The following is a 922,746-nucleotide window of genomic DNA, read 5'->3' on the forward strand; positions in this document are numbered from 1 at the left end:
AGGGCGGCACCCTGTGCGTTATTGGAAACAAGCTGCGCCTTGGCCAGGCCTTCCTGGTTGATTTCGGCGTTGACGAGGATGACCGGGATGCCGGCAGCAACGGCCTTCTTGACCGCACCGACGGAACCGTCGGCGTTTGCCGGGTCGAGGATGATCGCCACCGATTTGTTGGTGATCGCCGTATCGATCAGGTTGCTTTCGGTATTGGTGTCGCCCTTGTGGGCGTTGACCGAGGCCGTGTAGCCCAGCTTTTCGGCAGTTGCCTTGGCGACATTGCCTTCCGTCAGCCAATAGGGATTCGACGGATCATTGACGATGATCGTCATCATGCCCGCTGCCCAAGCCGAGCTTGCAAGAAGCGGTGCTACGGCCGCAGCGGCCAGAAGTATGCGCATGCCTTTCTTAAACATAGTCTCTCTCCCATTCGTGAGCTCAGTTATTGCCGGTGATCCGGCGTTGCTTTCCCCAATCGGCTTTCTGGACTCCAGGCTGCCGTCGTGGATAAGTTTCGGTCTCAGCCGTCAGGACGATTTAACCCGGCGGCCGTATTGGATGCTGTTCATAAGGACGGCGAGAACGATCACAGCGCCGGTGAATACGGTCTGCCAGTAGGCCGAGACGCCGATGATCACGAGGCCGTCCGAAAGGAAGCCGATAACGAAGGCGCCGAGCATGGTGCCGCGGACCGTACCGCGGCCGCCGGTCAGCGCCGCGCCGCCGATGACCACGGCTGCGATCGCCGTCAGTTCGTAGGTTGTGCCTGCCGTCGGACCGGCTGAGGTCAGCTGCGAGGAGAGGACCAGGCCGGCAATCGCAGCACAGACACCCGAAAGCACATAGACGATGATCTTCACGCGCTTGACCGGGACGCCGGAGAGGTCGGCGGCCCGCTCGTTACCGCCTGAGGCGTAGAGCCAGCGGCCGAAGGCGGTACGGCTCAGCACGATGCCGCAAATGATCGCGAGAACCGCAAGCACGATGACGCCGATCGGAATGCCTGCGAGCCGGTTGAAGCCGAGCCAGTCGAAGCCGGTATTGCCGAGTTCCGGACGGCCACCGAGATTGTTGTAGGTCAGGCCGTTGGTCATCAAGAGCGCGATACCGCGGGCCACGTAGAGCACGCCGAGCGAGGCGACGAAGGCCGGCACCTTGAGATAGGCGATCAGCACGCCGTTGACCGCACCGACCAGCGCACCGAGCGCACACGTGATGACGACGACGGCCCAGACCGGCGGATAGAGGATGACGCCGAAATAGGTGAGCGTGACGCCCTGCATCAGAAAACCGGCGATGCAGCCTGCAAGCCCAAGCGTCGAGCCGACCGAAAGGTCGATGCCGCCGTTCAGGATGACGAGCAGCATGCCGATCGCCAGAATGCCGAAGATCGCGACGTGCGACGCCATGATCAGGAAGTTGTTCAGCGTGAAGTAATAGGGCGACAGGAACGAGAAGACCGCGATGATGACGATCAGCGCAAAGAAGGCCCGGCCCTCCAGAATGAGACGCACGATATTGGTATTGCGCTTCTGCCCGCTGGAAACTGATTTCTTTTCGGTGATGTTCGTGACTGACATAATCAGTGCTCCATAATCCAGGCTAGTGCGCGACCACGGCTTCGCCGGAGGCGGCCATGATCTTTTCCTTGGTGACATCCGAGCCGAACTCGGCTGATATCCTGCCGCGATGCATGACGATGATGCGGTGCGCGATGCTCAGGCATTCGTTGACTTCGGACGTCGAATAGATGACCGCCAATCCCTGCTTGGCGCGCTCCGCGAGCAATTTGAAAACTTCCGCCTTGGCGCCGATGTCGATGCCGCGGCTTGGCTCATCGAGCAGGATGACCTTCGGCTGGGTTGCCAGCATCTTGCCGATGACGACCTTCTGCTGGTTGCCGCCGGAGAGCGAGCCGATCGAAGCTGCACCGCCATCGGTTTTCACATGCACCCGCCGGATCGCATCATTGACGAGATCGCGCTCCCGATGGCCGGAGGTGAAAAGCCCTTTGGTGAAAGCGCGGATACTCGCAAGCGACAGATTGGAGCCGACCGTCATCGTCTGGACGAGACCGTCGCGCTGGCGATCTTCGGGCACGAGCACGAGACCGCTGGCAATGCGCCCGGCGATGCTGAGCCCACTGACGTCCTGTCCTTCGAGCAGAACCTGTCCGCCACTTGCGCGCAGACGTCCGGCAACACACTCGAGTAGTTCCGTGCGTCCGGCGCCCATCAGCCCGTAGATGCAGACGATCTCCCCGGCACGCACCTTGAGAGACAGACGATCGACTGCATTATAGGCAGCGCCGGAGGGGCCGGGGACACTGAGATTTTCGATGGAAAGCGACACGTTTCCGAACGGGTGACCTTCCGGCGGGCTGCCGAGGTCGAAATTCTCGCCGACCATGTTGCGGACGATCCACTCGAGATCGATATCCTTACGCTCGGCATAGGCCGTCATGTTTCCGTCGCGCAGAACGACGGCGTGATTGGTGATCTGCAGCGCCTCTTCCAGATGATGCGAGATGTAGACGATCGACACGCCTCGGCTCGTCAGGTCGTGGATGACCTTGAAGAGCACTTCCACCTCGGTCGCGCTCAGCGCCGAGGTCGGCTCGTCCATGATCAGGATGCGCGAATTGACGGAGAGCGCCCGTGCAATCTCGACGATCTGCTGCTGGCCGAGGCGAAGATCCTCGACGCGCGTCAGCGGATCGATGTCTTCCTCGAGTTCCTCCATCAGCGCGCGGGTCTGACGCGCCTCTTCAGCGAAGTCGACGACACCGCCCTTGATGATCTCCCGACCCATGAAAATATTGTCGCGCACACTGAGATTGGGTGCGAGGCTGAGCTCCTGGTGAATAATGGAGATCCCGCACTCGCGGGCATGGGTCGACGAGGTAAAGCTGATCGGCGAGCCGTCGAGAATGATCTCGCCGGAGCTTGGCTGGGCGACACCCGAAAGGATCTTCATCAAGGTCGACTTGCCCGCGCCATTCTCCCCGAACAGCGTTGTGACCTGACCGCGATGGATGTCGAAGTTCACTCCCTTGAGGGCGTGAACGCTACCGTAGGATTTTGCGATGTTGCGGGCCGCGAGGACGACCTCGCCTATCGCCCCGTTGCTGCGTTGCGGCTGGTTCATTTGAGCTCGACCTTCACCGGCGTGACGAGCCAGTTCTTCGGGTTGATGAGCTTGAAGACGCCGACGACGGTCGCCTGCTTTCCGTCCAGGGCATCAGCATCCAGGCCAGCGAAAACCGCCTTCTTCATCTCGTTATTGATGGCCGAGCCGGCATCCTGATACTGGATCTGGTTGGTAAACTGGCCGAATTCGATGGTGCCGGTTGCATCGCGGAGGTCCGTGCCGTTGACCGCAGGGCCGGTCTGGACACGGACCACCGTCTCGGGAGGCAACCCATCGATCTTCATTTCGTTGGTGTTCGACTTGCGGGCGCCGAAAACGCCGGTCAGCGTGACGGGAATAACCGGGCCGGTGCTCGTTGCGGTGCCGTATTTCTCGGCCGCCGCCTTCTTGTCGGCAGCAATGGCGGCCGCGAGATCGGCCGCCGCAACGGCCCGCTCCTCGACATTCGCCTTGATCTTCGGGAACTGCTCGGCGCCGAAGGTTTCCGGAGAGAATGCCTGCTGCCGGACATCGTTTTCGGAACCGATCCTGACGACCGTCGTATCGAACACGATCGCCGCAACGACGATGGCCGCCAACGCCGCGCTGACAAGGAGCGTGCGATTGCCGCTGCTCGGCTTTGATGCTGGATAATCGGGCGAGGTACTCATGTCCGGACGGCCTTTGGCTTGGAATGGCGAGGTGGAGAAGGCTAGCGCGATGATGATCGCAGGCGCGCTGAAGCATTGCGTCGCACCGGAACAGAAGCCGGCGGACCGCTCGCAAGAGCGCAACTCTGGACGAAAATTCGCATTGGAAGCCTCCTCAACAAGACCGGCGGCTGTCTCCTCCAGCCGCCTGGGCCTGCAAATCCTCCATCAGGAAGCGCACTTCCGTGATAGAAGTATGTTATTTATGTCGTAAATGATGTTATATATTTTATAAGCTGTCAACGGCACTTTCGCGGTAACTCGACTAAAATGCACGACCTCACATCTTGTTTATCACGCTGCACTGCAGCAAAAAGGGGTAGAAAATGCAGACGCTTTCACACTTGTCATTCTGCCGAGCGTTGGCGCCATCTGTCTGTTTTGAATGCAATATCTCACAGATTGAACATTGCGCATACTGCGGCTTTTGATGCCGCCCGCTGATGGCGCGGCGGGGCGGAAGCAATCTCCTCACTCTTCTATTTTAAATGAAAAAAATTACATCGCTAGAAAAATCTTACTGGCATTATGGTATCTTTATGTTATCTTTTCGAGTGAAGCTAGGGAGGTTTCGGCTGCGCGCCAGATCTGGATTTGCCAAAGGCGGCGCGCTTGCCGTCATCCTTGAAAGGACCGACGTTGGCAGCCGGATGCATCATCCCAGAGAGTTTAGGGATCGGGAGGACTTCGGATGAATTTGATGCGCGTATTGCCCGCCGCGGCGCTTGCGATGGTGGCGAGATAGGCCTGCGATGACATCGACCCAGAAGATCATCATTGGCATAGATGCCGGCACCTCGGTCATCAAGGCCGTCGCCTTCGATCTGTCCGGACGCCAGATCGCCACGGCTTCCGTTCGCAACCGATACGCCACCGGAGACGATGGCTCGGCAACGCAGTCGCTGGATCAGACCTGGCTCGATTGCGCCAGCGCGTTGCGTGGCCTTGGCGAAAAAGTCCCTGATCTTGCGTCCCGCACCGCAGCCATCGCCGTCACCGGACAGGGCGACGGCACCTGGCTCGTTGGCCGCGGCAATAGGCCGGTTGCCGATGCCTGGCTGTGGCTCGACGCGCGCGCCGCGCCGACAGTCAACTCGCTCGCCGGCGGAACGCAGAACCGTGCCCGCTTCGAGGCAACAGGCACCGGCCTCAACACTTGCCAGCAGGGCGCGCAACTCGCCCATATGGACCGCTTCACGCCGGATCTTCTCGATCGGGCGGAGGCGGCGCTGCACTGCAAGGACTGGCTCTATCTCAACCTCACAGGCGTGCGGGCAACCGATCCATCGGAGGCAAGTTTCACCTTCGGCAATTTCAGAACACGCCAGTATGATGCCGTCGTGATCGACGCGCTCGGCCTTGACCACAGACGCGGGCTCCTGCCCGAAATCATCGACGGCAGCGAGATCAGCCACCCGCTGACATCGGAGGCGGCGAAGGCCTGCGGGCTTCTTGTCGGAACGCCGGTTTGTCTCGGCTATGTCGACATGGTGATGACGGCGCTTGGTGCAGGCGTGCGCAGCGGCGCTCGCAACGCCGCCTGCTCGACGATCGGCTCGACCGGCGTGCACTTGCGCGCCAAGTCCGTTGCCGACGTTCAGCTCAATCGTGAGGGCACCGGCTATGTGATCGCCCTGCCTATTCCCGGCATCGTCACTCAGGTCCAGACGAATATGGGCGCAACGATCAACATCGACTGGATCCTCGGTGTCGCCGCCTATCTGATGGCCGAGGCGGGCAAGCCTGCTTCGCATGCAGACCTCATTGCGCGCATCGACGGCTGGTTTGCAGAAAGCCGGCCGGGGTCGGCGCTCTACCATCCCTATATTTCCGAAGCGGGCGAACGCGGGCCTTTCGTCAACGCCAATGCGCGCGCGGGCTTCACCGGGCTTTCGATGCGTCACGGCTTCCCCGACCTGCTGCGCAGCGTGGTCGAAGGGTTGGGGTTTGCCACCCGCGACTGCTACGCGGCGATGGGCGCGATGCCCGAAGAGTTGCGGGTTACCGGCGGGGCAACACGCTCCGTCGCCCTTCGCCGTTCACTTTCGGCCGCCGTCAACGCACCGATCCGCCAGTCGCGCCGCGATGAGACAGGGGCGGCCGGCGTGGCGATGATGGCCGCGGTGGCTATCGGCGTCTATTCCAGCATGGACGATTGCATTGCCGACTGGGTGACGCCGCTGCTCGGCGATCCGGAGATACCGGATGCCAACGAGGCCCACCGGTTCGACCGGCTCTTTTCTGTCTACACCGATGTACGCCAGGCAATGGCGCCCGCCTGGGACAAGCTTGCCGAAGCCGCAACGACGTCGCCGGTGGGCGCGTAATTCTGATGCAGCAGGCATCGAAGGAGCATGACATGACCGAACCCGAACTCCTGGATCTCTTCGTCATCGGCGGAGGCATCAATGGCGCCGGGATAGCACGCGATGCTGCGGGCCGCGGCCTGAAGGTCGTGCTGTGCGAAAAGGACGATCTGGCGGAGGGAACCTCGTCGCGCTCGGGCAAGCTGGTGCATGGCGGTCTGCGTTACCTCGAATACTACGAATTCCGCCTGGTGCGCGAAGCGCTGATCGAGCGTGAAGTGCTGCTCAATGCCGCGCCGCATATCATCTGGCCGATGCGCTTCGTCCTGCCGCACAGCCCCGAGGATCGCCCCGCATGGCTCGTGCGGCTCGGCCTCTTCCTCTACGATCATCTCGGCGGCCGCAAGAAGCTGCCCGGGACCCGAACGCTCAATCTGCTCCGCGACCCGGAAGGCACGCCGATCCTCGATCAATACACGCGCGGCTTTGAATATTCCGATTGCTGGGTCGACGACGCCCGCCTCGTGACTTTGAATGCGGTGAGCGCAGCGGAAAACGGCGCTCTGGTGCTGACCCGCTCGCCGGCCGTGTCGGCCCGTCGCGAGAATGGCGGTTGGACCGTGGTCACGAAAAGCCACGCCACGGGAGAGACGCGAACCTTCCGTGCCAAATGCCTGGTGAACTGCGCCGGCCCCTGGGTGATGGACATCATCAATCGCGTTGCCGGTTCGAACTCCAGCCGCAACGTCCGCCTCGTCAAGGGCAGCCACATCATCGTGCCGAAGTTCTGGGCGGGCGCCAATGCCTATCTGGTGCAGAACCACGACAAGCGCGTCATTTTCATCAATCCCTATGAGGGCGACAAGGCGTTGATCGGAACGACCGATATCGCTTACGAAGGCCGGGCCGAGGATGTTGCCGCCGACGAGACGGAAATCGAGTATCTGCTGAAGGCGGTCAATCGCTATTTCAAGGAAAGGCTGCGTCGCCACGACGTGCTGCACAGCTTCTCCGGCGTGCGCCCGCTGTTTGACGATGGCAAGGGCAACCCGTCCGCCGTTACCCGCGACTATGTCTTCGATCTCGACGAGACAGGCGGCGCTCCGCTGCTCAATGTCTTCGGCGGCAAGATCACCACATTCCGCGAGCTCGCCGAACGCGGCATGCAGCGCCTGAAGCACGTCTTCCCGAATATGGGAGGCGACTGGACTGAGAAAGCGCCGCTGCCCGGCGGCGAAATTCCGAACGCCGACTATGAAACTTTCGCCAACAGCCTGCGCGATATCTATCCCTGGATGCCGCGCGAGCTCGTGCATCACTACGGCCGTCTCTATGGCGCCCGCACCAGGAATGTGGTTGCCGGCGCGACGGGCTTAGAAGGGCTTGGGCGGCATTTCGGCGGACAGCTCTATGAGGCCGAGGCCCGCTATCTCGTCGCCACGGAATGGGCCGAAACGGCGGACGACATCCTCTATCGCCGCACCAAACATTATCTCCATCTGAATGAAGCGGAGCGCGTGGCCTTTGGCGAGTGGTTTGCTTCAACCCGCCTTGCCGCCGCCTGAAGGATGCCGTCATGCCGCTGACCCTTTCGCTGAATACCAATCCGCTGGTGAACCGCTTCGCCGACCCAGACGACCTCATCGACACGGTTGCGCATGATTTGCGGATCCGCGACCTCCAACTGACCCACGAGTTCATCAATCCGAGCTGGCCGGCGCCCGTCATCCGCCGCCTGACGCGCACGATGAGCGCTGCGCTGAAGCGCACCGGTGTGCGGGTCACCTCGGGCATGACTGGCCCCTATGGGCGCCTCAACCATTTCGGACATCCGGATGCCGATGTGCGCCGCCACTACATCGACTGGTTCAAGACCTTTGCCGACATCACCGCCGATCTCGGCGGCCACTCGGTTGGCACGCAATTTGCGATCTTCACCTACAAGGACTTCGACGATCCGGTCAGACGCCAGGAACTGATCAAGATCGCTATCGATTGTTGGGCCGATGTCGCCGAGCACGCGCGCGCCGCAGGACTCGCCTACATGTTCTGGGAGCCGATGAGCATCGGCCGCGAGTTCGGCGAGACGATCGGCGCCTGTCTGTCGCTGCAGGAGCGGTTGACATCGGCCGGAATGGCCATCCCGATGTGGATGATGGCCGACATCGATCATGGCGACATCACCTCCGCCGATCCCGACGACTACGACCCCTATGCCTGGGCACGCGCCGTCCCGTCGGTATCGCCGATCATCCACATCAAACAGAGCCTGATGGACAAGGGCGGGCACCGGCCCTTTACCGCCGAATTCAACGCCAAGGGCCGCATCCAGCCGGCACCTCTGCTGCAAGCGCTGGCCGAAGGTGGGGCGAAGGACAATGAAATCTGCCTGGAACTCTCCTTCAAGGAACGCGAGCCGAACGATCGCCAGGTCATTCCGCAGATCGCCGAAAGCGTCGCCTTCTGGGCGCCGCATATCGACACCGGCGCCGACGACTTGAACATCTGAGGTGGAGATCTTTAAAAGGCAGCACTGCATACGGCGGAATCGCCGAATGACCTTCGAAAAGGAGCCGTGATGACGGACGCAGATGATACGCTTGCCGTGCGTGCTGCCTGGCTTCACTATGCCGGTGGCCTGACGCAGTCCGACGTTGCGCGCCGCCTCGGCGTGCCGTCGGTAAAGGCCCATCGCCTGATCGCAAGAGCGGTCGCCGATGGCGTCGTCAAAGTTACCATCGACGGGGATATCGTCGAATGCGTCGAGCTGGAGATGCGGCTTTCGGAACGGTTCGGGCTTCAATATTGCGAGGTCGCACCCGATCTCGGCGAAGAAGGCTTGCCGCTCCGTGCACTCGGCCATGCCGGCGCCGGCTATCTCAAGCGCGAGATCGAGCGCGGCGACAATACGGTGATCGGCCTTGGTCATGGCCGCACGCTTTCCGCCGCCGTCCAATATATGCCGAGGGTAAGCGCGAAGAACCTGCGCTTCGTCTCCTTGCTTGGCGGCCTGACACGAAACTACGGCGCCAATCCCTATGACGTGATGCATCGCATCGCCGAAAAGACCGGCACCCATGCCTATGTGATGCCGGTTCCTTTTTTCGCCAATACCGGCGAGGACCGCGAAGTGCTGAAGGCGCAGCGTGCCGTCAAGGAGGTCTTCGATCTTGCCAATAATGCCGATCTGAAGCTCGTCGGCCTGGGCACTGTCGATGCCGAGGCGCAGCTGGTTTTGTCCGGCATGGTCGAACCCGGTGAAATCGACGACATCGCTGCCGCCGGCGGCGTTGGCGAAATCCTCGGACATTTTTTCGACGCCGACGGCCATATCCTCGACACCGCGCTGACGGCGCGCACGCTGTCTGCGTCCTTTCCCAAAACCAAGAAGGAGCGGCTCGTGGCGCTGGCGGGCGGACAGTCGAAAGTGGCGGCCATCCGGGCAATTCTGAATAGCCGCCGCCTTTTCGGGCTGATTACCGACGAACGAACCGCGCAGGCACTGCTGAAGTAGCTACCGCAAGACAACAACATTTGATCGCAAAATAACATAATAAGTGTTGATTATCACGTTTACTCCGTTATCTTAACATCAACGATGGGTGGAGATCGGGATGAGGCGAGAAGAGCGGCAGCAGTTGATCGTCAACCTGCTCGTCGAAAACAAGACCGTCGATCTCGACGACCTTGCCGATCGCTTCACCGTGTCAAAGATGACGATCCATCGCGATCTCGACGATCTCGAGCAGGCCGGCGTCCTGCGCAAGGTTCGCGGCGGCGCGACCATTGACGCCGGAACGCAATTCGAAAGCGACTTCCGCATTCGCGAACGCCAGGGCAACGAGGCCAAGCTGGCAATGGCTGAGACCGCACTGGAACTGGTCGAGCCGGGGATGACGGTGATGGTAAACGACGGCTCGATGGCGGCCGTGCTCGGCGAAATGCTGCTGCAGAAGCGGCCGCTGACCTTGATCACCAACAACGCGGCGATCATGGAGCGGCTGAAAGGCGAAGCCGGCATCACGCTGATCGCGCTCGGCGGCATCTACTCGGCCAAATTCAACGCCTATCTCGGTGTTGTTACCGAGGAGGCACTGTCGCGGCTGAGAGCCGACATCGCCTTTATTTCGACGCCTGCCGTCAGCGGCGGGCGCGCCTATCACATGGACGATAACGTCGTGCGTGCCAAACGGGCGATGATCGCGTCGTCGACCAGAACCTGCCTTCTGGTCAACCATCAGCGCATCGGCCACACCGCGCTGCATGTTATGGCGGATCTGGCCGACTTCGACGCGATTATCACCGACAGCGCACCGGATGCCGCTGTCCTGGAGGAATTCGAGCAGGCGGGCATTACGCTCACCATCGCATCAACGCAGGATCCGACATGACCGAAAAGCCGCACTTCTGGATTGGCACCAGCTGGAAGATGAACAAGACGCTTGCTGAAGCCGAGCATTTCGCCCGCGGTCTCGAAGCTGCCGATGCCGCGCGCGACCCGCGTATCCAGCGCTTCGTGATTCCACCCTTCACGGCGGTGCGCGAGGTCAAGGCGATGCTTGCCAAGACCTCGGTGAAGGTCGGCGCCCAGAACATGCATTGGGCCGACCAGGGTGCCTGGACCGGCGAAGTCTCGCCGGTGATGCTGAAGGACTGCAATCTCGATCTCGTCGAGCTCGGTCATTCTGAGCGGCGCGAACATTTTGGAGAGACCGACGAGACTGTGGGTCTGAAGACCGAAGCGGCCGTTCGCCACGGCCTCATTCCGCTGATCTGCATTGGCGAGACGCTTTCCGACCGCGAAAGCGGAAAGGCTGCCGACATCCTCGCAACCCAGGTGCGCGGCGCGCTTTCGAAACTTTCGGGCGCCCAGAAAAGCGCCGAAATCCTGCTCGCCTACGAACCGGTCTGGGCGATCGGCGAGAAGGGCATCCCGGCGACTGCGGATTATGCGGATGCCCGCCAGTCCGAAATCATCGCCGTTGCCGAAGCTGTGCTGGGCCGGAAGATCCCCTGCCTCTACGGCGGGTCGGTCAACCCGCAGAACTGCGAAGAACTGATTTCGAGCCCGCATATCGACGGGCTCTTCATCGGCCGTTCGGCCTGGAATGTCGAAGGTTACCTCGACATCCTGGCCAGATGCGCCGCCAAACTCTGAGGAGAAAGACAATGAAGCTTGCCATTGCAGGAGACAGCGCCGGCGAAGGCCTCGCCAAGATCCTGGCCGACCATCTGAAAGAGCGCTTCGACGTTTACGAAGTCTCGCGCACCAGCGCCGGTGCCGATCCTTTCTACGCCAACCTCTCGGACCGCGTCGCCTCAGGCGTCATCGACGGCACCTACGACAAGGCGATCCTCGTTTGCGGCACCGGCATCGGTGTGTGCATCTCGGCCAACAAGGTTCCGGGCATCCGCGCCGCCCTGACGCACGACACCTATTCGGCCGAGCGTGCCGCGCTTTCCAACAATGCGCAGATCATCACCATGGGAGCCCGCGTCATCGGAACGGAGCTTGCAAAGTCGATCGCTGACGCGTTTCTGGCCCAGACCTTCGACGAGAACGGCCGCTCTGCCGGTAACGTCAAGGCCATGGACGATCTTGACGCGAAGTACAGCGCCCGCTGAAGAATGCTGATGGTGATGCCGGGCCGGGGTGTGTTCAAGCCACTGAGGCCGCACCGGGAGGACCAGCGCGACGACTGCTCGGCCCGATCCACGGGAGGCATCTCCGCGTTAAGTCCTTGAATTGAGATTCGTTTCGACTCGGAACAATCGGCCGATTGATTCGGTTGAGTCGCGTTGTTGCCATCGAAGCGAAGAAGAACCAGATGAAAAAGCTGAGCAGGCCAAAGTCCAAGGCTGGGGAAAAGCAAGAGCCGGCATCGAGCAATATCATCAGAATCATGAGTGCTCGGCGCAAGTCGGTCGACGCCGAAAACCACCCGGGGAGGCGTCAGACCTACTCATGAAGCGCTCGCGCCGCCCCATTCTGCCCTTGCTCGACGAGTCCCGCTCAACGCTGCAGTCTCGTCCGATCCGCAAGCGCGACCCCGACCAACCCAGCCTGCCCTTCGATCCAATGCCGTCGCGCGTCGAGCCCTGCCTTGCACTGCTGAAGCCGACCGTGCCCGTGGGGCCGGATTGGCTCTATGAGGTGAAGTTGGATGGCTATCGATTGGCAATCCACATTGAGCCGAAGGGTGTGCGGGTCATCACCCGCGGCGGCCATGACTGGACCCATCGCTTTCCCACCATCGCCGCCGCAGCGAAAGAACTTGGCGTAACGACCGCCATTCTCGATGGCGAGGCCGTTGTACTCGATGATCATGGCCGATCGGATTTCGGCGCCCTGCAGCGCTCGCTCGGCGGGCGGGGCGGCAAGCGAGTATCGACCGAGTCGATCCTGGTCGCCTTCGACCTTCTCTATCTCGATGGACACGATTTGACCGGCACCGAGCTTGATGTACGCCGGCACCTGCTTGAAGACCTGATACCGGAAGGCGACGATCAGACGATCCGCATCTCCGAGGAGATAGAGCTGCCGGCGGAAGATCTCCTCGAGCACGCCTGCCATCGTCATCTGGAAGGCATCATCGCCAAGCATCGCGACCGGCCCTACGGCAGTGGCCGCACGGGCGACTGGCTGAAGATCAAATGCGTCCAGAGCGAGAGCTTCATGATCGTCGGTTATGAGCCCTCGGCATCCGCCCGCGGCGGCATCGGCAGGCTGCTGCTGGCCGGTAGACAAGGGTTCGACTGGATTTACGTTGGCTCCGTCGGAACTGGTTTCGGTGCCAGCGATGCTGAATACCTGAAAAAGACGCTGGACCGGTTGAAGACGAGCCGGCCGGTTGTTCCCCTGAAGGGCAAGCGCCTCGTCCTCGTGCAGCCGACGCTGATCGCCGAGATCGAGTTTCGCGGCTGGACGGATGACGGCAATCTCCGCCATGCGTCTTACAAGGGGCTGCGCGAGGTTCAGGACAACGCCGCTGTCTTCGATATGACCTACATTTGATCGCTTTCAGCAGGTCAAGACGCCGATCAGAGGCTCTCCTGAAGAAGCCCAAAACTCGGCCGCCATTCGAATATATCGACGCTCGCGTAAACGCAGGAGCGGACGAAGGGGTCTTCCGCGCTGAACGCATCGAACTCGGCGAGCGTTTCGACCTCCGCGATCACGATTGCGGTGGAACCCTTGCCCTCCGCCGGCGGTGCGGAAGGTCCGGATAGCAGGATGCGGATCGTCGCGCCATGCAGATAGGCCTTGTGTTCTTCGAGCAATCGGGAACGTTCTGCAGCCTTGCCGGGGTCGGATACCGCATAGCGGGCAACGATCATTGTCTATTCTCCATCGGCGTCAGCACAAAATCGAAATCGGAACGCCAGACCGTCGCACGATCGACACGCTCGAAAGGCGCGACCAGGCTGTTTTTGACACCAAACACCGTATCGGATTCCAGATAGGGATCGTCGCCGACAAAAGTGTGGGTTACGAGCTTTTGATAACCTGAAGCCATGATCAGGTAATGGGTATGGGCAGGACGGTAGGGATGGCGGCCGAGGGACGTCAACATCTGGCCGACCGGGCCGTCATCCGGGATCGGATAGGAAACCGGCTTTATGCCGACGAAACTATAGGTGCCATCTGCGCCGGTGACGAAGATGCCCCGGTTGTTCCACTTCGGCTGGATATCCGGCTGCTGGACGTCGTAGAAGCCGTCGGAATTATCCGACCATACATCGATCCGGGCTCCCCCGATCGGATTGCCGTTAATATCCAGCACTCGCCCGATGAAGAGACAGCTCTCGCCCTTGCCGTCGAGCGAGATGTTTTCGCCCATCTGCCGTAAGGGCGCTCCTTCGACATGGAAAGGTCCGAACACCGTATTTTCCGTGGCGCCTGGCGGGCGCCGGTTGTTGATCGCATCCACCAGCATCGACAGCCCCAGCGTATCGCTGAGCAGGATGAACTCCTGTCGCTCGTCATGACAGAGATGGCCGGTACGGGTCAGGAAGCCTATGGCGAGCTCCCATTCCGCCTGGGTCAGGCTGATATCCTTGGCAAAGGCATGCAGGTGCTTCACGAGCGACGCCATGACTTCGGCAAGGCGCGGATTAATGCCCTGCCCCATCCGCGAGTTGACGGCTTCCACGGATCTCTCTTCGGTGAAATATTCAGGCACGTGGCCATCCTCCTCAGCATTAACGCGGCCGCGCGCCCTCCCAGGCGCTCTGCAACAAAGCCCGGATTGCTTCCCGTTCGATCGGGCGCGGGTTCCAGTAGGGGTTTTGGGCGGCGAGTTCCGCCGCACGGTCCAGGTCGGCAGCCTTCATGCCTAGATCGCGCAACGCCAAGGGGGCGCCGATCGAAGCTGCAAAATCATAAAGACCGCTGCCCAGCGAGCCGCCGAAAAGATCGGCAGCGGGTTTTAGCGCATCCGCTGCGGCTGAGGCGTTGAAGGCAGCAGAATGGGGAAGAATGACCGCATGGGTTTCCGCATGCGGCAGATCGAAACTGCCGCCCAGCGTATGGCAAAGCTTGTGGTGCAGGGCCATGCCAACCGCTCCGAGCACCGTGCCGCACAGCCAGGAACCGTAAAGCGCTTCGCTTCGCGGCTCGATGTCCCCAGGGGCATTGACGATTTGAGGCAAAGCCTGCTTCAGCGCGCGCAAGCCCTCGACCGCCATCATTGACGAAATTGGATTGCGATCCTGTGCATAGAGACCTTCGACTGCATGCGCCATCGCATTGAGTCCGCTGCTGACGCTGATGTTGACCGGCAATCCCAATGTCAATTCCGGGTCGTAGAGCACCACTTCGGGCAGGATGCTGGGCCCGCGGACCGTCGTCTTCTGCCCGTTCTCTGTCTGGCCGAGGATCGGTGTAACCTCCGACCCCGCATAGGTCGTCGCCACCACGATTTGTGGTGCGTCGTTGCGATAGGCGATTGCCTTGCCGAGACCGATCGTCGATCCGCCGCCGATCGCGACCACGCAATCGGCGCCGGCTGCGTTATATGCCGCCATCGCGCGCTCGGTCACATCGACCGGCGTATGCATCGTCGCATCGTGGAACAATCCCGCCGCAAGCGGGCCGAGGGATGCGGCGATCCGTTCAGCTTCCGCCTTCTGGTGCGGGGTCGAAAGGATCAGGGCGCGCTTGCCGCCCTGCCCTGCAATCGCCTCGGCGAGACGGTTCAACGAGCCGCTCCCGAAGAAGACCTGGGCCGCGCTGGCCGTGTATCTGAAAGGTGCAACCATGCTATCGATCGAGTTTAAAGAGTGAAACCGCGTTGGTGCGACCGATCTTCAGACGGTCGGCTTCGGAGATGGTCGTGCTGTCGAACCAGTTTGCAGCATGGTCGATGTTCTCGAATGGCCAGTCCGTCGAGAACAGAATTCGGTCTGCGCCGATTTCCAGCATAGCATCGATCAGCGATTGCGTGCGGAAGTTCCCCGACGTCGTGATGTAGAAATTCTCGTTGAAATAATCGGCAATCGGGCGTTTGGCCGGATAGTTCTTTTCCACCTTGACCCACGCATTCCGGTTGTCAATGCGCCACATCATGTATGGCAGTCCCTCGCCCATGTGACCAACGATGATTCGCAAAGCCGGATGTTCGTCAAACAGGCCGGATCCCATCAAGCGCAGGGCATGAACTGCGGTCTCCTGCGCGAACGCCCATGTCGGCCCCATCAGCCAGGAATGGCCAGCATAGATCCGGCTATCCTGCGGCAGCGGGTTGCGTGGATGCAGATAGAAGGGAACGTTGAGTTTTTCGACTTCGGCCCAGAACGGACGGTATTGCGGCAGGTCGTAGTAGAGCGGCGTCGTTCCGTCGCCTTCCTGCGAGAAGCCATTGACCAGTGCGCCGACAAAACCCATCGTTGTCACGCAGCGCTGCAATTCCTGCGCAGCCACATCCGGATCCTGCAGGGGCAAAGCGGCAAATCCCAGGAAACGGTTCGGGTTTTTGAGGCATTGCTCCGCCAGAAAGTCGTTGGCGCGTCGGGAAATCTCCAGGGCCTTTGCCTTGTCAGGGATCGCCTGCACAGCCGGAGCGTTCAGCGACAGGATCATTTTCTCGATGCCGTGGGCATCCATCAGCCGCAAACGCTTGTCCTGGATATCCAGAAGACGGGCGGACAGTTCCGTCCAGTAGTCGCCCGGCACGAATCCAGCCGAATCCTGCAGCGTCTCGGGAATGGCGAAATGTTCTTCAAGCGCGATCTTGCCTTGCACGATATGCTCACTTTCCTGTCTTAATCGAAATACTAAGGATGGCGGGTCAGAATTGCCCCTTGGGCGGAAGACCGAGCAGCTGCTGGCCGACCATGGTGCCGACGGCATCCCAGTTCATAGAAATGTGGCGCCCGACGGCATTTGCATCTCGCCATGCCCGCTGGACGGGGTTGGACATCTGGAGGCCGAGGCCGCCTGTCGATGCATTGAGTGCTTCCACAGCCCGAAGAGCCAGGCTGACCGCAAAGGACTGGCTCCGCCGGGCAAGAATCCGATCTTCCTCGGTGATCTCGCCGGTGCCATCCTCGCGGGCCTGGGCCAGTTGCTGCGCCCGGGCGATATCGCGCAGCATGATTTCGCGGGCCGCATCCACGGATGCCGAGGCTTCCGCCACGCGAAGCTGAATCGTCGGAAACTCGGCGATCTTGTTGTTGCCGCCGGCAACTGCACCACGTGTCACACGGGCCCCCATGTGGTCGATATAGCTCTCCAGAGCGCCCTTCGCCGCCCCGACGGCTGCGGTGCCGAGGCAGAACGGAACCCCCATGAGGAGCGGAATGTTGAAAAGGCCGATACCCTTGTAGCCACGTCCGCCCGGCGTTCTGCCCGAAGTCGCATCCGGAAAGCTCAGTATGCGGTATTCCGGAACGAAGACATCCTTGAGGATCAGGCTTTTTGAGCCGGTGCCCGCGAGGCCGACCACGTCCCAGGTCTCGGCGATGGTATAGTCGCTGGCGGGAACCAGAAGAAACGCCGGTACAGGACGCTCCCCCTCGCCGTTTGGCGGAATGATCGCCGCACAGAGCGCCCATTGGGCATTTTCGCATCCGCTCGCAAAGGCCCAATCGCCGGATAGCCGGAAACCACCCTCGACACGTTCAGCCATACGGACCGGCGCATAGGAACCGCAGAGCAGCGCATCCGGATTGCTGCCCCACACCTCCTGCTGAACCCTTTCATCGAACATGGCAAGGAGCCATTGATGCGCGGAAAGGAGGCCGGCAACCCAGCCGGTGGAGGCGCAGGCCGACGACAGCTCGATATTTGCATCGACAAGCTCGGCAAACGATCCTTCGTCGCCACCGAAACGGGCGGGCTTGACGATATCGAAATAGCCGGCGGAGCGCAGCAGATCGATATTGCGCGCCGGCACACGGCCGGATTTCTCGGTATCGCGCGCGCCGGCACGGATTTCGTCCAGCACCGGGGCGATGCGATCTTTAAGGCATGCGTTCTCAACCCGCGCCGCGGCGGGAAACAGGGCAGCTGTATTGTTCATGGAACTACTTTCAGTTCTGGGATGCAGGGAGCGCGTGTTGTGGTGCGCAATATTTGGAGTTCTCGTACATCAGCGCGACGGTGTCGTCGGAATGGCGTGTATCGACCACCTGCCCGATGAAGATCGTGTGCGTTCCATAGGGAACTGCGCCCATGCGTCGGCAGACAACCGAGGCATGAGCGGAGCCCAGCACCATCATGCCGCGCTCATGGCGAACCCAATCGGCAGCGTCGAATCGTCGCTCAGGCGCAATCTTGCCGCTGAAACCTTCCGATACGGCTGCCTGCCTGTCGGTCAGAACGCTGACGGCGAATTCCGGCACCTCGAGCAGCATGTCGTGCAGGTAGGTGCGATTGTTCAGGCAGATGATGAGAGATGGCGGATCCATCGAAAGTGATGTGACGGCGGTGGCCGTCATTCCATGATCCGCACCATTGCGACAGGCGGAAATGACCGTCACCGTCGCCGGGAAACGGCGCATGGTCGATCGAAACGCATCGCTGATCGGCGCGGGGGCCGGCGCTATGCCGAGGGCAGCAGTGGCAGACATGATTTCCTCCCGTGTCTCCTTGGCGTCAAAATTATTGCATTTGCAACTATTGTCAATGCAAATTTAGAAATTGGGCGGGAAAATGCTTGATCTACCCACCCCTTCTCGGCGGTCGAAAGCCAATCATGTTGTCATCCCGGTCATTTAGGTGCATGTCGGAGAGAGCCCTCAGCAAGCCGAATCCGCAGCAGACAGAGACATGTACAAACTTACCGATTCCGTTCCCTATCTTCTCAATCGCGCCGGCGTGCGGATAGCCGAGGTATTCGCGCAGAGAATCGCCGAAGACAATCTCAGCGTGGCGATGTACCGGGTTCTGGCCATGCTCAAGGAGCGCCGGGAGAGCACCCTGGGGGATCTCGCCGACGTCGTCTCTGTCGAGATTTCGACGCTTTCGCGCCTCGTTGGCACACTGGCCAAGCGCAAGCTGGTGTCGCGAACACGTCCGGAAGATAATGGCCGTATCGTCATCGTGAGACTGACCCCGCAGGGTGAGGCGCTGACGGAAAGGCTCATGCCGCTTGCCGTCGAGCTTGAGCGTACCGCGGTTCAGGACATGTCGGACGAGGAGGTCGCAGCACTGAAGAAGGCGCTGCGCCGCATGCACAGCAACCTGCCGGCAATGTCCGGAAAGGGAAAAGTTGCGGGCTGAAAAGTTTGCAGTTGCAAATATTTTGTTCGCAAGTATTTAATAGCATGTCATCGTTGTCTTGACATAGCCCGTTTGCGGGTGAGTCTGGCGCTGGGAGGAACCACGCCGGCAACGATCCAGGAGGATTTGTACACGGATCGACGCGGACCTGCCGCTGGCAGGAGCGTACTTCCTGTACGCAAATGTATGGGGAGGGAAAATTGGCCATACAAGATCTCGCTATTATCAACGAACGTGTTCGCAGCCCGAATATCATCATCGCCCTTTGCGGTCTGCTGATCCTGTTCGACGGCTATGACCTGATCGTTTACGGCGCAGTCGCGCCGGCGTTGCTCGGTGAAGCCAGCTGGGGCTTGACGCCGGGCATGGTCGGACGCGCAGCCTCCATCACCCTGTTCGGTATGCTGCTGGGTGCTCTCGTTGCCGGAACACTTGCTGACAGGATAGGTCGTCGCAAGGTCATCATCGGCAGTCTGCTGAGTTTTTCCGTGATGATGATCGGCAGCGGTCTTGCGCCGGACTTTCTCGTTTTCGAAGGAACACGCTTTCTCGCCGGCCTGGGCCTTGGCGCTCTTTTTCCAACGGTAACCGCTTTGATCATCGAGTTTTCTCCGCCGAAGCGGAAGGCAATGGCCTACTCGATTGCTCTTCTGGGGTATCTGGCCGGCGGCATCATCTCGGGTATCCTCGGAATGCTGCTGGTACAGACATACGGATGGCGTCCACTGATGATCATCGGCGGCGCACCGATCCTGCTTCTGCCTTTCTTCATCCGCCTCATCCCCGAATCCCCCGAATGGCTGGCAACGAAGAACCGCCAGACCGAAGCCAACCAGATTGCAAACCAGTACGGGCTGCCCGATCCCGTAGCCAGGCCTGTTGCGTCCCGCCAGGTGGGCATCCGGGCGCTGTTTTCCGAAGGTCGCCTGCTGCCGACATTGAACGCATGGGGCATCCACTTCTGTTCGCTTCTGCTCACATTCGGTATGGTCAACTGGCTTCCGACCATCATGAACAAGATGGGCTATGACCTCGGTTCCGCCCTCCTCTTCTCCGTAACGCTCAATCTCGGAGCCGCAGTCGGCCTCCTGATCGGCGCAAGGATTGCCGACCGCGGAAACGTCAAAGTAGTCGTCGCGGGTATGTTTCTTCTCGGAGCCTGCTCGATCTGGTTGCTGACGCAGGTGGATCAGGGCCTCCAGGTTTATGGTCTCGTCGCACTTGCCGGTACGGGAACGATCGGCACGCAGATCCTCGCCAACGTTCTCGTTGGAAACCTCTATCCGGTCGAGATTCGTGGAACTGGCCTTGGCTTCTCGCTCGGCATCGGCCGTATCGGCGGCATGATAGGGCCAGCCATCGGCGGTGCGGTTCTGGGTGCAGGCCTGGCTCCGCAGTGGAACTTCTACATCTTCGCATCGGTCGGAGTCTTGGGATGCGTCCTCGCGCTCATGACGTTGCTGTATCGCAAAAAGGCTGATTGACGGCCAGATTGCCGGCAGGTTTGGCATCCAGAACCTGCCGGCAATGCAACTTTGTGAAGTCAATGCCTGATCATCGCCGACGGCTCTTGCGCGTTCACCGAGGCGAAAGACCGGAAGCGCAAGGACAAGTGGTTGCTGCCGGCGGCACGCTGGCGATCGAGCAGGTCGGCTAAATCCCCGTGTCGTAAAACAAGATAAATAGTCGACGAAGCGGCCGACATCCCGTATGCCGCTCATATGTCGCTCCGACAGGCAACAGAAAGTGACAACTATGGCAAACCCGCCCCGCAGATCTGTCAATCCAATGGATGCTGCCGAAGCGTTGTTCAAACCCGCGAAGAAGAAGCCGGAACAAGCTGTTGAGCGGCCGGCGCTGCCGAATACCAAGGAGCTTGTTTCGCTCAAGATCGACAGTGATGTGCTTGCCTTTTTCCAGGGAGATGGCCCCGGCTGGCAGGATCGGATCAACGATATATTGCGCGCCGCGATGAAGAACAGGCTCTGACCCTGTTGCGCCGTCTTGTACGCCACGGATGGTCGCTGTGATGCCGAATGCACTGCATCGGCTTCTCCGCAGCGGCGTCATCCATGTTCTCGTCGCCTTGTTGGCGATGGGCAGTTGGGCGGTTTTCGCCAATCGCGCGCACGCCATGCCATTGCCGCTCTATGCCGGCCTTGTGCAGGGTGCGATATCCGCCTGCCTGACGCTTTTTCTGAAATCTGTGATCGACTGGCTTTCAAAGCGCTTCGTCGGATCTGCACGCTTTTGGGCGCCGCCTCCCATTGCTTGTCTCGGCTCAGCCAGCATTCTCGTGGCAATCCATGCAGCAACCGGCACACCGGAAATACTCAAGACCATCGCATTTCCGCTGCTCGTATCGACGAGCTATGCGGCAGTTTACAATTATTCGATCTCGGCAAAACGAGGTTTCGATACATGATGGGCAGGCACTTGATCCCATTTTGCGGACACTCCTCCTGCGCATGATAACAAGCAGTCGCATGCTGGAGGAAGCAAGGGCGTGTCCGCGGTAGACGGTCACTCCTTCACCGCCCCCGTCATCGATGAGACGTAGTAGTCCACGAAGAACGAGTAGAGGATGACCACCGGGAGCGAGCCGAACAATGCGCCCGCCATCAGTGCCCCCCATTCGAAGACGTCGCCGCGCACCAGTTCGGTCAGCACGCCGACCGGGATGGTTTTGTTTTCCGAGGACTGGATGAAAGTCAGCGCATAGATGAATTCGTTCCAGGATAGCGTGAAGGCGAAGATGCCAGCCGAAATCAACCCGGGTACTGCGAGCGGCAGAATGATCTTGGTGAGAATCTGCCATCTGTTGGCGCCGTCCACCAGCGCGCTTTCCTCCAGCTCGAATGGGATCGACCGGAAATAGCCCATCAGCAGCCAGGTGCAGAAGGGAATGAGGAAGGTCGGATAGGTGAAGATCAGCGCCAGCCGCGAGTCATAGATCCCGAGCTTGAAGACGATGAAGGCAAGCGGGATGAAAAGGATCGACGGCGGCACGAGATAGGCGAGGAAGATGACGAGGCCGACCGAACGGGAGCCGGTGAAGCGCACGCGCTCTATAGCATAGGCGCCGAAGACCGAGGCTACCAGCGAGAGAAAGGTGGAGCAGACCGCGATCAGCATCGTGTTCCACAGCCAGCCCGGATAGGAGGTCTCAAGGAACAGGTATTTGATGTGCGCAAGCGTCGGGCCCACCACCCAGAAGGGGCTGTAGTTGCTGTAGTCGGTCAGCTGCTCGTTCGGCTTCACCGCGGTGATTGCCATCCAGTAGAACGGGAAGAGCAGCACGAAGACGAAGACGGCCATCGGCAGATAGAGCATCACGATCCGTCGCGGCAAGCGGTTCAGATAGCTCATGCCTTCGGCATTGTCGGTCACGACCTGATCGGCGGCGTTTGAATTTATCGACATCATCACTCTCCCTAACCCCAATTTGGCTCTAACCCTGGCCTTAATCCTGGCCGCCCTGTTGCCATTTGCGCCGCTGCAGACCGAAGAAGCTGAACATGATGGCGCCGAGCAGGAAGGGCACCATGGCGACCGCGATGGCCGCACCCTCGCCGAGCTGCCCCCCTGGAATGCCGCGCTGGAAGGATAGCGTCGCCATCAGATGCGTCGCGTTGACCGGCCCGCCCTTGGTCAGCACGTAGATGAGCTGGAAATCGGTGAAGGTGAAGAGCACCGAGAAGGTCATTACCACGGCGATGATCGGCGTCAGCATCGGCAGCGTCACATAGCGGAAACGCTGCCAGCTCGTGGCGCCGTCGAGCGAGGCGGCCTCCTGCAGCGACGCTGGAATCGTCTGCAGGCCCGCAAGCAGCGAGATCGCCACGAAGGGAATGCCGCGCCAGACATTGGCGATGATGACGGATATGCGCGCATTTATGGGATCGCCGAGAAAGTTGATCGGCCCGCTGATCAGCCCGAGCTGCATCAGCGACCAGGAGATGATCGAGAACTGGGAATCGTAGATCCACCAGAAGGCCAGCGCCGAAAGCACCGTCGGCACGACCCAGGGAAGCAGTACGATTGCCCGGAAGAAGGACTTGAACGGCAGATGCTGGTTGAGCAGCATGGCCAGCCAGAGGCCGAGCGCGAATTTCAGCACCGAGGCAACGGAGGTATAGAGAATGGTGTTGAAGACCGACAGCCAGAAGACGCTGTCGTCCATCAGGAACTGGTAGTTCTCCAGCCCGATGAAGATGCCGTCGCGGCCGATCCTCGTATCGGTGAAGCCGAGCCAGACGCCGAGCCCCAGCGGATAGGTGAGAAAGCAGACGAGGAACACCGCCGCCGGCAGCATGAACAGGAAGCCGAGCACGTTGTTGTTCTGCAGGAGCGAAGAGATCGGCCCGCGTCTATCCTCCGGATTCACCATCGACATTGCTTATCTCCAGATTGCGTTTTGAACTCGCAGAGTGCTTGCGGCATGCCGAAGCCGACATGCCGCTTGCTTTGAAGCGCGGCTCAGACGCGATAGTAGCGGTTTGCCCGGCGTTCCGCTTCCTTCATCGCATCCTCGGGCGACATCTGGCCGGTGACGGCGGCCGCATACATGTCGACCAGAACGTAGTCGGCCATGGTCGCTGCCGAGGCATAACCGAGCGGGCCGGCATAGCCGTTCGGGCGCAGTTTTTCCGAGGCGCGCGCATAAGGCGCGTGGATCGGGTCGGAGGTCCAGATCGGGTTCTGGGCGAAAGCCTTGAGCGGCTGGCAGCAATAGGCGCTTGAGCCCTGGATCCAGGCATTCATCTGGTCGGCTTCCATCATGAACTTGAGGTAGGCCTTCGCCGCCTCCGGATACTTCGTATGCTTGAAGAGAAGCAGTGAGCTCGTCTGGAAAAGCTCGACGCTCTGGCCAACCGGGCCGACGGGGAAATTCGTCGTACGGATGTCCTTAGCGATCTCGGCGAGCTTCGGGTCGTTCTTGGCCGTGTAATAGACCGAGACGCCGTTGGCGATCAGCGACACCTGGCCGGCGAGGAAGGCGCGGTTGTTGTTGACGTCCTGCCAGCTTTCCGTGCCCGGAATGAAGGTCGCATAGAGCTCCTTGGCATAGTTGATCGAGGCCAGCGTTTCCGGGCTGTTGATCGTTACCTTGCCGCCTTCGTCGACCATCTTGCCGCCGTGGCTCCACAGCAGCCAATGGGCGTAGTTGTTGCCGTCGCCGACGGCCTTGCCGTGTGGGAAGCCGGCCGGCGTGCCCTTGGCTTTCATCGCCTTGCAAAGCTCGAGGAAGCCTGCCGTGTCTTTCGGGAACTCGCTGAAGCCGGCTGCCTTCACGTGAGTGTCGCGATAGACCACCGCATTTCCGATTGCCGCCAGCGGCATGGCGATGAAGGTATCGCCGCGCGCGGCATAGCCCCTCACACCGTCATACCAGCCGCCATACTTGTTGCCGAGATAGTTGGCGAGCTCGGTCAGGTCGACCAGCTTGTCGGGATACTGATGAGCGTCGTCGAACCAGCACATGATGAGGTCCGGGCCGGAACCGACATTCGCCGCGACGGCAGCCTTCGGGCGGATATCTTCCCAGCTTTCCTTGTCGATGCGCACCTCGACGCCGGTCGCTTCGGTGAACTTCTTGGTGTTGGCAAGCCATGCCTCCTCGTCGCCCTTGACGAAAGGTGTCCAGCGCAGCAGCCGCAGGCTGGCGCCGCTTTCCGGTGTGTAGGTCGGTTCGGCCTGCGCGAAGGTCGGCCGGATGCCGAGGCCGGCGGCGCCGGCAACGGCAGCCGAGGCGGCAAGAAAGTCACGTCTCTTAAACCTCATGATATTCCTCCTCTTCAAAAAAGCGGGTGCGAACTCCCCCGCCATTCACCTCCCGCTTGGTGAACGACGGTCCTTGCATCCCTGAAACGGGGTGCTGCCGGCCTGCGGGCCACGGGGGCTCCTCCGCCCCGCGCAGCCGCCGGACGGCGTCAGTCGGTCAATCTCCGGCCGCTCTCGGCATCGAAGAGGTGAACATGCGCAGCGTCGATCGAAACGCGCAGGGTCTCGCCCGGCCGCGCGCTGACGCGTTCGCGGAAGACGCAGCTGAGATCGCTGCCGCCGAGCCGGAGGATAAGATGCGTCTCGTAGCCGGTGGGCTCGATCACCACGATTTCACCGGGCAGGCCATTGGCATCGAGCAGGATGTATTCCGGGCGAAGCCCGTAGACGAGGTCGCGCCCCAGGGCGTCGGCAGGCGGATTGGAAACCGGGAGCGCCGTGCCGTCCGGCGCCTTGAAACTTTTAGGGTTTTCGGGGTCGAGCCTGCCCCTGATCATGTTCATCGCCGGCGAGCCGATGAACCCGCCAACGAAGAGATTGGCCGGTTTGTCATAAAGCTCGAGCGGCGTGCCGATCTGCTCGACGACGCCGTCATGCATAACGACGATCTTGTCGGCCATGGTCATGGCCTCGATCTGGTCATGGGTGACGTAGACCGTCGTCGTTTTCAGCCGCTGGTGCAGTTCCTTGATTTCGGCGCGCATGGCGACGCGCAGCTTCGCATCGAGGTTGGACAGCGGTTCGTCGAATAGGAAGACTTCCGGATCGCGGACGATGGCGCGGCCCATGGCGACGCGTTGACGCTGGCCGCCGGAAAGCTGGCGCGGATAACGGTCGAGCAATTTGTCGAGACCGAGGATGCCGGCGGCATATTTCACTCGCTTCTCGGCTTCCGCCTTCGGCGCCTTGTTCAGCATCAGCGAGAAACCCATGTTCTCCTGTACCGTCATATGCGGATAGAGCGCATAGTTCTGAAACACCATGGCGATGTCGCGGTCCTTGGGCGGCAGCGTGTTGACCACGCGTCCGCCGATCTTGATCTCACCGCCGGAAATATTCTCAAGTCCCGCCAGCATCCGCAGCAGCGTGGACTTTCCACAACCCGACGGGCCGACCAGGATCACGAACTCCCCGTCGGCAATGTCGATATCCACGCCTTTGATGACCGGAAATGACCCGAATGATTTCCGCACATCCGCGAATTGAACGCCTGCCATACCCACTCCTCCCAGAAATCGAGCGCTACATGCTATGTATTCGTATTTTCGTATATCTTGCCGGCGGCCTTATCTTCTCAAGTCCTTCTGCCGCCGCAATCCCGCATATGCGGGTGTGCCCTGGCGGTACTCTCCTCCTATGGGGCGGTTTTAGCCCAGCGCAATCTCATCCGGACGCACCCGGAGCGTCTTCCGCGAGGTAGACCTCGATCAGCTCGTCCACCGTTGTCTCGGCGACGAAACCTAGTTGCGTGGCGCGTTCGGGCGTAAAGGACTTCGGCCATCCGGCAACGATCCCTTCAATGACCTCGTCGCGGCGACGATCGATCAAGTCCGCCGCCTCGGGACCGGCAGCACGGCGCAAGGCGGCAATCTGGTCGGCAACGGTGGCGGCGACGCCCGGCATGGTGAGCGTGCGTCGGACACCCAGCGCCGCCGTGTCGAGCGTCGCAGCATGGATCAGGAACTTGATGGCGGAACGCGGGCTCGCCAGCCAGTGCTTGACCGTTTCCTCGACCGGAAGAACAGCCCGCTGGCCTGCGAGCGGTTCACGCAGGATTCCGGAAAAGAAGCCCGATGCGGCGGCATTCGGCGCACCCGGCCGGATCACGATGGTCGGCAACCGAATTCCGACGCCGTCGATAAAGCCGCGCCGCGAATAGTCGGCGAGCAGAAGCTCGGATATCGCCTTTTGAACTCCGTAGCTTGTGAGAGGTGCGAGCACGTAGTCGTCGGGAATCGGATCCGGAAACGGCGAGCCATAGACCGCGATCGATGAGGAGAATACGAACCGGGGAACATAGGCTTGCCGGCTTCCCTCCCGGCGGATCGCTTCCAACAGCGATCGCGTGCCATCGAGATTGACCCGATAGCCGAGTTCGAAATTGCGCTCGGCTTCGCCGGAAACGATCGCGGCGAGATGGAAGATCACGTCGGCCCGGCGAGCCGCCAGGGCTTCCGCCGCACCACTTTCGGAAATATCGGCAGCCAGGGCTTCCACCGGCCAGGAGACACCTGCGGGCACCGGCGGAGCCGCGACATCTGCGAGCGTCATGCGGGTGATTGCTTGATCGCCGAGGGAACCGCTGCGCCCCAGTGTGGCGGCGAGCTTCCGGCCGATCATTCCTCCCGCCCCGATGATGAGAATATGCATCGTGTTTCGCCTCCCTGCGAACTACGAGAAGAGTAACTTGGTCGTCGTATAAATACGGGTTTCGTGGATTGCGAAGGCCGCGGCCGCGGCGTCCGGGTCCCGCGTCTCCAAACCGGCGAGGATCATCCGGTGATCGGCGATGCTCGTGGCGATCGTTCCGGGCTGCGATACGACGCGCCTTCGGTGGCTCAGAAGATAGGAATAGAGGTCGGCGGCCATATCAGCCAGCACCGCGTTGCCGCTGGAACGGTAGATAACGGTGTGAAATTCCCGGTCACATATCAAAAAACGAACAGGATCGTCACAGGCAGCTTCTTGTGCTGCGATCGACTTGCGGAGATAATCAAGAGTTGAAGGCTCCATCTTGAGCGCGGCAGCCCTGACGACCTGTGCTTCGATCAGCAGCCGCGCCTCATGAACATGGTCGAGACTGTAGGCCGCAATGTCGCGATACCGCGCGGCCTGGACCGCCAATTCGCCGACATCCTCTGATGCCACCACCGTGCGCGTTCCCTGCACGACTGAGAGAATCCCATGGGTGGAAAGGATAAGGATCGCCCCACGGACGGTCTCGCGGCTGACCGAGAGTGCGGAGGAGAGTTCACGTTCGCTTGGCAGCGGATCGCCCACCTTGAGAATACCGGTGGCAATGAAGGTCGCAATCTTCTGGACGACGAAGTCTTTCATTGACTTCTTCGGCGCTCCACCGAGCGCCGCAACGTCGTCTTCGAGCATCGCTCGAACGTCCATTGCTTTTCCCTCCCGCGCTAAGGTCTACTGGTCCGGTAAGTGGACCAGTAGACCTTAGCAAAAGAGGATTGTCAACGCATGATGGCGCGCTCTCCACCCGACCGTTATTTGGAGCAGTTTTGTGAATGGCAATATCAGCACGCCGCGAAAACCAGCTGATCACAGCGCCGGACGGACTGTACTCGCCGGAACATTCAGTTTGCGCTTCGATTACTCCTCCTCCACAAAGGAGGAAACGATCATGGATCACACCAACCACGTACGCTTGACGACTTCAGAACTTACCCCTGCCGTCCTCGAAGGCGCCACCATCTATGGAGCCGACGATCACAAAGTCGGCAAGGTCGATCATATCCATGGCGCGGGTGCCGGCGGCTCCGCGGTCATCGACGTCGGAGGCTTTCTGGGTATCGGCGCGAAGCCTGTTGTAGTTCCGGTGTCGGATCTTGAGTTCATGCGCGATGAAGACGGTGACGTTCATGCCGTTACGAGCTGGACCAAGGACGAGCTCAAGCAGATGCCCGAGCACCGCGACTGAGCGTAATCACATGATGCCTTCCGTCCTAACGTAGTCGTTGACGCTGCAGAGCGGAAGGCCCATCTACTCGTACATGGCAAAACCCAAGACCACCGACGATGCGGAACTGATCAAGGAGTGGCCCCTATCGACCGCAGCCACGCTCGGATCATCCGTTCGCGCGAAGGGGATTCTGCTGGAAATTCGCGCACGTCTGCCTTTGGCGGTGAGAAAGTCGCTCGAAATCGAGGCGGGTGCTCTGACATTGGCGATGGCTGAAACGGCTAAGAGTGCGTTCCGTGCTGCTTCGTCAGTCGTTTCCAACGCGCTCGAAGACATCGAAAGCCTGCCTGTGATCCCCCGTGAAATCCAGGATATCCTGACGATCTCTACTACCGAGAGACATCGCTGGCTCAGCGACGGGCGCTTGCCCAGTGCAGGAACCCGCACGGTGAAGCTGCGTGGGCGGGCGAGGAAAATTACCTTCCACGTATTCGACCCGCGCGTGGTGGAGGACATCCTCGACCGAGACCTGGTGACAGTCTGGCGCGAAGAGGATGCTGAAGCTACAGCCGAGAAACGACGACGGGCAGCCTTGAAAGCGAAGTTGACGCGTTCGCTGAAGACCAAGGCTAAGACCCCTTCGAAACCTGATGCCGATCACGACGATGCGTCACGTTCGAAACCTCTCGGCTGGGAAGAGTTCAGTCGCGATGGGTTGCTCCGCTAAGGCGCGGAACCTCTGCAACGCAGTCTTCGATCCCTCCCGATAGTCGCCGAAGGCATTTCGGGACCTTGAAGATCGGGTCGGCATCACAAACGTGGAGGCCCCCACCCCTCCGCCGGCATGCTGCAATACAGCTCTCCGGAATTTCTCCTTCGCGAGGAGGACGAGACAGTTAAGACTGTCACCGAGGGACTTCCGTCTCATCGGCGACGTGCGGACGCCGATGAAGGATCTACATTCCCTGGATGAAAATCTTCGAATCCGGCGACAGCTCTCAGCGGAATTCGCTTCGTCAGGGTCCTAAGGCTGGAGAAACTTTTTGGCGGCGTCAATCCGCAACTCTGTCTAACGGTGTCGATCCACTGATCACTTCTCGCAAAGCTTGGCCAAGTTCTTCTCCAAACTTCGCCTGAGGGCGCCAGAGATTTCAGTCTCAAGTCCTTTGACGATGTCGCCGAACCGGCCACCGGTCTTCACGATCTCGATGGAGGTCTCGGTCATCTCGCAGGTCGTAAGGTCGACCTTCAGCCGAACCTCAGCGGTCGCTGAAAAACCCCCTTCGACCAGCGCTTCGTCCGAGGTCTTGCAAGCAAGCGTGCCGCGGGCGCTCGCCTCCGCGGTGTCGCCATTAACCGACAATTGCAGGTTTTCGATCTTCACGGAATCGAGCTTGTCGACGCCTACCTCCACACTGATTCCGAAGCTCGATACCTTGGTCTTCAACGACCTGCATGGCTGCGCATCTCCGATGGCCCTCTCCAGGGCATTCGGTGCCTGTGCGTTGGCGAAGGAGCATGGCTGGAGGAGAAAGACTCCTGCCGCCAGCAGGCCTAAACAATTCTGCATCGCTTTCCCATCTCCCTGGCTTTCATGCAGGCGCCTCTGAATGATAGGGCGGGATCGGTCTGCGGGAAAGGCAATGGCGGTTGACCGCAGCTCCGCGGATCGCTTTTAGTACACTGATCTGTTCGAAAGAAAGTGATGATTTTTCAGGTTGATATTGGCTTCATGAGCGGCGACTGTGTTCAGGAACCGGTCGAGCATCGAATTGAAGCTCTCCGGCTTTTCCCAGAAAGGCGCGTGACCAGCACCTTCCATTACATGCGCTTTGCCTTCGAAGAGCAAATGGATGTTCAGGCCCGAAAAATAGCTGAGTTTGACAAAGGGGTCATAAAACCCATTCACAAAAGCAATGGGTATATCAGCCTGTTCGACGGTGCGGCGCTGATCCACCCCCTGCCCCCGCAACATTGCGCGAGAAAAAACGCTCCTTAGTCTTCCGTCTGCACGCGCTATAGCATCGCGAAAGGAGGGGTTGCTCGTGTCTCCAAAGCAAAGAGACTGAAACCGCTCCACGTCACGCGATGTAAAGTTCTCTTTTGATGCCAGAAGAATATCAAATGATGGATGGAATCCCCGCAGCATTCCGAGGAGACCGCTGGGGACCGGTGGCGTGCCGCATAACATCAGGCCCGAAATGCCGTTGCCGCTGCCCGCCATCTCAATCGCGACGTGACCGCCAAGCGACCATCCCAGCACGGGAAAGCGATGAAGCCCCAGGCGGGCTGCCACCTCTCCTATGCAGTCGGCGAGACCGGTGGCGGTGTAAGTTGACTGCGGATCTCGAGCGTCGCTCGATTCGCCATGTCCCGGAAGATCGATCGCAATCAGACGCCAATTCCGGGACAAATGGCTGTGTAGTTGCCGTGAAAAGACCGTCCGTGAGCTGCCGGAACCGTGTATCATAACCAGTGGTGCAGCGCCATCAATAGTGTCACTGATGCGCACAGCGCCGTGGCTGGTGTCGATTGTACAGTGAAATACGTCCATAAGCTGCGACCCCTAAAGCGCAGCCCAAATCTTGCACGAAAATATCTACGGCAGGTGCATGATCATCGTAAACCAGATCTAAACCAGATCGTGCAATCATGACTCGTTTCAGTGCGGTTGCGTATCATACATCAATCATTTGCCTTGGCGTTTTATACGGGTTAGGTCTGTCGCAGCAGCAATTGTAACCAACCTTTCAAGCTGGGTATCGAGATGCAATTTCTTCTGGACTTTATTATTTCGATCACCAGCCTGACTATCGTCGGGTCCTACGCGTGGTCGTTGCGAGGCCACTTCAACTCACCGAAGATGGAAGCCGGAGCAAAGCTGATCACCGTCGGCGTCATCGCGACGACGGCGTTTTTCCTGTACCTGGTTTGGTCCGGGACGCAGATGCTATGGGTACAGGTAGTAGGACTCGGATTTGAAATCGGGTCGGCGGGCTTGTTCTGGTGGGCTGTGTCGGCGTCGCGACAGGCCAGGTTGCGCTTTGTGTTCACCCTCGATCATCCAGATAGTCTTGTCACCGACGGTCCCTATCGCTACCTGCGGCACCCTTTTTACACGTCCTACCTGCTCTTCTGGTCGGGGTGGGCGCTGGCATCATGGTCGATATGGTCGATCCTGCCGGTCTTATTTTTTACGGTTGTCTACGTGATTGCAGCCCGCAATGAGGAGAGGAAGTTCTCCCTATCACCGCTGGCATCCGAATATGAAGCCTATCGGCGCAAGACGGGCTTGCTGACACCGTGGTTCGATTGGCGGTAAACCCGCCTCCGAGGGAAGGCACGCATGGCGGAACCGCGTCAGACGCGATGAAACTTACCACGAGGCGGCGGCCCGATAGACGACTGACCTCTCGACGATGCGATAAAGCAGTCAGCGTCGAAAGCCTCCGACCGATGGACTTTTCGGACTGCTCCACGGAAACTGTCGATCGTGGCCAGGCGAGTGTCGTTACCTGCAACAAATCCAACTTGAACACCGCGGCATTAATCCGACGCCTGGCCCGGCTGTCGCCACGGTGGACCGCCGGGCGCGAACTCCCAAAGCAATTCCGGTTCGGGCTAACTATCACCTCGAACCCGGTCCGCGGATAAGCCCTCAATCAAGCCGCCACCCGCGCCTTGGCGAGCCGCTTGATCGCCTGTTCCAGCGGACGCTTGCCATCACCGTAATCTTCCCAGGCAGAGGATTTCGACAACAGGGCCGGAACGGTGCGGATGGTGAAGCGCTTGGGGTCCAGATCTGATTTGACCTGCGTCCAGCTCAGCGGCATTGAGACGGTGGCACCCGGCCGGGCGCGCGGTGATAAAGGTGCAACCGCCGTCGCCATCCGGTCGTTCCGCAGATAGTCGAGGAAGATCCGGCCGTTCCTCAGGCTCTTTGTCATCTTGATCAGATAGAGATCGGGATTGTCGCGCGCCATCTGCTGGCACACATCGTGTGCGAAGCTCTTCGCTTCGGCCCACGAAAGCGCCTTGCGCTTGTTGACCGCAAGCGGAGTGACGACGTGCAGACCCTTGCCGCCGGTCGTCTTGCAAAAGCCGATCAGGCCCAGCGCGTCGAGACGGTCCCGCATTTCGCGCGCTGCCGAAACGATCGCGGAGAACGGCACGTCCGGACCTGGATCAAGGTCGAAGACGAGCCGGCCGGGCACCTCAGGCTGATGCGGTTCGCAATTCCAGGGATGCAGCTCGACGGCGCCGATCTGCGCGACGGCAGCCAAGCCTTCGACCCGGTCGATTTGCAGATAGGGCTTTTTATCGCCGAAGACCTTGACCAGTTCGAGAAGGTTCGAGGTGCCGGGCATCGCATGGCGCTGGAAAAACTGCTCGCCGCCGATCCCGTCGGGCGCGCGGATGATCGAACATGGCCGTCCCCTGATGTGATCGATCAGCCAGGAACCGACGGCTTCGTAGTAGCGGGCCAGCTCTTCCTTGATGACGGGTCTGCCGTCATTGGCATCCGGCCACAGCGGCTTGTCCGGGTTGGAGATCAGCACCCCCATGACCTCGGCCTTGGCGCCCTTTTTGCGGGTAGGTCTGGCCTTCGCCTCCACGGCCGGCTGCGGCACGTCAGTTTGCGCGGGCTTTGCCGGCCGTTCGGCCTTGACCTCTTCGGCCGGCTTGTCGTCCCGCAGTCCCTTGAAGGCCGCCTGCCGGACAATACCGTCGGCGGTCCAGCCTGCGAATTCGATTTCCGCCACGAGCTTGGGCTTCAGCCAGGTGACCTCGGCCTCCTTCTTTGGCGCGCCGATGCCGGTGAAAGGTGATTTTGCCGTCTCGAGCGCCTTCAACTTCGGAAGCAGCGTTTCAACCTTCTTCGCGCCATATCCTGTGCCGACGCGGCCGACATAGACGAAGTGGTCGCCGCGGTAGACGCCGACCAGCAGGGATCGGAATTTTCCGTTGGTCTTGGCATAGGCGCCGATCACCACCTCGTGGCCGGCGCGGCATTTCGACTTCGCCCAGCTTTCGGTACGGCCGGATTGATAGGGGGCATCCGCCTCTTTCGAGATGATGCCTTCCAGCGAGAGCTTGCAGGCAGACCGGAGAACTGCATCGCCGCCGGTGTCGAAATGCTCGACGAAACGGAGGCGCGGATCATTGCCGGCGTCGGACAGAAGGCTTTGAAGCCGCGTCTTGCGCTCGACAAGCGGCAGAGATCGCACGTCCTCGCCACCCTCATAGAGAAGATCGAAGGCGAAATAGACGAGCTCGCCGGTCTTGCCTTCGGAAAGGGCCGCCTGCAGGGCCGCGAAATCAGGAACGCCATTATCGTCGAGGGCGCAGATCTCGCCGTCGATGATCGCATCGGGCAGTGTCGATGCCGCCTCGGCGATCTCGGGATATTTTGCCGTCCAGTCGAGCCCTTTCCTGGTCTTCAGCGTTGCCTCGCCATCCAGCACCCGCATCTGGATCCGGTAGCCGTCGAACTTGATCTCGTGAATCCAGCCGGTCCCGGCCGGCGGGCGTTCCAGGGTCCGGCAGAGCTGCGGCGCAATGAAATCCGGCAGATCGATCTTTGTGGCCGGTCTCGATTTTCGACCGCCTCCGGCGTCCTCTTTTCGCTCTTCGGCAGCCAGTCCGTGATTGCTATCCCAGACGGCATCAGCCTGAACGTCGCCACCCTCGACCATGAAAGGCTTGGGCTTTCGTCCCTTGCCGGCGGCAATCATCTCCATGGTTCGGCCGGAGGCGACAGAGGTGTCGTTCTCCTCGAGGATCGCTTCGCCATTGTTTTCGACAGAGAAGTCATCATGGTGTTTGATGAGCAGCCAATTTGTCCGGTTGCCGCCGTTGCGATCATTGCGCATGCGCACCAGCACGAAGCTGCCGTGCAGGCGTTTGCCTTGCAGCGTAAACTTGAAATCGCCTTTTGCCAGCGCCTGCTCCGGGCTCTTCTTTCCTTCCGGTTCCCAATAGCCCCGATCCCAGAGCATAACCGTGCCGCCGCCATACTGGCCTTTCGGAATAGTGCCTTCGAAATCACCGTAGTCCAGCGGGTGGTCCTCCACCTCGACGGCCAACCGCTTGTCGTGCGGATCAAGAGACGGGCCTTTGGTGACCGCCCAGGATTTGAAGACGCCATCCAACTCAAGCCGCAGGTCGTAGTGCAGCCGGGTGGCATCATGTTTCTGAATCACGAAGCGACGGCGATTGCTGCGGGCGAGCTGCGTATCGCCGCTCGGCTCCCCCGTCTTTTGAAAGTCGCGCTTCGACCGATAGGTCGATAGTTTGTCACTGGCCATGGTCGTTCCCGAAAGCAACCCCGACAGCGAAATGCCGCCTGGCGGCTGGAAGTTCCATCAGGGTGCTCCTCCAGCCCTCAGCGGACAAAATGGCTGGGGATAGACGAGAAAAATTTTCTCCGCCTCGCCGCATCGTTCTCTTGCTTGAAACGTTAATTGCCACCACCGGGATGCAAACATGCGCGCTGATCAATGGCTATCTCTTCTTATCATCGCGCTGATGATGGCCGCCTTCCTATGGGGTCGCTATCGATACGATATAGTCGCCGTGAGCTCCCTTCTCGCTGCAATCATTGTCGGCATCGTCCCTGCCAAAAATGCCTTTTCCGGCTTTGCCGATGACATTGTTATTATCGTCGGCAGTGCGCTCATCGTCAGTGCGGCGATATCCAGATCGGGGATCATGGATGTCGCCTTGCGCCGATTTTCTCCCGAACGACGCGGGCCACGGATGCAGTTGATCATTCTGGTTGCCATTGTCGCAGCCCTGTCGGCTTTCATCAAAAACATTGGTGCGCTGGCGATCATGATCCCGGTCGCTGTGCAAATGGCCCGGAAATCGCGCGTATCACCGTCGATGTTCCTGATGCCGATGTCTTTCGCCTCTCTGCTCGGAGGGCTTATGACGCAGATCGGCACGTCGCCAAACATCATCGTTTCCCGGGTGCGCGAGGAGATCACCGGGCAGCCGTTCATGATGTTTGACTACACGCCTGTCGGCCTGGCGCTCTCGGTCGCCGGCGTTATCTTTCTGGCGCTGTTCTACAAGCTGCTGCCTGAAAGATCACGGGTCGAAACGTCGATGGATGAGGCGGTGGCGATCAAAAACTACACGACCGAGGCCAAGGTCACCACGCCATCAGGGGCGATCGGGCGGTCCGTCAGCTGGCTGCAGAAGCCGGCGGGCGGCGATGCGATGGTGACTGCGATTATCGGTGGCAACGGCCAAAGACGAACGCCCCTTCCCGACACGGTGCTCAAGGATGGCGACCTTCTTATTATCGAGGGGGAGCAGGGCGCTCTCGATAAGATCGTCAGTGAAGCCAAGCTTCAACTGTCCGACCGTAAACACCAGCCTGAGACACGCCAAGACATCAGTTCTGTTGAAGCTATCGTTGGCGAACATTCCCGATTGATCGGCGTCAGCGCAAAAGACGTTTCTCTCTTCCACAATACCGGGCTCAACCTTCTTGCCGTCAGCCGCCGCGACAGGCGCTTCACCGAGCGTCTGGGCGAGATCAAGATCCGCAATGGCGACGTCGTGGTCTTGCAGGGCGACTTGCAGAAACTACCGGATCTTCTACGCGAATGGGGATGTTTGCCGCTGGTCGAACGAGATATGAAGCTCGGCAACGCCCGCAATGGCATGATCCCCGTCATCATCCTGATGGCAACGATGGGGGCGACAGCCTTCGGGGGCATTCCCGTTGCGACAGCGTTTTTCGCCGCCGCTTTTCTGATGGTGGTCACCGGATCCGTTCCTTTGCGGGAAGTCTATCAGCATCTCGATGCGCCCATTCTGATCATGCTGGCCGCTCTCATTCCGATCAGCGACTCGCTCAGGACCACAGGAACCACCGACATCATCGCGGACCTCCTCTCGCGAACTGCCGAAATGCTCCCGCCCTTCGGCGCTTTGGCTCTGATCCTGGTTGCGGCCATGGCGGTAACCCCGTTTTTGAACAACGCAGCGACGGTTCTGGTCATGGCCCCGATCGCCGCGACCTTTGCCGAGAAGCTGGGCTTCAGGCCCGATGCCTTTCTGATGGCGGTGGCAATTGGAGCCGGCTGTGACTTCCTCACGCCCATCGGACACCAATGCAACACGCTCGTGATGGGACCGGGCGGATATCGATTTGGTGACTACGCCCGACTGGGTCTGCCGCTCTCGCTCATTGTGGTAGTCGTCAGCGTGCCGATCCTGTTGTTGGTTTGGCCGATTTGATTAGAACCGACACCGGGCATTGCGGCGACCGATAAGAAGTTTCGAAGCAGAGATCTGTCCCTCACGCAGCGACGTCAGGAATAGGCAAGCCCAGGATCTCGGCATGTTTACAAAGCTTCTGCCAAGCTGCATCGCCGACCGGCACGCCCTCTTCTAACGCCAAGCGGCGCTTTCGCGCTGCGCTTTCGCCCGGCATGCGAACGGGGCCATCGTTCCAGGGCGCCGGTGGATTGCTGCGGCAGGCAGAGGCGAGAAAGTCAGACTGCGCCGTAAAGGCATCCAGCCCGGCAAAAAAGGCGGGATCGATGACCTGAAGGAAAGCGCTTTGCGAAAAGACACCGGACGGCGTGTTGGCCCGTCCCTTGCCGGAAAGCCCCTGCCCCAGCAATTCGACGATCAGCCCGAGCCCAAAACCCTTGTGCCCCTTCAACTGACCGCCAAGAGGCATCATTGTCCCGCCCCGTTCGGTCACCTCGCGCGGATCATCGGTCGGCTCGCCTGCGGCGGTGAAAGCCCAGGCCTCAGGAAATTTCTTGCCGGCCTTCGCCAGGTTTTGCGTCATGGTCGTGGTGGTGATCGAGGCAGAGACGTCGATCAGGATCGGATCCTTAGACGTCGGGAAGCCGGCCGCCATCGGATTGGGCGTCAGGAGCGGCTTCGTGCCGCCATAGGGCGCAACGCGGCTTGCAGCGGGATGCGAGACCGACAGCTGAACGATCAGGCCCCGGTCGGTTACCTGCCGCATGAAAGCCGAAAGAGCGCAGGTATGATGGCAGTTGCGGATTGCGGCGGTGACGACGCCATGATCGCCTACCCGTTCGCAGGCCTGCTCGATCGCCTTGGTCAGCAGCCATGCACCGGGCAAGGATTTGCCTTCCCAAACAAAGGCTGCGCCGCGGTCATTGACGACCTCATAGCTGCCGGACTTCGCCAACGAGCCATCTTCCAACGCCTCGACATACCAGTTCAAAAGGCTGACGCCATGAGTCTCGTGGCCGATCATGTCGCCCTCCACCAGGACGGCGGCGGTCGTATCGGCCTTGTCGGTCTCCATGCCGGCGCGGGTCAATATCTGCTTTGCGAATTGGGTCAGGGCGATGCGGTCAATCAGGGGCATAGGCATTCCTCCCTCACGTCATCGAAAACACGGGCCGCTATTTGCGGCGGCCCGTGCTCAAGTGCGGCATACCGGCTTACTTGAAGCGGATCTGCGACAGCTGCAGTTCGGAATTCGTCGCGATCGTCGGCTTGAAGTCGAGACGCGGCGAGACGCGGGTGAAACCGACCATATGAAACATCGGGATGTCGGCGATGATTTCGGTGTTCACCTTGGCGAATAGTTCCTTCCAGAGTTTTGTGCGCTCGTCGCCGGTGGCAGACGTCGCCTTGGCGATCAGTGCGTCGACGGCAGGATCGCGAACCATGGAGTGGGAGCCTTCGGTCGCGTATTTCACGAATGCGGTGAAGACGGGGTCGCCGGTCGCATTGTCGTGCTGCGACTGGGTCAGCGTCGGACCGGAGTCGGCGACAAAGGGTGCAACGAAGTAGCCGTTCCACACGGAAACGTCATACATGTCGAGCTTTACGTTCAAGCCGACTTCCTGAAGCATTGCCATCATCGCTTCCATTGCTTCGGTGGCATTGGGATATTGCCCATTGCGACCGATAATGCGGATCTCGCGATCGACCGGGACGCCGTCCGCTTTCGCTGCTGCGACCAGTTCCTTTGCTTTTTCGGGATCATAGGGCCAGGCGGGGATATCGGCATTGTAGCCGATCGTGGTCGGCACGACGAGCTGCGTCGCGATCTTTGCCTGTTCGGGGAACAGCGTTCCGAGCATCGCCTGACGATCGATGGCGAGGTTCATCGCTTCGCGGATGCGCCGGTCGTTAAGGGGTGCGGCGCGCGTATCGATGCGCAGCGATGTCGTCTCCGAATTCGGATAGGCGAAATCGGTTTCCTTGTTGGTGGCATCCTGTACGGATACGGCCGGAACGATATCGGCTTCGCCGGCATCGACCATGGCGGCAGCAACGGCGCTGTCGGAGCGGAACAGATAGGTCGCCTGTTCCACCTGCGGTTTCTCCCCCCAATATTCCGGATTGCGCTTCAGCACGATTGACTGGCCGATTTCCCATTTGTCGAACGTATAAGGGCCGGTGCCAATCGGCTTGCGGGTGAATTCGTCGGCTGGTGTCGCCTCGGCCGATTCCACCGCCATCACCGTCATCAGAAGCGGGAGAATCGGTTGTGCTGGTTTTGTCGTAATGCGGATAGTGTTGGCATCCGGCGTTTCGAAGCTGAACTCCGTGCCGCCGAAATATTTGCCGCCGGTCTCACAGCTGAGCTTCTTGTTCTTGTTGCGCTCGATGGTGAATTGGACATCTTTGGCGGTGAACGGCTTGCCATCGTGCCATTTGACATTCTGGCGCAGCTTGAACTCCCAGGTGTCGTCGTCGATCTTCGACCATTCCGTCGCCAGGCGGGGTTTGAGGCCGCCATTGACGTAGTCGAATTCCACGAGCATCTCGTTGACGTTTTCAGAAATGACCCGGCCGACGTCCTGGCGCGCCGCCATGCAGGGTTCGACGACATCGACGGTTTCGGCAAGCACGACAGTGACGTTGCTCTTGGCATCCTGCGCCTGAGCCGTGCCGCCGCTCAGCGCCAGCACCGTTGTTGAAAAGCAGGCAGCTAACAAATGCAGTTTCATTTCGTTCTCCTCCCATGCGCCTTTGGCGCTCCTCACAGTCAATCTGCGTCCCGTTTCCGGTGCTCCGGCATTCATCTCCTCATAGTTCTGCAAAGCACAAGTGCACTAATATACTAGTTGACGACACCCTTCAACCGTGGCGCTCCGAAGCGCGGAGCTCTCAACCGTGTCTGGAACGCCTTATTTTAGCTGGCCGAAGCAATCAGTTCGCGCATCATCTCGACTTCCTCATCGGTAAGATCCGTTAGCGGCGCCCGCACCGGACCGGCATCAAAGCCACGCAAACGCACGCCTGCCTTAACGGCGGATACCGCATAACCGGCCTTGCGATCACGAATACGGGCGAAGGGATAATAGAAGTCGCGCAGCATCTGTTCACAGGCCGTGTCGTCACCGCTAAGGAATGCCTTGTGGAACTTCAATGCCGTTTCAGGCACGAAATTGAAGACCGCCGAGGAATAGGTCGGCATGCCGGCTCCGCGATAGGCCTGAGCAAACAGTTCATGTGTCGGCATGCCGCCGATATAGGAAAGGCGGTCCCCAAGCGCGATCGTCACACGGCGCACCGTATCGATGTCACCGGTACCGTCCTTGAAGCCGATCAGATTTGGGCATTCGTCGGCAAGCTGGGCCAGCTGCTCGGCCGAAACCCGCGCCTGGCCGCGATTATAAACGATGACGCCCATATTGGTGGCCTTGCAAACGGCCCGTACACGCGCGGCAATGCCATCTGCCGGCGCCTCGGTGAGGTAATGCGGCAGCAGAAGAATGCCGTCGCCACCGGCCGCCTCGATCTCGCGCGCCATGTCGCAGGCAATCCGCGTGCCGTAGCCGCATCCGGAAATGACCGGCGCGTCGCCGGACACGGCGCGGGCGGCCTTTACCACCTCGACCACCTCACCCGGTGTCAGCGAAAACAGCTCACCGGTGCCGCCGGCAACGATCAGGCCGGCAACGGGATAGGATGACAGCCATTCCAGATGCGCTGAAAAAGGCCTGGCGGCAAACCGGTCCTCCGCATCGAAAGGAGTGACGGGAAAAGACAGCAGGCCGTTGCGAATGATCTCGCGAAGTTCCGTCGGGGCAATCAATTTGGTACTCCTCGGTTTCAGTTGCGCAGGTCTTGCGGCAACAGGTCGGCGGGGAAATTCTGATAAGCGACGGGGCGCAGAAACCTGCGGATCGACATGGTCCCGACGCTGGTCGCGCCGAAATTGGTCGAGGCCGGGTAGGGTCCGCCATGCACCATGGAATCGACAACCTCGACGCCGGTTGGGAAGCCATTGACCAGCAATCTGCCCGCCTTCCTTTCGAGGATCGGCAGCAGGTCGCGGGCAAGGCCCAGATCGGTGTCGTCCATATGGATCGTCGCGGTCAGTTGCCCCTGGAAGCTTTCGGCAAGGGCGAGCATCTTTTCAGGCGAGTCGACGCGTACGACGAGGCCGAGAGGACCGAACACCTCTTCGCTGAGCGAGTGATCGGCAAGCCAGGCCGAGCCGTTGGTCTCGAACAGGCTCGGCTCTGCGTCGCGGCCGGCACTCTCTGCAGCGAGAACCGGCGCGACGGCATTGCTTGCCCGCATGCGGTCGACACCTTCGTGATAGGCAGTGGCGATGCCTTTGGTCAGCATCGTCTGCGGCGCCACCTTTTCAAGAGCCGATTTGGCGGCACTGGTGAATTTGTCCGCCTCCGGCCCGTCGACGACGACGGCGATACCGGGTTTGGTGCAGAACTGGCCGGCACCAAGCGTCAGTGAACCGGCCCAGCCTGAACCGATTGCCTCCGCCCGGGCAGCGGTAGCGGCCGGAAGGAGGAACATCGGATTAACGCTGCCCAGTTCCCCGAAAAAGGGGATCGGCTCAGGGCGCTGGGCGCAAAGGTCAAAGAGCGCCCGTCCGCCGGCAAGCGAACCGGTAAAGCCGACGGCTTTGATTGCCGGATGCGTCACTAGAGCCGTTCCGACATCACGGCGGCCGCCCTGGATCAGGCTGAAGACGCCGGCCGGCATTCCAGTGCGCTCGATAGCGGCTGCAACCGCCTCGGCGATGATCTCACCGGTGCCGGGATGGGCTGAATGTCCCTTCACAACGACCGGGCAGCCCGCGGCAAGCGCCGCTGCCGTATCGCCGCCGGCCGTCGAAAATGCCAGCGGAAAATTCGAAGCGCCGAAGACGGCGACGGGGCCGATCGGCCGTTGCACCAGACGGATCTCGGGCCGCGGCGCCGGTTGCCGATCGGGTTGGGCCGCATCGATGCGGGCGTCAAGATGCGCGCCCTTGCGGATATGGTCGGCAAACAGTCTGAGTTGGCCGGTGGTGCGAGCACGTTCGCCGTTGAGCCGGCCCTCTGGAAGTCCGGTTTCCTGCGTTCCGATGAGGGTGACGGCCTCGCCGCGCTTGTCGATCTCCTCGGCGATTGCCTCGAGGAAAATGGCGCGTTCCTCGCGTGTCGTTGCCGAAAATGCTGCAAAGGCAGCTTCAGCAGCGCGGCAGGCGCGGTCGACCAATTCCGTTGTGCCGACAGCGAAGTCATGCGCCTGCCCATGCGCCGGCTCTGACCGAAATGTCGTCGTTCCGGCAATCCATTCGCCGGCGATGAAATGCTTGCCTGAAGGGGTCCAGCTCATTGTCATTCTCCTCGGCGGAGCTTTGCTCCGTCCTGATTCCGTTGTTCAAGATGCGCCGCCTTAGCGGCCATTCACCTTCCGCCATTCGGCAAAGAGCGTCAGATTGCTTTCGTCGGTGGCCGGGTAGAGGCCAATGATCGTATGACCTTGCTTGACGCGTTCCGTGACGAAATCCTCGTAAGCGGTCATCTCCACCGCTTCATCAGCGATCTCGTCGGCAATCTCTGCCGGGATGACGATCACGCTATCGTCGTCGCCAACCATGATGTCGCCCGGGAAAACCGCCACATCACCACAGCCTATCGGCACATTGATGTCGATTGCCTCGTGCAGCGTCAGGTTCGTCGGGCTGGAGGGGCGATGGTGATAGGCGGGGATATCGAGGCCGCCGATCGTCATGGCGTCCCGGAAGCCGCCATCGGTGACGACGCCGGCGCCGCCGCGCATCATCAGGCGGGTAATCAGGATGTCGCCGGCAGAGGCCGCGCGCGGATCCTTGCGGCTGTCCATCACCATAACAGAGCCTTCCGGGCACGTCTCGATGGCAAGCCGTTGCGGATGTTTCGGGTTCCGAAAGACGTTCATCGCGTTGCGGTCCTCGCGCGCCGGCATGTAGCGCAGCGTGAAGGCCGGTCCGACCATATTGCGGCCCTTCGGCTGGACCGGCCGAACATCCTGGATCGTCTGGTTTCTCAGGCCGCGCTTGAACAGGGCCGAGCAGAGCGTCGCGACGGAGACACCCATCAGTTTTTCACGGGTTGCGGGGTTCATTTTTCCTCCTCCTCGTTCTCGTTCACGCGCCGAAGCTGCGGGTTTCCGCAGTCCAGTCACGGGCTTTGCCTGTCAGGCTGCAGCCGAGCCCAGGACGAGCCGGCACGATCATCCGGCCGTCCTTGATGTCGAGTTGTTCGTTAAACAGGGGCGCCAGCCAATCGAAATGCTCGACCCATGGCTCATGCGCATAAGCGGCCGCCAGGTGCAGATGGATTTCCATGGCGAAGTGCGGGGCCAGGCGCATACGTTTCGCCTCGGCGTGCGTGCAGATGCGCAGAAAAGGGGTGATGCCGCCGACACGCGGCGCATCCGGCTGAATGAAGTCGACCGCATCGGCTCGGATCAGCGCCATGTGCTCGTCGGCGCTTGCCAGCATTTCGCCGGTGGCGATCGGCGTGGCGAGTTCGCGTGCCAGTGCCGCATGGCCTTCGGCGTCATAGGCATCGAGCGGCTCTTCGATCCATTCGAGATTGAGCGGCTCGACCAGCCGGCCGAAGCGCAAGGCCGTCGTGCGGTCCCATTGCTGGTTTGCATCGACCATCAGCGGAACACGGCCATCGATATGGCTGGTCACCGCGTCAAGCCTGCGAAGGTCGATCATCGGATCCGGCTGCCCGACCTTGATCTTGATGCCGCCGATCCCGGACGCGATCGAGTGGTCGATGGCATCGCGGATTTCCTCGACGCTCGATGACAGGAAGCCGCCGGAGGTGTTGTAGCAGGCGACACTGTCGCGATGGGCGCCAAGCAGTTTTGCGAGCGGCAGGCCGGCGCGTTTCGCCTTCAGATCCCAGAGGCAGATGTCGATGGCGGCGATCGCCTGGGTCGCGATGCCGGAGCGGCCGACCGAGGCCCCGGCCCAGCAGAGCTTGTCCCAGATGCGCGCGGTATCGTTGGGATCTTCGCCGATCAGGTTGTCGGCAAGCTCGCAGGCATGTGCATAAAGCGCAGGTCCACCTGCCCGCTTCGAGTAACTGAAGCCGAGACCGCTGTGGCCAGCCTCGGAGACGATCTCGCAAAATAGAAAGGCCACCTGCGTCAGCGGCTTTTGCCGGCCTGTCAACACCTTGGCATCGCTGATCGGCCGCGCCAAAGGCAGGTAGACGAGCGACAGGGTGACCGATCGGATGGCGTCCAGCTTGGACGGACCGGCAGCGAAGCCAGCCTTGGGAGGCTGTGCGGGAATCGTACGTCGATCGGGATCAAACATCGTAGTGCCTCAGTTGATGGCCGGTTCCGGCGTCTTGCCACCGAATTGCGTCGTCAGGAAATCAAAGTCGCAGCCTTTGTCGGCCTGCTCGATATGGCCGGAGAACATAAAACCGTAACCGCGCTCGTAATGCCGCGTCGGCGCCACCCAGGCGGCCCGCCGTGCTGTGATCTCTTCTTCGGAAACCAGCATATTGAGGCTGCGTGCCGGAATGTCGAGCTCGACCATGTCCCCCGTTTTCAGCAGCGCCAGAGGCCCGCCAACATAAGATTCCGGTGCGACATGCAGCACGCAGGCGCCAAAACTGGTTCCGGACATGCGGGCGTCCGAGATCCGCACCATGTCGCGCAGGCCGAGCTTCAACAGCGCCTTCGGCATCGGGATCATGCCCCATTCCGGCATGCCCGGTCCACCCTGTGGGCCAGCATTGCGGAGCACGAGAACCGTGTCCGGCGTCAGCGGATAGTCTGGATCATCGATGATCTTCTTCATCTCCGCATAGCTGTCGGCGACCAGCGCCGGGCCGCAATGGCGATGAAATTTCGGGTCGCAGGCCGCCGGTTTGATGACCGCGCCGTCCGGACACAGGTTCCCCTTGAGCACGGCCAGCGAACCTTCGTGATAGACCGGGTTCGACAATGGCCGGATAACGTCGTCATTGTAGATCTTCACCTGGTCGAGACCGTCCACCAAGGGTTTTCCCGTCACGGTGATCGCGGTGGGATCCAGCTTGTCGCCGAGCTGCTTCATCAGGGCGCGCAAGCCGCCCGCATAAAAGAAATCCTCCATCAAATAGGTCGAACCGGAAGGCCGGATGTTGGCGAGAACCGGCGTCGTGCGACCGATGCGATCGAGATCATCGAGCTCCAGCGGGACGCCGGCACGCCGCGCCATGGCGATCAGGTGAATGATCGCATTGGTGGAGCAGCCGGTCGCCATGGCGACCGTGACTGCGTTGTCGACGGCCGCGGACGTGATGATCTGGTCCGGCGTCAGATCCTCCCACACCATATCGACGATGCGGCGGCCGCAGGCCGCCGACATGCGCTGGTGATTGGCGTCGGCTGCCGGGATCGAGGATGCGCCCGGCAGCGTCAACCCCATAGCCTCGGCGATCGCCGTCATCGTCGACGCCGTGCCCATGGTCATGCAATGGCCGTAACTGCGGGCAATCCCGCCTTCGATGCCCTGCCATTCCTCCTGGGTGATCGTGCCGGCGCGCCGCTCGTCCCAATATTTGAAGCCGTCGGTACCAGAGCCCAGCGTCTTGCCGGCATAGTTGCCGCGAAGCATCGGGCCGGCAGGGAGATAAATGAAGGGAATGCCCATGCTAACCGCGCCCATGACAAGACCTGGTGTCGTCTTGTCGCAGCCACCCATCAGGACGGCGCCATCGACAGGATGGCTCCGCAACAGTTCCTCGGTCTCCATCGCCAGCATGTTGCGATAAAGCATGGTGGTCGGCTTGACGAAGTTTTCGGAAAGGGAAAGAGCGGGCAGTTCCATGGGAAACCCACCCGACTGAAGAATTCCGCGCTTTACCCATTCGGCGCGTTCGCGGAAATGCATGTGGCACGGCTGCGCATCGGACCAGGTGTTGATCACGGCAATGATCGGCTTTCCCTGCCAATCCTCCGGCGCGTAGCCCATCTGCATGGTCCTAGACCGGTGGCCGAATGAGCGCTGATCATCCGGCAACATCCATCGGGCGGACCGCAATTGCTCGTAGGTTTTCCTCGCGGTCACGGCTTCCTCCCACATTTTCGCTTGCTTATCTCAGCGTTTGCACCAACTGATATTTTAGTTTTACATATATATCAATGGAAAGTTTGCGTTCTTGTGCATTAGGTCGTGCAAAGCTATGAATGGAGTCGAAAAGGACGCCTCACATGAATTCCCAGTTCGCCTCTACATTTGGCCTGACCGCGCCCGGCTTTCCGGTCGTTGCCGGCAGTACGGTCCAGCGGGTCTATGATGATCTGCGAAAGCGCATCATCACTATTCAGCTGCCGCCGGACACCACGCTGTCGCGCACCGAACTCACCGAGACTTATCAAGTCAGCCAGACTCCTATCCGTGACGCATTGCAGCTTCTCAAACAGGAGGGTCTGGTCCGCATTTACCCGCAGTCCCGCACTGTGGTGACCAGGATCGACGTCCTGCAGATTTACGAGGCGCATTTCCTTCGCGTTGCACTGGAAACGGAAGTTTGCCGCCGCCTCGCAACCGATCCGGATCCGGATCCGAGCGTCATCACCCGCGCCCGGTCGATCATCAAGATGCAGTCGGCCGTCGCCGACGACGCCGATCAGATCGCGATCTTCCAGGAGCTCGACGAGCTCTTTCACCAGACATTGTTCGCAGGCGCCAAGCGCAGCAGTCTCCACCAATTGATACGCGAGCGGTCCGGCCATCTCGAGCGCATTCGTCGCCTGCATCTGCCCGAGAAGGGCAAGATCATCAGCATCCTCGATGGGCACCACGCCATCATCGATGCGATTGCCGCCCGCGACGAACAGGGTGCCGTCGACGCGATCCGTGAGCATCTCAGCCAGACCGTCGCAAAAGTCGAAGAGCTCAGGAAGGAGTTCCCGGATTACTTTGTCTGAACCGGCCGCATCGCGGGTTTCAGTCGGCGTCAATTGACCGGCGTCAGCAGCGGCCTGCCTGCGAAGAAGGCGGCAAGGTTGTCGACCGTCAATTGCGCCATCCTGTCGCGCGTTTCCTCGGTACCGCTGGCATGATGGGGATAGAGCACAACATTGTCGAGCGCCGCGAAGCGCGGATCGGGATTGGGTTCGTTGAGGTAGACATCGATACCGGCCGAGGCGATCCGCCTTTCCTGCAAGGCCTTGATCAAGGCCGGCTCGTCGACGACGGTGCCGCGAGCAATATTGATGAAGCTGCCCGTCGGTCCGAGCGCATTCAGCACGTCCGCCGAAATCAATCCTTCGGTCGAGGGGCCGCCTGGGGTCGCGACGATCAGGATATCGGCCCAGTCCGCCAGTTTTACCGGCGTGTCGAAATAGGCAAAATCGTTGCCGGCTTTCGTCGTCCTCCCATAATAACCGACCGTCAGCCCGACAGCTTCGCATCGCTTGGCGATTGCCATCCCTATGCGGCCGAGGCCGACGATCCCGGCCTTCTTGCCCGACGTCGATGTCGTCAGCGGCATCATGCCCTTCCGCCCCCAATCGCCGGAGCGCACATAGCGATCGCCTTCCGGCAGGCGCCGGCGTGCCGCCAACATCAGAAGCAGTGCCATGTCGGCAACGTCGTCGCACAGCACCTCGGATGTGTTGGTGAGCTTGATGCCGCGCCGTGTCATCGCCTCGACATCCATCTGGTCGTAGCCAGCCGAGGAACAGGCGGCGAGCTTTAATGCCGGCAATTTTGAAAGCAGGGCTTCGTCGATCGTCACATGGCCGTTGCAGACCAGCGCGGAAGAGATCGGGCCAGCCTCCTGCAACAGAGCATCCCGCTCTTCGCCTTTGACAAGATCGAGCCGGTGCAGCGTGTAGGTCTCCTCCAGCATCGCCATCTGATGGGGCCGGAGCGGATAGGCGACGATGACATCGGGCTTCATGCGGAAACGAGTCCTTCCTGTAGTTGGCGGGCGGCGCGTCGGGTGGCCTGGATTTCCGGATCGGGATCGAGGCTCGCGGCAAGAAGCGCCTGCGTGTAAGGGTGGGAGGGCGCGTTGAAGATCTGTTCCACCGGCCCCTCCTCGACAATCTCGCCGGCCTTCATGACGATGACGCGATCGGCGAAATCGCGAACCACCGGCAGGTCGTGTGCGATGAAGAGGTAGGACAGGCCGAATTCGCGACGCAGGCCCTCAAGCAAGGCGATCACCTGTGCCTGGATCGACACGTCGAGTGCGGAAACCGCCTCGTCGCAGATGATCAGTTTAGGCTCCATCGCCAGCGCACGGGCAATCGCGATGCGCTGGCGCTGGCCGCCGGAAAACTGATGTGGATATCGGTCGGCCATATCCGGTTTCAGGCCGACTTTGACCAGCAGCTCGGCCACTCTTTCCTTCCATCTCGCTTTCGGCAGGATATCCGGGTGAATGACCCAGGCTTCGGAAATCAACCGGAACACGCTCATCCGCGGGTTCAGTGATTGGGTGGGGTCCTGAAAGACCATCTGCAAATCGCGACGCAGCCCGAATATTTCCCTCGGAGCCATCGCAAGCAGATCGTTGCCGCGGTAGAGAACCTGGCCCTCCTGCGGATCATCGAGGCGAACGATCGCCCGGGCAAGGGTTGACTTGCCGGAACCGCTCTCGCCGACAACGGCGACCGTCTCGCCGGGCATGATGACGAAATCCACGCCCTTCAGCGCCTGGAATGCACCAAAACTCTTTTTCAAGCCGATGGCGCGCAGCAGCGGTTCGCCCTGCCGGTCACGCTCCTGCGCCATCGCACCCTTCCCCGGTGCGGCGGCAATCAGCTTCTTCGTATAGGCGTTCTGCGGGTTGCGATAGACTTCGGCCGCATTGCCGGTTTCGACGACACAGCCGGAATTCATCACCACGACCCGGTCGGCGATCTCGGCAACAACGCCCAAATCGTGGGTGATCAGCAACAGGCCCATGCCGGTTTCCAGCTGCAACTCCTGCAGAAGTTCGAGCACCTGCGCCTGCACGGTAACATCAAGCGCGGTGGTGGGTTCATCCGCGATCAGGATATCGGGCTTGCAGGCTATTGCCATGGCGATCATCAGGCGCTGCCGCTGGCCGCCGGAGAACTGGAACGGATATTTTCGCATCGCCGCCGGCGGATCGCTTATGCCGACGCGCCCGATCAATTCGAGCGCTCTCGCGCCAGCACGTGCCGCCGACTGACCATGCGTCGTCATCATCTCGGTGATTTGCCAGCCGACCGGATAGACCGGATTGAGGTGGGCGAGAGGGTCCTGAAAGATCATGGCGATCTTGGCGCCGTTGATCGAGCGCCGCTCCTCGGGCGTCATTTTTAGCATGTCGCGGCCGTTGAGGAGAATGGTGCCGCTGGTGATCTTGCCGGGTGGCATGTCGATCAAGTTCATGATCGCCGAGGCCGACACGGACTTGCCCGAACCGCTTTCCCCAAGGATCGCCAGCGTCTCGCCGCGATCGAGATGCCAGCTGACATCCTGCACCGCCTTGACGGTCCCGCTGGCGGTGTGAAACTCGACCGAGAGGTCACGCACTTCCAAAAGATGTTCAGCCATTTTTCCTGCCCCTCATTTCAAGGCGCCAGCGTTGTGTCGGATCGAGCGCGATGCGCAGCCAATTCGACAGAAGGTTCAGCGACAGCGTCGTCAGGATGATTACAAGGCCCGGCCAGAAGGATAGCCACCAGGCATTGGTGAGATAGGGCCGTCCTTGAGCAACCATGAGACCCCAGGTGATCTCCGGCGCCTGAATGCCGATGCCCAGGAATGACAGGGAGGACTCCGCCAGCATGACGAAAGCGAAATCCAGCGTCGCGATGGTCACCAGCGTCGGGAAGATCACCGGCAGGATGTGATGGAAGACAATGCGCCAATACGATGCTCCCATGACCTTCGCCGCCTGCACGAACATCCGCTCGCGCACTTCCAGCACTTCGGCGCGCGTGGTGCGCAGATAGATGGGAATGCGGGTGATCGCCAGGACGAGGACGATATTGGTGACCGAGGGCTCGAGCATGTAGAGCACGATCACCGCCAGAAGCAGCGACGGAAAGGACATGATGACGTCGCCGAGGCGCATGATCCATTGAGCAGCAGAAGAGCGGCTGTAACCTGCCACCAGACCGAGCGCCGTACCGACGACAGATGATGCGAGCACGGCTGCCGTGGCAACCAGGATGGTGTTTTGCGCCGCCACGATGACGCGGGCGAGAAGCGGCCTGCCGAGCGCATCGGCGCCGAGGACATAAAGCAATCCGCGGGTGATATCGAACGGCGGTGCGTTGCGGCCCCGCAGGTTCTGCTTGGTGGCGATGGCCTCCAGCAGCAGCGGGCCAAACAGCGCACAGAGCAGAACGATCAAGAGGAACAGAGCCGCGAAAAAAGCGAGCTTGTCCGCCCACAGCATCGTCAGCCAGCGCCCGATCGGGCCGCTTGGTTTTTTCTCGGCGAGGATTTGTGTGTCGGCCATCGTCATCGCTCAATACCGGATGCGCGGATCGAGCAGCGCATAGGCGATGTCGATCAACAGGTTCATGATGAAGATCGCCATTGCCGAGACCATGATGACGGCCAGAACGACGGCGAAATCGCGAAGCAAAATGGAATCGATCATCAGCTTGCCGATGCCCGGAAAGCCAAACACCGTCTCGACGACGACGGCACCGTTCAAGATGGCGGCCGCCTGGTCGCCGATGACTGTGATCACCGGCAGCATGGCGTTGCGCAGTCCGTGAATGAAGATGATTGAGTTCGAGCGGACCCCCTTGGCGCGGGCCGTCTTCACATAGGCGGAAGACAGAACGCTGATCATCGAGCCGCGGACCACCTGCAGGATCAGGCCGAAAGGCCGGATGAACAGCACGCTGACCGGCAGGACCCAGTGCCAGAAAGTTCCCGTTCCCGATGTCGGCAGGACATGCAGTTTGACGGCGAAAATAACGATCGCCACGATGGCCAGCCAGAAATCCGGCGCCGCAGCGCCGATCAGCGAGAAGAAAGTGGCAAGACGGTCGAAGACGCCGCCGACGCGAAACGCCGCGAGCGAACCGATGACGATCGCGGCGACCGTGACCAGCGCCATGGTGATGACGGCCAGCCAGAAGGTCCACACGAAAGCCTCCAGCACGACATCCATGGCCGGACGGGCCTGTCGCAGTGACTGACCGAAATTGCCTTGGGCAAGATCCGAGACATAACGGCCGAACTGGATGATCAACGGATCGTTGAAACCGTTCATCTCTCGGAATTGCTGGCGCATTTCCGTGGTCGCATCGATCGGCAGATAGAGGTCGGTCGGATCGCCCGTCAGCCGGGACAGGAAGAACACGATGACGATAAGCACCACGAGCGATACGCCACTGGCGATCGCGCGTTTGCCGATGAAACTCTTCATGCACTCCTCCCGAGTGAACCCCATTGGGCCGTGATGTCCGTTCGTCCGGGTGCCTGTCATACCCGGCCGGCAACAGGCACGGCTCGACGATCGGCGTTATAACTGAAATATTAGTTCATCTAAAATTTTTGTGAACCCCAAAAATGAACGGGGCTTATCGCGGTGGTTTGCGTCGCCATGTCATGTCGCGGGTTCCAATAATGGCCGCGCCGATGATCACGACCGCGCCGATCCAAGTCTGTGCGGCCGGAACTTCCGAGAAAAATGAGAAGGCCATAAGGGCCACGATGGGCAGTCGGAGAAAGTCAAGCGGTGCCAGGACGCTTGCGGCCGCCATGCCGAAAGCGCGCGTGATCAGCGTCATGTTGAGAGCGCCGAGTGCCCCCTGCATGGCAAGCAGTGCGAGTTGGTTCCAGGTCGGCATTGACCAGACCGGCAGCATGACGATTAGGCCAAGCGGCACCGTCGCTATCAGATTCCATCCAACCAGCCGGTCGGCACTATCCTTCAATGCCATCCGCCGCAGCATCAATTGGCTGGCTGCCGTCAAGACCGCTCCTGCCAGCGCAAAAAGCAGCCATTGGTCGAAACCGGACGCTCCAGGGCGAATGATGATCATGACACCGATAAAACCTGCGACAATGCCGGCCACGCTGGAGATGCCGACATGTTCCTTGAGCACCAGCCAAGCACCCAGAACGAGAAACATCGGCATGGTGAAATTGATCGCCGTCGCATCGGCGAGTGGCGCGTGCGCAAAGGCGACGAACAAAGCAACCAGTGAGGCAAGCTTCAGACCCGCACGCACGACATGCAGAACACGATAGGGAGAGGATTTCAGGTCGACCCGTGACACGATCCAGGGCGTGACGACAAGAAGTCCGAAAAACGACCGGAAAAAGCCGATCATCAATGGATGCACGTCACCGGCCAGCAAACGCACAATGACTGCGTCGAGACTATTTAAAAAAGCGGCGGCCACCATCAAGCAGACGGCAAGGCCTGTGCGACCAGGCTGCATCACGCTGCTCCTGACCGAACAAAGGTGAACCCTGCTATATCGGCTATTCGATACGGCAGCGCGTTGAACCGGCAATCCATTGGAAATAAAGCCTTCCTGGCGTGTCTGCTGATCTCCCGCTCCCGCGGTTTGCCGCGGCGGAGACCACTCGTTCTCACCAGGGGCCGGTGGCATCCGCTATCCCCAGCGCGGATTAACGGCTTTATCTCAATCCATCGGCCGCCGTCCACCGTGACAGAGCGTATTGCTGACGGGGGCCGCCCTCGCTCACGGCTAGAGCATGATGCCGAAAAGTGTGAGCGGTTTTCGGACGACATCATGCTCTAACTATATAAAGTAGAACAGGATTCAGATTTTAGGCCGAGCCTAAAACCATCCTGTTCTAGTGGATCACTCCGTTCGTCTTCGCCCGGTTCGAGAACTGGTGGACGAGCATAATGCCTTGCTCAAGGAGCAACTCGGCGGCCTGCAGATCGCGTGGCGTCAGGTCCCCGGATAGTCCGCGAATCGTATTGGCGACGCAAATGGAGTTGGCGACGAAGCGGGCGTCGCCCTCACCTTCCGCCTCCTCGGCCGTTGCTTCCAAGGCATCAGCGACGGTGTCGAGCAGGCTCGAGCGTTCGACGAGCGTCATGTCGTTCAGGGTTTTGGAAATGCCGTTCATGATTGTCTCCTCGCGCGTGCTCAAGGCGGATCGCAGCTCCGTTTTCTCGATTTCAGTTACGTGGCGGTGACTGTCAGATAGGATGGCTGTTTTCAGAAGCAACTCATGGCTGCCGCGCACCTGACGCATGAGTGAAGCGAGATCGGACGGCTCAATCGATAATTTCGGGCCGATCATTCCAGATGCGTCAGGAGGTCGGCAAGCATCGGTCGCTGCCCTTTCAACAGCTTTATGGCTGCGTCGGGCGGGGAAAACCACCCCGCGCGATCGACCTCCGGAAAGCTCTTTACCCGGCCTGACCCTGGTGGCCATTCCATTTTAAATTCGCAACTCTGTATCGCATTCACGTCCAGTATCGGATCGGCTTCGATCGACCACGCAACAACCGTCTTTCCGCCAGGTTGTCGGTATTCGCCTAACGGTGTGAACCTGCCATCGACTTCGACACCCAGCTCTTCGGCAGTTTCCCTTATTGCTGCGGCGAGCTCATCTTCTCCAGGCTCGATCAGCCCCTTCGGGATCGACCACGCAGCCTCGTCTTTCCTAGCCCAGAAAGGACCGCCCGGATGGACGAGAAGCACTTCGATGTCCCTGGAAACACGCCGGTAAAGCAGAAGTCCGGCGCTACGGATTGCCATCGCGTGTGCCCTTCTTGTGTCGATCACGAGGCCAGGCATTCCTCACAGATGCCGCAGCCGTCATCGTCCATCCACTGACGCCGGCGCCTACAGCAAAGGCAAGCACGACTGTCGGGATGTTCTTTCGTGTCTTCCGGTGGAATAATCTCGATCGTCGTGTCGATTAGAGTGTCGGCCACAAGTTCCGCCATCTCGTTGCTCCATCAGTCTGTTCTAAATAAGATAGGGGCGGCGACCGATACCGGCAAGCTCTCGACGCCGGTCGGAGCGGCAAATGGCATGCCGAACCACATTCGGCGCTCTCAACATCGAGCGCTGGGCCTTCTTGCGACAAGTGATATAGTTGAATTTCGGTCGTCCAACTGGACGATACGACAAAGGAATTATTCCATGGGAGACCAGAATCGCCCGCTGCAACCAGGAGAAACCGCCCCCGCCTTCGCGCTAGCCACGGCCAACTTCGATGGAACGGTCTCATTCGCCGATTTGAGCGGTCGCCCGTTCTTGATCGGGTTCTTTCGCGGGCTACACTGCCCGTTCTGTCGGCGCCAGGTCGAACAGCTCGCTGGCATACAGCCCACCCTGCGCGCCTCCGGGGTGGAGACCGTGGCCGTTATCAACACACCAGTAGAACGCGCCCGCCTGTATTTCCGCCACCGGCCGACGCCAGTAACGCTGCTATGCGATCCCGACTGCCACACACATCGGGCCTATGGTGTGCCCCATGCTGAGTTCCTACCCGATGGGAGCAGCAAGCAGCCCGAATGGCCTTATCGCGCGACGATGGCGCAGTTCCAGGCGGCGCGCATCAACCCCACGGGCGAATTGTCGGAAGTGCTCCAGCCGATGGAAGCCAATACGATACTCAACGCCAAGGACCGCTTCGAGCTTGATGAAGCCGATATGGCGATCTTCTCGAACCACGCCACCCAGCTCGTCGGGCACTTCCTGGTCAATGCGAATGGCACCATCGCCTGGTCGCAAATTGAGGCGCTGGACGGACCGAACAGCCTTTGCATCTTCCCGACTGCTGCGGAGATAATCGCCGCCGCCGGCAGCCTTGGACGCTGACCTGCAGCGAACTGACCGCCAGCGTTGCTGCACGATGTCGGATGAGGGCGACGACACGCATTAGATCGGGCGCAGGCCGGTGACGGCGCAATCCCGAATACGGCGTCTGATCCTGGACAATGCTGAAATCGACAATTCGCCAACCCATGTCTCTCAGACATCGTTGGCCGGCCATGCGGTGCGCCACGTCGAGCTGCTGATCGACCTCATCAATTCCCGCTACGCAGATCCGGTAGGCGTAGCCGATCTCGCAAGACTCGCGGGCATGCATCCAAGCATCGCCAACAGCGCTTTCCGAAAGATTTTGGGAATATCAGTCAACGAATACCTGACCCGACATCGGATTGCCCGAGCGATGCAGCTTCTGACAGACACGGAGGATCCTGTCCTCCAGATCGGTTTTGACTGCGGGTTTGGTTCCAGCAGTCGCTTCTACGAGATCTTCAAGGAGCGAACGGGGACGACCCCCCGTCATTTCCGAGAAGCGGTGAACTCCAAGAACACTCCAGCGCCTTGACGGGATATGACCAACGACCTGTTATTCCATGTCTGTCCTCCCTCACAGTTTCAATTGCCAGACGCAGGCCTCGGCGACGGCGCCGGTGAGCGTTGCCGATCGTGCGGCGGCAAAGCCCGGAATGCGTTTGGACCCCGTCCAGCGGCCGTTGTCAGCGAAGACCTCGATGGAGCCGGCATCGAGGAAGACGCGCAGGCTCGACGGTTTCGCGCCGGTGGCGACGTAACGTGGCGGCGTCACACCGGTGCGAGCGTCGAAGACAATCGCCAGACCATCGGCATCGAGTTTCACGCCTAGATCGACATCCGGATGATCGAAGGTGAGATCAAAGGCGGCACCCGGCTCGGTGAGATCAAGGACGATCTCGACGGCGCCGGTGCCGAGCGGCACGGTCTTGCCGGCGGCAAGCGCGGTGTCATCCAGCAACTGATGGCGCAGGCTTTCGACGGCTACGACCGGCGGGGTCAGCACGGTGTCGCCGTCGAGAAGCACGCGGCGCGGCAGGGTCATGGTCGTCGGGAAATCGTCCTTCTTGGAAAAGTCCGTCCAGTTGGCGAGCCAGGCAATGCCGACCGGCTCGTCGCCATCAACGAAGGCCTGGAAGGCATAGGCATCCGAACCGAAATCCAACTCCTGCACGAACTCCGCAGTGAAGGTGCGGCCATCGAAACCGCCGACGGTGACGGAGGTGAGATTGCGGCGGCCGGTGGCCGGGTCGCGGCTGGTGAGCAGACCGAAGATCAGCGCCCAGCGGGTTTCTGCGTTTTTTCCGGAAAGCGGCACCATGCAGGGGCATTCCGCCGCCGTCATGCCGAAACCGTCCTCGCGATGGATGATGCCGAGGAAGGTCCATCCATCGGCGCCTTGCGCGTCTGCGGTTTCATAGAGCAGTACGACGCCGCCCTGCCTGTCGCGGCTGCCGAGCAGCATCTTCCAGCGGCCGTCCGGGCCTTTGAAGACATAGGGGTCACGGAAATCGGTGGTGAGGTTCAAGCCTTCCGGGCGCAGCGGCATCACGGTTTCCGACGGGCCGGCGACGATGCCGTCGCGGCTGACGGCGGAAAGCTGGATTTGCTCTTCCGGTTGCCGATCACGCACATGCTCGGTGTAGAAGACGCGGATTTCCTCGCCTTCCGGGCCGGTGCCGGGGATCGCCGAGCCGGAGAAGGCGCCGCCGCGCCCATCGTCCTTTTCCGACAGATGCGCCGCCGGGAAGAGGAACATGGGCAGATGTGTCCAGTGGACGAAATCCTTCGAGACGGCATGGCCCCAGTGCATAGTGTTCCAGCGCGGCTCATGAGGATAATGCTGGTAGAAGAGGTGAGCGTTTCCGCCAAACCGTCCAAAACCGTTCGGATCGTTCATCCAGCCGAAGGGCGGGCGGAAGTGGTAGCTGTCGGGCACGTCGGGGGCGGCGGTGCGGGCATCGCTGTGCAGGACGCGGATGCCCTCCTTCATCACGGTGTCCGGCCGGAAGGCGTAAGCGACGGAGAGCGCTGTGGTTGTCGCATCATAGGACAGCGTGGCACGACCGCCCTTCGCCAGCGTCACAGCGAAGAACTCAAATTCTCCGGTGCGGCGGGTCGAGGGCTCGCCGATGTCGTTGCCATCAACCGCGACGAAGAGCTTCGCCTCGCCGCCGGCATGGCGCGCCTTCAGCCAGAGATGCAGCACCGTGCCTTCGGGCAGTTCCGCTTCAATGGTTTCAGGTGCTGACGTTTCGGACTTTGCCTGCAGAGACATGATCAACCTTTCACGGCGGAGCCGACGAATGAACTGACGAACCAGCGCTGGAAAGCCAGATAGAGAATGAGGACGGGGATCATCATCAGCACCGAGGCGGCCATGGCGCGGTCCCAGTAGATGCTGTCCTGTCCGAAGAAGGTGGCGATGGCGACGGCAATCGGCCGAGCATAGTCGGTCTGGGTGACCAGCGTCGGCCAGAGATACTGGTTCCAGCTTTCAATGCCCATGAGGATCGAGACCGTGGCGAGCGCCGGCAGGCTGAGCGGCATGTAGATCGACCGGTAGATGCGGAAGACCGATGCGCCATCCATTTCCGCCGCTTCATAGAGTTCCTTCGGCAGCTGCGCGAAGAACTGGTAGAAGAGGAAGACATAGAGCGGGCTTGCCACCCAGGGCAGGATCTGCACCGCGAAGGTATCCGTCAGCCCCGCCCGCGACATCATGACGACGAGCGGCATGATGATGCTTTCCTGCGGGATGACATAGAGCGCGACGACCAGCGCCAAGAGCGCCGCCTTGCCGCGCAGCGAGCCCCAGGCCAGAACGAAGCCCGCCATGGAATTGACGACCAGACCCGAGACGACCGTGGCGACAAGGATCACCAGCGAATTGAAGAGATATCGGCCATAGGCCAGCTCGCCGGAAAAATGGGCGATCTCCTGGTAGTTCGACATCGTCGGGTCGCTGACCCAGAAGGCGCGGAAGCTGCCCATGTCGGCGAGGATGCGGAAGCGGTCGTCCTTCAGGCTGGCGATCAACAGCATGAACAGCGGCGAGATCATCACCAGCGCGATGACCAGGATGCAGAGGCTCTGCACGATGCGCAGGCTTCTCTTGCCGTTCCCCCTTGCGATTGCCAGCGGGGCGGGCCGACTCAAAGCGATATCAGACATCGAAGCGCCTCAGGAGTTTGCGTTGCAGGAGCGCGATCAGAAGAACGATGACGAAGAGGATGACGGAAACGGCCGATGCGTAGCCGAGTTTCTGCTCCTCGAAGCCGGCGCGCACCATGTAGTGGACAACGGTTTCGGTGCTTTCCTTCGGGCCGCCCTGGGTGAGGATCGCCACCTGCGTATAGAGCTTGAAGGCCTGGATGGTCGTGATAACCAGCACGAAGACATGGGTCGGGCGAAGGCCGGGCATGGTGACGTGCCAGAAGCGGCGCAGTGCGCTTGCCCCGTCGATGCGGGCGGCATCGTACAGTTCTTCGGGAATGCCCTGCAGGCCGGCGAGATAGATGATCATCTGAAAGCCATAGGCCTGCCAGGCCGAAAGCAACACGATGGAGAACATCGCCCAGTTGGGGTCGCCGAGCCAGTCGATCGGCTGGATTGTGCCGCCGGAAAGGAAACCGACGATCTGGTTGAGCGGGCCGCTTGGATACTGGAACAGCGTGCCCCAGATGACGCAGACCACCACCATGGAGGTGATCGCCGGCAGGAAGAACAGGCCGCGCAACAGGTTTTGCATCGGCAGCTTCTGGTGCAAGAGCAGCGCGGTCAGGAAGGCGAGGCCGCACTGCACCGGCAGCACCAAGATGGTGAAGCGCGTAACGTTCCACAGCGAGGTCCAGAACAGCGGATCGGTGAAGACGCGCTCGAAATTCAGGAGGCCGACGAAGCGCACCGGCGTCGGGCGCGGCACGAGCGGCTGGTTGGTCATCGCCGTCCAGAAGGACAAGAGGAATGGCGTGATCAGGAAGATCGCCAGAAGCAGAAAGGCAGGCGCGATCATCGCTATTTCCTGCCAGAGCCGCTTGTTGTCGCGGCGTTTCGCCGGACGCCGCAAAGCGGGCGTGGAGGTCTGTTGCAAAGTCATTGTTTCCTCCTCATCGGTCATCCTCCAGAGATAGTCCGGGGCCGGCCGGAGAACCGGCCCCGTCAAAACCCTTACTGCTGCTCGTCGAAGGGCGGGTAGCCGGCGTTGTCCTCGATATCCTCGTCGATCTTCTTGGCAGCGGCCGTCAGCGCTTCCTGCGCGTCACCACCGTTGAAGATCTTGTCGACGGCCTGCATGAAGGCCGAGGTGATCGTCGGATAGGCCGGATGCGGCGGACGAGCGACCGCGGTCTTGGACGCCTGCTCAAAGGCGATGGCGAGCGGACCGCCTTGCGCATAGAGCGGGGATTCGGCGGCGAAGCTCTTCAGGCCCGGATAGGCGGACTGGGTCTTGGCGTACTCCCGGTACTCCTTGTCCTTCAGCAGGAAGCTCAGGAACTTGCCGGCGATCTCAGGGTTTTCCGAGGTCGCGGAAATGCCCCAGATCCAGGTGCCGTTCGGGCTCACGCCCTTGTCGCCGATCTTCGGCAGCGGCATGACGACGATATTATCCTTCATCGCTGCCGACGCCTCCGCGTAGAACCAGTGGCCGCCCATGGCGAGCGCGGCCGGCTGTCCCTCGGCGTAGAACTGGTTGGTGCCCGACGACGTCGGTACGATCCAGCCCTTCTTTACCCAGTCCTGCATCATCGTCAGCGCCTTGACGCAGGCCTCGCCATCGAGGGTGCCGCTGGCCTTCCAAGTCTTCCGGTCGATCAGATCGCAGCCGGCGCTTTCGAGCAGGGGGCCGTAGGCATAGGTGATCCACTCGGTCTTGATGCCGTAGCCTCGGAAGATGTCGATCGGCCACTTCACGCCTTCGAGCTTGGACAGCTTTTCGAGATAGCCTTCGAATTCCTCGCGGGTCCAGGCATCGTCGACCGATTTCGGAATGCGGGCGCCAATGGCTTCAAGATATTTCTTGTTGCCGTAGAGCACGACCGAGGAGTCGGTGAGGCCGATCGCATAGAGATCCTTGTCGATCGGATAGGTGCCCTGGGCAATATTCGAATCCGTCATGTCATCGAGCAGGTCCTTGTCAATGAGCGGCTTGACGGGCTTGAGATAGCCGGACCAAACATAATTGGCGAGGAAGGGAGCATCGAGTTCCATGATATCGGGCAGCTGCTTGGCCATGACGGCGGCGCTGAACTTCTCGTTATAGGCATCGTGCGGCGCGTAGATCATCTCGATGTCGATATCGGGATTGGCGGCCTCGAAGCGGGTGGCAACGTCGCCATAGGCCTTCACCCAGCCGGGATCGCCCTGGTGCATAACGTGGATGACGGTCTTCGCCTCGGCAAGACCGGCGGTCGCAGCCAGCGCGGCGGACGCTAGGAGTGCGGAAAGTAAACGATTACCCATTAAAATCTTCATTAGTATTCTCCTCCTGTTGGACACTATCGATGTTCAGACGGATGCCCGTTCGACCAGATGGAACGGCAGTTTCCGCATGTGCGGCGGTTCGGGCTGCTCAGCCAGGAGGATCTCCATGGCAAGGCGGCCCATGGCGCGGTGCGGCAGGGCCATCGTCGTCAATGGCGGGTCCAGCCGCGAGGCAAGCTCGACCTGGTTGTCGAAGCTTGCCACCGCGATATCATCCGGAATGCGAAGGCCGGCGCGGGCAAGCGCCGCATAGACTTCCATCGCCACGCGATCGTTGCCGCACAGGATGGCGTCCGGCCGTTGACCGGATTTCAGAAGTGCCTCCACATGAGAGGCAACAAGGCTTGGCGCGCGGTCGCTGTAGACGCTGCGGCGCACCGCCGGCAACACGCCGACGGGCTCGATGCCCCCCTCCTCGAGCGCCGCACGAAACCCGATCTCGCGCAACGTGCCGGCGAGAATGCCCGGCAGGTTGATGAAGGCGATGCGCCGGCGGCCGGCGACGAGGAGATAACGCACGATCTCCCGCGCACCGCCCTCTTCGTCCGGCACCAGCGCGGTGACGCGGCCGGCAGCCTCGCGGCAGTTGATCATGACGCCGACGGCGCCCGCCAACTTGTCCGGCAGGGCGACATCCTTGTGGTACATGGCGGCATAAGCAACGGCGCGCGGCCGGAACTGCTGTACCTCGTCGAGCACCGAGCCGATAGACTGGCCGCTGCTATGGTTGACCGCAAAGACCGCCATGCCGGCGGCGCGGGCCGCCCCGTCGAGGCCACGCACGATCTCGGTGGCGAAGGGCGAAGTGATGAGGCCGTCGGAGACGACGCCGACCAGCGGCAGCCAGCCCTGACGCACGCCGCGCGCCGCAAAGTTGGTCACGTAGCCGAGTTCTTCCGCAATGGCTTTGACCTTCTGGCGCGTATCGTCCGACATGCGGGCGGAGCCGCCGTGCAGTGCGCCGGAAACCGTCTTTACCGAGACGCCCGCACGTTCCGCGATGTCAGAAAGAGATGCTGCCACGATCTTCGCCATCCCCTTGGGTGATCGATTACCCAATAGTGGCAGCGGACGCGTTTTGTCAAGCGGCTTTACGGGCACGGCTCGGCGTTTCCGAACACCTATCTGTCAATAGGCGCACAAAACTGCCCCCTGTCGGCGCGCAATCTTTACCCGCTGTAGACGATCAGCGCTTGGCCTGCCCGGCGCTGGCCGGGGGTTGCCTCTGCTGCCGAAATGACCGCCGATCCGGAGCGGACTTGCAATTGACGTTGGCCGGTACGACGCGCCGTCCGGTAAATGATGGCTCTAGTGGAGCGTGCCGCTGATCACCATTTTTGACACGAATGCGGAAAGAAGCTGGCTGTCGAAATGGCCGGGCGAATTCATCATCATGTTGATCGCCTCCGCTTGCGAGAAGGCGCGCTTATAGGGCCTGATTGTGGTCAGCGCTTCATAAACGTCACAAATCGCCGCAAGCCGAGCGACGTAAGGAATCTTCTTTCCGGCGAGCCGACCAGGATAGCCGGAGCCATCGAACTTTTCGTGGTGGTAGCGACAAATGTCGAGCACCGGCTTCGGGACATGCGCGACATGAGAAACCAGCTCATATCCCCGCTCAGGATGCCCGCGGACAAGATCCATTTCCTCGGCAGTCAGCTTACCGGGTTTCGTCAAGATTTCGTCCGGGAGCGCCATTTTTCCCAGATCGTGAACCAGTCCACCCAGCCCCAAGACCCGCACATCCTCTTCTCCATGACCGAGGCTGCGCCCTAGGGTGATCATCAACGCGCTAACCGCCAGCGAGTGGAGGAACGTCAGCTCATCTTTTTCCTTCAGCTTTGCGACTGCGATCAGCGCTCCGGCGTTGTCGAAGGCTGCCGACATGATCCGCTCCACAGCTGCGCTTGCCGCATCACTGGCAAAAGAGGCTTTGATCCTGGCGTGGGCAAGCATTTGACGGATCTGCGGTCTCGTATCCTCGACGCATTCCCTCGCCTGCTTGATATCATTTGCCGAAAACACGGCACGAAGCTGGGCGTCAAACGCAGCCCGGTCGATGTCCTGTGCCCCGCCCGGATCGACATCCGCGCCTTTTCCGACGTCGATAACGACTGTCATCAGGCGGTTTGCCATCAAACTCTCGACCTGACCGGCGGCCGAGATCAGGAACGGCTTGAACCGGCGTGTCCTGTCTTCCCCCTCGATTTCGACGTCCTCGACATACATTCCGACCCGCAATTGGCTGACATGTATCCGTTTTCGCATCTCTGATCCGTTCAAAATAATCTTGGTACTCAAGCGTTGTCTGAGGTATCCGGGGCTGGCCCGAGCGCGAAAACCTCGCTCAGGCTATAGGGCTCCGGCACGGGTCTTGTCTTGGCTGAGCCGTTGTCCATGCTGCTCTAAAATGGCCGCGGCAACCGTTCGATCGACTGCTTTCGAGAACAGATAGCCCTGTCCGAGCTTGCAGCCGAGCTGGCTCAATTGAGCAGCTTGGGGTTCTGTTTCAATCCCTTCTGCGACGACCCGAATTCCCAGCTTGTGAGCTATTCCGATCAGGCCCTCAACGATGAAGGTCCCAGCGTCGCCCGGCACCATGCGGTCGATGAAGGACTTGTCGATCTTGATGATGTCGACCGGCACCGTCAGCAGGTGGGTCAAAGACGCGTAACCCGTGCCGAAATCGTCGAGGGCAACCCGCAAGCCCTTGGACCGAAGAGCCTTTATCTCGTCCGCCACGACATAGTCCCGTTGTCCGAGATAAACCGATTCCGTCACTTCGAGGATGATGTGCTTGAGAGGAACCTCCGCTTCCCCGAAAATTCGGCACAGCCTGTCTTGCAGGTTACCGCCACGAAAATCTGCGGCGGACAGGTTGATGCCGACATGCTGGAGAGGAAGGCCCCGGGCGAGCCAACTGCGGATGTCTCTCGCAACCCTCAGCAACATCCGTTGGGTCAGCTCAGCAGCAATATGCGCGTCTTTCGTCGCCTCATGGAAATGCGCTGCAGCTATGATTTCGCCGGAAGGCGTGGTCATTCGACACAAGGCTTCGAAACCTACGATTTCCCGCGTATCCAGGCGCAAGATCGGTTGGTAATGCGCATCGATCCGATTGTCTTCCAGGGCTACGCCCACGTCCCGAACCGCCCTGAAGCGTCTGGTGAGGGCGGTGCCCAGGCCGGGATAGTGTTGCACGTACCGGCCGCGGTTGTGTTCCTTCGCATGATAGAGCGCCACATCGGCGTTCTGGCGGGTCTGGTCGGGGTTTGTTTCCGTCTCCGCCAACGCGCCGCCAATCGTCGCGGCGGGAAAGACGACATGACCGTCGCACGTTGCAGGAGGGGACAGTGCTTCGAGGATGTCGGTTGCCCTCGCACTCAGATCAAGCTCTTTGTCGTCCGATACAATGACAGCAAACTCATCTCCACCAAGCCTGAACGTGTCTTTGGCGCCTGCTGTCGCGGAAATCCGGTCTGCAACCACTTGAATCAATGCGTCGCCGGCTGCGTGCCCGAACGTGTCATTCACCAGTTTCAAGTTGTCGATGTCCACCAGCAAGATGCCCCAGGCGCGCCGGGATCGAGCCAGCTCTTCGGCGAGAAGCTGGTTGAAACGAGCGCGATTCGACAGTCCCGTCATAGCGTCGCTGTATGTCAGCCGCTGACGTTCCATCACCCGTTCTTCGCGATCGATGGCGATTGTGCAGAGATGGACACAAGCCTCGACGAGGTCCCGTTCGACGGCCTTCGGACCGCTCCGGTCTCGATAGTAGAAGGCGAAGGTGCCGATCACCCGCTCGCCGCTCTTGATCGGGCTCGACCAGCAAGCCCGTAACCCCAGCGGAAGGACCAGGGACTTGAAATCCTGCCAACGAGGATCGGTCTCGATATCGGTGACAACGACCGCTTCTCCGAAATAGGCAGCAGCGCCACAGGAGCCCGCAAGAGGACCGGCTTCAAGACTGTCGACAGCCGCTGAATAGTCAGGCGGAAGGGAGGGGCCAGCAAGCGTGTGAAGACGGGTCCCGTCGAACGTCAGCACCGAAGCGATGATCCCGGGAACGGCGGCCTCAACCTTGAGGCAAAGTTGCTCGATCGTTGCTGCCAGCGGTTCCCCTTTGGCAATCATTTCCAGAATGGCATTCTGCAACTCAAGGATCATAACGTCACTTCCCGGAAGGAGACCCTCCGTATCAAACCGACTTTCAAATCAGGTTACGCCGTTGATTAGATTTTGATCGAATGAACGCACTCGCGAGCCATCAACGACCGTGCCCCCAAGCGGGTTGGAAGGTCCAGACCCGAGGCCGGGTCGATCGGCTCACGCAGACCTTGAATAATCGATTGTGGGACTCATCTCCTTTTGCTCGTGGAGCAGACGTTCCAGGCTGTGAACGGGTAATGCCCGGATTGGGTGCATGCCCTGCGCATAATCGCTTCTGATCGGCGCGGCTTGGTGCCCTGTTCCACGATGCCCATGCCGTTTGAGGCAGACGTCCTCGGCCGTCGGCTTGCTTCATTCAAATGTCACGGAGAGCAGAACATGACGAAAGTTCCAACTATCGCCCGTATCTGGCGCGGTCGCACGAAGCCGGAATTTGCTGATGAATACGAAGTTTACAATCGCGCTGAGGGAGTTCCGCCACTGCTAAAGACGGCACTCGGCGTCCAATTGCTGCGCGAAGATCGAAAGGATGAAACCTGGTTCACGACGATCTCCTACTGGGCCGACATGCAATCGATGACAGCGTTTACGAAAGGTGATCCGGAGCAGGTTCATCATCTGGCGCGAGATGCAGAACTGCTGTGCGAACTTCCGGAGCGTATCCAGATACACAAGATAGTGGTCCCGCCAAACCTGCGTTGAGTGTCCCGAGCTGTCTCCTACAGCTCCCGCGCTTTTACCCCGGCCAGAGATAATCGTTCCAAAACGTTTTGGCTTGACTCCCAAAACGTTTTGGAGAATCTTTTCTCACTTCGGGAGGAAGGTCTTGGCCAATCTCAAACAACTCGCGCAATCGCTGGGACTGTCGATCACCACGGTGTCGCGTGCGCTCGACGGTTATGCCGATGTGTCGGCCACCACGCGCGAGCGGGTTCGCGAGGCTGCCGACAAGGTCGGCTATCGGCCGAATGCTTCGGCCCGCCGCCTCCGCAAGCAGCGCGCCGAACTGGTTGCCGTCACGCTGCCGAGCGATCCTTGTCATATCGGCCCTCCGCATTTCCTCGATATGTTGTCGGGTTGCGCCGAACATCTCGCTGCTGCCGGCCTCAATCTGGTGATTGCGCCGGTGCCGCGCGGCGAGAGCGAACTCGACATCTGCCGCCGCTTCGTCGATGGCCGCCGCGTCGATGCCATGCTTCTCGTTCGCACCAAGCGGAAGGACGAGCGCGTCGAATTCCTGCAGTCGCGGGGCATCCCCTTCGTGACCAACGGCCGCACAGAAAGCCTGCTGCCTCACGCCTTTATCGATGGCGACGGCTTTGCCGGGTTCCGTGCCGCGACGCTGCGCTTCCATGCCGCCGGCCACCGCCGCATCGGCCATATCGCCGGCCCGCAGGAATATTACTTCGCACATGACCGCTGCCGTGGCTGGCGGGCGGCAATGGAGGAATGCGGCCTGGCCACCGATCTCTGCGCCGAAGGTGCGCCGTTGGAACAGGGCGGTTATCTCGCAGCGCTCGAACTTCTGCGCCAGCCGTCACGTCCGACGGCACTCGTCTGCGCCACCGACGAAATGGCGATCGGAGCGCTCCGGGCACTGCGCGAGGTCGATGGCGGCAACCAGATCAGCATTGTCGGCCATGACGACCTGCCGATGGGCGCCTTCACCAGCCCGCCGCTCTCGACCATGCGCATGACCGGCGAACACCTCGGCGCGAGCTTCGCCTCGCTGCTGCTGCGCGCCATTGCCGGCGAACCCGCCGAAGAACTCCAGGAGCTTCACGCGATCGAATTCGTCGATCGCGACAGCCACCGCCGTCCGCTTCGAGCGGCATAGACAGCAGTGCATCTCAAACAAAGAACAATGAAGGAGGAGAAGATGAAACATATCATGTCATTTGGGATTCTGGCTTCCACCGTGCTGGCCTTCGCCTCGCCGGTGCTTGCCCAGACGGTTTTCGTGTCCACCCAGCTTCGTCCGATCGAGGAGGCGACGGTCGTGCGCGAGGAACTCCTGAAGGACGTCGGCTCGGTCGATTACGTGGTCGAGGAGCCGCCGCAGTTTGCCGTCCGCATGGAAGCCGAACGCCAAGCCGGCAAGCATACCGTCAGCCTCGTCGGAGCGCTGCATGGCGAGCTTTCGCCGCTTGCCGACAAGGACACGCTCGAACCGCTCGACGATCTCGCCAAGAAGCTGGCAGCGAGCGGCATGCCGCAGTCGCTGCTCGATCTCGGTAAGCTCGGCAAGTCGACCCAGCAATATATCCCGTGGATGCAGGCGACCTATGTGATGGCTGCCAAGAAGGAAGCCCTGCAATACCTGCCTGACGGCGCCGACGTGAACGCGCTGAACTACGATCAACTGATCGAGTGGGGCAAGAACATGCAGGAGGCGACGGGCCAGCCGCAGATCGGTTTCCCGGCCGGCCCGAAGGGGCTGATGGCGCGTTACTTCCAGGGCTATTTCTATCCGTCGTTTACGGGAGGTGTCGTGCGCACCTTCCAGAGTGCGGATGCGGCCGCCGGCTGGGAGAAGCTGAAGGCGCTATGGGCCTATGTGACACCGAACTCGACCAGCTACGACTTCATGCAGGAGCCGCTGGCCGCCGGCGAAGTCATGGTCGCCTGGGATCATATCGCCCGGCTGAAGAATGCCATTTCCGCTGCACCGGATGATTTTGTGGTCTTCCCCGCTCCCGCCGGTCCCAAGGGCCGCGGCTACATGCCTGTTGTCGCGGGTCTCGCCATTCCGAAGGGCGCGCCTGACAAGGCCGGCGCCGAAAAGATCATCGAGCACCTTTCCATGCCGGAGACGCAGCTCCTGACCGCCTCCAAGGTCGGCTTCTTCCCGACGCTGAACGTCAAGCTGCCGCCGGATCTCGACGCCGGCGTCGCTCTGCTCGCCGGTGCAGTCACCGCCACCCAGGCTTCCAAGGACGCCGTCATCTCGCTGCTCCCGGTCGGCCTCGGCGACAAAGGCGGCGAGTTCAACAAGGTCTACATGGACAGTTTCCAGCGCATCGTGCTGCAGAACGAGCCCGTCGCGGACGTGCTGAAGGCCCAGGGCGCCACGATGGCCAAGCTGATGACCGACACGAAGGCTGCCTGCTGGGCGCCCGATGCCAAGAGCGACGGCCCCTGCCCGGTTCAATAAACCCACTTAAGCGTCCGGGCGAAATGCCCGGGCGCTCTTTCACCATTCTGCTCGTCGAGGCGGGAGCCGATGACCAATAGCCGACCCTGGATCCCCTATCTGCTGATCCTGCCATCCGTCGCCTTCCTGGCGCTGTTGTTCGTCGTGCCGCTGTTGCAGACGATCTGGCTGGCGGTTTCGGACAATGGCGCGCCATCGCTCGCAAATGCTGAGCGCATGATAACCGACATCAATTTCACCCGCTCGGTGAAGAACACCTTCCTGCTGACGATCGCGGTCGTGCCGGTGCAGATCGCCATTGCGCTTGCCATGGGCACGATGGTCGCCAAGGTCGGCCGTGGGCGCGAGACGATCCTGTGGATCTGGACGATCCCGCTCGGCATTTCCGACCTCGCCGCCGGTCTCGTCTGGCTGTCGATCCTGCAGAATACCGGCTATCTGAATTCGCTGCTCTTCGGACTCGGCATCATCGGCAGGCAGGCAAGCTGGCTCTCCTACCAGACGCCGGTCGCGCTCTTCATCGCGATTGCGGTTGCGGAAGTCTGGCGCGGCACGGCGATCGTCATGGTCATCATCGTCGCCGGTCTCAACCAGGTGCCGAAGGAATTCAAGGAAGCCGCCGAAATCTTCGGTGCTGGTCCGTGGACGCGCTTCTGGCGCATCACCCTGCCGCTGATCCGCCCGGCCCTGCAATCGGCGCTCATCCTGCGCACCGTGCTCGCCTTCGAGGTCTTCGCGGTGGTCTATGCGCTCGGCGGGCGCAATTTTCCGGTCCTCGTCGGCGAGGCCTACAACTGGCAGAACCAGAACCAGAACTACAGCGTCGCTGCTGCCTACGCGGTGCTGATCATGATCATCTCGCTTGCCGCCACGCTCATCTATCTGAAGGCCCTGAAAGTCGATCCGGAGCGCCTGCCATGACCACGGACACCATCAGCACGGCCGCAGACACACCCAAAGCCGCCGGCTTCGTCTCTTCACGCCGATGGCTGCTCTGGAGCGGCATTGCCGCACTCTGTGCCTGGGTGCTGGTGCCGATCTATCTGGTGGCACTCGGCGCACTCGGTGGTCGCCAGGGCGTCTACGTCTGGCCGAAAACCGGCCTTCCCACCGGCATTTCACTGCAGCCTTTCATTCTCTTCCTGAAGACCGAAGGCGTCCTCCAGTCATTTCTCAATTCGCTGGGTGCGGCAGGCATCACGGTGGCGCTTTCGATCCTGCTCGGCGCGCCGGCCGGTTATGCGCTCGCCCGCTATGATTTCCGCGGCAAGGACAGCTACCGCCTCCTGGTACTGCTGACCCGCGCCTTCCCGCTGGCGATCCTGGCGCTGCCGCTGACGGTCTCCTTCATCCGGCTCGGCCTCTACGACACGATCCTCGGCGTCGGCCTCATCCATACGGTGCTGGCGCTGCCGTTTGCCGCACTGGTCACACAAGGGATTTTCCTCGGCGTTCCGAAGGAATTGGAGGAAGCCGCCTGGGTGTTCGGCTGCACCCGCATCCAGGCCTTCTTCAAGGTGGTGGCGCCCTTGGCGCTTCCCGGCATCGTCGCAACCGCGGTCTTTGCCTTCGTCATCTCGTGGAACGAGGTTTTTGCCGCCTCGGTGCTGACGGTTCGCAACCGCACACTGACCGCCTACCTGCTGACCGTGCTTTCGGAAAGCCCGATGCACTACCGCTTTGCCGGGGGCCTGATGCTCATCCTTCCCTCGGTTGTCTTCATCTTCGCGGTCAGGCGCTACCTCTTCGCGATCTGGGGCATTTCCTCCAAATAACGGGACCAGAGATATGGCCAATATTGTCATCGACCGCATCCGCAAGAGCTTCGGAGCCTTCCAGGCGCTGAAAGAGGTCTCGCTGACGATCAACGACGGCGAATTCGTCTCGCTGCTCGGTCCATCCGGCTGCGGCAAGACCACGCTGCTGCGCATCATCGCCGGCCTCGAGACCGCAACATCGGGAGATATTCGCATCGGCGACAGGTCGGTAATCGGCCTGCCGCCTAAGGATCGCGGCCTTGCAATGGTGTTCCAGAACTACGCCGTCTTTCCGCATATGACTGTTTACGAGAACGTCGCCTTTGGGCTGCGGATGCAGAAGGCCGACGACGCACGCGTGAAGGCGCAGGTCGAAAAGGCCGCCGGCCTGTTGCATATCGAACAATATCTCGACCGCTACCCGAACAAGCTTTCCGGCGGCCAGCGCCAGCGCGTGGCGGTCGCTCGCGCCCTTGCCGTCGAACCGAAGGTTCTCCTCATGGACGAGCCGCTTTCGAACCTCGACGCATTGCTTCGCTTGGAAATGCGCACCGAACTCAAGACCGTGCTGCAATCGGCGGGCACCACGACGATCTATGTCACCCACGACCAGACGGAAGCGATGGGCCTTTCCGACCGCATCGCCGTCATGCATGGCGGCGTGGTCGAGCAGGTCGGCCACCCGGTCGAGATCTACAATCACCCGGCGACACGTTTCGTCGGCGGCTTCATCGGCAATCCGCCGATGAACTTCATCCAGGTGCCGGTTACGAATGGCCAGGTGGCGGCCGGTATAGAACAGCTTGTGGCGCCGCGGGAATCCGGCGATCAAATCATCCTCGGCCTGCGCGGCGAGGCCGTCGAACTCGCGCCATTGCCGCAGGGTCTCGAAATGCGGGTGCGGGTTGCCGAGCCGATGGGCTCGCACCTGCTTTTGACCGGTTCGATTCATGACCAGCCCGTCCGCGTCATCCTGCCGGCCTCGGAAACCGTGAAGAGCGGCGAGACGATCGGTCTGAAGCTCGACCAGAAGCGCATTACCTGGCTTTCGCCCGAAAGCGGCAAGTCCTTTCCGGCCGTCCTGGCCTAAGAATACCGGAGTACCCAGAATGAATATGCATATCGACCAGGCGAAGCGCATCCTCGCCGCCAACGATCGCGGCGGCTATACGGTGCCGACCGACCGGCTCTATCCCTTTCAGTGGAACTGGGATTCCGCCTTCGTCGCCATGGGCTTCGTGCTCTACGATATCGATCGCGCCTATCGCGAGCTGGAACGGCTGGTCGAGGGCCAGTGGGCGGACGGGATGATCCCGCATATCGTCTTCCACGCGCCAAGCGAAACCTATTTTCCGGGGCCGAACGTCTGGCGCACTGAGCATACGATTCCGACCTCCGGCATAACCCAGCCGCCGGTCTTCGCAATCGCACTGCGCAAGCTGCATGAAGCCGCTGGCAACGATGCCGAGACGCGCACCCTGCCCCTCTACGAGGCGGCGCTGAAATGGCACCGCTGGTGGTATTCCGCCCGCGATCCCGATGGCACCGGACTCGTAGCACTCCTGCATCCCTGGGAAAGCGGCAGCGACAATTCTCCCGCCTGGGACATCGCGCTCGCTCGTGTACCTATCACCACTGATACCCCCGTCGTGCGCAAGGATACCGGCCATGTCGATGCCGACATGCGTCCGCGCGACGAGGATTACCGCCGCTTCATCCATCTCGTCGATACCTATGCCGCCTGCGGCTGGGATCCGGCGAGGCAATGGGAAAAGGCGTCCTTTAAGGTCGCCGAGATCCAGACGACCGCAATCCTGCTCAAGGCGGGCGAAGATCTGGAACATCTTGCCCGCCTGTTCGGCCGGACGGAGGACGCGATCGAGATCGCGGCCTTCAACAACCGCACTCGCAAGGCGATGATGGCCCAATGGCGGCCGGAGCTTTCGCGCTTCGTCTCGCGAGACCTGATCTCCGGCGAAGATGTCGAAGCCGCAACGCAGGCGGGCTTCATCCCCCTCCTTTCGCTGGACCTCGACAAGCAGGTTGCCAATGCTCTGGTCTCGGAAATGAAGGCTTGGTCCAAGGATCTCAAGGTTGCCTTCCCGACGACCAAACCCGGCATCGCCAGCTGGGAGCCGAAGCGCTATTGGCGCGGCCCCGCCTGGGCGATCATCAACTGGCTGCTGATCGACGGACTGAAGCGCAATGGCCATGCGGATGCGGCCGAAGAGCTGCGGAAATCCACCATCGCGGCCATCGAAACGGAAGGTTTCGCCGAATATTTCGACCCGGTCACCGGCGAAGGCTGCGGCGGCCTCGGCTTTTCCTGGACGGCTGCAGCCTATCTGTGGCTTGAGCGTGGCAGAGTGCTCGCCTGAGCATCGATCCTCATCAATCCGGCTGCCATGGCTGCATGGTGAGCACGTTGCCGCCCAGCTTGGCGAAGGCGCGCTGGCGGCAGGAGAAGACCAGGATCTGCTGGTCGCGCGATTGGCGGTGCAGCGCATCGAACATCCGCTCGATCCGGTCGTCGTCGGAATAAACAAGCGCATCGTCGAGGATGACCGGCGCCGGCCGGCCGTCGCGGGCAAGCAGCCTTGCGAATGCGAGGCGGGTCAGCACCGAGAGCTGCTCCCGCATACCGCCGCTCAGCCGGTCGACATCCTCGTCCAGGCCGTTGCGGCGCACGATCTGCGGTAGCAGCGTGTCGCCGTCGAAGGTAATCGAGATGTCGTCGAACAGCAGGCCGACCAGCGGGGCGAGTTCGTTCATGACCGGCTTGAGATAGAGGTCGCGCGCGGCTGCCCGCGTCGCCGTCAGCGCCTTGCGCAGGCGATCGAGGACGGCGACCTCGGTTTCGAAACGCTTCACCTGCTCCCGCGCCGCGTCAAGCAAACCGCGAGTTTCCAACCAGTTTTCTTCCACCGCACTGTCTGAGCGGGTGCGAATTTGACCGCCGAGGTCGGCAAGCTCCTCGCGTAACCTGGCAATTTCACGCGCTGCGGCGTCGGCGACCGAACGTGCCCTGGCAAGGGCGGCTTCCGCGCCGGCGAGGTCCCGCCCGGCTCTGCGCAAAGGCCCGGCCCGGAGTTCAACCGCGTCGAGTTGTTCTTTGGCGCTGGAAAGCCTGGCCGCAAGGTCCCGTTGCAATTCCGGTCGGCCGGCTTCAGGACCGATGATCGCCGCGATGGCCTCGAGGTCATGGCCAAGTTTGGCGTGCTCCGTCTGCGCCCGAAATATTGCCTCGCCGGCCTCCGTGCCCATCACCGATGCTTCCCGCGCCCGGTTTCGCGCCAGTTCGATACGCTGCGTCGCATCCGCGAGACGGGCGCGCACCTCTTCCGGGTCGGCGTCGAGTTCGACTGGACCCTGGCTGAGTTCCGCAAAGCGTGCGGCATCGAGGTGAAGCTGGTCGATGCCATTCGGCGCCACGTCTGCGAATCGCTGGCGTGCCCGCACCAGTTCCTCCTGCTTGTTCCGGGCGGCAATATCGCGCTGTCGCGCCGCCCGCAGACTGTCGACTCCGAGCCTGGCAAGCAATGTTTGGCGCGTGGCTTCCGCGCTTTCGAGCGCCCCGTCCTGTTCTGCCTGTCGGCTGGAATGGATCGTCAGGGTGCCGACGCCTGCGATGTCGAGCCTCGCCACCCCGGCAAAACTCTTGTCCTCGCCCCCCGGCAAAGGCTGGCGGTCCATGCTCACCGATCCGGAGGCCTCCTTGAGGTAGTCGATCCTGAGCCTGGGAAGACCGACCTCGGCTGCTGCACGCAAGCCAACGATCTTGAGGTCCAACGCTTCGAGCCGTTCGATCGCATCGGCGGGAATGGCGAGCAATGCATGCGCAGCCTCCCCGTCCTCGATCTGCCGCCGCGCCGCTTCGGCCTGTTCGAGATGCAGACGAACCTCCGCCAGCCGCTCTGCGGCGTGGCGCGAACGAAGCGCCGCCTCCAGCCGGGCCAGCAATTCGCGGTTTACCCGCTCTTCCTCTTCGGCCGCCTGAACCTCCGCCGTTGCGGCCTCGCTTTCAACAAGCGATGCCGCGCGTCGCTCGGCTGCATTTGCAAGCTCTTTTTCCGTCACGGCGAAACGCCGCGCGAGTTCGTCACTGCGGTTCAATGCCGCGTGGAAGCGGTCGAATGCCTGCTGCGCCTCATCGCGGCGGCTGGCGGCCAAGGCAGCTTCGGCATCGAGTGCCTTGAGCTCCCTGTCGTGCAGTTTAGCGGCTACGAGCACCGACTCGGCATTGGCAATCGCCGTCTTTCGGCCGGCTTCCTCATCAGGGTTTTCCAGTTCGCTGAGTCTCGCTTGCACTGAGCGGCGTCGGTCGAGCGCGCCGTGCAGCATCTCCACCTCCTTGGCCAGCCGCGCCTCTTCCGCCTGCAGCCGGTCACGATCGTCGAGCGCGGCGGCAAAGCGGCCTCCCGCCTTTGGCCGGAGCGTGGCGGTGACAAGGCGGTTGAGTTCCTCCTCGCAGGCTTCGAGCACCGCCGACATGCGCCGTCCGCCGGTCAGCGCCTCCACCTCGCCCTGCACCGAAGACAGCAGGCTTTCACGCACTCGCTTGTCGTTTTCTTCCTCGCTCTTGCTGCGATTTTCGATGCCGGTGACGCCCTGGCGCACCCAGAGCAGGCCTGCCGGGCCGGCAGTTCCGCCGGAAATGAGATCGCCGATGAAAGCCTCGGCCTCGTCGGCCTGGGCGACGAGCCGGCCGCTGCCGAGATCGGTGACGCTGGCGCGCCGGCCGCCATAGAACTGCTTGGTCAGGCGGTAGCGTCCGGCTTCGATCGTGATATCGGCCTCGACGATCGGATTGCCGCCGCTATAGGGGCGCAGCATCTGCACGCTCTTTGGCGTGCCGCCGTGCGGCTGGAAGAACAGGGCATGCAGCGCCTCGAAACAGGTTGATTTGCCGTGTTCGTTGGCGGCGCTCAGCACATTGACGCCGTCGGCGATTCCTTCGACGGATATGCCGCGGCCGGCGAAGCGTTTGACATTGTGAAGGCGAAGAGCGTTGAGTTTCATCGATCAATCGCCTCGCAATAGGAAAACAGGCGGATCAACGCTTCACGCGCCACGCCCCTGTCATCGCCCGAGCGGGATTGGTCGAGGCTTTCGGCAAGCAGCAACTCCGCGGTATCGCGCAGCGCACCGGCTCGGTCGATGATCTCGAGATCATCGCTTTCGCAATCGGTCCCCAGCAGTTCCGTATCGATCTCCAGATGCGCAAATTCCGGCGCGACCTGCTCCAGCAGGCTGGTCATTGCTGTGCGCCCGTTCAGCCGGGTACGACCGGACAGCGCGACGCGCAACAGGGTTTGTCGCCGCGCGAACGGTTCCGGCAGCGCAGCCTTCAGCGCTTCAACACCGTCCTCCGACGCCAGCAGGGGAAGCTGCAACGTCTGCCAGGAAAAGCTGGCGGTCGCGACTGCAGTCGTCGTCGGCATCGCCCCCTGCCCGGCAATCGAAACGACCATCGCCTGTCCCGGCCGGTCATGCTTGAAACGGTCCGGCTCGGGCGCGCCACTATAATATGTTCTGGCGTCGACCGCGATCGATCCGTGCCAATCGCCGAGCGCCATATAGTCGAGGCCGGCCAGCGCCGCGCGGTTCGGCGCAATCACGTTCGTGGCCGTGGCATCCTCCGAAAATTCCTGGATCGGGCCATGGGCGAGGCCGATGCGGATCGAGCCGTCCGGTGTCCCGGCACCGGTCATCCATTCGGTCAGGTCGCGGCCCGGCCGCCTGGTCGTGCAAGGCGCCGGCAGCAGGTTGATATCAGGTCCAAGCGAAAGAGGCGCCGCTTCCGTCGCCAGGATGACATTGTCGGGCAGCACGCCACGCGCAGCACTCCAGAGCTGGTCTGCCAGCAGCGAATCGTGGTTGCCCGGAAGCAGAACCCAGCGCAGCGGCGTATTCCGGGCCATTTCGCCAAGCGCCTGGCGAAGCACGGCAGGCGTTGGCGTCTCGGTATCGAACGTGTCGCCCGCAAGCAGGATGACACCAGCCCCATGCTCTCGTGCCGCACCGGCAAGCCTGGCGATCACGCCATGCCGCGCCTCGCGCAGGCGCCCTCTCAAATCCTCCGGAAGATTGCCAAAACGCTTGCCAATATGAAGGTCCGAACTGTGCAGGAAGGAAAACATTAACCAGCCATGTTTGCGATGCGCCACGAGCTTTCGAGCATGGTCTACAGCGCCGCGCGTCATTCAGATGCGCGGCAGTAGGCCTCGTCCGCAGCCTCGTGATTCCGCTGTTCCGGGACAGACCATGCCTCCCGGCAACAGGCGACGCAAGCCTATCCTGGCCGAACAAGCCGTTATCCAATACTTGTCTAATTTTGAGTGATGTTTGACACCGTATCCACACCCGTTCACGGATGAGGACCGCTGCTGATACCGCCCCAGAACCTCCGGGCGGAATGCCGCCTGATCCTAGATAACTCCGTTGATTACCATCATCGTGTCGTCGCCCATCGCTTCCATCGTGCCGCGTCTCGCAGTCGAACACCTATGGACCTTCATGGCAGGCGGCATCCTCAGGCCTCCAATATCGCGGGGAGCCGTTCGCGAAGCTCCTTTACCAGCACGCGTTCATTTTCCGAGTAGTCGACCGGGACGTTCACCAGATGGACGCCACCTCCTGAGAATGCCTCTTCGAGAACCTGTTTGAACTGGCCGATATCGTCGACCCTGGTTCCCCTGGCGCCGTAGGATTCGGCATATTTCACGAAGTCGGGATTGCCGAAGGTCATCCCGAAATCCGGGAACTCGTCCACCGCCTGCTTCCAGCGGATCATGCCGTAAGCATTGTCCTCAATGACAAGAACGACGAGGTTGAGCTTCAACCGGACGGCGGTTTCGAGTTCCTGGGAGTTCATCATGAAGCCGCCGTCGCCGCAGATCGCCATAACCCGCCGCGCCGGATAGAGCATCGAGGCAACCATCGCCGAAGGCAGCCCTGCTCCCATCGTTGCAAGAGCATTGTCGAGCAGCAGCGTGTTCGCCATCCGCGTCCGGTAGTTGCGGGCAAACCAGATCTTGTACATGCCGTTGTCGAGCGCCAGGATGCCGTCATGCGGCATCACCTCTCTTATGTCGTGGACCAGCCGCTGTGGCGTAAAGCGATCTTCTGTTGCCCGCGCGGCAATGCGCTCGAGAATGCGCTCCCGGAGATGGAGAAGCGCCTGCGCGTTTGGCAGCTTGCCCTCAAGGCGATCCGCCAGCGCCTTCAGCGAAGGGCCGATGTCGCCGATGACCTCCGACTGCGGGAAGTAGACCTGCTCGACGGTCGCCGGCTGATATCCGACATGAACGACCTTCGGGCCGCCCTTGCCCATGATGAACGGTGGCTTCTCGATCGTGTCGTGCCCGATCGTGATGATAAGGTCTGCCTGTTCGATGGCCTCGTGGACATAATCTCGCTCCGACAGCGCCGCGGTGCCCATATAAAGTTCGGTTCCACCGGGAACCGTTCCCTTCCCCATCTGAGTGGTAAAGAACGGAATGCGCGTACGGATCACAAACTGCGCGATGTCGGAGGTCGAGCGGGGGCGCGAGGCCGCTGCCCCGAACATCAGAAGCGGACGTTTGGCTGCGGCGATGATGGCGGCAGCGCGATCGAGGGCCGCATCGCTTGCCGTCGGCAGTTCGAGCTGATGCGGCGCAATCAGCGCCACCTCCTGGCATTCTTCGGCCGCAATATCTTCCGGAAGCTCCAGGTGCACCGGCCCCGGCCTTTCCTCCTGGGCGATGCGGAACGCCTCCCTGACCGTCGTCGGGATCATCTGCGGCGACACGATTTGCCTTGCGAGTTTGGTCAGCGGCTTCATCGACGCGACGACGTCGACCACCTGGAAACGCGCCTGGCGGGACGAGAGAATCCCCTTCTGACCTGTGATCATCACCATCGGCATCGCGCCGAGCAAGGCATAGGCGGCACCCGTCGAGAGGTTAAGAGCACCAGGCCCGAGCGTCGTCAGGCAGACGCCGGGCTTTCCGGTCAGGCGGCCATAGGTCGCGGCCATGAAGGCCGCCGCCTGTTCGTGTCGGGTGAGGACGAGCTCAATCGACGACTTTCGGATGGATTCGACGACGTCGAGGTTCTCTTCGCCTGGGATGCCGAAAATGCGGTCGACACCTTCGTTCTCAAGCGCTGCCACTAGAAGATCGGAGCCTTTGGTCATGGATCGTTGCCCGTGTGTTTGGTTCGAGGCTTCCAGAAAGGAAGGCCCCTCGAAGATATGTTCTTTTCCGGGCCTGTCCATGAGTTCGGCGGCATTAGCGGTTGTCCTCAATCCCGCCGAGAGCTTGTAGAGGTTTTGCCGCGGGAATAAAAAAGCTCTCCACAGTTCTGCTGGCAAACAGCTTTGACTGATGATGTGAGATGTCGCGGTTCAAGCCGGCACCTCCCGCCCGCAGAGCCCTGTTTTGGTGTATCGAGGATATCAATGGCTTGGCTGCTAACCGGCTACAAGAGCCCCTTGGCCTTGAAGTCGGCGGCGAAGGTGGCAAGCGGCATAACGAGGGTGAGCGGTTTCCCTTGCAGCGGTTCGGCGCCATAGCTGGCATACCAATGGGCGGCGCGTTCGCTCTTGGCATCGATGATGAGCAGGATTCCTCCGCCCTCGCTGGCGAGCCGTAGGCAACGGAGCGCTGCAGCAGCGATGAACTGGCCGCCTAAACCTTTTCCCGCCACCTTTATGTCGGTTGCCAAGCGCGCGAGCTTGAAGCCTGCGACTTCATGGCGTGCGAGCCCTCTCGTCAGCTTCGGAGGCACGGCCTCATGCGTAACGGCCGAAGGCGCGACTGTGTAGAATCCGAGGATGCGATCAGGTTGGGCCTTGTCGATAGCGCAGAAGGTCTTCGCCGCATTCTGCTCATGGCTCTGCCGAGCGAAGCGGCGAATAAACTCGTTCATTGCCGCATCACCGCAATCGAATGAGGCCCGATCGTGCGACTTAGCGATCGGCTCTTCATGCCAGATGGGGAGGGTCACAAGGCATCCGGTAGAGCAGAGATCGCGGCGCGTAGTTTCGCGTTCGGCTTGGGCGGGCGTTCAAGCAGGTCAAGGATGCGGATGAAATCGCGGCTCGACACGGTCTCAACTTCAGCAGCCTGAATGACGGCTTCGGCCTCGGGTATTATCTTATCGAGAATGAAATCGGCCATATCCTTGTTCGAGAGGGCAGCCGCCCGCGCGATCATTGCCTTCTGCGTTGGCGGGATACGCAGCTGGTAGCGTTCGGTTTTATTGTCCGCGGTTCTCGGCATAATTTTCTCCTTGATCTCAATGTAGCGTACACATAGTATGTGTACAAGAAGTTTCCTGGGATGATCGCAGCATTCATGGAATGGTTCAGCGAACACTACCTCGAGAGCCTTCGACGGGCTTGCGACCTCCTGACCCATCGCCCGTCCATTATCCTTCAAGCGTCCAGTTCGGCTGCTCGGCGTGACGCTTTCATCGCTCAATACGATGAAATCGTCGATGTTCAGCCACAGTTGCTTGAACTTGAATTGTGACGGGTACTTGCGACGTCATTGAGCGCAATTGGCTGATATGGACGTCCCCAAGCGCTCCCTGAGGATGAAGCTCGCGGGAGCACTGCGGGCATTCGTAGCCAGCGCTCAGTCGAAAAATACGTCTTGGTCTTCACCTGCGAACTTGAAGTCGCCTTAAGGCCAAGAACAAAATTAAAGATATTTGCGCTGCCTGCTTCGCGCGTGAAGCTGAGATAGGAGCCGAATCGTTCGTATTCAACGTTTTGAAGATTTTGGATCGAGGCAAGAGTATCCTCGAAATCACGCCAGCACGCCTGCTTCACAATGATCTCGAAAATGCGCAGGACGGCCGGGGCGAGACGTCCCTGGGCGTCGGTCGTCGGTCCAATGATCTTGGCGCGGATTTCAAGAATATCGCCCATTTCATCTCCACGAACCTTAACGAAGGTTGAGCTGAGGGGACGTATCTCGTCCCGTTCGTAGATGCGCTGAAAATAACATTCATAGCTGCGATTGCGCATCGATGCGGCTTTCCATTCGCTTATCTCGATGCCGGCCTCTCGAAGAGCGCCGCACATATTCCGCCCCGAGACGCGCCAGATCCGCAGAAACTGACTTGCCAATTCCAGCTTCGGCACCTCGATCAGCTGCAGCGATATCGACGTTGCCGGGAAGGGAGAAGGAGCCGCCGGATCAGGGCGGGCGGCTGCGCGAGATGATCGGGCAGCCTTATTGAGAGTTCGATATTCAAAGGGCTCGACCGGCTCTTCGAGGTGGTGGACTTCACGATAAAAAACGACGGTGCCTGCAAGAAGTAAAACGGATATTAAAAGCCCCGGCCAAAGCAGAGACCGGCGGTTGCTCGGCAATGAGAAAATCCGCTGCCAAAGCGGGCTGTCGCGAGGAGGATCGACTGCTAATAGCACCTTATCCACGGCGCGACCTCACAAGCAAAATAGGAGCGGCTGCGAGTTCGAACTCAATCAATCTCGATCCTATTTGCGATCAACCGGTGTCGGTCGGCGCGTGGACCGGCCCCTGCTGGCGACTCCTTCTGAGGTGAGCAACGGATGTGAAAAACAGTACAGCCTGTCCGACTCACCTTCGACAATGCAAGTGTGAAGTTGCGTGTGTCGAGCGTCAAGCAGCAACCCCAGTGGATAGCGCTCGTCCCCTAATATCCCCGCGGGGGCTTTGCAATGTCGGCAGCACCGGCGAGCGTTTCAAAAGAACGAACGCACGGGTTAATCTGCGAGCAGACGACAGCCTTAGACAATACTTGAAGCAATGGTGTCATGCCGTCATATGACGCGCTTGGCGCCAGGCCTCGTAACGCTCGAGGGTCTCCTGGTTTGGCGGGTATACGCCCAAGGTCGATTTGCCTGCCTCGATTTCCAGCTTGAGAAACTCTTCCTGCTCCTCCATCGCGACAGCTTCTTCGGCAATGTCATCGACATATTCCCGCGGAATAACGATTACCGCTTCGCTGTCACCAAAGATGATGTCATCGGGATAAACGGCGACGCCGCCGCAGGCGATTGGCTGGTTCATGTCTGAGGCATGGTGGGCAACCAGGTTCGCCGGCGCTGCTGGTCCCATGCAGTAGGTCGGGAGCCCCAGCTGCGCGATATCGGCCGTATCGCGGACGCCGCCGTCGAGCACGAGACCGGCGGCGCCACGATAGACGAGACGACGGGCAAGCATGGCACCAATGCCGGCGACTTCCGCCAAGGAGCGGCAATCGAAGACGAGAACATGGCCGTCGGGGATTGTGTCGATGGCCCTGCGCTGTTGATTGGATGGATCCGAACTGTAAGTCGAACCGTCGATATCTTCCCGTGCGGGGATGTAGCGTACGGTGACGGCCGGGCCGATCATCGGCCCGCCGGCGCTGGCCAGCGGCCGCACGCCGCGAACCGCGGTGTTCTTCAGGCCACGCTTCAGCAACAGAGTGCTGAGACTTGCAGAATTCGTCCGCAAAAGCTTTGCGTAAACTGATGGGTCCAAAGCCGTCATGAGATCCTCCATTGTCCGGCGGAAGCTCTACCACAACGAGAAGATAGTTCAATAAAGAATTTTATGTTTCTTATTTGGGTAATGGTTGCTTGCCGTTGATCGCCTTTGTCAAGATGGCGGCACTCTCCACAACCTCGCGCTTGATTGCCCGTGCCCTGTCCGGCGTCGCTTCACCAATAAACGGGACGCTGATCGTCGCGACGAGTCGACCTTCGGAATCGAAGACGGGCGCGGCAAAGGCCCGCAGGCCGAGGTTGGATTCCTGATTGTCCTCGGCGCATCCATTGCGCCGAATTTCAACGAGGGCTTCCTTCAGCGCCTCCGGATCGGTAATCGTATATGGCGTCTTCGACTCCAGTCCGCCGCTGCAATAGGCCTCTATGTCACCGTAGTCCGAATAGGCAAGGGCGAGCTTGCCGGCGGCGCCGACATGTTTACGCGAGCGGCTGCCGACCTTGATGAAAAGCGAATAATCGCCGGGACTGGAGGCTGCAAATATCGTCATCATTTCGTTGCCTTCGGGGGCGGCCAGCCTGAAGGATTCGAAAATGCGGTCAGCCGCAGCCGTCAGGATCGGCCTTGCCGCCTCGATCACCGTTGCCCTGTCGGCGCCGGGCGAGACGCGCCGCGCAAGCTCGACGAATTTTGGCCCCAGCTCGTAGGACGCTCCACCATTCACCCGCGCCACAAGCCCATGCGCGGCCAATGAATTGAGGATCCGATAGACGGTCGAACGCGGAACTCCCAGCTGATCAACCAGCGCGGCCAAGGAAATTCCCGTCTTCGCATCGGCAACGGCCTCAAGCAGGTGGGCGGTCTTTTCGACGACGGGCGATCCATGTTTTGGTTCAATCATGAACTTTGAATTCCATATAAGAATTATAATATTGACTTCTCAGGACAGAGCGAGCATGGTCAGTGGCATGAGTGTCACATTTGACACTACGCACTTGGCGGAGGAAGTAAAGCCATTTGGATACCCGCCGAGGCGGTGCGCAACCGGATGGTTTTCACACAGACGGCACCGCGATGGACGGGATGCCGCTCGTTTGGATCTGGAGGAGGGATTTCATGAAGAAGATGAAGGGAATTGGTGCGCTGAGCATCGGACTGGCATTTCTGCTGGCTCCGGGCAGCGCAATTCGCGCCGACGCTGCGTCGGATACGCTGACGGTGGTGGTGACCGACGAACCGAAGTCGCTCGATCCCTGTGATACAGACCTTTCGGGCAACTCTCGCATTCTACACAACAACATCACGGAAGCGCTGGTCAATCTGAGCCCGGCCGACGGATCGCTCGTCCCGAGCCTTGCCACCGGCTGGCGGCAAGTGGACGAGTTGACCTGGGAATTCAAGCTCCGCGACGACGTCACCTTCCACGACGGCAAGGCGTTCGATGCCAGTGCAGTCGTTGCCGCTCTCAAGCGGGCGCAGGATCCGGCACTGGCCTGCGAAGTCGGACTTGCGACGTTGAAGGGCGTCAAGTTCAATGCAGAAGTGGTGAACCCGACGACCCTCCTCATCAAAACCGATATCGTCGAGCCGATCCTGCCGAACAAAATGTCGGCCGTGGACATCAGTTCGCCGGCGACCCCGAACGACGGCAAGTCGCGCTCCCCGGCCGGAACCGGACCCTACAAGCTTGCAGCGTGGACGCCAGGGCAATCGGTCGACCTCGTGGCCTATGACGGCTATTGGGGCGACAGGCCGGCGATCAAGAACGCAACCATCATCTGGCGCGCCGAATCCGCTGTTCGCGCGGCGATGGTCGCCACTGGGGAAGCGCAGATCGCATATGAAATAGCGCCCCAGGACGGCACCACAGAACAGGATCATGCCTTCCCAAACGCCGAAACCTCGCTGCTGAGGATCGATGCAGAAATTCCGCCGCTCAACGACAAACGGGTGCGTGAAGCCCTAAATCTTGCGATCGACCGGGACGGCCTTGTCGGCACCATCTTCCACCAGGATGCCCAAAAGGCGATGCAGGCGGTGCCGCCGTCCGTCTTCGGCTTCAATCCCGACATCCCCGGCTGGACGTATGATCCCGAAAAGGCAAAATCCCTGCTCGCCGCGGCCAAAGCCGATGGCGTGCCGGTCGACAAGGAAATCGTCATCTACGGCCGCATCGGCATCTATCCCAATTCGTCCGAAAGCCTGGAAGCCATTCAGGCGATGCTCGCGGATGCCGGCTTCAATGCCCGGCTCGAAATGCTTGAAACAAGCCCGTGGCTGAAGAAGCTGCTGAAACCTTGGGACAAGGAACGTCAGCCGTCGATCCTGCAGACGCAGATCGACAACACCGAAGGCGACGCCGTATTCACGCTGCCGAACCGTTTTACCACCGACGGCAACCAGTCGACCATCGCCGATGCCAAGCTCGACACATTGATTGCCGACGCGTCGAAGGCAACCGGCGACGAACGCAAGAAACTGTTCGAGGAGGCGTTCAGCTACATCGCCATCGATGCGGTCAATATCGTTCCGCTATTCCACATGGTCACGATTGCGCGCGTCGCCGAGAACGTCACCTATACGCCCGATGTGCAGGCCGGCAACGAGATCAAGCTTAAATCGATAAGCTACCGCTGACGGCACAGACTGGTCGCCGAACGTCCCTTGAGGAGAGCGGATGTCCTTCACTTTTTTCCTGAAACGTGCGGCCTTTGCGGCACTCGCGCTTGCAGCATTGATGACATCCGCCTTCTTCCTGGTGCGGTTGACGGGCGATCCCGTCAATCTCTACCTGCCCGTCGATGCCTCGGATGCGGCCCGTGAAGCCATGCGCGTCCGGCTCGGCCTCGATCGTTCCCTCCCGTGGCAATTCCTCGATTGGGCCGGGGACATGCTGAGCCTCGATTTCGGCACGTCGCTTTGGCACAACCGCCCGGCCATGGACGTTGTCCTGGAGGCGTTGCCGAACACGCTGGCGCTCGGTGCCATTGCCTTGACCCTGGCCTTCGTCGCTGCCGTCATCATTGGATCGATTGCCGCTGTGAATGCCGGCGGTTGGATCGACCGGGCTGTCAACGTGCTGTCGCAGGCAGCGGCCAGCGTGCCGGATTTCTGGCTCGGGCTGATGGGCGTCCTGCTGTTTGCCGTCACCTTGCGCATTCTGCCGACATCGGGTTTCGGCGGTCCGATCTATTGGGTCCTGCCGGTTGCCTGTCTTTTTGCCAGACCGTTCGGGACGCTGGTGCAGATCGTCCGAGGCTCGATGATCGAAGCACTGAACGCGACATTTGTCCGGACTGCGCGGGCCAAGGGCGCGCGTAGCGGCCGGGTTACCTTCGTGCATGCGTTGCGCAATGCCCTGCTGCCCGCGGTGACCGTGACCGGTGACCTCGCCGCCCAGTTCGCCGGTGGCGGTGGCGTCGTCGAGGTTGTTTTCGGGTTTCCCGGCATCGGCAAGCTGCTGATCGACGGCATCCTGAAGCGCGATTTCGCGATCGTCCAGGCATCGATCTTCGCGGTCGCCGTCGTTATCTTCTTCATCAATATTCTGGTCGATATGCTCTATGCATCGATCGATCCGCGCGTGAGGGTTGAATGACCAGCACGTCCGCCGACGTCCTCCCCGCCCGCGAGCGCCGAAGCCGCCGCATCTTGTGGTTCGTGCGCGCGCTCACAGGCGACCCCATGGCGGTCGCTGCGACAATCTGGCTGCTGATCGTCGCCCTTGCCATTCTTGCGGATGCATCGTCGCTGCTGGGCGAAAACCGCATTTCGCTGAAGGCGCGCAACCTGCCGCCCTTCGACTTCGGCCAGTCTTGGACGTTGTGGCTGGGCGCCGACGCCCTCGGGCGCCCGCTTCTCGTTCGCCTCATTCAGGCGGCATCGACGACGATCGGCATAGCGCTGGTGACCGTGCTGACGAGCCTGATCGGCGGAACGCTGCTCGGCGTGATTGCCGGTTACTTCGGTGGCATCATCGGCAACCTTGTCATGCGGATCTGCGACATCATCCTGGGTTTCCCGACGCTGCTGGTGGCGCTGTTTGGCCTTTACCTGTTCGGCCCGAGCGTCGGCAACCTCATCATCGTGCTCGCCGTTACCCGCATGCCGGCCTATATCCGCGTCGCAAGAGCCGAAACCCTCGAAGTCCGGGAGAGGCTTTTCGTTGATGCAGCGCGCGTCTTCGGCGGCGGGCCTGTCTGGATATTGCGCAATCACATTCTCCCAAGCGTCGCTCCGACGATGCTGACGCTCGCTTCGGTCAATCTCGCCATGGTCATGCTGTTCGAATCCGGGCTGAGCTATCTCGGTCTCGGCATCCAGCCGCCTTCCGTGAGCTGGGGTCTGATGGTGGCGCAGGGCCAGGGATATCTGTCATCCGCCTGGTGGCTGGGCTTTTTCCCTGGCCTGGCTGTGATGCTCACCACCATGTCCTTCAATCTCCTCGCCAACTGGTTCCGGATCGTCAATGACCCGTCGCAGCACTGGCGTCTTGTCAGCCGGAGGCGCTGATGGCTCTTCTTGAAGTCGAGGACTTGCAGGTCAGTTTCGTTACTGCAGCCGGCCGCATCCTCGCGCTCAACGGCGTTTCCTTCTCGCTCGAGCGTGGAGAGGTCCTGGCGCTTCTCGGCGAAAGCGGCTCCGGGAAGTCGGTAACCGCATCGGCCATCATGGATCTCGTTCCCAACCCGCCGGGCGAAATCAATCAAGGATCGATCCGTTTCGACGGCGTCGAGCTTTTGCAGCTCTCGCGGAACGAACGGCGCGATCTTTGCGGCGACCGGATCGCCCTGATCTTTCAGGATGCGCTCGCAGCGCTCAACCCGGTCTATTCCGTGGGTTGGCAGATCGCCGAAATGTTCCGTATCCACCGCCGCACTCCGGAAGGCGGTGTCGAAAAGGCCGTGATCGACCTCCTGACCGCTATCGGCATTCCTGATCCTGAAAGCCGTGCCAGGCAATATCCGCATGAGTTTTCGGGCGGCATGCGCCAACGCATCATGATCGCCATGGCCGTCGCGCTGGAACCGGATGTCATCATCGCAGACGAGCCGACAACTGCGCTCGACGTCACGATCCAGGCGCAGGTGGTCGATCTTCTGGAGACGATCCGCAAACGCAGCGATGCCGGCATGATCTTCATCACCCACGATCTCGGCGTCGTCGCCGAACTCGCCGACCGCGTCGCCGTCATGTATGCCGGCCGCGTCGTCGAAACCGCAAGCGTCTTCGAACTGTTCGAGGATGCCCGCCATCCCTACAGCATCGGATTGCTTGCCTCGCAGCTGCGCATGGACACGGATGAAGACGAATTGGTGCCGATCCCCGGCTCAGCCCCCAATCCTGTCGCCCTGCCTTCCGGCTGCGCATTCAGAACCCGCTGTCCACGCGCCGAAGGGCTCTGTGCCGAGGTCGTCCCCTCTCTTGAAACCGTAGGGCCGGGCCGCCAGGCCGCCTGCCACTTCCCGGTATCACCAGTATGATCGAACCTCTGCTCAAGGTCCAAAACCTCTCCCGGCACTTCGGCAGCGCCTCGGCGCCGGTGCGTGCCGTCGACGATGTCAGCTTCGAGATTGCCAATGGAGAGACCCTCGGCCTCGTCGGCGAAAGCGGTTGCGGCAAAACCTCGCTGGTTCGGACGCTGTTGAAGCTTGGGCCGGCGACAAGCGGCAGCGCTTTGCTTGACGGTGTGGACATTACGACAGCCAGCGGCCGGCGGCTGCATGAATTGCGCCGCAAGATGCAGGTCGTTTTCCAGGATCCTTACCAGTCGCTCAATCCCCGCATGCGGGTCGATCGGCTGATTTCCGAACCCTGGGCATTGCACCCGGGGGTCGTGCCCAAGGGCAGCTGGCGTGAAGAGACGGTCAAGCTGCTCGAATCCGTCGGGCTGCGCGCCGAACATGCGGACCGTTATCCCTCTGAATTTTCAGGCGGCCAGCGGCAGCGCCTTGGCATTGCCCGCGCTCTCGCGCTTAATCCGACACTTCTTGTCTGCGACGAGCCTGTCTCGGCCCTCGACGTCTCGGTCCAGGCGCAGGTGATCAACCTGCTCGCCGGACTGAGGCGCGAGCGCAATCTGGCGATGCTGTTCGTCGCGCATGATCTAGCCGTCGTGCGGCATGTCTCGGACCGTGTCATGGTCATGTATCTCGGCAAGATCATCGAAACGGGACCGAAGCAATCGATCTTCAATGCGGCGGCCCATCCCTACACGCAGGCCCTGATGTCGGCGGTCCCGACACCGGATCCGAGGCGTCGCGCGCAGCGCAAGCGCATCGTTCTGCAGGGCGATCTGCCGAGCCCCGCAAATCCGCCCAGTGGATGCCGTTTTCGAACGCGTTGCTGGAAAGCGACGTCGATCTGCGCAGAACAGGAGCCTGCGCTGACCGCGCGAACGGCGGCCCGTGGTCTTCTGACCGCCTGTCATCACGCCGATTCAGAAATCGCCAACGAAATCCCTCGTCTTGAAAGGACCTGAACCCAGGCCCACTATGCCCAGGTGATCGCAATGTGCACACCGTTGCACCGGTCAGCGACGATTATTTCCCGTCCGTTTTTCCCGTTTGTTTCGTGGCTGCTTTCAGCACGCCTTGCTGCAAATCCGCCTCGTCGGCAAGAATGGCGGCGGCCTCGTCGAGCAGGACGTCTTTTGCGTTCTTGCGGGCATTCTCGATGGCAATATCAGCGCTCAGGCTGCGCTCGCCTGCCTCCAGGCCATCATCACCAAGATTCTCGCCATCCCCTGCTTCCGCTCGATCCTTGAACCGTTTCTCGCGAGCAGCTGCTTCTTTGCGACGTTCGGCTTCATTGAGGGAGATAACCCCTTTTTCGCGCTGCACCTTGAAGTCGGCAATGTCTTGTAACAAGCGTTGGAAGTCCGGATCGCTTTCAACACGCGCATCATGGCGGCTTTGCAATGTCGGCAGCAACGTCGTGACCGTGTCGACAGCCGTGTACTTCGCAGGTTTGATCTGCGCCCACGGCAGGGCATTGTCATAACTGGTCTCGCCGAAGCTCGCCGGATCGAAAAGTCCTGGCAAGCTGATATCGGGCGTCACGCCGTGCAGCTGCGTCGTACCGCCGTTGACCCGGAAAAACTGGGCAATCGTCACCTTTAGCTCCCCGAACTCGGGTTTGCTGTTGCGGACGATCCGGTCAAGATCGACGACGGTCTGAACGGTGCCCTTCCCGAAACTGGGTTCGCCGACGATCACGCCTCGGCCGTAATCCTGGATTGCCGCGGCAAAAATCTCCGAAGCCGACGCCGACCCGCGATTGATCAGGACACCCACCGGGCCTGTCCAGACAGGCGCTGCAAGATCCGAGCTCCTCACCTCGACCTTGCCATCGCTGCCGCGTTGCTGAACGACCGGGCCATTGCCGATGAACAGGCCAGTCAAATCAATTGCCTCGTCCAATGAACCGCCGCCATTATTGCGCAGGTCGATGAGAACGCTGTCGACTTTTTCTTCCTTCAGTTCGTCGAGAAGCTTGGCGACATCGCGGCTTGCGCTTTTGTAATCCTCATCCCCTTTGCGCTTGGCTTCAAAATCCTCATAGAATACCGGCAGGGTAATGATCCCGACTTTACGCGTGGCGTCGCCCGCTTTTACGGACAACACAGTCTTCCGGGCGGCCTGCTTGTCGAGACTGATCTTATCGCGCACCAGGCTGATGACGCGATGCGTGGCATCAGCTCCGGCATCTGCCGGCAGGATGTCCAGCCGCACGACGGAACCCTTTTTGCCTCGTATCATCTGCACGACTTCATCAAGGCGCGTGCCCACCACGTCCTTGATCGCGCCGTCCTTGCCTTGACCAACGCCGGTAATTCGGTCTCCGACCGAGAGCTTGCCGGACAGCTGTGCCGGTCCGCCCGGCACGAGCTCGCGGATCGTCGTGTAGTCATCGCGCTCCTGCAGGACCGCACCGATACCAAACAGTGAAAGCTTCATCGAGACATTGAAGTCGGCTGAAGCGGCCGTACCGAAATAGTCCGTGTGCGGATCGATCGACGTTGCGTAGGCATCCATGAACGATTGGAAAACGTCGTCGCTTTTGAACTTGTAGACGCGCTCGAGCGTGTTTTCATAGCGTTTGTCGAGCGTTTCGCGAATGGCCGCGTCGTTTTGGTTGCCCAGTTTCAACCGCAACCAGTCGCTCTTGACGCGCTTACGCCAAAGCTCATTGCTCTCGGCCTCCGACTGCGGCCACGGCGCTTTATCGCGCAGCAGAGAATATTCTTCCTGCACGCTGAAATCGAAGCCCTGCTTAAGCAGGTTGCGCGCATAGTTCATGCGGTCGACAACGCGCTGCTGATACGCTTTGAAGATCGCAAACGGGATCTTCAAGTCTTTCCTCTCGATGGCATCATCGATCTCGCTGCGGTCGGACATGAATCCGTCGATGTCGGCTTGCAGGAAGAGCATGCGGTCCGGATCAAGTGACTTGATGAACCCATCCATGATCCTGGCCGACAAGGCGTCGTCGAGTGGAACGGGCTTGTAGCTATATCGCGAAAGAAATTGTGCGCTCAACTCAGCGGCTTGCGCCTGTCGCTTTAGCGGCGCCAAAACAGGCGGTGATGCGACTTCAGCATATGCGGACTGTGCAATTGCAAGAAATGCACCAAGAAAAACGTAGGCTATGCGCATTCAGCGTCGATCCAATTCTTAATGCCGAGTGTCGATGTGCGATCTATGTGACGCAATCATGGTTTTTTGGCAACCAAGTGGCAAACGACAAGATTTGCAAAGCCGCGGAAACATATCCGGCGCGTGATCGGCGTCGCCGCAGCCGGCGCTCAATCCGCCTGCATGTCTTGCCAGGAATCGAATGTCGCAGCTTGACCGCGACGGCATCCGCTGCGGTCGACAAGATCCCAGACGATGGCTTTCTCGATATAGAAACGCCGCCCTGATTTGGCGATGCGAAGTCCGCGGTAGTCGGCGATAAAGCCGTTGGCCGCCACGGCACTCAACAACCTGTCACGTTCCGCGCGATCGGGCGCCTCCGCCGAAAGACGCGATGGCAAAGTGATGAACTCGTCCCACGAATATTCAAAGCAGGCCTGGGCAGCGCGGTTTGCGTAGATGAAGCGCGGATCAGCGTCGGTATTGTGGGCAAGGACAACTGCCGGCGACTGGTCGTAAAGCCATTCAGCACCCTGGCCTTCCGGCGTCAGGCTGCGCCCCACGCTTCGTTCGAAGCTTTCCGCCATCAGTGCGTAAAATTCGAGATCGTAAGCCAAGTCGAGGCCGGCGTCGTTATAGTTGGCAATCATGCTGCGCATCCTGGATTGCGGCGAGAGATGTTGACGTGATGGTCTCGTTACAAAATCCTTTGCGCTACAGAAAGTGCAAGCTCCAAATGCGACGCTTCAAGCTGGGCGATCGGGACTTCAGGCGTCATCCTGGAGGTAGCGTTCCGCGAGCCTTGCCCACATGGCTGCGCCAACCGTCAGGCTGGCATCGGCGAAATCATATTTGGCGCTATGCAGGATGGCGGAATTCATGCCGTTGCCGAGACGCAGAAAGCTGCCCGGCTTGTGCTCGAGAAAGTGCGAAAAATCCTCGCTACCGGGAATGAGCGGGCAGGTCGCGACCTTGTCTTCGCCGACGAGTTCTGCGGCGACGATCCGGGCAAAATCCGTCTCGGCAGGCGAGTTGACGACGACAGGATTGCCGCGATCGTAGTCGATCTCGATAGAAGCATTGTGCCCTTCTGCCACCGAGCGGGCGAGCTTGGTGATGCGTTCCTGCAGGAGGTCGCGAATGCCAGGCTCGAAGGAGCGCACGCTCAATGCGAGCTTGGCATATTCCGGAATGACGTTGACGGCATCGCCGGCATGGATCGTGCCGACGGTGATGACCGCCGTCTGGGTCGGATCGAGGTTGCGCGAGATGATGGTCTGCAGCGAGACGACGAGGTTGCACGCCACGACCACGGGATCGACGGTCAGGTGCGGCCGCGACGCATGGCCGCCTTTGCCCTTGATCGTAAGCTCGACGGTGTCCGACGCCGCCATCATCGGGCCGGATCGCAGCAGGATGGTGCCTTCGGGAGCGCCGGGGTGGTTATGGAGGCCAAAGATCGCGTCGAACGGAAAGCGTTCGAACAGACCGTCGGCGATCATCGCCTGGGCGCCGCTATTCTTGCTTGCCTCTTCCGCCGGCTGGAAGATCAGCGTCACTGTGCCGTTGAAGCGGCGGGTGCGGGCGAGATATTCGGCCGCGCCGAGCAGCACGGTCGTGTGGCCGTCATGGCCGCAGGCATGCATCTTGCCAGTGGTGCCGCTGGCATAGGCAAGCCCGGTTTCCTCGACGATCGGCAGCGCATCCATATCGGCGCGGATGGCGATGCCCTTGCTGCCCTTACCGGCGCTGAGGCGGGCGACAACGCCGTGACCGCCGACATTGCGGGTCACGTCATACCCCCAGCCTTCCAGCTTTTCCGCGACGTAGCGCGCCGTTTCTGCTTCCTCGAAAGAGAGTTCCGGATGGGCATGCAGATACTGGCGGGTCGCCTTCAACTCCGCCTCCATGGCTTCGAAATCGGAAAGGCGGGCATAGGCATTGTCGAGCGTGGGCATGAAAACATCCAGTCTTGATCGAAAAGGGCATTGCTGCGGCCCAAGGGTCGAAGCAGAAGCTGACATCAGTTAGAGAAAACGGGCGAGAAAAGCCTGAGTCCGGGGATGTTGCGGATTGCCGATGACATCCTCGGGTTTGCCCACCTCGACGACATTGCCGCCGTCCATGAACACCACCCGATCGGCCGCTTCACGGGCGAAACCGATCTCATGGGTCACGACGATCATCGTCAGGCCCTGTTTGGCGAGATCGCGCATGGTGGAGAGAACTTCACCCACCAGTTCCGGGTCGAGCGCAGAGGTGGGCTCATCGAACAGCATCAGCTTGGGTTTGATCGCAAGGGCACGGGCGATGGCGACGCGCTGCTGCTGCCCGCCGGAAAGCTGACGGGGATAGCTACTTGCCTTTTCCGACAAGCCCACTCGCTCCAAAAGCCGCAGGGCGTTCTCGGTCGCGGCCTTGCGGCTTTCGCCGTGCACGCCGATCGGGGCCTCGACGATGTTTTGCAGCACCGTCATATGCGGATAGAGATTGAACTGCTGGAACACCATGCCGATCTTGCGCCGCTGGCTGGCGATCCCGTTGCTGGACAGCTTTTCCAGCCGGTCTTTGCGAAGGCGATAGCCGATCTGCTCGCCATCGACTTCGATGAACCCCCTGTTGATCGCTTCGAGATGGTTGATGCAGCGCAGGAAGGTCGATTTTCCCGAGCCGGACGGGCCGAGCACGACGACGACTTCACCCGGCATGACGTCGAGGTCGATCCCCTTCAGCACCTCGAGCTGGTCGAAGGACTTGTGGACGTTGCGGGCTCTGACGAGAGGTTTTGCAATTTCGGCAGCGGTCAATGGCTTGCCTCCTCGACAAGGGTCTCGGATTTGGCGACAGCGACATTGTTGCGCCGCTCGCTGCGGCCGTAATAGGCCTCGATATAGCTCTGGCCGAGATTGAGGATCGAGGTAATAAAGAGGTACCACAGGACCGCGACCAGCAGCATCGGCACGATCTCGAAGGTGCGATTGTAGATCGACTGGACGGAATAGAGCAGATCGGCCATGGCGATAACGCTGACGAGCGAGGTTGCCTTGATCATGCTGATCAGCTGGTTGCCCGTTGGCGGCACGATCGAGCGCATCGCCTGCGGAATGATGATCCGCCACAGCGCCCTCGCCTTGGTCATGCCGAAGGCTTCCGCCGTCTCGAACTGGCCGCGATCGACCGAGAGCAGGCCGCCACGAATGATCTCGGCCATGTAGGCCGCTTCGTTCAAGGCAAGGCCGACGATTGCCGCCGTCATCGGCGTGATCACCGAATTGGTCTCCCAGCTGGCGAGCGTCGGGCCGAACGGAATGGTGATAGAAAGTTCGGGAAAGAGGGTCGAGAGATTGTACCAGAAGATCAGCTGCACCAGCAGCGGCGTGCCGCGAAAGAACCAAATGAACAGCGATGCCAGCGAACGTGCGAGCCGGTCATTCGACAACCGGGCGATCGCCAGTCCGAGGCCGAGAACGATGCCGATGGCCATCGCCACCACTGTCAGGCCCAGGCTGACATAAAGGCCACTGATGACAGTCGGATCGAAGAAATAGGCCGCGACGACCGGCCAGCCGAAATTCTCGTTATGGGCGACGATCCACAGGAAGTTCGCGGCAATCAGGAGCACCACTACCCACAGGACGAGCCGGCCCGTTTGAAAGGGCTTGTGGGCGTGGGCAACATCCCGGAAGTCCGCACCGCCCGAAGGCGGTGCGGCAGTCGTGCGGTCATTGCTCATTTCGGCAGGACTCCACCAAGATTGAGACCGGGCTGCTTGATCATGTTGTTCTCAAGACCCCACTTCTTCATGATGGCGGCATAGGCGCCGTTATCCATCAACGCCTTGATCGAGTCGAGCAGAACGGGGCCGAGCGACGAGCCCTTGGGCACGACGGCGCCCTGATAGAGATCCTCGAACCCGTTTTTCTGGCCGACGCCGCTCAATTCCAGCTGGCCGTTTGCCTGAGACACGAAATAGGTCAGCGGTGCCTGCGAGGAGAAGAAGGCATCGGCGCGTTTGGAGCGGACTGCCAGGATCGAGCTCGGCTGATCGGTATAGGACTGCACTTCGGGCGCAGGCTTGCCGTCCGTCTTGCACTTTTCAACCTGGGCCTGGATTACCTTTTCGGCGGAGCCGCCGGCCATGACTGCAATGCGATTGCCGCAAGCGCTGTCGAGCGAGGTGATGGCCTTCGGATTGCCCTTCTGGACGGAGAAGACCACGTATTCCTGAACCCAGTCGACGAAATCATTGGCCTCTTCACGGCTCTTGAAGTCACCGATCGGGCCGAAGGCGAACTGGTATCGGCCGGAATTGATGCCGGCGAGCAACGCGCTCAACCCGCTGACGGTTTCGTGCTCGATCTCGACGCCGAGCATCTGGCCGATTGCATCGGTCAGATCGGCGCTGGCGCCGGTCAATTTCGTACCGGTGACGATCTCATAGGGAGGAAAGGAACCGTTGTTGACGGAGATCATCTTGCCGTCCGTGCGGATCTTCTCCGGCAGGCGGGCGCGAAGAGCGTCGTTGACGGTCTGCTTTGGCACGGCCGCCTCCTGGGCGAAGACTGACGTCGTCATCATCAGACCCAGCAGAGCGGCGGAAGCGATCAGTTTCGAATGCATGTCATTCCCCTTTTTGGTTTTGCGAAAATGGTAATTCCACGATGATGCTTGCGAAGGGTTTCCCTAGGCCTTGTTCATCGCGCTTTGGCGTGCCACGGAAACAGATCGGCGGGCGTCAAAAGGCGCGGCATGATCTTCTGTTCGTAGAGTTCCTCGGCAAAGTCGGCGATCATTGCCTCGTTCTCAGCAAGCCCGCTGGCTCTCCAGGTCGGCGGCAGATCAGCCGCGCAGCGGCGCAGTTCGTCGATCATCCAGGGCGTGGTGTCGGCGTATTTCTCACGCTTTTCCAGCCAGATACGCTGGGACTCGTCGATCAGTTCGCTGAGTTCATCCATGATCCAGGGATGCTCCTGGACGATGTCAGCCTTGAAGCCGATCAGATGCATGCCCGGGATGTAGCCGACCTCATGGAAGTAGGCGACTTCAGCGGCGCGGAAATCATCCAGCACCTGTCGCAGGGGCGATTCCTGATCGAAGAAACCCTTCGGCATGAAAGGCGTGAACACGGCATCGAGCCCGCCATCCAGCAAAAGATCGACCATCGGACGCTCGCCGGGAGCAGCCTCGATGCGGCCCGGCCGTCCAAAACCATCGAGCCGGTCGACGATCGGATGAGCCTCCGTCAGGCGCCCGGCATACCACATGGCATCCTCGACGCCGACGCCTTCCCGGCGCAGAGCGGCACGGGTCCAGGTATTTCCGGAATCACGCCAGCCGGTCACGCCGATGTTCTTACCGGCCAAATCGGAGAGCTTGCGGATCGGACTGGCCTTGGCGGTGATAATGCAGCGATGGCGGAAGCCGCGCATGATGAAGTTCGGCATGCCAATGACCCGATCATCGCCGTCATGACGCATCTGCGAATAGCGGCTGAAGGACATTTCCGCGGCGTCATGCGCTATGTCATCGGCAAGGCTGGAGACCAGCGTGCCCACACGATCCACTTTAATATCAAGACGGGAAGAGCTGACATCACCGAGCACAAGCGGTGTCATGTAATCCCAGTCTCTAAGGGCGATGCGAAGCGTCACAGGCATGCAAAAACTCACTGAAATGGCTCGACGAGGGGTAAATTAAATGTTCAAAATGGTGAGTACAAATGTTATTACGTTATTGAACATTTAAAGTGAGAAAAAAATGGGCGACGCCGTCGAAGCCTCCTGGTTTGCCGAAAAAATAGCCGACCGGAGCATCAGGGGGATCGCTCTCGAAACGAGCGCGCTGATCCGTGCTGGTGTCCTGCCCATTGGGACGCGCCTGCCGGCGATCCGCGATATCGCTTACGAATTGCAGGTCAGTCCGGCAACGATCTCCGAAGCCTGGAGCGAATTGCGGCGGCAGAAGATCATCAGCGGCCGGGGGCGCAACGGCACCTGGGTCAGCGGCGACCGCTTTGTCGCCAAGCCGGAGCGTCTCGCCAGCTCGGGAAATTATGCGGCAGGCGTGCTCGACCTTACCTTAGCGGGACCGGATGCAGCACTTCTTCCTCGTCTCGCCGAAGCAATGGCCTATGGCGCGTCCGTTGATGACCTCAACAGCTATGAGCGCAGCCGGATCGTCCCCGAGTTGAAGGACGCCGTTTCAGCGCGATGGCCTTATGAGGCGGAAGCCTTTCTGGCTACCAATGGCGGTTACAACGCCGTCTATACGATATTGCATGCACTGGTTTCCTCGGGTTCGTCGGTCGCGATCGAACATCCGACCGCGATGCGGCTGCTCGATATTCTGGAAGACCTCGGCGTAAAAATCATCCCTGTCGCCTGCGACGGCGAAGGCCCCTTGCCGGATTCGCTACACGAAGCGTTGCAGCAACGTCCAGCGGCTTTTCTATTCCAGCCGCGGCTGCATTCCGTGACCGGCGTTGCGGTCAGTTCCTCCCGCCTCGGTCAGCTCGGAGATGTGCTGGAAGACAGCGATACGCTTATTATCGAGGATGACGGCGTCGGCGACGTGTCGGCGGCACCTCCGCAGTCGCTGGGCGGCCGATTTGCGAAGCGGACGATCCATATCCTCTCACTCTCGAAAAGCCTCGGCCCGGATCTGCGTCTCGCGGTTTTGTCGAGTTCCGCGCCGATCGTCGATCAGATCCAGTCTTACCGTTCCTTCAGCGCCGGCTGGACCAGCCGTATCCTCCAAGGTGCCGCCGCCTGGCTATTGCGCGATCCGGCAACCTGGCAGCTTATCGGCGAGGCGCGCGAGATCTATCAGCAGAGACGCGACGCTCTTGCCGATGCGCTCTGCGAACGGGGAATACCGATACCGGCAGGCCAGGGCCTGTGCCTCTGGGTGCCCGTCGTCTCCGAACCATTTGCGATGGTGACGCTCGCCGCACGCAATATCGCTGTCAACCCGGGCAACAAATTCTCCGTCTTGCCCAGCAGTCATATTCGAGTGGCGACCAGCACGCTTAGCGATCGCTGCGAGGAAGCCGCCGATGCGATCGCTCTGGCTCATGCGCCGTGAAGGTAGCGGCCTGCACCTCGCGTACTTACTTTCCCTCGAGCCATTCCTGCAGCTCTGCCTCCGCCCGCTCCAGAGCGCTGTAGTTCAAAAGTTTGCGCAGGAAAGCGACCGTAACGGCACGGGCGCGCAGATTGAAACGGCCGTCCTCGTGATCGTCGCCGGCGCTCTGGTAGACGTCGAGCTTGTCGTAGAGCTGCTGCAGGCGGTTCTGCACGCTGCGCAGCGAGAGACCGCGGCGTTTGGCGATGGCCCGGTCGGTGAGGCCGAGCGCGATATCGACGAGGATCTCGTATTCGGAATCGGTGAAGCCATTCGTCTGGCCGAGGCTCTTCTGCTGCAGGCCCCGCACTTCGCGGTCGATGACGCACTGGCTCTCGATGAAGATCGAGCGCAGTGCAAGCTTCAGCCGCTCGTCGGAGGCGGATTTCAGCACATAGCCATAAGCGGCGCCATCCGGCACGATGCGCGAGACGCCGCGCACATAGGCCTCGTCCGAGTAATTCGACCAGAACAGGATGCGGGTTTCCGGCCGCTCCTTCCAGATGGTGCGCGCCGCCTCGATGCCGTTGCGGTTCGCCATCTGCAGGTCCATGACGATATGCGCCGACTTGTGGTCGCGGGCGAGCTTCTCGCCGACCGTTCCGTTCTCCGCCTCGATCACCGTGTCGCATTCCGGCAGGGCCGCGTTGACCGCCTCGTGCAGATAGGACCGGTGCAGCGGGTCGTCCTCGACGATCAGAACCTTCATGGTGCCCTTCTCCTCAGTTTGTCCCGCTCGGCGGGTCGTGCGGTGCGAGCGGCAGCACGACGCGCACCACAGTCCCGCGATTGTTGTGGCCGGGCCCGGTCGTAAAGCGCGCCGAAATCAGCCGCGCACGGGTCTTCATATTGTCGATGCCGCCGCCGATCCGGCCCCGCGCCTTGGCGAGCCCGGTCCCGTCGTCGGAGATTTCGATCGACAGCCGATCGTCGTCGGCCTCGAGGCGCACCATGACGGTGAGCGGAGCGGCATGGCGCACCGCATTGTTGATCGCCTCCTGCGCGATCCGGAATAGCGCGACGCTGACGGTCGGTTCCAGTCGCTCCAGCGCGCCGTGCGTCTCGTCGACAAGGCCCCATTCGATGCCCGATCCCGTGTCGCGGGTCGATCGGTCCAGATGATGCTCGATCGCCTGGGCGAGGCCGAAGAGTTGGAGCACGGAGGGTTTTGCCTGCTCGATGATCTGCCGCAGATCCTGCATGCAATGCTGCAGGGAACGGGAGATCGGCTCCAGCGTCTCGGGCGTCACCTCGCCGTTGCGCGACAGCCGATCGATCCGGCGGGCGAGACGCGTCAGGTCGGCGAGCGTCTGGTCGTGCAGGTCCATGCCGATGCGCTGGCGTTCCTGCTCCAGCGCTTCGGTAAGTTTCAGCGCACCTTGCCGCAAGCCCTCCTCGCGGGCGCGGGCCTCCGCCTCGACGATCGCCGAGCGTTGCGCCTGCTCGGCCGCCTGCAGCGCGAAGAAATAGGGCGTCAGCAGGTCGGCAATGATGCGGGCGCGTTCGATATCCTCCATCGTATAGACGCCCGCCCTGTGCGACGAACAGGAGAGTGCGGCGATGATCGTGCCCTGCACCTTCATCGGCACATGCAAGCGACTTCTCAGCGACTGTTCGACGATCGGCCGCTTGAATGCGCCCTCGAAGTGGAAACGCGGGTCGGTCATGGCGTCGTCCGCCAGCAGAAAATCCACCTCGCCCCGGAGCAGCGAGCGGATAGGGCTGTTGACAACAGGCGCGCCGGCAAGGCCGCCCCAGGCGGTCTCGATGCCCGTCTCATAGGCGGTGTGGTAGTTGCCGCCCTCAAGGAGCACACAGACGTCGAGATGGTCGTGCGGGATGATATGGGCGACCTCGGCCGCGACGGAACGGATAGCCGAGCGGAAGTCGAGCTGGCCCGCGAGCAGCCGGGAAATGCCGAGATAGTGGTCAAACATGGCTGCGGGTACGAGATGCAGCATTGTCAGTTCCTCCCCGAGGCGGCAGCAGGCTCCTCAACCCGCCGCGACTCCTTCCCAGTAAGCGCCCGCGGGAGCGCCGCCGTCTTGCGTAAACCCGCAGCTTGTTGCGCAAAACCCGCAAACGGATTGCCGCCTTGCCCCTGTACAGGCCGATCGATCTCCCGCATCCTGCCCTTACTGAGAGGAGGAAGCTCAGTGCAAGAACAATTTTCACTCGGACCCAGGTGGGCCGGCAGGAGTGAAGCGATCCGCCGACAGGCGCGATCATCAGGGAGGAAGACATGACAATCCGCAAGATGCTTCTGGCATCGGCCGCTATCGCATGCGCCGCGATGCCCGTTTCCGCCTTTGCCGACACGTCGGCCAAGAAAATCGCCCTTTCCAACAATTATGCCGGCAACTCGTGGCGCCAGGCCATGCTGACGAGCTGGGGCAAGGTGACAGGTGAAGCCGTGAAGGCCGGCACCGTTGCCGCAGCCGACCCTTTCACCACCGCCGAGAACCAGGCGACGGAACAGGCCGCGCAGATTCAGAACATGATCCTGCAGGGCTATGACGCGATCGTGCTCAACGCCGCCTCGCCGACGGCGCTGAACGGCGCGGTCAAGGAGGCCTGCGACGCCGGCATCACCGTCGTTTCCTTCGACGGCATCGTGACCGAACCCTGCGCCTGGCGCATCGCCGTCAACTTCAAGGAAATGGGCCGCAGTGAGGTCGAGTACTTGTCGAAGAAGATTCCGGACGGCGGCAACCTGCTCGAGATCCGCGGCCTTGCCGGCGTCTTTGTCGACGACGAGATCTCGGCCGGCATCCACGAGGGTGTCAAGCAGTTCCCGCAGTTCAAGATTGTCGGCTCCGTTCACGGAGACTGGGCGCAGGACGTGGCGCAGAAGGCTGTTGCCGGTATCCTGCCGAGCCTGCCCGACATCGTTGGCGTGGTGACGCAGGGCGGCGACGGTTACGGCGCCGCACAGGCGATTGCCGCGACCGACCGGAAGATGCCGATCATTATCATGGGCAACCGCGAAGACGAACTGAAGTGGTGGAAGGAGCAGAAGGACGCGAAGGGTTACGAGACCATGTCCGTCTCCATCGCGCCGGGTGTCTCCACGCTCGCTTTCTGGGTGGCGCAGCAGATCCTCGACGGCAAGGAAGTCAAGAAGGACCTCGTCGTGCCCTTCCTGCGCATCGATCAGGACAATCTCGAAACCAACCTCGCCAATACCCAGGCCGGCGGCGTCGCCAACGTGGAATACACGCAGGCAGATGCAATCAAGGTCATCGAGCAGGCAAAGTAATTCTCCCGGCGACTGCCGCGCGACCGCAGAAGGTCGCGCGGCATTTTTTGCAAGCAGGCATGGCGGGCAGCATGGATGACGTTTTGAATGCGGTGATCGCCGTCGATGGCGCCAAGGTGAGTTTCGGCGCAGTCAGGGCACTCGATGGCGTGACCCTTCGCGTCATGCCGGGAGAATGCGTCGGGCTTGTCGGGCACAATGGAGCCGGCAAATCCACTATCGTCAGCGTGATCAACGGCGGTCTCACACCGCACGAAGGAAGTGTGGCGAGCGACGGCGAACGGCTGGATCGCTATGGCATCAATGCCGCGCGTGCCCGCGGCGTGCGCTGCGTGTTTCAGGAGCTTTCGCTCTGCCCCAACCTTTCGATCGTCGAGAACACGCGCATCATGCATCGCCATCTCGGTGGCTTCGGCTGGCGCAGGCGCGCCGCGAAAATCATCGAGACGTGCCTCGACGCCGTCTTTCCCGGCCACGGGATCGACAGCAGCCGGACCGTGGGAGATCTTTCGATCGCCGAACGGCAGATGGTCGAAATCGCCATGGCCTTTTCCGACGCCGGCATTGCGCCGAGGCTGGTGATCCTCGATGAACCGACCTCGTCGCTCGATGCAAGCCTTGCCCGGCAGATGCTCGATCATGTTCGCCGCTTCATCGCGACGGGTGGTTCCGTCATCTTCATCTCGCATATCTTGCACGAGATCCTCGAAACCGCCGACCGCATCATCGTCATGAAGGACGGCCGAGTCGTCGCCGAGCGCCTAGCGCAGGGCTTCGACCATCACGGCCTCGTGGAAGCGATGGGCACCGTTGCGAAGGAGGAGCCCAAGCAGCGCTCGGCCCGCGAACAATCCACCGCTCCGCTCATTCTGTCCCATCAGGCGAAGGGCCTTTCCTTTGCGGCACGCAAGGGCGAGATCATCGGACTGGCGGGTCTGGCGGGCCATGGGCAGACCGAGCTCCTGCTCGCGCTGCATGCCGCCCAGTCCGGCAACTGGCTGCCGGAGCGCGATCCGCGCGTCACCTTCGTCGCCGGCGACCGCCGTCTCAATGGTGTCTTCGAGCTGTGGAGCATCCTACGCAACTTCTCCATCGCCTCGCTCGGTGACCTGTCGCGGCGCGGCCTCATCCTCGCGGACGAAGAGCAGACGAAAGGCGCCGACTGGAAGCGGCGGATCGAGATTCGCACCCCCGATATGGACAATCGCGTTCTGTCGCTTTCCGGCGGCAACCAACAGAAGGTGCTCTTTGCCCGCGCGCTTGCGACGCGCGCACCTGTCGTGCTGATGGACGATCCGATGCGCGGCGTCGACGTCGGCACCAAGCAGGAGGTCTATGCGATCATCCGCGAGGAAGCGGCGCGCGGCCGCACCTTCATCTGGTACTCGACGGAGATGGACGAGGTCCGCCTCTGCGACCGCGTCTACGTCTTCCGCGAAGGCCGCATCACGACCGAACTCGCCGGTGATGCCGTCAACGAGACGAACATCATCGCCGCCTCCTTCGAAGGGATCGCCGCATGACGTTCCGGCTGTCGTCCGACGCCATGCGTCTTGCCATTCCCGCCCTGTCGCTGACGTTGCTGCTCGCCGCCGTCTTTTGGCTGCAGCCGCGCGCCATGAGCTATGTCGGGCTCAACCTGCTGTTCAACCTGGCCGTGCCGATCGCGCTTGCGACGATTGCTCAGATGATCGTGATGGCGGTGAACGATCTCGATCTCTCGATGGGCGCCTTCGTCAGCTTCGTCGCCTGCGTCACCGCGACCTTTCTGCGAGATGCTCCCGTGATCGGCGTGCTGATCCTTGCCGGCGCGATCGCAACCTATGCGGCGCTCGGCGTCGTCATCTATCTCCGCAACCTGCCCTCTATCGTCGTGACCCTCGGCATGAGCTTCGTCTGGGGCGGCCTTGCCGTATTGCTGCTGCCGGCACCGGGCGGACAGGCGCCGGACTGGGTGCGCTGGCTGATGACCGTCAAGCCGCCGCTGGCGCCGATGGCGATCGTCGCCAGCATCGTCATCGCCTTGGTCGCCCATCTTCTCGTCATGCGGTCGTCGCTCGGCGTGTTGATGCGCGGCATCGGCGGCAACCAGCGCTCGGTCGAGCGCGCCGGCTGGTCGATTGTCGGCGCGCGCGCTGCAGCCTATGGTCTCGCCGGCCTCTTTGCCGTGCTCGCCGGCATCGCCCTGGTGGGCCTGACCACCTCGGCCGATGCCAATATCGCGCTGCGCTACACACTGCTGTCGATCGCCGGCGTGATCCTCGGCGGCGGCGAGTTCATCGGTGGCCGCGTCTCGCCGGTCGGCGCCGTCATCGGCGCGCTGACGCTGACGCTCGCCGGTTCGTTCCTGTCCTTCCTGCGCATCTCGCCGGACTGGCAGATCGGGGCTCAGGGCGCAATCCTGATCATCGTGCTGGCACTTCGCCTGATGCTGAATCGCCTGGAGAAGCGGGAGAAACGCCGATGACCCCGCTTCTGCGCCTGTTCGGCAAACCCTGGATCTGGTCGTGGCTTGCCGCCTTCATCGTCTGGTTCCTGACGATCATGGTGACGCTCGGCGCCAGCACGCTTGGCCTATCACAGGCAGCACTGACCTTCGCGGCCTTCTCGGTCATCGTCGGCATCGGCCAGATGTTCGTCATCACGCTCGGCCCCGGCAACATCGATCTCTCGGTGCCCGCCACCATGACGCTTGCCGGCACGGTGGCGTTGAAGCTGATGAATGTCGAAAACGGCATGATCTTGCCCGGGCTCCTAGTCTCCATCGTCATCGGCTTCGTCGTCGGCCTGGGCAACTATGCACTGATCAAGGCGCTGCGCATTCCGCCGATCATCGCCACGCTGTCCATGAGCTTCATCGTGCAGTCCGCGGCGATCTGGACGAACCGGGGACTGCGCATCAAGCCTCCGAGCGTGCTGGCGGAATTCACCACGTCGCACACGCTCGGCGTGCCGAACGTGGCGATCGTCGCACTCCTCATCTCGCTGCTGGCCTGGTTCCTGCTCGAGAAGACGATCTATGGGCGATGGATCTCGGCGATCGGCCAGAGCATGCCGGCCGCGCGCATGGCCGGCATTCCGGTCGACGGCACGCGTTTTGTCACCTACCTTTTCTGCGCCGTGCTCGCCTCGGTCGCCGGCTATCTGCTCGCCTGCTTCTCGGGCGGCGCCGCACTCAACATGGGCTCGGAATATCTCTTGATGTCGATCGCCGTCGTCGTGATCGGCGGCACGGCGGTTGCCGGCGGCGATTCCAACGTGCCGGGCATCTGGGGCGCATCGCTCTTCATGTTCCTGGTCGTCTCCATGCTCAACACGTACGGGCTCGGCGCGGGTATCCGCCTGATCATGACCGGCCTCATCATCATCAGCGTCATCATGCTCGCCGGCGGTCGCCGAGCCGGCATGCGATAATTAGGAAGACCGCTATGGCCGAGGCCAGCATTTATGAAATCCACGACCCGCGCTTCCGGCAGATGATCGTAACCAGCGCCGGCCTCGACGAACTCTATTCCGGCTGCCGCTGGGCGGAGGGTCCCGTCTGGTTCAACGACGCCAACCAGCTGCTCTGGAGCGATATTCCCAACCAGCGCATGCTGCGTTGGGCGCCCGAGAGCGGCGTTTCCGTCTATCGCCAACCGTCGAACTTCACCAACGGCCATACGCGCGACCGGCAGGGACGGCTGATCTCCTGCGAACATGGAACGCGCCGCGTCACCCGCACCGAGGTCGACGGCTCGATCACCGTGCTCGCCGACCGCTTCGAGGGCGCCAGGCTTAATTCGCCGAACGATGTGGTGGTGAAATCAGACGGCACGATCTGGTTCACCGATCCGACCTACGGCATCATGTCGGACTATGAAGGCTATCGCGCCGAGCCGGAGCAGGCGACCCGCAACGTCTACCGGCTCGATCCGATGACCGGCGCGCTTGCGGCGGTCGTCACGGATTTCACCCAACCGAACGGTCTCGCCTTCTCGCCCGACGAGGCAATCCTCTATGTGGCGGATTCGGCCGCCAGCCATGACGAAAGCCTGCCGCGTCACATCCGCGCTTTCGACGTGGTCGATGGCAACAGGCTGACGAACGGCCGCGTCTTCTGCCTCATCGACAATGGCATCCCGGACGGCATCCGCACCGACGTCAACGGGAACCTATGGTCGAGTGCCGCCGATGGCGTGCATTGCTTCGACCCGGCAGGCAAACTGATCGGCAAGATCCGCGTACCCCAGACCGTCGCCAACCTCACCTTCGGCGGGCCTCAACGCAACCGGCTGTTTATCGCGGCGACGCGGTCGGTTTATTCGGTTTACGTTGCTGTGAGCGGGGCTCAGGTGCCGTGAGGTTGGTCGCCTTGAACAGGTTCGAACGAGCGGCCCCTTGGGGACAATAGAGCTGTTGAAAAGCGGGGGCCGTCGGGTGCAGCAATATCCGTTTCGAAAACCTTTAAAAACAAACCCGGTTCATTCGATTGCCGAAAAAAACGCCGGGATCTGTTGCTCGAAGAACTTTGAGAACGAGGCGATACGCGGCGGTAGTGCCTGATACGGGGGGTAATAGAGTGTCAGCCACAAGTCCGGCGGCGACCAGTCCGGCAGGACGTGGACAAGCCGTCCGGTCCGAAGATGCTCGGCCACATGGAACTTGGGTAGCATGGCGACCCCGGCGCCGTCGGCGGCCATGCTCGCCAGCACCTCTCCGCTATTGGCGCTGAATGCCCGGCCCGCAGAAAACGTGGCGCTACCACTGCCGTCCGACAGCGTCCAGGTTTCCCGCTTGCTGTCACCGCTGTAGGCCAGGCAATCGTCGGGAATGAGCTCGTTCGGATGCTTCATGTCGGCAAACCGGCTGCCCGGCGCTGCGACGAGGATACGGCGCACGACACTGATCTTGCGCCAGATCGTGAACTTGTCCGAGGGTGCCGCGGAAATGCGGATTGCCAGATCATAGTCGTCATCGATGATGTCAACGAGTCCATCCGCAAGCGAGATCTCGAAGCTGATCTTCGGGTAGCGTTCCTTGAATGCCGAAAGGATGGGCGGCAGGACCTGCCGGCCGAACCAGGTCGGCGCGCTGATTCGCAGGCGGCCATGATCCGCCTTGTGGGTATTCATCACGTCCTTGCGTGCGTTGTCCAACGCCTGCACCGCCGGCTGTATCTGGGCGGCGAAGATCGCGCCGTCGGTCGTCAGCGATACCTGGCGCGTGGTCCGCACGAAGAGTTGCACGCCCAGGTCTTCTTCCAGGGCCGCGATCGCCCGCGTGACGGCTGCGGGGGTCATGTCGAGTTCGCGCGCGACCTGCGCGAAGTTCCGTTTCTCGGCGGCCAGCAGAAAGGTTCGCAGCAGCTTGTAGTCGTTCATTGATTATTTCATCCATGGCAATTCACTAACGATTATTATTGCAATTCCGACCGATGATCAACGGGCGTAGGTTTTCAATCACACCAGACAAACCAACGCCGCCGCGGAAGGGCAAGCATCATGATCAAGGATATCAAGGGACTGCATCATATCACGTCGATGGCATCGGATGCCCGCCAGAACAACGCATTCTTCACAGACACGCTCGGCCTGCGCCGCGTCAAGAAGACCGTGAATTTCGACGACCCCAACGTCTACCACCTCTATTACGGTGACGAGGCCGGCACCCCCGGCTCCGTCATGACCTACTTCCCTTTTCCCGACGTGATGCGCGGCCGCCCGGGCGTCGGCGAAGTCAGCGAAACACAGTTCGCGGTGCCTAAGGGCTCACTCTCCTTCTGGCAGGATCGCCTGTCGGCAAAGGGAGCCGGTAACCTGCATACCGACACTGCCTTCGGCGCTGCTCGCCTCCTGTTCAAAGGGCCGGACGGCGAAGGGTTTGCCCTTGTCGAAACGGAAAACGATGGCCGCAAGGCCTGGAATGGCGCCGGCATCGACGAAAGCGTCGGCATCCGCGGCTTCACCGGTGCCAAGTTCCGCCTGCATGACGCCGCTGCCACGTCCGAACTGCTCGGTTTCATGGGCTACCAGCGCGCTGAGACGGATGGCGATGTGACCCGCTTCATCATGCCCGGCGGCAATGGTGCCGATACGATCGACCTCGAGGTTCTTGCGAAAACGCCTTTCGCAAGGCAGGGCGCGGGTTCGGTGCATCACATCGCCTTCGCCGTCGAGAACCGCGCAAAGCAGCTCGAAGTTCGCAAGGCCCTGATGGATACAGGATACCAGGTGACACCTGTCATCGACCGCGATTACTTCTGGGCTATCTACTTCCGCACACCCGGCGGCGTCCTGTTCGAAATCGCCACGAACGAACCCGGTTTCGACCGCGACGAAGACACGGCACACCTCGGCGAGGCTTTGAAACTGCCGGCTCGTTACGAGCCCTATCGTGACCAGATCGAAGCCGGGCTAACACCGCTCGCCGCCTGAGGTCGCTTTCCAACAATAAGGCGGCATAACTTTCAAGACGTGCCGCCTTCCCTGCCCCATTACCTACCTTCAACCCAGTCAAAGGAAGACACGAGATGTCCAGCAAGCTTCAGGTCCTCACCCCGCAGAACAGTCAGATCATCTTTATCGATCAGCAGCCGCAGATGGCCTTCGGCGTCCAATCGATCGACCGCCAGGTCTTGAAGAACAACGTGGTCGCTCTTGCCAAGGCAGCCAGGATCTTCAACATCCCGACCACCATCACCACCGTCGAGACCGACAGCTTCTCGGGCAACACTTTCCCGGAACTGCTCGCTGTCGTCCCGGACAATGATATCCTTGAGCGCACGTCGATGAATTCCTGGGACGACCAGAACGTCCGCGACGCGCTTGCCAAGCAGGCTGCCGATGGCCGCAAGAAGATTGTCGTCGCCGGCCTCTGGACGGAGGTTTGCAACACGACCTTCGCACTCTCCTGCATGAACGACACCGACTATGAGATCTACATGGTTGCGGATGCTTCCGGCGGCACGTCCGTCGATGCGCACAAATATGCGATGGACCGCATGGTGCAGGCCGGCGTCGTTCCGGTCACCTGGCAGCAGGTCCTGCTCGAATGGCAGCGCGATTGGGCTCGCAAGAAAACCTACGATGCGGTCACGTCGCTGGTGAAGGAGCATTCCGGCGCCTACGGCATGGGCATCGATTATGCTGTTACGCATGTCCACGGTGGTGCCGAACGCGTCAAGCACGGCAAGCGGATCGGCCCGAACCCTGCCAAGTAAGCCGTCAATCACTCCGGCCGGCTGTGTCCTGCCGGAGTGATTTTCTTTCACCACGCGAGGTTCCCCCATGAAACTCTATCTTCTTTCACTTGGTGCCGGCCTGCTGGTGGGCGTGATCTACAGCCTGCTCAATGTCCGCTCGCCTGCCCCGCCTGTCGTCGCGCTCATCGGGCTGCTCGGCATCCTTGTCGGCGAGCAGCTCGTACCGCTGGCAAAGAGCATCTGGGCTCGGGAGGCTGTCGCCGTCTCCTGGTTTCACCAGGTCAAGCCGCACATGTTCGGTCACCTGCCGAAAGGTGGGGAAACCGTGGTGGCGGTGAACCCACCCCATGAAGATTTAACATCGGGGAAAAGCTGATGACGACGCGCCGCACATTCCTGGGCGCAGCATCGAGCCTCGCCTTTTCAAACTTGTTTTCACAGGCCGATGCCGCCGATCCCATCAAGACCGGAGACGCTTCCATGTATGCAGATATCGTTCTTCACAATGGATTGATCACGACGCTTGATCGCGCAAATCCGAACGCCACCGCAGTCGCCGTCAAGGACGGCCTATTCATGGACGTGGGTACCGACCGCGATGTCATGGTGCTCGCCGGACCGGATACGAAGATCGTCGATCTCAAGGGCAAGCGTGTACTGCCTGGTCTGATCGACAATCACACCCACGTTGTGCGGGGCGGTCTCAACTTCAACATGGAGCTCCGCTGGGACGGCGTCCGCTCGCTCGCCGATGCGATGGACATGCTCAGACGACAAGTCGCCATCACGCCTGCCCCACAATGGGTGCGTGTCGTCGGCGGCTTCACCGAACACCAGTTCGCCGAAAAACGCCTGCCGACGATCGACGAGATCAATGCTATTGCACCCGATACGCCTGTCTTCCTGTTGCATCTCTATGACCGCGCACTACTCAACGGTGCCGCCCTTCGCGCCGTCGGCTATACCAAGGACACGCCGAACCCTCCGGGCGGCGAGATCACGCGCGACGCCAATGGCAATCCGACGGGACTTTTGCTTGCCAAGCCGAATGCGGGCATCCTCTATTCGACTTTGTCAAAAGGCCCCAAGCTTCCGTTCGAATATCAAGTCAATTCCACCCGCCATTTCATGCGCGAACTCAACCGGCTGGGCATCACCGGCGTCATTGATGCCGGCGGCGGATTTCAGAATTACCCGGACGACTATGCGGTGATCCAGAAGCTTTCGGACGAGGACCAGCTTACGGTACGTCTGGCCTACAATCTCTTCACGCAGAAGCCGAAGGAAGAGAAGCAGGATTTCCTCAACTGGACGCAGTCGGTCAAATACAAGCAGGGTAACGACTATTTCCGCCACAACGGTGCGGGGGAGATGTTGGTCTTTTCCGCCGCCGACTTCGAAGACTTCCGTCAGCCCCGCCCGGACATGCCGCCGGAAATGGAAGGCGAACTGGAGGACGTCGTTCGGGTGTTGGCCGAAAACCGCTGGCCTTGGCGGCTTCACGCCACCTATGACGAAACGATCAGCCGCTCGCTCGATGTGTTCGAGAAGGTCAACAAGGATATCCCGCTCGAGGGCCTCAACTGGTTCTTCGACCATGCCGAGACGATTTCCGATCGCTCGATCGACCGGATCGCAGCGCTCGGTGGCGGCATCGCCACGCAGCACCGCATGGCCTATCAGGGCGAATATTTCGTCGAGCGATACGGCCACGGCGTTGCAGAAGCGACACCGCCGATCAGGCGCATGCTTGATAAGGGCATCAACGTCTCCGCCGGCACCGATGCGACGCGCGTCGCCTCCTATAACCCCTGGGTCTCGCTTTCATGGATGGTGACCGGCAAGACCGTTGGCGGCATGCAGCTCTATCCACGTGCCAACTGCCTCGACCGCGAGACGGCGCTGCGCATGTGGACCGAGAAGGTCACCTGGTTTTCCAACGAAGAAGGCAAGAAGGGCCGGATCGAAAAGGGCCAGTTCGCCGATCTCGTCGTGCCGGACAGGGACTTCTTCACCTGCGCAGAGGACGAGATCTCGTTTCTCACCTCGCAGTTGACCATGGTCGGCGGCAAGATCGTCTTCGGTGCGGGCGACTTCAAGTCTCTCGACGAGAACGACGTGCCTCCCGCCATGCCGGACTGGTCTCCCGTGCGCACGTTCGGCGGCTACGCGGCATGGGGCGAACCGCAGGGCGCAGGCATGAACTCGTTGCGCCGTACCGCGATCTCGACGTGCGGTTGCGCCAGTTCCTGCAACGTTCATGGTCACGACCACGCCGGTGCCTGGACATCGAAGCTGCCGATTGCCGATCTCAAGGGCTTCTTCGGTGCGCTTGGTTGTGCCTGCTGGGCCGTCTGACCCCGCGCGGTTAGCGATCACATTGAGTGGGCAGCGGCCTCCGCTGCCCAATTTGCTCTACCAGATCGTCTATTGCGATAATCGCAACTAAATCGAAATAATTAATGTAATTGTTGGCGGTAATCTTTCTGGCCAATATCGCTCCACTAACGGCAAACAGAGCCGCTTGTTTCGATCGACTACACGACAGGAGCAGACATGATTGATCATTTTTCGTCCACCCGCCACCGGGACTCGCTTCTTGCGCGGATCATCGCTGCACCAGCGACACGGTTCATCGCGCTCCTTGCTCTCTGCGCGGCCTATATCCAGGGGCCGCTCACCAAGCTCTTCGATTTCCAGGGCGCAATCGCTGAAATGAACCATTTCGGCCTGCGTCCCGCGGCACTCTTCGCAGTCACCGTTATCGCCTTCGAATTGGCGGCCTCGGCCATGGTGGTGTCGGGGATCCTTCGCTGGGCAGGAGCGCTGGCGCTCGCCGGGTTCACGCTCTTTGCCACCCTTATCGCCCTTCGTTTCTGGGAGCTGCCCCCAGGCATGGACCGCATGATGGCAACCAACGCTTTCTTCGAACATCTCGGGCTCGCTGGCGCTTTCATCATTGTCGCCGCAAATGATCTGACCAAGGGAGCTGGCAAATGAGCGCTACCAAATCCTCCGGGGGCAGCTTTGCTCCCCTTGCCCAGCCAGTCTTCGCAGTACTTTGGGCTGCAACCGTCCTCGGAAATACCGGCAGCTTCATGCGCGATGTCGCCAGTTCCTGGCTGATGACCGATCTATCGGCCTCCCCGGCCGCCGTCGCGCTGGTGCAGGCGGCCGGAACCCTGCCGATCTTCCTCCTGGCAATACCTGCGGGCGTGCTCACCGATATTCTTGATCGTCGCAAGTTTCTGATTGTCGTGCAGATTTTGCTCGCGTCAGTCAGTGTAAGCCTGATGATCCTGGCAAATACCGGCATGCTTTCGGTCAGCGCGCTGATCGGCCTGACCTTCCTTGGCGGGATCGGCGCCGCGCTAATGGGGCCGACCTGGCAGGCGATCGTGCCGGAGCTGGTGAAGAGAGAGGACGTCAAGAGCGCCGTCGCGCTCAACTCGCTCGGCATCAATATCGCGCGGTCGATCGGACCGGCCGCCGGGGGACTTCTCCTTGCAGCCTTCGGTGCAGGCGTCACCTATGGCGCGGATGTTGCGAGCTATCTCGTCGTCATTGCGGCGCTCGTCTGGTGGCCGCGGGCAAAGAATGCAAATGGTACGTTGGCTGAAGGCTTCTTCGGCGCGTTCCGTGCAGGCCTGCGCTACACCCGCGCCAGCAAGCCCTTGCATGTCGTACTTTTGCGCGCTGCGATCTTCTTTGCCTTCGCCAGTGCCATCTGGGCACTCCTGCCGCTCGTCGCCCGACAATTGCTCGGTGGTGACGCAGGCTTCTACGGTATCCTGCTTGGCGCCGTCGGCGCTGGCGCAATCGGCGGCGCATTGCTCATGCCTAAACTGCGCGAACGTTTTAATGCCGATGGCCTGCTGCTCGGTGCCGCTGTTATCACAGCACTCGTCATGGGCGCTTTGTCGCTCGCGCCGCCGAAATGGGTCGCCATCATTGTTCTGCTCTTTCTCGGAGCTGCGTGGATCACGGCCCTGACCACGCTGAATGGGGCAGCGCAGGCCGTGCTACCGAACTGGGTCCGCGGTCGCGGTCTGGCGGTCTATCTCACCGTCTTCAATGGCGCGATGACGGCAGGTAGTCTTGGCTGGGGTGCCGTTGGTGAAGCTGCTGGAGTGCCGGGAGCGCTGCTGATCGGCGCGGCGGGACTGCTCATCGCGGGCTTCATCATGCATCGCTTAAAGCTGCCGGCCGGCGACGCGGATATGGTGCCATCCAATCACTGGCCAGAACCCTTGGTCGCCGAGCCGGTAGCCCATGACCGTGGCCCTGTCCTGATCCTCATCGAATACCATGTCGAAAAACATCATCGCACAGCCTTCCTGCATGCGCTGGATGAGATGTCCCACGAGCGGCGGCGGGACGGGGCCTATGGATGGGGGGTGACCGAAGACTCCGCCGATCCGCAAAAGATCGTCGAATGGTTCATGGTCGAATCCTGGGCCGAGCATCTTCGCCAGCACAAACGGGTTTCAAATGCCGATGCTGATCTGCAAGGCCAGGTCCTCGCCTATCACTCGGGAACGGACAAACCGGTCGTGCGGCATTTCCTGACAATCAACCGGCCGGGAGCCGCCTAACAACGCGGGATAGTAGCATCCCCCCCTACCCTCGAATCATAGCCACTAAAGGATCACGGTACCCGAAAATGACCGAGAACATCCCCTCCATCACCCGCCGCAGCGCATTGCTTTCCGGAGCTGCCGCCGCAGCCACCATGGTACTTCCCACATCGTTTGGCCTAGCGGCCAACGCTGCTTCCACCACCACCACCACCTCAATCAAAGGAGACAATAGAATGGGCTATATCACCACCAAGGACGGCGTCGAAATCTTCTACAAGGATTGGGGTCCGAAGGATGCCCAGCCGATCGTCTTCCACCATGGCTGGCCGCTGTCCTCGGACGATTGGGATGCGCAGATGCTGTTCTTCCTGGCAAAGGGCTTCCGCGTCGTGGCACATGACCGCCGTGGCCACGGCCGTTCTGCTCAAGTTTCTGACGGTCACGACATGGACCACTATGCCGCCGATGCCTTCGCGGTCGTAGAGGCGCTCGATCTGAAGAACGCCGTTCATATCGGCCATTCGACTGGCGGCGGCGAAGTTGCTCGTTATGTTGCAAAATTTGGCCAGCCGGCCGGCCGCGTCGCCAAGGCCGTTCTGGTCTCCGCCGTTCCGCCGCTGATGCTGAAGACCCCAACAAATCCGGGCGGCCTGCCGATGGAAGTGTTCGATGGCATCCGCAAGGGCGTCGCCGAGAACCGCGCACAGCTCTTCGTCGATTTCCCCACGGGTCCGTTCTATGGTTTCAACCGTCCTGACGCCAAGGTCTATCCGGGCGTTATCCAGAATTGGTGGCGGCAGGGCATGATGGGCAGTGCGAAGGCCCATTACGATGGGATCAAGGCCTTTTCAGAGACGGACCAGACGGAAGACCTGAAGGCAATCGCCGTTCCGACCCTCGTCATGCACGGCGACGACGATCAGGTCGTGCCGATCGACAACGCGGGCAGGCTGTCCGTGAAGCTGGTCCAGAACGGCACTCTGAAAGTCTACAAGGGTTATCCGCACGGCATGCTGACAACCCACGCTGACGTCCTGAACGCCGACCTCTTGGCATTTATCCAAGCTTGATTGGACTGTCCGGGTGTGGCTGTCTTCGCCGCACCCGGGTCCGGCCGGACAAACCCAACGAAGCTGGCTATCACCAGGACAGTCCTGAGCGATCTGTTCCGAAGTTGAGCTCAAAGCCGAGCGGCGCTGCTTGACGGTTTTCTGTTAGTGTCGGTTACGCAAGCGCCAGTCTGCAGGAGGCACTCCGACGGCCTTCGTGAAGGTTGCGACGAATTCATTTTCCTCCGGAAACCCACACTCTGCAGCGATCCGGGCAATAGTTTCACCGGTTCTGCTCAGTTGCGATTGGGCTTTGCTCATTCGATATGATGCAATCCATTCCGAAACAGACTGCCCGGTCGTGCTCAAAAATCCGGAACAGAGCTCATCGACTGAAAACCCGCATGCTTCGGCGATCTTATCGACCGGAGTGCCGCCTGACAGGTTTGCAGCTATGTACGCCTTGATGCGCTTTTCCTGCAGCGGAGACAACTGACCGGTGCCCGAAAGGTGCTGGATGGGGGACCGCCCGTAACGATGCGCAAGATGGGCGCTTAACGCTAATCCGATATGAGGAAGCAGTGTGTCCCTGACCTCTTCCGGCATGTCGAACATCGGTATCAGCGCACCGCCGATATTGCGGACCACCTGATCGTTTATCCCGCGGCAGGTTGTCAGGTCATCAATACGCGGCTCGCCTGCTTCCTCAAAGAGCTCGATAAAAAGCGCGCTTGGGATATGAAACACGAGTGCTTCGAAGCAGCCACGAATCGAAATTGCGGCGCCATTCCTCAGACTGATGAGACACATAGAGCCTCTGGAATAGGTCTTCAGAGGTGTCCGTGTTCCGTCGGGCAGAATGTCGCGATGATCAACGTCGACGAGATAGAGCATGAGCAGAAAAGCGTCATCAGCCGGCAGGACGATTGTATGTTCGCCATTGCCATAGGAATGCTCGAGATGGACGACAGCCAGCTTGGCTTCGCAAAGGGGCCTGATTACCAGCGCCCTTGCGGCCGTAATCTCAAAACATGCCGCAATTCTCTCACTGACCGTCAACGCTTCACTCACATGTGTCTCGATCATCCTGGCTGGGGACTATATAGCCGTACCGACGAGATGCCGCGCTTCCAAATTTCCTACACAGGTTTCAAACCGCAATCTTGAACAAAAGGATCCTTGCGCAGCCGATTGAACAAATTGTCGTGAGGCAAGCATAGCGTGGGAAAGCTACCAAAACCGGTAGGTCCCGTGTTCGAGTGTCTAAAAATGAAAGAACTGCGTCGTGGTCCAAGTTCTCCCCCTCCGCCACCAATCTTCCACTCGAAACTCGATCGACGGGTTCGGGTGCTCGTTGAAGCAGTTGTCGATCAACCAAAGCCTGCCTGGTTCAGACATTGATATCTTTCGGAAGGCGACAGCCAAAACTGAACTTGATCAGGTCACGACGCCGGCAAGCGATCGAGGTTTTGTCGTCGGGGTTTCCTCGCTCGGTGGCCACACGCGGCGCATCTTCCACGAACATCACGCGACAACCCACGACTTTGCCGAAAACTCGATTTATATCCGTGATCTCTCGGAACCGTACAAGGCAGACCTGGGCGGGCCCTTCGATTTCATTTTATTTGAAATCTCGCCAGCGTCTCTCATCAAAATTGCCGATGATGCAGAGACACCACGCGTGACCTCCCTGTCAGCCGAAACCGCATCGAAAGATGTCGTGCTTGCCAATCTTGCTCGGGCGCTCATTCCGGCACTCGAAAAACCGGAAGAAGCCAACGCGCTGTTCGTCGACCAGATGACGACAGCCATCGGCACCTATCTGCTCCAGCGCTACGGCGGCCAGCCCGTTAAAGTTTCCGATAGGTCGCAAAAGCTTTCCCGCTCACATGAGGATTTGGCGAAAAGTCTGCTTCTCGAAAACCTAGATGGCAACGTGTCAATTTCCGAGGTTGCGCAGCTCTGTGACCTTTCACGCGGATATTTCATTCGCGCATTTCGCGACACAACCGGCATGACGCCTTACCAGTGGCTTCTTCGTGAGCGAATAGACCGTGCCCGCGACCTCTTGCGGACCTCAAATGCTCCGCTCGCCGAAGTGGCCATCGCCTGCGGTTTTGCGGACCAAAGCCATTTCACGCGCGTCTTTGCAGGTATAGTCGGCACTACGCCTGGCAATTGGCGGCGTAACGCCTGATCCAGACAAGCCCTTGGTAGGGTTCTGCCCAATAGAGGGTCTTGACCCAATACGAACCGTCGTCCTGGCACTGTGCAAAAAAAGCTCGGCGGCCCGCGTATGCTGGCCGCTGAGCTCCACGTAAATCTCTTCATCAAGTGGGCTGAGTGAGTCCTCCGCTCAGGTCTGGCAGGCTATGCATCTTTCGGATCAGATCAGCCGCCCGCTCTCCAATGACAACGCAGGGCGCCATTGTATTACCGGTGGTGATCCTCGGCATGATCGAGGAGTCTGCGATGCGCAGGCCATCGACGCCGTACACCTTGAGTTCGTTGTCGACCACCGACATGCTGTCGCGTCCCATTTTGGCTGTGCAGGATTGATGCCAGTAGGTGACCGCCGAACGCCGGATAAAGTCGATCATCCCTGACCTGTAGCGCGCGCCCGGAGCCGCCTCGCCTGTCACCAGTGGCGTGAAGGCATCGCTGTTTCCGAGTTCGCGACACAACTCGACCGCAGCCAAGGCGGCCGCCATGTCTTCCGGCGCGCTGAGAGAATTCGGTTCGATCAGGATAGGGTCATTCGTATTGGGGCCGGAGAGCCGCAATCGACCACGGCTTTTTGGCTGGGCGAGACCGTTAAACATCGTCCACCCATGTTGCGGGGTTTCGAGGCCCGTCTCGATCGGTGACGGCACAGCGAACTCCAACTGGCACTGAAGAATGTCCGGCTGCGCAAGACGCGAGTCGCTTTTCCAGTAGAGTTTTGCCTCGCAGCCGCTACCACCGACGGCTTCTGGTTTTCGATATGCCCAGGTGCACCCGAATGCGAGATGATCCTGATGATTGCGCCCAACGCCAGGTAAGTGTTGAACCACGGGAATGCCGTGGGCTTGCAGCTCATCTTCTGGACCTATGCCCGACTGCATCAACACTTTCGGAGTATTGATCGCGCCTAGCGACAGTACCGTTTCGCAACGCGCAGTGAATTGACGCAACTGATCATCGACGAGAACCTCGATCCCCGTCACGCGCTTGCCATCGAAGATGAGGCGCGTGACCAGTGCGTCGGTCAGCACAGTCAAGTTTGGGCGCGACATGAGCGGGCTGACATAGGATCCAAAGACAGACTCCCGCTTGCCATCCCGGATCCGCAGTTCAGCGATAGATGCGCCGCCCGGGCCCTCCATCATTTCACCGTTCGGGCTATCGTAGACGGGAATGCCGATAGTGGATGCCGCACTCAACAAGGCCTCTGCGATCGGTTGGGGCGCCTGCGGCTGCGCTACGTAGGCCGGTCCTCCCATGCCGCGACGCGTTGGGTCCGGAGCGCCCTGCCAATCTTCGATCCGGCGATAGTAGCCGAGGATAGACTGATAGCCCCACGCGTCATCGCCGGCTTCAGCGGCAAAGTGGTCCCAATCCCCCTTGTGTCCTCTGGCCCACACCATGACATTGATGCTCGAACCGCCGCCGAGCCCCTTGCCCATGCTGAGAGGAAGACGTCGGCCGTCCAGGCCAGGTGCCGGTTGTCCGATAAAACCCCAGTCCCGGCTCGAGCCGAGATTGAGCGGCCACTGCGCAGGGTTTGTAACGGTCTCGGCCGCATCGTCACCGCCTGCCTCGAACAGTAGGACGCTTGCATTTCCATCCTCTGCCAGTCGTGCGGCAACGACGGAGCCGCTGGACCCGGCGCCGCAGACGATGAAGTCGAAAACACCACCGACCTCGCTCTGAGGAACGGGCGGTTTTTCGGGTGCATTCTGGTCATGACTATTCAGCTTCACGTGGTTACCTCCGTGAATGTATTGAGAAAAAAGTGCTGGGATCCCGGTGCCAAGCCACGCGATGGAGGTCATTTAGAAATCGAGCGATCTTTTACGTGTTCGCTTCGGCCCTACCGCGCTTGGTTCGACGGACTCTGTTTGTTGTCATGGGACAGTGCGGGCTGTCCCGATGACCTTGCATCAGTCATTGTTTCTTCGCCGAGACAGCCTTGGCAGCCTGATCAATGGTATCTGCGACCACCTTCGGTTGTGTCATGAACACGGCGTGGCTTGCCGAAACCTTGGTGATCTTCGCCTTGATGCGCTCTGCCATGTGGATCAGCATCGCCTGATCGAATGCCTTGTCTTCGGTAGCGATGACGGCCCAGCTCGGCTTGGTGCGCCATGCAGCATTTTCCAACTTCGTGCCGAACGCCGACATGTTGATCGGGACCTGCGCATCCCTCATGAATGCAACATCCGCATCGCTGACGTCATGAGCAAAGCCAGCCTTAAACTTTTCCGGGCTGACATATCCAAAGCCATCTTTCGTGGTCTCAATGACGAATTCCGATGCAGGAGCAAATCCTTGGTATTGCTGTGCCGTTGTCTCGCCGGCATCGGGGGACAGAGCAGAAACATAGACGAGGCCAGCAACCTTTGCGTCGACGCCCGCTTCCGTGATGACCGTGCCGCCCCAGGAATGTCCAACGAGAATGACCGGACCATCCTGCCGTTCCAGCGCACGTTTGGTGGCGGCAACGTCGTCTTCGAGGGAGGTCAGCGGGTTCTGGACGATCGTAACGCGATAGCCGCGCTTGGTGAGATTGTCGTAAACACCCTTCCAGCCAGAACCGTCTGCAAAGGCGCCGTGGACAAGCACAACGTTTCTGACGGACTGGTCTTGAGAGATGGTGTCCGCTGCGTTCGCCGGCAATGCGGCAGCGGACAGTGAGGCTGCAGCAACAATTGCGGCTACGGTGGTCGTGGTCTTGCGTGTCATGGCTATCTCCTCGTTAACTGCGATAACTGTTATCGCGATAAATATAAGCTCGCAGACTTTAGATTACTCGTCAAGATAATTCTTATCGCGATATTTAATTTTGCTATTGCATAGGCTATATGGAGGTCTACAGGAGCTCAGAATGACCGACCGCCACAACGACCCGCCCGCTCTGCACGACCAATTGTGCTACGCAATTTATACAGCTGGTATTGCCATCCAGCGTGCTTACAAGCCCCTTCTCGATGAGCTGGGCCTGACATACCCGCAGTATCTCGTGCTCAACGTGTTATGGAGCGAAGATGGACAAACGGTGGGTGCCATTGCCAACGCCCTTGCCCTGGAATCCAGCACGCTGACGCCGCTTCTAAAGCGCCTCGAGGTATCCGGCCTCCTGCGTAGGACCAGAAACCTGAGCAACGAGCGCCAGGTGTTGATTGCATTGACCGACGAAGGCCGGGCATTGCAGCACAAGGCAGGCTGTCTCAGCGATACCTTGCTTGCTGCCTCGACCCAGAAACCGCAGGACTTGGCCGCTCTGAACCGCGACGTGCGTTATCTCCGCAACGCGATCTATTCCCACATCGGCGGATGGGACGCGCCGACCTGATTTGCCGTGCATGCCGGCGCCTAGGCTGTTGGCACTGTCCCTCCATCGATCGTATATTCGGTACCAGTGATCGAAGCAGCCCGGTCGGAGGCGAGGAAGGCAATCAGGTTTGCGACCTCTTCCGGTTTTACCGGACGACCGAGCGGAATGCCGCCCAGCCCGTCCATGATGATCTTTTTGCCGCCCTCGAGGTCAGTACCGGCCTGCTTCGCCAAGCGCTCTGCAAGGTGGACCGAAGCTTCCGTTTCGATCCAGCCTGGCGACACCCGAACGACCCGGACACCTTTGGGCGAAACTTCCTTCGAAATTGCCTTGCTGTAAGTGGAAAGCGCTGCCTTCGCCGCAGCATAGGCCGTCGTCGATTCCGGAAGCGGCAGGACTCTCTGGATGGATGTCACATGCACCACCACACCGTTTCCTTGAGCGACCATGTCCGGAACCAGTTGCCGATCCAGGCGAACGGCTGGAAAAAGGTTGAGCGACAGCTCCTTATGCCAGTCGTCTTCCGACAGTGCAGAAAATCCACCGCCGGCCGCTGACGAACCGCCTAGCATGTGCACGATGATATCAACGCCGCCGAGACGTTGGCGCGCGGCATCCGCGACGATTGCACAGCCTTCCTCGGTGGTCAGGTCCGCTTCAACGAACAATTCATCCGGCAAGGCTTCCGGACGCGCCCGCGCTGTCGTCAGCACCTTCGCGCCGAGTTCCCGAAACAAACTGACGGTCGCAGCGCCGGCGCCCTTGGTCCCAGCCGTAATGAGGACGCGTTTGCCTTCCAAATTGAGAAAGTCAGTCATTATTGGATCTCCAGCCTGACGATCTTGCCGTCTTTGATGGCAAACTCGTAAGCGAGGGTCACCGGACTACCGGGAAACTGGCCGCTCACTTTGGCTCGGATGAGCGCTTTGTCACCGTCGACCGTGCATTCCAAAGGTTCAGCAACGTACTGAGCCGACTTCTTCGCAGCCACCCACCATTCTCGGATTGCGGCGACGCCTTGATGGCGCGCTCGTTCGTCTTCGACGACGGCTTCGACCGCAAAGGTGTCCAGCAGCGCATTCGCGTCATTGCGACGGTCTGCTTCAAAGTACGTGTCAATGATACCGGGCATATCCATTGTGTTCTCCTCATAACCTAACCGATACTTATCCCTCGACCATTGCATAAATAAGTGGGATAAACCGGCATGCGATGATGAACAGATCGGGACAATGGAACTAGCCAGCCTGAAGGAACTTGAAGCGGCCATTGCAATTGCCAGGCGCGGGACTTTTCGAGCAGCGGCCATTGATCTCGGCATGTCCACGACCGCGTTGAGCCACACGATTAGCAGGCTCGAGGCGGGACTTGGCGTGCGGTTGTTCAACCGCACCACCCGCAGCGTGTCGCTGACGGACGCCGGCCGGTTGTTTGTGCAGCAGGTCAGGCCCTCGCTGCAGGATCTCCATGCTGCTCTGGATCTGGTACGCTCCCACCGCGAGACTCCTTCCGGAACCATACGGATCAACGCAGCGCCGTTTGCGGCGCGCGCCATCATCTCACCGCTCGTGCTGGAGTTCCTGCGCCGCTATCCGGACATGAATGTCGATATCGTTACCGAGGGTAAGATGGTCGATATCGTCAAGGACGGGTTCGATCTAGGCGTCAGGGTTGAAGGCCTCGTTCCCAGCGATATGATTGCCGTTTCGCTCGGCCGGCCTCAGCGACACGCAGTGGTTGGGTCTCCCGAGTATTTCGGGAAACATGGTAAGCCCATGGTCCCTCCGGATCTTCTCAATCACAGGTGCATTCGTGTGCGCCTGCCAGACGGCTCCTTGTTTCGATGGCGGTTCGAAAAAGACGGCGAGCCGGTGCAGATAGACGTGCGGGGGCCAATCGCACTCGATGAGGCCAGCCTTACGCGGACAGCCGTGCTCGAAAGCGCCGGCGTGGGCTATCTCTTCGAACAGGACATTCTCTCGGACATAGAGGCGGGGCGCGTTGTTCGTGTTCTCGAAGATTGGACGCCGCCGTATCCAGGGTTGTGCCTATACTATCCTGGACGCCGAAATCTGTCGGCCGGCGTCAGAGCATTCCTCGACTTAGCTCGTGAGTTCTCCCGAAATGCGACTTGACCCACTGCCTTCACCTTGAACGGTTTCGAACCGTTCAAGGTGAATCCTCCTGCATCGCTCCTGTCTACCGCCCGCCCTGTTACTGCGCTGGCTCCAGCATGGCGCAATCTTCACCGCCGGTGCACTCGCCCGACAGGGTGCGCTGACCAAGGGCAATGATAAGGACGGTCGCGGCCCCGGCCGCCGCAGAAACCCAGAATCCGCTCTGGGGACCATAGCTGTCGACGACCCAGCCCGAGACGAAGGCGCCAAGCGCCATGCCGATGCCGATGCCGGTCATCACCCAGGTGACACCTTCCGTCAGCACCGATTCCGGCACGCGACGCTCAATCAGTCCGAAGGCCGTTATAAAGGTCGGCGAGATCGCGATGCCGCTGACGAAGACGGCGATAGCAAGCAGGGTTACCGAGCTGCCGGCGACGAGCAGCGGCAGCGAGGTCAGTGCGAGAATAGCAACAGCGATCAGCAATTGACGATGCAAGGGGATGCGCAGATTGAGCGCGCCGAGAGTCAAACCCAATAGGAAGGAACCGAGGGCATAGACACCGATGACCAGGCTTGCCGCATTCGGCTGACCAAGCTCCTTGGTAATGGCGACAACACTCACTTCAGCGGTTGCGAAGATCGAGCCGACGAAGATCAGCGCGAGTGTGATGATCTGCACCGGACGCTGCCGGATCGCCGAGCCAACCGAAGCCGCGCCGGCGACATAACGCACCTTCGGCTCGGTGCCGCGCTGCACGATGAAGGCGGCCGTCCCGAGCGCTAGAAAAGCTGTGCTCACCATCATGCCGGCTTCCGGGAAAAGTGACACGGCGAGCCCCACCGACAGCGAAGCGCCGGCGATATAGACCAGTTCGTCCGCGGCACTTTCGAACGCGAAGGCCGTGTTGAGCTCAGGCTGGTTGCGAAACAGTTCCGTCCAGCGCGCCCGCATCAGCGCCGGGATGCTTGGCATGGCTGCCGCGAGGAAGGCTGAGGCAAACAGCGTCCACACCGGCCAGTTCTGGTTGGCCGCCGCGATCAGCGCGATGAACGCCAATACCGATACGATGGTTGTGGGAACGACCACTGCCGTCTGGCCCAGCCGGTCGACCGCTCGCGAAATCTGCGGCGAGATCACCGCATTGGTGAGCGCATAGGTCGCCGACACGGCGCCTGCCAGCCAATATTCACCATGTGCCTGGGAGAGCATGGCGACGATGCCGATCGGTGCCATGGCGATGGGAAGGCGTGCGAAAAAGCCGGCTGCGGAGAAGCCCTTGGCCCCAGGTGCCGCGAATATTTGTTTATACGGATTTGACATGCGACGATCCTTCCAGCTATCGGATAGAACACTTATATACGGAGCGTATGTGTTTAGATAATGCATACGTCCCGTATGTCAATGAAAAAGATACGCGGCGTATGCCAATGGAGAAGCCATGCGCAAACCGCGCCAGGAGATGATCGCAGAGACCCGCGGCAAACTTATCGCGGCCGGGCGGCGTGCCTTTGGCACGATCGGCTATGCGGAAGCCTCGATGGACGATTTCACCGGCGAAGCGGGATTGACGCGAGGGGCACTCTATCACCACTTCGGTGACAAGAGGGGCCTGCTCCAAGCCGTCATCATGGAAATCGACGCGGAGATGACTGAACGGCTGAACGAGGTCTCGGCCGCCGCTCCCACGCGCTGGCAGGGCTTTGTCGACGAGTGCTCAGCCTATATCGAAATGGCGCTTGAGCCCGAAATCCAGCGTATCATGTTTCGCGATGGTCCGGCGGTACTTGGCGATATCTCGCAATGGCAGAACGCCCCCGGCTGCATCGCCGCCCTCTCCCGCAGCCTCGACCGTCTCAAGGCCGATGGCGAGATCATCGACATCGACACCGAAACCGCCGCTCGCCTCATCAATGGCGCCAGCAGCCATATGGCGCTTTGGATCGCCAATGCCGAGGATCCGGAGGCGGTTTCGAAGCGAGCGGTCGCGGGATTCAAGGCTATGCTGGGCAGCCTCCGCAGGCAGCATTGAAGTGTTTGATTTCCTATTCAGGCTTCGATAGCGGCGCGACACCGGGGCTGCGCGCTGTCTTCCGCGCGTCAGTTCATTGCGCCGCCGGCGGCCAATACCTCGTCCGGCGTGTCGACGTCGAGCAAGGCCGCGTCGCCAACATCCACATCGAGCACAAGCAAGCCTGACGTCGCAATGATATCGCGCGCGCCGACATCGCCTTCAAGTCTCAGGACTGCCGGATTGAGAGAACGTGGCAGGATAACGGGATTGCCGGGCTTGCCCTGCGAAACGGCGCGCACGATGGCCTCGCCGCCCGCGTTGCGGAAGGCGGAAATCAGGGCATCGAGATGCGTCTTGGAAATGCCGGGCATATCGGCGAGCATGACGAGAATGCCTTCGGCGCTGTCAGCGTCCCTCGATGAGAATCCGGCTATGAGTGAGCTCGCCATGCCGCTGGCGTAATCGGGATTATCGATGAAAGTCAGAGCGAGCCCATCGAGCGCGGCCTCGATCTCGCTCCTGCGATGACCCGTGACGACAATAACGGACGCTGCATCCGCAGCGAGCGCGGTCAATGCCGACCGGCGCACGAGCGGCACGCCGTCGAACTCGGCCAGCAGCTTGTGCTTCCCGCCCTCACCCATCCGGCTTGCCTTGCCGGCAGCGAGAATGACGATCGCGACTGACGCCTTACGCATAAGCCACCAGTCTTGCCGCAGCGATATCGGCCAGAACCGACAGGGCGAGCGAGGTTGCATCCCGCGTCGGGCCGAACATCCCGATGGGCGCCTTGATACGACCGATGTCGTTCTTTCTGAAAGCCATGGCTGTCAACCGCTCGACACGCCGATGATGCGTCCGGGTGCTGCCGAGTGCGCCGATGTAAAAGGCAGGCGAGTGAAGCGCGGTCTCGAGAATGGCGGCTTCGGCGTCGAGGTCATGATGCAGGAGGACGACGGCCGTGAAGGGGTCGATGATGTCGGCTGCAACCCTGCTCCCCTCGCTTTGTCCCCTGACGATCACGTCGTAGCCGGAAGCTTCGGCCAGTCGTGCGACGGCCTGCGCTTCGATCGTCTGCCCGGAAAGGACGACGCGGGTGCGGGGACGGTAGACGGTCAGGAAATCTCGCTCGAGCCAGCACGCCCGTGGCAGTGGATCTACCGGTTCGATCGTCTGCCGCTCTGGCGAATAGGCAAGGCCGGCTGCCTGCCGCCGTCGGAGACGATCCAGAACATGCTGCAAAGCTCCGACATCTTTCAGGACATGGATTGCGACCGAGATCCCGCCGCCGCAGGGAAGGACAATGTCGAAGAAGGGAGAGCCGTCGCCGAACTTGACCGTGCGGTCCTGTCCTTGCGCCATTGCCAGAAGCGCTTCGGAAGCGACGGCGGCTTCGACGCATCCGCCGGAGACATAGCCGCAGAACCGCCCATCTGCGGCAACCGCCATATGAGCGCCGAGCGCCCGCGCGGCCCCGCCGCGGATGTCGACGAGGGTTGCGAGCGCCGCCGCGCCAAGACGATGGGCGTCGATCGCGAAGCGAAGCAGATCCGCAGGATCGTCGGTGGAAGAGGCCCTGACGGGAATTGGCGCCGTGATGGGCGCAAGTGTCTGATCCATCGGAAATCCTACAGGAAGTGACGGCGGTCCGCTTTCGAGACCGCCGCTAAAATAATCACGCCACGTCCGGCAAGCCGCCGATCAGCTTGTCAAGCGTCAGCGGATAGTGCCGAACCCTGACGCCGGTCGCGTTGTAGACGGCGTTAGCGATTGCTGCCGCGACGCCGCAAAGGCCAAGCTCGCCGACGCCTTTGGCCTTCATCGGTGAGGACATCGGATCGGTCTCGTCCATGAAGATCACCTCCTGGTGCGGAATGTCGGCATGCACCGCCACTTCGTAGCTGGCGAGATCGTGGTTGACGAAGAAGCCGCGGCGGGTGTCGACCGCCAATTCCTCGGATAGCGCGCCGCCGGCCCCCATCGTCATCGCGCCGATGACCTGGCTGCGGGCCGTAATCGGGTTGAGGATCCGACCTGCCGCGCAGACTGCGAGCATCCTGCGAATACGGCTTTCTCCCGTGGCAATGTCGACGCCAACCTCCACGAAGTGCGCGCCGAATGTCGATTGCTGATGCGTCTCGGTAAGCTCACCCCACTTGATGGTGTCCTCGCCGACGAGACCATCCGGACCGGCAGCCTCGGCAAGAGGCACCGAACGATTGCCCGAGCGGACCTCGCCATTCTCGAAGACGATGTCTTCGGAGTTGAAGCCGAGCTTCTTGGCGATGGCCTCACGCAGCTTGACACAGGCTGCATAGACACCGGACGTGGAAGAGTTCGCACCGAACTGTCCGCCGGAACCCGCAGAAACCGGAAAACGCGAGTCGCCGAGTTGGACGGCGACCTTGTCGATCGTCACTCCCATCATCTCGGCGGCCGTCTGGGCGATGATCGTGTAGCTGCCCGTCCCGATGTCGGTCATGTCGGTTTCGACAGTCACGACGCCTTCCCGGTCGAGCTTTACCCGTGCGCCGGAGGGAAGGACGAGGTTGTTGCGGAAGGCAACGGCGACGCCCATGCCGACCAGCCAGCTGCCATCCCGTCTGGAACCCGGCTTTCCTCTTTCACGCCAGCCAAACCGCTCCGCACCGAGCGTCAGGCACCCGACGAGATTGCGCTGGGAAAAAGGCCGCTGCGGCTTCTCCGGATCGACCTGCGTGTCGTTGACGATCCGAAACTGCACAGGATCGATCCCAACTTTTTCGGCAATCTCGTCGATGGCGATTTCGAGCGCCATCAGTCCGGGGGCTTCGCCCGGAGCGCGCATGGCATTGCCCTCCGGGAGATGAAGCGTCGCCAGCCGCATCGCGGTCATCCGGTTTGCACCGGCATAGAGAAGCCGCGTCTGGTTGACGGCGGTCTCCAGTCCGCCGCCCGGAAGGTCGCCGGACCAGCTTTCGTGCGCAATGGCGGTGATCTTGCCGTCACGCTCGGCTCCAATACGAATCCGCTGGATCGTCGCCGGCCGGTGGGTGGTGTTGTTCATCATGAACGGTCGCGGCAAGGCGACCTTGACGGGCCGTTTGACCGCACGCGCGCCGAGAACGGCCAGCACGGCATCCGCCCGCAGGAACAACTTGCCGCCGAAGCCGCCGCCGATGAAGGGCGACATGAGATGGATCTTCTCCTTGTCGATGTCGAGCGTCGTCGCAAGGTCGGACCGCCACCAGTCGATCATCTGGCTTGAGGTCCAGACGGTCACCTCGTCGCCGTTCCAGGCAGCGATCGATGCGTGCGGTTCCATCATCGCATGCGACTGGTCGGGCGTCGTGTAAGATGCGTCAACAGTGACGGGAGCTGACCTGAAGGCAGAATCGAAGTCGCCGACCGCGGTATCGGGCTGCTGCGATTCATCCGGCTTGACGGCCGAATCCTTTGCCTGGCCGAGGTCGAATGCACCCTTTTCTTCGGCATAGTCGACCTTGACCAGGGAGGCTGCGGCGCGTGCCTGCTCGAAGGTCTCGGCGACGACGACCGCGATTGCCTGGTGATAGTGCTGAACCTCGTCGCCACCGAAAAGCTTGGCGGTGTTGAACCTGCCCTTCTTCCGCTCGCCGATGTCGAGCGTCGTCACAACGGCAAGCACACCTGCAGCCTTTTTGGCGGCGGAAACGTCCATGGACGTGATGCGGCCCTTGGCGATGGCCGCGCCGACGGGATAACCATAGGCGTAGGACATGTTCGGATCGTGCCATTCATAGGCGTACATCGCGCGGCCGGTCGTCTTGAGCTGGCCGTCGATGCGGTGGATCGGCTGGCCGACGACCTTCAGATTGTCTATCGGGTTGGTTGTCGCTGGCGTATCGAACTGCATGGCTCAACCCCTTGCTTCGGCAATGACCGCGCCGAGCGTGCGCTCGACCAGTTCCACCTTGAAACGGTTCTGTTCGGTCGGACGGGCGCCGGCAAGAAGGACGCCCGCCGCCGCGCGCGCACCTTTCGGCAGTTCGGCTTCGGCTGCCTCGACGCGCCACGGCTTGTGGGCGACGCCGCCGACGGCGACCCGTCCTGTGCCGTCCGGCTGGATCACAGCTCCGACCGAGACGAGTGCGAAGGCGTAGGAGGCGCGGTCTCGGACCTTGCGATAGATGTGCTTGCCGCCAATCGGCGGCGGCAGCAGGACCGCCGTGATGAACTCGCCGCGCTCAAGAACGGTTTCGATGTGGGGCGTGTCGCCGGGCAACCGATGAAAGTCGGCGATCGCAATCGCGCGGCGACTGCCGTCGGCTTTGACCGTTTCCACAACAGCATCGAGCGCCCGCATGGCGATGGCCATGTCACTCGGATGCGTGGCGATGCAGCTCTCGCTTACCCCGACCACTGCATGCTGGCGGCTGAAGCCGCCGATGGCGGAACAGCCGCTGCCCGGCTGCCGCTTGTTGCACGGTTGGTTCGGGTCATAGAAATAAGGACAGCGCGTGCGCTGCAGGAGGTTGCCGGCCGTCGTCGCCTTGTTGCGCAGTTGCCCGGAGGCGCCCGCGACAAGCGCCCTGGAGATCAGGCCGTAGTCACGGCGAACGGTTTCATGAGCTGCAAGATCGGTATTGCGGACCAAGGCGCCGATGCGCAGCCCGCCCTCCGGCGTGGGTTCGATCTTGTCGAGGCCGAGACCGTTGACATCGATCAGATGCGCTGGCGTTTCGATCTCGAGCTTCATCAGGTCGAGGAGATTGGTGCCGCCGGCGATGAACTTGGTTTCAGGATTGGAGGCTGCCGCCTTGGCCGCGGCCTCGACGGATGAGGCGCGTTCGTAAGTGAAGGCTCTCATGCTTTTATCCCCGCGACTTCCGAAATGGCATCGACAATGTTGGAATAAGCGCCGCATCGACAGATATTGCCGCTCATGCGTTCGCGGATCTCGGCCGCAGTGACTGCCGCCTCAGCCGTAAGATCGCCGGTGACGTGGCTCGGTATGTTCGCCTTGATCTCTTCGAGCACCGCCACGGAGGAACAGATCTGTCCCGGCGTGCAGTAGCCGCATTGGAACCCGTCATGCTTGACGAAGGCCGTCTGCATCGGATGAAGGTTTCCTGGCTGGCCGAGGCCTTCGATCGTGGTGATTTGATCGCCTTCGTGCATGACCGCCAGCGTCAGGCAGGAATTGATGCGGTGGCCGTCGACAATGACGGTGCATGCACCGCATTGGCCGTGGTCGCATCCCTTTTTCGTGCCGGTCAGATGCAGGTGTTCGCGCAGTGCGTCGAGCAGCGACGTTCTATTGTCGACCTCGAGATCGCGTTTCTCACCGTTCACCGCGAAGGAAACTTTGGATGTATAGGCCATGTCATTTCCTGGGGACTGCGCCGCCGCGGGCGCGACGGCTCCGGTGACCGCAATCGTTGCGGCCGACGAGATAAGTAGATCTCGACGGGAAAGTTCCAGTTGTATCTGACTTGGCATGAACTGTTCCACCTTGCTCGTTGGACATAGGCGCGCGTCAACGCCGTCTGCTGAGGTAGTGCAACTCCACCTTCTGATTAGACCCTATCCGTTGCATACGGTTATCGATCTGGCTCATGAATTCCCCGAGCCGCGGTCGCGAGATGCCGCGAGCCACAACTTCGATGAAGTTGCCTCGGACTCGGAAAGCCAGCGGAGTAACGCCCGCCGATGCGCGCGAAAAAAAGCAGCGCCATGCGCAAAAAATGATGCTTTTCGGGCCCATCATTATTCCCTACTCCCTGTCGAAGCAGGTGACGAAAGGGGAAGACAGCATGCCCACGCCGTTTTACTGGAACGAGCTCAATACATATGATTTTGCCGGCCTCTCCCCCGAGACAACGATTGTTATTCTGCCCATCGCCTCGACGGAACAGCACGGCCCGCATCTGCCGATCGCAACGGATGTCGCCATCGCGACCGGCATGCTGGCGGAGCTGAAGAGGCAGCGGCCGGAGGATCTGGACATCCTGGTGCTGCCGACACAGGAGATCGGCAAGGCCAACGAACATATCTATGGGCCCGGCACGCTATCGCTCAGCGCCGAGCTGCTCATCCCCGTCTGGACGGCAATCGGCGCAAAGGTTGCCGAAGCTGGCTTGCGAAAAATGGTGATCGTCAATTCCCACGGCGGCAATGTCGACATCATGAGCATCGTCGCGCGTGAACTGCGCGTGCACCATCAAATGGCGGTGGTCTCCACGCAATGGGGCCGTTTCGGCCATCCGGAAGGCATGGTCAGCGATCACGAGAGCAAATACGGCATCCACGGCGGCGATGTCGAGACGTCGTTGATGCTGCACTTCCGCCCCGAGCTGGTGCGGATGGACAAGGCCCAAAACTTTGCCTCGAAGGCCGAAGGGATGCGGGAGCAATCCAAATTTCTTCAGCCTCTGCCGCCGCATTCGCTGGCCTGGATCGCGCATGACCTCAATCCCTTCGGCGTGGTCGGCGATGCCTCGATTGCCACTGCCGAAAAGGGCGAGGCGATCTGCCGCTATCAGGTCAGGGGGTTCGTCGAGCTGCTCCGGGACCTCAAGGCCTATCCGCTTTCGAATCTCTATGTGAAATAGGCTCAGCCGCGGGTTTCACATCCGCTGGGATATGACCCTTAGCCTGCAATTCCTGCACCAGGCCGAGCAGTTCGGCGAGCAGATATTCAACGAAAAGGCTGGTGGCTGCGTCGAGGGGCGCGCGGGCGCGGGCAAACAGTTTCATCTGCTGGTAACGCGCGTGCGGCTCGGCGATCGGCCGGAAGACGAGTTCACCACGCCGGCATTCGGTGATGACGTCGAGCGGATTGAGCAGCGTCAGCCCGGTGCCGCATTTGACGAGCTGTTTCAGCATCTCCGATGCATTGGTTTCCAGCACCGGCTCGACCGAGATGGGCAGGCGCGCAAAAGCAAGGTTGATCACTTCGCGCAGGCTGGTGCCCGGCTGCGCCAGAACCAGTTTTTCCTGAGTGACATCGGCGAGGTTGATCGGCCCGGGACCGATCAGGTGATGCCCCGGTGGCAGCACGACTCCGATCGGGATATCGAAGTTTCCGAGCGTGCGGATGCCGGGCATGGCTGGGATGTTGAAGCCGAGACCAATATCCACCTCGCCTGATACAACGGGGCTGGCCGTCGTGCCGCCGGTATCGTTGCGCAGTTGGACGAAGACGCGCGGATGCTCTGAAAGAAAGCGCGCGATGATTTCGGGCAGCGGCCCGGCGGCAAGCCCGACCGTCGTCACCATGCGCACCTTGCCCGCCTGCTGCATCTTGAGGCTGCGGATGCGCCCCTCCAGCCGCTCGTAGTTCTTCAGCACGTCCCGAATATGCTCGATGCAGAGTTCGCCGGCAGCCGTCAGCCGCAAGCCACGCGGCAGCCGCTCGAAAAGCGGCGCTCCGATTTCCTCCTCCAGCGCCAAAATCTGCCTGTTGACCGCCGACGACGCCACGTTGAGGCGCGCGGCCGCCTTGCGGATCGAACCGCAACGGGCGATCTCGTTGATGTAAAGAAGGCGTCTGGAGTGCAACATGATCTCTCCGATGCATAAATCTTGCGCAGGGCGCACAAATTATCTTCAGCTTTCCCAGAGATGCCGAAAAGGCATCAATGTGCACGAATTTTGATGCTTTTCAAAGCGCATGGCAATGGCTCAAATTCCCTCAAAAGGGAGCCGAGCAAGGCCTCCCTCGGCCACAAAAGGGGAACTGCCGACCATGTTGAAAGCACAGACGAAGACCCAATTCCTGAGCTGCTTCGGCCTCGCCTCGATGCTTGCCGCCGCCTCGCCGGCGCTTGCCCTCGACAAGGTGAGCTACGGGACGAACTGGCTTGCCCAGGCGGAACATGGCGGCTTCTACCAAGCCGTCGCCGACGGCACCTATGCGAAATACGGACTCGATGTCACCATCGTCCAAGGCGGCCCGAATGCTGCAAACAGCGCGCTCTTGATCTCCGGCAAGCTGGATTTCTACATGGGTGGTCCTCAGGGAGAGATATCCGCCGTCGAGCAGGGCATTCCGCTGGTCGATGTCGCCGCGATCTTCCAAAAGGATCCACAGGTACTGATCGCCCATCCGGACAATGGCGTCGACAAGTTCGAGGACCTCGCCAAGCTGAAAACGCTGTTCCTAAGCAAGGACGGCTACCTCACCTATTTCGAATGGATGAAGGCCAACTTCAAGGGCTTCAAGGACGAACAGTACAAGCCCTATAACTTCAGTCCCGCCCCCTTCCTCGCAGATAAGGACTCTGCCCAGCAGGGGTACCTGACCTCCGAACCCTATGAGATCCAGAAGCAGGCAGGCTTCGAGCCGAAGGTCTTCCTGCTCGCCGACAACGGCTATTCGCCCTATTCGACGATGATCACGACGACGCAGGCGATGATCGACGGCAAGTCCGACGTCGTGCAGCGCTTCGTCGATGCCTCGATCGAGGGCTGGTACAACTACCTTTACGGCGACAACGCCAAGGCGAACGCGCTGATCAAGAAGGACAATCCTGAAATAACGGACGGCCAGATCGCCTATTCGATCGCCAAGATGAAGGAATACGGCATCATCGAATCCGGCGACAGCCTCGACAAGGGCATCGGCTGCATCACTGACGCTCATTACAAGAAGTTCTTCGACGAGATGACGGCCATCAAGGTGTTCAAGGCCGATACCGACTACACCAAGGCCTTCACGACGAAGTTCGTCTGCAAGGGCACCGGAATGTCGCTGAAGAAATAAGCCTGCCAGGCGCGGTCCGCCGCCCGGTGGCGGACCGCATCCCTTTCGATAAATGAGCGAGAAAATGTCCCTAGCCGAAACCAAGGCGGCGCCTTCGAAAGAAACGAAAAAGCGGCCACTGGTCGTCATGCAGGCGGTTTCCAAGGTCTTTTCCAGCGGCACTGTCGCCCTTTCGAAGATGTCGCTCACCGTCGAAAGCGGCGAGTTCGTCAGCCTGCTCGGCCCTTCCGGCTGCGGCAAGTCGACGGCGCTGCGCATCATCGCCGGTCTCGGCGATGTCACCTCGGGAACGATCGACTGGCCGAGTTCGCGCATCAATTCCAGAGGTCTGCCGGAGGGCGATATCGGCTTTGTCTTCCAGGAGCCGACGTTGATGCCCTGGAAGAACGTGTTCGACAATGTCCATCTGCCACTGAGGTTGAGGCGCGTTTCGAAGGCAGCTGCGCATGATCAGATCATGGAAGTGCTGACCACCGTCGGCCTTCAGGATTTTGCCAAGGCCTATCCGCGCGAACTTTCCGGCGGCATGAAGATGCGCGTCTCGATCGCCCGTGCGCTGGTGACGAAGCCGAAGCTGCTGCTGATGGACGAGCCTTTCGCCGCGCTCGATGAGATCACCCGCCAGAAGCTCAACGACGACGTGCTGCGGCTGTGGAAGGCGACCGGCATTACGGTGATTTTCGTGACGCATTCGGTCTTCGAGTCCGCCTATCTCTCGAACCGCATCGTCGTGATGAAGGCGAGGCCCGGGCGCGTGCATGCCGACGTCCCGCTGATCACCAGCCTCGAACGCGACGCGCACTACCGCACCTCGGAAGAATACCGCAAGGCCTGCGAAACGGTATCGTATTCGCTGATCGGGGCGATCAATTCGGCAGGGGATCATTGATGAGTGACGAAACAGACACATCGCCGCTGCTCGTTAAGGGTACCGCAAGCGCAAGGCGCCGCAATCTTGCGCTGCGCATCGCCATCCCCTTTCTCGTCATCGCCCTGTTGATCCTTGTCTGGTACGCCTATGTGAAACTGTCCGGCGTGCCACCCTATATCCTGCCAGGACCGGCCGCTGTGGCAAACGCCTTCGTGACGGATTGGGGTACGCTCGCCCCTGCCCTCTGGGTCACGACCAAGATCACCTTCATGTCGCTGATGCTGGCGCTTGTCGGCGGCGTCGGCTTTGCGATCTTTCTCGTGCAGTCGCGCTGGGTCGAGCTTGCCTTCTATCCGCTCGCCGTCATCCTGCAGGTGACGCCGATCGTGGCGATCTCGCCGCTGATCCTGATCTACGCTCCCTCCACGCAGGTCGCGCTGCTGATCTGCGCCTTCCTCGTCGCATTCTTCCCGATCCTGTCGAACATGGTGCAGGGCCTGAAGAGCGTCGACCATAACCTCATCAATCTCTTCGAGCTCTATGGCGCCTCGCGCTGGCAGACGCTGATCCATCTGAAGATCCCGGCAGCCCAGCCATACTTCATGACCGGTCTTCGCATCGGCGGCGGGCTTGCGCTGATCGCTGCCGTCGTCGCCGAATTTGCCGCGGGCTCGGCCGGCGCCGGCTCCGGCCTCGCCTTCCGCCTGCTCGAAGCGCAGTACCGGATGAACATCCCGCGGCTCTTCGCGGCGCTGTTGATGCTCTCCATGCTCGGCGTAGCGATCTTCGGCCTCACCACCCTCATTGCCTGGCTGAGCCTTCATCGCTGGCATGAAAGCAGCATCAAACGGGAAAACTGATGACCTATTCCTTCATATCCCCGCCAAATGCGGCCCGCTTCGTGCTGAGCAACGCGACAGTGCCCGCCATCACCGTCGAGCCTATCGACGTGCCGGTCACGGAAGGGTTGGCCACGGTCGATATTGTCATCAGCGACGGCATGATTGCCGCCATCCGGCCGGCCGGCGCCGCACCCGCCGATTATGCCAGGATCGATCTCAAGGACGGCATGGTCTGGCCGTGTTTTGCCGATATCCATACCCATCTCGACAAAGGCCATATCTGGCCGCGCCAGGCCAATCCCGACGGTAGCTTCATGGGCGCACTCGATGCCGTCAGGGCAGACCGGGAAGCCAACTGGTCGGCCGCAGACGTCAAACGGCGCATGGAATTCTCGCTGCGTTCCGCCTATGCCCATGGCACCAGCCTGATCCGCACGCACCTGGATTCGCTTGCACCCCAGCATCGCATCTCCTTCGAGGTCTTTGCCGAAATCCGGGATGCCTGGAAGGACAGGATCGCGCTGCAGGCGGTCGCCCTCTTCCCGCTGGATGCCATGGCAGACAGCATCTTCTTTGCCGATCTCGTCACGGTCATCCGGCAGAACGGCGGCCTGCTTGGCGGTGTCACCCGGATGGGGCCGGAGCTTGTCTGGCAGCTCGACACGCTCTTCAGGACTGCCGCGGAGCATGGCCTGGATGTCGACCTGCATGTCGACGAGACGGATGATCGAGGCGCCGAGACGCTGAAGGCAATTGCCGAGGCTGTGCTGCGCAACGGGTTCGAAGGCAAGGTGACGGCCGGCCATTGCTGCTCGCTCGCCCGCCAGGACGAAGACACAGCCGCGCGCACCGTCGAATTGGTCGCCAAGGCAGGCATCGCGGTCATCGCGCTGCCGATGTGCAACATGTATCTGCAGGATCGCTATCCCGGCCGCACCCCGCGCTGGCGCGGCGTCACCCTGTTCAAGGAACTGGCCGGCGCCGGCGTCGCGACCGCGGTCGCATCCGACAATACCCGTGACCCCTTCTATGCCTATGGTGATCTCGATCCGGTGGAGGTCTTCCGTGAGGCCGTGCGGATTCTGCATCTCGACCATCCGCTCGATACCGCCGCCCGCGTCGTCACCACCTCGCCCGCTGCCATCGTCGGACGGCCGGACAAGGGTCGTATCGCCGCCGGCGATCCGGCCGATCTCGTGCTCTTCAGCGCGCGGCGCTGGAGTGAATTCCTGTCCCGTCCTCAGGCTGACCGCGTGGTGCTTCGCCGCGGCAAGGTGATCGACCGCAGCCTGCCGGATTACCGTGAACTCGATAGCGTCGTTGGAGCCTGACATGGCCGATTATCAGAAGATCAAAAAGGAACTCGAAGGCATCGCCGTTGAGGACAATCCGGCGCTGGTGCGCCAGAAGAGCCGGGATTTCTATTGGTACTCGCCGATTCTCAAGGCGCAGCTCGACAATGTGACGGCCGATCTCGTCGTCACGCCGAAGACCGAGGACGAGGTCATTCGGACGCTGAAGGTCGCCTATGCCCATGGCGTGCCGATCACGCCGCGCGGCGCCGGCACCGGCAATTACGGCCAGGCCATGCCGCTTTCCGGCGGCATCGTGCTGAATCTTGCCGCCATGGACAAGATCAAGGAGATCCACCCTGGCCGCGTCATCTGCGAACCGGGTATCGTGCTTGCCCAGCTCGACAAGCAGACCAAGGCCCATTCCGGCCAGGAACTGCGCTTCCACCCCTCCACCGCCCAGATGGCGACGGTCGGCGGTTTCATCGCCGGGGGTTCGGGCGGCGTCGGCTCGATCACCTGGGGCGGTTTGCGCGACCTCGGCAATATATTGCGACTGCGCGTCGTCACCATGGAAGCCGAACCGCGCGTGCTCGAACTCACCGGCTGGGATCTGCAGAAGGTGAGCCACGCCTATGGCACCAACGGCATCATCACCGAGATCGAGATGCCGCTTGCACCTGCCTATGACTGGGTCGACGTGCTCGTCGGCTATGATGACTTCATGGAAGCGGTGCGCTTCTCCGACGCGCTGGCGAAATGCAACGGCATCCTCGTCAAAGAGATCGCGCCGATCGCCGCTCCCATTCCTTACGACTATTTCACCCGCCACAAGCCCTACATCCGCCAGGGCCAGTCGATCGTCGTGCTGATGATCGCGCCTCACTCCCTGGATGCCTTTCTCGCCTTCGCGGCGGCGCAGAAGGGCGAGATCATGTTCCGCTCCGACAAGGTGGAAAGCATGCGCGGCATCCCGCATGCCTATGAGCTTGCCTGGAACCACACGACATTGCGTGCGCTGAAGGTCGACCCGAGCTTCACCTATCTGCAGGTGCAATATCCCGGACCCGATCATGTCGCCAAAGTCCGCAAGATGGTGGAAATCTTCGGTGACGAAGTGCCTGGTCATCTCGAATTCATCAAATTCGACGGCCAGATCCAGTGCTCCGGCCTGCCGCTGGTGCGCTATACCACCGAAGAGCGGCTGGAGGAGATCATCAAGATCCACCAGGACAATGGATGCCCGATCTTCAACCCGCACCGCTATACGCTTGAAGAAGGCGGCATGAAGCGCACCGACACGGTTCAGCTCGCCTTCAAGCAGGAAACCGATCCGAAGGGCCTGCTCAATCCCGGCAAGATGATCGCGTGGGAAAATCCCGATTTCGATTTCAACGCCGGCAAGAACTATCTCTTCCCTGGTCTCGCGGCCCTGATGGAGGCTTCATGAGGGTTCTCGTCCTCCACTCTCACCCGGTCGAGGAAAGTTACGGCAAGGCGCTTTACCGGCAAACCGTCGAGAGCCTGCAGAAGGCCGGGCATATGGTGGACGCCTGCGACCTCTATGCAGAGCAGTTCGATCCGGTGCTCTCGCGCCACGACCGCCTCGTCTATCACGACTATCCGGAAAACCTGAAGCTGGTGGGATCGTATGTCGAAAGGTTGAAGGCGGCCGAGGGGCTGGTGATCTGCTCCCCGATCTGGAACTTCGGCTTTCCGGCGATCCTGAAGGGATATTTCGACCGCGTATGGCTGCCGGGCGTTTCCTTCGAACTGGTCAACGGCAAGGTGGAATCGCGGCTGCGCCACATCCGCAAGCTCGCAGCCGTCCTGACTTATGGCGCAACGCCCTTCCGGGCGTTTGCCGCCGGCAACCCGCCGAAGAAAATCGTCAAGCGCGTGCTGAGGGCGCAGATCAATCCGGTGAGGCCGGTGACGTTCCTCGCCCATTACGACATGAACAATTGCACGCCGGAGACGCGGGCAAAATTCCTCGCCCGTGTCGGAGGAGCAATGGAGCGCTTTTAAAAGATCTTCGCAGCCGTCACCTCGACCTCGACGAGGAATTCCGGGCGCGTAAAGCCGCCGACGATGATCAAGGTGGAAACCGGCTTCGGATCGAGCGTATAGCGATCCCGCACGGCCATATAGGCCGGGAAATCCTCACGGCGGGTGACGAACCCCGAAATGCGGATCACATCGGCAAAACTCATCTCCGCCTCTTCGAGGATCGCCTTGATCGCCTCGAAGCACAGTTCCGCCTGAGCAGTGATATCGCTCGGAACAATATCGTCCAGACCGATACCAAGCTGGCCCGACGTGACCAGCAGCGATGCCCCGGGCGGCGCCAGCAGGCCGTGATTGTAATTTCCAAAAGGCCGGCGCACCGAGGGCGGATTGAAGGTCTTCTTCATCGATTTGAAATTTCCCATAGATCTGCAATGCCGACCCTACAAGATGCAGCGGAATATGAGAATATCGCGTTGCCCATGCTGTCTTGCGACAAAAGGCAGGATGACCGCCTTGAAAGGAAATGAACCGGCGACCCTCCCGGTCCCTGCGCGACCGCCGTCCTAAGCCACTGGGAAAGCAAACTTTTGAGGCGTAAGCCTATTTATGGAGCTTAGTCGTTAGGCTCGCGCGGCATGTCGACGGATCGCTTCAAGTCGATACCGACCAGCCGGAGAAACCAAGCGAGCAACCGAGACTACATTCCGGTTTGAAGTGAGGCGCAGGTGGATGGACAAACACGGCTTGGTCGGAAGGATCGCAAGGAGCGTCTGTTCCCATCCCTCTGGCGAAACCGCTCTTATGGAATATTCGTTTCTGGCACCCCGCGCGGCCTCTAGGAGATAAGAAGTAGGCGTGCGCTCCGTGAAATCCTGCGCGAGGTAAGCAGGAACGGCGCTCGGAAGTACGAAGCGATCTTCCAACTGCACCGGAACGTTGTCTTTGTGATGCAGGATCACGGAATGAAAAACTGTGGAGCCGACCTCAACCCCGAGTTCATTGCCAATCTCGAAACTGGCTGGATTTTCAGACAATGTGATAACATTGGCCGTATGAATTTTCCCACGCTGGCGAATATCTTCAGCAATATCGAGCATATCGAAGACCGCCGGGAAGCATTTTGGTTTGGCTACGAACGAACCGATTCCGGGTATCCGCCGCAGTACGCCTTCGCTGGCAAGTTCGTACAGCGCGCGCTCAGCGGTGGTCTTGCTGACTCCATACGATACCACGAGTTGATTTTCGGACGGCACACGGTGGTGTGGCGGCCATTTTCCGGTACGGATGCAGGCAAGAATAAATTGTTTAACGTCCTTGTAGGTTCGTAACCTTCCTGCCGGAGTTGGACCGCTTATGTGGTTATCCTGCCCGCGCGGCGTCTCCACGGCTTACCGTCCCTTGAACTGCGGCCGTTCCTTTGCGGCAAAGGCACGCATCCCCTCCGCCCGGTCGTCGCTTGCCGCAATCAATGCGGACAGCGAACGCTCGTAACGAATGCCCGCGGACAGCGGAGTCTCGAAACTTTCGAGAACAGCGGCCTTGGCCATGGTGACTGCGATGGGGGCAGCTTGAGCGATACGCTCGGCGATCGCGCAGGCTAGATCGTCCACCGTCTCGCCATCGACGGCGATGCTGCTGATCAGACCGCAGGCCCTTGCCTCTTCCGCGTCGAGCTTTCGCCCCGCCAGGACCATCTCCATCGCCATAGACTTGCCGACGGCGCGCACGAGGCGCTGGGTTCCGCCGGCGCCGGGTATGGTGCCGATCGCGGTTTCCGGAAGGCCGAGCACCGCCGTGCAATCGGCGACGACGATGTCGCAGATCAGCGCCAGCTCAAGACCGCCGCCAAGGGCATAGCTCGAGATCGCAGCGATGAGCGGCTTGGTGATGGCCGCCACTTCGTCCCATTTCTCGCTGAAGCCGCTGGTATAAAGCTCGATGGGACTGGCGGCGGAAAGCGATCCGATATCGGCGCCGGCGGCAAAGCCGCGCTCGCTGCCGCTGATGACGATCGCCCGTATCGCCGGATCCGCCTGACAGTCGCGAAGCGCATCGACAAGCCCGGTCAGCATCTCGCTATTGAGCGCGTTTCGCTTGGCCGGACGGTCGAGGATGACGCGCGCGAAGCCGCTTTGCTTCTCGGTTTTGACGAGAGATGATGTCATGGCTTGCGCCTTTCCGTCAGCAGGCGGACGGTATCGTCGCGGCGCGCGATTGCAGCCGCGATCTCTTCAGCCGTCCAGTCGTAAAAGCCGCGACCACTCTTCGTTCCGAAAGCACCCTCCTCGCATAGGCGGCTCACCAGGGAGGGTATGGCTTCGTTGCGGTCCAGTGCCGGCATCAGAATACTCGACACTTTCTCGACTGTGTCGAGACCGGCCAGATCCATCAGCCGCAGCGGCCCCGCCGCAGACCAGCGCGGCGCAAGCGTCGTTTCGACCGCCCGGTCGACATCCTCAATCGAGGCGGCACCCACTTCGACGAGATGAAGTGCTTCTCGCAGGATCGCATATTGCAGCCGGTTGACGACGAAGCCCGCTATATCGGTCTTCACCTCGATCACTTCCTTGCCGATATCGGCGCAGAGTTCGCGGGCGCGTTGGACGACCTCATCCGAGGTTTTCTCGCCGCGCACGATTTCGACAAGCGGCATGACGGCCGGCGGATTGAACCAGTGAATGCCGACAACCCGCTCCGGTCGGGCAAGCCCCGCCGCGATCAGGGTGATCGGAACGCTGGAAGTATTCGTCGTCAAAAGGCAATCGACCGGCGCCATGGCTTCGATCTCGCCGAAGACGCGCTGCTTCAGCGTAACGTCTTCCGCGAGATTCTCACTGACGATGCCGGCGCCGGCAACGCAATCCTCCATCGAGGTCGTGTACGTGACCGCCGCTTCGCCAGCGATGGCGACGATCCGGCTCCGCGCCTTGTCAAGCGTCTCCGTGCTGCGGGAATAAATGGCGACGGGATAGCCTTTTGCTGCAAATACGCCGGCGATGCCGGCACCCATCGTGCCCGCACCGAGGACGGCGACCTTTGGCCGGGTGCGGTTCTTGTGATTGATGTCCTGCGCCATGGTCAGATGACTCCCCGCAACCTGAGATTTTCGATATCGGGGCCAGCCAGCCCCAACTCATCGCTCAAGACTGCATCAGTATGTTGACCCAAGGTCGGCGCGGCATAATCTCTGCCCGAGGCAATGCCGCTGAAACGGACCGGCTGGGGCATAACCTGAAATTCACCGGCATTGCGATGCTGCACGGTATGCAATAGCTGGCGGTGCTGCGCATGCGGCGTAGCGAGCGCCTGGGCGAGATCATAGATCGGTGCGGCCGGGACGCCCGCCTCATCGAGCAGCTGCGTCACCTCCTCCGTCGAGCGGCTGCGCGTCCAAGCCTCGATGAGGGCTCGCAGCTCCTCCTGATGGCCCTGCCGATCCGGATCCGTCTTGAAGCGGGGATCCGCGGTCAGGCCCGGATTGCCGAGCGCGCGCGCCAGTCGGGCAAAGAGCGCATCGTTGGCAACGGCGATGACCACATAGCCATCGGTCGCCTGATAGGAATCCATCGGCGCACTGATCGGATGTGCGTTGCCGACGCGGCCGGGAGCGCCCTTGCCGCCTGTGATCTGTGACAGCGAGACCATTTGCAGGGACATGATGGAATCGAGCATGGCGACATCGACATGCTGACCCTTGCCGGTCCGATCGCGCTGAAACAGCGCCGCAAGCGCGCCCCAGGAGCCGTAGATGCCGGCAACAACATCGCCGATCGCATCGCCCACGCGGGTCGGCGGCCCATCCGGCCAGCCGGTGACGGTCATGATGCCGCCCATCGCCTGGACGACATGATCGTAGGCGGCACGGTGGGCAAGCGGCCCGTCCTGGCCGAAGCCGGAAATACTGACATAGATGAGGCGCGGATTGAGCGCTTTTACGGCCTCGTAGTCGATGCCCAAACGCGCTGTGACGCCCGGCCGGAAATTTTCGACGAGAATATCGGCCTGCTTGATCAGTCCGAGCAGCAGTTCGCGGCCCTCATCCGATTTCAGATCGAGCGTAACGCTCTTCTTGCCGCGATTGACCTGCATGAAATAGCTGCTCTCGCCGGCGATATGCGGAGAGAAGGCGCGGGAATCGTCGCCATGATCGGGGATTTCGATTTTAGTCACCGTCGCGCCGAGATCGCCGAGCATGGCGGAGCACAGAGGCCCCGCAAGCACGCGCGCCAGATCCAGCACCTTTATTCCATCGAGCGGCCGCACGGCCCGCATTGCTTCGGTCACGGAAGTCTCCAAGCTATTAAACGTTGACTGCGAGGGCACGGTCGACGGCCCCAGCGATAGTGCCGTTGTCGATAAGGTCGCGGACGGCCTGCAATTCCGGATACATGGCGCGGTCGCTGTCGCGCGGCGGAACGACCTGCCGGATCGCGTCATAGGCAGCACCCGTGCCCCTGCCAGGCCGCAAAGGCCGGTGAAATTCCAGCCCCTGGGCGGCACAGATGAGCTCGATCGTCAGGATATCTGCGAGATTGTCGGCCGCTGTGCGCGCCTGCATTGCGGCGGAGACGCCCATGCTCACATGGTCCTCCTGGTTGGCGCAGGTGGTCACCGTATGGACCGAAGCCGGCGCCGCAAGGCTGCGATTGTCGCCGGCAATGGCAGCGGCCGCATAAGGCGGGATCATGAAGCCGGAATTGGCGCCGCTCGCGCCCATGAGGAAAGGCGGCAGCTCGCTGATATGGCCATTGGTCAGGCGGTCCGATCTTGCCTGCGACATGGTGCTCACATGCGCGATTGCGATCGCCAGCACATCCAGCGCGAGCGCCGTCGGCGCGCCATGGCCGTTGCCGCCGGGCAAAGGCACGAGCTCCTCGTCTTCGATGACGAAAACGGGGTTGTCGGTCACGGAGTTGATCTCAATGGTCAGGACATCACGGCAATAGGCGAGCGCGTCGCGCACACCGCCATGAACCTGCGGAATGCAGCGCAGGCTGAGCGCATCCTGAAGGCGATGATCGCGGTGCTTCGCCAGTACCTGGCTATCCGACAACAGGCTTCGCAGCCGGCTCGCCGTCTCGGCCTGTCCGGGATGCGGCCGCATCCGCTGAAGGCGCTCGTCATAGCCCCGGCTGTTGCCTTTCATCGCTTCCAGGCTCATGGCGCCAGCGACATCGGCAATCGCCACCAACTGCTCAGCCTGATGGACGGCGAGTGCGCCGATGCCGGTAATTTCATAGGTGCCGCTGATCAGCGCATGTCCTTCGCGCGGACCGGGCGCTTTGATGGCAATGCCGGCGCGGGTCATCGCCTCGCGTCCCGAAAGCAGCTCGCCTTCGTACCAGGCGCGTCCCTCGCCGAAAATGACGAGACCGATATGCGAGGTGGCGATCAGATAGCCGACCGAACCTTTTGCAGGCGACCAGGGGATGACGCCGCGATTGAGCATCTCGCTCATGGTCTGCACCAGCCCGGCGCTGACGCCGCTGCAACCCTGCAAGAGCGCCTTGATCATCGTCGCCATGATGGCGCGCACGGCTGGCGGATCAAGCGGCGTGCCCATGCCGCTCGCGTGGCTGAGCAGCATATTGAGCTGCGTACGGGAAATATCCTCGGGCTGAAGCTTCACGGTGTAGAGGTCGCCGACTCCCGTCGTCAGGCCATATATCGGCCTGTTTGCCTCAATGGCTTGGAGCAGAAGAGTCTGAACTTTGCGCATGCCGTCTACTGCATCGGGGCAAAGGGTTACTCTTGCTCCGGCGGCGATGTCCGCGATATCCTGGATCGTGGTCGGCGACGCGCCGAGCCGAACGGTCGCGGAGCTCTGTGAACGTTTGTTGCTGTGCGGCATTTCCGGTTTCCTTGGGCGGACGCCGGCTTTCCCCGTCTGGAGACAAGCGGCATCTCTACTTCCCTCTGTCCAGGTGCCGGCGGCCGAACACGGGCTCGGCCGCCGTGATATCGATTAGTTCAGCTTGTTCTTCGCCAACCAGTCGCCGGCAACGGTGTCGAAGCTTTCCTGATTGGCGAGGCGGCCGTTCATCTCGATCAGATCCTCGGTCGTCAGCGCGGCGGAGACGGCGTTGAGCGTCGCGGTGACCTTGTCGCTGACCTTGCTGGTGGCGATGATCGGCAGGATGTTCTGCGCCGGGAACAGGTTCTTCGTATCCTTCAGCGCGACGAGCTTGCTCGCCTTCATCGCCGGATCGGTCGAGGTCATGTCAGCGGCATGAACCTGACCGTTGATCAGAGCCGAAAGGGTCAGCGGACCGGCCACGTCAAGGGTTTTGAAATCCTTGAATACCAGGCCATAGACGTCCTTCAGACCGACGACGCCTTCCTTGCGGGTCTTCCATTCCGGCGGACCGCCGAGGATGAATTCGCCGGCGACCGGCTTCAGATCCTCGATCGATGTCAGGGAGTATTTCTTGGCGGTCTCCTCGGTGACGGCAAGCACGTCCGAATCCTGGGCATCGGATGCGGTCAGCATCGACACGCCCTTCGGCAGCACCTTGCCGAGCGCCTCGACGACATCCTTCGGGGCATGCGCGGTCGCGCTCTTGTCGAGGTAGCTCAGCGTCGCGCCGGCATATTCGGGAAGAAGATCGATCGAGCCGTCGAGCAGCGCCGGCATGTAGACTTCACGGCTGCCGATATTGAGCTTCGTGTCCACCTTCATGCCCTTGGCAGCGAGCGCCAGGGCATAGATCTTGGCAAGAAGCTGGCTTTCCGGGAAGTCCGCGGATCCGATGATGATCGTATCCACATCCGAGCGTGGCGTGCTCGAGGACAAGGGGTCTTCAGCCCGCGCGAGCGGAGCGACCGCAAGAAGGGCAGAAATGGCAATAGCGCCGATTGCAAGCATGTTTCGCTTTATCATCATCGTTCTTCCTAGCTGTTCCGTTGTTTTTCGTTTGCAAGCTGGCGCCGGATGGCGACGCCTTTCACAGTCCGGCGCGTCAAGCCGGGCGAGACTGCGATCCTGGATGCGAGGCCGAAGAACAGGTCGACGATCAGGGCGAGAACACCCACGAGAACGGCGCCAGCGGCCATCTGCATGTAGTCGTTTTGGGCGCGGCCATCGATGATGAGCCGGCCGAGGCCACCAAGCGAGACATAGGCAGCGATTGTCGCTGTCGAAATCACCTGCAAGGCCGCACTGCGGAAGCCCGAAAAGATCAGCGGCAATGCACAGGGAAACTCGACGGTGAGCAGCAAGGCGAGTGGTCTGTATCCCATGCCTCGGGCCGCATCGACGGCCGCCGGATCCACCGAGGTGATCCCGGAATAGGCGCCCATCATGATCGGCGGCACCGCAATCAGCACCAGGACAGCGATGCTTGGCACCAGATAGGCCAGGTCCGTTTTGAAATAGGGTCCGACGAGGATGACGAGCAGGACGATCAGGCCGAGGCTCGGCAAGGCGCGCGTGGCGTTCGCAAGCCCGGCGATCAGGAATGTCCCCTTGCCGGTATGCCCGACATAGAGGCCGGCAGGCAGGCCGATGAGCGCCGCGATGAAAAGAGAGATGAAACTGTATTCCAGATGCTGGGCGAGAAGGTTCGGGATGCCCTCCGAACCGTGCCACTGCGCTGGGTTGAGAAACCATTCGATCATCAGCTCACACCTTTCTCGGCCGCCAGGGCGTCAGCCAACGATTGAGCAGGATCACCAGACCGTCGAGGACGACGGCAAGCAACAGGCAAAGCACGATGCCGGCGATCAGCGGCGTGACGAACCGAAGCTGAAGACCTTGCGTGAACAGCAGCCCGAGCTGCGGCGTCCCGATCAATGCCGCGACGGAGACGATGCTGACATTGGACACGAGCGCGACGCGCAGGCCCGCCGCGATGACAGGCACGGCAATGGGTAACTCGACCATGAAAAACCGCTGGAAAGACCGGTATCCCATGGCGGTGGCTGCTTGCAGCGTATCCGGGGGCACGGCGCCAAGGCCGTCGCTGACGGTGCGGACAAGCAGGGCCAGGGAATAGACCGTCAGCGCCACGACGACGTTGAGCGGATCGAGGATTTTCGTGTGCAGCACCAGAGGCAGAAGAACGAAGAGCGCCAGCGACGGGATGGTGTAGAGCAGGCCCGCGACCCCTAGGATCGCTGACTTGAACAGCCCGCTCTTATGCGCCAGCCATCCGAGCGGCAGCGAAAGAATGAGGGCGGCGATGACGGGAATGACAGAAAGGCCGACATGCCACCAGAACAGGTTGGCAATGTTCCCGGACTCACGCAGCAGCCAGTCAAACCGCATGGTCCACTCCCTTCACCGGAGCCGCCGGGTCTTCCGATCCGTCGAGCAGCGCAACCAGATCCGCAACCCCGATGGAGCCCATCAGCTGGCCCTTGTCGTCGACGACGACACCGCGGCGGCTGGGCGAGCTCAAAGCCGCGTCGAGAAGCTGTCGCAGCGACCCATCAGCCGAGGCGAGCGTGCCGCTGAGATTGAGGTCGCCCATCCGGATTGGCCCCTGCAGGCTGGCCGGTTCCGTCCAGCCAAGCGGCTCTCCGCGCTCGTTGGTCACCAGCAGCCACCGATCCTTGGTGGCGCCTCGCGCCACTTCCGGCGCGTCGCCGAGGCGCCCGGTCGGCTCGGTCTTGACAGCCAGCCGTCCATTGGCGCCGACGAAACCCAGGAAACGATAGCCTCGGTCGCGGCCGACGAAATTGGCGACGAAGGCATCGGCCGGTTTCGTCAGCAGCTCCTGCGGCGTCGCGATCTGCGCGAGCTCGCCGCCGACTCGCAGGACGGCGACCTGGTCGCCAAGCTTCAGCGCCTCGTCGATATCATGGGTGACCATGATGATGGTCTTGCCCATCTCTCGCTGAAGACGCAGGAATTCGTCCTGTAGCTGCGTCCGGACGATGGGATCGACCGCGCTGAAGGGCTCATCCATCAGCATGAATTTGGGATTGGAGGCGAGCGCGCGCGCCACGCCGACGCGCTGCTGCTGGCCGCCCGAAAGCTGCCAGGGATAACGATCCGCAAAGCTTTCCGAGAGACCGACACGCTCGAGCAGCTCCAGCGCGATCGCGCGGGCCTGCTTCTTCGGCGTGCCGTTCAGGCGGGCGGTTGTCGCGACATTGTCGATGATCGTCCGGTGCGGGAAGAGACCGGCATGCTGAATGACATAGCCGATCCGCCGCCGAAGCAGCGCCTCATCCATCCGCGATGTCGGCTCGTCGCCCAGCCGGATCGTGCCGGAGCTCGGAGCCACGAGACGATTGATCATGCGCAGCGATGTCGTCTTGCCGCATCCGGACGGCCCGACAAGCACCGTCAATTTACCGGTCGGCGCCGTGAACGACAGTTCGTTCACCGCCACAACATCGCCGTGATAGCGCTTCGTCACATTTTCGAAAGTGATCAACCTAGCTCACCATACATATATGTACCTGTATATATAGGTTACACAAAAGCGAGGGGCGCGCAACCGGGCAAGGCCAGTTTTTAGCCTTTATGCCGCACTGCACATAAAATGTGCGATTGGAGGAGGGGCCGTTTAAAGACGCGCCAGACGCTGCATCAAATGCGCCACCACGAACGCTAGGTCTCTCCCGGTCGATGCGCCAATGCTCGGATTTGGATGGCCAACAGCGCTCGTTTCAAGATCAAAGCTGCCGTCTTCGCGCCGGTCATCAGCGGCTATCTTGAGTGATGAAAGTATGGCGGGTCCCCGGATGGATGAAACGTGTGAATGTTGTGACATCATCACCGACCCAAGTCTTTCTCGTGACAACAAGGCAAGGATCACTCTCGTTGAGTTCGAGAAGCTGTGCTTCTCTGGCGGTTGGAAGGACGGCCTGAATTTCGTTCTCCGTGCGCGTTGGAAGCGCGATCGACTGGAGATAATCTGTCGTGGAATAACTGGTGAAGTTCTGGTTGAGATAGCCGGGAGCGAAGCCAGGAGATACAAATCGGTCTTCTAGCTGCACCGGGCTGCCGTTTGCACAGTAGACGATAAGCGAGTGGAAGACGGGAACGCGAGCTCTTGTTCCCATTCGCTGCGCAATGTCGGGCGGGACACTTGTCTGCTCGACGGCGTGCACGCGAATCGATAGAACTTCTCCGCGGTTTCGTATGTCGTCCGCAATGTTGTGCAACAACACGAAAGTAGACGAAGCCCTGGGCGGAGCAACAAACGTTCCAACGCCGGCAATCCTCTGCAGCACACCGCTGACGGTCAGCTCACGCAGCGCGCGATTGGCGGTCAATCGAGATGATCCCAACTCGGCGGCAAGCTGGTTTTCGCTTGGTATTTTCGCGCCGGGGCGGAATGTGCCATCCGCGATTCTTTCTAGCACATGGAGTTTGATTTGTTCGTATAAAGGCTGCGGCTGCGAGAGCATGCAATCTCCATGTAAAAATTCAAGGCGAGCGCTTACGCCAGCGAGTTCTTTTCTTTTTCGCTGACATTGCGAACTTATAGCACGTGAACTTGTATAGGCGATGGCTCTTGGAGAATGACCCAATGACGACCGCCCCTCGATTGTTGAAGGCTAGCCTTGGGTGGAACGTGTGGATTCATGGCCCAGCCATAGCGAAGTCACGGTGCTGTCTACGCAGGAAACCGACATGCTCGTGTCGGTTCGGCGCTTAAATTGCCAAGCAGGCAGCCTTTTGTGAATACCGCTTCTCTGAATGCCTCTATCCGCTCATCGAAATAAGCTTCCAGTTTGACGGGGCGCGACATCTTGATCGCACAGAAGTCACGCAACTTGCCCTCGTTGCGATCGAAATAGGCCTCCATCACTTCCGCCCCAAAAGCCTCCTTGCTTGCGAAGTGATTGTAGAAAGAAGCTTTCGGCACGGCTGCGCCATCCAGATTCCCTGGATGCCTGTAGCGGCATAACCATCGACATGGATCATTCGCACCTCACGCCTTGAACGATGGTACGTCGCGGCGAGATGATGCTGCCGCTCTGATAAATTACGACGAATGATGGATGACGGTCGTCCAGGCGCTAGTTCAACATCTTCAGTACCTGATCTGACGTCAGCCGCGTTTCATCTTTGCGTCACGCGCCGCGAAGCGACCAAGTGGATTGGCCTGTTGCCTTCAAAGGCCGGTCCGCTGCGCTGCCTGTCCGCAGCACTTTTGTCGCCGTCCAATTGAAACTGGTTGACCAGATCCCGCAGGCGGCCTGCCTCGGAGGACAGTGAGGCAACGGCAGCCGTCGACTGCTCGACCATCGCCGCATTTTGCTGGGTCGCTTGGTCCATTTGATTGACGGCCGTATTGATCTCGGCAAGTCCAGTCGACTGCTCGCGCGCCGATGTGGCAATCGCATCCATGAGTTGGTTGATCTGGACGACGTACTCACCGATCGACTTCAGCGACGTTCCGGTTTCGAGAACCAGTTTCACGCCATTTTCGACGTCAGTTGACGATTTTTGAATAAAGCCCTTGATCTCCTTGGCCGCTTGAGCGGCGCGCTGGGCAAGCTCACGGACTTCCTGGGCGACGACGGCAAAACCTTTGCCAGCCTCACCCGCACGGGCAGCCTCAACGCCGGCATTCAGTGCCAAGAGGTTTGTCTGGAAGGCGATTTCATCAATTGCACTAATGATGTTCGAAATCTGCTGTGAACTGTCCTCGATGCGGCGCATCGCCCCTTCCGCCTCCGAGACGACCTTTGCCGATCGCTGGGCGCTGATATCGGCTTCTTTGGCGACATTGCGCGCCTCGTCGGTGCGTTTGGTCGCCATCGTCACATTCGACGTGATCTCGTCCAGGGCTGCGGCCGTCTCCTCGAGGGAGGCGGCTTGTTGTTCGGTACGTTTGGAAAGATCCTGCGCGGCAGATGCAATTTCACCCGTACCATTGTCGATGCTGTGCACCGTCTCGAGCACGGCGCCGATCGTCGCGCCCAATTGCCGGAGCGAAGCGTTGAAGTCTTCGCGCAAGACTTCGTATTCGGCCGCAAATTGCTCCGAAAGCTGGAAGGATATGTCGCCTGATGCAAGCCGCCGGAGACCTTCGCCCAATGTCGTGGTCGCGAAGCGCAACTGTTCCGCCTCGCGTTCGGCGCGCTGCTGGGCTGCGGCACGCGCTGCCTCGGTCTCGCTGCGGGATTCGGCGGCTTCCTTTTCGAGCCTGACGACGTTGAGGGCATTCTGACGAAAGATTTCAACCGCACCGGCCATTTCGCCGACTTCGTCGGCGCGACCGGCATAAGGAATATCACTGTCAAGATCGCCATCCGACAAACGCCTCATGGCGGAGGCGATGCTTCGGATTGGATTGGCGATACCCGATATCGCAAATAAGATGCCGGCTACGGCAAGAAGCACGGCCAGTGCTGCGATCATGGCCGTCAGCGTGAAAGCGGATTGCGCGGAAGCACCGCTTGCGGCCACAAAGCCTTCGGCCTGGCCGAGAATGAAAGCGACAAGGTCCGCCACCGCCTTGTTGACCAGTTCTGCTTGTGGCTCCATCTTTTCCTTGAAGAGGCGGATTGCTTCAGGCGTCTTCCCATCATTTTCAAGCGCGATCATTTGTTCTGCCAGCGCGCGATATTTGGCGAGTTCCGGCTTCATCTGATTGATCAGTTGGCGTCCACGCTCCGTACGAACGCTTTTTTCGTATTCGCCAACAACCGTGTCCAGCGCAACGCCTGCGGCGTCGATCTGTTGCTGTCCGACATTCCGCTCCTGCGCTGTATCCTCCAGGAGGTACTGGGCATAGACCAATTTCAGGTCGAGGAAGTCATCCTTGATCTCGCGAGCCGTCACAAGCCGCTGCATCCAGAAGGTCCCGATCTGCTCGGTATTGGCGCGAAGTGTCGAAATCGTGCTCAACGAGACATAGGACAGGCTAACCATGAACAGAGTGATGATCGACAGCTTAAAGATCAGGGCTTGCTTGATGCTCGGGCGCTTCATGCGGGTCTCCTCGAAGGTACCTGGGACGACCGGCGTGCCGGCTGATATAAGATCTCGCACCGGATTCCATAATTTAGTATTAACTAAACAATGTTCCCGCCGCATTTGCGATGATCTTCTGAGTTGACCAATACTTCCGCGATCAATTAAACGCGCTGCGACCCAGAGTTCTTGAAAATTCAGGGAAATAGCAGCCACGGCGAGCGAAAATGCACCAACCTGAAGATCAAGCTGCCGGCATTGAAATCGCGCTCTGGCTGTATTCCGAGAATGAGGGTGACTGGAGCCGCTGGATGCAGTCGCTTTCACCGGATGAACGGGAGCGCGCCGCGACCTACCGGTTTGACCAGGATCGGGCCTCGTTCATTGCCGGTCGCTATCTCTTGCGGCGGCTGTTGAGCGAGCATATCGGCACACCGCCGAACAAGGTCCCGTTGTCCCCGGACAACCGCGGCAAGCTGAGGCTTGAGGGGCGTGAGAGGCCGCAATTCAGCCTCGCCAATGCCGACGGGCTTGTGGCGGTCGCTGTCGCTTCAGGATGTGATCACGTGGGAATAGACTGCGAACGCGTCGATACCGAAATCGAAGCGGCGGCAGTGGATAGCTATTGCAGTGCAGACGAACGGCGCTGGCTCGCGGAATTGCCTGCGCCCGAACGCGCGCGCGCGGCCGTTGCACTCTGGACGCTGAAGGAGAGCCATCTGAAGGCACTCGGCGTCGGGCTGCGCGAGGATCCCCGCAACGTCGCCTTTTCCTGGAAGGATGGCATCCCCGACATGGTCGATGGCGGCGATCGCGATCGGCGCTGGCATCACCGTCTGGTCGAAAGCGGCAGCCAGCACGTCGTCGCGCTGGCTGCCTGCTCTCGATCCGGGTTCCCCGGTATTTCGACACGCCTATTTCAGGACGATAACATGCCGTCCGAATAGCCGGCTCGGAGCTGATGAGGCATTGCGGAAGAGGTCTCCGTCGCCCAGGCGAGTTGCCCGTTGTCGGGTTCCGCATCGAAGTGCGGCCGGCCGAGAAGCGTATTGACGATGGTTGCGCTGCGCCAGGCCATGAGGCTGAGCTGAGAGTCGGCGATACCGTGCGAATAGCGCCCTGCATTCTGCGCAAACAGCCGGTTGGTCCGCGGACCCGTCCACTGCATCGTGTAGTCGTCATTGAGCAGAGGATAGCCGTTTCTGTCGAGCGTTATCCTGTCGCCCAGCGAGCCGAGAGCGTCCGGCAATCGGAACCGGTAGCCGGTTGCCAGAACCACCGCATCCGCATGAAGCACCTCGATCCCGCCGTCGAACTGGTTCCTGACGATGAGCCGATAGGCATTGCCGTTCCGCTCCATCTGGATCACATCGCGATTTGGCGCCAGGGAGGCGTTGAGCGTGCTCGGTTCGAGATAGCGCAACGCATAGAGGCGGCGATAGATCGCGTGAATCGTCGAAATCGACAAGCCGTCGCTGGTCAGGATCGAGTTCTTCAAAGCGGCCTGCTTCTGCTCGCCGCCGAGCTTCAAATAGGCCTGCACGTATTCGGGTGAGAAGACCTGGTTCGAAAACGGCGTATCGTTGATCGGCTCGAAATTATGACGCCGGCTGATCCATGTCAGCTCCGTCATGGAACCAGGATCGGCAAGCAGGGCTTCGACGACCTCGCCGCCGCTTTGACCGCCGCCGACCACGACGATGCGGGCGGCGCCGAGATCGCTGAGACGTGATTTGGCCTCGCTGTTATGAAAGCAATCGGCGCCTAGAAACGGTTTTGCCCAGTCGGGCACAAAGGGTGAAGACCCTGTGCCGATCACCAGGTTTCGCGCCTCCTCCTGCCCGTTGTCGAACCGCAGGAAGAAGCGGTCGTCGCGATGCTCGACGTCACGAATCTCCGTTGCGAAGCGCAAGCCGTCCACACCATTGGCGACCCAGGCCAGATAGCGCGCAAACTCCTGCCGGGGAACGGCGTCATAATTGGCGTTCAGGAAGGCGTAGAGCCTCTTATGGGCAACCAGGTAGGAGACGAATGACCAGCGGCTGGTCGGCAGGACCGGGGTGACGAGGTCCTTCAAAAAGGACGATTGCAGCTCGACGCCAGGCATCATCATGCCGGGGTGCCAGTCGAACGATGGGCGCCGCTCGAAGAAACGGCTCCTGATCTCGGGCACCGACTCGAACAGGCAGGCGAGGCTCAGATTGGAAGGGCCGATGCCGATGCCGGCAATATCCAGCGGTTCGGCATCCCTGCGGGCAAAAGCGACGGTCATGCGATATCCTTCTCTGTTTCCTTGAGACGCAGGGCGAGCCTTGAGTGGAAGGCGGGAGACCCGATCATGTGCAGATGGTTGGTGCCGGTGATGATTTCTGCGGCACGCGCCCGCGGCGACAGCCGGCGCCAGTCGATCAGGTTGAGGCCGCGGTTGAGGCTGTCGTCGGCAGCCCAGGGATAGATCGGCACATCGTGGGGAACGAGCCGGTGTTTGCGGAAGATCAGGGCATTGTCGATGAGCACCCAAAACGTATGCTCGCGACTGCTGATATCGGGCCCGTCGTCTGGAAGCGGGTCCTTTTCGTCGCCGACAAAGCGCAGGAACTGATCGTAAGTATCCGCGTCCATCGTCGACAGCAGCCGGTCCCATTCAGGACGCATAGCCGTTCTTCCAAGCCATGCCTTTACGTCTCGATGAAGCTCATCGCGCTCGCCCGGCCGGAACCTCGGCTTTGCGCCGATCGCGAATTCCGATCCGAGATCGCAAACGTCGACCATCGCCATCATCCTGACGTCGACCTGGTCACCGAGGGCGCGGGCAGCCTCATAGGCCAGAAGCCCGCCCCACGACCAGCCGAGGAAATAGCAGGGCGCTTCCTGGCTATGCGTCCTGATATAGTCGACATAGCTCTCGATGATCTCTTCGACCGGAGCGCCGACTGCCTTTTTCTCGGAAAGCGAGTGGCAAATGAAGCCGGTCGCCGGCTGATCGGCTCCGAGATAATCGACGAGCTTGACGTATTCGCGGGTGCTGACGAGAAGGCCCGGGAAGCAATAGAGCCGCGGCTTGGCGCCGGAAGCGCGCAGCACGATCACCTCAGACAGATCCCGCTGGTCACCCTGCTCGATCACGCCGGCAAACGAACGCACGGTCGGATTGTTGAAGATATCGGCGACGGTGAGCGGGGTTTTCGGCCGGCGCTGCCGCAGCTGCGAAAGGATGCGGATCGCGCCCAGCGAATTGCCGCCAATCGCGAAGAAATTGTCTTCGACGCTGATTGCTTCCAGCTTGAGAACCTGCCGCCAGACATCCAGCACCTCTTCTTCGAGAGCGGTCGCCGGCTCGACGATTGTGCGTTTGACCGGTTGTGGCGCCGGCAGCGCGAAGCGATCGAGCTTGCTGTTCGGGTTGGTCGGCATTTTTTCCAGTTCGACCACGGCAGACGGCACCATGTAGGATGGCAGGCTGCGTTCGAGGCCGGCGCGGATCGTCTCGACGTCAAGCGTCTCGTCTTTCTTCGGAACGACATAGGCAACGAGCGCCTTGTCGCCGCCGGCATCGTCATCGCGCAGGACCACCAGGGCTTCGCCGACGCCGGGCTGCTGGAGCAGTGCCGCTTCGATCTCGCCGAGTTCGATCCGGTAGCCGCGAAGCTTCACCTGATGGTCGACACGACCGACGAATTCGACGGTTCCGTCATCACGCCAACGCGTCAGATCGCCGGAGCGATAAAGCCGGCCGCCGTCATTTGAGAACGGATCGGGGATGAAGCGGTCCGCCGTCGTGTCCGGCTTGCCGAGATAGCCGCGTGCGATACCCTCGCCGCCGATATAGAGCTCGCCCGTCACGCCGATCGGACACGGATTGAGATCGGGGTCGAGCACATAGACGCGCCTTAACCCGACGGCGCGACCGAGCGGAGCATAGACCCCCTGGAATTTCGTGCCGGCCCTCACCTTCCAGACCATCGGCGTCATGATGGTTTCGGTCGGACCGTAGCCGTTGATCAGCCATTCCGATTTCAGCGCCCGCGACAGAAGATCGAAGGTCGGCTGCGCCAGCCCCTCGCCGCCGAAGGAATAAAGGCGCATCGGCGGCGCGCCGTCGGTAATGTCAGCCCATTCCGCCAGTTGCTGCAGATAGGTTGTGGGAATGCTGGCATTGTTGGCGCCGTGCTTGCGCATGGCCGTCAATGTCTCTTCCGGCGTCCACAGCGGCTGATCGGGAAGAATGATGCTGCCACCCTCCATCAGCGGGTTCATCCATCGCTCGTGCCCGCCGTCCGAACTGAAAGGCAGGAACGGCAGCTCGCGGGAGTCAGAGCTCATGCCATAGACACGCGAGGTGTTTTGTAGATGGTGCGTCAGCGGCCCGTGCTCGACAGCCACGCCCTTCGGCAATCCTGTCGATCCGGAGGTATACATGACGTAGGCAAGCTGGTCCTTGTGCGTGGGAATATACAGCGGCGTATCCGGCTCGCTTTCGAGATCGATCTTGTCGAGATCGAGAACGATCGCGTCGAGTTTTTCCGGCAGGCGATGGCGCAGCCAACTGTGCGTGAGGACGATCTTGACGCCGCCATCGCGCAGAATGTGGTGGTTGCGCACCGGCGGATGGTCGGGTTCGACCGGAATATAGGCGCCGCCAGCCTTCAGGGTCGCGAGGATGCCGACGATGGCCTCCGGCGAGCGCTTGATGAAGATTGCGACCGTCACTTCGGCGCGAACGCCGAGCTGCCGCAGCCGATGGCCGAGGCGGTTGGTGCTCGTCTCCAGCCAGCCATGGGTCCACTCTTCGTCACCATAGACGATCGCTGTTTTCTCGGGCGTCCGGCGCGAATGGGCCGAGATCAGCTCGTGCACCGGCCTGTCGTCGTTGACCACCTCGTCTTCGTAAGGCGCCGACAACCAGTCGAGCTCGTCACTCCCCACCAGTTCGATGTCCTTGATCCGCACATTGTCTCGCGCGACGATCTGCTCGAGCACGAGGCTGAAATGCCTGGCGACACGGGCAATCAGGGCGCCGTCATAAAGATCCTGCGCATAATCGATCAGCCCGGCTGCGGCACCATTCAGATCTGCCTCGATCACCAGGGAAAGCTCGCTGTCGGCGCGCGCGCCCAGAGGTTCCAGATTGGTTGCGTGCCTGGGGACCGGATACGGCTCGCGGAATTCGAACAGCGCCTTGACCACAGCTTCCTGGGCAGCCGCTTCATCGACGACCAGTTCCTGGGTGATGCGCTCCAGCGGCACGAGCCGGGCAAGCCCCTCCTCCGTTGCCGATGAGATCGCTGCGATGACATCGTCGAGAGAGTTTCTTGATGTCAACGACAAGATGAGGGGAAGGACCTGTTCGGCACGGCCGCGGTTCGCAAGGTGCTCCTTCTGCGGTCGCGCGATCAGCAGCCCGGTCAGCAAAGCATAGTTGCCGCTGTAGCGCGCCAGCAGCGCGCAAAAGGCGGCGTGAAGCACGCGCTCGACCTGATACCCCTTATGCTGCGCATGTCGACCGAGCTTTTCCCAGAGCTCGGGCTCGATCGAAAATCGATGCTGCGCGCGCGCCACACCTGCCAGCCCGCCGCTGTTAAAGCGGGTGGGAAAGGTCGAGGCCGAATAATCGAGACCGATCGTGTTCCGCCAATAGGAGAGGGATTCCTGGGCCAGCTCCGTCTGCAGCCACTCAGCCTCCCGCGTTCCGGCCAAGATTTCGGCCGGCTGCGTGTCGCCGGCAGGTGCGCCATCGAGAATTCGCGTCAGGGAGCCGGCGAGAACAGACTTCTCGCGATCGTCCGAGATCACAGGATGAAGCAGGATCGTCAGAAGCGACTGCCCATCGGCAAGCAAGATAATCTGAACACGCGTCGGCGGACCAGCAAGGAGGTCGAAGCGCCGGTCGCGGAAGGCTTTCTGGGCGGCCAACGCATCCGGCTCCGCAAGAGCGATACCTTCGCCGACAATCTCGATCGGTACTGCGTTCAAAGCGCCGCAGTATTGCTCGACGCGGCCGCCTGCCAGCCGGCGGAACCGGGTGGCAAGGGAGGGATGTTGCGCCACGAGCGTCCGGCAGGCGCCGGCAATCGTCTTGATGTCGACCGCCGGGCTCAATCGCAGCGAAATGACCTGGTCGGGAAACACCGTGTCGTTGCCGATCTGCTCCAGCGACCAGATACGCTTCTGCGCGATCGTCAGCGGGAAGCTCTCGAAGACCGTGTCCGTTGCGACATCGGTCGGGGTGGCATCTGCGAAGTTTGTGATCTGTTTGTTCATCCGTGCCATCCAGCCGTTTTCAGAGACGCGCATCGCCGGCGATTGCCGAGCGCAAAGAGAGGGGGCGCGGATCCGCCCAGACGTCAGCGATATGCGCCAGGCATTGCTGGCGCGAACCGGCAAAACCCGCCGGCTCCCAGCCCAGGGGAATCCGCTTGTCCTGCGGCCAGACCGAGTAGCGACGCTCGGTGTCGATGACGGCGATCCAGAGATCGTCGTGAGGTTCAAGATTATCCATTCGCAGCTCCTGCGGTGATGATGGTCATGCGCAAGTGACGGATCCGGCAGGCTGCAGTTTAGAAAATTGATGAGAATTTTTTTCTTCGCTTACCCCTAAACCCAGCGAGAGATGGATCGTCATTCTACTAAATCGGCGCAAGGGCACGCTTCATGCTCGCAGCGCCAAAAGCCCGACCTGCCCCCGACCGGCCAAGGAGAACGTCATGGATTTCGACGCCGTCAAACAAAGGCGCGCTCTGCAGTCGCGCAGCTACGTCAGCCTCGCCCCCAATCTCATCCACCTCAAGACCGCTTACGGCCACCACGAAGCCACATTCGAGGTTGAGGCCGGCATCGCGTCGGTGACCTTCTACCATGGCGATCCGGTGCAATCGGCGGAGCTTCTCATGGCGGTCGCCGAAGCCGTAACGGCAGAAGATCGCTCGATCACCTCAGTCGTCTTCGAAGGGCATCAGACAAGTCTTCCCAGACACATTGCGGATGCAGGCGGAGGGCTCGATTCGGCGATCCTGTGGCAATGGCCATCGCTCTGGCTGCCGCAGCTGTCCTATCCGCTGCCGCCCGTGCAGGAGATGACCGCGGGCCGGTATCATCCGCGTCGACCCGCAAAGCCGAAGGGCGCGATCTACAGGCGTTTCATCCCCTGGCTGGAACGGGAAATCACCTTTACGGTGGCCGATCCGGAGACCGATCTTGCAGCATTTCATCGCTGGATGAACGACGAACAGGTCAACACGATCTGGGAGGATGCGGGTTCGATCGACAAACATCGGGAGATCCTGGAAGAAAGGATCGCAGATCCGCACGTCCTGCCGCTGATAGGCAGTTTCGCGGACATTCCCTTCGGCTATTTCGAAGTCTATTGGGCGAAAGAGAACCGGCTCGGCCCCTTTTACGACGCCGACGACTATGATCGCGGATGGCATGTCGCGATCGGCGAGCCCGATTATCGCGGCAAGAAATGGATCAGCGCATGGCTTCCTTCGCTGATGCATTTCATCTTCCTCGACGATCCGCGCACGAAACGCATCGTCGGCGAGCCGCGCGCCAGTCACGAACAGCAGATCCGCAACCTCGATCGTTCCGGTTTTGCCAAGGTCAAACATTTCGATTTTCCGCACAAGCGAGCGCTCCTGGTGATGCTCGGCCGCGAGCGTTTCTTCGGCGATCGTCTTTGGGTGCCTGCATCATGAACGATATGAGCGACGCGAGCGGCAGCTTCCGGAGACGGCAGCGTCTCGCACCGGAAGACCTTGCCAGTCCTGAGCTTCTCAGGCTGCTGCTTCGGCTCGGGCTGCCGGCCATGTTCGGCCTGTCGATCAATGCCGCCCATCATACGATCAACATGATCTTCGTCGGAATGATCGGTGAAGACCAGATCGCGGCGATCATGATCGTCCTGCCGATCCTCATGCTCATCGCCGCCTTCGGCGAGGGGATCGGCGTTGGTGTCGCGACTGAGGTCGGACGCACGCTCGGAGCCGGCAACCGATCCCGGGCCGGCGCCATTGCTTCGATCAGTCTTGCTGCCGGCGTCGTCTTCGGCGCGGCAAGCGCCATCGCAATCGTGGCATTTCCGGATTTGCTTCTGTTCGGCGCCACGCCTGCCCTTCAGCCGCTCGCGCAACATTATCTGATGATTATTGCAATCTCGGTGCCGCTGACTATGGCGCAGATCATTCTCGATTTCCTGGCGATCGCAGAGGGCAATGCCCGCTTCAGCATGTGGACGCTGGTCGCCTGCTTTGCGCTGAACATGATCCTCGACCCGATCATGATCTTCGGCTTCGGTCTCGGCCTGCAGGGCGTTGCAATCGCAACCATCCTGTCCCAGCTCGTCGCGCTTTGCATCTATGCTGCCTACCACGCAAGGCGACTTGGGACGGTCCGGCTGACGTTTGGCTGGCGGTGGATGGATATCGGTCATCTCAGGCCTGTCCTTGCTGTGGGCGCACCGACGACGCTGACAAGTCTTGCAACCGCAGGCGCGATTGCGGCCGTGGTATCGCTCGCCGGCACCTATCACGGAGAAGCCGGCATCGCCGGCGTCGGGATTGCCTTGCGGCTGCTGGCGGTCGGAACCCTCCCCGTCATCGGCATCTCACTCGGAGCCCAGTCGATCCTGAGCTTTGCCTGGGGTCGGGGCGATACAGCCCGGATGCTATCGGCAGCCCGCATCCTCACAATGGTCACGACTGCCGTGAGTGGCGCCTATGGATTGGCCGCGCTGGTTTTCTCCGAAGAGCTTGCCTCATTCTTCACCGACGATTCGTTGGTGATCGGGATCGCAGGGCAAGCGATCATCGCGACCCATCTTCCCCTTCTGCTTTTCGGCCTACGGCAAACGGTGCTGATCCTCTTTCAGGCTCAGGGCAGAGCGAAAGCGGCGGTTGCCATCGGTCTGGCGCAGAATGGCTATCTTCTCTTTCCGCTGCTTGCTCTTCTGCCGCCGTTCTTCGGCTTTTCAGGCTTACTGGCAGCAATATTCCTGGCCTCGGCCTTAACCGGCCTGCTGTCGGCCGTCTGCCTGGCGAGGACGCTCAGCGCGCTCCGGCAGCGCTCTGCCGACCATCTGACCTCCATCCGTTCATATCCCAGCTTTTGTCCATGAGAGGATGACCATGAACCAGTCGATCAACCCGCACGACCTTGGCGCCCATGCGGTCGCTGACGATCTCTTTACGCCTGTCGATCCGGCGGCATTCAACGCTGTGTCTCCGCCGATCTTCCAAACGTCGCTCTTCACTTACGACAGTTACGAGGCGATGGAGGATGTTTTCGCCGGCCGCACCCGCAACTACATTTATTCGCGCGGCGACAATCCGACGGTCCGCGAATTCGAACTCCTGGTTGCCCGCCTCGAGGGCGCAGAGGACGGACGTGCTTTCTCCAGCGGAACGGCCGCCATTACATCGACAATTCTGAGCCTCGTTGAGGCGGGAGACCGGGTCGTTGCGGTCCGCCATCTCTACAACGATGTCTACCGTCTTCTGGTGAAACTGCTTGCCAGGCTCGGCGTCGCGGTGGATTTCGTCGATCCCGCCGACCACGACGAGGTCCGCAAGGCGCTGTCGGGCGCCAAGCTGCTCTACCTTGAAAACCCCACATCCTTCGTCTTCGAGCTTCAGGACATTGCGGCGCTGTCGGCCATGGCAAAGGAGGCCGGCGTTACCACCATCATCGACAATTCCTGGGCAACGCCGCTCTTTCAAAAACCGATCCAGCATGGCGTCGATATCGTCATTCACGCCGCCTCGAAATATCTCGGCGGTCACAGCGATACGGTTGCCGGCGTCGTCGTCGGCTCGAAAGAGGCCATCGCCAGGATCAATTCAACGTCTTACCCCTATGTCGGTGCCAAACTCTCGCCGTTCGAGGCCTGGCTGCTGCTGCGTGGCATGCGCACGCTGCGTGTCCGTCTCAAAGAGCATGAGCGCAGCGGGCTTTTGCTGGCCGGGCGGCTGAAGGAGCATTCTGCGATCGCACGCGTTCGTCACCCGGCATTCCAGGCCCATCCCGGACGGGCAACGCTGACGGGTTATGCCGGGCTGTTTGCCTTCGACCTCAATCCCGATATCGATGTCGCACGCTTCGTAAACAGCCTTCGCGACATCCGCCTCGGTGTCAGCTGGGGGGGACCAGAAACGCTGGTGGTTCCCGCCAAGGTCGCGCTGCAGATCCCCGACCGGATGACCTCCTTCATCCGGTTCGGCGTGAGCGAGCAGACGGTTCGTTTCGCTGTTGGCCTGGAAGAGCCGGAACTGCTGTGGAGCGATTTGCAGCAGGCGCTGCACGCGGCGAAACGCTAGCCTCCTGTCGGTGTGCATGACCGGGGCGGAAGGCAGGTTCGGCGATCGCCAGATGGCAATGTTCCTCTGCCGCCTTGATCATGAAGTTGACGAGGGTCCTTGAGACGCCGAGTTCGGCTGCAATATCCTTCTGCGGCACGCCGTTGAGGCGATGGCGAATGAAGGCATCGTTGGTTCGCTTCGGCAGCGCCTCGAGCGAGGCAAGCACATTGCGCAGGGTCTCGGCAGCGACGAGCTGGTCGAGCACCGTGGGGACAGGCGCCGTGATCTCCTGAATCTGGTCTATCGACCTATGGTTGTTCATCTTCTGGCGTCGCCGGCGGCTCTCATCGAGTGCGAGATTGTAGACCATCCGGAAGGCGTAGCCGATCGGGCAGCGAATGTCGTCGGTTTTGACCCCATAGGCTTTAATGACTCCATCTTGAAAGATATCCTCGGAATATGACTTTGATTTGACAACGCTTTCAATCGTTTTAAGGAGCTTGTCCTTGTTTTCGATCATGGCGTTGACGACGGCATTTCCGTTCACATCACGATGCAATGCTTGCATTGTCCTGTACCCTTTTACAAATGGAAAATCAGGCTCTGTCGTTGCTGGCCGGTTCGGTCTCGGGCTCCTTTTTGAGCTGAAGTACACGATTTGATTGCAGTGTCTATTTTAAGATGATAACAGGAGTCAAGTTTAAATCGACCGAGCGGAGGCGAGAAAAAATGGGAAAAACAATTGAGATCCTGACCGGCAAGGCAGAGCTCTGCCGATCGATCATGGGGGCTTTGCCGGACTGGTTTTCAGAACCTGAGGTTATCGAAGCGAGTGCCCAGGCGATCGAAGACCTGCCGGTGTTCGGCTATGTCGAAGCGGATGTCGTAACCGCGTTGATGGCCTTGAAGCCGCACCCGCCCGGCGCCGTCGAGATCGCGCTGATCGCGACACGACCCGAACATCACGGTCGCGGCGCCGGACGCCATCTCATCGATGCGGCCGAACGTTTCGGCCATGAATCGGGTGCGCGGCTGCTGACGGTCAAGACGCTCGCCCCGCGCGGCCTCGACGAACCCCAGTTCGAGGCGACGCGGCGCTTCTATGACCGGGCCGGATTTGTGCGGGCGGAGGTCTTTGCAAAGCTCTGGCACGAGGACCACCCATGCCTGTTTATGGTCAAGCCACTCGCCGGCGTCCAGGCAGATGAGACTACGCTTTGAGACGAGGGCCCTTTCTGCTTGGCGCGCATTGGCAATAACTGGTGCGCAGGGTACCCGTCTCTGCGCGCGGCGGACGATAGGAGCTAGTGGCGCCCCTCCGGCAGCGGGCAGGCTTCGCCGCAGCCACCGACGCCCGGCAGGTTATAGCGCAGGCAGCAGACTTTCCGGCGCACGAATTCGAGCCCGCATTGCTGGCGCGCAATGCGGATCATGCCGAACATCGGGTTGCGCCCGCCGCCCGGCCATTGAGCTTCTTCCAGCAGCGCCAGGCCGCCTTCGACGAGGACAGGCTCATGGCGATGAGCGATCTCTTTCAGAATCCAGGAGAGATAGGCCGCAACATTGTTCCAGAGAAGCTTCGGTGCGACGCCGGCGTTGGCGGCGATCGCCGCGATGACGGGCTCGGCGTGACCGAGCATCAGCCGGTGAAGCTCGCCGGCCGGGTCAGTCGTCACCCCCGGCCTGCCGGACAACACGAATGCTTCCGGCTCGCCCGTATGCTCATTGCAGACGAGCGAAAGCCGGTCGATCTCCAACGACAGCCCGATCCGGTGCACGAACATATGGACGCTGGGGGCAATCGTCAGCATGCTAAAATAGTAGAGCGTCCACATCGAGACGATCGCGCGACGGTCGCTCCCCGGAAATTTTTGCGCATATCGGCCAATGATCTCGTCGAAGATCGCTCGGTCGCAAAGATCCCTGCAGGAAACGACGATGCCCGTCTGCGGGAGAGCGCTGAGCAGCTTGCCGCGGCAATAGGAGAACGGGCTGTCGCCCACCAAGCCGTCGAGGTCGACGGCCTGGTGGGCGACAGGATGGTCAGCGATCAAGGTCGAGCGCTGGAACGCCCCATTTGTCTCCATTGCCGAGCTTACCACCGGTATTTCAGGGTGCCGGTCATGTTGCGGCCCTGGCCGAGATAGCAAAAGCCCTCTTCGCAAACTGTTTCGCGCTCATCGGCGATGTTGCGGATGGCAAAGGCTGCCGTCAGGCCCTCGTATTTCTTGTCGACCGCGCCGAAATCATAGGAGGCGGATGCATCGACATAGAAAGTCGCAGGATTCTTCGAGGTGTTGGCCACATCCGTCCAGGTCTCACCGATGTAGCGCACGCCCGCGCCGACCGACAGACCGTTGAAGGGATTGCTTTCCTGGAAAGTGTAGTTCGCCCATAGGCTCGCAATATGGGTCGGGGTGATGGCCGGAGTATTTCCGACGTTGTTGCCGCCGGTCACTTCGGAGTCGTTGTAGGTATAGGCCGCAATAATATCGAGACCGTCGGCGATCGCCGCGCGGGCTTCAAGCTCGATACCCTTTCCGGTCACCTCTCCCTGAGAATCGTAGGCAAATGTCAACGGGTCGGCGAGCCTCGGTTTATTCTGCTCGACGATGTGATAGGCGACGGCCGACAGCAGGATATCCGAGCCGGGAGGCTGGTACTTCACGCCGACTTCGTATTGCTCGCCCTTCGTCGGCGGAAGAATTGTGTTGGTAGCCGATCGGTTGGTGACCGGATCGAAGGAGGTCGCGTAGGAAACGAATGGCGCGATGCCGTTGTCGAAGAGGTAAAGCGCGCCTGCCTGTACGGAGAAGGCATTCTTGTCGACCTCCTCCGAGCTGACCAAGGGCAAGGTCGCATCTCGCGTCTGGTTCACCCAGGTCTGCCGGCCGCCGAGGTTGAAGCGCCAATTTCCGACCTCGATTTGGTCCATGGCGTAGATGCCGACCTGCCGCATGTCGGCATCGGAAGCCAAGACATTATAATCCGGCGTAGCGCCTGAGACTCCATAGGTCGGATTGGTGATATCGAAGTCGAATGCCGGATCGGCAGCTCCGGCGCCATAGCCAAAGCTCGACTGGAGATTCGTGTAGTCGAGCCCGAACAGCATCGTATGCGCAAGCGGGCCTGTGTCGAATTTCGCCTCCAGTTGATTATCGACCTGGAAAACGTTCATGTCGTCCCGGATCGCATTCGTGCCACGATGCGCGACTGTCCCGGTCCAGCTGGTAACGCCGAGGTAGCGAGCCTCCAGATCGAGGTGCGAATAGCGCAGGTTCTGCCGGAAGGTCAGGCCGTTGTCGAATTCATGCTCGAACTGATAGCCGACCTGCTGCTGCTTGACCTTCTGGTAATCATAGTCGGGATCGCTCGCCCTGATATCGAGGATCCTGCCATCCAAGGTCGTGATGGCGCCGACATTGGAGTCGGTCTCATCTGCCTGCGCCAAGCCGTAAACCGTGAAGGATGTGCCCTCGTCAGGCTTCCAGGTAAACGACGGCGCTAGCAAATAGCGGTCGTCGGCAATATCGAAGTTGGTGTCGCCGCGGCGGGCGACGCCGACGATGCGATAGAGAAAATCCTCGTTGTCTTCGCTGATCGGTCCGCCGAAATCGAACATCCCCTGCACCCGATCCTCGGTGCCGTAGCTAATGCCGACTTCGCGGATCGGCTCCTCGGTCGGAAGCTTCGATATCTTGTTAACGAGGCCGCCCGGCGAACCAGAACCGTAAAGAACGGAAACCGGTCCCTTTATCACTTCGACCCGCTGCAACTGATAGGGTTCGGTGCGGAACATGCCGTAATTGATATAGGGCTGGCGCAATCCGTCGCGATAGTCACCGACCGTCGTGGCGTTGTAGCCGCGAATGTAGACCTGGTCGAAACGCGGATCGAAGCCGCTCGTTCCTGTCGTCACGCCGGCCGAATAGCGCACAGCCTCGATGACCGTCTGCGCGCCGCGCTGCTCGATTTCCTTCTCCGTCGTCACCGAGATCGAACGCGGCGTCTCGACGAGCGGCGTGTTGATCTTGGTTGCAGCCGAACTGTTCTTGGCAGCAACGGACGTCCGGTCAGTCTTGCTATCAGAGGATGCGCCTTGAATGACGATCGGTTCCAGCGCCGTCGCGCCGGCATCTGTGGACGCGCTCTGGGCTGAGGCCGGCGATGCTGCAATGCCGATCAGGACGATCGCTGTCGTGAGAAACAGGCTATCTCTATAAATTCGCGATACATTATTAGAAACATTCAAAAAAACACGCGCCATTGCTTGGTCCCTACGTCACGGATGCGGGCGGAACCTATGGAGCGAAATTGGCCTTGTCAACATAAGATGATTATTTTAGTCACCTTTTAATCGATAAAATCCGCATCTGCGATACTCCCGAACAGGTTGCACGTAGGATCGAGGCCTCGTAACGTTCTCAGCGGGTTGCCAGCGGAGGCGGTTCTATGTGCGAGAGAGCAACTGCGGACCGAGAGGAGGTCTGTATGGGGATCGAACTGACGATCTGTATATTTTGAACCACGGCCCGCGGTCAGCAGTATCAACTGACTGAGTAGGATGGGTATTTCGACCGCAGATGCCGCTGAAGTGCCTCGCCGGATAGGTCGGCCGGCGGACTTGCGCAAAAACCATTGCCCTCACATTAGAGCCGCCGGCCAATTACGGGATGAGACCCGTGGTCCGATAGGCCCGAATCGTCCGGTCATAGATGCCGATGTCCCGGCAACCGCGCGCGACCAGCTGCGCGCCTTCGATAGCAGCAAAGATCGCCATCGCGCACTCCTGCAGATCTTGCTCACCCGTCGAGGGCCTTGCGCGTGAGAGGATCTGGGTGAGCCATCCGACGTTCATCTCCGCGAATCTATCGACCTCGGTTCTGACCTCCGCAGGCAGGTCGTCGAGTTCCGCGCTCATGATGCCGCACAGGCACATGCGATTATCGTTGGCCAGGGCGGCGCGAAAGATCGCCGCGTATCTGTCCATACACCAACTCGCATCGTTGGAAGTGGCCAGCAGTTCCGCCAGGTAGGCTGCGCCCTCCTCGGTATAGCGACGCGCCAACGCGGCGCCGAGATCGCCCTTGGTTGGGAAATGATAATGCACGCTGGCGCTTTTGATCCCGACCTCTTTCGCGAGTTCACGAAAGCTCAGCGCGTTGTAGCCACGCGACTGCACCGTCGCTTTTGCGGCGGTCATGACCGCCTCGCGCATATCCGTTTTGGTTTTTGCCATCATCGATCCATACCTATCACTCGATAGATAGTTGTTGACGGTCGAAAAGGGAAGAGGTATCTCTGAACTGTAATCTATCTATCGATAGACAGATAAGGAAGTCTCTCATGAAAATCTTCGATCGCCCCGGCTTTCCCAATCCGGCCCGCATCCGCATCGTGCTTGCCGAAAAAGGGCTCGAACCGCAGGTCGAGTTCGTCTCCGTCGACCTCATCGGCGCCGAACATAAGCAACCCGCCTTCCTCGAAAAGAACCCTTCGGGCGTGCTGCCGGTGCTCCAGCTTGAGGACGGAACCTACATCAGTGAGGCGACCGCCATCACCGAATATCTCGACAATCTCGACGGCGATCCGCGGCTCACCGGCAAGACGCCGAAGGAAAAGGCTGTCATCCACATGATGCACAAGCGGGCCGAGACCGAGCTGCTCGATGCGATCGGCAACTACTTCCATCACGCGACGCCCGGCCTCGGCGCCGAGCTGCAAGTGTTCAAGAGCCCGGAATGGGCTGGCCGTCAGGACTGGGGCAACCGCCAGCGCGATAAGGCGCTAGCCGGCATGAAGTATTTCGACACGGTGCTGCAGGATCGTTCGTTCGTCGCCGGCGATGCATTCTCGATGGCCGACATCACGGTGTTTGCCGGGCTGATGTTCGCGGACGCCGCCGGCATTTCCATCCCTGACGATCATTCCGCGCTGAAGTCCTGGCGCGCGAAGGTCTCTGAGCTCCCGAGCGTCAAGAATCGCAGCGGCCAGATGTTCGTCACCGAGGATCTGCGCAGGCTCGGCTTCTAATCCTCCACACGAAAGCGGTTAGAACACCGCACCGATGCACCCAACCACATTCGCCAATCACGCCGCTCTCCATGTGGCATCATTCTCACGGAGTTTCCTCATGTCTACAATCTCAACACCCGATAGCGCTTCCCGCCGAAACCTGCTGAAAGGCGCCGCCATCGCCGGGGTCGGACTTGCAGCGGCTGGTGCCGGCGCAACCCCCGCCGATGCAAACACCCCCGCGCCTGTCCGCGCCGGCAAGGCCACAGGCGACCGCCTCGTCACGAAAGACGGCACCAGCCTCTATTTCAAGGACTGGGGCACCGGGCCGGCCGTGGTGTTCAGCCATGGCTATCCGCTCTCGTCCGACGCCTGGGAAGACCAGATGTTCTTCCTGCTGCAGAACGGCTACCGCGTCATCGCCCACGACCGTCGGGGTTTTGGGCGGTCGAGCCAGCCGTCCGGCGGCTACGACTACGAGACCTTCGCCGATGATCTGGCACAACTGGTCGAGGCGCTCGATCTGCGCGAGGCGACCCTCGTCGGTCATTCGATGGGCGGTGGCGAGGTCGCACGCTATATCGCCCGCCATGGCCAGAGCCGCGTCGCCAGGGTCGCTTTCGTTTCCTCGGTGACACCCTTCCTGCTCAAGACCGCGACCAATCCAAACGGCGCTCCCAAGGAGCTGTTCGATACATTTCGCGCCGCCGTGCAGGCAAACCGGTCGCAGTGGAATCTCGACGTGACCACGCCGTACTACAGCTTCAATCGTCCGGGCGCGCATGTGTCGGAAGGCCTGCGGGAGAGTTACTGGCGTCAGGGACAGGCAACCGGGTTTCTTGCCGCCTATCATGCGCTTGGCGCCTTCTCGGAAACCGATTTCCGCGACGACCTCAAGAAGATCACGGTTCCCGCCCTGGTGGTCCACGGCAGCGACGATCAGATCGTGCCGCTGGAGATATCTGCGAAGTTGACCGCCGGGCTCGTTCCGCATGCCAAGCTTATCGTCTACGACGGCGGCTCCCATGGATTGCTGCACGTCGATAAGGACCGCTTAAACGCCGACCTGCTGGCGTTCCTTCGCGGCTGACGCTACCATGTTCAAAAGGCCGGGGGGCGGGGTGTAGCCCTGCCCCCCGGTCTTTGAGAGCCCTCAGCGTGCGAGGATCGGTTCAGAGGTTCGGGACGTTGCGGGTCTGTGACCCTGTCAATCGAGCGGAGAGGTTCGCGCTTGACGCTGTGCAATTACACAGTTAAGTGTACGCCATGCCGACGCCAACTGGTCCCCATCTCTGTTACGCCCTCGCTGCCCGCCAAAACGCGCGGCATCTGAGCCGTCTTTACGACAATCATCTGGCGCCCGCCGGTCTGTCCGTCTCGCAGTTCTCGATCCTGTCGCTGCTGGAAGCCTACGAGACTCTCAAGATCACCAAATTGGCGCAGATGCTGAGCATGGAACGCACGACGCTGGTCCGCGCGCTGAAGCCGCTTCAGGCGGCCGGGTGGGTTGTGGCCGGTAGAGCGGATAGCAGCCGCTCCTTCGATGTCGGGCTCTCCCGCTCCGGCCTGGACAAGGTGGCGGAGGCCGTGCCCCTTTGGAAAGAGGCCCAAGCCGCATTTGAACGGGAGGTCGGACAGGACCGCGCCGTGCGCATGCGCGATGAAATCCTGGAGTTCAACCTCGGCGGGTAGTTCCCTTTTTTTACCCAAAAGTGTGTAATTACACACATGATGACGCAGCCACACACAAGGAGATAGAAATGACTGACACGTTCCTCGTTACCGGCGCGACCGGTGAGACCGGCCGCTACACCGTCCAACGTCTGCTCGAAAATGGTCATGCCGTCAGGGCTATGGTCCACAAGGAGGACCAGCGGGCCGAGGCGCTTCGCGGTGACGGCGCGGAGGTCGTGGTCGGCGACCTCTTCGAGCATGACGACGTTATCCGCGCCGCAGCCGGCACCGCCGCCGCCTATTTCTGCTACCCCGTCCGTCCCGGCATCATTCAGACGACGGCATATTTCGCCGATGCGGCCAGGCGCGCCGGCCTCAAGGCCGTGATCAACATGTCGCAGATCTCCGCGCGCGAAGACTCAAAGAGCCATGCGGCGCGCGATCACTGGATCGCCGAGCGGATCTTTGACTGGTCGGGCGTTCCGACCGTGCATCTGCGCCCGACCTTCTTCTCGCAATGGCTGCTCTACCCGTTTGCACGCAAGACCATCGTCGAACAGAGCATCATCGATCTGCCCTATGGCGCCGGCCGTCATGCTCCGATCGCTGCTGAGGATCAGGCCCGGCTGATCGCCGCGCTCCTGGTAGAGCCGGCCGCCCATATCGGCAGAACCTACACGCTCCATGGGCCGACCGAGCTCGACCAGCCGGGCATCGCCGCGGCGATCGGCGAGGTGCTCGGCCGCAAGATCAGCTACCGGCCGCTGACCATCCCCGCCTATCGCGTGCGCCTCGAAAAGTTCGGCTTGCCCGAGTTTCTGATCCAGCATTTCTGCGCGATCGCCCTCGATTACCAGAACGGCATCTTCTCGGGCGCCGACAAGATCATCGCCGAAGTGACGGGCGTGCCGCCGATGACCGTTCAGGACTTCGTCGCGTCGCACCGGGCCGCCTTCAATACTCTGGACGCGGCGGCGTAAGCCGCTCCGGTGCGTTGCCCAACGGAAATCAACGGAAGTACCGGCTCCGTCCAAGACGCTGGTGGCGGCGCGATGAACGCGCCGCCCGGCCAATCTTTCCAGGAGAAGCAAGTTGAACATCGACCTTTCAGGTAAAGTCGCCCTCGTCACAGGGTCCACCGAAGGCATCGGATTTGCCATTGCCCGTGGGCTCCATGAGGCGGGCGCAGCAGTCATTATCAACGGCCGCACCCAGCCGAAGGTCGATGCAGCGGTGGCGCGCCTCGGTAGCCGTGCGCGCGGTCATGCGCTCGACCTCGCCAGCGCTGAGGGCTGTGACGCCATGATTCGGGCCGAACCTGCGCTGGACATCGTCGTCAGCAACCTCGGCATTTTTCAGCCGCTGGATTTCTTCGAGACCGACGATGTGATCTGGGACCGCCACTGGCAGGTCAACGTCATGGTAGGCGTGCGGCTGGCTCGCGCCTACCTTCCGAAAATGGCTGCCAAGTCGTGGGGGCGCTTCATCTTCCTCGGTTCGGAATCCGCCTTCAATATTCCCACTGAGATGATCCACTACGGCGTCAGCAAGACCGCCGACGTTGCGGTTGCGCGCGGTCTTGCCAAGCGCATGGCTGGCACGGGAGTGACGGTGAACTCGGTGCTACCGGGCCCGACCATGTCCGAAGGCGCCGCCGAGATGCTCAAGGGGCATGTCACCGCCGAGCGGTCCTTCGAGCAAGCCGGCATCGACTTCGTCAAGACGCATCGTCCGACCTCCATCATCGAGCGGCCGGCAACCGTCGAGGAGGTTGCGAACATGGTGGTCTACGTCGCGTCCCCGCAGGCGTCCGCGACAACCGGTGCGGCGCTGAGAGTCGATGGCGGCGTCGTGGACTCGCTCGTCTAGCGCCCGATCGAAACGCGCGCCCCGCCGGTCCTCCGATCAACCGAGCGTCTGGCGCGGGCCGGAAGTCTCGCCGCGAGTGGTCTGTCGGATCGGCTGCAGCGATACGCGTTCGGAAAGCATTCCAGCCGGTGGGTGCTAACGCGTGACTCTCTCGATGACGGTGACGAGACCGGCTGGAAGGGTGTACGGACCGTGGGCATGGCTTCGACCTGGCTGCGATCATGTGGTCCCGAAACGCGGGGCTGGTTCCCTGGTCGCATGCCCGTCCTGATATAGACTTTGTGAGGTGCCGATGCGGGTGGCGGTCTTGATGAGGATCGAACCGAGGGCAGCGCATGGTGCTTCTTATTCCACCGTCGGCGGAGATGAAGGTGGCCGTAAAACGCCCAAATTCCAAACTATTTTCTACGAAATCAGTAGAAAGAGAACGACCTGTCTTTCTTCAATCCATTTGCGTGCCTATGCTTCCAACGTGGGTTTGTCGACCTCCACACGTCAGCCCGCATTGGTCATAAATCAGATTTGAGAAGAGAGATGACACGATACGTTATCGTGGGGGCAGGCGCGGTTGGTGCGAGCCTCGCTGCGCAGTTCGAACTTTCCGGCATCCCATATGCGCTCGTCGGACGCGGCGCACAGATCGGCCATATAAAGAGATATGGCCTGAGCTACCAGCGTCCCTCCGGCAAGCGACAGATCGGGCTTAACGCTTTCGACCTCAGCGACCCGCCCGAACTGACCCTCGATGATATCCTGTTGTTGACGGTCAAAACTCAGGACGCGGCGAGCTCCCTGGCCTCCTGGTCATGGCGTCCTGTATCGGATTCAGGGGGCGCAACGGCTGCCAGTCTCCCCGTCGTCACCTTTCAAAATGGCTTGGCGACAGAAGCGATTGCGCTCAGAACTTTCGCCAGGGTTTACGGTGCGAGTATTCTGACGCCGGCACGGTTTACCGAAACGGGCTCCGTTGCAGTGGCGGGTGATCCGCAGGTCGGCGTCGTCACCATAGGGCGTTTCCCGTCGGGTTCTGATGAAACAGCCGAGCAGATTGCGGCGGACCTCAACCGCGCCAATTATCTGGCGGAAACCAGCAATGATATCCGCCGTTGGAAATCAGCCAAACTTCTTCACAACGTCCGAAACGTCTTGGAATTGTTCGTTGGCGCCGAGGATGTCCGCGTCTCGATCGCCGACGCGCTGGTCAATGAAGCTCGCCAAGCTCTTGAGGCTGCCGGTTACAACCTCGCCTCCCCGTCTGAGCGGACCATAGATCTGTCAGGGTGGCGCATCGCTCAGGACAGCGGCATCCATCCCGGTCAACAATCGACTTGGCAGAGTTTCACCAGAGGCGCTTCGAGTGAAGTCGATTTTCTCAACGGCGAAATCGTCCTGCTTGGTCGTTTGCACAATATTCCGACACCCTACAATGAGGTTGTCCAGAATCTTGCTGGCAGATTGGAGCATCAAGGCGGCTTCACGAAAGCACTGGCGCTTGACACGATTCAATCACTTGTCGGCAGGCCCTATCAGGCGAGCAACACCGGTCTCGCCGCAACGACCTGATGTGTCGCCTTCCAATTGTTCAACGATGCAACCACCAACCTGAAGCGATCCAATGAGAGAACCCATATCAGATCAGATCCTCGCCGCAGCCGGCGGGCTATTTTACAGCGAAGGTATTCGGGCTGTTGGGATAGATCGCATTATCGAAGAAGCGAAAGTTGCAAAGGCAACGCTATATCGACACTTCCCGTCCAAGGATCATCTTGTTGCAGCCTATCTCCAGGATCGCCACGAACGTGTTGTTCGTTCCTTGCGGGAGGCCTTGGACGCGACGGGTGCTCCGAGAGACCAAGTCAGAGTTATTTTCGAGCGCCTGTATGAAAAGGCCGACAGCCCGGAGTTCCGGGGCTGCGCATTTGCTCTTGCGGTGGCCGAGCATGGCGACTCAGAACGTGTCGTGTCCGTCGCCCGAACGCACAAGAAGGCCGTGAGCGACATCTTCCGCGCCATTATCTCCAAAGCCGAATTGGGGCCTGACCAGACTGCTGCTCATCTATCGCTTCTTTATGAAGGCGCGCTTGCGACGGTGGCAGTCGGACGTGATCCAACAGCGGTTCTCGTCGCAAGAGACTGCGCACTTTCTGTATTCGACGCCGCGATCCCACACGACCGGACATCTTGAGAGCACCAGAATATGACAAAGATCATCGACTATTTCTTCGGCATTGGCTCGCCATGGGCCTTCATCGGTCTGGACCCATTCGCGGCGCTCGCTTCCGAACAAAACGCGACGATCCGCCCCTATGTCATCCCCCTGATTGAGGATAACGGCGCCATCTATTCTCGTAACCGGCCGGAGGCCCGTCGAGCGTACTGGACGAAGGATCTCAAACGTTGGGCAGCCGTCCGGGGCAAAACGCTGAACTTCGAAAACCGTGCAGCCTTGTCGGATCCAACGCCCGCCGGCTTCATGATCCTTGCCGCCATCGATGCGGGCGAAGACTGGCTCAAGCTGACGAAAGCGCTGCAGGAGGCCTTCTGGTTGCGCGGAGAAAATATCGGTGACGCAGAGGTCCGTCGCGCGATCGCGGATGCCGCGGGCTTCGATGGTACAGCGTTGGATGAGCGTGCCCAGAGCGATGCCGTGTTGTCGATATGGAAGGCCAATTACGAGATCGCCAAGGACGCCGGTGTGTTTGGGCTGCCGACATTCCGTTATGAGGACGAGCTTTACTGGGGCCAAGACAGCCTGCCATTCCTCGAACGTCATCTCAAGGGCACAAAACTGGTCGCCTGATCCTGTCGTAAAGTCGGGGTGCGCGCCCGCGCGAACGCAGCCGGGCCGCAAACCTCAGATCGCAATTCCGGGGTTTCTCATGTCTCATTGCTCGTCGGGTTCCCTGGTCTTCACCGAATGGTTGGGGGTGGATCTCGATCATCCTGGCCGCGTGATTCTTGACGGCTCTTTCACGATACCGATGTCGCGCGGAGCCGACAAATGAGTGCGTTCTCCTCTGCTCTTATCGAAGTGCTACACGACCGTTTCGGTGATCGCTTCTCCACATCGCAGCCGTTGCGGGAGCAGCATGGCCGCGGTGAATCTCACCACATCGCCGCGATTCCGGATGCGGTCGTCTTTGCAGAAAACACGGAGGACGTAGCGGAAACTGTGCGGCTCTGCGCGGCCGAAGGCGTGCCGGTCATCGCATTCGGCGCCGGTACCTCCCTCGAGGGCCATCTGACCGCGGTACGGGGTGGTGTTTCCATCGATCTCTCCCGCATGTCGCAGATCGTCCGCATCAGCGCCGAGGATTTGGATTGCACGGTTGAGGCCGGTGTGACACGCGAGCAGTTGAACACTCACCTGCGTGACATGGGCCTGTTCTTCCCTATCGATCCGGGCGCCAATGCCTCGATCGGCGGCATGGCATCGACCCGCGCGTCGGGCACGAATGCCGTGCGCTACGGAACCATGCGCGAAAACGTCTTGTCTCTAACCGTCGTTCTTCCGAGCGGTCAGATCATCCGAACCGGTGGGCGGGCACGAAAATCGTCGGCCGGATACGATCTGACGCGGCTCTTCGTGGGCTCCGAAGGGACCCTCGGCATCATCACCGAGGTGACGCTGCGGCTTTATGGCATTCCGGAAACGACCTCCGCCGCACTCTGCTCGTTCGAGAACGTCGAACAGGCGGTTGCTGCGGCCATCGCGGTCGTGCAGCTCGGCATTCCGGTCGCGCGGATGGAGTTGATGGACCGCGGTCTGATTGCAGCCGTCAATGCTTATTCGAACCTGTCCTTGAAGATCGAGGACACATTGGCCTTCGAGTTTCACGGCTCTACGGCCAGCGTGCAGGAACAGATAGAGATGGTCGCCGGCATCGTCGGGGACAACGGTGGCAAGGACTTCAAGTGGGCTACTACGCCGGAAGAACGCAACCGCCTCTGGAAGGCGCGTCACAATGCGTTTTATGCCGTCGTGTCCCAGCGTTCAAATGCCAAAGGCTGGTCTTCCGACGTCTGCGTGCCAGTATCGCAGCTCAGCGCCTGCATTCTCGATACACGCGAACTGCTGCGGAGCTGCAGCGTGCCGGCCGCCATTCTCGGCCATGTCGGCGACGGCAACTATCATGTTGTCTTCGCTGTCGATCCGACGAACCAGGCAGAACTCGATGAGGTCGCCGCCATCAACAAGAAGATGGTGGAATATGCGATTTCGGTCGATGGCACATCGACGGGCGAACATGGGGTGGGCACGGGCAAGATCAAATATTTGCGTCAGGAACACGGAGATGCCGTGGATCTGATGGCGGTCATCAAAAACGCCATCGATCCGAAAGGCATCATGAATCCCGGCAAAGTCCTTCCAGACGATGTTTCGCCGGCTACTGCATAATTTCATCCTTAAATCGGAATCGATTTAAGGATGAAATTATGCAGGATTTCAAAGTGTTACAGCGTCCTTGGGGCGTCTTAAAAGACGCGCGGCGCTGTACTCTGAAAACGGCTTGATTGCCGAGGATACCGTCAGATGAATAGCTTCAAGACCCACAGTTGCCATTGGGGCGCGTTTTCAGGCCGATACGAAAACGGAAGTCTTGAGGTCCGGCCTCATCCGGGCGATCCGCATCCGTCGCCATTGCTGGGCAACATTCCGGCGATCGCCCATAGTCCTATGCGTATCAGGCGGCCGGCGATCAGACGCGGCTGGCTCGAAGGCACGCCGGGTCACGCGCAGAATCGCGGAGCGGACGACTATGTCGAGGTCAGCTGGCCGCGCGCAGCGGACCTTGTCGCAAAAGAGCTGCAGCGCGTTTACGGAAACTTTGGCCCGGAAGCCGTGTTCGGGGGATCCTACGGTTGGTCGAGTGCCGGACGCTTCCACCATGCCCAAAGCCAGATCCACCGGTTTCTCAATGTGCTGGGTGGTTACGTCAGTTCCGTCAACACCTATAGCTCCGGTGCGGCAATGGTCATCCTCCCGCATGTATTGGGGCCATACGATCATTTCGACCGCAAGAGTGTCACCTGGGATGCCATCGAGCGGAGCAGCGAACTGGTGGTCGCCTTCGGTGGAATGGCGACCAAGAATGCGGATGTCCATGGTGGAGGCATCAGCGCGCATATCGTGCGCCAAAAGCTGAACGGCGCAAGCGCCCGCGGCGCCCGCTTCATCCTCGTCAGCCCGCTGAAAGACGATTTCCCCGCTGAGTTGAATGCGGAATGGCTGTCGATCATACCGGGCACGGATGTCGCGCTGATGCTCGGCCTTGCGCATGCGCTCGTCAGTGCAGGACTGCACGACCGCGGATTTCTCGATAACTATACGATTGGCTACGAGCGTTTCGAGGACTACCTACTCGGTCGGACCGACGGTGTCGAAAAAAGCCCGGAGTGGGCTTCCGACATTTGCGGAATCGGCGCCGACCTGATCATTGATCTAGCGCGGACCATGGCAAGCGCCAGAACGTTGATTACCGTCAGCCATTCCCTCCAGCGAGCTGACCATGGCGAGCAGCCCGTCTGGATGGGCGTCGTGCTGGCCGCAATGCTCGGGCAGATCGGACGGGATGGCGGCGGCTATGCGTATTCCCTCGGCGCCTTGGGAAATATCGGCAAGGGCCAGCTTGGCGTTCCATTGCCGACGCTTAGCCAGTTCAAAAATCCTGTGGCGGATTTCATTCCCGTCGCGCGTATCGCCGATATGCTCCTCAATCCGGGCGACGCATTCCACTATAACGGCCAGGCGATGCGTTATCCCGACATCCGTCTCGTCTATTGGGCGGGAGGCAACCCGTTCCATCACCACCAGGATCTGAACAGACTGCGGGCGGCGTTCAAGAGACCGGAGACCATCATCGTCCATGAGACGGCCTGGACGTCCTCCGCGCGTCACGCGGACATCGTGCTGCCGGCGACGACCACACTCGAGCGTGACGACATCGGTGCGGCGGACCGCGATCCGCTGATGGTCGCCATGAAGAAGCTGATCGAGCCGGTCGGCGAAGCAAGGGACGATTATGAGATCTTTTCCGAGATCGCGCGCCGTTTCGGGAAGTTCGAGGAGTTCACGGAAAACCGGACCAGCAGGGAATGGCTGTCCGCCTTGTTCGAGACTACGCGCGCAGCACTCATAGCCGGTGGACATGATGCTCCGGACTTCGAGACGTTCTGGGATCGGGGCGAGCTGAGCCTTCCGCTCAAGACCGACGACGGCGGTCCGGCGCGCGCCTTCAGGCAGGATCCGGCGGCATTTCCCCTCAAGACGCCATCCGGAAAGATCGAGATCTTTTCGCAGACGATCGAAAGCTTCGGTTACGACGATTGCCGCGGCCATCCGCGATGGTATCCTCCCGGCGCGAAGGCTGGGGCCGACGAGAGCCGATACCCGCTCCATCTGGTCTGCAACCAGCCGCATCAGCGGCTGCACAGTCAATTGGACTATGGCGATTTCAGCCGTTCCACCAAGATCAAGGGCCGGGAACCGGTTCGCATCAACCCAGCCGACGCGGCCGAGCGCGGTATTTCGGATGGCGACATCGTCAGGCTGTTCAACGCGCGCGGCAGCTGTCTTGCGGCAGCGGTGATCAGCGAGGAGGCGCGAAGGGGCGTGATGCAGCTTGCGACGGGTGCATGGTTCGAGCCGGACGACCCGGCCGCCGAGAAGTCGATGTGCGTCCACGGCAACCCGAATATCCTCACTCGCGACGTCGGAACCTCACAATTGGCCCAAGGCTCGACCGGACAGCTCACCAGGGTGGAGGCGGAGCGGTTCGCCGGCGAACCGCCTCCGGTGCGGATATTCGAGGGGATGACATTCTTGGACGAGGCTGAGAGGTCCGGCACGAAGGCTGCAACCGGTAGATCGGCTTCACCAACCATGGCGAGGGATGCGCCGAGCCCGGAAAAGCTGATCCTCACACACCCGGAAACCGAACAAAATAATCCATAAATTTAGTAGAAAAAGAACAACTGGTCTTTCTCCCTCCTGTTGCCCTGCTTAGGCTAAGCGTCGTGATCTCCTCGGCAAACAATACAGGACCGCATTATGATCGAACGCTTTTCCCCGTTCTCCCTTCCCCGGCGTCGTCTGCTGATCGCCACCTCTGCGCTGGCAATCGCCGCCCTGGTGGGAACGGCGGAATTCAATCCGGCTCTGAGTGCCGATAGCCCACATAATGGCGGTGACATCACCTTCCTTATCGACTCGCTGGGCGATACCTGGATCCCGAACAACAGCGCCATTTCCAGCTTCCAGGGCCACATCTGGGGCCATGTGACTGACAAGCTCCTTTACGTCGATGCAGACGGCAAGGTCAGCCCCTGGATCGCCGAACGTTGGGAGCAGAACGACACGGCCACCGAGTTTACCCTGCACCTGAAGAGCGGCGTGACTTTCTCCGACGGCACCCCGCTCGATGCATCGGCCGTCGTCGCCAATCTCGACATCTGGTACGCCGGCCGCAAGAGCGAGGGCATCAATCCGATTGGTCTCTTCCCAAAGACCTACGACCATGCCGAGGCAATTGACGCGACCACGGTGAAGGTCTTCTTCAAGGCGCCGACGCTCGGCTTCATCCCGACCCTCGGCTATCACGGCTCGATCCTCGTCTCCCCGAAGACCCTCGCACAGCCCGCCGCCCAGCAGGCTGACCTCAGCAAGACTTCCGGCAGCGGCCCCTACGTGGTCGATTCCTGGAAGGAGGGCGACTTCGTCAAGCTGGTCAAGCGCAAGGATTACAACTGGGGTCCTCCTGCCGTCGGCCATACTGGCCCGGCTTTTCTTGACTCGATAACCTACAAGCTGGTGTCCGAGCCCTCGCTACGCGTTGCCGCTGTTCAGTCGGAGCAAGCCGATGTCGCCTATAACGCTTCGCCGCAGGAGTTGGAGTCTCTCAAGGCAGAGGGCTTCACCATCGCGACACCACGCTATCTCGGCTTCGTGAACGGCTGGGCAATCAACACCAAGCTTGCGCCATATGATGACGTAAAAGTCCGCCAAGCCCTGCAGGCAGGTATCAATCGCCAGGAGATCATCGACACCGTCTATACGCCAGACTGGAAGCTCGCGACCTCGTTCATTCAGAGCAACGTGCCGGGTGCGACCGACCAAAGCGATCTGCTGGCGTATAATCCCGAAAAGGCCGAGAAGCTGTTAGACGAGGCGGGCTGGACTAAAGGCGCGGACGGCATCCGCACCAAGAACGGCCAGCCGCTGGTGCTGACGCTGCATTCCAACCCCTACCTCGCAACCTCGAAATCGGTCGACGAGCTCATCGCCCAGCAACTCGGAAAGATCGGCTGGAAAGTCGCAATCCGCGCCTACGATGTCGTCACCTTCGGCCAAAAGGTCAAATATGGCGGTCCGGCTGTGCCGGCCTACGAGGTGACGCGCAGCTTTATCGACGCGGGCACCGTCGCCAGCATCCTGACGAACGCCAACAATGGTGAGAACTGGTTCGCCCTCGACGAGAGCGACAAGACGCTCAACGAACTCCGCGACAAGATCGCCGGCGCCGGTTCCATCGAAAGCCGCAAACCGCTGCTCGACGAGTTGCAGAAATACATCCTCGAGCAGGGTTACTTCATCCCACGCACGCAGATCGTCCAACGCATCTACGTGCAGTCTCCGAAGCTCAAGGGCGAAGTCTACAACGGCGTCGCCTACGCCAGCTACTACACGGCCACGAAAAGCGAATAACCCGCAATTCAACCGAGCAAGGTAAGAAGGTGACGGTATGAGCAAAGCCTACCTAAACTACGCCGCAAAACGCCTCGTGCAGGCGATCGTCGTGATCCTGCTGGCTTATGTCTTCACCTTCGTCGTTGTCAGCACCCTGCCCGGCGACCCGATCACCAATGTCCTGAACAATCCGCAGAATGGGTTCACGCAGGAGGAGATCAAGGAGATCATCGCCGCCCAGGGCCTGGATAAGCCGATCCCGGTCCAGCTATGGACATCCTTTTCCGGCTTCGTGACCGGCGATCTGGGCCTGTCGATGCGGACCAACCGGCCCGTGTCGACCCTGATCGCCGAGGTGCTGCCGTCGACATTGGTCCTTGCTTCCGCAGGCCTCGCAGTAGCACTGCTGCTCGCGGCGGTGATCGCCTATGGCACGCAGTTTCTTCCAAAACACTTTGGCCAAGGCTTGCTGCGGGGCTTCCCGTCATTGTTCCTGTCGGTGCCAAACTTCGTGATCGGCCTGGTGCTGATCCACCTCTTCGGTTTCCAGCTCGGCGTCTTTCGGGTGATCGAGCCCGACAGCTTCTGGGCGACTCTTTTCGCTGCCATCGCGCTCGGCATCCCCATCTCTGCGCAAATCGCCGAAGTGCTCATCGCCAACCTCGATCATGAGTCCGGCCAGGAATACGCCGCCGTCGCGCGGGGTCGTGGCCTCGGGCAAATGCGCCTGTTCGCCAAACACCTGCTCAAGCCATCGTCGCTGCCGGTCATCACCGTCATCGCGCTTACCATCGGCGAACTGCTTGGCGGCTCGCTGATCACCGAGACGGTATTCGGACGCACCGGTCTCGGCAGCCTGGTGCAGCGGTCGGTGAGCACTCAGGACCTGCCCGTGCTTCAAGCGGTCGTCTCGCTGGCAGCGGTGGTCTTCGTGGTCGTCAACCTGATCGCCGATCTTGCCTACCCGCTGCTCGACCCGCGCGTCAAACTCCTCGGCACTCCCGAGCGTCGTCCAACCACAGCTGACGAAAGTTCCGTCGGCATTTCCAAGGCGGTGACCTCATGACCCTCGCCTCCACCTACTCTACCTCGCGCGTCACCGCGATCGGGCGGCTGACAGCCTTCCGCGTGCCGCCGGTCGTCGCGCTCTCTTTCGCAATCGTCGCGCTGGCGATCGCCTGGTCGCTCGCCCCGAGCCTGTTCACGAGCTATGACCCGGTCAACGGCGTTCCCGCTCAGAAGCTGCTAGGCCCCAGTGCGGCGCACTGGTTCGGCACCGATCACCTCGGCCGCGACCTTTATACCCGCGTTGTCTATGGCACAGCCTCTTCGGTCGCCAGTGCACTGATCGCCGTGGTCATCGGCGTTTTCGCCGGTGGCCTCATCGGCCTTTTGGCCGGCTTCTTCGGCGGCTGGGTGGACACCCTGTTTGCGCGCCTGGTCGACGTGCTGCTTGCGATTCCAAAATTCTTGCTCGCCGTCATCGTCGTCACCGCGATCGGCTTCGACACCACGAACGCCGCCATCGCAACCGGCGTTTCGGCGGTGGCCCTCTTCGCCCGGGTGATGCGCTCGGAGGTCATCAAGACCCGGCAGGCGACATTCGTCGAATCGTCCTTTCTGCTCGGCGGATCGCGCTGGCACATCCTGTGGCGCCACGTGCTGCCGAACGCGTCGCGCTCGGTGCTGCCGCTTGCTGTGCTGCAGTTCGGCGACTCGATCCTGGTGATCGCCAGCCTTGCTTTCCTCGGCTACGGCGACCCGCCGCCCGCCTCCGACTGGGGCCTGCTGATCTCAATCGGCAAGGATTACCTCAAATGGCCGTGGCTCGTTTACGCGCCCGCATTCGTTACGATCGCAACCGTCCTCTCCGTGAACAGGATCAGCCGATGGCTTCGCAAGACAGACTGACTGAGCTTTTCGCCCGTATTGACGCCACCGGATCGGCGCTCCCGCAATCGGCCCCCCTGCTTCGGATCGACGGGCTATCGGTTTCCTACGGACAGCAGGAAGTCGTCAGCGACGTCGGGTTTGAACTCGGCCGCGGCAAGAGCCTTGCCCTCATCGGAGAGTCGGGGTCGGGCAAATCAACGATCGCTCGCGCGGTGTTGCGACTGCTCCCCACGGGTGGACGCGCGACCGGCTGCGTCGAGTTCGACGGCCAGGAGGTGCTGGGGCTCTCGGAACGTCGTTTCCGGCCGCTGCGAGGACGCGCTATCGGGTTCGTGCCGCAAGACCCCGGCAATTCGCTCAACCCCGTCCGGACGATCGGCGCCCAGGCGATGGAGGCGGCCGCGCTCATCGACGAGCCCAACAAAGCAATCCGCAAAACGCTCATCCTGGAAACCTTCGCCCAGGTCGGGCTCGACAACCCCCAACGCGTTTACGACTCCTACCCGCACCAACTGTCCGGCGGCATGCTGCAGCGCGTGTTGATCGGCCTTGCGGTTCTTCCACGCCCGTTGCTGCTGGTCGCGGACGAGCCGACCTCCGCGCTCGACGTCACGATCCAGAAACGCATCCTCGACCTGCTTTCCAAGTTACAGCACGAGCTGGATATCAGCTTGCTTCTCATCACCCACGATCTGGCGATCGCCGCCGAGCGGGCCGATGCACTGGTGGTCCTCAAGGACGGCGTCGTCCAGGAAGCCGGCAGCACCGCTTCCGTCTTCTCCGCGCCCGCCTCGGCATATGCCAGGAAGCTGCACGCCGATGTCCCCGCCCTCAACCCCGATCGCTACCGTGCACTGCGCGACCCCGCCTTCCGTTTTCTGGGGACCAAAGCCGACAAGGCACCGAAGATCGAGGTTAGCGGCGTCACCAAGACTTTCACGGTGGACGGCAAAGTTCTGACGGCCGTCAACGACGTGTCGTTTGCCGTCCAGGCTGGCACCACGCACGCGCTGGTCGGCGAATCCGGTTCGGGCAAGACGACGGCAATCCGGCTGCTGCTTGGGCTCGAACAACCCGACATCGGCACGATCGCGGTCGCCGGCGAGCAGCTCCACGGTCGTTCGCACGAGTCGCTGCGCGCGGTATGGCGCCACCTTCAGCTCGTCTATCAGAATCCGTTCACCTCACTGGACCCAACCTGGAAAGTCGAGCAGCTGGTGCGCGAACCGCTCGACCGGTTCAAGATCGGAACCCGCGAAGAGCGGACCGCACGAGTCCGCGAAGCGCTTGATAATGTCGGACTCGGCGAGCACCTGCTTTTGCGCAAGCCGGAAGCCTTGTCCGGTGGCCAGCGCCAGCGCGTCGCAATCGCCCGAGCGCTGGTCCTCAAGCCTGATGTGATCGTGCTGGATGAGCCCACTTCCGCGCTCGACGTCAGCGTCCAGGCCGATATCGTCGAGGTGCTGCTTTCGCTGCAGGCCAAGCTTGGCTTGACCTATGTATTCGTCTCCCACGATCTGGCCCTGGTTCGCCAGCTCGCCCACACCGTCTCGGTGATGCAGCGCGGACGCATCGTCGAACATGGGACCGTCACCGACATCTTCGGAAACCCCCAGCAGCCCTATACTCGGTCGCTGCTGGAATCGATCCCATCGGGCGCCGCTGGTATCGCCCGCGCGCCACACCCGCAACCTCGGCGGATTTTCAACGAGGAAAGGATCGCATGACCATCGCTGCGCCTGTAAATCCTCAGCCCGCGTCGTTCCGCCCAAAGCAGCGGCTCGGTTTCAACACCAGGGTATCGTTCAACGACGAGACCGGACCGGCGCAAGGTCTGCGCGACGGGATCGAGTTGTTCAAGGAAGCAGAGCGGCTGGGTTACCAGTCGGGATGGGCCTATCAGCGACACTTCGACCATTACCTCTCCTCACCGCTTCCGTTCTTCGCCGCGGCCGGTCAGCACACCAAGCGTATCAATCTGGGGTCGGCGGTCATCCCAATGCGCTATCAGGATCCGATCCTGCTCGCCGAAGCGGCCGGTACGACGGACTTGCTAATCGATGGCCGGCTGGAGCTTGCCATCTCGACCGGTGCCAACGCGGCGTTCGACGCTGTGTTCGGTACGGTCGACACCGACGCCCGGACGGAAGCCAAACGCCGCCAGGCACGCTTCCTCTCAGCGATCGCAGGCGAAGTCCTCCATACTGTCGTTTCGCCGGGCCAGGGCGCTCCGCAAGGTGCGGAATTGCGTGTGACGCCGCATAGCCCGACCCTGCGCTCCCGCATTCGACAAGGTTCGGCCAGCCTGAGCTCGGCGGTGCAGGCAGCCGAACTCGGGATCGGGCTAATCTCGGGAACCGTGCAGCACGACCAGGCCGAGGGCGAGACTTTCGGGCAGTACCAGGCTCGCATTATCAAGGCGTTCCGCGCCACCTGGCGCAGGACGTGGGCAACGGAACCGCCACCGGTCGCCGTCGCCGCATCCATCCTGGTTGGGACCACCGCCGAACTTCGAGAGAAATACGCTGCCTATGACCTCGAACGTCGCACTCAGGGAATTGCCGCGTCGCGTCCCAAAGGTGCCCTCGCACCTGCCAGCCAGCCAGCCGGCGTTCAGATTTCGCCTGTCTTCCAAGGCACGCCCGATCAAGTGATCGAGGCCGTATTCAATGATCCGGGCATCGCCGCCGCGGACGAGGTCGTGCTCTTTCTGCCACCCGGCTTCGGCCTCGCCGAGAACATAAGGTTGCTGACCGATCTGGCCGAGACAGTCGCTCCAGGACTTGGCTGGTCGCCGGCCTCGTAACCCATGCACAGGCGGCTCGATACCAGCACCGTTGGAGACGGCCTGCGTCAACGCCATGACGGGGAGCGGGTCCTACTCCATCCGTCGCGATAGCGAATATTTTCTATAAAATCGATAGAAAGAGAATGACCTGTCTTCCTCGCGGCGCTGCCGCGCCTTAACGTCAATGCAATGGTCTGCAACCTGAAGGAGCTCACATGTCCGCGGAATTCATTAGCGTCAGCTTTCCCAACGAGTCGAACGACCTCAATCCCATTCCCGACGCGCCAGTGGATCCTCGTTTCCTGGAGCGCTATGCACGCGCCCTCGATGACTATGGTTTCAACTACACGCTGATCCCCTATTCCTCCTCCTCCTTCGATCCCTTCACGCTCGGCGCCACGGTCCTGGCACACACGAAGCATATCAAGATCATCGTGGCTTTGCGCCCGAACACCGTCTACCCGACGGTCGCAGCCAAATCGCTTGCAACACTCGATCAGTTGAGCGGCGGGCGGGTCGTCGTTCACTTCATTGCAGGCGGCAGCGACGAAGAGCAGGCCCGCGAAGGCGACTTCCTCGACAAAGAGGAGCGCTACGAGCGGCAGGAAGAATACATCCGGATCCTGCGTCTGGCCTGGACGTCCAAAGAACCTTTCGATTTCGACGGCAAATACTACCAGTTCAAGCAATTTCGCAGCGCAGTGCGTCCCACCAACGGCCTGATCCCGATTTCGGTCGGCGGTTCTTCGGATGCCGCGTATCGCATCGGGGGGGCACTGGGCGACATTTTCGGGCTCTGGGGCGAGCCGCTTGCAGAAACAAAGCAGCAGATCGAACGGATCTACGCGGAAGCGGCAAAGGCAGGTCGGGCGGATCGCCCGCGCATATGGGTTACCTTCCGGCCGATCGTGGCGGAAACCGACGAGTTGGCATGGCAGAAGGCGCATAGAGTGCTCGACCAGCTGAACGAAAACCGCCAGAAAGGCTTGGCACGTGCGCCGCTCAATGCGGCACGTCCGGCCAATGTCGGCTCGCAGCGGCTGCTGGACATCGCGGCACGCGGTGACGTGCATGACCGCGCTCTATGGTATCCGACGGTGACCGCGACCAATGCCGGCGGCGCCACCACCGCGCTGGTGGGTTCGCCGCGCACCATTGCAGATTCCATCCTCGACTACATCGATCTTGGCTGCGATCTGATCTCGATCCGCGGCTATGACAATTACAATGATGCGGTCGACTACGGCCGCTACATCCTTCCGCTCGTGCGTGAAGGCATTCGCGAACGGGAAGAGGCGAATAAGAAGAAGAGTGCTGCGTGATGCATGCAGTCCGGCCCGAGCGCCGGACTGCACGTCCCCTTTTTCTCAACGCAGCCGGATCTGCTCGTCCTTTGCCTAGGGATAGGACTGCCTTAACAGCCAGAAAGCGTCGACCCGCATGTCCCATGATACAATCGTTCCAGATGAAACCGTGCGCGTTATCGCGGACGCCGCACCGGATGCGGATCGAACCGGTCAATTTCCCTGGACCGGTATCCGGGCCGTTCATCAGAGCGGCCTCCTAGAGAGCACCGTTGCAACCCGCTATGGCGGTCAAGGCGCGACGCTGGCTGATGCGGCCCACATTCTGGCGGCGCTGGGACGGGGTGATCCCTCGGTAGCGCTGATCAGCGCCATGACGATCTTCAATCATCTCGGCCAAGCCGCAAAGAACCATTGGCCTGATGATCTGTACCGGCACCTGCTGGCAGAGGCAAAGCAGAAACCGCTGTTGCTCAACGCCGCACGCGTCGAGCCGGAACTGGGGTCCCCTGCGCGCGGCGGCCTCCCCGCGACGATCGCCCGCCGCACCGCAAGCGGCTGGTCGATCACCGGGCGCAAGCGCTTCGTCACCGGCGCATACGGTCTTACGCATTTCCTTGTCTGGGCGCATACCGATGAAACGCCTGCTCGCGTCGGAACATTCGTCGTGCCGAATGGATTGCCCGGCATCCACGTGATCGAGAACTGGAACAGCCTGGGCATGCGCGCCACAGGTTCGCACGACGTCGAATATACCGACGTCGAGATCCCAGCCGAAAACGTGCTGGAACTCGTCGATCCGTCGGTTGCCCAGCAGGACAATCGCGCCCACGCGGCGATGACCTTGGCACTGACCGCGATCTATCTCGGCGCGGCCGAGGCCGCGCAAGCGGCCTTCATCCGCTTCGCGCATGAGCGCGTGCCTGCCAATTTGGGCCATCCCATTGCTCGCACGGAGCGGTTCGTGACGCTCTCGGGTGAAATCGACCTACTCGTTTCCGGCGCCCGGCAGATCATTTTCGGCGCGCTCGAGGCCAACCATGGCGATGCGGAAAAGATGATAAGGGCTCGGCTGATCGCAGGCCGGCAACTGCGCGAAGCCGTGCAGATCGCGGTGCGTTGCATCGGCAATCCGGGTCTTAGCGCCGACCTGGGGCTTGAACGGCATTTCAGGGATATCCAATCCGTGCTTGTCCACGCGCCGCAGGAAGATACATCCATTTCGATCTTGGGCCGTGCCGCCTTTGATCGATGGAACCGAGAGGAAACTGCCCGCTCGAGCTATCCGGCAGGGCTGACGGTCCTCAAAACTGCATAGCAAAACAGAGCGCCTCGCCCGATGACCTCCCTCCTCCCTCGCATGATCGAGGCGAACTCGCGAAAGGAATTTAGATGAGCAACGATCTGATCGTCGGCTTTTCGGGCAATCTCTCCCGCCCGTCCAGCACCAGGCGCTTCGTGGAGAGTGTTACGGAATCGCTGGCGAAACAGGCCGGCCTGCAGCATGCGGTGTTCGACGTCGAAGACCTCGGCACCTCGCTGGCGGCCGCAAGATCGGTCGCGGACCTCGATTCTGCCGCGAGAAAGGTGATCCAAACAATCATCGAGGCAGAAGCGCTCGTCATCGGCTCGCCAACCTACAAAGGGAGCTATACGGGCCTGTTCAAGCATGTCTTCGATCTACTCGATCCGGCAGACTTGCGCGGCAAACCCGTCATCCTGACGGCAACCGGCGGGGGCGATCGACACTCTCTCGTTGTCGAGCATCAACTTCGCCCGCTGTTTGCTTTTTTCGAGGCCTTTGTTCTGCCGACGGCAATCTACGCCTCGAGCCGCGATTTCACCGATGGCATTCCGTCAACGGCTATTCTCGGTCGCGTAAACCAGGCGCTGGCAGAAGCCTCCGTTCTTGTGAAGGCGCGCTCGACTGCAGACGCGATTGCCGCGGAATAAGCAGTCGGTCGGCAAAAAATGACTGCACCAAAAAAATACGTCGTCGGCATCACCGATCACATGTTCGGCGCCCCCGATCTCGAGGCCGAAGTGCTCGGCGACGATGTCGAGATCGAGTTCTTCGCCAGCACCGACGAAGCATCTTTCGATCCAGATCGATTAGCGAGGCTCGATGCCCTGATAGTCTGGGGCGCGCGCCTCGGGTCGCGCAGCATCGCCCATCTTTCACGCTGCAGGGGCGTCGTGCGCTATGGTGTCGGCTATGAGAAGATCGACCTTTCGGCACTGGCTGATGCAGGCATCCCGTTCGCCAACAATCCCGATTACGGCACCGAGGAAGTCGCCGACCACGCCGTGGCGATGATCCTGTCGCTGCACCGGCGACTCTGGGAGCATGATGCCCGCGCCCGTGGCTATACATCCGGATGGCAGGTCCATAGCCTCAAGCCGCTCAGCCGCTCGAACCGGACCGCGGTGGGTGTTGTCGGCGTCGGGCGGATCGGCACAGCGGTGGTGAACCGCCTGAAGCCGTTTGGATTCCGCATCCTGGGTTATGATCCGGGCCAGCCGCCCGGCCATGAGAAGGCGATCGGCTATGAACGCGCCAACCGGCTTGATGACCTCTTCGCCCAGGCGGATATCGTCACCTTGCATTGCCCGGCAAACGACCAGACGCGCGGCATTCTAAACGCGGATGGACTTTCCCGGCTCAAGCGCGGAGCCATCCTGGTCAACACCGCGCGCGGAGAGCTGCTCGACGATCTCGATGCGCTCGAAGCCACACTGCGAAATGGCCATCTCGCAGCGGCGGCAATCGACACACTGGCGCAGGAGCCGCCGCGCGAGCATCCGCTGCTGACGGCATGGCGCGATAGGAGTGACTGGCTTGAGGGGCGGCTGGTGATAACGCCGCACAATGCCTTCTACTCCGATCATGCGGCCATCGAGATGCGCCACAACGCGGCGCAGACGGTCAAGATCCTGCTCGACGAGGGCCGGCTGCGAAATCAGGTCACGGCGTGAGCGGCGGTCACTCGGAAACGAGACGTCACGTCGAGCGCTTGCTATCCGGCTCTGACCGGAGGGCAAATCACGCGTCGGTCTACCGACCGAAAGGTGATCGCCATGAAAAATCGAGCCGAGAATTCGGCCTGGCGCGAGCGAGACTTTGGCCCGATATGACACGTTAACGACATACTGTCGTCCCCTGGTACAAAATCATTAGGGCAAGCATATCGTCTTTGGGGGCGGAATTCGCGGCTCGCCTTGTCTCCGGTCGTCTGCTCCCTAGATCCGACACATGGATACCGAGCGAACCACAGCTCCTATCAAACCGGTAAGGGCGTCTTCGCGGAAACCTCTCCAGAGGTTGAGCCCGGCCATCGTCGAGCAAGTCGAGCGCCTGCTCGGTGGACGTACGCGTGATATCCGCCTCAATGGGGAACTGGCCCGGCTTTTTGGCGAACGCTCCTGGCCGCGGACTGCCAAGATCATCCGCGCCTGGATGGTTTGGGTTATCGTGCTCGACGTCCTGACGTTGGGCCTCAACGCGATCTTGCTTCCGACCGAAACCGTCATGTCGATGCTTTGGCCAGCATCTATCCTTCCCCCCGCAGCTCTTATCGCCGCGATAGCCTTCCTGCGCCCGCATGCTTTGTGGGTGCAGGGAGTTTTCCTCCTCTCAGCCGTTTTTCTCATCCTCCTGTCGGTCGCCTTGGTGGGTGTTAACACCGGTGGCGAGTTTTATGAGCGGCATTTGACCATCATGCTTTTTGTGGCCGTCACTGCCATTATCATATTTCCCGTTCCACTCGGTTGGGCGATGGCGATCGGTGCTGCTGCCCTCGGTATCTACCTTGTGTTTCAACTGCGCAATCCGGGCATCGAAGTGGGGAGTGCTCTGGCCGGGACGCTGTTTTTCGCCAGCGGCGTGGCTGCAACCGTCGTTGCCCGACGCACCGCAACCATCTTCGCTCAGAAGACTTTCTTGCTCGAGCTGCGAGATCGAAGTCGCCTCGCGGAGCTTACCGATGCCAACTCACAGCTGGAATTGCTGGCACGGACCGACCCGTTGACCGGTGTCGCCAACCGGCGTTCGATGATGGAAACGCTAAATCATTTCTGGAACGAGGACCTTAAACGAACGAGCGGCGCGGCGATGCTGATGTGCGATGTCGACGACTTCAAACATCTCAACGATAATCTCGGACATGCCGAAGGCGACCGCTGCCTGGTGAAAGTTGCCGGCATCATTCAGAGCTGCATGAGAGACGAGCGGGACCAGGTCGCCCGGTACGGAGGCGAAGAGTTTCTCGTCTTTCTCCCTGGCTCTGATGAACAAGAGGCCGGGGTGGTCGCTGAGAGAATTCGCAGCCGAGTAGAAGCTGCGTCTCTTCCCAATCCTACCTCCCGCGTCGGCCCCTGGGTCACTGTCAGCATCGGAATAGCGATATTGATGCAAAACAGTGAACTCGTGTCGGCAGAGCATATGCAGCGCCAAGCGGATGCGGCGCTCTACCTTGCCAAAAAGACCGGCCGCAACTGCGTTATGTTCCATAGTCCATAGTCCAGAGGCCGATGAAGCCTCCGACTAGCTGTTGCCCGTTTTACTGACCCCAAAAACGAGCGCCTCAACCGGCTGCAAGCCGGCTCGACGTCAGTTATCCCAACCTGACCATTTGACAGATATCCTACAAGTCGATATGTAAGGAGTATCTTATCGGCGATGCGGGAAAGTGACCGGGCATGACATTGAAATCGATGAAGCCGCTGACGCGCGCTCCGCTCTTGCATGTCTCCGTACAGGAAAGTCTGCGCGCCTATATCGACGACAATGGTCTTGCGCCGGGAACCTTGCTTCCGGCGGAAGGAGAGCTTGCCACCCAGCTCGGCGTCAGCCGCAATTCGCTGAGGGAAGGCATCAAGGCTTTGGAATCGCTCGGCGTGCTGGAGACGCGACGCGGCGTCGGCATCTTCGTGAAGGCCTTTTCCTTCGAGCCGCTTCTCGACAACCTCGCTTACGGCCTCGGCGGCGCCCTGCGACAGATCGAGGAGGTGCTTGAAATCCGGCGCACGCTGGAAGTGGGATTGATCGGCAAAACGATCGACGTGATCGGCGAGGAGGACATTGCCGAATTGCACTCCACCGTCAATCGAATGCGCGCCCATGCCGAGCGGGGCGAAACCTTCGCGGAAGACGACCAGCTGTTCCATCGACTGCTGTTTCGCTGCCAGGACAATGAAACGCTCGTGCGGCTGATCGATGTCTTCTGGCTCGCCTTCTACAAGGCATCCGACTTCGTCAATCTTGAAAATGCCGATCCGATGGCGACGTGGCGCGACCATGCCGCGATCGTCGATGCGATCGAGGCAAAAGATCCGGAGGAGGCGCGCAGACGCCTGGATCGTCACTACGAGGGCATTGCCCGAGTGATTGCCAACAACAAGACAAGTTCAAACGTGGGAGGAACACATGAAAAGACTGTCTAGATTATCCGTTATTGCGCTTGGCGCCCTGCTGTCGACGGCTGCCGTTCCGGCTCTTGTCGTTTCCGGCGTTGCAAACCAGGCGCAGGCAGCCACGCTGTCGGGCGGCTTCGATGTCGGCCCCGGAGGCTTCCAGGGGAACTTCAATCCGCTCGCCGCGACCGCCGGCTTCACCTGGCTCAGCGTCTACTACGAACCGCTGATCACCTATGACGAGAAGCTGCAGAAGGTCGTCGGCGCGCTGGCAAGCTCCTACGAGGTCAGCTCCGACCAGATGATCTACACGTTCAAGCTGGCGGACGCCAAATGGCATGACGGCAAACCGTTCACCGCCAAGGACGCGAAGTTCACCATGGGCCTTGCTATGGATGCGAAAACCGGCTCGGTGCTCGCTGCCCGGCTGAAAGGCATATCGTCCGTCGAGACGCCGGATGAGCACACGGTTGTCATCAAGCTCAGCGCCCCGAGCAGCAGTTTTCCCGACACGATGACCAAGGTGATGATGCTGCCCGAGCATGCGCTCTCCTCGATTCCGGCCGACCAGCTGGCGAAGAACACCTGGTGGTCGACCGCTCCTATCGGCACCGGTCCGTTCAAATTCACCAAATACGTCTCGGATCAATATGTCGAACTTGCCGCAAACACCGATTATCGCGGCGGCAAACCCGCACTGGAACGCGTGATCAATCGCTATTTCGCCAACCCGGCCGCAGCGATCGCGGCGCTGAGATCCGGCGAAATCCAGTTCACCTATGTCGATTCCAATGACGTGCCGACCTTCAAGGACAACAAGGACTTCCAGGTCATCGAAGGCAACTCTTTCGTCGTCAACTATCTCGGCTTCAACCACGATTCGCCGCTCTGGAAGGATGTGCGCGTCCGCCAGGCGGTGATGTACGCGATCAATCGCGATGCCATCATCCAGAGCCTCTATGGCGGTGCGGCCAAGCCCGCCAACTGCGCCTATGTCGCCGAACAGCTGATACCCCAGGGCATCGACAGCTATGCCTATGATCCCGAGAAGGCAAAGCAGCTGCTGACGGAAGCCGGCTGGGACCAGATCAACGGCGGCAAGCCGATCACGCTTCTGACCTATTACACCACGCCGCTGGCGACCAACGTACTTGCCGCAGTCCAGGCGATGCTTGCCCAGGTCGGCATCAACATCGTCCCGCGCGCGGTCGATGCCCCGACCTATAACAGCATCGTGCTCAATGCGACGCCGGACATCGCCCAGTTCCAGTTGGTTTATGCCGGGCTGCAGAACGGGCCGGATGCCGGAAGCATCAATGTCGGCCTCAACGAGAAGCAGATCCCTCCGGCCGGACCGAACGTCGCCAGGGTTCGCATGCCTGACCTCACCAAGGCGCTCGATAGTGCCTTGGCCGAGCCTGATAGCACCAAGCGGGATGCGGCCTATCAGGATGTCTGCAAGGTGATGAACACCAACCTACCCTGGGCGACGCTCTGGGTGGCAAACCGCTACGGCATCGTCTCGACCAAGGTGAAGGACTTTGTCTGGACGCCGGCGCCGGGCGGCGGCCCCTACCAGGCCAATCCGCAGAAATGGTCGATCGCCGAATAGGCGTTTTCCGCGAAGCCTTGAGGGTGGCCTCGGCCACCCTGACAAGACGGCCTGACAAGACGGCCCGATAAGACGGATTGCCGATGCTCCAATACAGTCTCAGACGTCTGATCATAGGAATAGGCATGCTCGTCGCCCTGAGCATGCTGATCTTCCTCCTGCTGCGCTTGACACCCGGCGATCCGATCGATGCCTATATCGATCCGAACCTGCCGATGTCGCCTTCAGACCTTGCCGATCTGCGCAGAAGCCTCGGGCTCGATCAGCCCTTGCCGGTGCAGTATCTGGGCTGGTTGCAGCAGGCGCTGGCCGGCAATCTCGGCTATTCGATCAAGCGTCTCGATCAGCCGGTTCTCAGTCTGGTGCTGTCACGGATTGGCCCGACAGTGCTCTTGATGGGCACCGCACTTGCCTTCGCCATCGTCGCCGGCATCACCTTCGGGGTGATCGGCGCCGTCCGACGCAATTCGCTGGCCGATCTCTCCTTGTCGGTGGCGGCACTTGCCGGCATTTCGAGCCCGGCCTTCCTCAGCGCGCTGATCGGCCTTTATATTTTCTCCGTTCGCCTGCACTGGATGCCATCAGGCGGCATGCTGACGCCGGGCGAGGAATTCTCGGTTGGCGATCTCCTCCACCATCTGATCTTGCCGGCGGCACTTCTGTCTGTCGCGCAAGCCGCATTGATCATGCGTTACATGCGCGCTTCGCTGCTCGAAGTCCTGAACCAGGATTACGTGCGCACGGCCCGCGCCAAGGGCGTGCGCGAATTCTGGGTCATCACCAAGCATGCCTTGCGCAATGCACTTCTGCCGATCGTCACGCTGATCGGCTCCACAATCGGGCTTGCAATCGGCGGTGCCATCTTCATCGAGAGCGTCTTCAACTGGCCGGGCATGGGGCATTTGCTCGTCGATGCCGTGCAGACCCGCGACTACCCCGTCATCATGGGGGCGACGCTCGTCATCGGGGCGTGCGTTATCGTCGTCAATCTCCTGACCGATATCACCTATGCGGTCGTCGACCCGCGCATCAAGGTGGGCTGACCATGCTGGCACGCTCTTCCGAACGCCGGAGCCCCGGTCCAGTTGCCCGCGCCTTCAGTCGTTTTCTGCTCAACCGCGCAGCCGTTGCCGGCGTTTGCATAGCCACTCCGATGCTGCTGCTGATCCTCTCCTATCCGCTATGGTGGGCTTTCCGGCCGAACGACATCGATCTCCTGGTGATGAATAGCGGCCCGACGGCAACGCACTGGTTCGGAGCCGACGGCGTCGGTCGCGACGTCTTCGCGCGCGTGCTCGAAGGCGGCCGAATTTCGCTGCTGGTCGCCGTCGCCTCGACCGCGCTTTCGGCAGTCATCGGTTTTCTCTTCGGGGCAATCTCGGCGCTTGCAGGACGCTGGACGGACGCCGTCTCGATGCGCTTCGTCGATCTGGTGATGACCCTGCCGCCCGTCATCTTCCTGCTTGTGCTCGCCTCGATTGCCGGCACCGGCATCTGGCCGACGGTGCTCGTCATCTCGCTGCTCTCCTGGCCGCTGCTTGCGCGCATGATCCGCTCGCGGCTGCTGGAATTGCGCGAACGCGACTTCGTCATGGCCGCCCGCGGCATGGGCGCCGGCATCGGACATCTGCTCTTTCGCCACGGCCTGCCGAACTCGATCGATATCCTCGTGGTCTATGCAACGCTGCAGATCGCCAATGCCATCCTGCTCGAGGCGGGGCTATCCTTTCTTGGTCTCGGCATCGCCCCGCCGGCGGCAAGCTGGGGCAACATGCTGAATGCGGCCCGCTCAACCGCCGTGCTCGAACAATATCCGTGGCAATGGCTCTTTCCCGGCGCCGCGCTGATCCTTGCCGTGCTGGCAATCAACTTCATTGGCGATGGCCTCAGAGATGCCTTCGACCCGCGTGCCGAACTGAACTGACAATCGAAAGAAGCGAAAATGACCAAATTCAAGGGTGTCGTCCCCCCCGTCGTAACACCGCTCAATCCGGATCTCACCATCGACTACCCATCCTATACACGCGTGCTCGAGCATCTGATCGATGCCGGCTGCCATGGTGTATTCGTGCTCGGTTCGACGAGCGAGGTGATCTTCCATGACGAAAAGACCCGGCGCGAAATCATCGAACATTCGGCCAAGGTGGTGAATGGCCGGGTGCCGCTGATCGTCGGCGTCATCGATCCGACCACGGATCGTGTCATCTCCCATGCGAAGGTCGCAAAGGCCGCCGGCGCCGACGCGGTCGTGGTGACGGCGCCATTCTATACGGTCACCAGCCAGTCCGAGATCCTCGATCACTTCCGCTATATCCGCGACGCGGTGGACATTCCGCTGATCGCCTACGACATTCCCGTCTGCGTTCACGTCAAGCTGCAGCGCCAGACCGTAGTCACGCTCGCCAGGGAAGGGGCGATTATCGGCCTCAAGGATTCCAGCGGCGACGACGGCAACTTCCGCTATGCGCTACTCGATCTCGCCGAGCACAGGGACGTCTTCCTGATGACCGGCTCCGAGATCGTCGTCGACACCGCCCTGCTGATGGGCGCCCATGGCGTCGTTCCCGGTATCGCCAATGTCGATCCGCACGGCTATGTCCGCCTTTGGGATGCTGCCCAGCGCGGCGACTGGGTCGCCGCCAGGAAGGAGCAGGAGCGCCTCTGCCGCCTGTTCGAAATCGTCTGGGTCGCGCAGGGCCGCGTCAGCGGCGGCGCCGCCGGCATCGGCGCCTTCAAGATCGCCATGCGCAGCCTCGGCATCATCGATTCCGCCGTCATGCCGCGGCCGCGTGCCTCTCTCAACGATCCCGAAACGGCGCGGATCGACGAGATCCTGCGTGCAACCGGCCTGCTGAACTGAGCCGGCTGATGGACCAGACCGCCGAACCCGTACTCGACATCAGAGGATTGCGAACGATCTTCCGCATCCGCGGCGGCGAGATCACGGCGGTCAACAATATCGACCTCAGCGTTGCCGCCGGCGAGACGCTTGCGCTCGTCGGCGAATCCGGCTCCGGCAAGTCGGTCACCAGCCTGTCTGTCATGCGGCTGCTCACCCGCAACATCGGCGTGATCGCCGCAGGCAGCATCCGTCTTGCGACGGGCAACGGCGTGGTCAGAGATCTCGTCTCCCTCGATGAAGAGAGCATGCGCAGGATCAGGGGCGACGACATCGGCATGATATTCCAGGAGCCGATGTCGAGCCTCAATCCCGTCTTCACCATCGGCGACCAGATCGCCGAGCCGATCCGCATCCATCGCGGTGCCGATCGCAAGGCGGCGATGAACGCAGCCGTCGCGTTGCTTGAAAGCGTCGGCATACCGGACGCTCGACGCCGTGCCGGGCAATATCCGCACGAACTGTCGGGCGGCATGCGGCAGCGCGCGACGATTGCCATGGCGCTCGCCTGCGATCCGACGCTGCTGATCGCCGACGAGCCGACCACGGCGCTCGACGTGACGATCCAGGCGCAGATTCTTGACCTACTCCTCAAGCTGCAGCGCGATCGCGGCATGGCCATGCTCTTCGTCACCCACAATCTCGGCGTCGTCGCCGAAATCGCCCATCGCGTCGCGGTGATGTATGCCGGCCGGATCGTCGAAGAAGGGCCGGTCGGCGAGGTTTTCCGCAATCCCAAGCATCCCTATACCATGGGCCTTCTTGCCTCCATGCCGCGCCTTGGCGATGCGGCGCGGATGAAGCTGGCCGGCGAAAAGCTTGCCGCCATTCCCGGCATGGTCCCGAGCCTCATGAACATGCCGAGCGGCTGCGCCTTTTCTCCGCGCTGCAAATTCGCCCTCGATGCCTGTCGCGCTGCCGTTCCCGCGCTCGAACAGGTCAATCCGCAGCATCGCAGCCGCTGCATCAGATGGCAGGAGATCTAGATGAGCGCACCGCTGCTTTCCGTCCGCGACCTTTCGAAACATTATACCTCCCGCGGTACGCGGCTGAACATTCTTCAGGGCATCTCCTTCGATATCGGCAAGGGTGAAGTCGTCGGGCTTGTCGGCGAATCCGGCAGCGGAAAGACCACGATCGGGCGTTCCGTTCTTCGCCTCGTCGAGCCGTCGTCCGGCAGCGTCCGTTTCGACGGGACGGAACTCACAGCGCTTTCCGCCTCGGCGCTCAGACGGCAACGGCCGCGCATGCAGTATATTTTCCAAGACCCCTTCGCCAGCCTCTCGCCGCGCATGACCATCGGCGAGATCCTGACGGAAGGCCTGAAGATCCAGGGGATCGGTACCGCCCGCGACAGGCTCGAACGGGCGCGGTCTGCCTTGGCAAAGGTCGACCTGCCCGCCGACGCAATCAATCGATACGCGCATGAATTTTCCGGTGGCCAGCGCCAGCGCATCGGGATTGCCCGGGCGTTGACCTTGTCTCCCGAATTCATCGTCGCCGACGAGCCGGTCTCGGCGCTCGACGTATCGATCCAGGCGCAAGTGATCAACCTGCTGCGCGACCTGCAGCAGCAGCTTGGCCTGACCATGCTGTTCATCTCACATGACCTTGCCGTCGTCGAATATATCTGCGACCGGGTGATCGTGCTTTATCTCGGCCGCATCATGGAAATCGCGCCGAGTGCCGATCTCTATGCGAGACCGCAGCATCCCTATACCCGCGCGCTGCTCTCGGCGATTCCGTCGCCCGATCCGGATGCCCGCCGTAACAGGCAGATCCTGAAGGGCGATATTCCAAGTCCGGCCAATCCGCCGAGCGGATGTGTTTTTCGCTCGCGCTGTCCGAGCGCGCTCGATGCCTGCGCCGGCGCCGTTCCGCAATTGCGGGAAATCGCGCCCGGCCACTTCAAGGCCTGCATTCGCGACGACCTCAACTGATCCGTCATCCATCGGAGAAACAAGAGATGAATGCGAAGACGTCGCGTCCCGCCATCGGCGGAAATTGGGCGAGCCTGCTTCTGCCGATCGCAGCCGATGACAGCATCGAATTCGACAAGCTCGGTGAAGAGATCGACATCCTCATCGATGCCGGCGTCGACGGCATCTATTCGAACGGCACTGCCGGCGAATTCCACAATCAGACGGAGAAGGAGTTCGACAGCATCCAGGCAATGCTGGCCGAACGCTGCAAGGCTTCCTCTATGCCGTTCGTCATCGGCGCCTGCCAGCCCGACCCGCTGATCATGCTCAATCGCGTCCGCCGTGCGGCCGCGCTCGATCCGCGCGCCATTCAGGTCATACTGCCCGACTGGTGGCCGCTCAACGATGCCGAAGCGGTCGACTTCCTGAAACGAGTGGCCGAGGTTGCCGACGGAATTCCGCTCATCCTCTACAACCCGCCGCATGCAAAACGGGTGCTGGCACCAAAGGAGCTCGGCATGGTCTGCGCGGCAGTGCCTGAGGTAATCGGCATCAAGCTCGCCGATGGCGATACCTCCTGGTATGCCGGGGCACGCCGGTATCTGTCCGGGCTTTCGCTCTTCGTCCCCGGCCACCACCTCGCAACCGGCATCAAGGAAGGTGTGGCAGCAGGCTCTTTTTCCAACGTGGCCTGCCTTAGTCCCCGCGGTGCTCAGGCCTGGACGGTCTCGATGCGCAACGATATCGACGCCGCACTCGATCTGGAACGACGCATCTGCACGTTTATGGACGCGCATATCGTCCCGTTTCGCCAGGAATTTGGCTATTCGAACGCCGCTCTCGACAAACTCTTAAGTGCGATCGGCAATTGGGGGCCCGTGGGCACCCGTTTGCGCTTTCCCTATCGCTCGATAGACATGGCAGAAGCGGTCAGATTGCGACGCATCGCACGCGCCGAACTCCCCGATCTTTTCCCCTAGCTCAAAGAGCGGGCTTGGCACGAAACAACCTGCGTTGGCTCGCCTTGATGGGCGTCGAACCGAAGAGACAAGGTCCGATATGGCGCAGAACGAAAAGCTCTACCATCCCAGCCGGGCCGATATCTTGCTGGAGGCCTCCTTCAGCAGAACGATGAAGCGGTCGACATCGCTTTTTTGCGTGCGGAAGGCCGGGGCGCCGACATTCACCGCGGCGATCACGGATCCGTCGAATGCCAGAACCGGCACTGAGACGGAGACGAGTTGCTCGCTGACTTCACCATAACTCACACAAAATCCCTGGCGGCGGATTTTATCCAATTCAGCAACCAACTTGCCACGATCCGTGATCGTGCGCTTGGTCAGCCGCGGCAAAGTCTCGGGGATCATTTGCAGCTGCACCTGGGGGTGGAGATAGGCGAGGAGCACCTTGTACGAGCCGGCCGTGAGCGGCCGCCTTCGACCGATCATCGCCTGAACCCGCAAGTCGCGCATCGGCTCGAACTTTGCAATGCACAGGGATTCCCCATTGTCGATGATCCTGAGCTGGGTCGTTTCGTTCGCCTTCTGACCGACCTCTTCAAGAATAGGATTGGCTATTCGCACCAGATCAACCTGTGTCGAGGCAGCAGTCCCGAGAATGATCGCAGTCGTTCCCAGCCGATAAGTGCCTGTATCGCTCTTCCGCACCAGGCCGCGCCGTTCCAGTGTGCGTAACATGCGCAAAATTCTCGGCTTGGTTTCCCCAAGGTTCTGCGCCACCTCAGTCAGTCTGATATCCGGGTTTTTGGCGACATTCAGCAATACGTCGATGCAGACATCAACAGATTGCACGATATCGCTTTTTGATGGTTGTCTTTTGTCCATGGGACCAGAATCTTCTCCGCGACCAAGGCTGAAGGATTGGCATAGTTTCAAGTTACGCCTATCGTAACGCGCTTGTTTTCCGTTTGACAGCCCCCTTGAGGCCCCCTTACCAATTTATGTCAAGAGTGGACGGGAACCCGCTCGTACCGACCAAGCAAGGTCGGCCCAAAAACGCTAAACCGGGATGGAAGAAATGGCCGCAAAAATATTGACGCGGGCAGCGATCGGGCTGCTCGGAACGATCGCTATTCCTGCAATGGTCGCCGCACAGGAAACCCCGCTGACGATCGGGATGTCGACGACGCCAACGACGCTGGATCCCCATGAAGACAGTTCGGCGCCAAACAATGCGACCTCGCGCCATATCTGGGACAGCCTCATAAACCTCACGGGAACGTCGGCAAATGCCCCGGAACTCGCCACCGAATGGAAGGTCGTCGACCCGACCCACTGGGAATTCAAGCTGCGGAAGGGCGTGAAATTCCATGACGGCAGCGAGTTCAACGCCGATGACGTCATCGCTTCGCTTCTGCGTGCCCGCGACAAGCCCAGCCAGAGCTTTGCTTCTTACACCCGCAATATTGTCAATGTCACGGCCACGGATCCCTATACCATCGTCGTCGAGAGCAAGGTTCCGGATCCGATCCTGCTGAATTCCGTCAGCCGAATTCGCATTATCAGCGCCGATTGCAAGGAGGCGCCGGTCCAGGATTTCGACAACGGCAAGTGTGCAATCGGAACCGGGGCCTATTCCTTCGTCTCCTATTCGCCAGGCAGCAATCTGACCTTGAAGCGCAATGACAGCTATTTCGCTGGCCCCTCGCACTGGTCGAATGTCACGCTCCGCTTCCTGCCCGATGACGGCGCCCGTCTGGCATCGCTTCTATCCAACGAGATCGACATTGTCGAAACCCTTCCTGCCGATGGAATGGCACGCGTGGAAGCGAGCGATAATCTGCAAGTCATCAACGGCCTGTCTTCCCGCTTCGTTTATCTTGGCCTCGATGTCAGCCGCGATGTTTCGCCTTTCGTGAAGGCTGCGGATGGCTCCGATCTCGACAAGAACCCGCTCAAGGATGAACGGGTGCGTCGCGCAATGCTGATGTCGATCAACCGGCCGGCAATCGTCGACCGCGTCATGCAGAAGAACGGCACGGTGGCCGACCAATTCGTCACCCAAGGCTATGCGGGCTATTCCGACAAAGTCGAGAAGGTGGGCTATGATCCCGCCGCCGCCAAGGCGCTTCTGGCCGAGGCCGGTTATCCCGATGGCTTCAGCCTGACCCTGCATGGCCCCTCTGGCCGTTACGTCAAGGATGCCGAAGTTCTGCAGGCGGTCGGCCAGATGTTCACGCGCATCGGCATCAAATCGAAAGTCGAGGTCCTGCCCTGGTCGATGTATTCTGAAGCCTATTCAAAAGGCACCTACAGCACCTATTTCGGCTCCTGGGGTGTGAACACCGGCGAAACCACCAATCCGACTGTTGCGCTGGTCGCCACGCGCGACGAGAAAAAGGGGACCGGCAGATATAATGGCGGCGGCGTATCCGATCCGAAGATCGACGAGGTGCTGGCCACGGCAAGTTCGACGCTCGATGAAGCTGCACGTGCGCCCCTTCTCGAGGAACTGTCGACCGAGACCTTCAACAACCTCTGGCTTCTCCCGATGCATTACGAAAACGTCGTGCTGGGTGCAAAGAAGACCGTGTCCTACACCCCGCGCGGTGACAAATATACGCTCGCTTACGACGTGAAGCCGGCGGACTAATGCACGTCGCAGCGGTTTTGGGACAAATAAAGATTTGAAGTGCGTCGCATCGATCCAATCGATGCGGCGCGGTTTAAAACAGCAGCATGGGGCCGCACCAGGGCCGTCCCTTTCTTCATCTCCCAGGAGACATTCATGCAGGAACTTGGAACGGGCGAAGCCGTCGCCCGGGCGAAGGCCATCTATGACTATGGCCAGACGGCCATCTTCGCCTCTCAGGCCGATCCCCGCCTCCATATGGTGCTTTATGTGCCGCCGACGGCGGCAGACGGCCGCAAGCTTGACCTCCTGGTCGCGGTCCACGGCACCGGGCGCACGTCGGCCATCGACTTCCGCGACGGTTTTGCCGAATTCGGGCTCTACAATGACTGTGCCATCCTTTGCCCGATCTTCCCGGTTGGCGTTCTCGGCGATGGGGCGCGTTCCGGCTACAAGTTTCTTGAGGAAGGCGACATCCGCTACGATCAGGTCGTCCTTGCGATGGTCGCGGAGATGGCCGACAAATACCGCCAGGACTGGTCCAAATTCGCCATGTTCGGCTTCTCCGGCGGCGGGCATTTCGTGCACCGTTTCACCATCCTGCATCCGGAAAAGCTCTGGGCGGCATCGATCGGCGCACCTGGTTCCGTCACCCTTCTGGATCCGACGCGTGACTGGTGGGTCGGCATTCGGGATCTGGAGGCGCGCTTCGGCAAGTCCTTCCGGCCCGAAGATCTCGCCAAGGTGCCGGTGCACATGATCGTCGGCGATGCCGATCTGGAGACCTGGGAAATCACCCATAAACCGGGCGGCAAATATTATATGGATGGCGCCAACGACGCCGGCAAAACGCGGCCCGAGCGCCTTGCCGCTTTGGCGAGCTCATTCCGCAAAGCGGGTGTCGATGTGACGTTCGATCGTGTTCCGGGCGTCTCTCACGACCGGATGAAAGTTCTGGGCTACGTCAAGGCCTTCCTGGCAAAGGTGCTCGAGGAGCGGCGCGCGAAATGAGAAATGCAACGATCGTGGCGCCCCAGCCGGAGGCAGTTGAAGCCGGCGCGGAAGTTCTCGAACGCGGCGGCAATGCCATCGACGCAGCACTCGCCTGTGCTTTCGTCCAGGGCGTGGTCGACCCGCAGATGGCCGGCATCGGCGGCTTCGGCTCCATGCATGTCTACATGCCGAAAAAGGGCGTGCACGAGATCCTCGAATTTTATGCGCGCGCGCCGTTGAAGGCTGCGCCGGACATGTGGCTCGACAAGATCAAGCACCAGAGCCGCGACGGCTTCGGCTACGTGCTTGAAGGCAATATTTCCGATATCGGCTACCTTGCCGTCTGCACCCCCGGCTCGCTCAAGGGCTATGAGACCGCGCTGCGCGACTACGGCACCTTCGACTGGGCCGATCTCATCAAGCCGGCCATCCGTCTTGCCCGTAACGGTTTCATGATCCGAAACCATATGCACTGGTATTGGGCCAAGGACCAGTCGAATGACGGTTTTGCCAACACGCTCGACAAGCTGCGCTTTTCTGAAACGGGCCGGAAAGTCTATTTCCACGATGACGGCACGCTCAAGAATGTCGGCGACCTGCTCGTCAACAAGGACATGGCAGAGACCCTCGAACGTATCGCGCGAAGCGGCGGCTCGGACATTTTCTATCACGGCGAACTGGCCGAACAGATCGCCGGCGATTTCAAGGCAAATGGCGGCTTGATCGATCGGGAGGATCTGGCGCGGTACGAATTGTCGAAGGTAGAGCCGGTTTGGGGCGGCTACCGCGACAACCGCATCGCCACCTCACCTCCGCCAGGCTCGGGCTTCCCGATGCTAGAACTCCTGCATATCATGGAGCAGTTCGACGTCGGCTCGCTGCAGCATGGCAGCGCCGATCATGTCCGCATCCTGTTTGAGGCCATGAAGCGGATGACGATCGACAAGGACGCGCATATGGGCGATCCCGCCTATGTCGACGTGCCCTATGAAAAGCTGCTGTCGAAAGAGCATGCAAAGGCGCATGCCGGCGCGATCAAGGCGGGCGAGATCGCCAGTGTTTCGCGTCTTGATAGCTCGCAGCGCGACACCACCCACATCTCGGTGATCGACAAGGACGGCAATGCCGTCGCGATGACCCACACTCTCGGCAGTCCCTCGGGTGCGATCACCGACGGACTTGGCTTCATGTATAATGGCACGATGAGCCGCTTTAATCCGCTTCCGGGCAAGCCCGGCTCCATCGCGCCCGGCAAGCGGCGTCCCAGCTCGGCGGCACCGACGATCGTCTTCAAGGGCGACGAGCCCAGCGTCGTCATCGGAGCGCCAGGCGGCAGCTATATCGCGCCGGCCGTTGCGCAATGCTTGATGAACATGATCGATTTCGACATGTCCGTGCTCGAAGCCGTCTCGGCGCCGAGGATCGTAGGGGTGTCAAACACGATCGACATCTGCAATCGCATTCGACACTCTGTCGAAGACGAGTTGCGGACGCAGGGCTACCAGGTGGCGCGGTCGCCACAGACATATGCGTTCGCCGCAGTCCACGCGATTAAGATTGACGGCGGCATCTCGAAAGGCGCGGCCGATCCGCAGCGCGACGGGATGGCGATCTCCGTCGCCTAGATTCAAAATTACAGCGTCCTTTGCGGCTCTCGAAAAGACGCGCGGCGCTGTAGGGAGAGGTTCAATGGTCACATCCATTATCAGGCGGTTGATACAGGCGCTGTTCGTCGTTGTCGCGATGACGATCATTGTCTTCATCGGCGTCAATGTGATTGGTAATCCGGTCGACATCCTCATCAACCCGGACGCCAATCAGGCGGAGCGGGCACTCGTTATCGCCCATTACGGCCTGGATCAGCCGCTGTGGAAACAATATCTGCTGTTTCTCCAGGGACTTCTGCGCGGGGACTTCGGCAACAGCTTCGTTTATGGGCGGCCGGCGCTGGGTCTGATCCTTGAACGTCTCCCGGCGACACTCGAACTGGCGATCACGGCTCTCGGCATCGCGCTGCTGTTCGGCTTGCCGCTTGGGCTGTATGCAGGGCTCTACCCCAATCGGATTTCCTCCAAGCTGATCATGAGCGGCTCGATTCTGGGCTTCTCGCTTCCGACCTTCTGGGTCGGCCTTATGCTGATCATGGTATTTTCCGTCGAGCTCGGCTGGTTGCCGACGAATGGCCGCGGCCCGACGCAGGAACTGCTCGGCGCACAATGGTCGTTTCTGACCGCAGACGGCATCAGGCACCTTTTATTGCCGGCCTTCAACCTGGCTCTGTTCAAGACGTCGCTCATTCTTCGGCTGACCCGCGCCGGCGTGCAGGAGGTCCTTCCTCAGGACTATGTGAAGTTTGCCCGCGCCAAGGGATTGCGAGAGCGGCGGATCATTTCCGTGCACGTTCTCAAGAACCTGATGATCCCGGTGGTGACCATCATCGGTCTCGAGTTCGGCTCACTGATCGCCTTTTCGGTCGTCACCGAAAGCATCTTTGCGTGGCCCGGCATGGGCAAGCTCATCATCGACTCGATCAACCTTCTCGATCGCCCGGTCATCGTCGCCTACCTGATGATGATGGTGCTGCTCTTCGTCGTCCTCAATTTCATCATCGATATCTGTTATACCCTTCTGGATCCGCGGGTCCGGCTGGAAGGAAAGGCTTGACCCTCATGGCCGAACCACGAACGCAAGACACAAGTGCTTCAACGCCCGAACCCAGTCGTCTGTCGAAAGGGATCGCGGATTTCTTCAGCTCTCCAGCAGCCGCGATCGCCTTCCTCACGCTGGTGATCATCTGTTGCCTGGCGCTCTTCGCGCCATGGATCTCTCCGCAAAATCCCTATGATTTGATGCAGCTCGACATCATGGACGGACGACTGCCGCCGGGGTCCGAATCCATTACCGGGCTCGTCTATCACCTCGGTACCGACAGCCAGGGCCGCGATATCCTGTCCGGCATCCTTTATGGCCTGCGTACCTCGTTGCTGGTGGGCGTTCTGTCGGCTTTCGCTGCTGCCATCATCGGAACCTCAGCCGGATTGTTTGCCGCTTACGTGGGAGGGCGCACGGAAACCGCGATGATGCGGCTCGTCGACCTGCAGCTGTCGTTTCCCACCATATTGATGGCGCTCATGATGCTCGCCGTGCTCGGCAAGGGAGTGCCCAACGTCGTGATCGCACTGATCATCGCCGAGTGGGCGACCTATGCCCGAACGGTCCGCGGCACCGCTCTGGTCGAGCGCGAGAAGGAATATATCGAGGCAGCCCGGATGCTGCGCCTGCCCGGATGGCGCATCCTCTTCAGGCACCTGCTGCCGAACTGTCTTGCGCCGGTCATCGTCATCGCCACGATGCAGATCGCCCGGGCAATCGGCCTCGAAGCAACCTTGTCCTTCCTCGGTCTCGGTGCATCCGTGACCGAACCCTCGCTCGGCATGCTGATCTCGACGGGCTACCAGTATCTTCTGACGGGCCTTTACTGGATCAGCTTCTTTCCCGGCATTGCCCTTCTGGTCACGATCGCGGCGATCAATCTCGTCGGCGACCGGCTGCGCGATGTCCTCAACCCGAGGAACATGTCATGACCCCATTGCTGCAAGTGAGCAATCTCGTCACCGAATTCGGCGGCGGCAGGGGACGCCCCAGCCTTTGCGCCGTTAATGATGTGTCGTTCACGGTGGAACGCGGCAAGGTCCTTGGTCTTGTCGGAGAATCCGGATCCGGAAAGTCGGTAACCGGCTTCTCGATCATGCGGCTCCTCGATAAGCCCGGCCGGGTTGTAGGGGGCAGGGTCATCTTCGACGGCGCCGACATCGCGAGATATTCGGATGAAGAGATGCGGCAGCTGCGCGGCAAGCGGATCGCCATGGTATTCCAAGATCCGATGATGACGCTCAACCCGGTCCTGACGGTCGGGACGCAGATGGTGGAAGCCGTCCAGGCACACGACAGGGTCTCGAAGGATGTCGCCCGGCAGCGGGCGCGGGATGCTTTGGCGCTGGTCGGAATACCAAGCCCTGAAGAAAGGCTTGCCGCCTACCCGCATCAGTTTTCCGGCGGAATGCGCCAGCGCGTGGCGATTGCCATCGCGCTTCTTCACAAGCCGGACCTTATTATCGCCGATGAACCGACAACGGCGCTGGATGTGACGATCCAGAGCCAGATTATTTCCGAATTCCAGAAGCTCACCGAAGAGGGAAATACGGCGGTGATCTGGATCACCCACGATCTGGCGATCGTCTCAAGATTGGCCGACGAGATCGCCGTCATGTATGCCGGCCGCCTTGTCGAGACCGGACCGGTGGGCAAGGTTCTGACCGATCCTCACCATCCCTACACCGCCGGTCTGATCGCGTCCGTTCCTTCGCAAAACAGACGCGGAGAGCCTCTTCACCAGATCCGCGGCATGACGCCGGCCATCAACCGCCTCCCACAGGGATGCAGTTTTCGTACGCGCTGTGATCGGGCAACCGACGGCTGTCTGGTCATGCCGGCGCTCATGCCGGAAGGCAATCGCTCCTTCCGCTGCATTCATCCCGTAACGAAAGAGGTAGCATGATGACGGCGACCGCCGCGCCCCTGATCGAAGCGAGGAACGTGTCGCAGCGCTTCGGAGCCAAGCCCGACCTAGCCGCTAAGATCGCGCTCAAGCTCAAACTGGCCAAACCGGCGCCTGTCGTTCACGCGCTTGACAATGTCAGCCTCAGCATTCGGCCCGGAGAGGTTGTCGGCCTTGTCGGCGAAAGCGGCTGCGGGAAGTCGACGCTTGGCCGCGCCATTGCAGGGATCACCTCGCCAAGCCAGGGCCAGATTCTCTGGAAGGGGACGGACCGAAGCGCCATGTCGACAGGCGAGCAGCATCAGTTCGGTCTCGCCTGCCAGATGATTTTCCAGAATCCGATGGCGGCTCTCAATCCGCGCATGACCGTCGAGCAGCTTATCTGGGAGGCGCCCCAAACGCATGGGCTTGCCCGCTCGGCGGAACGCGACGCCTATGTCGACAGATATTTGATGCTGGCCGGTTTCGACCCGGCCATGAAAAAGCGATACCCGCACCAGTTTTCCGGTGGCCAGCGGCAGCGCGTCAATATTGCCCGCGCGCTCGCCGTGCAGCCGAAATTCCTCGTCTGTGACGAAAGCGTCGCGGCGCTCGACGTTTCCATCCAGGCCCAGGTCATCAACCTGTTCATGGAACTTCGTGACAAGCTCGACCTGACCTATTTGTTCGTCAGCCATGATCTCGGCGTTGTGGAACATATTTCCGATCGCGTTGCGATCATGTATCTCGGCCGCATCGTCGAAGAGGCGCCCGTCGAGGAGGTTTTCAGGCGGCCCAATCATCCTTACACGAAAGCGCTTTTGGCCGAGGTGCCGCGCATCGAAACCGGCAAGCGGCAGTTCAAGCCCGTCGATGGCGAACTCCCCAGCCCGATAAACCCGCCGAAAGGCTGTCACTTTCATCCGAGATGCCCGTTTGCGATGGACCGCTGTCATATAGAACCGCCGGTGAAAAAGGAAATTGCACCGGGGCACCTGTCGGCTTGCCACCTCAATGATGAATGATCTCAAACGATAGGATCGCTGATTGCTTCAGGCCTAAATCATCCCTATTCTAATGTGCATGAGCGCCGCCCGGGCGGGACACTTTTGTCAACCCGGCTCCCGCTGCAGCGGTGTCCGCCAGAGACGCATCGCCGAGCGAGATGACGCCGGTAAGGCGTTTGTCACGATTGACGACGGGAAGGCGGCGGACCTGGACCTGCCCCATATTGCGGGTCACGTCGTCGACATCTTCGTCTTCGAAACAATATTTGACATCGCGCGACATGACATCTCGCACTTTTGCATCGCCCCCTAGTCCGTCGGCAAGCCCGCGCACGACGAGATCGCGGTCCGTGATAGTTCCGACGAGTCGGTCGTTGTCGCCGACCGGCAGGAAGCCGATCTGCCTGTCGGCCATGCACCTCGCGATTTCGGCTATCGTCTGATTAGGGTTGGCGATTTCTACATCGCGCGACATGATCTCTGACACTTTCATGGTCTTTCCTCCTGCTTGTGCGGTTAGCGGAACGTCAAACGTTGCGGTGAGAGTCGTTCCGAAAGGAGGCGGCTCCATTTATGTCCGCTCCTCCTGGTCACTCCTCGACCCATCTTCAACGGGGCTTATCAGGATCCGACCAGAGGGTCTGGACTTCTGCCGGCAGTCCGTGGCGCACTTTCCGCACCTTGCTCGGATCACTATAGTAACATGGGCCCCGAAAACCGACCTTGCGGTTGGCGTCGATTGGACATGATGATGGCTCGAATCTATCAAACCAGCCAGGGAGACGAAAGTTCCGGAAGCCCTCGCTAATTGCTCCGGCCGCATCGTCAGGAATCCGCCGTGCCCTCCTCCTCCACGAATATCCCCCAAGCGGCGATGAAGAGAGCGGCTATCAGCGGCCCGATCACGAAACCATTGATGCCTAGTAGAGAAATGCCGCCAATGGTGGAAATGAGGACAACATAGTCGGGAAGCTTGGTTTCCCTGCCGACCAGGCGCGGCCGCAGAAGATTATCGACAAGACCGATGACGAGGGCGCCGACCGCAACCAGCACAATCGCCTTCACCCAAAAGCCGGCCAGGGCCAGGTAAATGGCCGTGGGCACCCAGATCAATGCGGCGCCGACCGCAGGCAGCAGCGACAGGAAGCTCATCAGTACGCCCCACAGAAGGGCTGGCTCGACGCCGAGGCCCCAAAAGGCGATCCCGCCGATCGAACCCTGGATGATGGCGATGATAATATTGCCTCGCACGGTCGCGTGAACGACCGAAGTGAATTTGGAGGTGAAGCGAAGGGTATGGGCATCGCTGAGAGGCAGCGCTCTTCTGATGGCGCGGGCAACGGCGCGCCCATCCCGGAACATGAAGAACAGGAGATAGAGCATCACGCCGAAGGTGACGAAGAACCGCAGGGTGTTCTGACCGAGGCTCAAGGCGCGTCCGGCAAAAAAACCGCCGCCCTGCATCAATGCCGAGGAAACGCGGTCCTGAAACGTATCGACGCCATTCAGCTCGATGCTCCGGAGCCAGTCGCGGAGGAACAAGGGCAATGCTTCCTGCAGATTATGAATAAAGCTCCGGACGTCGATCTCGCCGCTGTCCATACGTTGATAGAGATGGTTGCCCTGCTGAACGAGTGAACTGAGGACGATCAGCCCGGGAATGATCACGACGCAGAGACAGATCAACACAGAGAGCGCTGCAGCAAGGTTTCCCCGCCCACCCAGCCGAGCCTCCATACGGGCGTGAAGCGGGAAGAAGATGATAGCGAGGACGACTGCCCAGAAGATCGCCGAATAGAACGGTAGCACGACGGCGACGAACGCAATGGTCACGAGGACCAGAAGCACATAGAAACTGACACGCTGAAGTAGCATTCGATCTTTCCGCTTCGAAACCGCGATGATGGTAGCACAGATGCGGCGGCAGCGCTGGGCCTCCCCTTCCATCCTATTCTAACGGCTCGATAACGCAGGCGCCGTCTCGCAACCGGCCGGAACTTCTGCTTGCGATTTTCGTTATGCGGCTCATGTTAATGAAGCAATCAGACCAGCCGACGCTCGGAACAACAATTCACGTTGAAGATCAGGATGTTCACATCATTGACGGTGGCAACCCACATGGCATTCCAGTCCTCCTCCTGCATGGCTGCGGCAGCCTAGCGCAGGAAATTTTGTTTCCCTTCGACAACAGCGACTTCCGGATCATTGCACCCGACCGCCCCGGCTATGGACTGAGCACGCCGCTTGCACCGGCTGAGCGTGGACCTGAGGGACAGTCCTTCTGGCTTGAACGCCTTCTCGCCTCTCTTGACCTGCCGGAGGTCACGATCGTCGCGCACTCGATCGGCAGCGCAGCCGCGCTACACCTTGTGGCAAGAAGACCAGACCTCGTCAGGGGACTTTTTCTCATCTCTCCATGTTGCGGGCCGGTGCCGCCGAAGCCGTTGATTGTGCTTAGATCGGCGGTCGCTCCGGTGGTCGGACCGTTGATCCGCCAGCACGTCATCGGCCGGTGGCCCGCATTCTTTCTCGATCGAGGCCTGAGGTCGTCCTCTTTTCCCAATCCCCTGCCTTCTCATCTCTCGAACCTGCCGGCCTCTCACGTGGTCAATCCCATTACCATCTGCACGATGGCCGACGAGTTACGCGCCTTCAACCGAGACATGGAGCGACTTCCAGATCTGCCTGGCGATCTTCCCCTGCACGTTCTCTTCGGGATGGCGGACTGCGTGATTTCACCAAACTGGCATATCGATTGGCTTTGCAGGAAGCATCCGGGGCCGATCGTCAGATTGCTGGAAGGTGTCGGGCATTTGCCCCATCATGTGGTCCCCGGCGTGGCGCGACGGATGCTTGAAGATCTTGTGGAGGCATCCGCACAAGAAACGGAACTCCCGCGTGTGAGGAGCATCGGCTCGCAGACGGTTGCGGAAGCGCCATCTCGCAAAGAGTACATGCCGGTTTCAGAGGAGATGAATCCCCGGCCTTTAATTCGAAGCGCTGCGGCATTCCAGGGTAACGATGGGGCAATACCAGACACAGGAGGCCCGCGACCCGATCTCCGCCTTTAGGGTGGAGATGATTTTTCTATTGTGGCAAATGAAAAATCTGATTTACTGACGCTTCGCTGCTTGGCTCTAAGGGGATATTGCCGATGCCGTGGACTCGCAGAAATATTGTGCTTGGTGGATTGGCGTTACTTGGCGCCGGTGCAATCCGGAAACCGGTCTTTGCCGCGGCGTCCTCCTTTTTCGACGGCACCACCGTCGACAACGGCGTGACCTTTCGAAGAACCAACTTCGCCAAGATCGACAGGAAGTGGCACCGCCAGGTCGTCAAATATTTCAGCAGCGAGCCGATCGGCACCGTCGTCGTCGATACCAGGCACCATTTCCTCTACGTGATCATGGAAAACAAGACGGCCATCCGCTACGGCGTCGGCGTCGGTCGCGAGGGCTTCAAATGGTTTGGCCGCGCCACGATCGACGCCAAATCGCTTTGGCCGCGCTGGACGCCGCCACCGGAGATGCGCAAGCGCCATCCCGAACTGCCCGAATTCGTGGCGGGAGGCTCACCGAAGAACCCACTCGGTCCCCGCGCCATGTACCTGCATCGCGACGGCGTCGACACCGGCTATCGCTTCCACGGCACGTTGGAGCCGTGGAGCATCGGCAAGGATGCCTCCAGCGGCTGTATCCGCATGTTCAACGAAGACGCCATCGATCTTTACCAGCGTTGCCCGATCGGGACGGCCGTGCAGGTTTTGCCGCATATTGCCGACCAGGCTGAAAGCGCCACTCAGGTCAGCCAAACAACCCCGGTCGAATAAGGAATATTCCCTGATGTCTGCTACAACAGGATACGCGAGGCGCCTTCTCGCCGTGGCCATGCTCTTGGCGCTCACCGCCTGCTCCACCACTGAAATCGCCTCTTTGGAAGAACCCGCGGCTGCGCCGATGACCGGGCAAACCAACGATCCCGCCCCCGGTTTCGAGAATGTAGGGGCTGGCAGTGAAGAGGATTTCATCCTTAATGTCGGCCGACGGATCTACTTCAAGCAGGACTCCGCCACGCTCGATTCTGTCGCCATGGCAACATTGGATAACCAGGCCATCTGGCTGAACAAGAACCCGACTTGGCTGCTCAAGCTGCAGGGATTTGCCGACGATTCCGGTTCCGCATCCCAAATGGCGGCGTTGTCGCAGAAGCGCGCCGATGCCGCCATGGCCTATCTTGCCTCCAAGGGCGTGGACGCGAAGCGGATGTGGGCGAGGGGCTACGGGAACGAGCGCGAAGTCCGAGACTGCACAGATCGCTCCTGCAGGGTGCAGAACCGGCGCGTCGTCACCAATCTCCGCACCGAGCCCGACGCCGTCTGATCTCTTCGCGAATGCCCTCCGTGCAAAAAGGGATGAAGCCACGTAATTCGCGGCAAGACGACGTCGCGTAGGAGCATTTGCAGGGGATGCGGCGAAGCCGGCATGGTGGTCCGCCGGACAAAGGGCCGGCCACCAAGCCGGCCCTCCTGCATCCAACTCAATTCAGGATCGCGCTACCGGAACCGCGGCTCCGGAGCGGAGCTTGTCAAGAAGCTTCGAGAGCACACGCTTTCCAGCATCCTTTGCGTTTGCCCCACGGCGTCTCCTGATTTCGACCGTGAACGGCTTTTTCCGGGACTTCATCGAGAAGCCCTCCTTAAGCCACCTGGCGCTCGGCTTCGATCTGAAGAGGCGCCTGCTGAAAGGAGCCATCTCCAATGGCGATTTTGCGCGGCTTCATGGCTTCCGGCACCTCACGCTTCAGCGCGATCGAGAGAATACCGTTCGTCAGCGACGCATTCTCGACCCTGACGTGGTCGGCGAGTTCGAAGCGACGTTCAAACGCGCGCCCGGCAATGCCGCGATGCAGATATTCGCCATCCTTCCCCTCGGTCTTCTGGCCTTTCACCACGAGCACGTTCCGCTCCTGGGTGATATCAAGGTCGGCCTCGGCGAAACCGGCGACTGCCATCTGGATGCGATAATCGTCTTCGCTCGTCTTGACGATGTCATAGGGTGGCCAGGTCTCGATCGCCTGCAGCCGCTGCGCATTGTTCAAGAGGCTGAAGACCCGATCGAAGCCGATGCTGGACCGGTAAAGGGGTGCGAAGTCAAGTTCGTTTCTCATAGCCATATCCTCCGTAAAGCAACATGGAATGGAGACGCGTCGAAAACACGTCCCCGGTCTGGTCGACCCGCCTTTGCGCTGCCGACGAAAATGATCTGGTTTCGAGCGTTTTTCGATTCAAGAGGACATCTAAAAAAATTTTTGGTCGAGGCTTCAGGCAGACCGCAAACCTCTTGAACGCTGTTTTCCTTCACCTAAATCGAATGGTGCCTGAAGATGTTCTTCGCTTGTGTGGAAATTTTTGGGAGAAGTTCATGACCAGCAAAAGCATCAGCAAGACCACTCCGGATGGCGTCACCGAGGCGATCTCCGCCTCGTACATTCTTCATCCCCATCGCCATTTCAGCTCTCCAAACGAAGTCCTCGCCGCCGACATCTCCGCGCAGGAGAAGAGAGCGATACTGGCATCCTGGGCTTCGGACCTCTACGCGGTGGAGTCCGTTCCGGAGCTGCGGCAGCCGCCAGGCGTGCAGTGTCCGGTTCGCTATGCCGACATCCTCGCCGCGCTCAAAGCCCTGGATGGCGGGGGCGGCAGGCAAGCCTCGTCGGGAAAGGGCTACGACGCTCGCGTCCTTGGATGACTTCGCGGATCCGGGCTCGGTGAACATGAGTGGAGCGATTGTTCCCGCTGGGATTGCGAGCGCGAACCTTGTGAATCGGATGGGGCCGGAACGGCGAACGTGGCGGTTTATCCGATGAGGCTGGTCGCTTGGTGCGAAGGCGGCAGCAGGGTGTCGAGTGGTGACGGCAGATCGACCACGAACCTGATATCCGCGGCATTGGCCGCCACGACCAGCTGGTAGTCGCCGGGCTCAGTGCGGAAGGCGCCGGCCTCGACGTCGAAATAAGCGAGATCACGCGGCAGGATCTTCATCACGGCTGTCCCTGTTTCACCGGGCAGCAGCGAAAGCTTTGCGAAGGCGCGCAGTTCCTTGTCCGGCCGCTCCACCCTGGACTTTGGCGAGCGCACATAGAGCTGGACCAGTTCCGATCCGGCGCGGTCGCCGATATTGGTCAGATCGAGGCTGACGGTCACGCCTTCGGGACCCATTTCACTCGCCGACAGCCGCGGCTCGCTCCAGCTGAAGCGGGTATAGCCAAGGCCGAAACCAAAGGGGAAGAGCGGCTCGACAGCGCGTGTATCGTGGTGACGGTAGCCGACGAATACGCCTTCGGCATAGCGCACATGCCCATCCTTACCCGGATAGACGGCTCGATCGCCCGTCATGGCGGAATTGTCGGCAAGCGCTTTCGGGAATGTCTGCGGCAGGCGCCCGCCGGGCTCGACGTCGCCGAAGAGGACATCGGCGACGGCATTGCCCAGTTCCTGCCCGGGATACCAGATCTGCAGCACGGCGCGAACCTTGTCGAGCCAGGGCATTTCCACCGGTCCGCCGGTCTGCAGCACGACCACGGTGTTGGCGTTGACGGCCGCAACCCGCTCGATCAGTTCCTCCTGCTTACCCGGAAGCCGCATATCGGGCAGGTCCAAGCCTTCGGTATCCCATTCGCCGTCGCGGCCGACGAAGAGAAGCGCCACATCGGCATTCAGCGCCGTCTCGACGGCGTCCTCGATATCGGCCTCGCCCAAAGGCTTTTCGACGCCGAAGCGAATGGCCGTGAGGTTGATCCCCTCCCCGGTCGCCACCGGCGTGTCATACTCGACGGTGACGACATGGGCCTTGCCCGCATCGAGCGCTACCGTGCCGCGCTGTTCATCATTGGCCGTGCCGAAATAGTTCTCGCCGCGCGTCCAGCCGTCATGGCCATCGACCATAAGCCTGCCATCGACGAAGAGCCGCGCCAGTCCAGCATTGGTCATGCCGAAGACATGATCGCCGCTCTCCTCCGGTACGAATTGCATCGTCATCCGCGCCGAAAAATCGGCGGGGTCGAGTTCGCCTGACGGCAGCTCGAACCAGAAGAACTCGCCCTTGTCGACGGTCTCGACATGAAGCGGAGTGCCCCGGCAGCCGCGCCCCTTGAAATATTCGACGGTGATCTTTCCCTTGGCCACTTCGATCAGACGGTTATGGCGGCAGCCGACGGCGTGGCTGACGCTGTTGGCATTGGAAAGGGCGGCTCGAATCCCTTCGAGCGGACTGACAGTGTAATGCGCCGCGATCTGGGCGCTGCCACCGCCCATGACGCGTGCGGTGGCGGCGTTGGGTCCGATGACGGCGATCCGGTCGAGCGAGGTCTTTGCAAGTGGCAGGATGCCGTCGTTCTTCAGCAGAACTGCGCCTTCCGCGCCGATGCGCCGGATCAGCGTCCGGTGTTCCGGCAGGTCGATCGCCTGCTCCGTGAGATCAGGCTTCTTCTCGAACGCGCCGACCCGCTCGAGCAGAAGCAGGATCCGCCGTGCCGCCGCCCGCACGGTGGCGGCTTCGACCTTCCCTTCACGAACGGCCGCAACCAGTTTCTCGCCGCGATCGCGCGCCGGGCCGGGCATTTCGAGATCGAGACCGGCATTGATCGTCTCGGCCGTCGAATGCGAACCGAACCAGTCGGACATGACGATACCGTCGAATCCCCATTCCTGGCGCAGCACCTTGGTCAGCAGCCACGCATGCTCGCTCGTATAGGTGCCGTTGAGGCGATTATAGGAGGACATGACAGCCATCACGCCGGCACGCCGGACAGCCTGTTCGAAGGGCGGAAAGTAGATTTCGCGCAGCGTCCGTTCGTCGATATCGGAAGACATGGTCTGCCGCTCGATCTCGGATTCGTTGCCGGCGAAGTGCTTGATCGTCGCCGCGATCCCCTGACTCTGCACGCCCTTGATATAGGCGACGGCGAGGTCCGCGGTCAGCATCGGATCCTCGGAATAACATTCGAAATTTCGCCCGTTGAGGCCGGAACGATGAATGTTCACCGTGGGCGCGAGCAGCACGGCGGCACCCTTGCTCTTTGCCTGGTGGGCAAGCGCCACGCCCATGCGCTCGACCAGATCGGGATTCCAGGTGGCGCCGAGCGCGATGGCGACAGGAAAGCAGGTCGCTTTGACGCCGCCGACCAGCGAACCGGCGCCGCGCGCGCCGTTCGGTCCGTCCGTCACCTTGATCTTCGGCACATCAAGACGCTCGACGGGAACCGTCGTCCAGAAGTCGGCGCCGGACAGCAGGGAGACCTGCTCCTCGAGCGTCATCTTGTCGAGAATGGAATCGATCATGCAAACCTCCCTTTCAATGGAATTGGGGCATTGCGAAGTGCTGCCTTCCGCACGGGCGCAAATCCATCCACCCTTCGCAGGCAGCTCTTAAACCTACCGATTACTCGGTATTTTTAAGATGTCAACTGACGAAGCCTGATATAGGAATAGAGAGCGTCGGAGAAATCGGTGGGGGATTGATTGGTGGCTTACCGCTAGAAGAAGCCGACGGGAGAGACGATGGCAGAGTTATTCGAATCGAAGACCGGACAGGACGAAAAGCGACGGCGCAGATCCCGCAAGGGTGAAGCGCGCCGCGCGGAGATCCTGACAGCCGCGATGCGGCGCTTCGCCGAAGACGGCTACCGGAATGCTGCCATCGCGGATGTTGCCCGCGACGTCGGCCTGTCGCTGCCCGGCTTGCTGCACCATTTCCCGACCAAAGTCGATCTGCTGCTCGCCATTCTGGACAAGCGCGATCTCGAAAGCGAAAGCTTCATCGGGCCCTATCGTTCCGATCTCCGCGGCCTGCTCAATGGCATGGTCGAGGTCTTCCGCCGCAACACCGATATGATCGAAGTCATCAGGGCCTTCGCCATCCTGAATGCCGAGAGCCTGATGAAGGATCACCCGGCCAAGGCATGGTTTCTCGATCGTGCCAAGCAGCTGCAGAACGACATCGCCGCCACCTTCGACCAAGCCGTCACCGATGGCTCGATCGACGGCAAGATCGATGGCAGGGCGATGGCAGCCGAGCTCATCGCCGTGATGGACGGCCTTCAGATGCTCTGGCTGCGCGATCCCACCCGCTTCGACATGGTCGGCGGGTTGGAAGCCTATGTTGGCCGGCTGCTGGCGAGCCTCGGTTTGGAGGATTGAGCGTCAGCTTGGAGCTCGGCGCTCGGAGGCCGGTAGAGGATGCGCCCTATCTTCCATCAAAACGTGCCAACCAGACCATGATGCGGCTTACGGCTTTGTCATATCTTTGCCCGACAAGCAGACCTGTGTGTGTCGCGCCTGGGAGACCTAGATACTCACCACCGATGTGGCGTGCCGTCGCCCTGCCTCGATGCTCGTCGGATTCGTCGTTGACGGCGCAAATGACGAGGCTGGGGCACGTGATCTTCTCGCCTTCGATGGAGATTCCCTCCGCCCCGAAATGAAAGGAAAATGCGCTGAATGCCTTTGCAGATTCCATGGACAGGTACTTCCGCTGGAATTCGATATCCTCGCGTGTTTCATCCGCACTGATTTGCTCGTCGCGCGCGGGAGCAGGCACGACGAGGCCGGGCATTCGCAACGCAAGATCGCGATAGGGCACTTCGGCATGCACTTCCTTGCAAATGCTGGAATCGATCAGCACCAGCCCGGCAATCTCCACGTTTTCCGCCAGCTTCTGGCTCAGGATTCCGCCCATGCTGAATCCGATCACGATGGGAGGGGCTCCACATTCTTCGACGATTTCGGAGATCACCAGCCGGATGTCTTCCAGGTAATCTTCAAACAGGATTTTTGTGAAATCCACAGACCTGCTTTTGTAATGCCCTCGCAGGTTGATGCAATAAGAGCTCCATCCCGCCGATATGAAATGCGGAATGTACTTGCTCCACATCCAACTGCCGGTAAAGGCACCATGAACGAAGAGCAAAGGCGCCCGACCGGATTGCCCTGGACCGCCCTGCCCGTGAAATATTTCCAGAAATAAGTCATTCTCTCCAATGTATTTTCCCGTGTGCTCGGGTCGATTTTTTGCATAGTCCCGCATGCCGCTCACTCCTTTGATTGGCCGGCCGTTCATCCGGAACAGAAGATATTTCCTACGCAATATTGATCAATCGAGGATCCTGGACATACATAAAGGATAAAATGTCTCCAATTGGGTGCTGATATGGAAGGGCCTGCAAGCCTTGTCGCCTTCGTTTACGCCGCCGAACAGCAGAGCTATGTCGCTGCCGCCAGGGTTGCCGGAGTTTCGCCATCCGCGATCGGAAAAGCCGTGGCGCGCCTCGAAATCCGACTGGGCGTGCGGCTCTTCAACCGGACGACGCGCAGTATCAGCCTGACCGAGGAAGGAGCGGTCCTCTACGAACGCTACAAACGCATCCTCGATGACATGGATGACGCAGAGGCCACAGTCTCACGAAGCCGGGAACGCCCGAGGGGACGCCTCCGCGTCAGCGTGCCGCATATCGTTGGGCATCACCTTCTCATGCCGATCCTGCCCATTTTTACCGAGCGATTTTCGGAGATCGAACTGGACATCGATTTCGAAGACAAGGTCATAGACCTGGTTGCAGAGGGCCTCGATGTCGTCGTGCGGAGTGGTGAGCTTGCCGATGCACGATTGATTGCCCGCCATATCGGCGATCAGCATTTCGTCGTTTGCGGAAGTCCCGATTATTTCAAGCGCCATGGGCGACCGGAGACCCCGGATGACCTCTCCCGGGATGCCTGCATTCACTTCAAATACCCATCCAGCGGCCGGCTCGCGCCATGGGCATTCCGCCCGCCATACGAGCGGCAACTTTTGCCGAGAAGCCTGACATTCAACAATACGGATGCAGGGCTGTGGGCAGCACGGGACGGTTTGGGCCTCGCACATCTGCCCGTCTACGTCGCAGAGCCCCATATGCGAGCCGGAAGTCTGGCTCCCGTGTTGACCTCCTTCATGGTGCCCTACGGCTCGCTCTCGCTCGTCTGGCCGTCCAATCGTCAGCTTTCACCCAAAGTCCGCGCTTTCGTGGATTTTGTGGTTGCGAACTTTGCCGCCCGACCTGACGCTTTTCGACCGCTGGATGCGGCTGGCGGCTCATCCAATTCTGGGGGATAGCGGCCGCTTTCAGGAGCGCCCGCCAGTTCTTCAAATCATGGTGCGACATGCTTGCCATAGGCCATTTGATTCCCGGCACGTATGGGGCGATTAGGCGTCAGGCTTTCTGCAGCTTCCAGGTCCGGATTTCGAACGGCATGATGTCGGCAGGTCCCTTTCGCTCCATCGGCTCTTCGAGAATGTTCAGCGGCTGCGATGCTGCCCATCCGGAAGGCAAGTTGAGGGCGAGCCTGCCGCGCCGGCCGGCTGGTTCGTAAAGGCGCAGGATGAGGCCGTCGCCCTCTTCCGCCGGCTTCAGGCCTGAGAACGCGACAGGGATGCCGGTGACCGCAAGCGGCGCGAAAGTGCCGGCGGAGAGGCCGCTGGCCTCAGCCGCGACGAGCGGTTGATTAAGATCGATCGCCTCGTCGAGAACGCCGCCTTCATGCCAGGCGCCTTCATGCGGCATCAGCGCATAGGTGAAGCTCTGCTCTCCTTCGTCGGCCAGCGGATCCGGATAGATCGGCCCGCGCACGAGGCTTATGCCGATCACATTGCCGCGGGCGCTATGGCCATATTTGGCATTGTTGAGCAGCGCGACCCCGAAGTCCGGCTCGCTGATATCGACGAAGCGGTGCGCGACGGCCTCGAACATCGCCTGCTCCCAGGACGTATTCGTGTGCGTTGCCCGCTCGACGATGCCGAAGGCGCATTCGAACGTTGCGTTGCGGGCCTGCGCGGCGACCGGGTTCAAGGTTCGCAGCAGCGTGCGGCGTTCATGCCAGTCGATCGTGGTTTCGATGTCGAGCCGCCTGGCGTTGGCCGTCAGCACATAGGTCTGCGTGACGCTCGAATTCCGGTAGCGGTAAACGACGCGGATCGCCGCGCGGTGCGGGCCTTCTTCAACGAGGGTGATGCTATCAGGCGTATCGAGGCGGACGGCCTTTTCGGCATAATCCGCATCGATGTCCCAGGCGTCCCAGTTGCGCGGCTTGTCGGCCGGATAGACCCAGAGCTGGTTTGCCGAGCCGTCGATCGCTTCCCGGCCCGTGGCCTTGTGAATGAGGCTTACAACCGCTCCGTCCTTGCCGATAGCGACCGAGAGGTGGTCGTTTTCGAGACGGTCGGGGCCAGCCTTCAGCCCGCCCGCCGGCTTGAGCGAGCCCTTGTCGAAGACCGCAACGGACAAGGGGGCGACGAGATCGGCGGCCGCGACGACCGTACCGTCGGAGAGTGTCGCGCTGAGCGGTCTGGCCGCAAGAGACGGATTGACGACGACGAGGGCATCGCCAACCCCGCCCTTCGGCAGCTTGGTCGACAGCGCCTGCAACGACTTTGCCTGCTCGGCCTTGGCATGGTCGATGACGCCGCCCAGTTCCTGCTCTGCATCCTGATAGACTTCGCGGATGCTCGACCCCGGCAGAATGTCGTGAAACTCGTTCTTCAGCACAATGCGCCAATCCGCTTCGAGGCTTCGGGGCCTGTCTGCTCCGAGCATATGCGCCAGCGAAGCGATGATTTCGGCGGTGATCAGCGCCCGTTCGGCCTGGCGATGCTTGCGCTTGACGCCGCTTTGCGACGTCAGCGTGGCGCGGTGCAGTTCGAGATAGATTTCACCGTCCCACACGGGAAGGTTTTTTTCCCCCGCGGTGCGGTGCGCCTGCTCATAATAGCTTTTGACGGTGCCCCAGCGGGCCTGCGGGATAGCCGGGAAATCGCGCAGCTGCACCTCGCGCTCGACCATCTCGGGCGTGACGCCGCCGCCGCCGTCGCCATAGCCGACGGCCAGAAGCGAGGTATCGTGCTGCGTCTTGCCACGGAAATTCTTCCATGTCGGCACGTAGCAATCGGGTTGCACGAAGCCGTTATAACCCTGCATCGGATTGTCGAACGTATGGGTCAGAACCTGGCTGCCGTCGAGACCCTTCCACCAGAAGAGGTCGGAGGGAATATGGTTGGTCTCGCTCCAATTGACCTTGATCGTGAAAAAGCTGTCGATGCCGCCCTGTCTCAGAATTTGCGGCAGCGCGCCTGAGAAACCGAAGCAATCCGGCAGCCAGCAGACCGTATGACGGGTGCCGAAGGTCTTTTCGAAATAGCGCTGGCCATAGAGAACCTGGCGGGCGAGACTTTCGCCGGTCGGCATGTTCGTGTCGGGCTCCACCCACATGCCGCCGACGGTTTCCCACTTTCCGTCCGCGACCTTCTGCTTGATGCGCTCGAGAAGCTCCGGGTCTTCCTCTTCTATCTGCGCGTAATAATGGGCGGTCGATTGATTGAAGCGGAAATCCTCGGAGCGCTCCATCAGCGACAGCGCCGTATTGAAGGTGCGCCGCATTTTCCGCCGTGTCTCGCGATAAGGCCAAAGCCAGGCAAGATCGATATGCGCATGGCCCGTCAGCAGCAGTTCTCCATTCGGGGGAAAGCGCTTCTGCAGTTTCTTCAGCTTTGCCATCAGGGCATCGAAGGCTGCTGCTGCCGAAGCGCTTTCCTCGTCCGTGAGACCCGCCGGATTTTCCTGGAGCTCCGGCAGTTCCCAGATCTTCTGCTGCATGACCGCGCCAGACGTGCGGGAGATATAAGCCGCCGTATCCGATGGCCAATCGAGACTGCGCAATGCATGCTCGGCGGCATCCATCAGATGCGGCACGACTTCATGTTCACCCAGCGCATCGATCGCCTCGGCCACCTGCTTCAACAGAAGATGCAGGCGGTGAGCCGGGCCATCGAGCCAGATAAAGCGGGCCTTGTTGAGCCTCGGAGCGCGATTGGGCTCGCCGAACGGAAACCGGGCGACGGTTTCCGTTGCGATCGAAAAGCTGCGGCCCTTCACCGGGAATTCCTGATGATAGGGATCGAGACCGAATGTTTCCGTTTCTCCATCGGGATAGCTCAGCGTAATCAGGCTCTCGCCGCCGAGATCGAGCTGCAGGCGAATGTCCGCGAGCGGCCACGTCTGCGGCGCTTCAGCGGTCGCGGCAAAATGCACTACCCCCTGGCGGTGCGGCCAATTCTGGTGATGTGCGATCGGCTCGCCGTCAAAAGTCCAGCCGTCGATCACGGCACTTTGTCGATCTCGCCAATGCGCCAACTCGGCAATGCGAACTTTCAGACGATCGAGGCGCTGGGCAATGGTCAGAGGCATGGCTTATCCTGTTGAAAATCGACGGCTGACAATCTTGTCGTCATGCTTTTGGGGTCGTGGACATGGTTTTGGGGGAGATGAAGATGGCGCGATCGACATCGCGATTGCCCGGCCCCTCCTCCAAGCGGGCTTGCAGAGTCTTAGATTAAGTAACTTTGATTTGGCGTCAAGCCCGGAAGAAGTAAACCGCTCCGGGTTTACCGGATGTCGCCGTTACGTTCTTGCGAAAGCCGCTTGCTCGCCCAGACGCTCTCGTGCATGAGGTTAGACTACAAGGAGGACACCGAAAGTCGCTCCACCAAATTACAAGACATAACCCGACTGCTCGGGTAAACTTCGCTTCCCGCCACCACGTTATTCAACAATTCCGCCCCTTGCAGACCGAGATCGTAATATGGCAAAGCGGCAGTGGTCAGCTCCGGCTTCAGCGCCAGGGAAACCGTCCGGAAATCGTCAAAGCCGACAATACTGATATCCTCAGGAATCCGGAAACCCAATGCCATGGCCGCGATGTAGATTTGGATCGCCATTTCGTCGTTGCCGCTGATGATTGCGGTCGGTCGATCTCTTTGCTGAAGCATCTCGGTGGCGGCGGCAAAAACGTAATTCTTCTCTGCTCCAACGGGTCCTTCCATTCCAAGGCGGATCGTGAGGTCACTGTCCGCAAGGCCAAAGTCGCTGGTGGTTTTGCGGAAAGCGTCGAGGCGCAGTTCCGCTCCCAACAAAATGGGATTGAGCCGGATGTAGCCGATCTTTCGATGCCCTTTTTCGAGCAGGTAGCGGGTGAGATCTCGCGAGCCCTGGTAATCATCTGGCTCGATTGACGGCAACAATTCGCTCGTTTTTGGTCGGCAGTTGATCATCACTGTGGGGATACCGACGTCGCCGGTTTCGGGATCAATGATGCGATGGTACATCGTTACGTAGAGAACGCCGTCAATGCGGTGCGATTGGAACATTTTCCAAATTTTAACTTCCTGTTCGGACGCACCGCCGGTGTTTGCCATCAGAATGGTCTTGCCGTTAGCATTGGCCCAATCCTGGATCCCGCGAACGATGTCCACTGAGTAAGGCGTCGTCGACACGTAGTCAGCGATGATGCCAAATGTGTTGGAGCGACTTGAGCGTATTTGGCGCGCGGCCATGTTCGGCACATATCCGAGGTCTCGAATTGCCCTTTCGACCCTCTCCCTCGTTTCCTCGGTCACATATGGTTCGCCGTTAATGACCCGAGACACAGTTTTGTTGGAAACTCCGGCCACTTTCGCGACGCTGACTATGCTGACCATGTACGCCAATCTCCTTGCCCGGATTCGTTTTAAACCAGCCGCATGACAACGTCGACATATTTTTCTGACAACGTCGTCATTCCATATTGACAACGTCGTCATACGAGGACTACCTTCGGAACAAGAAGGAGGGCTCAGTGCAAGTGCAGCGAGCCAAATGGGAGGAATCAATGAAGAAATTGCTTGGTGCCAGCGCACTCGCGCTTGTTTTCATAGCCGCCACTGCCAATGCCGAAGCCATCAATATCTTGGTCGAAGGCGGCGGGGAAATGTTGCAGAAGGCGGTCGCCGAGAAGTTTACTGCCGAAACCGGCATCAAGGTGAACTTCACGACCGTTCCCTATCAGGGTGTCTTTGACAAATTCTCAGCTGAAATCGCGTCTGGCTCTTCCGCGTTCGATGTCGTGACGATCGACGTCGTATGGAATGCGAAGTTTGCCGGCCACGTCGAGGATCTTTCGGCTCTTTTCACCGATGCGGTTCGCGCGGATCTGCCGCCTGTCTTGCTTGCCGATGCGAAGGTCGGCGACAAGCTGATCGGTATGCCCGCCTGGGCCAATGCCGAGATCGTGTTCTATCGCAAGGATCTATTTGATAATGCGGAGGAAAAGGAGGCTTTTCAAGCCAAGTATGGCTATCCTCTCGCGCCGCCCAAAACCTGGCAGCAGTGGCGCGACATCGCGAAATTCTTCACGCGTGACACTGACGGCGATGGAAAGACTGACTTGTGGGGCACCGACACCATCGGCACGTTTTCAGAGGAATGGATGGCGCATGTGCTGCAGGAGGGTTCGCCAGGGGTGATCCTCGATAAGGACGGACAGGTCATTATCGACAATGAGGCGCACAAAAAGGCGCTTGAATTCTACATCGCGCCACACTGCGTTGATCATTCCGTTCCTGAAAATGTGAACGAAATCGGCTGGGGCGAGGCGCAGAACCTATTCTACCAGGGCAAAACAGCCATGATGAAGTTCTGGGCGCATGCCTACAAGATGACGCCTGCGGATTCAAAGGTCAGCGGCAAGGTCGGCGTGGTGCCGATGCTGGCCGGCGACGCCGGGATCGCAGCTGTTCCCGGTCCTTGGTACAACGTCGTTCCCTCGACATCCCAGCACAAGGACGCAGCGAGAAAATTCATCTCGTTTGCCATCGCCAATAATGCCCTGGGTATCGAAGCTCCGCTCGGCCTTGCAGCGACGAATTCCGCCTATCGCAGCTATTCAGGCAAGACCGGCTATGAGCACTTCCCGCCACTTCTTGAGACGCTCAGCGCGCCTGCCACCCAGGGCCGGCCGATCAATGAAAAATATCAGGAAATAGTCGATGAAGCTGTGCTGCCGGCTATCCAGCAGGCACTCACCTGCAAGGCAGATATCGGGGAGGTCCTGACGGAAGCCAAGGAAACGATCGAGGACATTCTCAACTAGCCTCGTACATTCCTCAACATCGTGGGGCAAAATATGCCCCACCCTTAGCTTTCGGAGACGGACATGTCGGGTGAAGACCGATTTGTGCTTTGCATGCTCGCGCCTGCAGTCGCCATCCTCGGCGTGCTGGTCGCTTACCCGGTGGGGCTCTTAGTATTCGATTCCTTTTTCAAGGTTGATACGATCACGCCCCATATTCGCGAATGGGTCGGTCTGCAGAACTATGTCGATGCCTTGACGTCGAAACGTGTCATGGAAAGCGCTCTGCGGACCGTTCAGTATTCGCTGTTCGCGCTGTTTTTCGAGTTCACGTTCGGCTTCTGTGCGGCGCTGCTTTTTTCGGCGCTTGCCGGTCAATCGCGGTGGCATCGCACGATCTTCGCTCTGCCGCTGATGGTTCCACCCATCGTCGCGGGTCTACTCTGGCGGTTTCTGCTCGTCGGCAATATCGGCATTCTGAACTACGGGCTCGTCCGTTTGGGTCTGATAAGCGATCCAGAAGCGATCGCATGGTTGTCCAGCGAAGATATCGTCATCTATTCTGTTTCTTTTGCCGACATCTGGCTGACGACTTCCTTTGTCGCCCTTGTGTCCTATGCCGGGCTGACGAACATCCCGAAAGACCTGCTGGAGGCAGCGCGGATCGACGGGGCGAATGCGCTCAAGCGCTTTTGGCATGTCACCCTTCCCCTCATGCGGCCGGTGATCGCGGTCGTGGTGATCGTGCGGGGCGTGGATGCTGCAAAGACATTCGACCTGATCTGGATACAGACGCAGGGTGGTCCCAGTCATGCTTCTGAAGTGTTCTCGATGAACATCTACCAGCGCATGGTTCGGTTCGGCGATCTTGGCGAGGCTTCCGCGTCCGGAACGTTGTTTCTCATCGTCATGATGCTTTTGGCGGCGGTCGCCTATTGGAAGATATGGAGGCCGGTACATGCGTAGAGCTCCCAGCCTCAATCTCAGCGGAATCCTGATCAACGCGGCAGCTCTCGTGTTGGTGCTATCCTACGCGCTGCCTTACATCTATCTCCTCATGACCTCCATCAAGCCGGCGGCGGATGTCCAGCAGATCCCGCCAAGCTTCTTTCCGGCCGTTGTATCGTTCCAGAACTTCCGCGAAGTGCTGCGATCCTCCACTTTGCCGAGAGCCTTCGTCAATTCCCTCACCGTCGCGGTGCTGACGACTGCTCTCTCGCTTTCGGTGGCCGTGCCTGCCGCTTACGTTGCCACGCAGTACCGGCGCCGGATCACCACCATTTTCCTGCTCTTCGCCCTGGTGACGCGCATGGTGCCGTCGGTGGCGCTCGGAGTGCCGCTGTTCCAGCTTTTGAAGTCGCTGGGTCTGCTCGATACCATTCCAGGCCTGGTCCTCGCTCACACGTCGGCCGCGGTACCACTGGCACTGCTGCTCATGTCCGCCTTCTTCGAGGGCATACCGAAGGAGCTCGAAGAAGCAGCGCGCATGGATGGCTGCACACGATTCCAGGCGTTTCGAAAGATTGTCCTTCCGGTCATGACAGGGGGGATAGCGGTCACCGCGCTCTTTACGTTCATTACCAGCTGGAACGAGTTCCTCTACGCGCTGCTGTTGACGTCCGAGGCGACCAAAACGGCGCCGATCGTCATCGCCGAATACAATTCGGTCTACGGGCTCGCCTGGGGGGCGATGACCGCCGCAGCCGTCCTCTACTCACTGCCGGTCATCATCGTAACGCTCGCACTGCAAAAACAGATCGTCGGCGGCCTGACTTTCGGCGCTGTGAAGGGATGAGGGAGGCAAAGGCATGGCCGGCATAGAACTGCGCAATATCAACAAGGTCTACGGAAACAGCTTTCACGCTCTGCACGATCTGAGCTTCGACATCAGGGATGGCGAGTTCATGGTGTTTGTCGGTCCGTCAGGATGCGGAAAGTCGACGGCCCTCAGGATGATCGCTGGCCTGGAGAGCATTACGAGCGGTGAACTCAGGATCGGTGACAGGCTGGTCAACGACGTCGATCCCAAGGATCGCGACATCGCCATGGTCTTTCAGTCCTATGCGCTCTACCCGCACAAGACAGTGCGGGAGAACATCGCCTTCCCCTTGCTGATGGCAGGCCTGCCGAAGACCGAGATTGCCAGCCGCGTAGACGAAGCCGCACGCATCCTCGAACTGACGACTTTGCTCGACCGCAGGCCGGCACTCCTTTCAGGAGGCCAGCGTCAGCGTGTCGCCATGGGACGGGCGATCGTCCGCAAACCAGCGGCCTTCCTGATGGATGAACCGTTGTCGAACCTCGATGCCAAGCTGCGCGTGCAGATGCGCGCCGAGATCGCCAGCCTCCAGAGAAAACTAAATGTCACGACGATTTACGTGACCCACGACCAGGTCGAGGCGATGACAATGGGTGACCGCGTCGCTGTCATGAAAGGCGGTGTGCTGCAGCAAGTCGACACACCGCAAAACCTGTACAATCGTCCTGACAATGTCTTTGTCGCCGCCTTTATCGGATCGCCCTCGATGAATTTGTACGAGGCCGTCCTGAATGGGAGGACGCTGACCCTGGGCAGCAACAGCTTGCAAATCCCCGACCAGGTTTTCGAACACCGCCCCTCGCTCAACGGTGCGTCTAACCGTCAGGTCATTGTCGGTATCCGGCCCGAGCATATGAACGATGCCGCAATCCGGCCCTCTTCGGCCGAGATCTCGGCCCCGGTCACTCTTGTCGAGGCGCTAGGTTCTGAATCCATGGTGCATTTGAATATCGACGCCACCCGTGTAGATGCCGGCGACCCGGACGCCGTCGCCGAGATTGGCAACGAAAAGGCTGCTGTAGCCCGCTTTTCTCCAAAGAGCACCGTACGCGCAGGCGACATCGCGCGCATCGCTGTCGATGCCGACGAACTCCATTTCTTTGAACCGGACGTCCGCACCAGCATCTGGTGACGGTGCGCAGGATCGAACGCATTTCCCCAGGCGGCTTGCGAGCAACAAGCCAATCAAGACATCGGTCTACTCTCGCTGTGGAGTAGAAAATGACCGAGGAGACATGAACAATGGTAAGTGAAAACTTTTACGACGTAACACAATATCCCTTAGGCAACCCCTATGAGGATATCGGCTCGGTCATCAACAGCATCATTGCGGATATTAAGAGCAGGCAAGCGGTTCGCGACCAGAATGACGGCGGAAAGCCTGGAGCCGTGATCTATATTCCGCCAGGCGATTATCGTCTTGTCACCCAGGTCTTGATAGACGTGAGCTATCTGAAGATTGCAGGCTCGGGACATGGCTTTACGTCTTCGAGCATCCGTTTCAACACACCTGCAGACGAACTTGCACAGTGGCGTGAAGTGTGGCCGGGCGGGAGTCGCATACGTGTGGACATGTCTCCGGACGCCGCCGACGGTGAGGCTGGCGGAGCCGCGTTCTACGTCAAGCGCACCGGCAATCCTCGCATAAGCTCTGTGGAGTTTGCCGATTTTTGCATCGATGGCCTGCACTTCATGGACGACGGTTCGGGGCAGGATGATGCGGAAAATACCTACAGGAATGGCAAAACCGGAATCTATGTGGGTAGCGCCAATGACTCATTCCGAATAACGGGGATGGGCCTTATCTATCTGGAACATGGCGTGACTGTTCATGACGCGGATGCGCTGGCGATAGACAATAATTTCATTGCAGAGTGCGGCAACTGTATCGAATTGAAAGGTATGGGGCAGGCCTCGAGGATAGCGAATAATTTTGTCGGAGCCGGATATAGGGGACATTCCGTCTACGCTGAAAATTACGGCGGCATTCTGGTCTCTTCAAACAACGTCTTCCCTCGGGGCGCGAGCAGCGTCTATTTTTCCGGCGTGGCGCGTTCCTCGATCACAGGAAACAGATTCCATTCCTTCTATCCCGGAATGCTGGTTCTTGCTGCGAATTGTTGCGAAAACCTGGTGTCCTCAAATCACTTCCTGCGAGATCGCGAGCCGTGGGCGCCTATGCAAAAGTACGATAACGGCCTGGATGACCTGTTCGGACTTTTGCACATTGATGGCAGCAACAATTCGGTCATCGCCAACCACATTTCAGAAACGATCGATACTCAATATATCAAGCCTCTCGCCGCAAAGCCTGTGATCATCAATGTCGTTTCCGGTAGCGGCAACTACATCGCCAACAATCACATCGTGGCCACAACCGAAATGTCGCAGATCAACGATGCACCAAACAGTGCCTGTTTTTCAACGCAAGTGGGCGCATTGCTTTCAACGGACAATTTGAAGGCGCTCGAGGTAACGGCAGTCCTGGTGCAAAGGGGTTCGGTGCGGAATACAGTTCTGGATTCAGGCAGTGCCGAACAGGTCGAGATGGACAGAACAGTGAATGCTTTCAGGGGCACGCCAGTTCCCGGGCAATGGTCGGCAGAGTTTCACTAGACCGAGCATGGCTAGGCCGTCGGTCGAAAAACCAGTGACTATTCGCAGTTGTGTTCATGGCGAACCAAATGGAAAACCGGAAAAGTGACCCGTTGATGCAGCAAAACCTGTTCCTACCCCCGGGGTACCGCTTGGAATTTTGGGCCGCGGGCGACGGCTTTTTTCGTATCGACATTGGCGGGAAAACGGTTTGGCAGGTTCTGTCATTTGCCATCCATCCGGAGTTTTTCAAATATCACCACAGGGAAACTTGCGAGGTCACCATTGTCACCAATGCGCCGGACGCTGTTCTGTGGGCCTATGGGTATCAGCCTCAAACCGTGAACGAGACCGGTATAACAGTGTTTGAATTCTCGGAAAAAGGGATCCTTCAACGCACCGGCGCAGAAATTGAAGATTGGCTTCGGTCTGATCCGGATCGTCCTGCGCTTCATTTCTCGCCAATCCGGCAATGGATGAACGACCCCGTAGGTCTCTGCAAGATCGACGAGCTATGGCACCTTTTTTATCAATTTCATCCCGGCGGCAGTGATTGGGGACCGATGCACTGGGGACATGCGACCAGCCACGACCTGGTCAATTGGCTTCACATGCCGGTATTTCTGCATCCAGAACAAAACCTGTGGCGTCTCGGCGCCACGGGAGGCGCATTCTCCGGCAATGCTTTTCGGGATCGAGATGGAAGTTTGATGTTCTTTTACACCGAGCGCCTGCCTGCCTATGACCTTTTCAAGGGCTATCGGGAAATTCAGAAAATAGCGCGTCCAGATCGGCTGATGATCAAGGCGGAAGGCATTGTGACGGTGCTGGAGCAGCGTCCCGATGGGGTCGAGCACGATTTCCGCGATCCAAAGGTTTGGTGGGATGACGCAGCCAACGCCTATCGCATGATACTCGGCGCATCGATCGAAGGCGATCCCGCGGTGTTGTTGTTCGGCTCCGCCAATGGCCTCGATTGGCAATATCTCAGGCCGCTCTACCGTGCACCGGTTAATTTCCGCCAAGAAGGCGCGCGTGCGGTGGAATGCCCGGATTTCTTTCGGCTGGAGGAAAAGTGGGTTTTGGTGATGGGTTTTGTTGGCCATGTCGAGCCACGAACACGGCGCCACAATCTCCTTTATGCCCTGATCGGCGAGTTTATCGACGACTGCTTCGTACCCGACATGCCGGAACTGCAATTGCTGGATTTCGGCACCGATTATTATGCGATGCAGAGTTTCGAAGCGGGAGGGCGCCAGATCGCCTTTGCCTGGCTTTTCAATTGGGAATATCGCAAGCCCGAGGGCTCAGCCTATTCCGGGGAGATGTCCCTACCACGTGTTCTAAGTTTGAGTGAAGACAAGAAGAGGCTGCGGATGCTGCCGACGATCGAAGTCGACGATCACTTTGCCGTTGCCCCAATCGTCGAGGACCAAAGCGGCAAATTCTCGCTACCGATGGCTCCCATTGAAATCCGCCTTTCCGGAGCTCTGGAGGGCAGCAAGGTCGTTGCGACGCAGGGCGGCGAACTTGCCTTCGAGGTGGGCGTCGCTGGCGGTATCCTCTCGATCCGGCTCGCCCAGGATGACGGCTCGATCCACTACGTGGCGGAGCTTGGCGACGGAAAGGAAATTCGTCTGTTTCATGATTGCGGAATCATCGAGATTTTCGCCAATGGCGGAACTGTTTGTGGAACCCGTCGCGGCTACGCGAATATCAACCCCGACTACCTGGAAATCTCATCGTCCGCTTCAACGCGGGTGCTGGAAAGGGATGCGAAACGCTGCTGTGCTGCCGCAAGATGAGCTGTTGAATGAAACGCTTGGGCCTTCGCGGAATAACGAGATCTTGATCGACAACAACAGTTATCGAAACCCCCGTCGGCCCTATTTGACCGAGAATTGCACTGATATCGCAGATTTCAGGCAGCGCTGGGGAGGGTGGGATGCTTCAAGTCCGCAAATTATTGACAGCCGCGACAGCCGTCATCGTGGTTGCCGTATCGTCGTCATCCTGCACGACAACCTCGAATGACTCGATGCAAACCGGCTCGGTTGGATATAGCAGCGTCGACTATGGGCTCAGACCTGCCTGCCGCGACGGCTTCGGCAACGATCGTCCCTGCAGCTATTAGCGACCGATAGAGCGAAGCTCCGATTGCCGTGTAGTTTAGACGATCTGTTGACGCATTTTGCGGCATTCGGCCGCCGCGCTTCGTCACCCCCGTGATGGCCCTGATCCCGATTGATAGGACGTTGTGCCCAAAAAGCGGCTGCTAAGCTCGGCTTTCCCATAGCCCGTGGATGAAGTACACAACCGGAAAGGCTTTAGGATAGACAGTCATGCGGTATCTTCGGTCAGGGCCGCGTCGGCTTCACACTCAGGAGATGGGCGCCCCACGCGCTAAAACAGTCGGTCTGCGGTCGGGCGAAATCGCCGACCGGAATATTCGCGTCATTCTGGAGGCGATCCGCCGCCATGGCCCGCTGACGCGGATGGAGCTTGGCCGGCATTGCGGCCTGACCGGGCCCGGCATCACCAATATTCTGCGGCGGCTGGCCGAGGAAAAACTTGTCACCTCCAACCGTCGCAATGGCCTCGGCGGAGGGGCCACCGCTACCGAGTTTGCCTTGCGCCCGGAAGGTGCTTTCTCGATCGGCGTCAAGCTTCGCCCAAGGCGTGGTGAGGCCGTGCTCATCGATCTGAGTGGCCAGGTCCATGACCGGGTCTATATCGAGCTGGACCCCGCAGACAAAGTCGGCCTGGTGCATGCGGCCGTCAGGGATATGGTCGATCGCCACGCGACATTGCCGATCATGGGGCTCGGCATCGCCGCCAACGACTGGACAGAGGATCAAAGCGATCAGATCGCCGTGATGTCGACGATCGCGCGTCCCTATGTCGAGAACGAGTGCACGGCGAGCCTTCTCGCCGAGCGCACGATCGGCAGCTCCGGCAGGGAAGGCGGACTTGCGATGATCATCATCGACGACGACGTTCAGGCCGGCTTTCTCATTCGCGGTATTCCCTATTCCGGCGTGCATGGCCGGGCAGGCAGCATCGGCGAAATGCTGACCGGTCCCGACAATGTCCAGCTCAATACCGTCGTCGGTTTCGAGTCCTTGCGATCACGGATCGGCGACCAGGCATTCACCCGCCTGCTGAAGGGCGAGGAAATCTCCTCGCCGTCACTGTCGCAATGGATACGGGAGGCCGCTGGCCATCTGCTCGACCCGATCATCGCCATGGCCGGTTTTCTCGCGCCGAGCGTCGTCATGATCGGCAGCGATCTGCCGCAGGGCGTGATCGAAGCGCTGATCCATCAGCTTTCCATCGAGCGGCGCGACACCTCGACGAGGCCGTTGCTGACGCCCTGGATTTCGCCGATGAAACCCGCAAGCTTCAGCGGCGGCGGCGTTGCGCTCGGGGCAGCACTCCTGCCCTTCCTCAACACTTTGCTGCTGCCGCCGGCTTCGGCCTGATGGCCGGGTCAGGCGAGCGCTTCATCGGTGTGGCTGAGATCGGAGGCCAGCGCCTTGTCCAGGACTTTCTGGATATTGGCCGCCCGCCGGAACGAGGGTTCCTGGGTCCTGCCCGCCCGTACGGCCTGGACGAAACGCTGGTAGTTGGTCTCGACCGGATCGAAGGGGACGTCGCGCCAGGTCGCCGTGTGCACGTCTTCTCCAAGACAGGCGCGTAGCGTCGATTTTCCGGTGTCGTAGATCATCTCGATCGAGCCGGTTTCGCCATAGACCCTGAGGCGCAGCTGATCCATCTGTCCGGCCGCCGTGCGCGTCGCCTGGATCGTCCCGATCGCGCCATTGGTGAAATCGACATTCATCGTGAAGCTGTCATTCGCATCAAGATCATACTCGCCGATCTTGTGGCCTGGCGCCTTGTCGAAGGTCTTCAGCCGCGCGAAGACATGAGCGACGTCAAGCCCTGAACCGTATGATGCAAAATCGACGATGTGAATTCCGATATCGCCGAGCGCCCCGTTGGATCCATGCTTCTTGCTCAGCCGCCACAGCCATTTGCTTTCGCTCTTCCAGTCGCCCCAGTGACGACCGACCAGCCAGCTTTGCAGATGGGATGCCTCGATGTGCCTGACCTCCCCGATTTCGCCGGCGAGTACCATCTGCCGGCCTTTCTGAAGGGCGGGCGAATTGCGATAGGTGAAATTGACCATGCCGACCTTGCCCGATCGCTCGATGGCCTCGGTCATCTCCATGGCCTTGACGGCATCGGTGGCGAGCGGCTTTTCGCAGAAGACGTGCTTGCCGGCGGCAATGGCCTGAAGCGTCGTCGGGTGGTGAATGCGGTCCGGCGTGACGTTTGCCACTGCGTCGAACTCGCCCCAGGCGAGAGCATCCTCGAGGGTCGTGAAGTGATTGGCGATGCCATGTTCGGTGCAAAAGGCCGCGAGCCTTTCCGGGACGACATCGACGCCGCCGACGACACTGACGCCTTCGATTGCCCTGAAGTTGGCGGCATGCTGGTTGGCCATTCCGCCGGTACCGAGAATGAGTAGACGCATCTTATCCTCCATGGAATTAACTTCCCCGCCGCAGTTCAGTCGGGGCAAAACCACACTCACGCCATCGCAGCCATCCGCGATTGCCTCGTGCTCTTCTTCAGGAAAATTGCTTTGGACGCGCCGCGCGCCCACAGGACGCTTCATCACTTCACGGCGCGGATCCTTTCCGAAAATCGATCTCGATTTTCCGGAACTGTGCACTAGCTGCTGTTGATTGTCGCCAGCATCTCAACCTCCCAGGTTCTGTCCTCCCAAGCTGTGGCTTGACATCAAATCAAAGTAACTTAATCTAATTAATGCAGCACGGAAATGAGGAGAGGTCAACTGACCGCCAAGGCTGTATCCGTTCAAAATGGGGAGGAGACCCATCATGAAGAGCGCCACCGTCAGCGCATTTGCGCTGAGCACACTGTTATTTTCAGCATCTGTTTCATTTGCCCAGGAACTTGCCACTAAGGACAGGATCGGCCTCGCCGATGCGCCAAAATCCCTCGTCGTCCGTTTGACGAACGATAGTCCGAACAATTCGGATCCGGCGATCGCCGAGGGCTACCAGAAGCTCTTCGTCGATTTCATCAAAAAGCATCCGGACTGGAAATTGCAGCTGCAATTCATGTCCTCGGACATTGGAACCGAACAGGCCAAGATGCTGGAGCAGGCCAAAGCCGGCAACGCGCCTGACTGCGCTGCGGTCGACTCGTTCGTTCTTTCGCAGTTCATGGTCAATAATGTTCTTGCGGACTTCACACCGTATTTTTCGAAGGAGGAAGTGGATGACCTGTTCCCCTTCATCCGCAGCGGCATCACGGATAAGGACCAGAAGGTCCGCGCCTGGTGGTGGGATACCGACCTTCGTGTGCTCTACCGCAACAAGTCGATCGTGGCGGATGCGCCGCAGACATGGGACGATCTGAAAAAGGCCGCGCTCGCCTCCACCAAAGAAGGCATGGAAGGCGTTCTCTTCAACGGCGGGCGCTGGGAAGGGACGACGTTCGACTGGCTCGCGAATTATTGGGCGCTCGGCGGCAAGCTCGTCGACGACTCGGGCAAGCCAGTGTTCGGCGAAGGCGAGAACAAGGAGAAATTCCTGAAGGCGCTGAATTATTTCAAGGATCTCGTCGATTCGGGTGCCGCGCCCAAGCGCGTCAGCACGATCGCGAATTACGACGATATGAATGCTGCGGCCGCAGCGGCGACGACGGCTCTCTTCATCGGCGGCAACTGGCAATATGCGCAGTTGAAGGCCACGCTCGACGAGGACGAGTTCAACAACTGGACCTTCTCGCCGATCCCCGGTCCCAGCGCCGATCAGCGTTCGACCGGCACCGGCGGCTGGACGATCGCCTCCTTCAGCAAGGACAAGGACAAGATCGAGATGTGCGCCAACCTCGCACGCGAGGTCTATATGGGGCCGGCAAACGCGCTACAGCAGCAGTTGCCGACCAGGAAGTCGCTGTTCGACAAATATGAGGTCTTCTCCACCGAAGCCAACAAGACCTTTGCCAAGGCTCTGGTCGACGGACAGGCACGCCCTGGCGTGCCGATCTATCCTGAAATCTCCAACCAGATCCAGATCATGATGGGCGACGTGCTCTCAGGGACCAAAAAGCCGGAAGACGCTTTGAATGCCGCCTTCAACGCAGCATTGGAGGCTTACAAGCGTCTGTGATGTCACGGCTAAATCGCGACCTGCCCCTCATCCGGCTGCCGCCACCTTCTCCCCGCTTGCGGGGAGAAGGTTAGGGTGAGGGGCAGCCACCGGCACGAACAGGTCAGTCGTGCTCAAATGCCAACCCCGGACAGAGAAGCCAATGAGCCCCATTGCCATCGAGGCCGACAGCCCGCCTCAAAGCAGAACGTTCATGCGCCGTTTCGCCGGTGCGCCCCTGCCCTGGATCATGCCTGTGATCGTCGTCATCGGCATCTTCTACCTTTACCCCGTCATCGACGTTTTCAGGCTTTCATTCACCAATGCCACGCTGATCGGCGACAATCAGGATTATACGCTGGGGTCGATCACCAATGCGTTGAGCTCGCCGCAGCTGCCCGACATTTTATGGGCGACCCTGATCTTCGTCGGCGGCAGCGTCATCGGCCAGCAAATTTTAGGTCTTGCGGTCGCCGTCGTGGTCATCCGCGGCGAAAAGCGCGGCCTGTTCGGCACCACCATACTCAGAACGACGGCGCTGGTTGCCTGGGTCGTTCCCGGAATTGCCGGCGGCATCATCTGGCAAATGCTCTTTTCCGAAGCGCCTTATGGTGCTCTGAACAGCATTCTGCGGTTGATGCACATGCCGACGGTCGCCTGGCTCTCGGATCCCTCAATCGCACCGTGGTCTACCCTCATCTCCAACATATGGCGCGGCACGGCATTTTCGATGGTCGTCATGTATGCGGCGCTGAAGTCGATCGATCCCTCGCTCTATGAAGCGGCCGAGGTCGACGGTGCGACGGCATCGCAGCAGTTTTTCTTCGTCACGCTTCCGCAGCTGCGCGCGGCAATCCTCGTCAACATGATCCTCATTACGATCCAGACGGTGAATACCTTCGATGCGATCATTACGCTGACGGGCGGCGGTCCGGGGCGTGCGACCGAGGTCATCTCGCTTTACGTCTTCAATATCGTCTTTAGAAACTACGACCTGTCCGGCGGCAGTGTGCTCTCGGTGCTCATGCTGATCATCAGCCTCGGGCTCGCCTTTATCTATGCGTCGTTCCTGCCGAAGGAGGAAGAGCAATGAGCGGACGGACCGGAACGCGGCTCGGCGATGCCATGAGCTATCTGTTCATGCTGGTAATGTTCGTATTCTTCGCCGGCCCCCTCACCTATCTCCTGTCGATGGCGATGCGTGACAAGCGCGAGATCTATCGCGGCGCGGCGCGATATATTCCCAACAATCCCACCATCGACAATTTCATCACCGTTTTGAACAACAGCTATTTTCCGATCTATCTCTGGAACGGCCTCAAGCTTGCCGCCCTCAGCGGACTGGGCGTCCTGATCGTCGCACTGCCCGCGGCATATGCTTTTTCCCGCTTTCAGTTCCGGGGCAAGGGCCTGTCGATGATGGGGCTGCTGCTTTTCCAGATGATCTCGCCGCTTGTCATCATGGTGCCGCTCTACCGCTACATGAACCGCCTCGGCCTACTGGACACGCATTTTGCCGTCGTCATGGTCTATATCGCGCTTGGGGTTCCGCTGGCGACCTGGCTCTTGAAGAGTTCGGTCGACGGCATCCCGCGCAGCCTCGACGAAGCGGCGATGATCGATGGCTGCAATCGATTTTCGGTCTTCTGGCGCATCATTCTGCCACTATCGGCGCCGGGGATAGCCTCCGTCTTTATCATCACGGTGATTGCCGGCTGGTCGCAATTTCTGGTGCCTTTTCTGTTGCTCACGAAAAATGATCTGATGCCGATCGGCGTCGGCATCTTTAACTTCCGCGGCATGCAAACCGACTCGTCCATCCAGCTGCTTGCCGCCGCCTGCCTGATTGCGGTTGTTCCGGCGATCGTCGCCTTTCTGTCGCTCCAGCGGCTGATCCTCGGTGCGATGACCAGCGGCGCGGTCAAGGGATGACGAGCGGTTCAGGCTATGCGCAAGGAAGGAATTCGAGCATGAACCAGACACTCGGCGCCAGGCTGTCCCCGGATCTGACCGGCGCCAATGTCGAAGATGCAGGTGAGCACAACAGGGCCGTCGTCCTGCGCTGCATTCATCGTCAGGCGCCGATTTCGCGGGCCGAAATCGCCAGGCGGACGGGTTTTACCAAACCGGCAATCGCCCGGATCGTCGATCGCCTGCTGGACGAGGGCCTGATCATGGAAGCCCGCCGGCGGCATGGGCTGAGAGGCCAGCCGGCGATCGAACTCGAAATCAATCCGGATGCCTGTTTTGCCATCGGCATCAACATCGATCGCGACCATTTGACGATCCTGGCCGTCGATGCCGTCGGCAACGTCCGCGCCCGCGTACACCACGAGAAACGCTTCATTCTGCCGGCGGAGTTCTTGCAGCTCACGGCAGATGCGATTTCGCATTTCCAGCGCAGCCGGCTCATCGACGACGCGCGTCTGGCCGGCATCGGTCTGGCGATGCCGGATTGGCTTGGCGAGATTTCGCTCCTCGGCAAGCCCGAGGCTTATCAGGAATGGACGGCATTCGATGTGCGCGCCGCACTGGAGAACCTGACGCAGCATCCCGTCTTCATCGAAAACGAAGCCAATGCCGCAGCCCTTGCCGAACTCGATTACGGACTAGGCGCTGAAAGCAGCAGCTTCTTCTATATCGCCATCAATCCATGCCCGGGCGGCGGCCTCGTGCTCGACGGCAACGGCCATCGTGGCGCCATGGGCCTCAGCGGCGAAATCGGCTGGCTGCCGATCGCCGACGGCCGGGACGGGAAGGCCCATAAGGTTCAGCTTCTCGGCGAGATATTCTCGCTGTTCTTCCTCTATGATTTCCTCGCGCAGCACGGCGTCGAGGTGAGTGTTCCCCACGACCTGCTGACGCTGGATGCGCATGGCAGGCGCCTCGTGTCACAGTGGCTGAAGGAAATGAGCGCGCATCTGGCAGTCGCCGTCAAGCATATCGGCATGGTCGTCGACCCCGACGCCGTCCTCGTCGGCGGCAGATTGCCGATCCGCATCGTCGACGAATTGCTGCGCTACGTGCATGAGCATCTCGATGCCGATGACACCAACCTTCCCTCGCTTCATCGCGCCTCGCTCGGAGAGGATGCCTCTGCCATGGGAGCGGCGGCCATGCCGATGGCAGCAGCCCTGATGCTCGCGTCGGCCGACGCTGCACAACGCACACGTTCGCCACTCAAGAACATGGATCGCCTGAACAGTTGAAACAGCCGCATGGCCCCAGGGATTTTGGCGAAGATAGGAGGATTTTGGTGAAGATCGGCTTTTACACCTCGACATTCAACGATCGCCCCTTGGAGGAAGTGGTGGATTTCGCCGCATCGGCCGGTTTCGACGCCATCGAGATCGACGTCGGCGGCCATATCAAAACGCCGGATAGGGTGGAAGCTGCCGTCGCGCTCGCGCGTAGTCGCGACCTCTTTGTGTCGTCGATCACCTATTTCGGCAATCAGCTCGATGCCGACCGGGCAAAACGAAAGGCACTTCGGGAAACGACCGCCGAATTCGCCGGCGCAATCGGGCAAGCGGGCGTCCCGATCTTTGTGATCTTCCCGGGCCGGGACGACACCGCAAGCGACGAAGCCAACTATGATGATTTCGCCGATTTCGCCAACGGGCTGATCGCGCAGACGGAGCCCTACGGCCTGACGTTTGCAATCGAGAACTGGCCAGGTCCGAAGGACGATTTCATCGGAACGACACCAAGAGGGTGGCAGGAGCTTTTTCAGAGGATCGGGGATCCCCGTTTCGGCCTGGAGTTCGATCCCTCGCACCTCATTCGAATCGGCGTCGATCCCTATCAGGCGATGGAGGCGGTGAAGGATCGCATCGCCATCCTTCATGCCAAGGACACGGCAATCGATCCGGAGAGCCTGCAGGCTGTCGGTTATCACGGCAAGGGCTGGTGGCAATACAAGCTGCCAGGGCTCGGCCTCATCGATTGGCCGAGGTTTCTGCGCCAGGCTCGCGGGGCTGGTTTCGACGGCACGCTGTCGATCGAACACGAGGATGCCGCCTATGGCTGGCCGGGCAAGAACCTGGCCGCGCGTAAAGTCGGCGAGCGCCTCGGCCTCGATTATTTGAGAAATGTTCTGAGCGGACTTTGACAGCGATTTCGGGAGGACGGCAATGGCCCATGTTTCGGTCAACAATGCGCGCAAGGACTACGGCGCGTTCAAAGCCATCAAAGGCGTATCGGTCGACATCGGCGACGGCGAGTTCGTCGTTCTGGTCGGCCCCTCGGGCTGCGGCAAATCCACGCTTCTAAGGATGATCGCGGGCCTCGAGGGTATCACCTCGGGGCAGATCCAGATCGGCAAACATATCGTCAACGAGCTTGCCCCCAAGGATCGGGACATCGCCATGGTGTTTCAGAACTACGCGCTCTACCCGCATATGACCGTTGCCAAGAACATGGGCTTTTCGCTGCGGCTGAAACGGATGCCGAGGACGGAGATCAACCAGCGGGTCGGCAACGCCGCGAAGATTCTCGGTCTCGAAAGTCTCCTGGAGAGATATCCCAAGCAACTGTCGGGCGGCCAGAGACAGCGTGTGGCGATGGGGCGGGCGATCGTGCGCGACCCGGCCGTCTTCCTCTTCGACGAGCCGCTGTCGAACCTTGACGCCAAGCTCAGAGTGCAGATGCGCTCTGAGATCAAGGAACTGCATCAACGGCTGCAGACGACGACCATTTACGTCACCCATGACCAGATCGAAGCCATGACCATGGCCGACAAGATCGTCGTCATGAAGGACGGCCTGATCGAGCAGTCGGGTTCTCCGCTGGAATTGTACGATCGTCCGAACAATCTTTTCGTCGCTGGCTTCATCGGCTCCCCGGCGATGAATTTCATCAGCGGCAACATGACGGAAGATGGGTTTCGAACCGCCGACGGCCTGCTCCTGCCGAGTGACCGGCACCCGCCCGAAGCCGTGACCTACGGCATTCGCCCCGAGCATATCCGTTTGGACCCGGGCGGCATTGAGGTCACGACGGTTGTCGTCGAGCCGACGGGTTCGGAAACCCTGGTCATTGTCCGGCTGGGGGCACAGACGCTGACCTGCGTCTTCAGGGAACGGATCAGGGCAGCTCCCGGCGAGGTGCTGAGGATCGCGCCGATCCACGATACCGTCCACCTGTTTGGAAAGAACGAGCAGCGGATCACATCAGGTGAAGCGCCGTTGAACTGAGCCGGCCGATTGCCCCTCCCCTTCGGCCGACGCCGGCCGGGGGCGCGTTTTCCGCGCCCCCGATGCGGCCGAGCTCATCGAGCGACTACGTCGCCCCTGTGAATGACGGTTGCACTACGCAAGAACGCACAATGACTGCAAGGCGGATATGAGACGCTGATGTCATCCTGCTCTAAAGCGCGTCGCGATCTTTCAGATTCGCGCCATGCGCTTTAGGTCTTTGTTTTTACGCATGTCGTTGTCGCAAAACCACTGCACACATTTGCGCGACATGCTTAGCTGGCGCCGTTCCTTTTGCCGAGGAGGGCTGCGCGGATCTGCTCGCTTTTGCTCAACAGCGGAGCGGGGACCGGTGCTGTCTGCTCGGGCGCGTCGGCTTTGCCGGTGTTCTGCTTGAGGCTCAGGAAGCGCTTTTGCGCGACCAGCCGGTCTTCGGGCGACAGTGGTTCGACGGGTTCACCGTCAAGACTATGGCGCATGGAATCGGGCTGGGCGCTGGCGAAATAATAGCGCCGGCAGTGGACATAGGCAGCGGTCGCCCGCCTGAGCGTCGTGACGCCTGCATCGGGCTTCAAGAGCGGGCGGAGTTCGTTGAAAAGGCCGACGGCAAAAGGAAGGATCGGATCGCCCTCCTTGGCCGGAAGGACGCCGACCGGCCGGATCAACAGCACATTGATCGCGTTTGCCTTCTCCACGTCGAGCTCGGTTGCCGCAATCGGTCCGCGGCTGATCTTCCAGGGCTTGTCCATGCGTCCTCCATGTAACGTCCATAGCGATCGACTGTGATGGTATCTTGACGGACAGGGCGAGTAACGGAAGTCGCACATCGTCGGTTCCACTGCAAGCAGCCAAGTGGCGAAGAGCCGCTCCCGGGACCGATATGGCCCAGCGTCTTCGGCTGCCGTTGCATCTAATCGTTTTTATCGAGGAATATGCATTGACCTGCCGCATCGATTACACTTCTTATCCGCGCCAAGATGGAGTGACCGGCAGGGGAGGATATATGCGGGTTTTCTCGAGCATTGACGAGTTGCGCCACACGCTCGACGCGCTGAGGCGGCAGGGGCGGACCGTCGGCCTTGTTCCGACGATGGGCTATCTCCATGCCGGTCATATGGAACTGGTCGCGCGCGCTCGCGCCGAGAACGACATCGTCGTCGTCTCGATTTTCGTCAATCCGCTGCAATTCGGCCCGGCGGAAGATCTCAACAAATATCCGCGCGATCTGGAACGCGACGCCGCCATGCTGAGGCAAGCGGGCGTCAATTTCCTTTTTTCACCTGGCGTCGAGGACATGTATCCCCGCCCGATGCTAACCGTCGTCGACGTTCCCGATCTCGGGCGCGAACTCGAAGGGGCGGTCCGGCCCGGGCATTTTGCCGGTGTCGCCACTGTCGTCTGCAAGCTTTTCAACATCGTGCAGCCGCAGACCGCCTATTTCGGAGAGAAGGATTACCAGCAGGTCGTCATCATCAAGCGCATGGTGGACGACCTGGCCATGCCGGTGCGCGTGATATCGGTGCCGACGGTCAGGGACAGCGACGGTCTCGCATTGTCGTCGCGCAACGTCTATCTCAGCGAGGCGGAGCGGCGTGCCGCGGTGATCGTCCCCCAGACCCTTGACGAGGCGGAGCGTTTGGTCGCCGGCGGCCTTACCGATCCGGTGGAACTCGAGGCAAGGCTCACGGCGTTTCTCAATCGCGAGCCTCTGGCAAAGCCCGAGGTCGTCGCCGTGAGGGATGCCGCGACGCTGCTGCCGGTCACGTCGATCGCCGCCCCTGTCATCGTGGCGCTCTTCGTTCGGGTCGGTTCGACACGGCTGCTCGACAACAGGGTCGTCGGAGACAACCGGGTTGTCGGAGACAACCGGGTTGTAGGGAACAAGAGGGTGAACGGCGGGCAGAGCTTGCCGGGAAAGGGAGTGACCAGATGAGCGCGGCCGGAATTCAGAAGCGCCTCACGCCAGCGCGCATCTCCGCCATGAAGGGCGGCAAGCCGATCGTCTGCCTGACCGCCTATACGACGCCCATGGCGCGGCTGCTCGATGAGCATTGCGACCTGCTGCTAGTCGGGGATTCGCTCGGCATGGTGCTCTACGGCATGGAGACCACCATCGGCGTCACGCTGGACATGATGATCGCACACGGCAAGGCGGTGATGCGCGGCGTCGGCAAGGCCTGCGTCGTCGTCGACATGCCGTTCGGCACCTACCAGGAATCGAAGGAGATTGCCTTCCGCAACGCTGTCCGCATCCTGCAGGAAACCGGCTGCGACGCCGTCAAGCTGGAGGGCGGCGAGGAGATGGCCGAGACCATCGCCTTTCTGACGAAGCGGGGGATACCGGTTATGGGCCATATCGGCCTGATGCCGCAGCAGGTCCAAACCGCAGGCGGCTATCGTTCCGTCGGCCATTCCGAACACGAGACATCGAAGATCCGCCGCGACGCCCACGCCATCGGCGGCTCGGGCGCCTTTGCCGTCGTCATCGAGGGCACGGTGGAGCCGCTCGCCCGGGAGGTGACGGCCGCCATGCACGTCCCGACCATCGGTATCGGCGCTTCTTCCGCCTGCGACGGCCAGGTTCTGGTTTCCGACGACATTCTGGGGCTCTTCAACGATTTCATCCCGCGCTTCGTCAAGCGCTACGACGAACTCGCCAAAAGGATTTCGGCCGCTGCTGCCGCTTATGCCGAAGAGGTCCGATCGCGACAGTTTCCGGCACCGGAGCATACATTCAAACGGCGATCTTGAGGCGAGGCCATATCAGGTCCATCACCGGGCGGCATACTGTTCGCGCATGCTCTCGGCCGACCGGCGAACCGCCTCGGAAACCTGTTGGAGCTGATTGGCCATGGGCGTCGAATTGCGCCAGATCATGCCTATCGTTCGCGACGGCTGCGGAGACTGAAAACGGGAGATCGAGACATGCGCCGAGCGCGTTTCGAGGGGAACGGCCATCTCGGGAATCAAGGTGATGCCGATACCGGCGCTGACCATCTGGACCAGGGTGGAGAGAGAGCTGCCTTCCATGACTTCCCGGGGACGGGCCTGCCCTATCTTGCAGAACGACAAGGCCTGATCGCGGAAGCAATGGCCTTCCTCGAGCAGCAGTAACCGCATTTCGCGCAGCGCCTCGCGTTCAGGCACCGGCTTACCCTCGTCTTCGGGCCGCCGAACCAGCACGAACTCTTCCTTGAAGAGCTCGAGTTCTGCCAGGGAGGGTTCCGACACGGGCAAGGCAACGATTGCCGTGTCCAGCTGACCTTGCGCCAGCTCCTGAACCAGCTTCGAGGTTTGCGTTTCGCGCACTTCGATCTGAATGCCTGCAAAGCTCCTGTTCAGATCGTTGATGATCGCCGGCAACAGATAGGGCGCGATCGTCGGGATGATGCCGATGCGCAACCGTGTCAGGAAAGGATCGCGTGCGGCGCGCGCCAGATCCGCCAGTTCGTCCACGCCACGCAGGATATCGCGGATCCTGAGCGCGACGCTTTGGCCGAAGGCCGTCAGCTTCACCTCACGCGCGTTGCGCTCGAAAAGCTCGCCGCCCAACTCCTGCTCAAGTTCTTTGATCTGCATCGACAATGCCGGCTGGGAGATCGCACAGGCGTCGGCAGCGCGCCGGAAGCGGCCATCTCTTGCCAGTGCTTCAAAATAACGTAGCTGTTTCAGGGTAAGGTTCTTCATAACCTCAGCTTATCGCAACGATCAGTAAATCCAACTTAAATTTATGAAGCGCTTCCGATATGAAGACTGCAAGGGGAGAGTGGGGCGCCAGCTCGGCTCATCTTTTTGACGCGCAGACAGATCAAGCAATGAAGGAGACGATCATGGACAACCCCACTGACAGCGCAGGCAAATGTCCTGTCGCACACGGCAATACGCCTCGCAGCAGATCCAATCGCGACTGGTGGCCGGACCAGTTGAACGTGCAGATTCTTCATCACAATTCCGGCCGCGCCGACCCCCTCGGCCAGGCCTTCGATTATGCCGAGGAGTTCAAGAAGCTCGATCTCGACGGCCTGAAGAAGGATCTTCACGCGTTGATGACGGACTCGCAGGATTGGTGGCCGGCCGATTTCGGTCACTATGGCGGCCTGTTCATCCGCATGGCCTGGCACAGCGCCGGCACCTACCGCATCACTGATGGCCGCGGCGGCGCCGGCCAGGGCCAGCAGCGTTTTGCGCCGCTCAACAGCTGGCCTGACAACGCCAACCTCGACAAGGCCCGCCGCCTGCTGTGGCCGATCAAGCAGAAATACGGCAACCGCATCTCGTGGGCCGACCTGCTGATCCTGACGGGCAATGTCGCGCTCGAATCCATGGGCTTCAAGACCTTCGGCTTTGCGGGTGGTCGCGCCGACGTGTGGGAGCCTGAGGAATTGTTCTGGGGTCCTGAAGGAACCTGGCTGGGCGACGAGCGCTACAGCGGCGAACGCGAGCTGGCAGAGCCGCTCGGCGCCGTGCAGATGGGCCTCATCTATGTCAATCCGGAAGGCCCGGGCGGCAATCCCGATCCGATCGCCTCGGCGCGCGACATCCGCGAAACCTTCGGCCGGATGGCGATGAACGACGAAGAGACCGTGGCGCTGATCGCCGGCGGCCACACCTTCGGCAAGACGCATGGCGCCGGCGACCCGTCCTTGATCGGCGCCGAGCCGGAAGGCGGCGCGATCGAGGACCAGGGCCTCGGCTGGAAGAGCTCGTTCGGCACCGGCGTCGGCAAGGATGCGATCACCGCCGGCCTCGAAGTGACCTGGTCGCAGACGCCGACCAAGTGGAGCAACTACTTCTTCGAAAACCTCTTCGCCTTCGAATGGGAGCTGACGAAGAGCCCGGCCGGCGCGCATCAGTGGCAGGCCAAAAATGCCGAAGCCTCCATTCCTGATGCCTACGACGCCTCGAAGAGGCACCTGCCGACCATGCTGACCAGCGATCTGGCGCTGCGTTTCGATCCGACCTACGAGAAGATCTCGCGCCGCTTCCTCGAAAATCCCGGTGAGTTTGCCGACGCTTTCGCCCGCGCTTGGTTCAAGCTGACCCACCGCGACATGGGACCGAAGGTGCGCTACCTCGGCCCGGAAGTTCCGGCCGAAGACCTGATCTGGCAGGATGTGATCCCGGCCGTCGACCACCCGCTCGTCGACGACAAGGACATTGCCGAACTGAAGGAAAAGGTTCTCGCCACCGGGCTCACCGTGCAGGAACTGGTCTCGACCGCCTGGGCGTCGGCCTCGACCTTCCGCGGCTCCGACAAGCGCGGCGGCGCCAACGGCGCGCGCATCCGCCTTGCCCCGCAGAAGGACTGGGACGCCAACCAGCCGGCACAGCTCGCCAAGGTGCTCGGCGTTCTCGAAGGCATCCAGAAGGACTTCAACGCCGCCCAGACCGGGGCTAAGAAGATCTCGCTCGCCGACTTGATCGTTCTCGCTGGTGCTGCCGGCGTCGAGAAGGCGGCAGCGGCCGCCGGCAACGCCGTCAGCGTGCCCTTCACGCCGGGCCGCATGGATGCTTCCGAAGCCCAGACCGACGCGCATTCCTTCGCAGCACTCGAGCCGCGCATCGACGGCTTCCGCAACTATGTGAACGACAAGCGCCATCAGTTCATGAAGCCGGAAGAAGCTCTCGTCGACCGCGCTCAGCTCTTGACGCTGACCGGTCCTGAGATGACCGTCCTCGTCGGCGGCCTACGCGTGCTGAAGGCAGGCAGCCCCGAACACGGCGTCTTCACTTCGCGTCCCGAGACGTTGACGAACGACTTCTTCGTCAATCTGCTCGACATGGGCACGCAGTGGGTTCCCACCGCCGGCAAGGAAGGCGTCTATGAGGGCCGCGACCGCAAAACGGGCGCTTCCAAGTGGACCGGCACCCGCGTCGACCTGATCTTCGGCTCACACTCGCAGCTGCGCGCCTTCGCCGAAGTCTACGGCCAGGCCGACGCCAAGGGGAAGTTCGTCAAGGACTTCGTCGCCGCCTGGACCAAGGTCATGAACGCCGACCGCTTCGACCTCGTCTGATCGGCTGCATTTCGCCCGGGCGCAGTTTCGGCTGCGCCCGGGCATTTTTTATCGGAGATCGGACCTACCGCCCGACCGTCCAGTCCTCGACACGCAGACCATCGACGCGGCGAAATTCCCCGACATTGTTGGTGACGAGAACCAGATCCCGGGTCCTGGCCTGGGCGGCGATCAGGACATCATAGGGACCGATCGGCGTTCCCTTTGTCGCCAATGCGGCGCGGATCTCGCCTGCGGCCAGCGCATCCTCGCGTTCGAAACCGACAGGCGGAAAATCCGCCGTGAACAGGCGCAGGGTTTCGAGATTGTAGGAGATTTTCGCGCTTTTATAGGCGCCATAATAGAGTTCATGCATCACCACGGTCGACAGCCCGATCGATCCCTCGTCGTTGTCGATCACGCGCTTCAGCAGTGTTTCGGATTTCCTGCCGATCAGAGCGATCACAGCATTGGTGTCGATAAGATGCGTGATCACTTGAACAGGTCCTGAAGATCAGGCCTCTCCTGCCCCTCCGGCTGCTCTCGCCCTTCCGCCATGAAATCGTCGCTGAGGCCGCGCTCCAAGGCGCTATGCAACGATGCCCACCGCACGCCGCGATCGGCCCGTGGCCGAAGGATCACAGCATCGCCCTCCCGCGTCACCTCCACCTGGTCGACGTCGAAGCGGAATTCCTTCGGCAGCCGGACCGCCTGCGAATTACCGGATTGAAATACACGCGCATATTGCGGCATAGGGGTCCTCCGCAGCTTGTATATATGTTGTTGTATATACGCGATTGGCGGTGTTCATGCAAGAAGCGTCTCTGCGCTTTCTACTGGCGAGGCAGAATGCCGAAAGGCGAAAGTGACAGCAGATCGGGATCAGTCGTCGCCGTTACTGTCGCTACCTGGGCATGGTTTATGCTGTAGCCGTAGGTGAGGACGCGGTCACCGTCGATCATGAAGAATTGCGCCTGATCCAGGCCGGGCCGCAGGGTACCCGTCACGGTGACGGTCTCGTACATTCTTGCCAGGTGCAAAGGCTCTTCCGGAACGACACGAACCAGTTGGTTGGGCGGAGGGGAAGGCATGTGGCTGCAGGCTCCGGCCCAAGGCACCAGCAAGAATTCGTAGACAAGATCGCCGTCCTGGTCGATCGGCAGAACAAAGCCCGTCAATTCGATCGGATGCCCCTCCCCATGCCAGGCGAGTGTTTCGCCCTGTGGGCCGCTTACCGCCTTGCCCGACAACGGCACTGTCGCTTTGGCCTGATCGGCCGGCCGTAAAGCGCTCCAGAAGATAGGCTGCGCTGCCGCGAAGGCGTCAGAAATTGGCCATGCGCAACAAAATGCCAGAGCCGCGAACTTCAGGAGGAAAGGTTTGTGCTTGATCATTGCGTCTCCCCGGGGGCGGCGGCTTTGATGGACTGCCACTGCCGCGCGGATGCTACTCCCGATCCCGCTCGGCCGTCAAAGCTCCTGGCCTTGTTGGTGTCCTTTGGGGTGAGAGCAATGGCCGTGTGGCACCCCCTCTGCCTGCCGGGCATCTCCCCCACAAGTGGGGAGATTGGCTGGGCGCACCGGTTTCCCCAACCAACTGCCACCCAACTACTTCGAGACGGTAGAGAGGGAGCGGTAGTCCAACCTCTTGCCGATCTCCCCACCTGTGGGGGACGGCAGGCCAGAGGGGGCTCAGGAGATTCCGCGTGGGGTGAACACGGGATTTCCCTGCCGGACCGGTAGGCCGGTGAAGCCTTACTTCTCCGGCATCATCGAAGAGTGATGCGACGTGATCAGCCAGTTCCCGTCCTTGAACTCATAGGTATAGGTGTAGCGGGCGGGAACCTTCGAGCCGTCCTTCAGGCTGAAGGTGTAGGTGCCGGTGTCGACGGCCCAGTTGCAGCCGATCTTGATGTCGCGGCTATCGATGTGGCCCTTGGGCTCATTTGCCAGGAAGTGCTCGAAATAGTCGATCCGTTCCGCCTGGGTCAGGCGAGGCTTGTCCGACAGGGTCGCGAGAAGCACGGAGTCATCACTGTAGTTCTTGACGACCTCCTGGGGGCTCAGCGTCGCGAGTGAGGTATTCCAGCGGTCGAAGAGCTTGGCGATTTCCGCCTCGCTTGTCGGCGCACAGGTTGCGGTTTCGGTAGCCGCCGCGGTCGACTGGACCTGAACGAAACCGAGAACGAGGGCGGCAGCAATGATGGTACGCATTTTGACTTTCCTATGTGGCGGTTCCGGCGGACATCGCATCGGTCGACCGCATGACCAGCAATCTAAGTTGCTGGCGCCCCTGCCTCATCTGCCGGCTGGCTCCGATACGATCTGCCGAACGGCATAGATGACATTCCCGCCGGAATGACTATCGTGCCCGCGTCATTCATCTCGGAGCAGTCCCGTCAGGCATGAACCACGATACAGGCGCGGCGCATTCGCTGAACGTAGCGGAATTGAAGGCTCTATACCGGGCAGCGGAAGCGCGCGCGGCTCGTCTGCGCTTCATCATCGAGGCGCGAAATCTCCTTGACGCACGAACTTTCGAAGCGGCTTCCCTGGAGGTTCTGTCACGTCTCGCCGATTTCTCGGGAGCATCCTTTGCCGACCTCGTTTTCCCGTCCTCGCGGGAAGAGCTGCCTGTGCAGCTGACGGTCGGCAAGTCGACGAGCCCCGGAAGCGACAGCATCTTGTTCACCTCGCAAGACGGCTCCGGTCTCTGCCTGACGCTGATGGGTCCGTCGAGAGGGCGCGCCATCGATGCCGACGACCGGCAGACATTGGAGGTGGTGGCGGGGCAGCTCGCCGACGCCTACAATCTCAATCGGCAGGCGGCGGAAAATCAGGCGCTTCTCGGCGATCTCCAGCGGCAGCGCAGCGAACTCGCGGCCCTCGTCGCGCAACTGATCCAGGCGCAGGAGCAGGAGCGGCAGCGGGTGGCGCTCGATCTGCACGACGGCTCGGCGCAGCTTGCCGCCGGCCTCAGCTACCGCCTGCAGGATCTTTCGGCCCGGATTGGCGAAATGCATGCGCTGAAGCCTGAGATCGACCAACTTGCAGCGCTGGCGCGCCGTTCCGTCGCCGATCTTCGTGCTGCCATCGCCGATCTTCGTCCGCCCGAGCTCGACGATCTCGGTGTCGCCGCGGCGCTGCGCACCCGCCTCGATGCGATTGACGGCATGGAAGTGATCGCCGATCTCGATGCCAGTGCCGACCGCTGGCCGGCATCGACCGGGATCATCTTCTATCGCGTCGCCCAGGAAGCGATCACCAATGTGATCAAGCACGCCGAGGCCGGCCGGCTCATCGTGCGTCTCTTCGAAGACGGCGCGGGGCAAGCCCATCTCGAAGTAATCGACGATGGAAAGGGCATCGGCGAGGAGCGCCCTCCCCCGGTTCAGGTGCGGGGAGCCCGGCTCGGCATCGCAGGCATGCGCGAGCGGCTGGCGCTGCTCGGTGGACGCTTCGAAATCGGGGCCGAGTCTTCGGGCGGGACCCATGTCCGTGCCGTCGCCCCCCTTCAGCAGGAGATGACATCAGGATGAGCGCCTCCATTCTCGTTGCCGACGATCATGACATCGCCCGCGCCGGCCTCATCGCCATGATCGGCGGCCAGGACGATTTCCATGTCGCCTTAGATGTGCGCGACGGCGAGGAAGCGGTGGAAGCCGCAGCTCACCACAAGCCGGATCTGGCGCTGCTCGATATCCGCATGCCGCGTATGGATGGCCTCACTGCGACGCGGGAGATCCGGCGCGTCTCGCCCAGCACACGCGTCATGATCATCACGATGCATGACAGCCTCGATTACCTGGAAGCGGCGATCGAGGCCGGCGCCACTGGCTATCTGCTGAAGGATGCGAGCCGCGACGACATTCTGCGCACGATCCGCCGCGTCCTTCTGGGTGACGCCTTCTTCGATGGCCCTCTCGTCGCCAGGCTGTTGCGCCGCGCCGCCACCAAGCCGCAGACCAACAGCAGCGGCTTGGAGACGCTGACGATCCGGGAGCGCGAGGTGCTGACCAAGGTGGCCGAGGGCCTGACCAACAAGGAGATCGGCCGGGCCTTGAAGATCTCGCCCGGTACCGTAAAGATCCATGTCGAGCGCATCATCGGCAAGCTCGGCGCCGGCGACCGGACGCAGGCCGCGGTCATGGCCGTTCGCGGCGGGCTCGTTGCAACATCCAGCGAAGAAGAGCTATGACCCTGCGTTTCGCCGATCTGCCGCTGAGGGCGAAGGGCATCGTCATCATCATGGTGCCGCTGGCGCTGCTGCTTGCCGCTCTGGCCTCGGTCTTCGTTGCCGACCGGCAAAGTCGGATCGCAGAGGATCAGGTGCGGGTGACGCTGGAGATCCAGTCGGGCATTCAGGAAATCCATGCCCTGATCGCGGAAGCGGCGACGGCGATGCGCGGTTATCTCCTGACCGGCAGGGCCGATTTTCTCGATCCGTTCAACCGGGCGGAGGACCGGTTGCCCGTCGTGCTCGACGAGGTCGGCCGGCGATTGCGGGATGAAGAGCAGAAGAGCCGCCTCGAACGCATTCGCAGCCTGGTCGCAGCGAAAGTCGACCGTCTCCAGCTCCTGAAACAGGCCGATATCCTGCGCGCCGGCGGACGCCAGGACCTTGCGGCCAAGCTCATCGAGGGCAAGCAGGTCCTCGACGTGCTGAGACAGGAGATCGACGCGATGAGCCGGCGGGAGGCGGATCTCCTTCATGCGAGGACCGAGGCCGCGGACCGGGTTCGCACTCTGTCCCGAAGCCTGATGATCGCCGCTGGTTTTCTTGGTTTTGCCGGCGCGCTTGTCGCCGTCTTCCTGTTTTCAGCAAGCATTGTCCGCCGTGTGCATGCGCTCAAAGCTGAGGCGCATCGGCTGGCGCAAGGCGAAGTCGTGACGGTGGCGGACCCTTTCCGCGATGAGCTCGGCGGTCTCGGACAGGCGCTCGAAGATGCGAGCGTCCTTCTGAAAAGGCGCGAGGCCGATCTGACCGAGAGCGAGGAGCGCTTCCGGCAACTGGTCGAAGGCGTCAGCGACTACGGCATCTTCGGGCTCGATGTTGCAGGGCGGGTGATAAGCTGGAATGCCGGCGCCCAGCGGATCACTGGTTATGACGCCGAGGAGATCGTCGGGCAGCATTTTTCCCGCTTCTATCCCATGGAAACCAGGGACACATTTCCGGCACAAGAGCTTGCCAAAGCAGCTCTTCACGGACGCACCGAAGCGGAAGGCTGGCGCGTTCGCAAGGACGGGTCGCAATTCTGGTCGCACGTCGTCGTGACCGCACTCCATGACGAGACGGGCCGGTTGCGCGGCTTTTCCAAGATCACGCGCGATATTACCGAGCGCAAGCAAATCGAAGTGGCCCTGCTTGCCGCCCGTGAGGATGCGATCCGCGCGAGCAACGCCAAGAGCGAGTTCCTGTCGCGCATGAGCCACGAGCTGCGCACGCCGCTGAATGCCGTGCTCGGTTTCGCGCAGCTTCTGGAAATGGACGTCACCGATACCGAGTCCCGGGAGAGCGTCGCGCAGATCTTGAGGGCCGGCCGGCATTTGCTCAGCCTGATCGACGAGGTTCTCGACATGGCGAGGATCGAGGCCGGGCGCATGGATCTTGCCATCGAACCGCAACGCGTCGCTGATGTAATCGATGAAGCGGCGTCGCTTGCGAGGCCGCTCTGCGGCAAGCAGCAAATCCGGATAGAAGTCGTCGAGCCCGAGCGGGATCTCGTGGTTCTGGCTGACCGGCGGCGTCTCCTCCAGGTGTTCCTAAATCTTCTCTCCAATGCGGTGAAATACAATCATCACTTGGGAAGCGTGACCGTCAGCCACCGCGAGATTGGCGACGACATTATTCGGATCGAAGTCAGCGATACCGGCCCCGGCATCCCGGCGGAACGCGTTTCCCGGCTCTTCACCCCATTCGATCGGCTGGGAGCCGAACGCATCGGTCAAGAAGGGACTGGTCTCGGGCTCGCGCTGTCACGGCATCTGATCGACGCCATGGGCGGCGCGCTCGGCTTCAGCAACCGTCCGGAAGGTGGCGCCATCTTCTACGTCGATTTGCCGCGCCCGCCCGCGGCGGCACAGGAAACCCGAAGACGAGGCCTCGCCGTCGAAAGTTCGCCATAGAAGACGTCGCCTATGATTTGATTGCGCGCTTGATATCCTCAACGCCTTTGACGATATGTTTGACCCATGACAGACCCCACCGATATCGTGCGACGATCGACGATCCTGATCGTCGACGACGAGCCCGCAAATGTTTCGCTGCTGGAGCGCATTCTCAAACGCGAAGGCTTCAAGGAACTCGTCAGCACCACCGAGCCACGCGAGGCGTTGCGGCTCTTTCGCGAACATCCGGTGGATCTCGTTCTCCTCGACCTGATGATGCCCGATCTCGATGGCTTCGCTCTTCTGGAGACCTTCGCAAGGCTTATTCCTGAAAACAGCTATCTGCCGATCCTGGTTCTGACCGCCGATGCCACCTTGCCGACGCGCCGGCGCGCACTTTCGCTTGGCGCGAAGGATTTTCTGACGAAGCCATTCGATGCGATCGAGGCCATCCTGCGCATCTTCAACCTTCTCGAAACCCGCATCCTGACCCTGGAGCTTACCAAACACGGGCTGGCAACGCCGAAATCGGAGCGTCCTCGGATCGATTGATGCGGATCGATTATGGCGCCAGCCATTTTGGCGTATAGGCGTTAGGCCATCGGCAAATGTTGAGCGAGCAGTGCGGCGGAAATCGGCAGCAACGAGAGAGACGGCTGAACCAAGCGCGCAGCGCCGATAATGGGGCCAGCTAGGAAGCCGGCCCCACCCAACTCAGAACATGGTATTCTTGTTTGCCGCCTCTTTCGGAACGGCCTGGATCACGTCCCAGTGCTCGACGATCTTGCCGTCCTTGACGCGAAAAATATCGACGATCGCCTGGCCGCGGTCGTCGGCGCCGTTCGTCGCGTGCACATGCAGCCAGACGAGATCGCCATCGGCGGCGCTACGGACGATCTCGGCCTTCGATTGGGCATTGTCCTTGAAGAACCCGGTGAAGAAGGAAATCAAAGGCTTCTTCCCATCGGGAACCTGGGGATTGTGCTGCCGGTAGTCGTCGGCGACGACGGAGGCGGCCTCGATATCGTGCTTGTTGAAGAAGCGGTCGTAGAACTCCACCACCAGTTTCCGGTTGGCTTCCTCAGCCTTCAAATCCTGCGCAGCCGTTGCAGCAAAAGCGCCTGAAGGCACGGCGATGCCCGCCAGAATGGCGAGTGCGAAAAGCGATTGAAATCCCATGCATCAAGCTCCTTGGTATGGATCGGCGATCTAGTCTAAGAAACAGACTATGAGATTTGGTCTATGAAACCTGGACATGCCGAGCAAGAAGGCAGGTTTTGGTGGCAAGGTCAGCGGGCGATGACCCAAAAGGAGGAAGCCATAACCGAGGAAGCAGGTAAGCACGGGGCGGGATGCCCGGTCAGAGGCGTGCTCGATCGCATCGGCGATCAATGGAGCCTGCTCACCCTCGAGGCGTTGGAAGACGAGAAGAAGCGCTTCAACCAGTTGCTGCGTGAGATCGGTGACATCTCGAAACAGATGCTCTCCAAGACGCTGCGGCATCTGGAGCAGGACGGCTTCATCAGGCGCACCGTCTATCCCGAGGTTCCGCCGCGCGTGGAATATGAACTGACGGAGCTGGGGCAATCCTTCCTCATCCCGATGAAAGCCCTGGTCGGATGGGCCGAGCAAAACCATGCGGCCATCAACAGCGCGCGTCGGCGATACGAAACCACTTAGCGCGGAGTTTGAGAGAGCAAGGAGCAGCGCCGGAGCACGTCCTTCGAGGCTCCGGCCTTTGGCCTGCGCACCTCACGATGAGGGGTCCTGGGAGGATACCGCGCCCAAATGAGAGGCGCTGGAGAGGCCGCGCGCCACTCAAGAGAGCGTCATCCTTGTACGTCCCGCAAGGGGCCTCGAAGGAGGAGGCGGATGCTGCACCATCAGGCGATCAGCACCTTGCCGCCCGTCCGGAACGGAAGGGCGGCTTGCAGCGCCTGGCCGATCCTTTCCAGAGGAAACACCTCCCGCACCTCGGTCGCGATGACCTTCGAAGCGATCTGCGCAGCGATCTCCGAATAGGCGCGCTGGACCTCGCTCATCGCTTCGGCATGGACCCATTCCCGGAGATGACAATAGGAAAAGGCGATATCGGGATGGGAGGCCCAGAAGGAGGCCGGAATGCTCTGGCCCGAAAGCAGTCCGTAATGCACGAAATGCCCGCCGGGTTTCAGCGCGTCGGCGAGGACGGAGGCGCACGCGCCGCCGACGCAATCGAGCACTGCGTCGAGCCCGTGTCGGCCGGCAAGCCCTGCGGCCAGATCACCGTCCGCCCTATCGATAATAACCGCCTCGATCCGGCCGCGCACGCGCTCAAGCGATTGCTCGCTGCGGATGATCGCCACCGGCTCCACCCCTCCGGCATTGGCGAGACCGATCAATATCGCTCCGATCGAAGAGGCGGCGGCATTGATGGCGATGCGCATGCCCGGCCTCAGCCCGATCTTGGCATGCAGCATCAACCAGGCCGTCATCGGATTGACGTAGCTCGTCGCAGCCTCGAAGTCGGTGAGCTCGTCCGGAACACGAAGGCACCAGCCGGGATCGGTATCTTTGAATTCCTGCCACCCGCCGGCGCTGCGCACCGGCAGCACGCGTGTCCCGGGGGAAAGTCCATTAACCTCTTCACCGCACTGTTCGACCACTCCGAATGCTTCGAAGCCGGGAATGAAGGGTAATGTCGTGCGTCCGCTATAGGCTCCTGATATGGTTATGATGTCGGAGGGATTGATCGACCGCGCCAGCAGGCGCACCCGGACCTGGTCGTGCTGCAGCGGCGCCAGCGCGGCCTGCTCGAGCTCAACGACGTCCTGGGCCGGGCCGAATTTTCGCACTACCGCCTGATATTGCATTGCATCCCCCACACACTGCGGTTAGATCACCCCGTCGAATTGGTGATCGAATGAGCGTTGACGACAGGCCTTTAGCATCGTTCCGGGTCTCGATGCGAGACATCGACATCTATGGTCACGTCCACAATTCCCGTTATCTCGACTATTGCGAGGATGCGGTCGTCGAGTTCCTGCGGCAACGGCAAATTCTCAGCCATTTCCGTCACACCTCCTCCGGCGTTGCCTATCACGTGAAGAAGGCGGAGATCACCTTTCACAGCCCGATCGACCTTGACGATGTTGTCGAGGCAAAGGTGGACGTGGAGAAAATCGGGCGCACGAGTCTGTCCTTTGCCATAGAACTCTTTCGCCAGCGCGATGGCGCCCATTGCGCATCGGCACATTTCGTCTGGGTCTGCGTCGGCCTCTCCGACAGCCGCCCGACGCCCATCCCCGAAGTGACCAGGGCCGCTCTGTCTCCCGGCTGACGGCCGATCATTCAAACCAGCGGGTGTCCATGCCGATCCATGCGCAGCTTCTTCGACATGCAACGGAGGCACCGGACAAACCGGCGCTGGTGATCGACGGGCGCTCGCTCAGCTATGGCGAGCTCTATGTGCGCGCCAAGGCAATTTATCGGTTTCTTCAGGAGCTCCCCCACTCGAACCGCCGCACGCTCGATCTGCCCGGTGTGGAGAAGCTTGTCGCTCTCAGCCTTGGCAATCATATCGGCTTTGCCGAGTATTTTGCGGCGGCGACCGCTTTCCCGAATGCCTGCGCGGTCATCGACCCGATGATGCCGCCGGAAAGGATCAAACGCATCATCGAGCGCCTGGCGCCTGACGTTCTGATCGTCGACGACGATGCCGGGCCGAGTGCCGAAATTGCCCGAAGACTCGGCATTCCTGTGGTCGCTGCCGGAGCGGAGGCTTTCGACCTCGCCGCGGTGGAAAAGGAAGCCGAGCTGCCGCTCGATGCCGACAAGATCTTTCTGATCGGCTTCACCTCAGGGACCACCGCCGAGCCGAAGGCCTATTATCGCTCGCGGGAGCAATGGCGCCGGAGCCTCGATCGCGGACGCGTCGTTTTCGAGCTCGAAGACGCGCCCTCGACAATGTGCCCCGGAGCCCTCGCGCATGGCCTGGCGCTCTATGCATTGGTCGAAGCTTTGGATGCCGGCGGGACCTTTCATTCGGTCCGGAAATGGGATCCGGGCGTGGTCGCACGCTCGCTCTCCTCCTGGCAAGTCGAACGGCTGGTTGCCGTACCCACCCATATAGCCGGCATTGCAAGGGCCTGGGCAGGCGAACCCGCTCTGACCTCCCTGCGCGACGTTCTCACCGCCGGCGCAAAGCTTGACAGGAACGGTGTCGAATCCATGCGCTGCCTGTTTCCGAATGCCCGTATCCGCGAATATTACGGTGCATCCGAGCTTGGTTTCATGACGGTCTCGACCCTTGTCGGCGGCGAGATCGATTTTCCGATCGACCGGGTCGGACAAGCCTATCCCGGCGTGGAAATTTCCATCCGCGACCCCGACGAAAACGACGTCGGTACCGATGTGGCGGGAACTATATTCGTCGACAGCGACCTGATCGCGGACGGATATCTCTGGGGCGACGATGGTCGGGCCTTCAGGGTCACTGAAGCGGGAGCGACGGTCGGGGATCTCGGCGAACTCGATGCCAATGGCATGCTGCGGGTGATCGGCAGGGCGGGCGGCATGATGATATCAGGCGGCAACAACGTTTATCCTGCCGAAGTCGAAAGCGCGCTCAAAGCCTGCCCCGGCGTTGAGGATGCCGTTGTCTTCGGGCTGCCGGACGCCTACTTCGGTCAGCGGATCGTCGCCGTCGTCTCGGGAGAGACGATGGACCTAAAAATTCTGGCCGATCATTGCGCGAGCTCGCTCGCCAGGTACAAGATCCCCAAACAATTCTACCATATAAGATCCTGGCCGATGACGAGCAGCGGGAAGATCTCGAGGGGGCAAGTGGAGACATCAGTGGTTTCTGGAGACGATCTTGTCCTACGCCTATCAGCCTGACGAGGATTGGCAGCCGGTCGTGGTTGCCGCGTACCGGTCGCCGATCGGCCGGGCGTTCGGATCGCTGTCGACTGCTGCGGCAGAAGACCTGCTTGCACCGATCATCCATCGGATCGTGTCCGAGACGGGAATTGCGCCCGAAAGCATCGACGACGTGCTGGTCGGCAATGCCGCCGGCGGCGGCGGAAATATCGCGCGGCTGGCGGCGCTGACCGCAGGTCTGCCGATGGCGGTTCCGGGTGTTTCGATCGATCGGCAATGCGGCTCAGGCCTGGAAGCGATCATCATGGCAGCCCGGCTGATCCAGGCGAAAGCCGGCTCGTGCTTCCTGGCCGGCGGCGTCGAAAGCGTCAGCACCGCACCATGGCGCGTCGAAAGACCAAAGGCGAATGGGATGCCACCGCGATTTTACGGGCGCGCCCGGTTTTCGCCTGACACGATCGGCGACCCGGAAATGGGGATTGCCGCCGAAAACGTCGCCCGTCAGTTCAGCATATCGCGGCAGAGACAGGATGAATTCTCCCTGCGCAGCCATAGGCTCGCCGTAGCGGCGGCGGAGGCAGGCATCTTTCGGTCCGAGATCGTCGACATTTCCACCGGCCACGGTCTGATCGAACGGGACGAGTGCCCGCGCCCGTCCACATCTCTTGAGGCGCTCGCAAACCTCCGGCCGGTCTTCCTGGCCGATGGGTCGGTGACAGCCGGTAATGCTTGCCCGCTGAACGACGGCGCCTGCCTGGTGCTGGTCATGAGCCGCGCAATGGCGAGAAGTATCGGTATCGAAAAGGGCCTTGCCTTCATCGACAGCGCCGCTGCCGGTGTGGATCCCAACCTGCTCGGCATCGGCCCGGTCGCCTCGACCAGAAAGCTGCTGCAGCGTCAACCCGGGCTCTCGCTCTCCGGCATCAATGCCATCGAATTCAACGAGGCCTTCGCGGCCCAGGTTCTGGCATCGCTGGACCAGCTCGCTATCCCTGCCGACGCGATCAACAGGGACGGCGGAGCAATTGCCTTGGGCCATCCGTTCGGGGCCTCCGGTGCAATCCTCGTGACCCGGCTGTATAGCCAGCTGATCCGCGACGTCAGCGGATGGGCGCCGGGCGCGACCGGCTTGGCGATGGTCGGCATCGGCGGAGGCATCGGGCTGACGGCGCTGTTCGAGGCTGTCAGGCTTTCCTGACGAGACGACGGTATTGCGAGGAGCGGAGACGGCGCGGCATATCCTTCCTCACTGTCTCCGTTCCTCGCGATGCCGGATGACGCGAATCGTCTCCGTTTCCGCAATACGGCTCGACCGCAGGGCGAGCGGCCCTACACCTTGGCATAGGGCGACAGCGACTGAGGGAGAATGGTTCAAAGCCGTGATCGAGCGCATTCTCATGTCCATCGGTTCTGGCTGACGAAGCCGCTTGGCTCCGTCACGGTTTCGGCACTCCGAGCAATTCCTGCTCGCCGTCATATCAGTAAGGCAAGTCAACAGAGGAAACTCCTCGTAGAGGACAAGGAGACTATCCATGAAAATCGTCGTTATCGGCGGCACCGGCCTCATCGGCTCGAAGACCGTGGAAAGATTGCGCAACAAGGGGCATGACGTATTGGCGGCTTCGCCGAATTCCGGCGTCGACACGATCACCGGCAAGGGCCTGGCGGAAGCGCTCGCTGGCGCTGAGGTGGTGCTCGATCTCGCAAACTCGCCCTCGTTCGAGGACAAGGCCGTCCTGGAATTCTTCCAGACGTCGGGCCGCAATCTGCTCAAGGCAGGGGCCGTCGCCGGCGTCAAGCATCACATTGCGCTGTCGATCGTCGGCATGGAGCGGCTGCAGGGCAGCGGTTACATGCGCGCCAAAATGGCCCAGGAAGAGCTGATCAAGACCTCCGGCATTCCCTATACCATCGTGCATTCCACCCAGTTTCATGAATTCATGGCCGGCATCGCTCAGTCGAACACGGTGGGCCAGACGGCGCATCTGTCGCCGGCCTATCTGCAGCCGATCGCCTCGGACGACGTCGCCGACGTCATGGCCGAGGTGGCGCTCGCCTTGCCTGTCAACGGCACGATCGAGATCGGCGGGCCGGAGAAAATCCGCCTCACAGACATCGTGACGCGTCTCTTCAAGGCGACGAACGATCCGCGCCAGGTGGTCGCCGATCCGCACGCCCGCTATTTCGGCGTCGAACTCGAGGACAATTCGCTCGTGACCGGCCCCAAGGCGCGGCTCGGCCAGATCCGTTTCGATGATTGGCTCAGCCGTCAGCCGCCGCAGAAAAAGAGCGCCTGACAGCGAAGCTGCGCCTGTCGACCCATTCTATCAACTGAGGAGACCAGACATGCTCAGGAAAATGATCTCGGCAGCGGCCTTCGCCCTTGTCCTTGCCGCCGGTACTCAGGCTCACGCCGGAGGTGGGAAAGCGAAGGTAAGCGTCGTTTTCGACCAGAAGCTTCCCAATGTTCCCGGCAAGAGCATGAAGGCTGTGATGGTGGAATATGAGCCCGGCGGCCTGTCGCCCGGCCATACCCATCCGGATTCGGCCTTCATCTACGCCACCGTTCTCGAAGGGGCGATCCGCAGCGCGGTGAACGACGGCCCGGTGAAAACGTATAAGGCCGGAGAAAGCTTCGCCGAATTTCCCGGCGATCACCACAGCGTCAGCGCAAACGCCAGCGACACCAAGCCGGCGCGCCTGCTTGCAGTCTTTGTGCTGGACACCGACGAGACGGAACTGACGATCGACGACAAGTGACGCCAATCTCGATGCCCAGCGGCGCCGGGCATCGATTTCCCCGCCGTGTCTCAGGCGGCCTGCAGCGCCAGTTCCAGGTCGGCGATCAGGTCGTCCGGATGCTCGATGCCGATCGAAAGACGGATCGTCGATTCCAGAACGCCGATGCGCTGGCGGACATCGGCGGGCACGCCGGAATGCGTCATGGTGGCAGGATGGCTCGCAAGCGATTCCGTGCCGCCGAGGCTGACCGCGAGCTTGAAGATCTGTAGCGCGTTCAGGAATTTGAACGAGGCTGGCTGACCGCCGCGGATGTCGAAAGAGAAGGTGGAGCCGGCGCCGGTGCATTGCGCGATGAAGGTCCGGCCGGCCGGCGATTCCGGGTCGTGGTAGGGCAGATAGTGGACCTTCTCGACCTTCGGGTGATCGCGCAGATAGTCGGCGACGGCCCGCGCGTTGCTGTTTGCCCGTTCCATGCGCAGCTGCAGCGTTTCCAGCGAACGGCCGAGCATCCAGCAGGAATGTGGATCGAGCTGGGTGCCGATCGCGCCGCGCAGGGCCTTGATCTGCTTGATCACCGCCTTGCGACCGAGAACGGCGCCGGCGATCAGATCCGAATGACCACCGACATATTTGGTCAGCGAATAGAGCGAGATATCGGCGCCGTGCTCGATCGGCCGCTGGAAGACCGGTCCGAGCAGGGTGTTGTCGCAGACGATGATCGGCATATGGCCCTGTCTTGCTCCAATCATGTCGGCCACGCGTCGGATCATTGCGACATCGACCAGGCTGTTGGTCGGATTGGCAGGCGTCTCGATCAGGATGACAGAGACGCGGCCCTTGGCCATCGCCTCTTCTGCCGCCTTTTGCACCGATCCTTCGCTGACGCCGTCGGCAAATCCAATGGCGGCGACGCCGAAGTTCAGAAAAGTCTTTGCCAGCAATGTTTCGGTTCCCCCGTAGAGCGGCTGCGAATGCAGGATCGCGTCCCCCGGCCGGACGAAGGCGAACAGAGTGGTGGCGATCGCCGCCATGCCGGATGAAAACAGCACGCCGCTTTCCGTCCGTTCGTAGACGGCGAGCCTGTCCTCGACGATCTCGCTGTTCGGATGGTTGAAGCGCGAATAGACGAGGCCCGCCCCCTTCCCTTCGGGCGGCTCGCGGCGGCCAGACACATAATCGAAGAAGTCGCGGCCATCTTCGGCCGTGTTGAACACGAAGGTCGAGGTGAGGAACACCGGTGGCTTGACCGCCCCTTCCGAGAGTTCGGGATCGTAGCCGTAATTCAGCATCTGTGTTTCGGGATGCAGGGCATGATTGCCGATATGAGTTTTGGAAGGATGCGGGGCGGTCATCATCGTCTCCTGTGTCGGGACTGCAGAAATGGCAGAATACATCAAAACCATATGAGAGGAGCAATCATCGCAGTCAGTTCATAGTCTTGCCCAGAGTGTCCGCGACATAGGCCCCGCGCGATCCCATCGGCAACGGCGTTCCCGTCGTCGTGTCCTTCGCGGTCTGATGCTCCAGTTCGGCGTTCAGCTCCCCTCCGACGATGAGAATGACGACGGAAAGCCAGATCCAGATGAGGAAGCCGATCAGCGCGCCAAGCGTGCCGTATGTCGCGTTGTAATTGGCGAAGTGATCCAGATAGTAGGAGAAGCCGAGGGACATGGCGGTCCAGGCGACCGTGGTCAGAACCGCGCCCCATGTCATCCACCGGAGCTTGGCAGGCTCCCGGCTGGGGCCGAAGCGGTAGACCGATGTAACGGCCACTGCGACGACCAGTAGAAGCAGTGGCCATCGCATGAGAAGCGCCATGTGCTCCTTGAACTGGTCGAGCCAGAGATAGGAGAGAACAACCGGCATGACCCCGACGAGCGCCACCATGACGACCGTCAAAAGCATCGCGCACAAGGTGAAGCAGAGGCCGATCAGGTTCAACCGGACAAGCCCCCGCTTCTCCTCTTCTTCATAGGCGACGTTCATCGCGTCGAAGATCGCCAGAGTGCCGCTATGCGTGCTCCAGAGGGCGATGCCGAGGCCGACGAAGAAGGTGATGCCGAGCGTAGCGTCGCGCCGATCGACGAGTTCTTTGATCTGATCGGCAAGAAGATCGAACGCTCCTGACGGCATGAGGCCGGCCAATTCGCGAAGATGTTCGGATATGGTGGTCGGATCTGCAACCAGCCCGTAGAGTGATACCAAGGCCGCCATGGCTGGAAACAGCGCCAGCAGCAGATAGAAGGTCACGCCCGCGGCAATCAGCGTGACCCTGTCGGCGAGGATCTCGTGGAAGACGCGCCAGAACACGTCGCGAAGGCCACTGAAGGGAATAGCCTCGGGCGTGCCGGCGCTGCGGCCATGATCGTCACCTGTGCGGCCGGTAGCCGCAGACAGGGCGATCGACCTGCGCTCAGTCGCCTGCATCAACACAAGTGCACCAATCGCTGCGGCCATCATTGTCGCCGCAATGGAGAATCTCTTGAGGTGAAGCGCATCAGGCATGAGCTGGTCTCCGGTCTCGTGCGGAGATAACGCAGGGTGCCGCTAAAGGATGCAAGCCGTTGCTTTCCTGCGGACATTTGATGCAGGCCGCGATGGCCCACTTCTCTAATCGCGTCAGGAAGCAGGGATAGGAACGAGGAAGTGGCGCCGCCGTTGCGTTCATAAGTCATTGATATCGCTGCAGTAAAATCCTACTACGGAAGCAATTCCAGACTTTAGTTTCGTTACCGCTGTGGTGTGGGTCTTTTCAACAGGTCTACCGGGTGGGGCGGCTTGGCGGCCGCGAAGCGGTAGATTGGCGTGCGGCTCATATCGAAAGCGCGACTTGGACCTGAATTCCACCTGCCGCCATTCGATACCGGCGCCTGTCGGCGACCCGCACCAGCCGATGCGCTGTGCAGCAAGCCCGCCAAAACAATAGCGCCGGTGACAATGGCCTGCAATAGCCGTTTGCGTTATCAACGGGCAAATACCGGATTTGCCCCTGCGATCCGATTGCTTTCGCTCAGCGCGCCTCATGCAAAGCGTCGTCGATACCGAGCCACTGCCCTGCCCGCGGACGCGATCTCGGTGGCCTCAGTGGTTGTTTGATAGCGGGGCGGTAATCGGCGGAACGCGCCGCGATCGATCAAGTGGCCACGCGTAGCCAGCCGCGCGGCGAGGAGGCGGGCAAACAACGCGCGCCGCTCCGAACGTCGGCCAGTTCGTAGCCCGGTGTTATTTTGCCGTGGGCGGCCCTCCCCCGGCCGTCACCGCAAGCGCTGCCCGACATCCCGTTCACAAGGCGCTGGAACATCTTCCGACATATCGGCCGGGATGAACGCAGGGTCCTCCACACTGGCTGACAGCGAGGGCTGCCCGTCATCAAATAGCGTGCATCGACGATGGGCGCGGCCCGTCTGACATGATGGCGCGGTCCTGGTGCTACGGCCGGCAATCTCAGGACAAAGCGGGCTCGACGCTGCCGTTCCCCATGCGCGGCTCGCTGCTGCAAGCAGATCGGCGGTAGTCGTCGCTGCGTCAGGTGCGCTGACGGCCCGTCGGTCGATGTCAGCGACCGCCCTTTCGTAACGGGTGGATGCGCCAAAAGAATTTGGTCGTGACCGCCGATCCTCCAAGATCAAAGGACGGCCCCTCCCCTTCCGCGAGGTTCTTCCGCTCGGTCGTATAAAGAACCGGCTGACAGCGAGGCAGCCGTACTGTCGGCCGACCACCACACAAACGCCGGCTTCATGGCGGATGTGCAGCCGACCCTGCGATCTCTCCCAGGCGAACGCAAACCCTGGCTGCAAGGCCGAACGTTGCCTGCTGATGCCGTTGTCCGCGGACAACCGGATGATCCACGTGGTAGCCGCCAGGTCGTTTGCGCATGAACCGGGTTCCGCAGCAATTGGGTTCGCGCAGCTATCGCTGCCGCAGCTACGGCTCTGCCTGACATCTTAGAAGAGCGGTTTCATACGCCCTGCCGAACAGGCGTGGCGTATTCGGCTTCAAGCGTTCCGACAGGTCCGCAATGCCGAAGCCTGCTCCTTGTCTGGCGAGGAGCGGAGCGCCGTCCAGTCGGAAAATTGCCGCGCTGTTGGCGCCGCAGTTACGCATCGAAAGAGAATGCGGCTAGGATACGGGCAGCCGCAACGCCATCGTCTTGCGGCTCTTGCGTCCCCTCAACGGGTCGGCAATCGAGGTTCCTGTCGCTCGACGAAAAGCTGCCTGACTAACGGCAACACGGCCCTCCGGCAGATCGGGTGGCCCTGTTGATTCCACCAACTGAGTTAATCGGAAGGGCCGGCGGCCAGCCCGGTCCTTCGAGGCCCTGCGGGCGCCCCGGCTAAGGGTAGAGAGGGCGGCACGTGGCGGCGGCGAACGCATCAGCCTGTCAGTTTACGATGCATCGATCGGTTGGCTGGTCCAAGCTGTGTCGATTGGTCGGTCTTCCAGAGGCTTGTAGGCCAAGGCCGAAGCCTCGAATGATGCAGCGGATGGCTGACCGCTGTTGTCGCCGTCGTTGGTGACTGGCGCCAGCATGGCGATCACCTTGTTCGATTTCTCGCCCAATTCGGCCGTCAGTCAGGTGGAGGCAATCGAGGCCGCGGTCGATCGGCTGAAGGGTTGGACAAGGCAGGTCCAAGGCGGGTCGCCGTCGATCATTGCGGAAATCGCCGTTCACGTCCAGCTCTTGGCGCGCCCGCAGTACGATCCCTGGTTCGCGCATCAATCATTTCGTGATGGGGTAGATCGGTTCGCTGAAGGTCGGAGAATTACCTCCGCCGGGATCGCTGCTCGGCAAGTTGTCCGCGGACAACCCTTCGCCCAGTGCCGATCGTGTGCGAGAGGAGATTGTATTTGCCTGGGCGTTCGTCTGCAACATCCGAGCAGCCACTAGGCTTGAATTCGCCGCATTGCAACATTACCTCGTGACAGACCGAAGCGCTTAACCCCTCCGAGCCGCTTCGGTCCGACGGACAGCACTCCTCCTCCCAGGCTGTCGGTCACTATCGAAGCCCGGCGCACCTCTCCCGCGCCGGGCTTTTGTCATTCCGGCAGTCGCCGTCGGACGGGCAACGAATCCTCATTTTCCATTCGTGTCGATCCGGTCCTGGCGAGCATGGGCCAAGGCGCTGCCGATCAGCTATGGTGTGGCCGCGGCCGCTTGCTGATTTTTGCCATCGGTCTGAGCGGCTCCTTCCAGGAGGATGTGTCAAATGCCCTGGTCGGATCGCGTCAGCGTTGCGGAAGGAGCAGGTCTGCTGTCGGTGCACCGTAACCCGCGCATGCGGACCACAGATTTAACAAGCCGTCGGCGCTCAATCCCGCCTCGACCCCGCCAGCGTGGCCGTTGCTCGGATCCTTAGCGCCCTTGGTCCGATCATCAAAGATGAAGACCGGCAAATTTCAGCAGCAGGTTTCCCAGCGTTGGATAGGGCAGGGCGCCGGTGGCGAGCTTGCACAGGCTTCGAGATGGCCCAGTTCCGAACGGGCTTTTAGATGTGTTGCCGCCCATGTTTCCTGCGTCAGATGTTTGAGCGTGGTGCCGCATCGTCGGTCAGAAGTGCGTCAGCGGATCAGGTCGATCGAAAGGCAGGATGGCGTCGAGCTCTTTGGCGAGCTGCGCCACATCGCTTTCGTTCCTCGCTCAGATTAGGCAGCCGACTTTCGCGGCGTGGATGGTTCAGGCGTCATCATAACAGAGCGCCCATTGATCGCCGATATACCAGCAGCGCCCTATCCGCGGCGCCGTTTTCCAGAGCAGGCTTTTGACGAACTCGATGCCGCCGCGCCTGAATGCGGCTGTCAGCGCCTCGATCTCGTTGTCATCGATCGACAATCCACCATTGGCGCAGACGAAATAGGCTGTGCTGATCCAACGCGCCGCAAATCCACTCTCGCCGCGCTCAATCCGAAGTGCAGCACCATGGGATGCGTGACGACCGCCCTTCGGCGGTCGGTCCTGGCGCGGTACGCCGAGTGGCAGCACCAGGCGCCCTCCAGGCCGAAGCCTTTCGATCCAGGGTTCCGCGGGCCGCGCGACTGCAAAATTCACATAGATCGCATCCACCTCTTGCTGCGGCCATTGACTGCCGTCGGCGTTGATGACGCTGACATTGGCCCGATCGGCAAGCGCTGTTTGAGCGTGGGCAGCCAGATCGGGATCCATCTCGACGGCATAGACATGACCGGAGGCGCCGACAAGCTCCGAAAGAATGGCGCTGTAATAGCCGGTGCCGGCACCCATATGGGTTATGCGATCGCCGATTTGTATGTCCAGCTCCGCCAGGAGTCGGGCATGCAGCGAGGGACTGCCGTTGTTGACACCTTTTTCGGACTGCAGCGCGAATAGCACGTCCTGATAGGCCAGGACCAAATCGGAGGAGGGGAGGGGACGATACCCGCCGCCCAGATTGGCGATCTGCCATGGCGGAGCACCGAGAAATTTTTCGCGCGGGACGGTGGCAAAGGCAGCTTCGATCCGCGGGTTCGTCGTTGCTGCGGTTGCCGCCACCTGATGGGCGTAAGCGCGGCGGATCACCGCCAGTTCGTCGGCCGTGAACATCGCAGTCGGCATGGGCAAATCTCCCGGCATGGCTTTGATCCGTTTCTTTTTTACGTCCTTGCGGCTCCAAATCGGTCTCTGCCCCGAACGGCTAGGCATGAGGGGATGAACTTGTGACGGAAGCTAAAGGTAAGTTCTCTTCCGTTATGGAAAACTACGTTGTTACTTCATAAGGTTAATATTCCGCAGGCCGGCAAAATTCAACTTCGTTGCCGCACATCAGAGTGTAGCTGCAAAGAGGCCGCATCGGCTTGTCGGTCCTTTTCAAACAGGCGACGCTGGGCAAGGCTGAACCGGTCCGGTCCTTGGATGCCAAGCACTCCCGCAGCGCCATCGAACAGGTTTCAGGCGTCGGGCATCGTGTGGTGCCTGGCGTCCACTCTGAAACGCTTCTTGATCCTGTCGACGGGCGTTCCATCTTGAAGCGGAACCTGGACCAGCCGGTCATAGGTCTCGAAGCCCATCTTTGTGTAATAGCCAAGGCCGCTGACATTGTCGGCCCGAATGGTCGCATTGATGAATTCGAGCCCGAGCTCTTCCGCTGCGGCTCGGGTCGCGGGGAAGAGAGCGCTGCCGACGCCTGGGGTTCTTGGGTTCAAGCGGGCAAAGGTGGCGATGTCGGCAACGCCTTTCGGCGGGTCGCCGTATAAGCTGAGCGATTGGAAGCCGACGAGCGACTGATCATGCTCTGCAACATGGCAGGCAAGAGGAAACTCGCCGTCGATGAACCAGTCCGCGAACTCGGCAGCCAAAAGCGGCGTCTCGAGTGCGGTGGTTCCGCCGGCAATGATGATTTCGTTCAAAAGACTGCTCAGCTCCTCCGCGTCGGCGGAGACGGCTCTTCGAATGTGCATGTCTTGGCTACCTCGTCTTGAACGAACAGCCTATCGGCGAGATCAGAGATTACAAGTCACCAATTCGCTCCGAAGACGAGGAATCATCAAGAACTGCCGATGCCGTCAAATTCCCGTTCCGCGTTCGACAGACCTGCTGACGGCCCTATTCAGGCATTCAGGCGCTGCTGCGTCTGCCGGTCGAAGAAGTGAACCTTGGCCGTTTCGAAAGAAAGCTTCACCGGCTGTTCCGGCAGCAGTTCGACCCGTTCGCGAACGACCCATGTCAGCTCCCTGCCGTCGAGTTCCACGGCGACATGGGTTTCCGATCCCGTGGGTTCGACCACTTTGACCACGGCATCCACACCGTTTTCGCCACCGAAGGTGATGTCTTCGGGACGAATACCCAGTGTCAGCGGTCTGTTGGCGGAATTGGCTGGAGCCCGCGAAAGCGCTACGCGTGACCCACCCGGCAGCGACAAAGCCGGGTTGCCTGCGCCCTCAAGAGTTCCCTCAAGAAAGTTCATCGCGGGGGAGCCGAGGAAGCCGGCGACAAAGATATTGCGCGGTCGGTCATAGAGCTCGAGCGGACTGCCGATCTGTTCGACGCGGCCGCCGTGGAGCACGACGATCTTGTCGGCCATGGTCATGGCTTCGATCTGGTCGTGGGTGACGTAAACGATCGTGGTCTTCAGGCGCTGGTGCAGAGCCTTGATCTCCGCCCTCATCTTCACGCGCAGTTTCGCATCCAGATTGGAGAGCGGCTCGTCGAAGAGAAAGACTTTCGGATCGCGAACGATGGCCCGGCCCATGGCGACGCGCTGCCGCTGTCCGCCGGACAGCTGAGCCGGCTTTCGATCGAGAAGCGGCTGCAATCCGAGAATCGCTGCAGCCTCCCCGACCTTCTGTTCGATTTCCGGCCGCTTGACTCCGGCGAGCTCGAGCGCAAATCCCATGTTCTGGGAAACCGTCATCTGCGGGTACAAAGCATAGTTCTGGAAGACCATCGCGATATCGCGATCCTTCGGCTGCAGATTGTTCACGACCCGGCCGTCAATGCTGATTTGACCGGCGGTGATATCCTCGAGCCCGGCAATCATGCGCAGCAATGTCGACTTGCCGCAGCCGGAGGGGCCGACGAGAATAGTAAATTCACCGTCGGCGATCTCGACGTCGACACCATGAATGATATCGACAGTGCCGAAGGATTTCTTGACGTTTCTGATGCTCAAGCCAGACATTTCGTACCCCTTGTCATCTTTTAGCGCTTCCTGCGCACGCGCAACGCTTGGTACGGCTTGCGCGGAATTTTCACGCCGAAGGCAGCGTCCGGCTTGCCGCCGCGCACGACCGAGCCATGGCGCGTCGGATGCGGAACGGGAGCCGCCACCTTCTCCACCGGCGTGATCGTCATCTCCCATGTGTCGATGAGATCGACATCATAATCGTCACCGTCGACGGGCAGGCCCGTGGACCAGATCACCGGCTGATGCTCGCCGAAATAAATCAGGCGGAAATCGCCGTCACCGTCGCGCGCGCCCGACACGCGAGACCAGGGCCATTCGCCGATGATGCCCAGCGGCTCGAGGCCGTGCTTGACATCGGCTTCCAGAAGGTCGCGGAGGAAGGCGATGCGCTTCCACGCTTCGCCGCGCAGTTCCCCGCCTTTTGCCCACCAGATCAGATCCTCCGGATGGGAATAGGTTTCGCCATGGCCGGCATAGCCGCCGCGCGCCATCGTGATCCAGAAGCGATGCACGAGCTCCTGCGCATTGAGATTGCCCCATGACTGCAGGATGTCGCCCTCATATTCGGGCTCGTCGTTGACGACAGGCTTGCCGTAGGCATCGCGCCATTCCTGCGTCCGCTTGACGTCAGGGTTTTGAATGCAGGTGTGCGTCACCCAGGGCTTGCGATGATCGAAATTCGCCGTCACGTCGCCATTATGGATGGAGCGCAGGTGCTGGTAGGGGTCGTTCTCTTCGAGGATGTGGAAGTAGCGATCCCACTGCTCCATCGGCTTCGTATCGATGAGAAAATCATATTCATTGGCAAGCGACCACCAGACGTTCCGGTAGGCGGCGAGACGAGCGGCCAGATATTCGACATAGCGAAAATCCTGTTCGGCCGACATGTCGGCATAGCCCCACCGGTCATAAGGGTGGAAGATGATGATATCGGCTTCGATCCCCAGCTGGCAGAGCGCTGCGACCTGCTTCTCGAAGTGCTGGAACGAGGCGGGGTTCGGGCGGTTGAAGTCTTCCCTTCCGTCCGCCCCGCGTTCGAAGCAGGCGTGCAGCGGCTCGTTGACATTGTAGGGATAATCCTTCGGAAACACGCCCATCCGCATCTTGTTGAAGCGGGCCTTCTTGAGGGTTTCGAGGGTCTGCTTCTGCATGTCGAGCGGCTGGTGCGTCCAGGCGTAGCAGGTCGTTCCGAAGGACAGGAACGGGGTGCCGTCCGCATAGGCGAAGTGGAATTTGTTGCGCACGCGCACCGGGCCGTGATTGCCGGCCGAAGGCCCGGTCGCGGTCAATGCGCCGGCCTTGCCGTCGAGTGCAGCAGTCTTGGAACGGGTTAGAAAGGACCATTCGCCTTCGCTATCCGGCATGAAGCGGATACGGTAGGTTCCGTTGCCGTCATAGAAACCCGGCACGCGGACTTCGCGGCTCTTATGGGTGAACACGGCATCGAATGCCACGTCGAGATAGGGATTGCCGCCGGAGGGTCCATCAAAGGAGGCCTCGAACACGCCCCATTTTTCGACTGTTGCATCAGACATAGAATATTCTCCTCGTGAAATGCTTTTCGTGGCCCTAGCCTTTGACGGCACCGGAGGTCAGGCCAGAGACGAAGTAACGCTGGAAGATGAGATAGACGATCGTTGCCGGCAGGACGGTCATCACGATGGCCGCATTGAGCTGGCCGTAATTGCTCGAGAACTGCCCCTGAAACGACATCAGGCCGAGCGGTAGGGTCCACATGTGCTGATCCTGGAGCAGCACCAGCGCCATGGCGAATTCGTTCCAGGTGGAGACGAAGTCGAGGATGAGCAGTGCCGCGAGCACGGGCAGGCACACCGGCAGAAAGATCCGTCTGAAGATGATGAAGTGGTTTGCGCCGTCGATCAGCGCTGCTTCCGACAGCTCCTTGGGAATGCTCTTGAAGAAGCCGTGCAGGATAAAAACCTGATAGGGAACGCCGAAGGCGATGTAGGGCAGGATGACGCCGGGGTAGGTGTCGATCAGGCCGAACGAATTGACCAGGGTGAAGAGCGGCGCAAGCATCACCTGGAAGGGGATCATCGTCCCGAACACGACGAGCAGCAGCAGGGCCTTGGTGATCTTCAGCTTGATCTTGGCAAGGGCATAGGCGGCCATCGCCGAAAGGAACAGCCCGAGCGGCACCTTGATGACGGTTATGATGACGCTGTTGAAGAAGGAGTTTGCGAAGTTGCCGCGGCTCCATGCGGCGCTGTAGTTTTCGAAAGCAAGCTCGGTTGGCGGCACGAAGGCGCCCGTGCCCGTCACCGCCGCTGGCGTCTTCAAGGAGGTGAAGACGATGAAGACGAATGGCGCGACCCAGACGAGCGCCACGATAACAAGCGTGATCCAGAGGCCGATCAGAATCGGATCCCGCTTCATCGACGATGGTTCGACCTGCAGATGCACTGCGGTCTGGTCGGTCGGTACTGCTGTCACGATTCAACCTCCTCGTGCTTCTGGGTCCATTTGAGATAGGGAATGACGACAGCCATGGTGATCAGCAGCAGCACGACCGAAATCGCTGCACCTCGTCCGAAATCGAAGATCTGCATCGCTTGCGTGAATGCCCAGAGCGCCAGCATCTGGGTGGACTGGGCCGGCCCGCCGCCGGTCAGGCCATAGACGATGTCGAAGGCCTTCAGGGAGGAGATGACGGAAAGGACGAGAACGATCGTGATCGTCGGCCGCAAGGCCGGCAATGTCACATGCTTGAACACCGCCCAGCGGCCGGCGCCATCGATGCGCGCTGCCTCGACGAGCGTCTGAGAGACATTCTGCAGGCCCGCCAGGAACAGGACCATCGAGAAGCCGACCGTCTGCCAGAGATAGGCGACGAAAACGGAATAGAGGGCGATATCCCTGTTGCCCAGCCAGTCATTGATCCAGCCCTGCATGCCCCACGAGGTGAGCAGCTGGCTGAAAAGGCCGAAGAACGGGTCGTACATCCACTTCCACATTGTGGCCACAGCGATCGGCGCGATGATGACCGGCAGATAGAAGATGGCCCTGAGGCCGTTGCGGCCGAATATCTTCTGATTGAGACTGAGCGCCAGCAGCAGTCCGATCATCGGCGGAAAGATCAGGCTCATCAAGGTCCAGATGACGGTATTGCGGAAGGCAACCCAGAAGACAGGATCTCTCGTGAAAATCGCCGAGTAGTTTGCAAGCCCTACAAATTGCCGCTGCGGATCCAGCCCGTTCCATTTCTGGAAGCTCAGAATGACGACATTGAGCATCGGATAGAGGGCGAAGACGGCATAGATTGCCAGGGCTGGCACGAGCAGGATGAGCGCTTGTACGCGCGGATCATGTGTCGATTGTCGAAGTGACATGCTTTCCTCCTGGCAGTGAAGCGGCTGCCAGCTGATGAAAGAATGTGCCGGTCGATCGACAGCTGGGTCGATCGACTGGCACCTCGGGAGGAATCAGGTTCTGCTTGCGATAAAGCTCTGCAGCTGCTTGGCCGCATCGGCCGGCTCGGTGTTGCCGGAAGCAACATCGTTGATGACCCGGAAATACTCCGTCGTGACGTCGAGCGGGAAAGCCTGATCGCCGTTCATGTACACTTTGCCGTATTTCTGGAAGATCCCCAGCCATTCCGCCTCGAGCGGCTTCTGGTTGGCATATTGTACGTTCTTGTTGACGGAGGTCGAACTCAACTGGCCGAGCAGATCCTGCTGGACCTTCGTCGAGAGGAAGTAGTCGAGGAACTTCGCCGCTACGTCAGGGCTCTTGCTCTTGGTGCTGATGTAATTGTACTCGGCGAAACCGTAGAGACGGTCGGTGTTGGTCGGGAAGGGGAAAATGCCGTAGTCGTCGAGATTGGCGCCGGAGCCGTTAAGCTGGCTGACCAGCCAGTCGCCTTCGAGCATCATCGCCGCGCGGCCTGCGGTGAAGAGGCTGTAGGACTGTTTGTTGTCGATGCCCATGAATGGCTGCAGCGTATAGTCCTTCGTCCACTTGGCAAACTCCGCGAAGGATTCCGTCGCGCAGGGTTCCTTGGTCCAGTCCAACGTCATCGCCTTCAGCGCATCGTGCTTTTCAGCACCGCACTTCGTTTCAAGGATGACGTCCATGAGGCGCATGACGTGCCAGTTGACCGTGCCGCCGAAGGTGAAGGCAGGGATGCCTGCAGCCTTCAGCTTCTCGGCCGCGGCAAGGAATTCGTCGTAGGTTTTCGGCTCTTCCTTGATGCCGGCCTGTTCGAAAAGCTTCTTGTTGTAATAGACGGCCTCACCCTTGAAGGTGAATGGGACGCCGTGCTTGCCGCCGGGGTAGAGGTCGGCAAAAGCCGCTGCCGAGGGCAACAATTCGTCGCTCCACTTATACTCGGCATAGTATTTGTCGAGGGGCAGGGACAGACCGGCCTTCACATATTCGCCACCGAGGCCGAGGCCGGCCCAGCTGAAATAAATGTCAGGCCCCTTGTCGGAGCCGGCAGCGACGCGCAATGCGGTCTTGTGCTCGTCGACGGCGCGCTGGACGATCTCGACATGCGTTCCCGGGTTTGCGGCTTCAAAATCTGTCGCCACCTTCTTCAGAGCTGTATTGGCAGCATTGTTGTCGAAGTTGAGGGTCCAGAGCGTGATGTCTTCAGCAAGAACCGGCGTGGCCGATAGTGACGCCACGGCAATCGCAACGATGCTCGCAGTTTTCAATTTCGCAGAAAGGGTCAGCATTACCGTCCTCCTCTTGTAAAGCCGGGCCCCTTGTTGCAGATAGTCATTGACATGTCAACTGGTATGATGAGCTAACCATCGTGATGTTGGGCAAATTTGGCCATCGCGGCGATGATGATGAGGGCCGAGGCGGCGCCGGGATCGATGTGCCCGATCACACGGTCCCCCAATCGCGAAGCCCGTCCCTTGGCTGCCATCATGCTGCTGGTCGCTTCGCAGCCTGCGCGCGCTGCCCGCTCGGCCGCCTCGAAGCATTGGGGGAGGGGCTTTCCCGACTGCCAGGCATCGAGTGCCGCGTCAGCCGCCGGCTTCCAGGCGTCAACCATCGTCTTTTCACCGGGTTCGGCCTTTCCGCGTTCCTGGATTCCCTGCGCCATTGCCGCAAAGACGCGCAGGAAATCATCATCGCTTAATACTTGCTTGTCCTTGGCGGCCGCTCCGGCGCGCATGAAGGCCGTGGCATATAACGGGCCCGACGAAGCACCGACCGCATTCAGGAAAGCCTTTGCCGCGACGTTGAATGCGGCTGTCGGGGCGATCTCGGCGTCAAGCTCGCCGACCGCTTTCGCAGCCGCCTGGCAGCCCGCATCCATGGCAAGGCCGTGATCCCCATCGCCAATGGCACCGTCCAGTTCGCAAAGTTGATCTCGTGCGGCCGCGATATCCTCGGCAATTGCGGCAACCAAGCGCTGCAGATCTTCGGTCGTAAACGTCATTGATCACCTCGCAAACATCGCGCAATCACAGGGGTGGTCGATCAATCGCTGAAGCTCGTCGTCAAGATGCATGACCGTGATCGACGCGCCGGCCATTTCGAGCGACGTGCAGTAGTTTCCGACGAGCGACGTATGGAGGATGAGCCCGGCATCGTCGAGCCGGGACTTCACGCGCCGCATCATGATGTAGAGTTCCATCATCGGGGTCGAACCCAGCGAATTGACGAGTACCGCGACACGATCGCCCCGGTCTGCTTTCATCTCCCGAAGAATGCTGTCCATGAGTTCGTCGGTCACCGCGTCGGCCGGCTTCAGCGGCTCGCGCGCCACGCCAGGCTCCCCATGGATGCCCATTCCGATCTCCATCTCGCCTTGGCCGATCAGGAAGTTTGGCCGGAGGGTCTGGGGCAGCGAACAGGGCGAGAGCGCCACACCCATCGTGTAGGTTCGCGCATTGGCATGGCGGGCCGCGCGCTCGACATCGTCAAACGAATAGAGAAGATCGCAGGCCGCGCCGGCGGCCTTGAAGATGAAGACGTTGCCCGCCACGCCCCGTCGCTTGTCCCGCTGATCGGCAGGGGCGGACGCCACATCATCCGTGGTCAGCACGGTGCGCACCTCGATCTCATCGAGCGCCAGCATCTCGGCAGCCATGTCGAAGTTCATCACGTCGCCGGCATAGTTGCCATACATGAACAGGACACCGACGCCACCGTCGACCGCCATGGCGCAGGCGATAATCGGATCGGGCGGCGGCGAGGCGAAGACATTGCCGATCGCGGCCGCATCCGCCAGGCCCTTGCCGACAAACCCCAGAAACGTCGGCTCGTGCCCGGATCCACCGCCGATGACCAGCCCGACCTTGCCCCTGCGTGGCCCGTCTCTGGCAATGATCGCGCGGGGCATGTCCTCTACCGCATAGAGATGGCGCGGATGCGCCGCCAGGATCCCTTGCAGCATCTCATCGACGGCATCTGCGCCGGAATTGATAAGCTTCTTCGTCTTCACGTCGATCCTCCCGAGAGCGAGTTCCGATCTCATAGATGCAGCTGCACTGCTGGAGGTCAATCCGCCAGCGCGTGGTGCTCCAGCGGCAGGACGGCGACGGCCAATGGGGCAAGCAGCAGATTCCCGCTTGAGTCCTTCCCGGTCGGCCCGCATGCGCCGCAATCGACCTTTCGTTCTTCGCTCGTCAGATTGACGACGTAAAGCCTGGCGCCTGTAGTATCCCTTGCAACGAAAGACAGGACCTCGGAGGGCGAGGAGGAGACGCATTCCCGCCAGGTTGCACCAGCCAGTTGACACAGAGTCCGCACCGTATCGAACAGCGGACGACGCCCGCCTTGTTCGGTCGGTTCCCCCGGACCGGCGATCAGGCCGAACGGACCTGATAAGGCTGATAGCGTCAGGCATTCCAGACCGGCATCCAGCACTCGTATCGCGTAGCCAAGCGCGAAGGCCTCCGCGAAACGTCCATTGTGACGTGGGTCGCGATTGGCCATGGGGATGCGTGCGCCCACCGGATTGTCCATCGTGCGGCTACCATAGGGATTCTGTCGCATCGGGATCGTCGATGGGCCGATCCGGTAGGGCTTGTCGCCATATATCGCACGCACCGACCGCGTGATGAAGGGCAGTGCTTCCAATGTCTGCATGACGCTAAGATCGTCGGCGGCGTGCACGATCGGGTTGGTGCAGTGGCTGACGAAGTCGAGTTGTCCGTCTGGGACACGCTTCCGGTTGAGTTCGGTGAAGTAGCTCAGCATGCCGCCGCCGATGCGAATGCCGGGAAAGGCGGCGCGGGCAGCTGTATAGACCTCATCCAAGGGCGGGCAATCCGGCCATGTGCTGCCGGGCGGCGTCGATTGCCGGTCGACGGATGGCGAGATCATGATCGCATCCGGCCTGAATTCCGCCAGTTGCATCTGGCGGGCGATCTCGGCCGCCTCGCTAGACGGTGACGATTGGCAGGGAAGGGCGATCTCCAGCGTCGAGCGGCCGCGATGGACTGTTGCGATCGCAGCAAACCGCCTGAGCGCGTCGACGCCGTGCCCGGCACTGGGGTCGAAGTGGAAAAGGAGTTCCTGGGGAGCGATCTCCGACAGAACGGACTTTGCCGACAGCGTCGCATCGGCCTCCTCGGGTGTAACGATCACGCCGATATCAGGCATGGTGCCGGTTCGCGCCCCGAGTTCAAGTTTTATGGCGCCGCCTGACGCCGCAGCTGGAGGATGCCGTGTGGCGTCGCGTGCATCTTTGATGATCAGCGACGTCCTTTGCCCAACGGGCTGATTGGCGGCAATCTGGTAGGGCCAGGGAAGGGCGAGCGGTCTGACATAGGTCTTGTAGGATGCGTCCGACCAGTTCCTCTGATCTTCCATTTCAAAAGTGTCGCCCTCCATCCGGCATTCCGCCTGAACATCAGGCATGACCGCGTGGGTGATGGCGCGCATGTCCTTGAACGGCTGCCAAGGCTCGATGACATCGGGAAACCGAGTTGCCATTATCCGGCCGTCGACATGCTCGACCGTTGCCGGCGAGCCCGCCACGCCGACGATCGGATGCAGGATGCAAAAGCCGCAGCGATTGGTCTCGAAGCCGGTCTCTGTGTTGGCTTCGGCCTCGAAGTCGAGCCGGTCCGCATTTCCGGTGATGCGAACATCGATGATGAGTTTGGTATCATCCGGTCCCTCGCAGCAGGCGCGATAGGCGACCGCGAAACGATCGTCACTCTGCTCGATCCGGAGATTGACAATTTCGGGGCTGTAGGTGCCCCAGTCCCGGTCGCGAACGAGGTATGAAATCGCTCGCAGCACTTCGGTGCCATCGTAGCGGATGGTGCGGAGGTTGCCATTGGTGAGATCGGCTTCCAGTTTTCCGGCTCTCAGGCGAACCGGCGGCGTTTCGACGAGGCGAGTGCCGTAGAGCTGGAACGCATCGACCGTCATCGCAGCATCGCTCCGACGTCGATCGTCTGTCCCCTGGCCGCGCTGTCATAAGCGGCCTCGACGAGCGCGAAAGTTTTCAGATTGTCGGCCCCTGATGTCGAGTGTTCGGCGCCGCGCTCCAACTGATCAACCCAATGCTGCTGGATCGCGTAGACGCTCTCCTGGATGTTGTGCCAGGGCCGCGAGGCCCATGACAACAGCTTCGGCGATACGTCAGTGGTGGTGGTGCCCTTGGCGTTGGTGATTTCCAGGCCGTAACCCTGGGTCAGGCGGATCGTGCCTTCCGAACCGTCGAGCTCGATCAAGGTCTCGGGGAATGGCTCCCTGGAAAGCCTGGTGGCGTAGCTGACGTCGACGACCGATGTGGCGCCGTTTTCGTGATCGAGCAGAATGGTCGCGACATCCTCACCCTTGATGGCTGGATTGACCCGCTTGGTGCGGGCCGTGAGCGAGCGAACGTCGCCAAGGATATAGCGGGCGATGTCGAGCGTATGGATGCCGAGGTCTTCGATGATGAACCGCTCCCCTTCGGCGAGATAGGGCTGGCCGGAAAAGACGTCGTAGGCCGAACGGAAGGAGAAGCGCCCCCAGAAGGGCGTGCCGATCGCATCCGCGTCCAGCGCCTTGCGGACCGCCTGGATGGGCGTCTGCCAGCGAAAATTCTCGTGCACCATCAGCGGTATGCTGGCATTGCGACACGCCTCGACCATGGCCTTCGCGTCGGACAAGGTCTTGGCGAACGGCTTCTGGCAGATGGCCGGCACCTTGTTCGCAGCCGCCAATTCGACGAGAAAGCGGTGGCTTTGGACCGTCGTGGCAATGTCGACGAAATCAAAACCGCCATCGGCGAACAATGCCTCGGCATCGCCATAGCGACGATCGATGCCGAATTGGTCGCCGACGATCTTCAGCCGCTCCGGGTCGCGGTCGCAGATCGCCACGATGCCGGCACCTCGAACGTCGTTCCAGGCATGCATCTGGTTGATCGCAAAGAAACCGCAACCGATCAAAGCCCCTTTCAATTCCGTCATCTTAACCTGCCTTTGCCATCTGCATGAGGGTAACGCGCTGCTGCAGGCGGCGCTGCGCCTGGTCGACGACGACGGCGATGATGATGACGAGGCCCTTGATGACCATCTGCCAGAAGGAGGAGACGCCCATCATCACCAATCCGTCGGAGAGAATGCCGATGACGAAGGCGCCGATGATCGTGCCGCCGATCGTGCCGCGGCCGCCCGACATCGAGGTGCCGCCGAGCACGGCTGCCGCAATCGCATTGAGTTCGAAGCTTTCGCCGGTCGCCGGATGGGCCGCCATCAGTTCCGAGGAGATGACGACGCCGACGATGGCCGCGCACAGTCCGGAAAACATGTAGACGAAGATCTTCACGACATCGACCCGGATGCCGGACATGCGCGCGGCCCGCTCATTGCCGCCGACGGCGAAGATGTGACGGCCGATCGGCGTCGAACGCGCGACATAGGCGGCTAGCAGGGCAAGCACGATCAGAATCCAGATCGATACCGGCAGACCGAAAATGCGTCCCGCGCCGAAGAAATCGAATCCGGTCGTCGCATATTCAGGCCGGCCGACAAGGTTCGGAAAGGTCTGGCCGTCCGACGACAGCAAAGCGAGACCGCGGGCGATATAGAGTGTGCCGAGTGTGGCGATGAACGGCGCAACGTTGAGCTTGGTGATCAGCAGGCCGTTGATCAGCCCGATGAGCAGGCCGATCGACAAGGTGATCAGCACGATCTCGAAGAGGTTGAAAAAGATGGTGTAGCCGATCGGCAATTCGATGCCGTAAAGGATCAGACCGCCGGCGACCATGCCGCAAAGCCCGACGATCGATCCGACCGAGAGATCGATGCCGCCGGTGATGATGACGAAGGTCATGCCCATCGCCAGGAAGGCGTTCAGCGCCACGTGCTTCGACATCAGGATCATGTTCGCCGTCGAGGTGAAGTTCGGGGCGAAGATCGCGAAGAAGATGATGACGGCAAATAACGCGATGAACGTCCTGAGCTTCATCAGCGTCAGAAGCGCCGAGCCGTTGCCGCCCTTCGGCGCAAGAGTGGTGGAGGTAGCCGTCATCATGACGCGAGTTTCCCTTGATGTCCGTGTCCCTTGGCCGAAGCCGCGATAATGGCTTCTTCCGTGGCCTCGTTGCGGTCGAAGACGGCGACCAGCTGGCCGTTGCTCAAGACCGCGATGCGATCGGAAAGCGCCATGACCTCCTCGAGGTCGGAAGTCGAAAACAGAATGGCGAGCCCGTTTGCCGCCAGCCGCCGCATGGTGCGGAAGACATCGGCCTTGGCGCCGACATCGATGCCGCGGCTCGGCTCGTCCATCAAAAGCACTTTCGGATTGGTCATCAACGCCTTACCGATGACGACCTTTTGCTGATTGCCGCCGGACATCGAGGTCACCTCGAAATCCGGGTTCGGCGCCTTGATCGACAGATCGCGGATTGCATCGCGAATGGCATTCTTTTCCGCACCTCTGTCGATATGGAAGAGCCGGGTGAAGCGGCCAAGGCTCGCCAGTGTCAGGTTGGAGGCAATCGAGAGCACCTGGACCAGACCTTCCCGCTGCCGGTCTTCCGGAATGAGCGCAAGGCCGCGGCGGATACGCCGGGTGGTGTCGCGGGCACGAACCTGCTTGCCGTCGATGAAGATCTTGCCGGTCGAGTGTGTGTGACGGCCGATCACGCATTCGAAGAATTCGCTGCGCCCGGCACCCATCAGGCCGTAGATGCCGAGGATTTCGCCCGCCTTGACCGACAGCGAGACATTGTTGACCGAAAGGCCGCCTGTCGGCCGCGGCAGGCTGATATTTTCGGCGCGAAAGACCTCGGCTCCGATGGCGTGGTCCACGGATTTTGCAAAATCCTTGGCATCCGAGCCGATCATCGAGCGCACGATCCAGCGCGTGTCGATGTCGCGGACCATCGCTTCACCGGTGACCTGGCCGTCACGCAGCACCGTGATGTAATCGCCGATCCGCATCAGCTCTTCGAGCCGGTGCGAGATATAGACGATCGCCACACCCTGGGCCTTAAGCTCCGCGATCACCTTGAACAGGATCTCGACTTCGGCCGCCGAAAGCGCCGACGTCGGCTCGTCCATGATCAGGATCCGGGCATCCAGCGACATCGCCTTGGCGATCTCGACGAGCTGCTGCTGGCCGATCGGCAAATCCTCGACCATCGTATCGGCCTCGATCCCGGCATCCAGACGCTTCAGAAACGCATTGGCCTTTTGCACCTGTGCCTTGTGATCGATGCCGAGGATGCCGCGGGTGATTTCACGCCTGGCGAAGATATTCTCGGCGACCGACATGTTGGCAAAGAGATTGAGTTCCTGGAAGATCATGCCGATGCCGTGCGCTTGCGCGTCCGCCGGGCTGTCGAAGGAGACAGGCTTGCCATCCAGAATGATGCGGCCGAGCGTCGGACGCTCGACACCGGCGATGATCTTCATCAGCGTCGACTTGCCTGCACCGTTTTCGCCGACAAGGACGTTCACTGCGCCGCGGCGCAGTTCGAGATTGGCGCGCTTGACGGCGACGATGCCCGAATAGACCTTCGACACGTCGTCGAGGCGCAGGATGATGTCGTCCTTTTGTGCCCCTCCTGTGGTCATGGGCCGACCTTCAGTTCCGAAGGCGTGATGAACGGCAGCTCGCCGCTCTTCGGCAGCGGAAAGGCGCCGATCGCGGTCACCGTCTTGCCGGCGAGGCCTTCACGCGGGATGGCGGAGAGAAAGGTGGTATTGGCCTTCTCGTTGAAGGCTTTGCCGAACTGCGCCCACTCGATCTGGTTCTTGAATTCGTTGAAATTGACGAACTCCAGCGTGTCGCGCAGCGCCGTGCCGCGCAGCGCCGGCCCGATCTGCACCTTCGCATCGGCCTTGCCGTCGCCATCTGCGTCGACATCGAGCGTTGCCGCGCGAGAGGCCGTATCGGCCGCAACAATCTTGCCGGTGATCTTCACCGCATAGGTCCATGGCGAGCTGCTCTGCTTGCGGGGATTGCCGTATTTCTCGCCTGCGGCGTCGGGGCTGGAGGCGGCCAATTGTATGACGTCCTTGAGATCGCCGGCGCGCTTCTCGAAATAGGGCACTGCCTCAGACTGCCAGATCGCCTCGACCTTTGCATTCGGGTCGAAGGCGGTCTTGGCCGCTGCCGCCGCCTTTTCCTCTGCCGTCGGCGTCTTGATGATCTTGCAGCCGGGCAAGGCGGCCGCCACGACGGCAGCGATGAGAGCGCCCTTCATTCTCAACATGCTTTAAACCTCGACGTCTTGCGAAATGCATTGCGGAGGGCGCAGCGCTGCGCCCTCCGCAATTCGCGGCTGATCAGTTCGTCAGGGCGAAGGTTTCGAGCTTGCCGGCATTGTCGGCATTGATGAGAACGCAATCCATCAACTGCTTCTCTTCCTTTGGCGTCGTCTTGTTCTTGATGTAGGCGTCTGCCTGTTCCACTGCCAACTGAGCCTGCGCATAGGCGGGCTGCAGGACCGTCGCCTTGATGCCGCCCGACTTGATGGAGTCGCGCACGTCGTTGGAGCCATCGAAGCCGACGACGATCACGTCCTTGCGGCCGGCCGCCTGCAGCGCTGCGATGGCGCCCATGGCCATGGTGTCATTGCCTGAAATGACGCCCTTGATGTCGGGATTTGCCTGGAGGATGGTTTCCATCTTCGAATAGGCTTCCGTCTGGCTCCAATTGGCCGACTGCTTGGCAACGGACTTCAGATCCGGATAGTCGTCGATGACGTCATGATAGCCTTGCGAGCGGATGCCGGCATTGGTGTCGGACTCCTTGCCCACCAGTTCGACGTAATTGCCCTTCTCGCCCATCAGCTTGACGAATTCCTGCGCCCCGAGCTGGGCGCCCTGATAGTTGTTCGAGACGATCTGGGCGACGGCAACGCCCGTCGCGTTGATTTCGCGGTCGATCAGGAAGGAGGGGATGCCTGCATCCTTCGCCTTTTTGACGGCCGCGACGGAGGCGTCGGCTCCGGCATTGTCGAGGATGATCGCCTTGGCGCCGCGCCCGATCGCCGTGTCGATCATTTCGGACTGCTTGTTGGCGTCGTCGTCATGCGTCATGAGCAGCGTCTCGTAGCCGAGTTCCTTCGCCTTGGCTTCGGCGCCGACGGCTTCGGCCTTGAAGAAGGGATTGTCATGCGCCGGCGTGATGATGGCGATGAGATCGGCCGAAAAGGCCGGAAGAGCCGTTCCGAGCGCCAATGCGCCGGCAAAAGCTGCAAGTGTCAGTCTGCGCGTCAGTTTCATTTTTTCCTCCCTGTTGTGAATGAAGCCCCTTCTCCCCGGGGCGGTTGAGGGGAGGGTTTGCCTCCCCAAGCCGGTTCAGGTGATGCGCCGGATGCTTTCGGCGATCTCCTGCGGTTCGAATACCTTTTTCCAGTCGTCGCGCATCAGCGCCGGGATGCCGAACTCGATCGCCTTGTTGCAGGCATCCGAGAACACGCCGTCGACTTCCTTGAAGATGACCGCGCCGAGCACGTTCATATGGCCGAGCAGGAAATCGCGGGCGGCCTGTTCCGGCACGCCGCGTGCCACGCATTCGTCCATGGCCTGTCGCATGACGACGAGCAGCGATGCGCAGACGGTTTCCGACAAGCCCGGTTCGAGCATGGCAAGCTGGTCGACCGTGACCCGGTGCGAGCGCATGACCGGGGCCCAGATCAGCTTGGCGATTTCCTCGCCGAGCGCGTAGGCGCTTTCGGGGCCTTGCATCAGTGCCGAGACGATATGCTGCTTGGCGAAGAGGCCGCCGAAGTGGTCCTTTTTCGCCTGCATGTCCGTCTCGTCATTGAAAATCGGCGGATGGCAGGGATGGGTGACGAAGTAGGTAAGATCATCACGCTTCGGCAGGTGGCCGGCAAAAGGAGCCGCAGCGTCCAGCGCGATCACCATGGTACCCGATGCGAGCTTGTCGACGATGCCTGCCGCGACCTTGCCGATCGCCGTGTCCGGCACGGCAAGGATCACCACCTCGGCGCCGTCGAGCCCGATATCGACGGGCACGCAATCGACACCGAGGTCATTTTTCAAACGCGCCTTGCCTGCGTCGCTCACCTCGATATGGCGGACGTCGAAACGCGAGCCTTTGAGATTTTTGGCAAGCCGGTATCCCATTTTCCCGCCTGCGCCGAAGAGGGCAATCTTAGTCATGTTTCCTCACCTTTTCCGTTTCTGGATAGGATCATATACTGGTATAATGAGTCAATCACCATATCACTTAATTCGTATGATCCGCACGTTTTTCTCCGCCAAGCCGGATCGGGGGAAACCATCAGCGTTTCCTCCCATCGCGGATCTGCGTGAAATAACCGTCGGTGCCGACCTGGCCGCCTTTGAGGGCGATCTGCAGGCCGTTGGTCGGCTGATAGTCGCCATGCGCGAGGCAAAGCGGAGAACCCGGCGTCTGGGGCAGCGGCAGAAGCGTCGTCAGCGCGTCGATCTTCAACTGCCTGAGGGCATGACTTGACGTGTCGCCGCCGGCGACGACCGCACGCGAAAGCCCTTCGTTCTCGATCAGGCGGCGCAAGATCGTGCCGAGCGCTCTCCCGAGCCGGTGACGAGCGCCTGGAAGCTTGTCGATGTCGGCGCCGCGGTCGGCGGACGGGCCAAGCGCGGTGTAGAGGATGACGCTCTTGCCTTGCTTGAGCTTCTCGGTTCCCGCCTCTACCGCAGCATCCACCGCGCCTTCGCCGTGCTCCGAAACCAGTGCCAGCGGATCGAGCGCGATGCTTTCGAAGCCGTTCTCGACGGCCGTCCGGATCTGGCGCTCGGTCGTCGGCGATACGCTGCCCGACACGACGGCGAGGCGATCGACCGGACCGATATCGGGAAACTCGGCGCCGCTCGCGCCGATGAAGCCGCTCCGTCGCCATGCGCTGAGCAGGGCATATTCGACCCCCGAGGAGCCGGCGACGAAGCTTCCCGAGCGGCCGGTGACACGAAGCAACTGCCGACCGGCGGCCTCCTGCGTCGCTTCGGAATCGACATCGATGAGCAGAATCCCTTCTGAAGCCGACGCCAGTTCGTCGACACGCGCATCTGCGTCCGTCGCGGTGATGGCGATAAGATCGGCGACCAGGACGGGAAGGCGGGTCTGTTTCGACAGGTGAACCGCAAGGTCCGCCTCATCCATCGGGGTCACCGGATGGCGGCTCATGACGGGATGGCGGTCGATACGAAAGATCCGGCCCTGGTAAGCGGCAAAGAGATTGCCGAATGCCGTGTAGCGCCTTAGTTGCGGCGCGCCGACGATGACGGGCGCCACGGATTGCCCGAAGACCGATCGGCCGATTTCGATAGCTTTGCCGATATTGCCGATTTCGGGGCTGGAATCGAAGGTCGAGCAGACTTTGTAGTGGCAGATGTCAGCGCCCAGCGAATTCAGCCACTCGAAAGCGCGCGCAAGGTGCTCTTGCATCCATGCGGGGGGCTCGCTGCGGCTTGTCCCGGCAATGCCGATCGCGCGGCAATCCCGAAAGCGCGCAAGCAGTTCCGGCGTGGGAATGTCGAGGAAGAGCACGGTCGACACGCCGTTCGAGGCGAGCGCCTCCATGACATCGGTGGAGCCGGTGAAGTCGTCCCCGTAATAGCTGACGAGAGGTCCATCCATGGTGGTCACGCGCCCTTGCCGCCGCTAAATTTTGCTATCGACGCTGCAAGCTCCGGATGATCTTTCGCATAAGTCTCCAACGCGATGTCCGCGACCGCGGCCTGCCAGGCCTGCTGCACGGCCCGAACCCCGGCCGCCGGGCCGCCGGGATGGCTGACGATACCTCCGCCGCAGAGATAGAGAAGATCGATGGTGCGGCCGGTCCGCTGATAGGTCTCCGGCGCCTGTCCTCCCCACTGGCCCGAACCGGCAACCGGAAGCGGGCAATCGGAGGCATTAAATAACGGCGTGCTGACGGCCTTGAAGGACGAGACGAAGCTGTCGTCCGGCTCCCAATACTTGACCCTGATGCCGTTGATCTGAAACTGGTCGACCCCGAGCAACCGCCAGAACTGCTGATAGACCTTGAAATCCATGCCGGCGCCCGGATCGCGCGTCAGCACGTCCCAACCGTTTCGATGCGCATGCAGCACCAGATCGGAGCGCTTGCGCAGAAAGCTCATGCCGCCGAAGCCGATCGAGTTGATGTTGACGACGGCGCAGTTGCCGCCGGCCTTGGCGACGATGTCGTGGTTGCGCATCATCTCGTCGGGGTCGGCATGCGAGATGCCAAAGGCATACATGACCTTCTTGCCGGTCTTCTGCTCGTGATCGAGAATGCATGGCATGATCGCCGCAACGCGGTCCTTGAGCGGCGAATAGGCCGGGCTCATCAGTTTTTCATCATCCTTGATGAAGTCGACGCCGGATGAGATCAGCTCGCCGACCAGTTCCGCCGTCTCGTGTGGTCTGAGGCCAAGCGCCGGCTTGACGATCGTTCCGATGATGGGGCGATCTTCGACGCCGGTGAGGCGGCGGCTCCCAGGGATGCCGAACTGCGGTCCGGGATGCGCGCTTTTGAAGGCGTCAGGCAGCGTCATGTCGACGATGCGGATGCCGGTCATGCCCTTGATGGAGTAGACGCCGCCGATCGCAATGGTCATCAATGCCGAAAGGTCTGTCCCGATCGCGTCCAGCGGAAAGGCGATGTCGATATCGGCGCGATGAAGCAGCGTGCCGGGGGCGACCTCGGGCCAAGTCGGATGACTGGCGCCTTCGAGCGGACGGATCGCCAGCACGCGGGCGGCGACACGCGATTTCAGCTCTTCGGTCTCGCCGGGGACGGGAACGAAGGTTCCGGTCGACTGGTCGCTCGCGATCTTTTCCGCCATCGCCTCGACGCTGCCGGGCGTTTCGATACGGTAGGTCAGGGTAATCATCATGAAACTGACGGTTGCTCCTCTCGCCACGCAGATTACCATGGCGTCAACTTGTGATCTGGTATAATGAGTATTCCAACTTATGAAAAGTAGAATCTTCGGATCCGCAAATTTTCGCCGACAGCTTTGTTCTCGACACGGAAACTGTTAGGAGAAAACATTTTGAGCCAGCGAGATGTGATGACCCAGCCCCTCGAACAAATCGTCCGCCGAAAACTCTCTGACGAAGTGTTTGATCGACTTGAGCGAATGATCACCTCGGGCGAGCTTCAGCCCGGCGACGAAATGCCATCCGAGCGCGTGCTGATGGAACGCTTCGGCGTCGGCCGGCCGGCAATCAGGGAGGCCATGCAGTCCCTTGCCAATAAAGGTCTTGTCAGCATTTCGCACGGTGAGCGGGCGAAGGTCCTCAGGCTGACGGCAAAGTCGATATTCCGCCAGGTTGATCTCACCGCCAAGATCATGCTGTCGCAATCAGCGGACTCGCTGGAGCATCTCAAGAGCGCCCGCATCTTCTTCGAGCGGGGCATGGCACGCGAGGCCGCGCAGCGGGCCTCGGTAAATGATATCGCCGACCTCAGGAATATCATCGAACGCCAGCGAATGTCGCTTGGGCGGGCCGAAGAGTTCATCGACGCGGACATGGAGTTTCACACCCGCATCGCGCAGATATCGGGCAATCCGATCTACGTCGCCGTCAGCGAAGCAATGCTTGCCTGGTTGAAGGAATATCATACCGAGATGCTGATCTGGACCGGCAAGGAAAAATTCACGCTCGCCGAACACGACGAAATCGTCGACCGCCTTGAAGCAAACGACGTGGATGGCTCGGAAACGGCGCTCCTCAAGCATCTCGAGCGGTCGCGAGCGCTTTACGCGAAGTAATCTTCACGAACTCGGTCGCCGCTGGCCATCGCTCACTTCCTGACTCTGCCTCACCTTTGATCCTTGGGCGCGCCCGGGGCTCCAGAGCATATGGGATGTTCGTAGGCAGAAACTGCGGAACAATGACGTGCCGGCGAGGTTCTGCCTGATCACCCAAAGATCCCAAGGAGGACACCAGGATGCGTATGAAACTCGTAGCAGCTTCGCTTTTCGCTGTTGGCATGGCCACGTCAGCTTTCGCCCAGTCCAATCCGGCACCAGCCGGCGCCACGATCGATAAAAACCAGGCCGATCAGGGCGGCGGTGCAAGCGGCGATATGAAGGCCAAAAAGCCGATGGCGACCGATACCACCACGACCGGCTCTACGACCACCGGCACAATGAAAACCGACAAGCCCAAATGCCCCAATCCGGTCAACAACTCCGACAATCTTCAGACGCAGGGCGGCACGAGCAATGCCACGCCGATGGATGAGGCCTGCGCGGCCCATAACAACTAGTCGGCCACCGTCGCAAAGAACCCCGCCTCGGCGGGGTTTTTGCGTGCTCGGCTCGGTCTATGTTACTCTCCTTTCAAGTTTATGCGGCGGATTGACGCACAACCCAAGGGGTGATACCTGTATGTTAATTGGTCAGGCCAGTTGACCAGTCTGCGCGCTTGAGGAGAAGCTCGCCGGGGAGGCCATGATGTTTTCGCCTGTTGAATCACGCCGTCTTTACCGGCAGGTCGCGGATCAGATTCGCTTGATGATCGCCAGCGGCGAGCTTGCCGTCGGCCAGCGGCTGCCGGCCGAGCGCGATCTGGCGGAGCAACTGTCGGTGTCACGCCCGACCGTCCGCGAGGCGCTGATCGTTCTGGAGGTCGAAGGCCTCGTCAACATCCGCATGGGATCCGGCATCTATGTGGTGCGCCGGCATGCCGCGACTGCCGCCGGGGCCGAGCGAGAGCCGGTGGAGGGGCCGTTCGAGCTGCTGCAGGCGCGTGCCATTATCGAATGCGCCATCGCCGAAGAGGCTGCCGGTCGCGCCAAACCGGACGATGTCGCTCTGCTCGATGAGGCTCTGACGCGCATGAGTGGCGTGGTCAACGATGCAATCGCGGTGCTCGATGCCGATCGCGCCTTCCACACCGGCATTGCCGCCATCGTCGGGAATGCGACATTGATCCGCGTGACGGGCGAGATGTTCGACATGCGCATGACCCCTTATTTCGCAAGGCTCGCCAGCCACTTCGAGGGGCCGACGACATGGCGTAGCGCCCTGGACGAACATCGCGCCATTCGCGACGCGATCGCCGCCGGCGATGCCGCCGGCGCCAAGGCTGCCATGCGCGCCCATCTCACAATGTCGCAGAAGAGATTTTCCGAGAGCTTCGGGGAGGAGTTTTCGGGGGAAGAGGAGCGCGGACGCAACAGGCGGCCGTCGAAAGCAACTGCCAAGACTTAACCCAAGCTCGGGAGGAGAGAGCAATGAAAAGCAGACTGGCAACGATACTTTGCACTGCAGCCGTCATCATGGCGAGCAGCGCGATCGCGCAGGCCCAGACAGTGCTGAAATGGGCGCATGTCTATGAAACGTCCGAGCCCTTCCACACGGATTCCGTCTGGGCCGCGGAAGAGATCAACAAACGCACCGACGGGCGCTACAAGATCGAGGTCTATCCGGCGTCGCAGCTCGGCAAGGAAGCCGACATCAACCAGGGCCTCAAGCTCGGGACGGTCGACATCATCATCTCGGGATCGAGCTTTGCGGCGCGCGACTACAAGCCGATCGGCGTGACCTACTTTCCCTATATCTTCCGCGGTCCCGATCACCTGATCGCCTATACCAAGAGCGATGTCTTCAAGCGCCTTGCCAAAGGCTATGAAGACAAGACCGGCAACCACATCACCGCCGTCAGCTATTACGGCACGCGCCATACGACATCAAACAAGCCGATCGCCAAATGCGCCGATATGCAGGGCCTGAAGATCCGCGTGCCCGACGTTCCCGCCTATCTCGCCATGCCGCGCGCCTGCGGCGCCAACACGACGCCGATCGCCTTTGCAGAAGTCTATCTCGCCTTGCAGAACGGCACGGTCGAGGCGCAGGAAAACCCGCTGACGACAATCGAGGCGAAGAAGTTCTACGAAGTCCAGAAGAACATCATCCTCACCGGCCACATCGTCGATCACCTCAACACCGTGGTCTCGAAGACGCGGTGGGCGAGCCTTTCCGACGAGGACAAGAAAATCTTCGGCGAGGTCATGCAGGAGGCCGCCGAGCGCACGAGCAAGACGATCGCCGGCAAGGAAAACGGTCTTATTGCGACCTTCAAGGAAAAGGGCCTGAACGTCGCCGAGGTCGACAAGGCCGATTTCGAAAAGACCGTGATGGAAAAGGTCAAGTTCGAGGATTTCGGCTACGAGAAGGCCGATTGGGAAGCAATCCGCGCGATACAATAAAGCCCGCAAGCCACCCGTTCGTCATGCCCCTCACCCTAACCTCTCCCCGTTTAGACGGGGAGAGGGGACGTGCCAATGCAGCGTCGAGGGTTGAAGAAGCCGCTGCGGCATGTCCCTTCGCCCCGTTTGCGGGGGTCCGAAGGACGGGTCGAGACACGTGGCTCGCCCCAGGCAAGGGTGGCGGCAGCCGGATGAGGGGCAGGCGCCGCCGAGCGCAAGACGATGTCGACACGAAGGGCACGCCCCCCACGCCGCGCCCTTCTTCCTCAACTGAAACAGGGCCGATCATGTCGCAAGAAATTCACACGCCAATCACCGCCGAGGAAATCGGTCACGAGTTCGAAGGGCACGCGCCGACGGCAAACGTCTCGGACTATGCCATCGAAGACTGGATCACGCTGATCGTCTTCTGGCTGATGGCGGGTTGCGTCTTCCTGCAGTTCTTCACGCGCTATGTGCTGAACGACAGCTACGCATGGACCGAGGAGATTGCGATCAACTGCCTGATCGGGGTCGTCTTTCTGGGTTCCGTCATGTGCGTGCGCACCTCGCGGCATATCCAGGTCGATGTGTTCTATCACTATATGCCTGCAGGCCTGGCGCGCGTGCTCGCCACCTTCGTCGATATCGTCCGCATCGGCTTCTTCGCCTATGGCTGCCACCTGATGTGGCGCTATGTCGACATCGTGGCGGATGAGCAGATGGTCACCATCGACCTGCCGCGCAACATCGTCTTCTACGCCGTTCTCATCGCTTTCGTGCTGATGCTGATCCGCGCGGTCATCGTCTTCATCACCAACATGCGCCGCGGCTACTCCGTTCTGGAGCGCCCCGAAGAATTCCAGACCGTCGAGGGTTGATCCGATGCTGCTGCTTCTTGGTTCGTTTCTGGTGCTGATGCTGATCGGGGTGCCCGTCGCCATCTCGATGGCTGTCGCATCCGTGCTTTACATCGTCCTTTACGGCGTCGCCCCCGACATCATCGTCGCCCAGCGCATGATCGCCGGCGTCGAAAGCTTCCCGCTGCTCGCCGTGCCGTTCTTTATCCTCGCGGGCAACCTGATGAACTCAGCTGGTGTCACCGGCCGCATCTATTCCTTTGCCGTCGCTCTCGTCGGCTGGATGAAGGGCGGTCTTGCGCAGGTCAATATCATCGGTTCGGTGATCTTCTCCGGAATGTCGGGCACTGCGCTCGCCGATGCAGCGGGTATTGGCACGATCGAGATCAAGGCAATGAAGGATCACGGCTATCCGGTCGAGGCCGCGGTCGGAGTGACGGCAGCGTCTGCCACGCTCGGCCCGATCTTCCCGCCATCGCTGCCTTTCGTGATCTACGGCATGATGGCGAACGTCTCGATCGGCGCTCTTTTCATGGCAGGCATCCTGCCAGGCATTGTGATGACGCTGCTGATGATGATCACTGTCGCCGCCTTCGCCTATAAGAAGCGCTGGGGCTCGGACGCACCGTTCGATGTCAGGCAGTTGCTGTCGGCCGGGATGGAAATCGTCGTCGTCCTGGCGGTGCCGCTGGCCATCTATCTGATGATGCGTGCCGGGGTATCGATGAATGCCGCAGCCGGCATCGCCCTTGCCCTGCTTCTTGCCCTCGACTGGTGTTTCCGCTTCTCCGCCGTCATGGCGCTGATGACGCCAGTGATCCTGATCGGCGGCATGACGATGGGCTGGTTCACGCCGACGGAGGCTGCCGTCGCCGCCGTCCTCTGGTCTCTGTTCCTCGGCCTGGTGCGCTACCGCACGATGACGCCCTCGACGCTCGCCAAGGCAAGTTTCGATACGATCGAGACGACGGCATCGGTTCTCTTCATCGTCACCGCGGCATCGGTCTTTGCCTGGCTGTTGACGGTGAGCCAGGCGGCACAGCTGCTGTCCGATGCTATCCTGTCGATCACCGACAATAAATGGGTTTTCCTTATCCTGGTGAACCTCTTGATGCTCTTCGTCGGCTGCTTCCTGGATACGATCGCGGCCATTACCATCCTCGTGCCGATCCTTCTGCCGATAGTCCTGAAGTTCGGGATCGATCCGGTCCAGTTCGGTCTCATCATGACGCTGAACCTGATGATCGGCCTGTTGCACCCGCCGCTCGGCATGGTGCTTTTCGTGTTGTCGCGGGTCGCGAAACTCTCCGTCGAACGGACGACCATGGCGATCCTGCCCTGGCTGGTACCGCTCTTTCTGGCGCTGATCCTGATCACCTTCGTCCCGGCCATATCGCTCTGGCTGCCGCAGCAGCTTGGACTGTTGAGATAGGATGGACACGATGCGGACAAGTGTGGCACGGCTTTACCAAAAGGGCGATCTCAGGATCGAGACCGCTGCGGTTGCGGCCCCTGGTCCCGGCGAGGTGCTGCTCAAAATGGCGGCCGCAGGAATTTGCGGCTCCGACCTGCATTATTATCAGGATGGCGGCTTCGGCCCGGTCCGGGTTCGCGAGCCGATCATACCCGGCCACGAGGCCTCAGGGACCGTGAGCCAAGCGGGCGAGGGAGTCGACCTGAAGGCCGGGACGCTGGTGGCGGTCAATCCCAGCCAGCCCTGCGGGCATTGCGAATATTGTGAGAAAAACATGCCGATCCACTGCCTGGAAATGCGCTTCATGGGCAGTGCAATGCGCCTGCCGCATGAGCAGGGCATGTTCCGGGAATGGCTGGTGGTGCCGGCCAAGCAGTGCTTTGCGGTCGGAGTTGCGACACCTGCGGCGGAAGCCGCCTGCAGCGAGCCGCTCTCCGTCTGCCTGCACGCGGCATCGCGCGCGGGAGAGATCACAGGCAAACGCGTGCTGGTCACCGGAGCCGGCCCGATCGGCGCGCTGATGGTTGCCGTCGCCTCCTATCATGGCGCCGGCGAGATCGTGGTGACCGATCTTGCGGATGCGGCGCTGGATCGGGCCAAAGCGATGGGCGCCAGCCGCACGATCAATGTTTCCAAAAATGCCCAGGCGCTTGCGGAATTCGAGGCGGGAAAGGGTTATTTCGATCTCGTCTTCGAATGCTCGGCCGCCGCCCCGGCCATCCGCGGCGCGATTGCCGCCATCAGGCCGCGCGGAACGATCGTGCAGGTCGGCGTCACAGGAGACGTCCCGATCCCTCTCAACGCCATCGTCGGCAAGGAGCTTCAACTCCACGGAACCCAGCGTTTCCACGAGGAATTTGCGACCGCCGTCGATCTGATCTCCAGCCGCAAGATCGATGTCCGGCCGATTATCAGCCACAGCCTGCCGCTCGAACAAGCCGCCGCAGCTTTCATCCTCGCCGGCGACCGCTCGGCTGCCTGTAAGGTGCAACTGACTTTTTAGAGCGCGGCGCGGCTCCCGGTCCGTCGGCGGAGGGGAGGAATAGGGACTCTCATTGGCAGGCGATTAGGCTGCCTCGTAACGCGTTTAGCGCCTGCCTCGCGTGCGCGTCGCCAGAACATTGCGGATCGAGAAGCTGGAATGAATCCTGAGGACGCCGGGCAAGGTCGACAAGATCTCTTTATGGATTCGCTCGAACTCGCCGGCATTGGCAACCTCGACGCGCAACAGATAGTCCGAACCGCCGGTCATCAGAAAACATTCCCGGATCTCGGGATGCCGGCGAACCGCCGCTTCGAGGCGGTCGAGATAATCCTCCGTTTGTCGTTCCAGGGTGATGTTGATGATCACGGCAATCATCTCATCCGCATTTCCAGTGTCGACCAGCGCCGTATAACCGCGGATCACGCCTGATTTTTCCATGATTTTGATGCGCCTGAGACAGGCCGATGGAGAGAGACCGATCTCGGCGGCGAGCTTGGCATTGCTCATGCGGGCATCGAGGCGCAGCAGTCTCAGGATATTGCGATCGATCGCGTCGAGAGCGGGCATGAGAGATTATTCCAAATTTTCGTTGATTATGCGAATAATGGGCAAATTGTGCAATAATCGATTGCTGAATGATAGGCAATTTCGCTCGTTATTTCATACATTCCACGAGATCGAAAAAGGGGTGGACATGGATAGCGATATTTTGGTTTCCCGCACACGCACCGCCACGACCGCGCAGGGAGCCACGGGCTATCTGACGATCGATCTTGCCGCCCTCGGCCGCAACTATCGCAAGCTGCTATCGATGCTGGCGCCGGTCCGCGCGGGCGCCGTCGTCAAGGCCGATGCCTATGGTCTCGGCGCCGAGCGGGTGGCGAGAGCGCTTTACAGTGAAGGTTGCAGGCATTTCTTCGTCGCCCAATTTGTCGAGGCCGTGAGGCTCAGGCCGGCCCTTGCACAGGACGCTCAGATTTTGGTGCTGAACGGCTTGCAGCCCGGTAACGAAATTGCCTGCGCCGAGATGGGCATCGTCCCGGTTCTCAATTCACTGGCGCAGTGGCGGCAATGGTCGGCGGCCGCGCGCATTCTGAAGCGCTGCCTGCCCGCCGTCCTGCAGTTCGACACCGGCATGTCGCGGCTCGGCTTTCCCAGGGAAGAGCGAGCAGAGCTGGCGGCGGCTCTTCGCGATGGCACCAATGTCGAAATCCTGTTCATCATGAGCCATCTGGCGTCGGCCGATGACATGGACAGCGAGCAGAACGGCGAGCAGTTTGCCGAGATGTTTCGCATCGCCGACGAATTTCCGGGCTTCGACATATCCTTTGCCAATTCCGGCGGCGTTTTCCTGGGCGACGCCTATCACGGCGTGCTTGCCCGCCCCGGCATCGCGCTTTATGGCGGCGCTCCGAACGCCGGCGAGAAGAACCCGATGGAACCGGTCGTCAGCCTCGATGTCGCCATCGTGCAGACGCGCACCGTGCCGGCGGGGGCGAAGGTCGGCTATGGCGGCGCGCATGTGACGCAACGGGAAACGCGTCTCGCCACCATTGCCGCCGGCTATGCCGATGGCCTGCCCCGGTCGCTGGGCGACCGTGGCGCCGTCTATTTCAACGGCATCCGCCTGCCGATCGTCGGCCGCGTGTCGATGGACAGCGCGACCGTCGATATCACAGCACTGCCCGAAGGCGCGCTGACCTTCGGCAGTCTCGTCGAAGTGCTTGGCCGTCATCAGACGCTCGAGGACATCGCCCGTGACGCCGGCACCATTTCTTACGAAATCCTAACCGGCCTGGGCGATCGTTACGACAGGCAATATCGCTAAGAGCCGGCGGCTCCATCATTGGGAACATCATGAAGGTCATCGTTCTAGGAGCCGGCATCGTCGGCGTCACATCCGCTTATCACCTGGCCAAATCAGGCCATGAGGTCACGGTCGTCGACCGGCAGCCTGGTCCGGCGCTGGAGACGAGCTTTGCCAATGCCGGCGAAGTCTCCTTCGGCTATTGCTCGCCATGGGCAGCGCCCGGCATCCCCATGAAGGCCATGAAATGGCTGTTCATGAAACACGCGCCGCTGATCCTGCGCCCGAAACTCGACATGGCCATGCTTGCCTGGATGACCAGGATGCTGTCCAACTGTACCTCCGAGCGCTACGCGATCAACAAGAGCCGCATGCTGCGCCTTGCCGATTACAGCCGCATCGCGCTTGCCGAACTTCGCGCCGAGACCGGCATCGCCTATGATGAACGCATGCAGGGAACCCTGCAGCTGTTCCGCACTGAGCAGCAGCTCGAGGCTTCGGCAAAGGATGTCAAGGCGCTGGCTGCCGACGGCATTCCCTATGAGCTGCTGGACCGGGACGGCTGTATCCGCTTCGAACCGGCGCTGAAGCATGTGCGCGACAAGATTGTCGGCGGCCTGCTGACGCCGAAGGACGAGACCGGTGACTGCTTCAAGTTCACCAATGCTCTGGCTGCCAAAGCCGAGGCGCTCGGCGTCCGCTTCGCTTACGGGACGACGATCAGGGCGCTGGATGTCGAGGCCGGCCGGGTGCGCGGGATCATCACCGAACGCGATCCCGATCGCGATCGTGAGCGGATGAGTGCCGAGGCGGTGGTGGTCGCGCTTGGCAGCTATTCGCCGCTGCTGCTGAAGCCACTCGGCATCCGGCTGCCGGTCTATCCCGTCAAGGGCTATTCGCTCACTATCCCGATCACCGATGCGTCACGGGCACCGGAATCGACCGTCATGGACGAAACCTACAAGATCGCCATCACCCGGCTCGGCGACCGCATCCGCGTCGGCGGCATGGCCGAAATATCGGGCTATACCAACGATCTCGGCCTGGCCCGTCGCAGCACGCTGGAACATTCGGTCACCGATCTCTTCCCCGGCGGCGATATTTCCAAGGCCTCCTTCTGGTCCGGCCTGCGCCCGATGACGCCCGATGGCACGCCGGTCATCGGCCCGACAAAGATCGCCGGCCTCTTTCTCAATACCGGCCACGGCACGCTCGGCTGGACGATGAGCACAGGTTCGGCCCGGCTCATCGGCGATCTCGTCGGCGGCCGCCAGCCGGAAATCGACGTGACGGATCTCGCCATCAGCCGCTACGGCTGAATCTGTCCTGGGGGCAACACAAATAGGAGGGATGAACATGATTGCGCAAATCCATTATCACTTGTGTACATCGTCTTTCGAGGTCACGAATGTCCGTTAATTCTCATATACATAACGATGGCAGCCTCGCCCAACAGCTGGCGGTGCAGAGCATGTTGTTTCGGGAAACGGCGCACAGCGGAACGGACCCGGATGAACTCTCGGAAATATTGTCGACACCAACCTCCCCGATCAAGGTTGCGGCCGAAGGCAATATGCCGATTGCATACCACTGCAATTTCGTCTCCGTGGGAGAAGAGGTAACGGTTGCCGATTGTACCTACGAAGGCACAATCCTGATCAGGCGGGAGGCGCCCAGCGATAGGATGATCGTTTTTCTTCCGATGGCAGGGAACGCATCCTTCGAAGGCATGCGGGAGCAAATCTATTCCGTTCCCGCGCGTGGCACGATCCTTGAGGCAGGTCGTGCCGCGGGTGCTCGCCTGTTTGGCCCCCGCCGTCATTTTGGCCTCTTCGTCGATCAGGCGAAGATCATCAGCCACCTGACGCATATGTTCGAGAGAACGATCAGCGGCGACGTCGATTTTCATCCTCACATCGATCTGACGACCGGTCCTGGGCTTGTACTCCAGCAACTTGTCTCGAGCCTCCATCGCGGCCTGAGCGGCAACGGACCGCTGCAACGGTCGCCGCTGGCCGCCGGCTCGCTCTGCGACGCGGCGATCTATCTGCTTCTGGAGACCTGCCCCAATCGTTATTCGAACGAGCTAGCCCTCCCTGCTCCGGCGCCGGCCCCACGCCATGTGAAATGGGCCATCGACTTCATGCAGGAACACATCGCCGAGCCGATTTCGCTCAACGATATCGCGATGGCAGCCAAGGTAAGCGTTCGGACTTTGCAACAGGGCTTCCGGCAGTTCAGGGATACGACCCCGATGGCCTACCTGCATGAACTTCGGATGGCCGCCGCCCATCGCGATTTGCTCGAATCCGACGCGAAGCAGGGCATCGCCGACGTGGCGCTGAGATGGGGCTTTACGCATCTGGGGCGATTTGCAGCCGAATACAGGAAGCGCTTCGGCGAGCTGCCGTCACAGACCTTGAAGCGCTGAGCTTTATCTCGGTGTGCCGGATGGTTCCGTCGACGATGGACCGGACGTCCGATCGCCGACGGGAGCGGCACGCGGGATGCAGAATTATGCCGCGCGCTTCAGCGCATCCCCGAGTGTCGAGACGATCGTGTCGATCTGGCTTTTCTCGATGATGAGCGGCGGCGAGAGGGCGATGATGTCGCCGGTTACGCGGATCAGCAGACCCTTGTTGAAGCAGTCGACGAAGACGTCGTAAGCGCGGGTTCCCGGCGCTGCGGCTCTCGGCACCAGCTCCACCGCGCCGACCAGGCCGAGATTGCGGATGTCCACCACGTTGGGCGAGCCTCGCAGCGAATGGAGAGCCTCCTGCCAGTATTCGGCGAGCACGGATGCGCGGGTCAGCAGGCCTTCCTCCTCGTAGATCTCGAGCGTCGCGAGCCCGGCCGCGCAGGCGACCGGATGGCCTGAATAGGTATAGCCATGAAAGAGTTCGATCGCATTTTCCGGTCCGACCATCAGTCCGTCATAGATCTTGCGGCTGGCAAAGACCGCGCCCATGGGAATGGCGCCGTTGGTGAGGCCCTTCGCCGTGGTGACCAGGTCAGGCACGAGGCCGAAATAATCGACCGCAAAAGGCGTGCCGAGGCGACCGAAGCCGGTAATCACCTCGTCGAAGATCAGCAGGATACCATGCTTGTCGGCTATCGCGCGTAGCGTCTCCAGATAACCTTTCGCAGGCAGGACAACGCCCGCCGATCCCGACATCGGCTCCACGATGACGGCTGCGATGGTTTCGGCGCCGTGCAACTGCACCAGGCGCTCGAGGTCCTCAGCCAGTTCGATGCCGTGCGCGGGAAGCCCCTTCGAAAACGCATTGCGCTCGACGTCGAGCGTGTGGCGCATATGGTCGGCCGGTATTTGCGGGAAGACCCGGCGATTGTTGACAAGGCCGCCGACGGAAATGCCGCCGAAACCGACGCCATGATAGCCCTTCTCGCGTCCGATGATCCGCGTGCGGGTGCCCTGGCCGATGGCGCGCTGATAGGCGATGGCGATCTTCAGCGCCGTATCGACCGATTCCGAACCGGAGCCGGTAAAAAACACCCTGTCGAGCTTGGCTTCCGGGCCGCCCGGCGCGTTCGCGGCTAATTTCGCGGCGAAGTCGAAGGCGATCGGATGCCCCATCTGAAAGGTCGGCGCATAGTCCAACGTTGCAAGCTGTCGCTCGACGGCCTGGGCAATCTTCTTGCGGCCGTGGCCGGCGTTGCAGCACCATAGCCCGGCCGTGCCGTCAAGCACCTGATGTCCATCGATGTCGGTGTAGTACATGCCCTCTGCGGCTGCCAGAAGGCGCGGCGTGGCCTTGAATTGCCGGTTCGCGGTGAACGGCATCCAGAAATTTTCGAGTACGGGCGCGTTCGTCTTGTTGAGCTGGTCCATCCTGGCCTCCTTTGGGGATGGCGCCGAGAATGGCAATTTCTTACTTTCAAACAAGTCCTTTTCTTCGTCGGTGCAAGTTGTTGAAATTCAAAGGATGGAAAGATATGATTTTGTATATTCTGGACAACACAAACGAACCGCACCATGTCCGTCGATATCGGCAGCCGTCTTCGCCATCTCCGCATCGCCCATAAGCTTTCCCAGCGTGAGCTCGCCAAGCGCACCGGAGTGCCCAATTCGACGATCTCGCTGATCGAATCGAACGCCTCCAATCCCTCGGTCGGGGCCTTGAAGCGAATTCTGGACGGCATCCCCATCGGCCTGGCGGAATTCTTCGCCTTCGAGCCCGAGCGTCCAAGGAAGGCCTTCTATGCGGCCGAGGAGCTGGTGGAGATCGGCAAGGGCGCCATCTCCTACAGGCAGGTTGGAGAAAACCTGTTCGGGCGAAGCCTGCAAATACTCAAGGAATGTTACCAGCCGGGCGCCGACACCGGAAAGGTTCCGCTTGTTCACGAGGGCGAAGAAGGCGGGATCGTGCTGTCGGGAAGGCTCGAGGTGACGGTCGATGACGAGCGGCGGATCCTTGGGCCGGGTGACGCCTACTATTTCGAAAGCAGGCGCCCTCATCGCTTCCGCTGCGTCGGACCGGTGCCCTGCGAAGTCATCAGCGCCTGCACGCCGCCGACGTTCTAGGTCCTGCCCTCGATCCGGGCAAGTACGCCGTCGAGTGCAGCGGTCAATGCGGCAAGGCCGCCCTTCTTCTCGAAGTCTGAGAAAACCTGCTCGTTCAGTCCGCCCTTGGTCGCGAATTCGCGGCTCAGCGCGCTGAAAGGTTCGTTGCCGGGGCTGTTCGCTTTCTGCGCAAGGCTTGCAAAGAGCGGGGCAATGTAGGCCTGTCCCTTCGCCTTTTCGAGGCCGCTTTTCTCCAGCCAGACGGCAATCTGCTCCATGATGCCGAAATAGGTCGACATCATTGCGCTCGCTGCCGCGAGAAGATCATATTCCTTCCTCGACTGGCATTGGACAGCCGTTCCGAGCGCATCAAAAAGCGCTGCGACGGCGGTATCGGGCGGATAGATGGCGGTGACGCCTTGCCGGCCTGCGACGAAGGGCAGGGGGATCGCCTGCACCAGATGCACGTCGGCGCCGATCCATTCGGACAGGGCCTGGCGCTCCGTCGCCGCAACGAGGCTGACGACCATTTGGCTATCCCTGAACGATAGCGCGCGCACGACCTCCTCGGCAACCTGCGGCCGTATTGCCAGGAACACCATGTCGCTGCGCTCGACGACGTCCTGGTTGTCCTTGGCAATTCTGACGGCGGCGAATTCGTCGGCCAGCGTCGCGGCGATGTGAGCGCTTCGTGGAGACACGTGAATCTCGGAGGCATAGGCCGGCTCAGTGAGAAGGCCGCGAACCATTGCCTCGGTAATAGCGCCGGTTCCGACGAAGCCGATACTGTCGATTTTCATTTGATTACTCCGCAGCCCGCAGCGGGCCTAACGCGACATCCGTCGTATAGTTCTCGCGCATGAAGTTGATGAAATTGTCCTGGAACTGGCGCGTATGGGCGTGGGCGAGTTCGTCGGCGAGTTCCACGTTCTTATCCCTGACCGCATTGAGCATGAGCGTGTGTTCGTCGGTCAGCAGATAGCCCTCGTGGGTTCGCTCCAGATATTCGAAATGCAGGTGGAGCATGCGCTGCCCCTGCGACAGCAGCTTCTCGTAGAACGAGGCGAGATACTGGTTTTTTCCGGCATGGGCGATTGCCATGTGGAATTCCTTGTTGGCTTCCGACATGGCGAGGTGATTGCCTGTTTTGACCGCCGCCTCGAACGACTTCAGCCGCTTGGCGATGATCTTCAGGTCAGCCTCGGTTCTGAGCGCGGCAGCAAGCCGCGTATTCATCCGCTGCGCGATGTCGAGCGCCTCCACATATTTGGGAAACGTCGCCACTTCGATCGGCGCTACGATCGTGCTCCGGTTCGAGAGCGTGACGACCAGCTCGTCGGCGCCGAGCCGGATCAGGGCTTCGCGCACCGGCGAGCGCGACATGTCGAAGCGTTCGGCGAGCGTCATCTCATCGAGAAGCTGACCGGGCGGTAGAGCGAGCGACAGGATCTCGTTACGGAGCGTCTCGTAGACGCTTTTCCAGCCGGTCCCGCGGATTCGTTTCACTTCCGATTCATCAGACACTTAAGTCCCTTTCTCTCGACGCGGGTCCCATTGGGCCAGAAAAGCCGCGTGGCGGCAATGTAATTTTTCCGCTTGACTTTGTCGACACGCTGTTGACATATCTTTCTCAGTCGACACGCAGCCGACACGAAAATAACAGAAACGGCTACAGCCGACGAGTGGAACCGCGCGCTTCGCGCACAGCAAAAGAGGAATGCCGATGCTTTCGAAGTTGATAACGTCCGCCTTGCGGGCGCTGCCCACGCTCGCTCTCATGGGAGGTCTTTCCGCCACCGCCGCACAGGCTGAGACCGCTGAGGGATATTGGCAGGGTGTGCAGAAGGCGGGCGTGTTGCGCTGCGGCGCCGCGGTTGCCCCGCCCTATGTCATGCGCGATCCGGCGACCGGAGAATATTCCGGCTTCTTCGCTGATCTCTGCAAGGAATTTGCCGATGTCCTGAAGGTGAAGCCCGAATTCGTCGATACGACCTGGGACAACATCGTCGCCGGTCTGCAGGCCGGCAAATGGGATCTTTCGCTGGCGCTGAACCGGACGCCGGCCCGCGCCATGGCCGTGCAGTTCTCGATCCCGGCGATGGAGTACCAAATCTCGCTCGCCTATAACAAAAACAATCCGAAAATTGCAGCCGGCGCCGCTTCGGTCGCCGATATCGACAAGGCGGGCGTGACGCTCGCCGTCATGTCCGGCACGGCGCAGGACAAGGCAATTTCGGCGGCGGTGAAGAACGCCACGGTCATGCGCCTTCCCGGCAACGACGAGACCCGACTGGCGGTCACCTCGAAGCGCGCTGACATTCTGGTCGACGCCTCCGACACCAACCAGCTCTTCACCCAGTCGAACCCGGACTGGGCGGTAGCGCTCAACCCGTCGCCGGCCCTCGCCAAACAGGGCGTCGCTTTCGGTCTGCCGCACAATCTTTCGGCTGCCGACGTCGAGGTGGTCGATATCTTCCTCGAAGAAAAGGTCGCGACCGGTCACGTCGACGAACTGATCAAGAAGGCGGTCGACGAAGTCCTCAAGGGCGCAAAGTAACCTCGCCGGGCCGGTGCGAGGATCGCGCCGGCCCTTCCAGCTTCGATTATCGGAGATTGGCATGACCACGTCCTTCAGCCTTCCCCTCGTGAAAATGCAGGCGCTTCACAAAAGCTACGGCAACGGCGCCATTCAGGTGCTGAAAGGCATCGACATCGAAATGAAGTCCGGCGAACGTGTCGTCGTCATCGGTCCGAGCGGCGGCGGCAAGAGCACGCTGCTCAGGGTGATGATGGGGCTGGAGCAGATCGACAGCGGGTCGGTCAGTTTCGATGGGAAGGCGTATATTTCTTCCGAAGGTGCGAGGGGGAGGACCCAGATCGACACCAATGTCCGCCGTTCGATCGGCATGGTCTTTCAGCACTACACGCTGTTTCCGCATCTGAACGTCATACAGAATCTGGTTCTCGCTCCCTGCAAGGTGCGTGGAGAAACCAAGGCAAAGGCTACGGCCCGAGCCCAGGCGCTGCTCGAGCGGTTCGGGCTTGGCGCCAAATCCAATGCCTATCCGGCCCAGCTTTCCGGCGGACAGAAGCAGCGTGTCGCCATCGCCCGCGCGCTGATGCTCGACCCGAAGTTGATGCTGTTTGACGAGGTCACTTCGGCGCTGGACCCGGAGCTCGTCAGCGAAGTGGAGCAGGTCATCCTGCAGCTCGCCGCCCAGGACATGCCGATGATGATCGTGACGCATGACATGTGGTTCGCCAAGAACATCGCCTCGCGCGTCATCTTCTGCGCTGGCGGCGTGGTCGTCGAGGACGGCCCTCCCGAGCAGGTGCTCGGCGCTCCGCGCGAGGAGCGGACGAAGGAATTCATCGACCGCGTCTTTCATATCAAGCAGTAGGCCATATCAAGCGGCAAGGAGGGCATCGTGAACTACACGTTCGACTTCAATGCAGTATCCATCGCTCCGCTTCTGCAGGGGCTGTGGGTTTCGCTGGAGCTGACGGCTGCGGCAAACGTCATCGGCATCGTCTTTGGCTTCGCGCTCGCGCTTCTGATCATGAGCCCCTACCGGGTGGTGCGGCTGCCGTTCATGCTGTTCGTCGAATTCTTCCGTTGCACGCCGGCCATCGTCCAGATCGTCTGGATATTCTACTGCGTGCCGATGCTGTTCGACGTCTTCCTCGACCCGGTGACGATGGGCATCCTGGCGCTTGGGCTCAATCTGATGGCGTTCAACGCCGAGGCCTACCGGGCGTCCATCCAGGCGGTGCCGCGCGAACAGCTCGACGCGGGCATCGCGCTCGGCCTCAATCCGCTGCAGCGGGTGCTTTACATCGTCTTCCCGACGGCGTTCCGTGCCTCGATCCCGGTGCTTCTGACCAACGGTATCGTCATCTTCCAGCAGAGCGCGCTGGTCGCGATCGTGGCAATCCAGGACCTGATGTACCAGGGCAAGACGCTGGCCACCGAGACCTATCGGCCGATCGAGACCTTCACGGTCGTCGCTCTCATCTATTTCGCCGTGTCCTTCCCGATTACCCAGATCGTCGGCCTGCTCGAGCGCCGCCGCCAAATCCTTGTCAGCTAGGAGGCCAGAATGACACTCGACTTCTCCATCCTGCTGCGCTTCGAGCACGCACTCCTGCTCGGTCTGTGGATGACGATCAAGCTGACGGTCATCTGCATCGTGCTCGGATGCTCTCTCGGCTTTCTCGTCGGTCTGCTCAGAACGTCGCGCAACCTCGCACTTCGCGCGATCTCCAGCATATATGTCGAGTTCTTCCGCGGCACGCCGGTGCTTATCCAGCTCTTCTGGATCTTCTTCTGCCTGCCGCTCATCCTCGGCGTCGAGCTCTCGAACCTGGCGTCGGGTGTCATCGCGCTGACGCTCTATATGGGAGCGATCACCAGCGAGACCTTCCGGGCGAGCCTCAAGTCCATCGGCCGGGAACAGCTGGACGCTTGTGTCGCTCTCGGCCTGCCGCGCAGGAGCCAGGTGATGAACGTCGTGCTGCCGCAGGCCGTGCTGCGCGCAATCCCGACGCTGCTGTCCAACTGCGTCAGCCTCTTCAAGGAGAGCGCCCTGGTCTCCGCCGTCGGCATGGCGGACCTGATGTTCGTCGGCCAGAACATCTCCAACAACACGGCCCGTCCCGTCGAAGTGCTGACGGTCGTCGCCCTCATTTACTTCGTGATCGCCTTTCCTCTGACGCGAGCCGTCTCGCTCGTCGAAGGCCGGATCCTGAAGAAGCTCGCAATCTGAAGATAGTCGTTCCCAGACAGGAGAATTCCCCATGAAACTTTCCGGCGTCATGCCCGCGCTCATCACTCCCTTCGACACGAACAACAAGATCGACTTCAAGGCGTTCGAAAAGCACCTGACGGCGCTGCGTGCGGCCGGCGTCACGGGCTGGGTGCCGATGGGCTCGACCGGCGAATACTTCTCCCTCTCGAACGAGGAGCGCGACGAAGTGCTCAAGTTCGTCAAGGACTTCGCCAATGACGACGAGATACTGATCGCCGGCACCAACGCGCCTGCCACCCGCGAGGTGATCGAGAACACGGCGCGCGCCAGGGAGATCGGCTATGACACGGTTCTGCTCGCCACACCCTTCTACACGCGTCCGACGCAGGACGAACTGCTCGCGCATTACCGCGCCGTGCTCGACGCCACTGATGTCAATCTCATCCTCTACAACTATCCCCCGAAGGACGGCATCGAGATCTCCTTCGACTTGATGGATGCGCTCGCCGACGATCGCCGGGTGATCGGCATCAAGGAGAGCTCGGGCGTTCTGCAGCGCGCCGTCGATATCCATTCGCGCTACAAGGGCCGCATCGATCTCGTCTCGGGTTCCGACGATATCGCGCTGGACTTCATGTTCTGGGGCGCGGATTCCTGGATCTGCGGTCCGGCCAACTGCATGGCGAAAGCGTGCTGCGACCTCGACCGGACGTTCCGTTCCGGCGACCTCGAAAAGGCCCGCGAGATGATGACGGTTCTCTACAGAGCGCTGAACATCCTCGAGAGCGGCAAGTTCGTCCAGAAGATCAAGTATGGCTGCGAGCTCCAGGGCACGCCGGTCGGCACCTGCCGCGCGCCGCTCGGCGAACTGACGGCGGAGGAGAAGGCCGAATTCAAGGCGGCGATGCAGCCCATCCTCAACTGGTAACGGGCCTGGACTGGTAACAGTTACGGGGCGGACAAGCCGCCCCGAACCACTGAAATTGCGAGGTTCGCCGTGTCATCCATCGTCGTCGTCGGCGCCGGCATTATCGGCACCACAATCGCCTATGAACTGCAGCGCCGGGGAAAGACCGTCACCTTGATCGACAAGGCGGCGCCGGGCCGCGGCGCTTCCTATGGCAACATGGCGAGCATCGCCGTCACCGAATTCATGCCGGCATCGCGTCCAGGCATCTGGGCGCTGATGCCGAAATGGCTGCTCGACCCGGAGGGCCCGGTCCGCATCCGCCCCGGCTATCTGCCAAAATTGGTGCCCTGGTTCCTGCGGTTCCTGGCGGCAAGCCGCCCCTCGAAGCTGAGGGAACTGGAGGCAGCCGGCGCCGTGTTATGCCGGCGCGTCTATGAAGACCTGGACGCGCTCCTGAAGGAGACCGGCCTCGGACACATGCTGACCGCAGAGGGATGTCTGAGCCTCTATGCCGATGACGCCGAGTTCAAGGCCGATCGGGAGCATATGGAAATCCTGGAGCGCTTTGGCTTCAGGCACGAAATCCTTGGCGGCAACGCCTCCCGGGACCTCGAGCCTGTTTTGACGACGAAGATCGGCAAGGCGGTCCTCTTTCCCGACAACCGGTCAATCACCGACCCGTACAGGCTTGTCTTCGCCCTTTCGGAAAGGTTCGGGCGGCTCGGCGGCAGGATCGTTCAGGGTGATGTCGTTGATTTCGAGCAGGGCTACGCCGGCGTTTCCGCGCTTCGATTGGCAGATGGGCGCACCATTGCGGCCCACAAGGTGGTGCTTGCGGCCGGGGCTTTCACCGCCCGGCTTTCTGCACTGCTGCGCGAACATATCCCGCTTGAAACCGAACGCGGCTACCACACGCAGATCATGGAGCCCGGCATCTCGATGCGCCATTCGATCATCTGGCCGGCGCGCGCCTTCATGGTCACGCCGACGGCAGGCGGCATCCGCGTCGGCGGCACGGTCGAGATGGCCGGTCTCGACGCGCCACCCGATTATCGGCGCGCGAAGATCCTGGTGAAGCGGGCTCAGGAGGCATTGCCGGATCTGAAGGTCCGGCAGGCGACGGAGTGGATGGGGCATCGCCCGGCACTGCCCGACACCGTGCCGGTCATGGGGCCTTCCGCCAAGCGCCGCAACGTCTGGTACGCGACCGGCCACGGACATCTCGGCCTCACCTATGCGGCGACGACCGGCCGCCTGATGGCCGATCTCATCACGGGCGTCCAACCGCCCGTGGACATGAAACCCTATCGCGTCGACCGCTTCTGAGAGCGGCGTCGGCGCAAGGCGAAGGGAGTGACTATGCGAAGCGAACTCTACATCGATGGGCAATGGGTGAAACCGGCCAAGGGCGGAACCTGCGAGGTGATCAATCCGGCGACAGAGGAGGTGATCCACAGGATCGCCGCCGCAACGGCCGAAGACGTCGACCTCGCCGTGAAGGCCGCACGTCGCGCTTTCGACAGGGATGGGTGGCCGAAGCTGACGGGATCCCGGCGCGCCGGATATCTCCGCGCCATCGCGGACGGCATCCGCGCCCGTCAGGCCGAAATCGCCCGCCTCGAAGTCCTCGATAACGGCAAGCCGTTTCCGGAGGCCGATTGGGACGTCGCCGATGCGGCGGGCTGCTTCGACTTCTATGCGGGGCTGGCCGAACAGCTCGACAACAATCCCGAGGAGGCGATCGCGCTTTCCGATGCGCGCTTCACCTCCAAGGCGGTGCGTGAGCCGATCGGGGTGGCCGGCGCGATCATTCCCTGGAACTATCCGCTTTTGATGGCAGCATGGAAGGTCGCCCCGGCGCTCGCCGCCGGCTGCACCGTGGTGCTCAAGCCTGCCGAATTGACATCGCTGACGGCGCTTGAGCTCGCGGCTGTCGGCGACGAAGCCGGGCTGCCTGCAGGTGTCCTCAACATCGTGACGGGGGCCGGCTCGATCGCCGGACAGGCGATCATCGATCACAGGCAAGTCGACAAGCTCGCCTTTACCGGCTCCGGACCGGTCGGCTCGAAGATCATGGCTGCGGCTGCTCGCGACATCAAGCGCGTCAGCCTGGAGCTTGGCGGCAAATCGCCCTTCGTCGTCTTCGAGGACGCCGATATCGACAAGGCCGTCGAGTGGATCATGTTCGGCATCTTCTGGAACCAAGGCCAGGTCTGCTCTGCCACATCCCGCGTTCTCGTGCACGAAGCGATCTATGGCCGTCTGCTCGAACGGCTGGTCGAAGAGACGAACAGGATCAAGATCGGCAATGGTCTCGACGAGGGAACCCTTCTCGGCCCGCTCGTCTCGAAACGCCAATATGACCAGGTCGTCGCGGCGATCGAAGGCGCCCGGAAGGCCGGCGCCACCGTCGCCTGCGGCGGCACGCGCCCGGAAGGATTCGACAAGGGGTTCTATCTCAGGCCGACGGTGCTAACCGACGTGCCCCTCGAAAGCGACGCGTGGAAGGAGGAGATATTCGGGCCGGTGGTCTGCATCCGCTCCTTCAAGACCGAAGAGGAAGCCGTGGAGCTCGCAAACGACTCCCGGTTCGGCCTGGCCGCGGCTGTCATGTCGAAGGACGATACCCGTGCCGAGCGCGTTGCCGCCGCCTTCCGCGCCGGCATCGTCTGGATCAATTGTTCGCAGCCGACATTCACCGAAGCGCCCTGGGGCGGCTACAAGGAATCCGGCATCGGCCGCGAACTCGGACGCTGGGGCCTCGACAACTACCTCGAGACCAAGCAGATCACCCGCTTCGCCAGCGAAGATCCCTGGGGCTGGTACATCAAGCCGGAGGCGGCCGAATGAACTGGAACCGGACCCTCGAGCTCTTACAGGTCCACTGCCAGGGAGAGGTCGGCAAGGTCATCGTGGCAGGGGCGCCTGAGATACCCGGTGCGACGATGCTCGACAAAATGAACCACATCAACACGGTCGACGACAGTCTGCGCCGCTTCGTGACCTTCGAGCCGCGCGCCAACGTCGCCATGTCCGTGAACCTGCTGGTCGCGCCGACCAGCAGCGATGCGGATGCCGGCTTCATCGTCCTCCAGGCCGACCGTGCCCACCCGATGTCCGGAAGCAACTGCATCTGCGTGGTCACAGCAGTTCTCGAGAGCGGGCGGGTGCCGATGTCGGAGCCGGAGACGGTCGTCCGCCTGGACACGCCCGCCGGTCTCGTCGTCGCACGCGCCGTCTGCCGCGACGGCCAGTGCCTGTCCGTCAGCCTCGACAACGTGCCGAGCTTTGCCGAAGCGCTGGACAAGGAGGTGGAAACGCCGAAATGGGGCCGCATTAAGATCGACGTCGCCTTCGGCGGCGTCTATTATGCGCTCGTGGATGTCGACCAACTCGGCCTCGATATTGCGCCTGCCAATGCCCGGCTGCTCGCAGAAGCCGGTATTGAGCTGAAGTCGCTTCTTGCTGGCCAAGTCTCGGGCTCCCATCCCGTCCTGACAGGCGTCGATGAGATTGCCTACGTGATGTTCCGTGGACAGGAAGCAGATGGGGCAGTGCGGACCTGTACGACGCTGCAGCCCGGCCGTGTCGACCGCTCACCCTGCGGAACCGGTAGCTCGGCGAACCTTGCTGTGCTCCACGCCCGCGGAGAAGTCTCCGTCGGAGACCGCAGGACGTCGCGGTCGATCATCGGCGGCGAATTCCTGGCGGAGGCGATCGGAGAGACCGAGGTGGGCGGCCGCCGCGCCGTGCTGCCGCGAATAACTGGCCGGGCCTATGTCTACGGTCGCGAACAGCTCCGCTTGTCCGACGACGATCCCTTCACGGCGGGATTTGCGCTGTCCGACACCTGGGGACCCCAGGTCGGTTTGCTGGGTTAGGAGCCGCCATGTCTCACCTTCAACCGCTGGCCGGCCAGACGGTCCTCATCACCGGGGCGTCGGGCGGTATCGGCGCAGCCATCGCGGAGCGCCTGTCTGCCGAAGGAGCCCGACCCATCGTCCATTACGGGCGCGACAGGCAGCGCGCAGAAGCTTTGCTTCGCAAGCTCGGCAGAAACGGCCTGATCGTCCAGGCCGATCTCTCCCGTCCGGACGGCGCCTTCACACTATGGCGCGAAGCACTCGCGGCGGCGGGACGCATCCATGCCGTCGTCAACAATGCCGGCATCCGCACCGAGATTTCGATCGACGCCGATCCGTCCGACTGGCAGGCCGCCTGGCAGAAGGAGTTTCAGGTGAACTTTTTTGCGGCAGCGGATCTCTGCAAGGAAGCCCTGGTGCATTTCCGGCAGAATGGCGGAGGACGGATCGTCAACATGGCAAGCCGTGCCGGCCAGCGCGGCTACGCAGCCGACGCCATGCCCTACGGCGCGACGAAGGCAGCGCTGATCAATCTCACCAAGTCGATCGCGCGCAGTTTCGGGCGCGACGGGGTCGTCGCCGTCTCCATCGCGCCGGGCTGGGTGCGGACCGATATGGCCGAGGACTTCGTGGCGAGGCACGGAAAGGATGCGGCGGTTGGCGACATCCCGATCGGCGCGATGGCCGAAACGGGCGAGATCGCCGAGCTGGTGGCGTTCCTGCTTCGCCCGTCGCAAGCCTCGGTCAACGGGGCAACGTTCGACATCAACGGCGGCAGCTACATCAGATAGGGAGATTCGATATGAAAAGATTTCTGGGCAAAGTCGCAATCGTGACGGGCGGCGGAGGCGGCATAGGATCAGCCATCTGCAAGCGACTGGCCGAGGAGGGCGCTTTCGTGGTGGTGACGGATACGAACGCGCAGGCGGCGAGCGAGGTCGCCTCCGGCATAGAGGTAGTCGGCGGATCGGCAACCGCCATCGGAGCCGATATCTCCCGGAAGCTGGAATGCGTCGACCTCATCGAGAAAGCCTTTGCGATCAAGGGCCGGCTGGACGTGCTGGTCAACAATGCCGGCATCAACCGGCGCGGAAACCTGCTGTCCCTGTCGGATGAAGACTGGCAGGTGAGCTTCGCGGTCAATCTGGATTCGATGTTCCATCTCTGCCGTGCGGCCCTGCCGCACATGATCAATGCCGGCGGCGGCGCGATCGTCAACACGGCCTCGCAATGGGGGCTCTACCCCGCGCCGAACCACATCGCCTACAACACGACGAAGGCGGCAGTCGCCGCCTTCACCCAGAACCTCGCCCGCGACTATGCGCCCGACAAGGTCCGGGTCAATGCCGTCTGCCCCGGTGAAATCCATACGCCGATGCTCGAAGCCGGTGTTGCGCGCACTGGGCGGACGATCGCCGATCTCGATAGGCTCGTCCCCTACGGCCGTATCGGCAGGCCGGATGAGGTGGCAGCCCTCGTTGCTTTCCTTGCATCGGATGAGGCGGCTTTCATGTGCGGCTCGCTCGTGGAAATCACCGGCGCGCAAGCCGTGGCTTGAAAGGCTCGGCATGCCGACTGTCGGATGCTTGATCCTGCTTTCGTTTTTGATTTCATCCGTTTACAAGGCGAGGAGGCTGCGAACATTCGACTGAACGGAAGGCATCGATCTTGAATCTCCTGCGGCGCGCGCTCTTGGCTTCTATCGGGTCGATGATCGCCTGGAAACCGTTATCGGCCACGGAATCCAGCCCGGATTCCGGCGAGGAAACGGCGACCCGAACCGAGGCGGAGGAAACGTCGGTGACGCCCCGGCATGTCTTATGTTTTCTCGGCAAGCAAGGTGATCTCAGCCCGTTGTCCGACGCGGCGTCGCAGGCGATCCGTGATTTCGCGACCGGATTCAGTATCGACGAGGACTATTCTCAGGCGGAACCTGATGACCGTATGAGCCAGTCATTCGCCGTGTGCTGGGATCGGGTCGAAGCCGATGCGTGGAGCCCGGCAGACGAGGAAGCCGTCGCCGGTCATCAATCGGTCCTCTATATCCTCGGGCCGAGCATGGCGCAGGCGGAGACGGTGAAGGTTTCGATGCTGGCGCTACGCCTCATCGAGCGATTGATCGGCGCAGGCGCGGTTGCCGTCAAGGGCGAATCCGCCGGCATAGCCCACGGGCTGGATCGATGGCGACAGCTGATCCTGCAAGGCGCCGAGGCTCTGAAGTCGGACGATATGCTGGCCCAGCAGCGGATCGGCCGGCTGGCCTTCGCGAAGCGGCCGCTGGCGGCGCGCGGATATCTGGAAAGCGTCGGCTTCCATCTCGTCGGATTGCCCGAGGTCTATGTGCCTGAGACGGCCGGCAGCGAAAGGGTCGTTGCCATCATCGATGCGGTTGCCGAGGAGATCGCCGAGCGGGGGCTCGACCTGACGCTGAAGGAACGCCACGCAAGCCTCTCCTTCGATTCCCCCTACGAAGTGGACGAGTTCAAGTTCAATCCATACGGCATCGTCAGGCTCCCGGAGTGAGCCGGGGTTCGATCTCGGGTTTGGTCGCTCAATAGAGGCTGTAGTGATAATCGTAGCTGCGGAACCAGAGCCGCGGTTTTTTCGGCCCGTCGAAACTGAGCTGCAGCAGATTGCGCGGATGGGCGGTGTCGATGACCAACTCGTCTTCGGTCTCGGGATAAGCGGCCTGGGACAGCGCGAAGCGCTGGAACACGTTGGTGAGCGCGGCTTCCGCGCTCTTCGGTTGATACTCTTCGTCGAGCAGCAGCTCGGGCTCGTCTATGTGCTCCTGATGCAGCCAGTACCACACGCCCTCATTGGGTGTGGCAGGCCGGGCGCCAGGGTTGCCCTTGTCGCCCCAGCTATTGGCCGGCTCGTGCAGGCTGACGCCTGCCGGATCCCAGGCGAGGGCGCCAAGGCCGTCGCCTACCTCGATGAACACAGCCACGCTGCGGTCGTAGCGAGCCAGTACGGTCTCCGGCAGCAACGTGTCCAATGCGGTCGGGCCGCCGCTGCGCGTATAACCCCAACCCTTGAGCAGCAATTCGCTCACCGTCCCGAGATCTTGTGGCGCCAGGAAATAGGAGTCGTCGATCTTTATGTCCGCTTCGCCCAGCAGTTGGCGCAGTGGCGCGGGCAATTGAACATACAGGCGTCGTTCCAACTGCTGGAAAGCCGCTTCCGCCGCCGCGCCGGCGGGCAGCCGGGGAGCGGCCACTTCCGCCAGTTCGGTTTTCTCGGCAAAAGCCCGCACCCGTTCGATCATTGGCCGTGAACCGTCATAGAGCGGCGCCGAAATCGGGGCCATGTCGCGCACGGTCCATGTCTTCGAGAACGATCCCGCCCGGCCCTCGGCATCCCTCAGCGAGCCGCGCAGTTGCAGCCGCTTCAGCCCCGGCGGCAAGTCGAACACCAGTGCAGGCAGTTTTTTCAAGCCGGGAAGCGTCGCCGTGTCGTTCAGCTGGGCCACCACCTTGCCATCCAACACGACGTCAGCGGTTACCTGCTCTCCGTCACCGAGCCAAGGGTGGATGCCAGCCCTGCCTTCACGGCCTTCGGCCTTCTGCGGAGGTTGGTTCGCCGCCGCCGCAGTCATGTTGGCCCCAAACATTGCCGACAGTGCTGCCCATAGCCCTGCCAGAAAGGATCGCCGTTGCAGCCTCTCGCTCATGCTCAATCCGTCTGCAGTTCCAGTGTCTTGGCAAGCTCTTCGTAAAGGTGGGCGGATCCCGCATTGTTCTCGCCAGCATATTTGACGCTGATCGACCGCGCGGCCTCGGCCGCAATACGAAAGGCATCGATTCGATTCTGCGGGTCAGGCTCGGCTCCACCGCCGATGTCGCCGTCGCTGAAACTGCCGGCTCTGTATCCCTCGTCCAGATCGATGACACCGATCTCAGGAATCCCATCCTTCATCCGGCCGAAGAAGGCGGGCCCGGCCCGGTCGCCATCCCGGCGACGTAGCATCCCTTCTCCGGATGCTTTGCCGTCGATACAGGCCCCGATCCAGAAGGTGGGGCCGCTGGTCAGGGACGCCGGCGCGATGAATTCGCAATGACTGCCCGGGTCCTCGGACCAATGAAGATCGGCCGGTGCTGCCCCGCCGGTGCCATTCAAATACAAAATCATCACCAGGGCGATCGGCAGGATAACAGGCGACCGCCGTATGCCGCCGAAAACTCGTTTTGCCATGATTCGTGCTCCCGTGGTGAAGGGCCCTTCCATATCGTCCGCAATCACCATTGTCATGGCTTATTGGTTGACAATTCGGCGGACCTCCAGCCGATTGCGACAGACCCAGCAGCTCAATTGTAAGTGATCTTGTCGCCGACTCTCGGGCGATTGAAATAATGGCGATCGAAGCTGTAGCCATTCTGCCCGGTGAAGTTTGAAAAGAACGCCGAGACCGGCGTCGTCAATGTGTACTGCACCCGGGTCAGCACCACCTGCACGCCGTCATCCTGGATCTCCGAAGGGATCTCGATTGTGCTCGCCGAGCCGGAGGTAAGTGCGGAGGTGTTGAGCGCTGCAGACCAGTTGACCGTCGCGCTGCCGCTCTTGGCGATATCGTCCACCGCGAGAGTGATCGTCAGCCCCGTCGTGTCATAGGGCTGCAGGATGAAGCTGGCGCCGGAGAGAAGCTTGGCGACATCGGATTTCGTCCAGGAGCCCTGCTGTGAAATCATGTCGCCTGCGGAAGAGGCGATCTCATCTATCTTCCGGCTGACTGTGAGCGCATGGCCGAGATCGACGGTGCCGAACAGGAGCATCACCAGGATCGGCAACACCAGCGCGAATTCCACGCCCGAAGCCGCCGACCGGTCGCGCATGAGATAACGTGCACGGGATCGGGTAAAGCGGAAGAAGGACAGGCTCCGTTTTATGATCATGTCAGAAAGGCTCGTTGCGGAACAGAACGGAAGATCCGAGCAGGTAGCGGCCGTCGGAAAGCTTGGCGCTCGACAGGCTGAAGAAATTGACGACGGCTGTCCATGGCAGGAATGTCTGAACCAGGATGTAGTCGCTGCCCTTGCCGATATCATAGGTCTCGGTCACAGTGAGATTGCCGCTGTCGTCGATGGGGTCGGTGCTGGTGGCCGAGGAGAGGTCGGAAAGCACGATCACCTTGACCAGCAGACCGCTGGAGCAGCTGAACGAGAGAAGCATGTCGTTGCAGATCCTGGCCTTGAAATCGGCCAGCGTGATGTTGGAGGACGCAACCTCGCCGGTGCGGATCATCCGGGAGATCTTGTGCACCGAAGCGTCCAGCGCCGAGTTGACGAAGAACATCAGCGACACTTCGATAATGCCGAATATCATGATGAAGAGCGGCAGCGCCAGGATCGCAAATTCGATCGCAGCGACCCCTTTGCGATCGCCGAGCAGGCGGCGCAACGATGCGAAGTGTTTCCCTCGCCTCATTGGGTCAGCCGGACGGATGCGAGATATTGGGTGAAAAGCGCCGACAGGCCTGCGGTAATCTCGGTCGACGAGGATGCGGATATGAACAGGCTCTTGGAAGATGCGCAGTCGGAAAGCGCATAGGGGATGTAGTCGCGTCTCGTGATGCTGTTCGACACGTCGCTATCAATGGTGCCGCCGTAGGTGCTCTTCCAGCTGGCGCTTGCCATGGTCGAGCCGACAGTGGCGTTGTAACCCCAGTCCGAGGTGATCGGCAGGTATTCGGTGTAAAGAACCGCCATGGTGGCGGACTGGTTTTTGACGTAGGCGCACCAATCCGGATTAAGCGGCGCCACCTTGTTCCAGTAGGCGCCATACGTGGCCTTTCCGTTTTTCCATGTCACCTTGTCGGTCACCCATTCGCGCTGCGACTGGACGCCGTCCGTCAGCAGGAGAACCAGCTTGAGCGGCGAGCCCGAGGAGGTTCCATCCCCGCCGGTGCCGACTTTCTGCTTGAGCGTCGCAAGCGACACGTCAAAATAGGTGGCTGCCTTCGAGGTCGCGCTGGTGAGGCCGTAACTTGCGTCCGCGAGGCGATTGCGCGCCGTGTCCGTGCTGAGCGTCGGGGTCAGAACTTCTGTGAGGGTATCGCCGAGGCTATACAATCCGACCTTGATGCGTTGATGATTGCTGTCGGACGTGTCGATCATGTCGAGCACGTCTCTGACGGCGTCACCTGTTACATCGGCGCGCAGCTTTATTTTTTTCTCGGTGCTGTATTCGTAATTGTTGGTGTATGTCTTGTTGCCGATTTTGTGTGCATCGCCCGTGTGGCAGGCGAACTGGCATCCGACGCCGGAATACATCGTCGCCTGTCCGGCCGTTGTCGCCGCCAGAAGCATCGACGGGGATGTGTCGATGACAATATAGACATTGAGATAGGATGTGGCCGGCCCCTTGACGGCGCTTGCAACGCTGACGTCAACGGTGTCGATGTTGGCGATCTTCATCAGCGTCGTCGGAACCGCGCCGCTGGCCGTCGCCGTGATCTTATGGTTTGACGTATCGATGTCGATATCGCCAAGCGTATAGCTGTTTTCCACCTGTGCGTGGAACCAGTCTGCAACCTTTTGCTTGAGAGCGACGGCGTCGTCGGTATCGATCTCTTTGACCGCCGCGATCAGGGCCGTGTCCAGGTCGCTCTGCATCCTCTGGCGGACATTGTAGGTACGGATATAGTCAAAGCTTGCGCCGACTGCGACGATCATCGGCACCAGGGTGAGGGCAACGACAATCGCGACATTGCCGCTCCTGTCCCTTCCGAGACCGCGAAAGGCGTTGAAGACCCTGCCAATTGAAAATGAAAGACCCGAGCGCAATAATATCACCGTCAATAAGTCATACTAATGTGCAAGAAGTATCCGAAGTGCTTAAGCCTTTGTTAATTCCTGCGTTTTCCGATGGAATGCCGACTGCCGACGCAATGTTTCGTGCGCAAATTGTATATGTCTGCGAATTATGGATAGCCGCGCGATGTGTAGTCTCACGCTGCTGGACTCGCAAAAGTAGAGTGTCCACGCCGTCGGCGTTCGGCGGACGGGGCTGACCAACCGCGGCGATCAGCACACCGAGCTAATGGTGGAATTGGATTTCCCTCATATCCCTGTCGTACTTGCCGCCGGCTGCGGCGAGCTTCCAGCATATACTGACCCAAGCATCCTCCGGTTGCCGAAGCCATTCACCCGGTTGCCACCTCCTCTCGACAATGAGCAACTCCGCCTTTAGGAAGAGGTCGGTTTCTGCACTAATCAATTCTGAACGGCGGGTCGGCTCCCTGTGGCGCGCTGGCTCGATCAGGCGTTTGGTCGCTATCAGTCCTGCGGATGATCGATGGAAGGCTTCTTCAAAAAAAGAGGCAAGAAAATTTCCAGCCGGCGACCTCCAAAATCTCCGCTCTTCGACCGGAACTTGAGTCACGTCTGCAAGGTAGCAACCTTCAAACGGGTTGCGGGACAAGCCGACTGACATCGAAATTCTCGTCGTAGAGGACAGATGCCGCCCTTGCTGAGAACGAGGTTGGACTTGCCGAAGATGTCCCTTCGCGGGCGATTCCTCTGTACGACACGTTGCCGGCATGTCTGACCCTCCACTGATCGGGCGACGTGCAGCCCACGTTGCCCGTTGAAGGATTTCAGCACACTCCTAGATCTCACCGTTGAGAGGAGTTCGACATGGGTGGACGGCAGGTCGAGCCGGTGGTCGCGGTGGTTTCCGAGGCTGTCCGGCGGTGGTTCGAGTTCTACGAGGTCCCAGTCGACGAAAGAGCGTCCGACACGCTCTCCAGCGCGGCAAGACGGTTGCCAGACAGTCGATGATATCGCCACCATGCTAATTGGGACATATGTCGGTCTCTGGGCTACTCGGATCAACGCCCCTACGTCGGACGCTGTCCATTAGCTAAGCAATGCAGCTGGGCACTACTACACCACTATAAGCGCCTGCCGAACGGCATCTGCAACCTGATGATGACTATTCGTCGTAGCGCTCTCTGCGCTGCTGGCAATGATGGCATGGAGGTCCCGCGGCATGATGTCTGCAGCCCGAACCATGCAATCGCACGTAATGTTCCCACCTTGTCGCACTGCTAAGCACCGCGCTCGAGCCAGAGCGGTCTGGGCATCTCATTGTTGTGGGGCGATGGTTGCGACTTTTCCCGCGGAGAGCAAATGCTCTCCTGTCGCTGCGGTTACCGCCGTCGTGTCCAGCGGGTTAGAAGGCGCGCATACACATTTCTCTTGGAAGCCCAGCGCGTCACGGGGATGCTTCTTTGAAGAGTTTCCTCCGCGTAGGCGGACGCGACAGGGATGGTGAACATAGCGATATTGCGGTTTCTTGTTGTCGCCGGCGAATGAGCATCAAGCGCCAATGTGCCCAAACGATCACCTTCACCCTGCATATCATGACCCTGGCCCTGCGATGTCGACCAGTTCTCGCGGCTGCAGGGGTTGCGGTGATTTCTGAGCAACTGACAAGCAACCAAAATCATCACTTAAAACCGCTGTCATCCGGCAGCAAAAGAACTCAGTTTCTCCAGAAGCGCTTCTGAAATCTCGAACTGACGGGCCGTTCCACGTCCCATCGAATTCTTGACGATCGTCTCGTCCAGCATCCCCCGCTTGACCAGAAGATCGACCGTCTCCTTGACGCCACTGCGAGTTAGTGCGGTAATTTCCATGATGCTGGAAAGGGTTAACTTCTGATGCGCCTGGTTCATGCTGTAGAGGATCGTCATCATGCCGACCTGCTTCAGTCTCGCCTGAGGCGTCTCGTCTTCGAGGGGATGGTCGAGGATCTCATGCAGGATGAGACCTGAGAAGGCCAGGTTACGCCATTGGGTTGTGAGTGCTCTTGTCATGCTCTTTTACTGTGTTATATAAATCAGTATAGAAGCGGTTACAGGCAAGCCACCTCTACCGCGATCAGATGTCCTCTGGAGGGTCGTACTCATGAAAAACCTTCTGCTCAACTCGGTCGTCGCGACCTGCTGCATATTGCCACCCTACCTTACTTCACCTGGCCAGGCGCAAGCAAATGAATGGGGCTGCGAGGTTATCCTGTGCCTTTCCAACCCTGGAGGTGCGACGCAGTTCGCGGCTTGCCGGCCGCCGATCCAGAAGCTGTGGCGAGAGCTTGCCGAGGGGCATCCGTTCCCGACATGCAGCGGCGTCGGCTTTAGCAGTTCCCGCCCGGGCTATGAGCCGTATTACTGCGAAACGGGTTACCGGCTGGAAAGCGACTATGGTCCGCGTGGGCAGGAAACTACCTGCGTGTCGACGTCCCTCCAGCCGGTGAGCGACGCATATTGCCCCAATGTTGGAGAAGACTACAATTTCAACAAGGATTCGGTGCGGTCACCACGCTGGCAGCGGGAGGATGGGCGCCGCCAGTGCATGGGCTATTCGACGGCTCGCCCGAACGTGCGCCCGCAGCCCCACTATGTCGACGTCACTATCGACGGCGCGGCAACGCAGCGGGTCTGGTACTGAACGATGGCCGTCACCTTCGTGGATCTCGCGCAGAACTGCGCACCCGTGGTGGAGGTCAGAATGCTTGCCGCCGTCATCAGTCTCGAGAGCCGTTTCAAGCCCTTCGACATTCGTATCAACAGTGGCCCGCCGCTTGAGCGTCAACCCGCGTCGAAAGCGGAAGCCATTGAGCTCGCGACTTCGCTTGCCGCTGATCATCAGGACATCCAGATCGGCCTAGGCGGTATCGGCATGGAAGAATTGCGCAAGCTGAAGCTTTCGATTTCGGATGCGTTCGATCCCTGCCTGAACCTCAAGGCCACGGCCACTCTGCTCAACAGCTATTATCGCCTCGCACTGTATGCCGGCGCCGGTCCGAAGCAGGCCGAGAAGGTCATGCTCCAATCCTATTATGGCCGGAACGATCCGTCGGTCGGCAAGATGGTCAAATATGACGAGCAGGTCCGCGATGAAATGGTCCGCTTGTCTTCCAAACTAGCCTCTGTCGCCATCCAGCGCGAAGAAATTCCTCTTGCTGAACCGGCAGGCAACCGGGAGGCGCCAGCAATCACAAAATCCATTCCGCAGCCCGATGAAGCCGCATCGTGGGACGTCTTCAACGCCCGGCGGCAGAGCCAGGTTCTCGTATTTCAGAATGAACGATCGGAGCAAAGCCAATGATCTCAACAGCAAGCCTTCGCCCTTTCGCGGCTCCCGCGTTGATGGCAGTCGCCATTGTCGCCTGCCTGGTAGAACCGGCTTTTGCCCAGGCAGCCGGTGTCGAAACCGTCTTGCAGAACATCGTCGACATGCTGACCGGCAACATCGCCCGGCTGCTTGCCGTCATCGCCGTCATCATCATCTGCATCGCCTGGATGTTCGGCTACATGGATCTGCGTCGCGCCGGCTTCTGGATCATCGGCATCGGCGGGATTTTCGGGGCGACGGAACTCGTCAATACGATCGTCGGAAGCTGATGAACATGCCGACAGCTGCCGCCATCGAGGAAGACACCCTGTTCCTTGCCTGCACCCGCCCGGCGATGATTGCCGGCGTGACGATGGAGGCGATGGGCGTCAACGTCATGCTGACGACGATACTTTACATCACTGCGGGATCGATCGCCTACGCACTGGTCGGCGTCGTCTTTCATTTCATATTCCGGACACTCGTCAAGCACGACCACAACATGTTCCGGATCCTGATCTCGTGGATCGACACTCGCGGCCGGTCACGCAACACCGCCTATTGGGGCGGCGCCACGCTCTCGCCGCTGACGCTCATCCGGCACTATGATGAAAGGGATCTGAGCCTTGCCTAGCATCGCAACGCTTCGCTCACGCGAACTCGGCCCCGAAACCTTCATTCCGCACGTCCGCCATGTCGACGAGACAACGATCGCGCTGAAGTCCAGGGCGCTGATGGTGATGCTCGCACTCGATGGCGTATCCTTCGAAACCGCCGATGTCCTGGACCTGAACAGCCTGCACCGCGACCTCAATACGCTCTATCGCAACATCGCCGACGAGCGGTTGGCGCTGTGGACACATGTCATTCGCCGTCGCGACAACGCCTATCCGGACGGAGAGTTCGCCAATCCATTCTCACGGGCGCTGAACGCAAAGTACCGCGAACGCATGATCGATGAGGATCTGTTTCGAAACGATCTTTACCTCTCGCTGGTCTGGCATCCGGGCCGGGATCCCGCCGAAAAAGCCGCCAATCTTGTTTCGCGCCTGCGCAGGGCAGGCCGCGCCGGCGTCGAAGTCGACGAGGATGGCTTGAAGCACCTGAAGGACAAGGTATCCGACGTCACCGCGGGCCTGAAGCGCTTCGAGCCTCGAGTGCTCTCCCTTTACGAGCAGGACGACATCCTCTTTTCCGAGCCAAGCGAGGTGCTGCATCAGATCGTTGGCGGCCGACGGGAGCGCGTCCCGTTGACGGAGGGCAGTATATCTTCGGCGATCTATTCGGATCGGGTGATCGTCGGGCGGGAAACCATCGAGATCCGCCATGAGGCCGACAGCCGCTATGCCGGCATCTTCGGGTTCAAGGAGTATCCGGCGACGACCCGCGGCGGCATGCTCGACGGCATCCTGACGGCCCCCTTCGAGCTCATCCTGACGCAGTCTTTCGCCTTTGTCTCGAAAGCCGACGCGCGCACGATCATGGGGCGCAAACAGAACCAGATGGTGAGCGCCGGCGACAAGGCGGCCTCGCAGATCGAAGAGCTCGGCGAAGCCATGGACGATCTGGAGTCGAACCGCTTCGTACTTGGCGAGCACCATCTGGCGCTGTCGGTGCTTGCGCCTTCGGTGAAGGAGCTTAGCGACCACATGGCGAAAGCACGGGCATACCTCACCAATGGCGGTGCGGTGGTCGCCCGCGAGGATCTCGGGCTCGAGGCGGCCTGGTGGGGGCAGTTGCCGGGCAACTTCCGCTATCGGGCACGATCGGGCGCCATCACCTCGCGAAATTTTGCAGCTCTCTCTCCCTATCATTCCTACCCGACAGGCAGGAAGGACGGGAACGAATGGGGACCGGCCGTTGCGATGCTGAAGACTGCCTCCGGCTCGCCCTTCTATTTCAACTTCCATCATAGCGACCTTGGCAACACCTTCGTCTGCGGACCATCGGGCACCGGCAAGACGGTGCTCTTGAACTTCATGCTCTCCCAGCTCGAAAGACATGATCCCCACATGGTCTTCTTCGACAAGGATCGCGGCGCCGACCTGTTCGTCCGGGCCGCGGGCGGCACTTACCTGCCGCTTCGAAACGGTGTTACCACCGGCTGCGCGCCGCTAAAGGCACTCGAGCTCACGGCGGAAAACAAAGTGTTCCTCACAGGCTGGGTTGGCAGGCTGGTGGGAGCGGCGACGCGGGAACTGACCGTCACCGAGCTGCGCGACATCGCCTCGGCCGTCGACGGTCTGGCGGACCTTCCTGTCGAGCGCCGCTCCGTTGGCGCCTTGCGCACCTTCCTCAACAACACCGATCCCGAGGGCATCGCCGCCCGGCTGAGGCGGTGGGAAAGGGGAGGTCCGCTCGGCTGGGTGTTCGACAACGACACCGACGACATCGGCATCGGTGCGAAGTTCATCGGCTACGACATGACCGACTTCCTCGACAACGAGGAAATTCGCGCTCCGCTGATGGCCTACCTGTTCTTCCGCATCGAGCAGCTGATCGACGGGCGGCGCATCATCATCGTCATCGACGAGTTCTGGAAGGCCCTGCTGGACGAAGGCTTCCGCGATCTCGCCCAGAACAAGCTGAAGACGATCCGCAAACAGAACGGGCTGATGTTGTTTGCGACCCAAAGCCCGCGCGATGCGATCGTCTCGCCGATCGCCCATACGATCATCGAGCAGTGCCCGACGCAGATCTTCCTACCCAATCCGCGCGGCGACCACGCCGATTATGTCGACGGGTTCAAATTGACGGAGCGTGAGTTCGAGCTTCTCTCCCGCGAGCTTTCGATCGAGAGCCGACGCTTTATCGTCAAGCAGGGTCACAACAGTGTTGTCGCCGAACTGAACCTCAGGGGTTTCGATGACGAGCTCGACATCCTGTCTGGCCGCACCGCCAGCGTTGAACTCGCCGAGGCGATCCGGGCGGAGATCGGCGACAGGCTCGAAGACTGGTTACCGGTGTTTCAGCAAAGAAGGAGAACGGATTGATGCAAAGGGTCAGAAAAGGATTTTCTCTGGCGATGATGGCTGCACTGTTGCCGGTTGGAACGGCATTCGCACAGGGCATTCCGGTCATCGATGGGACGGCGATCGCCAAGCAGATCGAGAGCATCACGCAGCTGAAATCCCAGCTCGACACGCTCAATCAACAGCTTCAGCAGGCACAACAGCTTTACGCATCGCTGAACAAGGTCACCAACATGGCCGATGTCGCCGGTCTGCTGAACGACCCTTCGATCCGCAAGGCGTTGCCGCAGGACTTCAACGCCATCGAAGGTCTGTTCCAGGGATCGGGCACCGGGGCCATCGGCACCTCCGCCTCGAAATTCCTTGAGAATAATTCCACCTATCGCACCGATGCCAATGATTTCTATGCGCAGGAATTGGCGCGCGCCCAAAACCAGAATGCCGGCCAGATGAGCCTCGGCCAGCAGATCTACGATGCCGCAACCAAGCGCATCGACGGCATCGATCAGCTGCGCCAGCAGATCTCCAGTGCCGCGGATGCCAAGGATATCGCCGATCTTCAGGCACGCCTGCAGGCCGAAACCGCCTTCCTGCAAACCGACGTGCTGCGCATGCAGGCCTTGCAGATGGTCCAGCAGGCACAGGTTCAGGTCGACGACCAGCGCAAGGCCGAGGATTGGCGCAAGCGCCTGGATGCCATGGCAGAGGCGCTCAAATGATACATCTCCTTCTTGCCATCGTCACGCTGACCCTTTCCGGCTGCTTCGGTCAAGGAGACAAGATCCATACCGTCGACGAACTCATGGCTGATCAGGCCCTGCTCGCGAAGATCATAAGCGAATGCCGCAACAATCCCGGCGCCTTGCGTCAGACGCCGAATTGCCAAAACGCGGAGGCGGCGGACTGGAAGCTCCGGCTTGAACGCATGAAGACATCGCTTGGAGGCTGAGCCATGTACCAGGTCTTCAGCTTCGTCGACGGGCAGTTCAAGTCGCCGCTGGAAAATTTCATCTCGTCGGGCACCTCGAACATCGCCAGCTGGATCAGCGGGCCGCTGACTGCGGCGCTGACGCTCTATGTCGTGCTTTTTGGCTACCTTGTCCTGCGGGGCTCCGTCCAGGAGCCCATTCTTGAATTCGCGTTTCGGGCGATGAAGCTTGCCATCATCGTCATGCTGGTGCGCAACGCCAGCAACTATCAGACCTACGTCACCAACATTTTCTTCGAGACGCTGCCGCGCGAGATCTCGCAGGCGCTGAACTCGGGGACGGCACCCAGCGCTTCCACCTTCGACAGCCTCCTCGACAAGGGCCAGGAATGCGCGCGCGAAATCTGGGCGCGGGCGACCTGGCCCGCCGACATCGTCACCGGCATCGGCGGAATGATGGTCATCGGCGCGAGCTTCACCGTGGCGGCGATCGGCTATATCGTCTCGCTCTATGCCCGGCTGGCGCTCGCCATCGTGCTGGCGATCGGCCCGATCTTCGTCGCGCTGGCGATGTTCCAGTCCACCCGTCGTTTTACCGAATCCTGGATCGGTCAGCTCGCCAATTTCGTCATTCTGCAGGTCCTGGTCGTCGCGATCGGTTCATTGCTGATCAGCTGTATCGACACGACCTTCACGGCGGTCGAAAGCTATACCGACGTCATGATGCGTCCGGTCGCCCTTTGCGCCATCTGCCTTGCTGCCCTTTACGTCTTCTATCAACTGCCCGGCATTGCCTCCGCGCTGGCGGCGGGCGGGGCGTCTTTGACCTACGGCTATGGTGCGGCCCGAGATGCGCACGAAGGCACGCTCGCCTGGGCTGCCTCGCATGGTGCCAGAGCGATTGGCCGCGGCGCCCGTTCCGCCGGCCGTCGTCTCAGATCTTGAAGAACCGGATGACGACTTCTCCACGACAAACGTTTCAGAGGTTTGCGTTCAAATGATCCGCATCATCGTCACGCTTTTCATTGCCATGGAGCTCACTGGCTGCGCATCGAAGTCCCATCCTTTGCCCAGATGCGATGGTTATTCGCGCCGGCCGCTCAACCGCTCCATGTGGCAATGGGAGGACACCAAGCCCACGAAGCAGGACGAGTCCGACGCTCTTCCCACGCCGGCGACTGGCCACGCGTCTTCCTATGAAAAAGAGCCGCTGACGGAGGAGCCAGCCGCCTTCGCGCATTTCGATGCCGTCGGCTCCTATCGGCCATGCGAGGGGGGGTGAGATGGTGAGCACGGACAATCTGAAAAGCTATTTCGACAAGGCGCGCCGCTTCGATCAGGATCGGCTTATCCAGGTGGAGCGGTCGGCGCGCATCGCCTGGTCCGTCGCGATCGCCGCAAGCGTGCTCGCCGCCGCCTCGATCGTCGCCGTTGCCGGCCTCACGCCCTTGAAGACGGTCGAGCCTTTCGTGGTTCGGGTCGACAATTCGACCGGCATCGTCGACGTCGTCTCGGCGCTGACGTCGACTGCCGGCAGCTACGACGAGGCGGTGACCAAGTATTTCGCCGCCAAGTATGTGCGTGCACGGGAAGCCTATGTCTGGAGCGAGGCCGCGGAGAATTTTCACACCGTCGCCCTGCTCTCGACCCAGCCGGAGCAGACGCGCTTTGCGGCGATCTACCGAGGCGGCAATCCGGACTCTCCGCAGAATATCTATGGCCGCGGCGCGACGGCACGCGTCAACATCGTCTCGATCTCGCTGATCAACGCCAATGTCGCTTCAGTGCGCTATACCAGGACGGTCACGCGTGGCGACGACGTCCGGACCACCCACTGGGTGGCGACGCTCACCTTCTCCTATGTCAACGCGCCGATGTCTTCGACCGACCGGCTGACCAATCCGCTTGGTTTTGCCGTCAGCGACTATCGCGCAGATCCGGAGGCCATCAATTGAAGCAGAGTTTCCTCCTCACCCTGACGGTGACCGCAGGCCTCACCACGACCGCCTTGGCTCTCGATATCCCGCGTGGCGCATCACAGGATAGCCGCGTCCGTTTCATCGACTACCAGCCCTACAACATCACCAAGGTCGTCGGCACATTGCGATCCTCAGTGCAGATAGAGTTTGCCGCCGACGAGGAGATCGCCCATGTAGCGCTCGGCAACAGCGTTGCGTGGGAAGTGGCGCCGGCGGGCAATATCCTGTTTTTAAAACCCCGCGAAAACCAGCCGGTGACCAATATCTCGGTGGTGACGACCCGGCGGGATGGCTCGACACGCAGCTATCAGATGGAACTGACGGTGCGCGATGGCAGCGTCGAGGCCGGGCAGAACACTTATTTTTATGTGAAGTATCGCTATCCCGCCGACGAGGCGGAACGCCGGAGACTGGAAACCGCTGCCCGGGCGCAAGCAACTCAAGCCGACGAGGCTGACAAGGTTCTTGCTCTCCACGAGGCCTATGGGCCACGCAACTGGCGCTATTCGGCTCAAGGTTCCGCGGCACTTGAACCGCAGGCTGTCTACGACAACGGCAAGGTCACGACCTTTTCCTTTGCCGGCAACCAGGAAATGCCGGCGATCTACATGGAAAATTCCGACGGCAGCGAGAGCCTCGTGCCGAAGTCCGTCGACAACAACCTGGTGCTGGTTCACGCGATCAGCCGCAAGTTCATCCTGCGCAGGGGAGGCGACGTCCTTTGCGTCTTCAACGAGGCCTATGATCGTATCGGCATCAATCCCGACACGAACACGACCTCACCCTCTGTCGAGCGCGTCGTCAAGACGCGGGATGGCGCAGAAGAATAGGAGGACGTCATGGCCGAGGAAGACAGCATCCACATTCCTGGTGAGCGCGCCGAAACGACCACTGGTCGGGGCCTCGAGAACAACCCGACCCTGAAACGTGGTGCGGTGGCGCTGGCAATAGTCACCTTCGTCGGTTTTGCGCTCTGGTCGATGCGCGGCCAGGAGAAGACCGCCGACGGAACCCAGCCCGAGCGCGTCGTCATCCGGCAGACATCGGATTTCGAGCCGGCGAAGGAGCCGATCCAACCAGTCGCCGCGCCACCGGAAACGCTCCTGCCGACGCCAGGAATGCCCGAGCAGGCGGGCGAGGATGAGAAGCTTCTCGACGCTGCCCGCCGCGCACCGGTCATCGCCTATGGTGGAGAAAAGTCCCCCCAGCCTCATCCTCGAGACCAGGGTGCCAGCACCGATGCCGCTTCGAACTACGTTCCGCTTGGGAACGATCAGGGTGGTCTCGGTGGCCAGGCGGAAAACGAGGACCAGCGCTTCAATCGCATGCTGACACCGACGCAGCTGCAGGGCTCGCGCGCCGGCACGCTCGGCAATCGGGATTTCATTGTTGCCATGGGCACCTCGATTCCATGCGTCCTCGAGACAGCACTTTCATCCGACCAACCCGGATTCACGAGCTGTGTGATCAACCGCGACGTCCTGTCGGACAACGGCCGGGTCGTGTTGATGGAGAAGGGCACGCAGGTCGTCGGCGAATATCGTGGCGGCCTTCGCCGTGGCCAGAAACGCCTGTTTGTGCTCTGGAACCGGGCAAAGACGCCGAAAGGGGTAATCATTACGCTGGCGTCGCCGGCAACTGATGCGCTTGGGCGTGCCGGTGTCGACGGCTACGTCGATACCCATTGGTGGGAGCGTTTCGGCAGCGCGATCCTGTTATCGATCGTCGGCGACGCGACCTCCTACGCTAACAGCCAGCTGCAGGATAGCGATGTCGAGGCAGACAACACGACGAGCGCCGGCAAGCAGGCCGCGACCATCGCGGTCGAGCAGTCGATCAACCTTCCGCCGACCCTGTTGAAGCATCAGGGAGAGCTGGTCTCGATCTTCGTGGCGCGTGATCTCGATTTCTCGAGCGTCTATCGACTTCGCGTGAGCGAACCGCGCAATCGTATTTATGATCGGGCGGTACTTGGCGATTTCGGTCCAGCCTCGAACCTGGTCACGAAATAGCCCGCCATGACAGAGGGAGCCGATTCAGGTGTCGTGCGCGAGTTGCTGGCACCGCTGTCGCCCTTCCTGCGCGACAAGTCGCTTTACGAGGTCATCATCAACTGGCCGACCCAGGTGGTCACCGAGGGTACGGCTGGGTGGCAAATCCATGATCTGCCAGAGCTGTCATTCGACAAGCTGATGCGTCTCGCGCGGGCTGTCGCCAGCTATTCCAACCAGTCGATCGACGAAACCCGGCCCATCCTCTCGGCGACGCTGCCGGGCGACGAGCGCATTCAGATCGTCATCCCGCCGGCGACGACAAAGGGAACGGTCAGCATCACCATCAGGAAGCCGTCGTCGGTGTCGCTGAGTTTAAACGATCTTGATCAAGGTGGCTTGTTCGCCGACGTGGCAAGGGAAGAAGCGGACGTCTCTCCGATCGACCGTAGGCTTCTGGACCTCCATCGAACCGGGTCATACCAGGCATTTCTTCGAGAAGCGGTTTATGCGCGTAAGAACATCATTATCTCCGGGGCAACAGGTTCCGGCAAGACGACGCTTTCGAAAGCTTTGATCCGCCACATTCCCTCCAGCGAGCGTATCATCTCTATCGAAGACACGCCCGAACTCGTCATCCCGCAACCGAACCATGTCCGCCTCTTCTATTCCAAGGGGGGCCAAGGGCTGGCAAAGGTCGGGGCGAAGGATCTGCTCGAATCCTGCCTGCGCATGCGACCGGATCGCATTCTTCTGCAGGAGCTGCGCGACGGCACCGCGTTCTACTACATTCGCAACGTGAACTCAGGCCATCCTGGCTCGATCACGACCGTGCACGCCGACTCGGCCAGGCTCGCATTCGAACAGCTGACACTGCTGGTGAAGGAGTCCGAAGGCGGGCGGGACCTGGAGCGACACGACATAGGTGAGATGTTGAAGATCGCGATCGACGTCATCGTCCAATGCAAACGCATCGATGGTCGGTTTCGGGTGACTGAAATCTACTATCGAGCCGCTGCGGGAACCAAGACCGTCGATGCTGCTCGCAGCGATCGTCAAAGCTGCTGACGCCGTGGTTCCCACACGCCAGGACTGACGAGGTGCCTACTTTAGGGCGTGGCCTAGTCCGAATGAACGCCGGTGCCTTGCCGACCCACCGGCGCCGCGGATGCTGCCTTCTGCTCGATGAGACTCAAGACCGCGCTGAACGGCATAGGTCGCCCGTAGAGGTAGCCTTGACCACATGGGCAACCCAAGGCCACCAGAGCCTCCTCCTGTTCGCGGGTTTCAATGCCTTCCGCGACCGTCTCCAGTCCCATGTCCCGGCTCAGGCCAATCAGTGCCCGTGTGATCGCAGCATCGTTCGGTCTGCTGCGGATCTGCTGGATGAATCCGCGATCGATCTTCAGCGTCGTCAGCGGATAGCGCTGCAACGAACTGAGGGAAGCATATCCCGTTCCAAAGTCGTCGAAGGCGATGCCAACGCCAAGTTCCCGCAGGGCCGTCATCGCCTCCAGCGAACGGTCGTCGTCCGCAAGTGCAATCGTTTCGGTGACTTCGAGCTCCAGTCCCTCTGGTGCAAGGGAATGCCTTTGAAGTGCACTGGCCACTTTTTGGATGAGATTGGGTGCGCGCAGCTGCCCCGGGAAGAGATTGACGCCGATCCTGATTTTGTAGCCTGACGCCTGCAGTTCGCTGGCGCGCTTTGCGGCTTCGTCAAGCGTCCACCAGCCAATATCCAAAGCCAGCGCGCTCTGATCGAGAGCAGGAAGAAAGGCTGCGGGCGTCAGCAGGCCCCGAATGGGATGATGCCAGCGGATCAAGGCTTCGAGCCCGATGATCTTTCCGTCGGAGAGCTTTACCTGGGGCTGATAGAAGAGCTCCAGTTCACCTTGACGCATCGCGGCAAGCAGTTCGTCCCGCAGTTCGCGACGCGCCGACGTCTCGCTCCGCATGGTGGCGTCATACATCCGGATCGATTGTCCGCCTGCGGCTTTCGCTCGATACAGCGCGTAGTCGGCACTGGCAATCAGCTCTTCGGCTTCCACCCCGTGGGTCGGTGAAAGAGCAAAGCCAATGCTAGTGCCGAGTTCCAGAACATGTCCGCCCAGTTCAAACGGCTTTGCAAATGCCTGGAGGATTGCATCGGCTTGTGCATAAACGGCGCGGGGGTCGCTTATACCCTGCAACAGCACCGCAAATTCGTCGCCGCCGATGCGGGCTATATTGGCATCGGGGCGCAGCATGTTTGGGAGCCTGACACCGATGGCCTGCAAAAGACAATCGCCGACGAGATGTCCGTGCGTGTCGTTGACTTCCTTGAAGCCATCCAGGTCCAAGAGAATGATGGCGGCAGCGTGTCCTGCAGCGAGCGTATCGGCAAGCAGCGCGGAAAAGCGATGACGATTGAGCAGTCCAGTCAGGGTATCCTGGCTCGCCAGTCGCAACAGGCGCCCCTCCCGCTCCCGTCGCTCCGAAATATCGGTGATGACGGCACCCGCACAGAACCCGCGTTTGCCGCGCCAGGTTGATAGGGTGATCTCGATCGGAAACTCCGTGCCATCCTTCTTGACCGCCGACACCTCGACTGGCCTGCCGCCGAGATTTGGCTTTTGCCCCGCAGACACCTTTTGCAGCCCTGCCATATGCGCGCCCCGCATCCGCTCGGGGATGATGATGGTGATAGGCTTTCCGATCATCTCTCCCTTGCTGTAACCGAACAGCGCGCACGCGGACGGATTGACGAACTCGATATCCCCGTGGCTGTCGATCGAGATCAGCGACAATTTCGTCGCCTCGGCAAATTTCGCCACCGTGAACGGTATGCGCCGCTTCGACCTGCTCAATGAAGATGACCTAGTTGCCATGAGTGCCTCGTGCATCGTACCGGGCCTGGTTTCCAAATCGTCACCGTTGGAACTCCGCTCAGCCAAGCACAATCAAGATGGATTGTATGCGTGAACATTGATTTAAGTTGCGCGCATGCCGCTCGCAGAAAGTGTAGAAAGCGCGACCCGAGAGTGGCACGTAGTACCTCGCTCGAGATTGTTCCGCTCGATGAATATTGGCCGATGTAAAACGCCATCAGCGCGTTGTCCTCAGAGTCAGCCAGGGCCGCGACGACCATGTTACCTGCAAAACCGAGACATCGCCGCGATTTACATCGAGGCGATGTCGATGACGTTCACCCGTCCACTTTGGCTTCGTCCCTCGCAATGGTTTCGTGAAACCTATCTCAGGCCCCTCTCATTGCTACCCAACCTTGTGGTCCGTCGGGGGATCTGGGTAGCTCTAGCCGATAGAAAGCACCCTCTGCGGAAAGGTCTGTTTTGAAACAGGCGCGATGTCGAGCTGGCTGTGGCACGAACTCAAGCGGATCGATCTCCCTGTCGCCAGCGATGACCTTTCCTCACCACCGCTGAACGTCGTCTGCGTCGATGCCCGGCATGCTAAAGCCGCATTGTCGGTGCGGATGAACAAGAGCGATGAAAATGATGCTCGCGGTCTCCCGTGTCCTGCCTGGAGCGATCCCAGTCAAGCTGATCGCTGGGGGTATCAGGTGATGTCTCGCCTGCTGACTTCCCCTTGCACGGCTTCAAATGAGCAATCGTTGCGGAGGGGCGTTCACGCGTGGAACGGATAGCGTTTTCATGACTTTCGTTTCAGCCAAACGAAGGAGATGATGATGGGAAGCACTGCACACAAGATCAAGGGAACCACGAACGAAGTCGCGGGCAAGGCGCGGCAGGCCGTGGGCAAAGCCGCTGATAATCACGAGGAACAGGCAAAGGGTGCCCTTCAGGAAGCCAAGGGCAAGGCCCAGGTTGCCAAGGGCGATGTCAAGGATGCGGTGAAAAAGGTTGTCAATAAGGCATAGCCACTTCGCGCACTCAGTTAAGCGCGCGCTGGTCGCGGGCTTTTTCACGAAAGAAGACAATCATGAAATGTGTAGCACTCGCCGTTTCGGCCGTCCTGGTCGGTCTTCTTACAGAAAACGCATCTGCCCAGGCAGTTGAGGATCCGGCAGTCAACGCCTGCAAGAACACAGGCCTTCTCGCCCTTCGGGAGCGTTCGCCGGAGATCACCGATCTTGTCATGGACATGGAAAGCCTCGCCATCAGCAAGTCCGATACTAAAGTCGAGGATGTGGCCGTGAAGACCGTCATTCTTGGAGAGGCCTACATCGCCCGGAAGGAAAAGACCGGAAAGCCGGACAGGTTCGTATGCTTGCTCGGCGACAAGGGCAAGGTCCTGCTGACGTTCTTCACCGCCCAGTAGCGCGTCAGCGAGCCACCAATATGGCGGGAAGCTAGGACGATCGGAAAGGGTGCGTGTCCTCGTTTTGCGGCATATGGTGCGGGCGGTGTGGCGACGTGCTTGACCGGGAGAACCAATTCACGTCGAAAAGCCACAATCGCCGTCTCTAGTACTTCTTCGCGGAAAACGCGACGTTCTCGTCGTTCGCGAAATTCCTCGTGAAGCGGCTCGAGCCAACTTCATGGGAAATCCAATGATACTTCCGCAAGGTACAGTCGTCGCCGTGACCGACGGTGAGAAACTAGACCTCTATCGCAACACCGGGACTGGCTCCGAACTCAGTCTAACCGCGCTGCCTGACATTTCCATAGACGACGAAGCCAAAGGCTCGGGCGGTCGCCACGGAAGCACTTCGGCGAACCCGGATGAAAGCCAGATGGCGGAAGACGGATTTTCCGCTGGTGTCGCCCAATACCTCAACAAGCAGGTGTTGGAGGGCGGGATTGTCAATCTCGTGGTCATTTCGGCGCCGCGTTCACTGGGCGAACTGCGAAAGCATTATCACAAGTTCCTTTCCGCCAAACTGCTTCTGGAAATCCCCAAGGATCTGACGGGCCACTCTGCCCAGGATGTCGAAAAAGCTGTGCAGTCAGCTTGAAACCGTTTGTCCTCGGCACATTCGCGATACGATCCCGGGACCTCAGCAAGAATTGAATCATCGGCAAGGGCAGAGTGAATGGATTTGTATATCGTCACTCTGACCATCCTCGGTGTTGTCGTCCTTCTTACGGCCTGGTTGCCCCTGATAATGAGAAGGCTCCCATTGTCGCTTCCAATCGCATGCCTGGCCATTGGTGCACTGCTTGCATGGTCGCCGTTCCCACTTCTCCCGCGCTTCAATCCACTGGAAAACCGTGAATTTACTGAGCGGATGAACGAGATTGTCGTCATCGTCGCTTTGATGGGTGCGGGGTTGAAACTCGACCGTCCGATCGGATGGAAACGGTGGATGACGACGTGGCGGCTTCTCGGCGTAGCCATGCCGCTGACGATCGGCACTCTGGCATTCCTCGGGTCATGGATACTGGGTCTCGGAGTGGCGTCTGCTCTTTTGCTCGGGGCTTGCCTTGCCCCGACCGATCCGGTGCTCGCCAGTGACGTGCAGGTCGGGCCACCGCAAACGGGTGAGGAGGACGAGGTTCGCTTTGCTTTGACATCCGAAGCCGGCCTGAACGACGGCCTGAGTTTCCCGTTCGTCCACCTTGCCATCGCCCTGGCGCTTGCCGCGAAAGAGGGGACGGTTCTTTTGCAGCATTGGGCATTTCTGGATGTGTTCTGGAGACTGGCTGCGGGCGGCGTCGTGGGATGGGCGCTGGGAAAGGCCTTCGGTTTTTTATCGTTCAGGATGAGAGGAAGCAGCCTCGCGAAGACGCAGGATGGCTTCGTTGCACTGGGGATGACCTTCACCACGTACGGGCTGACGCAACTGGTTGGTGGCTACGGCTTTGTCGCCGTCTTCCTTGCGGCCGTCGCATTCAGGGCGAGTGAACGGGACCATGATTTTCATGAGCAACTGCATGATTTCGCCGAGCAAATAGAACGATTGCTAATGATGGTTCTACTGGTCTGCCTCGGTTCGATCGCGGCAAGCGGTCAGCTACTCGGGGGAATTGATTGGCGGGTCGCGGTCGTCGCCTTCCTGGCGATCGTATGTGTCCGTCCGATCATCGGCTGGCTGAGTCTGATCGGCTCCGGACATCCGCCAGGCGAAAGCCTGATCATCGCTGTGTTTGGCATCAGGGGCCTGGGATCGATCTACTACCTGGCATACGCAACGGGCCAAGCCGAGTTCGAGCGTGTCGAGACCGTCTGGGCAACGGTCCTCCTTATCGTTCTCACGTCAATCGTTGTCCACGGTGTCGCAGTCACCCCGGCGATGAGATGGATCGACGGCCGAAGGTCCCGCGCCCGCCGAAAGCACACGGCGCACGCTGTCGATTAAACGGTCAGCGAAGAGCGGAAACCGCAGAGCGGTGAACGCTCCACAACCGGCACGCGCCACGGTCAGTTCCGACGCAGGTCAATTCGGCTTGTGACCACCGATCTGCCTGTTGTGGGATCGGTATCGATGGTCGTCAGCCGCATTCCCGACGCTCCGACTTTTTCGATCGTCATCTGGGCGCGTCGATCGCCGTTTACGTTTCTTGCCCAGTTTATACCGAGGTTGATAGCGTCACCCTCGCGCTTGCCCCCAAGGCGGGCAGTGCCAGTGCCGGCGCCGACATAGGATCCAGTATAGGAATCACCTGTCGCCTTGAGATCGGCGCTAATGACTCGGGAAAAAACGACGAGGCTAGTGCAACGCCCATCAAGTGCAAGCGAACTTGCAGTCGTGTTCGACCTGAAGCTGCAGGTGACATTGATCGTGGGTGCATTGATGCGCACCTTTACTGTACCTTTACCGCTCCAACTGCCGGCAAGGGGCTGCAGGAAGGCGGACTCATCAGCATGAACGATGCCCACACTGACGCATACCATCGAGGCGATCGCGATGGATCTTGTAATGGCCTTGTTCATATTCATAACTTTCAGATCACTGAACCCAAAGTAGCGGTATTCGGCAGATCGAGGAGGAGGGGCGGTGATACAACCTTCCGGCGATAATTTGGTTCCGATTCCGATAAAATAAGGAACACTTAGTAAGGGATCGTGTTTAACGTTCGCCTCCTTGGCGAGCCGCCGGCCTGATGGTCCTCGCTTGGATCGACGGCAGGCAACATCATCTGATGGCCACCTTGTTGAGCTGTTTTTCTCCCATGGAAATGAACCGATGATCCTCGCGTTGCAGCGCCGAGATGATCGCCACCGGCGAACTGCTGGCGGCCTCTATCGATCGGCTTTACCTCGAGGTCGAGCCCGCCGTTCCGATGGTGATGGAAGACAATCTCGTTGAGGTCGTGCACCGGAATGGCTAGACGACTCAAATCCTACTGGGGCCTTTGCGAAGCTCACGCGGATACCTCGACCTCCACGTCCATCGATATGAATGCATCGGACGCACCGACGAAGCTGCCGGCGACGGGAACGGATTGCGCGATATCGCGGGTGACGGCGACAGGGATGAGATTGGCCCCGCCCATGCTGCGGTTGGTCGGATCGAACGTGATCCATCCGGCGCCAGGAACGAATACCTCGACCCAGGCATGGGTCGAGCCCTGATCCTGCGAACCGAGCAATATTTGATCGGGATTGAACAGGTATCCCGACACGATACGCGCTCCAAAACCCACTGATCGAACGGCTTCGGCAAACAGCACTGCAAAGTCGCGGCACGATCCCCGACCACGATCCAACGTCTGGGTTGGCGTCTGTGTGCCTTCCGCCTCACGGCTTTGATAGGAGATCGATGAAGACACCCCAGCGCTTACGTCCTTCAGAAGCGAGAGCGTGTCTGTCGAATTGCTTGCGACAAATCCTTGTGCCCACCGCTGAAGTTGCTGGGACGGGTCGGCATACTGCCGAGCCGTCAGCGCGCCGAGATCCGTCCATTCCTCGTCCGAATAGCGGAATGGAAAGGTGAGCGCGGAGGCAGCAATAGCAAAGACCGGCCATGCTGCGGCGGTAAGGTCGACCAGCGCGACGCTGTCGACGGTCAGGACATTGGTCATGTCGCTGAAAACCGCGGTGGCAACCGCGTTGCCGAATACATCGATCGCCCAACTGACCTCGGCCTGTGGTGTTATCGAGACCTCATGCGACAGCAGCCGGAGATCGGGGCTCTCGCGGGGCCTCAACATCAGCCGGTGAGGCCTGAGATTGACCGCATATCGGTAGTGATAAATCGTGCGATGGTGGATACGGATTTTCGACATGAGTGCTCTCGAGTCAGGGCATCGGCATTAGCCGAGCCACCACATCTATCACACAGGCTCGCGAGCTCTCCCACCACCTGCGCGTTGTCACTCCCGTCCCAAAGTGCCGGGAACCTGTGGAACTGTCATTCTATATCTTTGGACTTTGCTATTTCAGCGCTCTGCTGTTCGGCGAAAAGCGACCATGCCGCGATAAACAAGGCGGCAATCAGGGGGCCAATGACGAAACCATTGATGCCGAACAAGGAGATACCGCCCACCGTCGAGATCAACACCACATAGTCGGGCAGCCGCGTCCCCTGACCCACCAGTGGCGGACGCAGCAGGTTATCGATTAGCCCTATAACAAATACGCCGATGAGGACCAGGATCGATGCTTTCAACCAGGCGCCCGTGAGGACTAGCCAGATGGCGGCTGGAACCCATACAAGTGCTGCTCCAATTGCGGGCAGCATTGACGTGAACGCCATGGTCACGCCCCACAACAGGGCGGCCTCGACTCCCAGAGCCCAGAATGCCACGCCGCCGATCGTTCCTTGGATCATAGCAATGATGATATTCCCCTTGACCGTTGCCCGAACGACAGCGGAAAACTTGTCGCGAAACTGTCGGGTATAGTCGTCGTTGAGAGGGATTGCATCTCGGATCGTCCGGCCGAGGTCAGCGCCATCCCGGAAGAGGAAGAAAAGCAGATAAAGCATGATCCCGAAGCTAATGAAGAATTGCAGCGTGTTTTGGCCAAAACTCAGCAGGCTGCCGGCGACCGACCGGCTTGCCTGTACTGCGCCTGAGGAGATGTTAGCGCGAAGTTCCGCAAAGCCGCCAAGTTTCAATGAGTTCAGCCAGTTGTCGACGAAGCCGGGCAAGGCATTCTGAATCCGGACCAGATAGTCATTGAGGTCGATTTCGTTGCTGCTTATCCGTTGGTAAAGACTGGTGCCTTCCTGGATAAGAGAAATGAGGATAATCAATGCCGGCACGATGACGAGACCGATGCACATCAACACCGTCAGCAGGGCAGCGATGCCTCGGCGGCCTCCCAGCAAATGCGCCAGTCGCATGTTCACTGGAAAGAAGATGATAGCAAGGATCACTGCCCAGAAAACCGCTGCGTAATAGGGGATAAGCAGCCAGATGAACGCGATCGTCACCAGCGCTAGCAGGACATAAAAACTCGTACGTTGGATAGACATGTCTGCCTTGTTCGCTGGCCAGTCTCCACCGCCACCGGCGTAGGAATAATAGTTCGCAAAAATCTCTCATGCTAACCATAGCCGCGTCGCGGCATAAGGCCAACGCGAATCCGGCGTGGAACGCGGACAACTTGACTACTGCAGGTATGCACCGACGCGATCTCGCTCATCACGTACGCCCCGAGCCGGGGGCACCGTCTTCCGGCGAAGGTCTCATTCGCGAAATCGCTTTCGAGAACTGCGGATCGGCGGCCTTCAAATCGCTGCTGACTATCGTCGACGCCGGCAGTTACCGCGCCACCAGCGCTCCCCTCCAATCGTGCTGAAGAAGAAGGCAATGGCGCAGTGGCTTGATGAAAACATCGTCTCTGTGACGACCAAGTTCCTTTGTTCTAGCGACGCTGGCGGGAAAGCCAAGGTCTAGGGAACAACGATGGTCCTGCGTGGTTCCCCTACCAGTGGCTTGAACCGGCAGCCGCAGCCGCCGATGGGGCATTCCAAAAGGACACCTCGAGATCCGCGAACCGAGCAGGACGCGGGCGCGACGCCCCGCAGCCAAGTCTGCGAATGCTCCTATCGCAGGTTGAGGACCTTGACGTATGAAGTTCAGTTTCGGCAGATCGCTGGTGAAGGCCCTCAGAGTCCAAAAGAAAATCGGCAAGCTGATCGGGAAAGCTGTCGAAGCGACTCGAACCAAACCGAAACGCACAACCTCCACATCCCGTCCGGCGAAACCGATTTTGATCGAGACAACCGCGTTTGGAAGCAATCCGGGCCGCTTGGTGATGAAATCCTTCGTCCCGACGACACGGCTGCCGAAGAACCCTGCACTTGTCGTCTTGCTTCATGGCTGCGGTCAGACTCCCGAACGCCTGGATGTCGCGGCGGGCTTCTCCAAGCTCGCGAGAGACCGCGGTTTCGTTCTTCTTTATCCGCAGCAGACGAGAAGAAACAATTCGCAAAACTGCTTCAACTGGTTTCGACCAAGCGCCGTCGCCCGAGACCGCGGAGAGGTGCGTTCAATCAAGCAGATGGTCGAACACATATGCGAGCGACATCGCATCGACCGTTCGAGGATCTTCGTCGCGGGACTGTCCGCCGGCGGGGCGATGACGGGCGCACTTGTTGCGAACTATCCCTCATTGTTTGCAGGCGCCGCGATCATCGCCGGCATGCCATTCGGATCTGCCCGCGACGCGATGTCCGCCATGCGCGTAATGAAGTCAGGTGCGAAGCCGCCGCCAGGCGGATGGGGAAGAGCCATCGCTGAGATTTCGCCAGAAGCCAAGTCATGGCCCGCGATAACCATCTGGCAGGGCACGGAAGACCGGGTGGTCAGGCCCGTCAATGCACTCGCGTGTGTTGCCCAGTGGCTCGAAGTCCAAGGCATTGCAGAAAATAGCGGCCGTTTGGAGAATAAACCCTGGGGCATGTTGCAGTCGTGGAAGGTCACAGGCGAGCTGAAGGTGGCCCTCTATTCGGTCAGCAACATGGGCCACGGGCTTCCGATCAAGAAGCGCAAGAGCGTCACGGCGCTACGATCTGGAGACCCCTACGTGATCCCGGTAGAAATCTCAGCTCCAGTAGAGATGATGCGAGTGTGGGGTTTGTCGCGGTTTCGAATATAACCAGCTCGCAGCAAGTTCGGCCGTATCTGACAAATTCCCACCAGCGATGGGTCCTACGGATGCGCCGTCCCGCGTGCAACAGAACGCCAGGCTCCATTCGAGCAGCTGACACTGCTGGTGAGGGAGTCCGAAGGCGGCCGGGACCTGGAACGAAACGACGTCCGGAGATGCCGAAGATCGCGATCGACGGTCGGATTTTGGGTGACGGAGATGTACTACCAGGCCGCCGCCGGAACCGTCGATGTTGCTCGCAGCGATCACCACGCTGGCTAACGGCGTAAGTCCTTTGCACACCAATACTCACGCTGAGGTGGTTCGCTGAGTTGCGGGTCTGACATGGACCCGTCATTTCGCCGTCGCGATCAATATCCTGCGGGGCGCAATGTTCTGCCTTCGGCTTCCGGCCTCGACCAGCTGGTTATCATCAGGCCGCTCATTCCAAATCGAGCGACTGCTTTAGTTCGTCGATCCTCTTGGACGCTTCCGCCTTGGTTAGATCCTCGGCATAGGCGTCGGGCTGGTGCGCCTGTTCGGACAAGGTCTTCAGGTAGGACCGCGCTGCGCGCCGGTCATCGGCTCGTCGCCGCTGACCCAATCGTCGGGATCCTTCTGTGTGTTGGACGATGTCGTGGTTTTCCGATTGTCACTCATAGCGGCCTCCTGAATGCGTTCTCTAAACGTTCCAGGTGGTGCCCCGGTTCCAGCCGCATGTCGATATCGCATTGGGCTCGATCGTAGCCCTTCAGTCGGGCGTAAAGGCCACACGCCACTAAGAGGAGGAGGAGTCCGCTCATCGTAGTGGTCGCTTGGCCAGTGCCGAAAACGGTGGCCGATCGGTTTGTCCGAGAAAGCAGCGCGCGGACCCCGATATCTGTCGGCCGAGAAGCGCCAAGACCAGACACTAGGAATGAGGATCTTCCCGCCGTTCGGATGTCGCGCCGAATTCTGAAATGGCGAACGAGATGACGCTGCGCAGGCGCGGCGTCATGCGGCGGTCGCGGTGATAGACAAGTGACATCGGCCGTTCACGTAACTGCCAGTCTGGCAAGAGTTGAACGAGCAGGCCTGCCTCGACATCCGAACTCAGCAGAATGGACGGCTGCATGATCACTCCGAGGCCAGCGCGCGCAGCCATGCGGACGGCCTGGCCGCTATTGACTGTGATCGACATTTGCGGAGCGACTTCGACCCTATCGTCACCTTTGGTCAGCTTCCATGGCGACCGTGCTGCCGGAGCAAAGCCGATGGCATCATGGTTGGCCAAATCACTTGGATGGTCTGGATTGCCTCTTCGTGCGAGGTAATCCGGCGCAGCGCAGATCATCATTCGGTAAGGGGCAAGACGGCGCGCGATCAGGCGACTATCGGGCAACTCGCCGATACGGAAAGCAATATCGAACCCTTCGTCGACAATATCGACATTGCGATCCGTCAAGGTGATATCGAGCGTGACGTTCGGGGCAAGCTCGCGGTAGCGCTGCAATCTCGGCATCAAGACCTCGGCGCCGAACGTCGTCGGCGCCGTAATCTTCAATTTGCCGCGAGGCTCTGCTTGCAATGCCTCGGCATCCTGATCCGCGATCGCCACGCGCTCGAGAATATCCCGGCACTGTTCGACATAGCTGGCGCCGAAATCCGTCAAGCTCTGACGGCGCGTGGTCCTGTTCAGAAGACGCGTTCCGAGCCGCTCCTCAAGTGCTGCCACATGCTGCCCGACCATTGCCGGTGACATCCCGAGCTTGCCCGACGCTGCGCTCATCGAGCCCTCCTGCACCGTTGTCACGAACACCTGCATGGAACGAAATAGGCTCATTTGATAGCTGCGCTTTTAAATGATGATAGATTTTTTGGCAATTATCTAAGCTAATCAGCGAAATTACAACTCCCGTGACGCTGCAACCAAGGAGCACGACATGGCGCAGAACAGATTCACGGGTAAAACCATCCTCATTACGGGAGCGGGAACTGGCATGGGGCGGGCCGCCGCACTTCGGCTGGTCGAAGAGGGTGGCCAGGTCGCTCTCGTCGGACGCCGGCCCGAGCCTATCAGCCAATTGCAGTCGGAGATCGAGACCGCCGGCGGAACCGCCATCGCGATTGCCTGCGATATCGCCGACAACGAGGCGGTTGCCGCAGCTGTCCAGACCACGATAACCCGCTTCGGGAAACTGGATGCCCTGTTTGCCAATGCCGGTGTGCTTGGCGATTTCAAGCCTTTGGCTGTCACGGAAGCGGACGAATTCGACGCACTGATCGCCACCAACCTGCGCGGCACCTTCTTCTCCATCAAGCAATGCCTGCCGTTTCTGGCCGATGGCGCCATTCTGATCAACGCCTCCTGGACGGCCGGTGGAGTGATGCCCGGCGCCGGAGCCTATGCCGGCACGAAGGGCGCCCTGCAGGCGATGATGCGCACGCTTGCGGTAGAGCAAGGCCCACGGAACATCCGCGTCAACGCGATAAATCCGGGCATCATCCTGACGTCGATGGCCGATGACGTCATAGACCCTGTCTTCGCCGCGCGGCTCGCCAGCCACACGCCCCTTCGTCGCAACGGCAGATCAGAAGACGTTGCGGGCACCGTGGCGTGGTTGCTTTCGGACGACGCCAGTTTCGTAACCGGGCAGGAGATTACCGTCGATGGTGGTTTCACAATAGGCGGGATACGGCTCTAGGCCGATCCAATCCTGTCCATCGGGGAACTGACCGCAACCCTCGCAAAGCCGGCTCGTGGGCTGAGCTTTGCGAGGAGCTCTGCGTAGGTCCACCTCGGGCCGAAGGAAGCCATTGTTAAAGCTTGCTGATCAAACCGTCTTTCTTCCACATGCCACGATCCGGGGCCATCCTGGGGGCTAACGACTGCAGCGATTAAGTAGCATGAGCCGTGCCGTCCGGTCCTAGTGGCTGTCATGTTTGAGCTTTTCGAGATGCTCGGAGCAAACGGCTCTGATCAATTCAAGCAGCACGGTCGTCCGCTCGCCGAGCCATATAAGCGCCTCCTCGCTGATCTCGTAATGTTTTGAATAGCGCGCCTTCACATATGCCTCGTTCAATGTGTTGAACCAGGCGCGTTCCCGGTGCTGATCACGCGGGAAGGCTTCGGCCAGCCGACGGTCCTGCTCCTCGGCGAGCGAGCGCAGGAACTTAATGTTGTGCGATGGTGGGCCGTAATTGGTCAGAGTGAGCAGAACGCAGGAGTAGGCTTGCTCGAGGGATTGATGAGTTAAGAAGGCAGATTCGTTGAAATCGCTTTCTCGCAAATAAAACATCGCGCCTTTGTAGAATTTCGATGCTGCCTTAAACCGGTGTTCAAAATGCTCGTTCGCGACGCGGAGGCGATCCTCCATCGAAAGCGGTTCGGGCTCCGCCAGCGGTTCCTCATCCAGTTCGTAGAGAACGATGCCCTCCTTGCGAATGTCGGAGAAGAAATACTGCCCCTCCTTGAGGTAGGTATTCACCTCGCGTCTGGAATGGACGATGAAGCTCACTGGCGTTTCGATCGCGGCTTCGTGGATCAGCCGGTCTGCTGCCTTGTGCCAGTACTCGGCGAACTCGCAGAGCTTGCGATTGTTGACGATGATCAGCAGATCGAAATCGGAGCGATACCCCTTCATGGTGAAGGGCTCATCGACCCATCCACCCTTGGCGTAGGAGCCGAAGAGGATGATCTTTAGAATGCGGCCACGCTTCTTGAAATCGGCTGTGCCCTCTTTCAACGCGTCCTCGAATTCCTCGTACAGGATTTCGAGAACCCGGCCGAGTTCTCGCTGCTTGCGAAGCGGCATATGATCAAGCGACGATTTCATAAGCAATCGATAGGCGAAAGATTTTAAATCGTCTACTCGCAGTTTTGAGAGGGAACCTGTCCGAACTAACCGGCTCCGAGATCACGTTCTTTCGAGGAGCGCGTTAATCGAAGACGACCATGAATGCCGCTCTCCGGCAGGTATTCGCATTCAGTAGGAACGGGAAGGAATGAACCGGCACCGGTGTCTGGTTAGGTAATGCTGGAAAGTGGGATGGCCTCGCGATTCCAACGGATTTGGATCAAAAGGTGATCGTCTACCATCGATAACCAGTACTTATCGATGGTTAGGCACTGCCTAGTGCATCATATCATGTGGCGAACCCTAATTTACCTATAGAGTTCCTGTAACAAATCATTTACCATGATTTCAATGGCTTACGATGTCTCGAAAATCAGCATGACAGCCCTGATGCGGCCGGCTTTCGACGCCGGTATCGCTCTGACGCGTGTCGATGAGCGTATTTCTCGTTCGCCGGTCGGTCATGGCTGGATCGAACGCCAAAACTTCGCCGACGCTTGCGCCTCGCTGTGGATCGACGGCGAACTCGTCCATCTCGAAGACCTCGTCCTCCACGACGCCACGAAAGATATTCGCACCCCCACCCACGAACTCACCATCGCCCGCGATGTGTTGCGCACCCGCCGGCGTATCGCCGCGCAACCGCCCGGCTGGGCATTGTCGGCCGACGGCCTCCGCTCCCTGCGCGGGCAGGCGTGGCCTGGAGCATCGGACGGCGAGGACGGCGACGTAGAGGCCATTCCCGCAAAGCGCGCGGAGGTGGTCGAGCGGGAAGGGGAGTGGGATGATGATGAAGCCGAAAATCTTACGGGCGTCGACTACGCCGCTATTGACGCGGTGCTGGCACGGTCAGAGGCGGCAATCGAGAACGCTACACGGCCCGGTCGCGCGGGCGCGGCGGAAAAAGATCCGATGATCTACGATCTCGACTGGGACGAGGATGCACGGCTGGAAGAGTGGCGGGGCGTGTTGCGACAGGCAAACGATTTTCCGGCGGTGCTGCAGGGGATCGTCGCCCTCGACGCTTGGAATGAGCTTGCCGTCCTGCAGCACGCGCCATGGCTCGGCCGGCTGTTCGCCGCGTCCGTCCTTCGCCAGGCCGGCATCACAACCGGCGCTCATCTGGCGGCCATCAATCTCGGCCTGAAAACCATTCCCGTCGATCGCCGCCGGCATCACGATTGCGAAACCCGGCTGCTGGCGATTACGCATGGACTGTTAGCGGCCGCCGAGGCCGGGCTGAAAGAGCATGACCGGCTGGCGCTTGCGCGCAAAATGATGGAGCGAAAGCTGGAGGGGCGCCGAACCTCCTCGAAATTACCGGACCTCGTTGAGATGGTGATGGCGAAGCCATTGGTGTCGGCCGGGATGGTGGCGAAGACGCTGGACGTCACGCCGCAGGCGGCGCGGCGGATTGTTTTGGAATTGGGGTTGAGGGAGATGACGGGGAGGGGGAGGTTTCGGGCGTGGGGAGTCGTGTGATTCAATGTTCGGTGACGTGGGAAAGGGTCAGCGCCACTCTCGGCCGCTGATAACCACCGGTGAAGCCATCACCTTCTTTCGCTCATCATCCGCATCGCCGGCGACAAACAGGGGAGAACCTTCGCTGTTGCCAGCGGCACGCCATACTGCTTCGAGAAGAGGCCGCACACCGTCGATTGTGATCGCCGAAATTTCCGACAAGATAACCGATCCAAGAGGGACAAAAGGGGCGCGCAGCGGCCGGCTTGCCTTTTGGTGAGCCATAATTTGCACATCCTCGACATTCTGAAGGGCCGCGTTGATAACAAGAGGGCCGTCGAGACCAATGCCAGCTGCGATCTCTCCAAGCCGAATCACAGTCTCGACAATTCGGGCCTCAATTGATCCAGCATCGACTACGATGGTCGGATCGTTGTCAACTCTCATCCCCACGGATATTGAAGTGTCGAGGACGCCGGACAGCAGAAACCGCGTATACCACCGTGCCTCAGGATTTGGCTTCCCCTCGACAGGCCGCGGCAGATCCATTTCCGCCCATTGAGTGACATCAATACGATCGATCTTGTCTTTATAACCGGCCGGTACGAACAGCGGCCTTACCGTATTGACCAAAGCAGGGAGAAGATTGGCTCCGCTGGCTGCTGGCGCGGTCGCCAGTTGCACAACCAGCTTAGCACCCGCCACGATGACGGGCACGTCGCCGCGCCCGTTCAATTGGAGAACGTCGGCAATCAGACCGCGGGCCGACGCAATCTCATCCTCTTTCGGTTTGGCAGTTGCCCTGCCTTTGCAGCACCCTATCGGCAATCGCCTTCAGCGGGAGCGCAAGGCGGTTTGCAAATGCTGCGCGCTCGTTGCGCCTGGTACTTTTAGGCGCAGCCTCTGGCAAGGCATACGAGGTCGGATGTCGCAAATATGCGAGATCAAATGGAAGATCGTGAGGTTGACCAAACGCTGTATTCATGACCGACAGGATTTGTGCGTCGCTCAGCACCCCACGCGCGTAGCCGAATTCGATTAAGACATTTGGGTTGGGGATTTGTTTGCCAGCCTCGGTTTTCCCGACGAACGTGACGTCACCAACGAAGATTTCGCACTCGCGGATCTTGTTTAAGATGGTTTCGCTGACGTTTGGCGTCCCCGGCACTCCCGCCGTGTCGGAATCTAGGTGGATTTCAATACCATGGGCGACCTTAAGCGCAGCGATCCCTCTTCCAGAGCGATTCGGACGAAGCTACGGCAGACATCCGAATCACGATCACTTTGCCAGGAATAGAACAGTCGAATTGGGCCCATAACTTTACGCTACCACCAACAACCGTTTGCACGGCAACCATCAACGCGGTGATCCCCAACATATCTTTCAGATATTGCTCGATCGCGGGGTGAAAAGAGCCGAACGGTCTCGGCGGTGGGAGCTGTCGCAGCGATGCCTCCCGTTTCCAAAAGGGTGGTGTGGGTCGCCTTCCCCAATTAGTCATAGAGATCGAAGGTCTCGGGCTCTCCGCTCCAGGGATAGTAGAGATTGGAGCCATCCCAATAGGATACTCTTCCGTCATCTGATTTTCGTTTTGCCCGCCACACAAGGTCGCCTTTGAGCCGGGATATTGTGGATGGTTGGAACAACGGAATCTCAGCTCCTCGCTGTCCATACCCGTCGTCGGAGACCGTGTGATTGCCGAGGCCCATCAGCAGAGCTGCGTGTTTGGTTTCTTTGATCACTAGCGCGAAATTATTCATGATGACGTTGTGGCCGAAGCTAGCATGCAGTACTCGGGGATCGCGCCGGTTGGCTACCTCCGATATTATCCGACCGACAGCTTCGGTCGAAACTAGGGTGGATTTGTCTGCAACTATGCCTTCCGTAGCCCTTGCACACCAATCTACGACGTCCTTCCTTTCGGCGAGTTCAATCGAGTTCGGAAAGCGAGCCGCGAACCGCCGAGCGACGGGAAGATAGCTGGACGTAGTGACGAACATGGATTTGGCTGCGCCCTCGGCGATACCGATGCCGTAAAGAGCCGCAACGTTTGTCAGATCAATCTTGTTTCCAACGGCATACCGTTTGGCCTGAACGATCGTGAGAATGTCGCCGATGGGATCTCTCTGCCATAACCGCAAGTCAACGCCGTTATCGGCGGTGCCAGGTCCAAGCTCGGCAGTGAAGCCTTGATTTTGAAAGATGCGATATAGCAGCGTTTCAAAATCTCTCCAGTGGAGGCGGTTGAGATCATTTGGGCGGCGGGCAAAATGATCGTAAAGTTCCTGATAGACGTCGGCCGTATCTTCGGTGATGAGACTACAGACCCACCGCCAATGAAAATACCGTGCAAACGCTGATGCGAGTGCTTCGCCCTCGGGATAGATGGCCATCGAGTAGCCATTTATGTTTTCGTAGAAATAGCCGCGCTGTTCCAGCAGTTCTCTGAAGCTAGGTTCGTTTCCTTCCGGGTCCTCTCCGTCGAGCACCGTGGAGAGGTCACCTCCGCAAATCAGCAAAGTTACGACGGGAGGGTCATGCGGTTCGCCTTCGACATGATCAAGATAGGCCTTGAAACCGCAATCAAACCAAAGGTCTTTCGTTTCTGCCCAGCTTTGAATCGCCGCTTGCAGGGCTACGATCTCCGCTTCTAGCTCCAGGTCAGACCATTGACGCCCGTCCACCAGGCCTTCTTCAACGGTGGGGGTCATGGGCCGGCATCCCTCAGCGAGTTGAGATATCCGTCGGAGCCGGAGAAGTAGCCTTCTAGGGCCTCCATGACGTCGGCGAGCGCCGACAAGTCCAACTCGCTATGAGCGATCGGAATGGGTTTGCCTTTGGTGTCTACGGGGTATCTGTAGGAAAATGACTTCGGATCGACTTTTGCAAACTCGGCAACGATCTCTGCAACGATTGGATCGGTTTGATCCGGATCATCGTGGCCGTAACCGTCAAGCACTTCGGTTAGGGTCTTCCAGAGCTCACCAAGGTCGTGCGTTTTCCAGACCGCGTCGACCCCGACCGTAGGGCCGTAGGTCGCGATCAAATACTTGAGCGATAACTCTATAAACTGGCGATAGTTGAAAATGATCGGGTAGACCAAGGAAGCGCGGTCGACTTCATCAGTGACGGCCCGTTCCACCAGCAGATCGGCCGCCTTCTTGTAGCCCGTCATCATCATCACGAGGCGGCCGTGACCGTGTGGGTCGATATATGCGTTGTCTTCCCAGTTTTCCGACTGCGTGAAAGGGCGATCGCCGGCTTTCGGCCAGCGGAATTCGCCATCCAAAATTGACTCGAAGGTCTTCTTCTTCCCCATCAGAGGTCCTACTCAAAGATCTGGGCGCCCGGGATAGCCACCGCCCCATCGTGAACGAAGGCGAGGCTGTAGCGCGCTCGCGTGGCACCGACGTACATCTTGGATGCAGACTTCGCGACGTGGCTGACTTGACCTGTGCTGAGCCACTTTTTTCCGAGACCGTGCGGAAAGATCATGACGCGGTCGAAAGTCAGACCCTTCGATTCTCCAAAATTCATCGCGGGAAGGTCGCGGCAGGCGGTCTTCTTGTCGAACCGGAGGACTTGGGGGGCGAAGGTTGCCACGTAGGCGTCGACTTGCGCAGTTGCAACGATGAACACGCCATCATGTCCTGTTACGGCATCGTTCAGGGACTTCGTAGCGGGCTCATTCGGAAAAAAGTGATCACCGAGATCGGCAATGTGCTGGTGGCAACGGTGCGTATGTTGTTCGTAGCTCAGCCCTGCCAGTCCGGCTTTTTCCCAGGCTTTGAATTTGTTGATTATGTTGATGCCGCCAAACGCCGAATTCTTTTTCCCTTGATTGGTCTTCAATGTGGCCTGCCGGTGGTCGCCCACCAGAGTCAGCTTTATTCCTGCCTTGAGGATGAGTTCCAGGACGTCGATATCGTACCCAGCCATGTCCTGGATTTCGTCCACGAAGATATGGTCGAAGCGCTGGGCAAGTCGGCGCATCACGGCGCCACCGGTTCGACGATCACATTCGCAGATGAATTTCGAGATTTTGTCGGAATAGATGAGCCGGCCGCCGGCAAAGTAGTGGGCGGATGTGTTTGTCTCGGGGATATAGGGGACCGATCGGCCTTCTTCCCATTGGAGGCCTTCGATGCGACGGTCGTGCATCACTCTCCTGTAGGGCCGGGCAAGGTCGCGAAGGAGAAAGCTGAACCAGGTCGTCACCTCGATGTTGTGTGGGATGGCAGGCCCCAAGCCGTAGAGCTTCCGTTCGATCTCCTTTTCATTGTTGCGCGTATAGGTGACGAGGAGCGCCCGCTCGGTCCCGCCGGCCGCCTCGCCAACGATGCGCGTGGTCTTGCCGCCTCCCGCGGCGCAGATAATGATCCGGTTAGCTGACGGCACTGGCGATATACCCCGGGACGTTCCAGGCTTCGGTCGTCGTGAAGAACTTCAGCGCCGTGTCTGCCTTATTATCCTTCATGTGCTCCAAAAGCGCGGCGTCGGAGACGAATGACTTGCCGAGCACTTTTTCGATCACCGCTCGGCTGTTCGCCTTGAGGAGCTGGGGTTCAAGCGTTGGGAACTGTTCGTCGCCGTCATAGAGAATGCTGATCTTTGGCTTGCCCATGTAGTCAACGTACTTCGCCGTCAGGGCCGCGACTTTGCCGTCATTGTCCGTCACCACGGCCACGGTGCGATCAAGAAGCACGGCAATTTCGAGGAAACGCTTGAAGGCAAGCGAGTTGACCGAGATGACATCGACGCCGGCCTCGAGCGGCATTTTGCCATGCTGCTTCACGTAGGCGGCTTGAACGATCAGCTCGTCGGAGGGCCCTTCGACCAAAATGGCCCGCTTCGCCAAGATGAGGCGGAGCGTGTCATGGCCCGGCAGACGCATGAAGTAGTCCTGCGTACCAGTGGTCAAGGCGTTGAGCCGTATCGATTTGCCATGGTGAAACAGCACAACGGACTCCACGCCGAGCTTGTTGAGGACGAAGCTGCTGTGTGTCGTGATGATGAGCTGACGGCTGCCGCGTCGTTCGGCAATGTGGCTTATAAGTTCATTGAGGTTCGAGAAGGATAGATGGTTCTCGGCCTCCTCGATCAAGATCAAGTGGGAGTCAGCAGACGATGCCATCGCGAGCTTTATCTTGATCGCATTTTGCTCGCCTTTGCCCACGAGTGGCAGAGGCACGTCATCGAGGTGAGGCATGACGCCACCTTCCCAGGTCGCGCGGGAAGACGTGTCGAGCGAAACTGAAAGCGCCTTGTCTGAAATTTCGCCTTTCTTTTTCGCGAGGGCCTCGTTGACACCCTTAACCTTGGCGTTGTCGAGAAATGCGTCCTTCATCATGCGATAGGAGAGCGCAAGGTCGACTTTCTGTTCCTTGCTGAGGCTGTCGCGCATAATATCCACGACATAGCGGCTCGCCGCGGCATTGTTCCGAATGGTGCTGGCGTCGATAAAGGCTGGCTTGATGGGAACCGAGCGCGAGGTCACCAGGTCATTGTCTGCGAACCCACGCCATTTCACGACGTAATATTCGATCGGGAGGGTTCGAATAAGCGTCGGATCGGCGACGTATGACTTGAACTCCTCGGCATATTCCTGATTGAATTCGATCGAAAGCGCTACGCCAGGCGCGTCGATGCCGAGAGCATTGTTGATGCCCTTGAGTTTCGAGAGAGCCGCATCGTCGTGGAAATAAAGCTCGATAAGGATCGCCGGCGGGACAGCGGGTGCCTTTGCGATCAGTGCTGCAATGTACTCCGTCACCGTCGCCGTGTTGAAAAGATGCGGATGAAGCTCAGCCTGTATTGGCCTGCCATTGAGCTGGCCTGTGAGGGCCAAATGAATTGCCTCCAGCAGCGTTGATTTTCCGCTCTCGTTGTCTCCGACGATAATATTGAGGTCAGAATTTAAGGTGACATCTGCGGTTTTTAAGCACCGGTAGTTAGTAACAAGCACTCGCGATATGTACAACGCTTCCTCCCAGTGAATCGCCCCCAAAACCACACCGGCGAGGTTGCAAAAGATTAGTCGAAGATCGTGTTTCGGTCTACTTTGTGTGGAGTGGATCAGAGTTCGCAGAGCATTAAAGTTGTTGAGATCGGAGAAGGCATGCGGGAGCTGCCGCAGTGGGAGTTTGACATCTATGCGCTGTCGCTGCCGCGGGGCCATGGCTTCGGCGACCGGGAGCCTACAGCTGCATGGATCACTGACGACGGGCGTACGTGTGGAATCATCACGATCGATGGGGAAGATGGGCCGTTCAATTTCCTGGTCATGCGCCGTCGCGTTGACTCCGTCTGGGTCACCACAGCCGAGGCGGCCGGGTTTCGATCGTTTCGAGAGGCGAGGCTTGCGATCGAGCCGATGATGGTTGAAGGGCAAGCGCCTGAGCCGATAAAGCCGGGCGTCGTCATGCGGCCCGGACTCTTTGATCTGCAGGGTCGCGAGCCAAGCGATGTCTTCAAGGTGCTGGCTCGTCCGTCGCATCATCCGGCTGCCTGGGCGTTAAACCAACTCTATCTTGCTCTTCCCAGGCCGGATCGAAATTGGGTCAGTGATTGCCAGACGGTCAACTTCCACACCCGGATGTGGGAGGCTCAGCTCTTGGCGTCGTTCCGTGAGCAGGGATTGCTGGTCACCCAGCCACATGAATCTCCCGATTTCCATATCGAGAACCGGCTCGGCGGTGAGGCTTGGGTGGAGGCCGTAACTGCCAATCCCGCGGTAGCCTACAATCACGTCAATGCGCCTCACAGTGCGATGCCGGCCGGGAAAGAGGAGATCTTCTTCGGCCCCGCGGCTCTGCGGTTTGCAAAGACGCTGGGGAACAAGCTGGATCGAGCTTACGACAAGCTGCCACATGTCACCGGCAAGCCGTTCATGATCGCTATCGCCGATTTTCAAGCGGCGTCATCCATGATTTGGAGCCGGGAGGGGTTGATCGGCTATTTGTATGGCGAAGGGGCGCGGGTCGCCGTCATCGATGGGCGACCACAGGCTGTTGCGATGCCGGCAACGCACCTGCTTGGTCCTTCGGCGTTTCCCGCTGGCTTGTTCGCCGATGACCGGCACGCGGAACTATCGGCAGTAATCTTCTCCAACGCGTGCTCCATATCCAAGCTATATCGCGTACCGATTTCTGGTGGTGGAGCACCCAAGGGCCTGCGCTACACGCGGATCGGACATTTCTTCGATCACACGCCGGGGGCTCTCGCTGGAATTCCATTTTGCATGGACATCACTAGCGAGGAGTACCGCGCGCTATGGCCTCTCGGATACGAGCCATGGACTGCGGAAATGGAGGTATTCCACAATCCCTTTGCCAGACACCCAGTCCCGGTCGAACTTTTGCCAGAAGCGACCCACTGGTTTGAGCAGGATGGTGAGAGACTTTGCAGCACGATCTACGAAACGTCGATTCTGTGGTCGCGAACCATGATTCAAGATGAGGATCAACGACCACCCGCCCTAGAAGACTTTCTGAGTGGTGTCGACGGTGAAAAGCAACCATCCGAAACACAGGGTACGTCTGTTAGTGGCGAAGATGGCGCTCACTCGAAAAAGGGAAAGTGATGGCCTACCGGTTCTCAAATTACAAAACTCTGGCGGCCGTCTATCGCCTGGGTACGGACTACCTAATCCGACATCAGACGGGCGATTGTCAGGACGTGCTCGTCATGACCCCGCACGGAGGCAAGATCGAAAATCCGGCCTCGGCCATAGTTGAGGAAATCGCAGGGCACGACTATTCCCTCTATGCTTTCGAGGGCAATCTGAGTGCGGACAACCTTTTCGAGCTCCATATCCCGTCCGAGCAGTTCGATGAACCGCTCGCATTGGGATTGGCTGCAAAAGCCAGGCTTGTTGTCGCCATTCACGGGCGTCAGGACTATGGTGACGGTGAGACGATTTGGATGGGAGGCCGCGACACGACGTCTCGTCAAACTATCGGCGCTGCCCTAGTGGAGGCAGGTTTCAAGGTCGACGACGAGCCACCCAAGTTTAGGGGTCGCGATGCGTCCAACATTTGCAATAGAGGAAAACAGGGACAGGGCGTGCAGCTCGAAATTCCCTCGGCCCTGCGGAAAACATTCTTCGCGCAACCTGATGTGCAGGCGAGGTTCGTCACCGCGATACGCTGGGCTATCGACGTCCTCACCTCACCTAAAGCCCAGGACGAAATGGAGGGAGAACCTCCAAGGTAGACTTCGCTGACCACCAAAAGTCCGCTGGGCACCGATTTTACAATGATCGCCTGCATTGGTGCTTTCGTCCCGATAGAAACCTTCAAGCGCCTCACTCGCATGGTTTCGAGGGGACGGACTACGCCAAGCAAGTCACCGAACAGAAGAAGCCAGGAAGCGAAGCAAGTTCGTAGGTCCTTGAAGCAGGAGACCCGCCAAGCGTGCGAATTACCTCTCGGCCATGGTCGCCAGACCGAAATCGCAACTCACGAGCGATATTGGCCAGACCAATCAAGAGAGGTCGAAACCCGAAGCCGTGTCCGCGCTCAGTGAAATATCGCGAAACTCCTTCGGAGAGAATGAGTTCAATCGCTCGTCCGTGATCAGTCAGATGGGCATAAACTGGGTTAGATTTTAAACTAGCAAGAACGCCAACTCCATGGTCGGCAACCACAAACTCAAATCTTCCCGGTTCAAGATTGAAGGCGACATATCCAGTGTCGCTTCTTTGGCTGTGCTCGACGACGTTGCCCCAGAGTTCTCCAATCGCTGCGACGAACTTGCCGCTGTGGTCGCTGGAAAAGCCTGCGTTGACACTCCAGCGTTTGAGCCTGTTGACCATGTCTGTCCAAACAAGAGGATTGGAAACCATCGCCGCGACGGGCACAAACCCGGAGGGATGTGGTTCTTCGCAAAACCAAGCAGCTTCCTGATTGGTGAGAAAGCGGCGAAAATGGCGGGGGTCGAGCCATCCCGTCCCGTGCGGTGTTTGCATGAGCCCTGGAAATATATGCGCGAGCTCTAGGAACGCACCTAATGACTGGGCAATACACGACGGAAGGCCTGTCGGGTCGACGGTGCCGTTCTGTAACGCTAGGGAGATATCCTCAACAAGGTCGAATGAGAGCGTTTCGATGAATCACCTTTGGACTGGCGCCGTATCCTGGTCATAATAGCGAGCCCGAAGTGAGAGGCTCTGTTCGCTTAGGTTATGTGCGAGCATTTCGTCGACTTCACTGGATACCTTTGTTCTGGTCGTAACCCAGTCGAGCTTCGAGTTACCGGAGCGTCTCGCTCGCTGGCGCTTGATCGTCTTCATGTAAGCCGTCGTGTCGATATAGATGACGTTATGGAAATGGCATCGAAGGTGCGCAATGACATCCGGGTCGCCTCGGACAATAATATCCAGTGGGCGGCCAGCGTTTTGAGCGATCTTAAACAGCCCTTCAATGTGGAATTGCCGGCGCGCCTTCTTACCCGCACCCGTAATGAACTCGTAGGAGATGACGCCGATTTCGCTTCGCTGCCTGACGAAATCGGACCAACGTTCGAAGTCCTTTAATGTTCGGGAATTGACGTGGAGCGCGCAGGCGATCCCATTCTGCTCGAACTCACTCCATACAATCGCAATGCGTTTCATCGCGTGCAGATCGTCGGTTCGCGGTTTGTCGAGCAGGAGGCTGAAGTTTGGAGCCGTAACCAGTTGAATGCCTAAATCGCGAAGCTGTCGAAGAACGTGCGAGCGGCGATCTTGCAAGTCCCACCAGGGCTCGATGCGTTCATCGTGGTCGACGCCGCTGAGGATAAGATCGGCCGATAGGTCGATCTTGAAGGCTTCGCAAAGGCGCTTCCGGGTGCCGAAGCGTACTTCACCACGGGCAAAGTCCACTACATCGTGGAGCCTCAAGGCAAAGGCTGATCCGGGGACGGGGAGTTCGCGACCGGTTCGGTGGTAGATTAGCGGCACGATGTAATGCGCGAGGGACTGGTAGTTTCCGGTAACACGCGGAACATTCGCGAGATCGAAACCGAGGATCTCGCGCTTTTGGTCCACGTACTGGAGTGGATTTTTCACGCAAACGTTTGTGCAGTTACTGGGCTCTCCACAACAGAAATCCAAGCAGTCCCAGACGGAATCTCGGACTGATAGTCCGCCGCACCACTCGAATGCAGCACAGTTTCCGCATCCTAGAGCGAGCGAATACGCAAAAGGATCATCCGAGAGGGCTCGCACCAGCACTTCGTTGCTGCCGGGATCTAGCAAAGCGAAACCTCCGCCTTGCCCGAGAGCTTCATGACCCGCCGAACGACACCGCCGGCCGTGCCGCCGCTGTTGGAAAGATTGGCCAATACTTCGGAGTTTGGATTGTCGTAGATGCCGACGACATTATTGTCGCGACGGGCGGTGATAGAGGTTTTGCTCAACTCAATGATCAACCTGTCGCCTTCCTTGACGATCGCGCCCTTCTGGAGCGAGATCATGGCGCAGCGAGGCTGATCGGTGGGCTGCTGCGTAAACAGGTCTGGCGTCGCGAGTTCGACGCGTTTTCGGTCTATATGCTTTCGTATTGTTGTTCGAGTTCGCGTCAGAAACTCAATTCCCATGCACGCGCTCCATTACCAAAGGGCGGTAGTATTTCGATCTACCTTTTGTGTATTCTCGAATGATTCCACGTGAGGCCAAGCTGGCTAAGCGGTTATTCCACGCTGTTGTACTCTTCGTTTTTTCGGCTTCGCCAAACTTTTCCATCAAAGAGTTGGCATCGACTTCGTCGAACTTCAAGACGAGCTCAAAGGTCATCTGTTGCTTTGGGTCGAGATTGCCGACAAGCTCTACATTCGTAGTTGTTTCGTTGTCTGTAAGCTGGCAGGTTATGATCACATCGTTCTTAGCGCCTGCGATTACAGATAGTTCATCCCAGATATCTGCATTCGCATTGGCAACAACAGGATAATAAGACGAGCTCTTTGTTCGGAGATAAGATTTCAGTGCGAACACAGACTCACGGAGATAACTGGCAGTAGCCACGTCAATACTGCCAAAGTCGAGAAAAAGAGGCTGCGGGGCTGCGACAGTTTCCGGGATATTCTTAATCATATCCACGAACGCGAGCTTTCCGTTTACAGCCCCCGCGAGGATGGCGCTATCGGAAATTTGCATTAAAGAGATTCTCACCAATGTCATCCTTCTCACGTGTGGTAGGTGAGATATAGTGTTAGCAAACCGCGCTGTCAAGAAAAGGTATCCTTGAAATAGGTGAGCGAGAAGAAATGACGAGGATCTCAGCTGAGGTTGTCCAGCGACCGTCATCTGGGGTGTAAATGAGGACAGCCTATGGCGCTATGTGATGCATATGTGTTCGGCCCAGGAAGCAGCCTGTCGGGTCGCATAAACGATCGCGGTTCTGAATGTACCGGAGGAGTTTCTCAACCCGCGTTACGCCTGGGTAAAGTTTTCACCAGAATGCCAACTCCCACGCTCTGCAGTTAGCGCCTGGTGAGCTGGGATAACTGAATAAAACGATGATCTGATGCTGAAACCGGATGAGCTGCAACGATTAGCTCCAGACACCTCGCGAGTTCATTGCGCGACCATAGCCGACTCCTGTTGACGGTTCGATCCAGGAAATCGAGCGTCGCCAAAGGGTACTTTGATGGCAGGTCGGAACCGTGCAGCCGATGGATCGCGAGGTCTGTATCGTCTACTCGTTGCAACCAGCCTCTAAGAATACCCATTGCCTCGGGGAACTTTTCGCCGGCCGTCACGATCAACGTGGCGATGTGACCGGATATGCGCGGAGTAACCAGCTCTTGGGATTTGGGCCATACGTAGCGAAAATAAGGCTTAACCCGATTGTCCCAGTACTCTGGCGCTTTGGAGCCCGCGCCCTCCAAGCCGTCGATGATCGTCTGCAAGACTTGGATCAACCCGTCCTCTGGAAGCTGCGCGGTCGCGCGCGAAAGGTCGGACCGAGTATAGATATCGACTGATTCCAGTGCTGTAAAAGTCAGCAGGCCCGCATATTGGTCACCAAGCTCACCCAGCGCCTGGTAGTGTTCTCCAGTCTTCAGGAACTCGTTCTTCACGCTCTTTATAAGGGGCACGTACAGACGCGGCGACCAAAGGAAGCCTGACCACGCAATTGTTGCTTCCTGCGCCGAGAATTCCCAATCAAAAAGCGTCAATAGATTTTCGCGGGTCCAATCCTCGTCCACACGAAATAACGATATCGCGTTGGAGCACAAGAATAGCCGCCCCAGTGCAAATCCCGCGATCTCGGTGTCGCAAAGGTGTCCAAAAGTCCATTGGAACTGAGGGTCTAACCCTTGACCATCTTCGAGGCCCTGGGCATACCAGAGTTTAATGAGACCATCGGTGATCTGACCAACCGGGCTGTTGAAGGCATCCGAAAGTACTGAGCCTCCGGGCTCGTATTGATCATCGACATGCTGTTCGAGACTCCTGTTGGCCAAGCTGAAAAACGCATCTTGGTTGGATTTTGCAAATGCTCCACATGCTTGCAGCCAGCCACTTAGAGTGTGGTCGAGCGCGGCTATCACATCATCGGGGGCCGCTGCCAATTGCGCGCCGACCCAGCGCCAGGACAATTTAGCATGTTTGTCTGTTGCCCAGGCCCGAAGCGCCTCTTTCCAACGGCCGACGATCCAGTCCCCATCTTGGGCAAGCTCGATGAGGGCCAATGCCGTCCGGGAAAAATCGCGGCGCGATCGCTCGACGAAATCATCGGTCTCGTCGAAGTCATTAGGCTCGCGATGTTCCGTCAGCCAGATCTTCAAATCCGCCCGTGACACTGGCGTCCTCGCGAATGTCCTCTCGATATCACCGGAGAACATGTAAAACGCAAATTGATCCCGTTCTTCGACCGCCCCCCAAGCCGGATAATTGGTTTCGAAATACGAAAGCTTTTTTCTGGCGGCGACAGACAGATGTCCCCCGTTGTCACGAAACACGCCGAGGCGGCGCCAGATTTCGCGATCACTCCGGCGGGCCCGCCGCTCGGGCTGAAGGTCTTCGTCTTCTTCGACCGGACCCTGCAAGATCGTTGCCGTCAAGGTTGAGGCGTCGCGTCGATTGAGCCGACCGGCAAGCCCCGCGATCAACAGCAATACTTCCCGCTGAGTCTCCGGGCTCCACAGCCATTCACCTTGGGCCCCGAGGACGCGATCGAGCGCGGCGTTCGTCTCGAAAAGCTCGGGGCGGGTAGTAAGCGCAAAGAACTGGAGGCGCCGAAATATCGGATAGCCGAACTCGTCCCACCGCTCGAACTCCCGCTTTGAACGATCTGGCCATGTATCGGCGGCCGCTAGCCATGCGTCGCGCACGAAATCGATCAGCACCGTCCAATCACGAAATGGTCGATTCTGTGGATGCGGCGCGATGGACGGATGCTGATAGAACGTCGCGACGCTTTCGCCGTCGTCGCTCAAGGATGTGGCAAGTTCCATTGCATCCCTTAACAAATCTGTCGCGTCCGACAAGAGGGCGGGGAGCGATGCCTTCCAGACATCACTCTCGAACACATCTCGTAGCGCCGAGCCTGAATGCGCCCCTCCGACAGTCAGTTCCCACTCAATCGACGGCCCGTCGCTCTCGCCCTCCTCGTAGCCTTCCCGGAGGATGATGCAGGGCGACAGGAGTTCGCGTAGCTTCATCCTCAGAATTGGCGTCAAGCGCCCCGCGGCCTTAAGTTCCTTTACCCAGTTATATACATCGAAAATGACGGACGAGTCTGCGATCCGCTCCGACAGCAGAAGCTGCCAATAAGCCCGCATGATCGGCGATATCTTTGTCGAACTATCCAGCGCGTCCTGCACCAGATAGGCGAAGTTTTCCTGGAGGATGCCGCCGTTGCGCGACGTCCACAGCAAGGTTCGGGGATCGTCCAGATGTTTGATCAACCAGCGGGCAATTTGCAACATGATAGTGTCTGCGACACCGCTAACATTGGCGCGCCGAAACACCAGTCGCATCCAAGGAGCGCTGGCATAGGGCCAAGGACGCTCGACCATACTGAACTTGAGGCTCTCGTCTTCATCGAGATTTGGAGTAACCTGGAAGCGGATGAGATCCTGATACTTGAAAGCCGCCTTTTCGAACTCAAACAGCCACTCTATCGGCGCAGGAGGGTCAATATCTGCAAAGGCTTTCGCCGGAAGACCGGACTTGTCGCTTAAAGCCCAAAGTATCCGGCCCACAAAGTCATCCTGCTTGGTACTTCCCTGCGGCTTGGCGCGCCCATGCCTGATCACGATACTTTCTTTGCCGCGGACGCCGTCACGATAACTGTCTGCCCACGCCCTCAGTGTCCGGTGCAGGGGACCATGTCCCTTACCAGCATTATAAAGGATCGGCCGAACATTCTTCGATGACCACACCTTAGCGGCGTGGTCCTCCTGCCCTTTTTCACATCCGCCAAAGGCATAGGCAGCGGGTGACTTCTCCCCGATCAGGCGATCAGCCGCGAGCGCGTCCATCATATAGCGCAGGACCGGATCATCGATACTGTAACCGACGAAGCAGACCGTGTAGGTGCGAAATAGTTCACTTACGAAACGAGCCGCCCATCGCTCGGTCAAGTAAGCAAGGCCAAAATCGCCGCTTGATGCGACAAGCCGCTCCAAATCACTCGAGGAAGGCTTTTCCGGCAGGAAACCGTGAAGATAGACGAGACCATCCCATTTCGCCCTCTTGGGGATGGGTAACAATGGTGCGCAATAACTTGGATAATCGACGCCTTGCCGCTTCATTGCTTCCACGAATAGGCGATCGAAGTTGGTTGTAATCAGCCGGAGGCGTTGATCGCTTGACCTGCTTAGGGTTAGCAGCGCCTCATGCGTCGAGGTGGCGTCGCGCTTCTTCAGGTTGGGAGTCAGGATTGCGGCGATTGCTTCTCTAACTCTAATCCGATGGTCGACAACTCGATTTTCCAGAAGAGCGATCGTCGTGTCGTAGGACTTGCTGGCCAGAGCCAATTCTTCGATCGGGTTAGGGGTCTCACCGATTTCGGCATAGATTCTCGTGACGAGATCGCGGAAGCCGGGAAGTTCTGCCGGATAGGAAATGCCGGCGCCACAGAAGAAAACGACCTTACCATCTTCGTGCGCCTGTAGAAGCTCTTCGGGAACATCTGGACCGTTGGCGACGAACTGCATCAATATCTCACTTTAAAGCCGCGTCAGTGCGAATTGCTCGCAGACTTGATATTTCCGAATCCGATTACTTTAGGTTGTCACGACGTGGGGTCAATCGGGGCTCGGGGATATCGGCCGGACAACGATCCCTCGGGCAAACCGGAGCCAAGAGAAAGTTGCTTCCGGCGGCCTCACTAACTACCAGATTTTAGGATTGCCCAAGACTTGTTTAATCAACGTCTGGCGAGTTTCGCGTGGATGGTTTTAATGGTCAATGCCGCTCTGATCGCGCTCAAGACAACAGCCGAGGCCAAGGTCCACATGACACGTTGATATGTCCGCCCCGCCGTGAGCGCCGCCAGATCGATATCCGCTATCCGCGCTTCTACAGGCATGCTCGGTGCCTCCTATGAAAACAGCTCGTTGCTCCATCCGGCATGCAGATCTTGGGTCGGACATCGTCGACTCTTGGGTTGCGAACGTGCTTGTTCGGCCCCTTCCTTCATGGCTGAGCTGAGCGCATCGCTGCGATCGTGCGTTGCGGTGCATCGAGGATCGCGGAAAGACGCGCTCCTCGCCCAGACTTCGGCGACGTTTCGAGATCCGACATTGCCTGCCCCCAAAGGATTGACGTTGCACTGCAGCATACCCGATCCGAAAATTCAGGCAACTCTAAATTGCGCAGCAATGGTGAATCACGAATGCTTCTGTCAATCGTGCGCAAATATACTCCCACTGCCGGGGCGTGCCTGGCTAGATAACGCCTTTGCTGAAAATAAAGCATCCGTACGGACCCGGATCCGAGGTTCTGACGATTGCGAACGAATTTTTAGCCGCCTCGTAAAATGCGAAGCGTTCCAATGACTCCATCTTGACCGGTCGCTCCTCAGCGCGATCTATCACAGTCTGTATCGCGGAAAATATCGGCATTTGGCTTTCCGGATCGCCGACAACCTGCATCCGTTTCACGGGTGCATCGACGAATGTGTCGAGTGGAAAAAGCTTGAGGATTGCTTCCGCCGCACGCTCAAGACCACAACCCGACACGTCTATGAGGCGGCCGTAGGTTGTCTGCCGTGCGATGGTCTGCGCGGGATGATTGACATCGCACAAGACCAATTGGTCCCCGTGTCCCATCAGCATCAACGCATGTATCAGTTCAGCGTTGATGACCTGATCGATTCCTTTTAGCACCTTGGTACCTCCCCTAGATGCAGGCGTTGTCTTCACAGAGTATATGTGTGGCGTGATGTTTGCAAACCCTGCTTTAAGCGATACGCAGTGCTTTCCTTTGATGGTGTAGGGCGGTGGCGCCGATAATCTGGGCCTTATGTGGGGAAGGGCACGGAAGGTGGGGGTAGGATAAAATAATTCCGAACCTGCAGATAAACTACTTTACAAGAATATGTTATTATGTGAAGTATCTGCCCGGATGGCGACCCTCCCAGGGTAGACCGGACGGCGGCGGTTGTTGCTGGATGCGACTGCCGCCGCCTCCTTCTGGAGGGACGATCAAACGTCGTGAGGAGCGCGACGCACCGGGAGGAATTGCATTGGCATCCATGGATATCGTGAACGTCGGCAAAGCCTACGGAAGCCTGACCGTTATCCACGGGGTTTCGGTGGAAATTCCCGATGGCGAGTTCGTGGTCCTGGTCGGCCCTTCGGGCTGCGGCAAATCCACGCTTCTGCGCATGGTCGCGGGCCTGGAGCCGATCACATTCGGCGAAATCCACATCGACGGACAGGAGGTGAGCGATCTGCCGCCCAAAGATCGCGACATCGCCATGGTGTTCCAGAGCTACGCGCTCTATCCCCACAAGACCGTCGCCGAGAACATGGGCTTCGCACTGAAAATGCGCGGAGAGCCGAAAGCGGATATCGATGACCGTGTGAAGAAAGCAGCCGAGATTCTCGATCTGGTTCCTTATCTCGCACGCTATCCACGTCAACTCTCCGGGGGCCAGCGACAACGTGTCGCCATGGGACGGGCGATCGTGCGCGATCCCAAGGTTTTTCTGTTCGACGAACCGCTTTCCAATCTGGATGCGAAGCTGCGAGTGCAGATGCGCGCGGAGATCAAGGAATTGCAGCGGCGGCTTGCGACCACGATGATCTATGTCACCCATGACCAGGTCGAGGCGATGACGATGGCGGATCGCATCGTTGTCCTGCGGGACGGACGCGTCGAACAGATTGGTTCACCGCTCGAACTCTATGACAAGCCGGCCAACACTTTCGTTGCCGGTTTCATAGGCTCGCCGTCGATGAACCTGCTCAAAGGCCACATCCGGACGTCCGGGGCACCTTTTTTCGAGACCGACGACGGTATCCCGCTGCCGCTTATTCGCGCACCGGAAGGCTCCGACGGCCGACCCGCCTTTTACGGCATCCGGCCGGAGCATTTCGCACTTGGCGGCGAAGTGACAGCCAACGTGACTGTTGTGGAAACGACGGGATCGGAGACGCAGGTCTTTGCCCGGATCGGCAACCAGAAGGTCATCGGCGTCTTTCGCGACCGGGTGGAGGATCAATCCTGCCAGCCGATGGCGATGACGCCAAACCCGGCATCCGTGCATCTTTTTGATCTGAAAACGGGATTGCGGCTCGATTGAGAGCCGCTTCGCCGATGCTCCGCGACGCAGGGGCTCGGTCGATACCCATCACGTGTGGTGATTTGTTCAACGGGAGGAGTGAATTATGAAGGTCAGTGACTTCGAAAGAATGATGGCGATCGGCCTGAGCCGTCGCGCCATTTTGAGGACCGGCGCCAGTCTGGGGGCTCTTGCCGCCGCCGGCACCATTCTCGGTGCTGTCGGCAGCGCCAGCGCGCAGGACGCGTCCTTGCGTAGCCAGATCCTGCAGATTCCCGGCGTCGGCAAGGGGTCGCCGACCGATGCGGATTGGCAGAAGGTCGGGGAACTGTGCCTCGGCGCCACCAAGAGCAGCGTGAAGCAGGGCGAATTTGCCGGCGTCGAACTGTCTTTCATGGGTCTCAACAACCAGAATCTTCACAATGTGATCTTCCGTGGCTTCCTGAAGTCCTGGGAAGACTACACCGGCGCCAAGATTTCCTGGATCGATCTGGCGCAGGCAGACTATAATCCGCGCCTGCAGCAGGCCATCGCCACCGGGACGGTGGATTTCGACATACTCGAAATGGGCGCGCCTTTCGAAGGCGACGTCTGCGGCAAGGGCCTGGCGTCGGAGATGCCGGACTGGGTCAAGACCCAGATCGACATGGACGACTATGTCGACTACCTCAAGGCGCCGGTCGGAACCTGGGACGGCAAGACGTATCGCATCTCGGTCGATGGCGATTGCCACAACTTCAACTACCGCGCCGACTACTTTACCGATGCCGATCTGGCAAAGGCCTGGAAGGACGAGGGGCACGAGGGCGAGTGGGGTGTGCCCAGGACCTGGCAGAAGGTTCAGGAAGTTACCAAGTTTCTCAAGGGCAAGACGATCGGCGGCATGGAAGCGATCGGCTATCTCGATGCGCCGAAAGCCTGGGGTGGCTTCGGCTTCTATTTTCTCGGCAGCCGCGCCACCGCCTATGCCAAGCATCCGGACGACAAGGCCTGGCTCTTCGACGTTGATACGATGAAGCCGCGGATCAACAACCCGGCCTGGGTTCGGGCCATTCAGGACGTGATCGACGCGTTGCCGTCGGAGTCTGGAGATCAGCTCAATGCCGACCCTGGCACCACCGCGTTCCAGCAGTTCCTGGCTGGTACCGGCTCCATGGTTTCCTGGTGGGGCGATGTTGGTTCGGGCGCGCGCACCAGCGACAGTTCCGTGGTAGGTGATACTGTCGCGTTTGACATCCTGCCTGGTTCTGACGACGTCTACAATTCGAAGACCGGTCAGTGGGACAAGCTGCCGAGTGGTCCGAACCATGCCCCGAACATGGCCTACCTCGGATGGGGTGTCTACGTCATGGCCCGGGTCGACAGCGACGAAAAAAAGAAGAAGGCAGCCTGGAGCGCCGCCGCCCATCTCGGCGGCAAGGACCTGGCTCTGTGGATGGCGGCATATCCGTCCGGCTTCCAGTGCTATCGCAAGAGCCAGTTCGAAACCAGGGAATGGGTCGAGGCTGGCTACGACGAAGCCTTCATCTCGAACTACCTCGCCTCGCAGTCGAACTCGTACAATCACCCCAATGCTGCCATCGAGCCGCGCATCCCCGGCATCTTCCAGTATTACAGCGTCGCGGAAGACGAGTTGGCCAAGGTGTTTGCCGGCAAGATGACAGCCCAGGAGGGGGCGGATGCAATCGCCGTTGCCTGGGAAAAGATCACCGATCAGCTGGGCCGCGACAAGCAGATCGCGCTCTACAAGGCGTCGCTCGGCGTCTGAGCCTGAGGCCAATCGCCTCAAAAGGCTCACTTGCGGGGTTCCGGCGGCATAATTCTCCCATGTCGCCGGAGCCGCAGAGACAATTCCAAACTTCGGCCGTGAGGGTCTGCTGCCATGTCTCAGTCAATGACGCTGGTCACGAACGAACCGTTTGCAGCGCGCCGTGCTGCTCCTGCCGGAAAGCATGTCCTGCTCGGCAGGGCTCTACTGGCATTTGCGACCGTCGCCTTCCTCGCAGTCCTGGCGCTTCAGTCGCTCGACGTCATGGGTGTCGCCACGCTCGGCTTTCAAAGCTGGCGCCCTTTGCTCTATGTCTATCTCATCTGGGCGGTGGTCTTCGGCATTTCCCAGGTGATGATACGCGGTGAGGCGGGCGAGCGCGCGGCCTTCGTCCTTCCAGCGGTTCTTTTTACCGTCGCCATGGTGATCTTTCCGACCATCTTCGGCCTCTACATCGCGTTTACCGATTGGAACCTCAGTGCGGTCGCGGGACGACACTTCAACGGTCTCGACAATCTGCGCACGCTTTTGGCGGATACCTATTTCTGGAATGCGCTCTTGAACATGGTCTACTATGTTCTGGCGGTTCTCGTTCAATATGCCATCGCCTTCGGCCTGGCTCTTCTGCTCAACGCCGAGATCAAGGCACGCAAGTTCTTCCGCGTTGCGTTCCTATTGCCGTTGATGCTAAGCCCGGTCGCCGTCAGCTGGATGATCGGCAAGTCGCTGATGGAGTACCGTTTCGGTCCCGCGGCGACGCTGGCGCGCTATCTGGGCTGGGACAATCCCGCCTTCTTTTCCACCCCCTGGCTGGCGCGATTGTCTATCATGGCCATGGATGCGTGGGTCTCCATTCCCTTCATCATGATTCTACTGCTGGCGGGCCTGCAGGCATTGCCTGCGGAAATCAAGGAGGCGGCACGGGTCGATGGCGCCACCGGCTGGCAATCCTTCAAGGAGATTACCTTTCCGCTGATGCTGCCGGTGAGCATGACCGCCTTGATCCTGCGCATCATATTCGAGCTGAAACTCGCCGACATCGTCATTAACATCACGGCGGGCGGTCCGGGTGGGGCCACGGACACGGTATCGAGTTTCATCTTCCGGGAATACCGGGACCGTTCCAATGTTGGCTACGGCACCATGCTCGCCGAAGTCTATCTCGTCATCATCGTCGTTTTCGTCGCGCTCATCCTGAAATCGGCGAGCCGGTGGATGCAAAAAACAAACTGAGGGCTGACAGGATGTCGACAGCACATGGGGCAATACGTCCAGAAACGCCCGCGCTTCGCAGCTTTGCGCTGCCCCGCTTCATGACGCGCAGCATGTTGATCTATGCCGCCCTGGTCTTTTGGGCCTTTGTTTCCCTGTTTCCGATTTACTGGACGGTGACGACGTCGTTCAAGACCGCCGTGAACGTGACCCAGGGCCACCTCATTCCCTTCGTGGATTTCACGCCGGACTGGAAAGGCTGGCGTTCGCTTGGCCTGTCGCCGGACACGATCTTTGCGCAATCGACCGTGCGCGACGAGTTCATCCGCCGGTTCTTCAACAGCATCGTCGCGTCGGCGGGCGCCTCGCTTCTCGCCGTCGTCATCGGGGCGCTCGCGGCCTACGGCCTCAGCCGGTTCTCCTACAAATTCCTCTGGATGCGCAACAAGGACATCTCCTTCTTCTTCCTGTCGCAGCTCATCCTGCCACCGGTCGTGCTCGCGATGCCTTTCCTGGTTCTCTACAAGCAACTGATGCTGCTGGACTCGCTTGTCGGCCTCATCCTGGTCTACACACTGATGGTGCTGCCGATCGTCATCTGGATCATGCGCGACCAGTTCGACACGATCCCTCTGGAGCTGGAGCAGGCGGCGCTTGTCGATGGCTGCTCGATCTGGGGCGCGTTCCTGCGGATCGTGCTGCCCATTGCGTTGCCCGGCATGGTCGCAGCCTTCATCCTGTCCGTTATTCTCTGCTGGAACGAGTACTTTTTCGCGGCGCTTCTGACCAGCACCGATGCCAAGACATTGCCGGTGATGGTCGCAAGCCAGACCGGATCGCAGGGCATCAACTGGTGGTCGATGGCAGCGATCGCGAGTGCCGCCATCCTGCCGCTCGTGCTCATCGGCATATTCCTCGAGCGCTACATCGTTAAGGGCCTGACGGCGGGCGCGGTGAAATAGCGAGACCTCTCCCGCGCCGGCTGAAGACGGGCAAGTTTGCTCGAATTGGTGCAGCGCACAACATTTCATAACTTTACAAAATTACATTATTATGTGAAGTCAACGAAACACTAAACGATGTGAGCCCAGTCCAGTGACCCCATTGAAATTCGCCACTCGCCTCAACTCTTTTGCCTCCCGGCCGCAAGCCGAATGGCCTGATCTTTCCGGGAAGCCGAGTGTCGCGCAAATGGTCGCTCGTGCTGCAAAGGTCGACGGATTGACGGATCTCGATCTCAATTATCCCGATCACGTCTCCGCGGATCCGCGCGAATTGGCACGGCAGATCGGGGATAGAGGCCTTGCGATCAACGGTTTTGCGATGCGTTACTACACCAATCCCGCTTTCAAGATTGGTGCCTTCACCAACCCTGATGCAGCGGTTCGCCGTGAAGCCATCGACCTCACGAAGAAGGGCATCGACGCGACCCGTGAGGCCGGCAGCAATCTGATGACCATCTGGCTCGGGCAGGATGGCTTCGATTACGCTTTCCAGGCTGACTATGCAGCCTTGTGGCAACACGAGATTTCAGGAATTCGTGAAGTTTGCGAGCATGATCCCGATTGCCAGATCAGCATCGAATACAAACCGAACGAGCCGCGTTCCTACAGCCTGATGCCTGACTGCGCCACGACGCTGCTGGCCATCAAGGAAGTCGGCCTGCCCAATCTCGGCGTGACGTTGGACTTCGCCCATGTTCTCTATGCCGATGAGCAGCCGGCCTTCGCGGCGGCGCTGATAGCGCGCTACAGCCGGGTGCTCGGCGTTCATCTCAACGACGGCTACGCCAAGCGTGACGATGGGCTGATGGTCGGCGCCGTTCATACACAACAGACGATCGAACTGCTGCGCCAGATCCGCAAGGACGGTTATGACGGCGCGATCTATTTCGACACATTCCCGGATATGACCGGTCTCGATCCGGTCCACGAATGCGAGGTGAACATCCAGACCGTCAAGCGAATGCTTGATGTCGTGGACCGCCTTGAGCAGGACAATCGCCTGTCTGGTGCGATTGACCGTCAGGATGCCGTCTCCGCCCAGTCCATCATTCAAGAAGTGATGCTTGGCGCGAGGGCTTGAACTCCAACACCGCAGCACGCCAGACGGCGTGTGAATTTCACACTCGGGAGGAACCGATGAAGACATTTTTGAAGACGACCGTTGCGGCAGGCCTAGCTGCCAGTTTCCTGTTTAGCGCGGCCGTCGCGCAGGAACTTGCACCGCTCAACTCCGACAGCGAAAAAGACCGCATGGACTGGTCTGAATTGGAAGCCAAGCTTGGTGCCTTCCCGAAGCTGCCGGAAGGCACGAAGGCTGGCGCCGTTTCTAAGACACTGACCAACGAATACTGGCGCTCGCTGGGTGAGGGCTACAAGAAGTTCGGCGACAAGGTCGGCGTGCCCGTGGTCTATCAGGCAGCACAAAGCGAAGGCGACCAACTCGGTCAGCTGACGATCGCGGAAGGCCTGATCACCCAGGGGTACAATGTTCTTCTTGTCTCGCCGCAGACCGACGCCAACCTTCAGCCGGTGATCGAGCAGGCGAAGAAGGCGGGCGTTCCGGTCGTCAACGTCAACGATGCCGTCATTCCGCAGGCCGAGCACTATGTCGGCAACGTCCAGCGCGACAATGGCGTGCGCGTGGCGAAATGGTTCATCAAGAATCGGCCGGAAGGCGGCAAGGTGGCGATCATCGAAGGCCAGGCCGGTGTCTACGCCGCCGTCCAGCGCACGGATGGGTTCAAGTCGACGATCAGCGAAAGCGGAAAGTTCGAAGTCGTCGCCAGCGTTCCTGGCAATTGGGATCGCCAGACGTCCTATGACGCCGCCACCAACATCCTGCAGCAGCATCCCGACCTGATCGGCTTCTATGCCAACAATGACGGCATGGCGCTCGGTATCGTCGAGGCGGTCAAGGCGGCCGGCCTTCAGGACAAGGTTGCAGTTTTCGGCACGGACGGCATCTCCGATGCCTATGCTTCGATCAAGGCCGGCGAGTTGACGGGCACCGTCGACAGCTTCCCGGTGCTGACCGGCGAGGTTGCACTTGAAGCCGCCTTGCGTCTTGTTGCCGGCCAGAAACTGCCCCGTGTCGTCGCTACGCCGCAGGCGCTTATCACCAAGGACAATGTCGCTCGCTACCAGGGCGAGGGCGTCGATGTCCGTGCAGTGCTGATGGAAGACGCGGCTGCGGCGAAGTGATCGCCAACTGACAAGGATGCCGGTCATCCTGGCCGGCATCTCTTGCGAATTGGGAAGGCTTACGCAATGACACCGAGACTGAGATTCGAAGCGATATCCAAGAGCTTCCCGGGCGTGAACGCATTGTCGGACGTGTCCTTTGACGTCGCTCCCGGCGAAATCCATGGGCTTCTCGGTGAAAACGGCGCGGGGAAGTCGACGCTGTTGCGGATTCTGTCCGGCGTCTTTCGTCCAACTTCCGGGTCCATGTTTGTCGATGGCGAAAATGTCTCCTTTCGCAAACCGATGGATGCGCGTGGTGCCGGCATCGCCATGATCCACCAGGAACTGCAGCAGGTACCGCATCTGAGCGTCGCGCAAAACATGTTCCTCGGCCATCCGCTGACGACTGTGGGAGGGCTGTTCGTCTCGAGACGAGAGCAGGAGCGGCGGGCTGCCGAAGCATTATCGATGATCGAACCCGGCATAGATCCTGCGGCGCCGATCTCTTCGCTCAAGGTGGCGCAGCGCCAGATCGTCGAGATTGCCCGGGCATTGCTCGACCGCGCCAGGATCATCGCCATGGATGAACCGACATCCAGTCTGACACCCAGTGAGTTCGAACGGCTGGCCGAGGTCATAACGAAGCTATCGGCCAGTGGCGTGTCGATCATCTATGTCTCGCACAAGATGGATGAAGTGTTCCGCATCTGCCAGCGCGCCAGTGTCATGCGCGACGGCAAGCTTGTCGGTGCGGTGGACGTGCAGGCGGCTTCCCATCAGGATGTCATCACAATGATGGTCGGCCGTGAGCTGATGCAGGAGCAGCATGTCTCACACGCGACCGCGACGGTGAAACTCGAGGCACGGGGACTCTCGTCGCTGACGAAAATCAGGGACGCATCGTTCAAGCTTCACCGCGGCGAGGTTCTTGGCATTGCCGGGCTTGTCGGATCCGGCCGGACGGAGCTCCTGCGCCTCCTGGCGGGAGCTGACAGACTGACGGCAGGCACGATCGACATAGACGGCAAGACGGTGAACCTGCGTAATCCCCGCGACGCCATCTCTGCCGGCATTGGTCTCGTTCCTGAAGAGCGCAAGCGGGAGGGGATCATCCCCGTCCGCTCGGTCACCATCAACATGGCACTTGCCTCGCTCGAAAGCTTCTCCAAAGGAGGCATCATTCAGGGCGGCAAGCTGCGCAACACGGCTCAGGACCTGCTGCGCCGGGTCAACCTCAGGCCCTTCCAGTTGGACAGACCGATCCGGCTCTTCAGCGGCGGCAATCAACAGAAAGCGATCATCGCCCGCTGGCTGGCAAGCAAATCGCAGATTCTCCTATTCGATGAGCCGACCCGCGGCATCGATGTCGGTGCCAAGGCGGAAATCTATCACCTCATCGAGGCGCTGGCCGCCGATGGACATTCCATCGTGGTGGTCTCGTCCGAACTGCCGGAAGTCATCCGGCTTTCCGATAGGGTCCTTGTCATGCGGGACGGGCAGATTGCCGCGGAAATCGCACGCGCTGACCTCACCGAAAGTGCCATCGTGGCGCATGCCATTCCCGGTGCCAATACCGGACGCGCGCCAGCTCCGGCCGCGTAGGCGCGGCAGAAATGAAGGAACACGTTATGAGCAACTCACCGGCCGCCGCCGACACGAAACTTTCGCCGGTTTTTGGCCGTTTCTCGTTTTCGTTGAGAGATGCCGGCACACTGATCGGCCTCGTCGTCATCATGGCGGTGTTTGCGACATTGGTGCCCGGTTTCCTGTCCGAGCGCAACCTTGTCAATATCCTGCAGCAATCCAGCATCAACGCATGCCTGGCGCTCGGCATGACATTGGTGATCATATCAGGCGGTATCGATCTGTCCGTCGGACCGACGGCGGCAATTTCGGCCGTCATCACGGCGACCCTGCTTCTCTCCGGAACTCCGATTCCGCTTGCGATCCTGGCAGGCCTCGGGATCGGCATGGCATGCGGTTTCATAAACGGAGTCCTGGTCGCCTATGTCGGTCTGCAGCCTTTCATCGTCACGCTCGGAACGCTGAGCACGTATCGCGCGCTGGCGCTGATCTATACGGGCGGCAATCCTGTTCTTGGCATTCCGACGGGTTTCCGATCGCTCTTCAATGGAAACCTGTTGGGCATTCCGACGCCAGTGATCATCGTCGCTGTCGTGGCGTTGGCCGCCTGGGTCCTGCTCAAGAAAACCCCAATCGGCGAGTATCTCCTGGCCGTCGGCGGTAACGAGGAAGCGGCCTACGTCGCCGGCGTCCCGATCGCCCGGACTAAGATTACGGCTTACGTGATCTCCGGTGGACTCGCAGCGCTTGCCTCCCTGATCCTGATCGGACGACTGGGCGCCGCCGAACCAATCCTCGGCAACCTGTGGGAACTTGACGCGATTGCCGCTGCGGCCATCGGTGGGGCCTCGCTTATGGGCGGCAAGGGCAGCATTCTCGGGACGATCCTGGGCGCTATCATCCTCGGCACGATGCGCAATGGTCTTACGTTGATGAACGTCCAGGCCTTCTATCAACTGCTGGCGACCGGTCTTATAATCCTCGTCGCGATGATGATCGATCGCGCGACAAGGGGACGAGAATGAATTCCGAAAACTTCGACACGAAGGCCGTCGGCCCTCGTATCCGCATGATGATGCCTTTGCTGACGCCACTTGAAGCAAAGGTTGTCGATACGGTTTTTGCGCTGCGCGGTTTCAGCGACGACACGTCTCTGAAACAGATCGCGGACGATGCCGGCGTTTCGGAAGCGATGGTGGTGAAGATCACCAAGAAACTCGGCTTTGCTGGATATCGGGATTTTCGTGCGGCGGTCAGCCAGTATAACCGCCAGCCCACGGCCGAAATGCATCAGGAACTCTCGGTCGACGATACCTCGCAGGAGATCGTGCAAAAGGTCTTTCGTACCTCGATCAATGCCCTGGAAGAAACGTTGTCGATACTCGACATGGAGGCGTTCGACAGGGCGGCGGACCTGATTCACCGCGCCAAACAGCGCGATTTCTATGGTGTCGGCGGCTCCGCGCAGATTGCACGGGATGTGTCGCACAAATTTCTGAGGATCGGCGTTCGGGCGAGCGTCTTCGATGACTCACACATGATGCTGATGTCGGCGTCGCTGTTGGCCGACGGAGACATTGCGATCGGCTTTTCCCATTCAGGCAATACCACTGCGGTGATCGAGGCGATCCAGCTTGCCCGGCGAAACGGCGCTCGCACGATCGCCATCACCAACTACAACTCGTCCGCGTTGGCGCAGGCGGCCGACGTGGTGCTTTGTTCTACCGCGCAAGGTTCTCCTTTGATGGGGGAAAATGCCGCCGCGCGCATTGCGCAGCTCAACATCCTTGACGCGGTGTTCGTTGCCGTTGCCCAGCGTGACTACAAAGCTGCCGAACGCAATCTCGAGCGGACCATGTCCGCCGTCACGTCCAAACGAAAAGATCGGCTCCCATGACAACTGCCCCCCTCGTTACCGTCTTTGGCAGCCTCCACTACGACATCGCCGTGATGGGACCGGCCCGGCCGCGCAAGGGTGAAACAGTGACGGGGACATCATGGCATCCGAAAAGCGGCGGCAAGGGCGGCAACCAGGCCGTTTCGTCGGCACGCACGGGTATTGCCACATCGATGATAGGGGCGGTCGCCGACGACGATTTCGGACGTTTTCTTATCTCGAACCTTGACCGAAAAAACGTTGATCACACGTTCGTTCGCCGCGATGCCTCGACATCTACGGGGATGAGCGTCGCGATCTTCGATGCCGAGGGCGATTATGGCGCAGTCATCGTATCCGGGAGCAATCTCACACTTGGCGACACCGATGTCGCGGCGGCTCAGGACCTCTTAACAAAGACGACGCTGCTCGTTCTGCAGAGCGAAATCCCGGATGCCGCCAATGTCGCAGCGGCGAGAGCCGTGAAACAGGCCGGAGGGCGTGTCCTGATCAATGCAGCGCCGGCGCGACCGCTATCGGCCGATCTTCAGCCACTCATCGATATCATCGTTGTCAACGCAATCGAAGCTGAATTGCTGGCAGGGGTTCCCGTCGTTGAGACACTCGATGGCGCGCTTGATGCCGCACGAAAACTTGTGCGGATCTTCCCCGGGGTGGTCGTCACAGCAGGTGGTGCCGGCGTCGCCTACGCAAATCGTGATGGAGAGGAGACCGTCATTGCGGCTGTGAAGGTGAAAGTTGAAAGTACGCATGGGGCCGGAGACGAGTTTATCGGGGTGCTTGCGGCAGAAATTGCCTCCGGAAGAGCGATGACAGATGCACTTCAGAAGGCTAACAAGGCCGCTGCCAGATTGGTGGGGACACCCGAAAAAGATCGTGTTTAACGCGGATGGTCGGTGCTGCGACTATGTTGTTTCATCCGACGCGGACAGGCGAAAGACAATGCATTTGCGGTACGCCGCGCTCAACCCTTCTTCTGCCAATGTTGCGAAAGTGGTTCCGACCTCACCGGCCTAGCTTGTGCAGGATAACAAAGGCGTTAATCGCTCCTTTCCTTCGACGGTGGCACATCACACTAAATGTACTCGGAGGGCGGGCCCTCTCACATCCGGATACTTATGAAGCCTTTAGTGCTTCTAGCACAGCTTCCACCGCAACTGGGTCCAATGGTTCCCGCGGCGGATGGGGTCACCAACGCCATACCCCTGTGCGTTTAGCGCTACCTTTACCCATTTAACTAAACGATACCGTGCGAAAGCCCTCGTTGAAAGGCCAGAGATGCTGCCTTTGCATTTTCATTGCATCGTTCCAATCGCCGCGCATGCAAGCGGCGGTACAACTCAACAGACCCAGCGCATGCGCTCTTTGCGTCCTCGCAAAGTAGCGGAAACTAACTCGTGAGCTTTCCGCCACCGTGACATAGACGGCCGGCGCGTCGATAATCGCAGCAATTTCATTATTGCTTGCGTCGGCCGTGCCAGCGCAAAGGGTTGGACCGAAAGAACCTGTCATTACGCCGCCGTATCCACAGTGAAGCGTTTTAGGGAGAACCCGTCGAGGGTCGCTTCTGAGGGTGTCGGGCGACGACCGGCGGAAGCCAGCAGACGGCGCGCGGCCATGTGGTCAGCTGGCCTGTTAATTGATTCCACGGCCAGGAGCATGTCCTGGCGGAAGCACAGCACGGAGAGCCCCTTGCCATCTTTCACCTGGACGAACTCGTCGCATCCGGCGCTAAGGCCGCGTACGATTTCGAACTGCTCTTGTTCTGACCCCTGTCTGAGGAAATCGAAGCTTGGAAAGGAGTGACTGTCTCCACAGACGGTTGACGCAAATATTCGCTATTGACGGCCTGCCTACTAGAAGGTAGATAAGCCGCATGAGCAATCTCTCGACCACCTCGGACGACATTCTGGCGTCCACTCGAAACCTTCTGATAAGCGGCGGCTACAATGGCTTCAGCTACGCCGATATCTCGGAGATTGTTGGTATCCGCAAGGCAAGCATTCATCATCATTTTCCTAGCAAGGTCGATCTGGTGCGTGAGCTGGTCAAGCGTTATCGGGAGGATGGCCAGGCAAGCGTGACAGTCCTTGAGCAGAAGGTTCCGAATGCTCTGGACATCCTCAAGGCTTATGCAAACCACTGGGCTGCATGCATTGAGGATTCCAGCAGACCCTACTGTGTCTGTGCTATGCTTGCCAGTGAACTGCCTTCCCTCCCCACGGAAGTCGCAACCGAGGTGACGAACTTTTTCCGCTTCATCTCCTCGTGGCTGGCTTCGGTCATGGAGCGCGGTTCCAAGCAGGGCGAACTGAGTCTTACCAGTGCGCCGCATGTTGAAGCCGAAACATTTCTGGCAACCGTATACGGGGCAATGCTTTCGGCGAGAGCCTATGGGAAGCCGGAAGTGTTCTCAATGATACTCGAACCTGCCCTCAATCGTCTCACGCCGACAGTCTCTCACTAATCCTGCGTGGCAAGGCTACTCGGGTCAAATGCGTCCATAGAAACTACCAACTAGTAGGAAGATAAAAATGAGAAATGTTTTCCCAGCCTTGGCCCTCGGGCTGACCAGCATCCTTTCCGTAACTCTCCTTTCGGCACCCGCATCTGCCGAGGATAAGAAAGCCGCGCCGATCCATGTCCGCGGCAGCATCGTCGACTACCAGGGGTCAACGCTCAAAGTGAAGACCCGCGAAGGCGAGACAATCGATGTCGCGCTTTCCGACAACTGGAAAGTCGCCGGCGTTGCCAACGCAAAGGTCACCGACATCAAGCCGGGCGATTTTGTGGGTATCGCATCATTGCCAAAGGCCGACGGCGGCGATGGCGCGCTTGAGGTCCTCATTTTCCCGCCCGCAATGAAAGGCACAGGCGAGGGGAGCTACGGTTGGGATCTGAAGCCCGACAGCAGCATGACCAATGCGACGGTCGCGGATGCTGTCAAAGGCGTCGATGGTCGGACTGTCACCGTGACCTATCACGGCAAGGAAAAGAAAATCGCCATTCCGGATGAGACACCTGTCGTGACCATTGCTGCGGCCACCAAGGATGATCTCGTACCGGGTGCCGTTGTCTTCATCACTGCCGAAAAGGCTGCAACCGGCCCCATCGCCCATCAGGTCGTCGTCGGCAAGAATGGCGTGGTTCCCCCCATGTAAGCCACGTCGCCACTGGCCGGAGCAGCCGCCCCACTGCTTCGGCCAGCAAATCAAGATCGATGCTGCTTGATCTGCAGCCGTGAGATGTCACAGACGAGAGACGCTGAGATGAGCGAAAACGCCTCCAATCACAATGTTCAATATCCTCGGACGGTCTTCATCCGCCGACACTCCGTCGTGACCCGGCTCACGCACTGGCTGAACGTGCTCTGCCTGAGCTTCCTTCTCTTGAGCGGACTGCAGATCTTCAATGCCCACCCCGAGCTCTACTGGGGCCATTATGGCGCGGACGGCGATCCTGCGGTGCTGACGATCGGCTCTAAGGACGAAGGCGGCAAGCCAAGTGGCTTCGTGCATGTCGCGGGGCTACAGATACCAACGACCGGGGTCCTTGGCGTTTCCAATGTTGATGGGGAACCAACCGCGCGAGCTTTCCCGTCCTGGGCAACCATCCCGTCGTTCCAGGATCTCGCATCTGGCCGTCGCTGGCACTTCTTTTTTGCCTGGCTTTTTGTAATCAATGGCATTCTTTACCTCAGCTTCAGCCTGCTGAGCGGGCATTTCAAGCGGGACCTGGCACCGAAGGCCCATGAGCTCTCGCCGAGCCATCTCGGCCGCGAAGTCCTCGACCACGCTCGGCTCCGCTTTCCTGAAGGAGAGGAGGCCAAACATTACAATGCGCTTCAAAAGCTCACCTATCTTGCGGTAATTGTAATTCTGCTGCCTTTGATGGTCCTGACAGGTCTGACCATGTCACCCGGGGTCGACGCCGCTCTTCCTGCCTTGGTCGATATCTTTGGCGGACGTCAGTCCGCGCGCACCATCCACTTCATCACAGCGTCGGCGCTTGTCGTCTTCGTCATCGTCCATGTGGCGATGGTCGTCCTATCCGGGACCTGGAACAACATTCGCTCGATGATCACCGGACGGTATGCGATCCAGGAAAAAGGCCCGAAATCATGAGCAAGCTCCTTACTCGACGCCGCTTTCTGATTGGCGGCACACTTGGCGCTAGCGCCTTGACTCTCTCCGGATGTGACCTGCTGGACCAAAACGCGAACGTCGCTAATGTCCTCCGTACAGCCGAGCACCTGACCATGAAGGCGCAGAGACTGCTTCAGGGGCGCAATGCGCTGGCGCGCGAGTTTGACGAAAAGGACATTTCGCCGTCCTTCCGGGTAAATGGAACGAATGCCCCCGACAGCGATGAATATGCGGAACTGCTGGAAGGCAAGTTCGCGAACTGGCGATTGAAAATCGACGGCCTTGTTGAGCGTCCGCGAGAGTTTTCGCTTGCCGATTTGAAGGCACTCCCGGCCCGCACGCAGGTCACCCGCCATGACTGTGTCGAGGGCTGGAGCGCCATCGGCAAATGGACGGGCGTTCCGCTCGCCAGCCTGCTGCGTCTGACAGGGCTCAAGCCGACAGCGCGTTATGTTGTGCTGCATTGTGCTGATGAACTTGAAAAGACACTCGATGGGAGTGGCCGTTATTACGAGAGCATCGATCTCATCGATGCGATTCATCCCCAAACCATCCTCGCCTATCAGATGAACGGCCAGGACCTCAGCGTCGGTCATGGCGCCCCGTTGCGGCTGAGGGTCGAGCGGCAACTGGGGTATAAACAGGCCAAGTACATCATGCGCATTGAACTGGTGGATAGTTTCGCCGGCCTGTGGGGCGGGAACGGTGGCTATTGGGAAGACCGTGGATACGAATGGTACGCCGGCATCTGAGGGAATCAAACAGTAAGCCACAGGATTACAGCTCATGAGCAGACGCCAAGTTCAAAAAGTAATGCTTATCTCAGCGAACGTTTCTTCTCCACCGATTGAGATCGGCCAGACCAACTCGATCCTCTCCGATCCTGACGGCCGATGGGCGGCCAGGCGGCAGGAGGCGATCAGCGATGCCTTCGAGAAAAGCATGCGCATCAAGGGTGCCCAAGGCGGCGGGGCAAAGGTTTCCTCTCACGGTGGCCCGCATGACCTCGATAGTTCCGAAATGCCAGCCGGGACACTCTCCGGCGAAAGCGATCGGATCGGCCGTACTGAATGGGACGAGAACACCCTCTTCGGCAAGCATGTCGGCTTCATCTGACCCCGCTAGCGCGAACCATCCATCAACCAATGCAGAAATGGAAGAAAACAATGTCGAACAACCAGACCTCCCGTGCCCCGCGCGGCAACGACCAGTGGCTCAAGCAGTATTACTTTACCAGAGCGGCCTTCTCAGTGCTGTGGGTCGCGGCTGCATTGACTGCCGGACGGCATTCCTTTGCGGTGGCTGCCGCACTGCTGATCATCTATCCCGCTTGGGATGCAATCGCGAACGTTATCGATGCCGCGAGGAGCGGTGGTCTTGCCGCCAACCGGAGCCAAGCGATCAACGTCGCAGCGAGCTCGGTTATGACGATAGCCGTGATCCTGGCGTTGACAATGAACATGAACTGGGTTCTCGGCGCTTTCGGTCTATGGGCGATCTTTTCGGGGCTGTTGCAGCTTGGAACTGCCGTGCGGCGTTGGAGAACGAGTGGAGGTCAGTGGGCGATGATTTTGAGCGGTGGCCAATCCTCTGTGGCCGGTGCTCTCTTCATCTTTCAAGCGCAAATGCCGCAGGAGCCTTCCATCTCCACGGTTGCGGGCTACGCTGGCGTCGGGGCATTCTACTTCCTGGTTTCGGCAATTTGGCTGACGGTCGCCCTGTCGCGTCGCAGTATGCATCCCATCTCATAAGCGCTACCTCGCGCCAATGAAACCGCTTGGAAGATATTCAAATGATGACAGATGATGCGGCAGGGCAACTTGCTTCCTATCGGAGGACCATCGACAACCTGGATTCAGCTCTCCTCTATATCCTGGCCGAACGCTTTCGCTGTACCGAGCAAGTCGGCCACTTGAAAGCTAAGCAGGCGTTGCCGGCGATCGATAATGAGCGAGAGCGACGCCAATTGGATCGACTGATGAGCATCGCCAATGATGTTGGCCTCAGTGGGCACTTTGTCGAAGGGCTGATGACAATGATCGTGGGTGCTGTGGTGGAGCGGCATAGGGAGATTGCGGCCAAGAAGTAAGTTGTCTGTCGCGCGTGTGCTGCCGCAGCCGTGGATCGGCGGGGAAAATCGATCTTCTTCGGGCGGCTTACCATGCAGCGGTATTTGTGAGGTGGTCCGAGACGGTCGCGATAAACGCCCGAAGACGCTGAAGACGTCGCAGGTCCCGGTGATATCCCATCCAGATGTCTCGCGCCGGCGGGGGCTTAGGTAGTTCCAGTCTGCGGATACCCGGGATCTGATTGCCCACGACGCGGGGCAGGACGGCGATCCCAACGCCCTGCTTGCACATTCGTGCCTGGACGTTTCGGTTGTTTGATCGCAGCACGGGTCTCGCGTTCGGGAAACTCTCGGCGAGCCAGGCTATGTCGGGGAATTGCCCTGTCGAAGTATCGTGGGTGATCAGCCGGAAACCTGTCCCGTCGCCAAATTCGGGGTCAGGCGACTCGTCGGCGATGTAGACGCCGTATTCGAGCCTGAAGAGCCGCCGTTGAATGACATCTGCAGTGTCGAACGGAACGATGCGAAAGGCGACGTCGGCCTCCCTTTGGGCGAGGTTGAACAGGCGAGTGCCGGTCAGGATTTCGACGTCTACATTGGGGTAGGCTTTCGAGAAATCTGCCAGGATGGGAGGCAGGACATAGGCCCCGAACCAGTCTGCTGATGAGATGCGCAGATTGCCTTTGAGGTTTTGCTCCTGCCCGGCGAGCCGGCGCTCCATGGCCAGCGCGCCTTCTTCCATCTGCTCTGCCAGAGTGATGATCCCATGGCCCTCCTCGGTAAGCACGAGACCGTCCGCGGTCCGCTGGAAGAGCGTGTGGCCGATCGCCTCCTCAAGGGCACGCAGCCGTCTGCCGACGGTCGGATGGCTTGTATGAAGAGCACGCGCAGCGCCGCCGAGCGTGCCGGATCGCGCAATCGCAAGGAAGATTTTTACGTCACTCCATTCCACGGCCAAGCCCTTACAAAAATGAACATTGAAAATACAAAACTGTCACTTCAAGTACAAATCTAAACATCTAGATTCAAGTCATATTTCGAAAACATGCGGAGAAACGTCATGAGAACTTGGTTCATCACAGGCTGCTCGAGCGGCTTCGGACAACGGCTCGCGATCGCTGCAGCACAGCGGGGCGATCAGGTTGTCGCTACTGCCCGCAACGTCAACTCGATCGAAGAAATGGCTCAGCCATTCGAGGGGCGCCTGATCACCTTGCCGCTCGACGTGACAGATGCGGCGGCGGCCAATACCGCGGTCGCAAAGGCCGTCGAGACATTTGGGGGTTTTGACGTGCTGGTGAACAATGCCGGCTACGGACTGTTTGGGGCGCTCGAGGAGGGCACGCCCGAAGAATATCGACCGATGTTCGAGGTGAACGTTTTCGGTCTTATCGAAACCACCAGGGCAGCCTTGCCTGCACTGCGACGTTCGGGCGGAGTGATCGTCAACATGTCTTCTGGCGCAGGGATCGCGGGCAGCGGCGGCGCAGCATATTACAATGCAGCCAAGTTTGCGGTTGAAGGGGTTTCCGAAGCACTCTCCGGCGAGCTGAAGCCGTTCGGCATCCGCGTGCTGATCGTCGAGCCTGGGCCATTTCGGACCGACTTCCTTGGACGTTCGATCACGATGGCGGCCAAGGAGATGCGCGAATACGCCGCGAGTTCGCGCAGGCACTATCGCGAAACCAACGACGGCAATCAGGCGGGCGATCCCGATAAGGCGATCGCGGTGATCCTGCAGGCAGTCGATACGGATGACGCTCCGCTTCATCTGCCGCTCGGTCCCGCTGCGCATTCGATCGCTGAGCGGAAGTTGGCTTCGTTTCGCCGTGATATCGACACCTGGCGCGACATCTCGATCGCGACCGATTTCGATCAGCCCTGAGCTGGTCGTTAGCTCTGTTTAACATCAACATCGATGGGAAAGAGTTATGATCCCAACATTGGAAGGGTTTGCCCAGCAGCTGGTGCCGGTCAATGGCATCAAGATCAATGCCGTCACGGGGGGCTCCGGCCCGCCGATCCTTCTGCTTCACGGTTGGCCCGAAACCTGGTGGGAATGGCACCACGTCATGCCGCTGCTGGCCGAACATTTTAGCGTGGTGGCGATTGATCTGCGCGGTGCGGGTTTTTCTGACTGCCCGCTTGACGGCTATGGCAAGGCGACGATGGCGCGCGACGCGCACGAAGTAATGCTCGCCCTTGGGCATAATCGCTATGCCGTGTGTGGCCATGACATTGGCGGAATGGTCGCATTGCCGCAGGCGGCTATCTATCGAGATTCGGTTACTCACCTCGCTGTCCTCGATGTTCCGCTTCCTGGCTGGAGCCAGTGGGAGGCGACGACGGCAAAGATCTGGCACTTCGCGTTCCATGCTGATCGGGATCTGCCGGAACGCCTGATTTATGGCCGCGAATTTGACTATGTTTCGGCCTTCATGGCGGAGCGGTTTTACGATCACAGCACCTTTAATCCTGAAGACATCGAGATCTATGCGAAAGCCATGGCCCTCCCTGGCCGCACGCGCGGTGGCATGGAATGGTACCGCACACTGACCGCCGACCATGCGGCCGCGCTCGAGTACAAGAAACGACCGCTTGAGATACCCGTTTTAGGTCTCGGCGGGGAGCAGCGTTTCGGTGCTCAAATGGTCCCGATGCTCAAGGAGTTCGCCACAGATGTTACGGGCGGCTCGATTGCCCGCTGCAGTCACTATGTGGCGGACGAGCGCCCGGATGAGGTGGCCGCTGCTCTCATCGATTTCCTCAAGGCCAAGTGAACTCTGCGATCCGGGCAAATTGAGCCCGATCGCGTTCATCGATTCAACAAGAAAGGAAAACTACAATGACCGCACCCCAAATTCGCGGCGTCAACCATATCGGCATCACGGTGCCCGACATCGAAGCGGCAAAATCGTTCCTTGTGGAAGCTTTTGGTGGCCAGGTGATCTATCAGTCCTTCGGACCTCAGGATCCTCCGCGGCAGGGACCCGAATTCGAACGGGCCACGGGCGCATTCCCTGCAACGGTTATCCGTGCACAGGCGATGGTTAAGATCGGAACCGGCCCAGATATTGAGCTCTTCGAAATGCACGGCCCCAAACAAGCGCAGCCGGTTACACCGAGCGACTTCGGCATTACGCATTTCGGTGTCTATACCCACGACATCGACGCGTCGGTTGAGCGCTTTGAGAAGGCCGGCGGAACAGCCCTTACGGCGCCACGCGCTATTCCCTACGCAACCGAACAAGGTCCTGGAAACAAGGTCTGCTATTGCCGCACGCCGTGGGGCACGATGATTGAGTTTATCACCACGCCTGATCGCATGGCCTATCATGACCAGACGGATCTGCGCAGGTGGCAGGACGAGGATTGAGCGTGAGCTTTGATACCTCGTTATCCCCGCCGCAGCCTCCTGTCGCTTTCGGCGATCGCTGCGGCCTCGGCCCTGGCGGGGTGCGCCTCCACCGCTGGCACGGGCCGGATGGTGGGGCGACAGTCGACGCCTCTCCAGGATCCGATCGGCCCTGTCCACATCGCACCTGCACCGACAGATTCCGAATTGGCCGTCATGTACGGTCCTATCGAGGATGGCGGCTTTCTGATCCCGGCGGTTCCCTACAAGCAGATCGATCCGCGCTACTATCGCCAGCAGGTCCTCGACCCGACTGGCGAGGCGCCCGGCACGATCGTTGTCGATACCCCCTCGCGCTTCCTCTATCTGATTCAGCCGGGAGGAACCGCAATGCGCTATGGGGTCGGCATTGGGCGCGACGGCTTTGCCTGGCAGGGCAACGGCGTCATTCAGTGGCGTCAGAAATGGCCGCGTTGGAAACCGCCGAACGAAATGGTCGCGCGTCAGCCGGAGCTCGCCAAATATTCGATCGCGAACGGAGGCATGGAGCCGGGCCTGAAAAATCCGCTCGGTGCGCGAGCGCTCTACATCTTCTCCGGCGGCCGGGACACGCTCTATCGTCTGCACGGCAATCCGCAATGGCGCTCGATTGGCAAGGCCGTTTCGTCCGGCTGTGTGCGCCTGCCCAACCAGGACATTATCGACCTCTATGAACGGGTGCCGATCGAGGCGCCAATTGTCGTCAAGCAGTAAGCGCAAGCGATCACGACCGTCTCTCCTTGGATAGAGGAGAGACATGTCCTTCAGGCGATTTCAGAGCCTCAGTTAATCCACTCACAAAACTCAAGGAACTACCGACCATGTCGAACTTCAGTAAATCGGCCGTTGGCCTTGTTGCCGCGCTTTTGTCTTCTGCTGCCCTAACAGCCCCAGCCTCAGCGGGCGCGCGCAACATCGTGCTTGTCCATGGCGCGCTCGTGGATGGTTCGGGCTGGCGCGGCGTTTATGACATCCTGACCCGCGACGGCTACAATGTCAGCATTGTCCAGCAGCCACTGACAAGCCTGGACCAGGACATTGCAGCCACGATGAGCGTGGTCGATCAGCAGGACGGAGATGTTGTTCTCGTCGGTCACAGCTACGGGGGCACGATAATCACGGCAGCTGGTAACGATCCCAAGGTCAAGGCACTTGTTTATGTCGCTGCGCTCCAGCCTGAAAAGGGTGAAAGCACAGCACAATTGCTCCAGTCTATGCCGTCACCCACCAAGGATATTAAGCCGTCGAAGGATGGGTTTCTTCTTATCGACCGGGCAAAGTTCGCTGCGGATTTCGGGGCAGATCTGCCGAAGGATCAAGCCGAGTTCATGGCCCGGTCTCAAATGCCTGTTGCCGTCGTCGCCACCAATGCGCAGGTTTCGGTCGCAGCGTGGCACGTGAAGCCTAGCTACGCAATTGTAGCGAAGGACGATATGACGATAAACCCCGACTTGGAGCGCTGGATGTACAACCGTGCCGGTTCAACGGTGACAGAGGTAGAGGGCAGCCACGCTATCTACATCTCGCAGGCTGCTGCAGTCGCAAAGGTTATCGAGGAAGCAGCCAAAGCTTCCAAGTAGCGGCGGCATGCATTCTGCATAATGCGCCTGTCTCGAGGAACTTGCTAGCTGCGTCACGTCTGGGACGCAGCCGTCTCTGGCTCAACGATGAAGAGCGTCATCGGCTGAGTTGGCCCGACGCCTTGTACAGATGCCACTCCGGCGGGCGAAGTGAAGGACTGTCCGACATCGCTGGCCGTTCCAGCTTTTTCATTCAGCGGCCCTTAAAAATTCGCGACGCTTGTATCAGTGCCGCTAGCAACCAGCAAAGACTGCGAGGACCACTATGGATCGAGAGATCATTATACCCGACGAGATGCAGGAGATCGTCAGCCGAGCAGGCTATGCTCCCGCGGTTAAAGTTGGAGACACAATTTACGTCGTCGGCCAAGTCGGGCGGCCCAAGGATCTCAAGATTATTCACGATCCTTTAGAGCAATTCAGAGCTATGTGGGACAATTTACGGATTGTCCTCGAAGCCGCTCATTGCACGTTCGATGACATCGTGGAAATGACAAGCTATCACGTCGAAATGTCCAAGCACATGGACGTGTTCCGGACTGTCAAAAACGAGGTGTTTCCGAATGGAACCTATGCGTGGACCCGGATAGGTGTCTCTGAGCTCGCGCACCAGGGACTCCTCGCTGAGGTGAAATGTGTTGCCGTAAAGCGATGATGGAACCTATGTGTCGCGAACGAACCTTTCCACGCTGAGCATAAAAGATACAGCAGCTTAGTGTATCGGAGGCGGTGGACTTTGGTTCGATTCCCTTCAAGAGCGTGAGGTCCGCCGTCAAATGTCTCCATGTCGACGAGAAAATTCCCTCACCGAAATCAGGATCGGCAAGAGGCCATGACCAGCATCGGTAAGTCTGTACTCGACGTGTGGCGGCTGTCTCTGAAAATCGATCTTCAGCACGAGTCCGTCGTTCTCCAGCTCTCTTAGATGCTGCGTCAGCATTTTCTGCGAGATGCCTGGTATGTCCCGCAACAACTGTGACGTTCGCATCGACGGATCAGCAAAAAGACGGAACAGGATCGGCAGCTTCCATCGTCCGCTGATCATGCGAAGCGCTCTGGTGACATGTGCGACCGAACCGTCAGGGCCGAGGCAAACATCTTTTTCCTCGGGTTTGACAGGCACCTTTAAGTGCGTAATTGCCTCATTCATCGTCGTGTCCTCTTATCTCACCCAGACTTTAACATGGGAATTGTACGATGGATCTGAAACTCGACGGCAAGGTTGCTCTGGTGACCGGCAGCAGCAAGGGCATCGGCGAAGGTGTGGCCAGAGGACTGGCACGCGAGGGTACCATCGTCATCATCCATGGCCGCAACAGGATCAAGGCCGAGGAGGTCGCTCACGATATCTCCGTTGAGGGCGGTCGAGCCTATGTCGTCATCGGCGACCTGACCAACGAAGACGAGGTCCAGCGCCTTGTTGACGAAGCGCAGGCTTTCGTCACCCCCGTCGAGATCGTTATCAACAATGCGGGCGGTTCCGGAGAAACCGAGGATTGGACCACGACGCGTTCCGAGACATGGGCGGCGGGATATGATCGCAACGTCCTTGCGGCCGTTCGGGTCACCTCGCGTCTTCTTCCAAGCATGCGGGCTGCAAAATGGGGAAGGGTCGTCAATATCTCCAGCCTTGCGGCACTGCGGACTATATCCAGTGGTTTGCCGAAGAAGCCCGGCGCATCGACGGCGAGATCGTGCCGTCCCCATGGAAGGATCGCCAGATCCTGGTGACCCGCGAGCCGGTCGGTGTCGTCGGCGCGATCTCGCCGTGGAATTTCCCCTTCTCGATGCTCTCTCGCAAGGTGGCACCGGCGCTGGCTGCCGGTTGCACCATCGTCATCAAGCCTTCCGAGTTCACCCCGTTTTGCGGCTTGCTCTATGGGATCCTGGCAGAAAAGGCCGGCGTGCCGGCCGGTGTGGTCAATGTCGTGACCGGCGATGGCGCAGCGGTCGGCGGTGAACTCACCAGCAACGCGAATGTTCGCAAGATCACCTTCACCGGTTCCACACGCGTCGGAAAGTTGCTTTATAGGCAATCGGCAGACACCATGAAGAAGCTGTCCATGGAACTGGGCGGCAATGCGCCGACCATCGTCTTCGACGATGCGGATCTCGATCTCGCCGTCGAACAGGCTATCGCCGGCAAGTTCCGCAACAGTGGCCAAACCTGCGTCTGCACCAACCGTTTCTATGTGCAGGACGGCATCTATGACGAGTTTGCCCGGAGATTCACCGAGCGCGTCAAGAAGATGAAGGTCGGCAACGGTTTCGAGGTAGGTGTTGAGCAAGGGCCGCTCATCAACCAAGCGGCGGTCAAAAAAGTCGAAGCGCATGTTGAGGATGCCAGGGCCAAGGGCGGGCGCGTGCTAACGGGCGGCCAGAGGCATGCGCTCGGTGCGACGTTCTTCGAGCCGACGGTGATCGCCGACGCCACCTCAGACATGCTTATTGCCCACGAAGAGACATTCGGTCCCGTCGCGGCGCTGTTCCGGTTCAAGGACGAGCAGGAAGGCATAGATGCTGCCAATGCCACCGAGTTCGGCCTAGCCGCCTACTTCTTCACCCGTGATCTGGCACGTACCTTCCGCGTTGCCCGCGCGATCGAGAGCGGCATGATTGGTATCAATGCCGGGGTGATCACGACGCCGAGCACCGTTTGGTGGGGTCAAGGACAGTGGGATCGGCCGAGAAGGCTCCTCCCACGGCATCGAGGACTATCTCAACATCAAGTATCTGAGCCTGGGCGGGCTTTGATGCATTCGGTTCGTTTTGGGGCGCAATCTGATCTCAAAACGGACCACCCCATCACGCGTTGCGTAGCGAAATGCTTCTAAGCTTTGGCTGAATTATTGCATGCAATGCCCTCTACCATAGAACAGCATCAATCTCCAATGAACGCGCCGGTGGTTCGAACCCTTTCAAGGCGAGCAATACGAAACTATAGTCTCAGCGCGCATTCCCTGGCAGGTGGAATGCCTGCTGGAAATAGGATCGGAAGGCGAGCATCGGCGGTGAAAGTTCGATGTTCTTACGCCATGCAAGACCAACATCCATGGCCGGCACCGGGTCGCGAACATTGATGGTTTCAATCCGCCGACCCTCCAGTGACCAAGGCCGGTGCACCATGTCGGAGAGGATAGCCACGCCTTGGCCGTTGGCGACGAGGGATCGCACCGCCTCGACAGACGATGTGCGCAGGATCACCTGGGGCTGGTAGGGCGAGGCACTCCAGTATTTCAGCGACGAATGGGCGGCCTCGTCGACGGTCAGCATGATGTAAGGTTCCTCGGCGATTTCCTCCAAACCCACCGAATCTGCCTGTAGCAGGTGATGCTGTGCCGGCACCCACAGGCGGCGGGTCGAACTCAACACCTTCTCCGTCACAAGCGATGGGTTGAGGATGTTGGAGGTGAGTAGCACCGACATATCATAGCGGTTGGTCAGAAGACCTTCCTCGATCGATTCCCGTGTCAATTCGAAGAGCTGGATATCGAGCTTGGGGAAGAGGCGCCGCAGCCGTTCGATGTGCAGGGGCAGAAAATAACCGATGACGGTATAGGTTGCCGCCACCGTCAGGGTACCCTCGACGTCGTTGTTGACGACGTTCAGGTGCGTTGCCTCATCCACCTTTTTCAGGATGTCATAGGCATGCGACAGGAACTGGCGTCCGGCCGCCGTCAGGTCCATGCCGTGTGGGGCACGGATGAACAGGCTGGCGCCGACGGTCTGCTCCAGTTCCTTGATCGCCGTCGTCACGGCGGACTGCGAAATGGAAAGATCTACCGCAGCCTGCGATATCTGGCCGAGTTCCGCGGTCGCGACAAAATAACGAAGCTGCCGGAGACTGAGCGCCATGACGATGCCTTCCTATTCAATAAACCAAAACATGCCATCGGAAAATCAGAAGAGCCGACCCAAAAAGCAGCATATATCAGCACGCAAAGGTGCACACTCGTCTCAACTGATTGAAATTACGTGTTTCTTGGGTGCGCCAAATTTGAGCACTGCATTCTGATTTTCAGATACTAAGCATATAAAAATTGAATTTTTCAAATGAATTAATTCGTCCTAGCCTGATTTCGTCAAAAAAGCGGCGGACGGAAACGTGGCCCCATTGCAGGCAGGCGAGGAACAGTACGTTGATCGATGCAGTAGACATCAATTGCGACATGGGAGAAGCCTTCGGCCGGTGGCGCGTCGGCGATACCGACGACACAACGCTGATGGGTTTGATCAGTTCGGCCAATATCGCCGCCGGTTTTCACGCCGGCGATCCCAACCTCATGGACCAGACGGTTCGTCTCGCGACGGAGCATGGCGTCGGCATCGGCGCGCATCCAGGTTATAACGATCTTCAGGGTTTCGGCCGCCGCAAGATTGCCGGAACGGCCAAGGAACTGGTCAACGACATGGTCTATCAGGTCGGCGCGCTGCGGGAGTTCGCCCGTCGCCACGGCGCCCGCCTGCAGCATGTGAAGCCGCACGGCGCTCTCTATATGGAAATGGCTGTCGACGCCGAACTCTCGCAGATCTTCATGCAATACATGCGCACCGTCGAGCCCAATGCCTACATCTTCTGCATGGGCGGTTCGGAAACCTACCGGGTCGCAAAGGAAGCCGGGCAGCCGGTCGTGCGCGAGTTCTACGCGGACCGCGATTATGACGACACCGGCTCAATCGTCTTTACCCGCGATGCCGGGCGTCCGGATCCCGCCGCGATTGCCCGAAAGGTCGTGCGCGCCTGCAGGGAAGGCAAGGTCAGGACGGTCACCGGCAGTGATGTCGACATCGCCTTTGAATCCATCTGCTTCCATTCCGATACGCTTGGCGCGCTCGATATCGTGCGCCAGATGCGCGAGGCGCTGAATGCCGAAGGCATCCGCATCGCGCCGGTTTCGGAAATCGCAGGCCACTGAGACTTTAAGCGGAGAGAGACATGAGCAAGCTGGAAATCAGATCGCCCTTGCCGGGCACGTTTTACCGGACGCCGGCGCCGGACGCGACCCCGTTCAAGGCGGACGGCGACGCGGTCGCAAGTGCCGACACCATCGGCATGATCGAGGTGATGAAGACATTCCAGGAAATCCCGGCGGGCATCGACGGCACGGCCATCCGCTTCCTTGTCGACAATGAAGAGCCGGTGATGGCCGGCCAGGTGATCGCAGAGGTAGAAGCATGACCATCCGCTCGCTCCTCGTTGCTAACCGCGGCGAGATCGCGGTGCGTATCATCAAGGCGGCAAAGGCGCTCGGCATCCGCACCGTACAGGTCCACAGTGCAGCGGATGCCGACATGCTGGCGGTGAAGCTGGCCGACGAGGCCGTGAATATCGGCCCGCCATCTGCCGCCAAATCCTACCTCAATATCAATGCCGTTGTTTCCGCCGCCAAGGCGACCGGCGTCGATGCGGTGCACCCGGGCTATGGCTTCCTCTCCGAAAACGCCGATTTCGCCGAGGCGGTCGAAGCTACCGGCTTGATCTTCATCGGTCCGAAGGGTGACGCGATCCGCCTGCTCGGCGACAAGGTCGCCGCCCGCGCGGTGGCCGCCCGCGCCGGCGTGCCGACCGTTCCCGGCAGTGCCGGACGGATCGCCAGCCTCGACGAGGCCCGCGTCATCGCGAACAACACCGGCTTTCCGATCATGATCAAGGCCGCTGCCGGCGGCGGCGGGCGCGGCATTCGCATCGCCGACAACATGGCGGACCTGGAACGGCATTTCCCGCAGGCTTCGGCGGAGGCCGCTGCCGCCTTCGGCGATGGCGGGCTCTATCTCGAGAAGGTTGTCACCACGGCCCGTCATGTTGAGGTTCAGATTCTTGGCGACGGCGAGAATTTCGTTCATTGCTTTGAGCGCGAATGCTCACTGCAGCGCCGTCGCCAGAAGGTCTGGGAAGAAGCGCCTTCTTTCCTGCTGCCAGCGGCCGTGCGTGAAAAGCTGTGCGCTAGCGCCGTCGCGCTTGCCAGGGAGGTTGGCTATCGCGGCGCCGGCACTGTCGAATATCTCTACGACGAGATCGCCCGCGAATTCTACTTCATCGAGGTCAACACCCGCATCCAGGTCGAGCATCCGGTGACCGAGATGATCACCGGCATCGACCTCGTGCAGGAGATGATCAAGGTCTGCGGCGGCGCCCAGCTGTCGATCGCCCAGAAGGATATCGTCGCGCGCGGCCACGCCATCGAATGCCGCATCAATGCCGAGGATCCGTCCCGCAACTTCATGCCGGCACCTGGGCGGATCGAGACGCTGAAAGTTCCCGAGGGCAAAGGCATCCGCTTCGACACTATGCTCTACGAAGGTTATTCCATCCCGCCGTTCTACGATTCGCTCGTCGGCAAGTTGATCGTCTGGGCCGAAAGCCGCGACGCATGCCTTGAGCGGCTGAAGAGCGCGCTCGAGGGCCTGACGATTACCGGCATTCCAACGACGGTGCCGCTGCATCTGGCGCTTGCCAGCGACGAGAGCGTCCGCCGCGGCGCGTTCCACACTCGCTTCCTCGAAACATGGCTTGAAACCGAATTCGCCGGTCTTTCCGGCAAGACCGCGGAGGTTGCCTGATGAGCATACGATATTCGTTCGGGGGCGATGAGCATCTGTTCATCGAATGCAGTGAGGAGATGTCGCTCGAAGCCTTCTTCACCAGTCTGTCAATGGCAACCGGGGTGCGCGAAAGCGGCATCAAGGGCGTGTCCGAAATCTGCCCGGCCAACGCATCATTCCAGATCAAGTTCAATCCCGACATCATCCACCCCAACGATATTCTACGGGAGGTAAAGTCGATCGAAGGAGCCGCCAGCAAGGCCGAACCGGTGATCAAGACCCGGATCGTCGAAATTCCGGTGTTCTACAATGATCCCTGGACGCACGAAACGCTGATGCGCTTCCGCGAGCGCCACCAGGATCCCGCGGGTACCGATCTCGACTACGCCGCCCGCATCAACAATTTCGGTTCGGTCGATGATTTCGTCGCCGCCCATTCCGGTTCGCCCTGGTTCGTCTCCATGGTCGGTTTCGTGGCCGGACTGCCGTTCATGTACCAGATGGTCGAGCGCCAAAGGCAGATCCAGGTTCCGAAATATCTTCGCCCGCGCACCGATACCCCGAGACTGACCGTCGGCCATGGCGGTTGCTTCGGCTGCATCTACTCCGTGCGCGGTGCGGGCGGTTACCAGATGTTCGGCATCACCCCCATGCCGATCTTCGATCCGACCCAGACCACCAGCTATCTCCGAGACTTCATGGTGTTCTTCCGCCCCGGCGACATCGTCAAGTTCAAGCCGATCGGCCGCGATGCCTACGACCAGGCGGTCGAGGATGTCGACAAGGGCCGGTTTGCTCCGCCGATCCGCGAGGTCAGCTTCGATCTCAGGGAGTTCCAGAAGGACATCGACGGCTACAACGCCACGCTGGAGGGCATGCTCAATGGCCATTAAGGTTCTTCATCATGGTCTCGCCACCACCGTCCAGGATCTCGGCCGGCCCGGCTATTTCCACCTCGGCATACCCGTCGGCGGTGCGATGGACCGTTACGCGCTGCGGGCGGCAAACCTGCTCGTCGGCAATGACGAGGGTGCTGCCGGGCTTGAAGCCGTCTTCATCGGGCCGAAGCTCGAATTCACCAAGGATGTACTGGTTGCCGTCACCGGCGCCGAGATGCCGGCCAACGTCGACGGCGTCGCGCAACCCGGCTGGACCGCCTTCAAGGTCAAGGCCGGGCAGACCCTGACCTTCGACTACCTCAAATCCGGCGCACGTATCTGCATCGCTGTCTCGGGCGGTATCGATGTGCCGGAAGCACTTGGCAGCCGCTCGACCTATCCGATCGGCGCACTCGGCGGCTACAAGGGCCGGGCGATCGCAGCCGGCGACGAGCTTCCGGTCGGCACTGCTAGCCTTGCGACCGAGGGTCGGACGGTCCCCGATGATTTGCGCCGTAAGCCGGGCATGCTGGCGGAGCTTCGCGTTTTGCCGGGCCTCTACTGGCACCGCGTCACGGAAGAATCGCAGCAAAACTTCTTCGCCGACGAATGGAAAGTCGCCAACGAGGCCGACCGCATGGGTTATCGCTTCAAGGGCGGACGCAAGCTCGATTTCGTTGAGCGCGAGCAACCTTTTGGCGCCGGTTCCGATCCGTCGAACATCGTCGACAGCTGCTATCCCTATGGCTCCATTCAGGTCCCGGGCGGCAACGAACCGATCATCCTGCACCGGGACGCCGTCTCGGGTGGCGGCTACTTCATGGTTGGAACGGTCATCTCCGCCGACATGGATCTTATCGGCCAGCTCCAGCCTCATACGCCCACCCGCTTCGTCAAGGTGACGATGGACGAGGCGCTTAAGGCGCGGGCGGACCGGCAAGCCCTGTTGACCAGCCTTCGCAGGGCAGTGGCCTAAGGAAGGGGTGATCCGATGCGGGCTTTGCGACATGGCGACTGTGGCAGCGGGAAAGACAAGTCGGTGCTGCCGCTATTCCATCACCCGCGTCAGATAATCGGCCGTGACGCTCGGGCCTGGAATGATCGCAACGATCTTCATCTGGGCGATCGTGCGGTTGACGGAGGCATCGAGGTGGCTCTCCATCATAGCGGCAGCGGCCGTCGCCGCGCCACGCATCAGCAGCTCGGCGATCAGCCGAAGCTCGGTGATGATCGCCGGATCGCCGGGAAGGCCAAGGCGGCGAAGCAGCCGCTCGGTCGCCGTCACCGGCAGAAGATTGTTGCGGATCAGATCCTTCAGCCGTTCGTTCGGTGTCGCCAGAACGCAGGTTTCGATGAAGTTGGACTGGATGGCCTCGACCGCACCGAGATAATCTTTCGGCTGTTGCTGCTCGAGCGTGGAGAGGCGGGTAAACAGATCGGTCAGGACGGCGTGGTCGATATGCCCTGCTCCGACAACGATAGCCTGTGGCTCCAGCATGCGCCGCAGAACGAAGTGATCCTTGACGATCTGGGCCGTCAGCGGACCGGCGATCCAATGCGAACTCTGGTTCTTGCGCACGAGCCCGCGCTCGCGCAGCCGGGTCAGCACGTCGCGCACGACGGTGCGGCTGACGTTGAAATGGTTTGCAAGCTCGATCTCGACGATGCGGTACTGGCCGAACACGACGCATCCGGCCACATCCGCCTCGACGGTATTGTAGATGCGCTCCCAGGACGACCGGCTCTGGAGTGCCTCGTCGGCATGGCTTGTAATGTGCAGTCCAAGCGTCTTGATATCGGTGCGGTTGGGCTCGATGCCTCGATTCGGCGCTCCGACGAGATAGCCCCGGCCGCTGAAGCGATGCAGAAGCCCCTCGATTTCAAGGGTTTGCAGCGCACGTTGAACGGGCGCGCGGGAAATTTGCAGGATGTCCGCAATGGGACCTTCGAGCAGCACCAGACCCTCCGGCAGAACGCCGTCGATAATGTTACTGCGCAGAATATCCTCGGCGATTTCGTATCGCTTCTGCGCGGTCGACCTGGTTCGATCTTCGGTCATGAAATCCGGCGCTTTCCCTCTGGCCCATGTCCTAAATTCAGTTTTACGCATTTGCAGGGAGCAAGGACAGGCAAAAATAAAATGATTATTGAATACAATGTCACGATAAAATTCATTTTGTCGAGAGAGTGAATGAATGGGTAGCGACCTCGGGCTGAGATCGACATGATAAAGGCACCCGCATTCTGCCGCTTGATGAGCTGCTCCGGTTTATTGCCAGTTTTCTTGGGAATAGTTCTCTTATGAGACTGCAAAGTGTGTTTTGACTTGCGTAGAACGTTTGCGGCACGAAAAGGTGCGCTGGCTTTTAAGGGGTGACCACTGTGTCTTCGGGGTGCGCCGAGCCGACATGTCTTGATTTTGTAAAAGCCTATTGAATACAAAAACCATTCGTGTCATAGTTTTTGTAATGCAGGCGCTCGCAAGAAGCGTAACAGGTGGAACTTCTTAAAACGCCAAGGAACATCTCTTGACGCGCGTGATGTTTTGCGCGAACGGCTTTTGCTTGCCTGCCGGGACCTATCAGCGGTTCGGGTATGGGCGAAGCTTTGCCGGTAGAATGTTCCTTGCCTTTGGAACTGGCAGAATAGCGATGTCGGCAGCTCTTCAACTCATGAACGTCTCGAAATCCTACGGCGACCTCAAGGCGCTGGACAGGGTCGAACTGGCCTTGCCCGATGATGCCTATATCTCGCTTCTCGGCCCGAGCGGGTCCGGCAAGACCACGCTTCTGCGGGTGATTGCCGGTTTCGAGGAGCCGGAACAGGGCGCGATCCTGTTCGGCGGCAAGCGGATCGACGGCATCGCGCCGCACAATCGCGGTATCGGTTTCGTCTTCCAGAATTTCGCCCTGTTTCCGCATCTTTCGGTCTCGGAAAACATCGCCTTCGGCCTTGTCAACCGCGAGCTCAACCCGGTCACCGATGCCGCCAGCGTCAAGGCCAGGGTGCGTGACATCATTTCGCTGGTCGGACTGACCGGCCTTGAAGACCGGGCCGTGACGCAGATTTCCGGTGGCCAGCGCCAGCGCGTCGCTCTGGCCCGCACGCTGGTGACCGAGCCGAAGATGGTTCTGCTCGACGAGCCGCTCGGTGCGCTCGACGCCAATCTGCGCTCCCGGATGCGCACCGAACTGCGTGCTATCCGCGAGCGCTGCGGCGTCACCTTCCTGCATGTGACCGGCAGCGAAAGCGAGGCGCTCGCCATGGGCGATACGGTGCTGGTGCTTGACCGTGGGCACATCGCCCAGTCCGCTCACTCCGATCTCCTGTACAACCGCCCGGCATCGCCTGCCGTCGCGCGCTTTCTCAATTGCTACAATCTGTTTTCCGGCAGTGTTGCCGGTGATGTTTTCGTCAGTCCGACCGGACGATTTGCGCTGGGGGGCTTTCGCCAGCCGGCATCGCAGCCTGCCTATGCGATCCGCTACGACCGGGTCGATATCCGCGAGCAGAATGCGCCGGTCCTTCAGGGGGAGGTGCGTCTAGAGGGCAATTTCGTCGCCAGCGAATATTCCGGGGCGGCAATCAATTCCTTCTTTGCGCTCGATGACGGCCGAGTGTTCGAGGTGGAAACGCACCTCAGCCGCTCCGCACCGCAAACCTATGTCGAGAAAGGCCGCTACGCGCTGGTCTGGAAGCGGGAGGACGCTCTTGTCTTTGCCTGAAAACGCCCTGCCTGAAAAAGTCCGGTCGCAAACGCCCTTGCCTGTTCTGGAGAATGAGAGATGACGATGGTCGCGATTGGCGATGAAGCGCAGGTCGAAACGACCAGCAAACGGAAGCTCTCCGGTCCCGCGCTCTGGCTGCTGGCGCCCGGCGTGATCTGGATGGTGCTGTTTCTGGTGCTGCCGATCCTGATGATGGTCTATGTCTCGTTCTGGACGCAGACGACCTTCAAGATCGAACCGATCCTGACGCTGAAGAGCTGGATCACCTTCTTCAGCAGCGAGACCTATCTGGGTGCGCTCTGGACGACGGTGCGCATCTGGCTGATCGTGCTGGTCTCGACGGTGCTGGTCGGCTATCCGGCCGCCCTTTTTGTCGGTCTGTTCGTCAGGAACAAGACGATCCAGACCGTTCTTCTGGTCCTCTGCGTCATTCCCTTCTGGACCTCGTTCCTTATCCGCGTCTTGGCTTGGCGGCCGATGCTCGGCAAGGAAGGTGCGATCAACCTGATCCTGATGAAGATCGGTGTCGTCCAGCAGCCGATCGAGATCCTGCTGTTTTCGGAACTGTCGGTCATTATCGGCATGACGCAGATCTACTGCGTCTTCATGGTCGGTCCGATCGCTTTCATGCTCGGCCGTATCGATCCATCGGTGATCGAGGCTGCACAGGATCTGGGTGCCAGCTTCGGCCGCATCTTCCGCACCATCATCCTGCCGCTGTCCATGCCGGGCGTGGTCGTCGGCGGCATCTTCGTCTCGGTTATGGTTCTTGGCGAATTCGCCACCTCGGCCGCACTTTCGGGCCGCAAGGTCAACCTGCTCGGCAACATCATCGTTACCCAGGTCGGGTCGCTTAAATGGGCCTTCGCGGCGGTGGCCGGCGTGGTGCTGACGATCCTCATGGGCGCCGTGGTCGCTGCCCTGCTCAGGATCGTCGATCTCAGGAAGGAGCTCTGATCATGAACGCAACCGGCATCAAATTCGGTCTCGGCACCTATACCGCGCTCTTCCTTGTCTTCCTGTACGGGCCGCTCGTGGTTCTGGCGATCCTGTCGTTCCAGACAGGGCCGGAAGGCGGACCGCAGTTTCCAATCATCGAATGGTCGACCTACTGGTACAAGCATCTCTTCGGTCTGACGCCGCCCTCGCGCATCGCACCGTTGCCGATCGAGCAGGCACTCGTCCGGTCGATGGGGCTGGCGGTGATGACGATGATCGTCTCGACGGTTCTCGGTGTTTCGGCAGCGCAGGCGTTCCGCCGCAAGTTCAAGGGCTCGGGCTTTGTGTTCTATCTGATCGTGCTTGGCATGATGGTGCCCGGCGTGCTCGTCGGCCTCGGCATGGCGCTGGTTGCCAACTCGCTCGGGATCGACCGCCATTGGTGGGGCACGGCCTTCGTGCTGCACGTCGTCTACACTTTCCCCTTCGCCTTTCTGGTTATGCTGGCCATTTTCAACCGCTTCGATCCCAGCGTCGAGGAGGCGGCCTGGTCGCTCGGGGTCTCTCCGGCGCGCACCTTCCGCAAGATCACCTTTCCGCTGATCTTTCCGGGCGTGCTGTCGGCCATGCTGTTCGCCTTCACGCTGTCTTACGACGAGTTCTCGCGCACGCTGTTTGCCTCCGGCCGTGACCTGACGCTGCCGCTGGCCATCTACGGCACTTTCTCGGTGGAAGTGCATCCGAATGTCTTCGCCTTCGGGGTGCTGACCACACTGTTCTCCTTTGCGCTGCTGGGCACCTACGCCGTGCTGATGACGCTGTCGGTGCGCCGCGCCAAGCAGATGGCAATCCAGGAGGAGGCGTGATGGTGACGCAAAAGCGCTCGGCGATCGTCACGGGTGCCGGCTCCGGTATCGGCCGGGCCATCGCCCACAAGCTGGCGGCCGTGGGCTACGCGGTGATGGTCAACGATCTGTCGCTGGTCCGGGCCGATGCGGTCGCCGGTGAAATTCAGGCGGCAGGCGGAACGGCTGCCGCCATTGCCGGGGACGTGTCATCCGAAGACGACGTGGCTGCCGTCCACGCCGCTGCGGTGACGGCGCATGGCAAGACGCACCTCCTCGTCAACAATGCCGGCATCGCCCATCAGGCGCTGTTCGAACATCTCGAGGTCAAGGATTTCGACCGGATGTTCGCCGTGCATGTGCGCGGCACCTTCCTGATGACCAAGGCGGTGCTGCCGGCGATGCTGGACCGCGGCGAGGGGGTCGTCGTCAATGTCGCCTCGCAACTCGGCCAGATCGGCGGCGTCGAGCTTGTGCATTATTCCAGCGCCAAGGCGGCCATCATCGGGATGACCAAGGCGCTGGCCCGCGAGGTTTCCAAGCGCGGCGTGCGGGTGAACGCCGTGGCGCCGGGGCCGATCAACACACCGCTGGTGATGGCGCTGTCCGACGACTGGCGCACCGCCAAGAAGGCCGAACTACCACTTGGGCGTTTCGGCGAGCCTGAGGAAGTGGCCGAAACGGTCGCCTTCCTCGCATCGCCGGCAGCGAGTCTGTTCGTCGGCCAGACGCTCGGGCCGAATTCCGGCGATGTGATGCTGTGAGGGACAAAACCATGACTGGACCATCGAAACGTATTGCCATCGTCACCGGCGCCGGGATCGGCATCGGGCAGGCGACGGCCAAGGCGCTTGCCGCGCGGGGCGACCACGTCATCGTCACCGACATTCTGGAAAAGCAGGGAATGGAGACAGCGCAGGCCATTCTGTCGGCTGGCGGATCGGCGGAATTCGCGCTTTACGACGTGCGATCGACCGAGGCCGCCGAGGCGCTGGTGGCAGACGTAGAAACCCGCCACGGCGGTATCGATGTGGTCGTCGCCAATGCGGGGATCGCACACCGCACGCCGCTGGCAGATCTCACCGACGAAAAGTGGGACCTGACCTTCGATATCGATCTCAAGGGCATTTTCCGGCTGGCGCGGGCGGCGGCTCCCGGCATGCGTTCGCGCAAATCCGGCAGCATCGTCGCGCTCTCCTCGATCATGGGAATTGCCTATGGCTGGGACGAGCATGTGCATTATTCGGCGGCCAAGTCCGGCGTCATCGGCCTCGTGCGCGGTCTGGCCGTGGAATTGGCGCGAGACGGCGTGCGGGTCAACGGCATCGCGCCCGGATACATCCGCACGGCGCAGCTTCTGTCGGAAGAAAATTCTCTGGGTCCGGCGGGCGCTGAAAAAGCCGCCGAATTCATCCCGATGGGGCGGCTCGGCACGCCCGAGGATATAGCGGATGTCATCGCATTTCTGGCGTCGAACGACGCGAGATACATGACCGGCCAGGTGCTGGTCGTGGATGGGGGCCTCTTGGTGGGGCGCTACTGAACCGTCAAGGCTGCATGGCGAGCGTTATCGCCGCCTGCGGCCTGCGGAGACTGAAGAATGGGCCGCGATCAAACGGGGTTCGGGGAACAACAATCAACTGGAGAAGAGACATGTCCAACATGGAAATCAATCGCCGCTCCCTTCTGAAGCGGTCCGCAGGCATGATGGCGCTCGCCATGGGCGGCGGCACGCATCTTCTGTCGTCTCGCGCAGCCTATGCCCAGGCTGCCGATCTTGCCGGCCAAAGCCTGCGCACCATCGGTCTTTCGGTGACGGTTCAGGAGCGTATTCTGGAAGAGTTCAAGAAGGCGTCCGGCGTCGGCAGCACGTCCGGCACGGCGGCGACCTTCCCGGATGCACAGACCAAGATCCTGTCCGGTTCGAAGGATTACGATTGCTGGGAAATCATCGCCGAGCGCCTGCCGTCGATCGTCATGACCGACAATGTCGAGGTCATCCCGGCCGCATCGTTGAAGAACTGGGCGAACATTCGCGAGGTGTTCACCAAGCCGAGCGACAAGTGGGATGTGAAATCGCAGATCACCGGCCAGATCTGGGCCGACGAGGCGCAGACCACGCTCAACATGGTGCCTGCCGTCTATAACTACGATTCGATCGGCTACAATCCCGATGTCGTCAGCGCCGAGGAAGCCAACACCTGGGCGGCGATCTTCGATCCGAAGTGGAAGGGCAAGTCCGGCCTCAACACCGACCCGCTGATCGCTTTCGGCCAGGCCATCATGGCGATGAACACGCTGGGCCTTTCCGATGTCAAGAACCCCGGCAATGCGACGGCGGCGGAAATCGACGAGGCGGCCGCATTCCTGATTTCGAAGAAGAAGGAAGGTCAGTTCCGCGCGCTGTGGGGTGATTTCGGCGAGCTCGTCAACTTGATGGCATCGGGCGAAATGGTCGTCTGCGACGCCTGGCAGCCGGCGGTCATGGCCGTCAAAGCGCAGGGCAAGCCCTGCAAGTACGCGGTGCCGAAGGAAGGTTATCGCGGCTGGGCGATCGGCCCAACGATGATTGCCGGTACGACCAACAAGGAAGCCGTTATCGCCTATGCCGACTACTGGCTTTCCGGCGAGCCGGGCATCGCGGTTTCCGAGCAGGGCTACTATTCGCCTTCGACGAACATCAAGGATGTCATGGCGCCGGAGAAATATGCCTTCTGGTATGAGGGCAAGCCCTGGGTCGGCGCGGAAGAGCGCGGCATCAAGGAAGGCGATCTTCGGGACGGTGGTTCGCTTGAGGAGCGCGCGGCTAATGTCGCCTATTGGCACCAGTGGCCGGATGAATACGACCACCTCATCCAGAAGTGGGATGAGTTCCTCAGCGCATAAGCTTCTTTCTACCCTCCCCCTCTCAAGGGGAGGGTACACAATCAGACGTATCCCACACCGTCCGGAGCAACCCCATGATCTACGACCTCGAACTCAGAAATGTTGGCAAGGTCTACGACAACGGCACACCGGCCGTCATCGATTTCAACCTTTCGGTCACCAAGGGCGAGTTTATCGCGTTTCTCGGACCGTCCGGCTGCGGCAAGACGACGACGCTACGGATGATCGCCGGCTTCGAGGGGATTTCCTCCGGCGACATGATGATCAAGGGCATGCGGATGAACGACGTGTCACCGCAGGGGCGGCCGACCTCGATGATCTTCCAGAGTTATGCGTTGTTTCCGCACATGACCGTGCGCCGCAATGTCGGCTACGGTCTGGAGGTCAAGGGCATGGCAAGGGCGGAGCGTGATGCCAAGGTCGATCGCATCCTTGCGACACTCGGCCTGGAGGATATCGCCGATCGCAAGCCGGACAAGTTGTCGGGTGGCCAGCGCCAGCGCATCGCGCTGGCGCGTGGTCTCGTCGTGGAGCCGGATATACTGTTGCTCGATGAGCCGCTCGGCGCGCTCGACGCCAATCTGCGCAAGGCGATCCAGAACGAATTGAAATTGCTACAGAAGACACTAGGCATCACCTTCATCTTCGTCACCCACGCGCAGTCGGAAGCACTGGCGTTGTCCGACCGCATCGTCGTCATGAATCAGGGCCGCATCGAGCAGATCAGCCCGCCGCATCAGCTCTATACAAGGCCGAACACGCCGTTCGTGGCGCAGTTCATCGGCCGCAACACGATCTTTCAGGGCGAGGTGCAGGGCGGCGACGGGGAAAACACCGTCGTGTCCACCCCTGTCGGCATGCTGTCGGGGCGCGCCAATGGTGCCGTGCCCGGCAAGGCCAAAGTCAATCTGGTCATTCCCGCTGAAGCGATCGAGGTGCATGCGGCAGACACCCAGTTGCGCGAGCGTCTTGTCGGCAAGATCGGCGGCAATGTCGTCGATGCGCGGATCGAGCATTTCGCCGTGGTCGGCCACGTCTCGCACCTGACGGCCAGCCTGCCGGACGGGCGTTCCGTCGCGCTCGAGGCCCATATCGATAAATACCAGCCGGAGACCTTTCCGGTCGGCGCCGGCGTTCTTCTGTCGTGGAGTCCGGCGGAAGCAACCGTCATTCCCCACTGAAACGACACTCTCTGACAAGAAACTAAAAGGAGACATAACCCATGGCGAAGGAAATCTTTTGCAGCTTCGGCGTCGACGTCGATGCCGTTGCAGGCTGGCTCGGATCGTATGGCGGCGAGGATTCGCCGGACGACATTTCGCGCGGGCTTTTTGCCGGCGAGGTGGGCAGCCCACGCCTGCTGAAGCTGTTCGAGCGTTTCGGTATCAAGACGACCTGGTTCATCCCCGGTCACTCGATCGAGACCTTTCCGGAGCAGATGCAGGCGGTGGCTGATGCCGGCCACGAGATCGGCATTCATGGCTATACCCATGAAAACCCGATCGCGATGACCCGCGAGCAGGAAACCGAAATTCTCGACAAGTGCATCGATCTCGTCACCAAGCTTTCCGGCAAGCGGCCGACCGGCTATGTCGCGCCGTGGTGGGAGTTTTCCAACGTCACCAATGAATTGCTTCTTGAGCGCGGCATCAAGTACGACCACTCGCTGATGCACAACGACTTCACGCCCTATTACGTGCGTGTCGGCGACAGCTGGACCAAGATCGACTATTCGAAGAAGCCGTCCGACTGGATGGTGCCGCTGAAGCGCGGCCAGGAAACCGACCTGATCGAAATTCCGGCTTCCTGGTATCTCGACGACTTGCCGCCGATGATGTTCATCAAGAAGGCGCCGAACAGCCACGGTTTCGTCAATCCGCACGATATCGAGCAGATGTGGCGCGACCAGTTCGACTGGGTCTATCGCGAAATGGATTATGCCGTCTTCCCGATCACCATCCATCCGGATGTCGCCGGCCGTCCGCAGGTGCTGATGATGCTGGAGCGGCTTTTTGCGCATATGAGCAAGCATCCGGGCGTCAAGTTCGTGACCATGAATGAAATCGCCGACGACTTTGCCAAGCGCTTTCCGCGCAAAAAGTAAACGGCAAGACGAGGAGCGGGCGGTGTCCGCTCCTTTCACATATTTCAAGGAAATACTATGTGCTCGCTGTGCGGGGTTCTCGGAGGAAATGAACACTGGGCCGATGCGGTGGCGCGGCCCGGCGTTTTTACGCGCAATGTCGAGCGGATCGATCGGCGTCGCGAGCGTGCCAACCGGGTGCGGGTGGCAAACCAGGTGCTGGCGGGCTTCGGCATGACGTTGTCGGACTGGCAGGGGGCGTCCTTCGTGCTGGCGACGCGTACCGGCAAAAGCGAAATCATCGAGGATCTCGGGCACCTCTGGCCGGCTGCCGAGCGGCTTTCAGGCCGGATCTGCGATCCGCTGAACATCGACATCATCGAGCGGATGGAGGCCGGGCGTCATGATTGATAGCCCTGCCTTTACCCCCGTCAACCTCCTCACCGGCTTCCTCGGCTCCGGCAAGACGACCTTGCTGAAACGCCTGCTGACCGACCCGGCGCTGGCTGATACGGCCGTGCTCATCAACGAATTCGGTGAAATCGGTCTCGATCATTATCTTCTCGAGCGGATCGATGAGACGATGGTGTTGCTGCAATCGGGATGCCTCTGCTGCACGGTTCGCGGTGAACTGGCTGATGCGCTGCGCGACCTGCATTCCAGGCGCGAGCGTGGGCTCATTCCGAATTTCAAGCGCGTGGTGATCGAAAGCACCGGCCTTGCCGATCCCTTTCCCGTGCTGTCGACGCTGAAGGCCGACCCGGTGCTGCGGCATCACCTCCGGCCGGGCAACGTCATCGCGACGGTCGATGCCGTGAACGGCATGCGCCAGCTCGATACCTATATCGAATCCAACCGGCAAGCGGCGATCGCCGACCGGCTGATGTTGACGAAGACGGACATTGCCGATGAAGACGGTCTGGACCTTCTTCGGGAGCGGCTGCGGCGGATCAACCCCGATGCCGCTCTGCTATCGACGGCCGATAAGGAGCTGGATGTCGCGGGGCTGTTTGACGAGGCTGTTGCCACACGTGGCAGCATCGCTCAATCGCCGAGCGGCTTTTATTGCGAAACGCCGGCCATGCTGAAGACGGCCGACGGCGGCACCCATCGGGCGGCTGTCACCTCCTTCGTCATGAGCGTCGAGGGCGCCATAGACTGGACTGCGTTCGGCGTCTGGCTGACCATGTTACTCCACCGGCACGGCGAACGGGTGCTGCGGGTGAAGGGCATCCTCAATCTTGAGGGCGAGGCCCGGCCCGTGGCCATCCATGGCGTGCAGCATCTTGTTCACCCGCCCACGCATATGGCTGCCTGGCCCTCGGACGATCGCCGCTCGCATCTCGTGTTTATTGTTGACGGACTCGATGCCAGTCTGCTGAAACGGTCCTTCGAGGCCTTCACCCTCGCAGGACCGGTGCCCTCCCTGGCCGGGGGAGCACCGTCAGCACGACAGGACGTCCAGACCTCTTGATGAACAAGCATCAGCCAAAGCCGCAACCACCTGCCACGCCTGCACTCCATCTTCAGGGCAGGCCGAAGCTGCGCGTACTCGGCACGGCGATTTCCCTGCTGGAGGAACTACGTCTGCAGGCCGAGCAGGATCTCGGCATCGACGTCACCTTCGACAATAACGACTTCCTGACGACGCAGCATAAGGCGGCGCAGGAGCCGGGTAGCTACGATATTTACGACCAGTGTTTCCACAATCTGGATATCGTCTGGTACTGGCGCGCGGTGCAACCGATTGATACCAGCCGGATCAAGCTCTGGTCTGAGATCAACGATCTCACCAAGACCGGGCACATCGGCCCGAATGCGCGGCTGGGACAGGGCGATGTACCGGCCAAGAAGCTGTTCGTACAGCCGAACCTCGCGCTTGGCGATACGCCATCGCCGCGCATTTCGATGTTGCCGACGACGCACAATTTCGACAGTTTCGCCTACCGTACTGACGTGGTGAAGCATACCATCGAGATGAATTCCTGGGCGTCGCTGCTGAACGAGAAATGGGCGGGCCGCGTCTCCTTGGTCGATGAGCCGGCCATCGGCATTTTCGATGCGGCGCTGGCCGCGCAGGCGGCAGGACTGATGTCGTTCAACAATATCGGCAATATGACGGTGGCCGAAATCGACCGGCTGATCGATCTACTGAAAGCACGCAAGAAGGACGGTTTCTTCCGGGAGTTCTGGCGAACGGCAGAGGATGCCGCTCGCTTGATGGTCGACGGTGAAACCGATGTACAGAGCATGTGGTCGACGGGGATTAACATTCTGAATGGGCAGGGCATTCCCGTCGAGCAGGCGGTCCCCGTCGAGGGCTACCGAGCCTGGCATGGCGGTCTGTGCCTGTCAAAGGATCTGAGTGGCCGGATGCTTGATGTCGCCTACGAATATCTGAACTGGTGGATATCAGGCTGGCCCGGTGCCGTCGTCGCGCGTCAGGGTTATTACATCTCGACGCCGCAACGTTCCCGGCAGTTCATGATGCCGGCAGAGTGGGATTACTGGTACGAGGGGCTCCCTGCCGCCACCGATCTTCCCGGCCCGGATGGATCGGTGCGAATTCGCAAGGGCAGTATAAGGGCCGGCGGGTCATACTGGCAAAGGGCAAACTGCATCGCCGTTTGGAACACGACGATGGATGAACACAATTATCTCGTCCGCCGGTGGATGCAGCTTGTCGGACGGTAGAAGAGGAAATGGATGATGCCGTCTCACGGTGGAAAAACAGTCGCCCAGCTTTCCGTGCTGATCCAGAACGGCGCGCTTGATCCGGTGGCGCTCGCTGAGGAAACGTTTATCGCCATTGACAGCTGCAAGGACCAGTCGATCTTCGTCAACCTGCTGGAACAGCGGGCGAGGGCTGAAGCCGCCGCTTCGTCCAAGCGCATCAGGGATGGTCGTTCGCTTGGCCTGCTCGACGGCATTCCGGTCGCCTGGAAGGATCTTTTCGATATCGAGGGGCTTGCAACAACGGCCGGCTCCACCGTGCTCAAAACATCGGTACCCGCAACTCGGGACGCCGATGTCGTTGCGGCGCTTGCCGGGGCCGGCATGGTCAGCATCGGCCGGGTCAATATGAGCGAGTTTGCCTTTTCAGGGCTCGGCATAAATCCTCACTACGGAACGCCGCAGAACCCGGCCTCGACCGATGGTGCACGGTTGCCCGGCGGTTCTTCGTCCGGCTCCGGCGTTGCGGTGGCATCCGGACTGGTGCCGGTTTCGATCGGGACGGACACGGGCGGATCGGTTCGCATTCCGGCAGCCTTCAACGGCATCGTCGGCTACAAGGCAACCCGCGGCCGCTATTCCATGCGGGGTGTTTTCCCGCTGTCGAAAAGCCTCGATTCGCTCGGGCCGCTCTGCCATACCGTGCAGGATGCGGTGTGGATCGATGCGGCGATGCGCGGCCTCGGCACACCCGATGTTCGCCGTAGCTCGGTCGAGGGTCTTTCGCTCGTCGTTCCCGAAACCATCGTTTTCGATGATGCGGAAGCGGGCGTGGTGTCGGCCTTCGAGGTGGCCTTGAAGCTGCTGGAAAAGTCCGGGGCAAAAATTCGGCGGCAGGCGTTTCCGGCCTATGCCGCAATCTTTGAGCTGATGGCGAAATACGGCCCGCTGGTGACGGCCGAAGCCTTCGTGCTGCACCGGGAACGTTTGGCGGGACCGGAGGCCGAGGGAATGGACCCTCGCGTGGTTGCTCGCACGCGGCTGGGCGAGAAGATCACCATGACAGGCTATATCGAGACGTTGGCCGCCCGTGAGCATCTGATGGCGGAATTTGCGTCAAGCATCGGACCGGGCGAACTGGTCGTGTCGCCGACCTTGCCGCATGTCGCGCCCCTGACCGCACCGCTTTTGACCAACGACGAGCTTTTCGTGAAAACCAATGCCAAGACGTTGCGCAACACGCTGATCGGCAACTTCCTCGACGGCTGCGGTGTCTCGATCCCCTGTGGCGCCGGCGACGCCGGCATGCCTGTCGGTCTGCTCCTTTCCGGCTTGCCGAATGGCGACGAGCATTTGCTTTCGGTCGCGCTGGCCACAGAAGAAGCCATACGATAGCTCCAATCTGACTGTGCTATGCTTGCTGATTGCTGAAGCACTCGGTCTGTACTGACTTCGCGAGGATTACCTTCTAGCGTGATGCTCCGCGCTCGGCATGACAATGCAGGCGTGATCACGATCGAGATAAAGAGGATGTCATTCCTCCTCATCGATGAGAGGCAAGGATTGCGACCGCGCCTCATATCGCGGTTGTTCAAAGACATATCCCTCACAAGCGGGAGCGGCCGCTTGCAGGGTCTTCTTCTTGACCGCAATCCCAATCATTGAGCGCTCACGCCATCCCCCAGCCCAGCCGATTCAGGTGGCGGATTGTGGCTGACGCCGATGAGCACCGTCGCAGACATTCAACACTTTCAATATTTCTTCTTGCGAACGATCTTGTTGCTGCGGGGTCCGCTCACGACCGGTGTTCGGTCGCTGATTTCGGCAAGCAGGCTCCGCCAGCGTTCGAGGCGATCGACGCCCAGGGCACCGCTTGCGACAGCTGCCTGGACCGCGCACCCAGGTTCATGGGCATGGGTGGCCTTGATCCGGATCAGCCGGTGCGATGCGACCGAGCTTGATCGGTAACTTCCCGAAGGCGCCGCCGTCTGTTTGAGGATTCATCCTCAAAAAGGAAGTCAAACGGAATTCCGGCTGCTGAAACAATCGCCCAAAGGACTCGATACTCGGATTTACCTTGCCGGCTTCAGCCGTGACGCGATCGGATTGGCCAGATTGGCTTTAACTGCAAGCGCGCAGGGGGCTCGTTGAAGCTCCATTCAGGCGAAGAGCGTCACCTCTGAAAATCCTTCACAACTTGCGCAAAACTATCACCTCTTCTTCATTTTGTGAACATTAATCACCAGGCCCAAGAGCAAGTCGGTGGTCGATGAGCCAAGACTTTCAACCGGAGACCTTCTACGGCCGCTTCGTCGGGGATCTTGAGCGAGGTCGATCTTAGTGCCGAGATCACACGGGCGGTGGCCGGCAAGACCATCCGGCAGATCAGGATCGGCACCGTCTATCGGGCCACAACCGGCGTGCTGCCGGCGTTCCTTTCAAAGATCGCCCGCAAGCCGCGTATCAATCTTGACGATTGATATCATTGTGCATATGTTGATGTCAGCGACATCGTTTTTGTTAGGTTGACATCAATGCCGGCGGTCACCATTCGCAATCTGTCTGATGAAACACATCGCGCCCTACGGGTGCGAGCAGCTCATCATGGCAGAAGCACAGAGGCCGAAATCCGTGACATTATCGAGGCCGCCGTTCGCCCGTCTGAACGCGTGAAGCTCGGCTCTTTACTTGCGGCCATCGGTCGTGACGCTGAGCTCTCCAATAGCGACGTTGAAGCCTTGCAGCAAAATCGCGATAAGGCGCCTGCTGAACCCATGACTTTCGAATGATCCTGTTGGACACCAACGTGATATCGGAGCCGTGGAAACCGGTTCCTGATGGAGCAGTGGTCGCTTGGTTGGACGCCCAAGCCATCGAAACTCTCTTCGTTTCCGCAATAACAATTGCTGAACTTCGTTTTGGGATCGCTGCTATGCCCTCAGGCAAACGGCAAACTATCCTTCGCGATCGCCTGGAGGACGAAGTGCTTCCGCATTTTGCCGAACGCATCCTGCCTTTCGGTCTTGCCGCCAGCCAATTCTACTCGGAACTGATGGCGCGCGCTCGAGTATCCGGGAAGGCGATCAGCAAGGCGGATGGATATATTGCAGCCACCGCCATAGCGAACGGCCTTGCCGTCGCAACTCGCGACACAATCCCTTTTGAGGCCGTTGGGTTGAAAGTGATTAACCCCTGGCTCCCATGAACATCATGTGGTTTTAGGTACCGTTGGGCGAAGAAGCCGGGGCAGATCATCGACATCGCAGGCGAGCACGGCGTCTTCCACATCAAGGCCGACGGCTACCGGCGGCTGATCCGCCGGACAAGCACCAGCGCTGACATCGACGAATTATTGCGAGTGAGTCGGACTTTGGTCCGATGGTAGACAGATAATGGTGGGGGCTTGAGGATGGGCCTGTCAAACAGGTATTCAAAGGGCCGAAGCTCGTCATACGAGACGGATGCACTTGGCGTTAGTCGAGAGCCTTCAGTTCATAATCGGATCCTGAGGAGCTCTCGCCGTGGCCATGTTTGAAAAGCGGATGACTGCGGCAGGTGGATCCGGTTCTGGCGACGTCGACTCTGGGTATGCCTGGTGGCGGCTGGTACTCACGTTGATCCTCGGCACCGTTGCCTGCGTCGGCAATTGGTCCGTCGTGGTGCTTCTTCCAACCCTGCAAGTCGAGTTCGACACGGTGCGTGGCGGTGCCTCGCTTCCCTATACCTGCACGATGCTTGGCTTTGCCTTTGGCGGGGTTGTAATGGGGCGTCTGGCCGATCGGGTCGGCATCGTCGTGCCAGTGCTGATCGGCGCGTTCCTGCTTTGCGTTGGCTACATCCTGGCTGCCCTTACCACCAATATCTGGCAGTTCGCAGCCTTCTCGCTGGTAATCGGCCTTGGATCTGCTGCCGGCTTCGCGCCGCTGATATCCGACCTCTCTCTTTGGTTTAGCAGGCACCGGGCGCTCGCAGTCGCCTTTGCGGCCTCGGGCAGCTATCTTTCCGGGGCGGTTTGGCCGATGGCTATCGAGCATTTCCAGACGACCCAGGGCTGGCGTGCAACCCATGTCGGAATCGGCATTTTCATCCCACTGGTGATGGTGCCCATCGGTCTGTTGTTGAAGCGGCGTCTACAGACCCTAACCTATGTCCAGGCCGAGGCGGTAACCGAAGCAGCACGCAACGAACTGGGCCTAAGCCCGAACGCGTTGCAGGTCGTCCTCGTCGTCGCGGGCTTTGCGTGCTGCATGGCAATGTCAATGCCGCAGGTCCATATCGTCGCCTATTGCGGGGATCTCGGCTACGGTGTGGCGGTGGGCACGCAGATCATCGCCTTGATGCTTGGATTGGGTGTGGTCAGCCGATTGGCATCCGGGGCAGTCGCCGACCGGATCGGTGCCGGGCCGATGTTGATCCTCGGTTCCTCAATGCAGGCGGCAGCGCTGCTGCTATATCTGTCTTTCAACAGCAAGTCGTCGCTTTACGTGATCTCCGGCCTGTTCGGGCTATTCCAAGGCGGCATAGTTCCGATGTATGCCGTGATTATTCGAAAATATTTGCCGCCACGTGAGGCAGGTATCCGGATTAGCCTGGTGTTGATGGCGACCGTACTTGGCATGGCTTGTGGGGGCTTAGCCGCTGGTTACATTTTCGACGCCACCGGCTCTTACCGCCTGGCCTTCCTGCATGGCTTCCTTTGGAACTGCGTCAACCTTGCTTTGGTGAGCTGGTTGATCCTATGGCCCAGGCTGCGTCGGAGGCAGCAAGCGATGGCGACGTGAACAGGGGCATTTCTCGCCCCGCAACAATGCTCTCGATTTACTGCGCAACGCGCTAACCAAAGCTTCTCGATTCCACACTTTATAACCCCACCCCCTGATTTGTGGACACCGGACCCGCCCCCGTTGTCAAAGGGTTGGGCAGATCACTAAGAGACACCTGCTACCAAGGCCAGCATCATCCCGCTCCGAAGAGCGGCGCGAGATCGAATTGGGCATTGGCACTCACTGCAGTCTTCATCATTCGGTGGGCGCTTGGCATCTATGACGGGATGATGGCGCCAATGCTTAAATGGGTTGGTTGACGGTACGACGAAATGTGTCCGACCGAAGACAATACTCGCGGCAATCCGATGACGGTCTCTTAGAGCAAGGGACTGGCAGCCCCGCGACGCTCGCAACCGTTCAACTCCTCGGCGATTTCATCTGCGTCCCGCTTTCGAAGTCGCACCAGATCCTACCACGACGATGCCGGCCATGAGGTCGATACCACGACACGCCATCATGGCAGGGCGCCAATCTCGTCACCGCTCTCCAACCTCATCGTCCGCGATTTTGCGAAGAAGATACAGCAGCGCAATTCTCTCCGCCGGATTGAGGGGAGAGACGGTTTTCTCGCTGATGAGATATGCACGAGGATACATGTCCTGAAGCAGCGCCTCACCCTTCGGCAGGAGAGAAATCACGACCTTGCGGGCGTCGGCTTTGTCTTTGGACAGATCGATCAATCCACGTGCTTTCAGACGCTCGACGATCCCGCGGATGGTCGCCTGATCGACCGAGGTGGCCTTCACCAATTCGACCTGCGAGCTCGGGCCGAGATCGTGTAGCGCGCAGAGCGTGACGAACTGGACCGATGTCAGGTCTGGGTCACTGGCGTTGGCCTGGAAGATCGAGAGATGCCGCTGATAGGCTTTGCGCAGCAAGTGACCCACCTGCTCGGTAACATCATAGACGGTTTCTGACACCGCGGCTTCACGTGGGCGTTCGGTGTCTTTGACAATCATGTTAGCGGGTCCATCGGTTGCGGCGTCTAGTGCGTCCAATGCAGGAAACACCACAGCGTGTTTCACCGGTCAAGGTATACGAGGCTCGACCAGCTTGGCGTGTTTTCACGCCAAGCTGGCCGGTTGCGATCACGATTTGACGGTGTGCTGCATTTCCTTGACGGCGATATCACCGTTCAGGACCATCGGCTCATCGTCGAGAAAGAGCGAGCAATTGCGCATCGGGATATCGAGATGGCAGGCCGTGTCGTTCGGGCCGCCCAGTTCATTGTTCGGGCCGGTCGAGAACATGACATTGCCGTAGAACGAGCGGGCCTCCATGCCCATGCCGCCCGGAAATTCGCCGGGCACCATGCGATGCCACTTGGCGTTCTGATTAAGACCCCAGCCGACATGGCTCATGCCCATGCCACGCGGATCGTTGAAACCGTCCATGTAGGATTTGACCAGCTCGGCGTCGAGACCGCCGCGAATGTCGGTGATCCAACCGTTTTCAATGGTGTAGTAGATCGGATCGCGCACGTAGATGTTCTGCGGCAGCAGAATATCGCCCGGAGCAACGACGATCGTACCGTCGACGCCGTCATCGTCACCACCGGTGAAGACAAAGCCGGATGGCCAATGATCCCAGCGGCCCGGCTCATCGGTGCACGCATATTCCGTGACGGCCGGATAGGTGTTGAGTTTGTAGGTGACATCCGTGCCATGGTCCGAGGTGATCCGCATCACCTTCGCCTTGGAGAGCAGGTCTCCGGCAAATTCCACGCGCTCGCGCAGTTCCTTTGTCGGCAACATGCGGGCAAGAATTTCCGGCGGTTCGACGGCGGTCAGGATGCGCGTTCCGGCCGCCTGGATCGCCATCTGTTCCGGGCTGAAGAGCAGGAAGATGCAATCGATCAGCATGTCGGCGGCCTTCAGGGCCTCGACCGCGTCAGGCATTGCCGCGAGCCCTGTCTGGCCCACTGCCCATGCACCCGCCGATGGCACCGGCGGCAAACGCATGTGATACATCTTGGCCCCAAGACGCATGCCCGCCGCCATGAAGGCGTCGGCATAATCGAGGCGCTCGTTGCCCTGGGTCAGGACGATGAGTTTTTCGCCCTCGTGGACGCCCGACATCTTCAACTGATGCAGGCAGATTTCGGTGAAGCTGAATTGATCCATGCTCGTTCCCCTATCTTACGTGAAGGCTTGGCTGTTTTTGCAAAGTTACGGACAGTCGGACGTGATCTTGGCGACTTCGGCGATGGCATCCTCCCTCGAAACGACATCGCCATACTTGCTGTCGATATCGAAGAGGTTGGCATTGTGCGGATCGGGGTGCCGGTCGCCGACGCAATCGCGCACGACGATGGTCCGGAACCCGTGCTGGACGGCATCCACCGCACTTGCGCGAATGCAGCCGCTTGTCGAGCATCCGGCAAGAATGACGGTATCGATACCCTGCGTGTGAAGCAGAGAGGCAAGGCTGGTGCCGAAAAAGGCGCTGGCATATTGCTTGACGATGACCAGCTCGCCCTTTTCCGGCTCGACGCCATCGCAGAATTCGGCCAGCACGTTGCCCTCGACCATGGCCTTCATGACCGGAGCCTTCTTCACCCACATGCCGCCATCGGCGCAGTTCTCGGCGAGATAGAGAATGCGGGTGTGGATGACGGGAATGCCTGCGGCGCGCGCCACAGCCAGAAGTGCTGGTGTTTGTGCGGCGGCATCGACGACACCCGGCGCATAGAGCGGCGCACCTTCCACCGTGTAGGCCTTCAGGAAGTCGATCACCAGAAGGGCCGGCCGCCGGCCGAAACCGATGCGGTTGCCCCAAACGCCCTGATAGTTGGTTTCAGCACTCTGCATGGGGCACTCCTTGTTTTCCTCCGCCGCAATGCGGCCGGAAACGACAAATTCAGGTTCAATAAGCGCCGGACAGGAGCGCGCCGGCACCCGGCACGACGGCTTCCAGTCCCAGTGATTTCAGCATGCAATAGGTGGTCGCCACGGCGGCGGTGAGCACCGGTTTGCCGGTCATGGCCTCGACCTTGGCGATGGCGGACAGCGACGGCATCTGCACGCAGGCCGAAAGCACGATGACATCGACATCGGAAAGATCGAGCGTCTGGACGATGGCTGGCAGGTTTTCCGGATCGTGGCGGGCAACATCCAGATTGTCGGGAATTTCAAGCGCCCGCCAATCCATCACTTCGAAGCCTTCCTCGCGAATATAGTTCACGACGAGTTCGGTCAGCGGCTTCATATAGGGCGCGACGACGGCGATCTTCTTCGCCTTCATCACCTTCAGGCCCTCGATCAGCGCGCCGGCGCTGGTAACGACCGGGATGTTCGTGTCGTTTTCCTGCGTGCGGCCGGTCAGTCGCTTTTCCGACTGGCGATGGTAGCCGAGGCCCATCGCCATGATGGCGACGAGGCAGGCATATCCCAGCACGTCGACGCGGGCATCGGACAGTTCGATGGCGCACCGATCGGATTCGGCGTCCATGGCGGCCAGTTCTTCCTTGACCACCTTCTTCATGCGCATGCGGCTGGAATGGAAGGTGAAGCGCTCCGGGCGGATCAGCTGGCGAGCCATCAGCATCGCCGGAATTTCCGTCTCCATCGTTGTGTTGGAACTCGGCACGATCTGGCCGATACGATAGGGTTTCTGCACGGACGGCTCCTTTGATGAGTGAGCGGGCGCACATTGGGCGCTCTCGCTGCGGCAATAAAAATGGCGGGCCAAAGACTCGCCATTGGCGTTTATCGGGAGAGGAAATCTCCAAGCGCCTCGAAGAAGCCGTCGAGATCGTCCCAAGGGATCATGTGGCCGGCATTCGGGACGCGGCTGATCTCGATAGCGGGATTGAGCCCATGGATTTCCGCTACATCTTCCGGCGCAATCACGCCACCACGTCCCGCGACCATCAGCATCGACGGCTGCTTCAGCGTGGCGAAATCCGGGAAGATGTCGTCCTGGTGGAAGTCCTTGAAGGCGGTGACGATGGCAGGCTCGAAGCAGGTGTGCAGCCATTCGGCACGCAACTGAAGCTGGCTTTCCGTCCATGTCGGGCAAAACGCCTTCATGCCCTCGGCATCGATGCCTGCCAGCGCGAGGCTAATGCTATCGACATACCAGGGCAGCTTGCTCGGATAAGGCCGGCGGCCCGGCCCGGAGACTGGGGGATCGATAAGGGCGAGGCGGGAGAACTCGCCGCCGGTATTTGCCGCCCGCATGGCGATGCGCGCACCCATCGAATGGCCAAGCAGTGCAGGAGCGCCAACACCGAGCGCCTGGGCAAGGCCGATGACGTCGGCGGCCATGGCATCGAGACCGTAGTCGAGATCCGGACCGGTCGAGGACAGGCCGCGGCCCCTGACATCGAGAACGTAGACGTCATGGCGTTCGGCAAGGCGCTCGGCAACGAAGCCCCAGGTGATCGCCGGGCTGGTGATGCCGGGAATGAGGATGACCGGCCGACCCTTGCCGCCATAGCGGAGGTAATGCTGGCGAATGCCGTTGGCAGAGACATTCGCGCCGTACAGAAGGGCCGCGCTCATGCGACGCTCTTGTCGAGGATAGGCTCGGCATAGACGTCGTAGCCGTAGACCCATGAAGGATCTTCCTGCGTCTGCAGGAACGTATTGGCGTTGGACACGGTCTGAACCTGCGTCGCGCGATCGCGTCGGCTGGCCTCATAGAGGCGGAAGGCGGTCGCGTAATCCTGCGATCCGGTTTCCTCCAGGCATCGCGCCAGCATGGCCGCATCCTCGATCGCCATGGCGGCACCCTGAGCCATATGCGGTTTCATCGGGTGGCAGGCATCGCCGAGCAGGACCATGCGGCCCTGGCTCCAGAGCGGTAGCGGGTTACGGTTGAACAGCGGCCACTTGGTGACGTCGTCGGTCGCTTCGATCAGCGCCTGGATGACCGGATGGTATCCGGCAAAGGCTTCCGACATTTCTTCGCGGCTGCTCTGCACGAAAGCGCCGTCGAATTCCCAGGCGGGGTGCGGGACGCCGGTCACGTAGTAATATTCGTCGCGGCGGCTGGTGGTGTAATAGACCATCATGTGGCGATCCGGCCCCCACCACTTGACGCAATCCTCGAAGGTCAGGTCGAACTTCTTCAGCTTTTGCGCCGAGATCATCGCGCGATGACCGACCCAGCCGCTATAGTGCGGCTTTTCGGCGCCCAGCAATGTCTCCCGGACGCGCGAATTGATGCCGTCGGCACCGATCACGATCGTGGCGCGCGCCGAGGTGCCGTCCTGGAATTCGAGGTAGACATCCGAGCCATTGTCTTCGAGGCGGGTCAATCGCTTGTTGAACTGGACGGTGCCGGGAGTCATGGTGTCCATCTGCAAGGCAGAGAGATCGCCGCGATGGACGGTACAATAGGTCGCGCCATAACCTTCGAGCGGAATGCGGGAGAGATAGTCTCCCGTCAGGCCATCCCGGCTGAACCAATAGGCCGGCGTGCTGCTGATATCGATCAGCTTCTGGTCCATGCCGATGCGCTGGAAGATCTTCAGGACATTCGGTCCCATGTGGATGCCGGCGCCGAGGCGGGAAAAGCTCGGGGCCTGTTCAAAGATCTGGACGTTGAAGCCGGCATGCTGGAGCAGCGCCCCCGCCGCCGCGCCGCCGAGGCCGGCACCGATGATCGCGATCTTTTCATTTCCCGTGGACATGGCGACCCCTTTTTCCGTTTTTCAACGTATCGCTCTGGCGATAGGCGAATTGGCTTACTTATAGCGTATACGCTTTAAAATGCAACAGAGAGCAAGCATTTCGTGGCGGCTGGTTTCATTGGATACCCAAGCGTAACGCGTTTTTCGACGTTTGCAACAACGAAATTCGACTTGCCAGTGCTCCATATGAAGCGTATACGCTATTTATATAAAAATGAGGGCAGTAGATGCGTAATGTCGGTGACAGTCGCATCGTTATGATGCGCACGCGCCGCCAAGGCGCCCGCCGTATAACGATCCGTCCAGTAGCAAAAGGCCTGGCTATTTGCGCGATGCTGGAGGAGTTCCCGTGAAGCCTCCCGTTTCCGTTTCACTGAATGTCAACGACGCTCTTTGGCGCGTTAGCGCGAAACCGGAAACACCGCTTCTTTACATCTTGCGTAACGACCTGTGCCTGAATGGACCGAAATATGGCTGTGGCCTGGGCGAATGCGGCGCCTGCGCGGTTCTGGTTGACGGCCGTCCGGTGCGGTCTTGTACTGTGCCGCTTGGCGCGATCGGCAAACGACGCGTGATCACGCTCGAGGGGCTGGCCGTGGATGGCCTTCTGCACCCGGTACAGCAGGCTTTCATCGACGAGGCGGCGGCGCAATGCGGGTATTGCCTAAACGGCATGATCATCGCCACGGTTGGACTGCTTCAGCGAAATACGGATCCCGACGAGGGTGATATTCGCGATGCTCTGCGGCACCATCTCTGCCGGTGCGGAACGCATGTTGAGATACTGGCCGCTGTGCGGCGCGCCGTAACCCTTACCAAAGCCGGCCGGCCAGTCGACTCGATGACCGACGACATGACGGAGGTTTTGCGATGAACCACCGCGAAGTACCCAAGTCCGCCTACATGGCAGCCGCGAGCACGCTTCTCATTGTCAATGACGCGTCGATGGGCGACGCCGCCGAGCTTTATATCGCTGTAGGGGCCGATAGCCGGGTGACAGCGTTCAACGGCCACGTCGATCTCGGGACAGGCATCCGCACGTCGCTGGCGCAAATCGTCGCCGAAGAGCTCAGCGTGCCGTTCGAACAGGTGGACATGGTGCTCGGCACGACGACCGCCGCGCCCAATCAGGGAGCGACCATTGCCAGCGAAACCATCCAGATCACCGCGATACCGCTGCGCCAGGCCGCCGCCACCGCCCGCCACCATCTGCTCGTCAAGGCCGCCGAGAAGGTCGGCCTGCCGATTGAGCGGCTGCGGCTGGAGGAAGGCGTCATCCGTGCCGACGGCGGCGAGAACTGGCAGCTGAACTTCGGCGATGTTGTCGTCGGCACCCATGTCAGGCTGTCGATCGACAGCAATGCGGCGCTGAAGCCGGCTTCGGACTATAAACTGGTTGGCTCGTCGCGCCCGCGCGTCGATATTCCCGAGAAGGCAACCGGGCGCTGGACCTATGTCCACGATGTGCGCGTGCCTGGCATGCTGCATGGCCGCGTTATTCGCCCGCCATATGCCGGATTCGATCACGGTGAGCATGTCGGAAACAGCTTGATCTCGATCGACGAGACCACGGTCGCGCATATCGACGGGCTGGTCGGCGTCGTCGCCATCGGTGATTTCGTCGGTGTTGTCGCGACCCGTGAGGAAATCGCTATTGAGGCGGCGAAAAGCCTGCAGGTCGTGTGGCGCGCGCCGCCCGAGTGGCCGGATTTGAACATGCCGGAGAAGGCGCTGCGCGCCAATCCGTCGACGCCACGCAAGCTTGCCGATCGCGGCAATGTCGACATGGCATTGGCCGACAGCGCCCAGCCGATGAACCGCACCTATGTCTGGCCTTACCAGATGCACGGTTCGATCGGTCCGTCATGCGCGGTGGCCGATTACAATGACACCGGGCTGACCGTCTGGTCGGGAACCCAGAACCCTTATCCCATGCGCCGCGATCTGGCGCTGCTGCTCGACATGCCGGAAGAGCAGATTAGGGTCGAGCGGCTGGAGGCGGCCGGCTGTTACGGCCGCACCTGCGCCGATGACGTAACAGCCGACGCGGCGCTGCTGTCGCGGGCCGTCAAGGCACCCGTCCGGGTCCAGCTGACGCGCGAACAGGAACATGCCTGGGAGCCGAAGGGCGCCGCCCAGATCATGGATGTGCGCGGCGGTCTCGACCTGGAGGGAGGTCCGTCCGCCTATGATTTCGAAACGCGCTATCCCTCCAATCTGGCGCCAACCCTTCCCCTGATCCTCACCGGCAAGCTGCCGCCCGTTTCCGACGTCGTGCAGATGGGCGATCGTACCGCCATCCCACCCTATGCCTACGGCAACCTGCGCGTAACCGTGCACGACATGCCGCCGATCGCACGCGCCTCCTGGTTCCGTGGCGTGTCGGCGATGCCGAATACATTCGCCCACGAATGCTACGTCGACGAGCTGGCCGCCGCCGCCGGCGTCGATCCGGTCGAGTACCGGCTCCGTTATCTCCACGACCCACGCGCCGTCGACCTGGTGCACGCGCTTGCCGAACGGGCGAAGTGGGTGCCGCATACGACATGGGGCACGCTTGGCGGCGAAGGCGATCTGCTCTACGGCCGTGGATTTGCCTATGCCGTCTACGTCCACGGGCCGTTTCCGGGCAAGGCCGCCGCCTGGGCGGCATGGGTTGCCGATGTCGCCGTCAACAAGAAGACCGGCGAGATCGCGGTTACCAAGGTGACCTGCGCACAGGACTCGGGAATGATGATCAATCCCGACGGCGTGCGCCACCAGATCCACGGCAACATCATTCAGTCCACCAGCCGGGTTCTGAAGGAAAAGGTCGAATTCTCCTCGACCGCCGTGCAGTCGAAGGAATGGGGCGGCTACCCGCTGATCACCTTCCCCGAGGTGCCTGATATCGACGTGCTGATGCTTCCGCGCCAGGACGAGCCGCCGCTCGGCGTCGGAGAGTCCGCCTCCGTTCCCAGCGCCTCGGCCATCGCCAATGCCGTCTACGATGCCACCGGCATTCGTTTCCGCGAACTGCCGCTGACGCCGGAACTGGTCCTTGTCGCGCTGAACGGCAAGACGAACGAAACGCCGGCCACCCCGCTTGCGGAAAAGCGGAGGTGGTGGAACGTCGGCCTCTCGGCGATCGGTGCCGTCGCCGCTCTGTCCGGTATCGTGACCATGGCATCGCCATGGCGCCCGGCGATCGGCACCATCCAGCAGCCGGACGCCAATGTCTACAGCGCCGCCACCATCGAGCGCGGCCGGCTGGCGGCCGCGGCCGGCGCCTGCAATGTCTGCCATGTCGGAAACGACGGGACACCCTTTGCCGGTGGCCGGCGCTTCGACACGCCATTCGGCGCAGTTTATGCCACCAACATCACGCCAGATGTCCAAAGCGGCATCGGCGCCTGGTCCTACCCGGCCTTCGAACGTGCCATGCGCGAGGGCATCAGCCGCGACGGCCATCACCTCTATCCCGCGCACCCCTACACCTCGTTCGCCGGCGCCGAGGATGCCGATCTTCAGGCGCTCTACGCCTACATGATGACGCAGGCGCCGGTCGCCGAAAAAGCGCCGGAGACGAAGCTCAAATTCCCCTACAGCATCCGCGCAATGATGGCGGGCTGGAACGCGCTGTTCCTGAAGGCGCAGCCGTTCAAATATGTCGAGACCCGCGACGCGCAGTGGAACAGGGGGGCCTATCTCGTCGAGACCCTGGGCCACTGTTCGGCCTGCCACACCGAGCGCAATGTGCTCGGCGCGGAAAAGAGCGGCAGCGCCCGGCTTGCCGGCGGCTTTGCCGATGGCTGGGAGGCGCCCGCCCTGAATGCGTTCGCCAACGGCCCGGTCGGCTGGACTGCAGACGCCTTCTATGACTATCTGCGCACCGGACATTCGCGCGATCACGGCAGTGCGGCCGGCCCGATGGCGCATGTCGTCGAGGTCATGCAGCCGCTGCCGGACAGTGATATCCGCGCAATGGCCACATATCTCGCAAGCCTCAACGAGGCCCCCGCCGATAGCAAGGCGCAGAGCCAGGCGGCCCTTGCCGCGAGCGAAGCGGCCAAGGCTTCCGCCGCGCGCATATCGCCGAAGGGCGAGCGGCTGTTTAGTGGCGCCTGCGCCACATGCCACACTGGAAACACGATCCTGTCGTCGCTGGCGCTCAACAGCAATCTTCATGCGGCGACCCCGGACAATCTCATCCAGGCAATCCTGAAGGGTGTCGAGGCGCCGGCAATCCTGGCGCAGACGACCGGTCGCCAAGCCCCTGAAGTGATGTCGATGCCGGCTTTCCGCCAGACGCTGAACGACGGCCAGATCAAGGATCTCGCCGATTATCTGAGAGCGCGCTTCGCCCCCGACAAGCCGGCCTGGACGGAAACGACCAAAGCCATGCAACGCGTAACGGCAGCAAGCCACTAGGGAGAGACGAGTTGGAGCAGATCCGAACCGGACAGGATATCGGCGGCCGCGACTTGTTCGAGAACCCGACAGCAGCGTTTCGCCCGTCGGCCTACTGGTTCTGGCATTCGATCCCGGCAGAGGACGTTTGCCACGCGCAGCTCGCCGATTTCAAGTTGAAGGGGATCGGCACGATCCTGATCCAGGCCCGTCTCGCAATGTCGCGCGATGACTACCTGTCGCCGGCCTATCTGGACGCCTATCGTGTTGCGGCTGGGATTGCCGGCAAGCTGGGCCTGAAGCTCGGAATCTACGACGATTACAACTGGATCAGCGGTCACGCCGGCGGCCGGACGGTCGTGGACCGCGACGACCTGCGCGAGCGCCACCTGTTCTGGTCGTCCTCGGGAGAGGCGCAGGGCGAGATCAGCGGCGTCCATCCGCCGTTCACCCGCAAGATGGGCGCCGATATCGTCGCGTGGCATTATGAGGGGGGCATCGTCGAGTGGTGCGAATGGACCGTCGAGGCAGCGCTGCTGCATCCGTCGGTCGGCATCGACAGCCTCGATCAGGTGGTCGATGTCACGGCGCGGACATCCATCATCGAAAGCGACGGAATATCCTGCACCCATGTGTTCGACGGTGTACCCGCCGAGGGGCAAATACTCACGGTGTTCGTCAGCGCCCGGTCGACGACCTCGCGGTTGATCAATTATCTCCTGCCGGAGGCTGCGGAGCGGTTCATCGAAGTCGGACTCGATCCGCTGATCGAGGCGCTAGGCGATCTCGTGCCAGACCCCGTCGGCTTCGTATTCTACGACCAGCCGGCGGCGGGTTTCTACAAGTGGAGCCAGATCTCCGGTGACCTCGGCAACAGCCTGCTCTATGCGCCGACGCTGCCGGACGTCGTGTCGCGCGGCACAAGCGAAACCTTCGCCAGGGCCCTGCTGGCGCTGGTGCGTGGCGTCGGGCCTGAAACCCTGCGGCTGCGCGCCCAATTCTACGCCGCCTATTCGGCCCTGATGAACGAGGCCTTCTCCGGCACGTTGCGCCGATGGGCCGAGGGCAGGGGGATCGTCCTCACCGGGCACGAGATCCTGCCGCACGTCAGTTCCTGGTCGCTGAACGGCGGTTTTACCAGCATCGACCCCAGGGTGGCGCTTGCCGTGGATTTCTTCGGCATCGATGCCTACCGGCATGAGACGGCCGTTGATTCCAACAATTTCGTGGCGCAGCTGGCGCCGAAGCTCGGCGACTCCGTTGCCCGTTCGAATGGTCGCAGCCGATGCGTCGTCGAAACCTACGCCAGCGCCGAGCGAACGCCCGTTCGCGCTGCCGGGCAATGGGAACTGACCCTGGAAACGATGCGGGCGCAGGCCATCCGGCTTCACTGCCTCGGGACCCGACAGTTCCTCTGGCACGGCGTCTACCAGACGGACGGGCGCGACAACGATCCGACGCCGTTTTCCAATCCACGTTTCGATTTCGGGCCGGGCATCAATTTCGAGCCGTGGTGGAGCTACCACGATCTGTTTGCCGAGGAGACGGCACGGATTTCCGCCTTCATCGAGGGGGCCACGCCCCGCACGCCGGTTGCGATCCTTTATCCTCTTCATACAGGCTTCGCAGAAGGGCCTCGCCACAGCCATGCAACCCATATCGGCGCCTGGTGCGAAGGGCTCTTGGCAGACGGCTGCGACTTCATGTTCGTCAGCGAGGCCGATTTGGCGACCGCTACGATCGAGAACGGCCGCCTGCGCACGTCCGGCCTTGTTTTCGATGCTGTCGTTCTGCCGTCCGTCACCGTGCTCGAGGCGACGAAGACCTTGCACACGCTCGCCGTCTTCAAGGCGGCGGGTGGCGCTGTCTGGTCTTCAGGCGAGCGGCTCTCCACCGTCTGCGATGGCGCAGCGGGGCGTGCCGTCGGCACGTCGATCCATCTCGAAGGAATGCCCGGCAAAGGCGACATCACCGCTCTGTTGCAGTCGCTTCGGTCATCGGGTCCAGATCTTGCCTGTCATTCCGCGGGCAGACCCTGGCAATGGGTGGGGTATGAGGCCGCTGGTTGGTGGCGGGTTGTGCTGTTCAACGATGGCGCATCGCACCTCATCAGTGAGATTTCCTGCGGCGACGGTTTCGCGTGCGAGGTCTGGTCCGCGACGACGGGAGACGTGGGAAAGGCAACCGCCTTCAGCCACTTGACAGTCGCGCTCGCGCCCCAGGAGGTGCAATGCATTCGACTGGGCGAGACGACGCAGAAGACCACTGTGCAAGGCCATCTCGAGCACCAGCCGCTGCTTGCCGCGGCTCGTGCCATATCGCTTGTCGACGGCTGGAGCTTCGCGCCCGGCCCTGACGCGGGATTCGTGCCGATCTCGGTGGTTGCAGGGTGGGAAACGCAGGGTTTTGCCGGTTTCTCCGGTACCGGCATTTATCGGCTGGCGCTCGAAATCGGCGATGAGGCCGAATGGGTCCTCGAATTGCCCGAGGTCCACACGGTGGTCGCGGCGCTGCTCGATGGCCGGCAGATCGATCGAAGAGGCTGGCGCCCCTACCGCTTTGCTCTGGGGCGGCTGCTTCCAAGCGTCCATTCGCTGGAACTTCGCGTCGCCAACACGGCCGCAAATCGCTACTACATCAACACGCCTTATCTCGGTGACACCGCCGACAAGAGCGGCTTGTCCGTCGCACCGAAGCTCATCCAGCTGGCAAACTGACCGGAAGTTACAGACCCATGCTACAACATTCGACGATACCCCTGATGCGTGCCTGGAATAGCTGGTCCAACCGGCCGGCCGAAATGGTCTTCCTGCCGCTCGGCGTGCGGATCACACCGGTTCTCTATTCGACCCGCAGCAAGACGACCTCCGCGATCGAGCCGCGGCGCGATATGGTTCGCCTTGGCCGTCACGCCATCGACGGCTCGCTGATCGAGCTGGAGACCGACCACAGCGGTACGACGGTCGCCTTTTCGACGACGAAGACAGACCCCTTCGCCATACGCGGCAGCTGGAACGGCAAGGTATCGGCCGAGTGGGGGCTGCGCTTCTGGTTGACGCTGGCGATCTCGTCCGAGGGCGGCGAAGTGGCGATCCATGATACGGGCCGCAACATCACGCTGTTGAAGGTTGGCACGCGATTCGTGGCGGTCGCGACAGCCGAGGCGCCGGTGCACGTGACCGGTCACGACACGATTGACGCGCTGCGGGCGGACTTCGAGGAAAACGGCTACTTCTACACCGCCACCCGCCAGAACGAGGCACCGGTGATCGCCTTGCGCTTCAATCTCGAGATGATGCGCAAGGGGGCCTATGCTGCAGCCGTCGCCGACAGCGCGGAGCTAGCGATTGCCAAGGCGCAGGCCTGCCTTGCCGCCGGCGCGCCGGCAGAGATCGCCAATGCGCAGACCGGTGTGTTCGAGGGCGCGCTCGACGCGATGCGTGACGTCGTTGCCTGGAACACCATCTGGGACGAAACCAACGCGCGTTCCTACACCGCGGTCACCCGCATCTGGAACCTCGGGAAATTCGCCGTATGGTTCAACGACCAGATTTTCGCCGCCCTTCTTGCGGGCGTGTTCGACGCCGATCTGGCGCGCGAAAACATGGCAACGGCAATGGCGGGTGCGACGCCGCAGGGCAATATCGCCTGCATCGTCACCTCCAACGATGCATGGGTCGATCGCAGCCAACTGCCGTTCGGCGCGCTGGTCGTCTGGCAGCTCTACCAGCGGACGGGCGAGCGGTCGATGATCCAGGCAAGTTACGAGGCGCTGGTGCGCAATCGGCGCTGGTGGCAGGACAACCGTGATCCGGACGGTTTGGGCCTGCTGTCCTGCGGCACCTCCGATGTGGGCGAGGGCCTCTACAAGGGGACGGCCTTTGCCGCGCGCAACGAGACCGGCATGGACAATTCCGCGACCCATGACGAGGCGATCTACGATCCCGTCACCCGGACGCTGTCGACCTTCGATCTCGGCCTCAACTGCGCGGCCGCTCTCGATGCCGAGATGCTCGCGAAAATGGCCGCCGTGCTCGGCAAGGATGACGATGCCCGCGAATTCGCCGCCTTGGCCGAACGTCAGCGGACGCTGATCTCGCAGACGCTCTGGGATGAGAGCCGCGGCATCTTCGCCAATCGCCAGCGGCGCGGCGGTTTCGTGCGCTCGCTGTCGCCGACCAGCTTCTACCCGCTGCTGTGCGGCGCCGCGACGCCGGCGCAGGCGGCGCGTCTGCTCGAGCATCTGAGCGATGAGACGACCTTCGGCGGCGATTTCGTGCTGCCGAACGCAACGCGAGACGATCCGGCCTTCGCCGACAACGTCTATTGGCGCGGCCGCATCTGGCCGAACGTCAACTATATGGTCTGGCTTGGCCTGCGGCGCTACGGTTTCGTGGCGAAGGCGAGCAAGCTGGCAAGCCAGAGCTACGACCTGTTCATGAAGAACTGGCGTTACGATCGCATCGCCGCCGAAAATTACAACGCGGTGACCGGCGAAGCAATGGATCAGGGCGATACCGATCCGTTCTACATCTGGGCCGCCATGCTGCCGCTGATGGCTGCCAGTGAGATCGTTGACTTCGATCCGTGGACCGGATGGACGGTGCGCCATGCCGGCCGGGATGTGGTGCTCGGACCTATGGTCTCGCCGTCGGGAACGCTCGAGCTGGTCGTCAAGTCCGGGACCCTGGTGATGACATTGAACGGTCACGCAGCGCTGAAGACAGATCTGCACACTACGCTGTCGCGCATCGTCTTCGCCGCCGGGCGGGTGGCCTGCACGATTGCTCCGGTCTCCGAGGCTGGTTTCATCGAGTTGCCAGGCTTGGCATTGGGCGATGTTCTTGCCGCCCGTATCAACGGGCAGGACATCAACTATGTGTCGGGCGGCGACGGAATACGTGTCATGATTGCTGGACACGCTGAGGATCGCCGGCTGGACGTCTATTTTTCATCGTCAAGCGCTCACTAAAGCAAGGCAGTGCTTGACAGGTCTCGATTCCTAACCGATAGTTTGTATACAAATAAAATAAAAGACTGATGCTAAAGTCAGAGGGTTGAACGAACAGCTTGCAGGAGATCCTTGGATTCATGCCGGCCGCTCAATGAAGTGATGTGCTCTTCTTCGAGAAGTGGTGTGCCGCTGCGTCGTGGCGCGCGCTTCATTTCGCCGAGACGTCAGTGCTTCACGTACAATGCTCATCTGCTTTTAGTATGCATGCAAACGATTAAGCGTGCTTTGGCACGTTGTTTGTTTTCAAGCTAGCCGATCCGTTGAGGTCGATGACCGCGGGTCATGATGGTCCATAACTGTGTATCTTCAAGAGGGGTGCCACAATGACTGAACTCACCAGACGCAACACAATGAAGTTGATGTCCGCAGCACTGATTGCTGGCGTCAGCATCTCCACCTTGCCGCGCAAAGCCTTTTCGGCCGGATCCATCACGGTCCTCAACTGGCAGGGCTACGGCACCGACGAAGCCTGGTCGCTGAAGGCTTTCACCGAAAAGACGGGCATCAAAGTCGTCCATGACTACTACAGCTCGGAATCGGAAATGCTGACCAAGATGCGCACGAATCCGGGCGCCTACGATCTTGTTATCCTCAACGCCGCGCGCTGCGCCCAGGCGGTTGCCGAAGACCTGCTGCAGCCGATCGATTTCAGCAAGGTTCCAAACGCGTCAACAGTCGACGAGACCCTGCGCGCCAACCCGAACTTCAGCAAGGATGGCAAGGGTTACGCCGTTCCGTGGGTCTGGGGCATGACCTCGCTTGCCATCCGTGAAGGCATGACCGTTCCCGACAGTTACGCGGTGCTCGCCGACCCGGCCTATAAGGGCCGCGTTGCCATGGACGACGACGCCATCATCAATGTCGGCGTTGGCGCGCTGATGAGCGGGCAGGACATCAACGATCCCAAGGATCTGGCTGCTGTTACGGCCGCGCTGAAATCGATCAAGCCGAACGTCAAGTTGCTGTGGTCGACGGAAGATCAGTGGAACAAGTCGTTCGCCGCCAAGGAATTCGACCTGTCGCTGTTCTGGTCGGGCGGCTCGGTGCGATCCAAGCGCGTTTCCAAACTCCCGGTTCAGTTCGTAGTGCCTAAGGAAGGCGGCGTCGGTTGGGTCGATGGTCTCGGTGTTCCGACATCGGCTCCGAATCCAGAAGGTGCTCTTGCCTTCGTCAACTGGATGATCGATCCGACATTCTATGTCGAATGGGCAACCAAGATTGGGGCCCCTGCTTCTTCAAATTCGGCAGCCCTTTCAGCACTTCCTGCCGACGATCTCACCCGCCTGGTACACAAGACCGAATATTTGAAGACGACGTCCTTTGTCTCGGGCATTCCCGACGACCGGCGCGAAGCCTTCAACAATATCTGGCAGGAAGTGAAAGCCTTCTATGCAGAATGATCGTCTGACATCAGCGTCAGAGCGCGGACCTTCGGGTCCGCGCAGCCGGCGCCCGCTCCCGCCATGGGTTTCGACGACGGCGCTGCTGCTGCCGACCTATGGGTGGCTGACACTTGCCGTCTTTCTGCCGCTGCTGACCATGTTCGTGTTCAGCTTCATGTCGGCGACACCGATGGGCAAGACCCCGATCGTCTTTACGCTGAAGCAGTACCGCGCGTTTATCGATCAACCCTATCTGGTCGGGATCGGCATTACGTCGCTGCTGATCGGCTTCTGGACGACGCTGTCCTGCGCCGTGCTTGGTTTCCTGGCGGCCGTGGCGCTGGTCCGCTCGACCTTCGGCAAGACGCGCGAGATGTTGTTGATCCTCATTCTCCTGCCATTCTGGACCAACGGTCTTGTGCGCGTCTTTTCGTGGACCATGGTCCTGCGCGAAAACGGCTTTCTCGACAGTCTGCTGCATATGATTGCTCCGGACGCGGGTTCCATCGGCTTTCTCTACACGCGCTATGCCGTAGTGGTTGGTCTTGTTCACGGCTACCTGCCGTACATGATCCTGACCTGCTACATAGCGCTGGTGGCCATCGACGACGCGATCATTGAGGCTGCTTCAAGCCTCGGCGCGCGCTGGTGGACCATCCTGTTCAAGATCTTGATGCCGCTTGCGGCTCCCGGACTGATCTCCGGCGCCGTTTTGATCTTCATTCCGGTCATCGGTTCATTCATGGAACCGCGCATTCTGGGCGGTCGTGTCGGCGTGACCATGGGAACGGTGATCGAGGATCAGTTCACCCAGGCCTTCAACTGGCCCTTGGGTGCATCGTTGTCCTTTACGCTGCTGGCTGTCGTGCTCGCAATTTTCGCAACCTTCTCCGGTGTCCTGCGCCGCGGAACGGCCGCTTGAGGAAGGGATCATGAAAACGCTCGGTCCAATCTATCTCATCGCCATCCTCATCTTCCTCTACACACCCATTCTCGTGATGATGGCGATGGGATTCAACGCTTCGCCACTTTACGAACTGCCATTCCATTTCTCGCTGCAATGGTACGACGCGCTCTGGGACAACAGCATCCTTCTGACGGCGGGTCTGAACAGTCTGGTGATCGCGAGTATCACCGCGGTTCTGGCGACGGCTTTGGGTACCATGGCGTCCGTTGCGCTGTCGCGCCGGACCTTTCGCGGCAGAAGTCTCCTGCAACTGATGCTGCTGCCGCCGATTGCCATTCCCTGGCTGATCACCGGCACGGCCATGCTGATCTTCTTCTATTGGACCGGTATCGGGCGCGGCATGCATGCCCTTTTGATCGGTCACGTCGCGCTTGCCATCCCCTACGTTGTTCTGGTCGTCGGCACGGGCTTCAAGACAATCCGTGCCGACCTTGAAGAAGCCGCGATGAGCCTTGGTTCGACACCGGTTCACGCCTTCTTCTCGGTGACGCTACCGCTGCTTTATCCGAGCATCCTTGGCGCTGCGCTCTTCGCCTTCGCCGTGTCGCTCGACCAGTTCGTGATTTCCTACTTCCTCGCAACGCCCGGATACACCACCCTGCCGGTGCAGATCTACTCCTCGATCCGCAAGGGCTTCACCCCTGAAATCAACGCGATCTCCACCGTGCTTCTGCTCGGCTCGATGACGATCATCCTGATTTTTGCGCGCTTCGCCAAGCCCGGAGACACAAGTGACAAACGTTAAAGTCAATTCCGTCGCCAAGACCTACGGCACCACACCGGTCCTGTCCGATATCACCACCGAGTTCCCTGAAGGCTCTTTCACCAGCCTTCTCGGCCCATCCGGCTCCGGCAAGACCACACTGCTGCGCATCATCGCGGGCTTTATCAAGCCCGACCAGGGCGTCGTCACGATCGGCAACAATGATGTCACCGACATTCCGGTCTGGGGCCGTAACATCGGCATGATGTTCCAGTCCTACGCGCTGTTCCCGCATATGACGATTGCCCAGAACGTCGCCTTCGGTCTCGAACGCCGGGGCATCAAGGGTGCTGCCGCCCGCAAGGAAGTCGACCGCGCGCTGGAAATGGTGCATCTGCCTGGATTTGCCGATCGCATGCCCAAGCAGCTGTCCGGGGGCCAGCAGCAGCGCGTTGCGCTGGCCCGCGCCATGGTCATCAAGCCGAGCGTGCTGCTCCTCGACGAGCCGCTGTCGGCGCTCGATCGGCGCCTGCGCCAGGAAATGCAGGTCGAACTGCTGCGCATCCAGCGCGAAAGCGGCCTGACGACGATCTTCGTCACCCACGACCAGGAAGAGGCGCTGACGCTGTCCGATAACGTAGCGATCCTCGACAAGGGCCGCATCGTCCAGATCGGCGAGCCGGAAACCGTCTATGAGCGACCGCTGACGCGCTTTGCCGCCGAATTCCTCGGCGACTCCAACTTCCTCACCGGCACCGTGGAGAACGGCGCTGTGCGTCTCGCCGATGGGACGGTAATTCAGAGCACCGGGACGTTGCCATCAAGCGGCTCGAACGTCACGCTCGCCGTACGTCCCGAGAAGATGTCGATCGCATCGGGTCCGACGGATGGCAACAGCCTGACGGCGCGCATCACCACCGTCATCTATGCAGGTCCCGTGCTGTCCTATCTGCTGGAAACCGCAGATGGTCTGCCGCTGAAGCTGCTTGCACAGAATCGTGATGGCAAAGTCCTGAGCGATGGCGACACCATCACCCTGACCTGGGCCGCGGAACACACCGTCCCGGTGGCCGACTGATGATGGCACCCGCGCCACTCTCCAGGAATGCGCTGCATGTCGTCATCGACATGCAACGCCTCTTCGCTGAGCAAACGGCGTGGTATACGCCAGCGATCGAAGGCATCCTGCCCAATGTGGTGGCGCTCAGCAAAGCGCGGCCCGCTGAGACTGTCTTTGCTCGCTTCATGGTGCCCCAAAATGCCGAAGGTGCAATGGGCCGCTGGAAGACCTACTATCGTCGCTGGTCATCGGTGACGCTGGATGAGCTCGATATCGCCATGCTGGATCTGGTCGCGCCGCTTACAGCGATAGCCGCTCCAGGCTCCATCGTCGACAAAAAGACCTACTCGGTCTTTGGCTCGCCCGGGTTTACTGCGCGCTTGCAAGGATCGGCAACCGACACGCTGATTTTCTCGGGCGTCGAGACCGACGTCTGCGTCTACGCCAGCGTTCTTGATGCGGTCGACGCCGGCTACCGGGTCATCCTCGCCGAGGACGCACTGGCAAGCGGCGACTTGAAGGCGCACGCCATGGTCATCGAGATCCTGGCGCCAAGGCTTTCGGAGCAGATTGAAATTCTAACGACAGAAGCCATTCTGAAATTATGGCGAGAGTAAATTCGGCAGCGCCATTGCCGGTCACCACGACGAACAGGCAGATTTGAGAGATCCTATGGACGTTCCGTTCAAAGAAAAAGGCGGCCGACAAAAGACCGCAGCGACCGAGGCGCCCGGCCAGCAGGCACAGTATGCGCTTGGCGAGCAGATCGGCTTCTATCTGCGCCAGGCCAACCAGCGGCACGTGGCGATCTTTGCGAGCCTGATGGCGGAGAAGCTGACCACCACCCAATGGGCGGCGCTCGTCAGGCTGAAGGACCTGCAGCCCTGTTCACAGGGCAATCTCGGCCGCGAGACCGCCATGGATATGGCGACCATCAAGGGCGTCGTCGACCGTCTGGTAAAACGTGGGCTGGTGCACACCGCACCCGACGCCACCGACGCGCGCCGGCTGGTGCTGACGTTGACGCCGGAAGGCGAGGCGACAGTGGACCGCAACCTGTCGGTCGCACTGCAGATCTCGCAGGAAACGCTGAGCACGCTGACGCTTGCCGAGCGGATGATGCTGATGGAACTCCTTCAGAAGATCTGTTGACACACGCCTGATCCGCAGTACCGGAGACCAATCATGTTCCAGCCGAGCGACGCCGACATTCGAACGCTTGTCGATCAGATGACGGTGACCGAAAAGGTCGAACTCCTGAGCGGGCGTGGCCTGTGGAAGACGGCATCGATCAGCAGGCTCGATGTTCCTTCGATCGTCATGACCGATGGGGCCTATGGGGTGCGCTATTCGACCACCCAGATCGACGCCGGCGACAACGACGAAGACAGTCTGCGGGCGTTCCTCGATCTCGTCGGGCAACAGGGCGACGGATCGGGCGGCATGTTCGGTGCCACCCGTCCAGCCACGTGCTTTCCCAACGGCAATCTGCTGGGCTGTTCCTGGGATATTGATCTTGCCTATCGCATGGGCGCTGCGCTGGCGGCGGAGTGCCAGGATTTCGGGGTTCATCTGCTTTTAGGCCCCGGCATCAACATAAGGCGCACGCCGCTGGCCGGGCGGGCCTACGAGTATTACTCCGAGGATCCTGTTATTAGCGGCGACATGGCATCAGCCGTCATCTGCGGATTGCAGGATAACGGCGTCGGGGCGTCGCTCAAGCATTTCGCCTGCAACAATTCCGAAATCGAGCGAACCACCACCAGTTCCGATGTCGATGAGCGCGCCCTGCGCGAAGTATACTTGGCAGGCTTCGAGCGGGCCATCGAAAAGAGCGCGCCGTGGACCGTGATGAGCGCTTATAATCCGCTGAACGGCATCCAGGCCGCCGAACATCATTGGCTGCTGCGCACGGTGCTGCGCGAGGAATGGGGCTTTGACGGGCTTGTCGTGTCCGATTGGCATGCGATCAAGGATCGTGGCGCAGCACTCGATGCCGGCACCGAACTGGACATGCCGGAAAGCAAGCCCCGCAAGGCGCGTCTCCATGCATCGATCAACGCCGGCGACGTGGCGCCCGAGGTGATCGATGCCGCCTGCGCGAGAGTTCTGGCGTTCGTGCGCAAGTGCAAGTTGGGCGAGCGGCGCGGCACGCCGGCGGGTCTCGAGGCGCATCATGCGCTGGCGCGCGACATAGCGGCGGAATCGATCGTGCTGCTGCGCAACCAAGACCAGGCGCTGCCGCTCGATCCCGACCGGGCGGGTGAGCTTCTCATTGTCGGCGACGGCGCCGTCACCCCTGTAATCCAGGGCTCCGGTTCGGCGACTACCAATCCCTATCGCGTCGACAGTCCATTCGTTCGGATCGCTGCGCGGGCAGGAGACAGCCTGAAGGTCCGGCATCTGCCCTTCTCGCCGGTCGCGCAGCCCGACGTGACGGCGTCGATCGAGGTGATCGTCGAAGCCGCGGAGCGTGCCGATGTAGTTGTCGTGTTTGCGGAAAACGAGAAGAGCCGTCACGGCGAGGGCAACGACCGCGACACACTGAAACTCGCCGCCAGCCACGATGCACTCATCACGGCGTTGGCGGCGACAGGTCGCAAGCTCGTCGTCGTGCTCTCGATGCCAGACACGGTCGAGATGCCATGGATCGGAAATGTCGACGCCGTCCTGGCCAGTTTCTATGCCGGGCAGGGAGGTGGCGAAGCACTGGCCCGCATCCTGTTTGGCGAGCAGAACCCGTGCGGCAAGCTCTCCGCCAGCATGCCGGTTCGCATGCAGGATATTCCGGGCTGGCACACCTATCCGGGCGAGCATGGCCGGCATGTCTATAGCGAGGGCATTTTCGTTGGTTACCGGTTCTACGATCTGAAGGCGATGACGCCAGCCTTTCCGTTCGGACATGGGCTCAGCTACACCACGTTCGCCTATGAGGATCTCAGGCTCGATACGCAGGAGATCACGCCCGGCGCCGGCTGCACCGCCGCCCTTACCATCCGCAACACAGGTACGGTTGCCGGTAAGGAAATCGTGCAACTCTATGTCCGGCCGATTAAGCCGGGTCTCAAACGACCCGTCCGTGAGCTTAAGTGCTTCACCAAGCTTCATCTGGCGCCAGGAGAAGCGAAGACGGTAACGCTTGGGCTGGCGCAGCGCGATTTCCAGTATTTCGACACGTCGCGTTCGGCTTGGGTTCTTGACGCTGAGGCTTTTGTAATCGAAGCGGCTGCATCCTCCAGAGATATCCGCTTGTCGATCACCTTGCCATGCAGGTCGGAGGCTGCGGCCCTGCCGACGATTTCGGCCAATTCTCCGACAGCGCTTGTCTTTGCCCACCCGAACGCCGAGGCCGCTCTCGTTCGTTTCTTCGTCAGCAGGCTTTCGATCTCCGCTGCCGAAGCCATGGCCCTTCTTGCCAAGACAAAGGGCTCCTTTCTCGGCTTCTACGACACTTTGAGCTGGTATGTCGGAGACTGTGTCAAAGAGGCGGATATTGCCGAAGTCTTTTCAGAACTAAACCAACACTAGATTGAGGCCCGCAGGAATGACCATCCAGACGAACCTGACCGACCCGCTGCTGACGGCCGAGCACTGGATGGAAGCGGGCCGAGCCGTTGCGATTGCGACGGTGATCGAGACGTGGGGTTCGGCGCCGCGTCCGGTTGGCAGTCAGCTGGTGGTCGATGGTGATGGCAACTTCGAGGGTTCGGTTTCCGGTGGCTGCGTCGAGGGTGCGGTGGTTGCCGCCGCTGCCGAGGTGATTGCCGCCGGCAAGGCGCAGATGCTGGAATTCGGCGTTGCGGACGAGACCGCCTGGCGCGTCGGGCTGTCGTGCGGCGGGCGCATCCGTGTCTTTGTCGAGAGGCTCGGCTGATGCTCCGCGACAGCCTGCAGCGTTTGAATGCCGCGCGCCGGAAACGTCTCGCCGTCGTGCTGCTGACAGATTTTCGGGGAGAAGAGCATATCTTCCTGGAAGGGGATCCGGTCGAGCCGCCATTTGCCGCGCTCGTCGAAGGCGCCTTTCGGTCTGGCCGCTCGATGGCTTTCGACACGATAGATGCCAGCGGCTTCCTCAATGTCTACATACCTGCCCCGCGCATCGCCGTCATCGGCGCCGTCCATATCAGCCAGTATCTGACGCCGATGGCAAGGTTGGCCGGCTTCGATGTGCGCATCATCGATCCGCGCACAGCCTTTGCGACGCGTGATCGCTTTCCCGATGTGCAGATGTGCACCGATTGGCCCGTTGATGCATTGATGGCGGATCCACTCGACCGCTATACCGCCTTAGTCGCACTCACCCACGATCCCAAGATCGATGATTTTCCCCTGGCCGAGGCATTGCGCACCGGCTGCTTCTATATCGGCGCGCTCGGCAGCCGAAAGACCCACGCAGCGCGGACAAGCCGCCTTGCTGCACACGGCTTCGGTGCCGATGCGCTTTCAACGATCCACGCGCCGATCGGGCTCGACATCGGCGCATCCAATCCAGCTGAGATCTCCGTAGCGATCCTTGCTCAGGTCATCAAAGCGCTTCGCACGAGCAGCCGCCAGACGATGCCTGCGTAGCGCCTACGGAGGGGCTCACCCTCTGACGATGACGCAGATGGAAAATAGCTTGCCTGGACGCTAAGCTGCTGCAAGGCGTTGTTTCGAAGACGCATTGCTGCCGATGTAAAAGCCGCTGCACATTCGCGACCTCGCAACTTGGAGCTTGTCGACGGAGGACGCTGCGGCGCTGGTGGGATCGGGAAATAGATGGGAGCAGAGCCGAAGGTATCAATCGTCGTGCTGGCGGCTGGCTTGGCAACGCGCATCGGCTCGAATGGCGGGCACAAGCTTTTGGCTATGTTTGACAGGATGCCGCTCGTGCGTCGCTCGGCTTTGGTCGCCAAGGCCAGTACCGCCCTTTCCATCGTCGTCGTCGTCGGCCATCGGCAAGACGATATCCGCGACGTTCTCACCGGCCTGCCCCTGCATATTATCGTCAATCCAGACTACGGAGCGGGCATGTCGAGTTCACTGGCGGCCGGATTTGCTGCTGCTGTAGCCGACGGCGCCGATGGTGTTCTGATCTTCCTTGCCGATATGCCAGGCATTTCTACAGACAATCTGAATCAGCTGATTGACGCGTTCCAAGTCGCGGACGGCGCCGCAATCGTTTGCGCCGCTTCTGAGGGTATGCGAGGCAACCCGGTAATCTTGCCACGGTCCCTTAACGACAGCGTTCTCCGCTTGAGGGGCGATATCGGTGCCCGTGACCTGATCAGAACATCGGGGCTGCAGGTGATTGAGGTCGAGATAGGAACTGCGGCGCTAACCGATGTCGATACCGGGGAGGCGATTGTCGCAGCCGGTGGCATTCCTGTTGAGGACTGCTAAGCGATGCCGCCGCTCCACCCAGCGGATTCTCACGGCTTCTGAGCGCCTACGATGAAGAGTTCCACGTCACCGTGGTCATCTGTCATGCGGTCTTAGCCCGTCGAAGCCGTTAGGCTGCCAACTGCGTACCCCGGCGACCAGTCCGTCGCGCCGCAGGAAGGCAGGTCGTTATCAAAACAGGCAGAAGATAATTGAGGAAGACCCTTTCGCGTTGCCTTCAGCCGGTTTGAAGACTGGGGCCGCCGCCGAAAGTACATTGGCATCATAGTTCCATAAATTGGCGTTACGCCTCAAAAGCTGAGATTTGTCAGCACCTTAGGCGGTTCGTGAGCTAATCGAATATGTGTGTCGCCGTTTCCGATCCCATCAAGAGCAACTCTTCTTCGCGTTTCAGTTTCGAGCAACGTGCAAACATATTGTTACCCCTCGTTCCCGAAAGCCACCCGGTTTATTGCCATCGTCGATCGCTTGAGCTTTCGATGGTGCGGACACAGGCAAAGCCAGTTAAAACTCTGCCCACGGTTCATAAACAGCTCGCCCACCGTTCGCCTGACGACTGCCCAGGCTACTCGAGGTTATAGTTGCCTGGAGTACACCCGGGGCTGAACGTCTTCGGCGAGAACAAGGCTTGCGGGCGGAGCGATATCTTCTTCACCCACCAGGATTGCCGAGATATAAGCGAGCGCGTTCTTCATGCCGTTCGTTGTGTAGGGCTTTTCAATGGCGCCGAGGGCGCCTGCGAAGTCCGGTGGGATTTTCTTGATGTTACCGCTGACGAATACGTATGGAATGTCTTTCGCTGCCAGATCGCGGCCGACGTCGATGCCTGTTGGACCGTCCTGCAGATGAATATCGACGAAAGCAAAATCCGGGCGGTGCCCTTTTACGAGGCCACTCGCTTGTTCGCGGTTCATCGCGGTCCCAACCACCTCGTGACCGGCCATCTCGACCTCGCTTTCGAGCTCCATGGCGAGCAGCATCTCGTCCTCGACAATCATCACCTTCAATGCGCGCTCTCCTGTGCGTCGACCATCAGTGTGACATCGACGGTCGTGCGATGCCCTTCGATCCGCTTCTCGATTTTAGCGTCAACCTGCTTGGCGGAGGTTTCAAGAAGAATACGGCCGATCTCGGCCACGTCTTCATCGACTTCGACCGGTATGGAGGTGTCCTCCACTCTGATGAGGAAATGGCCGTTCAATCGCTTCACCACCACGTGGATATCGCCCCCGCCGTCGCTCAAGCCGCGCCGGACGGCGTCGCCGACAAGCTCGTTGACGATCAGCGCCAGCGGGGTCGCCTTCACGGCCGGTACGTAGAGCGGATATAGATCGAGCGTCAGTCGGATATCCTCGCGCCCAACGGCTTCGACCAGATCGGTGACGAGTTCTTTCGTGAAGTCCGCGACATCGAACCGCGAGACGTCCTCTAGCGTGAACAACTTCCTTTGAACCGTGCTTAACGCCTCCACGCGGTTGAGCACGGACCTCAAAGCGCGTTTCTGGCCTTCATCCCTGGTGATGCGGGTCTGGAGTTTTACGATCGAGGCCATGGTCAACAGGTTGTTCTTGACGCGGTGATCGACCTCGTGGACGAGCAGCGATCGTGCTTTCAGCGCCGTCTCGAGTTTCTCAGTGTTGGCGGCGACTTCCTCTTCGGCACGATGCCGTGCCGCCGCAAGATCGGCCTCTCGGGATCTTACATTGGTGAAGTCGAGCTGGGACGCGAAGAAGTAAACGATCTTATCGGTTTGGTCGCGCACCGGAGATAGGAACAAAGCATTCCAGAACGGCTCGCCATCCTTCTTGTAGTTCAAGATGTCGATGGCGATATCCGAACCGGCGCTGACCGCCGCCCGAATCCTGCCACCGTTGCTGGGTTGGTTTCGGGACCTTGCAGGAAGCGGCAGTTGCGACCGACTGCCTCGCTACTTGAGTAGCCGGTCAGTTTCTCAAAGGCGGCATTGCAGAATATGATGGGATTGTCTGCCTGGTTCGGATCCGTGACGATCATCGGCATCCGGGTGGCTTTGAAGGCCGCGGCAAAGGGGTCTTCGCGAACATGTCGGGCAACCAGGCGTTCCCCGGCATCTTGCGCTTCTGCTCGTTTTTGGTCTTTTTCCTGCATGGTGACCTGGTGATTTCTAGTCATCGACGTAATGCACGGCGGTTCTTCGAGTTCCCGCTCGTCCCTGGGAGACAGCGGTCATTTTCCGACTGCTAATCCGGCCATGGAAACGCACGAAAAAGTAGGACGGGAAGTCGCTCCTTCAAGGATTTGCACAGCAAGCGCCGATGCATAAAACTGGAGCTTTTGAAGCAAGGTGGGCGACGTCGTGAATGAGTCGAGCGCGAACATTGCTCGGCTATCGCCGGTCCGGCCCTAGCCTTACCAGTTCCCCGCCCGGATCCAGGACCGCCTCGATCTCGCACTTGACGCCGGTGGGATCATAGCTGATCGTCGAGCGGCCGTTTAGCTCGGCTGCCAGAAGCCTCTCAACCAACGCGAGCCGAATCCCTTCCGCGTCGGCGGTTGTACCGTCGGGCCGTCCCGTTCGATCCATTTGAACCGCAGCCTCCCGACCGGCTCCTCGAAGCTCCACGATATCGCGACTTTCCCTTGAACGACGGACAACGCACCATATTTCGCGGCGTTTGTCGCAAGTTCGTGGATGGCGAGAGAGAACGAAACGACAGCCTTCTGAGGCAATAGCACAGCGCAGCCCTCGATCTCGAAGCGTTCAGGCGGATAGGGCTCCAGCACTTGAATGACCAATTCTCTCAGATCAGCACGCTGCCAGTCCCGATGCGTAAACAAATCGTGCGCCTTCGCCATCGAAATAAGGCGATCCTGGAAGGCATTCACCTGGTCTCGACCTGTTCCCTCCTGATCCAGGGTCTGTCTAGCAATAGCAATGACAGTGGAGAACGCATTCTTGACGCGGTGACTGAGCTCGCTGGTCAGCACTGCCTGCAGACGTTCGGCCTCCTTTCGGGCCGTGATGTCCTGGGACATCTTGGAAGCGCCGACCGTTTTTCCAGTACTATCGTAAATCGGGGAAACGCTGAGATGTACGTCGCCAGGCGGCCATCCTTCCTTCGACGCTGCGTCTCGTAAGGCTCCACGACTTTTCCCGCGCTAACCTTCCGAATAATTTCCGGCTCCTCGTCGCGACGTTCCTCCGGGACGAGCATCAGAACCGACTTTCCCACGGCCTCGTCGCACGAGTATCCGTAAAGCCTTTCGGCGGCTGCATTCCAGCTGGTGATCGTCATGTTCAGATCGATCCCGAGGATGGCATCATTCGAAGAAGCGATGATGGATGCAAGCAGACGTTCCGCTTCCTGGGCGCTCTTCCTTGCCGAGATATCAATGGCGATAAAACCAACCTGCAGTATTGATCCATTGTCATCTTTAAGGGCCGAGACCGAGACCGACGTCCATACGATACTTCCGTCCTTCCGCAAGCATCGCTTTTCCATGTCGAAGGGTTCGCCCGTTTCGACAAGGTTTCGGAAAAGCCGCTCGGCCTCCGGGCGGTCGTCCGGAAACGTCAAATCCTGGAACAGGATGCCCGCAAGCTCCTCTCTGTGGTAACCGAGCATCTCGCAGAAGCGCTGGTTGACGAGGGTCATCCGGCCATCGAGGTTGGTCTGCCCGATACCCGCAGCGGATTGCGAAAATAACGCGCGCAGACGTTCCTCGCTTTCCCTGAGCGCTTGCTGCGAACGAACCCTTTCTGTGGTTTCGCTGACGATACAAAAGACGCCGCGGACGCGACCGGTTTCGTCGTTGATCGGCGAATAGGAAATATCGAAGTAAACGGTCTCCGGATGTCCATGGCGCTCGATGTAGAATGGTCGATCCTTGGCGGAAACGGTTTCGCCAGCATGAAGGACGCGATCTAACAAAGGCTGGAGGTCATCCCAAAGCTCGCTCCAGTTTTCCCTTGCCGGTCGTCCGAATGCACGCGGATGCCTAAGGCCGATCGTCGGCGCGTAAGCGTCGTTATAAAGAGCCACATACTGGTCCCCCCAGAACATGACGATCTGGGCATGCGAAGGAAGCATGATGTCCACGGCGGACTTCAGACAAGCGGGCCACTCGGACGGCGGTCCCAGGATGGAGTCGTCCCAAAGCCCGCGCTCGATCATATGCGCTATTCCCGCACACATGGTTTCGTTCAATCCGACTGCAGACACATCACGCCCTAAAAGAAACAAAAGGTTGGAGATGCGAACTTCAGCCCCTTGAACGCGATAACAAGGGGAGACGCCCACCACCCTGGGCGCTCTTTCAGCGGTAACTCTCTGATGGAGGCGACGCGAAGGACGGCAGCGACAGAAAGCTCCTCCAGCCCGTCCGAGCGCCGATGCCTGCATCCTCCTCGGTCGTCGCCCGAGCTGCAACTTTCCATCACGATCCCGCAACGCGTGCTTTGACTGTCTTCTCTGAACTGGGAGTCTTCACAGTAAGCTGGATCTGGGTGCCTGCTGCTGCTAGGCCGATAAAGTTGCGAAGATCCGCCGCTCCTTGCACAGGCCGACCGTTAACGGCTGCGACGACGTCGCCCGGTTTTAGGCCAGCCGCGGCGGCCGGTGATCCAGCCTCGACTGCTGCAATTAGTGCGCCTCGAACATCACCCAGGCCAAGTGAAGCCGCGATGTCTGGATCAAGATCTTGGATTGCGACGCCGAGCCTCCCCCGTTTCACTTCGCCATGCTCGACAAGCTGCGCCATGACAGCTCGGGCGATCTTGCTCGGTACGGCAAAGCCGATACCGATGTTGCCGCCAGCCGGGCTGAGGATCGCTGAGTTGATCCCCGCAAGCCTTCCGTCAAATGTTACCAATGCGCCACCCGAGTTGCCTGGATTGATTGAAGCGTCCGTCTGGATAAAATCCTCATAACCTTCGCGGTTGAGACCGCTTCGGCCAAGCGCGCTGACGATGCCCGATGTAACAGTCTGCCCGAGGCCGAACGGATTGCCGATCGCCACTACATAATCGCCGACGCGCAATGCGTCTGAATCCCCAAAAGGCAACGCTGTCAGATTGCGAGCCGGTATCTGGAGCACTGCGATATCGGTACCCTTGTCGGAGCCGACAAGCTTTGCATCCAGCCGCCTTCCATCCTTGAGCGTCACGAGGATCTTACGGGCAGTGGCGACGACATGGTGGTTCGTCAACACGTAGCCCCGCGTCGCATCGACAATAACCCCCGATCCGGCGCTCAGACGAGGTTCCGCCTGAGGCTTATCCGGAAGGTTGAAGTAGCGTCGAAAATAGGGGTCACTGTACAGCGGGTTATCCTCTTCGGGCGCCTGTGAGACAACCGAGATGTTGACGACTGCCGGCGTTACCTTCTCCAGCATCGGAGCAAGCGTCGGCACGCTGCCGCCGATCCCGGGAACGAACTGCGCCTGCGCGGGAAAGCCGCCAATGAGCAGGGAGACGGTAAAGACGATGATCAATGGCCTGATGAGCCTTACGAACGCAGACATGGTTCTTCCTTCGTTTCTAACAGACTGACGCAGAAAAAAAGCCGGAGGGCTTCCTCCGACTTTTTTCTCAATGTCTGATCGCGATGCGCTTGACCTGTGATTGCGCCTTCTCGTCCTTGGGCAAGGTTACGGTCAGTACACCGTTTCGGAAGCGTGCATCGACCTCGTCTTCCTTGACTTCGACGCCGAGCGGAATGCGGCGCTCGAAACGACCGTAGTAGCGCTCAGTGAACTGGCGATCCTTGTCTTCTGCCTCCGAGCGCTTCTCACCCTTCAAGGTTAGCACGCCGTCATTCAGCAGGACCTCGATGTCCTTCTCTTCGAGGCCGGGTACTTCCGCCGTAATCCTGATCTCCTTGTCAGTGTCGGAGATCTCGACGCTCGGCCAGCCGGAACTGAGGCCAGAGGGGCCCGCAAACGACGGCAACCCGGAGCCGAAGCCGCGGAAGACATCGTCGAACAGGCGGTTTACCTCGCGATGCAGCGACAGGAAGGGATCACGGTCGTCATCGCGCGGAAGACCCGGAACCTGATTGCCATTGCTCCGGCCCCAGGGAATCAAATCACGAACACTCATGTTTCTTCTCCTTATCTTGTGGTTCAGGCGGCAAAGCCTCGCTGCTGGCGCCGAGCATCCCCGGCGCCCTTGGCGGGCATTCGCACTGACGGTGAAGGCTTAAGCCGCTTCCTTGCTGGCTTCGATCTGCTTGGTCTCAGTCGTGGGCAGCGCCTCGCCGGTGCTGATCGCGATCTGTCGCGGTTTCATCTCTTCGGGGATTTCGCGCTTGAGATCGATGGTCAGCAGACCGTTGACGAGGCCAGCACCGACGACCTTGACGTGGTCGGCAATTTCGAACCGGCGCTGGAACGAGCGGCCAGCGATGCCGCGATGCAGATACTGAACATCGTCAGCATTTGCCTTCTGGCCCGACACGAAGAGGATGTTCTGCTCCTGCGTGATCGTCAGTTCGTCCTGCGTGAAGCCCGCCACAGCCATGGCAATGCGATACGCGTCCTCACCGGACTTGACGATGTCGTAGGGCGGCCAGTTGTCGACCGTGTCGGCGCGGCTTGCAGCCTCGAGCACGTTCAGCATTCGGTCGAAGCCGATGCTCGACCGGAACAGGGTAGAGAAATCGAGGTTTGTCCTCATAGCCATATCCTCCTTGTAAGCAACATGGATACAAGGAGGCGCCAAGAGCACATGGCGCCTCCTGGACTTGTTCGATCCCGATTGGGCGATCGGACAATCGTGATATAATTCAGTCGCTTGCAGTTTCAAGAACTTTGGATTTGACCGGTGGAAAAATTGATTTTTTTGTTTGGGCCACCAGATTCCTGCGATGAAACAAAAGGAGCAATGGGTATGACAATGACCTCCGAAGACGTCATCGACATCCTCGGACCTGTCGACGAAACTTTGATAGCTGAAGTGGTGGCGACTGGTGCCAGTCAGGCTGACCTGGCGGAAGCTTTCGCATGGGTCAACAATGACGAAGCGTTGATGAATGAACGACGGCCGCCACCCACGGGCAGAATCGCCTTGTTGGTTGATCTTCTGGTCTCAGACGACGAGGAACTGGACTAGGCAAGACGCCTGTCTGGAAGCGGCTTGCCTAAGCGGTGGTCAATACGCGAACCTCGCCCCGTCGACCGAGGGTGTCTACCACGACGCTGCGTCCCGAGCGGCGTAAGGCAACGTCGGCCCAGCCGTTTCCGACCTGCAGGTGTCGCAGGATCACCTCATCCAGGAACGAGGGCAATTGCGGCTCGTTGAAGCTGATGACCCGGACATTCGGCTCGAAGTCGAGGCCGAGACAGGATTGCAGCAGAAAGAGGGGGGCTGCAGCCGCCCACGCCTGCGGAGAGCAGGATACAGGATAGAAGGTCGGTCCCTGAGCCCGCTGGCGTGGCAGGCCGCAGAATAGTTCGGGAAGACGACGCAAGTCGATATATGTCGAAGAGGCAAAGAGCCCTTCAAAAATGCGCGCCGCCTCAGCCCGGTAGCCATAGCGGGCGAGACCGCTGGCGATCATTGCATTGTCATGTGGCCAAACAGATCCATTGTGATAGCTCATCGGATTGTAGCGTGCCTCGGTGGAGGCGATGGTGCGGATGCCCCAACCGCAGAAGGACGAGGCGCTCATCAGTGTCCTGGCAACCTGGGCGGCTCGCTCTGGATAGGCGATACCGGTGCACAGGGCATGACCGGCATTGGAAGAGCGGACCCTGCAAGGCCGCTTGTTCCCATCGAGCGCAAGCACAAAGGTACCGAGTTCCTCATCGAAGAAACTCGTATCGAAGGCCCGACGAAGGCCTTCCGCCCTTGCCAGAAATTTCGCTGCACGCTCTGGCCTACCCAGCCAGCGGAATATCTCGGCTGCGGACTGCCAGGCGCCGTAGACGTAGGCCTGAACCTCGGCGATAGCGATCGGGCCTTTGGCGAGCGAACCATCGACGTGGAATACCGAGTCGTGACTGTCCTTCCAGGCCTGATTGATTAAGCCTTCTTGCGTCAGCCGCCCGTATTCGACGAAACCATCACCGTCGCGATCGCCGTGCTCGTCGATCCAGGTGAGGGCTGCCTCGATATTCGGTAGAAGGCGATTGATTGTGGCAAGGTCGCCTGTACGCTTCAGGTACTCGCCTGCAAGCAGTATAAACAATGGCGTGGAGTCGATGCTGCCGTAATAACGGCGGAAGGGAACCTCGCCCAATTTGGCCATTTCGCCATAGCGCACTTCGTGCAGGATCTTGCCAGGCTCGGCATCTGCAGCCGGATCGACTTCCGTCGCCTGGTTTGCCGCCAGATGGCCAAGGACACCGCGTGCGATCTGTGGGTCGAGCCACAAGGTTTCGAGCGCGGTGATCAGCGCGTCGCGGCCAAAAACGGTGCTAAACCAGGGGATGCCAGCGTACGGGTACGGGCCTTCGGGCTTGTCGGTCATCAGCATGTAGAGGTCAGAGACGCTGCGCCGCGCCGCTTCGTTGAATATTTCGTTGGAGGTGACGATCGATGCTGCGCGCGAGGAAGAGGAGCGCAATGCACGGCGCGCATCCCGCAGGCCCAGAAAAAAAGACTGGTAGCCGAGAGGCCGGTCGTTGGCCTGGTCGCAGCAGATCTGGATGAACAGCGACCGCGTTTCATGTGGAGCCAGATCAAGATCATAAATGACATGACCACTCCCAAGTTCGTCTGGGCGGGGATCGAAGGACAACTGCGTGACGCGCTTCTGATCGTCGAGGCCGATATAGGAGAGAAGAACGCGATCCTGTTCCATCACGGACGGAAGATGGCGGCCCCTCCTCGCCCTGACGGTTCCGCGAACCTCGAACAGATCGGCGAAGTCCGCCCCGAACGAAATTTCGATACGCACTTGTTGTCGTCGCTCGTCGTAGTTCCTTACGGCCAAGCGCTCGTAACAACCGGCATTCCACAGAAAGCGTGTCCTGCGCATATGAATGAGATCATGCTCAAGTGTGAGCTTCCCCGTCTCATCAAAGAGGTCGGGATTGGTGAGATCGCAGGTCAGCGTCGCATTGTCGTCGCGCAGCGTCGACGAGAGAAGCATCGGGCGCTTACCATTGATCGTCAGATGGAGATGGGAGAGGTACCGCGTGTCCCGATGGAAAATGCCTTCCGGGCTGCCGGGCCCGGAAAGCGCGTCACCATTGTGGTCGAAGACGGCGAATGTGTCGCCGTGCTTCAGGGTGCGCGGCCGTCGCTCCTGCAGCGATGCTGTGGCCGGAATAAAAAACTGCGCGATCGGCGCCTGGCCGCCTGCAGGCGCGGAAGCGTCGTGTACAGAAGCGATCGACATGCTGATGGCCTCCGGATTATGCCACGACCTGCAGATCAAGGTCCTGCCCGTTGGCACGGCGCAGCGGGGCAGCCTTGGTACGAACGCCAGGAAGATTGCGGTAGATGTCCAGATAGTCCCGTGCCATCCGCGCGGCGCTGAAACGCGCCTCGAATGTCGCGCGAACTTTCTTTCGATCCATCTTGAGCGCCCATTCGACGTTCTCGGCCGCGTCGGCCACGCTATCGACGAGGACTCCAGAGACACCGTTGTCGATGACCTCCGGCACAGAGCCGCATCCGAACGCGATGACGGGCGTGCCACAGGCCATCGCTTCGATCATCACCAGTCCGAACGGCTCGGGCCAGTCGATCGGGAAGAGCAAGGCGCCGGCGTTGCCGAGGAAATCGGCCTTCTGATGCTCGTTGATCTCACCGATGAATTCGACATTCGGATGGCGCCTCACCATCGGCTCGATCACCGTCTCCCAGTAGGCCCTGTCGGCATTGTCGACCTTGGCGGCCATCTTCAGCGGCATCCCGACCTTGGTTGCGATTTCGATCGCACGATCCGGCCGCTTTTCCGGTGATATCCGTCCAAGGAAAGCAAGATAGTTGCCCTTGGGCTTTTCCGTGAATGGCAGCAGGTCGAGAGGGAGGCCATGATAGACCGTCCCCGACCAGTTGACCGGCGGCATTGGGCGGCGCTGATCATTGGAGATCGACACCAGCGGGATATCGGGAAAAGCGGAGTAGAAGGGCTTGAGGTCCGGCAGGTCAAGACGGCCGTGCAGCGTCGTGACCGTCCGGTCGGCAAACTCCCGGATCAGCGGGAAATGCAATAGATCGATGTGGAAGTGCAGCACATCGAATTTGTGCGCCCGCCGGCGAATTTCATCCAGCATCACAACCTGATGCGGCAGGTGATCTTTGACGGCAGGATTAAGACGGAGCGCCACATCTGAGCACGACACGAGCTTCGCCGCGGTGATCGAATCTCCGCTGGCAAAAAGTGTGACGTCGTGACCTTGGGCGACGAGTGCGTCGGTGAGATAGGAAACAATGCGCTCGGTTCCACCATAAAGCTTGGGCGGAACGCTTTCGGCGAGCGGTGCGATCTGAGCGATCTTCATCGGCAAAACCTCCTCAGTTGAGCAAAGAGTCGACGGTAAAAATCATGTTCGCGTCCTCCAGAGGCACGCGGCAGGTGCGAAGTCGTCTATATCTCGAATGGTTGTTGGCGACGGGCTCCTTCCGATAGCTGCACAGACCAAGGCCGCCAAACCGATGCGATTGAACTCGGCGACGACGGCACCTGTGATTGTCTTGGTTACTGGATGTGTCCTGCTTTCCGGGTAGCCTATCAGACCGGTCCAACGTCTTCAGCGCTTCGATGATCTCGTCATAGGAGACGGCCTTGTCCGTACCGGGATAAAGGCGAAGGGCCGGAATAGATTCGATGGCGAAGATGTCGGATGCCCACGACGCAAGAATGGCGCGTTTCTCGTCCCTGCCGATTTCGTCGGCCGCAAGAACGTCGCGCGGATGACCAAAATGTTTGCCCGGATGCAGCAGATGAGCGGCGCTGATTGCTGCTACGGCCCCGTTCTGGCTGTTACTGCTGTTGATGTCCTCTCTCATTTTCTGGCTCCATGGATAAATCGATGGCACCTGGGTTGATGTTCCGCAGCTCACCGGAAAGCACGTCCCGCTCTCCACGGGATGCCGGTATGTCGGCGATCGTCATTGCCTCTGACAGAAGGACGTCGCGGTCTCGCAGTCCCCTGTTGAACAATCTGGCGACTGTTGTCGTCAGCGCTCCGACGGAGGCCGGGTCACCCGTTATCCTTTTGGCTCGGGCAATCTCTTTGACGACGCCGGCGCAAAGGCGTGCGTCTTCTTTCGATGGCAAGCTCATACACACTCCACAATTGGCTCGCCCCATGGCGGTTGGGGCGAGCCTTGCCGATTGCTTTTTTAGAAATCCATGCCGGCACCAGCCGGCAGGGCGGGAGCGGCATCCTTCTTGGGCTTTTCGGCGATCATCGCCTCGGTCGTCACCAGCAGACCGGCGACCGAGGCCGCATCCTGGAGTGCGGTCCGCACGACCTTGGCCGGATCGATGACGCCCTGAGCATAGAGATCACCATAGTCGCCGGTCTGGGCGTTCCAGCCATAGGAGAAATCGGCTTTCTCACGCAGCTTGCCGACGATGACGGAGCCTTCGGCACCGGCGTTTTCGGCGATCTGGCGCACGGGGGCTTCGATAGCGCGCCGGACGATCTCGATGCCGACCTTCTGGTCCTGGTTGGCGGTTGCAAGATTGTCGAGTGCCTTGACGGCGCGCAGAAGGGCAACGCCACCGCCCGGCAGGATACCCTCTTCGACGGCCGCGCGGGTTGCATGAAGGGCGTCATCAACGCGATCTTTCTTTTCCTTGACCTCGACTTCCGTCGAGCCGCCGACGCGGATAACGGCGACACCGCCGGCGAGCTTGGCAAGCCGCTCCTGCAGCTTTTCGCGGTCGTAGTCGGAGGTGGTCTCCTCGATCTGCGCCCGGATCTGGGCAACACGGCCGTCGATCTCGGCCTTGGAACCAACGCCATCGATGATCGTCGTGTTTTCCTTCTCGATCGCCACCTTCTTGGCGCGGCCAAGCATGTTGAGCGTGACATTCTCCAGTTTGATGCCGACGTCCTCGGAGATGACAGTGCCGCCGGTCAGGATGGCAATGTCTTCGAGCATCGCCTTGCGGCGGTCGCCGAAACCCGGCGCCTTGACGGCAGCGATCTTCAGACCACCGCGCAGCTTGTTGACGACCAGCGTCGCCAGCGCCTCGCCTTCGACATCTTCAGCGATAATGAGGAGCGGCTTGCTCGACTGAACAACCGCTTCGAGGACCGGCAGCAGGGACTGCAGGTTCGACAGCTTCTTTTCGTGAATGAGGATATAGGGGTCCTCGAACTCGACTCGCATCTTGTCCTGGTTGGTGACGAAGTAGGGGCTGAGATATCCGCGGTCGAATTGCATGCCTTCGACGACTTCGAGCTCGGTCTCGGCGGTCTTGGCTTCCTCGACGGTGATGACGCCTTCGTTGCCGACCTTTTCCATCGCTTCAGCGAGATACTTGCCGATCTCCTCGTCGCCGTTGGCCGAGACAGTGCCGACCTGGGCGATTTCGGAATTGCTGGTGATCTTGCGCGCGTTGGTCTTCAATTCTTTGACGACAGCGTCGACGGCAATATCGATGCCGCGCTTGAGGTCCATCGGGTTCATGCCCGATGCAACGGCCTTGGCGCCCTCCTTTACGATTGCCTGGGCGAGAACAGTTGCGGTGGTGGTACCGTCGCCGGCAAGATCGTTGGTCTTCGATGCCACTTCGCGCAGCATCTGTGCGCCCATGTTTTCGAACTTGTCTTCCAGTTCGATTTCCTTGGCGACCGAAACACCGTCCTTGGTAATGCGCGGCGCGCCGTAGGACTTGTCGATGACAACGTTGCGGCCCTTTGGGCCGAGCGTGACCTTCACGGCGTTGGCAAGGACATCGACCCCACGCAGCATGCGTTCACGGGCATCGGTGTTGAATTTGACTTCTTTCGCAGCCATTTGTTCACTCCTTCAATAGGCAGCTTTTTGACTGATGCGCGGTAATGCGTGATTACGCGGCCCGCTTCTGCTCGGCCTGAGCTTCGATAATGCCCAAGATGTCGCTTTCCTTCATGATCAGCAGGTCTTCGCCGTTGATCTTGATTTCGGTGCCGGACCATTTGCCGAACAGAATGCGGTCGCCAGCCTTGACGTCGAGCGCCTGGATCTGGCCGGCCTCGTTGCGGGCGCCAGGGCCGACGGCGACGACTTCGCCTTCCTGCGGCTTTTCCTTGGCAGTGTCAGGGATGATGATCCCGCCCTTGGTCTTTTCTTCGGATTCGACCCGGCGGACAAGAATACGATCATGAAGCGGTCGGAACGACATGTTTTCCTCCATTGGACAAAAAAGATGACGCAAAATCCCCTACCGGACCGGGCGACCAATCCGGACGGTGCGAAACCTCACTCGAGCGTTCGCGGGGAAAATTTATTTTCGGGATTTTTTGATTTCAAGAGAGGCGGGAGAAAAAATTAGCACTCGATGCCGTTGGCTGCTAACATGCTGGAAAGGAACAATAAACGGCATCGAATGGTTTAGAAAATCGTTGCTGCCTGCATGATTTTGCGCCACCTTTGGCAGTGTCATGAAACGGAGATGAAGCATGCAATTCTCATCGAATCTGGAGTGTCAGCTCAACGGCTACGGTCTCACCACAGCGCATATCCTCTACCGGATTCCCGATTTCGAATCCGTCCTGCAAACATACGTTTGGCAGGACTACGATCTCGCTCCTGATTTTCCCGAAATGCGCAAGTTCCTGGACTTCTGGCGCGACAGCCTCGACGGACCGCTGCACTCCGTCCGCTATACACACCAGCGTCTGATCGGACCGAACGAATTGCGACGTGTTGAGGGCGAGTTCAAGCTTCACTGAACTCTTGAATTTGATTTTTCCGCTTCCTAGCTCATCGACCGCCCGAGACGTTAAACTCGGTGTGTGCGCCGTTTGTGTATGGAGTGACACCTGCATGGAAGAGAATATCGACATCATCAAGAGCGTTGGCATCGATGAACGCGAAGAGATCATCGTCGACTTTGCCCGGTGGCTCGAGACCGCCTCAAAAGAAGCGCTGGTCTACGGAGAAGGAAAGTTCGCAATGATGTCCGCCCGCATGGCAGAAGCAATGCAGGTCAATGCCGACGAGCTTGCTCGCGATAATCCTGAAAAGACCGAACGTGTGCTGCAGCAGGCCAGCGCGATGATGGCGCAGTTCAAGGCTGCATATCCTCACCGGGTTATCAGTCGATCTGTCCACTGACGGGGCGATGAGGCAGACTTGTCGGCGCGTAGATAGGCTGGGGCGTTTCACCTGCAAAAATGCGAGCGGATGAAGTCGAAAATCGTCCGATCTTACTGGGGACGAAATTTTTCGCGCCACGGATCTTGAATCCAAAATTTTCAAAAACCAAATCGTTTTTCGCCAGTTGCTGAAGATAGAGCTGGCCTTGCTGGAAGCGCCGTATTTCGGCGCTTCGGTATCCATGTTGCTTCACGGAGGATATGGCTATGGCAACATCTTACGACTATGCACCGCTGTTCCGCTCGAGCGTCGGCTTCGATCGGGTCTTTAATCTTCTCGAAAACGCGCAGCGCGCCCGCTCGATCAGCGACTGGCCGCCCTATGACATCGTCAAGATAGGCGATGACAGCTATAGAATTTCCATTGCTGTGGCGGGCTTCACCCAGGACGACCTCGACATCACCTTCCAGTCCAACCTGCTGACTGTCACCGGCAAGAAGCAGGAGGCCTCTGTCGATGCCTACCTGCATCGCGGCATCGCCGGGCGCCCGTTCGAGCACCGGTTCGAGCTTGCCGACCATGTGCGGGTGAACGGCGCGGATCTGAGCAATGGTCTTCTGTCGATCGATCTACTCCGGGAGATCCCGGAGGCCCTGAAACCGAGGAAGATTTCGATCCAGAGCACTCCTGCCTTAACATCGGTCGCTCCGGCTCAGATCGAAGCGCAGAAGGCGGCTTGATCGTTAAGTTCATCCAGTGAGTCAGGGGCGCCATTGCAGTGGCGCCCGTCAGCATTCCGGGTTGGGAAGGAGAGAGCGATGAAACCCGACATGTTTAGAGAACCGGTCACCATCCTCGTCGGTATGGGCTTCCCTGCGGAGGTCTGCGGCGTACTAGATGCATACCGACACCTGGTCGAATGGCCGGTATCGTTCAGAGACGCGGCGCATTCGGTTGCCCTGAAAGCATGCCAGGCGGCACTTCGTGGCGAGATCGAAGCAGAAACGGCGCGCGGCCTCTTCGCAGCATTTGCGGCGAAGCATGATTTGATGGCTCCCGAAACGTCAGCGATTGCTGCCTCTCGCATGCGACGCGACCGCGATCCCCGCGTGCAATGAGGTGATGTCATGGAAAACGCCATTTTGCAGCAGGCGGTCGACCCTGCAGTTACCATGGTGTCGTTTGGCAGTTAACCGTGAGATTGCGGTCGTTGTTTTCCCATTTGGCACTTAATTTGAGATTCTATCGGCCGAGAATCTCAAATTAAGTGCAACTGTGACGACCCAAGCGGCTGACGAGAACAAGCAGATCCCTCCAAGCGACATCGGATCAGAGGTATCGGCGATGGCCACATACCCACATATGTGTTAATGTGGGTTTCCCAGTTCAGGAGCACGTTAGATGAGCCGATTGACGATCGACATAACGGACCAACAACATCAAAGCCTAAAGGCGCTGGCCGCTTTGCAGGGCAAGACAATCAAGCAGTATGCACTTGAGCGCCTCTTTCCCGGTGACACAGATGGAGAACGAGCCTGGGAGGAGTTGAAGACGTTGATGAACACGCGCGTCAATGAGGGGCTCGCCGGAAGACTGTCGACCAAAACCGTAGGTGAGATCCTCGACGAGGAGATTGCCGAGGGTCGTGCTTGACGGCCTACATTCTTACCGCGGAGGCGGAATCGGATCTACGTTCGGTAATCCGCTATACACGTGCGCAATGGGGTGCTGCCCAGGTACGCCGCTACGTCTCGGGTTTGGAGCGAGGTATCGCAAACCTTGCCGAGGGCAAAGGTCCTTTCAAGGATATGAGCGCGCTTTATCCGGCGTTACGAATGGCGCGATGCCAACACCACTACGTCTTTTGTCTGCCTCGAGAGGATGCGCCCGCCCTCATCGTGGCGATTCTTCATGAACGAATGGATCTCATGAAGCGTTTGGTTGATCGTCTGAACGAATGATGTTTGGACGGAGGCGAGATTACCTGAGCGCAAGACCGACAAATCGTTGTTATCGCGTGGTCAAAAAGGGGGGTCGCCAGTTCTGATCCCTTCAAGAGCATGCAACCCGCTCGTCGCGAAAACGGTTATCAGCGGCCTAGACCTCATTGACAAACATCGACGATAGGCGACCCCTTCGCTGGCCCGAAGCCGTGATTAAGCGTGAGCGACGACAAGGCTATTTCAAAATCACAGACAAACCCGGTATGGGCATAGTCCGCTACAACACATCCTCCCAGTTCTGACGTCGTTACCGCCTTTATAAGGCGAGATCCGAAGCCCTGGCGCGATGGAACCGTAACCGCAGGGCCGCCGCGCTCCTCCCATAGCAGTTTGAGCACGGGCTTGGCAGTTTCACTGCTGTTGGCGACAAACCATCGAAGAAATACCTGACCGCCATCCACGGACAGGGCTCCGTATTTGGCCGCGTTGGTCCCAAGCTCGTGGAGGATCAGACTCAACGGAAGGACCGCGCGGGCACTGACGCAGACCGGGTCGCCTTCAATCTGGACGCTGTCTTCGCGATAGGGAGACATCGCTTTGCGGACGATGTCATGCAAGCTCGCGTTTTCCCAGTTGGAGATCGTCAGGAGATCGTACGCCCTGGCCAATGCTTCTAATCTGGCCTGAAGCACCGCCTCCTGACTGTCCGGGACCACCGGACCTAGCGTCTGGCGAACCACCGCGTTGACCGTTGCAAGCACATTCTTCACGCGATGTGTCAGCTCACCGACCAAAAGGTTCTGCAGCCGCTCTGCCTCCTTTCGTTCGCTGATGTCTCGTGCAATCTTGGAGGCGCCGACGACATATCCATTCTCGTCGTAAACCGGCGATACCCTCAGCGAGACATGTACCTCCGTGCCGTTTTTGTGTCGTCGCCTCGTCTCGTGCGGCTGTACGTGCCCGCCGGCTTTGATGCTGTCGATGATGATATTTTCTTCATCAACGATGTCAGTCGGGAGGATAATTGTGGCCGGGCTTCCGATAGCCTCCTCGGCAGAGTATCCATAGAGCTTTTCGGCGCCCCGGTTCCAGCTGCGTATGTTCATGCCAAGGTCTATGCTGATGATCGCATCATCGGAGGAAGCAATGATCGCTGCAAGCTGACGCACCTCCTCCTGGGCTCGCTTCCGTTCCGTCACATCGATAGTGACCGTCACGGCCTGTGTTATCTTGCCGCTGTCGCTCCGTATAACGGAGACCGAGTTGGACACCCATACAAGAGTGCCATCCCGTCGGATGTATCGTTTCTCGATGTCGAAGCTACTGCCGGTCTCCACCATCCGATGGAACTGCGCGAGGTTCCCGGGTAGGTCTTCCGGATGCGTGATATCCTGCATGCGCATCTTGAGGAGTTCTGGCTCCGAGTACCCGACGATCTCGCAATATCTTTGATTGACGGTGACGAAACTGCCATCGAGATCGGTCAGGGCGATGCCGCCCGTCGTCTGGGCAAAAATCGCTTTCAACCATGCGTTACTCTGTGTCAATCCAGCCCCCGCATTGGCACCCATCACGCTGTCGGAAGCATGAATGCCTACACAGCCTGATCTAACTCCGATATCCGAGACACCGGGTCAAGCCCGCGACACGCTGGATGCGGCTCGGACCTTCCAGAATTACGAGCGCTGATATCGACGTCTTCCGCTTGTGGGCCTGCATAGAGAACCGAAGCACGTGCCGATGGTCCGGTTCTGCATTGCGCGAGGGTGTCAATGTTTGCTCCCACCATGAGCTGTCCTCTGCTCGAAGGAACACTTGAGTCACTGCACCTTTTTCCACGCGACGCCCAAAGACCCCGAGATGGCCAGCGTCGTGTGAGTACCGACAGCTTGAGGCGGAAGATGGCGAACGCCGTCAAGCGGTTTCCTGCCTCGGTGAATTAGTTCAACCCTCGCACTTACGAAGGCGCGGCAAGCAGCCGAATGGTGCCGAGGAGCAGGCCGAGCAGACGCAGTTCGACAGCGACAAGGCTACAAGTCTGCCGTGCCGTCGACGTTAAAGCGCACCCGCGAACCACTCTCAGAGGGCCTTCCCTGATTGCCCCAGCAATGAAACCAAACGGCCGGCCTCTTGACCAGGCGCCCGGCCATTCTCCATAGGAGCGCCCCAAGATCTTCCACATTCTTAACCGCAGGTCGCCGCCACCACGCGGCCGGAGGTCGGATTGGTCTCGAGAGTCACCCTGGTATCTCGGAGATCATGGGTGACGGCCTGACCGGGTGCAATTTGGCGGACGATGGTCGCTCCGGTGCGTTGCTTAGCTTCCTCGTCGCTCGGCTTTGGTTGCCCGACCAGCGCCCGTGTGGCTACTGGATCGCACCGACCTTGGGGAACCTCAGAGCCTGCGGAGCAACCCACCAAGGCCAAAACGGTGCTGAGGGAGACAAGAATAGGCGTAGCACGGAGAGCAGATTTCATTGACTTGTGCTTCTTTCGTCGACGACACATACGACCTGCGAATTGCCGTAGGCTAGTTTGCGAGGCGGAGCATTGGAAAATTCAATGCAGGTATAAGCCACCTGAACGGGCGGTTCGAGTCCTTTCAAGGCGGATACGACTGACATCCAGGCAGATGAGTACACGGTTTGCGCATCTGCCTGGAAGATGTGGATGAGCTATTCCGTCCGACCGGCTAGGCAACTCCCAAACCTGATTGAGGATCTTTGCCGCAACCGCTACCCCGTCCTGCGGTAGAAGACGATAGCAGGTTTCAGGAGAGGTCCGACAACTGCGGCCTTTTCATCAACTGCGGTCGACCAGCGCACAGATAGCGGTTTTGAAGGTGGTCTCGCCCTTGAGGGATGCGGCCTCGCCTGCCTCAAACTCGATCCAGCCTTCGTTGAAACCATCGAGCATACGCATCCGAGGTCTAGGGTTCTGCATGCCCTGGCTGCGGAACATGCCCTCCCACGCATCCCGTTCGATCTTCTCTGCACGCACAGGACGGCTAAGCACCGTGGAAAAGGCTTCGGCCATCTGCAGCGGCGTGATGCGGTAGGGACCTTCGAGTTCAACGATGCGCTTGCCAGTCCATTTCTCCTGCAACATTTCGGCAGCGACCGTGCCCACATCACGAACAGCCACCATTGGAACGGGCTTGTCGAGCGGCTGCAGGAAGCTTGGCATCACACCATCTCGCGCTGCGGCGACGTCCCACGCCGAGTTCTCCATGAACCAGGCGCGAAGAAAGGTAACAGGCATTGATAGCTCGGACAGAGCCTGCTCGACGAGCCCTAGTTGTGTCAGTAGATTTTCTTCCTTTGCCTGAGCGCCGATCGTCGAAAGGCAGACTACCTTCCTCGGCGCCGCTTTCACCAGGGCCCTCTTCAAGGCTTCGATGACAAGCTTCACCTGCGGAAAACCAGGAGCGGGATCGAAGGTCGGAGGGATCAGCAGGAAAACAGCTTCCACGTCTGCAAAACCGGCAGCAAGCGCCGCTGCATCCGTCATCTCGGCAATGGCGATCTCTGCGCCGCGTTCACGCCAGCTTCCTGCTTTTTCCTCATTTCGCATGACGGCTCGAAAGGGCAATCCGCGCTCCAGCAATTTCGCGCCGACCACTGCGCCGACCTGGCCTGTTATTCCGGTTACAGCAAACATGTTCGACTCGACCGGACAACGCGATCACTGCGGCTGACCGATGGCGGTGCGCGTTTCTACGAGCAGGTGGTGCCGCTGCTTGGCGGGATCGAGGAAGCGGCCGCCTATGTCGCCGGAACGACGCAGGCGGTGCGCGGGCGGCTGCGAGTCAATGTCGATCCTTATTTTTCCCGGCTGATCCTGGGGCCGAAGCTCGGCATCTTTCTCGACCGCTATCCGAACTTGAAAATCGAGATAGTGACACGCAACGACATCGGTGATCTCGTTGCGGACGGCATGGATGTGGCGGTGCGCTTCGGGGAGATCCCGGCGAAGAGCTCGCTGATTGCCCGGCAACTTTTTCGCACGCGGGTCATCACGGTCGCAGCGCCCTCCTATCTCGAGAAACATGGCACGCCGAAGCTGCCCGCGGACCTCGCTGACCACACCTGCATCCAGTATCAGGATCCGCTGACTGGAAAGCCCTTCGAATGGGAGCTGCGGCGCGGTAAGAAGGTGGTGCCGATCGAGACTCGGGGCCCGCGTCCTTGTCAATGATGCCGGCACGACGCTCGCCACCTGCCTTGCCGGGATCGGCATAGCCCAAGTCTTCTCGCTCGGCATGACGCCCTATCTCGACAGCGGGCAGCTGGTCGACCTTTATCCGGACTGGCCGGACGAGACCTTCCCGCTGCACTGCTTTTATCCCTCCCGCCATCATGTGCCGGCCAAGGTCCGCGCCTTCATCGATTTCTGCGTCGAAATCATCGGCTGAGGCATGGATACGCGATACGCTGCTGCCCCACAGGCGATCAATCAGTTACTGCGCTGCAAGCCGACCTTTACTATAATCAGGCGGTGACCCGCGTGTTATTCCAGGCGAGGGATCGGCCGTCTGCCGATCGGATTTCGAGCCTGGCGACTGGCGCACCGTTCTCTCGATCCACCAAGGAAGAACGCTTTTCACCGCCACCGAATAGGTGGTCTTCCCCCCATTGCCTGAGGGCGGCGATGACAGGGAATAAGTCTCGCCCTTTCTCCGTCAGAAGATATTCTCGATAAGCCGTTCCATCGGAGGCTGGCGCGGTGTCGAATATGCCTCGTGACACAAGGTGACGCAGTCGTGTCGACAACACGCCCTTGCTAATGCCGCTTAAGTGGGATGGCGCTCGCCTTATGGATTGGTAGCCTCTTCCTAGCGAGCCTCAACCGATAAGGCGGCGCATTGGAGTGCTCAGGACTGAGAGCATCCTCCACTCGACTTGACGCTGCGGCCAGCGCGGAGCTCCGCCCCGCCCGATCTCCCCTTCCTGGATTGCACGGAGCTCCACCTTCTCGAGGCGAAGATCGCTGAGCTTCGGCCGACCTTGTGGCCGCGCGGCCAGAACGTCGCGCTGGCAGATCGACTCAGTCATGGATGCTCCTCACCTGAAAGTCACGCGGCCCGAGAGTGCGGCCGTCCTGTGCGGTAAGCTGTAAGCGGGCCAGAGTGTGGCCATTTTCTCTGTCCACCATGTCGAACTTCAACTCGCCGGCTTCGAAGCAGTTTTCCTCCCCCCACTGCCACAGAGCTACAACAATCGTCGCCAGCCGTTCGCCTTTTGGCGTCAAGACATAGCGGTGGCTGAGGGTCGAGGCGGGGTCCGGCTCGATGGTGAATATACCGTCTTCCGTGAGCTTCTTGAGACGGGTCGAGAGGATATTCTTCGCCAGGCCCAGGTTCTTCTGAAACTCGCCGAACCGTTCGAGGCCGTGAAAGGCGTCGCGCACGATCAGAAGCGACCACCAGTCGCCGATTACGCCCAGCGACCGCGCAATTCCGCAATTCGCATTTCTCAGGTCTGTCCGCTTGCCTCTCACTTAAAATCTCCGAAGGCTTCAATATCAGTTGCAAAGTTAAACCAAAACGGTTTATGAGTCGATAGGTTGCAAAGTTAAACCGTTCGGCAGGCCTTGCCGGCTAGGTTGGGAGACATTGAATGAGTGATTTATTGGACCAGGCAATCGCGGCGCACGGCGGCTGGGAGCGTTGGGAGCAGATCAGCGAGTTGAACGCGCATATCCGGGTGGGTGGTGCTATCTGGCATGTGAAGGGGTGGCCGGACGTCTACGCCGACATTCATGCCTCCGCGTCGACGCGTCGACCGCATACGGAATTCAGCCCCTTCTTAAAGGCTGGTCAACGATGCGTATGGGAGCCGAACCGCACTGTGATCGTCGTTGACAGCGGAGAGGTGGTCGAAGAGCGCGTCTCGCCCAGGTCGTTCTTCGGGGGGCATACGATACCGACGCCATGGGATCAGCAGCATCTGATCTACTTCACTGGCTATGCGATGTGGACCTATTTGACGACGCCTTTTCTCTTTAAACTCCCTGGTTTCAAGACGGAAGAAGTCGAGCCTTGGGACGAGGATGGCGAGACCTGGCGCCGGTTAAAGGTGACGTTCCCAGCGAACGTACCCAGCCATTCCACCGAGCAAACTTTCTATTTTGACAACAGTGGGCTGCTGCGTCGTCAGGACTACAGTGTCGAGATCATGGGGGGGACGACCAGCGCCAACTACGCAAGTGATTACCAGGCGTTCGATGGCCTCGTCTTTCCGACAAAACGGCGCGTCTACACCGCTGGGGCGGACAATCGACCGATCCTGGGCCGCGTCGCTGTCGCGATCGACATCCTCGCTATCGACGCAGCCTAAGCCGGCTGGCGACCTTCCAGCCATGTAACTCTATCGATGGAGGCTTAGGTGATTGACCTGCAGAAGAGTGCATTAGTGGTCGGTGTCGGAGCGGTTGCCGGGCTCGGAGCCGCCTATGGGAGACGCTTTGCCATGGCTGGATATCGTGTCCTTCTCGCCGGCCGATCTCCTGACAAGGTCGAAACGGCAGCGGAAGACATTCGCAGCCGCGGTGGACAGGCTCGTTCGATCATCGGCGATGCCAGCATCGAGGCAGACGCGATTAAATTCGCATCTGCAGCCGAGGATTGGGCGCCCTTGGAAGTGGCTGTGCACAACGCTGGGACAAACCGGCGTGATTCGTTCCTTGAGCTTGAGGTTGCAAATCTTGAGCAGCTTTGGCGTGAACATACACTCGGCGCTTTCTTGACCGGGCGCGAAGCTGCGCGACGGATGGTCCCCCGTGGCCAAGGAACCATCTTGTTCACGGGCGCAACCGGCTCGTTGCGTGGCAAAGCACTGTTCGCCGCGTTCGCCGCCGCTAAGGCAGGGGTGCGAGCGCTCTCCCAGAGCCTGGCACGCGAGGTCGGCCCCAAAGGCATCCATGTGGCGCATCTGATCATCGATGGCGGGATCAATGGCGATCGGCTGCTGCGGTCAATGCCGAATTTGCGCGGGGAGCGGGGTGAGGACGGCCTACTCCTGCCAGACCATATCGCCGACACCGCCTTCCTTGTGCACCAGCAGAAGCGCTCCGCCTGGACACAGGAGACCGACCTTCGTCCCTGGTCGGAGATCTATTGAGTGAGTGTGAACGGACCGCACTTGAGGCCTTGCGCAAAGTTGCACGCTTACCCGGAGGCAGAACAAGATAAGTGCGAAATCGTACGCCAATCAAATTCGTCTATATTTTCCGTAGTTTGTCGCCTGTACTGAATATGAAATTTTAAGGTGAAATGCTTTTATGATCCAGTTTTGGGAACGAATATCGATCTCGAACGTCACTTCCTCGGCTAAACCTACGATTTCACACTTATCTTGTTCTGACCCCGTCATGATCTTGTCCCTGAAGCGGGTGGCCAGAGGCGATCGCTGTCCACCCCTGCCCGGGCGACGCGATCATGCTTTCGGAATGAATGGCCGGAGAGCGTCCACCAATTCCGTAGATCCGTGGCGAACCTCCCCGGCGTTTGGCTCAATGTCAACTAGCCCGCCCTTGTTCTTGGCGTCGTTCGATTTGATGAGAAGGTCCGCCAAACTCGCAGGCATACCCTTCGCGAAGATTCCTTCCCACTGCGACCGAGGAACAGGCCGCGCGCGGACTGTCTTGCCCGACAGCTCGCTCAGCGCCGTTGCCACGTCAGCAGCGCTATATCGGCGTGGCCCCTCCGCATGGATAATCACCAGCGGTTTCTCCCATTCCGGTAACAGCAACAGATTTGCGGCGATCACGCCGAGGTCCCGCGCGGAGATCGTCGGCTGTTCCATGCCAACCGGGTCCTGGAACGACGGCAGCACGCCCGATTGGATGGCATCGGGGATGCTGCGTGCCCAGTTGTGCATATGCTCGGCTGATCGCAGGATCAGTATATGGCTTTGAAGCCCGCGTAGCCCCGCCTCGAACTCATGAAAGACACTCGGCATGCCGATGTCGTCGGCGACGTGAGCGCCATAGTCAGAAATCGCCAGAACTTGCTTAGTGCGCGTCTGAGAAAGAGCCGCGACAAGGCTTTCGGCCGATCGGCACATATCTTCGGCAGGGTCTGCCACTTGGGGCCGTAAGGGCAGGATGACCTGCACGGCGTCTGCGTCGCCGATCGCGCTGGCGAGCGCTGCGGAGTCCTGAAGGTCCGCCGCAGCGACCTCACATCCGATCTCACTGAGCCGTGCAGCCTTTGCCGCATCGTGAAGGATCGCCCTGACAGGGACGCCCGCGTCACGCAGCGCTTTTGAAGTTGAATAGCCGACGTTGCCCGCGGCTCCGATAATTGCGAACATGCTGGTCTCCTTAATGTGAGACACCAGCCTTAAGAAACCGGCGGTCATGCTTCGCACATAATCAGCCGGGGGTTTGCAAATTCAGTCAGATTTTGTGCGTGTTCAGTTAATTTTATCAGGCGTCAGCCGAGAACCCGGCGCAGCCTCGTCGCCATATGACTTTGGTAAGAGAATCCGAGACTGTTCGGATGTTGAATAGAGAGAACGGCAAACAGCCGTTCTCCAGCGCCAAATTGGTCAGTGGTTGATGATGGCGAAGGTCGACGCGTAACGGTCTTCGCGCTCGGCCTGAACGAAGAACAGGGCTCGCTCGACGAGAACCCTGTCGGAACCGGGCTCAGCTTCCAGCAATCTCATGGTTTCCGAGATGTAGTCCGCAAGCGGCATTGCGTTGGGATCAACGGCCTGCGCCGCGCCCATTAGCTCCGTTTGCACGTAAGGCGGAACCAGCTCGGTAAGCTGGACGCTGCTGCCCTTCAGTTGGGCGCGCAGGGTCTGGGAATAGGAGTGAATAGCCGCCTTGGTCGCGCAATAGGTGGGCGTGAGGGCCAGGGGCACATAGGCGAGGCCAGAGGAAACCATGAAGATCGCAGCGGACGGTTTTGCCGTCAGGTGGGGCAGAAGAGCAGCGTTCAGCCAGATCGGGCCTAGAAAGTTGGTGGTAATGGTCGCTTTTGCCGTGTCGGTCTCGCCGGACTTCAGGTCTTCCGCGCGCATAATGCCAGCGTTGTTGATGACCACATTGAGGTCCGGGAACTCCGCGACGATCTCCTGCGCGAAAGCCTTGATCCTGGCGGGATCGTCAACGTCAAGCTCACGGCTGACAATGCCCGGATTTGCTTTTTCGACAGCGCTCAGCTTGCTGGCGTTTCGGCCAGTGATGATGACTTTATTGCCCTTGGCATGGAACGCCTCGGCAAGGGCGCGGCCGATCCCACTGCCGCCGCCCGTGATCAAGATGGTATTGCGTGTGATAGAAAACATTCTCTGTTCCTCAGTTGCGTCGGCCACGAACTAAGGAAACAGAGAACCGGGATCGCACAGATTCAGACCGACCTTTGCAGTTTCGGTCAAATTTTACGATCCCGACGCCCTGCGGATCAAGAAGCGGGGGGATCAAGCGGTTGGGCGCGCGATTTCACCAGGAGTCTGACCGAGAAGGCGACGCATTGTCGTCGCCATGTGGCTCTGATGAGCAAAACCAGCAGCAAGTGCAATCTGACTGGCAGGCATCGTCGTGGTGGCGATCAGCGCCCGTGCATATTCGACCCTGCGGCGGATAACGTACTGGTGCACGGGCGTTCCGGTGCTGTTGCGGAACAGAGACTTGAGCCGCGTGGAACTGACCCCGGCCACGGAAGCCAGATCGGCAAGATGGAGCTTCTGATCGAGATTGGTTTCGATGAACTCAATGAGTATCCTCAACTGCCGCGTAGACATTTTGGGTCCGATTTCGGCGTGGGTCCGTGCTTCCCCTAATGTGGCGATCTCGATCAAACGAACAGCCAATGCGTTCGCCAGAAGATCGATGTAAAGCGGATCAGAGGGCGTATCTGCTTCAAGATCGGCTTTTATCGCCCAGCCGATCGCTTCGATACGGGTGTCACGCAGTTGAAGCCGGGGGACGAGATCGATTTCATCCGCATTTCGCCCAAGCCCCTGCGCCACTTGATCGATCAGTGTTGGCCGCAACGTCAGTCGCAGGACCTGGCAGGTTGCATCATCCTCCCAAACGCCGTCCACCCCGGCGGGGATGAAATCAATGTCGCCGGGTTTCTGCACCCCCCGTCTCCGCGAGCCGCCCACCAGACAGTCTGCATTAACGGGCGGTCCGAAGTGCATACCGAGAACGTGCAGTTCCCCACTCTGCGCCTGCGCTTGGCCGGCGGGGATCTGGACGAGGTCCGCTTCAAGCGAATTCCAGTTTCTCCCGGCACTGGAAAAAAGAACATGACGTTTTGGCTCGGACAGAAAATTATTCATGCGCCAAAACCCTCGCGCGCTACGGTCTGACGAAAATCAGATCCTTCAAACGGTATTGCAGCCGCCCTCACAATGCGTCGCGGCGCTGCGTTCCGAAGGGATTGTCGATGATGTAGCGCCAAATCCCATCGTCGCCGCGCCGTATAACATCTGATGCCGTTCCCTTCATGTTAACTGTCGTGCCATCGCGAGCAATGCCATCGTACGACCAATCGCAAATCAGAAGCGCGGTATCGCCAGTAGTAAACAGATGGCGCTTCGCCATGTCCATCTGGAGCCCGAGAGAGAAGTACTTTTCCAGTTCGCCTCCGATCGCTTCCAAACCCCGGTGAATGGCGCCGGCAGCGTCAATCATGATGCAGGCTGAATCAAACACGCCAAGCGCTGTTTCGACATCAAGCGAGTTCAGTCGGACCTTCATCACCGGGTAAAATTCTTCTGCGGTGCGGGCCAATGGATAATTGCTGGGCATGGTTTCCTATCGGCGGCCAAAGCCGCCCCCTGACTTCCTGGAGAGCAATCGATCTAGAGGGGTAAAGAGCGAGCCGCGCGCAGATTCAGCCAGGGTTTTGCAGATTCGGACTGGATTTCCTGTTTATGTTCGAGGCGATGGTGCTGATCGCGGTGAAACATTTCCAACCGGTCGCGCGGGCATGATGTTTGCCGGCTTCCGTGTTTGTCGGTACCCGCATGAGGGCGCTCAATCAGAACACCGGCGACACTCCAGGTCGACCTCGGCGGTCACGAAGGGCTCGCCCCGTGTGGTCTTCGCCAAATCATTGCCTTCCGGGGCGGCGTAACTTCCCTGAATGAACTTGGGCAACGGCGCATTCGGCTTCCCCTGGTTCGGCCTCTTCCCTAGCCTTTAGGATGTCGGCGCGAAAAGTCCCTCATTGCGGTGAGAACCGGCATCAGGTCACGGCCGGAAGCTGCAAGTTCATACTCAACATGCGGAGGCTGCTCTTCGTAATCGTGTCTCCTCACGAGGCCATCGTCTTCGAGCTCTCGAAGATGTTGCGTTAGCATTTTCTGCGAAACACCCGGAATATCCCGCAATAGCTGCGACGTTCGCATCGACGCTCTTTCAAAAAGACGGAACAAGATTGGAAGCTTCCATCGGCCCTCGACCATATTGAGCGTTCTCGTCACGTGAGCGACGGAACCGTCAGGCCCGAGGCAGACGTTTCGATCGTCTTCCAATTCTATAGGCACTTTTAAGTACGTAATTGCCTCATTCACGGTGCTGTCCTTTAGTTGCGTCCTCGTGAGAAGGGAGGTCGTGATGGATCTAAAACTCGACGGTAAGGTGGCCTTGGTGACCGGCAGCAGCAAGGGCATCGGCGAAGGAATTGCTGAAGCGCTTGCTCGCGAAGGGGCAATCGTGATCATTCATGGCCGCAACAAAGATAAAGCCGAAGAGGTTGCTCACAACATCCGTACCCAAGGTGGGCGCGCCGTTGCGGTTGTCGGTGATCTGACGAAAGACGACGAGGTTGAGCACCTTGTCAATGAAGCGCAGGCTCTCGTTGGACCTGTAGAAATCCTCATCAACAATGCCGGTGGCTCCGGTCAATTGGAGGACTGGTCGACGACGCGAACCGAGACATGGGCGAGCGCATATGACCGGAATGTGCTTGCTGCCGTGAGGGTGACATCTTATTTGCTGCCCAACATGCGGGCTGCGAAGTGGGGAAGGATTATAAACATCTCAAGCCTCGCGGGTATGATGCCCCCGTCCAAAAAACCGGACTACGCAGCAGCAAAGGCGGCGATGATTGCGATGACCGCTTCGTTGGCAAAGGCCGTCGCACGTGAAGGCATTACGGCGAATACTGTTTCGCCCGGAACGATTCACAGCGCCAGTCTTGATGAAGCGTTCCGCAAGGCGGCCCTTACGCAAGGGCTTGCGCCAGATGCACCATGGCCCGAAGTCGAAAGGGTCGCACTGCCAATGTTCGCGCAAGTGCCAATTGGGCGGGTTGGCACAGTGGAAGAAATTGCCGATGCTGTCGCCTTCCTCGCGAGCCCGCGTGCGAGCTATATCACCGGGGCGAATCTGCGGCCTGACGGAGGAATGTGGCCCGGCCTCTAGACGGATACGACAGGAGCGCCACGCCCACGGATCGGCAATCGGTGCGGCTGCGAGTCCGACGAACCGATTGCGGCCTCTAGGACGCGAAACCGCACCAACCTTGAACTGTTGTTATAGCATCGGCGAATTCATGTGGCGCCTCCCAGGGCAGATTATGTCCGCACCCGACCGCTCGATGCTCGTGTCGTGCTTTGAACATCGGGGCATGATCAGCCGTTCCGCCGGGCTTTAACGGATCTTGGGTCCCGTCGATAGTGATCGCGGGGACGGTTATGGGTGGCTTTTCGGCCAACCGCGTTTCCAGATCAGCCAGAGCGGGATCTCCCGCTGCGTTCCCGAAGTCGAAGCGATAGGAGTGGATGACGACATCGACGAAGTCCGGATTGTCGAAAGAGGCCGCTGTCCGGTCAAACGTCGCGTCGTCAAACGCCCAGGTCGGCGACCACTGCTTCCAGAGGATCCTGCACAAATCGCGGCGGTGGAGAGCCAAGCACTCGCGGCCGCGCTCGTGCTGAAACAAATGTTGGTACCAGACAGCCTGTTCCAGGCTGGGCTGGTAGGCGCGGCCGAGCCGGTTCACGTCGATAACGTCGTAGCCCGCATAGGAGACCAGGCCGGCCACTCGATCGGGCCACAGTGCCGATGCAACGCATGAAGCAAGGCCGCCCCAGTCATAGCCGGCGAGAATGGCCTTCTCGATACCAAGAGCGTCGAGCAAGTCGATGACATCCTTGCCGAGAGCGGCCTGCTGACCGCTGCGCATGGTGGAGCTGGACCGGAAGCGCGTTGGACCAAAGCCGCGCAGGTACGGGACGATCACCCGGGCTCCCACTTCCGCCAGGCGAGGGGCAACCTCATCATAGGCGTGGATGTCGTACGGGAATCCATGGCTCAGCACCACGGGCCAACCGTCGGGCGAGCCGTGTTCAAAATAAGCAATTTCGAGTGTTTTAGTTTTGACTGTTCGCATGAAGATCCTCGCATCTGGAACTGCTCAGCGACGCACTTCTCTCCGAGCGCCTGTCATGGCGGCGGCTTGGGGCAGCTTTCAGGACGCTTAGGAGAGGGCGCGAACGCGGGTTATCGTTGCAGTTGCTGTTCAACGACTGCGGCGAAATAGGATGCCCCAAATGGCAGGGCCTCGTCATTGAAGTCAAACCACGCGCTGTGAAGGATGCGGCCATTGTCATCGGGCCCATTACCAATCCATCCATAGCACCCGGGGCGGTCTTCAAGCATGAATGCGAAGTCCTCGACAATCATCGTCTGCGGCGGGTTTGTCTCGACTTTAGTGAATACCGACAAGCCTGCAGCTTCGGCCGCTTGCGCCGCCGGCTCGGAGTTAACGAGGGTCGGATATTGCTGAGCGTACGACACCTTGAAGTGGGCACCTGTCGACAACGCTATACCTTCGACGACGCGGCGAAGCGCCGGTTCCGCTGCCGCGCGTGCTCGGGGAGAGAAAGCTCTCACCGTGCCTCGAATGGTGACTGAGTTCGGCAAGACGTTGTAAGCGTCCCCACCATGGATCTGCGTCGCGCTAACGACAAGGGCGTCGAGTGGATCAGTGTTTCGCGCGGCAATTTGCTGAAGCGCGACGAGGATATGGCCGGCCGTCAGAACAACATCAGCGCCCTTGTGTGGTTGCGCTGCGTGCATGCCCTTGGACGACACCTCTATCTCAAAGCTATCGCCCGACGCCATCATCGGGCCGGCCTTAACCGCGAAGGTTCCGACGTCCATTCCCGGCCAATTATGCAAGCCGTATATCTCGTCGCATCGAAAGGTTTCGAACAATCCTTCGCGGATCATTCGAGCCGCCCCGCCATCCGCGCCGCCCATTTCCTCTGCGGGCTGGAAGATGAAAACAACGCGGCCCGAAAAATTGCGGGTTTCGGCAAGATAGCGCGCGGCACCCAGCAGCATGGCTGTATGCCCATCGTGCCCGCAAGCGTGCATGACCCCGCCGTTCCTCGAACGGTGTCCAAAATCGTTGCGCTCCCCGATAGCGAGCGCGTCCATGTCGGCGCGAAGACCGATGGAGCGTTCGCCTCTTCGACCCCCGTACAGGACGCCAACGACGCCGGTTCCGCCAATGCCTTCGCTGACCTCGATCCCGAAGGACCGAAGTTTGTCAGCGACGAACTTTGCTGTTTGATGCTCTTGGTAGGAAAGTTCTGGATTGGCATGAAGATGACGCCGCCACTTGCTCATCTCGTCATGGAATTCTGCGATCCTGTTGATGACCGGCACAGTCAGTACTCCGTGTTCTGAATGTCGCGATAGGCTAGCTGGAGATGCTCCGTCAGGCGGTCAATTGCGCCGTCCGCATCCGCGTTGCGGCAGGCCTGCAGCAGTTCGCGATGCTCGGCAGCCGATTTCTCCAATCTGACAACGATGGACTTCGCAATCGTTTCCGCAAAAGCAGATGCCCTGTTGAGATGCTCGATGGTCCGCATGAGCGTTCGCCGGCCTGAGGGATGGTAGAGCGCATGATGGAATTCCCAATTCAACTGGGAGAGCTTGTAGAGGTCGCGTTCTGCGTCAGCTGCATCGAGCGCCATCTCTGCCCTGGCGAAATCAAGCTTTGTGTGGTGCTCAAGCGCAGACTTGAGTGCAAGCGGTTCCAGCAGAAGGCGCATATCAAACAGATCGCGCACCATTTCCGGATCAGGTTGTGCAACACGTGCTCCCTTGAAGCCGACCGCCTCGACTAACCCTTCCTCGGCGAGTGACTGAAGCGCGTGCCGCAGAGGGGTGCGACTGATACTCAGTTGTCCCGACAAGGCTTCCTGCCTAAGTGGCTGACCGGGACGATATGTCCCACTCAGGATAAGCGTCCTAATCTTGTCGGTCGCCGCTTCCGACTGGGTCTTGTCCGTATCCGAAATCATAATTGTATCCAATAATAAAAATGCTGGGCTGTCAAGCAGCGGTACATGCGGGAGAATGAAGTAATGGCCCGGTTGCCACTCACTCCGATACTATGTCGCTGGAGCGCGGTATGGGCCCGGCGAACCAACCGCATGCCAGTCTGATTAGCTGTTTCCCAAGCGCCTTCGTGAGCCACGATGAAGCTGGGCAAACGCGTCGTGGAGTGTCGGAGGCTGCGGATAGCCTCACGGGACTCCGCAGTTAGCTATATTTTTTCCCAGCTAAGCTGGTCGGCAGGACTGAGCATGCGGTCCGCTTAATCACGCGTCGAAAGTTCGAATTGGTTCAAGGCGGGATTTTCGAAACTGTGGTCGTCGGTGAGATCTGGACCAGTATCGTGGCAGGTGCTACCCCAAGCTATTCGCGAGGAAACGCCCGAGGAACTTCGCTTCGTTGGACAGGCTTGCCCGACCTTTCACCAGTGCCAATTCCGACAGCGGTTGTTCCTCGAATCCATCGTCGGGCCCAAGTTGCCGATGTTCGGGAAGCACCGCGTCGGATGGCAACAGGCTGATTCCGAGGCCGGAGGCGACTGCCGCCTGCACACCCATCAGACCCTGGCTCGTATAGGCGATCCGCCATCGGCGACCGCTTTGCTCGATCGCGCGGATCGCACGATCCCGGTAGATGCATCCGACCGGAAACACCGCAAGCGGCACGGGGTCGGCCTCTAGGGAACCGGCGGCGCCTTTCACCCAAACCAGCTTTTCCTTCCAGCTGGCGAGACTTGCTCCAGTGCCGGGCTCACGTTTGATCAGAGCGAGATCGATTTCGCCAGCGTCCAGTTGACGTCGGAGCTCTGTGCTCCAGCCGCTGACAGTGTCGAGCCTGATGTGGGGCGATGCGGCAGAAAATCCCGAGAGGAGGTCGATCAGGCGCCGGCCGGCAAAATCCTCCGGCACCCCGAGGCGCACGGTTCGGGGTGCCGAGGGTCTCCGCATTGCTTCGCTGGCTTCCTCTGCGGTCGCAAGGATTCTGCGGGCGTAGCTCAACAGTCTTTCCCCGGCCTCAGTCGTCTCTACGGTTCCGGACGATTTGTCCCGCAGCAACAGCACGGAGTCGATGTTTTGCTCAAGCTTCTTGACCTGCTGGCTCACCGTCGATTGCGTCAGATGCACCCTTTCGGCAGCCTTAGTGAAGCCGCCGCAATCGACGACGGCAGCAAAGGTTTTCAGAAGATCCAGATCGAAACCGAAGCTCATTTGATTTCTCGATTGATGGCATTTTGAGATTTAATTTTGCAATGAGCGGTGTGTTTGTCAATCTGCAGAAAATGCAGGAGACGAGACATGACATTGCCAGGCCCCAAATCAACATGGTTGACCTTTGATTGCTACGGCACCCTTATCCAATGGGACGAAGGGCTGCTGGCTGCGATGGATCGGATCCTGTCCGCAAAAGGCGGAAACATTGATCAGAAGAGCTTCATTCGGGTTTACGACCGACACGAACATGCACTGGAAGTGGAGCGTCCTCACCGAACATTTGCCGAGGTTAGCGCTTTTGCTCTGGAACAGGCCATGGTTGAATTCGGCCTTCCGTTCGAGGCGGCGGATGCCGAAATCCTGACCTCCTCCATCGGCAAGATGCCGCCGTTTCCGGAGGTTGTTGCAACGCTAAAGATGTTGAAGGATGCCGGTTTTCGCCTGGCGATCATCTCGAACACAGACGATGCCATCATCGCCGGAAATGTGGCTCAGTTGGGTGGTTCAATCGACCGCGTTATCACTGCTGAGCAGGCCGGTTCCTACAAGCCTTCCAGCCAGACGTTCCATCACGCCTGGAGAACCCTTGGCATTGGAATGGAAGATTTGCTGCACATCTGCGCCAGTCCGCATCTCGATCTTGTCGCAGCGCGTGAGCTTGGATTTCGCACCATCTGGGTTGACCGTGGTACGGGCCGCGAACCACTCTCTAATTACCAGCCAAACGCCGTCGTTCCGACGCTCGACGAGGTGCCGGCCATCCTGGCTGCGGCTGGCTGGATGTAATCCAAGGAGACAGACATGGCGCATGAATTGAAGATTTCGCAGACGAACAATCATCCCCATCACAATCTCCCATGGGATAGCGAAGAGATCTGGCAGGCGCGAGTCGATCTGGCCGCCTGCCTTCGCATGGCGGCCCGTCTTGGCCTTGAAGAGGGGATTTGCAATCATTTCTCCGCCATCGTACCTGGCCATCCCGACCTCTTTATCGTCAACCGGCTTGGCTGGGCCTTCCAGGAGGCGACTGCCTCATCATTACTGATATGCGATTTCGAGGGCAATGTGGTTGCCGGCGACGGTGTGCCGGAAGCGACCGCCTTCTTCATCCATGCGCGTCTGCACAAGATGGCGCCTCGAGTAGGAGCTGCCTTTCATACCCATATGCCGAACGCGACGGCGCTCAGCATGGTAGAAGGCGAGCCGCTGGTCTGGGCAGGACAGACGGCACTCAAGTTCTACGGCCGTGTCGCGGTGGATGAGGCCTATAACGGCCTCGCCCTTGACGAAAGCGAAGGCGACAGGATCGCCTCCGTCCTTGGCGAGAAGGATATCCTGTTCATGAAAAACCATGGCGTCATGGTCTGTGCACCCAACATCGCCGAAGCCTGGGACGATCTCTACTACCTCGAGCGGGCCGCCGAAGTTCAGTTGAAGGCGATGGGCTCGGGCCGCAAACTCCTACCGGTCTTGCCTGCTGTCGCGGCTGGTGCGGCGCGGCAGATGCGGGAGGGGGACCCGGAAAGTGCCAGGATGCATCTGGAAAGTATCCGTCGGGTGCTCGACCGGCAGGCGCCGGACTATCGAGACTGATCGGATAGGAAAGGTGAGGCGTTTCGAAACCACCTTTGCCCATAATCCTCAGGTCAGGTCGTCCCATTCAGCAACGGCTGATCAGCCAATGTGACAACCATATGCTCGATGAAGGCGCGGACACGATGGGGCAGGGGACCGCCGCCGACATAGACGGCATGAACAAGTTCGAGGTCGGCGGGATTGTAGTCTTCGAGCAGAGGCATCAACCGCCCCGCCTCAATCTCGTCCGCCACATGGAACAGACCCACGCGGGCAATGCCAGCACCCGCCAGCGCCATCTGCTTCATTGTCTCGCCGTTGTTAACGACGATACTGCCTTTGACTGGTTGCGCGATGTCACGGTCATGGTCACGAAACGGCCATGACGGCCGTGCGCGCCGGAAATTGAACGTCAGGCAGTCGTGATACGCAAGATCCGCCGGCGTTTCAGGCGAACCCCTGCGCGCCAGATAATCGGGTGAAGCGCAGACCACGCGCCGGCTCTGCCCCAGCTTGCGGGCGATCAGCCCGCTGTCTGGCAGATTGCCCATGCGAATGGCGACGTCGGTGTTCTCCGCAACCAGATCGACGATCCCATCCGTGAACGAGAGATCCACGATCAGATCGGGATTGCGTGCAACGAACCCCGGCATGGCCGGCGCGACGAACATCGTGCCGAACGGTATCGTTGTATTGATCCGCAGTCGCCCGCGCACCGCGCCACCCGCGGCCTCCTGATCCGCCTCGTTCAGTTCCTGCAAAATCCGAAGCGCCGCATGATGATAGGCCTCGCCTTCTTGCGTGAGTGTCAGGGCACGGGTGGTTCGCACCAGCAGGCGAGTCCCGAGCCTTGTTTCGAGGCGTGCGATCAGCTTGCTGACCGCCGATGGCGTGATGTCGAGGTTGCGAGCTGCTGCGGAGAATCCTCCGTCCTGAACGACGCGGGCAAACACTTCCATTTCTCCCGAACGTTCCATCAGAATGCGCGGCATTAATGATCCTCATTCACAGGTGCATGTCTTCTGTGGGCAATAGTACCTCCGGCTTTCAAATCATAAATTGTCTTCAGCATCAATCTGGAGACACGACATGGATTTGCAACTCAACGGAAAGACCGCGCTTGTGACCGGCGCCACCGCCGGCATAGGTCTCGAAATCGCCCGCTCTCTCGCCACGGAAGGCGCGCGGGTTGTCGTCACGGGCCGCGACCGCGCCAAGCTCGACAGCGCAATCGCTTCCGTCAAGGCATCCGGTGGATCGGGTATCACTGGCGTTCTGGCAGACGCTGCCAGCGCCCAAGGCGCCGCGATCATCACAAAGGCCGAACCTTCGGTCGATATCCTCGTCAACAATCTCGGCATCTACGAGAGCAAGGCTTTTGGCGACATCACCGACGCCGACTGGAGCCATCTGTTCGACGTCAATGTCATGAGCGGCGTGCGCCTGTCCCGAACCTATCTTCCCGGTATGCTGGATCGCAACTGGGGCCGTATCGTCTTTATCTCCAGTGAGTCAGGCCTCGCCATTCCGCAGGATATGATCCACTACGCAACGACCAAGACGGCACAGCTTTCGGTCTCACGCGGCTTGGCGCAACTAACCCGCGGCACCAATGTCACCGTCAATTCCGTGCTGCCGGGGCCGACCCGCTCGGAGGGCATCGAGGCCTTCCTGCGCAGCCAGGCAAGCGACCCTTCCGCGCCGATCAAAGAAATCGAGGCCGAATTCTTCGCCACCGCTCGCTCGGCGTCGATCCTCCAGCGCATGGTGGAAGCGGAAGAGGTGGCAAACCTTGTTGCCTATCTCGCCAGCCCCCGCTCATCCGCCACGAACGGCGCAGCCCTTCGTGCCGAAGGCGGTCTCGTCAACACCATCGCCTGAAGGATATCGGCCATGCCAAACACACCGCTGACCATCATCGCCATCACCACGGCAAGGCCCGGTAAGGAAGCGGCGCTTGGCGCCGCTCAGGAAAAGCTCGTTGCCGAGACCTTGGCGATGGCTGCCTTCGTTACGAGTTGCATCAGTCGCTCGATGATGGGCGGGTCCGCATCTTCGTCGAAACCTGGCAAAGTGAAGCCCAATGGCGCGCTCATATGCAGGATGCCGCCATGCAGCGTTTTCAGGCGAGCGGCGTGGGTGACTATTTCGCCGACTTCGCCCTGTACCGGCTGACCAAGCTCGCTGGCTGAGAAGCAACTGCCTTTCCCTTCCCAAACTTTTGGAGCTAAACCCATGAATCTTCTGCGAGGCCTCGCCATCGCTCTTGCACTCGGCACCAGCACTCTGAGCGCCCATGCCGGAAACGTCCTGATCGTGCTTTCCGATTCCGACCGCCTCGACCTCAAGGACGGCAAGGTGTTCAAGACCGGTTTCTACCTCAATGAACTGATGCAGCCGGTGCAGGCGCTGCTCGATGCCGGCCATGAGAAACTGGGCCTGATGTCGAGCGACAGGTCGCCTGTCATCAGCCTCGCGCGGGTCGAGCAGATCGGTTACGAGCATTTCGACGCGGTCTATGTGCCGGGCGGTCACGCACCCATGCAAGATCTTCTGGTCAGTTCAGAACTCGGCAAGCTGCTCACCTGGTTTCATGAGAATGGCAGAACGACCGCGTTGGCCTGCCATGGCCCGATCGCGCTGCTTTCTACACTGCCGGACGCACAGGGTTTCGTGACCCAGTTCGAAACGGCGGGAACGGCAAAGGCGCAAGCGGGCTGGGTCTATGGCGGCTACAGGTTCACCGTCTTCAGTAACCAGGAAGAGGAAATGGCCAAGGGACTGCTGGGTGGCGGCGAGATGAAGTTCTATCCGCAGGATGCACTCACTCAGGCAGGCGCCCAATTCAGTCAGGCACACGTGTCTTTCTCGGCACATATAGTGACCGATCGGGAACTGATTACTGGCCAGAACCCGGCCTCCGCCCCGGCCGTCGCCAGAGAGCTACTGGCCCGATTGAAATAGCATCTGCCGATGTCGCGTACTGGGCGACATCGGCTACAGCTAAGCGGGAATGTGGATCGGGGCCATGTTTGCTGCGCGCTACCATTCATCATGTTTTCGTGTGTGTGAAATTAGAGAGAAGTGCGCTGTAACATCTTTTCAACCTGAAGCTCAGGTTCACGTCCTATCTAGGCCTTTGGCTTAGAAATAAGGTGGTCGTCGGTTCCAATCCCTTCAAGAGCACGATTGTGGAATAGCGAAGTCGGCCGTTCGTGTCCCTTCAAGCCCGCCCGAATAGAGTCGGACCTGTGCTCTACGTCAGCCACAACGTCGCCATGCGTGCCATCGCGTCATGAAAAGCGATTAAACTTCTGCAAAGTGTGCGACGGCCATACCGATCAACGCGGTCGCGGTGTAATCGGATCGCAGAACGGCAAGGTGCTGGCGCGGCGGATCGCCTGCGCGAGCCGGTCGTTGGTCTCCGCAACAGTGGGGATCTGTCCGTATTTTACTGCTGCCCTGCTGATGGACTCGTCGATGATCCGCATGGCTGCGACAACGGTGGCGGCGCACAATCGCACCTCGAAATCCGTCGGCGAAAGATCAAGCCGCGAAGCAATCACGCCCGCCATCGTGATTTCCGTCATTCTTGTCGCCATAAAAAACGGTTCAAGCAGCGCGGGCTCTTCCTCCAACCGAGCGATGAGGTGCACGGCAAGTCTGCTGTCCTCGATTTCCTGGGCGTCGATCTTGCTGAAGTCATAGGCGAGCTCCAGGAACCGCTCGACGGAAATATCGAGGGGCCAGTTTTTCAGCTTTTCGGCAAGGCGCTGCGACGTCAGAGCGAACAACGGCTCGATGCAGCTCTTCTTGGTGCGGAAGTAGCGCCAGAGAGTCCGCTTTGAGATGCCTGCCGCCTCGGCGATTTCGTCGCCGCTGGTGCCTGTAACACCTTTTTCGAGAAAAAGACGCGCGGCGCTTCGCGCCACGTCGATATGTGCGCCTTCCCGAACGGTCCTGCTCATCGCGATCTCCAGCTTACCAAACCCTTGTATATGTCAATGAGTGCCATTTTGTGAAGATAATTAGGCATAATTCGTTGAGATGATGGAGTTTTTCCCAGTCACTATAATGACACTAAGTGCCATTATTGCTCTTTTCGTGCCGAGGATGCGGGTTCTGGCATCATCATTTGCGAGGAGACATTGATGAAGAGATCCACCGCCATCGCCATTTCGCTTGTTGTCCAGGTCAACAGCGTGTCGGCCCAACCCTTGGAGGATGGAATGTCAAAGATCACCTATCCGAATACCGAGCGCTTCGACGTGCCCGAGCAGCACTTCGGCCAGACCGTCGTGGATTCCTACCGCTGGCTGGAAAACGAGGCACCCAGCGATCAGGCCGTGGCCGCTTGGATCGAGGCGCAGAACAAGGTGACGCGAGGCCATCTCGACACGCTTCCCGGCCGCGACATCTTCGAAAAGCGCATGAAGGCCCTGTTCGAGTACGAACGCTATACGGTCCCTCGGAAGCGTGGTGATCGATATTTCTTCACCCTCAACAAGGGCCTTGAAAACCAGCCGTCTTTATATGTCCGCCATGGCCCCTTCGGCGAAGTCCGTCTGTTGATCGATCCCAATTCCTGGTCGGACGACAATGCCGACGCGGTCGGCGAATGGAGCGTCTCGGACGACGGTCGCCACCTGGCGTTCAGCGTGCAGAAGGGCGGTACCGACTGGCGGACCATCCGTGTGCTCGATGTCGAGAGCGGGAAGGAGCTTCAGGATGTCGTTGACTGGGCCAGGTTCACGCGTATCAACTGGGCTCCGGATAACTCGGGCTTCTTCTATTCGCGCATGCCGGAACCCGTTCAAGGCGCGGCCGGCGGGGCCATCGCCAATCACGCCGTCTATTTCCATGAGCTCGGCACGTGCAGGCTTTGTTCTCGCATCAGGTCAAGGCCGTTGCCAGCCCCGAAGCCCAATCCAACGCTGGGATGAAGGCGCGTGGCGAGACCACGGTCGAAGCAAAGTTCTTTTTCTCCAGTGACTTTGCGCTCCGGCCCCTCGCCATCGACGACCAGGACCGGTTCATGGGTCCCGACAAACGTCTCGCCGCCCTTGACCGCGACCACCGCGCCTGCTCGTCCGCGCGAGATTGTCTTTGCAATTTCGCCCGGTCCTTCAGTTCCATTGTTTCGGCTGACCGCCGAACAGCATCCGCTCATCTTTATCTTCCCGAATTCTTCTTTCCCACGGGCCACACTTTCAGGGACCTACCTGCCGCTATCGAAAACCACTTCGAGCTGGAACATGTGTAGCCGCCGCGTAGCGTTGGCGAAAGCGCCCCGGTCTCGCGCAACTCCTTTCGCGGCAGGCGGACGTGGGTTGTCAATTTTTATATGAGATTGATCCGGATTTCCATTTCGCAGTTATCCGCTCCAGCTGATTTCAAGTTGTTTGCGGACAATTCTTCATCCCGAGTCTGGTGGACTAACACTAAACGAAAAAACGGATCAAATCCTGCTGAAACTCAACATCGTGGGGTAAGGACGAACTGAATATGGTGGCGATCAGCTGTTATATCGCCGGCATCGATGCACCAATCTTTTAACCCCCGCGCATTGCTTCTAATCATGAGATCATGACGCGACTGCCAGGATAATAGCAATGAACAGCAGCAATGGCCCCATCCATCTGAAGTGACGAACCACTGGCGACTTGTGCGCCGGGTTTCGTGACAAGGACAGGTAGCCGAAGCCCACGAATGTCATCCACAAACCGGCGCAGAGCATGATGAATTCATCGATATAGGTTGCGATCATCACGGTGCTCCTGGCTTTGAATGTGCCATGCATTAGTCCTGCTGCTGCGGCGGTTTAGAAGATCGGAGTCGACCGCATTGGCCTTTTTGGCCCCAGCCGCCGTCTCATGTTTCATCCTGGTCATCAACCGCCACGACTATGTAATTGGCCCAGACGCTCCGGGAGATCGCCTCGCTCTCAGCGTAGTCGGCGTCGAAGTCTTCCAGGAGAGTGAGAAATCCGCCCTTCGTCTCGATCTGCGCCGGAGTGAGGTATCCCCATTCGCATTCTTCGCAGTGCGCGTAAATGTCATCTGTTGTGAGATTGCGAAACAGAAACAGTCGCCCCTGGCGACAGGCTGGACAGTTGCTGGCGTGGTCGCGGCGATTCATGCATTTATCTTAGCCAAAGCCGTTCCGATATCCAGTAGCGCGGACACGAGCCGCGACCAGGCAAACCGCTTGGCCACGTTCAAAATCCCTCGATCTTGTTTCTTCCATGTGATCTGAACCCCTGCATTTTGTCACGATTTGGTAAGCTCAGCATCTTTTGCTCAGAGCCAAAAGCGTGGAGGGCTCAATTCCGAGTCGGAATTTACGCTTTACTTCACACCGTTCGATAGAAATGCCTGAAGCTCTGGCGTCTGTGGATCTGAGAAGAGATCGGCTGACGGACCTGCCTCCCAAATCGTGCCCTGATGCATGAAGACCGTGATATTCGCGACGCTGCGGGCGAAATTCATTTCGTGCGTCACCAGCAGCATGGTCATGCCTTCACGGGCCAGTTCTTCGATAACGAGAAGAACTTCGCCGGTCAGTTCAGGGTCGAGGGCCGATGTGACCTCGTCGAACAGCATCACTTTGGGTCGCATGGCCAGCGACCGCGCAATGGCCACCCGCTGCTGCTGGCCGCCAGACAGCATTTCCGGATAGACCGAGAATTTATCAGCTAGGCCAACGCGTTCCAGCGCCTTTCGGGCCAGAATTTCGGCATCCGCCTTCGTCACCCCTTGAGTGATACGTGGCGACAGCATGATGTTTTCGCCAACAGTCAGATGTGGAAACAGGTTGTAGCTCTGAAAGACGATACCGACGTCCTAGCGCAATGCCCGTAGCTTGGCCTGATCCTGCTCCACATTGTGACCAGCAGCATGGATGCTTCCAGACTGAAACGCCTCCAGCCCATTGATACAGCGCAAAAGGGTACTTTTCCCGGAGCCGCTGCGGCCTATGAGGGCGACGACCTGCCCGGTTTCCACGCGCATCGAGACGCCCTTGAGAACTTCCAGCGCCCCATAACGCCCGCGACAGTTCTATGAAACCGACCACTGAGACGATGGACGTGTTCTTGATCAGCTGAACGAGAAACCCGACCGTTGGCGGCAAGGATATCCGCAGCGCCTGCGGCAGGATGATATAGCGATATTGCTGGGTGCGCGTCAGCGCCAGCGAAGCCGAGGCTTCCCATTGTGCGTCCAGCCAGACTGCGCAGCCCGACAAGCAGAATAGCCAGCGCCATTCCCAGAATGATCGCACCTGCGGAAAGCAGGATGGTCAGCTTGATCCCGTTGAGGATCAGGTCGGTTTCAGCAAACACGGGTTCGAACTGAAGTGTGAAACTCATGATCTGTGTCCTTGATCTGGCCGCTTGCCGTAGAGGACTCTGGTGCCGCCAAAGCAGCACCAGATTCACCTTAGTAAGTCGGCAGCTTCGCCTCAGGCCGAAGATCGCCTGATCTATTCCACACCCGATCGACCGGACGTTTAGCGCTACTCCTATTGCCCGCTGAGTTTCCAACTATCCCCAGACGGGCAGTCTGTCAGCGACTTCTTCCTCGAAGCGGAAACGGTGACGGTTGCCCGATTTGCGGAATTCGTCGCCGCGACCGGCTATGTCAGCGAAGCGGAGAAATTCGGCTGCGCGGCCGCAGTGCTGTCGGTGCAACTGCGCTTGCTTGGGCCAACCCATCGACGGGCAGCGCGGGTGTTATCGAACAGATCGATCCCAGTAACGATGGGCCTGACGGATGTCGCGGTTTTATACGCGGTTGAAGCGCGTGATGCCGTCGAGGGATTGCCGACTGGTTGGAGAAAGCGCTCATTAATGCGGCGCAGGCCAGAGAAAACCTGCGAATGCTCCGGGAGATCAGAAGGAGGCGCGGGGACTATTGACGCTCCCCGCTCAGCTCTAGTGTGCCTCAGCCCAATGCGGATACGTGACGTAAGCCGTCGTCTACACCGACTCCAGCAAAGAACAACCTGAAATAGCCGAAGCGACAGAACGACCGGTGTGATTGTGTATACTTCCCTTTCTCAGTTGCCACACAATTGATCCGCAGGATGGATGGTCGCTTGACGTCGATAATACTCTTACTGCGCAGTATCGTATCGGAACTATTGTCACGCAAAAGTGTTACTTGGGCCGGAGCGGATCGCGCAGTGGAGTCTCCTGTCTCCAGCAGCAACCCCTTGCTATCTTCGCGATCCGCTCTCCTGTCCGTTAGGAGCGATTAGTGGTCCGGAACCCAGGAACTTTTTTGGCAATCTCACGTTAGGCGGCGAGGATCGCACAGGCGCCCCACGCTGGGGTGTCCGCTTCCCTTCCTTTCCTGTGCGGTCCGTTCTTTCCAGAAACTGCCCCGTTTCGGCGGGGCTCTTTTTATCCCAAGCGCAAAATCGCGAGCAATCAATGTATCTTCAGCAAATGCCGAAGTGCCGCTACCGCGCCCTCGCTTGCATAGGCAATGATGCCGCCGATCGTCAGGCCGGCGAAGGCAATGAGCCCTGAGATGCCATAGCCGACAGTCTTGAGCCGCTTCCACTCCTCAAGGGTTGGCTGGACCGCTTCATGGTTACTCTCCACGGTTCCCTTTAGCCCCTTGATCTCTTCCCGGATCTGGCCGGGAGGCCGGAGCAATCGAAGGGTCCATTAGAGTTTTCCTTGTTGAGGCGGACGCGCAGTCAGCTCCAGGTATCTTGCAACCGACGGCGACTTTTCTAGTTCACTGCGGGGATAGCCAACTTGGGAGGATGAGATGAGGCTGGTGCCATTCCACTACGCAGGCCACAACGATCCAATCGTCTTCAGCAATCCGGAGCATGTGGCGCCGTTAGGGCGTTTACCAGCAGCACCCACATCTATGTCTGCGTGTTGGGGAAAGATGCCTCGCCGAGTTATTATCCAGTCAGAGAAACGATCGATGATGTCGTTAAGCAGCTAACCGGCTAGTTTGCCGAACGGCGGGAACTTCACTACTTCATTGATGTTGGGGTGGCATGAGCAACACAGAGAAAAAAGCCACGAAAGGCATGATCAAATTCGTGCTGACAATCTTCGTTGTCGCGATGATATTAGCGTTGGCGTATTTGGCATTCTTCACGCCCGGACAAGCGTAAGCTGAACTGCCCCAAGTACACCGTGCGCTGAGCGGCCACCAACCGCAGCAGATCGCCCTGGCACCGCAGCCGGATGGCTTTGACTCCATAAGGAGTAGGCGAGATGAGCCAGAACTTCAGCTTTTATCCCTGTTATATCCGAATCTAAGCAAGCGTGAGGAGTGGTTCTCATTAGAAACAATGGCTTAGATGTCAGGGCAGTAGGCGGTTTATATCATCTTGAAATTGCGCCGCTTCATCAGCTCCTTAAATTTGACGGCTAAGCGGCCGCTTCCCAAACCTGATTCAAGATCTTGGCCGCGAGTGCGGCTTTGTCTTGCGGCAAGAAGCGAACGTAGTGCTGCTGCACCACATCCGGCGTGTCCTGGATCGCATAGCTCGCCTGCTCATAGGACCCAGTCTGCTTGAGGATATGGGTCGCAAGGATATCCCGCAGGTTATGTGGTCCATGCGGCAACAAGCCCTTGATGGCGCCGTTACCGGTGTAGGGGTTGTAGATTCCGTATCGCTGGATGACCGTTTGCCAAGCCTCGTAGAACGTGACCGAGTTGTATGCCGCGTCGAGGCTCGTCGTCTTCACCGTCTTGACGAACAGCATGCCTGGATCCTTGGCACTGCCAAGTAGCACGCCGCGATGCCTGTCGATATAGGCGTCAAGATATTTGTAGAGATCGAGCAGGTCTGGCAGGATCAAGCGGAATGGCTTCTGGCCGAAGAACGATGACCCGGAATTCTTGAACGCGACCGAAGGGATGAGAACTTCCCAGCCGCCATCACGATCGCTCCAGCGCAATTCACCGCATTTCATATCTTCGAGTCGGCGCTCCGACGTCGGGAAATGCCCGCGTGGGCAGACACGCAGCTGCCGCAAGTTCTTTTGGCGAAGGCCGAGATGAAGACCGAGCCGCAACAGCAGAAACGATCGCACGGCTTCGGCCGCCGGTCGTGGATAGCGATCCTCGTCGGGCATGCGTTTCAGGATCTCGTCGGTGATCTTGCGGTACTCGGCCAGCGGGCTGTCGGCCTCAAGGATGCACATGATCGGCTCGAATGGATCGCGGTGGACGCGCATGACCCGCTGGATTTCTTTCGACCGGTTGGCAGCATGCCGGTGAAATGTATCGCAAGCACTTCGATCGGCCTGACATTCTTCAGCAATTCCGGGTGCTGTCGGGTCCAACTTACCTCTGCCCGGGTAAGAGCCTGCGCGACCATCAGCATGTCTTCTTCCCACTTTGTGTAGAAGCCACGCCGCTGCTCGCGCCATTGCAGATACCAGTCCCAGACGCCGGGGAAGACCAGCAGGCCGAAGCTCAACTGACTGAGCGGCACACCCCGACCTTTGACGATGCCCGATGGGGAGGCGGCCAGTGCGCCGCACATCAGGCCGAGATGTTCGATCTTTTGAGAGGCGGTCTCTTCACTCCATACCCCGTTGCGCTGCAGCCCGATTGCCGTCAGCGTTGAGGTTTTGAACCGGATCAGATCTGCCATCTCCATAGCGAGACGCGGCGGTGCGGCGACGACACCGGAAAGCAGATCCGGATCATCTAGCTCCTCGGCGATATTCTGGTTGGCATTGGCTGCAGATGCCAGCGTGCGGGGCGAAAGTGAACCGCCGCCATAGGTAACGCCAGGAAAGCGGATCGCATAACGCTGCTTGCTGGCCGCCGCCTGATAGCGGCGATACTCTGTCGAGCCGGAGATGATCATCCGGCGCACCCAGTCGAGGATCTCCTCTCGCTTGGTGAAGGGCAGGCTGATGAAATCATCCGGCAGATGCAAGGAAATCCGCCGTCGCTCGGCCGGGCTGATGTCGCCGAGATCATGACCGTAGAGCGAACGCGCCTGACGCGGTAGCTTTGCCTTAAAGTAGCCCTCTGACAACCGATACCGCTGCTCGATCCGGCGCAGGATGTCGAAACTGGCAACCGACCGCGGGACACGCTCGCCCTGGATCCAGGAGAGAAGCGTCTTGCTGTCGAAGGTCTCTGTCAAACGAACCACAGCGCGATAAAGCTGCCAGTAGCTGTCGCCAAACCGGCGCATATGGTAGATGAGCGCATCCTGGAAGCTCGCCGGATCGTCGGTCGCCTCGAATAACGGATCCGGAAATGGGCTGATTGGCTTTGGCGCCGGACCGCGTTGCGCAGATGTGTTCCGGGCAAAAACTCCGTCAGTCCCGGCGCGCTGCGGTTTTCTTGTCGAGGAAACTGGCGCTGTCTTTTTAACCCTTGATTCCACGGACAGACTGCTTTGCCGGCGTAACGTCTTCAGCGACGGGTGGCGCCTTCAGCCAGCGGATGATCGCATCCAGTGGGCCGCAGGTGCTTCCTGAGTTCAGCTGTCATTTCGCTTTCGATCCCGCAGGCCTCTCCGATCGCGGTCCAGTCGAGACGGCCGTTCAGGATCGGCGGCCGTTTGCGGCAAATGATCAGGCTGATCAGATATGGGCGGACATTCTCCAGCACTCGCTTTGAGAATATCGGTGCAATGCGTACCTCGCAGAACTCTGAAATTTTTCGCTGAAAATGACGTGAAGAAAGATCGTGTGTGGGCATGCTCATTCCGTTTCTCTCGGCCTCAGCGCCGAGCGCGAGCGGAAATAGGACCGGAGCTTTAAAAATCAGTTTATCGCTTCGAGTGCGGCTTATTTGGAGGTCTCGGCGCATTTGCCAAGGAGAATCAAAGCGTATGGGGCAAGGCCTTGATGATGCGGGGCAATGCCGGAATTTTCATCCCGCAATGCGGATAAAACTGCGGCCGTTATCAAAGCTCTCAACGTCGCCGAGACGGTTCAGAGATATTAGGACATCCTGAATTTGTGGGCCGACAAGCTTCGGCTCGCTGAACTCTCCAGCGATCTCGATCGCGGTGAGAGGCATTTGCTGCGCCGCCGGCGCAGCCGCCACGGTCCTAGCGGCCGAAGGTGGAGAGGTGGCCGATGCGACCGGGAAGGGAGCGCGGAAGGGTAAGCGGGCCATGAGCATCGCAGGCGCCGCGATGAGCGAAGCCGCGCACGCCGCGATGGACGTCGTCAGAAGCACCGCGAACGACGCCCTTCCTAAAAAATTGCGGAAAGACGCCGATGACCACCCGCGGAGGGGCGCGGTTCACTAGGCGCCGCGCCCTCTACTGAAGAGGCAAAAACCGGAAGCTACTTCGAGCGCTACGCGGTCGAGCGGCTGGCGCGGACGGGCGTGGAAAAGGCCGCGATTGCGGGGTTGGCGAGGATGACGGCTCGTTTGATAAGAAGGCACCCGCTTATTGCCGCTGAGCTGTTCCTTTCCGGTGCTGGCCGCGCGGGTGAAGTTGGATGGCAGGAGATCGCCAAAAGATTCAAACAACCGCGGTCGCCAAAAGAAAAAAATCTTGCACCCAGTCCCCATAATTCCTCTGCAAAAAGTGCCTTGAGCGACGTCGCTAGGATCTCGCTCCGCCGAATTTTCATTCGCCAGCACAGAGGCCGCTGCCGCCGAGTTGGTGGTGTCGACGCTCAAATCGTTCGTAGCGCGAGGAACCAGTTCAAGTCTTTCGAGGTTTGTCGAGGCTGCGAACGGTGGTCTTCCTCAGGCGGAACGACATCGACACGCTGTTTCACCACGACCTTGAAACGGGAGTTTCCTTTATCTCGAAAACCCGCATCGCGGTTGGAGCTGTTGAGGCTTATCGCCTGAGAAACGCGACTCGATAATCCGCCGGCGGGGGCAGAGCAGCCCTCGTCTGAAAGGCGTTCCAGTCGGGCTCTGTACGGTGTAAGACCAACAGGAAACCTTATCGGGTATTTGAGGTTCGCTTGCCAGGGAATGACCCCTGAGTAAGGAGAAATAGAATGGCAAATCAAAGTGGAAGCCGCTCCGGCGGCGATACGTCCAAGCGCGGCTTCGCGTCGATGGATGATGAAAAGCAGAAGGAGATTGCCAGCAAAGGCGGCCAGTCATCAGGCGGCAACTTCAAGAACGATCCGGAGCGCGCTTCCGAAGCCGGCAAAAAGGGTGGCGAAAACTCCAGTGGTGGCAATCGCTAATTAGCCTGTTCCTGGCGTATACGATCCAGGGGCCGGGCTTTGCTCGGCCCCTTTTACCACCAGTGGCCTTAGCCGGTCAGAGGCCCGCAAAAGGAGAAATGAGAAATGTCGAGCGAAGGTCATGGATTGAAACCGTCTTTTCCGAATCCCGCTGTCGTGCAGGACAAATCAAGCGAGGAGTCCCTTGATCTCAAGAACATTGATGTGACTCGACAGGGCACCCAGAATGACGCCGTAGTCTCCAAAGGCCCAGCGAGCACTTTCGTGTCAAAGCTTCCATCGCGCAGAAACCGATGATTGGCCCGGCCATCGAATTATGAAAATCGCGCTCGGTTGGAACAAGTAGCTCTCGATCGGGTTTGAGCACCTCGCATTACTGAAGGAGAATGCCATGGACATAGAACAGATCAGGCGCCGGGCGCAGGAAATATGGGAAGCCGAAGGCAAGCCGGAAGGCGAGCACGAGCGGCATTGGCAGCAGGCGGAGCGCGAACAAGCGGGAGATAGCGAGCTTCCGCAGACGTCGTCTCCGTCTCATCACAGCGCCACGACCGTCCCGGGCGAAACGAGTTCGGAGTCAACTGCCGAAGGCGGCGGCTCGGGTGAAAGCTCCAAACCGGCCGAACTTGCTTCCGAAAACAAGTAATTGCGGATTCCGAAGTCAGTCGGCGCGCCTTTCATACTATTGAGCGAAGCGGGGGTACCCCGAATGACACAAGCGCATCGCTGCCGCGCGCGCCGACGCCTCAATCAACGCGGCATCTGGATGGCCCAAGGCGGACTGGGGTGCATAACCGTCCTGGGCAAATGCGAGAAAGTCAGAGTTCGTGCTCGGCCGATTGAGTTCTACCGTTCAGACGTTCCGCGGCAGCCGACCGCTGCCCGGTTCATTGATGCGCCGTCAGTCTCCCTTTCGCTCAAATAACGCAGGCGTTTTGCTCAGGCCGTTCCCGGTCAAATCAGGATCATATCATCCACGGCGGAGCTAACCCGTTTTAGTGATGGAACTAAATCGCTCAGCCGTGGTTGTGCGAGCTCCCACGGTTTCAAGCAAAAGGGAAATCCTTTGAGCGAGCTGCATCGTGAATTCCCGCTGCGACGAGACTTTTTGCCGAGAACCCGGGAGTGGTACGCGCCCGGGCCAGCGAGAATGTCGGAAGCCGGTTCATCAAAACCGCTGGAGCCGCTGTCAGCTTGCCCGCTAGTGGTCGATCTTGATGGCACCCTCGTGCGATCGGATCTTCTGATCGAAACGGCCTTCTCGGAGCTCAGCCGCCGGCCTTATTCCATCGTTGATCTCACCAGGGCGCTATACGGCGGAAAAGCGTGTCTGAAGCACCGCCTTTCCCAGCCTGCGGATTTCGATCCGTCTATCCTTCCTTATGATGCCGAAGTGCTGAACGTAATTAAGGCCGCGCGGGAAAAAGGACACTCGGTTTATCTCGCGTCTGCAACCCACGAGCGCCTCGTTCGCGCGGTTGCCGAACACCTCGGCCTTTTTACCGGGTGGTTTGCGACCAGTGAGACGACGAACTGCGCGGCCGAGGTGAAGGCGAAAAAACTTGTGGCCGCCTTCGGCGAGGGTGGCTTCGACTACATCGGCAATGACGAGGCCGACCTGCCGGTCTGGCGCCACGCCGCGAAGTCTTACGCGGTCAGGACATCGGCCGCAGTTGCACGAGAGCTTTCGCGCCAATGCGACGACGTCGAGCATCTCACTCACGAAAAGCCGACTTGGCGGATTTGGGCGCGCTCGCTGCGGGTGCATCAATACGTCAAGAACGGGCTGGTCTTTATACCACTCCTGACGAATAAGATGTTTGACATCACTAGCCTTGTAAGCACCGGCTTGGCTTTGGTTGCCTTTTCGCTTTGTGCCTCGGGTGTCTATTTACTCAATGACTTGGTCGATCTTCAGGACGACCGCCGCCATCGAACCAAATGTCGCAGACCTCTTGCCTGCGGCGACATCCCGCTGTCGCACGCCGTCTTGGCAATCCCGATCCTGCTTTTGCTTTCGCTTGCCGTCGCCTTCATGGTGTCGCCCGCCTTCGCGGCGGTACTTGCTGGATATTTTGCCCTGACCACTGCCTACTCGTTTTTTCTCAAACGGAAGATGATACTGGATGTGGTGGCTTTGGCTTCTCTCTATACCGCGCGAGTGATCGGAGGGGCAGCTGCCATCGCGGTGTGGCCGTCCCCCTGGCTGCTTGCCTTCATGATGAGCTGGTTCCTTTCGCTCGCCTTGGTCAAGCGTTACACCGAATTGATTTCACGCCGCGCCGCGCACCTGCCGGACTTGAAGAGCAGAGACTACCGGAAGGTGGATATCGGCATGGTGGGCGCGTTGGCAGCGGGCGCTGGGATGAACGCACTTACGTTATTTGCCCTTTATGCGGCAAGCGACAGCGCCCAAGTTCTTTACAGCCGGCCAGGAATGCTGTGGCTGGTGGGGCCAATCCTCGCCTGCTGGATCGCCCGCATCCTCATGCTCGCGAACCGGGGACAGATGCACGACGATCCTGTGATCTTCGCCATTAAGGACAAAGTCAGCCTCGCCACCCTTGGCGCCGCCGGCGCATTTGTCGTTGCCGCGATGTGAGGTGCCGAAATGGGCTTCAAGTCTTCGCAGCAGGGCACCGGCGCTGGCGTCGCAACTCGCTACTGCGCCTTTGCGATGCTCTCCACTGCCGCCAATTTTGCGGCCCAGGCTACCGTCATTCAGATGGCGCCTTCAACGAGCCTCATGCCTTCAATCCTCACGGGCACCGCTGCCGGCTTCGGCCTGAAATATTTCCTCGACAAAAGATGGATCTTCTTCGACCGCTACGCGTCGCACGGCGACGAGATGCTCAAGGTGGCGCTTTACGGCCTGTTCAGCGTGCTGACGACGCTCATCTTCTGGGGTTTCGAAATTGCCTTCTGGACGATATGGAAGACCGAATTTGCCAAATACACCGGCGGAGCGATCGGCTTGGCCCTCGGCTATATCGCCAAATACGCTCTCGACCGGAAGTTCGTATTCAAACCAGAGGGGGCATGACGAGCCAATGGAGGGCTGGGGACGCTATCCGCGCCATGACAGCGAGGTGATGGACTGCCGGCTGCCGGAAAAGCTGTCGGAGAGCGTCGCATCCCGCGCAGGGCTGATCGCGCGGGGCAATGGCCGATCTTACGGCGATGCGGCGATCGGCGAGCGTTCCACCTTGATGTGCAGTGGATTGAACCGGATGACGAGCTTTCACTCCATCGATCGCTCCCTTACCGTAGAGGCCGGCGTTTTGCTCTCTGACGTTCTGCGCGCTTTCGTCCCCAGAGGCTATTTTCCGCCCGTGGTTCCTGGAACGAAGTTTGTCACGATCGGCGGGATGGTCGCATCAGACGTTCACGGCAAGAACCATCATCGCGACGGCGGGTTCGGGGATCACGTCAGCGAGTTGAAATTGGTGGTCGCCGGCGGGGAAATACTCACCTGTAGCCGCACGAGCAATCCCGAGCTTTTCTTCGCGACGGTCGGTGGCATGGGCATGACGGGCATCATTGCCGAAGCGACCTTCGCCTTGAGATCGATCGAATCCGGCTGGATCGCCCAAAGGACGATTGCCACGGAAAACCTTGGCGACGCCTTGAAGGCGCTGCAGCAGACCGAGGGTGCCACCTATTCGGTCGCCTGGATCGATTGCCTTTCGCAAGGCGCTTCGCTTGGACGCTCGCTGATCTTCGCAGGCGAACATGCGACGCTGGACCAGGTCGGTGGAATGCCCGAAGCCGATCGCTTTTCTGTAAGGAACGCGGCAAAGATTTCACTGCCATTCGATCTGCCACAGTGGGCGCTCAACAGGACGAGCATAGCAGCCTTCAACGAGCTTTATTTCAGGGCGGGAACGCGAAAGTCGGCTCAGACGTCGCTCGTCCACTGGGATAAATACTTCTTTCCTCTCGACGGCATTCTTGAATGGAACCGGCTTTATGGAAGGCGAGGTTTTCTGCAGCATCAGTGCGTGGTTCCAGCCCGGGACGCGCTGCCAGTCTTGAGCGGCATCCTGGAACGCTTCGCGCGCTCGGGCAAAGGTTCCTTTCTTGCCGTTTTGAAGAAGCTCGGAGCAAGCAGTGGAATGCTGTCTTTTCCGATGCCGGGTTATACGCTCGCACTCGACCTCCCGGTCACGCAGGGTGTGTTTCGGCTGCTCGACGAAATCGACGAACTGGTTGTCAAGGCAGGAGGGCGGCTCTATCTCGCCAAGGATGCGCGACAGTCACGCCACACATTCGAAGCCGGTTACCCACGATTGAATGCTTTCAAAGAGCTGCGCAAGGTAACTGGCGCCGATCGTCACTTTGAATCCCGCTTGGCAATGAGGCTCGGCATATGAAGGGGATCGGCAAGACACTGCTCCTGATCGGCGCGACCTCGGATATCGGTCGTGCGACCGCGCTGATTTATGCCGAGGCGGGGTGGAACGTGCTTCTCGTCGGACGAAGGCGCGCCGCCGTGCAACGCGAAGCCGACGACATCAGCGTTCGGACCGGCGCTAGTGTCTTGGTTCATGAGCTTGATATCCTCGCTACAAACCGTTTCGAAGAGTTCATCGGTATCGTTTCGCCACTGCCTGACACGGCGGTCTGCGTCGTCGGCGAACTGGGGCAGCAGTCTCGGGCCGAACAGGAACTCGAGCACGCCGCCACGGTCATGCGGACAAATTTTGAAGGACCAGCTTTGCTTCTCGGTCTTCTGGCCGAACGTTTCGCGGAGAGAGGATCAGGTACCATCGTCGGCATAAGCTCCGTCGCCGGCGATCGCGGACGCGCGTCGAACTATGTCTATGGTGCCGCCAAAGCCGGCCTGACCGCCTTCTTGTCCGGTCTGAGGAACAGGCTGTCCGGATCCGGGGTGCGCGTGCTGACCGTGAAGCCGGGTTTCGTCCGAACACGCATGACGGATGGCATGAAGCTTCCGCCGCTTCTCACCGCCGAACCCCAGGAGGTCGCACAGAAAATCTTTGCTGCCGCCGAGGGCGGCAAGGGCGGAGACGTCGTCTACGTCAGGGGAATATGGCGACCGCTCATGACGGTAATCCGGTCGATTCCCGAGCCGATCTTCAAGAGGTTGCGGCTGTGATGGAACCAGGCAACCAAGCCGCCGGCGCGGCCATCGGAACGAGCGCTGGTGAGCACAAGCGACCGGCGGTCGGGATATGGCGCCGGCTGTCAGCAGAAGGCGCACTCATGCTGGTCGCGTTGGTCTGCGCGGCCATGCTTGCGCTGCCCGGGAGGACCATCAACGCTGCTTTCATCAATGACGTGCTAATCTTCATCGACGGCGTGCACCGTATCACGTTCGGTCAGGTACCAAATCGCGATTTTCACACGGCGCTCGGGCCGCTTGTCTTTTATATTCCGGCTGGGGGATACCTGCTGACAGGGAATTTCGGCGCAGCAATACCCGTGGGAATGGCGATTGTCATCGTCGCCTTCCTCCCTGCGATGATCCGAATTCTTCTGTCGCGCTTCAGCCCTTTATTGGCTGTTGCGCTCGGCATATTCCTCATTCTCATTCTCGCAGCTCCGATCAATCTCGGCAGTTCCATCCGATATCCCTCTTTCGCGATGTTTTACAACCGCATCGGTTGGGTCGCTCTCGGCCTGTTGGTGGCGACATATCTGGCGCCGCAGTCCCCGAACAGGCGCAATGACATCGCCGATGCTCTCGCAGCCGTCTTTCTTCTGCTTGTCTCGTTTTACACGAAGGCGACCTACGGTTTGGCCGGGGCCGGCTTTCTCATTTTCATGCTTTCAGACCGTCAGCAGCGCCGCTGGATCATGGCGGCCCTCCTCCTGACGGGAGCGGCAATGATCGCGATAGAGTTCTTCTGGCGCGGCACGGTGGAGCACGTAGAGGATCTGCGGGCGGCGGCACGCGTCAGTGGGGGTCATGATCTTCCAAGTGTTCTGAAAAATGTACGGGAAAATCTATCAGACCTCACCGTGTTTGCGGCCTTCGCTTCGCTTGCTATCTGGCAAAGCCGCAGCCTGCGAGACCTTGTCTTCTGTGGGTTCTGCATGGGCGCCGGCCTGGCGATCATCAATCAGAACGCCCACAGCTGGGGCATCATCACGCTCTATTGCGGGGCAGCCGTCCTGGCGCAGAAATCCGCCTGGCTTCAGCCAGTCAATGGAGGAAGGGCAGGACGCCAGGCTCTTCCCGCCGGCGTCTTGTCGCTGCTCACGACGTTATTCCTGTCGCCGCCGATCGTGCACCACACCGCAGCTCTCATTCTGCATGCATCGCTTGCAGTGGACAAAGCCGGGCAATCTCTGGGGCTGCCGCATTTTGACGATGTTCGGGAGGTCGATCCGCCCGGCGGCGAGCCTGACTTCATAAGGCGCTATCTCGACGACATTGTAACCGGCGGAGCACTGCTGCAGGCATTGCCGGTGCCGCCGGAACGCGTTTTCGTGCTTGATTTCGTCAACCCTTTTTCTGCCGGCCTCGGCATTCGCCCTCCTACCGGCGACGCCGCCTGGTTTCATTGGAACCGCAATATCAACGAGAAAGTCTACATCCAACCGGAGGTGCTTTTTGCCGATGTCAAGATCGTCATGGTGCCGAAAACAGGCATCAACAGCCTGCCGTTGCAGGAGCTCTACGGCCCATTTCTTTCGGCACGCTTCGAGGTCGTTCAGAAGACACCAGAGTGGACGATCTACCAATGGCGTCAGGGGAAGGCGCAAAGCGAGGTGCCGTGACGGAAACAGGTAGGTCGGTGTTAGCGGAAAGCGCGTCGGCCCCGGTACTACAGCTGATTTGGTCGCGGGCTCTCATCGTCGGCATGGGTTGCGTTCTCGCCGGCCTTCTCGCTCTGCCCGGCCGAACGGCCACGACAAAGTACGTCAACGACCTCTTCGTTTTCCTGGATGGTGCTCATCGTATCGCGCACGGCCAGGTACCGAACGTGGATTTCCATTCGTCGCTCGGACCGCTGACATTCTATCTTCCCGCGGCCGGCTATGGCTTGTCGGGCAATATGGGCGGCGCTATGCCGGTGGGGATGGCGATATTGGTCCTCCTGCTTGCGGTTGTTGCCGCGGAGATCGTCGGTCGCCGGATGCATTGGCTAGTCGGCCTGCCGCTCGCAATGTTCCTGCTCCTGATTGCCGCGGCTCCTGCAAATCCAGGTGAGAGGGTGGGGGAACTAACCTTTGCCATGTTCTACAACCGGGTGGGATGGGCAGCGCTCGGCCTTCTGCAGGTGATGTATCTGCCTCGCCTTCCGGGCGCTGGGGGTAGCAGAGGGGTGGACGCGGCATGCGCCAGCTTCCTCGTGGTGCTGACGCTCTATACGAAGATCACGTATGGCGTCGTGGCACTCGCATTCCTGTTTTTCATGCTTTTCGACCGTCGTCAGGTGGCGTGGGCGGCGCCCGCTTTTGGCATTATCGCCGCCGGCATCTCAGTGATCGAAATCGCCTGGCGCGGTGGGGCCAACTACCTTGCTGACCTCAGCCTTGCCAGCATAAACAGCGGCGGCCTTCCGACATTGACCGCCCTCAGTCACGTCACACGCAACAACCTCGCTGACCTTCTCGCCTACCTGACGATCGCGGTCGTTCTTCTTATCCTGACGCCAAGCTTTCGGCATCTGCTCTTCACGGGTTTTTGCGGCGCAACCGGAATCCTGCTGATCGAGCAGAACTTCCAGATTGTGGGTATTCTGACACTGGGTGCGGGCGCGGCCGTCATGACGGAAAGCGTTTTTCGTGCGGAGCTTCACTCTCAATACGGAAAAGCGCGCCTCGCCTTGCCGCTGCTCCTGGCCTTTTTGCTTCTCCCAGGCGCGGTCGGCAACGCTGGATCGCTTCTGATCCACTCCTATTACGCGGTCGGTAGCCGAGGCAAGCCTATCCCGCTGCCGGCCTTTTCCGAAATCCGGCTCGTCCAGATGTGGAGCGCCGGCCAGTACGAATATTTCGAGGACTACAACAGGACGCTGGTCGACGCTGCTGCGGCGCTCTCGCAAATTCGAACCGGAGACGAGCGCGTCGCGGTACTGGACTTCGTCAATCCCTTCTCCGCCGGCCTCGGGCTCACGCCGCCCGTTGGTGACAGTGTCTGGTATCACTGGGGACGGACCCTTGGGCCGGACTATCATCCGGCTGCGGAAGAGATGTTCGCCGAGGTCGACTTCATCCTGGATCCGAAGTGGCCCATCGAGATCTGGACGGGCAACGGACTGCGCGATCTTTATGCCCACTATATAGCCCGCCACTATGAGATGGTGCGAGAGACCGCCGATTGGCGCATTTATCGCAGAAGGGCTTCCTGAGCCCGCGAAGCCTGTATTTCCGCTATACGGCGATCAGCCGATGGCATCAGCACCAGCGCTATGCTTAGACCGATCATGCCGTCAGCTGGGTCGGAAGGGGGACCCAAAGTATGACAGGGACGGGGTCGCCAGGCTGCTACCAGGGCACTCGATTTCGCTAATCAGTTTCGACACGGACGGTATATCCGTCTCCGCGCGCTGCGGCTCGCCCCGACTGGTCTTGCAAGCTCTCAGCCCGCACGCCGCCTCCTACGATCCACGCGGCGAGTTTTCATTCGCCAGCACTGAGGCCGCCGCCGAGTCCGGTTGCTGTCGACCCTCAAAATGTTTCGCAGAGCGAGGAACCCGTTCAAGTCTTTCGAGGTTTGGTGCGAGCGCCGTTGGTGAGACCGCAGAAACCGGCATGTGCTTTTGCAAATCATGTCTCGCTGGAAGCACTGTGATGAGAGGACTAGGGACGATGACCGACAACGCTACCGAATGGATCGCAACGCGGGCTTATGCCTTGTGGGAACTGGCGGGCCGCCCATTCGGGGCGGATGAAATGCACTGGCAGCAGGCCGTGCTGGAGCGGCGCCTCCTGGAGGAGACCAAGGCCTCTACCGACGGCCAGGAAGTGATTGAGCGCACGCGGGCCGACCCGTTGAGGGCCCAAAGCAGTTCAAACATTCTGGTCGTTGAGGACGAACCTATACTTCGCTACGATACGGTCGATTTTCTCGAACGGGCTGGGCACCGGGTTCTCGAGGCTGCAAACGCGGACGAGGCTATGGTCTTCCTCAGGCGGAACGACATCGACACGCTGTTCACGGACATCGATATGCCAGGTTCGATGGATGGCCTAGGCCTTGTCAAAAGGGTCAGAGCTGATTGGCCGTCTACCAAGGTCATTGTCACTTCCGGCCTTATCGCGCTGTCTCACGACGACCTTGAAACGGGAGTTTCCTTTATCTCAAAACCCGCATCGCGGCTGGAGCTGTTGAAGCTTATCGCCTGAGAAACGCGACTCGATAATCCGCCGGCGGGGGCAGAGCAGCCCTCGTCTGAAAGGCGTTCCAGTCGGCTCTGTACGGTGTAAGACCAACAGGAAACCTTATCGGGTATTTGAGGTTCGAAAGCCGATATCGTTAGGCCCGTCTGCATCCGTCAGCGAGACTTCTTGTAGAGCTTCTCTGCGATCTCGAACATTTCCTCCGGCGCATAGTCCGGCGTGAATGCCGAGGGGACGCCGACGAGCTGTTGGATCTTACCGCCGTCCGGCATGCCGTCGACGACTTCGAGCTCACCCGGAGGATCCCCTGGAAGGGCGACCTCGTCGTTGCTCCATATGCCTGCGATTTCCTTGTAGTCGTTCGGGCTCCAGGTGTAGAGCCGGCGATGCGAACCTTCATCGAGGTATTGCTGGCATTCCGGAATGTTTACGAGCGGAATGTTCGGGCAAGGCAGGAACCTTTCGATCTCGACGCCCGTGATCTTTTTCAGCGCAAGGGCGTAGGCATGGGCATGGACGGAGCCGCGAACCAACAGATAGCCGCACACCGCACGTCCGGTTGGATCGGTCACCGTCTCGTAGACGCGCAACTTGTGGAGCCGGGCGCCACATTCGAGGTGAAAGTTGTGCAGCAGGTCTAGCACGACGTTGCCCGTCGTTGTGATGAAGTCGTTGTTCCAGGATACGCCATTGCTGTTAACCGGCATGGCGCCGCCGCCGCCCGACAGGAAGCTGGCCGCCAGCCGGATATCCTTCATGTCTTCGAACGGTGCAACGGAAATGTCGCCGCCGTCTCTTGCATCGCCGTCTGGGAGGTCGGGCCCGTTGTTCAGCATCGCGACGCCGTTGCTAACGAGCTCAACGTGTCCAAGTTCCTCCGCCGTGATGCTTGCGACCAGGCTGTAAAAGGGCCGCAGTTTGGACTTCGAGCGAAAATTGAAGCTCTGAAACATATAGTTTCCAAGCGTGGACATCTCGCCGTATTTTCCGCCCAGCAGTTCCTGCAATGCTGCGGCGGCGTTAGGATCTGCGGCCATCGGTGGCGGCAGTTCCGCCTGCAATTGGTCGACACGCATAAACATCGGAAGTCTCCTTTTTGATGGTAACAGCCGCCAACCTCGGCGTACTGAAGTTGTTCCCCAAAAAAATTGGCAATCCCAAAGTTTAGAATGCGTGGCCAACACCTCGTCTGCGGGCGCGCCGTGAGTCGAGGAGAGATGATTGTCTTGTCCAGCTCGACGCTTGCAATGGCGGGTCCGACTTCAACAGCCGATCCAAGCCAGAGGGGCCGGTCGCGGTTAAGATCTGGGGTGACCCGTCAGTGTGCAGTCGAGCGGATGGCGAACTGGACGCGCTGGTTTCAGAGGCTCGTTCAACGATCCAAGATGCGCTCTTTCTCGTCCATTGCCATCTCTCCGATGGCGGCAGGCTTATCGAAACAGCGGCGCCCGGCTGCGCATTCTTGCGGCCAGCGTTGTCTGACGATCGACTAAAATGCCTGTCCGTTCGATAGCGTACAGCAACGAATAGAATGGCATGAGCTTTCCTTACATCTCAGGAAAGAAAAAATGACAACTTTATATGCACAACGCGCTGCGGCGGAAACTCGAAAAACGTCTGCCGACCACGCTGCCACGGAAGCCGAGATGGTCGAACTTACACCCAGGTTGCGCGCTTTCGCCCGAAGGTTCCTGCGCAGCGATGACGACATTGACGATCTGGTGCAGGAAACCTTGCTGAAGGCGCTGAATTCGCTTCACCTCTATCAACCAGGCACCTCCCTGAAATCCTGGCTGTTCACCATCCTCAGAAACACGTTCTGCACAAATTATCGCAGGCGGATACGGGAGCCGGTTGGAATGGAGGCTGCTATCGAACAGCTTTCGATCGCGCCGGCCCAGGAATGGGCGCTCCGGGAGCGCGAAGTGCAACAGGCGTTGACGCTTCTTTCCGATGACATGCGCCGAGCCCTGACGCTGGTGGCGGCCGGAACGAGTTACGAAGACGCGGCCAGAATTTGCGGTTGCCAGCTGGGCACGTTGAAAAGCCGTGTCAGCCGCGCCCGTCAGTCGTTGGCCCTATTGTTAGGAAACGGCTTCATCGACTGATCGTATCCTGCCAGGCTCTATAGGGCCCAAGGACGTCATAGCCATGACGTGCGAAAGTCACACCTTTCCGCGGGCAAACCCATCCCATTTATCGAGATCTTCGATGGATCGCCGCGGTCGCTCACTGGCTCTGACCTTCGACCTTGCGCCAGGTTACAGTAGGAGGTTCCGGTTGTCGCGGATCTACAGCCTCGATTTCCTCAGAGGTCCGATCAGCCGCTCATATTCTTCCTCGGCCTTGCCGTAGGCATCGGCGGCAAACTCCTCCAGGCCAGCGCGATCTCTGATAATCAACAGGCCGCGGACCGAGCGGATGAAAAGTTTGCCCTCAAGCACATGCAAGGCGGTGGTGACGCTCGGCCGCCTTACTGCCAGCATCACGGAGATGAACTCGTGCGTGAGGGCGAGCTTGTCACCGTCGATCCTGTCGTGGCACATCAAAATCCAGCGCGCCAGCCGCTCATCGACCTCGTGGACCGCGTTGGAAAGTGCGGTGAACCCTGCTTGGATCGCCAGCACATGCGCACTCTTGTGGAGCAGGCTGGCGAAAACAGGCTGGGTTTTCATCAGATCCAGCAATTTCCCTTGCGGAAGCCGGTAGGCGAAACCCGGTACCTGAACGACGACCTGGGTGATGCTGATGCCCGCACCGATCGCCGCCGCCGTCGGTGCAAATCCGTCGCGTCCGAACAATCCGCCTTCGACACGATTGCCGTCAGGCGAAATGTTGATGATCGAACCCACTCCAGAGCAGGGAAAATACGCATGGTCGATCGGCGCACAAGCCTGGACGATAACGAAGCCACGAGGAGTCTCGCAGGGTTCAAGATGGCAAGCGACAGCCGCATACTCGTTCTGCGGCAAGAGGGCCAGAAGATGGTTCTCGCTAGGCTGTATGGTTGTTTGTGCCATCCTGCACTCCGACCCGGGCGGCGCGCCACAGCCCGGCTCGCCATCGCAACTCGCAAATCCGCGTTTGGTTCCCGCGTCCGGCCTGGTTAGCAAAAGATGTCGTTGCAGCACTCACCGGGATTTGCCGATGACGGCTAAAGCCCATTTTCCCCTTACCGCGATGATGAGAAATCTGGTGCAGCGACCGGTTTTTCGCCTCCTTCCAATTTGCTGCGAAACAGCGTAGCGGTCCGTGGATCTCAGGCGTCTGCGCCATCCTTGGGCAACTTCTGACGCGTCGAGATGATTGGCAGCGCGGGCTCAGCGTGCGCTCACCTTCAGGCCGTTGCGACATCTGTTCTGGCGTATGCAGCCATTCGCCTACGCATGCGGGGCAGTTGGTCAGCTGGCAGCACCGGCCGCCGGATGTGTTTCGGACCGAAACCTTCCTGGCAATCCCTTTGTCGTTTGGTCGCTTTCAGGTTTCGTCGAGAGAGCTCTTACCGATGGCAAAAATCCCAGCCCCGGCCTGGTGAGAGCCTATCCCGGTACAATCTTTGTTCTCCCAACTCTTCGAAAGCGGACAGTTCAGTGAAAATAGGGCAGGGTCGGACCGAACAATGTTGCGACAATGGCGGTCATATCGGAAGAACGTCCGCTGAGGACAAAGCCCCCAGGCAGCGCTGCCGACCGCCGGTCACGGGCAAAGATGAAAGGGACTTGCCGTGTCTCCAGCCATTCGTTCATCCAGAGCATCGCCTCGTCGGGGATGGTAATGTCGATGATTACGGCGTCGAACAACTGCTCCCCCGTCAAGCACTCCATCGCGCTGGAGACAACGACTGGCCCGATCACCGCTGCACTAAGCGCAGCAAGCGCATCTCTCGCGTCGTCGGGAAAGAAGTCAGCCTCACCGATAATTAGGATCTTTTTGCCGGCGACCTGGCGGAGCAAATTCATGACAGACGCCTAGATTCCCGGTTTGATGGTGATCATGCTCTTCTAGCCATTCGATCAGGTTTGCCCACGGCTAGCCAGTGCGTACCATGTCCAAGTACCGCGCGCGAGTGTGTTTCCTGCCGAAGCGGAGCGCGCAAGGTTGGTTTCCTTGTCAACCGGATGCCATCTTTTCCCGAGGGTACGCTTCCGCACCAGGCATTGAAATTGGAAATCCGAGTTTTAGGATCAGGCGGCTTAGGGGAGGAATGTGGATGATCCAGCATTCGGGAATCACGAAACCCGCGCTCCGGCCTGATGATCTGGCTATGTTGACGGCTGTCCTGGAGGGATGGTGCCGTGAAAAGTCATGCGAAATCGTCCGTCCGGCAGCCAGCTATGGGGCCACCTGCCGCGGGCCACGGCGATATCGTTTTCCTGAGATGTCCATGTCTACGATCCCAGTCGTCAACGAACCGGTCGAAGACCTTGCCTCCCGACTTGAGGCGATGACTGACGATGAGTTGTTCGTGATTATGAGCGCTTTGGAAAAAGCCAGCGACACTGCCGAGGAGGACACATTAGAGGAGATTCTTCCCCGGATTGCTTTGACCGAAAGTGAGATCGAGCGGCGCTATCCCGGCGACCTGCTCGCACCTTATCGTGACTGGAAGCAAAGACAACTACTGCTGTGACCGCTTTGGCCACGGAGCGATAGCAAAGCGAAGGCGTAAGCCGAGATGGAGGCTTCAATGAGCAGGTCTGAGACAACGACGGACCACCAGGCGATCCGGAAATGGGCAGAGGCAAGGGACGGCAGGCCGGCGGTTATTCGGACTGGCGGCAAAGGCGGCGTGCTGCGCATCGATTTCGGAGAAAAGGAAGAGGAATTCGAGGAGATCGGCTGGGACGAATTCTTCAAGATTTTCGACAAGAGCAAGCTTGCCTTTCTTTTCCAGGACGAGACCAAGAGGGAAAGAAGAGCCGCTTCAACAAATTCGTCGAGCGCAGTTAGACCGCTCGACGCGAGGGTGGCGATCCGATCGCCGCGTGGCCCCTGGAAGGCGACCTCTATTTGGTGCCCGAACCCGGCTCGGCCATCTTTGAATGCTGGTGGGCGAGCACACTTGCCGGAGTGACATTGGCAACGGCTGCCTGCAATTTGTTCTTCCAGCCGCTGACGACGTCGCCTTTGCCGTCCATCAACGCGTCATAGCCGATCCGCGCGACGTCGGCGGCATCGTCCTTCTTCGCCTGGCCGATCGCGGTGTCCATGAGATCGGCCCGCTTGAAGAACTCGGTCTCCGTCGCCCCCGGCATGAGGCAGCTGACGGTCACACCTGATTCCTTCAACTCCTCACGTAACGCAAAGGAGAAGCTGTTGATGAAAGCCTTAGTGCCGTTATACACGGCCTGGTAGGAGCCTGGAATGAAACCTGCGATCGAGCCTGTGAGCAGAATGCGGCCTTCGCCGCGGCTGCGCATCTGGTTACCGATCTCATGGATCAGATAGATCGTCCCTGTGACATTGGTATCGATGACCTTGCGCGCCTCGCCGAAACTCTGGTCGAGGAAGCCCTTGGCGAGGCCGCGGCCGGCATTGGCCATGAGCAGATCGACCGAGCGGCCGCTGGCGGTTATGCGCTCGACGAGCCGATCCACGCCTTCGAGCGTTGATAGGTCGGCTTCGACAGCGTCCACTGTCGTGCCGAACTCCTTGAGATTCGTGGCTACCAGGTTGATGCGCTCCTCGTCCGCGGCAATGATGAGGTCATAGCCGTCCTGCGCTGCGCATTTCGCCAGTTCGAGGCCGATGCCGGTGGATGCGCCGGTGACGACGGCGAGGCCTTTACCTGTTTGATGGGTGGCCATGATGCTTCTCCTTTAAGGTTTCAGAACGACCTTGATGCATCCGTCCTGCTTGTCGCGGAACGTCTTGTAGAGAGCCGGGCCATCTTCCAGCGTACCGCGATGGGTGATGACGAAGGACGGGTCGATTTCCCCGTTCTGGATACGCTCCATCAATATCGGCAGATAGTGCTGGACCGGTGTCTGGGCCATCTTGAAGGTCAGGCCGCGATTGATCGCCGAACCCATGGGGACTTTGTCGAGGAAACCGCCATAGACGCCGACGATCGAGACCGTGCCGAAGTTGCGGCAGCAGTGGATGGCCTGGCGCAGCACGTGTGGTCGGTCGGTTCCCATGAACAGCGCAACCTTGATCCGGTCGAGGCGCGAATCCCAGCTGGCAGCTGCTTCGGCTTCGGTTCCCACGGCGTCGATGCAGGCATCGGCCCCACGACCATCCGTCAATTCCATGATCTGATCGTAGATATCCTTGTCCATGAAATCGAGCGCAATGGCTCCGGCCGCTTGCGCAAGTGCCATCCGCTCAGGCACCGCGTCGATGGCGATGACTCGCTCCGCCCCGAGCAAGAAGGCCGAACGTATCGCCATTTGCCCGACCGGTCCGCAGCCCCAGATCGCTATCGTGTCGCGGGGCTGGATATTGCAGAAGTCGGCCGCCATGTAGCCGGTCGGGAAAATATCCGAAAGGAAAAGCACCTGCTCGTCGGAAAGCCCGTCCGGCACCTTGATCGGCCCGACATCGGCATAGGGCACGCGCAAATATTCGGCCTGTCCGCCGGCATAGCCGCCGAGAAGATGCGAATACCCGAAAAGTCCCGCCGGTGAATTGCCCCAGAGTTTCGTGACCTTCGAGCGATCGGGGTTGGAGCGCTCGCAGCCGGAATAGAAGCCACGCTTGCAGAAAAAACATTCGCCGCAGGAAATGGTGAAGGGTACGACGACTCGATCACCTACCTTGAGCTTGGTGTTGTCCTTGCCGACCTCCATCACTTCGCCCATGGTCTCATGGCCCATGATGTCGCCACTGTGCATCTCCGGCATGACGCCATCGTAGAGATGCAGATCCGATCCACAGATCGCGCAGGCGGTTACCTTGATGATGGCGTCACGCCCGTCCTCGATCCTCGGATCGGGGACGCTATCACAGCGGATATCATGCTTGCCGTGCCACGTCAGAGCTCTCACTAATCTTCCTCCTCACGGTTCGTCGATGGCGCTTCAACATCGGCTTTGAAGAAATGTTCCCGTCTATGCCGGTCTTTCCCACCGCCCGAGCGAGCGGCATTGTCGTGCGGACGGTAACGTCGCCGACGATTGGGCGCTCGACGTGATGGATACGGGTATTCGTATGCCCACTGCAGGCGCATCCCGTTGCCCACGCTGAGTATATGGCAGCTGATTTCAACCAGTGGCGAGCGCGGCCACCGCCGAGTATTCGCGCGATGGCGCCGATCGTCAGGACGGTGAATTCAAGCATCCTCAACACAATTCAGGCGCGGGAAGACTCCGCGCCTGTTCACCTGCTCAACAAGGACGAGAGCCCCATAAGGCAGAACTCGTCTACTTCGTATTTTTGTGGCTCTGCTCGCCAGCTTTTACGTGCTGCTCGTGGCTACCGCCCTGCTTGCCGGAGGAGCTCGAAGCCTTTTCCGACGCGCTCTTGCTGCTGCCGCCCGACTTCGAGCCTCCCTTTGACTGTGATCCACTGGTAGATGGCATGTTACACTCCTCGGTAAGAGATCGGCTTGATCTCGGGCAGTCAACTTCCATCCCGTAAAAGTGTTCCCGGTGCGTCCCCCATCGAAGGCGGCGCTTTTCTGACCGTCTCCTTGCTCGCCTAGCGAAAGGATGATCGGCCGGTCGCACGGCCGCGAGAGACCGGAAATCCGAGTTCCAAAAAGAGATAGGTTCCAGGGGACGGAGGCTCGAATCCCCCGAAGCGGAAAGGCTTCAACCCTCCCGCAACGTGCGAGGAGGGTTGAACTCAAGGCTGGATAGATGGCTGTCGGCCGATACCGATCGCGCTGTTGCGCGATCTGCTCAGGGGCATTTGGATCGAGCGTGTGGTCGAACCGGGTCCATCCCTGCTCGTTATAGGCACGCCGACGTTCGACCGGGTCGACCCAGCAGAACCCTGGAGGATAGCCTGCGCCTCGAGGCGCGCGCATCGTCGACCTTGGCTGTTACCAAGCTGCCACCGCGGCGAACACCTTCCGCATAGAGGTGAACATCATCTTCCGAGACGCCGGAGTCGGTGAGGGCACCGATCAGCCCACTAGCCACGGCGCCGCAGCTTGCGGCACCACGGGTCCGACACCAAGGATGGCCTCAGTGCAAGACGGAGGTCTTCGCCTCGCGGTCAACAAGTCGTTCCACCGTGCCGATGAGGCGCGCTGCGCGCCTCAAGACTTCGATCCCGTCATCGCTCAAAGCAATATCGTCGCTCATTCGCTCCATGAAACGCGCGACTTCGATAAGTTTGGCTGCGAGGTCCGAATGGCGGACCTGTTCAGCACTTCGCGCAAGCCGTCGAAGACACTCGGAGTATCTCGACGCAAGAACGAGCCTGTCCCTCACAATGTCGGCTTCGGAAGGGGAGGGCGATTGCAGAGTCTTCTGCTGCATAATCCTGTCCTCCCTATCCGACCATAGTGCGGATTGCGCTGCGCGGCCTCTCCGGCCTGCTCATGACGAAATCCCAGCGAGATTACCCAGGAACGCAATGTGCTGATTGTCAAGGGACAGAAAAACGAGAACAAGGAGGGCGAGTATTTGCATCGCGGCATCGCTGGCCGTTCCTTCGAACGCCGGTTCGAACTTGCCGACCACGTACGGGTTGAAAACGCCTCGCTGACGAACGGTCTTCTCACAGTTGATCTGAAGCGCGCGATCTCGGAAGCGATGAAGCCGCGCAAGATCGCCATCGGCAATTCGACAAGCGGCCAGTCGCCGCTGCAAATCGAGGGCGACAAGCAGGTGGCATAAGGTTACTGCATGGGAAGGCCGGCGCCGTCGAGCGGCGCCGGCTCTTGGACGCAATAAAACGATCAACATTCGGAAACGCCAGCATTCGACGGGCGCGATCTTGCCGCGTGCCAGCCGGTCTTCGACACTCTGCTACGCGAAGCCGGGGTGACAAGAGATTCGGAAGAGCCGCCCGGATCGCTGCCATCGTCGTCGAACTTTATCGGCAAGGCGTCCGCGACCCTGACCATCTTCGTTCGATGGTGGAAGGGGCCCGAGGGCTCTTCAGGCGAGCGGAGATAAGCGGCTTCGCAGCGTAGTCTGCGCTGGTTGTCCCCGATACCCATACGCAGCGCGCGGTCGGCGGCGCCGCGCTTTGGGCGGGGGGCGGGTTCTCGACTGGCTCCAGTCATTCCTCAGCGTCGGAATAGGTTTTGTATTGCAGCTTCTCGAGCGACGCATCCAGCTTCAGGATGAGCCCTGTCGGTGCGTAGTCGACAACGATTTCTCCGAACGAACTGAGGCTGGAGTTGATTAGCCGGCACCCGAACCCCTTCTTTCTTGGAGCTTCCACCGCGGGGCCTCCCGCCTCCCGCCAACTGAAGCTCAGGCGCTTGTCGCCCGACTCCTCGCGCACGGACCATTCGATTTTGATAGTCCCGGTATCTTGCGACAGTGCACCATACTTGTTGGCGTTGGTGACGAGTTCGTGCAGCACGAGCGAGAACGCGAGCGCCGCTTGAGGACCCAGCTCAACCGCGGGACCACTTGCTTTGAAACGTCCGGACGTCTCAAGTCCGAGATTAATCGCTGTCGCCTCGATAATCGTCGCCATGGTCGTCCCCAGCCAATTCTGCTGCAGCAAAATGTCATGTGCTTTCGAATAGGCATTGATGCGGGCCGAAATCGCCTGTTCTGCGTCCTCCATGGAACTGGCGTTTCGGAAGGATTGAGTGGTGATGGCCTGTACGACGGCGAGCGTATTCTTGATGCGGTGAGAGAGTTCATGCATCAGAACACGCTGTCGCTCCTCGTTCTCTCTCTGGTCGGTCTGGTCTCTGAGTATCTTTACGAAGCCCTCGACTTCGCCCTCGTCCGAGGTCAATGCCATCATCTGGCCCGAGGCCCAGAACAACGAGCCATCCTTGCGAACATGCCAGCGCTCATCGTTGCCGTGACCTTCGGCCAACGCGGCGGCCATCTCCCCCTCAAGAATTCCCGCCTGCAGGTCTTCCTGCGTGAAGATTACTGCTGCGGGCTTGCCGACAATCTCAGTTTCATCCCATCCGAGGATCCGTCGCGCACCTTCATTCCACGTGGTCACCAGGCCACTCAGATCCATCGAGATGATCGCATACTCGATCGCGCTCTGGAGGATGGCTTCGAGAAAACGCTCTCGGGAGCGGCTGGAATTGGAAAAGAGTTTCATGATCATGTGATTGCGCCTGATCCTTTCAGGGCCTGGTGGCGGAAAGGGCCTCGTCCTATTTCTATACCGGGCGCCATTCGTTGGCAAAGGTCGCAGCCGTGACACGTTGCCCGGCACATCCCGATGGAGGCGCGGCTTATCTGATACGCACGGCCATTCCGGAAACAAAGGAACGCGAGCCGCGTTAGCGGGCGACGTCACACGAAGTGTGGATGCATGACAATCCGATTAACGAAAAAGCTCCATGGGGACTTACCCTCCGTCCTGGGGCGGACGGTCGACCTGGAGAAGGATGGCTACAAGCTCATTCCGCAAGCGCTGCCAGTCGAGTTGTTCGTGTGTTAAGTTTCAGCGGGATTTGAGCCAGTTTTCCATTTGGCGTGCCCACGAAATCTGATGTAGTGAACTGTCCACAAGGAACTTTTTTCGGTCTGAGTGGATCACGGCGAATTGGAAAACCGGCTCAAATTGATCCGAAAATCAACAGACGAACTCAAGTTCCGTTACGCGCTAAGGGCTAGTCGGTTGCGCGGAACCACTGTCGATGACCGGAGCGCCCTGAGCGACGATAAATCGCTTTTACGACATCCGGGGTCAAATCGTTCACAGCTCCGAGCCAAAGTTGAAGCCGGGCTAAACAGTCGCTGCGATTTGCGATTAAATTGAGGGTTTGATCGACGAGCTTGTTTTGCACTACCTGGAAATCCGAGCCTTTCCAAACTGGGAGAAGATTGAGTTGGAGTAGGGTGAAGGTTTCAAGCTTGGCTGCATACCCTTCGACGCCAGCGAATAAGAAGGCCAAAGATCGCCCGCAAGTATCCGGATATCCGCATCCATATCTCAAGCGGCAATACCGGTGACATCATCCGCGCCCTGGAAAACGGCCAGATCAATCTCGGCTTCATCAGACCGGTTGAACATCGGCTCCTTGCGCTTCTCCTCGATCGCCCGTGAGCGCTATCTGCTGGCGGTGGCGAGGACAAACCCACTGGCGGAGCAGGCGGAGATTGTCATCGACGACCTGCGCTCTGAGAAGATCATCGCCTTCAATCGCAGAACCTCTCCTACACAGAGGTACTTCAACGAGAAGTTCGAGGAGTACGATCTGACCCGCAATATCGCCTATAGTTGCGACGATACCTATTCGCTGGTGTCGCTGGTCTCGGCCGGCCTTGGCATCGGCTTTGCGCCGGAATGGACCGAGGGCCTGCCGAACCGGGCTTTCGAACTGAAGGCGGTGAGGGGCATCGACGTCGGTCCCGGGGTTCCGCTCGTTGCGAGCGGCGCTCCGCTAAGCCCTCTGCGGCTACCCTTTTAACCGGTCAAGCCGTGCGCGAACTGGCGCCGGCGCGGACGCGCCTTCGCCTGGTATGCGATGGCAGGCGGAGCTGGGAGGAGACACGAATTACGGTGGTTTTTTCGCGATGAAAAGAGTGCAAGCCTGATGGGCGGAGCCTCGCCGATGGCCCCGACGAGCGTAGATCAACCCTGCGATCATAAAACCGATAATGGTGTCACCACGAACAAACGCGATATCATCCAATGAACCAACAACGGCCTAGAGCGACGCTACGCACGCTCGCGTACATCTCGGTGTTTCCGTCACTACGCTCAGCCGGGCATTGCAGAGCAGCCATGATGGGCTGGGGCGGTCGATCCGCGTATAACAAGCTCGCCGGACAGGCGCTTGACGATAGGTGGCTTGCCGGGCGCACAGGAGCCCTCTTCGACCATCTGGACAACGACCCGGACCATTTCATCGACCGGCTGGCGGAAGGTGGTGAGGTCATAGTGAGGCCAGCCGGCAATGGCGATATCGTCAAAGCCTGCAATGGCAATATCTTCGGGAACACGACGCCCGGCCTGTTCTTTCAGCGCGTCGATGCCGCCGATGGCAAGAATGTCGTTCGCGAAGAAGATCGCATCGGTCTTCGGCGCGTTCTCGACCACCTTCATCGCCGCTCGGCGACCAGCATCATAACTATATTCGCTGCCTTCGATCTGTGTCGAAAGAACCATGCCGAGTTCGGCAACGCGGGTGATGAAGGCGTTCCGGCGCTCGCTGTTGGTGCTGGTATGGCTGAGACCGGCGACATAGGCGACGTGACCGCGTCCGAGCGCATGGAAATGGTCGGCAACAGCCCGTGCGCCCTGGGCATTGTCGCAGGCCACGCAGCTCAGATCGACATCTTCGATGATCCTGTTGATCAGGATCGCCGCCCGGCCTTCCGTCGCCCAGAGGAGTGTCTGGGCGGAGAGGATCGTCGCCGAGATGACGATGACAGCGTCTACGTTGTAGCGGCGCAACGCCGAAAGCTGATCCTCGAGATTGGAGCCTCTGGCGATGTTGAAGAGTAGGCTCTGTTGCCCGATCTCCTGCAGTGCGCGTGAAAGCTTTTCGATGAGCGCCGGATAAAAGGGGTTCTGCATATCGGAGACGACGATGCCGATGATATTCGTCCTGCTCTTTGAAAGCATGCTGGCGATGGCATTCGGGTGGTAATCCATTTCGGCCGCGTGCTGCAGAATTTTTTCCCGCAGATCCGCGGCGATGCTGGCGCCTGGCGTGAAGGCGCGCGAAACGGCGGACTGACTGACGCCGATCATGCGAGCAAGCTCGCGCGCCGTGATAGGCTTGCGTTTCATACCGTCATCCGGCGATCCAGCCTTGCGCAGTGTCATCTCTCCTGACCGCTTTCCTTCCGAGACCGTAAGTTGTCCGTTCTGGTATTTCAACGGACCACGTCTCACCCATGATGTTGCATGCGCATTCATTTTTTTCAATGATTCAATCGAATGGTGAGGATGTGTAAAAAGCGGGGAAATGACGGACAAAAAGTGCAGGAAAGTCTGTGAGATAGCGTGAATTTGAAGCCACCTTCCGCGCAGCCGTCAGTTTGAGGTCAGAGATTCGCTCCACAAAGAGATATTTAAATTTCCTGTTGCATACGGATGCAAAATGCGTAATCTCCTCTCGAACGGCCCCGAGGAACGTCTGTCCGCGGCTGTTGGGAGGATATCGCGAGGATAGATGTTGCGCGGAGGCGTGGCTCCGATCCCTTTCGCATGTCCTTCGCAAGACGCGGCGTTAAAGCCGCCGGTAGTTGGCGCTCAGCCCGCTGCTGCATGCAAGAAGACAAGGAGTGAATGTGTCCAAGCCGACCGTCATAAAATCCGTGGAAGCTTTTCAAGTCAGCTGGGAAGCAAACGATGCGCCGGGACGGCGCACGGCGTTCATTCGTGTGGTGACCGAAGACGGCATCGTCGGCCACGGCGAGGCTTCACCAATGATGGGCGGCGAGCACTCCCTGGGTGTGATCAGAGATTTCGCCCCTTCGCTAATCGGCTCCGATGCGCTCGATCATTCAATCCTCTACGACCGGCTTCTGCACAAATACGTCAAGCTCGGTCCGGAAGGTGCTGTAACCGGCGCACTCGCCGCGCTCGACATTGCCCTTTGGGACATCAAGGGTAAGTATTTCAACCTGCCGATCTACAAGCTGCTTGGCGGCGCGTGGCGAACCGAAATTCCTTTTTACGCCTCGATCGGAAACAATTTTGGCCGAACCGTCGAGGAGACCGTGCGGGTTGTCGAGGCGCGGCTAAAGGCCGAGACGCCGGCAGCCATCAAAATCCGCTGGGATGGGGATCGCACCTGTCAAGACTATGATATCCCCGGCGATATCGCCAAAGCACGGGCCGTGCGCGAGCTCGTCGGCGACGATTTCCCGCTCGCGTTCGACGCCAACAACCAATATTCGGTTGGCGGCGCGATCCGTGTCGGACGAGCGCTGGAAGACTTGGGCTATATCTGGTTCGAAGAGCCGGTACAGCATTACAATGTCCGGGCCATGGGTGAGGTGGCGCAACGACTGGATATCACCGTTTCGGCCGCCGAACAGTCCTACACAACCCAGGCTGTTGTCGACATGATCAATGCCGGCGTGCGCATGGTGCAGCCTGATATCATCAAGATGGGCGGCATCACCGGCCTCATGCAATGCGCCGCGATCTGCTCCGCGCACGGTGTCGAGCTGGTGCCGCACCAGACGCAGCCGACCATCGGCCATGCCGCCAACCTGCATGTGCTTGCGACCATCATGCATATGACGAAGCCGGCTGAATTTGCCGATCCGTCAACGCGTATGCATGTCGCCTTCGCCAATCCGCCGAAACCGTCAAACGGCAAGTTCACGGTGCCGTCCGGCCCCGGTCTCGGCCTTTCCGTCATCGATGCTGAACTTGACAGACGGCGCGTGTAACGCCGACCCCCGGGAGGAAAAGGAAATGAACCTGAAGAGACGCCAGTTTCTTGAAGTTGCGGTGGCTTCCACCGCGCTAACGATGACGGGCATTAAGGGCGCGCGCGCGGCCAGCGATTCCAGTGTAATCCGCATCGGCATCGCCGCCGGCGGACCGCGCACCAGCGACCCGAACCTGACGACCCAGGGCGGCGACAACTGGGCGACGGAGCAGATTTACGAGCAGCTCGTTCGTCCCGCTGACGGCACTTTCGCGACGGCTCCCGACCAGTACCTGCCGACGCTCGCCACCGAATGGAAGATGTCTCCGGACGCCAAGAGCTGGACTTTCAAGCTGCGCGAAGGCGTGCAGTTTCACAAGGGTTACGGCGAGATGACCGCCGATGATGTGGTCTTCTCGTACAAGCGGGCGATCGGCGGCGGCACCAACATGGCGATCCTCAGCAATATCGCCGACGTCGTCGCTGACGGCCCCTATAGTGTGACGGTCTCGCTGAAGACGGCCGATGTGAACTTGCTCGGCACGACCATCTTCTCCAACAACACCTCGATCGTTTCCAAGAAGGCCGTCGATGCGATTGGCGCTGAAAAATTCCAGACCGATGCCGTCGGCACCGGACCCTACGAGCTGACACGTTTCGATCCCCAATGGGGGACCGCGATGAAGCGCCACGAAGCCTATTGGGGAGACAAGGCAAAGACGCCAAATGTCGAATGCGTCTATATGGCGGACACGACGTCGCGCACGCTTGCGCTTCTGTCCGGTGACGTCGACATGATCGAGGCTGTACGCGCGCCGGGGTGGGTGGATTCCATGTTGCAGCGTGATCCGACCCTGATCATCGACATGACATCGCCGGGCTCCTTCAACACGCTGCATGTCAACCTGAACCGCAAGCCTTTCGATAATCTGAAGGTGCGCCAGGCGCTGATGTATGCGATCGACCGGCATGCGATCGCCGATGCGCTGAAGCCGATGGGCGGTTTTACAGCCGGACTGCAGCCCGATTTCTTCCCGGCCGGGTTCAAGACCGAAGACCTGCCACCGGAACTGCAATACAAGCCGGATCCGGAGAAGGCGAAGGCGCTTTTGGCGGAGGCGGGATTCCCGGATGGTTTCGACTTCGACAGCAATTGCAGCCAGCGCGAGGATTATTCCTCGATCATGCTGATCGTGCAGGAGCAACTGCGCGCCGTGGGCATGCGGATGAACCTGAAGATCGGCGACCATACGGCCTATCACGCAGACAACAAGATGGACAAGAATACGCTTGCCCTGCATTCGTCGAGCTATCCCCCGATCCCGACGCAGCTCTATTTCCAGCAGCTTTCGGTGAAGTCCGAAGTGAAATCTGATAGTTCCGGTGGCCTGAACTACAGCCATTACGGTGTAGCGATACCCGGCATTGACGACATCCTGGACAAGGCGCTGCAGTCGACCGACTTCAACACCTATGTGGACAATTGCAAGAAGATCGAGCTTCAGGTCCTGCGCGACCTGCCGCTGATCGGCTTGGCGAGCCTGTCCTTCACGGTGGCGCGCAACGCTCGTCTCGACCTCGGCTACAAGGTGCAGAGCGGCTATGCACGCTGGCGGTTCCATCGTGCCGCGAAGACGGCGTAAAGGCGATGAAATCGTTGTGGCAGCACGGAAAACGGCTGGCGGTTGGCCTTATCCGCCCTTTGAGTTTGCGGGCTGCCGCATCAATTTTTGCACAAGTGAAGTTCCAGTTTCACACGAATAACTGCCTTGCCAAAACTTGACCAAGGGTAGGTGGTAGCGCTACCATCTTTGGGCAATGTCCAGCCGTTCCGGATCTTGGGAGCACGCTGGAATAGGCAAAGCGGCTCGATAAGGGAGGATCGAAGCATGGCGATTAGCAGACGCAGATTCATTGGAAATTCCGCCGCCGCGATGGTCGGCGCAGGCCTAATGACGACGCTGGGCACAAAGGCCTTCGCGCAAAGCCAGGATACGCTAAGGCTCGCTTTTGCCGCCCGCGGCGTGAGGACGATCGACCCGGCGAAATCGATCCAGGGCGCCGACGAATGGGCAATCATCCATATTCACGACCTGCTGGTGGAGCTGCCGCTCGGCCATTTCCCTGAAAACATCAGCGAGGTTCAGCCGAGCCTTGCCGAAAGCTGGACCATGTCCCCCGATGCAAAGGTCTGGACCTTCCAGCTTCGCAAGGGCGTCCAGTTCCACAAGGGCTATGGCGAGATGACCGCCGACGACGTGAAGTTCACGTTTGACCGGCTGCGCGATACCAAGGAGATCAGCGCCAACCGCGTCCTTTTCGACAACATCGCCGACGTGAAGACAGACGGGCCGTATAAGGTAACCTTCACGCTATCGCAGCCGGATCCGCTATTCCCGATCGGGCCGCTCAGCCACTATTCGGCCAGCGTCATTTCGGCCAAGGCTTACAAGGAAAAGGGCAAGGAAGCGATCGAGAAGGATCCGATCGGCACGGGGCCTTACCAGCTCGAAAGCGTCGAGAGCGACCCGTCTCAGGGCGTCAAGCTCAAGGCCAATGCGGATTATTTTGGCGGCGCGCCGAACATCCCGAACATGCAGGTCATGTATATCGCCGATACGACGGCGCGCACACTGGCCTTGCTTTCGGGTGACGTCCACATGATCGAGGGCGTGCGCTCTCCGGGCTGGGTTCCCTCCATGCAGCAGCGCAATTCCGCGCTTCTCTTCGACGTCGCATCGCCTGGAAGCTTCTTCACCATCCAGATGAACCTGCAGGTAAAGCCCTTCGACGATATCCGTGTCCGCCATGCCGTCGCCTATCTCATCAACCGCGACGAAATCGCCGCTGCGATGTCGCCGGTCAGCCAGCGGACCTACGGCATCAATCCGCCCTCCTATCTGGGCGGCTTTACCAAGGACAGCATCCCCGAAGAAGTTCGCTACGACTACAATCCGGAGAAGGCCAAGCAGCTTCTCGGCGAAGCGGGCTTCCCGAACGGCTTCAGCTTCACGGCCGACACCTCTCAGCGCGAGGACTATTCCTCGGTGATGCTGATCATTCAGCAGCAGCTTCGCGCCGGCGGCATCGACATGAAGCTGAACATCAAGGACCACACGGCCTTTCATGCCGACCAGGGCAAGGGCACCAATACCATGTACCAGCGCTCGGCGGCCTATCCGCCGGTTCCGACTCAGGCGATCATCGAACAGCTGTCGGCCAATGCCGAGGTCAAGTCGGATGGATCAGGGGGCCCGAACTTCAGTCATTACGGCGTCGCGATCCTTGGCATTGACGATCTTCTCGGCAAAGCCATGGACGAGCCCGATCTCGGTAAGCGCATCAAGCTGGTGCAGGAGATCGAGGTGAAGTTCCTCAGCGACATGCCGCTGCTGCCGATCTCGGACAACGGCTATCTGGTCGTTCGTTCGCCTTCGGTCGATCTCGGCTACGAGCTGAAGTCGGGTTATGCGCATTGGCGCCTTACCAAGGCAAAGTTCGTCTGAGACGCGACTAGCGGTCATCCGCGCCTTTCATCCGCCGCTCTGAAAGATCCCCGGGGCTGTTTGTTCCGGGGGAGGGTGGTCGTGTCACTCCCGCTCGCGGCGGGGGCGAGGCTTTGCCCGAGGGTCAAGCCGGCTCGAATTGAACGGAGGCGCCAGGCCTCCATCAGGTCTAATCGCAAAGGATTTGCAGGCAATGACTTATGCATCGGTCACCATCGCCCTCCCGACAGGAGCATCAGATTCTGTCCGCTGGGCCGCCTCGGAATTGAGGGCGGTCCTGAAACGCCGCGGCGTTTCTTCGACCGAAGGCAGCGCGACCAATGGGGGCACGCTGGTCGAGGTGGTTAGCGGAAATGGCAGGCCGTCGCTGAAGTCGCCGGTCGAATTGCCGGAGAAGGAAGAGTCCTTTTCGCTCTATCGCGAGGGCGCGCATGTTGTCGCCTGGGGCCGCGATGACCGTGGTCTCGTCTTCGCTCTGACGGAGCTCGCCGACCGGGCCCGCTATGCGCAAGGCGAGGACGTTTTCGAGGGAACCTTTCCACTGGTTGAAAGGCCCTCGGCGCGCATCCGCAGCATGGCACGTCTCTTTTGCAGCGAGGAGGAGGACAAGGCCTGGTTCTACGACAAGCAGCAATGGCGCGACTATCTCACCATGCTCGCTTCGAACCGCTTCAACCGCTTCTCGCTGACGCTCGGCATGGGATACAACTACCCCTATCACAATCCGTGGATCACAGACGTCTACTTCTACTTCCCCTATCCCTTCCTCATGAAGGTGCCGGGCTTCGAGGTCGAGATCGTCGAGCTTTCCGAAGAGGAGCGCGACACCAATCTGGAGATGCTGAAGTTCATCGCCCGCGAGGCGGCGAAGCGCGGACTGGAATTCCAGCTCGCGCTATGGACCCAGCGGTATGACTTCGACGATGTGCCACGCGCCAACTACACCGTGGCGGGCGTGACCGACGCCAATCTGGCACCGTATTGCCGGGCGGCGCTGACGCAGCTGCTGACTGAGGTTCCGGAGATCACCGGTCTGACTTTTCGCGTCCATGTGGAAGGCGGCATTGCAGAAGGCGACTATGGCTTCTGGAAGGAAGCCTTTGCGGGTGTTGCCGCCGCCGGGCGGCCGATCGAGATCGACATGCACGGCAAGGGCCTCGACCACACGATGCTGCAGATTGCCCGCGAAACCGGCATGCCTTTCGCCGCTTCGCCCAAATATCTGGCCGAGCATATGGGGCTGCCCTATCACCAGTCCGCTATCCGCGACCGCGAATATCCGCCGGAAGTGGCGCGTAGCGAGCGCGAGAAGCTGAGCGAAGGTTCCCGCAAGTTCCTGCGCTACAGCTACGGCGACCTCCTGACCAAGGACAAGGACTACAAGGTCATCTACCGCATCTGGGCCGGCACGCAGCGCGTGCTCCTCTGGGGCGATCCCGATCTTGCCGCGGGTTACGGCCGCAGCTCGATGTTCGCCGGCTCCGATGGCGTGGAGTGGTGCGAGCCGCAAAGTTTCAAAGGCCGTATGGGCACCGGCATCCCCGGCGGCCGTTTCAATTACCAGAAACAAGGCATGGCGACGCGCTATGACTGGCAGAAATACGACTACCAGTACCGCGTCTGGGGCCGCCTGCTTTATTATCCGGAAGCCCCGCGCGATAGCTGGATGCGCTACCTCGCGCATGAATGCGGCGATGCGGCCGAATATTGCGAAAAGGGCCTGTCTTTTGCCGGCAAGGTGCTGCCGCTCGTCAGCCTCACCCACGGCCCCTCGGTCTCGAACAACCACTACTGGCCGGAGGTCTATACCAACCTGCCGCTGATCGAGGGTACGGGGCAGCGCGCTTATGGTTTCGACATGGACGGGCCGGTTCGTTTCGGCAATGCGCCGACCTTCGATTCCGCCCTCTTCGTGACGGCGCGCGAATATGCGGAATTGCTCCTGGCCGGCAAGGCGTCGCACCGCTATACGCCGCTCGACATCGCCGACTGGCTGGAAGAGCTTGCAGAAGGCTGCGACCAGGCCGTGCTCGACGCCAAGAAGACGGCCAGCTTCGCGACCCCGGCCGTGCAGCGCATCGTTGTCGATGTCGAAATCTGCGGCGGGCTCGCTCGCTTCTTTGCCGAGAAGTTCCGGGCTGCCTGCTGGGCGGAACTCTTCGTCGCCACCAAGGTCTCATCGCTGGTGGAGCCGCTTCTCGATCACGCGCGCCGCTCCGTCATGGCCTGGGAACGGGTCGCCGACATCTCGCGCGATTTGTACCAGGACGATTTGACCTATGGGCCACAATCCTGGCTGCGCGGCTCCTGGCACATGCGTCTGCCGCAGATCCAGGCCGAGCTTCTCGATCTTGAATCGCTGCGCGGCGGCGGAAAGTATGAATCCGTCAAAGCCGACGAGACGGTTCAAGCGGCTATCGATGCCATCAAGGCACGCCGGGCCGTCGTCGCGGGCAGTCTGGAAGTCGAGGCGGCCTTGTCCTTCAATGCCGGCGCCGGGTTCGATGTCCGCGTCAGCGGCGAAATGGACGGCGAACCGATCCTGCACTACCGCCACGTCAATCAGGCCGAACGGTGGAAATCGACGACGATGTCGCGAACCGGCGAAGGTTACGCGGCCTCAATTTCCGGCGACTACACCCAGTCCGAGTTCCACCTGCAATATTTTGTCAGCTCGAAAAAGAACGGACAGGCCGTGCTGACGCCTGGCCTCGATGGCAAGCTGGCCAACGAGCCATACTACACGGTCCTGCAAAGCTGAGGTTCGCGGCCAGGTGGCCGCGCCTTCACCTCTCCACGTCTACAGCCTGAAGCAGCAGACGTGGAGAAAACGAAATGACGCCGCCGATCGCGGCGGAAACGGAGGAGAGCTCTACATGGCCCGATACCTGTTGCTCAGGCTGGCTGATGCCATCCCGACGATACTGCTGGTGCTGACGCTGGTCTTCATTGCCATGCGCATCCTGCCGGGCGACCCGGCGATTGCGGCGCTCGGCGACATGGCGACGGCCGACCAGCTGGCTCTGTTCCGCGAAAAGATGGGCCTCAACGTGCCCCTCTGGCACCAATATATCAACTTCGTCATCGGGGTCTTCACGCTCGATCTTGGCAAGTCGCTGATGACGGGCCAGAGCGTCCTCGGCCTGATCGCCTACAATCTGCCCTATACGATCGAGCTTACAATCGTCGCCATGGTGATGGGTCTTGCCGTCGGCGTTCCCTTCGGCGTCTATGCCGCGACGAACCGCAACAAGACGCCGGACTCGGCCATGCGTGCCTTCTCGCTGGTCGGCTATGCCATACCGGACTTCTATCTCGGCGCGCTGCTTTTGATCGTCTTCTCGCTCAATCTCGGCTGGTTCCCGATCAATGGCGGCGGCACGGGTTTCGTCGATCGGATGCACCATGTCTTCCTGCCGGCACTGACGCTCGCCTTTGTCAAAGCCGCCTTCATGGGCCGCCTGACACGAACATCGCTGCTCGAGGTGCTCGGTCGCGACTACGTGCGTACCGCCCGTGCCAAGGGTGCACGCGAGACGCGCGTGATCTATCGCCACGGTTTGCGCAATGCCTTGCTGCCGCTGACGACAGGCATGGGACTGAGCATGCTGGCGACGCTCTCCGGCTCGGTTGCCATCGAATTGGTCTTCAACCGCCCAGGCATCGGCAAGCTTCTCATCAGCGCCATCGCCGAGCGCGACTATGCCGTGATTCAAGGCGGCGTGGTGGTCTTCGCAATGCTCGTGGTGCTGGTCAACCTGCTGATGGACCTCCTCTACATCGTTGTCGATCCGCGAATTCGGGTGAAGTGATGACTACGACATTTGAACCAACTCCCCCTGTCATTGCAGATGATCATCGTCTGGCGGATGCCATAAAATGGATTCTCTACGGCCGAATCTCCACAAGCTTTGCTCTTGTCATCGTTGTCTGCTTTATCTTCGTGGCGGTCTTTGCGCCGTGGCTGGCGCCCTACGACCCGCTGGCCCAAAGCATCCTCGCGATCAACAAGACGCCGTCCATGCAGCATTGGCTCGGCACCGACCAGTTCGGCCGCGACGTACTCTCTCGCATGATCTACGGTTCGCGAAATTCGCTGATCTTCGGCATCACCTCGCCGATCCTGGCGGCGATTTTTGGCACGATTCTCGGCGTCGTCGCGGGCTATTTCGGCGGTATTACAGACCGCATCATCTCGCGCGTCATCGACCTGCTTCTTGCCTTTCCGGAATTGCTGCTCGCAATCATCATCGCGGCCGTGCTCGGCGGCGGCTTCTGGAACATCATCACCGTTATCACCGTCGCCTTCATTCCGGGTTTTGCGCGCGTGGCACGCGCATCGACGCTCGCTGTCAAGCAGGAGCCCTATGTCGAGGCCGCGATCGCCGTCGGCGTGCGTACGCCGGTCATCATCTTCCGTCACATCATCCCAAATATTGCCGCGCCGATCGTCGTGCTGATGACGCTCTGGGTTGCCTCTGCCATCCGCCTCGAAGCCTCGCTGAGCTTTCTCGGCATAGGCACACAGCCCCCGAACCCGAGCTGGGGCAATATCATCCGTGATGGCCTCAACAACCTGTTCGGCTCCTCCTGGCCGGTCATCGGTGCGGGCATCGCCATCACCTGCGTCGTGCTAGCCTTCAACCTGCTGGGCGATGCCGTGCGGGACGTACTGGACCCGGAGACCGCCCAATGACCGCACCCTTGCTGAAAATCCAAAACTTGACGGTCGATTTCGGTCCCCCGGCCAATCCCATTCGCGTTGTCAACGGCGTCAGCCTGGAAGTCGAGGCTGGTGGCGCGGTCGGCATCGTCGGCGAATCCGGGTCGGGCAAGTCGGTCACCTCGCTTGCCATCATGCGCCTGCTGCCGGAGATCTGCCGGATTTCCGCCGGCAGCGTGGAGTTCAACGGCACCAATCTCCTGACGCTGCCTGCGCGCAGCATGCCGCAGATCCGCGGCCGCGACATCGCCATGATCTTCCAGGAGCCGATGAGCTCGCTCAATCCGGTCATGACGATCGGCGACCAGATTGGCGAAGCGATCAAGCTGCACGAAAACATCAGCCGGGAGCAGCGCCGCGCTCGCGTGATTGAGCTCCTGAAACTCGTCGGCATACCCGACGCGGAAGGTCGCCTCGGTGCCTATCCGCACCAGTTTTCAGGCGGCATGCGCCAACGGGTGATGATCGCCATGGCAGTCGCTTGCAATCCAAAGCTGCTGATCGCCGATGAGCCGACCACCGCTCTCGACGTCACGATCCAGGCGCAGGTGCTCGACCTGATGCAGAAGATCCGCCGCACACTGAACACGGCCGTGCTGCTGATCTCGCACGACCTCGGCGTCATCGCCGAGGTCTGCGACCGGGTAATCGTCATGTATGCCGGTCATGTCGTTGAAGACGGCGACGTCCGTTCGATCTTCGCCTATCCCAGCCATCCCTATACCCGGGGATTGCTGCGATCGATACCGCGCCTGAGCGACGAGGACGGCGGCCAACTCTACCAGATTCCTGGCTCGGTCCCGGCCGCCGGCTCGGTGAAAGTGGGGTGTCCTTTCTATACGCGCTGCCCACTTCGCGTCGAGAAATGCTCGCGCGAGATGCCGCCGATGTTTTCCTTCGGCGCCTCGCACAAGGCCGCCTGCTGGGTCACCGGAGAAGCAGCGGCGCCGTTGCAAGCGATCGGGGAGAAAATGTGATGACGGCTATCCTACGCGCCGAAAATATCCAGAAGGTCTTCTCGAGTGGCGGAGGCCTTTCATTCGGACAGCCGAAGCAAGAGGTGAGGGCCGTTGACGACGTCAGCCTGGAAGTGATGAAGGGCGAGACGTTGGCGCTCGTCGGCGAATCCGGCTGCGGAAAATCCACGTTCGGCCGCCTGCTGTTGCGGCTGATCGAGCCGAGCGCCGGACGTGTCGTTTTCGACGGAACCGACCTCACCACGCTCTCGCATGAGAAGATGCGGGCGATGCGCCAGAAGCTGCAGATGATCTTTCAGGACCCCTATGGCTCGCTCAGCCCCCGCCGCAGCGTCGCCGATATCATCGGCGAGCCTCTCGATGCTTTCGGTCTTACCCGATCCAAGCGGGAGAAGCGGGAGCGCGTCGCCGACCTCCTGAACCAGGTCGGTCTGTCACCGAGCGCCATGGACCGCTATCCACGCCAGTTTTCCGGCGGCCAGCGCCAACGGATCGGCATTGCCCGGGCAATCTCGCTTGAACCAAGCTTCATCGTCGCCGATGAGCCGGTCTCCGCGCTCGACGTTTCCGTGCAGGCGCAGATCATCAACCTGATGCAGGATCTGCAGAAGAAGAAGGGCTTTTCCTTTCTCTTCATCGCCCATGATCTTGCCGTGGTGCGTCATATCGCCGATCGTGTCGCCGTCATGTATCTCGGTCGCATTGTCGAGATCGGCCCGAAGCGCTCCGTCTACAACGCTCCCCAACATCCCTATACGCAGGCCTTGCTTTCGGCAGCCCCCGAGCCCGACCCGGATCGCAAGGCCAGCCGCATTGTGCTCCAAGGGGATGTGCCGAGCCCAACGCGCATCCCAACCGGCTGCAGTTTCCACACTCGCTGTCCGATTGCTCAGGATATCTGCAAGGTCGAGCGCCCACCGCTTCGCGAGGTCGCTGCCGCCCAGTTCGCCTCTTGCCATTTCGCCAGGCACAAACCGATTCCGGTGCCGGCGTGAGACGGCGGATGCGCCGCTTGCCGTCGTTATTAGTAACGACATCAAATCCTTGAGCTCGGTCTGACACAGGAGAATGAAGCCCGTGGAAGAGAAGGATTTTCATGGCCGCGTCCAGTCCGTCGATCGCGCGATGATGTTGCTCGAAGTGTTGGGCGAAGATGAGGAGGGCAACCGCCTCAGCGACCTTGCCAGCCGCACCGGACTGGCACCTTCGACGGTTCACCGCCTGCTGACGACGCTCGAGCAACGCCAGTTCATCCGGTTCGATCCGGCCGGCCGTCTCTGGCATATCGGCCGACAGGCCTTCGCTGTCGGTTCCGTCTTCGCGCGCCAGCGCAATCTTGCCGCCACGGCTTTGCCGTTTCTGCGCCGCCTGCGAGATCAGAGCCGCGAGACCGTCAATCTCGGCATTGCCGATCGAGGCGAGATGCTGGTGGTGAGCCAGATCGAAAGCCGTGAGATCGCCCGTGCCGCCGCCCATATCGGGGGCAGGGTGCCGATGGCGGCTTCTGCCATGGGCAAAGCCATTCTCGCGACCTATGCGGACGAAGACGTCACGGCGATCCTCGCGTGCCACGGCTTGCGGCGCCTGACGGCAAATACGCTCACACGCCGTGCCGGCCTCGTTGCAGAGCTTGAGGCGGTCCGCCGGAACGGTCACGCCGTGGACGATGAAGAGTGCCAATTAGGATTGCGTTGCGTCGGCGCCACCGTCTACGATCACCAGGGAGAGGCACTATGCGCCATTTCGGTCTCGGGTCTTGCCACGCGGATCACCGGGGATCGCATTGCAGTGCTCGGGTCGCTGGTCGCCGAGGCCGTCGGCCGCTTGACGCTCGGTCTCGGTGGAATTCTGCCTGGTCACATTGCGGCCGAGTGAGTGACACCGTCTTCGGTGCCGTTACCCTTTCGGATGATGGACGGCCCGCATCGCCCGCCCCGGTGGCGAAACGGGCCGATCCTTTCGCGTCGGCGATCAGCCTACGACGATGACCTCATGATCGAGCACCTGGCTGATCTCGATCACCAATTCCTCGCCTTCGACCTTGACCTTCGGCTGAAGACCACTGACCCTCAGGGCGACCTCGGGCGCCGCGCGCGAAGCCGTCTTTCGCCGTAGCCGCAGCGTTACCGGGCCGATAGGCAGGAGTTCCGCCTGCCGGCCGGGGATACGCGAGGTGAGGATGCGGTTGTTGAGATGGACAATCTGCCGTTCACCCTGCCGATAGGCCGCGGCTGTGATGAACCCATGGCCACCCTCCAGCGCGAGAAACGCGCGATCGGCCAGGATCCACTTGACTGCAGTGGCAATCAACCGGCCATGCTCGAACTGCTCGTCGCGTGCGAAGCACCGATCGAGATCGGCGACGAACCAGACGAAACTGCTTCCATTCGCACCCTCTCGGACGGTGATCGCCGGCAGGTCAGTATGCGGCTTGCGCATCCAGGATGTTTCCGGCGGATAGATCGGGAAATCCGGGATAAAGGTTGCAAGTACCGTAACATCGCTTTCGGCAGCGACGACCGGCAGGAAGCCTCCGAAGGGCAGGGTATCGGTCTCCTCGAAACCGGCGAGAACCGGATGCCGCTCCCCTGAGGCCTTCGGCGCCGTTTCGTCTTTCGGTCCGTGCACGCCGGCGCGAAGCTCAGGTGAAAGCCGCAGATAGGTATGACGGGCGCTGGTCTCGATATCGGCATTGGCCAGTTCCTGTCCGCCAAGGCTGGCGCCCTTGCTATGCAGGCCGAACAGATCGCCAAGCGCAAAATCGGGGCGCTTGTCGCCATACTGGTTGTAGAGACTGGTTTCCGATGAAGCGATCACCGACCCGCCCTGCGCGGCAAAGGCCCTGATGGCATCGGCCTGTTCGTCTGAGATGGCGGCGAGATTGGGCAGGATCAAGACGCGGAAGCGACTGGCCGCCTTGGCAATGTCGTCGGCATGCACCGGAAGATGAGGGATGCCGGCTCGGTCGAGTGCCCTCAACGCGCCGCGATAGGGGTTCATCGTCCGGTCGTTGGCATGGTCGCGTCCGTGGAAGTCGTGGTTCGTCTGTGACCAGACGACGCCGACATCAGCTTCCGGCCGGCGGTTGAAGAGAACGTCTTCGTTCGCTTCGTGCCAGGTGAAGATCGGTTCGGCGGTCGTGTATTGCCGGCGATCTTCATGCGAAGAGCCGATATGGTGCCACCATGGCTGGATACCACCTGCAAAAGCTGCCGATGACCAGAGCCTGACTTCGGCAACCGGCATGCTGGCAAGCCGGAAAGCAGGCGAACCAAGTTGATATTGCGGCGTGCTTTCCGGGATGAGTTTGTCCCAACCACCGACCTCGTGGAGCCGTTTGCCAGCTTCTGTGTTGCCTTCGAAGCCGTCGACGCCGTTCCGGCGCTGATGGTCGAGCATCACGATCGGACTGCGGCTGAGGATAGCCGGCAGGTCGATGAAGCGATTGCAATTGTTGAGCACGTCGCCGCTGATCATGCCCATCCAATGGCAGTCCCTGCCGCCGGCCTTGGTCGTGACCCGGTTGTTCAGCTCCCAGAGATCTGTGCGTCGCTGGAAGTTCCAGCGGATCCAAAGCCGGTAATTCTCGTCGACCCAGTCGTGGCGGCGCGGCAGATCAACGCCCGATGAGGTGAAGAACTTCTCCTCGCAATACCGGCAATAGCAGATGTTCTTGCGCGGAATCCCCGCCCAGCTGTTGTCGGCGAAACCATCTGGCCGGCTTCGCTCGATGATCTCTTCCATGATCAACGGAAGATATTCGCTGTAGTATGGCGAGTTTATGCAGGTGACGTATTTGTCGGCCTGTCGATATGGCTTACCCTCGATGTCGAGGCAGATCCAGTCCGGATGGGCGCGGTAGAAATCCTCGGCCACGCGATTGGAATCCATGCGGGCGATGACATTCAGGCCCTCCTCGCGGGCCGCTGCGACGATCTCGCCATAGAGGTCGCGTTCGCCGAGCGCCTCGGCACGGTGATGCAGCGGGAATTTCGTCGGATAATAGCTGACAATACCGCCGGCATTGACGATCACGCCGTTGATACGCGTGCGGCGCCAGTGTTCCCGCCACCAGTCGCCATCGTAGCGTGCCGGGTCGATCTCCACCAAGTTGGTCTGGCCCCAACGTCTGGCCGTGCGGTACCAAGGTTCCGATCCCATACGATAAATGCTTTCTCTTCGATTGATCTGCCGACAGGTTAGAGAATTTCCGGCTCGCGTCTCGGTTCTTCGGCGAGAATTCCACGATGCGGAAAAGTGTATGGGCTGCTCCTACCCTTCCGGTTGACTCCGCCAGGCTTTCTTGGGAAGGAGCGATCAGGCCGTCGACTGCACGTCACGGGGGGAGATATCTTGCGCAGCCGCCGGACAGATGGACGTCCCACGATCGCCGATGTCGCACGCCTGGCCGGCGTCGGCGCGATCACTGTCTCGCGTGCGCTGCGCGATCCGTCGCTGGTGTCGGCATCCTTGCGGGAAAGCATCGACAATGCGGTCCGCCAGTTGAACTATATTCCCAATCTCAGCGCCCGCGCGCTTGCCTCGATCCGAACGGACGTGATCGGCGTGCTCGTTCCCTCGCTTACACAGAACATTTTTTCCGACGTGTTGCGCGGTATCTATGACGGCGTCGAAAGCACCGAGCTCCAGGTCCAGATCGGCAATACCCGCTACTACCAGGAGGAGGAGGAGCGGCTGATCGCTCAGATGCTGCGTCAGAAGCCGGCCGGCATGATCATCTCCGGTGTCGACCAGAACGAGGCCTCGCGACTTATGCTGAAAGAGGCCGGCTGTCCGGTCATCCAGATCATGGATCTGAGCGACGATCCGATCGACACGATCATCGGCTTCTCCCACTATCAGGCCGGCCGTGCGATCACCGAGCATCTTCTCGAATCCGGCTATCGCAATATCGGCTTCGTCGCCGGCTGGATGAATGGCCGATCGCTGTCGCGCCTTTCCGGCCTTCGCGACGTGCTGACCGAAGCCGGCCTTTTTAATCCTCGTCTCATCACACCGATCGACACGACCCATCAGCCACGTGGCGGTGCAAGTTCCGAAGCGCGCCGCTTTGTCACGCCGCTCGCCGCACGCCGACTGCTAGCGGACATGATCGAGGCTGAGCCCGAAATTGATGCCGTCTTCTGCAACAACGACGTAATGGCGCTCGGTTCGCTCTTTGAATGCATGCAGCGCGGTCGGCGCGTACCTCAGGACATGGGGATCGCCGGGTTCAACGATTTCGAGGTCATGGAGGCCGCCTATCCGGCGATCACCAGCGTGTATACGCCGCGCTGGGAATGCGGCTACGAAGCTGTCATGAGGCTCCGTCGCCGGCTGGATGGCGACAATAGCGGCGAAAAGATCGTCGATCTCGGTATTAAAGTCAAAACGCGCGAAAGCACCGATCGGAACGGCAAGCTGCCGTCTTCACCGCGATAGCTGTGAGCGGATCAAGCACCGGCACATAGCGCGAGAAGGTCTCGATCACCGTCAGCACCCGCAACTTCTTTCCGGTCGCCAGTTGGTCGTGACCGAAGTCCATGGCCCAGACATCGGTCCCACCGCCATTCGCCGATCCTCCCGCAGTTTGGCTTTGACTCGGCGCTTTGGCGTTTTGTTCCGCAGTTGAAGGCCCAAGTCTCTGTTATAGGTTCTCTTGATGTTGGTGCCCCACCCCTCACGCTCTAAGAGCACATGCACCCGACGATAGCCGTAGATCACTTAGGTTTCGCAGATCTCGCGAATACGACGTTCCAGGCCGGCCCGATCGGCACGGCGAGAGGTGTAGTGGTCGCTTGAACGCGAAATTCAGCGCCCCACAAGCACGCCGGATCGAGATCGCCCAATCGCGGCACATGCCCTTCACCACCTCCCGCTTGCGAGGCCTTAGAGCTTTCGGCGAATGACGTCCTGCACATCTCGCGGTCGAGTGTCAGGTCCGCGACGATCTTCTTCAGCCGTGCGTTCTCGTCCTCGAGTTGCTTCAGCTTCTTCATCTCCGGCGGCAACATGCCGGCATATTTCTTCTTCCAATTGAAGTAGGTCGCCTGGCTGATTCCCGCCCTCCGGCAGATCTCCGCCACCGGGGCACCTTCATCACCCTGCTTCAGAACAAACGCTCAGCAAGTTCTCTACCATCCGCAGGCTGAGAGGGAACCGGAAATAGAGCCACACAGCGGGGGCGATGATTTCGACGGGAAAACGGTGGCGGCGATAAAGCGGATCACGGTTCGTCATGACCCGTTATCTTATGTCGATGTCCGTGTTTCGTTTAAGTTGATGCCGTATTCGGAGTTCCTCGCAAGTTCCCTCAATCAGACGGCAAGACGAGATCGCGGTACGCTTACGACGTTTTCACTGGGCCGTTCACCCGCTGGTTTCTAAGCAATTGCTTCATGTTTTCAAAGCGCTTGCCGTGTTCGGCATCTCGACGCAACCCGACAGCCGAACAGAGGATATCGACGACGACGAGGGCCGCGATGCGTGAGATCGTCGGCGTATAGATATCGGTATTGTCGAGCGTCTCGACCAGGATCGCCACGTCGCAATGGTCGAGCAGTGGCGAGCGTGATCCGGAAACCGCGATCACTTTGGCGCCGCCATCCTTGGCCACCTTGGCCACCTCAATCATTGCGATCGTGTGCCCGGTATTGGAGAAGATCACCGCAACGTCGCCGGCCTGCATCATGGATGCCGTCATCAATTGCTGGTGGGTGTCGGCCTGTGCGCCGCAAGGGACGCCGAACAGCGGAAACTTTTGCTGCGCATCGAGCGCCACGATGCCGGAGGCACCGAGACCGAAGAACTCGATACTCCGAGCCCCGCTAAGCAGGGCGATGGCTTCACCCAGCGCCTGCGTATCGAGATGGCTGCGCGCCCAATCGAGGCTGGTCATCGTATAGCCGAAGATCTTCTCGACCAGTTCCGCAGTGCTGTCATTCTTCGAAAGCACGGAATGGGTCGCGGTCGTACCGAGCGCCAAGCTATGGGCAAGCCGGAGCTTGAATTCCTGGTAGCCGCTGCAGCCGATCGCCACGCAAAAGCGGATCACCGTCGGCTCGCTGACATCGGACAGTGCCGCAGCCTCCGCCAGCGCGGCGTTGAGAATGCGGTTGGGATCCTCCAGCACGCGGTTGGCCACCTTGCGCTCGGATTTGCGAAGACCAGGCAGTGCCTGCCGCACGATTTCGAGTATGTTTTGCCCGGGATTGCGGCTGGATATCTCTTCATATGCCATCTGAGATTTCCTGCCACCGTGCACTACGCACCGTCAAGACGAAACTCGATGCCGTAGCGGGCGCGACGAAGCGTGATGGGTGCTTGCTCAGCCGCATTGTCGATCTCATCGGGCGCGATTGTGTTGAATGCGAACATGCCGTAGTGATGGGCGATTAGCGCGGCGATGGCGCAGCGACCGGAAAGCGTAATCGCTTCGGTAAGCGTCAGGTTGCCTGCAAAGCCGGACGTTCTCAGCGCCTCCGAGCGGCCATTGACCGGCAGAAGTGCCAGATCGGGCGCAAAGGCCTTGATCTCCTCACTCTGCCCATCGAATGGTATCGTATCGCCCGAGTGGAAGATTCTCACATTGCCGAAGCCCATGCCGTAGCCGAGAAACCGGTGTTTTCCTGCCTCGTCGCGCTCCAGGGTTTCGTGCGCGGCACGCATGACATGGAGCTCCAGGCTTCCAATCGTCTTACGATCACCGGCATCGACCTCGATCAATCGGCTGGCATCGAGACCGATCCGCTGCATGGCGAACTCGCGCGAAGCAGAGGGCACCACGAAGTTCAGCTCAGGCAGGCGTTTTGCCAGCAAGCTCAGCGTCTCGCCGTCCATGTGGTCGGTGTGATGATGCGTGCACAGCACAAGATCGACCGGCCCGAGCTGATCCTGCGTCAGTGGTGCAGGGGCCATCCTCTCATGCGAAAAAACAGCACCACGATATTTGACCGCAAGCGAATCCGAGAGATAGGGATCGATGACGATGCGCCAGCCATCCGCATCGATCACGAAACCGGCCTGTCCGAGCCAGTAGAGCGAGACGCCGTCGCCCGGCCCCATCTCGAGCCTAGCCGCGAGCGGTTCGTCGAAGGGGATCGTGCGAAGCGTGATCATGGGTCAGGCCGTCAGGGCATGCTGTTTCAGGCCGAGCGATTCCATCAGGTTGAAGACCGCCATCTCGGTCGCGCGGTTGACACTTTCCTCGGTATAGCCCCCGATATGCGAACTGGCGATGACGTCCGCCCGCGAGGCAAGGCCGGGAAAAGCGGGCGGCTCGGGATCGAACACGTCGACGCAATAGCTCCGCAACTGCTTGGCGTCGAGCGCCTCGATCAACGCGGCCTCATCGACCAGCGAGGAGCGGGCCGTGTTGACCAGGATCAGGCCCGGCTTCACCGCCGCCAGCATATCGCGATTGACCAGCGCGCGGTCCTTGCTCGGTGGGCAATGCAGCGTCAGGATATCGGCTTCCCGGAAAATCTCGTCATGCTTTGCCCAGCGAAAACGTGCGGGATCGATGCCAACGTCGGGACGGGCGGGATCGAAAGCCATCACGTGTGCGCCCATTGCGGCCGCCAGCCGGGCAACCGTGCCGCCGACCGCGCCGCAACCTATGATGCCGATCGTGCGGCCGAAGAATTCGATGCCGCGTCGGCGCGGCCAACTGCCGGCCTTCAGTCCCTGGTCCGTATTGGGCAGATGGCGCATGGCCGAGAAGATCATCGCGATGGCGAGCTCCGCCACCCCCCGCGCATTGGCGCCGTCTGCCGTGCGGACTGCGATGCCGCGCGATTTCAACTCGCCGAGCGGCAGGTTGTCGAGACCAGTGCCATTGCGGCTCACGACACAAAGCCTCGACGCAGCGGCGATCACCTTCGGAGACACCGGCTCCACACCTGCAAGCCAGCCTGTGACATCAGGCACCAGCCGCAGCAATTCCGCTTCATCTGGCAGCTTGCCGGATGTCGCATAGACGATCTCGACGCCCTGGCGGGCCATGCCCTCGATTGCGGGATGCGGCGCTTCGGTCAGCGAGCGCGGCGTGACGAGCACTTTGTGGCCCACGGTTTAGCCTTTCGTAACATCGATCGCGATCTTCGAGATCGCGTCGAATTCCGGTCCTCTTTGCGGTATGTCGATATGGAAGACTTCCGCGATCACCTCCGTCCAGCCGTGGATGAAATAGACCCAGCCATCTTCTATCTGGAGGTTGCGCGCCTTCTCCTGCGCCCGAGCCTGGTCGAGAAAGATCAGCTCGCCGCGATAGTTAAGGTCCCAGGCGACGCCGTTTTCGGGAAAAACCACGGCATTCGTCAGCGGCGAACCGGGCGCATCCTTGCCGAGACCGGTGGCATTGATCACCACGGAGCCCGGCTTCAATCCGGCCACGATAGCGTCATTGTCCGAGGGCTGCGGCGCCAGGACATATTCGACCGGCACGGTCCTGCCCATCGCATTGTGAATGCGCCTGATCTCCTCGATACGGTGCTGGCTGCGATTGGAAACGATGATGCGCGATGGTCTGTCGCCCGCGCGCCGCTTATGCATCATGTGCCATGTCAGCGCGATCGTCGAGCCACCCGCACCGATCGAGAAAAGATCGGCGCCGGTGCGCTCGAAATAGGCGTCCGGCAGAAAGGCATCCATCGCCAGGCCCGATGAGATCGGGTCCTTGGCGTGGCAGATAAGCTTGCCGTCGCGCTTGGAGATGCAGCTCGTCTCGTCCATCAGCCGCGCATTCGGGTCGATCTCGTCGAACATATCCTTGCAGGCATTGAAGAGATCGATCTTGTGGGTGGTCACCAACGCGCCCAGCGACATCGGATCGTCGCGGATGAATGCGACGGCCTTGCGATAGGCTTCGGGTTCGGCATGCAAGGGGAAATCGATGCCCCTGATACCAGCGTCTTTCAGCCCGAGATGATCGGCCCAGGCTGGAAACACCTTCATGATCGAACTCTTGCCGGTGGTCACGCCGATGAAATAGAGCGTCGGCCGGGTTGCCGTAGCATAGAAGTTCATCGTGATCCCCCTCGATCAGTCAAGCCTAGCCATGATGCTGTCGATCAGCGCCTGCGGCCGGGCCAAATAGGCGGTGTTGTCGATGGCCTTCCATCCGCCCTTGCCGTCATCGACGATGCGGCTCTTCATGCCGCCTGCCTTCGCGATGACGTCGTAATCCTGGCCGGAATCGGCGGGATAGGCGAAGGTCATGACCAGCGGCTCGCTGCCAACATTGACAGAACGATGAATCCAGAATGGCGGCACATAGCACATCGCCTTGGGGCCGATCTCGATGGTGCGGATATCACCTGCCGGGCTTTCGAGCAGCATGACGCCGAGCCCGCTTTCACCGTAATACATTTCCGGCCGGTTCGGCCGTGCATGGATATGGCCGCGCGTCATGTAATATTCTCGGCCCACCTTGCCAGGTTCCATGCGGGTGACGCCGATGATGATGTCGCCGGCATTTGCCGAAGGTTTGTAGTCGGTAACTTCATAGGCAACCTCATCGCCGCGCGCGGCGACGATCGCCGCAAACGCTTCGGCGTCCTCGTAGAGTCCTTCCAGATCGCGGAACGTCTTCATATAGCGGTTGGTGGCGCCTTTCAGCTGTCCGGCTGCGATGTCGACATATCCGATGCCCGGCTCAAACAAAGCCATTGCTATCCTCCAATTCGTTTTCGGTAGTTATACTACATAACGGCGATTGAAGCGCAAGTGATAGAGCCCGCCAAACCGCCTCATTTTTGATGGTTGCGCCGCAAAATGTCGGTTTGCACCGCAATAAGGTCACCATTATGCGCGTAGTTCACTAAAGTGGGGGAGGCGGCGGCTTGACGCTGCGAGAAAAATGTATTTTAACTACAAAAAGGAGGCCGCATTGCTTCCATGTCATGGAATCGGAGGAGAAACCCATGAAGATTACCCTATCAGGATGCGTGCTGGCTGCTGTCATGAGTGTTGGCTCGTTCGGCGTTGCACAGGCTGCCGATTGCAAGGTCGGCATCGCGATGTACACGCTCGGCGCTCCCTATTTCGCCGCACAGGTTGCCGCCGCCGAGGACCAGGCCAAAAAGGCCGGTTGCGAAGTGACCAGCGCCGACGGTCAGAACGACATGGCCAAGCAGATCGCCGACGTCGAAGACATGGTTGCCAAGGGCGTCAATCTGCTGATCCTCAACCCGCGTGATCCGGAAGGTCTCGTTGCCGCCGCTGATGCTGCCACCACTGCCGGCGTCAAGGTTGTGGTCATGGATTCCTCGATCAGCACGAAGGCCAATGTCATCACCCAGGTTCGTTCGTCGAATGACCAAAACGGCTACCTCGTCGGCCAGTGGCTTGCCAAGACCATGCAGGGCAAGCCGATGAAGATCATCCTTCTCTCGGGCGACAAGGGCAATGAAGTCGGTCGAGATCGCCGTCTCGGCGTCTTCAAGGGGCTCGTCGAAGGCCAGTTGGTCAACGACGGCAAGGTCAGCTTCGAAGTCGTCGGCCAGGGCTGGGGCGGCTGGGCCCATGAAGGCGGTCTCGCTGCCATGGAAGACTTGCTGACCGCGCATCCCGACGCCAATGTCGTGCTCGGTGAGAACGACTCCATGGTGCTTGGAGCGATGAAGGCGCTCGAAGCCCAGGGCAAGACCGACGTGCTGGCGCTCGCCGCTGCCGACGGCCAAAAGGAAGCGCTCGCCCTGATCAAGGATGGGAAATACGGCGCGACCGGCCTCAACGATCCCGATCTCGTGGCCCGCACAGCGGTCGATATCGGCCTTAAGGCAGTGAAGGGCGAACTGCCGGACAACTTCCCGAAGCTCAACCTGACGACTCCCGACGTTATCACCAAGGACAATGTCGACAAGTACTATCGCGCTGACGCTGTCTTTTGATGCCTTTCCTCCCGCAAGTCGCGAAGATGAGACGGCGGGGCCAACCTCCGTCGTCTCATTGCCTTCTGTCCGGAGAGCCGCAGTGACTGAACTCGTCAAACTCAAGTCCATCTCGAAGTCGTTTGGCGGCATCCATGCCCTGAAATCGGTGGATTTCGATGTCCGGCCCGGCGAAGTCCACGCCTTGCTCGGCGAAAATGGCGCCGGAAAATCCACCCTGATGCGGGTTCTCGGCGGCGAGATGCTCCCCAGCCATGGCGAAGTCGTCATCGACGGCAAGCCTGTCGTCTTCCGCGATCCCCGCGACGCGCGCGCGTTGGGCATCGTGGTCATCCATCAGGAGCTGGCGCTGGCGCCCGACCTGACGGTGGCGGAAAATATCTTCCTGGGCGAACTGCCCGGTGTCATTTCCCATGCCAGCCTGCGCAAGCGTGCCAAGGAACTTATCGATCGCCTCGGCTTCAAGATCGATCCCGGCCGCATAGCCGGCACGCTCGCGGTTGCCCACCAGCAGGTAGTCGAGATCGCCAAGGCGCTGTCGCAGGATATCAAGATCATCGTCTTCGACGAGCCGACAGCCGTGCTCGCCGCGCAGGATGCGATGAAATTGCATGAGATCATCCGCGGCCTTCGCGATCGGGGCGTCGGCATCGTCTATATCTCGCACCGCCTCGACGAGGTCTTCGACATTGCCGACCGCATGACCGTGATGAAAGACGGCCAGACTGTCGGCACGGTTGCCACCAGCGATGTCAAGATCGACGACATCATCCGCATGATGGTCGGCCGGCCGATATCAGCCATGTTCCCCGAGCGCGGCAAGCGCGTCATCGGCCAGGAAATGCTCAAGGTCGAACATCTCAATGCTGGGCGCATGGTGCGTGATGTGAGCTTTTCAGTCCGCGCGGGCGAGATCGTCGGCCTCGGCGGCCTGATCGGTTCAGGCCGCACGGAGGTTGCCCGCGTCATCTTCGGAGCCGATCCGCTCGAAAGCGGCACGATCACACTCAAGGGCAAGGTGCTCAAGCCGAGGTCGCCGAAAGATGCCGTCGAGGCCGGTATCGGCCTGGTGCCTGAGGACCGCAAGCAGCAGGGCGTCATTCTCGACAAGCCGATCCGAGTCAATTCCACTATGGCCAAAATGTCGTCGGTCGTGAATGCCTTCGGTTTTCTCAAACGCAGCAAGGAACGTGCCGATGTCACCGCACTCGGCAAGAGCCTCAGGTTGAAGGCCTCGAGCGTCGATGCGCCGGTCTCCAGCCTCTCCGGCGGCAACCAGCAGAAGGTCGTGCTGGCCAAGTGGTTCCATGCCGACGGCGATGTCATCATCCTTGATGAACCCACGCGCGGCGTCGACGTCGGCGCCAAGAGCGAGATCTATGCGCTGGTCAACAAGCTCGCCGAGGATGGCAAGGCCGTGCTGGTGATCTCGTCGGAGCACCAGGAACTGTTCGGTCTCTGCGACCGCGTGCTCGCCATGGGGCAGGGTCAAATCCGAGGCGAACTGACGCCTGAGACCTACAGCGAAGAAAACCTGCTGGGCCTGTCGATGACAGGCGGCGCACTAACAGCAAATCAGGGTAGCCAGGCATGACAAGCACGACAGACACCGCCAACCAGCCGGAAGAAAAGATCAAGGTTGATTATCGCTCGATCATCCAGCGCTTCGGCACGCTCGCTATCTTCCTGGTCCTAGTCGTGGTCGCGACCATGTGGTCGGAAAACTTCCTCAGCCGTGGCAATATCCTCAACGTGCTGCGCCAGGTGGCTTCCAGCGCCGGCATCATGGCGGTCGGCATGCTGTTCGTCATCCTGACGCGCGGCATCGATTTGTCCGTCGGTTCCGTCATGGCGCTCGGCTCGGTCCTCACGGGATATTTTTGCGCCATATCAGGCTATGGAACCGCGCCAGCCATTCTCATGGTCCTCGCCTGTGGCGCGCTCTGCGGCCTGGTGACCGGCGGCTTCATCGCCTATCTGCGGCTCCCGTCCTTCGTCATGTCGCTGGCGATGATGGCGATCGCGCGTGGCCTGTCGCTGATCATCTCCGAGGGCAGGCCGATACCGCTCGATGAAGCGGGTGCCGCCTTCAGCCGGTTCGGCTCCGGCTTCCTGTTCGGCATCCCGCAGCCGGTGCTCCTGATGTTCGCCGTCTTCATCGTCGCCGGCGTGGTGCTCAATTTCACCCGCTTTGGCCGCATCATCACGGCAATCGGTTCCAACGAGGAGGCCGTCCGTCTCTCCGGTATCGCCGTGCCGCGCTATATTCTCGCTGTCTACATGATCTCCGGCGTGCTGGCCGCTGTTGCCGGCATCATCTCGTCGAGCCGCACCGGTGTCGGTTCGGCGCAGGTCGGCGTCGGCGCCGAGCTCAATGTCATCGCCGCCGTCGTCATCGGTGGGGCCAGCCTCATGGGTGGCAAGGGTGGGGTGATCAACACACTGCTCGGCGCGCTGGTCATGGGCATCATCGCCAATATCATGAACCTCGCCGGCGTGCCGGGCTACCACCAGCAGGTTTACATGGGCGCCATCATCGTCGTTGCCATGCTGCTGCAATACAGCACCGGTTCACTGAAGCGCTGAAGCCGGAGAGGCAACCCACATGATTTCCGCCCTCACGCTCGCCATCGATGTCGGCACGGGAAGTGTCCGCGCCGCCCTGGTCGATGGGAAGGGCAGGATCGTGACGATCGCTGCCCGCGAGCACGACCAGATCGTGCCGCGTTTCGGCTGGGCCGAACAGCGACCGGCGGATTGGTGGGCGGGCGTCGTGGCGACGATCCGCAGCGTGCTCGCCGAAGTGCCCGACGCGAAGAGCCGCATTTCCGTCGTCGTCGCCTGCGGCCAGATGCACGGCACGGTGCTGGTCGATGCCGATGGCCGCCCGACGCGCGATACCGTGCCGCTGTGGAATGACAAGCGCACGATCGACCTCGTCCGTAATTTCGAACGGGACAACGCGCCTATCACTTATCTCGCCGAAAGCGGCAATCCGCCGACGCCCGCCTGGCCCGGCTTCAAGCTCGCCTGGCTGCGCGACCATGATCCTGAAGCCTATGCCAGGGCTGCCCATGTCATCATGCCCAAGGACTACATCAATCTCCGGCTGACCGGCGAAATCGCCATGGACGAGGGCGATGCCTCCTGTTCGTTTCTGATGAATCCCGGCACGCGGGCCTGGTCCCCTGAAATGGTGAAGCGCCTCGGCCTCGACGCATCGAAATTGCCGCCGATCCGCAACCCACTGGAAATCCTTGGAACTATCACCGAGACCGCTGCCGCCGAGACCGGCCTCGCCAGCGGCACGCCGGTGCTGGTCGGCGGCGCGGATTATCCCGTGGCACTTCTCGGTTCCGGCACGTCGCGACCCGGCCTCGTCTCAGATGTGACCGGCACATCCTGCATCCTGACCCTGATCGCCCGCGCACCGCTGCTCGACCCCGATATATCCAATGTTGCGACGGTCGAAGGCAATTGGGGTCCCTTCGTGCTGCTCGAAACCGGCGGTGATGCCATGCGCTGGGCACGCCGTGCACTGCACGAGGGCAAAGAGAGCTACGACCAACTCGTCGCCCGCGCTGATGCTGCGCCCGTAGGCTCCGACGGCCTGCTCTTCCTGCCCTTCCTGACCGGCGAACGGCTCGGCGCGCATCGCAATGCCCGCGGCCAGTTCTTCGGCCTCGGTGCGGCGCATGGCCTGAGCCATCTCAATCGTTCCATTCTCGAAGGCGTAGCCTTTGCCGGCGCCCGCCACCTGAAGATCATGGAAAACGCATCCGACCAAAAGATCGAACGCGTCATCGCATCCGGCGGCGGTGCCAAAACCGAACTCTGGCTCCGCATCAAGGCCAGCATCTACGGCGTGCCGATCGTGTTGCCAGAGGAACAGGAGTGCGGCATCCTCGGCTGCGCCGCGATGGGCGCGGTCGCCATGGGCGCAAGGTCTTCGCTCGATGAAGCGATCTCCGTCTATGTCCGCTATACCGACGAAATCCGGCCCGATCCAGCCTGGCAGGAGCGTTACAGCCGGATGCAGCCGATTTTCGACAAGCTCTATTTCAACAGCCAGTCGCTCTATGATGATCTCGATGCGCTGGCCGATCCATCGTTTCAGGACGGGTGAGGAAAGCATGTATCTCGAATTGTTCAGCCTCAAGGCCAAGACGGCGGTTATCACGGGTGCCGCGCGCGGCATTGGTTTTGCCACGGCCGATGCCCTCAGCGAGGCCGGCGCCACGGTCATCATCACAGACATGAACGGAGAGGCGGCCACGAAGGCGGCCGAGGAACTCCGCGCCAAGGGCCGGTCGATCGACAGCGAAACGCTCGACGTCACCGATCCCCGCGCGGTCGAACGCGTGCACGCGGCGATCGTCGCAAAACACGGTCGCGTCGATATCCTCGTCAACAATGCCGGCATCGCGATTTCCAACCGTCCGGCCGAGACCATGGACGACCCGACCTGGCTCAAGGTCATCGACGTCAATCTCAACGGCCTGTTCTGGTGTTGCCGAACATTCGGCAAGGCGATGCTGGAACAGGGTGGCGGCAACATCGTCAATGTCGGCTCAATGTCCGCCGAGATCGTCAACCGGCCGCAGGAGCAGGCACAGTACAATGCCTCCAAGGCCGGCGTGCACCACCTGACGCGCTCGCTCGCCGCCGAATGGGCGACGCGCAACGTACGCGTCAACGCCGTGGCCCCGACATACATCGAGACCGAACTGACCCGCTATGTCTATGACGACTCCGAAATGATGAAACATTGGGTCGGCAACACGCCGATGAACCGGATGGGCCAGCCGCCGGAAGTCGCCGCTGTCATCCTGTTCCTCGCGTCCGACGCGTCGAGCCTGATGACCGGCTCGATCGTGACGGCCGATGGCGGCTACACTGCCTGGTAATTCAAGGAGGATTTCATGAAAGAGATATTGGATACGTTCCGCAAGGATCTCTATGCCGGCAAGAAGGTGCTGGTCTCGGGCGCCACCAGCGGCATCGGCCTGGCGATCGCACAGGGCTTTGCCGGCATGGGTGCAGACGTCATTGCCACCGGCACGTCGCAGGCGAAGCTGGACAAGATCAAGAACGATCCCGCGCTCTCCGGCATTCGCTTCGAACTTCTCGATGTGCGTGACCGCGCCGCGATCGACAAATTCGTCCCGGCGCTCGGCTCGCTCGAAGTCCTCGTCAATGCCGCCGGCATCGTCAAGCCGGACGAGGAGTTCAACGAAGACGCCTATCTCGAAGTGATCGACATCAACATGAACAGCGCCATGCGACTGGCCATGGCAGCGCACCCGCTGCTCAAGCAATCCAAGGGCGCGATCATCAATACGGCCTCGATGCTCTCCTATCTCGCCGATGACCGGGTGCCGGCCTATTGCGCGAGCAAGACGGGCATCGTCGGCCTGACACGGGCACTTGCGCACAAGTTCGGACCCGACGGCATCCGCGTCAACGCCATCGCGCCCGGCTACCACAAGACCGCGATGACCCAGGATCTCTGGTCAGTGCCGGAATATGCCGGCAAGATCGAACATCGCACCGCGCTCAAGCGCTGGGGCACCGTCGATGACCTCGTCGGCACATGCCTCTTCCTTGCATCGCCTGCCGCGCTCTACATCACCGGCACCACGCTTCCCGTCGATGGCGGCTATGTGAACGGCGGCTGGTAAGCGCCAAAACTGTGGGCGTGGGCGAACCGCGTCCACCTGCCTACAAATGTAAAATTCATGCACGATTGTGCATAAAGGAGTGATCTCCATGGCTAGTGAAAACGCTGGTGGCCGATCGTTCGGCGGACCGAACACATACATCCAGCGCGCTGGCGAACTGACCCGGCTTGGCGAGCATGTATCAGGACTTGGCGACAAGGCATTCCTGCTCGCTGATCCGTTCGTGCTCGATCAGTATGGCCCGACTCTCAAGGAAAGCATGGAGAAGGCAGGCCTCGCCTACCAGCTCGAACGCTTCAATGGCGAATGCTCGCAGGGCGAGATCGATCGTGTTACCGCACTGGTGAAATCCTCCGGTGCGGGTGTCGTCGTCGGCATCGGCGGCGGCAAGACGGCAGACACCGCCAAGATGGCCGCAATCGCCACTGGTGGCCGCATCTCGATCGTCCCAACCATCGCCTCCACCGATGCGCCCTGCAGCGCCATCGCCGTCCGTTACAGCGATGAGGGCGTCTATCAAGAAGCGCATTTTCTCGGCCGCAATCCCGATATCGTCGTGGTCGACAGCGCCGTGGTCGTTCGCGCGCCGGTGCGTTTTCTGGTGGCCGGCATCGGCGACGCCCTCTCGACCTGGTTCGAGGCCCGGTCCAATCTCGACTCGAACTCGAACAATCTGGTCCGGCCCAATATGCTGCCGCCCGCCGCCGGCATCGCCATCGCGCGCGCTTGTCATGACGTGCTGATGCGTGATGCGCTGGCCGCCAAGCTCGCGGCCGAGAAGGGCGCGCTGACATCAGCCGTCGAAAACATCATCGAGGCCAACACGCTGCTCTCCGGTCTCGGTTTCGAGAATTGCGGCGTCTCGGCGGCCCACGGCATCCACGACGGCCTGACGGTGCTCGATGAGACCCACGGCTTCTTCCATGGCGAAAAGGTCGCCTTCGGCGTGCTTTGCCTTTTGATGCTCGAAGGCCGGCCGCTCGCCGAGCTCAGCGAGATGACAGCATTCTGCCGGGCGCTCGGACTTCCCACCCGCCTCGCCGATCTCAACCTCGCTAATGTCAGCCGGGCCGACATCGAGCGGGTGGCGGAAGCGGCCCTCGCCGAGGGTTCGCCGACTTGGAAAGTAGCGGTGCCGCTCTCCGTAGCCATCGTCCGCGATGCGATCATCGCCACGGACGCCTTCGCCAGCAGCTTCAACGGCTGACCGATATTCTTGGATAAGACAGGATCATTCCCATGCGCGCAGCCGTCATGTATTCACCCGGCGACATCCGCCTCGAAGATATCGCGAAGCCCGAACTCAAGCCCGGCCATGTCATGCTCCGGGTTGCCGCCGTCGGCGTCTGCGGGTCCGATATCCCCCGCATGCTGATCAAGGGCGCCCACAAGGTGCCGATCGTCTGCGGCCATGAATTTTCGGGCCACATCACCGAAGTCGGCGAGGGCGTCGAGGGCTACGAGGTCGGGGAACTGATGGGTGTGCCGCCCATGCTGCCCTGCTACAAATGCGACCAGTGCATGACCGGCAATTTCTCCCGCTGCCGGGACTACGACTATTTCGGCTCGCGCCGCGATGGCGCCTACACCGAGTTCGTCGCGGTCCCCGTCGGCAATCTGCTGCGCGCGCCTGAAGGCATGGACCCGCGCGCTACGGCGATGATCGACCCGGCCTCGATCGCGCTGCACGCCATCTGGAAAGCCCCGCCGACCGCAGGCCAGCGCGGTGCGGTCATCGGCTGCGGCCCGATCGGCCTCTTCGCCATCCAGTGGATGAAGCTGATGGGCTGCACGGAGGTCATCGCGATCGATATCTCTGAGGAGAAGCTCGCCCAGGCACGGGAAGCCGGCGCCGACCGGACCTTCCTCGTGACGGATCAAATTCCGGCCAATCTCAAATGCGATATCATCGTCGAGGCGGCCGGGCATAATTCCTCGATCAACGTCGCGGCCAAGCTTGCCGCACCCGGCGGCCATGTCGTCTTCATCGGCATTCCGGTTGGCGACATCACGCTAGAGAATAAGACCTTCCAGCATTTCCTGCGTCAGGAAGTTTCGCTACGCGGTGCATGGAATTCCTTCGGCGCGCCCTATCCCGGCAAGCAATGGACGGTGACGCTTGACAGTCTCGCGAGCGGCAGGCTCAAGTGGGAGTTCATGATCACCCACGAGCTTGGCTTGGAGGCGCTGCCGGGAATGTTCGAGAAAATCAAAAACAAAAGCGAATTCTTCTCGAAGATCATGTTCCGGCCGTAAGCCAAGGGAGTCCCGCGCATATGGCCAAACTCCTCGGTCTGGATTTCGGCACCGGCGGCATCCGGGTCGGCGTGTTCGATCTCGAAACGCGCCGCATGCTGGGCGAACGCGAGGAGCAGTACCGGACCGTCTATCCGCGGCCCGGCTGGGCCGAGCAATCGCCGCTCGACTGGTGGGAGGCACTGGGCCGGGCCTGTCGCGCCCTGATGCGCGACCTCGGTTCGCCCGGGATATCAGGCATCTGCGCCGCCACCACCGCATCGACCGTGGTGGCTTGCAAGCGCGATGGCGCGCCGCTTCGCCCCGCAGTGCTCTGGATGGATTGCCGCGCCGCGGACGAAGCCGAGCGTAGCAGCCGGTCGAAGAACCCGGTCATGGATTATGTCGGCGGTGCCAATGCCTCGGAATGGCTGATCTCCAAGGCCATGTGGCTGGCCGGTCACGAGCCGGCGGTCTATGCCGGTGCCGACATTATCTGTGAATGCCTCGACTATATCAATTTCATGCTGACGGGCCGCTGGGTCGGCTCGCGCATGAACGCCACCTGCAAATGGAACTACGATTCCGTCCAGAGGCGGTTTCCCGCCGAACTCTATGCCGAATTCGGCGTCGTGGGGCTGGAGGCGAAATTGCCGCCCGATATCTTCGCTGTCGGCGCGCCGGTCGAGATCGTCAGCGCCGCCGCCGCCGAACATCTCGGCCTTGCGAACCGCCCGATCCTGTCGCAGGGCGGCGTCGATGCGCATATCGGCATGGTCGCCGCCGGCACCATGAAGCCCGGCGAGATGCTGATGATCGGCGGTACCTCCATCGTCCAGCTCTTCCAGCTCGACAGCCAGCGGCCGATGGATGGTTTCTGGGGTCCATATCCGCATGCGCTGGTCGATGATCACTGGCTGGTTGAAGCCGGCCAGGTCTCCGCCGGATCGGTGCTGACCTGGTTTGAGAAGAACCTGTTCGAACTCGATGCGGCTGGTAGTGCAGCACTCCGCGAGAAAGCTGCCGCAATACCCGTCGGCGGCACGGGTCTCGTGACGCTCGATTATTTCATGGGCAACCGCACGCCCTATCGCGAGCCGCTGCTGCGCGGCGCCGTCATTGGCCTGTCGCTCGGCCATGACAGGGCGAGCCTTTATCGCTCGGCGATCGAAAGCGTGGCGCTCGCCTCGGCCAATGTTCTCAAGCGCGTGGCTGAACTGGAGGTCCCTGTCGAACGCATCGTCTCCTCCGGTGGCTATGCCAAGAATCGGCTCTGGCTGCAGGCAACGGTCGATGCGATCGGTATGCCGGTCGAGCTGCCCCGCGAGGCCAATCTCACCATCATCGGCGCGGCTGCAGCGGCTGCCACCGGCGTCGGCCTCGTACCTGATCTCTTCGCGGCGGCCGAAGCAGTTCAACAGGAAGCGACGGTCATCGCGCCCGATCTCGCGGCGCATGAAATCTACAAGCAATTGCTCGGCGAATATCTTGAGGCTACAGAACTGCTGATGCCGCAATCGCGGCGGCTGGCGGCCAGCCAGCTCAGGGGGTAGGCCGAATGAAACCCGACTGCATCGAACGCGACTTCGAGCCCCGCTCGCTCGCTACCGGGTAGCTCGTTTTTCTTCGTCACATGAACGGGCAGCCATCTCTCAAGCGTCATGGCGCGCCGATTGCCTTTATGTGGGGCTCGGGCTTGCAACCAGTACTTATCTCCTAAAGTCTATGCCGGCTTCTCAACTAGGCAGCGGCGCTGCCGGGTCGATGAGGTTCTCTTCCCTCAGCTCGGACCATAGCGCTGTCGGGATAGGCCATCGCATAAATTCGAGATTTTGCTCCAATTCGGCGACGGAACGCGCGCCCGGAATGACGCTGACGACTTGCTTGTGCCCCAGAGGGAACTGAAGTGCGGCAGCGGGGAGGGGAACATTGTGCTTCTCGCAAACAGCATGGAGGCGGGCGACGCGATCCAGGACCGCCGGGGGGGCGATTTTGGTGTTGAATGTCGCATCCTTGACAGGCCCGGTGACAAGAATTCCGGAATTGTAGGGTCCGCCGATGACGATTTTCGTTCCTTTCCTTTCGCAGGCCGGAAAGAGGGTCGCCAGCGGCTCCTGTTCAAGCAGGGTGTAACGCCCGGCCACAAGAAAGTAGTCGAAACGGCCTGCTTCGACGAAGTCGGACAGCATCTGCCATTGGTTGATGCCGACGCCTATCGCCTTGATGACGCCTTGGGATCGCAGGTCATCAAGCGTCGGATATGCTCCTTCCATCGCTTCCTTGAAGCGGCTGCGGGCAAAGGGGTCTTCGCCCGGCTGAAAATGGATTGCTTCATCGGGATCATGGATGGCGAGCATATCAATGTAATCGGTCTGCAGGCGCTTCAACGACCCCTCGATGGAGCGCAGCACCGCATCACGGGAATAATCGAAATCGGCGCGAAATGGTGGTGCCCCATCCCACAGGACCGGCTTTACTTCACTATCGGGAATAGGGACCAGATCATAGCCGACCTTTGAGGATATGACGATCTCCGAGCGCGGAAGGCTCTGAATGGCGTCGCCAAGACGGGCTTCGGCCAAGCCGAAGCCGTAGACGGGAGAGGTGTCGAAGTAACGCAGACCATTGTTGAAGGCGGCATGGACCGTATCATGCGCAGCCTTTGGGTCGGTGGCGCGATACATGTTGCCGAGGCCAGTTCCTCCCAACCCCATTGTGGTGATCTGCAATCCCTGGGCGGTCACCGCTCTCGTCTGCATCTTCGACATTGATCTCCTGCCCCTTCTTTTTTGTACGGCTTGGGTTTCTGTTTAAAGACCCGCCACGGCCCATAGCGATCATCATAGATGTAAACTACTTGTCGTACAACACTGTAACCATACACATTGCGCCGAGCCGTTCTTGTAAATCGCGGTGGGTGTTACGGAAATAGGAGGTCGGCTGGTTGAGCGTACCGATGAAGAGTAGATGTTGCATGGCCGCTATCGACTAAAGGATCAGGGTCGCCCTGAAGTCGTTGACATTGGTCCCGGTGGGCCCTGTTTCGAACAGGTCGCCGATCGCCTTGAAGCCGGAATAGCTGTCATTAGCATCGAGAATGTGACGCGGATCGAGACCGGCGGCGCGCAGCCGCTTGACGGTCGAACCGTCGGCAAAGGCTCCGGCATTGTTTTCCGAGCCATCGATACCATCCGTGTCGGCTGCGAGCAGATGGATATCGTAACCGTCGAAGGCAAGTGCTGCTGCCAGCGCGAACTCCCCGTTGCGTCCCCCCTTGCCGCCCTTTGAGCGCAATGTCACCGTGGTCTCGCCGCCGGAAAGGATGACGACGGGCTTGGCGAACGGCCGGTTGCGGCCGGACACTTCCTTGGCGATGGCCGCATGGACGAGTGCCACGTCGCGGGATTCACCCTCGATCGCGTCCGACAGGATCGCGGCCTCGATGCCGCCCGCGCGGGCAAGCGCGGCTGCGGCCTCGAGCGATACACCGGCCGAGGCAATGATGTGGTGACTGTTGCGGGCAAAGGTCGGATCGCCGGGAAGCGGTGCGTCGGCTGCGGCCGAATTGAGGTGATCGATTGCTGCCTGCGGCAACTCGAGGCCGTACTGGGCGATGATCTCAAGTGCTTCGTGCCGGGTCGAGCGATCCGGCACCGTCGGCCCCGATGCCACATGGGCGGGGTTGTCGCCCGGGATGTCGGAGACGATCAGGCTGACGACGCGGGCCTTGGTCGCCGCCGCCAGCCGCCCGCCCTTGATGGTCGAGAGATGCTTGCGCACGAGATTCATCGCAGAGATCGGAGCGCCCGAGGCAAGCAGCATCTCGTTCAGCGCTATCTCGTCTTCGAGCGTCAGTCCTTGCGGCGGAGATGGCAGCAGCGCCGAGCCGCCGCCGCAGACGAGTGCGATGACGAGATCATCGGCGGAAAGATCCTTCACCGTCTCGACCAGCCGCTTCGATGCGGCAAGGCCTGCTGCATCGGGCACAGGATGCGAGGCTTCGATGATCTCGACGTGTTCTGTCTCGCAGCCATAGCCGTAGCGGGTGACGACGACGCCTTCGAGCGGGCCGTCCCAAATGCTCTCCAAGGCCCGGGCCATCTGCGCTGCCCCCTTGCCGGCGCCGATGACGATGGTTTTGCCTTTCGGCCTTTCCGGTAGATGCGCCGCGATCCCGGTCAGTGGATCGGCTGCCTTGACGGCAGCATTGAAAAGCGAGGTCAGGAATTCGCGGGGCGACGGGATGGAATGGGTCATGGAATGATTTGCCCTGGGAAGGATCGTCATGCGTAATCGTGCCGCGGTTGCCGTTGCAGGACGCCTTTGAGAATATCGGCTGCCTTTTCGGCGATCATGACAGTTGCGGCATTGGTGTTGGAGGAAATCAGCCGTGGCATAACGGAGCTGTCGCAGACCCTGAGATGATCTATGCCGCGCACCTTGAGTTCCGGGTCGACGACGGCGTCCTCGCCGCCACCCATGCGGCAGGTCCCGACGGGATGATAGGCGGAGCGGCCGTACTGGCGCGCGAACTGGCGGTATTCTTCCTGCGTGCGGATATTGCCGTCAGGAAGATGCAGCCGTTTGACGAAGTGCCGGAATGCCGGTTGTGAGAGGATTTCCTGACTGATCTTGATGCCGTCGACAGCGCGTTCGAGGTCGTAGGGCTCAGCAAAGGCATTGGGATCGATCGCAGGAGGAACGGCCGGATCTTTTGACCGCAGCGACACATGCCCGCGTGAGCGTGGGCGCACGTGATAGGAATTGAGCGTGCAGCCGTTACCACCTGGCACGCTGCCGATACCTTCCTCGACACCCGCGCCCGGTAAGAAGTGGAACTGCAGGTCGGGCGTCTTCTCCTTCCGGTCACCCCACCAGAAGCCGCCGCCCTCGACGATGTTGGATGCAATAGGGCCTTTGCCGAACAGGGCATATTCGATACCGGCGGCAATCTGCCAGTGGCGTTTTTTGTAACGATCAATGCCGTGGGAACCGCTAAGCTCGGCGAGAACATCGACATCCATATGGTCTTGCAAGTTCTTTCCCACTTGCGGTAGGTCTCTGACGACATCGATATCGAGTGCTCGCAACTCATCGGCGGGACCGAGGCCTGAGAGCATCAGCATCTTCGGCGAACCGATGGCGCCTGATGTCAGGATCACTTCACGCTCGGCGCGCAACAGCACCGGCCGGCCGTTCTCGATGATCTCGATGCCGACCGCACAACCGTTTTCGATGACGATGCGATTGACGGCGGTATCGGTGCGCACCGTAAGGTTCTTGCGGTGCGCGGCGGGCTTCAAATAGCCGACGGCCGTGCTGCTGCGCTTACCGTTTTTCGTCGTCGTCTGATAGAAGCCAGCACCGGCCTGCGAGCCCGCATTGAAGTCTGGATTGAAGGGAAGGCCTGCTTCCTGCGCAGCACGCACGAAAACGCGCGTCAGGGGATGCGGCGTCTGCGAGCTGACACCGAGCGGGCCTTCGGTGCCGTGATGGGCGCCGCCGAAGGTGTCGTTGCCTTCGGATTTGTGGAAATAGAGGCGAACGTCCTCATAGCCCCACCCGCTGCACCCTTCGAGATCGCGCCATCCGTCATAATCTTCGGGGCAGCCCCGAGTGAAGACCTGGGCATTGATCGAGCTGCCGCCGCCAAGCACCCGGGCCTGCGGATAGACCATCTTGCGCCCCGCAATTTCGCGCCCTGCGACCGTCTCATAACCCCAGATCAAAGGGCCTGCGGTCATCTTGAAGAAGCCGACAGGCAGATGAATATACATATTGCTGTCGCGCGGACCTGCCTCCAGCAAGGTCACGGACACATCCGGATCCTCGCTCAGGCGCGCAGCTAGCACGCATCCCGCCGAGCCGCCCCCGACGATGACATAATCGGCCATTCTCTCCTCCGTAAGATTCTAAAATGACGCCGTGCTCTCCTTGTTGTCTCGGCATCAATTCACCACCACAATCTCAAGTCTCTTGCTCCCCGTCAAGAGAAAGGGTACGGTTATAGTCTTGAAGGGTTGTCGTACAAATGGTATTGGCAATATCACTTCAGATGGAGATGTCGGGGAAACAAGGACGGCATCGCTATTTCGTCATTCAACGGGAGGTTTTCGAATGATCGATAAGATAAATCCGCATTTCGGCAGCATGAACCGCAGATCGTTTCTTGCCACGGTGGCAGCGGGTGCGACGGTCGCCGCCTTGCCCAAACAGCTTTTCGCTGCCGACAAACCGACGCTGGTCACGTCCATCCGCTCTCTTTCCAATCCTTATCATGCCGTCTGGAAGACTGGGGCCGAGGCCTTCGCCTCCGCCATCGGTCTCGACCACGTTACGCTTGTTTCCGAAGGCAATAGTGAGAAGGGTATCGCCGACATCAAGGCAATGCTGGCCAAGACCGGCGGCAACATGGTGCTAAATTCCGACCCCAACGACACGCCGGATGCCCGCCCGATCGTCGAGGCCTGCGCTAAGGCAGGCGCCTATGTCGTCACCCAGTGGAACAAGCCGAAAGATCTGCACCCGAAGGACTTTAACCCCAACTACGTATCGCATATTGAATTCGACGGCATCTCGAGCGGCAAGCAGATCGCCGAGATTCTCTTCAAGAGCATCGGCGGGTCCGGCGGCATCATCGCGCTGGGCGGCCAGATCTCGAACACCGCGGCAATCGAGCGCAAGAAGGGTCTTGAAGACGCACTTGCGGCCAATACCGACATCAAGCTCCTGGATTTCCAGGTTGCCAACTGGAAGTCGTCGGAGGCTTACGATCTGACGAGTAACCTTCTGACGCGCTTCGGCGACGACGTGAAGGGCATCTGGGCTGCTAACGATGACATGGGTACTGGGGCTCTCGAGGCGCTGCGTGCCGAAAATCTTGCCGGTCAAGTGCCCGTCGTCGGTGTGGACGGCATCAAGGCCGCAGTCGATGCGGTGCGCAAAGGTGAATTCGCCTGCACCGTCACCTCCGATCCATTCTGGCAGGGCGGCATGGGCCTTGCCATCGGTCTCGCCGCTCTTCAGAAAAAGTTCGACCCTGCAAAGGAGCCGGCCGATCATCGCGAGTTCTACGGCAAGGCTGTGCTGATCGCGAAGGAGAATGTCGAGGAATACTACAAGACCAATATCGAAACACATCCGACGCTCGATTGGAACGATCTTTGGGGTCGTGTGACGGGCGCCATCCGCGCATAGCAAGTACCATGTCTCCCCCGCAGCGGCGGCTCCTCCCGCGGCTGCCTCCTCGCTGGCAGGCGTACGGCGCCTGCCAGCTTTTCCGGATGACGCAACGAGGTGCCGCCTGTTGACCATCAATGCCGAAAACATCAAGACTGTGACAAAAAGCGAGCGGGCAGGTGCCATGCCGACTGTTGGAAGCCGCCTGTTCAGCGGGCCGAACCTCAAGCGCTTGCGCGCCTACGCTCCGGCGCTGGTGCTGGTCGCCCTCTGCATTCTCATCACTATCGCCAATCCCAACTTCATCGAGCCCCGCAATTTGGTGCGCATTGCCAATTCTGCTTCGGTGCCGCTGACGTTGGCGATGGGCCTAACCTTTATCATCCTTCTCGGCAGCATCGATCTCTCGGTCGAAGGCTCGCTTTCGGTAGCGGCGATGGTGACTGTCCTGCTCGCCACCAATGATGCCAATGCCAACGCCTATGGCTGGCTTGCGGTCATCGCGGCGATCGCCGCCAGCACTGTAATGGGTCTCACGACCGGCATCATCCAGACATATCTTAGAATACCGTCGTTCATGGCGACGCTCGGCGTCTGGTTTATCGGGCTCGGCATTTCCGTCTATATGCTTGGCGGTTCCGCCGTACGCCTCATGGATCCCTCGATCCGCGATCTGGCGCTTGCACGCTTTCTCGGATTGCCCTTCGCCGTCTGGGTGGCGCTTGCGGCGTTCCTGATCGCCTGCACCGTCCAATATTACACCCGCCTCGGCCGGCACATCATCGCGATCGGCGGCGGTGAGGACGTCGCTGAACTGTCCGGAATCAATCTTCGCCGTGTACGCATCATGGCCTTCGGCCTGGCCGGTTTCTTCTTCGGCATTGCCGGCGTCCTTGCGGCCGCGCAACTCGGCCGCTCAGACGCCGTTATTGCCGATGGCCGTCTGTTCGCCGCGGTCACCGCGGTCGTGGTCGGCGGCACGGCCCTGACAGGCGGTGAAGGTGGTGTCGTGAATACCCTCGTCGGAGTGCTGATCGTCACCGTTCTCAGCAACGGCATGATCCTGCTCGGCGTCTCGCCCTACGTGCAGCAGACCGTGCAGGGACTGATGATCATCGCTGCGGTAGCGCTGTCGTTAGACCGCCTGCGCCTCCAGATCGTGAAGTGACCCGCATGTTTTCAGTCAACGAGATCAGCAAATCCTTCGCCGGCGTTCACGCATTGAAGAACGTCTCGCTTGAAATCAGGCCGAACGAGGTCGTCGGCCTCATCGGTGAAAACGGTGCCGGCAAATCGACATTGATGCGCATTCTTGCGGGAACGCATCAGCCCGACAGCGGAACGCTTAAGCTCGACGGCCAGCCGTTGAAGCTGCGCAATGCCCGCGATGGTGCGGCCCAAGGCATCGGCATGGTGTTTCAGGAGCAGTCGCTGCTGCTCAACATCTCCGTTGCCGAAAACATCTATCTAGGCCAGGAAATCCAGTTCGTCCGCTTCGGCATTGTCGACTGGAAAGCGATGAGAGCAGCGGCAAAGCGCCAGCTCGACAAGATCGGCGTCGATATCGACGTGACCGCACGGACGTCGGAACTCACCTTTGCCGCGCGCCAGATGGTCGAGCTCGCCAAGGCTCTGACGCTGGAGGAGGCCGTCTCGCGACCGCTGGTGATCCTGCTCGACGAGCCGACCTCGGTCTTGAGCGGCAGCGATATCGACGTGTTGTTCAAGCGCGTCCGCTCGTTGAAGTCGCGGGCAAGCTTCGTTTTCGTCTCGCACCGGCTGGATGAAGTGCTGCGTATCTCCGACCGCGTCTACACGATGAAGGACGGACAGGTGGTGGCCGAGCATCTGGCAACCGATGTCACTGCTCCCGAGTTGCACGAGATCATGGTCGGTCGCGGCCTGCAATCGACCTATTACAAGGAAGACAAGCAGTTGCCGCCGAAGAGCGAGATCGTCGTCGATGCCAGCAGGCTGGCGATCGCTGGCGCCTTTAACGATGTCGATCTGCAGATCCATGCGGGCGAGATCGTCGGCATCGCAGGTGTAGTCGGCTCGGGCCGCGAAGAGGTGACGCGAACGATCGGCGGTTTCATGACCCATACCGGCGGAACCTTGAAGATCAACGGCGAGGCGGTTCATTTCCGCACCCCGGAACAGGCGGTTCGCAAGAGCATTGGCTACGTCCCGCGCGAGCGACGCGTCGAGGGGCTGGTGATGTTCCTGTCGATCGCCGAAAACATCACGCTTGCCGATCTATCCTCGGTGATGCGCGGCGGCGCGATCAACTACCGCCGTGAGCGGCAGCTGGCTGCCGACTGGATCAAGCGCCTACGCATCAAGGCGCCGGGACCCGATATCGCCTGCCGGAAACTCTCCGGCGGCAATCAGCAGAAGGTGGTTCTGGCGCGCTGGATGACGGCGGGATCGCGGATCCTGATCCTCGATCACCCGACGCGCGGACTCGATGTCGGGGCCAAGGAAGAAGTCTACGAGCTGGTCCGTGACCTCTCATCCCAGGGTGTCGCGATCCTTCTGATTTCCGATACGCTTGAGGAAACGATCGGCCTGTCGCATCGCGTGCTGGTGATGCGCGACGGCGTCGTTACCGCTCATTTCGATGCGGCGCCGGGAAACAAACCGGATCAGGTCGATCTCGTTCGGGCAATGGTGTGAGGAGAGCGTCATGACAAGCGTCAACAACATGAAAACTCTCCTCGCCGCGGGCTGGATGCAAGGGGCGATACCGCCTGCCTTGCTGGTGGTGCTGGTGCTGATCATCGAGCTTGCGGCACCGGGCTTCCTGACCGGTGACACGCTGCTACTTCTGCTCTCCAATACCGCCGTGCTTTTCATCCTGGCGGCTGGTGTCACCTTCGTCATCCTGATCGGCGGCATCGATCTGTCGATCCAATCGGTGGCGTCGCTGTCGAGCGTCATCCTGGCACAGCTTCTGCCGCAGATCGGCATGCTGGCCTTTCCCGTGGCAATCCTGTCGGGTCTCGTTTTCGGCGCGCTGAGTGGCTATGTCCATGTCCGCCTCAAGGTGCCATCCTTCGTGGCGACGCTGGCGACCGGCGGCGTCGTGGCCGGTATCGCATTGTGGGCCGCTGCCGGCCGGGCGATCACCATCGAGGAGGGCGGACGCGAAAACACCGCCTGGATCAACGGGACGTTTGCCGGGCTGCCGACCGTCATCTGGATTGCCGCGATCATTGGGATCCTCGCCTTTTTCGGCCTCAGATACACGCGCTTTGGCCGTCATAGCCTGGCAATCGGCGCCGGTGAACCGGCCGCGATTGCCGCCGGCATCAACGTCGAACGCACGAAGATCGTCGCCTTTGCGATCTCCGGCATGCTGGCCGCAATTGCCGGGGTCATCCTTGCTGCTCGTCTATCGAGCGGTTCGCCCAATCTTGCCAATCAGCTGCTGCTGCCGGCAATCGCCGCCGTCATCGTCGGCGGTACCGCCATCACCGGCGGTCTCGGCGGTGTCGCCCGCACGGCCGTCGGCGCGCTGATCATCTCGATCGTGCGTATCGGCATGACCTTCATCGGTATCAACATCTTCGCCGAAAACGTCGTCTTCGGTTCGGTGCTGATCCTCGCCGTCGCCATCACCATCGACCGCAGCAAGATTGCGATCATCAAATGATGGGCCGCGCGCAGACGGCACCAGCAAACAAAAAAGGCCGCGCATTGCAGCGCGGCCTTCGGAAGACGAAGCGACCGTCACATTGTGTCCAGACCGATCAGCTCGATCTTGTAGCCATCCGGATCTTCGACGAACGCGATATGCGTGGTGCCGTGCTGCATCGGGCCTGGCGGGCGCGGGATCTTGGCACCCTGCTTCTCGAGCGCGGCGCAGACGGCGTAGATGTCGTTGACGCCGAGTGCCAGATGGCCGAATCCGGTGCCGAGTTCGTAAGGTTCCTCGCGGCCCCAGTTGTAGGTCAGTTCGATGACGGTGTCCGTCTCCTCGGGACCGTAACCGACGAAGGCATTGGTGAACTTTCCGCCCGGATAATCATCCCTGCGGAGAAGCGTCATGCCGAGCATTTCGGTGTAGAACTTGATCGACCTGTCGAGGTCGAACACGCGGATCATGGTGTGCATATTTCGAAATTGGCCGGACGCGGCGGTCATAATACGGATCCTCCTGCAAGTTATCGATTTTACACTGGTTTTTAGCGAAGGGCGAGCATGGAAAAGATCGCCGCACTTGATGTTCGGGACCAGTGTTGTATGATAACCATGTAACTGACCCAGTTGTCCAGATGTTTTCCCGCCTAACCGGAGCAACAGAATGAATGCCTTCCCGCCCCTTCAGGAAAGAGCGCTTGCAGCCCTTTGCGCCGCAATGCCGGCGGACCTGATCCTGACGGAAGGCGAGGCGCTGGAGCGCTATAGCCGCGACTGGTCAGGAGAGCATTACGGCCGGCCGCTGGCCGTGGCGCGGCCGCGCTCGGCCGATGAACTCAGCCGCCTGATGGCGTTTTGCCATGAAGAGAAGATCCATGTCGTCCCGCAGGGCGGGTTGACCGGGCTGGTTGGCGCAGCCGTGCCGAGCTATCCGGGCGGCGAGGTTGTCGTTTCACTGGAGCGGATGAACAAGGTACGCTCCGTCAATCCGATCGATTTCGCCATGGTTGTCGAGGCCGGCTGCATTCTCGAAGATGCCAAGCGCCACGCTGAAGCAGCCGACTGCATTCTGCCGATCACCTTCGGGGCGCAGGGCACCTGCCGGATCGGCGGCAACGTTTCGACCAATGCCGGCGGTTTCAACGTGCTGCGCTACGGCATGACCCGCGACCTGGTGCTCGGCCTCGAGGTCGTGCTTGCCGACGGACGGATCTGGAACGGTCTGCGCACGCTGCGCAAGGACAACCGCGGCTATGACCTGAAACAGCTTTTCATCGGCAGCGAAGGCACGCTCGGCATCGTCACCGCCGTGGCGCTCAAGGTGTTTCCGAAGCCGGAGCAGGTGGAAACCGCGCTGGTCGGGCTGGCCTCCGTGGATGATGCCATGCAGCTTTATGCGCGGGCGCGCCGCCAGTGCAGCGACCTGCTGACGGCATTCGAGCTTATCCTGCGCGGCGGCATAGAGATTGCCATCAATGCCCGCGACGATATCCCCGATCCCTTGGCCGAGGCCTATCCCGTCTATGTGCTGATCGAGGCTTCGGCGGCCGGACGCGTCGATCTTCGCGCCCTGCTCGAAGGATTTCTCGGCGATGCCTCCGATCTGGTCCTCGACGGCGTCATTGCCAGCAGCAAGGCGCAGGGCGACCGGCTCTGGCTGCTGCGCGAGATGATGGTCGAGGCGCAGGGCCGCGGCGGACGATATCTGAGGACCGATGTCTCGGTCTCGATCTCGAGCCTGGCCGCCTTCGTCGGCGACACGCTCGAGGCGCTATCGCAGAAACATCCGGAGGCGATCGCGGTCACCTATGGTCATGTCGGCGACGGCAATATTCATCTGAATATCGTCCCACCGGCCGGCATGGCGGCCGACCAGTTCGACAGCCTGTTTCATGCCACCGAAGAGGTGATCTTCGACATCGTCGACAAGCATGGCGGCTCGATCAGTGCCGAACATGGGATCGGCCGCGTCAAGCAGGAGGCGTTTCTGAAACGCGCCGACCCCTTGACGCTTGAGCTTTCGCGCCGGATCAAGGATGCACTCGACCCGAGGCATCTTTTGAGCGAGGGTCGGATACTGGCAAGCGCAGATGGCATGGCAGAGGGGTAGGGAATGACGCTGAAACTCGACAAGGTCAATCGGGGCCCGCATCTGTCGACGCTGGTCGCAAGCTCGATCTCGCGCGAAATCGCGCAGGGACGCCTGCTGCCGGGTGATCAGCTGCCGACCGAACAGCAGCTCGCGCAGACCTTCGGTGTCAGCCGCAACGTCGTGCGCGAGGCGATCGCACGGCTGCGGTCCGAGGGCCGCATCTGGTCGCAGCAGGGCCGCGGCGCCTTCGTCGCCGACCAGCCGAACGCCACGACATTGACGATCGATTACGAAGCCCTGCAGCAGGCGGCGGCCTTCCAGTCGCTATTCGAGCTCCGCGGCATTCTTGAAGTCGAGGCGGCCGCCCTTGCCGCTAAGCGCCGGACCGGCGACGACCTGACGGCGATGAAGGATGCGCTGGTGACCATGCGTGATGCGCCCTACGGCAGCGTCATGTGGCTGAAGACCGATCTCGAATTCCACAAGACCGTCGCTGCGGCGACGGGCAATCTCTACATGGTTCAGTTCCTGATGTTCGTTTCCGAGCGGGTGCGCGAAAGCATTCTGGCCTCCGGCAACCAGCAGCGCTCCGAGGATCTGGCGGCCGTGACGCTCGGCGAGCATCAACGCATTCTCGATGCCATCGAAGCGGGCGACGGCGACGAAGCCCGCGATGCCATGCGGGCGCACCTCCACGGTGCCGCAAACCGCGTCGGGCTGGCCGGAGAACAACCCGAATAATCTGTTGAGGATAAGACATGACTGGAAGACTTGAGGGAAAAACCGCTGTCGTGACGGCAGCCGGGCAGGGGATGGGGCGCGCCACGGTGCTCGCCTTCCTGCGTGAAGGCGCGCGCGTCTGCGCCACCGATATCGATGCCGCAAAGCTCGATACGTTGCGCGATCAGGCGGGCGTTACCGCGCGCAAGCTCGATGTGCTGAACCCGGCGGAGATCATCGCCTTCGCAAGGGAAATCGATGCGCCGGACATTCTCTTTAACTGCGCCGGTTTCGTGCATCACGGCTCGATCCTCGAATGCGACGAGGATGCCTTCGACTTTTCGGTCAACCTTAACATTCGCGCCATGTACCGGATGATCCGCGCCTTCCTGCCGGGCATGATCGCCCGCGGCGGCGGCTCGATCGTCAACATGGCATCGGTCGCCTCGACCGTGATCGCGGCGCCGAACCGCTTCATCTACGGCACCACCAAGGCTGCGGTGATCGGGCTGACGAAATCGGTGGCGCTCGATTATGTCGGCCAGGGCATCCGCGCCAACGCCATCTGCCCCGGCACCGTCGAAAGCCCGTCGCTGCAGGACCGCATGCGGGCGCTCGGCGATTACGATCAGGCGCGCGCCGGCTTCATCGCCCGCCAGCCTATGGGACGCCTCGGTACGCCCGAGGAAGTCGCCGACCTCGTCGTCTACCTCGCCAGCAAGGAATCGGCCTTCATGACCGGCAATGCCATCGTCATCGATGGTGGCTGGGCGAACGCCTGAAGACACATCTTAAAAACGGACAATCGATATGAAGCTTCTGAGATACGGTGAGCGCGGCGCCGAAAAGCCCGGCATTCTCGACAGAAACGGCAAGGTCCGCGACCTCAGCGGTCATGTCGACGACATATCAGGCGATAGTCTGACGGCTGCAGGTTTGGCAAAAATCGCCGCGATCGATATCGAGAGCCTGCCCGTCGTTGCCGAGCCCCGCCGGTATGGCCCCTGCGTCTCGTGCACCGGCAAGTTCATCTGCGTCGGCCTGAACTATGCAGACCACGCTGCCGAGACCGGTGCGGCCATTCCCGAAGAGCCGATCCTGTTCATGAAGGCGACCAGCGCCATCACCGGCCCCAACGACAACGTCATTATCCCGCGCAAGTCGAAGAAGACCGACTGGGAAGTCGAGCTCGGCATCGTCATCGGCGACGAAGCCCGTTACGTCACAGAAGCCGACTCAATGAAACATGTTGCCGGCTATTGCCTGATCAACGACGTTTCGGAGCGCGAATTCCAGGCCGAGCGCGGCGGACAGTGGACCAAGGGCAAGTCGGCCGACAGCTTCGGCCCGATCGGCCCCTGGATGGTGACGCGCGACGAGGTCGCCGATCCCCAGGACCTGAAGATGTGGCTCTCCGTCGACGGGACGATGCGGCAGAACGGCTCGACGAAGACGATGATTTTCGGCGTCTCCTTCCTCGTTCACTATATCTCGCAGTTCATGAGCCTGCAGCCAGGCGATATCATCTCGACGGGCACGCCGCCGGGCGTAGGCCTCGGCATGAAGCCGCCGCTGTTCCTGAAGGCCGGGCAGACGATCAAGCTTGGTATCGAGGGTCTGGGCGAGCAGACGCAGCTGACTGTCGACGCTGCCTGAGAAAAGGTCGGGGAGCAGCCCCTGCTGCTCCCCGATCAGCGAAGGTTCATGACACCAAGCATGCGCAGGGCCGCACAGGCCGCGCCATAGCCGTTGTCGATATTGGTGACGAGCAGGCCCGGCGCGCAGCTTGCCAGCATCGCGTTAAGTGCTGTGCGGCCTTGCTCGGCCGCCCCATAGCCGACCGAGGTCGGCACGCAAATCAGGCTGCCGCTGTATAGACCGCCCAGAACGCTGGCCAGGGCTGCGTCCATGCCGGCGACGGCAACGACAACAGGAAAGCGGCGGATCTCCTCAATCCTGTCCATCAGTCTCCAGAGCCCGGCGACCCCGACATCGATGAAAACGGATGCTTCGACGCCTGCGTGGCGAAGCGTACGCTCCGCTTCGCGGGCGGCGGGTGCGTCCGACGTGCCTGCGGCCACGATCGCGACGTTTCCGGCCAAGGATACCGGCGGAACCGGGCCGAAGAATGCGGTTTGCGACAGCGGACACCACTCTGTAGCGGCCTTCAATTCACCCGAAAGTGCCGCGAACTTCTCGGCGTCGAGACGCGTCAGGAGCAGACCGGCCCGCTGGCTGGCGCTCTGAAGGATCGCCGCAATCTGCTGTGGTGTCTTGCCGGCACAGAAGACAGCCTCGCTGAGGCCGATGCGCTCGGCCCGGGCGAAATCAAAGACGACATCGCCGCTCATGGCCTGACCCCGAGGAAAGCGCTGCCATTGCGGTAGGGTTCGAAGGTCAACGGGCCGTTCCTGTAACCGCGGGGCAGCATGCCGCGCAGGTCGTTGCCGACGTCATTCATGGCTGTTGCCAGTGCCAGCGCATCGCGATCAAGCTCGATGGCGATGCCGCTGCGCCGCACGCGGCAGCGGACGGTTTGCGGCCTGAGCGTCTCGGTCAGGAACGTCTCGATCCGGTGCACGGCCTCCAGCATTTCCGGCTCGATGGCGATCGAGGTTTCGATGCGGCTCGAGAGGCAGGGAGAGGCGGGCAGTTCCGAGAGCGCGGCGAGGCCTGCATCGCGCGCCAGCTGGCGCACACCCTGCTTGCCGATACCGGCCTCAACGAAAGGATGGCGGACGGAGAAATTCTTTGCCACTTCGAGCCCCGGACGATACTCGCCGAGATCGTCAAGATTGGTCCCGGACAGCAGCTGGCGGCTCGACCGGGCGGCAATGGCGCCGTAGAGATTGCCCTTGCAGAAGAAGCAGCGGTTGACAGGGTTCCTGAGATAATCCGGATCGGAGAACTCGCCGGCATCGATGATATCGAGGTCGAAGCCTTCGCTCCCCGCCAGCATCTTGACGCGCTCGGTGGCCTCTCCGGGGACCGCAGCCGAGACCGCGTGCATGATGTTCACGCGGGCCGGTCCGAGGAGCCGCGTCGCAATGACCGCCAGCGTCAGCGAGTCGATACCCCCACTGACTGCGATCGAGACGTCGCCGAGCGAGGCGAGACATTCCTCCAGAGCCTTTCTCACAACAGGTCTCCTCTCTTCTGTTTCAACAGGCCTTCGAGAAGTCTCCTCAGGCTGCGGCGTGCCGCGGCACCCGGGGTCGATGTCAGGTTGTCGGCTTCGAGCTTGGCGGTGCGGCCCGAGGGGCGGTCGACGAGCTTAAAGGCGTAGATCTTTCCCGCGTGTTCGACTGTTTCCTGCTCGCGGCTCAGCGTCATCCGCTCCGCGGTCATGGCACGGACTCCGATCGTTGTCGTTTCGTCGAGTATGGCGGCGGCGACATCCCTGCTTTTCGATGGGTCGGCAAGCACCTGGAGATGCGTCATCATCCGGCCCTTCTTGCCGAAGACGGGCATCTGGACGACGTCGCGCACATCCGGGCGATTGCGCAACCGGGCCACCGCCTGGGCAATGTCTTCCCCGGTCTGGTCATCAATCTCGCATTCGAGGACCGCGACCGTGTCGTTGAACGCAGATACCTCTTCCCGGCGTTCGAAGGCCAGCAGCCGCAGGCAGTTGCTGACGCCGGGGAGCCGCTTTGTGCCGAAGCCATGGCTTGATCCCTTCAGAGCCCGGCGGCCGGGCGCGATCTTGCTCCTGCAGAGATAGGCAAGGATGGCGGCACCCGTCGGCGTGACGCGCTCGCCGCCGATCCCGTCATCGATGACATCGAAATCTTTTAGCAGGTGCACGGTCGCCGGAGCCGGAACCGGGAGCAGGCCATGCGCGGTCTTCACCCGGCCGCCTCCAAGCGGGATCGGGCCAACGCTCCAATGCGCCGCGCCGACCTGCGTTATCAGCCAGGCCGCAGAGACGATGTCGGCGATCGAATCCCACGCGCCAACCTCGTGAAAGGCGACGTTTTCCGGCGTTGTGCCGTGGACTTTGGCTTCCGCTTCCGCCAGCTTTTCGAAGACACCGGTCGCGTGACGGATGGTTTCTCCGTCGAGCGCCGAACGGTTCAGGGCATCGCGGATGTCGCGCCAGGCGACATGATCGTGATGCCCTGCATGAGTGCGATCGTGCTCCGCATGACCATGATCATCTCCTGCGTGACTGTGCTCATGCTGCTGGTGGTCGTGATGGTCATGATGATGATTGTCGTCATGCGGGTGATCCGCCCCGTGTTCGGCATGATGCACCTTGAAGCGACTGCCGGTCAGCACGCCGTCGTGATGCGCCACGAGTTTGCACTCGACGTTTTCGATCAACGGGCAGCGCTTCAGCGCCGCCTGCAGGCCGGTATTCAGGTCCGGCCTGAGGTCGAGCAGGGCTGCCACGAACATGTCGCCTGCAATGCCGCCGACGGGGTCGAGGTGAATTTCAAGCACGGTCATCCGTCCTATTTTCCGTCCGCCGCTTCAGTCAGCGAAACACCGTTCGCAGCCGCAATGACATCCGAAAGGGCTGGCACGAAGGATTGACCGCGCCCTGCGGCAACCGCCGTCGCGAAGCTGTTGCGCACGGCAGCGCCAACCGGATTGACCGCCTGCAGCGCCTGGGCCAGCGATGCCAGATAGGACATGTCCTTTAACGCGTTGGCCATGGCGAAGCGCTGAGCGTTTTCGTTGCGGTTCAACACGAACTCGAAGAAGGCTTGATAGAAACCGCAATCCATGCGGCTGCCGCGCAGCACGCTGTCGAACACATGAGGGGTAAGCCCCGCTTTTGCGGCGATCATCAATGCTTCCGAATAGATCGCCGAATACCCCATCGACACAAAGTTGTTGAGCAGCTTCATCGTATGGCCGGTTCCGGCCGGGCCGGTCTCGATGATGCGGGCGGCAAAGGCTTCGAGGATTGGCCGGGCGCGGGCGATGCCATCGGCGGAACCGCCCGCCATCACATCCAGCTTGCCTTCGGCCGCTTCCTTCGGCGTGCGTGCGAGCGGCGCATCGACGAGCGTGATGCCCTGTTGGGAAAGCTCGGCGGCAAGCTTGATCGTCACGGCAGGGTTGGATGTCGAGCAGTCGATCAGCAACATGCGCTTGCCGGAGGCAAGCAGTCCATCCGGACCGGACAGGAGCTGCTGGACCTCTTCCGATCCGGTGACGCAGAGGATCACCACGTCGGATGCCAACGCCAATTCCTTGGGCGTCCCCGCCTCGGCTGCGCCGAGCTCCTTCAGCCGTTCGACGGCTTCGCGCTTGCGGTGCGCCATCACCGCCAGCGGCCAACCCTTGTTGACGAGATTGGCTGCCATGCCGGAGCCCATCGCGCCGAGACCGATGAATCCGATTTTCTCTTTCATGCTTTCCTCCCGGTTGTTTCCGTGGCCCGATATGCGGGCTTTTGCTTTTTCTAGTGGTATGGTTTAGCAACGGCAGTATTGGCAGCCCGGCGCCGGACGGCGAGATTGGACTTCGGAACGGAATGAAGGACAGGGATAGCGCGGTTTTCAACTCGATCCCGCAGGCGTCCAGCCTGCGCAACGGACTTGCCGAGAGCCTGATCGCGCATATCGAATCCGGCGATCTGAAGCCGGGGCAACGGTTGCCTACCGAGCAAGCGATCATGGAAGCGACCGGCGTCAGCCGCACGATCGTTCGCGAGGCGCTGGCAACGCTGCGGGCCAAGGGTCTGATCACCACTCGCCAGGGACTCGGCGCATTTGTTTCGAGCAATCCAACGCCGCGCTCCTTTTCCATCATTCCGAACGACCTGGAATCGATCGACGAAGTGCTGCGGGTTCTCGAATTGCGCCTCGGCGTAGAATACGAGGCCGCCGGTCTTGCAGCGCGGCGCCGTACGTCGGAGGACATCGTCCGCATGCAAGATCGACTCGACGCACTCGACAGAGCGGTCGCTGAAGGTGGTTATGGGGCCGAGGAAGACTTTGCCTTCCATCGCTCGATTCTCGTCGCCACGCAGAATTCTTATTACGGACGGCTGTTCGACACGTTCGGCACAGCAATGGTGCCGCGTCAGTGGGCGCATCTCGATCAGATGACGGCGACCGAACGTCAAAAGCATGGCGAGCGGATGCGCAAGGAACATTACGCGATTTTTGTCGCGATCCGCGACGGCAACGAAGCCGCTGCCCGCAAGGCGCTGCGCAATCACCTGTCGAAGAGCACCGCGCGCTTCGAAGAGTTGCGCGACGCCAACCTTCATCGCTAGCCGCTCACGCCGCATATCGAGGCACGACATAAGGCCCCTCCGGGATGATGGCGACATCGGCATCGCCGCTGGCGCTGATGCTGCGGGCGATCGCCGCCTGGATATCGTCGATCATGCCGACGCCTGTCAGCGTCCGGTCGTCGCAAACAAGTCCCGTCGTGTAGAGTTCGACGCTGCCGAGCCGCATCGGCTTCAGCTGCATCTCCGTCTGCCACTCGTCGATTTCGGCCAGGCTCTTTGCCGTCAGCGTCGCCAGGAAGCGTTCCGGGCCGAGCTCGACCAGCCGCGCCTGTGCCTCGCGGAATTCAGGTGAGCCGAAACCTTCCGAACATTCCGAGGCGATGATCAGCGTGCCGCCGGGCTTGAGGATGTCGAGCGGTGTTACCATGCCCTTGATCGTCTGGTAGTAGGTCTTGTCGAGCGGATAGCCGGCCGAGGAGGTGATGACGGTGGAGAATTTCCGGCCAAGCGGGATCTGCGTTGCGGCACTGACGAAGTCGACGGCCGCTTGATGGCTGGCGATGATTTCACCGAAGGTAACGCAGACCAGGTCACGATCCTCGTCGAGCACGGTGTTCAGTGCATAGACCTCACCGAGCATCCGAACGATTTCCAGCTGCTCCTCGTGCAGCGGATTGCCGATGAGGTTGCATTGCACCGCCAGCGGATCTTCCATGAAGCGCGCGGAGTGGAACGTCCGGATCGTTTCGTGATGGGCAACGCCGGGGGCAATGACCTTTCGCCCGCCCGACCAGCCGGCCATGAAATGCGGCTCGACAAGGCCGGTGGCGATCCTGAGATCGGCTTCGGCAAACAGCCGGTCGAGCTTGACCGGCGTGTTCCGCGTCTTGGTGAAGCCGAAATCGATATGCGCGTCCTCGTCTCTGGCATAGTGGTTCTCGACCCGGACATTTTCGAGCACCCAGGGATCGCCGACGAGTTCGGCCAGTTCCTCGCCGAGATTGGGCCGGTGCAGGCCGGTGGCGACCAGCACCGAAATCTTCTCCTGCGGAATGCCGGACGCAATCATCGTCTCTATCATCGGGCGCAGAAACAGCCGGTTTGGCACCGGCCGGGTGATGTCGCAGATCAGGATGCAGACGCTTTGGCGGTTCTTTGCAAGATCAGCCAAGGGTTTGGAGGCAACCGGGTTGTGCAGCGCCTCGATAATCGCTGCCTTGCTGTCGGTAAGCTTCGGCAGCTGCTGCTTGCGGATCACGGTCGGCCGCGCGCCGGGCGGAAGCGTGATGTCGAGATGGGCGCGGCCGTAGGAAAGAGCGATCGTGTTCATCGTCACACCTGTTCCGCTACGCCGCCAAGATAAAGTTCGCGCATCAGCGACATATCCTTGAGATCCGAGATCGGCCCTGATGTGGCGATACGGCCATTCTGCATCAGATAACCGCGCGTGGCGACCGAGAGTGCAAGCCCGGCATTCTGCTCGACGAGCAGGACCGACGCGTTGAAGGTCTTGCCGATATCGAGAATGATCGCCTGGATTTCCTTGACGAGCAGCGGCGAAAGGCCGAGCGATGGTTCATCGAGGAGCAGCACACGCGGCCTCGCCATCAGACCGCGGGCGATTGCCAGCATCTGCTGCTGTCCGCCGCTTAGCGATCCGCCCTTCTGCTGACGCTTCGTCGCAAGAATCGGAAAGAAGCTCTCCATCGTCTTGACGTCGGCTTCGACGGCCTCGGTGTCGCGCCGCGCATAGGCGCCGAGGCGCAGGTTTTCCTCGACGGTCATATCGCCGAAGATCCGCCGCCCCTCGGGCACCAGAACGACGCCGCGCTTGGCCATGATATCCGGCGTGCGACCGGTCAGGTTTTCGCCAGCGAAAGTGATCGTCCCCGTGCGCGGTTTGACCAGCCCGACGATGGTGCGCAGCAATGTCGATTTGCCGGCACCGTTCGGCCCGAGGATGGTGATCACCTCGTTTTCGCCAAGAGTCACGGAGACATCGCGATTGACGAACGTTGCGCCATACCCGGTCGTCACATTGCAAACATCGAGCAGGTTCACAGCGCACCTCCGAGATAGACTTCGAGCACCTTCGGATTGGAAAGAACGTCCTGCGTCGGGCCATCGGCGATCTTCGATCCGAAATCGAGGACGACCAGCCGCTTGCAAAGCATCTGCATCAGCTTCATGTCGTGATCAATGACGCAGACGCTGATGCCGTGGGCCGGGAACTGCTTGACCAGACCGACCAGCGTTGCGGTCTCCTTGTCGTTGAGGCCTGCCGCCGGTTCATCGAGCAGGATCAGCGCGGGCCGCGTGGCCAGCGCCAGCGCGATACCGAGGAGACGCAGATTGCCGAAGGGCAACACGCCGGCGCGCTCATTTGCGAGCGCCGTCAGCCCAACGAAATCGAGCAGGGCGGCCGGCGTCGTCCACGGGTAGGGGCGGCTGGTGTTGCGCGCGTGCTCGCAGGCGATCTGGACGTTTTCCCAGACCGTGAGGCCGGGAAAGGCCATGGCCTGCTGGAAGGTGTAGCCGATACCGGCACCCGAGACTTCGTGGGCCGCAAGGCTGGTAATATCGTGACCGCGCCAGCGGACATGCCCCTCGGTCGGCCGGTAGACGCCGGTGATCACGTTGAAGAGCGTCGTCTTGCCGGAGCCGTTCGGGCCGACAATGCCAAGGATCTCGCCCTCTTCGATCGACAGATCGACACCTGATAATGCGGTGACACCGCCGAACTGCTTCTTCAGTCCGCTGATCTCAAGAATGGCGTTCATCGGCCTGCCTCCGAAGCATGCGTGGCAGTGGTTGCATGGCGGGACGCCTGCTTTGGCCCCGGGCCGCGAACGAGCCTGTTCCAGCCGTCGATGAGCCCGGCAATCAGGCCGTTCGGCAGCAGCAGGATCACCGCGATCAGGCAGACGCCGTAGAGAATGCGCGACTGGACCGGATCAAGGTTCAGAACCTCCGGCAGGAACGACACGAGGATGCCCCCCGCAATCGGCCCGAGAAGCAACCGGGCGCCACCAATCATCACCATCAGTGCCAGATAGATGCTCGGGAAGGAGGCGAACTGGCTTGGCGAGATGTGACGCAGGAAATAGGCGAGCAAGACGCCGGAGACACCGGCAAAGACGCCGCTGACGACGAAGGCGCCGATCTTGTGACGCCCGACATTGATGCCGAGCGAGGCGGCCAGTTTCTCGTTCTCGCGGATCGCGCGAAGCGTCCGGCCATAGGGCGATTTGATGATCGCCCAGCTGGCAATGGCGCTGAGTGCCACGAAGGCAAGAACGACGAAGTAATAGGGGATGAGATCATCGATACGCATGCCGAAGAAGCTGGTCGGCAGCTGCAGGTCGAGGCCGGTCGCTGCACCGGTGAAATCGCCGCCATTGGTCAGTATGATGGTCAAAAGCTGGCCGAAGGCGAAGGTCATGATGACGAAGTGGTGGCCGCTGACGCGCAGCGACGGCACGCCGATGATAACCGCGAAGGTGGCAGCGGCGATCCCGCCGAGCGGCAACGCCACCCAGAAGCCGATCCCGGTATCACGGGCAAGCAGAGCCGCCGCATAGGCGCCGACGCCGACAAGGGCGGCATGGCCCATGGAGAGAATGCCGGTCTGGCCGAAAAGCACCGAAAGGCCATAGAGCGCCACGATGTTGATGCCGGCGGAGATCGCCAGCGACAGCATGCGGTTGCTGGCGCCAAGCGCCGGGACGAAGGCAAGGATCGCCAGCACGACAAGGGCCGGGATCAGCGAGCGGAGCGACGAAAGTGAGGTGTTCATAGCATGCGCCTTTCGCGCGTCAGGCCATTTTCGGGCCGCTCGTGCCACCGAACAGTCCATTCGGGCGGAAGAGCAACACCAGGATCATCAGGGCGAAGGAATAGGCGTCGGTCCAGGCGGAGAAGCCGTAGCCGGCGCTGAAGCCTTCGACGATGCCAAGAATGAGGCCGGCAACGACAGCACCTGTCAGGTTTCCGAGGCCGCCGATCAGCGCCACGGCAAAACCCTTCATGACCATGGTGCCGCCGGTGAACGGCGTGATCGGGAAGAGTGCGATCAGCAACGCACCACCGAGACCGGCAAGGGCGCTGCCGAGCACGAAGACGCCGGTGATGTAGCGGCGGACGGGGATGCCCATCAATGCTGCGGTATCACGATCATCGACCGCTGCGCGAAGTGCGCGCCCGTAGCGGCTGCGGGTGACCATGGCGAAGGTCAGCGCGACGACTGCAATGGTGACCAGAATGACCATGACGCGAACCGAGGCAATACGCACGCCGCCGATCTCCCAGATGCCGGTGAGCGGGCGTGGAATGCTCTTCTGGTTCGGATCGTAGAAGAAGATAACGATGTGCTGCAGCACGACGATCAGGCCGAGAGAGACGATGAAGCCATTGGTTGGGCGCGTCAGCGTGAAGCGAAACAGTCCGCGCTCGAGCACGAAGCCCATGACGCCGACGGCAAGGACGGCGAGCACGAGAGCGATGAAGAATCCGAGGCCGGCTTGGACGGCTAGCCAGGTGACGATGCTGCCGACCATCAGGAATTCGCCATGCGCGAAATTGATGATGCCGGTCAGGCCGAAGATCAAGGTGACCCCGACGGCGATCAGCGTGATGACGCTCGCGATCGACAGGCCGTTGAGGATTTGCTGAATGAGAATGTCCACTGCTCTATTCCGCTGTTGCGGGGACCACACGACGCGGAGTGTCCCATTTTCAATGACGTAATTCCCGCCGGCGCATCGGCCGGCGGGAGCCGCATCGGCAGTTTATTCCGCAGGGGCTTCTGCGGGTGGCTGCTGCATCGCGCAGGAGATGTCGCCGCCGGGTGCCGCCGCGCAGACTTCGGTCGCGTGTGTCACTTGGTGACTCTTGTTGAAGGAGAGATCGTCGGAGACCACGCCCTTATGGTGCAGCGATTCGAGAGCTGCGACGGTCTTGTCCGGATCAAGCGAACCGGCCTTCGTCCAGGCTTCGGCGAGCATGTGGACATAGTCGTAGTAGAGCAGCGAGACCGAGGAGGTCACACCCTTCGGCGCGCCGGCAGCGAAGTAGGCCTTGAAATAGGTTTTCGCATTGGCGTTGGAGGATTCACCCCAGCAGATCGGGACGCAGCTCATGGCGACCGGCACGTCGGCGGTCAGGCCGCGTTCCTTCCAGATGCCCGGGTCGACGCCGAACAGGAAGTAGCTCGGGGCAACGCCGAGTTCGAGCGCCTGCGGCAGCGCGGTCAGGGTCGAGTCGCCATTGTACCAGAAGTGCACGACGTCAGGGTTCAGGCTCTTGGCGCGCGTCAGGAACGGCGAGAAGTCGGTGGTATCGGGCGGATAGGAAATGACTTCGGGGACTTCCTGTCCCTCGGCCTTCAGCGCCTTAACATAATAGGAGGTCAGGAACTGGCCGGTAGCGTCGTTGCCGACGATGACGACGGACTTTTTCAGCGGGTGGCCGACGAGCGGCGTCAGCAAGCTCAGAACCCCGCGGGCCGTCGAGCCGGAGCGCTGGAATTCCTGCGGCTCGGACTGGAAGAGGTAATGGTCTTCGGCGCCGGGGGCGACGGACTGCGGGTTCAGAATTTTTGCCAGCGTGCTGTTGCCGGCAAACTGGATCACCTTGGCGGGCTGGGTGATCTTCGTCATCGCCAGGGTAAAGTCGTGGGTTTCCGAACCGAAGATCGCCGAAACCTTTTCATCGCGAACCAGCTCCTGGGTCGCGGCAATGGCGGTGGCGATATCGGTGCGGTCGTCGCGCTTCACCATCTCGACCTTGTAAGTCTTGTCACCAACCTTGACGCCTCCCGCGTCGTTGATTTCCTTGACGGCGAGGCCGACGCCGGCCGGAAGCGTGTGACCGGCGGACACGAAGGCACCCGATTCAGCCGCGACGACGCCGATCTTGATCGTGTCCTCGGCGGCTGCCAATTGCAGTGACGCGCCGAGGCCGAGCGCAACAGAAATGCCTCCCAATACAAATGATCGCACGGTCTCATCCTCCCAGTGCAGATTTTGCGTACTTACCGGGTTGTCGTACAACCCTGTTTTCTGATAATTGGGTTGACGGAGAATGTCAAGCAAGTCTAACCAGACGGTGCCGGCCCGCCGGCCACCGCGAACGAGGGAGTGAGTTATGCGAACCAAGGGATTCGGCCGCACCGGCCGGAAGGTCAGCGAAATCGGCTTTGGCGCCTGGGCGATCGGCGCCGCCTGGGGTGAGGTCAACGATGAGGAGGCGCTTGCCGCGCTGCATGCAGCACTCGATACCGGCGTCACGTTCATCGATACGGCCGACGTTTATGGCGATGGTCATTCGGAGAAACTGATCGCAAAGGTGATGAAGGAGCGGGGCGGCGAGCGTCCCTATATCGCCACCAAGGCCGGTCGCCGCCTGCCGCAACAGTCGGTCGAAGGCTACAGCGCCGAAAACCTCGAGGGCTGGATCGACCGCAGCCTGAAGAACCTCGAGACCGATAGCCTCGATCTCGTCCAGCTGCATTGCCCGCCGACGGATCTCTACTATCACCCGGAGGTCTTCGGTCGCCTCGACAAGCTGGTCGAGAAGGGCAAGATCCGCAACTACGGCGTCAGCGTCGAGCGCGTCGAGGAGGCGCTGAAGGCGATCGAATATCCTGGCGTCATGAGCGTCCAGATCATCTTCAACGCCTTCCGTCAGCGCCCGATCGAGCACTTCTTCAAGCAGGCAGCGGAAAAGAAGGTGGCGATCATCGCCCGCGTGCCGCTGGCAAGCGGGCTGCTGTCCGGCAAGTTCAAGAAGGACACCAAGTTCGAGAGCAATGACCACCGGCTCTTCAACCGCAACGGCGAAGCCTTCGATGTCGGCGAGACTTTCTCCGGCGTGCCGTATGAGGTCGGTCTGGAGGCAGTCGAAAAAGTTCGCCCACTGGTTTCTGGCGATACCACCATGGCGAAATTCGCGCTCCGCTGGATCCTGATGTTCGACGCCGTCACGGTTGCCATTCCCGGTGCCCGCAATCCGGCGCAGGCGAGCTCCAATGCCGAGGCCGCCAGCTTGCCCGCGATTTCCGACAGCGCGATGCGGGAGATCAAGGCGATCTACGACACCTACATCAAAAACTATGTTCATCAGCGCTGGTAGGGAGATTTATACATGACAAGCCCGATCATCGATTCCCATCATCACTTCTGGGATCCGTCCAGCGGCGGCGACTATGGCTGGCTGAGCGGCCCGTTCGAGCCGATCAACCGCGTCTTCGAGCCGGCTGATCTTCGCCCGGCGCTGCAGAAAAACGGCGTCACCGGCACCGTCCTTGTCCAGACCTGGAACGATCTTGGCGAGACCTGGGACTTCATCCGCACGGCGGAAGCCACGGATTTCGTCGCCGGTGTCGTCGGCTGGGTGGACCTGACAGACCCGAAACTTGGCCAGACGCTTTCCGAGCTCAAGTCTTCGCGCGAGGGTAAATGGCTGGTCGGCGTGCGTCACCTGATCCAGACGGAGAGCGATCCGAACTGGCTGCTGCGCGCCGATGTGAAAGCGGGGCTGCTTGTCGTTCAGGCTTCAGGTCTTGTCTATGATCTGGTGCCCAACCTGCCGCAGTTGCCGTCCTGCATCACCACAACGCAGACCTTCGCTGAGATGCGCTTCGTGCTCGACCACATCTCGAAGCCCGAAATCCGCAATCGCGGCTTCGACGAATGGGCGGTGCTGATCCGGCAGTTCAGAGGGCAGCGCAATCATGTCTGGTGCAAGCTGTCGGGTATGGTCACCGAAGCGAACTGGCAGAGCTGGACGCCGCAGGATCTCAAGCCCTACGTCCATGAAGTGCTCGACGTCTTTGGCACGGATCGCTGCATGTTCGGCACCGACTGGCCGGTCTGCCTCGTCGCGGCGAGCTACGACCGCGTCGTCGAGGCGCTGCAGGAATGCCTCAAGGATCTTTCCAGTGCTGAGCGTGAACGGATCTTCGGGCTGAACGCCGTCGAGGCCTATCGTCTCCCCGGCTTTCAGGAGCGCAAGGCATGACAAGCAGGATCGGCTTTGCCTCGCGCCTCGGCTTCGGCGCCAGCGGCATCGGCACGCTCTATCGCGATGTCACCGAGGCGCAGGCCGCCGAGGTGCTGGCTGCGGCCTATGACGGCGGATTGCGCTATTTCGATACCGCGCCGCTCTACGGTCATGGGCTGAGCGAGTTGCGTCTCGGCACCTTCCTGCGGACCATCGACCGGCAGACGGTCACCGTCTCGACCAAGGCCGGCCGCTATATGGCGCCGCCCTATGGCGAGACGGTCGATTACGGCCTCTGGGCCTCGCCGCTGCGCCTCAAGCCGGTCTTCGACTACAGCTATGCCGGAACGATGCGCTCGCTAGAACAATCGGCAAACCGTCTCGGCATCGCGGATTTCGATCTGGTCTATATCCACGATATCGATCGCTTCACCCATGGGAATGCCTATGAGCGGCGCTTCAACGAGGCCGTCGAAGGTTGTTACCGGGCGCTCGACGACCTCAGAACGGCCGGTCACATCAAGGCGATCGGTGTCGGCGTCAACGAGAGTGATGTCGCGACGCGGTTCATCAAGGCCTGCGCGCTCGATGCCGTTATGATGGCCGGGCGCTATACGCTCCTCGACCGCACTGCTGAAGCAGACCTGTTGCCGGAGGCGGCGCGCCAGGGTGTGGAGATCGTTGTCGCCGGGGTGTTCAATTCGGGCATTCTCGCCACGGGTCCGGGCAATTCAGGCACGACCTTCGATTACGGCGCTCCGCCCGAGCATGTGGTCGTGAGGGCAAAGCAGATCGAGGAAATCTGCACGCATCACGGCGTTCCGCTGCAGGCGGCGGCGATCCAGTTTCCCTTTCGCAACCCGCAGGTCTCCGCTGCGGTCCTTGGCATGAGCCGGCCGGAACGCATTGCGCAGAACCTTGACTGGGCGAAGTTCTCCATCCCGAAAGCACTTTGGGGTGAGATCGAAGCGCTTTTCGAGTCCATCCGCCAATAGGCGAAGCCTAATGATGCTGGCGCGGCAGCCGCGCTGGCATCCTCAGCTACCGTTTGGGTATCCTAAGCATGCGACTGCAGACCGAAGCATCAAATCAGTTTAGGCCCCGATACAACGATCACATCGTATCGTCACATGCTTGCGCCACGACGACTCCAAAGGACAATTCGCAAAGATGACAGCAGTCCGACTGACAAAAGTGGTGGCAGAGGCGCTGTCCTGCCGGGTCCACTTGTGGCGCACGCTCGCCCGCCGATGGATCCCACCCTACATCGAGTAATTCCAAAACCTCCGCGGCAAGGCTGGCTTTGATGGCTTCTGCGGCGTTCTCAACGTGATCGTCTCTTTTGGCGTAGTGCAAAAGTTTCGCGATCCTAACATTACGGGCATTGTATAGAGGCGGTATTGAATCGTGGTCTTAACTAGGTCGCCTGCCTGAAGAAGGAAGAGCCAGCTGCAATCGGCTGTCTAAAGATCCTCAGTCCAATCGGAAAGCGGTTTGAGGAATAACTGCTGCAATACTCGCGATTAACACAGCGGCCTCTATGCCAGATTGCGAGGTTTTGATGGATCATTGGCAACGCTCCGTTCTTGATTGCACCTGCAGCTCCGATTAGTAACCGATGATCAGTTGCAGCAAGATGGTAGCGATATCTCCGAATGAATCAACAAAAGCCCAGAGCGACGCTACGAACCCTTGCCCAGTACCTCGGCATTTCCGTCACCACGGTTAGCCGAGCACTGAAAGATGGGGCCGAGGTAAACGCGGAGACTATCGATCGAGTTAAGCGCGCGGCTGACAAGCTTGGGTATAGGCCCAACACAGGCGGCGTTAATCTTCGCTCGGGCCGATCGCAGTCGATTGCAATGGTGCTTTCATTCGAACGACAAGAGCAGCTTAACATCGTGACTGCTTCACTCCTGGTTGGCGTCTCCACGGCCATGAGAGCGAGAGGGTTTCGCACCGGTATCGTTCCTCATCTGCAGCATGACGATCCGCTCGAGATTGTCCGCAATCTCGCCCGCGAAGGGTCTGTCGATGGCATCATCATAACCCATACACGTCCTCAGGACGAGCGCGTGAAATACTTGCTCGAAGTCGGGATGCCGTTCGTCACCTTTGGCCGAACGGAGCTTTTGAGCGCTCACCCTTATGTTGACATCGACCACGAACAGATCGGCGCGGACGCTGCAAAGTTACTGCTCGACAACGGACATCCGGCTCCCCTGCTTTTCGCGCCATCGAGCCAGTTCTCTTACAGTCTGCAATTCGTGAAAGGCTGGACTAAAACCTTCAACGCTCGCAACCTGACCGTGCCCGACGAATTGATCCACTTCTCCGCCACGACGCCGCAAAGCGGCGTTGATATGGCGCGCGAGGTGCTGCTCCGCCATCCAGAGTCGACAGGTGCCTTCGTTGCCTCGGACGAGGCGGGGTTGGGGTTCATCACTGCGATGCATCAGGCGGGTCGGCAGATCGGTAAGGATTTCGGCCTTATCACCTATGGCGGCGCGAGACTACACGACTTTCTGAGCCCACCGACAAGCGCGTTCCACTACCCGCACGCCGGAATCGCCGACCTGCTTTCCGAAATGCTCGCCGGCGCAATCGATGGCAACGACTACGCGCAACTCCGCCGCGTGGTCCCCGGTGAATTTATCGATCATGGCAGTCATATCCTTAAGCCATAAATATCCGTAACGTTATGGATCGGACTTCTGCGCTTTCGCGTGCGGAGGCCTAAAGCCAACGGTTTTGCGGTTGACAAACGCTCATTGATCGCTATTCGTAACGTTACGGATTGCGTCGAGCTACTCGACGTCGGCCGACAGGAAGTTAAAAAAGCCTGCCGCAATGGTCTTGAGGAGGACCACGCCCGCCGGCCACCGGTATCTGAGCCTTGGGAACTGATGTCGCGGTGTCGCCGGAAGCAGCGGAGAACTGAAACAAACTTCATGAGATTGGGATCCCGCGGCGGCCGATACCGCGCCGTTTCGGGAAGGAGAATTCGTGTGCTGCGCGGGATCCCCCGCCGGCTTGAGAGGAGGACCTTATGAACTACACAGTGACTAAATTGACCCGCAGCGCATCGTCGCTACTGCTTGTTACGGCAATAAGTCTTGCAACGACCGCCATCGCCCGCGCGGACGTAACCTTGACGGCGATGTTCCCCTTCACCAAGGTGGACCCCGACTATGCGCGGCTTCAGGAAACCTATGAGCGGTTTCATGCCGCAAATCCCGACATCACGATCAATTTCGACTACCTCGATCATGATGCCTATCATAACAAGATGCAGGCTTTGGCGATCTCGGGCAACTTGCCTGACATTCTCACACTTTGGCCCGGAAAACGCACCGGTTACCTCACGGGTCGCGGCTACGCCAAGGATCTTCGCGACCTCATCAAGCGCGACGGCGTCGATAAGCTCCTGCGCCCTGTGTCTACCCAGGCGCAGGCTGCCACCGGCGAGGTTTACGAGATCGGAGTGCCCTTCGTAAACTTTACCAATGTGGTCTACGTGAACCGCAAGCTGTTAAACGAGGTTAAGCTCGACTATCCAAAGACGCTCGGCGAAATGATCGGACAAGCGAAGACCATCCGCGCCGCAGGATATCGTCCGGCCGTCTTCGGCGATCAATCGAGCTGGGTGCTGCAGTCTTGCCTGCTGTCGGTGATGGTCGGTCGCATGGGCACACCTGAATGGTTTGCCAATGTCCTTAAAGGCGCCGATGGCGCAGCCTTCACGGATGCGCCTTTCGTCGGCGCGCTCAAGAAAATTCGCGAAATGGTCGATGCCGGCTTCATCGATCCCAGTGAGCCTTCTACGACACGCGAACAGGCGCTCTCCGCGTTCGTGAGCGGCCGTAGCGTCTACTTTATCGGAGGCATTTGGGAAGTGGTAAATCTTACTTCGGCCTTGCCGCCGGAACTGAAGGCGGACGTCGAAATTCATTCGCTTCCAGAAATCGAGGGCGCCGCACTCGCCGGTTCTGACTCCTCCTCCGGCCAGCCTTCCACGGGATTCGGCATGTCCGCCAAACTCGACGACACAAAGAGTGAAGCGGCGTGGAAGTGGATCAAGTTCAATCTCGATCCATCCAACAAGGACATCGATATCAAATACGGAATGCTGCCGATCTACGCTCAAGACGTGGGTATCGGCGACATGTTGAGCGATCCGCTGGCGAAGAAAAGCTACGCGTTTTCGTCGTCCATCACCCATGTGCTGCCGGTTCTTGATGATCGCCTGGACGCCGAAGGGGTTATGCAGGTCGTCAATGCCGGGTTGCAAGAACTGGTTCTAGGGTCGGTCACGCCGGAGGAACTCGCTGCAAAATACGAAGCCTGGGTCGGGGCGAACGACAGCAACCGTAAGGCCAAATAGACGCCCAGCTGAACTCCGAAGCAGCCTCGAAGGATGCTCTCGCCAGCGTTTGGCGGGAGTATCCCAGAAAATCTCACCCATCGCATCGATAAAGAGAGAGCCTGACGTGGCTTCCGTAGCAAAATCCGATCGCCTGAGCTATGCGATACTGACCACACCGGCTCTACTCATCTACGGGCTCGTGATCGTCATCCCGGTCGTCTACAGTCTCGTGCTGAGCTTCACCGACTGGGCGGGCGTGGGCATTCCGAACTTCATCGGCTTTACCAACTACGTGGTGATGTTTTCCGATCCCATCTTCTGGTGGGGCCTGCGAAACAACGGCCTTGTCATCCTGGTGTCACTGATCGGACAGATCCCGCTGGGCTTCTTCCTTGCCTATGTCATCTATCGACGCCTTGTGCGCGGCGTGGGCTTCTTTGAGGCCGTGATATTTTTTCCGGCGCTGCTGAGCCCCGTCGTCGTGGCGTTGCTGTTTGGGGTCGTCTTCGCCCCCACCGGCCTGGTTTCACAGATCATCGGCCGGGCTGTAGGCGATCCGATGTTTTCGCTCTCCGTATTCAATTCGAAGAACACGGCAATACTGCCCTATCTGATTGTGCTCCTGTGGATGTATACCGGCATCTACTTCATCATCTTTCTCGCCAACCTGCAGAAGACGAGTCCGGAGATGCTGGAGGCGGCCGTGCTTGACGGCGCAAATGAGTGGCACATCCTGAAGTCGCTTATCCTGCCGCAGCAGGTCCCCGTATTCCTGACTTCGGCGATCTATGCGGTCGCGGGAAGCCTCAAAAGCTTCGAAATTCTTTGGATCATGACAAATGGCGGCCCAAGCTACTACAGCAACGTGCTCGGCCTCTACATGATCCAGAATACCTTCTCATTCTACAAATACGGCTTCGGCAGCGCGATTTCGGTGGTCCTCATTCTGCTCAGCGTATTTCTGATTTTGATACTCTCTGCCATCGCCGCGCGGTTCACGCGCGCCTACGAAGAAGGGACCCGCTAGAATGTCGAGGTTCATCTCTGGTCAGGCCACGGTTCCAGTGCCGTTTCGGATTGCTGCCTACGCCGCGCTTGGATTCTTCACGGTATTTACGACGTTTCCGCTCATCTGGCTTACCTATACGTCGTTCAAACCGGAGACGGAGATCGTCTCCAACATGGTTGCCCTTCCGGTTAACTGGACGCTGACGAACTACATCCAGGCCTGGAAGCTCGGGGAGTTCTCTCACCTGTTCGTCAATAGCCTGATCTTCTGTGTGACGACGACTGTCATCGTGGTGTTATTTTCTATTTCGGCGGCATTTGCCTTCACCAAGATCCCGTCGAGGCTAACCCCGTTTCTCTTTTCGTTTATCGTCATGGGACTGCTGGTAACGATTTCGTCATCAATCGTGCCGCTGTTCATCGCGGCTAATTTCCTCGGCCTGACCAATACCCATCTCGGAATTATCATCCCATATGTCGCGTTCAACATCTCCTTCGCAGTCTATTTGGCGGCGGCCTTTGTTCGTTCCATTCCCAACGAGCTGATCGAGGCTGCCAAGATGGACGGCGCCGGCTATCTGAGGATTTACGTTTCGATTGTGCTGCCCATGGCGCGACCGATCATTACGACGATCGCCATTTTCACGTTTCATGCCTGCTGGGTGGAATATGTGCTGGTGTATATGATGTCTTCGGACACAACGATACGCACGGTCCAAGTCGGTCTTAGTCTTCTCAAAGGGCAGCTCTCATTCAACTTCGGCTTTCTGTTTGCAGCAGTGGTAATTTCCAGCCTGCCGCTGCTGGTTCTCTACCTTGTGTTTAGAAAGCATCTCCAGGCCGGGTTCTCCATGGGCGCGGTGAAGGGCTGAGGCCCGCTCGTGCAAGATCTGTCATTCTTCAAGAACGGGAGTAACGAACATTCTTTGCGTAGAGATTCTCGGACCGCGCCAGGCGCAGGTCATCCATCGGCCGGAACCGCAAGCATCCGGTGATATAGTCAAGATCAGGGTTCTGGTTGCTCCCATGTGTACGGAGTGGCAATCCTGGCGCGCCGGCAAGTTATCGTGCGAGCTTGGCCACGAGGCTGTGGGTGAGGTTGTTGACGCTGCGCAATCGACACGCCTGAAGGTCGGAGACCGCGTCATCGTCATGCCGCATGCCGGCTGCGGCATTTGTCCCGCTTGCCGCGCTGGCGAGCACATCCACTGCACGTCGCAACGCGATCTGCTGAACGAGACTGGTTCATCGTCCGGCATAGGTTGTTATGCCGAGTATCTATTGAAGCCGGACTACCTGCTGCAGCCAGTTCCCGACGACATCGAGACGCATCATGCCGCGATGGCGATCTGTGCTCTCGGCCCGAGTTTCACGTCGATGCATCGCATGCGGGTAAGCGCGCAAGACACCGTCCTGATTTCGGGCTGCGGCGCGGTCGGCCTTGGGGCGATCATCAACGCCCGTACCATCGGCGCGCGTGTCATCGCGCTTGAATTGAACCCGTACCGCGCGGCGCTCGCGCAGGATCTGGGTGCGGAGTTGGTCATCGACCCCCGCGCGCCGGACCTTCTCGATCAAGTGCGAGCCGCAAGCGGCGGCTACGGCGTCGACGCGGCCCTCGATACCAGTAACAATGAGGGCGCTCCCGCCGTAGTCCTCGAATTGGTGCGAGCGCGAGGCAGGCTTGCCTTCGTTACCTGGAGCGGATCGCTGCCGGTCAACCGCATCACGGGAAAGGGAGTCGACATCTTCGGCACCTGGCACTGGAACCACGATGTCTTCGCCGATGAATTGTTGCAACGCGTGCGCGACGTTCGACCGCTGCTCGACAAACTGACCACGCATCGCTTCGCTATGCCGGAGATCGGGTCTGCCTTTGCTCTTCAGGAAACTGGCAATTGCGGAAAGGTACTGCTTTATCCGGGCAAAGTCGCGCAGGCTTGACGGCCGAGAAAAATATTCGGCCGTCGAAGCGGCGACGGCTCGCTAACGGAGTTAACTTGGGAGATAGATCATGACCTTTAGAGTCGGTGGCTATGGGATCGATTACGACGGTGACCCCGAAGCATATGCGCGCGCGCATGTCGAATTCGGGTACAATGCGGCCTACATGCCGAACATCAAGCTTGAGAACCGCGAAGAAATCGCCGCGCTCGTGAAGAGTTTCGCGGCGGCCGATCTCGTCATTGCCGAGGGCGGAGCATGGAAGAACCTGATTGCCCACGATGATGCGACGCGCAAGGCCAATCTCGAATATGCGGTGCATCAATTGGCTCTCGCGGATGAGCTGGGAGCAGGGGCCATCGTCGCCTATCATGGAACTGTCGGCCATCCGGGAGACCCGTGGCAGCTGAGCGACAATTACGACTATGGACCGCATCCAGACAATCAGAGCGAGGCTGGCTTCCAACGCGCCGTCGATACCGCCCGCTATGTGATCGATACAGTGAAGCCAAAGCGTGCGAAGTTCTCTTTGGAGATGGTGCCGTGGCTGGTGACCGATAGCCCGGAGAACTACCTCAAACTGCTGAAGGCGATCGATCGGCGGCAGTTCGGAGCTCATATCGACGCTGCAAATATGGTCATCACGCCGCGACTCTATTTCAATACAGGAAAGATGATTCAAGATTGTTTCGCCCTTCTTGGACCCTGGATCGTTTCGTGCCACGCGAAGGATCTGGTGATGAAAGGCGGACCTGGAACGATCTCTTTCCATTTGGATGAGGTCGTGCCTGGCGAAGGTAATCTCGACTACGCGGCTTATGTCACCGAGATTGCCAAACTCGGGCGCGAAGTTCCGCTCATGCTCGAGCATTTCGATGTGCCCGGCTACCGGCGTGGACTTGCGCACATCAAGACGGTCGCCCGTGCCGCAGGGCTATTGGAGGCTGAGTGATAACCGGTAACCCATAGCGGCGACTGAGGAAATTAACGTCATTTGCACCGGACTAGGAGACCCAGCAGACTCGCTCGAGACCCTATAACCGCAGGAAATAGGCGCGGATGAAGCTGCGTCTTTGGTGGCCCTCCGGGGTCGGTCGCAGCAAGTAACTATGATTCCAACCGGTAAGGGCTCCGGGCTTCGGCCGGAGCTCTTATACGACGTGGAAGCGCGATTGCGTGGTGCTTGTTGGTATAGGATGAAAGTTCGGTACAGATCAAGTTGACCGAGGTACCGCAGGCCGGCCGGTCACACAAAATCGACGTGACTGTCGACATGATCGAGTACCTCGGCGGAACCCGCTATCTGTACGGCCGTCTCCCGATGACACGGCCATTGTCGTCGAGGCGCGTGCCCGCATCGACATCACCGCCGGCGAGCAGATCGGCGTCACCTTCAACGAAAACGACGTGATGCTCTTCGACGCGGCCGGCAAGCGGGTCCGCTAGAGCGCACACACACTTTTATGACGAAAAGGCAAGAAATGTCGAACATACTTGGTACGGGCGCGAAGCCTGGTCGATTGGACAAGAGCCCTTCCTGTCGGTAACGGCCGGCTTCCCTTCCTCGAAAGAGTGCGCACGGCACGCGCGCGCCTTCTGCCGGACCGGATCGGTATGCAGGCCAACTTCAGGAATGGCTCGAGGATTGGGACATGGATGTGTCGGAAATCGATCATCGACACGTCTCCCATCTCTACGCTGCATATCTCGGTCTTGCCATCGATACGATCGATACGCCGGAGCTCGCAACAGCAGCCAAGCGGACGCTCAACATCCGCGGAGACAATGCGACCGGCTGGGGCATCGCCTGGCGTATCTGCCTCTGGGCCCGTCTGGGCGATGGCGGACGCGCCTGATCCGTTTTGAAGAAACAGCTGTCGCCGTCTCGCACCTACGCCAATCTCTTCGATGCCCATCCGCCGTTCCAGGTTGATGGCAACTTCGGCACCGCGGCCGGCATCTGCGAGATGCTTGCCCATACCCGCAGCGGTGAAATCAGGCTTCTTCCTGCTCTCCCGCAAGCCCTGTCCACAGGCCGGGTATCCGGTCTGCGGCTGCGCCGCGGGATCGAATTGGATATGGAATGGTCGGAAGGGACCTTGCAGACCGCAAGACTGAAATCCACCCGCGAACAAACGGTACTTCTCCGCAGCAAGGCAGGCGAACAGACGGTCGCGTTGAGAGCGGGTGACTGGACGACCGCATCTGCGTATCATTCTTCATCTGGAGCAGCCTGCCCGGAGATCGAGGTCGCTGATGTCGACAAAATGTGTCTTCAGCACGACGGACTTACCCACTCGGTCCGGCCTGACCTGGGCGGTTGTGGGGTCGCGTGTCAAGGCCGGTGATCTGCTCCCAGGGATCGGTCTGTGAGCGACGACAAGGCTATTTCAAAATCACAGACAAACCCGGTATGGGCATAGTCCGCTACTACACATCCTCCCAGTTCTGACGTCGTTACCGCCTTTATAAGGCGAGATCCGAAGCCCTGGCGCGATGGAACCGTAACCGCAGGGCCGCCGCGCTCCTCCCATAGCAGTTTGAGCACGGGCTTGGCCGTTTCATTGCTGTTGGCGACAGACCATCGAAGAAACACCTGACCGCCATCCACGGACAGGGCTCCGTATTTGGCCGCGTTGGTCCCAAGCTCGTGGAGGATCAGACTCAACGGAAGGACCGCGCGGGCACTGACGAAGACCGGGTCGCCTTCAATCTGGACGCTATCTTCGCGATAGGGAGACATCGCTTTGCGGACGATGCCATGCAAGCTCGCGTTTTCCCAGTTGGAGATCGTCAGGAGATCGTACGCCCTGGCCAATGCTTCTAATCTGGCCTGAAGCACCGCCTCCTGACTGTCCGGGACCACCGGACCTAGCGTCTGGCGAACCACCGCGTTGACCGTTGCAAGCACATTCTTCACGCGATGTGTCAGTTCACCGACCAAAAGGTTCTGCAGCCGCTCTGCTTCCCGTCGTTCGCCGATGTCTCGTGCAATCTTGGAGGCGCCGATGAAATCAATGTCGCCGGGTTTCTGCACCCCCCCCGCCTCCGCGAACCGCCCACCAGACAGTCCGCATTAACGGTCGGTCCGAAGTGCATACCGAGAGAGCGACGTCGTCTACAACGGCATTCACCTCTATCTCGGGGGAAACCACGACCGAGAGCCGGCTCGAATGGATTTCGGCACTGGACAAGCTCGAAGCCCTTGCCCCTAAAGCGGTGATCGCCATGAAAATTATGATTTGCCGATGCCGTCTTAACCGTCACCCACTGAAGATGAAGAGCGAGCATTCCGCTCGAGCCAAGACGTCAGGCACTCCGCAGACGAAAAAACATCTCTACGGTGTAGGACTAACGGGAGACCTTATCGGGTTTTTTGCTGCCCTTCGTGCCGAAGGCGGCCTCGTCAACACGATAGCCTGAGAGAGTTCCCCATGCCAAACACACCTTTGACCATCATCGCCATCACCACGGCAAAGCCTGGCAAGGAGGCGGCGCTGGGCGGCCCAGGAAAAACTGGTTGCGGAAACCTTGGCGGAGGACGGCTGCCTTCGTTACGAACTGCACGAGTCGCCCGATGATGGACGCGTCCGCATCTTCGTCGAAACCTGGGCAAGCGAGGTGCAATGGCGCGCCCATATGCAGGGTGCTGCCATGCAGCGGTTTCAGGCGAGCGGCGTCGGTGAATTTTTCGCCGAGGAAGCTTCGGCTGCAAAACGCACAACTGAGGAGGATGCTGGATCGGTTCGAACGCTGAACGCCGCATTATCCACTCTCCGGGTTTGGGCCTGAAGAACATATAGTTTAAGGCGCCGTCGAAACGCGGCTTCGGGCTGATTAGCGACCGAAACAGTAACCTGCGCTCGCGCTCGAATGTCCGCTGATCAAAAGAAGTGGCGCCGGTTCCTATCTCGCGATGACCTTTGAATCCACGCTGGGGCCGGCATTATAGTCGGGCTCAATACTGTTGTAGCAAGTCGTGATGGGATGTGTCACACAGCCATCCATCCACCATCGACCAGCATATGTGCGTTGCTTCATCGCTGGCGAGGAACAAAGCGGCATTTGCGACATCCGGCTGACCATGCGGTGACGCTTAGTCGTCGATGTTTGTGTTTAGTTGCCTGCCCAAGTCCGCCACTGCTGCGGACCGGCAAAAGCATGGCAACCGGGATGTTTGGAGTTCGCCCCATGACGGATCACACCTATACGCTTAAGCAATTGGCACAGGGGCATCGACCGATCCGGATTGGCTTTTTCCTGGTGCCGGACTTCCCTCTGATGACCTTTGCGGCAGCGCTCGACTCGCTGCGGCAGGGCAATCGTCTGGCCAAGCGAAAGGCCTTTGAGTGGCTCATCCTGTCGGCGGATGGCGGCCATGTGAAGTCCAGCAGCGGACTGGGCTTCGATGCAGATGCGGCAATCAGCAGGGCGCCGCGCTGCGATATCGTCATCCTCTGCGCAGGCATCAATTATGCCGATGCCTATGATGCCAATGTCTTTGCATGGTTGAGGCGCATCCATTCGGAGGGGTGCGTGCTTGGAGCAGTCAGCACTGCCGTCTTCTTCCTGGCAAAGGCGCGATTGTTGGAAGGGCGACGATGTGCCGTTCATTGGGAGTCGCTTGCAAGCTTTCGCAGCGAGTTTCCGAACTGTCTCGCCACGGACGACATTTTCGCGATCGACGGACGTTTTCTGACCTCGTCGGGCGGAACGGTCACATTGGACATGATGCTTTACCTCATCTCGGCCGTGGAGGGTCGGGAGTTGGCAGCACTCATTTCGGACCAGTTCAACCACGCGCGGATACGGCGCCAGGACGACGTTCAGAGGATGTCGCCCGAAGATCGCTTCGGCATCCGGAATGCCAAGCTCGCCTTTGTGGTTCGTCGGATGGAAGCCAGCCTCGGCGATCCGGTCGAAATTTCCGATCTCGCCAATAGCGTGGCGCTTTCGCTTCGCCAGCTCGAGCGGCTGTTTCACGCCAATCTCGGCAAGAGTCCTACCCATTTCTACATAGAGCTTCGCATGACACGCGCGAGAGAACTGCTGGTCTACACGGAATTGGCGATCGGTGAGATCGCCGAAATCTGCGGTTATCAGTCAGCTTCGCATTTCGGCCGCTCATACCGCACGCGATTTCGCGAGAACCCTGCCGCGACTCGAAAGGCAGAGAAACTGCGAGAGGAGCCAATGTCATGAACAATGTCGATCCACGCAGAGAAGATGTCGGATCACCGCATATCACGGAGGTCCATCCCGTTTTAACGTAAATCAAGACGGATGGGTGACGGACAAAAAGTCCGCTGCGACCGAGCCTGGGACGAGTATCTTGCCGGCCGGTCCGACCAACAAAAATTCGGAACAGTTAAAGCGCTAACTAGGAGATGACTACCGTGGACAAGTCTCAGCATTCCTATATCCCGACTCTGGTCGAACAGATGTCGAGCGGCTCGATCGGCCGCCGAGAATTTCTGCGTAAAGCGACGCTTCTTGGTGTTTCGGCCGCAGCCGCATATTCTCTGGCCGGCGTTCCAATGCCGGGCGACGGCGCCCGGGCCGACGATATGCCGAAGGGCGGAAACCTGCGCATCGGCATGCGTTGCATGGAAATCAAGGATCCGCATCTGGCCGACTTTGCCGAAAAGTCGAACGTCATCCGCCAAACCTGCGAATATCTGACCCTCACGGATCGCAACAACATTACCCATCCTTATCTGCTGGAAAAATGGGAAGTCAGCAACGATCTGAAGACGTGGACGCTTCATGTGCGCAAGGACGTCAAATGGCGCAAGGGAAAGCCGCTGACGGCCGACGATGTGATCTGGAACCTGAAGCGCGTTTGCGATCCAGCAATCGGTTCGTCGATGCTCGGGCTTTTCACCGGTTATCTCGTGCAGGAATACGAAACCGGTGAAAAGGACGACAAGGGCAATCCCAAGAAGTCGAGCAAGCTCTGGGCTGACAATGCCATCGAGAAGGTCGACGATCACACCGTTCGTCTCAACTGCTCCTCGCCGCAGATTGCCGTGCCCGAGCACCTCTACCACTACCCGATGTTCATCCTTGATCCGGAAGAAAACGGTGCTTTCGGCGCTGACGCGAACGGCACGGGTCCCTTCGTTATCACCGAATACGTCGTCGGCAAGGGTGCCAAGTACAAAGCCCGCACCGACTATTGGGGCACCGGGCCATATCTCGATACGTTCGAATATGTCGACCTCGGCGACAATCCGGGGGCCGGCATCGCGGCCATGGCTTCCAAGCAGGTCGATGGCCTGTCGGAAGCTGACGCAGTCCAGATCAATGCAATGAAAAATTTCCCGCATGTGGCAGTCTATCAGGTCGATACGACCCAGACGGTCGTTGCTCGCATGCATCCAAATATCGACCAGTTCAAGGACAAGCGCGTGCGCCAGGCGATGCGCTATGCGATTGACCGCGACAAGGTTATCCAGACCGCGCTTCTCGGTGCCGGTGTTCCTGCCGAAGATCATCACGTCGCGCCGTCACATCCCGAATATGCGGCCTTGCCGAAATATCCCCGAGATATCGAGAAGGCCAAGAAGCTCCTGGCCGACGCAGGCTATCCTGACGGTTTTGAATTCGACATGACGACGCGCCCCGACCCGATCTGGGAGCTCAACACGGCGCAGGTCCTGGCCGAACAATTCAAGGACATCGGTGTGAAGGTCAACATAAAGTCGCTGCCGAGTGCGCAATATTGGGAAGTCTGGACGACGTCGCCGTTCAGCCTGACGGCCTGGGGCCATCGGCCGCTGGCAATCATGACGCTGTCGCTCGCCTACCGTTCGAATGCCGCCTGGAACGAGTCCAAATATTCCAATGCGGAATTTGACAGGCTGCTGACGGAAGCCGAAGGCATCCTCGATCCGAAGGAGCGCAGCAAGGTCATGGCGAAGATCGAGGCGATCATGCAGGACGACGGACCAATCGTTCAGCCCTTCTGGCGTGTTTTCTCGACCGTCATGGACAAGAAGGTCAAGGGCTTCGATCTCCATCCTTCGCAATACATCTTCGCGCATCAATACGCGATCTCGGTATAACCTCCCGGCTGGTGCCTGGCCGCGTTCGCGCGGTCGGGTGCCGGGCGCAGATATTCGGGCTTGTCCGGCTATGGCGAATTTCCTCCTCAAGCGCTTGGCGATGATGGTCGTGACGATGCTCTGTGCCTCGTTTCTCGTCTTCGCCGTCTGCGAGTTCACTCCCGGCAGCGTGGCGCGCAAGTCGCTCGGTCCTTTCGCTACCCAGCAGCAGGTGGACCTGCTGTCGCAGAAACTGAAGGCCAATGATCCACTGCTGGTGCGCTACGGTCGCTGGCTGGGTGTGCTCGTCGGCGCAATCCCCGATCCGCTTCAGGATCCGGCCACCGGGCTGAACTTCAAGGACCCGCGTGGCGCCCAGTATTTCGGCAACTTCGGATATTCCACCCTGAACAAGCTACCCGTCAACGACGTCATCTGGGATCGTCTCGGCAATACCTCCATCCTCGCCGGGCTGGCGTTCCTGCTGATCGTGCCGCTGTCGATCACTTTCGGCATCCTGTCGGGGCTGAAAGAGGGCGGGGTGCTGGACCGGACGCTTTCGATCATCTGTATCACTTTTACCTCCATTCCGGAGTTCGCGTCAGGCGTCTTCCTGGTGACGCTCTTCGTGATCCTCTGGCCGATCCTGCCAGGCACGAGCCCGCTCAACAGCGATGGCGGCTGGGCAGTGCCCTATCAGTTCGTCCTGCCCGTCGCGGTGCTGGTCATCTATGACTTCGGCTATGTCGCCCGCATGATCCGCGTCTCGATGATCGGAGTCATGGAGCGGCCCTATATCCGCACCGCAATCCTCAAGGGCATGAGCACGCGCCGCATGGTCCTAGGGCACGCGTTGCGGAATGCGATGATCGCACCGTTCACCGTGCTCCTGCTGCAAATCAACTTCCTGATCAGCGGCGTCGTCGTCACCGAGCTCGTCTTTGCCTATCCGGGCTTCGGCCGCCTGATCCTTGACGCAAGCCTGTTCGGCGATATCGCAACGCTCGAGGCCGCAACATTGATCACGGTTGCCATCGCCGTTGTCACGCAGCTGCTTGGCGACCTCGGCTACATGCTGCTCGATCCACGCATCCGGCTGAGGTAAATCATGGCTGTTCAAGACAATATCACCGGAGTGGTCACCGCACCGCCAAAGCGTGCTGCAAGGCCCAACTGGATGCGCATCTTTCATTCGCGCACGGCCGTCGTCGGGTTTTGCCTTGTTCTCTTCTGGGTACTTGCAGCCCTTCTTGCGCCCGTCCTGCCGCTACCGTCGCCGACGGATTCCGATGTCATGGCGATGAGCAACCCCTATCCTTCCGCTGCCCACTGGCTGGGGACCGATATTCTCGGTCGTGATATGCTGTCACGGTTGATCTTCGGCGCCCGCACAGTGCTCTCCGTTGCGCCGCTGTCGGTGGCGGTCGCAATGATCGTCGGCATCACGATGGGGATGATTGCAGGCTACTATGGGGGCTGGATCGACGTGCTGATCAGCCGCGTCTCGGACATCATACTGGCATTTCCGGTTCTCGTTATCTACGTCATCCTGATCGCCAATATCGGACCGTCGGTCCTCAACATCGTCATTGCGACGATGATCGCCTCGGCGCCGGGTATCGGTCGCATAACGCGCGGCCTGGTGCTGGGTCTGAAGCAGCAGGAGTATGTCGCGGCAGCAAAGCTGCGTGCTGAAAGCACGCTCTACATCATGATCGTAGAACTGCTGCCGAACTGCCGCAGCCTGCTGATCGTCGATGCCTGCCTGCGCATCGGCTACACGATCATCACCATCGGCATCCTCGGTTTCCTCGGCCTCGGTCTGCCGCCACCGAACCCGGACTGGGGTGGCATGGTCAAGGAAAGTGTCACTGTACTGAATGTCTGGCCACACATGTCGCTGATCCCGTCTGCCGCGCTCGTCAGCCTGGTCCTCGGCTTCAACCTGCTCGCCGACGGCATTCGGGAGGCATGGAAATCATGAACATCATCGCGTCCAGTCTTCAAGGAGCGGCCATGTCCATCACGCCGTCGATCGATTGTGAACCCGTTATCGACATCGCCAGCCTTCGCGTCGAGTTTTGTGGCAAAAGCGAAACGGTCGTCGCGATCCCCGACCTCTCGTTTAAGGTCATGCCGGGCGAAAGCTACGGCCTTGTAGGGGAATCGGGCTGTGGCAAGAGCACGACGGCCATGGCGATCATGGGCTATCTCGGAAATACCGGGGTGATTGCCGGCGGCAGCATCCGCTTCAACGGCAAGCAACTGGTCGGTGCTTCGGCCAAGGATCTGCGCTCCATCCGCGGGCGGCAGATCGCGATGGTCTACCAGGATCCGATGAGTGCGCTCAATCCGGTGAAGACGATCGGTGCGCAGCTTGCCGAAGTCCCCCTGCTTCACATGGGCGCAAGCAAAAAAGATGCCATTGCCATGGCGGAAGCGATGCTTGCCGACGTCCGCCTGCCGGACCCCGGCGACATGATGAAGCGGTATCCGCATCAGCTTTCCGGTGGCCAGCAGCAGCGCGTGGTCATCGCCATGGCACTGCTTGCCAAACCGTCGCTGTTGCTGCTCGATGAACCGACAACCGGCCTCGATGTGACGGTCGAAGCTGCCGTCATCGATCTGATCGCCGAATTGCGCCAACGCTATTCGACCAGCCTGCTGTTCATCTCGCATAATCTCGGCCTGATCGCAGAGAGCTGCGATCGTCTCGGCATCATGTATTCCGGCGAGATGGTAGAAGAGGGAGCGACATCAGAAGTATTCCGCCGGCCGAAACATCCGTATACGCGCGGCCTTATCGATTGCATTCCCGACTTTACCGGCGATAAGCGCAGCCGCACGCTCGCTGCCATTCCGGGCTCGATCCCGCTGCCGCAGGAAAGGCCGCAGGGCTGTCTTTTCGGGCCGCGCTGTTCGAGTTTTGTCTCCGGCCTCTGCGACCGTCCGGACCTTGCGCTGGAGCCGGCGGCGGAAGAGCATCTGGTGCGCTGCGTCCGCTGGCCCGAAATTTCGGCAGTAGAAGCGACGGTTGCTCCGGTCGAGACAAAGATGACTGCAAGATCGACGGCGATAACGCTGTCCGATGTGAACCGTCTCTATCCCGTCGGCCGCCAGAAGACCGTCAAGGCAAACGAAGCGATCAGTTTCGAAGCGGCAACAGCCGAGATCGTGGCGCTGGTCGGCGAGTCCGGCTGCGGAAAATCCACGCTGGCGCGCATCGTGACGGGTCTCGACAAGGCGACCTCGGGCGAAATACGCATGGCTGGTGAAAATATTGCCGAATTGCAGGCGAGCGAGCGTCCGCGGGAACTGTTGCAGCAGGTTCAGATGATCTTTCAGAACCCTGACAGCACGCTCAACCCTTCGCATTCCGCCGCTTTCTCCATCCGCCGTTCGATCAAGAAGTTCGGCATCCGCAAGGGAAAGGCGGAGATCGAACAGCGTGTTCGCGAGCTTCTGGAAATGGTGCGATTGTCTCCGGCCGTTGCAGACCGAAAACCAAACCAGCTCTCCGGGGGCCAGAAACAACGCATTGCCATCGCACGCGCCTTTGCGGCGGAACCGTCGCTCATCGTCGCCGACGAACCGGTCTCGGCCCTCGACGTCTCGGTGCAGGCCGCGGTCGTGACGCTGCTTCTCGATATTCAACGGGAAAAGCATGCCACGATGCTGTTCATCAGCCATGACCTGGCGTTGGTTCGCCACGTGGCAGACAAGGTTGTGGTCATGTATCTCGGTAAGGTCATGGAGCAGGGGACCGTCGAGGAAGTCTTCGGCGAGGGCGCACATCCCTATACCGAAGCACTTCTCTCAGCGATCCGCAGCCCGCATCCGGATGAAGCGCCGCGCGAGCGTATTCGCCTGTCCGGCGAAACACCGAGCGCGGTCAACGTACCCGCCGGCTGCCGTTTTGCGACGCGGTGCCACCGCAAGCTCGGCAGCATCTGCGACACCGCTCCGCCCCCACTGCGCAAGATGTCCGATACGCACGAGATTCTCTGCCACATTGATCAGGCAGATCTGGCCGCCCGGCCTTCCGTCCTTGCTTTTGCCGAAAAGGCATAATGATGCGCGATCCCGATCGGATTGGTGACTTCTGGCGGAAAGCCGCAGGCCTTCGTGCAATCCTGCATGTCATGGCGAGCATCTGCATCGTCGCGACTGGCAATTCTCTTCTGACGACCACAGTTTCTCTGCACCTCAGTGACCCTGCAATCGATCCCCACATTGTCCAGTTATTGCTGACGGCGTTTCCCATAGGCTTCCTTGCCGGATGCCTGTCAGCCCGCTTCATGGTCGTCCGCTTGGGACATGAGCGCTCTTTCCTGGCCGTCGCATTGTTCGCCGGTGTTGGCGCCTGCGGCTACATGCTGACGCAAGCCGCGCCGGTCTGGTTCTGCCTGCGCCTGATAAACGGCTTTTCCATCGCGACGCTGTTCGTCCTGTCCGAAAGCTGGATCAATCTTTACGCTGGCCAGAAGAACCGCGGAGCTTATTTCTCGCTCTATATGCTGATGACGTCGCTGGCGACCCTGTTTGCGCAATTGCTTGTCGAAGCGGCCGGAGCGGACTCTCCCCATCTCTTTCAGATCGTGCTCGGCGTCATCCTTCTTGGACTGATCTACGCCCGCTTTATCGGTGGACCCTGGCCCACATTGCGCCTGCCGCTGGCAGTAGCGGTCGAGGCCGGCAACGCCCACTCCGGGCATCGCTATGGCATCTGGCGGCTCGTCGCTCTCGCACCGGTGGCTGTCGTCTGCGTCTTTCAAGCGGGCATGACGAATATGAATGTCTATACGATGACGCCGATCTATGCGGAGCGGGTGCACCTCGACGCGGCGGTGGCGGTGACACTGGTAACCGCTTTCAGCCTGGGCGGCATGCTCGCTCAGGCGCCGGTCGGATGGTTGTCGGATCGTATGGACCGGCGCGTTCTACTTCTCGTTCAGGGATTGGCGGGAGCAGGACTGTGCGGAGCAATCGCCTGGCCTGGAAGCTATCCGCAGACGCTTCTCTACGGTCTGTTTTTCGCCTATGGCGCAATTGCGCTGACGATTTATCCGGTCGGTATCGCTTACGCTAACTCACAGCTCGATAGCCGCCATATGGTCTCGGCATCGGGTAGCCTGCTGCTCCTTTATTCGATCGGCAACATCACGACACCTGGGCTCGCCGCCCAGCTGATGGAGCTGTTTGCACCGCAGGCACTCTTCCTTCTGCTCGGGAGCGGCGCGTTCCTGGTTGCTGTCGCTGCCTGCTTCAATCTGCTGCGCCGTCCGATCGGCGCCACCAAACATTGCCTCGTCTCGGGAGGAAGCGAATGATGCCCGCCAAGCCTTATGACCTCGTGATCCGTCGTGGCCGTGTGGTGTTGCCGGATGAGACCAGGCAGATCGATATCGGCGTTCGAGACGGCGCGATTGCGGCGCTCGGACCGGATCTGCCCGAGGGGAAACATGAAGTCGTGGCCGAGGGGCGTATCGTGCTGCCCGGCGGCGTCGATAGCCATTGCCACATGGATCAGCAGCCCTGGGAAGGGAAGGCGACAGCGGACGATTTCAACACCGGCACGCTGTCGGCGATGTGCGGCGGCACGACAACGGTTGTGCCTTTCGCCATGCAGATGCGTGGCCAGTCGCTACGCGATATCGTCGAGGATTATCACGAGCGCGCCCGTTCGAAAGCGCGTATCGACTATGGTTTTCACCTGATCGTCGGCGATCCATCAGCCGAAGTGTTGGGCAACGAAATTCCCCAGCTGATCGCGGAAGGCTGCACCTCGATCAAGATCTACCTCACCTATGACGGGCTGAAGCTCGACGATTATGAGGTGTTGAATGTGCTCGACCTTGCGCGTGCTCAAGGCGCGATGGTCATGGTTCACGCGGAAAACGATGCCTGCATTCGCTGGTTGACCGAAAAATTCATTGCCGCGCGCAAGACCGAATTGCGCTACCATGAAAAAGCGCATTCAGCGATCGGCGACCGTGAAGCGACCTTCCGGGCGATCAGCCTTTCAGAACTGATCGAGACGCCGATCCTCGTCAGCCACGTCGCTGCGGGCGGCGCCGTCGAGGAGATCCGCCGCGCCAAGGCGCGCGGGCTTCCGATCTACGCCGAAACCTGCCCGCAATATCTCTTTCTTTCGGCTGAGGACATCGACACCCATGATCTCTCTGGCTCCAAATGCGTCTGCACGCCGCCGCCGCGCGACAAGTCGAACCAGCCTGCAATCTGGGCCGGTATCCTGGACGGAACGCTGGAGGTTTTTTCTTCGGATCATTCGCCGTGGCACTATGCGGATAAGATAGCGGGCGGGCCGGGGACACCGTTCCACCGTATTCCTAACGGTATTCCCGGTATCGAGACACGGCTCGCCTTGCTCTTTTCTGCTGGCGTGAACGGCGGCCTGATCTCGCTGCAGAAATTCGCTGACCTGACCGCCGGCGCCCCGGCCCGGCTGTTCGGTCTTCATCCGCGCAAGGGCAGGATTGCCGTAGGCGCAGACGCCGATATCGCGATCTGGGATCCGGATCGCAGCATGACGATCACCAATTCGCTCCTGCATCACGCGACTGACTACACGCCTTATGAAGGACAGGTCGTCAAGGGCTGGCCCATCATGACGATCTCGCGGGGCGATATCGTCTGGGACAACGGAAGAATCATGGCCGAGCCCGGGCGCGGCCAGTTCATTGCCCGACAGCGACCATTCCCACCGCAGCAAGGTCTTTCGAAGGTCCTCGCATCATGACCGCACCGATGTCACGTCTTGACGGCAAGGTGGTCTTTCTGACGGGCGCTGCGAGCGGTATCGGCGCGGCAATTGCGCGCCGCTGCATCGATGAAAGCGCTTCGGTGATCTGTGCGGATCAATCGCCGGAGGGCGTCTTGGCGCTCGCGCAATCCCTTGGCCCCCGTGCTTTCGGCATCCAGTGCGATGTCACCGACAATATTTCCGTCGGTCGCGCGGTAGGTACCGGTACCAGACATTTCGGTCGACTCGACGGTCTTGTGCACAATGCCGCGGCACCTTCGATGGACGGCACGGTCATCGATCTTGCTGAAAAGCAATGGCGACTGGAAATTGATGTCATCCTGACGGGTGCCTTTCTAGTCGGCAAGCATGCGCTTCCGGCGATGATCGAAGGTGGCGGCGGATCCGTCGTCTTCATCGCATCGCAGTTCGCGCATGTGGCGACCGCCAAGGCCGTCGCCTATTGCGCGGCAAAGGCCGGGCTCGTGCATCTCGCCAGGGCCATGGCGGTCGATCACGCCGGCGATGGTATCCGCGTCAACAGCCTGTCGCCTGGTGCCGTGGCGACGCCGAGATTGCTGCAGCGGTGGCCGGACCTCGAGGCGGCCAATGCCGGGTTGGGGCCCGCGCATTTGCTCGGACGCATCGGGCAGCCGGAGGAAATAGCCGCCGCCGCCGCCTTCCTCTTGTCGTCGGATGCATCGTTCGTCACCGGAACCGACCTCCTGGCCGACGGCGGCTACGTTACCCGCTGATACCTGCGTTGAAGATCTTTTGGATGAATTTGATATGACCCTTCTTGTCACCGGCGGAACCGGCTTCGTCATGAGCGTCCTTGCGCGGGAATGGCTCGAACGCGATGCCAATGCGCGCGTCGTCATTCTCGATTGCGCCGGCCTGGATGCGGTGGCGGAGCGCTATTTTGCGCCGGTCCGTGATCGGCTGACGGTGGTCACCGCCGACATCTGCGAGCCCACTCAATGGGAAGCGAGACTCGACAGCCACGATGTCCGCTACGTGGTGCATGGCGCCACCGTCACCCCCATCTCGCGCGGCAGTGCCGCCGAGGCAAAGCGCCAGCCCGAAGCCGAAGACCCGGCCAGGATCGTCGATGTCAATTTCATGGGCACGGTGCATATTCTCGAATGGCTGAGAAAGCGTCCCAGGATCCAACGCCTCGTCTTCGTCAGTTCGGGATCGGTCTACCGTCATCACGGGCCGGACTGGACGGGCGAACCGCTTCCGGAAGACGGCTATGTTGCACCGCTGACGCTGTACGGCATTTCCAAGTTTGCAGCTGAGATGGTCGTCAACCGCTACGCCGATCTTTTCGGTCTGTCGGCAGCCTCCGTCCGGCTTGCGTCGGTCTATGGACCGATGGATCGGGTCACCGGCAGCCGCAATTTTCGGCATGTGCCAAACCGCGTCGCCCATATGGCGCTTGCCGGGGAAACCGTCCGGCCGAACAGCCTGGAACCTGTCGGCGATTATGTCACCTCGACGGATGTGGCGGATGCGATCATCGCGCTGCTTCTCGCAGAGCGCCTCCGTTACCGGCACTACAATATCGGCAGTGGCGAGACCTCGACCATCGGCGACATTATCGGCTGGGCGAAGGAGCGCGCACCTTCTCTGCAGGTCGAAGTGAGCCCGGCGCAAACCGCCAACATCATCCAGGACATTTCACTGAAAGACGGCATGTGGGGAGCCTACGACATTGCCCGTATCGCGCGGGACACGGGCTGGCAGCCACGCAGCGCCAGGCAGTCGTTCCACGACTACATGGACTGGATCGTCGAAAACGAAAATCAGAGCGAGGGAAAGTGATGAGCGCTGCTGCAAAAGATCAATCGCGTGATTTTGTCGGCTATGGCCCGAACCCACCGGTCATCACCTGGCCAGGTGGCGTGAAGCTGGCGATCAACCTTGTGCTGAACTATGAGGAGGGCGCCGAATATTCCTGGCTTGAAGACGGGCGAAACGACAACTGGGGCGAATACAATATCCCCAACAGTCCGCCGTTGCGCGACCTCGGCACCGAAACACATTTCGAATATGGCAGCCGCGCCGGCGTCTGGCGCTTAGCACGACTGCTCGACCGCTGCGACATCCCCGTAACGGTCTCGGCCTGCGCCGTTGCGCTGGAGAAAAACCCTGCCGTCATCGAGTGGATGAATGCCCGTGGCCACGACCTGCTCGGCCACGGCCTGCGCTGGAGCGAATATTCCGGCATGCCGCGCGATGAAGAGGAGCAGCAACTCCACGAAGCCGTTGCCCTCTATCAGAAGTTGACTGGCAAAAGGCCGCTCGGCTGGAATTGCCGCTCCTTTCCAAGCGTCAACACCCGCGATCTGATCGTCAGGGAAGGCGGCTTCCTTTATTATTCGGACCCCTGCAACGACGATCTTCCGTATTTCCTCGATCACGAGGGTACGAAGCTTCTCGTCGTACCCTATTCGAAAACGCTGAACGACAGCCGCTATCTGATCGCGCCGGGCTATAGCAATCCGCGCGACTTTGTCGAGGATTGCCGATCGGCGATCGACTACATGATCGGCGAAGCGGACGAAACCGGCGGGCGAATGCTGACGATCGGCGTACATGCCCGCTGGATGGGCCAGCCCAATCGCGCCTCCGGCCTGCGTGACGTTATCGAACACGTCAAGTTGACCCCCGGCGCCGCCTTCATGCGGCGCGAGGACATCGCCCGTTATTGGATCGCTCATCATGGCTGACGGCACGCATGCACTGACGGACGGCCATTTGCGTGCAGAGACGATGAGTGGCGCCGAATATATTGCCGGGGTCCTGAAGGAGGAAGGTGTCAAGCAGATCATCGGCTTTCCGGCGAGCGAGCTTTTTGATGCTTCAGCCGCGCTCGACATTCCGCCGCTGATTGCGCGCACGCAACGCGTCGCCGTCAACATCGCAGAAGGCTATGCCCGAGCGACAGCCGGCAAGGAGCTTGCCGTTGTCACCGTGCAATATGGTCCGGGTGCCGAAAGTGCATTTGCCGGCATTGCGCAGGCTTTCAACGACCGTGTGCCGATGCTGTTCCTGCCGACCGGCTACCCCCGCGGATCGGAAGCAGTCGCCCCGAATTTCGAATCCCGCCGCAACTTCCGGCACATTACCAAATGGTGCGAGGCGGCAACGCAGGTCGATGATCTGCCGAAGCTGATGCATGCGGCGATTTCGCGTGTCAGAAACGGGCCGCCGGCGCCGGTCCTGCTCGAATTGCCGGTCGATCTGCTTGCCGAAAGGCTTGATGCTCTGCCGACCGATCATCGTCGACCACGCCGTAGCGTACCGCAGGCCGGCGACCGTGAGGTGGTCGATCTGGTCGAAAGCCTGCTCGCCGCCAAAAATCCAGTCATTCTCGCGGGGCAGGGGGTGCTGTCAGCATCGGCGACGCCGGAGTTGGTTGAGCTTGCCGAACTCTTGAACATTCCGGTCATGACGACGCCGAACGGCAAGAGTGCCTTTCCGGAAGATCATCCGCTTGCTCTCGGAACGGCCGGACGCGCTCGGCCCGCGACCGTCGACCATTTTCTCGAGGGGGCGGATGTGGTGTTCGCGCTCGGCAGCAGCCTAACGCGCTCCTACTACATCCTGCCGGTCCCGGACGATAAAACCATTCTGCAGGTCACGCTCGACGAGGCGGATCTCGGCAAGGACTATGCGGTTGCCCAGGGCGTGGTCGCAGACGCCGCCTCGGTCGTGAAACAGATGATCGCGCTCATCCGCAGCAATTATCTCCCTCTCGGCGAACGTCAGCAGCCGGCAGCAGAAATCGCAGCTATCCGCGCCGTCTTCATGGAGAAGTGGATGCCGCTGCTGACGTCGGACAGCACGCCGATCTCGCCTTATCGCGTCGTCTGGGAGATCATGCAGGCGATGGATCCGAAGACTTCGATCGTCACGCATGATGCCGGCAATCCGCGCGACCAGTTCTGCCCGTTCTACGTGGCAACTACACCCGGCAGCTATATCGGCTGGGGCAAGACGACCCAGCTCGGCAGTGGCCTTGGGTTTGCGATCGGGGCCAAGCTTGCGCGCCCCGATGCGACGGTCGTCAATCTGATGGGCGAGTCCGCCTTCGGGATGGTCGGCATCGATTTCGAGACCGCCGTGCGCTGCAATCTGCCTGTCTTGACCATCGTGCTCCGCAACAACGTGCTCGGCGGCTATGCGAAAAGTATGCCGATTGCCAGCACGAAGTATGGCGCAAATCAGGTGACAGGCAATTACGCGCCGATCGCCGAGGCGCTCGGCGGCCACGGGGAGTGCGTGCGCGACCCGGCACAATTACGCCCCGCATTGCTGCGCGCCCTCGCCAAGGTCAAGGCTGGGCAGGCAGCCCTTGTCGAGGTCGTCACGCACGAAGAGCCGCGGCTCGCGGGTCTGTGGTAGGGAGGCGGAGGTTGGAATGTTCGACACGCTGATTACCGGCGGCATGGTCGTTACTGCAACCGGTCAAAGCCCGGCGGATATCGGCATTCTCGACGGACGCGTCGCGGCCCTGCGAGCGCCGGGTGAGCCCGCGATGGCGCGCAGCTTCATTGATGCGAGCGGCAAACTCCTGCTGCCCGGCCTGGTCGACGCCCACGTTCATCTGCGCGAACCGGGGCTGACGCAGAAGGAAGACTTCGAAAGCGGCACGCATGCCGCAGCGCTTGGCGGTGTCACGACCATCCTCGACATGCCGACGGACGATCCGTGGACGGCAACCGCGCAGCAATTGTCGGATAAGATGGAAAGCGCTGCGGGGCGGATCAGTGTTGATGTCGGTTTTCAAGCAGTAGTTTCGAAGCGCTGTGACAGCCTGGAGGACCTGCTTGCCTTGTCGCCTGTTTCTCTTGAACTGTTCACTGCCGACGTACCCGTCGACTACTGTTTCGACAGTCTGGATGCTGTCACTGAGATGCTGCGCCGGTTGGCAGGCGTCGGGCCGGTGATCGGCGTTTCCCCTGGCGACCAATCGATCCTCGAGGGCAGCGCCGGACGTGACCGTGGTGGCGATATCCAGGCATTTCTGGCAAGCAGACCGCCGCTCGCCGAAGCCGGGGGTATCGCTCGCGCGGTGTTGGCGGCGGCCGAGACCGGGGCACACGTGCATGTGCGCCAGGTCAATTCGAAGCTTGGAATCGAGACCTGGCGCCGCCTTCATGGCATGGCGGATGTCACCGTCGAAACGACGCCGCAGAACCTGTTCTTCACCTCCGGCGAATACGAGATCTCCGGCGCCAGACTCAAGGGATCGCCTCCGTTCCGCAGCCACGACGATGTCGCAGCCCTGCGCGATGCGGTCGCGGAAGGACTGATCACAATCATGGCCACGGATCACGCGCCGCATAGCCGAGCCGAGAAGTCGGCGACCTATGGATCATTTGCCGACATTCCCGGTGGGATGCCGGGCCTCCAGACGCTGCTTGCGGTGATGTTGGATCTTGTCGCTGAAAAGCTCATCGCACTTCCGGATCTGGTGCGCATGTGCTCCTATAACCCTGCTCGCCGCTTTGGGCTCGGGCTCTCGAAAGGATCGATCGCCGTCGGTTGCGATGCAGACATCCTTATTGTCGACATGACCCGTTCCACCGCGATCACGGACGCCGGTCAGCTTTCGCGTGCAGGCTACACGCCGTTTCACGGCAGACGCACCGCTGGCAAGCTGACGGATGTCCTCCTGCGCGGCGAGTGCATCGTCAAAGACGGAACGCTCATTGCTCCCTGCCGCGGTCAAGTTGTCCGCAGCGTTGCCTGAAGGAACTCCCATGCCTCTGCTTGATAGAAAAGTTGCAATTGTTACCGGCGCCAGTTCAGGTCTCGGCCGTGCGATTGCGCTTCGCTACGCGGAAGAAGGCGCGATCGTTGTGATTGCCGATGTCTCGGAGGCGCCGATCGAGGGAGGCGATACCACGCTTGCCCGCATTATGGCTGCAGGGGGAACGGGCCTGTTCATCAAGACCGACATCTCCAACTGGGCGGATGTCGATTCACTCGTCACGCAAACGGTGAAAGAGTTCGGTCGGCTCGACATCATGGTCAACAATGCTGCGATCTACACCTCGACCAATCTTCTCGAAACCTCTCCGCAACAATGGGACCGGGTGATGTCGGTCAACGTCACCGGTTTCTTCTATTGCTGCAAGCGCGCGGCTGAGCAGTTCCTGACGCAGGAGCCTGAGGGCGAGGCACGAGGGCGGATCATCAATATTTCCTCCCAGCACGGCATGCTGGCTTGCCCAGGTGATTTTCCCTATGGCGTCAGCAAGGGGGCGATCGTGCAGATGACCCGACAGATCGCCGTCGACCACGCCGCCAATATGATCCTCTGCAACGCGATCGCGCCGGGGAAGATCATCACCGGCAAGCCAGGTGTTGCCAATGATCCCGACGCGCTCGACTATTCGCGCCGGCGCACGCCGTGGCCGCGCCTCGGCGAACCGCGCGACGTCGCGGGGGCCGCCCTTTTCCTCGCCTGCGAGATGGCGAGCTACATCACCGGCGTCAACCTGATGGTCGACGGTGGCTGGATGGCCGGCTGATCGGGTGCTGAACAAAAATCGACAACAACGGAAAGGAAGCAGACGATGGATCTGGGATTGAAAGGCAAGATAGCCCTCGTGCTGGGGGCCGGCGGGGGGCTTGGCGGGGCGATCGCAAAAACGCTTGCCGCTGAAGGCGCGCAGATCGCGGTTGCCGACATCAACAAGGAAGCGGCCGAAAAGACGGTTGCCGACATTCGCACGGCCGGTGGCTCGGCGATGGCACTGGAATGGGACCTTGCCGAGCTCGGGGTGATCGAGCCCAATCTCGCTGCCATCGAAAAGCAGCTCGGTTCGGTTGATGTGCTCGTCAACATCACCGGCGGCCCGCCGCCGACACTGGTGTCCGGTCAGAGCGCCGATAGCTGGCGTAAATATTTCGACAGCATGGTGCTGTCGGTCATCGCCATCAGCGATGCCGTTCTTCCCAAGATGCGCGAAAAGAAGTGGGGCCGCATCATCACCTCGACGTCGTCTGGTGTCGTGGCGCCCATTCCCAACCTCGGACTTTCGAATTCGCTGCGCATGTCGCTTCTCGGCTGGTCGAAAACGTTGGCGGGCGAGGTCGGTCGTGATGGCGTGACCGTCAATATCGTCTTGCCAGGCCGTGTCGCCACGCAGCGTATCACTTTCCTCGACGAACAGAAGGCGAAGCGCGAAGGAAAGGCCGTCGAAGAGGTTTCAGCGGCAAGCACTGCTTCGATCCCCGTCGGGCGCTACGGCCAACCGCAGGAATATGCCGACGTTGTCTCGTTCATGGCAAGCAGCCGCGCCTCCTATCTGACCGGATCGGTGATCCGCGTGGACGGGGGTCTAATCTCGAGCGTGTGATTGCGCCCTGCCTTCAATTTCTTTTGGAAAACAGGACTTTCACTGAAATTTCGACTGTCATAACTGCGAGAAGAAGCCTCGGTTGGCCAGCGATGTTTGCTATGGCTTTAACTCGCAATCATGGGCGGAGCCATCGAATTTCCAATGGACAGGCGCGGCATGGGAACAGCGTCAGGTAGGAGAGTCTTTTCCGGCCCCGAGGTCTCGGTTCGGTCTAAACGACATTCCTCGAAATCTTCGCGATGGTTTCTATGTCCTTTAAAACCGTAATAAGACGCGGCTTGATGGCGACATTCGCGAACGCCACCACCCGCATGCGGGTTAGGGTAGAGTATGTCCCGCAGCTCGGAAGAGGCGATACCATTCCTCGCGGGTCATCGAGATAGAAGAACCGGCCGCGGCTTCGACGACACGTTCCGGCTTCGTAGTGCCGAGCACGACTTGAATTTTTGCCGGATGACGGATGATCCACGCAACCGCGATGCCCGTCGGCGTTACACCGTAGGCCTTGGCGAGTTCGTCGATTGCGCCGTTCAGATCTGCGAAATTCTCGCTATCGCCGAGGAAGACGCCATCGAAGAAGCCCTTCTGGAAAGGCGACCAGGCCTGTAGCATCATCCCGTTGATACGAGAATAATCGAGGAGACCGTTGTCGCGGTCGATCGCCTGGTCGAGCCCGGCCATATTGGCCGCAATGCCCGATGCAATCAGCGGCGCATGCGTGATGCTAAGCTGTACCTGATTGACGATGAGCGGTTGCTTGACCGCGGTTTTCAGCAGTTCGACCTGGCCAGGTGTATGGTTTGAAACACCGAAATGGCGGACCTTGCCGGCAGATGTGAGCGTGTCGAAGGCCGCAGCAACCTCTTCCGGTTCGACAAGCGTATCAGGACGATGCAGCAGAAGCACGTCCAGATAGTCGGTCTTCAGCGCTGCGAGCGACTGATCCACCGAGGCCAAAATGTGCTCGGCAGAGAAATCGAAAAATCCCTTGCGGATGCCGACTTTGCTCTGGATGACAAGCATCTCGCGTTCGGCGGCGGTGAGGAAAATCGCCTCGCCGAAACGAGCCTCGCAGCGATGCGGAGCACCGCCATAAATGTCCGCATGGTCGATATAGGTGACGCCGGCATCGCGTGCGCTGCCAACCAACTGCTGGATTTCGCCATTGCTCATATTGGCGATCCGCATCATTCCGAGAATGATACTCGACACTTTGAGGTCGGTCTGTGGAAGCGTGTATGTTTTCATTTCAGTAAAACCTCATGCAGGTTGCAAACTGGCTGACTTCACTTCTGGTAACAAATTTGATTGGCCGCATGCTCGCCGGGCGAGAGGCCGCTCCTCCGATTGCCTATTGTCGCGAACGATGCGCCGCGCAAGCTATGACCTCATCATCGGCGCGATTTGCTCTGATCACTCTTCAAGCAAGCGTGTTTCTGACGCTAAACGATGGTCTCGGCCGTCTTTCTTAAAAGCCTGTCGCGTGCCTGCGTGACGCGATCATAGCGTCGCCTGCAGGCTTCGGGTCCTTGCGCTCGAGTGCAAGCACCGTCTTCGACAATCTCGGCGACGTCCGGCGTGTAGCCGCAAACCCGTCTCCGACCAGATCGGACAAACCGTGTGCCGTACGAGCTCAGCCCAGCACGTCATCCGCGCGGATTTAGCGCAACTCGCTTCCGCCCTCGAAAAAACTTTCGCCAGCGGCGAGATCGACTTTGCGTCGCGTTTGGCCGAAGCGAAGGATCGAACTGACATTGCGCGAGGCCGTGAGCCTAATCGTCAGCGGTTCGCCATCCTCCCAGTCAAGATCGAGCAGCATGCCGCCGCGGAGGCGCAAGCCACGGATCGTGCCGCCAGGCCATGCCGTCGGCAACGCAGGGAGTAAATGGATTTCCCCAGGGCGGGACTGCACGAGCATCTCTACGATGCCTGCTGCACCGCCGAAATTTCCGTCGATCTGAAAGGGCGGATGAGCGTCGAACAGGTTTTTATAGCTTCGTTCCGGCGTAAGAAGCAGTTTCAGTACGTTGTGGGCATGGTTGCCATCGCGCAGCCGCGCCCAAAGGTTGATGCGCCAGCCAATGCCCCACCCCGTCGCGTCGTCCCCGCGGATCTCCAGTGAACGGCGGGCGGCGGCGGCGAGGTCGGGGGTTCTGTCCATGTCGATCTGCCAGCTCGGATAGAGGCCGTAGAGATGCGAGACATGGCGGTGATGCATCTCCGGCGCCTGCATGTCCCAGTCTTCGAGCCATTCCTGCAACTGGCCATTCGCACCGATCCTGTCGGGCGCAAGGCGCGGCAGCACACGATCGATGTCGGCGACAAGATCGGGCTCTTCACCGATCGAGACTGCGAGAGGGCGCAGGAGACCCAAAAAATCGCGGATGAGCTGGCTATCCATCGCCGGACCGGCGCAAATCGAAGCTCCGTACGGGTGGACGTTTTCGGGTGAAAGCGACGGGTTCGTCACCAGATAATCCGTGCCGGGAAGCGGGACGAGCACGTCGAAGAGGAAGTGTGCCGCGTCCCGGGCGATCGGAAACAGTCGACGTCGCATCGCGTCGGCGTCATCAAGGTAGTCGCAAGCGTCCAGCAACTGCGCCATCAACCAGATACCGCCCGTTGGCCAGAGTCCCCATTTGGCGCCGTCGATCGGTCCCGTTGCGCGCCAGAGATCGGTATTGTGATGCATGACCCAGCCGCGGGCGCGATAGTGTACATGTGCCATCGCCTTGCCGGTCTGGGCAAGCTCTTCGGCCATTGCGACGAGCGGCTCGAGGCACTCGCGCAGATTGGCCGGTGCCGGTAGCCAATAGTTCATCTGGAGATTGATGTTGGCTGTGTATTTGCTGCCCCAGGGCGGCTCCGTTTCCGCATTCCAGATGCCCTGCAGATTGGCCGGTTGCGTCCCGGGACGCGACGAGGCAATCATCAGGTAGCGACCGAACTGCACATACAGCGCCGCCAGCGCCGGATCATCGCCACCAGCGAATCCAGCGATACGTTGGTCGGTTGGAAGCGACGCTGCTGGCGTCGATCCGAGATCGATGGCGAATGCGCCAAACAGCCGCCGATGCTCTTCGATATGGTCGTCGCGCAACGATACGAAGTCGCGCGAAGCGGCTCTTTCGAGCCTATCGACGATATCGCGCTCGGGATGTCCCAACACGTCGTCGTAGCGCCTGAAGCTCGTCGCCGCATCGAGAAGGACCAGAACCTCGTCAGCGCCTTCTACCGACAGGGCTCCCCCCGAAGCGTTCACCGTTCCACCGCTGTTGATAAGCCGGATGCCAAAGGCGAACCGGAGAGCGGCGGCAATGCCGGATTCTGCTTTGCCCTTTCCCGAAAAGCTCAGCTGAGATCCCTCTCCTATGCGCATCTCTCCCTGCTGTGGACTGTCGATGGAGATCCGGCAGCTTATCGCGCGTTTCCGGTCAGCGGAGAGGCGCAGGACGAGCACACCATCGACTGGCGACACGAAGGCTTCGCGCAGGTAGGTGGTGCCGTCGGCAGTGTAGGACGAGGTAGCGATGGCGGTATCGAGATCGAGCGCGCGCCGATACCCGGAGACGCGCTCGGCGCGCTTGAATTCGAGGCGGAGATCGCCGATCGGCTGGTAGGACATCTCCTTGATCGGCCGTGCCATCAGATGCTTCTCGGCCAGCGCCTCGGCGTCCGCATAGTTGCCGTCGAAAATCAGCTGCCGCACGGTTCCCAGATGACCAAAAGCGTCTGGATTGACGGGCTGATAGGGACCGCCAGCCCAGAAGGTGGATTCGTTTATCTGCAGGTGTTCGCGCAGGGGATCGCCGAAGACCATGGCTCCGAGCCGGCCGTTGCCGAGCGGCAGCGCGTCCGTCCATAGCTGTGCGGGCGTATCGTACCACAGAAGATGAGCGGTCATGGCTACTCCGCCGGAAGAGTGTTTGCCGGGCGCGTCCCGCGGATGCGCTCACCGTCCCCACCGAAGAGCAGGGCCCTTCGTGCGGGGAAGCCGGCAGTGACGATTTCCCCCGGGCGGCGGATGGTCTCGGAGCGGTCCTCGATGATGACGGCCTGCCCGGAACTCAGCGTGCCATAGATGAAACGGGTGCCGCCGAGATTTTCCACCACGTCGACCTTGAGGTCGATTGCGCCGCCAGCATCGTCACGTCCGGTGAAGTGCTCGGGCCGAATGCCGGCCTTGATCGGGATGTCGCCTTCGCCCTGCAAAAGACCCGTCTTGAAGACAGCGCCGCAATCGAGCCTGACAACGCCATTGGGGTCCAGCGTGCCATCCAGGAAATTCATGCGCGGGGAGCCGATGAAACCGGCGACGAAGAGGTTGTCGGGGTCGGCATAGAGCGTATCCGGTGTCCCTGTCTGCTCGATCTTGCCTGCTCGCATGACGACGATCTTGTCGGCCAGCGTCATCGCTTCCGTCTGGTCATGTGTGACATAGATCATCGTTGCGCCGATGCGCCGGTGCAGTTTCGCGATCTCGACACGCATGGACACTCTGAGTTCAGCGTCGAGGTTTGACAGCGGCTCGTCGAACAGGAACACGGCGGGATTGCGCACGATCGCCCGGCCGATGGCGACACGCTGACGCTGACCACCGGAGAGTTGCGCCGGCTTGCGCTTCATCAGCGGTTCAATCTGCAGCGTTGCCGCCGCAACAGCAACGCTGCGCTGGATTTCGGCCTTGCCAAGGCCCGCCATGCGCAGCGAGAAGCCGATATTCTGCTCGACGGTCATATGCGGATAGAGCGCGTAGTTCTGGAAAACCATGGCCACGCCGCGCTCGATCGGATCGGCTTCGTTCATGCGCCGCCCGTCGATCTTGAGGTCGCCTGCCGTGATCTTTTCGAGGCCGGCGATCATCCGCAGCAGCGTCGATTTTCCACAGCCGGAAGGGCCGACGAACACGGTGAACGAGCCATCGTCAACGCTCAGATTGAGATTGCCGATCGCCTCAAAGCTCCCATAGGTTTTGTCGATATTCTGCAATTCTACGCTGGCCAAAATTTCCTCCCTTTGACCGCTTGGCAAGCAGAGCGCGTCAGGTGATCCGTCGCGTCGAGCCTCGCAGGATGATGTCGCATTCGAGAACGATGCTGCGCGTCGCGCCGCTCGAGGATTCCGTCAGGCGCTCCACGAGAATGTCCGTGATCTTTTCCGCAATGCCGGCGACCGGCTGCGCGACCGCGGTAATGCCAGCTTCGTAGAGCCGGAAGATCGCTACATCGTCGAAGCTCGCCAGCGAGATATCGTCGGGCACGTGACGGCCGTTCTCCTTCAGCCAACTGAGCGCCCCGACCGCCATGCCGTAATTGGCGGAGAAGATAGCTGTGGGTGGGCTTTCCAGCGACATCAGTCGCTTGGTCGCCTCATAACCGCCATCCATGCGCCAGTTGCCGCGCACTACCAGGGAAGCATCCATCACGATGCCCCGGTCGCGCAGCGCCTGCTCGTATCCGGCCAGGCGTTCGATGCCCGAGGAATTGCGCGGGTCACCCGTCAGCATGCCGATGCGCGTATGGCCGAGATCGATCAAATGGCTGATTAGGCGGTAGCTGGCGCGGTGGTTTTCGACCATCACCCGGTCCGCCGCGAGCCCACGCACGTCGTTATTGTAGAAGATGATCGGCACGTCATGTTCAATCAGGTCGTCCACCCGGTCATAGACTTCGGCCGTACCATCCATGATCAGCGCATCGACGCGCTGCGCGGCGAAAAAGTCCAGCGCTTCAGCAACAACGCGCGGATCGCCGCCATGACAGTAGGTCAAGAGCGCTCGTCCGGTCTGACGCACGGAATTGGCCAGATATTCCAACATCCGGGCATGGAATTCGTCGAAGGTCGGCACCAGGAAGCCGATCATATGGGTAAGGTCGGTACGGATCGAGGCCGCTGCGGCATTGCGCCGGTAGCCCAGATCCTGGATTGCGCGCTCGATCTGTTCGCGGTTCGACCGGCGGATCGTCTGGCCGTTGAGGTAACGGGACACGGTGCCGACAGCGACGTCCGCCACCCTGGCAACGTCGATAATCGTGGCTCCGCGTCTCTTTCCGGCCGTCTGGTCCGTCTGTCGCATGTCGAGCGGGCTCCTGCACTCATTGAGGGGAAATAGCGCCAGGGGAAGCGCTTTTCCGTCGTATAGCCCAGCGCTCTGCCGCCCACCAGCGTTGCGGGCGGCAAGAGCAATGTCCGACGGTTCCCCTACCTCAACCTGCATCAGACGCCCTCGAACACCACGGCGCTGTGGATATGCAGTCGCGGCACTGTGATGCTAATGGCGCCGTCTGCGCCGGCTTCCCAGGCCAGATCCTCCCCGGTCATGGCATCGAAAACCCGCTTCGGCTTCGCCGGCAACCGCACGCTGGCGTTAACCGGGCCGATCGCCGGGATGTCCTCGATCATTTCCATCACCCGCCTCGAGCCGTCATCGCCACGAACATCCTTGCCGCGGATCTGCGGCGGTCCGTAAAGAAGATGCAGGATGTGGCGATTGTGCCCAATCTGCCGGGTGAGCGTTGCCCGGCCGGATGAGGGAAGATCGGTAACCATCGCCGGATCGGGAACGAGACGATCGAGAAGCCCGCGAACAACATATTTATAGAGCGGCTGGCCAATGGCCCGGTAAAGCCGAAAGATCGGATAGGCGATATAAGCGATGCCCCCATGCTCGGTCACGGCAGCGCCAAGCATATCAGCGGCTGGATCGTCCGGAGCATGCTGGTGCGAGCAGAAATGTTTGTAAGACCGGTTGAAGTAGGAGGGGTAAATACCGGCCAGCACCGTTGCGCCGACCGCGCGGACGGTTTCGGCTTCATCGTAGAAAACGAAAGCCGTTTCTGGCATGGACGGATCAAGGTCCTTGCCTGCCTTCACATAGCTCGGTTTGAACGCGATCGGCGTTGGCTGCCGCTCGATGCCGAAATCGACAGCAAAGGCCCCATCATCCCCGATGCCCGAATGCCAGGAGGCGATGATCCTGCCGCCACTGGCGAGATAGGCGTTCAGCCGCGACGCAAGGGCAGCATCGACCGGGATTTCGTCCGGCAGGATCAGCAGTCGGTATTCCTCGAAACGAGCGGAACTGTCGAGCACGTCGAAGGGCCGCTTCAGTTCCTGCAGCATCTGTGCCGCGCCATCGTCGCTCGGATGATTGCGCGCGCCCTTGGGGTTCATGTGCTCGGCGGACAATATAGCGATCTCGGAGACCTGCTTCGCGCCATCCAGAAACGGCTCCAGCTTTTCAACGCGTCGATAAGCCGGCGCGATCGAAGCGTAAGTATCCGGGTTGATGGCGCCGTTCGGATGCAACTGGTCGCCGACCAGGCACTTCGATCCGAGCGCGATCATTTGAGCACATTCATATTCCAGCGCATCAGGGTGCTTGAAACCGCCGAACTCGCCCCACGAGGTGTGGAACTTGCCTGTATGAGCCAGGAAATCCATGCCGAGCGTTGCCGCGTAGCGCGCGCTGGACGGGAAGTGATCGTAACCCCAACCGCCGGTCGGCAGGCTTTCGAGCTCGAGATGAGAATAGGTGGAAAAGCGCTTCGGGCCCTGCTTGTGGATATGTCCGCAATTGTAGAAGACGCGGAGATTGGGGAACTCCTTGAACAGCGCCTCGCTCGTTTCGCGGCGGAATTGTTCGTTGACGGCCTCGTCGTTCTTCAGCCGGTCCGCCGGATTCTCTGGATCGAGACCCTCGCACTGCATGCGCTCGATGCAAGCCGGGCAGACACAATCCGGCGTGAGGATGATATCGAAGAACAGACCCTGCGTGGGATAGCTTTGCGCGACTTCGCGCGCCTGGTCGAGAATGTATTTCCGTAGGCCGGCATGGTTGAGGCAGAGCGTATGCCACGCCGGGCTGAGCTGCTTGCCCGCCGAAGGGTCGTCCGGACGGTCGTGATGGTATTGGTTCGACGCGGTCATGGCGCGCCATTCGGTATGTTCGCGCGCCGTCAGTTCGTCCCACTGTACCGATATATAAATCGGGCTTTCGATATCGGCCGCCGACAGCGCCTTCACCATGTCGCCGAGGAGGTCCGGGCGGGCCAGCCGCGGATGCGGCTTGCCGACCTTGGTCGGATAGTAGGACCAGCCGTGATGGCACTTGGCGAAGATCGTGATCGAGTCGACATGCGCCGCCTTCAGCGTTGAAACGAAAATATCCGGATCGAAGTCGACGCCGATGCCGGGAATATGTTCCGACGTATGGAAGTCGAGATGGATCTGGCGGTAGCGCAACGGCTTGTTTGTGGTGTTCGGCATGGTCCTATTCCTTTGCGCCGGTGCGGGTTTGAGAGCCGGCGGCGAACTGACGTTGGAAGACAAGAAAGACGAGGAGGGGAACGATTGTCGTGATGATCGCCGCCACCGAGCGCAGGTCCCAATTGATCTCGTAGCTGCCGGAGATGCGGGCGAGCAGCACGGGTAGGGGTACGTCGTTGCGCAGGAAAAGCATCGGAAGCAGCAAGGCGTTCCAGGTCCAGAGGAACTGCAGGATGCCGACGGCGAAGATCGGCGACAGGCTGTTCGGCAGTACCACGTGACGGAAGGTCGCAATCGGTCCGCAGCCGTCAATCTTGGCTGCTTCCACTAGTTCGCGCGGGAAATCCTCGAAGAAATTTTTGACGAGGAAGATCGACCAAGCGAAGGACATCCCGACATAGGGAATGAGAACGGAGAGAATGTTGTCGATCAGCCCGAGATCGCGCCACAGCGTGAAGAGCGGAATGATGACAACCTGCTGCGGCAACACGAATGCGTTGATGATGATGATCAGCAAGATGCGGCGGAACGGGAAAATGAGGAAATGAAAGGCGTAGGCCGCTGCCGGCGTCAAAACCATCGTCAGCGCCGTCGCGATCCCCGCCGTTTTCATCGTCACCCACATGGATTGGGACAGCGGATATTTGTCCCAGACGCGGTGCCATGCATCGAAGGTCAGATCGAAGCGCTCGAAGTGCCACCAGCCAAGCGAGACGCCCTCGGGAGGACGCAGGGATGTAACAACGATGCCGGCGATTGGGATGACCCAGATGCAGGCGATGATGCCGACGAATATGACAATCCAGCGGGGAGCCTTGCCGATCATTTCGCACCTGCCGTTCGCTGGATGATGGCGGGGATCGAGACGATGAGAACGGCCAGCAGCAGGATGACGGTCGCGGCGGCGCCATAGCCCAGTTTGAACTGGGTCATGGATTCCCGGTACATGAAATAGCCGACCGTCTCGGTTGAGCGCACCGGTCCGCCGCCCGTCAGGATGTAGATGATGTCGAAGGCGCGCAGGGCACCCAGAAGATTGATGAAAACCGCGACCCGCACGCCGGGCATCGATAGCGGCATCATGATATGGCGCATGGTCGAGAGCGGCTTGGCGCCGTCCATATAGGCTGCTTCGAGCACGGATTTCGGGATTGCCTGGATGGCGGCGAAGATCAGCATCAGGGGCAAGCCTACGCCGCTCCACGATGCGGCTATGATGAGCGCCCACAGCGCCGTATTGGCGTCACCGAGCCAAGCATGCGAGAAGCCGGAAAACCCGAAAAGCTGAATCAGCGAATTGAGCAGGCCGCCGGCGTCGGCCCTGTAGATGCCGATCCACATGTAGCCCGAAACTGCCTCCGAAATACCGAAGGCGGCAAAGATCATCACGCGGAACGGCAGCGTCTGTCGTGGCGCGAACGCGCACGTCATTGCCAGAGCCCAGCCAATCGAAACCGAAATCAGCGTCGTCCCGATCGTGAAGATCAGGGTCGTTAGCATCGTGCTGCGAAAGGTGGCGTCCGAAAACAGCCGCGCATAATTGCCAAAGCCGATGAAGGAAGGCTTCCGCAGGCCCTGTATGTCCCAGAAGCTCAAGCGGATAGTCTCCACTAGCGGATAGACCACGGCGACGGCAAAAAGCACGATGACAGGTGCGATCAGAATAAAAGCGGCGGGCGTGTCCCTGAGCAGACGCCGGCGGCCTTCAATGCTGACCACCCGCGGAGAAACCTGCATCACGCCCGCCGCTTCCCGCACCGGGGAAGCGGAGGTGCCAGCCATCAGTAGGAACCTTGGGCCTTGGTTTCGATTGCCGCAAGGACGGTATCGATATTAGCAGCCGAGGGATCCTGCAGAAATTTCTGCAGCTGCACGCGATATTCATCGACGAGATCGCCGGGCAAGAGATCTCCGAGCACGAATTGCAACTTCGAGCTTGCGACCGCTGATGTCGCCACCTTCTGCGTCTCGCCATAGAGCGACGCGTCGGTATTACCGCTTGGTGACGCATAGCCGTTCTTGGCAAGAATGTTGGAGGCCTCGGCGCTCGTCCAGAAATCGAGGAAGGCGTCTGCTGCCTTCGGATTGGGGCCGTTTGCCGTGACGAGCAGTTCCTTGGTATCGACGCTCGACGTGTCGTCATGACCCATGCCGAGGGCTGGGAACTGGAAGAGACCGTAATCCTTACCCTCGGTGAGTTTGTAGTCGTTCTTGGCGCGATTATTCATCCACATGCCGATCAGCAGGTAATTTTTGGCGTTCGCCTGGAAGATTTGGTCGGCTTCCCCGTCCCAGTCGTTGGCGAGCATGGTGTTCGGCGCGCCGCAGCAGCCCGCGGTCAACATTTCGGCATACTTTGTAAGCGCCGTCTTCACCGCAGGGTCGGTCCACGGAATTTCGTGCGCTCCGAGCTTTGCTGCCGTCTCGACGCCGGCCGTCCTCAAGAGGAGCGTTTCGAACCATTCAGCATGCGCCCAGTATTTGCCGGGAATAGCAACCGGAGCCGCGAAGCCCGCGTTGATGAGCTTCCCGAGGCTGGCCACGAAATCTTCCCACGTCTTCGGCGGCTCGGTGAGACCCGCCTTGGCAAGGTGCTCCTTTTTATACCAGATGCCGGAGCGGTCGCCGAAGGTGTAGGTCAAGCCATAGGTCTTGCCGGCTATAGCGCCGAGTTCCTTCCAGGATTGGCTGATGAGCCTGTCCCAACCGAAGGACTTCCATTGGTCGTCGATCGGCCGCAGCATGCCGGCATCGAGCAATTCCTTCCGGAAGGCCGGCCAGGTGTTGTAGAGAACATCGACCACTTCGCCGCCCATGAGTGCCGTGCGGATGCCACCGCGCATGTCTCCTTGGCCGGTAATGGCAACTTCCCTGATCGTCACTTTCGGATATTTCGCCGTAAATGCATTCTGGATCTGATGCATCATGTCGAGTTCGGAACCACCGAGCCAATTCAGCACCACAAGTTCGCCGCTCACGGTATCCTGCGCGTTGGCGCTGCCCGCCAACGCCATCAATGCGGCACTTCCCGCACCCGCAAGCAGGGTGCGGCGACGTATCTCATGCGTGAATCTACTGCTGTTGGTCATGTCACATCCTCCCAAACGTTGACTTTGCCCTGCGCACTCAATTTAATTGAAACGTTATCATCTATCTTGAAACTAGCAAGGGTTTTGTCCGATAGTGCTTAGGAGCCGAACCGTTGCGTTCCGGCGGCGGCGGCGCTGCACAAAATAGGAGCATAAAATGACCCGGCTTAAGGACAGCGTAGCTGTCGTCACCGGTGGCGGTAGAGGAATCGGTCGGGAGATCGCGCTCCGGCAGGCGCGAGAAGGCGCCAAGGTCGCGGTGCTTGCGCGAACCGCCACTGAGATCGAGGAAACAGCCTCGCTGATTGAAGATGAGGGCGGGCAAGCGATCGCTGTGACGACCGACGTTACCCAATACAGCGCCGTCGAAAACGCTTTTGCCCGGATCGCATCTGAGTTGGGTCCGGTTGATACTTTAGTCAACAATCACGGTTCTTTCCAGGCTTTCGGACCGATATGGGAGTGTGATCCTGTTGCCTGGTGGCGGGATGTGGAAATCAACTTGCAAGGAACGTTTCACACCTCCCGCGTGGCTTGTTCGACAATGTTGGCGCGCGGCAGAGGCCGCATCATCAATGTCGTTGGCGGAGGGACGGGCAACAGTTTCCCACACGGTTCCGGATACGCATCGAGTAAAGCAGCGATCATGCGGCTGACCGAGTGTCTCAATGATACGACGATCGCTCATGGCATACGCGCCTTTGCCGTCGACCCGGGGCTCGTACGCACCGACATGACGGAAAAGCAGTTGTTTTCGGAGGCAGGCAAAACTTATCTGCCCGCCATCCAGCAGCTCTTCGACGATGGCATCGATATCCACCCTTCTCGAGCTGCACTTCTTATCGCAGACATCGCCGCCGGCCGTTTCGATGTGCTTGCTGGTCGCCTCTTGCGCGGAGTCGACGATCGAGATGTGCTCGAAAAGGAAATGGACGCTTTGGCTAAAGCCGATGGAAGGGCATTGCGCTTCAGCGCGATAGAGCAACAGAAACTCTGAGCGCGATGAAACGGCGCATCTTGAGGCGGAGCGGCCGCAGGACAAGGCTGTCCACGTTATTCTCGAAAACCACGCCACCCACGAGCGTAACGGCGGATTTCGTCGTCAAAACGCCTCCGACGAGCGCGAAGCCGATGACCAGTGCATTCGGGTGCCGCGGTTTTGCGACGTCGGAGATGTGGTTCCGCAGCTTGAGCAGGACCGCGAGACCGGTCGTTGTAACTTCGACAACGCTGTCCGAGCTTGGTAGACAAGCAAGCACGGCCTGCTGTCGCGATGCATAGAGCCTCTTCATGCGGCGGATGTGCCTCAGATAGTGGCCCTCCCTAATGAACTCCGCGACCGCCATCTGCACTGCTGGACCTGGCGCAGGCATGAGGCAGGCTGCCGTCTCCGCGAATAGCGGCACAAGCGCCGGAGGCGCAATGACGAAGCCGAGCCGAAGCGCTGGACTTATGGTCTTGCTGAAGGACCCGATGCGGATGACACACCCGGCCCGGTCAAGCGAGGCGAGGGCGGGAGCGGCTCTGCCAGTCAGCTGTAGTTCGCTCAGGTAGTCGTCTTCTACGACCCATTCATATTCGCCGCGGCCCAGTCGAGCAAAAGCAGGCGCCGTTCGAGCGACAAGGTGTGGCCCAGGGGTGCCTGCTGCCCCGGAGTGACAACCGCAAGCCATCCCCAGGTAAACCATGCGATTGATGGCCTTGCGGCGGAAGGAAAACGCCGGCCCGGATGGCCGCGAAGGATGACGAATTGCGGCGCGGATATCAAAGCCTGAAGCAAGAGTTGGAGTTGACAAACGAGAGCGGCATCGAGGAATACCTAGCCCAGAACGCACCGTTCATCGATGCCGTGGTAAGACCACCACCAAAGACCTTATGACGGCTCCGGGCGGGAGGCAGCCGCTGGTGGCATTTGCTACCTAATACCGGAAGTCTATCCGCCAACCAGTTGTCTCGTGAGCAACCTTGGTTTCCAACAAGTGCATGGACTACCCGGCCTTCCTGCCTTTGAGATCGGCCTCGACGCTCTTCCGGAGTGCTTCCATAATATTGACCACATTGGATTTGGGAGCCGCTTCAGCAGCTTTTCCCTTCGCCGCCTTGTTGGTTTCAACGCCTTCTTCTTCTCGTTGATGAGCTTCAGTAGGCTAGTCTGAATGGGATCGCTGGCCATGTCAGGCGACAAGTGGGCGGACTGTCGGCCGGGACGAACTTGTCGATGTCGATCGTCGTCACCGTGTCGAGCGCGACGGCATCCAGATCGTCCTCGGTGAGGATAACGTAGTCGTTCTCCCCGCGAGCGTAGCCCTTGGCTTCGTTCTCGTCCTTGACGGGCTTGCCCGTGACGGAATCGATGTACCGGGAGACGACGCGGTTGCCCGTCTCTTTGTCGTAAGTAACATAGGCGACCGCTTTTGGGCGCATAGTTGCCGTCCTCGTCATGGCTCCGGCTCTCGATCGTGTCGTGATGGTCGCGAACCCAACCCGCGATCGCGGTCTCTTGTGAATCTAGTTCAAACCGAGGCCGTCCGCGAGATCGGCCCTACCGATGTGAACTAGAGCTGAGATCACCGAGTTCTTTTCGTCCGACGGAGCGTTCTGAAGCTCTGCGGCGACAGTTTCCAAAACCTCAACATCATCATCCTCAGTGGAGTTCGATGAGCGTCCATCGAGATAGGAGAGGGTGATTGCCAGAGCGGTAGCCAGATTATGCATCGGGGGACGCCCTTCCATTGCCGGGGTCTGATGCCTTTCTGACGAGAGCCGGGGGGCATCGATTTCGATTTTAAAGCAATTACACGTCCCGACGCAACCTGCAAAACCCTGGAGTTTACCGGTCCCTAAACATCTCAGGTCCGTGGTCCTTTCGATGAGAAAGACGTTCAACAAAGGCTATCTATTTAAAAGTAGGAGTGACCGCTTTATTACCCGATTCTGAAAGAGGCTGAAAGAAATGCCGCCTAGTCTGCAATATCGCCGAGTAAAGCCGTTGACGGGCCTTCGACGTTGGGTCGGACGAACGTACATCATTTGTTACTTCGCACCTGCGGTAATTGTCATACGATTCAAAACGCTAAATAATAACAAAAATCAGTTGCTTACTCGAAGTTTCTCGACTACGTTTTTTACAGAATAGTTCCGAAATAACCGGCCCTCGCCGGCGATGCTCAGCGGTCGTTTGACCTCGCTTGAGGAGGATGATGACGTTGTTTGCCGGACTTCGTTTCTTTGCAATGGTGCAGCGAGTGCGTGATCTCGTCTCGATCCGATACCGAACTACGACGGCAATCTGACGCGTCGTAAACCCTTTGTTCCACTTTTCTAAGATGGTGCTCCCGTGTGGCGCGCCCGAGGTTTGTTATGCAAAAGCAAGCTGTCGTATTCAACGGTCAGGAAGTCGGGATCGCGGTCCCTGTCGAAAACCGCCTCAAATTCATCGCTGTCCGCTTCAATGTCATCGACTTGGACAACAGGCTCTTCGACACGGTTACCGAAATCCGGCGCGCCATTACTGAGCATCTCGCGTCCAGCGGTCGTGCGATCACCTCGCACTGAATGGCAGGAGATATTTTTCTACGTTATGCGGCGTCCGTCGTCGGAGGCCGACATGAACGCAAACCCCATCTGCTTCACAACGCTGCCCGATTACGAGAACTCAAAGGTGAAGAACGCTGGACGAAAGACCATCAGCCGAGGCGGTTCAATGCCCCACGTCTCAACCATGAAACTCCCGAACACCATCATCGAACTGAATTCTCTCGTGGCTCCGAGGTCGGTTGTCGTGTTGATGTCCGATTGAGATTCCTTAGGCCCAGCAAGCTGATCGGCCAGTGCTCAGGGCTCTTGCTTCCTACTCACGAACTTCAAGCTTGTCGCCATATTTCAAAGCGAGCCGACGGCAGTCGTCGCAATTCAACATAATGCCCTCCGCAACGACACTCGCGGCGGCGGTCGTGCAAACCGAAACGTCCAGTCTCGCGACATGCAGAATTGCATTACCCAATAGCATATCGCAGGGCGCAGTCTCGACTTCGGCCCCGCCCACGCTGTGCGCAACGACGCCGCGCACGGTCGCCAGCATTCCGCGCTTTCTTAATATGGTTATGTCGGCATCCCTTGCCATGACGATCCCTTCTGCCGCCCGAGGCGCAGGATCCGCCCGATACGCCGCATCTGCAACCAAACGGGCGCGAGACACCGAAGTTCCCATCGCCCATCCAGCAGACATTCCAGGAAGAAGCGCCGCAGATTTTCGTTCTTCACATCCTTGGTCCACGCATCAGCGGACGAAATCTCGGGGGCTGCGTGGCGGCTGTTGTCGATTGGAACGCCGAGATTTGAACCGCAGCCTGATTAGCGTACCTGCTACAAGAGTTCCCAACGCGGCGAGAAACCATTCCGGATACTTGACTCGTCTGCCGTACGAGTTTCGGGGAGCCTAGAAGCCGGCGGTATCGTTGTCACTGCAGGGGAAGCGGCCGAGCTTCGTAGCGGATATTAACGTTTCCTGCGAGGTCAAAGGACTGTCAGCGATGAATCGGGTCGGCGTAATCAATTAGAGCGGAAGCGAGGATTTCGCTCCTCTGACGCTTGTAATGAGCGACCGAGAAAAACACAGGATGGTCCGATCACTCCGCGACGTTGCAGAGGTCCTCATTGTCGGCTGGTCGACACGACACACTCACGATGAGAAGGCTGCGAGGGCGAAAACACTGTGGCCGGAAGTAAGCATCCATCACTGGTCAAGAGGCTGAACGATTCCAGCATTATCTGAGAAGAGCAATCGTTCGAGATCACAAATCACACCTCGTCGTGTGCAGAAACAGGCTCGGCTCATCGTTGATGCGTGAATTTACAGTCCGATGTTGGTTCTCCTACCGTTCTATTTCGGTCGAGTAGGGGATTTCGGCTTCCTTCAACGCCAACAAGAACAACTCCAGAGCGCTTTCGTCTGAAACATGTCCGTCATCGACGCCTTCACAGGCTTCAAGGGCCGCGATGTAAGCCTTTCCGTCAGAGACTGGCCAACGGGCCGATAGGAGATCGAAGGCCTGTTTTGCCGATCTCACGGTGATCGACTTTCGCAAATGTATAACGACATTCTTCCACAAGACACACGCTCCATCGCTAGCGGACAAACCGCCCAAACGGAGCGTCCACTTCGTCCCAACTTCAGTCTACGACGAAGGTTCCTGGCGCTTGTTTTCTGCCATCCTGAGGTCCAGTGCCTGTCGCAACTGGCCCGCTGACAAGTCCGGGTCTGCACTTAAAAGATCAATGGCGGCAGCGTATGCGGCTTCCGCGCAATTCCCGCCTGCATCGATGGAGTTCGCGTCGCACCAGTCGGCTATTACCTTCGCGAGCATCTCTATGCGCCGTTCGGATAGTTCCGGAAGATTTAAGAGGTTTAGAGACATTATTGTGGCCCCACCTGAGGCAAGAGCACGTCTGATCGCCCCATCGGCCTCGCCCTGGTAAAATCGCCGAGTGGAGTACTATACGCTTTTATATGGCGCGATGGTATGACGGTCCGCAAGGGGCCGAGTCCTACGGAGTGGCGGCGGCCCAAGGCCAATCGGGTGACAAGGCACTCGCCCTATCAGTCCGCCTGGGGCGGCCGCCTACCCTGGTATGACGTTGACTCCTTCGGGGGCCCGAGTTTCGAGCCTGACACGGTTCTTTCGGAGGCGACCAGCGCGGGGTACCTGCTCGGAGGATTCGATCCCTATACGTCCTTACGATTGCTGGCCGAGGCGCCCGACAATCTCGATTGTAACGTCACGTGGCATTTCGGGCCTTGGTAGTGGAGTATGCGGGGGAGGAAGAATTTGGTGACGGACTGCCAGACTCTTCGACTTTCTTGATCGTAGCCGAGGGGAGCTCCGACGCTAAGATCCTACGCCACGCGGCTGGCCTACTTGGGCCCGAAATCGCTGACTTTTTTCGATATGTCGATATGGAAGATGGCTATCCATTTAGTGGCACAGGCAATCTTCAGAAGTTGTTCCAGGCCTTGTCGCGCTGCGAACACAGATCAATGTTGTCGCCGTTTTTGACAATGACGCCGAGGGGTGTCGCAACCCTGTGCGAAGACGGCGCAGCTTTACCTTCGTGAGAGCTATCGGGTTTGTCGTCTACCTGACCTCCCTGAGTTCGTTACTCGGGGACCGACAGGCGACGTCGGGTCCGACATAAACGGGCGAGCGGCTGCGATAGAATGCTATCTCGATCTTGCGCGTTTGAATCGGCCAGCGCTTGTAGAATGGGGCGGTTTTAATCGCGATGCCGGCCAATAGCGCACATATCGACGCCGCTTGGTATGAGAAGCGGGTTCTGGGGTCGCCAGTCCGACTTAGGTCCGTCTTCCCCTCGGCGCGATCCAGCTTAGATTTTCCTGATCCTTGTTTAAAAGGACACCAGGGAGGTTTTAGCAATGTTGCCGTCTCCAGTCAGAACCTCCCTGGTGAAGCTTTTGTCGAGAGGTGAAGGCGACACCTAGTGGAGCATCATCGCCCCACGGTCGGTCATCACGGGCGAGCGTCCACTCCTTTTGTTCGTCGATGGAAAGCCGATCACAGATCAGGGCGGCGCGCACAACGTGTGAGCGGAACATCGGTTACGCTGTGTTGGCGTCGCTGGATGCATTAAGTCCCCTTTAAGCTGATCGCACGTTCGCCCTTGAGATCGCAGGACGTTCAAGGGGGCGATGTCAGGAGAAGCCCCAAATGGATGAGCCTCGGCGGCCGCGATGGCATCCGCCTAGCGACGTTCTAGGCCAAACGCTTTAAAGACGCTTCCCCTCGCCAAGCAAACCCCGCCCTAGCGTAGCCGGTTTGAGCACAGGTCGACGGCCGGCACCCTCAAGCAGTGCTTGTACAAATCGATTATGGCCGCGCGGGCAAGAGGCCGCGAGATTACGAAACCTTGGAGGCTGTCTCACCCAAGGGCAACTACAGCATCGCTCTGTTCGTCCGTTTCCACCCCTTCAGCCGTGGTCTTAAGACCTTTCGCTCGGGCCATACTAGTCATCGGTTCCGAAGTCGTCGATGGCGATCCGCACCCCCGCATTTCGGAGCATAGCAATGTTCCGATCGTGCTGGTCAGTGCCAGGCAGTGCAAGAGTCCAGTAATTGGGCTCTTCCCCGAAGACAGTCGAGACCTGCACGACGGTGAGCTTCCCGTCGAAGTGCTTTGATGAACGCGCCCAGTAATAGGCTTCCCGTACCAAACTTATGCGGCTAATGTCGGGTGTCCAGAAGCGGCTCGTCGTCGTCGAAATTGCCGTTGCTAACGGCATCGTATGAGTTAAGGCTACTGCCTCCACCGCGGGTTCCGTATGCGGTCAACTGCACCATCACGGCCTTAGCTCTTTGACGCTCAGCTCCTGCTCTCGTGGAGCAAGGATTGGCGGGATCGTGTTAGCCATCCGCACGGCCGCGGCAGGAGCGGCACGTATAAGGCACAAAAAACACATCGGATGGCGCGGACATCAGCCGCTTGGAGCGTGGGTGGTCGTCGATCCTCAGAAGTAATAGCCGTCGAGTACGCCAAGTAGAGCGCCTCCTATCAGGGAAAATATCAGCGGCAAGATGATGAACAGGAACATCACGAGGAGCATAAAGCGCATCAGGCACCCAGCCGCTGCTGCCCTTGGAGGTGGCGCTTCCGGAATAGGATAGGTTGACCTTCGAGTGATACGACCGGCGCGGGAGAGGGCTCGAAGCATCTCCAGCATTTTTACCGTGTGGATGTCGCCGGCTGAGGCGCCGTCGGTCTCCGCCTCAGGGCGGGCAGACCTCCGTCGCTCTTTCCGGCCCCATGGCCCGGGACTCGTATCCAGCGGTGGTGGTTCCGCGCGGGGCGCTGCTTTGGGAAAAGGGACCGGCGGACGTGGGCGAACAGGAGGGGGGACCGACGGTGCGGCCGGACGCAGCGCATCGCCAAACTTTGCGCCGCATTGAGGACATGCGGGTGCATCTAACCAATGACCCGGCTTGTGGTTCGTACAGTAGAAACGGACTTCTGCCTCATGGCAGGCCTCGCACTCCCCGGAAGTCGCTGTGGAGGTGCCGCAGTTTGGACAACGCAAGATGACGCCCGTCATGCGTGAGGCTCCTGGCCCGGGTGATTGTCGATGCTGTCGGCGGCCGGCTGAGGATAATAGGCACGGATCATTTCGGCGGGAATGTGCAACCGATACACGCTCGGCAGGGCTCCTTCGACATATCGCGCCATAGTTGGAACCCGCTCGTAGGGCCCAAATGCCTCGCGGCTCAACCGACGCGAAAGGGCGACGGTCGTGAGCAGCGGATTAGCCCGATAGGCGGGGAAGCTCGCATACCTTTCTTCCACGTGATCATGGCCGCGTACCATATGTGTGACGGGCCGTCCGAGACCGGCACTCAAAGAGCAGAAAGCAGCGAAGTCCTCGTAGCCGAACTGGCTCCCGCGGGAGAAGCGGTTTGGCAGCTTCCTGCGGGCTTTCGGATGGGCCCTTGTCCATACAAAATCAGACAGGGACATCGGGTTGTTCCAATCCCCCGATTCAGCGAGGCCGGGATGCAAGTCAACCAGCGGAAAGCCTCCGTGGGCGGCAAGCAATCCGTCGGGAAAGAAGAGTGCGCGCGGAGCGTTCGTAAACAGGCGCACGGCAAGCTTACCGGCCCGCTCGATCCATTCGTGGGTGAGGTTAGCGTTGAGGAAGTCGGCAAAGTCCGATGGCGTCACGCTCGAGGAAAATCGTACGCCATCGTAAGACAGTGCTTCGTCGTGATTGCCGGCGATGGCGCACACGCGGTCGGGCGCGTCTACGATCAGTTCAAATACGCGGAGAAGGATTTCGAGGCTAAAACCCTCGTCATCGAAGAGATCGCCAAGAAACAGGATCCGAGGTGGACCTTCTCCGGGCTGCAGGTCCGGCTGCCGCATTGCCGCAAGTGCAGCCTCGAGCGCCAGAAGATCACCATGCAAGTCGCCGATGATCCACAGCGGGATTTCGCCATCGAAGTCAGAAATCTTGATGACTTTGTCGGTGGGATCGGCGCGGAATTTGTCGAACAACATGCCAGGCCCATCGGCAAGGTCAAGCAGACCCTCCATTCTTTCAACCGTCGACCGAATTTCGGAGCGGATGGAAGACGGGCTAGCCCGGTTGAGGACAGCGTTCCAATCAAGGTCATTCACCTCGACGATTTCTAATGGAGCAAAGGCCGCCGCCACCTTCGAAAGATCCTGGTCAGACGGCAGGCTTTCCGACCTGGACGCAGGCTCTCCATCCAACGGGGCAGCAGCCGCCGGTGTAGGTTCGGGGCCTGCAGCTGGAACATCTGCGGCAAGCGCGCCGAGGGAACTGGAAGGACCCGGCGCCCCTGGTTCATCTTTGGGCACATCGGTCATCACCGGATGAGCCTCTGCGATCGCCGGCTGCTCGCAGGGAGGATCGGACTCGGGCACTTCACGTCCGCCGGCCGAGGTCATTTGTTGAGCGCCCGCACCGTAAGGGGCATCTTGGCGATGCCTTTGGCCTGGCGGCCGACCGCAATTCGATCACCTTGCCTGAGCGGACGGGGAGCTGTCAGGGTCAGGCCGTTCACGAGTGTTTCGTTGGTCGCACCCGCCACGGGAGATACCACCCATTGCCGTGCAGGATTTCGTTCCAGGACACATTGGCGATTATCCCAGAACTCGCTTTCCGGCCCGAACTGCCGCAACAGGGGTTTTCCAAGTTCCGTCATCACCCCGATATGAAGCGAGCGTCCGTCCGCACCAAGCAATTCGATCCTCTCGGAGATGATCAGCTCTGCCGAAGCGGGAGGAGTGATGCCTTTTGTTGTCGATGCAGGAGCTTTCTGTCCGGAGACGGCAGAGCCTGCGCCGCGTCCACTCAAAGCAGCCCGAACTTCCGCAGCCGTCGGTCTCGCAGCGGGATCTGGAGACAGGCATCGGTGGAGGACGGAACTGACATCGGCATTGCTCGCAGGTGCCGGCATCAACCCGGCAAGTGCCGGAGGTTTGGCGGCATAGCTTTGCACAAGCTTTGCATAATCAGCCTGGTCCTCGGTCCAGTACGGATGATGGCCGGCGAGAAGTTCGTAAAGCATCAGGCCGCAGGTGAAAATATCCGAAGCCAGCCCCGGAATAGCTCCGCGCGTCATATGTTCGGGGGATCGATAGTTGTCAGTGCCAACATAACCCTGATGCCCGTGCCAGGGCGCGCGGCGGTCAGCCAACAAGGAGAAGTCCATATCGATCAGCTTAAGCTGGTAGCCAGAGCTGATCGACGGATCAGTGATCAAATATGCGTTCGCCGGCTTGAGATCTGCGTGGACGACCTTGGATTCGTGCAGTGCCGCGATACCCGTCATGAACACCTTGGACCATGTGAGGTGACGTGCCCAAACCGTGGCATCACTAGTCGCGGCCTGCTTGGTGCGACGATGCTGCTCCCGCTCCTCATCGAGCATATGCTGCAAGTCGGCACCATTCTCGACGAACTCGAATGCCTGAAAGTAGCAAGGCCCGCCCCAGATCTCTTCGAATGCGTCGACCTGGCGCACCGCAAATTGACCAGCCCGGCCATTCCGGACGCGTGCTCCGAGCTCGTTCTGATAAGCAATGAAATCCCTATACCAGACAACTGTCGGAGCAGGGGACTTATATTGCTTGAGAAAAACCTTCTCACCCGTAGAAGTGTCAGCTCCATAGGAAATAGCCATCATTCCCGGTCCGAAGACTTTCGTGACGCGATACTGCCGGATGCGGTCGCCGATTTTCAGTTTCTTGGCCATGGCTTTCGGGACAGTCGGGCTAAAGCGCCACGGTCGCTGCCGACCGGGATACGCTGGCGGCCAACTGCTTCAAGGTGTTACGGAAGTTAACCGGGTCGGAGGTAAATTTCTGGAGCGCCTCCTGCGGGTTCAGCCCTTCGTATTCCACCACCTCCCATTCCGACTTGTCGATCTGGCTCAGTCTATCGTAGCCCTCGAAATTCGGGGCAAAGAGGCTGAGAATAATTCGGTTGGCCATGATAAGGTTAGCTACGTCCTGCAACGAGCCGCCCTTTGCCTCCGCAATGCTCATGGTCTCCTTGAATGAAGCATCGGTGAAGACGATGACAACACGCGCCGCATCGCTTCTATAGCGCCATTTCGCCGGATCGTCTGTCTGCGAACCCTTCGGCACAGCCTCCATTGAGGCAACTTTATAAAGAGCATCGAGAAGCGACTCCGGCTCGTCCCCGCCGCCGTTTGCCTGTAGCGTGCCAAGCTGCGCCTTGAGCGCACTGGCATCACGCACGAAGTCATTGTCGACGATCCATGGCAGGCCTTCGGCTTGGGCGGCCTCAATGTCACGGTAGCCGACAACCTTGCCGCGCCAATCTTTGACAGGGGCGGCGTTGTTCGGGTCGCCGTGGCTTAAGGAGTCAATAAAGGCCTCGATATTTCGCCGCAGCGCGTCGATGCAGGGGTCCATGCTGCCGCTAACATCGACGAGGAAGACAATATCGGCCACGCCTTTGGTTTTTGGACGCTCCTGCAGGGTCTGGCTGTCGGCTGATAATGACGGCGCGCTGTCTACCGACGCTTCTACCGCCGGCTCATCCGGTGTGGACGAGATCGGCCCGGTTGAGATTGGTGTCGCGGCGGGAGCTGGGCTCCCCGGGGTAGGAGGCGTCTGTTGGTCCGGTTGCTCCGTATCACTCATCAGTCAGCTCCAATAGTTTGGTGTTACGCGGCAGATCTGCCAGCGCCGTAACGACAACACGGCCGCGACATGAAAGTTCCTACTGTCGTCGGATCGGAGAACAACCGGTCTCGGGCGGGACGCCTTGATCATTCCTTCGCCCCCTGTTTTGCCTCGACGAAGTCCAGCATACGGGGCTGAAGATTAATCTTGTAGGGATCATCATGAGCCGGCCGACGCTCCCCGCCGACGGTGGCCCGCGCAGTTATCCTGCGCTATGAGTCGGTCAATGCGTAACCCATGCCGCAGCCACCGTTGCGCTTGGGGCCGGCGCTCGCATTGTTTCAGTGCCGCCAATAGCCAGATAGGGCGACGGCCGCGGCACGACTCGATGAGAATCCCGTCACACACGTGCCGTGTCCGCCGGACGGCCCCGATATAGGCGCCAGTTCGCCAGCTTACGGCGTCTGGGCGCCGGTTGCTGCGACGTAGACCGAATCGAGTGAGCGGGTCGCGGCGTGAAGAGGTGGTTGCATTTGGGCCCGCCGAAGGGTGAGGTTTGCAACGGTCTGGGCAGCCGCCGTCAGGATCAGCCCGGATCTCCGCATGCATGGCCGTCGTCGGATCGCCATCCTATTTCGCGAAGCGCAAAATCCTGCAAACCCTCGCGATCTCGGTGAGCATCGGGGCGTAAGCTATCGGCAGACCACCGGCGGAGGTCTTTATGCCTGGGAGCTCGAACTCGACGGGGAAGAACTCCAGGTCAGGGAGAACGGCCCTTTGATCATTAACGACGGCGAAATGTTGGAGGCCGCTGCCTTGGACGGCTTGGTGCTCGCCTATACGTTCGAAAGCCAGGTCCCACAGTGCATAAATGATGGCCAGCTGATCCGCGTTCTTGACGACCGGTGTCAGCCGTTCTCCGGCTATCATCTCTATTACCTGAGCCGACGCCAGCATACGGCTGCGTTCGCGCTGCTCGTCGAGGCGCTCCGATTCAAAAGCTAGCGCTCTGCCAGGCTATTCCAGCGCTCGAATGCGCATGAACGAGTCAACACCCATTTTGAACACCAATGCGGCGGCTGCGTTACGACATCAACTAACAATGTTGGTAACGACGGACCGCTTGGGTCGTGCAAAAATGTCCAAGATTTGATCAGATTTTCCCATTGTCTTGCGCCGAAGCGCTTCGCACGGATGCCAAATGATAAAGCGCACTGCTGAAGAGATTGAAAGTCGGCGGGCACGGCGCGCCGAGCGCCGCCAAAAACAGCGCGATGCTAATATTGCTCGCGCCGCTAAAATGCATATAGCCCGTCTGGCGAGCGATCCGCTGACTGTGATCACCTCCGATGACAATGTCGCCAGGCGGGTCCATATTGGCTGTTCCGGGTGGTATTACTGGCACTGGAAGGGCCATTTTTACCCGACCGACGCTCCCTCCAATCAATTGTTTTCGATCTACCAGCACAATTTCAAGACCGTCGAGCTCAATGCCCCATTTTATTCCTGGCCGACGGTGGCAACTGTCAAGACATGGAAACGTCAGGCCGAACCGAGCTTCGTCTATACGATCAAGGTGTGCGAGCTCATCACGCATATCAAACGCTTCGAAGATACCCACGCCCTCATTGAAGATTTCGGATACGTCGCAGACGTTCTTGGAATGCAGATGGGATGTTTTCTGTTTCAGCTTCCACCGAGCGTGCGCTACTCCACAGACATGTTGCAAATGATCTTGTCGCAGCTGGATCCCCGTCGCAGGAACGTCGTCGAATTCCGTCACAAGAGCTGGTGGAATGAGGACGTTTATAGTGCGTTTCAAGCTGCAGGCGCGATCTTCTGTTCATGCAGCGGTCCCCGGTTGCCGGATGAGCTTGTTCGGACAGCCGACGACATCTACATCCGGTTCCATGGGATCAAACAATGGTACCGCCATGACTACAGCGATGCCGAATTGACGGTGTGGGCCGAGCGCATCAAGCTGTCTGGCGCTAAGACCGTGTGGGCCTATTTCAACAACGATCGCGATGGCTATTCGATCAAGAACGCCAAGCGGCTTTTACAGATGATCGACGCATCGGCCTGATGGCCCCTCTCAAGATTGCTACTTGTTAAGTGATGACAGTCGCGTAAATACCACGTCAGCGCTGTCATGCTGCCGCCCTCAACGAAATCCAGCCGGGACACCGACTTCGCTTAGGTTGAAATGGCGAGAAATTTTGGAGCGCCATCGCCGCAGGTCGGGCATTGCGCAGTGCAGCCTCAGCGTGGCGCTGACCAGGCGGCGTTCCAGCGATGGCCTGTATGAAACCGAGGAGCTGCTGCGAGGGCGGAATTAAACCGCCGAGCAGCCACCAGATCGGTTGGACTGATGCTTAAATCGTTGATCAGGGCCTCCCCGCGGGACATGGGTTCAAAGACGCTGGACTTGCGTGGCTCGGATCACGATTTCCTCCTGATCGAAACGAGCCTCAAGCTGTGTTCGGTATGCCGCCCACCAGGTTCGGTCGAGACTTTCAGTCATGACTTCGGCAACAACGATGACAGGCGGACCACGCCTCTCCACTACGAGGAACACACTGCCGCGGCCGACGTTCCTGGAATTCTGAGCATGCTGGATTCCGCCGTCAGAAGATCCGGATCGTTCTGTGAACCACTATCAACGACATCGCGACGCTAAAATTCGTGAGGTCACAGCGGCGGTAGGCAAATACGAGAACTTTACATGAGCACGATGGACCATCATGATCTCTTTGGTGCAGTCGAACCGTCCCTGCCGGCCGGATTTCGCTATTCGCCGGATGTGGTTCCCGACGATCTGCAGCAGTCCATCCTGGAAGAGATGCTACAGCTGCCGTTCAAGGCTTTCGATTTCCACGGATTCGAAGGCAAACGCAGGACGGTATCCTACGGCTGGAAATACGACTTCGATACACAGCGTGTCCGAAAGAGCGAAGATATTCCGCTATTTCTTTTGCCGCTTCGCAAAATCGTATCTGCATTTGCTGGCATCGACCCCGATCGGTTGGAACAGATTTTGGTAACCGAATATAGTCCCGGAGCTCCGATCGGCTGGCACAGGGATAAATTCGTCTTCGGTCGGGTCGTCGGAGTCTCGCTGCTATCTGCATGCACTTTCCGGCTGAGACGGCGCCAGGGCAGCAAGTGGCAGCGTAGCACGATCACGCTCGAACCGCGATCGGCCTATGTGATGGCGGGCGAAGCCAGAACCCTGTGGGAGCATTCCATCCCGCCAGTCGCCGAGCTGCGTTATTCGATAACTTTCCGTGAACTGAGCCCAGTAAGCTGAGGGGGCGTCGCTCATTGTCGCCCAACCTGTTGTCCGCCCATTTGTTCCCGGGAATCTTGATCGCTTCAGCCGATACATAAAGCGCCGGAAATCCATCCGCGTTCGGTGTGAAACCAACGGAATGGCGCTGATCAGGGTTGTCCTCGACAGCATCGCGTGGATGTCAACGGCATCGCGAATGATGTGAGCGGAGAATGGAACCATCGTCGTTACCCGAGGTTGGCAATGACGTCCAACATTCGAGTAATCCCGGTCGGGGCCAATAGGATGAGAATGGAATGATGACCACCGCATTTGAAGACGAAGTAAAAGACTGCTTGGTCATCGGGGGCGGTCCGGCTGGCCTCACCGCGGCGATTTATCTGGCGCGCTACCATCTTTCCGTGACGGTCTTCCACGATGACTCCAGCCGGGCCTCTAGCATCCCTATGTCGCACAACCACGCCGGATTCCCGGATGGCATCAGCGGCACTGAGCTGCTGGCGAGAATGAACGCCCAGGCTCAGCTCTATGGGGCAGCCATTCGATGCCGCAAGATCACGACCCTGTATAAAGTCGACAACCTGTTCGTGGCAGAATTCGAGAACGGCAGCATCCGCTCTCGGGCCGTACTCCTGGCAACCGGAGTCGTCAACCGACCGCCTGCGATGCCACAGGCAACTCATGATGAAGCCGTGGCTCATGGCCTTCTGCGCTACTGCCCCGTCTGTGACGGTTTTGAGGTGACAGACAAGCCTGTTGGTGTTCTCGGAACTGGGACGAAGGGGTTCAAGGAGGCTGTTTTCCTTCGAAGTTACACGAAGGATCTCACTCTGATATCGCCCGAGGGCGTCCATGATCTGTCCGAAATCGAGACGTCGTCCTTGACCCACCTCGGAATAGGAATGGAGGTCGGCCCCATAGCCTCGACCTATCTGGGCAATGAGGTGATCCGCATCACGACGCCCACGGAAACCTATTCATTCGCTTCCTTATATGCGGCTCTCGGATCTGACATATGTTCCGAACTGGCATCACAAGTTGGCGCCAGGCTATCGGAAGAAGGGTGTGTTGCCGTCGATGGTCACCAGAGGACCACAGTGCCAGGATTTTACGCCGCAGGAGACGTGGTCGCCGGTCTTGACCAGATCAGCCACGCCATGGGGCAGGCAGGGGTTGCTGCTACGACTATCCGCAACGACCTTGGCGATCAAGAACCCCTCGTGCGTTGTTGACCTCGGAAACATCAGTACACTGGCGCATTGAAAGCAGGTAAACGCGCGGAGATTTAGCCATTGGTGTAGCCTCCTGCTGCAGATGGCTCCCTGCGCGTAGCCGGGGATGTCCGCCTCGTTGCTTGTGTTGGCGGTCGCTTGGCGGAAGCGGTCAAAACCTGCTCGCGGTCAATCCCGCAAGTGCTGCAATCCCAAGAAACGCCAGCGGCTGCTTGCGGCCGAGTTCTTCAGCCATCGCCGCGATTTCACCGATGTCTTTGTCTTTCATCTGCGTGGCGAAGCCCTGGACGCTTCGTCCGATCTGCTTGGCATAGCGTCCGACCTCCGGTTGGTCGGATGCTTCCAGTTCAGCGCCAACCTTCTCAAGCGCCGTTGCCACGCCGCCAACCTGGCGGGCAGCGAAGTTCGCTTGATCGGAAACCACCTCTTTGACCTTCTCGACTGCAGTATCGGCGCCTTCTTTCATTGTGTCCTTGGCGGCGGTCACGTCATCAGCCAACCTCTCCTTCAATCCCGCGAGTGACGCGGCAGGTTGCGGTGACGACGTCGCATCCCCAGATTGCAATGATGTTTCGGATGATGGCCGTGGCCTGCCATCGATTTCTGTGAAGTCGTTTGACACTGAAGCCTCCCATGACTGAACGAACGGCTACTGCCGGACCCGCGAACTTCGAGTGGCCGGCTTTGTTCCCACCTCCGCCTCCCCGGAGCGATTTTCAGCCTCACCGTAGTCGCCCACGCATTGCTGGTTTTGTTTGATGAATGCGCGGGATTTCGCATTTGGGGTCGTTGTCGAGATCTTCGTGAGGCCGTTTCCGATCGGCTTCACTTTCGAGAGCGGTTGCGTCGGTCGCCGGCGCTCCTGACATGGCAAGATAGGCGCCACTCAACATCACAAAGATGCCAATCACATCCAGTGCGGTGATCTGCTCGGCGAAGACTGCTGCGCCAAGGGCGACGGCGATCACCGGTGACACGAAGGCATAGCTGCCTGCGCGAGAGGCGCCAATATCCCTGAGCAGGCGCATGAAGGTCGTGTAGCCGATCAGCGAGCCGAAGATCACAAGGAAGAACCAGCCGAGCCAGGCGACCGTGCCCCAGTCGCCGGAGAGGGCGGAAACTGCCCCCGGTTCGAAAGCCACGGCTGCAATCAGCAGCGCGATGCCTCCGACCAAGGTTGTCACACCTGAAACGAACAAGGCCGGATAGGTTCGTAGAAGTGGACGGGCCAGCACCGAGCCGTAGCCATAGGTGAAGGCTGCTGATGCGACCGCCAATCCGCCCCATAGGCTCGCGCCTGGGAAGGCTTCAGCAGCGGGCAGACTTACATAGGCGGAGGCCGGCCAGAACAGGACGACCAGGCCACAGACCCCCAGAGCGATCGCAAGGATGCGACGGCCATCCAGCGTCTCTTCGTTGAGGAGGAGAGCGAACACCAGGAGTGCGATGGGGGTGAGCGACATTTCCAGAACGGCGGCAGTCCCGGAATCGATATATTGCATTCCCCAGAACAGCGGGCCGTAGCAGAGCGTGATCATCAGGATGCTGACGACCACGAAGCGAATGCCGTCTTGCACCTTGAACCTCGCAGTCTCGCCTTTGGCCAGCGTATAGAGAAGAAGCAGAATACCGGCAGCGGTGAAACGCGTGCCGGCAAACAGGAGAGGCGGAACGGCCTCGATGCCCGCCTTCGTTCCGATCCAGGTGCTCCCCCAGATCATGCATAGCATTAGAAAGCGCAGCTGATTTTTGTTGACGCCGGTGAGCATGAGGGCTCCGATCATTGTAACGAGTAAAATTTATTTATCTCGTTACAACCCGCTCTTGTTCAAATCGTTCCGCAGAACGATATTCAAGTCATGGACACGCACAAAACGATCTATGACATCAGCCTTCTTGGCGGTCATCCGGCCCTCGACTTCGTCAACACGGTCGATAGTCGCGGTGGACGTTGGGGGCCGGATTTCCTGAAAAGCTACGATGACCTCGTGGCCTGGGCCCGTCGTCTCGATGTGATTGACGAGAAGGATCGCGACGCCTTGCTGGCCAAGGCTAATAGATCGGGGTCCGACGCTGAAAAAGAACTCGGCCACGCAAAGGACCTGCGGGAGGCGCTTTGCCGACTGTTCCTGTCCGAGTTTGATGACAGCCAAGTTAGTCCGAATGATCTCAAGCTTGTTGCAGACATGGCCAGACGTGGCCTATCGCAACGAACATTGGGTCAGGTTGGAGGCATCATCGAGTGGCGTCGCTCGGACGCCAAAGACTTGGATGCGATCAGCAATCGTATCGCCGTGTTGGCGGCCGAGTTGCTGACGTCGCGAGACGAACGCCGTCCTGTGCGCGCGTGCCAAGGTCGAAATTGCGGCTGGCTTTTCCTGGACCAGTCTCGTGGCGGTCACAGGCGATGGTGCTCGGACAAAACCTGCGGATCAAATGCAAGAGTGCGGAGGTTTCGGGCCGTCGGAGCCGCCTGAAGTTCGGTTGCCTTACCAATTTGGGAAGGCGCCGGCTTGGGACTAGAGATGTCTTGGTCGCTGAAGGCCCGCACTGCCACTCGGTGGTCACCAAGGGCATAGCGGGCCTCCGTCCAAGGTCCTCTCACGGAGAATAGCGCGAACCGCGTGTCGGGCATTGGTCATGTGCAAGGGAAGCTGCGTCGTTGCCTACTGCGCGCTCTCGCCTCCGGCGCATTGCGTTCACCAATCGGTTCGCGACTTTCTAAGGGTGACAGCACTACTTTGATGCAACTGTCCTTCTCGTCCGGGACGTCTCTCCGTCTTCCAGCGTCACGATGTGTGATCAGGAGAAGCTCGGGCCGATCTCACTTTCCTCGATGCGGCGCCGGCGGTTCAGCACTATCGGTTTACGTGCGTTTGACCCGTCGGGATCGTGAGGCCGTTGTTTCATGGCGGCGCCGAACGCGATCTCGTCAAGAAAGCCCCCATGGATCGCCAGACACCGAAACGATGCCGAGGCCAGGACGCCATGCGACGAGACTGACAATGTAACTTCGCCAATTCAGGGTTCGGATCGTGTCGTCGGCAGAGCGTGGGGCGCGGCATAAGAATCAGCGATCCGAGTGGAACGGAACAGGTAAGGCGAAGTTCACTCATCAGAGGAGAACCCCAATGTCCATTAATGATCGTCCAGGTTTTACGGACGCCGAACTGCTTGAAAATATGCCGGCTCTTAGATCTTTCGCCAAACGCTTCAATCATTCGTCGAGCGACATCGATGATCTTGTTCAGGAAACGCTTGCCAAGGCGATCGCGCATTCCGGGAATTATCAGCGCGGCACTCAGCTGCGCTCCTGGCTGTTTACCATCATGCGCAATACATTCTGCACCAAATTCAAAATATCCAAACGAGAACAGGTCGGTGGGATCGAAGATTCCGCCGCTTGGGCGTCGTCGCCGCCCTCGCAGATCTGGGAATTGCGCGGCCGCGAGCTAGAGGTTGCGATATCTTCCTTGCCCACTAACTATCGAACCGCCATCGTCCTGGTATTTGTTCAGGGTGTCAGCTACGAGGACGCGGCAGATCGGTGCGGCGTTCCGATCGGGACAATCAAGAGCCGGGTCAACCGGGCTCGCTCTCATCTGACAAAGGCCCTCGACAGCGAATTTATCTAGTGGTATTCGGCGGGCCTCTGGCCGAACAAAGCTTCCGCGATCTTTCCCAATTCGGTCGGCTTTTCGCAAAGCGCAAAGCCTGTAAACCTCGTCGGAATTACCGACGGGTCGAAGGCTGTGGCGAAGACAAATGGGATATCGCGGCGCTCAAGCTCGTCAGCGACCGGAAATACGAAATCGCCTTCCAGGTGAACATCCAGGATTGCTGCGTCGATCTCCTCATTCTCGACAAGATCCAGCGCGGCGGTCACACCAGCGACCGGACCGATAACTGTGGCGCCAGCTTTCTCAAGCTTCCGGCGTGTCTCATCCGCCAAAAAATATTCGTCTTCGACGATCAGTACGCGCTTTCCTGCAAAGAGCTCGATGGCCAAATTTTCCAAATCCTCGCTCCTCTGCCCCATTGTGACGGGCTGGTATATCGATGGTATAGACGACGAGTGGTAGCAGGCATGGCGGGGTTATGAAACTAGACGCGATCATTCAACTGTCTTGATTGAACCGGGCGGACCGCATCCACGCGATCTACCACCAACCTAACCCGGGTTGCCCTGCGCGAGCACGGCCGTACTCATCTACTTATAGCCAGCTGAGGCTGTGGACTGTCCGCCTGCGATTCCGCTTCGGCTTTCTGCCATCGTCCATCCGGCGCGCCCTCCGTTTCAATTGGCGTAAGCTAGCCGCCGGGCTCCCGATCGTTTGCCATCGTACGTTTCCTTGATCGGGTTTGAACCAACCAACATGCCGCAGCGACGAAGGTTCCCGGCGTTTCCAAAGAGGGCTGGAACATTGGAGGAGCCGTGAGGTTGGCTCTTTGAAAACCAGGAGAATGGCGATGAATGGAACTGAGTGGGCGATGCTTTTCGGGACGCTGACGCTCATGTGCTGGATGGGAGCGGGTCTTGTTGCCGTGATACTCGATGCCAAATATGAAGCCCGGCATGAAGAAACACGGAAGGGCTCCGAAGTCGTCAAGCTCGGACTGACTGCGCTTGGCCTCGTTTCAGCCTTCGCAATGGCCGCGGCAATAGTATTGTTATGACAATGGCGCTACGTTGATGAAAATACCCAGCGTCCGGATCACCCCCACCGTCATTTCAATGTCAGGCCGCGGATTCGCGTCAAATGCATACGAAGGTCCGGCAGGATCTTTGCAGCCGTCCGCTTGAGTTGCCCATCCGGCCCCTGCTTTGAATAGCTGTCGAAGAGGTTCACTGCTTCTTCATGTGCAGTCACTTGAGTGGAAAGATAGGCCTGATCGAGATTGGCGGCGTCGCTTTGCCGGAGGGCGGCCAGCTTCGCAGTATACTCTGCGTCAAGAGCGGCGGGCAGTTCGATGCCGTCCTGTTTCGCGGCATTGTTTAGGACGGGCCCGGCCTTGCCGTGATCCCTGATCATGTCGTGCGCGAACTGTTTGGCGTCGTCAGCCTTTCCGCTCGCAATCTCGATCTTCGCGGCTTCGATCTCGAACATGTTCGACATGGCGGCCTTCGCCGCGAAGTCGGTGGCGTGCTGCTTGGCAGCGTCGTCTGCTGCCATGGCGGAAAATGCAGTCAAGCAGACTAGAAGGGGGGCGAGAACGATTTTCATCGAGGTCTCCATGAGAGGAATTGCCGTCTCCAACCTCAGCGCGCCGCAAATGTTCCGGAGATTTTTGCGCAATCGCGCTGCCCTTCGGCGAAAAGTTTGGAACTTCCGCAACGTGCCCGGGTTGGTGCGGTCCACCCCTAGGGAGTTTTTATAATGACGAATTCGAACCACCACTCGCAGCGCCAGCCCGAACAAGTAACCGAGAACGCGACGGACGCGCGACAGGGGCAATACGGCAAGCCCGTGCTTGCGGTGCTCGTCAGTGCACTCCTGCTGGCGATGGTTGCCTGGGGCGCGGCTGAGATCTGGGGAGAAAGCATCGACACCGATACGAAACCCACGGCATCGACGGTCCCCGATCCAATCAACAACCAGCCCCATGGCGCCGGAACGTTCGACAACAACCCGGCTGGCGGCGGCAGCCAGCCGCCTGAAGCGACCGATCGTGATCCAACGCCTCAAGGCAATGGCGGCGGTCCGACCATGGTCACGACGCCCAGCGGTACCGAGAAGATCCGTTAGTGCTAAGCGCCAAGCCAACGCATCGCGGCGGATTAGAGAGTAGTCGCGGTCACTCGACACGACCAGGGCGAAATGCGGTGGCGAATAACGACCGGCGAGCGCGCGATCGTGCGCAAGGTTTGGCCACATCCTGTCTGGTGCAAGGACGTGCGGCCGGGTTTCCACCTCGCAGTTGCTCCGAAAGACGCGCCAATGACATCGGCGCACGCGCGCAACGGGCGGGAGAGCCGGTATGGGAAGGAGAATGGCATGGACAAGGTGATCGAAGTAGATTTCAAGGTGACATGGTTGGCACCGGTTTTTGTGAGGATAGGCAACGGCTACCGGGAGCGGGTGGATGGACCAGAAGCCGCGCTCGAGGCGCTTGCCCATCGCTGGCCCGAATCCCAAAGCGAGATCTACGGCGAAGCAAAGCTTCGCTGTCTTAAGGCGCTCGTTCAGCATGGTAGTGCAGAGACTGCGCGAAGCCGCTTCATCGACGCCGCCATTGCAGCAGGCGTCTTTGCTTGAGCAACGTCACGCACAGTGCCGCGATGCTTGGATGCTCGGCGGCATTCGGTTCGCTGAAAGCGGTCAGGCCTTAAACCCCCTTCGCGCGTCGATAAGCCGTTTCAGGTCCGTCGGCCTTCCCATATTGGCGACACCGGCAAGCACCGGGTGGGCTGCAAGCTCAGTGGCATGGACCGCGCTGGCGAGGACGAATGGAACACCCAACGCTTTCAACTGAAGAGCGACGGGCGTGACTTTCTCGCCAACGAGATTTAAATCCAGGACCGCTGCGTGGGGACGCTCCTCGCTGACCAGATCAAGAGCATGATCGACCGATGCAGCCGGCCCCAACACCCTGAACCCTCTGTCGATCAAGGCCGCCGTGAGCTCCATTGCAATCAGCACCTCGTCTTCTACCACCAGGACGCATCGTCTGCCTTCAACATCGATTTCCGCAGGATCGTCCATTTGTCCTCACAACGGGATTTTGATCGTGGCGGCCAAACCATTCGGATCGTATTTTAGTTCCGCCTTTCCGCCGAGATGAGCGGATGTCCCCTCGATTAGGTCGGTGCCATAGCCGCGCCGCTTAGGCGGGGTGACAGGTAACCCGTTCTTTTCCTGCCACTCGCAGATAAGATATGTCCGGCCCCTCGGACCAGTCTCGAGTGCCCACGTAACGTGGATCTGCCCATCAGGAACGGACAAGGCGCCGTACTTCACGGCGTTGGTGCCGAGCTCATGGAATATCATGCCGAACGCAAGAACCTTGGAACTGGCAAGGGTCACCGCAGGGCCATCGCAATGAAGACGGTCCAGGCCGGGCTCACCGACCGATTGCCGCAGCAGTACTTCAAAATCAATAGTCTGGTCGGTAGTTGCGATTTCCTGCGCACGAAGCGTGACCTCAAACCGTCCAAGGAAGATGTCGCGATACTCGGCGGCAGTACGATCCTCGGTTTGCGTCTGCATGGCGATATAGCGCATCACCGCAAGCAGGTTCTTCAGGCGGTGGCGTGTCTCCGCAACGACGAAATCTCTCTCCGCGTCCTGGCGCCGGCTCTCGGTGACGTCATTGAAGAGAATGAGGATGTTGCTGCTGTTATTGTCGGGATGGATGAGACGGCGCGCATCGACAAGAAACGTCCGCTGCCCGATTGCAGGAAAGTCATGTGTCACTTCAAAGCCGATAACGGCGGCGGCTTTTGGGATCACCGACGCGATCAGTTGGTGGAGCTCGGCTATTTCCCATTGACCGTTGCCGAGAGCAAAAAAGCTTTGGCCCAGGATGTCATCCCGTTCGACCTCGAAAGTCCGGGCGAACGCGTTGTTGGTATTGGCCACGCAGAGATTGTGGTCCAGTACGACAATCGGCTGGGTCATCGTGTCGACGATGCCCTGAGCCTGCACGTGTCCGCTTTTCAGCAAGCGGTAAAGGTCTTCCAGGATCATCTAGGCCCTGCTCCCACGGCAGAAAGTTGCACGTCTTGCGCTCGTTTTCGCGTGTTCGACAAAAGAAACTAGCGTGAGAGCCTTGTCGGTCCAGAGCCTGGGCCACTCGATCGGAAGGACGGCGCCGCCGCTCACTCTGCCGAAAAGTTTGGAACATCGCCGGGCGTGCGAAGTTCGAGCCGGTCAACAAGGAGATTTTCGATGTCCGAGAACGAAACCCGAGAAATTTTTATCACTGGCCTTAAGAATGCCCACGCCATGGAAAACCAGGCGCTTTCGATCATGAAACCTCAGCTCTCGCGTATTGAGAACTATCCGGGGATTGCAGCAAAGCTCGACCAACATATTCGAGAGACCGAGGGCCAGATCGTCCGTATCAAAGAGGTGCTCGACAGTCTGAACGAAGACCACTCGTCGCTTAAGGACATGGCACTTTCCCTGACGGGGTCGATGGCCGCGATGGGCCATACCATGGCCGGAGACGAAATCCTGAAGAACGCGTTCGCGAACTTCGCCTTCGAGAATTTCGAAATGGCGGCTTATAAGTCGCTGCTGACCATCGCCGAAGCCGGCGGCTATGGAGCGGCCAGCGCTGCTCTCCAGGCAAACCTTGCCGAAGAGAAGGCGATGGCACAGTGGCTTGATGAAAACATTGTCTCCGTGACAACCAAGTTCCTTTCACTTCGCGAAGCCGGCGAAAAAGCCAAGGTCTGAGGGAACAACGGTGGTCCCGCGTGGTTACACACCTGCGGATCGGCCCGGCGCCCCTTGGCGTCGGACTGTCTGGCAGTATCGCTGATCGGCCTCTCTTCCTTGGCCGGAAAGAGACGGCGCTCCGGCAACGGAGCGCCGGTTAATTTCGGAGAGGAAACAATCAAAACTACTCGGGAGTTTACCCCCGCAAGCCCATGCCAAAGGAGGAATAACCATGGCGACTAGCACCACGAAAACCCTTGATGACCTTTTCCTGGATACACTCAAGGACATCTATTTCGCAGAAAAGCAGATCCTGAAGGCGCTGCCGAAAATGGCCCGCGCCGCCCAGTCTGAGGAAGGCAAGGCAGGTTTCCTGCAGCACCGCGACGAAACTCAGGCGCAGATCGAACGCCTGGATCAGGTATTCGAGCTTTTAGGCAAGCCGGCACGAGGTAAGACCTGCGAGGCAATCCAGGGCATCATCGCCGAGGGTGAAGAGATCATGGAAGAATTCAAGGGGTCGCCGGCACTTGATGCCGGACTCATCTCTTCGGCTCAGGCCGTCGAACACTACGAGATCGCCCGCTACGGCACTCTCATCGCTTGGGCAAACCAGCTCGGCCTCAAGGATGCTGTTCCGCTGCTTCAGGCAAACCTTGCCGAAGAAGTAGCGACGGACAAGAAGTTGACCCAGCTTGCGCAGGCGTCTGCAAACGCCAAGGGCAAGAGGGCGGCCTAGCCGGCTAAACGATGAAAAGGCCGTCATCGTTGGCGGCCTTTTCCTATAGTCTGCGGCTGTGATCAGATCATGATTTCCCCGCCGGTCACCGGGATGATTGCTCCGGTCATGTAGCTGCCGAGATCCGAAGCGAGAAGCACGTAGGCGCCGGCAAGCTCCGCAGGCTGTCCAGCCCGCCCGATCAGGGTATTTCCTCCGAACGTCGCAGCTTTTTTGGCCGGCATCGTCGAAGGGATGAGCGGCGTCCAGATGGGGCCGGGCGCGACCGCATTGACGCGAATGCCTCGTTCACCGAGCATCTCGGCAAGTCCCGCCGTAAAGTTGGAAATAGCGCCTTTCGTCGAGGCGTAAGCTAGCAGCTCGGGTGACGGCTGGCGCGACTGGATGGACGTGGTGTTGATGATGGCACTGCCGCGCGCCATATGTGGGATTGCCGCCTTTGCGAGAAAGAACGGTGCGTAGATGTTTGTGCGAAAGGTCTCGTCCCACTCTTCGGCATCGATATCGGCGATGTCGGCATAAGTGCGCTGAAAGGCGGCATTGTTTACCAAAATGTCGATACCGCCCAACTCAACGACGGTGCGCTGCACGAGCATCTTGCAGTGATCCTCCGACTTGATGTCGCCGGGGATGACAACGGCTTTGCGGCCTGCCTGCTTTACCCATTTTGCGGTGTCGTTGGCGTCCTCGTCCTCGCTTAAATACGAGATGACCACATCGGCGCCCTCTCGAGCAAAGGCGATTGCCACAGCTTTGCCAATGCCCGAATCCGCGCCCGTAATCAGAGCAGCCTTGCCTTCGAGCTTTCCGCTTCCCCTGTAGGATTTCTCACCATGGTCGGGCACGGGCTGCATGGCCGCTGTCTGGCCCGGCGGCTCCTGTTGTTGCGCAGGATAGGGTGGCGTCGGGCGGCGCGTGTCGTCGGTCATCGTCATGATCTCCTTGATGGTTGTGAAAGGCAAACATCCCGAAGCGGTAAGGGTTCCCGGCGGCAACCGTTCTTTCAGCCGCCTTCGCGCGATGGCGATCTGAATGCCGGCAGCTAGCCGCGTTCAGGTCTCGCTAGCTTCCGAGCCCGATATGACGAGGTCAAAGGTTGCAAACTCTTTTGCTCGTTCGCTTATCGCAGCACCCAGGGGAGCAAATGGCGCCCGTCCTCCTGGAGGGACATCGGCGGAGAGAAGGCCATTTGCGCAAGGCCGATCGTCATCCCAACCAGGATGATTGACGATCGGATACAGGCACAAACCTTCCAAGGGCACCCCCGACCGGATCGCATCCAGAGCCTGGTCGGCAACATAGTCAAACCAGGATGCGCGCCGATCACCCTCAATGCCGGTCTCGGCAATAAGCATTGGCTTGCCGTAGCGCGCGAACGTCTCGACCAGAATTCGGCTGAGGGGCTTATAAAGCGGATGGTCAAGGTCGATCGGCTGACCGCCGTGAATCCACTGATTATTGGAATAATAATTCACACCGAGGATATCAAGATAGCGTTCGCCGCCTCCGATCTGTGGCCATATCCTTCCGCCAATCAGGTCCCAGGCCTGAAATTGCGATTGGCGATGTCCTTCGGCGGTACGCGCATCGTGAGGACGCGACGGATCCGCGACGACATTGATCACCGGCTCGCAATGGACGAAGCGGGCCCGGGCATCCACGGAGATAATGGCATCCATCGCTGCGATGGCCGCGCGTGCCATCTGCACCTTGAGTTCGAATCCACGCCCATTGGCAAACGGGTTCAAATAGCCGACGTCACCACCGCCCCATGAGAAAAACGAGATCTCGTTGACAGGGCAATAAAACGGAATGCCGTCGCTCTCCTCGCGGACCAACTCGGCGCATGCACGTGCGAACCGCGCGAAGCGATCGACGAAGCGAGGCGACCAGATGTCGAGATCGTCCGGCCAGCCATAATGCAGGAGATCCCAGATAACTTGGGTCTTTGTTGCCTCGGCGGCCTGGAGCATCGAACGAATGCTCGACCAGTCGTATCGGCCAGCTTTTTCAATCAGGTGCCATCGGAAGCCATCGCGCACGGTGCTGATACCAAAGCCTTGAAGTTGGCGATAGTCGGTCTCGGCATGGTGATCGTGACCAGTCGCGGCGATCAAGTCGAGTCGATCGCCCTGCGTCTCACCGCTTTTTGGCCGGAGCCGATGGCTCGAACATTCGAAACCGCCCTGCAGAAATGATTGGAACAGACCTGTAGGCCGCGCTGCCTTTCGCTCTCGATGGACATCTGCCAGAAGCCGCTCCCACTGCGGCAGCACTGCCTCGACGGAGTAGTCCATCTCGACCTTCCGACGCAGGGCGGTGCCGAGTGCGTGACGGCGCGCAGGGGACTCGATAAGCGCGACGATATTTTTCGCAACGACGCCTGGACTGCGATGGGGCACGAAGACACCGGACAGCCCATCATCGATCTGCTGCATAGCACCGTTATCAGGCGTCGCAATCACCGGGAGGGAGGCCGCCCCGGCCTCTGCGATAACGTGCGGCATGCCTTCGCCGGATGACAGCCAGACGAATATATCGAATGCGGCGAGCAGGGAGGGGATATCGTTCCGGTCGCCGAGAAACTGAAGCATACCATCGAGCCCGCGCCGGGCGGCCAGGGCTTTGAGCTGCACAGCATATTCCGGCAGGAAGGCGTCCGGCCCGCCGACAATAACGAACCGTGCACTTTTGGTGGTGGCATGAACTAGTGCGGCGGCCTCAATAAAGTCCTCGACATGCTTTTTGGGATCGAGCCGGCCGACCCAACCGATCAGAACCTCATCTGTCGCGATCCCGAGACCCGCTCGCGCCCGGTCGCGGTGTGACGGGTCGAAGGCAGAAAGATCGGTCATAGAGGGGATTTCCAGGGCATGATGGTCGCGCCCGGGCATTCGCGACGCGGCCGCGTCGCGGATCGAGCGGCAGACGCCCACATAACGCGCCGTCAGATGTTTTGGGCCGGCCAAAGCCTCTGAGACCAGCCCGCCATGTTCAATGAGGGGCGGGCGAAGATGCAGTCGCTCCAATGCCGGATAGATGTCCGCTACGTTCTGGCAGGAAACGACAATGTCGTAACCTGAGATTTTCCCGGCGAGATATTTTACCGTATCCTCGAAGGACAATTCGTAAGGCGTCGTATCGACATCGATCCCCAGCCCTCGAAGCTGCCGGTGTGTTTGCTCCGGCATGCCGGGTTTTCGGAAGCAGGCCACGACGTCGAGGCGATAGCGACGGCGGTCGAGATTCTTGGCAAGCAGCCGGACTTCCGTCTCCTCGCCCCCGACGACCAGCCAGGCGAAGACGAAGAGGATCCGCAGAGGCGCTGGTTCAATCGTCATTCGCCGGCCTTGAATATAACCTGGAGGAATTCCGGCCGGTTCTCGATCAGATCGACGAGGAAAGCAGGCGCTTCGTCCATAGGCACGATGTGAGTGATCATGTGCTCGCGGATCGTCGCACCCTCCGTTTTTAAGAGGTCGAGCGTCACGCGGGCCAGCCGTCGACGGTCCCACCGTGGCGCAAGCCCGCGGGGAACGCGGTTGATTTGCGCGCAACGGATGTTCAGGCCGTTGTGATGGAATTCTTCTCCCAGCCGCAAAGAGTTGGCGCCGTCCTGGTAAAAGGCAAGATCGATCACGGTGCCCTGTGGGCGCAAGGCCTTGAGCGCCGTGTGAAGGCTAGCTGCATGAGCTCGCGTCTGGAACGCCACATCCGCGCCGCGTCCCATGACGCCGTCGTGCCAGCGCGCCTTGGCATGCTGCCAGGCTTGATCCTCGTCCATCGCCATCAATCCCATCGCCTCCGCCCTGCCGCGGCGAAATTCGGAGGGATCTGTGATCAGAATGTCCGACGCGCCGAGCGAACGGGCAAAAAGCGCCGTCATTAAGCCAACGGTCCCTGCACCGAGGACGATTACCGTTCGCCCGCAGACGCCGGCGCCGAGTGCGGGGACGGTTGCGCCAAGTGCTTCCGCGTCGGCATGGAGGATCCCGTTGGCAGCGATCGGTCCCATCTGCGCGACAAAGACGCCGAGCAGCGGATCGAGTTCCGGCGGCATACTGACAAGAAGATCGTGAAAGGGGTCGGCAGTGTGCCCACTTTTGTGCCCGTAGCTTGCTGCGAGCACCTCGCCATCGGCAAAGCCGGGCACGCGGGATTGCGAAACGCGTGCGACCTCCATGTAACCGAGGAAAGGCACGGGATAGCTAAGATCCGGCTCGTTTTCGATGAAGACGCCGCGTTCGCCATCAAAGCGCGCGCGGAAATAGGGGTTGGTGTTCTTTAGGAACGTCAGCTCCGTCCCGGCGGAAAGACCGGTATAGAGCGTGTCGAGCCGCACATGCCCATCGGCAGGCGGGCCTTCCTCGTATTCGAAGAAATAGGCTCGGCCCGGCGCCTCGATGCCGAGCGAGCGAATTTTGCGGTGCCCAGGCCGCAGTTCTTGAGACATCTCGGCACGTGGTTGTGCCAGCAAGGGCGATAGCTCGCGCCGCTTTAGAACCGGGGCGTCGAGGTGTATCGGCTTCCCGCTGCGTGCCGAAGATACGACGGCCACCGCCAGCCGGTGGGTGATGAGAGCATCACCATACGGGCAGCGGATGCGGTTTTCACCACCACGGACGGCGTCGATGAAATCGCGGTCCTCGCGCCATACCGGATCGCCATCGGCACTACGCACTGGGCGTCCTCTTCCAACATCCACCATGATGTCGCGATCGGTCAATTCGATCGCCAGTCGGTCGGCGAAAATGTGCAGGCCGACGCGGTGGCTCCAGCCGAGAAGGCAGCTCGCGGCGATATTGGCAACTACGCCCGTTTCAAAGGTCAGGCTAGCGGTCGTGACCGTCGGCACATCGAGGCCGGGAAACTCCACCCTTTCCGTGTATCCCGCCCGGCCATATACGTCGGTGACTTCGCCCACGAGGAAGCGCGCGAGATCAAGGAGATGCGTCGCCTGCTCAACCATCTGGCCGCCGGATTGATCCTTCTTCCACCACCACTGCGGAGGCGGTGTGGAATCCAGCCAGTATCCCGACAGCAGTTGCGCTGGATTATCCGCCAGCAGGCTTCGGGCCTCATCGACGATATCGAGGTAACGCCAGTGATAGCCAACGCCAGTGATCAGGCTGGTCTTCGACACGCCCGCTGCGATCTCTTCCGCCAGCGCCAGATCGAGCGTCACAGGCTTTTCGACAAAGAATGGAGTGTTGCGGTCAATGAGGTCCCGTTCCGGCTCGCCATGGGCAAAAGGTGGAATGCAGATGTAGACCGCGTCGAGCCGTTGCGTGTCGAGCATTTCGCGGTGATGGCTAAAAGAGCGGGCGCCAAAACGCATCGCCGCTGCATCCGCACGGGGAAGGTCCGGATCGGCAAAGGCGACGAGGTCGACATCGTCGAAGCCGGCTAGGATATCCAGGTGCCGATGGGCGATGCCCCCCACGCCGATGAAGCCCAGCCGCGTTTTTCGCATCTCGGTATCCTTTTGTTTTTGATCTGCATGTTGGGTGAGGAACCGCTCGTAGACGGCGCCAGTCTCATCAGCCATTCGATAGGCTGAAAAGTTGCGCTCGAAACGCGCGTGGCCGGCTCTGCCGGTGGCCTTAAGATGGGGATCGCTCAATGCCTGATTGACGACAGCGGCGATCGACGTCGGGTTGCCGGGCTCCGCAAAATAGGGATGATCACCGCCTAGCGCCTCGACCGTTCCGCCAATCCTCGTCGCGACCACGGGGACGGCAAGCGACATTGCCTCGAGAACGGCGAGTGGAAGACCTTCGAAGTGCGAAGGAAGCACGAAGAGATCGGCGGTGGCCATGATCTCCGCAATATCTGCGCGGTGCCCCAGAAAGCGAACGTGACCGGAGGCGTTAAAATCTCCTGCCAGGGTGCTGACACGATCTTCTTCTGGACCCGATCCGACAAAAAGTAAAACCGCTTGAGGGTGAGTTATAAGGATGTCCGGCAAGGCGCGGACAAGCGACGCGTGATCCTTCTGCTCGGTGAAGCGGGCGACCATCAGCAGCACAGTTTTACCCACCAGGTCGAGCGCTTGCCTTAGTTCAGCCGCTGCTCGCGCCGGCGATAGCGGAAAGATGCCGTTGCGCACGACTGTCAAACGCGACGGTGCGACGTTTGCCTCGCAGAAGCTCTGGCGCGAGGCCTCGGAAACCACGATGTGATGCGACAGCCTCCCGGTCTCGCGCCGGTAAAGCTCAATCTGATCAGCATCGGTGAGCAGATAGGGGAGATGGTCCGTGCGGATGATCGGCATTGCCAGGGCGTCTGCAGCGGCGGCTAAGCCGTGTCCCTCCCATCCGATTCCGGCATGAACGTGCAGAAGATCAATACTGGACCGCGCCAACCACTCCTGAAACGCGCCCGCGTCTTGGCTTAGCTTGATGCCGATTCCGTGGCGCGCAGCACGCGGCAACAAACCGCTCCTGTCCTCGCTCAACAGGGCTATTGTGACTTCCCACCGTTCGCTCAACGCCCGCCCGAGAGCAAGCATATGCTCGCCCATGCCGGACGGTTCAGCACTGTCGGTCGCCAGCAGGATATGAGGCCTTTTACTCATGCCGGGCGCCGGCAAACGCTTTGCCGGCCTCATGCCGGAGCTTCAGGCGCCGGTAGGTCGCCAGTGCTTGTCCGACGACTTGGTCCATATTGTAATATTTGTAAGTTCCTAGCCGCCCGACGAATGTTACGTCGCTCTCTGCGCGGGCGAGGAGCTCGTATTGTCTATAAAGTGCCTGGTTCTCAGGACGGGGGATCGGATAATAGGGATCGCCCTCGGCACGGGCATACTCATAGCTGATGCTCGTCTTTGGATGAACCTGGCCGGTCAAATGCTTGTATTCGGTCACGCGAGTGTAACGCACATCCTCGGATGGGAAATTGATAACCCCGACCGGCAGTAGCCGTCGTGCATCGTGCGTTTCATGGTGAAATTCCAGACTGCGATAAGGCAGCCGGCCTAAACAATGGCCGAAATACTCGTCTATGGGCCCGGTAAAGATCGTGTGGCTCGCCAGCCCTTCCTGCTTCAGATCGGCGAAATCCGTGCCGACCATGACCGTTATGTTTTCATGGTCGAGCATGCGTTCGAACATGCGCGTGTATCCGGCAAGCGGCATGGCCTGGAAGCGGTCGAGGAAATAGCGGTCGTCGGTATCTGTGCGGGTAGGCACCCGCGCGGTGACTGATTTGTCGAGCTTCGAGGCATCAAGGCCCCATTGCTTGCGCGTGTAGCCTTCGAAGAAGGTGCGATAAAGCCCGGAACCGATTTGAGATATGACGACGTCTCTCGATGTAGTCACAGGATCGCAGGGTTCCGCCCGGTCGGCCAGGAAGCGTGCGGCCGCAAATTCGTCCTGAAGGTCGAGGCCATAGAGCGCGTTCAGGGTCGTGCGGTTGATGGGGATGGGAAGTCGCAGAGCGCCAACCTGTGCAAGCACGCGATGCTCGTAAGGACGCCATGCCGTGAAGCGCGAAAGGTATGCAACCACATCCTCGCTGTTGGTGTGAAAAATGTGCGGGCCATATTTATGGACGAGGATCCCCGCGTCATCGTAGTGATCATAGGCGTTTCCGCCTATATGAGGCCGCTTGTCGCAAACAAGCACCTTCCTCCCACCATCTGAAGCAAGTCGTTCGGCCAGCACCGATCCGGCAAATCCCGCACCGACGATCAGATAGTCGTAGCTTCCCGGCCCTGGCCGTTGGGTGTGAACGGAAAATCTTTGGGGCAGGCCACGGGACAGGACTTTCTGCGCTGCAGCCTCTTCGACAAGTGCCGACATCTTACGAAAGGTGCTCTCCCAGGATGATCGGGCCAAAATATCGTCGACGGCTTGCAGCCATGTCTCATCATTGCGGGAAATATGAAGGGCAGCATCGCAGGCCTCCGCAAAGGTTTGTGGGTCGTTGGCCAGGAAGACGCCTGGCACATCGCCATACCCGCGGACCACATCGACAATTTTGGTTCCGACGATCGGCCGGCCTGCGGCGAGGTATTCAGGAGTTTTAGTCGGACTAATGAATCGTGTGGCATCGTTCAGCGCAAATGGCATAAGCGTCGCCTCCCACCCCGAAAGGTAGGCCGGCAGATCGCCATAGGTTTTCTGACCGAGATAATGGATATTGGCTGCGCGCGGCAAATCATCCGGCGAAATCTTCACAACCGGCCCAAGGAAGATGAAGGAATAGCCGGGCCGCGCCGCAGCGGCGCTTTCGATCAGATCCAGATCGAGCCGCTCGTCGATCACGCCGTAATAGCCAAGGCGAGGATGAGGAATATCGACCTGGTCCCAGGGTTCCGGCAAAACGTTCCGCGCTGCGCGGAAGTGATGACTGTCGACACCGGATGGAAATGGGTGGATGTTGTCGTGTTGCTCCCGTTTCGCTTCATACAGGCTTATGCCACCGGTGAAGACGACGTCGGCGGCAGCAATCAACGTCTGTTCGGATGCCCTGAGATTGGCGGGCGCAAACTTGAAGTTTGCCAGCTCGTCCATGCAGTCGTAGACCACCGCCAGCGCATCGACATGCCGGGCGAAGGCAAACATCAACGGGGTGTAGAACCAGAGGATCGGGCGCTTTCCACCGTAAAGCGTGATGAGTTCGTCAAGCAGCTTGCCAAGAGCGGCTTCACGGTCGGCCTCGCTCCACCCATTTGGAATGCGCGGACGGACCGCCTTGACGCTTGTACCTTCGAACGGATGGATCTCCAGATAGGCAAGAGGATGGTCGGTCGGGATGAATTCTTCGAAGAAGAACACTGGGCGCTCTCGCGAGAATCGCTGCATCAGATGCTGAGGCCTCTGGAGCACAAAGTCCCATCGAAGATGCGAGAAGCAAATGAGCGGAGCTTCCTCCAGCAAACCGCTGCCGGACAACGGCACAGAATTCAGCAGATTCATCAACCACCTCGCAATCACAACGGCCCCCCGAACCTGCGATTGCGGCGAATGTTCCAATTAATCTGGCTAAGTTATTCCCATAAGGTTCTTGAGCGTCCGAAGGCTATGCGGCCATGTCCAGTTCTCCAAGACGACTTGACGGGGATCAAAGCTTTGCAGCCGTCCAAGCATGTCGCGAATACCCGCGTGAAATTCCCCGGCGGAGGCAGCACGGCCCGTCTTCGGCGTGATGTATTGCAGTCCGCAGCTCAGCTCACTGTTTGCAAGCACGGGTATTCCAGCCAGCATATACTCCGTCAAAATGGCCGGTGCGCCGTCATCGACGCCGCAAACGACGCCGATCCGGGCCTGGTTCATAAGCCTGTTCACCTCCGCAAATGGTACCCCGGGCGGATCGATGAAATCGACGTCGATGCCGAGTCCTCCAGCTTGCCGGCGTAGCGCTTCCATCATCTCGCCATAGCCGCAGACGCACAGTGCACGCAGCGAACGGGGCAGTTGGCTCAGCGCGTCGAACAGAATGTCATGCCGCTTGTAAGGCTGAGCAGCAGCGACGTAGATCACGTCATAGATCTTTTCCAGACCCAGGGGTCTGAACGTTACCCCCGAAGCAAACTCCGGTCCAATCGGCATGACAGCGGTGCGCATATCGGGATGTAGAATGCGCACTGCTTCCGACTGCCACGCGGCGCCGGTGAGAATGAGGTCGAAATGGCGGCTCACCTCAGATGGCACGCGCAATGCCGGTGCGTCGATCGAGTTGTAGATTTTGAAACTGTCGGGGCACGCCAGCAATATGTCTTCGCTGACGCCAAGGCCCCATATGCACAAGATCGACGGTGGTCCGAAAGCCTGAATATGGCCCAGCATATCATTTGATGCGAATGGCGCTTCAGGCCCATTCATCTGGAACGACCGGCGCGTCAGGAATGGGCTGCCGTTGGACCGATGCATCTGTGGCAACGCACCACGGCGGTGGGTCCAAATCTCCGCGCTGTCGGCAAGGCCTCCTTTGAGGGCCGCAAGAGGAAGCCGCTCGATGTAGCCACCGGCGACCTCGACGTTCTGTTTCGGGTGAACGGTCATCTCTGGGATAGGTCCGTAATTGCCCGACAACCATTGCTGCCGAAACCAGGCTACCGTCTCGAATTGGGCGTCGCGCCAATCGCCCTCCTGGAAGTCGCTGATGACGACTATCCGGCGTGGTCGCCTTGGTGCTTGCAGCGCAACCGTTTCCAATGAAGTCCCACCTTTGAAGCCGATGTAAGTTTGCGTTTCATTGCCGCGAACCCTTTGCTTGAATGCGCCTTCGGCCCGATGTTGAAAATGCGGCGGTTAACGATCGCGACAGAATAGCGCGCTGGCACTGCTGCCGCCCGACGGTGCTATGGGAAATTGGCTCTTCTCGATGTCGGCCAGTCTGGCCACAAACGTGACGAGAAATAATTTGAACCCGATGAAATCTCCTTAAGGACCAGCCGCAGGGGCGATCTGCATTTGCGCAGGCTGCGACTTTTCCAGTTGCCCGACAACTGGCTCCTGGTCGGTCGGACGCTTTTCGGGCGACGCCGGCGGCGTCTGGGATTGAGCAGCCGACCCCGTCATTTCCGATCCGATGTTTGGATCTACGTCGGGAGTCTGATCTCCTATTGCATTCGTCGAGACTTGCAATTTTACCTGGTCCGTACCGATTGGCTGCGGCGTGATTTTGCCGTCGGACGATGATACGCGCCAGACGGTATTGCCGGCGTCATCGGCAACGAGCAGCGCTCCCGTCCCGTCGATCCCGACGCCGACCGGCCGGCCCTTCGCCTGGTCGCCCTGTATAAAGCCCGTGACGACGTCCTGCGCCTTGCCGGATGGCTTGCCGTTTTCGAATGGCACGTACACGACTTTGTAGCCGTTGAAGCTGTCCCGATTCCAACTGCCGTGCTCGCCGATGAAGGCGCCGTTGGCGTAGGCGGCCGGCAACGCTGAATTCATAGAAAAGGTCAGTCCGAGCGCGGCGACATGGCTCGACAGTGCATAATCCGGTGGGATCGCCCTTTCGACCATGTCGGGACGCGGCGGATGCACGCGCGCATCGACATGCTTGCCATAATAGCTCCATGGCCAGCCATAGAAACCACCTTCCATGACCGAGGTCATGTAATCGGGAACGAGGTCCGGTCCGAGTTCGTCGCGCTCGTTGACGACCGTCCAGAGCACACCTGTCTCAGGGTTGAAGGTGAGGCCGTTCGGATTGCGCAGACCTGAGGCGAACACGCGCGCCGCGCCGGTGTGCCGGTCGACCTGCCAGATTGCTGCGCGGCCCTTTTCCGCTTCAAGCCCGTTCTCGACGATGTTGGAATTCGAGCCGACCGAGACGTAAAGCATCTGCCCATCAGGGCTGAGCGCCAGATCCTTGGTCCAATGATGATTGATCGGACCAGCGGGCAAGGGAGTCAGGGTTTTCGGTTGGGCGGTGATTTCATTCTGACCAAGTTCATAGGGGTAGGCGAGAATGGCGGACGTCGAGGCGACATAGAGCGTGTTATCGACCCAGGCGACACCGAACGGCGAATCGAGTTTCTTCAGAAGATCGTGCCTCTCATCCACCTTACCGTCGCGGTTCGCGTCACGCAGCAGTGTGATGACGTTGCTTTCCTTCTGCTCACCGCCGCCACCATGAGCGATCGACATGATCCAGCCCCGGATCAAATCCTTCGGCCGTGAGGTCGGTTCGCCTGATGGGCCGCGCGATTGAATCACCAGGACGTCGCCGTTCGGCAAGGTGTGGACTGTCCTCGGATTGGCGAGGTCATTGGCGTAAGCAGTGACCGTCAAACCGTCCGGGGCGGCCGGCGTCTCCCCATCCTTCCAGCCAACGACCTCCGCCACCTTCAGATCAGGCAGCAGTGAGGCGGTTGGTTCCGGAAGGACGGGGTTCGGTCCGATCTGCTGAGAAATATCAAAACCTCCGCTTTGGGCGTAAGCCGCAAGGCCGACGCCGAGAGATATCGGCAGAACCGAGGCGCCGAGAATCTGGGACTTTTTCATCATATCCTCCAGGCCAGTCTGGCATATTTTCGAGCGGAAACTGCTGCGGCCACCAGGCACAAGACAAAGGTGAGGGCCGAAAGCATCAGTCCATATGGGACTACGGCCGTCCATCCATCTCCGGCATGGATAAGGTTGTTGGCAAAGGAGAGGCCCAGTATGATCAGATAGAGAAGCGCGGACAGGAGCGGCGGCCGCAACGGGCGGGTGCGGGGACGCATCAGATCCATCAATCCGGCCAGAATGGCAAGCGAGCCCAACATGAGCCCGGCGAGCAGCAACCATGCAGAAAAATTCTGCCACATCACGTTGCCGCTCTGCCAGAAGGCAATGTCGGTCGCTAGTGCGAGCGTGAAGCAGACGAAGGGAAACGGGACAAAGAGCGACTGTATCGGATAGGCGGCCGCGTCTCGATTGCTGGCGGAAAATATTGCCATGCATACTCCGTAGGACGAGAGCTTGAAGATGCCTATCAAACCGCTCCGACAGGAGATGGTTCCGTCACGGTGCATTGCGACACCAACCGCCCGCTCGAAAGAGCAGGGATTGCGAAGGAAGATCGGCCCGGACAGGGAGCAAAAAGAAATGTGTTGCTTCGCCAGCCGGTTTAAAGCTCAGCCGACGTGTTCGATCGAAAGCGTGCCAGGCAGCAGGGGCCTGAGCAGCGACTTGACCGAGACGGTCGGATCGAGCCAATCAGCCCAGGCGCCCCGTTCGAGAATAACGATCTGCCGGTCGTGGTATGGCGCAACGTCCGGCCCTGGCTCCATCGTCAGCATCGTGAAGGCCTGGCCCACCTCGGGCGTGTCGCGCCAGATGCCGGCGATGCAGAAGATCGGCTCGTCCTTCTTCGTGAACAGCCATTTGTCCTTGCGCTTCTTTTTCTGGTCCTTAGGTTCGGTGAATTCATAAAAGCCGTCGGCAACGATCAGGCAGCGGTTGGAATTGAATTCCCGGCCTTCCGACCGGAAATTGTAGACCGGTCGCTTGTTCGGCCCCGGCCAGCTCCAGCGCCGCTGCACCAACTCCGCTTCATCGCTCACGCCATCGATAGTCCTGACAATGGGAGCGACATCGGTGATCTTGATGTCCTCACGCGCTTCGAGGTTCGGCGTACCTTCACCGAAACGGATCTTGATCTTGAGGTCGGCGAAGTCCTCGACGATCGAGGCGACATCCACCATCAGCCGATAATCATTGCACATGTGTCCTCCGTTCCGGTTCTGGTTGTCTCGTGGACGTGTTCCCGCTATGTTCTATTATTATGAGCGCGAAGGTTTTCCAGTCCGATGCCCCGCTCGACGAGCGCCGCGTCATCATAAGACGCCATGAAGGCGATGTGGAGATGGTGGAGCTGCTTTGGGGTCTGCGTCCGCGCGACGGCGGGCCGCGTGCAGTGAACGTCATCCGATCGGAAGGAAGGACGTTTCCGACGCACCGATGCCTGGTGCCGGCGTCCCAGTTTCGCCATCGGAGCTTCAGCTTTTCGCTCGCCAATGGCGACTGGTTCTATTTCGCGGGAATATGGCGGCCTGCGACCCCCGATTGGCCGGAGGCCTATGCCGTCCTGACGACCGAGGCGAATACCGATATCGCGCCGTTCCATGACCGGCAGATGGTGGTTCTCACCCGCGATCAACGGATGGTCTGGCTCGACGCACTTGTGCCCGAGGAGGAAATCCTTCGGCCGCTGCCGGCGGGGACATTCAGGGTCAGGCGCCATTCGACCCCTTCTGTTGAGACAATGCTCGCCGTCTAAAGCGCCAGCCGCAGCTGCGGTTCCGTGAGAGCTGCGCGCTGTTCCGGCGAAGACAGCGTGACGCCGAGCATGCGGATCCCCTTTTGCGGCGGGAAGATTGGCGCGAGAAGCAGGTCGACCACGTCTTCAAGATCGGTAATCGCCGACAGAGGTGCGGGAACGGTCTTGCTGCGCGTGATCTGGCTGAAGTCGGCATATTTGACCTTGAGTGTTACCGTCTTGGCGCCAATTTCATTGGGCTCGCAGTGGGCCCAAACTTTCTCGATTAGCGGCTGAAGCCCTTCGCGGGCGGGCTCAAAGGAATGGATGTCCTGCGAAAACGTGTCTTCCGCGCCGATAGATTTGCGCTCCCAGTCCGGCTTGACCTGGCGATTGTCGATGCCGCGGGCGATCCCGTAGAAGTACGGACCCGACTTCCCGAAATGCTGAACCAGGAATTCGAGCGATTGCTGCTTGAGGTCCGCGCCGGTCTCGATCCCCAACCGGTGCATCTTTTCAGCGGTCGCCGGCCCGACACCGTGGAATTTCTTGACGGGAAGCTGTTCGACGAAGGCGGGGCCGTTCTTCGGGGTGATGACGGCTTGGCCGTTCGGCTTGTTGAGGTCGCTGGCCATCTTGGCCAGGAACTTATTGTACGAGATTCCCGCCGACGCGTTAAGCCCCGTCGCCGCCTTGATCCTCGCGCGGATCTCCTCGGCGATCTCGGTCGCAATCTCCATGCCCTTCAGGTTTTCGGTGACGTCGAGATAGGCCTCATCGAGCGACAACGGCTCGATCATCGGTGTGTACTCGGCAAAGATCGCCCGGATCTGCAATGACACGGCTTTGTAAACATCAAAGCGCGGCTTGACGAAGATGAGGTCCGGGCACTTCCGCTGCGCAGTCACCGACGGCATGGCGGAGTGGACACCGAATTTTCGTGCCTCGTAGCTGGCGGCCGCCACGACCCCGCGGGCAGCAGGACTGCCGACGGCAACCGGCACGCCTCGCAGCTCCGGATTGTCGCGCTGCTCGACCGATGCGTAGAAAGCGTCCATATCGACATGCACGATCTTACGCGGCCGCTCTCGACTTTCTTCGCCTGTCATCATCTAGCTTCCATCAGGGAGATCATTACTCAAACATGGGAAGTGTGCCCCACACTTGTCCCCATTGGGCGTCTGCATCCGCTCGCAGCCCATAGCCATGCGTCGGCGGATTTCCGCGAAGCTGACGCTTGCGCCAAACGCTTTCACCAACAGTTTGCGCTCATGGGCACAATGGCGATCGCAGAGGAGGCAGATGAGTTCGACCACCGGGACCTGGTGATCTTTCAGTCTCGGCATCGCATCGTCCACAAGCCGCGTTCGGCGCATCCGAAAATATTCCTTCCCTGCCATCCGACTGAATCCGCTGGCGATTTATTTGCCTTGCACTCGTGCTCAACTTCAGCGGGTTACATGCGCATTGACTCATTTGCGCCATAGGAACAAATACAGAACATATTGCTGTTTCTCAAGCTGAAAACGGGTTGCCGTCAAAGGGAGATCATGAACTCAGCCGCCGCTTCAAACGCCGTCCTCGACGGCCTGCGCGAGCAGATCGCGCACCTCCAAAGCGCCAGTCAGCGCAAGCGAGGCGTTTTGCCTTTCGGCCTCGCACAAATCGACGATCGGCTTCCGGGCGGTGGGTTGGCCTATGGGGCGCTGCACGAGTGTGCCGGCGGCGGGGCGGGCACCGTCGATGGGGCGGCCGCCGCCCTGTTCGTGGCCGGGATAGCCGCCCGCACTCAAGGGAAGGTCGTCTGGTGCCTGACACGTCCCGACCTGTTCTTCCCGGCCCTGGCTCAGGCGGGTCTGCATCCGAACCGGGTCGTCTTTGTCGAGTCCGATAAGGAGGAGGACGTTCTTGCCAACATGGAGGAGGGCCTCTCATACGGCGGCCTCGGCGCAGTGATCGGCGAGATCGTCCGGCTGCCGATGGCGGCGTCGCGGCGGCTGCAACTTGCTGCCGAGAAGAGCGGCACAATGGCGCTCGTGGTGCGGCGATGGAGACGGCAGACCGAGGCCAGTGATTTCGGGCAGCCGACAGCGTCGACCACGCGCTGGAGGGTGAGCGTCATTCCGAGCGAGGAACTGCCGGTTCCGGGCGTCGGACGGGCGAGGTGGTTTCTGGAACTGATGAGGGTGAAAGCGGGTGAGTGCGCCGAGTTCGAAGTAGGAGCCTGCGATGCCGAGGGTCGTATCGATATTTTTTCCCGACCTGCCGACGGACAGGATCAGGCGGGCCGATCCCGCCATGCCCGTTGACCAGGCGATCGCCGTCATTTCGAAGAGCGGCTCCAAGCGCTGGGTGTCGGCCGCCGATCCCGCCGCCAGGAACGCCGGTGTCCATTTGGGCATGCCGGCCGCCAAGGCGCAGGCGCTCTTCCAGGGCCTTCGGATGATCGATGCCGATGCCGCCGCCGATGCAGCGGCGCTCGAGCGCATCACCATGTGGGCGCTCAGCCAGTATTCACCGATCGTCGCCGTCGACCCGCCGGACGGCATCGTCATGGATACGGAGGGCGCGGATCATCTGCAGGGCGGGGAGGAGCGGATGTTGACGAGCATCGCCAACCGCTTCCGCGCCAAGGGCCTGACGACACGGGTCGCAATAGCGGACACGTGGGGTGCCGCCCACGCATGCGCCCGCGCCATCAACCGGGAAACCGTCGTCGTCCGGAGTGGGGAGACTATCCGGGCCGTCGAACGCCTTCCGATCTCGCTGCTGCGGCTGCCCGAGAAGATCGTGAGCGATCTGCGCACGCTAGGCTTTCGGGTGATAGGGGAACTTTCGGCGACGGCGCGCGCACCCTTGGCGCTTCGCTTCGGACCGGAAGTGGGCCGCCGTCTCGACCAGATGTTCGGTCGCGTCTGCGAACCAATAGATCCCATCCGTAGCCCGGAACTCATCGAGGTCAGCCGGGCGTTCGCCGAACCGATCGGCGCGGCGGAGACGATCAACAAGTATGTCGGACGGCTGGTTGTTCAACTCGTCGCCGAACTTCAGCGGAAGGGTCTTGGCGTCCGTCGCACCGACCTCATCGTCGAGAAGGTCGACGGAACCAGACAAGCGATCAGAGCGGGAACCGCCAAGCCCGTGCGAGACGTCGCGTGGCTGACGAAACTGTTCCGCGACCGGACGGAAAAGATCGAACCGGGTTTCGGCATCGAAAAGCTGACCCTCGTCGCGGTGATGTCGGAACCGCTCGAGGAGAAGCAGACGGCGTCCTCGCTTGTCGATGACGAGGACGCCGACATCACGCCGCTGATCGACGTCTTCGGCAATCGAGGCCAGCGAGTCTACCGGGTCGCGCCGGTCGCGTCCGACGTTCCGGAGCGTAGCGTCCAGCGGATCGCCGCGGTCGGCGAGGAGGTGACGGAAGGTTGGGTTCACCATTGGCGACGGCCGGTGCGGCTGTTTGCGCGTCCGGATCCGATCGAGGCGATAGCTCTGCTGCCGGATCATCCGCCTGCCATCATCACCTGGCGCGGCAAGCGCCATCGCGTGAAACGCGCGGACGGCCCGGAGCGCGTGTTCGGCGAATGGTGGAAGCGCGACAGCGAATTCGAGGCTGTGCGGGACTACTTCGTCATCGAAAACGAGAGCGGCGAACGATACTGGATCTTTCGCTCCGGCGACGGCATCGATCCCGAAACGGGCTCCCACAAGTGGTTCATGCACGGAATATTCGGATGAGATACGCCGAGCTCCAGGTCACGACGCATTTCAGCTTCCTTCGCGGCGCGTCCTCGACCGACGAGCTCTTCGCAACCGCCAAGGAACTCGGCATCGAAGCTCTCGGCGTGGTCGACCGAAACTCTCTGGCAGGCATCGTCAGAGCGCTGGAAGCATCCCGCGCGACGGGCGTCCGCCTTGTCGTGGGCTGCCGGCTCGATCTGCAGGACGGCATCTCGATCCTCGCCTATCCGACGGATCGCGCGGCTTATTCGCGCCTGACCCGCTTGCTGACGCTCGGTAAGGGCAGAGGCGGCAAGGCGAACTGCATCCTGAATCTCGACGACGTCGCCCTCTATTCTGAAGGCCTCCTCGGTATCCTCGTGCCCGACCTCCCAGACGACGCCTGCGCCGTCCAACTTCGCAAGATGGCGGAGATCTTCGGAGACGGGGCATACGTCTCGCTCTGTCTCCGGCGTCGTCCGAATGACCAGCTAAGGCTACACGCGTTGGCGAACATGGCCGTCAAGCATCGGGTGAAGACGGTTGTCACCAATGACATTCTTTTCCACGAGCCGGGCCGGCGGCAGCTTCAGGACGTCGTCACCTGCATCCGCAACAACACCTCCATCGACGACGTCGGCTTCGAGAGACAAAGGTATGCTGACCGCTACCTCAAGCTACCCGATGAAATGGAGAGGTTGTTTCCACGCTACCCCGCGGCGCTGGCCCGGACGATGGAGATCGTCGAGCGATGCAAGTTCTCCTTGGACGAGCTAAGCTATCAGTATCCCGAGGAGGCGATCCTCCCAGACAAGACGCCGCAGGAATCCCTCGAGCATTATGTCTGGGAATGCGTGCCAAACCGCTATCCGGAAGGCCTGCCGCCGGAGGTTCTCAAGATCGTCCGTCACGAACTCGATCTCATCCGGACGATGAAATACGCCCCATACTTCCTGACCGTCTTTTCGATCGTCCGCTTCGCCCGGTCTCAAGGCATCCTCTGTCAGGGGCGGGGGTCGGCGGCGAACTCGGCCGTCTGCTACATCCTCGGCATCACCAGCATCGACCCTTCAACCAACGACCTTCTATTTGAACGCTTCGTCTCCCAGGAGCGCGATGAGCCGCCAGACATCGACGTCGATTTCGAACATGAGAGGCGCGAAGAGGTCATCCAATGGATCTACAAGACCTACGGCAAGGACAAGGCCGCCCTCTGTTCGACGGTGACCCGTTACAGGGCGAAGGGCGCCATCCGCGACGTCGGCAAGGCGTTGGGGCTGCCCGAGGACCTCATCAAAGCCTTGTCCTCGGGCATGTGGGCGTGGTCGGAAGAGCTGGTCAGCGACCGCAGTCTTCGCGATCAGGGCTTGAACCCGGAAGACCGTCGTCTAGCGTTGACCCTCAAACTTGCGCAGCAGCTCATGGGTGCCCCTCGGCATCTGGGCCAGCATCCAGGTGGCTTCGTCCTGACGCATGACCGCCTCGATGATCTTGTTCCGATCGAACCCGCCGCAATGGTCGACCGACAAGTGATCGAATGGGACAAGGACGACGTCGAGGCGCTCAAATTCATGAAGGTCGACGTCCTGGCGCTAGGCATGCTGACCTGCATGGCAAAGGCCTTTGTTCTCATCCGAGAACACAAGGATGAGCACCTTGATCTCGCGACCATCCCTCAGGAGGACCAGGCGACATACGCGATGATCCGAAAAGCCGACACCCTCGGCACTTTCCAGATCGAGTCGAGGGCGCAGATGGCAATGTTGCCCCGGCTCAAGCCGCGGACGTTTTATGATTTGGTCATTCAGGTCGCGATCGTGCGGCCTGGCCCGATCCAGGGCGATATGGTGCATCCCTATCTCCGTCGCCGGGAAGGCAAGGAGCCGGTCGTTTATCCGACGCCGGAACTGGAAGCCGTTCTCGGCAAGACGCTCGGCGTTCCGCTCTTCCAGGAGTCTGCCATGAAGGTCGCGATGGTCTGCGCCGGCTTCACCGGCGGCGAGGCCGACCAGCTTCGCAAATCGATGGCGACCTTCAAGTTCACCGGCGGCGTCTCGCGCTTCAAAGACAAGCTCGTGTCCGGCATGATCAAGAACGGCTACACGGCCGAGTTTGCCGAGAAGACCTTCAGCCAGCTCGAAGGATTCGGCAGCTACGGATTCCCGGAATCCCATGCGGCGTCGTTCGCCTTGATCGCCTATGCCTCCAACTATGTGAAATGCCACCATCCGGACGTCTTCTGCGCGGCACTCATGAACTCGCAGCCGATGGGATTTTACGCGCCGGCCCAGATCGTCGGCTGCGCCCGGAACCACGGCGTCGAGATTCGGCCCGTCTGCGTCAACAATTCCCGGTGGGACTGCACGCTCGAGCGCATTGGCAATACTGACGGGCACGCAGTCCGCCTCGGGATGCGCATGGTGCGCGGCCTTGCCGCCGCCGATGCCGCGCGTGTCGTGGCTGCTCGCATGGATCAGTCGTTCGAAAGCGTTGACGACATTTGGCGACGGTCCGGGGTCCCAGCGGCGTCTCTGGTCGAACTCGCCGAGGCCGACGCCTTCCTGCCGTCGCTGGGACTTCAGCGCCGCGACGCCTTGTGGGCGATCAAGGCCCTGCGTGACGAACCCCTTCCGCTCTTCGCCGCAGCTTCTGAACGCGAGGCGAGGGTGGTCGCCGAGCAGCAGGAACCCGAGGTTGCCCTCCGTCAGATGACGGAAGGGCACAACGTTGTCCAGGACTACAGTCATATCGGGCTGACGCTACGCGAACACCCCGTCGCATTCCTGCGGGCGGCCTTGACGGAGCGCCGGATCGTCACCTGCGCGCAAGCCATGAACGAGCGGGATGGTCGCTGGTTGATGACCGCCGGCCTTGTCCTTGTCCGGCAGCGACCCGGCAGCGCGAAGGGCGTCATTTTCATGACGATCGAGGACGAGACCGGTCCGGCCAACGTCGTCGTCTGGCCCAAGCTCTTCGAGCAGCGCCGTCGCGTCGTCCTCGGGGCATCGATGATAGCGATCAATGGGAGAATTCAGCGCGAAGGCGACGTCGTTCATCTCGTGGCCCAGCAAGCCTTCGACCTGTCGGGCGATCTCTCCGGGTTGGCCGACCGCGACGCAGAGTTCCGGCTGCCAACTGGCCGTGGAGACGAATTCGCGCATGGCACGCCGGGAGCTCCGGATTCGCGGAACAGGGTGGCGGCTGCAAAGCCGAGGGACATCTTCATTCCGGACCTTCATATTGATCAGCTCAAGGTGAAAAGCCGAAACTTCCATTAACACGACGCGCGGTCAGTCAGTGAGATATGGCTTTTGCGGTTCTCTTGAGTGGGAGGTGTTGCCCGCCAGGAGCGGTTACGCCCGCGCTCATGCTGTGCACGGCGGCCAACACGGTTTGCGATTGACTCTTTCGATAAAAAAGAACAAAATAGGAACATCCCTGCAGCAATCCGATAACCCGTTCCGTGCGCGGAGGATTTGGCATGCCCACCATCTTGTACAAAAACGATCAGAATATCTCACCCGACGATGTCATGAAGATTGCGGTCTACGCGGAGCACGTCGGTAGACAGTGCTATGACGTTTTCGCCGAAGACGGTTCGAGGTCTCGATCAGAAGTTCTGTCCCGTCGAGCGCAGGCCGTGTCCGATTCCCTCGATTTTGGAAACGAACCGTACTTCCCCCCGGAGACGACGAAGAAGGTTCTCGACCTTCACGCCATGGTCTCTGGCATGTGCTTCGATAGGTTCGGCGAGCGTGGCCATATGGGCAAGTCAATGGACCTGCTCGGAATGGCCCAGGACGTGGACGATGTGCTCGACAAGCTCGTCTCCTACCACCTTTCACCCGAAGAGTTGAAAGAGGCCGAGGCCGATTGGGCGCATGAAGGTCAATTCTTTTCCAAGGACGATATCAGCGGTGACGAGACGGACTCTCGGCGGGGTGTTTGACGTCCTGTCCGAAGTGGCATGAGAGCCTCCTGTTTCACCTGCAGATCGCATGCCAGAGTGCGCAGGTTTTGCGCTGTCCAAGCCGATTGATCACGCCAGGCTGACCGGGAAAATTCATCTTCGTCAGCGCAAACGCGAAAATAGGTCCATGCACCCGCTGATGTCGAAGACCGCGGCGATCCTAAATCTCACGAAGGCCTTTATAGGATGCGTGGCGGCAACTGCCGCCATAGTCCAGCCCCGGAACTCGATCGCGGCGATCAGCGTCGGTTCTGCGAAGACCACGTTCTTGAATTTGTCGATGAAACCACTTTTGCGGTCACGGCGCCGCCTTTGCGCGTGTGGCTCGTCAAGGCTTGAGCTTTACAAGCTGCTCCCCGCTTCTTGCGTCCCAGATCGTCAGGTCGACGACAAAATCTCCTCTCTTCGATATCAGGTCGAGCAAGGCTGCGGCCAGACGTCCTGCGCAGATCGGGTTGGTCGCAAGATCGAGTGTTTCATTGCTCATCAGCGCCAACCGAAATGAAAGGTCACCGTCTTCCAGGGGAGAAAATGGAGTGGCACTGTCGAATTCAAGATAGGCGTCCGCTTCACCATCGGCAGAAGGCCGGCGGCGTTCGAAGGTTCGGTGAAATTCATTCTTTTGTTCGGCGGACAGCATTGTGATCCATTCCTCTATCGCAATTATCGGCCAGGCGCCGCTCCATCCATGGCGGATCGTTTCGCTGCATGAGCCATCTGTCCGACATCAAGATGCCCATCAGGCCCGATATCGTGCCGTTGCGAAATGCACTCGACCCGGCAAAGACACGGCAATTTCCATGATCGGTATCGTGCTCCCGTCCTGCATCGGGTCACCCGGCTTTCTTCGATTTCAGCTCTGCGGCCACGGACTTTTTCAACGCATCCATGATGTTCACGACATTCGAGGCCGGAGGCGCTTCCGTCTTGCCCTTGGCCGACTTCTTGGCAGGTTTCAACGCCTTCTTCTTCTCGGCAATGATCTTCAGCAGGCTTTCTTGGATCGGGTCGCTGACCATGTCCGGGGACCACCGGGAGGTCTTCTGCTTGATCAACTGCTGGACTAGCGGGATCAGCTCGGGGTCAGCCTCTTCATCGATTCCTTCGAAGTAGGATTCCTCGGGACGCACTTCGTCGCCGAACCGCAGCGTCCAGAGAACGATGCCTTCGCCGCGAGGTTCGAGCACGACCGCGCGCTCGCGACGACCGATTACAAGTTTGGAGACGCCGAGCACTTTGTCGGATGCCATCGCATCTCGAATGACGGCAAACGCTTCATGGCCAACCGGGTCGTCGGGCATCAGGTAGTGGGGCTTCTCGAGATAAACCCATTCGATGCTCTCGGCCGGGACGAACTTGTCGATGTCTATGGTCTTCACCGTATCGAGTGCCACGGCGTCGAGGTCGTCGTCCGTCAGGATGACATAGTCGTTCTCGCCGCGAGCGTAGCCCTTGGCTTCGTTTTCGTCCTTCACTGGTTTGCCGGTCACGGAGTCCACGTACTGTGAGACGACACGATTTCCTGTTTCCTTGTTAAGCGTGTGGAAGCGAACCTTTTCGCTCTCGCTTGTCGCGGGACTCATCGCCACGGGACATGTAACCAGCGACAGCTTGAGATAGCCTTTCCAGTAGGCGTGCGGCATGGATGGTCTCCTCAACTCGCCTTACGCTGCGCGGCGGGCGCGGGCGCCGACTTGCCCGAGGCGCGACGGGCCTTGTCGTGGCCGGCACCGGCGTTGGCATTGGCTGCCGACCGCTTTGGTTTGCTATCCCCGGCCATCATCATCCCGGCGCTCTCACGAAGCGCCGCAAGAAGGTCGTTCGGTTTCGACACCTTGATTTCCTTCCGCTTCGGAAGCGCCCTGCCTTCGATCTTCGCCTTCACCAGTTCCGCCACGGCAGCTTCATAGCGGTCGTCGAAGGTCGCGGGGTCGAACTCGCCTTTCTTTGTGGAGATGATGTGCTTTGCGAGATCGAGCATCTCGCCGGTGATTTGGATCTTCGGCATTTCTTCGAAAGCCTTCGCGGACGGGCGGACCTCGTAGTCATAGTTCAACGTCGTCGCGATCAGACCCTTGCCGTGCGGTCTGATGAGGACCGTGCGCATCCGGCGGAACAGCACGGTCCGGGCGATTGCGGCGACCTTCGACTTCTTCATGCCGTCCCGCAAGGCTGCGAAGGCGTCTGCGCCCATCTTGTCGGGTGTCAGGTAGTAGGGCTTGTCGAAGTAGACATCGTCGACGTCGGAGCAAGGGATGAACGCCTCAATTTCGAGCGTCTTATTGCTCTCCGGGATTGTGGCCGCGACCTCTTCCGGATCGATGATGATGTACTGGCCGTTCTCGATTTCGAAACCCTTGGTCTGGGCCTCCTTGGGAACCGGATCCTCGGTCTCGCTGTCGATGAAGATGCGGTTGACCCGATTCCCTGTCGCCTTGTTGATGGTGTTGAAGGTGATGCGTTCCGAGGTGCTGGCGGCGGTGTAGAGCGCGACGCCGCACGACACCTCGCTGAATTTGAGGAAGCCCCTCCACTGGGCACGATGACCACCCGCCATGAATGTGTACTCCCGAATCGCTGAGTCGCGAATCAAGACTCGAAGAGCTGATTCGTTCCGACTCGAAACGAATCATTTTTCAATGGCTTACCCGCGTTGCTTAGGAAACTGATTCCGGTTGGGATCGCCATCCTACAAAGCACTATCGGCAGTGTTATCCGTTGCCGGAACTTCATGATTCTTCAGTCGTTTAGGATGAGCAACTCAACAGGAGGAATTCCCAATGGCAAATACCAGCCGGGGCCGCGCACAAGATCGAGCCCGTGTCGCAGGAGGACAGGATCACGAGGTCCGGTACGAGGCGGAAAAGGAAGGAGTCTCGAAGTCGAAGGTCAAGGAGACTGTCAAAAAGGTCGGCAACAGCCGCAAAAAGGTCGAAGCTAGCTTGGAGAAGTAGAGATAAGTTCACATTCAGGAACTCGTGGCTGACGAAAGGCGGAACCGGTATCGAGGCGCTGCCATTCGTGGCGGTCTGTTTCGAACATGCGAGCGGCCGCTCCGACCGCACCTACGAGACGGGCTGGCCGGGGAGGACCGGCGATGTGAGACGTACCACTTCATCGAGGCGCATGACGCGGCTGCCTACCTTAAGTTCCTCGTGATCCGTCGTCGCTGACCTTCAACATTCGTCCGACGTCGCCTAGCTGGCTCGTCCCACGAGGAAATCCCCGGGCGCTCCGCTGGCTGCACACTGCTTCGTTCGATGATAATCTAGCCGGAAGCAGCGGGAAAGATTGGGCATGATACCTCTTGGCAAGCCAATCGAACAAATTCTGGGAATCGGCGCCCTTCTTCTGCTTGCGCTCGGTTGCGCTCTTGTGCTTCAGCCATTCCTGTCAGCCATCCTGTGGGCGGCGGTGATCTGTTTCTCGACATGGCCGGTCTACAGGAGGTGCGAGCGGACAGTCGGTGGCAATAAAAGCGTGGCCGCCGCCATGATGACGGTGCTGGTCGCCCTCGTTCTGGTCGCACCGTTCGCCGTTATGGTGCCGACATTGACAGACAGCGTAGGCAACCTGCTCACGGCTGTGAACCGGATTCTCGAGCAGGGCCCGCCGACGCCGCCGCGCTGGGTCGCAGGACTCCCGGTCATCGGCGAGAACCTGGCTGCCTATTGGGACAGATTGGCCCACAATGCGCCCGCATTCACCATTGAGCTCAAGAAGCTGATCGGCCCCGCCACAAACTTAGCAGTAGCCGGCGGGACGGTGCTCGGCGCCGGGCTCCTCGAACTCGGGCTGAGCGTATTCATCGCCTTTTTCTTCTTCCTTCACGGCCGGCGGATGGCGGCCCACGTGCGCGCAGTCGGCGAAAGATTCGCCGGCTCTCGGGCCCGAGAGCTGCTTGTTGTTGTGGGCGCGACCGTCAAGGGTGTCATTTACGGCTTGATCGGCACGGCACTCGCCCAGGCCCTCCTCGCCGGCATTGGTTTCTGGATCGCCGGTGTGCCTCAGGCGCTGTTGCTTGGTTTCCTTACGTTCATCCTGTCGTTTGTGCCGGTAGGCCCCCCGCTCGTATGGGGCTCGGTCGCGCTATGGTTTCTTGTTCAGGGAGCCGTTTGGTGGGGCATCTTCGTCGCAGCGTGGGGCTTGCTTCTCATCAGCAGCATTGACAATCTCATCAGACCCTACCTCCTCGGAAAGACCAATAACCTCCCTGTGCTGCTCGGCCTCTTCGGGCTCCTTGACGGCGTCATCGCCTTTGGCTTCATCGGAATCTTTCTTGGGCCAACGCTGCTGGCGGTCGCCTACAGCCTCTTCCGTGAGTGGACCATGGCCGAAGTCGAGGAACGCAGCCACCCCACCCCACCTTCCGACTCCGACTGAGCGAATTTAAGTGAGAATTTAACTGCGGCTCGGTAGGACGGCCCGGACAGTCCTGTTGAGTTAGGATTTCGCGGTTCGAGTCATCAAGGTGGTCGGTGGCGCCCGCCGGCGGATGGGGACGATCCGTCACCGCACTCTCTTCCAATGCAAAGTCATGGCCCGCCGTTACCATCTGGCATGGCACGTACTACCGTACGGTTCACTCCCGTCAATGCCGCAGCCAGTGTTAGGCAGTGGCTGGAGGTTCATGGCATCGGCGAGGCCAGCGGACGTCTGCAGGCGAAGCCCTGGGGCAGCCTTCAATCTTGGAAGGTCGGGGGAGCGGTTCAGGTTGCGTATTATTCTGTAAACGATTTGGGCCACGGCGTGCCTGTCAAGTCAGGCGCAGCAAGCAAGCTCAATCGAGCAAATGACCCGTTCGTGCGCCCGTCGGGAATCTCGGCGCCAATGGAACTCATGCGTTTGTGGGGCCTGAAGCGACTCCGAGAGGAAGGACGCATTTCGTGGGCGCGCTCCACGTTGTTCCGGAGTTCCCGGGCATTCGAGCTCCGTTCGCTGATCCAAACCCTCGCGCAGTGATCGCGGGACTAGGGCATGGCGTCCGACCTCGAAAGGCTCGTCGGACTGTATCTGGCGGGCGTTTGTGGGCTTGGTTATGGGCTCCGGCAGATTTTGGACGCTCAGGCCACAAGAGGCATTTCGATCGACATCGTGGTTGTAAGCCGTGGCGCTGGCCAGGATCCGACAGTCCGCCAGATTCTCGCAGACGCTACCGGCACGGTCATTGCCTCCTCGAGGTCCCCAGAGCCCGTCCTGCTTGGTACGGCGATCCTGGCGGCAGTCGCCGCCGGCCGCTTCTCATCACTATCCGAGGCAATGCAAAGCATGTCGGCTTTTGGCGCGGCGCATTCTCCGAACCTGCGATCCCGAGTGGCACCGGCGGCGATACGCGGCCTTCAAACTGCTGCAGCAGGCCGCAGGGCGGCGGGGTAATCTTAGCTGCCGCCTGCGAGATCTGCCTAGCTTTGGCTTTCGGCCAGATCTCAGGCCGCCACGCTTGATAAGGGCTTCGATCTCTGTTCCAAATCTTCGGGTAGAACGCTTGCGATTGGCGGTGTCCTGCGCGCCAGAACTGCCGCTGGGGGTAACAAGCCCCGGGAGGCCGATGCAACCGGGTTGGCGATGTCGATGATCACCTTGATGGCGGCCGCCCACACAAACCCGGACTCCGCTCTTTATGCTTCATGCGCAGCTGTGCATTCAGCGAGTTCCTTCATCCCACGTGAAAGTTACAACGGGGCACCGGTTCGTTATGGTTCAGGCGTGGGATCGAAACTGTTCCGGTCCCCGGGAGCGGTATATTAGCCATTCAGTTGGGCCTGTTGATCGATATGTATAGCGAAGCGCCCGCCTTTTCGGCCGCGGCCCTCAGGCGCTTGTCTCTAGTCCATAGGGCCGCGCGCCGGTCGAGAAGTACTGATGCCAGCAACTGGGCATCTGTGTAACCAATACCCATGCTGAAAATGCTGTGGCGATCGATCATTGTCATGACTTCTTCGTGCGTTGCGACAACCGCTGAGCGTTGAGCGGCTAGAAAAGCCAATACACTGTCGCGATCCCGAAGGCTGCCGAGCGCGAGTTCGCCGATTACGCTCGAGTGGCAAAGCAGGCAGTCGTCCTCAATAACCTTACGCAGCTCGGCATCGACATGGCGAAAATGATCAATCCAAATCGAGGTATCAGCTAGTATCACTTGGCGGCGGCGCTCCGGCGGCGCGGGGCTGCTTCGGCATCGGGCATGGTTCCTCCAAGCGCGATAAGGCGTTTTCCGGACTCTACACGAACAAGCGTCTCCAACGCTTGGCGCACGAGAGCCGCCGTTTCCTTGGTGCCAGTTAATGACCTGGCCTTTTCCATAAGCGTGTCGTCGAGGTTGATAGTCGATCTCATGACCTGCCTTCCTTGTTGAGGCGCAAAAACTAGCACCAATTGGTGAAACAATCCACGCCTAATTTCCGGCCCCATGTATTCGCAGTCCGATGAATGAGCCGCACGACACAGTAAATTCTCGGACAACCGGACGTCCGCGACCTAATCCGTTGGCAGTTGATGCAACAGGTTCGGACGTTGATTGCCATTGCTTCTCCGGGCGCGTCACATTGCCTGCCACCTAGGAGGAGCTTCATGCATACTGGGAGCGCTAAAGCGAGCCGGAACCGAGCCGGCCGCCGCAGGGAGTGGATCGGTGCCTGCGTGCCACTTGGGCAGCGAAGAATAGTGCGGTTCCATAAAAAGGCGTTATGCCCCGAAGTCCGTCCGGGTAAGGCGTCGCCGGTTCAGATCCCTTCAAGGCAAACCACCGTAATCCGCCACTCGATGGGGTTGCGGGAGTAGCCTCTATCTCCCTCCCAATCGATTGGCGGCAGAAGTCCGAAAGCATGCGGAACAAGGGAAGATCGCGGCGGATCAACATCCCGCCACGTGCAGGGCGCAAAACTTGAGGGAGCGAGCTGGGAGAGAGGGAGAGGCGGGAAAGGGATTCCGTGACGGGTTAGGAGGTTCGGAGAGAGGCTCCGGCCGGCCCGCCACGGAGAAATGAAATGGCAAAGGCCGTTCAGAAGATCACCCTGAACCGATCGGAAGATATTCCTTTCGACAAGCTCGAACTCTCGCAGAGCAACGTCCGCAACATCAAGGCGGGTGTTTCCATCGAAAATCTGGCGGAAGATATCGCTCGCCGCAAACTCCTGCAAAGCCTCAGTGTTCGCCCGATCCTCGACAGGGACGGTAAGGAGACCGGCAGGTTCGACGTCCCCGCGGGCGGCCGGCGATATCGCGCTCTCGAGTTGCTCGTCTCGCAGAAGCGCATGGCAAGGACGGAACCTGTGCCCTGCATCGTCAAGCGGGACGGTGAGATCTCCGCCGAAGACGATTCTCTCGCCGAAAACGTACATCGCGCCGATCTTCATCCGCTCGACCAATACCGTGCTTTCCAGACGCTTCGCGAACAGGGTCTCGGCGAAGAAGAAATCGCCGCTCGCTTCTTCGTCTCGGTTGCGACGGTCCGACAGCGCCTGCGGCTGGCTTCCGTGTCGCCGCGACTGCTTGATCTCTATGCTGGAGACGAGATGAAGCTCGAACAGATCATGGCTTTCTCGATTACCAATGATCATGTTCGGCAGGAGCAGGTTTGGGACACGATCTCGCGCCAACACATCCGGGACACTTATTACATCCGCAGGCTCCTCACCGAGACGACCATCCGCGCAGGGGATCGCCGGGCGGTCTATGTCGGCATCGAGGTCTATGAAGCGGTCGGTGGCATTGTGATGCGCGACCTCTTTGAGCAGGACAACGGCGGCTGGCTACAGCACCCGGTTCTGCTCGAACAGCTCGTTGTCGAGAAGCTGAAGGCGGACGCCGAAGCCCTGAAGGCGGAGGAGGGCTGGAAGTGGGTCGAGGCTGCTTTCGACTTTCCCTATGGCCACACATCGGGTCTTCGCCGCTTCCATGGTAAACAGCGGGAACTCAGCGAGGAGGAACTTGCTCGTCACGATGCGCTGAAGGACGAGGCCGACAAGCTCGATGCCGAATATGCCAAAGCCGAAGTCTCTTCCGAAGATATCGAGCACCGGCTCGAGGAACTCGGAAGCGAGCTCGATCAGCTGAATGATCGGCCCTATGTCTTCGACCGTCAAGACGTCGCCCGCGGTGGCGCCTTCATCTCCCTTGCCGCCAATGGCGAGTTGAAAATCGAGCGTGGCTTCGTCCGGCCCGAGGATGAGCCGCAGGTCGAAGGACACAGCGATGACGCGGAAGCGGGCAACGGCGATATCGGCGGCAACGTTATTGGATCATCGTCCGCGGGTGGCATCTCGGTGAACAGCAAGCCAGTCTCAGGTGACCCGGTGGAGGACGAGGACGACACGCTGCGGCCGCTCTCCGATCGTCTGGTGCTCGACCTGACGGCGACCCGCACGGTGGCGCTGCGCAATGCGCTCGCCAGCGATCCGGTCATCGCTTTCGTGGCGGTTTTGCATGCCTTCGTCCTGAAGACCTTCTATCTCTACGGCTCGGATTCATGCTTGGAGCTGACGCTGCAGAGCGCCAAGTTCAGCCAGACTCAGGGTCTCGGCGATACGGTCTGGGCAAAGGAGATCGATCAGCGGCACGAGGCATGGGGCCAGGATCTGCCGAAAAACCCTGACAACCTCTGGGGCTATCTAGTCGCGCTCGACGAGATCAGCCGGCAGGCGCTCTTCGCCCATTGTGCTTCCTTGTCCGTCAACGCGGTCATCGAGCCATGGAATAAGCGCACGCGTGCGATCGCCCATGCCGAACAAATCGCTCGCTCGATCGGTTTCGACATGGTCGAGGCCGGCTGGGCGCCGACGGTCGACAACTATCTCGGCCGGGTCACCAAGGCGAACATCCTGCAGGCGGTTCGCGAGGCCAAGGGCGAACAGTCCACCCAACTCGTCGACCATCTGAAGAAGCAGGATATGGCGCGCGAAGCCGAGCGCCTGCTTCAAGGGAGCGGTTGGCTCCCCGGACCGCTCCGGACATCAGTCGATGCGGCTTCGGCCGATAATCTTGCGGCGGCGGTCGACAAAGCAAGCGACGACACCTCTGAGGCAGGAAGCAACGATCTTCCGGCCTCTCTGACGGAGGATGCAGATCTCGGCGATCCGAACCAGGCGGCGCAGCAAAGCGCCGGCTATCTCGACGCCGCCGAATAGACTCCACGCCTGATCATCGCAGCCCGGCGCCATCGCCGGGCTGTCTGTCCATCCGGTTCCCATCTCAACACTGCCAGGCCACCGCGCCGGGCTCTTTCGTTTCAGGAGACAACATCATGAACACGACCCTTCCTACTCCCAATCCGGTTTCGTCCGGCTTCAAGGTCGATATCTCGCGCGGCCAGCGCATCGGCCGGGTTTCGTCCGAATGGTTCTCGCGGCCGGACGACGAACGGTATCTGTCGCTTTCCGAACTCCACCATGCGGTCAAGGCGCGGGCCGATCATGCTCGTGCGCGAACGGTGGAAAGCTCTGCCATCAGGGTCGAAGCCACCCGTGACAACGTCGAGCGCCTCGAGCTCATTGTCCCCGGTGACCGGCAGGCGATCGCGCCGACGCATTGGAGCTACGGTCAGCTATGCAGCTTGGTTGGAGCCCCAGCGACCTACATGCGCCAACTACCCGCGCCGCTCGCGGCCATCAATCTGCAGCACGGCTTGCTCAATCACCGTGCGGAGCTGGTGAAAACCCTGGAGATGAATGACGGCCGCGTCGAGCTTCGGGCGGTCACCGGTCCCGAATACGGTCGTATCTGGGACCACGAACTTGTGTCGGCGGTGATGAAGATTGCCGGCAATGGGACCGGCGACACCATCTGGAAGGTTCCCGGCCTTCTCGACTGGTCGAGCATGACCCACAATCCCTTCGTGGACATCACCAAGGATACGACGACCCTCTATGCGAGCGATCGCGATGTTTTCGTGTTCCTTGTCGATGACACCCATCCGATCGAGGCGGGCCGGTTGCCGAATGGCGACCCGGATCTCTTCTTCCGCGGATTTTATGCATGGAATTCCGAGGTCGGATCGAGGACGCTCGGCATCGCGTCATTCTATCTGCGCGCGGTCTGCGCCAATCGCAACATCTGGGGCTCGGAAAATTTCGAGGAGATCAGCATCCGCCATTCCAAGTTCGCAACCGAGCGTTTCGCGCATGAGGCAGCGCCGGCGCTGACAAGCTTTGCCAACTCCTCGCCGGCAGCCTTCGTTGCCGGCATCCGGGCATCTCGCGAACGCATCGTCGCGCGCAACGACGAGGATCGCCAGACTTTCCTGCGCCGGCGCGGCTTCTCGAAATCGGAAACCGACAAGGTCATCGACATGGTCCTGTCCGAAGAGGGGCATCCACCGGAAAGCGTGTTCGACTTCGTTCAGGGCATCACCGCGCTGGCACGCGACAAGACCTATCAGGACACTCGCCTCGAAATCGAAGGCAAGGCGAAGAAGCTTCTTGAAAGTGCGAGCTGAGCCCGCCCCGGCCCGTATCAACGCCGTCAAGCGACAATGCAGGCGGCCGAGAACCTCACTCGAAGTTCGTTGCTGACACAGAAAATCGGGCCACTGGAAGACCAGGGCCCTTTACGGTGTGAAGGTCAATAACCTCCAGAGGGGAATGGCTGACGCGAGGGCACTGGGAGGAAAACCATGAGCTGCATCAGATGAAGGCAATATGCATGGACGGAGCCCATGCTGATGGCTTCTTCGTACGCTTCGCCAGCATAGGCGCACCGATGCAGAGCTGCTGGCGGTCACGGTAGGCGCGGCATTTCTCCTTCGGCGACGCGCCAGATCCATGGCGTCATCTCCCGTCTCGCGGCAATCATCTCATTCAGGGCGAGTTCGTAGTCTTCGTCGGCACCTGTCGGGACGATGAACATCGCGACGGGCGCCGGGCGTTGTTCCGGCAGGGTGACCGAGACCACCGGTTGCTCTCGCGAAAGATTGAAGCGCAGGCCTTTCACGCTCTTTCGCTTCAGCCTTGAAAGCCGTTCCAGGAGACGTTGCTCATGGATGCTCTCGAACGGGATCCAGTTCTCGTTGACCACCATCATGGCGATCTCCTCAATGGACGCGATCCCCGCGGCCGATATTCCGAAGGTGGCGATCATGATCAGATGGTAGTGTTCACTCGACCGCCAGAGCTCGAGCTCCGTCTCGTATCTGGCGCTCAACCGCTTCCATGTCCCGTCCTCAATCATGAAGGGGAAGGGGAGATGGCGAACGACGATTTTCTGACCGCCGCGAGCCGGAGTGAACTCCTTCACCTCCGCCACAGTCATCATCAGCTTCCGGGGCCTGGGCCCGGGGCCGGGGCCGGGGGCATGGGCAGTGGTCAAAGCTGCTGCCCGCCGCGAGGCTATTCCCTCGCGGTCCTCCTGATAAAAAACTTCCGGCACGAATAGAATGTCACTCAACGGTTCGCCGCGCGCGGTCATCTGTGAGGCGGCGTTTATGAGGCTCGTCCGCACCCGGCCCCAGCCGCGTTTGCCGGCCCATGACGAGCGCCATTCCGTCAGTTCTCCCGCTTCCCAGAGATAGTGGAGGACGGCGCGCAACGTGAGCCTCTTTGTCTCATTGCGCAGCGCCGGCTCAGTTGCGTCCGTGGAGGAAGCGGGCGCGCTACGAGCGCCTTTCTTCGTCAGGGGAAAATCCAGCTGCAGCGCAGCCTTTCCACTCGTGTCGATCTGGATCGCGTTGCCGATCAAGGATCCCAACCCTGATAATTCGTAGGGCGGTTCGTAGGACGGACATGCGGAGTCATGGTCCCGCCCCGAAAGCGGCATGCGCTTGATGACATAAAGATCGTCTACGCGAGCAATGTACATGGGAAGCGGCGGCTCTTTGCATCGGCAAAGTGGCCGCAGCTTCTGCGCGTAAGCATGTTCGAGCCGGACCGGAAGCTCGGGAGCGTCCCCATCGAACACCTGTCCGCCAATCAAAAACTGTCGCACATCGCCCCCATGAGGGTCTCTCCGGACCGGCTGACTAAAACCACCTGCGAATAGGTAGCACGAACTCTTCCAATTATACTATCTTAAAATAGGCAGTATATCGGTTGTACGTCCGAGCGATTGGAAACGGGTCATCGCCAAAGCCAGGAGAGAGGCGCTGCGGCAAACCGGTCGCCGACGGGGACGACATCGGTGCCGTCATAAAGGACGACTCCGAAGGGGAATTTCTAAATTGGAAGTCAACAAGCTGTTGATTGGAAGTCATAGATCCGAAATCTGGAAGTTGGCAACCGCATGAACTTTCCGCTGCGGACCAGCAGGACGCAGGCGCGCGGCCGTAGCGGAAGGGTAAGAGACGAGCCGGGAAAGGTTGGCTTGCCGGGGCTTGGAGAGTGCCAGGCAAGTCGGTCCATCCCTCGCTCTCAACAGGGTTCCTATGAATGTAATCACTTCTCCGACCGCCGATGAGTCTGCTTCTGCTCCCTTGTCATCCGATCGCGCCAGCCGCACTGGTCGCATTTTCAACGCAGCCAAAGTGGTGGTGCAGCTTCTCAGGCAGCGACCATCAATCTCGATCGACGGCAGTGGCATCACAGCAAATATCTTTTGCGCCAGCGACCCTGCGGATGAGCCTCCGATCCTCGCCCGGCTGATGCAGCGCCATCGCCTTATCGCTGTCGCCAGCCGGTCATGACGGAGGTTGGCCATGTTATCCGCTTCCGAACTGGCGGACCGTCTTGCGCGCAATGCCGAGGCGGTCTGCCGTCACTATCTCTCCGCCGGCCGTCGGGCCGGCAATTACTGGATCGTTGGTGATGTTGCCAACAGCAAAGGCCGGTCGCTTTACGTACGTCTCTCCGGTTCTCGTGCCGGACATTGGACGGATGCGGCGACCGGCCAGTATGGCGACCTTCTCGATCTCGTGCGGGAAACCTCCGGGCTGGTCGACTTCTGCGATGTCGCCGACGAGGCTCGCCATTTCCTCAGCCTTCCCCAACCCGAACCGGTTTCGTCCCGTAGGGGCGAGGCCTCCGACCACCCGCCGATCGATAGACCGGCGGCGGAACGTGCAAGGCGGCTGTTTCGCATGACACAGCCGCTCATGGGAACGCTGGGCGACAGCTATCTGCGCCAGCGCGCTATCCTGCGGGCGTCTCTCCATCCCGCCCTGCGCTTCCACCCGTCCTGCTACTATCGGGATTTCGTGACCGGCCTGACGACCAGTTACCCGGCGCTCGTCGCCGCTGTGACCGATCGCTTCGGGCAGATCACCGGCGTGCATCGCACATGGCTCGATCCCGACGGAGACGGCAAGGCGAAGGTCGAGGATGCCCGCCGCGCGCTCGGCGGTCTTCTCGGCAATGCCGTGCGCTTTGGCTTTCCGCCCCATCAGCTCGTGCCTGTCATGGTCGCAGGCGAAGGCCTGGAATCGATCCTGTCGCTATCCCATGTGATGCCCGCGATGCCGATGGTCGCCGCGCTCACCGCCAACCACCTCGCGGCCTTCTTGCCGCCGGCGGGGTGCCTGCGCCTGTATATCGCCGGCGATGCCGATGCCGCTGGCCGGTACGGGATCGAAGGGTTGAGCCGCCGCGCGCAGGCGCTCGGCATCCTGCCACTCGTGCTCGCCCCTGAACTCGGCGACTTCAACGAGGATCTGCGCTGGCTCGGCCCGGACCGGCTGACGGCGAACTTGCGGGCGCAGCTCGTTCCGGAGGATGCGATGGTCTTTCTGCCGGCATGAGATGGGCCGAAAAGGCCGGCGGCGGTAGGGGCGACGCAGTTGGGAAGGCCTTTCCATGGGCACTTCCTTCGGGTGGGCGCGCGCCCGCGGGCCTGCCGAGAGGCGACCCTTACCACGCGGCGGCCTGGCCTTCAGCGGGTCACTCAGGTTTCTTCCCCGCGCCGGCTTTGCCGGCGCTCCTCGCGGGTCAAGAAACCTTCTCGTCCCCGCCCGGCGCTACGCTGGGCCGCGGCACGTCGCGCCGCGGTTCCGGCCCGTCTCCGCGTGAACAGGGTTCGCCGTCAGGCCGCGAGAGGCGCGGCCACAACCGACGGAGACCATCATGAACTTGCCCCTTCCCATCGACGACCGCTTCGAGCCCCACCACGTTTCTTCCCCGACCGACCGTTTCATCTACGAAATGCAGATCTACGGCCACCGCCCTTTTCAGGACGAGCCCGATCCGCGGCCGCTCCCGGAAGAGCCGGTCGTTCAGTCGGCGCTGACCGCGATCTTCGACGCCCTGTTCGAGATGCTCGGCGACACGCGGTTGGAACCCGATCTCGAAGATCTGCTCTGGTCGACGGTCAACCTCTTCCACCGGGCCGGCGAGCGCATCCAGCGCGAACTTCAGCGAAACGAGGATGCGCAACGTTCCGGACAGCGGGAGCAGGACGGCTCGGAGGTCAAGAGCGTCGAGCTCGAGCGCCTGATCGCCGAAGGCATCACGTTTCTCGAGCGCCGCAACGCCTTCGAGTTCATGCGCGACTACGCAGCCGACCTCTTCGAGGCGAAGACCGGTTCGGCCTGGCGGCCCCGCACCGGCTCCAAAGTCAGCCATGCCAACATGACGGCGGCAATGATCGACTCCAGAGACTTCCTTTCCGCCCGCCGCCGTGTCGAGACCGAGGTGCTGATCCCGACCGGGACCAAGATCGCTTTCTCCGGCGGCATGGACTACAACGATCACCAACGCATCTGGGCGAAGCTCGACCAGGCACACCTGAAGCATCCCGATATGATCCTGCTCCACGGTGGCGCGCCGAAAGGCGCCGAGCGTATCGCCGCCTGCTGGGCAGAGGCTCGCAAGGTGACGCAGATCACCTTCAAGCCGAACTGGATAAAGCACGCCAAGGCCGCTCCCTTTCGCCGCAATGATGAGATGCTCTCGGTCATGCCGACCGGCGTCATCGTCTTTCCCGGCTCCGGCATCACAGGCAATCTCGCCGACAAGGCACGTCGTCTCGGCATCCCGGTCTGGCAGGCCGCGGAGGATGGCGCCTGAGCGCCATGTCCTTCGTGCCTGACGATCCTTGCAATGTAATGCGTTCTGCATTACATTCAGCTTCATCCAGTAAGGAACCAAACATGGCCGCTACCAGTGCTCGAAAGGAAACGCCCGTTTCCATGCGCTTCCGCGATGATGATCTCGCGATCATCGATCGGGGAGCGGCGCTGACCGGGCTATCCCGGACCGAGTTCATGCGCCGCGCTGCGGTGCAGGAAGCGCAGACGGCTATCCTCAACGAGAGTGTCATTCGCGTTTCCGCTGATGCCTTCGAAGCTTTTGTTGCGGCGATCGAAGCGCCGTCGGCCGCTGCGCCCGCCAAGGTGGCCGAGCGCCTGCAGCGTCAATCGCCCTGGGAACATTGAGCTTTGGGCCTGTCGCAGATCGAACCGCTTGCGGAGCGTCATCGCCTGGAGTCGTTCAGCTGTGGCAAGCCTGCGCTCGACGCCTGGCTTGCGACCTTTGCCCGATCGAACCACCAGCACGGTTTTACGAGGGTGTTCGTCATCCATGACAACGACGTGGTCGTCGGCTATTATGGACTTGCCCCGACGGTCATCGCGCCAAATGTCGTGACCCGAAAGATCCGAACGGGCCGTCCACCCGATCCGATCCCGTGTCTACTCATTGGTCAGCTGGCAGTCGATCGCCGCCATGTCGGTCGAGGTATCGGCACGGCCCTCGTCAAGGATGCCTTTCGCCGCTGCGTCGCCGGCGCCGATCTGGTTGGCGGGCGAGCGATTGTCGTTCGTGCCGTCGATGAAGAGGCGGAGCGCTTTTGGCAGAGCTGGGGCTTCATTCCGTCGCTCGACAACCAATCCATCCTCCTGCGGTCGATGACCGACATCAGAGCATGGATAGGGGCCCTCTAGACAGATACTCGATCTGCAGCGCCTGGTCCCATGCGTCGCCATGCGACCAGCTCGGTCCCCCGAGCGTCGCAGAAATGTCATGCACAGACACTGTGTTCGAGGCGATCGAGATGATCTACGACAAGCTCTACGCCAGCGGGCGTCCCGAGAAGGTCGATCGGGCGGTGCTGGTTTAGTCCGACCACCGGACGTGTCAGCCATCGTTCGGCTTCTGCCTGCGATCCGAAGATATCCGTTGCCCTTACGAGGATCTTGGCGAATTTCCACAAGCGGCCGCTCTGTTCACGGCTGAGCGGCTTGGAAGGGTTGTCCTTCCGCTGCTGCCAGGTTCGCAGGCTCATACCCACCGTCTTTTCGAGGAACTCGCTCTTGCCGATGACCACGAGCCTGCCGACAAGCTGATCCAGCGCGGAAGCAGGCAGGCCGCACAAGAGCAGTTCGTGGGCGTCGAGCACATCGGTCAGGCGACGCGCTAGGATGCCCGAGCCGCCGAGCAATGCTTCGATTTTTTGCAGTTTATAGCCGCTTGCTGCTAAGGAAGGTGCGTTGACGGCCATGATCTTCCTCTCGCATGATCTATCGCTCACCATACGTCATGTGTCGCGGTCGATTCAAGGATCGAGGGTGCATCCGGCGTATTCGCCGGACCGGGCTCTATTTCGCCGATGCGCCGGCTCCACGAAGCCTGCGGTGCAGTCTTCGCGCCTGAACGCGTGACGATCCCTTGCGCGGCGATGACCAAGCTGTTCTGGCGAACGATCATGTCTTCTCCGCCGGCATCGTAGCTTCGGTCGGTCTATAGCCCTTCCGATGCTTCCGGCGTGCAAGATCGAGAAAATGCACCACGGCTTCCTGTTCGGTTCCGAATACGTCGGTCCTCTCACCGCCACGCCTGCCGATCCGTCCCCAGCTACGCACGACCGCGGTTTCGCCAAACAAGGTCAGCTGGATCCCAAGCATGTAATAGCGCGCCATATTCCGGCTGGCATCAATTCGCTGGAAATGCAGGTGGAACGACATTCGGCTCATGTCGGGAATCATTTCTGCGGGGACCGGCCCTGTCCAACGAGAGTTTTGAATCCTTTGCGGCCGATGGATTCCGTTTTGTGATGTGTTGGCGCGTCATGGGCACTGCAAAGAATCCTCGATGAAGCCGGTCCCGATCGGTCGAGGCGGCCTAGGCGCCGAGGGTTGGGTGTCCGGCGGAATACTGTCGGATCCGTCAACGGCGCTGCCGAGTGTGTGGCCAAGGATCACGTATTCGATCTCGGAGTGAACAACTCCATTCGGCATTGCCGCACGACCTGCAGGCGCGGATGCGATCACGCTCGGTCCCGCCGGGCGACAACGTATGATGAGAGCAGCTGGCGGGCGAATCTCGCTTGCGGTGGTAAAAGGCGCGCGGGGGGGTGCGCAGAATGGCGGCGAGGCATTCCGAGAGCTTGGCCCTCTCGCGCAGCGCCGGATCGGGCTGCCATGATGGTTTGTCCCGCCCTTCGGTCGCACGAGACCATTTCCGTTCTCCATGTCGCCTTTCTAAGGGACCGGCCGCCATCAGCGTCAACCCGCAAGGGGTTCCCCTGCGCTGGCGCTCCGGTGACGCCTGCGGCTCGGCCCCTTCTTCGGGCGCCATCGGGAATGGTCCCGAGCAACCGAAGGAGACAATACCATGGCCACCACGATCGCAACCCTGACGCAGAAGACCGACGGCAGCTTCGAAGGCATCTTCGCCACCATCCGGGTCAATGCCCCGATCGCCATCGTCCCGAACGCCAGCAAGTCGAGCGAGGAAGCGCCCGACTACCGCATCATCCACCGCAAGACCGGCTTCGAGATCGGCGCAGGCTGGAACCGGATCGCCCGCCTGACCGGCGAGGAATACCTCTCCGTTAAGCTGGAGGCTCCAGAAATCGGAGTGATCTTCGGCAACCTCGCACAAGCCCCCGGCGGTGAGCCGAACCGCAAGGTTATCCTCTGGAACAACCCGAACTGAACGACCAGCAGTCGGCCCCGAGGGATCGGGGCCGACTTCCGCGGTGTCGGCACCTGAGGCGGCCGGCTTTGCCCGCCGCCTGTTTTCTGGTGCCAAACGAAACGTGGATTGGCTGCTCAGATCGCCAAGTCTGCCATGAGGACCGTGCCGCCTCAAGGTCGCGCGGCCCCTCCAATATTGCCTCCGCTGCGTTGCACTCCGCTCCGACAAAATCGGCACCTCCGCGCGCCGGCTCCGCCGGTCGCTGACGCGAACCTTGACCCGGCACGGTCCTCACGACCGCCGGCATCATCTTTCACGTCAACAAGGAGATGACGATGACGAACGAAAACGCCTTCAACATCGAATGCACCATCGAGGAACTGCGCCTTGAATCCCGAGAAGCGCCGACCGCGGAGGAGCGTCGTCGCATCGAGGCGGAGCTGGAAACCGCGCGCGCCGAACTTGCAAATCTGGCCGGGGAGGAGCTGCCGTGAGGCAGCTCTTTCCTCATTGTACACGAGGCAACCAGGCCGGATCGACCGGCCTGGCTGCCTATCAGGGGTTCCCTCGACACTCCCGCCGGCTGCCGCCGGAAACAGTCGCGCCCCTTCGGGGCCGCGGGTCTCTTCTCTCTCTGACGTCCAATTTTACTCCAGCAAATCCGGCGTCAAGGACGGCGCGGTCTCCCCCAATTTTGCCGCAAGCGACAAAATCGGTTCCCCCGCTTGCAAGCCGCGTTCCGCGGTCCTTGACCCCTCTTTGCCAAGGAGTGGCCGATCTCCGTCATCAAGATGAAGGAGATCACATTATGACAAGCGATCAGAACCTCATGCTCTACACCAAGCTTGCCGGCTTTCGGCTTGTTGTCCTCGCAAACCGCTTCGGCTGCGACAGCGATTTCTCGCGAGAGCTTCACGATCGCCTAGTTGAAGGGCTCGACGCGGCAATCGCCCGGGTCCAGGTGATGATGGCATTGGAACGACTTGTTCTCACCGGAGAGGATGAATTCGCCGAATATCGGCTGGAGGGTGAGAACGAGATTTTCGGGCGCTACGCCATCAATCTGCTCGACGATCTCGAAATCGATCCCGGCACCCACGAATACCGCATCAACGGCGGTGGCTGGATCAACGCCTTGACGGCGGATGACAGTGGGGTCGAGGTCCGGTTTCCGACATTGGTGGGGTTGAACGACGAAGAATTCGGTCCACTGGCATCGATTACTAAGGATATCACCTCGGCAACGGGTATCCCCGTTCATGCGGTGCGCGCCATTCACCCCTCGTGGTAAAGGCACTTCAGATGCAGAGAGGCGGCTGCGGCCGGCCGCCTCTCAACTACGCTGGCCTCGGCGTTGCGAACTGAGTAACAATTCGCGCAACGCCACTGAGAAAATTGCAGCATTGTTGGAGATGTTGTATATTACAACAAATACAGCAACAGGGAAATCCACATGTCTAAGTCAAGCGGTTCCTATTCAACCAGCGATCTCTCACGTAAATCTGGCGACATCATTGCCGAGGCCCTGCGCCATCCAGTGACCATCACCCAGCGGAATAAACCCCGACTAGTCCTGCTCAATATCGAAGACTACCAGCGGCTGACGAAGCAGTCGGACCGGCGCACCGCCGGGACCATCGAAACGATATCCGATGAATTGTTTGCCGAGTTCGAAAACGCCGTCGAAACCTACGCCGGCGAGGACGAGGCCGGCCGGTCATGAACTACGAGCTGATCCAGACCGCAAGCGTCATACGTTATCCCTACCTATGGGCGAGAGAGGCTGGGCGTGGAGAGGTCGCAAGGAGCGGCCGGTCGCCGTCGGCGTCAGAATGCCGCGACCCGACGGTGATCTGGTTCTCTTCTTTCCCATCACCACCAAGCAGCCGGAGGCGTCGCGGTTTGCCGTGGAGGTGCCGGCTATCGAAAAGCGCCGCGCGGGTCTCGATGCCGATCGCAGGCTTTGGATCATCTTCGATGAGTTCAATACCGATATCGTCGGAAACTCGTTCTATCTTGAGCCTGAGCCGCCAACCGGCCGCTTCAGCAAGGCTTTCTTCCTGCCGTTGCTGCATGAGTTCATCAGTCGCCGCAAGTCGGCCACGGAAGTCAGCCGATTCCGCTGAGCAGGTCCTGAGAACTTGGATTAGCGTTTGCGCACGAACTCGGTGCGCAGAACGAGACCCTTGATTCCGTCATGACGGCAATCGATCTCCTCGGGATTATCGGTGAGGCGGATCGATCTGATGACGGTGCCCTGTTTCAGCGTCTGGCCGGCTCCCTTGACCTTCAAATCCTTGATGACGGTGACGGAGTCACCATCGGCAAGAACATTGCCGCTTGCGTCCCGAACGACCGCGTCATTGCTGCCGGCGGATGCTGCCACCTCTGAAGCCGGACGCCATTCGCCTGTCACTTCATCATAGATGTATTCGTCGTTGTCAGCGGCCATGCTCGTCTCGGTTCCTCAGAAGTGCTTCGGCGCCTCTCGTGCGGGAGCGGCGTGCAAAAGGCGCTTATCGCAGACGTTCGTCCAAGGCAACTCGGGCGGCGCTCCCGGACGCTTGGGATCATCAACTCCGCACGAAGCGATTGGTCTTCGCTTGCTTGTCCATATCCTTCCGACGGAAATAGATCGCCCGGCCGCAGCGGATCGGGCTATGGCCCTGGACGATGATGATCTGCTCGTCCTTGCGCATCGATTGGGTGATCTCGTGCGGCATGATCAGCGGCCGGCGCTGGAAATTGACGCTCTCGGATTTGCGCGCGCCGCCCCCTTTCGTGTCCCAGCCGATATTGCGCGACCGCCCCTGGACCTCAACGGTCATTTCCCCGCATTGCGCGGAAACATTGCGCGCGGTATCGAGCGCCTTGATCGCGGCATAGGAGGCGAAAGCGCAGCCATCAATCCATGAAGTCGCGCCATCCTTGCCGAAGTGCTGCTCCAGTTGCCCCACCGATTGGTAGAGCAACATCATGCTGACGCCGTACTTGCGACCACGATCGCGCGCCTCCTCCAATACGCGCATATAGCCGAGCAGATCGACCTCATCGAGCATGAAGAGCGCTCGGCGGCTGAAGCCGCCATCGGCCTGGACCATGGCGTTGATCAGCGAGCCGATGATGACGCGCCCGATGCCGGGATAGGAGCGCAGGATCGACGCTGGGATATTGAGGAACACGTCCTTTCCACCGGTGACGATATCACTCGATTTGAAGGCGTTGCCGCAGACCAGCGTAGCGTAACTGTCCAGCGAGAGCCATTGCGTATCCTTAGACGCCGTCGAATAGACGCCTGAGAAGGTCTGCTCGGTCATGTTGGTGAAGACGCCGAGCGTTTCGCGGATGAAGACGGATTGCGAATGTTCCTGAATGTCACGCAGCATGGCGAGCACCGAGGGTTCCGGTTCGGACACGATCTGGCGCAGGCTGCGCAGATTCCGCCGGCCGGCATATTCCGGCGACAGCATGACATGGGCGAGCAGACCGGTCAGGAGATTGTGCGCTTGGTTCTGAAAGTAGGAGCTCGTCGAGGATTCAAAGCGCAGGCTTTCGGAGAGAAGCATGTGGGCGATGCCGACGATATCCTCCTCCTTTCGCTTCGAGTGCTCGATGCCGTCGAGGACGTTGAAGCCCACGATCGGATTTGTGGGATCGAGCACCTTGACCTCGCGCCTGAGAACGCGGGTGCGATGTTCGACCACCATCGGCGCGACCTCTGTGGAGGGATCGAGGCAGATCAGCGGGCCGGTATACCGCAGCGCTGTCGGCAGGACGTTGCTGGTCGTTTTGTATCCGCCCGATCCGGCGAAGAAGAGCATATGGGTGGAATCGAAGTCCTGGCTGTAGGTGAGCAGCGGCGCTTTGCCACCTTGTCCCCATGTGCTGCGATCCTTCGGATCAAAAGGCAGCTCATGAACGATTTCCTTGTCGACGCGATAACGCTCGCCGACGACGATCTCGCCGTCGGGGGGAAAGAGCTTTGCCGCCGCCGACATTGAAAGCCAATCGGCATCGCCGAAGGCCCCACCTTTCGCTCGTTTGACCGTCTCAGGCACGACGACGGAGATACGGGCAGCGACCGCCACCGTCATGAAGCCCATCAGCGCGCCGATCACGGCAATTGAATCCAGATAAGAAAGTGCCTGATCCCACGAGATGGCGCGGCTCTCCACGAATGGCGCGAGCCGGCCAAATTCGCGCAGAGCGAAGAAACTCGCCGCAGCCAGAAAGCATGTAAGGCTCGCCATTGCCACCGGTCTTCTCCGGTGCAAGGGGAGCGCCCAAACGGTCAATAATCCCGCAAGCGGCCCCAACAAAAGCGTCGGCATGGGTGCGGCACGCAGAAACCAGTATTCCATCTTGCCTGACAGGCCGTGGGCCAGCGCTGGCCATCGCCAACCGACGATGTATGCGGTGATCACGGTCACCGCGATCGGAACGAAGACGAACAACAGGCTCGGATGCAATCTTCCTCTCAGGGCCATTCCGTCGTCTCCCCAATACGCGAGGACAGCATATCCGACGAAGCAGATTTGAACGCCTCTTCGCCGATATCACGCAGCCGCCGATGTTCTGCCGATCCCGCTATAACCCTCGCCAATTCGATGAAGCCGCCGAGCAGAAACGCCCGGTCGGCCTTTGCCAGGCCGGCCTTGACGACGATGCCGCCGAGCAGGAATTTCTCGCGCGCTTCCTTCTTCCGGTCAGCCATCATGTGAACCCTCCGGCGCCGCTCCAGCGCCACCAGTTGCTGGTCGACGTGTTTGAGGAGATGGCCCGCCAGCCCCCTTCTTCTCCTCTTCGCGAAATCGCGCGGCGATCTCCTCGAAGATCCGCTCGACCTCTTCGTCGGCGATTTCCATTTCCGCGAGCCCCGACTTTGTCGCCGCACGGGCGAACCGCTCCGCCGATTTAACTATCAAAACTCGTCTGCGTTCTCGGAGCTTCTCCATCTGCGCATCGAGATCGGAAATCGATGATTTTACCGCCATGCTGAATCTTCCCTTCCTGAAGTTTTCCTTTGCAGATTGATTATACTGACTAGAATAAAATAGTTAAATAGGCTATTTTGCGCCAGCCCGAAAACGTCGCAGACGGAATTTCGGCCGATGGCCGTCTTCCGGAAAAGCGGCATCGGACCTCCGGTCCGATCGGTTTGAGGGCGCAATATACGTCGCTGTGGCGACGTGCTCAGAAGATCAGGAGACGGCAGTGGCGATCATGTTCGTCAGAGCGCAGGTGATCAGCCGGGGAGCGGGACGCAGCATCGTCTCGGCCGCGGCCTATCGCCACCGCGCCCGGATGATGGACGAACAGGCCGGCACGTCCTTTAGCTATCGCGGCGGGGCCTCCGAACTGGTTCATGAGGAACTGACCCTACCGGATCAGATGCCGACCTGGCTGCGGACGGCGATCGAGGGGCGTTCCGTTGCCGGCGCCAGTGAAGTGCTGTGGAATGCGGTCGAGGCTTTCGAGAAACGGGCGGACGCGCAGCTGGCGCGCGAGCTGATCATCGCCTTGCCGGAGGAACTGACACGTACAGAGAACATCGCGCTGGTGCGCGAGTTCATCCGGGACAATTTCACGTCCAAAGACATGGTTGCGGACTGGGTCTATCACGACAAGGACGGCAATCCGCACATCCATCTGATGACGACGCTCAGGCCGATGACGCAGGAGGGCTTCGGACCGAAGAAGGTTGCGGTGACCGGCGAGGACGGCAAGCCGCTGCGGGTCGTCACGCCGGACCGCCCAAAGGGCAGGATCGTCTACAAGCTCTGGGCCGGCGACAAGGAAACCATGAAGGCATGGAAGGTCGCCTGGGCGGAGACGGCGAACCGACATCTAGCGCTTGCCGGCCACGAGATCCGACTCGACGGCCGCTCCTATGCCGAGCGGGGCCTGGATGGCATGGCGCAAAGACATCTCGGTCCAGAGAAGGCAGCACTCTCCCGCAGGGGTGCCGAGATGTATTTCGCGCCAGCCGATCTCGCCCGACGGCAGGAGATGGCCGACCGGCTGCTCGCCGATCCTACGCTTCTGCTGAAGCGGCTCGCCAATGAACGCTCCACCTTCGATGAGCGAGATATTGCCAAGGCGCTGCATCGCACCGTCGACGATCCCTTAGACTTCGCCAATATCCGGGCGCGGCTGATGGCGTCGGACGATCTGGTCCTCTTGAAGCCGCAGCAGGTCGATGCCGAAACGGGAAAGGTGGCGGAACCCGCCGTCTTCACCACGCGCGAGATCCTGCGCATTGAATATGACATGGCGCGGTCGGCGCAGGTTTTATCGGAACGTCGCGGTTTCGCCGTTTCCGATCGGGTGGTTGCGGCGGCGATCAGACACGTCGAGACCCAGGATCTGGAAAAGCCTTTCAAGCTCGATGCAGAACAGGTCGCCGCAGTCCGTCATGTTACCGGTGACAGCGGCATCGCGGCCGTGGTCGGCCTTGCCGGCGCCGGCAAGTCGACCCTGCTTGCCGCAGCACGCGTTGCCTGGGAACACGATGGCCGCCGGGTGATAGGTGGTGCCCTTGCCGGCAAGGCCGCTGAGGGGCTGGAAGACAGTTCCGGCATCAGGTCGCGAACACTCGCCGCCTGGGAACTCATCTGGGCCAATGGACACGAGACGCTTCACCGCGGCGATGTGCTTGTCATCGACGAGGCCGGCATGGTGTCGTCGCAGCAGATGGCCCGCGTGTTGAAGATTGCTGAAGAAGCAGGGGCGAAAGTCGTGCTGGTCGGCGACGCGATGCAGCTCCAACCGATCCAGGCGGGTGCGGCCTTCCGGGCGATCACCGCGCGCATCGGTTTTGCCGAACTCGCCGGCGTGCGCCGCCAGCGCGAGCCGTGGGCGCGCGAGGCGTCGCGGCTTTTTGCGCGTGGCGAGATTGGGAAAGGTCTTGATGCCTATGCGCAGCAGGGCCACCTTGTCGAGGCAGAGACGCGCGACGAAATCATCGATCGGATCGTCGCCGATTGGAGCGAAGCGCGCAAACTGGCAATCGAGACGTCAGTCCTCGAAGGCCATGGCGGCCGTCTTCGCGGCGATGAGCTGCTTGTGCTCGCTCACACCAATCAAGACGTGAAGCGTCTGAACGAAGCGCTGCGATCGGTGATGTCGGACGTGGGCGCGCTGGGTGAGAGCCGCGCTTTCCGGACCGAACGTGGTGCGCGAGAATTCGCTGCCGGCGACCGCATCATCTTCCTGGAGAATGCCCGTTTCCTCGAGCCTCGTGCTCCCCGTCTCGGCCCGCAATATGTGAAGAACGGCATGCTCGGGACGGTCGTTTCCACCGGCGACGGACGTGGCGACACACTGCTTTCGGTCCGTCTCGACAATGGCCGCGACGTCGTCGTCAGTGAAGACAGCTACCGCAATGTCGATCATGGCTACGCCGCGACCATACACAAATCACAAGGTGCCACCGTCGAGCGAACCTTCGTGCTCGCCACCGGCATGATGGACCAGCATTTGACCTATGTGTCGATGACCCGGCATCGCAACCGCGCCGATCTCTATGCCGCGAAGGAAGATTTTGAAGCGAGGCCGGAATGGGGGAGGAAGTCGCGTGTCGATCATACCGCCGGCGTGACCGGCGAGCTTGTCGAAACCGGACAAGCCAAATTCCGGCCGAATGATGAGGATGCCGACGACAGTCCCTATGCCGATGTGAAGACGGATGACGGAGCCGTCCATCGGCTTTGGGGCGTGAGCCTGCCGAAGGCGCTCGAGGAGGGTGGTGTCTCCCGGGGCGACACGGTGACCCTCCGCAAGGATGGTGTGGAGCGGGTCGAGGTTCAGGTTCCGATCGTCGATGAGCAAACCGGGCAGAAGCGTTTCGAGGAGAGAGAAGTTGACCGCAATGTCTGGACCGCGAAACGCATCGAAACCGCCGAAGCCCGCCTGGAGCGCATCGAGCGGGAGAGCCATCGGCCAGAACTGTTCAAGCAGCTAGTAGAGCGCCTCTCGCGCTCCGGCGCCAAGACGACGACACTCGATTTCGAGAGCGAGGCCGGCTACCAGGCCCATGCTGACGACTTCGCCCGGCGTCGCGGGCTCGACACTCTTTCTCAAGCTGCTGCGGGCATGGAAGAGGAGGTTTCCCGGCGGTGGGCGTGGATTGCCGAGAAGCGCGAACAGCTGGCAAAGCTTTGGGAGCGGGCGGGCATGGCGCTCGGCTTCGCGATCGAGCGGGAACGGCGTGTTTCCTACAATGAGGAGCGCTCCGAAGCCCAAACCGTCTCGGATGCAGGCGCTGGCCGCGGCCGGTATCTGATCCCGCCCACCACAGTGTTCGCCAGGAGCGTGGAGGAAGATGCGCGGCAAGCACAGCTTTCGTCTCCTGCCTGGAAGGAACGGGACGCAATTCTGCGGCTGCTGCTTGAGAAGATTTATCGTGAGCCGGAGGCGTCGTTGTCAGCCCTGAACGCCCTGGCATCGGATGCAAGTACGGAACCGCGCAGGCTTACTGACGATCTTGCCGCGGCACCGGATCGGCTCGGCCGCCTGCGTGGTTCCGATCTCATCGTCGACGGTCGTGCGGCACGCGACGAGCGTAGCGTCGCGACCGCGGCATTGCTGGAATTGATACCGCTCGTCCGCGCCCATGCGACGGGGTTCCGCCGGAATGGCGAACGCTTCAATTTGCGTGAGCAACAGCGCCGCGCCCATATGTCATTGCCGATCCCGGCGCTCTCGAAGACGGCGATGGCGCGTCTTACGGAGATTGAGGCTGTGCGCAGGCAGGGTGGTGACGACGCCTACAAGACCGCCTTTGCGCTTGCCGCCGAAGACCGCTCGCTCGTGCAGGAGGTCAAGGCTGTCAGCGAGGCGCTCACCGCCCGCTTCGGCTGGAGCGCCTTCACCTCCAATGCCGATACGGTTGCCGAACGCAACATGGTCGAGCGTATGCCGGAAGACCTCACAAGTCTCAGACGCGAGAAGTTGGTCCGGCTGTTCGAGGCCGTGAAGCGTTTTGCCGAGGAGCAGCATCTCGCCGAGCGGCGGGATCGTTCGAAGATTGTTGCCGGCGCCAGTGTCGATCCGCAGAAGGAGAATGTCCCCATGCTTGCAGCTGTCACCGAGTTCAAGACCCCGATCGACGAGGAGGCGAGATCGCGCACTCTCGCCACGCCGCTGTATCGCCAGCAGCGGGCCGCGCTGGCGACCGTGGCAAGCACGATCTGGCGCGATCCGACAGGCGCTGTCGACAAGATCGAGGAACTGCTTGTGAAAGGCTTTGCTGGCGAGCGTATCGCCGGCGCGGTGACCAACGATCCTGCCGCATACGGTGCATTGCGCGGCTCCGATCGCCTGATGGACCGGATGCTGGCTTCCGGCCGGGAACGCAAAGACGCTGTGCAGGCCGTATCTGAAGCTGCCGCTCGCTTGCGGTCACTCGGTTCGGCCTACGTCAATGTGCTCGATGCCGAACGTCAGGCCGTCGCCGAAGAGCGACGGCGCATGGCGGTTGCAATTCCCGGCCTGTCGAAGCGGGCGGAAGAAGCGCTCATGCGGCTAACTGCTGAAGCGAAGAACAGCGGCCGCAAGCGGAATGCATCGGCCGTTTCTCTCGATCCGACGATTCGCCAGGAGTTCGACACCGTCAGCCGGGCGCTTGACGAGCGCTTTGGACGTAGTGCCATCGTTCGCGACGAAAAGGATCTCATCAATCGTGTGCCACAAGTACAGCGCAGCGCCTTCGAGGCGATGCGGGAAAGGCTGAACGTCCTCCAGCAGACCGTCCGCATCGAGAGCAGCGAGAAGATCATGTCAGAACGGCGCCAGCGCACCGCCAACCGCGGCCGGGAAATTTGAAGTCCATCGAACGATAGACTTTGCGGTCACCTGGAGCGTTGCCGCGAGGCACAGGCTCGCAGGCTATCGAAATAGGCGGCATCAACCGGCTCGGTCGTCTCGGATGAAGCACCTTCAAGCAGGAGATCACCCAAGTGCTGCCGAACTTTGTCGTGACGGATCTCGCCCGGGGACCTGCTCGCGAACTTCTGCAGGTTATCCAGCACGAAATATCCATAGCGGTCACGTTCATTTCCAAGCTTCCTCGATCTCATCAGCGCCCAGAAGTTTGAAAACGCGTACCCAAAAGGTGAAATCACCTGAGCGGCCGTCGTAGCGCGCGCATAGTGCGCACCAGGCAGCCGCCGTTGTCGCATGTTGTCCGTAAAGCGATCGGGCAGCAGTACTTATGTCCCCAACATCTGCATTACTCCAAAAATCCGGTGTCGCCGCAGCGCTGCCGGTTGAGAACCTTTTGAACATTTCGCGCATTAAAAGCCCCGTTACCGTCCGGAAACAGGCCATCAAATTATGCCGGACGTCGATCCCACCGAGTGGGCCACGATCACGTGCCGTCCCTGGCAAATATGCGCTTCGGCGCGAGATTCTTCGCGCCCTCAACATTATGTTGTAACAAAAAAGAAAGGCAAGATATAAAAATACCCGTATCGATCGCGCTTTTGCGAGTCTGTTACGCATTTATAAGCCACGGCGTGAGGTTCCAATCAACATGAGCCACTTTTCTGAAAATTTTGTCGTATCAAAAGCGGTCGCGGTAAGGCCAGTAACTGGCGGGGCGAGACGATGAGCGAACTTCTGGCGATAGTATCTCAAGACGCTGACTATTATTTGATGCTGTCATACATCTTGAAGGGAGCCGGATACAGGACGATGCTCGTCGATATTCCGAGCGAGGCGGTAGCTACTGCCGTGGAGCGTGACGCTGTAGCTATCATCGTCGACTGCCAGCCGGGTTCACATATTCTGGCTGATATCGCGTCGGGTCTGAAGGAAAGGGAACTTGCCAGCGTCGTCACGCTCATAGCGCTCGTTGCCGAAAAGGCCGCCTATCTCGACATCCTGAAAGCCAACGTAGATGAGAGCTTTACAAGGCCAATGCCACCGGAACGGCTCTTGTCTTACCTCCATGGTGCAATTGGCAGTTCCTCCGACGGCACGCATGGCCGCCTTGGTCCTATCTTTGACGATATGAAGCTGGACGTCAGCGGGCGGCGTGTCCTGGTAAGGGGGATGCCGGTCAATCTCAGCCCGATCGAGTTTCGTCTGCTGAGCGCTCTTATGGGTGAGGCGGGCCGCGTTCTCAGCCGCGCGGAGCTGATTGCCGTCGCTTGGCCGAAAACAGCCTTTGTCGAGCCGCGGACAGTTGATGTTCATATTGGCCGCCTCCGGCGTGCATTGAGGCGGGCGCTTGGCCGCGATGTGATTCGCACCGTGCCAAAGGAGGGGTATGCAATCGACGTTGCCCAAAGTATGTGACTTCGCCGCGTTCACATGTTCACCGAAATTTCCCAAAAATTTGCTGCCGCCTTCGTTGCATAAACGGCAAACTCGCGCATAGCGTGAAGTTCGTCGAACGTTTGGGAGGGCAATATGCAAGAGGCAGCTTCGGGCGCCGGATCGGCGAAAAAGTCCCACAGAAATACCGCGGGCCTGATCAGCCACGCAAGTCCCCACTTTGCAGCCGCCCATCTTGACGGCCTGATGGCACTCTATGTCCATCCGTCCGATGGGCGAGCGGTGGAACTGCCAGTTGCAGAGGGCAGATCGGAGCGCCTCATCGACTTCGTTCGCTGCTCGTATCTCGGGCTCGACAATCATCCCTCAATCATCGAAGGCGCAATCGAGACCGTCCGACGCTACGGGACTCTGCATTGGTCGTGCGCCCGCACGCGGCTCAATTTTGTAGCCCTCGGAGACCTCGAAGATGCTCTTTCTGATCTCTTCGGCGCGAGGGTGATTACCTACACAACTGTGCTTGCCGCCAACTTGAGCGCGCTTCCGCTGATTGCGTCCGGAGTCCTGACCGGCGGCACAAAACCGGTCATGGTATTCGACCGGCTTGCACATGCGACGCTTGCCTTCAACAAGCCCGTCGTTGCTGAAGAATGCGAGGTCCGCACGATCGGCCACAACGATCTTCAGACACTCGAAGATATTTGCCGCCAGAATGATACGGTCGCCTATGTTTGCGACGGTGTGTATTCCATGGGCGGCTGTGCCCCAATCAAGGAGTTGCGCGAGCTTCAGGAGCGATATGGCCTCTTCCTTTACATCGATGATGCTCACGGCATATCGATCTTCGGCGAAAGAGGCGAGGGGTTTGCCCGTTCACAAATGCCCGCGGGTCTCGGCGAGCGGACGATCATCGCAGCCTCGCTCGGTAAGGGTTTCGGAGCCTCAGGCGGCATGCTGATGCTCGCAACGGCGTTCCAGGAGGAAATCTTCCGGCGCTTTGCTCTCGCGCATGCATTCTCGGCCTCCATCAATGTTGCGGCGATCGGTGCAGCTCTCGCCTCGCAATCAATCCATCGCACACCGGAACTGGGCGTGCGGCAAAGGGCACTCGCAGAACACATCTCTCTTTTTGACGAACTGGTGCCGACCGCACAGGCAGGGTCCCGACTCCCGATCAGGACCGTCGTCGTCGGTGACGAGCTTGCGGCAATCGGCGCTGCCAGACTGGTACTTGATTCCGGTTACTATACGTCGGCCATTTTCTTCCCCACAGTCGCCAAGGGAAGGGCAGGGCTGCGAATATGCCCGACTGCCGGCCACACGGCTTTCGAAGTGCGCGGCGTCGCAGCTGCCGTCAATCGTGCTCTCAAGGGATAAAGATCCGACTCCGCCCCTTCGGGCGGCACCGCCGCCCGAAGGGGGGATCGTCATCGGATCCAGGCATTCCAACGCTCGAGCATCATCGCGGCATTGTCGTTGATCCATTTAGCATCCGGGATGACGATGTAATCCCGGATGTCCTCGTCGCTCGGCAGGGCCGCGCGTGCAGCCGGCGACATCAAATCGATAGCCTTGCGGCTTGGCGGCGTGCAAAGGAGTTCGTCGCACACGCCGGCCTGCGCCTCCGGATGATCGAGCCAGTAACCGATCAACTTCAACGCATTTCCGCGGTTCGGCGCATCCTTGATGATCGTCAAGCGATCGCCGACGAGGAACGAGGCCTGCTTGGACCAGGCGATCTGGCGTCCTTCCGCCTTCAGTGTATTTGCGCGCGTCAGCCAGATCTGCCCGATGCTGTAGTCGCCGTTGCGAAAGCCCTGAACGCTCTGATCACCGGTCTTCCACCAGAGCGATATCGCCGGACGAATCTCGTCGAGCTTGTTGAGGGCGCGATCGACGTCGAGTGGAAAGAGCTTGTCGCGCGCAACGCCGTCGGCGAGGAGCGCGGCAGCCATGACCCGCCACGGATCGTCGAAATTTGGAAACGAGCGGCCACCGGGAAATTTTGTCTCGTCCCACATATCGGCCCAACTCAACGGATTTCCGCTCTTGAAGCCGGTCGGGTCGTAGGCCATGAGCGTTGCGGTCGAAAAAAGTCTCGCCCCGGCGCCGACGCAAGCATCCTTGACTAGGTCTGAGCGGCCCTGGAAAGACTTGCAGAACTCGGTGAGGTCTTCAGATGTCAGCCCATGCGCTTCAGCGCTCGCTTGGATCTCGCCGTCCGGGTAAAGGTCCCAGGTGACGTTGCCGGTCTTGACCATGGCCGCAGCTTTCGCCCGCATCTCGGCATTCGTTGCCGCGACCGAAACAACCTTGATGCCGGTCCTTTCGGTGAATGGCTCGAACCAGAATTTTCGAAGGGCCGCATCGTAGGCTCCACCAGTGGTCGCAATGATGACCTGCTCCTCGGCTTGCCCCGCCCTCGCGCCAGCAAGCATGAGGCAAGCCGCAAGCAGCAAAGGCTTGATCTTGGTTCGTTTTTTCATCGGTTGTTCCTCTGTCCGATTGATATGATCACGTTAATCCTCCCCGCGGTCGGTAAGGAGATGAATGGTCCCCATGAGCAGCAGCGATACCGCGACGAGCAGTGTCGAAACCGCCGCTATGACCGGGGTGAGATTGAAATCGATGTCCTCGAACATCTTGCGGCTGATCGTTTTTCCGCCGGTATCGGAAATGAAGAAGGCGACTGTTGCCTCATCGAAAGACGCCAGAAACGCAAAGACCGAAGCCGCAGCCACCGCCGGTGCGATGTTAGGAAGCACAATGCTGAAAAAGGCGCGGCTCCGGCTTGCCCCGCAATTCAGTGCGGCAAGCTCGAGTGAGGTGTCGAAGCGCTCAAGTGATGCCGACACGGTGAGGATCACATAGGGAACAGCAAGTACGGTGTGTGCGATCAGGAAACCAGCGAAATTGCCGGTCAGGCTGAGCGGGGAAAAAACCAGATAAAGGGCAACGCCAAAAACAACATGGGGAACGATCATTGGCCCCAGCGACAATGCCTGCAGAAGGGTCTTTCCCGGTAGATCGCCGCGAACGAGCCCGATGGCGGCCAATGTCCCGATGACCGTCGAGGCGACCGTCGTCGCCAGCGCAATCTGCAGACTGAAGATCGTCGCTGCGCGCCAGTCCGGATCGGATAGAAAGTCGATATACCAGCGAAGCGTCAGGCCCTTCGGCGGGAGCTCGATATAGCTGCTGTCGTTCAGTGAAATCGGGATGACGAGCAACGTCGGCAGGACCAGGAAGAAGAGGATTGCTCCTATCAGGAAACCCCCAAGGAGCCGCAATGCCGCTTTGCCGTAAGGCCGATGGGTGCTGTTGACGGGAGAGGGGGCGAATGAGGCGGTGACTGCGGGCTCAATTGACACTGTTCATTCCTTTGCTAACGGAAAGCGCCCTGCGGAACACAAGGACAAAGATCAGCGTCGTGGTCAGAAGGACGGTCGCGAGCGCTGCGGCAAATGGCCAGTCAAGCAGAACGGTGGTTTGCTGGGCGATCAGTGTTGCCATCATCAATGCTCCAGGCCCGCCGACGAGCGCCGGCGTGATATAAAAACCGATCGCCAGGATGAAGCACATGACGCATCCGGCAAATATTCCAGGCAAGCTGAGCGGCAAGGTCACGCGCAGGAACGCGTCAATCGGGCCGGCGCCGAGATTGCGGGCGGCTTGGGCGTACTCAGCAGGAATCGTGCGAAGAGCGTTGTAGATCGGCAGGATCATGAAGGGCATGAGAACATGCGTCATCGCAAGGATGACCGCCCCTTCGGTGTAAACAAGCTTCAACGGACTGCTAATGAGGCCGGTCTCGATCAGCAGGCCGTTAACGATGCCGTTTCGCTGCAGCAGCACGATCCACGCGTAGGATCGCACCAGCACTGAGGTCCATAGCGGCACGAACACCGCGGCCGATACGATTATTGCAGTCTTGCCTTTGGCGCGGGCCATGAAAAAGGCAACCGGATATCCAAGCAGTAGGCTCGCCACGGTTACGATTGCACCCGTCTGCAACGTGCGAAGCAGGACGTCGATGTAGAGCGGCTCGGTGACGATCCGCTCGTAGTACTCCAGCGTGAAGCCAGGCGCCATTAGGCTTAAAGAGATGAGTCGCCCGATTGGATAGATGAAGCCTCCCGTCAGTAAGAGCATCAACGGCGCAATAAGCAGGAACGTCAGGGCGTGCGAATACTGGCGCGCCGAGCGTGAGAAAAACCAGCTCGCTGGACGGGTTGGTGCAAGGGGTAGATTATCGACGGTCGTGGTCATTTCATGCCTCCGCAGCCGCAAAGAGCCGGAGGCCGTCGCGTTCGGCGATGACATCCACGAGTGTCCCCATCGCAAAGGCCGTTCTATTTCCATCGGCAGGGATCTGCACCTGAATGATCTCTCCGCTTCCGAAATCGGCGCGAACGAGATGAAGGTCGAAGGCGCCGGCAAAGACCGACGTTTCGATCCGGCCGGGAAGGGCGTTCTTTCCTCCCGCGCCACGAGCTGTAAGGCCAAGGCGCTCAGGCCTCAACGCGAGCCGAACACGATCGCCTGCTTTTGCCGAACCCTCGAAACCATGGGCAGCGCCGGGCGTATCAATGACTACGTCGTCACCCAGTCTGATCGTCCGGCTGTCGGCGGTCTCATCCAGGAATTCTCCAGTCAGGAAGTTCATCTTGCCGATGAAATCGGCGACAAAGGCGCTCTGCGGATTACAGTAAAGGTTCGCGGGAGTTCCGAGCTGCGCGAGTTGTCCCTTTGCCATGACAGCGATCCGGTCGGACATCGTCAACGCCTCCTCCTGATCGTGCGTCACATAAACGACCGTCGCACCGAGGCGGCGCTGAAGCTGTTTGATCTCGATCTGCATGGACTCGCGCAGCTTCTTGTCCAGCGCGCCCAGCGGCTCGTCCATCAAGAGAACGGGCGGTTCGAACACGATTGCTCGCGCGACCGCCACCCGCTGCTGCTGGCCGCCGGAAAGTTCGTGAGGATAGCGCTTGGCATATTGCGGGAGTTGGACTAGGTCGAGCGCCCGACCAACGCGTTCTGCCCTGAGGTCCTTTCGGACGCCACGCATCTTAAGGGGAAAACCAATGTTTTCGGCAACGGTCAGATGCGGGAACAAAGCATAACGCTGGAAGACCATCCCTATGTTGCGGCGATCGGGCGATACGGCTGTGACATCGCGCCCGCCAATAACGATGCGTCCGGCAGATGGGCTTTCGAAACCGGCGATCATTGTCAGAAGCGTCGTCTTGCCCGACCCGGACGGACCGAGGATCGACAGGAATTCGCCTGCCGCAATATCCAGGGTCACTCCACCAACGGCAGTCTGGGTCCCGTAGGCCTTGCCTATGCGATCGATGAAAACAGGCGCACCAATCAAAATGATATCTCCTCACTTGCGTGCTTTGACACGCATTGAAACCTCCCGGCTCCGCTCCTGCGGCACCAGGTGCTATGCCGGCAAGACCGGCAGCTGTTCGGACATGGCCTCCCCGGCCAAGGCGTTGCTAATATTCGCGTTACCGTTATGCTGTCACATTACGGTTTCGTTTTTCGCCTAATTCATTTTTGTTGCAACAAAAATGTGAAGATGTCAACGCATGGGGGTCAATTTTGAACGAAAGTACAACTAAAGAGGAATCGTCGGGATCGGATTTGCAGTCTGGGCGACTCAGCGACTTCGCTTATTCATCCATTAAGGAGCAACTCACGCGGGGTGCTTACAAGCCGGGCCACAAGTTGCCGATCCGTTCCGTTGCCGAAATGCTGAACGTCGGTGCCACGCCGGCACGCGAGGCGATCAACCGGCTGGTCTTCGAGGGCGCACTCGTCATGGTGGGCCCTAAAACCGTCATCGTCCCGCATCTCGATCTTACAGCACTCTACGAAGTCACGCAGATGCGACTTGCGCTTGAAGGGTTGGCCACGGAAAGAGGCGCGCTTCGCGCCACGAATGATGTAGTCGACAAGCTATTGGCGCTGCAGGAGAAAATCACACTGTCGCTCGACGAAAGGCGTTACTCCGACGCTCTTCACGACAATAAGGAATTCCATTTTACGATCTATCGGTTGTGCGAGATGCCGCGCCTCCTTTCGACCATTGAGGCCCTGTGGTTAAGGGTAGGCGCCTCGTTCCACGACCTCTATCCCGAGTTTGCGGAAGCAAAATACGGTGTCCACAATCATTTGGCCGCGATAGAGGGGCTGGTCGATAGAGACCCATCCGCGGTCCGTGCCGCAATGGAAAACGATATTCGAGACGGCTACCGGCGTCTGAAGAAAGCCGCGCAGGAGCGTCTCAAGCGGCAATAGCGTCGGCAGCCGGATTTTTTTGTTGCAACTTCTTCGGGTTCATGATTTTTGTGATAACAAAATTATGAAGGGTTGCGCCGCGACCCTCGTTGGCCGGAGAAGATCGAATGTTTCAACCAAATGTCCTTCGCAACGGCCGGGGATTTCCCCGGTCGAGGTCCGAACATTTCTTTAAAAAGGGTCGCCGCGTATTTCCGACCGGGATCACGCGGGTCACGGTGGATCACGAGCCCAGCCCGCTTTACATTTCGCGCGGGGAGGGAGCCTACCTCATCGATGTTGACGGCAATCGCCTCCTCGACCTGAATAATAATTTCACGACGCTGATACACGGCCATGGCTTTCTTCCAGTTGCCGACGCGGTCGCAGATCTGCTTCATCGCGGAACGTGTTTCTCCAACCCAACCGAGCACGAGATCACGCTGGCAGAGCTACTGATCGAGCGCATTCCGGCGATCGAACATATTCGCTTCGTCAACAGCGGGACCGAGGCTGTAATGTTTGCGATCAAGGCGGCCCGCGCTTTCACATGCCGGCCAGGTATCGCGCGGATCGAAGGCGCCTATCATGGCGCTTACAATTGGGCGGAAACGGGGCAGGCGGTGTCACCGGCTATATGGAACGACCCGTTGCGGTCGCCGGCGGTACCGGCCTATCGCGGAATGCCGCCTTCGGTAAGGGACGAGGTTACGGTTATCCGCTTCAATGACATCGCGGATCTGGAGCGCCGAATTGCTTCGGCTGCCCCTTCACTGGCTTGTATCCTGATCGATCCGATGCCGAGTCGCGCGGGGCTGATGGCGCCTGAGCCGAGCTTTCTTGCCGCTGTCGAGGCGATCGCGAAGCAATATGGGATTCTCATTGTTGCCGATGAGGTCCTCAATCTGCGGCAGTCATACGCGGGGGCGTCGGCCCGCTATGGTCTCCACCCCGATTTGGTCGCCGCCGGCAAAATCATCGGCGGAGGTTTTCCCGTCGGGGCGATCGGTGGGCGCAAGGACGTGATGCGGGTGTTCGCAAGCGACAGCGGAAAGCCGCTGCTGCCGCAAGGCGGCACGTTTTCGGCAAATCCCGTATCGATGGTTGCGGGCCGGGTCGCCATGGAGGCGATGACGGATGGCGCTTTCGCTGCGCTCGAGAGCCTTGGCGATGGCATCCGGGCTGGGCTTCGAAAGGAAATCGAGCGCCACGGGGCAGCCTTCAGCGTGACGGGGGCGGCATCCTTGTTTCGTATCCATCCGAAAGGAAAGCAGCCAACGGACTTCCGCGAGGCGTATCTTGCCCCGGAAGAGGCCGAGTTGATGGGGCGGCTCTCCAGGCATTTCCTCAATTGCGGCATCCTGCTTCCCAATGGCGCTGCGGCGTGCCTTTCGACAGCAATGACGACTGCTGACGGTGATGCGGTCGTCTCAGCCTTCGCAGACTTCCTTTCAATCCTCGAAGCAACTCCAACCGAAGAAGGCATCTGACCATGGCAACTAATCAAACAACCGTCGCCGAGCGGATCGCTCTTTCCCTGAAAAGGCACGACGTCACCCATATCTTTGCTCAGAGCCTGCCTTCGGCGGTTATCCTTGCGGCCGAAGCAATCGGCATACGCCAAATCGCCTACCGACAGGAAAACATGGGAGGGACCATGGCCGATGGCTATGCGCGGCTGTCCGGCAAGGTTGGCGTGGTAGCAGCGCAGAACGGACCTGCCGCAACGCTTCTCGTTCCGCCGCTGGCAGAAGCGCTGAAGGCTAGCGTTCCGGTCGTTGCTCTCGTCCAGGATGTCGAACGAGACCAGGCTGATCGCAATGCATTCCAGGAACTCGATCATCTCATCCTATTCCAATCCTGCACGAAGTGGGTGCGCAAGGTGCTGGTTGCGGAGCGGATCGACGACTATGTCGATGCTGCTTTCACAGCAGCCGCCTCGGGCCGGCCGGGACCGGCAGCTCTCCTGCTCCCTGCCGACCTTTTGCGGGAACAAATATCCCCTTCGCTCTTTCGTCGTGAGGCTGTGCTTGGCCACTGGCCACTCGATCGGTTGCGTCCGTGCGATAGTGACATCGAGCGCGCGGCCTCGATGATCGCCGCAGCCCAGGCACCCATCGTCATCGCCGGAGGAGGCGTTCATGCAAGCCATGCCGCCGCCGAGCTTTCAGGCCTACAGGACGAAGCCTCGCTTCCCGTGCTGACGACCAATATGGGAAAAGGCGCGGTCGACGAATACCACCCGCTGTCAGCCGGCGTTCTCGGCGCTCTCGTCGGGCCGCGATCGCTCGGACGGCACACTCTTGCCCTTGTCGAAGAGGCCGATCTCGTCATTCTGGTCGGAACGCGAACCAACCAGAATGGCACCGATAGTTGGCGGCAAATCCCCCGGTCCGCGTCAGTCATCCACATCGATGTCGATCCCACCGAAATCGGGCGCAACTACGAAGCGATCCGATTGGCGGGCGATGCGGCCGAAACCATTAGCGCGCTGCGTAGTACGCTTGCCCGACGCGATCTGTCGCACCGCGCATCGCAGCGCGATAAGTTGATGACTCGTATCGCTGGATTTTGGCGCTCGTTTGACATGGAGCGCCAATCTGTTGCTCGTTCAGAGAAAAGTCCGATCCGTCCCGAGCGGGTCATGTCCGGCCTGCAGCAAGTGCTGACGGCAGATACGACCGTTGTTTCCGATTCGAGCTATTCTTCGATGTGGATAGCCGGCCAGTTGCGGGCTCTTTCCCCCGGAATGCGCTTCCTGTCGCCGCGCGGCCTTGCTGGACTCGGGTGGGGCTTGCCACTTGCGCTCGGCGCAAAAGCCGCGAAGCCGGACAAGCCAGTTGTCACCATCGTGGGGGATGGCGGCTTCGCGCATAGCTGGGCGGAGTTGGAGACTATGGTGCGGAGCAAACTTCCCGTACTCATCATCGTTTTGAACAACGGTATCCTCGGATTCCAACGTGACGCTGAAACTGTCAAGTTCGGCAGCTTCACGACTGCCTGCAGCTTTGCCGACGTCGATCATCGGCGGATTGCCGAGGCTTGCGGCTGCCCGGCAGTCCGCATCTCCGATCCTGCGGATCTTCCTCGATACCTCGAGCGCGGCCTGCGTGAAGAAGGTCCCTTGCTGATTGAGGTAATAACAGATGCGGCCGCCCATCCGCCCCTTTCACTGTTTGCTGCAATGGATCAAGCGGCATGAGCTCTGGTGGCATCCCACGAGTAGCGGTCGTCAGCGGTGGCACGACCGGGATCGGTCTTGCCACTGCGTTTCGTCTGCTCAGAGCCGGTCACCGGGTTGCCGTCTTCAGCCATGGCGAAGCAAGCGTCATGGCGGCGGGCGCCGCGCTTGCCGAGGCTTTTGGACCAGAGCGCTCGCTTGCGAGAAAGATTGATCTCCGCGAACCGGCGGCAGTTGATTCCTTATTCAGCGAAGTCGCCCGTGTCTTGGGCGCACCTGGGATCCTCGTCTGCAACGCCGGGATCTCGCCGAAGGGGCCCGACGGCCCTCTTCACGTCGCCGACCTTACCCTTGAAGAGTGGAACGACGTGCTCGCTGTCAACCTGACAGGGACGATGTTGTGCTGCCGGGCTGTTCTGCCTGCCATGAAGGAAAGCGGCTATGGACGCGTCATCTTCGTTGGATCTCTCGCCGGCCGCACAAGGCCACGGATCGCCGGCGCGAGCTATGCGACGTCCAAAGCCGCACTTTCAGGATTGTCTCGCGTGCTGGTCTCTCAATATGGCCGCTATGGCATAACATCGAACGTCGTGGCGCCAGGTCGCATCGTGACGCCCCTGACAGGCTCCCCGCAAAGCAAGACCAACATGGACGCGCTCGCCCGCATTCCGGCCGGTCGGCTCGGTGCTCCAGACGACGTCGCCGCAGTAATCGCATTCCTGGCATCGGAGGATGCCGCGTTCGTCAATGGAGCCATCATAGATGTTAACGGTGGCGAGTTCGCGCCGAGCTGAGTTCGCTGTTTCGTCAGGCGAGAAAAAAGGCAATCGACATGGCTCCTGTCATTCTGGTTTGCTCGCGGAACGCCGAGCTCTATCTGCTCCTTGCGCACATTTTGCATGGCGAGGGCTTCAAGGCTCGTCTTGCTGCAAGTGACGACGATGTCGTGGAAGCTTGCACATCAGCGGAGCTGTCCGCCGTCGTCTTGGATTGTGCAGGCTGGCCGAGTGATGTTGAGCCCTTATGTGCGCTCTTGAGAGGTTCAAGCCTCCCGGTGGCGGCACTTGTCGGCGAGGACACACGTGCCCAGCACCTGCAATTGATCAAGGCAGGGCTCGACGAAGGCATCGCACGTCCTTTGTCGCCTTCAAAGCTTCTCGCCTTTCTCCACGGCATAAGCCCGCAGTCAGGGGCTTCGGCTCTGCCCAGCGTTGCTAGTGCCGCCGAGATTGTCTTCGGGCCCCGCGCCGTTGTGGTTTCGGGCAAGAGAATGGCGCTTGCACCTGTGGAGATGAGAATCCTTAGATTTCTATTGGACAGGCAGGGGCAGATCACTACCCGCAAGCAACTCATCGAGGGCGTTTGGCCCGATCCACACGCTGTAGAAAGGCGGACGGTCGACGTGCATATCGGCCGGCTGCGAAAAGCGTTTGCAGAACTCCGCAATTTGAGGATTCGCACCGTCTATGGGGCGGGCTACGCTCTTGAATACCACGATTGACCTCCGCATATCTTAGCCTCTGACGGGCTACAGCGGCACAGGCGACTGGACCGCCTCCGGATCTAAAGGCGGGCTCCTAAACGGATCAGCGATAAGAGGGAGCCGTCGGAATCGGCATGAATTTTTCGTGCGCCCCCCGCCGCACTACAGTCCTGACCTCGTTGCGGATCTGGGACCTAGCTCCCGTTGATAGTGCGAGATGTCATGACGCCTCGTTGCGAAGGGCAGCAATGACACGATCGGCCATGAAAGCACAGCGGGCGCCATCGAAGGGGAAGAGGGCCGAGAATGCGCCGGAAAGCTGTTTTTCGATCGATTGCCGCATCAGGTTTCGCGCCCGGTGCAGCCGGGTCTTGGCCGTTTCCGGTCTTATGCCGAGGTAAGATGCGGTCTCGTCCGTGCTCATGCCCTCGACATCACGCAGCACGAACACGGCGCGAAAATCATCGGGAAGGTCGTCGACGGCATTTTCGAGGAGATGCCGCGCCTGGCTCCGCGACAGTTCCGCTTCTGGATCGGTTGCCGACAAGGAGGACGGAAACTGTAACACTTCGCCACCCGGCGCCATCGTCTGCATGTCGATTTCTTCGAGCCCCGTGGTGTTCTTTCGGGCCCGCACACGGCCCAGCGCCTCGTTGAGCGTAATGCGGGTCAGCCATGTCGAAAGTTGCGCCTTGCCTCGGAACGCCGCCAGATTGGTGAATGCCTTGATATAGGCGGCCTGGACGACATCTTCCGCCTCCGCATCGTTGCGAATGATGGCGCGCGCTGTCCGGAACAGGCGCTGGTTGTGACGCTGAACGATGGCGCGGATGGCGGGCTCGTCGCCTGCTTTTGCCAACAGCACGAGATCGGCGTCGGACAGTATCGACATCTGCTGCCGGTGTCGCTCGATGGTAACCGGAATGGCTGTCATGGGGAATTCTCCGCCCGCTCGCCCGTCTTTCGGTTGGAGCCCGGCCTACGGCCGGACGTCCAGCTTGCCCGTCATGGCGGGATGAAAACGACAATAAAAATCAATCGCTCCCGCTTGGGTGACCGTCATGCGGCCTTCCGATTTCGCCGGCAGGTCGATATCGAAGCTTGTTTCGCGAGCGGTTGCCGTGTGCCGGAACATATCATCGTTTCTCCAGACGATCACATCGCCGACATGCAGCTCGGGAGGCGGCGAGCTGAATTTCATGCCGGTGATGGTGATCTGATGGTCCGCCGCCGAGGCAACCCCGTTGCCTGCACAAAGCAGTGCAAAGAGCAGCGGGAGCCGTTGCGATGTCATCAGCAAGCCCATTGCCATGCCTATTTGATCATCGAAGCAAGATGCTCGGCATGCATCTGATGTTCCTTGAACAGGGTCAGGCCCGTTTCCAGCAGCGACTTGAGCTCCTTATTCTGAGCCGAAGGGATCAAGATGTGGGCAAGCGCGTCGTTGACCGACTTATGATAGGCGACTTCGTTTTCGACATAGGCCTTGTCGAATGCCGTACCGTCGAGTGCCTCCAGCGTCGTCAGTTCCTTGGTCGCCTGTGCCAACAAGGATTGGCTGACTGCGTTGTCTTCGGACGTCACCTTCAGCTTCTTGACGAGGGCGAGCGCTTGGTCGTTGACGGCCTTGTGGTCGCGCTCCATGGTCTTGGCGAATGCAATGACTTCGGCATTCTTGCTCTTCTTCAACGCCTGCTCCGCCGCAGTGACATCGATCTGCCCCGCCGTATAGGCGATGTGGGCGATCTGAGGATCGGTCGGCTTGGCGTCAATGGCGAACGAAGCCGTGCCAAGCGAAGCTGCCATCAAGGTGGCGCCGAGAATTCGTTTCAACATGATCTGTCTCCCTTGTGTCGTGACCGAATGGCTTCCGGCGGCAACGGTGGTGCGCCTTCGGAAGCGAACATTGGATGCAGGTTTGTCGAAAAGGTTCCCGGAAATTTCGGACACGAAGAGGCTGGCGTCGGTCCCCGACGCGTCAGTTTTTGCCGACGAAGCGCTGAAGAACGATAGCGTGATTGTGGTGCAGGTCTTTCGCAGAGTAGAGAAGTGTCGCGTCCGGTTGTCCGATCCGGCGTTTCAGCTCCTCAACGGCGGACGGATTCTTTTCCAGCTCGTCCCGATACCGGTGCTGGAACTCGGCCCACTTGGCGGGGTCGTGGCCAAACCATCGGCGCAGAGCCGGGCTTGGCGCGATATCCTTCATCCAGATGTCGACTGCTGTATTCTGCTTGCTCAACCCGCGCGGCCATAGCCGGTCGACCAGGATGCGGATGCCGTCTTTCGGCTCGTAGATTCGTTTGATGTGCAAGGCCATTTGTCCACCCGCCGTAAGTTCGAAAGCCAATCTCGACGAATACGCGTGACAGGGTTTTGGTTCCAGACTGGAGGCCGAGGAAGAGGTGGTGGAAACCTGTTCAAACAGCATCCCTCCCACTCAACTTAAGCAATACGGTTGCCAATTGGCCACACCTGCCAGCCTCCGAACTGTCACAATTGATTTTTCGCGCGCAACTGGTATTGCTCGGTCGTGCACCGCTGATATTTTCCGATTCTCTCAATATTGCCAAAAGGATACTTGATGCGAAATTTGGCGCCGCTCGTCCTTGTCGCAGTTCTTAGTGCCTGCGCCCGGCCATCGGATGGCCCAACCGCCGGTGGCTTCTATAATGCCACCGCCCCTCAAAGTAACGAGCGGATCCCGGTGGTCAGGCTATCGGAAGCGCCGATGGGTCCGGTTGCGGTCACGCCGCTTGCCTATGCGGCCACAGATCCCGGGCTCAGCCTCATGCGCTCGAGCGGATTTGCCGATACGAGGCTGCGACGCGGCGACGTCATCGAGGTCACGATCCTCGACACCGGCGAAGAGGGGCTTTTCTCTTCAACCCAAAGCAAGACCCTCAATCTCGGCCGCTTCACCGTCGATTCCACGGGCAACGTGACCCTTCCCTTCGTCGGCAAACAGCGCGTGGTGGATTCCTCGACCGAGGCGCTGCAGTCGCGCATCGTCACCGGCTTGAAGGGGTCGGCGGTCAATCCGCAGGCCGTCGTCACCGTGGTCGACAGGCCCTCCAGCGGTATCACGGTCAATGGCGACGTGCGTGCCGCCGGTCGCTTCCCGCTCACCGCGCGCAAGGAGCGTGTACTCGATGCGGTCGCACTTGCCGGCGGCGCATCGTCTGCTCCGGGCTCGGCGACCGTCACGCTGATGCGCGGCAAGCAGCGCGCCACCGTACCGCTCCAGCGCGTCATCGACGACAACAAGCAGAATGTCTACCTGCTGCCTGATGATCAGATCTATGTCGACAAGGACTCGCCGACCTTCACCGCTTTCGGCGCCTTCAAGAGTGTCGGCGAGTTCGAATTCGAGCCGGGCAGGTTGACGCTTGCCCAGGCGCTGGGGCGAGCCGGCGGCCTGCTCGACGATCGTGCCGATGCGCGCAATTTCTATGTGCTGCGCAGCCAGCCGGTCTATACGCAGGTTGCGGCCGCAAATGCCAAGACTCCCGTGCCGGCTGTTGTGAGCACCAAGCCGGTGATCTATCGCGTCGATCTGAAGGACGTTTCCAACCTGGCGCTGATGCAGCGGTTCCAGATGATGGATGGCGATATCATCTACGCCAGCAACGCCAGCCTGGTCGACTTTGCCAAGCTCTTCAACGTGTACCAGAAGAGTGTGCCGACGGCCGCAGCACCGATCCCCGGTTCGAGCGGTAATTAAGCATCGACAACAGGACGTTTTGCGGAGCCGCCGAGCAGATGCAAGGCGGCTCGTGCATTTTCAGGTCTGTCCTGCGGAACCTGTCGGGACAGGCGGTTCGCCAATGCTTGCAGGGCTTCGGTTCCATCGCTTTCTCCGTCGTAATGGCTAAGCAGCAAGGACAGCAGACACCCGGCGGAGTAAAGATCGGATCGTTCGTCGAGCGGTTGGCCGGCCATCTGCTCGGGCGATGCGAAATCCGGCGGGGCGGCAAAGGCAAGATCGAATTCATCGTGCCGGCATCCGGGCCTAAGCGCGATGCCGAAATCGGCGATCTTCAAACGGGAGAGATCGCCGTCGGCGAGAAGGTTGAGCGGTGACAGGTCGCAATGCACGAAACCTGCGGCATGGATGGCTTCCAGGCCTGAGAGCACCGAGGTCATGACTGAAGTCACCTCGCCGAGCGATAATGGCCTTTCCTGTAAAAGCCCCGCAAGGCGGCTGCCGATCCATTCCATAACCAGGGCAGGACGCCCATCGGCAAGACGCAGAACGGTCTGGGTCGCGGCAGTGTGGGGATGTCTGAGCGCCATGCCGATTTCCGCTTCACGCAGCAGCAGCTTCCTGAGGACAGGATCGTCGGCGTGGTCGGGCCGTGGCATCTTGATGGCATGAAACGTTCCGAGATCGCGATGGCGGGCGCGATAGACCCGGGTGACCGCGCCGTCATGGATCAGCGCCTCGAGCATAAAGCTGTTGGCGACGATCTCGCAATCCGCGTCGCGAAGCCGGGCCTCGCCCCGATCGAACGCGTCCCGGACACGGTCTACCAGGATTTGCCGGGTCTGAGGTGAACCGTGATTCAACGCCTGCCAGAGATGCGAAAAGCGCCGCGCGATCTCCTCGAAATCCGCGGGATGATCATGCGTCATCGGTCTTCACGTCGATTACGATGGCGCTCAAGTTTTCGCGGCAATTGGCAATCAGCCCCTCCTGAACGAGAATATCGGCCGCTTTTTCGATTTTTGCGGAAAGGAGGATTTCGGCGATGTTCCGTTCGGGAACGGCGTTCGGTAGGGCCGCACTGCAGAGCAGGAGCCTGTCGCCGGCCTGCAATCCGCCGGGGCGCACTTCGGGAATGAGATGTCCTCGCATGCCGATGGCGCGCGAAAGCGTGCGTCGCAGGCCGATCTCCACGTGATCGCGGGTAAGGCAGCGCATCATGCCGTCCCGCAGGAGATAACAGCGTGCATCGCCGACCCAGAGCAGGGCGCTGCTCTCCTGAAACGTTGCCAGCACGACGATGCTGGCGGCCGAGGGCTCGCGATCCTGGGAAAGATAGGCCGATTGCAGCAGGCCGTGGGTGCGGCCGAGCTTGCCTTTGATCTCCTGTATCAGGGCTTCGATCGTCTGCTGCGGGGCGGTTTCGGCCAGCACATGCACGGCGATCTTGCCGGTTTCGGCAGCCGCGTTGCTGTCGCCGACGCCATCGGCGACAGCAAACAGCGATGGCGTTTCCGAAACGAGCAGCGCGTCGGCGTTGACGGCAAGCCGTGTGCCGGGATGCGTGGCATGGCTGTGCCGGAGCGCCAGAGGATGGCGCGGTTCGACAATGACGGGACGCGGCACTTCGGCTGTTTCAGCTTGCGGCGGTGCTGAAACCGCGTTGAAACTCTCGCGCAACAGCTTTGCGAAATGCGCAGGTTCCGGGGCGCCGCTGACGCCAAACCCCTTGGCTCGCCGCTCCTCCGGGTCGATCCGCCACCAGATCGTGCCTCGGCTGGACGCTCTGTCCTGAAGCGTCTCGTTTTCCGCGAGATCGGCCGGTCGCAAGCTCCGCAGCCGCTTCAGGCTTGCGGTGAAATGATTGATGTCGAAATCCCGTTTCGTCGAGCTTTCGGCGATCGCCTCGGCTGCCGTGAACCATGTGTCGTCGAGGTAAAGCTGGCGCGGATGCTCGGTGAAGCCGGGGAGTTGGGCCGCGATGACGAGGGGAAAACTCCGCCCGACGCGGTCGAGGCTGGGAAGCAGGACGCCGGCTATAGTTGCCGATCCCCACAGGCCGCGTTCGATGATGAAACGCCAGACAGGCATCGCGCGAAACCGGCGTTCCCAACCCTCGCCGAGTTCGTGGTGTGCCTCTTGCAGCCCCGCCTGCAGCCAGGCGTCGAGTGCCGCCTGTAGAGGGCTCGCCAGTCCCATGGAAACGAAATCGCCATGGCTCGGCAGCTTGCCGAAGAAGCCGATCCTGTCGGCTTCGGTTGGGCTTCGATCCAGGGTGGCGCGCTCGTTCATGACGAACCGGTCAGAATTGCGCCGGGCATGAGAAGGCGCCGAGCGCCTCCAGCCGGAATGGATTGAGCACCGAACCGAACTGCACGTCGAACTCCGCCGTCTGACCGTTCTGCTCGAATTTTGCCCGGAAGAGGTCGTCGCCTTGTATCGCGAGGTCGGCATCGTCGAAGAGTCGGAAGGGCGACCAGTCGCCGTTCTCCGTCAGTGCCTGTTGCCAGCCGCCCGGCTGGAAGGCGAGGCGCGAAACGTTGCTGGCTTCGGTCGACGGCCAGGTGATCGATTTCGATTGGATCGGACCATGGAAGTAGACCACGCGTTCGCCTTCGATCTCCAGCATCACGGCGCTGGCCGCCTCGGTCAGCGATACCGGCTTGACGTTGATGGATATCGACGGGTTCTCGCTGCCGGCCGGGAAGAAGGCGCGGTTGATCTTGTCGGCATTCTCGAACTGGGCGATCGCCGCACTTGGGATGCTGGCTGCTCCGAACGTGCCTTTCCAGCCCCATGGCGAGGCGCTGGTGTCGACGAAGGCTTCGAGCTTTTCCTTGAAGAAGGTCTTGAACAGTCCCTCCGGTCCGAAGAGTCGCACGAAATCGCTCATCGCCACGTCGCGCGGAGATTTCCGGTCGAAGGGATAACGACCGGCGACGACATTCGAGCAGAAGCCGGCGCCTTCGGCGGCCCAGGCATCGCTGATGCGCGAACGGGCCGATTTGACGGCCAGCGATCCGACATCCGCAGCCAGCCCCGCCATCCATGTATCGACGGGTGCCGGCAGCTTGCGGGCCTGCTGCAACAGGTCCTGGTTGGCGTCGGTGAGCTGGCTATCGACGTCGAAGACTTTCGCGACTTCGGCGGTCGACGTCGTGGCGCGCGAAAGCTGCTCCTGGACCCTCTGCAGGATCGGCTCGAGCTGGCCGATCTCCGACCGCGGCGCATCCTTCGACTGGTCGGGAAGCGGAGACTGGCCGGCCGGCGCCTTCAGCGCGTCGCGTAGGCGGCCGAAGGGATCGGGCGCGTTCGCTGCGCTCGCGAGCGCCGTGGTCGAGGTTGGCAGGCTGTCGCCGGCGGCCGAGGCGATTTCTGCCCCGGGCGGGCGCAGATCGGTGGCGGCGACGATCGATTTGGTGATCGTCTCGACCGGACCGGGCTTGCCCGCCAGGATGCGGGTGGTTTCCGCCGCATCGCCGATCGTCTGGGAGGGCTTCACCCTGATATCGGTGAGGATCGTCGACCAGCGCTGCTCGAACATGTCGAAATAAAGTTGCAGCGTCGCCTGGGCGATCGTATCGACCGTGACGCCGGCAGGATTGGGATCGCCGCGGACCCATTGTTCGTCGAGCGCCTCGCGCGCGGCGTCGGTGATCCCAGGCAGAACGCCGGTGCGGTAACCGGTCGCCGAGAAAAGGCCGGGAATGCCTTCGTTGAGCGGCGCCTTCGACTTCCGCTCGAAAGCCTGTTCGCCAAGCGGCCCCAGCGCGCCTGCCGGGCTCCAGGCCGGAAGCGCGCGGGACTCGCGATATCCCGCCAGGATGTCATAGGCGCGGCTGGCGATGTTCTGCGAACGGATGACCTCGCGCGCCTTGGCGATCAGCGCCTTGTCCAGCTCGATCGGTGGCAGAGCGCCGCGCGCCATGACATCGGCATGGGTGATCAGCGCCTGCCGGGCCGCGGCCCTGCCTTCGTCGGGATAGAGCCTCGTGAACATGTCCTCCGCCTCAAGCGAGGCAAAGTCCGCATTCACAGGGCCGAGACCGCCGAGCATGCCGTAGAGTTTCAGCGCGTCGAAGGTCCGGGTGACGTCGGTGGTCTCGGCCATCTCCTTCTGGAGCTGCACCAGCATGCGCGGCAGGAGCAGTGTGTTCAGCGCCCGCTGATAGGCCTCGCGCTGCCGGCTGGCGACCTTGCCTTCCTGGTCGAGGCCGAGGCTTATCGGCCAGACGCGGGTCTTGCCGAAGTCGGTGGTGACGGCGGCGAGATTGTCGAGCGCCGGCAGGATGCGCAGAAAATCCGCATCCGACACGTCACGAACCGGAACGCCACGCACCAGTTGTTCGTAGGCGTCTATACGTCTTTCTGCGCCGGCCAGTGCCGTGGTGTTCTGGATGTAGGTGGCCGTCCAGCTGGTCAGCACCACGGCAAGCAGCAGGACCGTGGCGGCATAGGCCGCGCGGCGGAAGAGCAGCTGCCGCCCCGAAAGCCGCTTGTCGCGGGCAACCAGCGAGGCCTCGCCGAAGATCACCTCCTTGAAGAGGCGCGAGAGGAAATAGCTGCGCCGCATGCGGGGAACGGCGACGGTCTCCTCCCTCTGGGTGCCGGAGGCGAAATAGATGCCGCGCAGCAGCGGCGCCTCCACCAGCTTCGAACCTGAGCAAAGCTCGGTGACGACCTCGTGCAGACGCTCCTTCAAAGAGGTGAGCTCGGCCGGGAAGCGGAAGATGCGGCCGCGCAATTCCGGATTGGGCTCCTGCTGCAGGCGTTCGATCAGCATGGCGTCGACGCGCTGCTGCAGCAAGGTGAATTCCTCCATGAAGCGTTCCGGCAGGTTCGCCGCCTTATAGCTCTCGTCGAGCCCGAACGTCGTGCCCCAGACCTGTTCGCGGTCGCTTTTGTTGAAGCCGTCGAAGAACTCCACGAAGCCGGTCAGGAGATCGGCCTTGGTCAAAAGCAGATAGACCGGCACGCGCGCATGCAGGAGTTCGTCGAGTTCGGACAGCCGCTGGCGGATCGCCCTGATCTCCTCGCGCTGGGCTTCGGGATCGCGCGTCAGGAGATCGCCGATCGACAGCGTCACCAGCGCCCCGTTGATCGGCTGCGAACGGCGGTATTTGCGCAGCAGGCCGAGAAAGCCTTCCCAGCCGGCCTTGGCGGTGCCGTTCAGATCGTCCTGCGTCGTATAGCGCCCGGCCGTATCGATGAGGATGGCCTCGTCGGTGAACCACCAGTTGCAGTTGCGCGTGCCGCCTATCCCCTGCACCGAATTGCTGCCGAGCGCATCGCCGAGCGGGAACTTGAGGCCGGAATTGCTGAGCGCCGTCGTCTTGCCGGAACCCGGCGCGCCGAAGATGACATACCACGGCAGCTCGTAGATATAGCCGAAGCGCTTTTTGGTAATGCGGCGGAGCAGTTGCAGCGCTTCCTTGAGCCGGCCGTGGATCTCGCCGACCTCAGCCTGCTGGCTGGCCGCGGCTTCCGCTTCCGCGTCCCGCTCGATACCATCGACGAGCTGCTTGTCGCGGCGGCGGTCGCGGATGGTCGTGAAGACGAGGTAAGTAAGCCAGGCGACGAGGATGATGCCGATCAGCGTCAGCCGCGCGCTGGCGCTCGCCAGCGGCTTGAAGTCGCCATAGGCGGCGAGATAGCCGTAGAACCAGATGACGACACAGATTGCCGCCACCCAGATGATCGAGATGAAGCGGCGGCCGATGAGGCCGGCATAGGCCTCCACATAGGAGCGGAGCGTATAGAAATAACTGAGCGGGTTCATCGCGAACCACCTCCTGCGGCAGGCGCCGTCGGTTCATCCGGCATGTCGGTCTGACGCGGTGTCGTCAAGCCTGCATCGTTCAACCGTTCGCTCGGATCGGTCAGGACCAGGATCTCGGTGCGGCGGTTCATCTCCCGGCCCTCCAGCGTATCGTTGCCGGCGATCGGATCGGTGTCTGCACGCCCCTCGGTCAGGATCGCACCTGGCCCGGTGAATGAACTGAGGATTTCGCCGACCGCCTTGGCGCGGGCTTCGGAAAGGTGCCAGTTGGAGGGGAACTGCACGGTGCGGATCGGCACATTGTCGGTATAGCCCACCACCACGGCGCGGAAGTTCTCTGCGGCCAGCGCGCCGCCGATCCGCTGGAGGAGGTCGTGGAATCTCTGGCTGACCTCCGCACTGCCGGTGGCAAACAGGCCGGAATTGCTGATGCGCACCAGCAGCCTCCCATTCGAATCCGAAAGCGTGACCAGCTTCTTCTCGACCTCCGGCTGGAGGAAGGCGAGCAGATTGTCGAGCCGGCTCGGCGGTTTCACTTGCGGCGGTGGGGGCGGCGGCGGCGTTTCGGCGACGACAACAGGCGGCGGCTGCCGAGGAGGCTCCGGAACCTTGACCAATACGCTCGGCATATCGCGCGGCGGCAGCTTGGCGAGCCGCTCGAATGTTCCGTCGGAGGCGCGATTGAGCGAGAGCGTGAAGAACAGGTAGCCGAACGCCAGGATCAGCGTCAGAAGCGAAAGCAGCGTCCAGATCGCCGCCGCAGTGCGCAACGGCTGGTGCCGGGCTGAAACGCCCTTCCAATGCGGGGAAAGCTCTCGTTCGAAGACGCCGTATTGGCCAAGCAGCGTCTTATAGAGACTGTCGCGGATGCGCCCAAGCTCCAACCCGCCGCGCGGCGAGACGCGGGTACGGCCCTCGAAGGCAAGCGACAGGCAGAGATAGATGAGGAGAAGCAGGTCCTTGTTGGCGCCGGGGCTCTGGTGGAAATGGTCGAGCAGGTCGAACACCCGTTCGCCGCCGGTCACGTCCATATGGAAGGTGGAAACGAGACCCGAGCGGGCCCAGCCGGCACGAACGCCCCAGGCCTTGCTGAGCACGACATCGTCGACCGTCGCACAGACGACGTAATGGGCGGCGCGCGCTCGTTCGGGGCTGATGCGCGCACTCGCGAGATCCCGCTCATAACGGCCGACAGCTTCGATCGCCACCTGGCGCAGCTCGTCGATATCAGGCTGCTCTTCCGTGTAGCGCAGGGCATGGGCAAGGTTGAGCAGCGGTGCGGCCGAGCGCACCAGCGTCGGCACGTCTTCGGCCCCGAAGCGAAAATCCCGGACGAGCGTTTCGACGGACGCGGCACCCTTCGGAAGCGATCCCGCCGGCGCCTTTGCGCCCTCGCTTTCGGGAAAGTCGAGGACGTCATCCAGCATCTCCGCCATCTTGCGGGCGGATTGCTTCTTTTTCGCGCCGTCCTCGGTGAGTTCGACGATGGTCGGCAGGTTCTGCCAGGTGGAGGCGGGTTCGGTCTTCATTCTCTAAGGGCCCACAGTTCTATTTCGAGCCCGGGAAAATCGCCGGCGAGATGCACGGCGATGGCGCCCGAAGTGTCGAGTTGTTTCCAAAGCGGGTTCTTGGTGTCGAGTTCGAAATAGATGGTGCCGGAGCGATAGGGGAGCTGGCGCGGCAGCACCGGCAGCGGCCGGACGGGAATGCCTGGCAGCGCGACGTTGACGAGGTCGGCGATGCGCTCGACCGGGCCGATCTTGATCTGCGCCGGCAGCTTGCGGCGCACGTCTTCGGCCGGCATCTCGGCCCGGACCGCCAGCACGAAGCCGGCATCCCTCAGCAGCGAACGGTCGTTGATCGTGCCGATCCTGACGCCATGCCGCCGTTCGGCCAGCTCGATCGCCACGGCTGCCTGTTCGAGCACGGACGACAGCGAGGCGCGCAGATCGTCGAAGACGGCCGCGAACGTCGCCTTCAGGTCGTCATGGCGGTAAGGCGGGAAGTCGCTCGCGCGTTTGCGGTCGGTCGTGAAGGTGGCGAGCTCGCCGGCAAGCTGGATGCAGGTCTCGTAAAAGACCATGGGGTGGATCCGCGTCGCATTCGCCGAAATGTGTTTCAGCATCGGATCCGCGCGGTTGAGCATCTGCAGCAGCAGATAGTCGCCGACCTCCGCGGTTCCTCGAATGGTGGGATCGCCGATCCGTTCGGCGATGGCCTCGGCGCGGTGGCGCACGATGCCGAGCAGTTCGGTGATCAATTCGTTCAGCCGTCCCGCCGCCGTGCAGTTGAGGCTCGGCACGATATAGTCCGGATCGAGGATCACCGCCCGGTCGGAACGCACCTCGATGATACGGGCAAGTCCGATGAGCTCGTAGCCGGCGAGTTCGTCGCCGGTCTTCAGATACCGCAGGCTGAGGCGACCGACATCGATCGGCGCCATGAAGTCGGTCTCGACATTGGCATCGGGCGCTTCATAGGGCGAGGCTACGAGCCGGACGCTGTTGCGTGCGGCACCGCCGTTCAGCGCCACATCGGCCTTGCCCGGCTGGCGGGCGGGAAGCGCCAGATAGACGATCGTATTCTTGGTGTTCTCGTCGAGATCGAGCGGCGGCGGCAGATCGGTATCGATGGGGGCTTCGAACGGCGTTCCATCAGGCAATACGCCGCGCAGGTTCGACAGCGCGAATTGACCGATCGCCAATGCGCCGCGGTCGATGCCGATCTCCGCCACCCCCCAGGGATAGGGCGACAGGCCGTGCGTCGCGGTGCGCACGAGCCGCTCGGTCCAGCGGTCCGCCTGCTGAAAATGCTGCACGCGAAGGAACATGCCTTCGCTCCAGGCCACCCGGTTCTCATTCCTCATGATGCGCGTCTTTTCCTTCCTGCCCGCCTTGCGGACGAGGCCCTGCGTCTCTGCCGTTCATCGCGCCGGTCATGGCATCGCGAAAGAAGTCCTGAATCGACCGGCTTTTGCCGTCTTTTTCGAATTGCGTCCGGTAAGCCCGCCAGTAATTCCCGTCCCGGCGCCAGGCGCCCGTCTCGACACGCGCTTCCAGGCTGCGCGGCTCCAACTGGCCCGCTGCCTGAACGAGAGCCTCGAGCGCGGAATTAAGCGTAAGCTGCTGCCCGAGCAGCGCCTCGATGCGGGCAAGCAGCGCCTCCTCCGTGCCGCCGGCGAGGAAGTCCGGCTGCCTGTCGAAGGACGGCGCATGCATCTCGAAAACGGCATAGTTGTTCTCGACAGCCTCCTCGAGACGGCCGAGCAGCGGCTCCAGCCGATCCGCGAAGGCTTCGAACCGGCCGATCGTCAACGATGGAAATTCCTCGGCTTCGGGCTGCGGGTCGTTGTCGTTGACGATCTCGATCACCGGCGCGGCTCGGCTCTGGGCGATCGGTACGGCGACATGGGTGGCGGACCCGTGTTCCAGATGGCTGCCGTATTCGGTCTCTTCCGCATTCCAGTCTTCCGGTAGAAGCTGGGTGGCTGAACGGATCTCCGGAGGGCCGCTCCAGCCGATCTCGACACTGCGGGATGAGGCCGCTCCCTTGTTCCCGGCCCTTTCTGGAAGGCCCCAATCATCGACCGCACGCTCGCCAAGGATGCCGTTTGCGGTGTGACCGCCCGGAGCGATATCGGCCAGGATTGCGGAAATGGTCAGCGGTTCGTCGCTCAGCAAGAGACCGGCATCGGGATCCTCGATCTCTCGGTCCTTGTCGCCTGATATGTGGACGGAAAAGGCAAGTCCGCCCATTTCCAGCCGCGACCTGTCGGAAAGCCGAACGATCTGGCCTTCATGCACGGCGACGCCGTCGACCCGGGAGCCGTTTGCGCTCTGGTCGCGCAGCACGAAGCCTTCGCGGTCACGCTCGATGATGCAATGGAGCTTGGAAACGGAGCGCCGATCCTCCGGCAGCCGCCAGTCGCAATCCGGCGCCCGGCCGAGCGTTCGCCGGCCACGTTCGAAGAACCATTTCGGCCGGCCTGACGCCGCCGCGTCGCTGGTGATCTCTTTCAGTTCAAGCCGCATCCTCGCCTCCTCACCGCGCCTGGACCGAGAGGCGTTCGACGATCACCGCATCGCCGCTGTCCTTTGCCGCCGGCGCGACCCTCGCCCAGCTGTTCCAACCCAAGCGCGGCGGATCGCCCGCCTGTCCGAGCTGGCAGAAGGGAACGTCCTCCTTCTTCAGGATCGCCTGTATGTCGAATTCGAGCGCCGCGCCGACATAGAGCCGCGTCAGGGCGAAGAGCTCGGTGATGGCGCGGCCGCCCGGGGCGAGCGAGAGGTAGTCGGCATAGCCGAGCGGACCGATGACGATGCGAAAGCCGCCGCTGAAATCGTGGATCGCCGCACCTGCCGTCGCATTGACGCCAAGCTGGACGCCTTGGGGCTGGCCCATACGGCTGCGCTCCTCCACCGGGATGGTCAGCCAGCGGCCGCGGAACAATTCGATCTCTACCGGCAGGCCGCTGAATTCACGCAGCATGGCGCGGAGATTGACGGCATTGCGGTTGCGCGCGGCAAAGAAGCCCGAGAAACGCAGGATCAGCTCCTCGTCGACGCCGCTCTTCTCGACGAGAGGCTTGGTGCCGAAGCCCGTGAGTGACAGGAGCGTGGTGACGAAGGCGTTGTTTGCCCATCTGCCGCCCCATCGCAGCCGCCGGGCGATGCGGTATTTCTCGCAGGCGTCGGCGAAGAGTTCCGCCATCCGCGCGCTAAACATGTCGAAGAAGCCCGCCAGCGCTCGCGACCGGTTGCGCTCCTCGCGCATGACGAGATCGTTATAGGCCGACGGCATCGAGCCGAGCGCCCCGACGAGGCCGGCAAGCGCACTGCGGACGGTGGCACGACCGCCCTTGCGCTTGTATCCGCTGACGGCAAGAGGCGCCGGCGAGACGCCGACATGCGAGGCGACATCCAGCCGTCCTTCCCCCACCGAAACCTGCGCGACGCGAAAGGCCGTCACCGGCTCGAAGCGGCCGGGGTCGCGTTCGAGCAGATCGGCAAGGGCGTCTGGTTTGCGGGCGACAGGGAGATCCATGATTTAAGAGCGGTCCTTCCTTAGAGCAGCGGGCGCTCGGCGGCGCGTGCCGGCCAGCGGGCGATCGGCCTCGATTGCCCCTTCATGCCGATCACGAGCCGGGTGAAGCTGTTGACCGAGGTATAGAGACTGAAGAAACGGTCGAGCACGCTTCCGAACAGGAAGGCCGAGGGGCGGTCGATGGCTGCCGGATCGAATTCAAGCGCGATCTCGGTGCCGGGCACCATGCCGCCGCTGCCGAGGCGGGCGGTCGAATTGGTGGCCTTGATCCTGACGAGCGCATCGACGAATTGTTTGGTCTCGGGGCTATCCCGGAAGGCGTAGAGCGACAGGATATCCTTCAGCGCCGCACCGTCATTGTCGAAGAGTGACAGGTGGTTGAGGATGAGATGCGACATCAGCCGCCAGTTCCGCCCTTCCTGATCGTTCATCCTGACCGACGGCGTCGGCGGGATCAGGGCTTCGACGCTGGCGACAGCCTCATGGCCGGAAGCGAGCTGCAGGAATGGATGGCCTCCGCCGAAGGGAAGCTGTTCCGGCAGGTCGCGGTTGAGGCAGAGCGTATCGACGCTTGCGACCGCATCGACGGGGCCTGAAGAGAGGCGCTGCCTGTCGACGAAGGCGATGTCCATGTCGCTGGTCCTGTCGTCTTCATCGAAACGGCGATAGGCCTGCCAGTAGGTCGCGCTCGTGCCTGCCCGTTGCGACCGTCCGAAGAACGGCTGGCAGAATTCTTCCTGGCCGCGCGATCCGGTCAGCAGAACGCGATCGATCGAATAGATCTCTCGGGTCTTCTGGCGCCGCGCATCGGGCAGGAGACGGTATTCCGTGCGGGTGCCGTCGATGGCGATCGGCTCGCAGACCTGACGGAAGAGATTGACGATAGGCGTTGCGTTGAGCGCGAAGTCGCGGACCGACACCGCGCGCTCCAGCTTGGCGTCGCTTTCCTTGAGATAGATGAAGAGCTCCAGTGTCTCGCCCGTCCAGGCATCGAGCCCTTCGATGTCGAGAAAGAGAAACTTCCTGGGCAGGGCGAAGAATTCGGTCAGCAGCCGGTAGCCGGTGAAGCTTGGGGCCGGGTAGGGCAGCATGGCCTCTTCGGGCTCGAAGCCGACCGGTTTGAGGTTCCCAGCCGGCAGGAAGACCGGCGACCGGTCGTCCGCATGTTTGGCAAGGGCGATGCCGAGCGTGTGATTGGCAAGCAGTTCGTAGATCGCCACCGCCTGCTGCCAGGGGGACGGAATGTGCAGGCGCAGTCGGCTCATGCCAAGGCTGCCGACAGGCTTTCGAGCATCGAGAGAGCGGATGGACAGCCTGAGGCAACCGGCAACGCCGGCATAGGGCGAAAGCGGCGCATTGATCGGCTGGCCGGAGAGATTAGCACCGGTGATTTCGATCGGCGCGATCTCGACATCCTGGGTGGTGCGGAAGCGGCAAGCTTCCCCTCTCACCGGCTCGGCCAGGACTTCCGTATGGCGCGGCACGGTCTGGACCGAGGCGAGCGTATCACTCGGCCGGAACTTGACGATGCTCATCGAGGGCAGCGGCGCCAGATAATGGGGGTAGAGCGTTTCGAGGAGACCGTCGGTCAGCTCGGGAAACTCGTCGTCCAGCTTCTGGCGGACGCGGGCGGCCGAATAAGCAAAACTCTGGATCAGGCGCTCCACATGCGGATCGTCGGCGACGTCGCCGGTCATGCGCAGGCGGCCGGCGATCTTCGGGAAGGCATCGGCAAAGCGTGCGGCCCGGCGGCGGAGCGCGAGCAATTCCTCATTGTAACGGTGCAGGAAACCTTCAGCCATGCGCCGCCTCCACGAGGAAGCGCTGGGTCGAGGGATCGATGGTCGACTCGAAGCTGATCGGCGGCATGCCTTCATGCAGGCGGAAGGTCGCCTGGATGCGCATGCGCAGCGCCCGTTCGGTCATCGTCCGGCTTTTCAGGATCGTCACCCTCACATCGGCGAGCCGTGTCTCGAACAGCGCGATCCGCCGTTCGATCGCTGCGGCAAGCTTGAGCTTGGCTTGGTCGGTCATCAGATTTGCGGAGACGATGCCGTCGACGCCATAGCTCACCAGGGCGTCCTTGAGTTCGGAAAGTGCCGCCGGTGGCGTTGCCGGGCAGCGCCGCGTGTTGAGCAGCGCCTCGAGATCGCGGCGGATAGCCTCCCTGACGTCGCGGACCTGATCGACGAAGCTCATCGGCGGATCGACGGCGCGATCCGGAGCCTCGTCGATCAACCTGTCGAGGATCGAGCGGGCAAGGACGCGGTCGCGCAGCCGGTAGCGTTCGAGGGGATCAACCATGCGCAACCTGCCTGCCAGCAGCCGTTGCCGGCACGATCTCCAGACTTTGGGTGTCATGGAAGGAAACCAGTTCGTCGCCGGCGAGGTAGCAGCGCTGGCCGCGGCCGGTGGTGATGCCTGTAGGTTCCTCGATCCATTCGGTCTCACGGCCAAGCCTGAGCGTCGCATCCTGGCCGGTGCCATGATAGACCGCCGGCAGAAGGACCGACGCGGCTGCGCCGTCGATGAGCGACAGCTCGGCGCGGCGGAAGGCCAGATCGCGCGGACGGGCAATCGGCTCTATCGAGAGGGCTGCGATCTTGGAAAAATCGATCCACAGATAGCCGCCGCCGGTCATGATGACTTCCAGGGCATGCGGTGTCCGGTCGTCGAGGTCGCGGAAGTCGGAGACCGCCTTGCCGTTCCAGATCAACGGACGTTCGCCCCTCAGCTTCTCGAGCGCATCGAGCGTGGTCCTCGCCTCATCCGCATCCCCGCCGCGATGGGCGATGCCGAGGCGGACGGCGAGCTTGTCGAGTTCGCTCGGCCCCTGTGGAAATTCCGGCAGGGCGCCGCTTTCGAACCAGGCGTCGCGCGCCGCCATCGCCCGAAGCTCGTTGCGCAGCAAGGCGAAGCCCATCGTCGCGTCGGGTGAGAGGGTGGCAGCAAGGCTGCACTGATTGTCCGCCCGCTGGTAATCGCCGGCAAGCACGAGAAGATCGATATAGAGATGCCGCGCCTCCTGATCCGAGGGCTTGACCTTCAGATGAGCCTTGACCTCCTCGATCGCGTCATCGAGGGCGTTGTCGCTGAGCGATTGGGCGATGCTGGCGGAAAGCGTCATGCGGACATCCTCTCGGGTATGGCAACGGGGCGGCTCAGGATCTGGCCCGTGGTCGCGGTCTCGGCGATGAGATGGAAGCTCGTGGCAACGTCATCGAGCTGGAAATGCGGCTGCAGCCTGACCGTGCACGAGAAACTGCCGGGCTTGCCCGGAATCTCGGCGACGCCGATGCCGGCCGAGCGCAGGGGAAAGCGGGTACGCAGCGCGATGTCGGCATCGTCGTTGCCGAGCGTATAGGCGGTCAGCCAGTCCGCGAGCTTCCGCTCGATCGAGATCGCATCGGCAAGCTGGCCGATTTCGTCGCGCATGATGACCTTGAGATAGTGCGAGAAGCGCGACGCGCAGAGCACATATTGCAGCATGGCGGCGAGGCGGGCGTTCTGGCGTGCATGTTCGTTGGAATAGTGCGGCGGCGCATGCAGCGACTGGTTGGAATTGAAAATCGCCGAAGAGGAGAGATAGGTGGTCGCGGCAGGGATGATGCCGAGCTCGCAGAGCTGCTGCTCCTGGCCGCTGGTCAGGTGGATTTCCACCGGTGCCTGGGCTGATAGTCCGTTGCTTTCGGTGCCGAAATCGTAGGGCGGCAGTTCCGCTGCACTCAGCAGGCCACCGTCGATAGCGTCCTGCGTGACGCCGCGGATATCCGCGAACCATCCGGAATCGACAAAATTTCGGATGACGACGGTCGCAAAAGCGAAAGCGGCGTTGCCCCAGAGAAGCGAACTGCCGTTGCTAGCAATGCTTTCGCGGAAGGGAAAGCCGTCATTGCGATTGCGTGCATGAGGCGTAAGCGGCGAGCGCATCAGGATGCGCGGGGCGACAAGTCCGAGGAAACGCGAATCCTCACGCGCGCGGAGACCGTTCCAGCGGATGCGGGCCGTCTCATTGGCAAGCCAGGAAAAGTCGTTGACCCGGTTCAGCTCGTGAAAGTCTTCAAGCCCGATTGCCAGCGGTGAGGCGCCTGCGACGAAGGGGCAGAAGGCGGCGGCTGCCACCATGCCGATCTGCGACAGTGTGCTGACCGGATCGCCGCCGGCCGGATCGGCCGGAGAAAGATAATAATCGCCGACCAGCAGACCGAAGGGTTCGCCGCCCGGCATGCCGAACTCGCGGCTGTAGATCAGTTCGAAGAGGTGGCTTTGGTCGAAGTCGCTGGCGCGCTCCATGCTGCGTGTGAGCTCGCTCCAGCTGACGCCGAGAAGCTTGACCTTGACCTCGCCGCTGCGGCTAGCCTCGCGCACGAGCATGGCAAGGCCACGCCATCTCGCCTCCATCGCCTGAAAATCGGGATGGTGGAGGATGGCATTGACTTGCCTGTTCAGCGCTTCGTCGATCAGCGTAATCAGCTGATCCGCCCGGCGCCGCCATTCGGTGCTGGAACCCATCGTCAACCTGACACAAATGTTTCGAACGCAAGGATGGTTGCGCGGCGGCAAGCCGCCGCGCCTAACCCTGCTTTCATCAGTTCTTCGAGGGAATCCGGGCGACCATGCGCAGCGAGGTGGTCAATTCCTCCATCTGCAGCCACGGGCGCATCCAGGCCACGGCGTTGTAGGCGCCTGGCCTGCCGGGGATTTCCTGTACGGTGACTTTTGCTTCCCGCAGCGGATATTTCGCCCGTGACTCTTCGCCGGCGTCGTCATTGGCGTTGACATAGTTGGAGATCCAGCGATTGAGCCAGGCTTCGCAATCCTCCGCTTCCATGAAGGAGCCGATCTTATCGCGGCCCATGACCTTGAGATAATGGGCGAAGCGCGAGGTCGCCATCATATAGGGCAGACGGGCTGAAACGGCGGCATTGGCAGTCGCCTCGGGCCGGTCGTAGAGCTTCGGCTTGTGCGCGGTCTGCGCGCCGAAGAACACGGCATAGTCCGTATTCTTGTAATGGCAGAGCGGCAGGAAGCCGAGCTTGCCGAGTTCGGCGTCGCGGCGATCGGTGATACCGACTTCCGTCGGGCATTTCAGATCCAGATCGCCGTCGTCGCTCGAGAAGATGTGCATCGGCAGCCCTTCGACCTTGCCGCCGTTTTCCGCCCCGCGAATGGCGGTGCACCAGCCGTTCTTGGCGAAGGCCTCGGTGAGACGCGTACCCATCACATAGGCTGCGTTCATCCAGCAGTAGGAACCGTGCGACAGCTCGCCGGTCTTGGAACCGCCGGTTTCGTCGAAGTTGAACTCCTCGATCGGGCTGGTCTTCGGGCCATAGGGCATGCGGGCGAGCACACGTGGCATGGCGAGCGTCACGAAGCGGGAATCATCGCTCTCGCGCAGGCTCCGCCACTTGGCGTATTCCACCGTCTCGAAGATCTTCTCGAGATCGCGGGGTTTTGCGAGCTCCCGGAAATCCTCGAAGCCGAACATGCGCGGGCTGGCGGCCGAGATGAACGGCGCGAAGGCGGCTGCGGCAATCATCGAGACGCCCTGCAGCAGCTGGACGTCGTCGAAGGAATTGTCGAATTCGAAATCGCCGATCAGTGCGCCCATCGGTTCGCCACCCGGCGTGCCGAACTCGTCTTCATAGACCGACTTGAAGAGCCGCGACTGGTCGAATTCGACGGCCTTTGCCAGATCCTTGGCGACATCGCGCTTGGATGCATTGAGCACGCGGATCTTCAGATTGGCGCTGGTCTCGCTGTTCTTGACAAGATAGTTCAGGCCGCGCCAGGCGCCTTCGAGCTTGGTGAACTCAGGCGACTGCATGATGGCGGCGAGCTGGCTTGATATCGCCTTGTCGATTTCGGCAATGGCATTGTTCAAGGTGATCGTCAGGTTGCGATCATAGGTGACGGTGCCCTTCAGGGCTTGATCGGTAAGGGTGCGCAGAAGGTCCTGGGCACGGTCGGGCTCGGTCTGGCGGGTTGCCGCAACGACCTTCGAGAGCAGGTTCTCATCAGGCGCGAAGCCTACGTCTTCCTTTGTTTGCAATTGCGTTTCGGCGGTCATCTATCGATCCTTTTTGCGAAAGCGGCGGCCCTCGAAGCATGAGGGGTTCCCTTCGAAAGGGGCCGCTGCCGGACAACGACTCTTCAGGAATGGAGCGCGCGGGCCGCGATCGGTCCGCGATCCCAGGCACTCAGTTCAATGCGTCCTTCGCCTCTTCGGCTTTGTCGCCGCTAAGCTGGGCGACCAGCTGCGAAAGATCGGCCTTGTTCTGCAGGATGTCCTCGAGCAGGCGCTCGAGCTCTTCGGAGCGGTCCGCCTTGCTCATCAGGTCGCGCAGCTGGTTGCGCGCGTTGAGCAGGGCCTTCAGCGCCGGCACCTGATCGACGACCGCGCCGGGTTCGAAATCGGCCATGCTTTCGAATTTCAGCGAAACGGGAAGCTCGGTTCCGTTTTTCTCGAGGGTGTTCTCGACCGAAATGGTAAGGCCCGGCGTCATGCGGCGCATGACGTCGTCGAAGTTGTCGCGGTCGACCTGTACGAACTTGCGCTCGCCGAAAGGCTTGAGCTGCTGCGTGGGATTTCCGGAGAAGTCGCCGAGCACGCCGACGACGAAGGGCAGTTCCTTCACCACCATCGCGCCTTCGGTTTCCACTTCGTATTTGATGTGGACTCGCGGTTTGCGAACCCGTTCCAGTTTCTCATGCACACTTGCCATCGAGATTCTCCTTCGTCCTATCGGCGGATTGTCCATTGAGGATGCTGCGGCGTGCCGTTAGCCTCCCTTGTCGGCTACGGGCTGGATGCCGGCTGCCGTCAGCACCGCGTTGCGCGTCTGCTGTTCGGGCAGGAGCTCGGCAAGAAGCTCGAAAAAATCCATGCGGCCGCGACGCACCAGCGTCTCGATCGACATGGAGATCGGTGAATGGGGCTCCGTGCGGCGGAAATAGCGCGCAACGGCGATCAGAAGTTCGAAGGCCTCTTCCCGCGAACGAATCGGCTCGGCACTGACAGGCTGCAGGCCGATGGCCTCGGACACGTCGGTTTCGCTCGCCGGCAGTGGCTCGGATCTTTGCGAGGCAAGGGCTTGCGGAGCGGCCAAGGGCGCTTCGGTCGGCGCTTCGATGCCAGCGAGCATCCGGATTGCGGATGCCGCCTCCTGCAACACATTGCGTGTATTCGAACTCGGTGGCGCCTGGTCGCCGCAGTGTTCGTCAAGTATTTCGACCATGCGATCGAATGCGGCGATGCACCCGGTCAGCACGCCGAGATAGGCTGACATCTGAGCGACACCGGCTTCCGCCGCCGCCTGCTGCAATTCCTTGCGCCGTTCGGTTTCGTTCGGCCGCTGCGAAAGCTGGAAATCCCAAAGCGAAAACTGGGCGAACTTTCCGCCCGGGATCAACGATGTCAAACGAATAGCCTGGATGAGCGTTCCTTCGCCGCCAACACCGTTCAGGCCCGCGAAGGGCGCGAACCGTTCCTCGAAATCACTATCTCCGATCGAATGCAAAGCGTCGAAATACTTGTCTAAAAGCGACACGGTTGCGACGTAGACGTCATGCAATCCTGAGAACCCCCGCAGCCGCAACTGCGCCTCTGCGAGCCATGCCAATACTTCGATGTCCTTGCTTCTGGAAGAAAGGATCTGCAATCCAAGATTGCTAACATCATGCCAGGCAGGTGCAATCGCAATAGTCTCACCTGGGATAATACTACGTTCGGCTGTACGAGCGGCGTTTCTCGCGTCTTTAATCTTATAGTATATTTCGCGTGATACAGTATTAATCCGCACGTTTTCTCCGCACGGGCGATCTTTTTCAAGTGGATCTATAATTTCTCTAACGTTCACGCGGTTAAATTCCTAAAAATGCAGAGAATACTGCCGAGAATGGCTATTTTGGGCGGCTCATATTGGCTTGTCAACCACAGAAGGATGATGACGGATTTATGACGACTTTCGATATGCTCATTTTTCAAAATAGAGTCGTTTTTCTTCTGGACAAGGGTTTATGAGCGCCCTAGTTGTTTCTTCGCATCGGGAGAGCGTACTGAATTTCGACGTAAAGACAGGACTGGCGGATGCCCCATATCGATCTCAATCGTCTGATTAGAACGCTTGAGCCCAATTTACGTGTCGGTCTTGAGACAGCGGCTTCGCTTGCCGTGCGGCATCAGCATGCCGTGGTCGATATCGCGCACTGGCTTCGCTCCCTTCTTGATATCGCAGGATTCTCTGCCGTTTTCGAAGAGCTCAAGCTCTCCTCGGAGATGCTGCGAACCGAGCTCGACGCGGCAATCGCCGACATCCCGCGGGAGGATGGCGCCTCGCTCGCGCTCTCCCCGAACCTGCTTGCCCTCGGGCGGGAATCCTTTCTGGTTGCATCGCTGCAGTGCGGGCGGAATGTCGTGCAGCTGGCCGATCTGCTTGCCGCGCTGATCAATGAGCCGGCATTGCGGGCCGTGATGCGGGGCATTGCCCCGTCGATACGCAATCTCGACAGAGCGACGCTCGAGAAGTTGCTGGAGACGGCGGCGACAGGCCCGTCGGGTGAGCTTTCTATGCCCGCCGCCTCGTCTGCGAACGTCTCGGGGGACAATGAATTCCTGCGGCTCTACACCCATGACATGACCGCGGATGCCCGTGCGGGCCGAACCGACCCGGTCATCGGTCGCGATGGTGAACTGCGACAGTTGATCGATATCCTGATGCGCCGGCGGCAGAACAATCCGATCCTCGTCGGCGAGGCGGGTGTCGGCAAGACCGCGGTGGCGGAAGCATTGGCGCTGGAGATCGCCGCCGGTAACGTGCCGGCCCGGTTGAAGGACGTGAGGCTGCTGCTCTTGGACCTGAGCCTCTTGCAGGCAGGCGCCGGCGTCAAAGGCGAGTTCGAACGGCGTCTGCATGGCGTAGTCGATGCAGTGAAGACCTCGCCCGAACCGATCATTCTGTTCATAGACGAGGCGCATGGGCTGATCGGCGCCGGCGGGCAGGCGGGACAAGGTGATGCCGCCAATATCCTGAAGCCCGCTTTGGCGCGCGGTGAACTGCGCACGATCGCGGCAACGACCTGGGGCGAATACAAGCGCTTCATCGAAAAGGATGCCGCACTTACTCGCCGCTTCCAGACCGTGCATGTCCGCGAGCCGGACGAAGAAGCCGCAATCCGCATGCTACGCGGCGTGGCGGAAGGCCTGAAAACCCATCACAAGGTCCGCATCCGCGACGAGGCGATCGTCGCCGCCGTCCGGCTTTCGGCGCGCTATCTGCCGGATCGGCAGCTTCCCGACAAGGCGATCAGCCTGATCGACACGGCAGCTGCTGCGGTGGCACTGGCACGCCAGACGACCCCGGAGGCGCTGAAATTGCTCGCGGACGAGCGCGATCTTCTGGAAACCGAGTCGAGCTGGCTCGCACGCGAACCGGAGACGTCGGAAAAGCGTGCCCGGCTCGACGAAATCGCCGGCAAGCAGCAGCAGATCGTTCTGGAGATCGAGGCGCTCCGGTCGAAATTCGACGAAGAAAACCGGCTCGTCCGGGAGGCTGACCGGCTGGAGGAGTTTTTCTCGCCCGACGACGCCGTCGTCCCGCTGGCGCCGGCCGACAATACGGGCGACGGCACGAATGTAGCGCCTTTCCCATCGCAGACCATGACTGCCGAGAGCGCACGCGCGGCGCTTGCGGCGACGGAGCGGAGCCTGGCGACAGTCGCGGATCAAACGCCGCTCCTGCCGCGCGTCGTCGACAAGGAGATCGTTGCCGCCGTCGTTGCCCGCTGGACCGGAATTCCGGTCGGCAAGCTGCTGTCGGACCAGATCGAGACGGTCAAGACGCTCGATGCCCGGCTGAAGGAGCGGGTGCTTGGTCAGGATGCGGCGATCGAGCGGATCGCTTCGGCCATGCGGGCGGCCCGCGCCGGCCTTTCCGATCCGCGCCGGCCGCCGGCCGTCTTCCTGCTGGTCGGCATGTCCGGCACCGGCAAGACCGAAACTGCGCTTTCGCTCGCCGACATGCTCTATGGCGGCAGCCGGTACCTCACGACCATCAACATGTCCGAGTTCAAGGAGGAGCATAAGATTTCCATGCTCCTCGGCTCGCCGCCCGGTTATGTCGGTTACGGCGAAGGCGGCGTGCTCACCGAAGCGGTGAGGCGCAGGCCCTATGGCGTGCTGCTGCTCGACGAGATCGACAAGGCGCATCCGGGTGTTCAGGAAATCTTCTACCAGGTGTTCGACAAGGGAACGCTGCGCGACGGCGAAGGCCGGGACATCGATTTCAGGAACACCACCATCGTCATGACGGCGAATACCGGTTCGGAGATGATCGCGGCCCTTGCCGCCGATCCCGAGACGATGCCGGAGGCGGATGCACTGGAAGGCTTATTGCTGCCGGAGTTGCAGAAGCATTTCAAGCCGGCCTTCCTCGGCCGCACGACCGTGCTGCCCTTCATGCCGCTCGGCACTGAGACGCTTTCCGGCATCGTCGATATCCAGATCGGCCGCATCCGCGAGCGGATCGGGACGACCTACGGGACGACGCTTTCACTGTCGCCGCAAGCCCGCGACGCGTTGATTTCGCGCGCCCGCACCAGCGAGATGGGCGCTCGCGCGATCGAGGTCATGATCGCGCGCGACCTTCTGCCCGTTCTTTCGACGTTTTTCCTCGATGCCGTCGCGGCCGGGAAAAAAATTATGGGGATCACGATCGGTTACGACGGCCAGGGCTTCGGCCTGAATGCCGAAGAGGCCGCCCCGCAGGAATTCGACACGCCGGGGGAAAACCGGTTGTCGGATGAAGTAACCCCGAGCCGCAAGCGCACTCGGGGAGCAGGAAGAAGAAAGGCAACTACGCCTTAGACGCAACTAGGCACTCAACCGCCAATAGGAGAGCTGACAGCATGCCGATTTATCTTCAGATCGACGGTATCCAGGGTGATGCGACCCACGAGCAACATCGCAAGTGGATGGACATCGAAGCCATCCACTGGAACGTCGCCCGCAACATGAACACCTCCGCCGGTTCGGCGGCAAACCGCGAAGCTTCCGAGCCGACCGTTTCGGAAGTCATCCTCACCAAGGTCAGCGACTCCTCGTCGACCAAGCTCTTCCAGGAGGCCTGCTCGGGCCGCACCGGCAAGCGCTCCGTCATCCATCTCGTCACCACGGGCAATCCCGGTGACACCTATATCGAGTACTCCCTCGAGAACACGCTGATTGCCAGCTACTCGATCGATTCCAACGGCGACCGCCCGGTCGAGACGATCAAGCTGAACTTCACCAAGATGGAAGTGAAGTACACGCCTTACGACGATAAGCACTCGCCGCAGTCGCCGATGATCGCCTCTTACGATCTGGCGACCACCAAGGCTGCCTGATATCCGACTGGAAGGGGCGCCGCATCGTTGCGGCGCCTGTTCGCTCCATCGTCGTCGCGGGCTTGAAGGAAGTCTTCCCATGAGCGGATTGGCCATCGATAATGTGAAACTGACGAACTACCATCTCATCGTCGAGGAAGTGTTCGACGAAAGCGTCTTCGGCATGGTCGCGCCCAGCTTCAAGATCAAAGGCGTCAAGGGGGTCGGGACCAGCCATCTTCAGGTGATGCGCAGCGTCTATACGCTTGCCATCGGCGAAGATGTCTATTTCAAAGGCCGCAAGCTGCAGGGTTCGCCCGGAGCGCGGGAATTGCTTTCGGAATTCTTCGAATCGGGAACGCAGCTGACGACCCGCCCGAACGGCCGCACGACGGTCATGCACCGCTATCTCGGCAAGAAGAACATCTTCACGGCGAAGGCGCTGGAGCATTACAAAGCGTCGGTCACGCTGAATTTCCTTCCCATCTATGGCGAGGATCCGGCGCCGACCCGTTTGCTGTACGGCAATCCCGCGGTCACCTTCATCCAGAAGACCGGAGAGCGGCCGATGGCTGCCGCCTATTTCAACGGCAATAACAACCGGCTGGAACTCCTACATTATTTCGATCGCCGTACCCTCGTCGACGGCTTTTTGAAACGCTTCTCGGAAGCGTCCGCCGCTGCCGTAGGCTGAGAGGTCCTCATCAATGAACGATATGTCGTCCGCCGCGGATTTTATCCAGGCGAACCGTATTCTGAAGATCGTCTCGCCGCTCGGCGAGGACCAGCTTCTGCCGGAGCGGGTGACGATCGAGGAAGGTATTTCCTCGCTCTTTGAAATCAAGCTGTCGGCCCGGGCCAAGAAGCCATCGGTCAAGCCGGAGGAACTGATCGGCCGGCTGATGGACGTCTCCGTCGAGGTGCAGCAGGGCGAGGATGGCGGCGGTGTGCGCCGGCCGTTCAACGGCCTGGTGACCGAACTCAACGAGGGGCCGCCGATCACCCGCGGCCTCAGGTCTTATTCCATGGTGCTCAGGCCGCAGATGTGGCTGCTGTCGCGCCGCTCCGACTGCCGCATCTGGATGGACAAAACCGCGGTCGATATCGTCGAGACGCTGTTTTCCGAGCACGGCATTCCCGCGCCAGACACGTCGGGCGTGATCACGCCACCGCCGCCGCAGCATTACTCGGTGCAGTGGAACGAAACGGACCTCGCTTATCTCACCCGCCGCTTCGAAGAAGACGGGCTGTTCTACTGGTTCTCGCACGAGGACGGCAAACACAAGCTGCATGTGGCCGACAGTGCCCGGTCCTGGCTCGGCCCGTCGCCCTCGGCACAGGGCGAAGGGCGAGTCCGCCTGGCGCAGGGCTCGGCCGACCGCAACCATATCACCGAGTGGAGCCGGCGCTATTCCTATGTGCCGGGGCAGCGGGCCGGCGCCGACTGGAACTTCGAGACGCCGCGCATGGTGCCTGGCACCATGACCCCGTCGCTGGTGCAGATGCCGGAAGCGACGAAGCGCGAACTTTACGAATATCCGGCGCGCATCTCGTCGGTGGCCGAGGCGGAGCGGGCGGAAAAACTTAGGATGCAGGCCTCCGAAGCCGATCACGACCGGGTCTTCGGCGGCTCCACATCCCGCATCCTTGAGGCAGGACGCCGCTTCACGCCCTATGAAGTCGCCCATCCCGACCACGTCTATGAGGAGCATGTGGTGGTCAAGGCGGTGCATACCGTCGTCGACCGCTCCTACGAGACGAACAGCAACGAGCCGGAATACACGAACACATTCGAGGCGGTGCCGTCGCGGGTACCGATGACGCCGCATCGCGAGACCAAGCGGCCGCGGATCGAGGGTACGCAAGTGGCGATCGTCGCCGGCCCTTCCGGCGAGGAGATCCATCCCGACCAGTACGGCCGCATCAAGCTATGGTTCCCCTGGGACCGCAAGGCGAAGAAGGACGGCTCCGACACCTGCTGGGTGCGCGTCAGCCAGGTCTGGGGCGGCGGAACCTGGGGCGCCCAGGTCATTCCGCGCATCGGCATGGAAGTGATGGTCGCCTTCGTCGACGGCGACCCCGACCGGCCGCTGGTCACCGGCGTGGTCCCCAATCCTTCCAATACGGTCCCCTACGACCTGCCGGCCAACAAGACACGCATGGTCATGCGGTCGAACACGCATAAGGGTACCGGCTTCAACGAGATGACGTTCGAGGATGAGAACGGCAGCGAAAACATGTTCTTCCATGCGCAGAAGGACCAGACGACGCGCGTGCTGAACGACCGCACCAAACGCGTCGACCGTCACGAGGTCTCGGCGATCGGCGCCAACCGGACGGTCGAGGTGGGCGGTAACCAGAAACATGAAGTCGGCGGTTCGATGAACACCGTTGTCGGTGGCACGGGGCCGATGGCCATGGCGCTGATGGGGGCGGTCAGCGGTCTCTCCGGACATACGGCGGGGCTCTTGGCGCAGGCCGGCCAGATTGCAGGCGGTGGCGGGCCGGGGCTTGCGGCCTTTGCCGGTACGCTTGCGTCGTCAGCGCTCGGTTTCTTAGGTGCCGGTGGTCTTGGCAGCCGTGAGGGGGTCGTCTCGGGACCAAGCCCGCGCGCCGATGCCGGTACGGCGCTGGCCGGCTCCGGCACGGGTGTCGGCGACGCGGCTTCAGGCCTCTTCCCTCTGCCCGGCATCATGAACACCATCGTCGGCTCGTTCAAATCGGACACGATCGGCATCGCCCGCGCTGAGCAGATCGGCATGAGCAAGGTGACCAATGTCGGCCAGACATCACTGGAGAGCGTCGGCAAGTTCAAGAAGATCGCGGTCGGCGAAGAATTCGTCATCGAATGCGGCGATTCCAAATTCATCATGAAGGCCAATGGCGAAGTGATCATCCTCGGCAAGACGTTCAACTTCGTCGCCACCGAACACTTCCAGATGCGCGGCAAGCCGATCGATCTGAACTGAGGAGGTTCGCTTGGAACTGATCAACCGGCTTCCCTTTCCGGCCATGGCCTTCCGGCAATTCGACGCGAACGGGGATTTGGATTGTGTGGTCTCGGTTCGCGGCACGTTCGAACACGTTCAAAACGGCAGATTGCGGTTGTGTCGCGAGCAGGAAGACTTCCAGTGGGAGGACGCCTATGACGGCGATCCCCATGCCGCGCCCCTGTTGCGCCAGTCCGACCTCACGCCGGAGAAGGCTGGAACCGACATTGCGTTTTTAGGCAATGCCTATGCGCCGAGTGGCGTTCCCGCATTGTCATGGCAGGTCGCCCTGCGCGTCGGGCAGCTCTCTAAAAGGCTCGAAGTCCATGGCGCGCGCTTTTGGCGCCCAGTGATCAAGGAAAAGTGGGCGGGCTTCTCGGCAAAGGAAGCCAAGCGAGTGCTGACGGATTGGCAGTTGAGCGAAGCCGAACAGGCATTGTCGGTACCGATGTGCTGGAGCAAGGCCTATGGTGGCCGAATTCCCGGTACGGGCGATCCGGAGACCGAAACGCCCGCCGATGTTGAAGCGCGCAATCCGCTCGGCTGCGGCATCGTCAATCTCGACATGCCGACGAATCATGCAGCTGTCGCAGCACCGCAAATTACGTTGCCGGGACGGACGCTGAATTGGCGCGAGCCGGCCGAGCCCCAGGGACTGGGCTTGGTGTCGCCTTGGTGGCGATCTCGCCAGCAATATGCCGGGACCTATGACGACGCTTGGCTCAACGACCGTCACCCGCTTCTGCCGGAGGATTTCGACGAACGCTTCTGGCAATGCGCTCATCCGGATCTCATCGCCACGCCGTGGTTGGAGGGGAACGAGGAATATCTGTTGGAGAATCTGCACCCCAAGCTTTCCGTCGCCAAAGGGGCGCTGCCTGATGTGAAGCTTGGTGTTCATTGCCGGCGCGAAGACTGCGATGAATGGAATCTCCTCAATCTTGACGGCGTGCTTTTCGACTGGCGTAGCGACAGCCGAGTGGTTTTGACCTGGCGCACACGCTTTCCGCTGCCTGATGCAGGAGAAACGGTGCTGACGCTAAGCCGTGTTGTCCTGAAAAGTGACAAAAGCGGAGAAGCTGGAAGGGCGGCTGCATGAGCCTGCCTTCACCCCAGGACATCTATGCAGGAGAGCCGCAATACCCGTCTCCCTGGACGACACGTAAGCCGCGAGAGGGACTTCGTGACAACGATTCCGCCCGCGTCATCTGCCTGGCACCGGATGTCTGTAAGACGCCCATAGGGTCCTCGATCGTCCCGATCCCCTATCAAGTCGTCGATTATTGCGGACATGACGCGCTTTATACTGACAGCGTGCGCTTTACCTCGCAGAAAGTCATGGTTTTGCGAGCGCACACGACCCATGTCCACGGCGACAAACCGGGGACGGCACGCGGAATAAAATCAGGAACCGTCGAGGACATATGCGAGCCGATAGGCCATGCGGCTCACGTTCGCGCCGAAGGTTCGCCCGTCATTCGTCATCTCGATCGTTTCAAGATGAACAACGGAAATACCGAAGGCGAGGCGATTTTCATTCGTGACACCGGAGTTTACACAGCGCCGTTTGACACCGATCCGGTGCGGGGATCATTGGCTTTTGCAAGCGCCGAATATGCGTCTCTCCCGGGATCGATGGACAATCCGCGTGCGTTGCCTCCCGGTTCCTACCAAGTCGCACAGAATTCCGGAAGCAGTGTCATCGATGCAGGCGGTGGCCTTTTCGACGGCGCATCTCGACGGGGCGCAACAACAACGAGCAGACCGCTCCAGGTGCCATCGATGCGACGCACCGGAACCTGGGCTGCGATTGTCGATGCGCTGACCTCGGGTGGGGTCACACGCGCGCAAATAGGAACAATGCTGTCCGAGCTGGACTATTATGCCACCACCCCCGGAAAAGGTTTGACCTCGGCTCAGATGTCAGTGCTGGGTGCCGCTGCGGGCGAAATCCGCGGAACAGCGCTTCCCGCTGGAGACTACGACGCCGCGCAGGCGATCAAGGATCGAGCGTGGAACCGCGTCTTTGCAATGGCCAACAATCAGGATGCGGCGACGACTTCGGCGGAGAATGTACGCGTCACAGGCGCGAGGGCCGAGTGCGATGACATCTGCAAGCTCGCGTGCGAATGCATGCAAGACCGCGGTAGCGCGGCAACCTACACCGAATGTGTCGCGCGAAAGCTCCGCGAAAAACACTATGATCCGAACGGGCCACGACTCCCGGATGGAACGCCTCGCTATCCGAAAAGCCCGAACGCTGACGGACCGCGTCCCGAGGTCAGCTATGATCCGGCAAACGGCTACCGGCCAAACCCCAGCAACAATGTCGCGGGTATGCCATCCTCTCAATATCCCGTCAGAGGCATGCCCCGACCCGATATTTCCTGGTGGAAGGACGGTAAACTTTGGAAAATATTCGAACTGAAGTTTCCGACATCGAGCGGCGGCGTTGACGGCAATACACCCATGCAGGCAGCAGGCGAATACCTTAAGATTGCAGAGGAAAACGGTCTCGATCCAGACGAAGATTTGATTGACATCGATGTAGGTAAAGACTGCGATTGCGATACGGGCGCCGCAAAGCCGGGCCGATGCTGAGAACGGATGGAGTGTGGCGCAGATGGATTTTCCTCATGATCTTAAACTCGACCCGACCGACATAGAAAGGCGAGGCGTTCTGCGCGATCAGGAGACGAACCTGATCCGTTCGCGTGTCGGCATTCTTCTGTCTCTCTATTTTAAAGACGGCTATCTCCGGGAGAAGCGAAAGGAGCTCGTCGCAGCGCTTGGCGAATATATGGACGTTTTTGGAGAGCAGATCACCCATTTCAAGCATGGAGAAGATGGACGGCTACATAAGTATTCCGGAGACGGCATACCGGATGCCTATCTGCGTGATGTGGATCTTCCCGAGAACGAGATGTTCTATCTCCATGTCCGACATTACGATCCACGCGAGCAGAACGATCCATCGCTGTACATGTTCATGGCATTCGGGCACCAACGGGGCGACCAATGGCCATTGTCAGGCTTGAAGGTCTATATTCCGCCGAGTTTCGTTTTCGAACAGACTGAACGTTTTATGAAGCTTATCGCCCGGTGGTGCGATCGGCTTGATGTTGTTCACGGTTCCGGCGGGCTTGGCACCCTGTCTAATCCAGGGTCCGAGACATCAGGGGACGCCTATTATTACCCATGGTTAGCCGAATACCCCGCCCTAGAGTATGACGCTATGGGCAACTACTTTGCGACAACGTACAAAGGTGGTTTTGACAGGCCGCGCTCATCCAACTGGTTGACCATTTTGGGCGACGATAACGTTGCCAAGCTGGGAGGGGAAGCCGCTATAGCTGCGCAGCTTTCCGAGGATATATCGGTCATTCGCTTTAAATCGGGGATTATAATTCGCGCGGGCGCCCTCCCTGTATTGGGAAGTGCTGCTACGGGCGGAGTGCCGGAGGCCTATCGAATCGTTGCCCGAATCGTCAAACCGATCCGCTTCGAAGAATATCGATTCAGCATCTTCAAATTGCCAGCTCACCTCAATTCCGGAAAGGAGGCGAGGCTCGCAGAAAACCTCAAGTGGATCAGACGGTTTGATTGAAGAGGCGAGACCGGTGCCCTGCCACGGAGATCCGAAAATGAAGGAATTTGTTCCCGTTGAATTCGACGCTATTCCGGAACTGGTGAGTGACAATGAATTTCGTAGCCTAGTGGAGACTTACACTTCCGAAGGTTTGGAAGATTTCGCCGGCGATCTGGCTGAAGGCATCGTTCAGGGTGTCGCCGACGTGCGCGGTCGCCGCTGCCCCTATCCCGTGAGACGTATGAACAAAATGCTTAACTCGCTGCAGCAAGGAGAGCGGCTTCTGGTTCTCACCGATGATCCAGTTGCAAAGATTGACGTTCGGCACGCAGTGCGAACGAACGGCGATTATCTTAGGTGCGCGGTCTATGTCGGCAGTTTTGATGCATTCCTCGTGGAAAAGGGCGGAGCCCACATGCAGGATAGGGAAGCGCTGTCGTGAAGTGCGGGTTGAGGCAGTCTACTCGATCAAAACTCGCCCCGTTCGTGCCTCCGCTGTTAGTGTCTGGTAATCTCCGGCTTGCGCGGGCGGAGATCAAAGTAGCGGCTGACGCTCCCGCGGGCAGAGCAGTGACATGAGCATCCCACGCGACAACTATGTCGGGGAGCCCGACTATCCAGCGCCCTGGACGACGAAGCAGCCGCGCGAAGGTTTGCGTGATCTTGACGAGGCAAAGATCGTCTCGCTGTCGCCGGATGTTTGCCTGACGCCGGTCGGCTCTTCGGTCGTTCCTATTCCATACCCGATCGTCGACTATTGCGGGCATGACTCGGGATATACGCCTTCCGTCCGCTTCACCGGCAAGAAGGCCATGGTCATGCGATCCCGGACGACGCACGTCCATGGCGATGCGCCGGGAACGAGAAAGGGTGTCAAATCCGGCACCGTCGAAGATGTTTGCGAGCCGATCGGTCATGCCGACCAGGTGCGCGCCGAGAGTTCTCATGTTATCCGGCATCTCGACCGCTTCTGGATGAACAATCGGAATACGCAGGGCGAAGCGATCTTCGTGCGTGGGACGCAGACATATGCGCCGCTGGAAGACGACGATCCTGTGCGGGGATCGCTGCGCTGGAACGGCAGCGATGAAGGCAAGATCATGAGCGATGCCTCGCCGGAGCCGCTGGTGATGGGCGCACAATATGCGCAGGCAGCACCGGCGACGGTACCTCAAACGGTTCCTGCGCCAGTTCGACCCGCCCCGGTGCCGCGACCACCGGGGCAGGTCATCCGGCCGAATGTTCCACAGTGGAATAGGCCTCCACCCCGGCCGACCATCAAAGTCGGTAAATGGGTCGGAAGGCTCGGCCGATTTGGTAGGGCAATGACTGGTATCGGAGCTTTTATCGAGGGTATGTGGCCAACCTCGACGGCAATGCCGTGGTATGATGAAATGCCACAAGATGATTTCGAACGGGCGCTTTTCCGGAAGGCACGCGAACTTGAGGAGCAAGGCGTCGACGTTGATGACGTTCAGGAGTGGTTCCGATCCGAGCGCGCAGAGAACGCACGACGCCGGAGGCAGCAGGAGACAGAAGAACGGCAGCAACCGCAACCTCTACCCCAGACGCAGGGTGCGCGCGTTGATGAGGAAGGCTCACAACGTCGATGCATTGTTGGCCCCTACGAGGAGATCGAGCCGATATGTCGAGGCAATGCTCACCATATCGTTCCTGATATGGCCTATCGATTAGGGCGGCGACCTGCCAAATCCGAATATGATTCCACAGAGAATCGTATTCCCAACGCACCGACGCTTAACCAGGGGATGTCGATTTGTTTGCTAAGTCGGCAGCACGGAAGCGATAGCGAAGGATTGCATGGAATACTTCGACAACGGTTTGCAGAACTCGCAAGCCCTGTACCGGGGACAGCGCCTATGGGGGCAATATTAGCTGAAAGTATCAAAGTGATCGAGGATATTCCGGATTTGCCGGAAGAATGCAAAGCGCTAGCTACAGCCATGGCAACAGGCCAGGTCGCGTCAAAAACCGGATTTGCCGCTCCTGGGCGAACGAGGGAACGGCCACTTCCATCCGGCGATGCCGAAACAGTACTGAGAAGGGGACATTATTGATGAACGGCAGTGACTGGAAGGCAACAATTCAAGCCGCTGTGGCATTTGATGTCGACCGCTTTGCGATATGTCTTGGCGAGCTTGAATACGATGATCCATTTACTGCGATCATTTCCTATGATGGGCGATTTTCTCAGCCGTGGAGCAGAACGGATGTTCAGCGCGAGATCGTCGATATCAGCTATATGGAAGCCGATCCTACGGAAGGCCATGTACCGGTAGCGCTCAGCAACGAGGGCGACGTCTATGTGTTGAAGGACGAGCATGCGGAGCGATCGAAGATCCCCGGAGCTGGGATTCTCAGCGAAGATGCTGAGGGTTTTGGGGCAGTCCATACGCTGGTCGTAGATGGACATAGCCAATATGTCGTCGGGGATAGCCGTCAACTCTATCGCAGAGAGGGCTTTGGAACATGGCAACGGCTTTCTGCGAACAAATCCCGCGAGGACGGTTATGAGGCCGAACATTTTGGAAAGGCGATTTCCTTGGACGGTTCGCTCATCGTCGAAAGTGTTCAAAGACCTTATTCTGCACCAAGCGCTGCGCAGCTCGATCCCAAAAGCTGGGAAAATGTCAGCCCGGAGCAGTTCCTGAAGATGATGAAGGAGCAACGGTCCGAGCGCGTTACAAGGCCACGCATCCAACGCGTCTATCATTATCTCGACGGCGGTTTCTCACGATTATCCCTCCCCGAAGATTGCGTGATTAGAGGGCTATACCGCGACCCGGAGCAGCGCATTTGGCTTTTGGGCGTGGCAGGTCTGATCCTGCAGGGAACCATCGAAGGAGGATTTGAGAAGGTCGGCTTCCTCGGGGATACGGAAACGTTGTTCAGCGCCGCGTGGTGTCGTTCCGAGCTGTTTGCGGCCACAGACGACGGTCTTCGCCGATTTGACGGCCATAAGCTTGGCATCGTGAAACCCAAACTAAATTCCGCAGCTATAAACCGAAATATTCCTGCACCTCTGAAAATTCAATCTTTCGATAACACGCTGATATATTTCGACAGGAAGCATGGCGTGTGCAGGTGGGACGGGCAATCCTGGGATTGGTACGAGATCCCGCCGTCACTTCTGCAACGCGAGTTCAAAGGCTTGCCTGCCAGACAATAGGGCTCGTCTATCGTATCCTTGCAGCCATACCTGTTCATGGGCGGAAATCGTCAGCACAGCCACCGGGATGCGGAGAAGTCCCTGATCGCGATTTGAAGGAGGTACGACTGATCGCAGCGGTGTTTTTTGAGGCGCGAGGCAAACCCCACGTGGCCAGGAGGATTTCCGAGGCCGAAGCGGAAATTACCGCCACTGACGACGAAGATTTCGAGGAGCTTTACGGAGCATGGGAGCCGACGCTTTACGCTGCGGCTATGGCCGATGACCGATATTTTGCGCTTCTGGTCGGCGGCCCGCGCTGGGATGAACATGCCGCTCGTTGGCAGCGGCGGCGGGCGCGTTGCCAGCAAGAAGAAGTAGATGCGAGTGGAAGAGATTGAGCCTATCAGGAAAGTCTAGAGGTAGTGATAGCCAAGTTCATTGCCGGTGGGACCGAGGAGGAGCGAGTTGATCCCGGCAATGCTCCGATGTCATCATATTGCCCAGTGCATCTGTCGGTTCTAAATGGAGGCACCGTGAAGGATTATCAGGTAAGGCTTGCTTCAATCGTCGAGGATTTCGGTACTCCGCAGGGCGGGGAAGCGGCCGTCGATGTGGAGCGATACCGCGGCAGGGTTCCCGATGCGGTGATCGAGTTCTGGCAGCAGAACGGGACCGGGATCATATTGAATGGTTATTTCCAGTTCTGCGATCCCGACGCCTATGCATCGATCATGAAGTTTGTCTTTAGCGGCGATTCGCAGATTGACGCCGAGCAGACGCATGTGCTGGGCTTTGGCGCATTCGGAACGATCATCGCGTGGAACGAAGTTCATCAGAATGTGACCATCGATCTTGTGAATGGGCAGGTATCGTGCCAGGCGCTGGTCAACGGCAAGACCTACGATCCCAATATTGCCGTTACCAGCGAGTTGATGTTGCTCGATAGTCCGACATTCGACGAATACGACGCAGACGCCAAAAAGCTTTTTAAGCCGGCGCGTTCGAAGCTCGGCAAGCTCGGCGTAGGGCAGATCTACGGGTTCAGGCCAATCCTCGCGCTCGGCGGGAACAGGGCTCTGGCCAGCCTGACGATCTACGAAGCGTTGCCGCATATGGCGATCTTGGCGCAGGCGCATGAGCTGCAATTGATGGACAATGCTCCTTTCCCGCCGCAACCGGTACGCGTGATCGGAAGCTGATACCAGACGCCTGTTTGCGCACGTCGGAAGCCACAGGCTTGTGCGGGCCGGTTTGCCGGTACAAAGAAGAGGAGCTCCAGAATGGTCGGCCGTCCGGTCACACTCAAAGGCCATATGCATGTTTGCCCGATGGTTGATCCCGGTCCGCGGCCGCATGTTGGAGGGCCGGTGTCTTCGACTTCTCAATCCTTCGTCTGCGTCGAAGGCGTGCCGATCGCAACGGTGGGCGACAAGTGCACATGCACGGGCGTTCCAAGGACAGCCGGCATTACAAGCGGATCGTCGGTTGCCAAGATCAACGGCAAGAACGTCGCCCGCTTTGGTGATGCCTGCGAGCACGGGGGGCGGTTGGTCCAAGGCATCACCTGGCTGACGTTCGAATAGACTTAATCCTAACCTTTCCCCACGTCCCTCATTACGATTTACGGGGCATGAATGATCGCAGCAGAGTTTTTTGAGGCGCGAGGCAAACCCCACGAGGCCAGGAGGATTTCCGAGGCCGAAGCGGAAATTACCGCCACTGACGACGAAGATTTCGAGGAGCTCTACGGAGCATGGGAGCCGACGCTTTACGCTGCGGCTATGGCGGACGATCGGTACTTTGCGCTTCTGGTTGGCGGCCCGCGCTGGGACGATCCCTATACCATCATCCTGACGCGCGACGCCGAAGCCCAGACATTCTCGCTGGCCCGACGGCCGAAGCGCAGACTAAGCTCACGACAGCGCAAAAATCCTCACCTCGCGCCCGATACCCTGAAGCTCCGCCATCCGGGAGGCCGAGGTGATACCGCTGTCGCGGAGGATCTCTGAAACTTGGGCATCTTCGACGATCGCCTCCGTCGTCATGATCACATTGGGATCGGCAAGGCCCTGGACGCGGGAGGCGATGTTGACGGTCTGGCCGAAATAGTCCTGCCGGTCGTTCAGGTTGACTGCGAGGCATGGTCCCTCATGGATGCCGATCTTCAGGAGAAGGTCGTCGCTGCCGTGTTCGGCATTTAACCGAAGCATCGCCTCCCGCATCCTGAGTGCCGCCGCCACCGCGCGGTCCGGGCTCGGGAAGGTCGCCATCACGGCATCGCCGATGGTCTTGACGACCGCTCCGGCCTCTGTGGCGACGATCTCGTGAAGAACCCGGAAATGCGCGCGCACCAGATCGAAAGCGGCAAGATCTCCGACGCGCTCGTAAAGCGCGGTCGAGCCCCTCAAGTCGGTGAAGAGGAAGGTCAGGCTGGTGATCTTGAGGCGCTGGTCGACGTCGAGCGTGTCGGTCCGATAGATGTCCCGAAAACTCTGGTTGGTCAGCAGACGCTTGGCTGTCAGAAAAGCCCGCCTGCGGCCCAAGAGGTCGTGCAGCTCGTCTCCTGCGATGCAGACATTCGGCACCACCCTGCGATCGGTGTGGTTCTCGAGGGTGAGTCGCAGTGAGCCCGGGCGCAGGGTCAGCGTTTCGTTCAGCGCATGCGTCCGACTGATGATCATCGAGAGGTTTTGACGTTCGTCGGTGGGCTCGCCCTGCACGTCGATGAACTGCGCCGAGTGAGTAACCGCATCGAAGATGATCACGAACTGCGCCGGCAGTTGCAGGGAGACAAAGGCCTTCTCGCCCGGAGCCAACTCGATCATCTCCAGCTGGATGCGCGAAAACCGCGCTTCGAGATCGTCAGGCAGGTCGACGCCGGAGCTGAAGAAGATCTGGCGGTAGTACTCGAGCGGCGGTAACCGATCGGGGTCGTGGGCGGCAATCCTGCGCACGCGCGGGCTGACTGTGAACGTGACCTCGACCATCTCGTCGAGGGTTGGTTCGTATCCGGCCGCGCAGAGCGCGCAATGATACGTCTCGTGGACGACGGTTTTGAGGGTTGCGCCGCTGTCGAGGACGCCGCCGCATCCCGGGCAAAGGACATTCCAGGTCATCTCGAACGCGCCTATGCGGGCTGCATGGAGAAATGCGGCGATGGTTTTCTCTTCATCGAGATGGTGCTTATCGGCGAAAGCGAGCGCGTTGATGCGATTGAGCTCGCGATCCGAGCCATGCATGACGACGTTCTCGATGCACTCAACCGTCTGCGGGTCGGCCGCCTGTCGCAGGGAGGCAAAAAGGACGTCCACTTCGCTCATTAGACAAGTCTCCGTGTGCAGAACCCACGGCGGACGACGCCAGGGCCGCGATCATAACACGGGAGTTTCCTAATAGAAATCTATAGGCTCGGAGCTGCCTGCTGCCCAAGCGACTTGGACTGTTCATTTGTAGAGCGCCGCAACCAAGATCCCGCCCGCTTCGTCGCAAAATGGTCAATGACAAATCCGTGAGTGCTTCGAACCAATGACGGCATCAGTGCTTCCGGTTTGCGCCCTCATAATGGTCATCGAGCGCCCGTCACTGTTGCTGCAAAGCGGACCTGACGCAGTGACAACGCGGGTCGCAGTTGCGCCAAAACCGCCCCGAGCGGGTGATTAGATCACGAATTCCTCCTCGTACGTCTGTGGCTCGGGAACGACCGTAACCTCCACCGGAACGATCCAATTGGCTGCGTAGCTCTCGCAGTCGGAACGCTGGAGGTCGGGCTGCACGCACCCCGCCCCATCGATCGCGCGACATCGCAGTATATATCGCCCCACTTCTTCAGGGGTCCACATGTACTCCCACAAGCGCCATGCAAAGGGACGTTCTGTTTCGAGGAGCCTTGCCTCGCGCCAGCCACTGCCATCTCCGGTGCAGACCTGCACCTGTCGGATACCAGCCTCTCCGCTCCAGGCGGCTCCGAAAATCCGGTACGGTTGGCCGGCGATGAGACGCGCCCCCTGTACGGGACGCGCGATCTGCGCTTTGACCTCCATCTCCGAAAGGGGGACCAGCCTGGGTTCCCCGAGGTTGCGCTCCCAACGGAAATAGTCGCGCGCCTGCCAGTAGCCAAGGAACGGTTGTTCCACAACCGTGATATCAGTGATCCACTTGACCCAGGCCATGCCGAACCAGCCACCCACGACCGCGCGTAGCGGGTAGCCGTGATCGCGCGTCAACGGCTCCTCGTTCATCGAATAGGCAAGGATCGTGCTGTCAGCGATGGCCTTCTCAAGCGGTAAACTGCGCGCAAAAGCGATGGGGCCCGGCGAAGCCGTCTTCTTGTTCGTGTCGACGACGCCACTGTCTGCGCCTGCGAGCAGAACCTCACATGCGGTTCGCTTGACGCCCGCCATTTCCAAAATCTCGCGCAGAAGAACACCTGTCCACGCAGCATTGCCGACGGCTCCGTTCTGCCACTGCAACCCCTCCTTCGGCGGCTCATAGTAGACGCGCCCGTTGCCTGCACACTCGACGACGGCGGCGAAAGTCGTGCTCCGCATCGCCTTGATGCTGTCGAGGTCAAGTTCGATCGGCCGCTCCACCGCCCCGCCAACGCGCAATCTCCAGTCTCGCGCATCGAGGTGCGGCGACGGGAAATGGTTTCGCACGAAGAACTGCTCGGTTGGGATCAGCCAATCGGAGAGCGACGCAAACGGAAACTCGATATTCGGTGGGGATTTCTGTCGAACTATGAGACTGGGTTGCGGTGGTGTCGGCATCGTCCTCGTCTCCCCTTTCAAGAGCACAGCGTCGGCTCTCGGTCGCGCGAATTCCGGTACGATCACACCGCCCCTCGCAATGCGTCTGTCGCATTCCGCCTTCGGGCCGCATTCTAGCACATACCGCACGTTCCTCGGATCGACCTCGAATGGCAGCAAAAGGTCCGACGGCGGTCGCGCCCCTCAGCAGTCATTCAGCAACGGGATTCTCGTGCTAATAGCGGACGTTGTCCAGCGATCCGCAGTTCCTGGCTGCAATTGATCCTGTTGGCCACGGGTCGGGCTGAAGGATTGCAGTGAATGGGCGAAGCGGGCTTCCACCGTGCGCGACCCGAATGGCCGTGTTACGGTCCATTCTTGATCGAGAGAGGATGGCAACCATGGAAGCCGCAGAACTACGATATAATTGGGCTGATCCCGACGTCTACGAGACATTCATAGGGCGCTGGAGCGAACATCTGGCAAGCCCATTTCTCGCCCGTGCTAATATTGCTCCGGGCAGTCGCGTGCTCGATGTAGCATGTGGGACAGGTGTGTTGTCGAAAGCACTGGCCGAGGCGGGAGCGCATGTGATCGGCGTTGACGCATCGGAGGGATACCTGGAAGGAGCCCGCCGTCGACGATCCCACGCCAATATCGCCTATGAACACGGCGATGTCCGGCACATGCGGTTCGACACTAACTTTTTCGATGCGGCCGTTTCCACGCTGGCCCTGGACGTTATCCCGGAAATTGAACAGGTAGTTGCCGAGATGAAGCGCGTCACCCGTCCAGGTGGCGTGGTCGCGTCCGCCGTTACTCAGTTCTTGGGCGGCATGCCCGCCTTCGATCTCGTCATCAACACCGGCGCCGTGCTTGAGACCGACTTCGCCAGGCTGAGATCCATGCGGGCGGGGCGCCAGCTCTTCTGGCCGAATGGTCAGGCGACGTTGTGGCGGAAGATCGGCCTCGTCGACGTGACGGAGATTCCCGTTGTCGTGGATTGCGAGTATGCGTCCTTCGCGGATTATTGGGCTACGTTCACCGACGGCCCAGGCAGCATCACAAGCATATTGATGGCACTTTCGGACGACGCCCGCGGTTCGATCGAACAGCATGTTCGTGCCGGGTATCTGGTCGGCTTGCCCGATGGACCCCGATCATTTCCCATGATGTTCCGTGTGGTGCGTGGCTTGGTCCCAGCCTGATTCTGGAGAGCATGCAATGGGCGAGGGCTCGGTGTGGGCCGTTCTCAGACCTTAAACCCGCGGGTTGATCATCAGTTGTCGTTCCTAGGCAGCCAAAAGCTGCTAGGCCGCTTTCGGCCCCGGAGCAGACTTTCATTGCGCAATCCGTGCTTCCGGTTTGCGCCGGAAGCGGATGTTATGCGCGTTGCGGAATTTCCTGTTATGCCAACCGACGACGCAAAGGATCATTTTGGAGGAGAGGGCGAGTGGCCGAAATTCCAATCCGTTGTTTTGCTGTATCGGTCGTCGTCATCCGCAAAAGAACGGCTGGGTATGAGGTGCTGCTTTTACGCCGAAATCACACGCTGGTTGGTGAGTGGTGCCAAGTGGCCGGCGGCATCGAGGACGGCGAGAAGGCCTGGGAAACCGCGTTGCGAGAGGTCCGTGAAGAGACGGGCCTGATCTGCGACTTTCTCTATTCCGCAGATATCTGCGAGCAATTTTATGAGGCTGATCGCAATGCCATCAGCATGCTGCCCGTCTTCGTCGGCGTTGTGGATGCCGAGCAGACAGTTTTTATCAACGATGAACACAACGAATTTCAGTGGGTGTCATTTGCAGAGGCCATGGAGATGGTGCCGTTCGCTGGGCAGCGCCATGTTCTAAAACACATTGAGGCGGAATTCGTGAATCGGGAGCCCGTTGGGCATCTTCTCATCCATGAGATGTCGTGGAAAATTTAAGTTTTTTCGGAGCCTATGACCGGTTTGGGCCGGGAGCGCTCATGATGCTTCTCTGCGGCAAGTGGGTCTGAACCCAGGCCCGCCGGGAAAAGCGACGGGTTTCAGTTCCCCTTGTAGATCCGCTTCAGCGCAGCCAGCAGCGCATCCATCTCATCGCGCGAAAACAGGTCGATGAAACGCTGCTCGTGCGTGTCGATCAGCTTGCGCGCCTGTGCGAGCATGGCGCGTCCCGCCTCGGTCAGATGAAGTTCCTGGCGGCGGCGGTCTGCCTGGGAAGGCCGGCGCTCGATCAGGATGATGTCTCCTGCCGTCCTGGAGCATGATTTTTCAATGCCGGTTTCGCGTATTTCTGATGTCGTCATTCTGGCAGCGGGCCTCTCTGCCCATAGCTCATCGTCGTGCCTGACGCTCGCTTTCCTGTCGTCGCATTGCTGCCGGCCGGCCTGGAGACGCGTTTGCGAACGAATATGGCCTGATAGGTCTTTGATTTAACGAAGCTCAAACCAGTGTTGCCCTATGATTGGTTCGGTACATGTATTGGAAGGTGGATCCAACGCGGTGAATGGCATCTGGACGCAATTCGGTGGCAACCTGTCATTCGTGTGCCTGGCGATTTCGCTCTGGGCGCATTTCTCGATTCAATTTCAGAGTCGTTCGGTCACACAGGAAAAAATCGCCTTCGGACTCATAGCCGGCGGTGCCTCCATCGGATCGATATTGCTGGCCGTCGAATTCAATCCCGGCATTTATATCGACATCCGCTTTTCGCCGCTTGCATTGGCGGGCATGTTTGGCGGACCGATCGCGGCAGCCTTTGCGGCGTCGCTGGCGATGGTCTTCCGCTTCTGTGTCGGCGGCACGGCCATGATCGATGGCCTGATCGCAATTGCTGTCGCGACCGGGATTGGCCTGGCTGCCAATGCCTGGATCCGGAAGAGATCTCCCGAGCTGATGGACGTTGCGCTGCTGAGCCTCGCGCTCGGCGCCGCACTTATCGTTTTGATGGCGGTGCTTCCCACCCTAGTGCACGCCCGCGTATTGGCCATCATCGGTTTTCCTATGACCGTTTTGAACTGCCTGGCGACGGTTCTGTGTGGCTTCGTTCTGCTGAAGACGCAGCAATGGGAGCTGGAGCGAAGCATCTTGGTGACCGCGTTTTCGCAGTCGCCCGACTACCTCTACGTGAAAGACCGCAACAGCCGGTTCATCACCGTCAATGAAAATATGAGCCGCCTTTTTCGTTTCAGAACCACGGCGGAGATGACCGGATTGTCGGATTTCAATCTTATATCGCGGCCGCGCGCCGAAGAATTTTATTATCTCGAACAGCAGGTCATGGACACCGGGGTGCCCCTGATCGACTCCGTCGAGCGTATCGAAGACAGATACCTGCTCGCCTCCAAGGTGCCGCTGAAGGATAGGCAGGGACGGGTGATCGGCCTTGCCGGCGTCACGCGTGACGTGACGGAGCGGACTGCCCTGGAGCGGGAATTGCGCAAGAGCAAGAACCTGCTGTCACATGCGATGGCCGGCATGTCCGATGGCATCGCCATGTACGACAGCAAGGGTTTCCTCGTTTTTTGCAACGACCAGTACCGCACTGCCTTTCCGCTATCCGGGGACGCCCGCGTGGTTGGCGCGCATATCAGCGACATCCTTCGCCGCATTGCAGAAACCGGCGAGCGTACCGGCATTCCGGACAATGACCGCGAAGAGTGGATCAAGGCCGCCAGCGCCACGTTGCATAGCAACAAGGACGAAGAGGTTCAGCTTTATAACGGCGACTGGCGCAGCATCCGGACAAGGCTTGCGGAAGACGGCACGGCAATGGCCGTCGTCTCGGACATCACCGCGACGAAGCAGGCGGAAATCGCGCTGCGGCTGTCGGCGGAGCAGCTGAAGTCCCTTGCCGAGACCGACGGGCTCACCGGCATGGTCAATCGCCGGGCCTTCGACGAAGCTTTCGCGCGCGAGACCGCAGGCAGCGCCAGGAAAAACACGTCGTTCAGCCTTCTGATGGTCGATATCGACCGCTTCAAGGCCTATAACGACACTTATGGTCATCCCGCCGGAGACCAATGCCTGCGGGTCGTCAGCAAGTGTCTGCGCCAGTCCGTAAGCCGTCCGGCAGATATCGTCGCACGCTACGGCGGAGAGGAATTCGTGGTTCTGCTCCCCGCTACCAGTGCGAAAGGGGCAATGATCGTTGCCGAGCAATTCGCCCGTCTCCTAAGCCAGGAGAATATCGTTCATTCCGGCAGCGAATTCGGACGGGTGACCGCCAGCATCGGCATATCCTGCGCGACGGGAGCCACCCTGAGGATCGACCCGAGCCGCCTCCTGACCGAGGCCGATGCCGCGCTCTACGATGCCAAGACCCAAGGCCGGAATCGCATCCTGGCACATTCGCCTGAGGAACGGCATGCCATGAAGGGCGTCGGCTAGACCTTTGATAGGTTTTTCCTATCGAGCCATCGCCAGCGCGGCCTTGATGTTTTCCTCGCTTCGGCAATACAGGGCGCATGGACACAAAATTCATTGGTAAAAAATCGGCGGCAGCCGGCGGCTGGGGCGCTTTGAAGAGCTGTGGCAAGCAGTTGCTTCAAAGCGGCATGCCCATTTCAGGGGCGCGGACGATGCTGAAGGCGAACCAGCCGGATGGTTTCGATTGCCCGGGCTGCGCCTGGGGCGATCCGGAGCACGGATCGTCGTTCGAGTTCTGCGAGAATGGCGTGAAGGCCGTCGCCTGGGAGGCGACGGAGAAGCGGGCAACGCCTGCCTTCTTCGCGGAAAACACGCTGTCGCAGCTTCGTCAGCTGACGGACTACGAACTGGAACTGAACGGCCGTCTGACGCATCCGATGCGTTACGACGCGGCGAGCGACCGCTATCTGCCGGTCGCGTGGGAGGATGCCTTCGCCGAAATCGGAGCCATTCTCAAGGGGCTCGACCATCCCAACCGAGCGGAATTCTACACGTCGGGCCGGGCGAGCAACGAGGCGGCCTTCCTCTACCAGCTGTTCGTGCGCGTCTACGGCACCAACAATTTTCCCGACTGCTCCAACATGTGCCACGAGGCGAGCGGCATTGCCATGCGTCAGGCGGTCGGTGTGGGCAAGGGTACCGTGTTGCTGGAGGATTTCGAAGAGGCCGACGCGATCTTCGTGATCGGGCAGAACCCGGGCACCAACCATCCGAGGATGCTCGGCGACTTGCGCCGGGCGGCGATCCGCGGCGCGCGTGTCGTCGTCTTCAATCCCATCCGCGAACGCGGCCTGGAGCGTTTCTCCGACCCGCAAGACAAGGTCGAGATGCTGCGCGGCGGTTCGACCGATATCGCCAGCCTTTATCTGCAGCCGCAGCTCGGCGGCGACATGGCCGCGGTGCGCGGGATGGCAAAGGCTGTGCTGGCTGCGGAAGACGCAGCCGTCGCCGCCGGTCTGCCCTCCGTTCTCGACCATGCATTTCTCGCCGAACACTGCGCGGGATTTGCGGAATACCGGGCAGCGGTCGAGGCGACCAACTGGGCCGAGATCGAGGACCAGTCGGGACTGAGCCGGCAGGAGATCGAACGGGCGGCCGATGTCTACATCAACGCCGAGCGGGTCATCTGCACCTGGGCGATGGGTGTGACCCAGCATCTGCATTCCGTGGCGACGATCCGCGAGATCGCCAACTTCATGTTCCTGCGCGGCAATATCGGCAAGCTCGGTGCCGGCCTTTGCCCGGTTCGAGGCCATTCCAACGTGCAGGGCGACCGCACCGTCGGTATCAACGAAAAGCCGTCGGACGATTTCCTTGATGCGCTGGAGAAGCACTTCCGCTTCACCGTTCCCCGCGAACATGGCCACAATGTCCTTGCCGCGATCGGCGCGATGCTCGATGGCTCGGCTGAGGCCTTCATCGGGCTTGGCGGCAATTTCGCCCGCGCCACCCCCGACAGCGCACTCGTCGAAAAGGCGCTGCGGCGGCTGAAGCTGACGGTGCACATCGCCACTAAACCCAACCATTCGCATCTCATGCCCGGCGAGACGGCCTTCATCCTGCCGTGCCTCGGGCGCACCGAGATGGATCTGAACACGGCGGGCAACTCCCAGCTCATAAGCGTCGAGGATTCGATGAGCATGGTGCATGGGTCAGCCGGCATCAATCGCCCGGCTTCGCCGCATCTCCTCTCGGAAGTCGCCATCATTGCCGGCATTGCGCAAGCGACGGTCGGCTCCACCGTGGTCGACTGGGCAGAGCTTGCCGATGATCACGACCGCATCCGCGATCATATCGAGGCGACCATTCCAGGCTTCGAAAATTATAATGCGCGCCTGCGCAAGCCGCGCGGCTTTCACCTGCGCAATACGGCCGCCCATCGGGAGTGGCATACGCCGGCAGGCAAGGCGTCATTCTCTTCGGAAGCGCTTCCGGAGGAAACGGTGCATCAGCAGGCGCGAAAGGGCGAGGGGCGTTTCGCCCTGCAGACCTTCCGATCGCACGATCAATACAATACGACGGTTTACGGTCTCGATGACCGATATCGCGGCGTTTACGGGGAACGACAGGTCATCTTCATTCATCCCGCCGACCTGAAGGCGATGAATGCCAAGGCTGGTGACCGGGTCGACGTGGTGGGCGAGCATGATGACGGTATCGAGCGCATCGCAGCGGATTTCCGCTTTGTGCCGTATGACATTCCGCGAGGAAGCATCGCGGGCTACTATCCCGAACTGAACGTGCTCGTGCCGCTTGGCAGCGCAGGTAGGGAAAGCGATACGCCCACCTCGAAATCGATCATGGTGTCCTTCCGCCGGCGAAAAGCCGTGTGAGCGAAGAGGCGTCCGACGTCGATCGCTTTCTTGCCCTTGTCGCTGCGGCGCAAGGCAGGGATATCAGGCTGACATCCATACAGGCCGGTCTTCTGGTCGCCGCGGAATTGGGGATTGCGCGTGACAGCCGCACCTTTGCGCGCATGCTCGGGATCGCGCATTCTCTCGTGCTGAGGGAACTCAACGCCCTGGCGGAACGCGAGGGCGTGCTGCAGATCGTCAAGCGGGATTTGAGGACGATGAGAGTGTATTACACATTGCCGCCGGGTGACGAGACCTAAACCCCTTGCATTATCGCCGGATCACGCGCTTCCTGGTGTCGGAAGGGTATTCTCCGTATGTGTTTTTATAGACTGCGGAAAACCGGCCGAAATGAAAGAAGCCCCATTTGAGGCAGATGGCCTTCATGGTCTCCTTGCTCTCGGGATCGAGCAGATCCTGGCGCGCCGCACGCAGACGAAGGGTCAGCAGATAGGCGGCGGGAGAGGTTCCCCTGAAGGCACGAAAACCGGTTTCGAGCGCCCGGCTGGAGACGCCGGCGGCTTCCGCCACCTTCGTCATGGTGATCGGTTGATCGATATTGGCGTGCATGAATTCGATCGCCCTGCGGACATGCCGGGGCGCGATCAGGGCGGGGCCGTTCTCCAGGAAATGCGACAGCCGGTGCGGTACCAGGCGCACGACCAGATCGGCCAGCGCCTGCGTCATATGCGCCATGGCGATCGGCGACTGCAGCAAGGGGCCATCGTCGCGCATGCCTGAGATGATTGTCTCCGTAAGATTGCTGATCAGCCGGCCTTCCGGCTTGGACAGATCTAGTTCGGGCAACAGGTCGAGGGAGCCGCTGAACGGCATTTCGAACGTCTGGCCGATCGTCTGCAGGATGACGGGCCAGTTGATCAGCAATTCGTCGATGACGTTCGATTGCCCATGCATGATGACGCTGTCGGGCTCGAAATTGTTATAAAGAAGCAATTTTCCTTGCCCGGCCTCGGCGATGCGGGATCCATAAGTGACCCCCATGCCGCCGCTACGCGGCACGACGATCGACAGATACTCCGACGTATCGACGGTCGGCTCGATATTGAACTGAAACTCCGCCTCATGATAGCCGGTGAGCAGGACGGCCTTGTCACAGACGGAGAAATCCAGCCCCCAATGGAAGTCCTTGGCGCGGCCGACGGGCTCGGCATCAAATGCGCCAAAAGCGCCGCCCAGCGTTTCGACCATGTTGTCGAAGGACGAACCACTAAACCGAAATGAAAATGGGGCAGGGCTATTTTCAGTCATGCTGCTCCCATTGTTCGATCTGGCTGTTTCGGTGTGCTCTTTTCCACTGCTCGTAGGTGCCAGCGCGACGCGCGGCCGACCCGAATGTCGGATTTGTGCGCGTACCTCTGCCAGCCTTGCCGGTCGTCATGGATGGTCGTCCCCTGCCGCGGCGCTTCATCAGAGACCGCAGACGGTCTGGATGAGCGGAGCATGCCTGTATATTAGATGATTATAATTTATAGTGAAGCGGCTTGCCGGCGAGCCGGTGGATTTCCGGGCGGCATCGGCATCGACACCAGCGGCTTTCGGCAGCCGATGCAGTCCGAATTCGGGCGTGGCGGGCGTCAAAAAGACCAACCCGGTGAATGCATTATCGATCGTTCCCATCCAGCGCAGATTTGTCGCCCAGACGACAGGAGCTGACAGGACCCGCTGGAATAGGCAAGACGTCAAGCTGCCGGTTATGATGACAACCCGCTGATAAAACGATTACGCTAAAGGAATGAATCTACGCCTGTATCCGCCACGACACAGAATTAACGGCGGCGATCTTGCCGAGATGCACATCATTCTGAAGTCTATGGAGAACGCCCCATTCGAAGCCGCGCAGTCGCCCGCCGAAGGTTCTTAGTGGACCGCTTAAAGAGGGCCTTCGGCAGGCGACAGGCATGCAGGCATACGCACGGGATGGAGCGCGTATGTACGATCCCTTCCATCCTGTTGGGGGGTGATGGGATGGACGGGCTTGGCTTTGGGACCGCAAACCATCATGGTCTTGGTCGGGTTTCATCTTACTGTTCCTTAGCTATGGAGCAATTGTCGGGTCCCGATTTTGTCGGCCAATCGGCTTTTCGTGACGCAGTCTGGACTGATCTTGCGCAAAATGTATATGAACCAGCGCCGCTGAAGCCGCCTGTTCCGCGCAATGAACTGCGCAAAGTGGATAGAGATCTTTAGTTTCTCATTTGGCACGAAAGATGGAACGCCGGCATGATGCCGCCGGGCGCGATGCGTTCGTTTCTTTGAACTGAGCAATGATTTCTCAACACGCCTATGTCGACGTCAAGACTCTCTGTTTCCGCGATGCTCGCCGCGCCCGCGCAGGCCGATCAGCGAAAAACAGACGCGGTAAGAGTTTTGACATCGTGATCCCCGGCGTCGGGCGGCCGACATCCCAGTTCCGGAGATGGCGACGTGCCTCGCCAACGAAACGGAAAGGCGGCCGCATTTGGAGCGTCAAAGTGCGACCGAGAGGGCGCTGTCGCGTCGGGGAGCCACCTCCTGCGAGTTTACCATTGCGCCCGCGAGCTGGCGGAAGGTGACAAGCCCCAAGGCTTCCCCGGATGGTGAAACCACTCTGGCATCGTCGTGCGCCGCCGATGCCAGGATCCGGACGGCGTCTTCGACGGTCGTGCCTGATGCGATCGTCAATCCGCCTGGCACCGCACTGGAATGCAAGGATGTCATGACGGCATCGACCTGGATGACCCGGCCTCGATTGACCTCCTTGACGAAGTTGGCGATGTAGGCGTCGGCCGGACGCAGAACGATGTCCTGGCTGGTGCCTTGCTGGATGACTTCGCCATCGCGCAGGATCGCAATCTGGTCGCCCAGCCGAAGGGCTTCGTCGAGATCGTGGGTGATGAAGACGATGGTCTTCTTGATCTCCTTCTGAATGTCGAGAAGGACCGTCTGCATATCCGTGCGGATCAAAGGGTCGAGCGCCGAATAGGCCTCGTCCATCAGCAGAACCGGCGCATCGTTCGAGAGGGCTCGCGCCAGCCCGACGCGCTGCTGCATGCCGCCCGATAGCTGGTTGGGATATTTGCTCTCGAAGCCCTTCAGGCCGACCCGCTCCAGCCAGCCCATGGCGACGTCGACGGCTTTCGAGCGCTCCATGCCCTGCACTTCGCGGCCGAAGATAGTATTGTCGAGAACGTTCCGGTGCGGCAGAAGCGCAAACTTCTGAAACACCATTGCCGTCTGGTGCCGGCGAAACGTCCGCAATTCGGTCTCGTTCATTTTCACCACATCGACGCCGTCGACAAGCACTTCGCCGGCGGTCGGATCGATCAGACGGTTGATGTGGCGAATGAGCGTCGACTTGCCCGACCCCGAAAGGCCCATGATGACCTGGATGCGGCCCGAGGGTATCTCGACATTGATATCCTTCAGGCCGAGCACGTGGCCGTGCTTTTCGTTGAGCTCGGTCTTCGACAATCCCTTTTTGACGGCATCGACATGAGCGCCAGGATTGGGACCGAAGATCTTGTAGAGGTGGCGGATCTTGATGCCGCCGAAACGTTGATCAGCCATGGACGATCTCCCGATGCTTCTGGAGCCGTTTGCCATACGCCTGGCTGACCCGGTCGAAGATGATGGCAATGCCGACGATGGCAAGGCCGTTGAAAATACCCAGGGTGAAGTACTGGTTGGCGATGGCCTTCAGAACCGGCTGGCCAAGGCCCTGGACGCCGATCATCGAAGCGACGACGACCATGGCGAGCGCCATCATGATGGTCTGGTTGATGCCGGCCATGATGGTGGGAAGCGCCAGCGGCAACTGGACCTTGAACAGCTTCTGCGAGCTCGACGTTCCGAACGCATCGGCCGCCTCGAGCACGTCCTTGTCGACCAGGCGGATGCCGAGGTCGGTCAGCCTTATCATCGGCGGGATGGCATAGATGACCACGGCAATCAGTCCCGGCACCTTGCCGATGCCGAGCAGCATGACGACAGGGATCAGATAGACGAAGCTCGGCATGGTCTGCATGACGTCGAGGATTGGATTGATGATGCGCTGCAGCCGGTCGGAACGCGCCATCAATATCCCCATCGGAATGCCGATGGCGATGGAGAGCACGGTACAGACGAAGATCATTGAGACCGTCCGCATCGTATCGTCCCACATGTCGAAATAGCCGATCAACAGCAGCGTGACGAGACAGCCGAGGACGATCTTCAGGCTGCGGCTCGCAAACCATGCGATGACAAGGATGATTGCCGTAATGATCGGCCACGGCGTCTGCGTCATGAAGCGGTCGGCGGCGATCAGGAAATGCTGCAGCGGGGAGAAGAGGCTTTCGATCGCGTCGCCATAGCTGCGGGTAAATGCGCGAAAACCGTCATCGATCGCCTTCTTCAGATTGCGAAGGGCATCGTCATCCATATGCGGGAATTTATAAAACCATTCCATTCGGTTCCCCTTTTTTCTTCAAAGAGCCGTGGCAGTCTTTTTGATTTTATCGGCAGCGAGAGGCGGTGCGCATTAAGCGCACCGCGGTAGTCGGTGCTAGAGCATGATGCCGAAAAGTGTGAGCGGTTTTCGGACGACATCATGCTCTCACTATTTAGCTTAGAACAGGATTCAGATTTTAGGCCGAACAGGCCTAAAATCATCCTGTTCTAGAGAGCAGCTTCGATCTTCGCGGCTGCCTCAGGCGAGACCCATTTGGTCCAGAGGTCCTTGTTTTCTTTGAGGAAGTGCTTGGCACCGTCCTCGCCGGTCGCCTGGTTGTCGGTCATCCACGCCATGAGCTTGTTGACCGTGTCGTTGCTCCAGGAGCGCTTCGTCAGGTAGTCCATGACGTCAGGCCCGACCTTTTCCGAGAAAGGTTTTGCAACCAGGGTGACGATCTTGTCGACCGGCCATGCATTCGGCTTCGGGTCGGGGCAATCGGCGACGGTATTGCAGCGCTTCCATTCGGCGGCATCGTTCGGCACGCCGGCTTCCAGCTTGACCATCTCATACTTGCCGAGCAGCGCGGTCGGCGCCCAGTAATAGCCGGCCCAGCCTTCCTTGCGTTCGTAGGCCTTGGAGATCGACCCATCGAGGCCGGCAGCCGAACCGGTATCGACGAGGGTGAAGCCGGCCTTCTCGGCTTCGAAGGCCTTGAAGAGCTGCGTGGTCACCACGGTGCCGCCCCAGCCCTGCGGTCCGTTGTAGATGGCGCCCTTCTTCGGATCCTCAGGATCAGGGAAGAGTTCCGGATGCTTCAGCACGTCGCCGATGGTCTTGATGTCGGGATGGGCATCGGCCAGATATTTGGGAATCCACCAGCCTTGGACGCCGCCATCTGGCAGCGGAGAGCCGACCTGGACGATCCGGCCTTCTTCCGTTCCTTTCTTGACGACATCGGGCAGCAGGTCGATCCAGGCTTCCGGTGCGATGTCCGGCTGGCCCTTTTCGGCCATCGAGGTAATCGTCGGGACCGTATCGCCGACGGTGATTTCGGCCTCACAGCCATAACCTTCGTTCAGGATGAACTTGTCGAGGTTGGAGAGAACCTCCGCACTCTGCCAGTTCATGCTGGCAATCGTGACAGTGCCGCATTCGGCGGCGCTGGCGAAAGATGCCCCGCCGATCAGGCCGAACGTCAGACATGTCGATGCAAGTAGTTTTTTCATTCTCGTTCCCTCTGTTTAGCGGCCGATTTTGCCGAGCGGGGCGCCGCAGGACCCGCTCCAACGGTTGTCAGGAAACGTCTCCCATACTCACCGATTTCTTGAATGCCGCCGATAGTCCCTCCGCAACCGAAGCGTCGAACCCGGCCGCGCGCATGCCTTCGATGGCCGCCGCAGTGGTTCCGCGATAGCCGACAAAGGTTTGAACAACGTCATCGGGACATTCGTCGCGGCGCTCCAGCAAGCGGCCGGCGCCCGTGATCACCGTGTTGACGGCGCGGCGCGCAATCTCCGCCGGCAGGCCATTTGCGATGGCGTCGCTCATCATGGCGGCCGCGAGCAGTGCCGGCAATGCCGGTCCGGACCCGGAAAGGCCTGTGAGGTAATCGATGTCGCTTTCCCTTGCGACCTCGTCCTCAGATCCACATGCCTGAAAAATCGCGCGGACGAGCGCCCGGTCGTCTTCGGTGACATCGCTCGCGCCAATCCACGGCGTATAGGACTTGCCCACGTCGGCGGCGGCGTTCGGCAAAGCGCGGACGACGCGACCGGTCTTGTGGCGCTCGGAAAGTGCGCCCAGGCGGATGCCCGCCATGACCGAGATGACGAGCTTGCCGCCGGCATCGACATCAAGAGCATGCCAGTCATCAGGGCGGACGGAGAGAAGGATCACGTCCGAGCGGTCGGCAAGCGCCTGATTGTCGGTGGTCAAAAAAGAATTCGGGAAACGGCGCGGCTGCTCGCTGCGATAGGAGAGGGAGAGATTTCGAGGTTCGACCAAGCCGGCATCAAGGATCGAGCCGGCGATCGCTCCGCCAAGCCAACCGCTGCCGCCAATGATGCCGATCCTCAAGGAAACGCTCATCCCGGCCTTCCCTAACCCGGCCTGTAGCCATGCCGAGAGAAGAAGCGATCGAGCTCCCTCTGCTGCGGCACTTCGCCGGTGTAGATCGCGATATATTCGGGAATCCGTTTCATGCGGACGGCGAGTTCCTCCTTGGATTGCATGGAGATATATCCGATCTGCACCAGGTAAGTTGTTCGCGCTCGGACATCTGATGTCGCTTCTGGTAGCCCGAACCGGATAAACATCCGCTTCAGCGCTTCCAGCCGAAGCTGATCGGCTTGCCGGACCTCGGCGAGAATCTCGTCGGACTGCAGCGCCCAGCTGCGCACGGCGAATTCGAATCTGGCGTCGAACAGATCGTTGTTGAGCCAGCAATCGAAGACGTTGAGCATCGCCTCGGCGAGCGATTCCGCGTAGGCTTCGGACTGCTTGACGATGTTGCCGGTGTTTTTGTCGCGCCAGCGCGCCACGAGCCCGGCCAGCAGCTCTTCACGGTCCTTGAAAAACCAGTAGAAGCTCGTGCGCGAGAGGTTGAGCTTCTTCGCCAGCGGTAGAATTTTCACCGAATCCACGCCGGAATCCAGCAGCGAGTGGTAAGCTGCCTCCAGCCATCCCTCCTGTGATCCGCGCCAGCCAGTGTCGTTCAAAGCCTGATCCATGGGCTATCTCCTATCAAATTATCAAGCCGCGCACAAGAAAAATGTACATGAGTGTCGAAAATGGCGACCCAAATGTTTTCAATATTGACACGTATGTACATTGTGCTTAGCGTTCCTCTGACGTTTTAATCCGGAACCACGGCCCATGTCGAACGATCCCCTTCTTCAGCCCTATCAGCTCAAGCATTTGACTCTGCGCAACCGTATCATCGTGACCTCCCACGAACCGGCCTATCCGGAAGACGGCATGCCGAAGGAGAGGTATCGCGCCTATACAGTGGAGCGGGCAAAGGGCGGCGTGGCCTTGACGATGACGGCCGGCTCGGCCGCGGTTTCCAGGGACAGCCCGCCGGTCTTCAACAACCTGCTCGCCTACAAGGACGAGATCGTGCCCTGGATCCGGGAAATGACCGACGCCGTGCATGAAGAGGGGGCGGCGATCATGATCCAGCTCACCCATCTCGGCCGGCGCACGCGCTGGGACAAGGGCGACTGGCTCCCGGTCGTGGCGCCGTCGCATCAGCGCGAGGCATCCCACCGCTCCTTCCCGAAGAAGATGGAAGATTGGGACATCGAGCGCATCATCAAGGATTTCGCCGATGCTGCCGAGCGTATGAAGGCGGGCGGCATGGACGGCGTCGAGCTGGAAGCCTACGGCCACCTGATCGACCAGTTCACGTCTCCGCTCACCAACGAGCTCGACGGTCCCTATGGCGGCTCGCTCGACAACCGTTTGCGCTTCTGTCTCGATGTCTTCAAGGCGATCCGGCAAAGGGTGGGGAACGACTTCATTCTGGGCGTGCGCTACACCGCCGACGAATGTCTTCCGGGCGGTACTGGCAAGGCCGAAGGCTTCGAAATCTCTAGGCGCCTGAAGGAAAGCGGCCTCATCGATTACCTGAATGTGATCCGCGGCCATATCGATACCGATGCGGGCCTCACCGACGTGATCCCGATCCAGGGCATGGCGAATTCACCGCATCTCGATTTCGCCGGCGAAATTCGCGCCGCAACCAACTTTCCGACCTTCCACGCGGCGAAAATCCCTGACGTCGCCACCGCGCGCCACGCGATCGCCTCCGGCAAGGTCGACATGGTCGGCATGACCCGCGCCCACATGACCGACCCCCATATCGTCCGCAAGATCATCGAAAAGCGGGAGGATGATATTCGTCCCTGCGTCGGCGCCAATTACTGTCTCGATCGCATCTACCAGGGCGGGGCCGCCTTCTGTATCCACAATGCCGCCACCGGCCGCGAACTGACCATGCCGCATATCGTGGCGAGGGCAGACACCAAGAAAAAGGTCGTCATCGTCGGCGCCGGCCCGGCCGGTCTGGAAGCGGCGCGCGTCGCCGGAGAACGCGGCCATAAGGTCGTCGTTTTCGAAGCGGCGAACAATCCCGGCGGTCAGATCCGCCTTACCGCCCAAAGCGAGCGCCGCAGGGAAATGATCAGCATCATCGACTGGCGCATGAGCCAGTGCGAGAAATACGACGTCACCTTCCACTTCAACACCTGGGCGGAAGCCGATACCATCGAGGCCGAGAACCCCGATGTCGTCATCATCGCGACCGGCGGCTTGCCGCATACCGAGGTTCTCGCCAACGGCAACGAGCTGGTGGTCTCGTCATGGGACATCATCTCCGGCGACGTGAAGCCTGGAACCAACGTGCTGATCTTCGACGATGCCGGCGACCATGCCGGCCTTCAGGCAGCCGAGTTTCTCGCCAAGGCAGGCGCCAAGGTCGAGATCATGACACCGGACCGGTCCTTCGCGCCCGAGGTCATGGCCATGAACCTGGTGCCCTATATGCGGTCGCTGCAGAAGCATGACGTGACCTTCACCGTCACCTACCGCCTCGAAGCCGTCGAGAAGAGCGGCAACCAGCTCGTCGCCCATGTCGGCAGCGATTACGGCGGGATTGCCAGGCAGCACAGCTTCGACCAGATCGTCGTCAATCATGGGACCATTCCGCTCGATGAGCTCTATTTCGAGCTGAAACCCAGCTCGAGCAATCTCGGCGAGATATCGCACGACCAGCTTCTTTCCGGAGAACCCCAGTCCGTCATTCGCAATCCCGAAGGCCAGTTCCAGCTGTTCCGGATCGGCGATGCGGTCGCCGCACGCAACACGCATGCCGCCATCTATGACGGGCTGCGCATCGCGAAAGATATCTGATCGCAAGAGCGGACCGCTTGCCGGCCGATCGTCTCCGGAGGTAATGACATGAGTTTACGCAATGAAGGCCTGCAGATTTTCGTGGATGCGGCTTTCATGGCTTTTGACCAGTTCGCCAAGGCCCCGGAAGCCCGTCGCTCGGTCCGTCAGATTTTTGCGGCGCTCGAGCGCCCGGGAGCCGCGCGGGCGGGAGAGGGAAGCCGATTGCCCGTGTGCGCTCAGCTTGATGTGGCGCTCTCGATCGATACGTCCTATCCTTCGCTGACGCGATTGATCGACGGCTTCAAAGGCATCGAGCCAATGCTTGAATGGCGTCGGCGCACCAAGTATGACCACACGGCCAGCGACAATTTTGTCGATGGACATGCCAATGCGATGATCATCGGCCCGGGAGGATTGGAGGAGCGGAGCGACCTGTGGATCGGCGTGACGTTGATGGCGCCGCAGGTGCGCTATCCCGACCACGTTCATGCGCCAGAGGAGGTCTACCTCGTATTGTCCGAGGGAGAGTTCCAGCAGGGGGAGGGAGACTGGTTCTCGCCAGGTATCGGCGGATCCTTCTACAATGTCCCTGGCATCAGACATGCCATGAGGTCGCTCGACACGCCGCTCTTCGCCTTCTGGGCATTACTTGCCGAACGGCCAGCAGTTTAGAAATAAAGGGGGGTTGCCCATGAAGATACTCGTCCCAGTCAAACGGGTTGTCGACTACAACGTGAAGATCCGGGTGAAGCCGGATGGCACCGGTGTCGAGCTTGCCAATGTGAAGATGTCGATGAACCCGTTCGACGAGATCTCGGTGGAAGAGGCGTTGCGGCTGAAGGAAGCCGGCAAGGCCGAGGAAGTGGTGGTGGTGTCGATCGGTCCGGCCAAGGCCGAAGAGACATTGCGCACCGCCCTTGCCATGGGTGCCGACCGGGCGATCCTGGTCGAGACCGACGATCAGATCGAGCCGCTCACCGTCGCCAAAATCTTGAAGGCTGTGGCCGATGCCGAACAGCCCGGCCTGATCATCGTCGGCAAGCAGGCGATCGACGACGACAGCAACCAGACCGGCCAGATGCTGGCAGCACTGCTGGGCAGGCCCCAAGCGACCTTCGCCTCGAAGATCGAGATCGGGGATGGCAAGGCAACCGTGACCCGTGAAGTCGATGGCGGCCTGCAGACGATCGAGATCAAGCTGCCGGCGGTCGTCACCACCGATCTGCGCTTGAACGAACCGCGTTATGCCTCGCTGCCGAACATCATGAAGGCGAAGAAAAAGCCGCTCGACAAGAAGAGCCCTGATGATTTCGGTATCTCCACCACGCCGCGGTTGAAGGTGTTGAAGACCGAGGAGCCGTCGGGCCGCAAGGCCGGCGTCAAGGTCAAGTCGGTCGCCGAACTCATCGACAAGCTCAAAAACGAAGCCGGTGTGCTGTAATCAGGTTGGAACAGGAGCCATCATCATGACCATTCTTCTTCTGGCTGACCACGACAATGCAAGCCTTTCCGACCAGACCGCCAAGGCGCTGACGGCAGCGTCAAAGATCGGCGGCGACATCCACATTCTCGTTGCCGGCAAGGCGGCCAAGCCTGCTGCCGAACAAGCGGCCAGGCTTGCCGGCGTCTCCAAGGTGCTGCTCGCCGAAAGCGACGAACTCGCCAACAACCTGGCCGAACCGCTGGCCGACCTGATCGTCTCGCTGGCTGGTAGCTACGACACGATCCTGTCTGCCGCCACCTCGGTCGGCAAGAACGTGCTGCCGCGGGTGGCAGCCCTGCTCGATGTTGCCCAGGTCTCGGAGATCATCGAGGTGATCTCTGCCGATACCTTCAAGCGGCCGATCTATGCCGGCAATGCCATCCAGACGGTACAGGCGAGCGATGCCAAGAAGGTGATCACCGTGCGCACCGCCTCCTTCGCCTCTGCACCGGAGGGTGGCTCAGCTACCGTCGAGGCGATCCCGGCGGTTTCCGATCCGGGGCTTTCGACCTTCGTCGGCGATGCGCTGTCGGCCTCCGATCGTCCGGAGCTGACCTCGGCCAAGATCATCATCTCCGGCGGCCGGGCGCTGGGTTCGGCCGAGAAGTTCAGGGAAGTCATCCTGCCGCTCGCCGACAAGCTCGGGGCCGCCGTCGGTGCATCGCGTGCGGCCGTCGATGCCGGCTATGCGCCGAACGACTGGCAGGTCGGCCAGACCGGTAAGGTGGTGGCGCCGCAGCTCTACATCGCCTGCGGCATTTCAGGTGCCATCCAGCATCTGGCCGGGATGAAGGATTCGAAGGTGATCGTCGCCATCAACAAGGACGAGGAGGCGCCGATCTTCCAAGTCGCCGACTACGGACTGGTCGCCGATCTCTTCGACGCCCTGCCGGAATTGCAAAAGGCGCTCTAGCGGGGGAGACCGAACGTGGCGCGCGTCGTGGGACGTCCAATCAAACCTGGTGCCGACCTTCTTCTCAACGATGACGAGAAGCCGGCATACATACGGCTGCACGACATCGGGAGGGAAAGACGTTCGCGGCCGCTGCAGGAATTCCTCAATGATGTCGGCGGCCTGATGCTGTCGGCGGAGGCTCCTGCCGTCGCCAGTTTCGTCGCGGGCAAAGTTCTCCAGAGGTTGCTCAAGACCGGGAAAGTGCGTCCGGAGGGCGGGCCTCTTCCCGGCGCGCCCGAAGGGCTGGATGACGCCATCGGCCATCTTGCAAAATCGGGACGGAAATACGAGGCGATCGCCGGCCAGTTCCAGAGTCTCGCCGATAAGCTGCTCTGGAGACGCGGCCGCTCCGGTCCATTCGCAAGCCTGAATTTTGGCAATACGCACTCCCATGCGGTCTTGGTCGGTCCCGGCGGTATGGAGGAACGCGCCGATCTCAGGGTCGGCGTGATCTATATGGATCGCTACACAAGATTTCCCGATCATGTTCAGACGCAGCCCCGCGCCTTCATTCTGCTTTCGCCGGGCGAAATCCGCCTTGGCGATTCCGAGTGGTTCTCCGCCGGTATCGGCACGGTCTTTGCGAACGACGCCGGGCAATCCTTCGCGATAAGATGCACAGCTCGGCCGCTGCTGGCGGTCTGGTGCCAGATTGAGCGGGAGACGTGATGGGGTCCTTGGCGACAATGGGTCCGAGATGAACGAAAAGCGCGAACGCCAGAGCTTGAAGTCTCGGCGATAACGCAGCGAAGCAGATCGGCGAGAACCCGGTCGATCCGAATATGCAGCATCAGAATTCAATTTAAGAGGAAGGATATCAAAATGGACGTTCGCGCCGCCGTTGCCGTTCAGGCAGGAAAACCGCTCGAAGTGATGACCGTTCAGCTGGAGGGCCCGCGGGCCGGCGAAGTGCTGGTGGAGGTCAAGGCGACGGGCATCTGCCACACCGATGATTTCACCCTGTCGGGCGCCGATCCGGAAGGCCTCTTCCCGGCCATTCTCGGCCATGAGGGTGCTGGCATCGTCGTCGATGTGGGCCCTGGCGTCACTTCGGTGAAGAAGGGCGACCACGTCATTCCGCTCTACACCCCGGAATGCCGCGAATGCTATTCCTGCACCTCGCGCAAGACCAATCTCTGCACGTCGATCCGCGCGACCCAGGGCCAGGGCGTGATGCCGGACGGCACCTCGCGTTTCTCGATCGGCAAGGACAAGATCCATCACTATATGGGCTGCTCGACCTTTTCGAACTTCACCGTGCTGCCGGAGATCGCCCTTGCCAAGGTCAATCCCGACGCGCCGTTCGATAAGATCTGCTATATCGGCTGCGGTGTCACGACCGGCATCGGCGCCGTCATCAACACCGCCAAGGTCGAGATGGGCGCAACGGCCATCGTCTTCGGGCTCGGCGGTATCGGCCTCAACGTGCTTCAGGGTCTGAAGCTTGCCGGTGCCGACATGATCATCGGCGTCGATATCAACCCTGACCGCAAGGCATGGGGCGAGAAGTTCGGCATGACGCACTTCGTCAATCCGAAGGAGGTCGGCGACGACATCGTGCCCTATCTCGTCAACCTGACGAAGCGCCACGGCGACCTGATCGGCGGCGCCGACTATACGTTCGACTGCACCGGCAACACCAAGGTGATGCGCCAGGCGCTGGAAGCGAGCCACCGCGGCTGGGGCAAGTCCATTATCATCGGCGTTGCCGGCGCCGGCCAGGAAATCTCCACCCGTCCGTTCCAGCTGGTTACCGGCCGCAACTGGATGGGCACCGCCTTCGGCGGCGCGCGCGGCCGCACCGACGTGCCGAAGATCGTCGACTGGTACATGCAGGGCAAGATCCAGATCGATCCGATGATCACCCACACCATGCCGCTCGAAGACATCAACAAGGGCTTCGAGCTGATGCACAAGGGCGAAAGCATCCGCGGCGTGGTCGTGTACTGAGCCATGAAGACGATCTCGATCGAAAATTCTCATGGCGGCACCCAGGGCGTTTACGTCAATCGCTCAGACGCTTGCGACTGCGACATGACCTTTGCGGTATTCCTGCCGCCGCAGGCCAAAGCGCGGAAGCTGCCGGTTCTATGGTACCTTTCCGGTCTGACCTGCACCCATGCGAACGTCATGGAAAAGGGAGAGTATCGGCGTCTTGCCGCAGAACTCGGCATGATCGTCGTCTGCCCCGACACCAGTCCGCGGGGCGATGCCGTCCCGGACGAACCGGATAACTGGCAGTTCGGCAAGGGCGCCGGCTTTTATGTCGATGCCACCGAGCCGCCATTCGCAAAGAACTATCGGATGTACAGCTACGTCGTCGATGAATTGCCGAAGCTTATCGCCGCAGAGTTTCCGGTCGACATGACGCGACAGGGGATCTTCGGTCACTCGATGGGCGGACACGGCGCGATCACGATTGCGCTCAAGAATCCCGAACGCTTCGGCAGTTGCTCGGCCTTCGCGCCGATCAGCCGTCCCTCGGTCTCCGGCTGGTCAAGGCCGGCATTCCGGAAATACCTCGGATCGGATGAGACGGCCTGGCGGGCATATGATGCCTGCTCGCTGATCGAAGACGGGCACCGGTTCCCGGAATTCCTCGTCGACCAGGGGACGGCGGATAGCTTCCTGGAGGATGGATTGCGCCCCGAGGAGCTTAGGCAAGCCTGCGAGACGGCCGGCATCAGCCTGCGGCTTCGCATGCAGGAAGGCTACGGCCACTCCTACTTCTTCATTTCGACATTCATGGAAGACCATCTGCGCTGGCACGCGCGGAGATTGGGAGACTGATTGCAGAGCTTGGCCGGGCATATCGCAAACGGCCCAGAAGGGGAGGAGAAACCCATGACCAGCATAGCCATACATCCGGCAGTGGATTCAGGCTTTCGGGCGACTGACGCTGCTTTCGCAGGCGGGACGCTCGTCTGCAAGTGCGCAAGCAACCCCGTGAAGGTCAGGATCAAGAGCGACATTGCCCACAATCATGTCTGCGGCTGCACGAAGTGCTGGAAGCCCGAGGGCGCTGTCTTTTCGGTCGTGGCGGTCGCGCCGACCGAAAGCGTCGAAGTGCTGGAGAACAGCAACAAGCTCGCCGTCGTCGATTCCGCCGCCCTGATCCAGCGCCATGCCTGCAAGGAATGCGGCGTGCATATGTATGGTCCGGTCGAGCGCGAACATGCGTTCCAGGGATTGTCCTTCGTCCATCCGGAGCGCTTCCAGGAAGGCGGCTGGGCGAAGCCGGGCTTTGCTGCCTTCGTGTCGTCGATCATCGAAAGCGGCTTCGACCCCGCGAAGATGGATGCCGTCAGGGCGCAGTTGAGGACGTCCGGCCTCGAGCCTTACGATTGCCTAAACCCTGGCCTTATGGACTACATCGCAACCTGGGTCGCCAAGAAGAGCGGCGTCCTGGCCGCGTGATCGATGTCGGGGAGCGCCGAGCCGGCGCTCCCCGACAAAACCGCCGCTATCCAAGCATCGGAGCCTGGGCGCGCGTCATCGGCCACAACACCATTTTCGTTGACGATCGTGATCCGCTGGCGCACGGTTTTCAGATTCGTTGAATGCATTCAGAAACGGTGATGAGATGACTATGCGACCCGGGCAGCATCGACAGGCAGACGGCGCCGCGAAGCCCGCTGCCCGGCTCAAGGTGGGTTTCGTTCTGGCGCGATCGTTCACGCTGTCGGCTTTCGCGCTCTTCGTGGACACGCTGCGGCTTGCCAGCGATGAACAGGATCGTTCCGGCAGGGTGCTTGCCGACTGGCAGGTGATCGGCAGCACGCGTCACCTGATCACGGCGAGTTGCGGCGTCCAGGTCGCGCCGACGTCGGATTTCGTCGACCCGTCGCGCTTCGATTACATCGTCGTCGTCGGCGGCCTGCTGACGGTGGAAAATCCCGTCGACCAGCAGACCATCGCTTTCCTCAAGCAGGCGGATGCCAAGAAGGTGCCGCTGATCGGCGTGTGCACCGGTACGTTCATTCTTGCCGCGGCGGGCCTGATGAAGCGGCATGAATCCTGTGTGAGCTGGCTGCACTACAAGGAGTTCCGGGAGCGTTTCCCCGATCTCAACGTGCGTTCCGACCGGCTCTTCAATCTCGACCGCCAGCGTGGGTCCTGCGCCGGCGGCAGCAGCGCCGCCGACATGGCCGCGCTGTTGGTCAGGAAATACATCAGCCGCGATGCCGAACGAAACGCACTTGAGGTGCTGCAGATCGAGCGCGCCCGCGCAGCAGCGGACGTCCAACCCCGGCGCCCGCTCTATGACGATTATGACGATGCCCGCGTCAAGGCGGCGATGATCACGATGGAGCAGTTCGTCGACGGCAGCATGTCGATCGAGAAGCTTGCCTCTACGGTTGGACTCTCGCGACGGCAGCTGGAGAGAATCTTCATCGACAAGACAGGAATGTCTCCAGCCAAGGCCTATAGTCGCGTCCGAATGGAGCGGGCGAAGTCGATCCTTGCCCAGTCGAAGGCGCCGCTGATCGAGATCGCACTGGATGTCGGCTTCGAAAACGCCTCGCAGTTTACGAGAACGTTCAAGCGCACATTCGGGCAAACGCCTTCGCAGCATCGCGCGGCCGCTTCGAGAGCGCACTGAACGCGCAATCCCGCAACGTCTAAGTAGGTTCCTCGGGTGGTGCGTACCCAGCGCTCAGCGCTCGATGACCAGATCGCTGAGCGGCTTGGAGCAGCAGGGCAGGAAGAAGCCGGCGTCGATTTCCCTCTGACGAATTCCGCCATTGTGGTTCATGTCGACCGTGCCTGACGTAAGCTTCGACTTGCAGGTGCCGCAGACGCCATTCGCGCAGGACGACGGGATCCTGACGCCTGACTTCTTTGCACAAGAGAGCACGCTCTGGTCGCCGGAGACGTCGATGCTGCGGGCCTGCTTCGAGAAGGTGACCTGAAAGACCTTGGCAGCCGCCTCCTGAAACGCGGGGATCTCGGGTTCGTCGATGACCGCGGCGTCGAAGCTTTCCTCCAGGTAGTTCGAGCCGGGCACGCCGAGTTCGGCGGCAATGCCGCGCGCGGCGGCCATGAACGGGGCGGGGCCGCAGCACATCACGGTTCGCTCAGTGATATCGGGAACCGCAAGCCGCATGTAGTCCTTCGAAATACGGCCGGTCAGACCGGGCCAGGACGGCTCGCCGGCCACGGTCTCCGGGAGGAAATGGAGACGAAGGCCTTTCAGCCTGCGGGCGATGCAGGCCAGTTCGTCGCGAAAGATCAGGTCCTGCGGCGTCCGGCCGGCATGCATGAAGACGACGTCGGCGGGTTCGCAACCGTCGACGAGTTCCCGCAGAATCGACATGACGGGAGTAATCCCGGAGCCGCCCGACAACAGCAGAAGCTTACGTCCCGACGTCTCGGGCCTGACGAAGTGGCCGAGCGGCCCGTTCGCCTTGAGGGTCGCCCCGGGAACTAGGGTGTCATGAAGCCAGTTGGAGATCTTGCCGCCGGGAACGCGCTTCACCGTCACGGAGAAGGCGTTCGTCCGATGCGGCGAAGACGAGATGCTGTAGCACCTGTTTTCAGCCGCTCCATTGTGTTCCAGGTCGAAGAGAAAGTATTGCCCTGCCTTGAACGCGAACCGCTTGCCCTCGCGCGATGCGAAGGTGAAGGTCTTGACGTCATGGGTCTCCTGCTGGACATCAAGGCAGACGAGCGCGTCGTCTTCTTCAGGGTTCCATAGGTCGTGAAGGGCGGCCCTGGCTGCGGGCATCTGCGGGCTCCTAGTATCCATGGGCGCGCATCCGATCGATGTACCAGCTGGCGAACTTGTCGAGGTTCGTCTCGGAAAAGCGGGAGTAGGGGCCTGGCTGATAGGCCGGGTCGAGAGCGCCTGCATGGGAGCGCGCGACAAGATCGGCGTCCTGGTCCGTCGTCGCCACCCAGACATCCGTCAGCTTGTGGAGATCGTAATCCACGCCTTCGACGGCGTCCTTGTGGACCAGCCACTTGGTTCGGACCAGCGTCTTGCCCGCCGAGAGCGGAATGACGGTTGCCACCACGGCATGGTCGCCCATGAAGTGGTTCCAGCTGTTGTGGCCCCAAAGATGCGTGTCCCCGAGATCCTTGCGGGTCATGTGCCCAAGAAGCTTGGAGGATGCGGCGGTGGCATCGTGGGTCTGGGATTCGCCAGCGCCGGCGATGATCAGCCGCTGGGTGCGGAAGTTGGTGGCGCAGTCGGCGAGCCGCTCGACCGCCGCCGAGGGGAAGCCGTCGGACTCCCACGCCTTCGTCCGCTCCTCATACAGCCTGAAATGCTCCTCGGCCTGTTCGCGATCCTCCGGGCTCAGCGTCTCGGGGTCGAAGCCGAAGTCGAGATCGACGAAGGAGACGCAGAGCTCCGGATGGTTCGCGGAGCAATGGTAGCATTCGCGATTGTTTTCCATCGTGAGCTTCCAGTTGCCATCCTCGATGACATCCGTTTGGAAGGCGATCTTTGCGTTCCGGATGTCGTAGGGGGCGAGGCGCTCGATCATGGCCTGTTCGAGGAGAGTAATGTCCTCGGGTGGATTGTCGGAGAGGCAGACATAAATCAGTCCGCCGATCGACTTGAAAGTGACGGGCTTGAGGCTCCGACACTCCTTGTCGAAGTCCTTGCCCATGTGAGGCGCGTAGCTGAGCTCACCCGTCAGTTCGTATGTCCAGGTGTGATAGGGACAGACGAGTTTTGAGACGATCGTCTTGCCCGGATCGAGAAGGCGGGAGCCGCGATGGCGGCAGACATTGTGCAGGACGCGAATGTCTCCGTCGTCGTCGCGCAGAAGGATCAGGCTCGTCTTGCCGATATCGATCACCGTGGCGTCACCGGGTTCGGGGACATCGCAGTCGAGACCGACACAAATCCAGTGATTGTGGAAGAAGACGTCGATGTCTGCTTCGAACACGTCTTCTCTGACGTAAAGGCCGGCCGGCAGAGAGTGACCGTTGGCACGAGCGTCGAGAAGGGCAGAAATGGAAGATGGGAGCTTGTTTAGCATCAGAACCCCTTATGCGAGAGTTTCCCGAGATTGCCCTTGCAGTCCCGATGTTTCAACGGCATAAAAAATTAGCGTCGCATAAGTTTTTGTCATGCGATGAGGGGTTCTATGATGCATTTTAGAAGACGGATCCCGTCGTTGACGGCACTGGTGACCCTGGAGGCGGCGCTCAGAAAGAAGAGCTTCACCGCGGCTGCGACCGAATTGGGTGTCACCCAGGCGGCGGTCAGCAGGCAGATTGCATTGCTGGAGGAAGAATTCGGCCAGCCTCTATTCGTGCGCAAGCATCGAGCGATCGAGCCGACGGCGGCATGCATCAACCTCGGAGCCACGCTGGCCAAGAGCTTTGCCGATATTGCCGAGAGCGTGGAAGCGCTCCAGTCGCGCAGCCAGGACGTGTTGACCATAGGGGCGACCGTTGCATTCTCGTCTTTCTGGCTGCTGCCGCGGCTGGCCGAGTTTCGCCGTGCGAACCCCGGCATCCTGGTGCGGGTGATATCCCAGGACAGCCCGATCGCTCTCGACGACGGAGAAGTCGATGTGGCAATTCGATATGGTGTGCCTCCCTTCAGCGATAGCACCGTCATCGCCTCGCGCGGCGACGTCATCTGCCCCGTCTGCTCTCCCGACTATCTCAGGCGTCGCGGAGATGGCGCGCTCGGCTCCGCCGACGAATTCATCGAAACGGACGTTCTCGATCGTTCCTGGTATAGCTGGGCGCAGTGGTTTTCGCTGACCGGCGCCAACCTCGAGGTAAAGCCGTCGCTTCGGTTCAACCACTATACCGAAACCATCGCAGCCGCGCGCGCCGGGCAAGGGATTGCGTTGGGATGGCGTATGCTGGTGGGCACCTTTCTGGAGGATGGAACCCTGGTGCAGGTCGACGGCGGCGAGCTTGCCGCGGAGGATCGTTACAACGTGATCGTGCCCGTCAAAGCCAAGCGAAGCAACGCACGCGACCTTGCCGCCGCCTGGCTGACGGCATCATTGCACGGTTGATCAAGCCGTATCACAAACCCAGCCCCACGGTTGCCGTTCGGTGAACGCCTCTAGGGACGAAGGCGAAGCGATCTGCCAGTCCCAGGAAATCGGCCGCCAGGTGGATGACGGAAAGCCACATTTCCGTCCCCTGCAGGCTCGGTTCAGCACCATCGGCAAAGGGGAATCCTTCGCAATCTCGCCATCTATCCAACGCCCTCGATATGACCTTGCGGGCGATCGCCTCCCCGTCGGCCCGCCTGTAGTCGGTCTGCCGGGCAATTAGGAGCAGCGGATGAATCGTATCGAGCAGGTTGCACGCATTGTATTTTGCAGCACCGAAGCCCTTGTGGTTGCGGTAGTTGAGATGAACCGTTTCGAGCGAGGCGTGCGGGTGGGGAAGTGCCACGCCGAACTGGGCGTAGGTGCCGCGCGTCAGGCGGTAAAAGCCGTTCACCGGTTGAAGCCATCCTTCCGCCGCGGTCGGTTCACCCCATAGCCCAGAAACGCTGTTGGCATTGCGGCTCAGCCACTCGAAAAGTGTCTGCCGTGAATGCCCGATGCCGAAATACTTCGCATTGAAGTACATGGCGGTTCCGATCGCATCGACCACGCTTCCGGCGTGCCATGCCCGGGTCGACCAGGGCAGGGTGCTCAGCCATTCATCCAGCTCCCCGGCGCCGAGCTCGACCGCATGGACAGGTTGGCGTGGACCGGAACCAAGCAGTTCAAGCGCATAGCCAACCGCAAGGATATTATAAAGCGCCTTTGAATCATCCTTCAGCGCCTTGCCATGCATTCGCGCATGCTCTTCCGGGAAAAGGCCGGTCTCTTGGTCCTGTAGACCTTGGAGACGCTCGACGGTCTCCGCCGCATCGAGATCGGGCGGCAGGTGACCGAAGCCGGCAGCGATCTCGATGGCATCGCAGAGATGCCGGATCGCCGGTCTGCGGAAGCCGTCTGCTTCCATCGATTCATAGGATCCTTGCGTTTTCCAGCGTGCGAGGATCTCCGGCCATTGGTCTTGCGCTTTCTGACCGAGCCTCACCAATTGATCTTCGATGTCGCCAGTGCCGGTTTTTCGGGGCGCCGAGCCTCGGCTCCGCAGCACCCGGGCGGGCACGCCACCGGCAATCGACATGGCGGGAATATCTCCCGTGACCACCGCTCCGGCGGCGATCACTGCACCATTTCCAATTGTTGCGCCATCGAGGATTACGCAATTGGCGCCGATCCAGACATCGTCGCCGATCACGATGCCGATGCTGACGACGCCCTGGCGGTGTATAGGAATGGTCGGATCATCGAAGCCGTGATTGAAGCCGACGATCGAGGCATGCGAAGCGATCCGCACGCCATGACCGCACGTCACCGTACCGGAAACACAGGCATAGGGATTGATGGTGCAATCGTCGCCGAGTGTCACATGGCCGCGAACGAGCGCGTGCCCGGCGATCCAGGACCGCTCGCCCATCGTCAGGCTTTCGGTGAAGATCGCGGCGTCCTCGGCGATGTAGGACGTTTCGGCCAGCTCCGCACCGCATGATCGCCTGAGTTCCACCTTGCGGGCAAGGTGAGCCGGATGACGGAGGTCCGACGCAATGTGTTCCCAGGTCAGGTATCGAAGCCTGCGCGCTTCCCACTCTTCGCTCGCCGATGTTTGCTGGCTGCTGACGTGATCCATCCTGCTCCTCATTCCCAGGCTCAACCGCCGAATATTCGTCTGTCTTCAGCGACCCGTTGCCCCGCTGCATCAGACGGCCTGATCCGTTTAAAAGCAAGACTTCCGATAATGGTGGTGCAGCCCTCGTCGAAATGGCTCCAATTGCTTTCGCGCTGAGCCATCTGGAAACCTTGACGAATTATGCCGCGCTCAGAAGTTCAGCGCTAACCGGCATTCCCATATGAAAGCCCTGGACGCGGTCGATGCGAAGATCCTTGAGAAGGGTAAATTGTGCTGCGGTTTCGACGCCTTCCACCAGGATCGTATTCCCACGATTGCGGATGAGAGCAATCATGTCCTGAAGCATCGTCAGGCCGCGTGGGTTCGAGCAGTCGTGCAGGAAGGTTCTATCGACCTTAACCGTCTGAAACTCGATTGCCCTCAGCCAGGAGAGGCCAGCGAAGCCGCAGCCGAAGTCGTCAAGCCAGATCTCGACGCCGAGTGCCCGCAGATCGGCAATGCATTTAAGCACCTCCGACTGCATATCCATGTCCAGGCCCTCGGTGACTTCCAGGGCTAGTCGCGACCCGCAGACCCCGCACCGAGCAAGGATATCAGCGACACTGGCAGCAAAGCCGGTGGAACGTAGTTGTATCGGCGACACGTTGACGCTGACGATAGCCATGCGATCGGTCATCAGTATGTCCCGGCATGCCGTCTCGATCGCCCACCTGCCCAGTTCGAGGATAGCGCCACTTCGTTCTGCAATGGGGATGAATGTCTTCGGCGAAACCGCCGTGCCGTCCGGCATCCTGAGGCGCATCAAAGCCTCGACAGCTCTTGCTTTCCCGTTCGTCACGTCGAAGATCGGTTGGTACACGAGCGAGACAAGTTTGCGATCGATGGCGGCCGCCAGCAACGGGACGAGTTTACCAGCATGGTCGTCGGGGCGAGGCAATAACGGGTCAAAACTACGAATGCAGTTTCGGCCACTTGCTTTGGCATTGTAGAGAGCGAGGTCGGCTTCACGTACTATTCGTTCAACTTTCTCTCCAACTTTATCGCGGGTTAAGGCGACGCCGATGCTGACGGTTACGATCGACATATCATCTGGTCGCTCGTCATGAGCAATCGCAAGAGACTCGACTTCCATTCTGATCTTCTCGGCGAGAGTCATCGCGACCCTGGGGAGGGCAGCCGGCATGACCACGATAAACTCCTCGCCACCATACCTGCCGATCATGCCATCGGACGACTCTACAACCGCCTTCAGCGCATTGGCGATGACAGTCAGGCATCGGTCTCCTTCCTGATGTCCGTAGCGATCATTGAAGCATTTGAAAAAGTCGACGTCGATGAGGAACACGGAGAAGTCGCGGCGTTCGTCTTTCCAGGCGGCCCAGCATTCGTCGAGCCGCCGATCCAGCGCGCGTCTGTTGCCTATGCCTGTCAGGTAGTCAGTATGTGAAAGCTCGAGCAGTGACCGTCCGCGCTCGGACGCTTCCCAGTGCTGGTGGCGAGCCTCGGCCGCGTTCAGCAACACGTTTCGACGCTCCACGTTCAATCGCCAATTGACGAAAGACGTGAAGAGAAAGCACGAAATGTAGAACAGCCCAAAGGCGAGCTTGTAGGTTTGACTTGAAGGAAATAATGCCTCGATCGTAATAAAAAATGCGCATAGAACGAGGCCCGAGGTGATCACCGACAGCCGAAACGGGAAACTGAAAAAGAGGTTGGCGCCCATCATGAAGATGGCGCCGAATATCATGTAGTATGACATGGCCGTGACGTCGCGGGTGGCAATCGCCGGGTAAAGCCAGCCAACGTAGCCCACAAGCAGTGCGGCGGCGCATGTGATGTCAAGCCAGACGGTTTTCGCTTTTGCCAGTCGCAAGATTTCGAACGCCAGCAGAGCGATCGTTGCAATGACGAATCGCGCGGCGATCGTCACAGGGGCAACATCGGGGATCAGCCATCGGTCGGGAAGTGCGAAGGCCACATAAACGGCGACCGCGATCCAAAGGCCATGCCGTGAGCTCCGCCTTCGGACAGCATCATTTTCAGTTTTCAGAGAATTGAGGGCGTCGGCGAATGAAAAGCTGGCGGTTGATTCGTCACGCGGGACATTAGCGTAAGCCGCGATCATGCAAAAACACCGGGCTGACAACCATTTAAAGTATGTTGAAAAGTAAGCCATACTTCGGCGCCCTCCAAAATCGCGTTCGGCAACCTGCAACCGGTTTGTCTTATTGCTTAGCTTTGTTAGAGGGGCAGCATCCGACCCGCAAGAGTAGAATTACCCTTATCCCGCGTAGATTCTAGTCGCATCCTATTTCGAGGTTGATTATGCTTAACGCTATGTCAAAGGGGTCTCGAAATGGCACAAAGCCTGGTCTTGGACGGTGAAAGTCTTGTTGGGCCCGGCGAAATTCGTCGGGTAGCAAGGAGGGTTGCTGCGCCAGATCCCGGTCACCTGATCGTTGCAAGAGCCGAGCTTGCCCTCAGCCTTGACGTGTCGACCCGTCAGTTCAAATCCGGCGTCGAGCCTGATGCGATCATCGAGCGTCTGACCGACGCCTTGCATCAGATACGGCGGCGCTTTCATCCGGAGGTGTGGGACGTCATCGTTCCGATCGCGCAATCTCATCCGGTTGCTCACTATCTTCATCAAGATCCATTGACCCGCTGGTCGTTCGAAAAGCCGCGCGGCTATTCCGGCGACGCACGTCTTCTCGACTTCATCTATGGCCGACCTGAAATCGAGAACGCCGTCGCATCATCGAGCAACTTGGGACGCTCGATCTACGCCTACACTCGAAATGCTTCGTCATCCGTCGCGGTAAGGGAGCGTCGAGACATTCTGGCTCGCCGCGTAGACGAAATCGCTTCGGCCCGGCCTGGTTCGACCGAAGTCCTCGCCATCGCCGCCGGGCATCTTCGTGAGGGGCCTTTGTCGCGCGCTCTGAGCGCCGGCGCGATCAGACGCTGGGTAGCTTTGGATCAAGACCCGATGAGCGTTGGAACCGTCGCCCGCGATTTCGCCGGCACGTCCGTCGAGGCGGTGAACGGGTCGGTCAAATCCCTGCTCGGTGGGAGGCATGCGCTGGGAATGTTCGATTTCGTCTATGCCGCGGGTCTTTATGACTATTTGCCGGACGCAGTGGCCGTAAAGCTGACCAGGAAGTGCGTCGGCATGCTTAAGCCTGGCGGCACCTTCCTATTTGCCAACTTCTCCCCGGAGACGGAAGTCGATGGCTATATGGAGACATTTATGAACTGGGCGCTGCTGTTGCGGTCAGAACGAGAGATGGGCTTGATCGCCAGTCAAAGCGTGACCGGGGCGGATGTGAAGGTGTCTGTTTGGCCCGGCTCAAACCGCAGCATTGTCTATTGTGAAATTCAAAAACCGCAGTAGCGGCACGTTGGCTGGAAGGGCTTACCGTCAGCGTCTACTCGGCCACCAAGGTCTCGCTGCGCCAGGTTCCACTGGACAACGGGGCGCAACATGCTGCGCCCCTTGCTCTTCGACGGTTACCGAAAGCTGTTCAGGCAGAGGCTCGAAGTTTCGTCGCCACCGTCCAAGGGCGTGGCTGCTCTCCGCCACGGCCTTTCAGCTGTTTAACGGCCGGGGCTAATCAGGCGGCCGATTGCTGTGTCCAGTGTGGTCGTGCCCTTCACCGGCTCGCCCTCGAACCGGATCCAGCCTTCGTTGAAGCCATCGATCATGCGCATCCGCGGGAGGGGGTTTTGCATGCCCTGGTCGGTGAAAATCTGCTCCCAGGTATCGCGGGCGACCGGCTCCGCCCGGACGGGTCTGCCGAGGATGGACGAGAGGACAGCGGCGATATCGTTGGGCGTGACGCCCTCCGGCCCCATCAACTCGATGACCTGCTTGCCCACCCACTCGTGCTGCAGCAGTTCTGCCGCTTTGGCTCCGACGTCGAAGACAGAAACCATCGGATAGGGTTGATCGAGCGGCTGCAGGAAACTCGAGAGGACACAGGTCTCGCGCGCCGGCGCGATGTCCCAGGCCGTGTTCTCCATGAACCAGCCGGCACGCAAAAAGGCGATCGGCATTGGCAAAGCAGATAACTTCTGTTCAACGAGACCGAGCTGGCTCAAGAGGTTAGGTTCTCTGGCCTGCGCGCCGATGGTGGAGAGGCAAACGACCTTGGCAGGACGAGACGAAAGAAGCGCGGTCTTGAGGGCCGCAATGACAGCACGCACTTCCGCAAAGTCGGGGGTTGGATCGAAGGTCGGCGGGATCAACAGAAAGACACCGTCGGCGCCGGCAAAAGCCTTGGTGAGCGCATCGGCGTCGGTCATCTCGGCCAAGGCCAGTTCCGCGCCTTTGTTTTTCCATTCCGCTGCTTTCTCCGCATTGCGCGCGACGGCGCGTATCGGCACCCCCGCCTTCAGCAGACGCGCGGCGACAATGCCTCCGACTTGGCCTGTTACTCCGGTGATCACAAACATGGCTAGACTCCTTTGCTGCCTGCACCGCCAGCAGGTTGGCGGTTTGTTATGCTGATCATGTCCTTTGGCAGCATTTGACTGAAGCGCGCTTCTGTCACATGATTGGTGACTAAAAATCACGGATGCCCGATGTTTGACGGACGATTATTGAATGGCGTGAGCGTACTGGCCGCCGTTATCGAGAGCGGAAGTTTCGCGCGGGCGGCGGAGCTAATGGGACTATCGGCGTCGGGTGTCAGTCGCGCCATTTCCCGACTGGAGGGGCGGATCGGTCTGCGGCTTCTCGACCGGACAACACGCACGATGCGGCTCACCGATGACGGCGCGCGGTTCTACGAACAGGTGGCCCCACTCTTGAGCGGCATCGAAGAGGCTGCGCAGACAGCTGTTGGCGCCAGACAGGCGGTGCGTGGCCGACTGCGAGTCAATGTCGACCCATATTTCTCACGCCTTGTGCTCGGCCCGCGGCTCGGCGCCTTCCTCGACCGTTATCCGGATATCCAGATCGAGGTCATCACCCGCAACGAGATCGGCGATCTTGTTGCTGATGGCATGGACGTCGCTGTGCGCTTTGGCGAGCCTGCACAGCGGTCGCTTATTTCGCGCCTGTTGATGCAGACGCGCGTGATCACGATTGCGGCTCCCGCTTATATCGAGCGACATGGTCGGCCGGGCCGTCCACAGGATTTGAGTGAGCATACCTGTATCCAGTTCCAGGACCCGCTGACTGCAAGGCCTTTCGAATGGGAGCTTCGGCGGGGTGAAGAGGTCGTCTCCATCGAGACCCGCAGCCGCATTTTAGTCAACGATGCCGGCACGACCTTGGCGACCTGCCTTGCCGGGATAGGCATCGCGCAGGTCTTCTCACTCGGGATGGCGGATTATCTGAATAATGGGCAGCTCGTGAACCTCTTTCCCGACTGGTCGGACGAAACATTCCCGCTCTACGCCTTCTATCCCTCGCGTCAGCATGTTCCGGCTAAGGTCAGGGCCTTTATAGATTTCTGCGTCGAGATCATCGAATTGACGGAGGCGCCTCGTCGAGCGCCTCTGCTGGCTTAAGCCGGCCGCGGCTTTCTGGTTCCGATATGGGCCATTGCGGAAATTCGTCCTATTGGGTTCTTTCATGCTTGGGAGGAAGCGATTTCAGATTTCCGGGCATGGAACCCTTGTCAGATGCGTTCTATGCGGACCGGATACTCGCCGCGCACCGGCAGCGGCTCGAAGCCATTGTCGAAGCGGCCGAGCCGGATCAGCCCGTCCCAGCGGTAATCCGCGTAGAACAGGGCCAGGTTGCCCCACGGTTTGAAGTAACAAAGGTCGCCCGGCTGCTCGTTTCCGAAAGGACCGCTGCCTTCTTCCGTGAGTTTGCGTGGCAGATGGACGATCTTCTCGTTCCTGCCATAATCCTCGATCTTGAGGTCTAGGGGCAGCAGGGAAGCGAGATCGCGCGCCGTAGGATTGTCATAGAGCGTCGCGGTCAGGGTCAGCTTGTTGAAGTCTATCCTGATCCTGACGTCGGTCGGCTCCTGATTGGCCGGATCGCGTCCTTCCTGCCCCCGAGCCGTCAAAGGTATGGCAGCGGCTGCCAAGGCTCCGCCCGGCAGCGCGCGACGACTCATGAACTTAAATCTCATCGACATAGCACGCCTCGCATCAGACAGGTTGAGCCGTGGGCCGGAACAGGATTTCGTTGATGTCGACATCGTCCGGTTCGTTCACCGCAAAGGCGACCGTTCGCGCGAACGTGTCCGCGCTGATTGCGATCTTGCTGACGAACTCCTCGGTGCCCGCCTGGATGTCCTTTTCGCTGATGTGGTCGAGGAGCTCGGTGCTCACTGCGCCGGGTGAAATGATCGTGGTGCGGATGTTGTATGGCTTTACTTCCTTCCGCAGCCCCTCCGAAAGGGCGCGCACGGCAAATTTCGTGGCGCAATAGACGGCCGCACCAGGATCGACCACGTGGCCGTAGACGGAGGACACGTTGATGATGTGCCCCGACTTTTGTGCCTTCATATGGGGAAGCGCTGCTGCGATGCCGTAGAGCACACCTTTGATGTTCACGTCGATCATGCGATCCCACTCGTCGACTTTGAGCCGTTCGAGCGGCGCAAGCGGCATCAGGCCGGCATTGTTCAACATCACGTCGATACGGCCGAAGGCGTCGACGGCCGTGTCGACGAGATTCTTGACTTGATGTCGGTCCGTGACGTCGGTTTGGACTGCCTTGGCCTTATGGCCCTTGGCGGACAATTCCTCGGCCAGCGCAGCGATCCGGTCGGCTCTGCGCGCACCAAGAACCACCGAAGCGCCGCGCTCGGCCAGGTGGCGCGCCGTGGCTTCGCCAAGTCCGCTGCTTGCGCCGGTGATGACGACGACTTTGTTTTCGATTCCTTGAGACATGATGATCTCCTTTGAGCTTCGGAAGGTTCAGGAATGGCGGCCGGCCAGGGCAGCGAGGGCAGCCGAACCTGCGAGAAGGCAGGCGGCCAGCAGGAAGGTGCTCCACCATCCCGCAGTATCGAACAGCATGCCGCCGGCCAAAGCGCCGCCGGCAATGGCGAGCTGGATCAGCGCCACCTGCAGTCCGCCTGCCGCTTCCAGTTCGCCGGGGACGATGGCGGCCATCCAGGTGTTCCAGGCGACCGGAATCGGCGTCGAGAAAAATCCCCACAGCACGAGCAGAGAAGCGGTCGCCGCCGCGAACGGCCCGAGCGCGATCAGCAGCAGGGCGAGGACCGCAAGAGCCGCCGGCAATCCGACGAGAACGAGGAGGAGGTGCCGGCGGGCGACGAAGCCGATGACGGAGGTTCCGGCCAGCCCGCCGACGCCAAGGCCGAGAAGCACCATGGACAGGACATTCAATTCCAGTCCCGTCACGCCTTCGAGGAATGGGCGAAGGTAAATGGACAATGCGTTCTGGCCGATAAAGGCCAGACCGGTCGCCGCCATTCCGATCGCCAATCTACGATTGCGCAGCAAGCCGAATATTCTAGCGACCGAGACGGTTGATGTCGCGGGCATGCTCGGCAGGACGGCCAGTTGCCAGATGAGCCCCGCAATTGCGATCGGCACCGTGATCAGGAAGGTGCCGCGCCATCCGATCAGCCCGCCAAGAAAACTGCCGAGCGGCGCAGCAAGGACGAGCGCGAATGCGGTGCCGCCCTGAAGCAGGGCAATGGCCTTGGGCAAGTCGCGGCTCGACGCCAGGCGTGCCAGAATGGCCGTCGACAGTGACCAGAAGCCGCCGATCGAAACACCGACCAGGACCCGTCCAACGAGAAAGACAAGGAAGTTGGGCGCCAGCGCAACCGCCAGGCTCGAAGCAGCGAGAACCGCCGTATAAAGCAAGACGACCGTCCTCCGGTCGATCTTCGTCAGGATTGCATTGCCGAAAAGACTAGTGGCAACCGCAAAAACACCGGACACGGTGATTGCCAATCCGGCTTGCCCCTCTGACACCGAGAGATCCCCGGCGATCGGGGTCAGAAGGCTCACCGGGAGAAATTCCAGCCCCACCAGAAGAAACGTCAGAAGCGAGAGACAGGTGACCGCGCTCCACCGGGTCGCCGCGCTTTCTCCCAGCGAGGTCTCATTCAATGTCAGCTCGATGCTCATGCATGGTCTCCTGTCCGGTGCCAGAGAGATAGCCGGACTGGTTTAGCGCGACTAGGAGTTATAATGTGAACGTCGTGATGAAGGAGATTCAACAATGCGGCGCGACGAGTTCACGGAAATGCGTGCGTTTCTGGAGGTGGCTCGGGAGCGGAGTTTCACGCGCGCCGCATCCAAGCTGGGGGTCACGCGCTCGGCGCTGAGCCATACGATCAGCGCACTCGAAGCCCGGCTCGGCGTCCGGCTTCTCTCCCGCACGACGCGTGATGTGGCGCCCACGGCGGCCGGCGCGCGCCTCGTGGAAAGCATTCAACCGCATTTCGAAGGTATCGCAGCGGAGGTCAGTGCCATCAGCGCACTGCGCGACAGGCCCTCGGGTCATATCAGGCTCGTGTGTCCCGACGATGCCGTCGACCTCGTGTTCCGTCCGAGGCTGCCGGCATTTTTGCGCGACTATCCTGATATCAGCGTGGAACTCATCGTCGACAACGGTTTCACGAATATCGTCGAACGCCAGTTCGATGCGGGCGTGCGGCTCGGCGAAGCGATTGCGCGCGACATGGTGGCCGTTCGCATTGGACCCGACGTCACTTACGCCGTGGTCGGATCACCCGAATATTTTGCGGCCCACACTGTGCCTTCGACCCCGCATGACTTGACAGACCACAATTGCGTCAACCTGCGGCTTCCGACGTCAGGCGCGCTCTATGCCTGGGAGTTCGAAAAGGATGGTCGCGAATTCAGCGTTCGCGTGGAGGGCCAGCTCGTGATGAGCAACATAGGACCGGCGATCAATGCCGCTCTCGATGGCGCCGGACTGTCCTATGTGCCGAGAGACCTCGTCCGGCAATATTTGGACAACGGTCAACTGACGGAAGTGCTCGCGGACTGGGCGCCGACGTTTCAAGGTTATCATCTCTATTACCCGAACCGGCGCCATCCATCCCCCGCTTTCTCCGCCTTCGTCGAAGCCTTTCGCTACCGGCAGAGGTAGCCTCAAGGGGCGCAGCCCGCTGCGCCCCTTTGCTCGCTCGTGGTTATCGAGCGCTGTCGATGATTGCGCCGCCGTCGGGAGCGAGGCTGTAGCCGGTGATGAACTGCGAATCCTTGCTGGCAAGGAACAGGACCACCGGGGCAATGTCCTCTTCCGGCGAACCGAAACGAGCGAGCGCATTCGTCGGCGGAGGAACCTCCTTTTCCGCAGCGCCCCAGGTGTCGGCGATCGGCAGGACGTTGTTCACGGTGATCTTGTCGGCTCCCCATTCGCGTGCCGCCGTGCGGGTCAGCGCGCGCACTGCCTCCTTGGCCATGTTGTAAGGGCCATAACCAGCCAGTCCGCTGGTGGCGGCCATCGAGGCGAAGTTGATGATCCGGCCTTCTCCGCTTTCCCTCAGGTGAGGATAGCAGGCCTGCATGAAGAGCAGATAGGCGATCGGCCCGGTGTCGAAGTTCCGTTGCAATTGCTCGACCGAAAGGTCGATGACCGAAGACGAGACGGCAGAACCATCGAAAGCATTGTTCACGAGAATGTCGATGCGGCCATATGTTGCGAGAACCTTGTCCACCGCGGCCGTGATCTGATCGGCTTCACCGACGTCGCAGACGACGGCGAGTGCCGTGCCGCCCGCTTCGACGATGTCAGCGACGACACGCTCGACGCTTTCTGATGTGCGCGATAGAATTGCGACCTTCGCACCTTCGGCGGCAAAGAGCTTTGCGGTGGCGCGGCCAATGCCGCGGCTTGCGCCTGTGACGATGGCAACTTTTCCATTGAGTCGACCCATGTGTATCTCCATTTGGTGGGGCTTGGGATCATCGAGACGTCAGAGCGCAGCGGCCTGGACGTAAGGGGAGGGCATGTCGCGGGCGTCGTTCTGCGTCACGAACGAGGTGACCAGCAGCGCGAGGCCGATCGCCGCGGGCAGGGCGCGGGCAGGTTTTCGAATGCCGATATGCGCCAGGCCCGACAGCAGCAGGTGAAAGAAGATGCCGGCATAGGCGAGATCGCTGAGCGGCACGCTGACACGTGAAAGGATCGCGACCGGGCCGAGAATCTTGATGACGATCATGAATGGAATAAGAAAGGGAGCCGTATATCCGAGTTCCGCCAGAACCTGGCGAACCCAGTCCCGTTTGGTGACATAGATTGCGGCTGAGGCGAGGTAGAGCACGGATAGAAGAGCCGTGCTGATCCAGTACACGTTAAATTCAGGCATAAGTTCATCCCTGTCGCTGCCCAGGCAGCAACATTCCTCTCGTCGAGTCTGTCTGTTTGCTTTGAGAGGCGCTTTTCCTGCGCTCCCTTGTGCATGCAGAGAAATGTCGCCTAAGGTTTATATTTGCAAGTAGGATGAATTACTTGCTGCTAGTATGGAAAACCAGACTATGGCCGATGGAATCAATATGCATGAGGAGATGCGGCGCGCATTCGCGCTGCTCTCCGGCAAATGGAAGCTGGAAATCATGTGGCTGCTCAATCAGCGCGTCTACCGGTTCGGCGAGTTGAGAAAGGCTATTCCCGGCATCACCCAGCACATGCTGACGGCGCAGTTGCGCGAGCTCGAAGCGGACGGTTTGATATCCCGCACCGTCTTTGCCGAGGTTCCCCCGCGCGTCGAATATGAGATCACGCAAAAAGCGCGGGGCCTCGGCCCCACGATGGAGGCATTGACGGCGTGGTGGAACGAGTACGGCAAAAGCGTGCCGGTGAGGCCGAGTACACGCGGACGGAAGGCGAGGGACGTCTGAACTGCTTGGGAGACAATTGCCGCTTTTGAACGGCTTATCCGTTCACGGTCACGAAAGGCTCGAACCGAACTTGTCCCAGCCTTCCTTGATCGTCTCCATCGCGACGTTGGTCGAGGTGTTGGCAACGTGGGGCAGTGTCGAGATGCGCTCGCCGAGGACGCGCCGGTAGCGGCCGATGTCGCGGGTGCGGATTTTCAGCAGATAATCGAACCTGCCGGCGATCATGTGGCACTCCTCGACTTCGCTGATCTTCTTGATGGCCTCGTTGAAGCTTTTCAACGCATGCTCGCGGGTATCGGAGAGCTTCACCTCGACGAAAGCGATGTGGTCGAGCTGCATTTTCGACGGATTGAGAACGGCCTTGAAGCCTTCGATATATCCTTCGCTGATCAACCTTTTGAAGCGGATCTGGCATGGCGTCTTCGACAATCCGACACGCGCGGCGAGATCTGTGATCGACAGTCTGCCGTCCTCGGCGAGCGCGGCGAGGATCTTTCTGTCGAACTGGTCCAATTCACTAAAGATGTCGGTTTCAGTAGCCATTTGAACTCTCGCGGGCGGATTAATAAGTTCATACAGCCTGGAAACTGTTGAAATCAAGTGAGATTGCGATTTGTGATTATGATAGATTATCTGCCGGGCAGAAGAGTGCTGAAATCGGTATCGGCGCCGCGCTCAACACGGGGATCGTACATGCACAACAAAGAAGCGGATGAAGACCGGGCGCCGGATCTGCTCGCGCACTACCGCCCGCTTGCGATCAGGGCCGTGGCCGCGGCGCTCACCCTCAAGCGCGCCAGACCGGATGCGCGCCCGCTGCGCGAAACGGAATATTCCGGCCCCGCCTTCACGGATGATGCACAATGGGACGACGAGCCCGGCATCTCATTCATCCGTTAAACCAGACATCGATTGATAGGTACTTTCATGTTGAACGCAGCGATCGACCCCGCCCCCTCCCGTGATCCCGCCGACGGCGCGCCGTTTTCCGGCTTTGCGCCGCCGATCCGGCCGCAATCCGAACTTCGCCAGGCCATTACGGCGGCCTATCGCCGCCCGGAAGCCGAATGCCTGCCGCCGCTCGTGGCAGCCGCGCGTGTCTCAGAGGCGAAGCGCTATGACATCCGCAGCACGGCCCGCAGCCTGATCGAGGCGTTGCGCGCCAAGCACAAGGGAACCGGTGTCGAAGGGCTGGTACAGGAATATTCGCTCTCCAGCCAGGAAGGCGTGGCGCTCATGTGCCTAGCCGAAGCGCTGCTGCGCATTCCCGATACCGAAACCCGGGACGCGCTGATCCGCGACAAGATCGCCGAAGGCAACTGGACCTCCCACATCGGCGGCGGAAAATCCATGTTCGTCAACGCCGCCACGTGGGGGCTTGTCGTCACCGGCAAGCTCACCTCGACGGTCAACGACCGCAGCCTCTCGGCAGCGCTGACGCGGCTGATCGCACGCGCCGGCGAGCCGGTCATCCGTCGCGGCGTCGATATGGCGATGCGCATGATGGGCGAGCAGTTTGTCACCGGTGAAACGATCGCAGAGGCGCTGAAGCGCGCCCGGCCGCTCGAAGCGCGGGGCTTCCGCTATTCCTACGACATGCTGGGCGAGGCTGCCACGACTGCCGCCGACGCGGAGCGCTATTACCGGGATTACGAAAAGGCGATCCATGCCATCGGCAAGGCGTCGGACGGGCGCGGCATTTATGACGGCCCGGGCATATCGATCAAGCTTTCGGCCCTGCATCCCCGTTACGTGAGGTCGCAGGCCGGCCGGGTGATGAGCGAGTTGCTGCCGAAGGTCAAGGCGCTGGCCGTTCTCGCCAAGACCTATGATATCGGCCTCAATATCGACGCCGAGGAGGCCGATCGGCTGGAACTTTCACTCGATCTCCTCGAGGAGCTTTGCTTTGCCCCGGAACTGACAGGATGGAACGGGCTGGGCTTTGTCGTGCAGGCCTATGGCAAACGCTGCCCCTTCGTCCTCGATTACATCATCGATCTCGCACGCCGCTCCGGGCGCCGGGTCATGGTCCGTCTCGTCAAGGGCGCCTATTGGGATGCGGAGATCAAGCGCGCCCAGCTGGACGGTCTCGACGACTATCCGGTCTATACCCGCAAGATCTACACCGATGTCGCCTACGTCGCCTGCGCGCGCAAGCTGCTCGATGCTCCGGATGCGGTCTTCCCGCAATTTGCCACCCATAATGCGCAGACGCTCGCCACGATCTATCGTCTGGCGGGTCCCGATTTCGCCGTCGGCAAATACGAATTTCAATGCCTGCATGGCATGGGCGAACCTCTCTACGACGAGGTTGTCGGAAAGGAAAAGCTGGACCGGCCCTGCCGCATTTATGCGCCTGTCGGAACACATGAGACCCTGCTTGCCTATTTGGTTCGACGCCTTCTGGAAAATGGTGCCAATTCCTCCTTCGTGCACCGCATCTCCGATCCGAACGTCTCAGTCGAGGCGCTGATCGCCGATCCCGCCGAAATCGTCGCAGCCATGCCTGTCGTTGGCGCGCCCCACGCGCAGATCGCCTCGCCGAAGGCTCTTTACGGCAACGCCCGGGCCAATTCCGATGGTCTCGATCTCTCGAACGAGGCCACCCTTTCGGATTTGGCTGAGGCGCTCGCCTCCACGGCTGCTGCCCCGTGGCATGCGCTTCCCCTCCTTGCCGACGGCTCTACGGATGGGGTGACGCGCGATGTTCTCAATCCTGCCGATCACCGGGATGTCGTCGGTACGGTGACCGAAGTGAAGGTCGAGGAGGCAGCGCGCATCGTTCGCATGGCTGCGGAGCATGCGCCACAATGGGCCGCCGTGCCGCCGGCCGAGCGTGCCGCCTGCCTGGAGCGGGCCGCCGACATCATGCAGGCCCGCATCAAGGTGCTGATGGGCATCGTCATGCGTGAGGCCGGCAAATCCGCGGCCAATGCCGTCGGCGAGGTGCGTGAGGCCATCGACTTCCTGCGCTACTATGCCGAACAGGCACGCAAGACCCTCGGCCCCTCGCATGCGCCGCTCGGCCCGGTCGTCTGCATCAGCCCCTGGAATTTCCCGCTGGCGATTTTCACCGGGCAGGTTGCCGCGGCACTGGTGGCCGGCAATCCCGTGCTTGCGAAACCTGCCGGCGTCACGCCGATCATCGCTTCGGAGAGTGTGAAGATCCTTCACGAGGCGGGCGTGCCTGTCGGTGCCCTGCAGTTCGTGCCCGGCAGCGGCCGTCTCGGCGCCGGCATGGTCGGGGCGGAGGAGACTGCAGGCGTGATGTTTACCGGGTCGACCGAAGTTGCCCGCATGATCCAGGCGCAGCTGGCCGAACGGCTGTCAGCAAGCGGCAAGCCGATTCCGCTGATTGCCGAAACCGGCGGCCAGAACGGCATGATCGTCGACTCCTCGGCATTGGCCGAGCAGGTGGTGGCGGACGTCATTGCCTCTGCTTTCGACAGCGCCGGTCAGCGCTGCTCGGCGCTCAGGGTTCTCTGCCTTCAGGACGATGTCGCCGACAGGACCCTCAACATGCTGAAGGGCGCCTTCCGCGAACTGACGATCGGCCGGACCGATCGGCTGAGCATCGATGTCGGCCCGGTCATCAACGACAGCGCCAAAACGGAGATCGACCAGCATATCGAGCATATGCGCGGCTTGGGCCGCAAGGTGGATCAGCTGCCGCTGCCCGAAAGTGCGGCGGCGGGGACCTTCGTTCCGCCGACGATCATCGAGATCAAGTCGCTGTCTGACCTGACGAGAGAGGTCTTCGGACCGGTCCTGCATGTCGTCCGTTTCAAGCGAAACGGCCTTGACCGACTGATCGACGACATCAACGCATCGGGTTACGGCCTCACATTCGGGCTTCACACCCGGCTTGATGAAACGATCGCGCATGTGACCAGCCGCATCAAGGCTGGAAACCTCTATGTCAACCGCAACATCATCGGCGCCGTGGTCGGCGTGCAGCCGTTCGGCGGCCGCGGCTTGTCGGGAACAGGCCCCAAGGCAGGCGGTCCGCTCTATATCGGCCGGCTGGTGCAGCGCGCGCCCGTGCCGCCGCAGCAGGATTCCGTTCATACGGACCTCGCCCTTCGTGACTACATCGTCTGGCTCGACAAGAAGGGCCTGTCGGGCGAGGGGGAAGTGGCGCGTGGGTATGCGAGCCGCTCGGCGCTCGGGCTCGAACGCGAACTCACCGGTCCGGTGGGCGAGCTCAATCTCTACGCGCTCCATCCTCGCGGCCGTATTCTCCTCGTGCCGCAGACGGAAGGCGGGCTTCATCGCCAGATCGCCGCAGCCCTGTCGACCGGCAATCACATCGTCGTGGACGCCGGTTCCGTATCGAAATCAGTCCTGGCGGACCTTCCGGCGGCTGTCGCCAGCCGGATTTCCTGGACATCCGATTGGGAAAAGGACGGGCCGTTCTCAGGCGCGCTCGTCGAAGGGGATCGCGACAGGATTCTGGCCGTCAATCAGAAGATTGCTCACCTGCCGGGTCCGCTGCTGCTGGTCCAGGCCGCGACGAGCGAGGAATTGGCGAGCGATCCCGAGGCCTATTGCCTGAATTGGCTGCTGGAGGAGGTGTCGACCTCGATCAACACCGCGGCTGCCGGCGGCAATGCAAGCCTTATGGCCATCGGCTGAGTGATAAGACGAGGGCGCAGAAAATATTCTCTCGTTGGCATGCATGTGACTTTGATCGTCGGAAAGGGTCGGCCGAAAGCCGGCCCATCCAATGGGTTTGCCCAAGCCTGAGAAAACGGCGGTCTTTCATGAGCAGCATAACCGTCCCCGGCAGCTCGTCCGCCTCCACGGTCTCCCGTGCGGTGCAGCCCTGTCCGGGGCCAAATCAGGCAGGTCGGTTGATGGTCATGCCGCCGCCTGCCATCCATCGCGGATATGGCGGTAGCCTTCGCGATAGACCGATTCCGGCGTCTCGGAAAAGTCGCGCCAGACCTTTGTCGCGGCGGCGAGCTCCTTGAGCGCCCGGCCGAAGGCCTCGATTGTCAGCCACCCGTCGTAGCCGCTCGCGCGTAGCGCCTTGAACGTCTCCGCCCAGGGAATGTTGCCGCGCCCGGGAACGCCGCGGTCATTCTCCGAAATATGGACATGCACGATGCGGTCACTGTTTCGCGTGAAGGCGCCGATGGGATCGGCCTCTTCGATATTGCTGTGGAAGGTGTCGTACATGGCGCGGATATTCGGATGTCCGATCGCGTCGATATGGGCCGCAAGGTCGTCCATCGTGTTGAACAGGTAACATTCGAAGCGGTTTAGCGCCTCAAGCCCGATCGTGACGCCGTGCTTTGCTGCATAGTCGCCGATCGCCAGTTGCGAGGAAACTGAACGCTTGAGTTCCGCCGTGCTCGGGCCACTCCCGGAAAATTTGCCGAGCGTCGAATGCAGCGGCCCGCTCAGCATCGTTGCGCCCAGCGCCTCGCTGCAGTCGATGGCCCATTTAACGTAATCGATGCCGCGCCTGCGGGTCGCAGCGTCGGGGGCGATCAGGTTCATCTGGGGGTCGCCCATGGCGGAAACGGCGGTCCGTTCCAGGCCGATCCGGTCGAGTAGCGCCCCCAGCCGCCGGTAGTCGTCGGGTGTGCCGGAAAAGATCGGTATCTCGACGCCGTCAAACCCCGTGTCCTTGATATCGCGTAACAGTGCCTCGTGTTTCCGGCCGACACTTGTCGTCCAGAGGAACATGCACATGCCGATCTTCATCTCCCCTCCCCTTGGCCCTGCGGCCACTGCGCGGCAGTTTCAACCGCCTTATCACTTTCCAGATCTGGTCATACCAAATCTTGGAATCTGGTCAAGCCAGTTCATGGCGCGCTTGAGGTGCCGGATTCGCGCCTTAGCAGCAAATTCAGCATTAAATATCGATCTGCAAAAGAAATATCGACGTTTTGGCCCGTCTTGCAGAGGGTGAAGAATTACGTTAGAGCTTTCAAATAACAAGAATTGGCCAAACCAGATCGTCGAAAGTCGCGAGGCTGGCCAAGGATAAGGTGACATCTTGCCGGCCAATTGGCGGTCGAGCGCGCCGCAACAGTCTAGGAGGACCTCATGCATCTTTCGACACACAACTGGATGCGGGCCGAACCGCTCGCCGTCACGCTGAAGCGCATCAAGAAATATGGCTATGAAAGCATCGAGATATCCGGCGAGCCGGCGCAGTACGACGTCAACGAGACGCGTACGTTGCTGAAAGAGCATGGCATCCGCTGCTGGGGCGCCGTTACGCTGACGCTCGGCGAGCGCAATCTTGCCGCCAGGGATGAAGGTCAGCGCGCCAGGTCAGTGGACTACGTCAAGAGCGTCATCACCATGGTCAGCGAACTCGACGGCGAGATCGTCACCCTCGTGCCGGCGACCGTCGGCAAGGTGGTGCCGGATGGGACCGAGGAGGAAGAGTGGACATGGGTGGTGGACGCCACCAGGGAGTGTTTTGCCCATGCGCAGAAGAGGGGCGTGCGCATTGCCGTCGAGCCGCTCAATCGTTTCGAGACCTATTTCTTCAACCGTGCCGCCCAAGCGCTGGCGCTCGCCGATGCCGTCAGCCCCGAATGTGGGGTGTGCCTGGATGCCTTCCACCTGAACATCGAGGAGGAAGACATGTATGAGGCGATCCGGCTCGCTGGAAAACGCCTGTTCGATTTCCACGTCGCCGATAACAATCGTTTTGCCGCCGGCCTCGGCCAGCTCGACTGGCCGAAGATCATCGGCACGCTGAAGGAGATCGGTTACGACGGCGCCGTCACCAACGAATTCGTCGCTCCGGTCGACCGCACGCCGGCCACAAAATATCCGGACATGGTCGAGCGCAACCCCGTCGATATTCCCCCGGAGCAACTGAAGTTTATCCAGGACCACGGCTCGAGCATTCTCACTGAGAAGTTCTACGACGATCAGATGCGGATCACCGCCGAGACGATCCTGCCGCTGATCAAGTAACGAACGGAAAGACATATGCCATGCGGCTCGCGGGCCGTGCGGGGCAGGGGATCCGAGACATGCGCATCAAGACCGTAGAGGCCTGGTGGATTAAAATTCCCATCGAGGCGAGCCGTCAGCACCGCAGCGACTTCGGCCGACTGACGACCTTCGATAGTGCGATCCTGCGGATCGAAACGGACGACGGCATCGTCGGGTGGGGAGAGGGCAAGAATGCCGCGGGCAGCGCGGGCACCTACGGCACGCTGGTACACATGCTCAATCACGAGGTGGGGCCGAAGCTCATCGGCCGCGATCCCGCGGACATCTCCACCATATGGGAGATGCTCTACAATGGCGTACGCCACGAGACGGCGGCGCGTTCGGGTCACACCATGCCCGAGATCGCGCGGCGCGGCCTTTCCGTCGCGGCGATCAGCGCGGTCGACATAGCGCTCTGGGACATTCTCGGCAAGTCGCTCGGCGTTCCCGTCTGGAAGCTGCTGGGTGGCCGCAAGGCGGACAGGTTGCCCGCCTATGCCTCGGGCGGTTGGGAGAGTGCGGAGCGGATCGGCGATCAACTCCGGTCCTATATCGCGGCCGGTGGTTTCAAGTCAGTCAAGATGCGCGTCGGTGCGATGGATCGTGCGCCGCATGTCTCGGCATCGCGCGTGCGGGCGGCGCGCAAAGCGGTCGGGCCCAACGTCGACCTGATGGTCGATGCACACGGCACGTATACTGTTGCCGATGCGAAGCGCTTCATCCAGATGGTTGCCGATTGCGACCTCGCCTGGTTCGAGGAGCCGGTGATTGCCGATGACAAGCCGGGCATGGCGGAGGTGCGCGCGGCCGGCAACGTGCCGATCGCTGCCGGCGAGAGCGAGGCGACGCGTTTTGCCTTCCGAGATCTTGCCATGCTTCGGGCCGCCGACATATTCCAACCGGACCCTGCCTTCTGCGGCGGCATTACGGAGGCGATGCGCATCAGTTCGCTCGCCAGCGCCTTCAATCTCCGTTTCGCGCCGCATCTCTGGGCCGGTGCGCCCTGCTTCTTTTCCGGCCTGCATGTGTGCGCGGCTTCCCCGGCAAGCTTCATCATCGAATATTCGCTCGGCGCCAATCCGATGATCCATGATCTTGTCGAGGACGCTGTGTCGGTGAAAGACGGTATGATAGAGATCCCGGACAGGCCTGGGCTGGGCTTCACGATCAATCAGCGGGTCCTGGAGACTCACGCGCAAAGACAGTGACGATGAAAGAAAATTCCCTCCTCTCCGATCTCGCGGCCCATCTTTTCTCGAACTCGAGCGGCAACGGCCGTACGCCTTCGGAGCGAGAGCTTGCGGAGCATTTCGGCGTCAGCCGGGGCCAGGTTCGCGAGGCACTGGCCATTCTGGAGGCAATGCGCATCGTCGAGCGCCGGGCCAAGTCGGGCATCTATCTGACGACCACGGAGGCGAGCGTGGAGGCAATGGCGCTTTTTGCCCGCGCCGGCGTGCCGCTTGATCCCATCCTGATCTACGAGACCGTGGAGCTTCGCAAGATCCATGAGATCAAGGCCGCGGAGCTCGCCTGCGATCGGGCGACGGAGGAGAATTACCAGCACTTGCGCGATATCCTCGCCGCATCGGAGGCGAAGCTTGCCGCCGGCGAGGGGCTGGCGCGCGAGGACCGGGATTTTCATTTGGAGATCGTCCGCGCCACCAAGAATAGCGTCTTCCATCGGGTGTGCAGCGTCTACTACGTCATGGGCGAACACCGCCTGCCGATCTATTTTGCCGACGCCGCCCGCAGCCGGCGCTCGCATGAGGAACACATCCGTATCTACGAGGCGCTGCTTGCCCGAGACGGCAATCTGGCCCAGGCGCTGATGAGCGCGCATCTTCAAGGTGCGGAAAGCTATTGGAAGGGTCTCATCGGCGGTCCAGCGACGGCTGCCGTATAGGCGTAACCGGCGGGAGGGCCGATGAGCTTCATCTTTTCCACACATCCCCTGCACCCTGCGGCCAAATCCATGCTTGAGGCTGCGGGTGATCTGCGCGTCGCTTCCGCGCCCGATCCCGAAACATTGCTGCGAGAAGGCCGCGGCGCGGGCATCGTCGTCATACGCGCGCCGATCCCTCCGGCCTTCTTCGAGGATGCGCCGGCGCTTCGCGCGGCGATCCGCCATGGTGCCGGGCTCGACATGGTGCCGATGGATGCGGCGACCCGGGCCGGCGTGCTTGTCGCCAACGTGCCGGGCGTCAATGCGTCGACTGTCGCCGAGCACGTCTTCCTCGTGACACTGGCCCTGCTTCGGCGCTTCCGCCTGATGGACCGCGAACTGCGTCAGAATGGCTGGGCGGCGGGCCGCGCCCAGTCGGATACGGCCGTCGATCTCGCCGGCCGCACCATGGGCATCGTCGGTATGGGTAATGTCGGCAAGGCGATCTTCAAGATCGCGAAGTTCGGTTTCGGCCTGGAGGTGGTCGCCACGAGCCGCTCGCCGGAAAGCGTGCCGGACGGCGCGCGCTTCCTGACGATCGATGAGCTTGTTGCGACGGCCGACATCGTGGTGCTCTGCTGCCCGCTGACGCCGGAGACGACCGGCTTGCTCAATGCCGGTCGCATCGGGCGCATGAAGCCCGCGGCCATTCTGGTCAACGTCTCGCGCGGCCCTGTGATCGATGATGCGGCATTGATCGAGGCGCTGGGCGATGGCCGCATCGGCGGAGCCGCGCTCGATGTCTTCGCAACGCAGCCGCTGCCGCTCGATCATCCCTATTTCGGCTTTGCCAACGTCATCGTCACGCCGCATCTGGCTGGCCTGACGGAAGAGAGCATGATGCGCATGGGAACAGGCGCGGCGAGCGAAGCCCTGCGCGTCATCAAGGGCGACTTGCCCGTTAACTTGCGCAATCCCGAAGTGGTAGAGCACTACCGCCGGCGCTTTCCCGCATAGCGCCTCGTCGCGCAACTCGAAATGCTCGCTGCCCTGCCGTGCCGCCGAGACCGCTGGCATCCTTCGGACCGATCAGGTCAGCCCGCGTGCCGCAGGCTTACACCGCTTCCGGCGTCAAACAGCACGACCTTTTCCGGATTCCACGAAAAGCGAACCTCATCCTCGATCCGAAGCGCCGTCTGTGTCGGCACGGTCGCGTGGATGAACTTCTCGCCGGTGCGCAGCGTCACGATCTTTTCGACACCATGGTTTTCCACGTCGTGGACCCGTGCTTCGCCGGGCGCGCCGCTGTCGAGATAAATGTCCTCGGGACGGATGCCGAAGGTGAGCGGGCGACCGTCTGTCGCGATCCCGTGTCCGTTGCCGAGGGGAAGCCGGTAGCCCTCGCTGGCCACTGCCTCGCCGCCGGCAAGCGTGCCGGCAATCAGGTTCATCGGCGGCGAACCGACTGCGCGCGCGACGAAGGTGTTGACCGGGTTTCGGTAGATCTCCTGCGGCGTACCCGTCTGCACCAGTTGGCCGTTGTTCAGGACGCCGATCTTGTCGCCCATCGACATGGCCTCTATCTGATCGTGAGTGACGAAGAGGAAGGTCGCGCCGAGGTTCATCTGCAGGTTTTTCAGCTCGGTGCGAAGTGCTTCGCGAAGCTTCGCGTCGAGCGCCGAAAGGGGTTCGTCCATCAAGAAGACCCGCGGCTTGCGCACGATGGCCCGGCCGATCGATACGCGCTGCATCTCGCCTCCCGACAGTCGGTCCGTCTTGCGGTCGAGCAGATGCTCGATGCGCAGGGTGTTCGCAACCCGTGCGACGCGCTCCTTGATTTCCTGGGGTTCAATGCGGCGGATACGGGATTTTAATGGAAATTCCAGGTTCTCCCGCACCGTATAGCGCGGGTAGAGCGAGTATTGCTGGAGCACCAGGGCTACGTCGCGCTCGGCGGCACCCCAGTCGGCGACGTCCTGCCCGTCGATGAAGATCTGGCCTGCGGTCGGCTTCTCGAGGCCGGCGATCAGGCGCAGCGTCGTCGTCTTGCCGGCGCCGGTCTGCCCGAGCAGCACGAAGAACTCGCCGTCGGCAATGTCGATGTTCAGGTTTTTCAGCGCCGTGTGGTTGCCGAAGGTCTTGGTGATGCCCTTGAGTTCGATATGCGCCATCAGAGTCTGATCCCGAGCGACGAACCGGTCGCCGTATTGAAGAAATGTGCCTGGGAGGGGTCGATGCGTGCCCAGACGGCTTCGCCGGGACCAGGCACGAAACCGCTCTTGGTGCGTGCCCTGATCATCTGGTGGCCGACTTTCAGGTCGACGATATCGTGCGAGCCGAGAGGCTCGATGATATGCGCCTCGACCGGCATGAAGCCCTCGCGGGCCTCCCGTGAAACGAGCACGCCTTCAGGCCGGACCCCGAGGGTCAGCTTGCCGTTCTCGGCCCTCGCGTCAGAGAGCCGGTCGGCGAGCACGGTGGGGAACTCGAAGCCGGTTACCCCGTCGCCGACCTGCACGCTGGTATGGCCGCCCGTTTCGCTGACGGTCGCCGGCGCCATGTTCATGACCGGGCTTCCGACGAACTGGGCGACGAACATGTTGGCGGGTTGCGCGTAAACCTCTTCCGGCGTGCCGATCTGCTGGAGGATGCCCTCGTGCATGATCACGATGCGGTCGGCGAGCGACATGGCCTCCACCTGGTCATGCGTCACGTAAATGGTGGTTGAACCCTGCTTGATATGCAAACGCTTGATTTCCGCCCGCATCTCTTCGCGCAGCTTCGCGTCGAGCGCACCGATCGGCTCGTCCATCAGCATGGCCTTTGGCCGTCGCACCAGCGCGCGGCCGATCGCGACCCGCTGCATGTCGCCGCCTGACAGCGCCGAGGGCTTGCGGGTCAGCAGACCGGTGATACGCAGCACACCGGCGATCTCGCGGACCGACGCATCGACATCGGCACGGCTCATCCGGGTCGCGCGGAGCGGGAAGGCGATGTTCTCGTAGACCGTCATGTGCGGATAGAGCGAGAAGGATTGGAATACCATGGCGATATCCCTGTCGGATGCCTTGATATGCTGCACCGGCTGCCCGTCGATCAGAATGTCGCCTTCATCGATCGTCTCCAGCCCCGCGATGGCGCGCAATGTCGTCGTCTTGCCGCAGCCCGATTGTCCAAGCAGCACGATGAATTCGTTGTCGGCGATGGCGAGATTGAGGTCTTTGATGACCTGGACGGCACCGAAATATTTCTGAATCGCGCGAAGTTCGATTTGCGTCATGAAGGGCTGCTTTCGTCTGGTTGCGCGTCCCGCGGGATTTTGGTCGTCACCATGAAGGCGATCAGTCCGACGAGCGTCATCGTCATGCCGTAGCGATGCAGAAACAGGTTCCACGGCTGGCAGAGCGCGATGATGCCAAGGATCATCAGATACTGCGAACCGGGTTCGAGATATTTCTGGTTCAAGGCGCGGAAGGTCATTTGCGGATCGCTCCGAAGCTCATGCCGCGCAGGAGATGGTTCCTGAGCAGGAAAGTGAAGATGGCGACCGGTAGCAGGAACAGGAACGTGCCGGAGGCGATCACCGTCCAATCCGGCAGGCCTGAGCCGACCTGGCTGGGAATGAAGGGCGGAGCCGTTTGCGCGCGCCGGTTCGTCATGATCAGCGCAAATGCATATTCGTTCCAGGCCGTGATGAAGCAGAAGACGGCGGTTGCGGCGATGCCGGTCGCCGCTTCCGGGATGACGATCTTGAAAAAGGCCTCCATCCGCGTGTATCCGTCGACGAGCGCGGCCTCCTCGTATTCCTTCGGAATCTCGTCGATGAAGCCCTTCATCAGCCAAACGGAGAAGGAAAGGTTGAAGGCAGTGTAGAGGATGATGAGGCCCCAATGCGTGTCGTTGAGCCCGACGACGCGGTACATGAGGAACATCGGGATCGCCACGACGACGGGCGGCAGCATGCGCGTCGACAGGATGAAGAAGAGAAGGTCCGCCTCCCCCTTCACTTTGAAGCGCGAGAAACCGTAAGCCGTGAATGTTCCCATGCCGACGGCCAGCACCGTGGACGTGATGGCGACGATCAGCGAGTTCATGAAGCGGTTCGGATAGCCGGATGGCTGCACCTCGCCGCGGCCGGAGCGGACGATCTTCTCGCCGCCGTCGAACACCATCCGCTCCCACCAGGGGGCGGCGGCATATTCTTCAGCGGTAGGCGCCCCGCGCAATTGCGAGCGCTTGGTGAAGAGCTTCACGAAGGGCGAGAGTTCCGGCTCGAAGAGCACCGTCGGCGGAATGGTGGTAGCGAGGTTGCGCGGCTTGAAGGCCGTCGAGGTGATCCAGTAGATCGGCGCCAGGAAGATCAGCGTAATGATCAATACGGCGGCGATCGCTACCCGGTTCAGCGCGCGTTCGGAGCGGGTTTGGACGGCAGCCATCTCAGCGCTCCTTCACTTTGTTGAGGTACTTGACGTAGATGTTGGTGATCGCAAGAACCATGATGAGCACGATGTAGGCGAGTGCGCAGGAACGCCCCGTCTGCCATTCCTGGAAGGCCATTTTGTAGAGCCGGATGGAGATCACTTCGGTCGTCGGTTGGCTGGTCAGGATGTAGGCGAGGTCGAAGGTCTTGAAGGCCTCCATCGTGCGGAAGATGATTGCGATCATCAGGATCGGCGCCACCAGCGGCAGCGTGATGCGGAAGAAGGTATAGAACGGCCCCGCCCGGTCGATCGCCGCTGCCTCGTAGAGATGTTTTGGCACGGCCGAAAGGCCGGCAAGCGACAGCAGCATCACGAAGGGCGACCACATCCAGATGTCCGTGATTGCGACCGCATAGAGCGCCATGTTCGGATTCGACAGCCACTCGAAGGAGCCGAGGCCGAGTGCGTAGTTGATGATGCCGAAGGACGGGTCGTAGAGCAGCTTCCAGAAGAGGCCGACCACGGCCATCGAGAGCATCATCGGCAGCAGCAGCAGCGTCGTCAAAAGACCCTTCAGCGGGATATCGCGGTTGAGCAGCATCGCGGTGCCGAAGCCGACGATCACCTGCCCCGTCACAGAGACGATCACATATTTCGCGGTGATGGCGAAATTCGACCAGATGAAAGGATCGTTCAGCAGCTCACGGTAGTTCTGCAGGCCGACGAAGTTGGCCGGCGCGTTCGTTGAGGCACGAAAGTCCGTGAAGGAATAGCCGAGCGAATAGATCAGCGGAAAGATGTTGAAGATGATCAGAAACAGGATCGTCGGGATAATGAAGAGATTGCGAATGCGGATGTCGCTCATGCCGCGGGAGGCGGCACGCGATTTCGTGTCCAGCGATGTCATGACTGCGGTTGCCAATCCTCTCCTCCTCCGAGAGTCGGCGCCGGATGCCGGAAAAGGCATCACGATGCGCGAAGTGAATTCCGGGCGCCGCGCCCTCTCGAACCGCGCCTTTGGGCGCGAGATGCAGAATGCAAACGGAGGGGCGACGGAGCCCCTCCGCTGATCGCGTTTGCTATTTATTGCGTCCGTATTTCTTGAATGTCGCGTTCCAGTCCGCTGCCAGAGAGTCGAGCGCTTCCTTCGCCGTGCCTTGCCCGGCTGTCACGAAGGGGTAGATGCGCTGGTTCATCTGGATCAGCAGTTCGGCATATTCAGGCGTTGCCCAGAAGTCCTTCACCTTGAACATCGTCTCGTAGAAGGCCTTGTTATAGGGTGTCGCGTTCTGAAATTCCGGCGATTCAAGCACCTTGGCGCTTGCTGTGTAGCCTCCGAGTTCGGCCCAGCGCTTCTGGGTCTCGTCCTTGATGAACCATTCGAGGAATTTCATCGCCTCTTCCTGGTTCTTTGAATAGGAGACGATCGATATGCCCTGGCCGCCGAGCGCTGCGAATTGCTCGCCGTTCGGGCCTGCCGGGTTGGCAAAGAAGCCGGTAACCTTGGCATTCGGGTTGGACGCCTCGTTCACCAGGGCCGGGAAGAAGGCAAAGTAGTTCATGCTCATCGCCGCCAGATTCTCAGTAATCGCCTGGTTGTTCTCGACGAAGAAGGACTTGGCCCAGCCCGGAGGCGTAAACCCGTAGAGCTCGCGATACAGTTCGAGCGCCTTGACGTTCTTCTCGGAATTGATGATGCCGTCGACCTTGTAGCTCTGGTAGTCGCCGAGTTCGCCTCCAAAGGAGAAGATCGCGTTCTCGACACCCATGACGAGACCGTCATAGGAGTTGTCGGTATAGATGGCGATTCCGTAGCGCTTCTGGTCGGGACGGTGGAAGAACTCGGCGATGTCGCGCATCTCGGCCCATGTCTTCGGCGGGGCGAGGTCGTAGCCGTATTTGGCCTTGAACGCCTCCATCTCCTTGGGATCTTCGAACCAGTCCTTGCGGTAGGACCAGCCGACGGCGTCGCCTTCGGCCGGAACTGACCAGTACTTTTTCGAGTTCGCCGGATATTCGGCGTAGTATTTCACTGTTGCCGGGGCCATCACCTGGGTCAGATTGTGCTTGGTGAAGAATTCGGTCAGATCCACGTAATGTCCGGCTTCTGACGCTGCCCCGATCCACTGGCTGTCGCCGACGACCATGTCATAGGCTGACCCCTTGGCGTTGAACTCGGTGAAGGCCTTGGTCTGGAAGTCAGCCCATGGTGTGGTCTCGACCGTGACTTTGACGCCGGTTTCAGCCTCGTATTCGTTCGCGAGTTCCTGAAGGTAGTTTGCCGGGTCCCACTCGGCCCAGAAGATCGTCAGTTCCTGGGCCTGCGCGGACGTTCCGCAGGCCCACATCAATCCGACACCGGCCAATAGACCGGTCATAGTTTTGCGCATAACGTTTCCTCCCATTTATGCACGCTTCCCGCGTCATCGCGGGCCTCCCGATCCGGCTTCCCGATCCTCCTGGGTGATTTTCGTGCTGGGGTCCTCCCCGACCCTGGCGCGTTTCAGATCTCAAGCCTGAATGTTATTCCCTAATCTGGTAGTACCAAACGCCATTATCGTCAAGAGTGAGCCTCGGAGAGCATTTAGCAAAGGTTCGTCTTCCGGACTTCTAGATCTCTTCCCACAATTGCGACTCCGCTCATGCAGTCTTGTCAGGCGAAGTCACGTCTTGCTCGCCAATCCCGACCACATTTGCTTCATCTGGTCCAACCAATTGTTGGATTAATTTGAAGGTTCCCCACGTCATGCTTTGCTCTCCGCCTGCCGTAACGCCGTGTCAACAAGCGCCTTGGCGGCCCACTCGGCAACAGACTGCGCGCTTTCGGAGGTCAGGCCCCAGATATCCTTCAATACGATCAGCACCTCGACGCCGAAGACAAGCGAAAGCGCCTGCGCAAGGCGTTCCCGGGATTCGGGCGGCACGGTGCCCTGCAGGGGAGCCGTCACGCACTTGAGCAAGTCGACCCGGTGGCCGCGCGTGAATAGCGGCTCGTTGCCGAGCGTGCCGGCCTGACGCTGCGCCCACTGGTCCAGCGAAAGTTTCAGCGCCGCCTTGAAGGTGGCTTCGAACTCGTCGATGCGCGGCATTGCGGTCGCCAATAGGTCGGCAACGCGGGTGCGTGCATCCGGACTGTCCGACGACCAACTGAGTATCGGCCCCAGAGCCTCATCCACCACGGCATGCACGAGCGCGGCCTGGCTCGGAAAGTAGCGGTAGGCCGTCGCGCGCGAGACTTCGGCAGCCTCGGCGACTTCACTTACCGAGGGAGTGATGCCGGACTGCATGAGCCGCGTTGCCGTTTCAAGCATCAGTTTTCGCGTTCGGGCACGCGGGCCTCGCTCGGTCCTGGCTGTTTCGTTCTGTTGACGTGAGACATCCATATCTTTATGATACGCGCGTCTCACAAATTTGCAAGGGCCCATCGCTTTGCCCGGACGTGGGATATGCTGGGAGGAAACCCAACCGGTCTCGGAGGGGAAATGAAGCAGATCTACGTGGTCGGCACGGCCGACACGAAGGGCGAGGAGCTTGCTTATCTGGCCGCTTGCATCGAAGCGGCGGGTGGGGCTGTTGTCCGCGTCGACGTCGGCATCCGCGAGCCTCAAACCTCCGTCGATGTGAGGGCAGACGCGGTGGCGGCGTGCCATCCGGACGGGGCTGGGGCCGTTCTTGCCAGCGGCGACCGCGGAACGGCGGTCGAGGCGATGGGCATTGCCTTCGCGCGCTTCCTGGTGGAGCGCCAAGACATCGCCGGCGTCATCGGTATCGGTGGAGGCGGGGGCACTTCGATCATTACCGCAGGCATGCGCCAATTGCCGCTCGGTCTGCCAAAGATCATGGTCTCGACGCTCGCATCCGGCGATGTGGCTCCCTTTGTCGATGTTTCAGACATCGTGATGATGCCCTCGGTCACGGACATGGCGGGCCTGAACCGGCTGAGCCGTGTCATTCTTCACAACGCCGCCCAGGCGATCACCGCCATGTCCCGCCGGCCGGCTGAGGTGACTGCATCCAAACCGGCCCTCGGGCTTACCATGTTCGGCGTTACGACACCTGCCGTATCCGCCATGGTCGAGCGCCTCCGATCGGACTATGACTGCCTGGTCTTCCACGCGACAGGCACGGGCGGGCGGGCGATGGAGAAGCTTGTCGACAGCGAGCTGGTCTCAGGCGTGCTCGACATCACGACGACCGAGGTCTGCGACCTGCTGTTCGGCGGCGTCTTGCCCGCCACCTCGGACCGTTTCGGCGCCATTGCTCGCAAAGGCCTGCCCTATGTCGGCTCGGTCGGTGCGCTCGACATGGTGAACTTCTGGGCGCCGGAGACCGTTCCGGAGCGTTATGCCGGCCGGCTGTTTTACCGGCACAACCCGAACGTCACCCTGATGCGCACGACCTCGGCCGAATGCGCGCAGATCGGCCGCTGGATCGGCGACAAGCTCAATCTGTGCCACGGCCCCGTACGCTTCCTCATTCCCGAAAAGGGCGTTTCGGCCCTCGACATCGAAGGCGGTCCGTTCTTCGACCCACAAGCCGACGCCGCGCTTTTCGCCGCGCTCGAGACGACGGTGAAGCCGACGGCGTCGCGACGTATTATTCGCCTGCCGCTCCATATCAACGATCCAGATTTCGCCGAGGCCGCCGTCGCGGCCTATCGTGATATCGCCAACCCCTGAGAGACAAATCGATGCCAGTCATACCGCGCAGCACCATCCTCGAAAAATTTCACGGCATGATCGCAGCCGGCGTGCCGATCGTCGGCGGCGGTGCCGGCACAGGCATCTCCGCCAAGGCCGAGGAGGCAGGCGGTATCGACCTCATCATTATCTACAATTCCGGGCGATACCGCATGGCGGGCCGCGGTTCGGCGGCCGGACTGCTCGCCTATGGCAATGCCAACGAAATCGTCAAGGACATGGCGCTTGAAGTGTTGCCGGTCGTGAAAAAGACGCCGGTGCTTGCCGGCGTCAACGGCACGGACCCTTTCGTGCTGATGCCGCGCTTCCTCGCCGACCTCAAGGCAATGGGCTTTTCAGGCGTACAGAACTTCCCCACAGTAGGCCTCTTCGACGGCCGGATGCGGCAGAGTTTCGAGGAAACGGGCATGAGCTACAATCTGGAGGTCGAGATGATCGCCACCGCCCACGGGCTCGACCTGCTGACGACGCCCTATGTCTTCAACGAGAGCGAGGCTATCGCCATGACGACCGCTGGCGCCGACATCGTCGTGGCGCATATGGGGGTGACGACCGGCGGCACGATCGGCGCCACATCCGGCAAGTCCCTCGATGCCTGCGTCGACGAGATCGCCGCGATCGCCAAGGCGGCACGTTCCGTGCGCGACGACGTCATCGTGCTCTGCCACGGCGGCCCGATCTCCATGCCGGAGGATGCGCGCTACATTCTCGAGCGTTGCCCTGGCTGCCACGGCTTTTATGGCGCAAGCTCGATGGAGCGCCTGCCGGCAGAGGCGGCAATCCGCAAGCAGACGGAAGATTTCAAGACGCTCGCCATCGGCGCGGTCGTCTGAGGAGGGTTTCATGGTAAAGGACAAGTACTTCATCTATCCTGAGGATGTGAGCGCCTTCGGCTTCGACTGGGGCAAGCTGTCGCTGACTGTGGCGCCCGAGGTCAACGGCGCCAGCCGCTTTTCCGGCGGCGTCGTCGAGCTGCCAAGCGGCGAGGGCCATTCCCGCCACAATCACCCTGGCGCGGAGGAAATCATTTTTGTGATTTCCGGCGAGGGCGAGCAGATGGTCGAGGACGAGAATGGTAATCCGATCACGCAGAAGGTCGCCAGCGGCTGCACGATCTATATTCCGGAAAGTCGCTTTCATTCGACGAAGAACACTGGTGGCGGGAAGATGCTCCTCTTCGTGGTCTACTCACCGGCCGGGCCGGAGCTTGCGCTACGCGATTTGCCGGACTTCCGCCTGCTGCCGCCGGGCTTCTGAGGCGGCGCATCCATTTCTGGGAGGAAAGACAATGAACGACAATGCAGGGCAAACAAGGCAGGCCGCCGTGACGCCGTTCGATACGGCCAAGCTCGACCGTCTCATGGAGGAAGCCGGTATCGACGTCATCGTCGCCACTTCCAAACACAACACGCAATATCTCATGGGCGGCTATAAGTTCATCTTCTTCGCCGCCATGGATGCGATCGGGCATAGCCGGTACCTGCCGATGGTGATTTATGAGAAAGGCGCGCCCGATCACTCCGCCTATGTGGGCAACCGCATGGAGGGCGCGGAGCACCAGAACAATCCATTCTGGACGCCCGCCGTGCATACGGCGAGCTGGGGCACGCAGGACGCCGCCGGGCTCGCCGCCGAGCACCTGAAGAAAATCGGCAAGGCCGGTGGGCGCATCGGCATCGAGCCGGCCTTCATGCCATCCGATGCCCGCGACCTTCTTGCCTCTCGGCTGGATGGCGCTCGATTTGTCGATGCCACGCATGTGTTGGAGCGGCTAAGGGCGGTCAAGACGCCAGATGAACTGGCAAGGCTGAGACGCGCCTCCGAACTGATTACCGACTCGATGCTGGCGACGATCGCGGCGGCGCGCGCCGGCTCTACAAAGATGGAGATCATCGAGCAGTTGCGCCGGGAGGAAACGAACCGCGGCCTGCACTTCGAATATTGCCTGCTGACGCTCGGCTCCAGCCACAATCGCGCGGGCTCGCCGCAGGCCTGGGCCGAGGGCGAGATCCTGTCGATCGATTCCGGCGGCAACTATCACGGATATATCGGTGACCTCTGCCGCATGGGTGTGCTCGGCGAGCCGGATGCGGAGCTGGAGGACCTTCTGGCCGAAGTCGAATGCGTCCAGCAAGCGGCCTTCGCCAAGGTCAGGGCAGGGGCTGCGGGCAGGGAGATGATCGTGGCAGCGGAGGCCGAGCTCAAGGCCTCGCCGTCGGCGGCCTTCACCGACTTTTTCTGCCATGGCATGGGCATCATCGCCCACGAAGCGCCATTCCTCATGACGAACCACCCCGTCACCTATGATGGCATCGATGCCGACAAACCGCTGGAAGCCGGGAGTGTGATCTCGGTCGAGACGACGATGCTTCACCCGAAGCGCGGATTCATCAAGCTGGAGGATACGCTCGCAATCACCGATGGCGGCTATGAAATGTTCGGCGACCGTGGCCGCGGCTGGAACCGCGGCGGAGCGTGATTGCAGGCCCATTGCAAAAAGGTCCCCGGCAAATATCACCTGCCGGGCCTTTCGTTGCTTGGTGCCGTCGTCTCAGCTGTGGTGGATCTCTGTTCCCAGTACCTTCAGGCATTCGCGGATAAAGGCAGCGAGCGCCGTCCAGCCCTTGGCCGAAACCATCGTGCCATCGACATAGGCTTCGGTTGGCGACAGGTCGATATAGGTTCCGCCCGCCAGGGTGACCTCCGGTTCGCAGGCCCCAAGTGCGCCAACCTTCTTGCCGCGAACGACACCGTCGACCGCGATCAGGATCTGGACCCCGTGGCAGATAGTGAAGATCGGCTTCTTCTGCTCGTGAAAATGACGCACCATCGCCTGCACCCGCTTGTCGGTGCGGATATATTCCGGTCCCCGCCCGCCGGCGCAGTAGACGGCATGATACTGGTCGAGCTGGTCCTCGGCCTCGGAAAACGTCTTGTTGATGGTGACGTTGTGCCCGAGTTTTTCGGTATAGGTCTGGTCACCCTCGAAATCGTGCAGCGACGTCCTGAGGATGTCGCCGGCCTTCTTATCCGGGCACACGATATGCACCGTGTGACCGACCGCCTCCATCGCCTGCTGAAAGACGAAGATTTCGTACTCCTCGGTGAAATCGCCGGTGAGCATTAGGATTTTCTTGCCTGGCATGGGTTCTCCTCCTCGTTGTCAGGTCGGGCAGGCTCGTCCTTGCCCGGCGCGGTTGCTCAGATTTCGTCGAAGGCCGGCAACAGCCGGTCGCGCGAATGTTCGATATGGATGCGCATTGCCTTCGCGGCTGCGCCGGGGTCGCGGGCCGCGAAGGCATCGAGCAGCGTCTGATGCTCGGCGAGCGCCTCCTCGGTGACGCGGCGATGGAACATCAGGCGGAAGATATGGAAATGCGTATGCTGGAATGTCAGCATCTCGCGGATCAACTCGTTGCCGGCAAATTCCATGATGCGGTCGTGGAAAATAGCGTCATTGCGGGCGAAGGCCGAATAGTTCGCTCGTTCGTCCCTGTTGTCGCTGCGTGTCATCACGCCGGCGGCCTCCGTCAGGATGGCCAGCTTTTCGTCGTTCATCGCCTCGGCGGCCTTCGCAGCGCCGGCAGGTTCCAGCAGCAGGCGCAGTTCATAGAGCTCGTCGAAGCGGTGGCGCGTGATCTGCGGCGCGGCACGATAGCCGACGAGATGCTGCTTGACGACGAGGCCTTCGCCTTCAAGCCGGCCGAGGGCTTCGCGGATAGGGGTGTGTGAGACGTTGAATTCCCTGACCAGGTTGTCGACGGTGATGCGAGCCCCCGGGGCGATCTTCAATGACATGAGCTGGTTGAAGATTGCCTCGTAGACGTCGCCCGCCAGGCTGTTGGCGCGCGGTATCTGGGTTGTGCCCGTTGAGGGTTCCTTCGGTCTCGTCGAAATCATCTGCTGCCTTGCCTCTTGACAGGTTCAATCGCTAGCACGATGCTGCGGCCAAGACAATCCTATATCCTATACGATTTAATATAGGGAGGAAAAATCATGCGCATATCCGAAACGGCAGCGCTTGCGCTTGCCACCCGGCTGCTGGAAGAGCATGGCGCACCGCGTGACCATGCGGCCCTGCAGGCTCGCGTCTTGGTAACGGCCGAGATGAAGGGGCACCCCTCGCATGGCCTGTACCGGCTTCCGCGGCTGGTCGAACGGATCGAGCGCGGGGTCATTGACCCGCAGACGAAGGGCACGCAGCGCTGGCGCGCGGATGCGGTGCTGGAGGTGGAGGGTTCGTCGGGATTTGGCCCCGTCGTCGCGATGGCCGCGATCGAGCGGCTGGCGCCTAACATTCCGGATCTTGGCATCGGCCTTGTCGCCGTGCGCAATGCCAACCATCTCGGCATGCTCGCGCATTATGTGGAGGCCATCGCCGCAATGGGTTTCGTCGGCATCGCGCTCTCGTCGAGCGAGGCGCTGGTCCATCCCTTCGGCGGTACACGGGCCATGCTCGGCACGAACCCCATCGCCATCGCCGTGCCGACCGCCGAGGAACCGCTCGTGCTCGATCTTGCCACCAGCCTCGTGCCGATGGGCAGGATCCACCACCACGCGGCGACCGGCAGGCCCATTCCCGAGGGATGGGCGCGCGATGCCGCCGGTAACCCGACGACCGATCCCGGGCGTGCGAAGGCCGGCGCGATTGCGCCCTTTGGCGACGCGAAGGGCTACGGCCTCGGCATTGCTTTGGAGCTGCTGGTGGCAGCTCTTGCCGGCTCGGCGCTCGCGCCGGATGCGCGCGGCACGCTCGACAGCCAGTCGCCGTGCAACAAGGGCGACGTCTTCATCTTGATCGAGCCCAGTTTGGCGCCGGGACTGCCGGAGCGGCTGTCGACCTATCTCGATGCCGTGCGCGCTTCACCACCCGCCAGCGCCGGCGAACCGGTTCTCGTCCCGGGCGATCGTGCCCGCGGGCGGCGAGCGGCGGCAAGCCGCAACGGGTTCGAGATCGACCAGAGCCTCTGGGAAGACCTCAACGCGCTTTCGCGCCCACGCATTCTGGCCTTCGAGGGACAAAGATCATGAGCCTGTTTGCTGCCTTGAGGCTGCCGCGGGAAATCCTGTTCGGCGTCGGCCAGCGCCATGCGCTCGCGAGCGTCGCCAGCAGAACCGGCCGGCGCGCACTCGTCTGCACGGATGCGCGTTTTGCCGCAACGCCGGTCTTTGCGGAAATGATCGCCGCGCTTGAAGCAGCCGGCATTGTCGTCCTGGTGCATGACCGCACGCTGCCGGACGTGCCGCAAGATACGGTCGCTGTTTGCGTTGAGGCCGCGCGCGGTTTTGAGCCCGATATGGTGATCGGCATCGGTGGCGGCAGCTGTCTCGACATGGCCAAATGCGCTTCGCTCCTGCTCGCTCACGGAGGCGCGCTCGCCGATTATTACGGTGAGTTCAAGGTGCCGGCGCCCGTCCTGCCGGTCATCGCCGTGCCGACGACGGCAGGGACCGGGTCCGAGGTGACGCCGGTTGCGGTTGTTTCCGATCCCGATCGTATCCTGAAGGTTGGCATTTCCAGCCCATATCTCATCGCCGCAGCGGCGATCTGCGACCCGGAACTGACCTTATCCTGCCCGCCCGGGCTCACGGCGATTGCCGGTGCGGATGCGTTGACGCATGCCATCGAAGCCTTCACGGCCATGCGCCGCCCCGGCGATCCCGACCTCGCACAGCAGCATGTCTTCATCGGAAAGAGCGATCTCTCTGACCAGTTCGCGCTGCATGCCATCCGGCTCCTCAGTCGGAGCCTGGAAAAGGCATTCGTCGACGGCGCCGACATCGATGCGCGCGCCGATGTGATGATGGGCGCGCTCGCAGCCGGCTGCGCCTTCGGAACGGCGGGCACCGCGGCGGCCCATGCCGTGCAATATCCGGTCGGTGCCTTGACCCATACGCCGCACGGCCTCGGGGTTGCGACCATGCTGCCCTATGTGATGACATATAATCGCCGCGTCGCGAGCGCGGACATCGCCATTGTCGGTAGGGCGCTCGGCCTTGATGCCACCGGAGTGGAGGACGATGAAACGATTGCCGATGCCGCGATCGGCGAGGTCTGCCGCCTCTTCGCCGCGATCGGCATCGCTCCGACGCTCGCCGGGCTTGGCCTGCCGGAAGACCGGATCGACTGGGCCGCAGAGCAGGCGCTCGGCATCGGCCGGCTGATCAAGAACAATCCCCGCTCCTTCGATGCCGCTACCATGCGCGGCCTGGTGCGGGCCGCCTATGACGGCGACCTGGCCGCTTCCGCCCTCTGACCTGGAAATCATCATGAACGTCAACCAGCATTCTTCGCAACCAGACCACGATCGCTTCGGGCTTAACTCGTTCTCCCGCGGCCTCTATATTGGCGGCGCCTGGCGGCCTGCGGCGGGCGAGGGTCGGATCGAGGTGATCGACCCCTCGACCGAGGCGGTCGTTGCCGCCGTGCCGGATGCGACCCTTGCGGATGCGGCAGCGGCCGTGGAGGCTGCCGCAAGCGTTGCGGAAAGCTGGCGCGAGACTCCGCCGAGAAAGCGTTCCGAGATCCTGCGCCGCTGCTTCGAACTTATGGTGGAGCGCTCCGAAACGCTTGCCAGGCTCATTTCGCTCGAGAACGGCAAGGCGTTGCGCGACGCGCGCGGCGAGGTGGCCTATGCGGCGGAGTTCTTTCGGTGGAATGCCGAGGAGGCGGTGCGCATCTCTGGTGAGTTCGGCCTTGCCCCGGCCGGCGGAAACCGGATCGTGGTCGATTACCAGCCTATCGGCATCTGCGTTCTCATCACACCGTGGAATTTCCCGGCCGCGATGGCGACCCGCAAGATCGCGCCTGCCCTTGCCGCGGGCTGCACCGTCATCCTGAAGCCGGCGAGCGAGACGCCGCTGACGGCCTACGCGCTTGCGGCTCTCTACGAGGAAGCGGGCGTGCCGCCGGGTGTCGTGAACGTGATGACAACATCGACGCCAGGCCCCGTCATCGCCGCGATGCTGGGCGACCCGCGCGTGCGAAAACTTTCCTTCACCGGCTCGACGGGCGTCGGCCGCACGCTTCTGGCGGAAGCGTCGAAAAATGTCATCTCCTGTTCCATGGAACTCGGCGGCAACGCGCCATTCATCGTTTTCGACGATGCGGACATCGACGCGGCGATCGAGGGTCTGATGGTCGCGAAAATGCGCAATGCGGGTGAGGCCTGCACGGCTGCAAACCGCATTTACGTCCAGTCCGGTATTCACGATGCCTTCGCGGAAAAATTCACCCGACTCATGGCCGCCCTCAGGGTCGGCCCGGGTGTGGATCCGGATACCGAGTGCGGTCCGATGATCACGCGCAAGGCGGTGGAGAAGATCGAGCGCCTGGTTGCTGACGCCATTTCGCGCGGCGCGCGCGCGCTCTGCGGCGGACGAACGTTGGCAGGGCGCGGATTTTTTTATCCGCCGACGGTGCTTGTCGATGTTTCCCGGGACTCCGACATGGGCTGCGAGGAGATTTTCGGTCCCGTCGCGCCGCTCTATCGTTTCGAGACCGAGGCCGAGGTCATCGCTGCCGCCAACGATACGGAATATGGCCTCGCCGCCTACATCTATACCCGCGACATTGGCCGCGGCATGCGGGTCGCCTCCAAGGTCGAGGCTGGAATGATCGCGCTCAATCGTGGACTGGTCTCCGATCCCGCGGCCCCCTTTGGCGGTGTGAAACAGAGCGGCCTTGGACGTGAAGGAGGGCAGCATCACGGTATCGCGGAGTTCATGGAAGCCAAGTACATTGCGACAAGTTTCTGAGGGAGGAACTTGTGGCCGCCGATCCGTTCCGCATTCGTGACCATGTCGCAGATTTCGACGCGATCGTTGGCGATATCCGTGCTCGCAGCCTTGCGACGCGGCGCACTGTCGCCATGGAGGCCAACATCGCCTACGGGACCGAACCGGGCGAGACGCTCGACATCTTCCTGCCAGATAGCGCCGGCTCGGACTTGCCGATCCACATGTTCATCCATGGCGGCTATTGGCGGATGTTTTCCAAGGAGGACTATTCCTGCGTCGCCGAGACCATTACCGGCGCCGGCGCGGTCGCAGCTATCGTCGATTACTCCTTGATGCCCACGGTGAGAATGGACGTCCTGATTGATCAGGTCCTGAAAGCCAAGGCATTCCTGCTGGCGCATGCCGATCGTTTTGGCGCCACGTCAAAGCGGTTCTCCGTCAGCGGCCACTCCGCCGGTGCACATCTTGCAACCTTTCTCTTCCATCGCTCGCCAGCGCCTTCGGGCGTCGTCGCTGCTTTCCTGCTTGGCGGGTTATACGATCTCGAACCCCTGCAGAGGTCTTTCCTGCGCGACGAAATTGCATTGAGCGACGAGGAGGTGCGACGGTTTACGCCCATGCGTCACCAGCACGATCCTGCAACGCGTGTCGATATCATGACCGGCGAACGGGAAACCGGTCCATTCAAAATCCAGGCGAATGCTTTCAGGGACATTCTTGCCGCCCAGGGGCTCGACGTGCGGGCATCGCAGGTCGCAGACGGCAATCACATGAGCACAGTACGCGATCTCGCCGTCCTCGGCACACCTGTGGCGGCAGCATTGCACGCCTTGATTGCCAATGATCCCGGTGAGGAACCGAAGCGATCAACCTTCCCTTGACCGCCGGTTTTTCGTTATCGTGGCAATCGAAGCGTGATGCATCAGCTCCTGTGACACCAAGCCGTGCCGATCCGCGTTGCCGACATCGCGCAAATGCCGACTGCTCCCTAGAAATCAGCCACTTTGCCCCAGGCGGATGTCCCGAAGCGCTCGGGATGGTATGGCCTGGGATCAACGATCGGCTCATCGCCCGTGACGATATCGGCGATCAAATGGCCGGCGCCCGGCCCGATGCCGAAGCCGTGTCCACTGAAGCCGGCAGCGACGATGAAACCCGGGAGGGTAGGGATTTCGCCGATCCCGGGCACCCCGTCAGGTGTGCTGTCGATGTACCCTGCCCAGGCCGCGCTGATATCGGTTTTTTTCAACGCGGGAAGAAGTTCGAGCGCCCGCGAATGCGTGAGGGCAATGGTGGCCTCGTTTACCGCCGGGTCGAGGATGCGCATGCGCTCCATCGGTGTCGGCCTGTCGAGCCGCCAGCGTGCCAGAGATTCATGCCCTGAGCGAAAACCTTCCAACCCGCCGGGTGCGAGACTGCGCCAGCGCCGGGCAAACATCGGCAGGAACTGCCGCGCGAAGCGAAGCTGCTGCGGCGTCGGATCGACGCGGCCGCGGCCGCTGATCGCCAGCGTGTAGCCGCCATCGCGACGTCGCGTCACCGACACTGCGGATGTATGCAATGCATCCGGCAGGCCCTCGGCCCCCGCGGAAACCGAGAGGATTGACGAGCGGATCGAGGCTTGCGGAAATCGAATGCCGAGTTGGCGGCAGAAGGAGGAGGCCCAGGCGCCGCCGGCGAGGATGGCGATTTTCGTGCGGATCGTGCCATGCTCGGTGACGACGCCGGAGAGCCTTCCGCCTTCGACGTCAAGGCCGCGGGCCGCACAGGATTGATGCACCGTTCCGCCGAGCTTCAGGATCGCACGCGCGACGGCCGGCGCAGCGCTTGCCGGATCGGCGGTGCCGTCGGTCGGCGAAAACACCCCGCCTTTCCATGAGGTGCCGGTGGCACGCCCGCGTTCGGTTGCCTCTTCGCTGCTCAGCATATGCGTCGTGACGCCGACCGAGCGGGCGAAATCGCGCCAGCGTGCCCAGCCGGACAGTTCCTCCTCGCTATTGCTGAGATAGAAGAGGCCGCAGCGACGGAAGCCGGTATCCTCGCCGGTCTCAGTGGCGAAGCGCTCCCACAGATCGAGGCTCTTGGTCGACATCGGCAGTTCGCGGGCGTCGCGGTTCTGCTGTCGGCACCAGCCCCAGTTGCGGCTCGATTGCTCGGCGCCGATCAGGCCCTTCTCGACGAGGGCGACCTTCAATCCGCGCCGGGTGAGATAGTAGGCCGCAAAAACCCCGACGATGCCGCCGCCGATGACCACGGCATCAGCGGTGGAAGGCAGTTCCGGCGTGGTGTCGACGCGATTGAGCGGTGCAGGCATGGGAGAGTCTCCGTTTTAACGCTAGTGTAGCGGATCCGACGCCACGGCTTTGCCGGAGATCGGTTCGTGGCAGCAGAAGATTCCGTGTGGGGAGGATGCCAGTAGCCGTTTGTGCTTCGGCCTGTCTCGCAACGCGATCGACAGGCCAACGTCATGTGCTAAGGTTGGTGTCGGGAACAAGCAGCATAATCTGCTGCGTCATTGGCGATCTCCAGCAAGTGAGGGCGTGTGAGATGAAACTCGACCGGATCGACGTAAAAATCCTTTACGAACTGCAGAAGAATGGCCGAGTCACCAATGTGGAACTCGCCGAACTGGTCAATCTGTCGCCGAGCCCCTGCCTGATGCGGGTAAAGAAGCTGCAGTCCGAAGGCTACATCGAAGGCTATTCGGCCCAGATCAACGTCAGCAAGCTGGGGCAGACGCTGACTGTCTTCACCGAGATCACCCTGAAGAACCACCGGCAAATCGACTTCGCCCGCTTCCTGGCGGCGATCGAGAAGGTCGACCAGGTGATCGAATGCCATCTGGTCTCCGGCGGCTACGATTATCTGCTGAAGTTCGTCACCGCCGGGATCGACGAATACCAGACGATCATGGAGCGCCTCACCGATATGGACGTCGGCATCGACAAATATTTCAGCTTCGTCGTGCTGAAATCGCCAATCATCAAAGCCCACATGCCGCTAACCACCTTGTTTCCGCATTAGTTGGCGAGAAGGACCGCACCGGGGCCGCTCCTGATATCACGGCTGGATGTTCTTTCATCCGCCCCTGTGGCCGAATGTCCCAACGCACTCTGTCCGGGGGTCAAATCGACCTTACCCAACTGCATCTCCTCGACCCAATTGAGAGGCCGATTATCTCTGTCGCAGGTTGTTCTCCCCATAATTAAGAGTCTCATACTGGTTGGAAGGACTTGCGACAGAATTTCGGGCCGTCTTTCCAAAGCCATGATCGCCGCCACTTGCAGATCTCTTGCCGTGAAGCCTAGCCTTTTCAGCATGACCTGACCGGGTGCGCGCTGAGTCCGGCAAGTATCTCGCTTTTGGCTCCGAGGAGGGCAGCGCGGCAACGCCTTGAATCGGCGCTCAGTGCCGGCAATAAGCCCGCACCAGTTCCGGATCCTGCTGGAGCCCGTCGAGCCAGGCCGGATCGAGTGTCGGCACCGATGAGAAGAGCAGTTGCGAATAGGGGTGTTGCGGCGCCCTCACTGTTGAGGAGGTGATTTCCTCGACCTTCCTGCCTCCATACATCACGACGATCTCGTCGCAGATCGCCTCCACCACTGAGAGGTCGTGGCTGATGAAGATGTAGGAGAGGCCGAGTTCCCGCTGCAATTCCTTGAGCAGGTCGATGACGGCGGCGGCAACCACGGTGTCGAGCGCCGAGGTAATTTCGTCGCAGAGGATCAGCTTCGGATCGGCGGCGAGCGCCCTGGCGAAGTTGACACGCTGCTTCTGGCCGCCCGAGAGTTCGCCCGGCCGGCGATGCCGCAGGTTGCGGGGCAGGCGTACCATATCGAGCAGTTGATCGATCCGGGCGTTCCGCGCTTTTCTATCCATAGCGTGGTAAAACACCAAAGGTCTGTCGAGTATGTCCTCGACCGATTTTGCGGGATTGAGTGCGGTATCGGCATATTGGAAGACGATCTGCATCTCGCGCAACTCATCACGTGAACGCTTGCGCGCGTTGCGATGCAGTTCCGTGCCGTCGAAGGTGATCTTGCCGATCGCGGCCGGCAGGATGCCGGCGATGGTACGGGCGAGTGTCGACTTGCCGCAACCGGATTCGCCGATGATGCCGAGATTGCGGCCTTTTTCCACCTTCAAGCTCACGTGCTCGACCGCGCGAACGAGCGGCAGCCCGTCAGCCTGGCGCTGTCCATAGCCAGCGACGAGATCTTCGATCTTCAGAAGTGGAGCCGCCGCTTTCTCGACAGGGGCTGCTGCTGCGCGCAGTTTCGGCTCGAAGGCTGCAAGCAGCTCCCTGGTATAGGGGTGCTTGGCGTTGTTGAGGATATCTTCGGTGGTGCCCGTTTCCTGGGTCTCTCCGCCTTTCAAGACAACGATACGGTCGGCGATCTGGGCGACGACGGCAAGGTCGTGCGAGACATAAACACCTGCTATGCCGCCCTTCTTCATGACCGACTTGAAAGCACGCAGCACTTCGATCTGGGTCGTGACGTCGAGCGCCGTCGTCGGCTCGTCGAAGATGACGAGGGTCGGGTCGCCGATCAGCGCCATGGCGGCCGCCAGACGCTGCAGCTGGCCGCCGGAAACCTGGTGCGGATAACGGCTGCCGATCGTCTCGGGGTTCGGCAGCGACAGCGCCCGGAAGAGCTCGACTGCCCGAGCACGCGCGTCGTCCGGCGACATCAGGTGATGGATACGCGTGACTTCGATCACCTGATCCATGATCGATGTGGCCGGGTTGAAGGCGGCGGCGGCCGATTGCGGGACATAGGCGACTTCGGTGCCGCGCACCTTGGCGCGCTGCTTTTCGCTCAGCGTGACCATGTCCTTACCGCCGACCAAAACGCTGCCGCCGGAGATACGACAGCCCGCACGCGTGTGGCCCATCAGGGTCAGGGCGATGGTAGTCTTGCCCGAGCCGCTCTCGCCGATCAGCGCGACGATCTCGCCCTCGGCAACATCGAGGCTGACACCCTTGATGATTTCGACACGACGGCCGGAATCGGTGGTGGCCTCGACCTTCAGGTCACGGATTTCGATGAGATTGCTCATGACACACTCCGGTCGCGGATTTTCTGCGGCAGGTTGTCGATCAGCAGGTTGACGCTGATCGTGAGGCTGGCGATGGCAAACGAGGGAAACATTACCGCCGGCGCACCGAATGGCAGGCCGCCGATGTTCTCGCGCACGAGCGCACCCCAATCGGCATAGGGCGGCTGGACGCCAAGGCCGAGGAAGGAAAGCCCGGAGAGCAGCAGAACGATGAAGACGAAGCGGATGCCGAGATCGGCAAGCACCGGTCCGACGATGTTGGGCAGGATTTCCGAGCGAATAAGATAGAGAGTGCTTTCCCCGCGGATGCGCGCGACCGTGATGAAATCCATCGCATTGATGTTGACGGCGAGCGCCCGGGCGAAACGGTAAGCGCCGGGGATGTAGATCACCGACAGCGTCATGATCAGCACCGGGACCGAGGAGCCGACGGCAGCGACGACCACCAGGCCGAACAGTTTGCTCGGGATGGAGTTGAGGGCGTCGAGGAAGCGGCTGAGGATCGTGTCCAGCCAGCCGCCGGCCACCGCTGCGATCATGCCGAGCACGACGCCGCTGAAGCATGCGATCGTTACCGCCGCCAGCGAGATGCCGACCGTGTAGCGCGCCCCCATCAGAATCCGCGAGAGCATGTCGCGGCCGAGATAATCGGAGCCGAGCCAGAGCTCCCGGCTCATCGGGCCGAAATAGTCGAGATCGATAATCTCGCCGACGGGGTAGGGAATAATCCATGGGGCGAAGATTGCGACGAGCGCCCATAAGAAGATGACGGTGGAGCCGATCGCGCCGACGATGTTGAAGCGATAGCCAAACCGGGTTCCGGACAGCCGGCCGGAGGTGGTTTCGGAACTGGTCATGGTCATCGGAGCCTCGGATTGGAAAGGATGGCGATGATATCCGCGATGGTGATCAGCAGCAGGTAGCCCAGGCAGAAGATCATCGCGCAGCTCTGGATTAGCGGCAGATCGCGGGTGGCGACGGCATCCAGCATCAGCTTGGCGATACCGGGATAGTTGAAAATGGTCTCGACGATGATGACGCCTCCGAGAAGATAGGACAGCGAAAGCGCGACGGCATTGACGATCGGACCCAGCGCATTGGGCAGCGCATGGCGAAAGACGATGCGCGGCCGGGAGGCGCCCTTGAGCAATGCCATTTCAACATAAGGTGTGTTGAGCGTCTCGATGACAGCCGCGCGCGTCATGCGGATCATCTGGGCCGAGACGACGAAGGTGAGGGTGATCACCGGCATGGCATAGACACGCAACAGGTCGGCCAGACTGTGGACTTCATTGGCGAAGGACAGCGCCGGCAGCCATTTCAGATAGACGGCGAAGATGAGCGCCGCGGAGGTCGCGACCATGAACTCCGGCACGGAGATGACGCCGATGGTGATCACGGTGACGATCCGGTCGTAAAGCGTGCCGCGCAGCATTGCCGCAGTGATCCCGAGCGTCAGCGCGATCGGTACGGAGAAAAGCGCGGTGACGCCGGCAAGTTTCAGCGTGTTGACGAAGCGGCCGGCGATGAGAGCGGCGATCGGCATTTCGTTGGCATAGGACGTGCCGAGGTCGCCTTGGAGCAGCCCGACTAACCAGCGCAGGAAACGAAAGAGCGCCGGTTCGTCGAGATGCATGGCCTTGCGCAGGCCTTCGACGGCTTCCGGCGTGGCGGCTTGGCCGAGCAGGATCGTCGCCGTATCTCCAGGCAACAGCGTTGTCGCAAAGAAGACGGCAAACGAGACGATCACCAGGGTGATCACGGCGACGAACAATCTGCTCAGTACAAGGGATAAGACCTGGCGGTTCACGGGCGTCTTCCCTTTGCGTTCGAGTTAAGTTCCATCAATGCAGATGGAGGAACTGGGGCGCGGCTGCAGCCCCAGTCTCCTGCCTAATCAGGCTTCAAGCCAGACATACTCCGCAAAAGCGTATCCCATCTGGCCGCCGAGCGGGTTGGCTTCCAGGCCCTTGAGCTTGGCGGTCGTCGCATCGACGTTCGAGATATAGGCCGGAATGATAGTGCCGGCTTCCTGGGCGACCATGCCCTGCATCTCGTTATAGATCGCCTTGCGCTTGTCTTGATCGAGAGAGCCGCGCGCCTCGATCAGCATCTTGTCGAACTTCTCCGACTTGTAGTGGCTTTCGTTCCACGGAGCGTCCGAGGTGTAGAGCAGGGAGAAGAGGATATCGGGGGTCGGCCGCGGGTTGATGTTGCCGAAGTGGATCGGCGCCTTCAGCCAGTAATTGTCCCAGTAACCATCAGATGGCACTCGCTGGACATCGAGCTTCATGCCGATTTCGGCGCCGGCCGCCTGGATGATCATGGCCATGTCGATCGACGAGCTCGCCGCATCGGAAGCGATGATCGGGATGGATTGGCCAAGCACGCCGGCCTTGTCGAAGTGGAACTTCGCCTTCTCAGGATCAAAGGCTCGCGCTTTCAGCTCTGCGTCATGATAGAAGTTCGCCGGCGAAACGGGTTGGTCGTTGCCGACCTCGCCGAGTCCGCGCAGCGCCGATTTGACGATCTGTTCGCGGTTGACGAGATACTTCATGCCCTCGATGAAGTCCCGCTTGTTGCCGGGCTCCATATCCAGTCGCATGTTGAGATTGGTATAGTTGCCGGACGTCGTCTTAGACAAGGTGAAGCCGTCGCCCTGGGCCTCGACGAGGCGCATAGAGCGGGGATTGATCGTGGCTGCGAGATGGATGTCGCCAGCAAGCAGTGCGTTGACACGGGCATTGTCGTCGCTGATCGCGAAATACTCGAAGGAATCGACGTTCGGGCCGGATTTCCAGTAATTCTTGTTCTTGATCCCGACCGAGCGAACGCCCGGCTCGAAGACTTCCTTGACGAAAGCGCCGGTGCCGTTGGCTTTGGTGAAGTCGGTGGTGCCGTCGGCGACGATCATGAAGTGATGCATCGACAGGATGGTCGGCAAGTCGGCGTTCGCATTGGCGAGTGTGATCTCGACGGTCTGTTTGTCGACCGCCTTGAAGCCGGTCATCTGGGCGGCGATCTTGGCGACCTTCGAGCCGACAGAGGGGTCGAGATGGCGCTTCAGCGAGAAGACCACGTCATCGGCAGTCAGCGGCTTGCCGTCGTGGAAGGTAACGCCGTTCTTCAGCTTGACCGTCCAGGTCTTCGCATCCTTGGATTCGATCGTTTCGGCAAGCTCCATCTGCGGCGTGCCTGATTTGTCGAGGAAGGTCAGGCGGTTATAGAAAGAGCAGCACCGGACATAGTCGGTGGAGAGCGACGCCTTGGCAGGGTCGAGCGTATCGGCTGTGGAAGACGACCAGCCGGCCGCCTTGAGCGCGCCGCCGGAAACGGGCGTAGCAGCGAGCGCCTTGCCGGCGCGGCCAAGCACGAGCCCGCTGGCAGACAGCGCCACGCCGCCCGCAAGCATCATATGCAGCAATTCACGACGGGTGGCGCCACGACGGATGGCGGTTTCGACCATGGCGTCGTCGGATCTGGTCCAATTGGTGATCTTGTCGTTCATCTCATTCCCCTTTTCTTCTGTGGGGGGCTGCCCGTTGCGGGCAGGCCCGATCTGCTTTCAAAGTCAGGCGCGCGCGGCGGCCACGGCATCGGCAAGGCCTGCCATGGAGGTGAAATGGTAATCGGGTTTGGTGAACTCGGCCGGTTCGATCGTGCCGCCGTAACCCTTCTCGGCATGGCGCCGCTCAATCCAGCAATTGGACAGCCCGAGTTTCCTGGAAATCCCGATATCGTGGTACTGGCTCTGGGCGACATGTAGGATGTCGTCCTTCGAATATCCTGCGGCGGCGACGTAGTCGAATACCGTCTCGAAGAATGCGGGATCGGGTTTCTCGGTCCCCGTATCATCCGCGGTGAAGGCTGCATAAAAGGGATTGCCGAGTTCCTTCTCGAAGAAATCGAATGCCCAACGGCGGGCATTGGTCATCGCCACGAGGCGGTAATTCTTCGCAAGACTGGCCAGCGCTGCGGCGCTGTCTGCAAAACCCTTCCAGCTCTTGGCCGAATCCCGCAACCGTTGGCCATATTCTTGGTCAGTGGGCAGGCCGAGCTTCGGCGCGATCGCGAGATAAACGCGCACGAGATCGTCGGGAAAGAGGTCGGCATCCTTGGAGTAGCGGGCTGCGCGGTAGAGGCCAAGCGCCTGCTCGCCGTCGATTTCAGTCCCTGCCTCGGCCGCGATCTCGGCGAGGCAGGTCTTGAGACCGCCTTCGAAGTCGATGAGCGTGCCGACGACATCGAAGGTCATGTATTTGAATTCCGAAAGGCTCTTGCTCACGTGAATTCCCCAGTGTTCGGCTCCGATGGGAGCTCGGCTTCTCGAAGAAGAAAATTCTGTTCCGCTGGCGGGATCAGTGTCCCGCTCTTGTATGGAAGGCCCGCATTGCCGGGATCCAGGCCTTTTCGTTGACTTCAGTTTGTCACCTGCACTGCGCCGGATTCGCCGAATAGGCATCACGACGCGGCACAAAATACCGAATCTGGCCGTTTCGCGATATTCTCAGGACTGCAGCGCCCGACGCACATCCGGGTCCTCCAGCGTCTCGTCCAGCGTGATGCGGGTGCGCTCGACGATCGCGTCAATCTCCGTTTCTGTGCAGCAAAGCGGCGGAGCATAGCCAATTGCACCATTGCCGAAGGCGCGGATGACGAGGCCGTTCTCCCAGGCGCGATCGAAGATGCGGCGGGCGGGTTCGGCGGACGTTGGCAAAGGCGTCTTGTTCACCTTGTCGACCACCAGTTCCACGGCGGCGAGCATGCCGCGGCCACGGACATCGCCGACGAGCGGGTGATCCCTCAGCGATTCCAGGCCCTGCATCAGCCGTGCACCGGCCCTGACGCCGTTTTCGAGAAGGCCGTTTTCATAAAGCTTCAGGACTTCGAGACCGACCGCGGCGCTGACCGGATGGGCCGAATAGGTATAGCCATGGCCGACGGCAGCAGCACCCGCGCCCTCGGCAATCGTTTCATAGACGTGATCGGCCATCAAGACGGCGCCCATGGGGACGTAGCCGGAGGTGAGGCCCTTGGCGGTCGTCATGAAGTCGGGCACGACCTCATCCTCGGTGCAGGCAAAAAGCGGACCGGTGCGGCCAAAGCCGGTGATCACTTCGTCCGCGACGAAAAGGATGTCGTGCGCGCGGCAGAATTCGCGCATGGCTTTCATCCAGCCTTTCGGCGGCACCAGAACGCCGCCCGAGCCCTGGATCGGCTCGACGTAGAAAGCGGCGACGCGCTCCGGCCCGATCGCCTCGACCTTGCTTTTCAGCGCCGCAAGCGAGGCGTCGATGATCGCCTGCGGATTGTCGCCAACCGGGTTGCGATAGGCGTAGTGAGACGGAATCTTATGCTGCCAATCGAAGGGAAGACCGAAGCCTGCATGGAAGGCAGGCAGCGCGGTCAAACCCGCTCCAACCGTCGAGGAGCCATGATAGCCCTGTTCCACCGAGATGAACTGATCGCGCTGAGGCTGCCTACGGGCATTCCAATAGTAGCGGATGAAGCGGACTGTGCTGTCCACCGCATCCGAGCCGCCGAGCGTGAAATAGACGTGGTTGAGATCGCCCGGTGCGCGGTCGGCGAGTTCGCTTGCAAGCCGGATCGCGGGCTCGGAGCCTAGGCCGAAATAGGCTGTCGCATAGGGAAGCTCGCGCATCTGCCGAGCCGCTGCCTCGACGATGCTCTCGTGGCCGTAACCGGCATTGACGCACCAGAGACCGGCGAAGCCGTCGATCAGCTGCTTGCCGGAGGCGTCGGTGACCGTCGCGCCCTTGGCCGAGGCCAGCACGCGCACGCCGAGCTTTTCATGGCCGCGGTAGGAGGCGACCGGATGGATGAGATGGGCGCGATCGAGTTCGATGAGGGAATTGCTGTACATGGGGATCTCCGGATCAGCCGAGTGCCTGGCTGGCGAGGGCAAAGGTGGTGACGGCCGGGTCGGCAGCTTGGCGAACCAACGGCTTTTTCATCGTGATTCCGCCGCCGACATGGGCGAGCCCCTGTTCGGTGAGCCATGGGGAAAGCCCGGTCTCGGCCGTGGTATCGACCCTGAGGAACCGTCCGGGCCGCCTGGCGATGAAATGTTCAATGAGTTTCCTGGCCTCGCCGAGGTCGGCGGCCACCACGGGTCCGATCACTTCGCCGCGGCCGAAGGGACGCAGGCAAGCGAAGCCGGAAACGTGGCCGTCGCGGCGAAGGACGGCGAATTCGCCGATCCTGGCGAGATAGGAGAGCAGCCCTTCGCGGTCGGCGCCGAAGGCAAGTCGGTCAAGCTCCGCGATGCCAGCGAGGTCGGCATCGGTGGCGGCTTCCGTTTCCGCCGGCGCGGCAATTTCTCCCGCGAGGCCCTGATGCTGCAGCACGGTTCCCGTCTCGTGGAAGCCAAGCTTTTGGTAGAGCGGCAGACCTGCCGTCGTCGCCACCAGCCTCAGCGGCCGGTCTCCCGCGGCCAGCAATGCGGCGTCCATCAGTTGGCGGCCGAGGCCCCTGCCGCGCATCGTCTCGTCGACGATAACCATGTTGATGGTCGCACAATCTCTCTTGTAGGGCGTGACGAGCACGGTGCCGACGACCCTGCCGTCCTCGACCGCAACCATCCCTTCGCTCAAGGCGAGCGCCAGCTGCCAGTCTTCCGTCCGATGCGGCCAGCCCGCCTGTCTTGAGAGCGCGACGGCGGCTTCCAGATGGTCAGGCCCGAACGGGACGATTTCGATCTGACTTGCTTGCATGGGGGCGTCCTTCATATCGTGCCCGCCAGTCTGCCGGAGCGCCGGCGGGCAGATCGTCTGAAGGCCATGGTTCAAGCAGTATCTTATGGCTTTGCTGTCATGGGCCACCGCATCTTATGCTAGAACCGATCGATATCCATCGGATGCAGGCCCTGTCAGTGCATCATCGCCAGCGCTGCCGTAAAGAAATCCTCGCCTCCGAAGTTTCCTGATTTCAACGCCAGAAGCATGTCGCCCTGCGCATTGCCGACCGTGCGCAGCACCGGTACGCCGGGCGCAATCTCCGGGCCGATTAGAAATGCCGGAATGGCGAGCCGGTCGACGGCCGCGCCTGAGGTTTCGCCGCCTGCGACCACCAGGCGCCGCACGCCTCTCTCCACCAGTTCGGTGGCGATGATCGACGTCGCGGTTTCGATCGCATGGCCGGAAGCCTCTCGTCCGTATAGTGATTGCAGCCGGGACACGGTTTCAGGCGCCGCACTCGCAGCGATGACGACGGGGCCGACGGAGATGCGGTCTCCGGCCCAGGAAATCGCCGCGGCGATCTCATCGGGACCGGCAAGCAGCCGCTCCGGGTCGAGCCGCAGGACGGGCATCGACCGTTCGGCGACCTCGAGCTGGTGGAGCGTCGCCTTGGAGCAACTGCCGGCAACGATCGCGGAAAGCCCGCCGACGGGGCGAATGGCGTCCGCCGTCGGCGCGCTGCCGGAGGGAATCCGACCGGAGCGGACGAGCGCGCGGGCAAGGCCGAGGCCGAGGCCGGACGCACCGGTGGACACCGGCGTTTCCAACGCGACCTCGCCGAGCGTTTCAAGATCCCGTTCGAAAATGGCATCGGCGATAACAGCAGTGCAGCCCGCGGTGCGCAGGGCATCGAGCCTCGCCTTGATGGCGCCGAGGCCGGCCGCGATGGTCGTGAGATCGATCAGTCCGACGGCGTTGCGCGATTGTCGGGTGAGAACCCGCACGAGATTGGCGTCATGCATTGGATTGAGGGGGTGGTCCTTGAGCGGGCTTTCGTTCAGCGGCTGTCCGCCGACGAAGAGATGACCGAGATAGACGGTGCGTCCCGTTTCCGGAAAGGCTGGTGTCACCAGTACGATGCCGCCGCCTGCTGCATCGCTCAATGCCTCAATGACCGGACCGATATTGCCGGCATCGGTGGAATCGAAGGTCGAGCAAATCTTGTAAAGCACATGGCCGGCCCCCTGCTGGCGCAGCCATTGCTCGGCGCTCGCCGCCGCCGTCACGGCGTCCGAGGCCGGGACGGAGCGGATCTTCAGGGAAACGACGACGGCGTCGACATCCGGTAGGACTAGCGACGGATCAGGGATGCCGACCGTCTGCACCGTGCGCAGGCCGTTCTTCGTCAAGGTGTTGGCGAGGTCCGAGGCGCCCGTATAGTCGTCAGCGATTGATCCGAGCAAAATAGCCATCGTCTAGCTCCGTGCAAAAGGTTTGAACCAGCCAAGACCGTCCAGTGTGTGGCCGCGCGGGACGTATTCGCAGCCGACGAAACCGTCATAAGCTAGGCGGTCGATTTCACCGAACAGATAGGGATAGTTCAGCTCCTCCCCATCCGGCTCGTTGCGGGACGGCACACTGGCGATCTGGATATGGCCGGTAATCGGCAGCAGACGTCGTAACGCCATAGTGACGTCGCCATGGATGATCTGACGGTGGTAGATGTCGAACTGCAGCTTCAGGTTCGGCAGACCGCATTCGGCGATCAGCCGCTCGGCGGCGCCGAAGTCGTTGAGGAAATACCCTGGCATGTTTCGCCCGTTGATCGGCTCGAGCAGCAGATCGATGCCCTTTTCCGCAAGGCGCCCGGCGGCATAGGTGACGGAGCGCCGATAAGTGGAGGAGGCGTCTTCGTCTTGAGGGTCGGCGATGCCTGCCATCAAGTGCAACCGTTTGACGCCGGTTGCTTCAGCATAGTCCAGTGCCCGCTCGACATCCGCTTTCAGCGCATCGAACCGTCCAGGGAGGGCAGCGATGCCACGCTCGCCTGCTGCCCAGTCGCCCGGCGGCAGGTTGAACAGGGCCTGCTGCAGATTGTTGCGGGCAAGCCGTTCGGCGATTGCCTCCGGCGCGGCTTCATAGGGAAAGAGGTATTCGACGGTGGCAAAGCCGGCATCGGCTGCGGCATCGAAGCGGTCGAGGAACGCCCATTCGTTGAACATCATCGTCAGGTTGGCGGCGAAAACCGGCATGTCTAGCGTTCCTTTTACAGGCTCTGCGGCTCTTTGGTGGAACTGGGCAATTCAGCGCCGGAAAGCTTGGCATAGAGCCGCGCCAGCGAGGAATCGTCGTCACGGCCCATGCCCGCCCCGGAGGCGGCCAGATACATCTGCAAGGCTGCTGCCGCGAGCGGCACCGGGTAACGCTCGGAGCGGGCCATGTCTTGAACGATGCCGAGATCCTTGACGAAAATCTCGATGCTGCTGAGCGGAGTATAGTCTCCCGCCAATACATGCGGCACACGGTTTTCGAACATCCACGAATTGCCGGCCGAAGCCGTGATCACCTCATAGATCTTGTCGAGGTCGAGGCCCTGCTTGGCGGCGAACGTTATGGCCTCACAGGCGGCCGCGATGTGCACGCCGGCGAGAAGCTGGTTGATCATTTTGAAGGCCGCACCTTTGCCGGCCGCGTCGCCAAGCTCGTAGACTTTTGCGGCCATGGCGTCGAGACCCGGGCGTGCCGTGTCGAAGGCCTGTCTGGAGCCGGAGGCCATGACCGTCAGTTCGCCACGCGCCGCCTTGGCCGCGCCGCCCGAAATCGGCGCGTCGAGGTAATGCAGGCCGAGAGCCTCCACCCGCCCGGCCAGATCGCGCGCGACGGCGGGATCCATGGTGGCCGACGAGATGAAGACGGCACCGGGCTTCATCGCATTTGCGACGCCTTGAGGCCCGAACAGCACGGCCTCGGTCTGCGCGCCGTTGACGACCACGGAGACGACGATGTCGGCATCCTTTGCCGCAGCGGCAGGGGTCGTCGCGCCACGTCCGCCCTCGGCGACGAAGCGGTCCACTGCCGCCGGCGTGATGTCATACCCAACGACATCGAGACCTGCGCGCTTCATCGACTGCGCCATTCCCAAACCCATGGAGCCAAGACCAATGACGGCCGCGATGACGGCACGGCCCGGATTTTCAGCAAGCGATGTCATGGGGCGTTTCTCCGGTCTGGTGAGAAAATATCCATACCCCTGCGGACGTCATCCGAAGAGGGTCGTGGTGGCTGCCACGTTGTTTGGCAGCGCTGCCATTTTCCTACTCTGTTTTAGCGGCGCCGCCAACCTTAAATTGGCAGCGCTGCCAAAAATACCTTGCTTCTCGCCGAAACTGGTGAAACATGATGAGGCAGCGGCGGCGTTCCAAGGACTCTTCGCGCGCCTGAAGCTTCCAGATGCCGGGTTCAACATTGACTATGGAATTCAAACATCAGGCAACGGTGACCCTTGCGGAGGTGGCGCAAGCGGCCGGTGTCGGCGAGAGCACGGTGTCGCGCGTGCTGCGCAACCACGGTTCGTTTTCCGGCAAGACGCGCGAGCGGGTGATGGCTGCCGTCGAGCGGCTGGGCTATGTGCCGAACCGGATTGCGGGAACGCTCGCCTCCACCGGTTCGCGTCTCGTTGCCTTCGTCATTCCCTCTTTGTCCAACATCGTCTTTCCCGATGTGCTGCGCGGCGCCAGTGCTGTTCTGGAGGAAAACCGGTACCAGGCGGTCTTTTCCGTGACCGACTATGATCCGAGCAAGGAGGAAGCGCTTGCCGCGGCGATGCTCGCCTGGCGGCCGGCGGCGGTCATGCTGGCGGGATGCGAGCATACTGAAGGCACCGTGAAGATGCTGCGCGCCAGCGGGTGCCGGGTCGTCGAACTGCTCGATCTGGACGGCGATGCTCTCGATATCGCGGTCGGCTTCTCGAACCGTGCGGCCGGACGGGAGAGCGCTGCCTTCCTGCTGAAGCGGGGGTATCGCCGGATCGGCTATGTCGGTCACGACCTGAACCGCGATACCCGTGCCGGCAAGCGGTTTTCCAGCTTTTGCGAAACGCTCGATGCGCATGACGCCCCCCTCATCGCCCGCGAAATTCTCGCCGGCGCTTCGTCCGTGGAAAACGGCAGGCTGGGGCTGGAGCGGCTGCTTGCCCGGACGACCGATCTCGATGCGGTTTATTTTTCCAACGACGACATGGCGCTGGGCGGCTATTTTCATTGTCTGGCCGAAAGGATCGCGATCCCCTCGAAGCTCGCCATTTTCGGCTATAACGGCCTCGATATCGGCCAGGCAACACCGCAACCACTGTCGACCATCCGAACGCCGCGCGTGGCGACGGGGCAGATAGCCGCCCAGCTTGTCGTCGGCAACGCGCCGCCGCAGGCAGTCGATCTCGGCTTTGAACTGATCGAAGGGGCAACCGCGTAATATTGGAGGAACTGTCATGTCCGACGCGCGCCTGCGTGAGGAAATCTGCCGATACGGCCGCTCGCTGTTCGAGCGCGGGCTGACGCCCGGTTCGTCGGGCAACATATCGTTGCGGCTGGAGGATGGCGGCTGGCTGGTCACGCCGACCAACGCGTCGCTCGGCTTTCTCGACCCGGTACGGATCTCCAGGCTCGATGCCGAAGGCCGGCTCCTGTCCGGCGACAAGCCGACCAAGGAAATTCCGCTGCACACGGCCCTCTACGATACGCGCGGCAGCGCCCGCGCCATCGTCCATCTTCACTCCACCCACGCGGTGGCACTGACCATGCTGCCGGAGATCGATCCGCGCGCCGCCCTGCCGCCGATGACGCCATATTATCTGATGCGCGCCGGTGAAACCGCACTGGTGCCATATTATCGTCCCGGCGATCCGGCGGTGGCCGACGCCATCCGCGGGCTGGCGGGCAAGTATTCGTCGGTGCTGCTGGCCAATCACGGACCGGTTGTCGCCGGCGACAGCCTGGAGGCGGCGGTTTTTGCGACCGAGGAGTTGGAGGAAACGGCGAAGCTCTATCTGCTGTTGCGCAACCTCAATCCCCGTTTCCTCAGCCCGGCGCAGGTGGCTGATCTCGTCAATACCTTCGGCCTCGACCTTCCGTCGAATCACGATCACGATCACGACGGCGATTGAAGGCGTAACTCCGCCGGACGTTGACCGCGGGCAAGCGCGCAACCTTCTGCCAAACCCCGCTTTCGATACGATAGATTCTGCTTCCGATGGCGGCAATTCAGGCGAGCTGTGGGTGAAGCGGTGCCTATGATTGTGACACGTCCCCAGTTCCGATCGCTCAAGGATACGCAGATGACGACGTTCCGTCCGAAATACATCACCTTCGACTGCTACGGCACGCTGACCAATTTTCAGATGGCGGAAGCGGCGCGTGACCTCTACGGCGAAGAGCTCGACGAGCCGCATATGGCGGAGTTCATCAAGAATTTCGCCGCCTATCGGCTCGACGAGATCCTGGGCGACTGGAAACCCTATGCCGAGGTGGTGCACAATTCGCTCGAGCGGACATGCAAGCGCAACGGCGTGACATTTCGCGACGAAGCCGCCCGGATGATCTATGAGCGGGTTCCGACCTGGGGGCCGCATCCGGATGTCCCGGCCGGTCTCGCCAAGGTCGCCAAGGAAATCCCTTTGGTCATCCTCTCCAACGCCATGAATTCGCAGATCATGTCGAACGTCGAAAAACTGGGCGCGCCCTTCCATGCGGTCTATACCGCCGAGCAGGCGCAGTCCTACAAGCCACGCTTCAAGGGCTTTGAATATATGCTCGATATGCTGGGCTGCGGACCGGAAGACGTGCTGCACTGCTCGTCCTCCTTCCGCTACGATCTGATGTCGGCCCACGATCTCGGCATCAAGAACAAGGTCTGGGTCAACCGCGGCCACGAGCCGGCCAATCCCTATTACGGCTATGTCGAAATTCCTGACATCTCGGGTCTGCCTGGTGTCGTCGGGCTCTGACGGAGACACCAGGATGCAGTTCGAATCCTACTGGCACGACACGGCCCAGCCCTTTGCCGGCGGCGCCCAAGGCCCCGTCGAAGGACATTACGACGTCGCCGTCATCGGCGCCGGCTTTACCGGGCTTGCCGCGGCGCGCCAGCTTGCAAAAACGGGCGTCAAGGTCGTCGTGCTGGAGGCCGAAAGGGTCGGCTGGGGAGCGTCGGGGCGCAATGGCGGCCACCTCAACAACGGGCTCGCCCACAGTTTCCTGTCCGCCAAATCGGCACTCGGCGTGGAGCGGGCCGTCGCCCTCTACAAGGCATTTGACGATTCCATCGACACGATCGAGGCGATTATCGCGGAAGAGGGGATCGACTGCAATTTCCGCCGTGCTGGCAAGCTGAAGCTTGCCTCCAAGCCGCAGCATTTCGATGCCATTGCCCGCAATTTTGAGGCTGTCCACCGAGAAGTCGATCCGGACACCGCACTTCTGACGGCGAATGAGCTGAAAAGAGAGGTCGGCTCGCCTTTCCATGGCGCTATGTTGTCCAAGAAGAGTGCAATGATGCATATGGGCCGCTATGTCGCGGGGCTCGCCACTGCAGCCGCCCGTCATGGCGCCGTCATCTTCGAAAAGGCCTCCGTGACCGCCCACCGGCAGGGCAACGGCCGCCACAGCCTTGAGACGGCACGCGGCACCGTCACCGCAGACCATGTGCTGGTCGCGACAGGTGCCTATACGCCGTCGCTCTTTAACTATTTCCGCCGCCGGATCGTTTCCGTCGGCAGCTTCCTGATTGCCACGCGTCCGCTGACCGACGCCGAAATCGCCGCTACGATGCCGGGCAACCGCACCTGTGTGACGTCGATGAACATCGGCAACTATTTCCGGCTGTCGCCCGACAGGCGGTTGATCTTCGGCGGTCGCGCCCGCTTTTCCGCCACATCGGATCAGCGATCGGACGCAAGGAGCGGCGACATTCTGCGCGCCAGCCTGGCTGAGATCTTCCCGCAGCTTGCCGGCGTCGAGATCGACTATTGCTGGGGCGGGCTCGTCGACATGACGAAGGACCGCTATCCGCGCGCCGGCTATGTCGATGGTGTCTGGTATGCCATGGGTTATTCCGGCCACGGCGCCCAGCTCTCCACCCATCTCGGCATGATCATGGCCGACGCCATCCTCGGCAAGGCCGACCGTAACCCGATCAAGGGGCTCGACTGGCCGGCCGTCCCCGGCCATTTTGGAAAACCGTGGTTCCTGCCGCTCGTCGGGCTCTATTACAAGACCCTCGATCGCTTCCAGTAACGGACCGGATCAGCCCGATTGCAGCCGAAGCGGCCCGATGGGGCCAGGATTGAGATGAGCACCTGCGCGGCGCTCAACTATCTGGCCTCGCTGACTGGATAGATCCTGAGAATCCCAAGGCGGTTATCAGTCGTGATCACTGCAATACCCGCTTCATATGCCGCGCGGACGATTGCCTCATGCAGTTGCTCGGGTTCGCTCTCTCCGGTAAGGACCTCCAAACAGATTCTCACCGCTGTGAGGAATTCCTCACCATCGTCGGTGGGCCATTCCTTCAGCAACAGTTGGGCAGCCTCGTGAGCGGTACGGATCACCTTGCGATCTTTCCCTTCGGCAAAAACAAGAATTATCGTTGGGAACTTTCTCACCATATCGAATCTCATTGCCCCTGAACTCCGCGGGACGGCCGGTGCCGATGCCGGGCCATGGTTCGGACCGAGATTGGCCATCCATGCTCGTCAACCACCTTCCGTGCAGTTTCGACAATCACCTGCCTATCCTCCGGTTGATGGGAAGGAGGAGTTCGCTAGATTGGCTTTTAGCTCGCGGGCTGCCGCCTCAAGGAGTCGCTTGAATTCTTCGGAGGTCACGCCATCCGCGCGCATCACCATGGCGATCAGCGGATCATGAAGAGCTTCGGTTATCGTCAGCTCATCGTTCTTTCCGGCAGTTGCGCCAACGGGGCAACAATATTCCGAGGAAAATAGCGCGATCATGGACATACCTTACATTCGGGGTGTTTTAAGAGAGCGCAGCTCGGCTTGATCGCCTTTGAGGTCCAATATCCATTGGCGTCCCCGGGCGACCGAGTGTCTCGAAAGGCAGTTTTGGGCGATCTGCGACACGGCAAGGCCGGCGACCAATGGATTGTGGACGGTGGCCGGCGGGGCGCGAAAGCTGTCGTCGCTTGCGAGTTGGGTGGCACAATGGCAGACGGAACATGTGTCCTCATGCACCAAGACCAAAGGACCTGCCATGCAATAGTTTGCAGAGCGGCCCACATGCAGATGCGGCGGCAGGCCGGCTTTCAATGCTCGGCAGGCCGACAGGAGATCTTGGGCTGGAAGAGAATCGTCGCCGGCGAAAATGAAGAACGGGCTATTGGTGTAGTCTGCGATTAACCGCAGCGCCGAGGCGCCATTCGCAAATTCGGGCAGTGCGAAGACATTGGCCGAGAAACCCGCGGCCAGATGGGTCGCCAGCCTATCCGTCTTCAACCAGCCGAGATAAGCCTTGCCCGCCCATGGGAGACGGTTCAAATCATTCTCGTCGATACGATCCGCATCCACAAGAAGGAAACGGCGCGCGCCGAGGGCCGCAAGCTGGATGGCGATCTGTGAACCCAAGTCGCCGCATCCGATGATGACGAAGTCGATATCGCCAAACCGTGCGAGATCGCGTTGCTGATGGCAAAGAGGCGTCAGGATGGCGTCGCGGTGATCGATTGCGGTGGAGTCATATTCGTCCTCCGCCGGCATATCGGAAGCCTTCAACGAGACGACGAATGCAGACCTGGAAACATGGGGGCTCTGTTCTTCGACAGAATCGGAACTATTGCCGGTGAACAGAGCCCCCCGGCCGCCCCGCCCGAGGCTGTGGGTGACGAGGTACGGGAAGTCGACGGACGCGGTGGCGGTCGCTGACAATCGTTTGGACCGATCATTGACCATCACATCGCCTCCATCTCGCTGGGCGCATATCCGCGGATCGTCTCGGCGTAGCGACCGTAGTCCTTGCCCATCGCATGGTCGGCGGCCTTCGGGATCACGTGGAATTTGCCGTCGTACCAGAGGCTGACATTGGCGCCGCTATCATCGATCTCTCGCCGGCCCATCCGAGGATCGACCGGCTCTTTGCCGCGTAGCAGCATCTGTCCGATATCCCAGGCTTGGCGATCGAGAATTCGCTGGCGCTCGGCAAGGTGCGCCTGGCGGTGCGCGATGGGCTCTTCGGCAAGCAACTGGCCCACGAGGAACAGGATCCGGCTACTCCAGGAAGGAATGGCGGCGATGTCTGGGAGGTCGAGGAGGACATCGCCGCCGAGACGCTCGATTCCTTTCCGAGCGATATCGATGAGCGGGATTTGCCGCGCGGCATAGGTAATTATGAATGCCGTCTTCAAGGCGCGGCGCTCAGGATCCGACTCGTTGGATAGACATGCCATGCCGAAGGCGCACTCCCAGGGAATGGCGTACACCACGTGCAGGATGCTCTCGAGCGTCTGTAGATCCCCCTTGTATGGGGAAACATATTGGAACTCGCCGGGCAGGGATGCCGCCGCCGAGGTCGTATAAAACCCGAGCAGGACATGCCCCGCTTGGTGAAGCAGTTGGGCCGCGGTCGCGGCATGATCGCCGTCGCGCAATCTTTCTCTGGAAAGCACGATGATCGCGCTGCCCGGCAATTCGTTCGAACTCGAGAACGAACACGTGGGTTCGCGTCGCACGCCAACGTGAAGCGTATGCAGGCCGGCGATCAGGCGCTGATAGCCGTACACGTCCAATTCCGCGACTAGTGCGAAGGCGCTCTCCAGATGATCGGCGATGCGATCCAATTCCGCGTCGTCAGGGATGGGGTAGTCGAAACCGTGATAGTTCGGCATGCATTGGCGGAAGAGGGCTTGCATGACACGGCTCCGCGCCAGGCTTTCGATGCGGACGAGGCCGATGCCGCAAGAGAGCCGGCGCGCCGGCTGACGTTCGAGTTCAAGATCCGATGCGATCAGATGCGGGTTCAGATAGCCGCTGACGATGTGCGCATCGGGGACCCCCGCCTGCCATTCCAGGCTCCGCGCGAGCCCACCCATCCAGGCCGCAAGCACGGACGAACGATAAGGGTCGGCACTGACCGGCTCGGCAACCGCTGGGGGAAGCTCCAGCAGACGAGTGTATCCGCCATCTGCAAGGCCGGGGAAATAGCCTGACAGCGCCTCGACCCCGGCCGAACAATCGGCAAGCTTCGAAGCCGCTGCGAGCGTGGACCCATATTGGAAGCGTCGCTTTAAAAGGTTGCGAGTTGCGACGCGCTGCAGGGAGGCGGTGCTAGCCATCAGGGGATTGCCCCTGAGCAGGTGGCACGCCTCATCTGCCAATTGTTGAATGCGAGACGCGGACATCGACAGCCTCCGTGGGTTTGTCTTCCGGTGGATCAAGGTTGCATGTCGGGCGAAGATGCCCCGGTTCGGGCCGGCTTCGTCGGCATCGGAACGGTATGCGCCGTCCGTTGAGAGGCACTATTGCCCAAGGGCGTCATTCGCCCGCCAGTACCGCGTTAAAAATCCGTAAAAAGGGGGCGTAAACAAAGAAAAAGCCCCCTCGATAGAGGAGGCTTGGAATCTTTCGAAAAGCATCCCCGGGATTCAGATGGCCAGAGCTGCCTGTACCGCCGCCCGCGCATTCGGCAGGCCCGATCCAAAGAAATAGGCCATCTCGACGGCGTCCTCGCTTTCGGCGTTCATGCAATCCGCCGTCAATTTCCTGGTGCCGGGCGCGACAATGGCGTCCAGACGGGATGCGGTCTTCAGAATTGATTTCACTTGATGCCCCGAGAGGCGGTCGCCGGGATTGTGGCGACTTTTGTAGGCCCGCTGTATCAGGGCACATAGCCCGCCCACCTGCGCCGCCGCGCCTGATGTGCCCCCGAAGGTGGTGTAGTATCCGCCCCCGATGCCGGGATTGGTTCCGAACGGCACGATGGCCGACCACGGATCGGAGCCATGATCATAGCCGAAAATCCCCGATAGGTCGGTCGTCAGCAGCGAGAAGTGCGAATAGCAGTATTCCCGCGTTCGAAAAACGCTGTAGTCGTGCTGCGCGGCAAATGGAGAAAGCCGGTCGAGGCGCAACTGATGCCTGTTGAAGACTTCCCCGTCGTCAGAGGGAGAGACAACCGTCAATCCTTCGCCGTAATTGCTGTAGCCCGAACGGAAACCTTCGACGGTAACGGCTCCAACTGCAATAATGCCGTTGTTGTCGGCGGCTAGACTTGCTGGATAGATCAGCTGGCTCTCGCCACTGTTTCCTGCGGCGCAGACAATCGGGATGTGTCGGCTGATGGCGAGGATGAGTTGTTTGAGGACATGCCATGGGCGATCCGGATTGGAGCCTTTCTGCGCAGCCTTCGGCTCCAGTTCAGGCCCACCCTGATCAGCAAGGGCAATGCGCGTGAACAGATTGGCGGCATCCTGGTTTTTCCACAATTCCAGGTCGGCCTTCAGCTCGTTCTTCGGATCAACGATGCTGCGTTTCGGGTCAGGCAGACCGCGCGGCAAGACGATTACGTCTGCTTTCTGAAGATAGGCATAAAGGAAGGCCGCAATGAACTGCCTGACATCGTCTTCGAAGGATGTTCTGATCGAGATAAGCCTTGAGAAAGGGTCAACGCCGAAATAGGGGATAACATTGCGATTGCCGCTCGTCCGCAGCTCGTCGCCATTCCCATAGAAGGCTCCTTCCGGCGGAAGGCTTGGCGTGCCTTCTTCCGCAACAACGGCGGGTTCGCCGACGATCAGCCCTGCGCAGCAGGTACCATGCGACGCAAACAGCGATTCCGGATTATAGAGCCGCCGGAGGACACCCTCCGACGCGGCGTATTCGGCAACCAGATCACCAAGATAGTCCCGATCGTCGTTCGAAAGGCCCATATTGCCGAGCGGAGCAATGTCGAGCCCGGCAAAGAAGGCATGTCTTTCCTCGCGGTCAAAGGACGTGGTCGTATCGAGAATTTCGAGCACGCGGGCGCCGTAACGATGGGTCGTCAAATCGATTGACGCCTCCCGGTCAAGCCGGGTTGCCAGATTGGGATGATCCGGAGATACGCCGACATCGATCAGCGCGACCCGTGCCGGCCGCAACGGGCCGGCGGAAACGATAGCATCCCAGACCGTGCCGGTGATGTGGGGATCGGGGAGCGCGCGTGCGGCGCTCGCATCGGGCGCTGGAGGCATCGGCGGAGCCGATCCGTATTCCGCGTCGACGACGCCAAGAGCAGTCAGGTGCCAGAGATAGTAGTAGTTGATCGGCGCGGGCTCAGGCATTTTTGTTTGATCCGTCATGGTTGTAACCCTATTGAGCAGCGGTTGGAGAATTCAGACCCATTCGTCGTGTACGGCCTGGAACAAAGGACCGAACGCGTCGTGGAGGTAGGGAGCGAAGCGTCGGGCGAGGTCTCGCCCTGCCTGCGTGTCGCTCGGATAGTGCAGGCCGGCCCATTCGCGATTTTCGGCGACGTTCTGGGCGATGCGGGCAAGCTCGTCGGTGGCCGGATGTTCCGGCAGGATCGTCGAGAACGCAAAGGCGATCGAAAAGCACTGGAACGAATGGTTGCTGGGATAGGACTCGTGAACCGGCACGGCCAGCAACGGCCGCAGCATGGGCTCGAACTGGTTTGGCCGCAGCCGGTTGAACTGGCTCTTGTAGATCAGTCCGACATATTCGCAGGCCGTCAGGATCGCCTGGAAAAGCCCTTCTGTCTGCTCGAAACCGCCGAGATCCTCGATATGCAATGCGCGGGTGAACTCCCCGACGGAGATCGTCGACTCGATTTGGATGTCGGGCAGGCGCCGCACGCGTTCGCGGTCGCGGCGCTGCATGGAGAGCAGCACCGTCGTTTCGAGGCGGGTATAATCCGGGCCGGGCGGCGGAAGTATATCCAGCATTTCCCAGGTGAAGCGCCGCGCCGCTGTATAGGCGTTGCGTGACGGCTGCTGGTGCAGCCTGCGCAGCTCGAAGGAGGGGATAAGCTGCGACACGCCGAGGCTGGCGCCGTCCATCGTCGACTTGTTCTTGTTCTTGTTCTTATTCTTATTTTTGTTCTTGTTTTTGTTCAGCGATGCCTTGTTGAGCACCGACTTGTTCGCCACGCTCGTGAGGACCGAGGCTACGGCCATCGTCGCCATCATGGGCCCTGCCAGATGCGATGCATCTTCACCCGTGCCGGGGAAAAGCGAAGGTTCGGAGGCTGCATCAAGTGCTGCCGGCGACGCACCGGCGAGAGGATCAGCACCGGCATCGTCCCTCGGTTCGCATGGAAGGACCGTATCCGGCTCAATCCTGAATTTATAACTGTTTAGAAATAAGACAATTTTTGATTGCGATTCGTGGGCAGTGTCCGCTTCCATTGCAGCCTCCTTGCGCGATGATGTGAAAAATTGTCCGGGGTTCAGCGCAGCTTGGCGCCGGCCTTGAGCAGGCCGTCGATCAAGATCTGGCCGCCGCCTGTGTCGAGCAGCGGATAGCCGCTGCCGCGGAAGTCGTTGATGGAGAAGCCGCCCTCGACTGCCTCAAGACGCTGCAGGTAATGCCGCGCGCCGCCCAGATCGTTGGAATGGGCGTGACTGGAGGCAAGATAGCGCAGCAGGCTGTTGAAGTTCGGCCGTGCCCGCAGGGCTTCTTCGCCTGCAGCTATGGCTGCGGCATGATCGCCTGCAAGCGCTGCCGCAATGCATTTGGTCGTATCGAAGTAATATTTATGCGGGCTGTAGACGCCGAGCTCTTGTACCCAACGCGCCATCGCCACTGCCTTGTCGGGCTGGCCTGCATAGCAGTGCAGCATCGCGTAGAGGTCCCAACCGAGCGGCAGGGCCGGATTCAGGCGGATCGATTTTTCGAACAGGTTGGCCGCATAGTCGTATTCACCGAACAGGAACGAATGGACGTGGCCGACGAGCGCGAGCGACACGGAATTCTGCGGATCGAGTTCCAGCGCCTTGCGTGCATAGGCCTGGGCTTCCTCGATCAAATGCGCGTCCAGCGCGTTGAAACGTTGGCCGACCTGGAAAGTCCGAATGAATGACAGCCAGGCAAAAGTCGATGATCGCGGCTGATGCTGGATCTGTTCTTCCAGGCGCCGTTCCGCGTTATCGAGGTCGTCGCGCGACAGCCGAAAGATCGCATTGACGGCGTCGATCAGGAGACCGTCTTGCGACAATCGGCTGTCGGTTGCCTGGATCTCCTGGAAATAGGCCAGTTGATCGACGGCCTGGCTGATCAGCGCAGCGGCGATGCCGAACTCGCCCCGCTCGAACTGCGTGCGGTTGATTGCCTGACTGCCCAGCCAATGAATGCGGTTGTTGATCAGGTGCTTCATCACCAGCTCGATCAGCACCATGTCACCATCAAACGTCAGGCGAAGCTGTAGGCATATGGGAAGGCTGATCTGCTGTTCGTTCTCTTCAATATGCGGCAAGGTGAAGGAGAGGTCAGTGACTCCAAAGCCCAGCCCATCGATGATGGCTTTTGAAATGAGGTTCTGGAACCGTGTCGCAGCAATTTGTCCGCCCTCTCCGGCACCCACCACGATGGGGGACAGAAGAGCCATCATCCATTGCCAGCCACCGCCGCCCCGCCGCCCATCTGGGCCGCTGCTGGCGCTGTCCACGGCTTTGCCTGTTCTCGACGTATCCGGGGCGCCTGTTAAAGGCAGCAGGGCGGAATGTTTGGCGATATCGCGGCTCGGTTGCTGTCGCGGCTCGAAGACGTCGTGGACTTGTCCTTCATCGAGGCGGCGATACCAGTTTTGCCGTTCCAGCGCCAACCAGTCCTCGAATTCGGGATCGCGGATGTCGATGCCTTCGAGCAATTCGTCGGTGACTTGATCCGGAGATCGCTCCGTCCGAAGCACCAGGTCGGTATCGAGCACGAGTCGGTCCGTATCCAGCCACACGGTATTCTTATCCGCAATCAGGAGATCACGTGCCGGCCCCAGACTCTTATGAATGTCCAAAAGCGCTTGGCGTAGACTGGCTGCCGCCTGGTCGTCGGAGCGATCGCTCCATAACTTGTCCCTAAGCCAGATTCTCGAGCGCGAGCCCCGGGCGGACAATGCAAGCATTGCCAGAAGAGCCTGTGCCTTTTTGGATTTCGGAGTAATTGACCGCCCCCCGGCGTCCACAAGGGCAAAAGGCCCGAGCAGGAACATCCGAAACGGATAGTGCTCCTTGTTCATGCGATCCACCGGCCCCGCCCCCGCTGCCTCCGATACGCTCGTTTGGCGGCCGGAAGACCTAGCATCCAGGGGCCAGTCTGCCACAACTTCGGCTCCTGGCAAGCAACCGGGAAGGGAAACCGGGATTGCGAAATGTAAATCTATGCTGTGACGATGATCGAACTGAAGCATAACCGGTTGAAATCCCTCTGCGTAACTTCGCAAACCGGCCGTAGCATCCTGCCGTCAAAGCAGCGTCAAAGAAATGTTGTTTGGGCACCGTAATTTTGCAGGCATCCGCCAAAGGCTGCGAAGTACTCAAGCCGACGTGTCGGAGTTGCTCCAGCAGGAGCATCGACCGTCGCTCCGATCATCCAGCGCCGGGATGATGTCCCGGCGCTCTTTTGTTTTCCTGTAGTTAGGCGAGCCCGCCGATGTGGAAGCTCTTTATTTCGAGATATTCCTCGATGCCGCATTGCGCGCCCTCGCGGCCAAGACCGGATTGTTTGATGCCGCCGAAGGGAGCGACCTCCGTCGAGATCGCCCCTGTGTTCAGGCCGAGCATCCCGAATTCGAGCGCTTCGGCGACACGCCAGGAGCGTTTCAGGCTCTCGGTGTAGAAATAGGCGGCAAGGCCGAAGGGCGTGGCGTTGGCGATGCGGATCGCCTCGTCCTCGTTGTCGAAACGGAAAAGCGGAGCGACGGGTCCGAAGGTCTCTTCGCTGGCAAGCTGCATCTCGGTCGTCGCACCGCCGAGCACCATCGGCACTGCATATTGGTCGCCTTCAGGCACGGAATCCGCAGTGGCGAGGATCCTTGCTCCCTTTTCCACCGCATCGTCGACGTGACGCTTGATCTTCTCGATCGCCGCCCTGTTGATCATCGGTCCGATATCCGTGCCTGCATCCATGCCGGCTCCGACCTTCATGGCCGATACGCGTGCGGAAAGTTTGGCGGCAAAGGCCTCGTAGACGCCGGACTGGACGAGTAGGCGATTGGCGCAGACGCAGGTCTGCCCGCCATTACGGAATTTCGAGGCGATCGCGCCTTCCACGGCAAGATCAAGATCGGCGTCGTCGAAGACGATGAACGGCGCGTTGCCGCCGAGTTCGAGGCTGAGCCGCTTGACGCTGTCGGCCGCGCCGCGCATCAGCAGCGAGCCGACGCGGGTCGAGCCGGTGAAGGAGATCTTGCGGACGGTCTGGTTCGCCATCAGTTCGTCACCGATCCGGGTGGGCAAGCCGGTGACGATATTGATCACGCCTTTCGGGATGCCGGCACGCTCCGCCAGGACGCCGAGCGCCAGCGCCGAATAGGGGGTCAGGTCGGATGGCTTGACGACGATCGTGCAGCCTGCAGCGAGCGCCGGCCCGACCTTGCGGGTGATCATCGCGTTCGGAAAATTCCACGGCGTGATGATCGCCGACACGCCGACCGGCTCCTTCAGAACGACGATCCGCCGGTCCACCGTCGGCGAGGGAATGGTCGTCCCGCCGATACGGCGCGCCTCCTCCGAGAACCATTTGATGAACGAGGCGCCGTAACGGATTTCACCGCGCGCTTCCGTCAGCGGCTTGCCCTGCTCACGGGTGAGGATCAGCGCCAGATCCTCGATATTGTCGAGCATCAGATCATGCCAGGCTTCCAGCAATGCGCCGCGCTCGGCATTGGTCTTTGCGCGCCATGGAGCAAAGGCCTTTTCCGCCGCCGCGATTGCCGCCCTCGTATCGGCTTCGTCCATGTCGGGCACCGTACCCAGCACATGCTGCGCTGCGGGGTCGATCACCTCGATCGTGCGCCCGGTTTCAGCCCCGCGCCATTCTCCGCCGATTAGCCCTTGCTGACGCAGCAGGCTGGCATCCCTTAATCCGTTCATTCTGTTCTCCATTGATCAGCCAAGTGCCGAAAGCACCGATGCCGTGATGGCGTCGGTCCTGTCCTTGCCGGGAATTGCGCCGATGCCGCGTGCCGTCGTCGCCTCGATGGCGGCCATCACCTTTCCGGCCGCTGCGGTTTCTCCCAAATGCTCCAGCATCATCGCGCCCGACCAGATGGCGGCGATCGGATTGGCGATGCCGAGATGAGCGATATCGGGCGCGGAGCCATGAACCGGTTCGAACATCGATGGCGCCGAGCGATCGGGATTGATATTGGCGGAGGCGGCAAAGCCGAGCCCGCCCTGGATGGCGGCGCCGAGGTCGGTCAAGATGTCGCCGAACAGGTTGGAGGCGACCACGACGTCGAGACTATCCGGCGCCATGACCATGCGGGCGGCCATGGCGTCGATATGGTAGCTGGTTACCGCGACATCGGGATATTCCGCGGAAAGCCTCTGGGTGATCTCGTCCCAGAAGACCATCGAATATTTCTGGGCATTGGACTTCGTCACCGAGGCAAGCTTGCCGCTGCGCGCACGCGCTTGCTCAAAGCCGAAGCGCAGAATGCGCTCAACCCCCTTGCGGGTGAAAATCGAGGTCTCGACCGCCACCTCATTGTCGGTGCCCTGGTGGACGCGGCCACCGGCGCCGGAATATTCGCCCTCGGTATTTTCACGAATACAGAGGATGTCGAAGCCATCGGACCGCAACGGCCCCTGCACACCCGGCAGCAGCCGGTGCGGGCGGATATTGGCATATTGCACGAAGGCCTTGCGGATCGGCAGCAGAAACCCGTGCAGCGACACGGAATCCAGCACCTTGCTGGGCCAGCCGACGGCGCCGAGCAGGATGGCATCGAAGGGCCTCAGCGTTTCGATGCCGTCGACGGGCATCATGCTGCCGTTCACCAGATAGTAGTCGCAGGACCAGGGATAGCTGGTTGCATCAAGAGAAAATCCGTTCAGGCTCGCTGCCTTTTCGAGCACGGCCCAGGCTGCTGCCGTCACGTCGCGGCCGATCCCGTCTCCGGGCAGAAGGGCGATCTTGTAGGTTTTCATCGCAGGTCCTCACAGGCTGATGAGCACACTCTTGCTCTTGCGGTTGGCGAGATAGGCGTCGCGCCCGAGATCCTTGCCGATGCCGGACTGCTTGTAGCCGCCGGTCGGCAGGATATGGTCGCGCGAGCGGCCGTAGCGGTTGACCCAGACGGTGCCGGCCTGCAGGCGACGGGTCACGCGGATGGCACGCGAGAGATCGCGGGTGAAGAGGCCTGCGGCGAGCCCATAGGCCGGATGGTCGGCGAGGCTCAGCGCCTCCTCCTCGTCCTCGAAGGTCTGAATGGTCAGCACCGGTCCGAAGATTTCTTCCAGAACCGCCGGCGACGTTGCCGTCACGCCTGATATCAGGGTCGGTGCGTAGAAATAACCTTCGCGGTCGAGCCGGCGGCCACCGGTGAGGCACTCGGCGCCGTCGTCGATCGCGGCGCGGATGATGCCGTCCATGCGAGCGATCTGGCGTTCGGAGATGACGGGCGAATAATCGGTCGTTTCCTCCCAGGTGGGGCCGGGGCGGATGGCCGCCAGCCTCTCGACGAGGGCGGCTGCGAGCACGTCCGCCACCTTCGCCTCGACGATCAACCGGGATCCGCAAACGCAGGCCTGACCGGCGTTGGAGAGAATGCTGCCGGCGATTGCGCCGGCTGCAAGCTCGAGATCGGCATCGGCGAAGACCAGTTGCGGGCTTTTGCCGCCGAGTTCCAGCGTCATCGGCTTGACGCCGGTGCGGGCGATGTTGGTCATGATTGCCGCGCCGGCCGCCGTCGAGCCGGTGAAGCTGACCTTGGAGATGCCAGGATGGCCGGTGATCGCATTTCCGGTGGTCGGGCCGTCGCCGAGCACGATGTTGACGAGACCCGCCGGCAGGCCGGCCCGCACCGAAAGTTCGGCGAGATAGAGCGTCGAAAACGGCGTCATTTCCGACGGCTTCAGCACCACCGCATTGCCTGCAGCCAGCGCCGGGCCGAGCTTCCAGCCGGCCATGGACAAGGGGAAATTCCAGGGCGTGATGGCGCCGACGACGCCATAGGGTTCCGTCATGATCATGCCGAAGTTCGCATCGTCGGTCGGGACGAGGTCGCCGCCTTCCTTGTCGGCGAATTCGGCAAAGAAGCGGATTTGCTCAGCGGTGACGGCGATATCGCCGGCGACGAGATGACCGACGGGTCGTGTCGAGGAGAGCGCCTCGAGCCTGGCGAGGGTCTCAGCCTCGGCTTCGATCAGGTCCGCCCAGCGCTGCAGCGCCACGGTGCGCTCGCGCGGCCGCATGCCGCCCCAATTGCTCGTCTTCAATGCGGTCCTGGCGGTTTCGACGGCGTGGTCGACAAGCGCCTCGTCGGCCAGCGGGCAGCCGGCATAAGCCTTGCCGTCGGATGGGCGATGCATGTCGATGACAGCTTCGGCCGGAACCAGCCGGCCGCCGATGAAATGTCCGACGGGCAGGGAAATCGTGTTCGGATCGAAGCTGAGTGTCATCGCATGTCCTCGGGATGGGCTGAGACAAGCCTAACTGGGGAAGGCGAGCAGCATGCGTCGACCGGCGATGCCGCGGCGGCGAAAAATTGCGTTTTCGCCGCCGCCGCAGTCAAATCTACGGCGTCGACATCACGACACGGTGACGTAGATCTTGCGCACCGTCTCGATCGTCTTCCAGACACCAACGAAGCCCGGCTTCATGACGAAGCTGTCGCCGGCCTTGTAGACCACCGGTTCGCCGCCTTCCGGCGTGAGTTCGACCAGGCCGGAAAGGATATGGCAGAACTCGAACGTCTCACCCTTGATCGAGCGCGTCTCGCCGGGTGTCGCTTCCCAGACGCCGCTATGAACCGTCTCGCCGCGGGCGACATCCTGCGCCCAGGTCTTGAAGGCCGGATTGCCCGAGATCAGCCGTTCGGGGAGGGGGCCGGACTCGCGCGGCGCGAAGGATGGGTTGGTGTCGATCGTCTTGAGGAGGGACATGATTTGCTTTCCTAGGTTGAGAACTCAGTAGCCACGGTTGCGATCGACCAGACCGATCGGATCGACGCCCGCCTGGTGCCGTTTGATGTTGCCGATCACCGCCGCCGCGGCGGTTTCAGGCTGGGTGACGCTCGCAACGTGGGGCGTCAACAGGATCTTCGGATGGTTCCAGAAGGCGTGGTCCGCAGGCAGCGGTTCCGGATCGGTGACATCGACGACGGCGCCGGAGAGATGCCCGGCGTCGAGCGCGTCGACGAGCGCCTGATGGTCGAGCTGAGGGCCGCGGCCGACATGGACGAGTGCTGCGCCGGCCGGCAGTCCGGCGAAGAGCTCGGCATTCAGGAAACCGCGCGTCTCATCCGTCAGCGGCAGCAGGCAGACGAGAATGTCGGTGGTTGCAAGCAGAGTATCGAGACCGTCGCGGCCGCTCAGGCATTGGATGCCCTCGATCTCGCGCGGGCTGCGGCTCCAGCCCGAAAGCGGAAAGCCGAAGGGCTGCAACCGTTCGAGCACGGCGCTCCCAAGCATGCCGAGGCCGAGCACGCCAATGCGGCGTTCCGAGGCCTGCCTAGAAGCGATCGTCTGCCAGGTCCGGCGCCGCTGCTGGTCGAGATAGGCCGGCATGTCGCGATGCAGCGCAAGCACGGCCAGCGTCACATATTCCTGCATCATCCTGATGATGCCGTCCTCGACCATGCGCACCACCTTCACCGACGCCGGCACCGCATCGATGCGGAACTGGTCGATACCCGCGCCGATCGAAAACAGGATTTCGAGATTGCGATAGCGGGCGAGATCCTGCGGTACGGTCCAGGTGATCAGGTAGCGCACGGCGTCCGGTTCGACCGACTGGGGATCCATGGAAAAAGCAATGTCGGGCAGTTCGCGCGCGAAGGCTTTGGCGAATATGGCGCCGCGCTTCGCATCGGAATTGAAGAGAAAGGTCATGGCGTCGGCTCCTCGATCGGATGTCATCAGGCGCAGCGGCGGCCAAGCGCCTCGACCATCGCCTGGCAGGCCAGCAGTTCGCCGGCGAGGATGAATTCGTCCGGCTTGTGGGCACGGCCGATGTCGCCCGGTCCGCAGATGATCGCATCGATGCCGGCGCGCTGGAAAAGGCCGGCCTCGGTGCCGTAGCTGACGGCGGCGAGCGGCTCGATGCCGGTCAGTTCGCCAAGCAGCGCAGCAAGCGGCGCATCGGCGGCCAGCGAAAGCGCCGGATAGGCGCTGAGTTCGCGCCATTCCACCTGAAAGCCGAGCGGCGACAGCGCCTCGGCCGATGCTCGCAGCGGCGCCAGTAGCGTGACCGGATCGACGCCGGAAATGGCCCGCGCTTCGAACTCGGCCTCGCAGGTGTCGGGAATGATGTTAACCGCCTGGCCGCCCTTCAGCGTGCCGATCTGAAGCGAGGAGTAGGGTGGTTCGAAGACAGGCTCGAACGGGCCGCGTGTGAGTCGTTCGGCTTCGGCGGTGGCGCAGGCCAGGACGTCGGTCATGGCATGGATTGCGTTCAGTCCCTGGTCAGGGCGCGAAGAATGGCCGGACCGGCCCCTGACCGTCAGCCGGGCGGCGGCCTTGCCCTTGTGGGCGCGGATCGCCCGCATGCCGCTCGGCTCGCCGATGATCGCGCCAAGCGGAGTTGCGCAGAGCTCCGGAATGTGCGCGATCATGTGCGGCACGCCGCGGCAGCCGGCCTCCTCGTCATAGGAAAAGGCAAGGTGGACCGGCTGGCGAAGCGGCATGACGGCGAGAGCCGGGACGGCGGCGAGAACGGCGGCCAGGAAACCCTTCATGTCGGTGGCGCCGCGACCGTAGAGGCGATCCGCTTCGGTGCGCAGGCGGAACGGATCGCTGGTCCAGCCGCTTTCGGCGGCGGGCACCACGTCCACATGGCCCGAAAGGATATAGCCCGGCGTTTCCTTCGGGCCGATCGTGGCGAAGAGGTTCGACCGATCGCCCTCCGGGCCGGGAAGCTCCGTGACCACAGCGCCGTGGCTTTGCAGGTAGTGCCGGATCCACGCCACGATCTCGCCGTTCGGCGTGCCGACGACGGAGGGGAAGCCGACAAGCGTTTCGAGAATCTCAATCGCCTGCATCGGCGGCCTCACAAGCATGCCCTGCCTGCCGAGGCGGCGCCCATGCCGCCGACGGAAACGACAATTCGGCCCAGCGAGATGTTAGAGGTGTTTGCAACTGGGCCGAGGGAGGTGACATTTCCGGGCTCTCACAGTGAAAAGCGACTCCGGCCGCTGGATCTGTCAATGAGTCTAGAGGGAGGCGCAGGCGTTACTTGCCGAAAGCGCATCGAGATTTGGTCGATTGTTGTGTTTGCGCCAGCTTCACCAGTGAATTGTATCGAACGATCTGTTCTAGTCTGGGCGGAGAAGTTTCCGGAGCACAGGCTTGGCCAGAAAATGCGGCAGGGGGTGGGAGTGAGTGAACTGACATCCGAATCCAGATTCGTCGATAGTTTCGAGACGCACATTGCCGGGATCGACAGCGTTGCCCTCGACAAGTTGCATGCGCTTTCGATGACCGTCGCCTGGCCGCATCGCGGTGAGGACTGGCAGTTCCTGCGGGAGTTCGGCCAGGGCATCGTGGCGATCGATGAAATCGGGCGCATCCTGGGCTCTGCGATGTGGTTTCCCTATGACGCGCAATTTGCCACGATCGGTATGGTCATCACCTCGCCGCGTCTTCAAACCAATGGCGCCGGGCAATGGCTGATGGGCCACGCGCTGAATCAGGTCGCCGGGCGAAACCTCGGGCTGAATGCGACGCGCGCGGCGCGCCGTCTTTATCGGTCCCTGAACTTTGTTCGGGAGGCGCTGGTCTTTCAATGCCATGGCGAAGCGATATTGCCGCCGGATGTGGAGCCGCCGTCCGGTGCCGTGATACGGGCCGTGGAGGCTGGCGATCTGGAAGCGATCGCCGAATTGGATTGTGTGGCCTTCGGCACGGATCGCAAACTGCTCCTGGCCCGGCTCATGGCAAATTCCAAGGGCATCGTGTTGAGCCGCGCCGGCCGGATCGAGGCATTCTCCCTTTGCCGACGGTTCGGGCGCGGCCATGTTATCGGTCCCGTTGTGGCACGCAGTGACGCGGACGCGATCGCCGTCGTCCGCCCGCACGCAGCCGAGCACGCAGGAGCGTTCCTGCGCCTCGACACACGCGAGCAGGGCGGGGCCTTTTCCGATTTCCTCTCCCGCTGCGGTCTTCCTGTCTACGACATCGTGACGACCATGTCGCTCGGTGGCCCTTGGCTTCCAGTTGCGGGACGCGCAGTGGCGCCCGAGCCGAGGACCTATGCACTCGTCAGCCAGGCACTCGGTTGACGCACGCCTACCTGGCGATCGTTGTCGGGTTTTAAGCGCCCGGACAGACCGGTATGTCCGCCAGAGCCTGCCGGCGTTCAAATTCGGGCCGGAACGAACGATATTGCCACAGACCTTCCGGGCTTTCCCGGCGGTATACGGTCTCGAGCCAGAACACTGAGTCATCGATCGGCAAGACAGGGTGCCACGCATACCACTCCGACCAGATTTTTCCTGCCGGGTCGCTGTCCATGATCGCCACTCGCCTCCTCTTCATCGGCGCAACTCGAACATCCGTGCGGCACGGGAGCTGTTGCGATCCCGGCGTGCCTCGGCAAATGTTCTATTATGGAGAATAACAGCGATGGAATATTCTTCAATGGAGATCATTTTCCCGTATTGCGCGAAGTCTTTCTTGTCCGCCGTCGGGGGATGTTTCAGGTTGTAAGATGCGGCTCTGTTGACGAATAATTTCGTCGGCGGATGCAACGCCTCGATTGGGCTTCGGCACCGGGTGATGAGCTGCGGTGTTCAATCACCACTCATCTGTTTGCGTGATGGTTGGATGGCTTAGCTAATCGAACGCAGCCCGAGATAGGCCGCCAAACTGACGGCGGAGAGGGCGATCGTCAGCCTGGGTCTCGCATCGTCGAACATCGCTGCCAGCGAAAGGCCGAGCATCAGGATGACGGATTTTGCCCAAAGCTCCTGATCCGAGACGGTGAAAGCGATTGCCGCCAGAAAGACGGCGCTGGCGACGATGGTCACAGGGGCGGATTTCTCCGCGAGATCGCCGCTTGAAAAATACGGCAGAAGAAAACGCCGCATGCTCAAGCCGGAAGCGATGCTCAGAAGAAGACAAGTCAAGACAAGGTGCAACATGAGGTCGTCGCCGATCGATCTGCAGATAGCCTTGCGGATGCAAACCACATGCCAGCCTCAAACCCGAAAATCGTTATCCTGCAGAGGCAATGCCGCGGCTTGCATGGCTATTTCCTCGGCGTCGCGATCCTTTTTTCGGCAATTGCTTGCCTGTCCAGTCCCCGGCCCGCGTTTTTTCGTCCGATATCGAAACCGGCTTGAGATGGCATAATGATTTCTGTATAGAGAATTATCTGTCGTCTTAATTCCGGAAACGAGATCTTTTCATTGGACCTTTCATCGATCGAGATCTTCCTCGCTGTCGCCAGCGACCGCAGCGTTACGAAGGCTGCCAAGGCCGTCGGGCGGGTGCCGTCGAATGTGACGACGCGCATCCAGCAATTGGAGGAGGACCTCGGCGTTTCGCTCTTCAGCCGTGACGGCAAGAAGATGACGTTGACACGCGAGGGCGAGACGTTTCTCACCTATGCCAACCGGCTTATGGCGCTTGCGCTCGAAGCGCGCCAGGCCGTGCGGCCTCTCGCCCCATCGGGGACATTGCGGGTCGGCACCATGGAGAGCACGGCGGCAAGCAGGCTGCCGGCGGCGCTGACGCAATTCAATCAGATGTGGCCTGGTGTGTCGCTTCATCTGACGATGGGGGCGTCCCGCGATCTGACCCGCGACGTTCTCTCCGATGCGCTGGATTGTGCGCTGATTGCCCGTCCACCGAAGACGATGCGCGAGGAAGACTCGAGCTTCGATGCCGAACTTAAGGCGCTCGAAATGGAGCCGGTCTTCGTCGAAGACCTGTTGATCGTGTTGCCTGCCGGGCATCCCGCCATCAAATCCGCCGCCGATCTGCGTGTCGGGTCGCTCGCCGCTTTGGAACCCGGCTGCACCTATCGCAGGATCGCCGAAAACTGGGCGCGCAAATCGAGTGCCCTGCCGACGAGCGAACTCGGCTCCTACCACGCGATCCTGGCGAGCGTCGCGACCGGGAATACGGCGGGTGTCATGCCGCGATCCGTCCTTGACCTGATGCACTGGCCGACGCCTGTCCAGACCCATCAGTTGGGGCCTGTCGAGACGTTGCTCGTCTATCGCAGGAAAGATCGTCCCAGCGCGTTCGACGCATTCCACGAAGTCCTCAGTGCGACAAAAGGCAGAGATGTCAGGCTGGCGACAAACTAGCCTGAACGTCTTCCTCCTTCGCCGCCAGCAAATCCTCGCTTAAAATTGGTCTTGTCATGAAGTATCCCGTTTCCCCAAAGGTGGGACCGAGCCGCCTCCGCCGCTTCCGTTTGTTTTCACCTATTCTGGCCGGTGCGACCTTACGAGAGCGATTGATTGCATGTCTCGGCGCCTTGCTGGCCATTGGTCTCACCGGCGTCATCAGCGGCTATCTGTTCGGCCAGGGGCCGCATCTTCCCCTGATCGTCGCGCCGATGGGCGCGTCCGCGGTACTTCTTTTCGCGGTGCCGGCAAGCCCGCTGGCGCAGCCTTGGTCGATCATCGGCGGCAATACCATTTCCGCCCTGATGGGGATTATTGCCGCCTATTTCATTCGTGATCCGATCATCGCGACCGGCGTCGGCGTTTCGCTTGCCATTGGCGCGATGTCCTTCACGCGGTGCCTTCATCCACCCGGAGGAGCCGCCGCACTGACCGCCGTGCTCGGCGGCCCTGTCGTTGCCGGCTGGGGATTCCTCTTTCCCTTCGTGCCCGTCGCTTTGAACTCCTGCATTCTCGTCGCCCTTGGCCTGCTGTTCCACAAGCTTTCCAAGCGGAATTATCCGCACGTCGTTCCAAAGCCGGCGGAGAACACCCATCAGACGATCGACCTGCCGTCAGCCGTGCGGGTGGGTTTTCGCGAAGAGGATGTCGATGCGGCCCTTGAGGCGTTCGACGAAACCTTCGATATCGACCGGGCAGACCTTGGCCGGCTGTTGCAGCAGGTCGAGCTGCAAGCGGCCATCCGCTCAAACGGCAAGATCAGCTGTGCCGATATCATGTCGCGCGACGTGATCGCCATTGGCGAAGCTTCGGAACCGGATGCCGCACGGCATCTTCTGCTCAAGCATAATATCCGTACGCTGCCGGTGAAGGATCCGGAGGGTCGTCTCGTCGGCGCTGTCGGCTTGCGGGAGTTGTCGATGAGCACCGAGACCATCGCGCATGCGATCTCGAGGCCGGCGGTGGCCAGACCTTCGGATGCTGCTCTGTCGCTGTTGCCCGTCCTGACTGACGGGCGCACGCATGCCGTCATCATCGTCGACGACGATTACCGCATCCTTGGCCTTATATCGCAGACGGATCTGCTGAGCGCAGTAGCGCGGCTGCTGCCAAAGGAAGACAATGCGATTCCGGCGGTGGCCTGAGCCGTGAGCGTGGAACTTAGCTGGAGAAAAAATCGGTGCTGATCGAGCGTGATTCAAATGGCGATTTTATCCTTGAATCATCGGAGCTGGCGAAACGGTTCGGATTGTCGCTGGCCGATCTCCGCCGCCACATGCGCCATGGCTCCGTCGTCAGCTCCGTGGAAATCGGCACTGCTGAACACGAGGGGACGAAACGGGTATCGCTTCGGCTCGGCAACAGGGTCTGGCAAGCGGTTTTGAACGATGAAAATGAAGTGCAGCAGGAGCAGATGACCGTTCTGGGTAAATCCTCCGGACGACATCCGCGCTGACATCATCGTCATGCAAGGTCCCGCGCCATGCTAATTGCACGTGCGGGACAGATTACCGGTCCCTCGTTTCGAAGAGGCCGCGGGCCGCCTCGACCATTGACTGCAGGTGATCGGGGTCGCGCACGCCCTGCCGGTAAAGCTCGATGATAATGCTCGCCGTTCGTTCGGCTTCGTCGCTGTCCTTTTCCACCTGGTATTCGGATCTGATCTTGTCGAAGATCCGCTGGCATATTTCAAGATCGCGGGAGTCCAGCGGTACCTGCGATCGGTTTTTGATCGTTTGAACCATCTCTATTCCCTCCGAAAAGGCCCGCCTGGAGTACAGGCGGGCCGGCAGTTGTTTAGAAGTCCATGCCGGCGCCAGTGGGCAATGGCGGAGGAGCGTCCTTCTTGGGCTTCTCGGCGATCATGGCCTCCGTCGTGACGAGAAGCCCGGCGATGGAGGACGCATCCTGCAGCGCGGTGCGAACCACCTTGGCCGGATCGATGACGCCCTGCGCATAGAGGTCGCCATATTCGCCTGTCTGAGCGTTCCAGCCGTAGGAGAACTCGCTTTTCTCGCGCAGCTTGCCGACGATAACCGAGCCTTCCGCTCCGGCGTTTTCGGCGATCTGGCGAGCCGGTGCCTCTACCGCGCGGCGCACAATCTCGACGCCGACGCGCTGGTCGCCATTGGCGGTCTTGACATTGTCGAGCGCCTTGACGGCGCGCAGCAGCGCCACGCCGCCGCCCGGCAGAATGCCTTCCTCGACCGCCGCGCGGGTTGCATGAAGCGCGTCGTCGACGCGGTCCTTCTTCTCCTTCACCTCGACTTCCGTCGAGCCACCGACGCGGATGACGGCAACGCCGCCGGCCAGCTTGGCAAGGCGTTCCTGCAGCTTCTCGCGGTCGTAATCGGAAGTGGTTTCTTCGATCTGGGCCTTGATCTGGGCAATACGGCCTTCAATGTCGGTCTTGGCGCCTGCCCCATCGATGATCGTCGTGTTTTCCTTCTCGATCGACACCTTCTTGGCACGGCCGAGCATGTCGAGCGTGACGTTCTCGAGCTTGATGCCGAGATCTTCGGAGATGACGGTGCCGGCGGTCAGGATGGCGATGTCTTCGAGCATGGCCTTGCGGCGGTCGCCGAAGCCGGGCGCCTTGACGGCAGCAATCTTCAGACCGCCGCGCAGCTTGTTGACGACGAGCGTTGCGAGGGCCTCACCTTCGACATCTTCAGCGATGATGAGCAGCGGCTTGCTGGACTGGACGACGGCTTCGAGGACCGGCAGCATCGACTGCAGGTTCGAGAGCTTCTTCTCGTGGATGAGAATATAGGGGTCTTCGAACTCCACCCGCATCTTGTCGGCATTGGTCACGAAGTAGGGGCTGAGATAGCCGCGATCGAACTGCATGCCTTCGACGACTTCGAGCTCGGTCTCCGCAGTTTTTGCTTCTTCGACGGTGATGACGCCATCATTGCCGACCTTTTCCATGGCTTCCGCCAAAAAGCGGCCGATTTCGGCATCGCCATTGGCGGAGATCGTGCCGACCTGGGCAATTTCGGAATTGTTGGAGATCTTGCGGGCGTTGGCCTTCAGTTCCGCGACGATGGCGCCGACCGCAAGATCGATGCCGCGTTTCAGGTCCATCGGGTTCATGCCTGAGGTAACCGCCTTGGCGCCCTCTTTGACGATCGCCTGGGCAAGCACCGTTGCGGTGGTGGTGCCGTCGCCGGCGACGTCGCTGGTCTTCGAAGCAACTTCACGGACCATCTGGGCGCCCATGTTTTCGAACTTGTCTTCGAGTTCGATTTCCTTGGCGACCGAAACGCCGTCCTTGGTGATGCGCGGCGCGCCGAACGACTTGTCGATCACGACGTTACGGCCCTTCGGGCCGAGGGTCGCCTTCACGGCGTTGGCCAGGATGTCGACGCCACGTAGCATCTTCTCGCGGGCTTCGGTGCTGAATTTGATTTCTTTAGCAGCCATGTCCTCACTCCTTCATAGGCAGCCAGAGCAATTCCAGGAAAAGTGCAATGCGGTTTCCGTTTGGAATTGCGTCAGAAATGAAAGGTTGGAGCGGTTCTGCGTTTCCATGAAAAGCTACGCGCTCCAGCATTGACGGATGTCCGCAGGATCTCACGCGGCCTGCTTTTTCTCGCCCCGGGCCTCGAGGATGCCCATGACATCGCTTTCCTTCATGATCAGCAGATCTTCACCGTTGATCTTGATCTCGGTGCCGGACCATTTGCCGAACAAGATGCGATCGCCGGGCTTGACGTCGAGCGCCTGGATCTGGCCGGCCTCGTTGCGTGCGCCGGGGCCGACGGCGAGGACCTCGCCTTCCTGCGGCTTCTCCTTGGCGGTATCAGGAATGATGATGCCGCCTTTGGTCTTTTCCTCTGAATCGACCCGGCGGACGAGAATGCGGTCATGAAGCGGTCGGAACGACATGTCTTCCTCCATCGAACAGTGATGACGTTGTTCCCTTAGAGCATGATGCCGAAAAGTGTGCGCGGTTTTCGGACGACATCATGCTCTAACTATATAATGTAGAACAGGATTCAGATTTTAGGCCGAGCAGGCCTAAAATCATCCTGTTCTAGCCGGACCGGATGACCAATCCGGGCGGGTGCAGGTTCGCGCGCGCGCCTTGCGCGAATGATCTGGTTCGACGATTCGGCAATTTCAAGAGGGCACGAAAGAAAAATTGGCACTCTCTGCCGGTGACTGCTAATGCCCGACAGGGAACAGACAATCGGCTCCAGCGTTTGAATAAAATGCTAATGGCATTGAGGCTTGAATCCGGATTTCGGCATTCCCAGTTCTTTGGTGACCGAGGCTTGATGAGCTCGGTCACCGTCCCACGTCTTTAGGAGTGAGTGACATGGAAGAGAACACAAAACTAATCAAAGACCTCAGTATCGCGGAACGCGAGGAAATCTTCGTCGATATTGCGCGGACGCTGGAGGGTACGGCGCGTGAGGCGCTTGTCGAAGGCAATACGCATTTTGCGGCAATTTCCAACAACATGGCTGAAGCGATCCGCGTTAACGCCGACGAACTCGCCCGTGACGACCCCGAAAATGCCGAGCGGGTGCTGCTACAGGCAACGGCGATGATTTCACAATTCGAGGCCGTGCATCCTTATCGCATGGTGAGTATGGCCGTTCATTGATCGCGCCCCGGGCGACGCGGCTCGTCACCCGCTCAAATCATTCTCTACGCGCGCGGAACTCTCCTTGTTTGCAGAGGTTATTGGATCACAACATCGAAGGTGATCCATGACGACTTCCAAATCCAGCGTGCCGCCAGAGAGCGGCACAGACGACGCGCGGTCCGCTGATACAGAACGGGCCGAGACCGATCGAAAAAGGGCATTGGAAACTGCCCGGCGCAACGCGAGTTCGGCATTGAGCCGCGATAGCGGCACCGAAACCCCAAGCCTGAAGCTAGCGAAAGAATATCTCAGTCTCGGCGGCCAACGCCGGTCGATGATCGATGACAATATCACCGATGTTCGCCACTGGGATAAGGATCCGCCGGAGGCCGAACGGTTCTGGAAGGAACGGGTGGAGACGCTTCCAAAGGATCAACGCAAGCAGGTGGAGGATTTCCTTCCAACCATCAACACGCCCTGAAGGGCCGTTCTTCGGACGGCTGATCGCAATGCGCTTGGAGGAGATCATGGCGATAGACAAGCACGAGCAGATACGCCAGCGCGCCTACGAAATCTGGGAGGCCGAGGGTCGCCCGGACGGCGCTGACCATCGCCATTGGCTGCAAGCCTGCGACGAACTGGCAGGCGCGGATGAGCATGAGACGCTGCAGAACCTGCTTGATGAAGACGACAGGGATGATGCGGCGCTGCTTCAAGGCGCCGGTGAGAGCGGCGATCTCGATCGGCGACGGGCCAGGCCTGTCCAGGCCGCCGTGGCTCCCGTCCCTGACATCGAGATGACGACGGGGGAAAAACCTTCCAGGCGGAAGATCAGGAAGACCGAGGGACCGTGATCGCCATGCAGCATCTCGACCATGCCATCCAGATTGCTCTTGCGGCCCATGAAGGTAAGGCGGACAAAACCGGCCGGCCGTTCTTCGAGCACTGCCAGCGGGTAGCACTCCTGGTCTCCGGCGACGAGACGCGAACGGTCGCTTACCTTCATGACGTCGTCGAGAAGGGCAGCGGCTGGACGCTCGACAGGCTGAGGGAAGAAGGCTTTCCGCCGGCGATCATCTCGGCGGTGAATGCTCTGACACGGCGGCCGGACGAGCCGGATGACGACTTCGTAAGACGTGCGGCGTCAAACCCGCTGGCCTTGCCCGTCAAACGGGCCGATCTCGAAGATAATCTCCGGCAGGCCGAACAGACCGGCAAGAAAACGGAAAAATACCAGCGCGGCCTGGATCTCCTGCATGACATCAGGAACGGACAATAGAGCCTCGGGCGGATTTGCCAATTCGGTGACAACTGCCTGCCCCGTCGGCGGTCGGCGTGATCGCGCGCATAACCCCGCTTTCATGTCATGTCCCGGGAGCGACCGTAACCTGCTCCGCTGCGGCGGAGGCCTTCTGGCCCTCTTTCATGCTTTGTTGGTAAACCACACCGTCGGGGCGCCGAGTACGCCTCCCGTGCGCATCGCCGTCTTCAGCTCGTCCAGCTTGCTGAACGACTGAGCCGCTTCCAGCGTGGCAAACTCGTGGGTGACGGTAATATCATTCGGATTATCGACGGCTCGATAAACAGCTTGCGCTGTCACCCCATTGGCCTTCTGCACTGGCGAAAAGGCATCATATACCTTGCGCCAGGCGGTGTAGTCGGAGACCTCGTGCCTTACGAATAACGTCGTCATATCATCCTCCCGCGTTGCATTTCCGGCTTTGGTCGAGACACATGTTACGATTGGACGAGGAACACCATGGTTTCGGGCAAGACGCCGTCACTCGCCATCGCATCGGCCGCTGCCTTGGTCTGCATGAAAGCCATCAACTTATCCATATCAGCAACGTCCATGACCAAGCCGACGCGGTTGGACGTCTGAGGGTCTGTAAACGTGCGAATGTTGGTGACGCCAACGGGTTCCAACACCTGCTTGCGTACAGGTGAAGCGAGCCAGTGCTTCGTGTCTTTGACGTCGTGACAGATCATTATGGTGGGCATTGCGTCCTCCTCTCAAGATTTCGGAAACTGAAAGCTGAGTATGCTGCTGCGCTTGGCCGGATTTCATTACAGCAATGTTGCGAAGAGTGGGTTTTTCTTATTCATTAGTTGAGGATATAAATATAATTATTGAGTAATTCGAAAATATTATGCGGCGGTGTTGAGCGCGCATTGGTTTTTTGAGAATAGCTTTGGTGGCGGTTCCGGAGTCAGCGAGCGTCATTGGCGCTAAGATATGATCGTGATGCCCGCACGGCGCCCATAATCCCGCAGTTCGAGAAGGAGATCGGCGTCCGCACCGACGTCGATGGATTGAACGACGTCGAGCCGGTCCTCTGCCATGCGATCCTCGAACAGGATGATGCATTGCTCGGGGTCGCACTGGCGGGACGTCCAGATCAACCCGTCAACGTCTGCGCGCGCCCGATGAATGGCTTCGGCCCACAGCACGGTCTCGCCATAGGTCGACTTCGGTGTTTCGATGAGATCCGTTCGGGTGAGTTTCCAGGCCTTCAAATCGGGGGCGAAAAGGCTTGCCAACCGTAGATCACGCTTCGGCGCGACGACGCTCACCGTCCGCGCTTCGACAACGGCAAGCCGGACCGTCTTGAAAGCGGCGGCTGGTTCGATGTCGTGAAAGATCGACTCGAAGGCAGCCGCCTCTCTGCTTGTTGCTGCATAGAGCGTCGCGACACAATTGTCGTGCGCGTCGTTGAACGGTGCAAAGCGGGTCGGCTGTCCCTTGCAGGGATTGAATTGCCCTGCCCGGAATAAGGACAGATGGTTTCGATGAAACGCCGTACCTGCCTTGACCGTCCGGATGTTGATCGTTGGAAAAGGCGACGGCGGGCTTGGCAGAGGAGGGTGGCTCACCCAGAGACCTCTTGCCGCTCGCGTGCGGCAGCAGCAGCCACCGCATCGATATCGTCAAGCACATCCATGGGCGCCTTGTCGACCAGCCAGCCGTTCGTTGAAACGAACCAGAATGCGCGCTGCCATGGAGACAGGTTTTCCGGAAGCGCCGCAAGCGCCTTCTTGATTGAAGGATGCGGCCGTCCGTCCCGGAGCTGAAACGCCGGATAATATTCGGTGCCGCGATGATGTACCGAGAAAATGTCGCCGGCTTTCTTCCAGCGCGCTGCGGTCGCGTACAGGTTTCTCGCGCTTGAGCCGGCGCGGTTTCCGATCTCCGCGCTGGTGAGCTGTGGCACCTCAGTGATGAAGCGGTCCCTGAGTTCCAGATTATCCGCTGCGAGCGCTCCGCGCGCCTCAGCAAGCTCATCAGGCAGGATAACATCCGCAAGCTTGTTGATCGCGTCTTCCAGCCGGCTTTCCTCCAATGAGCCGCTGACGCGGACCATCGTCTGGAAAAAGGTCTTGACGGATCGGCGATGTCCTTCCGGGAGATCGGGTTTCAAACGGATCACCACGGAATCGCCGACCGCAACATCCGCCATCGCCCTGGCGAGCTTGGCGAGCTCGGGAGCAGCGGAATGCTCAACGGTCAGCTTCGTCAGCGTCTGCAGGAAGGCATTGGTGAACGCATTCCGCAGGGCGTTGTTATCTGATGCCTGTTCGGGAGTGCCTTTGCCCCGGCGGCCAGCCGATGGCACCGTTTGCCCCGCGCCGGCGGTCGACCGGTCAACCATGAAAAATTCGGAAAAGAGGGCTTCGGTCATGGTGGCCACGTGAAATTAATGATGACTACCTCAATATCACTTAAGTCACGCGAAGTCGATTGCAATAGGGATCGGCAGAATGACATAGCTTCGCATATCCCCCAGCACGCGCATATTTAGCTCAAACGGACATATTGATGCTTGCTCACTCCCTCCGATTGTCGCATCAATCTGGCAATCGGATAAGCCGCCGCGTGCGAGATGGCAAAGGTTTGGAATGATCGAACGCCAGCCATTTGATCTCAAAGCCTATGTGCACGACATCGGAACAAGGGCATGCTTTATCTGCGGCTTGGTCAGGAACGATCCTGCCTTCTTTCATCATCGCATTCTCGAAGACGACGATACGATCATTTTCCTCAGCAAATATCCCACTCTGCCCGGCTATTGCCTTGTCTGCCCGAAGGAGCATCGTGAGGATCTGGCGCGGGACATGTCGACGGATGAATATCTTCGACTACAGGAGAAGGTGCATATCTTGTCGCGCGCCCTCAAAAGCGTATTCGACGCCGAGCGAATTTATGTGCTTTCGCTCGGCAGCCAACAAGCCAACAGCCACCTGCATTTTCATGTCGTTCCATTGCCTTCAGGTGTGCCTCTTGAAGAGCAGCAATACCATGCGCTGATGGCGGAGTACGGGGTTCTGCAGATAGCTGACGATCAAATGGCACAGCTGGCGCAGCGCATTGCCGAAGCATACCGTTCTGAGCTGATCGCACGATAATCAACCGCCTGGCCCGTGGTCGAAACGCGGAAGCCAGGGCTCCAAGCTACGTCCCGAGGGCGAAGGCCGGCACCCGGGTGCCTTTCTCGCGAAAGAGTCGCTCCACCTCGTCGAGGCGAGGATAGGCCGGTGGGTTATCGAGCGCTTTTGCCCAGTCCTCCCGGCTGGGCAGGGCCATCGCGGCCGTCACGAGCACGGTGGTTCCGGGACCGACGTTACCGCGCAGCTGCGGCAGCAGGGTCTTGGCGTGGATGAGATTGGTGTTCGGGATCGGGCTCATCGCATGGCCGGCCCTCGGACAGGGCGATAGATCCACGATCGCGCTGACGTCGTTCTGCCCGTACCAGACAGCCCGGCCATCCCTTGCATCGGAGCGGTCGGCATTGAAATCCGCGCGCTCGATCGCAAAGCCGCCCTCGATGGTGCTGAGGGCGCGCGGCGTGGCGAGGCGGTGCATGCGGATGTGCCACGGATTTTCGGGAAGCAGCCAGGTTTCGATCACGACGTCGTTCCAGGGGCGCCAGCGCGAATAGAGTAGGCCGCCTGTTATCAGCGCCTCTTCGAGGGTTTCCCGCATGCGGAAATGGACGCCGTCGTCGGAGAGGCCGAGCATGCCGTCGAAGCTTGCGGCGGTGAAATTCCGGTCGTCGGCTTCGATGTTGAAGGCGTAGCGCGTGGAATAGACGAATTTCGAATATTTCTCGTTTGCGCCGAGCATCTTGTCGTGCTGCTGCCCTGAGGAGAGCACGACCACGTTTCCCGGTGTGTGCATGGCGACCATTCCCGCCGGCTTCAGCGCAACCGGCTCCAGAAATGCCGGCTGCGGCGCCTCCTCGGCGGCCCAGAATGGATGATCCCCTGCAAGGGCGAGCGGCAGGAAGAATTTCAGCGCCCAATAGGGCGAACCGGGCGAGTTGTAGCTCTCGCTCATGAAGAGATTCGGATAGCCGTAGCCGACGGAGAGAACGCCGTCGCGCTCGGCAATCGGCATCGTCGACCACCAGCGGATATGGCGCATGTAATAGCCCTTAATCTCGGCCCAGGGCAGGGCTTCGACGCCGGCAAAGGCAAGTGCGCCCCAAAAACCTCCCGCCGCAAAGCGGTAGGTCTGGCTGCGGCCGAAGGCAAGGGCTGCCCCATCGGGGCCGAACCAGTGGCGGATATCCCTGGCGAATGTCCGCGCGCGATCCCGGAAGCGCTCCTTGCGCGCCTCGTCGCCCTTGGCCAACACCGCATAGATCAGGCCGTAGAAATGCATGGCGAAGGGAATGTAATGATCGACCCGCCGGACCGGCCCGTCGCGATACCAGCCGTCCCCGAGGTCGAAAGCTTCCAATTCGTCGAGATAGGCGAGGGTTTTCCGGTGATCGAACGCCAGGCTCACGCGTTCCAGCCCGACATCGATGAGCACACGGAAGAATTTCCAGTTGTTGTCGATGAATTCCAGCTCGCGCGCTCTGAGAAGATAGGCGGCGACCGTCTTCTTCTCGCTGTCGTCAAGCGGTTCCCAGATGTGCTCGGGCACGAGCGCCAGCGCGAAGCCGACCGCGGCGAGTTCGACCAGCCGCTGATTGCGGTCGGCAAGATCGCCCCAATATTCGGGATGAGCAGGATTGGTGCCGTTTGCCAGCCCGCGGCGATAGAGATCCCAGTGCGGGAACGCGCCGCCGCCGGCAACGAGCGGAACGATCCCCCAGAGCGGCCGCGCAAATCCCTCCAGATCCGCCGCCGCCCGATCGAAGATCGCGCCGGCCGCACCGAGGCGCACACGGGCGCCGCCTTCGGAAAAATACGGCAGCAACGGCTCGAAGAGATCGGTGACGGCCTTGGCGAGGTCGTCGCGTGTCTTCAGGGGATTGCCGAAAAGCGGATTGGCCCGGGCGGGATCATACATCATTGTCAGCTCAATACCTCAAAACGGGATCGGCCGCGGGCAGATGCTGACCCGCGACCGTCGATATTTCTTGGGCCTACTTGATGGCCTTCACGCCTTCGGTCATTTCCTTCAATCCGTCGTCGATTGAGGTGTTGTCGGTCATCATCGCGTCATGCACGCGATTGAGCACGACCTCGATCTTGGCGGCGTTCGGATTGACCGCCATCTCCAGATAGGCCTTCGACGGTATCAGCGCTTCCTTGCTGGCCTCGTCCTGCGGGAAGCCGGGCGTTGCTGCGATCTTTGCGCTGACGTCAGCGGTCTTGAGCGCCGGAAAGGTGCCTGTCGACGCAATGACGGCTGCGCCCTCGGGACCGGTGACGAACTTGATGAAATCGAGAGCTGCAGCCTTGTGCTCGGAATTTGTATTGACCGCCAGGCCCGAGATCTGCGCAGCCGTTGTGCCGGCTGCCACGCCGTCCGGATGCGGGAACTTCACGATGCCCCAGTTCTTGCTCTTCGATTCACCCGATTTCACCTTGGCGATCTGCGTGCCGACGAACCAGGTTCCCATCGGCAGCATGCCGATCGTGCCGTTGAAGAACAGCGCCGAATAATGGGTGTTCGATGTCTTCAGGAAGGCATAGGAGGGGATGGCGCCATCCTTCTGCAGGGTGAGCGCCCGCTCGTACCACGGCTTAAGGAAGGCGTAGTCGCCATCGACGAGCGTGTGTTTTCCGTCGAGGATGCCGGGCAGTTGGACGGTCGAACGCCAGGTATGCAGCAGCGCGCCATAGGTCTTGCTGGTGCCCATGCCGCCTGCAAGCTTCTCGGCGGTCGCGTCGAACTGCGCCCAGGTCATGTCATTGGTGGGGTAGGGGACGCCGGCTTTGTCGAATATGTCCTTGTTGTAATAGACAATCCAGAAGTCGGAGCGGAACGGCAGCGAATAGATCTTGCCGTCGATGGTCAGCTCCTCGATCAGACCGCCATAGGGTGCCGGATCGATCTTCTGCTCGGTCACGAAGCTGCTGAGATCGGCGATATTGCCGGCGCGCACCAGATTGGTGTAGCCCGGCACGTCCTTGATGGTGACGATGTCGATGTCTTTCGAGCCGCCCGTCAGCTGCGTCGAGATCATTTGCTGATAGTCCTGCGAGCCGAGATCCATCGGCTCGAACTTCACGTTGGGGTGTTTGGCCTGATAAGCCTCGATCAACGGCTTGTAGTAGGCGGTCTTGTCCCAGTCCCACAAAGCCCATTTGAGCGTCACGGCGTCCTGGGCAAGCGCTGCCCCGGCCGTCATCGCCGCCAAGGTGAAACCTGCCACGGCGAGTTTCACCGTCCCCCCGAATTTATCCAAATACATTCCCGTTCTCCTTCCCTGGATCATCTCTGGATCAGTTATTTTATGAAGCGTCTCGTGTGTGGTTCGCGGTGCGGCTGTGTTGCGTTTGGCAGGTCTAGAACCGTCACCGCCGCCCGATGGACGCCGAATGCGACGGCGAACATTCCGAGTGAAAAATTGAAGGCTGCCGGCATGAACACCGAAACCGGATAGAAGAGGATGTGCGCCAGCCAGAGGCTGGCGGCGAAGGCGAGCGCGGCAAGCGCCGGGAGCGGACGGATGACGGAGGCAAGCGCGGCCAAGCGCAGCAGCCTAAGAGCCGGCAGATCGCGCATCACAATCAAAACGATGAGATGGCAGGCGAGGACCGCGACATAGGCGGTGGCGACGAGTGCGATCGTCAGCGGTGCGCTTAGCAACAGATTGTCGCGTGCGCCTGCGGCATAGGTGACGATCGCATAGAGGCCGATTGCGAGCGCGCCACCCAACGCCAGGCCCCAGGCGGTGGCGCGCCAGAAGTAGCGCAGAAAAGCTTCCGTGAAGTCCCTGAGCAGATAGGTGTTGCGGTCTTCGACGAGGGCGACCGAGACGCGCGCCATGGCGGCGAGTGCTGCCGGCAGCGTCACGATGAGGAGCGAGGCCAGCAGGAACAGGATGTTCAGCTTGACCATCTCCCACCACTCACGGACGAGGATCTCGGCGAACAGGGCAAGGCCGGTCCTCTTCGGCGCATCCTTCGGAATGCCCGGCCCCTCCCTCGTCCACATGTCCCGCAACCACTGCATGGCCGTCTCCAAGAGGCGCCTCAGTATAGAATCGAGCGTTCCGTTTCCTTGTCGAACAGCTGAGCATTGCTCATATCGGCGACCAGCGTCGCCTCCTCGCTGATATCGGGCCGGTAGCGCGGTGAGACGCGGGCGATGAGATTGCGCCCGCCCGCGACCATATTCAGGTGCACTTCCGAACCCATGGGCTCGGCAAGCTCCACCACCGCCTTGAGCGGCGCCAGATTCTCGGGCGGAATGTCGGCCGGCGGCAGTTCGTGGAAATTCTCCGGACGGATGCCGAGCACCAGTTCGCGGCCCTCGTAGGGGGCGATCCTGCCCTTGTCGTAATGGGCAGGCAGCGGCAGTTCCCTTCCGTCGAAGACGGCGACGTAGCCATCGCCCCGGCGCAGAATGGTCGAGGGCAGCATATTCATCTGCGGCGCGCCGATGAAGCCGGCAACGAACATGTTGACGGGGCGGTCATAGAGGTTCTGCGGTGTGTCGACCTGCTGGATGTGCCCGTCTTTCATGACCACGATCCGGTCCGCCATGGTCATGGCCTCCACCTGGTCGTGGGTTACGTAGATGAAGGTGGCGTTGAGGCGCTTGTGCAGTTTGGTGATTTCCGAGCGCATCGTGCCGCGCAGCTTGGCGTCAAGATTGGAAAGCGGCTCGTCGAGAAGGAAGACGGCCGGATTGCGCACCATGGCGCGGCCGAGCGCGACGCGCTGGCGCTGCCCGCCCGAAAGCGCCTTCGGCTTGCGGTTCAGGAGATGAGAAATGTCGAGGATCCTGGCGGCGTCCTGCACCTGCTTGTCGATGAAATCGCGCGATACCTTCCGGAGTTGCAACCCGAACGCCATGTTCTTGTAGACGGTCATATGCGGATAGAGCGCATAGTTCTGGAAAACCATCGCGATATCCCGATCCTTGGAAGGGACGTCGTTCATGACGTCGCCGCCGATCTTGAGCTCTCCTCCCGATATTTCCTCGAGGCCGGCGATCATCCTCAGCGTCGTCGATTTGCCGCAGCCCGACGGGCCGACCAGAATGATGAATTCCTTGTCGGCGATCTCGAGGTCGATGTCGTGGACGACGGTGAGCGCACCGTAGCTTTTGTTCAGCTCTTTAAGCGAAATGCTGGCCATCGGGTTCTCCTGAATTCACCAATAGGAAGACCAGCGGCGCGAAAGGCGCGTCAAAGCTTCCATGTAATAATAATCTCCCCAGGAGACGCATTCATCGACACCCTCACCGCGGCAGGTGTTGAACGGCGATTTCTTCGAATAGGTGGCGTGCAGCACCAGCCCGTTCGAGACGGTCGGGTCTTTGACCGCATAATGATCCGTAAGGCTCTTCATCATGCGGTGCGCCAGCGTGCGATAGCGTGCGGCCGGCTCCGGTTCGACGAGATCGGCCATCTCCAGAAGGCCGCAGGCGACGATGGACGCCGACGAGCTGTCGCGCGGCTCGCCGTCACCATCCGAAAAAACCAGATCCCAATAGGGCACCATGTCGGCCGGCAGCCGGTTGAGATAGAAGGTGAGCAGCCGGTCGAAGGTTTGGCGATATTCGTCGATCCGTTCATAGCGATAGGAAAGCGCCATGCCTGCGATGCCCCAGGCCTGTCCGCGCGCCCAGGCGCTGTCGTCCCTGTAGCCCTGCTTGGTGGCGCCGCGCACCGGCGCGCCAGAGATCGGGTCCATGTAGAAAGTGTGGTAGGTGGAATCGTCAGGCCGCACCGAATTGGCGAGCGTGGTGCGGGCGTGCGTGAGCGCGATCTCGCGATATTTCGGATCACCGGTCTCGCGGCTTGCCCAATAGAGAAGCGGCAGGTTCAAGAGGCAGTCGATGATATAGCGATATTCTTCTGCCTTACCCTTGTGGCCCCAGGCCTGGATGAACTGGCCGATCGGCTGGAAGCGTTCGATCAGCTGGTCGGCGGCCAGGATGGCGGCCTTGCGGCCGTCCTCGTCGCCGACGAGCTTCCAGGCGGCGATGCAGGAGGGCGAATAGAGAAAGCCCATATCGTGATGATCGGTCTCGATCCGGTTGACGATCCGGTGCAGGAAGGACTGGACCTGGATCTGCGCGGCATGGCGGAAGACCGGATCGCCGCTGTGCTCGAAGGCGAGCCACAGCTCGCCGGGCCAGAAGCCCGCGGTCCATTGGGTGTTCGCCACCGCGGGATAGAAATTTCCCACACTCGAATGGTTCTGCGCGGCGTAGGTGAACTCAGGAAGGTTGCGCCGGATCTGGGCGACAGCAAGATCGAGCGCGGCTTTCACCTCTTCGTCGGTGATCGGCTGCGGGGCGACTGAGGAAACGGCGTTCATGAATTTAACCCTTCAGTCCCGTCGAAGCGATGCCTTCGACAAAGAAACGCTGGAGAGAGAGGAAGACGACGAGAACCGGAATGAGGGCGACGACGGAGGCGGCCATGATCAGCCCGTATTCTGCCGAATATTGCGAGATGAACATGCGCAGGCCGATTTGGACCGTCTTCAGCTCGGTCTTAGTGAGATAGATCATCGGCCCGAGGAAATCGTTCCAGGTGCTGACGAAGGTGAAGATCGTCAGCGTCGAGAGCGCGGGTTTCGACAGCGGCAGCATGATGCGCGCCCAGATCTGGTATTCGTTCATGCCGTCGATGCGGGCCGCCTCGCAGAGTTCGGTCGGGATCGACATGTAGAACTGCCGCATCAGGAAGACGCCGAAGGCGGTGAAGGCCTGCAGGCAGATCAGCGCCAGATGCGTGTTGTTGAGGCCGAATTCGCGCATCAGCAGGAATTGCGGCACCATATAGACCTGCCAGGGCATGGCGATGGTGGCGATATAGCCGAGGAACAGCGTGTTTTTGTAGGGAAAATTCAGCTTGGCGAAGGCGTAGGCCGCAAAGCTTGAGGTCAGCAGTTGCAGCAGCGTCACGATGATCGTCAGCTTCGAGGTGTTGTAGATGAAAAGCGCAAGCGGGATCTTTGTCCAGATGTCGACGTAGTTCTGCCATTGCGGCTCGGACGGTATCCACTCGATCGGAAAGGCGAAGACGTCGCGGCTGAGCTTCAGCGACGCCGAAAGCATCCAGGCAAAGGGCATCAGCATGACCAGCGTGACGGTGATCACGATGGCATAGAGGAGGACCGTCTTGAGGGTGACTTTGCGTCCGGCGATCCTCATGCCTCGTCCTCCCTTTGGCGCCGAAACTGGAAGACCGTGACAGCGAGAACGAGGAAGAACAGCACCAGCGAAACCATGCTGGAATAGCCGAGATCCCAGGAAATGAAGGCCTCGTTATAGATGTGGTAGACGAGAACGAGCGTCGAGGTGCCCGGGCCGCCCTGGGTGATCATGTAGATCTGGTCGAACACTTTGAATGACTGGATCGTCAGCATGACGATGACGAAGAAGGTCGTCGGCCCGAGCTGCGGCACGGTGACATGGATGAATTTCTGCCAGGAATTGGCGCCATCGAGATCGGCGGCCTCGTAGAGCTCCGCATTGATGCCCTGCAGGCCGGCCAGATAGATGACCATGTAATAACCCATGTTCTTCCAGATGCCGAAGAGGATCACCGTCACCATCGCCCAGTGGCGATCGGCCGCCCATCCCGGCATGTTCTTGGGATCGAGGCCGAGCGTGTAGAGGATCATGTTCACCGGTCCCATCTCGGGATTGAATATCATGTTCCAGACGACCGCGACGGCCACCAGCGAAGCGACATAGGGGAAGAACATCGCCGTGCGGAAGAAATCGCGCCCCGCGATCTTCTGATTGAGGAGAACGGCGAGGCCGAGCGCGCAGATGAGGGTCGCCGGCACGGAGGCAACCGTATAGATGACCGTGTTCCAGAAGGCCGCGATGAAGGCCTTGTCCTCGAAGAGCCGCCAGAAATTATCCAGCCCCGCGAATGTGATCGCGTTCGAGCCGTCCCAATGCATGAAGGCGAGCGCGAAGGCGAACAGGATCGGGCCGAGCGTGAAGACGGCAAAGCCGATGAAATTCGGCGCAATGAAGGAGTAGGCGACGAGCGCGCTGCGTATCCTGCGCTGGCGCTTGGACAGGACCGCGACTTTTCGGCCAGGGATTGCCGGAGCGCCATCTGTCGCGATGACCGAATTCGATATGGACACCGATGCCTCCTCTTCCTCCTGCAACGACATAGCACATATCTGGTATTGGTCAAACAAGTTATGAATAGGTCATACGAATTTCGTGGAAAGCGCAAAATACATATGATAGGTGAGCATGCAGACCAAACGCCCATCGATGCTTTTCCGGTACGGGGAGAGACATGTTCAGCGAGATTTCAGCAGAGCTGCCGGATGTGCTGGGCGATTTCACGCCCGGGGTGGTCTGCTCCGATCGCGCCAGATGGAGCGCTGTGCCACAAGCGGTCCGGGAGCTGGTCATTGGCGAGGCCGAAGAGACGCTTGCACGCGCCTGGCCGTTGATCACGGCTTCGGATTACCGGGAGTTCACCGCGACAGGCAACCGCGCGAGCTTCGAGGAGCTATATTTCACGCGCCGCCGGATGCTCAACAATCTGGTGCTCGGCGAACTCGTCGAAGGCGAGGGGCGATTCCTGCCGAAAATCCTCGACGGCATCTTCCTGGTCGCGGAGGAAAGCGGCTGGCAGCTTCCGGCGCATAACGCCTATGAACGAAGCGGCGCACGCTTGCCGTTGCCTGACAATTCGCAGCCGGTCGTCGATCTCTTCGCCGCCGAGACGGCCGCCCTGCTTGCCACCGTCGTCGCCTTGCTGGGCGACGCGCTCGACGGCATCAGTCCTGAAATTACGGCCCGTGTGGAACGCGAGATCGAGACCCGCATCCTCTCGCCTTATCTCGGCCGGCATTTCTGGTGGATGGGCCGCGGCGAGGAGCGGATGAACAACTGGACGGCATGGATAAGCCAGAACGTCCTGTTGACGGTCTTCTCCCTGAAGACAGATCAGCCGACACGCCATGCGGTCGTCGAAAAGGCGCTCGGCAGCCTCGATGCTTTCCTGAAGGACTATGCCGAGGACGGGGCCTGCGAGGAGGGCGTGCTCTATTACCGCCATGCAGCACTCTGCCTGCACGGTGCGTTGACCATCCTGGATGGCGTGGCGCCGGGCCTGTTCGCTAGGCTCTGGCAACAGCCGAAAATCCGCAACATGGCCGAATACATCGCCCATATGCATGTGGCCGGCCGCTATTATTTCAACTTCGCGGATTCCTCCGCGGTGGTCGACCCCTGCAGTGTGCGGGAATATCTGTTCGGGCAGGCGGTCGGTTCGCAGATGCTGGCTGAGTTCGCCGCGGCCGACAGGGCCGCCTCCGGAAGCCCGCACCTGCCCGAAGAATGGAACCTCTGGTATCGCGTGCAGGAACTGCTGGTCGGACCCGCAATCCCCGCCGCCGTCAAGCCGCATCCTGCATCCGGGCGCGATATCTTCTATCCCGGTATCGGCCTGTTCATCGCCCGCGATGAGCAATTTTCGCTTGCGGTCAAGGGCGGCAATAATGGCGAGAGCCACAATCACAACGATGTCGGGAGCGTGACGCTCTACAAGAACGGACGTCCGTTCCTGATCGATGTCGGGGTGGAAACCTATACCGCGAAGACCTTTTCAGTGCGGCGCTACGAGATCTGGACGATGCAGTCGGCGTTCCACAACCTGCCGACATTCGCAGGCGTCATGCAGTCGGCCGGCGAAACATTCGGCGCGCGCGACGTCGAGGTCGGGTTTGACGAGGAGCGCGCGCGCATATCGCTCGATATATCAGGCGCCTATCCCGCCGAGGCAGAGCTGCACAGCTATCGGCGCATCGTTTCCCTGCTGCGCGGCCGCCATGTCGAGATCGTCGACAGCTATGACGGCGGCAAGCCGGCGGTGCTGTCGCTGATGACATGCCTGACGCCGACCGTCGCCCCGGACAGGATCGATCTCGCCGATCTCGGCAGCATTTTCGTCGATGGCGGCGGCGCGATCGAAATCGACGAAATCGGCGTGGAGGACGCGCGGCTGAGTTCGGCCTGGCCCGGGAAAGTCTACCGGCTGCGCGTGCCGTTTGCCGGCCGGCTTCTGAGATTGCGGATCGTATGAGGAAGGCGAGCATGGAATTGACGCTGAAGATCGTGGATGCCGATGGGATGGTGCTGGCAAGCTCCACAGGCCGGGACGAGACCTTCCTGGTCTATCGACAGAGCTATCGCGAAGGCGATCGCGTGGTCGTGGAGGTTTCCGAGCCCGGACATGTCTTCCTCGCCCTTGACGGCGCGATCCAACCCTGCCTGGTCTATATGAAGGAACGCGCCTATTCGCTCGCCGTGCCCTTCGGCGACAAGCGCAAGCCCTATTCGCCGAATGCCTTCAGGGGCGATATCCACCGGCTTTCAGCGCGAAGCATACGCCCTGACGAGATCGTCCATCGGCGCAATCTCGCCCTGAATCCCTGGGACGATCACGCCAATCGGGCGCTGTTTCCGCATGCGCGCGCCAATGTCGAGACCCGTGGCGAAGCGGTCTTTGCAGCGCGCAACGCGATCGACGGTGAGAAGGCCAACGACGATCACGGCTTCTGGCCCTATACGAGCTGGGGCATCAATCGCGATCCGCAAGCAGCACTGACGGTGGAATTCGGCAGGCCGGTCAGGATCGACGAGATCGTTTTCTATCTCCGGGCCGACTTTCCGCATGATTCCTGGTGGGAAGAGACCAGCGTCACCTTCTCGAACGGCAAGACCTCCTGCTTTCCGCTGGTAAAATCGGGCGCCGCCCAAGGTTTTTCCATAGAACCCTGCATCGTCGAATGGGTGGAACTGCACGGCCTGATCAAGGCTGAGGACGCCTCGCCCTATCCCGCGCTGACGCAGATCGAAATTTGGGGAACAGAGGTGCAGGGCGCCGGGCTCATCCCGTCCCGCCCTTCCGATGCGCTATGAGCCTGTAAGCAGCCTTGCCCGCGCCACGCTCGGTGGGCCGTCATTCAGACGGTTCCAGGCGCGGCGGAGCTGCCGCGCCGAGCCGAAGCCGGCGCGCATCGCGACGGCCTCCATGTCCAGCCGTGAACCGGCGAGCATCTCGCGGGCGAGAGCGACCCGCATAAGGTTGACGAAATCCGTAACGCTCATGCCCGTCTGTTCGTTGAACAGTCGTGAAAGGTTGCGCGGGCTGGCGCCGCTGAGGCGGGCAAGGGACGCCACCGACCAGTCCTGAGTGGGGTTGGCGACCACCGCATCCTGCGCACGGTGAATGACCGGGTGGATATGGTTGCGACCTTCGAGCCAGGGCGAAAGCTGCGGATCCGAGCCGCCGCGCCTGAGATAGACGACAAGATATCGCGCCACCGCAAGTGCGCAGGCATGTCCCGCCACTTCGGCAACGATATGCAGCATGAGGTCTATGCCGGCGGTGATGCCGGCGCTGGTCAGGCGGTCTCCATCCTCGACATAGAGCCGGTTGTCCCGGACGCGCGCGCTGGGAGCGAGCCTGATCAGATCTTCCATGCAGCCGTGATGGGTGGTGCACTCGCGGCCGTCGAGCATTCCCGCCTCGGCAGCGAGCAATGCGCCCGAGCAGATCGAGACCAGTCGAATTCCTGGACGAATGGCGCGCTTCAGCCACGCGACGATGGCGGCCTGCTCGGCGCGCTCTTGTTCGTCCCACGGGCGGTTGTTTTCTATCGGGGCATCGGCGCTGCCGGCAATGACGACAAGCGCGGTATCGGGCAAGCTCTCGGGTAACCCGGCGACGCCCGTAACGGCAAGACCGATCGAGCTGCCGACCGTCGCCGATGGGCCGATATAGGTGACGGTGAAGCGCACCGTGTGCTGTTCGAGGTTCGCCTTGCGCAGCACTTCGATCGGGCCGGCGATGTCGAGCAGCAGCACGCGCGGCGGCACGACGACGAAGACCGGGATATCGAAGGGCTGCGCGGCGTTCGTCATGCGGCGAGCGGCGCTCCCCGCCCAGCCAGTGCCTGTTCGACGGTCGCGATCCGAGCGAAACGGCCTGACAGGACCAGTTCGGTCCGGTCCCGGATTTCCCTCGCACTCCAGCTGCGCCCAGTGGCGTCGGTCATCGGAAAGGTTAGAGTCGCCTCGCCGACATAGTCGACTTGATAGCCGAGATCGGAGGCGTGGCGGGTGGTGGTCTCGCAGCACTGTTCAGTGCGGATGCCGGAGACGAGGAGACGACGGACGCCGTTCTCGGTCAGCCACACGTCGAGACCCGAACCGACCAGGGCGCTATGGCGGCTCTTCCTGAATGCCGCCTTCGGCGCGATCCTGAGCGGCGCGAGTGTCCTGACAAAACCGGATGCCTCCGAAAACGGCCCGTTTTCATCGACATGGAAGATCTGGACGACGGGTATCCCGTCGGCTTCCGCGCCGTCGATCAGAGCCTGCTGACGATCGATGTAGGCGGATGCCAGATTTTCATCCCAGTAATCGCGTTGTCGGAAGGACTCTTGGGCGTCGATGACGAGAAGGACAGTATCATGGTCGGACATTTCTTGCTCCATGGAGGTTGATCATGAAGCTATATTCGGCGATTTGATGGCATGGGAAAATGCGCGCGCCGGACAAATGGCGGACAATTCGCGCCAATAGCCGCGGACGCTTCCAGGCAGTTCCGGGATCGACTGTCAGCTCGTAAAGCTTCGCAGATCCTTCAGCAGGTTGCGGTATCTTGCCTGGCTGCCGACCAGATGCTCGCGCATCGCATTTCGGGCGGTCTGATCGTCCCTGTCGGAGATGGCAACGACGATCGCTTCGTGCTCCCTGTGGATCAGTTTCCTATAGGCGGTCTGTTCGGCGGTCCTGGTTTCCGGGACGAGCCTCGACTGCGGGATGATTGCCGAGCCCTGCGATTCCAGGAATTGCCTGAAGAGCGGATTGTTCGTGGCTTCGGCGATTGCGGCATGGAGCTCGAGATCCGCATCGCGAATGGATTGATCGCTCTCGATGCACTGGAGGATTTTCCGGTGACATTCGAATATCGCCTCCTCCTGTGCCGGCGAGCGGCGCAAGGCTGCAAGGCCCGCCGCCTCGATTTCGACAGGTGTTCTGATCTCGAGTACCTCAAGATCGGAGGCGACGCGAGCCTTGTCGACTTTCCGCGCGGAGAGCGCCGGATCGGCGCCGAGTACGAAAATCCCGGCCCCCTGGCGCACCTCGACAAGCCCGTCGGAGCGAAGTGCTGCCACCGCCTCACGTACGACGGTTCGGCTGACGCTGTGCGTTTCGGTCAACTCGTGCTCGCTCGGAAGCTTGTCGCCAGCAGAATACTGGCCGCTCAATATGGCTTGCCGGAGGCTTTCGCCGACCTGTGATACCAGCGACCCGGAGCCTTTGCTGCGATCCTTCACCTGCATAGCCACGCCTGCCCCCGCATCGGCTTTGATCCGAATGCCGTCCAAACGCGGCATTGCGAAATTCACGATTCATCACACATGTATGACAAATTTGGTAGTCTTTCAATGGATAAGGGCCGACCAGTGAAAATCCGGCATTGCGCTTTCATCTCCCGACAGGGCCATGGCATGCGCGTGCCGATCGCCAGAAGCACTCACAGCCGCCTGGTCGACTCTCCGCGTATGAATCTCGGCGTCAGGATGAGATCCTCAGGCGGCGCGGCGGCGCCCTCCGGGCTTGCTATTCTTGCCAGCAGACGCTGTGCTGCCAATTCCCCGAGCTTCTGCGCATCCTGCACCACCATGGTGATGCGAGGCGTGATGACATTGCTCCAGGGCACGTCGTCGACCATCGCCAGCGATACGTCGTCAGGGCAACGGAAACCCATCTCCTGCATCACCTGCAGTGCTGCGAGGCCCGTCATGTTATTGGCGCCGATGATGGCTGTCGGCCGATCGCGGCGGGTGAGCAGGCGCATCGCCTGCGCATGGCCGCCGGTCCTGGTGTAGCCGCCTTCGACCACCAGGGAAGGATCGATGTCCACACCGGCGCCGGCCATCGTGTTCATGAAACCCTTCAGGCGCTCGTCGGCAGTGTGCAGGCCGCTCGGCCCGGAGATGTAGCCGATGCGCCTGTGGCCGAGCTGCAGCAGATGTTCCGTCAGGATGGTGGTGGTCAGCGGGTTGTCGGAGCCGACGAAATCGCGCTCTGCACCCTCCACCTTCTGGTCGAACATCACGATCGGCGTCTTGAAGTCGCGCAGGAAGGTGGCGTATTCCTCGCCGTGCCCGTTTGACGCCAGCGCGATGCCAGCGATCTTCTGCGCCTGCAGCCGCTCCAGCAGCGCCCGTTCGAGATCGGCCCTGCCGGAGGAGTCGGCGATCAGGACGAAATAGCCGTGATCGAGCGCCTGGTGCTCGATCTCTCGACGGATATCGCCGAAGAACATGTTGCCGAGATTGGCCGCAACGAAGCCGATCAGCGAACTGCGTCCGCGCGCTAGCGTCTGGGCCACCGGATCGATGCGGTAGCCCGTCGTTTTGATCGCCTGCTGAATGCGGTCGAGCGTCTCGGCGCCGACCCGCTTCGGGCTGTTGAGCGCGAGCGAGACGGTCGAGATGGAAACCCCCGCGAGGCGCGCTACATCTCGTATCGTGGTCATGTCTATCGAACCGGTTCTAATACCTTGTTATGTCCGATTTTATTGGCCTGCGCAACATGCATACTTCAAACCGATTGGTTTGCAGCGCTTACCTTTTCAATCTTGTGATCTCGAATTTCGACTTGACAGGCGCTGGATCAAGCCGGATGATCAGATACCGAACCGGTTCGATATGATGTGAAACCGGAAAGCAGGGAGGAGAAACCTGTGACGAATTCGGAACGCCTGTCGGAAAATCCGGCATGGGGAGGAGCGGGCAAACATGCCTGGTTCAGCCACAACCGCCTTGGCATGTTCATCCATTGGGGCCTTTACGCCTTGGGGGCCCGGCATGAGTGGTTGAAGAACCGCGAAGAGCTGACCGACGAACATTACCAGCGCTATTTCGACAATTTCGATCCCGATCTCTACGATCCCAAGGAATGGGCGCGCCGTGCGCGTCTCGCCGGCATGAAATATGTCGTGGTGACGACCAAGCATCACGAGGGGTTCTGCCTCTGGGACAGCAAGGTCACCGATTACAAGGCGCCGAACACGCCCTGCGGCAAGGACCTTCTGACGCCGCTGGTCGAGGCCTTCCGCGCCGAGGGATTGAAGATCGGCTTCTATTATTCGCTGCTCGACTGGCATCATCCGGATTTCCCGATCGACCTCCACCATCCCTTGCGCAACCATCCCGAGGCCAAGGCGCTGAATGCCGGTCGCAACGTTGCCAACTACGCGGCCTATATGCGCGAACAGGTGCGCGAGCTTCTGACCGGCTTCGGCCGCGTCGACATCATCTGGTTCGATTTCAGCTATCCCGGGCCTGCGCGCGAATATCGCGGCCTGCCCGGCAAGGGGCGCGCCGATTGGCAGAGCGAGCGGCTGGTCGAACTGGCGCGCGAACTGCAGCCCGAAATCATCATCAACAACCGCCTCGATCTGCCGCCGGGAACCTTGCCCGACATAACCACGCCGGAGCAATATACGCCGCGCGTCGCGCCTGCCCTCGCCAGCCAGGGCGTGCTCTGGGAAGCCTGCCACACCTTCAGCGGCTCCTGGGGCTATCACCGCGACGAGGATAGCTGGAAGAGCCCGGAACAGATCATCCAGCTGCTGATCGATTCGGTTGCGCTCGGCGGCAACCTCCTAATGAATGTCGGCCCGACCGGGCGGGGCACGTTCGATGCTCGCGCCATCGAGGCGCTCGAAGTCTACCAGAACTGGATGGCCGTCAACGCACGCGCCATCTATGGAGCCGGTCCGTCCGAACTTCCGGCACCGGCCGGCTGCCGCTATACCCAGCGCGGCAACCGCCTCTACCTGCATGTCTATAACTGGCCTTACCGCCACATCCACATCGAGGGCATCGCCGACAGGATCGCCTATGTGCAGTTCCTGCATGACGCCAGTGAAATCCACTGGGTCACCCACACGAGGGATGTGGATCCCAATGTCGGCGTGATGGTGCCGGAAGGCATAGTCATGTTGGAACTGCCGGTTCGGCGACCTGATGTCACCGTGCCGGTGATCGAGATCGTCCTCAAGGCGTGAGCTCGATCGCACTTGCGTGTCCATTGCGTTCATGGAGGGAGGAGAAACCCATGAAGGTGTTGAAGAAAACGCTTATGCTTGCCGCAATCGGCGGTAGCCTTTTTGCCACAGCCGCATCGGCCGAACAGGTCAACCTGACCTGGCAGATGTGGACCGGCTCCGAAACCGACACCAAGAGCTGGCAACATCTGGCAGAGATGGTGACCGCCAAGTATCCCGACATCAAGGTAACGCTGACGACGACGGGCTGGGTCGATTACTGGACAAGGCTGCCGGTGCTGGCGGCATCGGGACAGCTCGCCGACATCGTTTCCATGCAGTCGCTGCGCATGCCGAACTTCTATTCGCTGCTCGAGCCCCTGAATGACCGGATCGCGGCCGATAAGTTCGATGTCGGCGCCTTCACGCCCTCGATCATCGGCGGCATGTCCGTCGACAAGCAGCTCTACGGTCTGCCTTATGACGTTGGTCCCTGGGTCATCTATTATAACCAGGACGCGCTCGAAGCCGCCGGCGTTCCGCTGCCAAAGCCGGGTTGGACGCTCGCCGAGTTCACCGATGCCGCCAAGAAGCTGACGAAGGACGGCAAGTACGGCTTCGGTATCACCCCGACCAACTATTCGGTCCTGGCCGCGGCCTGGGGCGATAAATACGTCAACGACGCCGGCGAGCTTGACTTGACCAGTGCGAGCGCAGTTGCCGCCGCCGACCGGCTGATCGGCTTTGCCGCCAAGGATAAGATCGCGCCGCTGGTTCCCACGGGTGGCGCTAATCCTGGTGATGTCGTCCAGGGCCGGTTCAATTCGGGTAACGTTGCCATGTATATCGATGGCCCCTGGTCAATCATCGGCATGAAGGGCCAGGCGAAGTTCAAGATCGGCCTCACCACCCTGCCGCGCGACGAAGGCGAACTTTCGGCCGTCACCGCAGGCTCCGGTTTCGGCATTTCCACGACGAGCAAGAACAAGGATGCGGCCTGGAAGGCGGTCCAGGTGCTGACCAGCCCGGAAGCCTTGTCCTATCTCGCCGAGCAGGGCCGTGCCTTGCCGGCGCGCACGGCGGCGCAATCGGCCTGGTACAAGGTGGCGGCCAAGGACATCACCAATGGCGGCGAGGCCATCGACTATTCCCTGGCGCACTCCGTGCCCTACGTGATCACCAACAACTGGGCGGCAGTGGAAAACCTCTTCAACCAGTATTTCCCGCCGGCTTTCGCCGGCAGCGCCGACGCCAAGCAGACGATGGAGTCGATCCAGAGCCTTGCGCAGCAATAGAGCCAGCGCGTCCGACAGGGCGCGCCGTCGCTTTGAAATCTGCGCATGATCCTTTCGGAAAACCGATTCCGATTTTCGGCTCATGCGCCAGCTCTCGCTGCGGCAGGACCTGCCGCGCATGGAGGAAGATATGTCGCAAAGCGCTGTTGCCGAAGTTCCCTTGCAGCCCGGTCAGCCACGGCGCTTCCTGAAGCCGGAGACGCAGACGGCTATGCTGTTCCTGCTGCCGAGTTTCCTCGGCTTCATGGTCTTCATGGCCCTGCCTATTCTGGCGTCGCTGGCGCTCAGTTTTACCAATTGGCAGCTGATCTCGACGCCATCCTTCGTCGGCTTTCAGAATTACATCAGGCTCTTCACTGTCGATCCGGCCTTCTACACCGTATTGAGCAACACGCTGTTCTTCGCCGTCGAGTATCTGGCTGTGAATATCATCGTCTCGCTGACGCTCGCGGTGTGGATATCGAGCCTGAAGCGCGGCAAGGCGATCTTCCGGGTGATCTTCTTCCTGCCGACCTTCACGCCGACGATCGCAGCATCGGTGGTCTGGCTGCTGATTTTCACGCCGGACGGCCTGGCCGATACCATCATCCGCGCACTCGGCCTCGGCCTGCCGAATTTCCTGCTGAGCTCGAGCTGGGCCATGCAGGCTGTCGTGCTCGTCACCCTGTGGGCGAATGTCGGCTATAACGTCGTGATGTTCAACGCCGCGCTCGACCTGGTGCCGAGGCATTATCTCGAGGCGGCGACGATCGACGGCGCCAATGCCTGGCAGCGCTTCTGGCGCATCCGGCTCCCGCTAATCTCGCCGACCATCTTCTTTGGCACCGTGATGACGGCAATCACTTCGCTGCAGGTCTTCGACGAGATATTCGCGATGACGCGCGGCGGCCCGGGCTCGGCGACGGCGACGCTCGGTTTCGCCATCTACCAGAAGGGCTTCACCAACTTCCAGATGGGTTATGCCTCGGCTCTCGCCTGGGTGATGTTCGTCATGATCATGGCGCTCACCATCCTGCAGTTCCACATGCAGCGCAAATGGGTGCATTATGACGATTGATCCGACCTCACGGCATCCGCATTCCGTGTCCCAGCATCGTCACCGCATATTGCGGCGCGTCGGCACCTTCGTCAGCTACACGGCACTTTCGCTGATTGCGCTGCTTTTCCTCTTCCCCTTCTTCTGGATGGTGTCGAACGCGGTGCGCTCCAATGCAGAGGTGATGGCCGTGCCGGTCCGCATCTTCCCTGAGGAGTATCATTGGGGGACATTCGTCGAAGCCCTGGTTTCCCTGCCGTTCGGAACCTTCCTGTTGAATTCCTTCGTGGTCGCCTGCGGTGTTACGGCGATCGTCATTGCAGTATCCTGCCTGTCCGCCTACGCTTTCGCCCGACTGCGGTTTCCCGGCCGGGAGGGGCTGCTGCTCACCTATCTCAGCACGCTGATGATCCCGCAGGTGATGTTGGTCATCCCGCTCTTCCTCGTCGTCAGCAAGTTCGGCTGGATCAACACCTATCACGGCATGATCCTGCCGGTCGCCTTCTCGTCCTTCGGCACCTTTCTGCTGCGTCAGTTCATCCTCGGCATTCCCAAGGATCTCGACGAGGCGGCGATGATGGACGGGGCTTCGCGCCTGCGCATCCTGGTTACGGTCATCGTACCACTCGCTATGCCGGCTATCGGCCTGCTGGCGCTGTTTACCTTCATCGCCCAGTGGAAGAGCTTCCTCTGGCCGCTGATCGCCACCAGCGGCGTCGAAATGGCCACGCTGCCGCTCGGGCTCACCCTGTTTCAGACACAACAGGGCACCGCCTGGAACTACATCATGGCCGGCGCGACGATCTCCATGGTCCCGGGCGTTATCCTCGCCATCGTGTTGCAGAGGGTGATCTACAAGGGCATTGCTGTCAGCTCGGGTTTCGGTGGGCGCTAATCTTCATAAGAACAAGACTTCAAGCGCATCCCATCAAGCTTGGCGTGATGTCCTTCAAGTCCGGTCGATCGCTGCCGAAGAAGGCGCTCCCTGCCGCCGCAAGATCATACCCTCGCGCTTAACTTTTGCTTTCGGAAGAAAAGTAAAATTTAACCAAAATTTGAAATAACCCTTTCATATTCGAATTGTGCAGGGGAATTCATGAAAACGGCTACGCTTGCATCCATCGCCTTGGCGATATCGATCTCTGCTGCCCACGCCCAGACGATCGGGGTTTCGATGTCCGATCTCGACAAATTCAGAACAGCGCTTCTGAACGGCGTCGTCTCGCATGGGCAGACGATATCAGGCCTCAAGCTCGTCACCGAAAGTGCCAAGGGCGACAACGAGCTCCAGAAGCAGCAAGTGCAGAAGCTCATTGCCGACAAGGTCGACGCCATTATCCTTGCTGTCTCCGATGGCGACCTCGGGCCGCAAATGACCAAGATGGCGGCAGATGCCGGTATTCCGCTGGTCTACATCAACAATGTTCCTTCCAACCTACTGGACCTGCCTGATAATCAGGTAGTGGTCGCCTCCAACGAGAAGGAATCTGGAACACTGGAGACCAAGCAGGTCTGCGCGCTCCTCAAAGGCAAAGGGCGCGTCGTCGTGCTGATGGGCGAACCCTTCCACGCGGCCGCCCGCGCCCGCACGCAGGACATCTCCGACGTCATCGCCACCCCGGATTGCCAGGGTCTTCAGATCGTCGAGCGGCAGGCCGCCTATTGGTCGAGCGATTATGCCGACCAGCAGATGCAGGAATGGCTGTCGGCCGGTGTCAAGTTCGACGCGGTCATCGCCAATAATGACGAGATGGCGCTCGGTGCGATCCGGGCCATGAAGAAGAACAATATCCCGATGAAGAACGTCGTCGTCGCCGGCGTCGACGCGACCGACGACGCGCTCGCCGCGATGGTGGCCGGCGATCTCGACGTCACCATTCTCCAAAGCGCCGTCGGACAGGGCGCTGCCGCTGTCGACGCTGCCGTCAAGCTGATCCGCAAGGAGAAGGTGCCGCGCGAAAACAACGTTCCCTTCGAACTCGTCACACCTGAGAACATTGCCACCTATCTGCCGAAGAGCCAGTGAGCATAAGAGGACTATGATGTTGCATTTCTGGAATAAATTCGGCATTCGCGCACAGATCACCTCCGGCTTCGTACCGCTGATCCTGTTGATGAGCCTGCTCACGGTCAGCGCGATCTCTGGTATGAACGGGCTCGCCTCGATCTTCTCGTCTTATCGCGCCACCGCCGGCCAAAGTCTCGCCATCTCGGATTACAGCGACCAGCTGAACGAGATTCAGATGTCGGCGGAAGCCTTCCGCTCCACGCCGACGCAGGATGTCGTCGATCGCTTCCGCGCCGGCGTGAAAGCCTTCGACGCCGACGACCCGCGTTTTGCCGGCAACAGGGACCTGCAGTCCGGCCTTGCGGCAATCCGCCAGGACATTGCCACCTATGGCAAGGCTTTCGAACAGATCGTCGCCCTGCAGGCCAGGCGTGATGCCTTGATCTCCAAGGTCACCGAATTCGGCCCCTGGACCAGCATCGCGCTCAACGATGTCGTGCGCAGCGCCTGGCGCCAGAACGATGTGCCGCTGCTGCAGATGACGGCGGCGACACTGGAGGCCTTGAACCGCAGTCTCTATTTCTCCGAACGCTTCGTGCATTCCGATGATTTTGCCGCCTACGACACGGCCCAGGCAGCACTGGCCGAAGCGGTGGCGCTCAACGATGCCGCCGCCAAGGCCGCAAAGAACGAACTGCAGAAGAAGCGCCTGATGGGCGCCGGCCAGCTGATGCAGAATTACACCGCCCGTCTCGGCGACATGAAGGAGGTCCTGCAGGCTTCCGGCAATATCCGCCAGACGCAGCTCAGCGTGCTCGCGCCGAAAATCTCAGGTGGCTTCAAGGATCTGCAGGCAACCGTTACCGGTGCGCAGAAGACCCTTGATGGTTCGGTGGACGCAACGGTTGCCTCCGCGACCAGCACGACGCTTGTCATCAGCGGGCTGCTGATCGTCATCGGCCTCGTGCTTTCCTATTTCGTCGGCCGGTTGATTTCCTCTGCGGTGCGCAACATGGCGCAGTCCATGGAGCAGCTTGCCCGTGGTGAGGAAGGGATCGTGATCACGGGTGTCGAGCATCGCCACGAACTCGGCGCCATGGCCCGCTCGCTGAAGGTGTTCCAGGAAACGGGACGCGCCAAGTTGATCGCGGAAGCCAATGCCGAACGCGCCCGCCTGGCGGCCGAAGAAGAGCGGCTGCGCCAGGAGGCCGAGCGGCTCAGCGACGCGCAGGTGATGGAGCATGCCTTCCGGCAGATCTCTGTCGGGCTGGACGCACTCTCGAAGGGTGATCTCACCGTGCGCGTCGGCGAAGTCGACCATCGCTATGTCAGGATCCGGGACCATTTCAACAATTCGGTTGCGAGCCTCGAGCAAGTGGTCGATTCCGTCATTCGCGCGGTCGCCACCATCCGGTCCGGCCTTGCGGAAATCTCCACTGCGTCCAACGATCTCGCCCGCCGCACCGAGCAGCAGGCAGCTTCGCTGGAGGAAACCGTCGCCGCGCTCGGAGATGTGACCCGCGGTGTCAATGGAACGGCGGAGGGCGCAAGCCGCGCCCAGGGTGTTGTGGCAACCGCCCGAACCAACGCCGAAAAGGGCGGAGAGATCGTTGCCCGCGCCATCGATGCGATGACGGAAATTCAAAATTCGTCGTCGAAGATCGGCAACATCATCAGCGTCATCGACGAGATCGCCTTCCAGACCAACCTGCTGGCGCTGAATGCCGGCGTGGAAGCGGCGCGCGCCGGCGAGGCAGGCAAGGGCTTTGCCGTCGTCGCCCAGGAAGTCCGCGAACTCGCCCAGCGCTCCGCCAACGCGGCAAGGGAGATCAAGCAGCTGATCTCCACCTCGTCGGCGCAGGTCAAGACCGGCGTCCAGCTGGTGGGTGAATCGGGTCTCTCGCTCGAACAGATCGTTGAGCAGGTCACCGCCATGAATGCGACCGTGGCCGAGATCGCCGTTGCCGCCCGCGAGCAGGCGACGAGCCTGCGCGAGGTCTCGGCTGCCGGCGACCAGATGGACAAGGTGACGCAGCAGAACGCCGCGATGGTCGAAGAGACCACGGCGGCGGCCCAGAGCCTGACACATGAAACCGAAAGCCTTGCCGAACTGCTGCGGCGGTTCAAGACGGGCAGCGGCCGGGCATCGGAACATCGCCATTACGCGATGGCATCTTGATGTCCAACCTATCCTAACGAACGCCGCTGCCCGAAAGGGCGGCGGCGTCAGTGGCTTCCGGATACCGGACCGTGCGGCACACCGGCGATGCTCCTGCGGACATGGCGGACAGCGGTCCAGACGGCGAAGAGCACCAGTGGGATCGCGGCCAGCACGGCGAGCTTGATCGTATGCGGATCGACACCCAGTTCGGCAATGCTTTCGAGGCAGATCTTTGCCAGGCCGACGGTGTAATAGGTGATGGCGATGACGGAGAAGCCTTCGACCGCCTGCTGGATATGCACCTGGATGCGTGCCCGTTCTTCCATCGACGTCAGCAGCGACGCGTTCTGATCTTCGAGCTGAACCTGCACGGTGGTTCTGAGCAGGTCGCCGGCGAGACTGACGCGTTCGGCCAGTTCGTCGAGGCGCCGTTCTGCCGCATAGACCGAGCGGACCGCCGGTTGGAAGCGCCGATCAATGAACGTACCCAGCCTCTGCCTTTGCTCGACCCGCTCTTCTCGAAGTTCTGACAGCCTGCTTGCCACGATCTCGGCATAGGCTTTCGTCGCGCCGAAGCGGTGGCGGGCGAGGGCGGAGAAATTGAGCACATCGGAGGAGAGCCTGGTCACCTCGGACAGCAGCGCCTTGTCGACTTTGACAGCGCTTTGCATATGCGCGATCAAGAGATCGAGGCGCCGGTCGAAGGTCGAAAGCTTCGATACTGTCTCGCGCGCCATCGGCAGCGCAAGAAGCGCCATCATCCGATAGGTCTCGATCTCCAGGAAACGCCGGACCATACGTCCGGTCCTGTAGGCGTTGAGGTTGCGGTTGAAGAATAGGAACTCGACGAAACCGCTGTCGCTCAGGCGGAAGTTCGAATGCACCTCCGCATCGCCGCCGCCAACCTGGGATGCGACATAGTCCAGTTTCGGTTTTTCGGGACGATTTCCGCCCGTCTCGTCGCGCACCAGCACCCGGACTGCGGCGATGACCTTTCCGTCGATCTGGCGGCAGCAGGCCTGAAAGGCCGCCGGCGGATTGCTGCCGGGTTCGGCCGATGCCGGCACGACGAAGGTGAGGGTCAGGAACTCGGTATGGGCTTCCCATTTCAGTCGGCCGTCGCCGACGCGACCGGTGCCGTGGTTGCCCTCGCCGGTCATGGTGACATCTTCCAATCCCGGCAGGGACTTGGGCAGCAAAGGAGGGCCATTCTCGCCGACGATGGCGATGTGCCAGACGTCGGTGTCGCCATCGAAATAAAGTGACGGGCGCGCATGGAGCTCGTTGTGAAGTTCCCTTCGCAGCGGATGCTCGGAGCCGAGTGGCATGAAAAATGCACCTCAATGGGCTGGACTGTCGCCGATTTGCCGACGTTGCTAAATTGAGCCTGAGCCGACGCGCCGCGCAGGCCGACAACGCGTATAGCCTCTCCTGGACCCTGTGTCACGACCGCCAGACGGTCCCTCTTGTCTAATCGCTCTGATGATATGCCGCGTCGGCTTGGCTGGCTGTCAGGGCGAGCGCCGGACAAGGACGTTTCCGAGCAGTTGAGCGGCAGTGCCTGTCGACATCGCGGCGAGAAAGGCGGGCTTCGCCTTCTCCCGAGAAGATCGTTCCGAGCGCCTTCCTTGCGGGACGTAGCGTGGTTCCTCGACAATTCGAAAATGATCGAACTGTCGGGGACGCGGTGTGGGCAGGGGCGAAAACGATCAGCCACGGCCCGTTGCGGGGCCGTGGCTGACGCAGCGCGCAATCTGTGGGAGACAGGCGCGGCCGGTTACTTGTTGGCGGCGAGGGCCACGTTGACCTTGTCGACGTCGGCGCTCATCGCCTTGAACGTATCGTCGAGGGAAAGCTCGCCGACGATAAGCTGGCTCATTCTCTGGACGATGAGCTGATAGATGGCGGAGGATCCCTTGAGGCGTTCGAGGTCGCGGGCGGCCTTCGGTGCGCTGTTGCGGCTTGCGAGGAAGACGGCCATGGCCTCCTTGGCGTTCTTGCTCTCGAGCTTGTACTGCGGGTCTTTGATGTCGGCGCCGGTCAGGATGACGTAGTTTTCGGCGATTTCACGCTGGACCTTTTCAGAGCCGAGGAACTCGATGAACGAGGCTACGGCCTGTGGGTACTTGGTGCGCTTGAATCCGACGATCGCTGTGCCCCCCGGCATCGCATAGCAGCCGGCATCGCCGCAGGGTGCGCTGATCGCCGTCCAGTCGAAGGCGTCGCCGATCTTCTTCTGGAACGGATTGACCATCCAGTTGCCGGCGAGATAGGTCACGACATTGCCGTTGACGAACTCGTCACCCATGTTCTTGTACTGGGTTCCGCCGGCAGCGCCCCACATTTCCTTCGGGAAGGATCCGTCCTTCGTCCAGTTATAGAGATCGGTGATGTAGTGCTTGGCGGCATCGTCGGGGAACGAGAACTTGCCGTCCTTGACGTAGTTCGAGCCGTAGGAGAAGGCCGCGCCGGAGAAGCGATGGCCCGAGCGATCCATGGTGAAGGGGATCTGGGCGCCGGTCGCCTTGGCGACGCGCGCCGAGGCTTCGACGATGTCCTTCAGCGTGGCGGTGGGCTTCGGAAGCGGTTCGCTGGCCTGTTCGAAGAGCGTCTTGTTGACGAAGGGCAGGTTGAAGGTCTGCGAGGCGACATAGCCGTTGATCGAGTTCGGATCGTTGACGCCGGGGAAGCGAAGCGTGTTCAAGCTGTCGCCGTGCAGCTTGGCGAAGCCGTCCGGATCCTTCATCAGCGGGCGCATGTCGAGGTAGTAGGGCGCCAGTTGCCAGTCGGTGATCTTGGCAACGTCGGGACCTTCGCCGATGGCAAGCTGCACCGGCAGCTGCTTGGCGACGGCATCATAGCCCGACGAAACGAAATTCACCTTGATGTCGGGATGCGCCGTCTCGAATTCCTTGCTCAGCGCTTCCATCCGCTCGACATAAGCCTGGTCGTCGTCGGTGAAGAGAAAGGTGATTGTCTGGGTTTCCGCCATAGCCACGCTGGACCATGCGAAAGAAACGGTGGCCAGCGCCAGTGCGAAAGCCCCTGAAAGATAGGTTTTCATTTTCATCCTCCCATGAAAACATTTTCATCAATCGCGGCCTAAGCCATCGATAAGTGAATTTCATATACTTGACATTCGTTCCGTCAAGCTATTTCCTACGCCAATAGCGATGTTTTTGAGCAATTTTCAAAAATCACGCAGCTAAATGACCTAGTGAAAATATTTTCATAGGATTGCGGAGGAGGCGATCTGTGAAAACGGAAAGCATCAAGCAGCCGGGCGACATGGCGCCAGCATACAGCGTGGCCGAGGGGCAGACGGTAACGGCATGGGCCGTTTCCGGCCTCATTGCCAGCTATTTTCCCGGCGAGCCGGCCCCAGCCGAAGATCGCGTGAACTATCGTTTCATCAACGGTTTCGTCGATGTCGGCGACCTGCCTTGCCGCAAGGCCTTCTGGTCGACCATGGTGGGGCGGCCGCTGGCACCCGACACGTCCTGGCCGACCGAAAGCCTCTATCTTCCCGGCTCGAACCGCCGCGTCGAGTTCACCAGCTTCTGGCATGTGCCCACACATGTCAGGCGATGGCTGAAGGGCACGTTCAGGACGGACGCTCCGCGCACGCTCCATCTCGCGCTCAAGACCTGCGGCGGCGTTCGCATCTGGGTCAACGGGCAGGAGGAAGTGCGCTTCGAGCCCTTCAAGCGCAACGTCGAAAGCGCGACTGAGATAACGCTGCCGCTCGAAGCCGGCGACAACGAGATTGTCGTCCATACCGAAGATCTTGCCGAGCGTGACACGACCTGGTTCTTCGAGCTTGAAATGCTGGATGGCGAACCGCTCTCGGTGCTGCTGCCGGTGTCGCTCGACCAGGACGAGGTGCGCGAGCTGGAAGCCCTTTCGCGCGGCGTGCGCCCGGCCCGCGACGTCTTCGTCAACCAGCCGCTGGAAATCATCTTCGACACGGCGCCCGAGCGCGACCTGCCGGTGGAGCTCAAGGTTGTCGGCCACGGCCATGAGCGGCCCATTCTCGCCCATTCGAAACTGGCCCTGCATGCTCATCAGAGCCGTCTGATCGCCGAGGATATCTGCGGCATTGCGGACGGTTATCACGGCATCCATATGACGCTCGGCTCCGGGCCGGGTTCGGTCACCCGCGTCATCGATGCCGCCTTCATGAGCAGCCTTTCGCCATTGCCGACCGAGGCACCGCTTTCCGCCCGCAAGCGGCAGGCGCTGGAATACAGCGCCCGCTTCGGCGCCAACCGCGCCGGGCGCCTGATCGCGATGATGGAAACCGGTCACGACGACCAGGAAAGCTTCGACCGCATCGTCGATGCGACGCTCGCCTCGATCGATGCGCGGGAGGATTGTTCGGACTTCATCATGGTGCCTCTCCTTTGGCTGCTCGGCGCCTATGGCGACCGGATGCCCAAGGCCACGGTCGATCGCATCCGTCGCTCCGTTCTCTCCTACCGCTACTGGGTGGACGAGCCGGGCAATGATGCGATGTGGTTCTGGAGCGAGAACCATGTGCTCTGCTTTCATACCAGCCAGTTGCTGGCCGGACTTCTGCTGCCCGACGAGCTGTTCTCGGCCTCGGGGCGGACGGGACGGCAGCAGGCGGAACTCGCCGTCGGGCGCCTCGGGCGCTGGTTCGACAGCGTCGAGGCCCATGGCCTGGCGGAATGGAATTCGGCCGCCTATTACCCGATCGATTTCATCGGCCTGCTTGCGCTGGAGCGCTGGGCCGAGAGCGAGATCGCCGATCGCGCCCGCGGCCAGATCGATCTCATCTTCCGCATGATCGCCCTTCACACGCTTGCCGGCGTTCCGGCCGGCTCGCAGGGCCGTGCCTACGACAAGGAGCTGCGCGCCGGCCCGCTGACCGAGCTTGCGCCCTTCGCCCAGGTCGCTTTCGACTCCGGCTGGCTCAACAACGGCGTGGCGGCATTGACGATGTTCTGTGCCGGCGGCTACGAGCCGCCCGCCGACCTGACCGAGCTTGCCCTCCTTCCCAGGGGCAGAAACGTCGAGGCGCGTTACAGCCAGGGGCTCGAGAGCGGAAAACTCGTGCTGTTCAAGAACGAGGCGGCGCAGCTTTCGACGGTCGTCGATCACAAGATCGGGCAGAAAGGCCACCAGCAGCATGTCCTCGACATCCGGCTGGCCGGCCATCCGATGGCGAGGTTGTGGGTCAATCATCCCGGCGAGGACGATCCCTGGGGCAGTCAAAGACCATCCTATTGGGCCGGCAACGGCATCTTGCCGCGCGTCGCCCAGCATCGCGACGTCGCCCTCCTGATCGAGGACACAAGCGACGCACGCCATGCGTGGACGCATGCCTATATCGGCCGCGACGGCCTGGACGATCTCATCATCGAAGATAAGTGGCTGATCGCGCGATCGGGCCGGGGATTTTCCGCACTCTGGGCGTCGAACGGCCTGGAATTGATCACCGACGGCCCGACCGCCGGCCGCGAGGCGCGCTCCCACGGATCGCTTTGCGGCTGGGCGGCGATCGTCGGATGCGGCAACGGCGACGCCTTCAAGGCGTTCATCGAACGCCTATGCCAGACGACCGTTTCCTTCGACCCCAAGCTTCGGCGTCTCGCGCTGACGCCGCCGGGCGGCCCGGTGATTGGCCTGTCCTATGCCGACGGTCTTTCGATCGGCGGCGAGGCTAGGCCCTTCACCCACGATCAGCCGCACCCGATCCTCACCCACGATAGTGCAGCCTCCGGCGCCGGCACTGACGGGCCGTTCTACTCCTAAAACATAGGTTTTCCAGCATGAACACAACATCTGTCGATAACGCCGCCCTTCTGACGACGATCGATCGCGTGGCAACGGCTTTCAGCCGGCTCAGGGGCATCAAGGAAGGTCTCGTGACGGGAAATTCCGCCTCCGGAATCCAGTTCGACGAATGGGACTGGGAAGTCGGCGTCGGTCTTTACGGCTTCCTGCGCCGTGCCATTTCCACCAATGATCAAAAAGCGTTGCAGGAACTCGTTACCTGGTATGCCGGCCAGATCGAACGCGGCCTGCCGCCGCGCCAGATCAACAGCACGGCGCCGATGCTGCCGCTTGCAATCCTCGTTCAGCATGTCGACCGTCCCGATTTTCGCGCGCTCGTCGAGGACTGGGCCGAATGGCTCGTCAAGGAGTTGCCCAAGACCGAGGACGGCGGCTTTCAGCACGTCGTCAAGGAGCGCCTCAACGACGGCGAATTGTGGGACGATACGCTATTCATGGCCTGCCTGTTTCTTGCCCGGGCCGGCGTGCTCTGCGAGCGCAGCGAATGGATCGACGAGGCCGTCTATCAGTTCGTGATCCACACCCGCTACCTTTCCGACCCGGTCAGCGGGCTCTGGTATCACGGCTGGACGTTCAACGGCCGGCATAATTTCGCCAATGCCTTCTGGGCGCGCGGCAATGCCTGGATCACGGTTGCCATCCCCGAGCTCTTCGATCTTGTTCCGACGCTCGGCGAGAAAGACCGGCGTTTTCTTTCAAACGTCCTCGTCAGCCAGGTGCGCTCCCTGAAGGAATGCCAGCGGCCGGACGGGATGTTCACGACGCTTCTGGACGATCCGTCGTCGCCGCTGGAAACCTCGGCTACGGCAGGCATCGCCTACGGCATGTTGCGCGCCATCGATGCCGGCATTCTCGACGAGAGCGACAAGGCTTATGCGGAGCGCGCGCTTGCGGCGGTGCTGGCGCAGATCGACGAGGAAGGTGTCGTGCACGGCGTCTCGGATGGCACGCCGATGGGTCATGACCTCGATTTCTACAGGCGCATCCCGAACGTGCCGACGCCTTACGGCCAGGCGCTGACCATGCTGCTGCTGACGGAAGTCCTCCTCGAGAACGGCCAGCGCCAATGAGCCCCGTGTCTCTTGTCGCGATGGAGCCGGCGGATGGCGACGATACGGTCCGCCTGCAGACGGCCATCGATGGCCTGTCGGCTGCGGGCGGCGGACGCGTGGAACTCATGGCTGGCATCCATGTCTGCCGCGGGCTCCGGCTCAGATCCGGCATCGACCTTCATCTGGCCGCCGGCGCGATCCTGCGTCCCGTTCCGGATTACGCGGCCTATGCGCAGACGACGGTTTCGGTGATCGCCGAAAAGTCGGATCGCGGCATGATCGTCGCCAAGGATGCGCGGCGGATCAGCCTGACGGGGGCGGGCCGCATCGAAGCCGGTTGCGACAGCTTTATCGTGGGAGACGACGAGACAGTCGGAACCTTCATTCCGGCCGAATTTCGTCCGCGCGTCGTGGTGTTTGAGGGCTGCGACGAGGTCGAGATCAGCTCCATCCACATTTGCCGCTCGCCGATGTGGACGCTGCACTTCGTCAACTGCACCGATGTCGCGGTCAGAAACGTGACCATCGACAACGACCGCCGCCTTCCCAACACCGACGGCATCGTGCTGGATGCCTGCCGCGGCGCCGTGATCGAGGACTGCACGATATCGACGGCCGACGACGGCGTATGCCTGAAGACGAGCATCGGCCCCGATCGTGTCGCCATCGGGCGATGCGAAAACATTCTCGTTCGTCGATGCTCCGTTCAGAGCCTCAGCTGTGCGCTGAAGATCGGCACGGAAACACATGGCGACGTCACCAATGTCGTGTTCGAGGATTGCAGCGTCTCATCCTCCAACAGGGCGCTCGGCATATTTTCCCGCGACGGCGGCCGGATATCGAACGTGAGGTTTTCCCGGATTGCGGTAGAGTGCCGCGAAACGCTCGATGGTTTCTGGGGCTCTGGGGAGGCGCTTACCGTCAATGTCGTCGACCGTGTCGCCGAACGCACGGCAGGCGCCATCGAAAACCTCATTGTCGAGGACATTAGCGGATACATGGAAGGGGCGATCACGGTCATTTCGACCTCATCGGCCGGCATCCGCAACGCATCGTTGGCGCGTATCGCCATAGACCAGCAGCCGGGGCAACTCGGCACGGCGCGGTCCTACGACCTGCGTCCGACGAACGCCGACCTTTCCCCGAAGGCCGATGGCGGCGGCCGCGCCAATGCCTGGACCCGCGGGTCGGACGGGCGGGTGATCGGTCTTCAGAACTATCCGGGAGGAATGCCGGCCGTCTACGTGGCTGATGTCACCGGGATCTTGATGAACGAGGTGCGGATCACAAGACCGACACCGCTGCCGCAAGGCTGGAACAAAAACGACGCCGTCTTCGAAACGGCGGCACCTGATGGGAGTGGGGCATGGCAGAACTGAAACTTTCCAACGTCAACAAATCGTATGGCTCGGTCAAAGTCCTGCATGACGTCGAACTCGATATCAAGGACGGCGAATTCGTGGTCTTCGTCGGTCCGTCGGGATGCGGCAAGTCGACCCTCCTGCGTGTCATTGCCGGCCTCGAAGAGGTCACCTCGGGTGCCATCGCGATCGGGAGCCGCGACGTCAGCGCGCTCTCGCCGGCCGAACGCAAGATCGCCATGGTTTTCCAGTCCTACGCGCTCTATCCGCATATGAGCGTTCGCAAGAATCTCGCTTTCGGCCTGGAGAACCTGAAGTTCAAGCGCGCCGAGATCGAGGCGCGGATTGCCGAGGCCGCCAGGATGCTGGCGATCGAACCCTACCTGGACCGGCGCCCGAAGCAGCTATCGGGCGGTCAGCGCCAGCGCGTGGCAATCGGGCGGGCCATCGTGCGCGAACCGGATATTTTCCTCTTCGACGAGCCGCTGTCGAACCTCGATGCGGCGCTGCGTGTCCAGACCCGGGCCGAGATCACCAAGCTCCACCGCGAGATCAAGACGACGATGATCTATGTCACGCATGACCAGGTCGAGGCGATGACCATGGCCGACAAGATCGTCGTGCTGCGCGCCGGGCGGATCGAGCAGGTCGGAGCACCGCTGGACCTGTTCGACAGCCCGCGCAATCTCTTCGTCGCGGGCTTCCTCGGCTCGCCGCGCATGAACATCATCAAGGGCAAGGTATCAGGCATCGGCGAAAGCGGCGTCGTCATCGATGTCGGCAATGGTGGCAGGGTTATCAGCGATGTCGATCCCGCCGGCATCGCGGTCGGACAGGCCGTTCTCGCCGGCATCCGGCCCGCACATTTTTCGCGTTCCAACGAGCAGGGCCTGCCGTTCGTCGTCCAGTATCACGAGGGTCTCGGCACCGAGACCTATGTCTACGGCAACCTTGCAGGCCACGACGAGCAGATCATCATTCACGAGGCCGGCCATTTCGCGCCGACGCCTGGCGATCACATCCTGATCGATGCCGCACCGGGGCGGGTTCATCTGTTCGATCCCGAAAGCGGCCTGGCTTTTGCCCGACGGCCCGGACAGGGGAGGCGCTGAACATGGCGGCGCTCAACGCGGGTGCATTGCTGTCCCAGGCAGGCGAAACGGCGATGCGGGTGGTCGAGGCCCCGATCAATGTGATCGAGCGCATCTTCGGCCGCAAACGCATGCCATGGCTGTTCCTGGCGCCGAATCTCGTTCTCTTCGCCATCTTTACCTTCCTGCCCATCGCCATCGCGGTCGGTTACGCCTTCACCGGCGGCACCAATCTTTTCGTCTCGGAGCGGCCCTTCGTCGGCTTGGACAATTTCCGCACGCTGCTTTCCTGCGGCAATTATCTGCAGCCGGGAACCTGCCAGGAATCGCTGTTCTGGACGGCTGTGTGGAACACGCTCTGGTTCGTGGCATTGAACGTCACCGCCACATTGCTGGTGGCGTTGATCACGGCGCTGATCCTCAATCGCGCGATTTTTGCGCGCGGCTTCTTCCGGGCGATGTTCTTCTATCCCGTCCTGCTGTCGCCCGTCGTCATCGGTCTCATCTGGAAATGGTTCCTCGATCGCAACGGGCTCCTGAATGCCTTCTTCCAGATGATCGGCGTTCCCCCTGAAATCTTCCTGCTCGACGTCGGCTGGTCGCGCTTCTTCGTCGTCGTGGTATCGGTCTGGTTTCACATGGGCTTTTACACGCTGATCCTCTTGGCCGGCCTCCAGGCCATCCCCAAGGAGCTTTACGAGGCTGCCTCCATCGATGCGGCTTCGCCGCGCCGCACGCTGTTCAGGATCACGCTTCCCCTGCTGGCGCCGAACCTGCTCGTCGTCTTCATCCTTCTGATGATCAAGTCCGTGCAGATCTTCGACGAGGCCTGGGTTCTGACCAATGGCGGCGGCCCCGGCACGGCCAATAGCTTCATCGTCCAATATATCTACCAGATGGCATTCAGCAGCGATCTGCGTCTCTTCGGACTCGCCTCTGCCGCATCGGTTCTCATGGGACTGGTGCTTCTGGTTCTCACCCTCATACAGCTGCGCCTCGGCAAGCGAATGGAGTCCTGAGATGAACAGCTCTATGAACCCGATCCGCTTCATGACGCGCACGCGCCGGGCCGGACGCATCGACATCACCGATATTTTGTCATGGATCTGGCTGATCGGCGGAACATTGGCGGTGCTCGTTCCCGTCGTCTGGGCCGGCCTCTCCTCGCTAAAGCCGGCGGCTGAGATCACCCGGTTTCCGCCGACGCTGCTGCCGCGCGCCGCCGTCGAACAGACAGTGGCCGGCTTCGATAAACCGCTCAGTCTCTGGCAGGTCACCATCGACGGCCGCTCGCGCGAAATGGCCATGGTGCGGCGCATCGGCCTCAAGGCCCAGATGGTCGATCCTGCAAATCCGGGACAGCCGGTCAGCGTCGACGTGAAGGGGATCACCCCGGTGCAGCATCTGACCGTCGCCACGCAGAATTACACCGATCCGCTGACGCGCTTCAACTTCCTGACCTTCCTCAAGAATTCCGTGTTCGTCACCTTCGTGGCAACGCTGCTGACGCTGATCGTCAACGCCATGGCCGCCTTTGCGCTGTCGAAATACAAATTTCGCGGCGACACGACGGTTTTCGTCATCATCATCTCGACCCTGATGATCCCGCTCGCCGTCGTCATGGTCCCGGCCTATCTCGTCATCGTCGGGGTCGGTCTTGCCGACAATCTCTGGGGTGTGATCCTGCCGACGATCGCCTCTCCGACTGCCGTCTTCCTGCTGCGGCAATATATGCTGACCATACCGGACGAGCTGATCGAGGCGGCGCGCGTCGATGCGGCGAGCGAATTCTGCATCTTCTGGCGCATAATCCTGCCGCTGACGGCGCCGGCTCTCGCAGTGCTGGCGATCTTTTCGGTGCTCTGGCGATGGAACGATTTCCTCTGGCCGCTCATCGTCCTGAACAGCCGCGAGAATTTCACGCTGCAGGTCGGCTTGAATGCATTCCAGGGAGAGTTCTCGGTGCAGTGGCACTATATCCTGGCGATGACGTTCCTCAGCCTGCTGCCTGTCACCGTCGTCTTCCTGTTCCTGCAGAAGTACATCACCACGGGCATCGCCGGAACAGGCATGAAGTGAACGGCGAGGCGTGGAGATAGACCTCCCCGCAATCGCCGAATGACCCATACCACGTCTCCTCCCGGCTGAGGCGCGCCGCATTGAACTTGGTTCATGCGGCGCGTTTCGGTTTTTTCTTCGTGCATGGCTCCCAAAATCGTCGCCCATTTTGTGGGCGGTATGCGCCGCGGCGAGCGTAGCGCTTCCCACTGAGGCCGGCCGCCTCCGCGACCTGATGGGCGGCGGTTTTAGACTATGTTGACATCGATTTCAAAATGCTACGGCGTCCTGCAAATATCACAAAACGGTTTCGAAGAGCGGGATCAGGGCCGCGCCGATTGCACCGGGGGCATCGGTTATCTGTGCCACGGCAAGCCTGGGGACATCGCGTAAGACGCCATGCCGAGGCAGGTTGTTGAATTCTGTCCGTTCGATCAGCATTGTCGCGAGTGAATGCGGAAGCTCGCCGCCAAGGACGATCAATGCCGGATCAAATATTGCGCAGATCGCATTAATGGCTCGATTGTGCGCCGGCGTGACGCGGTCGACCCACTCCGTAACACCATCCCAGTCCATCAGCTTCTCGTTCTTCAGGTCTTTCAGGGTCAAGTTCAAGCGCCCCTTGGCGCGAAGATGTTCAAGCAGGACACCGAGTGCAGGGCGCTCCTCGTAGTCCTGACGCCCGAAGAGAACGGAGAATTCGCCGGCGTTACCGAACTTGCCGCGAAACGGCATGCCTCCGGAAACCAGGCCGCCGCCATAGCCATGAAGATGGGCGATATAGGCGAAATCCGCGACATCCCGGCCAACGCCGAAAATGGCTTCGGCCAAGGCTGCGGTCCTGGCGACATTGTCTGCCCAGACCGGCAGGCCAAGTTGCTCTCCAAGCAAAGGTGCCAGGTCGATCAACGACCAATGAGCGAGCGGCAAGGGGCAATTGAAGGCCGTCTCCAGCATGCGGTGGCCGGCGACGGCCAGGCCGACGCCGAGCACGTCACGCCGTTCGGCGCCCCGGCGGGCAAGCAGCTCTTCGACCGCCGCTTCGATCCGCTCCATTTCAGCGGATAGCGAGGAGCCCGCCTGTGGGATTTCCATTTTTTCCAAAGGCTCGCCGAAACCCATGAGGCAAAGGCCGATCGAACCGACATTCACGGAGATGCCCAGGGTTAAACACCATTCTTTGCGAAGGGTCAGCTCCGGGCTGGGCGGCCCCGGCCGCCGGGTGTCCGAATGGGAAAAGACGAGCATTCCTCGCTCATGAAGCCGCGCGACGATCCTATGCAACGATTGCTGGGTGAGATCGAGCGGTTCTGTCAGGTCGGAGCGCTCGATCCCCGGAGACTTCCAGATCAGCCGCAACAGGTCGCGTTCGTTGCGGGAGGCTACGCGCACGGGTTGCGTGTCTCGCAAAAAATGTGCGGCAACATGGTTTAACGGATCATACTTCATTTTCGGTTCGTTTTGATTTACACTGTGAGTGTGAACCACATTGGGAGGGCATTTTGCTTCTGTCAAACAGGGAATTCGACCCCCGGTTTGCCGGCCCTGCTTACTTCATCGAGGTTAGCCAAGCCAGCCGGAATGACAGCAATTCACGAAGGTGGAGGTGATCGTGCCCCAAGCGTTTAGAAGGCACGATATCGGCGGCGCAGCGATTTCAAACGAGATGGAGCGCTTGATAGGCGGTTAGCCGGTGGGGTGTGGAAAGGGAAACAACCGAGTTGCTGATATCGTTGAGACCCGAAAATACGGCGCGCGCTCCCGAGCGTGAAGCATACGGGTTTGCGCCGACGCATCAAGGCACTGACTTCGAGTCGATGGTTCGAGCCTATTCTGCAGGTTACGGGGTCTTCGGCGCGAAGCCATTGAGCAACGACCGGGCCTTTGCCTGGGCAGCGGAGCTGAGAACAAGTGAGGCATTTAAGGTGCTTCATTCGGTTTATCAGAGCTCCTGGACAATTCGGACACTCGATGAGACGCCGCAACACCTTGCGTTTTACATTCCGCACTCGGGATCCTTTCGGCTGTCCATTGGAAAAAAGGTGGTTGAAAGCGGGCCGGGTCATCTTCTCATGGCCAACAACCACGAGGCTGGCGATCGTTTCATCCAAGGCCCACACTGCTCGGATGCTCTCTTCCTGGACTGGAAAATTGTGAGGCGAATGCTTGTTTCACTGGTGGACACGCCGGTCTTCGAGTCGCTTGACCTCGAGCCCGTTGTGGATCTCGCAACACCGTCAGGTCAGCTTATCGGCAGCCTGGTGCAGACGATCGTGCAGGGCATGCGCAATGACGGTCCGCTTCTGTCTTCACCTCTTGCAGTGGCGGCGATGAGCGAAACGCTTGCTAACCTCGTGATCCGATTTGGCCGCCATCGTCTTTCCAGCCATTTGGAAAAACAGAAAGTGTCGTTGGTCGCGCCGTGGCATGTCCGACGTGCTATCGATTATATGCACGCCAATATCGCAGAGCCGCTCACCATGGCGATGGTTGCCGATGATGTCGGGGTTTCACTTCGCGCGCTGCAAACCGGTTTCAGAGCTTTCCGGGGAACTTCACCGGGCGGCTACTTGCGCACGATCAGGCTGCAAGCAGCCCGCGACCAATTGCGGGATCCGATGAATCAGCGATCCGTCCGCGAAATCTGCGCGATGTGGGGTTTTTCTCATGCCGGCAGGTTCTCTATCATCTACCGCAGCGCCTTTGGTGAAAGCCCGCGCGATACGCGCCTGCGGGCCGAGCGCTTGCGCTAGAGCATGTCGTCCGAAAACCGCCTACACTTTTCGGCGTCATTCTCTAGGAGCGCGGCGGCGCGACACTGCCCCTCAGGACGAGATGGCATCCGAGTTCCAGGCGGTGGGCCGGCCGTTGCGGATCGTTGGCGATCAGTCGCTGTTCGATGAGCGCCAGGGCGGCAGCGCCGAGCCTGTCTGTGGGGACGCTGACCGTCGAAAGCGGCGGACGGCTGAATTCGCCGGGGACGATGTCGTCGAACCCCAGGACTGAAATCGCTTCCGGCACGCGGATGTCACGATCGGCCAATGCCTTCAGGCAGCCGAGCGCCAGATTGTCGGCCGCGCAGAAGACGGCAGTGGCGCCTTTCATCGTGGGATCACGGTCGAGCAGTGCGTTGATGGCAGCCTCGCCGTGCCGGGGTTCATATCCCTCGGCCTCGACGATCATATTATCAGGCACCGGAAGCTGCGCGGCGAAATAGGCATCGGAAAAGCCGTCATACCGGCGCTGGATGGTCGTGCGGCCCTTCCAGGTCAGATGCAGGATGCGGCGATGACCGAGTGCCAGCAGGTGCTCGATGCCGAGCCTCGCCCCGAAGCGGTTTTCGGGCGTGACCGTATCGACCAGCATCGCGGGATCTTCGCCGTTGACGATGACGACCGGCATATCTGGGGAGGCGAGGCTTCGGATCAGTTCCGGCTGATCGTCGTTCAGGACCACGATGCCGTCGGCGCGCTCCGAAAGCGCGATCTGCCTGACCTGGGCGCCGTCGATGCGGCGGCCGGTGCTGACAAAGGGCACGATCCTGATGCCGCGGCGCTCGCACTCCCTGCGAAGACCGTTGAGGATCGTCCAGCTCACCAGGTTGAGGTCGCTCTCCGGAGCGGCATCGTCGGGAATGGCGAGAAGCAGAACACGCAAGGCCGCGATCGTCGCCTTCTTCCGCCGGCGGTCGAGGTAACCCAGGCGTTTGGCCGAATCCAGAACCCTCTCGCGCACCTCGATCGTCAGGGGCGCGGTTCCGTTCAGTGCGTGCGAGGCCGTGCTCAGCGATACGTCAGCATCGCGCGCGACATCCTTGAGATTGACTTTGCGTTCCACTTTTTCCGTCACGAATTGAGGCCGTACCTTCAAGGGCATGGCTAACTCGATGTTTTTACATAAAAACTTGAGAAAAGCTATGTGCCTGGCGCGGTATTTTTCGTCATTCGACGATCAATGAGGTGCGGCAAGCAGGCCGTTGAGCAGCAGGTCGAAATAGGCCCGCAGGAAGGCCTCCTTGTTGGGCGTGGGCACGCGGCGGTCGTCGAATATCAGCCGCAGAACTGTCGTCGTCAGGATGGGCGCGACCACGATTTCGGAGAACTCCACCGGAATTTCGCGAAACTCCCCCGAGGCTACACCCTCCAGAATGAGAGCGTCGACCTTGGCGATGATCGGCTCAATGAACAGATCGTGGTGGCGGTCGATCAGGTCGGGGAACCGGTGTCCTTCGGCAATGACGAGCCGCGTCAGCTCGCGGGTCGTGCGATCCTCGGCGATTTGTTCGTAGAGCAGGCCGAGAATGGAAATCAGCCGATCGGTGGCGCTGCCGCTGAGGCCCTCCGTGATCCCCAGCAGCTCGTGAAACGGCACGGAGAAATGGTTGATCATGGCTTCGAAAAGCTTCTCCTTGGTCTCGAAGTAGACGTAGACCGTACCCTTGGTGACGCCGACCCTGTCGGCAATGTCTTCGACGCGCGTGCCGGTGAAACCGCTTCTCACGAATTCCTCGAAGGCGGCATCCAGAATCTGGATTGGCCGCAGCGCCTTCTGTTCCGCCCGTGTGATCTTCTTCTGAGCTGCCATTTGCCTCGCCTCCCTTGTTGCGCACGCCTCGTCCCTGCGGCACAAAGTTTCATTGACTAATGCGTCAGTCAATTATATAGGAGCTGCCGTTGAGAGCAAGAGGTCAACTATGAGAACCATTCTGGTCGCCACAGCGATCGCATGCGCCATCGGTCTCGGATCATGCAGCGATGAGCGGGGGCCGACTGAGCCAACCCCACGGCAGGTCGGCATCATCGTCGCCAAGCCTGAGCCGCTGGTCCAAGGTGGCGCAATCACCGGAGAAGTCCGCGCCCGTGTCCAGACCGATCTGTCCTTCCGCGTCAGCGGCAAGATCACCGAGCGGCTGGTGGAAGTCGGACAGTCCGTGAAGGCGGGGCAACTGCTTGCGCGCATCGATCCGGAAGAACAGAAGGCAGACCTGGATGTGGCCGCAGCCAATCTTCAGTCGGCTGAGGCCCAGCAGACCCAGGCGCAGCTCGCCTACGACCGCCAGCAGAGCCTGTTTCGAACCCAGGTGACGACGCGTGCCGCACTCGACCAGGCGCAGGAGGCGCTGCTGACCGCGCAGGCATCGACGAAGTCGGCGCAGGCACTCTTCGAAACCGCCCAGGATACTCTGTCTTATACGGAGTTGAAGGCGGACGCCGACGGAGTGATCACCGCCCGCAATGCCGAGGTCGGGCAGGTGGCACAGGCCGCCCAGGTCGTCTTCACCCTTGCCCATGACGGCGACCGGGATGCCGTCTTTGAGGTGGTCGAAAGCGCGTTCCTGCGCCCGATCGACGGCGACGGCACCGTGACCCTTCTGTCGGACCCGACGCAGAAAATTACGGCGAAGGTTCGCGAGATTTCGCCGACGATCGATTCCTCCACCGGAACCATCAAGGTCAAGGTCGCGATATCGAGCGACGCTCCGATCCCGCTCGGCGCTTCTGTCGTCGGAAGATTCAATTACGTCTCGCAGGACGTCATCCAGCTTCCCTGGTCGGCCATGACGTCCAAGGGCGGCAAGCCGGCCGTCTGGATCGTCGATCCCGCATCGTCCGCGGTTTCGGCAAGGGCAGTGGATGTCGCCGGCTACGAGACCGGCAGCTTCATCGTGAAGTCAGGCGTGTCGGAAGGAGATGTCGTGGTGACCGACGGGACCAAGTTCCTCAGGGCAGGTGAAATCGTGTCTTATGTCAAGGAAGCTTCCAAGTGAGTATTCGTCTCAACATAGTCGCACTGATGATGGGCACGGCCCTGATCTCCTCCTGCGCACCGCAGGATGAGGAGAAGGGGGAGGCGCCCCGTCCCGTGCTGTCGATGACAGTCAAGCCGACGTCGGCCTCGAGCTTGAGCCTGACCGGCACGATCGAGCCGACGATCGAGACCGAACTCGGGTTCCGGATTCTCGGGCGGATGATCGCCCGCAACGTCAATGTCGGAGATCTCGTCAAGAAGGATGACGTCGTTGCCGCCATCGATCCGCTGGCGCTGGAGCTTGCCGTGCGCAACGCGCAGTCCGACGTCGAGAACAGCGACGCCCAGCTCAGGAATGCGGTGACCACGGAGCAGCGCCAGCGTGCGCTGCTGGAGTCGCGCTCCGGCACCGAAGCCTCGCTCGAAGAGGCCGAGCAGGCAAGGCGGACGGCGGCCGCCGCCGTCGCCAAGGCGCAGGCCAACCTCGACAAGGCGAAGGAGCAGCTCGGTTATGCGCAGCTTCGGGCGGAATTCGATGGTGTTGTGACGGCGACCTCGGCCGAGGTCGGCCAGGTGGTGTCGGCCGGTCAGACGGTCGTGACCATCGCCCGGCCGGACAAGCGCGATGCTGTGGTCGATGTCCCGCAGGCAGCCGCCCAGAAACTGAAAATCGGCGCACCCTTCGAGGTGACGCTGCAGCTCGATCCGACCATCCGCACGTCCGGGGTCGTGCGTGAAATAGCCCCGGAGGCGGAGACCGCTACCCGCACGAGCAGGACCAAAATCGCGCTCACTAGTCCGCCCGAAGCCTTCAGGCTCGGTTCGGTCATCACAGCCTCGGCAACCATTGCCGCCGATCCGCAGATCGTCCTGCCTGCCTCTGCAATCCTTATCGGCAGCGACGGCCCGAGCGTCTGGATCGTCGATGCGCCTGCCGGGAAGGTATCGTTTCGCCGCGTGAAGGTCGACGGCGACGTCGAAGACGGCGGCACTGTCCGCGTCACTGAAGGGCTCGCTCCGGGAGAGCGGGTGGTCGTGGCGGGCGTGCATAAACTTGAAGATGGCCAGGCCATCAGGATCGACCAGGAGATCAGCCAGTGAAGTCCTTCAATCTTTCCGACTGGGCGCTCGAACACCGTTCGCTCGTCTGGTACTTCATGATCGTCTTCATTCTCGCCGGCGCCTTCTCCTATGTGAAGCTCGGCCGCGAGGAAGACCCGAACTTCACGATCAAGACGATGGTGATCACCGCCCAGTGGCCCGGCGCCTCCGCCGAGGAAGTGACACGGCAGGTGACCGACAGGATCGAGAAGAAGCTCCAGGAACTGGAATCGCTCGACTACACCAAAAGCCAGACCGTTGCCGGCCAGACGACCGTCTTCGTCGAGCTGCTACCGACGACCAAGGCGAAAGACGTGGCGCCGACCTGGCTGCGAATCCGCAACATGATCGCCGATATCCAGGGCGATTTCCCGAGCGGGGTCGTCGGTCCCTTCTTCAATGACCGCTTCGGCGACGTGTTCGGAAACATCTACGCCTTCACGAGCGACGGGCTGACCCAGCGCCAGCTTCGCGATCTCGTGGAAAATGCCCGCTCCGAGGTCCTGACGGTGCCCAATGTCGGCAAGGTCGACGTGATCGGCGCACAGGACGAGGCGATCTATCTGGAATTCTCCACGCGCCAGATCGCAGCGCTCGGCATCGACCAGCAGTCGGTCATCCAGACCCTGCAAGCGCAGAATGCCGTCACCCAGTCCGGCTTCGTCGATGCCGGGCCGGAGCGCATCGCCTTGCGGGTGAGCGGACAGTTTTCCTCGGAGGAGAGCCTGCGTTCGATCAACCTCAGGATCAATGACCGCTTCTTCCCGTTGACCGATGTCGCTACGATCAAGCGCGGCTATGTCGATCCACCCTCGGCACTGTTCCGCTTCAACGGAGAGCCGGCGATTGGTCTTGCCATCGGCATGAAGCAGGGCGCCAACCTGCTGGAATTCGGCGAGGGGCTGGACGCGCAGATGAAACGTGTCGTTGCCGATCTTCCTGTTGGTGTGGATGTCCACCGCGTTTCCGACCAGCCACATGTCGTCGACGAAGCCGTCTCGGGCTTTACCCGGGCGCTCTTCGAAGCGATCGTCATCGTGCTCGTCATCAGCTTCATCAGCCTCGGCCTGCGCGCCGGCATGGTGGTGGCGATCTCCATACCTCTCGTGCTCGCCATCACCTTCGTGGTGATGGAATATTCCGGTATTTCGCTTCAGCGCATCTCGCTCGGCGCGCTCATCATCGCGCTCGGACTGCTTGTCGACGACGCCATGATCGCCGTCGAGATGATGGTAGCCCGCCTGGAGGCGGGCGACGATCTCAGGAAAGCCGCCACCCACGTTTATACATCGACCGCCTTCCCGATGCTGACGGGAACGCTCGTCACCGTTGCCGGCTTCATTCCGGTTGGTCTCAACAACAGTGCTGCCGGTGAATTCACTTTCACGCTTTTCGTGGTCATCGCAGTTTCGCTGATCGTCTCCTGGGTGGTGGCGGTGCTGTTCACGCCGCTTCTCGGCGTTACGATCCTGCCAAAGACGATGAAATCGCATCACGAGAAGAAGGGCCGCTTCGCTTCTATCTTCTCGTGGCTTCTGGGGCTGGCGATGCGCTGGCGCTGGGTCACCATCATCCTGACGGTCGGTGTCTTCGGCCTTTCTATAGGCGGCATGGGGCTGGTGCAGCAACAGTTCTTCCCCAACTCGGACAGGACCGAGCTCGTCATCGACTGGAGCCTCCCCCACAACAGCTCGATCGCCGAAACCAATAGGCAGATGGCCAAGTTCGAAAAGGAGATGCTGGCCGACAACAAGGATATCGATCACTGGACGACCTATGTGGGCCAAGGCGCACCACGCTTCATCCTGTCCTTTGACGTGCAGACGCCCGACGTGTCGTTCGGACAGACGATCATTGTCACGAAAGGGCTTGACGTGCGCGACAAGGTGCGGGCGGAACTGCAGGCCTATCTGACGAAAACCTTCCCCGGTACCGATGCCTTCGTCAAGCTTCTCGACATCGGTCCGCCGGTGGGCAAGCCGGTTCAGTACCGGATCAGCGGCCCCGATATCCAAAAGGTCCGCGATCTCTCCCAGCAATTTGCCGGCGTCATCGGCACGCATCCGTTGCTGTCGAATATGGTGCTGGATTGGAACGAGCCCTCCCGCGTGGTGAAGGTCGATGTCCTGCAGGACAAGGCGCGCCAGCTCGGCGTATCCTCCGAAGACATCGCCACCGCCCTCAACGGCATCGTCGAAGGCTCGACAGCCACCCAGATCCGTGACGACATCTACCTGGTCAATGTCATCGGCCGGGCCAAGGCATCCGAGCGCGATTCCATTCAGACGCTGCAGAATCTGCAGCTCTCCACCTCCAACGGCAAGGTCGTGCCTCTCTCGGCCGTGGCGAATTTCCGCTACGAACTCGAGCAGCCGACGATCTGGCGTCGCGACCGGCAGCCTACCATCACGCTCAAGGCTGCCGTCATCGGTTCGACGCAGCCGGCCACGATTGTCGACCAGCTGAAGCCCAAGGTGGAAGAGTTCCAGAAAAACCTTCCGGTGGGATACAAGGTGGAAGTGGGCGGTGCGGTCGAATCCAGCGCCGAGGCTCAGGGGCCGATCGCAGCGGTCGCTCCGCTGATGCTGTTTACGATGGCGACGATCCTGATGATCCAGCTGCAAAGCTTCAGCCGCCTCTTCCTGGTATTCGCCGTCGCGCCGACGGCCCTGATCGGCGTGGTCGCAGCACTCTTGTTGAGCAATGCGCCCATGGGCTTCGTCGCGATCCTCGGCGTGCTGGCGCTCATCGGCATCCTGATCCGCAACTCCGTCATCCTGGTCGTCCAGATCGAACATCTGCGAAGTGAAGGAATGGCGCCCTGGCAGGCGGTCATAGAGGCCACCGAACACCGAATGCGGCCGATCATGCTGACGGCGGCGGCCGCCACCCTCGCGCTGATCCCGATCTCGCGCGAGATCTTCTGGGGGCCGATGGCCTACGCCATGATGGGCGGCATCGTCGTCGGCACGGCGCTCACCCTGCTGTTCCTGCCCGCACTTTATGTCGCATGGTTCCGGATCCCGCGGGATGAAGGCGTCCAGGCCAATGCCGCGGCGGAGGCATGAGGGTAGGCTTCGACGGCTATCGCCTACGGCCGCCGCAGCGGCCGCTGCAACACGGCCGTGAGATAACGGTGGGATGGCGAAGGCGATGCCATCCCACGCCGGAGTGGGAACGACATGCCGGTTGAGGAGAGGGGCAGAGCCATGCGGCCCGAGAGTTTTTGGTTTCCGGGGAACGGATCGATGACGGAACGATATTCTCCGGTACTGCCAACGGCAGGGCTTCAGGGGCTCCTGAAGACAGTTCCGGCGGTCATCGTTGCGGTCAGCCTCGCGATGCTTGCCGGATGCGCCACGAGACCATCGCCGGATGTCTTGAAGCCCGTTCATCTGAGTGGGCCGGTCCATTCGGAGGCGGCTCCGGACAGGGTGAGCGTGCTGGCTGCGACCAACAGAACCCCCGACAGCGTCCGGGGCGGGTTCGGCAGTGCGTGGGCCGAGAACCCAACCTACGAGCAGTACGAGTTTTCGGTTCCTCCCGGCAGGAAGGACACCGCGATCACTTACCCCAGCGCGAAGCCGGATCCGGAACGGCAGTTTGCCGTCATCGGACGCAAACCGTTGCCAAAAGACGCTTTCGTCCAGGAGGCACTCGCCTCCATGCGGCCCGACGGCACCATCGGCATCTTCGTGCATGGCTACAACTACAGTTACCAGGAGGCGCTCTATCGCACCGCGCAGATCGCCGCGGACGCGAAAATACCGGGCGCACCGATCCTGTTTTCCTGGCCTTCGGCCGCCGCCGTCGCCGGCTATGTCGGCGATCGCGATGCAGCACTCTCCTCGCGCAGCGACCTCGATTCGCTCGTCACATCGCTTTCGGCGTCCGGCAAGGTGAAACGCATCATTCTTTTCGGCCACAGCATGGGCGGGTTCCTGGTCATGGAAACGGTGCGCCAGCTCAAGCTGCAGCATCGCGACGACGTCATCGCCAAACTGGCGGTCATTCTGGCCGCTCCCGACGTCGACGTCGATGTCTTCCGCTCCCAGTTGAAGGATATCGGACGAATGCCGATCCCAATCTCCCTTCTCGTTTCGAAGGACGACCGGGCGCTGGTGGCTTCGAGCTTCATCGCGGGCGAGCGGCCGCGCGTCGGACGCCTCGATATCGACGATCCCGTCATCAGGGAGGCTGCCTTGAAGGAAAGGCTTCGGGTCATCGACATCACGTCGATCCACGCATCCGACGGGCTGGGGCATGACCGCTACGCATCGCTCGCCAAGTTTGGAGCGCAGCTTGCCTCCTTCGAAAGCGGGAGGCGGTCGAGCGCCGGTGACGTTGGCGCCTATGTCTTTGATGCTGCGGGCGCCGCGGTCGCAAGTCCGTATCGTCTGGCCGGGCGTGTCGTCGGCTCGCAGTGAGGTGAGAGCGGCGATGGCTAATCCTCAGGCATCGTCAAGAGATGTGTACAATGTGACTATTAAATTGTCAGCTGCACAAATGAAGAGCAGACTTCCGCCTGTGGCCGATTTGGCCTCAAGGACATGGGAGGGCATTCATGAGCGTACGAAATCCGTCTCCCTCGTTATACAACGAGGATCTTGCGCCCGCCGAGGAGCGCAAATGGGGTGCATTCAGCATCTTTAACGTCTGGACATCCGACGTCCACAGCCTGTGGGGCTATTATCTGGCGGCGAGCCTGTTCCTGCTGTGCGGCAGCTTCGTCAATTTCGTCATCGCCATCGGCATCGGATCTTTGGTCATCTTTCTTCTGATGAGCCTGGTCGGCAATGCCGGCGTGCGTACCGGCGTCCCCTTTCCGGTTCTGGCGCGCGCCTCCTTCGGCACGTTCGGGGCGAATGTTCCGGCACTGGTCCGGGCCGTGGTCGCCTGCTTCTGGTACGGCGCGCAGACCGCCGCCGCATCCGGCGCCATCGTTGCCTTGCTGATCCGCAATGAAAGCCTGCTTGCCTTTCACCAGAACAGCCACATGCTCGGCCACTCGACCCTCGAACTCATCTGCTACGTCATCGTCTGGGGTCTGCAGCTGCTGATCATTCAGCGAGGGATGGAAACAGTTCGCAAGTTCCAGGATTGGGCGGGTCCCGCCGTCTGGATCATGATGCTCATCCTCGCGGTCTATCTGGTCGTCAAATCAGGCACCTTTTCCTTCGGTTCCGAGATCCCGCGCGACGTGTTGATCGAAAAGACCAAGGATGCCGGCGTGCCGGGCGAGCCTGGCTCCTTTGCAGCCCTTGCCGCCGTGGCCGCCACCTGGATCACCTATTTCGCAGCGCTTTACCTGAACTTCTGCGATTTCTCGCGTTACGCGACGAGCGAGAAGGCGCTGCGGAAAGGCAATCTCTGGGGGCTGCCGATCAACCTCCTGGCCTTCTGCCTCGTTGCAGGCGTCACCACCACGGCCGCATTTACGGTCTACGGCGAGGTCTTGCTGCATCCCGAAATGATATCGGCGAAATTCGACAGCTGGTTCCTGGCGCTGCTTGCGGCGCTGACATTCGCGATCGCAACGCTTGGCATCAACGTCGTGGCGAACTTCGTGTCGCCGGCCTTCGACTTCGCCAATGTCTTCCCGCGCCAAATCAACTTCAAACGCGGCGGATATATTGCCGCATTGATCGCTCTCGTGCTTTACCCGTTTGCTCCATGGGAGACGGGTGCTGCGCATTTCGTCAATTTCATCGGATCGACAATGGGACCGATCTTCGGCATCATGATGGTGGATTACTATCTTATCCGGAAGAGCCAGCTGAATGTCGAAGCGCTCTACCATGAAAATGGCGAGTTCCGGTTCCAGAACGGATGGCACGGCAATGCCTTCATCGCATTTGCGGTGGGGGCGCTGTTCTCCTCGATCCTGCCGACCTTCACCACCATCCTGCCGGCATGGTGGGGCACCTACGGCTGGTTCTTCGGCGTCGCGATCGGCGGGGCGATCTATTTCGTGTTGAGAATGGGCGCGCGGCGCAATCCGGCCTTTGCGTCCTGACCGAATGAAAAGCGCCCGGCAATCGCCGGGCGCCTTTTTATATCGGGGTTTCCTGTCGCCGCCCGTTTCAGCGTCGAGCGGCAACCGCATGCACGGCCGCACGGGCCATGGGCTGCGCCATCGTTCTCGCCGTCGAGCGAAGGGCCGAGGACTGACTGACCGCATCGTCGAGCCTGAACTGGGCGATGAGTTCGCGAAGTTTCTGGGCTTCCTGCGCGAGAGAATCGGTCGACTGCTGCACCATGGTTGTGTTCTGCTGCGTGGTCCATCCGGTTGACTGCGACGTTGACTTCGCTGAGGCCGATGGATTGCTCTTTCGCAGAGGTGGCGATCGAATCCATATGGTGATTGATCTGGGTGATGAAGCTGCCGACGGTGCATTTACCAGTTTTCCGGAAAATCGCCGCCGCCTTCGTGCTCGGGCTCCCGCTAAAGCAGGAAAATGCCTATCGATGCGGCGTCAGGGATGACAGGAGCCAGAAATGATGAAGCGCATATTTTCCGCCCTTCTCGCATTGATCCTTCCGATGCAGGCAGCCGTTTCGCAACCCGCCGACGAAGCGGGGGCACGCAAAGCTCGGTCTATCGCCCAGCTTCAATCGGAAGGTGTGCCGACCATCGATCATCTGCCGACCATCGAGCCCGAGAGCGAGAGCACCCGCCGAAATACCAAGGCTGTCGTTCAGCGCACGATTGCGCTTGCGATCGTCGCCGTGAAAGGCGAGACCGGCGACCACGAAATGGGTCAGGCTCTCATCCGGCAGTTCGACGCGGCAAGTTTTTTCACCCCGAAGGAACGGGCGTTCATGGACGATCCCGATCCCACGGATCAGGACCGGACGAATTTCGCCTGGCGCTACGAGGGCGTGCACGTCATGTTGTGGGCGCTCGGGATCAGCTCCGATCTCCAACGTCCCGACCATATTTGCGACGTGCCATTCATTGCGAACACCCTGCGCGAGCTGGGGACGGACGGGCTGATGCGTCGCGCCAGGCTTCGTCCGCAGAAAGAGCTCCTGGACGCCGCCGACCTCATTTACCGCTATGAATGGGCCGCCGTGAACGCGCGGCTGAAGGGAGAGGAGCCACCTGCCGGATTGAACAAGGGCGTGGTTTACGAACGGCATTACGCCCTCAACTGGCTGATTGGCTACATGGACCAGGATTGGGACGATATTTCCACGGACACGTGATGCTACGCTGGCGCCTGGCCACGGCGGGTCAGACCCCGCACCGACGCGGTGATGCATGTTTTACGAAATAGCATTATGATCGGCTGAGCGCCTGACCGGCGAAGGGATTGGCCCGCGGATATATGATCCCGCGCGCGAATGGAGAGGATAGCTGGATTTGGAACGGCTGAAGGATCTAGAGAGTGCTCGTGAGCGGGCAGGTGGCGGTTCCACATCGCCTCCGTATGAACGGCCGGGCGTCGTGGCTGCCGCCGTTTACCAGCATGGGCAACGCATTCGCGACATCAGGATAGAAGAGGCCGGCGAATGGCGGGGTCGGGAGAATGCCGTCGTCTGGATTGGCCTGCACGAGCCGGATGAAGTGCTGCTGCACCAGGTTCAGGCCGAGTTCAATCTCCATGCCCTGGCGATCGAGGACGCAGCACAGCCTCACCAGCGCCCGAAGCTGGAGATTTATGGGGACGCGATGTTCATCGTCGCCCGGACCGCCCATATGAAGGATGACGAAATCATCTTCGGCGAAACGCATTTGTTCGTCGGTCGCGGTTACGTCGTATCCGTTCGCCACGGGGATTCGTCCTCCTATCTGGCGGTGCGGCAGCGATGCGAGGCCACGCCGGCGGCACTTGCCCACGGCGAGAACTATATTCTCTATTCCATCCTCGATTTCATCGTCGACAACTACATGCCGGTCATCGAGGTCGTGCAGGAGGAAGTCGAGAAGCTCGAGGATCTGGTGCTGCGCCAACAGCTGGAGAAGTCCGATATCGAGCGGCTTTACCTGTTGCGGCGCAAGCTGCTGCGGCTGCGCAATGCTGTGGTGCCGCTGGTCGACGTCTGTCGGCGGTACGAGCATATCGATCTTCCCGGCATGGACCCGACGCTCCAGTCGCTGTTTCGCGATGTGACCGATCATGTGCGCCGGGTGCAGGAAGATATCGACGCGTTGCGCGAGGTCCTTGCCTTCGCCTTCGAGGCCAGCGTGATGATCGGCCAGACGGAGCAGACGGCGATCGCCCGCAAGCTCGCCGCCTGGGCGGCGATCCTCGCCGTTCCCACCGCGATAGCCGGTATTTACGGGATGAATTTCAACGACATGCCGGAATTGAAATTCCAGTATGGCTATTTCGTTGTGCTCGGCGTTATCGCCTTCCTGTGCCTGTTCCTCTTCACTTTCTTCCGTCGGAGGAAGTGGCTCTAGATATGAAGCCTGAGGCGCTTGGCGAAGGCGCGTCAGCACAGGGTTTTGAGCAGCCGATCCCGATGGCTTCGAACATAGTCTATATCGCTTAAATACAGCCGGGCATCTCCTGCATTGACGTCCTCGACGAATGTTTCATTTCCGGCCGCCGCACTTGCCTGCATGAAATCGACGAGCGCCTGAAGCCGCCGGCAGATCATCTCGGGGAGCTGGAGCCGATCTTCCCCTGTCGCCCCATATGCCGTGCAGAAGATTTCCGCCCGGCGCAGCTGTTCGTCGAGGCCGAACACGTTTGGATTGGCGGGATCGGAAAGCGGCGCCCAGCGGTAAACTGAATAGGCCAGATCCCATAGGCGCGGTGCGGGATGGGCGGTATCGAAATCGATGATCCCGACAGCTTCATGGTCTGCCGTAGCGACGTTGTAGGGCGCATAATCGCCGTGGCATATGATCTCGCACGGTTCCTGCGGCGGCAACATCCATGTCTGGATCTCGCGATCCGATTCGAGAAACCCTTGAGATGCCGAGTGAAAATCGCGCAGAAGCCTGGCTGCTGAAAGCAGCATGCGTTCCGATCCGACAAATTGGTCGCTTAGATCTTCGCAGACGCGCCCGCTGACATAACTGACGACTTCCTGGTTCTCGGTTATCTCGATAGGATCCGGCGCTCCCGGAAAGCCTCTGCTCCTGATATGGCGCAAAAACCGGTGGACCGTCGGCGTCCATGCGCCGGAAGGCCTGATCACGGTGTTGCCGTCACGCCAGATCTGTCCGGCTCGCCCGCCCTCCAACAGTTTCACTGTCCGGCCTTTTCGATATGGGCCTGAACCGTGGCGCCGAGGTTTGTCTCATGGCATTTCCGATAGAAAGCCACCACGTCGGAAGGCATTCCGTCGGGGATGGGGACGAAGTCTTCAAGCCGCAGGCCGCTCGAGCTGCCGAGTTGCGGATCCGCCAGCCGGCTTTCGCTCAAACTGCCGACACGATCGGCCAGGGCCTGGAAATAGGCGAGGTTCTCATCCACCGCCGAAGGGGAGTATGTTCGGCCGTGCGCAGGGATGACCAGTCTGGCATTGAGGTCACGTATCCGTTCGAGCGAGGAACGGATCAGGCGAAGGTCGCCTGCAGTTTTGCTCCAGACTTCGGGAATGGGGTATTCCACCGCGTCGACGGCCAGGCAGGTGCGAAGTTCGGGAATCCATACGGCGACATGATCGGGTGTGTGTCCCGGCGTATGAATGAGCTCCAGCGTCAAATCGCCGCCGTTGAGGGTCATCGAGCCGGCGAACGTGATATCGGGACCGATGATGTCGACATTCCGAAACCTCGACTCCTGGCTCGCCTTGTCCCTCAGGACTTCGCGTGCGGAAGGGTCGCGTAAACGGTCGAGCGCGGCGGCATGCGCGATAATGGGAGCGCGCCCGGCTATGGCGGCATTTCCCCAGAAGTGATCCCAATCCATATGCGAATTGACGACGACCAGCGGACGAGCCTCGGCTCTTTCCTCAAGCAGATCCAGCGCCATCCGGCATAGCTCGGGCGTGCCGAGCGTATCGATCAGAACGTTGAATCTCTGGGTCCGGACAAACACGGCATCCACTTCGTCGCCGACCCTGATGATGACGATGCTATCGTCAAGTTCGGGATATGAACACAATTCCACCGATGCATTCACGTCTGGTCGCCTCTATTGCAATCGCAGTGATCTCATCCGGATATATCAAATCACGTTCGGGCGCCTGCTCTTTCAGGGCGAGGCGGGATCTGTGGCAGCTTTCGTCTGATTTGGTCTCTGCTTCACGGTGACGTGTACGTCCCAGCCTCTCATCACCGTGTTCGGCACGGCGATCGTGCATATCACCATGACGCTCCGTTTCGAGCGGCCAAGGCTCTTCGGCGTACACTGTGTTTCGAGCGGGACCGCACATCGTGGAACCAGTGTCTTCAGGTTGGGCTCCAGCACCTCCCATTGCTGATGCCCCTCGGCGTTTTCGTGCCAAATGAAGCGCCTGGCCTCCTCGCGGATTTCGAACAGGCCATGCGTGTGCTCCGTGGAGCGATCGGTCTCGATGCTCCAGGAAGCCAGGCCGAAGGCGCAAGCCGAAAGGGCAGCGCCAAGGAGTATCGATCGAAGCAATGGTGCGCCGTCAGCAGCCAAATGAATCACCCTCCCGGGAGGCGGAAGACTACCCAAATACGGCACGAACCTTCAAGGCCTCGCCGCAGTGCGAGCGCCTCGGAACGCGCCCCATCGATCCCGCGCCAATGCGGTCGACGGTATCTGGCGCATCGCGAAATGCCAGTTTTGGTGGAACAACCGCCGCCAAGAAAAGTTTGCCTCTAAACCAACTCGAGGCGGCGGACGATGTTATTCTCTGCGAACCAGGGTGTGTTGAGCACCCCACCCCGGATCTATTATGTCAATCCACTCCTTCTTCAGGGTATCGATGCGTGGCGCGAGGTTTTCGACCATGCGGCGGATACCGGTTTCGACCGTGTGCTGACGGCACCTCTCTTCGACCGGGGCGGGGAGCGCAGCATCTTTGCATCCCAGGATCTGAATCGCCTTGATCCTCAACTGTCGCTCGGAAGCGCAATCGAGGATGGGGTGGGACGCCTGGCGGAGGCCGCCCGCAAGAGCGGCGTCACCTTGATGATGGACCTGATGCTCGACGGCAAGGCCCGGAATTCCGAGGCGGGCCTTCGCCCCGTCGATCCGAGACGCTCACCATTGGATCCGGCAGAGCCGATGATCGCGATGGAGGCGGAGTCTCGATCCCGGCTATTGGAAGAATGGACAGAACGGCTGCAAGAACTGGCCGGTCTCGGCCTCTCCGGCTACCGGATGCTCGGGATCGATCGCATTGCGCCGGCGGTTTTCAAATCGCTGATTGCGGCGGTGCGCGAGAAGGCGGACGCGCAATTCCTCGCCTGGACGCCCGGCACTGATTTTGGGGCGAGGGACGCGGTCAAGAATACAGGCTTCGATGGATGTTTTTCATCGATGGCGTGGTGGGATTTTGACGAGAGATGGTTCATCGAAGAACACCGCGTCCAGGCTCCGCTTGGCTGGCAGATCGCTTTTCCGGAGCCGCCATTCGCCCGGCGGAGCGCGCACGGAACCGAGAGCCGCGAACTCCTCGAACGGCGGGCCATCAGGGCGCTGCGCCTTGCCGCCTCGCTCGGCGGCGGCCTGATGGTTCCGATGGGCTTCGAATATGGCGCAACCACGCCGCTCGATCCGACCCATGGGAATGGAGCCGGCTTGCGGGGAATGCGCCATGATCTGGCTTTCGATATCTCCTCCGAAATTCGCCTTGCGAACACTGACATCGGCAAGAGCCCTCATGCCCGTGCAGCATCGCTGCGGCTCATCCGCAACGCCAACGGACCGGTCTCAGCGCTGCTGCAATCGGCAGCGGAAGACCTTCGGAGCACCGAAACTGTGCGGTTCATCCTGCTCAACAGGGACCTTCGGAAAAGTGCGCCCGCTCCGGTAACCGCACTGCGCGAAGCGGCTTCCGGTTTTCTGCCCGTCGCAGCCGACGGTACGGCTCTGCGGCTGCGGGCAGGGGAGACCCTGGTGGTCGAATGCAAGGCGCCGGCTCCGATCACATCGCGACCGATCCTCGATATCGAGCAGGCGGTCGCTTCGCCGCGCCTCGCGATCGAGAGCATCATGCCGCGGGTCGATGACGGGCGCTTTCCCGTCAAGCGGGTGGTCGGCGACATCCTCACCGTCGAGGCCGATATATTCGCCGACGGCCACGATCCGATCGCCGCGGTACTGCTTTGGCGGCCGCTCGATGCGGTGGACTGGAACGAGACGGAAATGCAATTGGTCGAAAACGACCGCTGGCGCGCCGAATTCCTGCTGGAACGCACCGGACGCTACGAATTCGCCGTCGAGGCATGGAAGAACCCGTTTGCGATCTTTCGCTACGAACTGACGAAGAAGAACGATGCCCGGCTGGACCTGAAGCTCGAGCTGCAAGAGGGATTAAACCTGGTTCGTTCGGCTGAGACGCATGCAGATGCCGCGCTCGGCGCCGACTTGAAGGCCCTCGTCAGCCGTCTCGAAAGTGCTTCCGATGCCGAGCGCACGGCAATTCTGCTCGATGCCGGAACATTGGAATTGATGAACAAGGCGGACAAGCGGCCGTTTCGGCTTCGCTCGACGGCAAGCGCCGTCGATGCCGAACGCAAGGAGGCTGCCTTTGCCAGCTGGTACCAGATCTTCCCGCGCTCGCAGAGCGGCGATCCGGACCGGCACGGCACTTTCGACGACGTCATTCCGCGACTGCCCGCCATCCGTGACATGGGCTTCGACGTGCTCTATTTCCCGCCGATTCATCCGATCGGCTCGACCAACCGGAAAGGCCGCAACAACAGCCTGAAAGCTGGGCCGGGCGACCCCGGAAGTCCCTATGCCATCGGCTCCGAGGACGGCGGCCATGACGCTATCCATCCCGAGCTCGGCGAGTTCGAGGATTTCCGCCGGCTGGTGGAGGCGGCAGGCCGGCATGGCCTGGAGATCGCTCTCGATCTCGCAATCCAGGCGTCGCCGGATCACCCCTGGCTGAAGGAGCATCCCGGCTGGTTCGACTGGCGTCCCGACGGCACGATCAAATATGCCGAAAACCCGCCGAAGAAATACGAGGACATCGTCAACGTCGATTTCTACACAAAAGATGCGCTTCCTTCGTTGTGGGTGGAGCTCAGGGATGTCGTCCAGCTTTGGGTGGACCAGGGCGTCAAGCTGTTTCGTGTCGACAATCCGCACACAAAACCCTTTCCGTTCTGGGAATGGCTGATCGGCGATATCAGGGCCCGCCATCCCGATGTCGTCTTCCTCTCGGAAGCCTTCACCAAGCCGAAGGTCATGTACCGGCTGGCAAAGATCGGCTTTTCCCAGTCCTACACCTACTTCACCTGGCGCAATGCCAAGTGGGAGCTCGAGCAATATATGCGGGAGCTGACGGAGACGGCGCCGAAGGAATTCTTCCGCCCGCATTTCTTCGTCAACACGCATGATATCAATCCGGATTTCCTGCAGAACGCGCCGCGCCCGGCCTTCCTGATCCGCGCAGCACTTGCCGCCACCCTTTCGGGATTGTGGGGTGTCTATAACGGTTTCGAACTTTGCGAGGGGCGTCCCGATGCCAAGCGCAAGGAATATGCCGACAGCGAGAAGTACGAAATCCGCGCCTGGGACTACGACCGGCCGGGCAATATCATCGCCGAAATCAGGACGCTCAATCGCATCCGGAACGAAAACACCGCGCTGCATACGCATCTCGGGCTGACGCTGCTCAATGCGCGAAATGACAATATCCTGTTTTTCGAGAAGGCAAGCCGTGCCCGCGACAACGTCCTGCTGATCGCCATCAGCCTCGACCCCCACAATTTCCAACAAAGCGACGTCGAGCTGCCGCTCTGGCACTGGTCGCTCGGGGACGGCGGCACGCTGGATGCCGAAGATCTGATCGGCGGGCATCGTTTCAAGTGGACCGGCAAATGGCAGAGCATCAGTCTCAATCCTGAGGTTCTGCCCTATGCGATCTGGCGTATTCGCTCAAGGGAGGCATGAATGGACACGATGAATGCAGATAGCGCGCAGCAGCCGCTCTGGTACAAGGATGCGATCATCTACCAGCTGCACATCAAGTCGTTCTACGATGCCAACGGCGACGGCGTCGGTGATTTCGCCGGCCTGCACCAGAAGCTCGATCACATCGCAGCCCTCGGCGTCAACGCCATCTGGCTCCTGCCTTTCTTTCCCTCTCCGCGCCGAGACGACGGTTACGACATCGCCGACTACGGCAGTGTCAGCCCCGATTACGGAACGGTGGAGGATTTCCGGGTTTTCGTCGATGCCGCCCATCAGCGCAATATCCGCGTGATCATCGAACTCGTCATCAACCACACCTCCGATCAGCATCCCTGGTTCCAGCGCGCCCGCCAGGCGCCGGCGGGGTCGCCGGAGCGCGACTTCTACGTCTGGTCGGATACCGATCAGAAATTTCCGGAAACGCGGATCATTTTCATCGATACGGAAAAGTCCAACTGGACATGGGACGCCGTCGCCGGTGCCTACTATTGGCACCGCTTCTATTCCCATCAGCCCGACCTCAATTTCGACAGTCCCCTTGTCATGGAGGAATTGCTGAGGGTGATGCGCTTCTGGCTGGAAACCGGCATCGACGGTTTTCGTCTCGATGCGATCCCCTACCTCGTCGAGCGCGAGGGGACGATCAACGAAAACCTGCCGGAAACCCACGCGATCCTCAAACGCATACGCGCCGCGCTCGATGCCACCCATCCCGGCGTGATGCTGCTTGCCGAGGCCAATCAGTGGCCGGAGGATACGCGCGAATATTTCGGAGAGGGTGACGAATGCCACATGGCCTTCCACTTCCCGCTGATGCCGCGCATGTATATGGCGATCGCCAAGGAGGATCGGTTTCCGATCACCGATATCCTGCGCCAGACGCCGGAGATTCCCGACAACTGCCAATGGGCGATCTTCCTTCGCAACCACGACGAGCTGACGCTCGAAATGGTGACCGATGCCGAGCGGGACTATCTCTGGGAGACCTATGCATCCGACAAACGTGCCCGCATCAATCTCGGCATAAGGCGGCGTCTGGCGCCATTGATGGAGCGCGACCGCCGGCGGATCGAGCTGATGAACGGGCTTCTTCTCTCGATGCCGGGAACGCCGGTGATCTATTACGGCGACGAGATCGGCATGGGCGACAATATCTATCTCGGCGATCGGGATGGTGTGAGGACGCCGATGCAATGGTCTCCGGACCGCAATGGCGGTTTCTCCAGGGCAGATCCGGCCCGTCTCGTCCTGCCGCCCGTCGCCGACCCGCTTTACGGTTTCGAGGCCGTCAACGTCGAGGCGCAGAGCACGGACGCGCATTCGCTGCTGAACTGGACGCGCAGAATGTTGGCGTTGCGCGGCAGGCATCCCGCCTTCGGGCGCGGCACGCTGCGGTTCCTTTCACCGGAAAATCGTAAGATCCTTGCCTATCTCAGGGAGTATGAAGGCGAGGTCTTGCTTTGTGTTGCTAGTCTCTCGCGGCTGCCTCAGGCCGTCGAACTCGACTTGTCGAGCTTCGAGGGGCGCGTTCCCATTGAACTGACCGGCATGTCGCCGTTTCCGCCGATCGGCCAGTTGACCTATCTGCTGACCTTGCCGCCCTACGGTTTCTTCTGGTTCCAGCTGACGGCCGATGCCGACCCGCCGGCGTGGCGCACCGCACCGCCGGAACAGCTTCCCGATCTGTTGACGATGGTCATCCGGCGTAGTCTGCTTGACCTCGTGGATGAACCGGGTCATGCACGCATCCTGAGCGGTGAAATCCTGCCCGCCTATCTCTCCAGGCGGCGATGGTTCGGGGCAAAGGACCAGGCGCTTCAGGCCGCCCGACTGATCTCCGTGACACCAATCCCATTCGCCGACGGCGTCGTCCTCGGCGAGTTGGAGGTCGTGCTGCCGAACCATAGCGAATCCTACCAACTGCCGCTCGCGGTCGCCTGGGACGATGCCCACCCTTCCGCGCTTGCCCAGCAGCTTGCGCTTGGGAGGATTCGCCAAGGTCGACGCGTCGGTTTCCTCACAGATGGATTCGCCGTGGAGGCAATGGCGCGCGGCATTCTGCACGGACTTCGCGACCGCTCGCGCACCACCGGCCGGACCGGCACGCTCGAATTCCTTGGGACGGAACAGCTCGACAATCTCGATATTTCAGGCGAGCTGCCGGTGCATTGGCTATCGGCTGAACAGTCCAACAGCTCGCTGCTCGTCGGCGACGTAGCGATGATCAAACTGATCAGGCACATCTTCCCGGGCATCCATCCGGAAGTCGAGATGACGCGCTATCTTACCCGCGCGGGCTATGACCACACGGCGCCCCTGCTCGGCGAGGTCGCACATACCGATTCCAGCGGACGCCGTTCCACCTTGATCATCGTCCAGGGCGCGATCCGCAATCAGGGCGACGCCTGGAACTGGATGCTGAACAATCTGCGCCGTGGGGCCGACGAACTGGTGCTGAACGATCCGGCGGTCCAACCAGACGACGACGTCTTTCGGTCGCTGATCAGTTTCGTCGCGATGGTGGGCCTCAGGCTCGGCGAATTGCATGTCGTGCTCGCTGCGAAGACCGGGGACGAGGCCTTCAGCCCGGTGGTTGCCGGCGACAGCGAGGTCGAGGCGATGAAGAAGGCCGTTGCCGGGGAGCTCGCATATGCCTTGTCGAAGCTCGACGAACGCGACGAGAATGCCGACCCCGCAATCGACCTGCTGGCAGCGCCGCTTCTCGAGCGGCGCTCCGAGCTCGCAGAGCTCGCTGGGACGCTGGCGGAGAGCTGCCGCCATACGCTGATGACACGCACGCATGGCGACTTCCATCTCGGCCAGATCCTCGTCAGCGAGGGTGATGCCGTCATCATCGACTTCGAGGGCGAGCCTGCTAAAAACCTGGCCGAGCGCCGCGCCAAGACGAATCCGCTGCGCGATGTCGCCGGGCTTTTGAGATCGCTGAGCTACCTCGTGGCCACCGCCCAGCTCGATAACGACGCGGTCATCGAACATGAGAACGAAGTCCGGCGCGAGGCGATCGCCCGCTTCGGGCGCCATGCCGAGGAGGCCTTTCTCGATGCCTATTCGCAGGCGGTTTCCGTATCGAAGGAGCTTGACATGTCACACGATCAAAGACGGCGCGTTCTCGATGCCTTTCTTCTCGAAAAGGCCGCTTACGAGATCGCCTATGAAGCTCGCAACCGGCCGAAATGGCTTCCGATCCCGCTATCCGGCCTTACCGAAATCGTATCGCGTCTGGCGGGGGTCACGGCATGAATGTTGAGCGCTCGGAACTTCTGGCGGGCATCGGACAGGATGCGCTATGGGCTTTGATTGAGGGGCGCCATGGCGATCCGTTTTCGATCCTCGGTCCCCACCAAAGCGGCGGCATGACGATCGTGCGGGTGTATCTGCCCGGCGCTGAAGCGGTCGATCTCATCGATGCGACGAGCGGCCGGGTGGTGGCGCCGTTCAGCATTGCCCACCCGTCCGGCCTCTTTGCCGCGGCGGCCGCCTCGAGGACGGGATACCGGCTGCGGATCACATGGCCGGATGCAGTTCAGATCACCGAGGACCCCTACAGTTTCGGTCTGCTGCTCGGAGAACTCGACCTTCATCTGATATCGGAGGGCACTCACTACGATCTGAGCCGGACGCTCGGCGCTATGGCGATGTCGATCGACGGAATATCGGGCGTTCGTTTCGCCGTGTGGGCTCCGAATGCGCGCCGCGTTTCGGTCGTCGGCGACTTCAACGCCTGGGACGGGCGGCGAAACCCGATGCGGTTGAGACAGTCGGCGGGCGTTTGGGAGCTGTTCATCCCCCGGCTGGCCCCCGGCGAAAGATACAAGTTCGAGATCGTCGATGCTGAGGGAACCTGCCTGCCGCAGAAGGCCGACCCGGTGGCGAGGGCGAGCGAGGCCGCTCCGTCCACCGCCTCCATCGTCGCATCGTCGACGCCGTTTCGATGGACCGATGACGGTTGGATGAAGGGCCGGTCCCGGCAAGACAGGCTGGAGGGTGCGTTCTCGGTCTATGAAGTGCACGCCGGCTCCTGGCTTCGCGATCTAAAGGACGGCAGCAGGTCGCTCGACTGGGTCGAACTCAGCCAGCGGCTGGTTCCCTATGTCAGCGACATGGGCTTTACTCATATCGAGCTGATGCCGATCATGGAGCATCCGTTCGGCGGGTCCTGGGGCTATCAGCCGCTCGGCCTGTTTGCTCCGACCGGCCGATATGGGACGCCTGAGGATTTCGCCTATTTCATCGACCGATGCCATGGCGCCGGGCTCGGCGTCATCCTCGACTGGGTGCCGGCCCATTTTCCCACAGACGTCTGGGGGCTTGCCCGCTTCGACGGCAGCGCGCTCTACGAGCACGAAGATCCGCGCGAAGGCTTTCACCGCGACTGGAACACGCTGATCTACAATCTCGGCCGCAACGAGGTGAAAGGGTTCCTGATCGCCAGCGCGCTGGAATGGCTGGAGCGCTACCATATCGACGGTTTGCGGGTCGATGCCGTTGCCTCGATGCTTTACCGCGACTACAGCCGCAACGAGGGCGAATGGATTCCCAATCAATATGGCGGTCGCGAGAATCTGGAAGCGGTCGAATTCTTCAAGCACCTGAACAGCATCATCCACGAGCGCTGCCCACACGCGATGACCATCGCTGAGGAATCGACGGCCTGGCCCGGCGTGACCAAGCCGCCGGAGCAAGGGGGGCTGGGGTTCGACATCAAATGGAACATGGGCTGGATGCATGACAGTCTGAGCTATATCGAGAAGGATCCGATTTACCGGAGCTACGCCCATGGCACGATGACCTTCGGAATGATCTATGCCTATTCCGAACACTTCATTCTGCCGATTTCGCATGACGAGGTCGTCTACGGGAAAGGCTCGCTGCTGACGAAGATGCCAGGCGACGAATGGCAGAAATTCGCCAATCTGCGCAGCTATCTGGCCTTCATGTGGGGCCATCCCGGCAAGAAGCTGTTGTTCATGGGGAGCGAAGTCGCCCAGCCTGGCGAGTGGAACCATGACGGTTCGGTGACCTGGGATGTGCTGGACCGGCCTCAGCATGTGGGGATTCAGCGGCTGGTGAAGGATCTGAACGGCCTCTACGCGGACGAGCCGGCATTGCAGTTCGGCGACTTTCATCCCGAGGGGTTCGAATGGGCGGCAGCCGACGACGCCGTCAATTCCGTCCTCGGTATGCTCCGCTATGGGCCCAATCGCGCTTCAGCGGTGCTGGTCATGTCGAACTTCACGCCGGTGCCGCGCTACGGCTACAGGATTGGTGTGCCCAGCGACGGTATCTGGATCGAGCGGATGACGACGGACGCGCGGGAATATGGTGGCTCGGGCCTGGTCAACGGCGCGGTGTCGACTGAACCCGTGCCCGCCCACGGCAGACCCGTCTCCCTGTCGCTGACACTGCCGCCCTTGTCGACGATCTTCCTGCAAGGGCCGTCGCCTTGACGAGGTCTGTTGCGGCTTCCCTGTCGTTTGGCATCATTCGGCGTGCGGAGCCGGATGAATGAAGGGCCAGGGGCTCGCCTCGGATCCCTTTTCGACGGGAACCTCGATGAGAGCGGGTTCGTCGAGAGAGAGGGCCTTCTCGATTGCGTCTTTCAATTCGCCGGGGTTCGTCACTCTGAACGCGCGAATGCCGAAGCTCTCGCCAAGGGCGACAAAGTCCGGATTGGTGAGGTCCGAGCCAAGGTAGCGACCCTTATACGCCTGTTTCTGGTCGCGCAGTACGTTGCCAAAGGCAGAATTGTTGAAGACGAGAGCGATGACATTGATCTTGTGCTGGACGGCAGTGGCAAGTTCCTGAACGCCGAACATGAAGCCGCCATCGCCGGAAACAGAAATAACGGCTTTGTCGGGATGGGCGACTTTGACGCCCAAAGCCGTGTTGAAGCCGAAACCCAGATTGTCCTGGTAACCGCATGTCACGTACTGGCGAGGGCCATAGACCGGGAATGCAAATCGGGCGGTAAAGCCCATCTGGCAGATTTCCTCGACGAAGAAGCTGTCCCTTGGGAGAGCTTCTCGGATGGCATCGAGATAGGCCAGCTGCGGCTGTACTGCCTGGAAACGAGACCTGGCCTCCTTGTTGAGTTCGGCAAATTCGAGCGTGCGATCCTCGCGGTTGGAAACTGCCAGGGCATCGAGCAGAGCCTGTGCGCCCGCCTTGGCATCCGAGACGATGCCGACATCGGGCTTGAGGCGGACCATTTCGGTCGGATCGATATCGATGCGGATGACCTTGAGACCTTTGGGCAGCCACTTCCATCGCATGAACTGCAATTCGAGCCGGCTGCCGATTCCGATCAGAACATCAGTATTCTTCCAGTATTCGTAGGCGGCGACGAAATTCAGGAAATTCGGATGGTCGTCGGCGACGATGCCCTTGCCGGAGCGATGGGCGGTGACGGGTGCCTGCAACAATTCTGCAAGTGCTGCGATCTCGGCGCCGGCATCTGCCGCACCGCCGCCGACCATGATCATCGGATTCGTCGCACCTGAAATCAATGCCGCTGCGGCGGCGATCGCATCCAGGTTCACGACCGAAGAAGGCGCTCTCGAACCGACGGGAAGGTCGATTTCGAGGCCGGATTGTCCAAAGACGTCCCATGGCGCTTCGACCGCTCCCGGACCCTGGCGGCCGGAGAGCATTTTACTGACGACCCCGGCCATGACAGGACCGGTTTCGGACTGGTGATTGATGCGTTCCGCCGTCTTTGTGATTCCGCGCATCGTGGCGAGTTGATCCGGCAATTCGTGCAACTGCCCTCTGCCTTGACCGATCAAATGGGACATGATGTTGCCGGTAATGCAAAGCACCGGCGCGTTGGCGCCATAAGCGGTGCAGAGAGCCGCACCGGAATTGAGGACGCCTGGGCCAGGCACGACGGTATAGGCGCCGATCCGGCCGGTGGACTTGGCATAGCCGTAGGCCATGTAGCCGGCGCCCTGCTCGTGCCGGGTGTGAATGAACCGAACCTTATCACCGGCGCCGTAAAGGGCATCGTTGAAATCATACATGTGGGCGCCGGGGATGCCGAAGACCGTGTCGATCCCATGGTCGACGAGGGAACGGGTCATCGCCTGACCGGTTGTTTCTTTCCTGCTCATCTGAAGACTCCAATGCGGGCGTTCGGCTAGGCGACCGTCGACGATTTCAGGCAGCCTTCGGCTCGAAGCGCCGCGACAATGGCGCCGGCGTCGGCCGGCTGCATGCCGGCAAGATTCATGCGCCCGGAATCCGCCATGTAGATGCCGTGGCTCGTTCTGAGCGCTACTGCCGTATCCTTCGACATGGAGAGATTGGAGAACAAACCGCGCTGCCGGCTTATGAAGGCCAGATCGGGGGAGGCGGCGGCGAGCGCTGCCCGATTACCGTTGACGCGCTGGCACATCTCTTCGAGTTCGGCGCGCCACATTGCCATCATCTCGGTGCTCTCGAGGATGGTCCTGACGATTGCGGCGCCATGGTCGGGCGGCATGGACCAGTTGACTCGAGCAAGGGACGCCATATTACTTTCGGCTTTCCTCAGGTCATCACCATTGCGGGCCATGACATAGAGGGCGCCGACACGCTCGCGATAGAGACCGAAATTCTTGTCGCAGGAATAGGCGATCAGCGCCTCATCGACTGCGTCGAGGACCATGCGTGTTGGCGCGGCATCCTGTTCGAGGCCGTCGCCAAGGCCCTGATAGGCGAGATCGATGAACGGCACCAGCCTATGCGCGACAAGGAGCTCGGTGATCCGCCGCCACTGTTCCATGGTGAAGTCGATACCGCTCGGATTATGGCAGCAACCGTGAAGGAGAACGACGTCGCCTTCCCGATTGGAAGACAAGGCGTCGATCACGCTTTCGAATGTCACCTGCTGCGACGCCAGGTCGACCAAAGCGTACTCCTTTACCGGCAAGCGCGCCGAGCTGAAGATCGGCGCATGATTTGGCCAGCTTGGCGTCCCGAGCAGAACCTTCGCCGATGGATTTGCCGCTTGGATGAGCTCGGCGCCGAGACGGAGGGCGCCGCTTCCGCCCGGTGTTTGAATGCCGACGAGGCGTTGCGTAAACGTCGGCGATTTTCCGAAGATGATGGGCTGCAAGAGGCTGACGAATTGCATATCGCCTTCTGGGCCGAGATATTTCTTGCTGTCCTGGGTCTCCAGGAGATACTGCTCCGCCGCTTTGACGGCTCGCATCACCGGCGTGCGTCCCATGGCGTCACGATAGACGCCGACACCAAGGTCGATCTTTCCGGGGCGATCGTCGGCCTCGAAGACCTTGATGAGTGCAAGCAGGCTGTCGGCTGGCCGGCTGTTCAGTTCGTCAAACACAAGTCCACCTCGTTTCCGTAATTCTGACTCGCAGACTAGCTGAACTTTCGTGACGAATTTCTGCGATTATCTCCTTGCCGCGGCGCCTTCATGCAGACAATCGGCGCGATATGACTATAATGTGCAGAAATTCACCGTATGAGGAGGGGTGGCCATGCTTGACCCGTTCGATATCAAATTGCTTGCCGCTCTCCAGCAAAACAGCGAGGTGACGCAGAGCGAGCTGTCTCAGAAGGTCAATCTCTCCGCGACCCAATGCGCGCGCCGTTTGGAAAGACTTCGCAACGAGCAATATATCCAGAGCGTCGTCGCCATCCTTAATCCGGTGAAACTGGGTTTTACCGTCGTTGCCCATACGCTCGTCAGCTTGAGAGCACATACGGAAGGCGGCAACGAGCGGCTTCATCGCTTCATCGAGACCGCGCCGGAGATCCTGGAATGTTATTCGCAGACCGGCGATGCCGACTTTCTGATGAAGGTCATGACGCGCGACCTCGAACATCTCAGCCAGTTTCTCGAACGAATGATCCGGGTCACCGACAATCTGGCGTCGGTCAAGTCAAGCATCGTCCTCAAGACACTGAAAAAGACGAGCGCTTTGCCGCTGCAGATCGTGACGTGAGAGCCGCTCTCATCTGAGATAATGGATATGCGGGCGCGAATGATAGGGAGAGGTTTCGATACGAGCCTCGACGGAAAAGACATTCCTGAGAAGATCCTCGCTCAACACGTCCTGCGGTGCGCCGGAGGCGACGATCCTGCCCTGCTGCATGATGATCAGCTGGTCGCAGAACATGGCGGCATGGTTGAGATCGTGCAAAGCGACGATGCTGGTGATCGGCAGGCCGGAGACGAGCCGCATCAGGCCGATCTGGTGCTGGATGTCGAGATGGTTCGTCGGCTCGTCGAGAATCAGCTCCTGCGGCGACTGGGCGAGCGCCCTGGCGATATGAGTGCGCTGCTTTTCGCCGCCCGACAGGCTCTGCCAGCGATCGTCGCGCTTCTCCGCCATGCCGGCGCGCGCCAACGCCTCTTCGACCGCCTCTTCGTCGGCCTTCGTCCAGCCTGAAAACATCGACCGGTGCGGGAACCGGCCGAGCTTGACGACGTCGATGACCCGCAGATTGGCATTTGTCGTGGCGTGCTGCTCGACGAAGGCGATCCTTCGGGCGATCGAGCGGCGGCTGATCGTGCCGATGTCGCTGCGGTCGAGCGTGACGCGGCCGGAATGCGGCCGCTTCAGGCCAGCCAGAAGCCGCAGGAGTGAGGTCTTGCCCGAGCCGTTCGGCCCGAGCAGGCCGAGCATCCTGCCTGGCGGCGCTTCCAGGGAAACGCCATCGAGAATGGTCTTCCTGCCAATTTTCCAGATGAGGTTGTCGGCCTTGATGCTCATGATGCGCGCTGGAACCGGTAAAGGATGATCGAGAAGAAGGGGACGCCGACCAGGGCCGTGACGACGCCGATCGGCAGGATCTGGTTCGGAATGAGGGCGCGCGCCGCGATGTCGGCGAGCACCATAAAGATCGCCCCGGCAATGGCGCAGGCCGGCAGCAGGCGGACATGCAGCGGCCCGACGACAAAGCGGGCGACATGCGGCACGACGAGGCCGACGAAACCGATCGACCCCACCATGCTGACGATCGTCGCCGTCATCATCGCCGTCAGCGCGAAGAGCACCATCCGCGCGCGACCCACATTGACGCCGAGCGAGGATGCCGCTTCGTCGCCGAAGGCGAAGGCGTCGAGCACGCGGGCGTAAAACAGGCAGCCGACGAGGCCGAGGCCGACAATGATCGAGACCAGTGCGAATTCCGGCCAGCGCACGCCGCCAAAGCTGCCGAGCAGCCAGAACATGACGTCGCGGGCCTGCTGCGCATTGGCCGAGGTGGTGACGATATAGGAGGTCGAGGCGTTGAAGAGCTGCGATGCGGCGACACCGGCAAGGATGGTGCGGTCCGCCCCGCCGCGCGTGCCATTCGACAACAGCGCGACGAAGAAGAAGGCTGCGAAGGCGCCGGCAAACGCGCCGGCGGAAAGCGAAACCGCACCGGCGCCCATTCCCAGGATGACGATTGCGACGGCGCCGGTCGAAGCGCCGGCGGAGATGCCGAGAACATAGGGCTCGGCAAGTGGATTGCGCAGCAGCGACTGCATGATCGCGCCCGACAGCGCAAGGCCCGCGCCGCAGAAGGCGGCGACGAGCGCCCGGCTGAGACGATAATCCCAGATGACGGTCTCATGGATGCGGTTCAGTTCGACCGCTGTCCATCCCAGCCGGTTGGTGACGGCCGAAAACGTGGTCGCCAGCGGGATCGGCAGGTCGCCGATCCCGACGCTGACGCCAATGGCGACAGCGATGAGGCCGAAAGAGGCGAGGAGCAGAGCAAGGACGGCTCCCAGCTGCCGGAAGATACGGCCCGCTTCCGTCACTTCAACAGACCGAGAGCCTTCAGCTGGCCGGCCACCTGTTCAGCGCCGTAGACCGTGCGGACGGTCGGGTTCATGGCCTGGCCATCCATGATCACGATCGCCTTGTTCTTGACGGCGGGGATCTGGCTGACGGCCGGATCGGTGTTCAGGAAATTGATCTTGGCCTCCGGCTTATCGAGCTCCCAACGGTTGCGGTCGAGACTGGCGACGACGATGACATCGGGATTGGAGGCGATGATGCCTTCCCAGCCGAGCGTCGGCCATTCCGCTTCCGCTGATATCGCGTTGTGTCCGCCGAGCAGGTCGGCGATAAAGCCGGACGCGCTGTTCTTGCCGCCGAGATAGGCATCGGCCGACGGGCTGGGGCTGGAGAACCAGAAGACGTAGGAAAGGTTCTTGCCGTCCTTCGAAACGCTGGAGCGAAGCTTGGCTTCGCGCGCCTTGAAGTCGGCGATCAGCGCCTGGCCGCGATCGGCGACGTCGAAGATCTGCGACAGTTCGTCGATCTCCTTGTAGAGAATATCCATGTTCCACAGCTCGGCACGGCTGCCGTACTGGTCCTTGACGTCCTTGGTGCTGAGGCAGGTGCTGGGCGAGAGATAGGTGGCGACGCCGACCTTGTCGAAATCTTCGCGCTTGGCGACCTTGCTATTCGGCCCGATCAGGCTCGGCAGAGCCGCCGCCACGAAATCGGGATTTTCGGCGAGGATCGCTTCGAAGGTCGGCATCTCGACGGTCAGAAGCTTGACCTTGGCATTGGCTTCTGCGAGCTGCGGCAGGACGTTGCTCGGCCAGAAGGCGGTGCCGGCCATCTTGTCCTCGAGGCCAAGCAGCAGCAGGATTTCCGCGCTGTTCTGGCCGAGGCCGACCGCCCGCTCGGGCGCCTTCTGGAAAGTCACCTGCGCGCCGCAGTTTTCCAGTGTCAGCGGGTAGGTCGTCGAACCGGCTAAAGACGGACTTGCGGCAAGGCCGATCATGGCGGAGAGGCCGCAGGCGGCCAGAATTGATTTGAGGCTGGTCACGTAGAGATCCCGGTGCATGAGTGTGTACGGCCGGGGTATAGCCACAGGAGCCGCCGAGAAACAAGACCAAATGGATCAACTTATAGCAAAACCGGCAGCGCTGAACATTCTGCCCGGATGGCGCACTACCGAAGCGTGTCTCGATTTCAAGTTCTATCGGTGTTCGAGAAACTCCCGGATCGTCTGCGAGAGCGCTTCGGGATTCTCTTCGGCCACGTGATGGCCGCTGTCTATGCCGCAGCCGTGCACGTCATCCGCCCAGTTCCGCCAGATGGCGACGGGATCGCCATAGATCTGCTCCATGTCGTCGCGTAGCGACCAGAGACAGAGCATGGGGCAGGTCACTTTCCGGCCGGCGTCGCGGTCCTCGCGGTCGTGGAGATGGTCGATGCGGAGGCCGGCGCGGTAGTCCTCGATCATCCCATGGATCGCGGCTGGATCGCGGACGACGTCGACGAGGTCGTCATAGGCTTGCCTTCCCATCAGCGCTGGCGAGAGTTTGTCATACCATGCGAGGGGATCGGCCAAGATCGCCCGTTCCGGCTTTTCCGGTTGAGCGAAGAAGAACCAGTGGTACCAGTCTCTCGCAAATTTCCAGTCGGCGCGTTCGAGATGCTCGATCACGGGGATGCCGTCGGCGATGATGAGTCTCTGCACACGGTCGGGATGATCCATCGCCATGCGGAAGGCAGTCAAGCTTCCGCGGTCGTGACCGACAACCGCGAAGTTCTCGTGCCCCAGTCTCAGCATCAGTTCAACCAGGGCTTCCGCCTTTGCGCGCTTCGAAGAGTTGCGGCTGTCGGGAGCATCGAGCGGCTGGTAGGAGCGGCCGAAACCGGGAAGGTCGGGGCAGACGACCGTGAAATGGGGCGACAGCAGATCGGCCACCTTGCCCCAGGTCATATGTGTCCTGGGATGGCCGTGGAGAAGCAGAACGGCCGGTCCCGTTCCGCCGTGACGGACGCGAAGCGACCCCGGCCCGGCGTCGACGGTATCGAGAGAAAAGCCTTCGAACATGCTCAGCTGAGCTTCCCCACACGCTTGGCATAGTCTGAAAACGTGGCCCCTTCACCCTTCCGACCGGCTTCGCCGGCAAGCTGCAGCACGCGGATCGGAAACAGGATCGCCGCCCGGTTGGCGCCTGACAGCTCGTGGTCGTCATCCTCCTCGATCGCCTTTTGAGCCTTCCAGAGCGCAGCGTCGATCTCCTCGCGCGTGAGCAGTTGCTTATCGACGATCGCATCACATATCGAGGCCATCGCCATAATCAGGCCCTTGAGCTGCAGATTGGCGGTATTCATGAGAACTCCCAGGTGAAGTAAGGATTTCTAGTCCGGTTCGACCGGCCGGATCGTGTCGACCGAGACCGTACCGTCGAGGATGCCGCGCTTTATATCACGTCTGTTCCGATCGATTTCGATCACGGTGTAAAGCTTGTCGTCGCGGAAGGCGCTGGCATTGACTGTCGTCACGTCCTCGGCGGGCGCTGCGTCGACTTCCATGAAGTCAAGTTCGCGCGCCGCGGCGACGATCCTGGCATCGCCTGGCGTTCTCGCGGCGACGACGACGGTACCGTGTCCGGGAGAATTGTCCCATCTCGGATCGTCGGGTGCGGCGATCGGCTCCAACCGGTAGATGTTGAGCATCTCGCCACCGGCGTCGGGCGACGCTTGCGCAGCCGCATCCTCAATTTGCGCCTGGCTCTCGACCGACTTTCCGAAGGTGGTCGGGCTGGTCGCGTTGTTGATCTCTTCCTTGCCTGTCCTTGAGACGTTCGACATGTCGCTCTCCATTGTCAAGACGGAAACGACAGCCGGCGGCAAAGTGTTCCCGCGCAAGAAAAACCGTAAATTCCACAGAGATGGTTTCCGGCGAGCATTTCCGATATCTGCAACTATCAGGCTCATTTTGGGCGGTGAATCATGTTAGAATGCACGCGGGACGGCCCATACCATTTTCTGAGTTGAGCGCTAAATTACCGATCGTCGAAGAGGGGGATTTTCGTGAGCAACCAAACCAGCGAATTCGCGCGCGACAGCGTTGCGGTAGACAGCCTCAATGGGCACGACCCAAAAACGATGGCGTTCGACGACGCCAGCGCGTTTCTGGAAGTCCTTGTCGCGGTCAGGCGCGGCGACTTTTCCGTACGGATGCGGTCCGACCTGACGGGTCTCACCGGCAAGGTCGCCGATGCCCTCAACGACATCATCGCCGCCAATCAGCGCATGGCCCAGCAGCTCGAGCATGTCGGGCAGGTGGTCGGCCGGGACGGGCGCACGAGCACACGCGTACGCTTCGGCCTGTCGGACGGCTCCTGGTCCGAAATGGAGGGATCGATCAACGGTCTGATCGACGATCTCCTGTGGCCGACGACCGCCGTTACCCGGACGATCACCGCCGTTGCCAAGGGAGATCTCTTGCAGACCGTGCCGCTCGACGTCGACGGGCGGGCGCTCAAAGGGGAATTCCTGCGTTCGGCCGATATCGTCAACACGATGATCAAGCAGCTGAGCGTCTTCACTTCGGAAGTGACGCGCGTCGCGCGCGAGGTCGGCACCGACGGAAAACTCGGCGGCCAGGCACAGGTGCCGGAGGTGACGGGCGTTTGGAAGGACCTCACCGAAAGCGTGAACTCGATGGCGTCGAACCTGACGGCGCAGGTGCGCAATATCGCGGAAGTGACGATCGCCGTTGCGAATGGCGATCTTTCCAAGAAGATCACCGTCGACGTGCGCGGCGAGATCCTGCAGCTGAAGGAGGCGATCAACACCATGGTCGACCAGCTCAGGTCCTTCGCCTCGGAGGTGACGCGCGTCGCCCGCGAAGTCGGCACCGAAGGCAAGCTCGGCGGACAGGCGCTGGTGCCGGGCGTGGCCGGCACCTGGAAGGACCTGACCGATTCCGTCAACGCCATGTGCGGCAACCTGACCGCCCAGGTCCGCAACATCGCCCAGGTGACGACGGCTGTGGCGCGCGGCGACCTGTCGCGCAAGATCACCGTCGACGTCTCCGGCGAAATCCTGGAGCTCAAGGAAACCATCAACACGATGGTCGACCAGCTGAACGGCTTTGCCGGCGAGGTGACGCGCGTGGCGCGTGAAGTCGGCACTGAAGGTCGGCTCGGCGGACAGGCGCAGGTGCCCGGCGTCGCCGGTACCTGGAAGGACCTCACCGACAACGTCAATTCCATGGCCTCGAACCTCACCGCGCAGGTGCGCAACATCGCCGAGGTCTCGACGGCGATCGCCAATGGCGACCTGTCGAAGAAGATCACGGTCACGGTGTCGGGGGAAATCCTCGAGCTGAAGGAGACCATCAACACGATGGTCGATCAGTTGAACGCCTTTGCGTCGGAAGTCACCCGCGTCGCTCGCGAAGTGGGCACGGAGGGCCGGCTCGGCGGTCAGGCCAATGTGCGCGGCGTCGCCGGCACCTGGAAGGATCTGACCGAGAACGTCAACTCGATGGGCGGCAACCTGACGGCGCAGGTGCGCAATATCGCCGAGGTCTCGACTGCGATTGCCAATGGCGACCTGTCGAAGAAGATCACCGTCGACGTGAAGGGCGAGATCCTCGAATTGAAGGAAACCATCAATACGATGGTGGACCAGCTGAATGCCTTCGCTTCGGAAGTGACCCGCGTCGCCCGCGAAGTGGGCACGGAGGGCCGGCTCGGCGGCCAGGCCAATGTGCGCGGCGTCGCCGGCACCTGGAAGGACCTGACCGACAGCGTCAATTCCATGGCCTCCAACCTGACGGGCCAAGTGCGCAACATCGCCGAAGTCGCGACCGCCGTCGCCCAGGGCGACCTCTCCAAGAAGATCACCGTCACCGTGTCGGGGGAAATCCTCGAACTGAAGGAGACCATCAACACGATGGTCGATCAGCTCAACGGCTTTGCCGGCGAGGTGACGCGCGTGGCGCGCGAGGTAGGCACGGAAGGGCGACTCGGCGGCCAGGCGAACGTGCTCGGCGTCGCCGGCACGTGGAAGGACCTGACCGACAGCGTCAATTCCATGGCCGGCAATCTGACGGCGCAGGTGCGCAACATCGCCGAAGTCTCGACCGCAATCGCCAATGGCGATCTGTCGAAGAAGATCACGGTATCGGTCTCGGGCGAAATCCTTGAGCTCAAGGAAACGCTGAACACCATGGTCGACCAGCTGAACCGCTTCGCCTCTGAGGTGACGCGCGTCGCGCGCGAGGTCGGAACGGAAGGCAAGCTCGGCGGCCAGGCGCAGGTGCCGGGTGTCGCCGGCACCTGGAAGGACCTCACCGAAAACGTCAACTCCATGGCCTCCAACCTCACCGGCCAGGTGCGCAACATCGCCGAAGTCACGACGGCGGTGGCGCGCGGCGACCTGTCGCGCAAGATCACCGTCGACGTGAAGGGCGAAATTCTCGAACTGAAGAACACCATCAACACGATGGTCGATCAGTTGAACGCCTTTGCCGGCGAGGTGACGCGTGTGGCCCGTGAAGTCGGCACCGAAGGCAAGCTCGGCGGCCAGGCGCAGGTCTCCGGCGTCGCCGGCACCTGGAAGGATCTGACCGACAGCGTCAATTCCATGGCCGGCAACCTGACGGCGCAGGTGCGCAACATCGCCGAAGTGGCGACCGCAATCGCCAATGGCGACCTGTCGCGCAAGATCACCGTCGACGTGCGCGGCGAAATCCTGCTCTTGAAGGATACTTTGAATACCATGGTCGATCAGCTTCGCTCCTTTGCCGGCGAGGTGACGCGTGTCGCCCGCGAGGTCGGCACCGATGGCAGGCTCGGCGGCCAGGCGGTCGTTCCCGGCGTCGCCGGCACGTGGAAGGACCTGACCGACAACGTCAACCTGCTTGCCGCCAATCTGACGACCCAGGTTCGAAACATTGCCGAAGTCACCACGGCCGTGGCGCGCGGCGACCTGTCGCGCAAGATCACCGTCGATGTGAAGGGCGAAATTCTCGAACTGAAGAACACCATCAACACGATGGTCGATCAGCTGAACGCCTTTGCCGGCGAGGTGACGCGCGTTGCCCGCGAAGTTGGTACCGAAGGCAAGCTCGGCGGGCAGGCGCAAGTGCCGGGTGTCGCCGGCACCTGGAAGGACCTGACCGACACCGTCAACGTCATGGCCGCCAACCTGACCGAGCAGGTCCGCGGCATCGTCAAGGTGGTGACGGCGGTGGCGAACGGCGACCTCAAGCAGAATCTCACCGTCGCATCCAAGGGCGAGGTGGCCGCCCTTGCCGAAACCATCAACAACATGACCAATACGCTCGCGACCTTTGCCGATCAGGTGACCACGGTGGCACGTGAGGTGGGCGTGGAAGGCCGCCTCGGCGGTCAGGCGAACGTGCCCGGTACCGCGGGAACCTGGAAGGATTTGACCGGCAACGTCAACCTGCTTGCCGCCAATCTGACGACGCAGGTGCGCGCTATTGCCGAAGTGGCGACGGCCGTCACCAAGGGCGACCTGACGCGCTCGATCAAGGTCGACGCGCGCGGCGAAGTGGCCGAGCTCAAGGACAACATCAACACGATGATCGACAATTTGCGCCTGACCACCGAGCGCAACACCGAGCAGGACTGGCTGAAGACCAATCTGGCGCGCTTCACCAATATGCTGCAGGGACAGCGCGATCTGACGCTGGTTGGCAAGATGCTGCTGTCGGAGCTCGCACCTCTGGTCGGCGCCCATCAGGGGGTCATCTACCAGGTGGATGCCGACGAGCGGAAGCCGGTCTTGTCGCTGCTCTCCGTCTATGCGCAAGGGGGCGAGGCGGCGCATCCGGCGCGGCTCGAATTCGGCCAGGGACTTGTCGGTCAATGCGCCAGCGATGCCCGTCGGATCCTGGTCACCGACCTTCCCGACAACGTCGTTCCGATAAGCTCCGGCGTGTTCACGACCCTGCCGAGAAGCGCCATCGTGCTGCCGGTGCATTTCGAGGGGCAGGTGAAGGCGGTGATCGAGCTTGCCTCCGCCGGCGAATTCACCGAGTTGCAACTGTCCTTCCTCGACCAACTGACGACATCGATCGGCATCGTCCTCAACTCGATCGAAGCGACGATGCAGACCGAAGGCCTGCTCAAGCAGTCCCAGCAGCTCGCCGCCGAGCTTCAGACGCAGCAGCGCGAACTGCAGCAGACCAACGAGCAGCTCGGGCAGAAGGCGCAGCAGCTCGAAGAACGCAACGTCGAAGTCGAGGCGAAGAACCAGGAGATCGAGCAGGCCCGGCGCGCGCTGGAGGAAAAGGCCACAGAGCTCGCGCTGACATCGAAGTACAAATCCGAATTCCTCGCCAACATGTCGCATGAGCTGCGCACGCCTTTGAACTCGATCCTCATCCTCGGCCAGCAGCTGGGAGAAAACCCTGACGGCAACCTGTCTGGAAAACAGGTCGAGTTCGCCAAGACGATCCACGGCGCGGGCACCGATCTGCTGAACCTCATCAGCGACATCCTCGACCTGTCGAAGATCGAGTCCGGAACGGTCTCGGTCGATGCCGAGGAGATCTTCGTCAGCAACCTGCTCGAGATGATGGCGCGGCCATTCCGGCATGAGGCCGAAAACCGGAGCCTGTCGTTCTCGGTCGATGTCGGCGCCGATGTCGCAAAGAGCCTCATCACGGATTCGAAGCGACTGCAGCAGATCCTCAAGAACCTGCTGTCGAATGCCTTCAAGTTCACCGCGCAGGGCGGCGTGACGCTTCGCGTTGCCTCGGCGACGAGCGGCTGGTCGTCCGATCATCCCTCGCTCAGGCACGCACCTTCGGTGATCGCCTTCGAAGTCGTCGACACCGGCATCGGCATCCCACCTGAAAAACAGCGCATCATTTTCGAGGCGTTCCAGCAGGCGGATGCCTCGACAAGCCGCAAATATGGCGGTACCGGCCTTGGTCTGGCGATCAGCCGCGAACTGGCAAACCTCTTGGGCGGTGAGATCCAGCTGCGCAGCACGCCGGGGGTCGGCAGTACCTTCGTCCTCTACCTGCCGCTCACCTATGTCGGTGCCAGCGCGGTTGCGCCGAAGTCGGTACCGCCGGCAAATGTCGTGGAATTCGCCGAGGCGGCAGCAAACCGCCGTGCCGAGAAGACCGTCGAACATGTCGAAGACGATCGCCACCAGATAGTGGCCGGCGACTCGGTGTTGCTCGTCGTCGAGGACGATGCGCATTACGCCCGCGTCCTGGTGGATCTCGCCCGCGACAACGGATTCAAGGTTCTGGTGGCTATGCGCGGCAGCGACGCGCTCGCACTCGCGCAGGACTACAGGCCGGCGGCGATCTCGCTCGACATCTTCCTGCCTGACATGCTCGGCTGGACGGTGCTCAGCCAGCTCAAGCAGAATCCGCAGACGCGGCATATTCCGGTCCAGATCATCAGCCTCGACGAGGATCGCCAGCATGGGCTGACCCGCGGCGCCTTCGCGTTCATGAGCAAGCCGACGACGCCGGAAGGGCTCGGCAAGGCGCTGTCGCGATTGAAGGCCTATGCTGAGCCGCGTCGCAAGCATCTGCTGCTCGTCGAAGACAATGAGGCCGAACGTCTGAGCGTCACTGCTCTTCTCGGGCACGACGATATCGACATCACCAGTGTCGGCTCCGGATCGGAGGCTCTTGCCGCTCTTCGGCAGAATGCCGCCGACTGCGTGGTGCTCGACCTTTCGCTTCCCGACATGTCCGGCTTCGACGTGCTGGAGCAAATCCGCGACGATGCCGAAATCGGCGAGGTGCCGGTGGTCGTGTTTACCGGTCGGGAGCTTTCCGCTGAGGAAGATGCGACGCTGCACAGCATGGCCCGCAGCGTCGTGGTCAAGGGGGTCGAATCGCCTGAGCGTCTGCTGGATGAGACGGCCCTGTTCCTGCATCGGGTCGTCGCCGACCTTCCGGCCGCAAAACAGGCGACGCTGCGGGAGTTGCACAGCTCCGACGAGGATCTGGTCGGTGAGACTGTGCTGCTCGTCGACGACGACGCCCGTAACATCTTCGCGCTGAGCAGCGTCCTCGAACGCCGGGGAATGAAGGTCCTGACCGCGACGACAGGCAGCGAAGCTATCGACGTCATCAACAACGAACCCTCGGTCGCGATCGTCCTGATGGACATCATGATGCCTGGAATGGACGGCTACGAGACGATGCAGGTCATCCGTTCGGAGCCCCGGTTCCGGCGGCTGCCGATCCTGGCGCTGACGGCCAAGGCGATGAAGGGCGACCGCGAGAAATGCCTGGAAGCGGGCGCGTCCGATTATCTGGCGAAGCCGGTCAATACCGAACAGCTTCTATCGGCTCTTCGCATGTGGCTGCATCGCTGAGGACATGGCCATGAACCCTGTCAACATCCTCCTCGTCGACGACCAGCCGGCAAAGCTCCTGAGTTACGAGGTCATTCTCGAAGAGCTCGAGGAAAACCTCATCAAGGCGCAATCCGCTCGTGAAGCCTTCGAGCATCTGTTGCGCACCGAAATCGCGGTCATTCTCGTCGATGTCTGCATGCCCGAACAGGATGGGTTCGAGCTCGTCAGCATGATCCGGCAGCATCCGCGCTATCAGAATACGCCGATCATCTTCGTTTCCGCCGTCATGCTGGCGGAACCGGACCGGCTGCGCGGCTATGCGGTGGGAGCGGTCGACTACGTCTCTGTCCCGATCGTCCCCGAGGTGCTGAGAGCCAAGGTGCGGGTCTTTGCCGATCTCTACAGGAAGACGAGGGAACTCGAACGCCTGAACGTCGAGCTGGAGGCGCGCGTTCACCAGCGCACCGCCGAGCTCGAGGCGTCGGCAGCGCAGTTGCGTGAGCTCAACGAGGAACTCGAGCACCGGATCGATCAACGGACGCGCGAGCGCGAAGAGGCGCTCGCACAGCTGTTCGAGGCGCAGAAGCTCGACACGATCGGCCACCTGACCGGTGGCGTGGCCCACGACTTTAATAACCTTCTCATGGCGGTTCTCGGCAGCCTGAACCTTCTGAAGAAACGGCTTCCGGCCGATGAACGCAGTGAACGCCTGGTGACGAACGCGATCCAGGCGGCCGAGCGCGGTACCGCGCTGACCCAGCGCCTGCTTGCCTTCGCACGCCGCCAGGAGCTCAAGCCGCAGGCGGTCGACTTCTTCAGGCTGTTCGAAAACGTCGAGGATCTTCTCGCCAAGGCGGTGGGGCCGCGCATCGAAATCCGCAAAAGCATCCCGGCGGATCTGGCGCCCCTTCTGGTCGACAGCAACCAGCTGGAACTGGCGCTGCTTAACCTGTTCGTCAATGCCCGGGATGCGCTCGAAAGCGGCGGAGCCGTGACGGTGGCCGCGGCGGCAGCCGAAGACGCCAGGCCGACCGGCCTCGCGGGCGGAAATTACATCAGGATATCGGTGTCGGACGATGGCGAGGGGATGGACGAGGCAACGGTCTCGCGTGCCGCCGAACCGTTTTTCACCACCAAGGGGGTTGGCAAGGGTACCGGTCTCGGGCTGTCCATGGTTCATGGCCTGGCGGCGCAATCCGGCGGCTCTATCCAGATATCGAGCGTCAGGGGCAAGGGCACGACCGTTTCCCTGTGGCTGCCCGTTGCCGAGACATTCGTCAAGGTGCAGCCTCCCGTCGAGCCTCCGGCGACGGAGCCTTTGAAACCGGCGTCGCGGCCGCTTGCCATTCTGGTCGTCGATGACGACGCCCTTGTCAGGACGGGAACCGTGGCGATGCTGGAGGATCTCGGGCACCTGCCGCAGGAAGCGTCTTCCGCTTCCCAGGCTTTGGAATTCTTTGCCGATGGGCAGGGTTGCGATCTCGTCATCACCGATCATGCCATGCCGGGCATGACGGGCGCCGAGCTTGCGCGTCACCTTCGCTCTTCCTTTCCAGGCCTGCCCATCATCCTTGCCTCGGGCTACGCCGAGTTCTCAGAAGACCATGGCGTCGGCCGGATGCTGCGGATGAAGAAGCCATTCACGCAGGAACAGCTTCAGGCGGCCATGGATCAGGCGATCTCGGGCAAAGTCGTGGCGGCCTGACGGTCGAAGTGGGGATGTGCCGGAGTCTATTGCGTTCTGAGCCGGCTCTAACTCTCGTCGCTTTCAAACCGCTGCCCGGCATAGAGGATGCGGAGGATAACAACCTCGGTGGGCTCAACCACGAATGCCACGCTTACCCGGCGCTCGAAACCGACAATGCGTAACCCCGGTCGGACATGATCGCGGATGCTGCCGCGTTCGGGGTACGTTTCGAACCCACTTACAAAGGCCTTGATGCGGGCCACGTAAATCTCGGGCGACGGCAGAAGATGCGGATGTCTTGCGGACGAAACTATAGATACCCGCCAAATCCAATTCCGCCTCATCAGTGAGGCGGATATTATAGCGCTTCATCAATCTTCTTCCCGATCGATTTCGTCCATGCGCGCTTCGAGGCGCTTCCAGACCTCGTCGAGGGGTTTGGCCTTGGTGGGATCGGCCTTGTGGGCATCATAGGTGGCCGCAACTTCTGTTCGCAGCCAATGCTCGACGGCATTCTCGCGTTCCTGCAAAGCCCGCAGTCCCTCGCGTATGACTTCGCTCTCCGAGGCGTAATCGCCGTTGGACACCCGCTGTTTAACGCGCTTCGCCATTTCCATGGGCAACGTGATGCTCATCTGTTGCGTCGAGCGCATCGATTAAACTCCTGCTTTTTGCAGGTTTATAACACGGGATAGGATAAAATCCTACTCCCGATAGGATGGAATCATACTCTTCGGGTGTCTCCCGGAGGGGCACCTCGCAACGGTGGCCCCTTTTGCGCTCTCCGTGCCTGCGAAACTTTTTGCCCTGACAAAAGTTACCTAAATCCCATCCCCATTTTCATCGAAGGCTTTCCTTTGACCCAAATGATGTTCGGACCTGCATTCACCGAAGAGGGCATTCTATTCCGCCTCTGGGCTCCCCTGCATGAAAGCGTGTCGCTGAAGATCGAAGGCGCTGATCCGCGGCAGATGCAGGCGGTCGGGGACGGCTGGCACCATTGCACGGTCGCGGATGCCAGTGTCGGTACGCGCTACCGCTTTGTCCTGCCGGATGGTCTCGAAATTCCCGATCCCGCCTCGCGGTTTCAGCCGCAGGATGTGCACGGGCCGAGCGAAGTGGTCGACCTTTCCTCCTATCGCTGGAAGACGAGTGACTGGACGGGTCGGCCCTGGGAGGAGATGGTCATCTATGAGATGCATATCGGCTGCTTCACGCCGGAGGGTACTTTCAAGGCCGCGATCGAGCGGCTCGACCATCTGCAGGCGCTGGGCGTTACGGCGCTGCAGATCATGCCGCTGAGTGAATTTCCCGGCCGTTACAGCTGGGGTTATGATGGCGTGCTTCTTTATGCTCCGGACAGCAGCTACGGCCGGCCGGAAGATTTCATGGTGCTGGTGGACGCAGCGCACCAGCGCGGCATCTCGGTTTTCCTGGACGTGGTCTACAATCACTTCGGGCCTGACGGGAACTATATCCCCTCCTATGCGCCGCTCTTTACCGACCGTCACAAGACGCCCTGGGGCAACGGCATCAATTATGATGGCGACGGATCGGAGATGATCCGCGAGTTCATCATCGAGAACGCCATCTATTGGATTACCGAGTTCAGGCTCGACGGTTTCCGCTTCGATGCCGTCCACGCCATCAAGGACGACAGCGCCGAGCACCTGCTTCATGCGCTTGCCCGCCGCGTCAGGGCCGCTGCTGGTGACCGGCATGTGCACTTGATCGTCGAAAACGAGGAAAACGACAGCGAGTTGTTGGAGCGTGGCGAAGACGGGGAGGCGAGCCTCTTCACCGCTCAATGGAACGACGACATGCACCATGTGCTGCATATCACCGCCACGGGCGAAACCTTCGGCTATTATGCCGATTACGCCGGTGACGCCGGCAAGCTCGGCCGAGCGCTGGCGGAAGGCTTCGTGTTTCAGGGGGAGCACATGCCCTACCGCGGCGCAAGCCGCGGCAGGCCGAGCGGCCATCTCCCGCCCACCGCTTTCATTTCCTTCATCCAGAACCATGACCAGATCGGCAATCGGGCGCTGGGGGACCGGGTTCTGGCTTCGAGCCCGGCTGATGTCGTCAAGGCCGTCGCCGCCATTTACCTGCTGGCGCCCGAGATTCCGATGCTGTTCATGGGGGAGGAATGGGGCGCCAAAGAACCTTTCCCATTCTTCTGCGATTTCGACGAGGACCTGAACGAGAAGGTCAGGAAAGGCCGCCGCGAGGAGCTTTCCCGTCTGCCGGGCTTCGACGCCGACGACCTTCTCGACCCGACGGCGCCATTGACCTTCGCCGCCGCCAAGCTGGATTGGTCGAAACTCGCCTCTTCCGAGGTCCTTGGTTTTTACAGAACGCTTCTCGACCTCCGACGCCGAAGGATCGTGCCTTTGCTGAAGGGTGCCGGCGTCGGAAACGCGGCCTATCGCTCGGCGGGAAGCGCGCTCGCGGTGGATTGGACCCTGGCGCAAAACCGGCGTCTTCATCTGCGTGCCAACCTCGGCTCCGAGGCGGCGCCGCTCGCCTCGCAGCAGGGTGACGGCGAGTCGATCTTTCGTCTCGGCGGCAGCGATGGCGGCAATCTCGCGCCCTGGACGGTGATCTGGAGCATCGGCGAGGCGTGACGGCGTGCTGACAGGAAGGCGATCGACCGATGAAATCTGCTGAGCTCGACAAGCTCGCCCGCCGGCACGGCATCAGCCTGACCAGGCCCAGTCCGGACAATCGGGAGGTGGCGATATCAAGCGAGACCAAGCGCAAGATTCTTTCGGCGTTGAAGATCGACTTGCCGGGAGCGGCCGATCACGAGACCGGCGCGCCGCGGCAGGAGCCCAAACCAGAGGCTAAGAAGATCGCCAGGTCGTTTCTGCCGGATTTCCTTTCCGGCACGCGGGTCTGGGGGGTGAGCCTGCAGCTTTACGAGCTTCGTTCGGCACGCAACTGGGGCATAGGAGACTTCGAGGATCTGTCCGATATGGCGGATTTCGCGGGATCGCTGGGCGCCGATTTCATCGGCCTCACCCCGCTTCACGCGCCGTTTCTCGCCGATCCCGACCGTTGCAGCCCCTATGAGCCCTCGAGCCGCCAGCATCTTAACCCGCTCTACATCGCAGTCGACCGGCTGCCGGGTTTTGCCTGTAGTCCCGAACTCGAACGGCAATTGGCAAGCCTTCGCCAAACCGATCTCGTCGACTACGTCGGCGTTGCACAGATCAAGCTGAGGGTTCTGCGCGATCTTTGGCCGAGCTGGCGACAGCGCAGCGTGATTGACAAGGCTTATGATCCGGCGGATTTCGATGCCTTCATCACGCAAGGCGGTGACAGCCTGCGACTGCACGCACTTTTCGAATGTCTGTCGTTTTCCATGGTCGAGCGCGGTGCGAGCGCCGGCTGGCAATGTTGGCCGTCCGATTTCCAGCGCTTCGACAGCGCCGCCGTCGCCGAATTCGAGCGCGGACACGCGGATGATGTCGCCTTCCACATGTGGCTGCAATGGCTCGCCCACCGGCAGCTGATGCAGGCGGCGGACCGGGCGCGGAAGGCCGGCCTGCGGATCGGGCTCTATCTCGATCTTGCCGTCGGGGAGGCGGTCGATGGCTCGGCGACATGGAGCGAGCCGGACACCTATGTCTCCAAGGCCACCATCGGCAGCCCACCCGATCCCTTCGCCGTGGACGGGCAGGACTGGCACCTTGCCGGATATCTGCCTTCCGCGATTGCCGCAGGAGAAATGTCGCCATTCCGGCGCATGCTGAACGCTGCCATGCGATATGCGGGCGCCATCCGCATCGACCACGCTGCAGCACTTCGCCGCCTCTTCCTGGTGCCGTTGGGCAGCAGGCCGGACGGCGGCGCCTATGTCCGCTATCCCGCGGATCGGCTTCTGCAGATCCTCGCCGAAGTGTCCGCCGAGCATCGGTGCCTCGTTATCGGAGAAGACCTCGGACTGATCCCCAAGGGATTGCAGGACGATCTGGCGGCGGCTCACATTCTCTCCTATCGCATCCTTTCTTATGAACAGGACGAGAAGGGCTTCAAGCCTGCGGACGTCTATCCCGTCCTGGCTTTGGCCTGCATTTCGACGCACGACCACCAGACCCTTGCCGGCTGGTGGCGTGGCGCCGACATTCAGGCCCGGTGCGACCACGGCATCGTGCCGCCCGATCTCACCGAGAAACATCTCGAAGACCGCAAGCGCGAGCGGAGGAACCTGAAAGCGGCGCTGAAGGCTGCCGGCCTCAACCTGCCGGCCAGGCTTTCCCAAGCGCGGGCAAGCGAGGAAACACTGAGGGAATTGACCGTCAGCGCCTATCGCTTCATCGCCAGGACGCCCTCGCTTCTCGCCGCGGTCCGTCTCGCCGATCTCACCGACGAAAAAAGACCGACCAATGTGCCAGGCACCAGCAACAGCTATCCCAACTGGAAGCCGAAGCTATCGGTTTTACTCGCGGATCTGATGTCGAGCCCGCTGCTGAAGAGCGTGACGGCGGCAATGCGGGAGGAGAGGCCGCGGGAGTGATTAAGGCTGGCGGGCCGTCAGCTTCGTCATTGTCGTTCGTGGGCCTGCCGCGCATATGGAAATCGCTTCGCGCAGGGAACGAATAGGAAGCCGGCGAATTTTGAAGGAATAGGGACAGGCATTGCCGAGATGAGGACCCGTCCGCTTTCGCCGCGTCGGATGCGGCGACTATATTGATGGAAAAAAGACCATGACGAGCGCATTCATCCTTATCGCATTGGCTCTGATCATCACCTACGCCGGTCCGACATTGCTGTTCATCTGCGTCGGATATGCCGATTATATGCTGGAGCGGCGAAGGCATATGGTGGCGTTGAAGCACGCCGTGAAGCGTCGCAGCGACGAGTTTTAGAGCATTCGCGGGAAAACCGCATCGCACTTCTCCTGGAACGGCTCGAGTTGGTGGACACCTTTCGTCGGCTTGGATGTTACTCGGCTTTCCCAGGGAAAGGATCCAGAGGCAGGTCGGCAAACCCGCCTCCGGCAGCCGGCGTTCGTGAAACGCCTCTGCGAATAGTTAGTCGTTCGCCGTGACCTTGACGCCAAGCACCGAAGGAATGGTGTTCGGTGCCCCCATGGCCGCGCCGATGATCATCGGGACGGGAACCGGCTTTTCCGGTGCGGCGCTGATCGTCAGGCTTTTCGGTCCGTCGAGATAAGTGTTGACGGCAGCCGCCACCTGGTTTTGCAGCTCGGGCATGTTGAGTTGCGACAACATCATCGGCACGAGACCTTTCAGCGATTGCGCCAGCTGGTCGCCCGTCACGCCCTGCTGCGAGCCGGCATAGTCGAGCGCCTTCTTGGTGATCGAGGCATCGTCGAAGCGGATCGAGGCGCTGTTGATCGTCAGCTGCCGCATCAGCCCCAGCATCGCAAGGCCGGCGGCCTGATTGGCCTCTTCCTTGTTCGGATTGGCCTCGGCGGTCTTCACCGCTTCCTGCAGCGACTTGATGAAGCCCAACGTGTAACCGGAGAAATCGACGGCGAAATTCAGCCGGCCGATATTCTTGAAGTCGAAAGCATATTCGTCGACAGCGACCTTGCCGCTTTCGACCTCCCAGATGCCCTTCATGGTCACCGTGCCGTCCAGCGTCGTCAGCCCCAGTTTCTCGATGGCGTCTTTCGCATTCGCATCCTCGACCTGCGACAGGTCGGCCTTGAGACCGGCGACATTGGCGTCATAGGTAAAGCCGCCATCCTGGCGTCCGAGGTTCGACTCGATGCTCTCGATCGCGAGTACGTCCTTGCCCTTGATGTTGAGAGCGATCGGCCCGGTGCTGACGGTTTCATAGAGGAGGATGTCGTTCAGCGTATCGCCCGTTGCATTGGCGGGAATCGTGAGACCTGTGATCTGGATCTCGTTTGCGGAAAAACGTCCTTCCTCCTGGCTGATATAGATATCCGGGAAGGAGACGGTCTTGGCGTGATAGCCACCGCCTTCGATTTCCTCGACGCCCTCGAAGGTGAGGTCGCCGATCTTCAAAGTGTCGCCGGGCAGGCTCGAAGATCCCACCTGGACACCGGTCGCCGTTATCGTGTCACCATCGGCTTCCGCCTTTTCGAAGGCGATGACCGTACCGCCGGCACTGGTTGCGGCATTGAGCTTCTTCATCATGTCCGCGCCATCAAGGGCAAGCGCCGGGCCGGCCAGCGTCAGGAACGCCGTGCTTGCCATCGTCAGGTGGAGTTTACGCATATGCTTCATGGAGATGTCCTTATGTAGAAAATAGATGCGAGGATTTCGAAATTTCCCAGACGGCCCGCTTTCAGGTCGGAAAGGCGTCCACGAAGAGCGCCGCTCGATATCACGGCCTTCATCCGGTCAGCTAATTTGGGGGCGGTGAGGTCAGGATCAGCCGGAACGCTTGGGCTGAAGAAACATAGATATCCTTCCGACGGCGGTAATATTTACTCTAGCAGAGGTAGCGTTGCGACTCATCCATTACACAAAAAGTGTATTTCTTCGATTCTTGCAACCCTTCGAACTTCGGATGACGAGATGGGAGTCACTCGTCCGCGGGGCTGCATGATTCAATTGCGCATTTCCGACACTCGCCCGCGCAGCAAATAGGCGAGCGCAAAGATCGCCAGGAAGGGATAAACGAGCACGATCAGCGGCAGACCGGCAGCCAGCGCATCGTCCTGCATATAGACGTTGAGGACACCGGCTCCGAGCACCAAGGGGTACAGCGGCGCAAACCTGTCGAACCACATCCTGAAAGGCCCCGCCAGGAGAAGAACGAGCGCCGGCAGAATGAAAATGCCGAGATTTCTTGCAACATTCATGAGCTCAGGACCGAACGGTTCGGTGGAGGAATAAAGTCGGCCCGTCTGACGGGCCGCCCACAGAGCAGCGATTGCGGCCCCGGCATATCCGGATGGTCTTGCTAGCATCGCCGAACTTCCTTTTGTTCACGCGCCGCGTCGGTACGGTCGTCCTCTGACTATTACCGGCGCATATTATCTGCGGCGTCGACGCATTCAAGAATTGTCGTGCGGCAAACGCCGGCTTCCTGCTGCATGGGAGGTCGCGCGCGCCAGGCTCGGTAGGCGATCCGGAATTCGATGTCCTTGTAAAAATAGGTCTTGGCTTTTCGCCTCAGGCGGCTCCTGTCCAAAGCGTCAGCCGTTACGACAACATGTGCGGCAAGCCGTTTGAATTGCCATGGCGGCGAAGCTCGCTCCTTCTCGATCACCTCGACATGGTAGTAAGGATCGTGATTGGCGGGCTCCGGATGTTTGTGGACGGTGGCCCAGCGAACGGTCCGCGGTGAGACGGAGAGAATGACGGTGGAAACATCAGGTGGTTTCACCGCTTCGGCACGCGCGAAGACCGGTGCGCCTAAAATGGTCGCGACGGCCAAAAGGATAGCTTCAGGACTTATTCGCATGTGCGATCGCTATAGGTAGGATTTTCGCTTCGCGTCGAATATCGGCGGATAGTCCTCTTCGTCCAGCATGTCGAGAAAAGGGTCCAGTCCCTTCTCCTTGATGAAACGATACTCCGCATCGGAAATCAAATTCACCGTGAGGATCTCGACCGGATCGTTCTCCACCATAAGCGCTTCCGCAATGCGCTGGTCAGTTTCGATGATCGGCGTGAGAAAGAGAAATGTCCTGAAATCGCATCCCTCGACCGGTGGGGTCGGCATCGGCACCCGATGGCCGAAACCGAACCAGGTCGCGTCCATGAATGGGAGTTCGGCGAGCCAACGCAGATTGACGATAATTTCGGGCGTCGGCTCACGCACGTACCACATCAGTTCGGCTCTCTGCTTTTCGCCCTTTTCCCGGTGCGAGGTCGGCAGCGTCATTCGCCGATCGCTCATGCCGTTGGTCAGCAGCACGTAACCTTCGTCCGTACCGACCGGCGCGAAGTCGCGTCCGAACGCATGAATTTCAATGCCGCCCGATCGGTCGTCTGCGAAGGAATATTCCGGGTCGTCCAGTTCGTTTTCATAAATGGCGCGACGGTGTGCATTTAGGGATGTCGTTTCTGCTCCTGGCATCGTCGCCGTCTCTCCATTCTTTCCATTCCACGCAGACGTGGCAGGTCGGGCCGGCGCAGCACTACAGGCCAAGGTCATGGCCAGAAAACGCCTTCGGCTGCATGCTCTGAGAAAGGGGATCATTTTTGAAGCACAACCACGCCTTGAATGCATTTTTAATGCCACCGGCCTCTGAAAAATTCAACGTCAACGTGAGGGGAGAGACGACTGCTTGCGCTCCGACCGGGCGACGCGATGGCGCGGTCGTTCCGGTTTCGGGCCGAGGTCTCGCCTGCACTGATGTCTCCGGCCAAATTCTGGAACAATCTCTGTCGTCCCCTGTTACATTGACAATAAAGCGAGTGTTGCGTGAAGACGAGGCAGCCGGAGGGATCGATGAAGCAAAGTATAGCAGTTGGGCTGGTTTTTGCGCTTGTGCTGACAGGTTGCACGACCAGCGCAGGCAGTTATTCGTCGGCAGGACTGGCGCCCATTCCCGGTAGCATCACGTATAGTGGCCAGCCTCGCACGAAGTTGACGAAATCGCCCGTGGGTTCTTCCTTCCCGCATACTTTCACAGATCAGTGGGGACGCCAGGTCGAGGAGATCTACATCATCCGGCCCGACCGGAGCTTGCTGATCGCCGAGCGCCACTACCGGCCGGTCTTCTCGCTCGACGACGACTAGACAGGAGGATTTCAGACCTGGTCAACCTAATTCTGAATCCTGTTCTACATTAGATAGTTAGCGCATGATGTCGTCCGAAAGCGCTCACACTTTTCGGCATCATCCAGGAAGGAGAAATGATCATGCCGCGCCGCAAAAGCACTGAGACGACGACCCTCGACACCAGGGGAGCCAAGATCGGCGAGCCCGTTCCGAAAGCCATTATCGATACGAATACGGCCTCCGTCGGCGTTCCCCGGCAGTCTGATCATGACCTGGGCGAAGAGCTCGGCGCGCTGCGAAAGCAGATCGGCTTGCTCCAGCAGCAGGTCCTCGATGCCGCCCGCTCGGCAAAGGGCAGCGCCGGGAAAGCCATGCGTCAGACGGAGGCGACGGTGAAGCTCTACCCGGCATCGACGCTCCTGCTCGTCGCGGCGGTCGCCGGCGCGCTGGCATTCGCCGTTCGTCGCGCCGCTCTGCCGCGCTATCGGCCTCAACCCGCACTGCGTGAGTTAAGGGATCTCTACGACACCATCCGCGAGCGTCTCTGACAAGATTTCAGGATTGTCAGCGTCACGATTATGGCCGACGCTTCACTATCGAAGCGAGGGGATAAGCATGTTCGACATCATCATACGCAGCGCTCTTGATATCGTTGGGCGAACTGAGGGCCTTATCGATGCTATGAGGCGAGTGCTTCAGAGTGACGACCTCGACGAAGTCCAGGTCTACGAGCTCGACTATGAGATCGAGCGGCTCGGGGATGTGGTTTTCAACGTGGACGAAGCCGTTCGATCGTTGGCGCGCACGGTCGAATGCTGGCCGCAGACCGCTCTTGCACACGGGATCCGTCGGACGTTGCATTGAAGGTTGATCGCCGCTTTGGCAACGCGTCACGAATCCGACCCTGAGTTGGCAGTGTCGATTCTGCATGTTACGCGGATGTCACGCGACCGTCGCAGCAATATGTGCTTGATAGGCGCCGTTAGGCTCAGACCCGGCGCGGTGGGGCTAAAATTGCTTTTTTCGTTGGGGCATCGCAATGACCTTGAAAACCGCGGGGGAGAAATCTCAACCCCATGAATTCATCTTTCCGGTTCACACCCGGACGATCGCAGAGATCAGATACGATAGTCTGAGCCGCGTCATGACGGTGGTCTATCACGACGGCCACTCCTGCACGACTTCCGGCATCCAAAGCCCCGCAATGCTGAGGATCCTCGCTCAGCGTCCGTTGGAGCGCTCGCCATTTCTGTTGCAGACGGTCATCTGAGGGGAAAGACGTCGCCGACCCTTGTCGGTCCATAGGGTCGCCGCTTGTTAAATCAGCGTGATCGTGCATCCATTTCCCGCGGCCTGCGTTTATCCCCCAACAGACACATGGAGGGAACGCCGATGACCTTTCCACCACCGAAGACGGAATCTCCCGCGCAACGTTTCGAAGAGGCGACCGCTGCCGCACGCGACGCTTTGGAAAGGCTGATTGCAGCCGCCAATGAAGCCGGTTGGGGCACCGAAGAAATCACCGTAGCGCTGCTTAAGGCAGCGCAGTTTATGAGCGATGCCAACAAAAGAGATCCCGATCCGGCCGACGATCCCTTAATCAGCGACACACCTGCCAGACAGGCGCAGATTGGTCGCGGCGAACTCTACGATTAGAGCATGATGCCGAAAGGTGTGAGCGGTTTTCGGACGACATCCGGTTCTAAAGGATCTCACCGGTCGATCGTTGCTACGGAGCCGCGCACGACGAGGCTCGTGCCGACGCGCAGACGTTCGACGGCAAGAGGGGTGCGTTCGATACGGGCGATGAGCCGCTCGCCGGCGAGCTTGCCCATCTCGTAGACGCGCTGGTCGACGATGGTGATCGGCGGAACGGTGACGTTGGTCCAGTCGGCGTCGAGAAACGAAATCATCGACACGTCCTTGGGGATCGACAGGCCGAGCGACTGCAGCGACTTGAAGATGCGCAAGCCGACGAGGCTGTCCGATGCCAGGAGCGCCGTTGGCGCAGCACTGTCCGAGAGCAGGCGCTTGATCACGCCGTCCGTCTGTTGCTGGTTCGTGGCGCCGAGCCTGACATAATGAAGAGGGTTCGGCAGGCCCGCCTCGGTCAGGACGCTGACAAAACCTTCCACGCGTTCGCGTACGGCGGAATTCGAGATCCGCCCGATATCGGTAAGCCCTCCGCCTTCGGCATCCATGGCAGAAACGTAGGCGAGGCGGTGATGTCCTTGCCCGATCAAATGTCGGGTCGCCGCGATGGCCGCATCCCGGTCGTCGCCGGTCACGGAGTCGACATCGAGATCCGGAATAGACCGATCGAACAGCACCAGCGGCACGCCGGCACGGCGGACGTGCTGCAGATGGTCGAAACTGTCGCAGCGGGCAGGCGTCACGATCAGGCCATCGACTCGCTTGCCGATCAGGAGGTCGACGGCCGATTTTTCCGCATCGAGCTCTTCGCCCGAATTCGCGATGATGACGTTGAATCCCGCAAGGCGGGCCGCATCGCTGATGCCGCGCACCGCCAGACTGAAGAAAGCGTTCTCGATATCGCCGACCACCACCCCGATGATGCCGGACCTTCCGGTGCTCATGCTCCGGGCGAGCTCGTTCGGGCGGTATTCGAGCGCCGCCGCCGCCGCCATGACCCGATCTGTGATCTTGGCGCTGACCACGCCGTAGCTGCCGAGAACGCGCGCGGCTGTCGCCTTCGATACCTTTGCGGCCTTCGCGACGTCGGCGACGGTGACTGCACGTTTCGGATGAGCGGAATCTTCCATGGGCCGAGGACTACAAGAATTGTTGACGTGCGGTCAATTGACGGATATCAAATATGTCGTGAGACCGGTCTCTTTATATCAGAGACCGGTATCTTGTCCATCAATCCCTGTCGCAACGCGCGGCAGCGGCGGGACGATCTACAATGCCGACAAGAGCATTCCTTTCAGAGCGGAGAACGACGATGAAGCCTTTTTTATCAATTCCGGCCA

837 protein-coding genes and 30 pseudogenes (2 of these 867 only partly in view) are annotated in these 922,746 nt (G+C 60.5%); 461 read left to right on the forward strand and 406 right to left on the reverse strand.

Translation table 11 applies throughout. The annotated features are described in order from the left end of the window. From OIU37_RS19795 to OIU37_RS19810, 4 genes are all read right to left on the reverse strand, one after another. Window positions 1-410, reverse strand: the beginning of a protein-coding gene (locus OIU37_RS19795) for a D-ribose ABC transporter substrate-binding protein (protein ID WP_003550839.1). 538 nt of this gene lie to the left of the window's left edge; only the first 410 of its 948 coding nucleotides appear in the window; its start codon is at window positions 408-410; its stop codon lies beyond the left edge, outside the window. 111 nt (window positions 411-521) lie between these two features. After that, complete coding sequence (locus OIU37_RS19800; RefSeq protein WP_138388934.1) at window positions 522-1,574, reverse strand: ABC transporter permease; 1,053 nt, start codon at window positions 1,572-1,574, stop codon at window positions 522-524. A gap of 22 nt (window positions 1,575-1,596) precedes the next feature. Next, window positions 1,597-3,141 carry a sugar ABC transporter ATP-binding protein gene (locus OIU37_RS19805; RefSeq protein WP_264258528.1) on the reverse strand — a complete coding sequence of 515 codons (1,545 nt, stop codon included), beginning with the start codon at window positions 3,139-3,141 and terminating at the stop codon, window positions 1,597-1,599. After that, window positions 3,138-3,794 carry a DUF2291 domain-containing protein gene (locus tag OIU37_RS19810; protein ID WP_264258529.1) on the reverse strand — a complete coding sequence of 219 codons (657 nt, stop codon included), beginning with the start codon at window positions 3,792-3,794 and terminating at the stop codon, window positions 3,138-3,140. Before OIU37_RS19810 ends, OIU37_RS19805 begins: the two co-directional genes overlap by 4 nt. A gap of 49 nt (window positions 3,795-3,843) precedes the next feature. Between OIU37_RS19810 and OIU37_RS19815 the strand changes: the two genes are divergently transcribed. The 9 genes from OIU37_RS19815 to ligD (OIU37_RS19855) all read left to right on the forward strand — a co-directional run bounded on the left by OIU37_RS19815 (window position 3,844) and on the right by ligD (OIU37_RS19855) (window position 13,154). Next, window positions 3,844-4,047, forward strand: a complete 204-nt coding sequence (locus tag OIU37_RS19815) for a hypothetical protein (protein WP_264258530.1) — start codon at window positions 3,844-3,846, stop codon at window positions 4,045-4,047. A 538-nt stretch (window positions 4,048-4,585) separates the two neighbouring features. Next, entirely contained in the window at window positions 4,586-6,160 is a 1,575-nt protein-coding gene (locus OIU37_RS19820; RefSeq protein WP_264258531.1) for an FGGY-family carbohydrate kinase, read from the forward strand. A 32-nt stretch (window positions 6,161-6,192) separates the two neighbouring features. Next, the gene (locus OIU37_RS19825; RefSeq protein WP_180695954.1) at window positions 6,193-7,704 is read left to right on the forward strand and encodes a glycerol-3-phosphate dehydrogenase; all 1,512 of its coding nucleotides are present in this window, start codon (window positions 6,193-6,195) and stop codon (window positions 7,702-7,704) included. A gap of 11 nt (window positions 7,705-7,715) precedes the next feature. Continuing rightward, on the forward strand, window positions 7,716-8,648 hold the full coding sequence (locus OIU37_RS19830; protein ID WP_180695953.1) for a sugar phosphate isomerase/epimerase: 933 nt from the start codon (window positions 7,716-7,718) through the stop codon (window positions 8,646-8,648). A gap of 69 nt (window positions 8,649-8,717) precedes the next feature. Then, window positions 8,718-9,653, forward strand: a complete 936-nt coding sequence (locus OIU37_RS19835; protein WP_007637081.1) for a sugar-binding transcriptional regulator — start codon at window positions 8,718-8,720, stop codon at window positions 9,651-9,653. Window positions 9,654-9,753: 100 nt separating this feature from the next. Further along, window positions 9,754-10,530: a DeoR/GlpR family DNA-binding transcription regulator gene (locus OIU37_RS19840; RefSeq protein ID WP_003562480.1), complete on the forward strand. Its 777-nt coding sequence runs from the start codon at window positions 9,754-9,756 to the stop codon at window positions 10,528-10,530. Beyond that, window positions 10,527-11,297 carry a triose-phosphate isomerase gene (locus tag OIU37_RS19845; RefSeq protein WP_180695951.1) on the forward strand — a complete coding sequence of 257 codons (771 nt, stop codon included), beginning with the start codon at window positions 10,527-10,529 and terminating at the stop codon, window positions 11,295-11,297. The genes OIU37_RS19840 and OIU37_RS19845 overlap by 4 nt, the downstream gene beginning before the upstream one ends. A gap of 11 nt (window positions 11,298-11,308) precedes the next feature. Beyond that, a complete protein-coding gene (locus OIU37_RS19850) occupies window positions 11,309-11,764 on the forward strand; it encodes an RpiB/LacA/LacB family sugar-phosphate isomerase (RefSeq protein WP_017996196.1) in 456 nt (151 codons plus the stop codon). 340 nt (window positions 11,765-12,104) lie between these two features. Then, window positions 12,105-13,154: a non-homologous end-joining DNA ligase gene (gene ligD, locus OIU37_RS19855; protein ID WP_180695950.1), complete on the forward strand. Its 1,050-nt coding sequence runs from the start codon at window positions 12,105-12,107 to the stop codon at window positions 13,152-13,154. Between the two features lie 26 nt (window positions 13,155-13,180). Here ligD (OIU37_RS19855) and OIU37_RS19860 read toward each other — a convergent pair whose 3' ends face one another. From OIU37_RS19860 to OIU37_RS19885, 6 genes are read right to left on the reverse strand one after another with little or no spacing between them, the layout of a single operon-like run. Beyond that, window positions 13,181-13,477, reverse strand: a complete 297-nt coding sequence (locus OIU37_RS19860) for a YciI family protein (protein WP_264258532.1) — start codon at window positions 13,475-13,477, stop codon at window positions 13,181-13,183. Beyond that, complete coding sequence (locus tag OIU37_RS19865) at window positions 13,474-14,322, reverse strand: dioxygenase (RefSeq protein WP_180695948.1); 849 nt, start codon at window positions 14,320-14,322, stop codon at window positions 13,474-13,476. Before OIU37_RS19865 ends, OIU37_RS19860 begins: the two co-directional genes overlap by 4 nt. Before the next feature lie 19 nt (window positions 14,323-14,341). Beyond that, window positions 14,342-15,400, reverse strand: coding sequence for a maleylacetate reductase (locus tag OIU37_RS19870; protein WP_180695947.1), 1,059 nt, complete (start codon window positions 15,398-15,400; stop codon window positions 14,342-14,344). 1 nt (window position 15,401) lies between these two features. Continuing rightward, entirely contained in the window at window positions 15,402-16,382 is a 981-nt protein-coding gene (gene tsdA / locus OIU37_RS19875) for a gamma-resorcylate decarboxylase (RefSeq protein WP_180695946.1), read from the reverse strand. Window positions 16,383-16,428: 46 nt separating this feature from the next. Continuing rightward, window positions 16,429-17,661 (reverse strand): flavin-dependent monooxygenase, encoded by a 1,233-nt coding sequence (locus OIU37_RS19880; RefSeq protein ID WP_180695945.1) that lies wholly within the window; start codon window positions 17,659-17,661, stop codon window positions 16,429-16,431. Window positions 17,662-17,671: 10 nt separating this feature from the next. Continuing rightward, complete coding sequence (locus tag OIU37_RS19885) at window positions 17,672-18,211, reverse strand: flavin reductase family protein (RefSeq protein WP_171603145.1); 540 nt, start codon at window positions 18,209-18,211, stop codon at window positions 17,672-17,674. A gap of 199 nt (window positions 18,212-18,410) precedes the next feature. Between OIU37_RS19885 and OIU37_RS19890 the strand changes: the two genes are divergently transcribed. The 4 genes from OIU37_RS19890 to OIU37_RS19905 all read left to right on the forward strand — a co-directional run bounded on the left by OIU37_RS19890 (window position 18,411) and on the right by OIU37_RS19905 (window position 21,288). Further along, complete coding sequence (locus OIU37_RS19890) at window positions 18,411-18,863, forward strand: MarR family winged helix-turn-helix transcriptional regulator (protein WP_029871602.1); 453 nt, start codon at window positions 18,411-18,413, stop codon at window positions 18,861-18,863. A gap of 182 nt (window positions 18,864-19,045) precedes the next feature. Beyond that, window positions 19,046-20,347 (forward strand): aromatic acid/H+ symport family MFS transporter, encoded by a 1,302-nt coding sequence (locus OIU37_RS19895; RefSeq protein ID WP_180695944.1) that lies wholly within the window; start codon window positions 19,046-19,048, stop codon window positions 20,345-20,347. A gap of 271 nt (window positions 20,348-20,618) precedes the next feature. Next, the gene (locus OIU37_RS19900) at window positions 20,619-20,852 is read left to right on the forward strand and encodes a BrnA antitoxin family protein (RefSeq protein ID WP_171603147.1); all 234 of its coding nucleotides are present in this window, start codon (window positions 20,619-20,621) and stop codon (window positions 20,850-20,852) included. A gap of 28 nt (window positions 20,853-20,880) precedes the next feature. Continuing rightward, complete coding sequence (locus OIU37_RS19905) at window positions 20,881-21,288, forward strand: hypothetical protein (protein WP_180695943.1); 408 nt, start codon at window positions 20,881-20,883, stop codon at window positions 21,286-21,288. A 98-nt stretch (window positions 21,289-21,386) separates the two neighbouring features. Here the strand turns inward: OIU37_RS19905 and OIU37_RS19910 are convergent, their stop codons facing one another. The 6 genes from OIU37_RS19910 to OIU37_RS19935 form a co-directional block, all read right to left on the reverse strand. Then, window positions 21,387-22,286 carry a carbohydrate ABC transporter permease gene (locus tag OIU37_RS19910; protein WP_168315755.1) on the reverse strand — a complete coding sequence of 300 codons (900 nt, stop codon included), beginning with the start codon at window positions 22,284-22,286 and terminating at the stop codon, window positions 21,387-21,389. A 40-nt stretch (window positions 22,287-22,326) separates the two neighbouring features. Beyond that, window positions 22,327-23,259 (reverse strand): carbohydrate ABC transporter permease, encoded by a 933-nt coding sequence (locus OIU37_RS19915; protein WP_064650712.1) that lies wholly within the window; start codon window positions 23,257-23,259, stop codon window positions 22,327-22,329. Window positions 23,260-23,342: 83 nt separating this feature from the next. Then, window positions 23,343-24,647 carry an ABC transporter substrate-binding protein gene (locus tag OIU37_RS19920; protein ID WP_264258533.1) on the reverse strand — a complete coding sequence of 435 codons (1,305 nt, stop codon included), beginning with the start codon at window positions 24,645-24,647 and terminating at the stop codon, window positions 23,343-23,345. A gap of 149 nt (window positions 24,648-24,796) precedes the next feature. Further along, complete coding sequence (locus OIU37_RS19925; protein WP_180695941.1) at window positions 24,797-25,864, reverse strand: ABC transporter ATP-binding protein; 1,068 nt, start codon at window positions 25,862-25,864, stop codon at window positions 24,797-24,799. Between the two features lie 166 nt (window positions 25,865-26,030). Continuing rightward, window positions 26,031-27,017, reverse strand: coding sequence for a D-erythronate dehydrogenase (gene denD, locus OIU37_RS19930; protein ID WP_180695940.1), 987 nt, complete (start codon window positions 27,015-27,017; stop codon window positions 26,031-26,033). Window positions 27,018-27,038: 21 nt separating this feature from the next. Continuing rightward, entirely contained in the window at window positions 27,039-27,767 is a 729-nt protein-coding gene (locus OIU37_RS19935; protein WP_180695939.1) for a FadR/GntR family transcriptional regulator, read from the reverse strand. A 241-nt stretch (window positions 27,768-28,008) separates the two neighbouring features. Here OIU37_RS19935 and OIU37_RS19940 point away from each other — a divergent pair, with 241 nt between their 5' ends. Next, complete coding sequence (locus OIU37_RS19940; protein ID WP_180695938.1) at window positions 28,009-28,305, forward strand: PRC-barrel domain-containing protein; 297 nt, start codon at window positions 28,009-28,011, stop codon at window positions 28,303-28,305. A 73-nt stretch (window positions 28,306-28,378) separates the two neighbouring features. Next, the gene (locus OIU37_RS19945; protein WP_180695937.1) at window positions 28,379-29,014 is read left to right on the forward strand and encodes a hypothetical protein; all 636 of its coding nucleotides are present in this window, start codon (window positions 28,379-28,381) and stop codon (window positions 29,012-29,014) included. A 363-nt stretch (window positions 29,015-29,377) separates the two neighbouring features. On the opposite strand, the gene OIU37_RS19950 is transcribed toward OIU37_RS19945, so the two are convergent. Both OIU37_RS19950 and OIU37_RS19955 read right to left on the reverse strand, forming a co-directional pair. After that, the gene (locus OIU37_RS19950) at window positions 29,378-29,857 is read right to left on the reverse strand and encodes a hypothetical protein (protein WP_180695936.1); all 480 of its coding nucleotides are present in this window, start codon (window positions 29,855-29,857) and stop codon (window positions 29,378-29,380) included. A gap of 105 nt (window positions 29,858-29,962) precedes the next feature. Further along, a complete protein-coding gene (locus OIU37_RS19955) occupies window positions 29,963-30,841 on the reverse strand; it encodes an alpha/beta fold hydrolase (protein WP_180695935.1) in 879 nt (292 codons plus the stop codon). A gap of 213 nt (window positions 30,842-31,054) precedes the next feature. Here OIU37_RS19955 and OIU37_RS19960 point away from each other — a divergent pair, with 213 nt between their 5' ends. Next, a complete protein-coding gene (locus OIU37_RS19960; protein ID WP_131641142.1) occupies window positions 31,055-31,609 on the forward strand; it encodes an isoprenylcysteine carboxylmethyltransferase family protein in 555 nt (184 codons plus the stop codon). 340 nt (window positions 31,610-31,949) lie between these two features. Here OIU37_RS19960 and ligD (OIU37_RS19965) read toward each other — a convergent pair whose 3' ends face one another. Next, window positions 31,950-34,595 carry a DNA ligase D gene (gene ligD / locus OIU37_RS19965; protein ID WP_264258534.1) on the reverse strand — a complete coding sequence of 882 codons (2,646 nt, stop codon included), beginning with the start codon at window positions 34,593-34,595 and terminating at the stop codon, window positions 31,950-31,952. Between the two features lie 178 nt (window positions 34,596-34,773). On the opposite strand from ligD (OIU37_RS19965), the gene OIU37_RS19970 reads away from it, so the two are divergent. Beyond that, a complete protein-coding gene (locus tag OIU37_RS19970) occupies window positions 34,774-36,540 on the forward strand; it encodes an SLC13 family permease (RefSeq protein WP_264258535.1) in 1,767 nt (588 codons plus the stop codon). 61 nt (window positions 36,541-36,601) lie between these two features. Here the strand turns inward: OIU37_RS19970 and OIU37_RS19975 are convergent, their stop codons facing one another. From OIU37_RS19975 to araD, 7 genes are all read right to left on the reverse strand, one after another. Beyond that, a complete protein-coding gene (locus OIU37_RS19975) occupies window positions 36,602-37,663 on the reverse strand; it encodes an Ldh family oxidoreductase (RefSeq protein WP_171603159.1) in 1,062 nt (353 codons plus the stop codon). A 70-nt stretch (window positions 37,664-37,733) separates the two neighbouring features. Next, entirely contained in the window at window positions 37,734-39,254 is a 1,521-nt protein-coding gene (locus OIU37_RS19980) for an ABC transporter substrate-binding protein (RefSeq protein WP_171603160.1), read from the reverse strand. A gap of 185 nt (window positions 39,255-39,439) precedes the next feature. Further along, entirely contained in the window at window positions 39,440-40,345 is a 906-nt protein-coding gene (locus OIU37_RS19985) for a 5-dehydro-4-deoxyglucarate dehydratase (RefSeq protein ID WP_171603161.1), read from the reverse strand. 17 nt (window positions 40,346-40,362) lie between these two features. Beyond that, a complete protein-coding gene (locus OIU37_RS19990; protein ID WP_171603162.1) occupies window positions 40,363-41,880 on the reverse strand; it encodes an aldehyde dehydrogenase (NADP(+)) in 1,518 nt (505 codons plus the stop codon). Window positions 41,881-41,940: 60 nt separating this feature from the next. Beyond that, on the reverse strand, window positions 41,941-42,651 hold the full coding sequence (locus tag OIU37_RS19995; RefSeq protein ID WP_171603163.1) for a ribonuclease activity regulator RraA: 711 nt from the start codon (window positions 42,649-42,651) through the stop codon (window positions 41,941-41,943). Between the two features lie 22 nt (window positions 42,652-42,673). After that, complete coding sequence (locus OIU37_RS20000) at window positions 42,674-43,864, reverse strand: mandelate racemase/muconate lactonizing enzyme family protein (protein ID WP_171603164.1); 1,191 nt, start codon at window positions 43,862-43,864, stop codon at window positions 42,674-42,676. A gap of 9 nt (window positions 43,865-43,873) precedes the next feature. Continuing rightward, window positions 43,874-45,610 carry an L-arabinonate dehydratase gene (gene araD / locus OIU37_RS20005; RefSeq protein ID WP_180695927.1) on the reverse strand — a complete coding sequence of 579 codons (1,737 nt, stop codon included), beginning with the start codon at window positions 45,608-45,610 and terminating at the stop codon, window positions 43,874-43,876. A 143-nt stretch (window positions 45,611-45,753) separates the two neighbouring features. Here araD and OIU37_RS20010 point away from each other — a divergent pair, with 143 nt between their 5' ends. After that, window positions 45,754-46,473 (forward strand): GntR family transcriptional regulator, encoded by a 720-nt coding sequence (locus tag OIU37_RS20010; protein ID WP_180695926.1) that lies wholly within the window; start codon window positions 45,754-45,756, stop codon window positions 46,471-46,473. A 29-nt stretch (window positions 46,474-46,502) separates the two neighbouring features. Here OIU37_RS20010 and OIU37_RS20015 read toward each other — a convergent pair whose 3' ends face one another. The 7 genes from OIU37_RS20015 to OIU37_RS20045 form a co-directional block, all read right to left on the reverse strand. Continuing rightward, window positions 46,503-47,450, reverse strand: a complete 948-nt coding sequence (locus OIU37_RS20015) for a 2-hydroxyacid dehydrogenase (RefSeq protein ID WP_182207864.1) — start codon at window positions 47,448-47,450, stop codon at window positions 46,503-46,505. Then, window positions 47,447-49,081 carry an ABC transporter ATP-binding protein gene (locus OIU37_RS20020; RefSeq protein WP_182207865.1) on the reverse strand — a complete coding sequence of 545 codons (1,635 nt, stop codon included), beginning with the start codon at window positions 49,079-49,081 and terminating at the stop codon, window positions 47,447-47,449. Before OIU37_RS20020 ends, OIU37_RS20015 begins: the two co-directional genes overlap by 4 nt. After that, window positions 49,074-50,000, reverse strand: coding sequence for an ABC transporter permease (locus OIU37_RS20025; RefSeq protein ID WP_264258536.1), 927 nt, complete (start codon window positions 49,998-50,000; stop codon window positions 49,074-49,076). Before OIU37_RS20025 ends, OIU37_RS20020 begins: the two co-directional genes overlap by 8 nt. 3 nt (window positions 50,001-50,003) lie before the next feature. Beyond that, a complete protein-coding gene (locus OIU37_RS20030; RefSeq protein ID WP_182207867.1) occupies window positions 50,004-50,918 on the reverse strand; it encodes an ABC transporter permease in 915 nt (304 codons plus the stop codon). A gap of 154 nt (window positions 50,919-51,072) precedes the next feature. Continuing rightward, window positions 51,073-51,939, reverse strand: coding sequence for a DMT family transporter (locus tag OIU37_RS20035; RefSeq protein ID WP_240603851.1), 867 nt, complete (start codon window positions 51,937-51,939; stop codon window positions 51,073-51,075). 382 nt (window positions 51,940-52,321) lie between these two features. Then, a complete protein-coding gene (locus OIU37_RS20040) occupies window positions 52,322-52,603 on the reverse strand; it encodes a hypothetical protein (RefSeq protein ID WP_020487077.1) in 282 nt (93 codons plus the stop codon). 173 nt (window positions 52,604-52,776) lie between these two features. Beyond that, window positions 52,777-53,241, reverse strand: coding sequence for an NUDIX domain-containing protein (locus OIU37_RS20045; protein WP_180696170.1), 465 nt, complete (start codon window positions 53,239-53,241; stop codon window positions 52,777-52,779). A 390-nt stretch (window positions 53,242-53,631) separates the two neighbouring features. Here OIU37_RS20045 and OIU37_RS20050 point away from each other — a divergent pair, with 390 nt between their 5' ends. Beyond that, window positions 53,632-54,312 carry a redoxin domain-containing protein gene (locus OIU37_RS20050; protein WP_180695920.1) on the forward strand — a complete coding sequence of 227 codons (681 nt, stop codon included), beginning with the start codon at window positions 53,632-53,634 and terminating at the stop codon, window positions 54,310-54,312. 85 nt (window positions 54,313-54,397) lie between these two features. Beyond that, window positions 54,398-54,829 (forward strand): annotated as a pseudogene (locus OIU37_RS20055) (helix-turn-helix transcriptional regulator); the annotation flags it as partial. Window positions 54,830-54,871: 42 nt separating this feature from the next. Here OIU37_RS20055 and OIU37_RS20060 read toward each other — a convergent pair. The 7 genes from OIU37_RS20060 to OIU37_RS20090 all read right to left on the reverse strand — a co-directional run bounded on the left by OIU37_RS20060 (window position 54,872) and on the right by OIU37_RS20090 (window position 63,945). After that, window positions 54,872-56,572 (reverse strand): glycoside hydrolase family 32 protein, encoded by a 1,701-nt coding sequence (locus OIU37_RS20060; protein ID WP_264258538.1) that lies wholly within the window; start codon window positions 56,570-56,572, stop codon window positions 54,872-54,874. Window positions 56,573-56,574: 2 nt separating this feature from the next. Beyond that, window positions 56,575-57,468 (reverse strand): carbohydrate ABC transporter permease, encoded by an 894-nt coding sequence (locus tag OIU37_RS20065; RefSeq protein ID WP_264258539.1) that lies wholly within the window; start codon window positions 57,466-57,468, stop codon window positions 56,575-56,577. Further along, window positions 57,461-58,393 carry a carbohydrate ABC transporter permease gene (locus tag OIU37_RS20070; RefSeq protein WP_264258540.1) on the reverse strand — a complete coding sequence of 311 codons (933 nt, stop codon included), beginning with the start codon at window positions 58,391-58,393 and terminating at the stop codon, window positions 57,461-57,463. The genes OIU37_RS20065 and OIU37_RS20070 overlap by 8 nt, the downstream gene beginning before the upstream one ends. 71 nt (window positions 58,394-58,464) lie before the next feature. After that, the gene (locus OIU37_RS20075) at window positions 58,465-59,757 is read right to left on the reverse strand and encodes a sugar ABC transporter substrate-binding protein (RefSeq protein WP_264258883.1); all 1,293 of its coding nucleotides are present in this window, start codon (window positions 59,755-59,757) and stop codon (window positions 58,465-58,467) included. A 45-nt stretch (window positions 59,758-59,802) separates the two neighbouring features. Beyond that, complete coding sequence (locus tag OIU37_RS20080; protein ID WP_264258541.1) at window positions 59,803-60,813, reverse strand: LacI family DNA-binding transcriptional regulator; 1,011 nt, start codon at window positions 60,811-60,813, stop codon at window positions 59,803-59,805. A gap of 273 nt (window positions 60,814-61,086) precedes the next feature. Beyond that, window positions 61,087-62,046, reverse strand: a complete 960-nt coding sequence (locus OIU37_RS20085; RefSeq protein ID WP_264258884.1) for an HD-GYP domain-containing protein — start codon at window positions 62,044-62,046, stop codon at window positions 61,087-61,089. Between the two features lie 84 nt (window positions 62,047-62,130). After that, complete coding sequence (locus OIU37_RS20090) at window positions 62,131-63,945, reverse strand: bifunctional diguanylate cyclase/phosphodiesterase (protein ID WP_264258542.1); 1,815 nt, start codon at window positions 63,943-63,945, stop codon at window positions 62,131-62,133. Between the two features lie 381 nt (window positions 63,946-64,326). On the opposite strand from OIU37_RS20090, the gene OIU37_RS20095 reads away from it, so the two are divergent. The 7 genes from OIU37_RS20095 to OIU37_RS20125 all read left to right on the forward strand — a co-directional run bounded on the left by OIU37_RS20095 (window position 64,327) and on the right by OIU37_RS20125 (window position 71,237). Further along, on the forward strand, window positions 64,327-64,650 hold the full coding sequence (locus OIU37_RS20095) for an antibiotic biosynthesis monooxygenase (RefSeq protein ID WP_171603183.1): 324 nt from the start codon (window positions 64,327-64,329) through the stop codon (window positions 64,648-64,650). Window positions 64,651-64,774: 124 nt separating this feature from the next. Next, the gene (locus OIU37_RS20100; protein ID WP_264258543.1) at window positions 64,775-65,785 is read left to right on the forward strand and encodes a LacI family DNA-binding transcriptional regulator; all 1,011 of its coding nucleotides are present in this window, start codon (window positions 64,775-64,777) and stop codon (window positions 65,783-65,785) included. A 42-nt stretch (window positions 65,786-65,827) separates the two neighbouring features. Then, complete coding sequence (locus tag OIU37_RS20105) at window positions 65,828-67,102, forward strand: ABC transporter substrate-binding protein (protein ID WP_264258544.1); 1,275 nt, start codon at window positions 65,828-65,830, stop codon at window positions 67,100-67,102. A gap of 69 nt (window positions 67,103-67,171) precedes the next feature. Then, window positions 67,172-68,023 (forward strand): carbohydrate ABC transporter permease, encoded by an 852-nt coding sequence (locus tag OIU37_RS20110; protein ID WP_240603844.1) that lies wholly within the window; start codon window positions 67,172-67,174, stop codon window positions 68,021-68,023. Continuing rightward, window positions 68,020-68,877, forward strand: coding sequence for a carbohydrate ABC transporter permease (locus tag OIU37_RS20115; RefSeq protein WP_264258545.1), 858 nt, complete (start codon window positions 68,020-68,022; stop codon window positions 68,875-68,877). The genes OIU37_RS20110 and OIU37_RS20115 overlap by 4 nt, the downstream gene beginning before the upstream one ends. 13 nt (window positions 68,878-68,890) lie before the next feature. Then, entirely contained in the window at window positions 68,891-69,949 is a 1,059-nt protein-coding gene (locus OIU37_RS20120) for an ABC transporter ATP-binding protein (protein WP_182207884.1), read from the forward strand. A 19-nt stretch (window positions 69,950-69,968) separates the two neighbouring features. Then, window positions 69,969-71,237, forward strand: a complete 1,269-nt coding sequence (locus OIU37_RS20125; RefSeq protein WP_264258546.1) for a trehalase family glycosidase — start codon at window positions 69,969-69,971, stop codon at window positions 71,235-71,237. A 13-nt stretch (window positions 71,238-71,250) separates the two neighbouring features. On the opposite strand, the gene OIU37_RS20130 is transcribed toward OIU37_RS20125, so the two are convergent. The 8 genes from OIU37_RS20130 to OIU37_RS20165 all read right to left on the reverse strand — a co-directional run bounded on the left by OIU37_RS20130 (window position 71,251) and on the right by OIU37_RS20165 (window position 81,228). Next, a complete protein-coding gene (locus OIU37_RS20130) occupies window positions 71,251-73,878 on the reverse strand; it encodes an AAA family ATPase (RefSeq protein WP_168309009.1) in 2,628 nt (875 codons plus the stop codon). Then, window positions 73,875-74,999, reverse strand: a complete 1,125-nt coding sequence (locus OIU37_RS20135; RefSeq protein WP_180696167.1) for a metallophosphoesterase — start codon at window positions 74,997-74,999, stop codon at window positions 73,875-73,877. Before OIU37_RS20135 ends, OIU37_RS20130 begins: the two co-directional genes overlap by 4 nt. Before the next feature lie 392 nt (window positions 75,000-75,391). Further along, a complete protein-coding gene (locus tag OIU37_RS20140) occupies window positions 75,392-77,038 on the reverse strand; it encodes an acetolactate synthase large subunit (protein ID WP_264258547.1) in 1,647 nt (548 codons plus the stop codon). A gap of 284 nt (window positions 77,039-77,322) precedes the next feature. Then, window positions 77,323-77,850, reverse strand: a complete 528-nt coding sequence (locus tag OIU37_RS20145) for a GNAT family N-acetyltransferase (RefSeq protein WP_180695910.1) — start codon at window positions 77,848-77,850, stop codon at window positions 77,323-77,325. Next, window positions 77,847-78,125: a DUF1778 domain-containing protein gene (locus OIU37_RS20150; RefSeq protein WP_180696166.1), complete on the reverse strand. Its 279-nt coding sequence runs from the start codon at window positions 78,123-78,125 to the stop codon at window positions 77,847-77,849. The genes OIU37_RS20145 and OIU37_RS20150 overlap by 4 nt, the downstream gene beginning before the upstream one ends. Window positions 78,126-78,346: 221 nt before the next feature. Further along, window positions 78,347-79,225, reverse strand: coding sequence for a DUF6030 family protein (locus tag OIU37_RS20155; protein WP_180696165.1), 879 nt, complete (start codon window positions 79,223-79,225; stop codon window positions 78,347-78,349). A gap of 424 nt (window positions 79,226-79,649) precedes the next feature. After that, window positions 79,650-80,372, reverse strand: a complete 723-nt coding sequence (locus OIU37_RS20160; protein ID WP_180695909.1) for a ribonuclease activity regulator RraA — start codon at window positions 80,370-80,372, stop codon at window positions 79,650-79,652. Window positions 80,373-80,442: 70 nt separating this feature from the next. Then, window positions 80,443-81,228: an IclR family transcriptional regulator gene (locus OIU37_RS20165; protein WP_264258549.1), complete on the reverse strand. Its 786-nt coding sequence runs from the start codon at window positions 81,226-81,228 to the stop codon at window positions 80,443-80,445. A 215-nt stretch (window positions 81,229-81,443) separates the two neighbouring features. Between OIU37_RS20165 and OIU37_RS20170 the strand changes: the two genes are divergently transcribed. Genes OIU37_RS20170 through OIU37_RS20190 form a run of 5 tightly spaced genes read left to right on the forward strand, consistent with a single transcriptional unit; the run spans window position 81,444 to window position 86,808 of the window. Continuing rightward, complete coding sequence (locus OIU37_RS20170) at window positions 81,444-82,964, forward strand: ABC transporter substrate-binding protein (RefSeq protein ID WP_180695907.1); 1,521 nt, start codon at window positions 81,444-81,446, stop codon at window positions 82,962-82,964. A gap of 40 nt (window positions 82,965-83,004) precedes the next feature. After that, entirely contained in the window at window positions 83,005-83,925 is a 921-nt protein-coding gene (locus OIU37_RS20175; protein ID WP_180695906.1) for an ABC transporter permease, read from the forward strand. Beyond that, complete coding sequence (locus OIU37_RS20180; protein ID WP_180695905.1) at window positions 83,922-84,839, forward strand: ABC transporter permease; 918 nt, start codon at window positions 83,922-83,924, stop codon at window positions 84,837-84,839. The genes OIU37_RS20175 and OIU37_RS20180 overlap by 4 nt, the downstream gene beginning before the upstream one ends. After that, window positions 84,839-85,810, forward strand: a complete 972-nt coding sequence (locus tag OIU37_RS20185; RefSeq protein ID WP_180695904.1) for an ABC transporter ATP-binding protein — start codon at window positions 84,839-84,841, stop codon at window positions 85,808-85,810. The genes OIU37_RS20180 and OIU37_RS20185 overlap by 1 nt, the downstream gene beginning before the upstream one ends. Beyond that, a complete protein-coding gene (locus tag OIU37_RS20190) occupies window positions 85,807-86,808 on the forward strand; it encodes an ABC transporter ATP-binding protein (RefSeq protein ID WP_180695903.1) in 1,002 nt (333 codons plus the stop codon). The genes OIU37_RS20185 and OIU37_RS20190 overlap by 4 nt, the downstream gene beginning before the upstream one ends. Before the next feature lie 61 nt (window positions 86,809-86,869). Here OIU37_RS20190 and OIU37_RS20195 read toward each other — a convergent pair whose 3' ends face one another. The 7 genes from OIU37_RS20195 to OIU37_RS20225 form a co-directional block, all read right to left on the reverse strand. Continuing rightward, window positions 86,870-88,984: a carboxy terminal-processing peptidase gene (locus tag OIU37_RS20195; RefSeq protein WP_264258550.1), complete on the reverse strand. Its 2,115-nt coding sequence runs from the start codon at window positions 88,982-88,984 to the stop codon at window positions 86,870-86,872. Between the two features lie 149 nt (window positions 88,985-89,133). Next, window positions 89,134-89,613, reverse strand: coding sequence for an MEKHLA domain-containing protein (locus OIU37_RS20200; RefSeq protein ID WP_180695901.1), 480 nt, complete (start codon window positions 89,611-89,613; stop codon window positions 89,134-89,136). A gap of 117 nt (window positions 89,614-89,730) precedes the next feature. Then, window positions 89,731-90,921: a M20 aminoacylase family protein gene (locus OIU37_RS20205; RefSeq protein ID WP_180695900.1), complete on the reverse strand. Its 1,191-nt coding sequence runs from the start codon at window positions 90,919-90,921 to the stop codon at window positions 89,731-89,733. 69 nt (window positions 90,922-90,990) lie between these two features. Next, the gene (locus OIU37_RS20210; RefSeq protein ID WP_180695899.1) at window positions 90,991-91,770 is read right to left on the reverse strand and encodes an amino acid ABC transporter ATP-binding protein; all 780 of its coding nucleotides are present in this window, start codon (window positions 91,768-91,770) and stop codon (window positions 90,991-90,993) included. After that, entirely contained in the window at window positions 91,767-92,696 is a 930-nt protein-coding gene (locus tag OIU37_RS20215) for an amino acid ABC transporter permease (RefSeq protein ID WP_180695898.1), read from the reverse strand. Before OIU37_RS20215 ends, OIU37_RS20210 begins: the two co-directional genes overlap by 4 nt. Continuing rightward, window positions 92,693-93,583 carry an ABC transporter substrate-binding protein gene (locus OIU37_RS20220; RefSeq protein WP_180695897.1) on the reverse strand — a complete coding sequence of 297 codons (891 nt, stop codon included), beginning with the start codon at window positions 93,581-93,583 and terminating at the stop codon, window positions 92,693-92,695. Before OIU37_RS20220 ends, OIU37_RS20215 begins: the two co-directional genes overlap by 4 nt. A 74-nt stretch (window positions 93,584-93,657) precedes the next feature. Beyond that, window positions 93,658-94,620: a nitrate ABC transporter substrate-binding protein gene (locus OIU37_RS20225; protein WP_180695896.1), complete on the reverse strand. Its 963-nt coding sequence runs from the start codon at window positions 94,618-94,620 to the stop codon at window positions 93,658-93,660. 100 nt (window positions 94,621-94,720) lie between these two features. Between OIU37_RS20225 and OIU37_RS20230 the strand changes: the two genes are divergently transcribed. Further along, entirely contained in the window at window positions 94,721-96,046 is a 1,326-nt protein-coding gene (locus OIU37_RS20230) for a PLP-dependent aminotransferase family protein (protein WP_180695895.1), read from the forward strand. A 25-nt stretch (window positions 96,047-96,071) separates the two neighbouring features. Here the strand turns inward: OIU37_RS20230 and OIU37_RS20235 are convergent, their stop codons facing one another. After that, the gene (locus tag OIU37_RS20235) at window positions 96,072-96,794 is read right to left on the reverse strand and encodes a response regulator transcription factor (RefSeq protein ID WP_003562390.1); all 723 of its coding nucleotides are present in this window, start codon (window positions 96,792-96,794) and stop codon (window positions 96,072-96,074) included. A 13-nt stretch (window positions 96,795-96,807) separates the two neighbouring features. Next, window positions 96,808-98,046: a sensor histidine kinase gene (locus OIU37_RS20240; RefSeq protein ID WP_180695894.1), complete on the reverse strand. Its 1,239-nt coding sequence runs from the start codon at window positions 98,044-98,046 to the stop codon at window positions 96,808-96,810. Between the two features lie 281 nt (window positions 98,047-98,327). Here OIU37_RS20240 and OIU37_RS20245 point away from each other — a divergent pair, with 281 nt between their 5' ends. The 5 genes from OIU37_RS20245 to OIU37_RS20265 all read left to right on the forward strand — a co-directional run bounded on the left by OIU37_RS20245 (window position 98,328) and on the right by OIU37_RS20265 (window position 103,687). Further along, window positions 98,328-99,344 (forward strand): ABC transporter substrate-binding protein, encoded by a 1,017-nt coding sequence (locus tag OIU37_RS20245; RefSeq protein WP_171603202.1) that lies wholly within the window; start codon window positions 98,328-98,330, stop codon window positions 99,342-99,344. A gap of 71 nt (window positions 99,345-99,415) precedes the next feature. Continuing rightward, window positions 99,416-100,867, forward strand: coding sequence for a sugar ABC transporter ATP-binding protein (locus OIU37_RS20250; protein WP_180695893.1), 1,452 nt, complete (start codon window positions 99,416-99,418; stop codon window positions 100,865-100,867). Continuing rightward, window positions 100,864-101,811: an ABC transporter permease gene (locus OIU37_RS20255; RefSeq protein ID WP_180695892.1), complete on the forward strand. Its 948-nt coding sequence runs from the start codon at window positions 100,864-100,866 to the stop codon at window positions 101,809-101,811. The genes OIU37_RS20250 and OIU37_RS20255 overlap by 4 nt, the downstream gene beginning before the upstream one ends. Further along, window positions 101,808-102,758: an ABC transporter permease gene (locus OIU37_RS20260; protein WP_180695891.1), complete on the forward strand. Its 951-nt coding sequence runs from the start codon at window positions 101,808-101,810 to the stop codon at window positions 102,756-102,758. Before OIU37_RS20255 ends, OIU37_RS20260 begins: the two co-directional genes overlap by 4 nt. A gap of 14 nt (window positions 102,759-102,772) precedes the next feature. Beyond that, the gene (locus OIU37_RS20265) at window positions 102,773-103,687 is read left to right on the forward strand and encodes an SMP-30/gluconolactonase/LRE family protein (protein ID WP_180695890.1); all 915 of its coding nucleotides are present in this window, start codon (window positions 102,773-102,775) and stop codon (window positions 103,685-103,687) included. 120 nt (window positions 103,688-103,807) lie between these two features. Here OIU37_RS20265 and OIU37_RS20270 read toward each other — a convergent pair whose 3' ends face one another. Continuing rightward, window positions 103,808-104,707: a LysR family transcriptional regulator gene (locus tag OIU37_RS20270; protein ID WP_180695889.1), complete on the reverse strand. Its 900-nt coding sequence runs from the start codon at window positions 104,705-104,707 to the stop codon at window positions 103,808-103,810. Between the two features lie 120 nt (window positions 104,708-104,827). Between OIU37_RS20270 and OIU37_RS20275 the strand changes: the two genes are divergently transcribed. From OIU37_RS20275 to OIU37_RS20305, 7 genes are all read left to right on the forward strand, one after another. Further along, window positions 104,828-105,760, forward strand: a complete 933-nt coding sequence (locus tag OIU37_RS20275) for a VOC family protein (RefSeq protein WP_180695888.1) — start codon at window positions 104,828-104,830, stop codon at window positions 105,758-105,760. Window positions 105,761-105,855: 95 nt separating this feature from the next. After that, window positions 105,856-106,545 carry a hydrolase gene (locus OIU37_RS20280; protein ID WP_180695887.1) on the forward strand — a complete coding sequence of 230 codons (690 nt, stop codon included), beginning with the start codon at window positions 105,856-105,858 and terminating at the stop codon, window positions 106,543-106,545. A 67-nt stretch (window positions 106,546-106,612) separates the two neighbouring features. Continuing rightward, the gene (locus OIU37_RS20285; protein WP_171603208.1) at window positions 106,613-106,903 is read left to right on the forward strand and encodes a XapX domain-containing protein; all 291 of its coding nucleotides are present in this window, start codon (window positions 106,613-106,615) and stop codon (window positions 106,901-106,903) included. Beyond that, window positions 106,903-108,885 carry an amidohydrolase gene (locus OIU37_RS20290; protein ID WP_180695885.1) on the forward strand — a complete coding sequence of 661 codons (1,983 nt, stop codon included), beginning with the start codon at window positions 106,903-106,905 and terminating at the stop codon, window positions 108,883-108,885. The genes OIU37_RS20285 and OIU37_RS20290 overlap by 1 nt, the downstream gene beginning before the upstream one ends. Before the next feature lie 198 nt (window positions 108,886-109,083). Beyond that, on the forward strand, window positions 109,084-109,527 hold the full coding sequence (locus OIU37_RS20295) for a DoxX family protein (protein WP_168308987.1): 444 nt from the start codon (window positions 109,084-109,086) through the stop codon (window positions 109,525-109,527). Continuing rightward, window positions 109,524-111,122, forward strand: coding sequence for an MFS transporter (locus OIU37_RS20300; RefSeq protein ID WP_180695884.1), 1,599 nt, complete (start codon window positions 109,524-109,526; stop codon window positions 111,120-111,122). Before OIU37_RS20295 ends, OIU37_RS20300 begins: the two co-directional genes overlap by 4 nt. A 218-nt stretch (window positions 111,123-111,340) precedes the next feature. Then, a complete protein-coding gene (locus tag OIU37_RS20305) occupies window positions 111,341-112,177 on the forward strand; it encodes an alpha/beta fold hydrolase (RefSeq protein WP_372353381.1) in 837 nt (278 codons plus the stop codon). A gap of 144 nt (window positions 112,178-112,321) precedes the next feature. Here OIU37_RS20305 and OIU37_RS20310 read toward each other — a convergent pair whose 3' ends face one another. Further along, a complete protein-coding gene (locus OIU37_RS20310; protein WP_264258551.1) occupies window positions 112,322-113,227 on the reverse strand; it encodes an AraC family transcriptional regulator in 906 nt (301 codons plus the stop codon). A gap of 292 nt (window positions 113,228-113,519) precedes the next feature. Here OIU37_RS20310 and OIU37_RS20315 point away from each other — a divergent pair, with 292 nt between their 5' ends. Beyond that, complete coding sequence (locus OIU37_RS20315) at window positions 113,520-114,353, forward strand: helix-turn-helix domain-containing protein (RefSeq protein ID WP_180696163.1); 834 nt, start codon at window positions 113,520-113,522, stop codon at window positions 114,351-114,353. 133 nt (window positions 114,354-114,486) lie between these two features. Here OIU37_RS20315 and OIU37_RS20320 read toward each other — a convergent pair whose 3' ends face one another. Continuing rightward, window positions 114,487-116,118 (reverse strand): GMC family oxidoreductase, encoded by a 1,632-nt coding sequence (locus tag OIU37_RS20320; protein ID WP_180696162.1) that lies wholly within the window; start codon window positions 116,116-116,118, stop codon window positions 114,487-114,489. Window positions 116,119-116,302: 184 nt separating this feature from the next. After that, a complete protein-coding gene (locus tag OIU37_RS20325; protein WP_171603213.1) occupies window positions 116,303-117,100 on the reverse strand; it encodes an alpha/beta fold hydrolase in 798 nt (265 codons plus the stop codon). A gap of 142 nt (window positions 117,101-117,242) precedes the next feature. Between OIU37_RS20325 and OIU37_RS20330 the strand changes: the two genes are divergently transcribed. Further along, window positions 117,243-117,710 (forward strand): MarR family winged helix-turn-helix transcriptional regulator, encoded by a 468-nt coding sequence (locus OIU37_RS20330; RefSeq protein ID WP_171603214.1) that lies wholly within the window; start codon window positions 117,243-117,245, stop codon window positions 117,708-117,710. Window positions 117,711-117,730: 20 nt separating this feature from the next. On the opposite strand, the gene OIU37_RS20335 is transcribed toward OIU37_RS20330, so the two are convergent. Together OIU37_RS20335 and OIU37_RS20340 are read right to left on the reverse strand one after the other, a co-directional pair. After that, on the reverse strand, window positions 117,731-118,510 hold the full coding sequence (locus tag OIU37_RS20335; RefSeq protein WP_264258552.1) for an SDR family oxidoreductase: 780 nt from the start codon (window positions 118,508-118,510) through the stop codon (window positions 117,731-117,733). Then, window positions 118,510-118,830 carry a nuclear transport factor 2 family protein gene (locus OIU37_RS20340; RefSeq protein ID WP_171603216.1) on the reverse strand — a complete coding sequence of 107 codons (321 nt, stop codon included), beginning with the start codon at window positions 118,828-118,830 and terminating at the stop codon, window positions 118,510-118,512. Before OIU37_RS20340 ends, OIU37_RS20335 begins: the two co-directional genes overlap by 1 nt. A gap of 94 nt (window positions 118,831-118,924) precedes the next feature. Between OIU37_RS20340 and OIU37_RS20345 the strand changes: the two genes are divergently transcribed. After that, the gene (locus OIU37_RS20345; protein WP_180695882.1) at window positions 118,925-119,827 is read left to right on the forward strand and encodes a LysR family transcriptional regulator; all 903 of its coding nucleotides are present in this window, start codon (window positions 118,925-118,927) and stop codon (window positions 119,825-119,827) included. Between the two features lie 79 nt (window positions 119,828-119,906). Here the strand turns inward: OIU37_RS20345 and OIU37_RS20350 are convergent, their stop codons facing one another. Continuing rightward, on the reverse strand, window positions 119,907-121,133 hold the full coding sequence (locus OIU37_RS20350) for an MFS transporter (RefSeq protein WP_180695881.1): 1,227 nt from the start codon (window positions 121,131-121,133) through the stop codon (window positions 119,907-119,909). Window positions 121,134-121,251: 118 nt separating this feature from the next. Between OIU37_RS20350 and OIU37_RS20355 the strand changes: the two genes are divergently transcribed. Next, window positions 121,252-121,842, forward strand: coding sequence for a TetR/AcrR family transcriptional regulator (locus tag OIU37_RS20355; protein ID WP_171603219.1), 591 nt, complete (start codon window positions 121,252-121,254; stop codon window positions 121,840-121,842). Window positions 121,843-121,910: 68 nt separating this feature from the next. Here the strand turns inward: OIU37_RS20355 and OIU37_RS20360 are convergent, their stop codons facing one another. Genes OIU37_RS20360 through paoA form a run of 5 tightly spaced genes read right to left on the reverse strand, consistent with a single transcriptional unit; the run spans window position 121,911 to window position 127,296 of the window. Beyond that, window positions 121,911-122,522, reverse strand: a complete 612-nt coding sequence (locus OIU37_RS20360) for an NTP transferase domain-containing protein (RefSeq protein ID WP_171603220.1) — start codon at window positions 122,520-122,522, stop codon at window positions 121,911-121,913. Further along, window positions 122,515-123,444: an XdhC family protein gene (locus tag OIU37_RS20365; protein WP_171603221.1), complete on the reverse strand. Its 930-nt coding sequence runs from the start codon at window positions 123,442-123,444 to the stop codon at window positions 122,515-122,517. Before OIU37_RS20365 ends, OIU37_RS20360 begins: the two co-directional genes overlap by 8 nt. A 55-nt stretch (window positions 123,445-123,499) precedes the next feature. Next, the gene (paoC, locus tag OIU37_RS20370) at window positions 123,500-125,698 is read right to left on the reverse strand and encodes an aldehyde oxidoreductase molybdenum-binding subunit PaoC (protein WP_171603222.1); all 2,199 of its coding nucleotides are present in this window, start codon (window positions 125,696-125,698) and stop codon (window positions 123,500-123,502) included. A 3-nt stretch (window positions 125,699-125,701) separates the two neighbouring features. Beyond that, window positions 125,702-126,652, reverse strand: a complete 951-nt coding sequence (locus tag OIU37_RS20375; RefSeq protein ID WP_171603223.1) for a xanthine dehydrogenase family protein subunit M — start codon at window positions 126,650-126,652, stop codon at window positions 125,702-125,704. Next, entirely contained in the window at window positions 126,649-127,296 is a 648-nt protein-coding gene (gene paoA / locus OIU37_RS20380) for an aldehyde dehydrogenase iron-sulfur subunit PaoA (RefSeq protein WP_171603224.1), read from the reverse strand. The genes OIU37_RS20375 and paoA overlap by 4 nt, the downstream gene beginning before the upstream one ends. A 233-nt stretch (window positions 127,297-127,529) precedes the next feature. Here paoA and OIU37_RS20385 point away from each other — a divergent pair, with 233 nt between their 5' ends. Further along, window positions 127,530-128,396 carry a creatininase family protein gene (locus OIU37_RS20385; protein ID WP_180695880.1) on the forward strand — a complete coding sequence of 289 codons (867 nt, stop codon included), beginning with the start codon at window positions 127,530-127,532 and terminating at the stop codon, window positions 128,394-128,396. Here the strand turns inward: OIU37_RS20385 and OIU37_RS20390 are convergent. Continuing rightward, window positions 128,359-129,348 (reverse strand): LysR family transcriptional regulator, encoded by a 990-nt coding sequence (locus OIU37_RS20390; protein ID WP_168308971.1) that lies wholly within the window; start codon window positions 129,346-129,348, stop codon window positions 128,359-128,361. The genes OIU37_RS20385 and OIU37_RS20390 overlap by 38 nt on opposite strands. Before the next feature lie 184 nt (window positions 129,349-129,532). On the opposite strand from OIU37_RS20390, the gene OIU37_RS20395 reads away from it, so the two are divergent. The 6 genes from OIU37_RS20395 to OIU37_RS20420 all read left to right on the forward strand — a co-directional run bounded on the left by OIU37_RS20395 (window position 129,533) and on the right by OIU37_RS20420 (window position 135,582). Beyond that, window positions 129,533-130,549 carry an ABC transporter substrate-binding protein gene (locus tag OIU37_RS20395; RefSeq protein WP_171603226.1) on the forward strand — a complete coding sequence of 339 codons (1,017 nt, stop codon included), beginning with the start codon at window positions 129,533-129,535 and terminating at the stop codon, window positions 130,547-130,549. A gap of 64 nt (window positions 130,550-130,613) precedes the next feature. Then, window positions 130,614-131,438: an ABC transporter ATP-binding protein gene (locus tag OIU37_RS20400; protein WP_180695879.1), complete on the forward strand. Its 825-nt coding sequence runs from the start codon at window positions 130,614-130,616 to the stop codon at window positions 131,436-131,438. Continuing rightward, entirely contained in the window at window positions 131,438-132,280 is an 843-nt protein-coding gene (locus OIU37_RS20405; RefSeq protein ID WP_180695878.1) for an ABC transporter permease, read from the forward strand. The genes OIU37_RS20400 and OIU37_RS20405 overlap by 1 nt, the downstream gene beginning before the upstream one ends. Continuing rightward, window positions 132,280-133,593 carry a cytosine deaminase gene (locus OIU37_RS20410; protein ID WP_180695877.1) on the forward strand — a complete coding sequence of 438 codons (1,314 nt, stop codon included), beginning with the start codon at window positions 132,280-132,282 and terminating at the stop codon, window positions 133,591-133,593. Before OIU37_RS20405 ends, OIU37_RS20410 begins: the two co-directional genes overlap by 1 nt. Before the next feature lies 1 nt (window position 133,594). Next, window positions 133,595-135,004 (forward strand): FAD-binding oxidoreductase, encoded by a 1,410-nt coding sequence (locus OIU37_RS20415; RefSeq protein WP_180695876.1) that lies wholly within the window; start codon window positions 133,595-133,597, stop codon window positions 135,002-135,004. After that, window positions 135,001-135,582: an NAD(P)H-dependent oxidoreductase gene (locus OIU37_RS20420; RefSeq protein ID WP_180695875.1), complete on the forward strand. Its 582-nt coding sequence runs from the start codon at window positions 135,001-135,003 to the stop codon at window positions 135,580-135,582. The genes OIU37_RS20415 and OIU37_RS20420 overlap by 4 nt, the downstream gene beginning before the upstream one ends. Here OIU37_RS20420 and OIU37_RS20425 read toward each other — a convergent pair. The 13 genes from OIU37_RS20425 to OIU37_RS20485 form a co-directional block, all read right to left on the reverse strand. Then, window positions 135,579-135,968, reverse strand: a complete 390-nt coding sequence (locus tag OIU37_RS20425) for a RidA family protein (RefSeq protein WP_180695874.1) — start codon at window positions 135,966-135,968, stop codon at window positions 135,579-135,581. The two genes, OIU37_RS20420 and OIU37_RS20425, sit on opposite strands and share 4 nt — an antisense overlap. Window positions 135,969-136,184: 216 nt before the next feature. Next, the gene (locus tag OIU37_RS20430; RefSeq protein ID WP_171603894.1) at window positions 136,185-136,919 is read right to left on the reverse strand and encodes a UTRA domain-containing protein; all 735 of its coding nucleotides are present in this window, start codon (window positions 136,917-136,919) and stop codon (window positions 136,185-136,187) included. A 33-nt stretch (window positions 136,920-136,952) separates the two neighbouring features. Continuing rightward, entirely contained in the window at window positions 136,953-137,729 is a 777-nt protein-coding gene (locus OIU37_RS20435; RefSeq protein WP_180695873.1) for an enoyl-CoA hydratase-related protein, read from the reverse strand. Then, a complete protein-coding gene (locus OIU37_RS20440; protein ID WP_182207891.1) occupies window positions 137,726-138,640 on the reverse strand; it encodes a 3-hydroxyacyl-CoA dehydrogenase family protein in 915 nt (304 codons plus the stop codon). The genes OIU37_RS20435 and OIU37_RS20440 overlap by 4 nt, the downstream gene beginning before the upstream one ends. Window positions 138,641-138,642: 2 nt before the next feature. Beyond that, window positions 138,643-139,848, reverse strand: coding sequence for a CaiB/BaiF CoA-transferase family protein (locus tag OIU37_RS20445; protein ID WP_264258553.1), 1,206 nt, complete (start codon window positions 139,846-139,848; stop codon window positions 138,643-138,645). Window positions 139,849-139,864: 16 nt separating this feature from the next. Continuing rightward, entirely contained in the window at window positions 139,865-141,415 is a 1,551-nt protein-coding gene (gene hutH, locus OIU37_RS20450) for a histidine ammonia-lyase (RefSeq protein WP_180695871.1), read from the reverse strand. A gap of 114 nt (window positions 141,416-141,529) precedes the next feature. Beyond that, window positions 141,530-142,447, reverse strand: coding sequence for an ABC transporter substrate-binding protein (locus OIU37_RS20455; RefSeq protein ID WP_244956174.1), 918 nt, complete (start codon window positions 142,445-142,447; stop codon window positions 141,530-141,532). Between the two features lie 8 nt (window positions 142,448-142,455). Then, window positions 142,456-143,181: an ABC transporter permease gene (locus OIU37_RS20460; RefSeq protein WP_128404971.1), complete on the reverse strand. Its 726-nt coding sequence runs from the start codon at window positions 143,179-143,181 to the stop codon at window positions 142,456-142,458. A 4-nt stretch (window positions 143,182-143,185) separates the two neighbouring features. Beyond that, the gene (locus OIU37_RS20465) at window positions 143,186-143,830 is read right to left on the reverse strand and encodes an ABC transporter permease (RefSeq protein ID WP_180695870.1); all 645 of its coding nucleotides are present in this window, start codon (window positions 143,828-143,830) and stop codon (window positions 143,186-143,188) included. Continuing rightward, complete coding sequence (locus OIU37_RS20470) at window positions 143,820-144,947, reverse strand: ABC transporter ATP-binding protein (RefSeq protein WP_180695869.1); 1,128 nt, start codon at window positions 144,945-144,947, stop codon at window positions 143,820-143,822. The genes OIU37_RS20465 and OIU37_RS20470 overlap by 11 nt, the downstream gene beginning before the upstream one ends. Window positions 144,948-145,215: 268 nt before the next feature. Continuing rightward, window positions 145,216-145,926 carry a UTRA domain-containing protein gene (locus OIU37_RS20475; protein WP_171603240.1) on the reverse strand — a complete coding sequence of 237 codons (711 nt, stop codon included), beginning with the start codon at window positions 145,924-145,926 and terminating at the stop codon, window positions 145,216-145,218. Between the two features lie 209 nt (window positions 145,927-146,135). Beyond that, a complete protein-coding gene (locus OIU37_RS20480; protein ID WP_180695868.1) occupies window positions 146,136-146,387 on the reverse strand; it encodes a TetR/AcrR family transcriptional regulator in 252 nt (83 codons plus the stop codon). Window positions 146,388-146,584: 197 nt separating this feature from the next. After that, entirely contained in the window at window positions 146,585-148,462 is a 1,878-nt protein-coding gene (locus OIU37_RS20485) for a methyl-accepting chemotaxis protein (RefSeq protein WP_180696160.1), read from the reverse strand. Between the two features lie 209 nt (window positions 148,463-148,671). On the opposite strand from OIU37_RS20485, the gene OIU37_RS20490 reads away from it, so the two are divergent. Continuing rightward, the gene (locus OIU37_RS20490) at window positions 148,672-149,391 is read left to right on the forward strand and encodes a 4'-phosphopantetheinyl transferase superfamily protein (RefSeq protein WP_180695867.1); all 720 of its coding nucleotides are present in this window, start codon (window positions 148,672-148,674) and stop codon (window positions 149,389-149,391) included. On the opposite strand, the gene OIU37_RS20495 is transcribed toward OIU37_RS20490, so the two are convergent. From OIU37_RS20495 to OIU37_RS20505, 3 genes are read right to left on the reverse strand one after another with little or no spacing between them, the layout of a single operon-like run. Continuing rightward, window positions 149,364-150,716: a lysine N(6)-hydroxylase/L-ornithine N(5)-oxygenase family protein gene (locus OIU37_RS20495; RefSeq protein ID WP_171603243.1), complete on the reverse strand. Its 1,353-nt coding sequence runs from the start codon at window positions 150,714-150,716 to the stop codon at window positions 149,364-149,366. The two genes, OIU37_RS20490 and OIU37_RS20495, sit on opposite strands and share 28 nt — an antisense overlap. After that, the gene (locus OIU37_RS20500; RefSeq protein ID WP_180695866.1) at window positions 150,713-154,705 is read right to left on the reverse strand and encodes a non-ribosomal peptide synthetase; all 3,993 of its coding nucleotides are present in this window, start codon (window positions 154,703-154,705) and stop codon (window positions 150,713-150,715) included. The genes OIU37_RS20495 and OIU37_RS20500 overlap by 4 nt, the downstream gene beginning before the upstream one ends. A gap of 19 nt (window positions 154,706-154,724) precedes the next feature. Beyond that, complete coding sequence (locus tag OIU37_RS20505) at window positions 154,725-154,943, reverse strand: MbtH family NRPS accessory protein (RefSeq protein WP_017991742.1); 219 nt, start codon at window positions 154,941-154,943, stop codon at window positions 154,725-154,727. Between the two features lie 205 nt (window positions 154,944-155,148). Between OIU37_RS20505 and OIU37_RS20510 the strand changes: the two genes are divergently transcribed. Genes OIU37_RS20510 through OIU37_RS20520 form a run of 3 tightly spaced genes read left to right on the forward strand, consistent with a single transcriptional unit; the run spans window position 155,149 to window position 158,754 of the window. Next, the gene (locus OIU37_RS20510) at window positions 155,149-156,138 is read left to right on the forward strand and encodes a GNAT family N-acetyltransferase (protein ID WP_180695864.1); all 990 of its coding nucleotides are present in this window, start codon (window positions 155,149-155,151) and stop codon (window positions 156,136-156,138) included. Further along, complete coding sequence (locus tag OIU37_RS20515) at window positions 156,135-157,556, forward strand: MATE family efflux transporter (protein WP_180695863.1); 1,422 nt, start codon at window positions 156,135-156,137, stop codon at window positions 157,554-157,556. The genes OIU37_RS20510 and OIU37_RS20515 overlap by 4 nt, the downstream gene beginning before the upstream one ends. Window positions 157,557-157,566: 10 nt before the next feature. Continuing rightward, the gene (locus OIU37_RS20520; RefSeq protein WP_180695862.1) at window positions 157,567-158,754 is read left to right on the forward strand and encodes a PLP-dependent transferase; all 1,188 of its coding nucleotides are present in this window, start codon (window positions 157,567-157,569) and stop codon (window positions 158,752-158,754) included. Here OIU37_RS20520 and OIU37_RS20525 read toward each other — a convergent pair. Further along, a complete protein-coding gene (locus OIU37_RS20525) occupies window positions 158,645-159,304 on the reverse strand; it encodes a sigma-70 family RNA polymerase sigma factor (RefSeq protein WP_180696159.1) in 660 nt (219 codons plus the stop codon). The two genes, OIU37_RS20520 and OIU37_RS20525, sit on opposite strands and share 110 nt — an antisense overlap. Window positions 159,305-159,465: 161 nt before the next feature. On the opposite strand from OIU37_RS20525, the gene OIU37_RS20530 reads away from it, so the two are divergent. Beyond that, window positions 159,466-159,957, forward strand: coding sequence for a GNAT family N-acetyltransferase (locus OIU37_RS20530; RefSeq protein ID WP_180695861.1), 492 nt, complete (start codon window positions 159,466-159,468; stop codon window positions 159,955-159,957). 83 nt (window positions 159,958-160,040) lie between these two features. Here the strand turns inward: OIU37_RS20530 and fhuF are convergent, their stop codons facing one another. The 3 genes from fhuF to OIU37_RS20545 form a co-directional block, all read right to left on the reverse strand. Beyond that, entirely contained in the window at window positions 160,041-160,823 is a 783-nt protein-coding gene (fhuF, locus tag OIU37_RS20535; RefSeq protein ID WP_171603250.1) for a siderophore-iron reductase FhuF, read from the reverse strand. A gap of 8 nt (window positions 160,824-160,831) precedes the next feature. Next, window positions 160,832-163,003, reverse strand: coding sequence for a TonB-dependent siderophore receptor (locus tag OIU37_RS20540; RefSeq protein ID WP_180695860.1), 2,172 nt, complete (start codon window positions 163,001-163,003; stop codon window positions 160,832-160,834). A gap of 399 nt (window positions 163,004-163,402) precedes the next feature. Next, the gene (locus tag OIU37_RS20545) at window positions 163,403-163,978 is read right to left on the reverse strand and encodes a TetR/AcrR family transcriptional regulator (protein WP_180695859.1); all 576 of its coding nucleotides are present in this window, start codon (window positions 163,976-163,978) and stop codon (window positions 163,403-163,405) included. A 104-nt stretch (window positions 163,979-164,082) separates the two neighbouring features. Between OIU37_RS20545 and OIU37_RS20550 the strand changes: the two genes are divergently transcribed. The 28 genes from OIU37_RS20550 (at window position 164,083) to OIU37_RS20685 (ending at window position 195,790) form a co-directional block, all read left to right on the forward strand. Next, window positions 164,083-164,769: a glutathione S-transferase family protein gene (locus OIU37_RS20550; protein WP_180695858.1), complete on the forward strand. Its 687-nt coding sequence runs from the start codon at window positions 164,083-164,085 to the stop codon at window positions 164,767-164,769. A 100-nt stretch (window positions 164,770-164,869) separates the two neighbouring features. Continuing rightward, window positions 164,870-165,841, forward strand: coding sequence for an alpha/beta fold hydrolase (locus tag OIU37_RS20555; RefSeq protein ID WP_180695857.1), 972 nt, complete (start codon window positions 164,870-164,872; stop codon window positions 165,839-165,841). Window positions 165,842-166,017: 176 nt separating this feature from the next. Next, a complete protein-coding gene (locus OIU37_RS20560) occupies window positions 166,018-166,443 on the forward strand; it encodes a MarR family winged helix-turn-helix transcriptional regulator (protein ID WP_180695856.1) in 426 nt (141 codons plus the stop codon). Between the two features lie 68 nt (window positions 166,444-166,511). Beyond that, window positions 166,512-167,405, forward strand: a complete 894-nt coding sequence (locus OIU37_RS20565; RefSeq protein WP_180695855.1) for an NAD(P)H-binding protein — start codon at window positions 166,512-166,514, stop codon at window positions 167,403-167,405. A gap of 112 nt (window positions 167,406-167,517) precedes the next feature. Beyond that, window positions 167,518-168,294, forward strand: a complete 777-nt coding sequence (locus OIU37_RS20570) for an SDR family NAD(P)-dependent oxidoreductase (protein WP_180695854.1) — start codon at window positions 167,518-167,520, stop codon at window positions 168,292-168,294. Between the two features lie 534 nt (window positions 168,295-168,828). Beyond that, window positions 168,829-169,857, forward strand: a complete 1,029-nt coding sequence (locus OIU37_RS20575) for a ketopantoate reductase family protein (RefSeq protein WP_180696158.1) — start codon at window positions 168,829-168,831, stop codon at window positions 169,855-169,857. A 52-nt stretch (window positions 169,858-169,909) separates the two neighbouring features. Further along, window positions 169,910-170,479, forward strand: a complete 570-nt coding sequence (locus OIU37_RS20580) for a TetR/AcrR family transcriptional regulator (RefSeq protein WP_130742289.1) — start codon at window positions 169,910-169,912, stop codon at window positions 170,477-170,479. Window positions 170,480-170,491: 12 nt separating this feature from the next. Then, window positions 170,492-171,094 (forward strand): 2-hydroxychromene-2-carboxylate isomerase, encoded by a 603-nt coding sequence (locus OIU37_RS20585; protein WP_180695853.1) that lies wholly within the window; start codon window positions 170,492-170,494, stop codon window positions 171,092-171,094. 201 nt (window positions 171,095-171,295) lie between these two features. After that, window positions 171,296-172,693 (forward strand): FAD-binding oxidoreductase, encoded by a 1,398-nt coding sequence (locus OIU37_RS20590; protein WP_180695852.1) that lies wholly within the window; start codon window positions 171,296-171,298, stop codon window positions 172,691-172,693. 135 nt (window positions 172,694-172,828) lie between these two features. Then, on the forward strand, window positions 172,829-175,249 hold the full coding sequence (locus OIU37_RS20595; RefSeq protein WP_180695851.1) for a molybdopterin guanine dinucleotide-containing S/N-oxide reductase: 2,421 nt from the start codon (window positions 172,829-172,831) through the stop codon (window positions 175,247-175,249). Between the two features lie 96 nt (window positions 175,250-175,345). Further along, window positions 175,346-176,998 carry an ABC transporter substrate-binding protein gene (locus tag OIU37_RS20600; protein WP_180695850.1) on the forward strand — a complete coding sequence of 551 codons (1,653 nt, stop codon included), beginning with the start codon at window positions 175,346-175,348 and terminating at the stop codon, window positions 176,996-176,998. A 37-nt stretch (window positions 176,999-177,035) separates the two neighbouring features. Continuing rightward, window positions 177,036-178,046 carry an ABC transporter permease gene (locus tag OIU37_RS20605; protein ID WP_180695849.1) on the forward strand — a complete coding sequence of 337 codons (1,011 nt, stop codon included), beginning with the start codon at window positions 177,036-177,038 and terminating at the stop codon, window positions 178,044-178,046. Further along, window positions 178,043-178,891, forward strand: coding sequence for an ABC transporter permease (locus OIU37_RS20610; RefSeq protein WP_171603263.1), 849 nt, complete (start codon window positions 178,043-178,045; stop codon window positions 178,889-178,891). Before OIU37_RS20605 ends, OIU37_RS20610 begins: the two co-directional genes overlap by 4 nt. After that, entirely contained in the window at window positions 178,870-180,600 is a 1,731-nt protein-coding gene (locus OIU37_RS20615) for an ABC transporter ATP-binding protein (protein ID WP_171603264.1), read from the forward strand. Before OIU37_RS20610 ends, OIU37_RS20615 begins: the two co-directional genes overlap by 22 nt. Next, the gene (locus tag OIU37_RS20620) at window positions 180,597-181,679 is read left to right on the forward strand and encodes an LLM class flavin-dependent oxidoreductase (protein WP_171603265.1); all 1,083 of its coding nucleotides are present in this window, start codon (window positions 180,597-180,599) and stop codon (window positions 181,677-181,679) included. Before OIU37_RS20615 ends, OIU37_RS20620 begins: the two co-directional genes overlap by 4 nt. A 197-nt stretch (window positions 181,680-181,876) precedes the next feature. Next, the gene (locus tag OIU37_RS20625) at window positions 181,877-182,983 is read left to right on the forward strand and encodes an LLM class flavin-dependent oxidoreductase (RefSeq protein WP_180695848.1); all 1,107 of its coding nucleotides are present in this window, start codon (window positions 181,877-181,879) and stop codon (window positions 182,981-182,983) included. 118 nt (window positions 182,984-183,101) lie between these two features. Next, complete coding sequence (locus OIU37_RS20630; RefSeq protein WP_264258554.1) at window positions 183,102-184,283, forward strand: acyl-CoA dehydrogenase family protein; 1,182 nt, start codon at window positions 183,102-183,104, stop codon at window positions 184,281-184,283. Between the two features lie 74 nt (window positions 184,284-184,357). After that, a complete protein-coding gene (gene msuE, locus OIU37_RS20635) occupies window positions 184,358-184,918 on the forward strand; it encodes an FMN reductase (protein WP_171603268.1) in 561 nt (186 codons plus the stop codon). An 18-nt stretch (window positions 184,919-184,936) separates the two neighbouring features. Beyond that, the gene (locus OIU37_RS20640; protein ID WP_180695845.1) at window positions 184,937-185,941 is read left to right on the forward strand and encodes a C-terminal binding protein; all 1,005 of its coding nucleotides are present in this window, start codon (window positions 184,937-184,939) and stop codon (window positions 185,939-185,941) included. 277 nt (window positions 185,942-186,218) lie between these two features. Next, a complete protein-coding gene (locus tag OIU37_RS20645) occupies window positions 186,219-187,484 on the forward strand; it encodes a GGDEF domain-containing protein (protein WP_180695844.1) in 1,266 nt (421 codons plus the stop codon). A gap of 179 nt (window positions 187,485-187,663) precedes the next feature. Continuing rightward, the gene (locus tag OIU37_RS20650) at window positions 187,664-188,407 is read left to right on the forward strand and encodes a FadR/GntR family transcriptional regulator (protein ID WP_171603271.1); all 744 of its coding nucleotides are present in this window, start codon (window positions 187,664-187,666) and stop codon (window positions 188,405-188,407) included. After that, the gene (locus OIU37_RS20655) at window positions 188,391-189,989 is read left to right on the forward strand and encodes an ABC transporter substrate-binding protein (protein ID WP_264258555.1); all 1,599 of its coding nucleotides are present in this window, start codon (window positions 188,391-188,393) and stop codon (window positions 189,987-189,989) included. Before OIU37_RS20650 ends, OIU37_RS20655 begins: the two co-directional genes overlap by 17 nt. A gap of 83 nt (window positions 189,990-190,072) precedes the next feature. Beyond that, entirely contained in the window at window positions 190,073-191,032 is a 960-nt protein-coding gene (locus OIU37_RS20660) for an ABC transporter permease (protein WP_264258556.1), read from the forward strand. Between the two features lie 2 nt (window positions 191,033-191,034). Further along, a complete protein-coding gene (locus OIU37_RS20665) occupies window positions 191,035-191,913 on the forward strand; it encodes an ABC transporter permease (RefSeq protein WP_264258557.1) in 879 nt (292 codons plus the stop codon). Between the two features lie 18 nt (window positions 191,914-191,931). Further along, window positions 191,932-192,849, forward strand: a complete 918-nt coding sequence (locus OIU37_RS20670; RefSeq protein WP_264258558.1) for a dihydrodipicolinate synthase family protein — start codon at window positions 191,932-191,934, stop codon at window positions 192,847-192,849. Window positions 192,850-192,857: 8 nt separating this feature from the next. Then, complete coding sequence (locus OIU37_RS20675) at window positions 192,858-193,874, forward strand: ABC transporter ATP-binding protein (protein ID WP_264258559.1); 1,017 nt, start codon at window positions 192,858-192,860, stop codon at window positions 193,872-193,874. Continuing rightward, window positions 193,875-194,828 carry an ABC transporter ATP-binding protein gene (locus tag OIU37_RS20680; protein ID WP_264258560.1) on the forward strand — a complete coding sequence of 318 codons (954 nt, stop codon included), beginning with the start codon at window positions 193,875-193,877 and terminating at the stop codon, window positions 194,826-194,828. It begins immediately after the preceding gene. Between the two features lie 26 nt (window positions 194,829-194,854). Beyond that, the gene (locus OIU37_RS20685; RefSeq protein ID WP_182207905.1) at window positions 194,855-195,790 is read left to right on the forward strand and encodes a dihydrodipicolinate synthase family protein; all 936 of its coding nucleotides are present in this window, start codon (window positions 194,855-194,857) and stop codon (window positions 195,788-195,790) included. Between the two features lie 99 nt (window positions 195,791-195,889). Here the strand turns inward: OIU37_RS20685 and OIU37_RS20690 are convergent, their stop codons facing one another. Beyond that, window positions 195,890-196,654: an IclR family transcriptional regulator gene (locus OIU37_RS20690; RefSeq protein ID WP_003550543.1), complete on the reverse strand. Its 765-nt coding sequence runs from the start codon at window positions 196,652-196,654 to the stop codon at window positions 195,890-195,892. A gap of 193 nt (window positions 196,655-196,847) precedes the next feature. Here OIU37_RS20690 and OIU37_RS20695 point away from each other — a divergent pair, with 193 nt between their 5' ends. From OIU37_RS20695 to OIU37_RS20725, 7 genes are all read left to right on the forward strand, one after another. Beyond that, a complete protein-coding gene (locus tag OIU37_RS20695) occupies window positions 196,848-198,422 on the forward strand; it encodes an ABC transporter substrate-binding protein (RefSeq protein ID WP_264258561.1) in 1,575 nt (524 codons plus the stop codon). A gap of 135 nt (window positions 198,423-198,557) precedes the next feature. Next, the gene (locus OIU37_RS20700; protein ID WP_097581160.1) at window positions 198,558-199,412 is read left to right on the forward strand and encodes a hydrolase; all 855 of its coding nucleotides are present in this window, start codon (window positions 198,558-198,560) and stop codon (window positions 199,410-199,412) included. After that, window positions 199,409-201,019, forward strand: a complete 1,611-nt coding sequence (gene ggt / locus OIU37_RS20705; protein WP_264258562.1) for a gamma-glutamyltransferase — start codon at window positions 199,409-199,411, stop codon at window positions 201,017-201,019. Before OIU37_RS20700 ends, ggt begins: the two co-directional genes overlap by 4 nt. A gap of 64 nt (window positions 201,020-201,083) precedes the next feature. Next, on the forward strand, window positions 201,084-202,058 hold the full coding sequence (locus OIU37_RS20710; RefSeq protein ID WP_171603280.1) for an ABC transporter permease: 975 nt from the start codon (window positions 201,084-201,086) through the stop codon (window positions 202,056-202,058). A 5-nt stretch (window positions 202,059-202,063) separates the two neighbouring features. Then, entirely contained in the window at window positions 202,064-202,978 is a 915-nt protein-coding gene (locus tag OIU37_RS20715) for an ABC transporter permease (protein WP_264258563.1), read from the forward strand. Beyond that, window positions 202,975-203,952 carry an ABC transporter ATP-binding protein gene (locus tag OIU37_RS20720; RefSeq protein WP_264258564.1) on the forward strand — a complete coding sequence of 326 codons (978 nt, stop codon included), beginning with the start codon at window positions 202,975-202,977 and terminating at the stop codon, window positions 203,950-203,952. Before OIU37_RS20715 ends, OIU37_RS20720 begins: the two co-directional genes overlap by 4 nt. Next, window positions 203,952-204,956 (forward strand): ABC transporter ATP-binding protein, encoded by a 1,005-nt coding sequence (locus OIU37_RS20725; protein ID WP_264258886.1) that lies wholly within the window; start codon window positions 203,952-203,954, stop codon window positions 204,954-204,956. The genes OIU37_RS20720 and OIU37_RS20725 overlap by 1 nt, the downstream gene beginning before the upstream one ends. Before the next feature lie 49 nt (window positions 204,957-205,005). Here OIU37_RS20725 and OIU37_RS20730 read toward each other — a convergent pair whose 3' ends face one another. Next, a complete protein-coding gene (locus OIU37_RS20730) occupies window positions 205,006-205,431 on the reverse strand; it encodes a CBS domain-containing protein (RefSeq protein WP_171603284.1) in 426 nt (141 codons plus the stop codon). A gap of 332 nt (window positions 205,432-205,763) precedes the next feature. Then, the gene (locus OIU37_RS20735; protein ID WP_171603285.1) at window positions 205,764-206,813 is read right to left on the reverse strand and encodes an AI-2E family transporter; all 1,050 of its coding nucleotides are present in this window, start codon (window positions 206,811-206,813) and stop codon (window positions 205,764-205,766) included. 143 nt (window positions 206,814-206,956) lie between these two features. On the opposite strand from OIU37_RS20735, the pseudogene OIU37_RS20740 reads away from it, so the two are divergent. From OIU37_RS20740 to OIU37_RS20750, 3 genes and pseudogenes are all read left to right on the forward strand, one after another. Beyond that, window positions 206,957-207,957: pseudogene (locus OIU37_RS20740) on the forward strand (alpha/beta fold hydrolase). Between the two features lie 135 nt (window positions 207,958-208,092). Continuing rightward, window positions 208,093-208,767: a L,D-transpeptidase gene (locus OIU37_RS20745; protein WP_264258566.1), complete on the forward strand. Its 675-nt coding sequence runs from the start codon at window positions 208,093-208,095 to the stop codon at window positions 208,765-208,767. A 13-nt stretch (window positions 208,768-208,780) separates the two neighbouring features. Next, window positions 208,781-209,317 (forward strand): OmpA family protein, encoded by a 537-nt coding sequence (locus tag OIU37_RS20750; RefSeq protein ID WP_264258567.1) that lies wholly within the window; start codon window positions 208,781-208,783, stop codon window positions 209,315-209,317. A gap of 316 nt (window positions 209,318-209,633) precedes the next feature. On the opposite strand, the gene OIU37_RS20755 is transcribed toward OIU37_RS20750, so the two are convergent. Then, window positions 209,634-210,104, reverse strand: coding sequence for an Hsp20 family protein (locus OIU37_RS20755; protein WP_264258568.1), 471 nt, complete (start codon window positions 210,102-210,104; stop codon window positions 209,634-209,636). A 254-nt stretch (window positions 210,105-210,358) separates the two neighbouring features. Here OIU37_RS20755 and OIU37_RS20760 point away from each other — a divergent pair, with 254 nt between their 5' ends. Beyond that, window positions 210,359-210,685, forward strand: a complete 327-nt coding sequence (locus OIU37_RS20760) for a hypothetical protein (RefSeq protein WP_264258569.1) — start codon at window positions 210,359-210,361, stop codon at window positions 210,683-210,685. Between the two features lie 107 nt (window positions 210,686-210,792). Here OIU37_RS20760 and OIU37_RS20765 read toward each other — a convergent pair whose 3' ends face one another. Next, window positions 210,793-213,276, reverse strand: a complete 2,484-nt coding sequence (locus tag OIU37_RS20765; protein WP_171603291.1) for a glycoside hydrolase family 3 C-terminal domain-containing protein — start codon at window positions 213,274-213,276, stop codon at window positions 210,793-210,795. A gap of 219 nt (window positions 213,277-213,495) precedes the next feature. Between OIU37_RS20765 and OIU37_RS20770 the strand changes: the two genes are divergently transcribed. Beyond that, a complete protein-coding gene (locus tag OIU37_RS20770) occupies window positions 213,496-214,134 on the forward strand; it encodes a TetR/AcrR family transcriptional regulator (protein ID WP_264258570.1) in 639 nt (212 codons plus the stop codon). 46 nt (window positions 214,135-214,180) lie between these two features. Here the strand turns inward: OIU37_RS20770 and OIU37_RS20775 are convergent, their stop codons facing one another. Continuing rightward, the gene (locus OIU37_RS20775) at window positions 214,181-215,020 is read right to left on the reverse strand and encodes an alpha/beta hydrolase (RefSeq protein WP_171603293.1); all 840 of its coding nucleotides are present in this window, start codon (window positions 215,018-215,020) and stop codon (window positions 214,181-214,183) included. A 123-nt stretch (window positions 215,021-215,143) separates the two neighbouring features. Here OIU37_RS20775 and OIU37_RS20780 point away from each other — a divergent pair, with 123 nt between their 5' ends. After that, window positions 215,144-216,085 (forward strand): LysR family transcriptional regulator, encoded by a 942-nt coding sequence (locus tag OIU37_RS20780; RefSeq protein WP_264258571.1) that lies wholly within the window; start codon window positions 215,144-215,146, stop codon window positions 216,083-216,085. Window positions 216,086-216,182: 97 nt separating this feature from the next. Here the strand turns inward: OIU37_RS20780 and OIU37_RS20785 are convergent, their stop codons facing one another. Both OIU37_RS20785 and OIU37_RS20790 read right to left on the reverse strand, forming a co-directional pair. Then, entirely contained in the window at window positions 216,183-219,209 is a 3,027-nt protein-coding gene (locus OIU37_RS20785) for a glycoside hydrolase family 38 C-terminal domain-containing protein (protein WP_182207919.1), read from the reverse strand. A 269-nt stretch (window positions 219,210-219,478) separates the two neighbouring features. Then, the gene (locus OIU37_RS20790; RefSeq protein WP_182207921.1) at window positions 219,479-220,498 is read right to left on the reverse strand and encodes a LacI family DNA-binding transcriptional regulator; all 1,020 of its coding nucleotides are present in this window, start codon (window positions 220,496-220,498) and stop codon (window positions 219,479-219,481) included. A 170-nt stretch (window positions 220,499-220,668) separates the two neighbouring features. Here OIU37_RS20790 and OIU37_RS20795 point away from each other — a divergent pair, with 170 nt between their 5' ends. From OIU37_RS20795 to OIU37_RS20835, 9 genes are all read left to right on the forward strand, one after another. Continuing rightward, a complete protein-coding gene (locus OIU37_RS20795; RefSeq protein ID WP_182207922.1) occupies window positions 220,669-221,928 on the forward strand; it encodes a sugar ABC transporter substrate-binding protein in 1,260 nt (419 codons plus the stop codon). Between the two features lie 63 nt (window positions 221,929-221,991). Further along, window positions 221,992-222,873 (forward strand): carbohydrate ABC transporter permease, encoded by an 882-nt coding sequence (locus OIU37_RS20800; RefSeq protein WP_020047465.1) that lies wholly within the window; start codon window positions 221,992-221,994, stop codon window positions 222,871-222,873. Continuing rightward, window positions 222,866-223,702, forward strand: coding sequence for a carbohydrate ABC transporter permease (locus OIU37_RS20805; protein WP_171603298.1), 837 nt, complete (start codon window positions 222,866-222,868; stop codon window positions 223,700-223,702). The genes OIU37_RS20800 and OIU37_RS20805 overlap by 8 nt, the downstream gene beginning before the upstream one ends. 13 nt (window positions 223,703-223,715) lie before the next feature. After that, window positions 223,716-224,858 carry an ABC transporter ATP-binding protein gene (locus OIU37_RS20810; RefSeq protein WP_171603299.1) on the forward strand — a complete coding sequence of 381 codons (1,143 nt, stop codon included), beginning with the start codon at window positions 223,716-223,718 and terminating at the stop codon, window positions 224,856-224,858. A gap of 110 nt (window positions 224,859-224,968) precedes the next feature. Continuing rightward, window positions 224,969-226,342, forward strand: a complete 1,374-nt coding sequence (locus OIU37_RS20815; protein ID WP_240603793.1) for a NosD domain-containing protein — start codon at window positions 224,969-224,971, stop codon at window positions 226,340-226,342. A gap of 95 nt (window positions 226,343-226,437) precedes the next feature. Then, on the forward strand, window positions 226,438-228,126 hold the full coding sequence (locus OIU37_RS20820) for a glycoside hydrolase family 32 protein (protein ID WP_264258887.1): 1,689 nt from the start codon (window positions 226,438-226,440) through the stop codon (window positions 228,124-228,126). Between the two features lie 43 nt (window positions 228,127-228,169). Further along, entirely contained in the window at window positions 228,170-228,355 is a 186-nt protein-coding gene (locus OIU37_RS20825; protein ID WP_171603301.1) for a hypothetical protein, read from the forward strand. Further along, entirely contained in the window at window positions 228,267-228,455 is a 189-nt protein-coding gene (locus OIU37_RS20830) for a hypothetical protein (RefSeq protein WP_130766784.1), read from the forward strand. The genes OIU37_RS20825 and OIU37_RS20830 overlap by 89 nt, the downstream gene beginning before the upstream one ends. 208 nt (window positions 228,456-228,663) lie before the next feature. Next, on the forward strand, window positions 228,664-229,803 hold the full coding sequence (locus tag OIU37_RS20835) for an ROK family transcriptional regulator (RefSeq protein WP_171603302.1): 1,140 nt from the start codon (window positions 228,664-228,666) through the stop codon (window positions 229,801-229,803). Window positions 229,804-229,811: 8 nt separating this feature from the next. On the opposite strand, the gene OIU37_RS20840 is transcribed toward OIU37_RS20835, so the two are convergent. Next, window positions 229,812-230,858 carry a Gfo/Idh/MocA family protein gene (locus tag OIU37_RS20840; protein ID WP_264258572.1) on the reverse strand — a complete coding sequence of 349 codons (1,047 nt, stop codon included), beginning with the start codon at window positions 230,856-230,858 and terminating at the stop codon, window positions 229,812-229,814. Window positions 230,859-231,228: 370 nt separating this feature from the next. Here OIU37_RS20840 and OIU37_RS20845 point away from each other — a divergent pair, with 370 nt between their 5' ends. The 6 genes from OIU37_RS20845 (at window position 231,229) to OIU37_RS20870 (ending at window position 237,701) form a co-directional block, all read left to right on the forward strand. Beyond that, a complete protein-coding gene (locus OIU37_RS20845; RefSeq protein WP_129417338.1) occupies window positions 231,229-232,527 on the forward strand; it encodes an extracellular solute-binding protein in 1,299 nt (432 codons plus the stop codon). A 142-nt stretch (window positions 232,528-232,669) separates the two neighbouring features. Then, window positions 232,670-233,599 (forward strand): carbohydrate ABC transporter permease, encoded by a 930-nt coding sequence (locus OIU37_RS20850; RefSeq protein WP_171376781.1) that lies wholly within the window; start codon window positions 232,670-232,672, stop codon window positions 233,597-233,599. After that, window positions 233,596-234,438, forward strand: coding sequence for a carbohydrate ABC transporter permease (locus OIU37_RS20855; RefSeq protein WP_011649125.1), 843 nt, complete (start codon window positions 233,596-233,598; stop codon window positions 234,436-234,438). The genes OIU37_RS20850 and OIU37_RS20855 overlap by 4 nt, the downstream gene beginning before the upstream one ends. Before the next feature lie 38 nt (window positions 234,439-234,476). Further along, complete coding sequence (locus OIU37_RS20860) at window positions 234,477-235,715, forward strand: ROK family transcriptional regulator (RefSeq protein WP_171603307.1); 1,239 nt, start codon at window positions 234,477-234,479, stop codon at window positions 235,713-235,715. Between the two features lie 47 nt (window positions 235,716-235,762). Next, entirely contained in the window at window positions 235,763-236,617 is an 855-nt protein-coding gene (locus OIU37_RS20865) for a sugar phosphate isomerase/epimerase (protein WP_264258573.1), read from the forward strand. A gap of 22 nt (window positions 236,618-236,639) precedes the next feature. Next, a complete protein-coding gene (locus OIU37_RS20870) occupies window positions 236,640-237,701 on the forward strand; it encodes an ABC transporter ATP-binding protein (RefSeq protein WP_171603309.1) in 1,062 nt (353 codons plus the stop codon). A gap of 275 nt (window positions 237,702-237,976) precedes the next feature. Here OIU37_RS20870 and OIU37_RS20875 read toward each other — a convergent pair whose 3' ends face one another. Beyond that, window positions 237,977-238,450, reverse strand: a complete 474-nt coding sequence (locus tag OIU37_RS20875; RefSeq protein ID WP_171603311.1) for a ProQ/FINO family protein — start codon at window positions 238,448-238,450, stop codon at window positions 237,977-237,979. A gap of 254 nt (window positions 238,451-238,704) precedes the next feature. Between OIU37_RS20875 and panC the strand changes: the two genes are divergently transcribed. Continuing rightward, window positions 238,705-239,634: a pantoate--beta-alanine ligase gene (panC, locus tag OIU37_RS20880; protein ID WP_264258574.1), complete on the forward strand. Its 930-nt coding sequence runs from the start codon at window positions 238,705-238,707 to the stop codon at window positions 239,632-239,634. After that, on the forward strand, window positions 239,631-240,452 hold the full coding sequence (gene panB / locus OIU37_RS20885; RefSeq protein ID WP_264258575.1) for a 3-methyl-2-oxobutanoate hydroxymethyltransferase: 822 nt from the start codon (window positions 239,631-239,633) through the stop codon (window positions 240,450-240,452). Before panC ends, panB begins: the two co-directional genes overlap by 4 nt. A 21-nt stretch (window positions 240,453-240,473) precedes the next feature. Here the strand turns inward: panB and OIU37_RS20890 are convergent, their stop codons facing one another. Continuing rightward, entirely contained in the window at window positions 240,474-241,388 is a 915-nt protein-coding gene (locus OIU37_RS20890; RefSeq protein ID WP_171603314.1) for a hydrogen peroxide-inducible genes activator, read from the reverse strand. 143 nt (window positions 241,389-241,531) lie between these two features. Between OIU37_RS20890 and katG the strand changes: the two genes are divergently transcribed. Next, window positions 241,532-243,718 (forward strand): catalase/peroxidase HPI, encoded by a 2,187-nt coding sequence (gene katG / locus OIU37_RS20895; protein ID WP_264258576.1) that lies wholly within the window; start codon window positions 241,532-241,534, stop codon window positions 243,716-243,718. 64 nt (window positions 243,719-243,782) lie between these two features. Here the strand turns inward: katG and OIU37_RS20900 are convergent, their stop codons facing one another. The 4 genes from OIU37_RS20900 to OIU37_RS20915 all read right to left on the reverse strand — a co-directional run bounded on the left by OIU37_RS20900 (window position 243,783) and on the right by OIU37_RS20915 (window position 245,910). Then, on the reverse strand, window positions 243,783-244,193 hold the full coding sequence (locus tag OIU37_RS20900; protein ID WP_180695806.1) for a type II toxin-antitoxin system VapC family toxin: 411 nt from the start codon (window positions 244,191-244,193) through the stop codon (window positions 243,783-243,785). Beyond that, the gene (locus OIU37_RS20905; protein WP_171603317.1) at window positions 244,190-244,450 is read right to left on the reverse strand and encodes an antitoxin; all 261 of its coding nucleotides are present in this window, start codon (window positions 244,448-244,450) and stop codon (window positions 244,190-244,192) included. Before OIU37_RS20905 ends, OIU37_RS20900 begins: the two co-directional genes overlap by 4 nt. Before the next feature lie 80 nt (window positions 244,451-244,530). Then, window positions 244,531-245,091, reverse strand: coding sequence for a DUF3299 domain-containing protein (locus OIU37_RS20910; RefSeq protein WP_264258577.1), 561 nt, complete (start codon window positions 245,089-245,091; stop codon window positions 244,531-244,533). Window positions 245,092-245,451: 360 nt separating this feature from the next. Beyond that, the gene (locus OIU37_RS20915) at window positions 245,452-245,910 is read right to left on the reverse strand and encodes an SgcJ/EcaC family oxidoreductase (RefSeq protein ID WP_264258578.1); all 459 of its coding nucleotides are present in this window, start codon (window positions 245,908-245,910) and stop codon (window positions 245,452-245,454) included. A 191-nt stretch (window positions 245,911-246,101) separates the two neighbouring features. Here OIU37_RS20915 and OIU37_RS20920 point away from each other — a divergent pair, with 191 nt between their 5' ends. The 4 genes from OIU37_RS20920 to OIU37_RS20935 all read left to right on the forward strand — a co-directional run bounded on the left by OIU37_RS20920 (window position 246,102) and on the right by OIU37_RS20935 (window position 250,356). Next, window positions 246,102-247,235, forward strand: a complete 1,134-nt coding sequence (locus tag OIU37_RS20920) for a sensor histidine kinase (protein WP_264258579.1) — start codon at window positions 246,102-246,104, stop codon at window positions 247,233-247,235. Then, window positions 247,232-247,894, forward strand: coding sequence for a response regulator transcription factor (locus OIU37_RS20925; protein WP_264258580.1), 663 nt, complete (start codon window positions 247,232-247,234; stop codon window positions 247,892-247,894). Before OIU37_RS20920 ends, OIU37_RS20925 begins: the two co-directional genes overlap by 4 nt. Continuing rightward, a complete protein-coding gene (locus OIU37_RS20930) occupies window positions 247,891-249,822 on the forward strand; it encodes an ATP-binding protein (protein ID WP_264258581.1) in 1,932 nt (643 codons plus the stop codon). The genes OIU37_RS20925 and OIU37_RS20930 overlap by 4 nt, the downstream gene beginning before the upstream one ends. Window positions 249,823-249,888: 66 nt before the next feature. Further along, a complete protein-coding gene (locus tag OIU37_RS20935) occupies window positions 249,889-250,356 on the forward strand; it encodes a response regulator (protein WP_180695800.1) in 468 nt (155 codons plus the stop codon). A 162-nt stretch (window positions 250,357-250,518) separates the two neighbouring features. On the opposite strand, the gene OIU37_RS20940 is transcribed toward OIU37_RS20935, so the two are convergent. Beyond that, complete coding sequence (locus tag OIU37_RS20940) at window positions 250,519-250,983, reverse strand: nuclear transport factor 2 family protein (RefSeq protein WP_264258582.1); 465 nt, start codon at window positions 250,981-250,983, stop codon at window positions 250,519-250,521. A gap of 120 nt (window positions 250,984-251,103) precedes the next feature. Between OIU37_RS20940 and OIU37_RS20945 the strand changes: the two genes are divergently transcribed. Beyond that, window positions 251,104-251,484, forward strand: coding sequence for a helix-turn-helix domain-containing protein (locus tag OIU37_RS20945; RefSeq protein WP_264258888.1), 381 nt, complete (start codon window positions 251,104-251,106; stop codon window positions 251,482-251,484). A gap of 203 nt (window positions 251,485-251,687) precedes the next feature. Here OIU37_RS20945 and OIU37_RS20950 read toward each other — a convergent pair whose 3' ends face one another. After that, the gene (locus OIU37_RS20950) at window positions 251,688-252,656 is read right to left on the reverse strand and encodes a zinc-dependent alcohol dehydrogenase family protein (protein WP_264258583.1); all 969 of its coding nucleotides are present in this window, start codon (window positions 252,654-252,656) and stop codon (window positions 251,688-251,690) included. A gap of 50 nt (window positions 252,657-252,706) precedes the next feature. On the opposite strand from OIU37_RS20950, the gene OIU37_RS20955 reads away from it, so the two are divergent. The 5 genes from OIU37_RS20955 to OIU37_RS20975 all read left to right on the forward strand — a co-directional run bounded on the left by OIU37_RS20955 (window position 252,707) and on the right by OIU37_RS20975 (window position 257,424). After that, window positions 252,707-253,123, forward strand: a complete 417-nt coding sequence (locus OIU37_RS20955) for a thioesterase family protein (protein ID WP_171603320.1) — start codon at window positions 252,707-252,709, stop codon at window positions 253,121-253,123. Window positions 253,124-253,152: 29 nt separating this feature from the next. Beyond that, the gene (locus tag OIU37_RS20960) at window positions 253,153-254,682 is read left to right on the forward strand and encodes a class I adenylate-forming enzyme family protein (RefSeq protein ID WP_264258584.1); all 1,530 of its coding nucleotides are present in this window, start codon (window positions 253,153-253,155) and stop codon (window positions 254,680-254,682) included. Beyond that, window positions 254,660-255,862 carry a thiolase family protein gene (locus OIU37_RS20965; RefSeq protein ID WP_264258585.1) on the forward strand — a complete coding sequence of 401 codons (1,203 nt, stop codon included), beginning with the start codon at window positions 254,660-254,662 and terminating at the stop codon, window positions 255,860-255,862. The genes OIU37_RS20960 and OIU37_RS20965 overlap by 23 nt, the downstream gene beginning before the upstream one ends. Before the next feature lie 334 nt (window positions 255,863-256,196). Beyond that, window positions 256,197-256,961, forward strand: coding sequence for an SDR family oxidoreductase (locus OIU37_RS20970; protein WP_264258586.1), 765 nt, complete (start codon window positions 256,197-256,199; stop codon window positions 256,959-256,961). A gap of 49 nt (window positions 256,962-257,010) precedes the next feature. Further along, entirely contained in the window at window positions 257,011-257,424 is a 414-nt protein-coding gene (locus OIU37_RS20975) for a cupin domain-containing protein (RefSeq protein ID WP_138330791.1), read from the forward strand. A gap of 50 nt (window positions 257,425-257,474) precedes the next feature. Here OIU37_RS20975 and OIU37_RS20980 read toward each other — a convergent pair whose 3' ends face one another. From OIU37_RS20980 to oiaX, 21 genes are all read right to left on the reverse strand, one after another. After that, window positions 257,475-258,758 carry a cystathionine gamma-synthase family protein gene (locus tag OIU37_RS20980; RefSeq protein WP_264258587.1) on the reverse strand — a complete coding sequence of 428 codons (1,284 nt, stop codon included), beginning with the start codon at window positions 258,756-258,758 and terminating at the stop codon, window positions 257,475-257,477. 73 nt (window positions 258,759-258,831) lie between these two features. Then, a complete protein-coding gene (locus OIU37_RS20985; protein ID WP_264258588.1) occupies window positions 258,832-259,911 on the reverse strand; it encodes a YihY/virulence factor BrkB family protein in 1,080 nt (359 codons plus the stop codon). 1,881 nt (window positions 259,912-261,792) lie between these two features. Further along, window positions 261,793-261,966 (reverse strand): hypothetical protein, encoded by a 174-nt coding sequence (locus OIU37_RS20990; protein ID WP_171603326.1) that lies wholly within the window; start codon window positions 261,964-261,966, stop codon window positions 261,793-261,795. Window positions 261,967-263,080: 1,114 nt separating this feature from the next. Beyond that, on the reverse strand, window positions 263,081-263,992 hold the full coding sequence (locus OIU37_RS20995; protein ID WP_171603327.1) for a protein-L-isoaspartate O-methyltransferase: 912 nt from the start codon (window positions 263,990-263,992) through the stop codon (window positions 263,081-263,083). Window positions 263,993-264,306: 314 nt separating this feature from the next. Next, window positions 264,307-264,816 carry a GNAT family N-acetyltransferase gene (locus OIU37_RS21000; RefSeq protein WP_264258589.1) on the reverse strand — a complete coding sequence of 170 codons (510 nt, stop codon included), beginning with the start codon at window positions 264,814-264,816 and terminating at the stop codon, window positions 264,307-264,309. Between the two features lie 149 nt (window positions 264,817-264,965). Continuing rightward, window positions 264,966-266,036, reverse strand: coding sequence for an ABC transporter ATP-binding protein (locus OIU37_RS21005; RefSeq protein ID WP_182207948.1), 1,071 nt, complete (start codon window positions 266,034-266,036; stop codon window positions 264,966-264,968). A gap of 20 nt (window positions 266,037-266,056) precedes the next feature. Beyond that, window positions 266,057-267,577: a DUF5060 domain-containing protein gene (locus tag OIU37_RS21010; protein ID WP_182207950.1), complete on the reverse strand. Its 1,521-nt coding sequence runs from the start codon at window positions 267,575-267,577 to the stop codon at window positions 266,057-266,059. A 34-nt stretch (window positions 267,578-267,611) separates the two neighbouring features. Beyond that, window positions 267,612-268,496, reverse strand: coding sequence for a carbohydrate ABC transporter permease (locus tag OIU37_RS21015; protein WP_171603331.1), 885 nt, complete (start codon window positions 268,494-268,496; stop codon window positions 267,612-267,614). Next, window positions 268,493-269,392: a carbohydrate ABC transporter permease gene (locus OIU37_RS21020; protein WP_171603332.1), complete on the reverse strand. Its 900-nt coding sequence runs from the start codon at window positions 269,390-269,392 to the stop codon at window positions 268,493-268,495. Before OIU37_RS21020 ends, OIU37_RS21015 begins: the two co-directional genes overlap by 4 nt. Before the next feature lie 93 nt (window positions 269,393-269,485). After that, on the reverse strand, window positions 269,486-270,739 hold the full coding sequence (locus OIU37_RS21025) for an ABC transporter substrate-binding protein (protein ID WP_264258590.1): 1,254 nt from the start codon (window positions 270,737-270,739) through the stop codon (window positions 269,486-269,488). 71 nt (window positions 270,740-270,810) lie between these two features. After that, window positions 270,811-271,455 carry a dihydroxyacetone kinase subunit DhaL gene (gene dhaL, locus OIU37_RS21030; RefSeq protein WP_182207953.1) on the reverse strand — a complete coding sequence of 215 codons (645 nt, stop codon included), beginning with the start codon at window positions 271,453-271,455 and terminating at the stop codon, window positions 270,811-270,813. 3 nt (window positions 271,456-271,458) lie between these two features. Next, window positions 271,459-272,463 (reverse strand): dihydroxyacetone kinase subunit DhaK, encoded by a 1,005-nt coding sequence (locus OIU37_RS21035; protein ID WP_180695788.1) that lies wholly within the window; start codon window positions 272,461-272,463, stop codon window positions 271,459-271,461. A 56-nt stretch (window positions 272,464-272,519) separates the two neighbouring features. Further along, the gene (locus OIU37_RS21040) at window positions 272,520-274,403 is read right to left on the reverse strand and encodes a hypothetical protein (RefSeq protein WP_264258591.1); all 1,884 of its coding nucleotides are present in this window, start codon (window positions 274,401-274,403) and stop codon (window positions 272,520-272,522) included. After that, the gene (locus tag OIU37_RS21045) at window positions 274,400-275,434 is read right to left on the reverse strand and encodes a Gfo/Idh/MocA family protein (protein ID WP_264258592.1); all 1,035 of its coding nucleotides are present in this window, start codon (window positions 275,432-275,434) and stop codon (window positions 274,400-274,402) included. Before OIU37_RS21045 ends, OIU37_RS21040 begins: the two co-directional genes overlap by 4 nt. A gap of 1 nt (window position 275,435) precedes the next feature. Then, window positions 275,436-276,500 (reverse strand): ABC transporter permease, encoded by a 1,065-nt coding sequence (locus OIU37_RS21050; protein WP_171603337.1) that lies wholly within the window; start codon window positions 276,498-276,500, stop codon window positions 275,436-275,438. Further along, window positions 276,497-278,047: a sugar ABC transporter ATP-binding protein gene (locus OIU37_RS21055; RefSeq protein ID WP_171603338.1), complete on the reverse strand. Its 1,551-nt coding sequence runs from the start codon at window positions 278,045-278,047 to the stop codon at window positions 276,497-276,499. The genes OIU37_RS21050 and OIU37_RS21055 overlap by 4 nt, the downstream gene beginning before the upstream one ends. Then, a complete protein-coding gene (locus OIU37_RS21060; protein ID WP_171603339.1) occupies window positions 278,044-278,688 on the reverse strand; it encodes a DUF2291 family protein in 645 nt (214 codons plus the stop codon). Before OIU37_RS21060 ends, OIU37_RS21055 begins: the two co-directional genes overlap by 4 nt. 73 nt (window positions 278,689-278,761) lie before the next feature. Beyond that, window positions 278,762-279,703, reverse strand: coding sequence for a D-ribose ABC transporter substrate-binding protein (locus OIU37_RS21065; RefSeq protein ID WP_003550404.1), 942 nt, complete (start codon window positions 279,701-279,703; stop codon window positions 278,762-278,764). Between the two features lie 75 nt (window positions 279,704-279,778). After that, a complete protein-coding gene (locus tag OIU37_RS21070) occupies window positions 279,779-280,606 on the reverse strand; it encodes a phosphogluconate dehydrogenase C-terminal domain-containing protein (protein WP_171603340.1) in 828 nt (275 codons plus the stop codon). A 121-nt stretch (window positions 280,607-280,727) separates the two neighbouring features. Beyond that, on the reverse strand, window positions 280,728-282,065 hold the full coding sequence (locus tag OIU37_RS21075; RefSeq protein ID WP_182208181.1) for a four-carbon acid sugar kinase family protein: 1,338 nt from the start codon (window positions 282,063-282,065) through the stop codon (window positions 280,728-280,730). 5 nt (window positions 282,066-282,070) lie between these two features. Beyond that, the gene (gene oiaX / locus OIU37_RS21080) at window positions 282,071-283,327 is read right to left on the reverse strand and encodes a 3-oxo-isoapionate-4-phosphate decarboxylase OiaX (RefSeq protein ID WP_264258593.1); all 1,257 of its coding nucleotides are present in this window, start codon (window positions 283,325-283,327) and stop codon (window positions 282,071-282,073) included. Window positions 283,328-283,504: 177 nt separating this feature from the next. Between oiaX and OIU37_RS21085 the strand changes: the two genes are divergently transcribed. The 7 genes from OIU37_RS21085 (at window position 283,505) to OIU37_RS21115 (ending at window position 289,969) form a co-directional block, all read left to right on the forward strand. Then, complete coding sequence (locus OIU37_RS21085) at window positions 283,505-284,209, forward strand: transcriptional regulator NanR (RefSeq protein ID WP_171603898.1); 705 nt, start codon at window positions 283,505-283,507, stop codon at window positions 284,207-284,209. 179 nt (window positions 284,210-284,388) lie between these two features. Further along, window positions 284,389-284,709 (forward strand): hypothetical protein, encoded by a 321-nt coding sequence (locus OIU37_RS21090; protein WP_171603342.1) that lies wholly within the window; start codon window positions 284,389-284,391, stop codon window positions 284,707-284,709. 187 nt (window positions 284,710-284,896) lie between these two features. Continuing rightward, entirely contained in the window at window positions 284,897-285,655 is a 759-nt protein-coding gene (locus tag OIU37_RS21095) for a FadR/GntR family transcriptional regulator (protein ID WP_171603343.1), read from the forward strand. A gap of 23 nt (window positions 285,656-285,678) precedes the next feature. Continuing rightward, entirely contained in the window at window positions 285,679-286,653 is a 975-nt protein-coding gene (locus OIU37_RS21100; protein ID WP_264258594.1) for a sialic acid TRAP transporter substrate-binding protein SiaP, read from the forward strand. 287 nt (window positions 286,654-286,940) lie between these two features. Then, window positions 286,941-287,513: a TRAP transporter small permease gene (locus OIU37_RS21105; RefSeq protein WP_171603345.1), complete on the forward strand. Its 573-nt coding sequence runs from the start codon at window positions 286,941-286,943 to the stop codon at window positions 287,511-287,513. A gap of 4 nt (window positions 287,514-287,517) precedes the next feature. Next, a complete protein-coding gene (locus tag OIU37_RS21110) occupies window positions 287,518-288,924 on the forward strand; it encodes a TRAP transporter large permease (RefSeq protein WP_264258595.1) in 1,407 nt (468 codons plus the stop codon). A 10-nt stretch (window positions 288,925-288,934) separates the two neighbouring features. After that, complete coding sequence (locus tag OIU37_RS21115; protein WP_171603346.1) at window positions 288,935-289,969, forward strand: L-idonate 5-dehydrogenase; 1,035 nt, start codon at window positions 288,935-288,937, stop codon at window positions 289,967-289,969. Between the two features lie 84 nt (window positions 289,970-290,053). Here the strand turns inward: OIU37_RS21115 and OIU37_RS21120 are convergent, their stop codons facing one another. Then, entirely contained in the window at window positions 290,054-290,518 is a 465-nt protein-coding gene (locus OIU37_RS21120) for an Lrp/AsnC family transcriptional regulator (protein WP_020047400.1), read from the reverse strand. Window positions 290,519-290,645: 127 nt separating this feature from the next. Between OIU37_RS21120 and alr the strand changes: the two genes are divergently transcribed. From alr to OIU37_RS21135, 3 genes are all read left to right on the forward strand, one after another. Beyond that, on the forward strand, window positions 290,646-291,779 hold the full coding sequence (gene alr / locus OIU37_RS21125; RefSeq protein ID WP_171603347.1) for an alanine racemase: 1,134 nt from the start codon (window positions 290,646-290,648) through the stop codon (window positions 291,777-291,779). 29 nt (window positions 291,780-291,808) lie between these two features. Beyond that, window positions 291,809-293,077 (forward strand): D-amino acid dehydrogenase, encoded by a 1,269-nt coding sequence (locus tag OIU37_RS21130; RefSeq protein ID WP_264258596.1) that lies wholly within the window; start codon window positions 291,809-291,811, stop codon window positions 293,075-293,077. Between the two features lie 89 nt (window positions 293,078-293,166). Continuing rightward, on the forward strand, window positions 293,167-294,189 hold the full coding sequence (locus tag OIU37_RS21135) for an AraC family transcriptional regulator (RefSeq protein WP_171603899.1): 1,023 nt from the start codon (window positions 293,167-293,169) through the stop codon (window positions 294,187-294,189). Window positions 294,190-294,273: 84 nt separating this feature from the next. Here OIU37_RS21135 and OIU37_RS21140 read toward each other — a convergent pair whose 3' ends face one another. Next, window positions 294,274-295,608, reverse strand: a complete 1,335-nt coding sequence (locus OIU37_RS21140; protein ID WP_264258597.1) for an aspartate aminotransferase family protein — start codon at window positions 295,606-295,608, stop codon at window positions 294,274-294,276. A 144-nt stretch (window positions 295,609-295,752) separates the two neighbouring features. On the opposite strand from OIU37_RS21140, the gene OIU37_RS21145 reads away from it, so the two are divergent. Next, a complete protein-coding gene (locus OIU37_RS21145) occupies window positions 295,753-296,301 on the forward strand; it encodes a cupin domain-containing protein (RefSeq protein WP_171376813.1) in 549 nt (182 codons plus the stop codon). On the opposite strand, the gene OIU37_RS21150 is transcribed toward OIU37_RS21145, so the two are convergent. Next, complete coding sequence (locus OIU37_RS21150) at window positions 296,298-297,080, reverse strand: pyrroline-5-carboxylate reductase (protein WP_171603350.1); 783 nt, start codon at window positions 297,078-297,080, stop codon at window positions 296,298-296,300. The genes OIU37_RS21145 and OIU37_RS21150 overlap by 4 nt on opposite strands. Window positions 297,081-297,084: 4 nt before the next feature. Continuing rightward, window positions 297,085-297,804, reverse strand: coding sequence for a GntR family transcriptional regulator (locus OIU37_RS21155; protein ID WP_027664541.1), 720 nt, complete (start codon window positions 297,802-297,804; stop codon window positions 297,085-297,087). Window positions 297,805-298,003: 199 nt separating this feature from the next. Here OIU37_RS21155 and OIU37_RS21160 point away from each other — a divergent pair, with 199 nt between their 5' ends. The 11 genes from OIU37_RS21160 (at window position 298,004) to OIU37_RS21210 (ending at window position 308,324) form a co-directional block, all read left to right on the forward strand. After that, on the forward strand, window positions 298,004-298,837 hold the full coding sequence (locus tag OIU37_RS21160; RefSeq protein ID WP_264258598.1) for an ABC transporter substrate-binding protein: 834 nt from the start codon (window positions 298,004-298,006) through the stop codon (window positions 298,835-298,837). 61 nt (window positions 298,838-298,898) lie between these two features. After that, window positions 298,899-299,681 (forward strand): amino acid ABC transporter ATP-binding protein, encoded by a 783-nt coding sequence (locus OIU37_RS21165; protein WP_264258599.1) that lies wholly within the window; start codon window positions 298,899-298,901, stop codon window positions 299,679-299,681. A gap of 27 nt (window positions 299,682-299,708) precedes the next feature. Beyond that, the gene (locus tag OIU37_RS21170; RefSeq protein WP_027664544.1) at window positions 299,709-300,371 is read left to right on the forward strand and encodes an amino acid ABC transporter permease; all 663 of its coding nucleotides are present in this window, start codon (window positions 299,709-299,711) and stop codon (window positions 300,369-300,371) included. Window positions 300,372-300,380: 9 nt separating this feature from the next. Continuing rightward, window positions 300,381-301,046, forward strand: a complete 666-nt coding sequence (locus tag OIU37_RS21175) for an amino acid ABC transporter permease (protein WP_264258600.1) — start codon at window positions 300,381-300,383, stop codon at window positions 301,044-301,046. Window positions 301,047-301,077: 31 nt separating this feature from the next. Then, complete coding sequence (gene dapA / locus OIU37_RS21180) at window positions 301,078-301,956, forward strand: 4-hydroxy-tetrahydrodipicolinate synthase (RefSeq protein WP_113546900.1); 879 nt, start codon at window positions 301,078-301,080, stop codon at window positions 301,954-301,956. 69 nt (window positions 301,957-302,025) lie between these two features. Further along, complete coding sequence (locus tag OIU37_RS21185; protein ID WP_264258601.1) at window positions 302,026-303,264, forward strand: FAD-binding oxidoreductase; 1,239 nt, start codon at window positions 302,026-302,028, stop codon at window positions 303,262-303,264. A gap of 33 nt (window positions 303,265-303,297) precedes the next feature. Then, window positions 303,298-304,788, forward strand: coding sequence for an aldehyde dehydrogenase family protein (locus tag OIU37_RS21190; RefSeq protein WP_264258889.1), 1,491 nt, complete (start codon window positions 303,298-303,300; stop codon window positions 304,786-304,788). Then, on the forward strand, window positions 304,785-305,819 hold the full coding sequence (locus OIU37_RS21195) for a proline racemase family protein (protein ID WP_264258602.1): 1,035 nt from the start codon (window positions 304,785-304,787) through the stop codon (window positions 305,817-305,819). The genes OIU37_RS21190 and OIU37_RS21195 overlap by 4 nt, the downstream gene beginning before the upstream one ends. 8 nt (window positions 305,820-305,827) lie before the next feature. Further along, complete coding sequence (locus OIU37_RS21200; RefSeq protein WP_264258603.1) at window positions 305,828-306,592, forward strand: SDR family NAD(P)-dependent oxidoreductase; 765 nt, start codon at window positions 305,828-305,830, stop codon at window positions 306,590-306,592. Between the two features lie 11 nt (window positions 306,593-306,603). Next, entirely contained in the window at window positions 306,604-307,359 is a 756-nt protein-coding gene (locus tag OIU37_RS21205; protein ID WP_264258604.1) for an SDR family NAD(P)-dependent oxidoreductase, read from the forward strand. Window positions 307,360-307,469: 110 nt separating this feature from the next. Continuing rightward, the gene (locus OIU37_RS21210; protein WP_264258605.1) at window positions 307,470-308,324 is read left to right on the forward strand and encodes a hypothetical protein; all 855 of its coding nucleotides are present in this window, start codon (window positions 307,470-307,472) and stop codon (window positions 308,322-308,324) included. A gap of 28 nt (window positions 308,325-308,352) precedes the next feature. On the opposite strand, the gene OIU37_RS21215 is transcribed toward OIU37_RS21210, so the two are convergent. The 6 genes from OIU37_RS21215 to OIU37_RS21240 all read right to left on the reverse strand — a co-directional run bounded on the left by OIU37_RS21215 (window position 308,353) and on the right by OIU37_RS21240 (window position 313,232). Continuing rightward, a complete protein-coding gene (locus tag OIU37_RS21215) occupies window positions 308,353-309,474 on the reverse strand; it encodes a hypothetical protein (RefSeq protein ID WP_264258606.1) in 1,122 nt (373 codons plus the stop codon). Between the two features lie 2 nt (window positions 309,475-309,476). Further along, window positions 309,477-310,046 (reverse strand): hypothetical protein, encoded by a 570-nt coding sequence (locus tag OIU37_RS21220; protein WP_264258607.1) that lies wholly within the window; start codon window positions 310,044-310,046, stop codon window positions 309,477-309,479. Window positions 310,047-310,108: 62 nt separating this feature from the next. Then, window positions 310,109-310,693 carry a TadE/TadG family type IV pilus assembly protein gene (locus OIU37_RS21225; protein WP_264258608.1) on the reverse strand — a complete coding sequence of 195 codons (585 nt, stop codon included), beginning with the start codon at window positions 310,691-310,693 and terminating at the stop codon, window positions 310,109-310,111. Window position 310,694: 1 nt separating this feature from the next. Beyond that, a complete protein-coding gene (locus OIU37_RS21230) occupies window positions 310,695-311,225 on the reverse strand; it encodes a TadE/TadG family type IV pilus assembly protein (RefSeq protein ID WP_171603363.1) in 531 nt (176 codons plus the stop codon). Further along, window positions 311,222-312,583: a TadE/TadG family type IV pilus assembly protein gene (locus OIU37_RS21235; RefSeq protein WP_264258609.1), complete on the reverse strand. Its 1,362-nt coding sequence runs from the start codon at window positions 312,581-312,583 to the stop codon at window positions 311,222-311,224. The genes OIU37_RS21230 and OIU37_RS21235 overlap by 4 nt, the downstream gene beginning before the upstream one ends. Window positions 312,584-312,836: 253 nt before the next feature. After that, window positions 312,837-313,232, reverse strand: a complete 396-nt coding sequence (locus tag OIU37_RS21240) for a hypothetical protein (protein ID WP_264258610.1) — start codon at window positions 313,230-313,232, stop codon at window positions 312,837-312,839. A 203-nt stretch (window positions 313,233-313,435) separates the two neighbouring features. On the opposite strand from OIU37_RS21240, the gene OIU37_RS21245 reads away from it, so the two are divergent. Next, window positions 313,436-313,579, forward strand: coding sequence for a hypothetical protein (locus tag OIU37_RS21245; RefSeq protein WP_372353420.1), 144 nt, complete (start codon window positions 313,436-313,438; stop codon window positions 313,577-313,579). A 686-nt stretch (window positions 313,580-314,265) separates the two neighbouring features. On the opposite strand, the gene OIU37_RS21250 is transcribed toward OIU37_RS21245, so the two are convergent. Continuing rightward, a complete protein-coding gene (locus OIU37_RS21250; protein ID WP_171603366.1) occupies window positions 314,266-314,619 on the reverse strand; it encodes a MarR family transcriptional regulator in 354 nt (117 codons plus the stop codon). Between the two features lie 91 nt (window positions 314,620-314,710). Here OIU37_RS21250 and OIU37_RS21255 point away from each other — a divergent pair, with 91 nt between their 5' ends. Genes OIU37_RS21255 through virB11 form a run of 13 tightly spaced genes read left to right on the forward strand, consistent with a single transcriptional unit; the run spans window position 314,711 to window position 324,854 of the window. Next, window positions 314,711-315,250, forward strand: a complete 540-nt coding sequence (locus OIU37_RS21255; protein ID WP_240603755.1) for a hypothetical protein — start codon at window positions 314,711-314,713, stop codon at window positions 315,248-315,250. A gap of 3 nt (window positions 315,251-315,253) precedes the next feature. Beyond that, the gene (locus tag OIU37_RS21260; protein ID WP_264258611.1) at window positions 315,254-315,910 is read left to right on the forward strand and encodes a transglycosylase SLT domain-containing protein; all 657 of its coding nucleotides are present in this window, start codon (window positions 315,254-315,256) and stop codon (window positions 315,908-315,910) included. Further along, on the forward strand, window positions 315,907-316,206 hold the full coding sequence (locus OIU37_RS21265; protein ID WP_171603369.1) for a TrbC/VirB2 family protein: 300 nt from the start codon (window positions 315,907-315,909) through the stop codon (window positions 316,204-316,206). The genes OIU37_RS21260 and OIU37_RS21265 overlap by 4 nt, the downstream gene beginning before the upstream one ends. 5 nt (window positions 316,207-316,211) lie before the next feature. Further along, window positions 316,212-316,550, forward strand: a complete 339-nt coding sequence (locus OIU37_RS21270; RefSeq protein WP_026158293.1) for a type IV secretion system protein VirB3 — start codon at window positions 316,212-316,214, stop codon at window positions 316,548-316,550. Then, window positions 316,543-318,909: a VirB4 family type IV secretion/conjugal transfer ATPase gene (locus tag OIU37_RS21275; protein WP_264258612.1), complete on the forward strand. Its 2,367-nt coding sequence runs from the start codon at window positions 316,543-316,545 to the stop codon at window positions 318,907-318,909. Before OIU37_RS21270 ends, OIU37_RS21275 begins: the two co-directional genes overlap by 8 nt. Beyond that, a complete protein-coding gene (gene virB5 / locus OIU37_RS21280; RefSeq protein ID WP_372353421.1) occupies window positions 318,909-319,607 on the forward strand; it encodes a P-type DNA transfer protein VirB5 in 699 nt (232 codons plus the stop codon). Before OIU37_RS21275 ends, virB5 begins: the two co-directional genes overlap by 1 nt. After that, window positions 319,604-319,837 (forward strand): EexN family lipoprotein, encoded by a 234-nt coding sequence (locus OIU37_RS21285; RefSeq protein WP_264258613.1) that lies wholly within the window; start codon window positions 319,604-319,606, stop codon window positions 319,835-319,837. The genes virB5 and OIU37_RS21285 overlap by 4 nt, the downstream gene beginning before the upstream one ends. 3 nt (window positions 319,838-319,840) lie before the next feature. Continuing rightward, on the forward strand, window positions 319,841-320,761 hold the full coding sequence (locus OIU37_RS21290) for a type IV secretion system protein (protein WP_264258614.1): 921 nt from the start codon (window positions 319,841-319,843) through the stop codon (window positions 320,759-320,761). Between the two features lie 52 nt (window positions 320,762-320,813). Continuing rightward, window positions 320,814-321,098, forward strand: coding sequence for a hypothetical protein (locus OIU37_RS21295; RefSeq protein WP_264258615.1), 285 nt, complete (start codon window positions 320,814-320,816; stop codon window positions 321,096-321,098). Window position 321,099: 1 nt separating this feature from the next. Beyond that, window positions 321,100-321,771, forward strand: coding sequence for a virB8 family protein (locus OIU37_RS21300; RefSeq protein ID WP_264258616.1), 672 nt, complete (start codon window positions 321,100-321,102; stop codon window positions 321,769-321,771). Then, the gene (gene virB9, locus OIU37_RS21305) at window positions 321,768-322,625 is read left to right on the forward strand and encodes a P-type conjugative transfer protein VirB9 (protein WP_264258617.1); all 858 of its coding nucleotides are present in this window, start codon (window positions 321,768-321,770) and stop codon (window positions 322,623-322,625) included. The genes OIU37_RS21300 and virB9 overlap by 4 nt, the downstream gene beginning before the upstream one ends. A 9-nt stretch (window positions 322,626-322,634) precedes the next feature. After that, window positions 322,635-323,807: a type IV secretion system protein VirB10 gene (gene virB10 / locus OIU37_RS21310; RefSeq protein ID WP_264258618.1), complete on the forward strand. Its 1,173-nt coding sequence runs from the start codon at window positions 322,635-322,637 to the stop codon at window positions 323,805-323,807. Window positions 323,808-323,813: 6 nt separating this feature from the next. Continuing rightward, entirely contained in the window at window positions 323,814-324,854 is a 1,041-nt protein-coding gene (virB11, locus tag OIU37_RS21315) for a P-type DNA transfer ATPase VirB11 (protein WP_264258619.1), read from the forward strand. 53 nt (window positions 324,855-324,907) lie between these two features. Here virB11 and OIU37_RS21320 read toward each other — a convergent pair whose 3' ends face one another. After that, entirely contained in the window at window positions 324,908-326,653 is a 1,746-nt protein-coding gene (locus OIU37_RS21320) for an EAL domain-containing protein (protein ID WP_264258620.1), read from the reverse strand. Window positions 326,654-327,471: 818 nt separating this feature from the next. Between OIU37_RS21320 and OIU37_RS21325 the strand changes: the two genes are divergently transcribed. From OIU37_RS21325 to OIU37_RS21340, 4 genes are all read left to right on the forward strand, one after another. Beyond that, entirely contained in the window at window positions 327,472-327,663 is a 192-nt protein-coding gene (locus OIU37_RS21325; protein ID WP_264258621.1) for a CsbD family protein, read from the forward strand. A 62-nt stretch (window positions 327,664-327,725) separates the two neighbouring features. Further along, complete coding sequence (locus OIU37_RS21330) at window positions 327,726-328,064, forward strand: hypothetical protein (protein WP_168308881.1); 339 nt, start codon at window positions 327,726-327,728, stop codon at window positions 328,062-328,064. A gap of 232 nt (window positions 328,065-328,296) precedes the next feature. Beyond that, window positions 328,297-328,701 carry a host attachment protein gene (locus tag OIU37_RS21335; RefSeq protein WP_112908184.1) on the forward strand — a complete coding sequence of 135 codons (405 nt, stop codon included), beginning with the start codon at window positions 328,297-328,299 and terminating at the stop codon, window positions 328,699-328,701. Window positions 328,702-328,779: 78 nt separating this feature from the next. Further along, window positions 328,780-330,045, forward strand: a complete 1,266-nt coding sequence (locus OIU37_RS21340) for a sodium:proton antiporter (protein ID WP_264258622.1) — start codon at window positions 328,780-328,782, stop codon at window positions 330,043-330,045. 62 nt (window positions 330,046-330,107) lie between these two features. Here OIU37_RS21340 and OIU37_RS21345 read toward each other — a convergent pair whose 3' ends face one another. The 3 genes from OIU37_RS21345 to OIU37_RS21355 all read right to left on the reverse strand — a co-directional run bounded on the left by OIU37_RS21345 (window position 330,108) and on the right by OIU37_RS21355 (window position 333,108). Continuing rightward, a complete protein-coding gene (locus OIU37_RS21345) occupies window positions 330,108-330,581 on the reverse strand; it encodes a hypothetical protein (protein ID WP_372353428.1) in 474 nt (157 codons plus the stop codon). A gap of 470 nt (window positions 330,582-331,051) precedes the next feature. Next, window positions 331,052-331,915, reverse strand: coding sequence for a transglutaminase family protein (locus OIU37_RS21350; protein ID WP_264258624.1), 864 nt, complete (start codon window positions 331,913-331,915; stop codon window positions 331,052-331,054). Between the two features lie 125 nt (window positions 331,916-332,040). After that, entirely contained in the window at window positions 332,041-333,108 is a 1,068-nt protein-coding gene (locus OIU37_RS21355; protein WP_264258625.1) for an AI-2E family transporter, read from the reverse strand. Window positions 333,109-333,707: 599 nt separating this feature from the next. Here OIU37_RS21355 and OIU37_RS21360 point away from each other — a divergent pair. Continuing rightward, a complete protein-coding gene (locus OIU37_RS21360; RefSeq protein ID WP_264258626.1) occupies window positions 333,708-334,736 on the forward strand; it encodes a PHB depolymerase family esterase in 1,029 nt (342 codons plus the stop codon). A gap of 433 nt (window positions 334,737-335,169) precedes the next feature. Here OIU37_RS21360 and OIU37_RS21365 read toward each other — a convergent pair. Together OIU37_RS21365 and OIU37_RS21370 are read right to left on the reverse strand one after the other, a co-directional pair. Beyond that, window positions 335,170-335,387, reverse strand: a pseudogene (locus OIU37_RS21365) (DUF3072 domain-containing protein). A gap of 250 nt (window positions 335,388-335,637) precedes the next feature. Further along, a complete protein-coding gene (locus OIU37_RS21370; RefSeq protein WP_264258627.1) occupies window positions 335,638-336,549 on the reverse strand; it encodes a LysR family transcriptional regulator in 912 nt (303 codons plus the stop codon). 100 nt (window positions 336,550-336,649) lie between these two features. Between OIU37_RS21370 and OIU37_RS21375 the strand changes: the two genes are divergently transcribed. After that, window positions 336,650-337,411 carry an SDR family NAD(P)-dependent oxidoreductase gene (locus OIU37_RS21375; RefSeq protein ID WP_264258628.1) on the forward strand — a complete coding sequence of 254 codons (762 nt, stop codon included), beginning with the start codon at window positions 336,650-336,652 and terminating at the stop codon, window positions 337,409-337,411. A 222-nt stretch (window positions 337,412-337,633) separates the two neighbouring features. Here OIU37_RS21375 and OIU37_RS21380 read toward each other — a convergent pair whose 3' ends face one another. Beyond that, window positions 337,634-338,542, reverse strand: a complete 909-nt coding sequence (locus tag OIU37_RS21380) for a nucleotidyltransferase and HEPN domain-containing protein (RefSeq protein WP_264258629.1) — start codon at window positions 338,540-338,542, stop codon at window positions 337,634-337,636. Between the two features lie 363 nt (window positions 338,543-338,905). On the opposite strand from OIU37_RS21380, the gene OIU37_RS21385 reads away from it, so the two are divergent. Continuing rightward, window positions 338,906-340,045 (forward strand): RHE_PE00001 family protein, encoded by a 1,140-nt coding sequence (locus OIU37_RS21385; RefSeq protein WP_264258630.1) that lies wholly within the window; start codon window positions 338,906-338,908, stop codon window positions 340,043-340,045. A 27-nt stretch (window positions 340,046-340,072) separates the two neighbouring features. On the opposite strand, the gene OIU37_RS21390 is transcribed toward OIU37_RS21385, so the two are convergent. The 6 genes from OIU37_RS21390 to OIU37_RS21415 form a co-directional block, all read right to left on the reverse strand. Next, entirely contained in the window at window positions 340,073-340,741 is a 669-nt protein-coding gene (locus tag OIU37_RS21390) for a hypothetical protein (RefSeq protein ID WP_264258631.1), read from the reverse strand. A 58-nt stretch (window positions 340,742-340,799) separates the two neighbouring features. Further along, on the reverse strand, window positions 340,800-341,192 hold the full coding sequence (locus OIU37_RS21395) for a hypothetical protein (protein ID WP_264258632.1): 393 nt from the start codon (window positions 341,190-341,192) through the stop codon (window positions 340,800-340,802). A 326-nt stretch (window positions 341,193-341,518) separates the two neighbouring features. Then, window positions 341,519-342,736, reverse strand: coding sequence for a restriction endonuclease (locus tag OIU37_RS21400; protein WP_264258633.1), 1,218 nt, complete (start codon window positions 342,734-342,736; stop codon window positions 341,519-341,521). Further along, entirely contained in the window at window positions 342,733-343,344 is a 612-nt protein-coding gene (locus OIU37_RS21405) for a hypothetical protein (RefSeq protein ID WP_264258634.1), read from the reverse strand. The genes OIU37_RS21400 and OIU37_RS21405 overlap by 4 nt, the downstream gene beginning before the upstream one ends. Window positions 343,345-343,352: 8 nt before the next feature. Beyond that, window positions 343,353-344,423, reverse strand: coding sequence for a UvrD-helicase domain-containing protein (locus tag OIU37_RS21410; protein ID WP_264258635.1), 1,071 nt, complete (start codon window positions 344,421-344,423; stop codon window positions 343,353-343,355). Beyond that, on the reverse strand, window positions 344,410-346,005 hold the full coding sequence (locus tag OIU37_RS21415; protein WP_264258636.1) for an ATP-dependent endonuclease: 1,596 nt from the start codon (window positions 346,003-346,005) through the stop codon (window positions 344,410-344,412). Before OIU37_RS21415 ends, OIU37_RS21410 begins: the two co-directional genes overlap by 14 nt. Before the next feature lie 138 nt (window positions 346,006-346,143). On the opposite strand from OIU37_RS21415, the gene OIU37_RS21420 reads away from it, so the two are divergent. Both OIU37_RS21420 and OIU37_RS21425 read left to right on the forward strand, forming a co-directional pair. Next, the gene (locus tag OIU37_RS21420) at window positions 346,144-347,607 is read left to right on the forward strand and encodes a hypothetical protein (RefSeq protein ID WP_264258637.1); all 1,464 of its coding nucleotides are present in this window, start codon (window positions 346,144-346,146) and stop codon (window positions 347,605-347,607) included. Next, complete coding sequence (locus tag OIU37_RS21425) at window positions 347,607-348,239, forward strand: poly-gamma-glutamate hydrolase family protein (RefSeq protein WP_264258638.1); 633 nt, start codon at window positions 347,607-347,609, stop codon at window positions 348,237-348,239. The genes OIU37_RS21420 and OIU37_RS21425 overlap by 1 nt, the downstream gene beginning before the upstream one ends. 118 nt (window positions 348,240-348,357) lie before the next feature. Here the strand turns inward: OIU37_RS21425 and OIU37_RS21430 are convergent, their stop codons facing one another. From OIU37_RS21430 to OIU37_RS21460, 7 genes are all read right to left on the reverse strand, one after another. After that, on the reverse strand, window positions 348,358-348,993 hold the full coding sequence (locus OIU37_RS21430; RefSeq protein WP_264258639.1) for an ATP-binding protein: 636 nt from the start codon (window positions 348,991-348,993) through the stop codon (window positions 348,358-348,360). 144 nt (window positions 348,994-349,137) lie between these two features. Next, window positions 349,138-350,073, reverse strand: coding sequence for a DUF4417 domain-containing protein (locus OIU37_RS21435; RefSeq protein ID WP_264258640.1), 936 nt, complete (start codon window positions 350,071-350,073; stop codon window positions 349,138-349,140). 182 nt (window positions 350,074-350,255) lie between these two features. Then, window positions 350,256-350,480, reverse strand: coding sequence for a hypothetical protein (locus OIU37_RS21440; protein WP_264258641.1), 225 nt, complete (start codon window positions 350,478-350,480; stop codon window positions 350,256-350,258). A gap of 112 nt (window positions 350,481-350,592) precedes the next feature. Then, window positions 350,593-351,159 carry a hypothetical protein gene (locus OIU37_RS21445; protein WP_264258642.1) on the reverse strand — a complete coding sequence of 189 codons (567 nt, stop codon included), beginning with the start codon at window positions 351,157-351,159 and terminating at the stop codon, window positions 350,593-350,595. 326 nt (window positions 351,160-351,485) lie between these two features. Next, complete coding sequence (dsr1, locus tag OIU37_RS21450; RefSeq protein ID WP_264258643.1) at window positions 351,486-355,172, reverse strand: anti-phage defense-associated sirtuin Dsr1; 3,687 nt, start codon at window positions 355,170-355,172, stop codon at window positions 351,486-351,488. Between the two features lie 212 nt (window positions 355,173-355,384). Then, window positions 355,385-355,546, reverse strand: coding sequence for a hypothetical protein (locus OIU37_RS21455; RefSeq protein ID WP_264258644.1), 162 nt, complete (start codon window positions 355,544-355,546; stop codon window positions 355,385-355,387). 358 nt (window positions 355,547-355,904) lie between these two features. After that, entirely contained in the window at window positions 355,905-356,345 is a 441-nt protein-coding gene (locus tag OIU37_RS21460; protein WP_264258645.1) for an RbsD/FucU family protein, read from the reverse strand. Window positions 356,346-356,704: 359 nt separating this feature from the next. Between OIU37_RS21460 and OIU37_RS21465 the strand changes: the two genes are divergently transcribed. From OIU37_RS21465 to OIU37_RS21510, 10 genes are all read left to right on the forward strand, one after another. Next, window positions 356,705-357,766 (forward strand): ABC transporter ATP-binding protein, encoded by a 1,062-nt coding sequence (locus tag OIU37_RS21465; RefSeq protein ID WP_264258646.1) that lies wholly within the window; start codon window positions 356,705-356,707, stop codon window positions 357,764-357,766. Window positions 357,767-357,851: 85 nt separating this feature from the next. Next, entirely contained in the window at window positions 357,852-359,513 is a 1,662-nt protein-coding gene (locus OIU37_RS21470; protein ID WP_182208050.1) for a sugar ABC transporter substrate-binding protein, read from the forward strand. Between the two features lie 114 nt (window positions 359,514-359,627). Then, on the forward strand, window positions 359,628-360,746 hold the full coding sequence (locus OIU37_RS21475) for a carbohydrate ABC transporter permease (RefSeq protein WP_264258647.1): 1,119 nt from the start codon (window positions 359,628-359,630) through the stop codon (window positions 360,744-360,746). Window positions 360,747-360,826: 80 nt separating this feature from the next. After that, window positions 360,827-361,687 (forward strand): carbohydrate ABC transporter permease, encoded by an 861-nt coding sequence (locus OIU37_RS21480; protein ID WP_246813125.1) that lies wholly within the window; start codon window positions 360,827-360,829, stop codon window positions 361,685-361,687. A 142-nt stretch (window positions 361,688-361,829) separates the two neighbouring features. Further along, on the forward strand, window positions 361,830-362,810 hold the full coding sequence (locus tag OIU37_RS21485; protein ID WP_264258891.1) for a sugar phosphate isomerase/epimerase: 981 nt from the start codon (window positions 361,830-361,832) through the stop codon (window positions 362,808-362,810). A gap of 56 nt (window positions 362,811-362,866) precedes the next feature. Then, on the forward strand, window positions 362,867-363,931 hold the full coding sequence (locus tag OIU37_RS21490) for a substrate-binding domain-containing protein (protein WP_180697372.1): 1,065 nt from the start codon (window positions 362,867-362,869) through the stop codon (window positions 363,929-363,931). 66 nt (window positions 363,932-363,997) lie between these two features. Next, window positions 363,998-365,515, forward strand: a complete 1,518-nt coding sequence (locus OIU37_RS21495; RefSeq protein ID WP_180697371.1) for a sugar ABC transporter ATP-binding protein — start codon at window positions 363,998-364,000, stop codon at window positions 365,513-365,515. A gap of 26 nt (window positions 365,516-365,541) precedes the next feature. Beyond that, window positions 365,542-366,522: an ABC transporter permease gene (locus OIU37_RS21500; protein ID WP_180697370.1), complete on the forward strand. Its 981-nt coding sequence runs from the start codon at window positions 365,542-365,544 to the stop codon at window positions 366,520-366,522. Further along, window positions 366,519-367,394, forward strand: a complete 876-nt coding sequence (locus OIU37_RS21505) for a MurR/RpiR family transcriptional regulator (protein ID WP_180697369.1) — start codon at window positions 366,519-366,521, stop codon at window positions 367,392-367,394. The genes OIU37_RS21500 and OIU37_RS21505 overlap by 4 nt, the downstream gene beginning before the upstream one ends. Then, a complete protein-coding gene (locus tag OIU37_RS21510; protein ID WP_180697368.1) occupies window positions 367,391-368,278 on the forward strand; it encodes a ribokinase in 888 nt (295 codons plus the stop codon). Before OIU37_RS21505 ends, OIU37_RS21510 begins: the two co-directional genes overlap by 4 nt. A 349-nt stretch (window positions 368,279-368,627) precedes the next feature. Here the strand turns inward: OIU37_RS21510 and OIU37_RS21515 are convergent, their stop codons facing one another. Further along, window positions 368,628-368,906 (reverse strand): hypothetical protein, encoded by a 279-nt coding sequence (locus tag OIU37_RS21515; RefSeq protein ID WP_180697367.1) that lies wholly within the window; start codon window positions 368,904-368,906, stop codon window positions 368,628-368,630. Then, window positions 368,906-369,229, reverse strand: a complete 324-nt coding sequence (locus OIU37_RS21520) for an oxidoreductase C-terminal domain-containing protein (protein ID WP_180697415.1) — start codon at window positions 369,227-369,229, stop codon at window positions 368,906-368,908. Before OIU37_RS21520 ends, OIU37_RS21515 begins: the two co-directional genes overlap by 1 nt. Before the next feature lie 41 nt (window positions 369,230-369,270). On the opposite strand from OIU37_RS21520, the gene OIU37_RS21525 reads away from it, so the two are divergent. The 7 genes from OIU37_RS21525 (at window position 369,271) to OIU37_RS21555 (ending at window position 373,628) form a co-directional block, all read left to right on the forward strand. Then, a complete protein-coding gene (locus OIU37_RS21525; RefSeq protein ID WP_180697366.1) occupies window positions 369,271-369,861 on the forward strand; it encodes a TetR/AcrR family transcriptional regulator in 591 nt (196 codons plus the stop codon). A 67-nt stretch (window positions 369,862-369,928) separates the two neighbouring features. Continuing rightward, complete coding sequence (locus tag OIU37_RS21530; protein ID WP_264258648.1) at window positions 369,929-370,555, forward strand: hypothetical protein; 627 nt, start codon at window positions 369,929-369,931, stop codon at window positions 370,553-370,555. 108 nt (window positions 370,556-370,663) lie between these two features. Beyond that, on the forward strand, window positions 370,664-371,518 hold the full coding sequence (locus OIU37_RS21535; protein WP_180697364.1) for a cytochrome b/b6 domain-containing protein: 855 nt from the start codon (window positions 370,664-370,666) through the stop codon (window positions 371,516-371,518). After that, window positions 371,515-372,291 carry a molybdopterin-binding protein gene (locus OIU37_RS21540; protein WP_180697363.1) on the forward strand — a complete coding sequence of 259 codons (777 nt, stop codon included), beginning with the start codon at window positions 371,515-371,517 and terminating at the stop codon, window positions 372,289-372,291. Before OIU37_RS21535 ends, OIU37_RS21540 begins: the two co-directional genes overlap by 4 nt. A gap of 34 nt (window positions 372,292-372,325) precedes the next feature. After that, window positions 372,326-372,655 (forward strand): hypothetical protein, encoded by a 330-nt coding sequence (locus tag OIU37_RS21545; RefSeq protein WP_182208052.1) that lies wholly within the window; start codon window positions 372,326-372,328, stop codon window positions 372,653-372,655. A gap of 50 nt (window positions 372,656-372,705) precedes the next feature. Further along, on the forward strand, window positions 372,706-373,290 hold the full coding sequence (locus OIU37_RS21550; RefSeq protein ID WP_168254457.1) for a DUF308 domain-containing protein: 585 nt from the start codon (window positions 372,706-372,708) through the stop codon (window positions 373,288-373,290). 26 nt (window positions 373,291-373,316) lie between these two features. Then, window positions 373,317-373,628 (forward strand): chorismate mutase, encoded by a 312-nt coding sequence (locus OIU37_RS21555; RefSeq protein WP_372353422.1) that lies wholly within the window; start codon window positions 373,317-373,319, stop codon window positions 373,626-373,628. A gap of 67 nt (window positions 373,629-373,695) precedes the next feature. On the opposite strand, the gene OIU37_RS21560 is transcribed toward OIU37_RS21555, so the two are convergent. After that, on the reverse strand, window positions 373,696-374,559 hold the full coding sequence (locus OIU37_RS21560) for a LysR family transcriptional regulator (RefSeq protein WP_180697361.1): 864 nt from the start codon (window positions 374,557-374,559) through the stop codon (window positions 373,696-373,698). Window positions 374,560-374,667: 108 nt separating this feature from the next. Between OIU37_RS21560 and OIU37_RS21565 the strand changes: the two genes are divergently transcribed. The 6 genes from OIU37_RS21565 (at window position 374,668) to OIU37_RS21590 (ending at window position 379,236) form a co-directional block, all read left to right on the forward strand. Beyond that, the gene (locus OIU37_RS21565; protein WP_264258649.1) at window positions 374,668-375,492 is read left to right on the forward strand and encodes an oxidoreductase; all 825 of its coding nucleotides are present in this window, start codon (window positions 374,668-374,670) and stop codon (window positions 375,490-375,492) included. Between the two features lie 46 nt (window positions 375,493-375,538). After that, on the forward strand, window positions 375,539-376,387 hold the full coding sequence (locus OIU37_RS21570; protein ID WP_180697359.1) for an alpha/beta fold hydrolase: 849 nt from the start codon (window positions 375,539-375,541) through the stop codon (window positions 376,385-376,387). A gap of 65 nt (window positions 376,388-376,452) precedes the next feature. Further along, window positions 376,453-376,983, forward strand: a complete 531-nt coding sequence (locus OIU37_RS21575) for a VOC family protein (protein WP_264258650.1) — start codon at window positions 376,453-376,455, stop codon at window positions 376,981-376,983. Window positions 376,984-376,992: 9 nt separating this feature from the next. Continuing rightward, window positions 376,993-377,715, forward strand: a complete 723-nt coding sequence (locus OIU37_RS21580) for a L,D-transpeptidase (protein ID WP_372353423.1) — start codon at window positions 376,993-376,995, stop codon at window positions 377,713-377,715. Window positions 377,716-377,822: 107 nt separating this feature from the next. Further along, complete coding sequence (locus OIU37_RS21585) at window positions 377,823-378,581, forward strand: alpha/beta fold hydrolase (RefSeq protein ID WP_264258651.1); 759 nt, start codon at window positions 377,823-377,825, stop codon at window positions 378,579-378,581. Between the two features lie 265 nt (window positions 378,582-378,846). Next, complete coding sequence (locus tag OIU37_RS21590; RefSeq protein WP_264258652.1) at window positions 378,847-379,236, forward strand: RidA family protein; 390 nt, start codon at window positions 378,847-378,849, stop codon at window positions 379,234-379,236. A gap of 117 nt (window positions 379,237-379,353) precedes the next feature. Here the strand turns inward: OIU37_RS21590 and OIU37_RS21595 are convergent, their stop codons facing one another. After that, window positions 379,354-379,731 (reverse strand): helix-turn-helix domain-containing protein, encoded by a 378-nt coding sequence (locus OIU37_RS21595; RefSeq protein ID WP_264258653.1) that lies wholly within the window; start codon window positions 379,729-379,731, stop codon window positions 379,354-379,356. Window positions 379,732-379,778: 47 nt separating this feature from the next. Here OIU37_RS21595 and OIU37_RS21600 point away from each other — a divergent pair, with 47 nt between their 5' ends. Beyond that, window positions 379,779-380,312, forward strand: coding sequence for an SDR family NAD(P)-dependent oxidoreductase (locus OIU37_RS21600; RefSeq protein ID WP_246813085.1), 534 nt, complete (start codon window positions 379,779-379,781; stop codon window positions 380,310-380,312). Next, window positions 380,219-381,335: pseudogene (locus OIU37_RS21605) on the forward strand (NAD-dependent succinate-semialdehyde dehydrogenase); the annotation flags it as partial. The gene OIU37_RS21600 and the pseudogene OIU37_RS21605, both read left to right, overlap by 94 nt. 192 nt (window positions 381,336-381,527) lie before the next feature. Here OIU37_RS21605 and OIU37_RS21610 read toward each other — a convergent pair. Beyond that, window positions 381,528-382,436 (reverse strand): LysR family transcriptional regulator, encoded by a 909-nt coding sequence (locus OIU37_RS21610; RefSeq protein ID WP_129420974.1) that lies wholly within the window; start codon window positions 382,434-382,436, stop codon window positions 381,528-381,530. Window positions 382,437-382,720: 284 nt separating this feature from the next. Here OIU37_RS21610 and OIU37_RS21615 point away from each other — a divergent pair, with 284 nt between their 5' ends. From OIU37_RS21615 to OIU37_RS21635, 5 genes are read left to right on the forward strand one after another with little or no spacing between them, the layout of a single operon-like run. After that, the gene (locus OIU37_RS21615) at window positions 382,721-383,497 is read left to right on the forward strand and encodes a 5-oxoprolinase subunit PxpA (RefSeq protein WP_171603498.1); all 777 of its coding nucleotides are present in this window, start codon (window positions 382,721-382,723) and stop codon (window positions 383,495-383,497) included. Window positions 383,498-383,517: 20 nt separating this feature from the next. Further along, window positions 383,518-383,760 (forward strand): acetyl-CoA carboxylase, encoded by a 243-nt coding sequence (locus OIU37_RS21620; RefSeq protein WP_171603499.1) that lies wholly within the window; start codon window positions 383,518-383,520, stop codon window positions 383,758-383,760. Further along, a complete protein-coding gene (locus OIU37_RS21625) occupies window positions 383,757-385,142 on the forward strand; it encodes an acetyl-CoA carboxylase biotin carboxylase subunit (protein WP_264258654.1) in 1,386 nt (461 codons plus the stop codon). Before OIU37_RS21620 ends, OIU37_RS21625 begins: the two co-directional genes overlap by 4 nt. Next, on the forward strand, window positions 385,142-386,017 hold the full coding sequence (locus tag OIU37_RS21630; protein WP_171603501.1) for an allophanate hydrolase subunit 1: 876 nt from the start codon (window positions 385,142-385,144) through the stop codon (window positions 386,015-386,017). Before OIU37_RS21625 ends, OIU37_RS21630 begins: the two co-directional genes overlap by 1 nt. Beyond that, complete coding sequence (locus tag OIU37_RS21635) at window positions 386,007-386,978, forward strand: biotin-dependent carboxyltransferase family protein (protein WP_180697353.1); 972 nt, start codon at window positions 386,007-386,009, stop codon at window positions 386,976-386,978. Before OIU37_RS21630 ends, OIU37_RS21635 begins: the two co-directional genes overlap by 11 nt. Before the next feature lie 72 nt (window positions 386,979-387,050). On the opposite strand, the gene OIU37_RS21640 is transcribed toward OIU37_RS21635, so the two are convergent. Further along, the gene (locus tag OIU37_RS21640; RefSeq protein WP_171603503.1) at window positions 387,051-388,061 is read right to left on the reverse strand and encodes a GntR family transcriptional regulator; all 1,011 of its coding nucleotides are present in this window, start codon (window positions 388,059-388,061) and stop codon (window positions 387,051-387,053) included. Window positions 388,062-388,653: 592 nt separating this feature from the next. Here OIU37_RS21640 and OIU37_RS21645 point away from each other — a divergent pair. The 13 genes from OIU37_RS21645 to OIU37_RS21705 all read left to right on the forward strand — a co-directional run bounded on the left by OIU37_RS21645 (window position 388,654) and on the right by OIU37_RS21705 (window position 400,821). Further along, window positions 388,654-389,727 (forward strand): ABC transporter ATP-binding protein, encoded by a 1,074-nt coding sequence (locus OIU37_RS21645; protein ID WP_180697351.1) that lies wholly within the window; start codon window positions 388,654-388,656, stop codon window positions 389,725-389,727. Window positions 389,728-389,787: 60 nt separating this feature from the next. Continuing rightward, entirely contained in the window at window positions 389,788-390,687 is a 900-nt protein-coding gene (locus OIU37_RS21650; RefSeq protein WP_171603505.1) for an ABC transporter permease, read from the forward strand. A 2-nt stretch (window positions 390,688-390,689) separates the two neighbouring features. Beyond that, window positions 390,690-391,535 (forward strand): ABC transporter permease, encoded by an 846-nt coding sequence (locus tag OIU37_RS21655; protein ID WP_129420984.1) that lies wholly within the window; start codon window positions 390,690-390,692, stop codon window positions 391,533-391,535. Next, window positions 391,535-392,278: an SDR family NAD(P)-dependent oxidoreductase gene (locus tag OIU37_RS21660; RefSeq protein ID WP_171603506.1), complete on the forward strand. Its 744-nt coding sequence runs from the start codon at window positions 391,535-391,537 to the stop codon at window positions 392,276-392,278. Before OIU37_RS21655 ends, OIU37_RS21660 begins: the two co-directional genes overlap by 1 nt. A gap of 11 nt (window positions 392,279-392,289) precedes the next feature. Next, window positions 392,290-393,057 carry an SDR family NAD(P)-dependent oxidoreductase gene (locus tag OIU37_RS21665; RefSeq protein WP_171603507.1) on the forward strand — a complete coding sequence of 256 codons (768 nt, stop codon included), beginning with the start codon at window positions 392,290-392,292 and terminating at the stop codon, window positions 393,055-393,057. Window positions 393,058-393,167: 110 nt separating this feature from the next. Beyond that, the gene (locus tag OIU37_RS21670) at window positions 393,168-394,400 is read left to right on the forward strand and encodes a PotD/PotF family extracellular solute-binding protein (RefSeq protein WP_129420987.1); all 1,233 of its coding nucleotides are present in this window, start codon (window positions 393,168-393,170) and stop codon (window positions 394,398-394,400) included. Between the two features lie 74 nt (window positions 394,401-394,474). Next, a complete protein-coding gene (locus OIU37_RS21675; protein WP_180697350.1) occupies window positions 394,475-395,581 on the forward strand; it encodes an ABC transporter ATP-binding protein in 1,107 nt (368 codons plus the stop codon). Between the two features lie 41 nt (window positions 395,582-395,622). Then, window positions 395,623-396,504, forward strand: coding sequence for a polysaccharide deacetylase (locus OIU37_RS21680; protein ID WP_129420989.1), 882 nt, complete (start codon window positions 395,623-395,625; stop codon window positions 396,502-396,504). Window positions 396,505-396,561: 57 nt separating this feature from the next. Next, the gene (locus tag OIU37_RS21685; RefSeq protein WP_129420990.1) at window positions 396,562-396,894 is read left to right on the forward strand and encodes a hypothetical protein; all 333 of its coding nucleotides are present in this window, start codon (window positions 396,562-396,564) and stop codon (window positions 396,892-396,894) included. After that, the gene (locus OIU37_RS21690; protein WP_264258655.1) at window positions 396,887-397,957 is read left to right on the forward strand and encodes a GTP-binding protein; all 1,071 of its coding nucleotides are present in this window, start codon (window positions 396,887-396,889) and stop codon (window positions 397,955-397,957) included. The genes OIU37_RS21685 and OIU37_RS21690 overlap by 8 nt, the downstream gene beginning before the upstream one ends. Further along, complete coding sequence (locus OIU37_RS21695; RefSeq protein WP_180697347.1) at window positions 397,957-399,177, forward strand: PotD/PotF family extracellular solute-binding protein; 1,221 nt, start codon at window positions 397,957-397,959, stop codon at window positions 399,175-399,177. Before OIU37_RS21690 ends, OIU37_RS21695 begins: the two co-directional genes overlap by 1 nt. A gap of 12 nt (window positions 399,178-399,189) precedes the next feature. Beyond that, on the forward strand, window positions 399,190-400,551 hold the full coding sequence (locus OIU37_RS21700) for an amidase (RefSeq protein WP_171603511.1): 1,362 nt from the start codon (window positions 399,190-399,192) through the stop codon (window positions 400,549-400,551). An 81-nt stretch (window positions 400,552-400,632) separates the two neighbouring features. Then, the gene (locus OIU37_RS21705; RefSeq protein ID WP_319004758.1) at window positions 400,633-400,821 is read left to right on the forward strand and encodes a hypothetical protein; all 189 of its coding nucleotides are present in this window, start codon (window positions 400,633-400,635) and stop codon (window positions 400,819-400,821) included. Window positions 400,822-400,907: 86 nt separating this feature from the next. Here OIU37_RS21705 and OIU37_RS21710 read toward each other — a convergent pair. Next, a pseudogene (locus OIU37_RS21710) lies at window positions 400,908-401,075 on the reverse strand (GTPase RsgA); the annotation flags it as partial. 396 nt (window positions 401,076-401,471) lie between these two features. On the opposite strand from OIU37_RS21710, the pseudogene OIU37_RS21715 reads away from it, so the two are divergent. From OIU37_RS21715 to OIU37_RS21730, 4 genes and pseudogenes are all read left to right on the forward strand, one after another. Next, window positions 401,472-401,612, forward strand: a pseudogene (locus tag OIU37_RS21715) (LysR family transcriptional regulator); the annotation flags it as partial. 78 nt (window positions 401,613-401,690) lie between these two features. After that, window positions 401,691-401,945, forward strand: a complete 255-nt coding sequence (locus OIU37_RS21720; RefSeq protein WP_003550301.1) for a plasmid stabilization protein — start codon at window positions 401,691-401,693, stop codon at window positions 401,943-401,945. Further along, entirely contained in the window at window positions 401,942-402,361 is a 420-nt protein-coding gene (locus OIU37_RS21725) for a type II toxin-antitoxin system VapC family toxin (protein ID WP_180697345.1), read from the forward strand. Before OIU37_RS21720 ends, OIU37_RS21725 begins: the two co-directional genes overlap by 4 nt. A 322-nt stretch (window positions 402,362-402,683) precedes the next feature. Continuing rightward, a complete protein-coding gene (locus OIU37_RS21730) occupies window positions 402,684-403,937 on the forward strand; it encodes an MFS transporter (protein WP_180697411.1) in 1,254 nt (417 codons plus the stop codon). Between the two features lie 521 nt (window positions 403,938-404,458). On the opposite strand, the gene OIU37_RS21735 is transcribed toward OIU37_RS21730, so the two are convergent. The 6 genes from OIU37_RS21735 to OIU37_RS21760 all read right to left on the reverse strand — a co-directional run bounded on the left by OIU37_RS21735 (window position 404,459) and on the right by OIU37_RS21760 (window position 409,620). Continuing rightward, window positions 404,459-404,941 (reverse strand): MarR family winged helix-turn-helix transcriptional regulator, encoded by a 483-nt coding sequence (locus OIU37_RS21735; protein ID WP_171603513.1) that lies wholly within the window; start codon window positions 404,939-404,941, stop codon window positions 404,459-404,461. Window positions 404,942-405,070: 129 nt separating this feature from the next. Beyond that, a complete protein-coding gene (locus OIU37_RS21740; protein ID WP_264258656.1) occupies window positions 405,071-406,105 on the reverse strand; it encodes a leucyl aminopeptidase in 1,035 nt (344 codons plus the stop codon). Window positions 406,106-406,150: 45 nt separating this feature from the next. Continuing rightward, entirely contained in the window at window positions 406,151-406,792 is a 642-nt protein-coding gene (locus OIU37_RS21745; RefSeq protein ID WP_180697344.1) for an N-carbamoylsarcosine amidohydrolase, read from the reverse strand. Between the two features lie 55 nt (window positions 406,793-406,847). Continuing rightward, window positions 406,848-407,600, reverse strand: a complete 753-nt coding sequence (locus OIU37_RS21750) for an Asp/Glu racemase (RefSeq protein WP_319004750.1) — start codon at window positions 407,598-407,600, stop codon at window positions 406,848-406,850. An 89-nt stretch (window positions 407,601-407,689) separates the two neighbouring features. Beyond that, entirely contained in the window at window positions 407,690-408,487 is a 798-nt protein-coding gene (locus OIU37_RS21755) for an alpha/beta fold hydrolase (protein WP_180697343.1), read from the reverse strand. Continuing rightward, a complete protein-coding gene (locus OIU37_RS21760; RefSeq protein WP_131622147.1) occupies window positions 408,484-409,620 on the reverse strand; it encodes an FAD-dependent monooxygenase in 1,137 nt (378 codons plus the stop codon). Before OIU37_RS21760 ends, OIU37_RS21755 begins: the two co-directional genes overlap by 4 nt. Before the next feature lie 349 nt (window positions 409,621-409,969). On the opposite strand from OIU37_RS21760, the gene OIU37_RS21765 reads away from it, so the two are divergent. From OIU37_RS21765 to OIU37_RS21830, 14 genes are all read left to right on the forward strand, one after another. Beyond that, complete coding sequence (locus tag OIU37_RS21765) at window positions 409,970-410,494, forward strand: (2Fe-2S)-binding protein (protein WP_180697342.1); 525 nt, start codon at window positions 409,970-409,972, stop codon at window positions 410,492-410,494. Beyond that, window positions 410,491-414,030 carry a molybdopterin cofactor-binding domain-containing protein gene (locus OIU37_RS21770; RefSeq protein ID WP_264258657.1) on the forward strand — a complete coding sequence of 1,180 codons (3,540 nt, stop codon included), beginning with the start codon at window positions 410,491-410,493 and terminating at the stop codon, window positions 414,028-414,030. The genes OIU37_RS21765 and OIU37_RS21770 overlap by 4 nt, the downstream gene beginning before the upstream one ends. An 11-nt stretch (window positions 414,031-414,041) precedes the next feature. Then, window positions 414,042-416,726, forward strand: coding sequence for a carbohydrate-binding protein (locus OIU37_RS21775; protein WP_180697340.1), 2,685 nt, complete (start codon window positions 414,042-414,044; stop codon window positions 416,724-416,726). Between the two features lie 17 nt (window positions 416,727-416,743). Next, the gene (locus OIU37_RS21780) at window positions 416,744-418,981 is read left to right on the forward strand and encodes a trehalase family glycosidase (RefSeq protein ID WP_171603520.1); all 2,238 of its coding nucleotides are present in this window, start codon (window positions 416,744-416,746) and stop codon (window positions 418,979-418,981) included. A 365-nt stretch (window positions 418,982-419,346) separates the two neighbouring features. Further along, a complete protein-coding gene (locus OIU37_RS21785) occupies window positions 419,347-420,423 on the forward strand; it encodes a PotD/PotF family extracellular solute-binding protein (protein WP_171603521.1) in 1,077 nt (358 codons plus the stop codon). Next, window positions 420,413-421,327: an ABC transporter permease gene (locus OIU37_RS21790; protein ID WP_171603522.1), complete on the forward strand. Its 915-nt coding sequence runs from the start codon at window positions 420,413-420,415 to the stop codon at window positions 421,325-421,327. Before OIU37_RS21785 ends, OIU37_RS21790 begins: the two co-directional genes overlap by 11 nt. 10 nt (window positions 421,328-421,337) lie before the next feature. After that, window positions 421,338-422,117 (forward strand): ABC transporter permease, encoded by a 780-nt coding sequence (locus OIU37_RS21795; RefSeq protein WP_003554934.1) that lies wholly within the window; start codon window positions 421,338-421,340, stop codon window positions 422,115-422,117. Continuing rightward, window positions 422,104-423,153, forward strand: coding sequence for an ABC transporter ATP-binding protein (locus OIU37_RS21800; protein WP_180697339.1), 1,050 nt, complete (start codon window positions 422,104-422,106; stop codon window positions 423,151-423,153). Before OIU37_RS21795 ends, OIU37_RS21800 begins: the two co-directional genes overlap by 14 nt. Next, entirely contained in the window at window positions 423,153-423,752 is a 600-nt protein-coding gene (locus OIU37_RS21805) for a cysteine hydrolase family protein (protein WP_171603524.1), read from the forward strand. The genes OIU37_RS21800 and OIU37_RS21805 overlap by 1 nt, the downstream gene beginning before the upstream one ends. Before the next feature lie 55 nt (window positions 423,753-423,807). After that, window positions 423,808-424,287 carry a MarR family winged helix-turn-helix transcriptional regulator gene (locus OIU37_RS21810; RefSeq protein WP_171603525.1) on the forward strand — a complete coding sequence of 160 codons (480 nt, stop codon included), beginning with the start codon at window positions 423,808-423,810 and terminating at the stop codon, window positions 424,285-424,287. Between the two features lie 33 nt (window positions 424,288-424,320). Continuing rightward, complete coding sequence (locus tag OIU37_RS21815) at window positions 424,321-426,663, forward strand: glycoside hydrolase family 3 C-terminal domain-containing protein (protein WP_171603526.1); 2,343 nt, start codon at window positions 424,321-424,323, stop codon at window positions 426,661-426,663. A 16-nt stretch (window positions 426,664-426,679) separates the two neighbouring features. Continuing rightward, a complete protein-coding gene (locus tag OIU37_RS21820) occupies window positions 426,680-427,009 on the forward strand; it encodes an XdhC family protein (protein ID WP_171603527.1) in 330 nt (109 codons plus the stop codon). Further along, window positions 427,009-427,704, forward strand: coding sequence for an XdhC family protein (locus tag OIU37_RS21825; RefSeq protein WP_171603528.1), 696 nt, complete (start codon window positions 427,009-427,011; stop codon window positions 427,702-427,704). The genes OIU37_RS21820 and OIU37_RS21825 overlap by 1 nt, the downstream gene beginning before the upstream one ends. A gap of 189 nt (window positions 427,705-427,893) precedes the next feature. Then, a complete protein-coding gene (locus OIU37_RS21830; protein WP_171603529.1) occupies window positions 427,894-428,517 on the forward strand; it encodes an NTP transferase domain-containing protein in 624 nt (207 codons plus the stop codon). 575 nt (window positions 428,518-429,092) lie between these two features. On the opposite strand, the gene OIU37_RS21835 is transcribed toward OIU37_RS21830, so the two are convergent. The 7 genes and pseudogenes from OIU37_RS21835 to OIU37_RS21865 all read right to left on the reverse strand — a co-directional run bounded on the left by OIU37_RS21835 (window position 429,093) and on the right by OIU37_RS21865 (window position 435,172). Beyond that, window positions 429,093-429,524, reverse strand: a complete 432-nt coding sequence (locus OIU37_RS21835; RefSeq protein ID WP_264258658.1) for a response regulator — start codon at window positions 429,522-429,524, stop codon at window positions 429,093-429,095. Continuing rightward, a pseudogene (locus tag OIU37_RS21840) lies at window positions 429,521-430,644 on the reverse strand (PAS domain-containing protein). Before OIU37_RS21840 ends, OIU37_RS21835 begins: the two are co-directional and overlap by 4 nt. A 345-nt stretch (window positions 430,645-430,989) precedes the next feature. Beyond that, on the reverse strand, window positions 430,990-431,532 hold the full coding sequence (locus OIU37_RS21845) for a sensor histidine kinase (protein WP_319004751.1): 543 nt from the start codon (window positions 431,530-431,532) through the stop codon (window positions 430,990-430,992). Then, window positions 431,478-432,671: a PAS domain S-box protein gene (locus OIU37_RS21850; protein WP_319004752.1), complete on the reverse strand. Its 1,194-nt coding sequence runs from the start codon at window positions 432,669-432,671 to the stop codon at window positions 431,478-431,480. The genes OIU37_RS21845 and OIU37_RS21850 overlap by 55 nt, the downstream gene beginning before the upstream one ends. 262 nt (window positions 432,672-432,933) lie before the next feature. Then, window positions 432,934-434,019, reverse strand: a complete 1,086-nt coding sequence (locus tag OIU37_RS21855) for a Do family serine endopeptidase (RefSeq protein ID WP_180697336.1) — start codon at window positions 434,017-434,019, stop codon at window positions 432,934-432,936. Window positions 434,020-434,086: 67 nt separating this feature from the next. Then, complete coding sequence (locus OIU37_RS21860) at window positions 434,087-434,596, reverse strand: Hsp20/alpha crystallin family protein (RefSeq protein ID WP_180697335.1); 510 nt, start codon at window positions 434,594-434,596, stop codon at window positions 434,087-434,089. A 99-nt stretch (window positions 434,597-434,695) separates the two neighbouring features. Next, window positions 434,696-435,172, reverse strand: a complete 477-nt coding sequence (locus OIU37_RS21865; protein ID WP_180697334.1) for an Hsp20 family protein — start codon at window positions 435,170-435,172, stop codon at window positions 434,696-434,698. A 213-nt stretch (window positions 435,173-435,385) separates the two neighbouring features. Between OIU37_RS21865 and OIU37_RS21870 the strand changes: the two genes are divergently transcribed. Beyond that, window positions 435,386-435,607, forward strand: a complete 222-nt coding sequence (locus OIU37_RS21870; RefSeq protein WP_180697408.1) for a hypothetical protein — start codon at window positions 435,386-435,388, stop codon at window positions 435,605-435,607. 28 nt (window positions 435,608-435,635) lie between these two features. Here the strand turns inward: OIU37_RS21870 and OIU37_RS21875 are convergent, their stop codons facing one another. From OIU37_RS21875 to groES, 6 genes are read right to left on the reverse strand one after another with little or no spacing between them, the layout of a single operon-like run. Next, window positions 435,636-437,840 (reverse strand): amylo-alpha-1,6-glucosidase, encoded by a 2,205-nt coding sequence (locus OIU37_RS21875; RefSeq protein WP_180697333.1) that lies wholly within the window; start codon window positions 437,838-437,840, stop codon window positions 435,636-435,638. Window positions 437,841-437,856: 16 nt separating this feature from the next. Then, a complete protein-coding gene (locus OIU37_RS21880; RefSeq protein ID WP_264258659.1) occupies window positions 437,857-438,951 on the reverse strand; it encodes a glycosyltransferase family 4 protein in 1,095 nt (364 codons plus the stop codon). A gap of 13 nt (window positions 438,952-438,964) precedes the next feature. Then, a complete protein-coding gene (locus OIU37_RS21885) occupies window positions 438,965-439,459 on the reverse strand; it encodes a hypothetical protein (RefSeq protein WP_246813084.1) in 495 nt (164 codons plus the stop codon). Further along, the gene (locus OIU37_RS21890) at window positions 439,434-439,736 is read right to left on the reverse strand and encodes a hypothetical protein (RefSeq protein ID WP_171376644.1); all 303 of its coding nucleotides are present in this window, start codon (window positions 439,734-439,736) and stop codon (window positions 439,434-439,436) included. The genes OIU37_RS21885 and OIU37_RS21890 overlap by 26 nt, the downstream gene beginning before the upstream one ends. Before the next feature lie 59 nt (window positions 439,737-439,795). Further along, window positions 439,796-441,424, reverse strand: a complete 1,629-nt coding sequence (groL, locus tag OIU37_RS21895; RefSeq protein ID WP_180697331.1) for a chaperonin GroEL — start codon at window positions 441,422-441,424, stop codon at window positions 439,796-439,798. Between the two features lie 52 nt (window positions 441,425-441,476). Further along, complete coding sequence (groES, locus tag OIU37_RS21900) at window positions 441,477-441,791, reverse strand: co-chaperone GroES (RefSeq protein WP_180697330.1); 315 nt, start codon at window positions 441,789-441,791, stop codon at window positions 441,477-441,479. A 277-nt stretch (window positions 441,792-442,068) separates the two neighbouring features. Here groES and OIU37_RS21905 point away from each other — a divergent pair, with 277 nt between their 5' ends. The 6 genes from OIU37_RS21905 to OIU37_RS21930 all read left to right on the forward strand — a co-directional run bounded on the left by OIU37_RS21905 (window position 442,069) and on the right by OIU37_RS21930 (window position 444,669). Further along, on the forward strand, window positions 442,069-442,341 hold the full coding sequence (locus tag OIU37_RS21905; protein WP_171376647.1) for an usg protein: 273 nt from the start codon (window positions 442,069-442,071) through the stop codon (window positions 442,339-442,341). A gap of 94 nt (window positions 442,342-442,435) precedes the next feature. Further along, window positions 442,436-442,726, forward strand: coding sequence for a hypothetical protein (locus OIU37_RS21910; protein ID WP_180697329.1), 291 nt, complete (start codon window positions 442,436-442,438; stop codon window positions 442,724-442,726). A gap of 248 nt (window positions 442,727-442,974) precedes the next feature. Beyond that, window positions 442,975-443,448, forward strand: a complete 474-nt coding sequence (locus OIU37_RS21915) for an Hsp20 family protein (protein WP_168317544.1) — start codon at window positions 442,975-442,977, stop codon at window positions 443,446-443,448. 78 nt (window positions 443,449-443,526) lie between these two features. Beyond that, window positions 443,527-443,826, forward strand: a complete 300-nt coding sequence (locus OIU37_RS21920; protein ID WP_168317543.1) for a DUF982 domain-containing protein — start codon at window positions 443,527-443,529, stop codon at window positions 443,824-443,826. Between the two features lie 283 nt (window positions 443,827-444,109). Next, window positions 444,110-444,361 carry an antitoxin gene (locus OIU37_RS21925; RefSeq protein WP_117193141.1) on the forward strand — a complete coding sequence of 84 codons (252 nt, stop codon included), beginning with the start codon at window positions 444,110-444,112 and terminating at the stop codon, window positions 444,359-444,361. Further along, window positions 444,358-444,669 (forward strand): type II toxin-antitoxin system RelE/ParE family toxin, encoded by a 312-nt coding sequence (locus tag OIU37_RS21930; RefSeq protein WP_117195859.1) that lies wholly within the window; start codon window positions 444,358-444,360, stop codon window positions 444,667-444,669. The genes OIU37_RS21925 and OIU37_RS21930 overlap by 4 nt, the downstream gene beginning before the upstream one ends. 143 nt (window positions 444,670-444,812) lie before the next feature. Here OIU37_RS21930 and OIU37_RS21935 read toward each other — a convergent pair whose 3' ends face one another. The 3 genes from OIU37_RS21935 to OIU37_RS21945 all read right to left on the reverse strand — a co-directional run bounded on the left by OIU37_RS21935 (window position 444,813) and on the right by OIU37_RS21945 (window position 448,311). After that, on the reverse strand, window positions 444,813-446,222 hold the full coding sequence (locus OIU37_RS21935; RefSeq protein WP_180697327.1) for a PAS domain S-box protein: 1,410 nt from the start codon (window positions 446,220-446,222) through the stop codon (window positions 444,813-444,815). A gap of 613 nt (window positions 446,223-446,835) precedes the next feature. After that, a complete protein-coding gene (locus OIU37_RS21940; protein ID WP_319004753.1) occupies window positions 446,836-447,159 on the reverse strand; it encodes an I78 family peptidase inhibitor in 324 nt (107 codons plus the stop codon). Window positions 447,160-447,453: 294 nt separating this feature from the next. Beyond that, window positions 447,454-448,311, reverse strand: coding sequence for an NmrA family NAD(P)-binding protein (locus OIU37_RS21945; RefSeq protein WP_180697326.1), 858 nt, complete (start codon window positions 448,309-448,311; stop codon window positions 447,454-447,456). Between OIU37_RS21945 and OIU37_RS21950 the strand changes: the two are divergent. After that, window positions 448,282-449,065, forward strand: a pseudogene (locus OIU37_RS21950) (substrate binding domain-containing protein). The gene OIU37_RS21945 and the pseudogene OIU37_RS21950 sit on opposite strands and share 30 nt — an antisense overlap. Window positions 449,066-449,141: 76 nt before the next feature. On the opposite strand, the gene OIU37_RS21955 reads toward OIU37_RS21950, so the two are convergent. Then, the gene (locus OIU37_RS21955) at window positions 449,142-449,468 is read right to left on the reverse strand and encodes a helix-turn-helix domain-containing protein (RefSeq protein WP_180697406.1); all 327 of its coding nucleotides are present in this window, start codon (window positions 449,466-449,468) and stop codon (window positions 449,142-449,144) included. 229 nt (window positions 449,469-449,697) lie between these two features. Beyond that, complete coding sequence (locus OIU37_RS21960; RefSeq protein ID WP_093002107.1) at window positions 449,698-450,150, reverse strand: helix-turn-helix domain-containing protein; 453 nt, start codon at window positions 450,148-450,150, stop codon at window positions 449,698-449,700. 119 nt (window positions 450,151-450,269) lie between these two features. Between OIU37_RS21960 and OIU37_RS21965 the strand changes: the two genes are divergently transcribed. Beyond that, on the forward strand, window positions 450,270-450,989 hold the full coding sequence (locus OIU37_RS21965) for a hypothetical protein (RefSeq protein ID WP_180697325.1): 720 nt from the start codon (window positions 450,270-450,272) through the stop codon (window positions 450,987-450,989). A gap of 48 nt (window positions 450,990-451,037) precedes the next feature. Further along, the gene (locus OIU37_RS21970) at window positions 451,038-451,772 is read left to right on the forward strand and encodes an SDR family NAD(P)-dependent oxidoreductase (RefSeq protein ID WP_182208058.1); all 735 of its coding nucleotides are present in this window, start codon (window positions 451,038-451,040) and stop codon (window positions 451,770-451,772) included. Window positions 451,773-452,087: 315 nt separating this feature from the next. Here OIU37_RS21970 and OIU37_RS21975 read toward each other — a convergent pair whose 3' ends face one another. The 5 genes from OIU37_RS21975 to OIU37_RS21995 all read right to left on the reverse strand — a co-directional run bounded on the left by OIU37_RS21975 (window position 452,088) and on the right by OIU37_RS21995 (window position 456,188). Further along, on the reverse strand, window positions 452,088-452,966 hold the full coding sequence (locus tag OIU37_RS21975; RefSeq protein ID WP_180697323.1) for an NAD(P)H-binding protein: 879 nt from the start codon (window positions 452,964-452,966) through the stop codon (window positions 452,088-452,090). Window positions 452,967-453,203: 237 nt separating this feature from the next. After that, complete coding sequence (locus OIU37_RS21980; protein WP_180697405.1) at window positions 453,204-453,950, reverse strand: SDR family oxidoreductase; 747 nt, start codon at window positions 453,948-453,950, stop codon at window positions 453,204-453,206. Window positions 453,951-454,082: 132 nt separating this feature from the next. Then, a complete protein-coding gene (locus tag OIU37_RS21985; RefSeq protein WP_180697322.1) occupies window positions 454,083-454,949 on the reverse strand; it encodes an AraC family transcriptional regulator in 867 nt (288 codons plus the stop codon). Between the two features lie 67 nt (window positions 454,950-455,016). Further along, on the reverse strand, window positions 455,017-455,421 hold the full coding sequence (locus OIU37_RS21990) for a DUF4440 domain-containing protein (RefSeq protein WP_180697321.1): 405 nt from the start codon (window positions 455,419-455,421) through the stop codon (window positions 455,017-455,019). A 386-nt stretch (window positions 455,422-455,807) separates the two neighbouring features. Beyond that, window positions 455,808-456,188 (reverse strand): helix-turn-helix domain-containing protein, encoded by a 381-nt coding sequence (locus OIU37_RS21995; protein ID WP_180697320.1) that lies wholly within the window; start codon window positions 456,186-456,188, stop codon window positions 455,808-455,810. Window positions 456,189-456,231: 43 nt separating this feature from the next. Between OIU37_RS21995 and OIU37_RS22000 the strand changes: the two genes are divergently transcribed. Next, window positions 456,232-457,041: an SDR family NAD(P)-dependent oxidoreductase gene (locus OIU37_RS22000; RefSeq protein WP_180697319.1), complete on the forward strand. Its 810-nt coding sequence runs from the start codon at window positions 456,232-456,234 to the stop codon at window positions 457,039-457,041. A 76-nt stretch (window positions 457,042-457,117) separates the two neighbouring features. On the opposite strand, the gene OIU37_RS22005 is transcribed toward OIU37_RS22000, so the two are convergent. The 4 genes from OIU37_RS22005 to OIU37_RS22020 all read right to left on the reverse strand — a co-directional run bounded on the left by OIU37_RS22005 (window position 457,118) and on the right by OIU37_RS22020 (window position 461,177). Continuing rightward, window positions 457,118-458,011, reverse strand: coding sequence for an alpha/beta fold hydrolase (locus tag OIU37_RS22005; protein WP_180697318.1), 894 nt, complete (start codon window positions 458,009-458,011; stop codon window positions 457,118-457,120). Between the two features lie 110 nt (window positions 458,012-458,121). Then, complete coding sequence (locus tag OIU37_RS22010; RefSeq protein WP_180697317.1) at window positions 458,122-459,294, reverse strand: amidohydrolase; 1,173 nt, start codon at window positions 459,292-459,294, stop codon at window positions 458,122-458,124. 2 nt (window positions 459,295-459,296) lie between these two features. Then, window positions 459,297-459,935, reverse strand: coding sequence for a GntR family transcriptional regulator (locus OIU37_RS22015; RefSeq protein WP_180697316.1), 639 nt, complete (start codon window positions 459,933-459,935; stop codon window positions 459,297-459,299). 387 nt (window positions 459,936-460,322) lie between these two features. Next, window positions 460,323-461,177: a LysR substrate-binding domain-containing protein gene (locus OIU37_RS22020; RefSeq protein WP_180697315.1), complete on the reverse strand. Its 855-nt coding sequence runs from the start codon at window positions 461,175-461,177 to the stop codon at window positions 460,323-460,325. 87 nt (window positions 461,178-461,264) lie between these two features. On the opposite strand from OIU37_RS22020, the gene OIU37_RS22025 reads away from it, so the two are divergent. Together OIU37_RS22025 and OIU37_RS22030 are read left to right on the forward strand one after the other, a co-directional pair. After that, the gene (locus OIU37_RS22025) at window positions 461,265-461,966 is read left to right on the forward strand and encodes a haloacid dehalogenase type II (RefSeq protein ID WP_180697314.1); all 702 of its coding nucleotides are present in this window, start codon (window positions 461,265-461,267) and stop codon (window positions 461,964-461,966) included. A 15-nt stretch (window positions 461,967-461,981) separates the two neighbouring features. Then, window positions 461,982-462,773: an aldolase gene (locus tag OIU37_RS22030; protein ID WP_180697313.1), complete on the forward strand. Its 792-nt coding sequence runs from the start codon at window positions 461,982-461,984 to the stop codon at window positions 462,771-462,773. 53 nt (window positions 462,774-462,826) lie between these two features. On the opposite strand, the gene OIU37_RS22035 is transcribed toward OIU37_RS22030, so the two are convergent. Continuing rightward, window positions 462,827-463,747, reverse strand: a complete 921-nt coding sequence (locus OIU37_RS22035; protein ID WP_180697312.1) for a LysR substrate-binding domain-containing protein — start codon at window positions 463,745-463,747, stop codon at window positions 462,827-462,829. A gap of 97 nt (window positions 463,748-463,844) precedes the next feature. Between OIU37_RS22035 and OIU37_RS22040 the strand changes: the two genes are divergently transcribed. The 3 genes and pseudogenes from OIU37_RS22040 to OIU37_RS22050 all read left to right on the forward strand — a co-directional run bounded on the left by OIU37_RS22040 (window position 463,845) and on the right by OIU37_RS22050 (window position 465,719). Further along, window positions 463,845-464,636: an SDR family NAD(P)-dependent oxidoreductase gene (locus OIU37_RS22040; protein WP_180697311.1), complete on the forward strand. Its 792-nt coding sequence runs from the start codon at window positions 463,845-463,847 to the stop codon at window positions 464,634-464,636. 12 nt (window positions 464,637-464,648) lie between these two features. Beyond that, window positions 464,649-464,947, forward strand: a pseudogene (locus OIU37_RS22045) (putative quinol monooxygenase). 43 nt (window positions 464,948-464,990) lie between these two features. Then, on the forward strand, window positions 464,991-465,719 hold the full coding sequence (locus OIU37_RS22050; RefSeq protein WP_264258660.1) for a type 1 glutamine amidotransferase domain-containing protein: 729 nt from the start codon (window positions 464,991-464,993) through the stop codon (window positions 465,717-465,719). Window positions 465,720-466,096: 377 nt separating this feature from the next. Here the strand turns inward: OIU37_RS22050 and OIU37_RS22055 are convergent, their stop codons facing one another. Next, window positions 466,097-466,687 (reverse strand): TetR/AcrR family transcriptional regulator, encoded by a 591-nt coding sequence (locus OIU37_RS22055; RefSeq protein ID WP_180697309.1) that lies wholly within the window; start codon window positions 466,685-466,687, stop codon window positions 466,097-466,099. A gap of 219 nt (window positions 466,688-466,906) precedes the next feature. Between OIU37_RS22055 and OIU37_RS22060 the strand changes: the two genes are divergently transcribed. Continuing rightward, the gene (locus OIU37_RS22060) at window positions 466,907-467,698 is read left to right on the forward strand and encodes a hypothetical protein (protein ID WP_246813082.1); all 792 of its coding nucleotides are present in this window, start codon (window positions 466,907-466,909) and stop codon (window positions 467,696-467,698) included. A 641-nt stretch (window positions 467,699-468,339) separates the two neighbouring features. On the opposite strand, the gene OIU37_RS22065 is transcribed toward OIU37_RS22060, so the two are convergent. The 7 genes and pseudogenes from OIU37_RS22065 to OIU37_RS22095 form a co-directional block, all read right to left on the reverse strand. Continuing rightward, a complete protein-coding gene (locus OIU37_RS22065) occupies window positions 468,340-468,522 on the reverse strand; it encodes a hypothetical protein (RefSeq protein WP_168317846.1) in 183 nt (60 codons plus the stop codon). A 104-nt stretch (window positions 468,523-468,626) separates the two neighbouring features. Next, complete coding sequence (locus OIU37_RS22070; protein WP_168317845.1) at window positions 468,627-468,893, reverse strand: hypothetical protein; 267 nt, start codon at window positions 468,891-468,893, stop codon at window positions 468,627-468,629. 209 nt (window positions 468,894-469,102) lie between these two features. Next, window positions 469,103-469,765, reverse strand: a pseudogene (locus OIU37_RS22075) (amino acid ABC transporter ATP-binding protein). A 34-nt stretch (window positions 469,766-469,799) separates the two neighbouring features. Then, a pseudogene (locus OIU37_RS22080) lies at window positions 469,800-469,970 on the reverse strand (amino acid ABC transporter permease); the annotation flags it as partial. Between the two features lie 1,216 nt (window positions 469,971-471,186). Beyond that, window positions 471,187-471,399, reverse strand: a pseudogene (locus OIU37_RS22085) (DUF1515 domain-containing protein); the annotation flags it as partial. 756 nt (window positions 471,400-472,155) lie between these two features. After that, window positions 472,156-474,463: pseudogene (locus OIU37_RS22090) on the reverse strand (hypothetical protein). A gap of 168 nt (window positions 474,464-474,631) precedes the next feature. Next, window positions 474,632-474,943 carry a hypothetical protein gene (locus OIU37_RS22095; RefSeq protein ID WP_264258661.1) on the reverse strand — a complete coding sequence of 104 codons (312 nt, stop codon included), beginning with the start codon at window positions 474,941-474,943 and terminating at the stop codon, window positions 474,632-474,634. A 785-nt stretch (window positions 474,944-475,728) separates the two neighbouring features. Here OIU37_RS22095 and OIU37_RS22100 point away from each other — a divergent pair. The 7 genes from OIU37_RS22100 to OIU37_RS22130 all read left to right on the forward strand — a co-directional run bounded on the left by OIU37_RS22100 (window position 475,729) and on the right by OIU37_RS22130 (window position 482,670). Beyond that, window positions 475,729-475,923, forward strand: a complete 195-nt coding sequence (locus OIU37_RS22100; RefSeq protein ID WP_171603431.1) for a general stress protein — start codon at window positions 475,729-475,731, stop codon at window positions 475,921-475,923. 391 nt (window positions 475,924-476,314) lie between these two features. Next, window positions 476,315-476,569: a DUF2934 domain-containing protein gene (locus OIU37_RS22105; protein WP_171603425.1), complete on the forward strand. Its 255-nt coding sequence runs from the start codon at window positions 476,315-476,317 to the stop codon at window positions 476,567-476,569. A 504-nt stretch (window positions 476,570-477,073) separates the two neighbouring features. Further along, complete coding sequence (locus OIU37_RS22110) at window positions 477,074-478,525, forward strand: UbiA family prenyltransferase (RefSeq protein WP_372353429.1); 1,452 nt, start codon at window positions 477,074-477,076, stop codon at window positions 478,523-478,525. 9 nt (window positions 478,526-478,534) lie between these two features. Continuing rightward, the gene (locus OIU37_RS22115; protein WP_180697305.1) at window positions 478,535-478,966 is read left to right on the forward strand and encodes a GtrA family protein; all 432 of its coding nucleotides are present in this window, start codon (window positions 478,535-478,537) and stop codon (window positions 478,964-478,966) included. Window positions 478,967-478,973: 7 nt separating this feature from the next. Next, entirely contained in the window at window positions 478,974-480,296 is a 1,323-nt protein-coding gene (locus OIU37_RS22120) for an FAD-binding oxidoreductase (RefSeq protein ID WP_171603427.1), read from the forward strand. Next, window positions 480,293-481,042 carry an SDR family oxidoreductase gene (locus OIU37_RS22125; protein ID WP_171603428.1) on the forward strand — a complete coding sequence of 250 codons (750 nt, stop codon included), beginning with the start codon at window positions 480,293-480,295 and terminating at the stop codon, window positions 481,040-481,042. The genes OIU37_RS22120 and OIU37_RS22125 overlap by 4 nt, the downstream gene beginning before the upstream one ends. A gap of 107 nt (window positions 481,043-481,149) precedes the next feature. Then, window positions 481,150-482,670 (forward strand): hypothetical protein, encoded by a 1,521-nt coding sequence (locus tag OIU37_RS22130; RefSeq protein WP_264258662.1) that lies wholly within the window; start codon window positions 481,150-481,152, stop codon window positions 482,668-482,670. A 47-nt stretch (window positions 482,671-482,717) separates the two neighbouring features. Here OIU37_RS22130 and OIU37_RS22135 read toward each other — a convergent pair whose 3' ends face one another. After that, window positions 482,718-482,888, reverse strand: a complete 171-nt coding sequence (locus OIU37_RS22135) for a hypothetical protein (RefSeq protein WP_264258663.1) — start codon at window positions 482,886-482,888, stop codon at window positions 482,718-482,720. A gap of 48 nt (window positions 482,889-482,936) precedes the next feature. On the opposite strand from OIU37_RS22135, the gene OIU37_RS22140 reads away from it, so the two are divergent. Then, on the forward strand, window positions 482,937-484,247 hold the full coding sequence (locus tag OIU37_RS22140) for a hypothetical protein (RefSeq protein WP_264258664.1): 1,311 nt from the start codon (window positions 482,937-482,939) through the stop codon (window positions 484,245-484,247). A gap of 460 nt (window positions 484,248-484,707) precedes the next feature. Continuing rightward, the gene (locus OIU37_RS22145; RefSeq protein ID WP_171603430.1) at window positions 484,708-485,244 is read left to right on the forward strand and encodes a response regulator; all 537 of its coding nucleotides are present in this window, start codon (window positions 484,708-484,710) and stop codon (window positions 485,242-485,244) included. Between the two features lie 149 nt (window positions 485,245-485,393). Here the strand turns inward: OIU37_RS22145 and OIU37_RS22150 are convergent, their stop codons facing one another. Then, window positions 485,394-486,320, reverse strand: a complete 927-nt coding sequence (locus OIU37_RS22150; protein WP_171603909.1) for a manganese catalase family protein — start codon at window positions 486,318-486,320, stop codon at window positions 485,394-485,396. A 486-nt stretch (window positions 486,321-486,806) separates the two neighbouring features. Between OIU37_RS22150 and OIU37_RS22155 the strand changes: the two genes are divergently transcribed. Next, entirely contained in the window at window positions 486,807-487,346 is a 540-nt protein-coding gene (locus tag OIU37_RS22155; protein WP_171603433.1) for a sigma-70 family RNA polymerase sigma factor, read from the forward strand. Between the two features lie 183 nt (window positions 487,347-487,529). Here OIU37_RS22155 and OIU37_RS22160 read toward each other — a convergent pair whose 3' ends face one another. Together OIU37_RS22160 and OIU37_RS22165 are read right to left on the reverse strand one after the other, a co-directional pair. Next, window positions 487,530-488,258, reverse strand: coding sequence for a Crp/Fnr family transcriptional regulator (locus tag OIU37_RS22160; RefSeq protein WP_182208061.1), 729 nt, complete (start codon window positions 488,256-488,258; stop codon window positions 487,530-487,532). A 567-nt stretch (window positions 488,259-488,825) separates the two neighbouring features. Beyond that, on the reverse strand, window positions 488,826-489,197 hold the full coding sequence (locus OIU37_RS22165; RefSeq protein ID WP_264258665.1) for a hypothetical protein: 372 nt from the start codon (window positions 489,195-489,197) through the stop codon (window positions 488,826-488,828). A gap of 425 nt (window positions 489,198-489,622) precedes the next feature. Here OIU37_RS22165 and OIU37_RS22170 point away from each other — a divergent pair, with 425 nt between their 5' ends. Then, window positions 489,623-489,868, forward strand: coding sequence for a hypothetical protein (locus OIU37_RS22170; RefSeq protein WP_171603910.1), 246 nt, complete (start codon window positions 489,623-489,625; stop codon window positions 489,866-489,868). Between the two features lie 57 nt (window positions 489,869-489,925). Beyond that, window positions 489,926-490,188 (forward strand): annotated as a pseudogene (locus OIU37_RS22175) (hypothetical protein). 56 nt (window positions 490,189-490,244) lie between these two features. On the opposite strand, the gene OIU37_RS22180 reads toward OIU37_RS22175, so the two are convergent. The 3 genes and pseudogenes from OIU37_RS22180 to OIU37_RS22190 all read right to left on the reverse strand — a co-directional run. Then, window positions 490,245-491,045, reverse strand: a complete 801-nt coding sequence (locus tag OIU37_RS22180) for an SDR family oxidoreductase (RefSeq protein ID WP_171603436.1) — start codon at window positions 491,043-491,045, stop codon at window positions 490,245-490,247. A 12-nt stretch (window positions 491,046-491,057) separates the two neighbouring features. Next, window positions 491,058-492,227: a zinc-dependent alcohol dehydrogenase gene (locus OIU37_RS22185; RefSeq protein WP_171603437.1), complete on the reverse strand. Its 1,170-nt coding sequence runs from the start codon at window positions 492,225-492,227 to the stop codon at window positions 491,058-491,060. An 818-nt stretch (window positions 492,228-493,045) separates the two neighbouring features. Next, a pseudogene (locus OIU37_RS22190) lies at window positions 493,046-493,325 on the reverse strand (hypothetical protein); the annotation flags it as partial. A 420-nt stretch (window positions 493,326-493,745) separates the two neighbouring features. Between OIU37_RS22190 and OIU37_RS22195 the strand changes: the two are divergent. Both OIU37_RS22195 and OIU37_RS22200 read left to right on the forward strand, forming a co-directional pair. Further along, window positions 493,746-494,027, forward strand: a pseudogene (locus OIU37_RS22195) (Hsp20 family protein); the annotation flags it as partial. Between the two features lie 69 nt (window positions 494,028-494,096). Then, window positions 494,097-494,326: pseudogene (locus OIU37_RS22200) on the forward strand (hypothetical protein); the annotation flags it as partial. Between the two features lie 89 nt (window positions 494,327-494,415). Here the strand turns inward: OIU37_RS22200 and OIU37_RS22205 are convergent. Further along, a complete protein-coding gene (locus OIU37_RS22205) occupies window positions 494,416-495,441 on the reverse strand; it encodes a sensor histidine kinase (protein WP_182208065.1) in 1,026 nt (341 codons plus the stop codon). A gap of 795 nt (window positions 495,442-496,236) precedes the next feature. Here OIU37_RS22205 and OIU37_RS22210 point away from each other — a divergent pair. Beyond that, window positions 496,237-496,702 (forward strand): annotated as a pseudogene (locus tag OIU37_RS22210) (LysR family substrate-binding domain-containing protein); the annotation flags it as partial. 344 nt (window positions 496,703-497,046) lie between these two features. Here OIU37_RS22210 and OIU37_RS22215 read toward each other — a convergent pair. Then, window positions 497,047-498,081, reverse strand: coding sequence for a LacI family DNA-binding transcriptional regulator (locus tag OIU37_RS22215; protein ID WP_171603440.1), 1,035 nt, complete (start codon window positions 498,079-498,081; stop codon window positions 497,047-497,049). Between the two features lie 503 nt (window positions 498,082-498,584). On the opposite strand from OIU37_RS22215, the gene OIU37_RS22220 reads away from it, so the two are divergent. From OIU37_RS22220 to OIU37_RS22260, 9 genes are all read left to right on the forward strand, one after another. Then, window positions 498,585-499,697: a mandelate racemase/muconate lactonizing enzyme family protein gene (locus OIU37_RS22220; RefSeq protein WP_171603441.1), complete on the forward strand. Its 1,113-nt coding sequence runs from the start codon at window positions 498,585-498,587 to the stop codon at window positions 499,695-499,697. Window positions 499,698-499,722: 25 nt separating this feature from the next. After that, window positions 499,723-501,321, forward strand: a complete 1,599-nt coding sequence (locus OIU37_RS22225) for an ABC transporter substrate-binding protein (RefSeq protein WP_264258666.1) — start codon at window positions 499,723-499,725, stop codon at window positions 501,319-501,321. A gap of 246 nt (window positions 501,322-501,567) precedes the next feature. Further along, entirely contained in the window at window positions 501,568-503,184 is a 1,617-nt protein-coding gene (locus OIU37_RS22230; protein ID WP_171603443.1) for an ABC transporter substrate-binding protein, read from the forward strand. Between the two features lie 193 nt (window positions 503,185-503,377). Further along, window positions 503,378-505,945, forward strand: coding sequence for a hypothetical protein (locus OIU37_RS22235; protein ID WP_264258667.1), 2,568 nt, complete (start codon window positions 503,378-503,380; stop codon window positions 505,943-505,945). A 115-nt stretch (window positions 505,946-506,060) separates the two neighbouring features. Beyond that, the gene (locus OIU37_RS22240; RefSeq protein WP_094087945.1) at window positions 506,061-506,996 is read left to right on the forward strand and encodes an ABC transporter permease; all 936 of its coding nucleotides are present in this window, start codon (window positions 506,061-506,063) and stop codon (window positions 506,994-506,996) included. Next, window positions 506,996-507,880 carry an ABC transporter permease gene (locus tag OIU37_RS22245; protein ID WP_171376628.1) on the forward strand — a complete coding sequence of 295 codons (885 nt, stop codon included), beginning with the start codon at window positions 506,996-506,998 and terminating at the stop codon, window positions 507,878-507,880. Before OIU37_RS22240 ends, OIU37_RS22245 begins: the two co-directional genes overlap by 1 nt. After that, window positions 507,877-508,884, forward strand: a complete 1,008-nt coding sequence (locus tag OIU37_RS22250; protein ID WP_180697298.1) for an ABC transporter ATP-binding protein — start codon at window positions 507,877-507,879, stop codon at window positions 508,882-508,884. The genes OIU37_RS22245 and OIU37_RS22250 overlap by 4 nt, the downstream gene beginning before the upstream one ends. After that, window positions 508,884-509,879: an ABC transporter ATP-binding protein gene (locus tag OIU37_RS22255; protein ID WP_182208067.1), complete on the forward strand. Its 996-nt coding sequence runs from the start codon at window positions 508,884-508,886 to the stop codon at window positions 509,877-509,879. The genes OIU37_RS22250 and OIU37_RS22255 overlap by 1 nt, the downstream gene beginning before the upstream one ends. A gap of 82 nt (window positions 509,880-509,961) precedes the next feature. Then, on the forward strand, window positions 509,962-510,759 hold the full coding sequence (locus tag OIU37_RS22260) for an IclR family transcriptional regulator (protein ID WP_264258669.1): 798 nt from the start codon (window positions 509,962-509,964) through the stop codon (window positions 510,757-510,759). Window positions 510,760-510,855: 96 nt separating this feature from the next. Here OIU37_RS22260 and OIU37_RS22265 read toward each other — a convergent pair whose 3' ends face one another. Further along, window positions 510,856-513,045, reverse strand: a complete 2,190-nt coding sequence (locus OIU37_RS22265) for an alpha-amylase family protein (protein WP_180697295.1) — start codon at window positions 513,043-513,045, stop codon at window positions 510,856-510,858. A gap of 192 nt (window positions 513,046-513,237) precedes the next feature. Here OIU37_RS22265 and OIU37_RS22270 point away from each other — a divergent pair, with 192 nt between their 5' ends. Next, on the forward strand, window positions 513,238-514,326 hold the full coding sequence (locus OIU37_RS22270; RefSeq protein ID WP_246813080.1) for a LacI family DNA-binding transcriptional regulator: 1,089 nt from the start codon (window positions 513,238-513,240) through the stop codon (window positions 514,324-514,326). On the opposite strand, the pseudogene OIU37_RS22275 reads toward OIU37_RS22270, so the two are convergent. From OIU37_RS22275 to OIU37_RS22305, 7 genes and pseudogenes are all read right to left on the reverse strand, one after another. Further along, window positions 514,311-514,997, reverse strand: a pseudogene (locus OIU37_RS22275) (transposase); the annotation flags it as partial. The gene OIU37_RS22270 and the pseudogene OIU37_RS22275 sit on opposite strands and share 16 nt — an antisense overlap. 7 nt (window positions 514,998-515,004) lie before the next feature. Continuing rightward, window positions 515,005-515,124, reverse strand: a pseudogene (locus OIU37_RS22280) (IS6 family transposase); the annotation flags it as partial. A 106-nt stretch (window positions 515,125-515,230) separates the two neighbouring features. Next, the gene (locus tag OIU37_RS22285) at window positions 515,231-516,124 is read right to left on the reverse strand and encodes an SIS domain-containing protein (RefSeq protein WP_171603449.1); all 894 of its coding nucleotides are present in this window, start codon (window positions 516,122-516,124) and stop codon (window positions 515,231-515,233) included. Between the two features lie 23 nt (window positions 516,125-516,147). Further along, window positions 516,148-517,002, reverse strand: a complete 855-nt coding sequence (locus OIU37_RS22290; RefSeq protein ID WP_180697294.1) for an MBL fold metallo-hydrolase — start codon at window positions 517,000-517,002, stop codon at window positions 516,148-516,150. A gap of 3 nt (window positions 517,003-517,005) precedes the next feature. After that, window positions 517,006-517,953, reverse strand: coding sequence for an NAD(P)-dependent oxidoreductase (locus OIU37_RS22295; RefSeq protein ID WP_264258670.1), 948 nt, complete (start codon window positions 517,951-517,953; stop codon window positions 517,006-517,008). Between the two features lie 3 nt (window positions 517,954-517,956). Next, window positions 517,957-518,910, reverse strand: a complete 954-nt coding sequence (locus OIU37_RS22300; RefSeq protein WP_180697293.1) for a shikimate dehydrogenase — start codon at window positions 518,908-518,910, stop codon at window positions 517,957-517,959. Window positions 518,911-518,925: 15 nt separating this feature from the next. Beyond that, complete coding sequence (locus OIU37_RS22305; RefSeq protein WP_180697292.1) at window positions 518,926-519,552, reverse strand: glucose-6-phosphate isomerase; 627 nt, start codon at window positions 519,550-519,552, stop codon at window positions 518,926-518,928. Between the two features lie 293 nt (window positions 519,553-519,845). On the opposite strand from OIU37_RS22305, the gene OIU37_RS22310 reads away from it, so the two are divergent. From OIU37_RS22310 to OIU37_RS22350, 9 genes are all read left to right on the forward strand, one after another. Beyond that, window positions 519,846-520,775: a substrate-binding domain-containing protein gene (locus OIU37_RS22310; protein ID WP_372353430.1), complete on the forward strand. Its 930-nt coding sequence runs from the start codon at window positions 519,846-519,848 to the stop codon at window positions 520,773-520,775. An 82-nt stretch (window positions 520,776-520,857) separates the two neighbouring features. Then, a complete protein-coding gene (locus OIU37_RS22315; RefSeq protein ID WP_264258671.1) occupies window positions 520,858-522,369 on the forward strand; it encodes a sugar ABC transporter ATP-binding protein in 1,512 nt (503 codons plus the stop codon). After that, on the forward strand, window positions 522,366-523,361 hold the full coding sequence (locus tag OIU37_RS22320) for an ABC transporter permease (RefSeq protein WP_171603455.1): 996 nt from the start codon (window positions 522,366-522,368) through the stop codon (window positions 523,359-523,361). The genes OIU37_RS22315 and OIU37_RS22320 overlap by 4 nt, the downstream gene beginning before the upstream one ends. A gap of 19 nt (window positions 523,362-523,380) precedes the next feature. After that, the gene (locus OIU37_RS22325; RefSeq protein WP_182208069.1) at window positions 523,381-524,901 is read left to right on the forward strand and encodes an FGGY-family carbohydrate kinase; all 1,521 of its coding nucleotides are present in this window, start codon (window positions 523,381-523,383) and stop codon (window positions 524,899-524,901) included. Between the two features lie 7 nt (window positions 524,902-524,908). Then, window positions 524,909-525,682, forward strand: a complete 774-nt coding sequence (locus tag OIU37_RS22330; RefSeq protein ID WP_138331017.1) for an SDR family NAD(P)-dependent oxidoreductase — start codon at window positions 524,909-524,911, stop codon at window positions 525,680-525,682. Between the two features lie 15 nt (window positions 525,683-525,697). Then, entirely contained in the window at window positions 525,698-526,456 is a 759-nt protein-coding gene (locus tag OIU37_RS22335) for an SDR family NAD(P)-dependent oxidoreductase (protein ID WP_180697290.1), read from the forward strand. An 88-nt stretch (window positions 526,457-526,544) separates the two neighbouring features. Further along, on the forward strand, window positions 526,545-527,663 hold the full coding sequence (locus OIU37_RS22340) for a glycerol dehydrogenase (protein WP_171603457.1): 1,119 nt from the start codon (window positions 526,545-526,547) through the stop codon (window positions 527,661-527,663). A gap of 32 nt (window positions 527,664-527,695) precedes the next feature. After that, window positions 527,696-528,712 carry a galactitol-1-phosphate 5-dehydrogenase gene (locus tag OIU37_RS22345; RefSeq protein WP_171603458.1) on the forward strand — a complete coding sequence of 339 codons (1,017 nt, stop codon included), beginning with the start codon at window positions 527,696-527,698 and terminating at the stop codon, window positions 528,710-528,712. 20 nt (window positions 528,713-528,732) lie between these two features. After that, entirely contained in the window at window positions 528,733-530,244 is a 1,512-nt protein-coding gene (locus tag OIU37_RS22350; RefSeq protein ID WP_171603459.1) for a ribulokinase, read from the forward strand. A gap of 183 nt (window positions 530,245-530,427) precedes the next feature. On the opposite strand, the gene OIU37_RS22355 is transcribed toward OIU37_RS22350, so the two are convergent. From OIU37_RS22355 to OIU37_RS22365, 3 genes are all read right to left on the reverse strand, one after another. Next, a complete protein-coding gene (locus tag OIU37_RS22355; RefSeq protein ID WP_171603460.1) occupies window positions 530,428-531,459 on the reverse strand; it encodes an aldo/keto reductase in 1,032 nt (343 codons plus the stop codon). Window positions 531,460-531,679: 220 nt separating this feature from the next. Continuing rightward, window positions 531,680-532,948, reverse strand: coding sequence for a glycerate kinase (locus OIU37_RS22360; RefSeq protein ID WP_171603461.1), 1,269 nt, complete (start codon window positions 532,946-532,948; stop codon window positions 531,680-531,682). A 26-nt stretch (window positions 532,949-532,974) separates the two neighbouring features. Then, window positions 532,975-534,585, reverse strand: a complete 1,611-nt coding sequence (locus OIU37_RS22365; RefSeq protein WP_171603462.1) for a GMC family oxidoreductase — start codon at window positions 534,583-534,585, stop codon at window positions 532,975-532,977. Between the two features lie 223 nt (window positions 534,586-534,808). Between OIU37_RS22365 and OIU37_RS22370 the strand changes: the two genes are divergently transcribed. From OIU37_RS22370 to OIU37_RS22385, 4 genes are all read left to right on the forward strand, one after another. Next, window positions 534,809-535,888 carry a sugar ABC transporter substrate-binding protein gene (locus OIU37_RS22370; RefSeq protein WP_171603463.1) on the forward strand — a complete coding sequence of 360 codons (1,080 nt, stop codon included), beginning with the start codon at window positions 534,809-534,811 and terminating at the stop codon, window positions 535,886-535,888. Between the two features lie 109 nt (window positions 535,889-535,997). Beyond that, entirely contained in the window at window positions 535,998-537,038 is a 1,041-nt protein-coding gene (locus OIU37_RS22375; RefSeq protein WP_240603662.1) for an ABC transporter permease, read from the forward strand. 5 nt (window positions 537,039-537,043) lie between these two features. Further along, window positions 537,044-538,546 (forward strand): sugar ABC transporter ATP-binding protein, encoded by a 1,503-nt coding sequence (locus tag OIU37_RS22380; protein ID WP_171603464.1) that lies wholly within the window; start codon window positions 537,044-537,046, stop codon window positions 538,544-538,546. Between the two features lie 10 nt (window positions 538,547-538,556). Continuing rightward, entirely contained in the window at window positions 538,557-539,525 is a 969-nt protein-coding gene (locus OIU37_RS22385; RefSeq protein WP_094087920.1) for an ABC transporter permease, read from the forward strand. Between the two features lie 77 nt (window positions 539,526-539,602). Here the strand turns inward: OIU37_RS22385 and gloA are convergent, their stop codons facing one another. Beyond that, window positions 539,603-540,016, reverse strand: a complete 414-nt coding sequence (gloA, locus tag OIU37_RS22390) for a lactoylglutathione lyase (RefSeq protein ID WP_168311130.1) — start codon at window positions 540,014-540,016, stop codon at window positions 539,603-539,605. 160 nt (window positions 540,017-540,176) lie between these two features. On the opposite strand from gloA, the gene OIU37_RS22395 reads away from it, so the two are divergent. Genes OIU37_RS22395 through OIU37_RS22410 form a run of 4 tightly spaced genes read left to right on the forward strand, consistent with a single transcriptional unit; the run spans window position 540,177 to window position 543,980 of the window. Continuing rightward, entirely contained in the window at window positions 540,177-541,622 is a 1,446-nt protein-coding gene (locus OIU37_RS22395; protein WP_171603466.1) for an FAD-binding oxidoreductase, read from the forward strand. Window positions 541,623-541,625: 3 nt separating this feature from the next. Further along, window positions 541,626-542,345 (forward strand): FadR/GntR family transcriptional regulator, encoded by a 720-nt coding sequence (locus OIU37_RS22400; RefSeq protein WP_264258672.1) that lies wholly within the window; start codon window positions 541,626-541,628, stop codon window positions 542,343-542,345. A 17-nt stretch (window positions 542,346-542,362) separates the two neighbouring features. Then, window positions 542,363-543,106, forward strand: coding sequence for an SDR family oxidoreductase (locus OIU37_RS22405; RefSeq protein WP_264258673.1), 744 nt, complete (start codon window positions 542,363-542,365; stop codon window positions 543,104-543,106). Between the two features lie 28 nt (window positions 543,107-543,134). After that, window positions 543,135-543,980 (forward strand): fumarylacetoacetate hydrolase family protein, encoded by an 846-nt coding sequence (locus OIU37_RS22410; protein ID WP_171603469.1) that lies wholly within the window; start codon window positions 543,135-543,137, stop codon window positions 543,978-543,980. A gap of 35 nt (window positions 543,981-544,015) precedes the next feature. Here the strand turns inward: OIU37_RS22410 and larB are convergent, their stop codons facing one another. Genes larB through OIU37_RS22430 form a run of 4 tightly spaced genes read right to left on the reverse strand, consistent with a single transcriptional unit; the run spans window position 544,016 to window position 547,690 of the window. Then, window positions 544,016-544,675 (reverse strand): nickel pincer cofactor biosynthesis protein LarB, encoded by a 660-nt coding sequence (gene larB, locus OIU37_RS22415; protein ID WP_182208076.1) that lies wholly within the window; start codon window positions 544,673-544,675, stop codon window positions 544,016-544,018. Next, a complete protein-coding gene (locus OIU37_RS22420; RefSeq protein WP_182208077.1) occupies window positions 544,672-545,463 on the reverse strand; it encodes an adenine nucleotide alpha hydrolase in 792 nt (263 codons plus the stop codon). Before OIU37_RS22420 ends, larB begins: the two co-directional genes overlap by 4 nt. Continuing rightward, window positions 545,460-546,776, reverse strand: a complete 1,317-nt coding sequence (locus tag OIU37_RS22425) for a LarC family nickel insertion protein (RefSeq protein ID WP_206684902.1) — start codon at window positions 546,774-546,776, stop codon at window positions 545,460-545,462. Before OIU37_RS22425 ends, OIU37_RS22420 begins: the two co-directional genes overlap by 4 nt. Window positions 546,777-546,781: 5 nt before the next feature. Continuing rightward, window positions 546,782-547,690 carry an NAD(P)-dependent oxidoreductase gene (locus OIU37_RS22430; RefSeq protein ID WP_171603472.1) on the reverse strand — a complete coding sequence of 303 codons (909 nt, stop codon included), beginning with the start codon at window positions 547,688-547,690 and terminating at the stop codon, window positions 546,782-546,784. Window positions 547,691-547,812: 122 nt separating this feature from the next. On the opposite strand from OIU37_RS22430, the gene OIU37_RS22435 reads away from it, so the two are divergent. Continuing rightward, window positions 547,813-548,559 carry a FadR/GntR family transcriptional regulator gene (locus OIU37_RS22435; RefSeq protein ID WP_171603473.1) on the forward strand — a complete coding sequence of 249 codons (747 nt, stop codon included), beginning with the start codon at window positions 547,813-547,815 and terminating at the stop codon, window positions 548,557-548,559. A gap of 4 nt (window positions 548,560-548,563) precedes the next feature. Here the strand turns inward: OIU37_RS22435 and larA are convergent, their stop codons facing one another. From larA to OIU37_RS22465, 6 genes are all read right to left on the reverse strand, one after another. Then, window positions 548,564-549,850, reverse strand: a complete 1,287-nt coding sequence (larA, locus tag OIU37_RS22440) for a nickel-dependent lactate racemase (RefSeq protein WP_264258674.1) — start codon at window positions 549,848-549,850, stop codon at window positions 548,564-548,566. A 2-nt stretch (window positions 549,851-549,852) separates the two neighbouring features. Then, a complete protein-coding gene (locus OIU37_RS22445; protein ID WP_171603475.1) occupies window positions 549,853-550,581 on the reverse strand; it encodes an ABC transporter ATP-binding protein in 729 nt (242 codons plus the stop codon). Further along, window positions 550,578-551,300, reverse strand: coding sequence for an ABC transporter ATP-binding protein (locus OIU37_RS22450; protein WP_171603476.1), 723 nt, complete (start codon window positions 551,298-551,300; stop codon window positions 550,578-550,580). The genes OIU37_RS22445 and OIU37_RS22450 overlap by 4 nt, the downstream gene beginning before the upstream one ends. After that, window positions 551,297-552,316 (reverse strand): branched-chain amino acid ABC transporter permease, encoded by a 1,020-nt coding sequence (locus OIU37_RS22455; RefSeq protein ID WP_264258675.1) that lies wholly within the window; start codon window positions 552,314-552,316, stop codon window positions 551,297-551,299. The genes OIU37_RS22450 and OIU37_RS22455 overlap by 4 nt, the downstream gene beginning before the upstream one ends. Window positions 552,317-552,335: 19 nt before the next feature. Beyond that, on the reverse strand, window positions 552,336-553,205 hold the full coding sequence (locus OIU37_RS22460) for a branched-chain amino acid ABC transporter permease (RefSeq protein WP_112597275.1): 870 nt from the start codon (window positions 553,203-553,205) through the stop codon (window positions 552,336-552,338). Between the two features lie 102 nt (window positions 553,206-553,307). Continuing rightward, a complete protein-coding gene (locus OIU37_RS22465; RefSeq protein ID WP_264258676.1) occupies window positions 553,308-554,519 on the reverse strand; it encodes an ABC transporter substrate-binding protein in 1,212 nt (403 codons plus the stop codon). A gap of 145 nt (window positions 554,520-554,664) precedes the next feature. Here OIU37_RS22465 and OIU37_RS22470 point away from each other — a divergent pair, with 145 nt between their 5' ends. From OIU37_RS22470 to OIU37_RS22520, 11 genes and pseudogenes are all read left to right on the forward strand, one after another. Further along, the gene (locus OIU37_RS22470; protein ID WP_182208082.1) at window positions 554,665-555,651 is read left to right on the forward strand and encodes an aldo/keto reductase; all 987 of its coding nucleotides are present in this window, start codon (window positions 554,665-554,667) and stop codon (window positions 555,649-555,651) included. Window positions 555,652-555,663: 12 nt separating this feature from the next. Further along, window positions 555,664-556,539 (forward strand): amidohydrolase, encoded by an 876-nt coding sequence (locus tag OIU37_RS22475; protein WP_264258677.1) that lies wholly within the window; start codon window positions 555,664-555,666, stop codon window positions 556,537-556,539. After that, a complete protein-coding gene (locus OIU37_RS22480; RefSeq protein ID WP_264258678.1) occupies window positions 556,536-557,516 on the forward strand; it encodes an aldo/keto reductase in 981 nt (326 codons plus the stop codon). The genes OIU37_RS22475 and OIU37_RS22480 overlap by 4 nt, the downstream gene beginning before the upstream one ends. A gap of 660 nt (window positions 557,517-558,176) precedes the next feature. Continuing rightward, window positions 558,177-559,208, forward strand: coding sequence for a substrate-binding domain-containing protein (locus tag OIU37_RS22485; RefSeq protein ID WP_171603482.1), 1,032 nt, complete (start codon window positions 558,177-558,179; stop codon window positions 559,206-559,208). Window positions 559,209-559,570: 362 nt separating this feature from the next. After that, complete coding sequence (locus tag OIU37_RS22490; protein WP_182208083.1) at window positions 559,571-560,905, forward strand: extracellular solute-binding protein; 1,335 nt, start codon at window positions 559,571-559,573, stop codon at window positions 560,903-560,905. Window positions 560,906-561,011: 106 nt separating this feature from the next. Next, window positions 561,012-561,914 (forward strand): carbohydrate ABC transporter permease, encoded by a 903-nt coding sequence (locus OIU37_RS22495; RefSeq protein WP_171603484.1) that lies wholly within the window; start codon window positions 561,012-561,014, stop codon window positions 561,912-561,914. A 1-nt stretch (window position 561,915) separates the two neighbouring features. Beyond that, a complete protein-coding gene (locus OIU37_RS22500; protein ID WP_171603485.1) occupies window positions 561,916-562,767 on the forward strand; it encodes a carbohydrate ABC transporter permease in 852 nt (283 codons plus the stop codon). A gap of 133 nt (window positions 562,768-562,900) precedes the next feature. Further along, the gene (locus OIU37_RS22505) at window positions 562,901-563,839 is read left to right on the forward strand and encodes a zinc-binding dehydrogenase (protein ID WP_372353431.1); all 939 of its coding nucleotides are present in this window, start codon (window positions 562,901-562,903) and stop codon (window positions 563,837-563,839) included. A gap of 70 nt (window positions 563,840-563,909) precedes the next feature. Beyond that, entirely contained in the window at window positions 563,910-564,791 is an 882-nt protein-coding gene (locus OIU37_RS22510) for a sugar phosphate isomerase/epimerase (RefSeq protein ID WP_182208085.1), read from the forward strand. Window positions 564,792-565,467: 676 nt separating this feature from the next. Beyond that, a pseudogene (locus OIU37_RS22515) lies at window positions 565,468-565,800 on the forward strand (glycoside hydrolase family 95 protein); the annotation flags it as partial. Window positions 565,801-565,806: 6 nt separating this feature from the next. Next, entirely contained in the window at window positions 565,807-566,187 is a 381-nt protein-coding gene (locus tag OIU37_RS22520; RefSeq protein WP_372353432.1) for a glycoside hydrolase family 95-like protein, read from the forward strand. On the opposite strand, the gene OIU37_RS22525 is transcribed toward OIU37_RS22520, so the two are convergent. Beyond that, the gene (locus OIU37_RS22525) at window positions 566,175-566,876 is read right to left on the reverse strand and encodes a sensor histidine kinase (protein ID WP_264258679.1); all 702 of its coding nucleotides are present in this window, start codon (window positions 566,874-566,876) and stop codon (window positions 566,175-566,177) included. The genes OIU37_RS22520 and OIU37_RS22525 overlap by 13 nt on opposite strands. Before the next feature lie 397 nt (window positions 566,877-567,273). Here OIU37_RS22525 and OIU37_RS22530 point away from each other — a divergent pair. The 15 genes and pseudogenes from OIU37_RS22530 to OIU37_RS22600 form a co-directional block, all read left to right on the forward strand. Further along, window positions 567,274-567,538 (forward strand): annotated as a pseudogene (locus OIU37_RS22530) (putative quinol monooxygenase); the annotation flags it as partial. 333 nt (window positions 567,539-567,871) lie between these two features. Beyond that, window positions 567,872-569,041, forward strand: coding sequence for a GlxA family transcriptional regulator (locus OIU37_RS22535; RefSeq protein ID WP_264258680.1), 1,170 nt, complete (start codon window positions 567,872-567,874; stop codon window positions 569,039-569,041). A gap of 185 nt (window positions 569,042-569,226) precedes the next feature. Beyond that, window positions 569,227-570,906 carry an ABC transporter substrate-binding protein gene (locus OIU37_RS22540; protein WP_264258681.1) on the forward strand — a complete coding sequence of 560 codons (1,680 nt, stop codon included), beginning with the start codon at window positions 569,227-569,229 and terminating at the stop codon, window positions 570,904-570,906. Window positions 570,907-570,976: 70 nt separating this feature from the next. Next, complete coding sequence (locus tag OIU37_RS22545) at window positions 570,977-571,990, forward strand: ABC transporter permease (RefSeq protein WP_264258682.1); 1,014 nt, start codon at window positions 570,977-570,979, stop codon at window positions 571,988-571,990. A gap of 3 nt (window positions 571,991-571,993) precedes the next feature. Further along, window positions 571,994-572,869 (forward strand): ABC transporter permease, encoded by an 876-nt coding sequence (locus OIU37_RS22550; RefSeq protein ID WP_264258683.1) that lies wholly within the window; start codon window positions 571,994-571,996, stop codon window positions 572,867-572,869. After that, window positions 572,866-574,956, forward strand: coding sequence for a dipeptide ABC transporter ATP-binding protein (locus OIU37_RS22555; protein ID WP_372353424.1), 2,091 nt, complete (start codon window positions 572,866-572,868; stop codon window positions 574,954-574,956). The genes OIU37_RS22550 and OIU37_RS22555 overlap by 4 nt, the downstream gene beginning before the upstream one ends. Then, window positions 574,956-576,215 (forward strand): MFS transporter, encoded by a 1,260-nt coding sequence (locus OIU37_RS22560; protein ID WP_264258685.1) that lies wholly within the window; start codon window positions 574,956-574,958, stop codon window positions 576,213-576,215. The genes OIU37_RS22555 and OIU37_RS22560 overlap by 1 nt, the downstream gene beginning before the upstream one ends. After that, window positions 576,212-577,645, forward strand: a complete 1,434-nt coding sequence (gene hydA / locus OIU37_RS22565) for a dihydropyrimidinase (protein WP_264258686.1) — start codon at window positions 576,212-576,214, stop codon at window positions 577,643-577,645. The genes OIU37_RS22560 and hydA overlap by 4 nt, the downstream gene beginning before the upstream one ends. Next, the gene (locus OIU37_RS22570; RefSeq protein WP_264258687.1) at window positions 577,642-578,403 is read left to right on the forward strand and encodes an SDR family NAD(P)-dependent oxidoreductase; all 762 of its coding nucleotides are present in this window, start codon (window positions 577,642-577,644) and stop codon (window positions 578,401-578,403) included. Before hydA ends, OIU37_RS22570 begins: the two co-directional genes overlap by 4 nt. A 34-nt stretch (window positions 578,404-578,437) precedes the next feature. Further along, window positions 578,438-579,475 carry an NAD(P)-dependent oxidoreductase gene (locus OIU37_RS22575; protein WP_264258688.1) on the forward strand — a complete coding sequence of 346 codons (1,038 nt, stop codon included), beginning with the start codon at window positions 578,438-578,440 and terminating at the stop codon, window positions 579,473-579,475. Further along, window positions 579,475-580,383 (forward strand): allantoinase PuuE, encoded by a 909-nt coding sequence (locus OIU37_RS22580; RefSeq protein ID WP_168316416.1) that lies wholly within the window; start codon window positions 579,475-579,477, stop codon window positions 580,381-580,383. Before OIU37_RS22575 ends, OIU37_RS22580 begins: the two co-directional genes overlap by 1 nt. Beyond that, window positions 580,376-582,061: a thiamine pyrophosphate-requiring protein gene (locus OIU37_RS22585; RefSeq protein WP_171377228.1), complete on the forward strand. Its 1,686-nt coding sequence runs from the start codon at window positions 580,376-580,378 to the stop codon at window positions 582,059-582,061. The genes OIU37_RS22580 and OIU37_RS22585 overlap by 8 nt, the downstream gene beginning before the upstream one ends. A gap of 16 nt (window positions 582,062-582,077) precedes the next feature. Then, on the forward strand, window positions 582,078-583,412 hold the full coding sequence (locus OIU37_RS22590) for a dihydroorotase family protein (protein WP_182208103.1): 1,335 nt from the start codon (window positions 582,078-582,080) through the stop codon (window positions 583,410-583,412). A 10-nt stretch (window positions 583,413-583,422) separates the two neighbouring features. Next, window positions 583,423-584,196, forward strand: coding sequence for an SDR family NAD(P)-dependent oxidoreductase (locus OIU37_RS22595; protein ID WP_182208104.1), 774 nt, complete (start codon window positions 583,423-583,425; stop codon window positions 584,194-584,196). A 45-nt stretch (window positions 584,197-584,241) separates the two neighbouring features. Continuing rightward, window positions 584,242-585,027, forward strand: a complete 786-nt coding sequence (locus OIU37_RS22600; protein ID WP_182208105.1) for an SDR family oxidoreductase — start codon at window positions 584,242-584,244, stop codon at window positions 585,025-585,027. A 321-nt stretch (window positions 585,028-585,348) separates the two neighbouring features. Here the strand turns inward: OIU37_RS22600 and OIU37_RS22605 are convergent, their stop codons facing one another. From OIU37_RS22605 to OIU37_RS22640, 8 genes are all read right to left on the reverse strand, one after another. Beyond that, window positions 585,349-586,278, reverse strand: a complete 930-nt coding sequence (locus OIU37_RS22605) for an aldo/keto reductase family oxidoreductase (protein ID WP_264258689.1) — start codon at window positions 586,276-586,278, stop codon at window positions 585,349-585,351. A 412-nt stretch (window positions 586,279-586,690) separates the two neighbouring features. Next, a complete protein-coding gene (locus tag OIU37_RS22610) occupies window positions 586,691-588,934 on the reverse strand; it encodes a glycoside hydrolase family 95 protein (RefSeq protein WP_264258690.1) in 2,244 nt (747 codons plus the stop codon). A 2-nt stretch (window positions 588,935-588,936) separates the two neighbouring features. Further along, the gene (locus OIU37_RS22615) at window positions 588,937-590,034 is read right to left on the reverse strand and encodes an ABC transporter ATP-binding protein (RefSeq protein ID WP_168312012.1); all 1,098 of its coding nucleotides are present in this window, start codon (window positions 590,032-590,034) and stop codon (window positions 588,937-588,939) included. Window positions 590,035-590,071: 37 nt separating this feature from the next. After that, a complete protein-coding gene (locus OIU37_RS22620; RefSeq protein WP_264258691.1) occupies window positions 590,072-591,106 on the reverse strand; it encodes a LacI family DNA-binding transcriptional regulator in 1,035 nt (344 codons plus the stop codon). 140 nt (window positions 591,107-591,246) lie between these two features. Beyond that, a complete protein-coding gene (locus tag OIU37_RS22625; RefSeq protein WP_264258692.1) occupies window positions 591,247-593,298 on the reverse strand; it encodes a beta-galactosidase trimerization domain-containing protein in 2,052 nt (683 codons plus the stop codon). A 4-nt stretch (window positions 593,299-593,302) separates the two neighbouring features. Beyond that, complete coding sequence (locus tag OIU37_RS22630; protein ID WP_164574757.1) at window positions 593,303-594,124, reverse strand: carbohydrate ABC transporter permease; 822 nt, start codon at window positions 594,122-594,124, stop codon at window positions 593,303-593,305. Beyond that, window positions 594,121-595,080, reverse strand: a complete 960-nt coding sequence (locus OIU37_RS22635; RefSeq protein ID WP_182208108.1) for a carbohydrate ABC transporter permease — start codon at window positions 595,078-595,080, stop codon at window positions 594,121-594,123. Before OIU37_RS22635 ends, OIU37_RS22630 begins: the two co-directional genes overlap by 4 nt. Continuing rightward, the gene (locus tag OIU37_RS22640; protein WP_264258693.1) at window positions 595,080-596,387 is read right to left on the reverse strand and encodes an ABC transporter substrate-binding protein; all 1,308 of its coding nucleotides are present in this window, start codon (window positions 596,385-596,387) and stop codon (window positions 595,080-595,082) included. The genes OIU37_RS22635 and OIU37_RS22640 overlap by 1 nt, the downstream gene beginning before the upstream one ends. A 157-nt stretch (window positions 596,388-596,544) precedes the next feature. On the opposite strand from OIU37_RS22640, the gene OIU37_RS22645 reads away from it, so the two are divergent. Then, window positions 596,545-597,384: an SDR family NAD(P)-dependent oxidoreductase gene (locus OIU37_RS22645; protein ID WP_264258694.1), complete on the forward strand. Its 840-nt coding sequence runs from the start codon at window positions 596,545-596,547 to the stop codon at window positions 597,382-597,384. Here OIU37_RS22645 and OIU37_RS22650 read toward each other — a convergent pair. Beyond that, window positions 597,356-598,056: pseudogene (locus tag OIU37_RS22650) on the reverse strand (hypothetical protein); the annotation flags it as partial. The gene OIU37_RS22645 and the pseudogene OIU37_RS22650 overlap by 29 nt on opposite strands. Before the next feature lie 60 nt (window positions 598,057-598,116). Here OIU37_RS22650 and OIU37_RS22655 point away from each other — a divergent pair. Continuing rightward, entirely contained in the window at window positions 598,117-598,266 is a 150-nt protein-coding gene (locus OIU37_RS22655; RefSeq protein ID WP_182208198.1) for a hypothetical protein, read from the forward strand. A gap of 109 nt (window positions 598,267-598,375) precedes the next feature. Here OIU37_RS22655 and OIU37_RS22660 read toward each other — a convergent pair. Beyond that, a pseudogene (locus OIU37_RS22660) lies at window positions 598,376-598,829 on the reverse strand (Ku protein). Window positions 598,830-599,747: 918 nt separating this feature from the next. On the opposite strand from OIU37_RS22660, the gene OIU37_RS22665 reads away from it, so the two are divergent. Continuing rightward, entirely contained in the window at window positions 599,748-599,942 is a 195-nt protein-coding gene (locus tag OIU37_RS22665) for a hypothetical protein (protein WP_003577126.1), read from the forward strand. A 295-nt stretch (window positions 599,943-600,237) separates the two neighbouring features. On the opposite strand, the gene OIU37_RS22670 is transcribed toward OIU37_RS22665, so the two are convergent. The 6 genes and pseudogenes from OIU37_RS22670 to OIU37_RS22695 form a co-directional block, all read right to left on the reverse strand. Beyond that, on the reverse strand, window positions 600,238-600,510 hold the full coding sequence (locus OIU37_RS22670; protein WP_182208111.1) for a hypothetical protein: 273 nt from the start codon (window positions 600,508-600,510) through the stop codon (window positions 600,238-600,240). Window positions 600,511-601,261: 751 nt separating this feature from the next. Beyond that, window positions 601,262-601,534 (reverse strand): DUF982 domain-containing protein, encoded by a 273-nt coding sequence (locus OIU37_RS22675; RefSeq protein ID WP_372353425.1) that lies wholly within the window; start codon window positions 601,532-601,534, stop codon window positions 601,262-601,264. A 2,953-nt stretch (window positions 601,535-604,487) separates the two neighbouring features. Beyond that, window positions 604,488-605,864, reverse strand: coding sequence for a metallophosphoesterase (locus OIU37_RS22680; protein WP_264258695.1), 1,377 nt, complete (start codon window positions 605,862-605,864; stop codon window positions 604,488-604,490). Next, the gene (locus OIU37_RS22685) at window positions 605,861-607,174 is read right to left on the reverse strand and encodes a protein kinase (protein ID WP_264258696.1); all 1,314 of its coding nucleotides are present in this window, start codon (window positions 607,172-607,174) and stop codon (window positions 605,861-605,863) included. Before OIU37_RS22685 ends, OIU37_RS22680 begins: the two co-directional genes overlap by 4 nt. Window positions 607,175-607,193: 19 nt before the next feature. Continuing rightward, on the reverse strand, window positions 607,194-608,090 hold the full coding sequence (locus OIU37_RS22690) for a vWA domain-containing protein (RefSeq protein ID WP_264258697.1): 897 nt from the start codon (window positions 608,088-608,090) through the stop codon (window positions 607,194-607,196). A 437-nt stretch (window positions 608,091-608,527) separates the two neighbouring features. Beyond that, window positions 608,528-608,641, reverse strand: a pseudogene (locus tag OIU37_RS22695) (SMP-30/gluconolactonase/LRE family protein); the annotation flags it as partial. Between the two features lie 34 nt (window positions 608,642-608,675). On the opposite strand from OIU37_RS22695, the gene OIU37_RS22700 reads away from it, so the two are divergent. The 4 genes from OIU37_RS22700 to OIU37_RS22715 all read left to right on the forward strand — a co-directional run bounded on the left by OIU37_RS22700 (window position 608,676) and on the right by OIU37_RS22715 (window position 612,596). Continuing rightward, the gene (locus tag OIU37_RS22700; protein WP_264258698.1) at window positions 608,676-609,077 is read left to right on the forward strand and encodes a LysR substrate-binding domain-containing protein; all 402 of its coding nucleotides are present in this window, start codon (window positions 608,676-608,678) and stop codon (window positions 609,075-609,077) included. Window positions 609,078-609,273: 196 nt separating this feature from the next. Beyond that, a complete protein-coding gene (locus OIU37_RS22705) occupies window positions 609,274-610,158 on the forward strand; it encodes a DUF72 domain-containing protein (RefSeq protein WP_264258699.1) in 885 nt (294 codons plus the stop codon). A gap of 639 nt (window positions 610,159-610,797) precedes the next feature. After that, window positions 610,798-611,382 (forward strand): alpha-ketoglutarate-dependent dioxygenase AlkB, encoded by a 585-nt coding sequence (locus OIU37_RS22710; RefSeq protein WP_264258700.1) that lies wholly within the window; start codon window positions 610,798-610,800, stop codon window positions 611,380-611,382. A 281-nt stretch (window positions 611,383-611,663) separates the two neighbouring features. Further along, window positions 611,664-612,596 carry an NAD(P)/FAD-dependent oxidoreductase gene (locus OIU37_RS22715; RefSeq protein ID WP_264258895.1) on the forward strand — a complete coding sequence of 311 codons (933 nt, stop codon included), beginning with the start codon at window positions 611,664-611,666 and terminating at the stop codon, window positions 612,594-612,596. A 53-nt stretch (window positions 612,597-612,649) separates the two neighbouring features. Here the strand turns inward: OIU37_RS22715 and OIU37_RS22720 are convergent. Together OIU37_RS22720 and OIU37_RS22725 are read right to left on the reverse strand one after the other, a co-directional pair. Then, a pseudogene (locus OIU37_RS22720) lies at window positions 612,650-613,218 on the reverse strand (nutrient deprivation-induced protein). Between the two features lie 100 nt (window positions 613,219-613,318). Next, entirely contained in the window at window positions 613,319-614,365 is a 1,047-nt protein-coding gene (locus OIU37_RS22725) for a DMT family transporter (protein ID WP_264258701.1), read from the reverse strand. A gap of 90 nt (window positions 614,366-614,455) precedes the next feature. Here OIU37_RS22725 and OIU37_RS22730 point away from each other — a divergent pair, with 90 nt between their 5' ends. Both OIU37_RS22730 and OIU37_RS22735 read left to right on the forward strand, forming a co-directional pair. Then, a complete protein-coding gene (locus OIU37_RS22730; RefSeq protein WP_264258702.1) occupies window positions 614,456-615,073 on the forward strand; it encodes an ABATE domain-containing protein in 618 nt (205 codons plus the stop codon). Between the two features lie 654 nt (window positions 615,074-615,727). Continuing rightward, complete coding sequence (locus tag OIU37_RS22735; RefSeq protein ID WP_264258703.1) at window positions 615,728-616,231, forward strand: sigma-70 family RNA polymerase sigma factor; 504 nt, start codon at window positions 615,728-615,730, stop codon at window positions 616,229-616,231. Here OIU37_RS22735 and OIU37_RS22740 read toward each other — a convergent pair. Beyond that, window positions 616,228-616,635 (reverse strand): response regulator, encoded by a 408-nt coding sequence (locus OIU37_RS22740; RefSeq protein ID WP_372353426.1) that lies wholly within the window; start codon window positions 616,633-616,635, stop codon window positions 616,228-616,230. The two genes, OIU37_RS22735 and OIU37_RS22740, sit on opposite strands and share 4 nt — an antisense overlap. Window positions 616,636-617,066: 431 nt before the next feature. Here OIU37_RS22740 and OIU37_RS22745 point away from each other — a divergent pair, with 431 nt between their 5' ends. Further along, a complete protein-coding gene (locus OIU37_RS22745) occupies window positions 617,067-617,273 on the forward strand; it encodes a hypothetical protein (protein ID WP_240603618.1) in 207 nt (68 codons plus the stop codon). Window positions 617,274-617,323: 50 nt separating this feature from the next. Here the strand turns inward: OIU37_RS22745 and OIU37_RS22750 are convergent, their stop codons facing one another. Further along, complete coding sequence (locus OIU37_RS22750; RefSeq protein ID WP_264258705.1) at window positions 617,324-617,821, reverse strand: DUF4142 domain-containing protein; 498 nt, start codon at window positions 617,819-617,821, stop codon at window positions 617,324-617,326. A 153-nt stretch (window positions 617,822-617,974) separates the two neighbouring features. Between OIU37_RS22750 and OIU37_RS22755 the strand changes: the two genes are divergently transcribed. After that, window positions 617,975-618,343, forward strand: a complete 369-nt coding sequence (locus OIU37_RS22755; RefSeq protein ID WP_171603594.1) for a hypothetical protein — start codon at window positions 617,975-617,977, stop codon at window positions 618,341-618,343. Window positions 618,344-618,592: 249 nt separating this feature from the next. Then, on the forward strand, window positions 618,593-618,853 hold the full coding sequence (locus OIU37_RS22760) for a DUF982 domain-containing protein (protein WP_171603595.1): 261 nt from the start codon (window positions 618,593-618,595) through the stop codon (window positions 618,851-618,853). Window positions 618,854-618,916: 63 nt separating this feature from the next. Here OIU37_RS22760 and OIU37_RS22765 read toward each other — a convergent pair whose 3' ends face one another. Together OIU37_RS22765 and OIU37_RS22770 are read right to left on the reverse strand one after the other, a co-directional pair. Further along, window positions 618,917-619,300: a hypothetical protein gene (locus tag OIU37_RS22765; RefSeq protein ID WP_264258706.1), complete on the reverse strand. Its 384-nt coding sequence runs from the start codon at window positions 619,298-619,300 to the stop codon at window positions 618,917-618,919. 6 nt (window positions 619,301-619,306) lie between these two features. Next, window positions 619,307-620,284, reverse strand: a complete 978-nt coding sequence (locus tag OIU37_RS22770) for a sensor histidine kinase (protein ID WP_264258707.1) — start codon at window positions 620,282-620,284, stop codon at window positions 619,307-619,309. A 201-nt stretch (window positions 620,285-620,485) separates the two neighbouring features. On the opposite strand from OIU37_RS22770, the gene OIU37_RS22775 reads away from it, so the two are divergent. Together OIU37_RS22775 and OIU37_RS22780 are read left to right on the forward strand one after the other, a co-directional pair. Beyond that, window positions 620,486-620,998, forward strand: coding sequence for a ferritin-like domain-containing protein (locus OIU37_RS22775; protein WP_264258708.1), 513 nt, complete (start codon window positions 620,486-620,488; stop codon window positions 620,996-620,998). A gap of 214 nt (window positions 620,999-621,212) precedes the next feature. Continuing rightward, window positions 621,213-621,719, forward strand: coding sequence for a ferritin-like domain-containing protein (locus OIU37_RS22780; RefSeq protein WP_128461526.1), 507 nt, complete (start codon window positions 621,213-621,215; stop codon window positions 621,717-621,719). A 62-nt stretch (window positions 621,720-621,781) separates the two neighbouring features. On the opposite strand, the gene OIU37_RS22785 is transcribed toward OIU37_RS22780, so the two are convergent. The 8 genes from OIU37_RS22785 to OIU37_RS22820 form a co-directional block, all read right to left on the reverse strand. Further along, window positions 621,782-622,648, reverse strand: a complete 867-nt coding sequence (locus tag OIU37_RS22785) for an SDR family oxidoreductase (protein WP_280526511.1) — start codon at window positions 622,646-622,648, stop codon at window positions 621,782-621,784. Window positions 622,649-622,771: 123 nt separating this feature from the next. Continuing rightward, complete coding sequence (locus OIU37_RS22790) at window positions 622,772-625,060, reverse strand: glycosyltransferase family 4 protein (RefSeq protein WP_264258709.1); 2,289 nt, start codon at window positions 625,058-625,060, stop codon at window positions 622,772-622,774. Next, entirely contained in the window at window positions 625,057-628,296 is a 3,240-nt protein-coding gene (locus OIU37_RS22795) for a glycosyltransferase (protein ID WP_264258710.1), read from the reverse strand. Before OIU37_RS22795 ends, OIU37_RS22790 begins: the two co-directional genes overlap by 4 nt. After that, a complete protein-coding gene (gene glf, locus OIU37_RS22800; protein ID WP_264258711.1) occupies window positions 628,289-630,640 on the reverse strand; it encodes a UDP-galactopyranose mutase in 2,352 nt (783 codons plus the stop codon). Before glf ends, OIU37_RS22795 begins: the two co-directional genes overlap by 8 nt. A gap of 66 nt (window positions 630,641-630,706) precedes the next feature. Further along, window positions 630,707-631,726 carry a glycosyltransferase gene (locus tag OIU37_RS22805; protein ID WP_372353387.1) on the reverse strand — a complete coding sequence of 340 codons (1,020 nt, stop codon included), beginning with the start codon at window positions 631,724-631,726 and terminating at the stop codon, window positions 630,707-630,709. A gap of 381 nt (window positions 631,727-632,107) precedes the next feature. Beyond that, on the reverse strand, window positions 632,108-633,679 hold the full coding sequence (locus OIU37_RS22810) for a sorbosone dehydrogenase family protein (RefSeq protein WP_240603610.1): 1,572 nt from the start codon (window positions 633,677-633,679) through the stop codon (window positions 632,108-632,110). Further along, a complete protein-coding gene (locus OIU37_RS22815; protein WP_171603925.1) occupies window positions 633,679-634,116 on the reverse strand; it encodes a DUF2231 domain-containing protein in 438 nt (145 codons plus the stop codon). Before OIU37_RS22815 ends, OIU37_RS22810 begins: the two co-directional genes overlap by 1 nt. 177 nt (window positions 634,117-634,293) lie before the next feature. After that, complete coding sequence (locus OIU37_RS22820) at window positions 634,294-634,884, reverse strand: SOS response-associated peptidase family protein (RefSeq protein WP_264258713.1); 591 nt, start codon at window positions 634,882-634,884, stop codon at window positions 634,294-634,296. A 56-nt stretch (window positions 634,885-634,940) separates the two neighbouring features. Here OIU37_RS22820 and OIU37_RS22825 point away from each other — a divergent pair, with 56 nt between their 5' ends. Next, window positions 634,941-635,438, forward strand: coding sequence for an SOS response-associated peptidase family protein (locus OIU37_RS22825; protein ID WP_171603926.1), 498 nt, complete (start codon window positions 634,941-634,943; stop codon window positions 635,436-635,438). On the opposite strand, the gene dinB is transcribed toward OIU37_RS22825, so the two are convergent. Both dinB and OIU37_RS22835 read right to left on the reverse strand, forming a co-directional pair. After that, on the reverse strand, window positions 635,435-636,526 hold the full coding sequence (dinB, locus tag OIU37_RS22830; protein WP_264258896.1) for a DNA polymerase IV: 1,092 nt from the start codon (window positions 636,524-636,526) through the stop codon (window positions 635,435-635,437). The genes OIU37_RS22825 and dinB overlap by 4 nt on opposite strands. 3 nt (window positions 636,527-636,529) lie before the next feature. Further along, on the reverse strand, window positions 636,530-636,793 hold the full coding sequence (locus OIU37_RS22835) for a hypothetical protein (protein WP_240603888.1): 264 nt from the start codon (window positions 636,791-636,793) through the stop codon (window positions 636,530-636,532). Window positions 636,794-636,967: 174 nt separating this feature from the next. On the opposite strand from OIU37_RS22835, the gene OIU37_RS22840 reads away from it, so the two are divergent. The 4 genes from OIU37_RS22840 to OIU37_RS22855 all read left to right on the forward strand — a co-directional run bounded on the left by OIU37_RS22840 (window position 636,968) and on the right by OIU37_RS22855 (window position 643,089). Beyond that, the gene (locus OIU37_RS22840) at window positions 636,968-637,726 is read left to right on the forward strand and encodes an ImuA family protein (RefSeq protein WP_264258897.1); all 759 of its coding nucleotides are present in this window, start codon (window positions 636,968-636,970) and stop codon (window positions 637,724-637,726) included. Further along, window positions 637,647-639,158 carry a DNA polymerase Y family protein gene (locus tag OIU37_RS22845; protein WP_264258714.1) on the forward strand — a complete coding sequence of 504 codons (1,512 nt, stop codon included), beginning with the start codon at window positions 637,647-637,649 and terminating at the stop codon, window positions 639,156-639,158. The genes OIU37_RS22840 and OIU37_RS22845 overlap by 80 nt, the downstream gene beginning before the upstream one ends. Further along, window positions 639,155-642,418, forward strand: coding sequence for an error-prone DNA polymerase (locus OIU37_RS22850; RefSeq protein ID WP_264258715.1), 3,264 nt, complete (start codon window positions 639,155-639,157; stop codon window positions 642,416-642,418). The genes OIU37_RS22845 and OIU37_RS22850 overlap by 4 nt, the downstream gene beginning before the upstream one ends. 203 nt (window positions 642,419-642,621) lie before the next feature. Continuing rightward, a complete protein-coding gene (locus OIU37_RS22855; protein ID WP_264258716.1) occupies window positions 642,622-643,089 on the forward strand; it encodes a hypothetical protein in 468 nt (155 codons plus the stop codon). A gap of 349 nt (window positions 643,090-643,438) precedes the next feature. On the opposite strand, the gene OIU37_RS22860 is transcribed toward OIU37_RS22855, so the two are convergent. From OIU37_RS22860 to OIU37_RS22870, 3 genes are all read right to left on the reverse strand, one after another. Then, a complete protein-coding gene (locus tag OIU37_RS22860) occupies window positions 643,439-643,750 on the reverse strand; it encodes a hypothetical protein (protein WP_264258717.1) in 312 nt (103 codons plus the stop codon). 193 nt (window positions 643,751-643,943) lie between these two features. Beyond that, window positions 643,944-644,753: a Ku protein gene (locus OIU37_RS22865; protein WP_240603597.1), complete on the reverse strand. Its 810-nt coding sequence runs from the start codon at window positions 644,751-644,753 to the stop codon at window positions 643,944-643,946. Between the two features lie 11 nt (window positions 644,754-644,764). Further along, window positions 644,765-645,667: a Ku protein gene (locus OIU37_RS22870; protein ID WP_264258718.1), complete on the reverse strand. Its 903-nt coding sequence runs from the start codon at window positions 645,665-645,667 to the stop codon at window positions 644,765-644,767. A 223-nt stretch (window positions 645,668-645,890) separates the two neighbouring features. Between OIU37_RS22870 and OIU37_RS22875 the strand changes: the two genes are divergently transcribed. The 3 genes from OIU37_RS22875 to OIU37_RS22885 all read left to right on the forward strand — a co-directional run bounded on the left by OIU37_RS22875 (window position 645,891) and on the right by OIU37_RS22885 (window position 648,486). Continuing rightward, the gene (locus OIU37_RS22875; RefSeq protein ID WP_171603620.1) at window positions 645,891-646,064 is read left to right on the forward strand and encodes a DUF3606 domain-containing protein; all 174 of its coding nucleotides are present in this window, start codon (window positions 645,891-645,893) and stop codon (window positions 646,062-646,064) included. A 343-nt stretch (window positions 646,065-646,407) separates the two neighbouring features. Continuing rightward, window positions 646,408-647,493, forward strand: coding sequence for an AI-2E family transporter (locus OIU37_RS22880; RefSeq protein ID WP_264258719.1), 1,086 nt, complete (start codon window positions 646,408-646,410; stop codon window positions 647,491-647,493). Window positions 647,494-648,087: 594 nt separating this feature from the next. After that, window positions 648,088-648,486, forward strand: coding sequence for an FGGY-family carbohydrate kinase (locus tag OIU37_RS22885; RefSeq protein ID WP_264258720.1), 399 nt, complete (start codon window positions 648,088-648,090; stop codon window positions 648,484-648,486). 376 nt (window positions 648,487-648,862) lie between these two features. Here OIU37_RS22885 and OIU37_RS22890 read toward each other — a convergent pair whose 3' ends face one another. Further along, window positions 648,863-649,246, reverse strand: a complete 384-nt coding sequence (locus tag OIU37_RS22890) for a type II toxin-antitoxin system VapC family toxin (protein WP_264258721.1) — start codon at window positions 649,244-649,246, stop codon at window positions 648,863-648,865. Next, complete coding sequence (locus OIU37_RS22895; protein WP_116680580.1) at window positions 649,243-649,443, reverse strand: type II toxin-antitoxin system VapB family antitoxin; 201 nt, start codon at window positions 649,441-649,443, stop codon at window positions 649,243-649,245. Before OIU37_RS22895 ends, OIU37_RS22890 begins: the two co-directional genes overlap by 4 nt. A 650-nt stretch (window positions 649,444-650,093) precedes the next feature. Between OIU37_RS22895 and OIU37_RS22900 the strand changes: the two genes are divergently transcribed. Both OIU37_RS22900 and OIU37_RS22905 read left to right on the forward strand, forming a co-directional pair. After that, window positions 650,094-652,232 (forward strand): ParB/RepB/Spo0J family partition protein, encoded by a 2,139-nt coding sequence (locus OIU37_RS22900; RefSeq protein ID WP_264258722.1) that lies wholly within the window; start codon window positions 650,094-650,096, stop codon window positions 652,230-652,232. A 116-nt stretch (window positions 652,233-652,348) separates the two neighbouring features. After that, window positions 652,349-653,539, forward strand: coding sequence for a DUF932 domain-containing protein (locus tag OIU37_RS22905; RefSeq protein ID WP_264258723.1), 1,191 nt, complete (start codon window positions 652,349-652,351; stop codon window positions 653,537-653,539). 281 nt (window positions 653,540-653,820) lie between these two features. Here OIU37_RS22905 and OIU37_RS22910 read toward each other — a convergent pair whose 3' ends face one another. Further along, window positions 653,821-655,023, reverse strand: a complete 1,203-nt coding sequence (locus OIU37_RS22910) for a DUF1173 domain-containing protein (protein ID WP_264258724.1) — start codon at window positions 655,021-655,023, stop codon at window positions 653,821-653,823. Window positions 655,024-655,154: 131 nt separating this feature from the next. After that, a pseudogene (locus OIU37_RS22915) lies at window positions 655,155-655,250 on the reverse strand (DUF4143 domain-containing protein); the annotation flags it as partial. 479 nt (window positions 655,251-655,729) lie between these two features. Between OIU37_RS22915 and OIU37_RS22920 the strand changes: the two are divergent. The 4 genes from OIU37_RS22920 to OIU37_RS22935 all read left to right on the forward strand — a co-directional run bounded on the left by OIU37_RS22920 (window position 655,730) and on the right by OIU37_RS22935 (window position 658,906). Continuing rightward, window positions 655,730-656,767, forward strand: coding sequence for a toprim domain-containing protein (locus OIU37_RS22920; RefSeq protein WP_240603591.1), 1,038 nt, complete (start codon window positions 655,730-655,732; stop codon window positions 656,765-656,767). Between the two features lie 322 nt (window positions 656,768-657,089). Continuing rightward, window positions 657,090-658,031, forward strand: coding sequence for a DUF2493 domain-containing protein (locus OIU37_RS22925; protein ID WP_264258725.1), 942 nt, complete (start codon window positions 657,090-657,092; stop codon window positions 658,029-658,031). Between the two features lie 83 nt (window positions 658,032-658,114). Beyond that, a complete protein-coding gene (locus tag OIU37_RS22930; protein ID WP_171603634.1) occupies window positions 658,115-658,399 on the forward strand; it encodes a DUF1778 domain-containing protein in 285 nt (94 codons plus the stop codon). Between the two features lie 3 nt (window positions 658,400-658,402). Next, window positions 658,403-658,906, forward strand: a complete 504-nt coding sequence (locus OIU37_RS22935; RefSeq protein WP_171603635.1) for a GNAT family N-acetyltransferase — start codon at window positions 658,403-658,405, stop codon at window positions 658,904-658,906. Between the two features lie 77 nt (window positions 658,907-658,983). On the opposite strand, the gene OIU37_RS22940 is transcribed toward OIU37_RS22935, so the two are convergent. The 3 genes from OIU37_RS22940 to OIU37_RS22950 are packed head-to-tail and all read right to left on the reverse strand — an operon-like array spanning window position 658,984 to window position 659,947. Then, complete coding sequence (locus OIU37_RS22940; protein WP_264258726.1) at window positions 658,984-659,463, reverse strand: antitoxin Xre/MbcA/ParS toxin-binding domain-containing protein; 480 nt, start codon at window positions 659,461-659,463, stop codon at window positions 658,984-658,986. 26 nt (window positions 659,464-659,489) lie between these two features. Beyond that, window positions 659,490-659,669: a hypothetical protein gene (locus OIU37_RS22945; protein WP_171603637.1), complete on the reverse strand. Its 180-nt coding sequence runs from the start codon at window positions 659,667-659,669 to the stop codon at window positions 659,490-659,492. Beyond that, the gene (locus tag OIU37_RS22950) at window positions 659,666-659,947 is read right to left on the reverse strand and encodes a WGR domain-containing protein (RefSeq protein WP_171603638.1); all 282 of its coding nucleotides are present in this window, start codon (window positions 659,945-659,947) and stop codon (window positions 659,666-659,668) included. The genes OIU37_RS22945 and OIU37_RS22950 overlap by 4 nt, the downstream gene beginning before the upstream one ends. A gap of 628 nt (window positions 659,948-660,575) precedes the next feature. Between OIU37_RS22950 and OIU37_RS22955 the strand changes: the two genes are divergently transcribed. The 5 genes and pseudogenes from OIU37_RS22955 to OIU37_RS22975 all read left to right on the forward strand — a co-directional run bounded on the left by OIU37_RS22955 (window position 660,576) and on the right by OIU37_RS22975 (window position 663,007). Continuing rightward, complete coding sequence (locus tag OIU37_RS22955; RefSeq protein WP_171603639.1) at window positions 660,576-660,899, forward strand: DUF736 family protein; 324 nt, start codon at window positions 660,576-660,578, stop codon at window positions 660,897-660,899. Window positions 660,900-661,216: 317 nt separating this feature from the next. Then, the gene (locus OIU37_RS22960; RefSeq protein WP_264258727.1) at window positions 661,217-661,375 is read left to right on the forward strand and encodes a hypothetical protein; all 159 of its coding nucleotides are present in this window, start codon (window positions 661,217-661,219) and stop codon (window positions 661,373-661,375) included. A 314-nt stretch (window positions 661,376-661,689) separates the two neighbouring features. Further along, entirely contained in the window at window positions 661,690-662,172 is a 483-nt protein-coding gene (locus OIU37_RS22965) for a hypothetical protein (RefSeq protein ID WP_264258728.1), read from the forward strand. A gap of 162 nt (window positions 662,173-662,334) precedes the next feature. After that, on the forward strand, window positions 662,335-662,604 hold the full coding sequence (locus OIU37_RS22970; protein ID WP_264258729.1) for a type II toxin-antitoxin system prevent-host-death family antitoxin: 270 nt from the start codon (window positions 662,335-662,337) through the stop codon (window positions 662,602-662,604). Continuing rightward, window positions 662,601-663,007: pseudogene (locus tag OIU37_RS22975) on the forward strand (hypothetical protein). Before OIU37_RS22970 ends, OIU37_RS22975 begins: the two are co-directional and overlap by 4 nt. A gap of 20 nt (window positions 663,008-663,027) precedes the next feature. Here OIU37_RS22975 and OIU37_RS22980 read toward each other — a convergent pair. The 4 genes from OIU37_RS22980 to OIU37_RS22995 all read right to left on the reverse strand — a co-directional run bounded on the left by OIU37_RS22980 (window position 663,028) and on the right by OIU37_RS22995 (window position 665,875). After that, the gene (locus OIU37_RS22980) at window positions 663,028-663,333 is read right to left on the reverse strand and encodes a zinc ribbon domain-containing protein YjdM (protein ID WP_264258731.1); all 306 of its coding nucleotides are present in this window, start codon (window positions 663,331-663,333) and stop codon (window positions 663,028-663,030) included. Between the two features lie 121 nt (window positions 663,334-663,454). Beyond that, a complete protein-coding gene (gene traG / locus OIU37_RS22985; RefSeq protein WP_264258732.1) occupies window positions 663,455-665,368 on the reverse strand; it encodes a Ti-type conjugative transfer system protein TraG in 1,914 nt (637 codons plus the stop codon). Beyond that, window positions 665,359-665,598, reverse strand: a complete 240-nt coding sequence (locus tag OIU37_RS22990; RefSeq protein WP_264258733.1) for a conjugal transfer protein TraD — start codon at window positions 665,596-665,598, stop codon at window positions 665,359-665,361. Before OIU37_RS22990 ends, traG begins: the two co-directional genes overlap by 10 nt. Then, a complete protein-coding gene (locus OIU37_RS22995) occupies window positions 665,588-665,875 on the reverse strand; it encodes a TraC family protein (protein ID WP_264258734.1) in 288 nt (95 codons plus the stop codon). The genes OIU37_RS22990 and OIU37_RS22995 overlap by 11 nt, the downstream gene beginning before the upstream one ends. 220 nt (window positions 665,876-666,095) lie before the next feature. Here OIU37_RS22995 and traA point away from each other — a divergent pair, with 220 nt between their 5' ends. From traA to OIU37_RS23010, 3 genes are all read left to right on the forward strand, one after another. After that, entirely contained in the window at window positions 666,096-670,706 is a 4,611-nt protein-coding gene (traA, locus tag OIU37_RS23000; protein ID WP_264258735.1) for a Ti-type conjugative transfer relaxase TraA, read from the forward strand. A gap of 783 nt (window positions 670,707-671,489) precedes the next feature. Then, the gene (locus OIU37_RS23005; protein WP_264258736.1) at window positions 671,490-672,182 is read left to right on the forward strand and encodes a response regulator transcription factor; all 693 of its coding nucleotides are present in this window, start codon (window positions 671,490-671,492) and stop codon (window positions 672,180-672,182) included. A gap of 114 nt (window positions 672,183-672,296) precedes the next feature. Continuing rightward, a complete protein-coding gene (locus OIU37_RS23010) occupies window positions 672,297-673,538 on the forward strand; it encodes an aminotransferase class I/II-fold pyridoxal phosphate-dependent enzyme (RefSeq protein ID WP_264258737.1) in 1,242 nt (413 codons plus the stop codon). 50 nt (window positions 673,539-673,588) lie between these two features. Here the strand turns inward: OIU37_RS23010 and OIU37_RS23015 are convergent, their stop codons facing one another. The 4 genes from OIU37_RS23015 to OIU37_RS23030 all read right to left on the reverse strand — a co-directional run bounded on the left by OIU37_RS23015 (window position 673,589) and on the right by OIU37_RS23030 (window position 677,541). After that, entirely contained in the window at window positions 673,589-674,647 is a 1,059-nt protein-coding gene (locus OIU37_RS23015; RefSeq protein WP_264258738.1) for an extracellular solute-binding protein, read from the reverse strand. Window positions 674,648-674,680: 33 nt separating this feature from the next. Further along, window positions 674,681-675,451 (reverse strand): ABC transporter permease, encoded by a 771-nt coding sequence (locus OIU37_RS23020; protein ID WP_264258899.1) that lies wholly within the window; start codon window positions 675,449-675,451, stop codon window positions 674,681-674,683. 70 nt (window positions 675,452-675,521) lie between these two features. Beyond that, window positions 675,522-676,430 (reverse strand): ABC transporter permease, encoded by a 909-nt coding sequence (locus OIU37_RS23025; RefSeq protein WP_264258739.1) that lies wholly within the window; start codon window positions 676,428-676,430, stop codon window positions 675,522-675,524. A 1-nt stretch (window position 676,431) separates the two neighbouring features. Next, window positions 676,432-677,541, reverse strand: coding sequence for an ABC transporter ATP-binding protein (locus tag OIU37_RS23030; RefSeq protein ID WP_264258740.1), 1,110 nt, complete (start codon window positions 677,539-677,541; stop codon window positions 676,432-676,434). Window positions 677,542-677,774: 233 nt separating this feature from the next. Between OIU37_RS23030 and OIU37_RS23035 the strand changes: the two genes are divergently transcribed. From OIU37_RS23035 to OIU37_RS23055, 5 genes are all read left to right on the forward strand, one after another. Then, window positions 677,775-678,473, forward strand: coding sequence for a GntR family transcriptional regulator (locus OIU37_RS23035; RefSeq protein ID WP_264258741.1), 699 nt, complete (start codon window positions 677,775-677,777; stop codon window positions 678,471-678,473). A gap of 107 nt (window positions 678,474-678,580) precedes the next feature. Further along, entirely contained in the window at window positions 678,581-679,942 is a 1,362-nt protein-coding gene (locus tag OIU37_RS23040; protein ID WP_264258742.1) for an aspartate aminotransferase family protein, read from the forward strand. 2 nt (window positions 679,943-679,944) lie between these two features. Further along, window positions 679,945-681,654: an acetolactate synthase catalytic subunit gene (locus tag OIU37_RS23045; protein WP_264258743.1), complete on the forward strand. Its 1,710-nt coding sequence runs from the start codon at window positions 679,945-679,947 to the stop codon at window positions 681,652-681,654. Further along, window positions 681,651-682,427, forward strand: a complete 777-nt coding sequence (gene fabG / locus OIU37_RS23050; protein WP_264258744.1) for a 3-oxoacyl-ACP reductase FabG — start codon at window positions 681,651-681,653, stop codon at window positions 682,425-682,427. Before OIU37_RS23045 ends, fabG begins: the two co-directional genes overlap by 4 nt. A 38-nt stretch (window positions 682,428-682,465) precedes the next feature. Further along, complete coding sequence (locus OIU37_RS23055) at window positions 682,466-683,134, forward strand: response regulator transcription factor (protein WP_264258745.1); 669 nt, start codon at window positions 682,466-682,468, stop codon at window positions 683,132-683,134. A gap of 202 nt (window positions 683,135-683,336) precedes the next feature. Here OIU37_RS23055 and OIU37_RS23060 read toward each other — a convergent pair whose 3' ends face one another. From OIU37_RS23060 to OIU37_RS23075, 4 genes are all read right to left on the reverse strand, one after another. Further along, window positions 683,337-684,050 (reverse strand): RNA polymerase sigma factor, encoded by a 714-nt coding sequence (locus OIU37_RS23060; protein ID WP_264258746.1) that lies wholly within the window; start codon window positions 684,048-684,050, stop codon window positions 683,337-683,339. Window positions 684,051-684,095: 45 nt separating this feature from the next. After that, window positions 684,096-684,422: a cupredoxin family copper-binding protein gene (locus OIU37_RS23065; RefSeq protein ID WP_171603641.1), complete on the reverse strand. Its 327-nt coding sequence runs from the start codon at window positions 684,420-684,422 to the stop codon at window positions 684,096-684,098. Window positions 684,423-684,430: 8 nt separating this feature from the next. Next, window positions 684,431-684,952 (reverse strand): DUF4142 domain-containing protein, encoded by a 522-nt coding sequence (locus tag OIU37_RS23070; protein WP_264258747.1) that lies wholly within the window; start codon window positions 684,950-684,952, stop codon window positions 684,431-684,433. A gap of 142 nt (window positions 684,953-685,094) precedes the next feature. After that, window positions 685,095-685,433 (reverse strand): DUF488 domain-containing protein, encoded by a 339-nt coding sequence (locus tag OIU37_RS23075; protein WP_264258901.1) that lies wholly within the window; start codon window positions 685,431-685,433, stop codon window positions 685,095-685,097. Between the two features lie 264 nt (window positions 685,434-685,697). Here OIU37_RS23075 and OIU37_RS23080 point away from each other — a divergent pair, with 264 nt between their 5' ends. Next, on the forward strand, window positions 685,698-686,837 hold the full coding sequence (locus OIU37_RS23080; protein ID WP_264258748.1) for a polysaccharide biosynthesis/export family protein: 1,140 nt from the start codon (window positions 685,698-685,700) through the stop codon (window positions 686,835-686,837). Here OIU37_RS23080 and OIU37_RS23085 read toward each other — a convergent pair. The 14 genes from OIU37_RS23085 to tssA form a co-directional block, all read right to left on the reverse strand. Then, window positions 686,834-687,748 carry a serine/threonine-protein kinase gene (locus OIU37_RS23085; RefSeq protein ID WP_264258749.1) on the reverse strand — a complete coding sequence of 305 codons (915 nt, stop codon included), beginning with the start codon at window positions 687,746-687,748 and terminating at the stop codon, window positions 686,834-686,836. The genes OIU37_RS23080 and OIU37_RS23085 overlap by 4 nt on opposite strands. Further along, window positions 687,738-689,111: a type VI secretion system-associated protein TagF gene (tagF, locus tag OIU37_RS23090; protein WP_171603645.1), complete on the reverse strand. Its 1,374-nt coding sequence runs from the start codon at window positions 689,109-689,111 to the stop codon at window positions 687,738-687,740. The genes OIU37_RS23085 and tagF overlap by 11 nt, the downstream gene beginning before the upstream one ends. Before the next feature lie 10 nt (window positions 689,112-689,121). Continuing rightward, a complete protein-coding gene (gene tssM / locus OIU37_RS23095; protein ID WP_264258750.1) occupies window positions 689,122-692,598 on the reverse strand; it encodes a type VI secretion system membrane subunit TssM in 3,477 nt (1,158 codons plus the stop codon). Continuing rightward, on the reverse strand, window positions 692,595-694,127 hold the full coding sequence (tssL, locus tag OIU37_RS23100) for a type VI secretion system protein TssL, long form (protein ID WP_264258751.1): 1,533 nt from the start codon (window positions 694,125-694,127) through the stop codon (window positions 692,595-692,597). The genes tssM and tssL overlap by 4 nt, the downstream gene beginning before the upstream one ends. Continuing rightward, window positions 694,124-695,464 carry a type VI secretion system baseplate subunit TssK gene (gene tssK, locus OIU37_RS23105; protein ID WP_264258752.1) on the reverse strand — a complete coding sequence of 447 codons (1,341 nt, stop codon included), beginning with the start codon at window positions 695,462-695,464 and terminating at the stop codon, window positions 694,124-694,126. The genes tssL and tssK overlap by 4 nt, the downstream gene beginning before the upstream one ends. Beyond that, window positions 695,454-696,629, reverse strand: a complete 1,176-nt coding sequence (locus OIU37_RS23110) for a type VI secretion system-associated FHA domain protein (RefSeq protein WP_264258753.1) — start codon at window positions 696,627-696,629, stop codon at window positions 695,454-695,456. The genes tssK and OIU37_RS23110 overlap by 11 nt, the downstream gene beginning before the upstream one ends. Window positions 696,630-696,639: 10 nt before the next feature. After that, on the reverse strand, window positions 696,640-697,641 hold the full coding sequence (gene tssG / locus OIU37_RS23115; protein ID WP_171603650.1) for a type VI secretion system baseplate subunit TssG: 1,002 nt from the start codon (window positions 697,639-697,641) through the stop codon (window positions 696,640-696,642). 20 nt (window positions 697,642-697,661) lie between these two features. Continuing rightward, window positions 697,662-699,443 (reverse strand): type VI secretion system baseplate subunit TssF, encoded by a 1,782-nt coding sequence (gene tssF, locus OIU37_RS23120; RefSeq protein WP_264258754.1) that lies wholly within the window; start codon window positions 699,441-699,443, stop codon window positions 697,662-697,664. Further along, window positions 699,436-699,945, reverse strand: coding sequence for a type VI secretion system baseplate subunit TssE (gene tssE / locus OIU37_RS23125; protein WP_180697229.1), 510 nt, complete (start codon window positions 699,943-699,945; stop codon window positions 699,436-699,438). The genes tssF and tssE overlap by 8 nt, the downstream gene beginning before the upstream one ends. Further along, the gene (locus OIU37_RS23130; protein ID WP_171603653.1) at window positions 699,938-700,768 is read right to left on the reverse strand and encodes a type VI secretion system accessory protein TagJ; all 831 of its coding nucleotides are present in this window, start codon (window positions 700,766-700,768) and stop codon (window positions 699,938-699,940) included. The genes tssE and OIU37_RS23130 overlap by 8 nt, the downstream gene beginning before the upstream one ends. Continuing rightward, window positions 700,765-702,153: a type VI secretion system contractile sheath large subunit gene (gene tssC, locus OIU37_RS23135; RefSeq protein ID WP_180697228.1), complete on the reverse strand. Its 1,389-nt coding sequence runs from the start codon at window positions 702,151-702,153 to the stop codon at window positions 700,765-700,767. The genes OIU37_RS23130 and tssC (OIU37_RS23135) overlap by 4 nt, the downstream gene beginning before the upstream one ends. Before the next feature lie 76 nt (window positions 702,154-702,229). Beyond that, entirely contained in the window at window positions 702,230-703,711 is a 1,482-nt protein-coding gene (tssC, locus tag OIU37_RS23140) for a type VI secretion system contractile sheath large subunit (protein ID WP_264258755.1), read from the reverse strand. Window positions 703,712-703,841: 130 nt separating this feature from the next. After that, window positions 703,842-704,366 carry a type VI secretion system contractile sheath small subunit gene (gene tssB, locus OIU37_RS23145; protein ID WP_171603656.1) on the reverse strand — a complete coding sequence of 175 codons (525 nt, stop codon included), beginning with the start codon at window positions 704,364-704,366 and terminating at the stop codon, window positions 703,842-703,844. A 57-nt stretch (window positions 704,367-704,423) separates the two neighbouring features. Next, on the reverse strand, window positions 704,424-705,500 hold the full coding sequence (gene tssA / locus OIU37_RS23150; RefSeq protein WP_171603657.1) for a type VI secretion system protein TssA: 1,077 nt from the start codon (window positions 705,498-705,500) through the stop codon (window positions 704,424-704,426). A gap of 230 nt (window positions 705,501-705,730) precedes the next feature. Between tssA and tssH the strand changes: the two genes are divergently transcribed. The 13 genes from tssH to OIU37_RS23215 all read left to right on the forward strand — a co-directional run bounded on the left by tssH (window position 705,731) and on the right by OIU37_RS23215 (window position 720,336). Beyond that, window positions 705,731-708,505 carry a type VI secretion system ATPase TssH gene (gene tssH / locus OIU37_RS23155; protein ID WP_264258756.1) on the forward strand — a complete coding sequence of 925 codons (2,775 nt, stop codon included), beginning with the start codon at window positions 705,731-705,733 and terminating at the stop codon, window positions 708,503-708,505. 41 nt (window positions 708,506-708,546) lie between these two features. Beyond that, on the forward strand, window positions 708,547-709,023 hold the full coding sequence (locus OIU37_RS23160) for a type VI secretion system tube protein Hcp (protein ID WP_003575677.1): 477 nt from the start codon (window positions 708,547-708,549) through the stop codon (window positions 709,021-709,023). A 79-nt stretch (window positions 709,024-709,102) separates the two neighbouring features. Continuing rightward, a complete protein-coding gene (locus OIU37_RS23165) occupies window positions 709,103-709,696 on the forward strand; it encodes a hypothetical protein (protein WP_105008874.1) in 594 nt (197 codons plus the stop codon). Between the two features lie 13 nt (window positions 709,697-709,709). Continuing rightward, window positions 709,710-711,971, forward strand: coding sequence for a type VI secretion system tip protein TssI/VgrG (gene tssI, locus OIU37_RS23170; protein ID WP_264258758.1), 2,262 nt, complete (start codon window positions 709,710-709,712; stop codon window positions 711,969-711,971). 10 nt (window positions 711,972-711,981) lie between these two features. Then, complete coding sequence (locus OIU37_RS23175) at window positions 711,982-713,091, forward strand: DUF2169 domain-containing protein (RefSeq protein ID WP_264258759.1); 1,110 nt, start codon at window positions 711,982-711,984, stop codon at window positions 713,089-713,091. After that, the gene (locus tag OIU37_RS23180; RefSeq protein WP_264258760.1) at window positions 713,088-714,593 is read left to right on the forward strand and encodes a DUF4150 domain-containing protein; all 1,506 of its coding nucleotides are present in this window, start codon (window positions 713,088-713,090) and stop codon (window positions 714,591-714,593) included. Before OIU37_RS23175 ends, OIU37_RS23180 begins: the two co-directional genes overlap by 4 nt. A gap of 22 nt (window positions 714,594-714,615) precedes the next feature. Beyond that, the gene (locus OIU37_RS23185; protein WP_264258761.1) at window positions 714,616-715,599 is read left to right on the forward strand and encodes a DUF3396 domain-containing protein; all 984 of its coding nucleotides are present in this window, start codon (window positions 714,616-714,618) and stop codon (window positions 715,597-715,599) included. Window positions 715,600-715,636: 37 nt separating this feature from the next. Next, window positions 715,637-716,023, forward strand: a complete 387-nt coding sequence (locus OIU37_RS23190; protein ID WP_264258762.1) for a sulfurtransferase TusA family protein — start codon at window positions 715,637-715,639, stop codon at window positions 716,021-716,023. Between the two features lie 133 nt (window positions 716,024-716,156). Beyond that, entirely contained in the window at window positions 716,157-717,659 is a 1,503-nt protein-coding gene (locus OIU37_RS23195) for a DUF4150 domain-containing protein (protein ID WP_128403416.1), read from the forward strand. Next, entirely contained in the window at window positions 717,659-718,771 is a 1,113-nt protein-coding gene (locus OIU37_RS23200) for a hypothetical protein (protein ID WP_128403415.1), read from the forward strand. Before OIU37_RS23195 ends, OIU37_RS23200 begins: the two co-directional genes overlap by 1 nt. A 92-nt stretch (window positions 718,772-718,863) precedes the next feature. Next, the gene (locus OIU37_RS23205) at window positions 718,864-719,151 is read left to right on the forward strand and encodes a hypothetical protein (RefSeq protein WP_264258763.1); all 288 of its coding nucleotides are present in this window, start codon (window positions 718,864-718,866) and stop codon (window positions 719,149-719,151) included. A gap of 135 nt (window positions 719,152-719,286) precedes the next feature. Continuing rightward, window positions 719,287-719,952 (forward strand): GAD-like domain-containing protein, encoded by a 666-nt coding sequence (locus OIU37_RS23210; RefSeq protein ID WP_264258764.1) that lies wholly within the window; start codon window positions 719,287-719,289, stop codon window positions 719,950-719,952. 81 nt (window positions 719,953-720,033) lie between these two features. Beyond that, a complete protein-coding gene (locus OIU37_RS23215; RefSeq protein WP_264258765.1) occupies window positions 720,034-720,336 on the forward strand; it encodes a PAAR domain-containing protein in 303 nt (100 codons plus the stop codon). A gap of 330 nt (window positions 720,337-720,666) precedes the next feature. Here OIU37_RS23215 and OIU37_RS23220 read toward each other — a convergent pair whose 3' ends face one another. Then, the gene (locus OIU37_RS23220) at window positions 720,667-722,073 is read right to left on the reverse strand and encodes an adenylate/guanylate cyclase domain-containing protein (protein WP_182208167.1); all 1,407 of its coding nucleotides are present in this window, start codon (window positions 722,071-722,073) and stop codon (window positions 720,667-720,669) included. Window positions 722,074-722,409: 336 nt separating this feature from the next. Beyond that, complete coding sequence (locus OIU37_RS23225; RefSeq protein ID WP_264258766.1) at window positions 722,410-723,519, reverse strand: sulfite oxidase; 1,110 nt, start codon at window positions 723,517-723,519, stop codon at window positions 722,410-722,412. A gap of 380 nt (window positions 723,520-723,899) precedes the next feature. Between OIU37_RS23225 and OIU37_RS23230 the strand changes: the two genes are divergently transcribed. Both OIU37_RS23230 and OIU37_RS23235 read left to right on the forward strand, forming a co-directional pair. Continuing rightward, complete coding sequence (locus OIU37_RS23230) at window positions 723,900-724,706, forward strand: class I SAM-dependent methyltransferase (RefSeq protein WP_182208169.1); 807 nt, start codon at window positions 723,900-723,902, stop codon at window positions 724,704-724,706. Window positions 724,707-724,951: 245 nt separating this feature from the next. Then, a complete protein-coding gene (locus OIU37_RS23235) occupies window positions 724,952-725,428 on the forward strand; it encodes an NUDIX pyrophosphatase (RefSeq protein WP_264258767.1) in 477 nt (158 codons plus the stop codon). Between the two features lie 101 nt (window positions 725,429-725,529). On the opposite strand, the pseudogene OIU37_RS23240 reads toward OIU37_RS23235, so the two are convergent. After that, a pseudogene (locus tag OIU37_RS23240) lies at window positions 725,530-725,721 on the reverse strand (MarR family winged helix-turn-helix transcriptional regulator); the annotation flags it as partial. Between the two features lie 223 nt (window positions 725,722-725,944). Between OIU37_RS23240 and OIU37_RS23245 the strand changes: the two are divergent. The 3 genes from OIU37_RS23245 (at window position 725,945) to OIU37_RS23255 (ending at window position 730,526) form a co-directional block, all read left to right on the forward strand. Continuing rightward, window positions 725,945-727,873 (forward strand): diguanylate cyclase, encoded by a 1,929-nt coding sequence (locus OIU37_RS23245; protein WP_264258768.1) that lies wholly within the window; start codon window positions 725,945-725,947, stop codon window positions 727,871-727,873. Between the two features lie 77 nt (window positions 727,874-727,950). Continuing rightward, window positions 727,951-730,245 carry an FdhF/YdeP family oxidoreductase gene (locus tag OIU37_RS23250; protein ID WP_264258769.1) on the forward strand — a complete coding sequence of 765 codons (2,295 nt, stop codon included), beginning with the start codon at window positions 727,951-727,953 and terminating at the stop codon, window positions 730,243-730,245. Further along, window positions 730,242-730,526 carry a hypothetical protein gene (locus OIU37_RS23255; RefSeq protein WP_171603674.1) on the forward strand — a complete coding sequence of 95 codons (285 nt, stop codon included), beginning with the start codon at window positions 730,242-730,244 and terminating at the stop codon, window positions 730,524-730,526. The genes OIU37_RS23250 and OIU37_RS23255 overlap by 4 nt, the downstream gene beginning before the upstream one ends. A 10-nt stretch (window positions 730,527-730,536) precedes the next feature. Here the strand turns inward: OIU37_RS23255 and OIU37_RS23260 are convergent, their stop codons facing one another. The 6 genes from OIU37_RS23260 to OIU37_RS23285 form a co-directional block, all read right to left on the reverse strand. After that, window positions 730,537-731,535 carry an AraC family transcriptional regulator gene (locus OIU37_RS23260; protein ID WP_264258770.1) on the reverse strand — a complete coding sequence of 333 codons (999 nt, stop codon included), beginning with the start codon at window positions 731,533-731,535 and terminating at the stop codon, window positions 730,537-730,539. A gap of 1,218 nt (window positions 731,536-732,753) precedes the next feature. After that, window positions 732,754-733,833 carry a glycine betaine/L-proline ABC transporter ATP-binding protein gene (locus OIU37_RS23265; RefSeq protein ID WP_171603676.1) on the reverse strand — a complete coding sequence of 360 codons (1,080 nt, stop codon included), beginning with the start codon at window positions 733,831-733,833 and terminating at the stop codon, window positions 732,754-732,756. Continuing rightward, on the reverse strand, window positions 733,826-734,713 hold the full coding sequence (locus OIU37_RS23270) for a proline/glycine betaine ABC transporter permease (RefSeq protein WP_062941970.1): 888 nt from the start codon (window positions 734,711-734,713) through the stop codon (window positions 733,826-733,828). The genes OIU37_RS23265 and OIU37_RS23270 overlap by 8 nt, the downstream gene beginning before the upstream one ends. A 209-nt stretch (window positions 734,714-734,922) precedes the next feature. After that, complete coding sequence (locus OIU37_RS23275) at window positions 734,923-735,924, reverse strand: ABC transporter substrate-binding protein (protein WP_180697212.1); 1,002 nt, start codon at window positions 735,922-735,924, stop codon at window positions 734,923-734,925. A 67-nt stretch (window positions 735,925-735,991) separates the two neighbouring features. Next, window positions 735,992-736,786, reverse strand: a complete 795-nt coding sequence (locus OIU37_RS23280) for a pyrroline-5-carboxylate reductase (protein WP_180697211.1) — start codon at window positions 736,784-736,786, stop codon at window positions 735,992-735,994. 11 nt (window positions 736,787-736,797) lie between these two features. Continuing rightward, the gene (locus OIU37_RS23285) at window positions 736,798-737,427 is read right to left on the reverse strand and encodes a TetR/AcrR family transcriptional regulator (RefSeq protein WP_171376838.1); all 630 of its coding nucleotides are present in this window, start codon (window positions 737,425-737,427) and stop codon (window positions 736,798-736,800) included. A gap of 145 nt (window positions 737,428-737,572) precedes the next feature. Between OIU37_RS23285 and OIU37_RS23290 the strand changes: the two genes are divergently transcribed. The 9 genes from OIU37_RS23290 to OIU37_RS23330 all read left to right on the forward strand — a co-directional run bounded on the left by OIU37_RS23290 (window position 737,573) and on the right by OIU37_RS23330 (window position 746,632). Next, window positions 737,573-739,609: an NADH:flavin oxidoreductase gene (locus OIU37_RS23290; RefSeq protein ID WP_264258771.1), complete on the forward strand. Its 2,037-nt coding sequence runs from the start codon at window positions 737,573-737,575 to the stop codon at window positions 739,607-739,609. A gap of 48 nt (window positions 739,610-739,657) precedes the next feature. Next, the gene (locus OIU37_RS23295; protein ID WP_171603680.1) at window positions 739,658-740,263 is read left to right on the forward strand and encodes a dimethylsulfoniopropionate lyase; all 606 of its coding nucleotides are present in this window, start codon (window positions 739,658-739,660) and stop codon (window positions 740,261-740,263) included. Window positions 740,264-740,282: 19 nt separating this feature from the next. Next, window positions 740,283-741,032 (forward strand): electron transfer flavoprotein subunit beta/FixA family protein, encoded by a 750-nt coding sequence (locus OIU37_RS23300; RefSeq protein ID WP_264258772.1) that lies wholly within the window; start codon window positions 740,283-740,285, stop codon window positions 741,030-741,032. A 25-nt stretch (window positions 741,033-741,057) separates the two neighbouring features. After that, window positions 741,058-741,987 (forward strand): electron transfer flavoprotein subunit alpha/FixB family protein, encoded by a 930-nt coding sequence (locus tag OIU37_RS23305; protein WP_264258773.1) that lies wholly within the window; start codon window positions 741,058-741,060, stop codon window positions 741,985-741,987. A 15-nt stretch (window positions 741,988-742,002) separates the two neighbouring features. Beyond that, window positions 742,003-742,698 (forward strand): dimethylsulfonioproprionate lyase family protein, encoded by a 696-nt coding sequence (locus OIU37_RS23310; RefSeq protein WP_182209773.1) that lies wholly within the window; start codon window positions 742,003-742,005, stop codon window positions 742,696-742,698. A gap of 153 nt (window positions 742,699-742,851) precedes the next feature. Beyond that, window positions 742,852-743,979, forward strand: a complete 1,128-nt coding sequence (locus OIU37_RS23315; protein WP_033183419.1) for an S-(hydroxymethyl)glutathione dehydrogenase/class III alcohol dehydrogenase — start codon at window positions 742,852-742,854, stop codon at window positions 743,977-743,979. A 3-nt stretch (window positions 743,980-743,982) separates the two neighbouring features. After that, window positions 743,983-744,819 (forward strand): S-formylglutathione hydrolase, encoded by an 837-nt coding sequence (gene fghA, locus OIU37_RS23320; RefSeq protein ID WP_264258774.1) that lies wholly within the window; start codon window positions 743,983-743,985, stop codon window positions 744,817-744,819. Between the two features lie 54 nt (window positions 744,820-744,873). Next, the gene (gene gfa / locus OIU37_RS23325) at window positions 744,874-745,446 is read left to right on the forward strand and encodes an S-(hydroxymethyl)glutathione synthase (RefSeq protein ID WP_171603686.1); all 573 of its coding nucleotides are present in this window, start codon (window positions 744,874-744,876) and stop codon (window positions 745,444-745,446) included. A gap of 172 nt (window positions 745,447-745,618) precedes the next feature. After that, complete coding sequence (locus tag OIU37_RS23330; RefSeq protein WP_171603927.1) at window positions 745,619-746,632, forward strand: GlxA family transcriptional regulator; 1,014 nt, start codon at window positions 745,619-745,621, stop codon at window positions 746,630-746,632. 54 nt (window positions 746,633-746,686) lie between these two features. Here OIU37_RS23330 and OIU37_RS23335 read toward each other — a convergent pair whose 3' ends face one another. Together OIU37_RS23335 and OIU37_RS23340 are read right to left on the reverse strand one after the other, a co-directional pair. Beyond that, window positions 746,687-747,757 carry a hybrid-cluster NAD(P)-dependent oxidoreductase gene (locus OIU37_RS23335; protein WP_171603687.1) on the reverse strand — a complete coding sequence of 357 codons (1,071 nt, stop codon included), beginning with the start codon at window positions 747,755-747,757 and terminating at the stop codon, window positions 746,687-746,689. Window positions 747,758-747,767: 10 nt separating this feature from the next. Next, window positions 747,768-749,021 carry an SRPBCC family protein gene (locus OIU37_RS23340; protein ID WP_171603688.1) on the reverse strand — a complete coding sequence of 418 codons (1,254 nt, stop codon included), beginning with the start codon at window positions 749,019-749,021 and terminating at the stop codon, window positions 747,768-747,770. Window positions 749,022-749,132: 111 nt separating this feature from the next. Between OIU37_RS23340 and OIU37_RS23345 the strand changes: the two genes are divergently transcribed. Further along, window positions 749,133-750,020, forward strand: a complete 888-nt coding sequence (locus OIU37_RS23345; protein WP_171603928.1) for a LysR substrate-binding domain-containing protein — start codon at window positions 749,133-749,135, stop codon at window positions 750,018-750,020. 10 nt (window positions 750,021-750,030) lie between these two features. On the opposite strand, the gene OIU37_RS23350 is transcribed toward OIU37_RS23345, so the two are convergent. Both OIU37_RS23350 and OIU37_RS23355 read right to left on the reverse strand, forming a co-directional pair. Beyond that, window positions 750,031-751,683, reverse strand: a complete 1,653-nt coding sequence (locus tag OIU37_RS23350) for a DapH/DapD/GlmU-related protein (protein ID WP_264258775.1) — start codon at window positions 751,681-751,683, stop codon at window positions 750,031-750,033. Between the two features lie 178 nt (window positions 751,684-751,861). Further along, window positions 751,862-753,859, reverse strand: a complete 1,998-nt coding sequence (locus OIU37_RS23355) for a bifunctional diguanylate cyclase/phosphodiesterase (RefSeq protein WP_264258776.1) — start codon at window positions 753,857-753,859, stop codon at window positions 751,862-751,864. Window positions 753,860-754,039: 180 nt separating this feature from the next. On the opposite strand from OIU37_RS23355, the gene OIU37_RS23360 reads away from it, so the two are divergent. Beyond that, window positions 754,040-755,077 (forward strand): class I SAM-dependent methyltransferase, encoded by a 1,038-nt coding sequence (locus OIU37_RS23360; protein WP_264258777.1) that lies wholly within the window; start codon window positions 754,040-754,042, stop codon window positions 755,075-755,077. Between the two features lie 203 nt (window positions 755,078-755,280). Here the strand turns inward: OIU37_RS23360 and OIU37_RS23365 are convergent, their stop codons facing one another. Next, entirely contained in the window at window positions 755,281-756,138 is an 858-nt protein-coding gene (locus tag OIU37_RS23365) for an NmrA family NAD(P)-binding protein (protein WP_171603692.1), read from the reverse strand. A gap of 129 nt (window positions 756,139-756,267) precedes the next feature. On the opposite strand from OIU37_RS23365, the gene OIU37_RS23370 reads away from it, so the two are divergent. Beyond that, window positions 756,268-757,200, forward strand: coding sequence for a LysR family transcriptional regulator (locus OIU37_RS23370; protein WP_264258778.1), 933 nt, complete (start codon window positions 756,268-756,270; stop codon window positions 757,198-757,200). Between the two features lie 110 nt (window positions 757,201-757,310). Here the strand turns inward: OIU37_RS23370 and OIU37_RS23375 are convergent, their stop codons facing one another. The 3 genes from OIU37_RS23375 to OIU37_RS23385 are packed head-to-tail and all read right to left on the reverse strand — an operon-like array spanning window position 757,311 to window position 759,756. Further along, on the reverse strand, window positions 757,311-757,781 hold the full coding sequence (locus OIU37_RS23375) for a cyclophilin-like fold protein (protein WP_264258779.1): 471 nt from the start codon (window positions 757,779-757,781) through the stop codon (window positions 757,311-757,313). Window positions 757,782-757,794: 13 nt separating this feature from the next. Further along, window positions 757,795-758,541, reverse strand: a complete 747-nt coding sequence (locus OIU37_RS23380; protein WP_182209779.1) for an SDR family oxidoreductase — start codon at window positions 758,539-758,541, stop codon at window positions 757,795-757,797. Window positions 758,542-758,568: 27 nt separating this feature from the next. Beyond that, the gene (locus tag OIU37_RS23385; protein WP_264258780.1) at window positions 758,569-759,756 is read right to left on the reverse strand and encodes an MFS transporter; all 1,188 of its coding nucleotides are present in this window, start codon (window positions 759,754-759,756) and stop codon (window positions 758,569-758,571) included. Between the two features lie 94 nt (window positions 759,757-759,850). On the opposite strand from OIU37_RS23385, the gene OIU37_RS23390 reads away from it, so the two are divergent. After that, window positions 759,851-760,747, forward strand: coding sequence for a LysR family transcriptional regulator (locus OIU37_RS23390; RefSeq protein ID WP_264258781.1), 897 nt, complete (start codon window positions 759,851-759,853; stop codon window positions 760,745-760,747). Between the two features lie 43 nt (window positions 760,748-760,790). On the opposite strand, the gene OIU37_RS23395 is transcribed toward OIU37_RS23390, so the two are convergent. Together OIU37_RS23395 and OIU37_RS23400 are read right to left on the reverse strand one after the other, a co-directional pair. After that, on the reverse strand, window positions 760,791-761,537 hold the full coding sequence (locus OIU37_RS23395; RefSeq protein ID WP_180696140.1) for an SDR family NAD(P)-dependent oxidoreductase: 747 nt from the start codon (window positions 761,535-761,537) through the stop codon (window positions 760,791-760,793). Between the two features lie 39 nt (window positions 761,538-761,576). Beyond that, window positions 761,577-761,969 (reverse strand): DoxX family protein, encoded by a 393-nt coding sequence (locus OIU37_RS23400; RefSeq protein ID WP_264258782.1) that lies wholly within the window; start codon window positions 761,967-761,969, stop codon window positions 761,577-761,579. Window positions 761,970-762,123: 154 nt separating this feature from the next. Between OIU37_RS23400 and OIU37_RS23405 the strand changes: the two genes are divergently transcribed. Continuing rightward, complete coding sequence (locus tag OIU37_RS23405; protein ID WP_180696138.1) at window positions 762,124-762,501, forward strand: helix-turn-helix domain-containing protein; 378 nt, start codon at window positions 762,124-762,126, stop codon at window positions 762,499-762,501. A 48-nt stretch (window positions 762,502-762,549) separates the two neighbouring features. On the opposite strand, the gene OIU37_RS23410 is transcribed toward OIU37_RS23405, so the two are convergent. Then, the gene (locus OIU37_RS23410) at window positions 762,550-763,044 is read right to left on the reverse strand and encodes an Lrp/AsnC family transcriptional regulator (protein ID WP_138332467.1); all 495 of its coding nucleotides are present in this window, start codon (window positions 763,042-763,044) and stop codon (window positions 762,550-762,552) included. A 150-nt stretch (window positions 763,045-763,194) separates the two neighbouring features. On the opposite strand from OIU37_RS23410, the gene OIU37_RS23415 reads away from it, so the two are divergent. Together OIU37_RS23415 and putA are read left to right on the forward strand one after the other, a co-directional pair. Beyond that, the gene (locus OIU37_RS23415) at window positions 763,195-763,401 is read left to right on the forward strand and encodes a hypothetical protein (RefSeq protein WP_171603700.1); all 207 of its coding nucleotides are present in this window, start codon (window positions 763,195-763,197) and stop codon (window positions 763,399-763,401) included. 27 nt (window positions 763,402-763,428) lie between these two features. Beyond that, window positions 763,429-767,136, forward strand: a complete 3,708-nt coding sequence (gene putA, locus OIU37_RS23420; protein ID WP_264258784.1) for a trifunctional transcriptional regulator/proline dehydrogenase/L-glutamate gamma-semialdehyde dehydrogenase — start codon at window positions 763,429-763,431, stop codon at window positions 767,134-767,136. A gap of 225 nt (window positions 767,137-767,361) precedes the next feature. On the opposite strand, the gene OIU37_RS23425 is transcribed toward putA, so the two are convergent. Then, window positions 767,362-768,213 carry a sugar phosphate isomerase/epimerase gene (locus tag OIU37_RS23425; RefSeq protein ID WP_171603702.1) on the reverse strand — a complete coding sequence of 284 codons (852 nt, stop codon included), beginning with the start codon at window positions 768,211-768,213 and terminating at the stop codon, window positions 767,362-767,364. Window positions 768,214-768,558: 345 nt separating this feature from the next. Here OIU37_RS23425 and OIU37_RS23430 point away from each other — a divergent pair, with 345 nt between their 5' ends. From OIU37_RS23430 to OIU37_RS23445, 4 genes are read left to right on the forward strand one after another with little or no spacing between them, the layout of a single operon-like run. Further along, window positions 768,559-769,446 carry a sugar phosphate isomerase/epimerase gene (locus tag OIU37_RS23430; RefSeq protein WP_171603703.1) on the forward strand — a complete coding sequence of 296 codons (888 nt, stop codon included), beginning with the start codon at window positions 768,559-768,561 and terminating at the stop codon, window positions 769,444-769,446. A gap of 59 nt (window positions 769,447-769,505) precedes the next feature. Next, window positions 769,506-770,675, forward strand: coding sequence for a mandelate racemase/muconate lactonizing enzyme family protein (locus tag OIU37_RS23435; protein ID WP_171603704.1), 1,170 nt, complete (start codon window positions 769,506-769,508; stop codon window positions 770,673-770,675). Window positions 770,676-770,677: 2 nt separating this feature from the next. Continuing rightward, a complete protein-coding gene (locus OIU37_RS23440) occupies window positions 770,678-771,370 on the forward strand; it encodes a FadR/GntR family transcriptional regulator (RefSeq protein ID WP_180696131.1) in 693 nt (230 codons plus the stop codon). Between the two features lie 21 nt (window positions 771,371-771,391). Further along, on the forward strand, window positions 771,392-772,366 hold the full coding sequence (locus tag OIU37_RS23445) for an NAD(P)-dependent oxidoreductase (protein ID WP_264258785.1): 975 nt from the start codon (window positions 771,392-771,394) through the stop codon (window positions 772,364-772,366). A 77-nt stretch (window positions 772,367-772,443) separates the two neighbouring features. On the opposite strand, the gene OIU37_RS23450 is transcribed toward OIU37_RS23445, so the two are convergent. The 7 genes from OIU37_RS23450 to OIU37_RS23480 form a co-directional block, all read right to left on the reverse strand. Continuing rightward, window positions 772,444-773,520 carry an ABC transporter ATP-binding protein gene (locus tag OIU37_RS23450; RefSeq protein ID WP_264258786.1) on the reverse strand — a complete coding sequence of 359 codons (1,077 nt, stop codon included), beginning with the start codon at window positions 773,518-773,520 and terminating at the stop codon, window positions 772,444-772,446. Next, complete coding sequence (locus OIU37_RS23455; RefSeq protein ID WP_264258787.1) at window positions 773,520-774,629, reverse strand: ABC transporter ATP-binding protein; 1,110 nt, start codon at window positions 774,627-774,629, stop codon at window positions 773,520-773,522. Before OIU37_RS23455 ends, OIU37_RS23450 begins: the two co-directional genes overlap by 1 nt. Continuing rightward, window positions 774,626-774,829, reverse strand: a complete 204-nt coding sequence (locus OIU37_RS23460; protein WP_264258788.1) for a hypothetical protein — start codon at window positions 774,827-774,829, stop codon at window positions 774,626-774,628. Before OIU37_RS23460 ends, OIU37_RS23455 begins: the two co-directional genes overlap by 4 nt. Next, window positions 774,826-775,785 (reverse strand): carbohydrate ABC transporter permease, encoded by a 960-nt coding sequence (locus OIU37_RS23465; protein ID WP_180696127.1) that lies wholly within the window; start codon window positions 775,783-775,785, stop codon window positions 774,826-774,828. Before OIU37_RS23465 ends, OIU37_RS23460 begins: the two co-directional genes overlap by 4 nt. 1 nt (window position 775,786) lies before the next feature. Continuing rightward, window positions 775,787-776,692 carry a carbohydrate ABC transporter permease gene (locus OIU37_RS23470; protein ID WP_264258789.1) on the reverse strand — a complete coding sequence of 302 codons (906 nt, stop codon included), beginning with the start codon at window positions 776,690-776,692 and terminating at the stop codon, window positions 775,787-775,789. 157 nt (window positions 776,693-776,849) lie between these two features. After that, window positions 776,850-778,160 (reverse strand): ABC transporter substrate-binding protein, encoded by a 1,311-nt coding sequence (locus OIU37_RS23475; RefSeq protein ID WP_180696126.1) that lies wholly within the window; start codon window positions 778,158-778,160, stop codon window positions 776,850-776,852. Window positions 778,161-778,514: 354 nt separating this feature from the next. Continuing rightward, window positions 778,515-779,153: a TetR/AcrR family transcriptional regulator gene (locus OIU37_RS23480; protein ID WP_020047296.1), complete on the reverse strand. Its 639-nt coding sequence runs from the start codon at window positions 779,151-779,153 to the stop codon at window positions 778,515-778,517. Window positions 779,154-779,252: 99 nt separating this feature from the next. On the opposite strand from OIU37_RS23480, the gene OIU37_RS23485 reads away from it, so the two are divergent. From OIU37_RS23485 to OIU37_RS23500, 4 genes are read left to right on the forward strand one after another with little or no spacing between them, the layout of a single operon-like run. Beyond that, window positions 779,253-780,449 carry a Tm-1-like ATP-binding domain-containing protein gene (locus OIU37_RS23485; RefSeq protein ID WP_264258790.1) on the forward strand — a complete coding sequence of 399 codons (1,197 nt, stop codon included), beginning with the start codon at window positions 779,253-779,255 and terminating at the stop codon, window positions 780,447-780,449. 11 nt (window positions 780,450-780,460) lie between these two features. Further along, entirely contained in the window at window positions 780,461-781,303 is an 843-nt protein-coding gene (locus OIU37_RS23490; protein ID WP_264258791.1) for a phosphoenolpyruvate hydrolase family protein, read from the forward strand. 10 nt (window positions 781,304-781,313) lie between these two features. Next, window positions 781,314-781,727 (forward strand): cupin domain-containing protein, encoded by a 414-nt coding sequence (locus OIU37_RS23495; RefSeq protein ID WP_072641426.1) that lies wholly within the window; start codon window positions 781,314-781,316, stop codon window positions 781,725-781,727. Window positions 781,728-781,758: 31 nt separating this feature from the next. After that, window positions 781,759-782,949 carry a Xaa-Pro peptidase family protein gene (locus OIU37_RS23500; protein ID WP_171603712.1) on the forward strand — a complete coding sequence of 397 codons (1,191 nt, stop codon included), beginning with the start codon at window positions 781,759-781,761 and terminating at the stop codon, window positions 782,947-782,949. 72 nt (window positions 782,950-783,021) lie between these two features. On the opposite strand, the gene OIU37_RS23505 is transcribed toward OIU37_RS23500, so the two are convergent. Further along, entirely contained in the window at window positions 783,022-783,615 is a 594-nt protein-coding gene (locus OIU37_RS23505) for a DJ-1/PfpI family protein (protein WP_180696120.1), read from the reverse strand. A 56-nt stretch (window positions 783,616-783,671) separates the two neighbouring features. Then, a complete protein-coding gene (locus OIU37_RS23510) occupies window positions 783,672-784,370 on the reverse strand; it encodes a GntR family transcriptional regulator (protein ID WP_264258793.1) in 699 nt (232 codons plus the stop codon). 96 nt (window positions 784,371-784,466) lie between these two features. Between OIU37_RS23510 and OIU37_RS23515 the strand changes: the two genes are divergently transcribed. The 4 genes from OIU37_RS23515 to OIU37_RS23530 are packed head-to-tail and all read left to right on the forward strand — an operon-like array spanning window position 784,467 to window position 789,091. Further along, on the forward strand, window positions 784,467-785,501 hold the full coding sequence (locus OIU37_RS23515) for an Ldh family oxidoreductase (RefSeq protein WP_240604757.1): 1,035 nt from the start codon (window positions 784,467-784,469) through the stop codon (window positions 785,499-785,501). Continuing rightward, the gene (locus tag OIU37_RS23520; RefSeq protein ID WP_171603715.1) at window positions 785,498-786,727 is read left to right on the forward strand and encodes an iron-containing alcohol dehydrogenase; all 1,230 of its coding nucleotides are present in this window, start codon (window positions 785,498-785,500) and stop codon (window positions 786,725-786,727) included. The genes OIU37_RS23515 and OIU37_RS23520 overlap by 4 nt, the downstream gene beginning before the upstream one ends. 13 nt (window positions 786,728-786,740) lie before the next feature. Further along, window positions 786,741-788,228, forward strand: a complete 1,488-nt coding sequence (locus OIU37_RS23525; RefSeq protein ID WP_171603716.1) for an NAD-dependent succinate-semialdehyde dehydrogenase — start codon at window positions 786,741-786,743, stop codon at window positions 788,226-788,228. An 11-nt stretch (window positions 788,229-788,239) separates the two neighbouring features. Continuing rightward, window positions 788,240-789,091 carry an alpha/beta hydrolase gene (locus OIU37_RS23530; protein ID WP_171603717.1) on the forward strand — a complete coding sequence of 284 codons (852 nt, stop codon included), beginning with the start codon at window positions 788,240-788,242 and terminating at the stop codon, window positions 789,089-789,091. A 107-nt stretch (window positions 789,092-789,198) separates the two neighbouring features. On the opposite strand, the gene OIU37_RS23535 is transcribed toward OIU37_RS23530, so the two are convergent. Continuing rightward, a complete protein-coding gene (locus tag OIU37_RS23535) occupies window positions 789,199-790,524 on the reverse strand; it encodes an FAD-binding oxidoreductase (protein ID WP_180696115.1) in 1,326 nt (441 codons plus the stop codon). 233 nt (window positions 790,525-790,757) lie between these two features. Here OIU37_RS23535 and OIU37_RS23540 point away from each other — a divergent pair, with 233 nt between their 5' ends. Beyond that, window positions 790,758-791,234: an Lrp/AsnC family transcriptional regulator gene (locus OIU37_RS23540; protein WP_003549758.1), complete on the forward strand. Its 477-nt coding sequence runs from the start codon at window positions 790,758-790,760 to the stop codon at window positions 791,232-791,234. A gap of 381 nt (window positions 791,235-791,615) precedes the next feature. On the opposite strand, the gene OIU37_RS23545 is transcribed toward OIU37_RS23540, so the two are convergent. From OIU37_RS23545 to ltnD, 10 genes are all read right to left on the reverse strand, one after another. Further along, window positions 791,616-793,271 (reverse strand): ABC transporter ATP-binding protein, encoded by a 1,656-nt coding sequence (locus tag OIU37_RS23545; protein WP_168308380.1) that lies wholly within the window; start codon window positions 793,269-793,271, stop codon window positions 791,616-791,618. After that, window positions 793,268-794,134 carry an ABC transporter permease gene (locus tag OIU37_RS23550; RefSeq protein ID WP_264258795.1) on the reverse strand — a complete coding sequence of 289 codons (867 nt, stop codon included), beginning with the start codon at window positions 794,132-794,134 and terminating at the stop codon, window positions 793,268-793,270. Before OIU37_RS23550 ends, OIU37_RS23545 begins: the two co-directional genes overlap by 4 nt. Next, window positions 794,131-795,081, reverse strand: a complete 951-nt coding sequence (locus tag OIU37_RS23555) for an ABC transporter permease (protein WP_065283213.1) — start codon at window positions 795,079-795,081, stop codon at window positions 794,131-794,133. Before OIU37_RS23555 ends, OIU37_RS23550 begins: the two co-directional genes overlap by 4 nt. Before the next feature lie 87 nt (window positions 795,082-795,168). After that, window positions 795,169-796,779 carry an ABC transporter substrate-binding protein gene (locus OIU37_RS23560; protein WP_264258796.1) on the reverse strand — a complete coding sequence of 537 codons (1,611 nt, stop codon included), beginning with the start codon at window positions 796,777-796,779 and terminating at the stop codon, window positions 795,169-795,171. Between the two features lie 63 nt (window positions 796,780-796,842). Beyond that, window positions 796,843-797,556, reverse strand: coding sequence for an HAD-IA family hydrolase (locus tag OIU37_RS23565; protein ID WP_264258797.1), 714 nt, complete (start codon window positions 797,554-797,556; stop codon window positions 796,843-796,845). A 222-nt stretch (window positions 797,557-797,778) separates the two neighbouring features. Continuing rightward, window positions 797,779-799,155 (reverse strand): aspartate aminotransferase family protein, encoded by a 1,377-nt coding sequence (locus tag OIU37_RS23570; RefSeq protein ID WP_264258798.1) that lies wholly within the window; start codon window positions 799,153-799,155, stop codon window positions 797,779-797,781. A gap of 13 nt (window positions 799,156-799,168) precedes the next feature. Then, a complete protein-coding gene (locus tag OIU37_RS23575; RefSeq protein WP_264258799.1) occupies window positions 799,169-800,005 on the reverse strand; it encodes a GNAT family N-acetyltransferase in 837 nt (278 codons plus the stop codon). Between the two features lie 155 nt (window positions 800,006-800,160). Further along, a complete protein-coding gene (gene otnK, locus OIU37_RS23580; RefSeq protein WP_264258800.1) occupies window positions 800,161-801,441 on the reverse strand; it encodes a 3-oxo-tetronate kinase in 1,281 nt (426 codons plus the stop codon). Window positions 801,442-801,444: 3 nt separating this feature from the next. Next, window positions 801,445-802,221 carry a 2-oxo-tetronate isomerase gene (otnI, locus tag OIU37_RS23585; RefSeq protein ID WP_171603724.1) on the reverse strand — a complete coding sequence of 259 codons (777 nt, stop codon included), beginning with the start codon at window positions 802,219-802,221 and terminating at the stop codon, window positions 801,445-801,447. Between the two features lie 14 nt (window positions 802,222-802,235). Next, the gene (gene ltnD, locus OIU37_RS23590; protein ID WP_264258801.1) at window positions 802,236-803,180 is read right to left on the reverse strand and encodes an L-threonate dehydrogenase; all 945 of its coding nucleotides are present in this window, start codon (window positions 803,178-803,180) and stop codon (window positions 802,236-802,238) included. A 260-nt stretch (window positions 803,181-803,440) separates the two neighbouring features. Here ltnD and OIU37_RS23595 point away from each other — a divergent pair, with 260 nt between their 5' ends. The 4 genes from OIU37_RS23595 to OIU37_RS23610 all read left to right on the forward strand — a co-directional run bounded on the left by OIU37_RS23595 (window position 803,441) and on the right by OIU37_RS23610 (window position 807,258). Further along, complete coding sequence (locus tag OIU37_RS23595) at window positions 803,441-804,439, forward strand: LacI family DNA-binding transcriptional regulator (RefSeq protein WP_264258902.1); 999 nt, start codon at window positions 803,441-803,443, stop codon at window positions 804,437-804,439. Window positions 804,440-804,455: 16 nt separating this feature from the next. Further along, entirely contained in the window at window positions 804,456-805,130 is a 675-nt protein-coding gene (locus OIU37_RS23600; protein ID WP_171603726.1) for an aldolase, read from the forward strand. A gap of 171 nt (window positions 805,131-805,301) precedes the next feature. After that, window positions 805,302-805,970, forward strand: a complete 669-nt coding sequence (locus tag OIU37_RS23605) for a haloacid dehalogenase type II (protein WP_180696108.1) — start codon at window positions 805,302-805,304, stop codon at window positions 805,968-805,970. Window positions 805,971-805,983: 13 nt separating this feature from the next. Beyond that, complete coding sequence (locus OIU37_RS23610; protein ID WP_180696107.1) at window positions 805,984-807,258, forward strand: FAD-binding oxidoreductase; 1,275 nt, start codon at window positions 805,984-805,986, stop codon at window positions 807,256-807,258. A gap of 77 nt (window positions 807,259-807,335) precedes the next feature. On the opposite strand, the gene OIU37_RS23615 is transcribed toward OIU37_RS23610, so the two are convergent. From OIU37_RS23615 to argE, 13 genes are all read right to left on the reverse strand, one after another. Then, complete coding sequence (locus OIU37_RS23615; RefSeq protein ID WP_064655387.1) at window positions 807,336-807,641, reverse strand: DUF982 domain-containing protein; 306 nt, start codon at window positions 807,639-807,641, stop codon at window positions 807,336-807,338. 111 nt (window positions 807,642-807,752) lie between these two features. Further along, complete coding sequence (locus tag OIU37_RS23620) at window positions 807,753-807,974, reverse strand: hypothetical protein (protein ID WP_180696182.1); 222 nt, start codon at window positions 807,972-807,974, stop codon at window positions 807,753-807,755. 9 nt (window positions 807,975-807,983) lie between these two features. Then, window positions 807,984-808,931, reverse strand: a complete 948-nt coding sequence (locus tag OIU37_RS23625; protein ID WP_319004756.1) for a ThiF family adenylyltransferase — start codon at window positions 808,929-808,931, stop codon at window positions 807,984-807,986. Next, entirely contained in the window at window positions 808,928-810,373 is a 1,446-nt protein-coding gene (locus OIU37_RS23630; protein WP_180696103.1) for an HEXXH motif-containing putative peptide modification protein, read from the reverse strand. The genes OIU37_RS23625 and OIU37_RS23630 overlap by 4 nt, the downstream gene beginning before the upstream one ends. Window positions 810,374-810,616: 243 nt before the next feature. Next, window positions 810,617-812,311, reverse strand: a complete 1,695-nt coding sequence (locus OIU37_RS23635; protein ID WP_264258802.1) for a S8 family serine peptidase — start codon at window positions 812,309-812,311, stop codon at window positions 810,617-810,619. Window positions 812,312-812,344: 33 nt separating this feature from the next. Further along, a complete protein-coding gene (locus OIU37_RS23640; protein ID WP_171603733.1) occupies window positions 812,345-813,376 on the reverse strand; it encodes a phosphatase PAP2 family protein in 1,032 nt (343 codons plus the stop codon). A gap of 41 nt (window positions 813,377-813,417) precedes the next feature. Continuing rightward, entirely contained in the window at window positions 813,418-815,373 is a 1,956-nt protein-coding gene (locus OIU37_RS23645) for an SARP family transcriptional regulator (RefSeq protein ID WP_264258803.1), read from the reverse strand. A 226-nt stretch (window positions 815,374-815,599) separates the two neighbouring features. Then, entirely contained in the window at window positions 815,600-817,057 is a 1,458-nt protein-coding gene (locus tag OIU37_RS23650; RefSeq protein WP_264258804.1) for an NAD-dependent succinate-semialdehyde dehydrogenase, read from the reverse strand. Window positions 817,058-817,072: 15 nt separating this feature from the next. After that, complete coding sequence (locus OIU37_RS23655) at window positions 817,073-818,116, reverse strand: tartrate dehydrogenase (protein WP_264258805.1); 1,044 nt, start codon at window positions 818,114-818,116, stop codon at window positions 817,073-817,075. A gap of 9 nt (window positions 818,117-818,125) precedes the next feature. After that, window positions 818,126-819,589, reverse strand: a complete 1,464-nt coding sequence (locus tag OIU37_RS23660) for an aldehyde dehydrogenase (protein ID WP_264258806.1) — start codon at window positions 819,587-819,589, stop codon at window positions 818,126-818,128. Between the two features lie 129 nt (window positions 819,590-819,718). Then, entirely contained in the window at window positions 819,719-820,072 is a 354-nt protein-coding gene (locus OIU37_RS23665) for a cupin domain-containing protein (protein WP_020047262.1), read from the reverse strand. 24 nt (window positions 820,073-820,096) lie between these two features. Continuing rightward, complete coding sequence (locus OIU37_RS23670; protein WP_171603738.1) at window positions 820,097-821,020, reverse strand: glyoxylate/hydroxypyruvate reductase A; 924 nt, start codon at window positions 821,018-821,020, stop codon at window positions 820,097-820,099. 26 nt (window positions 821,021-821,046) lie between these two features. Then, window positions 821,047-822,168 carry an acetylornithine deacetylase gene (gene argE, locus OIU37_RS23675; RefSeq protein WP_171603739.1) on the reverse strand — a complete coding sequence of 374 codons (1,122 nt, stop codon included), beginning with the start codon at window positions 822,166-822,168 and terminating at the stop codon, window positions 821,047-821,049. Between the two features lie 318 nt (window positions 822,169-822,486). Between argE and OIU37_RS23680 the strand changes: the two genes are divergently transcribed. After that, a complete protein-coding gene (locus OIU37_RS23680; protein ID WP_171603740.1) occupies window positions 822,487-823,407 on the forward strand; it encodes a GNAT family N-acetyltransferase in 921 nt (306 codons plus the stop codon). A gap of 31 nt (window positions 823,408-823,438) precedes the next feature. Here OIU37_RS23680 and OIU37_RS23685 read toward each other — a convergent pair whose 3' ends face one another. Then, window positions 823,439-823,663, reverse strand: coding sequence for a hypothetical protein (locus OIU37_RS23685; protein ID WP_180696091.1), 225 nt, complete (start codon window positions 823,661-823,663; stop codon window positions 823,439-823,441). 293 nt (window positions 823,664-823,956) lie between these two features. After that, window positions 823,957-824,268, reverse strand: coding sequence for a hypothetical protein (locus OIU37_RS23690; RefSeq protein WP_264258807.1), 312 nt, complete (start codon window positions 824,266-824,268; stop codon window positions 823,957-823,959). 267 nt (window positions 824,269-824,535) lie between these two features. Here OIU37_RS23690 and OIU37_RS23695 point away from each other — a divergent pair, with 267 nt between their 5' ends. Genes OIU37_RS23695 through OIU37_RS23705 form a run of 3 tightly spaced genes read left to right on the forward strand, consistent with a single transcriptional unit; the run spans window position 824,536 to window position 826,939 of the window. Beyond that, window positions 824,536-825,441, forward strand: coding sequence for a LysR substrate-binding domain-containing protein (locus OIU37_RS23695; RefSeq protein WP_171603742.1), 906 nt, complete (start codon window positions 824,536-824,538; stop codon window positions 825,439-825,441). A gap of 56 nt (window positions 825,442-825,497) precedes the next feature. Continuing rightward, complete coding sequence (locus OIU37_RS23700; protein WP_180696089.1) at window positions 825,498-826,628, forward strand: HPP family protein; 1,131 nt, start codon at window positions 825,498-825,500, stop codon at window positions 826,626-826,628. Window positions 826,629-826,663: 35 nt separating this feature from the next. Continuing rightward, window positions 826,664-826,939 carry a DUF6522 family protein gene (locus OIU37_RS23705; RefSeq protein ID WP_171603744.1) on the forward strand — a complete coding sequence of 92 codons (276 nt, stop codon included), beginning with the start codon at window positions 826,664-826,666 and terminating at the stop codon, window positions 826,937-826,939. A 52-nt stretch (window positions 826,940-826,991) separates the two neighbouring features. Here OIU37_RS23705 and OIU37_RS23710 read toward each other — a convergent pair whose 3' ends face one another. The 3 genes from OIU37_RS23710 to OIU37_RS23720 form a co-directional block, all read right to left on the reverse strand. Beyond that, the gene (locus tag OIU37_RS23710) at window positions 826,992-827,228 is read right to left on the reverse strand and encodes a hypothetical protein (protein ID WP_171603745.1); all 237 of its coding nucleotides are present in this window, start codon (window positions 827,226-827,228) and stop codon (window positions 826,992-826,994) included. Between the two features lie 52 nt (window positions 827,229-827,280). Next, the gene (gene groL, locus OIU37_RS23715; RefSeq protein WP_264258808.1) at window positions 827,281-828,909 is read right to left on the reverse strand and encodes a chaperonin GroEL; all 1,629 of its coding nucleotides are present in this window, start codon (window positions 828,907-828,909) and stop codon (window positions 827,281-827,283) included. 150 nt (window positions 828,910-829,059) lie between these two features. Next, on the reverse strand, window positions 829,060-829,374 hold the full coding sequence (locus OIU37_RS23720) for a co-chaperone GroES (RefSeq protein WP_264258809.1): 315 nt from the start codon (window positions 829,372-829,374) through the stop codon (window positions 829,060-829,062). A gap of 433 nt (window positions 829,375-829,807) precedes the next feature. Here OIU37_RS23720 and OIU37_RS23725 point away from each other — a divergent pair, with 433 nt between their 5' ends. From OIU37_RS23725 to OIU37_RS23740, 4 genes are all read left to right on the forward strand, one after another. Continuing rightward, on the forward strand, window positions 829,808-830,098 hold the full coding sequence (locus OIU37_RS23725; protein ID WP_180696086.1) for a hypothetical protein: 291 nt from the start codon (window positions 829,808-829,810) through the stop codon (window positions 830,096-830,098). A gap of 106 nt (window positions 830,099-830,204) precedes the next feature. Continuing rightward, on the forward strand, window positions 830,205-830,561 hold the full coding sequence (locus OIU37_RS23730; RefSeq protein ID WP_180696085.1) for a hypothetical protein: 357 nt from the start codon (window positions 830,205-830,207) through the stop codon (window positions 830,559-830,561). A gap of 46 nt (window positions 830,562-830,607) precedes the next feature. Beyond that, entirely contained in the window at window positions 830,608-830,934 is a 327-nt protein-coding gene (locus tag OIU37_RS23735; protein ID WP_171603750.1) for a DUF2934 domain-containing protein, read from the forward strand. A gap of 5 nt (window positions 830,935-830,939) precedes the next feature. Then, window positions 830,940-831,359: an HD domain-containing protein gene (locus OIU37_RS23740; RefSeq protein WP_171603932.1), complete on the forward strand. Its 420-nt coding sequence runs from the start codon at window positions 830,940-830,942 to the stop codon at window positions 831,357-831,359. 144 nt (window positions 831,360-831,503) lie between these two features. Here OIU37_RS23740 and OIU37_RS23745 read toward each other — a convergent pair whose 3' ends face one another. The 4 genes from OIU37_RS23745 to OIU37_RS23760 all read right to left on the reverse strand — a co-directional run bounded on the left by OIU37_RS23745 (window position 831,504) and on the right by OIU37_RS23760 (window position 833,760). Next, complete coding sequence (locus OIU37_RS23745; RefSeq protein WP_171603751.1) at window positions 831,504-831,773, reverse strand: cyclase; 270 nt, start codon at window positions 831,771-831,773, stop codon at window positions 831,504-831,506. Between the two features lie 44 nt (window positions 831,774-831,817). Then, window positions 831,818-832,081, reverse strand: a complete 264-nt coding sequence (locus OIU37_RS23750; protein ID WP_168308344.1) for a hypothetical protein — start codon at window positions 832,079-832,081, stop codon at window positions 831,818-831,820. A 228-nt stretch (window positions 832,082-832,309) separates the two neighbouring features. Continuing rightward, on the reverse strand, window positions 832,310-832,954 hold the full coding sequence (locus tag OIU37_RS23755) for an RES family NAD+ phosphorylase (protein WP_264258810.1): 645 nt from the start codon (window positions 832,952-832,954) through the stop codon (window positions 832,310-832,312). Beyond that, window positions 832,951-833,760 (reverse strand): hypothetical protein, encoded by an 810-nt coding sequence (locus OIU37_RS23760; RefSeq protein ID WP_264258811.1) that lies wholly within the window; start codon window positions 833,758-833,760, stop codon window positions 832,951-832,953. The genes OIU37_RS23755 and OIU37_RS23760 overlap by 4 nt, the downstream gene beginning before the upstream one ends. 217 nt (window positions 833,761-833,977) lie before the next feature. Here OIU37_RS23760 and OIU37_RS23765 point away from each other — a divergent pair, with 217 nt between their 5' ends. Further along, window positions 833,978-834,484, forward strand: coding sequence for an HIT family protein (locus tag OIU37_RS23765; RefSeq protein WP_182209814.1), 507 nt, complete (start codon window positions 833,978-833,980; stop codon window positions 834,482-834,484). A gap of 46 nt (window positions 834,485-834,530) precedes the next feature. Here OIU37_RS23765 and OIU37_RS23770 read toward each other — a convergent pair whose 3' ends face one another. From OIU37_RS23770 to OIU37_RS23800, 7 genes are all read right to left on the reverse strand, one after another. After that, window positions 834,531-836,381: a DUF2264 domain-containing protein gene (locus OIU37_RS23770; protein WP_264258812.1), complete on the reverse strand. Its 1,851-nt coding sequence runs from the start codon at window positions 836,379-836,381 to the stop codon at window positions 834,531-834,533. Window positions 836,382-836,454: 73 nt separating this feature from the next. Continuing rightward, the gene (locus tag OIU37_RS23775; protein WP_264258813.1) at window positions 836,455-837,729 is read right to left on the reverse strand and encodes a sugar ABC transporter substrate-binding protein; all 1,275 of its coding nucleotides are present in this window, start codon (window positions 837,727-837,729) and stop codon (window positions 836,455-836,457) included. Window positions 837,730-837,764: 35 nt separating this feature from the next. Beyond that, entirely contained in the window at window positions 837,765-838,493 is a 729-nt protein-coding gene (locus OIU37_RS23780; RefSeq protein ID WP_264258814.1) for a YesL family protein, read from the reverse strand. 20 nt (window positions 838,494-838,513) lie between these two features. After that, window positions 838,514-839,623 (reverse strand): ABC transporter ATP-binding protein, encoded by a 1,110-nt coding sequence (locus tag OIU37_RS23785; RefSeq protein WP_180696078.1) that lies wholly within the window; start codon window positions 839,621-839,623, stop codon window positions 838,514-838,516. Window positions 839,624-839,638: 15 nt separating this feature from the next. Beyond that, on the reverse strand, window positions 839,639-840,811 hold the full coding sequence (locus tag OIU37_RS23790) for a glycoside hydrolase family 88 protein (protein ID WP_264258815.1): 1,173 nt from the start codon (window positions 840,809-840,811) through the stop codon (window positions 839,639-839,641). A 4-nt stretch (window positions 840,812-840,815) separates the two neighbouring features. Further along, window positions 840,816-841,652, reverse strand: a complete 837-nt coding sequence (locus tag OIU37_RS23795; protein WP_264258816.1) for a carbohydrate ABC transporter permease — start codon at window positions 841,650-841,652, stop codon at window positions 840,816-840,818. Further along, window positions 841,649-842,635, reverse strand: coding sequence for a carbohydrate ABC transporter permease (locus OIU37_RS23800; protein ID WP_182209819.1), 987 nt, complete (start codon window positions 842,633-842,635; stop codon window positions 841,649-841,651). The genes OIU37_RS23795 and OIU37_RS23800 overlap by 4 nt, the downstream gene beginning before the upstream one ends. A gap of 131 nt (window positions 842,636-842,766) precedes the next feature. Here OIU37_RS23800 and OIU37_RS23805 point away from each other — a divergent pair, with 131 nt between their 5' ends. Together OIU37_RS23805 and OIU37_RS23810 are read left to right on the forward strand one after the other, a co-directional pair. Then, on the forward strand, window positions 842,767-844,563 hold the full coding sequence (locus OIU37_RS23805) for a heparinase II/III-family protein (protein WP_264258817.1): 1,797 nt from the start codon (window positions 842,767-842,769) through the stop codon (window positions 844,561-844,563). Window positions 844,564-844,574: 11 nt separating this feature from the next. Next, window positions 844,575-845,402 carry a carbohydrate-binding protein gene (locus OIU37_RS23810; RefSeq protein ID WP_264258818.1) on the forward strand — a complete coding sequence of 276 codons (828 nt, stop codon included), beginning with the start codon at window positions 844,575-844,577 and terminating at the stop codon, window positions 845,400-845,402. On the opposite strand, the gene OIU37_RS23815 is transcribed toward OIU37_RS23810, so the two are convergent. From OIU37_RS23815 to OIU37_RS23830, 4 genes are all read right to left on the reverse strand, one after another. Further along, entirely contained in the window at window positions 845,397-846,407 is a 1,011-nt protein-coding gene (locus OIU37_RS23815) for a GlxA family transcriptional regulator (protein ID WP_180696072.1), read from the reverse strand. The two genes, OIU37_RS23810 and OIU37_RS23815, sit on opposite strands and share 6 nt — an antisense overlap. Then, window positions 846,404-846,982: an isochorismatase family protein gene (locus tag OIU37_RS23820; protein WP_180696071.1), complete on the reverse strand. Its 579-nt coding sequence runs from the start codon at window positions 846,980-846,982 to the stop codon at window positions 846,404-846,406. The genes OIU37_RS23815 and OIU37_RS23820 overlap by 4 nt, the downstream gene beginning before the upstream one ends. A gap of 123 nt (window positions 846,983-847,105) precedes the next feature. After that, the gene (locus OIU37_RS23825) at window positions 847,106-847,888 is read right to left on the reverse strand and encodes a FadR/GntR family transcriptional regulator (RefSeq protein WP_180696070.1); all 783 of its coding nucleotides are present in this window, start codon (window positions 847,886-847,888) and stop codon (window positions 847,106-847,108) included. A gap of 140 nt (window positions 847,889-848,028) precedes the next feature. Continuing rightward, window positions 848,029-849,036, reverse strand: a complete 1,008-nt coding sequence (locus OIU37_RS23830) for a LacI family DNA-binding transcriptional regulator (protein WP_180696069.1) — start codon at window positions 849,034-849,036, stop codon at window positions 848,029-848,031. A gap of 207 nt (window positions 849,037-849,243) precedes the next feature. On the opposite strand from OIU37_RS23830, the gene OIU37_RS23835 reads away from it, so the two are divergent. From OIU37_RS23835 to OIU37_RS23860, 6 genes are all read left to right on the forward strand, one after another. Continuing rightward, window positions 849,244-850,572 carry an alpha-L-fucosidase gene (locus OIU37_RS23835; protein ID WP_182209826.1) on the forward strand — a complete coding sequence of 443 codons (1,329 nt, stop codon included), beginning with the start codon at window positions 849,244-849,246 and terminating at the stop codon, window positions 850,570-850,572. A gap of 50 nt (window positions 850,573-850,622) precedes the next feature. Next, complete coding sequence (locus OIU37_RS23840; RefSeq protein ID WP_171603770.1) at window positions 850,623-851,846, forward strand: sugar ABC transporter substrate-binding protein; 1,224 nt, start codon at window positions 850,623-850,625, stop codon at window positions 851,844-851,846. A gap of 82 nt (window positions 851,847-851,928) precedes the next feature. Further along, the gene (locus OIU37_RS23845; protein ID WP_171603771.1) at window positions 851,929-852,903 is read left to right on the forward strand and encodes a carbohydrate ABC transporter permease; all 975 of its coding nucleotides are present in this window, start codon (window positions 851,929-851,931) and stop codon (window positions 852,901-852,903) included. Then, window positions 852,893-853,777 carry a carbohydrate ABC transporter permease gene (locus OIU37_RS23850; RefSeq protein ID WP_240604730.1) on the forward strand — a complete coding sequence of 295 codons (885 nt, stop codon included), beginning with the start codon at window positions 852,893-852,895 and terminating at the stop codon, window positions 853,775-853,777. The genes OIU37_RS23845 and OIU37_RS23850 overlap by 11 nt, the downstream gene beginning before the upstream one ends. A gap of 201 nt (window positions 853,778-853,978) precedes the next feature. Next, complete coding sequence (locus OIU37_RS23855) at window positions 853,979-854,908, forward strand: substrate-binding domain-containing protein (protein WP_264258819.1); 930 nt, start codon at window positions 853,979-853,981, stop codon at window positions 854,906-854,908. Window positions 854,909-854,924: 16 nt separating this feature from the next. Beyond that, on the forward strand, window positions 854,925-857,069 hold the full coding sequence (locus OIU37_RS23860) for a methyl-accepting chemotaxis protein (protein WP_264258820.1): 2,145 nt from the start codon (window positions 854,925-854,927) through the stop codon (window positions 857,067-857,069). Between the two features lie 47 nt (window positions 857,070-857,116). Here the strand turns inward: OIU37_RS23860 and OIU37_RS23865 are convergent, their stop codons facing one another. Together OIU37_RS23865 and OIU37_RS23870 are read right to left on the reverse strand one after the other, a co-directional pair. Continuing rightward, entirely contained in the window at window positions 857,117-858,379 is a 1,263-nt protein-coding gene (locus OIU37_RS23865; RefSeq protein WP_264258821.1) for a DUF3422 domain-containing protein, read from the reverse strand. Between the two features lie 449 nt (window positions 858,380-858,828). Beyond that, window positions 858,829-860,115 (reverse strand): ABC transporter substrate-binding protein, encoded by a 1,287-nt coding sequence (locus OIU37_RS23870; RefSeq protein WP_168315980.1) that lies wholly within the window; start codon window positions 860,113-860,115, stop codon window positions 858,829-858,831. A gap of 191 nt (window positions 860,116-860,306) precedes the next feature. Between OIU37_RS23870 and OIU37_RS23875 the strand changes: the two genes are divergently transcribed. From OIU37_RS23875 to OIU37_RS23900, 6 genes are read left to right on the forward strand one after another with little or no spacing between them, the layout of a single operon-like run. Beyond that, window positions 860,307-862,829, forward strand: coding sequence for a hypothetical protein (locus OIU37_RS23875; protein WP_264258822.1), 2,523 nt, complete (start codon window positions 860,307-860,309; stop codon window positions 862,827-862,829). A 17-nt stretch (window positions 862,830-862,846) separates the two neighbouring features. Then, complete coding sequence (locus OIU37_RS23880) at window positions 862,847-863,941, forward strand: glycoside hydrolase family 105 protein (protein ID WP_264258823.1); 1,095 nt, start codon at window positions 862,847-862,849, stop codon at window positions 863,939-863,941. After that, window positions 863,938-865,302: a glycoside hydrolase family 28 protein gene (locus tag OIU37_RS23885; RefSeq protein ID WP_264258824.1), complete on the forward strand. Its 1,365-nt coding sequence runs from the start codon at window positions 863,938-863,940 to the stop codon at window positions 865,300-865,302. The genes OIU37_RS23880 and OIU37_RS23885 overlap by 4 nt, the downstream gene beginning before the upstream one ends. Continuing rightward, the gene (locus tag OIU37_RS23890; protein ID WP_264258825.1) at window positions 865,290-866,396 is read left to right on the forward strand and encodes an ABC transporter ATP-binding protein; all 1,107 of its coding nucleotides are present in this window, start codon (window positions 865,290-865,292) and stop codon (window positions 866,394-866,396) included. The genes OIU37_RS23885 and OIU37_RS23890 overlap by 13 nt, the downstream gene beginning before the upstream one ends. A gap of 2 nt (window positions 866,397-866,398) precedes the next feature. Continuing rightward, complete coding sequence (locus OIU37_RS23895; RefSeq protein ID WP_264258826.1) at window positions 866,399-867,394, forward strand: carbohydrate ABC transporter permease; 996 nt, start codon at window positions 866,399-866,401, stop codon at window positions 867,392-867,394. Between the two features lie 13 nt (window positions 867,395-867,407). Continuing rightward, window positions 867,408-868,454 (forward strand): carbohydrate ABC transporter permease, encoded by a 1,047-nt coding sequence (locus OIU37_RS23900; protein ID WP_264258905.1) that lies wholly within the window; start codon window positions 867,408-867,410, stop codon window positions 868,452-868,454. Between the two features lie 276 nt (window positions 868,455-868,730). On the opposite strand, the gene OIU37_RS23905 is transcribed toward OIU37_RS23900, so the two are convergent. Next, a complete protein-coding gene (locus OIU37_RS23905) occupies window positions 868,731-869,882 on the reverse strand; it encodes an ROK family transcriptional regulator (RefSeq protein WP_264258827.1) in 1,152 nt (383 codons plus the stop codon). Between the two features lie 275 nt (window positions 869,883-870,157). Between OIU37_RS23905 and OIU37_RS23910 the strand changes: the two genes are divergently transcribed. After that, entirely contained in the window at window positions 870,158-871,186 is a 1,029-nt protein-coding gene (locus OIU37_RS23910) for an AraC family transcriptional regulator (protein WP_240604776.1), read from the forward strand. Between the two features lie 43 nt (window positions 871,187-871,229). On the opposite strand, the gene OIU37_RS23915 is transcribed toward OIU37_RS23910, so the two are convergent. Next, complete coding sequence (locus OIU37_RS23915) at window positions 871,230-872,309, reverse strand: LacI family DNA-binding transcriptional regulator (protein WP_171603782.1); 1,080 nt, start codon at window positions 872,307-872,309, stop codon at window positions 871,230-871,232. A 75-nt stretch (window positions 872,310-872,384) separates the two neighbouring features. Further along, a complete protein-coding gene (locus OIU37_RS23920) occupies window positions 872,385-873,017 on the reverse strand; it encodes a TetR/AcrR family transcriptional regulator (RefSeq protein WP_264258828.1) in 633 nt (210 codons plus the stop codon). A 109-nt stretch (window positions 873,018-873,126) separates the two neighbouring features. On the opposite strand from OIU37_RS23920, the gene OIU37_RS23925 reads away from it, so the two are divergent. From OIU37_RS23925 to OIU37_RS23945, 5 genes are all read left to right on the forward strand, one after another. Continuing rightward, on the forward strand, window positions 873,127-874,200 hold the full coding sequence (locus OIU37_RS23925; RefSeq protein ID WP_264258829.1) for an efflux RND transporter periplasmic adaptor subunit: 1,074 nt from the start codon (window positions 873,127-873,129) through the stop codon (window positions 874,198-874,200). Continuing rightward, window positions 874,197-875,282, forward strand: coding sequence for an efflux RND transporter periplasmic adaptor subunit (locus tag OIU37_RS23930; RefSeq protein ID WP_240604721.1), 1,086 nt, complete (start codon window positions 874,197-874,199; stop codon window positions 875,280-875,282). Before OIU37_RS23925 ends, OIU37_RS23930 begins: the two co-directional genes overlap by 4 nt. After that, window positions 875,279-878,350 (forward strand): efflux RND transporter permease subunit, encoded by a 3,072-nt coding sequence (locus OIU37_RS23935; protein WP_264258830.1) that lies wholly within the window; start codon window positions 875,279-875,281, stop codon window positions 878,348-878,350. The genes OIU37_RS23930 and OIU37_RS23935 overlap by 4 nt, the downstream gene beginning before the upstream one ends. Window positions 878,351-878,623: 273 nt before the next feature. Then, a complete protein-coding gene (locus tag OIU37_RS23940; protein ID WP_264258906.1) occupies window positions 878,624-879,709 on the forward strand; it encodes an alpha/beta hydrolase in 1,086 nt (361 codons plus the stop codon). A 137-nt stretch (window positions 879,710-879,846) separates the two neighbouring features. Further along, complete coding sequence (locus OIU37_RS23945) at window positions 879,847-881,298, forward strand: NCS1 family nucleobase:cation symporter-1 (protein WP_171603788.1); 1,452 nt, start codon at window positions 879,847-879,849, stop codon at window positions 881,296-881,298. A 67-nt stretch (window positions 881,299-881,365) separates the two neighbouring features. Here the strand turns inward: OIU37_RS23945 and OIU37_RS23950 are convergent. Next, window positions 881,366-881,675, reverse strand: a pseudogene (locus OIU37_RS23950) (methyl-accepting chemotaxis protein); the annotation flags it as partial. Between the two features lie 105 nt (window positions 881,676-881,780). Between OIU37_RS23950 and OIU37_RS23955 the strand changes: the two are divergent. Together OIU37_RS23955 and OIU37_RS23960 are read left to right on the forward strand one after the other, a co-directional pair. Continuing rightward, a complete protein-coding gene (locus OIU37_RS23955) occupies window positions 881,781-882,491 on the forward strand; it encodes a DUF4272 domain-containing protein (protein ID WP_319004757.1) in 711 nt (236 codons plus the stop codon). Window positions 882,492-882,648: 157 nt separating this feature from the next. Further along, a complete protein-coding gene (locus tag OIU37_RS23960) occupies window positions 882,649-883,692 on the forward strand; it encodes a magnesium and cobalt transport protein CorA (RefSeq protein WP_264258832.1) in 1,044 nt (347 codons plus the stop codon). A gap of 32 nt (window positions 883,693-883,724) precedes the next feature. Here the strand turns inward: OIU37_RS23960 and OIU37_RS23965 are convergent, their stop codons facing one another. The 3 genes from OIU37_RS23965 to OIU37_RS23975 form a co-directional block, all read right to left on the reverse strand. After that, complete coding sequence (locus tag OIU37_RS23965; protein WP_240604717.1) at window positions 883,725-884,492, reverse strand: phosphotransferase enzyme family protein; 768 nt, start codon at window positions 884,490-884,492, stop codon at window positions 883,725-883,727. Next, on the reverse strand, window positions 884,489-885,367 hold the full coding sequence (locus OIU37_RS23970) for an MBL fold metallo-hydrolase (protein WP_264258833.1): 879 nt from the start codon (window positions 885,365-885,367) through the stop codon (window positions 884,489-884,491). The genes OIU37_RS23965 and OIU37_RS23970 overlap by 4 nt, the downstream gene beginning before the upstream one ends. A 72-nt stretch (window positions 885,368-885,439) precedes the next feature. Next, window positions 885,440-885,829 (reverse strand): hypothetical protein, encoded by a 390-nt coding sequence (locus tag OIU37_RS23975; RefSeq protein WP_264258907.1) that lies wholly within the window; start codon window positions 885,827-885,829, stop codon window positions 885,440-885,442. A gap of 228 nt (window positions 885,830-886,057) precedes the next feature. On the opposite strand from OIU37_RS23975, the gene OIU37_RS23980 reads away from it, so the two are divergent. The 3 genes from OIU37_RS23980 to glgB are packed head-to-tail and all read left to right on the forward strand — an operon-like array spanning window position 886,058 to window position 894,771. After that, complete coding sequence (locus tag OIU37_RS23980) at window positions 886,058-889,282, forward strand: alpha-1,4-glucan--maltose-1-phosphate maltosyltransferase (protein WP_264258834.1); 3,225 nt, start codon at window positions 886,058-886,060, stop codon at window positions 889,280-889,282. Next, window positions 889,283-892,564 (forward strand): maltose alpha-D-glucosyltransferase, encoded by a 3,282-nt coding sequence (gene treS, locus OIU37_RS23985; protein WP_264258835.1) that lies wholly within the window; start codon window positions 889,283-889,285, stop codon window positions 892,562-892,564. It abuts the gene before it with no gap. Next, a complete protein-coding gene (gene glgB / locus OIU37_RS23990) occupies window positions 892,561-894,771 on the forward strand; it encodes a 1,4-alpha-glucan branching protein GlgB (protein WP_264258836.1) in 2,211 nt (736 codons plus the stop codon). Before treS ends, glgB begins: the two co-directional genes overlap by 4 nt. A 33-nt stretch (window positions 894,772-894,804) precedes the next feature. Here the strand turns inward: glgB and OIU37_RS23995 are convergent, their stop codons facing one another. Together OIU37_RS23995 and OIU37_RS24000 are read right to left on the reverse strand one after the other, a co-directional pair. Continuing rightward, window positions 894,805-896,433: a thiamine pyrophosphate-dependent enzyme gene (locus OIU37_RS23995; RefSeq protein WP_264258837.1), complete on the reverse strand. Its 1,629-nt coding sequence runs from the start codon at window positions 896,431-896,433 to the stop codon at window positions 894,805-894,807. A 26-nt stretch (window positions 896,434-896,459) separates the two neighbouring features. After that, window positions 896,460-897,650, reverse strand: coding sequence for an amino acid aminotransferase (locus OIU37_RS24000; RefSeq protein WP_264258838.1), 1,191 nt, complete (start codon window positions 897,648-897,650; stop codon window positions 896,460-896,462). A 154-nt stretch (window positions 897,651-897,804) separates the two neighbouring features. Here OIU37_RS24000 and OIU37_RS24005 point away from each other — a divergent pair, with 154 nt between their 5' ends. Further along, window positions 897,805-898,272, forward strand: a complete 468-nt coding sequence (locus OIU37_RS24005; RefSeq protein ID WP_264258839.1) for an Lrp/AsnC family transcriptional regulator — start codon at window positions 897,805-897,807, stop codon at window positions 898,270-898,272. A 9-nt stretch (window positions 898,273-898,281) separates the two neighbouring features. Here OIU37_RS24005 and OIU37_RS24010 read toward each other — a convergent pair whose 3' ends face one another. From OIU37_RS24010 to OIU37_RS24035, 6 genes are all read right to left on the reverse strand, one after another. Beyond that, window positions 898,282-899,043: an ABC transporter ATP-binding protein gene (locus tag OIU37_RS24010; RefSeq protein WP_182209850.1), complete on the reverse strand. Its 762-nt coding sequence runs from the start codon at window positions 899,041-899,043 to the stop codon at window positions 898,282-898,284. Continuing rightward, a complete protein-coding gene (locus tag OIU37_RS24015; protein ID WP_171603799.1) occupies window positions 899,040-900,080 on the reverse strand; it encodes an iron ABC transporter permease in 1,041 nt (346 codons plus the stop codon). The genes OIU37_RS24010 and OIU37_RS24015 overlap by 4 nt, the downstream gene beginning before the upstream one ends. Further along, entirely contained in the window at window positions 900,077-901,102 is a 1,026-nt protein-coding gene (locus tag OIU37_RS24020; protein WP_171603800.1) for an ABC transporter substrate-binding protein, read from the reverse strand. Before OIU37_RS24020 ends, OIU37_RS24015 begins: the two co-directional genes overlap by 4 nt. A 153-nt stretch (window positions 901,103-901,255) precedes the next feature. After that, the gene (locus OIU37_RS24025; protein WP_168308294.1) at window positions 901,256-902,119 is read right to left on the reverse strand and encodes an alpha/beta fold hydrolase; all 864 of its coding nucleotides are present in this window, start codon (window positions 902,117-902,119) and stop codon (window positions 901,256-901,258) included. 2 nt (window positions 902,120-902,121) lie between these two features. Then, a complete protein-coding gene (locus OIU37_RS24030) occupies window positions 902,122-902,403 on the reverse strand; it encodes a hypothetical protein (protein ID WP_171603801.1) in 282 nt (93 codons plus the stop codon). Window positions 902,404-902,430: 27 nt separating this feature from the next. Next, window positions 902,431-902,895 (reverse strand): hypothetical protein, encoded by a 465-nt coding sequence (locus OIU37_RS24035; RefSeq protein ID WP_171603936.1) that lies wholly within the window; start codon window positions 902,893-902,895, stop codon window positions 902,431-902,433. A gap of 210 nt (window positions 902,896-903,105) precedes the next feature. Here OIU37_RS24035 and OIU37_RS24040 point away from each other — a divergent pair, with 210 nt between their 5' ends. After that, the gene (locus tag OIU37_RS24040; protein ID WP_264258840.1) at window positions 903,106-909,405 is read left to right on the forward strand and encodes a HAMP domain-containing protein; all 6,300 of its coding nucleotides are present in this window, start codon (window positions 903,106-903,108) and stop codon (window positions 909,403-909,405) included. Window positions 909,406-909,415: 10 nt separating this feature from the next. After that, window positions 909,416-911,092, forward strand: a complete 1,677-nt coding sequence (locus tag OIU37_RS24045; protein WP_180696038.1) for a response regulator — start codon at window positions 909,416-909,418, stop codon at window positions 911,090-911,092. A 47-nt stretch (window positions 911,093-911,139) separates the two neighbouring features. Here the strand turns inward: OIU37_RS24045 and OIU37_RS24050 are convergent, their stop codons facing one another. Next, window positions 911,140-911,337: a type II toxin-antitoxin system RelE/ParE family toxin gene (locus OIU37_RS24050; RefSeq protein ID WP_264258841.1), complete on the reverse strand. Its 198-nt coding sequence runs from the start codon at window positions 911,335-911,337 to the stop codon at window positions 911,140-911,142. Between the two features lie 108 nt (window positions 911,338-911,445). Further along, window positions 911,446-911,727 carry a type II toxin-antitoxin system ParD family antitoxin gene (locus tag OIU37_RS24055; RefSeq protein ID WP_171603804.1) on the reverse strand — a complete coding sequence of 94 codons (282 nt, stop codon included), beginning with the start codon at window positions 911,725-911,727 and terminating at the stop codon, window positions 911,446-911,448. Window positions 911,728-911,940: 213 nt separating this feature from the next. On the opposite strand from OIU37_RS24055, the gene treZ reads away from it, so the two are divergent. From treZ to OIU37_RS24070, 3 genes are all read left to right on the forward strand, one after another. After that, on the forward strand, window positions 911,941-913,701 hold the full coding sequence (treZ, locus tag OIU37_RS24060; RefSeq protein ID WP_240604774.1) for a malto-oligosyltrehalose trehalohydrolase: 1,761 nt from the start codon (window positions 911,941-911,943) through the stop codon (window positions 913,699-913,701). A gap of 29 nt (window positions 913,702-913,730) precedes the next feature. Further along, on the forward strand, window positions 913,731-915,596 hold the full coding sequence (malQ, locus tag OIU37_RS24065; protein WP_264258842.1) for a 4-alpha-glucanotransferase: 1,866 nt from the start codon (window positions 913,731-913,733) through the stop codon (window positions 915,594-915,596). Window positions 915,597-915,786: 190 nt separating this feature from the next. After that, the gene (locus tag OIU37_RS24070) at window positions 915,787-915,948 is read left to right on the forward strand and encodes a hypothetical protein (RefSeq protein ID WP_171603807.1); all 162 of its coding nucleotides are present in this window, start codon (window positions 915,787-915,789) and stop codon (window positions 915,946-915,948) included. A gap of 165 nt (window positions 915,949-916,113) precedes the next feature. On the opposite strand, the gene OIU37_RS24075 is transcribed toward OIU37_RS24070, so the two are convergent. The 4 genes from OIU37_RS24075 to OIU37_RS24090 form a co-directional block, all read right to left on the reverse strand. After that, the gene (locus OIU37_RS24075; RefSeq protein WP_264258843.1) at window positions 916,114-917,301 is read right to left on the reverse strand and encodes a hypothetical protein; all 1,188 of its coding nucleotides are present in this window, start codon (window positions 917,299-917,301) and stop codon (window positions 916,114-916,116) included. A gap of 326 nt (window positions 917,302-917,627) precedes the next feature. Then, entirely contained in the window at window positions 917,628-917,990 is a 363-nt protein-coding gene (locus OIU37_RS24080) for a hypothetical protein (RefSeq protein WP_171603809.1), read from the reverse strand. A gap of 53 nt (window positions 917,991-918,043) precedes the next feature. Further along, window positions 918,044-918,460 (reverse strand): DUF5086 family protein, encoded by a 417-nt coding sequence (locus OIU37_RS24085; RefSeq protein ID WP_240604706.1) that lies wholly within the window; start codon window positions 918,458-918,460, stop codon window positions 918,044-918,046. A gap of 36 nt (window positions 918,461-918,496) precedes the next feature. Beyond that, window positions 918,497-919,228, reverse strand: coding sequence for a suppressor of fused domain protein (locus OIU37_RS24090; RefSeq protein ID WP_246813042.1), 732 nt, complete (start codon window positions 919,226-919,228; stop codon window positions 918,497-918,499). A 252-nt stretch (window positions 919,229-919,480) separates the two neighbouring features. Here OIU37_RS24090 and OIU37_RS24095 point away from each other — a divergent pair, with 252 nt between their 5' ends. From OIU37_RS24095 to OIU37_RS24115, 5 genes are all read left to right on the forward strand, one after another. Beyond that, complete coding sequence (locus OIU37_RS24095) at window positions 919,481-919,771, forward strand: hypothetical protein (RefSeq protein ID WP_171603811.1); 291 nt, start codon at window positions 919,481-919,483, stop codon at window positions 919,769-919,771. A gap of 122 nt (window positions 919,772-919,893) precedes the next feature. Further along, complete coding sequence (locus tag OIU37_RS24100) at window positions 919,894-920,301, forward strand: hypothetical protein (RefSeq protein WP_171603812.1); 408 nt, start codon at window positions 919,894-919,896, stop codon at window positions 920,299-920,301. A gap of 67 nt (window positions 920,302-920,368) precedes the next feature. After that, window positions 920,369-920,617: a hypothetical protein gene (locus OIU37_RS24105; RefSeq protein ID WP_171603813.1), complete on the forward strand. Its 249-nt coding sequence runs from the start codon at window positions 920,369-920,371 to the stop codon at window positions 920,615-920,617. 175 nt (window positions 920,618-920,792) lie between these two features. After that, window positions 920,793-921,023 carry a hypothetical protein gene (locus tag OIU37_RS24110; protein ID WP_171603814.1) on the forward strand — a complete coding sequence of 77 codons (231 nt, stop codon included), beginning with the start codon at window positions 920,793-920,795 and terminating at the stop codon, window positions 921,021-921,023. A 122-nt stretch (window positions 921,024-921,145) separates the two neighbouring features. After that, window positions 921,146-921,409 (forward strand): hypothetical protein, encoded by a 264-nt coding sequence (locus tag OIU37_RS24115; RefSeq protein WP_180696175.1) that lies wholly within the window; start codon window positions 921,146-921,148, stop codon window positions 921,407-921,409. A gap of 56 nt (window positions 921,410-921,465) precedes the next feature. Here the strand turns inward: OIU37_RS24115 and OIU37_RS24120 are convergent, their stop codons facing one another. Next, on the reverse strand, window positions 921,466-922,536 hold the full coding sequence (locus tag OIU37_RS24120) for a LacI family DNA-binding transcriptional regulator (RefSeq protein WP_180696035.1): 1,071 nt from the start codon (window positions 922,534-922,536) through the stop codon (window positions 921,466-921,468). A gap of 182 nt (window positions 922,537-922,718) precedes the next feature. On the opposite strand from OIU37_RS24120, the gene OIU37_RS24125 reads away from it, so the two are divergent. Continuing rightward, on the forward strand, window positions 922,719-922,746 hold the beginning of the coding sequence (locus OIU37_RS24125) for an ABC transporter substrate-binding protein (protein ID WP_171603817.1). Its footprint extends 800 nt past the window's final position; 28 of the gene's 828 nt are visible here — the first part of the coding sequence; it begins with the start codon at window positions 922,719-922,721; its stop codon lies off the right edge, out of view.

The organism is Rhizobium sp. BT-226, from assembly GCF_025847085.2.
GTDB classification, from domain to species: domain Bacteria; phylum Pseudomonadota; class Alphaproteobacteria; order Rhizobiales; family Rhizobiaceae; genus Rhizobium; species Rhizobium sophorae.

Coding starts and splice junctions, on each gene's coding strand:
- OIU37_RS20500 (WP_180695866.1), bottom strand. CDS start 154,705: ATGAACAAACAGATCACAAACTTCGCAGATGCCACCCCGACCGATGTC.
- OIU37_RS21990 (WP_180697321.1), bottom strand. CDS start 455,421: ATGCCCAGCAATTATCCATTGGCCCGCACCGCAGAAGAATTTTACCCG.
- OIU37_RS21785 (WP_171603521.1), top strand. CDS start 419,347: ATGACTGAACTCACCAGACGCAACACAATGAAGTTGATGTCCGCAGCA.
- OIU37_RS21940 (WP_319004753.1), bottom strand. CDS start 447,159: ATGTGTCGTCGACGAAAGAAGCACAAGTCAATGAAATCTGCTCTCCGT.
- OIU37_RS23290 (WP_264258771.1), top strand. CDS start 737,573: ATGTCGAACGATCCCCTTCTTCAGCCCTATCAGCTCAAGCATTTGACT.
- OIU37_RS22815 (WP_171603925.1), bottom strand. CDS start 634,116: ATGGCAATATTTTCCGCCAGCAATCGAGACGCGGCCGCCTATCCGATA.
- OIU37_RS20615 (WP_171603264.1), top strand. CDS start 178,870: ATGGCTTCGCAAGACAGACTGACTGAGCTTTTCGCCCGTATTGACGCC.
- OIU37_RS20215 (WP_180695898.1), bottom strand. CDS start 92,696: ATGAGCAATGACCGCACGACTGCCGCACCGCCTTCGGGCGGTGCGGAC.
- OIU37_RS22570 (WP_264258687.1), top strand. CDS start 577,642: ATGACCGCACCGATGTCACGTCTTGACGGCAAGGTGGTCTTTCTGACG.
- OIU37_RS22070 (WP_168317845.1), bottom strand. CDS start 468,893: ATGAATCGCCGCGACCACGCCAGCAACTGTCCAGCCTGTCGCCAGGGG.
- treZ (WP_240604774.1), top strand. CDS start 911,941: ATGATGTTCGGACCTGCATTCACCGAAGAGGGCATTCTATTCCGCCTC.
- tssK (WP_264258752.1), bottom strand. CDS start 695,464: ATGAGGAATGAGAACCGGGTGGCCTGGAGCGAAGGCATGTTCCTTCGC.
- OIU37_RS20090 (WP_264258542.1), bottom strand. CDS start 63,945: ATGATCCTTGAGTTGCAGAATGCCATTCTGGAAATGATTGCCAAAGGG.
- OIU37_RS21050 (WP_171603337.1), bottom strand. CDS start 276,500: ATGATGACGGCTACCTCCACCACTCTTGCGCCGAAGGGCGGCAACGGC.
- OIU37_RS19885 (WP_171603145.1), bottom strand. CDS start 18,211: ATGTCTGCCACTGCTGCCCTCGGCATAGCGCCGGCCCCCGCGCCGATC.
- OIU37_RS23655 (WP_264258805.1), bottom strand. CDS start 818,116: ATGAAAACCTACAAGATCGCCCTTCTGCCCGGAGACGGGATCGGCCGC.
- OIU37_RS23435 (WP_171603704.1), top strand. CDS start 769,506: ATGCGCATCAAGACCGTAGAGGCCTGGTGGATTAAAATTCCCATCGAG.
- OIU37_RS20390 (WP_168308971.1), bottom strand. CDS start 129,348: ATGTTGCACTCCAGACGCCTTCTTTACATCAACGAGATCGCCCGTTGC.
- virB10 (WP_264258618.1), top strand. CDS start 322,635: ATGGCCGAGGAAGACAGCATCCACATTCCTGGTGAGCGCGCCGAAACG.
- OIU37_RS23370 (WP_264258778.1), top strand. CDS start 756,268: ATGTTTGACGGACGATTATTGAATGGCGTGAGCGTACTGGCCGCCGTT.
- OIU37_RS21965 (WP_180697325.1), top strand. CDS start 450,270: ATGAGTGATTTATTGGACCAGGCAATCGCGGCGCACGGCGGCTGGGAG.
- OIU37_RS23275 (WP_180697212.1), bottom strand. CDS start 735,924: ATGAAAAAACTACTTGCATCGACATGTCTGACGTTCGGCCTGATCGGC.
- OIU37_RS22860 (WP_264258717.1), bottom strand. CDS start 643,750: ATGCTGTCCGCCGAACAAAAGAATGAATTTCACCGAACCTTCGAACGC.
- OIU37_RS23160 (WP_003575677.1), top strand. CDS start 708,547: ATGCCGATTTATCTTCAGATCGACGGTATCCAGGGTGATGCGACCCAC.
- OIU37_RS21735 (WP_171603513.1), bottom strand. CDS start 404,941: ATGATTGTCAAAGACACCGAACGCCCACGTGAAGCCGCGGTGTCAGAA.
- OIU37_RS21590 (WP_264258652.1), top strand. CDS start 378,847: ATGGATCGAGAGATCATTATACCCGACGAGATGCAGGAGATCGTCAGC.
- OIU37_RS23670 (WP_171603738.1), bottom strand. CDS start 821,020: ATGACCTTTCTCTTCAATTCCGATGCGAAGCGCGGCGCCATATTCGCC.
- OIU37_RS19900 (WP_171603147.1), top strand. CDS start 20,619: ATGGCAAACCCGCCCCGCAGATCTGTCAATCCAATGGATGCTGCCGAA.
- OIU37_RS24025 (WP_168308294.1), bottom strand. CDS start 902,119: ATGTTCGAAGGCTTTTCTCTCGATACCGTCGACGCCGGGCCGGGGTCG.
- OIU37_RS22970 (WP_264258729.1), top strand. CDS start 662,335: ATGTCTAAGTCAAGCGGTTCCTATTCAACCAGCGATCTCTCACGTAAA.
- OIU37_RS20955 (WP_171603320.1), top strand. CDS start 252,707: ATGAGCGTTGACGACAGGCCTTTAGCATCGTTCCGGGTCTCGATGCGA.
- OIU37_RS21105 (WP_171603345.1), top strand. CDS start 286,941: ATGTCGCAAGAAATTCACACGCCAATCACCGCCGAGGAAATCGGTCAC.
- OIU37_RS22255 (WP_182208067.1), top strand. CDS start 508,884: ATGACGGCTATCCTACGCGCCGAAAATATCCAGAAGGTCTTCTCGAGT.
- OIU37_RS22100 (WP_171603431.1), top strand. CDS start 475,729: ATGGCAAATCAAAGTGGAAGCCGCTCCGGCGGCGATACGTCCAAGCGC.
- OIU37_RS22250 (WP_180697298.1), top strand. CDS start 507,877: ATGACCGCACCCTTGCTGAAAATCCAAAACTTGACGGTCGATTTCGGT.
- OIU37_RS19880 (WP_180695945.1), bottom strand. CDS start 17,661: ATGAACAATACAGCTGCCCTGTTTCCCGCCGCGGCGCGGGTTGAGAAC.
- OIU37_RS23830 (WP_180696069.1), bottom strand. CDS start 849,036: ATGACCACGATACGAGATGTAGCGCGCCTCGCGGGGGTTTCCATCTCG.
- OIU37_RS21445 (WP_264258642.1), bottom strand. CDS start 351,159: ATGCAAATTTCCGATAGCGCCATCCTCGCGGGGGCTGTAAACGGAAAG.
- OIU37_RS21850 (WP_319004752.1), bottom strand. CDS start 432,671: ATGATCGAGCGCGGGCTTTGGGACGACTCCATCCTGGGACCGCCGTCC.
- OIU37_RS24075 (WP_264258843.1), bottom strand. CDS start 917,301: ATGAAGCATATGCGTAAACTCCACCTGACGATGGCAAGCACGGCGTTC.
- OIU37_RS20875 (WP_171603311.1), bottom strand. CDS start 238,450: ATGGACAAGCCCTGGAAGATCAGCCGCGGACCGATTGCGGCAACCGAG.
- OIU37_RS22360 (WP_171603461.1), bottom strand. CDS start 532,948: ATGACCCATTCCATCCCGTCGCCCCGCGAATTCCTGACCTCGCTTTTC.
- OIU37_RS21330 (WP_168308881.1), top strand. CDS start 327,726: ATGAAATGTGTAGCACTCGCCGTTTCGGCCGTCCTGGTCGGTCTTCTT.
- OIU37_RS21195 (WP_264258602.1), top strand. CDS start 304,785: ATGAACTGGAACCGGACCCTCGAGCTCTTACAGGTCCACTGCCAGGGA.
- OIU37_RS20640 (WP_180695845.1), top strand. CDS start 184,937: ATGACTGCACCAAAAAAATACGTCGTCGGCATCACCGATCACATGTTC.
- OIU37_RS20710 (WP_171603280.1), top strand. CDS start 201,084: ATGGTCACATCCATTATCAGGCGGTTGATACAGGCGCTGTTCGTCGTT.
- OIU37_RS20685 (WP_182207905.1), top strand. CDS start 194,855: ATGAATGCGAAGACGTCGCGTCCCGCCATCGGCGGAAATTGGGCGAGC.
- OIU37_RS20460 (WP_128404971.1), bottom strand. CDS start 143,181: ATGATCGAATGGTTTCTCAACCCAGCGCAGTGGCACGGTTCGGAGGGC.
- OIU37_RS22580 (WP_168316416.1), top strand. CDS start 579,475: ATGAGCGCTGCTGCAAAAGATCAATCGCGTGATTTTGTCGGCTATGGC.
- OIU37_RS19895 (WP_180695944.1), top strand. CDS start 19,046: ATGTATGGGGAGGGAAAATTGGCCATACAAGATCTCGCTATTATCAAC.
- OIU37_RS21875 (WP_180697333.1), bottom strand. CDS start 437,840: ATGTCGATCGCTTCTGTACACGACGCTTCCGCGCCTGCAGGCGGCCAG.
- OIU37_RS21255 (WP_240603755.1), top strand. CDS start 314,711: ATGAAAAACCTTCTGCTCAACTCGGTCGTCGCGACCTGCTGCATATTG.
- OIU37_RS23770 (WP_264258812.1), bottom strand. CDS start 836,381: ATGATGTATGATCCCGCCCGGGCCAATCCGCTTTTCGGCAATCCCCTG.
- OIU37_RS23980 (WP_264258834.1), top strand. CDS start 886,058: ATGTTATTCTCTGCGAACCAGGGTGTGTTGAGCACCCCACCCCGGATC.
- OIU37_RS20330 (WP_171603214.1), top strand. CDS start 117,243: ATGACCGACCGCCACAACGACCCGCCCGCTCTGCACGACCAATTGTGC.
- OIU37_RS20995 (WP_171603327.1), bottom strand. CDS start 263,992: ATGCCGGGAGATTTGCCCATGCCGACTGCGATGTTCACGGCCGACGAA.
- OIU37_RS21470 (WP_182208050.1), top strand. CDS start 357,852: ATGAAGGTCAGTGACTTCGAAAGAATGATGGCGATCGGCCTGAGCCGT.
- OIU37_RS23735 (WP_171603750.1), top strand. CDS start 830,608: ATGGCGATAGACAAGCACGAGCAGATACGCCAGCGCGCCTACGAAATC.
- tssM (WP_264258750.1), bottom strand. CDS start 692,598: ATGAACCCGCTCAGTTATTTCTATACGCTCCGCTCCTATGTGGAGGCC.
- OIU37_RS20830 (WP_130766784.1), top strand. CDS start 228,267: ATGCTTCAAGTCCGCAAATTATTGACAGCCGCGACAGCCGTCATCGTG.
- OIU37_RS20925 (WP_264258580.1), top strand. CDS start 247,232: ATGAGCGCCTCCATTCTCGTTGCCGACGATCATGACATCGCCCGCGCC.
- OIU37_RS22365 (WP_171603462.1), bottom strand. CDS start 534,585: ATGGCCGATTATGTCATCGTCGGGGGCGGCTCGGCGGGATGCGTGCTA.
- OIU37_RS21230 (WP_171603363.1), bottom strand. CDS start 311,225: ATGAGGCGAGGGAAACACTTCGCATCGTTGCGCCGCCTGCTCGGCGAT.
- OIU37_RS20945 (WP_264258888.1), top strand. CDS start 251,104: ATGACCCAAAAGGAGGAAGCCATAACCGAGGAAGCAGGTAAGCACGGG.
- OIU37_RS20515 (WP_180695863.1), top strand. CDS start 156,135: ATGAACGATATGAGCGACGCGAGCGGCAGCTTCCGGAGACGGCAGCGT.
- OIU37_RS23315 (WP_033183419.1), top strand. CDS start 742,852: ATGGACGTTCGCGCCGCCGTTGCCGTTCAGGCAGGAAAACCGCTCGAA.
- OIU37_RS20975 (WP_138330791.1), top strand. CDS start 257,011: ATGCTCAGGAAAATGATCTCGGCAGCGGCCTTCGCCCTTGTCCTTGCC.
- OIU37_RS20810 (WP_171603299.1), top strand. CDS start 223,716: ATGGCCGGCATAGAACTGCGCAATATCAACAAGGTCTACGGAAACAGC.
- OIU37_RS20300 (WP_180695884.1), top strand. CDS start 109,524: ATGAGCGCTACCAAATCCTCCGGGGGCAGCTTTGCTCCCCTTGCCCAG.
- OIU37_RS23880 (WP_264258823.1), top strand. CDS start 862,847: ATGAACACAACATCTGTCGATAACGCCGCCCTTCTGACGACGATCGAT.
- tssF (WP_264258754.1), bottom strand. CDS start 699,443: ATGGCTGAAGGTTTCCTGCACCGTTACAATGAGGAATTGCTCGCGCTC.
- OIU37_RS19905 (WP_180695943.1), top strand. CDS start 20,881: ATGGTCGCTGTGATGCCGAATGCACTGCATCGGCTTCTCCGCAGCGGC.
- OIU37_RS21595 (WP_264258653.1), bottom strand. CDS start 379,731: ATGAATGAGGCAATTACGCACTTAAAGGTGCCTGTCAAACCCGAGGAA.
- OIU37_RS23820 (WP_180696071.1), bottom strand. CDS start 846,982: ATGGAGCAAGAAATGTCCGACCATGATACTGTCCTTCTCGTCATCGAC.
- dsr1 (WP_264258643.1), bottom strand. CDS start 355,172: ATGCAGTTCGTCGCCAACGGTCCAGATGTTCCCGAAGAGCTTCTACAG.
- OIU37_RS20415 (WP_180695876.1), top strand. CDS start 133,595: ATGGCCGATTATCAGAAGATCAAAAAGGAACTCGAAGGCATCGCCGTT.
- OIU37_RS23865 (WP_264258821.1), bottom strand. CDS start 858,379: ATGCCACTCGGCTCCGAGCATCCGCTGCGAAGGGAACTTCACAACGAG.
- OIU37_RS20065 (WP_264258539.1), bottom strand. CDS start 57,468: ATGTCTGATATCGCTTTGAGTCGGCCCGCCCCGCTGGCAATCGCAAGG.
- OIU37_RS22475 (WP_264258677.1), top strand. CDS start 555,664: ATGACAAGCCCGATCATCGATTCCCATCATCACTTCTGGGATCCGTCC.
- OIU37_RS22665 (WP_003577126.1), top strand. CDS start 599,748: ATGCAAAAGCAAGCTGTCGTATTCAACGGTCAGGAAGTCGGGATCGCG.
- OIU37_RS20410 (WP_180695877.1), top strand. CDS start 132,280: ATGACCTATTCCTTCATATCCCCGCCAAATGCGGCCCGCTTCGTGCTG.
- OIU37_RS19820 (WP_264258531.1), top strand. CDS start 4,586: ATGACATCGACCCAGAAGATCATCATTGGCATAGATGCCGGCACCTCG.
- OIU37_RS23295 (WP_171603680.1), top strand. CDS start 739,658: ATGAGTTTACGCAATGAAGGCCTGCAGATTTTCGTGGATGCGGCTTTC.
- OIU37_RS21730 (WP_180697411.1), top strand. CDS start 402,684: ATGTTTGAAAAGCGGATGACTGCGGCAGGTGGATCCGGTTCTGGCGAC.
- OIU37_RS22130 (WP_264258662.1), top strand. CDS start 481,150: ATGCTGGTCGCGTTGGTCTGCGCGGCCATGCTTGCGCTGCCCGGGAGG.
- OIU37_RS23410 (WP_138332467.1), bottom strand. CDS start 763,044: ATGGCTACTGAAACCGACATCTTTAGTGAATTGGACCAGTTCGACAGA.
- OIU37_RS21825 (WP_171603528.1), top strand. CDS start 427,009: ATGCTCCGCGACAGCCTGCAGCGTTTGAATGCCGCGCGCCGGAAACGT.
- OIU37_RS20775 (WP_171603293.1), bottom strand. CDS start 215,020: ATGCGGGACTATGCAAAAAATCGACCCGAGCACACGGGAAAATACATT.
- OIU37_RS22960 (WP_264258727.1), top strand. CDS start 661,217: ATGACGAACGAAAACGCCTTCAACATCGAATGCACCATCGAGGAACTG.
- OIU37_RS20395 (WP_171603226.1), top strand. CDS start 129,533: ATGTTGAAAGCACAGACGAAGACCCAATTCCTGAGCTGCTTCGGCCTC.
- OIU37_RS21980 (WP_180697405.1), bottom strand. CDS start 453,950: ATGTTTTCTATCACACGCAATACCATCTTGATCACGGGCGGCGGCAGT.
- OIU37_RS22575 (WP_264258688.1), top strand. CDS start 578,438: ATGACCCTTCTTGTCACCGGCGGAACCGGCTTCGTCATGAGCGTCCTT.
- OIU37_RS21870 (WP_180697408.1), top strand. CDS start 435,386: ATGACAATGACCTCCGAAGACGTCATCGACATCCTCGGACCTGTCGAC.
- OIU37_RS23615 (WP_064655387.1), bottom strand. CDS start 807,641: ATGAGATTCGATATGGTGAGAAAGTTCCCAACGATAATTCTTGTTTTT.
- OIU37_RS23300 (WP_264258772.1), top strand. CDS start 740,283: ATGAAGATACTCGTCCCAGTCAAACGGGTTGTCGACTACAACGTGAAG.
- OIU37_RS21420 (WP_264258637.1), top strand. CDS start 346,144: ATGCGGGAGCTGCCGCAGTGGGAGTTTGACATCTATGCGCTGTCGCTG.
- OIU37_RS23605 (WP_180696108.1), top strand. CDS start 805,302: ATGACGACGTTCCGTCCGAAATACATCACCTTCGACTGCTACGGCACG.
- OIU37_RS22265 (WP_180697295.1), bottom strand. CDS start 513,045: ATGGGATCGGAACCTTGGTACCGCACGGCCAGACGTTGGGGCCAGACC.
- OIU37_RS22605 (WP_264258689.1), bottom strand. CDS start 586,278: ATGAAAACATACACGCTTCCACAGACCGACCTCAAAGTGTCGAGTATC.
- katG (WP_264258576.1), top strand. CDS start 241,532: ATGGACAACCCCACTGACAGCGCAGGCAAATGTCCTGTCGCACACGGC.
- OIU37_RS20475 (WP_171603240.1), bottom strand. CDS start 145,926: ATGCTCTCGCAGCCGCAGCCTTTATACGAACAAATCAAACTCCATGTG.
- OIU37_RS23200 (WP_128403415.1), top strand. CDS start 717,659: ATGAACGGCAGTGACTGGAAGGCAACAATTCAAGCCGCTGTGGCATTT.
- OIU37_RS22765 (WP_264258706.1), bottom strand. CDS start 619,300: ATGGACGATCCTGCGGAAATCGATGTTGAAGGCAGACGATGCGTCCTG.
- OIU37_RS20735 (WP_171603285.1), bottom strand. CDS start 206,813: ATGCTACTTCAGCGTGTCAGTTTCTATGTGCTTCTGGTCCTCGTGACC.
- OIU37_RS23785 (WP_180696078.1), bottom strand. CDS start 839,623: ATGGCCAGCATTTCGCTTAAAGAGCTGAACAAAAGCTACGGTGCGCTC.
- OIU37_RS20260 (WP_180695891.1), top strand. CDS start 101,808: ATGACCCCGCTTCTGCGCCTGTTCGGCAAACCCTGGATCTGGTCGTGG.
- OIU37_RS22025 (WP_180697314.1), top strand. CDS start 461,265: ATGACATTGCCAGGCCCCAAATCAACATGGTTGACCTTTGATTGCTAC.
- OIU37_RS20530 (WP_180695861.1), top strand. CDS start 159,466: ATGGGAAAAACAATTGAGATCCTGACCGGCAAGGCAGAGCTCTGCCGA.
- OIU37_RS23650 (WP_264258804.1), bottom strand. CDS start 817,057: ATGAACGGATTAAGGGATGCCAGCCTGCTGCGTCAGCAAGGGCTAATC.
- OIU37_RS20550 (WP_180695858.1), top strand. CDS start 164,083: ATGAAAATCTTCGATCGCCCCGGCTTTCCCAATCCGGCCCGCATCCGC.
- OIU37_RS20605 (WP_180695849.1), top strand. CDS start 177,036: ATGAGCAAAGCCTACCTAAACTACGCCGCAAAACGCCTCGTGCAGGCG.
- OIU37_RS23845 (WP_171603771.1), top strand. CDS start 851,929: ATGCGCCAGCTCTCGCTGCGGCAGGACCTGCCGCGCATGGAGGAAGAT.
- OIU37_RS22485 (WP_171603482.1), top strand. CDS start 558,177: ATGAATCAACAAAAGCCCAGAGCGACGCTACGAACCCTTGCCCAGTAC.
- panC (WP_264258574.1), top strand. CDS start 238,705: ATGCGGGTTTTCTCGAGCATTGACGAGTTGCGCCACACGCTCGACGCG.
- OIU37_RS20930 (WP_264258581.1), top strand. CDS start 247,891: ATGACCCTGCGTTTCGCCGATCTGCCGCTGAGGGCGAAGGGCATCGTC.
- OIU37_RS23250 (WP_264258769.1), top strand. CDS start 727,951: ATGGACACAAAATTCATTGGTAAAAAATCGGCGGCAGCCGGCGGCTGG.
- OIU37_RS21010 (WP_182207950.1), bottom strand. CDS start 267,577: ATGTCTGATGCAACAGTCGAAAAATGGGGCGTGTTCGAGGCCTCCTTT.
- OIU37_RS19950 (WP_180695936.1), bottom strand. CDS start 29,857: ATGCAGAATTGTTTAGGCCTGCTGGCGGCAGGAGTCTTTCTCCTCCAG.
- OIU37_RS22850 (WP_264258715.1), top strand. CDS start 639,155: ATGAGATACGCCGAGCTCCAGGTCACGACGCATTTCAGCTTCCTTCGC.
- ggt (WP_264258562.1), top strand. CDS start 199,409: ATGAGAAATGCAACGATCGTGGCGCCCCAGCCGGAGGCAGTTGAAGCC.
- putA (WP_264258784.1), top strand. CDS start 763,429: ATGTTGAACGCAGCGATCGACCCCGCCCCCTCCCGTGATCCCGCCGAC.
- OIU37_RS20025 (WP_264258536.1), bottom strand. CDS start 50,000: ATGACGATGGCCGACACACAAATCCTCGCCGAGAAAAAACCAAGCGGC.
- OIU37_RS20425 (WP_180695874.1), bottom strand. CDS start 135,968: ATGAAGAAGACCTTCAATCCGCCCTCGGTGCGCCGGCCTTTTGGAAAT.
- OIU37_RS23955 (WP_319004757.1), top strand. CDS start 881,781: ATGATGAAGCGCATATTTTCCGCCCTTCTCGCATTGATCCTTCCGATG.
- OIU37_RS23080 (WP_264258748.1), top strand. CDS start 685,698: ATGCGAAATTTGGCGCCGCTCGTCCTTGTCGCAGTTCTTAGTGCCTGC.
- OIU37_RS23025 (WP_264258739.1), bottom strand. CDS start 676,430: ATGACCACGACCGTCGATAATCTACCCCTTGCACCAACCCGTCCAGCG.
- OIU37_RS23750 (WP_168308344.1), bottom strand. CDS start 832,081: ATGCCCACCATAATGATCTGTCACGACGTCAAAGACACGAAGCACTGG.
- OIU37_RS22595 (WP_182208104.1), top strand. CDS start 583,423: ATGCCTCTGCTTGATAGAAAAGTTGCAATTGTTACCGGCGCCAGTTCA.
- OIU37_RS21570 (WP_180697359.1), top strand. CDS start 375,539: ATGATCCCAACATTGGAAGGGTTTGCCCAGCAGCTGGTGCCGGTCAAT.
- OIU37_RS22965 (WP_264258728.1), top strand. CDS start 661,690: ATGACAAGCGATCAGAACCTCATGCTCTACACCAAGCTTGCCGGCTTT.
- OIU37_RS20725 (WP_264258886.1), top strand. CDS start 203,952: ATGACGGCGACCGCCGCGCCCCTGATCGAAGCGAGGAACGTGTCGCAG.
- OIU37_RS19980 (WP_171603160.1), bottom strand. CDS start 39,254: ATGAAACTGCATTTGTTAGCTGCCTGCTTTTCAACAACGGTGCTGGCG.
- OIU37_RS23475 (WP_180696126.1), bottom strand. CDS start 778,160: ATGCGCAAAACTATGACCGGTCTATTGGCCGGTGTCGGATTGATGTGG.
- OIU37_RS24005 (WP_264258839.1), top strand. CDS start 897,805: ATGCTTGACCCGTTCGATATCAAATTGCTTGCCGCTCTCCAGCAAAAC.
- OIU37_RS23390 (WP_264258781.1), top strand. CDS start 759,851: ATGCGGCGCGACGAGTTCACGGAAATGCGTGCGTTTCTGGAGGTGGCT.
- OIU37_RS23415 (WP_171603700.1), top strand. CDS start 763,195: ATGCACAACAAAGAAGCGGATGAAGACCGGGCGCCGGATCTGCTCGCG.
- OIU37_RS20680 (WP_264258560.1), top strand. CDS start 193,875: ATGAGCGCACCGCTGCTTTCCGTCCGCGACCTTTCGAAACATTATACC.
- OIU37_RS19925 (WP_180695941.1), bottom strand. CDS start 25,864: ATGGCAGGCGTTCAATTCGCGGATGTGCGGAAATCATTCGGGTCATTT.
- OIU37_RS22340 (WP_171603457.1), top strand. CDS start 526,545: ATGGCTAGTGAAAACGCTGGTGGCCGATCGTTCGGCGGACCGAACACA.
- OIU37_RS21620 (WP_171603499.1), top strand. CDS start 383,518: ATGAGCAAGCTGGAAATCAGATCGCCCTTGCCGGGCACGTTTTACCGG.
- OIU37_RS23335 (WP_171603687.1), bottom strand. CDS start 747,757: ATGCCCGCAGCCAGGGCCGCCCTTCACGACCTATGGAACCCTGAAGAA.
- OIU37_RS23060 (WP_264258746.1), bottom strand. CDS start 684,050: ATGACAGCCATTCCGGTTACCATCGAGCGACACCGGCAGCAGATGTCG.
- OIU37_RS21585 (WP_264258651.1), top strand. CDS start 377,823: ATGTCGAACTTCAGTAAATCGGCCGTTGGCCTTGTTGCCGCGCTTTTG.
- OIU37_RS20385 (WP_180695880.1), top strand. CDS start 127,530: ATGATGCTTTTCGGGCCCATCATTATTCCCTACTCCCTGTCGAAGCAG.
- tssG (WP_171603650.1), bottom strand. CDS start 697,641: ATGGATCTCCCTGTCGCCCGCAAACCAGACGCCCTTGCCGATCTGCTC.
- OIU37_RS22685 (WP_264258696.1), bottom strand. CDS start 607,174: ATGGCCAAGAAACTGAAAATCGGCGACCGCATCCGGCAGTATCGCGTC.
- OIU37_RS23305 (WP_264258773.1), top strand. CDS start 741,058: ATGACCATTCTTCTTCTGGCTGACCACGACAATGCAAGCCTTTCCGAC.
- OIU37_RS23570 (WP_264258798.1), bottom strand. CDS start 799,155: ATGTACAGCAATTCCCTCATCGAACTCGATCGCGCCCATCTCATCCAT.
- hydA (WP_264258686.1), top strand. CDS start 576,212: ATGATGCCCGCCAAGCCTTATGACCTCGTGATCCGTCGTGGCCGTGTG.
- OIU37_RS23165 (WP_105008874.1), top strand. CDS start 709,103: ATGAGCGGATTGGCCATCGATAATGTGAAACTGACGAACTACCATCTC.
- OIU37_RS21925 (WP_117193141.1), top strand. CDS start 444,110: ATGAGCCGATTGACGATCGACATAACGGACCAACAACATCAAAGCCTA.
- OIU37_RS23870 (WP_168315980.1), bottom strand. CDS start 860,115: ATGAAAACCTATCTTTCAGGGGCTTTCGCACTGGCGCTGGCCACCGTT.
- OIU37_RS22540 (WP_264258681.1), top strand. CDS start 569,227: ATGACTACCGTGGACAAGTCTCAGCATTCCTATATCCCGACTCTGGTC.
- OIU37_RS21645 (WP_180697351.1), top strand. CDS start 388,654: ATGTCGGCAGCTCTTCAACTCATGAACGTCTCGAAATCCTACGGCGAC.
- OIU37_RS23215 (WP_264258765.1), top strand. CDS start 720,034: ATGGTCGGCCGTCCGGTCACACTCAAAGGCCATATGCATGTTTGCCCG.
- OIU37_RS23600 (WP_171603726.1), top strand. CDS start 804,456: ATGTCCGACGCGCGCCTGCGTGAGGAAATCTGCCGATACGGCCGCTCG.
- OIU37_RS20495 (WP_171603243.1), bottom strand. CDS start 150,716: ATGACCGTCGCTTTTGCCCGCAGGGATGCCGAACCGCTGGATATTGCC.
- OIU37_RS22950 (WP_171603638.1), bottom strand. CDS start 659,947: ATGATTCCCGACATGAGCCGAATGTCGTTCCACCTGCATTTCCAGCGA.
- OIU37_RS20585 (WP_180695853.1), top strand. CDS start 170,492: ATGACAAAGATCATCGACTATTTCTTCGGCATTGGCTCGCCATGGGCC.
- OIU37_RS20175 (WP_180695906.1), top strand. CDS start 83,005: ATGTCCTTCACTTTTTTCCTGAAACGTGCGGCCTTTGCGGCACTCGCG.
- OIU37_RS23660 (WP_264258806.1), bottom strand. CDS start 819,589: ATGACACTCAGCTTCGATCCGAACACGATTTCCCTGCCCGTCGGACAT.
- OIU37_RS22865 (WP_240603597.1), bottom strand. CDS start 644,753: ATGCCGCACGCCTACTGGAAAGGCTATCTCAAGCTGTCGCTGGTTACA.
- OIU37_RS20800 (WP_020047465.1), top strand. CDS start 221,992: ATGTCGGGTGAAGACCGATTTGTGCTTTGCATGCTCGCGCCTGCAGTC.
- OIU37_RS21670 (WP_129420987.1), top strand. CDS start 393,168: ATGTCCAACATGGAAATCAATCGCCGCTCCCTTCTGAAGCGGTCCGCA.
- OIU37_RS20325 (WP_171603213.1), bottom strand. CDS start 117,100: ATGACACGCAAGACCACGACCACCGTAGCCGCAATTGTTGCTGCAGCC.
- OIU37_RS21795 (WP_003554934.1), top strand. CDS start 421,338: ATGAAAACGCTCGGTCCAATCTATCTCATCGCCATCCTCATCTTCCTC.
- OIU37_RS23720 (WP_264258809.1), bottom strand. CDS start 829,374: ATGTCGTTCCGACCGCTTCATGACCGCATTCTCGTCCGCCGGGTCGAT.
- OIU37_RS21290 (WP_264258614.1), top strand. CDS start 319,841: ATGTACCAGGTCTTCAGCTTCGTCGACGGGCAGTTCAAGTCGCCGCTG.
- OIU37_RS20465 (WP_180695870.1), bottom strand. CDS start 143,830: ATGCGGTTTGACTGGCTGCTGCGTGAGTCCGGGAACATTGCCAACCTG.
- OIU37_RS21065 (WP_003550404.1), bottom strand. CDS start 279,703: ATGAAACTGACGCGCAGACTGACACTTGCAGCTTTTGCCGGCGCATTG.
- ligD (WP_264258534.1), bottom strand. CDS start 34,595: ATGGCCAGTGACAAACTATCGACCTATCGGTCGAAGCGCGACTTTCAA.
- OIU37_RS23065 (WP_171603641.1), bottom strand. CDS start 684,422: ATGGGCTTGCTGATGACATCGCAACGGCTCCCGCTGCTCTTTGCACTG.
- OIU37_RS21525 (WP_180697366.1), top strand. CDS start 369,271: ATGAGCAATCTCTCGACCACCTCGGACGACATTCTGGCGTCCACTCGA.
- OIU37_RS23725 (WP_180696086.1), top strand. CDS start 829,808: ATGGAAGAGAACACAAAACTAATCAAAGACCTCAGTATCGCGGAACGC.
- OIU37_RS21905 (WP_171376647.1), top strand. CDS start 442,069: ATGCAATTCTCATCGAATCTGGAGTGTCAGCTCAACGGCTACGGTCTC.
- OIU37_RS22385 (WP_094087920.1), top strand. CDS start 538,557: ATGACAAGCGTCAACAACATGAAAACTCTCCTCGCCGCGGGCTGGATG.
- OIU37_RS23630 (WP_180696103.1), bottom strand. CDS start 810,373: ATGTCCGCGTCTCGCATTCAACAATTGGCAGATGAGGCGTGCCACCTG.
- OIU37_RS20720 (WP_264258564.1), top strand. CDS start 202,975: ATGACCCCATTGCTGCAAGTGAGCAATCTCGTCACCGAATTCGGCGGC.
- OIU37_RS20610 (WP_171603263.1), top strand. CDS start 178,043: ATGACCCTCGCCTCCACCTACTCTACCTCGCGCGTCACCGCGATCGGG.
- OIU37_RS22645 (WP_264258694.1), top strand. CDS start 596,545: ATGACCCGGCTTAAGGACAGCGTAGCTGTCGTCACCGGTGGCGGTAGA.
- OIU37_RS20275 (WP_180695888.1), top strand. CDS start 104,828: ATGATCAAGGATATCAAGGGACTGCATCATATCACGTCGATGGCATCG.
- OIU37_RS20350 (WP_180695881.1), bottom strand. CDS start 121,133: ATGTCAAATCCGTATAAACAAATATTCGCGGCACCTGGGGCCAAGGGC.
- OIU37_RS23045 (WP_264258743.1), top strand. CDS start 679,945: ATGGCAACTAATCAAACAACCGTCGCCGAGCGGATCGCTCTTTCCCTG.
- OIU37_RS22320 (WP_171603455.1), top strand. CDS start 522,366: ATGACAAGCACGACAGACACCGCCAACCAGCCGGAAGAAAAGATCAAG.
- OIU37_RS22065 (WP_168317846.1), bottom strand. CDS start 468,522: ATGATCGCAACCTATATCGATGAATTCATCATGCTCTGCGCCGGTTTG.
- OIU37_RS22030 (WP_180697313.1), top strand. CDS start 461,982: ATGGCGCATGAATTGAAGATTTCGCAGACGAACAATCATCCCCATCAC.
- OIU37_RS23825 (WP_180696070.1), bottom strand. CDS start 847,888: ATGCCGCGTTTGGACGGCATTCGGATCAAAGCCGATGCGGGGGCAGGC.
- OIU37_RS20165 (WP_264258549.1), bottom strand. CDS start 81,228: ATGATTGAACCAAAACATGGATCGCCCGTCGTCGAAAAGACCGCCCAC.
- OIU37_RS21025 (WP_264258590.1), bottom strand. CDS start 270,739: ATGCTGACCCTTTCTGCGAAATTGAAAACTGCGAGCATCGTTGCGATT.
- OIU37_RS19845 (WP_180695951.1), top strand. CDS start 10,527: ATGACCGAAAAGCCGCACTTCTGGATTGGCACCAGCTGGAAGATGAAC.
- OIU37_RS23905 (WP_264258827.1), bottom strand. CDS start 869,882: ATGAAGTATGATCCGTTAAACCATGTTGCCGCACATTTTTTGCGAGAC.
- OIU37_RS21695 (WP_180697347.1), top strand. CDS start 397,957: ATGAACAAGCATCAGCCAAAGCCGCAACCACCTGCCACGCCTGCACTC.
- OIU37_RS19990 (WP_171603162.1), bottom strand. CDS start 41,880: ATGAGCTGGACCCCTTCAGGCAAGCATTTCATCGCCGGCGAATGGATT.
- OIU37_RS23245 (WP_264258768.1), top strand. CDS start 725,945: ATGATTGGTTCGGTACATGTATTGGAAGGTGGATCCAACGCGGTGAAT.
- otnI (WP_171603724.1), bottom strand. CDS start 802,221: ATGCCGGTTTTCGCCGCCAACCTGACGATGATGTTCAACGAATGGGCG.
- tssC (WP_180697228.1), bottom strand. CDS start 702,153: ATGGGTTCCAGCACCGAATGGCGGCGCCGGGCGGATCAGCTGATTACG.
- OIU37_RS20630 (WP_264258554.1), top strand. CDS start 183,102: ATGTCCCATGATACAATCGTTCCAGATGAAACCGTGCGCGTTATCGCG.
- OIU37_RS19850 (WP_017996196.1), top strand. CDS start 11,309: ATGAAGCTTGCCATTGCAGGAGACAGCGCCGGCGAAGGCCTCGCCAAG.
- glgB (WP_264258836.1), top strand. CDS start 892,561: ATGAATGTTGAGCGCTCGGAACTTCTGGCGGGCATCGGACAGGATGCG.
- OIU37_RS22235 (WP_264258667.1), top strand. CDS start 503,378: ATGACTTATGCATCGGTCACCATCGCCCTCCCGACAGGAGCATCAGAT.
- OIU37_RS20920 (WP_264258579.1), top strand. CDS start 246,102: ATGAACCACGATACAGGCGCGGCGCATTCGCTGAACGTAGCGGAATTG.
- OIU37_RS24100 (WP_171603812.1), top strand. CDS start 919,894: ATGCCGCGCCGCAAAAGCACTGAGACGACGACCCTCGACACCAGGGGA.
- OIU37_RS22400 (WP_264258672.1), top strand. CDS start 541,626: ATGACGCTGAAACTCGACAAGGTCAATCGGGGCCCGCATCTGTCGACG.
- OIU37_RS22630 (WP_164574757.1), bottom strand. CDS start 594,124: ATGATCGGCAAGGCTCCCCGCTGGATTGTCATATTCGTCGGCATCATC.
- OIU37_RS20020 (WP_182207865.1), bottom strand. CDS start 49,081: ATGGCTGAACATCTTTTGGAAGTGCGTGACCTCTCGGTCGAGTTTCAC.
- OIU37_RS23535 (WP_180696115.1), bottom strand. CDS start 790,524: ATGCCTGCACCGCTCAATCGCGTCGACACCACGCCGGAACTGCCTTCC.
- OIU37_RS20540 (WP_180695860.1), bottom strand. CDS start 163,003: ATGGCGCGTGTTTTTTTGAATGTTTCTAATAATGTATCGCGAATTTAT.
- OIU37_RS22655 (WP_182208198.1), top strand. CDS start 598,117: ATGGCCGCGAAGGATGACGAATTGCGGCGCGGATATCAAAGCCTGAAG.
- OIU37_RS20030 (WP_182207867.1), bottom strand. CDS start 50,918: ATGAAGAGTTTCATCGGCAAACGCGCGATCGCCAGTGGCGTATCGCTC.
- OIU37_RS21455 (WP_264258644.1), bottom strand. CDS start 355,546: ATGCCTGTAGAAGCGCGGATAGCGGATATCGATCTGGCGGCGCTCACG.
- tssI (WP_264258758.1), top strand. CDS start 709,710: ATGAACGATATGTCGTCCGCCGCGGATTTTATCCAGGCGAACCGTATT.
- OIU37_RS20970 (WP_264258586.1), top strand. CDS start 256,197: ATGAAAATCGTCGTTATCGGCGGCACCGGCCTCATCGGCTCGAAGACC.
- OIU37_RS22700 (WP_264258698.1), top strand. CDS start 608,676: ATGCATGGCCGTCGTCGGATCGCCATCCTATTTCGCGAAGCGCAAAAT.
- OIU37_RS20525 (WP_180696159.1), bottom strand. CDS start 159,304: ATGCAAGCATTGCATCGTGATGTGAACGGAAATGCCGTCGTCAACGCC.
- OIU37_RS20795 (WP_182207922.1), top strand. CDS start 220,669: ATGAAGAAATTGCTTGGTGCCAGCGCACTCGCGCTTGTTTTCATAGCC.
- traG (WP_264258732.1), bottom strand. CDS start 665,368: ATGGCCCTGAGAGGAAGATTGCATCCGAGCCTGTTGTTCGTCTTCGTT.
- OIU37_RS21160 (WP_264258598.1), top strand. CDS start 298,004: ATGCTTTCGAAGTTGATAACGTCCGCCTTGCGGGCGCTGCCCACGCTC.
- OIU37_RS22735 (WP_264258703.1), top strand. CDS start 615,728: ATGTCCATTAATGATCGTCCAGGTTTTACGGACGCCGAACTGCTTGAA.
- OIU37_RS22165 (WP_264258665.1), bottom strand. CDS start 489,197: ATGAATTTGCTCCGCCAGGTCGCCGGCAAAAAGATCCTAATTATCGGT.
- OIU37_RS20045 (WP_180696170.1), bottom strand. CDS start 53,241: ATGGCAATCCGTAGCGCCGGACTTCTGCTTTACCGGCGTGTTTCCAGG.
- OIU37_RS22560 (WP_264258685.1), top strand. CDS start 574,956: ATGATGCGCGATCCCGATCGGATTGGTGACTTCTGGCGGAAAGCCGCA.
- OIU37_RS21120 (WP_020047400.1), bottom strand. CDS start 290,518: ATGCCCGCTCTCGACGCGATCGATCGCAATATCCTGAGACTGCTGCGC.
- OIU37_RS23455 (WP_264258787.1), bottom strand. CDS start 774,629: ATGACGCAAATCGAACTTCGCGCGATTCAGAAATATTTCGGTGCCGTC.
- OIU37_RS21135 (WP_171603899.1), top strand. CDS start 293,167: ATGTCCGTTAATTCTCATATACATAACGATGGCAGCCTCGCCCAACAG.
- OIU37_RS23945 (WP_171603788.1), top strand. CDS start 879,847: ATGAGCGTACGAAATCCGTCTCCCTCGTTATACAACGAGGATCTTGCG.
- OIU37_RS21745 (WP_180697344.1), bottom strand. CDS start 406,792: ATGCAGAGTGCTGAAACCAACTATCAGGGCGTTTGGGGCAACCGCATC.
- OIU37_RS20675 (WP_264258559.1), top strand. CDS start 192,858: ATGGACCAGACCGCCGAACCCGTACTCGACATCAGAGGATTGCGAACG.
- OIU37_RS21405 (WP_264258634.1), bottom strand. CDS start 343,344: ATGGGGAAGAAGAAGACCTTCGAGTCAATTTTGGATGGCGAATTCCGC.
- OIU37_RS20555 (WP_180695857.1), top strand. CDS start 164,870: ATGTCTACAATCTCAACACCCGATAGCGCTTCCCGCCGAAACCTGCTG.
- OIU37_RS20075 (WP_264258883.1), bottom strand. CDS start 59,757: ATGGGTAATCGTTTACTTTCCGCACTCCTAGCGTCCGCCGCGCTGGCT.
- OIU37_RS23765 (WP_182209814.1), top strand. CDS start 833,978: ATGATCGAACGCCAGCCATTTGATCTCAAAGCCTATGTGCACGACATC.
- OIU37_RS22300 (WP_180697293.1), bottom strand. CDS start 518,910: ATGAACTTCTATGCTACGGCAACCCGGCCGACGCTCTATTTCATCGGC.
- OIU37_RS21250 (WP_171603366.1), bottom strand. CDS start 314,619: ATGACAAGAGCACTCACAACCCAATGGCGTAACCTGGCCTTCTCAGGT.
- OIU37_RS23230 (WP_182208169.1), top strand. CDS start 723,900: ATGGAAGCCGCAGAACTACGATATAATTGGGCTGATCCCGACGTCTAC.
- OIU37_RS21430 (WP_264258639.1), bottom strand. CDS start 348,993: ATGCAAACACCGCACGGGACGGGATGGCTCGACCCCCGCCATTTTCGC.
- OIU37_RS20910 (WP_264258577.1), bottom strand. CDS start 245,091: ATGATCAAGCACAAACCTTTCCTCCTGAAGTTCGCGGCTCTGGCATTT.
- OIU37_RS21565 (WP_264258649.1), top strand. CDS start 374,668: ATGAGAACTTGGTTCATCACAGGCTGCTCGAGCGGCTTCGGACAACGG.
- OIU37_RS19810 (WP_264258529.1), bottom strand. CDS start 3,794: ATGAGTACCTCGCCCGATTATCCAGCATCAAAGCCGAGCAGCGGCAAT.
- OIU37_RS20690 (WP_003550543.1), bottom strand. CDS start 196,654: ATGGACAAAAGACAACCATCAAAAAGCGATATCGTGCAATCTGTTGAT.
- OIU37_RS22395 (WP_171603466.1), top strand. CDS start 540,177: ATGAATGCCTTCCCGCCCCTTCAGGAAAGAGCGCTTGCAGCCCTTTGC.
- OIU37_RS21945 (WP_180697326.1), bottom strand. CDS start 448,311: ATGTTTGCTGTAACCGGAATAACAGGCCAGGTCGGCGCAGTGGTCGGC.
- OIU37_RS23485 (WP_264258790.1), top strand. CDS start 779,253: ATGAAGCAGATCTACGTGGTCGGCACGGCCGACACGAAGGGCGAGGAG.
- OIU37_RS20255 (WP_180695892.1), top strand. CDS start 100,864: ATGACGTTCCGGCTGTCGTCCGACGCCATGCGTCTTGCCATTCCCGCC.
- OIU37_RS23395 (WP_180696140.1), bottom strand. CDS start 761,537: ATGGGTCGACTCAATGGAAAAGTTGCCATCGTCACAGGCGCAAGCCGC.
- OIU37_RS20590 (WP_180695852.1), top strand. CDS start 171,296: ATGAGTGCGTTCTCCTCTGCTCTTATCGAAGTGCTACACGACCGTTTC.
- OIU37_RS19995 (WP_171603163.1), bottom strand. CDS start 42,651: ATGAACCCCGCAACCCGTGAAAAACTGATGGGTGTCTCCGTCGCGACG.
- virB11 (WP_264258619.1), top strand. CDS start 323,814: ATGACAGAGGGAGCCGATTCAGGTGTCGTGCGCGAGTTGCTGGCACCG.
- OIU37_RS20870 (WP_171603309.1), top strand. CDS start 236,640: ATGGCCCATGTTTCGGTCAACAATGCGCGCAAGGACTACGGCGCGTTC.
- OIU37_RS21295 (WP_264258615.1), top strand. CDS start 320,814: ATGATCCGCATCATCGTCACGCTTTTCATTGCCATGGAGCTCACTGGC.
- OIU37_RS20400 (WP_180695879.1), top strand. CDS start 130,614: ATGTCCCTAGCCGAAACCAAGGCGGCGCCTTCGAAAGAAACGAAAAAG.
- OIU37_RS23340 (WP_171603688.1), bottom strand. CDS start 749,021: ATGCTAAACAAGCTCCCATCTTCCATTTCTGCCCTTCTCGACGCTCGT.
- OIU37_RS22680 (WP_264258695.1), bottom strand. CDS start 605,864: ATGACCTCGGCCGGCGGACGTGAAGTGCCCGAGTCCGATCCTCCCTGC.
- OIU37_RS20190 (WP_180695903.1), top strand. CDS start 85,807: ATGATCGAACCTCTGCTCAAGGTCCAAAACCTCTCCCGGCACTTCGGC.
- OIU37_RS23445 (WP_264258785.1), top strand. CDS start 771,392: ATGAGCTTCATCTTTTCCACACATCCCCTGCACCCTGCGGCCAAATCC.
- OIU37_RS22730 (WP_264258702.1), top strand. CDS start 614,456: ATGGACACGCACAAAACGATCTATGACATCAGCCTTCTTGGCGGTCAT.
- OIU37_RS19860 (WP_264258532.1), bottom strand. CDS start 13,477: ATGATCGTTGCCCGCTATGCGGTATCCGACCCCGGCAAGGCTGCAGAA.
- OIU37_RS23860 (WP_264258820.1), top strand. CDS start 854,925: ATGTTGCATTTCTGGAATAAATTCGGCATTCGCGCACAGATCACCTCC.
- OIU37_RS21375 (WP_264258628.1), top strand. CDS start 336,650: ATGGCGCAGAACAGATTCACGGGTAAAACCATCCTCATTACGGGAGCG.
- OIU37_RS19970 (WP_264258535.1), top strand. CDS start 34,774: ATGCGCGCTGATCAATGGCTATCTCTTCTTATCATCGCGCTGATGATG.
- dapA (WP_113546900.1), top strand. CDS start 301,078: ATGAAACTTTCCGGCGTCATGCCCGCGCTCATCACTCCCTTCGACACG.
- OIU37_RS22785 (WP_280526511.1), bottom strand. CDS start 622,648: ATGACCGACGACACGCGCCGCCCGACGCCACCCTATCCTGCGCAACAA.
- OIU37_RS20000 (WP_171603164.1), bottom strand. CDS start 43,864: ATGTTTGATCCCGATCGACGTACGATTCCCGCACAGCCTCCCAAGGCT.
- OIU37_RS23560 (WP_264258796.1), bottom strand. CDS start 796,779: ATGAACGACAAGATCACCAATTGGACCAGATCCGACGACGCCATGGTC.
- OIU37_RS24110 (WP_171603814.1), top strand. CDS start 920,793: ATGACCTTGAAAACCGCGGGGGAGAAATCTCAACCCCATGAATTCATC.
- OIU37_RS20835 (WP_171603302.1), top strand. CDS start 228,664: ATGCGGTATCTTCGGTCAGGGCCGCGTCGGCTTCACACTCAGGAGATG.
- OIU37_RS20170 (WP_180695907.1), top strand. CDS start 81,444: ATGAAGAAGATGAAGGGAATTGGTGCGCTGAGCATCGGACTGGCATTT.
- OIU37_RS22810 (WP_240603610.1), bottom strand. CDS start 633,679: ATGAAAAAGTCCCAGATTCTCGGCGCCTCGGTTCTGCCGATATCTCTC.
- OIU37_RS21325 (WP_264258621.1), top strand. CDS start 327,472: ATGGGAAGCACTGCACACAAGATCAAGGGAACCACGAACGAAGTCGCG.
- OIU37_RS21675 (WP_180697350.1), top strand. CDS start 394,475: ATGATCTACGACCTCGAACTCAGAAATGTTGGCAAGGTCTACGACAAC.
- OIU37_RS23690 (WP_264258807.1), bottom strand. CDS start 824,268: ATGTTGCACCTTGTCTTGACTTGTCTTCTTCTGAGCATCGCTTCCGGC.
- OIU37_RS20700 (WP_097581160.1), top strand. CDS start 198,558: ATGCAGGAACTTGGAACGGGCGAAGCCGTCGCCCGGGCGAAGGCCATC.
- OIU37_RS21815 (WP_171603526.1), top strand. CDS start 424,321: ATGTTCCAGCCGAGCGACGCCGACATTCGAACGCTTGTCGATCAGATG.
- OIU37_RS22600 (WP_182208105.1), top strand. CDS start 584,242: ATGGATCTGGGATTGAAAGGCAAGATAGCCCTCGTGCTGGGGGCCGGC.
- OIU37_RS20095 (WP_171603183.1), top strand. CDS start 64,327: ATGACGAAAGTTCCAACTATCGCCCGTATCTGGCGCGGTCGCACGAAG.
- OIU37_RS20565 (WP_180695855.1), top strand. CDS start 166,512: ATGACTGACACGTTCCTCGTTACCGGCGCGACCGGTGAGACCGGCCGC.
- OIU37_RS20110 (WP_240603844.1), top strand. CDS start 67,172: ATGACCAATAGCCGACCCTGGATCCCCTATCTGCTGATCCTGCCATCC.
- OIU37_RS20505 (WP_017991742.1), bottom strand. CDS start 154,943: ATGGATAATCTTGAACCTCACGACGATCTCTGGATCGCCGTCATCGAC.
- OIU37_RS22290 (WP_180697294.1), bottom strand. CDS start 517,002: ATGATCACGCTTCGCACGATCCCCTTCGACGAACCGCTCGCGGCTAGG.
- OIU37_RS20220 (WP_180695897.1), bottom strand. CDS start 93,583: ATGCATTCGAAACTGATCGCTTCCGCCGCTCTGCTGGGTCTGATGATG.
- OIU37_RS20235 (WP_003562390.1), bottom strand. CDS start 96,794: ATGAAGGTTCTGATCGTCGAGGACGACCCGCTGCACCGGTCCTATCTG.
- OIU37_RS22980 (WP_264258731.1), bottom strand. CDS start 663,333: ATGGCCGCTGACAACGACGAATACATCTATGATGAAGTGACAGGCGAA.
- oiaX (WP_264258593.1), bottom strand. CDS start 283,327: ATGATGATTACCCTGACCTACCGTATCGAAACGCCCGGCAGCGTCGAG.
- OIU37_RS23515 (WP_240604757.1), top strand. CDS start 784,467: ATGCGCATATCCGAAACGGCAGCGCTTGCGCTTGCCACCCGGCTGCTG.
- OIU37_RS22230 (WP_171603443.1), top strand. CDS start 501,568: ATGGCGATTAGCAGACGCAGATTCATTGGAAATTCCGCCGCCGCGATG.
- OIU37_RS22585 (WP_171377228.1), top strand. CDS start 580,376: ATGGCTGACGGCACGCATGCACTGACGGACGGCCATTTGCGTGCAGAG.
- OIU37_RS22335 (WP_180697290.1), top strand. CDS start 525,698: ATGAAAGAGATATTGGATACGTTCCGCAAGGATCTCTATGCCGGCAAG.
- OIU37_RS20060 (WP_264258538.1), bottom strand. CDS start 56,572: ATGTCTCTGCAGGCAAAGTCCGAAACGTCAGCACCTGAAACCATTGAA.
- OIU37_RS21335 (WP_112908184.1), top strand. CDS start 328,297: ATGATACTTCCGCAAGGTACAGTCGTCGCCGTGACCGACGGTGAGAAA.
- OIU37_RS20750 (WP_264258567.1), top strand. CDS start 208,781: ATGTCTGCTACAACAGGATACGCGAGGCGCCTTCTCGCCGTGGCCATG.
- OIU37_RS23070 (WP_264258747.1), bottom strand. CDS start 684,952: ATGTTGAAACGAATTCTCGGCGCCACCTTGATGGCAGCTTCGCTTGGC.
- OIU37_RS20660 (WP_264258556.1), top strand. CDS start 190,073: ATGCTCCAATACAGTCTCAGACGTCTGATCATAGGAATAGGCATGCTC.
- OIU37_RS20845 (WP_129417338.1), top strand. CDS start 231,229: ATGAAGAGCGCCACCGTCAGCGCATTTGCGCTGAGCACACTGTTATTT.
- OIU37_RS20760 (WP_264258569.1), top strand. CDS start 210,359: ATGACCAGCAAAAGCATCAGCAAGACCACTCCGGATGGCGTCACCGAG.
- OIU37_RS22710 (WP_264258700.1), top strand. CDS start 610,798: ATGAGCACGATGGACCATCATGATCTCTTTGGTGCAGTCGAACCGTCC.
- OIU37_RS20805 (WP_171603298.1), top strand. CDS start 222,866: ATGCGTAGAGCTCCCAGCCTCAATCTCAGCGGAATCCTGATCAACGCG.
- OIU37_RS23815 (WP_180696072.1), bottom strand. CDS start 846,407: ATGACGAACGCCGCGCAGCCCTTCGATATCCCGGTCTTCGTCGTCGTG.
- dinB (WP_264258896.1), bottom strand. CDS start 636,526: ATGACAGGCGAAGAAAGTCGAGAGCGGCCGCGTAAGATCGTGCATGTC.
- OIU37_RS21480 (WP_246813125.1), top strand. CDS start 360,827: ATGACGCGCAGCATGTTGATCTATGCCGCCCTGGTCTTTTGGGCCTTT.
- OIU37_RS23075 (WP_264258901.1), bottom strand. CDS start 685,433: ATGGCCTTGCACATCAAACGAATCTACGAGCCGAAAGACGGCATCCGC.
- OIU37_RS22455 (WP_264258675.1), bottom strand. CDS start 552,316: ATGAACACCTCACTTTCGTCGCTCCGCTCGCTGATCCCGGCCCTTGTC.
- OIU37_RS21040 (WP_264258591.1), bottom strand. CDS start 274,403: ATGACGGTCGATGCGTTCCAGCTCTACGGCACTCGCCTCGTCGAAACG.
- OIU37_RS22930 (WP_171603634.1), top strand. CDS start 658,115: ATGGCCGCTACCAGTGCTCGAAAGGAAACGCCCGTTTCCATGCGCTTC.
- OIU37_RS22000 (WP_180697319.1), top strand. CDS start 456,232: ATGGATCTAAAACTCGACGGTAAGGTGGCCTTGGTGACCGGCAGCAGC.
- OIU37_RS22245 (WP_171376628.1), top strand. CDS start 506,996: ATGACTACGACATTTGAACCAACTCCCCCTGTCATTGCAGATGATCAT.
- dhaL (WP_182207953.1), bottom strand. CDS start 271,455: ATGACGTTTACGACCGAAGATCTGCAGCGCTTGGTTGCCGCAATTGCC.
- OIU37_RS23385 (WP_264258780.1), bottom strand. CDS start 759,756: ATGAGCATCGAGCTGACATTGAATGAGACCTCGCTGGGAGAAAGCGCG.
- OIU37_RS23685 (WP_180696091.1), bottom strand. CDS start 823,663: ATGAAGAGGAGGCGAGTGGCGATCATGGACAGCGACCCGGCAGGAAAA.
- OIU37_RS22050 (WP_264258660.1), top strand. CDS start 464,991: ATGAATCTTCTGCGAGGCCTCGCCATCGCTCTTGCACTCGGCACCAGC.
- OIU37_RS20160 (WP_180695909.1), bottom strand. CDS start 80,372: ATGACGGCTTTGGACCCATCAGTTTACGCAAAGCTTTTGCGGACGAAT.
- OIU37_RS19915 (WP_064650712.1), bottom strand. CDS start 23,259: ATGTCGATGGTGAATCCGGAGGATAGACGCGGGCCGATCTCTTCGCTC.
- OIU37_RS23430 (WP_171603703.1), top strand. CDS start 768,559: ATGCATCTTTCGACACACAACTGGATGCGGGCCGAACCGCTCGCCGTC.
- OIU37_RS23285 (WP_171376838.1), bottom strand. CDS start 737,427: ATGGATCAGGCTTTGAACGACACTGGCTGGCGCGGATCACAGGAGGGA.
- OIU37_RS21820 (WP_171603527.1), top strand. CDS start 426,680: ATGACCATCCAGACGAACCTGACCGACCCGCTGCTGACGGCCGAGCAC.
- OIU37_RS22745 (WP_240603618.1), top strand. CDS start 617,067: ATGAATGGAACTGAGTGGGCGATGCTTTTCGGGACGCTGACGCTCATG.
- OIU37_RS22430 (WP_171603472.1), bottom strand. CDS start 547,690: ATGAAAGAGAAAATCGGATTCATCGGTCTCGGCGCGATGGGCTCCGGC.
- OIU37_RS22590 (WP_182208103.1), top strand. CDS start 582,078: ATGTTCGACACGCTGATTACCGGCGGCATGGTCGTTACTGCAACCGGT.
- OIU37_RS23760 (WP_264258811.1), bottom strand. CDS start 833,760: ATGACCGAAGCCCTCTTTTCCGAATTTTTCATGGTTGACCGGTCGACC.
- OIU37_RS23190 (WP_264258762.1), top strand. CDS start 715,637: ATGAAGGAATTTGTTCCCGTTGAATTCGACGCTATTCCGGAACTGGTG.
- OIU37_RS20625 (WP_180695848.1), top strand. CDS start 181,877: ATGTCCGCGGAATTCATTAGCGTCAGCTTTCCCAACGAGTCGAACGAC.
- OIU37_RS20755 (WP_264258568.1), bottom strand. CDS start 210,104: ATGAGAAACGAACTTGACTTCGCACCCCTTTACCGGTCCAGCATCGGC.
- OIU37_RS22690 (WP_264258697.1), bottom strand. CDS start 608,090: ATGAGTGATACGGAGCAACCGGACCAACAGACGCCTCCTACCCCGGGG.
- OIU37_RS22020 (WP_180697315.1), bottom strand. CDS start 461,177: ATGAGCTTCGGTTTCGATCTGGATCTTCTGAAAACCTTTGCTGCCGTC.
- OIU37_RS22350 (WP_171603459.1), top strand. CDS start 528,733: ATGGCCAAACTCCTCGGTCTGGATTTCGGCACCGGCGGCATCCGGGTC.
- OIU37_RS20950 (WP_264258583.1), bottom strand. CDS start 252,656: ATGCAATATCAGGCGGTAGTGCGAAAATTCGGCCCGGCCCAGGACGTC.
- OIU37_RS20290 (WP_180695885.1), top strand. CDS start 106,903: ATGACGACGCGCCGCACATTCCTGGGCGCAGCATCGAGCCTCGCCTTT.
- OIU37_RS23260 (WP_264258770.1), bottom strand. CDS start 731,535: ATGACTGAAAATAGCCCTGCCCCATTTTCATTTCGGTTTAGTGGTTCG.
- OIU37_RS23540 (WP_003549758.1), top strand. CDS start 790,758: ATGAAACTCGACCGGATCGACGTAAAAATCCTTTACGAACTGCAGAAG.
- OIU37_RS20265 (WP_180695890.1), top strand. CDS start 102,773: ATGGCCGAGGCCAGCATTTATGAAATCCACGACCCGCGCTTCCGGCAG.
- OIU37_RS22215 (WP_171603440.1), bottom strand. CDS start 498,081: ATGAAACGCAAGCCTATCACGGCGCGCGAGCTTGCTCGCATGATCGGC.
- tssB (WP_171603656.1), bottom strand. CDS start 704,366: ATGGCAAGTGTGCATGAGAAACTGGAACGGGTTCGCAAACCGCGAGTC.
- OIU37_RS20745 (WP_264258566.1), top strand. CDS start 208,093: ATGCCGTGGACTCGCAGAAATATTGTGCTTGGTGGATTGGCGTTACTT.
- OIU37_RS21935 (WP_180697327.1), bottom strand. CDS start 446,222: ATGGGTGCCAATGCGGGGGCTGGATTGACACAGAGTAACGCATGGTTG.
- OIU37_RS20600 (WP_180695850.1), top strand. CDS start 175,346: ATGATCGAACGCTTTTCCCCGTTCTCCCTTCCCCGGCGTCGTCTGCTG.
- OIU37_RS22555 (WP_372353424.1), top strand. CDS start 572,866: ATGAACATCATCGCGTCCAGTCTTCAAGGAGCGGCCATGTCCATCACG.
- OIU37_RS22900 (WP_264258722.1), top strand. CDS start 650,094: ATGGCAAAGGCCGTTCAGAAGATCACCCTGAACCGATCGGAAGATATT.
- OIU37_RS21830 (WP_171603529.1), top strand. CDS start 427,894: ATGGGAGCAGAGCCGAAGGTATCAATCGTCGTGCTGGCGGCTGGCTTG.
- OIU37_RS23775 (WP_264258813.1), bottom strand. CDS start 837,729: ATGTATTTGGATAAATTCGGGGGGACGGTGAAACTCGCCGTGGCAGGT.
- OIU37_RS21845 (WP_319004751.1), bottom strand. CDS start 431,532: ATGTCCCAGGACATCACGGCCCGAAAGGAGGCCGAACGTCTGCAGGCA.
- OIU37_RS20485 (WP_180696160.1), bottom strand. CDS start 148,462: ATGAAGCGCCCGAGCATCAAGCAAGCCCTGATCTTTAAGCTGTCGATC.
- OIU37_RS22225 (WP_264258666.1), top strand. CDS start 499,723: ATGAACCTGAAGAGACGCCAGTTTCTTGAAGTTGCGGTGGCTTCCACC.
- OIU37_RS22005 (WP_180697318.1), bottom strand. CDS start 458,011: ATGCGAACAGTCAAAACTAAAACACTCGAAATTGCTTATTTTGAACAC.
- OIU37_RS20960 (WP_264258584.1), top strand. CDS start 253,153: ATGCCGATCCATGCGCAGCTTCTTCGACATGCAACGGAGGCACCGGAC.
- OIU37_RS23180 (WP_264258760.1), top strand. CDS start 713,088: ATGAGCCTGCCTTCACCCCAGGACATCTATGCAGGAGAGCCGCAATAC.
- OIU37_RS20205 (WP_180695900.1), bottom strand. CDS start 90,921: ATGCCCACGCTCGACAATGCCTATGCCCGCCTTTCCGATTTCGAAGCC.
- OIU37_RS22550 (WP_264258683.1), top strand. CDS start 571,994: ATGGCTGTTCAAGACAATATCACCGGAGTGGTCACCGCACCGCCAAAG.
- OIU37_RS22620 (WP_264258691.1), bottom strand. CDS start 591,106: ATGCGACAGACGGACCAGACGGCCGGAAAGAGACGCGGAGCCACGATT.
- OIU37_RS22285 (WP_171603449.1), bottom strand. CDS start 516,124: ATGGCATATGAAGAGATATCCAGCCGCAATCCCGGGCAAAACATACTC.
- OIU37_RS22780 (WP_128461526.1), top strand. CDS start 621,213: ATGGCGACTAGCACCACGAAAACCCTTGATGACCTTTTCCTGGATACA.
- OIU37_RS20765 (WP_171603291.1), bottom strand. CDS start 213,276: ATGATCGATTCCATTCTCGACAAGATGACGCTCGAGGAGCAGGTCTCC.
- OIU37_RS23545 (WP_168308380.1), bottom strand. CDS start 793,271: ATGAGCAATCTCATCGAAATCCGTGACCTGAAGGTCGAGGCCACCACC.
- OIU37_RS20355 (WP_171603219.1), top strand. CDS start 121,252: ATGCGCAAACCGCGCCAGGAGATGATCGCAGAGACCCGCGGCAAACTT.
- OIU37_RS21150 (WP_171603350.1), bottom strand. CDS start 297,080: ATGAAAATCGACAGTATCGGCTTCGTCGGAACCGGCGCTATTACCGAG.
- OIU37_RS22820 (WP_264258713.1), bottom strand. CDS start 634,884: ATGTGCAATGATTATCGGCTGATGGTGGATGTCGCCTCGATCGTCGAG.
- OIU37_RS22760 (WP_171603595.1), top strand. CDS start 618,593: ATGGACAAGGTGATCGAAGTAGATTTCAAGGTGACATGGTTGGCACCG.
- OIU37_RS23220 (WP_182208167.1), bottom strand. CDS start 722,073: ATGAGCGAAGTGGACGTCCTTTTTGCCTCCCTGCGACAGGCGGCCGAC.
- OIU37_RS21630 (WP_171603501.1), top strand. CDS start 385,142: ATGAGCATACGATATTCGTTCGGGGGCGATGAGCATCTGTTCATCGAA.
- OIU37_RS21085 (WP_171603898.1), top strand. CDS start 283,505: ATGACCCAGCCCCTCGAACAAATCGTCCGCCGAAAACTCTCTGACGAA.
- OIU37_RS20935 (WP_180695800.1), top strand. CDS start 249,889: ATGACAGACCCCACCGATATCGTGCGACGATCGACGATCCTGATCGTC.
- OIU37_RS20560 (WP_180695856.1), top strand. CDS start 166,018: ATGCCGACGCCAACTGGTCCCCATCTCTGTTACGCCCTCGCTGCCCGC.
- OIU37_RS20715 (WP_264258563.1), top strand. CDS start 202,064: ATGGCCGAACCACGAACGCAAGACACAAGTGCTTCAACGCCCGAACCC.
- OIU37_RS20080 (WP_264258541.1), bottom strand. CDS start 60,813: ATGGCGAAGATCGTGGCAGCATCTCTTTCTGACATCGCGGAACGTGCG.
- OIU37_RS22450 (WP_171603476.1), bottom strand. CDS start 551,300: ATGAACGCCATTCTTGAGATCAGCGGACTGAAGAAGCAGTTCGGCGGT.
- groL (WP_264258808.1), bottom strand. CDS start 828,909: ATGGCTGCTAAAGAAATCAAATTCAGCACCGAAGCCCGCGAGAAGATG.
- OIU37_RS23795 (WP_264258816.1), bottom strand. CDS start 841,652: ATGAGGATCGCCGGACGCAAAGTCACCCTCAAGACGGTCCTCCTCTAT.
- larA (WP_264258674.1), bottom strand. CDS start 549,850: ATGAACACGATCGCTCTTTCCTACGGCCGCGCCCATCTCGACATCACG.
- OIU37_RS22920 (WP_240603591.1), top strand. CDS start 655,730: ATGTTATCCGCTTCCGAACTGGCGGACCGTCTTGCGCGCAATGCCGAG.
- OIU37_RS20665 (WP_264258557.1), top strand. CDS start 191,035: ATGCTGGCACGCTCTTCCGAACGCCGGAGCCCCGGTCCAGTTGCCCGC.
- OIU37_RS23495 (WP_072641426.1), top strand. CDS start 781,314: ATGGTAAAGGACAAGTACTTCATCTATCCTGAGGATGTGAGCGCCTTC.
- OIU37_RS22945 (WP_171603637.1), bottom strand. CDS start 659,669: ATGATCGTTCGCCAGAACAGCTTGGTCATCGCCGCGCAAGGGATCGTC.
- OIU37_RS23525 (WP_171603716.1), top strand. CDS start 786,741: ATGAACGTCAACCAGCATTCTTCGCAACCAGACCACGATCGCTTCGGG.
- OIU37_RS21910 (WP_180697329.1), top strand. CDS start 442,436: ATGGAAGAGAATATCGACATCATCAAGAGCGTTGGCATCGATGAACGC.
- OIU37_RS23595 (WP_264258902.1), top strand. CDS start 803,441: ATGGAATTCAAACATCAGGCAACGGTGACCCTTGCGGAGGTGGCGCAA.
- OIU37_RS21725 (WP_180697345.1), top strand. CDS start 401,942: ATGATCCTGTTGGACACCAACGTGATATCGGAGCCGTGGAAACCGGTT.
- OIU37_RS19920 (WP_264258533.1), bottom strand. CDS start 24,647: ATGAGGTTTAAGAGACGTGACTTTCTTGCCGCCTCGGCTGCCGTTGCC.
- OIU37_RS21245 (WP_372353420.1), top strand. CDS start 313,436: ATGGGTGGACGGCAGGTCGAGCCGGTGGTCGCGGTGGTTTCCGAGGCT.
- OIU37_RS21490 (WP_180697372.1), top strand. CDS start 362,867: ATGAAGACATTTTTGAAGACGACCGTTGCGGCAGGCCTAGCTGCCAGT.
- OIU37_RS21890 (WP_171376644.1), bottom strand. CDS start 439,736: ATGAGCTTGCCATCGAAAGAAGACGCACGCCTTTGCGCCGGCGTCGTC.
- OIU37_RS23925 (WP_264258829.1), top strand. CDS start 873,127: ATGAGAACCATTCTGGTCGCCACAGCGATCGCATGCGCCATCGGTCTC.
- OIU37_RS20695 (WP_264258561.1), top strand. CDS start 196,848: ATGGCCGCAAAAATATTGACGCGGGCAGCGATCGGGCTGCTCGGAACG.
- OIU37_RS22105 (WP_171603425.1), top strand. CDS start 476,315: ATGGACATAGAACAGATCAGGCGCCGGGCGCAGGAAATATGGGAAGCC.
- OIU37_RS20285 (WP_171603208.1), top strand. CDS start 106,613: ATGAAACTCTATCTTCTTTCACTTGGTGCCGGCCTGCTGGTGGGCGTG.
- OIU37_RS21510 (WP_180697368.1), top strand. CDS start 367,391: ATGACAACTGCCCCCCTCGTTACCGTCTTTGGCAGCCTCCACTACGAC.
- OIU37_RS23680 (WP_171603740.1), top strand. CDS start 822,487: ATGCGGCAGGGGGTGGGAGTGAGTGAACTGACATCCGAATCCAGATTC.
- OIU37_RS19910 (WP_168315755.1), bottom strand. CDS start 22,286: ATGTCGATAAATTCAAACGCCGCCGATCAGGTCGTGACCGACAATGCC.
- OIU37_RS20335 (WP_264258552.1), bottom strand. CDS start 118,510: ATGACTGACTTTCTCAATTTGGAAGGCAAACGCGTCCTCATTACGGCT.
- OIU37_RS23225 (WP_264258766.1), bottom strand. CDS start 723,519: ATGCCGACACCACCGCAACCCAGTCTCATAGTTCGACAGAAATCCCCA.
- OIU37_RS21360 (WP_264258626.1), top strand. CDS start 333,708: ATGAAGTTCAGTTTCGGCAGATCGCTGGTGAAGGCCCTCAGAGTCCAA.
- OIU37_RS21190 (WP_264258889.1), top strand. CDS start 303,298: ATGCGAAGCGAACTCTACATCGATGGGCAATGGGTGAAACCGGCCAAG.
- msuE (WP_171603268.1), top strand. CDS start 184,358: ATGAGCAACGATCTGATCGTCGGCTTTTCGGGCAATCTCTCCCGCCCG.
- OIU37_RS21000 (WP_264258589.1), bottom strand. CDS start 264,816: ATGCACATTCGAAGAGCCGTCTCCGCCGACGCGGAGGAGCTGAGCAGT.
- OIU37_RS22405 (WP_264258673.1), top strand. CDS start 542,363: ATGACTGGAAGACTTGAGGGAAAAACCGCTGTCGTGACGGCAGCCGGG.
- OIU37_RS24090 (WP_246813042.1), bottom strand. CDS start 919,228: ATGATCCCCTTTCTCAGAGCATGCAGCCGAAGGCGTTTTCTGGCCATG.
- OIU37_RS23740 (WP_171603932.1), top strand. CDS start 830,940: ATGCAGCATCTCGACCATGCCATCCAGATTGCTCTTGCGGCCCATGAA.
- OIU37_RS23465 (WP_180696127.1), bottom strand. CDS start 775,785: ATGGCTGCCGTCCAAACCCGCTCCGAACGCGCGCTGAACCGGGTAGCG.
- OIU37_RS23510 (WP_264258793.1), bottom strand. CDS start 784,370: ATGATTTCGACGAGACCGAAGGAACCCTCAACGGGCACAACCCAGATA.
- OIU37_RS21920 (WP_168317543.1), top strand. CDS start 443,527: ATGAAACCCGACATGTTTAGAGAACCGGTCACCATCCTCGTCGGTATG.
- OIU37_RS19840 (WP_003562480.1), top strand. CDS start 9,754: ATGAGGCGAGAAGAGCGGCAGCAGTTGATCGTCAACCTGCTCGTCGAA.
- OIU37_RS20230 (WP_180695895.1), top strand. CDS start 94,721: ATGGGCGACGCCGTCGAAGCCTCCTGGTTTGCCGAAAAAATAGCCGAC.
- OIU37_RS21610 (WP_129420974.1), bottom strand. CDS start 382,436: ATGGCGCTCAGTCTCCGGCAGCTTCGTTATTTTGTCGCGACCGCGGAA.
- OIU37_RS21530 (WP_264258648.1), top strand. CDS start 369,929: ATGAGAAATGTTTTCCCAGCCTTGGCCCTCGGGCTGACCAGCATCCTT.
- OIU37_RS22805 (WP_372353387.1), bottom strand. CDS start 631,726: ATGACCGTTCACCCGAAACAGAACGTCGAGGTCGCCGGTGGCTACATC.
- OIU37_RS23005 (WP_264258736.1), top strand. CDS start 671,490: ATGAGCGAACTTCTGGCGATAGTATCTCAAGACGCTGACTATTATTTG.
- OIU37_RS20815 (WP_240603793.1), top strand. CDS start 224,969: ATGGTAAGTGAAAACTTTTACGACGTAACACAATATCCCTTAGGCAAC.
- OIU37_RS23440 (WP_180696131.1), top strand. CDS start 770,678: ATGAAAGAAAATTCCCTCCTCTCCGATCTCGCGGCCCATCTTTTCTCG.
- OIU37_RS21350 (WP_264258624.1), bottom strand. CDS start 331,915: ATGTCGAAAATCCGTATCCACCATCGCACGATTTATCACTACCGATAT.
- OIU37_RS20730 (WP_171603284.1), bottom strand. CDS start 205,431: ATGAAAGTGTCAGAGATCATGTCGCGCGATGTAGAAATCGCCAACCCT.
- OIU37_RS21355 (WP_264258625.1), bottom strand. CDS start 333,108: ATGTCTATCCAACGTACGAGTTTTTATGTCCTGCTAGCGCTGGTGACG.
- OIU37_RS22670 (WP_182208111.1), bottom strand. CDS start 600,510: ATGGCAAGGGATGCCGACATAACCATATTAAGAAAGCGCGGAATGCTG.
- OIU37_RS23360 (WP_264258777.1), top strand. CDS start 754,040: ATGGCACAAAGCCTGGTCTTGGACGGTGAAAGTCTTGTTGGGCCCGGC.
- OIU37_RS22380 (WP_171603464.1), top strand. CDS start 537,044: ATGTTTTCAGTCAACGAGATCAGCAAATCCTTCGCCGGCGTTCACGCA.
- OIU37_RS19870 (WP_180695947.1), bottom strand. CDS start 15,400: ATGGTTGCACCTTTCAGATACACGGCCAGCGCGGCCCAGGTCTTCTTC.
- OIU37_RS20860 (WP_171603307.1), top strand. CDS start 234,477: ATGAACCAGACACTCGGCGCCAGGCTGTCCCCGGATCTGACCGGCGCC.
- OIU37_RS21575 (WP_264258650.1), top strand. CDS start 376,453: ATGACCGCACCCCAAATTCGCGGCGTCAACCATATCGGCATCACGGTG.
- OIU37_RS21860 (WP_180697335.1), bottom strand. CDS start 434,596: ATGAGTGTTCGTGATTTGATTCCCTGGGGCCGGAGCAATGGCAATCAG.
- OIU37_RS20270 (WP_180695889.1), bottom strand. CDS start 104,707: ATGAACGACTACAAGCTGCTGCGAACCTTTCTGCTGGCCGCCGAGAAA.
- fabG (WP_264258744.1), top strand. CDS start 681,651: ATGAGCTCTGGTGGCATCCCACGAGTAGCGGTCGTCAGCGGTGGCACG.
- OIU37_RS22940 (WP_264258726.1), bottom strand. CDS start 659,463: ATGGCCGTCAACGCACCTTCCTTAGCAGCAAGCGGCTATAAACTGCAA.
- OIU37_RS23520 (WP_171603715.1), top strand. CDS start 785,498: ATGAGCCTGTTTGCTGCCTTGAGGCTGCCGCGGGAAATCCTGTTCGGC.
- OIU37_RS22845 (WP_264258714.1), top strand. CDS start 637,647: ATGCCGAGGGTCGTATCGATATTTTTTCCCGACCTGCCGACGGACAGG.
- OIU37_RS20405 (WP_180695878.1), top strand. CDS start 131,438: ATGAGTGACGAAACAGACACATCGCCGCTGCTCGTTAAGGGTACCGCA.
- hutH (WP_180695871.1), bottom strand. CDS start 141,415: ATGCCGCACAGCAACAAACGTTCACAGAGCTCCGCGACCGTTCGGCTC.
- OIU37_RS23940 (WP_264258906.1), top strand. CDS start 878,624: ATGCTTGCCGGATGCGCCACGAGACCATCGCCGGATGTCTTGAAGCCC.
- OIU37_RS23185 (WP_264258761.1), top strand. CDS start 714,616: ATGGATTTTCCTCATGATCTTAAACTCGACCCGACCGACATAGAAAGG.
- OIU37_RS20420 (WP_180695875.1), top strand. CDS start 135,001: ATGAGGGTTCTCGTCCTCCACTCTCACCCGGTCGAGGAAAGTTACGGC.
- OIU37_RS20365 (WP_171603221.1), bottom strand. CDS start 123,444: ATGGATCAGACACTTGCGCCCATCACGGCGCCAATTCCCGTCAGGGCC.
- argE (WP_171603739.1), bottom strand. CDS start 822,168: ATGCAGGCGATTGAGATTCTCGAAACGCTTGTCGGCTTCCCCTCCGTC.
- OIU37_RS22060 (WP_246813082.1), top strand. CDS start 466,907: ATGAAGAGATCCACCGCCATCGCCATTTCGCTTGTTGTCCAGGTCAAC.
- OIU37_RS22490 (WP_182208083.1), top strand. CDS start 559,571: ATGAACTACACAGTGACTAAATTGACCCGCAGCGCATCGTCGCTACTG.
- larB (WP_182208076.1), bottom strand. CDS start 544,675: ATGAGCGGCGATGTCGTCTTTGATTTCGCCCGGGCCGAGCGCATCGGC.
- OIU37_RS21880 (WP_264258659.1), bottom strand. CDS start 438,951: ATGAAGATCGCTCAGATCGCACCGCTCGCCGAAAGCGTTCCGCCCAAG.
- OIU37_RS20905 (WP_171603317.1), bottom strand. CDS start 244,450: ATGCCGCAATATGCGCGTGTATTTCAATCCGGTAATTCGCAGGCGGTC.
- OIU37_RS20140 (WP_264258547.1), bottom strand. CDS start 77,038: ATGACCAAAGGCTCCGATCTTCTAGTGGCAGCGCTTGAGAACGAAGGT.
- OIU37_RS20510 (WP_180695864.1), top strand. CDS start 155,149: ATGGATTTCGACGCCGTCAAACAAAGGCGCGCTCTGCAGTCGCGCAGC.
- OIU37_RS21700 (WP_171603511.1), top strand. CDS start 399,190: ATGATGCCGTCTCACGGTGGAAAAACAGTCGCCCAGCTTTCCGTGCTG.
- OIU37_RS21665 (WP_171603507.1), top strand. CDS start 392,290: ATGACTGGACCATCGAAACGTATTGCCATCGTCACCGGCGCCGGGATC.
- OIU37_RS21300 (WP_264258616.1), top strand. CDS start 321,100: ATGGTGAGCACGGACAATCTGAAAAGCTATTTCGACAAGGCGCGCCGC.
- OIU37_RS24070 (WP_171603807.1), top strand. CDS start 915,787: ATGACGAGCGCATTCATCCTTATCGCATTGGCTCTGATCATCACCTAC.
- OIU37_RS21285 (WP_264258613.1), top strand. CDS start 319,604: ATGATACATCTCCTTCTTGCCATCGTCACGCTGACCCTTTCCGGCTGC.
- OIU37_RS20575 (WP_180696158.1), top strand. CDS start 168,829: ATGACACGATACGTTATCGTGGGGGCAGGCGCGGTTGGTGCGAGCCTC.
- OIU37_RS20280 (WP_180695887.1), top strand. CDS start 105,856: ATGTCCAGCAAGCTTCAGGTCCTCACCCCGCAGAACAGTCAGATCATC.
- OIU37_RS22150 (WP_171603909.1), bottom strand. CDS start 486,320: ATGTTTATGCGTGTCGACCAATTGCAGGCGGAACTGCCGCCACCGATG.
- OIU37_RS20650 (WP_171603271.1), top strand. CDS start 187,664: ATGACATTGAAATCGATGAAGCCGCTGACGCGCGCTCCGCTCTTGCAT.
- OIU37_RS21100 (WP_264258594.1), top strand. CDS start 285,679: ATGAAAAGCAGACTGGCAACGATACTTTGCACTGCAGCCGTCATCATG.
- OIU37_RS20595 (WP_180695851.1), top strand. CDS start 172,829: ATGAATAGCTTCAAGACCCACAGTTGCCATTGGGGCGCGTTTTCAGGC.
- OIU37_RS19960 (WP_131641142.1), top strand. CDS start 31,055: ATGCAATTTCTTCTGGACTTTATTATTTCGATCACCAGCCTGACTATC.
- OIU37_RS21705 (WP_319004758.1), top strand. CDS start 400,633: ATGCTCCGCGCTCGGCATGACAATGCAGGCGTGATCACGATCGAGATA.
- OIU37_RS22425 (WP_206684902.1), bottom strand. CDS start 546,776: ATGACCGTGCTTGAAATTCACCTCGACCCCGTCGGCGGCATTGCAGGC.
- OIU37_RS21475 (WP_264258647.1), top strand. CDS start 359,628: ATGTCTCAGTCAATGACGCTGGTCACGAACGAACCGTTTGCAGCGCGC.
- OIU37_RS23810 (WP_264258818.1), top strand. CDS start 844,575: ATGGAATTGACGCTGAAGATCGTGGATGCCGATGGGATGGTGCTGGCA.
- OIU37_RS23450 (WP_264258786.1), bottom strand. CDS start 773,520: ATGGCGCATATCGAACTCAAGGGCATCACCAAGACCTTCGGCAACCAC.
- OIU37_RS22115 (WP_180697305.1), top strand. CDS start 478,535: ATGGGCTTCAAGTCTTCGCAGCAGGGCACCGGCGCTGGCGTCGCAACT.
- OIU37_RS21215 (WP_264258606.1), bottom strand. CDS start 309,474: ATGAGCGAGAGGCTGCAACGGCGATCCTTTCTGGCAGGGCTATGGGCA.
- OIU37_RS22895 (WP_116680580.1), bottom strand. CDS start 649,443: ATGAGATCGACTATCAACCTCGACGACACGCTTATGGAAAAGGCCAGG.
- OIU37_RS22480 (WP_264258678.1), top strand. CDS start 556,536: ATGACAAGCAGGATCGGCTTTGCCTCGCGCCTCGGCTTCGGCGCCAGC.
- OIU37_RS22015 (WP_180697316.1), bottom strand. CDS start 459,935: ATGATTTCGGATACGGACAAGACCCAGTCGGAAGCGGCGACCGACAAG.
- OIU37_RS23700 (WP_180696089.1), top strand. CDS start 825,498: ATGAAGTATCCCGTTTCCCCAAAGGTGGGACCGAGCCGCCTCCGCCGC.
- OIU37_RS23040 (WP_264258742.1), top strand. CDS start 678,581: ATGTTTCAACCAAATGTCCTTCGCAACGGCCGGGGATTTCCCCGGTCG.
- OIU37_RS22995 (WP_264258734.1), bottom strand. CDS start 665,875: ATGGCGGTAAAATCATCGATTTCCGATCTCGATGCGCAGATGGAGAAG.
- OIU37_RS23995 (WP_264258837.1), bottom strand. CDS start 896,433: ATGAGCAGGAAAGAAACAACCGGTCAGGCGATGACCCGTTCCCTCGTC.
- OIU37_RS20780 (WP_264258571.1), top strand. CDS start 215,144: ATGGAAGGGCCTGCAAGCCTTGTCGCCTTCGTTTACGCCGCCGAACAG.
- OIU37_RS19975 (WP_171603159.1), bottom strand. CDS start 37,663: ATGCCTATGCCCCTGATTGACCGCATCGCCCTGACCCAATTCGCAAAG.
- OIU37_RS23890 (WP_264258825.1), top strand. CDS start 865,290: ATGGCAGAACTGAAACTTTCCAACGTCAACAAATCGTATGGCTCGGTC.
- OIU37_RS23355 (WP_264258776.1), bottom strand. CDS start 753,859: ATGGCTTACTTTTCAACATACTTTAAATGGTTGTCAGCCCGGTGTTTT.
- OIU37_RS22110 (WP_372353429.1), top strand. CDS start 477,074: ATGTCGGAAGCCGGTTCATCAAAACCGCTGGAGCCGCTGTCAGCTTGC.
- OIU37_RS20085 (WP_264258884.1), bottom strand. CDS start 62,046: ATGCGAAAACGGATACATGTCAGCCAATTGCGGGTCGGAATGTATGTC.
- OIU37_RS22310 (WP_372353430.1), top strand. CDS start 519,846: ATGAGTGTTGGCTCGTTCGGCGTTGCACAGGCTGCCGATTGCAAGGTC.
- OIU37_RS20840 (WP_264258572.1), bottom strand. CDS start 230,858: ATGCGTCTACTCATTCTCGGTACCGGCGGAATGGCCAACCAGCATGCC.
- OIU37_RS22925 (WP_264258725.1), top strand. CDS start 657,090: ATGAACTTGCCCCTTCCCATCGACGACCGCTTCGAGCCCCACCACGTT.
- OIU37_RS24035 (WP_171603936.1), bottom strand. CDS start 902,895: ATGGAGAGCGACATGTCGAACGTCTCAAGGACAGGCAAGGAAGAGATC.
- OIU37_RS23665 (WP_020047262.1), bottom strand. CDS start 820,072: ATGTCCCTCCTCAAGACGATCGACACCAACCCATCCTTCGCGCCGCGC.
- OIU37_RS22635 (WP_182208108.1), bottom strand. CDS start 595,080: ATGGCTGGCACCTCCGCTTCCCCGGTGCGGGAAGCGGCGGGCGTGATG.
- OIU37_RS23745 (WP_171603751.1), bottom strand. CDS start 831,773: ATGACGACGTTATTCGTAAGGCACGAGGTCTCCGACTACACCGCCTGG.
- glf (WP_264258711.1), bottom strand. CDS start 630,640: ATGAATCTGCTGAATTCTGTGCCGTTGTCCGGCAGCGGTTTGCTGGAG.
- OIU37_RS21855 (WP_180697336.1), bottom strand. CDS start 434,019: ATGTCTGCGTTCGTAAGGCTCATCAGGCCATTGATCATCGTCTTTACC.
- OIU37_RS20105 (WP_264258544.1), top strand. CDS start 65,828: ATGAAACATATCATGTCATTTGGGATTCTGGCTTCCACCGTGCTGGCC.
- OIU37_RS21660 (WP_171603506.1), top strand. CDS start 391,535: ATGGTGACGCAAAAGCGCTCGGCGATCGTCACGGGTGCCGGCTCCGGT.
- OIU37_RS20980 (WP_264258587.1), bottom strand. CDS start 258,758: ATGACCGCCCCGCATCCTTCCAAAACTCATATCGGCAATCATGCCCTG.
- OIU37_RS20360 (WP_171603220.1), bottom strand. CDS start 122,522: ATGCGTAAGGCGTCAGTCGCGATCGTCATTCTCGCTGCCGGCAAGGCA.
- OIU37_RS22835 (WP_240603888.1), bottom strand. CDS start 636,793: ATGCGCCGAACGCGGCTTGTGGACGATGCGATGCCGAGACTGAAAGAT.
- tssC (WP_264258755.1), bottom strand. CDS start 703,711: ATGACCGCCGAAACGCAATTGCAAACAAAGGAAGACGTAGGCTTCGCG.
- OIU37_RS21175 (WP_264258600.1), top strand. CDS start 300,381: ATGACACTCGACTTCTCCATCCTGCTGCGCTTCGAGCACGCACTCCTG.
- OIU37_RS23900 (WP_264258905.1), top strand. CDS start 867,408: ATGAACCCGATCCGCTTCATGACGCGCACGCGCCGGGCCGGACGCATC.
- OIU37_RS21740 (WP_264258656.1), bottom strand. CDS start 406,105: ATGGATCAATTCAGCTTCACCGAAATCTGCCTGCATCAGTTGAAGATG.
- OIU37_RS20130 (WP_168309009.1), bottom strand. CDS start 73,878: ATGAAACTCAACGCTCTTCGCCTTCACAATGTCAAACGCTTCGCCGGC.
- OIU37_RS20850 (WP_171376781.1), top strand. CDS start 232,670: ATGAGCCCCATTGCCATCGAGGCCGACAGCCCGCCTCAAAGCAGAACG.
- OIU37_RS21070 (WP_171603340.1), bottom strand. CDS start 280,606: ATGACTAAGATTGCCCTCTTCGGCGCAGGCGGGAAAATGGGATACCGG.
- OIU37_RS22715 (WP_264258895.1), top strand. CDS start 611,664: ATGACCACCGCATTTGAAGACGAAGTAAAAGACTGCTTGGTCATCGGG.
- OIU37_RS20050 (WP_180695920.1), top strand. CDS start 53,632: ATGGGAGACCAGAATCGCCCGCTGCAACCAGGAGAAACCGCCCCCGCC.
- OIU37_RS23110 (WP_264258753.1), bottom strand. CDS start 696,629: ATGCGGCTTGAACTGAAAGAGATCACCAGCGACGCGGCGGCGTCAGGC.
- OIU37_RS21915 (WP_168317544.1), top strand. CDS start 442,975: ATGGCAACATCTTACGACTATGCACCGCTGTTCCGCTCGAGCGTCGGC.
- OIU37_RS21220 (WP_264258607.1), bottom strand. CDS start 310,046: ATGGTGATTGCGGACGATATGGAAGGGCCCTTCACCACGGGAGCACGA.
- OIU37_RS24030 (WP_171603801.1), bottom strand. CDS start 902,403: ATGAATACCGCCAATCTGCAGCTCAAGGGCCTGATTATGGCGATGGCC.
- OIU37_RS21005 (WP_182207948.1), bottom strand. CDS start 266,036: ATGTCTGGCTTGAGCATCAGAAACGTCAAGAAATCCTTCGGCACTGTC.
- OIU37_RS21540 (WP_180697363.1), top strand. CDS start 371,515: ATGAGCAAGCTCCTTACTCGACGCCGCTTTCTGATTGGCGGCACACTT.
- OIU37_RS22870 (WP_264258718.1), bottom strand. CDS start 645,667: ATGGCGGGTGGTCATCGTGCCCAGTGGAGGGGCTTCCTCAAATTCAGC.
- OIU37_RS20195 (WP_264258550.1), bottom strand. CDS start 88,984: ATGCGCATAGCCTACGTTTTTCTTGGTGCATTTCTTGCAATTGCACAG.
- OIU37_RS20010 (WP_180695926.1), top strand. CDS start 45,754: ATGAATTCCCAGTTCGCCTCTACATTTGGCCTGACCGCGCCCGGCTTT.
- OIU37_RS23480 (WP_020047296.1), bottom strand. CDS start 779,153: ATGGATGTCTCACGTCAACAGAACGAAACAGCCAGGACCGAGCGAGGC.
- OIU37_RS21140 (WP_264258597.1), bottom strand. CDS start 295,608: ATGGACCAGCTCAACAAGACGAACGCGCCCGTACTCGAAAATTTCTGG.
- OIU37_RS19800 (WP_138388934.1), bottom strand. CDS start 1,574: ATGTCAGTCACGAACATCACCGAAAAGAAATCAGTTTCCAGCGGGCAG.
- OIU37_RS20655 (WP_264258555.1), top strand. CDS start 188,391: ATGAAAAGACTGTCTAGATTATCCGTTATTGCGCTTGGCGCCCTGCTG.
- OIU37_RS22880 (WP_264258719.1), top strand. CDS start 646,408: ATGATACCTCTTGGCAAGCCAATCGAACAAATTCTGGGAATCGGCGCC.
- OIU37_RS21425 (WP_264258638.1), top strand. CDS start 347,607: ATGGCCTACCGGTTCTCAAATTACAAAACTCTGGCGGCCGTCTATCGC.
- OIU37_RS20185 (WP_180695904.1), top strand. CDS start 84,839: ATGGCTCTTCTTGAAGTCGAGGACTTGCAGGTCAGTTTCGTTACTGCA.
- OIU37_RS22750 (WP_264258705.1), bottom strand. CDS start 617,821: ATGAAAATCGTTCTCGCCCCCCTTCTAGTCTGCTTGACTGCATTTTCC.
- OIU37_RS19955 (WP_180695935.1), bottom strand. CDS start 30,841: ATGGACGTATTTCACTGTACAATCGACACCAGCCACGGCGCTGTGCGC.
- OIU37_RS20305 (WP_372353381.1), top strand. CDS start 111,341: ATGGGCTATATCACCACCAAGGACGGCGTCGAAATCTTCTACAAGGAT.
- OIU37_RS21110 (WP_264258595.1), top strand. CDS start 287,518: ATGCTGCTGCTTCTTGGTTCGTTTCTGGTGCTGATGCTGATCGGGGTG.
- OIU37_RS20440 (WP_182207891.1), bottom strand. CDS start 138,640: ATGGCGCAGGACATCAATCACAAGAACCGCACCCGGCCAAAGGTCGCC.
- OIU37_RS19830 (WP_180695953.1), top strand. CDS start 7,716: ATGCCGCTGACCCTTTCGCTGAATACCAATCCGCTGGTGAACCGCTTC.
- OIU37_RS22790 (WP_264258709.1), bottom strand. CDS start 625,060: ATGACGATTGAACCAGCGCCTCTGCGGATCCTCTTCGTCTTCGCCTGG.
- OIU37_RS22160 (WP_182208061.1), bottom strand. CDS start 488,258: ATGGCACAAACAACCATACAGCCTAGCGAGAACCATCTTCTGGCCCTC.
- OIU37_RS21865 (WP_180697334.1), bottom strand. CDS start 435,172: ATGAGGACAAACCTCGATTTCTCTACCCTGTTCCGGTCGAGCATCGGC.
- OIU37_RS19935 (WP_180695939.1), bottom strand. CDS start 27,767: ATGGACGTTCGAGCGATGCTCGAAGACGACGTTGCGGCGCTCGGTGGA.
- OIU37_RS21515 (WP_180697367.1), bottom strand. CDS start 368,906: ATGACAGGTTCTTTCGGTCCAACCCTTTGCGCTGGCACGGCCGACGCA.
- virB5 (WP_372353421.1), top strand. CDS start 318,909: ATGCAAAGGGTCAGAAAAGGATTTTCTCTGGCGATGATGGCTGCACTG.
- OIU37_RS21045 (WP_264258592.1), bottom strand. CDS start 275,434: ATGACGGAATTGAAAGGGGCTTTGATCGGTTGCGGTTTCTTTGCGATC.
- OIU37_RS21380 (WP_264258629.1), bottom strand. CDS start 338,542: ATGAAATCGTCGCTTGATCATATGCCGCTTCGCAAGCAGCGAGAACTC.
- OIU37_RS23010 (WP_264258737.1), top strand. CDS start 672,297: ATGCAAGAGGCAGCTTCGGGCGCCGGATCGGCGAAAAAGTCCCACAGA.
- OIU37_RS23710 (WP_171603745.1), bottom strand. CDS start 827,228: ATGGTTCAAACGATCAAAAACCGATCGCAGGTACCGCTGGACTCCCGC.
- OIU37_RS22035 (WP_180697312.1), bottom strand. CDS start 463,747: ATGCCGCGCATTCTGATGGAACGTTCGGGAGAAATGGAAGTGTTTGCC.
- OIU37_RS24105 (WP_171603813.1), top strand. CDS start 920,369: ATGTTCGACATCATCATACGCAGCGCTCTTGATATCGTTGGGCGAACT.
- OIU37_RS23920 (WP_264258828.1), bottom strand. CDS start 873,017: ATGGCAGCTCAGAAGAAGATCACACGGGCGGAACAGAAGGCGCTGCGG.
- OIU37_RS22305 (WP_180697292.1), bottom strand. CDS start 519,552: ATGGCTTTGTTTGAGCCGGGCATCGGATATGTCGACATCGCAGCCGGA.
- OIU37_RS21320 (WP_264258620.1), bottom strand. CDS start 326,653: ATGGCAACTAGGTCATCTTCATTGAGCAGGTCGAAGCGGCGCATACCG.
- OIU37_RS23645 (WP_264258803.1), bottom strand. CDS start 815,373: ATGCTTCAGTTCGATCATCGTCACAGCATAGATTTACATTTCGCAATC.
- OIU37_RS22500 (WP_171603485.1), top strand. CDS start 561,916: ATGTCGAGGTTCATCTCTGGTCAGGCCACGGTTCCAGTGCCGTTTCGG.
- OIU37_RS23790 (WP_264258815.1), bottom strand. CDS start 840,811: ATGAACGCCGTTTCCTCAGTCGCCCCGCAGCCGATCACCGACGAAGAG.
- OIU37_RS22155 (WP_171603433.1), top strand. CDS start 486,807: ATGACAACTTTATATGCACAACGCGCTGCGGCGGAAACTCGAAAAACG.
- OIU37_RS22135 (WP_264258663.1), bottom strand. CDS start 482,888: ATGGAAATCCACGTTCGGTACCTGGCCGTGCGCGATACGATGAGCACC.
- OIU37_RS21075 (WP_182208181.1), bottom strand. CDS start 282,065: ATGGATGGACCTCTCGTCAGCTATTACGGGGACGACTTCACCGGCTCC.
- OIU37_RS20245 (WP_171603202.1), top strand. CDS start 98,328: ATGACAATCCGCAAGATGCTTCTGGCATCGGCCGCTATCGCATGCGCC.
- OIU37_RS21550 (WP_168254457.1), top strand. CDS start 372,706: ATGTCGAACAACCAGACCTCCCGTGCCCCGCGCGGCAACGACCAGTGG.
- OIU37_RS22775 (WP_264258708.1), top strand. CDS start 620,486: ATGTCCGAGAACGAAACCCGAGAAATTTTTATCACTGGCCTTAAGAAT.
- OIU37_RS22905 (WP_264258723.1), top strand. CDS start 652,349: ATGAACACGACCCTTCCTACTCCCAATCCGGTTTCGTCCGGCTTCAAG.
- OIU37_RS22470 (WP_182208082.1), top strand. CDS start 554,665: ATGCGAACCAAGGGATTCGGCCGCACCGGCCGGAAGGTCAGCGAAATC.
- OIU37_RS23500 (WP_171603712.1), top strand. CDS start 781,759: ATGAACGACAATGCAGGGCAAACAAGGCAGGCCGCCGTGACGCCGTTC.
- OIU37_RS23575 (WP_264258799.1), bottom strand. CDS start 800,005: ATGCAAGCAAGTCAGATCGAAATCGTCCCGTTCGGGCCTGACCATCTG.
- OIU37_RS21760 (WP_131622147.1), bottom strand. CDS start 409,620: ATGTCCACGGGAAATGAAAAGATCGCGATCATCGGTGCCGGCCTCGGC.
- OIU37_RS23780 (WP_264258814.1), bottom strand. CDS start 838,493: ATGCAGTGGTTGCGGGACATGTGGACGAGGGAGGGGCCGGGCATTCCG.
- tagF (WP_171603645.1), bottom strand. CDS start 689,111: ATGAACGAGCGCGCCACCCTGGATCGAAGCCCAACCGAAGCCGACAGG.
- OIU37_RS21810 (WP_171603525.1), top strand. CDS start 423,808: ATGGACGTTCCGTTCAAAGAAAAAGGCGGCCGACAAAAGACCGCAGCG.
- OIU37_RS21770 (WP_264258657.1), top strand. CDS start 410,491: ATGAACCACCGCGAAGTACCCAAGTCCGCCTACATGGCAGCCGCGAGC.
- OIU37_RS20150 (WP_180696166.1), bottom strand. CDS start 78,125: ATGCCGAGAACCGCGGACAATAAAACCGAACGCTACCAGCTGCGTATC.
- OIU37_RS21060 (WP_171603339.1), bottom strand. CDS start 278,688: ATGTTGAGAATGAAGGGCGCTCTCATCGCTGCCGTCGTGGCGGCCGCC.
- OIU37_RS20240 (WP_180695894.1), bottom strand. CDS start 98,046: ATGCTGCATCTCGTACCCGCAGCCATGTTTGACCACTATCTCGGCATT.
- OIU37_RS20890 (WP_171603314.1), bottom strand. CDS start 241,388: ATGAAGAACCTTACCCTGAAACAGCTACGTTATTTTGAAGCACTGGCA.
- gfa (WP_171603686.1), top strand. CDS start 744,874: ATGACCAGCATAGCCATACATCCGGCAGTGGATTCAGGCTTTCGGGCG.
- OIU37_RS22120 (WP_171603427.1), top strand. CDS start 478,974: ATGGAGGGCTGGGGACGCTATCCGCGCCATGACAGCGAGGTGATGGAC.
- OIU37_RS23380 (WP_182209779.1), bottom strand. CDS start 758,541: ATGTCTCAAGGAATCGAAAACAAAGTCGTCGTCATCACCGGCGCAAGC.
- OIU37_RS20115 (WP_264258545.1), top strand. CDS start 68,020: ATGACCACGGACACCATCAGCACGGCCGCAGACACACCCAAAGCCGCC.
- OIU37_RS22040 (WP_180697311.1), top strand. CDS start 463,845: ATGGATTTGCAACTCAACGGAAAGACCGCGCTTGTGACCGGCGCCACC.
- OIU37_RS21985 (WP_180697322.1), bottom strand. CDS start 454,949: ATGAATAATTTTCTGTCCGAGCCAAAACGTCATGTTCTTTTTTCCAGT.
- OIU37_RS20770 (WP_264258570.1), top strand. CDS start 213,496: ATGGCAGAGTTATTCGAATCGAAGACCGGACAGGACGAAAAGCGACGG.
- paoC (WP_171603222.1), bottom strand. CDS start 125,698: ATGCAGTTCGATACGCCAGCGACAACCAACCCGATAGACAATCTGAAG.
- OIU37_RS22725 (WP_264258701.1), bottom strand. CDS start 614,365: ATGCTCACCGGCGTCAACAAAAATCAGCTGCGCTTTCTAATGCTATGC.
- OIU37_RS23130 (WP_171603653.1), bottom strand. CDS start 700,768: ATGACGCTTTCCGCCAGCATCGCCCAATCGCTCAGCGACAACGCCCTC.
- OIU37_RS19815 (WP_264258530.1), top strand. CDS start 3,844: ATGATGATCGCAGGCGCGCTGAAGCATTGCGTCGCACCGGAACAGAAG.
- OIU37_RS22610 (WP_264258690.1), bottom strand. CDS start 588,934: ATGACCGCTCATCTTCTGTGGTACGATACGCCCGCACAGCTATGGACG.
- OIU37_RS20250 (WP_180695893.1), top strand. CDS start 99,416: ATGGATGACGTTTTGAATGCGGTGATCGCCGTCGATGGCGCCAAGGTG.
- OIU37_RS21505 (WP_180697369.1), top strand. CDS start 366,519: ATGAATTCCGAAAACTTCGACACGAAGGCCGTCGGCCCTCGTATCCGC.
- OIU37_RS23490 (WP_264258791.1), top strand. CDS start 780,461: ATGCCAGTCATACCGCGCAGCACCATCCTCGAAAAATTTCACGGCATG.
- OIU37_RS20580 (WP_130742289.1), top strand. CDS start 169,910: ATGAGAGAACCCATATCAGATCAGATCCTCGCCGCAGCCGGCGGGCTA.
- OIU37_RS21095 (WP_171603343.1), top strand. CDS start 284,897: ATGTTTTCGCCTGTTGAATCACGCCGTCTTTACCGGCAGGTCGCGGAT.
- OIU37_RS21055 (WP_171603338.1), bottom strand. CDS start 278,047: ATGACCACAGGAGGGGCACAAAAGGACGACATCATCCTGCGCCTCGAC.
- OIU37_RS23055 (WP_264258745.1), top strand. CDS start 682,466: ATGGCTCCTGTCATTCTGGTTTGCTCGCGGAACGCCGAGCTCTATCTG.
- OIU37_RS22240 (WP_094087945.1), top strand. CDS start 506,061: ATGGCCCGATACCTGTTGCTCAGGCTGGCTGATGCCATCCCGACGATA.
- OIU37_RS23855 (WP_264258819.1), top strand. CDS start 853,979: ATGAAAACGGCTACGCTTGCATCCATCGCCTTGGCGATATCGATCTCT.
- gloA (WP_168311130.1), bottom strand. CDS start 540,016: ATGACCGCCGCGTCCGGCCAATTTCGAAATATGCACACCATGATCCGC.
- OIU37_RS23840 (WP_171603770.1), top strand. CDS start 850,623: ATGAAGGTGTTGAAGAAAACGCTTATGCTTGCCGCAATCGGCGGTAGC.
- OIU37_RS21635 (WP_180697353.1), top strand. CDS start 386,007: ATGGCCATTAAGGTTCTTCATCATGGTCTCGCCACCACCGTCCAGGAT.
- OIU37_RS20490 (WP_180695867.1), top strand. CDS start 148,672: ATGCACCAACCTGAAGATCAAGCTGCCGGCATTGAAATCGCGCTCTGG.
- OIU37_RS20785 (WP_182207919.1), bottom strand. CDS start 219,209: ATGCCTCTGACCATTGCCCAGCGCCTCGATCGTCTGAAAGTTCGCATT.
- OIU37_RS19940 (WP_180695938.1), top strand. CDS start 28,009: ATGGATCACACCAACCACGTACGCTTGACGACTTCAGAACTTACCCCT.
- OIU37_RS23895 (WP_264258826.1), top strand. CDS start 866,399: ATGGCGGCGCTCAACGCGGGTGCATTGCTGTCCCAGGCAGGCGAAACG.
- OIU37_RS24115 (WP_180696175.1), top strand. CDS start 921,146: ATGACCTTTCCACCACCGAAGACGGAATCTCCCGCGCAACGTTTCGAA.
- OIU37_RS23730 (WP_180696085.1), top strand. CDS start 830,205: ATGACGACTTCCAAATCCAGCGTGCCGCCAGAGAGCGGCACAGACGAC.
- OIU37_RS20040 (WP_020487077.1), bottom strand. CDS start 52,603: ATGAACGGCATTTCCAAAACCCTGAACGACATGACGCTCGTCGAACGC.
- OIU37_RS21805 (WP_171603524.1), top strand. CDS start 423,153: ATGATGGCACCCGCGCCACTCTCCAGGAATGCGCTGCATGTCGTCATC.
- OIU37_RS22410 (WP_171603469.1), top strand. CDS start 543,135: ATGAAGCTTCTGAGATACGGTGAGCGCGGCGCCGAAAAGCCCGGCATT.
- OIU37_RS21440 (WP_264258641.1), bottom strand. CDS start 350,480: ATGATCTCGCTCCAGAAGGGCGCGATCGTCAAGGAAGGCGACAGGTTG.
- OIU37_RS19805 (WP_264258528.1), bottom strand. CDS start 3,141: ATGAACCAGCCGCAACGCAGCAACGGGGCGATAGGCGAGGTCGTCCTC.
- OIU37_RS20455 (WP_244956174.1), bottom strand. CDS start 142,447: ATGATGATAAAGCGAAACATGCTTGCAATCGGCGCTATTGCCATTTCT.
- OIU37_RS21370 (WP_264258627.1), bottom strand. CDS start 336,549: ATGAGCCTATTTCGTTCCATGCAGGTGTTCGTGACAACGGTGCAGGAG.
- OIU37_RS20035 (WP_240603851.1), bottom strand. CDS start 51,939: ATGCAGCCTGGTCGCACAGGCCTTGCCGTCTGCTTGATGGTGGCCGCC.
- OIU37_RS20070 (WP_264258540.1), bottom strand. CDS start 58,393: ATGACTTTGCAACAGACCTCCACGCCCGCTTTGCGGCGTCCGGCGAAA.
- OIU37_RS23550 (WP_264258795.1), bottom strand. CDS start 794,134: ATGACCATGACCAGTTCCGAAACCACCTCCGGCCGGCTGTCCGGAACC.
- OIU37_RS23270 (WP_062941970.1), bottom strand. CDS start 734,713: ATGGAATGGTTTTATAAATTCCCGCATATGGATGACGATGCCCTTCGC.
- OIU37_RS24010 (WP_182209850.1), bottom strand. CDS start 899,043: ATGAGCATCAAGGCCGACAACCTCATCTGGAAAATTGGCAGGAAGACC.
- OIU37_RS20520 (WP_180695862.1), top strand. CDS start 157,567: ATGAACCAGTCGATCAACCCGCACGACCTTGGCGCCCATGCGGTCGCT.
- OIU37_RS23280 (WP_180697211.1), bottom strand. CDS start 736,786: ATGAGCGTTTCCTTGAGGATCGGCATCATTGGCGGCAGCGGTTGGCTT.
- OIU37_RS21625 (WP_264258654.1), top strand. CDS start 383,757: ATGACCATCCGCTCGCTCCTCGTTGCTAACCGCGGCGAGATCGCGGTG.
- OIU37_RS22345 (WP_171603458.1), top strand. CDS start 527,696: ATGCGCGCAGCCGTCATGTATTCACCCGGCGACATCCGCCTCGAAGAT.
- OIU37_RS21780 (WP_171603520.1), top strand. CDS start 416,744: ATGCTACAACATTCGACGATACCCCTGATGCGTGCCTGGAATAGCTGG.
- OIU37_RS21205 (WP_264258604.1), top strand. CDS start 306,604: ATGAAAAGATTTCTGGGCAAAGTCGCAATCGTGACGGGCGGCGGAGGC.
- OIU37_RS23800 (WP_182209819.1), bottom strand. CDS start 842,635: ATGTCGTTGCAGGAGGAAGAGGAGGCATCGGTGTCCATATCGAATTCG.
- OIU37_RS21260 (WP_264258611.1), top strand. CDS start 315,254: ATGGCCGTCACCTTCGTGGATCTCGCGCAGAACTGCGCACCCGTGGTG.
- OIU37_RS19945 (WP_180695937.1), top strand. CDS start 28,379: ATGGCAAAACCCAAGACCACCGACGATGCGGAACTGATCAAGGAGTGG.
- OIU37_RS19890 (WP_029871602.1), top strand. CDS start 18,411: ATGTACAAACTTACCGATTCCGTTCCCTATCTTCTCAATCGCGCCGGC.
- OIU37_RS21535 (WP_180697364.1), top strand. CDS start 370,664: ATGAGCGAAAACGCCTCCAATCACAATGTTCAATATCCTCGGACGGTC.
- OIU37_RS21790 (WP_171603522.1), top strand. CDS start 420,413: ATGCAGAATGATCGTCTGACATCAGCGTCAGAGCGCGGACCTTCGGGT.
- OIU37_RS22755 (WP_171603594.1), top strand. CDS start 617,975: ATGACGAATTCGAACCACCACTCGCAGCGCCAGCCCGAACAAGTAACC.
- OIU37_RS20790 (WP_182207921.1), bottom strand. CDS start 220,498: ATGGTCAGCATAGTCAGCGTCGCGAAAGTGGCCGGAGTTTCCAACAAA.
- OIU37_RS23400 (WP_264258782.1), bottom strand. CDS start 761,969: ATGCCTGAATTTAACGTGTACTGGATCAGCACGGCTCTTCTATCCGTG.
- OIU37_RS22640 (WP_264258693.1), bottom strand. CDS start 596,387: ATGACCAACAGCAGTAGATTCACGCATGAGATACGTCGCCGCACCCTG.
- OIU37_RS20340 (WP_171603216.1), bottom strand. CDS start 118,830: ATGGATATGCCCGGTATCATTGACACGTACTTTGAAGCAGACCGTCGC.
- OIU37_RS20120 (WP_182207884.1), top strand. CDS start 68,891: ATGGCCAATATTGTCATCGACCGCATCCGCAAGAGCTTCGGAGCCTTC.
- alr (WP_171603347.1), top strand. CDS start 290,646: ATGGATAGCGATATTTTGGTTTCCCGCACACGCACCGCCACGACCGCG.
- OIU37_RS20940 (WP_264258582.1), bottom strand. CDS start 250,983: ATGGGATTTCAATCGCTTTTCGCACTCGCCATTCTGGCGGGCATCGCC.
- OIU37_RS20915 (WP_264258578.1), bottom strand. CDS start 245,910: ATGCGTACCATCATTGCTGCCGCCCTCGTTCTCGGTTTCGTTCAGGTC.
- OIU37_RS24080 (WP_171603809.1), bottom strand. CDS start 917,990: ATGCTAGCAAGACCATCCGGATATGCCGGGGCCGCAATCGCTGCTCTG.
- OIU37_RS21685 (WP_129420990.1), top strand. CDS start 396,562: ATGTGCTCGCTGTGCGGGGTTCTCGGAGGAAATGAACACTGGGCCGAT.
- OIU37_RS21755 (WP_180697343.1), bottom strand. CDS start 408,487: ATGAGCGCGGCCCTTCTGTACGGCGCGAATGTCTCTGCCAACGGCATT.
- OIU37_RS23620 (WP_180696182.1), bottom strand. CDS start 807,974: ATGATCGCGCTATTTTCCTCGGAATATTGTTGCCCCGTTGGCGCAACT.
- OIU37_RS20295 (WP_168308987.1), top strand. CDS start 109,084: ATGATTGATCATTTTTCGTCCACCCGCCACCGGGACTCGCTTCTTGCG.
- OIU37_RS21655 (WP_129420984.1), top strand. CDS start 390,690: ATGAACGCAACCGGCATCAAATTCGGTCTCGGCACCTATACCGCGCTC.
- OIU37_RS21145 (WP_171376813.1), top strand. CDS start 295,753: ATGTCCGTCGATATCGGCAGCCGTCTTCGCCATCTCCGCATCGCCCAT.
- OIU37_RS22520 (WP_372353432.1), top strand. CDS start 565,807: ATGCTTGCCCATACCCGCAGCGGTGAAATCAGGCTTCTTCCTGCTCTC.
- OIU37_RS21020 (WP_171603332.1), bottom strand. CDS start 269,392: ATGTCACTTCGACAATCGACACATGATCCGCGCGTACAAGCGCTCATC.
- OIU37_RS21090 (WP_171603342.1), top strand. CDS start 284,389: ATGCGTATGAAACTCGTAGCAGCTTCGCTTTTCGCTGTTGGCATGGCC.
- denD (WP_180695940.1), bottom strand. CDS start 27,017: ATGCATATTCTCATCATCGGGGCGGGAGGAATGATCGGCCGGAAGCTC.
- OIU37_RS21885 (WP_246813084.1), bottom strand. CDS start 439,459: ATGAGAGAGGACATCAACAGCAGTAACAGCCAGAACGGGGCCGTAGCA.
- OIU37_RS21130 (WP_264258596.1), top strand. CDS start 291,809: ATGAAGGTCATCGTTCTAGGAGCCGGCATCGTCGGCGTCACATCCGCT.
- OIU37_RS21400 (WP_264258633.1), bottom strand. CDS start 342,736: ATGACCCCCACCGTTGAAGAAGGCCTGGTGGACGGGCGTCAATGGTCT.
- OIU37_RS21225 (WP_264258608.1), bottom strand. CDS start 310,693: ATGATCATAAAACGGAGCCTGTCCTTCTTCCGCTTTACCCGATCCCGT.
- OIU37_RS22435 (WP_171603473.1), top strand. CDS start 547,813: ATGAAGGACAGGGATAGCGCGGTTTTCAACTCGATCCCGCAGGCGTCC.
- OIU37_RS20225 (WP_180695896.1), bottom strand. CDS start 94,620: ATGCCTGTGACGCTTCGCATCGCCCTTAGAGACTGGGATTACATGACA.
- OIU37_RS21545 (WP_182208052.1), top strand. CDS start 372,326: ATGAGCAGACGCCAAGTTCAAAAAGTAATGCTTATCTCAGCGAACGTT.
- OIU37_RS21500 (WP_180697370.1), top strand. CDS start 365,542: ATGAGCAACTCACCGGCCGCCGCCGACACGAAACTTTCGCCGGTTTTT.
- OIU37_RS20015 (WP_182207864.1), bottom strand. CDS start 47,450: ATGAAGCCCGATGTCATCGTCGCCTATCCGCTCCGGCCCCATCAGATG.
- OIU37_RS22355 (WP_171603460.1), bottom strand. CDS start 531,459: ATGTCGAAGATGCAGACGAGAGCGGTGACCGCCCAGGGATTGCAGATC.
- OIU37_RS20670 (WP_264258558.1), top strand. CDS start 191,932: ATGACCAAATTCAAGGGTGTCGTCCCCCCCGTCGTAACACCGCTCAAT.
- OIU37_RS23805 (WP_264258817.1), top strand. CDS start 842,767: ATGTTCAGCGAGATTTCAGCAGAGCTGCCGGATGTGCTGGGCGATTTC.
- groES (WP_180697330.1), bottom strand. CDS start 441,791: ATGTCGTTCCGACCGCTTCATGATCGTATTCTTGTCCGCCGGGTCGAA.
- tssL (WP_264258751.1), bottom strand. CDS start 694,127: ATGAAGACCGAACCCGCCTCCACCTGGCAGAACCTGCCGACCATCGTC.
- OIU37_RS23345 (WP_171603928.1), top strand. CDS start 749,133: ATGCATTTTAGAAGACGGATCCCGTCGTTGACGGCACTGGTGACCCTG.
- OIU37_RS23850 (WP_240604730.1), top strand. CDS start 852,893: ATGACGATTGATCCGACCTCACGGCATCCGCATTCCGTGTCCCAGCAT.
- OIU37_RS21720 (WP_003550301.1), top strand. CDS start 401,691: ATGCCGGCGGTCACCATTCGCAATCTGTCTGATGAAACACATCGCGCC.
- OIU37_RS22770 (WP_264258707.1), bottom strand. CDS start 620,284: ATGATCCTGGAAGACCTTTACCGCTTGCTGAAAAGCGGACACGTGCAG.
- OIU37_RS20135 (WP_180696167.1), bottom strand. CDS start 74,999: ATGTTTTCCTTCCTGCACAGTTCGGACCTTCATATTGGCAAGCGTTTT.
- OIU37_RS21680 (WP_129420989.1), top strand. CDS start 395,623: ATGGCGAAGGAAATCTTTTGCAGCTTCGGCGTCGACGTCGATGCCGTT.
- OIU37_RS21165 (WP_264258599.1), top strand. CDS start 298,899: ATGACCACGTCCTTCAGCCTTCCCCTCGTGAAAATGCAGGCGCTTCAC.
- OIU37_RS23425 (WP_171603702.1), bottom strand. CDS start 768,213: ATGAAGATCGGCATGTGCATGTTCCTCTGGACGACAAGTGTCGGCCGG.
- OIU37_RS21200 (WP_264258603.1), top strand. CDS start 305,828: ATGTCTCACCTTCAACCGCTGGCCGGCCAGACGGTCCTCATCACCGGG.
- otnK (WP_264258800.1), bottom strand. CDS start 801,441: ATGGCTATTTTGCTCGGATCAATCGCTGACGACTATACGGGCGCCTCG.
- malQ (WP_264258842.1), top strand. CDS start 913,731: ATGAAATCTGCTGAGCTCGACAAGCTCGCCCGCCGGCACGGCATCAGC.
- OIU37_RS21240 (WP_264258610.1), bottom strand. CDS start 313,232: ATGTCAGTCGGCTTGTCCCGCAACCCGTTTGAAGGTTGCTACCTTGCA.
- OIU37_RS19835 (WP_007637081.1), top strand. CDS start 8,718: ATGACGGACGCAGATGATACGCTTGCCGTGCGTGCTGCCTGGCTTCAC.
- OIU37_RS20180 (WP_180695905.1), top strand. CDS start 83,922: ATGACCAGCACGTCCGCCGACGTCCTCCCCGCCCGCGAGCGCCGAAGC.
- OIU37_RS20125 (WP_264258546.1), top strand. CDS start 69,969: ATGAATATGCATATCGACCAGGCGAAGCGCATCCTCGCCGCCAACGAT.
- OIU37_RS22180 (WP_171603436.1), bottom strand. CDS start 491,045: ATGGCCACCCATCAAACAGGTAAAGGCCTCGCCGTCGTCACCGGCGCA.
- OIU37_RS23265 (WP_171603676.1), bottom strand. CDS start 733,833: ATGGCTGATCAACGTTTCGGCGGCATCAAGATCCGCCACCTCTACAAG.
- OIU37_RS24095 (WP_171603811.1), top strand. CDS start 919,481: ATGAAGCAAAGTATAGCAGTTGGGCTGGTTTTTGCGCTTGTGCTGACA.
- OIU37_RS22510 (WP_182208085.1), top strand. CDS start 563,910: ATGACCTTTAGAGTCGGTGGCTATGGGATCGATTACGACGGTGACCCC.
- OIU37_RS22990 (WP_264258733.1), bottom strand. CDS start 665,598: ATGATGGCTGACCGGAAGAAGGAAGCGCGCGAGAAATTCCTGCTCGGC.
- OIU37_RS24055 (WP_171603804.1), bottom strand. CDS start 911,727: ATGCGCTCGACGCAACAGATGAGCATCACGTTGCCCATGGAAATGGCG.
- treS (WP_264258835.1), top strand. CDS start 889,283: ATGGACACGATGAATGCAGATAGCGCGCAGCAGCCGCTCTGGTACAAG.
- OIU37_RS20820 (WP_264258887.1), top strand. CDS start 226,438: ATGCAGCAAAACCTGTTCCTACCCCCGGGGTACCGCTTGGAATTTTGG.
- OIU37_RS22795 (WP_264258710.1), bottom strand. CDS start 628,296: ATGAGTAAAAGGCCTCATATCCTGCTGGCGACCGACAGTGCTGAACCG.
- tssH (WP_264258756.1), top strand. CDS start 705,731: ATGCCCCATATCGATCTCAATCGTCTGATTAGAACGCTTGAGCCCAAT.
- OIU37_RS22955 (WP_171603639.1), top strand. CDS start 660,576: ATGGCCACCACGATCGCAACCCTGACGCAGAAGACCGACGGCAGCTTC.
- OIU37_RS22205 (WP_182208065.1), bottom strand. CDS start 495,441: ATGATCATGAAACTCTTTTCCAATTCCAGCCGCTCCCGAGAGCGTTTT.
- OIU37_RS22840 (WP_264258897.1), top strand. CDS start 636,968: ATGAACTCAGCCGCCGCTTCAAACGCCGTCCTCGACGGCCTGCGCGAG.
- OIU37_RS23885 (WP_264258824.1), top strand. CDS start 863,938: ATGAGCCCCGTGTCTCTTGTCGCGATGGAGCCGGCGGATGGCGACGAT.
- OIU37_RS22325 (WP_182208069.1), top strand. CDS start 523,381: ATGATTTCCGCCCTCACGCTCGCCATCGATGTCGGCACGGGAAGTGTC.
- OIU37_RS20620 (WP_171603265.1), top strand. CDS start 180,597: ATGACCATCGCTGCGCCTGTAAATCCTCAGCCCGCGTCGTTCCGCCCA.
- OIU37_RS19825 (WP_180695954.1), top strand. CDS start 6,193: ATGACCGAACCCGAACTCCTGGATCTCTTCGTCATCGGCGGAGGCATC.
- OIU37_RS21340 (WP_264258622.1), top strand. CDS start 328,780: ATGGATTTGTATATCGTCACTCTGACCATCCTCGGTGTTGTCGTCCTT.
- OIU37_RS23085 (WP_264258749.1), bottom strand. CDS start 687,748: ATGACGCATGATCATCCCGCGGATTTCGAGGAGATCGCGCGGCGCTTT.
- OIU37_RS23350 (WP_264258775.1), bottom strand. CDS start 751,683: ATGGATCACGTCAGCAGCCAGCAAACATCGGCGAGCGAAGAGTGGGAA.
- OIU37_RS21975 (WP_180697323.1), bottom strand. CDS start 452,966: ATGTTCGCAATTATCGGAGCCGCGGGCAACGTCGGCTATTCAACTTCA.
- OIU37_RS20435 (WP_180695873.1), bottom strand. CDS start 137,729: ATGACATCATCTCTCGTCAAAACCGAGAAGCAAAGCGGCTTCGCGCGC.
- OIU37_RS22125 (WP_171603428.1), top strand. CDS start 480,293: ATGAAGGGGATCGGCAAGACACTGCTCCTGATCGGCGCGACCTCGGAT.
- OIU37_RS23505 (WP_180696120.1), bottom strand. CDS start 783,615: ATGCCAGGCAAGAAAATCCTAATGCTCACCGGCGATTTCACCGAGGAG.
- OIU37_RS23375 (WP_264258779.1), bottom strand. CDS start 757,781: ATGTCGATGAGATTTAAGTTCATGAGTCGTCGCGCGCTGCCGGGCGGA.
- OIU37_RS23015 (WP_264258738.1), bottom strand. CDS start 674,647: ATGAAAAAACGAACCAAGATCAAGCCTTTGCTGCTTGCGGCTTGCCTC.
- panB (WP_264258575.1), top strand. CDS start 239,631: ATGAGCGCGGCCGGAATTCAGAAGCGCCTCACGCCAGCGCGCATCTCC.
- OIU37_RS21650 (WP_171603505.1), top strand. CDS start 389,788: ATGACGATGGTCGCGATTGGCGATGAAGCGCAGGTCGAAACGACCAGC.
- OIU37_RS23330 (WP_171603927.1), top strand. CDS start 745,619: ATGCGACCCGGGCAGCATCGACAGGCAGACGGCGCCGCGAAGCCCGCT.
- OIU37_RS23915 (WP_171603782.1), bottom strand. CDS start 872,309: ATGCCCTTGAAGGTACGGCCTCAATTCGTGACGGAAAAAGTGGAACGC.
- OIU37_RS23460 (WP_264258788.1), bottom strand. CDS start 774,829: ATGACCTTCCGCGCCTTGAACCAGAAATATCTCGAACCCGGTTCGCAG.
- OIU37_RS21495 (WP_180697371.1), top strand. CDS start 363,998: ATGACACCGAGACTGAGATTCGAAGCGATATCCAAGAGCTTCCCGGGC.
- groL (WP_180697331.1), bottom strand. CDS start 441,424: ATGGCTGCGAAAGAAGTCAAATTCAACACCGATGCCCGTGAACGCATG.
- OIU37_RS22145 (WP_171603430.1), top strand. CDS start 484,708: ATGACCGACAACGCTACCGAATGGATCGCAACGCGGGCTTATGCCTTG.
- fhuF (WP_171603250.1), bottom strand. CDS start 160,823: ATGGAGACAAATGGGGCGTTCCAGCGCTCGACCTTGATCGCTGACCAT.
- OIU37_RS22170 (WP_171603910.1), top strand. CDS start 489,623: ATGTCTACGATCCCAGTCGTCAACGAACCGGTCGAAGACCTTGCCTCC.
- OIU37_RS23365 (WP_171603692.1), bottom strand. CDS start 756,138: ATGTTTGTGATCACCGGAGTAACAGGCCAAGTCGGAGGCATTGTCGCC.
- OIU37_RS22740 (WP_372353426.1), bottom strand. CDS start 616,635: ATGGGGCAGAGGAGCGAGGATTTGGAAAATTTGGCCATCGAGCTCTTT.
- OIU37_RS21690 (WP_264258655.1), top strand. CDS start 396,887: ATGATTGATAGCCCTGCCTTTACCCCCGTCAACCTCCTCACCGGCTTC.
- OIU37_RS21115 (WP_171603346.1), top strand. CDS start 288,935: ATGCGGACAAGTGTGGCACGGCTTTACCAAAAGGGCGATCTCAGGATC.
- OIU37_RS23195 (WP_128403416.1), top strand. CDS start 716,157: ATGAGCATCCCACGCGACAACTATGTCGGGGAGCCCGACTATCCAGCG.
- OIU37_RS22705 (WP_264258699.1), top strand. CDS start 609,274: ATGATAAAGCGCACTGCTGAAGAGATTGAAAGTCGGCGGGCACGGCGC.
- OIU37_RS22885 (WP_264258720.1), top strand. CDS start 648,088: ATGGCGTCCGACCTCGAAAGGCTCGTCGGACTGTATCTGGCGGGCGTT.
- OIU37_RS23640 (WP_171603733.1), bottom strand. CDS start 813,376: ATGGAAGCGGACACTGCCCACGAATCGCAATCAAAAATTGTCTTATTT.
- ligD (WP_180695950.1), top strand. CDS start 12,105: ATGAAGCGCTCGCGCCGCCCCATTCTGCCCTTGCTCGACGAGTCCCGC.
- OIU37_RS21345 (WP_372353428.1), bottom strand. CDS start 330,581: ATGGTATGCGTCAGTGTGGGCATCGTTCATGCTGATGAGTCCGCCTTC.
- OIU37_RS21385 (WP_264258630.1), top strand. CDS start 338,906: ATGATTTCAATGGCTTACGATGTCTCGAAAATCAGCATGACAGCCCTG.
- OIU37_RS22545 (WP_264258682.1), top strand. CDS start 570,977: ATGGCGAATTTCCTCCTCAAGCGCTTGGCGATGATGGTCGTGACGATG.
- OIU37_RS20545 (WP_180695859.1), bottom strand. CDS start 163,978: ATGATGGCAAAAACCAAAACGGATATGCGCGAGGCGGTCATGACCGCC.
- OIU37_RS21600 (WP_246813085.1), top strand. CDS start 379,779: ATGGATCTGAAACTCGACGGCAAGGTTGCTCTGGTGACCGGCAGCAGC.
- OIU37_RS20200 (WP_180695901.1), bottom strand. CDS start 89,613: ATGATTGCCAACTATAACGACGCCGGCCTCGACTTGGCTTACGATCTC.
- OIU37_RS20855 (WP_011649125.1), top strand. CDS start 233,596: ATGAGCGGACGGACCGGAACGCGGCTCGGCGATGCCATGAGCTATCTG.
- OIU37_RS22330 (WP_138331017.1), top strand. CDS start 524,909: ATGTATCTCGAATTGTTCAGCCTCAAGGCCAAGACGGCGGTTATCACG.
- OIU37_RS21640 (WP_171603503.1), bottom strand. CDS start 388,061: ATGACCGAAGATCGAACCAGGTCGACCGCGCAGAAGCGATACGAAATC.
- OIU37_RS20345 (WP_180695882.1), top strand. CDS start 118,925: ATGGAACTAGCCAGCCTGAAGGAACTTGAAGCGGCCATTGCAATTGCC.
- OIU37_RS20375 (WP_171603223.1), bottom strand. CDS start 126,652: ATGAGAGCCTTCACTTACGAACGCGCCTCATCCGTCGAGGCCGCGGCC.
- tssE (WP_180697229.1), bottom strand. CDS start 699,945: ATGGTTGATCCCCTCGAACGCTACCGGCTGCGCGACCGCGTCCTTGCC.
- OIU37_RS22625 (WP_264258692.1), bottom strand. CDS start 593,298: ATGCCGAACACCACAAACAAGCCGTTGCGCTACCGCCAGATCCATCTC.
- fghA (WP_264258774.1), top strand. CDS start 743,983: ATGAAGACGATCTCGATCGAAAATTCTCATGGCGGCACCCAGGGCGTT.
- OIU37_RS23610 (WP_180696107.1), top strand. CDS start 805,984: ATGCAGTTCGAATCCTACTGGCACGACACGGCCCAGCCCTTTGCCGGC.
- OIU37_RS23405 (WP_180696138.1), top strand. CDS start 762,124: ATGGAAAACCAGACTATGGCCGATGGAATCAATATGCATGAGGAGATG.
- OIU37_RS22855 (WP_264258716.1), top strand. CDS start 642,622: ATGCCCACCATCTTGTACAAAAACGATCAGAATATCTCACCCGACGAT.
- OIU37_RS21265 (WP_171603369.1), top strand. CDS start 315,907: ATGATCTCAACAGCAAGCCTTCGCCCTTTCGCGGCTCCCGCGTTGATG.
- OIU37_RS22370 (WP_171603463.1), top strand. CDS start 534,809: ATGATCGATAAGATAAATCCGCATTTCGGCAGCATGAACCGCAGATCG.
- ltnD (WP_264258801.1), bottom strand. CDS start 803,180: ATGACATCGCTTGCTGAAAATCCGGGCCGTGCCGTCATCGCGGCCGTC.
- OIU37_RS20985 (WP_264258588.1), bottom strand. CDS start 259,911: ATGCCTGATGCGCTTCACCTCAAGAGATTCTCCATTGCGGCGACAATG.
- OIU37_RS23635 (WP_264258802.1), bottom strand. CDS start 812,311: ATGACGGATCAAACAAAAATGCCTGAGCCCGCGCCGATCAACTACTAC.
- OIU37_RS21270 (WP_026158293.1), top strand. CDS start 316,212: ATGCCGACAGCTGCCGCCATCGAGGAAGACACCCTGTTCCTTGCCTGC.
- OIU37_RS24120 (WP_180696035.1), bottom strand. CDS start 922,536: ATGGAAGATTCCGCTCATCCGAAACGTGCAGTCACCGTCGCCGACGTC.
- OIU37_RS24045 (WP_180696038.1), top strand. CDS start 909,416: ATGAACCCTGTCAACATCCTCCTCGTCGACGACCAGCCGGCAAAGCTC.
- OIU37_RS22875 (WP_171603620.1), top strand. CDS start 645,891: ATGGCAAATACCAGCCGGGGCCGCGCACAAGATCGAGCCCGTGTCGCA.
- OIU37_RS20645 (WP_180695844.1), top strand. CDS start 186,219: ATGGATACCGAGCGAACCACAGCTCCTATCAAACCGGTAAGGGCGTCT.